General features: G+C 41.0%; 870 protein-coding genes, 21 tRNA genes, 7 rRNA genes, 1 other RNA gene, 17 pseudogenes and 2 riboswitches (2 of these 918 cut by a window edge). Of the genes and pseudogenes, 565 read left to right on the top strand and 351 right to left on the bottom strand.

Annotation, left to right across the window (positions count from 1 at the left end; translation table 11 throughout):
- The 3 genes from M1F26_RS19335 to M1F26_RS19325 all read left to right on the top strand — a co-directional run.
- Nucleotides 1–94 carry the end of a purine-nucleoside phosphorylase gene (locus M1F26_RS19335; RefSeq protein ID WP_004906865.1) on the top strand. The gene continues 725 nt to the left of window position 1, outside the view, so 94 of the gene's 819 nt are visible here — the last part of the coding sequence; its start codon lies beyond the left edge, outside the window; it ends in the stop codon at nucleotides 92–94.
- A 67-nt stretch (nucleotides 95–161) separates the two neighbouring features.
- On the top strand, nucleotides 162–1079 hold the full coding sequence (locus tag M1F26_RS19330; protein ID WP_004906867.1) for a DMT family transporter: 918 nt from the start codon (nucleotides 162–164) through the stop codon (nucleotides 1077–1079).
- On the top strand, nucleotides 1076–2332 hold the full coding sequence (locus M1F26_RS19325) for a nucleoside permease (RefSeq protein ID WP_004906869.1): 1257 nt from the start codon (nucleotides 1076–1078) through the stop codon (nucleotides 2330–2332). The genes M1F26_RS19330 and M1F26_RS19325 overlap by 4 nt, the downstream gene beginning before the upstream one ends.
- Before the next feature lie 357 nt (nucleotides 2333–2689).
- Here the strand turns inward: M1F26_RS19325 and M1F26_RS19320 are convergent, their stop codons facing one another.
- A complete protein-coding gene (locus M1F26_RS19320) occupies nucleotides 2690–3553 on the bottom strand; it encodes a YicC/YloC family endoribonuclease (RefSeq protein ID WP_004906895.1) in 864 nt (287 codons plus the stop codon).
- 123 nt (nucleotides 3554–3676) lie between these two features.
- Between M1F26_RS19320 and rph the strand changes: the two genes are divergently transcribed.
- Nucleotides 3677–4390, top strand: coding sequence for a ribonuclease PH (gene rph / locus M1F26_RS19315; RefSeq protein WP_140172663.1), 714 nt, complete (start codon nucleotides 3677–3679; stop codon nucleotides 4388–4390).
- 112 nt (nucleotides 4391–4502) lie between these two features.
- Nucleotides 4503–5147, top strand: coding sequence for an orotate phosphoribosyltransferase (pyrE, locus tag M1F26_RS19310; protein ID WP_125895057.1), 645 nt, complete (start codon nucleotides 4503–4505; stop codon nucleotides 5145–5147).
- A gap of 49 nt (nucleotides 5148–5196) precedes the next feature.
- On the opposite strand, the gene slmA is transcribed toward pyrE, so the two are convergent.
- From slmA to coaBC, 3 genes are all read right to left on the bottom strand, one after another.
- Nucleotides 5197–5796, bottom strand: a complete 600-nt coding sequence (gene slmA, locus M1F26_RS19305) for a nucleoid occlusion factor SlmA (protein WP_004906897.1) — start codon at nucleotides 5794–5796, stop codon at nucleotides 5197–5199.
- 217 nt (nucleotides 5797–6013) lie between these two features.
- Complete coding sequence (gene dut / locus M1F26_RS19300) at nucleotides 6014–6469, bottom strand: dUTP diphosphatase (protein WP_125895055.1); 456 nt, start codon at nucleotides 6467–6469, stop codon at nucleotides 6014–6016.
- Nucleotides 6456–7667 (bottom strand): bifunctional phosphopantothenoylcysteine decarboxylase/phosphopantothenate--cysteine ligase CoaBC, encoded by a 1212-nt coding sequence (coaBC, locus tag M1F26_RS19295; RefSeq protein WP_140172662.1) that lies wholly within the window; start codon nucleotides 7665–7667, stop codon nucleotides 6456–6458. Before coaBC ends, dut begins: the two co-directional genes overlap by 14 nt.
- A gap of 180 nt (nucleotides 7668–7847) precedes the next feature.
- On the opposite strand from coaBC, the gene radC reads away from it, so the two are divergent.
- The 11 genes from radC (at nucleotide 7848) to mutM (ending at nucleotide 17664) form a co-directional block, all read left to right on the top strand.
- Nucleotides 7848–8516, top strand: a complete 669-nt coding sequence (gene radC, locus M1F26_RS19290) for a RadC family protein (RefSeq protein ID WP_004906900.1) — start codon at nucleotides 7848–7850, stop codon at nucleotides 8514–8516.
- Nucleotides 8517–8790: 274 nt separating this feature from the next.
- Entirely contained in the window at nucleotides 8791–9027 is a 237-nt protein-coding gene (rpmB, locus tag M1F26_RS19285; RefSeq protein ID WP_004265123.1) for a 50S ribosomal protein L28, read from the top strand.
- An 11-nt stretch (nucleotides 9028–9038) separates the two neighbouring features.
- Nucleotides 9039–9206 (top strand): 50S ribosomal protein L33, encoded by a 168-nt coding sequence (rpmG, locus tag M1F26_RS19280; protein ID WP_004265124.1) that lies wholly within the window; start codon nucleotides 9039–9041, stop codon nucleotides 9204–9206.
- Between the two features lie 198 nt (nucleotides 9207–9404).
- Nucleotides 9405–10469: a lipopolysaccharide core heptosyltransferase RfaQ gene (gene rfaQ, locus M1F26_RS19275; RefSeq protein ID WP_200129315.1), complete on the top strand. Its 1065-nt coding sequence runs from the start codon at nucleotides 9405–9407 to the stop codon at nucleotides 10467–10469.
- A gap of 1 nt (nucleotide 10470) precedes the next feature.
- Complete coding sequence (locus M1F26_RS19270; protein ID WP_140172981.1) at nucleotides 10471–11595, top strand: glycosyltransferase family 4 protein; 1125 nt, start codon at nucleotides 10471–10473, stop codon at nucleotides 11593–11595.
- On the top strand, nucleotides 11588–12385 hold the full coding sequence (rfaP, locus tag M1F26_RS19265) for a lipopolysaccharide core heptose(I) kinase RfaP (RefSeq protein ID WP_004906907.1): 798 nt from the start codon (nucleotides 11588–11590) through the stop codon (nucleotides 12383–12385). The genes M1F26_RS19270 and rfaP overlap by 8 nt, the downstream gene beginning before the upstream one ends.
- Nucleotides 12386–12409: 24 nt before the next feature.
- Nucleotides 12410–13420: a lipopolysaccharide 3-alpha-galactosyltransferase gene (gene waaO / locus M1F26_RS19260; RefSeq protein ID WP_140172982.1), complete on the top strand. Its 1011-nt coding sequence runs from the start codon at nucleotides 12410–12412 to the stop codon at nucleotides 13418–13420.
- A gap of 18 nt (nucleotides 13421–13438) precedes the next feature.
- Complete coding sequence (gene rfaL / locus M1F26_RS19255; RefSeq protein WP_140172983.1) at nucleotides 13439–14677, top strand: O-antigen ligase RfaL; 1239 nt, start codon at nucleotides 13439–13441, stop codon at nucleotides 14675–14677.
- Nucleotides 14670–15686 (top strand): glycosyltransferase family 8 protein, encoded by a 1017-nt coding sequence (locus M1F26_RS19250; protein ID WP_140172984.1) that lies wholly within the window; start codon nucleotides 14670–14672, stop codon nucleotides 15684–15686. Before rfaL ends, M1F26_RS19250 begins: the two co-directional genes overlap by 8 nt.
- 1 nt (nucleotide 15687) lies before the next feature.
- Entirely contained in the window at nucleotides 15688–16833 is a 1146-nt protein-coding gene (locus tag M1F26_RS19245) for a glycosyltransferase (protein ID WP_227528858.1), read from the top strand.
- A gap of 21 nt (nucleotides 16834–16854) precedes the next feature.
- Nucleotides 16855–17664 (top strand): bifunctional DNA-formamidopyrimidine glycosylase/DNA-(apurinic or apyrimidinic site) lyase, encoded by an 810-nt coding sequence (mutM, locus tag M1F26_RS19240; protein WP_140172985.1) that lies wholly within the window; start codon nucleotides 16855–16857, stop codon nucleotides 17662–17664.
- A 10-nt stretch (nucleotides 17665–17674) separates the two neighbouring features.
- Here the strand turns inward: mutM and coaD are convergent, their stop codons facing one another.
- Nucleotides 17675–18160 (bottom strand): pantetheine-phosphate adenylyltransferase, encoded by a 486-nt coding sequence (coaD, locus tag M1F26_RS19235; RefSeq protein ID WP_036959128.1) that lies wholly within the window; start codon nucleotides 18158–18160, stop codon nucleotides 17675–17677.
- A gap of 191 nt (nucleotides 18161–18351) precedes the next feature.
- Here coaD and waaA point away from each other — a divergent pair, with 191 nt between their 5' ends.
- Both waaA and M1F26_RS19225 read left to right on the top strand, forming a co-directional pair.
- Nucleotides 18352–19632: a lipid IV(A) 3-deoxy-D-manno-octulosonic acid transferase gene (waaA, locus tag M1F26_RS19230; protein WP_004265144.1), complete on the top strand. Its 1281-nt coding sequence runs from the start codon at nucleotides 18352–18354 to the stop codon at nucleotides 19630–19632.
- A gap of 199 nt (nucleotides 19633–19831) precedes the next feature.
- Complete coding sequence (locus M1F26_RS19225; RefSeq protein ID WP_125895036.1) at nucleotides 19832–21292, top strand: glycosyltransferase family 39 protein; 1461 nt, start codon at nucleotides 19832–19834, stop codon at nucleotides 21290–21292.
- A gap of 55 nt (nucleotides 21293–21347) precedes the next feature.
- Here M1F26_RS19225 and M1F26_RS19220 read toward each other — a convergent pair whose 3' ends face one another.
- From M1F26_RS19220 to rfaD, 4 genes are all read right to left on the bottom strand, one after another.
- On the bottom strand, nucleotides 21348–22208 hold the full coding sequence (locus M1F26_RS19220; protein WP_140172951.1) for a WlaTC/HtrL family glycosyltransferase: 861 nt from the start codon (nucleotides 22206–22208) through the stop codon (nucleotides 21348–21350).
- Between the two features lie 94 nt (nucleotides 22209–22302).
- Nucleotides 22303–23265, bottom strand: coding sequence for a lipopolysaccharide heptosyltransferase RfaC (gene rfaC, locus M1F26_RS19215; RefSeq protein WP_140172965.1), 963 nt, complete (start codon nucleotides 23263–23265; stop codon nucleotides 22303–22305).
- The gene (gene rfaF, locus M1F26_RS19210; RefSeq protein WP_140172952.1) at nucleotides 23265–24311 is read right to left on the bottom strand and encodes an ADP-heptose--LPS heptosyltransferase RfaF; all 1047 of its coding nucleotides are present in this window, start codon (nucleotides 24309–24311) and stop codon (nucleotides 23265–23267) included. Before rfaF ends, rfaC begins: the two co-directional genes overlap by 1 nt.
- 23 nt (nucleotides 24312–24334) lie before the next feature.
- Entirely contained in the window at nucleotides 24335–25273 is a 939-nt protein-coding gene (gene rfaD / locus M1F26_RS19205) for an ADP-glyceromanno-heptose 6-epimerase (RefSeq protein ID WP_140172953.1), read from the bottom strand.
- Between the two features lie 229 nt (nucleotides 25274–25502).
- Between rfaD and M1F26_RS19200 the strand changes: the two genes are divergently transcribed.
- A complete protein-coding gene (locus M1F26_RS19200) occupies nucleotides 25503–26699 on the top strand; it encodes a glycine C-acetyltransferase (protein ID WP_140172954.1) in 1197 nt (398 codons plus the stop codon).
- A 10-nt stretch (nucleotides 26700–26709) separates the two neighbouring features.
- Nucleotides 26710–27735 carry an L-threonine 3-dehydrogenase gene (gene tdh, locus M1F26_RS19195; protein ID WP_004265155.1) on the top strand — a complete coding sequence of 342 codons (1026 nt, stop codon included), beginning with the start codon at nucleotides 26710–26712 and terminating at the stop codon, nucleotides 27733–27735.
- Between the two features lie 63 nt (nucleotides 27736–27798).
- On the opposite strand, the gene M1F26_RS19190 is transcribed toward tdh, so the two are convergent.
- Both M1F26_RS19190 and envC read right to left on the bottom strand, forming a co-directional pair.
- The gene (locus M1F26_RS19190; RefSeq protein WP_140172955.1) at nucleotides 27799–28863 is read right to left on the bottom strand and encodes a divergent polysaccharide deacetylase family protein; all 1065 of its coding nucleotides are present in this window, start codon (nucleotides 28861–28863) and stop codon (nucleotides 27799–27801) included.
- Nucleotides 28864–28911: 48 nt separating this feature from the next.
- Nucleotides 28912–30201, bottom strand: a complete 1290-nt coding sequence (envC, locus tag M1F26_RS19185; RefSeq protein WP_140172956.1) for a murein hydrolase activator EnvC — start codon at nucleotides 30199–30201, stop codon at nucleotides 28912–28914.
- A gap of 433 nt (nucleotides 30202–30634) precedes the next feature.
- Here envC and M1F26_RS19180 point away from each other — a divergent pair, with 433 nt between their 5' ends.
- The 6 genes from M1F26_RS19180 (at nucleotide 30635) to M1F26_RS19155 (ending at nucleotide 34307) form a co-directional block, all read left to right on the top strand.
- Nucleotides 30635–31072, top strand: a complete 438-nt coding sequence (locus M1F26_RS19180) for a rhodanese-like domain-containing protein (protein ID WP_004265159.1) — start codon at nucleotides 30635–30637, stop codon at nucleotides 31070–31072.
- Between the two features lie 129 nt (nucleotides 31073–31201).
- Nucleotides 31202–31678: a protein-export chaperone SecB gene (gene secB, locus M1F26_RS19175; protein WP_004906947.1), complete on the top strand. Its 477-nt coding sequence runs from the start codon at nucleotides 31202–31204 to the stop codon at nucleotides 31676–31678.
- Nucleotides 31678–32706: an NAD(P)H-dependent glycerol-3-phosphate dehydrogenase gene (gene gpsA, locus M1F26_RS19170; protein ID WP_110592793.1), complete on the top strand. Its 1029-nt coding sequence runs from the start codon at nucleotides 31678–31680 to the stop codon at nucleotides 32704–32706. Before secB ends, gpsA begins: the two co-directional genes overlap by 1 nt.
- 23 nt (nucleotides 32707–32729) lie before the next feature.
- Nucleotides 32730–33551, top strand: a complete 822-nt coding sequence (gene cysE / locus M1F26_RS19165; protein ID WP_140172957.1) for a serine O-acetyltransferase — start codon at nucleotides 32730–32732, stop codon at nucleotides 33549–33551.
- Nucleotides 33552–33648: 97 nt separating this feature from the next.
- Nucleotides 33649–33948, top strand: coding sequence for an AbrB/MazE/SpoVT family DNA-binding domain-containing protein (locus M1F26_RS19160; protein WP_227528857.1), 300 nt, complete (start codon nucleotides 33649–33651; stop codon nucleotides 33946–33948).
- The gene (locus tag M1F26_RS19155; protein WP_140172958.1) at nucleotides 33945–34307 is read left to right on the top strand and encodes a type II toxin-antitoxin system PemK/MazF family toxin; all 363 of its coding nucleotides are present in this window, start codon (nucleotides 33945–33947) and stop codon (nucleotides 34305–34307) included. Before M1F26_RS19160 ends, M1F26_RS19155 begins: the two co-directional genes overlap by 4 nt.
- 29 nt (nucleotides 34308–34336) lie before the next feature.
- On the opposite strand, the gene trmL is transcribed toward M1F26_RS19155, so the two are convergent.
- The 18 genes from trmL to cpxR form a co-directional block, all read right to left on the bottom strand.
- A complete protein-coding gene (trmL, locus tag M1F26_RS19150; protein WP_042846710.1) occupies nucleotides 34337–34840 on the bottom strand; it encodes a tRNA (uridine(34)/cytosine(34)/5-carboxymethylaminomethyluridine(34)-2'-O)-methyltransferase TrmL in 504 nt (167 codons plus the stop codon).
- A gap of 160 nt (nucleotides 34841–35000) precedes the next feature.
- Nucleotides 35001–36026, bottom strand: a complete 1026-nt coding sequence (gene galE, locus M1F26_RS19145; protein WP_140172959.1) for a UDP-glucose 4-epimerase GalE — start codon at nucleotides 36024–36026, stop codon at nucleotides 35001–35003.
- Between the two features lie 17 nt (nucleotides 36027–36043).
- The gene (locus M1F26_RS19140; protein ID WP_140172960.1) at nucleotides 36044–38122 is read right to left on the bottom strand and encodes a polysaccharide biosynthesis tyrosine autokinase; all 2079 of its coding nucleotides are present in this window, start codon (nucleotides 38120–38122) and stop codon (nucleotides 36044–36046) included.
- 35 nt (nucleotides 38123–38157) lie between these two features.
- Complete coding sequence (locus M1F26_RS19135) at nucleotides 38158–38586, bottom strand: protein tyrosine phosphatase (RefSeq protein WP_140172961.1); 429 nt, start codon at nucleotides 38584–38586, stop codon at nucleotides 38158–38160.
- A gap of 5 nt (nucleotides 38587–38591) precedes the next feature.
- Nucleotides 38592–39737, bottom strand: a complete 1146-nt coding sequence (locus tag M1F26_RS19130) for a polysaccharide export protein (protein ID WP_140172962.1) — start codon at nucleotides 39735–39737, stop codon at nucleotides 38592–38594.
- A 48-nt stretch (nucleotides 39738–39785) separates the two neighbouring features.
- A complete protein-coding gene (locus M1F26_RS19125; RefSeq protein WP_140172963.1) occupies nucleotides 39786–40733 on the bottom strand; it encodes an NAD-dependent epimerase/dehydratase family protein in 948 nt (315 codons plus the stop codon).
- Nucleotides 40727–41842, bottom strand: a complete 1116-nt coding sequence (locus M1F26_RS19120) for a glycosyltransferase family 4 protein (protein WP_200129388.1) — start codon at nucleotides 41840–41842, stop codon at nucleotides 40727–40729. Before M1F26_RS19120 ends, M1F26_RS19125 begins: the two co-directional genes overlap by 7 nt.
- A 23-nt stretch (nucleotides 41843–41865) precedes the next feature.
- Nucleotides 41866–43005: a glycosyltransferase family 4 protein gene (locus M1F26_RS19115; RefSeq protein WP_140173002.1), complete on the bottom strand. Its 1140-nt coding sequence runs from the start codon at nucleotides 43003–43005 to the stop codon at nucleotides 41866–41868.
- 25 nt (nucleotides 43006–43030) lie between these two features.
- Entirely contained in the window at nucleotides 43031–43852 is an 822-nt protein-coding gene (locus M1F26_RS19110; protein WP_227528856.1) for a glycosyltransferase, read from the bottom strand.
- Nucleotides 43776–44846, bottom strand: coding sequence for an EpsG family protein (locus M1F26_RS20045; RefSeq protein WP_180359565.1), 1071 nt, complete (start codon nucleotides 44844–44846; stop codon nucleotides 43776–43778). Before M1F26_RS20045 ends, M1F26_RS19110 begins: the two co-directional genes overlap by 77 nt.
- 223 nt (nucleotides 44847–45069) lie before the next feature.
- Nucleotides 45070–45891, bottom strand: coding sequence for a LicD family protein (locus M1F26_RS19105; RefSeq protein ID WP_140172999.1), 822 nt, complete (start codon nucleotides 45889–45891; stop codon nucleotides 45070–45072).
- 5 nt (nucleotides 45892–45896) lie between these two features.
- Complete coding sequence (locus M1F26_RS19100; RefSeq protein WP_318837633.1) at nucleotides 45897–47114, bottom strand: oligosaccharide flippase family protein; 1218 nt, start codon at nucleotides 47112–47114, stop codon at nucleotides 45897–45899.
- Nucleotide 47115: 1 nt separating this feature from the next.
- Complete coding sequence (locus M1F26_RS19095; protein ID WP_140172997.1) at nucleotides 47116–47505, bottom strand: ParB N-terminal domain-containing protein; 390 nt, start codon at nucleotides 47503–47505, stop codon at nucleotides 47116–47118.
- Nucleotides 47506–49314, bottom strand: coding sequence for an aminotransferase class I/II-fold pyridoxal phosphate-dependent enzyme (locus M1F26_RS19090; RefSeq protein ID WP_200129330.1), 1809 nt, complete (start codon nucleotides 49312–49314; stop codon nucleotides 47506–47508).
- A gap of 2 nt (nucleotides 49315–49316) precedes the next feature.
- The gene (locus M1F26_RS19085; protein ID WP_140172994.1) at nucleotides 49317–50306 is read right to left on the bottom strand and encodes an NAD/NADP octopine/nopaline dehydrogenase family protein; all 990 of its coding nucleotides are present in this window, start codon (nucleotides 50304–50306) and stop codon (nucleotides 49317–49319) included.
- Between the two features lie 602 nt (nucleotides 50307–50908).
- Nucleotides 50909–52345 carry a capsule assembly Wzi family protein gene (locus M1F26_RS19080; protein WP_140172993.1) on the bottom strand — a complete coding sequence of 479 codons (1437 nt, stop codon included), beginning with the start codon at nucleotides 52343–52345 and terminating at the stop codon, nucleotides 50909–50911.
- 472 nt (nucleotides 52346–52817) lie between these two features.
- Nucleotides 52818–54188 (bottom strand): envelope stress sensor histidine kinase CpxA, encoded by a 1371-nt coding sequence (gene cpxA, locus M1F26_RS19075; protein ID WP_215954266.1) that lies wholly within the window; start codon nucleotides 54186–54188, stop codon nucleotides 52818–52820.
- A complete protein-coding gene (gene cpxR, locus M1F26_RS19070; protein WP_004265224.1) occupies nucleotides 54185–54883 on the bottom strand; it encodes an envelope stress response regulator transcription factor CpxR in 699 nt (232 codons plus the stop codon). The genes cpxA and cpxR overlap by 4 nt, the downstream gene beginning before the upstream one ends.
- A 150-nt stretch (nucleotides 54884–55033) precedes the next feature.
- Here cpxR and M1F26_RS19065 point away from each other — a divergent pair, with 150 nt between their 5' ends.
- The gene (locus tag M1F26_RS19065; protein ID WP_140172991.1) at nucleotides 55034–55621 is read left to right on the top strand and encodes a Spy/CpxP family protein refolding chaperone; all 588 of its coding nucleotides are present in this window, start codon (nucleotides 55034–55036) and stop codon (nucleotides 55619–55621) included.
- Nucleotides 55622–55890: 269 nt separating this feature from the next.
- On the opposite strand, the gene M1F26_RS19060 is transcribed toward M1F26_RS19065, so the two are convergent.
- Together M1F26_RS19060 and M1F26_RS19055 are read right to left on the bottom strand one after the other, a co-directional pair.
- Nucleotides 55891–56862, bottom strand: coding sequence for a tyrosine-type recombinase/integrase (locus tag M1F26_RS19060; RefSeq protein WP_264403084.1), 972 nt, complete (start codon nucleotides 56860–56862; stop codon nucleotides 55891–55893).
- 66 nt (nucleotides 56863–56928) lie between these two features.
- Entirely contained in the window at nucleotides 56929–57228 is a 300-nt protein-coding gene (locus M1F26_RS19055; protein WP_239407486.1) for a helix-turn-helix domain-containing protein, read from the bottom strand.
- A gap of 115 nt (nucleotides 57229–57343) precedes the next feature.
- Here M1F26_RS19055 and M1F26_RS19050 point away from each other — a divergent pair, with 115 nt between their 5' ends.
- The 14 genes from M1F26_RS19050 (at nucleotide 57344) to M1F26_RS18985 (ending at nucleotide 64153) form a co-directional block, all read left to right on the top strand.
- The gene (locus M1F26_RS19050; protein ID WP_180312230.1) at nucleotides 57344–57634 is read left to right on the top strand and encodes a Cox family DNA-binding protein; all 291 of its coding nucleotides are present in this window, start codon (nucleotides 57344–57346) and stop codon (nucleotides 57632–57634) included.
- Between the two features lies 1 nt (nucleotide 57635).
- Nucleotides 57636–57848: a hypothetical protein gene (locus M1F26_RS19045; RefSeq protein WP_071548757.1), complete on the top strand. Its 213-nt coding sequence runs from the start codon at nucleotides 57636–57638 to the stop codon at nucleotides 57846–57848.
- Nucleotides 57820–57981, top strand: a complete 162-nt coding sequence (locus tag M1F26_RS19040; protein ID WP_272540065.1) for a TetR family transcriptional regulator — start codon at nucleotides 57820–57822, stop codon at nucleotides 57979–57981. Before M1F26_RS19045 ends, M1F26_RS19040 begins: the two co-directional genes overlap by 29 nt.
- A 5-nt stretch (nucleotides 57982–57986) precedes the next feature.
- Nucleotides 57987–58418 (top strand): DUF5347 family protein, encoded by a 432-nt coding sequence (locus M1F26_RS19035; protein ID WP_200129333.1) that lies wholly within the window; start codon nucleotides 57987–57989, stop codon nucleotides 58416–58418.
- Between the two features lie 68 nt (nucleotides 58419–58486).
- Complete coding sequence (locus tag M1F26_RS19030; protein ID WP_227528854.1) at nucleotides 58487–58747, top strand: DUF2732 family protein; 261 nt, start codon at nucleotides 58487–58489, stop codon at nucleotides 58745–58747.
- Entirely contained in the window at nucleotides 58740–58961 is a 222-nt protein-coding gene (locus M1F26_RS19025) for a TraR/DksA family transcriptional regulator (protein ID WP_154629811.1), read from the top strand. Before M1F26_RS19030 ends, M1F26_RS19025 begins: the two co-directional genes overlap by 8 nt.
- A gap of 2 nt (nucleotides 58962–58963) precedes the next feature.
- On the top strand, nucleotides 58964–59260 hold the full coding sequence (locus M1F26_RS19020; protein ID WP_154629812.1) for a DUF3850 domain-containing protein: 297 nt from the start codon (nucleotides 58964–58966) through the stop codon (nucleotides 59258–59260).
- On the top strand, nucleotides 59253–60077 hold the full coding sequence (locus M1F26_RS19015) for a DNA adenine methylase (protein ID WP_200129335.1): 825 nt from the start codon (nucleotides 59253–59255) through the stop codon (nucleotides 60075–60077). Before M1F26_RS19020 ends, M1F26_RS19015 begins: the two co-directional genes overlap by 8 nt.
- Complete coding sequence (locus M1F26_RS19010) at nucleotides 60077–60400, top strand: DUF5405 family protein (protein ID WP_123382079.1); 324 nt, start codon at nucleotides 60077–60079, stop codon at nucleotides 60398–60400. Before M1F26_RS19015 ends, M1F26_RS19010 begins: the two co-directional genes overlap by 1 nt.
- On the top strand, nucleotides 60393–62816 hold the full coding sequence (locus M1F26_RS19005; RefSeq protein ID WP_272540063.1) for a replication endonuclease: 2424 nt from the start codon (nucleotides 60393–60395) through the stop codon (nucleotides 62814–62816). Before M1F26_RS19010 ends, M1F26_RS19005 begins: the two co-directional genes overlap by 8 nt.
- Nucleotides 62813–63034 (top strand): hypothetical protein, encoded by a 222-nt coding sequence (locus M1F26_RS19000; RefSeq protein WP_200129337.1) that lies wholly within the window; start codon nucleotides 62813–62815, stop codon nucleotides 63032–63034. The genes M1F26_RS19005 and M1F26_RS19000 overlap by 4 nt, the downstream gene beginning before the upstream one ends.
- Complete coding sequence (locus tag M1F26_RS18995) at nucleotides 63035–63229, top strand: hypothetical protein (protein ID WP_200129338.1); 195 nt, start codon at nucleotides 63035–63037, stop codon at nucleotides 63227–63229. It begins immediately after the preceding gene.
- A 2-nt stretch (nucleotides 63230–63231) separates the two neighbouring features.
- A complete protein-coding gene (locus M1F26_RS18990) occupies nucleotides 63232–63927 on the top strand; it encodes a terminase large subunit domain-containing protein (RefSeq protein ID WP_200129339.1) in 696 nt (231 codons plus the stop codon).
- Between the two features lies 1 nt (nucleotide 63928).
- Nucleotides 63929–64153, top strand: coding sequence for a hypothetical protein (locus M1F26_RS18985; protein WP_200129340.1), 225 nt, complete (start codon nucleotides 63929–63931; stop codon nucleotides 64151–64153).
- A gap of 44 nt (nucleotides 64154–64197) precedes the next feature.
- Here the strand turns inward: M1F26_RS18985 and M1F26_RS18980 are convergent, their stop codons facing one another.
- The 3 genes from M1F26_RS18980 to M1F26_RS18970 form a co-directional block, all read right to left on the bottom strand.
- Complete coding sequence (locus M1F26_RS18980; RefSeq protein WP_200129341.1) at nucleotides 64198–65598, bottom strand: P-loop NTPase fold protein; 1401 nt, start codon at nucleotides 65596–65598, stop codon at nucleotides 64198–64200.
- 512 nt (nucleotides 65599–66110) lie between these two features.
- Nucleotides 66111–67148: a phage portal protein gene (locus M1F26_RS18975; RefSeq protein WP_200129342.1), complete on the bottom strand. Its 1038-nt coding sequence runs from the start codon at nucleotides 67146–67148 to the stop codon at nucleotides 66111–66113.
- Nucleotides 67148–68905: a terminase ATPase subunit family protein gene (locus tag M1F26_RS18970; protein WP_200129343.1), complete on the bottom strand. Its 1758-nt coding sequence runs from the start codon at nucleotides 68903–68905 to the stop codon at nucleotides 67148–67150. Before M1F26_RS18970 ends, M1F26_RS18975 begins: the two co-directional genes overlap by 1 nt.
- A 158-nt stretch (nucleotides 68906–69063) precedes the next feature.
- Between M1F26_RS18970 and M1F26_RS18965 the strand changes: the two genes are divergently transcribed.
- The 17 genes from M1F26_RS18965 (at nucleotide 69064) to M1F26_RS18885 (ending at nucleotide 79910) form a co-directional block, all read left to right on the top strand.
- Complete coding sequence (locus tag M1F26_RS18965) at nucleotides 69064–69891, top strand: GPO family capsid scaffolding protein (RefSeq protein ID WP_200129344.1); 828 nt, start codon at nucleotides 69064–69066, stop codon at nucleotides 69889–69891.
- A 12-nt stretch (nucleotides 69892–69903) separates the two neighbouring features.
- On the top strand, nucleotides 69904–70998 hold the full coding sequence (locus tag M1F26_RS18960) for a phage major capsid protein, P2 family (RefSeq protein WP_200129345.1): 1095 nt from the start codon (nucleotides 69904–69906) through the stop codon (nucleotides 70996–70998).
- 3 nt (nucleotides 70999–71001) lie between these two features.
- The gene (gpM, locus tag M1F26_RS18955; RefSeq protein WP_071548741.1) at nucleotides 71002–71658 is read left to right on the top strand and encodes a phage terminase small subunit; all 657 of its coding nucleotides are present in this window, start codon (nucleotides 71002–71004) and stop codon (nucleotides 71656–71658) included.
- Between the two features lie 88 nt (nucleotides 71659–71746).
- Nucleotides 71747–72223 carry a head completion/stabilization protein gene (locus tag M1F26_RS18950; protein ID WP_071548740.1) on the top strand — a complete coding sequence of 159 codons (477 nt, stop codon included), beginning with the start codon at nucleotides 71747–71749 and terminating at the stop codon, nucleotides 72221–72223.
- Nucleotides 72220–72423, top strand: coding sequence for a tail protein X (locus tag M1F26_RS18945; protein WP_071548739.1), 204 nt, complete (start codon nucleotides 72220–72222; stop codon nucleotides 72421–72423). The genes M1F26_RS18950 and M1F26_RS18945 overlap by 4 nt, the downstream gene beginning before the upstream one ends.
- Before the next feature lie 3 nt (nucleotides 72424–72426).
- Nucleotides 72427–72732 carry a phage holin family protein gene (locus M1F26_RS18940; protein WP_036962068.1) on the top strand — a complete coding sequence of 102 codons (306 nt, stop codon included), beginning with the start codon at nucleotides 72427–72429 and terminating at the stop codon, nucleotides 72730–72732.
- Entirely contained in the window at nucleotides 72725–73168 is a 444-nt protein-coding gene (locus M1F26_RS18935; RefSeq protein WP_036962066.1) for a structural protein, read from the top strand. The genes M1F26_RS18940 and M1F26_RS18935 overlap by 8 nt, the downstream gene beginning before the upstream one ends.
- A 42-nt stretch (nucleotides 73169–73210) precedes the next feature.
- Nucleotides 73211–73762: a DUF2570 domain-containing protein gene (locus M1F26_RS18930; RefSeq protein ID WP_071548888.1), complete on the top strand. Its 552-nt coding sequence runs from the start codon at nucleotides 73211–73213 to the stop codon at nucleotides 73760–73762.
- Complete coding sequence (locus tag M1F26_RS18925) at nucleotides 73746–74174, top strand: phage tail protein (RefSeq protein WP_036962064.1); 429 nt, start codon at nucleotides 73746–73748, stop codon at nucleotides 74172–74174. Before M1F26_RS18930 ends, M1F26_RS18925 begins: the two co-directional genes overlap by 17 nt.
- Entirely contained in the window at nucleotides 74171–74788 is a 618-nt protein-coding gene (locus M1F26_RS18920; protein ID WP_071548738.1) for a phage virion morphogenesis protein, read from the top strand. Before M1F26_RS18925 ends, M1F26_RS18920 begins: the two co-directional genes overlap by 4 nt.
- An 88-nt stretch (nucleotides 74789–74876) precedes the next feature.
- Nucleotides 74877–75257, top strand: a complete 381-nt coding sequence (locus M1F26_RS18915; RefSeq protein WP_071548737.1) for a hypothetical protein — start codon at nucleotides 74877–74879, stop codon at nucleotides 75255–75257.
- A 6-nt stretch (nucleotides 75258–75263) separates the two neighbouring features.
- Entirely contained in the window at nucleotides 75264–75887 is a 624-nt protein-coding gene (locus tag M1F26_RS18910; protein ID WP_071548736.1) for a phage baseplate assembly protein V, read from the top strand.
- Nucleotides 75884–76225: a GPW/gp25 family protein gene (locus tag M1F26_RS18905; protein WP_036962053.1), complete on the top strand. Its 342-nt coding sequence runs from the start codon at nucleotides 75884–75886 to the stop codon at nucleotides 76223–76225. Before M1F26_RS18910 ends, M1F26_RS18905 begins: the two co-directional genes overlap by 4 nt.
- Before the next feature lie 2 nt (nucleotides 76226–76227).
- A complete protein-coding gene (locus tag M1F26_RS18900; RefSeq protein ID WP_071548735.1) occupies nucleotides 76228–77139 on the top strand; it encodes a baseplate J/gp47 family protein in 912 nt (303 codons plus the stop codon).
- Nucleotides 77132–77743: a phage tail protein I gene (locus tag M1F26_RS18895; protein ID WP_048606836.1), complete on the top strand. Its 612-nt coding sequence runs from the start codon at nucleotides 77132–77134 to the stop codon at nucleotides 77741–77743. The genes M1F26_RS18900 and M1F26_RS18895 overlap by 8 nt, the downstream gene beginning before the upstream one ends.
- On the top strand, nucleotides 77740–79269 hold the full coding sequence (locus tag M1F26_RS18890) for a phage tail protein (RefSeq protein WP_272540062.1): 1530 nt from the start codon (nucleotides 77740–77742) through the stop codon (nucleotides 79267–79269). Before M1F26_RS18895 ends, M1F26_RS18890 begins: the two co-directional genes overlap by 4 nt.
- Nucleotides 79266–79910, top strand: coding sequence for a tail fiber assembly protein (locus M1F26_RS18885; RefSeq protein ID WP_071548734.1), 645 nt, complete (start codon nucleotides 79266–79268; stop codon nucleotides 79908–79910). The genes M1F26_RS18890 and M1F26_RS18885 overlap by 4 nt, the downstream gene beginning before the upstream one ends.
- A 144-nt stretch (nucleotides 79911–80054) precedes the next feature.
- On the opposite strand, the gene M1F26_RS18880 is transcribed toward M1F26_RS18885, so the two are convergent.
- Nucleotides 80055–80990, bottom strand: a complete 936-nt coding sequence (locus M1F26_RS18880) for an SEC-C metal-binding domain-containing protein (RefSeq protein WP_071548733.1) — start codon at nucleotides 80988–80990, stop codon at nucleotides 80055–80057.
- A gap of 202 nt (nucleotides 80991–81192) precedes the next feature.
- Here M1F26_RS18880 and M1F26_RS18875 point away from each other — a divergent pair, with 202 nt between their 5' ends.
- The 8 genes and pseudogenes from M1F26_RS18875 to M1F26_RS18840 all read left to right on the top strand — a co-directional run bounded on the left by M1F26_RS18875 (nucleotide 81193) and on the right by M1F26_RS18840 (nucleotide 87859).
- The gene (locus M1F26_RS18875) at nucleotides 81193–82365 is read left to right on the top strand and encodes a phage tail sheath protein (protein WP_071548732.1); all 1173 of its coding nucleotides are present in this window, start codon (nucleotides 81193–81195) and stop codon (nucleotides 82363–82365) included.
- Nucleotides 82366–82367: 2 nt separating this feature from the next.
- The gene (locus tag M1F26_RS18870) at nucleotides 82368–82883 is read left to right on the top strand and encodes a phage major tail tube protein (protein ID WP_071548731.1); all 516 of its coding nucleotides are present in this window, start codon (nucleotides 82368–82370) and stop codon (nucleotides 82881–82883) included.
- 9 nt (nucleotides 82884–82892) lie between these two features.
- Nucleotides 82893–83201: a phage tail assembly protein gene (locus tag M1F26_RS18865; RefSeq protein WP_036962040.1), complete on the top strand. Its 309-nt coding sequence runs from the start codon at nucleotides 82893–82895 to the stop codon at nucleotides 83199–83201.
- A gap of 14 nt (nucleotides 83202–83215) precedes the next feature.
- The gene (locus tag M1F26_RS18860; RefSeq protein WP_036962273.1) at nucleotides 83216–83335 is read left to right on the top strand and encodes a GpE family phage tail protein; all 120 of its coding nucleotides are present in this window, start codon (nucleotides 83216–83218) and stop codon (nucleotides 83333–83335) included.
- Nucleotides 83328–86026 (top strand): annotated as a pseudogene (locus M1F26_RS18855) (phage tail tape measure protein). Before M1F26_RS18860 ends, M1F26_RS18855 begins: the two are co-directional and overlap by 8 nt.
- A gap of 2 nt (nucleotides 86027–86028) precedes the next feature.
- Nucleotides 86029–86475, top strand: coding sequence for a phage tail protein (locus tag M1F26_RS18850; protein ID WP_102140831.1), 447 nt, complete (start codon nucleotides 86029–86031; stop codon nucleotides 86473–86475).
- Nucleotides 86472–87569, top strand: coding sequence for a phage late control D family protein (locus M1F26_RS18845; protein WP_272540060.1), 1098 nt, complete (start codon nucleotides 86472–86474; stop codon nucleotides 87567–87569). The genes M1F26_RS18850 and M1F26_RS18845 overlap by 4 nt, the downstream gene beginning before the upstream one ends.
- A 71-nt stretch (nucleotides 87570–87640) precedes the next feature.
- Nucleotides 87641–87859, top strand: a complete 219-nt coding sequence (locus tag M1F26_RS18840; RefSeq protein ID WP_102140616.1) for an ogr/Delta-like zinc finger family protein — start codon at nucleotides 87641–87643, stop codon at nucleotides 87857–87859.
- Nucleotides 87860–87891: 32 nt separating this feature from the next.
- Here the strand turns inward: M1F26_RS18840 and M1F26_RS18835 are convergent, their stop codons facing one another.
- Nucleotides 87892–88623: a hypothetical protein gene (locus M1F26_RS18835; protein WP_272540059.1), complete on the bottom strand. Its 732-nt coding sequence runs from the start codon at nucleotides 88621–88623 to the stop codon at nucleotides 87892–87894.
- Between the two features lie 307 nt (nucleotides 88624–88930).
- On the opposite strand from M1F26_RS18835, the gene M1F26_RS18830 reads away from it, so the two are divergent.
- The 8 genes from M1F26_RS18830 to M1F26_RS18795 all read left to right on the top strand — a co-directional run bounded on the left by M1F26_RS18830 (nucleotide 88931) and on the right by M1F26_RS18795 (nucleotide 95552).
- The gene (locus M1F26_RS18830; protein WP_140172875.1) at nucleotides 88931–89233 is read left to right on the top strand and encodes a type II toxin-antitoxin system RelE/ParE family toxin; all 303 of its coding nucleotides are present in this window, start codon (nucleotides 88931–88933) and stop codon (nucleotides 89231–89233) included.
- Nucleotides 89230–89514 carry an addiction module antidote protein gene (locus M1F26_RS18825; RefSeq protein WP_004265229.1) on the top strand — a complete coding sequence of 95 codons (285 nt, stop codon included), beginning with the start codon at nucleotides 89230–89232 and terminating at the stop codon, nucleotides 89512–89514. The genes M1F26_RS18830 and M1F26_RS18825 overlap by 4 nt, the downstream gene beginning before the upstream one ends.
- A gap of 82 nt (nucleotides 89515–89596) precedes the next feature.
- A complete protein-coding gene (locus M1F26_RS18820) occupies nucleotides 89597–90178 on the top strand; it encodes a HutD family protein (RefSeq protein WP_094961882.1) in 582 nt (193 codons plus the stop codon).
- Between the two features lie 219 nt (nucleotides 90179–90397).
- Nucleotides 90398–91150 (top strand): M48 family metalloprotease, encoded by a 753-nt coding sequence (locus tag M1F26_RS18815; protein ID WP_318837630.1) that lies wholly within the window; start codon nucleotides 90398–90400, stop codon nucleotides 91148–91150.
- 237 nt (nucleotides 91151–91387) lie between these two features.
- Nucleotides 91388–92029 carry a lysophospholipid acyltransferase family protein gene (locus M1F26_RS18810; protein ID WP_140172874.1) on the top strand — a complete coding sequence of 214 codons (642 nt, stop codon included), beginning with the start codon at nucleotides 91388–91390 and terminating at the stop codon, nucleotides 92027–92029.
- Nucleotides 92026–92970, top strand: a complete 945-nt coding sequence (locus tag M1F26_RS18805) for a phosphatidate cytidylyltransferase (protein ID WP_102140623.1) — start codon at nucleotides 92026–92028, stop codon at nucleotides 92968–92970. Before M1F26_RS18810 ends, M1F26_RS18805 begins: the two co-directional genes overlap by 4 nt.
- Before the next feature lie 406 nt (nucleotides 92971–93376).
- On the top strand, nucleotides 93377–94354 hold the full coding sequence (gene pfkA, locus M1F26_RS18800; RefSeq protein ID WP_004265237.1) for a 6-phosphofructokinase: 978 nt from the start codon (nucleotides 93377–93379) through the stop codon (nucleotides 94352–94354).
- Nucleotides 94355–94538: 184 nt separating this feature from the next.
- A complete protein-coding gene (locus M1F26_RS18795) occupies nucleotides 94539–95552 on the top strand; it encodes a sulfate ABC transporter substrate-binding protein (RefSeq protein WP_140172872.1) in 1014 nt (337 codons plus the stop codon).
- Nucleotides 95553–95794: 242 nt separating this feature from the next.
- Here M1F26_RS18795 and M1F26_RS18790 read toward each other — a convergent pair whose 3' ends face one another.
- From M1F26_RS18790 to M1F26_RS18770, 5 genes are all read right to left on the bottom strand, one after another.
- The gene (locus M1F26_RS18790; protein WP_004265276.1) at nucleotides 95795–96751 is read right to left on the bottom strand and encodes an OmpG family monomeric porin; all 957 of its coding nucleotides are present in this window, start codon (nucleotides 96749–96751) and stop codon (nucleotides 95795–95797) included.
- A 123-nt stretch (nucleotides 96752–96874) separates the two neighbouring features.
- A complete protein-coding gene (locus M1F26_RS18785) occupies nucleotides 96875–98755 on the bottom strand; it encodes a glycoside hydrolase family 3 protein (RefSeq protein WP_140172870.1) in 1881 nt (626 codons plus the stop codon).
- A gap of 425 nt (nucleotides 98756–99180) precedes the next feature.
- Nucleotides 99181–100125: an OmpG family monomeric porin gene (locus tag M1F26_RS18780; RefSeq protein ID WP_140172868.1), complete on the bottom strand. Its 945-nt coding sequence runs from the start codon at nucleotides 100123–100125 to the stop codon at nucleotides 99181–99183.
- Nucleotides 100126–100550: 425 nt separating this feature from the next.
- Entirely contained in the window at nucleotides 100551–101321 is a 771-nt protein-coding gene (gene tpiA / locus M1F26_RS18775) for a triose-phosphate isomerase (protein WP_036959102.1), read from the bottom strand.
- A 178-nt stretch (nucleotides 101322–101499) separates the two neighbouring features.
- Entirely contained in the window at nucleotides 101500–102129 is a 630-nt protein-coding gene (locus M1F26_RS18770) for a DUF1454 family protein (protein ID WP_172412255.1), read from the bottom strand.
- 35 nt (nucleotides 102130–102164) lie between these two features.
- Here M1F26_RS18770 and M1F26_RS18765 point away from each other — a divergent pair, with 35 nt between their 5' ends.
- The gene (locus M1F26_RS18765; RefSeq protein WP_140172866.1) at nucleotides 102165–102584 is read left to right on the top strand and encodes a DUF805 domain-containing protein; all 420 of its coding nucleotides are present in this window, start codon (nucleotides 102165–102167) and stop codon (nucleotides 102582–102584) included.
- Nucleotides 102585–102642: 58 nt separating this feature from the next.
- Here the strand turns inward: M1F26_RS18765 and fpr are convergent, their stop codons facing one another.
- Nucleotides 102643–103389 carry a ferredoxin--NADP(+) reductase gene (gene fpr, locus M1F26_RS18760; protein ID WP_140172864.1) on the bottom strand — a complete coding sequence of 249 codons (747 nt, stop codon included), beginning with the start codon at nucleotides 103387–103389 and terminating at the stop codon, nucleotides 102643–102645.
- Between the two features lie 183 nt (nucleotides 103390–103572).
- On the opposite strand from fpr, the gene M1F26_RS18755 reads away from it, so the two are divergent.
- Both M1F26_RS18755 and emrD read left to right on the top strand, forming a co-directional pair.
- Entirely contained in the window at nucleotides 103573–103701 is a 129-nt protein-coding gene (locus M1F26_RS18755) for a hypothetical protein (RefSeq protein ID WP_256372551.1), read from the top strand.
- Between the two features lie 144 nt (nucleotides 103702–103845).
- Nucleotides 103846–105030 (top strand): multidrug efflux MFS transporter EmrD, encoded by a 1185-nt coding sequence (emrD, locus tag M1F26_RS18750; RefSeq protein WP_140172861.1) that lies wholly within the window; start codon nucleotides 103846–103848, stop codon nucleotides 105028–105030.
- A gap of 41 nt (nucleotides 105031–105071) precedes the next feature.
- On the opposite strand, the gene M1F26_RS18745 is transcribed toward emrD, so the two are convergent.
- The 3 genes from M1F26_RS18745 to M1F26_RS18735 form a co-directional block, all read right to left on the bottom strand.
- Nucleotides 105072–108845, bottom strand: a complete 3774-nt coding sequence (locus tag M1F26_RS18745; RefSeq protein WP_140172859.1) for a hypothetical protein — start codon at nucleotides 108843–108845, stop codon at nucleotides 105072–105074.
- Between the two features lie 222 nt (nucleotides 108846–109067).
- Nucleotides 109068–110594, bottom strand: coding sequence for a glycerol kinase GlpK (gene glpK, locus M1F26_RS18740; protein WP_140172857.1), 1527 nt, complete (start codon nucleotides 110592–110594; stop codon nucleotides 109068–109070).
- 3 nt (nucleotides 110595–110597) lie between these two features.
- Nucleotides 110598–111458: an MIP/aquaporin family protein gene (locus M1F26_RS18735; protein WP_004265297.1), complete on the bottom strand. Its 861-nt coding sequence runs from the start codon at nucleotides 111456–111458 to the stop codon at nucleotides 110598–110600.
- A gap of 305 nt (nucleotides 111459–111763) precedes the next feature.
- Between M1F26_RS18735 and zapB the strand changes: the two genes are divergently transcribed.
- Nucleotides 111764–112003 (top strand): cell division protein ZapB, encoded by a 240-nt coding sequence (zapB, locus tag M1F26_RS18730; protein ID WP_004265299.1) that lies wholly within the window; start codon nucleotides 111764–111766, stop codon nucleotides 112001–112003.
- A gap of 1074 nt (nucleotides 112004–113077) precedes the next feature.
- On the opposite strand, the gene rraA is transcribed toward zapB, so the two are convergent.
- The 7 genes from rraA to priA form a co-directional block, all read right to left on the bottom strand.
- On the bottom strand, nucleotides 113078–113602 hold the full coding sequence (gene rraA, locus M1F26_RS18725) for a ribonuclease E activity regulator RraA (protein WP_004265300.1): 525 nt from the start codon (nucleotides 113600–113602) through the stop codon (nucleotides 113078–113080).
- A gap of 119 nt (nucleotides 113603–113721) precedes the next feature.
- Nucleotides 113722–114645, bottom strand: a complete 924-nt coding sequence (locus M1F26_RS18720) for a 1,4-dihydroxy-2-naphthoate polyprenyltransferase (protein ID WP_140172855.1) — start codon at nucleotides 114643–114645, stop codon at nucleotides 113722–113724.
- Between the two features lie 187 nt (nucleotides 114646–114832).
- Nucleotides 114833–116167, bottom strand: a complete 1335-nt coding sequence (gene hslU, locus M1F26_RS18715) for an HslU--HslV peptidase ATPase subunit (RefSeq protein ID WP_004265302.1) — start codon at nucleotides 116165–116167, stop codon at nucleotides 114833–114835.
- 11 nt (nucleotides 116168–116178) lie between these two features.
- Nucleotides 116179–116709 carry an ATP-dependent protease subunit HslV gene (hslV, locus tag M1F26_RS18710; RefSeq protein ID WP_004265304.1) on the bottom strand — a complete coding sequence of 177 codons (531 nt, stop codon included), beginning with the start codon at nucleotides 116707–116709 and terminating at the stop codon, nucleotides 116179–116181.
- 169 nt (nucleotides 116710–116878) lie between these two features.
- The gene (gene ftsN, locus M1F26_RS18705) at nucleotides 116879–117685 is read right to left on the bottom strand and encodes a cell division protein FtsN (protein ID WP_140172853.1); all 807 of its coding nucleotides are present in this window, start codon (nucleotides 117683–117685) and stop codon (nucleotides 116879–116881) included.
- A gap of 73 nt (nucleotides 117686–117758) precedes the next feature.
- Nucleotides 117759–118787, bottom strand: a complete 1029-nt coding sequence (gene cytR, locus M1F26_RS18700; protein ID WP_004265308.1) for a DNA-binding transcriptional regulator CytR — start codon at nucleotides 118785–118787, stop codon at nucleotides 117759–117761.
- Between the two features lie 341 nt (nucleotides 118788–119128).
- Nucleotides 119129–121327, bottom strand: coding sequence for a primosomal protein N' (gene priA, locus M1F26_RS18695; protein ID WP_140172851.1), 2199 nt, complete (start codon nucleotides 121325–121327; stop codon nucleotides 119129–119131).
- A gap of 218 nt (nucleotides 121328–121545) precedes the next feature.
- On the opposite strand from priA, the gene rpmE reads away from it, so the two are divergent.
- A complete protein-coding gene (gene rpmE / locus M1F26_RS18690; RefSeq protein ID WP_004265313.1) occupies nucleotides 121546–121761 on the top strand; it encodes a 50S ribosomal protein L31 in 216 nt (71 codons plus the stop codon).
- Between the two features lie 263 nt (nucleotides 121762–122024).
- Here the strand turns inward: rpmE and metJ are convergent, their stop codons facing one another.
- The gene (metJ, locus tag M1F26_RS18685; protein ID WP_004265315.1) at nucleotides 122025–122342 is read right to left on the bottom strand and encodes a met regulon transcriptional regulator MetJ; all 318 of its coding nucleotides are present in this window, start codon (nucleotides 122340–122342) and stop codon (nucleotides 122025–122027) included.
- Nucleotides 122343–122657: 315 nt separating this feature from the next.
- Here metJ and metB point away from each other — a divergent pair, with 315 nt between their 5' ends.
- The 3 genes from metB to ppc all read left to right on the top strand — a co-directional run bounded on the left by metB (nucleotide 122658) and on the right by ppc (nucleotide 129315).
- Complete coding sequence (gene metB / locus M1F26_RS18680; protein ID WP_140172849.1) at nucleotides 122658–123818, top strand: cystathionine gamma-synthase; 1161 nt, start codon at nucleotides 122658–122660, stop codon at nucleotides 123816–123818.
- A gap of 12 nt (nucleotides 123819–123830) precedes the next feature.
- Complete coding sequence (locus M1F26_RS18675; protein WP_140172848.1) at nucleotides 123831–126272, top strand: bifunctional aspartate kinase/homoserine dehydrogenase II; 2442 nt, start codon at nucleotides 123831–123833, stop codon at nucleotides 126270–126272.
- A gap of 403 nt (nucleotides 126273–126675) precedes the next feature.
- Nucleotides 126676–129315, top strand: coding sequence for a phosphoenolpyruvate carboxylase (ppc, locus tag M1F26_RS18670; protein WP_140172847.1), 2640 nt, complete (start codon nucleotides 126676–126678; stop codon nucleotides 129313–129315).
- Between the two features lie 72 nt (nucleotides 129316–129387).
- Here ppc and gadC read toward each other — a convergent pair.
- The 4 genes and pseudogenes from gadC to argE form a co-directional block, all read right to left on the bottom strand.
- Nucleotides 129388–130939 (bottom strand): annotated as a pseudogene (gadC, locus tag M1F26_RS18665) (glutamate:gamma-aminobutyrate antiporter).
- 112 nt (nucleotides 130940–131051) lie between these two features.
- The gene (locus tag M1F26_RS18660) at nucleotides 131052–132452 is read right to left on the bottom strand and encodes a glutamate decarboxylase (protein ID WP_140172845.1); all 1401 of its coding nucleotides are present in this window, start codon (nucleotides 132450–132452) and stop codon (nucleotides 131052–131054) included.
- Between the two features lie 704 nt (nucleotides 132453–133156).
- Nucleotides 133157–134041, bottom strand: a complete 885-nt coding sequence (metF, locus tag M1F26_RS18655) for a methylenetetrahydrofolate reductase (protein WP_094961904.1) — start codon at nucleotides 134039–134041, stop codon at nucleotides 133157–133159.
- Nucleotides 134042–134278: 237 nt separating this feature from the next.
- A complete protein-coding gene (argE, locus tag M1F26_RS18650) occupies nucleotides 134279–135433 on the bottom strand; it encodes an acetylornithine deacetylase (RefSeq protein WP_318837629.1) in 1155 nt (384 codons plus the stop codon).
- 102 nt (nucleotides 135434–135535) lie between these two features.
- Here argE and argC point away from each other — a divergent pair, with 102 nt between their 5' ends.
- The 4 genes from argC to argH all read left to right on the top strand — a co-directional run bounded on the left by argC (nucleotide 135536) and on the right by argH (nucleotide 140051).
- Complete coding sequence (gene argC / locus M1F26_RS18645) at nucleotides 135536–136540, top strand: N-acetyl-gamma-glutamyl-phosphate reductase (protein WP_200129366.1); 1005 nt, start codon at nucleotides 135536–135538, stop codon at nucleotides 136538–136540.
- A 14-nt stretch (nucleotides 136541–136554) separates the two neighbouring features.
- Nucleotides 136555–137331: an acetylglutamate kinase gene (gene argB / locus M1F26_RS18640; RefSeq protein ID WP_004265333.1), complete on the top strand. Its 777-nt coding sequence runs from the start codon at nucleotides 136555–136557 to the stop codon at nucleotides 137329–137331.
- A 44-nt stretch (nucleotides 137332–137375) separates the two neighbouring features.
- Entirely contained in the window at nucleotides 137376–138596 is a 1221-nt protein-coding gene (locus tag M1F26_RS18635; protein ID WP_004265334.1) for an argininosuccinate synthase, read from the top strand.
- A 78-nt stretch (nucleotides 138597–138674) separates the two neighbouring features.
- Complete coding sequence (gene argH, locus M1F26_RS18630) at nucleotides 138675–140051, top strand: argininosuccinate lyase (RefSeq protein WP_096863587.1); 1377 nt, start codon at nucleotides 138675–138677, stop codon at nucleotides 140049–140051.
- Nucleotides 140052–140115: 64 nt separating this feature from the next.
- Here the strand turns inward: argH and M1F26_RS18625 are convergent, their stop codons facing one another.
- Nucleotides 140116–140466: a hypothetical protein gene (locus M1F26_RS18625; RefSeq protein WP_140172842.1), complete on the bottom strand. Its 351-nt coding sequence runs from the start codon at nucleotides 140464–140466 to the stop codon at nucleotides 140116–140118.
- A 986-nt stretch (nucleotides 140467–141452) separates the two neighbouring features.
- Between M1F26_RS18625 and oxyR the strand changes: the two genes are divergently transcribed.
- Nucleotides 141453–142358, top strand: a complete 906-nt coding sequence (gene oxyR, locus M1F26_RS18620) for a DNA-binding transcriptional regulator OxyR (RefSeq protein WP_004265340.1) — start codon at nucleotides 141453–141455, stop codon at nucleotides 142356–142358.
- A gap of 74 nt (nucleotides 142359–142432) precedes the next feature.
- Here the strand turns inward: oxyR and sthA are convergent, their stop codons facing one another.
- Nucleotides 142433–143830, bottom strand: coding sequence for a Si-specific NAD(P)(+) transhydrogenase (gene sthA / locus M1F26_RS18615; RefSeq protein WP_004265342.1), 1398 nt, complete (start codon nucleotides 143828–143830; stop codon nucleotides 142433–142435).
- A 350-nt stretch (nucleotides 143831–144180) separates the two neighbouring features.
- Between sthA and fabR the strand changes: the two genes are divergently transcribed.
- Both fabR and M1F26_RS18605 read left to right on the top strand, forming a co-directional pair.
- A complete protein-coding gene (fabR, locus tag M1F26_RS18610) occupies nucleotides 144181–144837 on the top strand; it encodes an HTH-type transcriptional repressor FabR (RefSeq protein WP_004265350.1) in 657 nt (218 codons plus the stop codon).
- A 12-nt stretch (nucleotides 144838–144849) separates the two neighbouring features.
- Nucleotides 144850–145239: a YijD family membrane protein gene (locus M1F26_RS18605; RefSeq protein ID WP_004265352.1), complete on the top strand. Its 390-nt coding sequence runs from the start codon at nucleotides 144850–144852 to the stop codon at nucleotides 145237–145239.
- Nucleotides 145240–145309: 70 nt separating this feature from the next.
- Here the strand turns inward: M1F26_RS18605 and trmA are convergent, their stop codons facing one another.
- Nucleotides 145310–146407 (bottom strand): tRNA (uridine(54)-C5)-methyltransferase TrmA, encoded by a 1098-nt coding sequence (gene trmA, locus M1F26_RS18600; protein ID WP_140172841.1) that lies wholly within the window; start codon nucleotides 146405–146407, stop codon nucleotides 145310–145312.
- 110 nt (nucleotides 146408–146517) lie between these two features.
- Nucleotides 146518–146615: riboswitch (cobalamin riboswitch) on the top strand.
- Between the two features lie 73 nt (nucleotides 146616–146688).
- Between trmA and btuB the strand changes: the two genes are divergently transcribed.
- From btuB to birA, 10 genes are all read left to right on the top strand, one after another.
- On the top strand, nucleotides 146689–148557 hold the full coding sequence (gene btuB / locus M1F26_RS18595) for a TonB-dependent vitamin B12 receptor BtuB (protein WP_140172839.1): 1869 nt from the start codon (nucleotides 146689–146691) through the stop codon (nucleotides 148555–148557).
- The gene (murI, locus tag M1F26_RS18590; protein ID WP_140172838.1) at nucleotides 148502–149365 is read left to right on the top strand and encodes a glutamate racemase; all 864 of its coding nucleotides are present in this window, start codon (nucleotides 148502–148504) and stop codon (nucleotides 149363–149365) included. Before btuB ends, murI begins: the two co-directional genes overlap by 56 nt.
- A gap of 528 nt (nucleotides 149366–149893) precedes the next feature.
- Nucleotides 149894–151433 (top strand): 16S ribosomal RNA (locus tag M1F26_RS18585).
- A gap of 130 nt (nucleotides 151434–151563) precedes the next feature.
- Nucleotides 151564–151639: transfer RNA gene (locus M1F26_RS18580), tRNA-Glu, on the top strand.
- A gap of 349 nt (nucleotides 151640–151988) precedes the next feature.
- Nucleotides 151989–155185, top strand: a 23S ribosomal RNA gene (locus M1F26_RS18575).
- Between the two features lie 149 nt (nucleotides 155186–155334).
- Nucleotides 155335–155450: ribosomal RNA gene (gene rrf / locus M1F26_RS18570) — 5S ribosomal RNA — on the top strand.
- 45 nt (nucleotides 155451–155495) lie between these two features.
- Nucleotides 155496–155571: transfer RNA gene (locus tag M1F26_RS18565), tRNA-Thr, on the top strand.
- Nucleotides 155572–155597: 26 nt separating this feature from the next.
- Nucleotides 155598–155713: ribosomal RNA gene (rrf, locus tag M1F26_RS18560) — 5S ribosomal RNA — on the top strand.
- Together the 16S, 23S and 5S rRNA genes with 2 tRNA genes alongside form the textbook arrangement of a ribosomal RNA operon.
- Before the next feature lie 155 nt (nucleotides 155714–155868).
- On the top strand, nucleotides 155869–156903 hold the full coding sequence (gene murB, locus M1F26_RS18555) for a UDP-N-acetylmuramate dehydrogenase (protein ID WP_094963242.1): 1035 nt from the start codon (nucleotides 155869–155871) through the stop codon (nucleotides 156901–156903).
- A complete protein-coding gene (gene birA / locus M1F26_RS18550) occupies nucleotides 156900–157874 on the top strand; it encodes a bifunctional biotin--[acetyl-CoA-carboxylase] ligase/biotin operon repressor BirA (RefSeq protein WP_140173006.1) in 975 nt (324 codons plus the stop codon). The genes murB and birA overlap by 4 nt, the downstream gene beginning before the upstream one ends.
- A gap of 39 nt (nucleotides 157875–157913) precedes the next feature.
- Here the strand turns inward: birA and coaA are convergent, their stop codons facing one another.
- Entirely contained in the window at nucleotides 157914–158864 is a 951-nt protein-coding gene (gene coaA / locus M1F26_RS18545) for a type I pantothenate kinase (protein ID WP_004264367.1), read from the bottom strand.
- 426 nt (nucleotides 158865–159290) lie between these two features.
- Between coaA and M1F26_RS18540 the strand changes: the two genes are divergently transcribed.
- From M1F26_RS18540 to M1F26_RS18360, 37 genes are all read left to right on the top strand, one after another.
- Nucleotides 159291–159366 (top strand) — tRNA-Thr (locus tag M1F26_RS18540).
- Between the two features lie 15 nt (nucleotides 159367–159381).
- Nucleotides 159382–159466: transfer RNA gene (locus M1F26_RS18535), tRNA-Tyr, on the top strand.
- Between the two features lie 75 nt (nucleotides 159467–159541).
- Nucleotides 159542–159616, top strand: a tRNA-Gly gene (locus M1F26_RS18530).
- A gap of 6 nt (nucleotides 159617–159622) precedes the next feature.
- Nucleotides 159623–159698: transfer RNA gene (locus M1F26_RS18525), tRNA-Thr, on the top strand.
- A 117-nt stretch (nucleotides 159699–159815) separates the two neighbouring features.
- Entirely contained in the window at nucleotides 159816–161000 is a 1185-nt protein-coding gene (gene tuf / locus M1F26_RS18520) for an elongation factor Tu (RefSeq protein ID WP_215954249.1), read from the top strand.
- Nucleotides 161001–161273: 273 nt separating this feature from the next.
- Nucleotides 161274–161474, top strand: coding sequence for a bacterioferritin-associated ferredoxin (gene bfd, locus M1F26_RS18515; protein ID WP_140172941.1), 201 nt, complete (start codon nucleotides 161274–161276; stop codon nucleotides 161472–161474).
- A gap of 126 nt (nucleotides 161475–161600) precedes the next feature.
- Nucleotides 161601–162074, top strand: coding sequence for a bacterioferritin (bfr, locus tag M1F26_RS18510; protein WP_140172942.1), 474 nt, complete (start codon nucleotides 161601–161603; stop codon nucleotides 162072–162074).
- Nucleotides 162075–162413: 339 nt separating this feature from the next.
- Nucleotides 162414–162725, top strand: a complete 312-nt coding sequence (rpsJ, locus tag M1F26_RS18505) for a 30S ribosomal protein S10 (protein WP_001181005.1) — start codon at nucleotides 162414–162416, stop codon at nucleotides 162723–162725.
- A gap of 32 nt (nucleotides 162726–162757) precedes the next feature.
- Nucleotides 162758–163387 carry a 50S ribosomal protein L3 gene (rplC, locus tag M1F26_RS18500; RefSeq protein ID WP_004265414.1) on the top strand — a complete coding sequence of 210 codons (630 nt, stop codon included), beginning with the start codon at nucleotides 162758–162760 and terminating at the stop codon, nucleotides 163385–163387.
- A gap of 16 nt (nucleotides 163388–163403) precedes the next feature.
- Complete coding sequence (rplD, locus tag M1F26_RS18495; protein ID WP_004265418.1) at nucleotides 163404–164009, top strand: 50S ribosomal protein L4; 606 nt, start codon at nucleotides 163404–163406, stop codon at nucleotides 164007–164009.
- A complete protein-coding gene (rplW, locus tag M1F26_RS18490) occupies nucleotides 164006–164308 on the top strand; it encodes a 50S ribosomal protein L23 (RefSeq protein WP_004265420.1) in 303 nt (100 codons plus the stop codon). The genes rplD and rplW overlap by 4 nt, the downstream gene beginning before the upstream one ends.
- A 19-nt stretch (nucleotides 164309–164327) precedes the next feature.
- Nucleotides 164328–165152 carry a 50S ribosomal protein L2 gene (gene rplB, locus M1F26_RS18485; protein ID WP_004265422.1) on the top strand — a complete coding sequence of 275 codons (825 nt, stop codon included), beginning with the start codon at nucleotides 164328–164330 and terminating at the stop codon, nucleotides 165150–165152.
- A 14-nt stretch (nucleotides 165153–165166) separates the two neighbouring features.
- A complete protein-coding gene (rpsS, locus tag M1F26_RS18480; protein WP_004265426.1) occupies nucleotides 165167–165445 on the top strand; it encodes a 30S ribosomal protein S19 in 279 nt (92 codons plus the stop codon).
- A 15-nt stretch (nucleotides 165446–165460) separates the two neighbouring features.
- Nucleotides 165461–165793: a 50S ribosomal protein L22 gene (gene rplV / locus M1F26_RS18475; protein ID WP_004265430.1), complete on the top strand. Its 333-nt coding sequence runs from the start codon at nucleotides 165461–165463 to the stop codon at nucleotides 165791–165793.
- A gap of 17 nt (nucleotides 165794–165810) precedes the next feature.
- Nucleotides 165811–166512 carry a 30S ribosomal protein S3 gene (rpsC, locus tag M1F26_RS18470; RefSeq protein ID WP_004265433.1) on the top strand — a complete coding sequence of 234 codons (702 nt, stop codon included), beginning with the start codon at nucleotides 165811–165813 and terminating at the stop codon, nucleotides 166510–166512.
- 12 nt (nucleotides 166513–166524) lie between these two features.
- Nucleotides 166525–166935, top strand: a complete 411-nt coding sequence (gene rplP, locus M1F26_RS18465; protein WP_004265436.1) for a 50S ribosomal protein L16 — start codon at nucleotides 166525–166527, stop codon at nucleotides 166933–166935.
- Entirely contained in the window at nucleotides 166935–167126 is a 192-nt protein-coding gene (gene rpmC / locus M1F26_RS18460) for a 50S ribosomal protein L29 (RefSeq protein ID WP_004265442.1), read from the top strand. Before rplP ends, rpmC begins: the two co-directional genes overlap by 1 nt.
- Nucleotides 167126–167380 (top strand): 30S ribosomal protein S17, encoded by a 255-nt coding sequence (rpsQ, locus tag M1F26_RS18455; protein ID WP_004265446.1) that lies wholly within the window; start codon nucleotides 167126–167128, stop codon nucleotides 167378–167380. The genes rpmC and rpsQ overlap by 1 nt, the downstream gene beginning before the upstream one ends.
- 175 nt (nucleotides 167381–167555) lie before the next feature.
- Entirely contained in the window at nucleotides 167556–167927 is a 372-nt protein-coding gene (rplN, locus tag M1F26_RS18450; RefSeq protein WP_004265449.1) for a 50S ribosomal protein L14, read from the top strand.
- Between the two features lie 10 nt (nucleotides 167928–167937).
- On the top strand, nucleotides 167938–168252 hold the full coding sequence (gene rplX, locus M1F26_RS18445; protein WP_004265452.1) for a 50S ribosomal protein L24: 315 nt from the start codon (nucleotides 167938–167940) through the stop codon (nucleotides 168250–168252).
- A 15-nt stretch (nucleotides 168253–168267) separates the two neighbouring features.
- Nucleotides 168268–168807, top strand: a complete 540-nt coding sequence (gene rplE, locus M1F26_RS18440; RefSeq protein WP_004265455.1) for a 50S ribosomal protein L5 — start codon at nucleotides 168268–168270, stop codon at nucleotides 168805–168807.
- Nucleotides 168808–168819: 12 nt separating this feature from the next.
- Nucleotides 168820–169125, top strand: a complete 306-nt coding sequence (gene rpsN / locus M1F26_RS18435; protein WP_004265458.1) for a 30S ribosomal protein S14 — start codon at nucleotides 168820–168822, stop codon at nucleotides 169123–169125.
- 29 nt (nucleotides 169126–169154) lie between these two features.
- Nucleotides 169155–169547, top strand: a complete 393-nt coding sequence (gene rpsH / locus M1F26_RS18430) for a 30S ribosomal protein S8 (RefSeq protein WP_004907134.1) — start codon at nucleotides 169155–169157, stop codon at nucleotides 169545–169547.
- Between the two features lie 14 nt (nucleotides 169548–169561).
- Complete coding sequence (rplF, locus tag M1F26_RS18425; protein ID WP_004265464.1) at nucleotides 169562–170095, top strand: 50S ribosomal protein L6; 534 nt, start codon at nucleotides 169562–169564, stop codon at nucleotides 170093–170095.
- Nucleotides 170096–170104: 9 nt separating this feature from the next.
- Nucleotides 170105–170458 carry a 50S ribosomal protein L18 gene (gene rplR, locus M1F26_RS18420; protein WP_004265467.1) on the top strand — a complete coding sequence of 118 codons (354 nt, stop codon included), beginning with the start codon at nucleotides 170105–170107 and terminating at the stop codon, nucleotides 170456–170458.
- A gap of 14 nt (nucleotides 170459–170472) precedes the next feature.
- A complete protein-coding gene (gene rpsE / locus M1F26_RS18415) occupies nucleotides 170473–170973 on the top strand; it encodes a 30S ribosomal protein S5 (protein WP_004265471.1) in 501 nt (166 codons plus the stop codon).
- 6 nt (nucleotides 170974–170979) lie between these two features.
- A complete protein-coding gene (gene rpmD / locus M1F26_RS18410; protein WP_004265475.1) occupies nucleotides 170980–171159 on the top strand; it encodes a 50S ribosomal protein L30 in 180 nt (59 codons plus the stop codon).
- A 3-nt stretch (nucleotides 171160–171162) separates the two neighbouring features.
- Nucleotides 171163–171597 carry a 50S ribosomal protein L15 gene (rplO, locus tag M1F26_RS18405; protein ID WP_004265478.1) on the top strand — a complete coding sequence of 145 codons (435 nt, stop codon included), beginning with the start codon at nucleotides 171163–171165 and terminating at the stop codon, nucleotides 171595–171597.
- A gap of 7 nt (nucleotides 171598–171604) precedes the next feature.
- Complete coding sequence (gene secY / locus M1F26_RS18400) at nucleotides 171605–172930, top strand: preprotein translocase subunit SecY (protein ID WP_004265481.1); 1326 nt, start codon at nucleotides 171605–171607, stop codon at nucleotides 172928–172930.
- Nucleotides 172931–172976: 46 nt separating this feature from the next.
- Complete coding sequence (gene rpmJ, locus M1F26_RS18395; RefSeq protein ID WP_004265484.1) at nucleotides 172977–173093, top strand: 50S ribosomal protein L36; 117 nt, start codon at nucleotides 172977–172979, stop codon at nucleotides 173091–173093.
- Between the two features lie 145 nt (nucleotides 173094–173238).
- Nucleotides 173239–173595, top strand: coding sequence for a 30S ribosomal protein S13 (gene rpsM, locus M1F26_RS18390; protein ID WP_004907144.1), 357 nt, complete (start codon nucleotides 173239–173241; stop codon nucleotides 173593–173595).
- 16 nt (nucleotides 173596–173611) lie between these two features.
- On the top strand, nucleotides 173612–174001 hold the full coding sequence (gene rpsK, locus M1F26_RS18385) for a 30S ribosomal protein S11 (protein ID WP_002919257.1): 390 nt from the start codon (nucleotides 173612–173614) through the stop codon (nucleotides 173999–174001).
- A 37-nt stretch (nucleotides 174002–174038) separates the two neighbouring features.
- The gene (gene rpsD / locus M1F26_RS18380; protein ID WP_004265487.1) at nucleotides 174039–174659 is read left to right on the top strand and encodes a 30S ribosomal protein S4; all 621 of its coding nucleotides are present in this window, start codon (nucleotides 174039–174041) and stop codon (nucleotides 174657–174659) included.
- Between the two features lie 25 nt (nucleotides 174660–174684).
- The gene (locus M1F26_RS18375; protein ID WP_004265491.1) at nucleotides 174685–175674 is read left to right on the top strand and encodes a DNA-directed RNA polymerase subunit alpha; all 990 of its coding nucleotides are present in this window, start codon (nucleotides 174685–174687) and stop codon (nucleotides 175672–175674) included.
- Nucleotides 175675–175711: 37 nt separating this feature from the next.
- A complete protein-coding gene (rplQ, locus tag M1F26_RS18370) occupies nucleotides 175712–176098 on the top strand; it encodes a 50S ribosomal protein L17 (RefSeq protein ID WP_004907152.1) in 387 nt (128 codons plus the stop codon).
- A gap of 133 nt (nucleotides 176099–176231) precedes the next feature.
- The gene (zntR, locus tag M1F26_RS18365; RefSeq protein ID WP_036959225.1) at nucleotides 176232–176648 is read left to right on the top strand and encodes a Zn(2+)-responsive transcriptional regulator; all 417 of its coding nucleotides are present in this window, start codon (nucleotides 176232–176234) and stop codon (nucleotides 176646–176648) included.
- A 33-nt stretch (nucleotides 176649–176681) separates the two neighbouring features.
- On the top strand, nucleotides 176682–176882 hold the full coding sequence (locus tag M1F26_RS18360) for an alternative ribosome-rescue factor A (RefSeq protein WP_004265498.1): 201 nt from the start codon (nucleotides 176682–176684) through the stop codon (nucleotides 176880–176882).
- On the opposite strand, the gene mscL is transcribed toward M1F26_RS18360, so the two are convergent.
- The 5 genes from mscL to def form a co-directional block, all read right to left on the bottom strand.
- A complete protein-coding gene (gene mscL, locus M1F26_RS18355; protein WP_004265501.1) occupies nucleotides 176883–177293 on the bottom strand; it encodes a large-conductance mechanosensitive channel protein MscL in 411 nt (136 codons plus the stop codon).
- A 105-nt stretch (nucleotides 177294–177398) separates the two neighbouring features.
- A complete protein-coding gene (trkA, locus tag M1F26_RS18350; protein WP_004265502.1) occupies nucleotides 177399–178775 on the bottom strand; it encodes a Trk system potassium transporter TrkA in 1377 nt (458 codons plus the stop codon).
- 36 nt (nucleotides 178776–178811) lie between these two features.
- The gene (gene rsmB, locus M1F26_RS18345; protein WP_004265505.1) at nucleotides 178812–180095 is read right to left on the bottom strand and encodes a 16S rRNA (cytosine(967)-C(5))-methyltransferase RsmB; all 1284 of its coding nucleotides are present in this window, start codon (nucleotides 180093–180095) and stop codon (nucleotides 178812–178814) included.
- Between the two features lie 69 nt (nucleotides 180096–180164).
- Entirely contained in the window at nucleotides 180165–181112 is a 948-nt protein-coding gene (gene fmt / locus M1F26_RS18340; RefSeq protein WP_140172943.1) for a methionyl-tRNA formyltransferase, read from the bottom strand.
- Nucleotides 181113–181140: 28 nt separating this feature from the next.
- On the bottom strand, nucleotides 181141–181662 hold the full coding sequence (gene def / locus M1F26_RS18335; RefSeq protein ID WP_140172944.1) for a peptide deformylase: 522 nt from the start codon (nucleotides 181660–181662) through the stop codon (nucleotides 181141–181143).
- Nucleotides 181663–181795: 133 nt separating this feature from the next.
- Here def and M1F26_RS18330 point away from each other — a divergent pair, with 133 nt between their 5' ends.
- Genes M1F26_RS18330 through M1F26_RS18305 form a run of 6 tightly spaced genes read left to right on the top strand, consistent with a single transcriptional unit; the run spans nucleotide 181796 to nucleotide 185100 of the window.
- A complete protein-coding gene (locus M1F26_RS18330; RefSeq protein WP_318837628.1) occupies nucleotides 181796–182392 on the top strand; it encodes a DNA-processing protein DprA in 597 nt (198 codons plus the stop codon).
- Complete coding sequence (locus M1F26_RS18325; protein ID WP_318837627.1) at nucleotides 182370–182873, top strand: DNA-processing protein DprA; 504 nt, start codon at nucleotides 182370–182372, stop codon at nucleotides 182871–182873. Before M1F26_RS18330 ends, M1F26_RS18325 begins: the two co-directional genes overlap by 23 nt.
- A gap of 24 nt (nucleotides 182874–182897) precedes the next feature.
- Nucleotides 182898–183437, top strand: a complete 540-nt coding sequence (locus tag M1F26_RS18320; protein WP_140172946.1) for a type I DNA topoisomerase — start codon at nucleotides 182898–182900, stop codon at nucleotides 183435–183437.
- A gap of 12 nt (nucleotides 183438–183449) precedes the next feature.
- Entirely contained in the window at nucleotides 183450–184019 is a 570-nt protein-coding gene (gene tsaC / locus M1F26_RS18315; protein ID WP_140172947.1) for an L-threonylcarbamoyladenylate synthase type 1 TsaC, read from the top strand.
- Between the two features lie 5 nt (nucleotides 184020–184024).
- Nucleotides 184025–184843, top strand: a complete 819-nt coding sequence (gene aroE, locus M1F26_RS18310) for a shikimate dehydrogenase (protein WP_140172948.1) — start codon at nucleotides 184025–184027, stop codon at nucleotides 184841–184843.
- On the top strand, nucleotides 184840–185100 hold the full coding sequence (locus tag M1F26_RS18305) for a DUF1488 domain-containing protein (RefSeq protein WP_140172949.1): 261 nt from the start codon (nucleotides 184840–184842) through the stop codon (nucleotides 185098–185100). The genes aroE and M1F26_RS18305 overlap by 4 nt, the downstream gene beginning before the upstream one ends.
- Here M1F26_RS18305 and M1F26_RS18300 read toward each other — a convergent pair.
- On the bottom strand, nucleotides 185076–185621 hold the full coding sequence (locus M1F26_RS18300) for a gamma carbonic anhydrase family protein (RefSeq protein ID WP_140172950.1): 546 nt from the start codon (nucleotides 185619–185621) through the stop codon (nucleotides 185076–185078). The genes M1F26_RS18305 and M1F26_RS18300 overlap by 25 nt on opposite strands.
- 585 nt (nucleotides 185622–186206) lie before the next feature.
- On the opposite strand from M1F26_RS18300, the gene M1F26_RS18295 reads away from it, so the two are divergent.
- The 6 genes from M1F26_RS18295 to M1F26_RS18270 all read left to right on the top strand — a co-directional run bounded on the left by M1F26_RS18295 (nucleotide 186207) and on the right by M1F26_RS18270 (nucleotide 191972).
- Nucleotides 186207–187746, top strand: a 16S ribosomal RNA gene (locus tag M1F26_RS18295).
- A 130-nt stretch (nucleotides 187747–187876) separates the two neighbouring features.
- Nucleotides 187877–187952, top strand: a tRNA-Glu gene (locus M1F26_RS18290).
- Between the two features lie 349 nt (nucleotides 187953–188301).
- Nucleotides 188302–191498: ribosomal RNA gene (locus M1F26_RS18285) — 23S ribosomal RNA — on the top strand.
- A gap of 138 nt (nucleotides 191499–191636) precedes the next feature.
- Nucleotides 191637–191752, top strand: a 5S ribosomal RNA gene (gene rrf / locus M1F26_RS18280).
- A gap of 59 nt (nucleotides 191753–191811) precedes the next feature.
- Nucleotides 191812–191888 (top strand) — tRNA-Asp (locus M1F26_RS18275).
- An 8-nt stretch (nucleotides 191889–191896) separates the two neighbouring features.
- Nucleotides 191897–191972: transfer RNA gene (locus M1F26_RS18270), tRNA-Trp, on the top strand.
- Between the two features lie 572 nt (nucleotides 191973–192544).
- On the opposite strand, the gene hdfR is transcribed toward M1F26_RS18270, so the two are convergent.
- Nucleotides 192545–193384 (bottom strand): HTH-type transcriptional regulator HdfR, encoded by an 840-nt coding sequence (gene hdfR, locus M1F26_RS18265; RefSeq protein WP_004906133.1) that lies wholly within the window; start codon nucleotides 193382–193384, stop codon nucleotides 192545–192547.
- Nucleotides 193385–193496: 112 nt separating this feature from the next.
- Between hdfR and M1F26_RS18260 the strand changes: the two genes are divergently transcribed.
- Nucleotides 193497–193835 carry a DUF413 domain-containing protein gene (locus M1F26_RS18260; RefSeq protein ID WP_036958821.1) on the top strand — a complete coding sequence of 113 codons (339 nt, stop codon included), beginning with the start codon at nucleotides 193497–193499 and terminating at the stop codon, nucleotides 193833–193835.
- Between the two features lie 77 nt (nucleotides 193836–193912).
- On the opposite strand, the gene M1F26_RS18255 is transcribed toward M1F26_RS18260, so the two are convergent.
- The gene (locus M1F26_RS18255; protein WP_140171879.1) at nucleotides 193913–195439 is read right to left on the bottom strand and encodes a YifB family Mg chelatase-like AAA ATPase; all 1527 of its coding nucleotides are present in this window, start codon (nucleotides 195437–195439) and stop codon (nucleotides 193913–193915) included.
- Nucleotides 195440–195918: 479 nt separating this feature from the next.
- On the opposite strand from M1F26_RS18255, the gene ilvL reads away from it, so the two are divergent.
- The 6 genes from ilvL (at nucleotide 195919) to ilvA (ending at nucleotide 202498) form a co-directional block, all read left to right on the top strand.
- Nucleotides 195919–196020: an ilv operon leader peptide gene (gene ilvL, locus M1F26_RS18250; RefSeq protein ID WP_071524553.1), complete on the top strand. Its 102-nt coding sequence runs from the start codon at nucleotides 195919–195921 to the stop codon at nucleotides 196018–196020.
- Nucleotides 196021–196152: 132 nt separating this feature from the next.
- Nucleotides 196153–197799 carry an acetolactate synthase 2 catalytic subunit gene (ilvG, locus tag M1F26_RS18245; protein WP_110591025.1) on the top strand — a complete coding sequence of 549 codons (1647 nt, stop codon included), beginning with the start codon at nucleotides 196153–196155 and terminating at the stop codon, nucleotides 197797–197799.
- Complete coding sequence (ilvM, locus tag M1F26_RS18240) at nucleotides 197796–198065, top strand: acetolactate synthase 2 small subunit (protein ID WP_004906129.1); 270 nt, start codon at nucleotides 197796–197798, stop codon at nucleotides 198063–198065. The genes ilvG and ilvM overlap by 4 nt, the downstream gene beginning before the upstream one ends.
- Before the next feature lie 11 nt (nucleotides 198066–198076).
- A complete protein-coding gene (locus M1F26_RS18235; protein WP_125894369.1) occupies nucleotides 198077–199003 on the top strand; it encodes a branched-chain amino acid transaminase in 927 nt (308 codons plus the stop codon).
- A gap of 67 nt (nucleotides 199004–199070) precedes the next feature.
- On the top strand, nucleotides 199071–200921 hold the full coding sequence (gene ilvD / locus M1F26_RS18230; protein ID WP_140171878.1) for a dihydroxy-acid dehydratase: 1851 nt from the start codon (nucleotides 199071–199073) through the stop codon (nucleotides 200919–200921).
- Nucleotides 200922–200923: 2 nt separating this feature from the next.
- Nucleotides 200924–202498 carry a threonine ammonia-lyase, biosynthetic gene (ilvA, locus tag M1F26_RS18225; protein WP_140171877.1) on the top strand — a complete coding sequence of 525 codons (1575 nt, stop codon included), beginning with the start codon at nucleotides 200924–200926 and terminating at the stop codon, nucleotides 202496–202498.
- On the opposite strand, the gene ilvY is transcribed toward ilvA, so the two are convergent.
- Nucleotides 202490–203386: an HTH-type transcriptional activator IlvY gene (gene ilvY / locus M1F26_RS18220; protein ID WP_004906122.1), complete on the bottom strand. Its 897-nt coding sequence runs from the start codon at nucleotides 203384–203386 to the stop codon at nucleotides 202490–202492. The genes ilvA and ilvY overlap by 9 nt on opposite strands.
- A 173-nt stretch (nucleotides 203387–203559) precedes the next feature.
- Here ilvY and ilvC point away from each other — a divergent pair, with 173 nt between their 5' ends.
- Nucleotides 203560–205032: a ketol-acid reductoisomerase gene (gene ilvC, locus M1F26_RS18215; RefSeq protein ID WP_140171876.1), complete on the top strand. Its 1473-nt coding sequence runs from the start codon at nucleotides 203560–203562 to the stop codon at nucleotides 205030–205032.
- 306 nt (nucleotides 205033–205338) lie between these two features.
- Nucleotides 205339–207363: a DNA helicase Rep gene (gene rep, locus M1F26_RS18210; protein WP_140171875.1), complete on the top strand. Its 2025-nt coding sequence runs from the start codon at nucleotides 205339–205341 to the stop codon at nucleotides 207361–207363.
- A gap of 52 nt (nucleotides 207364–207415) precedes the next feature.
- Here the strand turns inward: rep and gppA are convergent, their stop codons facing one another.
- On the bottom strand, nucleotides 207416–208918 hold the full coding sequence (gene gppA, locus M1F26_RS18205) for a guanosine-5'-triphosphate,3'-diphosphate diphosphatase (RefSeq protein WP_140171874.1): 1503 nt from the start codon (nucleotides 208916–208918) through the stop codon (nucleotides 207416–207418).
- Nucleotides 208919–208929: 11 nt separating this feature from the next.
- Nucleotides 208930–210216 carry an ATP-dependent RNA helicase RhlB gene (gene rhlB / locus M1F26_RS18200; RefSeq protein ID WP_140171873.1) on the bottom strand — a complete coding sequence of 429 codons (1287 nt, stop codon included), beginning with the start codon at nucleotides 210214–210216 and terminating at the stop codon, nucleotides 208930–208932.
- A gap of 117 nt (nucleotides 210217–210333) precedes the next feature.
- On the opposite strand from rhlB, the gene trxA reads away from it, so the two are divergent.
- The 19 genes from trxA (at nucleotide 210334) to M1F26_RS18105 (ending at nucleotide 228445) form a co-directional block, all read left to right on the top strand.
- Entirely contained in the window at nucleotides 210334–210660 is a 327-nt protein-coding gene (trxA, locus tag M1F26_RS18195) for a thioredoxin TrxA (RefSeq protein ID WP_125894355.1), read from the top strand.
- A 701-nt stretch (nucleotides 210661–211361) separates the two neighbouring features.
- Nucleotides 211362–212621: a transcription termination factor Rho gene (gene rho / locus M1F26_RS18190; protein ID WP_004915469.1), complete on the top strand. Its 1260-nt coding sequence runs from the start codon at nucleotides 211362–211364 to the stop codon at nucleotides 212619–212621.
- 631 nt (nucleotides 212622–213252) lie between these two features.
- Nucleotides 213253–214338, top strand: a complete 1086-nt coding sequence (gene wecA, locus M1F26_RS18185) for a UDP-N-acetylglucosamine--undecaprenyl-phosphate N-acetylglucosaminephosphotransferase (RefSeq protein WP_004906107.1) — start codon at nucleotides 213253–213255, stop codon at nucleotides 214336–214338.
- 29 nt (nucleotides 214339–214367) lie between these two features.
- A complete protein-coding gene (gene wzzE, locus M1F26_RS18180) occupies nucleotides 214368–215426 on the top strand; it encodes an ECA polysaccharide chain length modulation protein (RefSeq protein WP_140171872.1) in 1059 nt (352 codons plus the stop codon).
- A 98-nt stretch (nucleotides 215427–215524) separates the two neighbouring features.
- Nucleotides 215525–216655, top strand: coding sequence for a non-hydrolyzing UDP-N-acetylglucosamine 2-epimerase (gene wecB / locus M1F26_RS18175; protein WP_004906103.1), 1131 nt, complete (start codon nucleotides 215525–215527; stop codon nucleotides 216653–216655).
- Nucleotides 216652–217914 (top strand): UDP-N-acetyl-D-mannosamine dehydrogenase, encoded by a 1263-nt coding sequence (gene wecC, locus M1F26_RS18170; RefSeq protein ID WP_094962451.1) that lies wholly within the window; start codon nucleotides 216652–216654, stop codon nucleotides 217912–217914. Before wecB (M1F26_RS18175) ends, wecC begins: the two co-directional genes overlap by 4 nt.
- Entirely contained in the window at nucleotides 217905–218978 is a 1074-nt protein-coding gene (gene rffG, locus M1F26_RS18165; protein WP_180359504.1) for a dTDP-glucose 4,6-dehydratase, read from the top strand. Before wecC ends, rffG begins: the two co-directional genes overlap by 10 nt.
- An 8-nt stretch (nucleotides 218979–218986) precedes the next feature.
- Nucleotides 218987–219868, top strand: a complete 882-nt coding sequence (gene rfbA, locus M1F26_RS18160) for a glucose-1-phosphate thymidylyltransferase RfbA (protein WP_102139870.1) — start codon at nucleotides 218987–218989, stop codon at nucleotides 219866–219868.
- The gene (gene rffC / locus M1F26_RS18155; RefSeq protein WP_140171870.1) at nucleotides 219846–220586 is read left to right on the top strand and encodes a dTDP-4-amino-4,6-dideoxy-D-galactose acyltransferase; all 741 of its coding nucleotides are present in this window, start codon (nucleotides 219846–219848) and stop codon (nucleotides 220584–220586) included. Before rfbA (M1F26_RS18160) ends, rffC begins: the two co-directional genes overlap by 23 nt.
- Nucleotides 220573–221703: a dTDP-4-amino-4,6-dideoxygalactose transaminase gene (rffA, locus tag M1F26_RS18150; protein WP_140171869.1), complete on the top strand. Its 1131-nt coding sequence runs from the start codon at nucleotides 220573–220575 to the stop codon at nucleotides 221701–221703. The genes rffC and rffA overlap by 14 nt, the downstream gene beginning before the upstream one ends.
- Complete coding sequence (wzxE, locus tag M1F26_RS18145; RefSeq protein WP_140171868.1) at nucleotides 221703–222953, top strand: lipid III flippase WzxE; 1251 nt, start codon at nucleotides 221703–221705, stop codon at nucleotides 222951–222953. The genes rffA and wzxE overlap by 1 nt, the downstream gene beginning before the upstream one ends.
- The gene (locus M1F26_RS18140; RefSeq protein ID WP_140171867.1) at nucleotides 222950–224032 is read left to right on the top strand and encodes a TDP-N-acetylfucosamine:lipid II N-acetylfucosaminyltransferase; all 1083 of its coding nucleotides are present in this window, start codon (nucleotides 222950–222952) and stop codon (nucleotides 224030–224032) included. Before wzxE ends, M1F26_RS18140 begins: the two co-directional genes overlap by 4 nt.
- Entirely contained in the window at nucleotides 224029–225384 is a 1356-nt protein-coding gene (gene wzyE / locus M1F26_RS18135; RefSeq protein WP_094962456.1) for an ECA oligosaccharide polymerase, read from the top strand. The genes M1F26_RS18140 and wzyE overlap by 4 nt, the downstream gene beginning before the upstream one ends.
- Nucleotides 225385–225393: 9 nt before the next feature.
- Complete coding sequence (wecG, locus tag M1F26_RS18130) at nucleotides 225394–226161, top strand: lipopolysaccharide N-acetylmannosaminouronosyltransferase (protein ID WP_036958810.1); 768 nt, start codon at nucleotides 225394–225396, stop codon at nucleotides 226159–226161.
- A 290-nt stretch (nucleotides 226162–226451) separates the two neighbouring features.
- A complete protein-coding gene (gene thrP, locus M1F26_RS18125; RefSeq protein ID WP_140171866.1) occupies nucleotides 226452–227828 on the top strand; it encodes a bifunctional threonine/serine APC transporter ThrP in 1377 nt (458 codons plus the stop codon).
- Between the two features lie 167 nt (nucleotides 227829–227995).
- A tRNA-Arg gene (locus tag M1F26_RS18120) sits at nucleotides 227996–228072 on the top strand.
- A 79-nt stretch (nucleotides 228073–228151) separates the two neighbouring features.
- Nucleotides 228152–228227, top strand: a tRNA-His gene (locus M1F26_RS18115).
- Nucleotides 228228–228242: 15 nt separating this feature from the next.
- Nucleotides 228243–228328 (top strand) — tRNA-Leu (locus M1F26_RS18110).
- 40 nt (nucleotides 228329–228368) lie between these two features.
- Nucleotides 228369–228445 (top strand) — tRNA-Pro (locus tag M1F26_RS18105).
- 807 nt (nucleotides 228446–229252) lie between these two features.
- On the opposite strand, the gene M1F26_RS18100 is transcribed toward M1F26_RS18105, so the two are convergent.
- The 5 genes from M1F26_RS18100 to hemC all read right to left on the bottom strand — a co-directional run bounded on the left by M1F26_RS18100 (nucleotide 229253) and on the right by hemC (nucleotide 233964).
- Entirely contained in the window at nucleotides 229253–229480 is a 228-nt protein-coding gene (locus tag M1F26_RS18100; protein WP_004906084.1) for a hypothetical protein, read from the bottom strand.
- A gap of 319 nt (nucleotides 229481–229799) precedes the next feature.
- Complete coding sequence (gene hemY, locus M1F26_RS18095; RefSeq protein ID WP_140171865.1) at nucleotides 229800–230993, bottom strand: protoheme IX biogenesis protein HemY; 1194 nt, start codon at nucleotides 230991–230993, stop codon at nucleotides 229800–229802.
- A gap of 2 nt (nucleotides 230994–230995) precedes the next feature.
- Nucleotides 230996–232264 carry a uroporphyrinogen-III C-methyltransferase gene (gene hemX, locus M1F26_RS18090; RefSeq protein ID WP_140171864.1) on the bottom strand — a complete coding sequence of 423 codons (1269 nt, stop codon included), beginning with the start codon at nucleotides 232262–232264 and terminating at the stop codon, nucleotides 230996–230998.
- A gap of 3 nt (nucleotides 232265–232267) precedes the next feature.
- On the bottom strand, nucleotides 232268–233023 hold the full coding sequence (locus M1F26_RS18085) for a uroporphyrinogen-III synthase (RefSeq protein WP_140171863.1): 756 nt from the start codon (nucleotides 233021–233023) through the stop codon (nucleotides 232268–232270).
- A complete protein-coding gene (gene hemC, locus M1F26_RS18080) occupies nucleotides 233020–233964 on the bottom strand; it encodes a hydroxymethylbilane synthase (protein WP_140171862.1) in 945 nt (314 codons plus the stop codon). Before hemC ends, M1F26_RS18085 begins: the two co-directional genes overlap by 4 nt.
- Before the next feature lie 592 nt (nucleotides 233965–234556).
- Between hemC and M1F26_RS18075 the strand changes: the two genes are divergently transcribed.
- Complete coding sequence (locus M1F26_RS18075; RefSeq protein ID WP_140171861.1) at nucleotides 234557–237130, top strand: class I adenylate cyclase; 2574 nt, start codon at nucleotides 234557–234559, stop codon at nucleotides 237128–237130.
- Nucleotides 237131–237176: 46 nt separating this feature from the next.
- Here the strand turns inward: M1F26_RS18075 and cyaY are convergent, their stop codons facing one another.
- Nucleotides 237177–237494, bottom strand: coding sequence for an iron donor protein CyaY (cyaY, locus tag M1F26_RS18070; protein WP_125894317.1), 318 nt, complete (start codon nucleotides 237492–237494; stop codon nucleotides 237177–237179).
- Nucleotides 237495–237729: 235 nt separating this feature from the next.
- Here cyaY and lptM point away from each other — a divergent pair, with 235 nt between their 5' ends.
- The 10 genes from lptM to M1F26_RS18020 all read left to right on the top strand — a co-directional run bounded on the left by lptM (nucleotide 237730) and on the right by M1F26_RS18020 (nucleotide 246948).
- The gene (lptM, locus tag M1F26_RS18065) at nucleotides 237730–237915 is read left to right on the top strand and encodes an LPS translocon maturation chaperone LptM (RefSeq protein ID WP_004906065.1); all 186 of its coding nucleotides are present in this window, start codon (nucleotides 237730–237732) and stop codon (nucleotides 237913–237915) included.
- Between the two features lie 21 nt (nucleotides 237916–237936).
- Entirely contained in the window at nucleotides 237937–238761 is an 825-nt protein-coding gene (gene dapF, locus M1F26_RS18060) for a diaminopimelate epimerase (protein WP_140171860.1), read from the top strand.
- Between the two features lie 24 nt (nucleotides 238762–238785).
- Nucleotides 238786–239490, top strand: coding sequence for a DUF484 family protein (locus M1F26_RS18055; RefSeq protein ID WP_140171859.1), 705 nt, complete (start codon nucleotides 238786–238788; stop codon nucleotides 239488–239490).
- Entirely contained in the window at nucleotides 239472–240401 is a 930-nt protein-coding gene (gene xerC, locus M1F26_RS18050; RefSeq protein ID WP_140171858.1) for a tyrosine recombinase XerC, read from the top strand. Before M1F26_RS18055 ends, xerC begins: the two co-directional genes overlap by 19 nt.
- On the top strand, nucleotides 240401–241117 hold the full coding sequence (gene yigB / locus M1F26_RS18045; RefSeq protein WP_004906059.1) for a 5-amino-6-(5-phospho-D-ribitylamino)uracil phosphatase YigB: 717 nt from the start codon (nucleotides 240401–240403) through the stop codon (nucleotides 241115–241117). Before xerC ends, yigB begins: the two co-directional genes overlap by 1 nt.
- An 87-nt stretch (nucleotides 241118–241204) precedes the next feature.
- Complete coding sequence (gene uvrD, locus M1F26_RS18040) at nucleotides 241205–243367, top strand: DNA helicase II (RefSeq protein ID WP_140171857.1); 2163 nt, start codon at nucleotides 241205–241207, stop codon at nucleotides 243365–243367.
- Between the two features lie 194 nt (nucleotides 243368–243561).
- A complete protein-coding gene (locus M1F26_RS18035; RefSeq protein WP_140171856.1) occupies nucleotides 243562–244326 on the top strand; it encodes a hypothetical protein in 765 nt (254 codons plus the stop codon).
- 551 nt (nucleotides 244327–244877) lie between these two features.
- Entirely contained in the window at nucleotides 244878–245648 is a 771-nt protein-coding gene (locus M1F26_RS18030) for a hypothetical protein (RefSeq protein ID WP_140171855.1), read from the top strand.
- Between the two features lie 248 nt (nucleotides 245649–245896).
- Complete coding sequence (locus M1F26_RS18025; RefSeq protein WP_140171854.1) at nucleotides 245897–246481, top strand: 2OG-Fe(II) oxygenase; 585 nt, start codon at nucleotides 245897–245899, stop codon at nucleotides 246479–246481.
- 191 nt (nucleotides 246482–246672) lie between these two features.
- Nucleotides 246673–246948 carry a hypothetical protein gene (locus tag M1F26_RS18020; RefSeq protein WP_140171853.1) on the top strand — a complete coding sequence of 92 codons (276 nt, stop codon included), beginning with the start codon at nucleotides 246673–246675 and terminating at the stop codon, nucleotides 246946–246948.
- 82 nt (nucleotides 246949–247030) lie between these two features.
- On the opposite strand, the gene prfH is transcribed toward M1F26_RS18020, so the two are convergent.
- Entirely contained in the window at nucleotides 247031–247642 is a 612-nt protein-coding gene (gene prfH / locus M1F26_RS18015) for a peptide chain release factor H (protein ID WP_140171852.1), read from the bottom strand.
- Complete coding sequence (locus M1F26_RS18010; protein WP_200129153.1) at nucleotides 247642–248775, bottom strand: RNA ligase RtcB family protein; 1134 nt, start codon at nucleotides 248773–248775, stop codon at nucleotides 247642–247644. Before M1F26_RS18010 ends, prfH begins: the two co-directional genes overlap by 1 nt.
- A 527-nt stretch (nucleotides 248776–249302) precedes the next feature.
- Between M1F26_RS18010 and M1F26_RS18005 the strand changes: the two genes are divergently transcribed.
- Complete coding sequence (locus tag M1F26_RS18005) at nucleotides 249303–249446, top strand: Hok/Gef family protein (RefSeq protein ID WP_110591039.1); 144 nt, start codon at nucleotides 249303–249305, stop codon at nucleotides 249444–249446.
- Nucleotides 249447–249593: 147 nt separating this feature from the next.
- Here the strand turns inward: M1F26_RS18005 and M1F26_RS18000 are convergent, their stop codons facing one another.
- The 4 genes from M1F26_RS18000 to M1F26_RS17985 form a co-directional block, all read right to left on the bottom strand.
- Nucleotides 249594–251312: an amidohydrolase gene (locus M1F26_RS18000; protein WP_140171850.1), complete on the bottom strand. Its 1719-nt coding sequence runs from the start codon at nucleotides 251310–251312 to the stop codon at nucleotides 249594–249596.
- A 101-nt stretch (nucleotides 251313–251413) separates the two neighbouring features.
- Nucleotides 251414–252766, bottom strand: a complete 1353-nt coding sequence (locus M1F26_RS17995; protein WP_140171849.1) for an APC family permease — start codon at nucleotides 252764–252766, stop codon at nucleotides 251414–251416.
- Nucleotides 252767–253821: 1055 nt separating this feature from the next.
- Nucleotides 253822–254715 carry an EamA family transporter RarD gene (rarD, locus tag M1F26_RS17990; protein ID WP_140171848.1) on the bottom strand — a complete coding sequence of 298 codons (894 nt, stop codon included), beginning with the start codon at nucleotides 254713–254715 and terminating at the stop codon, nucleotides 253822–253824.
- Nucleotides 254716–254873: 158 nt separating this feature from the next.
- Nucleotides 254874–255344, bottom strand: coding sequence for a thioesterase family protein (locus tag M1F26_RS17985; protein ID WP_096864355.1), 471 nt, complete (start codon nucleotides 255342–255344; stop codon nucleotides 254874–254876).
- A 155-nt stretch (nucleotides 255345–255499) separates the two neighbouring features.
- Between M1F26_RS17985 and pldA the strand changes: the two genes are divergently transcribed.
- From pldA to M1F26_RS17960, 5 genes are all read left to right on the top strand, one after another.
- Nucleotides 255500–256393 (top strand): phospholipase A, encoded by an 894-nt coding sequence (gene pldA / locus M1F26_RS17980; protein WP_140171847.1) that lies wholly within the window; start codon nucleotides 255500–255502, stop codon nucleotides 256391–256393.
- Between the two features lie 110 nt (nucleotides 256394–256503).
- The gene (recQ, locus tag M1F26_RS17975; RefSeq protein ID WP_140171846.1) at nucleotides 256504–258330 is read left to right on the top strand and encodes an ATP-dependent DNA helicase RecQ; all 1827 of its coding nucleotides are present in this window, start codon (nucleotides 256504–256506) and stop codon (nucleotides 258328–258330) included.
- A 20-nt stretch (nucleotides 258331–258350) separates the two neighbouring features.
- The gene (gene pldB, locus M1F26_RS17970; protein WP_140171845.1) at nucleotides 258351–259346 is read left to right on the top strand and encodes a lysophospholipase L2; all 996 of its coding nucleotides are present in this window, start codon (nucleotides 258351–258353) and stop codon (nucleotides 259344–259346) included.
- Between the two features lie 13 nt (nucleotides 259347–259359).
- Nucleotides 259360–260172 carry a sugar/pyridoxal phosphate phosphatase YigL gene (yigL, locus tag M1F26_RS17965; RefSeq protein WP_094962476.1) on the top strand — a complete coding sequence of 271 codons (813 nt, stop codon included), beginning with the start codon at nucleotides 259360–259362 and terminating at the stop codon, nucleotides 260170–260172.
- 256 nt (nucleotides 260173–260428) lie between these two features.
- Complete coding sequence (locus M1F26_RS17960; RefSeq protein ID WP_004906030.1) at nucleotides 260429–261232, top strand: tetratricopeptide repeat protein; 804 nt, start codon at nucleotides 260429–260431, stop codon at nucleotides 261230–261232.
- Nucleotides 261233–261235: 3 nt separating this feature from the next.
- On the opposite strand, the gene M1F26_RS17955 is transcribed toward M1F26_RS17960, so the two are convergent.
- From M1F26_RS17955 to rsgA, 4 genes are all read right to left on the bottom strand, one after another.
- A complete protein-coding gene (locus M1F26_RS17955; protein ID WP_094962477.1) occupies nucleotides 261236–261574 on the bottom strand; it encodes a hypothetical protein in 339 nt (112 codons plus the stop codon).
- Between the two features lie 8 nt (nucleotides 261575–261582).
- The gene (gene mscM, locus M1F26_RS17950) at nucleotides 261583–264924 is read right to left on the bottom strand and encodes a miniconductance mechanosensitive channel MscM (protein ID WP_004906027.1); all 3342 of its coding nucleotides are present in this window, start codon (nucleotides 264922–264924) and stop codon (nucleotides 261583–261585) included.
- Between the two features lie 33 nt (nucleotides 264925–264957).
- Nucleotides 264958–265854, bottom strand: coding sequence for an archaetidylserine decarboxylase (gene asd, locus M1F26_RS17945; RefSeq protein ID WP_094962479.1), 897 nt, complete (start codon nucleotides 265852–265854; stop codon nucleotides 264958–264960).
- A gap of 156 nt (nucleotides 265855–266010) precedes the next feature.
- Entirely contained in the window at nucleotides 266011–267063 is a 1053-nt protein-coding gene (gene rsgA / locus M1F26_RS17940; protein WP_140171844.1) for a small ribosomal subunit biogenesis GTPase RsgA, read from the bottom strand.
- A gap of 111 nt (nucleotides 267064–267174) precedes the next feature.
- Here rsgA and orn point away from each other — a divergent pair, with 111 nt between their 5' ends.
- From orn to M1F26_RS17920, 4 genes are all read left to right on the top strand, one after another.
- Nucleotides 267175–267720 carry an oligoribonuclease gene (orn, locus tag M1F26_RS17935; RefSeq protein WP_096864350.1) on the top strand — a complete coding sequence of 182 codons (546 nt, stop codon included), beginning with the start codon at nucleotides 267175–267177 and terminating at the stop codon, nucleotides 267718–267720.
- A 270-nt stretch (nucleotides 267721–267990) separates the two neighbouring features.
- A tRNA-Gly gene (locus tag M1F26_RS17930) sits at nucleotides 267991–268066 on the top strand.
- 39 nt (nucleotides 268067–268105) lie between these two features.
- Nucleotides 268106–268181, top strand: a tRNA-Gly gene (locus M1F26_RS17925).
- Between the two features lie 40 nt (nucleotides 268182–268221).
- A tRNA-Gly gene (locus M1F26_RS17920) sits at nucleotides 268222–268297 on the top strand.
- A 686-nt stretch (nucleotides 268298–268983) separates the two neighbouring features.
- On the opposite strand, the gene queG is transcribed toward M1F26_RS17920, so the two are convergent.
- Nucleotides 268984–270165 carry a tRNA epoxyqueuosine(34) reductase QueG gene (gene queG / locus M1F26_RS17915; RefSeq protein ID WP_136134035.1) on the bottom strand — a complete coding sequence of 394 codons (1182 nt, stop codon included), beginning with the start codon at nucleotides 270163–270165 and terminating at the stop codon, nucleotides 268984–268986.
- A 275-nt stretch (nucleotides 270166–270440) separates the two neighbouring features.
- On the opposite strand from queG, the gene tsaE reads away from it, so the two are divergent.
- The 16 genes from tsaE to rplI all read left to right on the top strand — a co-directional run bounded on the left by tsaE (nucleotide 270441) and on the right by rplI (nucleotide 286511).
- Nucleotides 270441–270905, top strand: coding sequence for a tRNA (adenosine(37)-N6)-threonylcarbamoyltransferase complex ATPase subunit type 1 TsaE (gene tsaE, locus M1F26_RS17910; RefSeq protein WP_004906013.1), 465 nt, complete (start codon nucleotides 270441–270443; stop codon nucleotides 270903–270905).
- Between the two features lie 14 nt (nucleotides 270906–270919).
- Nucleotides 270920–272206 (top strand): N-acetylmuramoyl-L-alanine amidase AmiB, encoded by a 1287-nt coding sequence (gene amiB / locus M1F26_RS17905; RefSeq protein ID WP_140171843.1) that lies wholly within the window; start codon nucleotides 270920–270922, stop codon nucleotides 272204–272206.
- 9 nt (nucleotides 272207–272215) lie between these two features.
- Nucleotides 272216–274186 (top strand): DNA mismatch repair endonuclease MutL, encoded by a 1971-nt coding sequence (gene mutL, locus M1F26_RS17900; RefSeq protein ID WP_140171842.1) that lies wholly within the window; start codon nucleotides 272216–272218, stop codon nucleotides 274184–274186.
- On the top strand, nucleotides 274179–275120 hold the full coding sequence (miaA, locus tag M1F26_RS17895) for a tRNA (adenosine(37)-N6)-dimethylallyltransferase MiaA (protein ID WP_200129155.1): 942 nt from the start codon (nucleotides 274179–274181) through the stop codon (nucleotides 275118–275120). The genes mutL and miaA overlap by 8 nt, the downstream gene beginning before the upstream one ends.
- A gap of 107 nt (nucleotides 275121–275227) precedes the next feature.
- Entirely contained in the window at nucleotides 275228–275521 is a 294-nt protein-coding gene (hfq, locus tag M1F26_RS17890) for an RNA chaperone Hfq (RefSeq protein WP_004906005.1), read from the top strand.
- Nucleotides 275522–275613: 92 nt separating this feature from the next.
- Nucleotides 275614–276894 (top strand): ribosome rescue GTPase HflX, encoded by a 1281-nt coding sequence (hflX, locus tag M1F26_RS17885; RefSeq protein WP_004906004.1) that lies wholly within the window; start codon nucleotides 275614–275616, stop codon nucleotides 276892–276894.
- A 133-nt stretch (nucleotides 276895–277027) separates the two neighbouring features.
- A complete protein-coding gene (hflK, locus tag M1F26_RS17880; protein ID WP_125890706.1) occupies nucleotides 277028–278233 on the top strand; it encodes an FtsH protease activity modulator HflK in 1206 nt (401 codons plus the stop codon).
- Between the two features lie 2 nt (nucleotides 278234–278235).
- On the top strand, nucleotides 278236–279237 hold the full coding sequence (gene hflC / locus M1F26_RS17875) for a protease modulator HflC (RefSeq protein WP_140171840.1): 1002 nt from the start codon (nucleotides 278236–278238) through the stop codon (nucleotides 279235–279237).
- Between the two features lie 280 nt (nucleotides 279238–279517).
- Nucleotides 279518–280819, top strand: coding sequence for an adenylosuccinate synthase (locus M1F26_RS17870; protein ID WP_004907406.1), 1302 nt, complete (start codon nucleotides 279518–279520; stop codon nucleotides 280817–280819).
- Between the two features lie 329 nt (nucleotides 280820–281148).
- Nucleotides 281149–281571, top strand: a complete 423-nt coding sequence (gene nsrR / locus M1F26_RS17865) for a nitric oxide-sensing transcriptional repressor NsrR (protein ID WP_004907407.1) — start codon at nucleotides 281149–281151, stop codon at nucleotides 281569–281571.
- Between the two features lie 42 nt (nucleotides 281572–281613).
- The gene (gene rnr / locus M1F26_RS17860; protein ID WP_140171839.1) at nucleotides 281614–284076 is read left to right on the top strand and encodes a ribonuclease R; all 2463 of its coding nucleotides are present in this window, start codon (nucleotides 281614–281616) and stop codon (nucleotides 284074–284076) included.
- Between the two features lie 88 nt (nucleotides 284077–284164).
- Nucleotides 284165–284914 (top strand): 23S rRNA (guanosine(2251)-2'-O)-methyltransferase RlmB, encoded by a 750-nt coding sequence (gene rlmB, locus M1F26_RS17855; protein WP_140171838.1) that lies wholly within the window; start codon nucleotides 284165–284167, stop codon nucleotides 284912–284914.
- A 155-nt stretch (nucleotides 284915–285069) separates the two neighbouring features.
- Complete coding sequence (gene rpsF, locus M1F26_RS17850; protein ID WP_004905988.1) at nucleotides 285070–285465, top strand: 30S ribosomal protein S6; 396 nt, start codon at nucleotides 285070–285072, stop codon at nucleotides 285463–285465.
- Between the two features lie 8 nt (nucleotides 285466–285473).
- Nucleotides 285474–285791, top strand: a complete 318-nt coding sequence (gene priB, locus M1F26_RS17845) for a primosomal replication protein N (protein ID WP_036958791.1) — start codon at nucleotides 285474–285476, stop codon at nucleotides 285789–285791.
- A gap of 4 nt (nucleotides 285792–285795) precedes the next feature.
- Nucleotides 285796–286023, top strand: a complete 228-nt coding sequence (gene rpsR / locus M1F26_RS17840; protein ID WP_000135199.1) for a 30S ribosomal protein S18 — start codon at nucleotides 285796–285798, stop codon at nucleotides 286021–286023.
- A 38-nt stretch (nucleotides 286024–286061) separates the two neighbouring features.
- Nucleotides 286062–286511 (top strand): 50S ribosomal protein L9, encoded by a 450-nt coding sequence (gene rplI / locus M1F26_RS17835; RefSeq protein ID WP_004905983.1) that lies wholly within the window; start codon nucleotides 286062–286064, stop codon nucleotides 286509–286511.
- Between the two features lie 98 nt (nucleotides 286512–286609).
- On the opposite strand, the gene M1F26_RS17830 is transcribed toward rplI, so the two are convergent.
- Both M1F26_RS17830 and M1F26_RS17825 read right to left on the bottom strand, forming a co-directional pair.
- On the bottom strand, nucleotides 286610–287359 hold the full coding sequence (locus tag M1F26_RS17830; protein ID WP_318837626.1) for a CDP-diacylglycerol diphosphatase: 750 nt from the start codon (nucleotides 287357–287359) through the stop codon (nucleotides 286610–286612).
- A gap of 149 nt (nucleotides 287360–287508) precedes the next feature.
- The gene (locus M1F26_RS17825) at nucleotides 287509–288108 is read right to left on the bottom strand and encodes a LysM-like peptidoglycan-binding domain-containing protein (RefSeq protein ID WP_140171836.1); all 600 of its coding nucleotides are present in this window, start codon (nucleotides 288106–288108) and stop codon (nucleotides 287509–287511) included.
- Between the two features lie 219 nt (nucleotides 288109–288327).
- Between M1F26_RS17825 and M1F26_RS17820 the strand changes: the two genes are divergently transcribed.
- Together M1F26_RS17820 and cysQ are read left to right on the top strand one after the other, a co-directional pair.
- Nucleotides 288328–288948: a peptidylprolyl isomerase gene (locus M1F26_RS17820; protein ID WP_140171835.1), complete on the top strand. Its 621-nt coding sequence runs from the start codon at nucleotides 288328–288330 to the stop codon at nucleotides 288946–288948.
- A gap of 124 nt (nucleotides 288949–289072) precedes the next feature.
- Nucleotides 289073–289813, top strand: coding sequence for a 3'(2'),5'-bisphosphate nucleotidase CysQ (gene cysQ, locus M1F26_RS17815; protein ID WP_004905978.1), 741 nt, complete (start codon nucleotides 289073–289075; stop codon nucleotides 289811–289813).
- Nucleotides 289814–289857: 44 nt separating this feature from the next.
- Here the strand turns inward: cysQ and mqo are convergent, their stop codons facing one another.
- From mqo to M1F26_RS17795, 4 genes are all read right to left on the bottom strand, one after another.
- Entirely contained in the window at nucleotides 289858–291351 is a 1494-nt protein-coding gene (gene mqo, locus M1F26_RS17810; protein ID WP_140171834.1) for a malate dehydrogenase (quinone), read from the bottom strand.
- An 8-nt stretch (nucleotides 291352–291359) separates the two neighbouring features.
- A complete protein-coding gene (locus M1F26_RS17805; RefSeq protein ID WP_140171833.1) occupies nucleotides 291360–291749 on the bottom strand; it encodes a cupin domain-containing protein in 390 nt (129 codons plus the stop codon).
- 343 nt (nucleotides 291750–292092) lie between these two features.
- Nucleotides 292093–292680 (bottom strand): GDP-mannose pyrophosphatase NudK, encoded by a 588-nt coding sequence (nudK, locus tag M1F26_RS17800; RefSeq protein ID WP_140171832.1) that lies wholly within the window; start codon nucleotides 292678–292680, stop codon nucleotides 292093–292095.
- A 114-nt stretch (nucleotides 292681–292794) separates the two neighbouring features.
- Nucleotides 292795–293199, bottom strand: coding sequence for a YgiW/YdeI family stress tolerance OB fold protein (locus M1F26_RS17795; protein ID WP_140171889.1), 405 nt, complete (start codon nucleotides 293197–293199; stop codon nucleotides 292795–292797).
- Nucleotides 293200–293378: 179 nt separating this feature from the next.
- Between M1F26_RS17795 and qseB the strand changes: the two genes are divergently transcribed.
- Nucleotides 293379–294038: a quorum sensing response regulator transcription factor QseB gene (gene qseB / locus M1F26_RS17790; protein WP_140171831.1), complete on the top strand. Its 660-nt coding sequence runs from the start codon at nucleotides 293379–293381 to the stop codon at nucleotides 294036–294038.
- Nucleotides 294039–294040: 2 nt separating this feature from the next.
- On the top strand, nucleotides 294041–295402 hold the full coding sequence (gene qseC, locus M1F26_RS17785) for a quorum sensing histidine kinase QseC (RefSeq protein ID WP_140171888.1): 1362 nt from the start codon (nucleotides 294041–294043) through the stop codon (nucleotides 295400–295402).
- A gap of 195 nt (nucleotides 295403–295597) precedes the next feature.
- Here qseC and M1F26_RS17780 read toward each other — a convergent pair whose 3' ends face one another.
- Nucleotides 295598–296158 carry a YtfJ family protein gene (locus tag M1F26_RS17780; RefSeq protein WP_140171830.1) on the bottom strand — a complete coding sequence of 187 codons (561 nt, stop codon included), beginning with the start codon at nucleotides 296156–296158 and terminating at the stop codon, nucleotides 295598–295600.
- A 290-nt stretch (nucleotides 296159–296448) separates the two neighbouring features.
- On the opposite strand from M1F26_RS17780, the gene M1F26_RS17775 reads away from it, so the two are divergent.
- Nucleotides 296449–296655 (top strand): DUF1107 domain-containing protein, encoded by a 207-nt coding sequence (locus tag M1F26_RS17775; protein WP_004905964.1) that lies wholly within the window; start codon nucleotides 296449–296451, stop codon nucleotides 296653–296655.
- A 74-nt stretch (nucleotides 296656–296729) separates the two neighbouring features.
- Here the strand turns inward: M1F26_RS17775 and M1F26_RS17770 are convergent, their stop codons facing one another.
- Together M1F26_RS17770 and msrA are read right to left on the bottom strand one after the other, a co-directional pair.
- Nucleotides 296730–298097: a hemolysin family protein gene (locus tag M1F26_RS17770; RefSeq protein ID WP_004905961.1), complete on the bottom strand. Its 1368-nt coding sequence runs from the start codon at nucleotides 298095–298097 to the stop codon at nucleotides 296730–296732.
- Nucleotides 298098–298350: 253 nt separating this feature from the next.
- A complete protein-coding gene (gene msrA, locus M1F26_RS17765; protein WP_004905960.1) occupies nucleotides 298351–298992 on the bottom strand; it encodes a peptide-methionine (S)-S-oxide reductase MsrA in 642 nt (213 codons plus the stop codon).
- A gap of 133 nt (nucleotides 298993–299125) precedes the next feature.
- Between msrA and tamA the strand changes: the two genes are divergently transcribed.
- Genes tamA through M1F26_RS17750 form a run of 3 tightly spaced genes read left to right on the top strand, consistent with a single transcriptional unit; the run spans nucleotide 299126 to nucleotide 304992 of the window.
- Nucleotides 299126–300868 (top strand): autotransporter assembly complex protein TamA, encoded by a 1743-nt coding sequence (tamA, locus tag M1F26_RS17760; RefSeq protein WP_140171829.1) that lies wholly within the window; start codon nucleotides 299126–299128, stop codon nucleotides 300866–300868.
- Nucleotides 300865–304641 (top strand): autotransporter assembly complex protein TamB, encoded by a 3777-nt coding sequence (gene tamB, locus M1F26_RS17755; protein WP_140171828.1) that lies wholly within the window; start codon nucleotides 300865–300867, stop codon nucleotides 304639–304641. The genes tamA and tamB overlap by 4 nt, the downstream gene beginning before the upstream one ends.
- Before the next feature lie 3 nt (nucleotides 304642–304644).
- Entirely contained in the window at nucleotides 304645–304992 is a 348-nt protein-coding gene (locus tag M1F26_RS17750; RefSeq protein ID WP_004905952.1) for a gamma-glutamylcyclotransferase, read from the top strand.
- A 144-nt stretch (nucleotides 304993–305136) separates the two neighbouring features.
- Here the strand turns inward: M1F26_RS17750 and ppa are convergent, their stop codons facing one another.
- Nucleotides 305137–305667, bottom strand: coding sequence for an inorganic diphosphatase (gene ppa, locus M1F26_RS17745; protein WP_004905951.1), 531 nt, complete (start codon nucleotides 305665–305667; stop codon nucleotides 305137–305139).
- 205 nt (nucleotides 305668–305872) lie between these two features.
- Entirely contained in the window at nucleotides 305873–306880 is a 1008-nt protein-coding gene (gene fbp / locus M1F26_RS17740) for a class 1 fructose-bisphosphatase (RefSeq protein WP_004905947.1), read from the bottom strand.
- Between the two features lie 163 nt (nucleotides 306881–307043).
- Here fbp and mpl point away from each other — a divergent pair, with 163 nt between their 5' ends.
- On the top strand, nucleotides 307044–308426 hold the full coding sequence (gene mpl, locus M1F26_RS17735) for a UDP-N-acetylmuramate:L-alanyl-gamma-D-glutamyl-meso-diaminopimelate ligase (RefSeq protein WP_110591052.1): 1383 nt from the start codon (nucleotides 307044–307046) through the stop codon (nucleotides 308424–308426).
- A 43-nt stretch (nucleotides 308427–308469) separates the two neighbouring features.
- Here the strand turns inward: mpl and M1F26_RS17730 are convergent, their stop codons facing one another.
- Nucleotides 308470–308886, bottom strand: coding sequence for a DUF6122 family protein (locus M1F26_RS17730; protein WP_036958784.1), 417 nt, complete (start codon nucleotides 308884–308886; stop codon nucleotides 308470–308472).
- Between the two features lie 85 nt (nucleotides 308887–308971).
- Complete coding sequence (argR, locus tag M1F26_RS17725) at nucleotides 308972–309442, bottom strand: transcriptional regulator ArgR (RefSeq protein ID WP_004907450.1); 471 nt, start codon at nucleotides 309440–309442, stop codon at nucleotides 308972–308974.
- Nucleotides 309443–309935: 493 nt separating this feature from the next.
- Here argR and mdh point away from each other — a divergent pair, with 493 nt between their 5' ends.
- A complete protein-coding gene (gene mdh, locus M1F26_RS17720; protein WP_004905937.1) occupies nucleotides 309936–310874 on the top strand; it encodes a malate dehydrogenase in 939 nt (312 codons plus the stop codon).
- A gap of 146 nt (nucleotides 310875–311020) precedes the next feature.
- Here mdh and M1F26_RS17715 read toward each other — a convergent pair whose 3' ends face one another.
- The gene (locus tag M1F26_RS17715) at nucleotides 311021–311293 is read right to left on the bottom strand and encodes a helix-turn-helix domain-containing protein (RefSeq protein ID WP_004905930.1); all 273 of its coding nucleotides are present in this window, start codon (nucleotides 311291–311293) and stop codon (nucleotides 311021–311023) included.
- 516 nt (nucleotides 311294–311809) lie between these two features.
- On the opposite strand from M1F26_RS17715, the gene M1F26_RS17710 reads away from it, so the two are divergent.
- Nucleotides 311810–312157: a DNA-binding protein gene (locus M1F26_RS17710; RefSeq protein ID WP_004905929.1), complete on the top strand. Its 348-nt coding sequence runs from the start codon at nucleotides 311810–311812 to the stop codon at nucleotides 312155–312157.
- A 132-nt stretch (nucleotides 312158–312289) separates the two neighbouring features.
- Nucleotides 312290–312652 (top strand): DNA-binding protein, encoded by a 363-nt coding sequence (locus M1F26_RS17705; protein ID WP_004905928.1) that lies wholly within the window; start codon nucleotides 312290–312292, stop codon nucleotides 312650–312652.
- A 40-nt stretch (nucleotides 312653–312692) separates the two neighbouring features.
- Here the strand turns inward: M1F26_RS17705 and ispB are convergent, their stop codons facing one another.
- A complete protein-coding gene (gene ispB, locus M1F26_RS17700; RefSeq protein WP_096864332.1) occupies nucleotides 312693–313664 on the bottom strand; it encodes an octaprenyl diphosphate synthase in 972 nt (323 codons plus the stop codon).
- Nucleotides 313665–313998: 334 nt separating this feature from the next.
- On the opposite strand from ispB, the gene rplU reads away from it, so the two are divergent.
- From rplU to cgtA, 3 genes are all read left to right on the top strand, one after another.
- On the top strand, nucleotides 313999–314307 hold the full coding sequence (rplU, locus tag M1F26_RS17695) for a 50S ribosomal protein L21 (RefSeq protein ID WP_004905925.1): 309 nt from the start codon (nucleotides 313999–314001) through the stop codon (nucleotides 314305–314307).
- A 19-nt stretch (nucleotides 314308–314326) separates the two neighbouring features.
- The gene (rpmA, locus tag M1F26_RS17690) at nucleotides 314327–314584 is read left to right on the top strand and encodes a 50S ribosomal protein L27 (protein ID WP_004905922.1); all 258 of its coding nucleotides are present in this window, start codon (nucleotides 314327–314329) and stop codon (nucleotides 314582–314584) included.
- A 165-nt stretch (nucleotides 314585–314749) separates the two neighbouring features.
- A complete protein-coding gene (gene cgtA, locus M1F26_RS17685) occupies nucleotides 314750–315925 on the top strand; it encodes an Obg family GTPase CgtA (protein ID WP_036958779.1) in 1176 nt (391 codons plus the stop codon).
- A gap of 221 nt (nucleotides 315926–316146) precedes the next feature.
- On the opposite strand, the gene dacB is transcribed toward cgtA, so the two are convergent.
- The gene (gene dacB / locus M1F26_RS17680; RefSeq protein ID WP_140171827.1) at nucleotides 316147–317595 is read right to left on the bottom strand and encodes a serine-type D-Ala-D-Ala carboxypeptidase; all 1449 of its coding nucleotides are present in this window, start codon (nucleotides 317593–317595) and stop codon (nucleotides 316147–316149) included.
- A 245-nt stretch (nucleotides 317596–317840) separates the two neighbouring features.
- Here dacB and greA point away from each other — a divergent pair, with 245 nt between their 5' ends.
- Nucleotides 317841–318317, top strand: coding sequence for a transcription elongation factor GreA (greA, locus tag M1F26_RS17675; RefSeq protein ID WP_004905916.1), 477 nt, complete (start codon nucleotides 317841–317843; stop codon nucleotides 318315–318317).
- Between the two features lie 118 nt (nucleotides 318318–318435).
- Here the strand turns inward: greA and yhbY are convergent, their stop codons facing one another.
- Nucleotides 318436–318729, bottom strand: a complete 294-nt coding sequence (gene yhbY / locus M1F26_RS17670; protein ID WP_004905914.1) for a ribosome assembly RNA-binding protein YhbY — start codon at nucleotides 318727–318729, stop codon at nucleotides 318436–318438.
- 135 nt (nucleotides 318730–318864) lie between these two features.
- Between yhbY and rlmE the strand changes: the two genes are divergently transcribed.
- The 16 genes from rlmE to M1F26_RS17590 all read left to right on the top strand — a co-directional run bounded on the left by rlmE (nucleotide 318865) and on the right by M1F26_RS17590 (nucleotide 337152).
- Nucleotides 318865–319494 (top strand): 23S rRNA (uridine(2552)-2'-O)-methyltransferase RlmE, encoded by a 630-nt coding sequence (rlmE, locus tag M1F26_RS17665; RefSeq protein ID WP_004905912.1) that lies wholly within the window; start codon nucleotides 318865–318867, stop codon nucleotides 319492–319494.
- 57 nt (nucleotides 319495–319551) lie between these two features.
- Nucleotides 319552–321531, top strand: a complete 1980-nt coding sequence (ftsH, locus tag M1F26_RS17660; protein ID WP_094961652.1) for an ATP-dependent zinc metalloprotease FtsH — start codon at nucleotides 319552–319554, stop codon at nucleotides 321529–321531.
- Nucleotides 321532–321597: 66 nt separating this feature from the next.
- Nucleotides 321598–322434 carry a dihydropteroate synthase gene (gene folP, locus M1F26_RS17655; RefSeq protein ID WP_140171826.1) on the top strand — a complete coding sequence of 279 codons (837 nt, stop codon included), beginning with the start codon at nucleotides 321598–321600 and terminating at the stop codon, nucleotides 322432–322434.
- A gap of 4 nt (nucleotides 322435–322438) precedes the next feature.
- Entirely contained in the window at nucleotides 322439–323776 is a 1338-nt protein-coding gene (gene glmM / locus M1F26_RS17650) for a phosphoglucosamine mutase (protein WP_004907470.1), read from the top strand.
- 220 nt (nucleotides 323777–323996) lie between these two features.
- Complete coding sequence (gene secG / locus M1F26_RS17645) at nucleotides 323997–324341, top strand: preprotein translocase subunit SecG (protein WP_004905902.1); 345 nt, start codon at nucleotides 323997–323999, stop codon at nucleotides 324339–324341.
- Nucleotides 324342–324456: 115 nt separating this feature from the next.
- Nucleotides 324457–324546 (top strand) — tRNA-Leu (locus tag M1F26_RS17640).
- Nucleotides 324547–324604: 58 nt separating this feature from the next.
- Nucleotides 324605–324681, top strand: a tRNA-Met gene (locus tag M1F26_RS17635).
- 252 nt (nucleotides 324682–324933) lie between these two features.
- Nucleotides 324934–325386 (top strand): ribosome maturation factor RimP, encoded by a 453-nt coding sequence (rimP, locus tag M1F26_RS17630; RefSeq protein WP_036958775.1) that lies wholly within the window; start codon nucleotides 324934–324936, stop codon nucleotides 325384–325386.
- A 23-nt stretch (nucleotides 325387–325409) separates the two neighbouring features.
- Entirely contained in the window at nucleotides 325410–326918 is a 1509-nt protein-coding gene (gene nusA / locus M1F26_RS17625) for a transcription termination factor NusA (protein WP_004905898.1), read from the top strand.
- A 23-nt stretch (nucleotides 326919–326941) separates the two neighbouring features.
- The gene (infB, locus tag M1F26_RS17620; protein ID WP_094961650.1) at nucleotides 326942–329680 is read left to right on the top strand and encodes a translation initiation factor IF-2; all 2739 of its coding nucleotides are present in this window, start codon (nucleotides 326942–326944) and stop codon (nucleotides 329678–329680) included.
- A gap of 86 nt (nucleotides 329681–329766) precedes the next feature.
- Complete coding sequence (gene rbfA, locus M1F26_RS17615; RefSeq protein ID WP_004905894.1) at nucleotides 329767–330177, top strand: 30S ribosome-binding factor RbfA; 411 nt, start codon at nucleotides 329767–329769, stop codon at nucleotides 330175–330177.
- Nucleotides 330177–331130, top strand: a complete 954-nt coding sequence (truB, locus tag M1F26_RS17610; RefSeq protein WP_140171825.1) for a tRNA pseudouridine(55) synthase TruB — start codon at nucleotides 330177–330179, stop codon at nucleotides 331128–331130. The genes rbfA and truB overlap by 1 nt, the downstream gene beginning before the upstream one ends.
- A gap of 112 nt (nucleotides 331131–331242) precedes the next feature.
- A complete protein-coding gene (gene rpsO / locus M1F26_RS17605) occupies nucleotides 331243–331512 on the top strand; it encodes a 30S ribosomal protein S15 (RefSeq protein ID WP_004905890.1) in 270 nt (89 codons plus the stop codon).
- A 403-nt stretch (nucleotides 331513–331915) separates the two neighbouring features.
- Entirely contained in the window at nucleotides 331916–334039 is a 2124-nt protein-coding gene (pnp, locus tag M1F26_RS17600; RefSeq protein WP_140171824.1) for a polyribonucleotide nucleotidyltransferase, read from the top strand.
- 93 nt (nucleotides 334040–334132) lie between these two features.
- Nucleotides 334133–335038: a lipoprotein NlpI gene (gene nlpI, locus M1F26_RS17595; protein WP_227528851.1), complete on the top strand. Its 906-nt coding sequence runs from the start codon at nucleotides 334133–334135 to the stop codon at nucleotides 335036–335038.
- 182 nt (nucleotides 335039–335220) lie between these two features.
- On the top strand, nucleotides 335221–337152 hold the full coding sequence (locus tag M1F26_RS17590) for a DEAD/DEAH family ATP-dependent RNA helicase (protein ID WP_004905887.1): 1932 nt from the start codon (nucleotides 335221–335223) through the stop codon (nucleotides 337150–337152).
- 81 nt (nucleotides 337153–337233) lie between these two features.
- Here M1F26_RS17590 and M1F26_RS17585 read toward each other — a convergent pair whose 3' ends face one another.
- The 4 genes from M1F26_RS17585 to M1F26_RS17570 all read right to left on the bottom strand — a co-directional run bounded on the left by M1F26_RS17585 (nucleotide 337234) and on the right by M1F26_RS17570 (nucleotide 340438).
- Nucleotides 337234–337578 carry a type II toxin-antitoxin system RelE/ParE family toxin gene (locus M1F26_RS17585; protein ID WP_164456148.1) on the bottom strand — a complete coding sequence of 115 codons (345 nt, stop codon included), beginning with the start codon at nucleotides 337576–337578 and terminating at the stop codon, nucleotides 337234–337236.
- 15 nt (nucleotides 337579–337593) lie between these two features.
- Nucleotides 337594–337863, bottom strand: a complete 270-nt coding sequence (locus M1F26_RS17580) for a hypothetical protein (protein ID WP_110591059.1) — start codon at nucleotides 337861–337863, stop codon at nucleotides 337594–337596.
- A 153-nt stretch (nucleotides 337864–338016) separates the two neighbouring features.
- Nucleotides 338017–338733, bottom strand: a complete 717-nt coding sequence (gene btsR, locus M1F26_RS17575) for a two-component system response regulator BtsR (RefSeq protein WP_140171823.1) — start codon at nucleotides 338731–338733, stop codon at nucleotides 338017–338019.
- Between the two features lie 19 nt (nucleotides 338734–338752).
- Nucleotides 338753–340438: a sensor histidine kinase gene (locus M1F26_RS17570; RefSeq protein ID WP_140171886.1), complete on the bottom strand. Its 1686-nt coding sequence runs from the start codon at nucleotides 340436–340438 to the stop codon at nucleotides 338753–338755.
- Between the two features lie 533 nt (nucleotides 340439–340971).
- Here M1F26_RS17570 and M1F26_RS17565 point away from each other — a divergent pair.
- From M1F26_RS17565 to M1F26_RS17545, 5 genes are all read left to right on the top strand, one after another.
- A complete protein-coding gene (locus M1F26_RS17565; protein ID WP_140171822.1) occupies nucleotides 340972–341943 on the top strand; it encodes an HlyD family secretion protein in 972 nt (323 codons plus the stop codon).
- A gap of 11 nt (nucleotides 341944–341954) precedes the next feature.
- Nucleotides 341955–343100, top strand: coding sequence for an ABC transporter permease (locus M1F26_RS17560; protein WP_004905879.1), 1146 nt, complete (start codon nucleotides 341955–341957; stop codon nucleotides 343098–343100).
- Nucleotides 343100–344254 (top strand): ABC transporter permease, encoded by a 1155-nt coding sequence (locus tag M1F26_RS17555; protein WP_140171821.1) that lies wholly within the window; start codon nucleotides 343100–343102, stop codon nucleotides 344252–344254. Before M1F26_RS17560 ends, M1F26_RS17555 begins: the two co-directional genes overlap by 1 nt.
- 130 nt (nucleotides 344255–344384) lie before the next feature.
- The gene (locus M1F26_RS17550) at nucleotides 344385–344672 is read left to right on the top strand and encodes a type II toxin-antitoxin system RelB/DinJ family antitoxin (protein WP_004905876.1); all 288 of its coding nucleotides are present in this window, start codon (nucleotides 344385–344387) and stop codon (nucleotides 344670–344672) included.
- The gene (locus M1F26_RS17545) at nucleotides 344653–344970 is read left to right on the top strand and encodes a type II toxin-antitoxin system YafQ family toxin (protein WP_004905874.1); all 318 of its coding nucleotides are present in this window, start codon (nucleotides 344653–344655) and stop codon (nucleotides 344968–344970) included. Before M1F26_RS17550 ends, M1F26_RS17545 begins: the two co-directional genes overlap by 20 nt.
- 39 nt (nucleotides 344971–345009) lie before the next feature.
- Here the strand turns inward: M1F26_RS17545 and M1F26_RS17540 are convergent, their stop codons facing one another.
- Complete coding sequence (locus tag M1F26_RS17540; RefSeq protein WP_140171820.1) at nucleotides 345010–345885, bottom strand: U32 family peptidase; 876 nt, start codon at nucleotides 345883–345885, stop codon at nucleotides 345010–345012.
- A gap of 17 nt (nucleotides 345886–345902) precedes the next feature.
- Nucleotides 345903–346898 (bottom strand): ubiquinone anaerobic biosynthesis protein UbiU, encoded by a 996-nt coding sequence (gene ubiU / locus M1F26_RS17535; RefSeq protein WP_140171819.1) that lies wholly within the window; start codon nucleotides 346896–346898, stop codon nucleotides 345903–345905.
- Nucleotides 346899–347412: 514 nt separating this feature from the next.
- Between ubiU and ubiT the strand changes: the two genes are divergently transcribed.
- Nucleotides 347413–347937 carry a ubiquinone anaerobic biosynthesis accessory factor UbiT gene (gene ubiT / locus M1F26_RS17530; protein WP_140171818.1) on the top strand — a complete coding sequence of 175 codons (525 nt, stop codon included), beginning with the start codon at nucleotides 347413–347415 and terminating at the stop codon, nucleotides 347935–347937.
- The gene (locus M1F26_RS17525; protein ID WP_112308100.1) at nucleotides 347931–348434 is read left to right on the top strand and encodes a GNAT family N-acetyltransferase; all 504 of its coding nucleotides are present in this window, start codon (nucleotides 347931–347933) and stop codon (nucleotides 348432–348434) included. The genes ubiT and M1F26_RS17525 overlap by 7 nt, the downstream gene beginning before the upstream one ends.
- Here M1F26_RS17525 and M1F26_RS17520 read toward each other — a convergent pair.
- The gene (locus M1F26_RS17520; protein WP_140171817.1) at nucleotides 348407–348745 is read right to left on the bottom strand and encodes a GIY-YIG nuclease family protein; all 339 of its coding nucleotides are present in this window, start codon (nucleotides 348743–348745) and stop codon (nucleotides 348407–348409) included. The genes M1F26_RS17525 and M1F26_RS17520 overlap by 28 nt on opposite strands.
- 270 nt (nucleotides 348746–349015) lie before the next feature.
- On the opposite strand from M1F26_RS17520, the gene bhsA reads away from it, so the two are divergent.
- Both bhsA and M1F26_RS17510 read left to right on the top strand, forming a co-directional pair.
- Nucleotides 349016–349267 (top strand): multiple stress resistance protein BhsA, encoded by a 252-nt coding sequence (gene bhsA, locus M1F26_RS17515; RefSeq protein WP_140171816.1) that lies wholly within the window; start codon nucleotides 349016–349018, stop codon nucleotides 349265–349267.
- Between the two features lie 290 nt (nucleotides 349268–349557).
- Nucleotides 349558–349995 carry a YhbP family protein gene (locus tag M1F26_RS17510; RefSeq protein WP_140171815.1) on the top strand — a complete coding sequence of 146 codons (438 nt, stop codon included), beginning with the start codon at nucleotides 349558–349560 and terminating at the stop codon, nucleotides 349993–349995.
- Here the strand turns inward: M1F26_RS17510 and nrdG are convergent.
- The 5 genes from nrdG to pyrB all read right to left on the bottom strand — a co-directional run bounded on the left by nrdG (nucleotide 349992) and on the right by pyrB (nucleotide 354992).
- The gene (nrdG, locus tag M1F26_RS17505) at nucleotides 349992–350456 is read right to left on the bottom strand and encodes an anaerobic ribonucleoside-triphosphate reductase-activating protein (protein WP_096864323.1); all 465 of its coding nucleotides are present in this window, start codon (nucleotides 350454–350456) and stop codon (nucleotides 349992–349994) included. The two genes, M1F26_RS17510 and nrdG, sit on opposite strands and share 4 nt — an antisense overlap.
- A gap of 4 nt (nucleotides 350457–350460) precedes the next feature.
- Complete coding sequence (gene nrdD / locus M1F26_RS17500) at nucleotides 350461–352599, bottom strand: anaerobic ribonucleoside-triphosphate reductase (RefSeq protein ID WP_140171814.1); 2139 nt, start codon at nucleotides 352597–352599, stop codon at nucleotides 350461–350463.
- A gap of 430 nt (nucleotides 352600–353029) precedes the next feature.
- Nucleotides 353030–353416 (bottom strand): 2-iminobutanoate/2-iminopropanoate deaminase, encoded by a 387-nt coding sequence (ridA, locus tag M1F26_RS17495; protein ID WP_004907508.1) that lies wholly within the window; start codon nucleotides 353414–353416, stop codon nucleotides 353030–353032.
- Between the two features lie 162 nt (nucleotides 353417–353578).
- Complete coding sequence (gene pyrI, locus M1F26_RS17490; RefSeq protein ID WP_004907509.1) at nucleotides 353579–354043, bottom strand: aspartate carbamoyltransferase regulatory subunit; 465 nt, start codon at nucleotides 354041–354043, stop codon at nucleotides 353579–353581.
- A gap of 13 nt (nucleotides 354044–354056) precedes the next feature.
- Complete coding sequence (gene pyrB, locus M1F26_RS17485) at nucleotides 354057–354992, bottom strand: aspartate carbamoyltransferase (RefSeq protein WP_004907510.1); 936 nt, start codon at nucleotides 354990–354992, stop codon at nucleotides 354057–354059.
- Nucleotides 354993–355435: 443 nt separating this feature from the next.
- On the opposite strand from pyrB, the gene M1F26_RS17480 reads away from it, so the two are divergent.
- Nucleotides 355436–355792: a hypothetical protein gene (locus M1F26_RS17480; protein WP_036958764.1), complete on the top strand. Its 357-nt coding sequence runs from the start codon at nucleotides 355436–355438 to the stop codon at nucleotides 355790–355792.
- Nucleotides 355793–355853: 61 nt separating this feature from the next.
- On the opposite strand, the gene phnV is transcribed toward M1F26_RS17480, so the two are convergent.
- From phnV to phnR, 5 genes are all read right to left on the bottom strand, one after another.
- Nucleotides 355854–356651 carry a 2-aminoethylphosphonate ABC transport system, membrane component PhnV gene (phnV, locus tag M1F26_RS17475; RefSeq protein ID WP_140171813.1) on the bottom strand — a complete coding sequence of 266 codons (798 nt, stop codon included), beginning with the start codon at nucleotides 356649–356651 and terminating at the stop codon, nucleotides 355854–355856.
- 2 nt (nucleotides 356652–356653) lie between these two features.
- Nucleotides 356654–357514 (bottom strand): 2-aminoethylphosphonate ABC transporter permease subunit, encoded by an 861-nt coding sequence (phnU, locus tag M1F26_RS17470; RefSeq protein ID WP_140171812.1) that lies wholly within the window; start codon nucleotides 357512–357514, stop codon nucleotides 356654–356656.
- 1 nt (nucleotide 357515) lies between these two features.
- On the bottom strand, nucleotides 357516–358625 hold the full coding sequence (gene phnT / locus M1F26_RS17465) for a 2-aminoethylphosphonate ABC transport system ATP-binding subunit PhnT (protein ID WP_140171811.1): 1110 nt from the start codon (nucleotides 358623–358625) through the stop codon (nucleotides 357516–357518).
- A 6-nt stretch (nucleotides 358626–358631) separates the two neighbouring features.
- The gene (gene phnS, locus M1F26_RS17460; RefSeq protein ID WP_140171810.1) at nucleotides 358632–359645 is read right to left on the bottom strand and encodes a 2-aminoethylphosphonate ABC transporter substrate-binding protein; all 1014 of its coding nucleotides are present in this window, start codon (nucleotides 359643–359645) and stop codon (nucleotides 358632–358634) included.
- A 127-nt stretch (nucleotides 359646–359772) separates the two neighbouring features.
- Nucleotides 359773–360492, bottom strand: coding sequence for a phosphonate utilization transcriptional regulator PhnR (gene phnR, locus M1F26_RS17455; RefSeq protein ID WP_004905839.1), 720 nt, complete (start codon nucleotides 360490–360492; stop codon nucleotides 359773–359775).
- A 139-nt stretch (nucleotides 360493–360631) separates the two neighbouring features.
- Between phnR and phnW the strand changes: the two genes are divergently transcribed.
- Nucleotides 360632–361735 carry a 2-aminoethylphosphonate--pyruvate transaminase gene (phnW, locus tag M1F26_RS17450; protein WP_140171809.1) on the top strand — a complete coding sequence of 368 codons (1104 nt, stop codon included), beginning with the start codon at nucleotides 360632–360634 and terminating at the stop codon, nucleotides 361733–361735.
- 9 nt (nucleotides 361736–361744) lie between these two features.
- A complete protein-coding gene (phnX, locus tag M1F26_RS17445) occupies nucleotides 361745–362554 on the top strand; it encodes a phosphonoacetaldehyde hydrolase (protein WP_140171808.1) in 810 nt (269 codons plus the stop codon).
- Nucleotides 362555–362599: 45 nt separating this feature from the next.
- Here phnX and argF read toward each other — a convergent pair whose 3' ends face one another.
- Nucleotides 362600–363625 carry an ornithine carbamoyltransferase gene (argF, locus tag M1F26_RS17440; RefSeq protein ID WP_109912106.1) on the bottom strand — a complete coding sequence of 342 codons (1026 nt, stop codon included), beginning with the start codon at nucleotides 363623–363625 and terminating at the stop codon, nucleotides 362600–362602.
- A gap of 169 nt (nucleotides 363626–363794) precedes the next feature.
- Here argF and rraB point away from each other — a divergent pair, with 169 nt between their 5' ends.
- The gene (gene rraB / locus M1F26_RS17435) at nucleotides 363795–364202 is read left to right on the top strand and encodes a ribonuclease E inhibitor RraB (protein ID WP_180359503.1); all 408 of its coding nucleotides are present in this window, start codon (nucleotides 363795–363797) and stop codon (nucleotides 364200–364202) included.
- A gap of 68 nt (nucleotides 364203–364270) precedes the next feature.
- Here the strand turns inward: rraB and M1F26_RS17430 are convergent, their stop codons facing one another.
- From M1F26_RS17430 to pepA, 4 genes are all read right to left on the bottom strand, one after another.
- Nucleotides 364271–364774 carry a GNAT family N-acetyltransferase gene (locus M1F26_RS17430; protein WP_140171806.1) on the bottom strand — a complete coding sequence of 168 codons (504 nt, stop codon included), beginning with the start codon at nucleotides 364772–364774 and terminating at the stop codon, nucleotides 364271–364273.
- Nucleotides 364775–364935: 161 nt separating this feature from the next.
- Nucleotides 364936–367806 (bottom strand): valine--tRNA ligase, encoded by a 2871-nt coding sequence (locus M1F26_RS17425; protein WP_180359506.1) that lies wholly within the window; start codon nucleotides 367804–367806, stop codon nucleotides 364936–364938.
- A gap of 37 nt (nucleotides 367807–367843) precedes the next feature.
- Nucleotides 367844–368293 (bottom strand): DNA polymerase III subunit chi, encoded by a 450-nt coding sequence (locus tag M1F26_RS17420; RefSeq protein ID WP_094961630.1) that lies wholly within the window; start codon nucleotides 368291–368293, stop codon nucleotides 367844–367846.
- Nucleotides 368294–368937: 644 nt separating this feature from the next.
- On the bottom strand, nucleotides 368938–370449 hold the full coding sequence (pepA, locus tag M1F26_RS17415; RefSeq protein ID WP_004264329.1) for a leucyl aminopeptidase: 1512 nt from the start codon (nucleotides 370447–370449) through the stop codon (nucleotides 368938–368940).
- A 339-nt stretch (nucleotides 370450–370788) separates the two neighbouring features.
- Here pepA and lptF point away from each other — a divergent pair, with 339 nt between their 5' ends.
- On the top strand, nucleotides 370789–371886 hold the full coding sequence (lptF, locus tag M1F26_RS17410) for an LPS export ABC transporter permease LptF (protein ID WP_036958756.1): 1098 nt from the start codon (nucleotides 370789–370791) through the stop codon (nucleotides 371884–371886).
- Nucleotides 371886–372962, top strand: a complete 1077-nt coding sequence (lptG, locus tag M1F26_RS17405; protein ID WP_004907535.1) for an LPS export ABC transporter permease LptG — start codon at nucleotides 371886–371888, stop codon at nucleotides 372960–372962. The genes lptF and lptG overlap by 1 nt, the downstream gene beginning before the upstream one ends.
- Nucleotides 372963–373022: 60 nt before the next feature.
- On the opposite strand, the gene M1F26_RS17400 is transcribed toward lptG, so the two are convergent.
- The 3 genes from M1F26_RS17400 to ampH all read right to left on the bottom strand — a co-directional run bounded on the left by M1F26_RS17400 (nucleotide 373023) and on the right by ampH (nucleotide 375514).
- Nucleotides 373023–373520, bottom strand: a complete 498-nt coding sequence (locus tag M1F26_RS17400; protein ID WP_109912102.1) for a hypothetical protein — start codon at nucleotides 373518–373520, stop codon at nucleotides 373023–373025.
- A gap of 124 nt (nucleotides 373521–373644) precedes the next feature.
- Nucleotides 373645–374088, bottom strand: coding sequence for a hypothetical protein (locus M1F26_RS17395; RefSeq protein WP_140171804.1), 444 nt, complete (start codon nucleotides 374086–374088; stop codon nucleotides 373645–373647).
- 202 nt (nucleotides 374089–374290) lie between these two features.
- Nucleotides 374291–375514 carry a D-alanyl-D-alanine-carboxypeptidase/endopeptidase AmpH gene (ampH, locus tag M1F26_RS17390; protein WP_094961627.1) on the bottom strand — a complete coding sequence of 408 codons (1224 nt, stop codon included), beginning with the start codon at nucleotides 375512–375514 and terminating at the stop codon, nucleotides 374291–374293.
- A 414-nt stretch (nucleotides 375515–375928) separates the two neighbouring features.
- Here ampH and M1F26_RS17385 point away from each other — a divergent pair.
- Nucleotides 375929–376013 (top strand) — tRNA-Leu (locus M1F26_RS17385).
- Between the two features lie 1133 nt (nucleotides 376014–377146).
- Here the strand turns inward: M1F26_RS17385 and M1F26_RS17380 are convergent.
- Nucleotides 377147–377800 carry a hypothetical protein gene (locus M1F26_RS17380; RefSeq protein ID WP_206608470.1) on the bottom strand — a complete coding sequence of 218 codons (654 nt, stop codon included), beginning with the start codon at nucleotides 377798–377800 and terminating at the stop codon, nucleotides 377147–377149.
- Between the two features lie 188 nt (nucleotides 377801–377988).
- Here M1F26_RS17380 and M1F26_RS17375 point away from each other — a divergent pair, with 188 nt between their 5' ends.
- A complete protein-coding gene (locus M1F26_RS17375) occupies nucleotides 377989–378654 on the top strand; it encodes an AbiV family abortive infection protein (protein WP_272666897.1) in 666 nt (221 codons plus the stop codon).
- Nucleotides 378655–379126: 472 nt separating this feature from the next.
- Here the strand turns inward: M1F26_RS17375 and M1F26_RS17370 are convergent, their stop codons facing one another.
- Both M1F26_RS17370 and M1F26_RS17365 read right to left on the bottom strand, forming a co-directional pair.
- Nucleotides 379127–380110 carry a hypothetical protein gene (locus M1F26_RS17370; RefSeq protein WP_318837625.1) on the bottom strand — a complete coding sequence of 328 codons (984 nt, stop codon included), beginning with the start codon at nucleotides 380108–380110 and terminating at the stop codon, nucleotides 379127–379129.
- Nucleotides 380111–380394: 284 nt separating this feature from the next.
- Nucleotides 380395–383082, bottom strand: coding sequence for an AAA family ATPase (locus M1F26_RS17365; RefSeq protein ID WP_318837624.1), 2688 nt, complete (start codon nucleotides 383080–383082; stop codon nucleotides 380395–380397).
- A 276-nt stretch (nucleotides 383083–383358) separates the two neighbouring features.
- On the opposite strand from M1F26_RS17365, the gene M1F26_RS17360 reads away from it, so the two are divergent.
- The 13 genes and pseudogenes from M1F26_RS17360 to M1F26_RS17305 all read left to right on the top strand — a co-directional run bounded on the left by M1F26_RS17360 (nucleotide 383359) and on the right by M1F26_RS17305 (nucleotide 397136).
- On the top strand, nucleotides 383359–383499 hold the full coding sequence (locus tag M1F26_RS17360; RefSeq protein ID WP_164529230.1) for a hypothetical protein: 141 nt from the start codon (nucleotides 383359–383361) through the stop codon (nucleotides 383497–383499).
- A 477-nt stretch (nucleotides 383500–383976) separates the two neighbouring features.
- The gene (locus M1F26_RS17355; protein ID WP_164529229.1) at nucleotides 383977–384204 is read left to right on the top strand and encodes a hypothetical protein; all 228 of its coding nucleotides are present in this window, start codon (nucleotides 383977–383979) and stop codon (nucleotides 384202–384204) included.
- Nucleotides 384197–385099: a site-specific integrase gene (locus tag M1F26_RS17350; RefSeq protein WP_202983388.1), complete on the top strand. Its 903-nt coding sequence runs from the start codon at nucleotides 384197–384199 to the stop codon at nucleotides 385097–385099. The genes M1F26_RS17355 and M1F26_RS17350 overlap by 8 nt, the downstream gene beginning before the upstream one ends.
- Before the next feature lie 228 nt (nucleotides 385100–385327).
- Nucleotides 385328–386596, top strand: a complete 1269-nt coding sequence (locus tag M1F26_RS17345; protein ID WP_164529377.1) for a tyrosine-type recombinase/integrase — start codon at nucleotides 385328–385330, stop codon at nucleotides 386594–386596.
- Between the two features lie 24 nt (nucleotides 386597–386620).
- Nucleotides 386621–386806: a helix-turn-helix transcriptional regulator gene (locus tag M1F26_RS17340; protein WP_164529228.1), complete on the top strand. Its 186-nt coding sequence runs from the start codon at nucleotides 386621–386623 to the stop codon at nucleotides 386804–386806.
- 83 nt (nucleotides 386807–386889) lie between these two features.
- Entirely contained in the window at nucleotides 386890–387933 is a 1044-nt protein-coding gene (locus M1F26_RS17335; RefSeq protein ID WP_226693088.1) for a helicase RepA family protein, read from the top strand.
- Nucleotides 387934–388177: 244 nt separating this feature from the next.
- Entirely contained in the window at nucleotides 388178–388477 is a 300-nt protein-coding gene (locus M1F26_RS20040; RefSeq protein WP_164529227.1) for a FlhC family transcriptional regulator, read from the top strand.
- A 36-nt stretch (nucleotides 388478–388513) separates the two neighbouring features.
- Complete coding sequence (locus M1F26_RS17330) at nucleotides 388514–389287, top strand: hypothetical protein (protein WP_164529226.1); 774 nt, start codon at nucleotides 388514–388516, stop codon at nucleotides 389285–389287.
- A 230-nt stretch (nucleotides 389288–389517) separates the two neighbouring features.
- A pseudogene (locus M1F26_RS17325) lies at nucleotides 389518–389868 on the top strand (type II toxin-antitoxin system RelE/ParE family toxin).
- Nucleotides 389865–390147: pseudogene (locus M1F26_RS17320) on the top strand (helix-turn-helix domain-containing protein). The pseudogenes M1F26_RS17325 and M1F26_RS17320 overlap by 4 nt, the downstream one beginning before the upstream one ends.
- Nucleotides 390148–390573: 426 nt before the next feature.
- On the top strand, nucleotides 390574–394095 hold the full coding sequence (gene hsdR, locus M1F26_RS17315; RefSeq protein ID WP_164529225.1) for a type I restriction-modification system endonuclease: 3522 nt from the start codon (nucleotides 390574–390576) through the stop codon (nucleotides 394093–394095).
- Between the two features lie 66 nt (nucleotides 394096–394161).
- Nucleotides 394162–395784 carry an N-6 DNA methylase gene (locus M1F26_RS17310; protein WP_164529224.1) on the top strand — a complete coding sequence of 541 codons (1623 nt, stop codon included), beginning with the start codon at nucleotides 394162–394164 and terminating at the stop codon, nucleotides 395782–395784.
- Nucleotides 395781–397136, top strand: coding sequence for a restriction endonuclease subunit S (locus M1F26_RS17305; protein WP_164529223.1), 1356 nt, complete (start codon nucleotides 395781–395783; stop codon nucleotides 397134–397136). The genes M1F26_RS17310 and M1F26_RS17305 overlap by 4 nt, the downstream gene beginning before the upstream one ends.
- Before the next feature lie 86 nt (nucleotides 397137–397222).
- Here M1F26_RS17305 and M1F26_RS17300 read toward each other — a convergent pair whose 3' ends face one another.
- Entirely contained in the window at nucleotides 397223–398032 is an 810-nt protein-coding gene (locus tag M1F26_RS17300; RefSeq protein WP_226693090.1) for a GIY-YIG nuclease family protein, read from the bottom strand.
- 271 nt (nucleotides 398033–398303) lie between these two features.
- Here M1F26_RS17300 and M1F26_RS17295 point away from each other — a divergent pair, with 271 nt between their 5' ends.
- The gene (locus tag M1F26_RS17295; RefSeq protein WP_164529221.1) at nucleotides 398304–398882 is read left to right on the top strand and encodes a hypothetical protein; all 579 of its coding nucleotides are present in this window, start codon (nucleotides 398304–398306) and stop codon (nucleotides 398880–398882) included.
- Between the two features lie 233 nt (nucleotides 398883–399115).
- Nucleotides 399116–400132, top strand: a pseudogene (locus M1F26_RS17290) (tyrosine-type recombinase/integrase); the annotation flags it as partial.
- A gap of 12 nt (nucleotides 400133–400144) precedes the next feature.
- Here M1F26_RS17290 and M1F26_RS17285 read toward each other — a convergent pair.
- A protein-coding gene (locus M1F26_RS17285) for an IS3 family transposase (RefSeq protein ID WP_094301244.1) occupies nucleotides 400145–401253 on the bottom strand; the annotation gives its coding sequence in 2 pieces (ribosomal slippage) (nucleotides 400145–401001 and nucleotides 401001–401253; 1110 coding nt in all).
- A gap of 66 nt (nucleotides 401254–401319) precedes the next feature.
- Here M1F26_RS17285 and M1F26_RS17280 point away from each other — a divergent pair.
- Nucleotides 401320–401565, top strand: a pseudogene (locus M1F26_RS17280) (tyrosine-type recombinase/integrase); the annotation flags it as partial.
- Between the two features lie 133 nt (nucleotides 401566–401698).
- Here M1F26_RS17280 and M1F26_RS17275 read toward each other — a convergent pair.
- The 6 genes from M1F26_RS17275 to M1F26_RS17250 all read right to left on the bottom strand — a co-directional run bounded on the left by M1F26_RS17275 (nucleotide 401699) and on the right by M1F26_RS17250 (nucleotide 408157).
- A complete protein-coding gene (locus M1F26_RS17275) occupies nucleotides 401699–402346 on the bottom strand; it encodes a hypothetical protein (protein ID WP_318837623.1) in 648 nt (215 codons plus the stop codon).
- The gene (locus M1F26_RS17270; protein WP_153673793.1) at nucleotides 402343–403020 is read right to left on the bottom strand and encodes a hypothetical protein; all 678 of its coding nucleotides are present in this window, start codon (nucleotides 403018–403020) and stop codon (nucleotides 402343–402345) included. The genes M1F26_RS17275 and M1F26_RS17270 overlap by 4 nt, the downstream gene beginning before the upstream one ends.
- Nucleotides 403017–405404, bottom strand: coding sequence for an ATP-binding protein (locus M1F26_RS17265; RefSeq protein WP_153673794.1), 2388 nt, complete (start codon nucleotides 405402–405404; stop codon nucleotides 403017–403019). The genes M1F26_RS17270 and M1F26_RS17265 overlap by 4 nt, the downstream gene beginning before the upstream one ends.
- Nucleotides 405397–406656 carry a DNA cytosine methyltransferase gene (locus tag M1F26_RS17260; RefSeq protein ID WP_153673795.1) on the bottom strand — a complete coding sequence of 420 codons (1260 nt, stop codon included), beginning with the start codon at nucleotides 406654–406656 and terminating at the stop codon, nucleotides 405397–405399. The genes M1F26_RS17265 and M1F26_RS17260 overlap by 8 nt, the downstream gene beginning before the upstream one ends.
- 607 nt (nucleotides 406657–407263) lie before the next feature.
- The gene (locus M1F26_RS17255; RefSeq protein WP_318837622.1) at nucleotides 407264–407473 is read right to left on the bottom strand and encodes an AlpA family transcriptional regulator; all 210 of its coding nucleotides are present in this window, start codon (nucleotides 407471–407473) and stop codon (nucleotides 407264–407266) included.
- Nucleotides 407474–407578: 105 nt separating this feature from the next.
- Complete coding sequence (locus tag M1F26_RS17250) at nucleotides 407579–408157, bottom strand: inovirus Gp2 family protein (RefSeq protein WP_318837621.1); 579 nt, start codon at nucleotides 408155–408157, stop codon at nucleotides 407579–407581.
- A gap of 437 nt (nucleotides 408158–408594) precedes the next feature.
- Here M1F26_RS17250 and M1F26_RS17245 point away from each other — a divergent pair, with 437 nt between their 5' ends.
- The 8 genes and pseudogenes from M1F26_RS17245 to M1F26_RS17210 form a co-directional block, all read left to right on the top strand.
- On the top strand, nucleotides 408595–409527 hold the full coding sequence (locus tag M1F26_RS17245; protein WP_318837620.1) for a hypothetical protein: 933 nt from the start codon (nucleotides 408595–408597) through the stop codon (nucleotides 409525–409527).
- A gap of 61 nt (nucleotides 409528–409588) precedes the next feature.
- Complete coding sequence (locus M1F26_RS17240; RefSeq protein ID WP_200129247.1) at nucleotides 409589–410461, top strand: GTPase family protein; 873 nt, start codon at nucleotides 409589–409591, stop codon at nucleotides 410459–410461.
- A gap of 91 nt (nucleotides 410462–410552) precedes the next feature.
- Nucleotides 410553–410978: an antirestriction protein gene (locus M1F26_RS17235; protein ID WP_140171167.1), complete on the top strand. Its 426-nt coding sequence runs from the start codon at nucleotides 410553–410555 to the stop codon at nucleotides 410976–410978.
- A gap of 13 nt (nucleotides 410979–410991) precedes the next feature.
- Nucleotides 410992–411414 (top strand): annotated as a pseudogene (locus M1F26_RS17230) (DUF932 domain-containing protein); the annotation flags it as partial.
- A 142-nt stretch (nucleotides 411415–411556) separates the two neighbouring features.
- Nucleotides 411557–412834 carry a site-specific integrase gene (locus M1F26_RS17225; protein ID WP_227528910.1) on the top strand — a complete coding sequence of 426 codons (1278 nt, stop codon included), beginning with the start codon at nucleotides 411557–411559 and terminating at the stop codon, nucleotides 412832–412834.
- Complete coding sequence (locus M1F26_RS17220; RefSeq protein WP_318839322.1) at nucleotides 412834–413613, top strand: tyrosine-type recombinase/integrase; 780 nt, start codon at nucleotides 412834–412836, stop codon at nucleotides 413611–413613. The genes M1F26_RS17225 and M1F26_RS17220 overlap by 1 nt, the downstream gene beginning before the upstream one ends.
- Before the next feature lie 174 nt (nucleotides 413614–413787).
- Nucleotides 413788–414801 carry a tyrosine-type recombinase/integrase gene (locus M1F26_RS17215; RefSeq protein WP_140171163.1) on the top strand — a complete coding sequence of 338 codons (1014 nt, stop codon included), beginning with the start codon at nucleotides 413788–413790 and terminating at the stop codon, nucleotides 414799–414801.
- A 120-nt stretch (nucleotides 414802–414921) separates the two neighbouring features.
- Nucleotides 414922–415341: pseudogene (locus M1F26_RS17210) on the top strand (DUF932 domain-containing protein); the annotation flags it as partial.
- A 47-nt stretch (nucleotides 415342–415388) separates the two neighbouring features.
- On the opposite strand, the gene M1F26_RS17205 reads toward M1F26_RS17210, so the two are convergent.
- The 3 genes from M1F26_RS17205 to M1F26_RS17195 form a co-directional block, all read right to left on the bottom strand.
- Nucleotides 415389–416198, bottom strand: coding sequence for a hypothetical protein (locus tag M1F26_RS17205; RefSeq protein ID WP_215954205.1), 810 nt, complete (start codon nucleotides 416196–416198; stop codon nucleotides 415389–415391).
- Nucleotides 416182–416646, bottom strand: coding sequence for a hypothetical protein (locus M1F26_RS17200; protein ID WP_215954204.1), 465 nt, complete (start codon nucleotides 416644–416646; stop codon nucleotides 416182–416184). Before M1F26_RS17200 ends, M1F26_RS17205 begins: the two co-directional genes overlap by 17 nt.
- 77 nt (nucleotides 416647–416723) lie before the next feature.
- Nucleotides 416724–417191, bottom strand: coding sequence for a nickel transporter (locus tag M1F26_RS17195; RefSeq protein WP_102138150.1), 468 nt, complete (start codon nucleotides 417189–417191; stop codon nucleotides 416724–416726).
- Between the two features lie 470 nt (nucleotides 417192–417661).
- Here M1F26_RS17195 and M1F26_RS17190 point away from each other — a divergent pair, with 470 nt between their 5' ends.
- A complete protein-coding gene (locus M1F26_RS17190; RefSeq protein WP_004264230.1) occupies nucleotides 417662–417847 on the top strand; it encodes a hypothetical protein in 186 nt (61 codons plus the stop codon).
- A gap of 148 nt (nucleotides 417848–417995) precedes the next feature.
- Nucleotides 417996–418475: an Hcp family type VI secretion system effector gene (locus M1F26_RS17185; RefSeq protein ID WP_094961537.1), complete on the top strand. Its 480-nt coding sequence runs from the start codon at nucleotides 417996–417998 to the stop codon at nucleotides 418473–418475.
- A gap of 98 nt (nucleotides 418476–418573) precedes the next feature.
- On the opposite strand, the gene M1F26_RS20035 is transcribed toward M1F26_RS17185, so the two are convergent.
- The 6 genes and pseudogenes from M1F26_RS20035 to hsdR (M1F26_RS17160) all read right to left on the bottom strand — a co-directional run bounded on the left by M1F26_RS20035 (nucleotide 418574) and on the right by hsdR (M1F26_RS17160) (nucleotide 426155).
- Nucleotides 418574–418909 (bottom strand): DUF1240 domain-containing protein, encoded by a 336-nt coding sequence (locus M1F26_RS20035; RefSeq protein WP_369097859.1) that lies wholly within the window; start codon nucleotides 418907–418909, stop codon nucleotides 418574–418576.
- Between the two features lie 55 nt (nucleotides 418910–418964).
- Nucleotides 418965–419843 carry a hypothetical protein gene (locus M1F26_RS17180; RefSeq protein WP_153673806.1) on the bottom strand — a complete coding sequence of 293 codons (879 nt, stop codon included), beginning with the start codon at nucleotides 419841–419843 and terminating at the stop codon, nucleotides 418965–418967.
- Nucleotides 419844–420262: 419 nt separating this feature from the next.
- Nucleotides 420263–420396: pseudogene (locus M1F26_RS17175) on the bottom strand (nuclease); the annotation flags it as partial.
- Nucleotides 420397–420406: 10 nt separating this feature from the next.
- Nucleotides 420407–422170, bottom strand: coding sequence for a restriction endonuclease subunit S (locus M1F26_RS17170; RefSeq protein WP_215954203.1), 1764 nt, complete (start codon nucleotides 422168–422170; stop codon nucleotides 420407–420409).
- The gene (locus tag M1F26_RS17165) at nucleotides 422170–423642 is read right to left on the bottom strand and encodes an N-6 DNA methylase (RefSeq protein ID WP_215954202.1); all 1473 of its coding nucleotides are present in this window, start codon (nucleotides 423640–423642) and stop codon (nucleotides 422170–422172) included. The genes M1F26_RS17170 and M1F26_RS17165 overlap by 1 nt, the downstream gene beginning before the upstream one ends.
- Nucleotides 423643–423713: 71 nt before the next feature.
- A complete protein-coding gene (gene hsdR, locus M1F26_RS17160; RefSeq protein WP_110591092.1) occupies nucleotides 423714–426155 on the bottom strand; it encodes an EcoAI/FtnUII family type I restriction enzme subunit R in 2442 nt (813 codons plus the stop codon).
- A 556-nt stretch (nucleotides 426156–426711) separates the two neighbouring features.
- On the opposite strand from hsdR (M1F26_RS17160), the gene M1F26_RS17155 reads away from it, so the two are divergent.
- Nucleotides 426712–427602 (top strand): LysR family transcriptional regulator, encoded by an 891-nt coding sequence (locus M1F26_RS17155; RefSeq protein WP_140171794.1) that lies wholly within the window; start codon nucleotides 426712–426714, stop codon nucleotides 427600–427602.
- Between the two features lie 14 nt (nucleotides 427603–427616).
- Nucleotides 427617–428501, top strand: a complete 885-nt coding sequence (locus tag M1F26_RS17150; protein ID WP_094961543.1) for a dihydrodipicolinate synthase family protein — start codon at nucleotides 427617–427619, stop codon at nucleotides 428499–428501.
- A gap of 60 nt (nucleotides 428502–428561) precedes the next feature.
- On the opposite strand, the gene M1F26_RS17145 is transcribed toward M1F26_RS17150, so the two are convergent.
- Together M1F26_RS17145 and purB are read right to left on the bottom strand one after the other, a co-directional pair.
- Nucleotides 428562–429941, bottom strand: a complete 1380-nt coding sequence (locus M1F26_RS17145) for an MmgE/PrpD family protein (RefSeq protein WP_140171793.1) — start codon at nucleotides 429939–429941, stop codon at nucleotides 428562–428564.
- Nucleotides 429942–430018: 77 nt separating this feature from the next.
- Entirely contained in the window at nucleotides 430019–431386 is a 1368-nt protein-coding gene (gene purB, locus M1F26_RS17140; RefSeq protein ID WP_140171792.1) for an adenylosuccinate lyase, read from the bottom strand.
- A gap of 391 nt (nucleotides 431387–431777) precedes the next feature.
- On the opposite strand from purB, the gene metC reads away from it, so the two are divergent.
- Both metC and dcuC read left to right on the top strand, forming a co-directional pair.
- Entirely contained in the window at nucleotides 431778–432953 is a 1176-nt protein-coding gene (metC, locus tag M1F26_RS17135) for a cystathionine beta-lyase (protein WP_140171791.1), read from the top strand.
- 34 nt (nucleotides 432954–432987) lie between these two features.
- A complete protein-coding gene (gene dcuC, locus M1F26_RS17130) occupies nucleotides 432988–434358 on the top strand; it encodes a C4-dicarboxylate transporter DcuC (protein ID WP_047756434.1) in 1371 nt (456 codons plus the stop codon).
- A 315-nt stretch (nucleotides 434359–434673) separates the two neighbouring features.
- Here the strand turns inward: dcuC and M1F26_RS17125 are convergent, their stop codons facing one another.
- The 13 genes from M1F26_RS17125 to M1F26_RS17065 all read right to left on the bottom strand — a co-directional run bounded on the left by M1F26_RS17125 (nucleotide 434674) and on the right by M1F26_RS17065 (nucleotide 444756).
- Nucleotides 434674–435540 (bottom strand): hypothetical protein, encoded by an 867-nt coding sequence (locus tag M1F26_RS17125; RefSeq protein WP_004907580.1) that lies wholly within the window; start codon nucleotides 435538–435540, stop codon nucleotides 434674–434676.
- 6 nt (nucleotides 435541–435546) lie between these two features.
- Nucleotides 435547–436077, bottom strand: coding sequence for a fimbrial protein (locus tag M1F26_RS17120; RefSeq protein WP_004907582.1), 531 nt, complete (start codon nucleotides 436075–436077; stop codon nucleotides 435547–435549).
- An 18-nt stretch (nucleotides 436078–436095) separates the two neighbouring features.
- Nucleotides 436096–436608, bottom strand: a complete 513-nt coding sequence (locus M1F26_RS17115; RefSeq protein ID WP_004259643.1) for a fimbrial protein — start codon at nucleotides 436606–436608, stop codon at nucleotides 436096–436098.
- 2 nt (nucleotides 436609–436610) lie between these two features.
- Nucleotides 436611–437108 (bottom strand): fimbrial protein, encoded by a 498-nt coding sequence (locus M1F26_RS17110; protein WP_036958077.1) that lies wholly within the window; start codon nucleotides 437106–437108, stop codon nucleotides 436611–436613.
- Nucleotides 437109–437118: 10 nt separating this feature from the next.
- Nucleotides 437119–437655, bottom strand: a complete 537-nt coding sequence (locus M1F26_RS17105) for a fimbrial protein (RefSeq protein WP_226617010.1) — start codon at nucleotides 437653–437655, stop codon at nucleotides 437119–437121.
- A 10-nt stretch (nucleotides 437656–437665) separates the two neighbouring features.
- Entirely contained in the window at nucleotides 437666–438274 is a 609-nt protein-coding gene (locus M1F26_RS17100; protein ID WP_112307645.1) for a fimbrial protein, read from the bottom strand.
- 39 nt (nucleotides 438275–438313) lie between these two features.
- The gene (locus M1F26_RS17095; RefSeq protein ID WP_036958076.1) at nucleotides 438314–439102 is read right to left on the bottom strand and encodes a fimbria/pilus periplasmic chaperone; all 789 of its coding nucleotides are present in this window, start codon (nucleotides 439100–439102) and stop codon (nucleotides 438314–438316) included.
- A 58-nt stretch (nucleotides 439103–439160) separates the two neighbouring features.
- The gene (locus tag M1F26_RS17090; protein ID WP_140171790.1) at nucleotides 439161–441830 is read right to left on the bottom strand and encodes an outer membrane usher protein; all 2670 of its coding nucleotides are present in this window, start codon (nucleotides 441828–441830) and stop codon (nucleotides 439161–439163) included.
- Nucleotides 441831–441922: 92 nt separating this feature from the next.
- Nucleotides 441923–442459 (bottom strand): fimbrial protein, encoded by a 537-nt coding sequence (locus M1F26_RS17085; RefSeq protein WP_140171789.1) that lies wholly within the window; start codon nucleotides 442457–442459, stop codon nucleotides 441923–441925.
- Between the two features lie 67 nt (nucleotides 442460–442526).
- Nucleotides 442527–443063 (bottom strand): fimbrial protein, encoded by a 537-nt coding sequence (locus tag M1F26_RS17080; RefSeq protein ID WP_004259621.1) that lies wholly within the window; start codon nucleotides 443061–443063, stop codon nucleotides 442527–442529.
- 169 nt (nucleotides 443064–443232) lie between these two features.
- Nucleotides 443233–443463 carry a helix-turn-helix domain-containing protein gene (locus M1F26_RS17075; protein ID WP_110591112.1) on the bottom strand — a complete coding sequence of 77 codons (231 nt, stop codon included), beginning with the start codon at nucleotides 443461–443463 and terminating at the stop codon, nucleotides 443233–443235.
- Nucleotides 443464–443473: 10 nt separating this feature from the next.
- Nucleotides 443474–443788, bottom strand: a complete 315-nt coding sequence (locus M1F26_RS17070) for a helix-turn-helix domain-containing protein (RefSeq protein ID WP_004259612.1) — start codon at nucleotides 443786–443788, stop codon at nucleotides 443474–443476.
- A gap of 419 nt (nucleotides 443789–444207) precedes the next feature.
- Entirely contained in the window at nucleotides 444208–444756 is a 549-nt protein-coding gene (locus tag M1F26_RS17065) for a tyrosine-type DNA invertase (RefSeq protein WP_014657972.1), read from the bottom strand.
- Nucleotides 444757–445198: 442 nt separating this feature from the next.
- Between M1F26_RS17065 and M1F26_RS17060 the strand changes: the two genes are divergently transcribed.
- From M1F26_RS17060 to dmsD, 28 genes are all read left to right on the top strand, one after another.
- Nucleotides 445199–445870: a heavy metal response regulator transcription factor gene (locus M1F26_RS17060; protein ID WP_004259607.1), complete on the top strand. Its 672-nt coding sequence runs from the start codon at nucleotides 445199–445201 to the stop codon at nucleotides 445868–445870.
- Complete coding sequence (locus M1F26_RS17055; protein WP_140171788.1) at nucleotides 445867–447231, top strand: heavy metal sensor histidine kinase; 1365 nt, start codon at nucleotides 445867–445869, stop codon at nucleotides 447229–447231. The genes M1F26_RS17060 and M1F26_RS17055 overlap by 4 nt, the downstream gene beginning before the upstream one ends.
- 88 nt (nucleotides 447232–447319) lie before the next feature.
- Nucleotides 447320–448327, top strand: a complete 1008-nt coding sequence (gene msrP / locus M1F26_RS17050; RefSeq protein WP_036958075.1) for a protein-methionine-sulfoxide reductase catalytic subunit MsrP — start codon at nucleotides 447320–447322, stop codon at nucleotides 448325–448327.
- Nucleotides 448327–448920 carry a sulfite oxidase heme-binding subunit YedZ gene (locus M1F26_RS17045; RefSeq protein ID WP_140171787.1) on the top strand — a complete coding sequence of 198 codons (594 nt, stop codon included), beginning with the start codon at nucleotides 448327–448329 and terminating at the stop codon, nucleotides 448918–448920. Before msrP ends, M1F26_RS17045 begins: the two co-directional genes overlap by 1 nt.
- A gap of 694 nt (nucleotides 448921–449614) precedes the next feature.
- Nucleotides 449615–449935 carry a helix-turn-helix domain-containing protein gene (locus tag M1F26_RS17040; protein WP_004259596.1) on the top strand — a complete coding sequence of 107 codons (321 nt, stop codon included), beginning with the start codon at nucleotides 449615–449617 and terminating at the stop codon, nucleotides 449933–449935.
- 187 nt (nucleotides 449936–450122) lie between these two features.
- Complete coding sequence (locus tag M1F26_RS17035; protein WP_004259591.1) at nucleotides 450123–450665, top strand: fimbrial protein; 543 nt, start codon at nucleotides 450123–450125, stop codon at nucleotides 450663–450665.
- A gap of 83 nt (nucleotides 450666–450748) precedes the next feature.
- On the top strand, nucleotides 450749–451288 hold the full coding sequence (locus M1F26_RS17030) for a fimbrial protein (RefSeq protein ID WP_180359502.1): 540 nt from the start codon (nucleotides 450749–450751) through the stop codon (nucleotides 451286–451288).
- A 74-nt stretch (nucleotides 451289–451362) separates the two neighbouring features.
- Nucleotides 451363–453840, top strand: coding sequence for a fimbria/pilus outer membrane usher protein (locus M1F26_RS17025; protein WP_140171785.1), 2478 nt, complete (start codon nucleotides 451363–451365; stop codon nucleotides 453838–453840).
- Nucleotides 453841–453881: 41 nt separating this feature from the next.
- Entirely contained in the window at nucleotides 453882–454634 is a 753-nt protein-coding gene (locus M1F26_RS17020; RefSeq protein ID WP_109912784.1) for a molecular chaperone, read from the top strand.
- A gap of 10 nt (nucleotides 454635–454644) precedes the next feature.
- A complete protein-coding gene (locus M1F26_RS17015) occupies nucleotides 454645–455259 on the top strand; it encodes a fimbrial protein (RefSeq protein WP_140171784.1) in 615 nt (204 codons plus the stop codon).
- A gap of 2 nt (nucleotides 455260–455261) precedes the next feature.
- Nucleotides 455262–456383, top strand: coding sequence for a fimbrial protein (locus M1F26_RS17010; protein ID WP_140171783.1), 1122 nt, complete (start codon nucleotides 455262–455264; stop codon nucleotides 456381–456383).
- Nucleotides 456384–456391: 8 nt separating this feature from the next.
- On the top strand, nucleotides 456392–456955 hold the full coding sequence (locus M1F26_RS17005; RefSeq protein WP_227528846.1) for a fimbrial protein: 564 nt from the start codon (nucleotides 456392–456394) through the stop codon (nucleotides 456953–456955).
- 10 nt (nucleotides 456956–456965) lie between these two features.
- Nucleotides 456966–458636 (top strand): O-antigen ligase family protein, encoded by a 1671-nt coding sequence (locus tag M1F26_RS17000; protein ID WP_140171781.1) that lies wholly within the window; start codon nucleotides 456966–456968, stop codon nucleotides 458634–458636.
- Between the two features lie 110 nt (nucleotides 458637–458746).
- Entirely contained in the window at nucleotides 458747–458944 is a 198-nt protein-coding gene (locus M1F26_RS16995) for a DUF4762 family protein (protein WP_004259555.1), read from the top strand.
- A 79-nt stretch (nucleotides 458945–459023) separates the two neighbouring features.
- Nucleotides 459024–459710 carry a thiol:disulfide interchange protein DsbA/DsbL gene (locus tag M1F26_RS16990; protein WP_227528845.1) on the top strand — a complete coding sequence of 229 codons (687 nt, stop codon included), beginning with the start codon at nucleotides 459024–459026 and terminating at the stop codon, nucleotides 459708–459710.
- Entirely contained in the window at nucleotides 459707–460663 is a 957-nt protein-coding gene (locus tag M1F26_RS16985; RefSeq protein ID WP_140171779.1) for an ABC transporter, read from the top strand. Before M1F26_RS16990 ends, M1F26_RS16985 begins: the two co-directional genes overlap by 4 nt.
- 6 nt (nucleotides 460664–460669) lie before the next feature.
- Nucleotides 460670–462871 carry a peptidase domain-containing ABC transporter gene (locus M1F26_RS16980; RefSeq protein WP_140171778.1) on the top strand — a complete coding sequence of 734 codons (2202 nt, stop codon included), beginning with the start codon at nucleotides 460670–460672 and terminating at the stop codon, nucleotides 462869–462871.
- Nucleotides 462868–464049, top strand: coding sequence for an efflux RND transporter periplasmic adaptor subunit (locus M1F26_RS16975; RefSeq protein ID WP_004907670.1), 1182 nt, complete (start codon nucleotides 462868–462870; stop codon nucleotides 464047–464049). The genes M1F26_RS16980 and M1F26_RS16975 overlap by 4 nt, the downstream gene beginning before the upstream one ends.
- Nucleotides 464049–466022 (top strand): ABC transporter permease, encoded by a 1974-nt coding sequence (locus M1F26_RS16970; protein ID WP_004907673.1) that lies wholly within the window; start codon nucleotides 464049–464051, stop codon nucleotides 466020–466022. The genes M1F26_RS16975 and M1F26_RS16970 overlap by 1 nt, the downstream gene beginning before the upstream one ends.
- Before the next feature lie 2 nt (nucleotides 466023–466024).
- Nucleotides 466025–467437: an efflux transporter outer membrane subunit gene (locus M1F26_RS16965; RefSeq protein WP_140171884.1), complete on the top strand. Its 1413-nt coding sequence runs from the start codon at nucleotides 466025–466027 to the stop codon at nucleotides 467435–467437.
- Nucleotides 467434–468687, top strand: coding sequence for a beta-ketoacyl-[acyl-carrier-protein] synthase family protein (locus M1F26_RS16960; RefSeq protein ID WP_094962371.1), 1254 nt, complete (start codon nucleotides 467434–467436; stop codon nucleotides 468685–468687). Before M1F26_RS16965 ends, M1F26_RS16960 begins: the two co-directional genes overlap by 4 nt.
- Nucleotides 468684–469493, top strand: coding sequence for a MaoC family dehydratase (locus M1F26_RS16955; protein ID WP_047755905.1), 810 nt, complete (start codon nucleotides 468684–468686; stop codon nucleotides 469491–469493). Before M1F26_RS16960 ends, M1F26_RS16955 begins: the two co-directional genes overlap by 4 nt.
- Nucleotides 469494–469512: 19 nt before the next feature.
- Entirely contained in the window at nucleotides 469513–469764 is a 252-nt protein-coding gene (locus M1F26_RS16950) for an acyl carrier protein (protein WP_004259523.1), read from the top strand.
- Nucleotide 469765: 1 nt separating this feature from the next.
- Nucleotides 469766–470506, top strand: a complete 741-nt coding sequence (locus tag M1F26_RS16945) for an SDR family NAD(P)-dependent oxidoreductase (protein ID WP_140171777.1) — start codon at nucleotides 469766–469768, stop codon at nucleotides 470504–470506.
- A gap of 410 nt (nucleotides 470507–470916) precedes the next feature.
- Nucleotides 470917–473361 (top strand): DMSO/selenate family reductase complex A subunit, encoded by a 2445-nt coding sequence (locus M1F26_RS16940; RefSeq protein ID WP_140171776.1) that lies wholly within the window; start codon nucleotides 470917–470919, stop codon nucleotides 473359–473361.
- Between the two features lie 11 nt (nucleotides 473362–473372).
- Complete coding sequence (locus tag M1F26_RS16935; RefSeq protein ID WP_004907698.1) at nucleotides 473373–473990, top strand: DMSO/selenate family reductase complex B subunit; 618 nt, start codon at nucleotides 473373–473375, stop codon at nucleotides 473988–473990.
- A gap of 1 nt (nucleotide 473991) precedes the next feature.
- Complete coding sequence (locus tag M1F26_RS16930) at nucleotides 473992–474843, top strand: DmsC/YnfH family molybdoenzyme membrane anchor subunit (RefSeq protein ID WP_140171775.1); 852 nt, start codon at nucleotides 473992–473994, stop codon at nucleotides 474841–474843.
- 63 nt (nucleotides 474844–474906) lie between these two features.
- Entirely contained in the window at nucleotides 474907–475539 is a 633-nt protein-coding gene (gene dmsD, locus M1F26_RS16925; protein WP_140171774.1) for a Tat proofreading chaperone DmsD, read from the top strand.
- Nucleotides 475540–475605: 66 nt separating this feature from the next.
- Here dmsD and M1F26_RS16920 read toward each other — a convergent pair whose 3' ends face one another.
- A complete protein-coding gene (locus M1F26_RS16920) occupies nucleotides 475606–477012 on the bottom strand; it encodes a cytochrome-c peroxidase (protein ID WP_140171773.1) in 1407 nt (468 codons plus the stop codon).
- 577 nt (nucleotides 477013–477589) lie between these two features.
- Here M1F26_RS16920 and M1F26_RS16915 point away from each other — a divergent pair.
- The 4 genes from M1F26_RS16915 (at nucleotide 477590) to M1F26_RS16900 (ending at nucleotide 482890) form a co-directional block, all read left to right on the top strand.
- Entirely contained in the window at nucleotides 477590–479290 is a 1701-nt protein-coding gene (locus M1F26_RS16915) for a lysophospholipid acyltransferase family protein (RefSeq protein ID WP_140171772.1), read from the top strand.
- A gap of 214 nt (nucleotides 479291–479504) precedes the next feature.
- Nucleotides 479505–480167 carry an ABC transporter ATP-binding protein gene (locus M1F26_RS16910; protein ID WP_140171883.1) on the top strand — a complete coding sequence of 221 codons (663 nt, stop codon included), beginning with the start codon at nucleotides 479505–479507 and terminating at the stop codon, nucleotides 480165–480167.
- Between the two features lie 14 nt (nucleotides 480168–480181).
- Nucleotides 480182–481162 carry an ABC transporter substrate-binding protein gene (locus M1F26_RS16905; RefSeq protein ID WP_140171771.1) on the top strand — a complete coding sequence of 327 codons (981 nt, stop codon included), beginning with the start codon at nucleotides 480182–480184 and terminating at the stop codon, nucleotides 481160–481162.
- Between the two features lie 72 nt (nucleotides 481163–481234).
- Nucleotides 481235–482890, top strand: coding sequence for an ABC transporter permease (locus M1F26_RS16900; RefSeq protein WP_140171770.1), 1656 nt, complete (start codon nucleotides 481235–481237; stop codon nucleotides 482888–482890).
- 77 nt (nucleotides 482891–482967) lie between these two features.
- Here the strand turns inward: M1F26_RS16900 and yghU are convergent, their stop codons facing one another.
- The gene (gene yghU / locus M1F26_RS16895; RefSeq protein WP_318837618.1) at nucleotides 482968–483807 is read right to left on the bottom strand and encodes a glutathione-dependent disulfide-bond oxidoreductase; all 840 of its coding nucleotides are present in this window, start codon (nucleotides 483805–483807) and stop codon (nucleotides 482968–482970) included.
- 492 nt (nucleotides 483808–484299) lie between these two features.
- On the opposite strand from yghU, the gene M1F26_RS16890 reads away from it, so the two are divergent.
- From M1F26_RS16890 to M1F26_RS16860, 7 genes are all read left to right on the top strand, one after another.
- Nucleotides 484300–485817 carry a class I adenylate-forming enzyme family protein gene (locus M1F26_RS16890; RefSeq protein ID WP_140171769.1) on the top strand — a complete coding sequence of 506 codons (1518 nt, stop codon included), beginning with the start codon at nucleotides 484300–484302 and terminating at the stop codon, nucleotides 485815–485817.
- A 67-nt stretch (nucleotides 485818–485884) separates the two neighbouring features.
- Nucleotides 485885–487453 carry an acyl CoA:acetate/3-ketoacid CoA transferase gene (locus M1F26_RS16885; RefSeq protein WP_140171768.1) on the top strand — a complete coding sequence of 523 codons (1569 nt, stop codon included), beginning with the start codon at nucleotides 485885–485887 and terminating at the stop codon, nucleotides 487451–487453.
- 26 nt (nucleotides 487454–487479) lie between these two features.
- A complete protein-coding gene (fabG, locus tag M1F26_RS16880; RefSeq protein WP_004259376.1) occupies nucleotides 487480–488217 on the top strand; it encodes a 3-oxoacyl-ACP reductase FabG in 738 nt (245 codons plus the stop codon).
- A 9-nt stretch (nucleotides 488218–488226) separates the two neighbouring features.
- Complete coding sequence (locus tag M1F26_RS16875; protein WP_140171767.1) at nucleotides 488227–489411, top strand: thiolase family protein; 1185 nt, start codon at nucleotides 488227–488229, stop codon at nucleotides 489409–489411.
- A gap of 120 nt (nucleotides 489412–489531) precedes the next feature.
- Nucleotides 489532–490872, top strand: a complete 1341-nt coding sequence (locus M1F26_RS16870; protein ID WP_140171766.1) for an MFS transporter — start codon at nucleotides 489532–489534, stop codon at nucleotides 490870–490872.
- 33 nt (nucleotides 490873–490905) lie between these two features.
- Nucleotides 490906–492069, top strand: a complete 1164-nt coding sequence (locus M1F26_RS16865; RefSeq protein ID WP_140171765.1) for a glycerate kinase — start codon at nucleotides 490906–490908, stop codon at nucleotides 492067–492069.
- Nucleotides 492070–492083: 14 nt separating this feature from the next.
- Entirely contained in the window at nucleotides 492084–493238 is a 1155-nt protein-coding gene (locus tag M1F26_RS16860; RefSeq protein WP_004259365.1) for a CdaR family transcriptional regulator, read from the top strand.
- 12 nt (nucleotides 493239–493250) lie between these two features.
- On the opposite strand, the gene narL is transcribed toward M1F26_RS16860, so the two are convergent.
- A complete protein-coding gene (gene narL / locus M1F26_RS16855; protein ID WP_004259360.1) occupies nucleotides 493251–493907 on the bottom strand; it encodes a two-component system response regulator NarL in 657 nt (218 codons plus the stop codon).
- Between the two features lie 21 nt (nucleotides 493908–493928).
- Complete coding sequence (gene narX, locus M1F26_RS16850) at nucleotides 493929–495671, bottom strand: nitrate/nitrite two-component system sensor histidine kinase NarX (protein WP_140171764.1); 1743 nt, start codon at nucleotides 495669–495671, stop codon at nucleotides 493929–493931.
- A gap of 332 nt (nucleotides 495672–496003) precedes the next feature.
- On the opposite strand from narX, the gene M1F26_RS16845 reads away from it, so the two are divergent.
- From M1F26_RS16845 to M1F26_RS16755, 19 genes are all read left to right on the top strand, one after another.
- On the top strand, nucleotides 496004–497404 hold the full coding sequence (locus M1F26_RS16845) for a NarK family nitrate/nitrite MFS transporter (RefSeq protein ID WP_094962389.1): 1401 nt from the start codon (nucleotides 496004–496006) through the stop codon (nucleotides 497402–497404).
- Nucleotides 497405–497471: 67 nt separating this feature from the next.
- Nucleotides 497472–501233 (top strand): nitrate reductase subunit alpha, encoded by a 3762-nt coding sequence (locus tag M1F26_RS16840; protein ID WP_140171763.1) that lies wholly within the window; start codon nucleotides 497472–497474, stop codon nucleotides 501231–501233.
- On the top strand, nucleotides 501233–502774 hold the full coding sequence (gene narH / locus M1F26_RS16835; protein WP_004259350.1) for a nitrate reductase subunit beta: 1542 nt from the start codon (nucleotides 501233–501235) through the stop codon (nucleotides 502772–502774). The genes M1F26_RS16840 and narH overlap by 1 nt, the downstream gene beginning before the upstream one ends.
- Nucleotides 502771–503493 (top strand): nitrate reductase molybdenum cofactor assembly chaperone, encoded by a 723-nt coding sequence (gene narJ / locus M1F26_RS16830; protein WP_140171762.1) that lies wholly within the window; start codon nucleotides 502771–502773, stop codon nucleotides 503491–503493. The genes narH and narJ overlap by 4 nt, the downstream gene beginning before the upstream one ends.
- Entirely contained in the window at nucleotides 503490–504167 is a 678-nt protein-coding gene (narI, locus tag M1F26_RS16825; protein ID WP_004259342.1) for a respiratory nitrate reductase subunit gamma, read from the top strand. Before narJ ends, narI begins: the two co-directional genes overlap by 4 nt.
- Before the next feature lie 1230 nt (nucleotides 504168–505397).
- Nucleotides 505398–505928, top strand: a complete 531-nt coding sequence (locus tag M1F26_RS16820) for a fimbrial protein (protein WP_140171761.1) — start codon at nucleotides 505398–505400, stop codon at nucleotides 505926–505928.
- 79 nt (nucleotides 505929–506007) lie between these two features.
- A complete protein-coding gene (locus tag M1F26_RS16815; protein WP_004259299.1) occupies nucleotides 506008–506559 on the top strand; it encodes a fimbrial protein in 552 nt (183 codons plus the stop codon).
- 20 nt (nucleotides 506560–506579) lie between these two features.
- A complete protein-coding gene (locus M1F26_RS16810) occupies nucleotides 506580–509270 on the top strand; it encodes an outer membrane usher protein (protein ID WP_140171760.1) in 2691 nt (896 codons plus the stop codon).
- Between the two features lie 35 nt (nucleotides 509271–509305).
- Nucleotides 509306–510058 carry a fimbria/pilus periplasmic chaperone gene (locus tag M1F26_RS16805; RefSeq protein WP_004259296.1) on the top strand — a complete coding sequence of 251 codons (753 nt, stop codon included), beginning with the start codon at nucleotides 509306–509308 and terminating at the stop codon, nucleotides 510056–510058.
- A 13-nt stretch (nucleotides 510059–510071) separates the two neighbouring features.
- The gene (locus M1F26_RS16800; protein WP_140171759.1) at nucleotides 510072–510653 is read left to right on the top strand and encodes a fimbrial protein; all 582 of its coding nucleotides are present in this window, start codon (nucleotides 510072–510074) and stop codon (nucleotides 510651–510653) included.
- Nucleotides 510646–511200 carry a fimbrial protein gene (locus M1F26_RS16795; protein ID WP_140171758.1) on the top strand — a complete coding sequence of 185 codons (555 nt, stop codon included), beginning with the start codon at nucleotides 510646–510648 and terminating at the stop codon, nucleotides 511198–511200. Before M1F26_RS16800 ends, M1F26_RS16795 begins: the two co-directional genes overlap by 8 nt.
- Nucleotides 511201–511210: 10 nt before the next feature.
- Nucleotides 511211–511696 (top strand): fimbrial protein, encoded by a 486-nt coding sequence (locus M1F26_RS16790; RefSeq protein ID WP_036958061.1) that lies wholly within the window; start codon nucleotides 511211–511213, stop codon nucleotides 511694–511696.
- Nucleotides 511696–512226, top strand: coding sequence for a fimbrial protein (locus M1F26_RS16785; RefSeq protein ID WP_004259289.1), 531 nt, complete (start codon nucleotides 511696–511698; stop codon nucleotides 512224–512226). The genes M1F26_RS16790 and M1F26_RS16785 overlap by 1 nt, the downstream gene beginning before the upstream one ends.
- 16 nt (nucleotides 512227–512242) lie before the next feature.
- Complete coding sequence (locus M1F26_RS16780; RefSeq protein ID WP_004259287.1) at nucleotides 512243–513085, top strand: fimbrial protein; 843 nt, start codon at nucleotides 512243–512245, stop codon at nucleotides 513083–513085.
- 14 nt (nucleotides 513086–513099) lie between these two features.
- Nucleotides 513100–513372 carry a helix-turn-helix domain-containing protein gene (locus M1F26_RS16775; protein ID WP_004259284.1) on the top strand — a complete coding sequence of 91 codons (273 nt, stop codon included), beginning with the start codon at nucleotides 513100–513102 and terminating at the stop codon, nucleotides 513370–513372.
- Nucleotides 513373–513747: 375 nt separating this feature from the next.
- Nucleotides 513748–514716 (top strand): siderophore ABC transporter substrate-binding protein, encoded by a 969-nt coding sequence (locus M1F26_RS16770; RefSeq protein WP_125890592.1) that lies wholly within the window; start codon nucleotides 513748–513750, stop codon nucleotides 514714–514716.
- Between the two features lie 3 nt (nucleotides 514717–514719).
- Complete coding sequence (locus M1F26_RS16765; RefSeq protein ID WP_125890591.1) at nucleotides 514720–515682, top strand: ABC transporter permease; 963 nt, start codon at nucleotides 514720–514722, stop codon at nucleotides 515680–515682.
- Nucleotides 515669–516652 carry an iron chelate uptake ABC transporter family permease subunit gene (locus tag M1F26_RS16760; RefSeq protein ID WP_140171757.1) on the top strand — a complete coding sequence of 328 codons (984 nt, stop codon included), beginning with the start codon at nucleotides 515669–515671 and terminating at the stop codon, nucleotides 516650–516652. Before M1F26_RS16765 ends, M1F26_RS16760 begins: the two co-directional genes overlap by 14 nt.
- Nucleotide 516653: 1 nt before the next feature.
- Nucleotides 516654–517412, top strand: a complete 759-nt coding sequence (locus M1F26_RS16755; RefSeq protein ID WP_318837617.1) for an ABC transporter ATP-binding protein — start codon at nucleotides 516654–516656, stop codon at nucleotides 517410–517412.
- A 478-nt stretch (nucleotides 517413–517890) separates the two neighbouring features.
- On the opposite strand, the gene M1F26_RS16750 is transcribed toward M1F26_RS16755, so the two are convergent.
- The 4 genes from M1F26_RS16750 to M1F26_RS16735 all read right to left on the bottom strand — a co-directional run bounded on the left by M1F26_RS16750 (nucleotide 517891) and on the right by M1F26_RS16735 (nucleotide 523206).
- Nucleotides 517891–519357, bottom strand: a complete 1467-nt coding sequence (locus M1F26_RS16750; protein WP_140171756.1) for a hypothetical protein — start codon at nucleotides 519355–519357, stop codon at nucleotides 517891–517893.
- A gap of 226 nt (nucleotides 519358–519583) precedes the next feature.
- Entirely contained in the window at nucleotides 519584–520084 is a 501-nt protein-coding gene (locus M1F26_RS16745) for a RidA family protein (protein ID WP_004259262.1), read from the bottom strand.
- A 123-nt stretch (nucleotides 520085–520207) separates the two neighbouring features.
- Entirely contained in the window at nucleotides 520208–521626 is a 1419-nt protein-coding gene (locus M1F26_RS16740; protein ID WP_004259261.1) for an NAD(P)/FAD-dependent oxidoreductase, read from the bottom strand.
- Nucleotides 521627–522543: 917 nt separating this feature from the next.
- The gene (locus M1F26_RS16735) at nucleotides 522544–523206 is read right to left on the bottom strand and encodes a DUF1028 domain-containing protein (RefSeq protein WP_140171755.1); all 663 of its coding nucleotides are present in this window, start codon (nucleotides 523204–523206) and stop codon (nucleotides 522544–522546) included.
- 163 nt (nucleotides 523207–523369) lie between these two features.
- Here M1F26_RS16735 and M1F26_RS16730 point away from each other — a divergent pair, with 163 nt between their 5' ends.
- Genes M1F26_RS16730 through M1F26_RS16705 form a run of 6 tightly spaced genes read left to right on the top strand, consistent with a single transcriptional unit; the run spans nucleotide 523370 to nucleotide 530409 of the window.
- Complete coding sequence (locus M1F26_RS16730; protein ID WP_110591144.1) at nucleotides 523370–524929, top strand: ABC transporter substrate-binding protein; 1560 nt, start codon at nucleotides 523370–523372, stop codon at nucleotides 524927–524929.
- A gap of 51 nt (nucleotides 524930–524980) precedes the next feature.
- A complete protein-coding gene (locus tag M1F26_RS16725; protein WP_140171754.1) occupies nucleotides 524981–525928 on the top strand; it encodes an ABC transporter permease in 948 nt (315 codons plus the stop codon).
- Nucleotides 525925–527730 (top strand): dipeptide/oligopeptide/nickel ABC transporter permease/ATP-binding protein, encoded by a 1806-nt coding sequence (locus M1F26_RS16720; RefSeq protein ID WP_140171753.1) that lies wholly within the window; start codon nucleotides 525925–525927, stop codon nucleotides 527728–527730. The genes M1F26_RS16725 and M1F26_RS16720 overlap by 4 nt, the downstream gene beginning before the upstream one ends.
- Before the next feature lie 8 nt (nucleotides 527731–527738).
- The gene (locus M1F26_RS16715; protein WP_140171752.1) at nucleotides 527739–528542 is read left to right on the top strand and encodes an ABC transporter ATP-binding protein; all 804 of its coding nucleotides are present in this window, start codon (nucleotides 527739–527741) and stop codon (nucleotides 528540–528542) included.
- Between the two features lie 30 nt (nucleotides 528543–528572).
- Entirely contained in the window at nucleotides 528573–529343 is a 771-nt protein-coding gene (locus M1F26_RS16710) for a FadR/GntR family transcriptional regulator (protein ID WP_318837616.1), read from the top strand.
- A gap of 4 nt (nucleotides 529344–529347) precedes the next feature.
- The gene (locus M1F26_RS16705) at nucleotides 529348–530409 is read left to right on the top strand and encodes an osmoprotectant NAGGN system M42 family peptidase (protein WP_036958059.1); all 1062 of its coding nucleotides are present in this window, start codon (nucleotides 529348–529350) and stop codon (nucleotides 530407–530409) included.
- 69 nt (nucleotides 530410–530478) lie between these two features.
- Here M1F26_RS16705 and dsdA read toward each other — a convergent pair whose 3' ends face one another.
- Together dsdA and dsdX are read right to left on the bottom strand one after the other, a co-directional pair.
- On the bottom strand, nucleotides 530479–531813 hold the full coding sequence (gene dsdA, locus M1F26_RS16700) for a D-serine ammonia-lyase (RefSeq protein ID WP_140171751.1): 1335 nt from the start codon (nucleotides 531811–531813) through the stop codon (nucleotides 530479–530481).
- A 12-nt stretch (nucleotides 531814–531825) separates the two neighbouring features.
- A complete protein-coding gene (gene dsdX, locus M1F26_RS16695) occupies nucleotides 531826–533163 on the bottom strand; it encodes a D-serine transporter DsdX (protein WP_318837615.1) in 1338 nt (445 codons plus the stop codon).
- Nucleotides 533164–533380: 217 nt separating this feature from the next.
- Between dsdX and dsdC the strand changes: the two genes are divergently transcribed.
- The 3 genes from dsdC to M1F26_RS16680 all read left to right on the top strand — a co-directional run bounded on the left by dsdC (nucleotide 533381) and on the right by M1F26_RS16680 (nucleotide 536028).
- Nucleotides 533381–534352, top strand: a complete 972-nt coding sequence (gene dsdC / locus M1F26_RS16690; RefSeq protein WP_164565563.1) for a DNA-binding transcriptional regulator DsdC — start codon at nucleotides 533381–533383, stop codon at nucleotides 534350–534352.
- Between the two features lie 43 nt (nucleotides 534353–534395).
- The gene (locus M1F26_RS16685) at nucleotides 534396–535436 is read left to right on the top strand and encodes a LacI family DNA-binding transcriptional regulator (RefSeq protein WP_094961590.1); all 1041 of its coding nucleotides are present in this window, start codon (nucleotides 534396–534398) and stop codon (nucleotides 535434–535436) included.
- A 124-nt stretch (nucleotides 535437–535560) separates the two neighbouring features.
- Nucleotides 535561–536028, top strand: a complete 468-nt coding sequence (locus tag M1F26_RS16680; protein WP_140171748.1) for a hypothetical protein — start codon at nucleotides 535561–535563, stop codon at nucleotides 536026–536028.
- Between the two features lie 51 nt (nucleotides 536029–536079).
- Here M1F26_RS16680 and M1F26_RS16675 read toward each other — a convergent pair whose 3' ends face one another.
- The 4 genes from M1F26_RS16675 to M1F26_RS16660 are packed head-to-tail and all read right to left on the bottom strand — an operon-like array spanning nucleotide 536080 to nucleotide 540110.
- Nucleotides 536080–537054: an NAD(P)-dependent oxidoreductase gene (locus tag M1F26_RS16675; RefSeq protein ID WP_140171747.1), complete on the bottom strand. Its 975-nt coding sequence runs from the start codon at nucleotides 537052–537054 to the stop codon at nucleotides 536080–536082.
- 10 nt (nucleotides 537055–537064) lie between these two features.
- The gene (locus M1F26_RS16670) at nucleotides 537065–538345 is read right to left on the bottom strand and encodes an MFS transporter (protein WP_140171746.1); all 1281 of its coding nucleotides are present in this window, start codon (nucleotides 538343–538345) and stop codon (nucleotides 537065–537067) included.
- Between the two features lie 13 nt (nucleotides 538346–538358).
- The gene (locus M1F26_RS16665; protein ID WP_109912670.1) at nucleotides 538359–539339 is read right to left on the bottom strand and encodes a sugar kinase; all 981 of its coding nucleotides are present in this window, start codon (nucleotides 539337–539339) and stop codon (nucleotides 538359–538361) included.
- A 21-nt stretch (nucleotides 539340–539360) separates the two neighbouring features.
- Nucleotides 539361–540110, bottom strand: a complete 750-nt coding sequence (locus M1F26_RS16660; protein WP_140171745.1) for a sugar phosphate isomerase/epimerase family protein — start codon at nucleotides 540108–540110, stop codon at nucleotides 539361–539363.
- Nucleotides 540111–540593: 483 nt separating this feature from the next.
- Between M1F26_RS16660 and M1F26_RS16655 the strand changes: the two genes are divergently transcribed.
- On the top strand, nucleotides 540594–541940 hold the full coding sequence (locus tag M1F26_RS16655; RefSeq protein WP_164565560.1) for a phosphoethanolamine transferase: 1347 nt from the start codon (nucleotides 540594–540596) through the stop codon (nucleotides 541938–541940).
- A 60-nt stretch (nucleotides 541941–542000) separates the two neighbouring features.
- On the opposite strand, the gene M1F26_RS16650 is transcribed toward M1F26_RS16655, so the two are convergent.
- From M1F26_RS16650 to M1F26_RS16620, 7 genes are all read right to left on the bottom strand, one after another.
- Entirely contained in the window at nucleotides 542001–543473 is a 1473-nt protein-coding gene (locus tag M1F26_RS16650) for an FGGY-family carbohydrate kinase (RefSeq protein WP_140171743.1), read from the bottom strand.
- An 11-nt stretch (nucleotides 543474–543484) separates the two neighbouring features.
- Nucleotides 543485–544348: an L-ribulose-5-phosphate 3-epimerase gene (locus M1F26_RS16645; RefSeq protein ID WP_140171742.1), complete on the bottom strand. Its 864-nt coding sequence runs from the start codon at nucleotides 544346–544348 to the stop codon at nucleotides 543485–543487.
- An 18-nt stretch (nucleotides 544349–544366) separates the two neighbouring features.
- Nucleotides 544367–545401 carry an ABC transporter permease gene (locus M1F26_RS16640; protein WP_140171741.1) on the bottom strand — a complete coding sequence of 345 codons (1035 nt, stop codon included), beginning with the start codon at nucleotides 545399–545401 and terminating at the stop codon, nucleotides 544367–544369.
- A 13-nt stretch (nucleotides 545402–545414) separates the two neighbouring features.
- Nucleotides 545415–546404, bottom strand: coding sequence for an ABC transporter permease (locus M1F26_RS16635; RefSeq protein ID WP_140171740.1), 990 nt, complete (start codon nucleotides 546402–546404; stop codon nucleotides 545415–545417).
- Entirely contained in the window at nucleotides 546397–547914 is a 1518-nt protein-coding gene (locus tag M1F26_RS16630; protein WP_140171739.1) for a sugar ABC transporter ATP-binding protein, read from the bottom strand. The genes M1F26_RS16635 and M1F26_RS16630 overlap by 8 nt, the downstream gene beginning before the upstream one ends.
- A gap of 157 nt (nucleotides 547915–548071) precedes the next feature.
- Nucleotides 548072–549064, bottom strand: a complete 993-nt coding sequence (locus tag M1F26_RS16625) for a substrate-binding domain-containing protein (protein WP_036958239.1) — start codon at nucleotides 549062–549064, stop codon at nucleotides 548072–548074.
- A 211-nt stretch (nucleotides 549065–549275) separates the two neighbouring features.
- A complete protein-coding gene (locus tag M1F26_RS16620; protein WP_140171738.1) occupies nucleotides 549276–550088 on the bottom strand; it encodes a DeoR/GlpR family DNA-binding transcription regulator in 813 nt (270 codons plus the stop codon).
- 455 nt (nucleotides 550089–550543) lie between these two features.
- Here M1F26_RS16620 and araD point away from each other — a divergent pair, with 455 nt between their 5' ends.
- Entirely contained in the window at nucleotides 550544–551242 is a 699-nt protein-coding gene (araD, locus tag M1F26_RS16615; RefSeq protein ID WP_004259191.1) for an L-ribulose-5-phosphate 4-epimerase, read from the top strand.
- A 196-nt stretch (nucleotides 551243–551438) separates the two neighbouring features.
- On the opposite strand, the gene M1F26_RS16610 is transcribed toward araD, so the two are convergent.
- The 7 genes from M1F26_RS16610 to M1F26_RS16580 all read right to left on the bottom strand — a co-directional run bounded on the left by M1F26_RS16610 (nucleotide 551439) and on the right by M1F26_RS16580 (nucleotide 557830).
- Nucleotides 551439–552482 (bottom strand): tyrosine-protein phosphatase, encoded by a 1044-nt coding sequence (locus M1F26_RS16610; RefSeq protein WP_140171737.1) that lies wholly within the window; start codon nucleotides 552480–552482, stop codon nucleotides 551439–551441.
- Between the two features lie 13 nt (nucleotides 552483–552495).
- Nucleotides 552496–553326 carry a PTS system mannose/fructose/sorbose family transporter subunit IID gene (locus M1F26_RS16605; RefSeq protein WP_004259186.1) on the bottom strand — a complete coding sequence of 277 codons (831 nt, stop codon included), beginning with the start codon at nucleotides 553324–553326 and terminating at the stop codon, nucleotides 552496–552498.
- Nucleotides 553323–554114 (bottom strand): PTS mannose/fructose/sorbose/N-acetylgalactosamine transporter subunit IIC, encoded by a 792-nt coding sequence (locus M1F26_RS16600; RefSeq protein WP_047756133.1) that lies wholly within the window; start codon nucleotides 554112–554114, stop codon nucleotides 553323–553325. Before M1F26_RS16600 ends, M1F26_RS16605 begins: the two co-directional genes overlap by 4 nt.
- Nucleotides 554115–554160: 46 nt before the next feature.
- Nucleotides 554161–554634 carry a PTS system mannose/fructose/N-acetylgalactosamine-transporter subunit IIB gene (locus M1F26_RS16595; RefSeq protein WP_140171736.1) on the bottom strand — a complete coding sequence of 158 codons (474 nt, stop codon included), beginning with the start codon at nucleotides 554632–554634 and terminating at the stop codon, nucleotides 554161–554163.
- A gap of 9 nt (nucleotides 554635–554643) precedes the next feature.
- Nucleotides 554644–555075 (bottom strand): PTS sugar transporter subunit IIA, encoded by a 432-nt coding sequence (locus M1F26_RS16590; protein WP_096864482.1) that lies wholly within the window; start codon nucleotides 555073–555075, stop codon nucleotides 554644–554646.
- Nucleotides 555076–555260: 185 nt separating this feature from the next.
- Complete coding sequence (locus M1F26_RS16585; protein WP_140171735.1) at nucleotides 555261–556112, bottom strand: MurR/RpiR family transcriptional regulator; 852 nt, start codon at nucleotides 556110–556112, stop codon at nucleotides 555261–555263.
- A 224-nt stretch (nucleotides 556113–556336) separates the two neighbouring features.
- Nucleotides 556337–557830, bottom strand: coding sequence for a UxaA family hydrolase (locus M1F26_RS16580; protein WP_140171734.1), 1494 nt, complete (start codon nucleotides 557828–557830; stop codon nucleotides 556337–556339).
- 240 nt (nucleotides 557831–558070) lie between these two features.
- On the opposite strand from M1F26_RS16580, the gene exuR reads away from it, so the two are divergent.
- Entirely contained in the window at nucleotides 558071–558832 is a 762-nt protein-coding gene (exuR, locus tag M1F26_RS16575; protein ID WP_140171733.1) for a transcriptional regulator ExuR, read from the top strand.
- On the opposite strand, the gene M1F26_RS16570 is transcribed toward exuR, so the two are convergent.
- From M1F26_RS16570 to M1F26_RS16560, 3 genes are all read right to left on the bottom strand, one after another.
- Nucleotides 558833–559567 (bottom strand): Crp/Fnr family transcriptional regulator, encoded by a 735-nt coding sequence (locus M1F26_RS16570; RefSeq protein ID WP_099975398.1) that lies wholly within the window; start codon nucleotides 559565–559567, stop codon nucleotides 558833–558835. It lies immediately after the preceding gene.
- Between the two features lie 164 nt (nucleotides 559568–559731).
- Nucleotides 559732–561042: an MFS transporter gene (locus M1F26_RS16565; protein WP_318837614.1), complete on the bottom strand. Its 1311-nt coding sequence runs from the start codon at nucleotides 561040–561042 to the stop codon at nucleotides 559732–559734.
- A gap of 249 nt (nucleotides 561043–561291) precedes the next feature.
- On the bottom strand, nucleotides 561292–562404 hold the full coding sequence (locus M1F26_RS16560; protein ID WP_140171732.1) for a mandelate racemase/muconate lactonizing enzyme family protein: 1113 nt from the start codon (nucleotides 562402–562404) through the stop codon (nucleotides 561292–561294).
- A 293-nt stretch (nucleotides 562405–562697) separates the two neighbouring features.
- Here M1F26_RS16560 and M1F26_RS16555 point away from each other — a divergent pair, with 293 nt between their 5' ends.
- The gene (locus M1F26_RS16555; RefSeq protein ID WP_140171731.1) at nucleotides 562698–564017 is read left to right on the top strand and encodes a polysaccharide deacetylase family protein; all 1320 of its coding nucleotides are present in this window, start codon (nucleotides 562698–562700) and stop codon (nucleotides 564015–564017) included.
- Nucleotides 564018–564051: 34 nt separating this feature from the next.
- Here M1F26_RS16555 and M1F26_RS16550 read toward each other — a convergent pair whose 3' ends face one another.
- From M1F26_RS16550 to M1F26_RS16520, 7 genes are read right to left on the bottom strand one after another with little or no spacing between them, the layout of a single operon-like run.
- The gene (locus M1F26_RS16550; RefSeq protein ID WP_140171730.1) at nucleotides 564052–565155 is read right to left on the bottom strand and encodes a fatty acid desaturase family protein; all 1104 of its coding nucleotides are present in this window, start codon (nucleotides 565153–565155) and stop codon (nucleotides 564052–564054) included.
- Nucleotides 565145–566269, bottom strand: a complete 1125-nt coding sequence (locus tag M1F26_RS16545; protein WP_140171729.1) for a sterol desaturase family protein — start codon at nucleotides 566267–566269, stop codon at nucleotides 565145–565147. The genes M1F26_RS16550 and M1F26_RS16545 overlap by 11 nt, the downstream gene beginning before the upstream one ends.
- Entirely contained in the window at nucleotides 566262–566876 is a 615-nt protein-coding gene (locus tag M1F26_RS16540; RefSeq protein WP_094961571.1) for a phosphatase PAP2 family protein, read from the bottom strand. The genes M1F26_RS16545 and M1F26_RS16540 overlap by 8 nt, the downstream gene beginning before the upstream one ends.
- The gene (locus M1F26_RS16535) at nucleotides 566873–568153 is read right to left on the bottom strand and encodes a F390 synthetase-related protein (protein ID WP_227528998.1); all 1281 of its coding nucleotides are present in this window, start codon (nucleotides 568151–568153) and stop codon (nucleotides 566873–566875) included. The genes M1F26_RS16540 and M1F26_RS16535 overlap by 4 nt, the downstream gene beginning before the upstream one ends.
- On the bottom strand, nucleotides 568147–568950 hold the full coding sequence (locus tag M1F26_RS16530) for an MBL fold metallo-hydrolase (RefSeq protein ID WP_140171727.1): 804 nt from the start codon (nucleotides 568948–568950) through the stop codon (nucleotides 568147–568149). Before M1F26_RS16530 ends, M1F26_RS16535 begins: the two co-directional genes overlap by 7 nt.
- Nucleotides 568944–569951 carry an NAD-dependent epimerase/dehydratase family protein gene (locus M1F26_RS16525; protein ID WP_140171726.1) on the bottom strand — a complete coding sequence of 336 codons (1008 nt, stop codon included), beginning with the start codon at nucleotides 569949–569951 and terminating at the stop codon, nucleotides 568944–568946. Before M1F26_RS16525 ends, M1F26_RS16530 begins: the two co-directional genes overlap by 7 nt.
- Nucleotides 569948–570946: a 3-oxoacyl-[acyl-carrier-protein] synthase III C-terminal domain-containing protein gene (locus M1F26_RS16520; RefSeq protein WP_140171725.1), complete on the bottom strand. Its 999-nt coding sequence runs from the start codon at nucleotides 570944–570946 to the stop codon at nucleotides 569948–569950. Before M1F26_RS16520 ends, M1F26_RS16525 begins: the two co-directional genes overlap by 4 nt.
- 356 nt (nucleotides 570947–571302) lie before the next feature.
- Between M1F26_RS16520 and M1F26_RS16515 the strand changes: the two genes are divergently transcribed.
- The 3 genes from M1F26_RS16515 to M1F26_RS16505 are packed head-to-tail and all read left to right on the top strand — an operon-like array spanning nucleotide 571303 to nucleotide 574118.
- Nucleotides 571303–572151, top strand: a complete 849-nt coding sequence (locus M1F26_RS16515) for a sce7726 family protein (protein WP_140171724.1) — start codon at nucleotides 571303–571305, stop codon at nucleotides 572149–572151.
- Nucleotides 572152–572154: 3 nt separating this feature from the next.
- Nucleotides 572155–573084, top strand: a complete 930-nt coding sequence (locus tag M1F26_RS16510; protein WP_094961565.1) for a sce7725 family protein — start codon at nucleotides 572155–572157, stop codon at nucleotides 573082–573084.
- A 14-nt stretch (nucleotides 573085–573098) separates the two neighbouring features.
- The gene (locus M1F26_RS16505; protein WP_140171723.1) at nucleotides 573099–574118 is read left to right on the top strand and encodes an RES family NAD+ phosphorylase; all 1020 of its coding nucleotides are present in this window, start codon (nucleotides 573099–573101) and stop codon (nucleotides 574116–574118) included.
- 37 nt (nucleotides 574119–574155) lie between these two features.
- Here the strand turns inward: M1F26_RS16505 and M1F26_RS16500 are convergent, their stop codons facing one another.
- Nucleotides 574156–575052, bottom strand: coding sequence for a LysR family transcriptional regulator (locus M1F26_RS16500; protein ID WP_094961563.1), 897 nt, complete (start codon nucleotides 575050–575052; stop codon nucleotides 574156–574158).
- An 81-nt stretch (nucleotides 575053–575133) separates the two neighbouring features.
- Nucleotides 575134–576129 (bottom strand): nitrilase family protein, encoded by a 996-nt coding sequence (locus tag M1F26_RS16495; protein WP_140171882.1) that lies wholly within the window; start codon nucleotides 576127–576129, stop codon nucleotides 575134–575136.
- Between the two features lie 1293 nt (nucleotides 576130–577422).
- On the opposite strand from M1F26_RS16495, the gene M1F26_RS16490 reads away from it, so the two are divergent.
- From M1F26_RS16490 to M1F26_RS16465, 6 genes are all read left to right on the top strand, one after another.
- The gene (locus M1F26_RS16490; protein WP_004259130.1) at nucleotides 577423–577659 is read left to right on the top strand and encodes a helix-turn-helix domain-containing protein; all 237 of its coding nucleotides are present in this window, start codon (nucleotides 577423–577425) and stop codon (nucleotides 577657–577659) included.
- Between the two features lie 214 nt (nucleotides 577660–577873).
- A complete protein-coding gene (locus M1F26_RS16485; RefSeq protein WP_140171722.1) occupies nucleotides 577874–578431 on the top strand; it encodes a fimbrial protein in 558 nt (185 codons plus the stop codon).
- 78 nt (nucleotides 578432–578509) lie between these two features.
- The gene (locus M1F26_RS16480; RefSeq protein ID WP_140171721.1) at nucleotides 578510–581005 is read left to right on the top strand and encodes a fimbria/pilus outer membrane usher protein; all 2496 of its coding nucleotides are present in this window, start codon (nucleotides 578510–578512) and stop codon (nucleotides 581003–581005) included.
- An 11-nt stretch (nucleotides 581006–581016) separates the two neighbouring features.
- Complete coding sequence (locus M1F26_RS16475) at nucleotides 581017–581745, top strand: molecular chaperone (protein ID WP_004259120.1); 729 nt, start codon at nucleotides 581017–581019, stop codon at nucleotides 581743–581745.
- 85 nt (nucleotides 581746–581830) lie between these two features.
- Nucleotides 581831–582307 (top strand): fimbrial protein, encoded by a 477-nt coding sequence (locus M1F26_RS16470; RefSeq protein ID WP_226617002.1) that lies wholly within the window; start codon nucleotides 581831–581833, stop codon nucleotides 582305–582307.
- Between the two features lie 12 nt (nucleotides 582308–582319).
- Nucleotides 582320–583285, top strand: coding sequence for a fimbrial protein (locus tag M1F26_RS16465; protein WP_140171720.1), 966 nt, complete (start codon nucleotides 582320–582322; stop codon nucleotides 583283–583285).
- 212 nt (nucleotides 583286–583497) lie between these two features.
- Here M1F26_RS16465 and M1F26_RS16460 read toward each other — a convergent pair whose 3' ends face one another.
- Complete coding sequence (locus tag M1F26_RS16460) at nucleotides 583498–585144, bottom strand: fumarate hydratase (RefSeq protein WP_140171719.1); 1647 nt, start codon at nucleotides 585142–585144, stop codon at nucleotides 583498–583500.
- Between the two features lie 907 nt (nucleotides 585145–586051).
- Here M1F26_RS16460 and potA point away from each other — a divergent pair.
- The 4 genes from potA to potD all read left to right on the top strand — a co-directional run bounded on the left by potA (nucleotide 586052) and on the right by potD (nucleotide 590005).
- Nucleotides 586052–587161: a spermidine/putrescine ABC transporter ATP-binding protein PotA gene (potA, locus tag M1F26_RS16455; RefSeq protein ID WP_004259102.1), complete on the top strand. Its 1110-nt coding sequence runs from the start codon at nucleotides 586052–586054 to the stop codon at nucleotides 587159–587161.
- A complete protein-coding gene (gene potB, locus M1F26_RS16450; protein ID WP_004259100.1) occupies nucleotides 587148–588011 on the top strand; it encodes a spermidine/putrescine ABC transporter permease PotB in 864 nt (287 codons plus the stop codon). Before potA ends, potB begins: the two co-directional genes overlap by 14 nt.
- Entirely contained in the window at nucleotides 588008–588796 is a 789-nt protein-coding gene (potC, locus tag M1F26_RS16445; RefSeq protein ID WP_004259098.1) for a spermidine/putrescine ABC transporter permease PotC, read from the top strand. The genes potB and potC overlap by 4 nt, the downstream gene beginning before the upstream one ends.
- 159 nt (nucleotides 588797–588955) lie before the next feature.
- Nucleotides 588956–590005 (top strand): spermidine/putrescine ABC transporter substrate-binding protein PotD, encoded by a 1050-nt coding sequence (potD, locus tag M1F26_RS16440; protein WP_140171718.1) that lies wholly within the window; start codon nucleotides 588956–588958, stop codon nucleotides 590003–590005.
- Nucleotides 590006–590246: 241 nt separating this feature from the next.
- Here the strand turns inward: potD and M1F26_RS16435 are convergent, their stop codons facing one another.
- Nucleotides 590247–590804, bottom strand: coding sequence for an NADPH-dependent FMN reductase (locus M1F26_RS16435; RefSeq protein ID WP_136135365.1), 558 nt, complete (start codon nucleotides 590802–590804; stop codon nucleotides 590247–590249).
- 303 nt (nucleotides 590805–591107) lie between these two features.
- Here M1F26_RS16435 and M1F26_RS16430 point away from each other — a divergent pair, with 303 nt between their 5' ends.
- From M1F26_RS16430 to M1F26_RS16345, 18 genes are all read left to right on the top strand, one after another.
- Nucleotides 591108–591680: a TetR/AcrR family transcriptional regulator gene (locus tag M1F26_RS16430; protein ID WP_140171881.1), complete on the top strand. Its 573-nt coding sequence runs from the start codon at nucleotides 591108–591110 to the stop codon at nucleotides 591678–591680.
- A 79-nt stretch (nucleotides 591681–591759) separates the two neighbouring features.
- Nucleotides 591760–592602 (top strand): transcriptional regulator, encoded by an 843-nt coding sequence (locus M1F26_RS16425; RefSeq protein WP_140171717.1) that lies wholly within the window; start codon nucleotides 591760–591762, stop codon nucleotides 592600–592602.
- Nucleotides 592599–593117, top strand: coding sequence for a FidL-like protein (locus M1F26_RS16420; protein ID WP_125890536.1), 519 nt, complete (start codon nucleotides 592599–592601; stop codon nucleotides 593115–593117). Before M1F26_RS16425 ends, M1F26_RS16420 begins: the two co-directional genes overlap by 4 nt.
- A 635-nt stretch (nucleotides 593118–593752) precedes the next feature.
- The gene (locus M1F26_RS16415) at nucleotides 593753–594031 is read left to right on the top strand and encodes a BMC domain-containing protein (protein WP_004249182.1); all 279 of its coding nucleotides are present in this window, start codon (nucleotides 593753–593755) and stop codon (nucleotides 594029–594031) included.
- 21 nt (nucleotides 594032–594052) lie between these two features.
- Nucleotides 594053–594337, top strand: a complete 285-nt coding sequence (locus M1F26_RS16410; RefSeq protein ID WP_004259066.1) for a BMC domain-containing protein — start codon at nucleotides 594053–594055, stop codon at nucleotides 594335–594337.
- A 15-nt stretch (nucleotides 594338–594352) separates the two neighbouring features.
- Nucleotides 594353–594631 (top strand): BMC domain-containing protein, encoded by a 279-nt coding sequence (locus M1F26_RS16405; RefSeq protein ID WP_004259063.1) that lies wholly within the window; start codon nucleotides 594353–594355, stop codon nucleotides 594629–594631.
- 70 nt (nucleotides 594632–594701) lie between these two features.
- Entirely contained in the window at nucleotides 594702–596333 is a 1632-nt protein-coding gene (locus M1F26_RS16400) for an acetaldehyde dehydrogenase (acetylating) (RefSeq protein ID WP_140171716.1), read from the top strand.
- A 26-nt stretch (nucleotides 596334–596359) separates the two neighbouring features.
- The gene (locus M1F26_RS16395) at nucleotides 596360–596617 is read left to right on the top strand and encodes a EutN/CcmL family microcompartment protein (RefSeq protein ID WP_004259057.1); all 258 of its coding nucleotides are present in this window, start codon (nucleotides 596360–596362) and stop codon (nucleotides 596615–596617) included.
- 7 nt (nucleotides 596618–596624) lie between these two features.
- Nucleotides 596625–597755, top strand: a complete 1131-nt coding sequence (locus M1F26_RS16390) for a 1-propanol dehydrogenase PduQ (RefSeq protein WP_004259053.1) — start codon at nucleotides 596625–596627, stop codon at nucleotides 597753–597755.
- 58 nt (nucleotides 597756–597813) lie between these two features.
- Nucleotides 597814–601245 carry a choline trimethylamine-lyase gene (cutC, locus tag M1F26_RS16385; RefSeq protein WP_140171715.1) on the top strand — a complete coding sequence of 1144 codons (3432 nt, stop codon included), beginning with the start codon at nucleotides 597814–597816 and terminating at the stop codon, nucleotides 601243–601245.
- A gap of 87 nt (nucleotides 601246–601332) precedes the next feature.
- Entirely contained in the window at nucleotides 601333–602283 is a 951-nt protein-coding gene (cutD, locus tag M1F26_RS16380; RefSeq protein WP_140171714.1) for a choline TMA-lyase-activating enzyme, read from the top strand.
- 13 nt (nucleotides 602284–602296) lie between these two features.
- Nucleotides 602297–602734, top strand: coding sequence for a BMC domain-containing protein (locus M1F26_RS16375; RefSeq protein WP_140171713.1), 438 nt, complete (start codon nucleotides 602297–602299; stop codon nucleotides 602732–602734).
- A complete protein-coding gene (locus M1F26_RS16370; protein WP_140171712.1) occupies nucleotides 602731–603375 on the top strand; it encodes a phosphate propanoyltransferase in 645 nt (214 codons plus the stop codon). The genes M1F26_RS16375 and M1F26_RS16370 overlap by 4 nt, the downstream gene beginning before the upstream one ends.
- A 41-nt stretch (nucleotides 603376–603416) precedes the next feature.
- Nucleotides 603417–604082 carry a hypothetical protein gene (locus M1F26_RS16365; RefSeq protein WP_227528841.1) on the top strand — a complete coding sequence of 222 codons (666 nt, stop codon included), beginning with the start codon at nucleotides 603417–603419 and terminating at the stop codon, nucleotides 604080–604082.
- Nucleotides 604083–604137: 55 nt separating this feature from the next.
- Complete coding sequence (locus M1F26_RS16360; RefSeq protein ID WP_140171710.1) at nucleotides 604138–604566, top strand: DMT family transporter; 429 nt, start codon at nucleotides 604138–604140, stop codon at nucleotides 604564–604566.
- Between the two features lie 21 nt (nucleotides 604567–604587).
- Entirely contained in the window at nucleotides 604588–604914 is a 327-nt protein-coding gene (locus tag M1F26_RS16355; protein ID WP_004259019.1) for a DMT family transporter, read from the top strand.
- Nucleotides 604915–605110: 196 nt separating this feature from the next.
- A complete protein-coding gene (locus M1F26_RS16350; RefSeq protein WP_140171709.1) occupies nucleotides 605111–605446 on the top strand; it encodes a tRNA-binding protein in 336 nt (111 codons plus the stop codon).
- 281 nt (nucleotides 605447–605727) lie between these two features.
- Nucleotides 605728–606429 carry a helix-turn-helix domain-containing protein gene (locus tag M1F26_RS16345; protein WP_140171708.1) on the top strand — a complete coding sequence of 234 codons (702 nt, stop codon included), beginning with the start codon at nucleotides 605728–605730 and terminating at the stop codon, nucleotides 606427–606429.
- Between the two features lie 73 nt (nucleotides 606430–606502).
- On the opposite strand, the gene M1F26_RS16340 is transcribed toward M1F26_RS16345, so the two are convergent.
- Together M1F26_RS16340 and M1F26_RS16335 are read right to left on the bottom strand one after the other, a co-directional pair.
- Complete coding sequence (locus M1F26_RS16340; RefSeq protein WP_140171707.1) at nucleotides 606503–606910, bottom strand: DUF2628 domain-containing protein; 408 nt, start codon at nucleotides 606908–606910, stop codon at nucleotides 606503–606505.
- A gap of 200 nt (nucleotides 606911–607110) precedes the next feature.
- Nucleotides 607111–607491 (bottom strand): DUF1992 domain-containing protein, encoded by a 381-nt coding sequence (locus tag M1F26_RS16335; protein ID WP_004259005.1) that lies wholly within the window; start codon nucleotides 607489–607491, stop codon nucleotides 607111–607113.
- A 456-nt stretch (nucleotides 607492–607947) separates the two neighbouring features.
- Here M1F26_RS16335 and M1F26_RS16330 point away from each other — a divergent pair, with 456 nt between their 5' ends.
- The gene (locus M1F26_RS16330) at nucleotides 607948–609519 is read left to right on the top strand and encodes an AbgT family transporter (protein ID WP_110591172.1); all 1572 of its coding nucleotides are present in this window, start codon (nucleotides 607948–607950) and stop codon (nucleotides 609517–609519) included.
- Nucleotides 609520–609747: 228 nt separating this feature from the next.
- On the opposite strand, the gene M1F26_RS16325 is transcribed toward M1F26_RS16330, so the two are convergent.
- The 5 genes from M1F26_RS16325 to M1F26_RS16305 all read right to left on the bottom strand — a co-directional run bounded on the left by M1F26_RS16325 (nucleotide 609748) and on the right by M1F26_RS16305 (nucleotide 615331).
- The gene (locus tag M1F26_RS16325) at nucleotides 609748–610065 is read right to left on the bottom strand and encodes an MGMT family protein (RefSeq protein ID WP_094961548.1); all 318 of its coding nucleotides are present in this window, start codon (nucleotides 610063–610065) and stop codon (nucleotides 609748–609750) included.
- 403 nt (nucleotides 610066–610468) lie between these two features.
- The gene (locus M1F26_RS16320) at nucleotides 610469–611449 is read right to left on the bottom strand and encodes a hypothetical protein (protein WP_227528840.1); all 981 of its coding nucleotides are present in this window, start codon (nucleotides 611447–611449) and stop codon (nucleotides 610469–610471) included.
- Nucleotides 611450–611476: 27 nt separating this feature from the next.
- The gene (locus M1F26_RS16315) at nucleotides 611477–612208 is read right to left on the bottom strand and encodes a molecular chaperone (protein WP_164560871.1); all 732 of its coding nucleotides are present in this window, start codon (nucleotides 612206–612208) and stop codon (nucleotides 611477–611479) included.
- A gap of 22 nt (nucleotides 612209–612230) precedes the next feature.
- Complete coding sequence (locus M1F26_RS16310) at nucleotides 612231–614714, bottom strand: fimbria/pilus outer membrane usher protein (RefSeq protein WP_140171705.1); 2484 nt, start codon at nucleotides 614712–614714, stop codon at nucleotides 612231–612233.
- A gap of 86 nt (nucleotides 614715–614800) precedes the next feature.
- The gene (locus tag M1F26_RS16305) at nucleotides 614801–615331 is read right to left on the bottom strand and encodes a fimbrial protein (protein WP_140171704.1); all 531 of its coding nucleotides are present in this window, start codon (nucleotides 615329–615331) and stop codon (nucleotides 614801–614803) included.
- Between the two features lie 1675 nt (nucleotides 615332–617006).
- Between M1F26_RS16305 and M1F26_RS16300 the strand changes: the two genes are divergently transcribed.
- The 6 genes from M1F26_RS16300 to M1F26_RS16275 all read left to right on the top strand — a co-directional run bounded on the left by M1F26_RS16300 (nucleotide 617007) and on the right by M1F26_RS16275 (nucleotide 623106).
- Complete coding sequence (locus M1F26_RS16300) at nucleotides 617007–617315, top strand: helix-turn-helix domain-containing protein (RefSeq protein ID WP_004258958.1); 309 nt, start codon at nucleotides 617007–617009, stop codon at nucleotides 617313–617315.
- Between the two features lie 209 nt (nucleotides 617316–617524).
- A complete protein-coding gene (locus tag M1F26_RS16295; protein ID WP_004258955.1) occupies nucleotides 617525–618058 on the top strand; it encodes a fimbrial protein in 534 nt (177 codons plus the stop codon).
- 131 nt (nucleotides 618059–618189) lie between these two features.
- Nucleotides 618190–620670 carry a fimbria/pilus outer membrane usher protein gene (locus M1F26_RS16290; RefSeq protein ID WP_140171703.1) on the top strand — a complete coding sequence of 827 codons (2481 nt, stop codon included), beginning with the start codon at nucleotides 618190–618192 and terminating at the stop codon, nucleotides 620668–620670.
- Nucleotides 620671–620676: 6 nt separating this feature from the next.
- Nucleotides 620677–621402, top strand: coding sequence for a molecular chaperone (locus M1F26_RS16285; protein WP_140171702.1), 726 nt, complete (start codon nucleotides 620677–620679; stop codon nucleotides 621400–621402).
- Nucleotides 621403–621405: 3 nt separating this feature from the next.
- Nucleotides 621406–622383, top strand: a complete 978-nt coding sequence (locus M1F26_RS16280) for a fimbrial protein (protein WP_140171701.1) — start codon at nucleotides 621406–621408, stop codon at nucleotides 622381–622383.
- A 69-nt stretch (nucleotides 622384–622452) separates the two neighbouring features.
- Complete coding sequence (locus M1F26_RS16275) at nucleotides 622453–623106, top strand: response regulator transcription factor (protein ID WP_140171700.1); 654 nt, start codon at nucleotides 622453–622455, stop codon at nucleotides 623104–623106.
- On the opposite strand, the gene M1F26_RS16270 is transcribed toward M1F26_RS16275, so the two are convergent.
- Nucleotides 623084–626290, bottom strand: a complete 3207-nt coding sequence (locus tag M1F26_RS16270; RefSeq protein WP_233618348.1) for an ATP-binding protein — start codon at nucleotides 626288–626290, stop codon at nucleotides 623084–623086. The two genes, M1F26_RS16275 and M1F26_RS16270, sit on opposite strands and share 23 nt — an antisense overlap.
- 90 nt (nucleotides 626291–626380) lie before the next feature.
- Nucleotides 626381–626722: a helix-turn-helix domain-containing protein gene (locus M1F26_RS16265; RefSeq protein WP_036958050.1), complete on the bottom strand. Its 342-nt coding sequence runs from the start codon at nucleotides 626720–626722 to the stop codon at nucleotides 626381–626383.
- Between the two features lie 2195 nt (nucleotides 626723–628917).
- Here M1F26_RS16265 and M1F26_RS16260 point away from each other — a divergent pair.
- Nucleotides 628918–629595: a class I SAM-dependent methyltransferase gene (locus M1F26_RS16260; protein ID WP_140171699.1), complete on the top strand. Its 678-nt coding sequence runs from the start codon at nucleotides 628918–628920 to the stop codon at nucleotides 629593–629595.
- A gap of 216 nt (nucleotides 629596–629811) precedes the next feature.
- Here the strand turns inward: M1F26_RS16260 and M1F26_RS16255 are convergent, their stop codons facing one another.
- From M1F26_RS16255 to M1F26_RS16205, 11 genes and pseudogenes are all read right to left on the bottom strand, one after another.
- Nucleotides 629812–630702, bottom strand: coding sequence for a dihydrodipicolinate synthase family protein (locus M1F26_RS16255; RefSeq protein ID WP_140171698.1), 891 nt, complete (start codon nucleotides 630700–630702; stop codon nucleotides 629812–629814).
- 174 nt (nucleotides 630703–630876) lie between these two features.
- Nucleotides 630877–631764, bottom strand: coding sequence for a MurR/RpiR family transcriptional regulator (locus M1F26_RS16250; protein ID WP_004258907.1), 888 nt, complete (start codon nucleotides 631762–631764; stop codon nucleotides 630877–630879).
- 190 nt (nucleotides 631765–631954) lie between these two features.
- Nucleotides 631955–632428, bottom strand: a complete 474-nt coding sequence (gene nanQ / locus M1F26_RS16245; protein ID WP_140171697.1) for an N-acetylneuraminate anomerase — start codon at nucleotides 632426–632428, stop codon at nucleotides 631955–631957.
- Between the two features lie 9 nt (nucleotides 632429–632437).
- Nucleotides 632438–633931: a sodium:solute symporter gene (locus M1F26_RS16240; protein WP_140171696.1), complete on the bottom strand. Its 1494-nt coding sequence runs from the start codon at nucleotides 633929–633931 to the stop codon at nucleotides 632438–632440.
- A 51-nt stretch (nucleotides 633932–633982) separates the two neighbouring features.
- Nucleotides 633983–634852 carry an N-acetylmannosamine kinase gene (gene nanK, locus M1F26_RS16235; protein WP_140171695.1) on the bottom strand — a complete coding sequence of 290 codons (870 nt, stop codon included), beginning with the start codon at nucleotides 634850–634852 and terminating at the stop codon, nucleotides 633983–633985.
- Nucleotides 634849–635547 (bottom strand): N-acetylmannosamine-6-phosphate 2-epimerase, encoded by a 699-nt coding sequence (locus M1F26_RS16230; RefSeq protein WP_004258889.1) that lies wholly within the window; start codon nucleotides 635545–635547, stop codon nucleotides 634849–634851. The genes nanK and M1F26_RS16230 overlap by 4 nt, the downstream gene beginning before the upstream one ends.
- Nucleotides 635548–635752: 205 nt before the next feature.
- Complete coding sequence (locus M1F26_RS16225) at nucleotides 635753–636442, bottom strand: oligogalacturonate-specific porin KdgM family protein (RefSeq protein ID WP_140171694.1); 690 nt, start codon at nucleotides 636440–636442, stop codon at nucleotides 635753–635755.
- Nucleotides 636443–636524: 82 nt separating this feature from the next.
- Entirely contained in the window at nucleotides 636525–637682 is a 1158-nt protein-coding gene (locus M1F26_RS16220; RefSeq protein ID WP_110591179.1) for an N-acetylneuraminate epimerase, read from the bottom strand.
- 1161 nt (nucleotides 637683–638843) lie between these two features.
- Complete coding sequence (locus tag M1F26_RS16215) at nucleotides 638844–639065, bottom strand: DUF987 family protein (protein ID WP_004917300.1); 222 nt, start codon at nucleotides 639063–639065, stop codon at nucleotides 638844–638846.
- 8 nt (nucleotides 639066–639073) lie between these two features.
- Nucleotides 639074–639556 carry a JAB domain-containing protein gene (locus M1F26_RS16210; RefSeq protein ID WP_014656726.1) on the bottom strand — a complete coding sequence of 161 codons (483 nt, stop codon included), beginning with the start codon at nucleotides 639554–639556 and terminating at the stop codon, nucleotides 639074–639076.
- A 17-nt stretch (nucleotides 639557–639573) separates the two neighbouring features.
- Nucleotides 639574–639978, bottom strand: a pseudogene (locus M1F26_RS16205) (DUF932 domain-containing protein); the annotation flags it as partial.
- 168 nt (nucleotides 639979–640146) lie between these two features.
- Here M1F26_RS16205 and M1F26_RS16200 point away from each other — a divergent pair.
- Genes M1F26_RS16200 through M1F26_RS16190 form a run of 3 tightly spaced genes read left to right on the top strand, consistent with a single transcriptional unit; the run spans nucleotide 640147 to nucleotide 643392 of the window.
- Nucleotides 640147–641424, top strand: coding sequence for a site-specific integrase (locus M1F26_RS16200; RefSeq protein WP_227528910.1), 1278 nt, complete (start codon nucleotides 640147–640149; stop codon nucleotides 641422–641424).
- Entirely contained in the window at nucleotides 641424–642389 is a 966-nt protein-coding gene (locus M1F26_RS16195) for a tyrosine-type recombinase/integrase (protein ID WP_140171161.1), read from the top strand. Before M1F26_RS16200 ends, M1F26_RS16195 begins: the two co-directional genes overlap by 1 nt.
- Entirely contained in the window at nucleotides 642379–643392 is a 1014-nt protein-coding gene (locus tag M1F26_RS16190; RefSeq protein WP_140171163.1) for a tyrosine-type recombinase/integrase, read from the top strand. Before M1F26_RS16195 ends, M1F26_RS16190 begins: the two co-directional genes overlap by 11 nt.
- Nucleotides 643393–643486: 94 nt before the next feature.
- Here M1F26_RS16190 and M1F26_RS16185 read toward each other — a convergent pair.
- From M1F26_RS16185 to M1F26_RS16175, 3 genes and pseudogenes are all read right to left on the bottom strand, one after another.
- Nucleotides 643487–643909, bottom strand: a pseudogene (locus M1F26_RS16185) (DUF932 domain-containing protein); the annotation flags it as partial.
- 96 nt (nucleotides 643910–644005) lie between these two features.
- On the bottom strand, nucleotides 644006–644440 hold the full coding sequence (locus tag M1F26_RS16180; RefSeq protein ID WP_318837613.1) for an antirestriction protein: 435 nt from the start codon (nucleotides 644438–644440) through the stop codon (nucleotides 644006–644008).
- Nucleotides 644441–644578: 138 nt separating this feature from the next.
- Nucleotides 644579–645625, bottom strand: a complete 1047-nt coding sequence (locus M1F26_RS16175; RefSeq protein WP_202054714.1) for a hypothetical protein — start codon at nucleotides 645623–645625, stop codon at nucleotides 644579–644581.
- A 756-nt stretch (nucleotides 645626–646381) separates the two neighbouring features.
- Here M1F26_RS16175 and M1F26_RS16170 point away from each other — a divergent pair.
- Nucleotides 646382–646942, top strand: a complete 561-nt coding sequence (locus tag M1F26_RS16170) for an inovirus-type Gp2 protein (protein ID WP_225574621.1) — start codon at nucleotides 646382–646384, stop codon at nucleotides 646940–646942.
- 96 nt (nucleotides 646943–647038) lie between these two features.
- Here M1F26_RS16170 and M1F26_RS16165 read toward each other — a convergent pair whose 3' ends face one another.
- A complete protein-coding gene (locus tag M1F26_RS16165) occupies nucleotides 647039–647443 on the bottom strand; it encodes a PIN domain-containing protein (RefSeq protein WP_095530576.1) in 405 nt (134 codons plus the stop codon).
- A 260-nt stretch (nucleotides 647444–647703) separates the two neighbouring features.
- Here M1F26_RS16165 and M1F26_RS16160 point away from each other — a divergent pair, with 260 nt between their 5' ends.
- Nucleotides 647704–647916, top strand: coding sequence for a helix-turn-helix transcriptional regulator (locus M1F26_RS16160; RefSeq protein ID WP_318837611.1), 213 nt, complete (start codon nucleotides 647704–647706; stop codon nucleotides 647914–647916).
- 132 nt (nucleotides 647917–648048) lie between these two features.
- Here the strand turns inward: M1F26_RS16160 and M1F26_RS20030 are convergent.
- Nucleotides 648049–648192, bottom strand: a pseudogene (locus M1F26_RS20030) (transcriptional regulator); the annotation flags it as partial.
- A gap of 81 nt (nucleotides 648193–648273) precedes the next feature.
- Between M1F26_RS20030 and M1F26_RS16155 the strand changes: the two are divergent.
- Nucleotides 648274–648411 (top strand): hypothetical protein, encoded by a 138-nt coding sequence (locus M1F26_RS16155; RefSeq protein WP_181468800.1) that lies wholly within the window; start codon nucleotides 648274–648276, stop codon nucleotides 648409–648411.
- 147 nt (nucleotides 648412–648558) lie between these two features.
- On the opposite strand, the gene M1F26_RS16150 is transcribed toward M1F26_RS16155, so the two are convergent.
- A complete protein-coding gene (locus M1F26_RS16150; protein WP_143970430.1) occupies nucleotides 648559–648927 on the bottom strand; it encodes a hypothetical protein in 369 nt (122 codons plus the stop codon).
- Between the two features lie 124 nt (nucleotides 648928–649051).
- Here M1F26_RS16150 and M1F26_RS16145 point away from each other — a divergent pair, with 124 nt between their 5' ends.
- From M1F26_RS16145 to tnpA, 30 genes and pseudogenes are all read left to right on the top strand, one after another.
- A complete protein-coding gene (locus tag M1F26_RS16145) occupies nucleotides 649052–649585 on the top strand; it encodes a putative zinc ribbon protein (protein WP_318837610.1) in 534 nt (177 codons plus the stop codon).
- 96 nt (nucleotides 649586–649681) lie between these two features.
- Complete coding sequence (locus M1F26_RS16140) at nucleotides 649682–649921, top strand: helix-turn-helix transcriptional regulator (RefSeq protein ID WP_181042516.1); 240 nt, start codon at nucleotides 649682–649684, stop codon at nucleotides 649919–649921.
- Between the two features lie 251 nt (nucleotides 649922–650172).
- Nucleotides 650173–650598: a putative zinc ribbon protein gene (locus M1F26_RS20025; RefSeq protein WP_350441561.1), complete on the top strand. Its 426-nt coding sequence runs from the start codon at nucleotides 650173–650175 to the stop codon at nucleotides 650596–650598.
- Nucleotides 650599–650899: 301 nt separating this feature from the next.
- Nucleotides 650900–651217 carry a transposase gene (locus M1F26_RS16135; RefSeq protein ID WP_269616070.1) on the top strand — a complete coding sequence of 106 codons (318 nt, stop codon included), beginning with the start codon at nucleotides 650900–650902 and terminating at the stop codon, nucleotides 651215–651217.
- A gap of 299 nt (nucleotides 651218–651516) precedes the next feature.
- Nucleotides 651517–651654 (top strand): annotated as a pseudogene (locus M1F26_RS16130) (NAD-dependent epimerase/dehydratase family protein); the annotation flags it as partial.
- Between the two features lie 24 nt (nucleotides 651655–651678).
- A complete protein-coding gene (locus M1F26_RS16125) occupies nucleotides 651679–652557 on the top strand; it encodes a beta-1,6-N-acetylglucosaminyltransferase (RefSeq protein ID WP_318837609.1) in 879 nt (292 codons plus the stop codon).
- Nucleotides 652558–652766: 209 nt separating this feature from the next.
- Nucleotides 652767–653572, top strand: a pseudogene (locus M1F26_RS16120) (IS5 family transposase).
- Between the two features lie 401 nt (nucleotides 653573–653973).
- A complete protein-coding gene (locus M1F26_RS16115) occupies nucleotides 653974–654168 on the top strand; it encodes a hypothetical protein (RefSeq protein ID WP_318837608.1) in 195 nt (64 codons plus the stop codon).
- Nucleotides 654169–654537: 369 nt separating this feature from the next.
- Nucleotides 654538–655596: a dTDP-glucose 4,6-dehydratase gene (gene rfbB / locus M1F26_RS16110; protein WP_318837607.1), complete on the top strand. Its 1059-nt coding sequence runs from the start codon at nucleotides 654538–654540 to the stop codon at nucleotides 655594–655596.
- A 2-nt stretch (nucleotides 655597–655598) separates the two neighbouring features.
- Complete coding sequence (rfbA, locus tag M1F26_RS16105; RefSeq protein ID WP_318837606.1) at nucleotides 655599–656462, top strand: glucose-1-phosphate thymidylyltransferase RfbA; 864 nt, start codon at nucleotides 655599–655601, stop codon at nucleotides 656460–656462.
- A gap of 4 nt (nucleotides 656463–656466) precedes the next feature.
- Entirely contained in the window at nucleotides 656467–657924 is a 1458-nt protein-coding gene (locus M1F26_RS16100; RefSeq protein WP_318837605.1) for a lipopolysaccharide biosynthesis protein, read from the top strand.
- Complete coding sequence (locus M1F26_RS16095) at nucleotides 657917–659029, top strand: DegT/DnrJ/EryC1/StrS family aminotransferase (RefSeq protein ID WP_413242925.1); 1113 nt, start codon at nucleotides 657917–657919, stop codon at nucleotides 659027–659029. The genes M1F26_RS16100 and M1F26_RS16095 overlap by 8 nt, the downstream gene beginning before the upstream one ends.
- Nucleotides 659029–659721, top strand: a complete 693-nt coding sequence (locus M1F26_RS16090; RefSeq protein ID WP_318837604.1) for a WbqC family protein — start codon at nucleotides 659029–659031, stop codon at nucleotides 659719–659721. The genes M1F26_RS16095 and M1F26_RS16090 overlap by 1 nt, the downstream gene beginning before the upstream one ends.
- A complete protein-coding gene (locus M1F26_RS16085) occupies nucleotides 659711–660685 on the top strand; it encodes an NAD-dependent epimerase/dehydratase family protein (protein WP_318837603.1) in 975 nt (324 codons plus the stop codon). The genes M1F26_RS16090 and M1F26_RS16085 overlap by 11 nt, the downstream gene beginning before the upstream one ends.
- Nucleotides 660672–661769: a glycosyltransferase gene (locus M1F26_RS16080; protein WP_318837602.1), complete on the top strand. Its 1098-nt coding sequence runs from the start codon at nucleotides 660672–660674 to the stop codon at nucleotides 661767–661769. Before M1F26_RS16085 ends, M1F26_RS16080 begins: the two co-directional genes overlap by 14 nt.
- Nucleotide 661770: 1 nt before the next feature.
- A complete protein-coding gene (locus M1F26_RS16075; protein WP_318837601.1) occupies nucleotides 661771–662826 on the top strand; it encodes an EpsG family protein in 1056 nt (351 codons plus the stop codon).
- Nucleotides 662827–663834: a stealth family protein gene (locus M1F26_RS16070; RefSeq protein ID WP_263057254.1), complete on the top strand. Its 1008-nt coding sequence runs from the start codon at nucleotides 662827–662829 to the stop codon at nucleotides 663832–663834.
- 31 nt (nucleotides 663835–663865) lie between these two features.
- On the top strand, nucleotides 663866–664903 hold the full coding sequence (locus M1F26_RS16065) for a nucleoside-diphosphate sugar epimerase/dehydratase (protein WP_049245913.1): 1038 nt from the start codon (nucleotides 663866–663868) through the stop codon (nucleotides 664901–664903).
- Nucleotides 664904–664905: 2 nt separating this feature from the next.
- The gene (locus M1F26_RS16060; protein ID WP_064497182.1) at nucleotides 664906–665778 is read left to right on the top strand and encodes a dTDP-4-dehydrorhamnose reductase family protein; all 873 of its coding nucleotides are present in this window, start codon (nucleotides 664906–664908) and stop codon (nucleotides 665776–665778) included.
- Nucleotides 665775–666905, top strand: a complete 1131-nt coding sequence (gene wecB / locus M1F26_RS16055; RefSeq protein ID WP_064497183.1) for a non-hydrolyzing UDP-N-acetylglucosamine 2-epimerase — start codon at nucleotides 665775–665777, stop codon at nucleotides 666903–666905. Before M1F26_RS16060 ends, wecB (M1F26_RS16055) begins: the two co-directional genes overlap by 4 nt.
- Entirely contained in the window at nucleotides 666905–668110 is a 1206-nt protein-coding gene (locus M1F26_RS16050; RefSeq protein ID WP_318837675.1) for a glycosyltransferase family 4 protein, read from the top strand. The genes wecB (M1F26_RS16055) and M1F26_RS16050 overlap by 1 nt, the downstream gene beginning before the upstream one ends.
- Complete coding sequence (locus M1F26_RS16045) at nucleotides 668107–668517, top strand: WbuC family cupin fold metalloprotein (RefSeq protein ID WP_318837600.1); 411 nt, start codon at nucleotides 668107–668109, stop codon at nucleotides 668515–668517. Before M1F26_RS16050 ends, M1F26_RS16045 begins: the two co-directional genes overlap by 4 nt.
- 98 nt (nucleotides 668518–668615) lie before the next feature.
- Nucleotides 668616–669421, top strand: a protein-coding gene (locus tag M1F26_RS16040) for an IS5 family transposase (protein WP_318837599.1) whose coding sequence is annotated in 2 segments (ribosomal slippage) — nucleotides 668616–668966 and nucleotides 668969–669421 — 804 coding nt in all. Because the reading frame shifts where the segments join, the coding sequence is not laid out codon by codon here.
- Between the two features lie 186 nt (nucleotides 669422–669607).
- Entirely contained in the window at nucleotides 669608–670762 is a 1155-nt protein-coding gene (locus M1F26_RS16035; RefSeq protein ID WP_318837598.1) for a polysaccharide export protein, read from the top strand.
- A gap of 5 nt (nucleotides 670763–670767) precedes the next feature.
- Nucleotides 670768–671196 (top strand): protein-tyrosine-phosphatase, encoded by a 429-nt coding sequence (locus tag M1F26_RS16030; protein WP_014656697.1) that lies wholly within the window; start codon nucleotides 670768–670770, stop codon nucleotides 671194–671196.
- 34 nt (nucleotides 671197–671230) lie between these two features.
- Nucleotides 671231–673309, top strand: a complete 2079-nt coding sequence (locus tag M1F26_RS16025) for a polysaccharide biosynthesis tyrosine autokinase (protein WP_318837597.1) — start codon at nucleotides 671231–671233, stop codon at nucleotides 673307–673309.
- Nucleotides 673310–673326: 17 nt separating this feature from the next.
- A complete protein-coding gene (gene galE, locus M1F26_RS16020; RefSeq protein ID WP_318837596.1) occupies nucleotides 673327–674349 on the top strand; it encodes a UDP-glucose 4-epimerase GalE in 1023 nt (340 codons plus the stop codon).
- Between the two features lie 18 nt (nucleotides 674350–674367).
- Nucleotides 674368–674577 (top strand): hypothetical protein, encoded by a 210-nt coding sequence (locus M1F26_RS16015; protein ID WP_064497187.1) that lies wholly within the window; start codon nucleotides 674368–674370, stop codon nucleotides 674575–674577.
- A 120-nt stretch (nucleotides 674578–674697) separates the two neighbouring features.
- Nucleotides 674698–674933, top strand: a pseudogene (locus M1F26_RS16010) (transposase); the annotation flags it as partial.
- Nucleotides 674934–675073: 140 nt separating this feature from the next.
- Nucleotides 675074–675190, top strand: a complete 117-nt coding sequence (gene tnpA, locus M1F26_RS20020; RefSeq protein WP_407817964.1) for an IS66 family insertion sequence element accessory protein TnpA — start codon at nucleotides 675074–675076, stop codon at nucleotides 675188–675190.
- Between the two features lie 197 nt (nucleotides 675191–675387).
- On the opposite strand, the gene M1F26_RS16005 is transcribed toward tnpA, so the two are convergent.
- The 8 genes from M1F26_RS16005 to aspA all read right to left on the bottom strand — a co-directional run bounded on the left by M1F26_RS16005 (nucleotide 675388) and on the right by aspA (nucleotide 683117).
- A complete protein-coding gene (locus M1F26_RS16005; protein WP_318837595.1) occupies nucleotides 675388–675972 on the bottom strand; it encodes an antirestriction protein ArdA in 585 nt (194 codons plus the stop codon).
- Nucleotides 675973–676299: 327 nt separating this feature from the next.
- Nucleotides 676300–676584, bottom strand: a complete 285-nt coding sequence (locus M1F26_RS16000) for a hypothetical protein (protein WP_008913927.1) — start codon at nucleotides 676582–676584, stop codon at nucleotides 676300–676302.
- Nucleotides 676585–676839: 255 nt separating this feature from the next.
- Nucleotides 676840–678105, bottom strand: coding sequence for a tyrosine-type recombinase/integrase (locus tag M1F26_RS15995; RefSeq protein WP_318837594.1), 1266 nt, complete (start codon nucleotides 678103–678105; stop codon nucleotides 676840–676842).
- 195 nt (nucleotides 678106–678300) lie between these two features.
- Nucleotides 678301–678376 (bottom strand) — tRNA-Phe (locus tag M1F26_RS15990).
- A 126-nt stretch (nucleotides 678377–678502) separates the two neighbouring features.
- Nucleotides 678503–679075 carry a division control transcriptional repressor DicD gene (dicD, locus tag M1F26_RS15985; protein ID WP_410482058.1) on the bottom strand — a complete coding sequence of 191 codons (573 nt, stop codon included), beginning with the start codon at nucleotides 679073–679075 and terminating at the stop codon, nucleotides 678503–678505.
- 220 nt (nucleotides 679076–679295) lie between these two features.
- Nucleotides 679296–679589, bottom strand: a complete 294-nt coding sequence (locus M1F26_RS15980) for a helix-turn-helix domain-containing protein (RefSeq protein ID WP_140171415.1) — start codon at nucleotides 679587–679589, stop codon at nucleotides 679296–679298.
- A 636-nt stretch (nucleotides 679590–680225) separates the two neighbouring features.
- The gene (locus M1F26_RS15975) at nucleotides 680226–681548 is read right to left on the bottom strand and encodes an anaerobic C4-dicarboxylate transporter (protein ID WP_318839321.1); all 1323 of its coding nucleotides are present in this window, start codon (nucleotides 681546–681548) and stop codon (nucleotides 680226–680228) included.
- 144 nt (nucleotides 681549–681692) lie between these two features.
- A complete protein-coding gene (aspA, locus tag M1F26_RS15970) occupies nucleotides 681693–683117 on the bottom strand; it encodes an aspartate ammonia-lyase (protein WP_004258700.1) in 1425 nt (474 codons plus the stop codon).
- A gap of 436 nt (nucleotides 683118–683553) precedes the next feature.
- Here aspA and M1F26_RS15965 point away from each other — a divergent pair, with 436 nt between their 5' ends.
- The 4 genes from M1F26_RS15965 (at nucleotide 683554) to M1F26_RS15950 (ending at nucleotide 686985) form a co-directional block, all read left to right on the top strand.
- On the top strand, nucleotides 683554–684069 hold the full coding sequence (locus tag M1F26_RS15965) for an FxsA family protein (protein ID WP_318837592.1): 516 nt from the start codon (nucleotides 683554–683556) through the stop codon (nucleotides 684067–684069).
- Between the two features lie 163 nt (nucleotides 684070–684232).
- Complete coding sequence (locus M1F26_RS15960) at nucleotides 684233–684526, top strand: co-chaperone GroES (protein ID WP_004908085.1); 294 nt, start codon at nucleotides 684233–684235, stop codon at nucleotides 684524–684526.
- Between the two features lie 51 nt (nucleotides 684527–684577).
- Nucleotides 684578–686221 (top strand): chaperonin GroEL, encoded by a 1644-nt coding sequence (groL, locus tag M1F26_RS15955; protein WP_004258673.1) that lies wholly within the window; start codon nucleotides 684578–684580, stop codon nucleotides 686219–686221.
- Nucleotides 686222–686640: 419 nt separating this feature from the next.
- Nucleotides 686641–686985, top strand: a complete 345-nt coding sequence (locus tag M1F26_RS15950) for a DUF4156 domain-containing protein (protein WP_004908089.1) — start codon at nucleotides 686641–686643, stop codon at nucleotides 686983–686985.
- A gap of 44 nt (nucleotides 686986–687029) precedes the next feature.
- On the opposite strand, the gene epmB is transcribed toward M1F26_RS15950, so the two are convergent.
- Nucleotides 687030–688058: an EF-P beta-lysylation protein EpmB gene (epmB, locus tag M1F26_RS15945; RefSeq protein WP_140171417.1), complete on the bottom strand. Its 1029-nt coding sequence runs from the start codon at nucleotides 688056–688058 to the stop codon at nucleotides 687030–687032.
- A 43-nt stretch (nucleotides 688059–688101) separates the two neighbouring features.
- Between epmB and efp the strand changes: the two genes are divergently transcribed.
- Nucleotides 688102–688668: an elongation factor P gene (efp, locus tag M1F26_RS15940; RefSeq protein ID WP_004258667.1), complete on the top strand. Its 567-nt coding sequence runs from the start codon at nucleotides 688102–688104 to the stop codon at nucleotides 688666–688668.
- Nucleotides 688669–688748: 80 nt separating this feature from the next.
- Here efp and M1F26_RS15935 read toward each other — a convergent pair whose 3' ends face one another.
- From M1F26_RS15935 to M1F26_RS15925, 3 genes are all read right to left on the bottom strand, one after another.
- Nucleotides 688749–688946, bottom strand: a complete 198-nt coding sequence (locus tag M1F26_RS15935; RefSeq protein ID WP_004258665.1) for a YbdD/YjiX family protein — start codon at nucleotides 688944–688946, stop codon at nucleotides 688749–688751.
- A 248-nt stretch (nucleotides 688947–689194) separates the two neighbouring features.
- On the bottom strand, nucleotides 689195–691288 hold the full coding sequence (cstA, locus tag M1F26_RS15930; protein ID WP_094961461.1) for a pyruvate/proton symporter CstA: 2094 nt from the start codon (nucleotides 691286–691288) through the stop codon (nucleotides 689195–689197).
- Nucleotides 691289–691629: 341 nt separating this feature from the next.
- A complete protein-coding gene (locus M1F26_RS15925) occupies nucleotides 691630–692538 on the bottom strand; it encodes an EamA family transporter (protein WP_136135362.1) in 909 nt (302 codons plus the stop codon).
- A 269-nt stretch (nucleotides 692539–692807) separates the two neighbouring features.
- Between M1F26_RS15925 and sugE the strand changes: the two genes are divergently transcribed.
- Nucleotides 692808–693122, top strand: coding sequence for a quaternary ammonium compound efflux SMR transporter SugE (gene sugE / locus M1F26_RS15920; protein ID WP_004258648.1), 315 nt, complete (start codon nucleotides 692808–692810; stop codon nucleotides 693120–693122).
- A gap of 108 nt (nucleotides 693123–693230) precedes the next feature.
- Here the strand turns inward: sugE and M1F26_RS15915 are convergent, their stop codons facing one another.
- Nucleotides 693231–693440, bottom strand: coding sequence for a helix-turn-helix domain-containing protein (locus M1F26_RS15915; RefSeq protein ID WP_004908101.1), 210 nt, complete (start codon nucleotides 693438–693440; stop codon nucleotides 693231–693233).
- 206 nt (nucleotides 693441–693646) lie between these two features.
- Here M1F26_RS15915 and M1F26_RS15910 point away from each other — a divergent pair, with 206 nt between their 5' ends.
- From M1F26_RS15910 to M1F26_RS15895, 4 genes are read left to right on the top strand one after another with little or no spacing between them, the layout of a single operon-like run.
- The gene (locus M1F26_RS15910) at nucleotides 693647–694408 is read left to right on the top strand and encodes a hypothetical protein (RefSeq protein ID WP_140171419.1); all 762 of its coding nucleotides are present in this window, start codon (nucleotides 693647–693649) and stop codon (nucleotides 694406–694408) included.
- A gap of 39 nt (nucleotides 694409–694447) precedes the next feature.
- Nucleotides 694448–695641, top strand: a complete 1194-nt coding sequence (locus M1F26_RS15905; RefSeq protein ID WP_140171421.1) for an MFS transporter — start codon at nucleotides 694448–694450, stop codon at nucleotides 695639–695641.
- Between the two features lie 15 nt (nucleotides 695642–695656).
- Nucleotides 695657–696421, top strand: coding sequence for a helix-turn-helix transcriptional regulator (locus tag M1F26_RS15900; RefSeq protein WP_140171423.1), 765 nt, complete (start codon nucleotides 695657–695659; stop codon nucleotides 696419–696421).
- Between the two features lie 52 nt (nucleotides 696422–696473).
- Nucleotides 696474–697658, top strand: a complete 1185-nt coding sequence (locus M1F26_RS15895; protein ID WP_140171425.1) for an MFS transporter — start codon at nucleotides 696474–696476, stop codon at nucleotides 697656–697658.
- A 309-nt stretch (nucleotides 697659–697967) separates the two neighbouring features.
- Here the strand turns inward: M1F26_RS15895 and tet are convergent, their stop codons facing one another.
- Nucleotides 697968–699170: a Tet(A)/Tet(B)/Tet(C) family tetracycline efflux MFS transporter gene (gene tet, locus M1F26_RS15890; RefSeq protein ID WP_140171427.1), complete on the bottom strand. Its 1203-nt coding sequence runs from the start codon at nucleotides 699168–699170 to the stop codon at nucleotides 697968–697970.
- Nucleotides 699171–699250: 80 nt separating this feature from the next.
- On the opposite strand from tet, the gene tetR reads away from it, so the two are divergent.
- Nucleotides 699251–699850 carry a tetracycline resistance transcriptional repressor TetR gene (gene tetR / locus M1F26_RS15885; protein WP_318837591.1) on the top strand — a complete coding sequence of 200 codons (600 nt, stop codon included), beginning with the start codon at nucleotides 699251–699253 and terminating at the stop codon, nucleotides 699848–699850.
- Between the two features lie 63 nt (nucleotides 699851–699913).
- On the opposite strand, the gene frdD is transcribed toward tetR, so the two are convergent.
- Genes frdD through frdA form a run of 4 tightly spaced genes read right to left on the bottom strand, consistent with a single transcriptional unit; the run spans nucleotide 699914 to nucleotide 703216 of the window.
- A complete protein-coding gene (gene frdD, locus M1F26_RS15880; protein WP_004258620.1) occupies nucleotides 699914–700267 on the bottom strand; it encodes a fumarate reductase subunit FrdD in 354 nt (117 codons plus the stop codon).
- 15 nt (nucleotides 700268–700282) lie between these two features.
- Complete coding sequence (gene frdC, locus M1F26_RS15875) at nucleotides 700283–700678, bottom strand: fumarate reductase subunit FrdC (protein WP_004258617.1); 396 nt, start codon at nucleotides 700676–700678, stop codon at nucleotides 700283–700285.
- Nucleotides 700679–700692: 14 nt separating this feature from the next.
- Nucleotides 700693–701427, bottom strand: a complete 735-nt coding sequence (locus M1F26_RS15870) for a succinate dehydrogenase/fumarate reductase iron-sulfur subunit (protein ID WP_140171431.1) — start codon at nucleotides 701425–701427, stop codon at nucleotides 700693–700695.
- On the bottom strand, nucleotides 701420–703216 hold the full coding sequence (gene frdA / locus M1F26_RS15865) for a fumarate reductase (quinol) flavoprotein subunit (RefSeq protein WP_004258614.1): 1797 nt from the start codon (nucleotides 703214–703216) through the stop codon (nucleotides 701420–701422). Before frdA ends, M1F26_RS15870 begins: the two co-directional genes overlap by 8 nt.
- A gap of 803 nt (nucleotides 703217–704019) precedes the next feature.
- Between frdA and epmA the strand changes: the two genes are divergently transcribed.
- Nucleotides 704020–704997: an elongation factor P--(R)-beta-lysine ligase gene (gene epmA, locus M1F26_RS15860; RefSeq protein ID WP_140171433.1), complete on the top strand. Its 978-nt coding sequence runs from the start codon at nucleotides 704020–704022 to the stop codon at nucleotides 704995–704997.
- A 99-nt stretch (nucleotides 704998–705096) separates the two neighbouring features.
- On the opposite strand, the gene glpQ is transcribed toward epmA, so the two are convergent.
- Together glpQ and glpT are read right to left on the bottom strand one after the other, a co-directional pair.
- Nucleotides 705097–706170: a glycerophosphodiester phosphodiesterase gene (gene glpQ, locus M1F26_RS15855; protein ID WP_200129285.1), complete on the bottom strand. Its 1074-nt coding sequence runs from the start codon at nucleotides 706168–706170 to the stop codon at nucleotides 705097–705099.
- A gap of 103 nt (nucleotides 706171–706273) precedes the next feature.
- On the bottom strand, nucleotides 706274–707623 hold the full coding sequence (gene glpT / locus M1F26_RS15850; RefSeq protein WP_136135058.1) for a glycerol-3-phosphate transporter: 1350 nt from the start codon (nucleotides 707621–707623) through the stop codon (nucleotides 706274–706276).
- Nucleotides 707624–708059: 436 nt separating this feature from the next.
- On the opposite strand from glpT, the gene glpA reads away from it, so the two are divergent.
- The 3 genes from glpA to glpC are packed head-to-tail and all read left to right on the top strand — an operon-like array spanning nucleotide 708060 to nucleotide 712190.
- Nucleotides 708060–709715 (top strand): anaerobic glycerol-3-phosphate dehydrogenase subunit A, encoded by a 1656-nt coding sequence (gene glpA, locus M1F26_RS15845; protein WP_140171437.1) that lies wholly within the window; start codon nucleotides 708060–708062, stop codon nucleotides 709713–709715.
- Nucleotides 709705–711000: a glycerol-3-phosphate dehydrogenase subunit GlpB gene (gene glpB / locus M1F26_RS15840; RefSeq protein ID WP_140171439.1), complete on the top strand. Its 1296-nt coding sequence runs from the start codon at nucleotides 709705–709707 to the stop codon at nucleotides 710998–711000. The genes glpA and glpB overlap by 11 nt, the downstream gene beginning before the upstream one ends.
- Complete coding sequence (gene glpC / locus M1F26_RS15835) at nucleotides 710997–712190, top strand: anaerobic glycerol-3-phosphate dehydrogenase subunit GlpC (protein WP_140171441.1); 1194 nt, start codon at nucleotides 710997–710999, stop codon at nucleotides 712188–712190. Before glpB ends, glpC begins: the two co-directional genes overlap by 4 nt.
- A gap of 91 nt (nucleotides 712191–712281) precedes the next feature.
- Here glpC and M1F26_RS15830 read toward each other — a convergent pair whose 3' ends face one another.
- A complete protein-coding gene (locus tag M1F26_RS15830) occupies nucleotides 712282–712950 on the bottom strand; it encodes a 7-cyano-7-deazaguanine/7-aminomethyl-7-deazaguanine transporter (protein ID WP_140171443.1) in 669 nt (222 codons plus the stop codon).
- 168 nt (nucleotides 712951–713118) lie between these two features.
- On the opposite strand from M1F26_RS15830, the gene tusA reads away from it, so the two are divergent.
- Nucleotides 713119–713367: a sulfurtransferase TusA gene (gene tusA, locus M1F26_RS15825; protein ID WP_004908132.1), complete on the top strand. Its 249-nt coding sequence runs from the start codon at nucleotides 713119–713121 to the stop codon at nucleotides 713365–713367.
- 50 nt (nucleotides 713368–713417) lie between these two features.
- Here the strand turns inward: tusA and M1F26_RS15820 are convergent, their stop codons facing one another.
- The 3 genes from M1F26_RS15820 to M1F26_RS15810 form a co-directional block, all read right to left on the bottom strand.
- Complete coding sequence (locus tag M1F26_RS15820; protein ID WP_140171445.1) at nucleotides 713418–714344, bottom strand: Rpn family recombination-promoting nuclease/putative transposase; 927 nt, start codon at nucleotides 714342–714344, stop codon at nucleotides 713418–713420.
- Between the two features lie 198 nt (nucleotides 714345–714542).
- Nucleotides 714543–716942 carry a zinc/cadmium/mercury/lead-transporting ATPase gene (locus M1F26_RS15815; protein WP_140171447.1) on the bottom strand — a complete coding sequence of 800 codons (2400 nt, stop codon included), beginning with the start codon at nucleotides 716940–716942 and terminating at the stop codon, nucleotides 714543–714545.
- Between the two features lie 158 nt (nucleotides 716943–717100).
- Nucleotides 717101–717730: a lysoplasmalogenase gene (locus tag M1F26_RS15810; RefSeq protein ID WP_004908138.1), complete on the bottom strand. Its 630-nt coding sequence runs from the start codon at nucleotides 717728–717730 to the stop codon at nucleotides 717101–717103.
- Nucleotides 717731–717851: 121 nt separating this feature from the next.
- On the opposite strand from M1F26_RS15810, the gene M1F26_RS15805 reads away from it, so the two are divergent.
- On the top strand, nucleotides 717852–718205 hold the full coding sequence (locus tag M1F26_RS15805; RefSeq protein WP_109911656.1) for a DUF2500 domain-containing protein: 354 nt from the start codon (nucleotides 717852–717854) through the stop codon (nucleotides 718203–718205).
- A 5-nt stretch (nucleotides 718206–718210) separates the two neighbouring features.
- Here the strand turns inward: M1F26_RS15805 and M1F26_RS15800 are convergent, their stop codons facing one another.
- Together M1F26_RS15800 and rsmD are read right to left on the bottom strand one after the other, a co-directional pair.
- Nucleotides 718211–718507 (bottom strand): DUF1145 family protein, encoded by a 297-nt coding sequence (locus M1F26_RS15800; RefSeq protein WP_004908141.1) that lies wholly within the window; start codon nucleotides 718505–718507, stop codon nucleotides 718211–718213.
- 10 nt (nucleotides 718508–718517) lie between these two features.
- Nucleotides 718518–719099, bottom strand: coding sequence for a 16S rRNA (guanine(966)-N(2))-methyltransferase (gene rsmD / locus M1F26_RS15795; protein ID WP_180359488.1), 582 nt, complete (start codon nucleotides 719097–719099; stop codon nucleotides 718518–718520).
- A gap of 276 nt (nucleotides 719100–719375) precedes the next feature.
- Between rsmD and ftsY the strand changes: the two genes are divergently transcribed.
- The 4 genes from ftsY (at nucleotide 719376) to rpoH (ending at nucleotide 723836) form a co-directional block, all read left to right on the top strand.
- Nucleotides 719376–721058, top strand: coding sequence for a signal recognition particle-docking protein FtsY (ftsY, locus tag M1F26_RS15790; RefSeq protein WP_140171451.1), 1683 nt, complete (start codon nucleotides 719376–719378; stop codon nucleotides 721056–721058).
- Nucleotides 721059–721064: 6 nt separating this feature from the next.
- The gene (gene ftsE / locus M1F26_RS15785; protein ID WP_004258545.1) at nucleotides 721065–721730 is read left to right on the top strand and encodes a cell division ATP-binding protein FtsE; all 666 of its coding nucleotides are present in this window, start codon (nucleotides 721065–721067) and stop codon (nucleotides 721728–721730) included.
- The gene (gene ftsX, locus M1F26_RS15780; protein WP_004258540.1) at nucleotides 721723–722700 is read left to right on the top strand and encodes a permease-like cell division protein FtsX; all 978 of its coding nucleotides are present in this window, start codon (nucleotides 721723–721725) and stop codon (nucleotides 722698–722700) included. The genes ftsE and ftsX overlap by 8 nt, the downstream gene beginning before the upstream one ends.
- 257 nt (nucleotides 722701–722957) lie before the next feature.
- On the top strand, nucleotides 722958–723836 hold the full coding sequence (gene rpoH, locus M1F26_RS15775; RefSeq protein WP_004258535.1) for an RNA polymerase sigma factor RpoH: 879 nt from the start codon (nucleotides 722958–722960) through the stop codon (nucleotides 723834–723836).
- 109 nt (nucleotides 723837–723945) lie between these two features.
- Here the strand turns inward: rpoH and M1F26_RS15770 are convergent, their stop codons facing one another.
- Both M1F26_RS15770 and panM read right to left on the bottom strand, forming a co-directional pair.
- Nucleotides 723946–724332 carry a VOC family protein gene (locus tag M1F26_RS15770; RefSeq protein ID WP_140171453.1) on the bottom strand — a complete coding sequence of 129 codons (387 nt, stop codon included), beginning with the start codon at nucleotides 724330–724332 and terminating at the stop codon, nucleotides 723946–723948.
- Nucleotides 724319–724732, bottom strand: a complete 414-nt coding sequence (panM, locus tag M1F26_RS15765) for an aspartate 1-decarboxylase autocleavage activator PanM (RefSeq protein ID WP_200129284.1) — start codon at nucleotides 724730–724732, stop codon at nucleotides 724319–724321. Before panM ends, M1F26_RS15770 begins: the two co-directional genes overlap by 14 nt.
- A 379-nt stretch (nucleotides 724733–725111) precedes the next feature.
- On the opposite strand from panM, the gene M1F26_RS15760 reads away from it, so the two are divergent.
- The 5 genes from M1F26_RS15760 to livF all read left to right on the top strand — a co-directional run bounded on the left by M1F26_RS15760 (nucleotide 725112) and on the right by livF (nucleotide 729995).
- Nucleotides 725112–726221: a branched-chain amino acid ABC transporter substrate-binding protein gene (locus tag M1F26_RS15760; protein WP_140171457.1), complete on the top strand. Its 1110-nt coding sequence runs from the start codon at nucleotides 725112–725114 to the stop codon at nucleotides 726219–726221.
- Between the two features lie 102 nt (nucleotides 726222–726323).
- Nucleotides 726324–727250 (top strand): high-affinity branched-chain amino acid ABC transporter permease LivH, encoded by a 927-nt coding sequence (gene livH, locus M1F26_RS15755; RefSeq protein WP_004258523.1) that lies wholly within the window; start codon nucleotides 726324–726326, stop codon nucleotides 727248–727250.
- A complete protein-coding gene (locus tag M1F26_RS15750; RefSeq protein ID WP_140171459.1) occupies nucleotides 727247–728518 on the top strand; it encodes a high-affinity branched-chain amino acid ABC transporter permease LivM in 1272 nt (423 codons plus the stop codon). The genes livH and M1F26_RS15750 overlap by 4 nt, the downstream gene beginning before the upstream one ends.
- Nucleotides 728515–729294 (top strand): high-affinity branched-chain amino acid ABC transporter ATP-binding protein LivG, encoded by a 780-nt coding sequence (gene livG, locus M1F26_RS15745; RefSeq protein WP_004258513.1) that lies wholly within the window; start codon nucleotides 728515–728517, stop codon nucleotides 729292–729294. Before M1F26_RS15750 ends, livG begins: the two co-directional genes overlap by 4 nt.
- Nucleotides 729294–729995, top strand: coding sequence for a high-affinity branched-chain amino acid ABC transporter ATP-binding protein LivF (gene livF / locus M1F26_RS15740; RefSeq protein ID WP_004258508.1), 702 nt, complete (start codon nucleotides 729294–729296; stop codon nucleotides 729993–729995). The genes livG and livF overlap by 1 nt, the downstream gene beginning before the upstream one ends.
- 225 nt (nucleotides 729996–730220) lie before the next feature.
- On the opposite strand, the gene M1F26_RS15735 is transcribed toward livF, so the two are convergent.
- Nucleotides 730221–731114, bottom strand: coding sequence for a hypothetical protein (locus M1F26_RS15735; RefSeq protein ID WP_140171461.1), 894 nt, complete (start codon nucleotides 731112–731114; stop codon nucleotides 730221–730223).
- Between the two features lie 557 nt (nucleotides 731115–731671).
- On the opposite strand from M1F26_RS15735, the gene hutU reads away from it, so the two are divergent.
- From hutU to M1F26_RS15700, 7 genes are all read left to right on the top strand, one after another.
- Entirely contained in the window at nucleotides 731672–733339 is a 1668-nt protein-coding gene (gene hutU / locus M1F26_RS15730) for a urocanate hydratase (protein WP_140171463.1), read from the top strand.
- A gap of 57 nt (nucleotides 733340–733396) precedes the next feature.
- Nucleotides 733397–734581: a CoA transferase gene (locus M1F26_RS15725; RefSeq protein WP_318837589.1), complete on the top strand. Its 1185-nt coding sequence runs from the start codon at nucleotides 733397–733399 to the stop codon at nucleotides 734579–734581.
- Nucleotides 734578–735717, top strand: coding sequence for an acyl-CoA dehydrogenase family protein (locus M1F26_RS15720; protein WP_140171465.1), 1140 nt, complete (start codon nucleotides 734578–734580; stop codon nucleotides 735715–735717). Before M1F26_RS15725 ends, M1F26_RS15720 begins: the two co-directional genes overlap by 4 nt.
- A gap of 274 nt (nucleotides 735718–735991) precedes the next feature.
- Nucleotides 735992–737431 (top strand): purine-cytosine permease family protein, encoded by a 1440-nt coding sequence (locus M1F26_RS15715; RefSeq protein ID WP_140171466.1) that lies wholly within the window; start codon nucleotides 735992–735994, stop codon nucleotides 737429–737431.
- Between the two features lie 152 nt (nucleotides 737432–737583).
- A complete protein-coding gene (locus M1F26_RS15710) occupies nucleotides 737584–738339 on the top strand; it encodes an electron transfer flavoprotein subunit beta/FixA family protein (RefSeq protein ID WP_140171467.1) in 756 nt (251 codons plus the stop codon).
- Between the two features lie 15 nt (nucleotides 738340–738354).
- On the top strand, nucleotides 738355–739305 hold the full coding sequence (locus tag M1F26_RS15705) for an electron transfer flavoprotein subunit alpha/FixB family protein (protein WP_140171468.1): 951 nt from the start codon (nucleotides 738355–738357) through the stop codon (nucleotides 739303–739305).
- An 11-nt stretch (nucleotides 739306–739316) separates the two neighbouring features.
- Nucleotides 739317–740999 (top strand): electron transfer flavoprotein-ubiquinone oxidoreductase, encoded by a 1683-nt coding sequence (locus M1F26_RS15700; RefSeq protein ID WP_112307608.1) that lies wholly within the window; start codon nucleotides 739317–739319, stop codon nucleotides 740997–740999.
- Between the two features lie 88 nt (nucleotides 741000–741087).
- Here the strand turns inward: M1F26_RS15700 and M1F26_RS15695 are convergent, their stop codons facing one another.
- Nucleotides 741088–741801 carry a UTRA domain-containing protein gene (locus M1F26_RS15695; RefSeq protein WP_004258469.1) on the bottom strand — a complete coding sequence of 238 codons (714 nt, stop codon included), beginning with the start codon at nucleotides 741799–741801 and terminating at the stop codon, nucleotides 741088–741090.
- 276 nt (nucleotides 741802–742077) lie between these two features.
- On the opposite strand from M1F26_RS15695, the gene M1F26_RS15690 reads away from it, so the two are divergent.
- The 7 genes from M1F26_RS15690 (at nucleotide 742078) to M1F26_RS15660 (ending at nucleotide 749911) form a co-directional block, all read left to right on the top strand.
- The gene (locus tag M1F26_RS15690; protein ID WP_164456029.1) at nucleotides 742078–743331 is read left to right on the top strand and encodes a hypothetical protein; all 1254 of its coding nucleotides are present in this window, start codon (nucleotides 742078–742080) and stop codon (nucleotides 743329–743331) included.
- On the top strand, nucleotides 743328–744458 hold the full coding sequence (locus M1F26_RS15685) for a hypothetical protein (protein WP_140171469.1): 1131 nt from the start codon (nucleotides 743328–743330) through the stop codon (nucleotides 744456–744458). Before M1F26_RS15690 ends, M1F26_RS15685 begins: the two co-directional genes overlap by 4 nt.
- 515 nt (nucleotides 744459–744973) lie before the next feature.
- Nucleotides 744974–745648, top strand: coding sequence for a CsgG/HfaB family protein (locus M1F26_RS15680; RefSeq protein WP_094961482.1), 675 nt, complete (start codon nucleotides 744974–744976; stop codon nucleotides 745646–745648).
- Nucleotides 745649–745657: 9 nt separating this feature from the next.
- Complete coding sequence (locus M1F26_RS15675; RefSeq protein ID WP_094961483.1) at nucleotides 745658–746011, top strand: DUF4810 domain-containing protein; 354 nt, start codon at nucleotides 745658–745660, stop codon at nucleotides 746009–746011.
- The gene (locus tag M1F26_RS15670) at nucleotides 746008–746664 is read left to right on the top strand and encodes a DUF799 domain-containing protein (protein WP_140171470.1); all 657 of its coding nucleotides are present in this window, start codon (nucleotides 746008–746010) and stop codon (nucleotides 746662–746664) included. Before M1F26_RS15675 ends, M1F26_RS15670 begins: the two co-directional genes overlap by 4 nt.
- A gap of 532 nt (nucleotides 746665–747196) precedes the next feature.
- The gene (locus M1F26_RS15665) at nucleotides 747197–748600 is read left to right on the top strand and encodes a tryptophanase (protein ID WP_004908186.1); all 1404 of its coding nucleotides are present in this window, start codon (nucleotides 747197–747199) and stop codon (nucleotides 748598–748600) included.
- Between the two features lie 63 nt (nucleotides 748601–748663).
- Nucleotides 748664–749911 (top strand): aromatic amino acid transporter, encoded by a 1248-nt coding sequence (locus tag M1F26_RS15660; protein ID WP_140171471.1) that lies wholly within the window; start codon nucleotides 748664–748666, stop codon nucleotides 749909–749911.
- A gap of 91 nt (nucleotides 749912–750002) precedes the next feature.
- Here the strand turns inward: M1F26_RS15660 and M1F26_RS15655 are convergent, their stop codons facing one another.
- Together M1F26_RS15655 and M1F26_RS15650 are read right to left on the bottom strand one after the other, a co-directional pair.
- A complete protein-coding gene (locus M1F26_RS15655) occupies nucleotides 750003–750968 on the bottom strand; it encodes an energy transducer TonB (protein ID WP_140171472.1) in 966 nt (321 codons plus the stop codon).
- A 20-nt stretch (nucleotides 750969–750988) separates the two neighbouring features.
- On the bottom strand, nucleotides 750989–753124 hold the full coding sequence (locus M1F26_RS15650) for a TonB-dependent receptor (RefSeq protein ID WP_227528833.1): 2136 nt from the start codon (nucleotides 753122–753124) through the stop codon (nucleotides 750989–750991).
- A gap of 470 nt (nucleotides 753125–753594) precedes the next feature.
- On the opposite strand from M1F26_RS15650, the gene M1F26_RS15645 reads away from it, so the two are divergent.
- Entirely contained in the window at nucleotides 753595–755151 is a 1557-nt protein-coding gene (locus M1F26_RS15645) for a methyl-accepting chemotaxis protein (protein ID WP_140171473.1), read from the top strand.
- Between the two features lie 79 nt (nucleotides 755152–755230).
- On the opposite strand, the gene fis is transcribed toward M1F26_RS15645, so the two are convergent.
- From fis to M1F26_RS15600, 9 genes are all read right to left on the bottom strand, one after another.
- On the bottom strand, nucleotides 755231–755527 hold the full coding sequence (fis, locus tag M1F26_RS15640) for a DNA-binding transcriptional regulator Fis (RefSeq protein WP_004258438.1): 297 nt from the start codon (nucleotides 755525–755527) through the stop codon (nucleotides 755231–755233).
- Between the two features lie 7 nt (nucleotides 755528–755534).
- Complete coding sequence (gene dusB / locus M1F26_RS15635) at nucleotides 755535–756518, bottom strand: tRNA dihydrouridine synthase DusB (RefSeq protein WP_004258432.1); 984 nt, start codon at nucleotides 756516–756518, stop codon at nucleotides 755535–755537.
- 317 nt (nucleotides 756519–756835) lie between these two features.
- Nucleotides 756836–757720, bottom strand: a complete 885-nt coding sequence (gene prmA / locus M1F26_RS15630) for a 50S ribosomal protein L11 methyltransferase (RefSeq protein ID WP_140171686.1) — start codon at nucleotides 757718–757720, stop codon at nucleotides 756836–756838.
- Between the two features lie 198 nt (nucleotides 757721–757918).
- Nucleotides 757919–759379, bottom strand: coding sequence for a sodium/pantothenate symporter (gene panF, locus M1F26_RS15625; protein WP_036958029.1), 1461 nt, complete (start codon nucleotides 759377–759379; stop codon nucleotides 757919–757921).
- Entirely contained in the window at nucleotides 759369–759611 is a 243-nt protein-coding gene (locus M1F26_RS15620) for a DUF997 family protein (protein WP_140171495.1), read from the bottom strand. Before M1F26_RS15620 ends, panF begins: the two co-directional genes overlap by 11 nt.
- Before the next feature lie 174 nt (nucleotides 759612–759785).
- Nucleotides 759786–761132, bottom strand: coding sequence for an acetyl-CoA carboxylase biotin carboxylase subunit (accC, locus tag M1F26_RS15615; RefSeq protein ID WP_140171496.1), 1347 nt, complete (start codon nucleotides 761130–761132; stop codon nucleotides 759786–759788).
- 12 nt (nucleotides 761133–761144) lie between these two features.
- Nucleotides 761145–761615 carry an acetyl-CoA carboxylase biotin carboxyl carrier protein gene (gene accB / locus M1F26_RS15610; protein ID WP_004258405.1) on the bottom strand — a complete coding sequence of 157 codons (471 nt, stop codon included), beginning with the start codon at nucleotides 761613–761615 and terminating at the stop codon, nucleotides 761145–761147.
- Nucleotides 761616–761633: 18 nt separating this feature from the next.
- On the bottom strand, nucleotides 761634–762098 hold the full coding sequence (gene aroQ, locus M1F26_RS15605; protein ID WP_004258402.1) for a type II 3-dehydroquinate dehydratase: 465 nt from the start codon (nucleotides 762096–762098) through the stop codon (nucleotides 761634–761636).
- A 235-nt stretch (nucleotides 762099–762333) separates the two neighbouring features.
- Nucleotides 762334–763314: an oxidoreductase gene (locus M1F26_RS15600; RefSeq protein ID WP_140171497.1), complete on the bottom strand. Its 981-nt coding sequence runs from the start codon at nucleotides 763312–763314 to the stop codon at nucleotides 762334–762336.
- Nucleotides 763315–763919: 605 nt separating this feature from the next.
- Here M1F26_RS15600 and M1F26_RS15595 point away from each other — a divergent pair.
- The 11 genes from M1F26_RS15595 (at nucleotide 763920) to M1F26_RS15545 (ending at nucleotide 776293) form a co-directional block, all read left to right on the top strand.
- Entirely contained in the window at nucleotides 763920–764963 is a 1044-nt protein-coding gene (locus tag M1F26_RS15595) for a rod shape-determining protein (protein ID WP_004908213.1), read from the top strand.
- Between the two features lie 85 nt (nucleotides 764964–765048).
- The gene (gene mreC, locus M1F26_RS15590) at nucleotides 765049–766017 is read left to right on the top strand and encodes a rod shape-determining protein MreC (RefSeq protein WP_109911672.1); all 969 of its coding nucleotides are present in this window, start codon (nucleotides 765049–765051) and stop codon (nucleotides 766015–766017) included.
- A 44-nt stretch (nucleotides 766018–766061) separates the two neighbouring features.
- Nucleotides 766062–766550 (top strand): rod shape-determining protein MreD, encoded by a 489-nt coding sequence (gene mreD / locus M1F26_RS15585; protein WP_004258382.1) that lies wholly within the window; start codon nucleotides 766062–766064, stop codon nucleotides 766548–766550.
- Nucleotides 766551–766585: 35 nt separating this feature from the next.
- The gene (locus tag M1F26_RS15580) at nucleotides 766586–767173 is read left to right on the top strand and encodes a Maf family protein (RefSeq protein WP_140171498.1); all 588 of its coding nucleotides are present in this window, start codon (nucleotides 766586–766588) and stop codon (nucleotides 767171–767173) included.
- Nucleotides 767170–768639: a ribonuclease G gene (rng, locus tag M1F26_RS15575; protein WP_004908223.1), complete on the top strand. Its 1470-nt coding sequence runs from the start codon at nucleotides 767170–767172 to the stop codon at nucleotides 768637–768639. The genes M1F26_RS15580 and rng overlap by 4 nt, the downstream gene beginning before the upstream one ends.
- Before the next feature lie 13 nt (nucleotides 768640–768652).
- Nucleotides 768653–772444, top strand: coding sequence for an AsmA2 domain-containing protein YhdP (gene yhdP / locus M1F26_RS15570; protein ID WP_140171499.1), 3792 nt, complete (start codon nucleotides 768653–768655; stop codon nucleotides 772442–772444).
- A complete protein-coding gene (gene nit1 / locus M1F26_RS15565) occupies nucleotides 772444–773295 on the top strand; it encodes a deaminated glutathione amidase (protein ID WP_004258360.1) in 852 nt (283 codons plus the stop codon). The genes yhdP and nit1 overlap by 1 nt, the downstream gene beginning before the upstream one ends.
- 5 nt (nucleotides 773296–773300) lie before the next feature.
- A complete protein-coding gene (gene tldD, locus M1F26_RS15560) occupies nucleotides 773301–774746 on the top strand; it encodes a metalloprotease TldD (RefSeq protein WP_140171500.1) in 1446 nt (481 codons plus the stop codon).
- A gap of 109 nt (nucleotides 774747–774855) precedes the next feature.
- On the top strand, nucleotides 774856–775344 hold the full coding sequence (locus M1F26_RS15555) for a ribonuclease domain-containing protein (protein ID WP_140171501.1): 489 nt from the start codon (nucleotides 774856–774858) through the stop codon (nucleotides 775342–775344).
- A 13-nt stretch (nucleotides 775345–775357) separates the two neighbouring features.
- A complete protein-coding gene (locus M1F26_RS15550; RefSeq protein ID WP_096864405.1) occupies nucleotides 775358–775645 on the top strand; it encodes a barstar family protein in 288 nt (95 codons plus the stop codon).
- 60 nt (nucleotides 775646–775705) lie between these two features.
- The gene (locus M1F26_RS15545) at nucleotides 775706–776293 is read left to right on the top strand and encodes an RBBP9/YdeN family alpha/beta hydrolase (protein WP_094961511.1); all 588 of its coding nucleotides are present in this window, start codon (nucleotides 775706–775708) and stop codon (nucleotides 776291–776293) included.
- On the opposite strand, the gene M1F26_RS15540 is transcribed toward M1F26_RS15545, so the two are convergent.
- From M1F26_RS15540 to yjgA, 3 genes are all read right to left on the bottom strand, one after another.
- Nucleotides 776290–776619 (bottom strand): low molecular weight protein tyrosine phosphatase family protein, encoded by a 330-nt coding sequence (locus M1F26_RS15540; RefSeq protein ID WP_140171502.1) that lies wholly within the window; start codon nucleotides 776617–776619, stop codon nucleotides 776290–776292. The genes M1F26_RS15545 and M1F26_RS15540 overlap by 4 nt on opposite strands.
- Nucleotides 776616–776849, bottom strand: a complete 234-nt coding sequence (locus tag M1F26_RS15535) for a hypothetical protein (protein ID WP_094961512.1) — start codon at nucleotides 776847–776849, stop codon at nucleotides 776616–776618. Before M1F26_RS15535 ends, M1F26_RS15540 begins: the two co-directional genes overlap by 4 nt.
- Before the next feature lie 173 nt (nucleotides 776850–777022).
- Nucleotides 777023–777568 (bottom strand): ribosome biogenesis factor YjgA, encoded by a 546-nt coding sequence (gene yjgA, locus M1F26_RS15530; protein ID WP_004258329.1) that lies wholly within the window; start codon nucleotides 777566–777568, stop codon nucleotides 777023–777025.
- A gap of 185 nt (nucleotides 777569–777753) precedes the next feature.
- Between yjgA and pmbA the strand changes: the two genes are divergently transcribed.
- Complete coding sequence (gene pmbA / locus M1F26_RS15525; protein WP_140171503.1) at nucleotides 777754–779094, top strand: metalloprotease PmbA; 1341 nt, start codon at nucleotides 777754–777756, stop codon at nucleotides 779092–779094.
- A gap of 133 nt (nucleotides 779095–779227) precedes the next feature.
- On the opposite strand, the gene rnk is transcribed toward pmbA, so the two are convergent.
- The 11 genes from rnk to kdsD all read right to left on the bottom strand — a co-directional run bounded on the left by rnk (nucleotide 779228) and on the right by kdsD (nucleotide 786888).
- Nucleotides 779228–779638: a nucleoside diphosphate kinase regulator gene (gene rnk / locus M1F26_RS15520; RefSeq protein ID WP_004908251.1), complete on the bottom strand. Its 411-nt coding sequence runs from the start codon at nucleotides 779636–779638 to the stop codon at nucleotides 779228–779230.
- Between the two features lie 214 nt (nucleotides 779639–779852).
- Nucleotides 779853–780125, bottom strand: coding sequence for a PTS phosphocarrier protein NPr (npr, locus tag M1F26_RS15515; protein WP_004258320.1), 273 nt, complete (start codon nucleotides 780123–780125; stop codon nucleotides 779853–779855).
- A 5-nt stretch (nucleotides 780126–780130) separates the two neighbouring features.
- Nucleotides 780131–780982: an RNase adapter RapZ gene (rapZ, locus tag M1F26_RS15510; RefSeq protein ID WP_004258318.1), complete on the bottom strand. Its 852-nt coding sequence runs from the start codon at nucleotides 780980–780982 to the stop codon at nucleotides 780131–780133.
- A 119-nt stretch (nucleotides 780983–781101) separates the two neighbouring features.
- Nucleotides 781102–781569 carry a PTS IIA-like nitrogen regulatory protein PtsN gene (ptsN, locus tag M1F26_RS15505; RefSeq protein ID WP_004258311.1) on the bottom strand — a complete coding sequence of 156 codons (468 nt, stop codon included), beginning with the start codon at nucleotides 781567–781569 and terminating at the stop codon, nucleotides 781102–781104.
- 93 nt (nucleotides 781570–781662) lie between these two features.
- Nucleotides 781663–781950, bottom strand: coding sequence for a ribosome hibernation promoting factor (hpf, locus tag M1F26_RS15500; protein ID WP_004258306.1), 288 nt, complete (start codon nucleotides 781948–781950; stop codon nucleotides 781663–781665).
- A 22-nt stretch (nucleotides 781951–781972) separates the two neighbouring features.
- The gene (gene rpoN / locus M1F26_RS15495; RefSeq protein WP_140171504.1) at nucleotides 781973–783418 is read right to left on the bottom strand and encodes an RNA polymerase factor sigma-54; all 1446 of its coding nucleotides are present in this window, start codon (nucleotides 783416–783418) and stop codon (nucleotides 781973–781975) included.
- Nucleotides 783419–783459: 41 nt separating this feature from the next.
- Nucleotides 783460–784185 (bottom strand): LPS export ABC transporter ATP-binding protein, encoded by a 726-nt coding sequence (gene lptB, locus M1F26_RS15490; protein WP_004908261.1) that lies wholly within the window; start codon nucleotides 784183–784185, stop codon nucleotides 783460–783462.
- Nucleotides 784186–784190: 5 nt separating this feature from the next.
- Nucleotides 784191–784751: a lipopolysaccharide ABC transporter substrate-binding protein LptA gene (gene lptA, locus M1F26_RS15485; RefSeq protein ID WP_004908264.1), complete on the bottom strand. Its 561-nt coding sequence runs from the start codon at nucleotides 784749–784751 to the stop codon at nucleotides 784191–784193.
- A gap of 1 nt (nucleotide 784752) precedes the next feature.
- A complete protein-coding gene (lptC, locus tag M1F26_RS15480; protein WP_004258294.1) occupies nucleotides 784753–785328 on the bottom strand; it encodes an LPS export ABC transporter periplasmic protein LptC in 576 nt (191 codons plus the stop codon).
- 16 nt (nucleotides 785329–785344) lie between these two features.
- Complete coding sequence (kdsC, locus tag M1F26_RS15475; RefSeq protein WP_140171505.1) at nucleotides 785345–785905, bottom strand: 3-deoxy-manno-octulosonate-8-phosphatase KdsC; 561 nt, start codon at nucleotides 785903–785905, stop codon at nucleotides 785345–785347.
- Nucleotides 785906–785919: 14 nt separating this feature from the next.
- Nucleotides 785920–786888, bottom strand: a complete 969-nt coding sequence (kdsD, locus tag M1F26_RS15470; RefSeq protein WP_036958027.1) for an arabinose-5-phosphate isomerase KdsD — start codon at nucleotides 786886–786888, stop codon at nucleotides 785920–785922.
- Between the two features lie 476 nt (nucleotides 786889–787364).
- Here kdsD and mlaF point away from each other — a divergent pair, with 476 nt between their 5' ends.
- The 7 genes from mlaF to murA all read left to right on the top strand — a co-directional run bounded on the left by mlaF (nucleotide 787365) and on the right by murA (nucleotide 792213).
- Nucleotides 787365–788168 carry a phospholipid ABC transporter ATP-binding protein MlaF gene (gene mlaF, locus M1F26_RS15465; protein ID WP_004258281.1) on the top strand — a complete coding sequence of 268 codons (804 nt, stop codon included), beginning with the start codon at nucleotides 787365–787367 and terminating at the stop codon, nucleotides 788166–788168.
- Nucleotides 788169–788174: 6 nt separating this feature from the next.
- A complete protein-coding gene (gene mlaE / locus M1F26_RS15460) occupies nucleotides 788175–788957 on the top strand; it encodes a lipid asymmetry maintenance ABC transporter permease subunit MlaE (protein ID WP_004258277.1) in 783 nt (260 codons plus the stop codon).
- A 3-nt stretch (nucleotides 788958–788960) separates the two neighbouring features.
- On the top strand, nucleotides 788961–789464 hold the full coding sequence (gene mlaD / locus M1F26_RS15455) for an outer membrane lipid asymmetry maintenance protein MlaD (RefSeq protein ID WP_004258272.1): 504 nt from the start codon (nucleotides 788961–788963) through the stop codon (nucleotides 789462–789464).
- Nucleotides 789465–789499: 35 nt separating this feature from the next.
- Complete coding sequence (mlaC, locus tag M1F26_RS15450; protein ID WP_140171506.1) at nucleotides 789500–790129, top strand: phospholipid-binding protein MlaC; 630 nt, start codon at nucleotides 789500–789502, stop codon at nucleotides 790127–790129.
- 1 nt (nucleotide 790130) lies between these two features.
- On the top strand, nucleotides 790131–790421 hold the full coding sequence (mlaB, locus tag M1F26_RS15445; protein ID WP_004258270.1) for a lipid asymmetry maintenance protein MlaB: 291 nt from the start codon (nucleotides 790131–790133) through the stop codon (nucleotides 790419–790421).
- Between the two features lie 222 nt (nucleotides 790422–790643).
- The gene (gene ibaG, locus M1F26_RS15440; RefSeq protein WP_004258269.1) at nucleotides 790644–790898 is read left to right on the top strand and encodes a BolA family iron metabolism protein IbaG; all 255 of its coding nucleotides are present in this window, start codon (nucleotides 790644–790646) and stop codon (nucleotides 790896–790898) included.
- A 52-nt stretch (nucleotides 790899–790950) separates the two neighbouring features.
- Nucleotides 790951–792213 carry a UDP-N-acetylglucosamine 1-carboxyvinyltransferase gene (gene murA / locus M1F26_RS15435; RefSeq protein ID WP_004258258.1) on the top strand — a complete coding sequence of 421 codons (1263 nt, stop codon included), beginning with the start codon at nucleotides 790951–790953 and terminating at the stop codon, nucleotides 792211–792213.
- A 99-nt stretch (nucleotides 792214–792312) separates the two neighbouring features.
- On the opposite strand, the gene degS is transcribed toward murA, so the two are convergent.
- From degS to zapG, 3 genes are all read right to left on the bottom strand, one after another.
- On the bottom strand, nucleotides 792313–793377 hold the full coding sequence (gene degS / locus M1F26_RS15430) for an outer membrane-stress sensor serine endopeptidase DegS (protein ID WP_004258255.1): 1065 nt from the start codon (nucleotides 793375–793377) through the stop codon (nucleotides 792313–792315).
- Between the two features lie 115 nt (nucleotides 793378–793492).
- The gene (locus M1F26_RS15425) at nucleotides 793493–794887 is read right to left on the bottom strand and encodes a Do family serine endopeptidase (protein WP_036958026.1); all 1395 of its coding nucleotides are present in this window, start codon (nucleotides 794885–794887) and stop codon (nucleotides 793493–793495) included.
- Between the two features lie 378 nt (nucleotides 794888–795265).
- The gene (gene zapG, locus M1F26_RS15420) at nucleotides 795266–795670 is read right to left on the bottom strand and encodes a Z-ring associated protein ZapG (RefSeq protein WP_004258244.1); all 405 of its coding nucleotides are present in this window, start codon (nucleotides 795668–795670) and stop codon (nucleotides 795266–795268) included.
- 347 nt (nucleotides 795671–796017) lie between these two features.
- Between zapG and zapE the strand changes: the two genes are divergently transcribed.
- The 5 genes from zapE (at nucleotide 796018) to sspB (ending at nucleotide 799976) form a co-directional block, all read left to right on the top strand.
- Entirely contained in the window at nucleotides 796018–797148 is a 1131-nt protein-coding gene (zapE, locus tag M1F26_RS15415; protein ID WP_140171507.1) for a cell division protein ZapE, read from the top strand.
- A gap of 307 nt (nucleotides 797149–797455) precedes the next feature.
- A complete protein-coding gene (rplM, locus tag M1F26_RS15410; protein WP_004258237.1) occupies nucleotides 797456–797884 on the top strand; it encodes a 50S ribosomal protein L13 in 429 nt (142 codons plus the stop codon).
- A 14-nt stretch (nucleotides 797885–797898) separates the two neighbouring features.
- Nucleotides 797899–798291, top strand: coding sequence for a 30S ribosomal protein S9 (gene rpsI / locus M1F26_RS15405; RefSeq protein WP_004258235.1), 393 nt, complete (start codon nucleotides 797899–797901; stop codon nucleotides 798289–798291).
- A gap of 544 nt (nucleotides 798292–798835) precedes the next feature.
- Nucleotides 798836–799477 carry a stringent starvation protein SspA gene (sspA, locus tag M1F26_RS15400; protein ID WP_004258227.1) on the top strand — a complete coding sequence of 214 codons (642 nt, stop codon included), beginning with the start codon at nucleotides 798836–798838 and terminating at the stop codon, nucleotides 799475–799477.
- A 7-nt stretch (nucleotides 799478–799484) separates the two neighbouring features.
- Nucleotides 799485–799976, top strand: a complete 492-nt coding sequence (gene sspB, locus M1F26_RS15395) for a ClpXP protease specificity-enhancing factor (protein ID WP_172412237.1) — start codon at nucleotides 799485–799487, stop codon at nucleotides 799974–799976.
- 73 nt (nucleotides 799977–800049) lie between these two features.
- Here the strand turns inward: sspB and M1F26_RS15390 are convergent, their stop codons facing one another.
- Nucleotides 800050–801456: an FAD-dependent oxidoreductase gene (locus tag M1F26_RS15390; RefSeq protein ID WP_180359490.1), complete on the bottom strand. Its 1407-nt coding sequence runs from the start codon at nucleotides 801454–801456 to the stop codon at nucleotides 800050–800052.
- Nucleotides 801457–801756: 300 nt separating this feature from the next.
- On the opposite strand from M1F26_RS15390, the gene arcB reads away from it, so the two are divergent.
- The 3 genes from arcB (at nucleotide 801757) to mtgA (ending at nucleotide 805716) form a co-directional block, all read left to right on the top strand.
- Nucleotides 801757–804102 carry an aerobic respiration two-component sensor histidine kinase ArcB gene (arcB, locus tag M1F26_RS15385; RefSeq protein ID WP_140171509.1) on the top strand — a complete coding sequence of 782 codons (2346 nt, stop codon included), beginning with the start codon at nucleotides 801757–801759 and terminating at the stop codon, nucleotides 804100–804102.
- A 232-nt stretch (nucleotides 804103–804334) separates the two neighbouring features.
- A complete protein-coding gene (elbB, locus tag M1F26_RS15380; protein WP_096864412.1) occupies nucleotides 804335–804985 on the top strand; it encodes an isoprenoid biosynthesis glyoxalase ElbB in 651 nt (216 codons plus the stop codon).
- Nucleotides 804986–804993: 8 nt separating this feature from the next.
- A complete protein-coding gene (gene mtgA, locus M1F26_RS15375; protein ID WP_140171510.1) occupies nucleotides 804994–805716 on the top strand; it encodes a monofunctional biosynthetic peptidoglycan transglycosylase in 723 nt (240 codons plus the stop codon).
- A 63-nt stretch (nucleotides 805717–805779) separates the two neighbouring features.
- Here mtgA and dolP read toward each other — a convergent pair whose 3' ends face one another.
- From dolP to M1F26_RS15355, 4 genes are all read right to left on the bottom strand, one after another.
- On the bottom strand, nucleotides 805780–806355 hold the full coding sequence (gene dolP, locus M1F26_RS15370) for a division/outer membrane stress-associated lipid-binding lipoprotein (protein WP_004258215.1): 576 nt from the start codon (nucleotides 806353–806355) through the stop codon (nucleotides 805780–805782).
- Between the two features lie 9 nt (nucleotides 806356–806364).
- Nucleotides 806365–806955, bottom strand: coding sequence for a DnaA initiator-associating protein DiaA (gene diaA / locus M1F26_RS15365; protein WP_004908326.1), 591 nt, complete (start codon nucleotides 806953–806955; stop codon nucleotides 806365–806367).
- 116 nt (nucleotides 806956–807071) lie between these two features.
- A complete protein-coding gene (locus tag M1F26_RS15360; protein ID WP_004258211.1) occupies nucleotides 807072–807452 on the bottom strand; it encodes a YraN family protein in 381 nt (126 codons plus the stop codon).
- A gap of 37 nt (nucleotides 807453–807489) precedes the next feature.
- Nucleotides 807490–809190 (bottom strand): penicillin-binding protein activator, encoded by a 1701-nt coding sequence (locus tag M1F26_RS15355; RefSeq protein ID WP_140171511.1) that lies wholly within the window; start codon nucleotides 809188–809190, stop codon nucleotides 807490–807492.
- 61 nt (nucleotides 809191–809251) lie between these two features.
- Between M1F26_RS15355 and rsmI the strand changes: the two genes are divergently transcribed.
- The 3 genes from rsmI to M1F26_RS15340 all read left to right on the top strand — a co-directional run bounded on the left by rsmI (nucleotide 809252) and on the right by M1F26_RS15340 (nucleotide 811980).
- A complete protein-coding gene (gene rsmI / locus M1F26_RS15350; RefSeq protein WP_004258206.1) occupies nucleotides 809252–810124 on the top strand; it encodes a 16S rRNA (cytidine(1402)-2'-O)-methyltransferase in 873 nt (290 codons plus the stop codon).
- Between the two features lie 94 nt (nucleotides 810125–810218).
- Nucleotides 810219–810592: RNase P RNA component class A (gene rnpB, locus M1F26_RS15345), an RNA gene on the top strand.
- A gap of 311 nt (nucleotides 810593–810903) precedes the next feature.
- Nucleotides 810904–811980, top strand: a complete 1077-nt coding sequence (locus tag M1F26_RS15340) for a 4Fe-4S binding protein (protein WP_140171512.1) — start codon at nucleotides 810904–810906, stop codon at nucleotides 811978–811980.
- 138 nt (nucleotides 811981–812118) lie between these two features.
- On the opposite strand, the gene dagF is transcribed toward M1F26_RS15340, so the two are convergent.
- From dagF to M1F26_RS15290, 10 genes are all read right to left on the bottom strand, one after another.
- Nucleotides 812119–812859 (bottom strand): 2-dehydro-3-deoxy-phosphogluconate aldolase, encoded by a 741-nt coding sequence (dagF, locus tag M1F26_RS15335; RefSeq protein ID WP_004258199.1) that lies wholly within the window; start codon nucleotides 812857–812859, stop codon nucleotides 812119–812121.
- 1 nt (nucleotide 812860) lies between these two features.
- Nucleotides 812861–813973, bottom strand: a complete 1113-nt coding sequence (locus tag M1F26_RS15330) for a DgaE family pyridoxal phosphate-dependent ammonia lyase (protein WP_140171513.1) — start codon at nucleotides 813971–813973, stop codon at nucleotides 812861–812863.
- A complete protein-coding gene (locus tag M1F26_RS15325) occupies nucleotides 813957–815096 on the bottom strand; it encodes an amidohydrolase/deacetylase family metallohydrolase (RefSeq protein ID WP_110591220.1) in 1140 nt (379 codons plus the stop codon). Before M1F26_RS15325 ends, M1F26_RS15330 begins: the two co-directional genes overlap by 17 nt.
- Nucleotides 815097–815515: 419 nt before the next feature.
- A complete protein-coding gene (locus M1F26_RS15320; RefSeq protein ID WP_004258187.1) occupies nucleotides 815516–816166 on the bottom strand; it encodes a DUF4310 family protein in 651 nt (216 codons plus the stop codon).
- A 2-nt stretch (nucleotides 816167–816168) separates the two neighbouring features.
- Entirely contained in the window at nucleotides 816169–816960 is a 792-nt protein-coding gene (locus tag M1F26_RS15315; RefSeq protein WP_004258184.1) for a DUF4311 domain-containing protein, read from the bottom strand.
- Between the two features lie 26 nt (nucleotides 816961–816986).
- A complete protein-coding gene (locus M1F26_RS15310) occupies nucleotides 816987–817283 on the bottom strand; it encodes a DUF4312 family protein (protein WP_004258180.1) in 297 nt (98 codons plus the stop codon).
- Nucleotides 817283–817648: an SFCGS family glycine-rich protein gene (locus M1F26_RS15305; protein WP_112307576.1), complete on the bottom strand. Its 366-nt coding sequence runs from the start codon at nucleotides 817646–817648 to the stop codon at nucleotides 817283–817285. The genes M1F26_RS15310 and M1F26_RS15305 overlap by 1 nt, the downstream gene beginning before the upstream one ends.
- A 32-nt stretch (nucleotides 817649–817680) precedes the next feature.
- Nucleotides 817681–818019: a transcriptional antiterminator gene (locus M1F26_RS15300; RefSeq protein ID WP_004258172.1), complete on the bottom strand. Its 339-nt coding sequence runs from the start codon at nucleotides 818017–818019 to the stop codon at nucleotides 817681–817683.
- 482 nt (nucleotides 818020–818501) lie between these two features.
- Nucleotides 818502–820472: a BglG family transcription antiterminator gene (locus M1F26_RS15295; RefSeq protein WP_140171514.1), complete on the bottom strand. Its 1971-nt coding sequence runs from the start codon at nucleotides 820470–820472 to the stop codon at nucleotides 818502–818504.
- 135 nt (nucleotides 820473–820607) lie between these two features.
- Nucleotides 820608–821315, bottom strand: coding sequence for a pirin family protein (locus M1F26_RS15290; protein WP_140171515.1), 708 nt, complete (start codon nucleotides 821313–821315; stop codon nucleotides 820608–820610).
- Between the two features lie 123 nt (nucleotides 821316–821438).
- Between M1F26_RS15290 and M1F26_RS15285 the strand changes: the two genes are divergently transcribed.
- Entirely contained in the window at nucleotides 821439–822332 is an 894-nt protein-coding gene (locus tag M1F26_RS15285; protein WP_004258161.1) for a LysR family transcriptional regulator, read from the top strand.
- A gap of 312 nt (nucleotides 822333–822644) precedes the next feature.
- Here M1F26_RS15285 and M1F26_RS15280 read toward each other — a convergent pair whose 3' ends face one another.
- The 5 genes from M1F26_RS15280 to M1F26_RS15260 all read right to left on the bottom strand — a co-directional run bounded on the left by M1F26_RS15280 (nucleotide 822645) and on the right by M1F26_RS15260 (nucleotide 825188).
- Entirely contained in the window at nucleotides 822645–823040 is a 396-nt protein-coding gene (locus tag M1F26_RS15280) for a DoxX family protein (RefSeq protein WP_004258158.1), read from the bottom strand.
- A 237-nt stretch (nucleotides 823041–823277) separates the two neighbouring features.
- Nucleotides 823278–823577: a YqjK-like family protein gene (locus M1F26_RS15275; protein WP_004258151.1), complete on the bottom strand. Its 300-nt coding sequence runs from the start codon at nucleotides 823575–823577 to the stop codon at nucleotides 823278–823280.
- Complete coding sequence (locus tag M1F26_RS15270; protein WP_004258148.1) at nucleotides 823564–823971, bottom strand: phage holin family protein; 408 nt, start codon at nucleotides 823969–823971, stop codon at nucleotides 823564–823566. Before M1F26_RS15270 ends, M1F26_RS15275 begins: the two co-directional genes overlap by 14 nt.
- 6 nt (nucleotides 823972–823977) lie before the next feature.
- On the bottom strand, nucleotides 823978–824283 hold the full coding sequence (locus M1F26_RS15265) for a DUF883 family protein (RefSeq protein ID WP_004258145.1): 306 nt from the start codon (nucleotides 824281–824283) through the stop codon (nucleotides 823978–823980).
- A 236-nt stretch (nucleotides 824284–824519) separates the two neighbouring features.
- Nucleotides 824520–825188, bottom strand: a complete 669-nt coding sequence (locus M1F26_RS15260) for a DedA family protein (RefSeq protein WP_004258110.1) — start codon at nucleotides 825186–825188, stop codon at nucleotides 824520–824522.
- Between the two features lie 614 nt (nucleotides 825189–825802).
- Between M1F26_RS15260 and M1F26_RS15255 the strand changes: the two genes are divergently transcribed.
- Nucleotides 825803–826762, top strand: a complete 960-nt coding sequence (locus M1F26_RS15255; RefSeq protein ID WP_140171516.1) for a TerC family protein — start codon at nucleotides 825803–825805, stop codon at nucleotides 826760–826762.
- A 263-nt stretch (nucleotides 826763–827025) separates the two neighbouring features.
- Nucleotides 827026–828279: a serine/threonine transporter SstT gene (gene sstT / locus M1F26_RS15250; protein WP_140171517.1), complete on the top strand. Its 1254-nt coding sequence runs from the start codon at nucleotides 827026–827028 to the stop codon at nucleotides 828277–828279.
- A gap of 75 nt (nucleotides 828280–828354) precedes the next feature.
- Here sstT and M1F26_RS15245 read toward each other — a convergent pair whose 3' ends face one another.
- The 3 genes from M1F26_RS15245 to M1F26_RS15235 all read right to left on the bottom strand — a co-directional run bounded on the left by M1F26_RS15245 (nucleotide 828355) and on the right by M1F26_RS15235 (nucleotide 831995).
- Nucleotides 828355–828915 (bottom strand): carbonate dehydratase, encoded by a 561-nt coding sequence (locus M1F26_RS15245; protein ID WP_140171518.1) that lies wholly within the window; start codon nucleotides 828913–828915, stop codon nucleotides 828355–828357.
- Entirely contained in the window at nucleotides 828905–829822 is a 918-nt protein-coding gene (gene folE2 / locus M1F26_RS15240; RefSeq protein ID WP_140171519.1) for a GTP cyclohydrolase FolE2, read from the bottom strand. The genes M1F26_RS15245 and folE2 overlap by 11 nt, the downstream gene beginning before the upstream one ends.
- Before the next feature lie 151 nt (nucleotides 829823–829973).
- Nucleotides 829974–831995 carry an NADPH-dependent 2,4-dienoyl-CoA reductase gene (locus M1F26_RS15235; RefSeq protein WP_140171520.1) on the bottom strand — a complete coding sequence of 674 codons (2022 nt, stop codon included), beginning with the start codon at nucleotides 831993–831995 and terminating at the stop codon, nucleotides 829974–829976.
- A gap of 224 nt (nucleotides 831996–832219) precedes the next feature.
- Here M1F26_RS15235 and M1F26_RS15230 point away from each other — a divergent pair, with 224 nt between their 5' ends.
- A complete protein-coding gene (locus M1F26_RS15230) occupies nucleotides 832220–832816 on the top strand; it encodes a GNAT family N-acetyltransferase (RefSeq protein WP_140171687.1) in 597 nt (198 codons plus the stop codon).
- Between the two features lie 45 nt (nucleotides 832817–832861).
- Here M1F26_RS15230 and M1F26_RS15225 read toward each other — a convergent pair whose 3' ends face one another.
- Entirely contained in the window at nucleotides 832862–833935 is a 1074-nt protein-coding gene (locus M1F26_RS15225; protein WP_140171521.1) for a dihydrodipicolinate reductase, read from the bottom strand.
- A 359-nt stretch (nucleotides 833936–834294) separates the two neighbouring features.
- On the opposite strand from M1F26_RS15225, the gene M1F26_RS15220 reads away from it, so the two are divergent.
- Both M1F26_RS15220 and M1F26_RS15215 read left to right on the top strand, forming a co-directional pair.
- Nucleotides 834295–834371: transfer RNA gene (locus tag M1F26_RS15220), tRNA-Ile, on the top strand.
- Between the two features lie 127 nt (nucleotides 834372–834498).
- Nucleotides 834499–834993: a hypothetical protein gene (locus tag M1F26_RS15215; protein ID WP_140171522.1), complete on the top strand. Its 495-nt coding sequence runs from the start codon at nucleotides 834499–834501 to the stop codon at nucleotides 834991–834993.
- Nucleotides 834994–835998: 1005 nt separating this feature from the next.
- Here the strand turns inward: M1F26_RS15215 and M1F26_RS15210 are convergent.
- A pseudogene (locus M1F26_RS15210) lies at nucleotides 835999–836460 on the bottom strand (hypothetical protein); the annotation flags it as partial.
- 343 nt (nucleotides 836461–836803) lie between these two features.
- On the opposite strand from M1F26_RS15210, the pseudogene M1F26_RS15205 reads away from it, so the two are divergent.
- The 3 genes and pseudogenes from M1F26_RS15205 to M1F26_RS15195 all read left to right on the top strand — a co-directional run.
- Nucleotides 836804–837301: pseudogene (locus M1F26_RS15205) on the top strand (tyrosine-type recombinase/integrase); the annotation flags it as partial.
- Complete coding sequence (locus M1F26_RS15200; protein WP_140171525.1) at nucleotides 837298–838284, top strand: hypothetical protein; 987 nt, start codon at nucleotides 837298–837300, stop codon at nucleotides 838282–838284. The pseudogene M1F26_RS15205 and the gene M1F26_RS15200, both read left to right, overlap by 4 nt.
- Before the next feature lie 514 nt (nucleotides 838285–838798).
- Nucleotides 838799–839293, top strand: a complete 495-nt coding sequence (locus M1F26_RS15195) for a nucleoside deaminase (protein WP_140171526.1) — start codon at nucleotides 838799–838801, stop codon at nucleotides 839291–839293.
- Between the two features lie 120 nt (nucleotides 839294–839413).
- Here the strand turns inward: M1F26_RS15195 and M1F26_RS15190 are convergent, their stop codons facing one another.
- From M1F26_RS15190 to nirD, 14 genes are all read right to left on the bottom strand, one after another.
- Nucleotides 839414–841057 (bottom strand): thiamine pyrophosphate-binding protein, encoded by a 1644-nt coding sequence (locus M1F26_RS15190; RefSeq protein ID WP_140171527.1) that lies wholly within the window; start codon nucleotides 841055–841057, stop codon nucleotides 839414–839416.
- A gap of 41 nt (nucleotides 841058–841098) precedes the next feature.
- Entirely contained in the window at nucleotides 841099–842568 is a 1470-nt protein-coding gene (locus tag M1F26_RS15185) for an aldehyde dehydrogenase (RefSeq protein ID WP_140171528.1), read from the bottom strand.
- A 13-nt stretch (nucleotides 842569–842581) separates the two neighbouring features.
- Complete coding sequence (locus tag M1F26_RS15180) at nucleotides 842582–843373, bottom strand: aspartate dehydrogenase (RefSeq protein WP_140171529.1); 792 nt, start codon at nucleotides 843371–843373, stop codon at nucleotides 842582–842584.
- 11 nt (nucleotides 843374–843384) lie between these two features.
- Nucleotides 843385–844179, bottom strand: coding sequence for an SDR family oxidoreductase (locus tag M1F26_RS15175; RefSeq protein WP_140171530.1), 795 nt, complete (start codon nucleotides 844177–844179; stop codon nucleotides 843385–843387).
- 10 nt (nucleotides 844180–844189) lie between these two features.
- Nucleotides 844190–845029: an alpha/beta fold hydrolase gene (locus tag M1F26_RS15170; protein WP_140171688.1), complete on the bottom strand. Its 840-nt coding sequence runs from the start codon at nucleotides 845027–845029 to the stop codon at nucleotides 844190–844192.
- Between the two features lie 15 nt (nucleotides 845030–845044).
- Nucleotides 845045–845557 carry a cupin domain-containing protein gene (locus M1F26_RS15165; RefSeq protein WP_233618402.1) on the bottom strand — a complete coding sequence of 171 codons (513 nt, stop codon included), beginning with the start codon at nucleotides 845555–845557 and terminating at the stop codon, nucleotides 845045–845047.
- Nucleotides 845558–845582: 25 nt separating this feature from the next.
- A complete protein-coding gene (locus M1F26_RS15160) occupies nucleotides 845583–846863 on the bottom strand; it encodes an MFS transporter (protein WP_140171532.1) in 1281 nt (426 codons plus the stop codon).
- Nucleotides 846864–846884: 21 nt separating this feature from the next.
- Nucleotides 846885–848102 carry an NAD(P)/FAD-dependent oxidoreductase gene (locus tag M1F26_RS15155; protein ID WP_140171533.1) on the bottom strand — a complete coding sequence of 406 codons (1218 nt, stop codon included), beginning with the start codon at nucleotides 848100–848102 and terminating at the stop codon, nucleotides 846885–846887.
- A 4-nt stretch (nucleotides 848103–848106) separates the two neighbouring features.
- Nucleotides 848107–849033 (bottom strand): VOC family protein, encoded by a 927-nt coding sequence (locus tag M1F26_RS15150; RefSeq protein ID WP_318837587.1) that lies wholly within the window; start codon nucleotides 849031–849033, stop codon nucleotides 848107–848109.
- 109 nt (nucleotides 849034–849142) lie between these two features.
- Complete coding sequence (locus M1F26_RS15145; RefSeq protein WP_140171535.1) at nucleotides 849143–849919, bottom strand: IclR family transcriptional regulator; 777 nt, start codon at nucleotides 849917–849919, stop codon at nucleotides 849143–849145.
- Between the two features lie 33 nt (nucleotides 849920–849952).
- Nucleotides 849953–850708 carry an SDR family oxidoreductase gene (locus M1F26_RS15140; RefSeq protein ID WP_140171536.1) on the bottom strand — a complete coding sequence of 252 codons (756 nt, stop codon included), beginning with the start codon at nucleotides 850706–850708 and terminating at the stop codon, nucleotides 849953–849955.
- Nucleotides 850701–851741, bottom strand: coding sequence for an aromatic ring-hydroxylating oxygenase subunit alpha (locus tag M1F26_RS15135; RefSeq protein ID WP_140171689.1), 1041 nt, complete (start codon nucleotides 851739–851741; stop codon nucleotides 850701–850703). Before M1F26_RS15135 ends, M1F26_RS15140 begins: the two co-directional genes overlap by 8 nt.
- A 57-nt stretch (nucleotides 851742–851798) precedes the next feature.
- Nucleotides 851799–852107 (bottom strand): recombinase-like helix-turn-helix domain-containing protein, encoded by a 309-nt coding sequence (locus tag M1F26_RS15130; RefSeq protein ID WP_004257971.1) that lies wholly within the window; start codon nucleotides 852105–852107, stop codon nucleotides 851799–851801.
- Between the two features lie 2 nt (nucleotides 852108–852109).
- Nucleotides 852110–852424 (bottom strand): nitrite reductase small subunit NirD, encoded by a 315-nt coding sequence (gene nirD, locus M1F26_RS15125; RefSeq protein ID WP_094961062.1) that lies wholly within the window; start codon nucleotides 852422–852424, stop codon nucleotides 852110–852112.
- Between the two features lie 442 nt (nucleotides 852425–852866).
- Between nirD and hypF the strand changes: the two genes are divergently transcribed.
- The 12 genes from hypF (at nucleotide 852867) to hypE (ending at nucleotide 865577) form a co-directional block, all read left to right on the top strand.
- Nucleotides 852867–855143 carry a carbamoyltransferase HypF gene (gene hypF / locus M1F26_RS15120; protein WP_140171537.1) on the top strand — a complete coding sequence of 759 codons (2277 nt, stop codon included), beginning with the start codon at nucleotides 852867–852869 and terminating at the stop codon, nucleotides 855141–855143.
- Between the two features lie 606 nt (nucleotides 855144–855749).
- Complete coding sequence (gene hybO, locus M1F26_RS15115) at nucleotides 855750–856868, top strand: hydrogenase 2 small subunit (protein WP_125890382.1); 1119 nt, start codon at nucleotides 855750–855752, stop codon at nucleotides 856866–856868.
- 2 nt (nucleotides 856869–856870) lie between these two features.
- Nucleotides 856871–857857, top strand: coding sequence for a hydrogenase 2 operon protein HybA (gene hybA, locus M1F26_RS15110; protein WP_140171538.1), 987 nt, complete (start codon nucleotides 856871–856873; stop codon nucleotides 857855–857857).
- The gene (gene hybB, locus M1F26_RS15105) at nucleotides 857841–859028 is read left to right on the top strand and encodes a Ni/Fe-hydrogenase cytochrome b subunit (protein WP_140171539.1); all 1188 of its coding nucleotides are present in this window, start codon (nucleotides 857841–857843) and stop codon (nucleotides 859026–859028) included. Before hybA ends, hybB begins: the two co-directional genes overlap by 17 nt.
- The gene (gene hybC, locus M1F26_RS15100; protein ID WP_140171540.1) at nucleotides 859025–860728 is read left to right on the top strand and encodes a hydrogenase 2 large subunit; all 1704 of its coding nucleotides are present in this window, start codon (nucleotides 859025–859027) and stop codon (nucleotides 860726–860728) included. The genes hybB and hybC overlap by 4 nt, the downstream gene beginning before the upstream one ends.
- Nucleotides 860728–861225, top strand: coding sequence for a HyaD/HybD family hydrogenase maturation endopeptidase (locus M1F26_RS15095; RefSeq protein WP_140171541.1), 498 nt, complete (start codon nucleotides 860728–860730; stop codon nucleotides 861223–861225). The genes hybC and M1F26_RS15095 overlap by 1 nt, the downstream gene beginning before the upstream one ends.
- Nucleotides 861215–861706: a hydrogenase-2 assembly chaperone gene (gene hybE / locus M1F26_RS15090; RefSeq protein WP_140171542.1), complete on the top strand. Its 492-nt coding sequence runs from the start codon at nucleotides 861215–861217 to the stop codon at nucleotides 861704–861706. The genes M1F26_RS15095 and hybE overlap by 11 nt, the downstream gene beginning before the upstream one ends.
- Nucleotides 861699–862040 (top strand): hydrogenase maturation nickel metallochaperone HypA, encoded by a 342-nt coding sequence (gene hypA, locus M1F26_RS15085; protein WP_102137877.1) that lies wholly within the window; start codon nucleotides 861699–861701, stop codon nucleotides 862038–862040. Before hybE ends, hypA begins: the two co-directional genes overlap by 8 nt.
- A 90-nt stretch (nucleotides 862041–862130) precedes the next feature.
- The gene (hypB, locus tag M1F26_RS15080) at nucleotides 862131–863177 is read left to right on the top strand and encodes a hydrogenase nickel incorporation protein HypB (protein WP_140171543.1); all 1047 of its coding nucleotides are present in this window, start codon (nucleotides 862131–862133) and stop codon (nucleotides 863175–863177) included.
- On the top strand, nucleotides 863168–863464 hold the full coding sequence (hybG, locus tag M1F26_RS15075) for a hydrogenase maturation factor HybG (RefSeq protein WP_125890717.1): 297 nt from the start codon (nucleotides 863168–863170) through the stop codon (nucleotides 863462–863464). The genes hypB and hybG overlap by 10 nt, the downstream gene beginning before the upstream one ends.
- Nucleotides 863448–864560, top strand: coding sequence for a hydrogenase formation protein HypD (hypD, locus tag M1F26_RS15070; protein ID WP_140171544.1), 1113 nt, complete (start codon nucleotides 863448–863450; stop codon nucleotides 864558–864560). The genes hybG and hypD overlap by 17 nt, the downstream gene beginning before the upstream one ends.
- Entirely contained in the window at nucleotides 864561–865577 is a 1017-nt protein-coding gene (hypE, locus tag M1F26_RS15065; protein ID WP_140171545.1) for a hydrogenase expression/formation protein HypE, read from the top strand.
- A 44-nt stretch (nucleotides 865578–865621) separates the two neighbouring features.
- Here the strand turns inward: hypE and ureG are convergent, their stop codons facing one another.
- Genes ureG through M1F26_RS15030 form a run of 7 tightly spaced genes read right to left on the bottom strand, consistent with a single transcriptional unit; the run spans nucleotide 865622 to nucleotide 870638 of the window.
- Nucleotides 865622–866239 (bottom strand): urease accessory protein UreG, encoded by a 618-nt coding sequence (gene ureG / locus M1F26_RS15060; RefSeq protein ID WP_004908472.1) that lies wholly within the window; start codon nucleotides 866237–866239, stop codon nucleotides 865622–865624.
- A 9-nt stretch (nucleotides 866240–866248) separates the two neighbouring features.
- On the bottom strand, nucleotides 866249–866914 hold the full coding sequence (locus M1F26_RS15055; RefSeq protein ID WP_140171546.1) for an urease accessory protein UreF: 666 nt from the start codon (nucleotides 866912–866914) through the stop codon (nucleotides 866249–866251).
- A 21-nt stretch (nucleotides 866915–866935) separates the two neighbouring features.
- Entirely contained in the window at nucleotides 866936–867418 is a 483-nt protein-coding gene (gene ureE / locus M1F26_RS15050) for an urease accessory protein UreE (protein ID WP_140171547.1), read from the bottom strand.
- A gap of 22 nt (nucleotides 867419–867440) precedes the next feature.
- A complete protein-coding gene (gene ureC, locus M1F26_RS15045; RefSeq protein ID WP_140171548.1) occupies nucleotides 867441–869144 on the bottom strand; it encodes an urease subunit alpha in 1704 nt (567 codons plus the stop codon).
- A gap of 2 nt (nucleotides 869145–869146) precedes the next feature.
- Nucleotides 869147–869470, bottom strand: a complete 324-nt coding sequence (locus tag M1F26_RS15040) for an urease subunit beta (protein ID WP_102137870.1) — start codon at nucleotides 869468–869470, stop codon at nucleotides 869147–869149.
- An 8-nt stretch (nucleotides 869471–869478) separates the two neighbouring features.
- A complete protein-coding gene (locus M1F26_RS15035) occupies nucleotides 869479–869781 on the bottom strand; it encodes an urease subunit gamma (protein ID WP_004908484.1) in 303 nt (100 codons plus the stop codon).
- Nucleotides 869782–869801: 20 nt separating this feature from the next.
- Nucleotides 869802–870638 (bottom strand): urease accessory protein UreD, encoded by an 837-nt coding sequence (locus tag M1F26_RS15030; protein ID WP_318837586.1) that lies wholly within the window; start codon nucleotides 870636–870638, stop codon nucleotides 869802–869804.
- A 414-nt stretch (nucleotides 870639–871052) separates the two neighbouring features.
- On the opposite strand from M1F26_RS15030, the gene M1F26_RS15025 reads away from it, so the two are divergent.
- From M1F26_RS15025 to M1F26_RS14980, 10 genes are all read left to right on the top strand, one after another.
- On the top strand, nucleotides 871053–871949 hold the full coding sequence (locus tag M1F26_RS15025; RefSeq protein WP_140171550.1) for an AraC family transcriptional regulator: 897 nt from the start codon (nucleotides 871053–871055) through the stop codon (nucleotides 871947–871949).
- Nucleotides 871950–872191: 242 nt separating this feature from the next.
- Nucleotides 872192–873736: an ABC transporter substrate-binding protein gene (locus tag M1F26_RS15020; protein ID WP_227528993.1), complete on the top strand. Its 1545-nt coding sequence runs from the start codon at nucleotides 872192–872194 to the stop codon at nucleotides 873734–873736.
- Nucleotides 873736–874704 carry an ABC transporter permease gene (locus M1F26_RS15015; RefSeq protein WP_140171552.1) on the top strand — a complete coding sequence of 323 codons (969 nt, stop codon included), beginning with the start codon at nucleotides 873736–873738 and terminating at the stop codon, nucleotides 874702–874704. The genes M1F26_RS15020 and M1F26_RS15015 overlap by 1 nt, the downstream gene beginning before the upstream one ends.
- On the top strand, nucleotides 874701–875513 hold the full coding sequence (locus tag M1F26_RS15010) for an ABC transporter permease (RefSeq protein WP_140171553.1): 813 nt from the start codon (nucleotides 874701–874703) through the stop codon (nucleotides 875511–875513). Before M1F26_RS15015 ends, M1F26_RS15010 begins: the two co-directional genes overlap by 4 nt.
- Entirely contained in the window at nucleotides 875507–876283 is a 777-nt protein-coding gene (locus M1F26_RS15005) for an ATP-binding cassette domain-containing protein (protein WP_140171554.1), read from the top strand. Before M1F26_RS15010 ends, M1F26_RS15005 begins: the two co-directional genes overlap by 7 nt.
- 14 nt (nucleotides 876284–876297) lie before the next feature.
- Nucleotides 876298–876894, top strand: a complete 597-nt coding sequence (locus M1F26_RS15000; RefSeq protein WP_227528992.1) for an ATP-binding cassette domain-containing protein — start codon at nucleotides 876298–876300, stop codon at nucleotides 876892–876894.
- A gap of 84 nt (nucleotides 876895–876978) precedes the next feature.
- Nucleotides 876979–877713, top strand: a complete 735-nt coding sequence (locus tag M1F26_RS14995; protein ID WP_140171556.1) for a hypothetical protein — start codon at nucleotides 876979–876981, stop codon at nucleotides 877711–877713.
- Nucleotides 877710–878405: a hypothetical protein gene (locus M1F26_RS14990; RefSeq protein WP_094961077.1), complete on the top strand. Its 696-nt coding sequence runs from the start codon at nucleotides 877710–877712 to the stop codon at nucleotides 878403–878405. The genes M1F26_RS14995 and M1F26_RS14990 overlap by 4 nt, the downstream gene beginning before the upstream one ends.
- Complete coding sequence (locus M1F26_RS14985) at nucleotides 878390–879121, top strand: hypothetical protein (protein ID WP_140171557.1); 732 nt, start codon at nucleotides 878390–878392, stop codon at nucleotides 879119–879121. The genes M1F26_RS14990 and M1F26_RS14985 overlap by 16 nt, the downstream gene beginning before the upstream one ends.
- 169 nt (nucleotides 879122–879290) lie before the next feature.
- Entirely contained in the window at nucleotides 879291–881348 is a 2058-nt protein-coding gene (locus tag M1F26_RS14980; protein WP_140171558.1) for a TonB-dependent receptor family protein, read from the top strand.
- Between the two features lie 39 nt (nucleotides 881349–881387).
- Here the strand turns inward: M1F26_RS14980 and M1F26_RS14975 are convergent, their stop codons facing one another.
- The gene (locus M1F26_RS14975; protein WP_094961080.1) at nucleotides 881388–882104 is read right to left on the bottom strand and encodes a Crp/Fnr family transcriptional regulator; all 717 of its coding nucleotides are present in this window, start codon (nucleotides 882102–882104) and stop codon (nucleotides 881388–881390) included.
- A gap of 95 nt (nucleotides 882105–882199) precedes the next feature.
- Between M1F26_RS14975 and M1F26_RS14970 the strand changes: the two genes are divergently transcribed.
- The 13 genes from M1F26_RS14970 to M1F26_RS14910 all read left to right on the top strand — a co-directional run bounded on the left by M1F26_RS14970 (nucleotide 882200) and on the right by M1F26_RS14910 (nucleotide 895400).
- Nucleotides 882200–883288, top strand: a complete 1089-nt coding sequence (locus M1F26_RS14970; RefSeq protein WP_140171559.1) for an ABC transporter substrate-binding protein — start codon at nucleotides 882200–882202, stop codon at nucleotides 883286–883288.
- A complete protein-coding gene (locus M1F26_RS14965) occupies nucleotides 883281–884300 on the top strand; it encodes a FecCD family ABC transporter permease (protein ID WP_140171560.1) in 1020 nt (339 codons plus the stop codon). The genes M1F26_RS14970 and M1F26_RS14965 overlap by 8 nt, the downstream gene beginning before the upstream one ends.
- Entirely contained in the window at nucleotides 884297–885037 is a 741-nt protein-coding gene (locus M1F26_RS14960) for an ABC transporter ATP-binding protein (RefSeq protein WP_140171561.1), read from the top strand. The genes M1F26_RS14965 and M1F26_RS14960 overlap by 4 nt, the downstream gene beginning before the upstream one ends.
- 36 nt (nucleotides 885038–885073) lie before the next feature.
- Nucleotides 885074–885424 carry a cupin domain-containing protein gene (locus M1F26_RS14955; protein ID WP_004257847.1) on the top strand — a complete coding sequence of 117 codons (351 nt, stop codon included), beginning with the start codon at nucleotides 885074–885076 and terminating at the stop codon, nucleotides 885422–885424.
- A gap of 13 nt (nucleotides 885425–885437) precedes the next feature.
- Nucleotides 885438–886208, top strand: coding sequence for a class I SAM-dependent methyltransferase (locus tag M1F26_RS14950; protein WP_140171562.1), 771 nt, complete (start codon nucleotides 885438–885440; stop codon nucleotides 886206–886208).
- A gap of 214 nt (nucleotides 886209–886422) precedes the next feature.
- Nucleotides 886423–888624, top strand: coding sequence for a TonB-dependent siderophore receptor (locus M1F26_RS14945; RefSeq protein ID WP_094961082.1), 2202 nt, complete (start codon nucleotides 886423–886425; stop codon nucleotides 888622–888624).
- 83 nt (nucleotides 888625–888707) lie between these two features.
- A complete protein-coding gene (locus tag M1F26_RS14940; protein ID WP_140171563.1) occupies nucleotides 888708–889808 on the top strand; it encodes an ABC transporter substrate-binding protein in 1101 nt (366 codons plus the stop codon).
- Between the two features lie 284 nt (nucleotides 889809–890092).
- Nucleotides 890093–890752 (top strand): transcriptional regulator, encoded by a 660-nt coding sequence (locus M1F26_RS14935; RefSeq protein WP_140171564.1) that lies wholly within the window; start codon nucleotides 890093–890095, stop codon nucleotides 890750–890752.
- Between the two features lie 11 nt (nucleotides 890753–890763).
- Nucleotides 890764–891831, top strand: a complete 1068-nt coding sequence (locus M1F26_RS14930) for an alanine racemase (protein WP_140171565.1) — start codon at nucleotides 890764–890766, stop codon at nucleotides 891829–891831.
- A 15-nt stretch (nucleotides 891832–891846) separates the two neighbouring features.
- The gene (locus M1F26_RS14925; protein ID WP_140171566.1) at nucleotides 891847–893007 is read left to right on the top strand and encodes a M20 family metallopeptidase; all 1161 of its coding nucleotides are present in this window, start codon (nucleotides 891847–891849) and stop codon (nucleotides 893005–893007) included.
- A 9-nt stretch (nucleotides 893008–893016) separates the two neighbouring features.
- Nucleotides 893017–893478, top strand: coding sequence for a RidA family protein (locus tag M1F26_RS14920; RefSeq protein WP_140171567.1), 462 nt, complete (start codon nucleotides 893017–893019; stop codon nucleotides 893476–893478).
- A gap of 93 nt (nucleotides 893479–893571) precedes the next feature.
- On the top strand, nucleotides 893572–894867 hold the full coding sequence (locus M1F26_RS14915) for an MFS transporter (protein WP_140171568.1): 1296 nt from the start codon (nucleotides 893572–893574) through the stop codon (nucleotides 894865–894867).
- Nucleotides 894868–895100: 233 nt separating this feature from the next.
- The gene (locus M1F26_RS14910; RefSeq protein ID WP_036958008.1) at nucleotides 895101–895400 is read left to right on the top strand and encodes an HdeA/HdeB family chaperone; all 300 of its coding nucleotides are present in this window, start codon (nucleotides 895101–895103) and stop codon (nucleotides 895398–895400) included.
- Nucleotides 895401–895520: 120 nt separating this feature from the next.
- On the opposite strand, the gene M1F26_RS14905 is transcribed toward M1F26_RS14910, so the two are convergent.
- Entirely contained in the window at nucleotides 895521–896420 is a 900-nt protein-coding gene (locus M1F26_RS14905; RefSeq protein WP_140171569.1) for a LysR family transcriptional regulator, read from the bottom strand.
- 99 nt (nucleotides 896421–896519) lie between these two features.
- On the opposite strand from M1F26_RS14905, the gene M1F26_RS14900 reads away from it, so the two are divergent.
- Together M1F26_RS14900 and M1F26_RS14895 are read left to right on the top strand one after the other, a co-directional pair.
- Nucleotides 896520–897851, top strand: a complete 1332-nt coding sequence (locus tag M1F26_RS14900) for an MFS transporter (protein ID WP_140171570.1) — start codon at nucleotides 896520–896522, stop codon at nucleotides 897849–897851.
- Nucleotides 897852–898244 (top strand): hypothetical protein, encoded by a 393-nt coding sequence (locus M1F26_RS14895; RefSeq protein ID WP_112307504.1) that lies wholly within the window; start codon nucleotides 897852–897854, stop codon nucleotides 898242–898244. It abuts the gene before it with no gap.
- 70 nt (nucleotides 898245–898314) lie between these two features.
- Here the strand turns inward: M1F26_RS14895 and rpoD are convergent, their stop codons facing one another.
- From rpoD to rpsU, 3 genes are all read right to left on the bottom strand, one after another.
- Nucleotides 898315–900168 (bottom strand): RNA polymerase sigma factor RpoD, encoded by a 1854-nt coding sequence (gene rpoD, locus M1F26_RS14890; protein WP_004257799.1) that lies wholly within the window; start codon nucleotides 900166–900168, stop codon nucleotides 898315–898317.
- A gap of 187 nt (nucleotides 900169–900355) precedes the next feature.
- Nucleotides 900356–902101 carry a DNA primase gene (dnaG, locus tag M1F26_RS14885; RefSeq protein ID WP_110591259.1) on the bottom strand — a complete coding sequence of 582 codons (1746 nt, stop codon included), beginning with the start codon at nucleotides 902099–902101 and terminating at the stop codon, nucleotides 900356–900358.
- 170 nt (nucleotides 902102–902271) lie between these two features.
- Nucleotides 902272–902487 (bottom strand): 30S ribosomal protein S21, encoded by a 216-nt coding sequence (rpsU, locus tag M1F26_RS14880; RefSeq protein ID WP_001144069.1) that lies wholly within the window; start codon nucleotides 902485–902487, stop codon nucleotides 902272–902274.
- Nucleotides 902488–902817: 330 nt separating this feature from the next.
- On the opposite strand from rpsU, the gene tsaD reads away from it, so the two are divergent.
- Nucleotides 902818–903837: a tRNA (adenosine(37)-N6)-threonylcarbamoyltransferase complex transferase subunit TsaD gene (gene tsaD, locus M1F26_RS14875; protein WP_094961091.1), complete on the top strand. Its 1020-nt coding sequence runs from the start codon at nucleotides 902818–902820 to the stop codon at nucleotides 903835–903837.
- A 70-nt stretch (nucleotides 903838–903907) separates the two neighbouring features.
- Here the strand turns inward: tsaD and M1F26_RS14870 are convergent, their stop codons facing one another.
- Both M1F26_RS14870 and plsY read right to left on the bottom strand, forming a co-directional pair.
- Nucleotides 903908–905440 (bottom strand): methyl-accepting chemotaxis protein, encoded by a 1533-nt coding sequence (locus tag M1F26_RS14870; protein WP_140171571.1) that lies wholly within the window; start codon nucleotides 905438–905440, stop codon nucleotides 903908–903910.
- A gap of 272 nt (nucleotides 905441–905712) precedes the next feature.
- Nucleotides 905713–906369, bottom strand: coding sequence for a glycerol-3-phosphate 1-O-acyltransferase PlsY (gene plsY, locus M1F26_RS14865; protein WP_004257775.1), 657 nt, complete (start codon nucleotides 906367–906369; stop codon nucleotides 905713–905715).
- Between the two features lie 108 nt (nucleotides 906370–906477).
- Between plsY and folB the strand changes: the two genes are divergently transcribed.
- Nucleotides 906478–906837, top strand: coding sequence for a bifunctional dihydroneopterin aldolase/7,8-dihydroneopterin epimerase (gene folB / locus M1F26_RS14860; protein ID WP_004257772.1), 360 nt, complete (start codon nucleotides 906478–906480; stop codon nucleotides 906835–906837).
- 39 nt (nucleotides 906838–906876) lie between these two features.
- On the opposite strand, the gene M1F26_RS14855 is transcribed toward folB, so the two are convergent.
- Entirely contained in the window at nucleotides 906877–908106 is a 1230-nt protein-coding gene (locus M1F26_RS14855; protein WP_140171572.1) for a multifunctional CCA addition/repair protein, read from the bottom strand.
- 14 nt (nucleotides 908107–908120) lie between these two features.
- Nucleotides 908121–908735 carry a TIGR04211 family SH3 domain-containing protein gene (locus M1F26_RS14850; RefSeq protein ID WP_036958005.1) on the bottom strand — a complete coding sequence of 205 codons (615 nt, stop codon included), beginning with the start codon at nucleotides 908733–908735 and terminating at the stop codon, nucleotides 908121–908123.
- A 280-nt stretch (nucleotides 908736–909015) separates the two neighbouring features.
- Here M1F26_RS14850 and M1F26_RS14845 point away from each other — a divergent pair, with 280 nt between their 5' ends.
- The 4 genes from M1F26_RS14845 to M1F26_RS14830 all read left to right on the top strand — a co-directional run bounded on the left by M1F26_RS14845 (nucleotide 909016) and on the right by M1F26_RS14830 (nucleotide 914881).
- Entirely contained in the window at nucleotides 909016–909978 is a 963-nt protein-coding gene (locus M1F26_RS14845; RefSeq protein WP_140171573.1) for an inorganic triphosphatase, read from the top strand.
- 12 nt (nucleotides 909979–909990) lie between these two features.
- Nucleotides 909991–912837 carry a bifunctional [glutamate--ammonia ligase]-adenylyl-L-tyrosine phosphorylase/[glutamate--ammonia-ligase] adenylyltransferase gene (glnE, locus tag M1F26_RS14840; RefSeq protein WP_140171574.1) on the top strand — a complete coding sequence of 949 codons (2847 nt, stop codon included), beginning with the start codon at nucleotides 909991–909993 and terminating at the stop codon, nucleotides 912835–912837.
- A 92-nt stretch (nucleotides 912838–912929) separates the two neighbouring features.
- Nucleotides 912930–914357, top strand: coding sequence for a bifunctional D-glycero-beta-D-manno-heptose-7-phosphate kinase/D-glycero-beta-D-manno-heptose 1-phosphate adenylyltransferase HldE (hldE, locus tag M1F26_RS14835; RefSeq protein WP_096864068.1), 1428 nt, complete (start codon nucleotides 912930–912932; stop codon nucleotides 914355–914357).
- Between the two features lie 170 nt (nucleotides 914358–914527).
- Nucleotides 914528–914881: a type II toxin-antitoxin system HicB family antitoxin gene (locus M1F26_RS14830; protein ID WP_140171575.1), complete on the top strand. Its 354-nt coding sequence runs from the start codon at nucleotides 914528–914530 to the stop codon at nucleotides 914879–914881.
- A gap of 40 nt (nucleotides 914882–914921) precedes the next feature.
- On the opposite strand, the gene ubiK is transcribed toward M1F26_RS14830, so the two are convergent.
- Nucleotides 914922–915188 (bottom strand): ubiquinone biosynthesis accessory factor UbiK, encoded by a 267-nt coding sequence (gene ubiK / locus M1F26_RS14825; RefSeq protein ID WP_004257742.1) that lies wholly within the window; start codon nucleotides 915186–915188, stop codon nucleotides 914922–914924.
- Nucleotides 915189–915420: 232 nt separating this feature from the next.
- Nucleotides 915421–915573, top strand: a riboswitch (FMN riboswitch).
- A 158-nt stretch (nucleotides 915574–915731) separates the two neighbouring features.
- Between ubiK and ribB the strand changes: the two genes are divergently transcribed.
- On the top strand, nucleotides 915732–916385 hold the full coding sequence (gene ribB, locus M1F26_RS14820; RefSeq protein WP_112307510.1) for a 3,4-dihydroxy-2-butanone-4-phosphate synthase: 654 nt from the start codon (nucleotides 915732–915734) through the stop codon (nucleotides 916383–916385).
- Nucleotides 916386–916610: 225 nt separating this feature from the next.
- Nucleotides 916611–917414: a 4,5-DOPA dioxygenase extradiol gene (gene ygiD / locus M1F26_RS14815; protein WP_405029955.1), complete on the top strand. Its 804-nt coding sequence runs from the start codon at nucleotides 916611–916613 to the stop codon at nucleotides 917412–917414.
- Between the two features lie 81 nt (nucleotides 917415–917495).
- Here the strand turns inward: ygiD and M1F26_RS14810 are convergent, their stop codons facing one another.
- From M1F26_RS14810 to tolC, 3 genes are all read right to left on the bottom strand, one after another.
- Nucleotides 917496–918659 (bottom strand): glutathionylspermidine synthase family protein, encoded by a 1164-nt coding sequence (locus M1F26_RS14810; protein ID WP_004908587.1) that lies wholly within the window; start codon nucleotides 918657–918659, stop codon nucleotides 917496–917498.
- Between the two features lie 6 nt (nucleotides 918660–918665).
- Complete coding sequence (locus M1F26_RS14805) at nucleotides 918666–919370, bottom strand: DUF1190 family protein (protein WP_004257725.1); 705 nt, start codon at nucleotides 919368–919370, stop codon at nucleotides 918666–918668.
- 399 nt (nucleotides 919371–919769) lie between these two features.
- Nucleotides 919770–921158, bottom strand: coding sequence for an outer membrane channel protein TolC (gene tolC, locus M1F26_RS14800; RefSeq protein WP_036958003.1), 1389 nt, complete (start codon nucleotides 921156–921158; stop codon nucleotides 919770–919772).
- 305 nt (nucleotides 921159–921463) lie between these two features.
- Between tolC and nudF the strand changes: the two genes are divergently transcribed.
- On the top strand, nucleotides 921464–922102 hold the full coding sequence (gene nudF, locus M1F26_RS14795) for an ADP-ribose diphosphatase (RefSeq protein ID WP_140171576.1): 639 nt from the start codon (nucleotides 921464–921466) through the stop codon (nucleotides 922100–922102).
- A gap of 143 nt (nucleotides 922103–922245) precedes the next feature.
- Nucleotides 922246–922746: the 5' portion of a 3',5'-cyclic-AMP phosphodiesterase gene (gene cpdA / locus M1F26_RS14790; protein WP_004257710.1), read on the top strand. Its footprint extends 339 nt past the window's final position; 501 of the gene's 840 nt are visible here — the first part of the coding sequence; its start codon is at nucleotides 922246–922248; its stop codon lies off the right edge, out of view.

Here is a 922746-nt window from a genome sequence, read left to right as displayed (position 1 = left end):
ACAGCCACTTAGTCATGACGAAGTTATTGAAACAGCTGAAAAAGTTAAAGCGACCTTCTTGAAATTAGTGACAGGCGTGATCGAACGCTTCTAATTTTTTAGGTTCTTTTTCTCAAAATAATATAAAGATGTCCATGACACTAAATAAGGTGAATATTGAAATGAAATTTAAAGGTCTAATTTTAGTTTCTTTAGGCGCTTGTAGTTATGGCATCCTTTCAACACTCGTCGTGTTGGCCTACCGCGCAGGGTATTCCTTGAATGATGTCATCGGTAGCCAAACGGTATTAGGTGCGATTTTACTGTGGTTTTTTGTTGTCGCAGGCGTATTAGTTAAAAAAGCACGTCTAGTATGGCCAACACGTCGGCAAGGCCTATTAATGTTACTCACTGGGACGACAACCGGGTTAACCGGGCTTTTGTATTATGCATCATTGCAATATTTATCCCCTGCACTTGGTGTCGTACTCTTTTTGCAATTTACATGGATGGGGGTTGCAATTAACGCATTTATTGACCGCAAAATTCCTCCCGTAATGACCATGGTGTCAGTTGTGGTGATATTAATTGGAACAGTATTAGCGACAGGTTTGTTAAACAGTTCAGGGATCGTGTTTCACTGGCTTGGTGTGCTATTAGGATTATGTGCAGCATTATCGAACGCTATTCGTGTTTACGTCAGTGGAGCATTAGCGGTTAAAACAGATCCTATGATGCGTTCTGCAATTATGGTAACAGGGGGCGCAATTTTGACATCAATTGTTGTTCCGCCAACATTCTTATTGAGCGCTTCAACGTTTCAATCTCTATTTTTCTCATACGGATTACCTCTGGCTTTCTTTGGTTCTTTCTTCGGTATGTGGATGTTTGCCAAAGGTACTCCACTGATCGGTACCAGTTTAGCGACCATTGTTAGCTCAATGCAGTTACCTGTCACGATTTTATTATCCGTAACGGTATTGCATTTACCTCTTGAATTCATTCAGTTTGTTGGTGTTGCTGTCATCCTTATGGGTGTTACCATTGCTGAGTTGAAAATAAAAACAAATAAATATAACTCCAAACGGAGCCTTGTATGAATATTAAATCCCGCTTGAAAATCATGCTTTTCCTGCAATATTTTGTTTGGGGAAGTTGGTTAGTTACACTCGGCTCGTACATGATGAAAACATTGAGTTTTTCAGGTGCAGAAGTCGGTATGGTGTATAGCTCAAAGGGTATTGCTGCTATTTTAATGCCCGGGCTTATCGGAATCATTGCAGATAAATACATTCCAGCAAATCGTTTATATATGATTTGCCATTTGATTGGGGCTGCTGCATTGTTTTATGCCGCAACAGTCACAAGTTCAACTATCATGTTCTGGGTGATGTTAATTAATGCAATGGCCTTTATGCCAACAATTGCACTCTCAAATAGCATCAGTTATTCATCATTAAGCCAATATCAGCTCGATTCAGTGAGTAACTTTCCACCTATTCGTGTGTTTGGTACGGTAGGCTTTATTGTTGCAATGTGGAGCATTAGCTTATTGAAATTTGAGCTAAGTAGTATGCAGCTTTATATTGCAGGTGGTTGTTCATTGCTTTTAGCGCTTTATTCACTAACTTTGCCAAAAATTGAAGTCAATAAAAAAGCGATTTCAAGTAGCTGGATCAGTAAGCTAGGTTTAGATGCTTTGGTGTTATTTAAAAAGCCTATTATGGCGGTATTTTTCTTATTCGCTATGTTACTTGGCGCTGTTTTACAAATCACGAATACATTTGGTAACCCATTCTTGCACGACTTCGGGCTGAACCCGTTATTCCAAGATAGTTTGGTGGTACAGTATCCATCGATATTATTATCGATCTCTCAGATGGCTGAAGTGTGTTTTATCTTAGCAATTCCATTTTTCTTGAAACGCTATGGCATTAAAACAGTCATGTTATTAAGTATGTTCGCTTGGACACTACGCTTTGGTTTCTTTGCGTTTGGCGACCCATCAGCCATTGGTTTGATGTTCTTGATCATGTCGATGATTGTTTATGGCTGCGCATTTGATTTCTTTAATATTTCAGGCTCTATATTTATTGAAAGAGAAGTAGATACGCGTATGCGTGCGAGTGCCCAAGGCTTATTTATGACAATGGTTAACGGTGTTGGGGCCTATTTTGGTGCGATACTAAGTGGATTGGTTGTCGACTATTACACCGTGGATGGTATTAAAGATTGGCAAATGATTTGGTTAGTTTTTGCTTCTTATACTGTTGTATTGGCAATAATATTCCAATTTACGTTCCATTATCACCATGATAAAGACGCAGCACTGAAAGAAGCCAAATCGAGCTAAGATAAATCGTTATAAATAACATTCAATTTAAGAGAAAACCATAAATTTGGTTTTCTCTTTTTTGTTAGTTTTAACATTAAACATAATTACGTTTACCGCGTAAAATATGTTCAGTCAGTGTTTCTTCCGCAAGAGTAAATTCTTTTGTTGACCAAGAACTATCCCGTCTTTTTATATTTTCGAAGGGTTGTTGTGGAACTATGCTATTGGTGATTTATGGAATATAAGCCCAAAATTCATGAAAATTGGTACCTATTTCGAGTTAGTTTGAGGGTCTTTTCAAAGAGAAAAGCCAAACGATAAATAAGGTTACTTCATCGGTTGGCTTCTTTATAGATTAAAACCGTTACAGAGTGATTATTCAATATTCTGAATTTGTTCTCTCATTTGTTCGATTAATACTTTGAGCTCAACGGCTGAAGTTGTGACTTCGCTATTAATTGATTTTGACGCTAACGTATTAGCTTCGCGGTTGAATTCTTGCATCATAAAGTCAAGGCGGCGACCAGTTGCCTCTTTTTTCTTCAAGATATTACGCGTTTCTTTAACGTGAGCTTCTAGTCTATCCAGTTCTTCTGCAACATCAACACGTTGAGCCAATAGAATAAGTTCTTGTTCCAGACGGTTGTTATCCACTTGAATATCAGCTTCTTCTAACTTATTTTGTAAGCGTTCACGTTGCCACTGTAAAATTTCTGGCATATGTTGACGTACTTTTGCGACTTCAACTAAGACGCCATCAAGGCGTTGTTCGATGAGTGCATGCAATGAAGCACCTTCAGCTTCACGGCTTTGAATGAAAGCATCAATAGCTTCATCTAAGCCTGCCAGTAGCTGTTCGCTGATGACATCTAAATCTTGTTCACCTGCTGACATCACACCCGGCCAACGCAAAATTTCTAATGGGTTTATTTCACCTTCATGGCTGTAATTTTTAACCCAATTCGCAGCACTGATTAATTGGCGTGCTAATTGTTCATTTAGGATTAATTCACCACGATTTGCGCCATCTAACTCAAAGCGTAGGCTACATTCTACCTTTCCACGTGTTAGGCGAGAACGCAGACGTTCGCGAATAACGGGTTCAAGGCTTCTGAATTGCTCAGGTAAGCGAATATACGTTTCTAAATAACGTTGGTTCACGGAACGCAGCTCCCAGGCCGCATTCCCCCATTCACCCTTGATATCCCGACGGGCAAAAGCGGTCATACTACGGATCATAATTCGTTCCCATTATCGTAAAGATTTAGGCGATTATAACGCTATGCAGGATGACAGGATAGGCATTATCGCTTGAACAACGTATAATGCGTCCCAATTTGAGTTGATAATGGAGATAACACCATGCGCCCAGCAGATAGACAAGCAGACCAAATGCGCCCGATTACCATCACGCGCAACTATACTAAGCATGCAGAAGGCTCTGTTCTTATTGAGTTTGGCGACACGAAGGTGTTATGTAATGCAACTGTTGAAGAAGGGGTTCCTCGCTTTTTAAAAGGGCAGGGGCAAGGTTGGGTTACAGCGGAGTATGGCATGTTACCGCGTGCAACAAACTCACGTAATCAACGTGAAGCTGCACGAGGAAAACAAACTGGTCGTACGATGGAAATCCAACGGTTAATTGCACGTTCTTTACGTGCTGCGGTTGACCTTAAAAAATTAGGTGAATACACGATTACTTTAGACTGTGATGTTATTCAAGCGGATGGTGGTACACGGACAGCAGCGATTTCTGGTGCTTGTGTGGCGCTTGTTGATGCACTGAATAACATGGTTGAGCAAGGTAAAATTGTAAAAAGCCCACTAAAATCAATGGTTGCTGCCGTTTCGGTTGGAATTGTAAACCAAGAAGCTCTATGTGATCTTGAGTATGTTGAAGATTCTGCAGCTGAAACCGATATGAATGTTGTCATGATGGATGATGGCCGAATGATTGAAGTACAGGGCACCGCAGAAGGCGAACCGTTTAGTCATGAAGAGTTATTAGCCCTATTGGCGTTAGCTAAAACAGGTTTAAATACCATTTTTGAAGCTCAGCGAGAAGCGCTGAAGTAAGTTAATCATTAATTAGGCGGCTGAAAAGTCGCCTTTTTTATGCCTGCTGGTTCATCAACGAGTGTGCCAGCTTTGAAAATAGATAAATAATCATCAACGAGGAGAATGACCAATGAAAGCCTATCAGCGCGATTTTATTGAACTTGCCATGAAAAAACAGGTACTTAAATTTGGTGAGTTTACGCTGAAATCAGGTCGTAAAAGCCCTTACTTTTTCAATGCGGGGTTATTTAATACAGGGCGTGATCTGGCACTTGTCGGTCGTTTTTATGCACAAGCATTACAAGATAGCGCAATTGAGTGTGATGTCATTTTTGGTCCAGCGTATAAAGGGATCCCCATTGCAACGACGACAGCGGTAGCACTTTCTGAGCACCATGACATCGATATGCCATACTGCTTCAACCGCAAAGAAGCTAAAGACCATGGGGAAGGCGGCGTGTTAGTCGGAAGTCCTTTACAAGGGCGTGTTGTGGTAGTTGATGATGTGATTACCGCAGGGACGGCAATTCGTGAATCAATGGAAATTATTAAACAACAACAAGCTACGTTGAATGGTGTTCTGTTATGCCTCGACCGTCAAGAAAAAGGTAAGGGTGAAATTTCAGCAGTGCAAGAGGTTGAGCGTGATTATGGCTGTAAAGTTTACTCAATTATTACCATGAGCGATTTAATCACCTATCTTGCTGAAAAGGACGGTATGCAGGAACATTTAGCGGCTATGAAGGCTTATCGCGAACAATACGGAATTGAGTAAAAAAAGCCCTCGCCCAATGATGGGCGGGGTGAGTAGTATAAATAATCGGTTATTGTAACTGAGCTAGAATTAAAGGCCAGCGCGATTCAAACTCGACGGTTGGCCGATAACGAAACTCAGAACGCACAAAACGAGAGAGCATCCCTTCACAAAAGGCTAATAATTGAGATGCAAGCAGTGACTCATCATGAATAAACCCATGGCCATCACGTATTTTTTTCTCTTTTAGCACTTGGCGTAATTGTGATTCTATACGTTCAAATAATTGATTAATACGATCTTGCAGCCTATCTTGCTCAAACATCAGAGCATGGCCAGTCATGATTCGCGTTAGCCCTGGGTTTTTCTCGGAAAACCCAAGTATTAGGGCAAGTATTAGTTTAATTCTAATTATCGTATCTTTTTCATCAGTTAAAATCAGATTAATGCGTGAAACTAATGAGTCTTCAATAAACCCAATAAGGCTATCGAACATTTTCATTTTACTCGGAAAATGACGATATAGCGCAGCTTCTGATACACCAACCGTAGCAGCAAGTTTTGCTGTTGTAATACGTTGGCTGCCATCACTACTTTCTAACATTAACGCAAGAGCCTGTAAAATCTCATCACGTCTGTTACGTTTTTGTGTTATCGCTTTTTCTGCCATGTCTAATAAGACCCCTGCTAAAACAGCAAAACAAACTATCCAAAATTTTGCTCTTAGTAAAGAGGCTTACGAAGCAAAATGGATTTAAAAAATATTTAAAATGTAAGTAATGTTGAGCAAGCTTCCTGAAAGAAAATATGCGGCTGATTATTTTTATTCATAAAGATAGAACCTAATTCAGGTTCTATCTAGCATATTCGTTATCAGGATATTCTATTTATTGACGGCCAGAGTGACCGAAACCACCAGCCCCACGCTCTGTTGCGTCAAAATCATCAACAATATTAAATTCAGCTTGAACAACTGGGACAAACACCATTTGCGCCATACGCTCACCAGGCTCAACGGTAAAAGCTTTGTCACTGCGGTTCCAGACTGACACCATGAGTTGGCCTTGGTAATCCGAATCAATGAGACCAACTAGATTGCCAAGTACAACACCATGTTTATGACCTAAACCGGAACGAGGTAAGATGACAGCAGCAAGACTTTCATCAGCAATGTGAATAGCTAAACCTGTTGGAATAAGCTCTGTTTGACCTGGCGCCAAATCAATTGGTGCATCAATGCATGCACGTAAATCTAAACCAGCAGAACCGGTGGTGGCATAGGCTGGTAGAGGAAATTCATTACCGATGCGGCTATCAAGGATTTTTAGGTCAATTTTTTTCATAACGTTGAAGTATCTCGTCAAGTAAATAGTGGCTTAATTCATTTTTATTACAGTGAGGCAAACGGGTATCACCGTTGGCATCAAAAAGGTGTAATGCATTGTTATCGCTATTAAATCCGTTATCTGCTAGTGATACATCATTGGCACAAATAAGGTCGAGTTGTTTTTGTTGTCGTTTTTGGCGTGCATATTCTTCCACATTTTGGGTTTCAGCTGCAAATCCAACAACATATGGCCTATTGTGCCTTAGATTTCCAACACTTGCGACGATGTCTGGGTTTTTGATAAGTGTAATCGAAACTTCATCACCTTGTTTTTTTATTTTATTTTCAGCAATGTTTTTTGCGCGATAATCTGCAACTGCAGCGCAACCAATAAAAATATTTTGTTCAGCAATGGTTTGATGCACTTGTTCATACATCTCTAAGCCACTCATGACATCAATTCGGTTAACGCCTTCTGGTGTTTCAATATTTACAGGGCCCGCAATTAAAGTGACATCGGCTCCACGTTGGCTAGCAGCCTTAGCAATGGCAAAACCCATCTTTCCTGAACTATGGTTACTGATAAAACGAACAGGGTCGAGTGCTTCCCGTGTTGGGCCTGCAGTGATCATTAATTTGATGCCTTGTAAGTCGAGTTTAGGGGTAAAAAACTCACTGGTTAGACGAACAATTTCTAGTGGGTCAATCATGCGACCAGGACCAATATCACCACAAGCTTGGCTACCTGCATCTGGCCCCCAAATCATACATTGACGTTGTTGCAATTTGATTAAATTTTCTTGGGTTGCTTTTGCTCGGTACATTTGTTGGTTCATTGCTGGCACAAGTGCAATCGGTGCTGCGGAAGCAAGGCAAACTGTTGTGAGTAAGTCATTTGCCATTCCTGCACTGAGGCGAGCAATTAAATCCGCAGTAGCCGGTGCTAGAATAATGAGATCTGCCCATTTAGCCAGTTCAATATGGCCCATAGCAGCCTCAGCAGCAGGGTCTAGCAGGTCATCAGAAACGGGATGCCCTGAAACGGCTTGCAAGGTTAAAGGTGTAATAAAGGCTTTAGCACCTTGAGTCATCACAACGCGTACTATCGCACCTTTATCGCGCAAACGGCGGGTGAGTTCAGGGATTTTGTACGCAGCAATGCCCCCACTAATACCAATAACTATCTGCTTACCTAATAGTGACAGTTGATTCATTATTTTTATCCAATTCGGTCAACATGGGAGGCATATTACCACAGAGAAGCGCGAGGTGGCGCGCTCGATTTTTCATCACAGTACTATTTTTGCGAAGCGCTACGCAAACCCTTATGAGAGTGATTGTGAATGTTTTTTAGACTAGATAAAAAGGAAGCAAGGGATTTAGGGACAAAAAATATGATGAGTGAACATCTAGACCTACCACCAAGGGAAAAGCTACTCGCATACGGGGCAGCTGCGTTATCTGATGCTGAACTACTCGCTATTTTTCTACGTACAGGGAGCCAAGGCGAACCCGTTTTACAGCTTGCGAAGCGTTTAATACAGGAGTTTGGTTCAGTATATTTGCTTCTACAAGCAGACTACGAAAAACTCAAGCAATGTAAAGGAATGGGGAGTTGTAAATTTACCCAATTACAGGCTGTGAGTGAATTAGCTCGCCGTTTTTTCTCTGAACAATTTTTACATGAAGATGTGATGACTGGGCCTGAACAGTTGAAAGCAAAGTTGTTGGATTTGTTCGCAGGGCAAGAGCGTGAAGTTTTTGTCGTGATATTTTTAAATAATAAAAATCAAATTATTTGTCATGAAGAGTTGTTTAAAGGTACTTTGAACAAAGTTGAAGTTCATCCCAGAGAAATCATTCGCTTTGCCATAAAAATGAATGCAAACGGGATTATACTCGCCCATAACCATCCATCAGGTAATCCGGAACCAAGCGTAGCAGACAGGCAAGTGACAGAGCGTATCCAACGTGCTTGTACTATTATGGGGATTAAATTGCTTGACCATTTTGTCGTTGGGCATAAGCAATGTGTGTCATTTGTGGAGCGAGGATGGTTATAAAATTATTTTTTTGCCTAAAAAATGACAACTTTCTTTGTGTTGGGCTTGAGTGAAAACGATGGAAAGCGTATACTACGCCACCTTTAAGGATCTTGGGTTTGGCGAGAAGGGCCTATCTCAGTAAATTTTTACGTTTTAGTAAAGTAAATCTTTATTTAGGTATCAACGGTTTTTTCAGTCAATGAAAGTTTGCTGAGATGGGCTCCTAAGCCTGACGAGGCGGCCATACCCAGAACAAAAAAGCTCGAGCTGATTAGATTTTTGGAGAATAGACATGTCACGAGTCTGCCAAGTTACTGGCAAGCGTCCAATGAGCGGTAACAACCGTTCACACGCATTAAACGCGACCAAACGTCGTTTTTTGCCAAACCTGCACTCTCACCGTTTCTGGGTTGAGTCTGAGAAACGTTTCGTAACACTGCGTGTATCTGCTAAAGGTATGCGTGTTATCGATAAAAAGGGTATTGATGCTGTTCTTGCTGAACTGCGTACCCGTGGTGAGAAGTACTAAGGAGCTAAAAAATGGCTAAAGGTATTCGCGAGAAAATCAAGCTAGTCTCTTCTGAAGGTACAGGTCATTTCTATACCACTACGAAGAACAAGCGCACAATGCCAGAAAAACTGGAACTGAAAAAATTCGATCCAGTTGTTCGTAAGCATGTGATCTACAAAGAAGCAAAAATCAAATAATTTTGCTTTCTGCGTTAAAAACTCAGCTTCGGCTGAGTTTTTTTTTACCTAAAATTTGGGTTGTCGCGGATATGTGCATTCGAAGCTATGACCATTATTATGAAAGTAGTAACATAGTGAGTATTCATTGAATTAATAATGATATTTGTTGTCGAATGACTATTGTCTTTTACATATAGACTTGATTAAGAGTGCCTGGTGAAAAAACAGTTTAAAAAAATTCTTGTGATCAAGATGAGGTTTCATGGGGACATGTTGCTGACAACACCCGTTATCAGCTCATTAAAACACCGATATCCTGATGCTGAAATTGACGTTTTGCTTTATCAGGATACTATCCCCATTCTCTCTGAAAATGCTGAAATTAACGCTTTGTACGGCATGGCGGGGAAAAAAAGTAGTGGGCTGAGTAAAGCATGTAATTTTATTAAGCTACTGCTAAAGCTGCGTAAAAATAAATACGATTTAGTTGTTAATCTAGCAGACCAATGGATGGTGAGCGTATTAGTTCGGGCTATTCCTGCTAGCACAAAAATTTCCCATCAGTTTGCCCATCGTGACTCTAAATATTGGCGTGAAAGTTTTACGCATCTGACAGAACCTGAAGGCGAACATGTTGTTCTAAATAACTTATCAGTACTCAAGCCGTTAGAAATAAAAGAACTAAAGACACATTTAACGATGGCTTATTCAGAGCAGGACTGGAAAAATATTGATGAAAAGCTGTTAAGACTGGGTGTTCATAGCAGTTATGTCGTTATTCAACCAACAGCACGCCAAGCTTTTAAGTGTTGGGATAATGAAAAATTTTCAGCCGTCATTGATGCATTGCAATCTCGTGGCTATCAAGTAGTTTTAACTTCGGGGCCGAGCAAAGAGGATTTAGAATGTATCAATGAGATTGCAAATGGCTGCCAAACAAAGCCTGTTACTGAACTTGCAGGGAAAACCTCATTTCCTGAATTAGGCGCATTGATTGCTCATGCCGCTTTATTTATTGGCGTTGATTCTGCACCAATGCACATTGCCGCAGCAGCCAACACACCTATAGTATGCCTTTTCGGTGCGACAAATCATGTTTTCTGGCGACCTTGGAGTGATAATGTAGTTCAATTTTGGGCGGGTGATTATGAAACTATGCCACCGAGAGAAGAGCTAGATCGCGATAAAAAGTATTTATCCATTATTCCAGCTTCTGATGTAATTAAAGCAACAGAGAAAATGTTGCCGATGAATATTCGCTCTATGATGACAAGGTATTAACATGAATCTGGCATTTTGCTTATATAAATACTTTCCGTTTGGTGGGTTACAGCGGGATTTCCTACGTATTGCAACCGAATGCCAGTCACGTGGGCATCACGTACGTGTCTATACCCAATCATGGGATGGTGATAAGCCTAGCGGCTTTGAAATTATTATCGTGCCGGTGACATCAAAAACGAATCATGGGCGAAATGCACAATATTGTGACTGGGTGTTGGCTCATTTAAAACAGCATCCTGCAGAGCGGATAATTGGTTTCAATAAAATGCCAGGGCTGGATGTTTATTATGCCGCTGATGTCTGTTATGCACAAAAAGTCGCTGAAGAAAAAGGGTTTTTGTATAAGCTGACGCCTCGCTATAAACACTATGCTGCATTTGAAAAAGCTGTTTTTGCAGTGGGGAAACCGACACAGCTATTAATGTTAACGCCACATCAAATTAGTCATTTTAAAAAGCATTATGGAACTGAAAATGAGCGTTTTCATATGTTACCTCCCGGTATTGCCCAAGATAGAAAATATGATAAACAAATTGCCGACGCCAAAAGAATTTATCGTGAAAAAAATCAAATACCTGAGTCTGCATTTTTAGTCTTACAGGTGGGTTCCGACTTCAAACGCAAAGGTGTTGACCGGACCATAAAAGCCATTGCGGCATTGCCCGAAGACATTAAGAAAAACACGTTATTGATGGTAGTTGGCCAAGATAAATCGGTGAAATACCAACAGTTAACGAAAACGCTAGGAATTGGCTCACAAGTCTCTTTCTTTAGTGGACGTAATGATATTGCAGAATTAATGGCTGCAGCCGATATATTAATGCACCCGGCTTATCAAGAAGCTGCTGGTATTGTGTTATTAGAGGCAATTACCGCGGGTTTACCGATTATTGTCACAGAAGTGTGTGGATATGCTTCATTTATTAGCCAAGCCAAATGCGGTATTGTGGTAAATGAGCCCTTTGAGCAAACGGTTCTGAACTTGGCTCTAGAAGATAGTTTAAAAAATCCGGTTCAATTAGCACAATGGGCAAGTAATGCGCGATATTTTGCCGATACAGAAGATTTATATAGTTTACCAGAAAAAGCCGCAGATATTATTTTAGGGGAAGCGAATGATTGAGTTAAAACCCCCTTTTAGTGAATTGTGGAAGAATAAAGATCCATTTATCGAGGCGGATAAGCTACAAGGTGAAGTTTTTCGTGCGTTAGAATCGCGTAAAACTCTGCGTTTTGAACTTGAGGGACGCAGCTATTTTATAAAAATTCATTATGGGACTACACTAAAGGAAGTTCTTAAAAATCTATTTTCTTTTCGGTTGCCAGTATTAGGCGCTGATCGAGAGTGGAATGCTATTCATCAACTGACTCAAGTGGGAGTTGACACGATGAATGGTCGAGCTTTTGGGCAAAAAGGGATTAACCCTCTTCGTCGTCACTCCTTTATTATTACTGAAGATTTGACCCCGACGGTGAGTTTGGAAGATTATTGTGCAAATTGGCTAGATAACCCGCCAACTTTTAGTACCAAACAAATGATTATTCGTCGTGTTGCGAAGATGGTGCGTAAAATGCACGCGACCGGTATTAACCATCGTGATTGTTATATTTGCCATTTTTTACTGCATTTGCCATTTACGGGAAATGAAGAACAGTTAAAAATATCAGTAATTGATTTACATCGGGCACAACTCAGAAATTCTGTTCCAACCCGTTGGCGCAATAAAGATTTAATTGGTTTATATTACTCATCATTAAATATTGGGCTAACTCAGCGTGATATTCTTCGTTTTATGAAAATCTATTTTGGCTTATCGCTGCGAGTTATTTTGCAACAAGAAGCATCATTGATAGCTAAAGCGGAAAGCAAAGCTGCACAAATTAAAGAACGCACAATTAGAAAGTCATTGTGAGTCAAAGAGAGAAGAGAGATATAAATGTTCTTCAATAAAGAAAATGCGGTTACACAGCAAATTGATTTATCGTCACCAGACGCTATTGTTAATAATGATAGCTTACATATTTCCTATGGGATTGACCGTAATTTTCTATATGGTTGTGGGATCTCGATTGCTTCTCTATTAAAAACAAATCCTGATATCTCTTTTTCATTTCATGTGTTTACTGACTACTTTGATGATGAGCAAAGTAAATTATTTAAACAGCTCGCAGAGCAATATAAGACGAGTATTAAAGTTTATTTAGTTGACTGTGAACAGCTTAAATTGCTACCAAGTACCAAAAATTGGTCATATGCAACTTATTTCAGGTTTATTATTGCGGATTACTTTTCAAATCAGCTAGATAGAATGATCTATATGGATGCAGATATTATGTGTCAAGGAACGCTGCAGCCACTGTTAAATATTCCGTTTAAAGATGATGAAATAGCTGCAGTTGTGCCTGAAAGGGATAGTATTTGGTGGCAAAAAAGAGCTGATGCTTTAGGTGTCCCGGGTATTGCTTCGGGGTATTTTAATGCAGGGTTTTTAGTTTTAAATTTAGTGAATTGGTCAAAGTTTGATATCTCAACGAAAGCAATGGATTTACTTTCTCAAGATACTGTGAAAGCAAAATTATCCTATTTAGACCAAGACATTTTAAATATGCTATTAACAGGGAAAGTTATTTACCTTGATGGCAAGTACAACACTCAATACAGCATCAATTATGAGCTGCAAAAAGGTAAAAAAGAAAACCCAATCACGCCTGAAACTGTATTGATTCATTATATCGGCCCAACTAAGCCTTGGCATGAGTGGGCTAATTACCCAACAGCTCAATCCTTTATTAATGCAAAGGACGCATCACCTTGGAAAGATATTCCGTTACTGAAGGCTAAAAGCAGTAATCATTTACGATATTGTGCGAAGCATATGTTTAACCAAGGAAAGGTTTTCTCTGGAATAAAAAATAATCTTCAGTATTTCTGGGTTAAACTAAGTTAAATAATAATTGGGTAAGCTATGTCTTTTTTAGAAAGAAATGAAAATATTCTCTCAAAGTATAACAAGGCTTTGGTACTAATCTTTGTTGTTCTTTTTTTTGTGGAAAATGTAACCAGATATAAACATATTCTGTTCTATTTGATGATAGCCACATCTTTGGTTTATCTGTCTTTAGATACAAAAAAAGTGCTAAAAAGATTAAATAATAAACTTTTATATTTAGTTGTTGCTTTTTCTGTTTTTCTTTATGTATCAACATCTTATTCAGATATATTAAGTGTATCTATTAAAACTATTAACAATAATTTATTGAATTATGGAATACTAAGTTTATCTCTTTTATTGCCGATTCTTTTATATAGAGAAAGCCTAAAAGACATTTCAAAACTATTATTAACGAGTTTTACTGCATCGTTAGCCTTAGTTTTACTTGTTGAGTTATACCGCTACTATATAGCTTATCAGCAGGGTATCTTACCGTTTACTACTTATGATTTTAGGCATGTTTCGGATGCGTTAGTTTTTTTCTTTCCAATACTTCCTATTCTTTGGTATTTATTACCCAAATCTAAACTTATTTATTTTTATCTTTTAAGTATTGTATTTCTTTTTGTTTTACTCGGAACGCTTGCTCGAGGGGCATGGGTTGCAGTTGCAGTCGCTGGGTTATTATTTTTATGTTTTAAACGTCCTTGGAAACTAATTGGAGTTGTATTATGCCTTTCGGTAATTTCACTTGTTTCAATTAAACTAATTTATCCTGATACAAGTAAAAAACTGTTTTATAAGTTAGAGCAGACGGATAGTACTCACCGTTATACTAATGGAACTCAAGGAACCGCTTTTGAGCTTATATTGGAAAATCCAGTTATCGGATATGGGATTGGCGATAAAATATACCATGTGAAGTACAATAGTGTTGTAAAAAATCACCCGGAATGGACATTTAAGCAGTCTATTGGGCCCCATAATATTTGGCTTTATATTTGGTTTGGTGCGGGCATTGCAGGGTTAGCGATATTTAGTGCGGTATTTTTGTCAATGTGCTATTCCTCAATGCAAGGGATTAAAAATAGGTCTGATGCACCGGAAATTTACTTTGCCTTTATTGCATTGCTGTTAAGTCTTATTGGCTTTTATCTGGTTCGTGGAATGTTTGAACAAGTGGACCTTAAACCCTTAGGCGTTCTTTTGGGGTTTTTAATCGCCATGATGGGGCATAGTTCAACCAAGCAGAAGAGAGTTTGCCATGAATAACCTGATAACAAATAAATATCTGTTAAATGAGGGGGCTAATACGAGTAATTCCTCATTACCATGTCTTGATGTTATTTATGGTTCGGATGAAAACTATCAGTTTGGTGCGGGTGTTTCAGCGGTCTCTTTACTTATTAATAACCCAAATACGTTCTTCAGATTTCATTATTTTTTAGATAAAGTCAGCCCTAGCTTTTTAGAGAAATTGAAGGTTATTTCTCATCAGTTTCCAGCTGAATTTCATGTTTATGAATTGGATAATCAATTATTAAAAACATTGCCGGCTTCTGATGTTTGGTCCTCAGCGATGTATTTTCGGTTAGTTGCTTTAGATTATCTTTCGAAAGATTATGATGTTGCCTTATATTTAGATGCAGATGTTATCTGTGATGGTCAATTAGATTTGGCAGCCAATTTAATTGAAGACAAAGTTTGTGGTGTTATTGCTGATGACATCGGAGTAAGAACAAAAAGTGAGACACGGCTTCACACTCCAAAGTTAGCTGAGACCTATTTTAACTCGGGTGTTATGTTTGTGAACTTAAAAAAATGGCACGAAAAACGAGTTACTCAGCAATGTTTCGAATTGTTATCTGCAGAAAATGCGAAACAACGGTTTAAGTACCCAGATCAAGATGTGTTAAACCTTATTTTAAGGAATGACCTGCTATTACTTAATCAGAAATTTAATACGGTTTATACACTAAAAAATGAACTGTATGACCGAACTCATCAAAAATATCAAACCATTATTACACCTGAAACAGTTTTAATTCATTACACGGGGGTGAGTAAGCCTTGGCACACATGGGCGAACTATCCTTCTTCTCAGCCTTTTTATAAAGCATTAGCACAATCACCTTGGACAAAGGATGATTTAAAACATGCCACTAAATTTGTTGAAAGGAAAAAAGAATATAAGCACCTATTAAAGCGAGGTGCGTATTTATCAGGTATTTTGTCAGGTATTTATTACTTGTTTGAAAAATATACAAAAAAAAGAAAATAATATGATGATTAATAAAATTGTCTTAACAGTTTCTCCTATATTTTCTATACCGCCTAAAAGTGCGGCAGCAATTGAATCGTGGATGTACAATGTCGCTAAACGATTAGACATTGAAAACCGAATCGTTTGTATACAAAATGATGGATATAGTGCTCACTCTGTTGTTAATGAGCATTGTGAAATTGAGCGCATTAAGTTTGGGAAAGTGTATACAAGGCTATTTAAGAAATGGACAAGATTAGACCCATATTCTTATGCAGATAGAATTGTCAAAATTAAACACCAATTTTCGCCAAATCCGAGTGAAAGCGTTATTTTTGTTCACAATCATATTAAATCCTTCAAAAAAATAATTAAGAAAGAAGGGCATAATAACGTTGTGTTACACATGCATAATTTGTACGAGCCTAAAGATGTTCCTGAAGACATAAAAATCATTGTACCAAGCCACTTTATGAAAAATTGGTACAGGGAACGTTTACCAAATGCGTTTATTGAAGTGGTGCGTAACGGGTTCGATGGTGAAATTTATGCTCAACCACCTGAGGTCAAGCGTGAGGATTTTGGGCTAACAGTAGAAGATAAAATAGTTTTATTTGTCGGGAGAGCAGCCAAAGGCAAAGGACTACTTGAATTAATGCAAGCATGCCAAATTTTCTTTAAAGGAGATCCTAGCTATAAACTTGTCATTGTGGGAGATCTAAATACCGAATCAAAAGGTGAGTTGGCGCAATATCAAAACGAAGTAAAAAATTTTGCAAAAATTTTGGGTGAGCAGTGTATTTGTTTAGGTGAGGTTCATCCTGAAAAAATTCGACACTATTATGCTCTCGGGGATATTATTGTGGTTCCTTCTATTGAGCCAGAATCATTTTGTATGGTTGCACTTGAAGCAATGGCTTCTGCTCGTCCTGTGATAGCAAGCCAGCGAGGAGCAATGGTAGAGTTTATTTCCCATAATGAAACGGGGTTTATTTTCAGGGAGCCACTTTCGCCTTTGAGTATGGCGGAGGATATTACTAGCGCGTTAAATCACCCAAATAGTCGAGAAATAGCTTACCATGCTAAAAAACATGCTTATGATAATTTCACTTGGGAAATTGTCAAAGATGAGCTCATGAGGGTAATTGCGAAATGGTATCCCTAAGCGAGAAATGCGAGTTTATATATGCCAGAATTACCAGAAGTTGAAACCAGTCGCCGTGGGATAGAGCCACATTTAGTCGGTAATACAATCTCTTACGCCATTGTACGTAACGGTCGTTTACGTTGGCCAGTTAGTGAACAAATTAAAAGTTTATCAGATGAAGCGGTTTTGAGTGTTCAACGTCGCGCTAAGTATTTGCTGATTGAGCTACAAAAAGGCTGGATTATTGTTCACTTGGGAATGTCTGGTAGTGTGCGTATTTTGACAGAGGAATTACCTGAAGAAAAACATGACCATGTAGATTTAGTTATGCGAGATGGCAAAGTGCTGCGCTATACGGACCCTCGTCGTTTTGGCGCATGGCTCTGGTGTGATGATTTAGAAAACAGTTCGGTACTTGCACACTTAGGACCTGAGCCATTATCAGATGCCTTTAATCCCCAATATCTTTATGAATTAGCGCAAAAGAAAAAAGTGGCCGTTAAACCGTGGTTAATGGATAACAAAGTGGTTGTTGGTGTGGGTAATATTTATGCCAATGAAGCATTATTTGCGACGAAAATATCACCTGAAAAAATCACTAATACATTAACACTGGCTGAAATTACTGAACTCGTGCAACAGATCAAAAAGGTGTTACAACGCTCCATTGAGCAAGGCGGCACGACACTAAAAGATTTTTTACAGTCGGATGGTAAGCCGGGTTACTTTGCCCAAGAATTGTTTGTCTATGGGAAAAAGGGGGAACCCTGCTCAATGTGTGGTACGCCAATAGAAAGCATTAAACAGGGGCAACGCAGTACTTTCTTTTGTCCGCAGTGTCAAAAATAGTGCGCTTTTACTATTTTTTATTGAGTTTCTTTAACATTGCCTCAGCAACCACTGGGGGTAGGAAAGACGAAATATCACCATCGTGAAGGGCAACATCTTTGATTAAAGAAGAAGAAACAAAGGACAAACTTTGCGATGGTAATAAAAATACGGTTTCCAAGTCAGGAACAAAATGGCGGTTCATATTCGCTAATTGCCACTCATATTCGAAATCAGCCACAGAACGAACGCCACGAATAAGAATATTAGCGCCATTTTTTTGTGCAAAATTAGCCATCAATTCAGAAAACCCAACAACTTCAACATTATCAAGGTGAGAAGTTACTTCTTTAGCAAGGGCAACGCGCTCATCAAGGGAAAACATCGGGTTTTTTCGTTGGCTATTTGCAATAGCCAACAAGACATGGTCAAACATTGCTGCTGCTCGGGTAACAATATCAACATGTCCTGATGTCACAGGGTCAAACGTACCAGGGTAAATAGCCTTATGTTTCATGGCGATAGTATCTCGTTGTTTGTATTTTCTATTCGAAAAAATAGCATGAATAAGCGTTAACATTATCGGCTATCTAGCATGGTTGCAACTGTAGATAAGATTTTACTGCTATTTTTAGGTGCATATTCTGCACACTTTTATCTGAGCTTTATGGTAAGATAGCGCCAATTTTGGTAAGTGAATCAGATCGAATGTTATTGCTGCGTTTATATCAGGTACTTCTTTATCTTATCCAGCCATTTATATGGGTTCGCCTATTGCTGCGCAGCCGTAAAGCGCCTGCGTATCGTAAACGTTGGGGCGAACGTTACGGCTTTTGTGCAGGAAAAGTAAAACCTCAAGGCATTTTATTACATTCAGTTTCTGTCGGGGAAACCCTCGCAGCGGTTCCATTAGTCCGTGCACTTCGCCATCACTATCCGTCTTTGCCAATTACAGTAACAACAATGACGCCAACTGGCTCAGAGCGTGTTCTTTCTGCGTTTGGTGATGATGTCGACCACGTCTATTTACCTTATGACCTCCCTGGTTCAATGCGCCGTTTCCTGAAACAAGTCGACCCAAAACTTGTGATCATTATGGAAACTGAATTATGGCCAAACATGATTAACCAATTGTATAAACGTAAAATTCCATTGGTTATTGCGAATGCGAGACTTTCTGAGCGCTCTGCTGCTGGGTATCAAAAGCTCGGTAGCTTTGTGAAACGTATGCTGCGTAATGTCACTATGGTCGCAGCACAACATCAGGAAGATGGTGAACGTTTCGTTCAATTAGGGTTGCGGCGGATGCAATTGAGTGTAACAGGGAGCCTGAAGTTTGATATCTCTGTAACGCCTGAATTAGCTGTCAGGGCAATAACTTTACGCCGCCAATGGGCAGCACATCGCCCAGTTTGGATAGCGACCAGCACTCATGAGGGTGAGGAAGCCATTGTTTTAGAAACACATCAACAGTTATTAAAACGATTTCCTGATCTATTATTAATTTTAGTACCGCGTCACCCTGAACGCTTTGCAAAAGCGGAAGAACTAACTCAAAAAGCTGGTTTAACGTTTATTCGTCGTAGTGCCAATACGATCCCTACTGCAGATGTCCAAGTGGTGATTGGCGATACCATGGGCGAATTGATGTTGCTATATGGAATTGCGGATATTGCCTTTGTTGGGGGAAGCTTGGTAGAGACTGGGGGGCATAACCCGCTCGAAGCGGCAGCCCATGCGCTACCCGTATTAATGGGGCCTCACACATTTAATTTTAAAGATATTTGCGGAAAACTGACTCAAGCAGATGGCTTAATTACGGTGACAGATAGTGAATCGATGGCTCAAGCCGTGACGAGTTTGCTTTCTGATGAAGATTACCGGTTATATTATGGACGTCATGCCGCCGAAGTTCTTCATGAGAACCAAGGTGCCCTTCAAAGATTATTAAAACTATTGCAACCCTATTTGCCTCCGCGAGAGCAATAATGCCAAGTAATGTCTTTTTTTGAATATTAACTTGAACATTACAACAATAGATTGTGAATATTTTCTGGCACATCCTAGTATTGCATTTAAACTATAGTACACTGCCTCGTTTATTATAGAGTCATTCGATTTGGTTTATTACTATTAGAGTAGTATCCAAATGGAATGTTGGAACTTTTGCTTATCTTTCTAAGACTATATGCCAGCCATTAATCAATCAATTTCAAATAAATATGTTTATGTATGGGTCATAAGCTATGCCATAGCTTGGATCTTAGCGAGTTTTTATTTCGACCCAACCGTACCTTATGACACAGTAGAAGCGGTAAATTGGGGGATGAACGGGGAGTGGGGATCACCTAAAAACCCATGGTTTGTTGGCGTTATGATGTGGCCGGCAATTTATCTTGATATCTCCTATAGTTTTTATTGGTACTTTAGCCACTTTGCGGGTATCGCATTCGGTTTACTTGGTGTGTGGAAACTAGCCTTCCGTTTAACTGGGCGCCGCGACCTCGCTTGGTTTGCAATGCTAATGTTGAATTTATCAGGTGTTATTAATTTCGATATCATTCCTTATAATGATAACTATATTTTAGTGACATTATGGCCTTGGGTTATTTATTTCTTTTTACGTGCTGTTGATGATAACCCTGCATGGTGGTTGCCGTTTGCTTTATTTTCAGCTCTTGCAACGATGGGGAAATATTCAACGTTAGCATTAGTTGGGTCTGTTTTCTTATTAACCCTATTTGTGAAACAGGTTCGCCAAAGCTATCGTCAACCTGTTTTTTACCTTGCGATCGCTTTGTGGTTTGCTTTGGTATTACCAAATTTCTTTTGGTTGATGGCAACGGACTTTTCGGCTTTCAAATGGGTGGACTCACAAATCGACCCTGGGTTTAATCTTCATACCACACAAGCAGCACTTAGCGTGTTTTATCCGTTAGTCATTGCTGCGATTATTGTTTATTGCAGTGGTGGAAAGTTAGGATGGCCGAAAGCATTACCTAATCGTTTGGCTAACTTTATTCTTCTTTTTCCACTGGTGGTGATCTATGGCTGGTTCTCTTTCCACGATGGTGGTCGAATAACTGAATGGTTGCAGCCATTTATGGCTATTAGTGCGCCTTTATTTGTTGGCTCAATAACCGTGATGCCAAGAAAACCGTTTAAGAAGTCATTGGTTGGTTTTGCCATTTTTGGTGTTTTAGTGGTGGTTGGTTATATCACGGTTCAGGCTGCGAATATCCGTGGAGCAGGGCAAAAATTTATTGGTGTAAAAACCTTGATAGCAGACGGTGAGCAACGTTGGTATCAGCGTTATGGTACGCCAGTAAAATATGTTGGCGGAGAAGATAATCAATATCAATGGTTTATTATTTATGGTAAGGACAGGCCACATGTGATCCAGCCATGGTCAATGGAAAAACATATGCCGCCAAATGTGTACAACCGTGATATTACAGAAGCTGAAATTCGCCAACATGGGGCGTTATTGCTGGGCAAGAAATATGATGATTGCGCCCATGAAAACTTCGCTAAGGTTCGTAAGTTCTGGCCACAGTTTACGATAGAAAAAGAGGATGTGATTTATCGTTCTGAACCAGATGCAGAACCTGAAACTATGTGCTTTGGGTTTATTGCGCCAGAGAAGTAATTTCTAGTTGAGAATAGAGCCTTTTTAAAGGCCTATTCTTACATATTAGACATATTTACCGAATTAATTTTAACGATATAGCCAAACGTATAAAACGGTTGTATTTTGAACCATGGTTGAATAATCTAAATACATCACGCCATTTCATATACCCTAAGTAATTTAATTGGAAAATGTCTGGGTATTTACTAGCGCAGGTTAAGAATATACCTTGGTCATCATCAACAATGCCTGAAGATAAAAATTCTTTTTGAGTTTCAAATACAGTTTTATAAAACTCTGGCCATTTTTCTTTACTGGCCACTAATACACCACCAATTATATGTGGATTATTATTTAGAATAGTTTCTAATATTGCATTTTTATCTGTTAGAGCTAGTGTATTTTGTATAGAAAACAAATGGATCTTATTAGGATTAAAAGAATGATGCCACTCAGTTATACCATAAATACTTCCATTGTTTCGTATATATCCAAAGTCTACCCATGCCGCGAATTCACTATCAACAAGGTCTAGATCAATCGCTTTTTTGACAAAAAAAGGTTTTAGGTTATTAATCAAAACATACTGTGGCGACCAGTATTCAGGTGCACGTAGTAATTTAGGCTTAATTAGTTTTTTAAATTCATCGCTATTTTGAATTTGTGCAATTTTTTTTAGAATAAACTTAAATTTTTTATCAAGATTAATTGTGATTATATGAGTTACTTTACCTTTTCTCATGGAGAGAATTTCTTCTTGTAAATCTGAAGTTGTAAAGATAATCATATCGTTATCAAGTTTTGCTAACCTATTAAAATATTTAAAGTAAGTTTCATTTGTACATTCTAGTGAATTTGGGCGACCATTTTTTCTATTCCAATTTCCTCTACCGATGTCAAAAAATGCCGTTATGATTGTAATTGAATTATTCATTATAATTAATGTCTGGTATTGGGTAGACGAAAAATGTTGCCTACGTAAATGATGTGGTAAAAGATTAAAAAGTTTGAGTAGCTAAGATACCTTTCTATAGAAAATGTTTCAACTGTTCATAAGTGTATGTAGCACTTATATCCTCGATATGGTTACTCGGAGATTTAATCGTATGCTGCCCTTGCCCATATCCCCCAATCAAGCCGGGGTCAGTGGGGCCAAACAGGGTAAAATTAGGTTTATCAAGTGCCGCGGTTAAATGGCTAAGTCCAGTATCGACAGAAACGACGGCTTTAGCATTAGCAATTTGTTGTGCGACTTCCGCTAAGGTAAGTTTAGGTAAGACCTTAACAAAGTCAAAGCCTTTTGCTAATCGTTCTGCACGTTGCTGCTCATGAGGTGCTCCCCACGGTAGTTTGATTTTGATGCCACTTTCAGCCATCAGTCCAATGAGCTCTCGCCAATTTTCTTCAGGCCAGTGTTTATCATCACGGGTGGTTGAATGCAGAAAAATGACATAAGGGCTTTGAGGCTCTTCTTGTGACTGCAAAAAGTGTTGAGCAATCGCATAATCCCCTTGCTGCGTTGGGCAGGTATAACCAAGGCTTTTGGCAAATAACTGGCGAATACGTTCAACGGCATGTTGTTGCTTACTGACAGCATAACAATGGTCATAAAAGAAGCTGGCTAATGGCTCGCGAATACTATGGCGATCATAACCATGTTTATCGCCATGAGCTAAGCGGGTGACAAGAAAAGCGCTCTTTAATAACCCTTGCGCATCAATAATCGCGTCATAATGTGTTGCTTGTAATTTCTTGCGAAACTCTGCACGTTCGGCTCTGATCGGGGCAGAAAACCAATTTTTTCGCCAGCGGCGAATGGCCACAGGGATCACTTGGTTAACGGCACTGTGCCATGTTGGGATTTGCGCGAAGCCTTCCTCAACGACCCAATCGAATTGAATATCGGGTATAGCTTGTTGTGCATCGGTCAGTGCAGGTAATGAGTGTAAAACATCCCCCATTGAAGATGTTTTGACTAATAATACTCTCATCATTCAATACCTATATTTAACCGAGCTAATGCATCGATAACTAATTGGGGTTGGATATCAATCAAACTTTGGTGATAACCACTTTCACCATCCCCTTTACGCACTTTGTGATATCCGGTAATTAAGCGGATCACTTCTGCTTTATCTGATAATGGCGGGGTGAAATCAGGGCTACTTGGGCCATATAAAGCGACAAGCGGTTTACCGAGTGCTGCTGCGACATGCATCAAACCCGAATCATTACTGACAACGGCATGGCAGGCATCGATTAGATTAACGGCTTGTTCTAACGATGTTTTCCCTGAAAAATTGTGGCAATGCAATTTAGCATCATCGGTCAGCTCTAAACGAATAGCTTCACCGGCTTCATGGTCTTTTTGCGAACCAAATAGTAGCACCTGATAGCCTTTTTGGCTAATCAGTGTTTGAGCAAGAGAAGCGTAGTGGTAGTGAGGCCAGCGCTTGGCGGGGCCGAACTCTGCCCCTGGGCAAAAACCAATAATAGGGCGAGAACCATCAACCCCAAAGGTTTGCAGGGTTTCAGTGACTTCTTGCGGCACCGTAACTAGTTTAGGCGGTAAAATGGGGGTCGGAATATCGGAAGCTGATTGAATAGCTTGCTTATCATAAGCAAGGGCAACATAGCGTTGCACCATCAAAGGAAAAGCATCTTTATTGAGTGGGCGAATGTCATTGAGTAGGCCATAGCGCATTTCACCACGCCATCCCGTTCTTTTGGGGATTTTAGCGAAAAAAGGCACAAGTGCAGACTTTAAGGAATTGGGTAACACAATCGCTTGGTCATAGCCATTCGCCTGCAAACTTTGGCCTAATCGACGACGTTCACCAATTTCCAGTGCGCCATGCCCGAGAGGCATAGGAATGGCTTCGCTAACTTCAGGCATTTTGGCGAGTAAAGGACGGCACCATTGTGGCGCCATCACGTCAATCTGTGCATGGGGATGTAAAGCCTTGATCGTGCGATAAAGGCTTTGTGACATCATCATATCCCCTACCCATGAAGGGCCGATCACCAATATTTTCATAAATGATTTTTCAGAAATAAGCGTTACGCGTCTTTATTGAGCAAATGCATATATTCGGTGACACCTTCTGCAACCGTTTTAAAGGGGGCAGTATAGCCGGCGGCACGTAGCTTAGTGAGGTCAGCTTGTGTGAAGCTTTGGTAGCGACCTTTTAATTTTTCAGGGAATTCAATGTATTCGATGGCCACATTTTTATCTTTGTGGAATTCAGTAACAGCATCAGCAACAGCTTGGAAAGATTCCGCACGTCCTGTACCACAGTTAAAAATACCGGAAACATTATTTTCCCAGAACCATAAATTGACCGCAGCCACATCACCTACATAAATAAAGTCACGACGGAAAGTATCGCTACCTTCGAACAGTTTTGGGTTTTGCCCTTCATTAATTTGTTTATTTAAATGATAAGCAACGCTTGCCATGCTGCCTTTATGGTCTTCATTTGGCCCATAGACGTTGAAATAGCGGAAACCACAGACTTGTGAGTTAGCTTCTGGCAGGATTTCACGCACATATTGGTCAAATTGGAATTTTGAATAGCCATAGACATTTAATGGTTTTTCAAATTGACGCTCTTCAATAAAGTTATCGCTACGGCCACCATAGGTTGCAGCGGAAGAAGCATACAAGAATGGGATTTCGCGATCTAAACAATAGTGTAGTAGCTCTTTCGAATACTGATAGTTATTGTCCATCATATATTTGCCATCCCACTCCGTGGTTGACGAGCAAGCGCCTTCATGGAATACCGCATCGACATCACCGAAATCATCACCCGCAATGATGCTGCCAATAAAATCTTCTTTATCTGCATAATCCGCAATATCAAGGTCAACAAGGTTAGCGAATTTAGTGCCGTCTTTCAGATTATCAACGACTAAGATATCTGTACGGCCGATTGCGTTTAGGGCTTTAATAATATTGCTGCCAATAAAACCAGCTCCACCAGTGACTATGATCATTGGGTATACCTCAAATGGGTTAAGAAAATAGAATCGTAATTGGTGACTATAATAACATCTCTTGGCGCAGACGGTAGCATTGATAGAAGAGAATTGAGCTGACACTTAAATGAGAACAAGGTAAATATCGTGATCTTGGCTACAAACTTGACTTATTTATGCTGTGAATATCGCCACACATAGAGACTATTATTAAACTCTATTAATAGTCTCTATACAGGAATAAATCATGCCAGAAAGATTTTATCAGCAGATTCAAGAACAATTGCTACAAATTGAAGCCGATGGGTTATTTAAAAATGAACGCATTATTACGACTTCACAAGATGCTGACATTGAAATTGTAGGTGGCCAGCGGGTTATTAACTTCTGTGCAAATAATTACCTTGGTCTTGCTAACCATCCTGCACTCATCGAAGCTGCTAAACAAGGAATGGATAGCCATGGTTTTGGTATGGCATCGGTACGCTTTATTTGTGGAACGCAAGATAACCACAAAATTTTAGAGCGCAAACTGGCGGATTTTCTGGGCATGGAAGATGCCATTCTCTATTCATCCTGTTTTGATGCAAATGGTGGGCTGTTTGAAACCTTGTTAGGCGCGGAAGATGCCATTATTTCAGATGCATTAAATCATGCATCCATTATTGATGGGGTTAGGTTAAGCAAGGCAAAACGCTACCGCTACAGCAATAACAATATGGTGGAATTAAAAGCACGTTTAGAGGAAGCCAAAACAGCAGGGGCTCGTCATATTTTAATCGCGACAGATGGCGTGTTCTCAATGGATGGCGTTATCGCTGATTTAAAATCCATTTGTGACCTTGCGGATGAATACCAAGCGTTGGTGATGGTGGATGACTCACATGCTGTTGGTTTTGTTGGGGAAAATGGTCGTGGTAGCCATGAGTACTGCGATGTGATGGGGCGTATCGATATTATCACGGGGACATTAGGTAAAGCCCTTGGCGGCGCATCTGGTGGTTATACGGCAGCGAAAAAAGAGGTAGTTGAATGGCTGCGTCAGCGTTCTCGTCCTTATTTGTTTTCGAATTCTCTCGCCCCTGCGATTGTTGCCGCATCAATCAAAGTGATTGATATGATGAAAGAAGGACATTCATTACGTGAAAAATTATGGCGTAATGCCGTGTTATTTAGAGAAAAAATGACCACAGCGGGTTTTACCCTCGCTGGTGCTGACCACGCCATCATCCCTGTTATGTTAGGTGATGCCAAACTCGCCCAAATTTTTGCGAAAGAGCTACTCGATGAAGGTATTTATGTCACGGGCTTTTTCTACCCTGTTGTACCACAAGGCCAGGCACGTATTCGTACTCAGATGTCTGCAGCACATAGTGAGGAGGATATTTTACACGCTGTTGAAGCATTCACCCGCATTGGTAGAAAACTAAAAATAATCAAATAAAAGGTCTTTTATGAAAGCACTGTCCAAACTGAAAGCTGAACCAGGTATATGGATGACAGATGTTCCGAAACCGGAACTCGGGCACAATGATGTGATGATCAAAATTCGTAAAACTGCGATTTGCGGTACGGATGTACATATCTATAACTGGGATGAATGGTCTCAGAAAACCATTCCTGTCCCAATGGTTGTCGGTCATGAATATATAGGGGAAATTGTTGCGATTGGGCAGGAAGTCAAAGGTTTTAAAATTGGTGACCGAGTGTCAGGGGAAGGGCATATTACTTGCGGCCACTGTCGAAACTGCCGTGGTGGCCGTACTCATCTTTGCCGCAATACGATTGGGGTGGGGGTTAACCGAGAAGGGTGTTTTGCTGAATATCTGGTGATCCCTGCATTTAATGCTTTTAAAATTCCCGATAATATCCCTGATGAAATAGCGGCTATTTTTGACCCATTTGGCAACGCAGTTCATACGGCTCTTTCCTTTGATTTAGTGGGGGAAGATGTGCTGGTTTCAGGTGCTGGCCCTATAGGTATCATGGCGGCTGCAGTGTGCCGACATGTGGGGGCCCGCCATGTTGTTATCACGGATGTGAATGACTATCGACTTGAATTGGCGAAAAAAATGGGTGTTTCCCGTGCAGTGAACGTCAGTCGTGAAAATTTAAAAGACGTGATGAATGAGTTGGGGATGAAAGAAGGTTTTGATGTTGCACTGGAAGTTTCTGGTTCACCAGCAGCTTTTCAGACCATGTTAGACACCATGAACCACGGTGGCAGAATTGCACTATTAGGGATTCCCCCTGCTTCGATGGCAACAGATTGGAGCCAAGTAATATTCAAAGGACTGTTTATTAAGGGAATTTACGGCCGTGAGATGTTTGAAACATGGTATAAAATGGCGACACTCATTCAATCTGGTTTGGATTTATCACCGATAATTACCCATCAATTCTCGATTGATGAGTTCCAAAAAGGCTTTGATATCATGCGTTCAGGCCAATCTGGTAAAGTGATTTTAAACTGGGATTAAATTTTTATCATATCCATTCCCCTTTTTGGCTTTTTTGAACCAAGAGGGGGAACCGAAAATGATCTACTGCTGTTGCTTGAAAAGCGGGCGCTTTTGGGCTCTATCGCCCTGTACCAACAAAGGTTGTAAAGCCTTATCGTTATAAATACTCTCAACCACAAACATAATAAAATCAATCCCCTGTGGCTTAGAAGGTGGTAATGTAAACTCACATATACCGAGTTCTTGCGGAATAATCACATTTTCTGGTTGGCTAGCCGCTTCGGGTTGCACAACAGTAGCATCTTTGGTTAGTGGTGTTTTTATTTCATCTTGTACTGCTTGCTTAGTTTGAGGTTGTGTCGGTGTCTTTTTCGCTTCTTCAGATAGCATTCTTAATGATGTTGGTTGTTTAGTTGAAGATTGAGGGCTCAGCAGAGCACTAACGGCAACTAATTCAACATCAGCAGGAAGTTGGGCAAGGTATTTTTGCAAGGCTCGAACGGTAGAGGGGTGTGGATGACCAATGGCAACCGCACTGCCGTGTTTACGCGCGTAAGCAACGGCTTTATTCAACTGAGTGCGGGTTTCTTCTTCCGATTGGTGGTTATCAATAAAAATATGGCGACGTAACGTGGGAACGCCGTATTCTTTGGCGGCATTACCTACTTGGGTATTCCCAATGGTTACGCTATCGAGGAAAAACAAGTTTGACTTTGACAGGCTGCGCATCACGTTCTGCATACCGGGTAAGCTTGATGTCATCTCGCTCCCCATATGGTTATTCATGCCTTTTGCATAAGGAACTCGGGTTATCGCATTTTTAATAATAAGGTCAATTTCCTCTGCACTCATTGATGGAGCTAATGTGTCTTTCTCTAGCGGTTGTTTGCTCAATGGTTTCATTGGCATATGGATGAGAATATCGCGCCCTTGCTGATGGGCTTTTTCTGCGACTTCACGGCCATGGGGAGAGCTCGGTAAAATTGCAATAGTTACCGCAGGGGATAACGCTAGAATTTGGTTGTCTTCTTTAACGCGATAACCAAAATCATCAATCACAATCGCCAATTTTGCCGCACTCACCGGTAGACACATCATTAATAATGACAAAACAATGAGTGGTCGAATGGGTAAGTGCTTCAGCATAACGTTATCCTAATTAATTGAATTTAAAATTTATCGCCCTAACTATATTTATCGGCCTAACCATGGACGTGGGTTTACGGTTTTACCTTGTCTACGAATTTCAAAATAGAGGGCCGGACGTTCTTGGCCGCCACTGCTACCCACTAAGGCGATAGGTTGGCCCGCTCTAACCTCTTGGCCAACATTCACTAAGGCACTTTGGTTATAACCATACAGGCTCATATCCCCTTTACCGTGTTCAACGACGACAACGAGCCCATAGCCTTGTAACCAGTCAGCCAGTAACACGCGCCCATCGGAGATGGCTTTGACTTGCGTTCCTTCATTAGCGGCGATAACCATGCCTTTCCAACGTAACTCACTGGAAATGGTATCACCATAGTTATGGAGTAATGAACCACGAACAGGCCAGATAGCTTGCCCTGCAGGGCGCCCTAAACCACCAGTACGAGACATCAGTGAACGTTCGCTCTCTGACGGTTTATAGGTTGAGCCTTTCTGTTTGGCTTGACGTTCTTTTTCAGCGACTTGCACGCGAATACGTGCTGCTTCTTTGGCCTCTCGCTCTGCTCTGGCCTTGGCTTCACGTTCGGCGCGAGCAATTTTGTCGCGTAATCTTGCTTCGTTTTGTTTTAGAACAGCAAGATTTTTTTGGTCTTCTTTTAATGTACTTTCAAGGGCATTCAAGGTTTTTTGCCGTGAAGCGCGTGCGTTATCCAACTTACGCTTTTCTTGTTGTTGGCGAGCCAGTGTTGTTTTTTGTTCGGCTTGTTTTTTTTGTTCGAGTTGTTTTTGTTCTTGCAGCTCTTGAGTAGTTTCCTCTAGAGCGGCAATGTTTTTTTCACGCGCCTGATTTAAATAGCTGTAATAGGCCAAAATACGTTCTTCTCGCTGGCCTTCTTCACCTTTGAACATTAGGGTTAACCCTTGGTGTTTACCTAACCGAAAGGCAGCGTCTAGTTGGTCAGCTAATAATTTTTCTTGTTGTTGTTTTTTGGTTTGTAGTTGCTTGATATTGCTATTTAAGGAAACAATTTCTTTATCTAATTGTTTTAGCTGGTTTTGAGTCTCATGCAGGCTACGACCGGCCGCAGAAATACTTTGCTCTTGTTGTTTAAGTTGTTCAAGCAGTGCTGAGCGCTTGGCTTGTTGTTCTTTTACGCTTTTTTCTTTTTCAGCAATACTTTTGAGTAAATCATGTAATTGCCCTTTATTTTCAGTGATCTGGTTGGCAAACACAGTTTGTGTTGGGGCGAGCGCAAGCAACCCTAACCCAAAGAGAGCGCTAATAGCCTGACGAATAAATGAAATTTTCATTCGATGATGTGTATTGGCCATCGTGATAAATCACCTCAATTAAATACAATAACTGATTATTTCATCTGCAAGTGATGGTTTCCAGCACTGTCTAACAAATAGTATTGAAAACATTTATAAATTCGGACTTTTGCCCTGAATCAGAACTATATTAAGTCAAATAACACAGTTTTATTATCACTGATTTATTTTGTATAGCCAGTATTCAATACTTTTTTCTTATTCACTGCCTATTTGAAGCACGATTTAGACCTGTTTCGCACATTTATGATAAAATATTTGCGTACCGCTTCGAAACAGAAAAGCGATTTTTCAGTGAACGGGATTAATTTTGCGAGCCTTAGCGCAAAAAAAATAAGCTAGTTTGCGGGAATTGGCTGTAATTAGCTCAACACAAAGGTATACTCAGAACCCTTTGATATTCGTTTTTAACTAACGGGAGTGATTGCCCCCCATGATCCAAGAAATCATGCAATTTGTAAGCCGGAACATGTTATTGAGTCTGGTTTGGATAGCGCTATTAGTTGCTGTGGTTGTTATGACCTTTAAAGGCCTTTTCTCTAAAACGAAAGTGATTGCTCGTTCACAAGCGATTACACTGATTAATAAAGAAGAGGCGGTTGTTGTCGATTTACGTTCTCGCGATGATTTCCGTAAAGGGCACATTATTGATTCTATTAACTTAACACCGTCTGAAATTAAAGAGAATAATTTAGGTGAATTAGAAAAACACAAACAGAAACCAGTGATTATCGTTTCTGCGAGTGGTATGGAATCAGGTAAACCTGCTGAACAGCTGGCACAACACGGTTTTGAAAAAGTCTTTGTCCTGAAAGAAGGGATCTCTGGCTGGGCAGGTGAAAACCTTCCGCTAGCTCGTGGTAAGAAGTAGTTATCCAGCATGTATTTGCTCCCAAGTTATATTCGCAGTATGTGACTTGGGTAGCGCAATGCAGCGAACACCCCTGTAGCTCAAAGAATGACAGGGAAAATTCATATGGAAGTTAAAGGTACATAAACTATGTCAGAACAAAACAACTCAGAAATGGTTTTTCAAATTCAACGCATTTATGCAAAAGACGTTTCATTTGAAGCACCTAATGCACCACACATCTTTCAACACGAGTGGCAGCCAGAAATTAAATTAGATTTAGATACTTCTTCAACTCAGCTGTCTGAAGGTGTTTATGAGGTTGTTTTACGTGTCACTACTACGGCAACTTTAGGTGAAGAAACAGCTTTCTTGTGTGAAGTGCAGCAGGCGGGTGTTTTCTCTATCGAAGGCATTGAAGGTACTCAAATGGCACATTGCTTAGGTGCATACTGCCCGAACATCCTGTTCCCATATGCACGTGAAGCGATCACTAGCTTAGTGGGCCGTGGTACATTCCCACAATTGAACTTAGCGCCAGTTAACTTTGATGCACTGTTCATGAACTATTTACAGCAGCAACAAGGTGAACAAGCGCAGAACTCAGAAGCTCAACAGGACGCTTAATGAATACTGCTTCAATGACAGTGATCGGTGCCGGCTCGTACGGCACCGCTTTAGCCATTACGCTTGCACGTAATGCACATCAGGTTGTGTTATGGGGCCATGACCCAAAACACATTCATCAATTAGAACAAGATCGCAGCAATCAGGCGTTTTTGCCTGGCGTTTCTTTTCCTGATAGTTTATCTCTCGAAACGGACTTAAAACGCGCCGTTGAGTCGAGCCCCAATATCTTGATTGTAGTACCGAGCCATGTTTTTGGTGATGTACTAAAACAAATCCAGCCATACTTACGCGCAGACTCCCGTATTATTTGGGCGACTAAGGGCTTAGAAAGGGATACTGGCCGTTTGTTGCAAGAAGTGGCACGTGAGGTATTAGGCAATGAAATTCCGCTGGCAGTACTTTCTGGCCCGACATTTGCGAAAGAATTAGCCGCAGGTTTACCAACGGCAATTTCCGTGGCGGCAAGCGATAGCCAATTTGGTGATGATTTACAAAAATTATTCCATTGCGGCAAGAGCTTTCGCGTCTATAAGAACCCGGATATGGTTGGGGTGCAACTGGGCGGTGCCGTAAAAAACGTGATTGCTATTGGTGCCGGTATTTCTGATGGCATGGGCTTTGGTGCGAATGCACGTACTGCATTGATTACCCGCGGTTTAGCTGAAATGAGCCGTTTAGGTGCAGCTTTGGGAGCAGACCCTGCAACTTTTATGGGTATGGCAGGCTTAGGTGACCTTGTGTTAACGTGTACAGATAACCAATCCCGTAACCGCCGTTTTGGCATGATGCTAGGTGATGGCGTTAGCGTTGAAGATGCAGAAAAAGAGATTGGCCAAGTCGTTGAAGGCTATCGTAATACCAAGGAAGTTCGCGCACTGGCTGAGCGGGCAGGTGTTGAAATGCCAATTACTGAGCAAATTTATCAAATCCTTTACCGCCATAAAAATGTGTTAGAGGCGGCGCAAGCACTACTAGGGCGTGCGACGAAAGATGAAATTGCAGATATGCCAAAGCTGCATGATTAATAAAAATAGATAGGTGAGTGATTATGTCGCGTGAAGAACTGGATAGAATTTGGGGTTTCATTAAAGATGAAGCGAAGTCTCTTGCGGACTGCGAACCACTCCTCGCCAGCTTTTTTAACGCGACATTGTTAAAGCACGACAATTTAGGCAGTGCGCTCAGCTATATGCTAGCCAATAAACTGAGCTCGCCGATTATGCCAGCGCTTGAAGTGCGTGAAATTGTTGAGGAAGCTTATCGCAATGACGAAGGCATGATTTTCTCTGCAGCAATGGACTTAGCCGCGGTTCGCCTACGTGACCCCGCCGTTGATAAATATTCCACTCCATTATTGTATTTGAAAGGTTTCCACGCCTTGCAAGCCTATCGTATCGGTAATTGGCTGTGGAAAGAAGGCCGCCAAGCGCTGGCGGTTTATTTGCAAAATCAAATCTCCGTCTCTTTTGGTGTCGATATCCACCCAGCCGCCCGTATTGGTTGTGGCATTATGCTTGACCACGCAACGGGTATTGTGATTGGGGAAACGGCCATTGTCGAAAATGATGTCTCAATTTTGCAATCCGTCACGCTAGGCGGTACTGGGAAAACCTGTGGCGACCGCCATCCTAAAGTAAGAGAAGGGGTGATGATTGGCGCAGGGGCAAAAATTCTAGGCAATATTGAAATTGGCCGCGGTGCAAAAATTGGCGCAGGTTCTGTTGTACTTCACCCCGTTCCACCACACACCACGGTAGCAGGGGTTCCAGCACGCATTGTCGGTAAACCAACCAGCGATAAACCGTCCTTAGAAATGGATCAAAACTTTAATGGTAGTATTTGGGGTTTTGAAAATGGGGATGGGATTTGAGTTGTGAGGGTTCTAGTTCGATCGTTTTCATTTTTGATTTCCCCTATCTGTATATAAATTGACCGAAAATTTGCTTTAACCTCAATGAGGTTATACAATGTTTATACATTTAGAAGCTAATATACTCAAAAATAAGTATGGGGTAAGAGAAATGAGCGTTGCTATAAAAAAATGGGGAAATAGCCAAGGCATTGTTATCCCATCAGCTATCTTAAAACAATTAGGTATTGAGGTTGGTCAACGTCTTGATATTTCTGTTAATAACGGTAATTTGGTTCTTTCTCCCAAAAAGAAGATAAGGATGTTTTCTGAAGCTTATTTGCTTGACAATATGAATGAATATAATAGTCATTCAGATGAACTTGCTCAAATTAATGATATGGAAATTGGTGAATGAGTAAAAGTTACATACCAAGGCGAAATGATATTATTTGGTTAGATTTTGACCCAACGAAAGGAAAAGAAATAGGAAAATATCGGCCTGCACTCGTTTTATCCAGTGTGGAATATAATAAAAAATCAGGCTTGGTAATTTGTTGTCCTATTAGCACAAGCATTAGAGGGCACATAACAGAAGTAAGGATAAATAATCTTGATACTCCTTGTGTTGCTGCGGCAAACCTTATTCAAACAATATCTTGGAAAGATAGAAGTATGAAGTTTGGGGTAGTTGCTGATGAGGGGGTTCTTGATGGTGTGCTCGCAAGGTTGATCCCATTAATTGGTGGAGAGCATTTTTTTATTGATTCAAACTAAAGGAACTCAAACTGAGCTCCTTTTATAGTCTAGTCCTTTAGCAGCGCCCCTGCATACCCCAACTGCCTCCATGCTTCAAACACAACCACTGCCACAGAGTTGGATAAATTCATACTGCGGCTGTCTGCCAACATAGGAATACGAATTTTTTGCTCCATTGGCATGTTATCTAGCACATAAGGCGGTAGCCCACGGGTTTCAGGGCCAAACATCAAATAGTCATTTTGTTGGTAGCTGACATTGCTGTGGCTTGGCTTACCTTTAGTGGTTAAGGCAAACACGCGCGCTCCACTTTCAGATTGGTTATTATCCGGGTTCAGCCCTTCACTTTTCAAAAATGCATAATAATCATGGTGATGCTTGATATCGGCAAATTCGCTATAGTCCAACCCTGCACGGCGTAAGCGTTTATCATCCCATGTAAACCCAAGAGGGTGAATAAGATGCAAATCAAAGCCAGTATTGGCACAAAGGCGAATGATATTGCCCGTATTTGGCGGTATTTCTGGTTCGAATAAAACAATGTGTGGCATAACGTTAAGCTGATATTTGTGATAATAAATGATGGGAAGAGTTTACGCGCAAATGGGTTTGTTTTCATGTGGAACTTTTATAGCAGCCGTAAAAATTATTTGTACCCTGAAAACAAAAAACGAGCCATTAAGGCTCGTCTATAGAAATAACTCGTTGAGGTTAGCGATTATAACCATTAGGGTTCATGGACTGCCAACGCCAGCTATCATTGACCATATCTTGGATAGAATACTGTGCTTTCCAGTTTAAATCTTTCAATGCTTTTTCTGGGCTAGACCAGCATTCCGCAATATCACCAGGGCGCCTTGCTACAATCTCATATTTAATTGGTTTACCTGACGCTTTTTCAAAAGCAGCAATAATTTCCAGCACACTTGTGCCAGTCCCTGTACCAAGATTGTAAACATGTAAGCCTGCTTGCTGGCTAACTTTATTCAGCGCGGCAATATGGCCATCAGCCAAATCCATCACGTGAATATAGTCACGCACACCAGTACCATCCGGTGTTGGGTAATCATTACCAAATACCATCACTTGTGGGCGGCGGCCTACAGCGACTTGGGAAACAAACGGTGCCAAGTTATTCGGAATCCCTTGCGGGTCTTCACCCATGGTTCCGGATGGGTGTGCGCCAACAGGGTTAAAATAACGCAGTAAGGTCAGTGACCAATCATCTTCCGCAATATATAAATCCGAAAGGATACGCTCAACCATATACTTACTGGTTCCGTATGGATTGGTGGTTCCACCGACTTTGGAATTTTCTGTTAATGGTACCTCTTCAGGATCACCATATACGGTAGCGGAGGAACTAAAAATCAGGCTTTTAACACCGGCTTTTTTCATGCTTTCCACTAATACCAGTGTGCCATTGACGTTAACATCATAGTATTCAATCGGTTTCTGTACTGACTCACCAACAGCTTTTAACCCAGCAAAGTGAATGACGGAATGAATTTGATGATTAGCAAAAATGGACGCTAAAATTTGGCTATCACGCACATCACCTTGGTAAAAGACCGGCTTAACACCTGTGATAGCTTCAATACGGTTAAGCACTTCAAGGTTGGCATTATGCAGGTTATCTAAAATAACCGGCTGCATCCCTTGCTGGATCATCTGTACACAGGTATGGCTACCAATGTAGCCAAGACCACCAGTAACGAGAACGTGTTGATTATTCATCTCAATATTCCTGAGTCTTAATATTCGTAATGGTAGTTATAATCGTCAGACCTTGCATCAATACCATTCAAGATCACACCCGTAATTTCGATATCATTTTGCTTAAAGCGTTTCAGTGATAAATCGACATCTTTCACGGTATTCACACCGTAGAAAGCAATAAGTAATGAAGTACCGACATATTTACCAATAATCGCCGAGTCCGTTATTGCTAAGATTGGTGCGGTATCGATCACCACAATGTCGTATTGGTTTTTGACTTTATCCAGCAACTGCTTAAAGCGCTCACCCATTAATAACTCAGAAGAGTGAGTAACATTTTTACCACGGCAAATCACATCAAGATTTTCAATCACGTTAGCATGAATAGTGGGTGATTCTAAACTTTGCTGTGATAAGTAGTCAGATAAGCCCGCTTTATTGTTTAAGCCAAAGGCTTTGTGCAAACGACCTTTACGTAAGTCGGTATCGATTAATAACACTTTCTTACCTGCGTTAGCCAGTACCACCGCCATATTGGAGGTAACAAAACTTTTCCCCACACCTGGCGATGCACTAGTCACCATCACCAGGTTGTTACCTTGATTCATTACCGAGAAATAAACACTGGTACGTAATGAACGGATAGCTTCAACCGCGGTATCTGCTGGGTTTTCTATCGCTAATGGGCTTTTATTGCCTGCCTCAATCAGTTTTTTCTCATAGGCAGAGAAAGGTATGGTGGCGTAGACGTTGACACCCAATGCATCGATATCTTCCGTGCTCTTAATTTTATTATTAAAGAACTCGCGAGCAATCACATACGCGCAGCCGACAATAAAGCCAAGGATAGTGGCAAGAGCAACAATCAGTGATTTTTTTGGTGCTACAGCATTTGGTTGTGACTCCGCGGAGTCAATAATACGCACATCGGCAGTAATACCAGAGTTCAATACGCTGAGCTCTTGTTGTTTCGCGACTAATTGAGCGTAAATCGCTTGTTCTGCTTCAACATCACGAGTTAAACGGACGATTTCTTGTTGGGTATTCGGTAATTTTTGAATATTTTTACTAATTTTTTCTTTCTCACGTAACAACTGTTGGCGTTTATCTAATAGGGACTGATAAGCGGGGTGGTTACGGGTATATAACTGTTGAATCTCCACTTCTTTGAAGGTCAACTCATTGAGTTTCTCTTCGACCTGCAAAGCAGTATCTAAAGCCGCTTTAGCTTCTAAAGAAAGGTCAATCGATTCATTCTTTTTACGAAATGCATTGAGCTGGTTTTCGTAATTATCTAATTTCTTTTTAATAGTCGGTAAATAGCCATCTAAGAATACGAGCGTATTGTTCGTCACTTCTTTTTTACGTTCAGTATTTTGGTCAACATAGTTTTGGATAACACTGTTGAGGATTTTAACATTCTCAGTTTTATCCGCACCTTTAATGGCTAAGCTGATAATACCGGTACCTTTGCCAACTTCCGCGATGGTTAGGGTATTGCGTAAGTCTTCAATGGTGGAATAACGGGCATTTTTGATTAACGAAAACTCTTCGCCAGTTTCAGCCGCAAAACTGGAAATTAATAAGTTAATTTCCCCTTGTTTGAGCACTTCACCCACTTTGCCTTGCAAGACTTGGCCATCCACATTGAGGGAATAATTATTATCCCCCAAATACGTCAGGGTCAATGGCTGGCCAATTAAGTTTTCAGGTAATTGAAATAGGGCAATATGGACGGGAGCCACTTCACCAAGTAACTTACTGACAAAGCCTTCAGGGGCTGCTTGAGTGTCTAAGTTCAAGTCTGCAACGGTTTTACCTAACACCATGCGGGACTTGATGACTTCAATTTCAGAATCGACTTGGTTATTGCTGTTACCAAATGGCATGACATCACTCATTTGGTCGAGTAATGAGACCTGACCTAATTTGTCATACTGTAAGGTCGCATTCGCTTGGTATATGGGGGTTGCTAATAAACTGTATGCAATGGCGATAGCCGCAAAAATAACAGTAAAAAACCCAATTTTAATGGTGTTGGATTTCAAAACTTTAAACAGAGCGAGCAGATCGATTTCATCTGAGGCAGGGGAGCTATTTTTTGTTGTGTTCATAATAGGTTAAATGTTAAGTCATCCAATAAATAAAATTAAATTTTGCCTTGCCAAGCAATCGCGGCTTTTTCCATCAACTGGTAAACATGTTCAAACATTTCATCGCTGCGTTTGTGCGGGTCAGGGATTTCAGTTTTATTGACCCATTGCCCAAATAACATCACCTTACCGCGCGTTTCAGGAAACTGCTGGTGGATTTTAGCAATATGATCGTTTTCCATCACTAGGATTAAGTCTGCTTTATGGCATATTTCGCTGGTTAATCGACGTGATTGATGGTTTTCAAGGGAAAGGCTATGTTGCTCGGCAATCCGGATGGCACTGTCATAAGCAGGCATATCATTTTTAGCGATAATACCTGCCGAATGAACAGTTTTTTCGGGAAAATAGTGCTGTAATAAACGCTCCCCCGTAGGAGAGCGACAGATATTTCCCATACAAACAACGAGAATATTATTAAACATATGGATTACCAGTCGTGAATACGCTTGGTACCTTCGGTTAACTGATTATATGAAGCGATAGTTGGTAACAGTTGGGTAATCAAACGGTTCCAACGCACCACAGGCGCAGCGGTAACATACACTAAGTCATAAGGCTGCAGTTTAAATTCAGTACCCATCACAAGTGATGTGGCATCCGATAAGTCTAGCTGATATACCGCGGCCATTTTTTTCGGTAGTAAGGCTTCCAGTTCTTTATCTTCTGCTGGTTGGTTTTTAATTGGGCGGATAACAAATACACCCGTTGCATTAGCGGTTGTTTGGTCTATCCCACTCGCTTTGCTTAAGGCTTCAGTTATACTCATACCCGCACGGTCAATGGTTAAGGTCGTTGGTTGACCGACTTCACCCATCACAAACACTTTCTGGCTATCATTACGTGGTACATATAGCACATCACCCGGTAGCATCAGGTAGTTTTGGGTTAAATCCCCATACTGAACCAAATCTTGTAATGATACTTTGATTTCTTTGCCATTACGGGTAAGCACTACATTATCCCAATCGGCTTTTTCGGTTAAACCACCGGCATTATTAAAGGCTTCTAAGATAGTTAAAGGAACGTTAGTGATAGGCAGCGTACCTGGCTTAGCTACTTCGCCAGAGACATACATTTTTTGCGAGCGGAAGGCTGCGATACTGACATCCACTTGTGGGGATTCAATATAAGTGGCTAAACGGTTGCTGATCAGGGTACGGATTTCAGTAACGGTTTTACCGATCACTTTGACTTTACCAATATACGGGTAGTAGATAGTGCCGTCAGAGTGAACCCAGTTACCTGAGTCTTGCGCACTACGGTAAGAACCCGCAGGGATAGTCAATTCAGGGTGGTCCCAAACCGTAATGGTTAATACATCACCTGCACCCACACGGTATTCATAGTGAGTCAGTTGCTTTTCTAACTGTGCATTGGGTTTAGCAATGGTGGGGGCGGTGTACATATCATCCAACAATTTTGGTGAAATTGGGTAGATATCAACCAATTTGGTAATGTCACGGTCACCTGTATCAACCACATTTTTGCCAGAGGTTGACATATAGGCACCGGGGGTGACGGTGCAGCCTGTTAATGCGGTTAGCATAAGTACAGCAACAGAAAGACGCTTCATAAATACACTCTATCCCTATAGCAATATGGTTAAAGGCACTCGCCTATTTTATTTGAATTCGTATTGAACTGTATTAGCGATACCTTTTTCCAGTGTAACTGGTGGTGTAAATGAGGTATCAGCAATGTAGTTTGATTTAAATTGTGTTCTTGCACAGAATTTTTTCACTCTAATACTGCTGACAGGAAACTCTTTGCCTGTCACTTTAGAAAGAATGTCGAAGCAGTAACCACCTAATATCCCGATTGGGTAAGGAACTCGGATATTTGATTTGGGTTTATCTAACGCACCACAAATTACAGTGGTTAGTTCATTCATAGTAAAGTCAGGCTTATCAATATAATTGAAAACATGTTTTCCAGTTGTAAACGTAGTCGCAAAATAAATAAATGCAGCGACATTTTCAACATAAGCCATAGATTTTTGGTTATTCCCTGCACCGATCATTAAGAAACGGCCTGAAGCAATTTGGCGGAATAAATTATAAACATTACCGCGGTTATTTTCACCAAAAACAACTGTTGGGCGTATGGTGACTAAGATATTATCCGCTGACTTGGCTTGCCATGCATCATAGACATATTCGGCTTCAAGTTTTGATTTGCCATAGTCATTAAACGGATGGTATTCACCGTCTTCGCCAGTTTCTTTTTCAACAAAGCCATAAACAGCGACAGAAGAGGTAAATACAATATGTTTAATGCCAAGCTGTTCAGCCACATCACAGACATTTTTAGCACCATCAACATTCACTTCATAGTAAAGGCTAATTGGGTGCACATTATCTTTATGTTGAGCAGATAAATTAATAATAACATCACTGCCTTTTAATGGCTCAATAAGTGTTTCAGGTTTGGTAACATCACCAAATTCCCATTTTTCAGGATGAGCTTCGCTTTTTTGAATATCAACAATTTTGAAATCGATATTTTGGGATTTTAATTGATTAGAGAGACGGGTACCGATAAAGCCGGAACCACCGATGATAGCTAACATTTATTTTTTTCCTGTAGAATTTTATCAAAAGTATTTTTAGTTTTAGTATACATATTATTTATATGAAATTTTTTAAGAAATAAGGCTCTACTTGCCGAACCATATTCTTCTCTTTTTGATTTGGAGTTGATTAATTCATTTATTTTTTCTGTTAAGTGTGAGTTATCTTTAGGTCTTATTAGGTAACCATTGATCCCATCAAATATAAGTTCATTAACACCACCGACATCTGTTGAAATAATTGGTAATCCTGCCCTCATGGCTTCAATAATACTAATTGGAAGGCCTTCCCAATTTGTAGATAATATGAATATATCACTTTGGGAAAGTAATTCAGCAACATCCTCTCTTTCACCATAAAAGGTTATATTACTATCTAAGTTAAGTTTTTTTGCTAACTCAATCATTTGATTTAACAGTGGACCTTTACCAATTAAAGATAAATGCCAATTATTATTTAATTCTTTTAAAGATTGAAATAGTGTAATATGATCTTTTTGTTTCGAAAATCTGGCAACAGATATTAATTTTATAGGGCTAGAATTGGGACTGGAATTAGGATTTTTAAATATATCAATGTCAGAAATTCCATTATGAATAACTACTTGTTTTTTTTCTGAAGCAACTTTATATCTCAGTGCTAGTTTTTTATCCTTTTCAGAAACGGTGATTATTTTATCTGCAAAGTTTGAGAATAGTTTTTCAATAAATACAAAGATATATTTTTTTGTTTTGGGAATACCATCAGTAAATGCCCAACCATGGGCAGTAAATATCACCGGAATAGAAGTAAATATAAGTGACAATCGTCCAATAATTCCTGCTTTAGATGAATGAAGGGTAACAATATCTGGGGTTAGAGATTTAATTAACTTTCTTAATTTTATCGCGCAAAATAAATCATTTATTGGTGAAATATTTCTCTTTAATTCACTGAGAATAATGGTATCAATATTATTCTCTCTTAATTGTTTAGTGAAAATTCCTTCTTCTCCAACGATTACTGTAATATGATGACCATCATTCCTAAAATATATAGCCAAATCTCTAACATGAGTTTGAGCGCCACCGATCTCGTCTGCTTTAGTAATAACGTAAACTATTTTCATATTCATTCCTAAATAATAGAAATTTATTTATTAATTATAAGTTGATAATATTCGATGTTTTTCTTTGTTAATATATCTATATTAAAATTATCTTTTATTGTTGTAAAGGCAGCATGAGATATTTTATTATACTCAGGAATAGATAAAGACAATGCTTTAGTTAAACAATTGTAAATTTTATTTACACTACATTTTTCTATAAGAAAACCGTTTGAATCATTTACCAATTCAGAAGCACTTGTCTGATCAGTATATAATACTACTTTAGACATCGACATTGCTTCCATTGGAGCTAGTGAGAATGCTTCCGCTTTGCTAGGATAGATACAAAAATCAGCATTATTATAAATTTTTAGTAGATCAGATTTTACTACTGGTGGGTGAATTTTTACAGAGTTACAATTATTTTTATTTAAAATATTTGTTATTGTCTTCACTAATCCCTCGGTATCCTTACCATAAACATCTAAATGAATATTCTTATGGTGTTTGTCTAATTCAATCCATGCATCAATTAACTCTAAAATACCCTTTTTTTCTATAATTGAGCCTGCAAACACAAATTTTTTAATTTCGTCAAAAGAAGATTTTTGTATGTAATTCTGTATGAGTGGTATTCCATTATAAATAGTGGGAATGTTTTTTTTGATATTAAAAATTTCTTTAGTCTTTTGTGAGGTAAAGTTACTAACTGATACAATATTATCAGCATTTTTAAAAGATGAGCTCTCTAAAACATGCCAAAGAAAATTTTTTATTTTTTTCTTTTTACTAACATTATAACTTAATTGGTTAAAGTAAGTTACTGAACCATGAAGCCTGACTAATGTATGTGATTTAAACTTAGGATAAAATGCAAGTGGACCGTTAAAGTCTTGGGTTTCAACAATATCAATTTTATTTTCTTCAATTATTTTCTTAGCATTTATATATATTCTAATCCTATTCTCTAACTCTCCAATAAGACCTGTTTTTTTATTAATTCTGATTATTGTAATATTATTTACTACTTCTATTTGCTTATTTTTTATATTAGGGTAGGCACCAAGAACATAGATTTTATGACCTAGTTTTGTTAGCTCTACAGAAAGTTCTTTAGTAAAAACACCAATACCACCAGATATAAATGGAGGATATTCGTTACATAAAAATAATATATTCAACGTTGCTTTCCACTTTTTATTAACGTTACTTGGATTTAATTAATGTCTTCATTATATGTAGAGGAACAGCTATTAATTTAGTTATACTAAAATCCAATAATAGCTCTCTTAATGAGTAACCAGCAGATTCAGCATATCCTAGTCTTTTCCTTTGTGTAGAGGCATCATGAATTCTATAATAAACTAAACTTTCACTCATATTATTCCATTTTATATTTTCTCTTTTTAGTCGTAGCCATAAATCATAATCTTCCGAATTAAATCCAGAATTATATCCTCTAGCATTGATAATAATATCTTTTTTGATTAAAATTGTATTGTGTGCGAAAGTATTTCTGAAATATAAGTTTTTATTAATTTTAGCATTATTAGGGTAGTACAAATTACCGATTTCAACATTATCAGAATTTATTAGTATAAGGTTCGAACCAACCATATCTAAATTATTTTTCACTAAATAATTATATTGCAGCATTAACCTATTTGGAACACTAATATCATCAGCATCCATTCTAGCAATATATTTACCATTGGCATTTGATATCGCCAAATTCAGAGAAAATGAAAACTGTGCTATTGGTGTTTCATACACAAATAAACGAGAATCATTAATATTTTCTTTTATATATTTTGATATGGAACCTGACTCATTCCCATTTGCAATGAATATTAGCTCAATATTAGTGTATGACTGTTTTAATATTGAGTTAATAGACTCTATTAAGAATGAATCAATTCTATTAGATGCCATTATTACACTGATAAGTTCATTATTTTGCATGTTCATATTTAAAGAGGTTTTTTCCCCAGATTGAATGTGAATTAATGTATTCGTCAGAGTAACCATTATTTAAATCAAGAAGATATATGCTTGGGTAGTATAAAGGTTTAAACTGTATAGAATATCGACTGCTACTTTCAGGAATTATTTCATTATTTTCTAAAGTGAAATTCTTACCATAAACTAAAAAATTTATAGAAAAGAAATATAAAATAATAAAAGCCATTAGTATAAAATCAGTAATTTTTATCTTTGTTTTGAAAAAATATAAAGATAAATAAAAGAAATTCAAAATAAGGAAAAAACGTTCGAAAAATGTTTTGTAATCTATGAAAATAAAACAAGAGCCAACTATTAAAATAATTAGGTTAGATATGTTATTTTTTTTATTTATTTTTTCCATAAAGCTAATATAAATTATCATTACACAAATTATAATTTCAACTATTTTGCGTAGCAAAAATGTGGTGCTGTATTCTATTTTACCCCATCTTTCATTGGTTAAATAATAATTAATATTGTTAAATAGGATGTTATCATAATTGCTTATAACGTTTGATATGGAAAGCATTATAGTACTTGATAACATTCCTACTAAAAGGCAAGTTATAATATATATTAAATATAATTTAAAACTGCTAATCTTGTAAGATATATAGTTTAGAAAGAAGATGAAAATTGATATAGGATGGAAAAAAATGCTGATTGGAATATATATAAAAGAGTATAGTTTATTATTGTAGGCATATTTAATATAATATATGTAATAAAAAGCTATGGATATAGATAATGCAGTTCTATTTAAGTCCATTATATTTCTATATGAAGTGCTAAATATAACCAAGAAAATCATAAAAAAATATATTTTATTGTTTTTATTATTATATATATGATAATAAATAGGCTTTAACCAAAAATAAAATATAAGTGATGTATAAATAAAAATACTATAGTAATAGTCTATATTAAAATTCTCAGATGCCAATTGAGGTAGTAAATTATATAATGAGCTTCCTGCTCGATTATAATAAATAAAAAAGTTTGATGATGTATCATACATCAAAGGCTGATATATGAATATTAGCCCTAATGATAATGAAATTAACGTGACGGAAATTTTTTTTCTATTTAATATTAAATAGAATGAGAGTATAAGGCATATGAAAGGATTTATTAGAAAGCCAAAAAATGCCAAAATATTATGTTTCTTGAACATTATTGTCATGATTTTTTAAATTTATTATGTAAAGTATATCATGTGTGACTATAATTATAATAAATGGTTAGTCATTTATTATATAAAATTCAGATGAATGACATATTCTTTTATCTTTGCTCGGAGGAGTCATATAATCAGAGCCGTATAGACTGGATAAATAAGAATGAGTGTTATTAGGAGCATAAAAAAACATATTTTCAAATTCAATCTTTTGTAAAGGAAAAATATCTTGAGATGTAGAAATGCCTTTATGAAATGGAAGTTCTATACCTTTGGATATTATATTATTTCTTTTTGTATCTTTATTTAAAGAATGAATGATTAAATCTTTAAGTTTATTTAGTAAAAATAAGGGTAATGTATAATGTATTATCTTGCTTAAAACAGTAGCTTTTACTGATAAATTTTTTCTATAAAAAAGGCTCTTACCATAATATAAGTGCTTAATGCTCTGAACTAGATTTCTTTTCCATTTTTTATTTGGATAATGGTCACAAGGAAATATATCAATGAAAAACCCTAAGTGGCGACTGCTAATATTACTTGTATACTCTTTATTATTTTCAACAATAATAGTATTGTTGACCCTAATTTTACAAGGGATATTATAATCAGTATAGTTTTCGTCTGTATCACTAGTTTGAACGAATAATTTTTCTTTGTTTAAATAGCAGGGTGCATACTTAGCAAAGCGAACATAATCATCTCTTAACATACATATATCGATATCATCATCCCACGGGATGAATTTTTTTTCTCTTATCGCACCTAATAAGGTTCCTGAGTCTAGCCAATATTGAATTTGAAATTTCTCACAAAAGGAATGTAACTCGCTCAATGCATCGACTAAAGTTAATTGCAATTCTCTAATATCAACTTTTCTCATGATATCTATCTCATTCTATATTGGCAAAAAAAGACACTACACCTTAGGATTAATACAAATGATTCACAAACCAAATAACTTATAGCCATTATTTTTGCGGTAAAATCTATATTTAATAAATATAAAACTAAAAATATACATAGTTGAAAAACACCGGCATATAAAACACTATAATTAGCTATTTTTGTTTTATTTATAGGGATTAGAGCTGGATAACCAAACAGCATACCCAAAACACTCACAATAATAGCCAACATAAAAATATTTAGTACTGAAAATGCATCATAAAAATTATCTCCATATATAAAAATTAAAATTTCATCACCAAATAAATAACCAATAGTAGAACCAATAATAGAAAAAGAAAAGGTTATTAATGTAACTTTCCAAAATATCGTATAGTTTTTTGTTCTGGCCATGTAAGGGGTCAGGGGCGAAGATATTGCACTCATTAAGTATATTCCAGCTCTATATAGTTGTTCTGCAGCTCCATAAACAGCAACTTGATGCAATGAGCCTGAAAATATACCTAAAAAAAATCCACATGCTGATGAGTAAAGCGTAACACCAACTCGGGATATAAAATATTCGGTGGATTCCTTAAATATTTTTATTGATTGAGAAAATGGAAAAGCTTTAAATTTAATACGCCATTTAAATATTATTACATAGCTAATTAGTATACTAGAGAAAATTTGTAAGAAATTTATCAATAGAAGAAGTCTGAAATCACTAGAGGAGTCAATGAAAATAAAGATCAATAGCATAGTTAACATTCTAGTTATAATAGTTATTCTACTATATATATAAATTTTTTCTAGTCCTTGAAATAACCATGTAAGATTAAAAGAAGAAAATAGAATAGATAGAATAATAATGAGTATACATACTTCATCATGTAAATAATAATTAGTAGCTAATAATAAAACACTAATTATAATAATGGTTATCAAGCAAATTATAGATTTAATTATATCAACATGAAATAAAAATTCAGTTATATTTTCTTTTTTATTTTCTCCTTCAGCTATTCGTTTTACTATGGAAATATCAAAACCATAGTTAGTGATAATAGTAGCAATTGATATGGTGGACAGAGAAAAGACATAGAGGCCAAAATAAGTGACATCTAAAATTCGACTTAAGTATGGTAATAATAATAATGGAGCTATGTAACTGAATACTTGATTGAATAATAGATTAATTATATTTTTTTTTAGCATACTAATAGAGAAAGCTTATTGGAATTGATATTTCATCAGGGTATGGTTCAATGATATGCTTAGTTGTTTTATGAGGAAAAATTTTTTTCTGTTTTATATAATCTTGTACAATTTTTTTATTGATCTCAAAATCATCACGCCAAGAAACAACTTTAACGGAAGGGGAATTATAGCTTAACATAACAGAAGGTATCCGCTTTAAACCTAAGCGTTTTGCAACTTCAAATCGATGATGCCCATCCATAATTGCGTATGAATTTTCTTCTAGAAGTAAAGGCACTCTCCAGAGTGCCTCCGATTTGATTTTTTCTACAAGCCATTCAACACGTTCAGGTATATGTTCTTCCGTAATTTGAATTTTTTCAATATTAACTAATTCTAACCGGTACACTTATTTAACCTTAGACTCTATTTCAAGTAAGCTATCGATCAAATGTTGATTATCAACACTATCCCTAACGGCTAATCTAATATATGGCTGATTATCAAAGCCTTTCTTCTCTGCACAATCTTTCGCTAAAATATTATACTCAGTGCAAAGTATTTCAATAAGTTCCTTGGATGAGATCAGACTTACTTTACATAAAATATAGTTAGCTTGAGATTTAATAGGAGTTAGTAGTTTATTTTTTGATAATGCATCAAATAGTGAGTTTCTTTCGGTAATTATTTGTTTACAAGCACTAGCATATACTTTTTCATATTTCCCTATAATTTGAAAGAAAAATTCGCCTAAAGAATTTATATTCCATACTGGAATTGATTTTTTAATTAATGAAATTAATTCAGTGTTTGAGCTTGCTATAACACCTAAGCGAATTCCAGGAACACCATAACTTTTACTAATACTTTTTATGACAATTAACCCTGAGTATAAATTAAGGATTTCTTCTTTCATTAGTGTCGAGTCTAGTCCATTCTCGGCAAAATCTACAAAGCTTTCATCTACAATAAATGTTTTTTTATTTGCTTTAAACCAATTAATTAGTTCTAGTAAATCTTTGTATGGGATAAAGTTTCCAGATGGATTATCTGGGTTAATTAGAATAACTCCATCATTTTCTTGAGCTAATTTAATAATATCATTCTTATCATATGTGAAATTTTGATTATTAAGTTTTTGCAGAGTTACAGATTTGAATCTTGATGAGTATTCTTCAAATGTTGGAATAAAAAGACCTAGTTTTTCATTTTTATATTGAGCCAGTATATCGATCAGCTCTGCTGCTCCATTTCCTACAGCGATTTGATCTGGGCTGCACTTGAACATTTTCGCAGCCAAAAGCGATTGTACATTAGCACCTGATGGGTATTCGCGAACTAAGGTATCGAACGAGTTTTTCATTTCACCCATAAATGTCTTATTAGGAAAATACGGATTCACTAAATAGCAGAAATCAATAATGTCACTATAACGCCAATAGCCACCGTAACGACGGGATAATAGGCTTAATTTTTCTTCTTTTTGTGCAAAAATAACATTAGCATTATCAAGGTCTTGTGCATCATCTATCTCGTACCATTTTTCACCTTGTAATGGTAATGCTTTTAATTCTTGAGTTTCTAATAGTGTGATAACTCGCAATACTTGCTCGTAATACTCATTTTGACCTAATGCTTTTGAATAAGCCTCTAAAAAAGGCACATATGTATTTTCCAAAAACTCTTTAGAAAATTTATAAATATTTACTGTTTTATAATATAAATCGCTTTTACTAAACTCAAAGTCTTTTTTAGGAACAAAATTAACTATATCAAAGTTATTATTAATCTCGACAACGGTTCCATCCATCCATGGTTGGTATTTATCAACTACAGCAATATTTGGAAATTGATTTGATACTAGATTTTCTATGATTTTTTCTTCAAAAATTAAATCACTTTCCAATAGAATAGTATCATCTTTTACTAATTCATCTTTTGCGAGGTATATTGAATATATATTATTTGTCTTATCATATATATCGTTATCAATATATATTATTTCTATGCCATTATAACTACTACCTAAAAGCTCTTTTAATTTATTCTTGTGATAGCCAACTACTAACACAATTCTAGAAATATCATAATTTGAAAGAATAGATAAGCAACGTTCAATTAATGTAACGTTATGAACTTCGACCATACATTTTGTTTTATCACTTGTGTATTTTCCGAGTCTATTTCCCATTCCTGCAGCGGGTATGATAACTTGCATAATTATGCCTCTTCTTTCATAATTGAGTTATACCAATCCAAAACCATAGGTATAAAATTTAATTTTAGGCCAGATTTAATAGCAATATTATCTATGCATTTCAGCCCAATCCCAAAATCTTCAGTAAAATATCTTGATTGAAGATCTGCAGTATAGTGACCTTTTCCATCTTCAATCATTGGCGTTTCAATTTTTTTGAATGCATCGATATTTTTAATTTTATTTGTTAATTCTACGGCTGAGTTTACACCATAGTGACTTAAAATATCGGTATGTAAGTTTTCTATACAGTTAGCTTCATAGATTTTTTTTAGCTCATTATCCATATTAATTAGCAGATGTGAGGATTCATCATTCCATTCTTCATAAAATAATATTTTTTCCCTTTTTTTTAGGCCATTGTTAAAAATTGAATATAATCTTGATGTATGAAGAAGAGGATTAGAGTTTGATAAAGTGTTTTGTAAGTGGGATTCTAAATAGTATGTAGGTGTATTAAAAAGATAGGAAAATGTTTCCAATAAATCATTTTTTTTATCTTTAAGGTATAAAAATAATTTATCTTTGTATCCTGTTATTTCAATTTCTTTTCCATATTCTTTTATTCTGCAAATATATGGAACCCTCTGTAGTGAACCATAGTTAAAATTTTCATAACCCATAATAGTTGAGACGAGGTCTTCAAAATTCCCATAGCCAGGAATGGCCACGATGGTACAATGGTGAATGTTTAATTGTAATAATTTATTAAGAGCATCCTTTCTATATAGTAAGGGCAATGTTAAAAAGATTATACTTGGACTGTCTTCTATTTTTTCATCCCAAGTTAATACATTAAATGATTGAGACTCACTTGGACCAAATTTTAATTTTGTATTCCATTTCGTTTTGTCACGTACAAGTAGGTTAACATTAGCTTTGTCAGATAAAGAATATGCTAGTGAATGGCCAACATTGCCTCCACCAATAATTAGTATATTTTTTGTTTTCATTTTAGGTTCAATATTATTATCAACCCATAGCTACCGCACTGGGTTGTCGGGTCCCAGAGCACCATTGAATTTGTAAATGCATACTTATCAATTGAAAACATTGCATTTTTTGCTAATTTGCTCAATTGATAAGCAAAGCTTATTGTTTTTTGACTGCCAAAGGGTATGCCTCAGCATTTATTTGGTCAAGTAAAAAGCGCTTAATAATACCATTAAAGCTAGTTACTGACTATCACTGTGATAGTGTTAGGGAATAGTCCTAAGGGGAGTAGCAATACAATAAATTATTTTAAATTATCAGGTTATAATCCTATTCTTACGCCTTGTATGTGATTATATATTTAAGTTAAGTTATTCCTTGTATATCATTGCTTTTAGTGTGGGTTTAATAAAAACGAGATGCTTATATCTCCATATTTATCCTAATTTAGAGTAGTAATAGATTAATAAAATGCTTAATTGATTATATTAATTCACTTGGCTATCGGTAGAAATTATATGTGTAATATATTTTTGACTAGAATGACAATTTTTTTGGATAAAAAAACGGATTATGCCAAAACATAACCCGTTTTCGATTAAATATACTCAATGTGTGCCAATTACCACTTAAACGGCACGTTTACTGTAACGGCTGCACCTAAGTCATTGCGTGTTTCGTAATCAGTTTTAGATACCCAAACCTTCGCGTCAGTGCTGATGTCATAGTCAAAGTTATGCCACCAACCGAAATCAACACCTTTGATGGTTTCTGATTTAGGGAATAACTTGTTGCCATCAAAGTTAGATTTATTCACTTTCGCATACATGAGGCGGGTGCTAACACGGTTGTCATCATCGAGAGTGTATTCCACTTTGGTCGTGAGCATGCGCCCGTCACCGCCCATTGCGTGGCCTAGTGATGCACCTTGCTGATAGTAGCCTTCAGTATAGATAAAGTGGCGATACATGACGTTATCTTTATTCCACTCTGTATGGGTGTTCGCGCCTTCAATATACCAATTTAGTGGCTGGCCCCATAAGGTGTGGTAGCCTTCGATACCACCCATAAAGGCGTTTTTCGATGGGAAGAGGTTAGCCTCGTCTTCACCCACCATTTGGCCATAGAAACTGACGGGTAGGTCGATTAATGGGTAAAGTTTCAGTTTGAAGTCTAAACCGGCTAACTGGTTACCTGGGTCTTTGTTTTTGTCGCCTGTATTATCTTTCCCGCCCATGGCATCCCAGAAGGAATCCCAGTTATTAGGGCGGCCATCGCCTCCCCACATGACCACGCGTGAACCACCGAGTTCGAAGAAATCAGTTGGGTTCATGGTCATGCGCAGGCCAATCAGTTTAGTATTTTTGGGATCATACTGTTTGAATTGTGCAGCTGTTAACTGATATTGCCATGAACCAATCCAAGAAAGCCATGGTGTTTCAAATGGGCTTTGGTCTGCACGCTGAATTAAGAAACCGGTCATAGGGCGTGCGGCATCAGTTCGAATTAAGCTGCCGTCGTGGCCGGGGCCCCACCATTGTGGGATCTCACCAAAAGTTACCCACTGGTTCCAAATTTTTACACCACCGTATGAACCATTGAGGTTGTAATCAGAACCATTTTCAACACGTAAAGCACGTTCGCCATTCGCGGTGAGGTTTAAGTCTATATCGTCAGTACTGTAATTGCCTGAAACGGTATAGCGAATATCACTATATTCACTTTGAGCAAAGCCTTGTGGCATTGAGTTGTGGCTAGATGCAAGGTGAGTTTCTAGTTGAACACTGTTTTTCTTACGGTCAAGGTTCTTTTTAATGCGCTGAATAATGGCTTCTTGTTCGCTATTAGTAATATTTGCATTATTTAAAGAACGTGTGATTTCTTCTTGGGACAGTGGCCAAGTAGATAAGCTAATTTGAATAACGTTACGTTCAGAAAGCCAAGCAAGGTCACTGCGTAAGTTGTTATCTGGTAGAACTAATCCCCCTGCAATGCTTTGTGCACTGATGGTTCCGAGCACAGCAAGTATTGCTAGCTTAGTGAGCTTGAAATTTTTCATTGATAAATCCATTTGAAGTTGAGTTCGCCTAATACTGAACAGGTTAATAAATGAAAACCTATAAATAGAGTTAAAATATGATTATTATCCGCCACATTATAAGTATCTTAATTTGCATTGAGTTGGGCTTCTGTGCTTTCTATTAACTCAGCTATCACACTTTAACTAAGTAATAACAGAATATCAGATTAATATGTTAGGTATAGGAATTAGTAACATCTTAAGATGTAAAGCGATATGCTTTTTACTAGGCTAGTACGTTGCTAATTTCAAAAATTCTTTTCTATTATTCTTTTTTTTGCGTGTGAAAAATAGCAAAATAGAGTTTTATATTGGTTAGGTATTTGGGGATTGTTGTTTCTAGATGCAATATAGGACTATTCCCTATTAATAGGTATAAGTTAACTGAAAAAAATAAACCCCCATATTGAGAATGAAAATAAGGGGGTTTATTTGTATGAATAAAATTAATTTACCGGCCGTGTTCAGGTAGCCAGATTTGTAACCTTAAACCACCTAATGGGCTATCATCAGCCTTCACCCAACCTTTATGTTGTGTTATCGCGGTTTCAACAATTGCAAGGCCTAAACCAGTTCCACCGGTTTCCCTGTCTCGAGCTTCATCCGTGCGGTAGAACGGGCGGAAAATGTGCTCACGGTCAGCTGGGCTAACACCAGGGCCATCATCATCGACAGTGATTAAAATACCGTTATTTTCTTCTTTGAAATCAACGGCAATATGCGTGTGCGAATAGCGTAGTGCGTTACGCACAATATTTTCAAAAGCACTCCCGACAGCAGAAGGGTTGCAATATAGCGGCCAAGGTCCGGGGTTAGAAGTGACCTCGAGGGTTTTGTTCATTTGTTCGGCTTCAAAGCTAGCGTCATCTAAGATATCGCCCCAAAGTTCATCGGCTTTGATATTTTCACGCAAGATCTCGTTTTTGTGCTGGCTACGAGATAGCACCAGCAAATCGTTAATCATGCTATCTAGGCGATGGGTCTCGGTTTCGATGCGTTCTAACTCTTTACTTTCCCCATGGCGACGGCGCAATAAGGCTGTTGCTAGCTGCAAACGTGTCAATGGCGTTCGTAATTCATGAGAAATATCAGAAATTAAGCGTTGCTGTGCGCTAACCATACCATCAAGTGCGCTGATCATCTGGTTAAAGCTATTCCCAGCAGACAAGAACTCTTGTGGGCCGGCTTCTAGTTCTGGGTGTGGACGTAAATTTCCTTTCGCTACATCGTCCGCGGCCATTTTTAATTTACGAGCAGGGCGGGCGAGACTCCAAGATAACCATAATAATAACGGAGCACTGATCAGCATTGTGGCAATCAGTAATAAGAAAGGCCTATCAAACAATAAGTTAATAAAGTCAGATTGCGGGCTGCTTGCTGGGCGAACTAAATATAGCTGGTAGTGGTCTTCCCCATCGCGAATGGAGAATGGCCCGAGGATTTCAGCTCGTCCATATTTTTTCTTTTTCGGGTGATCTGCGTTATCGGACTGGCCAATAAAGTTACGTATCACCTGCATTTCACTTGGCATAGCACCAATCACACGGCCTTCACTGGTGACGATAATCAACCGTTGGCCGGGTGGTGCCCATTTTTTGATGGCGTTAGAAATTCGCCGCCACCAAAGAAGGTCATTGAGCGGAGCTTGTGCGAGTTCGGCTTCAATATGTTGTTCAAGCATCTCCCCTTGGCGTTGTTCACTCTCCATAAGGACGGTGATTTGCCGAGAGTCGAGCTTGGGAACCATCAGCACTAGCATTAATACTAGCGCGAGGGTAAACCAGAAGATCGCAAAGATCCTTGCGGTTAAGCTGTTGATCATGTGGCAGAAACCATTAAGTATCCGCGGCCACGTAGAGTTTTAAACCACGGCTGGCCATCAGTGCGCTCTGGCAGTTTGCGGCGTAAGTTTGAAATATGCATATCAATAGCACGGTCAAACGGTGTTAAGCGCTTCCCAAGTACTTCTTGGCTAAGGTGTTCACGAGAAACAACTTGGCCTAGGTGCTGTGCGAGCAGATATAACAACGTAAATTCGGTACCTGTTAAGTCCAAAATTTCATCATCAAAGCTGGCTTCTTGGCGGCCTGGGTTAAGTTGCAGTTTATCAACTTGTAAAACAGGGGTATTGCTATTGTCGCCTTGGGTTTGCTCGCTCCAGTTAGAGCGGCGTAATAAAGCACGAATACGCGCGACCAGTTCACGGTCATTGAACGGTTTAGGTAGATAGTCGTCTGCACCTAATTCTAGGCCCAGAACTTTATCTAGCTCACTACCGCGAGCCGTTAACATGATTACGGGGGTCTGATGGATTTGGCGCAGTTCTTTTAATGTCTCAATACCATTTTTTTTCGGCATCATGACATCAAGTAGTAACAGGTCAATGGATGAGTCAATTTGCTGTAATGCCTGTTCACCATCATAGGCGATGACAACATTGAAACCTTCCATTTCCAGCAGTTCTTTTAATAGCGACGTGAGTTCACGGTCGTCATCAACTAATAGGATTTTATGCATTTTTTAAGTCCTCCAACTGCCAAAATACGATAACAATCTGTACGATTCCATGACTTTACGTTCTTTTACATGCTCTGACGCTAGTTTGCAGCCACAGGTGTATATTTGTTCACATTGAATCACGAGCACAGTTCGGAGACAAGGTGTCAAATGCTGAGAACAACACATAGCAAAGTACATAATACAGTACATAAAACCGCAATGTTAGTTTTAGCTTCTGCGTTTGTGTTCGGGCCAGCGGTTGCTTTTGCAGAAGAGCCACAAAGTGCTGCAAATGAAAGTTCAACACCTTTGATGTTACAGATGCAGTCTGAGCCAACTACTACGCCGTCAGGCAATGCGGTTGTGCCCTTTCAACATCATGAATTATTTAGCAGTGAAGAACGTGCTAGTACCTTTATGTTTAATGGTATCACGTTAAATGAAAAACAGCGCCAGCAATTACGTGATTTAATGGCAACACAGCGTCATTATCATGTTGATAACACTGCTTTAGTTAAAGAACGTGAAACGCTGCACAAATTAATTATAGCGGATAGCTTTGATGACAAAGCGGTTCGTGAAGAGCTTGAAAAGCGAATGCAAAAAGAACTGGAACAACGTGTTGAAATGGCTCGAATTCACCATGAATTGTACCAGTTGTTAACGCCAGAACAGAAAACAGAGCTTGAACACATTCACCAACAAGAAATGAATCAGCATAAAATGGCGGAATTTCAAGCGATGCAGTTTCAATAAGTTTAGTTGTTAGTACCTGTAGTAATGCAAGTTAGTTAATTTTATATCCTGAGTTCCATAGTAAGTAGTGAAGTAGCAATAAGTGAAGTTTTTCCTTGCCATAGACACCATCCCTGTCTTTTATAGCCCCTGTTAGGGGCTTTTTTTTATCTCAAAAATAAATAAATCCTTTATTTATCAATGTGATAATTTTTTATTAGGCGTCCATAAAAGTCACGAAAAATCATAAGTGTGGACAGTCCGTGGACACTTTGAACGCCTATTAATGCTTAAATACTAATACCCCCATTTAATGGATTTAAGGTAATAGCAAATTGCAAATAATCAGGGGCTAAGTGAGCATAAGCCATTGTCTGTTGAATATTGGCGTGACCTAATATTTGTTGCAGCGCAACAATATTGCCACCATTCATCATGAAGTGACTTGCGAAAGTATGCCTAAGAACGTGCGTAGCTTGACCGTCTGGCAAATCAGGTTTAACAGCTTTTAGTTTCAGCCTGAAACTTTCGTAATCAACATCAAACAATAAGCCGGTTTGCTTAGTTTTTATCTCCTTTTCTAATTCCTCAGAAATAGGAACTATGCGTGATTTCCCATTTTTAGTTTTTAGAAAAGTAACTCGCCCATTTTTTACTTGCTTACTCTGTAGTGTTGCTGCTTCTCCCCACCTTGCGCCTGTGCTCATACAAAATATGGCGATTTTCTTTTCTTCTGATGATAGCTGAGCTAGTAATAAACTAATTTCATCATGAGTTAAGAATGTCATTTCAGGCGGTGTTTCTTTGAGAGGTGGCAAGCCGTTAAGTGGATTATCTGCATTAAACACCTCAAGCTTTTTGAGTGTAGAAATCATGCCTGATAAACGATACATATCGCGATTAATAGTCGCTGCACTTGTTCCACTTAGTAACCTATCACTACGATGCTCAAGTAATACTTGTTTATTCAATCTGTTAATTGCGGGGTCACCAAGAAACTTAATTGTTTTTTTAAGTTGTCTTTTCTCTATCGAACCATTTTCAGTTGTTTGGCCATAATAAAGCCACCAAAGTTCTAGTAGGTTACTTAAAAGCCGCCTATCTGCTTTCGTTCCCGCTTTTTTAGCATTCGCCATTGTGTAACGTTCAAAGGCAATCGCTTCTGATTTTTTATCGAATGTTTTCCTGATCCGGTTTCCGTTCCGTCCAAGAGGTCTAATGTCCACCATATATCGACCATCATCGGTTTTTTTAATTGGCATATTGCAGCCCTCCGATGTGGCAAAGCGACTGGCTATCAATCCAGTCTATAAACTCATAATGTAGATTTAACCAATTTTCCTTTCGGATTGGGATGACGTTTTGTTTTCTTGCCCATCAGGGGAGAGAGGCGGACTAATTTGGCCTGCGGACTCAAATGTTTCATTGATTGTTAACCACATTGCATACTTCTTAAATTTTTCGGCTTGTATTACCGATTCCATCGTTGATGCTCCTGCGGGTTGATGCCCTGTTTCGTACTTCTTTATTGTACTCAGGGAGATACCTGTTAAATCAGCAAACTCTTGTTGAGTAAGTTTTTCTGATTTACGTATGAGTAAAAGTTTTTTTGCATAATCTATTGACATGGTTCTACCTAAAGAACTATTCTTGGTTCTAAATTTAGCACCCAAGAGGTTAAAGAAAAGCCTACAAATGCAAAACTAAGCATCTGTAAGCGTCCAACAAAGGAGATTATGCCACATGAACACTAAAGAATTAGAAAAGTATTTGCAGGTTCATTACCCAGTTGATGCGGTTCCTTATAAAAAATTCGCTGATCTGATCGGTAAAAGTGAATCAGCAGTAAAAAATATGGTTGAGAGAAATAAGTTACCGCTGATTGTTTGGCAGAATCCAGACAATGAGGGAGATGTTAAAACGCGAGGTGAAAACTGGGTTTATATCCCTGAATTCAACCGCGCAATGCGTGATGCATTTTTGAATAGACCAAAAGAGCAAAGGGATGCATGGTTGCTTTGGGTGGGCTTGTAATATGAAAGCTGAACAAATCTCAACTCACAGTTTTAAATATCGTGGCTTCCTAATCGTTAAGTTACCGGCTAAAGCTATGAATCCAGTAACCCGTTTTCATGTTCAACGAAATGATGATTCTTACGGGTTATTTGATTCTATGGCTCAGGCGACTAAATATATTGATTGTTTATATGGTGAAAAAAATGACTCAATTACATTTGCAACAGCATAAACATAAATTAACCGGTTCATCCGTTAATAAATTTAAAAGCAAGAAAAAACGCCAATTAACCTTGATGGATAAAATATTATTGGTTGGTGGTGTTTTGTTCTTTTTATATTTGTTCTCAGTTTCTATTAGATAAAAATAATGGGTAATTCAGCGGCTGTATTAGTGAAAACTAAACAGTTAATCCAGTTACTAGGTAACGTAAAGCAAGATGCAAGGCCAGCGGATGTAATAGCGCACCAAGCAAATATCAAGCTTTATCAGAATCAAGGGGCAACCTTTGAAAATAGAGTAAATGGGTTAAACCAAGCCGCGAAGTTAAGAACATCTGTATTTCATTGTAATAAACAAAATCCAGATAATAGAGAGCTAGCCGGATTTATTGAGTATTTGAGATTAAGTAATGTACGGATGCTAAATATGATTTTTTATTTAGCGGAAATAAAAAGCAATCAACATCATCTAGGTTTCGATGAATTTAATAAAGAGGAACAACAAGCAATTATTTCAGCAATAAACCAAATTAAAGCACTCGCGGCGCTATTACCTAAACATATCGCCATGCCTATTTAAGGTAAATAAACAAATTAATGACGTTAGCGCGTCAGGGATTTCTACATTCTAAATCTGAGGGTTGGATAATGAAAAATAAAGAGATAAAGCCAATTTTGATAGGTGTTGATACTGCAACCGGTAAGCGCGATTACTCCGCTGTCGCTATCAGTATTACAGCAATTCGCGAAGATGAACGCAAAACCATGTATGACAAATTTTCATCTCGCCTTGATGCCCTTGCATGCAAGTTAATTAACGAAAAGTTAAATGATGAACAAATTCACCAGTTATTAGTTGGTGAGTCTGAGCATTACTCAAATCTGGCTGCGGAGCTGGATCATGTCTAAAGAAATTGACCGCGCTAGCGACCACGAAATGCTTATGCGTGAACAGCAAATAAAAACCATTACTAATCGCCTAGTCAGTGTTTCAGCTTTCGAATGTGAAGATTGTGGCAAGCCGATTCCAGAAGAACGCCGCATCGCATCACAGGGCTGCATTCGTTGTATTGACTGCCAAACGATTTTTGAGCTTAAAAGTAAACATTATCGGAGCGTGTGAAGATGAAAAGAAAACATGAGCTCAAGCTAGCCCCTCATTACTTTCAGCTCGTTCAAGATGGTTTGAAAACAGCAGAGTTTCGCCGTGCCGATAGGGATTTTCAGGTTGGTGATGAACTGTTTTTACGTGAATTCAATTCAATCAATAAGCCTTATGCCAGTTACACCGGTAATGCTATCTCATGCCTTATCACTGATATCACAAAAGTCAACGAGGTTTACCCAGAGCTAAGGGCATTACCTCCATTTGTAATGATTTCATTTTCAGTTATTCGAATTGAGGATAATTATCGTGGCTAAATCAAATAAAACCATCCTCAAATGGGCAGGTTCTAAAGTTCGAATTATGGACCAATTACGCCCACACTTACCGAAAGCAAAACGGTTAGTTGAGCCGTTCGCTGGATCATGTGCAGTGATGATGAATACTGACTATGAGCAGTATTTAATTGCTGATGCTAACCCTGATTTAATTAACTTATATGAAACTCTTACTATCTTACCTGAGAGTATGTTAATAGAGGCTTTACCACTTTTTAGAAGGAATAATAGCGCTGATTATTATCTTGCTAGATCAGAGTTTAATGATAGTAAACAAGCATTATCACGGCTAAGACAAGCAAGTTTATTTCTATACTTAAACAGGCATTGCTTCAACGGGTTGTGCCGTTATAACCAACAAGGCAAGTTCAACGTCCCCTTTGGACAATACAAAGCACCGTACTTTCCTAAAAATGAAATTGATAGTTTTTGTGATAAGGCTTACCTCACTAAAACTCAAATTTTAAATCTTGAATGGCAAGATACCCTTTCATTAGTTGATTTCAGTGATGGTGTTTATTGTGATCCACCCTATATGGGCGGGCGTGATAGCTTCACGCAATATCATACCGCCGGCTTTACTGATGCAGACCACGAAGTATTAGCAATTACTCTAAAAGATATTAATGATATCCAAGGTAATCCAATCACCGTTTCTAATTCACCAGAAGCAAAGGCGCTTTACGCTGACCTCGGTTTTACTATTCACGAGATAGAAGCACCGCGCACCATTGCTGGTAATGGAAAGCGAACGCCGGCTAAAGAAATTATTGCTGTTTTAGCGGGGGTTAATTAATGATTCTCGATCCTAAAGACGGCGTATACATCAGCGGGACAGCCTTTGCTATTCAGCGCCATGTTGATGAAGATTCAAATGCGGTTCAATGGCGACTATTGCAAATCAATAAAATGGCTCGTTGCTATGAGTTGGTTTGTTGCCATTCTGATCCGTGGATGCTGGCGATTGAATTAACTTCTTATCATGTTAGCCGCGTTAAAGGTAAAGGCATCAAATCATTAGATGTTTACCGCCAAACAGTTGATATCATTTCACGCCGTTGTGAAACGGCCATCAACGCATTACGACCTGAAACCTTGGGTGGTGCGCTAAATGTCTAAGGTATTAGATTTTACGCAGCAACCGTTAACTTATACCGCGGATATGACTTTTCCGTATCCGTGGAATAAGCCAGAAAAAAATAATTACTACAAAGCTGATATTGACGCACTTGAGAAATCCCTTACCCATGAACAACAAATTCATGCGCAAGCGATTTTAGATGAAATTGAAACTTTACCGCGTATTTTACGTTATCGTATTCAAAAGCATTATGAATACATCATTAAAGAGTCAGGCCACTATAAAGCTTATGAATTTTTACGCTCTGATTTTTATAAGCGGATATTTCCTCGTATCACCGCGGTTAATTCACGATATGAATTAAAAACGAAAGCACTATTGACACTTTCAACTCGCTTTACACCTGAAATCAGTCAATTTAACCGGTTGTTTGACCTTTATGACAAACCAATCAAAAAACTGGCAGAGCACATTTCTAATGGTTTTTTCACTCTATATGAAGCCTATTGCGACCAGCTAACCGAGCAAAACGGCGGTGATCGTGAAATTATCTATGAAGATTCAGCACAAACTCAAATTTACGGGGCATTGGCTGAATTATCTCTAAATTTACATGTCACGCCGCTTTATCACCAAAGTTATCTCAAAGTTTTAAAAAATCGAAAGCGCCGCAAAGGGAAGCAAAACCTAACCACGCACCAAGTGATCGCAGCTATTTCTCGTCTTGTAAATGCAGATTACTGGCACCGAAAGCTAAAAGCCCATAGAACACAATGGATTGAGGCAATCATGATTGCCAATATGGACGTGTGCATTAATCGCCACCCATACGCCAGCAAACAAGCTATCCGCGCGGTTCAAGCACAGCGTTTATCCAACATGCAATATTTACAGGGTATGGATATTCAAGATGTTGAAACAGGTGAGCGTTTTGATCTGTTCGATAAAGTGATGGCCAGTGTGTCAAACCCTGAAATTCGCCGCATGGAATTAATGGCGCAAATGGCAGGGATTGAGCGCGTGGCAAAAGAACGCGGTGATATCGGGATGTTTATCACGTTAACGTGCCCGTCAAAGTACCACCCGACAAAGCAAAGAAAAGAGAAAAATAAAGAAACCGGACAAGATGATTATTACGCCGTACTAAACCATAAATGGAAAGATGAGGCTTACACGCCAAAAGACGGACAGCGATATTTAGTCAAAGTGTGGTCACGCATTCGTTCTGCTTTTAATGATAACAATATCAATATTTATGGTGTTCGTGTTGTCGAGCCGCATCATGACGGCACCCCACACTGGCATATGCTGCTTTTTGTTGATAAGGCCAGCCGAGAAAAAGCCATTGATATTATGCGTAAACGTGCCCTGAAAGAGGATGGTAACGAAGCTGGCGCACAAAAATACCGGTTTGAGTATAAGCACATGAACCGCGGCGGTGCCGTGGGTTACATAGCTAAATATATTGCTAAAAATATCGATGGGTATGCCCTTGATGGTGAGATAGACCACGAAACCGGTAAAGACTTAAAAAGCATGGCGGCAGCGGTTACCGCATGGGCGTCAACGTGGCGCATCCCACAATTTCAATTTTATAAACTCCCCTCTAAAGGCGCATATCGTGAGTGTCGACGCTTACCTCGTGGTATTTCCATTGCTGACAAACTTGGTGATATTGCTGAACGTGTCCGAGCTGCCGCCGATGAAGGTGATTTTTTTAATTACGTCATGTCACAAGGTGGCCCATGTATCCGCAGAAGTGAAGAGACAATACGTGTTGCCCGTGAAATCGGTGACGTCAATGTTTACGGCGAGGAAGTTCAAAAGGTTGTTGGTATTTATCATCAACTCAAAGCCGATGCACCAGTACTTAAAACCCGTGAAAGAAAGTACCAAATCGTCAAGAAAAGTGACGTTGACGTTGACCTTAATCTTTTAAGAAGCGACAGCGGAGCGCCTCGGAGTCCTGTCAATAACTGTAGATCGCGGATCACATCCAATCTATCAGATGTGCAATTTTACGAGCCTGAACAGGGTTCAGGTGAAGTATGCAACATTAAGGAATACGGTTTCGCGTTTATAGAAAAGGACGCTAATAACGCCGCAGGCAGCGAAATATCACAGGGTAAGCAGCAAAGGCAGATATCAAGCATTGAAGTAAGTGAGGTCGATAAGGAAATTCAGTCAGAAATTATCAATTTTGCCAACGAAGTCGGCATTAATTTCGATATTCCACAGATTGAAACCATGTTCATTAACGGTTTAGGCGTGAGTGATGAGCTGCATTTTATAAAAGTTGATGGGGAACGGCTGAGATTGAGCTTAAACGAGAGTGGGAAAGAGCTACAAAAAATGGAATTAAGGGTTCAAAAAGAAACCATTAGTGAAAAGTACAGGCAACGATATACCAATGCGTTAATGCGAATTAATAAGTTGAGAGAGGAAAACAAATGAGTGATGGAATAATTATTTCTTTAATCGTTTGGGGGATAGGTGCTTTGTTTTTTTGTACATCCATTATTTGGCATTACAAAAGACAACCAGCCGATAGATTACCTATGTGGGCAACCATTCTGATTATTATTTTTTGGTTTGCTGCATTAATTATGGCGATGTTACTCCTATTAGCTTTGTGGATTGACAATAAATATTTTACTAATGAGGAGGGTTAATTGAGAACTTATTTTTTCCCACCTTATGAGCCGGAATATGACGATAAAAAGATATGCATAGTAATTGACCGCATTGTTATGTTTAAAGAGGCCAGATTAACACAAGGTGCAACAGAAATTTATTTAGATAATGGTGATAGAGTAATTACATCTCTTGATGTTAATTCAGTTAATAAAATCATCAATGGGGAATAGATATGAATTTTAAAATAAATGTAACAAATGAATTATTAATAGAATTAGCCTATAAAGTACATGTTGATTTAAATGTTTGGCAAGCAAGATGGAACCATAACCAATTCCATCGAAATAGAGTGCTGGAAAAGGCAAGACAGATAGGTTCATCATGGTATTTCTCATTAGAGGCACTAAATGACGCCTGTTTAACTGGAAGAAATAAAATATTTATTGGCGATGCCTTGACTATTCAAGCCGAAATTAAATATCTGTGTTATCACGCGAATCAACACAGAGTTGATGTTTTAATTGACCACTTTGAAGAAAACAACCGGTTAATGATTCAGTTAAATAATGGCGCAAAAATTTATTTTGTTTCTACAAATTGCCCTGCTGTTGCCAATATTGTAGGGGATGTATATGTCCCTGAATGGTCGTGGAGTAGCGAACCATCACACGTTCTATTTTTAGCAAAAGGCATAGCGAATCACAATAAATGGCGTAGAACATTTTATTCCACTCGTTCTAGATTAGACCCTGCAAGCCAGCAAGGTGTAATTAATTGCATTAATGAAAAAGCGTTTATTGATAGGGTTAATTTATTTGAGTCAACACTTGATAAGGTATGGATTATCAAAAAAATAAAAGAAGAGGCTGAAAAGTACCACCCTGATGCTTTCGGTGAAATGTTTCTCTGTAAATTCAACGGGGGTTGACATGTTAGGTTATCAACCCAAAAAGCAACACCAAGAACTTTTAGCCAGTGCCAAAAGAAAAGAGTTAATGAATTTCATAAACAAGGTTGACAATTTAATAATAGAAGAGGAACTCAAGGTTATTGAGGTAGTACGATGTTTCGGTATTATTCTAGCGAAACATAAGGCTCTTGATGAAATGACACTGACAGAAATCGAAGTCAATTTACCACCGAAGAAGCCATAAAATAAAAAAAGCCGTGTAATAACGGCTTAATTTTTATCTTAATATTAAGATAAATCGACATATTCCATGTTTTCACTTAATTTTTCAAATACATGAACCTTCCAATTATTTATTGTATAACGCTCATATGCCTCCGAGGTGTTTACGATATTTCGTAGCTCATCTTCGATTGGTCTCAATCTACTCGCATTGATGTGAGTTTTATTTTTCTCAAATAAAGCAGTTAATGTAGCATCATCACAATAATGATAATCTATTAGAGCATGCAAATTGCTACAAATATTATTAGTATCACCACTCAGCATTAATTCTTTTTTAAATTCATCATTATATTTTTCTTTATGTAAAAAACCAGTCATTAAATCAATGCTTTTGACACGAGAAAATATTAATATCGATATTGCATAGCTCTCAAAAAGTTTTAATCTACCGCTATCTTCACTAGAGTAACACAATTTATACAAAGATACACACCGTTCCGCCTCTCTTAGTGATAGACTACTGCATGCTAACAAGTAAGATAAACTCCTATTTATATGTTGGTTTTTAATATATATACCTATATATTTAGAGAATATATCAAATAAATAATTAGAGTTTTCATCCAGATTTGATCCAGTAACTCGAATAGTTTTTAAAATAGGCAATTTGAACCACATGTGTATAAATTTATTTAGATATATTGAAGTATTAATATTGCCATAAGTTAACTTTATGGTTTCTTCAAATTGGCTTCTATTCATAACCAATAAAAAGCAAAAACCTCTTACATCAAAGAGGTGCTTTACCTTTTCAATTATTCCTAATGAAAAATCGGGTTTTGCTCTATCTAGCTCATCAATGATAAATAATGTTTTTTTCCCTGTTGAAGTATATATATTCTCTAATACACTTTTAAAGCTTTCTATTTCATTAGCTTCTTTACTTGCACCTTCAATTTTTTCCTCAATAAATTTTTCTAAAGGTTCTGATAGTGCATCTGTCACTGTATCTTTTATCTGATCATATACTTCATTAGAAATTAATTTAGATGATAGTAAACTTACAACAGCCTTTGGTGTATGTTTTAGCATACTTAATGCAACAGCTTTACTTACTTTAAGAAAATTATCTTTAAAACCTTCATTATTTTCTTCTAATTGAATCATTGAATATATAGAGGCTAACATTGCTAATAGTGGGTCTGACTGGTAATCATTTTTGAATGCATCAAAGTAAATAACATTAATATTATCAGATTCATATTTTTTTACTTCACCAACAACCATTTTTACAAATGATGTTTTCCCATTCCCCCATTCATCATCAAGACCTAGAACTATACTATCATCGGAAGACATTGATGCTATATTTTTAATTTGCTTATATAATTTTTTTCTTCCAAAAATATCATTTTCAGGTGTAAAACCTTCATCAAAATTAGGTTGTATAGGTAATAAGCTCACAATAAAATTCCTTTTTGTTTGTATCAAAATATAGTTCTAAGAACATAAATATATGTCAAATTATATTTGTGTCAAATTCGCAATTTCCCGCACAAATCCGCAAGATCAAAAAAGGATCGTTACCCACGTAAAGCCCCACCATTGGCGCGGTTCTAACGATCTCTTGCGGGTGCATGAAAACCGACCTATTTAGTGGGCAGGCGTGGCGGGGCTACGATTGCGCGGCGAGGTGTTTATTGTTAAATATCCGTCCGCAAAATCTCCGAACCGTCACAGCGTTAAAATCAAATTTCTATAACCTAGATAGCAATTAATTTTGCACGCTTTGTGGTGGCGTATAGTGCGTTTAAATCGCTATTTGATGGGGGTAATTTATTGCGGATTCGTCTTGGTGAGTTAGGTTTGGTATAATACAGTGGGGTTCTATTATTATTTAGGGCATCGAGATCACCTACCTACGGGCAAAAAAAATACCGCCTCAGTGGGCGGTATCATTGAATTAACGAGTGATATTATTCGTCGTCCAAGTCCAGCGAGTACTTATCAAACTTAATAATCTCCCCACCAAACCAATCATTAAGCTGCATCATTTTACTTTGTAAAGGCATCAACTCATTACGCACAAACACCTTTGCCGCTTTTTCCACATCACCAAAGCCGCCCACATTTTCAGGAATGATCCCCATGATTTGCGGGGGCACGCGGTGTGCCGCTAACATATCATCACGACTTACATTTTTAATATTAAGGAATTCATCTTTTGCCGCCGCTTCAGAAAGAGGGATGGTTTGGATACCGTCTTTCTTTCCCCCTGGTGCGTACAAAAATAAATTGCGAAAGTTCCCTGGTCCTTTACTGCTTTTGAGTGCTTCACGGATTTTATCAACATCATCGGTTTTCTGTGCTGCATCACTGATATACAGAATATAACCGGCATGCGAACCATTGAGATAATATTTACGGCGAAATAGTGTTGCCGATTCATTGAGCAGTACGGAGGGGATCGCCGCAAGATATTCAGGCAAGCCGTATAACTCTTGATTAATATCCGGCTCAATCAAATGAAACACTTTGCCCGTTTGAAATTCATACGGTTTAATATCGTATCCGTATTGCACAAACCAGTAAGTTTCTAAGTCAATACCACGGCGGGTAAACTTTGCCGGCGAATGTTTAAAATTCAGCGACTGCCCCAGACGGTTATTTCGTTCTTCAAGATACCCATTACCAAACAGTAAAAAATCTAATGCCCAGCTATCAAACGTCTGACGACTTAAATATTTATTGGGTATAAATGTGCTGGTGAGAATGTTACGTTTTACATAAATCGCGCTGCTATGGTGTGGGGCTGCACGGAACGTGCGCGCAAGGCCGTTAAAACTAATTGGCGGCTCATAGTAATTATCAATTTGCACACATTCCAAATAATCAAAAATTTCACGCTTATCAAGCACAGGGATTGGGTCACCGAAAGTGAATGCTTCCATTGATGCGCTGTCGGTTTTTTGCGCCAGTGTTTGTGATTGGCGTTTTTTATTTTTACGGCTCATTAAAAGACCTCGACAATGTTATGTTGGTTGTGATTTTCACCGGTGATCGGTTCGTTATAAAGGGCGTGCATGGTTGCCCACGCTAAGTCAGCATGGCTGGCTTCTTCGCTGCGGTCAGCTTCATAAGTTGGGCGGTTACCACTGGCGGTAGTGGCACGGCGAATGGCCATAAAAGATTGCGTGATATCATTACTACCCGCGTCATATTCCAACCGGTCATGGCTAATCACGTCATAAGCTTTAAGCACCAATGCATTTTTTAAGGCAGGGTTATAGACAAATTCTTTTGCAGCAGGGAAAAATTCCCGCACGTTTTGTAGGACTCCGTGACCAATACCTGTGGAATCAATCCCGATGTATTGCACGTTGTAACGCTCGGTGAGTTCTTTTATCGCGTCCGATTGCGCGCGAAAATCCATGCCACGCCATTGATGATGCTCAAGTATGCGAAACTTACCACCTTTGTGTAGCGGCGGCGCAATCACCACGCAACCCGCACTATCTCCGTTTTGAGTACCTTTCGCGGGGTCATAACCAATCCAAACAGGGTGATAGGCGTATGGGCGTATCATTAACGGCTGAACGTCGTCCCATATTTCCCAACTGTCCACCATGCATTTTTGCATTAACTGCAAATTAAAGATGGATGCAATATCATCGACAAACTCACACATCAGCAAGTTTTCGAATTCATCAGGGCTGTATTCTAAATAGAGTTGATCAATATCGAATAAATTACACCCGCCGCGCATGGCATCTTCAATGGTGACAATTTGCCGCCACTGACCATCCCCACACATCATGCCATTCACTAACGCTTGATGGCTGATATCGACCTCAACGTGATCGGCCTTACGACGACCACGATTAAAGAGCTTTCCAGACCAGAACGGATACGCACTGTGGGTCAATGCCGAGGGAGTTGAAAAGTAGGTTTGACGCCATTTCTTGTGCATAGCCATACCGGAGGCGACTTTGCGTAATTCTTGGAATTTGGGTATCCAGAAATACTCATCAAGATACAAATTACCGTGGTAACTCTGCGCGGTACGGGCATTGGTACCAAGAAAATACAGTGTCGCCCCATTAGGTAAAACTATTGGATCACCTTTTAAGTCAACATCCACTTCTCGTGCCATATCAATGATGTACCCTTTGAATACATGCGCTTGGGCTTTACTTGCTGATAAAAATATTTGGTTTCGGCCTGTGGTGAGTGCATCCATAAAGGCTTCACGAGCGAAAAAGTAAGTCGCCCCGATTTGGCGTGATTTTAAAATGTTACGAATGCGGTGTTGATGGCCGGCACCATACCAAACCTTTTGGTAGGCAAACATATTTTCACGAAAGATTTCTTCCAGCTTTTCAATCTGCTCTTCGCTAAATAAATTCTTCTCAGGGGCGCGGCGTTCACCTTTATTGCGATTGGCCAGTTTCGGGTTCAAATCAACCTCATTGCCACCGTTTTGATACTTGTGAATTTTGGCGTGTCGTTCGACCTGCCGGTAAAGCAAGTCAATTTCTTTAAAGTCTTTACCCTCTTTATTTTCTTTGCTAATTAGCGTACAAAGTCGCATTTCCAGCGTCATTTCCACGCGCTCAACGGGGGTAATCTCATCCCATTTGTCGCGCCGTTTCCAGCTGTGGATAGTGGCAGCTTTTTCTTTGAGGATTTCAGCAATACGCGCAATTCGGTACCCGTTAAAATACAGGTGCATCGCGCGTTTTCTTGGGTCAAAATCGTGTAATGTTTTCATGTCGCCAGATTACTGGCTCACACGCCCAATCGCCCCGAGCTGCCGTTGTGCCATTTCCCACACAATGGCAAAGCATTGTTTCTTAGCCCCCATCCCTGAAAACATAGGCTCATCAATTTTTTAACTACGCATTAAATTTAATTGCCGGAGCCTGAGCAATGACAAAAAAATCTAAACCTGTGCGCCTTTGTGTTGAGGGAGCCACAACCGATGGACGTAAAGTGCAGCGCCAATGGCTCACTGATATTGCCAAAAATTACGACCCATCCGTTTATGGTGCTCGGATCAACATGGAGCATCTAAATTATGAATGGATGCCGCGCTTTGGGGATGTGGAATCTGTTTACACAGAAGAAATCAGTGAAGGTGCTCTGAAAGGTAAGCTTGCTCTATACGGGATTTTATCACCAACAGATTCATTAATTGAGATGAATCGTAAGCGTCAAAAGGTTTATACCTCCGTTGAAATCAACCCTAATTTTTCCGATATGAATTCGGCCTATTTGGTGGGCTTAGCTGTCACGGATAACCCTGCCAGCCTTGGCACGAGCATGTTGGAATTTAGCGCGGGTGCAGATAAAACCGCGACTTTCTCAGAACGCAAGCAAGATAAAGATAACGTCTTTACGGCGGCGGAAGAAACGGTGATTGAATTTACCGAAGAAGAAAACAAACCAGAAAAACCCAGATTGAAAGATCGCATCATGGCGAAATTCAGTCGCGAACGTCAGCGCAATGATGTTGAACTCAATGATATTCACCAAGCGGTAGAACTTTGCGCGGAAGAGCAAACCGAAACTGCACAAAAGCTGACTCAGCTTGAAACACAAGTTAAAGCGTTATCGGGGATCAAGAAAGAAAATGAAACCCTGCGCAGTGAGCTGGACCAACTCAAAAAAGATTTGAGCCAGCAAGATAATCAGCAACACCGCCCCACGTCTTTTGGCGGCAATACAACCAACACTGAAAACCTGACTGATTGCTAAACGGGAAAAACAATGAGAAAAGAAACAAAAGTTAAATTTAACGGTTACATGACCCGTCTAGGTGAAATTTATGGTGTTCAGCCACACGAATTCACAGATTCAAAAGTGGAAATTGAGCCTTCGGCAGCCCAAAAACTGGAAAGCAAAATTCAGTTAAGCGCCGTCTTTCTGACCAAAATTAATATTGTGCCTGTCAAAGATCAAGTGGCCGAAAAAATCGGCCTCGGCATTGGCTCAACGGTTGCCGGCACGACGGACACCACCAAAAAAGACCGCGAACCGACTGACCCAACTCAATTGGCCAAACAAGGTTATCACTGCCGCCAAACGAATTTCGATACCGCTATTCGTTATGAAAAACTGGATATGTGGGCGATGTTTGAAGATTTCCAGCGCCGTATCCGCGATGCCATTATTCAGCGTCAAGCCCTTGACCGCATCATGATTGGCTTTAACGGGACACATCGTGCTGCAACCTCAAACCGCGAAGTCAATAAACTCCTGCAAGACGTGAATATCGGTTGGTTACATAAAATTCGCCTTGAAGCCCCTGAACATGTTTTAGGTTCTTCAACCGATAAAGACACCAACCAAATCACCGCTGAACCTATCAAAGTGGGTAAAGGTGAAGAGTATGAAAACCTTGATGCACTGGTTATGCAAGCTGTTGACCACGCGATTTCAGAAGTGTACGCCGACGATACCGATTTAGTCGTTATCTGTGGCCGCTCACTTTTAGCCGATAAATATTTCCCTATCGTCAATCGTGATCAAGCCAATACCGAGGCGTTAGCTGCGGATGTGATTATCAGCCAAAAACGCCTCGGTGGATTGCCGGCGGTACGTGTTCCTTATTTCCCGAAAAATGGAATGCTTATCACACGATTAGATAATTTATCTATTTACTGGCAAATCGAATCACGCCGCCGTCAAGTGGTAGACAATGCCAAACGTGATCGTATCGAAAACTACGAATCAGTGAATGAAGATTACATTGTTGAAGATTACGACTGTGTGGCGTTGATTGAAAACATTGAGCTGACGTCTGGAAAACCGGCAGAGCCTACTGAGCCGGACGAAGTAAAAGACGCGCCAACCGGAGAATAAGCTGTGAATCCGTGGGAACGAAAACGCATGCAGGTTGAAGCCAAGAACGTCAGCGACTATGGCGTTCTTGCTGACCCCTCGGCAGCAACACAAGTCAAATTGATGTTGCGCCAACACATGCGGGATTTAGGTAAAACCCAATCATTTGAACGCAAAGCCGCGTACAAACGTAAAGCCTTACCGCTATACGAAACGTGGATCACTGAAACATTAAAAGGCAATTCAGGCGTTCAAGATGATGTTTTGATGTACCTGATGTTGTGGAGTTTTGACGCGGGTTTGTACGCGCAAGGGCTAGATATAGCGGAGTATGCATTAAAACACAAGCTCGCCATGCCGTCAGGCCAATCCCGCACAACCGGTTGTGCTATTGCCGAAGAAATGGGGGATAGAGCCAAAGAAGCCTATACCGCAAAAAATCCCATTCCATTGGATATCTTGCAGCGCACCATGGCATTAATTGAGCATGAAGATATGCCCGATAAAGTCCGCGCCGAGCTACATAAATGGCTCGGTTACAGCTTGCGCGATAATGATTTTCCGCAACCGGCTTTATGTGAATTAATGCGTGCCCTTGAGCTCAATGAGCGCAGTGGGGTTAAGCAGGACATTAAGAATATTGAAAAGTTTTTGTCAGCAAAAAACAGGGCTGATGAATAAAGAACGTGCCAACGCGCAAGGCGGCGCGAGATAAGAAATTTATTTTTCGGACTCTCGCCCACCGCCTACCTATTTTTAAGGTGACCTTATGGATTTTGTTTCACCCGAACCAGCTAACGAAAAAGACGAAACAATCACCAGTGGTGATTTTTGGCCTGTGATTAATACCCGCGCATTTCGGGAATCAATGCGAGTTGACGGTACGGTCACCCAAAGCCGATTAATTGAAGCCTTAAAAAACGCCATCATCGAAACCAACCGTGAATTATCCCGCTTTCAACAGCAAGAAATCCACTTGGGCTATACAACGTTAGGCGCGGTTCCGGCCAGCAAAATTACGCATGGGGAGATTGACGTATCGGAATTAGTGATCCTTTATCGCCGTGCCGTATTCAGCGCAGCAAAAGCAAACTTAATCGAACGTTACCGCGATATTGATACAACCCCCAACGGTAATAAAAAAGCCGACGCCCTTGAGCCCAATATTGATGATTTACAGCGCGATGCGATTTGGGCAATTCAGCGCATCAAGGGAACGACACACAATATTGTTGAATTGATATGAAAATCAGAACGATAAAAGGTGACACCATAGACGGGATATGTTGGCGATTTTACGGCAGAACGACAGGCATGACCGAGGCTGTTTTGTTAGCGAATCCCAATCTTGCCGAACATGGTGCCGTGCTACCTGCGGGGCTATTGATTGAGTTACCTGAAATTACCGAAGAGCCGGTACAGCCACTTATACAGCTATGGGATTGATACATGTTTGATAAAGATCCGAACAGTTTCGGTATCGCACAGTGGTTATTAATGCTCTTCATTTCAATGTGGGGAGGTGTTGTGAGATACATCATTGACGTTAAAACGAATAATGCCCCGTGGAGCTGGTTTGCGGCTTTTATGCAAATGGTCGTTTCCGGCTTTGTCGGGTTGTTAGGCGGATTGCTCTGTATTGAGGGAAATCAGAGCATTTATATCACCCTATTCACCACCGGTGTATTTGGTGCGATGGGAAGTATCGGACTTTCCTATTTATGGTCACGCTTTACTGGAGGAAAACATGTCTAACGTACCACGCGGCATACGCAACAATAATCCGGGCAATATTGATTATAACCCGAGAAACCCATGGCGAGGGGAGCTGGCCTTTGACCCTAGCATTGAGCCCCGTCATAGCCGTTTTGAGAAACCTGAATACGGTATTCGCGCATTATTCAAGCTTTTGCGAACCTATTCAACCTATGCAGGAAAACAAGGGGTTGGTTGCGGCAAAATTGATACGGTGGAAGAAATTATTGAACGTTGGGCGCCGGCAAAAGACCGTAATAATACAGAGGGTTATATTAATCGTGTCTGTAAAGAAACGGGCTTTGGTCGTCGTGATTGCCTTGATGTTTATGACAAAGAAACGGCATTCAAAATCGCTAAAGCGATAGTCCATGTTGAAAATGGTCAGCAGCCATACAGTGATGAGCTGTTTGAAAAAGCGTGGGCGATGTTGTGATGTTTGAACCCAATAATGCGAGACGAAAAGCTTATGTTTAATATGAAAAAGTGGGGAATCGCTTTCGCATTATTCCTTGTCGTCGGTGTCATATTCGCCGGCTGGCAAGGTCTCAAAAAAATAGACCAGCTCAATGAACGAGTCGGCATACTCACGGCAGAAAACCAACAACTTTCGTTAGACGTTGATAAAAAAACCGCACTGATCACTGACCAATCATTAAGTTTTCACCGTGCAAATCAAATCGCGGGTGATGCCTATCGTCGCGGTATTATTCAACGCGCCGCCGCCGAGGAAAGAAAAATTGAATATAAAACCCTTCTTAAAAACGAGCCAACGTGTGATTTACCTGTGCCTAAGTATCTTGCTGATCGGGTGCTCGACAACACCTACCGTATCCGTGCAAACGCAATGCGTTCCCATTCCGAAAACACTCACCCAGCAAGTACCACCGCCTCTACCGGACGGGTTCTAACTTATTGCGATTTGGCTTTGATGGTTGACCCTTTACTTGCAGCCTTAGAAACCGCCAATATTCAACTAAGTGCGATTGAGCAATTTGATGAGGAACGGAACCGTGAAAAAGCTCATTAACTTACGGGAATATTTAGACAGCAAAATTCCATTTCTCAAAGATAACCCCGAAAATTTATACTTGTTCGTTGAAAACGGGCGGATTATTTCCACGTTAGAAGAAACGCCCAGTTTTGAATATGAATACACCGCTAATATTATTATTGAGCGTTATAGTGGTGACCAAAATGTCTTAATTGCAGTAGTCAATGATTGGCTAAGAAAAAATCAATCCGATATTTCAGCGAACCCCGCAAAGCGGCAACAAGATTTTAGATTTGAAGCGGTGATTTTAGATAACAAAACCGCCCACATCAGTATTGATTTAAATCTCACCGAGCGTGTATTAGCGATTGATAACGACGGCAAATATGTGATTGAGGCTACCCCTGAGCCGGCCAACCCGTTTAATGAATGGCCAACGACACGATGAATGATGATACTTTGCGTCAACTTGACAGTGAATTAACGCATTTATTAACTCGCATGTCGCAAGGCCAGCGCCGGCAGCTCGCCAAAGAAATCACTCGCGATTTACGCCGTTCTCAAATTAAGCGCATTTCACAACAAAAAAATCCGGATGGCAGCCCATACACCAAACGCAAAGCGAATTTCATCACGGTACAACGTGAAATCCAATTTATGTGGCACGGTCAAAAACGTACCTTACGGAACTGGCGAGGTAATAGCAAAACAATCACTGGCCAAGATGCGAATAAAAAAGCCCAGCGCTCATTTCGTAAATCAGATATTCAGCGCTATATCAGTATCAAGAAAGATAAAATCAGTACAGAGCGCAAAACCAAGCAAACCCGCATGTTTAAAAAACTGGCCACCGCCCGTTTTTTACGCGCCTATAATAGCGATAAAGAAGCCGCTATTTATTTTTTACCTTCCGCAGCAAATATTGCCGGTGTACACCAATTCGGTTTAACAGAGCGTATTGGTAATGCAAAAATAACCTATCCATCACGCCAGTTGTTAGGGCTCACTCCGCAAGAAATCAGGCATATTGAAAGTCAGATTATTGATTTCCTCTCACGATAATGTGTATCACTGACTGCACAAAAGGCAGTAGCTGCAATCAATACACTATCAATGGCACGCTTAAGAAAATCATTTTTTTGAGGTTGTCATGCGCAAATTTATTCCGCTTTTACCTGTGGGGCTTTTTATCTTTATTTCAATTCTGGCCATTAGTGTTGATGACTATAAAGTCGTTGCAGGTGCAGAGGTCGTTAGAATTCTTGTGAATATCTACGTGATAGCAATATTTTTCTCTTTTAGCCCTAATTTAGAAAGTGGCTCTCATTCTTGTACATTAAAAGGAATAACGAAAAGTCTAATTCCTTTTAATCTAAATATTTACCGGTTAGTCATCGTATTAAACGTTATCGCTGCATTCCTATTAATTGTTACCAAGCAATGGATTTCTATTCCATTGCTCATAGTCTGGTTTGCTTATCAGTACTGGTTTAGAAAAACAATTTTATCAGCCATTAACTCCGAGGCTTGATATTTAATGTCTGCCGAGATTCGTCGCTTAATCAGAAACATGATCCGCATTGGTATCGTGACAGATGTGAATGCCAAGAAAGGCTGTCGCGTACAAATTGGAAACTTAGAAACCGACTGGCTAAATTGGGTCACCTTACGTGCTGGTAGTACTCGCACCATGAATGCACCTAGCGTGGGTGAGCAAGTCCTTATTCTTGCTTTAGGCGGCGAACTTACCACGGCATTTGTGCTAACCGGTATCTTTTCCAATGAACACTCAGAACCAACCGACTCCATCACAGCGGACCATCGTACTTATTCAGACGGGGCAATCATTGAATATGAACCCGCTACCGGCGCACTGAAAGCAACAGGAATTAAAACGGCCAATATTGAAGCCAGTGAGCAAGTTAGCGCTACAACAAAAGTGGTTATCGTCAATGCAAGTAAACAAATTAACCTCACTACTCCAAAGGTGATTTGCTCACAAAACCTCACCTGCGCCACGCTCAATGTCACCGAGGGCGGTGAAATGACGGGTAATTTTACACACACCGGCGGAGCGATTAAATCCAATGGTATTACGTTACATGATCATACTCATGGCGGTGTACGCAGTGGTGGCGAATCCACAGGAAAACCCCAATGAGATATTGCGGTATGAGTCGAGAAAATGGAAAGTGCCTTTCCGATATTGAGCATATACGCCAATCCGTGCGCGATATCTTGATCACGCCTATTGGCTCACGCATCGCACGGCGAAATTATGGTTCGCTATTATCAGAACTTATCGACCAGCCACAAAATCCCGCGCTGAAATTGCAGTTAATGTCAGCGTGCTACACCGCATTGTTAAAATGGGAGCCCCGCATTTTATTAACTCGCATTAGCCTAAATAGCACCGAGGCTGCGCAGATGATTGTGGATATTGAAGCCACAAACCAAGACACCAATCAGTCACTTAATTTTTCGGTCAATGTGAGGTAGCGATGGCAGCCAGTATTGATTTAAGTTTATTACCCGCACCGGATGTGGTCGAAACGTTAGATTTTGAAGTGTTCTTTGCCGAGCGCAAAGCCGCACTAATTGGTGCGATGCCAGCAGAACAACGGGAAGCCATCACTCGCACCTTAGAATTGGAATCTGAGCCGTTAACCAAATTATTGCAAGAGAGCTGCTACCGTGAATTGATTTTACGTCAGCGCGTTAATGAAGCGGCTCGCGCAAGTATGGTGGCCTTTGCCACCGGTGCCGACCTTGACCAACTCGCGGCTAATAATAATGTTAAACGCCTGATGTTATCAGCCGGCGATGAAAACGCTATCCCACCCATTGCACCGGTGTATGAGTCCGATTCCAATTTACGCATGCGTATACCCGCCGCTTTCGAAGCGTTAAGCGTAGCTGGCCCGATTGGCAGTTATGAATATCATGCACGGTCTGCCGATGGTCGGATTTCTGACGCTTCTGTGATTAGCCCATTACCGGCTCATGTCACGGTTACTGTTTTATCCCGCGAGGGGAACGGCAGCGCACCGGCTGATTTAATTGAGAAAGTCGATATTGCCTTAAACGATGAGGATGTAAGGCCAGTGGCTGACCGTGTGACTGTGCAATCAGCAACCATCGTTAACTATGAAATAGACGCAGTGATTTACTGTTATCCCTCACCTGAATACGAGCCGATTATGGCGGCGGCAGAGGAACAAGTGAAACGCTATGCGACACAGCAGCACCGGTTAGGCCGTGACATAGTGCTCAGTGCTATTTATGCCGCGCTGCATGTGCAAGGTGTGCAACGCGTGAAACTGAAAAAGCCGGTAGCGGATATCAAGCTAGATAAAACACGGGCCAGCTTCTGCACACAAATTAACGTGGCACTAGGGGGCTCAGATGAATAATCGTTTATTACCTGTCGGCTCATCACCGTTAGAGCTAGCGGCGGCTGAGTCACTGGCACAAATTGAGCGCGTGCCTATTCCTATTCGTGAACTTTGGAACCCTGATAAATGCCCCGTGCATTTGCTGCCGTATCTGGCGTGGGCGTTTAGTGTTGACCGATGGGATAAAAACTGGACGGAGAAAGCCAAGCGGGATGCCGTGAAAGCCGCCATGTTTATTCATAAACACAAGGGCACGATTGGTGCATTGCGCCGTGTGGTTGAGCCATTGGGTTATTTAATCCGCGTGATTGAATGGTGGAAAACCAACGAAACCGCCGGCACGTTTCGCCTTGATATCGGGGTTCTTGAAACGGGTATCACCGAGGAAATGTATCAAGAGTTAGAAGCATTGATTTTTGATGCAAAACCGGCGAGCCGTCATTTAGTCGGGCTCACTATTCAACTAGAAACCCGCGGTGAATTCTATTGTGCGGCATCCAGTTACACCGGTGATTCATTGACTGTTTACGCGTATACACCGCCTTTAATTTCTGTTTCTGGCCTTGATGTTCAAGGCGCGGCTATTCACTTAATTGATGAAATGAGGATTAATCCACAATGAAATACTTCGCCTTACTCACAAAATTAGGTGAGAACTTATTAGCCCAAGCGACAGCGCTAGGCACAAAACTTGAATTAACACATATGGCAGTGGGCGATGGTGGCGAGAGTTTGCCAACGCCGGACACCAATCAAACTAAATTAATTGCTGAAAAACGCAGAGCCGCCATTAACACATTATTTATTGATGATAAAAATAAAAATCAAATCATTGCTGAACAAATTATTCCTGAACAGGATGGCGGTTGGTGGATACGTGAGATTGGGTTATTTGATAAAGCCGGCAATTTAATTGCGGTAGCAAACTGCCCCGAAACGTACAAGCCACAATTAGCGGAGGGCTCAGGCCGTACGCAATCTATTCGAATGGTATTGATTGTCAGCCACACTGAATCCGTCACATTAAAAATTGATCCGTCAGTTGTTCTGGCAACTCGTGAATATGTGAATACTGAAATCACCGTGCTGGACAAAAAAATTGATGCACTATCAGCACAAACCAAACTGGATTTAAATAAAAAATTCGATAAAGCGAATATTTCAGGTGTTAAAGGCAATGATAACGACAAAGTGCCTAGCCTGAATTTGCTTACGACTGAGATTGGAAAATTACCGACAAAAGCAGACCTTCAAAATATCACATCTCAAACTATCTTCGCTAGAGCTGAAGCAATACCACAGAATGCAGATTTAAATGATTACACAAATGCAGGTTTGTTTTACCAAGCTTCGAGTAATCCTGGTGCAAATGCAAAAAACTACCCACCGAATAGTTCCGCAGGCTCGCTTGAGGTTGTAAGAACGGGCTCAACAAGCGTTAAGCAAGTTTATACAGATTGGTACGATAAAAAGACGTATACAAGACGCTACAACGGTGGAAATAAAACGTGGGCGGATAAATGGGATGAAGATTACACAAAGCTAAACCCCCCAACAGCTGCCGAATTAGGCGTGTATAGTACCCAGCAAGCTGATGATAAGTTTCAACCTAAAGGAAATTATCAACCCGCAGGGAGCTACCAGCCGAAAGGTGATTATGTCGATAAGACGGCAACATATGAACAGGTTGTTAAAGGCCCATTGACCGCAAACAGCGCTATGTACATAACAAGTGACGGTGTAGGCAGTGATTTACTGTCACTTGTTACATGGGGCGGCAGGTTTGGACTAAGAAAGCGTGTGAATGGTAACTACGGTGGTACAGTCGAAGTACCTATGACAGGTGGAACAATTGCGCTTGTCGAGCAGACAATTGGAATTAACCAAACGTGGAAAAATCTCACAAGTTCACGAAGTGTTGGTGTGTCTTATACAAATACGTCTAACAAACCAATTTTAGTGGTATTGACGGGGCAAGGCGAAGGTGATAATTCAGCAAAAATTGCTGTTGATAATGTCACGGTTGCAATTCTTGGGGGGATTAAAATCTACTCAATCAATCGTGGAGTATCATTTATCGTGCCACCGGGAAGTAAATATCTTGTTGAAAGTACGGCAGTCATTGCAGTATGGAGCGAATTATCATGAATCACTACAGAGATAAAAAAAATGGTCAAGTCTATGCGTATGATGAGCAGCAGCTTGCTACAGTTGCTAGAATGGGGCAACTGGAACAGCTCATTCAAGATATTGAGCCACAATACATCGCAGCCCGTAATAATGTCTATGATGCATCGAATACGCTTGAGCAATTGAAAACCCAACTTAATAATGCTGTAGAGAATGAAGAGTCTGAGGATGTCATTTTAACGCTAACAAATGATGTTGATAACGCGATAGAAACCTATAATCAAGCAATGGCAATATTTGCTCCAATTGAGTCCGAATACCAACCTTTGAGAACAGAATATGACGCTATTTTGCCTGTTTTTTTTGAAGTACGCGAAAATATCAGCGTAATGAAAAAAATGACAGAAAAAGAAGTTAATGCGTATTTGAATCCTCCTGTTTCAAAAGAGCAATTAATCTCAGAAGCTGAACAGAAAAAACAATCACTTTTAGTAGAGGCGAATAATGCAATTGCACCATTACAAGATGCTGTAGATTTGGGCATGGCAACTGACGAAGAGAAATCACAATTAACAGCGTGGAAAACATACCGTGTCTTGTTAAACCGTGTTGATACTTCGCTAGCACCAGATATTGATTGGCCTGAAAAACCCGAATAACATTAATCTACTCTGAGCCCCAATTAACGGGGCTTTGCTATTAAAGTGTACACAGAGAATCACTCATATCAACATTTGATAACTGCTCCCGCCAATATCCGAATATTCAGCATAACCTATTAAAAATGTAATAAGTTACAGTTTCTATTTTTTACCGCAGCACTTTTTATATTTAAGGCCACTGTTACATGGGCAACTATCATTTCTACCAATTTTATTCCGCATTAAATGATTATATTTAAAATAAGATGATATATGATTAAGAGATGGTGATTGGTTTAATACCATACGACCAATATAAACACTGCCGCCACCGACTCCTATTGCTAGTGAATTATTGGTAATCTGGATACCAACTTGGCAATCACTTATATTCATAGCCGATGATGTCAAACATTGACCATTTTTGGTGTTTATTTGTAAATCTTCGTTTTCATTACACTTTATTTTACTACCACGATGGGTCATCTCTAGTTTTTCAACAATTAAACTGTGAGGGGCTTCCGTACGTAATATTAACGTAATATCCCCACGTTGTTTCCTAATTGTTATTTTTTGACCAACGACTTCAACATCCCAATTTGAAGTCGTTGTAATCCACTCATTATCAATTATTTTTAAAATTTCATGCCCATTTCTATCTGCAATAAATGCATTTATCCGAAAGGGAGCACCTTCACATTCAGGTGTTTTAATAGTAAAAATTGATTCCCCGTCAATTTCAATTAAAGACTCCACATTTTTACATATTAAAGTACCTATTTTGATAGTAGGCTCTACTAATCCTAAATCGAATGGGCCAAATGAAAAACCTTGTTGTCTACAAATAGGCTTAATAGAGCGAAGTTTTATAGTTTCTTTTGAAAGGATTTTTCTAGTTACTCTATCATGACAGCCCCCACATAATAGAACTATATGTTCAGGATTATGTTCTATAGCTTCAGCGAATGTGGGTTCTAAGTGCTCATATTGATAGACTGCATTTCCACAATTTACACACCCAAACCCACATCGTTGCCTCACTTCTCTCTTAATGGCTGCTGGAATAGTATCTGTCAATCCATATTTGTTTTTTCTCACGCTACTTTCCTTAAAAATTCTGATTCCTGCGCTACTTATATAAATGTATATTACAACATAGCATTGAATTCATTTTATGTACTTTTATTGCAAGATATCTAATTATATCGGCTTTGTTTCATCCCTCACACAATCCCCATTCCGTGCATTTACATTAACCCCAACCCAAAATTGAGCTATTGCAAAATAGAGGACGCTAGTAATGGCTCAAGATTATCACCACGGCGTGCGAGTGATTGAACTCAATGAAGGCACGCGACCTATTCGCACCATCAACACCGCCATTGTCGGAATGGTGTGTACTGCTGATGATGCAGACACAAAAGCCTTTCCACTCAATACCCCTGTTTTAATTACAGATGTGAAAAATGCGGCAGGTAAAGCCGGCGAAACTGGCACGCTTGCACGCTCATTGGATGCTATCGGTAACCAATCAAAACCGGTTACCGTGGTTGTACGTGTTGAACAAGGGGAAAGCGAAGCAGAAACCACATCCAATATTATTGGTGGCACCACGCCCGATGGCCGTAAAACTGGCTTGCAGGCATTAACCGTGGCGCAAGGCCGTTTAGGTGTTAAGCCTCGTATTCTAGCCGTACCAGCTCATGATACACAGGCGGTTTCATCAACACTCGCCGGTATCGCGCAAAAAATGCGTGCCATGGCTTATATTAGCGCCTATGGCAGTAAAACTATTTCAGATGCCATTGATTACCGTAAAAACTTTAATCAACGTGAATTAATGTTGATTTGGCCTGAATTCCAAAGTTGGGATACCGTCGCGAATGCAGAGAGTAATATCTACGCCACCGCGTGTGCCTTGGGTTTGCGTGCCAAGATTGATAATGAAATTGGCTGGCATAAAACCTTGTCTAACGTGGGTGTTAATGGTGTCACGGGCATTTCTGCCGATGTGTCATGGGATTTACAAGACCCTGCCACCGATGCCGGCTTACTTAACGAAAACGATATCACCACGCTAATTCGCAATAACGGCTTCAAGTTTTGGGGCTCCCGTACTTGCTCTGATGACCCGTTGTTTGCCTTTGAGTCCTACACCCGCACCGCACAGGTGTTATCCGACACCATCGCCGAGGGATTGGACTGGTCAATTGACGGTACGCTCAATCCCTCACTGGCTCGTGACATTATCGAAAGCATCAATGCAAAACTGCGCAGCATGACAACGCAAGGCTATTTGTTAGGCGGTGAATGTTGGTTCGATCCAGACGTTAACACCAAAGAAGAGCTGAAAAGCGGCAAGTTATACATTGATTATGACTATACAGCCGTACCCCCACTGGAAAACTTACTGTTGCGTCAGCGTATCACCGACCGCTATTTATTGGATTTTGGCTCAAAAATTAAGGGGTAATCATGGCCTTACCACGCAAACTTAAAGATTTAAATCTGTTCAATGAGGGTGAAAACTATATGGGGCGTATTGAAGAAATCACGCTACCGAAAATCACCCGTAAATTTGAAACCTATCGCGGCGGCGGCATGAATGGTGGCGTCAAAATTGATATGGGGTTAGAAGATGATGCTCTCTCAGCTGAGTTAACGTTTGGAGGCTTAGAAGCCCAGCTCTATAAGCAGTGGGGGATCACTCAAATTGATGGCGTGATGTTGCGCCTTAATTGTGCTTATCAACGCCAAGATACTAAAGAATACACCGCCGTTGAGGTCGTGTTACGTGGTCGATTCAGTGAAATTGACTCCGGTAATGGCAAGGCCGGTGAAAACACCCAAGTCAAAGCGCCTTTTAATGCCACGTATTACAAACTGATTTGGGATGGTGAAACACTCATTGAGATTGATTTACTCAATATGATTGAAAAAGTTGATGGTATTGACCGCTTAGAAGAACAACGCGCCGCATTAGGTTTATAGGAAAAGTAAATGACTGAACCAGTAGAAAAAAATCAAATCACCGTCACGCTAGATGAACCCATTACGCGTGGAACAACCACGGTAACAGAGATTGTGGTACGTAAACCCAATTCTGGTGCATTGCGTGGTGTTCGTTTAGCCGCACTGATGGAAATGGATGTGGATTCGGCGATGTTGGTATTACCCCGCGTCACCGCACCGGCATTGACGAAACCCGAATTAATCATGATGAACCCTGCGGATATGCTGAATTTAACCAAAGAGCTTGTGCTTTTTTTGTTACCGAAGTCGGTGACTATGGATTTCCAGAACGATTAACCGTCAATGACTTAGTGGCAGATATTGCCACTATTTTTCACTGGTCACCCGCTGTCACCGATGAATTTTCCCTAACCGAATTATTAGAATGGCGTTATCACGCCCTTAAACGTAGCGGTGTAGAAGATGAGTAAAGATTTACGTTTACAGGTGATTTTAAGCGCCGTTGATAAATTCACGAAACCGTTTAAGAGCGCCCAAGCGTCGAATAAAAAACTGGCGGAAACCCTCCGCCAATCTAAACAACAACTCAAAGAGCTCAACAACCAAGCCAAGCAAATTGACGGGTTTAAGAAAACCAAGCAATCCCTTGATGCAGCAAATAATGCCTACCAACAAGCCACCGCCAAAGTTAGCCGGCTCGCACGTGAATTATCCAGCGTTCAAAATCCCACGAGGGCCCAATCACGGGAGCTTGACCGCGCAAAAGCGGCTGCTGCAAAACTCAAAGCTGAAACCGGCACACTGAGTGCCTCATTGCAGCGCCAACGGGAAGCGTTAAAAGGTAGTGGGATTTCAACGCGCCAATTGAGCCAAGCGCAAGTCAAATTAAATAGCGATATTGCCAGCACAAGCCGGCGATTACAGCAACAAGAGCAGCAACTAAAGCGGGTAGCCAACCAAGAAAAGCGAATGTCTGCGGCAAAAAATAGCTATCAAAATGCCATGGGAGTACGTAATAAAATGGCCGGTAGCGGCGCGGGTATGCTTGCATCCGGTGTGGGGCTAGGTTATGCGGCTAAAAAAGTCTTAGTACCAGGCTATGATTTTGAAATCGGCATGTCGAAAGTGCAAGCATTAACCCGCCTTGATAAAAATTCCGACGACTACAAGATGTTAAGGGAGCAAGCGCGAGACCTTGGAGCAACAACCGCATTTACCGCTAATGAAGTTGCACAAGGCCAAGCGTTCTATGCCATGGCTGGTTTTAAGCCAGAGCAAATTAAAAATGCCATGTCCGGTACTTTATCCATGTCATTGGCCGGTGATATCGACTTGGCCACCACGGCTGATATTGGTTCCAACATCTTGACCGGCTTTAAGCTGAATTCTAATGAAATGAACCGTGTCAGTGATGCACTTGTCGCACGTTTACGCGGTCTAATACCAACCTCACTATGCTTGGCGACACAATGAAATATGTTGCACCGGTTGCTTCGGGGCTCGGTGTCGATTTAGAAACCGCCGCCGTTGCCGCCGGTAAACTCGGTGATGCGGGTATTCAAGGCAGTATGGCCGGTACAGGCTTACGCTCTATTTTAGGGCGCTTGGCAGAGCCGCCGAAAATGGCTGGTGAAGCCCTTGATAAATTGAAAATTAAAACCCGTGATGCCAAAGGTAATTTGCGCCAATTTACCGACATACTGGCCGAACTAGACAAAAAAACTAAAAAAATGGGTACGGCTGAGCGCGCCGGACTGTTTAAACATATTGCCGGTGAAGAGGCATTTTCTGCCCTCTCTGTATTGGTTGACCAAGCTGGCTCCGGTCAGTTGCAAGCCATGATTGCTGAAATCAAAGCCGCTAAAGGGGAAGCGGAAAAAGTCGCCAAAACCATGACAGATAACCTTGATGGCGACTTAAAAAACTTAACCTCGGCTTATGAAGATGTGGGGATACAAGTTTTTGGTGGTGCGGATAGCCCTTTGCGGGATATCACTAAACGAGTCACTGATCTCATTTCGAAGTTTGGCCAATGGGCAAAGAAAAACCCTGAACTGGTCAAACAAATCACCATGATCACGTTGGGATTAGGTGCGGTGCTGGCCGTTGGTGGCGGTATCACATTGATGATTGCGGCATTAATTGGCCCACTCGCCATGGCGAAATTAAGTCTGTCCGTATTAGGTATCAAAGGCAGCGGCTTTCTATCATTACTGATTAAGCCTATTAAGTTAATTGGAACGGCATTTATGATGCTAGGCCGTGCGCTATTAGCTAACCCGATTATCTTAATTATCACGGCTATCGCTGGCGCAGCTTACCTGATTTATAAATATTGGGATGATATCGTTCCGTACGCTAAAAAATTATGGAACAGAGTCACAGAGATATTTTCCCAATTCTGGGAGGGGGTTAAATCCTATGTGCTGAATTGGGGGCTTGTCGGGCTGGTTTATCAGCACTGGGATGAGATTGTCGCTATCACTTCTCGTATGTGGGCATTGGTGAAGAAAGCCATTTCTGATAAGTGGGAGCAGATTGTCGCGGATGTTAAAGGTTTACCGGAACGCTTTAAACAAATTGGCGGTGAGATCATTGATAGCCTGAAAAACGGCATTCTGGAAAAGTGGGAATCACTGAAAGCCCAATTTGCCGAACTTAAGCAAATGGCTACAAACATATTGCCCGATTGGATGCTTTCGGATGAAACCAAAGCGGTGCGCGCCATGTCACAAGTGACCGTTATTCAAGCTGGCATGAAGAGTGCGGGCATGTTCGACAATGGCGGATTTATCCCCCGTGGACAATTTGGCATTGTGGGGGAATATGGACCCGAGCTTGTTGATGGGCCAGCTCATATCACTAGCCGGAGAAAAACCGCTGCACTGGCTGCGGCGGCATTAACCATCGGCTCTATGACAGCGACAGCAAAACCCATCCATCCTTATGCTTTACCCGCAAATAGCTATCAATCCGCGCCAACAACCATAAACCAAAGCAATCATGCGGCAAATACTGCACCGGTCATTATCAATGTTTACCCATTACCGAATCAGTCAGCAAGCGATATTGCAAGAGAAGTTGCTAGACAATTAGAGCAAAACCAACGGCGTGAACAGGCAAGACGACTGAGTCGGTATCAAGACAGCGAGGACGATTAATTATGGCAATGGCAGCACTGGGCTTGTTTGTCTTTCAATTAAATACAACGCCTTACCAAATGATGCAAATTAACCAAAAATACCGTTATGGGGTGAATAATCGTGTCGGCAAACGCCCCGCAGTTCAATTTATCGGCCTTGATAATGACGATATCACATTAAGCGGCTCATTATTTCCGTCACTGACTGGCGGCAGGCTGTCATTACTGGTATTAGAGCAAATGGCAGAAACGGGAAAAGCATGGTCGCTGATCGATGGCTCAGGCACCATTTACGGTATGTTTGTGATTGAAGAAATCACCCAATCGAAAAGTATTTTTTTTGATGATGGCTCAGCCAGAAAAATTGATTTTACGCTGAAATTAAAACGCACTGATGAATCACTGTCTCAAATGTTTGGCGATCTAGGTCAGCAACTCAATGATATTCGCGGAGCCTTACCGCTATGAGTTTTTTAACCAAAGATGAACTAACCCCTGCTTTTGCGCTCGCGGCAGGCGGTGAAAATATTAATAGCCTGATTCAGGGGCGTTTAATGTCATTAACCATGACTGATAACCGCGGCTTTGAAGCTGACCAATTAGATATTGAATTAGATGACAGCGACGGAAAACTCGCCTTACCTAAACGTGGAGAAACCTTATCATTGCATCTTGGTTGGAAAAACGAACCGCTGATCTACAAGGGGACGTTTACGGTTGATGAGGTTGAACATAGCGGCGTGCCAGATAAGCTCACGATCCGTGGTCGTAGTGCGGACTTTCGCGACACTTTAAACGTCAAGCGTGAGCAGTCTTACCATCAAAAATCGTTGGGCGATATTGTACGCACCTTGGCGGAGCGCAATAAGTTAAAGGCGGTTATTGATGAAAAGTTAGATAAAATTAAACTCGCTCATATCGACCAAACCAACGAATCGGACGGCTCATTTTTAACGCGAGTGGCGAAATCCGAGGGGGCAATCGTCGCGGTTAAAAACGGGAATTTACTGTTTATGAAACAAGGCAAAGGCTTAACCGCCAGTGGTCAGCCCATTCAAACTATGCACATTACTCGCTCAGTCGGTGATGGACACCGTTTTTCACTGGCCGATCGTGGTGCATATACCGGTGTTATTGCTAACTGGCTTGATACACGTGAGCCGAAAAAGAAAAAAGCAGTGACGGTAAAGCGTAAGCGAAAAAGCAAACAACCTGCAAAACCCGCCAAACCGAAAGAAAAACAGGGGGAATATTTAGCCGGCGAACAAGGGAACGTCCTGACGCTTTCCCATACTTACGCGACTAAAGAAAACGCCGCCCGAGCCGCAAAAGCCAACTGGGAAAAAATCCAACGTGGTGTAGCGTCATTTTCGATTCAACTCGCGGTTGGCCGTGCAGATCTCTATCCTGAAATGCCTGTCACCGTCAGCGGATTTAAACCAGAGATTGATAACGCGGAATGGACATTAACGCGAGTCGTTCATTCACTGAATGACAGTGGTTTTACAACCGCATTAGAGTTAGAGGTAAAGATTTCAGATTTAGATATGGCTGATGAATAATTTTTTAGACTGTATGGATATACATGATATAATTTACATAACATCAACATCATGACAAAGGATACATAATCATGATGAATTGTCCTGAATGCGGTCACGCTGCACACACTCGCAGTTCCTATCAAGTTTCATCTGAAACCAAAGAACGCTATAACCAGTGCCAAAATATTAATTGCGGTTGCACATTTGTCAGTCACGAATCAGTGACCAAAATTGTTGTTAAACCCGCACATATTAATGTTGTTGAGCCGCATCCCAACAAATACCAACAACCGTCTTTAGCATTATAGAAATCAAAGCCCCTCAATTGAGGGGCTAAATATTACTTAGAAACACTAATCAATTCATTGAAAAAGGTATCAAAGCCTTTTTTACCGCTATCATCAAATCGTAATTCATTGAATTGCGAAGTAAAAGAGCAACCATCATCGGTTAGTTCACTCAAATTATTAACCGGAATATATTTGTTAATGATCTCTAATGCCTGTGGTTTAGTGATAGTTGTTGTATATTCTGGTGAGTCTTTCAGCTTTTTACCGTCAAAATCTACCAAGTAGGATGTTACTGTAACTTTATCGTTAGGTGTATTAATCAAAGCACGGTAAACACCATAGACAACAGCGCGCTTAGTTAATAACTCTTTTACATCAACAATATCATTACTAACAGCTTGCGGAGATAATCTAATTTTTAGCGGTGACTCACTAATAATTTCGAGTGTGTTATTTTCAGGGTAATAATCACTGAAATATTCCATAGCATCTTTTGCGGTTGCATAAATTTTATTGTCTTTCGTGCATTCTTGGTCACTAGATAAGTAACTATTTTTTTGTGGCTGTTTTTGTTCTTCAGTTTGTGGGCTGCTTTTTGCTTGCTCTTGGGTTTGTGACGGCTCGGCAAAAACAATGAATAAAGAAAGTAGAACAAGGATAGCTATGGAATAAACAAGTGAGGATTTCATCCTATTAGGCATAAGCACAAGTTTAGGCTTTATTAACCCCAGAATAAAAGCAATTAAAGCTATAAGAGTCAGTATAAAAAATAAGTTATCCATGAATTCTCCTTTTAGTGAGTGACGTGCTTAAATTAGATTCTGGTTTGAATGATAAGTAAAGCCCCTCATTTTGAGGGGCTGATGGGTCAATAATGGTCGATGTGGACGGAACGTGGACAGTGTGAATTATAAAACATTAAATAACAATAAGTTATGGTTTAATAATGAACACCATCCCTGTCTTTTATAGCCCCTTTTAGGGGCTTTTTTTTATTTCTAAACTAGTCTTTTATTCATGTTTGTTAACTATAGTTGACAACTAAACGAAGATTGCTAAGATAAAAACATAAAGACAAGGAGCAGTCTTATGATCACGGTTCTAACAACGGAATGTTTTGATAGTTGGATTAAAAACCTTAGAGATATTCGAGCTAAAACTAAAATTCTAATGAGAATTAGGTGGTTAAAAAATGGAAATTATGGTGATGTTCAACCCATTGGTGATGGCTTTTCGGAACTGAGGGTACATGAAGGACAAGGGTATCGTGTTTATCTAAAGCAGAAAAATAATGTTATTGTAATTTTACTTTGTGGTGGGACAAAGGCAACGCAGCAGAAGGATATCCATAAAGCTAAACTTCTTTTTGGTGAAGTTGAGGGGGAACTATGAATACTAAATTAAAAGAATTTGATATCGCTGAGTATTTAAACAGTGAAGAAGAAATACAAATGTATCTAAACGAAATTCTAGAAGAAGGTGACCCTAGTCTAGTTCTCGCTGCACTTGGTGATATTGCGAAGGCAAGAAATATGAGCCAATTAGCTAAAGAAGTTGGAATGAGTCGTGAAGGTTTATATAAGGCGCTATCAGGACAGGGAAATCCAACATTTATGACGATTATAAAAATCGTTAATTCTCTCGGATTAAAGCTACAGTTTAAGAGTATCTAAAAAATAGCTTATCTATGATTAGGCTAGCCATTAGCTAAGCTCACTATAAAAATAACGTATCCACCAAAGTAGGGTTCACTTTATGACTCAGATATTAACGACGCAAGATTATCGCAATATGCCTTGGAAAAATGGCCAAGGGTCGACACTTGAATTGGCACGCAGTCATGGTGAAGGTTTAGATGATTTTGATTGGCGAGTGTCTATTGCAGATGTTAAAGCGGCGGGAGCATTTTCGTTTTTCCAAAATCGACAACGTATTATTGGAGTATTGGAAGGGGAAGGATTTATTTTACATGTGGATAAGAACCCTGCGGTGACGTTAAAGCAAAAAGAGTTTTTTGCTTTTAATGGGGAAAGTGAGGTTTATGCGGAGCTTATCCAAGGTGCAATTCGTGATTTTAATGTCATCTATAATCCTGAAAAATATCAAGCCCGTTTACAATGGGTGAATACTGCGCTTATTAACTCTTGGGTCAGTGGAGCAAGTGAGATCTTAATTTTTAATATTACCCCTAATTTGGGGGTGACTATTAATTCAGATTGCTTTTATTTAAAACCATTCGAGACTCTACTAATCAAAGAAAATCGAGAGAATCTACAATTTACTATTGAGCAAAATACAGAAAATGATTTTTGCATTATTGAGTTATTTATTAAATAGTTAGAATTTTTTCACTCTAAATTTAAGTACTATTTGTATGAAGCTTATATAGTACTTATTATTGGAATAATATTCTGTCTATTTTGCAATTTTAGTCAAAACGTTATCAAATTCATATATTAGATAATTATGGCTTTATTCCTATTGTTATTTTTCGCAGAATTTATAGTCTTTAGCGTTGTTAAAAAATAATACCTATATACTAAAGGAAAATGTTCTATGAAGATGAAAGCGCTTGTGGCAGTTGCTGTTTCTGCTGTCATTTTAACGGGTTGTAAAAATTTAGACCAAGGGATGTTGACTAACTCAGGCATGCAATTATTCCAAGCTGCGACACTGACTGACTCTGATGTTAAACAATTAAGTGACCAATCTTGTAAAGAAATGGATGCGCAAAACAAAATTGCTCCAGCGTCTAGCAAGTATGCGAAACGCTTAGACAAAATTGCAAAAGCGCTGGGTAACGAAGTTGATGGTACTCCAGTAAACTATAAAGTTTATCTGACTAGCGATGTCAACGCATGGGCAATGGCAAATGGTTGTGTGCGTGTATATAGCGGCCTGATGGATGTGATGAACGATAACGAAGTTGAAGGCGTTCTGGGTCATGAAATGGGCCACGTTGCATTAGGTCATACACGTAAAGCAATGCAAGTTGCTTATGCGGCAGTTGCTGCGCGTACTGCCGCAGCATCAGCGGGTGGCGTTGTAGAACAACTGAGTGCATCACAAGTTGCAGCTCTGGGTGAAAAACTGATTAACTCACAGTTTTCTCAACACCAAGAAAGCGAAGCAGATAACTTCTCTTATGACTTACTAAAAAAACGTGGTGTTAAAACTGACGGTTTAGTCACTGGTTTTGAAAAATTAGCGAAAATGGGTAGCGGCGAGACAAGCATGTTTGACTCTCACACACCATCAAGCGAACGTGCACAAAACATCCGTGACCGTATTGCCGCTGACAAAAAATAATATTTAATTATTGACGTTAGTTGAGTGTTATTTTGGTGTAGTAATATGATGATATATTGCTACACCAATCACGTATTTCCTGCTATTTATCTCAATATTACTTTTCTTATATTGCAAATCAGAACTTATCCCGTTGTGCTCCTGTAACCGACTCTCTATCTTGTTAATTAAACGATATTCAGGTCTTTTCGTAATTTTGCAAATTTTCGTTTGATAAAACGTTAGCAAGGAAAAAAGATGGAAAAAGTGCAGAGAATTTCTCTTTTAGCTAAGGGAATGGGCATGCTGTTATCGGGAACCTGCCGTTTATTAACGGGTGTTCGCACTCGTTGGGTAGGGTGCCAACCTTCAATGACCACACGTATTTATTATGCCAATCATTCAAGCCATCTTGATGGTTTGGTTATTTGGTCTGGGTTGCCGCCGTTAATGCGCCATTTTGTTCACCCTGTTGCCGCTAAAGATTATTGGGTTAAGACACCATTTCGGCGTTATTTAGTTAATAAGGTTTTTCGCGCTGTATTAGTCGATAGAAAAGGCGATAAGCCTGCACAAAATAATACATTAGCTCCTTTAGAATCAGTATTAGAGTCAAAGCATTCATTAATATTTTTTCCTGAGGGTACGCGTGGAGATGGGGAAACGCTAAGTCAATTTAAAAGTGGGCTCTACCATCTCGCGAAAAAATACCCTGATGTTGAAGTTGTTCCAGTCTATTTGGAAAATTTAAATCGTGTATTACCGAAGGGGTCAAAGCTTGTTGTGCCTGTGATTTGCTCAGCTATCGTTGGTAAGCCTCTGGAGCCTATTATGGAGAATGAAAATAAAATCGACTTTTTGCAGCGAGCCAAAGAAGCACTTGAGGAGCTAATGCCATGAATATTGGGGACAGGGAATTAGTATTATTGTTGTCAGGTGTGTTTGGGATACTAGTATTTGCTAGTGTTATTGGTGGTATTCTTGCATATCGTTATTCAGGTGAAAAAAGTAACCCAACCATTGATAATTTGAATGCTCGTATCCGCGCATGGTGGGTTATGTGCATTATTTGTGTACTTGCTGTGGTGCTTGGCAATATAGGTGTCGTGATCTTATTCGCACTGATATCGTTCTTTGCACTCAGAGAGTTTATTACCTTAACGCCAACACGGCGAAGTGACCATGAGGCATTATTTTGGTGCTTCTTTGTTTTTATTCCATTGCAATATGTGTTGGTAGGTATTGAATGGTATGGGTTATTTTCAATTTTCGTACCTGTTTTTGTATTCCTTTTCTTGCCTACCCGTATTGCTTTAGCTGGAGATACCTTTCATTTTCTTGAACGCACTGCAAAAATTCAGTGGGGAATGTTGGTGGCTGTTTTTTGTTTAAGCCACGTCCCTGCGTTATTGATGTTGAATATTCAAGGCTATGAAGGCGAAAACGTAAAATTATTACTTTTCTTGATTATTGTGACGCAAATTTCAGATGTGTTGCAGTATGTTTTTGGCAAGTTAATGGGTAAGCGGCCTATTGTGCCTAAGTTGAGCCCAAATAAGACAATTGAAGGTTTTATTGGCGGAGTATTATCTTCGGTACTCATTGGTGTTTGTCTTTACTGGGTAACCCCGTTTAGCTGGTGGGTTGCGGGACTGATGTCATTAGCGATTACCATTATGGGGTTTGTGGGAGGGTTATGTATGTCAGCCATTAAGCGTGATAGTGGCATTAAAGATTTTGGGGCGATTATTGAAGGACATGGGGGCATGCTGGATCGCATTGACTCATTGTGTTTTGCTGCGCCTATTTTTTTCCATTTAACGCGTTATTACTATACATAATCCCATTTTATTTTCGTTTTTGTTCGTTAATCAAAAGAGCACCAAAATGGTGCTTTTCTTTTGTTTTATAGGTACAGCATCGAAGGAATTTAAGTGTTATCATTAATACTTAATTTTTATTTCAAACTAAGATTCAACTAGGGTAATTCGCTTTAGTTGGTACTCTAGGGCTTTTTTTGCATTGAAAGATTTACCTATTGGGGTGATCGGCTAGAATTATGTAAACTGGATCACAATAAAACATAAAAGCTTGATGGAAAGCAGATGCATAATTCACTCTTTGCCGTATTATGCTGCTAGGTGAATCAATTCAGCACTAGTAAGCCAGCGTAATTAGCGTTAAAAAGATTAGCAGCGTAACGGTTTTATCGATTTGCAATTTTATGTTCATTAATCAGAGGTCATCATGGTCAAGCAGATTAAAAGAATTGGGGTTTTAACGAGTGGTGGTGACGCGCCAGGCATGAATGCAGCGATCCGCGGTGTGGTTCGCGCGGCATTAGGTGAAGGTTTAGAAGTCATGGGTATTTTTGACGGTTACCTTGGCCTATATGAAAACCGCATGAAGCAATTAGACCGGTATAGCGTGTCAGATATGATTAACCGTGGTGGTACCTTCTTAGGCTCAGCTCGTTTTCCACAATTCCGTGATGAAAAAGTGCGTGCTGTCGCATTCGATAATCTGAAGAAAAATCATATTGACGCATTAGTTGTTATTGGTGGTGACGGTTCTTATTTGGGGGCTAAAGCACTGACGGAAGCTGGTTTCCCATGTATTGGATTACCGGGAACGATTGATAATGACGTTGCTGGCACAGACTATACCATCGGTTATTTCACTGCACTTGAAACGGTTGTTGAGGCTATTGACCGCCTTCGCGATACCTCGACGTCCCATAAACGTATTTCTATTGTTGAAGTGATGGGACGTTACTGTGGTGATTTAACGCTATCTGCTGCGATTGCTGGGGGCTGTGAGTTCTTAGTGTTACCTGAGCAGGAAATGGCTTTTGACCGCGAAGAACTATTATCAGAAATCAAACGTGGTATTGAAAAAGGCAAACGCCATGCGATTGTTGCTATTACCGAACACGTTTGTGATGTGGGTGAATTAGCGAAATATATTGAGCAGGAAACACACCACGAAACCCGTGCAACGGTTCTTGGTCATATCCAACGTGGTGGTTCCCCAGTTGCTTATGACCGTATTTTAGCATCACGCATGGGGGCTTATTCTATTCAACTTCTGTTGGAAGGCTACGGCGGGCGCTGTGTTGGTATTCAAAATGAAAAATTAGTCCATCATGACATTATTGATGCGGTTATGAATATGAAGCGCGTCTTTAAGAAGGATTGGTTTGATACGGCGAAGAAGCTGTACTAATCCCTCTATAATTGCAAATCTCTCCTGCATAGTGATTTCCCGCTATGCAGGTTTGATCCTGTATTCCAGATAATACTTTGTTCATATATTCCTCATTCTTATAAGTTTTTCTTTTTAATTATTTCCCGTAATTGATGCTATCTGTCAGCCTCCTCCTTATCACAAATTTAATGAGGGAAGGCAAATGACACGTTCATGGCAGGTAAAAAAATCACAATTCACGACAGCATTGCTATTGCTGTTAGCGACAGGGGCTTGGGCGAAAAACATTCAATTGTTGAATGTGTCTTATGATCCGACTCGTGAGTTTTATCAGCAATATAATCAGGAGTTCAGTAATTATTGGAAAAAGAAAACGGGCGATACCGTTACCGTTCGGCAATCTCATGGTGGCTCAGGTAAGCAAGCCATATCAGTGGTGAATGGATTAGAAGCCGATGTTGTTACCTTAGCTTTAGCCTATGATGTTGATGCTATAGCACAAAGTGGCCGTATAGATAAAAATTGGATAAAAAAGCTCCCCGATAATTCAGCTCCTTATACATCGACTATCGTCTTTCTCGTTCGTAAAGATAACCCGAAAAATATCAAAGATTGGGACGACTTAGTCCGCAAAGACGTTTCCGTGGTGACACCAAACCCAAAGACCTCCGGCGGAGCACGTTGGAATTACTTAGCAGCATGGGGCTATGCGTTAGATAAAAATCAGCAAAACCCTGAAAAAGCGAAACAATTCGTTAAACAGCTCTATAAAAATGTGGAAGTACTCGATTCGGGGGCTCGCGGCGCAACCAATAGTTTTGTTGAACGTGGTATCGGCGATGTATTAATTGCTTGGGAAAATGAAGCGTTATTAGCCATAAATGAGTTAGGGGAAAGCGGACAGTTTGAAATTGTGACGCCAAGTATTTCGATTCTCGCTGAGCCAACCGTCGCTGTTGTCGATAAAACCGTCGATAAACGTGACCGCAGGGCGGTTGCAGAAGCTTATCTAGAGCACCTCTATTCTGCGCAAGGGCAGGAAATTGCAGCTAAAAACTACTATCGCCCACGAAATAGCGAAGTGGCCAAAAAATATCAACAACAGTTTCCTGAACTAAAACTGCTGACGGTTGATGGCAGCTTTGGCGGCTGGCAAGCCGCGCAAGCAACCCATTTTGCTAATGGAGGGGTGTTCGACGAAATCATTCAACGCTAATACTCGTCATATTTCAATTTGTAGGGGTGTTGGCTGCACGCACTCGCCCTAGTCACATACTGGTGTATGCTCCTAGGGCCTCGTTTGTTTGCCGCCTACCTACAATTTGAACTATTTAGAGTATTATCTTAGGTGTAATAAATATTTTGAGTAATGATAGTTAAGGGCGGGGATAATAAAAACAGGATTAAAATGGGGTATTATTCCTAGCCTGTGAGGGGCAGACTAGGAATGAGGTTAATTTATTGCCACTGGTATTTGACACCTAACTGGCCAAGATAAAATGTTTGACGGTTATTGCCACCAGAGGTGATACCTGCATTTTTTGGGTTTTCCCAAGTACTAGGTTCAACCGCGAAGCCGCCCCATAGCGTTAGTTTTGGTGTTAAGTTATAAAAAACCTGTGTTCCGACACGGTAGCCGTCTTTAACTTTCTGAGTTGTACGTTTGTTGCTATCGTAGTTATGTTCATTTAAATAATAGCGAAAATAAGGCATTACGCTCCAATCCTGGTTTAACGTGATAGGAAAATAACCGCGAATTTGGTTTTGTTCCCATGTCTTATTAAAGTCTTTATCCCATGTCCAATCGGTGTATAGATAGACTTTGGCGGTTGCAGAGTCGTTGACCTTATAAACAAGTCCGTGTTCGGATTCCCACTCATAACTATTGGGGGCATGGAAATTATCGTAGTGATAAACTGCATCCCAAAAGTTAAATGCCCACTTATCATTGAAATTGTATGTCCCGCTAGGCATTAACCAAAACATAGTATTCGATGGCCGTGCCTGTGTGCCCGGTGCGGAGTCATTTGATTCCTTACGATAGGTGACATTCAAATTGAACTGACCAATATCGCTCGCATACATTTTCCGAGTAGCGCCAATTTGCGTACGATTACGAATAAAAGAATCTTTGGATGTTGAGAAATTGTGGTTGTAGCTTCTTAATGATTCCTTATGTTCCAGAAAAAAGCTCCATTTTGATTCAGGATTCGCTAAAAATAGCTGGCCAACCATCGTGGTTTTGTCGTAGACCTTACGACCGCTGGTATTATGGTGTCCTTCAAATTTTTCGAGTTCCATATAGACGTTGGAAGAAACGCGCCAGTAATCATTATTGACCTGATCAGCTGCGAAAACGGATGTTGTCAATCCTGTGAGAGTAACAAAAAGTAAACCATTCAGTGAAGTTTTCATTTTAACCCTTTAATTTTTATGTATATTTTATTTTTTATGCCTTAGTCCAAGGCGTTAGTGTCTGGCCTTTATACCGTGGGGTATAAAGGCTAAATCATTGTTAATAATTAATAGGTTGTGTAATTAATTGATTGTGGAGTAGGTTTCACCATGACCATAAGGGAACAGCACTTTGTTACCTTGTGAGTTTTTAATATTAACGGGTAGCAACCCTTGAGGTGGGTTTAGCGGCTGGCCGTGAGTGTTAGCAAATAATGTCCGTAAACCGCTGCGAATATTGGTTTCTAACGAATTGCGGTTATTATTGGTGATATCAAATCCGGTAATACCGTAGATGGCAATATTTGCGTTTACATTGTTTAGGTATGCGATGTCATAGGGGTTACGTGAAGAGATAACAACAATAGGGGTTTTAAGTTGGTTTGCAGCATCAATGATAAGCTGAGCATTCGTTGGCGTATCCTTTAAATTATAGGTCGTCAGTAATACCAAATCTTGGTTTTGAACCAGTTTTTTTGCTTCATCTTGAGTTAGCGTATTTTCATTCAATTTAACGACACTTTCGCCTGTAAGAATAGCAACCCCCGTTTCCTGTGCGATATCATTTAACTGTTTTTGAATTAAGGTATTGCGTGGCTTTTCATCAGAAATAATGAAAATTCGATTTAGCGGTTTTAATTGATAGGGCAGCACATTCTCATTTTTAATTAATGTGATAGCCTGCTCAGAAACCATATTTTCAATATCTTTATGGCCTTTTGATGCGACGACTTGTTCTGCCTTCACTAAGTCTATTGGTTGTGCTGTAATTTCTTGCTGAAGCTTTTTCAGCACTACACGTTTTGCGGATTCATCAATACGTTTTTTCAGTTCTGGGTTTTTCTCTGCTTGTGTTTCTAAATAGCGGTACATGTTATCTAAACGAGAAACCGCTTGGGAGTCCCACATTTTAATTGGCATAAGAATAATATCTGAGCCAGCGAGTAACGAGGTTTCTACCGCCCAATTAATATCGAAGTTGTCAGCAATAGCCCCCATATCCATGGCATCTGTCACTATCAAGCCGTCATAGTTGAGCTCATCGCGTAAAATACCATGCAAAATAGGTTTGGAAAGCGTCGCTGGGGTGCCAACTTGTTTACCTGCAAGTGTGGTGATCTTATCGTCATCCAGTGCTGGTACAATGATATGTGCGGTCATGACGGCATCAGCACCATGAGATAACGCGTATTTGAATGGGATGAGTTCAGTGTCTCGCCATGTTTTCGCGTCGGAATTAACAACGGGTAAATCAACATGGGAGTCAGCAGAGACATTTCCATGACCCGGGAAATGTTTAAGTGACGTCAATAAATTATATTTATGAATGCCTTGAATATAGCTGGTGGCCAGAGAGCCAACTAAATTTTTATCATCTGAGTATGAGCGTACCCCAATAACTGGGTTATTTTGGTTGTTATTAACATCAACAACTGGGCCAAAATTGATATTAAAACCAAGACTGGATAGTTCATATCCGTGGATCATCCCTGTTAGCTCTGCAAGGGCTGGGTTACGTGCTGCGCCTAATGCCATATTTCCGGGCATTTCGGTGCCTACGCGTAAGCGGGTGACATAACCCCCTTCTTGGTCGGTACCAATAAATAGTGGAAGGTTACTGCGGGAAGATTGAAGTTTATTAATTAACTCCACAGTTTGTGGTGTATCAATCAGATTTTCTCTAAATAGGATCACCGAACCGAGGTGGTACTGATTGATAACCTTAGAAACTTCATCATTCATAACGAGAAAAGGAGCGGGTTCTCCATGGCTGTCTTTATTCCAATATCTGAAATCTAACATGAAGAGCTGACCAATTTTCTCAGCCTCGGACATATTATTTACTATTTCTTGTGCAGACTTTTGTTTGTCTTGCCATAATTCATTCAATTGGGCTTGTGTTATTGGGTTAGCCATTGAAAATGCACTGAAAATACAAGCACTAAGTAAAGTGAATTTCTTCATTTTTCATTTTCCCTAAGTTATTTTTCAAAAAATAATAAGTGGCTGGATATATTTATGATGTGAGAGTGCTCACAGTTGATAGTATTCTCTCTTTCAGAGTAAGAGGAATAGCGTACAAATAGATAGAGAAGGGGTCTTTATTTATCTCATTGATATTAAATAGCAAATTATCAAGAATAATTAATTTTAACCTAGAATAATTTCAACTTGATATTATTTTGTTATGTGACGTAAGTATAAATTATAATTAAATGGTATTTAAATCGACGGTAGAGCGTAAAAAATTAATGTTTTCACTAATTATTTACTTTTTAATATATTTTATTCTTATATTTAAGTAGTTTTCTAATTTAAAATAGATAAGCCATATGATATTTCACATGGCTTATTTTTCTAAGAGAAATAAGTTAGTTGCAAACCAAAGGTTACCATTGGTATTTTACGCCAATTTTACTTAGGTATAGCGTTTGTTTATTATCATATCCTGACGTAATTCCATTCTTTTTAGGTGATTTCCATGTTGAAGGCTCATAGGCAAACTCACTCCATAAAGTCAGTGATGGGGTGACTTGGTATTCCACGAGAGAGCCAATGCGGAAGCCATTTTTAATTTCCTGTGTTAAATAATTATTTTTATCATAGGTATTTTCTTGTAAGAAATAACGTGCATAGGGGGTGATTTTCCAGTTGGGTTTAATGGTAATGGGTAGGTACGCACGAACTTGTGATTGTAAAAAGCGGGTGCTGAAATGTTTATCCCATTGGTTATCAATATAAACAGTGAATTTTGCTTTTAATGCATCTGAATATTTATAGGTCACACCAAATTCGGTTTCTGCTTCATGACTGCTGTCATTGAAATAATTACTGTAATAAAAATAAGAGAGCCAAAAGTTAAAAGACCAATCATCATTGAAACGGTACTCGCCGGCAGGAGTTAAGCCATATAAACGATTCGAAGAACGTGCTTTGGTGTTGGGTTCGACATCGTTTGACTCTTTTCTGTAACGAAAACCAAGCTCTAAGTCTGATGTTGGGGTGTTAATCATTTTCTTGATAGCATCAATTTGCGTGCGATTTCTAATGTAAGAATCCCGTGAAGTCGTGAAGTTACGGCCATGATTCCTTAAAGATTCGCGGTGTTCAAGAGCAAAGCGCCAGGCAGATTGCGGGTTGAAAAGCTTTAGTTGCCCAACGGCGCTGATTTTATCGTAGACTTTATTATTAAATGAATCCCGTTGTCCTTGATATTCTTCTATTTCCAAATAGATATTGGTATTAACTCGCCAAGAGTCATTATTTAATTCAGAGAAACAAATTGTAGGGAATATAATTATGATGCTATAGATTAAACCAACTATATATTTCATATTTATCCTTCAGGGTGAGTTTTATTAATGTTAATTATCTAGTTGAGCGATTAGAGAGATAAATGTGTATTAACTTTTATAGATTGTCTACCGTTATTATTTAATAGATGATGAATGGTATATATAAATTAAAAATCTAATAAGTTGCATCTTGTTGTTATTTTTGGGAGTTTTATTATTGTTGGTATAAAGGTGTGTTTTTATTTATAATTTTATTTAAGATTTTTAATCACATGTTTATTTGTTAGTTTTAAATTTAATTAATAAATATTAATTTTATTTAAAACTAAGTGGTAATTGTATTATATGGTTGGTAATTATGAGAATAATAAAAATATTAATATGATGATTTTATTCATGTTGGAATTAATGAAAACAAAAAACCGCCAATATTTGGCGGTTAATCTCAAGGTATTAAAATAACCTTATTTAGATTTTTTCGCTTCAGCAGCCGCTTTAACAATAACAGCAAAAGCGTCAGCTTTCAGAGAAGCGCCACCCACTAAGGCACCATCGATATCTGGCTGGGTAAATAGCTCAGCTGCGTTGCTGGCATTAACAGAGCCGCCGTATTGGATGATAACTTGTTCAGCAATGGCTGCATCTTTTTTCGCAATATGAGTACGAATAAATTTATGGATTGCTTGTGCTTGTGCTGGTGTTGCTGATTTACCTGTACCGATAGCCCAGATTGGCTCATAAGCGATAACGGCACCTTGGAAAGCTTCTGCACCTAAAGAATTCAATACGGCATCGATTTGACGAGCGCAGACTTCTTCGGTTTTACCCGCTTCATTTTCAGCTTCAGTTTCACCAATACACAGTACTGGGATCAGGCCTTGTTCTTTTAAGACAGCAAATTTCTTAGCGACAAATTCATCACTTTCGTTGTGATAAGTACGGCGCTCTGAGTGGCCGATAATGATGTATTTGGCGCCAACATCTTTTAACATTTCAGCAGAGGTTTCACCTGTAAATGCACCTGATAGGTTAACGTCAACGTTTTGTGCACCTAATGCAATGCGACTGCCTGCTAACGCATGTTTAGCTTGAGTCAAATAAATCGCAGGTGGTGCAATAGCCACATCACAGCCATCAACGCTGCTGAGTTCATTACGCAAGCCAGCGACGAGGTCATTGACCATCTGTGTGCTGCCGTTTAGTTTCCAGTTACCCATTACCAATGGATGTCGCATGTTATTTCCTCCAACCAGAGAGTTTGAATGATTAATCAATAAGTTATTCATCACACGCTTATGTTACACGCGTAACGTGACAATGTTGTGGCCATTCACCTTCTGCATTATAAGAACAATGGATAATAATAGCTTTGCTTTTCATCATGCTTGTTCTTAGAGCGTGATCACAGTCAGTTTAGGGTGTTTGTTGTTCTAGCTTAATCGGTTCAACAGCAAAAGTAAGCACATTATTGTCACTTTTTACTAAAATATATCTTAAAGCGCCTAATCGAGCTTCTTCCGCGTGAGTTGCACTATTATTGGCAATAAATTTATTTAAGGCTTCCGTAAGCTCAGGGGCTTTATCCAGTGAAACTTCAGGGGCAAATATACGGACCATTGCCATGGTATAACTTTCCATTAATTGTCGATTTTTTTGGTTTTCTTGTGGGTTATCAGACGGTAGTAATGTGATCTGTAAACTTTTAATTTTTTCACTTCCGCGTTCTAACACCGCAGAGGAATAAATTTGTTGGTTAATTCGAGAAGCTGCTCGAATATAGGGAGCTGCGATATCTTGGCTAGCAATTACTTTATATTCATGAAGATATAAGTCTTTGTATGCTTGATTGAATTGGTTACGTAATTCAGGAATAGTGAGGTTAAAAGAAGGCGCATCAGGGGCCAAATAGGAGACCTCAAAGTCAGTATCTGGCAGCGTTGGGACTTTTTGAGCAAAAGCCAGTTGTGGCACACTAAGTACAAAAATGGTTATGATGGCGTATACAGAACGAAATAAAGTTTGGGTCATTTTTGAGCCACTCATTTTTAGTTTTCCACATTGTATCAGGATTATAGGTAATGACATTACAACAATGGGCTTTTTCCTTCAAAGGCCGTATCGGTCGCCGGCCATTTTGGGTAGGTATTGCAGTCATTTTTATTTTAATGACGGTAATTGCCCTGTTACAAAATGCACTGCTATTCTCTGAAACACTTGCTATATCGTTATTTATTTTACTACTTTACCCTTTGGCCGCTATCTTTGTGAAGCGTTTACATGACCGTGGAAAATCGGGTGGGTGGTTTACGCTGATTTTATTGGCATTTGCTCTTTTTTCAATCGACGTCAGCCAATTTGAACCTGTATGGCAATGGGGGATAGGGCGCTTTTTGCCATTATTAATTACTATGATAATGGTACTTGATTGCGGAGCTTTTGTGGGAATGGATGGTGTTAATCACTACGGTGAAGAAACAGAAACAGTAGATTATCTATAGCGCGAATACCATATAGCATAAATGCTACCCTGAAGATGCATCAGGGTAGTGTATGACATTACCAATATTGTTCACTAGAGATATGGCCGGGCTTGCGGCGCAAGTGTTTAACCATCCCATGGCTATTTTTCAGCGTATCACGAGTATCTCTGACCATTTCAGGGTTGCCACACAACATGACGTGACAGGTGTCAGGCGAAAGTGTTAAGCCAACAGTGTTTTCGAGTTCATGATCCTCAATTAAAGCTGGAACCCGACCATATAATGAACCCGCACATTGTTCCCGGCTCACTACGGTGACAATCTTTAATTTTCCTTGGTATTGTTGTTCCAACTTTTTCATTAAGGGTAAATAACTTAAATCTTTCTCATAACGGACCGCGTGGAGTAAAACAATGTTCTCGAAGCGCTCAAGGTCTTTGCCTTCCTGTAAAATAGACAAAAAAGGCCCAATGGCGGTACCTGTTGATAACATCCATAAATTTTTACATTCAGGGATTTCGTCTAGAACGAAGAAACCTGCTGCTTCATCTGTGATCTGTAACGTATCATCGGGTTTTAATTGTGCTAATTTTGGGCTAAGTTTCCCTTCGGGGACGATGACAAAATAAAATTCAAGTCGGTTATCACTAGGTGCGTTGACGTAAGAATAAGCTCGCTGAATACGTTCGCCTTCGATTTCGAGTGCCAGTTTGGCGTATTGTCCGGCGGTAAAGGGTTTAATTGGCGCCTCAATGACTAAGCTGAATAATGAATCAGTCCAAAATTTGGCTTCAATCACTGTTCCTGTTACCCAATTTGCCATAGATCCCACCTCTTCATATTTTAAAATCGACCATCTGAAAAATAACTCATTTTTGATGTGAATGAGCCAAAGCATGGTTCACTAGGATTTAATACTAAAACAGTTCATTATTTATGCTTATCGATAATGTGTTCCAGTGTTTTATTCTTAATATTGGTCTATTTTAAAGTTCAATGTACAGTTATGTTGACAATGCTGGCGAATATTACTGCCATTGTTGAAAAATATAAAATGTCGCACTACTACGAAAAGATGGCTGCTTTTGTTATCTTAGTCACACTCAAGCAAAACGCATTATTTGCTATTTATTAAAAATGGCATAAAAGCGTAGAGCAGTATTTTTATATTGATAATTAAGCACCTAAATAATTTTGCGTTATTACAATGAAATAATGCGGCGTTATTTTGTGTCCGAAATAGCGTGCATTTGAATTATTGGATGTATTTGAGAGAAAAATGAGAAAACTGGAACATTTTAATTTGCTATTAATGCTAATTGCATTGGCAGCAGTCGGCCAAATGACACAAACTATTTATGTTCCTGTCATTGCTGAAATTGCCGCTTATTTTAATGAGCCCTCTGGTGCTGTTCAACAAGTGATGGCGGCTTATTTATTTTCTTATGGTTTTTCGCAGTTAGTTTATGGGCCGCTATCTGACCGAATTGGTCGCCGACCTGTTATTTTAACCGGTTTAACGATTTTCTTATTTTCAACGGTTGTGGCAATTTTCGCGCCAACGCTAAATATACTTACAGTGGCAAGTGGGTTACAAGGGCTAGGAACTGGTGTTGCCGGTGTAATGGCAAGAACAATGCCTCGAGACTTATATAAAGGCACAGCGCTGCGTTATGCAAATAGCCTATTAAATATGGGGGTGTTAGTCAGCCCATTATTGGCTCCTATGTTTGGCGGAATATTAGCGCACTTTTGGGGCTGGCATGCTTGCTATATTTTCCTATTTATCTTAGGAGCCTCAGTATTATTGAGTATGTATCGTTGGCTACCAGAAACGCGGCCTGTTTCCCCAGAAAAGCACAGAATGTTGGCCTCATATCGTGAATTACTTTCAAGTGGTTCATTTCTCTCTTACCTTGCCATGCTAGTTGGTGCGTTAGCTGGGATAGCGGTATTTGAAGCCAGCAGTGGTGTATTGATGGGCGGTGTATTAGGGCTAAGCAGTATCACTGTGAGTATTTTATTTATATTGCCGATTCCTGCCGCTTTCTTTGGCGCTTGGTATGCAGGGCGAGAGGGAAAAACGTTTTATAATTTGATGTGGCACTCAGTGCTTATTTGTTTATTGGCTGGCTTTATGATGTGGGTGCCAGGTTGGTTTGGGATTATGAATATATGGACATTGTTAGTCCCTGCAGCGGTATTTTTCTTTGGCGCTGGTATGTTATTTCCTTTAGCAACGACAGGGGCTATGGAGCCTTTCCCTTATTTGGCAGGTGCCGCAGGAGCACTCGTTGGCGGCTTACAAAATGTCGGTTCAGGTGTTGCGACTTGGGTTTCCGCATTATTACCGCAGAACGGGCAGTTTAGTTTAGGATTGTTGATGTTTTTAATGTCGACGCTTGTATTGTTGTGCTGGTTACCTTTAGCAAAACGTATGAATCACTCAGAACGCATGGTTTAATAGTATATGGTCAGGCTGCAAAAGACAGCCTGACCATCAAATTACGCGCTTAGCAGTATATCAGCTTGCTTTTGTGGCGAAATTGATAGCACCGATGAATACAAGGAGCTAGGTTCTTCTTCTGACATTGATGATATAAGTTCCGGCAACATGACTCCTGAATTAAATATCACTGGTTGGTTGGCATCTAGAAATTTTGTATTTTCTGCTAATTGCCCTGTTGGATTTTGAGTGTTTTGTTGGAGCCAAATCAACTTTGGTACAGTATGGTCCTGCAAGTGTTGGTCTATATGAATGATTATTCCATCCAGTTTTAACTCAGGGGTACTGTCTATCGTGCCTTTTATTGTTAATTGATTTTGTTGTACTGAAAAATACCACTCCTCTATTGGTATGCTTTCTTGAATTTGTTTTTGGTCATCACTAGTCCTTAGTGTGACCCAAAAAGAGTACTGGCCATCAGGCAAGTTTAAGTGAGTAATATCCACCATTTGTTCGAAGTTTACATCCGCAACTAAAGGTTGCTCGACTGTGTAGTAGATCACATCGGGTATTGCTGAGTAATGCCTTGCGTGAGTATCAAGGTGATTGAGCGCAATAAAGTTCAAAGAGGTATCAACCTGCGAATCTTGGCCAAATGGGTCAGATAATGAAAAATATTGTTGATGTAACCGGCCTTTTTCAACCCACTTGGCGCAAAGTGCACTTTTTGAGGTGATTTTGTCGAGATTGACTTTACCTGTCGAAAAATCAATTAAGCCTTCTTCTGTTGCTGCCCAGTAAATAGGGGCACCTTGCCAATAATTATCGAGAATCAGCTGGTTGGGTAATAAATAGCCATCACTGTTTGTTAATACACGGCAAGCTAATGAATCCGGGTTGTTATAGTGGGAGATCAACTGCCCAAGCTCTTTTTTGTAGTTCAATTCATGTACAGTAAACTGAACCAATTCGCCTTTATCTGCAATATTGAAGCTCTCTGTACGTCGGATTTGCAATACTTCGGTCGATAACCCATTCGGAGTTGCATAAGTGACGGTTAATGCATAGTCACCATTAATATCAAATGGACGGCCAACCCCTGTTTTTAGGTTATGGTAATCGGCCGGCAAGCTTCCTATGGTACGGTCAACCGTGATGGTGCTATAAGGGTGTGGGGTATTATCTGCCATTTTAGTAAACTGATGCTGTATCCAATAAATCGGGACATCACGTTGATGAGGAAGTTGTTCAATTTGTGTTAGGCGATAATATTTTGAGTAATTCTCTTGAGTTAGTGTGACCCATTGTTTGTTAATGTGATCCCAACGTTGATAAAAACCGTCTCCTGCAAACCCGCCATCTTCAGTATCCTCCCCTTTAGTTTTATTGTTTTGCCAGCGTATTCTTTTGCTTAAAAATTGGTGGATTTTTTGGTTGTAGACATCAGGATGAGGCAAAAATGCATCATAAGCACCGCTCCTAAAAGGCACAAAACTAGAAAGCATGGTTGGCATAGCTTGTTGTAAGTGGCTATGGAGATCGTGATAAGTGACATAATATTGCCTAGATTGGTTATAAGCTGGGTTTTTACCGTGGCTATAAGGGGTATAAGGGTATGTTGGCTGATTATCACGACTTTTCGCATCGGTATGAGGCAAGCCAAGGCCGTGACCAAAAATCTCATGAAACATCACATTAGGTTCGTGAACCCCGCCACCGTTGTTGGGCGACCCAAGCCCTAATAGCGCAGTGCCAACATTTGAAGGTAGGGTTTTAATCGCAGTATATTGATAATCAGAATCAGCATTGTTAGCAGTTTGGTATTTATTGCTGTTATTGTAAGCCCAAAAGATTTGTGCACTGGGGTGATAGTCAATTTCTTCAGGGTTATCATAGTGAGGATGAATAAACGGAATGGCGTTGCTATTGGTGCCAGCCCTATATGGCGTTAAGCTTGGGTGACCCACTGTAGCAGGAAGGCTATACAATGTGAGCTGTCCAATTGGTAAAACGGTTGCCGCTTCTTTTCCCCAACTTAGCGGGGAAGATGAATAAACGCCATGACCTTGTTGATATAAACTGTGGCTATCAACATGAACAATTAAGTGGTTATCAAGGGTGACATTGGGGGAAAATAGGCCATATTGGTTGGTTTCTTCGGTGATAATGGGTTTGCCATTAACAGTGATAACAAGGTTGATATCCGGTTGTATCCACTCACCTTTTAGCGGAGCGGTAAAGCGTTGCTGATGCCAATTTTGCGCGGAAACATTCATCTGTTGGGGGAGCGCTGTTAATTTTTGGGGTAAATGATCTGGGCCAGTTAGTCTTACTCGGCCTAATATTTTTCTTTCTTTATTGCTGACGATGGCCTCAATATCAGGGGATTTCGCTGCTGTTTCGCTGGTGATTTCCACATTCAATAATGCCCAGCGATTAGCCGTTAAGCTCATATGCTTATCGGTCATGTTCTGCAGGTGAGTTTGCGCAAGTTGAATATGATGGATTTGCATATCACTTGGTGTTGGGTTGTAACGCCGTTGAGGTTCATGATAAACAGGGTCTGGAGTGGAATATGTGCGTTTACCAGGAATGCGCAGTTGTGGTGCATTTACGGTTTGTAACTGAATGGAAAGGGGTTGGGATTGCTGCCCGTTAGGTAGCATAGCTGTAAAATCAAATTGATCTGAGTGGGTTTTAAATTTTGCATTATTGGCAATGTACTGCCATTCGTTGGTGGAGTTATTTAGCGTTAATTGACCAAATTTGGGCTGCTCAAGGATTTTGTAACCCTTAATATGGGGGCTATTTGGTAGTTTTCCTGTTATGGCACCCACAACTAACTGATTTGGGAGCTCATCTGGGTTTTCTGCTACTAAAATAGGTAGAATTTGAGGAACGCTTTCTTGCGAATCATATCGAGAGATCGCCTGTTTTGTTTGTTTCAATTGGAACTGGCGAAAAATGATATTTTCACCAACAAGTTTTAAGGTATTATTTTCATAGCGGATTTTCACCGCAGGAAGCTGATTTGTTGCCATCATTTTATTAACATCAGTTTCGATGGAATGGGCAATCTGTTGCCAAGACGACGTTTCTGTAATTGGGATGTTATGTAAAGACAACGTCTTGTTATACTTGGTATTTTCTATAGATATTGAGAAATATTGGCTGTTATTCCGTAACTCATCGGTTAGCTTCAATGAGTTTATTGTGTGGGGTGGTAGGGTGATGGCTTGCTGGAAATTATGATTTTCTAAGGTGTTATTGGTTAATGCAATGTGCTCTACTGGGCGCAGTTCATCAATGAGTTGTTGAGTAGAAGCTGATGGTTTTTTGTGTTTATCTTTGACTATCAATAAACTCCCGCCTGTGAGTTCTAACCAATGGCGAATGAGCTCAACTTGTTTGTCATTGGCATTTTCGGGTAAGACGACGATGCTATAATGGCGATGCCATTGCCCACTTGGTAGTAATAAATCAGCGAGCTGAGCCTGTGCTCTGGTTTCTCCATCAATCCATTCGTGGGGTGAATTAAAACTTTCAACAAACAAATTTTGCTTCGTATGGAAACTAAAGCCGGAGAAATATTTAGTGCCGATCGCACTCAATACATAGGTTTTTTTATTTTCCCCCACTAAACGGGGCTTATCACTTAACCAACTGAATAACTTAAATGCTTTTTCGCCGTCAGCTGATTGTTCAGGGTTATCCTTTAATGCATTTATCAAGGTGGTATCTTGCTGAATAATTGCCACTCTCCCTTTTTTATACCATCCTAGTTGTAAGTTACCTTGCTGTATTTCATCAGCAAATATTTTAAGGTTATCCATTACCAAAATCCATTTTTTGAGGGTTAATTTCGAGTTTCATTGGAATGTTATTCTAAATAAACTCAAAAAAACGGTCTAATTTATTATTATTTTAATAACTGCATTTTCATTGATTAACTAATTAGTTATTAGAAGAAAGTCATACTTGTAGGGATAAAATAAAAAAGGCCATATAAATTATATGGCCTTGGGTGATTAAAAATAAAGGCGGTTAAAAATAGACTAGCCGCGGTCTTCCCACTCTTGGGCGCGTGCTACGGCTTTTTTCCATCCCTCGTATTTGAAATTACGTTCCGTCGTTTCAATACCTGGTTTGAATACACGCTCAATGGTCGCCTTGCTCTGTAGCTCATCAAGATTACTCCAGAAACCAACGGCTAAACCTGCAAGGTAAGCGGCGCCCAACGCGGTGCTTTCTCGCACTTCAGGACGCTCAACAGGGGTACCTAAAATATCTGACTGGAATTGCATTAAAAAGTTATTGGCGACAGCGCCCCCATCAACCCTCAGTGCTTTTAAGCGCTCACCAGAGTCTGCTTGCATTGCATCAAGTACATCACGGGTTTGATAAGCGATGGACTCTAAGGTTGCGCGAATGATGTGGTTGCGGTTTGCACCACGCGTTAGGCCAAAAATAGCGCCACGCGCATACGGGTCCCAATAGGGTGCGCCTAAGCCTGTAAAGGCGGGAACAACATACACGCCATTGCTGTCTTTCACTTTAGTGGCAAAGTACTCTGAGTCTGTCGATTCATCAATCAATTTCAGTTCATCACGCAGCCATTGAATAGATGCTCCGCCCACGAATACAGCACCTTCAAGGGCATAATTGACTTCGCCTCTCGGCCCACAAGCGATGGTCGTTAACAACCCGTGGTTTGAGCGTACTGCGGTTTCCCCTGTATTTAGTAGTAAGAAGCAACCTGTTCCATAGGTATTTTTAGCCATACCCGGTTTTACACACAGTTGGCCGTATAGCGCGGCTTGTTGGTCTCCCGCCATCCCTGAAATTGGGATACGAGTCCCACCTTTCCCCCCAATATTGGTTTGCCCGTAGACTTCGGAAGAGGGGCGTACTTCAGGGAGCATTGCACGTGGAATATTGAGCGCTTTGAGGATTTTGTCATCCCACTCAAGGTTACGGATATTGAATAACATAGTTCGAGAGGCATTGGTGTAGTCGGTGACATGAACACGCCCTTGTGTCATTTTCCAAACGAGCCAAGTATCCACCGTCCCAAACAGTAATTCGCCTTTCTCAGCACGTTCACGTGCGCCTTCAACATTATCTAAAATCCATTTTACTTTGGTACCGGAGAAATAGGGGTCAACAACCAGCCCCGTATTTTGGCGAATATACTCTTCTAAATCGCGGTCATTTTGTTTTAGATGCGTACAAAAATCAGCAGTACGACGACATTGCCATACAATCGCATTATAAACAGGCTTACCTGTGGCTTTTTCCCATACGATGGTGGTTTCACGTTGGTTAGTGATCCCAATGCCAGCGACTTCATCGGTACGAATATCCGCTTTAGCGAGTACTTCTACAAGTGTTGAGCTTTGCGATGCCCAAATTTCCATTGGGTCATGTTCCACCCAACCTGGTTTAGGATAAACTTGGGTGAATTCACGTTGTGAAATACTGACAATATTTGCATCATGGTCGAGTACAACAGCGCGTGAGCTGGTTGTGCCTTGGTCGAGTGCAACAATATACTTTTTCGCAATAGTGGTTTCAGTTGTCATAATTTAAGCCTGTTCCGAGGATTTGGTGTTTTTAACGGATAATTTTTCTGTTTTGGTCTCTTCTTCACATACCATGCAAGGTAAGTGGCGACCAATCAGTTTGCGATAGGCGAATGCGCCTAGCAGACCACCAACAATAGGTGCTGTCAATGGGACGAGAAAATAGGGAATATCGCGGCCACCGGTGAGAGCGATATCACCCCAACCAGCGAGATAAGCGACAACCTTTGGACCGAAGTCACGAGCTGGGTTGAGTGCAAATCCTGTGAGTGCGCCAAATGACCCGCCGATGACGGCAATCAAAATACCAATTAATAATGGAGCAAGTGGGCCACGAGGGACACCATTGCCATCATCGGTTAGGGCGAGTATTAAGCAAACAAGAATGGCAGCAATAATGACCTCAATAAAGAATGCATGAGGAACACTAATTTGTGGTGCAGGGTAGGTTGAGAAAACACCTGCAGTAAATAAGCTTTCTTGTGAGCCTCTAATGATATGGTGGACTTGGTCGTAATCGAAAAATACAGGGGAATACATTGAGTAAACTAAGGCGGCAGCAAAGAAGCCTCCTAGCATCTGTGCGATGATATAAGGGACGACTTTGCGTTTATCAAAACACGCAAATAGCCATAATGCGAGAGTAACGGCTGGGTTTAAGTGAGCACCGGAAGTACCCGCTGTTAGGTAAACGGCTAAAGCAACGCCGAAGCCCCAGATAATACTAATTTCCCATAAACCTAGTTGTGCGCCAGCTATTCTAACGGCAGCAACACAGCCTAGACCAAAAAATACCAGTAGCGCAGTCCCTAAAAACTCTGAGATGCACTGACCTGTGAGTGATGTAGTCGTCATTTGGCTCATATGTTTCTATCCTACGAAAATGAAAAATATTGTAATGTTTTTTTAAGTTAAGATTTTCTAATCGAAAATCATTAACTGTGAATTTATCGTTAAAGAACATAAACGAGAAATATCGAAATTGAAAAATGTGTGTTGCATCACTAAAGCGAAACAAAACAATCAAAAATAGTGATGAATTCGACCTTTGTGATGTGATCTGACCAGTGTTTTTTAATGAAGGTTATTACGATTCAGAAGGAAGGAACTGGACACAGAGGATCATGCTACTTACAATCGTGTAAAAGCTGATAAGGGAGACCAGAATTATGTCATTTGAAGTATTTGAAAAACTAGAATCCAAAGTGCAACAAGCGATTGATACAATCACACTGTTACAAATGGAAATCGATGAATTAAAAGATAAAAATGGTGCACTAAGCCAAGAGCTTGAAACAGCAAAGTCAGGCACGGATTCACTGGTGCGTGAAAATGAACAGTTAAAACAAGAGCAGCAAGCTTGGCAAGAGCGTTTACGGACTTTGCTCGGTAAGATGGAAGAAGTGTAATTTCTCGTCATACTTCGCGTTGTAGGGGTGTTGGCTTCGTCTCTTCGCCCTAGTCACATACTTATGTATGCTCCTAGGGTCTTATCGACTTTGCCGCCTACCTACAACACGAATTATTTAGAGAAATGTTTGTTATGCCTCACATTGTAGGGTGTTGGCTTCGTCTCTTCGCCTTAGTCACATACTTATGTATGCTCCTAGGGTTTTATCGACTTTGCCGCCTACCTACAACACGAATTATTTAGAGAAATGTTTGTTATGCCTCACATTGTAGGGTGTTGGCTTCGTCTCTTCGCCCTAGTCACATACTTATGTATGCTCCTAGGGTCTTATCGACTTTGCCGCCTACCTACAACACGAATTATTTAGAGAAATGTTTGTTATGCCTCACATTGTAGGGTGTTGGCTTCGTCTCTTCGCCTTAGTCACATATCATGTATGCTCCTAGGGTCTTATCGACTTTGCCGCCTACCTACAACACGAATTATTTAGAGAAATGTTTGTTATGCCTCACATTGTAGGGTGTTGGCTTCGTCTCTTCGCCCTAGTCACATACTTATGTATGCTCCTAGGGTCTTATCGACTTTGCCGCCTACCTACAACACGAATTATTTAGAGAAATGTTTGTTATGCCTCACATTGTAGGGTGTTGGCTTCGTCTCTTCGCCTTAGTCACATACTTATGTATGCTCCTAGGGTTTTATCGACTTTGCCGCCTACCTACAACACGAATTATTTAGAGAAATGTTTGTTATGCCTCACATTGTAGGGTGTTGGCTTCGTCTCTTCGCCTTAGTCACATACTTATGTATGCTCCTAGGGTTTTATCGACTTTGCCGCCTACCTACAACACGAATTATTTAGAGAAATGTTTGTTATGCCTCACATTGTAGGGTGTTGGCTTCGTCTCTTCGCCTTAGTCACATATCATGTATGCTCCTAGGGTCTTATCGACTTTGCCGCCTACCTACAACACGAATTATTTAGAGAAATCTTCATCACACCCCATGTTCTAGAGTATAAAAATAAGGGCTGCAATAATTTGCAGCCCTTATTTATAGAATTTTTAACGGATCATGCGTCGATATTGTCATCTTCGACAAAACCGTTGTTCTCATAAGGTGTTAATGGCTCTTCAGAAAGGATAATACCGGTGTTATCGGCATAAAGGTAATCACCTGAAAAGAAAGTCACACCGCCGAAATTAACACGAATATCACTTTCACCGATGCCTTCATCCGGACAGCCTGCCGGCATCGCAGCAATAGCTTGAATACCGAGGTCGAGTTCCATCAGGGTATCTACCTGACGAACCGCACCGTAAACCACAATTCCTTCCCAGTGGTTATCAACAGCTAACCTTGCAATTTCAGCATCAATAAGTGCCTTACGGACAGAACCGCCCCCATCAACGAGTAGGATACGCCCTGTACCATCCTCTTCCAGCAAATCATACACTAGGCCGTTATCTTCAAAACACTTAACTGTAATGATTTGACCGCCAAATGAAGTACGTCCACCAAAATTGGAGAAAAGGGGTTCTACCACGTTGACGCTTTCTTGGTAAATATCGCAGAGTTCGGAAGTATCATATTTCATAGGAGTTAGGTCTTTTTTGCTGCAAGAGGCAATCAGTATATCCCTTTTGAACCGTACTTGGCAAAGTTACCCGCCTAAAAATAGGCGGAAAAAGTCAAAAAAACGACAAATAGTGAATATTATTTACTCATTACGACGCCGATGGAAAATAAAACGTTGGTCACGAGTGCGGCTTTCACCATATTTTCCAATAGAGGGCGCATACCTTCGGGGGTTGGGTCGCTGAGAACACGGCGTAAATGGTTCATTAGCATTGGTACGGCGAGTAAAAATAGCCAACCGCTCCAGCCGTGTAAATAAATTAGATTAAAAAAGGCCAAACATAAAATAGCCGCAACAATAATAATGGTGTGATAAATTCGAGCCCCTTGGGGACCTAAGCGCACCGCTAAGGTATTTTTACCTGCTTTAATATCATTTTCGATATCACGCATATTGTTGATATTCAATACCGCAACAGAGAGCAATCCACAAGCCGTTGCGGGTAGGACAGTGATGATATTAAAACTATTTGCTTGTAAATAATAAGTCCCAATAACACTTAGCCAGCCAAAGAAGATTAAAACAGAAATATCCCCTAACCCTAGGTAGCCATACGGTTTTTTGCCCACGGTATAGGTAATAGCAGCGACGATAGCAATAAGCCCTAATGCGACAAAACCAATGGCATCCTCGGGTTTTTCACATGCGACAATAATTAACAGTAATCCGGAAAGGCAGGCCGCTGTAATATTTAGCTTGAGCGCCTTTTTCATATCCTCTTGCGTGATAACGCCTTTTTGCATGCCACGTAATGGACCAATGCGTTCAGCCGTATCAGAGCCTTTGACCGCATCACCATAGTCATTCGCAAGGTTAGATAAAATCTGTAATAAACCCGCTGTGATAAGTGCTAATAAAGCGACAGGCCATTTAAAATTATTAGTTAAATAAGCGAGTGCAGAGCCTGTCACAATCGCAATCACCCCTAATGGTAGGGTTTTAGGGCGGAGACTTTCAATCCAAGCTTGTTTACGACTTATTGTTGAGGATGTCGACTGCATGCAGTTACCTATAATTCAAACTCTTTAGAGATGTGTTCTTAATAATTTAATAGCCCATCATATAGAGAGATACCTGAGTATTTTCAATGTAATGGGCAGAATATTTAATAGAAAAAAGTGCAGCGATAAAAGCTGCACTTTAGTCGATGTATATTAAGGATACATGAAAACCAGATAATTAATAAGATTATAAAATAAATCTACTCAGGTCTTCATCCGCCACCAGCTCATCTAAGTGCTGTCTGACATAGTCTGCATCGATTTGGATGGTTTGCCCGTTACGGTCACTGGCATCGAAAGAAATATCTTCCATTAAACGCTCAAGCACGGTGTGCAAGCGACGAGCACCAATGTTTTCGGTTGACTCATTGACTTGCCATGCGGACTCCGCAATTTTACGAATACCGTCAGTCGTGAATTCAATATTCACGCCTTCTGTTGCCATCAGCGCTTTATACTGTTCAGTTAATGAGGCATTTGGTTCCGTCAAAATACGCACAAAATCTTCAGTTGTCAGCGCTTGTAATTCAACACGAATTGGCAAGCGACCTTGGAGTTCAGGGATCAAGTCTGATGGGCTCGAAACTTGGAACGCACCTGAAGCGATAAACAGAATGTGGTCAGTTTTGACCATGCCGTGCTTAGTCGAAATGGTACAGCCTTCGATTAATGGCAGTAAATCACGTTGAACCCCTTCACGGGATACATCTGGCCCCGAACTTTGGCCACCGCGTTTACAAATTTTGTCGAATTCATCGATGAAGACGATACCATTCTGTTCAACCGCTTCAATCGCTTGTTCTTTTAGCTCTTCAGGGTTGACTAATTTAGCCGCTTCTTCTTCAACTAGCAGTTTGAATGCCTCTTTGATTTTCATCTTACGAGGTTTCTGTTTTTGGCCTGCTAGGTTTTGGAACATGGATTGTAACTGGTTAGTCATCTCTTCCATGCCTGGAGGTGCCATAATTTCAACACCCATAGGGGATGCAGCGACTTCGATTTCAATTTCTTTATCGTCTAATTGGCCTTCACGTAATTTTTTACGGAATGCTTGGCGGGCTGGAGAATGCTCATCCGTTGGTTCAGATTGCCCCCAGTTATTTTTTGCTGGTGGGATAAGAACGTCTAAAATACGTTCTTCAGCCATTTCTTCGGCGCGATAGCGATTTTTTTCGATAGACTGTAAACGCACCATTTTAACGGCAGAGTCAGTTAAATCGCGAATAATCGAGTCAACTTCTTTACCAACATAGCCGACTTCAGTAAATTTGGTCGCTTCAACTTTGATAAATGGCGCATTGGCTAATTTCGCAAGGCGGCGGGCAATTTCAGTTTTACCTACCCCTGTTGGCCCAATCATCAAAATATTTTTTGGTGTGACTTCGTGACGTAATACTTCGTTTAACTGCATACGGCGCCAGCGGTTACGCAGAGCAATCGCAACAGAACGTTTGGCTTTATTTTGGCCAATAATATGATTGTCGAGTTCGCTGACAATCTCGCGTGGAGTCATTTCGGACATACTAGCAATCCTTATGATTTTGAAGAAATTTCTTCAAAGTTGACATTATGGTTGGTGTAAATACAGATATCACCCGCAATAGCGAGGGCTTTTTCAGCGATTTCTTTAGCACTTAAGTCTGTATTTTCTAACAAAGCACGTGCGGCTGATTGCGCATATGGGCCACCGGAGCCAATCGCAATTAAGTCGTTTTCCGGTTGAACCACATCACCATTACCTGTAATGATCAGTGAAGTGTGTTCATCAGCGACAGCTAACAAGGCTTCTAATTTACGAAGCATGCGGTCGGTACGCCAATCTTTAGCAAGTTCAACGGCCGCTTTCGTTAAATGGCCTTGATGCAGTTCGAGTTTGCGCTCAAACAGTTCAAATAATGTGAATGCGTCTGCGGTGCCACCGGCAAATCCGGCAATGACTTTGTCGTTGTATAAACGGCGAACTTTGCGGACATTGCCTTTCATGACGGTATTACCCATCGTCGCCTGTCCATCACCACCAATTACGACCTGGCCATTACGGCGAACACTTACGATTGTTGTCATGAGTTAGCCCCTGGTTTTATTACAAAAAAGAATGCGGTTGAATGTGATTTTCAAAAGATTAAATTCAAGTGATAGTTGTCTAATTAACTATCACTTGAACTAGGTTGAAGACACAAAGTACCGCTCATGAGTACATTAAAACAGTACATGGGGGGGAAGGAGGAATTTTTCAACCCCCAGAAGCACGAAGAATACAACCGGAAACACCTGCACCTGCTGCACGGTCACGCATTTTTTCGGCAGTGGACTTGGAATAAGGTCCTAAAACGATACGGTGCCAACCTCCACCTGCGCTTACACGGCTTTCAATACCTGAGAATGCCAAAGTAGCTTGCACAGACTCGGCTTGTTCTGCTGTACGGAATGAACCACATTGAACAACCATATTTTGCAAGCTGTTTGTCGGTTTAGTGCTTGGCGCCGTTTGTGGTTGAGTTGTGGGCACGGTTGGTTGAGCCTCAAGTTTTGGAGGGATATTAGTCGCTGGTTTACGTTGCACTGGCTCGATAGGTTGAGCAGGCTCATTGATGAGCACTTGTGAACGCGGCACTGGTTTACCGTTTGCAGGTATTTCTTGCAAGTTAGTGACAGGCTGGCGTCTGTCAGAATCAATTTGTTCTAATAGCTGGCGCTGTTCAGGTGTTAAATCTGATGGGCGCACAATATTATTACCCGTGCTCGGCTGTTGAATATTTGGCATATCCACACCACGACGCTCGAGTTCCTTAATATAACGCCAACGTTCTTCAGGCTTTGGTGGAAGCGTACTACCCGGTGTTGTGGGAGTGGCTACCTGAGGCTGTGGTGTGTCCTTTTTATTTTGAGTGATATAAAACAGGCCGCCAACAAATAGCACGACAATCGTGACAGCAACAACCAATGTTGTCATTGGTAGTCCTTGTGCTTTCTTTGATTTACCTTTGCTTTTTTTACGGGCGGATGAGCGCCCTCGAGCTACATAATCTTTTTGTGCCACGCTATTAATTCACTAGTTATCAATTGTTAGTCATCATTTGGGTTAACATGTTACTTAACCTGAGCAACTTTGACTAGCTTTTAGGCGCTTTTGTGCTCTCTCTAATGATTAAATCAGAATCTAGGAGACGTGAGCCTGGATTAACATTGTGCCCATGAATCTGCTCGAGCAGTAATTGCATCGCATGATGGCCAATTTCAGCACGAGGTTGGTTGATAGTCGTTAGGGCTGGCAAGGTATATTTTGCTTGCTCTAAGTTATCGAAACCAACAAAAGAAAGGTCATCAGGGAGCTTTAAGCCCATTTTTTTCGCTTGCCACATTGCACCAATTGCCATGATATCACTATGGCAAAAGATAGCTGTCGGTGGTTCAGGAAGTGACATCAATGTTTTCACTGCTTCAGCGCCACCCTCATGGGTAAAATCACCACGAATAATATAATTTTCACGCAGTTTTTCACCTGTGCGTAACATGGCTTTTTTATAACCTTCTAAACGATATTGGCTTAAAGGCATATGGTCAGGGCCTGCAATACAAGCGATCAGTTTATGGCCTTGTTTTTGTAGGTAATGTGTTGCGTTAAATGCGGCGGTGAGGTTATCGATATGCACGGTAGGCAGTTTTAGCTCAGGTGCGAACTCATTGGCCATCACAATTGGAGGGAGGTTTTTTTGCTCTTCGGTTGAGATATCGAATGGAATATTGGAACCCAGTAAGACCATGCCATCAATTTGTTTGGTAATAATGAGATTAATAAAAGCATTTTCTTGTTTTTCTTGGTGTTTACAGTCCCCAATCAAAACAAAATAGCCTTCTTGAGCGGCAATTTCTTCAATGCCGCACACGACATCACTAAAGAAAGGGTCGCGAATATTAGGAACGAGTACAAGAATAGTCTTTGATTCATTGCGCTTATAGCTTCTAGCAAGGTTATGAGGATAATAGCCAACATCCATCACCGCTTGTTCGACTTTTTGGCGTGTTTGCAAAGAAACTTTTTCCGGGTTCATGAGTGTTCTAGATACTGTCGCTGTCGAAACGCCCGCGGCACTAGCAACATCTTTCATCGTTGCCGTGTTATTGTGTTTTTTACTTTCCACAACGCCTTCCTTAGATTGATTTAATCGTTTGCTTTTTTTGAATGGCGCAAGTACGTCATTATTAGTGGTTATTCTAATTGGTTTCTCAAGAATATCTGTTACCTAGTTTGCATAAAAAGTGTGACTTGCATCATTTTTTAGAGCTGCTTCGCAAATTTTGAAAATAATGCTAAGGGCAAAAAGATAAATGAAACTCAATATGTATAAAAAACGCTCAAATTGGTTGTTTAGCATTATAGGGTAAATAATTCAAAGTTATCAACATACTGCGAAGAAAATATTGGCAGGGTTTATAACGTTAAATGGTTAGATAAAATGAATCATTTAGCATGAGTAATGAGTTAACAATCGGTCGGGTCCACATCGATGTTCCATTTTACTTTGCGACTTTCTGGCTGTTGAAGAATTTCTGGCAACAGTTTCGCCATAAATTGTTGTAAATAAAGCCGCGAAGGGTGTTGCAATAGCAATTGCCAGCGGAATCGCCCACCACGTTTGGCTTGAATCGACGGCGAAGGGCCTAGGATCCACATTTTCGCGTCACTTTGGGGATGTTCAGCAATATATTGCCGCACATTTTGCAGAAATTGACGTGAATCTTGGTTATTGTGATCTTCCGAGCGTATCAATATATGGCTGGTGTAAGGCGGTAACATCGCGATTTGCCGTTCTTCCATCGCTTCTTGGGTAAATGCGTGATAACCCTTTTCAAGAAGCGTGAGCAACAATGGGTGTTCGGGATGGTGGGTTTGCAAGAACACTTCACCTTGTTTACCAGCTCGCCCTGCTCGACCAGAAACTTGCACGTATAATTGAGCAAACCGTTCGGCTGCACGAAAATCACTCGAGAATAAAGCCCCGTCGACATCTAACAAGGCGACTAAGGTGACATCAGGGAAGTGGTGGCCCTTGGCTAACATCTGTGTGCCAATAAGAATTCTAGCCCCCCCTTCATGTACTTGGTTTAAATGCTGTTCCAGTTCCCCTTTACGGCTCGTGGTATCACGGTCAATACGGGTAACGGGGGTATCAGGGAACAGTTCACAAATCCCTTCCTCAAGTTGCTCAGTTCCCATTCCTACAGGTACTAAATGCGTTGAACCACATTGTGGGCATTGGCGAGGAACAGGGCGCTGGCTATCGCAATGGTGGCAGCGTAATTGATGAAAATTTTGGTGCAGGGTGTAATAGTGGTCACAACGCTGGCACTCTGCAATCCAACCACATTCATGGCAAATCAATGCAGGGGAATAACCACGGCGATTTAAAAATAAAATCACCTGATTGTTTTGTGCAAGGTGCTCTTTAATGTGTTGAATTAATAAGTGTGAAAGGCCAAATTTTAGTGGCTGGCCTTTTAAGTCAATAAGGTGTTGAGTCGCGGGGCGTGCATTACCTGCCCGAATAGTGAGATTTAATTGCCGATATTTATGTTGTTGAACATTGAATAAGGTTTCTAATGATGGCGTCGCAGTACCCATGACAATCGGTATATTGTTCTTTTTAGCACGGAAAACCGCTAAATCACGGGCATGATAACGCCAGCCATCTTGCTGTTTATATGAGCTGTCATGCTCTTCATCAATAATAATAATGCCAAGGTGGGCGAAAGGGGTGAACAGTGCCGAGCGAGTCCCAATAATAATGGCATTTTGCCCTTGCTTAGCGCGTAACCAAACAGCTAAACGCTCGCTATCGTTCAGCCCTGAGTGCAACACATCAACGGGGGCATTGAAGCGCTCACGAAAACGGCTAATGGTTTGTGGGGTCAAGCCAATTTCAGGTACCAAAACTAAAGCTTGTTTACCTTGGGCAAGAACATTTTCCAATACACTTAGGTACACTTCCGTCTTACCGGACCCTGTGATCCCAGCGAGTAGCCATGGTGAAAATTGGTCATCTTCAGCACGTATAGCACCGACAGCTGTCGCTTGCTCACTATTAAGACGCAGCCTTTCACCACAAACTGTGAAGCTTGGTTGCCACTTTTCGCTAGTCGGTGGAACGGGGCGCAAATCAATATAAGCTTTCTTTTTCAGTGCTTGCAAAGCGCTTTCACTGATTTCAAGCTCACTGACTTGATGGCGATAAACGGGTCGACGACGCAGAAGTGCAAGAGCTTGCTGCTGTTTTGGAGAACGTTTTAGCTCATTAAGGTCAACCGCTAAGCCTTCATCCGTTACTTGCCATTGCCAAATAGGGGTAAATTCAGCGGGTTTACCTTGGCGCAATAGTGTGGGTAATGCGTGGAAGAGCACTTCACCTATTGGGTAATGATAGTATTGTGAAGACCACAATAAGAGCTGCCAAATATCGTCAGGGAAGAGCGTTTGGTGGTCGAGAACCAGTTCGATGGCTTTTAATTTATCTTCAGCAAATTCGCTTTTATCGCTGTGCTTTACCACAATACCCAAGGCTTGGCGCTTGCCAAATGGCACCATAACACGGCTGCCAATCACTGGTAGTGGCATGTTATCAGGAAGGCGATAATCAAATGTGCGGTTTAAAGGGACAGGTAAAGCCACCTGAACGACGATCATATCTGGGTTTCCGTCTATTTTTTATGCGATAATGCGAGCGATTGTTGACTAGAGTACCACAAAATTTACTCGGTTTTCATTGCGTGATAAACAGAATTTCTGTATGATCCGCCGCCTTTGGTATCTATTTTTACCAATATATAAAATTCAATCAACACGACGTGTGGTGTCCGGCGTTAGGGCTGGAATGGCGACACGGCCTTAATAGAGGTTCTCCCATGAAAAAAGGTATTCACCCTAAATACGAAGAAGTTACTGCAACTTGTTCTTGCGGTAATGTAATGAAAATTAATTCAACTGCTGGTCACTCGCTGAACCTGGACGTTTGTGGTAACTGCCACCCGTTCTATACTGGTAAACAGCGTGATGTTGCGACTGGTGGTCGTGTTGATCGCTTCAACCAACGTTTCAGCATCCCAGGTTCTAAAAAATAATCGAACTTGTGAAATGCGAAAAAAAGGGAAACTGAGTTTCCCTTTTTTAATGCCCAAAATAAGCGTTTTTATGTCTAAATGAAGAAATTAGAAGTGATAAACGACACCGAGCATGATGTCATTACTGCGTATTTTGACTTTAGACTTGAGCGTATCGCCATTATAGTTATAGCTATCTTGAATAAAACATAAGGGAAGGCACTACGTCGCAAGGTTTGCGACGTAGTTAAAACTTTGAGGCACGTAATGGCGACTAATTAGGATTAATATTCCCACGTTTCAGGGTCGATACCTAATTCGCGCATGATTTCTTTTGCGGCTTCAGGGATCTCGTCATTACGTTCTTTACGCAAGTCTTCATCATTTGGCAGTGGTTGGCCTGTGAATGCATGCAAAAATGCTTCACACAGTAATTCACTGTTAGTGGCATGACGTAAGTTGTTGATCTGACGGCGAGTACGCTCATCAGTTAAAATTTTTAGTACCTTCAAAGGGATAGATACTGTAATTTTTTTTACTTGCTCACTCTTTTTGCCATGTTCAGCATACGGACTGACATACTCACCATTCCATTCAGCCATGGGATACCTTGGATATTTTCAGTAATAATTAAAAATAATATGCACATTCTTTTTAATAGAAACTTAATCTAAGCTTTCAAGGATGAAGAACTGCATACAAATGTGACGACACTTAACTTAGTTTATCACAATATTTTTTGTGAAATGAGTAAGTTAAGCTGATTTGTGTGATTGACTATCAATTTACACATCATAATTAAGGTTGATTATTCCATTAGTTGATATAAACGTAAAGAGGTTTAGACGTCTAGATATATTGACGTCCAAACATCCGATGGGTATGATTTAGCCTATCACTGTTCAGGAGAAGCGTTTATGACTTACAAGCCGTCAACTATCGCAATTCATAATGGATTAAATGAAGATCAACAATTTGGTTGCGTAGTGCCTCCCATTTATTTATCCAGTACCTATAATTTTACTGACTTTAATGAACCGAGAGCTCATGATTATTCACGTCGTGGAAACCCAGGGCGTGATATTGTGCAAAAAACATTGGCACAACTTGAGGGGGGGAGTGGTTCGGTACTAACTAACAGTGGGATGTCTGCGCTTCACCTGTTATGTACCGTTTTTCTGCAACCGGGTGATTTACTCGTTGCGCCACATGACTGTTACGGTGGAAGCTACCGGTTATTTAATAGCCAAAGCCAGCGTGGGGCTTATCAGGTGCAATTTGTCGACCAAAGTGATGAATCTGCATTGCAGGCAGCATTAGCGAAAAAACCCAAATTAGTGTTAATAGAAACACCAAGTAACCCACTATTAAGAATTTTTGATATACAGCATATTGCCCAGTTAGCCCATGATGTAGGGGCATTAGTCGTTGTCGATAATACTTTTTTAAGCCCAATTTTGCAGCAGCCTCTTTCACTCGGCGCAGATTTTGTGGTGCATTCATGCACTAAATACCTGAATGGCCATTCTGATATCGTTGCAGGAGTGGTGATTGCGAAAGAAGAAAAGTGGGTAATAGAGCTTGCTTGGTGGGCGAATAATATTGGTGTTACTGGGGGCGCTTTTGATAGCTATCTACTCTTGAGAGGTATCAGAACGTTATCTCCACGTGTATTACAGCAACAGCAAAACGCACAAGAGATCGTAAAATATCTTAAATCGCAGCCTTTAGTGAAAAAATTGTATTATCCTGCATTAGAAGATCACCCCGGGCACGAAATAGCAGTGAAACAGCAAAAAGGCTTTGGTGCGATGCTGAGTTTTGAATTTGCAGGTGATGAGCCACAACTTCGCCATTTTCTTCGCTCACTTAGCCTGTTTACATTGGCGGAGTCATTGGGTGGGGTGGAAACATTGATTTCCCATACTGCGACAATGACGCATGCAGGTATGTCAGCAGAAGCTCGTGCGCAAGCGGGGATTACAGATAGCTTGCTAAGAATTTCAGTGGGGATTGAAGATCCTCAGGACTTAATCACAGACTTAGATCACGCATTTCAGGTTGCGGCACAACGTTAGCGGAGTTTTTTGATGAGTGTACTAACAGCGGTTGAGGTGGCTCCTTGCCACCGCCAGTTACATAAGTTTGGGGGCAGTAGTTTAGCCGATGCGAAGTGCTATCAACGCGTTGCAACAATTATGGCCAACTATAGTCAACCCGGTGATTTAATGGTGGTTTCTGCCGCGGGTAGTACAACTAATCAGTTGATCAATTGGTTAAAATTAAGCCAAAGTGATCGTATTTCGGCTCATCAAGCTCAACAGTCGTTACGCCGCTATCAACTTGATTTAATTGAATCTCTTTTACCGGAACAAAAAGCCGTAGAATTAAGCCAGTTATTTATTCACGATTTAGAGCGTTTAAGTGCATTGTTGGATCAACCCATAAATGATGCGATTTATGCAGAAGTGGTCGGGCACGGTGAAATTTGGTCAGCTCGCTTGATGGCAGAAGTGCTTGCCCAAGCCGATATGGCAAGTGCATGGCTCGATGCACGTTTATTTCTACGTGCGGAACGTGCGGCACAGCCACAAGTTGATGAAATACAGTCACGGTATTTGTTACAGCAACAGCTAACGCAATTACCTAACCGTCGTATTGTGGTAACAGGGTTTATTTCACGGAATCAGCAAGGTGAAACCGTATTACTCGGGCGCAATGGCAGTGATTATTCTGCAACACAAGTTGGTGCGTTGGCGGATGCTGCTAAAGTGACGATTTGGAGTGATGTTGCTGGGGTATATAGTGCGGATCCTCGTAAAGTGAAAGATGCGTGTTTACTGCCTTTGTTACGTCTTGATGAAGCGAGTGAATTAGCGCGTTTAGCGGCTCCCGTTTTACATACACGGACTTTACAGCCTGTTTCTGTGAGCAACATTGATTTGCAATTAAGGTGTAGCTATCAACCTGAACAGGGTTCAACAAAAATTGAACGGGTGCTTGCATCAGGGGCTGGTGCGAAAATCGTGACTAGTCATGATGATGTGTGTCTGATTGAATTGCGTATCGCCGCGGGGCGTGATTTTAAACAAATCTGCAAAGATGTGGATTTATTACTTAAACGTGCTCAATTGCGCCCTTTGGCTCGCGGTATTCATCATGACCGTTCTTTACTGCAATTGTGCTATACCTCCGAGATTGTCGAAAGTGCCTTAAATACCCTTGAAGAAGCCGGTTTACCGGGGTCATTATCATTACGTGAAGGTTTTTCTCTGGTGGCATTAGTCGGTGCGGGGGTGTGTAAAAAACCGTTACATAGCCACCGCTTTTATGAGGAATTAAAAGGGCAACCTGTTGAATTTATTTGGCATTCAGAGGACGATATCAGTTTAGTTGCTGTTTTGCGTTCTAACCAAACGGAACATCTAATTAAAGGGATGCACCAAAGCTTATTCCGCGCAGAAAAACGCATCGGTTTAGTGTTATTTGGTAAAGGGAATATTGGCGCGCGTTGGTTAGAACTTTTTGCCGCGGAGCAACACAAAATTTCTGCACGTAGTGACTTTGATTTCGTCCTAGCTGGCGTAGTAGACAGCCGCCGTAGCTTACTGAATTACCAAGGGATTGACCCAAGTCGTGCACTCGCTTTCTTTGATGATGAAGCCGTAGAGCATGAGGACGATAACCTATTTTTATGGATGCGCTCCCACCCTTATGATGATTTAGTGGTATTAGACGTCACAGCCAGTGAAACGTTGGCAGATGACTATGTAGATTTTGCCAGTTATGGTTTTCATGTGATTAGTGCAAATAAAATTGCGGGGGCGGCGCAAACGGCGCAATATCGTCAAATTCGCGATGCGTTCGCAAAAACAGGTCGTCACTGGTTATATAACGCGACGGTAGGGGCAGGGTTACCGATTAACTATACAGTACGTGATTTAAAAGAAAGCGGTGACTCTATTCTGACTATCAGTGGTATTTTTTCTGGAACGCTATCATGGCTATTTTTACAGTTTGACGGTTCTATCCCATTTAGCGAGCTAGTAGAGCAAGCTTGGCAGCAAGGGTTAACTGAACCAGATCCACGCATTGATTTATCAGGGCAAGATGTCATGCGAAAATTAATTATTTTAGCCCGTGAAGCGGGTTATGACATCGAGCCGGATGATGTGAGAGTTGAGTCTTTAGTGCCAAAACAAGCACAGGCAGGTTCTTTGGACGCGTTTTTTGAAAACAGTGCGGTTATTAACGAGCAAATGCAGCAGCGCTTAGAAGCGGCGCAAGAACTTGGGTTAGTGCTACGTTATGTCGCACGGTTTGATGCGGTAAAAGGCAAAGCAAAAGTGGGGGTGGAAGCGGTGAAGCCGGAACATCCACTGGCCTCATTATTACCGGGTGACAATGTGTTTGCTATTGAAAGCCGTTGGTATCGAGACAACCCATTAGTGATCCGTGGGCCCGGAGCGGGGCGCGATGTGACTGCGGGTGCTATTCAATCGGATCTGAACCGACTCTCTCAACTTTTATAATCATTTATTCAGTGCATTGGTGTTCTCTTCGGTATTGAGGGCACCAATGCATCATGAAGATTTTTAATTTATCCCTTCATTTTCTGTTTTTTATTCTGATGATTTAATTCTTAAACATTATTCATGTCTTAAAAGTGCTGAATCGACGATATATTGCGCTGAAACAATACTTAAATAAGAAAAATTAATAAAAATAAGGCTGTAATTAAATTTCAGAAAAATCCCCCAAAGTCATTTTTTTCTGATATGAATATACACTGAAGGGTAAATTTAGCGGCCTGCATCACAAAACGACAACTCTAACGCAGCCGACTGAAATTTTGTTACAGGAAACAGGTAGCAGTCTGTTAACCGTGAACCGTGCGGGAATGCATTCTGCCAGAAGCACAAGGTCAGGAGTCTCATGAATCAGCAATATTCCGCAATGCGCAGTAATGTCAGTATGCTGGGTAAGCTACTCGGCGATACCATCAAGGAAGCCTTAGGTGAGGACATACTCGACAAAGTTGAGTCCATTCGTAAGCTTTCCAAATCTTCTCGTGCAGGTAATGAAGTTCAGCGCCAAAAACTGCTGATGACATTACAAAATCTTTCTAATGATGAATTGCTACCCGTTGCAAGGGCATTTAACCAATTCTTAAACCTGACAAATGTCGCTGAGCAATACCACAGTATTTCGCCTCACGGCGAAGCGGCAAGTAACCCAGTAGCATTGAAAAATCTGTTTAGCCGATTAAAAGGCAAAAACTTCACTGATGGTGATATCCAAAAAGCAGTTGAACAGCTTTCAATTGAGCTGGTTTTAACGGCTCACCCAACGGAAATTGCTCGCCGTACGTTGATCCATAAATTAGTTGAGGTAAATAACTGTTTGTCACAACTCGACCATGATGACATTGCGGATTATGAACGCAATAATATCATGCGCCGCTTGCGTCAATTGGTGGCTCAATCATGGCATACCGATGAAATTCGTAAAATTCGCCCAACACCCATTGATGAAGCTAAATGGGGTTTTGCTGTTGTGGAAAATTCATTGTGGGAAGGGGTTCCTGCTTTCTTACGTGAATTTAACGAACAACTTGAGGACTCTATTGGGGCAGTATTACCGGTTGAAGCCAATCCTATTCGTTTTACCTCATGGATGGGTGGAGACCGTGATGGTAACCCGAACGTAACTGCGGATGTGACTCGCCAAGTTTTATTGCTGAGTCGCTGGAAAGCGGCAGACTTATTCCTCAAAGATATTCAAGTATTGGTTTCAGAGCTTTCGATGACGGAAGCGACCTCAGAGCTGCGTGCGTTAGCTGGGGGGGATGACGTTGATGAGCCTTATCGCCAAATCGCGAAAAATTTACGTAGCCAACTATTTTCGACGCTAGAGTACTTAGAGCGCCGTGTAAAAGGCGAGCAAGTTTTACCACCAGCAGACCTATTGGTGGATAATGCTCAATTATGGGACCCGCTATACGCGTGCTACCAATCATTAATTGCCTGCAATATGAAAATTATTGCTAATGGTCAGTTGTTGGATACTCTGCGCCGTATTCGTAGCTTTGGTTTGCAACTGGTACGTATTGATGTGCGCCAAGAAAGTACTCGTCACACTGAAGCCATTGCAGAGCTGACTCAGTATTTAGGGTTGGGTGATTACTCGCAGTGGTCAGAAGAGGAAAAACAACAGTTTTTGTTGGCAGAGCTACAATCTTTACGCCCACTTATCCCGCAAGATTGGCAGCCGAGTGCAGAAACACAGGAAGTGTTTGAAACTTGTCGAGTGATTGCGAAAGCCAAAAATGATTCTGTTGCGGCTTATGTTATTTCAATGGCGAAAGTCCCATCAGATGTGCTGGCGGTTAAATTACTGCTAAAAGAGAATGGGGCGTCGGTTCGCTTACCAGTCGCGCCGCTATTCGAAACACTGGAAGATTTAAATAACGCAGAAAGTGTGATGACCAAGCTGTTAAGCATTGAGTGGTATCGCAACCTTATCGATGATCGCCAAATGGTGATGATTGGTTACTCGGATTCTGCTAAAGATGCAGGGGTAATGGCAGCTTCATGGGCGCAGTATCGCGCGCAAGATGCACTGATTAAATTGTGTGAGAAAGAAGGTGTCACACTGACATTATTCCATGGGCGTGGCGGTACAATTGGCCGCGGTGGTGCGCCTGCACATTCTGCATTACTTTCTCAACCGCCGGGTAGTTTAAAAGGTGGGTTGCGGGTAACCGAGCAAGGCGAGATGATCCGTTTTAAATTCGGTTTGCCGCAAGTTACCATTAGCAGCCTTGCGTTATACGCCAGTGCTATTTTAGAAGCGAACCTTTTACCGCCACCAGAGCCAAAAGATGAGTGGAAGTCCGTGATGGATTCGCTATCTGATGTGTCCTGTGCGATGTACCGTGATTATGTACGTGAACAACCGGATTTTGTGCCTTATTTCCGTGCCGCAACACCGGAGCTAGAGCTAGGTAAATTACCGCTTGGGTCGCGTCCTGCAAAACGCCGCCCAACTGGTGGTGTGGAAACTTTGCGTGCGATCCCATGGATTTTTGCATGGACGCAAAACCGCTTAATGTTACCCGCATGGTTAGGGGCAGGAGCGGCGCTAAAACATGTCATTGAGAAAGAAGGCAAACAAGCCATTCTTGATGAAATGTGGCAGCAGTGGCCATTCTTTAATACGCGTATTGCGATGTTAGAAATGGTTTATGCAAAAGCAGATTTATGGCTGGCGGAATATTACGACCACCGCTTGGTGGAAGAGCGCTTATGGCCATTAGGGCAAAAACTGCGTGACCAGTTATCTGAAGATATTAAAAGCGTGCTGGCGGTTTCAAAAGATGAAGCGCTAATGGCGGATTTACCTTGGATAGCGGAATCCATCGCGTTACGTAATGTTTATACTGACCCATTAAATGTCTTACAAGCAGAGCTTTTACACCGTTCCCGCCAACAAGAGCAGCCAGACCCACGTGTCGAGCAAGCTTTGATGGTGACCATTGCAGGTGTGGCAGCAGGCATGCGTAATACGGGTTAGTTTGTTGATTTTTAAAGTACTTGAATAATCTGAGGGCCACCAAATGGTGGCCCTCATTATTTTTACGGGTTATTACGAGTTGGATGAACCATCGTCTGGTTTATCATGATGAATCAAGTGATACGTAGAGCGAGCTCGAGGGTGAATAAAGAAATGGTTAGCTGGCGCATTATGCGTTTTGATATGCACCATAGAGACATTAGTTTTCTTACCTTGTTTGTTATGGAAAGCATAAATTACAAAGGGCAGTAAGAAAATAATCACAAAGCTAACCGCAAGTAACGTCACATAGGTGGTATTACTCGCACCATTCGGTAAAGAACTCGGTGGGAAGAATGAAATCACAAAGGCTAAGATAGAAACAATTAGGCCGACTAACGCAATGAGAAGTTTAATGCCTTTACCTCCCGGTATATTGAAGACACGTTTTTTCTCTGGTTGTTTGCAAACTAACTGCATATAACCTAAAAATAGCATGAAATAGCTACATAAATAGATAACTACCGTTAAGGCTAGAGCAATAAGGAATGACATATTACCACCGCCCCCAGTATTGGTGAGGACGATAATCGCTACTGTTGTGATCAACAACTGCGAAATCACCAGTGTTACCGGTACGCCATTTTTATTCACCTTGGCAAAGCCTTGCGGCAGAATACCTTTCTGTGCCGCGACATACATCCCGCGGGATGGCCCCACAATCCAAGAGGCAATCTCAGCCAGCACGCCAAGCAATAATAGTGCCGCAATAATTCTCACTGCCCATTCAAGGGATGAATTAAAGTGTGTGACAAGCACATTGAATGTTTGTACCACACCAGCAGATAAATTAATTTCACTGTTTGGGATCACCGCTGCTACCGATAACCCACCAATTGAGCTTAAACAAATTGCCGCTATCATGAGTAAAAACATCGCTGCGGGGTAATCTCGACCGGGGTTTTTCATCTCATTAACGTGAGTTGCTGAAGCTTCAACACCCATATAGCTCAAAATAAAGGCGACAAATACCACGAGTGTGCCAATTTTGGTGAAATCAGGAATAAAGGTTTCAGTACTAATTTCAATGGCCAATGGAGAGCCGCTGGCTAAATAGCTGATCGCTAGAAAGACCAAAATTAGCGCTGGAAGCAAGATGCCTGCGAAAAAACCGACTTTCGCAATCGTGGCAGTATATTTAGTTCCGCCAAATTGGGTGAAAGCCAATACCCAGAGAATAACAAGTGCCCCCTATCGTTTTAGTGATTGGGTCTGTATTCAGTTCTGGCCAATTTAAAATATAAGACAGTGCCCCTAATACGAAATACAGCATAGGAATAAAGCCAATCGCAATTTGTAAATAACCAAATGAAATAGCGGCAAATCCCCAACGTTCGCCTAATGTATTAGAAACCCATGCAAATACACCACCTTCCTCCCAACCTTCTACGGTTGCCATTTCTGCGGCACACAATGCGACAGGAATAAACCACAATAATCCTCCTAATAGCAGGAAAAATACGAGGCTAAAGCCAGATGTTGCAAATGTTGGATATTCATAAACGGCCATCACCATTGATGCAGTGATGGCAAAAAAGCCAAGTAGTGTCAGTTGCTTTGCGGCTGGAGCTGTCGTTGTTGCCATACGAGTTCTCCTCAAATCGATAAACAATCTGCCTTTTCAGGGCGGATCTCAGTAGGAGCCAAAGAACCTAAGGCTCTTTGGCTCGTTAACAACACAATCATGAATAAAAGAATTAACTGTGATTAAAGCCGCCGCCTTCTTCTTCTGTTAGCGGTTTATTGACGGGGTGCTTATCGAAATACTCTAAGGTGCGTTTGAAGTCATCAATGAGTAATGCGGCTAAATCTAAACTAACCCCATGACGCACTAGAATACGTTGAATAACAAGGTCTTCACGGTTTGCTGGCATGGAGTAAGCAGGAACTTGCCAGCCACGACTACGTAGTTTGTCTGCGATATCATAGAGGGAATATTTGCTGGTGGCTGTGCCTTCTTTCAGTTTCCATGCTAATGCAGGGATACCCGTTTGGCTATCACCATCAAAAATCATTTCAAATGGCCCTAATTTTTCAATTTCGCGGCTGAGGTATTGTGCAGTTGCATAGCAAGCGTTGTGGATTTTTGCATAGCCTTCGCGACCCAGTCTCAAGAAATTATAATATTGAGCAATGATTTGACCGCCAGGGCGAGAGAAATTTAGTGCGAACGTTGGCATATTACCGCCTAAATAATTCACATTAAAAATCAATTCTTCTGGAAGGTCTTTGGCTTCACGCCAAATAACCCAGCCAGCGCCTAATGGCGCCAAACCAAATTTATGGCCTGATGCATTAATGGATTTTACACGTGGTAAGCGGAAATCCCATTCTAAATCTGGTGCACAAAATGGAGCTAAGAAGCCGCCACTAGCACCATCCACATGGATAGGAATATCCAGCCCAGTTTCTTTTTGCAGTTTATCGAGCGCATCGTGTACAGCTTTTACGGGCTCATATTGGCAGGTAAATGTCACTCCAAGGGTCGGTATGACACCAATAGTATTTTCATCGACACGTTTGAGTACCTCTTCCGGTGTCATGATGAGGCGGTCACCTTCAAGAGGGATCTCTCGGAGTTCAACATCGAAATAACGAGCAAATTTGTGCCAACAGATTTGAACTGGGCCACAAATTAAATTAGGTTTATCGGTCGGTTTTCCTTTAGCGGCTTGTTTTTTGCGCCATTGCCATTTTAGCGCTAGCCCACCAAGCATTGCAGCCTCTGAGGACCCGATGGTTGAGCAACCAAGGGTATTTTCTGCATCCGGTGAATTCCATAAGTCCGCTAACATATGTACGCAGCGGTTTTCAATTTCTGCTGTTTGTGGATATTCGTCTTTATCTATCATGTTTTTGTCGATAGACAAATCCATCAAATCACGAATTTCATCATCCACCCATGTCTGGCAAAATGTTGCTAAGTTTTGGCGTGAATTCCCATCTAGCATTAATTCATCGCGTACTGCACTAAATACATTACGTGGTGCTTGTTCTTTCAATGGAAACTTGGTTTTTGGTAATGATTTGGATAATTCTAATGATGCGTAGACATCATCCATTCCACTGTGTTTTGAATTTAATGCATTATTACTCATGTTTTAATTCCTCAATGACCATGTGGTAATTAAATACTATTAATCTTGAGCTCAATATTAAATATACGCCGTCTTTTTAAAAATTCAAAAGTGTTCAAATAAAAAAGATAATTTAATGAAAATTGTCATAATTAGAAAGTAACAGTGAAGTGAATGATGGTTTGTGGCCATTTTGGTTGTAGATAATTTTTCTTAATAGCTGATTGTGTTCATAAAATGATGCTAAAAACCACTCAATTTAACTAAGTTATTACATTTTTATGGTTTTTATTTCTATGTATTTAGCTTTTTAGTTGTTTTTATTTGATTTATATGGGCGAAAAATGTAGTGGAAATAAATAAATGTTCATAAAAAACTAATATTTCAATAATTTTAAGTTATGTAACTTTTATTTAAACTCTGATTTTCATAATGTTTAAAGTTAATTTATACCGTTAACCGTTAAATATAATTATTGTGGCAAAATGAATTTGAATATAAAGAAAATAATAGCATGAGTTATATTGTGGAAAAGTAGTTCGCGAATCTAATCAGTTTAGATATCACGTTAATATATTTACCTTAAAGACACTGGTTCTTTTTTAAACAAGAAATAACTAGTTCTAGCTATTTGATATTTTTTTCTGGGAAAATAGAAGATATTTATAAGAATAGAAGAAAATAGCAAAGGGATGAGACAAAATATTCGCCTCATCCGGCTAAATTAAGGCCTAACTCCCAAAGTATGGCAGATAGCATAGGTGAGCTCAGAGCGGTTCAGCGTGTAAAAATGAAAATCTTTCACGCCTTCACGGCTAAGAATTTTGACCATATCCATGGCGATTGATGCGCCGACAAGGTTACGGCTCTCAGGGTCGTCATCTAACCCTTCGTACATTTTACTCATCCATGCAGGAATGCGTACGTTAGTCAGTTTGGCAAAGCGCTCGAGTTGACGAAAGTTAGAGACGGGTAAAATCCCCGGCACGATTTCCACATCAATGCCTGTCGCGACGCAGCGGTCACGAAAACGTAAATAGCTCTCAACATCAAAGAAAAACTGAGTGATTGCACGGTTAGCTCCCGCATCAATCTTCTTTTTTAAACTAATTAAATCGGCTTGAGCGCTTTTGGCTTCAGGGTGAACTTCAGGGTAGGCCGCAACAGAAATATCAAAATCCGCTTCACTTTTTAACAGCTCGACTAGATCAACAGCATACATATCTGGTTTACGGCTGTTGTCAGGTAAATCACCACGCAATGCAACAATATGGCGAATACCATTATTCCAATAGTCACGAGCAATGGCTTTCAGTTCATCAGGGCTTGCATCAATACACGTTAGGTGAGGGGCTGCAATTAAGCCCGTTTTATCTTTAATATCTTTGATGATGCTGTGCGTTCTGTCGCGTTCGCCGGAATTCGCACCATAAGTCACAGAGACAAATTGAGGTTTCAGGTTTTTGAGCCTATCAATAGATTTCCATAGTGTCTGCTCCATCTCTTCACTGCGAGGTGGGAAAAACTCAAATGAAACATTAATTTGGCCATCTAACTCAGCTAAGTTTTGATTTAGCGCTTCGCGCTGATTTGCGTGAAAAAAACTCATACCCTGTAACCTCGCAATTTGCAAACTAACTATTTTTTGTACGTTATTATATCCATTTGTGCGTCTATACGTTTAGACGTCCAAATAGAAATTACCAGATCGGTACCAATAGTCAATACTTAAATTAAATTATGACGCTGAGGTTTTTTCAAAGACAACAGGAAAATAATTCATGATAAAAAACGCGACTCTTTTCAGAGCCGCGTGAGTCGCGTTCGAATCAATGGCTCGTCAGATTTACTCAGTGAAACAGAAGTGCTCAACCATTTGGCTAATTAATTGGCAAGTAGGTTCAATAAAGCGCATATCGATAAATTCATCAGGCTGATGTGCTTGCTCAATAGAACCAGGGCCAAGAACCAACGTCGGGCAGAGCTCTTGTATAAACGGCGCTTCAGTACAGTAATTCACGGTATCCGCTTTTTGCCCCAACAACTGTTCAATTACTGCCACCATCTTGTGGTCCGTTGGGCATTCATAGCCAGGGATCGGCGGATGCATGGGTTCAATCGCCAAGCGCCCCGGCCAACGGGCACTAACAGGCTCAAGAGCTTCATTGAGAAGTTCATCTAAGTCCTGCAAAGTCAGGCCGGGGAGTGGGCGAATGTCCATGTGTAATTCACAACAACCACAAATTCGGTTGGCTGCATCACCTCCATGAATATGACCAAAGTTCATCGTCGGGTAGGGAATGACAAATGCAGGGTTGTTAAATCGTTCTTTTAACGTATTTCGTAAGTCCATTAAATGGGAAATAGACTCATGCATTAATTCAATGGCATTGACCCCACGTTCTGGGTCACTAGAATGCCCCGATTGTCCAGTAATGCGGATAGCATTTGATAAATGTCCTTTGTGCGCACGAATCGGTTGTAACGACGTCGGCTCACCAATAATCGCAAAATCCGGTCTTAGCGCTGTACTGGCTGCAAAATAACGTGCGCCAGCCATCGATGTTTCTTCATCCGCAGTGGCCAATATATGCAGTGGGCGTTTGAGCTGAGTTAAATCCATATCGCGTAACGCATCAACAATGAAAGCAAAAAAGCCTTTCATATCTGCGGTTCCGAGCCCATATAACTTGCCGTCATGCTCTGTTAGCTCAAACGGGTTTTTACTCCAACGTCCATCATCAAAGGGCACGGTATCGGTATGGCCGCATAGCATCAGCCCACCATTTCCTTCACCAATAGATGCAAGCAAATTATATTTATCTCGCGTTTCCGGCACAGGTTGAATTTTGACCGAAAAACCTAACGTCTCCAGCCACCCACCGAGAAGTTCCACCAGGGCTTTATTGCTCTGGTCCAAATGAGAATCAGTCGCACTAATCGACGGAGTCGCAATTAATTGACGATAAATCTCAATAAATGCAGGTAATTTAATATTCACTGTTGACAGCCTTTATCCATAATAGTATCAATATTCATGCACTTTATTTGAATAAAAATACACATTAAACTGTTTGGGTCACGAGTACAAGGTAGAAAGCATATGTTGAACACACTCATTATCGGGGCCAGTGGCTATACTGGAGCAGAATTAGCCGGTTATTTGCAACGCCATCCTGAAGTTAATCTTCAAGGATTGATGGTATCGAAGCAAAGTGCGGATGCAAATAAACGTTTTTCTGATTTACATCCTCAGTATAAAGGCATCATAGACCTTCCCGTTCTGCCATTAACCGATGTCGCAGAAGCAGCGGAAGGTATTGATGTTGTTTTTCTTGCCACTGCACATGAAGTAAGCCACGACATAGCCCCTCAGTTTCTTGAAGCGGGCTGCGTTGTGTTCGACTTATCGGGTGCTTATCGTGTTCAAGATCCTGCGTTCTATACGCAATACTATGGCTTTGAACATACAAATACTGAATGGCTAATGCAAGCAGTTTACGGTTTAGCAGAATGGCAGGCCGATAAAATTCGTCAAGCGCAACTGATCGCAGTACCAGGGTGTTATCCAACGGTTTCCCAATTAGCACTTAAACCATTGATTGAAGGCAATTTGCTAGATGAAGCTATGTGGCCAGTGATTAATGCCACCAGCGGAGTCTCTGGAGCAGGCCGTAAAGCCTCGATGACCAACAGCTTTTGTGAAGTGAGTTTGCAACCTTATGGCATCTTTACTCATCGCCATCAGCCAGAAATTGCGACTCACTTGGGAAGAGAGGTTATTTTTACACCACATTTAGGCAATTTCTCTCGAGGCATCCTTGCAACGATTACGTGCAAAGTAAAAGCGGGTGTTTCGGCAGAAAAAGTCACACAAACGTTTAAAGATGCTTATCAAAATAAACCGTTAGTGCGGTTATATGAAAAAGGCGTTCCTGCATTGAAATCGGTAGTTGGTACGCCGTTTTGTGATATTGGCTATGTATTGAAAGGTGAACACCTGATTTTAGTGGGTACAGAAGATAACCTACTTAAAGGTGCGGCAGCACAAGCCGTTCAGTGCATGAATATTCGTTTTGGTTTTGCTGAAACTCAGTCTTTATTTTAAGAAGGATTAACCCCATGCAACCCTTAGTGATTAAATTGGGCGGAGTGTTACTTGATAGCGTCGAGGCACTTGAAAAATTATTTACAGCGATTCAAACCTATCGGCAAGCACATCAACGTGAGTTGGTGATTGTACATGGCGGTGGCTGTTTAGTTGATGAATTGATGCAAAAACTGCAATTACCTGTCGTTAAAAAGCAAGGGTTACGAGTCACGCCAGCAGACCAAATCGATATCATTACAGGGGCATTAGCGGGTACGGCGAATAAAACATTACTGGCATGGGCAACGAAGTATCAACTTCCAGCCGTAGGGCTTTCTCTCGGTGATGGGCAAAGTGCCACAGTGACTCAATTAAACGAAGAATTAGGTCATGTCGGTGATGCCAAACCTGGCGATGCGAAATTATTGAAATTATTGTTAGGTGCGGGCTATTTACCCATTATCAGCTCTATAGGTATCACACCAGAAGGTGAGTTGATGAATGTAAATGCGGACCAAGCTGCAACCGCTATCGCCCAAGCCTTAAACGCAGATTTGGTTTTACTGTCTGATGTGAGCGGTATTTTGGATGGTAAAGGCCAAAAAATTGACGAAATGACGACGCAAAAAGCGCAAAAGCTCATTGAGCAGGGAATTATTACCGATGGAATGATTGTGAAGGTCAATGCGGCGTTAGACGCTGCGGCAGCCTTACAACGCTCTGTTGATATCGCAAGTTGGCGTCATGCAGAACAACTTCCCGAGCTGTTTAATGGAACAGCAATCGGAACACGGATCTTGGCATCATAAATGAGCCATGGAATAACTATATTAATTGAGCGGATAGGTACGTTATGAAAAAGGGCATTAAAAAGATTGTATTAGCATATTCAGGTGGCCTGGATACATCAGCAATTATTCCATGGCTAAAAGAAAACTATGATGATTGCGAAGTCGTGGCCTTCGTTGCGGATGTGGGGCAAGACCGTGAAGATTTAGTAGGCGTAGAGAAAAAAGCTCTACAATCAGGTGCATCCGAGTGCTATGTCGTCGATTTACGTGAAGAGTTCATCAAAGAATATATTTATCCTGTATTGAAAACGGGGGCGCTATATGAAGGTAGCTATTTATTAGGTACGTCAATGGCTCGTCCAATCATTGCTAAAGCGCAAGTTGAAATTGCCTTAAAAGTGGGTGCAGATGCTGTTGCCCATGGCGCAACAGGTAAAGGTAATGACCAAGTGCGTTTCGAAAGCACCTATACGGCATTAGCACCACAGTTACAAGTGGTTGCACCATGGCGTGAGTGGGACTTACGTTCCCGTGAAGCGCTGCTCGATTATCTGAAAGAGCGTAATATTCCAACAACAGCTAGCCTTGAAAAAATCTACAGCCGTGATGAAAACGCATGGCACATTTCTACGGAAGGTGGTGTTTTAGAAAGCACATGGAATGCTGCAAACCAAGATTGTTGGGTATGGACTGTCGATCCGCAAGATGCACCAGATGAAGCTGAATTAGTTACCGTTGGTGTCAAACACGGTGAAGTCGTTTCGGTAAATGGTCAAGCATTGTCTCCACTTGGCTGTTTAGAAGCATTAAATACTTTAGGTGCAAAACATGGAGTGGGCCGTATTGATATCGTTGAAAACCGTTTAGTGGGTATGAAATCTCGTGGTTGCTATGAAACCCCGGGAGGCACCATTATGATGGCGGCATTACGTGGTATTGAACAACTGGTTCTTGACCGTGACAGCTACAAATGGCGTGAGCAACTCGGCTTAGAAATGTCATATGTAGTTTATGATGGCCGTTGGTTCGCACCACTACGTCACTCGCTGCAAGCGGCTGCTGAATCATTAGCACAAGATGTGACAGGGGAAGTTGTTCTGAAATTATATAAAGGGCAAGTGACTGCGATTCAGAAAAAAGCGGATAAGAGCCTGTATTCTGAGGAATTTGCCACATTTGGTGAAGATGAAGTTTATGACCACAGTCATGCAGGTGGGTTTATTCGTCTTTACTCGCTGTCTTCACGTATCCGTGCGCTGAAAGAACAAAACAAAGCGAAGTAAATCAAATAGTAGTCTCCCGGCAGCCAAGACTGCTGTCGGGGTTAAAAACTTATTTTATCAATCAGGTAGGGATTAGCTATGGCACTTTGGGGTGGACGTTTTAGTCAGCAAGCGGATCAACGGTTCAAACAGTTTAATGATTCATTGCGTTTCGATTATCGCCTGGCGCAACAAGATATTATCGGCTCAGTCGCATGGTCAAAATCACTAGTAACAGTTGGTGTATTGTCTGATAGCGAACAACAAACTTTAGAACAAGCGCTAAACTCCTTACTGAAAGAAGTGCAAGATAACCCTGAAATTATCCTGCAAAGTGACGCAGAAGATATTCATAGCTGGGTTGAAGGTAAGCTGATTGATAAAGTCGGTGATTTAGGGAAAAAATTACATACCGGTCGTAGCCGTAATGACCAAGTGGCAACAGATTTAAAACTGTGGTGTAAAGACCAAGTCGCATTGTTGCTTGAAGCGGTAACCGAATTACAAAAAGCGTTGGTCATCACCGCAGAAAATAACCAAGATGCAGTAATGCCCGGTTATACGCATTTACAACGTGCCCAACCGGTGACATTTGCTCACTGGTGTTTAGCCTATAGCGAAATGCTAGCGCGTGACGAAAGCCGTTTAAAAGATACCTTAAAACGTTTAGATGTCAGCCCATTAGGGTGTGGGGCATTAGCAGGAACGGCTTATGATATCGACCGTGAGCAGCTTGCCTCTTGGTTAGGTTTTTCTTCTGCAACGCGTAATAGCTTGGATACGGTATCAGACAGAGATCACGTTCTTGAATTATTATCGAACGCAAGTATCGGTATGGTTCATTTATCCCGCTTTGCTGAAGATTTAATTTTCTTTAATAGTGGAGAAGCTGGCTTTGTTGAGCTATCAGACAAAGTGACATCGGGTTCATCACTCATGCCGCAAAAGAAAAACCCTGATGCATTGGAATTGATCCGTGGAAAATGTGGGCGTGTCCAAGGTGCATTGACAGGTATGATGATGACCCTAAAAGGGCTCCCTCTTGCTTACAACAAAGATATGCAAGAAGACAAAGAAGGGTTATTTGATGCATTAGATACTTGGTTAGATTGCATGCACATGGCTGCGTTGGTTCTTGATGGTATTCAAATTCGCCGTAGTCGTTGTGAAGATGCTGCGAAGCAAGGTTATGCGAATGCAACTGAACTCGCTGATTATCTGGTTGCTAAAGGTGTTCCATTCCGTGAAGCGCATCATATTGTGGGTGAGGCCGTTGTTGCCGCAATTGGGCAAGGTAAAGCTTTAGAGGAAATGGCTTTAAGTGATTTGCAAAAATTCAGTAGCACTATTCAGTTGGATGTCTATGAAGTTTTATCACTACAATCTTGTTTAGATAAGCGGTTAGCAAAAGGCGGGGTATCTCAGAAACAAGTGGCAAATGCTATTGTAGAAGCAAAAAAACGATTAGAGCTGTGATCGGTTATAGAAGATAAAAATGGGGGGTAGCATGACTACCCCAATTCCCATAGCGCGTTTGTTTTTAAATATATTTAATGGTTAGCATTCCGAGTTGTTTTTCTTCATTCACCCAGTTATATGAATACTCTCCTCTACCTTCATTGATTACCTTCCAACCTTGAGTATTTGCAACATCATTCAAGTTTATTTTGCTGGCAACCATATCAGATTGGTTATTTAAGCAATTCAGTGTGACATGATTGTCGGTCACTTCATTAAAGCAAGACGGAAATACGACTGCCCCAGAGAAATGAATAACCCCATTTTGTTGGTCATTACTTGCATAAGCATGAATAGATGCGGTTGTAACGAGTAACAATACACAGAGTGAACGAAGGCCAAATTTTTGAGTTTTTGTTAATAAATTTTTCATAATAGTATCCCGTCATTGATTTTTGATTAATCAACTTGCTGTATGTTTAAATTAGATTTGTGTGTGATTAAATAAGAATAATAATAATGAACTGATATTCCTTGGTGTTTTTGATGTGGGAATTATAAATTTAAAAACACTATTTAGGTGTAAAATTAAAAAAGGAAATGTTTAAAAATATAAAGAAAACAAAATTACTCTCATTTTAATTTAAAGTTATTCATTTGTATTTTGATGGTTAATAAGGCTGTATATTAAGAAGTTTGCAGTGTTTTGTTTTATTATTTGTGTTTTCTGTTAGTTTTTTATAGTTGGATTCTCTAGTGATTTTCTGTTGTTATCAATCTGTAATAGTGATTAAAATAAAATTTAACAAAATTAAGCTGCAATTTACATTTACTTTTATATAAAAACTTACAAACTTTAATAGAGAGTGAAAGGAAAGATAACAAAATATTTCTTTTGTTTGAGATGAATATAATAAATATTTGTATGTTTTAATTAATTCAAAACTGATGAAGTGTGACTAAATACATATTAAATTCTAATAATTTGGTTATTTTAGTGATATTCACTGAATGTTAAAATGAAGTTAATTTTATCTATTATGTGAATTAATGTCACAAATAGTCTATATTTTTTGAGGAGAATGTTGAGATTTTACTTGGCAACGTTAGGATGTAATTTATTGAAATTTTATTCTAAAAAAACACGGTTAATGCTTTTATTAGGAATGTTATATTGAAATGCTAATGGTAAATGAATTTAATCATTAATTAACTATTCTCTCTGTTGAAGAGTCAGGAATGAGATACATTTTATTTCTAAATATTACACTTTGTTTCATTATATTGCGTGTATCCTTCAAAAATGAGGTTTTCCCCCTATTTTTCAATTTATCAATAGATAAAACAAAACAATATCGATATAGTGATTGGTATTATCTATCTTTGGTTTGACAGAGAATTCACGAAAGGAAAAGAAATATGAATATTCGAGATTTAGAGTACCTTGTCGCACTCGCCGAACATAAACACTTTAGACGTGCCGCGGATTCTTGTCATGTTAGCCAACCTACTCTTAGTGGCCAAATTCGTAAATTAGAAGAAGAACTTGGCGTTATGTTGTTAGAAAGAACCAGCCGCAAAGTTCTTTTCACTCAACAAGGTTTATTATTGGTTGAACAAGCCCGTACTATTTTGCGTGAAATTAAAGTATTACAAGAAATGGCCGCCCTCCAAGGGGAAAGCATGTCGGGCCCATTACATATTGGTTTAATCCCAACGGTTGCGCCATATCTATTACCTCATATTATTCCGCAATTGCACCAAGCTCATCCGAAATTAGAAATCTATTTGCATGAAGCGCAAACTCAGCAATTATTAGCTCAGTTAGACAGCGGTAAATTAGATTGCGCTATTTTAGCGGAAGTTAAAGAAACGGAACCTTTTATTGTTGTTCCGTTATTCGAAGAACCGATGAAACTGGCTATTTATGAGAGTCACCCATGGCATGATCGTGATACGATTGAAATGAGTGAGTTGTCAGGTGAAAAGCTATTAATGTTAGAAGATGGCCACTGTTTACGTGACCAAGCGATGGGCTTCTGCTTCCAAGCGGGCGCGAAAGAAGACACACACTTCAGGGCAACGAGCTTAGAAACGTTAAGAAATATGGTGGCCGCAGGGAGTGGAATTACACTTTTACCTGATTTATCGGTGCCAAATGAAGTTTGTCGTGATGGGGTATGTTATTTAAATTGCATTGAACCTGAACCGAAACGAACTATCGTATTAGTTTATCGCCCGGGTTCACCGTTACGTGGGCGCTATGAACAATTAGCGGAGACCATCTATAACTCAATGGATAACTATTATAAAAATAGAGTTTAGGGTTAAGCTACCAATATTATTTTTTTAGTTGATGATGGTTGCCAGGTTATTGGCAACCATAAATCACAAAATAATTAAAATAGTCGATTTAAACCATTTAAAGCCGCAACACGGAAAGCTTCCGCCATTGTTGGGTAATTGAAGGTTGTATTCACGAAATATTCTATAGTATTACCTTCACCTTTTTGTTCCATGATAGCTTGGCCGATATGGATAATTTCAGCCGCTCTTTCACCAAAACAGTGAATGCCTAGTATCTGTAATGTTTCTCTATGGAATAATATTTTCAAACTACCGACATTCATACCTGCGATTTGTGCACGTGCTAAATGCTTAAATTGTGCCCGACCGACTTCATAAGGCACTTTCATTGCGGTCAATTCTTGCTCTGTTTTACCAACTGAACTAATTTCAGGAATAGTATAAATCCCTGTTGGAATATCTTCTACTAAATGAGCATCACCTAAACTACCACCAATGGCTCGGGCCGCAATTCGTCCTTGGTCGTAGGCCGCAGAGGCTAAGCTTGGGTAGCCGATGACATCACCAACAGCATAGATATGTTCATTAGTGGTGCGATATGCTTTATTGACTTTAACTAAACCGCGGCCATCAGCCTCAATCCCGACATTAGCGAGACCTAAGCTATCTGTGTTACCCGTTCTTCCGTTCGCATACAGTAAGCAGTCTGCTTTGACTTTTTTACCCGACTTCAGGTGAACAATAACACCGTCTTCGACCCCTTCGATTTTTTCATATTCTTCATTATGGCGAATAACAACGCCGCTATTCCAAAAATGATACGACAAGGCATCTGACATTTCTTGGTCAAGAAAGGCCAATAGATGATCGCGCGTGTTGATTAAATCAACTTTAACCCCTAATCCACGGAAAATAGATGCATATTCACAGCCGATAACACCAGCACCATAAATAATCACATGGCGAGGCTCGTGGGTCAGGTTGAGGATCGTATCACTGTTATAAATTCGAGAATGATTGAAATCAACATCGGACGGACAGTATGGACGAGAACCTGTGGCAATCACGATTTTATCCGCACTTAAAACGTCACAACTACCATCTGCGTAACGGACACTGATATGTTGCTCATCGATAAAGGTGGCTTCACCCGAAAACATTTGGCAACCATTACGCTCATAAAAACCTTGGCGCATGCGTGTTTGTTGGCTAATTACCGTTTCAGCATGACGAAGAATTTCAGAGAAAGAGGAGCTTAAGCTACGGGAGTTATCACTATAAAGAGGGTTTTGGTTGAATTCGATAATACGGCTAACAGCATGACGGAGGGCTTTTGAGGGAATGGTTCCCCAGTGGGTACAGCCTCCGCCGACATTATTATAACGTTCTATAACAGCAACGTTTTTTCCTTGTTTCACTAGCCCCATGGCGGCGCCTTCACCACCAGGACCGGAACCAATGACTATTGCATCAAAATGGGTAAGTTGCATGAGGTAAGACCTGCTCTAAAACAAAATGACAACAAGATGTTATCATTAGTTGGTTATTTCACCTAATTTCCTCGTCGTTTTTCAAATTGATACAGCGTTGGCTACACTCGCTTACCCTAGTCACATATTTATGCATGCTTCCAAGGATTTGCTGACGCATTGTTTAATAAAAGGTTGGTAGTATATCAGTGTTAAAAAACTAATTGAAAAAGGCTAAGTTAAATTCTGAAAATGAGTAAATTGTAGCGATAGTCGCTTTTTCTCCAAAACAGTTTAGCTATTTTCAGGTATGCTAGGCGAAGAGTAAGGCTTATTACATTTACCTTTCATGATAAGAAACTAGGATCACCGTGAGTAACACAATTGGCGTTAGAGCAAAACAAAAAGAAAAAACTCGGCGTTCACTCGTCGAAGCCGCATTTAGCCAATTAAGCGCTGAACGGAGTTTTACTAGCCTTAGTTTGCGAGAAGTTGCGCGTGAAGCTGGGATTGCACCGACTTCATTTTACCGTCATTTCAAGGATGTTGATGAACTCGGGCTGACGATGGTCGACGAAAGCGGCTTGATGTTACGCCAGCTAATGCGCCAAGCAAGGCAGCGTATTGCAAAAGGCGGGAGTGTGATCCGTACATCAGTCTCAACTTTTATGGAGTTTATTGGTAATAACCCTAACGCCTTTAGGTTATTATTGCGGGAGCGTTCAGGAACATCTGCTGAGTTTCGTGCGGCAGTCGCTCGGGAAATTCAGCATTTTATTGCGGAATTGGCCGATTATCTTGAACTTGAAAGCCGTATGCCTCGCCATTTTACTGAAATGCAAGCAGAGGCCATGGTAACGATTGTCTTTAGCGCAGGTGCAGAGGCGCTAGATATCGATGAAGAAAAACGCAGAAATCTCGAAGAACGGCTGGTATTACAGTTAAGAATGATAGCGAAAGGCGCCTATTACTGGTACCGCCGGGAACAGGAAAAACAAAATCAAACTGACCCAGACCTGACTAAATAATAAGGAGAATCAATGACGGATCAAAAAAGTTATGAAAGAAGCACATTATTGCTAGCCTTTGTGATTGGCCTTGCAACCCATGGAACCTTTTCAACGCTGTTTAACTCGCTGGTCGATTTTTCATTTTTCCCAATTTTAACCCTGATATTGGCAGTGTATTGTTTACATCAGCGCTATTTGCATCAAGCGATGCCTATGGGGCTGCCAAAATTTGTTGCCGGTAGTTTTTTTATTGGGCTTTTTGGCTATGCCGCGATTTTACGTGTGCAAAATCCTGAAATAGGCTCTAATTTTATTCCCGCAACCTTTATTGTCATTATCGCATTGTGGATGTACTCAAGCTGGAAAGCACGTAAGAAAGAAAAAGCGGAGCTAGCACTTGAACAAGAAGTTGAAAATTAAGTTTATACGACTTTTCTAATAGTAAGGCGCCGCAGTTCACATCACTGCGGCGTTTTTGTTTTTTAGTAAATTAATAGCGGCTCAGTAATACCCCACTTTCCATATGGTGGGTATAAGGGAACTGGTCGAATAAGGCTAATTTCTCTATTTTATGGGTTTTAGTCAGCTCAGCTAAGTTATCGCATAGCGTTTCTGGGTTACATGAAATATATAGGATATGCTCATAACCCTGAACTAGTTTCACTGTTTCTGCATCTAAACCACTGCGAGGCGGGTCGACGAATATAGTATTGCATTGGTAATCGGCTAAAGAAATACCTTCCAAGCGCCTAAATTCACGGGCACCTTGCATGGCTTGGGTAAAATCCTCTGCGGACATACGAATAATTTGTACATTTTCAATATTATTGGCTTCGATATTATATTGAGCAGCGGCCACTGAGGGCTTTGCAATTTCAGTCGCTAATACGCGTTCGAAGTTTTGCGCTAATGCTAAAGAGAAATTTCCATTTCCGCAGTACAGTTCCAATAAATCACCCGTCGAATTCTGCGTTGACTCAATTGCCCACTCCAACATTTTGATATTGACCTGTGCATTAGGTTGCGTGAAGCTATTTTCAACTTGGCGATAAACCATATTTTTACCCATAACAGGTAAGACTTCATCGACATAATCATTATCTAACATGATTTTTGTTTTTGACGCTCGGCCAATCAATTGCACATCAAAGCCTTGTTCAACTAAAGCGGCTTTTAACGCTTTTGCTTCTTCCATCCATTCTTCACCTAATTTTTTATGGTAAAGCAGCGAAACAATCAGCTTATTACTTAGTGTTGATAAATAGTCAATTTGAAATAATTTATGGCGCAGTAATTCATTTTGCTTAATTAACGGCAATAACGCCGCCATCATGTCATTGATCAATTGGCTAGCAACAGGAAACTGGTCAATACGAATACGCTCTTTCGTTTCTTTATTGAACATAATATGAAACAGGTCATCACCTTCATGCCAAATACGAAATTCAGCACGCATCCGATAATGGGATGTTGGAGATGAAAATATTTCAGGTTCAGGGGCGTTAAAAGGAGCCATCATCGCCTTTAAACGATCCGTTTTTTCTACGAGTTGTTGTTCGTAGTCTTCAGTATGCAAGGTGGTTGGCATGTTTGGCTCCATAAAGCAGTAATAAATTCGTATCAGGAGCGAAATTGTAGGGAATGCGGCGAAGATGTCCAGTTTTCATTATCCATCCGTAGACACTCACTACTATTCAACTTACGATAATAGGCTGTGGTTTAGGGAATTTGGTGTGAATCCAAGACTGACGCGCAACGGTAAAAGTCCGATACCTGCCACGCATCCAATCGCTTCGTTGAATATTCGCGCGGATCTTATATTCAACCTCGCGGAATGTTAATTAAATTGATTTTCCGAGTGTAACCATAATGAATAATAAAAAGTCGCTGCCGCTATCGGCCGCTGCGCTGGCAGTACTGTGCGCTACTTCTTCTTTGGCAAGTGCAAATGACAAAACTGACCAAGTGGTTGTGTCAGCTAATCGTTTCGAACAACCTATTTCTTCTATATTAGCGCCAGTGACGGTGGTCACTCGTGAAGATATCGACCATTGGCAGTCAAATACCATTATTGATGTATTAAGGCGCTTGCCGGGGGTGGATATTGCTCAAAATGGGGGGATGGGGCAACAAAGCTCTCTTTTTATTAGAGGAACAGAATCTCGTCATGTTTTAGTTCTAATTGATGGCGTTCGTTTGAATCAGGCGGGCATTTCAGGTTCATCTGATATGAGCCAAATCCCAATTTCTCTGGTACAGCGCATTGAGTATATTCGCGGCGCACGCTCAGCGGTTTATGGTTCTGATGCTGTTGGTGGTGTGGTGAATATTATTACTCGTCGTGATAACGATGGCACTACTTTAAATGCAGGCATTGGCTCACACAGTTACCAAAACTATAACGGTTCGACTCAGCAAAAAATTAGTGAAAATACAACGGTAACGGCAGCGGGTGCTTATACTCATACAAAAGGGTTTGATGTTGAAGCCAGAGGAAATACAGGCGGGGGCCCTCAACCCGATAAAGATGGTTTTTTGAATAAAACATTATGGTTAGGTGTTGAGCATCAATTCTCTTCCGCTCTTTCTGCTTATGCACGCGCTTATGGTTATGACAATCGTACGAGTTATGACGGTACGCCAGCAGACACTCGTAAGCTATACAGCAGAACATATGAGTCTGGGTTGAAATATGCGAATGGTAAGTACTCTACAAGTTTGCTTGGGAGCTATAGCCATATGAAAGATTACAACTACAACTATCACAATGGGCGGTATGGTAGCGGTTCTGTAATTGATGAATCAGACCAATACAACTTTCAATGGGGTAATAGCTATAGATTAGAAAAAGGAAATATCAGTGCTGGGGTTGATTATCAACGTCAAAGCATTGAGCCCGGTGGTTATACGATGACAAGTAAAAAAGAAACCGTCAATAACACAGGTATTTATCTTACAGGACAATATGCACTCATCGACTCTGTCAATGCGGAAGGGGCAGTACGTTCAGATCACCATTCTGAATTTAACTGGCACACGACATGGCAATCAGGTTTAAGCTGGGAATTTTATGATGGATATAAGTTAATCGGTTCTTATGCTACAGCGTATAAAGCCCCTAACTTAGGTCAGCTTTATACGGATAATGTTGCTGGGAACATCAAAGGAAATCCAAATTTAAAACCAGAAGAAAGTAAGCAGTGGGAAATTGGTTTAGAAGGCGAAACAGGGTTATTGTTTTGGCAATTAACTGGGTATGAAAACGAGATAACTAATCTGATTGATTTCACTTCGGATCCAGTGACGCAAACTAGTTCTTATAACAATATTGGCAAGGCAAAGATTAAAGGAGTCGAGTGGAATGGTGAATTACAAACAGGCCTATTTAGCCATCAACTCACGTTACAGTATCTAGACCCAAGAAATGAAAAAACAAATAAAGTGCTTAATCGTAGAGCAAAACAACAAGTCAAATACCAGCTAGATTGGAACATTGCTGCTGTAGATATGGGGTTGACTTACCAATATATAGGCAGTCGTTATGATACCAATGAAACTTATCAACGCACTAAAGTCGGCGGCGTTAGCATCTGGGATCTCACCGCTGCATATCCAATCACTTCACATCTCACAATTCGTGGTAAAATAGCTAATATGTTCGATAAAGACTATGAGACCGCGTATGGTTATCGCACCGCTGGAAGAGAATATTTCCTTACAGGAAGCTACAACTTCTGATAACAACCTATCTGTTCGCCCGACCATTCTAGTGTTTGACTCTGGAGTGGGCGGGTTATCTGTTTATCGTGAAGTCAAAAAAATGATCCCGAATGCTCACTTTATCTATGCATTCGACAATGAAGCCTTCCCTTATGGTGAAAAAAGCGAAGAGTTCATTATTGATAGGGTCTATCAAATCGTAAATGCAATAGCTGCAAAACATCCTTTAACCATTGCGATTATTGCGTGCAATACCGCAAGTACGGTCAGCCTTCCTAATTTGAGAGCACATTTTACGTTCCCAGTTGTTGGGGTTGTTCCAGCCATTAAACCCGCAACCAAGTTAACGCGTAATGGCGTAGTTGGTTTATTGGCGACGAAAGGCACTGTAAACCGCGAATACACCAAAGAGCTGATCGAACGGTTTGCAACAGACTGCAAAGTGATTTCTCTCGGTTCTGCGGAATTAGTTCAACTTGCAGAAAGAAAGTTACATGGGGAAACTTTACCACTAGATGAAGTTGCTCAAACTGTCAGGCCATGGATTCGAATGCCAGAGCCGCCCGATACTGTTATTTTGGGTTGCACGCATTTTCCTCTATTAATAGAAGAACTCGAAAAAGTGCTACCAAATGGAACTCGATTCATTGATTCAGGTTCTGCAATCGCCAGAAGAACCGTTTGGCTCATTAATAATCAAGAAGAAATCGCCAATTCAGAGGAAGAAAACTTCGCATATTGCTTATTAATGGATGACAACGCAAAAGGATTACAGCCAGTTCTCGAAGCTGAAGGGCTCAAAACGCTGGAAAAACTAGCTATCTAAGTCAAATTTGGTGGAAAGCTGAGCGAACAGGAAAAAATATGAAAAAAGGGGTTGCCAGATTTTTCTGACTCCCTATAATGCGCATCCACTGACCGGGAACAAGACAACGCAAAGCGCGATGAACACTGAAACGGCAGCGAGAGATTCTGAAAAGAAAAAGCAAAAAATTGCTTGACTCTCACGGAGGAAAACGTATTATACGCCTCCTCGCAGCAACGACCGAAAGGTTGGTTTTCATAAAGAAAAGCTGCAGCGCTCTTTAACAATTTATCAGACAATCTGTGTGGGCACTCACAGGACACTATCAAAAAAATATTTGATTTTAAGTCTTGAAGAGTGACTAACACGTTAATTCATATATATGAAATAAGGTAGTAACGCTTATTTTGGAAAGATAACGCGAAGGCGAGCAAAGATAACCCGAGACAGTACTTAGGTACGGCGAGGGGAAGCGATGCGAAGCCGACAAAGTTAGCCGAACAAAAGAACGTTACGGTCAGTAAGACATTCTTTGAGCATCAAGCTTTTTAATTGAAGAGTTTGATCATGGCTCAGATTGAACGCTGGCGGCAGGCCTAACACATGCAAGTCGAGCGGTAACAGGGGAAGCTTGCTTCTCGCTGACGAGCGGCGGACGGGTGAGTAATGTATGGGGATCTGCCCGATAGAGGGGGATAACTACTGGAAACGGTAGCTAATACCGCATAATCTCTAAGGAGCAAAGCAGGGGAACTTCGGTCCTTGCGCTATCGGATGAACCCATATGGGATTAGCTAGTAGGTGAGGTAATGGCTCACCTAGGCGACGATCCCTAGCTGGTCTGAGAGGATGATCAGCCACACTGGGACTGAGACACGGCCCAGACTCCTACGGGAGGCAGCAGTGGGGAATATTGCACAATGGGCGCAAGCCTGATGCAGCCATGCCGCGTGTATGAAGAAGGCCCTAGGGTTGTAAAGTACTTTCAGTCGGGAGGAAGGCGTTGTTGCTAATATCAACAACGATTGACGTTACCGACAGAAGAAGCACCGGCTAACTCCGTGCCAGCAGCCGCGGTAATACGGAGGGTGCAAGCGTTAATCGGAATTACTGGGCGTAAAGCGCACGCAGGCGGTTGATTAAGTTAGATGTGAAATCCCCGGGCTTAACCTGGGAATGGCATCTAAGACTGGTCAGCTAGAGTCTTGTAGAGGGGGGTAGAATTCCATGTGTAGCGGTGAAATGCGTAGAGATGTGGAGGAATACCGGTGGCGAAGGCGGCCCCCTGGACAAAGACTGACGCTCAGGTGCGAAAGCGTGGGGAGCAAACAGGATTAGATACCCTGGTAGTCCACGCTGTAAACGATGTCGATTTGAAGGTTGTTCCCTAGAGGAGTGGCTTTCGGAGCTAACGCGTTAAATCGACCGCCTGGGGAGTACGGCCGCAAGGTTAAAACTCAAATGAATTGACGGGGGCCCGCACAAGCGGTGGAGCATGTGGTTTAATTCGATGCAACGCGAAGAACCTTACCTACTCTTGACATCCAGAGAATTTAGCAGAGATGCTTTAGTGCCTTCGGGAACTCTGAGACAGGTGCTGCATGGCTGTCGTCAGCTCGTGTTGTGAAATGTTGGGTTAAGTCCCGCAACGAGCGCAACCCTTATCCTTTGTTGCCAGCGACTCGGTCGGGAACTCAAAGGAGACTGCCGGTGATAAACCGGAGGAAGGTGGGGATGACGTCAAGTCATCATGGCCCTTACGAGTAGGGCTACACACGTGCTACAATGGCGTATACAAAGAGAAGCGACCTCGCGAGAGCAAGCGGAACTCATAAAGTACGTCGTAGTCCGGATTGGAGTCTGCAACTCGACTCCATGAAGTCGGAATCGCTAGTAATCGTAGATCAGAATGCTACGGTGAATACGTTCCCGGGCCTTGTACACACCGCCCGTCACACCATGGGAGTGGGTTGCAAAAGAAGTAGGTAGCTTAACCTTCGGGAGGGCGCTTACCACTTTGTGATTCATGACTGGGGTGAAGTCGTAACAAGGTAACCGTAGGGGAACCTGCGGTTGGATCACCTCCTTACCATTGAAGTGTTTTTGTGAAGTGCTCACACAGATTGTCTGATAGAAAGTAGAGCAATAGGCTATACGTGGGAGACTTATTCGAGAGAATAGGACTTACATGAAAGCACAAAAGTTTTTGTGATTTTCGTGTCCCCTTCGTCTAGAGGCCTAGGACACCGCCCTTTCACGGCGGTAACAGGGGTTCGAATCCCCTAGGGGACGCCAATTGCGCCGATATCGAGTGAAAGACGATGTCCCCAATAATGATTAAGCCAATTATATTGTAGTTGGTTTAACAATTATGCTCTTTAACAATCTGGAACAAGCTGAAAATTGAAAACAACGCACATTGTTTATCGCTTAAACAATGTGAGAGTCTCTCAAAATTTCAGACCTGAAATTTTCGGTCACTTTAGCGAGTGGCATGAGCGAGCAGTCAGTCCTTCGCGGCGGCCAGCGCACAGCAAGCGCAGCATACATAAGTATGTGAGCATTGCGAGCACTGCCCAACAAAGAAGGAATGCACGCACAGCCATGACAGTAAGGTGAACGTTGAAACAATTTCGGGTTGTGAGGTTAAGCGACTAAGCGTACACGGTGGATGCCTAGGCAATCAGAGGCGATGAAGGACGTGCTAATCTGCGATAAGCGTCGGTAAGGTGATATGAACCGTTACAACCGACGATTTCCGAATGGGGAAACCCAGTGCAATTCGTTGCACTATCGTTTGATGAATACATAGTCAAACGAAGCGAACCGGGGGAACTGAAACATCTCAGTACCCCGAGGAAAAGAAATCAACCGAGATTCCCCTAGTAGCGGCGAGCGAACGGGGAGCAGCCCAGAGTCTTAATCAGCATTAGCATCAGGAGAACGGTCTGGAAAGTCCGGCAGTAAAGGGTGATAGCCCCGTATCCGAAGGTGTTAGTGTTGTGAACTCGACGAGTAGGGCGGGACACGTGTTATCCTGTCTGAATATGGGGGGACCATCCTCCAAGGCTAAATACTCCTGATTGACCGATAGTGAACCAGTACCGTGAGGGAAAGGCGAAAAGAACCCCGGCGAGGGGAGTGAAATAGAACCTGAAACCGTGTACGTACAAGCAGTGGGAGCCCCATCACTCAAGTGCCTCGGCAATTGAGTGAGGGTGTAAAACCATCACAATAACAGCGCAGGATTTGCCAACAAGATTGGCTGATTTTTTCAAGCCGCAGCGCAGTGGACATCGAAGTCCATGAGCAGCGGAAGTTAAAAAATCGGGCAAGATTGGCCGCAAAGACAAGCGGGACATTTGAGGATGGGGTGACTGCGTACCTTTTGTATAATGGGTCAGCGACTTATATTCTGTAGCAAGGTTAACCGAATAGGGGAGCCGTAGGGAAACCGAGTCTTAACTGGGCGAATGAGTTGCAGGGTATAGACCCGAAACCCGGTGATCTAGCCATGGGCAGGTTGAAGGTTGGGTAACACTAACTGGAGGACCGAACCGACTAATGTTGAAAAATTAGCGGATGACTTGTGGCTGGGGGTGAAAGGCCAATCAAACCGGGAGATAGCTGGTTCTCCCCGAAAGCTATTTAGGTAGCGCCTCGTGAACTCATCTTCGGGGGTAGAGCACTGTTTCGACTAGGGGGTCATCCCGACTTACCAACTCGATGCAAACTACGAATACCGAAGAATGTTATCACGGGAGACACACGGCGGGTGCTAACGTTCGTCGTGAAGAGGGAAACAACCCAGACCGCCAGCTAAGGTCCCAAAGTCATAGTTAAGTGGGAAACGAAGTGGGAAGGCTCAGACAGCCAGGATGTTGGCTTAGAAGCAGCCATCATTTAAAGAAAGCGTAATAGCTCACTGGTCGAGTCGGCCTGCGCGGAAGATGTAACGGGGCTAAACTATGCACCGAAGCTGCGGCAGCGAACGTATCACTTAAACTGATTAAGTGATACTCAAATGTATCAAAACGATTGACGGAGCGAAGCGACGTCAATGCGTCCAACAAAGTCGAGGCGGAAACGTCAGGCAGTCAGTTTAAGGATACGTTCGTTGGGTAGGGGAGCGTTCTGTAAGCCTGTGAAGGTGTGCTGTGAGGCATGCTGGAGGTATCAGAAGTGCGAATGCTGACATAAGTAACGATAATGCGGGTGAAAAACCCGCACGCCGGAAGACCAAGGGTTCCTGTCCAACGTTAATCGGGGCAGGGTGAGTCGACCCCTAAGGCGAGGCAGAAATGCGTAGTCGATGGGAAACGGGTTAATATTCCCGTACTGGTGATAATTGCGATGGGGGGACGGAGAAGGCTAGGCTATCCGGGCGACGGTTGTCCCGGTTTAAGGATGTAGGCAGGTGAATTAGGCAAATCCGGTTCACTACATGCTGAGGTCCGACGACGAGTCACTACGGTGATGAAGTAGCTCATGCCCCGCTTCCAGGAAAAGCCTCTAAGCTCTAGATTATCATTAATCGTACCCCAAACCGACACAGGTGGTCAGGTAGAGAATACTCAGGCGCTTGAGAGAACTCGGGTGAAGGAACTAGGCAAAATGGTGCCGTAACTTCGGGAGAAGGCACGCTGGCATTAGGTGAAGTGGTTTACCCATGGAGCTGAAGCCAGTCGCAGATACCAGCTGGCTGCAACTGTTTATTAAAAACACAGCACTGTGCAAACACGAAAGTGGACGTATACGGTGTGACGCCTGCCCGGTGCTGGAAGGTTAATTGATGGGGTTATCCGTAAGGAGAAGCTCTTGATCGAAGCCCCAGTAAACGGCGGCCGTAACTATAACGGTCCTAAGGTAGCGAAATTCCTTGTCGGGTAAGTTCCGACCTGCACGAATGGCGTAATGATGGCCAGGCTGTCTCCACCCGAGACTCAGTGAAATTGAACTCGCTGTGAAGATGCAGTGTACCCGCGGCAAGACGGAAAGACCCCGTGAACCTTTACTATAGCTTGACACTGAACATTGAGCCTTGATGTGTAGGATAGGTGGGAGGCTTTGAAGTGTGGACGCCAGTCTGCATGGAGCCAACCTTGAAATACCACCCTTTAATGTTTGATGTTCTAACGTTGCCCCATTATCTGGGGTGCGGACAGTGTCTGGTGGGTAGTTTGACTGGGGCGGTCTCCTCCCAAAGAGTAACGGAGGAGCACGAAGGTTGGCTAAGCATGGTCGGACATCATGCGGTTAGTGCAAAGGCATAAGCCAGCTTGACTGCGAGAGTGACGGCTCGAGCAGGTACGAAAGTAGGTCTTAGTGATCCGGTGGTTCTGAATGGAAGGGCCATCGCTCAACGGATAAAAGGTACTCCGGGGATAACAGGCTGATACCGCCCAAGAGTTCATATCGACGGCGGTGTTTGGCACCTCGATGTCGGCTCATCACATCCTGGGGCTGAAGTAGGTCCCAAGGGTACGGCTGTTCGCCGTTTAAAGTGGTACGCGAGCTGGGTTTAGAACGTCGTGAGACAGTTCGGTCCCTATCTGCCGTGGGCGTTGGAAGATTGAAAGGGGCTGCTCCTAGTACGAGAGGACCGGAGTGGACGCACCACTGGTGTTCGGGTTGTCATGCCAATGGCATTGCCCGGTAGCTAAGTGCGGAAGAGATAACCGCTGAAAGCATCTAAGCGGGAAACTTGCCTTGAGATGAGTCTTCCCTGACTCTTTAAGAGTCCTAAAGGAACGTTTAAGACTAAGACGTTGATAGGTTGGGTGTGTAAGCGTAGCGATACGTTGAGCTAACCAATACTAATGAACCGTGAGGCTTAACCTGACAACACCGAAGGTGTTTTAGAGAGATGGAGTTGTTTTCGAGAAGTGAGAAGCCGGAAGGTGAAGGACACAGCAGCTTGTTCAAGATTGAAGTTTAGGTTTAGCAAATACCGAAAGTGTGTTGAGCTAAACGTGAACAAACAGAATTTGTCTGGCGGCAATAGCGCGGTGGTCCCACCTGACCCCATGCCGAACTCAGCAGTGAAACGCCGTAGCGCCGATGGTAGTGTGGGGTCTCCCCATGTGAGAGTAGGGAACTGCCAGACATTAAATTTTAAGGTTGTGTCAGTACTGACTGACCGCACCATATTGCTGATATGGCTCAGTTGGTAGAGCACACCCTTGGTAAGGGTGAGGTCCCCAGTTCGAATCTGGGTATCAGCACCATATAATCGGCATTTAAAAAGAATTTACCTAGCGGCAATAGCGCGGTGGTCCCACCTGACCCCATGCCGAACTCAGTAGTGAAACGCCGTAGCGCCGATGGTAGTGTGGGGTCTCCCCATGTGAGAGTAGGGAACTGCTAGGTTTTAAATATAAAGAAGCCACCCATTGGGTGGCTTTTTGCATTCTACTAATAGAATAATTTTCACTAATTATCTTATTTTCTTAATCCTGCTATTCACTCTTAATCCAGCCTGATAGACTTATCTTATCTTTGTTTTATTTGTACTGAAGGCTGTAATGAACCTAACGTCTGAACTTAAATCATTTAATAGCTTTGGCATTCAAGCAAAAGCACTATCAATTGTTTTTGTGGATAACCAAGAATCTCTACTCCAGCAATGGAGCGAGGCTAAAAATCAGCAACTCCCAGTATTATTATTAGGAGGGGGAAGCAATGTTCTATTTGTTGAAGACTTTGCAGGTGTAGTAATCATCAATCAGCTAAAGGGTGTACAAATAACAGAAGATATCAGCTATTGGTATGTTCATGCTCAAGCAGGTGAAAATTGGCATCAATTACTTGAAACGTTATTGAGTGAAGGTGTTTGTGGTGCGGAAAATTTAGCGTTGATCCCAGGTTGTGTAGGTTCTGCGCCCATTCAAAATATTGGTGCTTATGGTTTAGAGCTAAAAGATATATGTCAGTATGTTGATGTACTTTCTCTAGATACAGGTAAAGTAACACGGCTAACAGCTGCAGAGTGTCAGTTTGGCTACCGTGATAGCATTTTTAAGCATGAATATCAATATGGCTATGTCATTATCAGTGTTGGGTTAAAACTTGCTAAAGAATGGACGCCTAAGCTTATATATGGTGACCTTGCTCAGCTTGACCCCAATACAGTAACACCAGAACAAGTATTTAACTCTGTATGCCAAACGCGTAGAAGTAAATTACCTGATCCGGCAATAACAGGTAATGCAGGGAGTTTCTTTAAAAATCCTATTATTTCAGCAGAAAAAGCACAAGCCATAAAAATAGCTTATCCTAATTGTCCTCAATATAACCAAGAAGATGGACGCGTAAAGCTAGCAGCAGGGTGGCTTATCGACCAATGTGGTCTGAAAGGACATGAAATCGGTGGTGCTGCGGTACATAAGCAGCAAGCATTGGTTTTAATCAATAAAAACCGAGCGACAGGGCAAGACATTGTCAATCTAGCAAAATATGTGAGTCAAAAGGTTTTAGAGCATTTTGGTATACATTTAGAACCAGAGGTCAGGTTTATCGGTAAAAATGGCGAAATCAACGCAATGGAATGTATTCAATGAAAGAAAGAAACACCCCACTAGATCTCATAAATATCTTGGCCGATGCGCAAGTGCATTCAGGAGAACAGCTAGGAGATAAACTAGGGATGACCCGCGCAGCGATCAATAAGCATATAAAAACGCTACGTTCGTGGGGAGTGAATGTACAAACGGTAACCGGTAAAGGGTATAAGCTACCTTATCCTATTAACCTACTTAACGAAGATACAATAAAACAGCGAGTTGATGACGTAAATATTATAGTTGAACCTGTTATTGATTCTACTAATCAGTACATGTTGGAGAGAATTACTGAATTACAGTCAGGGGATACGTGTCTTGCTGAGTATCAAAGTGCTGGGCGAGGTAGAAGAGGAAGGCAATGGATATCACCATTTGGATGTAACCTTTACTTATCCATGTACTGGAAATTAGACCAAGGTCCTGCGGCGGCAATAGGGTTAAGCTTAGTTGTTGGTATTGTTGTCGCTGAAACGTTAAATAAATTAATTGGTAATAAAGTCAAAGTCAAATGGCCTAATGACCTATATATGAATGATAAAAAGCTTGCAGGAATTTTGGTTGAATTAACGGGTAAAACAGGGGATGCAGCTCATATTATTATCGGTATTGGTATTAATATTGGCATGAATAAAGAAAATTCTGACAGTAGCGAAAACATAACTCAAGCCTGGTCCTCTCTATCTGACGAATTTGAAAATATAGAGAGAAATGAATTATCAGCAAATATAATTCAAGCTTTGAGGAATTCATTGGTTTTATTTGAAAAAGAAGGGCTAAAACCATTTTTAGAAAGATGGGTTGAGTTAGATAATTTTTTAAATAGAAATGTTAAGTTATTGATTGGTAACGAAATAATAACGGGAATTGAACGTGGGATTAATGAGCAAGGTGCATTATTGCTACAGAAGGATAATGGCGAAATAATTTCCTATATTGGTGGTGAAATATCCTTAAGACCAAATGAATAATATATTACTGGCCGGAGAGAAACCGGCCAATATAAATAATCACTTTCTTAATCTAACACTCTGAATAGAATGATTCTCACCTTTAGTCATAATTAAACTGGCTCTTTCCTTTGTTGGTAATATATTTTCTTCAAGGTTTAGCCCATTAATTTCATCCCAAATAGAGCTAGCAATATTAATTGCCTCTTCTTCCCTAAGTTTAGAATAACTATGGAAGTAAGAATCAGGATCTGAGAATGCACCTTGCCTAAATTTAAGGAACCGACCGATATACCATTGCTTTAATAATTCAGGTGCAGCATCAACATAAATGGAGAAATCAACAAAGTCAGATACAAATACATGATGGGGGTCTTGTGGATAATCCATATCACTTTGTAAGACATTCAGCCCTTCGAGTATTAAAATATCAGGTTGATCAATTACCTGTTCTTCATCAGGGACAATGTCATACGTTAAATGCGAATAAACCGGAGCCTTAACATTACGTGCACCTGATTTTATTTGTGACACGAAGTTGACTAGTTTTCGCATATCATAAGATTGCGGAAAACCTTTTTTCTTCATGATATTCCTATCTTTTAATACTTGATTAGGATGTAAAAAACCATCAGTTGTGATCAGGTCAACTTTACGGTGTTCAGGCCAACGAGTGAGTAGTGCTTGTAGTAAACGTGCTGTTGTACTTTTACCAACGGCCACACTACCTGCTATACCAATAATATAAGGCACTTTTGCGCCATTAGTTCCAAGGAATTGTTCTAGAACAGCCTGACGACGTAAGTTGGAACTAATATAAAAATTCAGTAAACGCGATAAAGGTAGATAAATTTCTATAACATCTTCCATAGAGAGTTCTTCGTTAATCCCTTTTAACTCTAGAAGTTCACTCGATGTTAATGTAAGCGGTACTGAATCACGTAAAGTTGCCCAGTGTTCTCTATCAAACTCTAAGTATGGCGTAGTAATAAAATTTTCTTTCTTTTTCATAAACCAACATCTGCCTATTTTATGCAGGTTGGACAGGTTGCCTAAACACCCGTATCCATAAAATTTGCTAGCATCATAGCGAGGGAAAGTGGGGAGGCGTAGGTTTTTTTCTATTTTTTATCAGTTTTTTTTGATGCAGGCAGAAAAAATGATACTGAGTGATGAAAAAAACACCTAAGAATAAGAGGGTAAAACTGTGATATCGAATAAAAAATAATGATTTTAAAAATTTTAAGCCTTTTTCTCCCTTTACTGACCAAATGATAATGGACTATAGTTAACAGCTGCTGTTGATGTTTTAAGCTTAAAACAGTTAAAAAATCAACAAAAATGCGAAAAGCGAACAAAATGTGAGCGAACAAACAAAAAAGTTAATTTTTTTGTTGCAACCTGCGCCGACTCTACCTAGAATGCGCAGCACTTGATGCCGGCATAGCTCAGTTGGTAGAGCAACTGACTTGTAATCAGTAGGTCCCGAGTTCGACTCTTGGTGCCGGCACCATTAAAAATTTGGATAGGTGGGATACCCAAGCGGCCAAAGGGAGCAGACTGTAAATCTGCCGTCACAGACTTCGAAGGTTCGAATCCTTCTCCCACCACCATCTCCAAGAAATTTTCTTAAGAGAAAATTTTGAGGAACAGTTTAACAGCTGATAACTCAGGTAGCCGAGTTCATTGCGGGCATCGTATAATGGCTATTACCTCAGCCTTCCAAGCTGATGATGCGGGTTCGATTCCCGCTGCCCGCTCCAAGATGTGCTGATATGGCTCAGTTGGTAGAGCACACCCTTGGTAAGGGTGAGGTCGGCAGTTCGAATCTGCCTATCAGCACCACTTCCTTTATGTTCTCACTTATCTCCCTGATTTGTCTCCTGAAAAAAACAAGCGAAATAATTCTTGCTTGGTTGATGTGGTTTAACCACCGATTCCGTGTCTTAGAGGGACAATCTAATGTCTAAAGAAAAATTTGAACGTTCAAAACCGCACGTTAACGTTGGTACTATCGGCCACGTTGACCACGGTAAAACTACTCTGACAGCAGCTATCACTACTGTTCTGGCAAAAACTTACGGCGGTGCTGCTCGTGCGTTCGATCAAATCGATAACGCACCAGAAGAAAAAGCGCGTGGTATCACCATCTCTACTTCACACGTAGAATACGATACTCCAACTCGCCACTACGCACACGTAGACTGCCCAGGACACGCCGACTATGTTAAAAACATGATCACTGGTGCTGCTCAGATGGACGGTGCAATTCTGGTTGTTGCTGCGACAGATGGCCCAATGCCACAAACTCGTGAGCACATCCTGTTAGGTCGTCAGGTTGGTGTTCCTTACATCATCGTTTTCCTGAACAAATGTGACATGGTAGACGACGAAGAGCTGTTAGAATTAGTCGAAATGGAAGTTCGTGAACTTCTGTCTCAATACGATTTCCCAGGCGACGACACTCCAGTTGTCCGTGGTTCAGCACTGAAAGCGCTGGAAGGCAACCCAGAGTGGGAAGCGAAAATTGTTGAATTAGCAGGCCACCTGGATACTTACATTCCAGAACCAGAGCGTGCAATTGACAAGCCATTCCTGCTGCCAATCGAAGACGTATTCTCAATCTCAGGTCGTGGTACAGTAGTAACAGGCCGTGTTGAGCGTGGTATCATCAAAGTTGGTGAAGAAGTTGAAATCGTTGGTATTCAAGACACGGTTAAAACAACTTGTACTGGCGTTGAAATGTTCCGTAAACTGTTAGACGAAGGTCGTGCAGGTGAGAACGTTGGTGTTCTGCTGCGTGGTACTAAGCGTGAAGAAATTCAACGTGGTCAAGTACTGGCGAAACCAGGTTCAATCAAGCCACACACTAAATTTGAATCAGAAGTTTATATTCTGAGCAAAGATGAAGGTGGTCGTCATACTCCATTCTTCAAAGGTTACCGTCCACAGTTCTACTTCCGTACAACTGACGTAACAGGTACTATCGAACTGCCAGAAGGCGTAGAGATGGTAATGCCAGGTGATAACATCAACATGATCGTTACCCTGATCCACCCAATCGCGATGGACGACGGTTTACGTTTCGCAATCCGTGAAGGTGGCCGTACTGTAGGTGCGGGTGTTGTTGCAAAAATTATTGCATAATACATAGCTTTATCTAGTTTTAAAAAAGGGCACCTTATTTAGGTGCCCTTTTGTTGTTATAAGCAAAATTTTGACTACATGAAATTACAGTATTACGTTGCTATATATTAGCCGAATTATTCATATTAAAAGTTATTTTTTCTTTTGATTTCATTTACTTGTGTAATTAATCGCTCAGTGGTAAATGATCTTTGTAAATCATTAGTAATGATAATTGAAATGCAAATCATTTTTATTTAAACTATCTGTATGTGATTTATACAGGTAAGCATCATGTACATCTGCCTTTGTGAAGCCATTACTGATAAACAGATCAGAAATGTCGCAAGAAAGTATCAAGTGACCTCACTAAAGGGTCTACGACAAATTCTGCCTGTAGGCTTAGAATGTGGAAAATGTATTCGGCAGACGAAGGCAATTTTATATGAAGAGCAAATGATTTTTGAGGATGCGTGCGCAACTGAAGTCGCATAGTATTTAATACCAGTCAAATTATTCCCACCATATTTATCACCTTTTGTTTAAATATATTGTGTAAAAATCACACTAACATCAATTTCAGTACTACACTTAAAAGACTGGAAGCGATGGAGGGTAGAAATGAAAGGCGATAAAAAAATGATAGCCCACCTAAATAAACTACTGGGCAATGAGTTAGTTGCAATTAACCAATATTTTTTGCATGCACGCATGTTTAAAAATTGGGGGCTTACACGTCTCAATGAGATGGAATATCACGAATCAATTGATGAAATGAAGCACGCAGATAAATATATAGAGCGAATTCTTTTCCTCGAAGGTATTCCTAACTTACAAGATCTTGGCAAATTGAATATTGGTGAAGATGTTGAAGAAATGCTGAAGTCAGATTTACAGCTTGAAATCGATGGGGCAAAAAATCTAAAGGAAGCTATTAAGTATGCAGATTCGGTTCATGACTACGTAAGTCGAGACCTGATGATTGAAATTTTAGCTGATGAAGAAAATCATATTGATTGGATAGAAACTCAACTAGAGCTGATTAATCGTTTGGGAATTCAAAACTATCTTCAAGCACAAGTTAAAGAAAAATAAAGTCTTATTCCGTACTGTTGTTTTATTAAGTTAATAACTAACCTCAACCACTGTGTATTCCATGGTTGAGGTTTTTTTATTACTCCCCTAGAAAATTCGCACATATTTTCCTCGATTGCTTGCGTTTCCCTATAATTTACGTATAATGCGCGGGCTTACTGATGAGTAAGCCCTATATTTTAGGACTGAAATATCAGTATTGAGTTAACGATTTGTTGCTCATTTAGACAATACTTCCGATTTGGAAGTTACATCAAGAACGATTACACTCTCCCATCAATCGAAATGGGCACGAGGAGTAATCATTTACGTTTATAAAATAGTTGGAGCTCTGGTCTCATGCAGAACCAAAGAATCCGTATCCGCCTGAAAGCTTTTGATCATCGTTTAATCGATCAATCAACTGCGGAAATCGTAGAGACTGCTAAGCGCACTGGTGCGCAAGTTCGTGGTCCTATCCCGCTGCCGACACGTAAAGAGCGTTTTACCGTTCTGATTTCTCCGCACGTTAACAAAGATGCGCGTGATCAGTACGAAATTCGCACTCACAAGCGTCTGGTTGACATCGTTGAGCCAACCGAAAAGACCGTTGATGCTCTGATGCGTCTGGACCTGGCTGCCGGCGTTGACGTGCAGATCAGCCTGGGTTAATCAGGTCGTCGAACGATTGAGAGGTTGAAACAATGAAAGGTTTAGTCGGTAAGAAAGTCGGTATGACTCGTATCTTCACTGAAGATGGCGTTTCTATACCTGTAACTGTTATCGAAATTGAAAATAACCGTGTTACTCAGGTTAAAACTGCAGAAACTGACGGTTATAATGCAATTCAGGTTACTACCGGTAGCAAAAAAGCTAATCGTGTAACTAAGCCTGAAGCAGGTCATTTCGCTAAAGCTGGCGTCGAAGCTGGCCGTATCCTGCGTGAATTCCGCATTGAAGACAGTGCAGAATACACAGTAGGTCAAAGCATTAGCGTTGAAATTTTCGCTGACGTTAAAAAAGTCGACGTTACTGGTACATCTAAAGGTAAAGGTTTTGCCGGCACAGTTAAGCGCTGGAATTTCCGTACTCAAGATGCTACTCACGGTAACTCCTTGTCTCACCGTGTTCCGGGTTCTATCGGTCAAAACCAGACTCCGGGCAAAGTGTTTAAAGGCAAGAAAATGGCAGGCCAACTGGGTAATGAACGTGTAACTGTTCAAAGCCTAGATGTAGTACGTGTTGACGCTGAGCGCAACCTGCTGCTGGTCAAAGGTGCTGTTCCAGGAGCAACTGGTAGCAACCTGATCGTAAAACCGGCTGTCAAGGCTTAACGTCGAGGAGATAGGAATGGAATTGGTAATGAAAGACGCGCAAAGCGCGCTGACTGTTTCCGAAACTACCTTCGGGCGTGATTTCAATGAAGCGCTTGTTCACCAAGTAGTTGTTGCGTATGCAGCTGGTGCTCGTCAAGGTACTCGTGCTCAGAAAACTCGTGCTGAAGTTTCTGGTTCAGGTAAAAAACCATGGCGTCAAAAAGGTACTGGCCGTGCACGTTCTGGTTCAGTAAAGAGCCCAATTTGGCGCTCTGGTGGTGTTAGCTTCGCAGCTAAACCACAGGACCACAGTCAAAAAGTTAATAAGAAGATGTACCGTGGTGCTTTAAAAAGCATCCTCTCTGAGTTGGTACGTCAAGATCGTCTGATCGTTGTCGAGAAGTTCTCTGTTGAAGCACCTAAAACTAAGTTGCTGGCACAGAAACTGAAAGATATGGCTCTGGAAGATGTTCTGATCATCACTGCTGAATTAGATGAAAATCTGTTTTTAGCAGCGCGTAACCTGTATAAGGTTGACGTTCGTGATGCAGCAGGTATTGACCCGGTTAGCCTGATCGCCTTCGACAAAGTGGTTATGACTGCTGATGCTGTGAAGCAAGTTGAGGAGATGCTGGCATGATCCGTGAAGAACGTCTGCTAAAAGTACTGCGCGCGCCGCATGTATCTGAAAAAGCTTCTACAGCGATGGAAAAAAGCAATACCATCGTTCTCAAAGTTGCGAAAGACGCGACTAAAGCAGAAATCAAAGCTGCTGTACAGAAACTGTTTGAAGTTGAAGTTGAAGGTGTTAACACTTTGCTGGTTAAAGGCAAAACTAAACGCCACGGTCAGCGTTTCGGTCGTCGTAGCGACTGGAAAAAAGCTTACGTCACGCTGAAAGAAGGCCAAAATTTGGACTTCATTAGCGGTGCTGAGTAAGTCGGAGGAGTAAAGAACAATGGCAGTTGTTAAATGTAAACCTACGTCTCCGGGCCGTCGCCACGTAGTTAAAGTGGTTAACCCTGAGCTGCATAAGGGTAAACCTTATGCTCCGCTGTTAGAAAAAAACAGCAAATCCGGTGGTCGTAACAACAATGGCCGTATCACTACCCGTCATATCGGTGGTGGCCATAAGCAGCATTATCGTTTAGTTGACTTCAAACGCAACAAAGACGGTGTTCCTGCAGTTGTTGAGCGTTTGGAATATGATCCAAATCGTTCTGCGAACATTGCACTGGTTCTATATAAAGACGGTGAACGTCGTTATATTCTTGCACCAAAAGGCCTGAAAGCTGGCGACCAGATTCAATCTGGTGTTGATTCAGCAATCAAAGCTGGTAACGCACTGCCGATGCGCAACATCCCTGTTGGTTCTACAGTTCATAACATCGAACTGAAACCAGGTAAAGGTGGACAGTTAGCGCGTTCAGCAGGTACTTACGCTCAAATCGTTGCTCGTGATGGTGCTTATGTCACATTACGTCTGCGTTCTGGTGAAATGCGTAAAGTTTTAGCTGATTGCCGTGCAACTCTTGGTGAAGTTGGTAACGCTGAACATATGTTACGTGTTCTCGGTAAAGCTGGTGCTAGCCGCTGGCGTGGTGTTCGTCCTACCGTTCGCGGTACTGCGATGAACCCAGTAGACCATCCACATGGTGGTGGTGAAGGCCGTAACTTTGGTAAACACCCAGTAACACCATGGGGCGTTCAAACCAAAGGTAAGAAAACTCGTAGTAACAAGCGTACTGATCAATTCATCGTACGTCATCGTTCTAAAAAATAATTAGAGGATAAACCATGCCACGTTCTCTCAAGAAAGGTCCTTTTATTGACCTGCACTTGCTGAAGAAGGTAGAGAAAGCGGTGGAAAGCGGAGACAAGAAGCCTCTTAAGACTTGGTCCCGTCGTTCAACGATCTTTCCTAATATGATCGGATTGACCATCGCTGTCCATAATGGTCGTCAGCATGTTCCAGTTTTCGTAACCGACGAAATGGTTGGTCACAAACTGGGTGAATTCGCACCGACTCGCACTTATCGCGGCCACGCGGCAGATAAGAAAGCTAAGAAACGTTAAGGATAGGAGGAAGAGATGGAAACTTTAGCTATGCATCGCCACGCTCGTTCTTCTGCCCAGAAGGTTCGCTTAGTTGCCGACCTGATTCGCGGTAAGAAAGTGTCGCAAGCTCTGGAAATTCTGACCTACACCAACAAGAAAGCTGCTGGTTTAGTGAAGAAAGTACTTGAATCTGCAATTGCTAACGCAGAGCAAAACGATGGCGCTGACATTGATGACCTGAAAGTTGCGAAAATTTTCGTAGACGAAGGTCCAACCATGAAACGCATCATGCCGCGTGCGAAAGGCCGTGCAGATCGTATTCTTAAGCGCACCAGCCACATTACTGTGGTTGTGTCCGATCGCTGAGACTCTGGAGACTAGCAATGGGTCAGAAAGTACATCCTAATGGTATTCGCCTGGGTATTGTCAAACCTTGGAACTCTACTTGGTATGCGAACACCAATGAATTCGCTGACAACCTAGACAGCGATTACAAAGTACGCCAGTACTTGAATAAAGAATTGGCAAAAGCGTCAATCTCTCGCATCGTTATCGAACGTCCTGCGAAAAGCATCCGTGTGACTATTCACACTGCTCGCCCAGGTATCGTTATCGGTAAGAAAGGTGAAGACGTTGAAAAACTGCGTAAAACAGTAGCGGATATCGCTGGTGTTCCTGCGCAAATCAATATCGCCGAAGTTCGTAAACCAGAACTAGACGCTAAATTAGTTGCTGACAGCATTTCTTCACAGCTGGAACGTCGTGTTATGTTCCGTCGTGCTATGAAGCGTGCAGTACAGAACGCAATGCGTCTGGGCGCTAAAGGTATTAAAGTTGAAGTCAGTGGCCGTTTAGGCGGTGCTGAAATCGCTCGTACCGAGTGGTATCGTGAAGGCCGTGTGCCACTGCACACATTACGTGCTGATATCGATTACAACACTTCAGAAGCGCACACCACTTATGGTGTTCTCGGCGTTAAGGTATGGATCTTCAAAGGTGAGATTCTGGGTGGTATGGCTGCTGTTGAACAAGCTGAGAAACCAGCTGCTCAACCTAAAAAGCAGCAGCGTAAAGGCCGCAAGTAAGGAGAGTCGCTGATGTTACAACCAAAGCGTACAAAATTCCGTAAGGTGCACAAAGGCCGCAACCGTGGTCTAGCGCAAGGTACGGATGTTAGCTTCGGCACTTTCGGTCTTAAAGCTGTTGGCCGTGGTCGTCTGACTGCACGTCAGATCGAAGCGGCACGTCGTGCTATGACCCGTGCTATTAAGCGTCAAGGTAAAATCTGGATCCGTGTGTTCCCAGACAAACCAATCACTGAGAAACCACTCGAAGTTCGTATGGGTAAAGGTAAAGGTAACGTAGAATATTGGGTTGCCTTAATTCAGCCTGGTAAAGTACTGTACGAAATGGACGGTGTGCCTGAAGAGCTGGCTCGTGAGGCATTCTCTCTGGCAGCAGCGAAACTGCCTATCAAAACCACCTTTGTAACTAAGACGGTGATGTAATGAAAGCACAAGAGCTGCGCGAAAAAAGCGTTGAAGAGCTGAATGCTGAACTTTTGAACCTGTTACGTGAACAATTTAATTTACGTATGCAGGCTGCAAGCGGTCAGCTGCAACAGTCTCATCTGTTGAAACAAGTGCGTCGCGATATCGCACGTGTGAAGACTTTACTGACTGAGAAGGCAGGTGCGTAATGAGCGATAAAATCCGTACTCTGCAAGGTCGTGTAGTTAGCGATAAAATGGAGAAATCTATTGTTGTTGCTATCGAACGTATGGTGAAACACCCTCTGTATGGTAAATTCATCCGTCGTACGACTAAATTGCACGTACATGACGAGAACAATGAATGTGGAATCGGTGACGTGGTAGAAATCCGCCAAACTCGTCCACTGTCTAAGACTAAGTCTTGGGCCTTAGTTCGCGTTGTAGAAAAAGCTGTTCTGTAATAGAATAACTTTTCTTGATGAATAAACGGCTCTTTTTGATTGAGCCGTTTATTTTTTTCTGTCCAACACGATGATGTGGTGTTATAATGCCGCGCCCTCGTAGTATGGGTATATTTGAACGGCCTCTTCATAATGAGGTGGCTCAGTAGTAGTTGACATTTAGCGGAGCACTAAAATGATCCAAGAACAGACTATGCTGAACGTGGCCGACAACTCCGGTGCACGTCGCGTAATGTGTATCAAGGTTCTAGGTGGCTCGCACCGTCGCTATGCACATGTAGGCGACATCATTAAAATTACTGTTAAAGAAGCAATTCCACGCGGTAAAGTTAAAAAGGGTGATGTCCTGAAAGCGGTAGTGGTGCGCACCAAGAAGGGTGTACGTCGCCCTGACGGTTCTGTCATTCGCTTCGATGGTAATGCTTGTGTGTTATTAAATAATAACAGTGAGCAAGTAATCGGTACGCGTATTTTTGGGCCGGTAACTCGTGAACTTCGTAACGAGAAGTTTATGAAAATTATCTCTCTGGCACCTGAAGTACTCTAAGGAGCGAACTATGGCAGCGAAAATCCGTCGTGATGACGAAGTTATCGTGCTAACTGGGAAAGACAAAGGTAAGCGCGGTAAAGTAAAGCAGGTTATTTCTTCTAGTAAAGTTATCGTTGAAGGTATCAATCTGGTTAAAAAACATCAGAAGCCTGTACCGGCTCTGAACCAACCAGGTGGCATCGTTGAAAAAGAAGCGGCTATTCAAGTTTCTAACGTTGCAATCTTTAACGCGGCAACTGGTAAGGCTGACCGTGTAGGCTTTAGATTCGAAGACGGCAAAAAAGTCCGTTTCTTCAAATCTAACAGTGAAACTATCAAGTAATTTTTGGAGTATACGATGGCGAAACTGCATGATTACTATAAAGACGAAGTAGTTAATAAACTCATGACCGAGTTTAGCTACACTTCTGTCATGCAAGTCCCTCGGGTCGAGAAGATCACCCTGAATATGGGTGTTGGTGAAGCGATTGCTGATAAAAAACTGCTGGATAATGCAGCAGCTGATTTAACAGCGATCTCAGGTCAAAAACCTTTGATCACCAAAGCACGCAAATCTGTTGCAGGCTTCAAAATCCGTCAGGGCTATCCAATCGGCTGTAAAGTAACCCTGCGTGGCGAACGCATGTGGGAGTTCCTTGAGCGTCTGATTTCTATTGCTGTACCACGTATTCGTGACTTCCGTGGCTTGTCCGCTAAGTCTTTCGATGGTCGCGGTAACTACAGCATGGGTGTTCGTGAACAAATCATCTTCCCTGAAATCGATTACGATAAAGTGGATCGCGTACGTGGTTTAGATATTACTATCACCACTACTGCGAAATCAGATGACGAAGGTCGCGCACTGTTAGCAGCGTTCAACTTCCCGTTCCGCAAGTAAGGCAGGGTACTCATGGCTAAGAAATCTATGAAAGCGCGTGATGTTAAACGTGCTAAATTAGCTGAGAAATTCTTCGCAAAACGCGTAGAACTGAAAGCTATCATCTCTGATGTTAAAGCATCTGATGAAGATCGCTGGGACGCTGTTCTCAAGCTGCAAACACTGCCACGTGATTCAAGTCCTTCTCGTCAGCGTAACCGCTGCCGTCAAACAGGGCGTCCGCACGGTTTCCTGCGGAAGTTTGGTCTGAGCCGTATTAAAGTCCGTGAAGCCGCTATGCGCGGTGAAATCCCGGGCCTTAAAAAGGCAAGTTGGTAATTCCATTTGAATCACGGGAGTAAAGACAGATGAGCATGCAAGATCCCATCGCGGATATGCTGACCCGTATCCGTAACGGTCAGGCCGCGAACAAAGTTGCGGTCACCATGCCTTCCTCCAAGCTGAAAGTGGCAATTGCCAAAGTGCTGAAGGAAGAAGGTTATATTGAAGATTTTAAAATTGAAGGCGACATCAAGCCAGAACTGGAACTGACTTTACGTTATTTCCAAGGTAAGGCTGTTGTAGAAAGCATTCAGCGTGTAAGCCGCCCAAGTCTGCGCATCTATAAGAAAAAAGATGAGCTGCCACAAGTTATGGCTGGTTTAGGTATCGCTGTTGTTTCTACCTCTAAAGGTGTCATGACTGATCGTGCAGCTCGCCAAGCTGGTCTTGGTGGCGAGATTCTCTGCTACGTAGCTTAATTCGGGAGGAAAGAATGTCTCGTGTGGCAAAAGCACCCGTCGTCATTCCTGCCGGCGTAGAGGTAAAACTCAACGGTCAGGTTATTTCGATTAAGGGTAAAAACGGCGAGCTTACTCGTACTATCCATAATGCAGTTGAAGTTAAAAGCGAAGACAATCAACTGACTTTCGCACCACGCGAAGGTTTTGATGATGCATGGGCACAAGCGGGTACTACTCGTTCACTGTGCAATGCAATGGTTGTTGGTGTTACCGAAGGCTTCACTAAAAAGCTTCAACTGGTCGGTGTTGGTTACCGTGCAGCAATCAAAGGCAATGCAGTAAGCTTGTCTTTAGGTTTCTCGCATCCGGTTGAACACGCACTGCCAGCAGGCATTACTGCTGAATGTCCAACACAAACTGAAATCGTACTGAAAGGTGCGGATAAGCAAGTGATTGGTCAAGTTGCAGCAGAACTGCGTGCTTACCGTCGTCCTGAACCTTACAAAGGTAAAGGTGTTCGTTACGCCGATGAAATCGTGCGTACCAAAGAGGCTAAGAAGAAGTAAGGTAACACTATGGATAAGAAAGCAGCTCGTATCCGTCGTGCGACCCGCGCACGCCGTAAGATCCAAGAGTTGGGTGCGACTCGCCTGGTGGTACATCGTACTCCACGCCATATTTATGCGCAGGTTATCGCACCGAACGGTTCTGAAACATTGGTTGCAGCTTCTACTACAGAAAAAGCTATCAATGAGCAAGTGAAATTCACTGGAAACAAAGATGCAGCAGCAGTAGTTGGTAAATTAATTGCTGAACGCGCACTGGAAAAAGGCATCACTGTTGTTGCTTTTGACCGTTCTGGTTTCCAATATCATGGTAGAGTCCAGGCACTGGCAGATGCTGCCCGTGAAGCTGGCCTTCAGTTCTAAGGTAGAGGTGTAAGATGGCTCACATCGAAAAACAAGCTGGCGAACTGCAGGAAAAGCTGATCGCGGTAAACCGCGTAGCAAAAACCGTTAAAGGTGGCCGTATTTTCAGCTTTACCGCACTGACTGTAGTTGGTGATGGTAACGGTCGCGTTGGTTTTGGCTACGGCAAAGCGCGCGAAGTTCCGGCAGCAATCCAGAAAGCGATGGAAAAAGCCCGTCGCAGTATGAAAACCGTTGCTCTAAACAACGGCACATTGTTCCACCCTGTGAAAGGTACACACACTGGTTCTCGTGTGTTTATGCAACCTGCTCACGAAGGTACCGGTATCATTGCCGGCGGTGCAATGCGTGCTGTTTTAGAAGTAGCTGGAGTTCGCAACGTACTGGCTAAAACCTATGGTTCCACTAACCCAATCAACGTGGTTCGTGCAACACTGGATGCTTTAGACAGCATGAAGTCTCCAGAAATGGTCGCAGCTAAGCGTGGAAAATCCGTCGAAGAAATTCTGGGGTAATCGGCTATGGCTAAGACTATTAAAATTACACAAGTTCGCAGTTCAATCGGTCGTCTGCCTAAGCATAAGGCAACACTGGTCGGTTTAGGTCTGCGTCGCATTGGTCATACAGTAGAGCGCGAGGATACTCCTGCTGTACGTGGTATGGTCAACTTGGTTTCCTACATGGTTAAAGTTGAGGAGTAAGAGATGCGTTTAAATACTCTGTCTCCGGCTGAAGGTGCCAAGCACGCGCCTAAACGCGTAGGTCGTGGTATCGGTTCTGGTCTCGGTAAAACCGGCGGCCGTGGTCACAAAGGTCAGAAATCTCGTTCTGGCGGTGGCGTACGTCGTGGTTTCGAAGGCGGCCAGATGCCTTTATACCGTCGTCTGCCGAAATTCGGCTTCACTTCACGCAAAGCAATGATCACTGCAGAGATTCGTCTGTCTGATTTTGCTGCTGTTGAAGGCGATGTTATTGATCTGAACGCACTGAAAGCCGCGAACGTTGTTGGCATCCAGATTGAATATGCGAAAGTTATTCTGTCTGGCGAAGTGAACCGTGCAGTTACTGTACGTGGCCTTCGTGTTACTAAAGGTGCTCGCGCTGCAATCGAAGCTGCCGGCGGTAAAATTGAGGAATAAGTGACAGATGGCTAAACAACCAGGATTAGATTTTCAAAGTGCCAAGGGTGGAGCTGGCGAACTTAAACGCAGACTTTTGTTTGTAATTGGTGCGCTAATTGTTTTCCGAATTGGTTCTTTTATTCCAATCCCTGGTATTGATGCCACTGTGCTTGCCAAATTGCTCGAACAGCAACAAGGCACCATCATTGAAATGTTTAACATGTTCTCTGGTGGTGCTCTTAGCCGTGCTTCTATCTTTGCTTTGGGTATCATGCCGTATATTTCGGCATCGATTATCATCCAATTATTATCAGTGGTTAATCCACGGTTAGCAGAGATTAAGAAGGAAGGAGAAGCAGGTCGTCGGAAGATAAGCCAATATACTCGTTGGGGTACTCTGGTATTAGCAATATTCCAATCTATTGGTATTGCAATGGGTCTACCGAATATGCCAGGGATGCAAGGGTTAGTTATTGATCCGGGTCTCCCGTTCTACTTTACGGCTGTTGTTAGCTTGGTCACGGGGACTATGTTCCTTATGTGGTTAGGTGAGCAGATAACTGAAAGAGGTATCGGTAACGGTATTTCTATCATTATCTTCGCTGGTATTGTTGCGGGATTACCGCCGGCTATTGGCCATACCATCGAGCAAGCTCGGCAAGGCGATCTGCACTTCCTCCTGTTGCTGTTGGTTGCGGTGTTAGTATTCGCGGTTACATTCTTTGTTGTGTTTATGGAACGTGGTCAGCGTCGTATCGTCGTTAATTACGCTAAACGTCAGCAAGGTCGCCGTGTTTACGCAGCACAAAGTACACATTTACCGTTAAAAGTGAATATGGCGGGTGTAATTCCTGCAATTTTTGCTTCCAGTATCATACTATTCCCGGGTACAATAGCTTCTTGGTTTGGTGATGGAACTGGCTGGGACTGGCTGACTACAATTTCTATGTATTTACAGCCTGGTCAACCGTTATATGTGTTACTTTATGCATCTGCGATCATCTTCTTCTGTTTCTTCTATACGGCGTTGGTTTTCAACCCGAGAGAAACAGCAGATAACCTGAAGAAGTCCGGTGCATTTGTACCAGGAATTCGTCCGGGAGAGCAAACGGCCAAGTACATTGATAAGGTAATGACTCGCTTAACATTAGTTGGCGCATTATATATTACCTTCATCTGCCTAATCCCGGAGTTCATGCGTGACGCAATGAAAGTACCTTTCTATTTTGGTGGTACTTCCCTCTTAATCGTGGTTGTCGTTATCATGGACTTTATGGCTCAAGTGCAAACTCTGATGATGTCAAGTCAGTATGAGTCTGCATTGAAGAAAGCAAACCTGAAAGGTAAGTAATCATTTAGTGTGATTATGGTTTGCTTAGAAGTTACGGAGAGTAAAAATGAAAGTTCGTGCTTCCGTCAAGAAATTATGCCGTAACTGCAAAATTATTCGTCGCAATGGTAGCGTTCGTGTAATTTGTAGTGTTGAACCAAGACATAAACAACGTCAAGGTTAAGAAAAAGCATTTTTTTCTTGCAAAGTTGGGTTGAGCTGGCTAAATTAGCCAGCCAATCTTTTTTATCTAAGATACATTATTGTTTGAGTATCCTGAAAACGGGCTTTTCAGCACAGTAATGTATATTTTAACTTAGGAGTGCATAGTGGCCCGTATAGCAGGCATTAACATTCCTGATCATAAACATACTGTAATCGCTTTAACATCGATTTTCGGTATCGGCAAAACTCGTTCACAGGCTATCTGTGAAGCAACTGGTATTGCTGAAAATGTTAAGATCAGTGAGCTGTCTGAAGAACAAATCGACAAGCTGCGTGACGAAGTTGCTAAATACGTTGTAGAAGGTGACTTACGTCGTGAAATTACCCTGAGCATCAAGCGTCTGATGGACCTTGGATGTTACCGTGGTTTACGTCATCGTCGTGGTCTTCCTGTGCGCGGACAGCGTACTAAGACTAACGCTCGTACCCGTAAGGGTCCGCGTAAGCCGATCAAGAAATAAGTCGGGGTATTGAATAATGGCAAAAGCACCAATTCGTGCACGTAAGCGTGTAAGAAAACAAGTCTCAGACGGTGTGGCTCATATCCATGCTTCTTTCAACAACACAATCGTTACTATTACAGACCGTCAAGGTAACGCATTGGGTTGGGCAACTGCCGGTGGTTCCGGTTTCCGTGGTTCTCGCAAATCCACTCCGTTTGCAGCTCAGGTTGCAGCAGAGCGTTGCGCAGAAGCCGTGAAAGAATACGGTATCAAGAACCTGGAAGTTATGGTTAAGGGACCGGGTCCGGGTCGCGAATCAACAATTCGTGCTCTGAACGCCGCTGGTTTCCGCATCACTAATATTACTGATGTGACTCCTATCCCTCATAACGGTTGTCGCCCACCGAAAAAACGTCGCGTTTAATACGTTTCGTTTTTTTTAGGACTGTTGGAGAAAGAAAATGGCTAGATATTTGGGTCCTAAGCTCAAGCTGAGCCGTCGCGAAGGAACAGACCTCTTCCTGAAGTCTGGTGTTCGCGCGATTGACACCAAGTGTAAATTAGAACAGGCTCCAGGCCAGCACGGTGCGCGTAAACCGCGTCTGTCTGACTATGGCGTCCAGTTACGTGAAAAACAAAAAGTTCGTCGTATCTACGGTGTTCTGGAACGTCAATTCCGTAACTATTACAAAGAAGCAACACGTCTGAAAGGCAACACAGGTGAAAACCTGCTGACTTTGCTGGAAGGTCGTCTTGATAACGTCGTTTACCGTATGGGCTTTGGCGCAACTCGCGCAGAAGCACGTCAAATGGTTAGCCATAAAGCTATCATGGTAAATGGCCGTGTAGTTAATATCGCTTCTTATCAGGTTTCCCCGAATGACGTTATCAGCGTTCGTGAGAAAGCTAAAAAACAGTCTCGTATTAAGGCTGCTTTAGAGCTGGCTGAACAGCGTGAGAAGCCAACTTGGCTGGAAGTTGATGCTGCTAAAATGGAAGGTGTGTTCAAACGTATTCCTGAACGTACTGACTTGTCTGCGGACATTAACGAACACCTGATCGTCGAGCTTTACTCCAAGTAAAGCTTAGCACCAAAGAGAGGACACAATGCAGGGTTCTGTGACAGAGTTTCTAAAACCGCGCCTGGTAGATATCGAGCAAGTGAGTTCGACGCACGCTAAGGTGACCCTTGAGCCTTTAGAGCGTGGCTTTGGCCATACTCTTGGTAACGCACTGCGCCGTATTCTGCTTTCGTCTATGCCGGGTTGTGCGGTGACAGAGGTTGAGATTGATGGTGTACTGCATGAGTACAGCACCAAAGAAGGTGTACAGGAAGATATCCTGGAGATTCTCCTCAACCTGAAAGGGCTGGCGGTAAAAGTTCAGGGGAAAGATGAAGTTATTTTAACCTTGAATAAATCTGGCATTGGCCCTGTGACTGCAGCCGACATCATCCATGATGGTGATGTCGAAATCGTCAAGCCACAGCACATCATCTGCCACCTGACTGACGAAAGCGCATCTATTAATATGCGAATTAAAGTACAGCGTGGTCGTGGTTATGTGCCGGCTTCTGCCCGAGTTCATTCGGAAGAAGATGAGCGCCCAATCGGTCGTTTGTTAGTCGATGCTTGCTACAGCCCAGTAGAGCGTATTGCCTACAATGTTGAAGCAGCTCGTGTTGAGCAACGTACAGACTTGGATAAGTTAGTTATTGAAATGGAAACTAACGGTACAATCGATCCTGAAGAGGCGATTCGCCGTGCGGCAACCATTCTGGCTGAACAACTTGAAGCTTTTGTTGACTTACGTGATGTACGTCAGCCTGAAGTTAAAGAAGAAAAACCAGAATTCGATCCTATCTTATTGCGCCCAGTTGACGATCTGGAATTGACTGTCCGCTCTGCTAACTGCCTCAAAGCAGAAGCTATCCACTACATCGGTGATCTGGTACAGCGTACAGAAGTTGAGTTGCTTAAAACTCCGAATCTTGGTAAGAAATCTCTTACTGAAATTAAGGACGTCTTGGCATCTCGTGGTCTTTCTCTGGGCATGCGCTTAGAAAATTGGCCACCAGCAAGTATTGCTGATGATTAAGATCACAGGTTAAGGTTTTACTGAGAAGGATAAGGTCATGCGCCATCGTAAGAGTGGTCGTCAATTGAACCGCAACAGCAGCCACCGCCAAGCTATGTTCCGTAACATGGCAGGTTCTTTAGTTCGTCATGAAATCATCAAGACGACTCTGCCTAAAGCGAAAGAACTGCGTCGCGTCGTTGAGCCGCTGATTACTCTTGCCAAGACCGACAGCGTAGCTAATCGTCGTCTGGCATTCGCACGTACTCGTGATAACGAGATCGTTGCAAAATTATTTAATGAACTGGGACCTCGTTTCGCAGCTCGTGCAGGTGGTTACACTCGTATTCTTAAGTGTGGCTACCGCACAGGTGACAACGCTCCGATGGCTTACATCGAGCTTGTTGACCGTGCTGTTGAGTCTCAAGAAGCAGCTGCAGAGTAATCTGCTGTCGCTTTCAAGAAAACCGGGTATATTTGCCCGGTTTTTTTGTACCTGCTATTCTTACTTCTTCAAATAAATTTATTCCCTTGATTTTTTCGTGGTTAACCCATATTTACAGGTAAGTATTATGAGCATGTATAAGATAGGTGAACTTGCTAGGCTAGCAGATGTGACGCCTGATACGATTCGTTTTTATGAAAAACAAGGTTTGATGGGACATAAAGAAAGAACAGAAGGTGGGTATCGGTTATTTACGGAACAAGACCTACAGCGACTGCGTTTTATTCGTTATGCAAAACAGTTAGGTTTTACTTTAGAAGCTATCACTGAACTACTTTCAATACGAGTGGATCCTGAACATCATACCTGCCAAGAATCTAAACAGATTGTTGATCTCAGATTACTTGAAGTTGAAAAAAAGATACAAGAGCTTATTATTATGCGCGATTCGCTGAAGATGTTAAGTTCAGCATGTTGTGGAGAAGAACATGCGACAACCTATTGCTCCATTATGGAAATACTAGAAAAAGGCGCATCTAAAGTTTATTAATTATACAATCTGCTAATTATATGAGGGTATATCATGAGTAAATATCAACATAAACGTGGTGAGATTAAAGATAATGCGATTGAAGCATTACTACATGATCCACTATTTCGCCAAAGAGTTGAAAAAAACAAAAAAGGAAAAGGTAGTTATACAAGAAAAGAAAAAAATAAGAAGTCAGTTAACTGGGAGGCCAGCGGTAATAGGTTTATTTACTTATTACCACTGGCCTTTTAGTTAATTTTTATTTTGTTCTTTTAAAAGATCACGAATTTCTGATAACAGAACTTCTTCTTTAGATGGTGGGGCTGGCTCTGCTGGTGCGGCTTCTTTTTCACGGCGAACTTTATTCATGACCTTAATTGCCATAAAGATAGCGAACGCAACAATAACGAAGTCAAAAACGGTTTGTATAAACATACCATAATTTAGTACTACTGCTGGTAAATCACCTTGTGCTTCTTTTAATACTACGCTGAATGATTTGAAATCAACACCTCCGATTAGTAAACCTAGCGGAGGCATAATGACATCAGCAACTAATGAAGATACAATTTTACCAAATGCAGCACCAATAATAATACCAACTGCCATATCCACTACATTGCCCTTCATAGCAAATTCGCGGAAATCTTTTAAAAAGCTCATTAGACGACCCCTTAATAAATAACTCAATTGAAACAAAACATGTATTAGGTTAACAAATTATAGTCGCTAAAATTATTAAGCTACAAATATTTACTATTTTTATTTTTATAAAAAGAATGGACTTGGTTGAAATAATTTTTCAACTTCGGGTACATACTTTTTATCTGTAATAAACATAATGACATGATCACCTTGTTCAATTATATGGTAATCACTAGCTATAATGACTTCTTCTTCACGAACAATTGCACCAATAATAGTTCCAGGAGGAAGTTTAATTTCAGATATTTTTTTGCCAACAACTTTTGACGTATTTTCATCACCGTGTGCAATTGCCTCAATAGCTTCCGCAACGCCTCTTCTTAAAGATGAAACATTGACTATATCCGCTTTTCTTACATGGCTTAATAAAGCAGAAATAGTTGCCTGTTGAGGTGAAATCGCAATATCAATTACCCCACCTTGAACGAGTTCAACGTATGCAGAGCGTTGTATAAGAACCATTGCTTTTTTAGCCCCCATTTTTTTTGCTAACATAGCAGACATAATATTAGCTTCATCATCATTTGTTAGGGCAATAAAAACATCCATTTGCTCAATATGTTCTTCTGTGAGTAGTTCTTGGTCGGATGCATCGCCATAAAATACAATGGTATCATGCAGCAACTCAGCAAGTTCTGTTGCGCGCTTCTGGTTGCGCTCAATAAGTTTCACGCTGTAATCTTTTTCTAGTCGCCTTGCTAGACCGGCTCCGACGTTACCACCACCGACTATCATCAAACGTTTGTATGGTTTTTCTAGTCTTTGCAGCTCGCTCATTACGGCTCGGATATGTTGTGTTGAAGCAACAAAAAAAACCTCATCACCCGCTTCAATAATTGTTGAGCCTTGAGGGCGAATAGGTCTATCTTGACGGAAAATAGCGACAACACGAGTATCAATATGTGGCATGTGTTCGCGTAAGCTCGATAGTGCATTACCAACGAGTGAGCCGCCATAATAAGCTTTTACAGCAACTATGCTAACTTTGCCTTCTGCAAAGTTTACAACCTGAAGGGCGCCAGGGTATTGAATTAATTTATAGATATAGTCGATAACTAGTTGTTCTGGCGATATTAAGTAGTCAATCGGGATTTGTTCAGGTAGAAACAATTTGTCGGCTTCACGGATATATTCAGTCGCCCTGATACGCGCTATTTTATTTGGGGTATTAAATAGGCTATATGCAATTTGGCAGGCAATCATGTTAGTTTCATCTGAATTGGTAACGGCTACTAACATATCCGCATCTTCTGCGCCTGCATCCCGAAGCACTCTAGGGTGAGAGCCATGACCATTTACCACTCGAAGATCGAATTGATCCTGTAATTGACGTAACCGATCAGCATCGGTATCAACGACGGTAATATCATTGTTCTCATCAACTAAATTTTCAGCAAGCGTTCCGCCAACTTGCCCAGCACCTAGAATAATGATCTTCATTACATCTTCCTATATCAGAGAGCTGGCTACAATTTACTACACTTTTTTGACTAAGCGTGCATAAAAGAAACCATCACCACCATTAGTACTTGGTAATACTTGTAACCCAGCATCGGTTCCATCATTTAGACTGGCGTCATTATGTTTAGATAGGAAATTTTGTATTTGCTTTCCATTTTCTTCGGGCATAATTGAGCATGTCGCATAAAGTAGAGTACCGCCCGGTTTTAAATAAGGCCAGATAGCTTCGAGAATTTGAGCTTGTAGTTGCGCCAATTCATTTATATCCGAATCACGGCGTAGCCATTTAATATCAGGATGACGCCTAATAACGCCTGTAGCGGAGCAAGGTGCATCAAGTAAAATACGGTCAAATTGCTGATCTTTCGCCCATTTTTCAGGCTGTGTGCCGTCTCCTTGTATAACAACAGCATGTTGCTTAAGACGAATTAGATTTTCTTTCACTCTTTTAAGACGATATTCATCGATATCTACAGCAATAACATTCGCTCTAGGGGCTAATTCTAAAATATGGGTTGTTTTTCCACCTGGTGCTGCACATAAATCTAAAATACTTTCCCCATTTTGAGGTTCTAGCAATTCAGCGCAGCCTTGAGCTGAGACATCTTGTACTGTTGACCAGCCATCTTCAAAGCCCGGAAGACGAGATACTGCGGTGGGTTCATCTAACCGAATAGCATTTGGATGTGAGGGGTGCAAATGTGCGGTTATCTCAGATTGTTCTAGTAAGTTGAGATATTGTGCAGCAGTGTGATGTTGAGAGTTTACTCTTAACCACATAGGTGGGCGTTGGTTATTTGCTTCAATAATAGATTGCCAATCCTCTGGATAGGCAGTTTGTAGGCGTTTTAATAACCAGCTTGGATGTAAATATTGGCTAGTGTTGTTAGCAATTCTTTCTTCTAATTGTACTTGTTGGCGCTGAAATGAACGTAATACGCCATTAATAAGCCCTTTTAATTGGGGCTTTTTCAGTGCAACTGCGCCATCTACTGTTTCTGCTAATGCAGCATGAGGTGGTATACGAGTGTAAAGTAGCTGGTAGATGCCTACCATAATTAAGTAATGTAGGGTTCTTTGTTTACCCGTTAATGGTTTTTCCATTAGCTGGCTAATAAACCATTCAAGTTTTGGTAAATAACGTAAAACGCCAAAGCAAATTTCTTGTAATAAAGCTTTATCTTTATCATTGATATTACGTTGTAAGTCAGGCAGTACAGTGCTTAATGATTGCCCGTTATCAAGAACTTGGAAAATGGCTGTTGCCGCGATACTACGCAAATTATATGTGTTTTTCATATGGTGAGGATGAATTCATTAGTGACTGAAATAAAACTGCCTGAAGGTATCAGGCAGTTTACAAGTTCGTTATGCTAGAACTTGCTCTGGGGTAAACCATTCGCGACGAGAGTTTAGGATATCTTGTGCACTCATTGCTTTTTTGCCAGGCGGTTGTAGCTGAGTAATATTTAGTATGCCATTTCCTGTGGCAATGCATATACCTTTTTTGTCAGCGCTAATAATTGTTCCTGGTTGCTTATCATGTGCTTCTTCGAGTACTTCAGCTTGCCAAACTTTAATGAGTTGTTCTTCAACCATGAAATAACTCATTGGCCAAGGATTGAAAGCACGAATACAGCGCTCAATATGTACAGCATCATCTTGCCAATTAATCCGAGCTTCTTCTTTTGATAATTTTTCAGCGTAATTTGCTAATGAATCATCTTGTTTTTCAGCTGTGCATTGGCCTGAGGATAGCATTTCAACAGTATGAATTAATGCTTCTGGGCCTATTATTGCTAACTTGTCATATAACGAGGCGCTTGTATCACTAGGGTTAATTGGACAAATTGCTTTGTAAAGCATGTCTCCAGTATCTAAACCTGCATCCATTTGCATAATAGTCACACCCGTTTCAGTATCACCAGCCCAAATAGAACGTTGAATTGGTGCCGCTCCTCTCCAGCGAGGTAACAAAGAGCCGTGAACATTCAAGCAACCTAAGCGAGGAATATCGAGAACGGCTTGCGGTAGAATCAGGCCATAGGCAACAACTATCATTAAGTCTGCATTTTGGTTTTTTATCCACTGCTGGTTTTCGCTATCTTTAAGAGATACTGGTTGAAAAACAGGGATTTGGTGTTCTTCAGCGAGAACCTTGACGGGGCTCGGAGTTAACTTTTTACCTCTTCCCGCAGGTCTATCATGGCGAGTGAGGACGCCAACGATTTGGTGTCTAGTATCTAAGAGTGCAGCTAAATGTTTGGCCGCAAAATCGGGCGTACCCGCAAAAATAATTTTCAATGGCTCTGACACGTTAATTTCCCTATTTATATGTAGCGAATTAGCTATTTTTGGCTTCTTTTGCTCTTAGTCTGTCTAACTTTTCAACTTTCTGGCGGATGCGCTGACGTTTTAAAGGCGATAAATAGTCAACGAATAGTTTACCAACAAGGTGGTCCATCTCATGTTGGATACAGATAGCTAATAAACCATCAGCCTCCAGTTCAAAAGACTCTCCGTTATAGTTTAGCGCGCGAATTTTTACCTGCTCAGCACGAGGGACGAAGCCATGTTGTTCTGGAATAGACAAGCAACCTTCTTCGATCCCTGTTTCCCCTGATTTATCTAGTAATTCAGGGTTAATAAGAACTAAGCGATCATCACGAGTTTCAGACACATCAATAACGATGATTCTCTGGTGGATATCAACTTGTGTTGCTGCAAGGCCAATACCTTCTTCTTCATACATGGTATCGAACATATCATCAACGATACGCTGTATAGAAGCATCAACTTTGTCTACTGGCTTAGCAATTGTGCGTAAGCGTTCGTCTGGGTAATGTAATACGTTTAAGACTGACATAAATTTTTCGAGCAGTTTCCAAAATGTGAATGGGAATTAATGACTATTCTAGACATTTCTCATTCATATTGACAGTATTGGTTATGATTTGTTCACTGAAGAACCTATTTGTTGATGAGTCAGGATGACAATAATGAATATCCAAGAAATTTGGTTAAGAATGTCACAGGTTAAAAGGTTATTACCTCTGAATGCAGTAAGAATAATTAATGAGCTAAAACAACTAAATAAAATTAGCTATCAGACTTTACACCATCATGGTTTGAATGAAATACAGCAATTACAGTTTATGAATGTCTCTATGCACCGGCTTGAGAAAGTACAGGCATGGCTTTCAAATAAACATCATCAAATGATTACTTTCTGTGATTCCTATTACCCTTTTTTATTAAAGCAAATTTACCGTCCTCCTCTTTTATTATTTGTCGTGGGAAAAAGTGAATTATTGGTAACGCCACAAATTGCTGTAGTTGGAAGTCGTAGAGCAAGTGAATACGGCAGAATATGGACTAACCTATTTGTGAAGAGCTTTGTCCATCATGGTATAACCATCACCAGTGGGCTTGCATTAGGTATCGACGGTATAAGCCATAAGGCTGCCCTTGATAATCGAGGTGAAACAATTGCGGTTTTAGGTAGCGGGTTAGCGAATATTTATCCACGTCAACATACTGAATTGGCTGAAAAAAATCAAAAATTATGGTGCTTTGATTTCAGAATATTGGCCTGATGCACCACCATTACCTAAACAATTTCCCAAGAGAAACCGTATTATTAGTGGGTTAAGTAAAGCAGTTATTGTAATCGAAGCAGGGATGAAAAGTGGCTCACTGATAACCGCTAGGTATGCATTAGAGCAAAACCGCGACTTATTTACATTGCCTGCTCCATTAGGTAACTCTGCATTTCATGGCAACCATTGGTTATTACAGCAGGGAGCTTATCTATTAGCTGAACCTGAGGATGTTTTACAGCATATAGGTGATGGGTTAAATTGGATACAAACCGAATTACCTATAGAACAGGCACCACTTGAGTTTAATGTGGTAGAAAATAAAATTTTAGGTATGGTTGGGTACCAAGCGACACCAGTAGATGTCATTGCAGAACAAACCCAAATTCCAGTTACTCAAATTATTACCATATTAACTGAGATGGAAATTAATGGGGTAGTTAGCTCGGGGGCTGGTGGGTATACCAGAGTAACTTAGTTAAAAGCAACAGTAGAGAAAAACATGTCTAAACAACTGCCTTTCGATACAGAAAAAAATGAACATTGTCCAGAATGCGATTCTTTGCTTGTTATCCGCAATAGTTCACATGGGCCTTTTTTAGGTTGTTCAAGTTATCCACAATGTCATTATATGAGACCGCTAAGACCTACGGTGGAAAGTCATATAATTAAAGTATTAGAAGGTCAACATTGTCCTAAATGTAGTCACGACCTAGTGCTTAAGCAAGGCCGATTTGGCATGTTTATTGGTTGTAGTAATTATCCTGAATGTGAACATATTGAGCTAATTGATAAACCGGATGAAACTAAAATTTCTTGTCCTCAATGCCAAAAAGGGAATTTATTACAGAGAAAATCGCGTTATGGTAAGACTTTTTATGCTTGCGACAATTACCCTAACTGTCAGTTTATATTAAATAATAAGCCTATTAATAGTAAATGTAAGTATTGTGAGTATCCATTACTTATGGAAAAAAGGGGGGGACAGGGAGTAAGATTATTTTGTGCCAGCAAACGCTGCGGTAAACAACAAGAAGAATAATGAGTTAAAACTATGTCAAATATATCTACACCTGCAATTGAAAGTATTATTAGTTCATTACAACATGAGGAGGTTATTGCCTATCCAACAGAAGCCGTATTTGGTTTAGGTTGTGACCCTGATAGTGAAACAGCGGTATATAAGTTATTAGAGTTAAAGCAACGCCCTTGGGAAAAAGGATTAATCCTTATCGCTGATAGCTACGAGCAATTAAAAGACTATATAGATGATGAGCAACTAACAGAAGAACAAAAGCAAGCGATGTTTGCAACATGGCCGGGGCCAGTAACATGGGTGATCCCGGCAAAAGTAACGACTCCAAAATGGTTGACAGGTCGGTTTGATACTATCGCAGTGAGAGTTACAGACCATGAATTAGTAAAAAAATTATGCCGTCATTATGGCAAACCTTTGGTATCTACAAGTGCTAATTTAAGTGGGTTAGAGCCTTGTAGGACAACTGAAGATGTTATTGCACAGTTCAACGGGAGTATTCCTGTTTTTGATGGAATGGTCGGTGGTCGTCAAAACCCATCTGAAATAAGAGATGCAAAAACAGGGCAATTATATCGTAAAGGATAATATTGATGGAAATGTTTGCGGTTTTTGGTAATCCAATTCAACACAGTAAATCACCTGTTATACATAAAATGTTTGCAGAGCAAACAGGGGTTGCCCTTGAATATGAAAAAGTCCTAGCACCAATCGAGGGATTCGAACAAAGTCTAATAGGTTTTTTTTCTCAGGGTGGAAAGGGCGCAAACATTACTTTGCCATTTAAGGAGCGTGCTTTTCAGGCTGTTTCTGAATTAACTGCAAGAGCTCAAGTTTGTGGCGCTGTTAATACGGTGATGAAGCTTGATGATAATCGATTGTTGGGCGACAACACCGATGGAATGGGGCTTTTGTTAGATTTACAACGTTTAAAGTTTGTTCATCCAAATAGCCGAATATTAATGATTGGTGCTGGTGGTGCGACACGTGGAGCATTATTGCCACTTTTAGAATATGGCTGTGATATCACTTTGACAAATAGAACCTTTTCTAAGGTTGAATTATTAGTTAATGAATTTTCAGCACTAGGTAAAATGTGCGGGAAAGAGATCTCACAGATCGTATCTGCTGATTTTGATCTGATTATCAATGCGACTTCATCTGGTGTAAGTGGAGAGGTTCCTGCAATCAATCCAAATGTGTTTAGCGATCAAGCTGCATGTTATGATATGTTTTATCAATCATCATTAACGCCCTTCCTTGAGTTTGCGACTCAACTTCAAGTGACTAAAATAGCCGATGGCCTAGGTATGCTAGTAGGGCAAGCCGCGTTTTCTTTTAAACTATGGCATGGCATTCTTCCTGAAATTACACCTGTTCTATCTGCCTTATATAAGGAATTGAAAGGGTGAATCAGCAAATTCAATTCCCTGATAGAGAAGAGTGGGATGCGCTATCCAAGCAAGTACGCTTTCCTGTGTTGATCAGCGGAATGCTTGCGGAATGTGCAATTTCTCAGTCATTGTTATTTCAACGTTATGGTAAAGAAGAAACACCTTTGAGTTTATTTCAGCAGCATCGATGGGATATAGAAGAAGAGTTTGAAGCCTTGATTGAACAAGGCCTCGATGATTACGATGGGTTTTACATATTATCAGATGCTAAATAGTTATTTTTCCATTCGACATAGTTATTCGCTGAATAACGTAAATGACCTAACTCAGCATCAGTCAATTTTCGGATGGCTTTTGCTGGGCTCCCTGTATATAAGTAACCGGATTCGAGTCTTTTTCCTTGAGTTACTAAACTGTTAGCCCCAATAATAACGTCATCTTCCACTATAGCTCCATCAATGACAATTGAACCCATTCCAACCAGCACTCTATTTCCTATAGTGCAACCATGTAACATAACTTTATGACCAATGGTGACATCTTCTCCAATAATTAACGGGTTCCCCTCAGGGTTACTTGCGGATTTATGTGTGACATGTAGAACTGAGCCATCTTGAATATTGGTACGTGCACCAATAGAAATATAGTTAACATCACCACGCAAAACAGAAAGAGGCCAAATACTGACATCATCAGCTATGCGAACATCTCCAATTACAACAGAAGATGGGTCAATGAAAACGCGTGCATTAATAGAAGGGTAAATATCTAAATAAGGACGTAAAAGTGTGTTCATAGTGATAACCGTAAAAAAGAAATAAAAGATAGCAGTTAAATAACTCATTAGTTCATTATGAATTTATGAGCGAGTAGGTTGCTAAAGTTAGAATTATAGGCATGAAGTCGTTTCTTTTATAACCGTTATGCGGTGAAAAAGCACAAGGTGGCTATTTTATCCGCAAACAGAGTTTTTTTTTAAAAAAAAGGTTGTGTAATTCTGAAGGCTCCCTATAATGCGCATCCGTTGTCACGACAAACCGGTTAGAAGAAAACTTCATAACCCAGTGATAACAGAGGTGAGAAAGAAAAAGTTGAAAATAAACGCTTGACTTTCTAAATAAAAAACGTAATATACGACACCTCGCGACAACGACCTAAGTTAATAAAAACTGAGTCGAATTTCAAAAAAAGAAATGTCGCAACGCTCTTTAACAATTTATCAGACAATCTGTGTGGGCACTCACAGGACACTATCAAAAAAATATTTGATTTTAAGTCTTGAAGAGTGACTAACACGTTAATTCATATATATGAACTAATAGGTAATATGTTTTCGCAAGAAGACATACGACAGTAAACATTCTTTGAGCATCAAGCTTTTTAATTGAAGAGTTTGATCATGGCTCAGATTGAACGCTGGCGGCAGGCCTAACACATGCAAGTCGAGCGGTAACAGGGGAAGCTTGCTTCTCGCTGACGAGCGGCGGACGGGTGAGTAATGTATGGGGATCTGCCCGATAGAGGGGGATAACTACTGGAAACGGTAGCTAATACCGCATAATCTCTAAGGAGCAAAGCAGGGGAACTTCGGTCCTTGCGCTATCGGATGAACCCATATGGGATTAGCTAGTAGGTGAGGTAATGGCTCACCTAGGCGACGATCCCTAGCTGGTCTGAGAGGATGATCAGCCACACTGGGACTGAGACACGGCCCAGACTCCTACGGGAGGCAGCAGTGGGGAATATTGCACAATGGGCGCAAGCCTGATGCAGCCATGCCGCGTGTATGAAGAAGGCCCTAGGGTTGTAAAGTACTTTCAGTCGGGAGGAAGGCGTTGTTGCTAATATCAACAACGATTGACGTTACCGACAGAAGAAGCACCGGCTAACTCCGTGCCAGCAGCCGCGGTAATACGGAGGGTGCAAGCGTTAATCGGAATTACTGGGCGTAAAGCGCACGCAGGCGGTTGATTAAGTTAGATGTGAAATCCCCGGGCTTAACCTGGGAATGGCATCTAAGACTGGTCAGCTAGAGTCTTGTAGAGGGGGGTAGAATTCCATGTGTAGCGGTGAAATGCGTAGAGATGTGGAGGAATACCGGTGGCGAAGGCGGCCCCCTGGACAAAGACTGACGCTCAGGTGCGAAAGCGTGGGGAGCAAACAGGATTAGATACCCTGGTAGTCCACGCTGTAAACGATGTCGATTTGAAGGTTGTTCCCTAGAGGAGTGGCTTTCGGAGCTAACGCGTTAAATCGACCGCCTGGGGAGTACGGCCGCAAGGTTAAAACTCAAATGAATTGACGGGGGCCCGCACAAGCGGTGGAGCATGTGGTTTAATTCGATGCAACGCGAAGAACCTTACCTACTCTTGACATCCAGAGAATTTAGCAGAGATGCTTTAGTGCCTTCGGGAACTCTGAGACAGGTGCTGCATGGCTGTCGTCAGCTCGTGTTGTGAAATGTTGGGTTAAGTCCCGCAACGAGCGCAACCCTTATCCTTTGTTGCCAGCGACTCGGTCGGGAACTCAAAGGAGACTGCCGGTGATAAACCGGAGGAAGGTGGGGATGACGTCAAGTCATCATGGCCCTTACGAGTAGGGCTACACACGTGCTACAATGGCGTATACAAAGAGAAGCGACCTCGCGAGAGCAAGCGGAACTCATAAAGTACGTCGTAGTCCGGATTGGAGTCTGCAACTCGACTCCATGAAGTCGGAATCGCTAGTAATCGTAGATCAGAATGCTACGGTGAATACGTTCCCGGGCCTTGTACACACCGCCCGTCACACCATGGGAGTGGGTTGCAAAAGAAGTAGGTAGCTTAACCTTCGGGAGGGCGCTTACCACTTTGTGATTCATGACTGGGGTGAAGTCGTAACAAGGTAACCGTAGGGGAACCTGCGGTTGGATCACCTCCTTACCATTGAAGTGTTTTTGTGAAGTGCTCACACAGATTGTCTGATAGAAAGTAGAGCAATAGGCTATACGTGGGAGACTTATTCGAGAGAATAGGACTTACATGAAAGCACAAAAGTTTTTGTGATTTTCGTGTCCCCTTCGTCTAGAGGCCTAGGACACCGCCCTTTCACGGCGGTAACAGGGGTTCGAATCCCCTAGGGGACGCCAATTGCGCCGATATCGAGTGAAAGACGATGTCCCCAATAATGATTAAGCCAATTATATTGTAGTTGGTTTAACAATTATGCTCTTTAACAATCTGGAACAAGCTGAAAATTGAAAACAACGCACATTGTTTATCGCTTAAACAATGTGAGAGTCTCTCAAAATTTCAGACCTGAAATTTTCGGTCACTTTAGCGAGTGGCATGAGCGAGCAGTCAGTCCTTCGCGGCGGCCAGCGCACAGCAAGCGCAGCATACATAAGTATGTGAGCATTGCGAGCACTGCCCAACAAAGAAGGAATGCACGCACAGCCATGACAGTAAGGTGAACGTTGAAACAATTTCGGGTTGTGAGGTTAAGCGACTAAGCGTACACGGTGGATGCCTAGGCAATCAGAGGCGATGAAGGACGTGCTAATCTGCGATAAGCGTCGGTAAGGTGATATGAACCGTTACAACCGACGATTTCCGAATGGGGAAACCCAGTGCAATTCGTTGCACTATCGTTTGATGAATACATAGTCAAACGAAGCGAACCGGGGGAACTGAAACATCTCAGTACCCCGAGGAAAAGAAATCAACCGAGATTCCCCTAGTAGCGGCGAGCGAACGGGGAGCAGCCCAGAGTCTTAATCAGCATTAGCATCAGGAGAACGGTCTGGAAAGTCCGGCAGTAAAGGGTGATAGCCCCGTATCCGAAGGTGTTAGTGTTGTGAACTCGACGAGTAGGGCGGGACACGTGTTATCCTGTCTGAATATGGGGGGACCATCCTCCAAGGCTAAATACTCCTGATTGACCGATAGTGAACCAGTACCGTGAGGGAAAGGCGAAAAGAACCCCGGCGAGGGGAGTGAAATAGAACCTGAAACCGTGTACGTACAAGCAGTGGGAGCCCCATCACTCAAGTGCCTCGGCAATTGAGTGAGGGTGTAAAACCATCACAATAACAGCGCAGGATTTGCCAACAAGATTGGCTGATTTTTTCAAGCCGCAGCGCAGTGGACATCGAAGTCCATGAGCAGCGGAAGTTAAAAAATCGGGCAAGATTGGCCGCAAAGACAAGCGGGACATTTGAGGATGGGGTGACTGCGTACCTTTTGTATAATGGGTCAGCGACTTATATTCTGTAGCAAGGTTAACCGAATAGGGGAGCCGTAGGGAAACCGAGTCTTAACTGGGCGAATGAGTTGCAGGGTATAGACCCGAAACCCGGTGATCTAGCCATGGGCAGGTTGAAGGTTGGGTAACACTAACTGGAGGACCGAACCGACTAATGTTGAAAAATTAGCGGATGACTTGTGGCTGGGGGTGAAAGGCCAATCAAACCGGGAGATAGCTGGTTCTCCCCGAAAGCTATTTAGGTAGCGCCTCGTGAACTCATCTTCGGGGGTAGAGCACTGTTTCGACTAGGGGGTCATCCCGACTTACCAACTCGATGCAAACTACGAATACCGAAGAATGTTATCACGGGAGACACACGGCGGGTGCTAACGTTCGTCGTGAAGAGGGAAACAACCCAGACCGCCAGCTAAGGTCCCAAAGTCATAGTTAAGTGGGAAACGAAGTGGGAAGGCTCAGACAGCCAGGATGTTGGCTTAGAAGCAGCCATCATTTAAAGAAAGCGTAATAGCTCACTGGTCGAGTCGGCCTGCGCGGAAGATGTAACGGGGCTAAACTATGCACCGAAGCTGCGGCAGCGAACGTATCACTTAAACTGATTAAGTGATACTCAAATGTATCAAAACGATTGACGGAGCGAAGCGACGTCAATGCGTCCAACAAAGTCGAGGCGGAAACGTCAGGCAGTCAGTTTAAGGATACGTTCGTTGGGTAGGGGAGCGTTCTGTAAGCCTGTGAAGGTGTGCTGTGAGGCATGCTGGAGGTATCAGAAGTGCGAATGCTGACATAAGTAACGATAATGCGGGTGAAAAACCCGCACGCCGGAAGACCAAGGGTTCCTGTCCAACGTTAATCGGGGCAGGGTGAGTCGACCCCTAAGGCGAGGCAGAAATGCGTAGTCGATGGGAAACGGGTTAATATTCCCGTACTGGTGATAATTGCGATGGGGGGACGGAGAAGGCTAGGCTATCCGGGCGACGGTTGTCCCGGTTTAAGGATGTAGGCAGGTGAATTAGGCAAATCCGGTTCACTACATGCTGAGGTCCGACGACGAGTCACTACGGTGATGAAGTAGCTCATGCCCCGCTTCCAGGAAAAGCCTCTAAGCTCTAGATTATCATTAATCGTACCCCAAACCGACACAGGTGGTCAGGTAGAGAATACTCAGGCGCTTGAGAGAACTCGGGTGAAGGAACTAGGCAAAATGGTGCCGTAACTTCGGGAGAAGGCACGCTGGCATTAGGTGAAGTGGTTTACCCATGGAGCTGAAGCCAGTCGCAGATACCAGCTGGCTGCAACTGTTTATTAAAAACACAGCACTGTGCAAACACGAAAGTGGACGTATACGGTGTGACGCCTGCCCGGTGCTGGAAGGTTAATTGATGGGGTTATCCGTAAGGAGAAGCTCTTGATCGAAGCCCCAGTAAACGGCGGCCGTAACTATAACGGTCCTAAGGTAGCGAAATTCCTTGTCGGGTAAGTTCCGACCTGCACGAATGGCGTAATGATGGCCAGGCTGTCTCCACCCGAGACTCAGTGAAATTGAACTCGCTGTGAAGATGCAGTGTACCCGCGGCAAGACGGAAAGACCCCGTGAACCTTTACTATAGCTTGACACTGAACATTGAGCCTTGATGTGTAGGATAGGTGGGAGGCTTTGAAGTGTGGACGCCAGTCTGCATGGAGCCAACCTTGAAATACCACCCTTTAATGTTTGATGTTCTAACGTTGCCCCATTATCTGGGGTGCGGACAGTGTCTGGTGGGTAGTTTGACTGGGGCGGTCTCCTCCCAAAGAGTAACGGAGGAGCACGAAGGTTGGCTAAGCATGGTCGGACATCATGCGGTTAGTGCAAAGGCATAAGCCAGCTTGACTGCGAGAGTGACGGCTCGAGCAGGTACGAAAGTAGGTCTTAGTGATCCGGTGGTTCTGAATGGAAGGGCCATCGCTCAACGGATAAAAGGTACTCCGGGGATAACAGGCTGATACCGCCCAAGAGTTCATATCGACGGCGGTGTTTGGCACCTCGATGTCGGCTCATCACATCCTGGGGCTGAAGTAGGTCCCAAGGGTACGGCTGTTCGCCGTTTAAAGTGGTACGCGAGCTGGGTTTAGAACGTCGTGAGACAGTTCGGTCCCTATCTGCCGTGGGCGTTGGAAGATTGAAAGGGGCTGCTCCTAGTACGAGAGGACCGGAGTGGACGCACCACTGGTGTTCGGGTTGTCATGCCAATGGCATTGCCCGGTAGCTAAGTGCGGAAGAGATAACCGCTGAAAGCATCTAAGCGGGAAACTTGCCTTGAGATGAGTCTTCCCTGACCCTTTAAGGGTCCTAAAGGAACGTTTAAGACTAAGACGTTGATAGGTTGGGTGTGTAAGCGTAGCGATACGTTGAGCTAACCAATACTAATGAACCGTGAGGCTTAACCTGACAACACCGAAGGTGTTTTAGAGAGATGGAGTTGTTTTCGAGAAGTGAGAAGCCGAAAGGTGAAGGACACGCAGCTTGTTTGAGATTGAAGTTCTGGTTTAGTGAAGAAAAAAACTAAACGGGAACACACAGAATTTGTCTGGCGGCAATAGCGCGGTGGTCCCACCTGACCCCATGCCGAACTCAGCAGTGAAACGCCGTAGCGCCGATGGTAGTGTGGGGTCTCCCCATGTGAGAGTAGGGAACTGCCAGACATTAATTAAAGGTTTATTGCTCAATAAGCAGTAAACAGCCGAAAGGCAAAAGAATAAGTGGAGCGGTAGTTCAGTTGGTTAGAATACCTGCCTGTCACGCAGGGGGTCGCGGGTTCGAGTCCCGTCCGTTCCGCCACTTAATTTAGGGGCGTAGTTCAATTGGTAGAGCACCGGTCTCCAAAACCGGGTGTTGGGAGTTCGAGTCTCTCCGCCCCTGCCAGTTACCAATTAAGTAATAATAAAAGAAGTATCTATTGATAACCCGATTAGCTTAATCGGGTTTTTCTTTATTCGTATGACTATAAATATAAAGTTATTTTCCCCTTCTGCTAATTTTCAATTTATTTTATCCCATTAACCATCCCACTGTTTTGTATCTCTTAATCGTATTCACTATTTAAATACACTGTGATGTTACGTTCTCCTAGCTACTTTTTATTTTCACCATCTTATATTTATTTTTCGCATCATCAGTGAGTTGTTACTTACGACTTTATACTTCTCAATAGTATTCACAGGCTGAATGATATTTTGTTGTGCTCAATATTTAAATTAGAAAAATGAGAGTATATATAAAGTTGGTAGTTTAATTTTTATTAAGCTCAAAAATTATCTTGCTGAAAAAGCAAAATATCATTGTATTGCTGTATGAATATTGGTCAGTTATCTGTTATTGATATATCTTATTAAAAAGCAAAATGAAGTATCAATTAAGATTATTTTGCAGAGATCTATAGTTTGTTTATGGGATCATAGGAAGGTGAGTGGATTTGTTACTCACCTTCTTATTTTTTATTCACTTAACTGTGCATTTTTTATTGGAGTTTTAATCAGTTGATTGATAAGAGCTTGCTGATCGTTTTTCTGGAGCCAAACTGCATACAAAGGTTTGTTTATTGAGGTTTCTGAGAGCGTTTTTAAGCCCGGATATTGATATACCCAATGAGCAGGTAAAAATGCCGCTGAAAGCGATACAGGAAGTAATTGGCGGGTAATATGGGCTGAGGTAGTGATCATAACAGGTGTGTCATCTTGAGTTAATGAAGGTTCATTTTTTGGATGGAAGTCAGCACCCCATTCAAGCCTTATAAAATTATATTTTGTGAGTGCAATATTTTTTTGGGAAGCCATGAGTTGTAAGTCAATCGTACCGATGATTGTACTTTCAAACTCATCCATTTTAGGCGGTTCAGTTGCGATTAATAAGTCTAATTCTCTAGAATGTAGTTGCTTAACAAGAGACTGGCGCGTTGAAACCCTAGCTTCGAGCCGTAGTTCATCATGTTGATTATAAAGTTCTTCTACCCAGTCAGTTAGATAACCTTCCCAAAGTGAAGCTGTTGCACCAATAGAAAGCTCTGTGTGTTGTGAGGCATGAGATATTTCTTTTTTAGCTTGCAGCCAGGTATTCATTAACGATTCAGCATATGGAACAAGCCTTTCTCCGGCAGCTGTTAACCGGATATTGTTTCTATGCCGCGTAAATAGGCTTGTACCTAATTGTGTTTCTAATTGCCTAATACGGAAGCTAACCGCTGATTGCGTTAAATAGAGTGATTCTGCGGCTCGACCAAAGTGCCTAGTTTTACTGACCTCTAAAAAAGTTCTCAATAACTCGCTGTCCACATGCATCTCCAATTATTTTTGTCGTGATGATTTAAATGTTTTGTTTTACAGATTGTCAATGCTGTCTAATACTCCGCGCCATATAGAGTTTGACTGTAATAAGTTAGGAGTGTGTCAGATGGCAGATAGCTTCATCACGACTAATCGTTTTTTTGATAACAAACATTACCCACGTGGCTTTTCTCGTCATGGTGATTTCACCATTAAAGAAGCTCAGTTGCTAGAACGTCTCGGCCAAGCTTTTAATGAGCTTGATACAGGTAAACGTGCACCTCAGACAGAAGAAGAAAAACTTTTCGTCGCTGTATGCCGTGGTGAACGTGAACCGGCTACCCCAGAAGAAAAAGTTTGGACAAAATATTCTAGCCGTATTAACCGTCCAAAACGCTTCCATACTTTATCTGGCGGTAAACCGCAGATAGACCCATCGGAAGACTACACTGATACAGATGATTAATATTATCATCGTATGATAAGAGGGACTTCGGTCCCTTTATTTCTACGGGATAATAAGTACTTATCTGCCCACTCTTCTCAGCTTACTTGTTTTTGCAAATGAAGCAATAACTTATCCATTGCTCGATACCCCAAAGCTTCTAATAAATCTGAACGTTCAATAGTTTCTGCGGCATTAAGGTCGGCGATTGTTCTAGCAACCCTTAAAATTCTGTGCCAGGCTCGAATGGAAAGACCTAACTTATTTAATGCATGTTCTAAGAATAACGCATCTTTTGTTGTTAGCAGGCAAAATTGTGTGGTTTCTCTTGGTGTTAATAAACTATTAATTTTTCCAGCTCGCCTAAGTTGCCTATTTCTGGCTTCGATGACTCTTTGTCTAACCTGTTCACTTGTTTCACCTTGGTTAGTTTGATTACTTAATGAACCGAGAGGTAACAATGGAATCTCTATTGAAAGATCAAATCGGTCAATAAAAGGCCCTGATATGCGTGAAAGATAACGTAGTATGCGAGTAGGAGCTGAGCGGCTCATTTCTCCTTGGTAATGGCCTGTTGGGCTAGGATTTAGGGCCGCAATTAGCTGGAAACTGGCAGGATAGCAAACTTTTGCTTTTGCTCGAGAAATGCTAATTTTTCTAGATTCTAGGGGTTCTCGTAAAGAATCTAATACCGAGCGGCTAAATTCGGGTAATTCATCTAAAAATAAAACACCATGGTGTGCAAGTGAGATCTCACCAGGTTTGGGAAGAGAGCCACCACCAATTAAAGCGGCAATTGATGCACTATGGTGGGGTGCTCTAAAAGGCCTTATTGGCCAATTCATGTCTTCTTTTGTGTTTTCACTTAAACTATGTAGTGAAGCAACTTCTAAGGCTTCTTGAGAGGTTAATGGGGGGAGTAAAGTCATTAGACGGCTTGCTAGCATAGTTTTTCCTGTCCCCGGAGGACCTAACAAGAGTAAATTGTGTCCACCTGCAGCACAGATTTCTAATGCCCGTTTCCCATGTTCTTGACCAATAATATCGTTGATATCACCTTCTTGCTTGGTTGGGATAGATGCTTGATGAACTTGTTGATTACAAACTAATGTGTGTTTGTTATGTAAAAAATGGCAGAGCTCTAATAAGGATGTCGTGAAATAAACGCTATTATCTGGAAGTAGGCCTAGTTGGTGTTGGTTCTCCGTTGATAGTATTAAAGAGCGCTGTTGTTTTAATGCTGATTGGGCAGCTGGAATAGCACTGTTGACATAGCGAACATCGCCAGACAAAGCAAGTTCGCCTAAAAATTCATACTGTTTTAATGGCTCGTGGGGGATTTGCCCTGATGATGCGAGTATGGCAATAGCGATGGCAAGGTCATACCGACCACTTTCTTTTGGTAAATCTGCTGGGGCTAAATTAACCGTCATTTTTTTAGCTGGATATTCAAACCCGCTATTTAGTAGAGCGCTTCGAACTCTATCTCTTGCTTCTTTTACTGCTGTTTCTGGTAGCCCAACAAGTGTTAAACCTGGAAGTCCATTACTAATATGTGCCTCAACAGTAACAAGAGGTGCTTCTAACCCAATTGATGCTCTAGTGTAAACAATTGCTAATGTCATAAGCCCTCCAATATTTTTTACAGAGTAATATTCTGCTGAAATTAGGTTTGTTTATCTTGAGTTGATAACATATTTGCGAAGCTGCTCGATAATTTAATTGCTTAGTTACTAGGCTGTTTCAATTTGCGTCGAGTAGCTTCGAGGACTTGTTATAACAGTGATTGCGTTAATTTTATAAAGAGTGGAAGCTATACTGAACGTGGATATTCATAAGAAAAAGTAATTAGTTTTTTGGCGTGAATCTTAATGGTATTGAATGGCTGGTGCGGATGATGTAGCTGATTATGCTATGTATTCTATTGAATTTTACTGAGAAACGGTAGTTTAAGCAGTTTATAATGCTGATTTGTTGATAACGATATGATTTTTAAATAATTTAATGTTTTGAAAATAAATAAATTAAATAAAAGTTGTCAAAACGATTTTAAAATGATAACTCTAAATAATAGATAATTAAGAATATTGAAAAAGTAAAACTCATGAACGCATTTATCCAAGCAGTTAGCCTAATTATTATTAGCGTGGTGGTGATTATTATCCCACCGTGCGGGGCTGCACTTGGACGACGAAGGCTAAAATAACAGCCAGATCTCACGAGAACCCCGCACCGAAAGGCGCGGGGTTTTTTTTGACATAAATGTTGATGAATGCAAACACACTAAATAAAACATAACAAATACAAATAGATAAAGTAGACGGACAGGAGATAAAGCATGAACGGAGCACAATGGTTAGTTCAAGCATTGCGAACACAGGGAGTTGATACCGTATTTGGGTATCCTGGTGGCGCAATTATGCCAGTTTATGACGCATTGTATGATGGCGGAGTTGAGCATTTGTTGTGTCGACATGAGCAAGGGGCTGTAATTGCTGCGATTGGATATGCACGTTCAACAGGGAAAACAGGGGTATGTATCGCAACATCGGGTCCTGGCGCAACAAATGTTATCACGGGATTGGCTGATGCATTGTTAGATTCCGTTCCTGTTGTCGCCATTACTGGGCAGGTTGCTTCTGAGTTTATTGGAACCGATGCCTTTCAAGAAATCGATGTTTTAGGGTTGTCCTTAGCTTGTACTAAGCACAGTTTTTTGGTTGAAGATATCGAGGATTTACCTCGCATTCTTGCTGAGGCTTTCGCAATCGCAAATAGTGGGCGTCCTGGTCCTGTACTGATTGATATTCCGAAAGATATTCAGCTACAACAAGCTGAGTTGTCTCCATTTTTAATGCCGGTAGAGCAAGAAGTCACTTCACCTTTATCTGAAATACAACAGGCAAGAATGCTATTAGAACAATCAGAAAAGCCTATGTTGTACGTTGGTGGCGGTGTTGGAATGTCTGGTGCCGTTAAAGAATTACGTGAATTTATTGAGTTTACAGGTGTTCCTTCAGTTGCAACGTTAAAAGGGCTTGGTGCCGTGAGCCCTTTAGATGAAAACTATTTAGGCATGTTAGGTATGCATGGTACTAAAGCAGCCAATATTTCAGTGCAACGCTGTGACTTACTCATCGCTGTTGGTGCTCGTTTTGATGATAGGGTAACAGGTAAGTTGAATACTTTTGCACCGAACGCCAAAGTGATTCATATCGATATAGACCACGTAGAATTAGACAAATTACGTCAAACACATGTTGCGCTACATGGTGATGCAAAAGTATTACTCCCTGAATTAATGCTTAAAAAATCAATTGAACCTTGGCAGCAGGAAGTTCAGCAACTTAAAAAAGAGTTTGGTTGGCGTTATGACCATCCTGGTGAACCTATTTATGCGCCACTGTTATTGAAACAGCTGTCGGATAAAATGAAACCAAATACGGTTGTGACCACCGATGTAGGGCAACACCAAATGTGGTCAGCACAGCATATCACCGTTGATGGCCCTGAAAATTTCTTAACCTCTAGTGGGCTTGGCACCATGGGGTTTGGTATCCCTGCGGCAATTGGTGCACAGGTTGCTAGGCCTGAGGATACTGTAGTCTGTGTATCTGGGGATGGGTCATTTATGATGAATGTCCAAGAGTTGGGAACCATCAAACGTAAGCAACTTCCTGTAAAAATCCTTTTGATCGATAACCAACGCTTAGGCATGGTTCGCCAATGGCAGGAACTGTTTTTTGAGCAGCGTTATAGTGAAACGATTTTGACGGATAACCCTGATTTTGTGGCATTAGCCAGCGCGTTTGGTATTAAAGGCCAACGGATCACAGATAAGTCGGAAGTTAATGCTGCATTAGATGAATTGCTGAATAGCGAAGGTGCCTATTTATTACAGGTATCAATTAATGAACTAGAAAATGTCTGGCCGTTGGTTCCACCTGGGGCTAGTAATGAAAAAATGATGGAGAAACCATTATGATGCAACATCAAATCTCGATATTGGCCCGTTTCCGTCCTGAGGTTTTAGAGCGTATATTAAGGGTCACTCGCCATCGTGGATTTCGTATTAATTCCATGAATATGGGGCAATCAACAGACGGCGACAATGTTAATATTGAACTTACTGTAAGTAGTCAAAGGCCATTAACCCAGCTTTGTGCACAGTTAACCAAGCTTTCGGACATTACAGAAGTTGAAGTACTACAACAAGAATCACGACTATTACGCACACAAAGTGCAATGTAAGGAATATACAAATGACTAAGAAAGCTGACTTTATTTGGTTTAACGGTGAAATGACGCCATGGGCTGATGCAAAGGTTCATGTTATGTCTCATGCTCTGCACTATGGTACATCAGTGTTTGAAGGTGTCCGTTGTTATGACTCACATAAAGGTCCTGTGGTCTTCCGCCACCGTGAGCATATGCAACGTTTGCATGATTCAGCGAAAATTTACCGTATGCCTGTCAGCTATAGCGTTGAAGAGTTAATGGAAGCTTGCCGTGCAACTTTGCGTAAAAATAACTTAGTCAGTGCGTATATTCGTCCATTAGTGTTTATTGGTGATGTTGGTATGGGTGTTAACCCTCCAGACGGTTATAACACCGATGTGATTTTAGCCGCTTTTCCATGGGGAGCGTATTTAGGTGAAGAAGCGTTAGACCAAGGTATTGATGCGATGGTCTCTTCTTGGAATCGTGTTGCACCAAACACCATTCCTACAGGGGCAAAAGCAGGTGGCAACTATTTATCTTCTCTACTAGTTGGTAGCGAAGCTCGTCGCCATGGTTACCAAGAAGGTATTGCACTCGATGTTCATGGGTATCTTTCAGAAGGTGCAGGGGAAAATATTTTTGAGGTGAAAGATGGCATCCTGTATACACCTCCGTTCACATCATCTGCATTACCGGGTATTACACGTGATGCAATTTTAACCTTAGCAAAAGATATGGGTATCGAAGTTCGTGAGCAAACGCTATCACGCGAATCTCTCTATCTTGCTGATGAAGTCTTTATGACAGGTACTGCTGCCGAAATTACCCCAGTACGTAGTGTTGATGGTATCCAAGTCGGCATTGGTCGTTGTGGCCCAGTAACCAAGCAAATTCAGCAGGCGTTCTTTGGTTTATTTGATGGTACGACAGAAGATAAATGGGGCTGGTTAGATCCAGTAAACCCTTAATAATTAAATTGAAATAGATGTTACAGGCGGACGTTCCCCGCCTGTTTTAAACACGGGAGTTAAAGATATGCCTAAGTACCGTTCAGCAACAACAACTCATGGTCGTAATATGGCTGGGGCTCGTGCATTATGGCGTGCAACAGGCATGACCGATGCTGATTTTGGAAAGCCCATTATTGCTGTTGTTAACTCATTCACACAGTTTGTTCCAGGCCACGTACATTTACGTGATTTAGGCAAATTAGTTGCAGAGCAAATTGAAAATGCAGGTGGTGTTGCGAAAGAGTTTAATACAATCGCTGTTGATGATGGGATTGCCATGGGACATGGCGGAATGTTGTATTCCTTACCTTCCCGTGAATTAATTGCGGATTCTGTTGAATATATGGTGAACGCACACTGTGCGGATGCCATGGTGTGTATTTCAAACTGCGATAAAATCACCCCAGGCATGTTGATGGCGTCATTACGTCTGAATATTCCGGTTATTTTTGTTTCGGGCGGTCCAATGGAAGCAGGTAAAACCAAGCTTTCAGATCAAATCATCAAGCTCGATTTAGTTGATGCCATGATTCAAGGGGCTAACCCTAATGTGAGTGATGCAGATAGTGAGCAAATAGAACGTTCAGCATGCCCAACGTGTGGCTCTTGCTCAGGAATGTTTACTGCAAACTCAATGAACTGCTTAACTGAGGCGCTTGGGTTATCTCAGCCAGGAAATGGCTCATTGTTAGCGACTCACGCAGACCGCGAAACTTTATTTATCAATGCAGGTAAGCGCATTGTTGAATTAACCAAACGCTATTACGAACAAGATGATGAAAGTGCGTTACCACGCAATATCGCTAATAAATCTGCATTTGAAAATGCGATGACGTTGGATATTGCCATGGGTGGTTCAACTAACACAGTCCTGCATTTACTTGCAGCAGCTCAAGAAGCAGAGATCGATTTCACCATGGATGATATCGACCGTTTATCACGTAAAGTCCCACATTTGTGTAAGGTTGCACCGAGTACACAAAAATACCATATGGAAGATGTTCACCGTGCTGGTGGTGTCATCGGTATTTTAGGTGAACTGAGCCGTGCAGGTTTATTGCAAGAAAACGTGACGAATATTTTAGGTCTGAGCTTCCAAGAAACATTAGCGCAATATGATGTGATGTTAACAAAGGACGAGTCTGTCAAATCGATGTTTTCCGCAGGTCCTGCAGGGATCCGCACGACAAAAGCCTTTTCACAGAATTGCCGTTGGCCGTCATTGGATACTGACCGTGAGAATGGGTGTATCCGTAGTATTGAGCATGCGTATAGTTTGGATGGGGGACTGGCTGTCCTGTCTGGAAATATTGCAGAAGATGGTTGTATTGTTAAAACCGCTGGAGTTGATGAAGGCAGTTTAACATTCCGTGGCCCTGCCAAAGTCTTTGAAAGCCAAGATGACGCAGTAGAAGCTATTTTGGGTGGCAAAGTCGTTGAAGGAGATGTGGTTGTTATTCGCTATGAAGGGCCTAAGGGTGGTCCGGGCATGCAAGAAATGCTGTACCCAACCTCATACCTGAAATCAATGGGATTAGGCAAAAGCTGTGCATTGATCACAGATGGTCGCTTCTCTGGTGGTAGTTCAGGTCTTTCGATTGGTCATATTTCCCCAGAAGCAGCGAGTGGTGGCTTATTAGCATTAGTTCAAGATGGCGATATTATTGATATTGATATTCCAAAGAGAACGATGGTGCTGGATGTTAGTGAAAGCGAATTGAATCAACGTCGTGAAACTGAGTTAGCTCGAGGCGATAAAGCTTACACACCGCGTAATCGTCAGCGTGAGGTTTCTTTTGCTCTGCGTGCTTATGCTTCTTTGGCAACGAGTGCAGACAAAGGTGCGGTTCGTGACAAGTCGAAACTAGGGGGCTAATTGTGGCGGCAGCAAAACCATTACCGGTTGCCCCAACCGGAGCAGATTACTTAAAAGCGGCGCTGAGTGCGCCGGTTTATGAGGCTGCACAAGTAACACCTCTTCAGCAGATGGATAAAATATCTTCACGCTTGGGTAACACCATTTTAGTCAAGCGCGAAGATAGGCAACCTGTTCATAGCTTTAAGCTTCGTGGCGCATATGCGATGATTGCTGGCTTAACGGATGAACAAAAATCGAAGGGGGTTGTAACCGCTTCTGCGGGCAATCATGCTCAAGGTGTCGCGTTGTCAGCGAGCCGTGTAGGTGTGAAGGCAAAAATTGTTATGCCTATTGCAACTGCAGACATCAAAGTGGATGCAGTGCGCAGTTTTGGCGGTGAAGCTATTCTACACGGTGCGAACTTTGATGAAGCGAAAGCTAAAGCAATCGCGATGGCAGCGGAAGAAGGATATACCTTTGTTCCCCCTTTTGACCATCCTGCTGTCATAGCTGGCCAAGCCACTATCGCACTTGAATTATTACAGCAAGATGCTCACTTAGACCGTATTTTCATCCCTGTGGGTGGCGGTGGGTTAATCGCGGGCGTCGCTGTGATTATCAAGCAATTAATGCCTGAAATAAAAATCATTGGCGTTGAATCCGAAGATGCAGCCTGCCTGAAAGCAGCGTTAGAAGCAGGGCATCCAGTGGATCTACCTCGTGTCGGGCTATTTGCCGAAGGTGTCGCGGTAAAACGCATTGGTGATGAAACCTTCAGGTTGTGCCAGCAATATGTTGATGATGTTATCACGGTTGATAGCGATTCTATTTGTGCAGCACTGAAAGATATTTTTGAAGATGTTCGTGCTATAGCAGAGCCTTCAGGTGCGTTGGCATTGGCTGGATTGAAAAAATATGTACAGCAGCACAACATCAAAGGCGAGCGTTTAGCGCATATTTTGTCCGGTGCGAATATGAATTTTCACGGGCTGCGTTATGTTTCTGAACGTTGTGAAATTGGAGAACAACGAGAAGCGTTACTGGCAGTGACTATCCCTGAGCAAAAAGGGAGCTTTTTACGTTTTTGCCAGTTATTAGGCCATCGAGCGATTACTGAATTTAACTACCGTTATACGGATGCAGACCCTGATCGTGCATGTATTTTTGTTGGGGTGCGTTTAAGTGGTCGTGATGGAGAACGTTCAGAGATTATCCAAGAACTCAGAAGTAACGGCTATGAAGTTGATGATTTATCTGATGATGAAATGGCCAAACTTCATGTGCGTTATATGATTGGTGGTCGTCCATCAAAGCCATTAGATGAAAGACTGTATAGCTTTGAGTTTCCTGAGTCTCCAGGTGCATTACTGCGATTCTTAGAGACTCTTGGAACTCATTGGAATATTACGTTATTTCATTATCGCAGCCATGGTACAGACTATGGGCGAGTGCTGGCGGCATTTGAATTAGCTGGGCCGGAAGTGCGTTTTGATAGGCATCTTGATGCGCTAGGTTATGAATATCATGATGAAACAGGAAACCCATCTTTCCGTTTTTTCTTAGCGCCGCAAGATAGCCAAAGAACCTTAGATTGAGTTGTCTGGGAGCAATTCCCAAAACGCTTTAATTAATGGTTCACTCAGGCGTTTGCTTAATAGGCAAACGCCGAGTTCAAAGGGTTCAACCATTGAGATATTATCGAGTTGTGAAATACGGCTACGCACGGGCTCTGGGCTGTTATCAACGACCACACTGGGGATCAAGGCAATACCACATCCCAAAGCGACCATTGACACAATAGCTTCATGGCCTGATACCGTCGCGTAAATAACAGGGTTATTGATGTTATGGCGACGGAACCAAAGTTCGATACGTTTACGAGATGGGCCGTGTTCAGGCAGGATGAAGGGGACGGTAGACCAATCAGGTTCCGCTTCTGTCACCATGCTTCGTACAGCACAGGGTAGTGATGGAGCAATCAAAACGAGAGGGATTTCGCCGATTTTTGCAAAACGGACGTTATCAGGTAAGCGCTCGGGTTTGCCTGCAATACCAAGGTCAGCCTCATGCGTTTCCACTTTTTCAACAGCATCAGCTGCGTCCCCCGTCGTGAGTTTAATTTCAACTAATGGGTGTAGCGCACGGAATTTATCTAATACTTCGGGTAAATGACTATAAGCAGCCGTAACTGAGCAAAAAAGGTGCAGTTCTCCGCTGAGCGATGGACTTTGTTGATTGAGAGCATGTTGCAGCTGTTGATATTGCAATAATGTTTGTTGGGCAAACTGCTTAAGGTGCTCTCCTGCTTGGGTCAGCTTGACGGAGCGGTTATCACGCACAAACAGTGGGTGACCAAGCTGTTCTTCGAGGCGTTGTATTTGTCGAGACAATGTGGAAGGGCTGACATGCATCGCTTTAGATGTTCGCCCGAAGTGGCAACTTTGTGCTAAATGTAAAAAAAGCTTGAGATCGCGAATATCCATTTTGCCCTCTAATGAAATCATTAATGATGTTGCAGATATTGCAACATTGTATTGTTAATATATCAATTTAAGCAATGCGAAACATCGCATATAGTAAATCCATAAACGCTCAAAAATGAGCGACAGGCAGACTGCCTGACATAACGAACACAACAGAACAATGGAGTATGACAATGGCGAATTATTTTAACACATTGAATTTGCGTGAGCAGTTAGCTCAGTTAGGCAAGTGCCGTTTTATGCAGCGCGAAGAGTTTGCAGATGAAGCAGGTTTTCTGAAAGGTAAAAAAATCGTCATCGTCGGTTGTGGAGCACAAGGTTTGAACCAAGGCCTGAATATGCGTGACTCAGGTTTAGATATTGCTTATGCATTACGTGATGAAGCAATTGCAGAGAAACGTGCTTCATGGCGCAAAGCGACAGAAAATGGTTTCAAAGTTGGGACTTATGAAGAGCTGATCCCTACCGCTGATTTGGTGATTAATTTAACGCCAGACAAGCAGCACTCAACCGTTGTTCGCGCTGTTCAGCCTATGATGAAACAAGGTGCAGCACTGGGTTATTCACATGGCTTCAACATTGTTGAAGTTGGCGAAGAAATTCGTAAAGATATCACTGTTGTGATGGTAGCGCCAAAATGCCCAGGTACTGAAGTTCGCGAAGAATACAAGCGTGGTTTTGGTGTTCCAACGTTAATTGCAGTACACCCAGAAAATGACCCGAAAGGTGAGGGTATGGCGATTGCTAAAGCGTGGGCGGCAGCGACTGGTGGTCACCGTGCAGGTGTTCTGGAATCCTCATTTGTTGCAGAAGTTAAATCTGACCTGATGGGTGAGCAAACGATTCTGTGTGGTATGTTGCAAGCGGGTGCATTACTGAGCTACGACAAAATGGTCGCAGACGGTGTTGAGCCAGGCTACGCAGGTAAATTAATTCAGTTTGGTTGGGAAACTATCACTGAAGCGCTGAAACAAGGCGGTATCACGCTGATGATGGATCGCTTATCTAACCCTGCGAAAGTGCGTGCTTATGCGTTATCCGAGCAACTGAAAACTATCATGGCACCATTGTTCCACAAACATATGGATGACATCATTTCAGGCGAATTTTCTGCAACCATGATGGCAGACTGGGCAAATGATGATAAAAACTTGCTGACATGGCGTGAAGAGACCGGCAAAACGGCATTCGAAAATTACCCTGAATATAATGGGAAAATTGCGGAACAAGAGTACTTCGACCACGGTGTTCTGTTAGTTGCAATGGTTAAAGCAGGCGTTGAGTTAGCGTTCGATACGATGTTAGAAGCGGGTATCTTAGAAGAATCGGCTTACTATGAGTCACTGCATGAATTACCACTGATTGCGAACACTATTGCTCGTAAACGTTTATATGAAATGAACGTGGTTATCTCTGATACTGCAGAATATGGTAACTATCTGTTCTCATTTGCAGTTGTACCAATGCTGAAAGATTTCATGACGAAATTACAAGCAGGGGATTTAGCGAAGCCAGTTGCAGATAATGGCACTGATAACGCACAGTTACGTGATATCAATGAAGCTATCCGTAATCATCCGATTGAGAAAATCGGTAAGACTTTACGGGGATATATGACGGATATGAAGAAGATTGCAGTCGGCTAACTCATTATCCTTCCCCTTTCACGCTCTAGGGGTGTCAGCTTCTTAAGATTACACAAGTCACATACTTCAGTATGCTCCTTGGGATAATCTTATTTGCTTCCTACCTAGAACGCGAAATGCTTTGGATAATCACCATGTTTTCTCTTGCAATAGTTTAGAAAAATACATTCTGATATAAACCACATTGTTTCTAAGAATGATGTGGTTTTTTGCTTTTATAAAAGATCGTTGCTCTAGAGTTGGTTCGGTTTCTGCTACAATCTGTAGCGAATTCTATTTTGAATAACTGAGTGATGTAGAGAAGCCATGCGATTAAACCCAAGCCAACAGCAGGCAGTTGAATTTGTCGATGGCCCGTGCCTTGTATTGGCGGGGGCGGGGTCAGGCAAAACACGTGTTATTACCAATAAAATTGCGCATTTAATTCGCCAATGTGGCTATCAGCCTCGGCAAATTGCCGCGGTGACTTTTACCAATAAAGCGGCGCGGGAAATGAAAGAGCGCGTGGCGCAGACATTGGGGAAAAAAGAAGCTCGCGGTTTAATTATTTCTACTTTCCATACATTAGGGTTAGAAATTATTAAGCGTGAATATAAAGCACTGGGTATTAAAGCCAATTTCTCGCTATTTGACGACCAAGACCAGATGACGTTGCTGAAAGAACTTACCTTTGATTTATTGGAAGAAGATAAAGACTTACTCAAACAATTGATCTCGGCGATCTCAAATTGGAAAAATGATCTCATCTCCCCACAACAAGTCATAGGCCAAGCACGGAGTGAGAAAGAGCATCACTTTGCCGAGTGTTATCGCCGCTATGAACTTCATCTGAAAAGCTGCAATGTGCTGGATTTTGATGACTTAATCAGCAAACCTACCCTGTTGTTATATCAAAATGAAGAAGTGCGCGAACGCTGGCAGCAAAAAATTCGTTACTTGCTGGTGGACGAGTACCAAGATACCAATACGAGTCAATATCAGTTGGTTAAATTGCTTGTGGGGCAGCGGGCAAGGTTTACGGTTGTGGGGGATGACGACCAGTCAATCTATTCATGGCGTGGCGCAAGGCCGCAAAATTTAGTTTTATTGAATCAAGACTTCCCTAAGTTAAATGTCATTAAGCTTGAGCAAAATTACCGTTCATCCGAACGAATTTTAAAAGCTGCGAATATTTTAATTGCCAATAACCCTCATGTATTTGAAAAGAAACTGTTTTCAGAATTGGGATATGGTGCGCCACTGAGGGTCCTTACTGCAAATAATGAAGATCACGAAGCTGAAAGGGTGATTGGGGAGCTTATTGCACACCATTTTATTAATAAGACGGAATATAAAGATTACGCCATTTTGTATCGCGGTAATCATCAATCGCGTATTTTTGAAAAAATGTTGATGCAAAATCGTATTCCGTATCGCATTTCGGGGGGGACTTCGTTTTTCTCCCGCCCTGAAATTAAAGACTTATTAGCTTATTTGCGAGTATTGACGAACCCTGAAGATGACAGTGCTTTTTTACGCATAGTAAATACTCCACGACGAGAGATTGGTCCTAAAACTATCCAAAAACTTGGGGAATGGGCAAACCAGCGAGGGAAAAGCTTATATCAGGCCAGCTTTGATCTAGGGCTTGAACAAATTTTAAAAGGCAAAGGATTAGAAGCATTACAGCGTTTCACTCATTGGATGGACAGTATTGTTCGAACGTCGGAACGTGAACCTTTAATTGCGGTGCGTGATTTACTGCGCGAAATGGATTATGAAAGCTGGTTATATGAAACGTCGACCAGTACTAAAGCTGCTGAAATGCGAATGAAAAACGTCAACCAATTGTTCACATGGATGAGTGAAATGGTGGAGGGTGATGAGCTCAATGACCCAATGACATTGAGCCAAGTGGTTACACGCTTTACGCTGCGCGATATGATGGAGCGTGGTGAGGATGATGAAGAATCAGACCAAGTTCAACTCATGACGTTGCATGCGTCTAAAGGCCTTGAGTTTCCTTATGTTTTTTTGGTCGGTATGGAAGAAGGGCTGCTGCCACATCAAAGCAGTATTGATGAAAATAATATTGATGAAGAACGCCGTTTAGCTTATGTAGGGATCACAAGAGCGCAAAGAGAGTTATTCTTTTCTCATTGTCGTGAGCGTCGTCAATATGGTGAATTGATCCGTCCCGAATTAAGCCGTTTTCTCCTTGAATTGCCACAAGATGATTTACAATGGGAGCAACAGCGTAAAGTGGTTAGTGCGCAGGAGCGTATGCAGAAAGGGCAATCAGCTTTAGCCGATATTAAAGCACGTTTAGGGTTAAATAAAAAAAGTGAGTAACCACAACTAATTGAATTTCCACACTAGAGTAGACCTAGTGTGGAATATATTATCAATTTGAACTATTACGTTCTTCCAACTCTAAAATCCAATTCACATAGCCCTGCCATTGAACTTCTTGCTGTAAATTTTCCGCTCGTAGAGGGTGAGCAGATAACCAACGATAAGGCAGTGTAATGGTTAGCCTTTGTGCATTCACATTAAGTCTTAGTGCAGGCAAGGTATCATCCCGTCTGCGGCTCGCAAAAATAATGGCGAGGCGGAGTAAACGACATAAATCATATGCATGCTGTATGGGTAGCGCATTTTGTTGGCTTAATGGTGTTAAATCGACAGGGCCTTGCTGATTTTTCAATAATGCAGCAAGTAACCGTTTTTGAGCTGGAGTGAAGCCTGGTAAATCAAGGTGTGTTATGAGGTAGCTCGCGTGCTCGGGGCCTTTACGGAAATCAACACTCAAGCCGATTTCATGTAAGGCGCATGCACTTGATAGTAAATCACGACAGCGTGTATCTAAGCCCCAATCTTTCGCGACTTGTAAATAAAAATATTCTGCAAGTTGACGAACTCGGCTAGCTTGTTCGATATCGACTTGGAAGCGTCGTTGAATATTGCGGACGGTACGAGCGCGAATATCCTGCTCAATAGGAAGCTGTAGCATACCATAGACAAGACCTTCACGAAGTGCACCGCCTGCCAGTGTCATGTTATCAATGTCTAATGCTTCAAAGATAGCAATCAGAATAGATAAGCCGCTTGGAAAGACAAGAGCGCGTTCGAAGGTTAAACCGTCAATTTCAAGCTCTTCAAGTTTTTGGCATTGAATGGCTTTGCGCTTAAGCTGTTGTAATTTAGAAAGCGTGATCAGTTCATCCATGCCTTGGGCAATCATGATTTCCTGAATCGCTTGTACAGTACCGGATGCACCAACACATATCTTCCACCCATGTGTTTTGAGAGCATCAGCAATAGGGGCGATGACACGATGGGCAGCGGTTTGAGCCGCAGCGAAGTTTTCTTCTGTTAAACTTCTATCGCCAAAGTAGCGCTCAAGCCAAGTTACACACCCCATTTCAAGGCTGTAGAGTTGCTCTGCTTTTGCGCCTGTACCCGTAACTAGCTCAGTACTTCCCCCGCCAATATCAACCACTAAGCGTTGATCTGGCCCGCCAGTTGTATGTGCGACACCTTGATAAATTAAGCGAGCTTCTTCTTCCCCTTGAATGACTTTAACAGGGTTTCCTAAAATTTGGCTGGCTTTCTCGATGAAAATATCGGCATTTTTAGCTATACGCAAAGTCGCTGTTGCGACAACACGAATTTGTGTGTTCGGAATATCTTGTAAATGTTCCGAAAACAGGCGTAAACATTGCCAGCCTCGCGCCATTGCTTGCTCAGAAAGCAGGTTGTTGTTATCTAACCCTGCAGCAAGACGAACTTTGCGTTTAACCCTAGAGATGACCTGAATGCTGCCAGCAGTTTCACGTACAACGAGCATATGAAAACTGTTTGATCCTAAATCGATGGCGGCATAAAGAGAAGAAGATTTCAGCATATCGTTTTTACTCAGCCTGGACGTTTATGGTTGTTACGTGGGCCATTGTGGCGACGCTGCGAATTTGAATTACGGCGCGGGCCTCCAGGACGTGGGCGATGACGGCGTTTTGGTGCAGGTAAATCGCTCAATAATGCATCCCTGTTATATTTACTAACAGGGATTGAGTGTTGGATATATTCTTCAATAGCAGGCAAGTTAAGTGAATATTCTTCACAGGCTAAGCTAATTGAGTTTCCACTTTCACCGGCACGACCAGTACGGCCAATACGGTGAACATAATCTTCACAGTCATCAGGTAAATCGTAGTTAAAGACATGAGTGACGGATGGAATATGTAAACCACGTGCTGCAACATCAGTTGCCACTAAAATATCTAAATGGCCTTGTGTGAATTGCTCTAATATACGTAGCCGTTTTTTCTGTGCGACATCGCCAGTTAATAAACCGACACGATGACCATCGGCAGCTAAATGGGCCCAAATATCATCACAACGGTGTTTTGTATTGGCGAAAATAATACAACGCTCTGGCCATTCTTCTTCAAGAAGCGTTTGGAGCAAGCGCATTTTTTCTTCATTAGAAGGGTAAAATAACTCTTCTTTGATACGGTGACCTGTTTTTTGCAAAGGTTCGACCTCAACATATTCAGGGTTATTCATTTGTTCGAAAGCTAATTCCCTTACGCGATAAGATAAAGTTGCAGAAAATAGCAAATTAAGCCTATCTGCCGCACCTGGCATACGACGGAAAATCCAGCGGATATCTTTAATGAAACCAAGGTCATACATACGGTCGGCTTCATCGAGTACCACAACTTGGATTGCACTTAAATCGACATGGCCTTGTTTTACGTAGTCGATTAAACGGCCAGTTGTACCAATAAGGATATCAACACCATTTTGTAAAACCTTCAGTTGCTCATCATAGCCGTCACCACCGTATGCTAAGCCCATTTTCAGGCCAGTGTACTCAGCGAGCTCTTTAGCATCTGAATAGATTTGTACAGCGAGCTCGCGTGTCGGTGCCATAATGAGTGCACGAGGCTGATTCGCTTTTTTACCCTCAATTGCGGGGTGAGTTAATAAATAATGGAATGTAGACGTTAAAAAAGCTAACGTTTTACCTGTACCGGTTTGCGCTTGACCCGCCACGTCTTTGCCTTCGACAGTAAAAGGCAAGGTGGACGCCTGAATAGGCGTGCAAAAATTGAAGCCTTTTTTATTTAGAGCTTCAATGACTTTAGGGTGCAATGCGAAGTCGGAAAACTTCTTTTCTGTCAAGTGTGCTTTACTCATAGTATGTTAGAATATCAGTTAACGGTTGGTTTACGAAAGTGTATCTTTTGAAATAAAGCATACTGCTGCCAATAATGTTATACTAAGTCTACAAAAGATGACCCCTTGGAGTACAACATGAGCGATAAAATTATAAAGATAACTGATGCAAGTTTTGCAACTGAAGTTTTGAACGCAAGTTCACCTGTTCTCGTCGATTTTTGGGCAGCATGGTGTGGTCCTTGTAAAATGATCGCGCCTATTCTTGATGAAGTTGCTGAAGAATATACAGGCAAACTGACTATCGCAAAACTGAATATTGATGAAAACCCAGCCACCGCTCCAAAATATGGAATTCGTGGCATCCCGACCTTGCTTTTATTCAAAAATGGTGAAGTCGCGGCAACGAAAGTTGGGGCATTATCAAAAACGCAACTGAAAGAATTTTTAGACGAAAATCTGTAAGTTATCGTTATATGTAAGCTAAGACGTTTAGCGGTATATCTATTTTATCTAGAGAGCCGCTAGACGTCTTCACTTAAGCATGATAAGTTATCTTTATTCCTCGTATAGCACCCATATGAATTACCTTGTATTCCATTGCTCTTATCTTATATATCTAGCTTGTTAGTTCAGTATTGTGATATTTTTTGTTCAAAAACTGATGACATAATGATTTTAAATATGAAATTGAAAGTTTAGACGTTGAGTTATAGCAGTATTCAATATCTTCTGTTTCAATGTACTCTTCATATGAATTAAAGATAGTGCATAAACGAACATCATGAAATTCAATGTGTTTATATCTTTTGGATATAAAAATGAAGTGGGAGAAGGTTGGCATTGAGCAATTATGTGTTTTTTAATGCTAATTTGACCTTAAATTTGCGATATTGGGATGTATGTTGTCCTAAATGTACAAAAAACTATTGCTAATATTGTGTGTGTTTCTAATAATATGCCACACATCATCAAGATGAGTTGCAGCCAAATGTTAGAGCAATCTTAGTAATGGCTAGCACAAGATTTTTTTGCATTGCTGTTTGCTTCTAATGAAAATTAGCGATCAGCAGGGCAGTATAAAGTTAAACTGGCACTTATTAATAAGCTGCCGTCAATTTACGTTCATAGTTCGAGAATTACCCCGAGTTAAAGAACCCACCATTATGAATCTTACCGAATTAAAAAATACGCCAGTATCAGAATTGATTACGTTAGGCGAAAACATGGGGCTAGAGAACTTAGCCCGTATGAGAAAGCAGGATATTATTTTCTCTATTTTGAAGCAGCATGCGAAAAGTGGCGAAGATATTTTCGGCGATGGCGTACTGGAAATATTGCAGGATGGATTTGGTTTCCTCCGTTCAGCAGACAGTTCTTACCTCGCAGGCCCTGATGATATCTACGTTTCTCCTAGCCAAATCCGCCGATTTAACCTACGCACAGGTGACACAATTTCAGGAAAAATCCGTCCCCCTAAAGAAGGTGAACGTTATTTTGCCCTCCTGAAAGTAAACGAAGTTAACTTCGATAAACCTGAAAACGCACGTAGTAAAATCCTTTTTGAAAACTTAACTCCTTTACATGCTAACAATCGTCTGCGCATGGAACGTGGTAATGGTTCAACTGAAGATTTAACTGCACGTGTGCTGGATCTTGCGGCTCCAATCGGTCGTGGTCAACGTGGCCTGATTGTTGCTCCACCGAAAGCCGGTAAAACAATGTTACTGCAAAATATTGCAGCAAATATTGCTCACAATTATCCTGATTGCGTTCTGATGGTTCTGTTGATCGATGAACGTCCTGAGGAAGTGACAGAAATGCAGCGTTTAGTTAAAGGTGAAGTCATTGCTTCAACTTTCGATGAGCCTGCAGCACGTCACGTTCAAGTCGCTGAAATGGTGATTGAGAAAGCGAAACGTCTAGTTGAACATAAAAAAGACGTTATCATTTTACTCGACTCTATTACGCGTCTAGCCCGTGCATATAACACCGTTGTACCTTCCTCTGGGAAAGTATTAACCGGTGGTGTGGATGCTAACGCATTACATCGTCCAAAACGTTTCTTCGGTGCTGCTCGTAATGTTGAAGAAGGTGGAAGCCTGACAATCATTGCAACTGCACTGGTTGATACCGGTTCTAAGATGGATGAAGTTATTTACGAAGAGTTTAAAGGTACAGGTAACATGGAACTGCACCTATCTCGTAAGATTGCAGAAAAACGTGTTTTCCCTGCAATAGACTACAACCGTTCAGGTACGCGTAAAGAAGAGTTACTGACATCGCAAGATGAATTACAAAAAATGTGGATCCTGCGTAAGATTATTCACCCAATGGGCGAAATCGATGCCATGGAGTTCCTCATCAGTAAATTAGCGATGACAAAAACTAACGAAGAGTTCTTTGACTTTATGAAAAGAGCCTAACCGTTACCGTTAAAACTTTTCGTATTTTATAAAATAGGTGTCTGTTATGGCACCTATTTTTTTGTTTTTATACGCGGCGGTCGCACATAAAAATTAAAACATATCATATTAAGTAAAGCTCAATATTTTGCTGGCTGAATTTCAATGGATTAAGATGCTGTTTTATTGCTTTATTTATAAATAACATTGAATAAATAGGCGATTTTTTTATTAAAACACTAATCATAAATGATAAAAACACCAACGCATATACGGTAACATATTGAACTAAAAGATGAATATTGTTTTTATGTTTATTTTGTGATTAGTGCTAAATTTATTTGCATCACTTTATTATCTAATCATTAAATGCCTATTTAAGCATCAATCGGTTAACTCAATTTTGGAGTATTGCTTTTATGGCATGCATATTGCACTTATTCAGTATAAAATTACGGATACTCTATTATTAAATCAAAAACACTAATAAAGTGTATGAACTAATAATGACAGGGATTTCTTCATGAATGAAGATTCGTCTTATAGCGGATTTGAGTACTAAGATGATAATGCATTGGCGTATGCTTATTTACCGGCATTCGCTAAAAAATTAGTTTTGAAAGTTAAATATAAAGATTAAGAGAGTCGAACAGTGGACACCATACACTTTGTAACCAATCTCTTCTACGTTTTCTTGTTTTCATTAGTTTTTATTTTTTTGGCTCGAGTTGTTGCAATAAAAATCGGGTTAGTTGATAAACCTAATTTCAGAAAGAAACACGTAGGATTAGTTCCTCTTGTTGGGGGAATTTCCGTTTTCTTTGGGATCTGTTTTGCATTTTATATTACCGGAGAATACATTCCTCATAAGTGGCTATACATCGCTTGTGCAGGGTTATTAGTCTTTATTGGCGCATTAGATGATAGGTTTGACATTAGTGTGAAACTAAGGGCTGGTATTCAAGCGATCGTTGCGGTTGTTATGATGACAGCGGCAGGGTTGAAACTTGATTCACTCGGTCATGCCTTTGGCCCATGGGAACTGGTACTGGGTCCATTCGGTTATATCGTTACCCTATTTGCAGTATGGGCAGCAATTAATGCTTTTAACATGGTTGATGGCATTGATGGGTTACTCGGTGGCTTATCTTCTGTTTCTTTTGGCGCTCTCGGCTTTTTGCTATATCAAAACGGTAACTATGCGTTAGCATTTTGGTGTTTTGCCTTTATTGCAGCTATCCTTCCTTATATTCTTCTGAATTTAGGTGTGCTAGGCCGTCGTTTTAAAGTTTTCATGGGAGATGCGGGAAGTACGCTGATTGGGTTTACTATTATTTGGATCCTTGTGGCTTCGACCCAAGAAGAAGTACATCCGATTAACCCAGTTACCGCTTTATGGATTATTGCGATCCCACTAATGGACATGGTTGCCATTATGTATCGTCGTATTCGCAAAGGCATGAGCCCATTCTCACCAGATCGCCAGCACATTCATCATTTAATTATGCGTTCTGGTTTTACACCAAAAGGGGCATTTGTACTGATTACACTATCAGCGGCCGCTTTAGCATGTGTCGGTATTATTGGTGAACACTTAACATTTGTACCTGAATGGGTAATGTTGGCATTATTTTTGCTTGTATTTATGATGTATGGTTACTGCATCAAACGAGCTTGGAAAGTCGCCCGTTTTATTAAGCGAGTGAGACGTAGAGCACGTAGAGGAGCAGTACGGTAACGACAAAACGAAAATAGAGGTTCTGTGCAGTGAATAACTCAGAAACACAACCGAGTCAGTATCAATCGCCAATAGAGCCGGAATTGGATATCCGTGGTTTATGTCGCTCACTGTGGCAAGGTAAAATTTGGATCGTTGCATTTGCTGTTATTTTTGCAGCAATTGCTTTGGGAGCGTCCTATTTTATGCAGCCAAAGTGGAGTGCGACAGCAATTACGGATTTACCAACCGTCAATAATCTGGGAAGTTATTATTCTCAGCAACAATTTCTGCGCAACCTCGATTCCCGTATTAATACTACGGGGCAAGAAGGGCAATTACCAACAATCGCAAAAGAAGCTTATCAAGAATTCACAAAGCAGCTCGGTTCTTATGATACGCGTCGTCAGTTTTGGCTAAATACGGATTACTATAAGCAGCGTTTAGAGAATGACCCTAAAGCAGATACCGCATTATTGGATGAGCTCATTAATGATATTGAGTTTACGCCAGCAGATGAAGTCAAAAATTTAACAGATAGCATTAAGTTAGTAGCGGAAACTTCCGCAGATGCGAACCAGTTACTACGTCAATATATTCAGTTCGCTAACCAACGTGCCACAGCTAATCTCAATGATGAAATTAAAGGTACATGGGCAACGAAAATGCAATCCATGAAGGCATTGGTTAAACGTGAAGATATGGTGGCAAAAGCTGCTTATGAACGACGTTTGAATGCTTTAGAACAAGCACTAAAAGTTGCTGAAAAACAAGGTATTGTACGTAATCAAAGTGCAACGCCTGTGGATGAAATCCCAGATTCTAAAATGTTTATGTTAGGTGCTCCTTTATTACAAGCACAAATTGAAACATTGAAAGCAACCGGCCCCGATCACGACAGTGATTACGACCAAAATATTGCCATGTTATCAACATTGAGCGTCGGGCCTACCCTCCAAGATAATTTTCAAGCATATCGCTATTTACGTACTCCTGAAGAGCCCGTTAAACGCGATAGTCCTCGTCGAGCCTTTATGATGGTTCTATGGGGAGCCATAGGGATGTTAGTAGGTGCCGGAGTGGTACTTGCTCGCCGCCGCCCATCTTGATTTTGGGATAAGCCACTGGCGAATTTTCCAGTGGCATATAAAGTTATTAAGATTATACAAAGCAGCTCACTGCGAAAGATAAATATAAGAGAGTCACTGTGAAAGTATTGACTGTATTCGGCACACGACCTGAAGCTATTAAAATGGCACCACTGGTTCATGCATTGGCTGAAGATACAGACTTTGAAGCTAAAGTTTGTGTTACGGCACAGCATCGTGAAATGCTAGATCAAGTACTGAAACTGTTTGAGATCATTCCAGATTACGATCTCAATATTATGAAGCCAGGGCAAGATTTAACTGATATCACTTGTCGTATTCTTGAAGGGTTGAAAAGCGTTTTTGCTGATTTTCAACCGGATGTTGTTCTTGTTCATGGCGACACAGCTACAACGATGGCAACTAGCCTTGCGGCATTTTACCATCGTATACCAGTAGGGCATGTTGAAGCGGGATTACGTACAGGAAACCTGTATTCGCCATGGCCTGAAGAGGCAAACCGTAAGATTGCTGGTCATTTAGCGATGTATCACTTCGCGCCAACTGAAAATTCACGCCAAAATTTGTTAAAAGAATCTATTCCTGACAGCCATATTTTTGTCACCGGTAATAGCGTAATTGATGCGTTATTGTGGGTACGTGATAAAGTCATGAGCGACCAGCATATGATGGAGAAATTGGCTGCAAATTACCCATTTATCGACCCAAATAAAAAAATGATTTTAGTCACGGGCCATCGTCGAGAAAGTTTTGGTGGTGGCTTTGAACGTATTTGTCACGCTTTAGCAGAAATTGCACAAGCGCATCCCGATGTGCAAGTCGTATATCCAGTTCACTTAAATCCAAATGTGAGTGAGCCTGTTAAACGTATACTGCATGATATTGATAATATTATTTTAATTAGCCCTCAAGACTATCTACCGTTTGTTTATTTGATGAACCATGCTTATTTAATTCTAACAGACTCAGGTGGTATTCAAGAGGAAGCGCCTTCTCTTGGTAAGCCTGTTTTGGTGATGAGAGATACCACAGAACGACCAGAAGCGGTTGATGCAGGAACAGTTCGTCTTGTGGGAACAGATACACAAAAAATTGTGAAAGAAGTTAATCGGTTACTGACAGATGACGCGGAGTATCACGAAATGAGCCGCGCACATAACCCTTATGGGGATGGTCATGCATGTCAGCGTATTCTTGCAGCATTGAAAAGTAATCAGGTGAAATTATGAGTTTTGAAACTATTTCTGTTATTGGCCTTGGTTATATTGGTTTACCAACAGCAGCAGCCTTTGCATCACGTAAAAAACAAGTGGTTGGTGTCGATGTTAACCAACATGCCGTTGATACTATTAACCAGGGTAAAATCCACATCGTGGAGCCAGAACTGGATATCGTGGTCAAAAAGGCGGTTGAAGAAGGCCATCTGAAAGCTTTTACTAAGCCGCAACCTGCAGATGCTTATCTGATTGCTGTGCCTACGCCATTTAAAGGCGAGCACGAACCTGACCTCGCGTATGTACGTGCTGCAGCTGAGTCTGTTGCTCCGGTGCTGAAGAAAGGGGATTTAGTCATCCTTGAGTCTACATCGCCAGTAGGAACAACAGAGCAAATGGCAGAGTGGATGGCAGCTGCTCGCCCTGATTTAACCTTCCCTCATCAAGCAGGGGAAGAAGCCGATATCGATGTAGCGTACTGCCCTGAGCGTGTGTTACCAGGCCAAGTGATGGTCGAATTAATTAAAAATGACCGCGTTGTTGGTGGTATGACGCCAAAATCCTCTCTGCGTGCAAGTGAGCTATACAATATTTTCCTTGAAGGTGAGTGTGTAATTACTAACTCAAGAACTGCGGAAATGTGTAAGTTAACGGAAAATAGCTTCCGTGATGTGAATATTGCTTTTGCGAATGAATTATCATTAATTTGTGCGGAACAAGACATCAATGTGTGGGAGTTAATCAGCCTCGCGAATCGTCATCCACGCGTTAATATTTTGCAACCAGGCCCAGGTGTTGGTGGGCACTGCATCGCGGTTGACCCATGGTTTATCGTTGCGCAAAATCCAAAACAATCACGTCTTATTCATACCGCTCGTTTAGTCAATGATGGCAAACCAATTTGGGTTGTTGACCAAGTGAAAGCAGCAGTGGCTGATTGCTTAGTGGAAACCGGTAAAAAAGCCAGTGAAGTGACCATTGCCTGTTTCGGCCTGTCATTTAAACCGAATATTGATGATTTACGTGAAAGCCCAGCAATGCACATCACCAAAATGGTGGCGAACTGGAACCCAGGTAAAACATATGCGGTTGAGCCACACATTGATGAATTACCGACCTCTTTAAAAGGCATTTCTGAGCTTGTTTCGATTGAAAAAGCCGTTAATGAAGCGGATGTGATCTTAATGTTAGTTGACCACAATATGTTCAAAGGCATCCAAGGCTCTGCGATCCCACAAAAATGGGTTGTGGATACAAAAGGAGTATGGCGTTGAAACGCATTTTAATCACTGGAGGCGCCGGGTTTATCGGCTCTGCTGTTGTTCGTCATATTATTGAAAACACTGACGACAGCGCAGTGGTTCTGGATTGCTTAACCTATGCAGGTAACTTAGAGTCCCTTGCAACGGTTGCGAATAACCCGCGCTATGCTTTTGAGCAGGTGAATATTTGTGATAGAGCTGCATTAGATGCCGTTTTTGAAAAATACCAACCCGATGCAGTGATGCATTTAGCGGCAGAAAGCCATGTTGACCGTTCAATTGATGGCCCTGCGGCATTTATCGAAACCAACATTGTGGGAACTTACACATTGTTAGAGGCGGCGCGCCATTACTGGTCTGCACTGAATGATGAGAAAAAAGCGGCTTTCCGTTTTCATCATATTTCAACAGATGAAGTTTATGGCGACCTCGAGGGGCCTGATGGTTTCTTCACAGAAACCACGCCTTATGCGCCAAGTAGCCCTTATTCCGCATCGAAAGCATCGAGCGATCACTTGGTTCGTGCATGGCAAAGAACCTATGGTCTGCCGACGATGATCACCAATTGTTCAAATAACTACGGGCCGTATCATTTCCCAGAGAAATTGATCCCTTTAATTATTTTGAACGCCTTAGCCGGTAAGCCTCTGCCTGTTTATGGGAAAGGTGAGCAAATTCGTGACTGGCTGTTTGTTGAAGACCATGCACGCGCACTGCATTTAGTTGCGACAACCGCGCAACCTGGCACCACCTATAATATTGGTGGCCATAATGAGCGCCGTAATATTGACGTTGTAGAAACGATTTGTGATCTGCTTGAAGAGCTGCACCCGCAGAAGCCACAAGGTGTGGCGCACTACCGTGATTTAATCACATATGTGAAAGACCGGCCGGGGCATGATATGCGTTATGCCATTGATGCCGCGAAGATTGAGCGCGAATTGGGGTGGACGCCACAAGAAACCTTCGAATCAGGTATCCGCAAAACAGTGCTGTGGTATTTGAATAATGAAACGTGGTGGCGCCGCGTACAGGACGGTTCCTATGCGGGCGAACGTCTAGGTCTAGGAAATTAGGTGACAGTATGAAAGGTATTATATTAGCTGGAGGGTCGGGGACGCGTTTGCATCCTATCACTCGCGGTATTTCTAAACAGTTATTGCCTATCTACGATAAGCCGATGATTTACTACCCGCTTTCAGTCCTGATGTTGGCGGGAGTCCGTGAGATTTTAATTATTTCTACTCCTGACGACTTGCCGATGTTTAAGCGTTTATTAGGGGATGGTCATGAGTTTGGGATTGAGCTGAGTTATGCAGAGCAGCCATCACCAGACGGCCTTGCGCAGGCGTTTATCATTGGTGAAGAGTTCATCAATGGTGATTCTTGCTGTTTAGTCTTGGGCGACAATATCTTTTTCGGTCATTCATTTAGCCCAAAATTGAAATCTGTTGCTGAACGAGTAAAAGGCGCAACGGTTTTTGGTTACCAAGTGATGGATCCTGAACGTTTTGGTGTCGTGGAATTTGACGATAATTTTAAAGCACTGTCGATTGAAGAAAAGCCGGTTAAACCTAAATCGAATTGGGCGGTGACGGGGCTATATTTCTATGACTCCCAAGTGGTTGAGTTTGCAAAACAAGTTAAACCTTCTGAACGTGGTGAGTTAGAGATTACATCGATTAACCAAATGTACTTAGAACGTGGCGAATTAAACGTTGAATTGCTCGGTCGTGGTTTTGCTTGGTTAGATACAGGTACCCACGATAGCCTCATTGAGGCAGGTACCTTTGTGCAAACCGTTGAAAAACGTCAAGGTTTCAAAGTTGCTTGTTTGGAAGAAATTGCGTGGCGTAACGGTTGGCTGACAGATGAACAAGTCGCTTTTTCAGCGCAACAGCTGAAAAAAACAGGTTATGGGCAATACTTAGAGGATTTATTACGTGTCCGTCCGCGCCAGTATTGAGAGCCTGCCATGGGAGAGCGAATTTTTTCATCGCTCAACGGCAAAGTTGAATTTTACGGGGGATAATCTCGAGACCCTCCTTGCTTATCAAATAAATGAATACGATATCGTGCAAGCAAAAGTCGCCGCGTCTGAAACGCAGCTGATTGATGATTTGGCTGGTATGGGTTTTTCATTTGTTGAAGGTGAAATCGATTTCGCTCTTACTATTGGCACAGAAAATGCTTATTTAAAGGCAGGTTTAACAGCGGAAGAGCACATTGTTGTTGCACAAGTGGATGATATTCCTACTTTACGGCAAGCCGCTGAGTCTGTCTTTAGCAAAAGCCGCTTTAGAGCACCTTGGTATCGTGATGGTGATAGCGGTCAGTTTTATGCGTTGTGGATAGAAAAATCAGTACTTGGTACGTTTGATCACACTTGTTTACTAGTTAAAGACGCGTCTGGTGCGATATTGGGCTTTGTGAGTTTACGGCATCTGGATGCTGAAACGGCACGGGTTGGCCTACTCGCGAAAATGCCAGAAGCGAAAGGGCAAGGTGTGGGGCGTAAGTTGATGTCAGCAGCATTTAATTGGTGTGTGGAACACCAAAAAAGACAGTTAAATGTGGCCACGCAAATCAGTAATGTTGCGGCATTAAATCTTTATTCACGTAGCGGTGCAGCAATTGCCAGTACCGCCTATTGGTTATACAGGGGACAACATGATTCCATTTAATAAACCACCCGTTGTAGGTACTGAATTAGAGTATATGAGACAAGCCATGGAAAGTGGCAAACTGTGTGGTGACGGTGGCTTCACGAAACGTTGTGAAGAATGGATGGAAAAACGGTTTAATTGCCCGAAAGTGCAGTTAACGCCATCTTGTACGGCTTCATTAGAAATGGCGGCGATCCTGATTGATACCAAGCCGGGTGATGAGATTATCATGCCAAGCTTTACTTTTGTATCAACCTCTAACGCATTCGTGTTACGTGGCGCAAAAATCGTATTCGTTGATATCCGCCCTGATACCATGAATATTGATGAAACTAAAATTGAAGCCGCAATCACTGAACGTACGCGCGCTATCGTTCCTGTCCACTATGCAGGTGTTGCTTGTGAGATGGACACCATTATGGATATCGCGAAAAAACACAATTTATTTGTGATTGAAGACGCGGCACAAGGTGTGATGTCGACCTATAAAGGCAAAGCACTGGGCACTATCGGCCACATCGGTTGTTATAGCTTCCATGAAACGAAAAACTACTCTTCAGGCGGTGAAGGTGGAGCAACGCTTATCAATGATAAAGACTTGATTAGCCGTGCCGAAGTGATCCGTGAAAAAGGGACGAATCGTAGCCAATTTTTCCGCGGCCAAGTGGATAAATACACATGGCGTGACATCGGTTCAAGCTACTTATTGTCTGATTTACAAGCCGCTTATTTATGGGCGCAGTTAGAAGAAGCCGACAAAATTAATGATCGCCGTTTACTATTATGGAAACGTTATGATGAAGCGTTGCAGCCATTGGTTGATGCGGGACGTTTAGTCTTAGCGACGGTGCCAGATGGCTTGAAACACAATGCTCATATGTTCTATATCAAACTCAAAGATATTGAAGAGCGTACTGAATTCAATGATTACATGAAATCTCATGGTATTTTGACGGTATTCCACTACGTTGCATTGCACACGAGCCCTGCAGGTATTGAGTTTGGCCGTTTCCATGGTGAAGATAAATACACGACATCAGAAAGTGACCGCTTAGTGCGTTTACCGATGTTCTACAACATGACTGATGACGAGCAGCAGACAGTCATTGAGCGAATCAAAGCGTTCTTTGCCTAATGTCATTAGCTAAAGCATCGGTTTGGACTGCTGGGTCAACCCTGATTAAAATCGGGGTAGGCCTGTTAATCGTTAAGTTATTTGCAGTCTCATTTGGCCCCAGCGGTGTGGGGCTGGCGGGTAATTTCCGCCAATTGATTACGGTACTCGGAGTATTATCGGGCGCAGGGATTTTTAATGGTGTCACCAAATATGTCGCAGAACACCACCAAGATCCACTGAAATTGCGTGCAGTGTTGGGGACCTCATCGACGATTATCCTTGGGTTTTCGACCTTATTAGCGATTATCTTTTTACTGTGTAGCCCGGTCATTAGTGAGGCGCTATTTGATAGCGTGAAATATAGCTCAGTTATTCAAATGGTTGCTTTGATCCAAATGGGGATCGGTTACGCCAACTATTTTTTATCTATCTTAAAAGGCTATCGAGACGCTTCAGGTAATGCATTGGCCATTATTTGGGGTAGCATAATTGGCGTGGTTGCTTATTATTTATGCTATCTAGTTGGCGGGTATGAAGGCGCACTCGCAGGATTGGCATTAGTGCCAGCACTCGTGGTACTGCCTGCGGCAGGGATGATAATTAAACGTAAGCAATTTGCGTTGTCATCACTGAAACCCGCATGGGACAAAGCAATTGCGACTAATTTAGGCAAGTTCACCGTCATGGCGATGCTAACCGCAGTTACGTTGCCAGTCGCTTATATCATGATGCGAAACCTGCTCGCCCAAACCTATAGTTGGGATGAAGTGGGGCTATGGACCGGTGTAACCACCATTTCAGATGCCTATTTGCAGTTTATTACCGCGACATTTTCAGTGTATTTGTTGCCGACGTTATCGCGTTTGCAGCATAAAAATGAAATCACAGCAGAGATTGTTAAAGCATTGAAATTCGTTTTACCAGCCGTAGCGGTTGTCAGTTTTACGGTTTGGTTATTACGTGATTTTGCGATTTGGTTGCTGTTCTCAACAGAATTTACAGGGATGAGAGACCTGTTTGCATGGCAACTGGTCGGTGATGTATTGAAAGTGGGGGCTTACGTATTTGGTTACTTGGTTATTGCCAAAGCCGCATTGCGTTTTTATGTCCTCACTGAAGTTAGTCAGTTTATATTATTAACGGGCTTTGCCCATTGGCTAATCCCTGAACATGGCGCAGTAGGTGCAACTCAGGCTTATATGGCCACTTATATTGTCTATTTCACTTTATGTTGTTGCGTATTTTTGATTTACCGTAGGCGAGCATGACAACCTTAATACATGTACTGGGATCGAACCTCCCACACCACAATCAGACGGTACTGACGTTTTTTAATGACGTAATCTACCGAGAGATGGCGCCATCATCAACACCGCATTTTATGGTGGTAAGCGACGATGTGCAGCTTGCTGACGCTTATCCTCAGCTAAAAATAGATGTTTTTGCGAATAAACAGGCCATTGCTAATAGTGTTATACAGCGTGCCAAGGCAGACCGCCGTACTCGCTTTTTCTTTCATGGGCAATTTAACGCCCCTATTTGGCTAGCACTATTATTTGGCCAAATCAAATCCCATCAGTTTTGGTGGCATATATGGGGAGCTGACCTCTATGAGGAGTCTAGCTCATTAAAATTTAAATTATTTTATATTTTACGTCGTTTGGCTCAGAAGAAGGTTGGGCACGTGTGTGCTACACGCGGGGATTTGTGCTATTTCCACCAGTCGAACCCTAAAGTGCCTGCCTCCGTGTTGTATTTTCCAACACGAATGGACCCCGCATTGACAATAAGCGAGCCCAAAGCGCGTGAAGGCTCTCAACTGACGATTCTGCTGGGTAACTCAGGTGACCGTTCTAATCGTCATGTAGAGGCGCTGAGTGCGATTAAACAGCAATTCGGTGATGAGGTTAAGGTGATTGTCCCAATGGGCTATCCTGCAAATAACCAAGTCTATATTGAACAAGTCGAACAGGCTGCAAATAGTGAATTTACTTCAGGGCAAGTGGAAATTCTGAAAGAGCGCATGGAGTTTAGCGAGTACCTTAATCTGCTCAAATCCTGTGATCTTGGTTATTTTATTTTTAATCGCCAGCAAGGGGTGGGGACGGTTTGTTTGCTGATCCAATTTGGTATTCCGTTTGTCATCAGCCGTCAAAATACGTTCTGGCAGGATTTAACCGCTCAAAATGTCCCTGTGTTTTTCTATGGTGACAACCTGACGATACCGCTGGTGGACGAAGCTCAGCGCCAAATGAGTTTATTAGATAAACACCATATTGAATTTTTTGCTCCTAACTTTACTGAGGGCTGGAAAACCGTTCTCAGAGCCCTGGAGGAGCGAGCATGACGCTGACGGAATTAGGCGGCTTAGCACTGGTCTACCTGATATCAATTATTTTTATTGGTACTTTGCTATACAAAGAATTTTTACGTGCTCGGTTTAACTTCAATATTTTCTTTTCAATGCTGTATTTATTGACGTTTTACTTTGGCTTCCCATTAACCTGTGCGTTAGTGTTTCAATTTGATGTTGCGGTTGTGAAGGCTGATTATTTACTTTACGCTCAACTAGCAGCGACTAGTTTTTATGCGATTTATTATGTTGCCTATAAAACTCGGCTTTCTAGGCAACCAGACGCACCACGGCGTGCGTTGTTTAGCATGAACAAAGTGGAAACGAATCTAACCTGTCTGTTATTGATACTGATTGCAGTCGTGACAGTAGGTATCTTTTTCATGCAGAACGGTTTTTTGCTGTTTAAGCTAAAATCCTATAGCCAAATTTTCTCCAGCCAAGTTTCTGGCGTGGCATTAAAACGCTTTTTCTATTTCTTCATACCGGCAATGTTGATTGTTTATTTCTTGCGACCAACACAGAAACGCTGGATTTTCTTCCTTGTTAGTACCGTCGCATTTGGTTTCTTAACCTATGTTATCGTCGGGGGAACAAGAGCGAACATCATTATTGCCTTCGCGCTGTTCTTATTTATTGGGATTGTCAGAGGTTGGATTACGCTGTGGATGTTAGCCGCGGCTGGGGTCGCCAGTATTGTAGGGATGTTCTGGTTAGCCTTAAAACGCTATGGGCTAGATGTTAGCGGTGCCGAAGCGTATTACACTTTCTTGTACTTAACGCGGGACACATTCTCTCCGTGGGAAAATTTAGCATTACTGTTAAGCCATTATGATGAGATGGATTTTCAAGGCCTAGCGCCAATTATCCGTGACTTTTATGTTTTCATTCCTTCTTGGGTTTGGCCTGAACGTCCAGATACGGTATTGAACTCTGCCAACTATTTTACGTGGGAAGTACTCAACAACCATTCAGGACTGGCAATTTCGCCAACACTGATTGGTTCATTGGTAGTGATGGGCGGAGTGATTTTTATACCACTCGGCGCCATAGTTGTGGGGCTTATCATCAAATGGTTTGATTGGATCTATGGCATGAGCCTGAAAGAACCGAATCGCTATAAGGCTGCCATTATGCAGGCATTTTGTTTTGGTGCCATTTTTAACATCATTGTTTTAGCGCGTGAAGGCGTGGATTCTTTCGTCTCACGGGTGGTTTTCTTCTGCTTAATATTCGGACTGTGTCTGGTGTTAGCAAAATTACTGTATTGGTTATTTGAAAGTGCAGGGCTTATTCGCACAAAAACAGCTTCTTTTTTAAGAAGCCAACAGCGTGAAAGCCGCTAAAGGAGTATCATGGAATCGTCATCAACTCAGTCTTCATCCGTTACACAGCCATCTATTCCACAATATAGTATTCGTGGTCATAATATTTGGGGCTTTAAAAATATGGCCCATTTTTTAGACTACTTATTTGCTGGTGGGGAAACGAAAACGGGAACGCTCGTTGCGATTAATGCAGAAAAAGTGATGATCGCTGAACAAGATACGGCTTTAAATACGTTACTAGGCCAAGCCGAATATTTATATGCTGACGGAATTAGTATTGTCCGTGCTATTCGTCGTAAATACCCACAAGCGGAAGTTTCCCGTGTGGCTGGTGCTGACTTGTGGGAAGGGTTAATGGAACGGGCCGGTAAAGAAGGTACGCCAGTTTTCCTAGTGGGTGGCAAACCAGAAATTCTAGAGCAAACTGAAAGCAAGCTACGCTCGCAGTGGAATGTGAACATTGTAGGTTCGCAAAACGGCTATTTTACTGCTGAAGAGCGAAGTGCATTGTTCGAACGCATTCGTGCAAGTGGTGCAAAAATTGTCACTGTTGCGATGGGTTCTCCGAAACAAGAAATTTTTATGCGAGATTGCCGAAGTGTGTACCCAGATGCCTTATATATGGGCGTTGGGGGGACTTATGATGTGTTTACAGGGCATGTAAAACGTGCACCGAAAGTTTGGCAAAACTTAGGGTTGGAATGGTTGTATCGCTTACTATCTCAGCCTTCCCGTATTACTCGTCAGTTTAAATTACTGAAATTTTTAGGTTACTATTACGGCGGTAAGCTGTAATTTTTATAGTGATTTGATTTTTATCGTTATTATCGATGTATTTTACTGGCCGCAAGTAGGCCTAATCCCTTGCTTGCGGTCTGAATTCTCCGAATGACTGGTCTCTTTCTTCAAATATTTCTATAATCCCTCAAAAATAATCATATTCGCACCAGTTTGTGCTTAATCTTGCGGCTATGGCATTTTTTTTAATCGCCTAATTGATGCTTTTCAAATAATTGCAGTGATTATTACTAACTGAGTTTCAATTAAAACTGCATTTTAAATATCTAATTTTGACAGGGGTATGTATGGGAAATCCACAACAGGGGCTTCAACGTGGGTTAGAAGCACGCCATATCGAGCTTATTGCGCTCGGTGGAACTATTGGCGTTGGGTTATTTATGGGATCAGCCAGTACGCTAAAATGGGCGGGCCCTTCTGTTTTACTGGCTTATATCATCGCAGGAATTTTTGTTTTCTTCATTATGCGCTCAATGGGGGAAATGCTATTTCTTGAACCTGTAACCGGTTCTTTTGCTTCGTTTGGTTATAAATATTTGAGTCCATTTTGGGGATGTCTCACTGCGTGGGGCTACTGGTTCATGTGGGTGGCCGTTGGTATCTCAGAGATTACTGCCATTGGTGTATATGCGGAATATTGGTTCCCTGATGTGCCTCAATGGATTTTTGCCATTATCGCAGTGGTATTAGTGGCATTAGCTAACTTAGCCGCTGTACGGCTGTATGGAGAGCTTGAGTTCTGGTTTGCCATGATCAAAGTGACCACGATTGTGGTGATGATTTTAATTGGCTTAGGGCTGATTTTTTTTGGTCTAGGTAATAACTTTGAGCCGATTGGGCTTGCGAACCTTACCGAACATGGTGGTTTCTTTGCCGGGGGCTGGAAAGGTTTCTTATTTGCTTTGTGTATCGTTGTGGCCTCTTATCAAGGGGTTGAATTAGTTGGGATCACGGCAGGTGAAGCGAAAAATCCTCAAGTTACATTAAAAAAAGCGATCAATAATATTTTATGGCGCATATTAATTTTTTATGTGGGTGCTATTTTTATTGTTGTGACACTCTTTCCGTGGACGGAAGTGGGTTCACAAGGTAGCCCATTTGTTCTTACGTTTGCGAAAGTGGGGATTGTGTCCGCAGCCGCTGTAATTAACTTTGTGGTGTTAACTGCGGCGTTATCTGGTTGCAATAGTGGCATGTATAGTGGTGGGCGAATGCTATATGCCTTAGCACAAAATAAGCAATTACCTAAGTCATTATTGAAATTAACGAAAAATGGCGTACCAGCACGTTGCGTTGGCTTTACTATTCTCTGTTTAGTGGCGGGTTCTAGCCTGAATTACATCATACCGAATCCAGAAAAAGTCTTTGTGTATGTCTATAGTGCGAGTGTGTTACCAGGTATGGTGCCTTGGTTAGTGCTATTGACCAGCCAAATCCGTTTTCGCCAACAAAACAAAGAAAAGCTTATTGGGCATCCTTTCAAATCGATCCTTTTTCCATGGGTTAACTATGCGACCTTGTTATTTTTAGCCTGCGTATTGGTTGGAATGGCGATTAACCCAGATACTCGCTTATCTTTAATCGTTGGAGCCATCTTCTTAGGGGGTGTTTCTCTCCTTTATTTCATCATTCGCCTGTTCAATAACCGTAACGGAAAAGTTTAACGTCGGAGTTTTGATAGATTTTTATTAGGCGCATAGCGAAAAAGAGGGTAAATATGCTCTCTTTCTCAACGAAATGGATAAAAGGCAAGCAATCGATATTTTTATTTCAAAAAGGACTAGACAGCAGGAGGATAAATCCGTACTATCCTCTCCCGCAACGGCGTTAAGCGCCCGTAGCTCAGCTGGATAGAGCGCTGCCCTCCGGAGGCAGAGGTCTCAGGTTCGAATCCTGTCGGGCGCACCAGTTTTAGCGCTTCGCTACGGTTGGCAAAATGACGTTGTATGTAGTAATATAGCAACGCTTTGAAAAAAGTGAAGTTATGGTGGCTATAGCTCAGTTGGTAGAGCCCTGGATTGTGATTCCAGTTGTCGTGGGTTCGAGTCCCATTAGCCACCCCATTTTTTTGTGACATTGCGAGGGTGGCGGAATTGGTAGACGCGCTAGCTTCAGGTGTTAGTGTCCTATGGACGTGGGGGTTCAAGTCCCCCCTTTCGCACCACGAAGAAATGTAATAGGTATTAATAAGTACTACAAAATTTCGGCGAGTAGCGCAGCTTGGTAGCGCAACTGGTTTGGGACCAGTGGGTCGGAGGTTCGAATCCTCTCTCGCCGACCAATTTAAAGAAACCTGTCTTAACCGACGGGTTTTTTGCTTTTTATGCTTTATAATCATCACACTTCAACCCATCGCATTGTTGTCTGCGTTAGTCTCCTAGAATCACATATTTGTGTATATTCATCGGTATATCTTCACTTACCGCCTAGCTATAACCTGAATTGTTTAAAGTCTACTTAGTGCTGTTTCTTCAATAATGATTGGCTATGGTTAATTGCTTGTTTTTATTTGTAATTTAGCAGGTTAACTAGCCTGTGTCGTAAAATAGATACAATTCATTATATTGATGTCGCCAAAAGGAGACATTTTACTTGTTGATTTATAAGGGAATGTAAATAACTGTTTTATGCTGTCTCTAAACTGCGACAAAATAGCAAGATAAGATACAGGAACCACATTAGTGAATTCTTTAATGTTAGGGGGATTTCTTTCCAAGAAGGAAAATTATGTGTAAAACCGAGAGATGAGAGCGAAACCAAAAGAGTAAACTAAAAAAAAACTCGGTTTAAAAAAGTTGGCATGCATTGTGCATTATTTTATATGTAGATGCTCATCTCACTTCTTATGACAGCGAAGCTTCATAAACCCAGAGATGACGCAAAGCCGATTATCGGTGCCTATTGTCCAACTTAGATGATCAAGAGCTCATCCTCTTACCATCAACGAACGGGCGAAACGTTGAGTGAGGCACCATCCGTCTGTAGACCTGATTGTATTTTACACCTGCCTTGTGCAGGTGTTTTTTTTGTTTATGTGAAAAGCCAAGCCCCTTAGAAAATGACTAAGAGGCTGAAAATAAGATAGGTATTAGCTTCTACCTTTACTAAACCACTTACTGAACCAGCGAGTAATATAGGTATAGCAGAGGATAATGAATGTAATAATGAAAATGTCTTTACTAAGATCTTCGGTATTAAAACCAATAATCATAATAAAAACAAAAGGTGATAATACTAACAGCAGAAGATCAAAGAATATTTGTAAACGGTTTGGGGTTGCAATAATCCAGCGCCAAATAGTTTTAATTACATTCATACCGATATCCCTAATTCATTCAAAGCAAAGATGTATATAAAGCTTTATACACTATGTGTTTATTTTATAACATAGCCAAGTGTGTTTTGCTGATCCTTAAATAACGATTATTGATTAAACATTGAGTTATTGATCTGTAATGTTACCAATCATAAACCTCATATTCTCCTTTTACGATGATTTAATACGACTAACGCAATGTATTTAAATTCATTTCTGCGTTTTGATTGGGGAAGCTAGACTTAGTGGCAGTTAAGTTTATGAATAAAAAAACTCCACTAAAAGGTGTGGAGTTTTTAGAAAAGGATAAGCAAGAATATTAGTTTCGTTCTTGTTTTAATGAATGGTTTAATGCATCTTGGCGAATTTTTGCCGCATCACTAGATTTATGTTGCCTGTCAAACGCATCGGCTAACCATGATGCATCCTGAACATCAAAACGTTGTGCTAAAGCGGCCTTAAAGTAGGTTTCTGCTTTATCCCATTGGGCATGCTGTAGCGATAAAACACCTAATGTACTGTTGAGTAACGGGGTGGCACCGTTTTGCTTTTGCAGATGTAAAAGGGTTTTTTCGATAACTTCAGGGCGTTCACTATTCAGTTTTGGCACTAGCAGGAGTAAGCGTTCATCATATTGCTGTTTTAAACCATCAATAATCATTTTTTCTGCACTTGCAGCATCGCCACATTCAATTAAATGTTCTGCTAAGAAAGCTTGCAATGCGGTTTCATGACGAACTCGGCGAGGTTGTGCTTTCCACCAAGCTTTTAGCCCATCACTACCCCCTTCAGCCATATATTGGTTCATCAACCCTTTGTAAGCCTTTAATTTCAATGCATCGAGCTCATCTTCATTGTGTAACTGTACTTTAGCCATAACAGGAAGTAATTCAATCAGTGACTGATAGGCGCCCGAACGTAAATAAGCTTGTTCCGCAAGACGCAATACTTCAGGGTGTCTTGGGGCTTTGTCGAGAAGTTTATCAATACCATTGCGAGCAGCATGGACTTCTCCTTCCGCTAATTGGATACGGACACGGCTGATATCAACAGGAAGCTGGTCACTCCCTGCGGCTTCGGCGGCTCTATCCAAGTATTGGTGAGTGCGATATTCATCACCACGCTGTTGAGCAGCTTCGGCTGCCATGAGGTAGTTAATGACCGGTTGTTGAGAAAAATCAGCATGTTTGCTCATTAATTTTTCAACTTGCTCGAAATCACCTTCTGCTAATTTCAGTAGCGCTTTTTGTGTTTGAGTATGTGCTTTGTGGTATTTACGGCCACTTACCCAACCTCGAGTACGCGATGTTGTACTAATAAAGCGGCGATAACACCAACCGAGGAACAACAGCACAAATTGGAGCAAGATAAAGCCTAAAACGAGGCTGGTTACACTGGTCGTAATGTCATAATTGTCAGTACGAATAAAAACATAACCTTGGTGACCTGCTAATAATGGGCCTAAGATCACCCCGGCAATAAGTACTATAAATAGGATCAGGACTTTTATCATAATTACCCCCTATTGCCAGCAGGCTCTGCTGATTCAAAAGGGTGCGAATTGTCAGCTGACTCTGCTTTTTGCGTATCCGTGGCAGGAACAGCAGCATCGGGCGCAGCCTCTGTTGACGCTTTAGGCGCATCTGCTGCGGCATCAACAGCACCATCGCTAACTTTTGTGTTGTCTGACGACTGAGAGAGTAAGCTACGAACCCGTGTTTGCATGACTTTTTCTAGCTTCTCTTGGCTTTCCAAGGTATCAGGCATGTCAATATCAATAGGCTGATTGATTAGGTCGTCAATGGTTGATAGGAATGCTTTGGTTTCCGGCGCCTCAGTATCAAAATAGGCTCTTACCCAAGTCGAAGCCTGCTCTAATGACTGTTTGTAAGTGGCTTCTTGATAACGTGGTACGGCTTGCGCTGCAATTAATAGCTGAGAGCGAATGTTTTCACGTAGGTAAATATCTTGATTTGGTGCAAGGAGAGGGGCTTCTGAGCCATCACGAGCTCGTACTGTGACAAAGTCATTTGCAAAACTTTTCCAGCTACGAGTCAAGTTTTGTTTCCAATCAGAGATATCATCGCTAACGTCAGCGTTATCTTCAGTTTTCGCGTCACCACTGTTTAAATCCGCTAACCGTAAATTATCGACTTCATTACTTAGCTGGTTTAAACGTAAGATAATACCGTCATGGTCAACTTGGTTGATTGCGGCTAATTTAGCCATATCACTGTTAATCGATTTACGAATGTCGAGTAGGCTCGGGTCATTCATTTCTGCCAGACTTGAGTCTGCACTTTTTAACAGAACGGCCGCGGTTACTGGGTCGCGATCATTCCACAGCTTTCTTCCCGCCATTTTGACCATAAAGTCAGCTTGTGCAAGTAGCCAACTTTTAACATCAGCGCTAGATAACGCAGTAACGTGCGCTTGCAGCTCTTGCATGCGGCGGTTGAGGTTCTCTTCATATTCACGAGAATGGCTTTTTATTTCAGCATTAGCCGCAATTAATGCATCTAACCGCTGCCTGTCTGAGTTTTGTTGTTCGATTAAATCACTTAATTTTTGTTTTAATTCATTGTTTTCATTGACTAAGGTGGCATTACTTTGTTGAGTGAAATAGTACAGCCCACCGCCAATAGCGATGATAATAGCGATAGCAATTACACCGCCTATCAGACCAGAACGTTTTTGTTCCGAAGAAGGTTTAGTTTTTGGGCGCGGTTGTTCTGCACCAGCTTCTGGGGTAACCGTCTCGGTTGTTTTATCGTGTTCCGTCATAAATTAGCATCCCATATCGATTGAAATTAATGCTTCTAATAAAGCATTATTATCTGCGCTATTAGCTACACAGACCTTTTGCCATCCGCCTCTGCGGGCTTGGTCTGCAATCCGTTCACTGACGACAAGTAGGCGGCGGGAAAACCACCAAGTTTGGTATTCTTCAGTGATTAATTCTTCTAACAAGGCTAACATTTGACCACTCGTGATCACAACATCTGTAATACCGGTTTGAAACCACTGCTGATTGAACAGAGCTTTATCATAATCAACCGGGTACCTTGTATAACATTCACAATAACTGACTTGCGCACCTCGAGCCCGCAATGTTGACGCGAGAAGCTCTCGCCCGCCATTTCCACGTAATAACAGGGCGTTTTTCCCTTCGAGAAATTGAAGCTCAGGGTGTGTCAGTAGTATTTCACTGGTTTCGCCTTGCTCCGCCCAACGTATGTCTTTTCCGGTTACTTGCTGAAAATATTGCCCTGTAGAGCGGCCAATCCCGTAGTAAGATAACTTATCTGACCAGCTACGCCCCATTTGTTCAAGTGTTAAATTTGCATATTCGACTGCATTTTTAGATAAAAGAAAGACTAAATCATTTTCAGTAAGGCTATCAAGTTGAGGTATAAGGGTATTTAATTCAGCACCGGGTCCAATGCGAATTAAAGGGGAGGAGAAGGCTTCCCCCCCTTTGGCGGTGATTGCCGTGATCAGCTCTGAACATGCGGGCTCAGGGCGAGTGACAAGCACTTTCATGCAGGCGGGTTTCCTTGATAGACATCCGCCAAAATTTCCCTTGCACCACGCTCAAGTAATTCTTCAGCCAAGGATACCCCTGCTTGGTTAGCTTCGCTTGGAGAAACGAGCCGTTCCCCACGAATAATAACACTGCCGTCTGGGGCTCCCACCAAGGCACGCAGCCATATTTTGTCATCTTGCCAAATAGCATAACTGCCAATAGGGACTTGGCAACCGCCTTCAAGGCGCATATTCATCGCACGTTCCGCAAGGACACAAGTTGAGGTTGCGTCATTATTTAGCTTCGCAAGTAACTCGCGGGTTTTACTGTCATTTAAACGGCATTCGATGCCGACAGCGCCTTGGCCAACCGCAGGTAAGCATTGTTCAGGAGCAAGAGCGGTTTTAATTCGCGTTTCTAATCCCAAACGTTTTAACCCTGCAACGGCCAAAATAATAGCGTCATATTCACCGTTATCTAATTTTGATAGGCGTGTTCCCACATTGCCGCGCAAGTCGCGAATGACTAAGTCAGGGCGAAGTTCCCTTAATTGGCATTGACGGCGTAAACTCGATGTCCCGACGATACTGCCTTTTGGCAATGCATCAAGATTATCGTAGTGGTTTGAGACAAAGGCATCTCGCGGGTCTTCACGTTCACAAATCGTGACTAATCCTAAGCCTTTAGGGAATTCAACAGGGACATCTTTCATCGAGTGAACGGCAATGTCTGCGCGTCCTTCCAACAAGGCAAGTTCTAATTCTTTGACGAATAAACCTTTCCCGCCGACCTTAGCAAGAGGGGTATCAAGAATGATGTCGCCTTTTGTCACCATAGGCACTAATTCAACCTGTAAGCCTGGGTGAAGCTGCTCTAATTTATCTTTGACAAAGTGCGCTTGCCATAGGGCTAAAGGGCTTTTGCGCGTCGCAATACGCACGATATTTGTTGATGTCATTTTACTGTTTTCTCTGGCGAAGAATGCCGCAGATTAACCATACAATTGGCATTAGTTTTAACATGTTAAGGATATTTTTTCCAGTTAGGTGAAAAAAACCTCTTCGGATCGTTTCTCGCCGATTTACTTTTTCTACCATGATGCAAGAAAGTGATTCAAAATGAGATGACCTAGAATCGTTATTAAGTCCTTTCTTTAGCTTATCGTGCTATTTTTTGCGTGGAACATTCTGTGTTTTCTGTTAATTCGTGTTGAAGCGTGTAAGCACAGACGCTGTGCGTATTGTACTTAATATCATTCTATTTTGTTGTTTTACTAGACTGCTGGGTAAAAAGAAATTATTCCATTGAAAAACAAGGGATATTTTACAGATTAAAAAATAAAAAGTCTTTTTATACAATATGTTGAAAAGCATTTTGTATCAAAAATAAGCGCGTAAAATTATGTGATCTACTTTACCCTTTTGATGCAAGGTGTTAAATTGATCACGTTTCCGACAATCCATTTGAAAATTATTTTAAATCTATCTCTATCTGTTGGGTGCTGGGAAATTCTCAGGTTTGTATTACTTTCATTCAATCAGGCGTAACCTTTGTATCTCTATATTGAAACCTTAAAACAAAGACTGGATGCAATAAACCAATTACGGTTAGAACGTGCAACAGCTTCTATGAGTGAAACCTTCTCGAAGGTTTATAGCTTGCTGCCTGTCTTGTTTCATTATCATCATCCCATGATGCCTGGTTTTATTGAAGGTAATGTCCCTCATGGTGTCTGCTTTTTCTCTCCTGATGCAGAGCAAAAAAAATGGTTGGCACCTTTTGAACGTTTTTTACCCGCGATTGAAACTGAAGCGAACGGTGAATTACCGATTACAGGCATTTATTCGATGGGTAGCACTTCATCTGTTGGGCAAAGCCAGTGTTCAGATATCGACGTTTGGGTTTGTCATCCGTCTTGGTTGGACCACGAAGAAAAACGTTTTTTGCAAAAAAAATGCACCTTAATTGAACAGTGGGCAGCATCTTTAGGGATTGATGTCACTGTGTTTTTAATCGATGAAAATCGTTTTCGCCATCATGCCAGTGGGCATATTGGTGGGGAAAACTGTGGTTCAACGCAACACATCCTATTGTTAGATGAATTTTATCGAACCGCTGTACGTATGGCGGGTAAACGTTTGCTGTGGACCATGGTGCCGGTTGAAGAAGAGCAGCATTACGATGAATATGTTATGGGGTTATATGCACAAGGAGTGCTAACACCGAACGAATGGCTTGATTTAGGCGGGTTAAGTGAGCTTTCTGCCGCGGAATATTTCGGTGCAAGCCTATGGCAGTTGTATAAAAGTGTTGATTCCCCTTATAAAGCGGTATTGAAGAGTATTTTGCTGGAATCCTATTCATGGGATTACCCTAACGGTAAATTATTAGCCATGGAGTTTAAGCGTCATTTACATGCAGGCGAAATTGTGTGTTATGGCTTGGACTCATACTGCTTAATGTTAGAGCGTGTGACACGTTACCTGACTGAAATTAATGATTTAACCCGTCTTGACCTTATCCGCCGTTGTTTCTACCTGAAAGTATGCGAAAAACTATCTGAAGAAGAGGGGAATACTTGCGCAGGTTGGCGCCGTGATGTGTTGTCTCAATTGGTTGAATCATGGGGGTGGGGATCAGAGCGTTTGTCGATACTCGATACACGCAATCAATGGAAAATTGAGCGTGTCCGTGAAGCACATAACGAGTTACTTGATACGATGATGCAAAGCTATCGTAACCTCATTCGCTTTGCCCGTAGAAATAATTTAAGTGTTAGTGCAAGCCCACAAGATATTGGAGTATTAACCCGTAAATTATATGCGGCTTTCGAAGCTCTCCCGGGGAAGGTGACGTTAGTTAATCCACAAATCTCACCTGATTTGAGCGAAGCGCATTTAACCTTTATTTATGTGCCAGAGGGGCGAGCTAACCGTAGCGGCTGGTATTTGTATAACCAAGCGCCAAATATTGATGCCATTATTGGCCATCAACCTCTTGAATATAACCGCTATTTAAATAAATTAGTGGCATGGGCTTATTTTAATGGTTTGCTGACTGAAACCACCCAGGTTTACATGCATAATGGGAAATCCCGGTGTGATGAACGAAAATTGCTTGAACTGATGCACGATGTTTCAAGCCATTTCCCTATCAGGTTACCAGCCCCAACGCCAAAAGCGCTTTATAGTCCATGTGAAATTCGCCATCTTGCAATCATTGTTAACTTAGAAAAAGATCCAACACAGGTATATTCTGAGCAAGTCGTCCATGTTGATTTTAGAAAACTGGATATTTTCAGTTTTGGAGAATCACAACAGTGCCTGATTGGTAGTATTGATTTGTTGTATCGTAATTCGTGGAATGAGGTAAGAACGCTACATTTCAGCGGAGAACAGTGCATGTTAGAAGCACTTAAAACCATTTTAGGGAAAATGCATCAAGATGCATCGCCTCCTGAAGCGGTTGAGGTGTTTTGTTATAGTGAGCACTTACGTGGGTTGATCCGTACTCGTGTACAACAGTTGGTATCTGAGTGTGTTGAATTGCGTTTGTCAAGCAACCGAAATGACCCTGGGCGTTTTAAAGCATTGCGTATCGCGGGGCAGACGTGGGGGTTATTCTTTGAGCGTCTGAACGTATCGGTACAAAAACTTGAGAATGCGGTTGAGTTCTACGGGGCTATCTCCCATAACAAGCTGCATGGCTGGCCCGTTAAACTTCAGGCGAAGAGTGACAACCATTTACCTGCAGTTGTTGATGGCTATGCAAGTGAAGGGATTGTACAGTTTTTCTTTGAAAATACGGCAGATAATACCAGTTTTAATATTTATGTTTTAGATGAAGCGAATCGGGTTGAAATCTATTCCCACTGTGAAGGATCGAAAGAAGATCTTGTCCGTGATGTGAGTAAATTCTATTCTTCTTCCCATGATCGGTTTACCTACGGTGCAAACTTTATCAACTTCAATTTACCGCAATTTTACCAAATCATTAATCAAGATGGTAAAAACCAAGTTGTTGCCTTTTCTGGCGGGACATGGCCATTTACGGCAGAAGATGATGACATTGGGTATGAAATGCATTCTAGCCAACCGCAGCACCCACAAGCGCACTATTATTGATGGTAGGCAGTAGTATAACGCTGCCCACCGTTTAAATTCATAAGGCTTAGAATGAAAAGGGCTCTTGGCTTTGGAAAGCAATTGCCTCGGCTAGTTTAGCCTTAAACTCATGTCCTGAACGGTCACAAACCCAATGACCTTGTTGATAATCATAATGGTATCCACCTTGCTTCGTTGCTAACCACATTTGGTGGAATGCCTCTTGTTTGTTGATAATAATTTTACTGCCATCTTCAAAGCTAAGGGTCATCACGCCACCATTGATTTCACAATCAATATCGGCATCACCTTCATAATTATCTAAATGCTCTTCGATGCTGTTCAGTAGCGCTTCGGCTAACTGATGAAATTCGCTGTCATTCACGATTAATTTCCTGTTTGCTCACAATGATTTAATGAAAACTATTATTATTGATTGAAATTATAGGAGGGGATCGGCATTGGGGTCAATCTAAGCATACCTACTAAAAATTTCAGACTAAATTTAGCCTAAAGTATATAATATCAGCATGCTGAATAAACAGGCGTGATTTGCAAGGCCACTCCTGTTATTGTGTAAAAAATCAGATGTCAAAAGTAAGCATTACGGGCGAAAAAGAATGAAAAAAAGTTTAATTGGGCTTAGTGCTCTAGTTGTTTTATTTACCCTTTCTGGTTGCGGCTTAAAAGGCCCGTTGTATTTTCCGCCGGAAGAAACTGCAGCACCGGCTAAGGCATCTGATGTGCAACCCACTGCACAAGACAGTACTGCCAAAGAGCCTGCTCAAACAACAAATAATCAGTAAGCCACCTCTATGGAGCGTGAAATGCAATTTTCTAAAATGCATGGCTTAGGCAATGACTTCATGGTTGTCGATGGTGTTACACAAAATGTGTATTTTTCGCCTGAATTGATTTGTCGATTAGCAGACAGGCATACAGGCGTTGGGTTCGATCAACTATTATTAGTTGAAGCACCTTATGACCCTGACCTTGATTTTCATTATCGTATTTTTAATGCGGATGGCAGTGAAGTTGCACAATGTGGCAATGGTGCGCGTTGTTTTGCACGTTTTGTTAGGCTAAAAGGCTTAACGAATAAGCAGAAAATTAAGGTCAGTACTCAGTCCGGCCGTATGGCATTAACCATAAATGAGAATGATGATGTCTGCGTTAATATGGGCGTGCCTGATTTTGAACCACAGAGAGTGCCATTTCGCGCTATCAAAGAAGAAAAGACCTATATTATTCGAGCACAAGAACGTACAGTGTTGTGTGGGGTTGTCTCAATGGGGAACCCGCATTGTGTCATTCAAGTTGAAAGTATTCATACGGCAGAAGTCGAAGTTTTAGGTCCCGCATTAGAAAGTCATGAGCGCTTCCCTGAACGTGCAAATATTGGCTTTATGGAAATTATCAGTGCTGACCATATTCGCTTGCGCGTCTATGAACGCGGGGCTGGGGAAACTCAAGCTTGTGGTAGCGGAGCATGTGCGGCTGTTGCAGTTGGAATTACTCAAGGGCTACTGGCGAAACGGGTTAAAGTCGATTTGCCGGGGGGCTCATTAGATATTTCGTGGGACGGCCCTGGGTCGCCACTTTATATGACAGGCCCTGCAACGCATGTTTATGACGGAGTCATTCAACTCTAATTTTGAATAGCCGAAGAGGGAAAAATGGATAAAACCAAAAAAGCACAGGAATTGGTTCATCAAATTGATGAGCTTGATGTCGTGCGCTACTTAACGGAAAACCCCTATTTTTTTCTTCGTAATGCTCAACTGTTGGAACAGCTAAAAATCCCCCATGTTGTGCGGGAAGCGATTTCATTGCCTGAGTTAGTCATGAGCCGTCAACGGTTGAAAATCAAAGAGCTCGAACAAGATATTCGGTTTATGGTTGAGCAAGCTCATGAAAATGTAGAGCTTTTTGATGAGTTGTTAGTGTTGGTGATTGAAATGTCATCAGCAGAAAGTTTACAGCAAATGCTGTTAGCGCTAAACCGTTGGGCAAAAAAACTGGGTTTATCCGGTGCTCAGGTACGCTTGTTTAGTGACAGTTGGCATTTGTCTGCACCTTTGGATGCACATCAATTAGTTATCTCGCGTCGTGTTTTTGAACACGTGAGGATTCAACGCTTTGGTGATAAGCGAAACTACCTCGGCCGGCTAAATGGCCCTGAAATCCAACTACTTTTGCCTGATGCGTTAAATGTTGGCTCAGTCGCCATTTCATTGTTTGGTCATCATGGTGAATCAGGTATGGTCATTTTTACTAGCCGTGATCGTGAACATTATCAACATGGTATGGGAACGGTCATGTTGGAGAAAGTCGCTCAAATTCTACCGAGGTTATTATGCCAATGGATAGAACGCCTGTAAAAAATCAGCCAGAAGGGCTGATGAGCCAAATTGACGCTTTTCTGCATTATCTGCGAGTTGAACGCCGGCTAAGCCCTGTCACTATCACTAATTATCGCCGTCAACTCAGTGTTATCGTGGAAATGTTAGCCTCATTAAATATCCACGAATGGCAAAAGGTGGATGCGACTATTGTGCGTAATGTTGCCGCGAAAAGTCGTAAATCGGGCTTGCAAGCAGCAAGTATGGCGTTGCGGTTATCATCGTTGCGTAGTTTTTTTGATTGGATGGTACATCAAGGGGAACTACCAGCAAACCCTGCAAAAGCAATCCATGCTCCAAAATCCAAAAAGCGTCTCCCTAAAAATATGGATGTGGATGAAGTTTCCCAACTGTTGAATATGGATAGTGGCGACCCCCTTGTTGTACGTGACCGAACAATGCTTGAAGTAATGTACGGTGCGGGGTTACGTTTATCTGAGCTCGTTGGGCTGGACGTTCGCCATCTTGATTTAAATACGGGTGAAGTGTGGGTGATGGGAAAAGGGAGCAAAGAGCGCAGAGTGCCAATGGGGAAAACCGCAGTGAGCTGGCTGCAGCGTTGGCTTGAGATGCGAGAACTCTATGAACCAGAAGATGACGCTGTTTTCATTTCAACCCAAAGTGGTAAACGAATTTCGAATCGGAACGTACAGAAGCGTTTTGAGCAATGGGGAATAAAACAAGGGGTTAATAGCCACATTAATCCCCATAAATTACGCCACTCTTTTGCGACACATATCCTTGAATCCAGTGGGAATTTACGTGGAGTGCAAGAACTTCTTGGGCATGCAAATTTATCGACGACACAAATCTATACGCACCTTGATTTTCAGCACTTAGCAAACGTTTATGATGTGGCTCATCCGAGAGCAAAGAGGGAGAAACCTTAATGCATTTTTACCGTCCGTTATCACCCATTCTGGCGATCACGTTTGATTTGGATGACACGCTTTACGATAACCACCCAGTTATTGATAAAACGGAAGAAGAAGTTTTACGTTTTGTTCGTGAATATGATCCGCGCTTTAATCATTTTAGTAATGAAGATCTTTATGCTTTTCGCCGTCTTGTTGAAGAACAAGAGCCTGATATTTATCATGATATATCACGCTGGCGTTGGCTCTCTTCCAAAATGATGCTTTGCCATTATGGTTACTCGAAAGAAGCGGCACAAAAAGGGGCGGATGACATCATGGCGCATTTCACATATTGGCGAAATAGAATCGATGTCCCGAAATCCACCCATGAAACATTGTGCCAACTTGCAGAAAAAGTTCCGTTGGTGGCGATTACTAATGGTAACGCAGAGCCGGAAGCATGTGGGTTAGGCCAATATTTTCAATTTGTATTGAAAGCGGGGCCTGATGGGCGCTCAAAGCCATTTTGTGATATGTATCGTTTAGCAGCAAAGCGACTTGAAATTGAGCCACAATTTATTCTTCATGTCGGGGACAACCTGTTAACTGATGTTGAAGGTGCAATTAACAGCGGTATGCAAGCTTGCTGGATAAACACAGAACAAAAAACACTGATGGAAGAGAAAGAGGGGCGTTTATTACCGCATGTGGAAATTTCGCGGTTGGATTCTCTCTTATCATTGGTATAATTATTTCCTGTATAAAAACACAGTGGCAATAGCCATTGTTAATAACCTCACAGTGGTATTAACCACTGTTTTGCTTTGATGGTAACTATGGACGTCTCTTATCTGCTTGAAGGCCTTAATGACAAACAGCGCGAAGCGGTTGCCGCCCCGCGTACCAATTTACTTGTCCTTGCGGGGGCAGGTAGTGGTAAAACTCGGGTACTAGTGCATCGAATTGCATGGCTGATGTCTGTGGAAAATGCTTCCCCATTTTCAATTATGGCAGTGACGTTCACGAACAAAGCGGCAGCAGAAATGCGCCATAGAATCAATCAATTGATTGGTACTAGTGAAGGCGGTATGTGGATAGGAACATTCCATGGCTTAGCGCATCGTTTATTACGCCAACATTATATGGATGCCAATTTACCGCAGGATTTTCAAATTCTCGATAGTGATGACCAATACCGTTTAATTCGTCGCTTACTTAAGGCGATGAATTTAGATGAAAAACAATGGCCGCCACGTCAGGGCATGTGGTACATCAACGGTAAAAAGGATGAAGGCCTTCGGCCTCAACACATTGAAGCCTACGGTAATCCCGTTGAAGCAACATGGCTAAAAGTATACCAAGCTTACCAAGAAGCCTGTGACAGAGCCGGACTGGTGGATTTTGCTGAGCTATTATTACGAGCCCATGAACTGTGGTTAAACAAGCCCCATGTACTACAGCATTATCGTGAGCGTTTTACGAATATTCTCGTCGATGAATTCCAAGATACCAATAATATCCAATATGCATGGATCCGTGTACTCGCTGGGGAAACTGGCAAAGTCATGATTGTTGGTGATGATGACCAGTCAATCTATGGCTGGCGTGGTGCTCAAGTCGAAAATATCCAGCGTTTTCTCAATGATTTTCCTGGTGCAGAAACTATCCGCCTCGAGCAAAATTATCGCTCGACGAATAATATATTAAAAGCGGCGAACGCATTGATAGCGAATAACAGTGACCGCTTAGGGAAAAATTTATGGACAGAAGGCGGAGATGGTGAACCCATTTCCCTCTACTGCGCTTTTAATGAGTTAGATGAAGCACGTTATGTGGTTGGGCGCATTAAACAATGGCATGAAAATGGTGTAGCCCTACAAGATTGTGCCATGCTGTACCGGAGTAATGCACAGTCTCGTGTATTAGAAGAGGCGCTCATCCAAGGTGCTATGCCATATCGTATTTATGGTGGGCAACGTTTCTTTGAACGCCAAGAGATTAAAGATGCACTTTCTTATTTAAGATTAATAGCAAATCGTAATGATGATGCTTCCTTCGAGCGGGTGGTCAATACACCAACACGTGGCATCGGAGATAGAACATTAGATACTGTTCGCCAAACTGCACGGGATCAACAACTAACATTATGGGAAAGTTGTGAGTACTTACTTCGCGAGCAGGTGTTGGGAGGTCGGGCAGCCGCTGCAATTGAGCGTTTCTTAGAATTAGTCGATGCATTAGCTAAAGAAACCCAAGATATGCCATTGCATGTTCAGGCTGATCGAGTGATTAATGACTCAGGCCTTCGAGCGATGTATGAACAAGAAAAAGGTGAAAAAGCACAGGCACGAATTGAAAACTTGGAAGAGCTAGTCAACGCGACTCGTGACTTTAGTTATCAAGATGAAGACCAAGACTTAATGCCACTGCAGGCTTTTCTTTCTCATGCAGCATTGGAAGCAGGAGATGGGCAAGCGGATGTCAATCAAGATGCGGTTCAATTGATGACTTTACATTCAGCTAAAGGTCTAGAGTTTCCTGTTGTATTCATTGTGGGAATGGAAGAAGGTATGTTTCCAAGCCAAATGTCGATGGATGAAAGTGGTCGTCTTGAAGAGGAGCGCCGCCTTGCTTATGTCGGTATTACCCGAGCAATGGAAAAACTGACTATCACCTACGCTGAAAGTCGTCGTTTATATGGCAAAGAAGTTTATCACAGGCCTTCTCGTTTTATCGGTGAGCTACCAACCGAGTGTGTTGAGGAAGTTCGTTTGCGAGCGCAGGTTTCAAGACCAGTTAGCCATCAACGCCTTGGTACCCCGATTAGCCAAAATGATTCGGGTTATGCATTAGGGCAGCGTGTAGTTCATCCTAAATTTGGAGAAGGCACGATTATTAACCTTGAAGGTAGTGGGGAACACTGTCGTTTACAAATCGCTTTCCAAGGCCAAGGAATTAAGTGGCTGGTGGCTTCTTATGCACGGCTAGAAATGCTGTAGATCTCAATTCAATATAGTACCGCGAAGAATTGCGGTACTAATCCACAAATAAATATAATAGAAATTATATAATACTGAATAATGTATTCTTGATTTTATAATTTAATGATATATTTAAAATGTTTGTTTTTTATTTTAACTTGCGATAACCTTTATTTTCAATTTTATTAAGTTAATTAATGGAGATTATTCATATGGAAAATGAAATTTTTGCAAATATAAATCAAAATATAGATCTGGTTAGGTTGAAAATAAAAAGAATTAATGAGCTATTAAATGATGTTGATAGTAGTGCTAATAAATCAATAGAGAGAATAGATTCTGTTCGTGAGGATTTGTTAGTCTCTAAAAGGCGTGATGCTGATAAAATAAATAGCACTATGAATACGGTTGAGATTAAAATAAATGAAAGTCTATCTGAGCAGTATGAGAAAGTTAAACAAGTCTCTAATATGTTATTAAATCAGGAGGCTGCACTTACTAATTTGAAAGAGGAAGATTGGCAATACAGTCGATTTGAAGCTGATATATATATTAAGGAAGTCAATCAAGATTTGCAAAATAATGAAAGTTGGAATAGACCTGAAAATAATTTCAAGAAAATAGATTTTGTTAATCATGGTGGGTTACGGGGCAAGATTTTTACACCTATTTCTAGTTTTAATATAAAAAGTAATGAGTTAGCTAAAGAGATTTATGAAGTTGAAATGTTAATGAAAGAAATGAATCGAGAGCGCTTAAATATTGAATTAGATTTTTTAAAGGGCATGAAAACACCGAAATCATCACTTACTCAACGTCAACAGCCAGATACACTTGCTGAACAAATTGTAGGGTTCAAGCCAGCTTATGAGAGTAATGCTTCATCAAGTATTGATGCCCCTATATTGGATCAAAAACCCATCATTCAAATTAAAGGTTGCGTCGGAAGAACAGCAATGTGTGGAGTAACACACTAAAGATATCATTTTGCTAATTGGTTGAGGGGGCTAACTGGTTACCGTTAGTCCCCTTAATTAATATCCTCTCGAGGAGGAAACTTGTTGAGCATCAATATAATAGATGGCGCTCGAGAGCCTGCATTTAGAAATACCTACTTTTAGGATTAATCATCGATATAGTTGTTGAATCATCAAGATTCACGTTTTTTATTTTAATTTTTCCCGACAATAAAGTATAAAATCTTACCTAATAACCATTCTTATATTTATCATGTCTATCAATAAACTCATTGATTCACTTTCCTCACAAGGTTGGTATGTGTAGGATGACTTTCTGATTTTGTAACATATACAAGGCATCTTATATATATCAATACGGTCATTGGTGGTATTTATATGATTATAATCAATATGCTTATTAAATTTATCAAGGATGAGTCGTGATATTTGCTTAATATCATCTCTTCTTTCTATTATATTAATAATAAATTAGTTATGACTTTATAAATAAGGTAGAGTTTTGGTTGTAAAGTTTAATTGGCGATTTATTATTTATTAAGAGGTGAGAGATGAATATTAATTTTGATTTGAATAATGCTAAGTACCAACGAATAGAGCAGTTGATGCAGTCAATCGAAAATAGATTAAAGCGTATGACTAATTTGGAAAAGGTGATAGGTCGTAACTTCACTGAGATAGGTAATCAGTATTGGGATAGCCGATCTGGTATATCAGATAAAGTTACAATGGGTTTATATCGTAAGAATAGCCTCGTAAAACGTAAAGTTTCTTTACATAAAGAAAACTTTCTAAAAATGAATGAGCTAATTGCAACAACGAAGAAAACCATCATGAATGACCAGGCTTGTTTTTCTCGTGATGACACAACGTTTAATACCTTAGATATGAATAATATACATTTATATAGTTCTCCAATTAATAATTGGATAAAAGTAAAAAACGACCGTGTTGTTAGTGATGATCTTACCAATAAAATATTACAAGCGAAAATCTCGCACAAATTTATAGTGCCATTAGAAGCTGATGCGGTAAAAAATATTGTTCAATTAAATAATCAGTCCAAACATATTAATAAAGCATTCGCTGAAATTGAGCAGTTACAACAAGAAATAATTAGTGATTATAGGCAAACAAGAGATGAAACGATTAAGAATGAATTACCGATAATGGAAGCTCGCAAGATGCTTCAGGTAATAAGTGACCACATTGTCGCTTTCAAACAGCCTCAAGAAGCAAACTATGGTATGGACATGTTAGTAGATATTGAACGTAATGCACCTAATCTAACATTTTCTTTTGATTATGTGCACAGGATGTGAGTATAACAGGGTTAATGTTATAAGCCTGCTTAAGAAACATACTAGTATAAGGTACTTATCTTTATGGGTACCTTGTTAATGCTTTGGCCGTAGTTGCTAATTGATATATTCCCCGCATGAAAACAAAGATTTTTCCAGTTAAAAATTTTGAATCAATGATTTAATCAATAAGATTTGAGTTTTTAATTTTAAATTTTCACATTCATGGGGTATAAAATGTTACCTAATTAATTTTTCTAAGACTCATCATGTCAATGGATAAACTTATTGATTCACTTTCCTCACAAGGTTGGTATGTGTGGGACGATTTCATGAGCCTGCAACATATACAAACCATCAAAAATAGCATCCCAGATACTCTACAGGATGCACGTATTGGGCGCGGTGATACCTTACAAGGAAATAAAAGTATTCGTGCGGATCAAACTGTTTGGCTAGAACCTGAAATGGGGGAGCCTATCGTTAATTATCTCGATAAAATGGAGCAGGTTAGGCAAGAGCTTAACTGCCAGCTTTATCTTGGTCTGCGTGATTTTGAAACGCATTTCTGCCGTTATCCTAATGGTGGGTTTTATAAAAAGCATCTTGATAACCCAAGAGGACAAGGGCGTCGTAAGGTGACTACTGTTTTATATATGAATGAAACATGGCAAACAGGAGATGGCGGTGAACTTGTTGTTTACGATAAAGAAAACAATCAACTGTTTGAATTAGAACCCCGGGCTGGCCGCATGATTTTTTTCATGTCTGAAGAATTTCCACATGAAGTGCTACCGACTCAGCAAAAACGAGAAAGTATCGCAGGCTGGTTTTTAACAGAAAAATTACTCTAATCCGTTCAGGCTATTACCACCTCTTATTGAGGTGGCTGATAGAGATTCTTCCATATTTATAATATCTAATTAATATTAGATTATTTTCTTTAAAATTTAAGATTAACTCTATTCAATTTAACTTGTTTTAATCGGTTATATCAGCCATTTTACTTGTGATTTTTCAATGTACATATAAAAGGAGCTTGTAGATGAACAGCGTTGATAAATTTGGTTATGGTGATAAGCAGATTCAACAAGGAATGAGTATCATGGAATATGAAAAACAATTAGAAACAGCATTTAATAGCTTAATGAATAAAAATAAGGGTGATATTGTACCTATTAATTATGATGTTGATTATTCGTCACTAATACAAACAACAAATTGTTTTTCTTCACAAAAAGAATATAGTTTTATCATTGAACCAAATTATTATGTTGCTGAATTTCAATTTAATAATTCAATGTGTTATTTAGTGAATTAAATATTGTCTGGGTAGTAAAGCACAAAACAGTAAGGTAGATATCTTAAATTATATACCACCTCTTATCTGAGGTGGCATTGTTTTATTTTAAACGTTTAAATTCATTTCCTGAAAAAGTAATTACAGCGTTTCCTCTTTCAATTTGATAATGGGAATGATGACGTTGTTGATCCAGTTCATTAAGTTGCTGCGATTGATGTTCATTCAATTTCCATTGAATTAACTGTTTCGCAAGCTTTTTATTAGCGTGCTGGCTGCGTTCAGATTGCACTTTGACAGTGATACCCGTAGCGACATGTTTTGCTCTAACCGCAGACGAGGTTTTATTAACGTGCTGCCCTCCAGCCCCCTGTGCTTTAGTAAATTCAAACTCAATTTCACTCTCTTCAATTGGTTTAATGGGAGAGAAACGGGTGACACTCAAAAACCAATTTTTACGTTTATGTCGTGGCCTAATTTGGCTTTGGCACTGCCATTGAATAGTGCCAGTCCATTTTTGGGATAGTATTTCTGCATTCTCACCTTCCAATGAAATTAAGGCAGATTTCAGTCCGTAGCGTGATGGAAAAAACTCAAGTGTATCGGCAATGACTGAAAGCTTTTTAGCCTCTTGGAAAAAACAAGCAAGTGCTTTTTCCACCGCTATGCAACATTCTTCAGGCCCCTGCGCAGAGGAAAACTGTAATAATATCATTAGCAATCTCTACTGGTTTTATAGGTTATAACAGGTTTAAGGCGTGCAACAACTTGGATGATGCCAATATTCACCATGCTTTCAATTACAGTATCAATAGATTTATAAGATTGAGGGGCTTCTTCGTAAATCAATTGTTTGTTTGCGCAGATAACACGGCTACCTAATACCGTCCTTGATAATTGAGTCGGTGTATATTTATGTGATAAACGCCCTTTACACTCAGCCCGCATCCACCTCCGTCCAGCTCCATGAGCAAGAGAATTCAGACAAACTTGACTTGGTTGTGGAGAAACGAGATAACTGTAATCACCTCGAGAACCAGGGATAACGACTAGCCCGCGATCTGATGGTGTCGCTCCTTTTCGATGTATCCACCCTTCAATACCATTGATTTTACAGTATTCAACTAGGTTATGATTAAGATCGAGTACGAGTTTTCCCTTTGATTTTACTTGTTGCAGCATACGTAAACCGATCATTTGCCGATTTAGTTGGGCAAAATCCAATGCATTCTGATGAGCTTCCAGATAATCTTTTGCATCTTGAGTATTGTCTATAAGTCCATCATGACTATATTTTTCTACATGTTGGCGAAGGATTGATTGGCCTAAGCCACGAGAGCCACTATGCACTAATAACAGTAATTGTTGTTTATTTAATCCACATATGCTGAACAATTCTGGATTTAATATTTCATCAACGCTCTGAAATTCAGCAAAATGATTTCCGCCACCAATAGAACTTAATGATGACATAAAGTCATGTGATTGCATGTTATTTGGAACATGCTCTTCAAGCCATGACAAAGGCGCATGATCTGACATTTCAGAAAGTTGTTTTTCGAGTTTATCGAGGTTAACTTTCGATTTTTTAATATCAGTTTGGAACAGCGCCATTCCACAACCGATGTCATTACCAACTAGCGCAGGATAAAAGCGCTTGGTTGAGAAAAATGCCGCACCAATTGGGTATCCACGGCCTGAATGTAGGTCAGGCATGCCAACAACAGAGACCATATTAGGTAAGTTTGCGGTTGTTTGTAACTGTTGGATTGCTTTACTTTCAATCCATGTTGATTCTGTGGCGATATAGCTGACTTGCTGATCCACAGTATGTAAGGTATTGCCCATAAGCTATTAACTCATTTTTAATTGAAAAATAAGGTGAATTAGCAGGCAAAATTAAGAAAATAGATTAACTAACGAGAGTGGCTATTTCTGAGTGTGCCCGCAAAGAGTTTGATTAATTGTTGTCATGGTAAACCTCCTTGCGGTTAGTAGATGAATATAAAACGCTACGGATACTAACGGTAACTTTTTTCTTTTGCAAGGGCTATTTTAAAGATAGCCGATTTTTAGCCTTTTTCTTAAACCAATATATAAAATCAATATGTAAATTAATTAATATTATACGAACTAATAATTAGATAATTAAATTTATATTTTTATTTATTCCAATGGAATTGAGCGTGAGTGAAATATAAAAGTTTGCTATCATTTGGGCGGGTGCTTGAGCCTTTCTGGTTCAAGCTTATTATATTGGATAAAATGTTTGGATTAGAAATGGAAAAGCCCCGTTAGTTATTATTAACCAACGAGGCCCAAACCTAACCGAACAATTAGGATTGTGCCTCTTAACTATTAAGAGGTCAAGGGAAATGAGCAAGTTCGCAGTGATTGCGTTTGTTTCGGCGTGTATTACCGTGTTCGGTATTTCACTATTAATGCGGGATAGGCTTTGCCTAATTGTCATTAGTCATGGAAATACAGTTGTTCAAACAACGTTTTCTTACGAAGAATAATGTTGCTTTACGAGGGAGTTTATTCCCTCGTAATTTCCCGATTTAATTGTGAGTATTCAGGTTTGGAATTAAGTGCCCAATTAAAAACACCCCAAGATATTATTGAATCTTTGGGGTGTTTATTTATTTAGTTATCTAAATAAATAATTAAGCAATATGTACAGTTTTTCCACCAATAATTGTACGTAATACTTTTACATTTTCAATATCATCAGCAGGGATCTCAAATACATTGCGATCTAGCACGATCATATCAGCAAATTTTCCAGCCTCTAATGAGCCGAGTACATCTTCACGGTGCTGTGCATAAGCAGAGTCAATGGTTGCAGAGCGCAAAACTTCAATTACCGTCAAATCTCGGTCATTATCGAGTCTCGGTGCTTTTTGGCCATTAATATCGTGGCCACGGCGTGTCGCTGCGACTTTTAAATCATACCACTCATCGAAATCATCGATTGGCCAGTCACTACCAAATGCAACAACCGCGCCAGCATCGACAAATTTAGCGATGGGTTCAAGTTGCTCAAAACGTTCATCACCGAGCATTTTTTTCTCAAAAGCCGCTAGCTCTGGAGTTGGGGCTGCCCACTGGAAAGATAAACAAGCGATGGTTTTTAAGCGCGCAAAACGGGCGTAATCATCCGCATGGACTAGTTCATTGTGAGCGAGTCCTGGGCGAATATCTTTTTCTGGGTGCGCTGCTCGCATTTTTTCAATCGCATCTAATACGATGGAAACGGCACCTTCACCAACAGTATGCAAGTGAGGGTCATAGCCTGCTGCGGCAATTTTTTCCATTAATTCATCAAGAATTTCAGCTGTGAAATACAGATCACCATAGTTATCCGTTTCTACCCAATTAGGCGTGTCATCTGTGCCTTGATTAATGCGGTATGGCTGCAATAACGACGCTGTCATTGTTGGAAATTGCATGACACCATCAACAAACATTTTAATATTATTCAAGCCAATACCTGGGGTTGGTGTCCAATCAGCTTGGTGCCATTTTTTGGCAAATGCAACGGCTTTATCCACGGCTGCCGCTACTGAAGCAACATCTGGTGTTTCATCGGGGGTGATTTCACGAGCAGCTTGGAAACGGATCGTAAGGTCACCACGTTGCTGTAATTGAGAAAAGGCTTCAAGCTGTTGTTCTGAAACGCGGGCGTCCATCACCATAGTCACACCTTGCTGGTTAAGTACTTTCTGTACTAATTCAGCAACTTCAATTGCTTGGTCGTCACGAATTGAAGGAATGCTATCGGCAGCACGCATAGCGGGTGCATCTTCAAGGATGCCATTCAACTCACCGTTCTCGTATTTGCCAATTTTACCATCAGGTGGCTCAGGCGTGTTTTTAGTGATACCAAATAGTTCGAGAGCACGGCTATTGGCTAGCAATGTATGGCAGTCATTTGAAAATAATACGACAGGGCGTTTTGTATTGAGCTTGTCCATATCTTCACGATACATATCAACACCCGCCGGGATCATTCCTTGACGTAGCCATGCAGTGACTTTGAGCCAATCATTTTCCCCGGTACGAGGATCTTTATCGAGGTGATCTTGTACACGCTCTAAAATTTGCTCGATAGTTAACGATTCATAATTTAAATGACAACCGAAGAGTTGAATACCGCCCCAAAAAGGGTGCATATGACCATCAATGATACCAGGCATCATCATTTTGCCTTCGAGATCGATACTCTCTGTTTCAGGGCCAACATACTGATGAAGTTCATCAGAAGTGCCTGTGGCAAGAATGTAACCATCACGAACAGCAACCGCATCGACAACGCGATTTTTATCATCCGCAGTATATATATAACCGTTAAAATAAATAACGTCAGCTAATTGATTATTCATTGTAAACCGTCTGTATCAGTGGTGCTTTGGTGGCACCAGAGCTAAAAAAACAACGGGGAAGGCAAGTGCTCCCCCGTAATCATTTATAAGACTTGAAATGCTTAGTTAATAATCATTTCAGTTTCATCGTCAGAGATTGCAGGTGGACGACGAGTAAAACCATGGGTCAGCAGTGCTAAGTAAATTGCCCCTGCGGCTAGCCACCATAAACCCACTTTAAAGGCTTCGCTATCAAGGCTTGTCCATAACCATAATGTTAGGATAACACCAATAGAAGGCATAATCAGGCAAGTGATAATTTTTGTATTATCCAGCGGTGCTTTACGGTCAATGTAAAAATGTTTAATGACCGATAAATTCACAAAAGTGAATGCAATTAAGGCACCAAAACTAATCATTGAGGCGACCATGCTGAGTGAAAGCACTAATGAAAGCAGTGATGCTAACGCAACAAAGATAATTGAGTAAACCGGTGTATTGAGTCTTGGATGCAGATAAGCAAACAGCGAACGTGGTAACACACCTTCACGGCCCATCGCATAGAAAATACGCACAATACTGGCTTGTGAGGTCATTGCTGAGGCAAATACACCAATAACATAAGCGGTGATAAAGCTAGATGCCATCATCGCACCACCCACTTGTTTCATTACCGCAAGGCTAGCAATATCGGTATTAGGAATAAAATCCTGCCACATTGGGTAAACCAGATGCGCACCATAGGAGATGACGACAAACAGGGTACCTGCGATAAACACGGTGTATAGAATCGCTTTTGGTAACGCACTACGTGCATCTTTGGTTTCTTCTGCCATGGTGGAGATCGCATCAAAGCCAAGGAAGGCTAAGCAGAGTACCGCTGCACCAGCAAATAACCCTGATACTTGTTCTGACATTACCGTAATAGGTGCTAATAAAGCATCAGTATCCAATACAAATGAAGTTTTAAAACTCAAGTATAGGAACACTGCGATAAATACAAATTGCATTAAAATGATTAGCATATTCATTGAGGAAACTAATTTAATTCCCAAAATATTCATAATGCTAACAATTGTGATGGTACTGCAAATAATCACATACATTGGGATATCGGGGAACGCTTCATGAACAAAGATCCCAATTGCAATGTAGTTAATAATTGGCAGAAAGAGATAGTCGAGCAATTGTGCCCAACCCACTAAAAACCCGAGTGTGCCGCCAAAGGTTTTTTGCACGTATGAATAAGCAGATCCTGAAAGAGGAAGTGCGCTTGTCATGCGGCAATAGCTCATGGCGGTAAAAAAGACGGCAGCTAATGTAATTAAATAAGCGATAGGCAGATGGCCCTCACTCAATACAGTTACTTGTCCATAGGTGGTGAAAATTCCGAGTGGCACCATATAAGCCAGCCCGAAAAAAACTAACGCAGGAGTGGTCAGTACGCGTTTCATTTGAACGGTATTCTGTTGCATTTTTAAGCCCTTCCCAAAAGCCTTTAACAACGTCAACTCTGTCTGAATGTTCAGGCCGAGTGAACCTAAAATGCAGCCGTACTCGTCATACTTCGAATCACAACGTTGTTGGCTTCACTCGTTCGCACTAGTCACATACTTTTGTATGCTCCTAGCGACTCTCTTTCTTGCCGCCTAGTTGTGTTTTCGAATTATTTAGAGTCGTACTCGTCATACTTCGAATCACAACGTCGTTGGCTTTGCTCGCTCGCACTAGTCACATACTTTTGTATGCTCCTAGCGACTCCCTTGCTTGCCGCCTAGTTGTATTTTCGAATTATTTAGAGCCGTACTCGTCATACTTCGAATCACAACGTCGTTGGCTTTGCTCGCTCGCACTAGTCACATACTTTTGTATGCTCCTAGCGACTCTCTCGCTCGCCGCCTAGTTGTGTTTTCGAATTATTTAGAGTCTTAACGCTACATGGTTGTATTAAATTAAATCTTAGAACCGTCTGCATTCAATTTCAGAAAACCTCGCACCAGGACATTTTTAAAATGAAATGTCATCGTGCGCACTTTAATGAAACGTCAGTGATGAATCGGACCATCACCATCCGCTGGGGTGAATACAAGCGGCGTACAATATAATTACCAAGTTCCTATTAAGCAATCATTAATTGAAAAAAATAAACAACTACTTTTATTTCAAAGAGTTGTTTGATGGATGTGTTTATTAATTGAAGTGGATTTAAGATAAGTTAAATGATAGCCATTATGTATAGAAAATCAAGATGAATTTTTTCTGTTTAACTTATTGATTTTATGTGATTAAATTTATTTTGTTACAATTGCGTATATATAGATAAGAACAAAAAGATTTAAATTAATTTTAATTTATCATGTGGTAGATAAAGAATTTACTACTTAATTAAATAGCCTATTTGCATTAATTAAATTAACTATTTGAGTTCCATATAATGAAACACCGACTTCGTTTAGAATATAAAACGAGAGTCGGTATTTAATATTAACGCTATTTATCGGCTATCTGAGTTTCTGTAAACAGTTAGCCATTATTTTTTTCTCAGTTTCTGCTGGGTATATAATGCATCTAATGTAAATAAAATTAATGCAACCCAGATAAACCCAAAAGTGACTAACAATTCAGGTGTCATAACTTCACCGTACATAAAGACGGCGAGTAAGAACATAATACTTGGCCCCATATATTGGAAAAAGCCTAGCGTTGAAAGCCTTAAATGGTTAGCGGCTTCTGTAAATAGTAACAGTGGCACTGTAGTAATTACCCCGGCAGCAATCAGAAGTGCATTCAAATGCCAATCATTCATTGCCATATCACTCGTTGGACTATCTGCAAAAAATAATAAGAAGATAATCCCGACAGGAAGCAGCCAAAGTGTTTCGAATGTCATTCCTGTTTGTGCGTCGACCCCTAATTTTTTACGTAATAATCCATAGGTGGCAAATGTAACAGCTAAACTTAGCCCAATCACAGGCACTGAGCCAAATTGCCAAAGCTGGATCAATACACCTGTTAGTGCAAGACCAACAGCAATCCACTGCATGCGGCGAAAACGTTCTTGTAAGAATAGCATTCCAAACAGTACGTTAACTAGTGGGTTAATAAAGTAACCTAAGCTAGCTTGTAGCATATAACCATTATTAACTGCCCAAATATAAATTAACCAGTTACAAGCAATTGTCGTTGCCGTTACACCAAGAACTAATATTTTCTTTGGTTGCTTTAGTACTTGGCGAACATAACTCCAATGCCGTGAAACTGTTAATAATAAAATCATAAAGAAAAATGACCAAATAATACGATGAGTCAGAATTTCTTCTGCGGGCACTTCTTGGATGCTTTTAAAATAAATAGGTGCGACACCCCAAATAAAATAGGCGCCTAAGGCACATAACACGCCTTTGGTAGTATTTTGCTGGCTCATTGTTGGCTCTGAAATTGAATTAAAGACTAAAAAGATACTTATACAGAGAGACCGAGCCGATTTAAGCGGCTCGATTTTTGATACCACTAATGTGACATTGCTCAGGTTTTTTTACAAGTTATTAGTTTAGTAGGTGACTAATTATTTATATTTTATTTCTATCCAACCAGATAAGTTGCCGTTGCTGTTGCAATATGCTGGTTGTTTTCGTTATGAAGCTCGCAGCGGGTCACGGCTATTTTATTGCCGTCTCTTAATAAGCTAGCACTAGCAGTAAAAATTTGCCCTCGACCGGGGCGTAAATAATCAACTCGTAAGTCGATTGTCCCCATTCGGGACATTTTATCGACAATCTCGGTGTGGGTTAATGGATTAATACGCTGCAAAATACGATTGATGCATACCATCCCCCCTGCAACATCTAAAACCGAAGCGATCACACCGCCATGTAAAATGTTCTGAGTAAAATTACCAATTAATTGTTGACGATTTTCAACGGTAAGTTGAACAAAATCATCATTTAAACTCATTAATTTAATACCAAGTAGCTGGTTAAATGGCATTTTATAAATAAATGCATGGCTCATTAAGTCACTGGCTTCTTCTAAAGTATAAGTACGGTCATTCATCGCTTTCATCCTTTAAAAATATGTGAATGACAAGTTAACATTGTGTGTAAATTATGTCTCTAACAAACGAATGAATAATCTTTCAACCGTTATTCAGTTTTGTGTGTAAAATAGGACAAACTTTTTTTGGACGATGTTGAAAATAGGAATGACTAATGCGCGCTTTACCGATTTTGTTAAGTGCAGTGCTCTGCTTTTGGTCTGCTTCATTGTTTGCGACTGAAAATACAGGTGTTCAGCCTGAAGAAGATGTAAAAAATACCTTGCCAATACGTGGAAGCATCATTTCAGGGTTACTACAACACCACGATAACCCATTTGTGTTGTACCCGTATGAATCGAATTACATCATTTATACCTATACATCCTCGATAAATAAAGACGCCATTTCTAGCTATAATTGGGGTGATGACGCGTTAAAGGATGAAGTTAAATTTCAACTAAGTTTAGCTTTTCCTTTATGGGCAGGTATTGCGGGTGATGACTCAATTTTAGCTGTTTCTTATACTCAGCGTTCTTGGTGGCAGCTAAGTAATAAAAAAGAGTCTTCACCATTTAGAGAAACTAACTATGAGCCTCAAGTGTTTGTTGGCTGGTTAACCGACTACCAATTTGCGGGTTGGACGTTACGTGAGTTTGAAACGGGCTTTAACCATGAGTCAAATGGGCGTTCAGAACCGACTTCTCGTAGTTGGAACAGGGTTTATGCAAGGGCAATGGCGCAAAATGGTAACTGGCAAGTTGATCTCAAACCTTGGTACCGCATTCATGAAAGTGAAGGGCGTGATGATAATTCTGATATTACCAAATATATGGGTTACTATCGCTTAAAAGTAGGGTATGCGTTGGGAGACAGCGTGTTTACTACGACTGGGCGCTATAACTGGAATACAGGGTATGGTGGTGCAGAATTGGGGTGGAGCTATCCAATTAGTAAACATGTGCGTTTTTATACCCAGTTGTTTAGCGGATATGGCGAGTCGATGATAGACTACAATTATCGCCAAACACGTTTTGGTATCGGTGTTATGCTAAACGATATGTTGTAATGGAAGAAAAACTCAGTTCTCTATTTTGTTCTGAGTTGCATACCAAGTCATAAATCAACAACTTCGCTGCTCAATTGGGCAGCGACTTGTTTTATCGATTGAGGAAGTTTGTGTCCACTGCTTGCGTCATTAACCAACTTTCATTGGCTGAACATGTGCTCAATAGTACATTCGGCTATCAGTCATTTCGCCCAGGGCAAGATGCCGTCATTGGGGCTATTTTGGATAACCGTGATTGCTTAGTGTTAATGCCAACAGGGGGGGGGAAATCCCTTTGCTACCAAGTTCCTGCTTTAGTTAAAGAAGGTGTCACACTGGTCGTTTCGCCATTAATATCATTAATGAAAGACCAAGTTGACCAATTAAGGTTACATGGGGTTAATGCTGCGTGTTTAAACTCATCGCAAACATCACAAGAACAACGTCAAATCATGGAACTGTGCAGTCAGGGGGAAATAAAATTACTGTATGTTGCTCCTGAACGGTTGTTAACTGATTATTTCTTAAGCCAATTAGCAGGATGGAACATCACCTTGCTAGCAGTGGATGAAGCCCACTGTATTTCCCAATGGGGACATGATTTTCGCCCTGAATACCGCGCACTAGGCCAATTACGGCAATCATTACCTAATGTACCCGTGATGGCGTTAACCGCAACTGCGGATGAAACCACACGTGCAGACATTATTCGCTTATTAGAGCTACATGAGCCATTAGTCCATGTGAGTAGCTTTGATAGGCCAAATATTCGTTATACCTTAGTCGAAAAATATAAGCCTTTAGATCAACTTTGGTTTTTTATTAAAGGGCAAAAAGGAAAAGCGGGTATTGTTTATTGTAATAGTCGCAGTAAGGTTGAAGAAACGACAGAGCGCTTGCAAAAGCGTGGCTTAAGTGTTGCGGCATACCATGCAGGGTTAGACGCTGCCCAACGGGAGTGGGTACAAGATGCATTTCTAAAAGATAACCTACAAGTTGTCGTGGCGACAGTGGCTTTTGGGATGGGAATTAACAAATCAAACGTTCGGTTTGTCGCTCATTTTGATATTCCGCGTAATATCGAAGCGTATTATCAAGAAACAGGGCGGGCAGGTCGTGACGGTGTTGAAGCCGAAGCCATTTTATTTTATGACCCAGCAGATATGGCATGGTTACGTCGTTGTCTTGAAGAAAAGCCAGCGGGTATGCAGCAAGATATTGAACGACATAAGCTGAATGCTATCGCCGCTTTTGCTGAAGCGCAAACCTGCCGTCGTTTGGTGCTACTCAATTATTTTGGTGAAAATCGCCAGCAGCCTTGTGGCAATTGTGATATTTGCTTAGACCCACCAAAACAGTACGATGGGTTAGTGGATGCGCAAAAAGCGCTGTCCTGTATTTATCGTGTTGGTCAGCGCTTTGGTATCGGCTATATTGTAGAAGTATTACGTGGTGCGAATAATCAGCGTATCCGCGACTTAGGTCATGACAAGCTGCCTGTTTACGGTATCGGTAAAGAACAAAGTAATGAACATTGGGTCAGTGTGATTCGCCAACTGATCCATTTAGGTATGATCACACAGAATATTACGCATTTTTCAGCGCTTCAATTAACTGAGGCTGCAAGGCCAATATTACGGGGTGAAGCGACACTGAAACTCGCAGTTCCGCGTGTTTTAGTGGTAAAAAGCCGTAATCAACAAAACAAAATTTATCATGGCAATTATGATAAAAAGCTCTTTGCTAAACTACGTAAATTGCGTAAATCCATTGCAGATGAAGAAAATATTCCGCCATTTGTGGTGTTTAATGATGCAACATTGATTGAAATGGCTGAGCACACCCCGACTTCACCTGCCGAATTACTGTTAATCAATGGTGTTGGCGAACGCAAACTCGAACGTTTTGGAGTAGCATTTATGGCGCTTATCCAAGACCATCTTGAAGGTTATGAATGAATAGATAAGGAAACTGCAGGATGACGCCTGAAAACCTAAAAGAGAGTTGGCTGAATCGAGAAACTCAATTTTCTGCTTTTACAAATGGCCCGCTTTTAGATTTCTGGCAACATCGTGAAGAATCTCAATTCGTGGGAGTTGATGATATTCCCATTCACTATGTCCGTTTTATTCATCCAAAACATCATAAAGCGATTGTCATTTCACCGGGGCGCAGTGAAAGTTATGTGAAGTACCCTGAAGTGGCTTATGATTTTTATCATTTAGGCTATGATGTGTTTATTATTGATCATCGTGGGCAAGGGCGATCAGGGCGCATGTTAGCGGATCCTCAAAAAGGCCATGTTGAAAAATTCACTGATTACATTGACGATTTTGAAAAGTTCATTGAGATTGAGGTTAAATATCGGCATTATCCAAAATGTTATGCATTAGCTCACTCAATGGGGAGTGCTATCTTAGCCGGGTATTTGTTGCGAGATCACGTCATTTTTGATGCTGCAACCTTATGTGCGCCGATGATTGGAATTAATCTACCGATGCCTCGTTGGATGGCGAGCTTTATTGTTGATAGGGCCGAATCTCGCGAAAGTGTTCGTAATGACTACGCGGCTTCTACTGGGAAATGGCAGCCGTTACCTTATTTAATCAACGTATTAACACACAGCCCGGAGCGTTATCGGCGTTACTTACGCTATTACGCCGATTATCCCGAATTGCGCTTAGGTGGGCCAACTTACCATTGGTTACGTGAGAGTTTTGTGATTGGCGATGAGCTAATTGCGAGAGCGGGAGAAATTGATGTACCACTGATGGTGTTGGAAGCCAGCGAAGAAAAAGTGGTCAGCAATAAAGAGCTACAAGCTTTTTGTCAAAGCCGACAAAAAGCGCAAATAGGACGAGAAGAAAAATTACCTCTCATCATTGAAGGGGCACACCATGAAATCCTATTTGAAGTGGATGCATTAAGAGCGATGGCGCTTAATGCTATCTGTGATTTTTTTGAGCAGTATTAGTTAGGGTTTGAATATGAAATATCCTGTAGTTGCTTCCGATTTGGATGGGACACTGTTATCTCCCAATCATGATTTAACGTCTTATACAAAAGACACCTTGAAACAGCTAGTGACTTCCCAAGATGTGCATTTTGTGTTTGCAACAGGCCGTCATCATGTGGATGTTGCTCAAATCCGTGATGGTTTAGGCATCGATGCGTATATGATCACATCTAACGGTGCACGGATCCATAATACCCGCGGTGACTTAATTTTTGAGCACAATGTTGATCCTCAAATAGCTCATGAATTGTGTTTGATGGAATTTGATAACCCTGAACTTATCACTAATTACTACCATGGTGATGATTGGTTTATCAATCGGGAAAGCCCTGAACAAAAAGAATTTTTTAAAGAATCGGTATTTAACTACCAGCTGTTTGACCGCCATAATTTTGTCACTTCTGAAGTCTGTAAAGTTTACTACACCAGTGAAGATCATGACCTGCTGGTGGATTTACAGCAGCGCATTCAAGCACGCTGGCAAGATAAAGTGAATGTAACGTTTTCATTGCGTAGCTGTTTAGAAGTTATGGCTGGTGATGTTTCTAAAGGTGAGGCTCTGAAGCAAGTTGCGGCACTACATGGCTATACACCGAGTGATAGTATTGCTTTTGGCGATGGCATGAATGACAAAGAAATGCTGACTATGGCTGGAAAAGGCTGCATCATGCAAAATGCTCATCAATTGCTAAAAGATGCGTTACCACACATGGAAGTCATTGGTTCGAATAGTGATGATGCTGTTGCTCGTTATCTGAGAAATAAATACCTTAATAACGCATAATGTATTTTGTTATTTGAAATAGAGGAACCAGATAGGCAATATGTTTATCTGGTTTTTTATTATCTCAATTAGATGAAAAACGTAAGTTCCCATAGCGAAAATACAGCGAAACGTGCTTTTTGTGAAATTTAGGCCACTTTTCCTATTTTTTCTGACAAAAAGTAAATTTAAACTAGGGGGATGAGTGTTTCGGTCGATATTAATGGATAGCACTGTTTTCACAGGTTGCATATTGCACTGTTGAGGGTTCCTTAGGATGAAAAAAATTGCGTTAGCACTGTTGTTAGGCTCGATTTGTTATAGTTCTGTTTTAACCGCTAAACCTACCACTGCGCCGGCACCGGCGACAGCAGCACAAGAACCCTCGATTGAACAAATTACGCAGTTAGCACAAAAAGGTGATCCTAAAGCTCAATTTCAGCTAGGAGAGCGTTATTTTAAAGGTTTAGGTGTTTCTCAAGATTCTAAAGCAGCGGCTGAGTGGTTTATTAAGGCGGGGAACCAAGGGAATTCAGATGCACAGTTTCGCTTAGGTACGATGTTTGTAAATGGTTTTGGTGTGCGTCGTGATTATGACAAAGCGATGCTATGGTATGAACAAGCAGCGGCTCAAGGTGATACCCGAGCTGAAACCAACATGGCTATGATGTACGCACAAGGCTTAGGTGTCAGTCAAAACCTAGAAAAAGCGGCATTTTGGTTTAGAAAAGCAGCGCAAGGCGGAAATATACTTGCTCAATTCCAAATCGGCCAAATGTACTCGATTGGGAGTGGCGTTGATTTAGATGACGAGAAAGCAGTGTTTTGGTTTAGAAAAGCCGCGAAACAAAAGGATGCCAAGTCTCAAGACCGCTTAGGTGTCATGTATTCTGAAGGACGTGGTGTGAAGAAAAACTTGCAGCAAGCCTACGCATGGCTTGCAACTGCGGTATACAGCGGCAACGCAGAAAGTCATCGTCTACAAAATAAGATTGCGGCTCAGTTAAGCCCTGAAGAATTACAGCAAGCACAAAAATTAGCGGAAGGTTATATTAAATCGTATGGTTTTAAAGCCAGCTAATGATTAAGCAGATGTGTGGGATACGATTTTGTATCCCACCAGTATGACAACAGATAATACAAGATAGCACCAAGAAAGCCGATAAAAACGATTGTTTCCCCAGCCTCGACGAATAGCTAGCTGTTGCTGTTGTGATGATAGCTTGCTACAAAGTACACGAAACCCAACGATATAAACCGCACAATACACTTGCCAAAGGTACAGTGTATTAAATGCAAAAGCTTTCCCAACAATTAATAAGATAATTAATGGAATTAAAAAGAATAAAATCGACCCAACACGTTCAAGTTGGGCGATCCTCAACATCACTAATTCGTCTTTTTCATTTAATTGTAATGGCATAATACGGCTTACAATTCCCCTGACTTACGACTAGGATTACGCCCTGAAAGATTGTTTGTCGCACTTTGCAGAGAATTATCACGGACATCCACCCTTGCTTGGAATGGTGGGAATGGCAAGGTAATTCCTTGTTCAGCAAAGGAAACTAAGATGTTTTGGTGAATTTCATGGCGCGCAGGTAACCGATGGCCCATTTCAGCGGCATAGACACGTAATTCAAAAATCTGTATACCTTGTTGTAAATCAACAAGGTATACTTCAGGTGCTGGGTTATCTAAAATCATCGTAGAGCGTTTGGCTGCACGTAAAATGGTATCTGTCACTAATTCACTATTGGCATCAGAAGGTGCAGGAATAGTCATGACAATACGTGTGATCGTGTCAGACAGTGACCAGTTAATAAATTGTTCAGTAATAAATGCCTTATTTGGCACAATAATTTCTTTTCTATCCCAGTCTGTCAGCGTAGTGGCACGGGTGTTGATCTTGGTAATACTCCCAGTCAAGTTACGGATAGTTACTGTGTCTCCAATCCGGATCGGTTTCTCAAATAAGATCATTAACCCTGAGATAATATTGGCGAAAATTTCTTGTAAACCAAAACCAAGCCCGACCCCCATTGCCGCAACAAGCCATTGCAGTTTTGACCACTCAATTCCTAACATAGAGAAGCCAACAATGGTCCCTATAATAGTTATCGTATACTTTGTTAATGTGCTAATGGCGTAACCAGTACCGGGTGTTAAATCCAAATGTTGGAGTACGGCCAGCTCAAGCAAAGCCGGTAAGTTACGAACCAATTGTGCGGTAACGATAATAGTCAAAATGGCAATGAAAATAGACCCCATGGTGATAGGTTGTACGGTATCAACGCCATTAACCGTTGATGTCACATCCCATAAGCGAATATTTTCAAGAAAAGAGAATGCGGTATGTAGCTCGGACCACAGCCAAATCAATGAGACCAAGGCAATCATGGTTAAAATCGAACGAACTAACCCAACGGATTGGGTACTGATGGTATCTAAGTCGATAACCTGTTCTTCGATATCAATATTTCCTTCACTACTGGCGTTTGCTTGCTGGTTATCGTCCTCACCTTTAGCACGTTGAGCTAATATCTCAGCACGGCGTTGTTTCGCACGCTCGAAGGCTAATTTACGGCGCTGCATTGACATCCAACGACGGATCGTATGATAAACGATAAGGATAACAAACCAAATGGCGACAGAGGTTTCTAAACGAGCAAGCAAGGCCTGTGAAGTTGAAAAATAACCTAAAATGGAGAAGAACCCAGCAACGATAGGTGCGAGTAATATCATCCACCACAATGCTTTATTAACAATATTCTCACCGGAGCCATGTCTATCTAAGTAGAGAGGGATTTGTGAGCGGCGTAAGTTGTTGGTAATTAAGCTAAGTGCGACACATAAAAAGATAAAGCATAAGCGGCCAATACTAGCTGCAAATTCCCTATCGCTATAATGTTCAAAGGTAATAATTGCCATCACGAGTGGAACGATGACAAAAATCGCCATTCGGTAATAACGCATCGCACGTTTAACAGAATCTTTGTCCCAACCGAAGTGAGAAATAAATAACCCAGTAGGGCGAGAAAAGGTTTCGCTGATCATAAACAGCCATAGTAAAGGTGTCGTCGCACTGACACCATAACCTATCGCCGCGGCCATGGGATATTGCCATGCACTTTGTAAGCCATAACCGATGGCTGACCACATCATAGGGAGAGGAAGAGCAACAATTATTGACCAAAAAATAGTTCGAATGGTTAAGTAAAACCGGTCTTGTGTCACCTTACCAATCCGTAAACTGGATCGGTCAAGAAATGCTTGGTAGTGCTTGCGAGTGCTAATACTGAAAATGACTAATGCTATCGAACCTAAAAGATACAAAAATGTATCTTGTGTTGTCAGCATAACACGCAGAGCACCGGCCAGTTGGGACAAGGTATCCAGAGAAAGTAATTGAGTAATATCCGTTACTAACATGACAGGATAGCTGATGCTTATTGGCGGAACATCTGCGACCCAGAAAAGATAACGGTTTGAAGCATCTTTGACTTCTTTTAATGCATCGGTCAATTGCCCAGTGGCGACATTGAGCTTTGTTAGCTCCAACATTTCAGCATCTAGACCTGAAATTAAAGAGGTTAGTAGCTCACGGCGGGTTTTAATCAATGACTGATAAACTTGTACTTGAGCTGTATTGAGCTCATGCTCGCTTTCTTGCTCGGTTGTATCTATTTTACTTAGCCTATCGAGGCTATCTTCATAATTTAAGCGTTGAACGCGTAAATCTGCCATTTCCCGATCAAGCTGCTGGCTCTTTGGAATATCAGGCAAACGGGAGAGTTGTGTTCTGAGCGCTTCCCCTAATGTACTTGAGCTGCTGATCCACTGAGCTTGCTCGCGAATAGTTGTGAGCGCTTGTCGAGCATCGCGGATACTCGTTGAAATTTCAGCTTGGCTATTGGTGATTGCGCTCATGCGCTGTGCCTGAGCGGTTAATTCCTGAGACATTTTACGGTTAATATCAAGCTGCTCAGTTAAAAATGGGGTCAGTTCACCTTGCGCAGCCAACATCTCGGTATGTTCTAACGCTAAAATTGCTTTTTGTTGGCGTTGGGTATTTTGGAAATCACGCAGGTTTTGTAACTCAAGTTCCATACGTTGATAGCGTTTTTTGTATAACTCCAACGTAAGGCGTGAGATTTCTTGGCGGTTATTGGCAGAAAGCTGCGCCATTTCCAGTTCATTAACTGTTGATTTGCGAGCACTTACTTCGGCTTGAGCTAACGTGTACTGGGCATCGGCTAATGGCGTTGAGGGTGTACTCAGAGACTGAAAGCGCGAAGAGGCTTCAGTGAGTAAGCGTCTAGCTTCAGAAAGTTGTTGTGGCAGAATACTTAGTGATTCACTGATTTCGCGGCCTTTATCTTGCTCTTGCTGAGTTAAGCGGCTTTGATCGAGTAATTGGCTGCTAAGCTGAATAATACGTTGTTCAAGTTCACCTAAGCTGATACCCACAGGTATTGGAGCTGGTTCATCACTTTCATTGAGGATTTTTTGTCTTATTTCCTTGATAATTCTAGGGAAGTTATCAATGGCTTCTTGATAAGACTTGGCCTTTGCATCGGAATCACGTGTTTCACTCATCCAATTCAAAGCACCCTGTAATGCTTGTGCTATCTCTGCATCTTTGGGGTTGGTACTTGACTCAAGTTGTTTGAGCTCCTGCTTAATCTGTGCTTCATCCTGCGCTGCAGTCGGTGCTGCAACGGAAGAAAAAACGATTAACAGGCTAAGAAAAAAACTGATAATCACACGCACAGTGAGGAGCTCCTTCAAGGGATAATAATTTAATTAAGCGTCAGCAGGTTCTTCTGTTACTGTATTTGCAACAGTTTCAGCGAGTAATTCGCCCATACGAGTTGCATAACCGGGGATCAGTGATGAATTAAATATCACTTTGTTAGGTTCAAATAAATTAATCACCGTTGAGCCCAGTTTAAACAGCCCCATTTCCTCACCTTTCTTCAAGAAAACGGCACCTTCAGAGTCCAACTCAGGGTAAACCCAGCGCTTAATGACGCCTTCACGACTGGAATTGACGCAACCGCTCCAAACCGTCTCAATACTACCAACGATGGTTGCACCTACAAGGATTTGTACCATTAAGCCAACAGGGGTGTCAAAAACACAAATCAAGCGTTCATTTCGTGCAAACAGGTTGGGAACATTTTGTGCCGTTAATGGATTTACAGAGAATAAATCGCCTGGCACATAAATCATCTCTTTGAGTAAACCATCACATGGCATGTGTACACGGTGATAGTCACTTGGGGAGAGGTAAGTGGTAATAAAGTCACCACCACGAAAATGCTCTGCTAATTGGTATTGGCCAGCAAGTAACGCTTCAACTGTGTAATTATGGCCTTTAGCTTGGAAGATAAGGTCATCATTTATTGGGCCTAATTGACTAACTGCACCGTCAGCAGGTTGAGCAAGTTGGTGTTCTTTCTCCACAATTGGGCGAGCGCCTTCTTTTAGCAGACGGATAAAGAAATCATTAAAAGTGGCATAAGCAGTAAGCTCACTTTTTTGCGCTTCATTCATGTTCACTTTATAGACTTTTGCGAACAGTTTAATTGCCCATTGCGTCATGAAACCCGCATTGCGACTTGCGAACCAGCCTGCAAATTCAGTAAGACATTGTTTTGGAAGCATATATTGCAAGCGAATTTTAATTTTATCTAGCACGTTAACCTCTGATTTTTAAAGGTATGTTAGCAAAAGGGCGGCTATTGTACACAGTTTACTCGTCATATTTCAAACGGCCGCATCATTGGCTAACCATCATTAAATTATTTAGAGCGGGTTTAGTGCTAGTGAGTTATTTGTAAGCACTCACTAACATTATTTATCTTTCGTCGTAAAATTACCACGAGGTTTGATTTGTTCCATGCTTTCTAAAATGCGATGGTAGTTTTCAAAGCGTGATTCAGCAATTTTATTTGCTTCTACGGCTTCACGTAACAGGCAACCAGGGTCATCTAAATGTTTACAGTCACGGAATTTACAGCCGCCAAGGTAATCTTTAAATTCGACAAATCCTTTGGTCACTTGTTCCGTTGTTAGATGCCATAAACCAAACTCACGGACACCAGGGGAGTCAATCACATCACCGCCCAATGGGAAGTGATATAAACGAGCTGTTGTTGTTGTATGTTGTCCTAGCCCTGAGTTGTCTGAAACCTCATTAACTAAAATCGCTTCTTCGTTATGTGGGAGTAATGCATTTAATAAACTTGATTTGCCCACACCAGACTGACCAACAAATACAGATACTTTACCTGCTAGCGCGTTAGTAAGCGCTTCCATGCCTTCATTGGTATGGCTTGAAACTTCGAGAACTTGATAGCCAATATCACGATAAATTGTCATTAAATCGCTTACCCACTCACGGTTTTCGTCGTCGAGTAGGTCGACTTTATTGAGAACGATAACAGGCTTAATCCCGGTGGTTTCGCAGGCAACTAAATAGCGGTCAATAATATTCAGCGAAAGCTCAGGTAAAATAGCGGAAACCACAACAATTTGGTCAATGTTAGCGGCAATCGGTTTTAAGCCATCATAATAATCGGGACGAGTTAGAACAGAACGACGCTCGTGAACCGCTTCGACGATGCCATTTACTTTGATATCACTTTGTGTGTTCAAGGCTGGTCGCCACACCACATTATCCCCTGTAACGAGGGACGAAATCGTTCTGCGCAAGTTACAGCGTTGGATAGTCCCGTCACTTGCTTGAATATCAGCATGCTGCCCAAAACGGCTAATGACTAAGCCTTCTTGCGCTTCACCTAATTGGCTATCATCAATTTCAACTGTTTTTTGCTTTTTAAGTCTTTTTTGATGATTTTCTTGAACTCGGCGCTGTTGGCCTTTCGAAAGTTTCTGTTTAGCCACCTGTCCTCTCTTTACTATGGGCTGTATTTTAGGGGGTTACTCACGCCTGTCACTGATGGCATGAAGAGTGCTATCATACCTTAACTTCATAGAATGCAGTTAGGGTATATCATGCAAAAGAATGAGAATAATTTAATTTGGATCGATTTAGAAATGACGGGGCTCGATCCTGTTCGTGATCGTATTATTGAAATAGCGACCATTGTAACAGATAGTCATCTTAATATTTTAGCAGAAGGCCCTGTAATTGCAGTACATCAAACGGATGAACAACTCGCTTTGATGGATGAGTGGAATGTAAATACCCACACTAATAGCGGCTTAGTTGAACGTGTACGTAAAAGTACCGTGAGTGAGCGTGAAGCTGAGTTAGCCACAATTGCGTTTTTAGAAAAATGGGTTCCTCAAGGGGCATCCCCAATCTGTGGTAATAGTGTTGGGCAAGATAGACGTTTTCTGTTCAACTACATGCCTGAATTAGAAAGCTATTTTCATTATCGCTATCTTGATGTCAGTACATTAAAAGAGCTTGCTCGCCGATGGAAACCTGAAATTCTAGCGGGTTTTTCGAAGAAAAATACTCACCAAGCTCTTGATGATATTCGTGAATCTGTGGCTGAATTAGCTTATTACCGAGAGACATTTATTAAAGAATAAATGTTAAATTAACGAATAAGCCGCAATCTTGAGCGGCTTTCATAAGCTGTTCTCTCCCAATAAGTTAACAATGTTAACGTATTGAAATCAATTTATTACAACGGGTGTTGATAAAATCACCATTGTGATTGAATTGTCAGCAAACGAATAAAAAAATAAAAATTTTGAGTGTAAGGGCTTGCTAGTATCTGAATTTTTCGTATAATGCGCTCCCCGTACCGATGAAGTTTTTGTTATTAAGTCGGCACGTGAAACATCCAAAAATGTGATGCGGGAATAGCTCAGTTGGTAGAGCACGACCTTGCCAAGGTCGGGGTCGCGAGTTCGAGTCTCGTTTCCCGCTCCAAATTTTTTGATGTTTTAGCTAAAGCACTATTTTCGTGATGCGGGAATAGCTCAGTTGGTAGAGCACGACCTTGCCAAGGTCGGGGTCGCGAGTTCGAGTCTCGTTTCCCGCTCCAAACTTTCTTAGTGTTTTAGTCAAAGTAGTACCCACCAAATGCGGGAATAGCTCAGTTGGTAGAGCACGACCTTGCCAAGGTCGGGGTCGCGAGTTCGAGTCTCGTTTCCCGCTCCAATATTTTCTTAGTCTCTTAACTTTTCTTCTTAATTAATTCTTACACAATACCTATTTAACTTAAGTAGAATCACCTAGTGTGCATATGAATTGCGCTTGTTCACTGTTTTTATCCTTTTATACCTTGAACACTAGGATCTACATGGGTTTTGCGATCTTTTTTGGATCAGATCCAGATTTCCTCTTGCATTCGTTTTCAGGTCGCCATAGAATAGCCACCCCTTAGCAATAGGGTGTTTTGCTTCCATCTCTAAGATGATGATTAGAAGTTTAAATAATAAACAAAAATATGCTTTTTTATTTACTTCGAGTCACTTTTCATTTTAGTCTTGTTTTTTGGTCACTTTTGTATTGCTAGTAAACGTAAAATCAGTATTTTTCTTTTCAATGTGCCATTAGAAAGTTATCCACAGCCCGCTCAATCAATCTGGGTTTTTATCGCGATTTGAAATAACTTATTACACAGAGTTATCCACAGGCTAATTAACAAATTTCTGTTGTGCTATTTAATTCTAGTATTTAAATAGCATTGTTGTAACTTATTGATTTATTTGTTAAGTAATTTATTTTGTCAAAATGCGGCTAGCACATCTTGCAAATTCTTTACCTATTGTCTGCTAAGCACTTTTTACTTTATTCACATCAATTTGACAATTCTTCATTTCAGGTATATAGCTGACTTTTTTCTATGCATCTCTCGGTAAACCTTTGTTAATCGCACGTACAAGGCGTTTTTGCTGTGAAGTTTGAATTGTGACTTGGTTTGCATTACGTCGATTAAGCTGTTGTTGTATAGACCATTGGAAGTGCTCATCTAGCATTTCGTTAATTCCCAACCTATTTTGTAAAGCCAGTACAATACTGTCTTGATAAGGTGCGTTACCTAGCGCCACACTGATATTTCGCAACCACTTAATATAACCAATGCGGCGGATTGCAGAGCCTTCGGTCACCTTTAAAAAGGTTTTTTCATCCCATGAGAACAAGTCGAGCAACTCTGGTGTATGTAAGTCCTTTCTTGGACTGAAATCATCTTCATCAGTTAGCTGGGAAAAACGGTTCCACGGGCAAATAAGCTGGCAGTCATCACAACCGTAGATCCGATTTCCCATTAGAGGGCGAAATTCTTCAGGGATAGCACTATCTAGCTCAATGGTAAGATAAGAAATACAGCGCCTAGCATCTACGGTGTAAGGTTCGACAATTGCACCTGTTGGGCAAGTTGTCATACAAGCAACACAGCGGCCGCAATCTTCTTCGACAGGTTTATCAACAGAAACGGGTAAATTAATCAATAATTCACCGAGAAAAAACCAAGATCCTGCTTCACGATTTAAGACTAATGAATGTTTTCCTGTCCATCCTAAACCCGCTTTGACGGCGAGAGGGCGCTCTAAGATTGGCGCAGAGTCGACAAAAGGTCGAAAATTAAGATCGTCAATGGTGGTGCCATCGGCCAGTATCACTCCGTTAAATTCACGACAATAGTCTAAAATACGATCTGAAAGTTGTTTTAGACGTTTTTTTAATAATTTGTGGTAGTCTCGCCCTAGGGCATAACGGCTGATATAACCTAATTCAGGGTTATTTAATGTACTAGCAAATGCGGCTTTGGCAGGCAAGTAATTCATACGGACGCTAATGACACGTAACGTGCCAGGGTGCAGTTCGTGTGGTCTGGCTCGCATCATCCCATGGCGATTCATCCATTCCATCTCACCATGAAATTGTTTATCTAGCCATGCTTGTAATTTGGGCTCTTCCGCTGAAAGGTCAGTATCGCAGATCCCGACTTGTTGGAAACCTGCTTCAACACCCCATTGTTTAATATTCTGAGCGAGAAGATCGAGATCGAGGTATCTTGGCATCAGATCCTATATTGAGAAAGATTAAAACGGCTGGCACTCTAACATGACCTGCGCTATTCATCAAAACGCATGAAAAAATGCCTTCAATATTGAGAACAATTATAGGATATTTCTGAACTCATCATTCAAGCAATGTTAATTAAGAAAAAAGCCCCATCTTAGGTTAAGATAAGCAGTAATATTGATGTTTGTTGATATCTCTTTATGCATTTAAACTATGCATTTAAAGGATAAACAGGCGACACCGCCTATTAATGACATAATAAAAGAACAATATGAAAGAACGTACAATACAACTTGCCAATGAAGCGCAAACTGTCGCTTTAGGTAATGCTATCGCTAAGGCTTGCCATCAAGGCACAATTATTCACTTATATGGTGATCTCGGTGCAGGGAAAACCACCTTTAGCCGAGGTTTCTTACAAGCGCTGGGCCATCAAGGTCACGTAAAAAGCCCAACCTACACTTTGGTTGAACCTTATGAATTAGCAGATCGTCAAGTTTTTCACTTTGATCTCTATCGGTTAGCAGATCCTGAAGAACTTGAATTTATGGGGATTCGTGACTATTTTTCTGGAAATTCGATCTGTTTGGTCGAATGGCCGCAACAAGGTAAAGGTTTTTTACCTGAAGCGGATCTTGAGCTCCATCTGACCTATCAAGGCGAAGGACGTCAGGCTCACTTTGTTGCTTTTTCTGCCAATGGGGAGTCGTTGTTAGAAGCATTACCCCTACTCTAAGGAAGCTATTGCTCATGTTGAATGCATCAATCCACAGAATAACAAAAAAGGGTTTTTTTACTGTTTTCGTCTTGTTTATGGCATTAGCTATGTGGCTGTTTGGAGCAAAAGCACAAGCGGCAACATTATCAAATATTCAAGTTAATAACAGCCCATCACAAGCAGAAGTGGTGCTAAGTTTTATTGATGGTAAGCCCGACTACTCCTATTTCCCATTGCATTCACCTGAGCGCCTTGTTGTTGATATCAAACAACGAGGTGAGATTATTGGTTTACCACTTAAAGTTCCCGCAGGAGACCTTGTAAAACTGGTACGGGCGAGCCAACCTTCTGATAACCAACACAAACGCTTAGTTTTAGAGCTATCTCGCGCAGCGAAAACAAAAGCGGCACTTAAACAGGTTTCAGGTGAATATCAGTTGGTATTAACGATATCGACTGGAAATGCATCCGGTTCTACCTCTTTTAATCAAACCAATAATACGGTTAAAGCAGCGGCAAATAATACTCAAGATAAACCATTGAATATGAGTAACCCTGCACCTGTGGCTACACCAACACCAACCAAATATAAAAATATGCCAAAGGGTAGCAAGCAGGTCGTCATTGCTATTGATGCAGGGCACGGTGGAAAAGACCCTGGTGCGATAGGCAAGAATGGTTATAAAGAAAAAGATGTGACTCTCAGCGTCGCTCGTAAATTATACCAACGCCTTGAAGCCGACCCAATGTTTAAGCCCGCGATGACACGTGACGGTGACTATTTTATTTCTGTTAGTGGTCGTTCTGATGTGGCACGTAAGAAAGGGGCTAATATGTTGGTGTCAATTCACGCGGACTCGGCTCCGAATAGCAGTGCACGGGGCGCATCAGTATGGGTATTGTCTAATCGGCGTGCAAACAGTGAACTGGGTAGTTGGCTGGAACAACGTGAAAAACAATCGGAATTATTAGGTGGGGCGGGTGATGCACTGAGTGGCGCGGACCCTTACTTAAGCCAAGCTGTTTTAGATTTACAATTCGGTCATTCTCAGCGTGTGGGGTACGATGTTGCGGTTAAAGTGATCGAACAGCTACGAAAAGTAGGTAATATTCACAAAAGAACCCCTGAACATGCAAGCTTAGGTGTATTGCGTTCTCCTGATATCCCATCGATTTTAGTCGAAACTGGGTTTATTAGTAATGCAGCGGAAGAGCAGTTGCTAAAATCGAATGAATTCCAAGACAAAGTCGCAGAAGCTATCCATTTAGGGTTACGTCAATATTTCTTGGCGAATCCAATACAAGCAGCGCCACAATAAGGGGGAGGCATGGCTATACATATTCTATCCCCACAACTTGCCAACCAAATCGCAGCAGGTGAGGTGGTTGAAAGGCCTGCGTCAGTGGTTAAAGAGCTCGTTGAGAATAGTCTTGATGCAGGGGCAACGCGTATTGATATCGACATTGAGCGCGGTGGAGAAAAACTGATCCGTATACGTGATAATGGTTGTGGTATCAGTAAAGATGAACTGATTTTGGCTTTAGCTCGCCATGCGACCAGTAAAATTGCCACATTAGATGATCTTGAAGCCATTATGAGTATGGGGTTTCGCGGTGAGGCACTAGCGAGTATCAGTTCTGTTTCACGTTTAACGTTGACATCAAAGCCTGCAGACCAGACAGAAGCATGGCAATCCTATGCCGAAGGTCGGGATATGGAGGTAATAGTTAAACCCGCAGCGCATCCCAATGGCACAACGGTTGAAGTATTAGATTTATTCTATAATACGCCAGCTCGTCGTAAATTTATGCGCACAGAAAAAACTGAATTCGGTCATATCGATGAAATTGTTCGCCGAATTGCGCTTTCTCGCCCTGATGTGGCTATCAACCTGACTCACAATGGGAAATTAGTAAAGCAATACCGAGCGGCTCATGATGAGGCACAGCAAGAGAGGCGTCTTGGGACGATTTGTGGAACGGGCTTTATGCAAGGCGCTTTGGCGTTATCTTGGGAACATAGCGATCTTGCTATCAAAGGGTGGGTCGTTTCTCCATCAATGACGTCGGGTAGTGAAACACAATATTGCTATGTCAATGGCCGTATGATGCGTGATCGCCTGATTAATCATGCTATTCGTCAAGCTTATGAAGGGCATTTAGACGAAAACCAGCAGCCAGCTTATGTCCTGTATTTGACCATTGACCCAAAACAAGTTGATGTTAACGTACACCCAGCAAAACATGAGGTTCGTTTTCACCAAGCTCGTCTGGTACATGATTTTATTTATCAAGCGGTACGAACAGTATTATTAGAAGCCGCATCTATTGATGAGCTTCCGGGTATCGAACCTGTAAATACAGAACTGGAAAATCGGCCTTCTGCGGGAGAAAATTATTTTTCTTCTCCTAGTGTGGCTCCTAAGCAACATAAGGCAGAAGACAAGACGATAGTCGAGAATACCCTTCTAGAGCCTAAAACACCTTATAAGCAGGCTAGCCACTTAAAGGATAATGCTAAAAATCACGCTTTTTCTTCGCCGAAATCAACGTCAGGTTTTTCAGAAAATGTACCAGCAAAAACGTTTGGCTCAACTTATGACAAAAAAGCAGGCGAACTGTATCAGAGCTTAATGTCCATTCCGGTTGCTCCTGAAGATAAAAAGCCGCTTTTTCCTGAACGTAACCCAATCAGTTCACCGCAAATATCCTCACAACCTGTAGCAAAAAATGCGGATAACTACCTTTTTGGCAAAGTATTGACAATTTACGCAAAAAACTTTGCATTAATTGAGTCTTCGTTGGGGCTAATCCTGTTATCCTTAACGGAAGCTAATTATTTATTGAAGTTGTCACAATTGTCACCGAGTGGTGGAGCCTTAAAGCCCCAACCATTGTTAATACCTCTAAAATTGTCACTTAAAAATGATGAAATAGAGGTTTTACAGCGGTACAAGGAACAATTGACAATATTTGGTATCGAAGCCACGATATTACATGGAAAAGTAACAATTCATACGGTATCGTTACCATTAAGAACACAAAATTTATCACAGCTTTTTTCTGAGCTACTCGATTTTTTATCGAGAAAAGAAAGTGTCACTGACGAAGAGATAGCACAATGGCTCGCTAAAGCAGTTTCACAGGTTAAAACAGAAGAAAGTTGGAGTTTAGCACAGGCTGTTCAGTTGCTGGCTGATGTTGAGCGGGTATGTCCGCAGTGGGTGAAAGACCCTCCACCAACATTATTACAATTAATTAATTTACAATCCGTGGTAGCTACACTAACAAATGAGTGATTTAGCAACTCAGAAAAAACCTGACGCAATATTCCTAATGGGTCCGACGGCCTCAGGTAAAACCGCTTTGGCGATAGAACTTCGCAAGCATTTGCCTGTGGAAATTATTAGTGTCGATTCGGCATTAATTTACCGAGGGATGGATATTGGCACAGCAAAACCAACAACAGAAGAACTCAGCCAAGCTCCCCATCGTCTGATTGATATCCTCGATCCGTCTCTACCATACAGTGCTGCCGATTTTCGCCGTGACGCATTAAATGCCATGGCTGAAATTACCTCACAAGGTAAAATTCCATTATTAGTTGGCGGCACAATGTTGTATTTTAAAGCCTTATTAGAAGGGCTTTCACCTCTTCCTTCAGCTGACCAAGCAGTTCGTACTGAAATTGAACACATTGCGAAAGAACAAGGGTGGGGGGAAATTCACCGTCGTCTTACTGAGGTTGACCCAGTTGCCGCGGCAAGGATTCATCCTAACGACCCACAAAGATTATCCCGTGCTTTAGAGGTATATCTCATTTCGGGACAAACTTTGACTGAAATGATACAAACAGCTGGGGAAGAATTGCCTTATAATGTGTTTCAGTTTGCTATTGCGCCACAAGATCGTAAAATTTTACATGAGCGCATAGAACAACGTTTTCATCTGATGATAGATGCGGGTTTTGAAGAAGAAGTTCGCAAGTTACATCAACGAAATGATTTACATGTTGACCTCCCTTCAATTCGTTGTGTGGGGTATCGGCAAATGTGGTCATATTTGGATGGTGAAATTAGCCATGATGATATGATTTATCGGGGAATTTGTGCAACTCGCCAATTGGCAAAACGTCAAATTACCTGGTTAAGAGGCTGGGAGAATGTTCATTGGCTAGATAGTGAACAACCACAGCAAGCGCTTAGCACCGTTATGCAGGTTATGCGTGCATAGGACTGATGTTTGTGTACAATTAGAACGTTAAGCGCAATTTTTGAGTAGTTACTTTTTGGAATCTAAAAGATTCTCTTTTAAAAACAACAAAATAAGGAAAACATAGAATGGCTAAGGGGCAATCTTTGCAAGATCCGTTCCTGAACGCATTACGTCGTGAAAGGGTTCCGGTCTCTATTTATCTCGTTAATGGCATCAAATTGCAGGGGCAAATTGAGTCTTTTGACCAATTTGTCATTTTATTAAAAAACACAGTTAGCCAGATGGTTTATAAACACGCTATCTCGACTGTTGTCCCTGCTCGCCCTGTTTCTCATCATAGCGGTACTGCGGGTAGCACTGGTAATGGTAATTACCATTCAGGTAACCCTGCAGCGCAAGATGGCGAAGTAACTGAGTAAGTTTGTACGCTAAAAGACAAGGAAAGCATGGGTAGGGAGACTGTACCTGTGTTTTTCCTTTGCAATTATTGTTTAGCCTAAGAGGTTACACCTTGTTTGATAGGTATGAAGGCGGTGAACTAGCTGTATTAGTCCATGTCTTTTTTTCTCAAGAGAAAGACGTTGATAATCTGGCAGAATTTGAGTCACTTGTGACATCTGCTGGGGTAAAACCAGTACAAATAGTCACGGGCAGTCGTAAAGCTCCTCATCCAAAGTTTTTTGTTGGGGAAGGTAAAGCAGAAGAAATTGCCCAAGCTGTTGAGGAAAGTGGTGCAGATGTGGTGTTGTTTAATCATACTCTAAGCCCTGCTCAAGAACGTAATCTCGAAAGGATTTGCCAATGTAAGGTGGTTGACCGTACAGGGGTAATTTTAGATATTTTTGCTCAACGCGCACGTACACACGAAGGTAAGCTTCAAGTTGAATTGGCTCAATTAAGGCATTTATCGACTCGCTTAGTGAGGGGATGGACGCACTTAGAGCGACAAAAAGGCGGGATTGGTTTACGAGGCCCCGGTGAAACTCAACTTGAAACTGACCGCCGGCTATTAAGAGATAAAATTAAACAAATCTTATCTCGTCTTAGTCGGGTGGAAAAACAGCGTGAACAAGGGCGTCAAGCGAGAAGTAAGGCAGATATCCCGACTATTTCGCTTGTCGGTTATACCAATGCTGGTAAGTCTAGCTTGTTTAACCGCATGACGGCCGCTGATGTTTATGCTGCTGACCAGTTATTTGCAACACTTGACCCAACACTTCGTCGTATTGATGTAGAAGATGTTGGTGTTGTCGTTCTTGCAGATACTGTGGGTTTTATCCGCCATTTACCCCATGATTTGGTTGCAGCTTTTAAAGCAACCCTGCAAGAAACACGTGAAGCAACGTTATTGCTGCACGTTATCGATGCAGCTGACAATCGCTTGGATGAAAATATTCATGCAGTTGAAAGTGTGTTAGAAGAAATCGAAGCGGATGAAATACCAACACTTTTAGTGATGAACAAAGTTGATATGCTGGAGGATTTTGTCCCGCGTATTGACAGAGATGAGGATAACAAGCCGGTTCGTGTCTGGGTTTCAGCGCAAACGGGTGATGGTATCCCATTGTTGCTACAGGCATTGACGGAACGTCTTTCAGGTGAAATCGCACATGTTGAATTGCGTTTACCACCGAATGAAGGCCGTTTACGTAGCCGTTTCTATCAACTTCAGTCAATCGAACGTGAATGGCAGGAAGAAGACGGCTCAATTGGCCTTGAGGTGCGTATGCCAATGGTGGATTGGCGGCGTCTGTGCAAACAAGAGCAGCAATTACCTGACTATGTTATTTAATCGCTTTGGTTATTAATAATGCTTTGGCCGTTAATAATTTGGCCGTTAATAATATAGTTAGGCAATGGAATTGATATTAAGAGCCCTATCGCTCTTAGCCCTGAAAATCAATCATAAAGAATGGAGCTAAAACATGGCGTGGAATCAGCCCGGTAATGACGGACAAGACCGCGATCCGTGGGGAAGCGGCAATAAAGGCGGCAACTCTGGCGGGAACAAAGGTGGTCGAAAACGTGGGGCTTATGATCTCGACGATCTCTTTCGTAAACTAGGCAGCAAGCTTGGTGGAAATAAAGGCGGCGGTGGTGATGGTGATAATAAACAACCATCACAAATCAGTGGCCGTTTAGGTATGTTAGCTCTTGCTGCTATCGTTGTTGTATGGGCAGGTTCAGGCTTCTATACCATCAAAGAAAGTGACCGTGGCGTAGTATTACGTTTTGGTGAATATAGTGGTGTTGTTGGGCCTGGTTTGAACTGGAAACCAACTTTCATTGATAGGGTCATTCCTGTCAACGTAGAAACCGTACGTGAACAAGCGACAAATGGCATGATGTTAACGTCAGATGAAAACGTGATCCGCGTTGAAATGAACGTTCAATATCGTGTTACCGACCCTGCGCAATATTTATTTAGTGTCACAAACCCAGACAATAGTCTGCGTCAGGCGCTAGATAGTGCTGTGCGTGGTGTAATCGGTCAGTCTGCGATGGAGCAAGTACTGACTACGAATCGTGCTTTTATCCGTGATGTTACACAAAAAGAGCTCGAAGCAACAATTGCGCCATACAAGATGGGGATCACCCTGCTTGACGTCAACTTCCAAGCGGCTCGTCCACCTGAAGATGTTAAAGCAGCGTTTGATGATGTAATTGCAGCAAGGGAAGAAGAACAAAAAACCATTCGTGAAGCACATGCTTATCGAAATGAAGTTCTTCCTCTGGCAAAAGGTAATGCACAACGCTTAATTGAAGAAGCTGAAGCTTATAAAGCTAGTGTGGTCTTCAAAGCAGAGGGTGAGGTGGCAAGCTTTGCAAAAATGTTGCCTGAATATCGTGCTGCACCTGAGATTACCCGTGAGCGTCTGTATATCGAAACGATGGAACGCGTATTAGGTAATACACGTAAAGTAATTGCAAATGATAAGAGCAACAGCATGTTAGTGCTGCCGCTTGATCAAATCATGCGTGGCGCTAATACGAACGCGACGTCAGCACCGAAAGTCAGTCCATCAGCCAGAATGGCGACGCCAAATAATAACGCGTCATCTAATGGCGCAACATCCGCTCAGCCAAACAGTGCTGTTCGTGGTGATGCAGTTAGAGTAGGGAGACAATAATCATGCGTAAATCGCTAATTGTTATCGTTCTGGCCATTTTGGCAGTTGCATACGCATCTATCTTTATTGTTCCTCAAACTGATCGTGGCATTGTCTTACGTTTTGGTAAGGTTCTGCGTGATTCTGAAAACAAGCCGATCATTTATGAGCCAGGTCTGCATTTCAAAGTTCCATTTATTGAAACTGTGAAAATGTTGGATGCACGTATTCAGACTCTTGAAATTCAAGCCGACCGCTATCTGACAAGTGAGAACAAAGACTTAATGGTGGACTCCTACCTGAAATGGCGTGTGACTGATTTCAGCCGCTACTATGTAGCGACGGGGGGCGGTAACCCATTCCAAGCGGAAACCCTATTAAAACGTAAATTTAGTGACCGTTTACGTTCTGAGTTTGGTCGCTTAAGCGTGAAAGATATCATTACTGACTCACGTGGTCGTTTGACTATCGATGTCCGTGATGCCTTGAACAAAGGTACCGCAACCGACGACGCGAGCAAAGAAGCGGATGCAGCGATTGCAGATGCCGCAAAACGTGTTGAAGAGGAAACGAACCTGAAGCCACTGGTTGTGAATGCAAACAGTATGGCGGCGTTAGGTATTGAAGTTGTTGACGTGCGTATTAAACGTATCGAACTGCCAAACGAAGTTTCTGAGGCTATCTATGCGCGTATGCGTGCAGAGCGTGAAGCAGTTGCACGTCAGCACCGTTCACAAGGTCAAGAAGAAGCAACGAAAATCCGCGCTGTTGCAGATAAAACAGTAACAGAAACGTTGGCTGAAGCTGAGCGTACCGCGCTGACTTACCGAGGTGAAGGTGATGCAATGGCAACAAAACTGTTTGCTGATGCATTTAACCAAGACCCAGAGTTCTATGCGTTTATTCGTAGCTTACGTGCTTATGAACAGAGCTTTAAGAGTGGTGACGACGTGATGGTCATGAGTCCAGACACTGACTTCTTCCGCTTTATGAAGGCGCCAACTAAGCTTCGCGCGACAGATTAATAACAAGTTAAGTTGCGTGCAACCTAGCAAAATAACTGTTAATCTATTAAAGAAAAGCCCGCTTCGGTGGGCTTTTTTTCGCCTGTCGTTTTAAGTGTAGGATTTTTCAGGGAAAATTTGAGCTGCTCAACTGATGGCATTCATTTTGAGTTTACGGCAGAAATAAAAAATACCATTTTACTTGCTTTCCAGAAAAAAATTTTTGTATTGCCAAAATATCACTGGAACAGTTCATTTTTGATGGTAGAATTCATTTTTAAGCAACCGAGTGTATTTCAAAATGGGTAAGAACGTTGTCGTACTGGGCACCCAATGGGGTGACGAAGGGAAGGGCAAGATCGTTGACTTGCTGACAGAGCGTGCTAAATACGTAGTTCGCTATCAGGGCGGCCATAATGCTGGCCATACTCTTGTTGTAAACGGTGAAAAAACCGTTCTCCACTTAATTCCATCCGGTATTCTTCGTGAAAATGTCATCAGTATTATTGCTAATGGTGTTGTTTTAGCGCCAGACGCATTAATGAAAGAGATGAAAGAATTGGAAGACCGCGGTGTTCCTGTTCGGGAACGTTTACGTCTTTCTGAAGCATGCCCACTGATCCTGCCTTATCATATCGCACTAGATAATGCGCGTGAAAAAGCACGTGGTTCCAAAGCGATTGGAACAACAGGTCGTGGTATTGGTCCTGCTTATGAAGATAAAGTTGCTCGTCGTGGTTTACGCGTTGGTGATTTATTCGATAAAGCAACGTTCGCAGAAAAATTAAAAGAAATTGTTGAATACCATAACTTCCAACTTGTTCATTATTATAAAGAACCTGCTGTAGATTACCAAAAAACGTTAGATGATATTATGGCTGTAGCGGATATCCTGACTGGCATGGTAATTGATGTTTCTGATCTGCTATATAAAGCAAATCAGAAGAATGAATTAGTGATGTTTGAAGGTGCACAAGGGACATTATTAGATATCGACCACGGTACTTATCCTTATGTAACCTCTTCAAATACGACCGCTGGTGGTGTAGCGACAGGTTCTGGTTTAGGCCCTCGCTATGTCAACTACGTATTAGGTATCATCAAGGCTTACTCAACGCGTGTTGGTGCAGGTCCATTCCCAACTGAGCTGTTTGACGAAGTGGGTGAGTTCCTGCGTGAAAAAGGCCAAGAATTTGGTGCAACTACGGGTCGTAAACGCCGTACTGGTTGGTTAGATATCGTTGCGATTAATCGTGCGGTACAAATTAACTCACTGTCAGGCTTCTGTATGACTAAACTGGATGTTTTAGACGGTTTAGAAGAAGTCAAAATCTGCGTAGGCTACCGTCGTCCAGATGGCAAAGTGCTTGAAACAACGCCTTTAGCTGCTGATGAGTGGGATGGCTTAGAGCCAGTTTATGAATCAATGCCAGGTTGGAAAGAAACAACTTTTGGTGTGAAACAAAGAGAATTACTGCCACAAGCAGCTCTGAATTACATCAAACGCGTTGAAGAACTAACGGGTATTCCAGTTGATATTATTTCAACCGGTCCAGATCGTTCAGAAACCATGATCCTGCGTGATCCATTTGACGTTGAGTAATAACACTGACTGCGCCTAATACAGGCGCAGTTTTTTACTGCTTTACCTCCTTCCACTATGCAGCTTCTTTGATAAAACAGTCAAAATTCCCCATAATGATTGAATCAAGTCACTTTTGTGTGCAAATTATGTGCAATTAAGTGCATATTTGACTTGTGTTATACGTTAAACTTTATTTAACGACATATAATTTATTAGCATGCTATATTTTGTTCAGAAAACTGAATGTGTTGGGTTAGAAATAGCAAGCGTGAATTTTAAAATGAGTCGCATTTTTTAGGCCAATGATTTGCGGCCAACAGCGTTATAGCTAAAATTTTGAGGTGATTGTGCAACTGACTAGTTTTACAGATTATGGGTTACGAGCTCTTATTTACCTGGCATCCCTAGGTGAAGGGAAAATGACCAGTATTACAGAGGTCACCGAGGTTTACGGTGTATCGCGTAACCATATGGTAAAAATTATTAATCAGCTCAGTCACTTAGGTTATATTAAAGCCACTCGTGGCAAAAATGGCGGGATTACACTAGGACAACCAGCGGAATCAATTCGTATAGGGGACGTTGTCAGAGCATTAGAGCCCCTGACTCTTGTTAATTGTAGTGGCGAATTTTGCCACATTACACCTGCGTGTCGTTTAAAAGGTGTGCTACACCAAGCAATACAGCAGTTTTTACAAGAACTTGATCAATACACGCTGGCGGACATGGTGAAAGATAACAGCCCGCTCTATCAACTACTGCTTGACTAGCATTTGCGGTAGTTATGAATTCTGATGACAACGGAGGTAACGATGTCACAAGATCCTTTTCAGGAAAGAGAAGCAGAAAAATACGAGTCCCCAATTCCAAGTCGAGAATATATTCTTGACCTTATCTCGAAGCGTACTGCACCAGCTAACCGCGAAGAAATCGCACAATTATTGAATTTATCGACAGAAGATGAATTAGAGGCATTACGTCGTCGGTTAAGAGCCATGGAACGTGATGGTCAACTGGTCTTCACTCGCCGTCAGTGTTATGCATTACCAGAGCGTTTAGACTTATTAAAAGGGAAAGTCATTGGTCACCGTGATGGTTACGGCTTCCTACGTGTTGATGGTAAAAAAGAAGATTACTATTTATCTCAAGATGAAATGAAACGCGCCATGCATGGCGACGTTATTTTGGCGCAACCTTATGGGCAAGATCGTAAAGGGCGTACAGAAGTTCGGGTTGTTCGTGTGTTAGAGCCGCGTAATAACCAAATTGTTGGTCGCTATTTTATTGAATCGGGTATGGGGTTTGTCGTACCGGATGATAGCCGTTTAAGCTTTGATATTTTGATACCGAAAGATCGTGTTCTTGGCGCTCGAATGGGTAATGTAGTGGTGGTTGAATTAGTCACTCGTCCACAACGTCGCTCGCAAGCGGTGGGGAATATCATTGAAGTATTAGGCGAAACAATGGGCACAGGTATGGCGGTGGAAATCGCTTTACGTACTCATGAAATCCCACATTCATGGCCACCACAAGTTGAAAAACAAGTCGCTGACCTAAGTGAACATGTCCCTGAGTCTGCGAAAAAAGGGCGCGTGGATTTACGCGACTTACCGTTAGTCACGATTGATGGTGAAGATGCTCGTGACTTTGATGATGCAGTGTACTGTGCACCGAAGAAAGGCGGTGGCTGGCGCTTATGGGTGGCGATTGCGGATGTAAGCTATTATGTCCGCCCACAAACGGCTCTGGATACAGAAGCGCGTAGCCGCGGTAATTCGGTATATTTCCCATCTCAAGTCGTTCCTATGCTACCGGAAGTCTTATCGAACGGTCTGTGCTCACTTAACCCAGGTGTTGACCGCCTGTGTATGGTGTGTGAAATGACGGTGTCGGCATCTGGTAAGCTTTCTTCATACAAGTTCTATGAAGCGGTTATGAGCTCTCATGCAAGGTTAACTTACACGAAAGTGTGGAAAATCTTGGAAGGAGACGAAGAGCTGCGTGAGCATTATAAAGCCTTAGTGCCGCATATTGAGCATCTGCACCAATTATATAAAGCACTGGATGCTGCACGTATTGAGCGTGGTGCAATTTCCTTCGAATCCGAAGAAGCGAAATTTATTTTTAATGCGGAGCGACGTATTGAAAGTATTGAGCCAGTAGAGCGCAATGATGCACATAAATTGATTGAAGAGTGCATGATTTTGGCTAACATTGCGGCGGCTCGGTTCGTTGAGAAAAATGAAGAACCTGCATTGTACCGTGTGCATGACCGCCCTAAAGAAGAAAGCGTGATGAATTTACGCTCTGTTTTCAGTGAATTAGGGTTGACTTTGCCAGGCGGAATGAAACCGGAGCCGAAAGATTATGCGCAGGTAATGAATGAAGTGGCTGAACGTCCTGATCATGAATTACTGCAAACTATGATTTTACGATCAATGAAACAAGCGATTTATGATCCTGAAAATCGCGGTCACTTTGGTCTAGGTTTGAAATCGTATGCTCACTTTACATCACCAATTCGTCGTTATCCTGACCTGACGTTACACCGCGGGATAAAATATTTACTGGCGAAAGAACAGGGTCATTCAGATAAACGCTGGACGGAAACCGGTGGCTGGCATTCAGACATGGATAGCATGTTACAGCTTGGCGAGCACTGTTCAATGACTGAGCGCCGCGCTGATGAAGCAACGCGTGATGTGGCTGACTGGCTGAAATGTGATTTCATGCAGGACCAAGTGGGCCAAACCTTTACAGGTTTAATTACCAGTGTGACCGGCTTTGGCTTCTTTGTACGCCTTAATGATTTATTTATTGATGGTTTAGTGCATATTTCAACGTTGGATAATGACTACTATCGTTATGATGCGGTCGGTCAGCGTTTAATTGGTGAATCATCAGGCACCACTTACCGTCTTGGCGATGAAGTGGAAATTCGTGTTGAAGCGGTGCATATGGATGAACGCACCATTGATTTCGCATTAATTTCAACCACTCGTAAAGCGAAAAACCCGGGCAAAACGGCGCGGGACAAAATGAAGCAAGAAGTTAAAAATGCTACACGCCCAGCTCGTCGAAAAGCGGATGCGAGTAAAGATAAAAACTTCGAGCCTGATTCTGCATTTCGTCGTTCCGATAAAAAAGGAAAAAAAGCTGAGGCTAAGCCAGAGGCGAAAGGAAAAGGTAAAAAGCCTTCTGATAAAACCAGAAAAATTACAGCAAAATTAAAAGCTAAACGCGTTGCAAAAAAATCCCAAAAACAAGAGGGATAATGGTTTTGCTGTAGTTATTAACCATCGTTATTAACCAAAGTGGCGCTAACACGCCACTTTACTATTTATATTAATAAATAAGAAATTTATGAGCGAAATGATTTATGGCATTCACGCAGTGAAAGCCTTACTTGAGCGTTCACCGCAACGCATTAAAGAAGTCTATATTTTGAAAGGTCGTGAAGACCGCCGATTAATGCCGCTGGTGCATGAAATCGAAGCGTTAGGTGTTGTTGTTCAAGTGGCGAACCGTCAATGGATGGATAGCCAAACCGAAGGCGCCGTTCACCAAGGTATCATTGCGAAAGTATTACCGGGTAAACAATATCAAGAAGGTGACCTGCCTGATTTATTGGAGAACACACCATCGCCATTTTTATTAGTATTGGATGGCGTGACGGACCCACATAACTTAGGCGCGTGTTTACGTAGCGCTGATGCCGCTGGCGTTCATGCTGTGATTGTTCCTAAAGATAAATCTGCTCAGCTTAATGCAACCGCGAAAAAAGTGGCCTGTGGCGCGGCAGAAAATGTTCCACTTATTCGTGTGACGAATCTGGCAAGGACATTGCGCTTGCTACAAGAATACAATGTATGGATTGTGGGAACAGCAGGTGAAGCTGACCATAATTTATACCAAAGCAAATTAACCGGCTCGATAGCCCTGGTTATGGGGGCTGAAGGCGAAGGCATGCGCCGATTAACTCGTGAGCACTGTGATGAGTTAATTAGCATTCCAATGGCGGGCTCTGTGTCATCATTAAATGTATCAGTGGCGACAGGGGTTTGTTTATTTGAAGCGGTGCGTCAGCGCTTACCTGTTTCTGTAGAAAAATAATATTTAATGTAAAACGGTATCCATCTCTTGAGTTTTATCTCAGGGATGGGTATAGTTACGCGTCAATTTTTTAGCCGCACTCAATAAGTTCCTTGCCTCCGCGGGCCGCGGTTAACCCAGACAGGAGGCTAATAATCCGTAAGGAGCAACTACTAATGCGTCATTACGAAATCGTTTTTATGGTCCATCCTGACCAAAGCGAACAGGTTCCGGGCATGATCGAGCGTTACAGTGCAGTTATCACTAACGCACAAGGTCAGATTCACCGTCTGGAAGACTGGGGCCGCCGTCAACTGGCTTACCCAATCAATAAACTGCACAAAGCACACTATGTTCTTCTGAACGTAGAAGCGCCGCAGGAAGCGATTGATGAGCTGGAAACTAACTTCCGCTTCAACGATGCCGTTATCCGCAGCATGGTTATGCGCTTAAAACACGCAGTAACAGAAGCTTCTCCAATGGTCAAAGCTAAAGACGAACGTCGTGGCCGTGACATGTCTGATGAATATCAGGATGAAGAAGTAGAAGAAACTGGGGATTCTGAAGAGTAATTGCGCAGGTGACCACTAATCGTTTGGTGTTGACAGGCACAGTCTGTAAAGCATTGATTCGAAAAGTGAGCCCGTCAGGCATTCCTCATTGCCAGTTTGTTTTAGAACATCGTTCACAGCAGCTGGAAGCAGGACTGTCAAGGCAAGCATGGTGCAGAATGCCCATTATCGCCAGCGGACAAACCTTACAAGCCCATACTCACAGTATAACGGTCGGCAGTTGGATTACAGTAAGCGGTTTCATTAGCACCCACCAAGGGCGCAATGGAATTAGCAAGATAGTCCTCCATGCCGAGCAGATTGATTTGATAGATTCTGGAGACTAGCCATATGGCACGTTATTTCCGTCGTCGCAAGTTCTGCCGTTTCACAGCGGAAGGCGTTCAAGAGATCGACTATAAAGATATCGCAACGCTGAAAAACTATATCACTGAAAGTGGTAAAATTGTACCAAGCCGTATCACCGGTACTCGTGCAAAATATCAACGCCAGCTCGCTCGTGCTATCAAGCGCGCTCGCTACCTGTCTCTGTTACCATACACTGATCGTCATCAGTAATTGGTACAGTCCATTAACGACTAATAGAGGATAAGGTAATGCAAGTTATTCTGCTTGATAAAGTAGCTAACCTAGGTAGCCTGGGTGATCAGGTTAACGTTAAATCGGGCTATGCTCGTAACTTCTTAGTTCCACAGGGCAAAGCTGTTCCTGCGACTAAGAAAAACATCGAATTCTTCGAAGCTCGCCGCGCTGAACTGGAAGCTAAATTAGCTGACGTTCTGGCAGCAGCACAGGCTCGTGCAGCAGCCGTTACTGCTCTGGGTTCTGTAACTTTAGCTTCTAAAGCTGGTGACGAAGGTAAACTGTTTGGTTCAATCGGTACTCGTGATATCGCTGACGCAATTACTGCGGCTGGCGTTCAAATCGCGAAAAGCGAAGTTCGCCTGCCAAACGGCGTTCTGCGTACTACTGGTGACCACGAAGTTCACTTCCAGTTACACAGCGATGTTTTCGCAGAGCTGAACGTTATCATCGTTGCTGAGTAATCAATAATGATGATATGCATCACTGGGTTATCCATGATGCGAATAAAAACACCGGCTAAGTCCGGTGTTTTTTTATTTTCTAGACAATATTTTTATATTTATTGATTAGCTAAACATTGGTAGTCGAGTAATTCACCCGCAGAACCTAAGTTCAAATCCCCAAAATTCAAACGGTTGGCAAGTAATACCTTAGAACCATCTTTAAGTTGTACCATTGCTAGGCCAAAATTACCCATTTTATCGTGATGCTTGATGACATATTCGTTTAGTTGATGAAACGAATTTTCTATATGGTTTGAGCCTTCTGGAAATTTTTTGGCTAAGTAATGATGACCCGCTAGTTCAGAAGATAGAGAAGCCCAATGTGTCGTTATTGTCGATGAAAGTTGATTAAGCGTTTTATTTATCTCAGGTTTTAAGCAGGCAATATGAATATGGAGTTGGTTTTGAGAGCGAACATATTGGGAGTTTACCGCAATGGCCAATAAATGTTCAGGAATTGGATGGTTTGTTTGTTGTGACAAACTGCCCCTTTCTTGCCAAGCGATAGCAAAATAGTCGGGTGAGTGTTGTTCCAATAATTGGCTAGATTCTATCCCCGTGATCTTTTCAGTCGGGATAATTAAGTTGTGTAAAGGCCCTTTTTTATCTTTGAATAATACATAGTGTTTTTCCTGTTCTACTTTCAAGCAGGGCAGCGTTGTTGGAAGTAATGGAATACATTGAGTATTAACGATGTTCCACAGCGCATTTGAATTGATCTTGAACCATGAAATATAGCTAACAATCACGATAAGTAATAAAAGAGCCACACCTAAAAATATGTTAATCCATTTGCGCTTTAGCATGATAGTTTTTATCGCTTAACATGTTAGTGAGAGACTATTTATTATATATCGCTAAATTTATATATTGTTAAGTCAAGGTGGGGGTAAATAGTGCAAATTCAGACTAAGTATTAGGGTAGCGGGATGCTACCCTAAAGTCGGTGTTTAAACTAAGGTGTACGGTAATAGCTTCCGTCACTTAACCGCGCGAAACTATAAGTTTTCCCATCAGAGCCAGTAGTTTCTAATAATTGAACTTCACCTTTTGCATTCGCTTTCAGACGAATTTTTTGCCCTTGGCGTAAATTACTTAGTGGCTTCTCAGCCCCTTCAACGCGAGCCATAATAAAAGCATCATTGGCTTGTAAGTTATTATCACGAAAGAGTTGTGCGAGCGTCTTCCCTTTTTGTACTCGGTAGTTTTGCCATTCATTAGCAGAAGGGCGAGTTGTTTTGGGCTCAGGCGTTTTTTCTGGTGATGTTACCGTCGTAGGGTCATTAGGTTCAGGCTCAATAGGTTCTGGGATAATTTCGGGCTCAGTAGGTAAAAGAGGTGAATTATCTTCAGGTGCCGGCACGGGCTCTGGTATCGGCGGTGTAATAGTCGGTTCAGGCACAACCTCAGGGGTAGTAGGTGGTGGGATAACGATAGGCTGGTTTTGAACAATATCGCTGGGGGATTTTTCGCTTGCAGGCCAAAAAAAAGCGACCACGACAATTAAAGCGAGCAGTGCAATACCATAGCGATGAAATTTTGAAAGTTTAAACATCACTCCTCCTTGATGAGGCAATGAGTAAATTAGACCGTATTAATACGCATACTAGCACCCTTTTTAGGCTTTTTTAGCGTTGGGCTGAATTTTTCAGAGAACACTGAATAAATTTGTCGGGAATCAATCAGTTTTATTCTTTAGATTCATTGTTTGGGTTTACCCATAAGGATGGGGCTGCTATTCTTGGTTTTTTCTCAAAATCATATGGGTATTTTCATGGCAAACCAAAATTTCGATTCGGTAGAAGCTCAAGCGAGTTATGGCATAGGTTTACAAGTTGGGCAGCAATTATTAGAGTCAGGGCTAGAAGGTTTAGTGCCAAATGCAATTTTAGCAGGCCTCGTTGACGCTTTAGAAGGCAATATGCCATCGGTACCTGTTGAAACTCTGCACAAAGCATTGCGTGAAGTGCATGAGCGTGCCGACGCTGTTCGTGTATCCCGCCAGGCAGCATTAGCGGAAGAAGGCCAAAAATTCCTAGATGAAAACCAAAAACGTGATAGTGTTTCAACGACTGAGTCTGGCTTACAATTTTCAGTGATTAACCAAGGTGATGGTGCTATTCCATCTCGCTCAGACCGCGTACGTGTTCACTATACAGGGCGTTTAATTGATGGCTCTGTGTTTGATAGCTCAGTACAGCGTGGGCAGCCAGCAGAGTTTCCTGTAAGCGGCGTTATTCCAGGTTGGATTGAAGCATTGACCCTGATGCCAGTCGGCTCTAAATGGGAATTATATATCCCTCACCAATTAGCTTATGGTGAGCGTGGTGCAGGTGCATCAATCCCGCCATTCAGTACATTAGTATTTGAAGTTGAATTACTTGAAATTTTATAATTTCTGTTAGTTCAGTTCACAGCTAAAAAGCCTCATCGTCTTTGGACTTTGGGGCTTTTTTTATGGCGTTAATTTCACACAATTGCTACTCTTGCAGTAAAGGGTCATCAGAGAGGTGAATAATATGCTACAGCAAATTTGCGAATTAGCTCAAGAAGCGGGTTATGCGATTATGGAAACTTATAATGCGCAAGAACCTTTACAGGTTGAACACAAAAGTGATAATTCGCCTGTTACCGAGGCTGATATTGCCGCCCACAATGTGATTACCGCGGGCCTTGCTCGTATTGCTCCTGATATCCCCCAACTGTCGGAAGAAGACCCTCCTGAATGGCCAGTCAGGCAGAATTGGCAACGCTATTGGTTGATTGACCCATTGGATGGAACGAAAGAATTTATTAATCGTAATGGGGATTTTACGGTTAACATTGCCCTTATCGAGAACGGTGTACCAACGATGGGGGTGGTATATGCCCCAGCGAAAGGGCTGCTGTACTACGCTGAAGGTAATCAGGCATGGAAGGAGGAGGGTGGCCATAAGCAACTTATTCATGTGAATGATGCCAAGCCACCAGTCATTGTTATCAGCCGCTCCCATCAAGACAATGAATTAATGGATTATTTAAAACAAATGGGTGAACACACGACAGTAGAAATTGGTTCTTCACTCAAATTTTGTTTGGTTGCGGAAGGAAAAGCACAGCTTTACCCACGTTTTGGGCCTACAAATATTTGGGACACTGCAGCTGGACATGCGGTTGCCATTGGTGCAGGGGCAAAAGTCGTTGATTGGCATGGAAAAACGCTCGATTATACACCTCGAGAGTCTTTCTTAAATCCAGGTTTTCGGGTGATTTTATTCTAAACATCAATAAAGGTTGGGAAGTGATTTCCCAACCTAATTAATAACTAATTATCTAGTTGCAGCACTTTGGCAGTGGCTGTACGAATATCTAAACAGGCTTTTGCATCCGTTTTTAAGTCAATCCCATAGGTTGGAATGATGTCTTTTAAACGTGTTTCCCATCCATCGGCTTTGAGTTGCTCATCAAAACACGTTTTTAATACGTTTAGCGCAATAAATGCCGCTGTGGAGGCCCCCGGAGATGCTCCCATCAATACAGTAAATGATTTATCCGCACTAGTAATCAGTTCTGTACCAAACTCTAAAACCCCTTTTTTATCATGGTCAGGTTTAATAATTTGTACTCGTTGCCCTGCAACCACCTCTTTCCAATCCTCATGCTGTGCTTCTGGGTAGAATTGTTGCAGCATAGCAAATTGGTGAGCAGAAGTTTGCAGGACTTGGCCCACTAAGTATTCTGCGAGTGACCAGTTATCTTTCGCAACCGCAAGCATTGGTTCAATGTTATTCAATTTAACCGATTCAAACAGGTCTAAATAAGAGCCGTGCTTAAGGAATTTACTCGAAAAACCGGCATAAGGCCCGAATAATAGAGAACGTTTACCACCAATAATACGAGTGTCCAAGTGTGGAACAGACATTGGTGGTGAGCCTTTGTCTGCTTTACCATAGACTTTTGCATGGTGGCGAGAGGCAATTTCTTCGTTATCACAACGCAGCCAGATACCACTGACAGGGAATCCACCATACCCTTTTCCTTCAGGGATCCCTGATTTCTGTAGTAATTCGATTGCTCTACCGCCTGCACCAACGAACACAAACTTCGCTGAAGTCATTGTTTTCTCGTGCGTGAGTAGGTTTTTAACTTCAATATTCCATCTGCCATCGGCGGTTTTTTTAACATCGATGACTTCATGTTTATAGTGAATTGAAAAACCGGGCTGTTCGCTTAATTGTGCGATTAATAAATGCGTTAGCGCACCGTAATCGACATCAGCACCGGTATTAACACGGGTAACCGCAATCGCTTCTTTAGGGTCTCGACCTTCCATGATCAGAGGTGCCCACTCGTTGATCTGCTTTGGATCATCACTGTATTCCATGTTGTGGTAACAATGGTGAGCAGACATCTGTTGGTAGCGTTGTTTCAAGAATTTTACATTGTCTTCACCCCAAACAAAGCTCATGTGTGGGCATGGGTGAATAAAGTCACGTGGGTCTTTAATTTTGCCTTTGGTGACCAGATAAGACCAAAGCTGACGAGAGAGATCGAATTCAGTATTGACTTCAAGGGCTTTACTGATGTCCACCGTACCATCTGGATTTGGTGGTGTATAGTTCATCTCACAGTTAGCGGCATGCCCTGTTCCCGCATTGTTCCACGGGTGGGAACTTTCTTGGGCACAGTCGTTTAGCCTTTCAAAAACGGCGATCGTCAGTGAAGGTTCAAGTTCTTTGAGAAATGTACCAAGCGTTGCACTCATGATCCCTGCGCCTATCAGAGCAATATCGACATTCTCAGCAATGGGTTTGTTCATGTATCCCCCTATTTTTTGGTTGGAGTGAAGCAAAGATCGGTACCTTCTTGATAGACAACATAAGCACGACGCCATGGCTCATCACCAATAAGCCGCCATTTATGGCCAGTTCCTGTATTATCTTGCGCAAGTAAGATATCACCAGGATTGATGATAAATTTAGAACCATCTTTAGTTTCGAATTCTAAAGTGCCGGAAAGGGTAATGACATAACGAGGAACAGGGTCTTGATGCCAATCAAAAGAGCCGCCAGAAACTGTTTCACGAAAGGTAAGCTCATTGACCGCAATGGCAGGGGTTTGGCTATCTCCTCCTGCTATATTATTGAGCTCAAGAGTGCCTTCTTCAAATAGAGAATTTCCATCTTCTCCTGTCCACATACGAACGCAGCGTATCATTTTATTTAGCTCCTTAATCACCGACTGTAATGTATAACAATTATTTGATATTCATTGGATGCAAAAATAAGACTCTTAAAATGATGATAAATAAAATTAAATATTATTTAAATTTAAGGTTTTTTAGCGGATAGGTCAAAGTGAAATATGTTTTATCTTGGAATTATGGTTTTATTTTTTAATAAAAGAATAAAAGAATAAAAGAATAAAAGAATAAAATAATAAAAGTTGATTATCTTTTTACGATTGTTTTTATTTTTATCGTTCGTTTAATGATTGATAAAAAATAGGAAAGCTCACTATGACTTTATTTTATCATTATGAGCTATCAGAGCTGGATTAGCTATTTGAGAATAGCGTTTAGGGCGAGGTATTGGATCAACATGATGGTTTTACCATCAACAATTTCTCCCGTTTTAATCGCATCAATGGCTTTAGAGAAAGGCCACTCTAAAACTTCAATATCTTCGCCTTCTTCCTTAAGTCCACCACCCGCGTTTTGACGATTATTATCACTGTATTCAGCGATGTAAAAGTGGAGTTTTTCGGTAACAGAGCCTGGGCTCATAAAGGCTTCAAAAACTTTTTGAATTTTATCGACTTTAAAACCCGTTTCTTCTTCGGCTTCAGCAATAATACGAGCTTCTGGTGAGGCGTTTTCTAATAAACCAGCGGCGGCCTCGATCAGGAAATCAGAATAGCCATTAACATAAACAGGCAGACGAAATTGACGAATTAAAATAATGCTATTTTTTATTTTGTTATATAACAAAATAACGGCGCCATTGCCTCTATCATAGACTTCGCGCTCTTGTTGTTGCCAACTACCATCTCGACGTTGTAACTCATAAGTATATTTTTTTAAAATATACCAATTATCCGAAAGCAGTTTCTCGCGAATATTCCGTATGTTAGGGAGTTTTACAGTCATTAAGCAACCTTATTAAACAAAAATGATTTTGTTAATTTAGCACTGTTAATTTCTGTATGAAATAGGATTTAGATGGGACCTGCTTTAGAGCAGATCCCACTGTAAACTTGCGGGTTATTTAATTATTTGGATTTGTTTAACTTCGACTTCTCTTGAATTCCAGTCTTTATCAATTTTACCGCGAATTTCAACTTTGTCTTTTGGCGTTACATTTATGCCATTCCAACGCTTTTCGCTGATTTCTAAATTAATAGTGCCAGTACCATCGGTGAATTCATAATGTTTATGGTCAAGTTGTTTGACGATATTCCCACGTAAAATAACCCAGCTGTCATCTGACATATCAAGTGCTTTTGCGACAGTCATTTCCCCACTATTTGGGCCGATGAAACCACCGGTTGGAGAGGTTTGGGCTGTTGTATTTGTGGCAGCGCCAGGGCCGTCAAACCCGCCATTTGCAGCGAAAACAGGTGCACTTGCGAGTGCAGCAATTAAAGCAATTACAGGTAATTTTTTCATCATCGGTATCTCCAAATTGGATGTAAACTTGTTTGTATGGAGGGTATTAAACCAAGTAAATCTTAACAGGATCTTAAGAAACTTAACTAACGAATTATATTTTTAATTTTGCCAATAATAGCTAGTCATATTATAGCTGATAGGATAAATATAATAATATTCTAATATGGGGGTAGATTATGCGAATTCTACTAATTGAAGATGACCGGTTAATTGGTGATGGCTTAAAAGTGGGTTTAACCCAATTAGGGTTTACCATTGATTGGTTTATGGATGGTAAACAGGGGCAACTCGCTTTATTTGATGCACCTTATGACGCTGTTGTACTCGATCTTTCGTTACCAAATATTGATGGAATGGATATTTTGAAGCATTGGCGTAAGGAGGGGCGTGATGAGCCAGTCTTGATTTTGACGGCACGGGATGCTTTGGATCAGCGTGTTCAAGGACTTCAACAAGGGGCTGATGATTATCTTTGTAAACCATTCGCTTTAATGGAAGTCATGGCGCGTTTGCAAGCGTTGATCCGCCGCCGAAGTGGGCAATTATCTTCTAAACTTACGCATGGTGATGTCGAAATGGACCCGGTTGCAATGACGGTGACACAGCAAGGTGAACCTGTACAACTAAAAGGGAAAGAGTTTGCTTTGCTTTCTTTATTTATGCATAACCCAAATAAAGTTTTTTCTCGCCCTTTAATTGAAGAGAAATTATATAACTGGGATGAAGAGGTCTCTAGTAACTCTGTTGAGGTGCATATCCACCATTTAAGGCGTAAATTAGGCAATAAGTTTATTCGAACCATTCATGGTGTTGGCTATCGATTAGGTGATGATTAATGATGAAGACATTTAGTCTTAGGCTGAAACTCACTTTAATGCTGCTCTTGTTAGCTTTGCTGACATGGGGGATCGCCAGTTCGTTAGCGTGGTACCAAAGCTATAAAACGATTAATGAGCTGTTTGATACCCAGCAAATGGCGTTTGCTAAACGGTTATCTGTTTTACCATCAGACTTTGAATTGAGCCGGCCTTCACTGACTAAAACCAAAAAACTATTGCGAAAGAACCGTGGCCATCAAGATGACGATGCACTGGCATTTGCTATCTTTACACCGGGCGGCGAAATGGTATTAAACGACGGTGATAACGGTAGAGACATCGTCTATCAATTTAAGCGAGAAGGGTTTAGCGATGGGATGATCCAAGGAAGTGACGACCCTTGGCGTTTTGTGTGGCTAAAATCTCAAGATGGTCGATATATCATTGCAGTAGGACAAGAGTGGGAATACCGACAAGAAATGGCAACCGATATTATGGTTGCACAATTTATGCCTTGGTTGATTGCTTTGCCAATCATGTTATTACTATTTTTATGGCTGTTGACACGAGCTTTACGCCCATTGAAGGACGTAGCAAACCAGTTGTATCACCGAAAACCTGATGAACTAACCCCAGTACAAGTGACGCGAATTCCCAGTGAAGTAAGACCTATTATTGACTCTATGAATGTGCTGTTTGGCCGTATTAATGAAATGTTTGCCCGTGAACGACAATTTACCTCGGATGCGGCTCATGAACTACGTAGCCCACTTGCAGCATTAAGAGTGCAGGCAGAAGTGGTACAAATTGCAGGGAATAATGCAGATATCCGTAATCATGCAGTGGCTAATTTATCGGAAGGTATTGATAGGGCAACAAGGCTTGTTGACCAACTACTGATGTTGTCTCGGTTAGAGTCATCCACGCAACTTGATGATATTAAAGTTGTATCTTGGCCTGAGTTAATTGAAGCGGCGATAAAAGATGTAGAGCCGGAAGCTAAAGAGCAGCAAACAACGATAATAAATACTTTAGTTGCTAGCCCCCCTGATTTTCAAGGTCAGCCATTACTACTCAATGCGTTGCTGAGAAATTTGCTCAATAATGCAATACGTTATGGAAAAATAGAGGGGCGAGTGGAGATTATTTTGTATGCTGATCACTTTGAAATTCAAGATGATGGTAATGGCGTGACACCTGAAGTTTTACGGCGGTTAGGTGAGCGCTTCTATCGTCCGCCGGGACAAGAAAAAACTGGGAGTGGCTTAGGGCTCTCTATTGTTAAACGGATTGCGCAATTGCATCATTTACAAGTTATTTTTACTCATGGCGTTAATGGGGGCTTTTGTGCCAAAGTGTATTGGAATGAAACTAAAACGTGATAATAAGCACATTAATTATGATTGTTTATTAAAATAATAATCATAATTATGCATATTTAATGTAAGGGCATTTTAGCATAACTCACTATTTTTAACTCAAGTGAGATAGGGCTAACTATCTGTCGCGTGTGAGAAATTGTAGTGTGCGAAATTGCGCACACTACATACTAACTTAGTAACAGCAAAAGGTAGACGTTATTGGTTTAGTGATGAGACTAACAAACTAATGACTTTTTGAACTTCTTGGGTATTTAATTCACCATCTTTGAAAAACAACACTTTCCCTTGATTATCCAATACGATAATTGCTGAACTTTCTGGTTTCAAGCCCCATGCGTTCTTCACCGTACCTTCGCTATCAACAATAAATTGTGAATATGGAAACTCTTTTTTGCTATCTTCAACGCTGTTTTTCACAAATACACCCGTACCGAAAATTGCATCATCGGTATTAATGATTGTTGTTGTTTGATAGCTATCATGAGGGAACTTGGCTTGCTTGATAGCCTCAACTAAGGGGGCATTGAGTTCTTTTGCTGAAGAACGGCCAGCAATGTGTTGGATAGTACGCACCTTTCCAACGAGCTGTTGGCTTTTCCACGGTTGATAATCCAATTTCCCGTCATTATTCATGACAAGCTCACCCTTGCCACTGACAGAAATAGCAGGAACAGATTGATTTAATTGAATATTTTCTGCAGAGGCTACTGCAGATACCCCAAGCAAGCATATTAAAAGTAAATAATTTTTTATCATAAAAGCCCCTTGATTGATTATTTTGCCATGTGAGCCTAGTGGTTTGTCTGATGACTACTATTTATAACATAGCTCATCGGATGAGTTACAAGAGGTAATTTAACATTTTTTTAAAATTTAGAATAAAAGCAAAGTTTATGGGGTTTTAACAGTTAATTTACAGTGTCATGTTATGTCAGTAAATTGAATAAAACTGCAATTTTAGAACCAAAATAAAAATTTCTGGTCTATGATTATTGTACGGTATGAGTTATTGAATATCGTAAGAACAAAGGGGAGGCAAAGTTCTAATGAAAATTTTTAACCGTTATAACCCATCTAAGATTGCTCTTTACGTCAAAACGCTATTCCGTGGCAGGCTCTATATTAAGGATTTTGGGGCATTTGAGTTTAACTATGGGAAAATTCTACCACCTAAAATCAGTGATAAGCGCCATTACAATGTGATGAGTGAGGTCAATAAACAGGTTTCATTATTACAGGCAGAACTGGGGTAGGTTAATCAGCAGTTTTTGGTTAACAACGCGCCACATAGGTGGCGCATTGAAAGAAACGGCTTCGCTATCAAGCATTAATGTCCTGTATCTTTTGTTTGTTGTTTTGCGCCAGCCGTTTCAATAGTATTTTTTCCGGGTTGTACAACGACAGGTGATGGCGCTGTAGTCAGGCGAGTTACGAGTAATTGGTCAATTTTGTAATTATCAATATCGACGACTTCAAATTTATAGCCCGCATATTTCACATAATCTGTCCGTTTCGGCATTCTTCTTAGCCGGTACATCATAAACCCTGCGATGGTTTCATAGTTGCTAAAGTCAGGGAAATCATCAATATCTAAAATGCGCATCACATCTTCAATTGGCGTTCCGCCTTCAACTAACCACGAATTCTCATCACGTACTACGATTTGCTCTTCTTGCCCTGGGCCAATTAAGTCCCCCATTAAAGTGATCATTACATCATTGATGGTAATGATACCCATGACTAATGCATATTCGTTGAGAATCACAGCAAAATCGACGGCGTTTGTTTTAAATGCTTCTAAGGTATCTGATAATGAGAGGGTGTCAGGGATCATGAGCGTATTTCTAATGTGAACACCATCTTTTAAACTTAAGCTCTGCCCATTGAGTACACGGTTAAGTAATTCTTTCGAATCAACATAACCAATAACATGGTCAATACCCCCTGCACATACTAGAAACTTAGAATGTGGCTGGGTTGAAATTTTATGTTTGATGCTTTCTTCTGACTCGTCTTTGTCAAAATAAATGATACTTTCACGCGGAGTCATCGCTGATGGTACAGTACGTGATTCCAGCTCAAACACGTTCTCAATTAATTCGTGTTCTTGTTTACGTAACACACCTGCTACAGCACCCGCTTCAACGACCGCAAAAATATCATCAGAAGTGATATCTTCATTGCGTGATGTAGGTAATTTGAATAATTTAAAAAACAGGTTAGCAAGGCCATTAAAAAACCAGACGAATGGGCTCAGTACCACTAAGCAGAAGCGCATCGGATTCACAATACGAATCGCAATGGCTTCAGGTTTTACCATACCGATGCGTTTAGGCGTTAAATCAGCCACTAAAATAAACAAGCTTGTCACAATGGTGAATGACAGGATTGATGAAACTTGTTGAGCCCAGCTTGGGGATAAAAATTGAATAAAGATATCGTACAAAGCTGGAGAAAAAGCAGATTCCCCCACAATACCGGCAAGGATAGCAACGGCATTTAAACCAATTTGAACGACGGTAAAAAACATTCCCGGCATTTCTTGTAATTTAAGCACGCGAGCCGCATTAATGTTGCCTTCGTCGGCCATAAGTTTAAGTTTAATGCGGCGGGAAGCTGCCAGAGAAATTTCTGACAAAGAAAAGAATGCGCTAATTGCACATAATAATAGAACAATTAATAAACTGTTGAGCATAAGTTATCCAGCCAATCAAAGGAAGAATCCATAAAATTCAAAAATCTCTGAAGGCATAGTCTCGTGTATTTAAATATATTGAGTATGCAAATATATGTTGCGCAATATGCGCAAATTGTTGATATGTTGCATTAGTATAGCACTGAGGTGATTTATCTGCCTAGATATTCATCATCATTCAAGCTGCTTTAAGTCATATTGAAAAGCAACTTGAATGGTTGGGAAGATGAACTCACTGTATTAAGTTATTGATTTATTTGTTTAACGAAGGTGGTAAACAGATACCAATCCCCCCTAATCCGCAATATCCATTCGGGTTTTTGTATAAGTACTGCTGGTGGTAATCTTCGGCAAAATAGAAAGTGTCTAAGGGCGCTATTTCGGTCGTGATTGCACGAGAGTCATGCTGCGCTTTCATTGCATTTTGGTAAGCTTGCAGTGTTTCCATCGCTTGCTGGTCTTGCTCATCTGATACAGTATAAATTGCGGAACGATATTGGCTTCCCATGTCATTTCCTTGGCGCATGCCTTGTGCAGGGTCATGGTTTTCCCAAAATAATGTCAATAGTTGAGAGTAACTGATAACTTGCGGATCAAAAACGACACGAACCGCTTCTGCGTGGCCAGTTCGCCCAGAGCAAACTTCCTCGTAGGTCGGGTTAGGGGTCACTCCACCACAATACCCAGCAGAAGTTGAATAAACCCCAGCTTGCTGCCAAAATAATCGTTCAACTCCCCAAAAACAACCCATGGCAAAATAAGCAATTTCCATATTCTTAGGAATAATCTCAATCGAATGATGGTTAAGCGCATGATATGGTGAGTAAGTCATAGCAGTTGCTCTGCCGGGCAGAGGTTGTGCAATACTTGCAGAGTGAAATTTATTAAAAGGCATAATGATTCCTATATGTATTGACCACACAAATAATCTAAAAATAGGGATAAAAACTTGTGTATATGGCGAATTTTACTCAAAATAAATTGATATGAAGTATTTAGTCAATCGAACAATCACCTTAGGAGTAGGCGTGTCGAAATACCCTCTAATTTGTTTTCTCTGCCTAACTGCGGCAGTGCCAGTGGTACACGCAACTAATCTTCGTCTTAATATTGAAGGCCTTGAAGGACAACTTAATCAAAACGTTCGAGTACAACTGTCTAATATATCGCAAGATGAAGTTGTGCCAAATGGTCGTTTTCGAGCCCGTGTTGAGAAAGCAATTAAAGAAGGTTTAAAGCCTTTAGGTTACTACCAACCCACGGTTGAATTTAGCTATGAAGAAAAAACCCCGCCAGCTCGTTCCGTTTTAACCGCCAAGGTCACTCCTGGAGAACCTATTTTATTGAAGGGAGTGACTGTTGAATTGCAAGGTGGAGCAAAAACGGATCCCGACTATGAAAAGATGCTCAAACAATATACGCCAAAGCTTGATACAGTTCAAAATGATGGCGAATACGAAGAATTTAAAGGACGTTTTAGTAGTTTAGCTGTTCGCAAAGGTTATTTTGATGCGATGATGGAGAAAAGCCAACTGGGTATTTCTCTTGATCACCATGCGGCTTATTGGGATTTTGATTTTAACAGTGGTGAACGTTATCGGTTTGGTGCAATTTCTTATTCAGGTTCACAAATCCGAGAAGATTACCTGAATAACCTAGCCCCTTTTAAAAAAGGGGAATACTACACATCAGAGCAACTTGCTGAGTTTAACCGTCGGTTAGCTGAAACAGGTTGGTTCTCTTCTGCAATTGTGACACCGCGTATTGTGAGTGCGCGCAAAGCAAATTCTTATGAGTTACCGATGGAAGCAGTAATGACCCCTAGAGCGAAAAACTTTATTGAGCTTGGGGGAGGCTATGCCACCGATGTCGGCCCTCGCGTTAAAGCCACATGGAATAAGCCTTGGATTAACTCTCGTGGGCAGAGTTTAACGTCAAATATTAGTTTATCCCAACCAGAACAATTAATTGATGCGAGTTATAAAATTCCATTAAAAGCGAACCCGCTTGAGCAATATTATGCGGTTCAAGGGGGCTTTAAACGGACAGATTTGAATGATACACAAGCGAATACAACAACCTTGAATGTGTCTCGTAACTGGGATTATTCATCCGGTTGGCAATATGGCGTAAACATGCGTTGGATGCTGAGTAACTTTACCCAAGCTAATGTGACGAATACGACGATGTTGCTATATCCCGGGGCCTATGTAAGCCGCATTCGCCAACGCGGCGGTGTGATGCCAACATGGGGAGATAGCCAACGTTATTCTATTGATTATTCGAATAAAATTTGGGGTTCAGATATCGACTTCGCTGTACTACAAGCCAAAAATGTATGGATCAGAACGCCATGGGAGGGGCATCGCTTTGTCGTTCGTGGAAATATCGGTTGGATTGAAACCAATGACTTCGACAAAGTTCCACCGGACTTGCGTTTCTTTGCGGGTGGTGACGGCAGCGTGCGTGGATATGGTTATCAAAAGATCTCGCCAGAAGATAGTAAAGGTAAGCTGACAGGGGCATCAAAATTGGCGGTAGGCTCTGTGGAATACCAATATAACTTTACAGGAAATTGGTGGGGAGCGACCTTTATTGATAGTGGTGAAGCCGTTGATAACTTTAAAGATAATGATTTTAAAACGGGTGCGGGAGTCGGTATCCGCTGGGTCTCACCGGTTGGTCCAATAAAATTAGACTTAGCAAAACCTATCGGTGATCCAGATAACAACAAAATACAGTTTTATATCGGCTTGGGGACTGAGCTATGAGGTGGTTGAAGTGGCTAAAATGGACCAGTCTTTCCATTTTATTAATTCTTGTTCTGGTTGTTGCCGCACTCAGTTGGGTGATTGGAACGCAATCAGGTCTTCACTTTGCATTAAATACAGCGACACGTTTTGTTCCTGAATTAACCATTGATAAAATTGACGGTGATATTAGTGACTTAACGTTAAGTGGCGTTAAATATCAAATGCCAGGCATCGATGTTAATGCGGGGAAATTAAATTTAGCGGTACGTCTAGGTTGTTTAACAAGCCGTGAGCTATGTGTCGACAACTTAGGCACGGAAAATGTCACTGTTACTGTCGATACCACTCAATTCCTCCCTTCAGAAGAAACGCCACCATCTGAACCACTGACTGAACTCAAGGCACCTTTGACCATTCGTTTGAATCAATTGGCTTTGGTTTCAACACACGTCAATGTAGATGGCATGGATATCGATTTAGCGAAATTTACTACAGGGGTAACGTGGGAAGGAAAAGCGATCACGATCATTCCAACCGACATCATTGATTTGGCGATTAATTTACCTGAAACCAAATCAGATGCCGTCGCTGAAGAGAAACAGCCAGAGCCAACGCCGATAAATGAACAAAAATCATTGGCAGATGAATTAAAAGCGCTATTTTCTAAACCGTTACTTGCTGAATTACCAGAAGTTATTTTACCTGTTGATTTGAATGTCGACGGTATTAATGCTTCGAATTTTCAATTAACGGGTGCGACTGATCTCAAAATTAACCAATTGCACCTGAGTCTTTCAAATGAAGGGCAACAAGTTCTCGTTAAACAGTTAAAAGTCGATGCACCGCAGGGGAATATTGCGTTATCTGGCACGGCGACCTTGCAAGATAAATGGCCAGTCTCATTGTCAGTCGTGGGGGAAAGCCGTTTAGACGATTTAGATGGGCAAAAGGTAGATCTCTCCTTAAAAGGCGGTTTGATTGATGAACTAAAATTGGCCTTGAACTTACATGGGCCAATTAATGCAAAATTAGATGCAGAAACGGATTTGTCACAAGCAGACTTGCCGATTCTACTCACACTAGAAAGCGATAAGTTAACGTGGCCTTTAGTCGGAGAAGCGCAGTATCAATTAGATGGCACACGCATACGCTTGAACGGCCGCCCATCCGCTTATGATATGTCTGTACGTTCAGCTATCACTGGGCAGGATTTACCACCTTCGACCTTGCTATTAGATGCGAAAGGTAATGAAGAGCAAATTAATTTAACTCGCTTACGTTTAGTCGCTTTACAAGGTCATGCGGATATTACTGGCGTTGCGGACTGGAGCAAGGCAATTAGTTGGAATGCAGTATTGACCCTTTCAGGTATTAATACTGCCAAACAGTACCCTGAATGGCCTGCTAAAGTGGAAGGTAAAATTGCCACACGCGGAAGTTTATACGGTGGCAGCTGGCAGTTGGATATTCCTGAAATTATCTTAGACGGTAATGTTAAAAATAATCTTTTAAAAGCACGGGGTAAAGCCAAAGGTAACGCAGCAGGCCAATGGGATATTCCGAACTTCAATTTGGCATTAGGTAAAAACAATGTAGATGTAAAAGGTTCTCTTGCCGATAAATGGAATCTTGATGCCAAAATTAATGCCCCTGCACTCAATGGTTTGCTACCGGGCTTAGGTGGTGTGATTGCGGGTGATGTGAAATTACGTGGTAATTTACAAACACCAGAAGCCCTTGTTGACCTTACGGCACGCGGCGTGAAGTGGCAGGATGACCTTGCTATCGAGAATGTTGTTATCAAAGGAAATGTAGCAACAGGCGAGCAAATTAAAGGGGATTTATCCGTTGTTCTTCGTCAGTTGAAGCAAGGTGATCTTGTCGTCAATAACCTAACTTTAGACGCGAAAGGAAGTGAAAAACAGCACACGCTTAAGTTGAACATGAAGGGCGAACCGGTTTCTGGGCAATTAGCATTAGCAGGTAGTTTTGACCGGCAGACTGAAGTGTGGAAAGGGAATTTAACCAATACCTTATTTGATACGGTGGTGGGTGAATGGCGCTTAAACCAAGCGATGTCACTCAATTATGCTAACCAAACGCAAGAAGTGACTATCGGCAGCCATTGTTGGGTCAACCCGAATGCCCGTTTGTGTGTACCAAAACCGATTAAAGCAGGTAAAAGTGGTAGCGCAGATATCGTGCTAGAACGTTTTGACCTCGCGATGATCAAACCGTTTATGCCACAAGATACTCGAGTCAGCGGCGTATTTACGGGTAAAGCCAATGCGATTTGGAAAGCAGATGGCAGTATGCCGCAAGTGAAGTTGGACTTGCGAGGAAATGATGTCAAAGCGGTTCAGTTTGTGGATGGCACTCGTTTACCTGTTGCTTTTGATACCTTAACGTTAAGCGCGGGCTTGAAAAATGGCAAGGCAGACCTTAACTGGTTGTTTGGGCTAACGAATAATGGCCAAATGCGCGGCAATATTCAAATTTCTGATATTGAAAAGCGCCGCTTACTGTCGGGTAATGTTGAAATCAATTCAGTGACATTAGATTTAATCAAGCCGTTGCTGGGCCAGAAGGAAGTGGCGAATGGGCGTTTGAGTGCGAACTTACGTTTAGGTGGGTCAGCGAATAACCCATTATTAAATGGTAATTTAGCGCTTTCGAGCTTAGAAGTGAGATCGGCAATGATCCCGTTTGATATCAAAAGTGGTCATTTAGGTATTAATTTCAACGGCACAAGCTCAGTAATGAATGGTCAGATAAACACGCCAGAAGGCTATCTGAACATTGATGGTGATGCAGATTGGCGCAATGTTAATGCATGGCGTGCAAAAGTCATGGCACGAGGTAATAACCTTCGAGTTTCTTTACCACCGATGATCCAAATTGATGTTCAACCGGACATTGTATTTGATGCATCACCTTCGGTACTCACGCTAAACGGTACCGTCAATATTCCGTGGGCACGAATTACTGTTCAAGAACTCCCTGAGTCAGCGGTAAGCCCATCATCGGATGTGGTGATGTTAGATAGTAACCTACAGCCAATTGAACAAAAAGCGCCATCCATTCCTATTCAGACCAATTTAGATATTAAAATTGGTAATGATGTTCGATTGGATGCGTTTGGCTTAAAAGCGCGCCTGACGGGTTTATTGAAAGTGGTTCAGAATATCCATGGCTTGCACATCAATGGCCAAGTGGATATTCCAGCCGGTCGTTTCCGTGCTTATGGGCAAGATTTGATTGTCCGTAAAGGCCAAATTCAATTCTCAGGCCCTGCGGACCAACCATTCTTAAACTTAGAAGCCATTCGTAACCCAGACAACACGGCAGATGGCGTGATTGCTGGGGTGAAGGTCACAGGGCTTGCGGATAAACCGAAAGTAGAAATATTCTCTGAACCGGCGAAAACACAACAAGAAGCGCTGTCTTACTTATTAAGAGGAGAGGGCTTAGACAGTGGGGATGCAAATGGTTCACAAATGACATCTATGTTAATAGGCTTAGGTGTAGCACAAAGTGGGCAACTCGTGGGCAAAATTGGTGAGACATTTGGGGTCTCTGATTTAGCCGTCGACACCCAAGGTGTGGGGGATGGTTCTCAAGTCGTTGTAAGTGGTAAGATCACTAATGATTTACAAGTGAAGTATGGAGTTGGTATCTTTGACTCATTGGCGACGTTAACTTTACGTTATCGATTGATGCCAAAACTGTATTTAGAAGCTGTGTCTGGTGTTAATCAGGCATTGGATCTCCTTTACCAATTTGAGTTTTAGATTATGCGTGTAATTGTTTATGGCAGCTTAAGACAAAAGCAAGGAAATCATCACTGGATGACTTATGCTCAGCTACTTGGTGAGCATAAGCTAGAAGGCTATGAACTGTATGATCTTGGATATTATCCAGCGGTTGTCAAAGGGGATGGGGCGATAGAGTGCGAAGTTTATCGAATCAACCCGTCCATTTTGACAGAGTTAGATGAGCTAAAGAAAAATTCTCAAGACTATGTGAGGGAGCTCATCCCAACGCCGTATGGTAACGCTTGGATTTATCTATATAAACATTCCGTTGATGGTCTACGCCAAATAAAAAGTGGCGACTGGTTGAAACGTGATGAAGAAAAGTAGCTATCCAATATTATATTGAATGCTATAGTTATACAGGACGCCAGCTATGATAGCTGGCGTTTTTTATAGATTAATTAACTGATTATAACCCATAAAAAAAGCCCTGGTATTAACCAGAGCTTTCATAATCTCCCTATAGGGGGATTATTTTTTTGCAGCGCGTTCGAAAGATTCGATGATCTCTGCTTTTGCAGATGCCGCGTCTTCCCAACCATCAACTTTAACCCACTTACCTTTTTCTAAATCTTTGTAATGTTCAAAGAAGTGAGTAATTTGAGCACGCAGTAATTCTGGCAGGTCGTTCACATCTTTAATGTGATCGTATTCTTTGCTTAATTTAGTGTGCGGAACAGCCACTAATTTTGCATCTTCACCAGACTCGTCAGTCATTTTCAGTACGCCAACAGGACGGCAACGGATGACTGAGCCTGGTTGCAATGGGTATGGAGTTGGAACTAATACATCAACTGGGTCACCATCTAAAGACAGGGTGTTGTTGATGTAACCATAGTTGCATGGATAGAACATCGCTGTTGACATGAAACGGTCTACAAACAGCGCACCAGACTCTTTATCAACTTCATATTTGATAGGATCTGCGTTCGCTGGGATTTCGATGATAACATAGATATCTTCTGGCAGATCTTTACCTGCCGGTACATTGTTCAGGCCCATTTAAATGTATCCTTTGTGTGAATAATGAATTTACTCATTTTAATTTGTCACTGGCATCGCATTTATTGCCGCCTTTAGGCAAATTAAATAATAGAGTAGATAGCGTGAGGGACATTATAGCCGTAAAAGGGGACAAAACTCACTAGTTGGTGAAAAAAAGGGACAAAAAAGGCGGGAAGCCCCGCCTTATAATTAATGAATTAGATTATTCCGTGTCAGGGAATTCACGCATAAATGATTCTGCTTTTTCTACCATCGACTCAGTTCCGACAAAGAACGGCGCACGTTGGTGTAATTCGCTAGGTATGATATCTAAAATGCGGTTTGCTCCATCACTGGCTTTACCACCGGCTTGTTCTGCTAAAAATGCAATTGGGTTACATTCGTACAGAAGGCGCAGTTTTCCATTTGGATGGCTTGCCGTACTTGGGTAAATATAAATTCCCCCTTTGAGCAAGTTACGATGGAAGTCTGCAACCAAAGAACCGATATAACGCGTGGTATACGGGCGATTTGTTGCTTTATCTTCTTCTTGGCAATATTTAATGTACTTTTTAACACCCATCGGGAACTTAATATAGTTACCTTCATTGATGGAGTACATTTTTCCTTCTGATGGGAACATCACTTTTTCATGAGACAAGCAGAACACGCCCAATGATGGGTCGTAAGTAAACGCATGTACACCAACACCAGTGGTGTAAACCAACATCGTTGATGAACCGTAAACCACGTAGCCCGCAGCCACTTGGCGGTTACCAGGTTGCAGGAAATCCGCTTCTGTAACCGGTTGGCCAATTGGCGTGATACGATGGTAGATTGAGAAAATTGTTCCAACGGAAACGTTTACATCGATGTTTGAAGAACCATCAAGTGGGTCCATTAAAACAACATATTTTGCGTTTTCTGCGCGGTCTCCTTCGAAAATGACAATTTCATCTTCTTCTTCAGAGGCGATACCGGCGACTTCTCCGCGTGCTTTTAAAGCCGCTTTCAGTTTTTCGTTTGCATACAGGTCAAGCTTCATCTGAACTTCACCTTGAATATTCGAAACACCGTTAGTGCCAAGAATATCGACAAGTCCAGCTTTATTAATATCACGATGGATAATTTTAGCGCCCAGTTTGATAGCTGATAATAAAGAAGTCAGCTCACCTGTTGCATGAGGAAAATCTTGTTGCTTTTCGACGATGAATTCGCCTAATGTTTTCATGACGAAGGTCCTGAATAAAATTGACAGAGGTTTTGCGGGGCATTTACCCTCGCGCGGGAAGAGTTTAACTAAATAAAAAAAAGATTAATAGGTTAATGCATTTATAAACCTGTTTTTGATGGGTAGAATAGTGACCAACCTCATGCTAATTGGATGAAAAAGAATGCACATACATATTTTAGGTATATGCGGTACCTTTATGGGAAGCTTAGCAATATTGGCTCGTTCTTTAGGACATAAAGTGACGGGTTCGGATGCCAATGTGTATCCACCGATGAGCACATTGCTTGAAAATCAAGGGATTGAGCTTATTCAGGGGTATGATCCGGCTCAGCTTGACCCAATACCGGATATGGTGGTGATTGGTAATGCAATGACGCGTGGAAACCCTTGTGTTGAAGCCGTATTAGAAAGAGGTTTGCCGTATACTTCTGGCCCACAGTGGCTCCATGACTATGTGTTACCGGAACGTTGGGTACTGGCTGTGGCGGGGACACATGGTAAAACGACCACCGCGGGGATGCTTGCGTGGATCTTAGAAGACTGCGGTTACAAGCCAGGTTTTCTAATCGGCGGTGTCCCAGGTAACTTTGATGTCTCCGCTAAGATTGGTGAAAGCCCGTTTTTTGTCATCGAAGCTGATGAATATGACTGTGCATTCTTCGATAAACGTTCTAAATTTGTTCATTACAGCCCGAAAACCTTGGTATTGAACAACCTTGAATTCGACCATGCGGATATCTTTGAAAACCTCGAAGCGATTCAAAAACAGTTTCATCATCTTGTACGTATTGTGCCCGCCAGTGGCAAAATTTTCACACCGGACAACGACAATCATTTAAAACAAGTGATTGGAATGGGCTGTTGGAGTGAACAAGAGCTGGTGGGTGGGGAGCATGGCGGATGGCAAGCTGAGAAGCTCAGCCACGATGGCAGCCATTTTGCGGTGTATTACCAACAAGAAAAAGTTGGAGAAGTCACTTGGTCACAAGTGGGTAACCACAATATCCAAAATGCATTGATGGCGATTGCAGCGGCTCACCATGTGGGCGTTCCAGTAAAAGAAGCTTGTCTCGCCTTGAATAGCTTTATCAATGCACGTCGTCGTCTTGAGCTACGAGGCGTTGAAAATGGTGTCAGTGTTTACGATGACTTCGCACATCATCCAACCGCTATTTTGGCGACGTTAGAAGCACTTCGCAGCAAAGTTGGCGGAACTTCACGTATTCTTGCGGTGCTCGAACCTCGCTCGAATACGATGAAAATGGGTATCAATAAAAATGATATTGCGCCTGCGCTTGGCCGTGCAGATGAAGTGTTTCTTTTCCAACCCGCCAATATCCCTTGGATGGTGACAGACATCGCTGAAAAATGCGTCCAACCCGCGCGTTGGAGTGCAGATATTGAGGCATTCACCAATATGATTATTGAAACCGCACAACCGGGCGATCATATTTTGGTGATGAGCAACGGTGGCTTTAGTGGCATTCATGGCAAATTGCTCGCAGGTTTGAAAGCGAAAGCAGAAACAGAGCGAGATGATTAAATTCTCTTAGCTAGCTATTTGATAACCCCAGTGATTCTTATGATTACTGGGGTTTTTTTATGTTTGGCATACCCAATGGGCACTGTTCTGTGACGAGACTTAATGTTATTGGACTATTCATTTCTTTTTTTAAACTTCCCATATAACAATCTACTGAATCAGTAAAAAGGTGGAATAAACAACCAACAGCAATGGCTTTAAGCTTCCATGATGGCATGAATAATAATACGACATAGACAACCGCAGCCCAAAAGGAATGGAGTGGGTGGAAACCAATGCCACAGCGCTCTGGGTCGAAAATCGGATCAGCTAGCAGATGATCTAAGTCGATAGCCATCGTGGCAATCATAATCAGGGCCGCTAGTTTCCAATTTTTTCGCCAAAATAGGTAACCAAAGGCAATTGGCATTAGGAAGTGAAAGCCGTAGTGTATGAAGTTACGGAAAATATCAAATAGCAAAATGATGTCTCAAAATAGAATAGAAACAGACAAAAACAATAAGAGGGAAATCAATTTCCCTCTTAAGCTAATGTATATCAATAGATTAAAGCTCTTGTTCAAATAACGCTAGAATCGCTTCATACAGTTCTTTTGTGGTGAAATTATTTGCCGGTGTTGAGAAGATAGTATCATCACCAGCAATACTACCTAAAATTCCTTCTGCTTTGCCTAATGAATCTAACAAACGTGCAATAAGCTGTGCAGCTCCAGGGCTAGTTCTGATCACGACAACAGAAGGGTTATAGTCTATATCCAAAACCAAGTTTTTGAGTGGACTGGTAGCGGTAGGGACACCAGGCTCTGTAGGCAGGCAATATACCATTTCCATTTTTGCATTACGGGTGCGAACTGCACCAAATTTGGTAAGCATTCTGGAAATTTTTGATTGGTTAATATTTTCGAAGCCTTCTTCTTGCAAAGCTGTGACGATCTCAGCTTGCGAGCTAAATTTTTCTTCTTTAAGTAGGGCTTTAAAAGCCTTAACCAAGTCTTCTTGTTTAGACGGAGTGCGCATAATTAACCCATTCTTTTGCATTGAACCAAGTTGTATTATCCGTAAAAGTGCATTTTTATGCAACAAAATTGCGTTATGATGATTTTATAACCAGTGAATAACTTAAAGTTAGATAAGCTTGTTTCGAGCTGATAGTCAGAAGTATTTATTTATCGTAAATTGTGGGAATGAAAAATTAGCATAATAGAACAATGAATTTTTCAGATGTCTGCTGTAAATTTATTGTTAATAAAAATATTTTTGATTGAATAATATACACTAAAAACAACTTATTGTGCGAAATGCAATACCCTGAAAAACTATTTGTTAAAAAAGTGCCCGTTATCTCATTAACAGATAAGGAATTTGTTTAGAATACTGGCAATTAATGAACAAGTTCTCTTGCGTTAAACTCTCTCTCTATCTGTTAACAAATTGTTTTTTATACGTAATGTGTTAAGTGTATAACAAATAAAGTGATATCTTTTTAAAGTACAAATTAAGGAGTTTCAGAATGAAAGTTGCAGTCCTAGGTGCAGCAGGTGGTATCGGTCAGGCTCTCGCCCTTCTTCTCAAAAACCAGCTCCCAGCAGGTTCAGAACTCTCCCTCTACGACATCGCACCAGTTACTCCTGGTGTTGCTGCTGACCTAAGCCATATCCCAACTGATGTTAAAGTGACAGGCTTTGCCGGCGAAGATGCAAAACCTGCATTGAAAGGTGCTGACATTGTTCTTATTTCTGCGGGTGTTGCACGTAAACCAGGTATGGATCGTTCTGACTTATTTAACATCAATGCGGGTATCGTCCGTAATCTGATCCAACAAATTGCTGAAACCTGCCCTAAAGCATTGATTGGTATTATCACTAACCCAGTGAATACCACCGTTGCTATCGCTGCGGAAGTCCTGAAAAAAGCAGGAGTATACGATAAAAACCGTTTATTCGGTGTGACGACGTTAGATATCATTCGTTCTAATACGTTTGTTGCTGAGCTGAAAGGCAAAAATGTTAATGACCTTGAAGTGCCTGTGATTGGCGGCCACTCAGGTGTGACTATTCTGCCATTGTTATCTCAAATTGAAGGTGTTAGCTTCACTGATGAGGAAGTTGCCGCGTTAACCAAACGTATTCAAAACGCAGGCACAGAAGTCGTTGAAGCGAAAGCCGGTGGCGGGTCTGCAACTTTATCTATGGGCCAAGCAGCTGCACGTTTAGGTTTATCTTTAATTCGTGGTCTCCAAGGCGAAAGCAATGTGGTTGAATGTGTTTACACCGAAGGTGATGGTGAACACGCTCGCTTCTTCGCACAACCAGTTGTTTTAGGCAAAAACGGTATCGAAAAGCACTTACCAATCGGTAAATTAAGCGCATTTGAAGAGAAAGCGCTGAAAGACATGCTAGATGTATTAAAAGCAGATATCGAATTAGGTGAAAAATTCATTAATGGCTAATGCCAATTAATTTTTCCTAATAGTGAATGTGAAGGGTTGAGTTTCGTTTAGAACTCAACCTTTTTTTATATGCTTGTTATCAAAAAATAATGCCGTGAATAAATTGATTGATTATTCACGGCGTTATAATTATATCAATTCAATTTTTAATCTTCTGCTGGTGTTTTTACTCTGACTTTTCTTTCTAATAAATCCCCTGTAATTGGGTCATAATAACGACTTGGCCAAATTTCAGCGGGGTGGATCGCTAAGAAATTGGCAATAATCCATTCCCCTTTAGGCCAAGGGCGTGATAGTGCATTTGCTAACGTTGAAGAGCTTAGTCCTGCCTCGCGCGAAATTGCGGCAAGAGTTGTCCCACGCTTACGTAAAGCTGCAATGATATCTGCAGGGTGCCAGTCCGACTTCCGTAAAATCATTTTTTAGTCCTTTTTTCACTTAGAATCATGTAGAGTTAGTGGTACGAGTAACCGAAAATTATGATACATTCAGTACATCCGTTTAGTTATTGGAAATAAAATAACAGAAATTTCCCAAAATAATTTCTGATTTTTTCTTAAAAATTCATTTTATGAAACTACCGTGGTTTTTATGAAATTAAATAGAAAGTCAGAATGAATAACTGTGAATTAGGATAACACTTTGATGTTAAAACTAACTCTTTCTAGTTAGGGATAGAAATGGCATATTTAATGCTACTTTTTACTCGTACTCTTAATATATCTAGATTAGTTAATAAAATTAGTTAAATTATTAGAGAGTAAATTATTTAATTATCTGTTATTAAAAGAAATTAGAATGCTAATAACAAATATAATTTGTATATTATTATTTATAGGCATAAATAAAACGAATGAGTTAATGAGGTTTTGAGAAAATATAGATAGTTTTTAACAACTGAAAATTAAATTGTCATCATGACTAGGAGGGTCAGCATGTACAAGGAATGGCTAACGGCAAAAGAGTTGCTTGGGTTACAAGGGCTTCCCATGACAACTCAAGGTATTAATGCAATGGCAAGGCGTGAAAACTGGGTAAGCCGTAAAAGGCGAGGTATTCAAGGCAAAGCGTTGGAGTACCATATTAGTTCTTTACCTATCGATATTTTTGAGGGGCAGTTTGCTAACGAAACTTCATCTCCTTATCAAGTAAAACGAAATGATAATGCCTTTATTTGGCAGGAAGCTTATAACCAGCTTTCTAATGATGAACGAGACACTATCCTGACATTTATTATGCGTGAAGGCACATTAGCACTAATTGATTTAATTAATAATAAATAATTTACAATTACTTAAGGTGTAAATAATTAATATATAAAAATAATATTATATTGAATTTAAAAAATTTTTTAACAGATGACATTTTAGTAAAGCTGCAACAGCAGGTTTCATAATATAAGTGTGAAGTGAAAAATGAAAAAATTGTGGTTCACTGCCAAAGAATTAGCTGGGTTAGAAGGACTCCCGACATCACCCCAGGGAATTAACCTAATGGCAAGACGAGAAGGCTGGAAAAACCGCCGTAAAAGAGGGGTGCAAGGTAAGGCTGTTGAGTATTATTATGAAAGCTTACCGGGAGAAATCCAAGGGCAACTTAGCCTGCATGAGCCTTCGGTAACTTACCAAAGTCAAAGAACAGATGCATTACAGATCTGGTCAGAAGCGTATTATCAATTGACAGAGTCTGAGCGCAATAAAATAGTGAAGTATATCCTGCGTTATGGTTTGTCGTCACTGCTTGCGCAAATCGATGAAGAAGACAAAGGGGAAAAATAGCGTTTCCCCTTTTCTTGACCTGTTTTGCCTTTTCTAGTGACTAAGAATGGCGTTGGATTGCGATATAAGCTAAGCCGATCAATGCATCTTTATAAATTGAATCTTCAATTACATTTAAGGCATCAATCGCTTTTTGTGCTTCTTCTTGGGCTCTTGCATAAGTATATTCAAGGGAACCACAGCGTTTCATAGTTGCAAGAACAGTATCTAACAGATGACGTCCATTGCCTTGTTCAATCGCTTGGCGGATCAATGCTGACTCTTCTTCATTACCATTTTGCATCGCGTGAAGTAGGGGAAGTGTAGGCTTACCTTCATCTAAATCATCCCCCGTATTTTTCCCCAGCTGAGCATTGTCTGCATCATAATCGAGTAGATCGTCAATTAACTGAAAAGCTGTCCCAATATAACGACCATAATCTTGTAGTGCTTTTTCTTGCTCTGGTGTCGCATTGGCTAAAATCGCAGATGCATGGGCTGCTGCTTCAAAAAGACGTGCGGTTTTACTGTAGATCACTTGCATATAGTTTTCTTCAGTAATGTTAGGATCGTTGCAGTTCATCAATTGCAAAACCTCCCCTTCAGCGATCACATTCGTCGCTTCAGACATCAGTTTTAGCACCCGCATTGAATCGAGATCCGTCATCATCTGGAATGATCGAGTGTAAATAAAATCACCAACTAAGACACTCGCTGCATTACCAAAAACAGCATTTGCAGTTTGCTTTCCGCGACGCATATCGGACTCATCAACGACGTCATCATGCAGCAAAGTTGCTGTATGAATGAACTCGATCAATGCAGCAACTTGGGTATGTTTATGACCCGAGTAACCTAAGGATCGACCAGCAAGCACTGCGATCATAGGCCGGATCCTTTTACCGCCACCACTGACGATGTAATAACCAAGCTGGTTAATTAGCGCAACATCTGAATTCAATTGACTGAGGATGGCTTCGTTTACCGCTGACATATCCTCAGTTGTCAGTTCAATAATAGATTCTAAATTCATCTTAATTTATTCATATTATTAGTTTTTGGTTCATTCCCGAAATAAAAAGTTGGGAGACCGATAGAACAGTTATCTTTCTAGCATAACATTATTAATTATAAGATTATCAGGTGTGATGCAAAAAATGTTTAAATAAGTAACAATTGAGTGAATAGGCACTAAATCAACGTTCAAAAACGGTTATTGAGAAAAAAGTCGTATTTTTTGTCATCTAACCGCATTATTGGCTTGTGTTCTGCTGCTTTTTTGCGTAGAATTCGCGCCCTATTGTGAATATTTTATAGCGTGCTCTGGAATTGAAATATTTAGCGGGTACGCGGAAAGCGGAGTTAATATGTACGCGGTTTTCCAAAGTGGTGGTAAACAACACCGAGTTAGCGAAGGTCAAACTGTCCGCCTAGAAAAGCTGGACATCGCAACAGGTGAAACTGTTGAATTTGATCAAGTTCTGATGGTTGCTAATGGCGATGAGATCCAAATCGGCGCTCCTGTCGTTGAAGGCGTTAAAGTGAAAGCGGAAGTGGTTGCACACGGTCGTGGCGAAAAAGTTAAAATCGTCAAATTCCGTCGTCGTAAACATAGCCGTAAACAACAGGGTCATCGTCAGTGGTTCACTGATGTTAAGATCACTGTCATCGCTTAAGATTTAGGAGAGCAGATTAATGGCACACAAAAAGGCTGGTGGTTCGACTCGTAACGGTCGTGACTCAGAAGCAAAACGTTTAGGTGTTAAACGTTTTGGTGGTGAAGCTGTATTAGCAGGTAGCATCATCGTTCGTCAACGTGGTACTAAGTTCCACGCAGGTAACAACGTAGGTTGTGGCCGTGACCACACTCTGTTCGCATTAGCGGACGGTAAAGTTAAATTTGAAGTTAAAGGTCCAAACAATCGTAAATTTATCAGCATCGAAGCTGAATAAGTTTTCTGACCTTTAATTCAGAATTAAAGCCCTGCAAAAACCTTTTGCGGGGCTTTTTATATTCAGATATTTGATCTTTAATGAACTACACACGTATTAAAGATGCACCATCTCTGAGTAGAACAGCCATCCAGCGTTATGCGGCTCAGAAGCGGAGAGAGAATTATGAAATTTGTAGATGAAGCCAAAATATTGGTCGTGGCAGGAGATGGTGGCAATGGTTGTGTCAGCTTCCGCCGTGAAAAATACATCCCTAAAGGGGGACCGGACGGTGGTGACGGTGGCGATGGTGGGGACGTTTACTTACAAGCAGACGAAAACCTCAACACGCTAATCGACTATCGTTTTGAAAAATCCTTTCGTGCAGAGCGCGGCCAGAATGGCCAAAGCCGTGAATGTACAGGTAAACGTGGTCAAGACATCACTGTAAAAGTACCCGTAGGAACGCGTGTACGCGATTTAGGGACCAACGAAGTACTTTGTGATATGACTCGTCATGATCAACGTCATATGGTCGCTAAAGGCGGCTTCCATGGGCTTGGAAATACCCGTTTTAAATCTTCAGTGAATCGTGCTCCACGTCAACGTACCATGGGGACAAAAGGGGAAACTCGCGAAATACTGTTAGAACTGATGCTGTTAGCAGATGTCGGTATGCTTGGTATGCCGAATGCAGGTAAATCTACCTTTATTCGTTCAGTGTCAGCAGCAAAACCAAAAGTTGCTGATTATCCATTTACCACTTTAGTCCCAAGCTTGGGTGTCGTGCGTATGGATAACGAACAAAGCTTTGTGGTTGCGGATATTCCAGGGTTGATCGAAGGCGCAGCGGAAGGTGCAGGCCTTGGGATCCAATTCCTGAAACACTTAGAACGTTGTCGTGTCTTACTTCACTTGATTGATATTTGCCCTATTGATGAGTCTGATCCTGTTGAAAATGCGAAGATCATCATCAGTGAGTTAGAAAAATACAGTGAAAAGCTGGCAGCAAAACCACGTTGGTTAGTCTTCAATAAGATTGATATCTTAGGTGAAGAGGAATCAGCACAGCGCGCAGCAGAAATTGCCAAAGCGATGGGCTGGGAAGATAAATTCTATATGATTTCAGCAGTTAACCACGAAGGTGTGAAAGCACTGTGTTGGGATATCATGGAATTTATGAATACTCAACCGCGTGATATGGCAACGACTGAAGATACACAGCAACCTGAAAAAGTTGAATTCATGTGGGATGATTATCACAAAGAACAACTTTCTGGTACTGAAGATTTTGATGATGACTGGGATGACGATTGGGATGAAGATGACGACGAAGGTGTCGAAATTATTTATCAAAAATAGTTTATCTTAGAAATGTAAAAAGGCGCGAAAGCGCCTTTGAGGTTGTTGACAAAGTGGGATAAAAGCGTGGTTTTTCCCACTTTGTGTTATCAGCCGAAAATCAATAAATTGATTTTCCTAGTTTATTTTCAAAACCTATTCGACTTGCCGCCAAACATAATATGTTTGTCAGCAGTCTGAAAGGCGCGAAAGCGCCTTTTTACTGTCTAAATCGCGTATGATCAGTTTTTCTGATACAGATCTTTATACAAACGGCTTTCAAATCGCACTAATGGTACTCGACGAGTACGTTGCTGGCTCTGTGGTACCGCATAAGCGGAGATAAATTGCACAAAAGCCACACGTTGACCACTGGCGGTTGTGATAAAACCAGCGAGATTATAAACCCCTTGTAACGCTCCCGTTTTAGCGGAAACTTTTCCATTTACACCTGCCTCATCAAAACCACCACGGTAACGCAAAGTGCCATCATGGCCGGCAAGTGGAAGCATAGAAATAAAATCGAGTTGTTGATCATTTTTAGCGATAAACTGCAAGATCTCCATCATGGTTGCTGGGGTGATTAAATTATGGCGAGATAATCCCGATCCATCTACCATCACGGTATTGCCAAGGTCGATCCCCGCTTTTTGCTTCAGTACTTGTCTTACCGCATCGGATCCTGAACGCCAAGTTCCCGGAACACCATAATATTCACGCCCAATGGTACGAAAAACGGTATCCGCTATCATATTATCGGATTTTTTGAGCATCACTTTTAACAAGTCATGTAGCGGCTTAGATTCGGTTTTGACTAATACTTGTGATTGAGCCGCAGGAAATGTACGTTTTTTCACATGGCCAGTCAGTTCAATTCCTGCTGTAGTTAGTTCATTTTTGACAATCGCTCCGGAGTAACTCGCTCCATTTTGTACCGCAAAGGCAAGTGGCAAGGGCTCGCTGCGTTGAGTTAAACAACCTGTTAGGGTGTAGCGGTTCAGTTCACCAGGAACGACATCAAGTTCGCAATAGCGCGCTTCAGGGGAACCTTTAGCTAATGTTTTGACTTCGCTGAACATATTGACAGGGTAAAAACTAGCCGCCTTAATGAATGCAAAATCTCCTGTTTTTTCAGCAGGGTAAAGAGAAACTGAAAAACAGTTACGGTCAATGATAGCCGCAGCGGGTGGCGCACTAAAGCATTGGGTCATATCATTCCAAACCCATCCCGGTGCTTTGTCATGGCTAGTAAAAGCAGAAATATCAACGACGAGATCGCCGTCAACTTTATGGATCCCAAGCTGCTTTAATACATTCGCCATATTGCGAATTTGTTGGCGGGTTAATGTCGGGTCACCACTGAAGCGGATCACTAAATCACCCGTCAGTGTGTTGTTGCTAAGTTTTGCATCAGTCTCAAAATTGGTGACAAAACGGTAATCTGGCCCCAGTTGCAATAGGGCAGCAAGAGCGGTCACAACCTTTTGTGTACTTGCAGGTAATGCCATTTGCTGTGCATTATAATCAATTAATGGGGTGCTACTTCCCACTTTTTGCGCGACCAGAGCAAGGTTAGTGCCATCAGGTAAATATTGTTTGTATTCATCAATAGGAATCGCAAAAACTTGCGTACTAGCTAAGGTAATTCCTAAAGAGATTATCCATTTTCTGGTTAAAGTTAATAATGACATATATTTCACGCATTAGGGTGGACATATAATACATACTAAAGTGTAATGCCCAAGAAAGTAAACGGTGACCCGTTATTAAGTCTCAGTTAAAATAGCGTACATTATGATAAGATAAATGAGTACATAAGTCTGATTGCGTTTTTTTACTAGAACACCCCCGGTTTTACGCAGGTGTTCGGTGTACTGTTGTTACAAAATCAGGAAGATACTTGTTTTTAGATAGGATTGAACCGAGGTATTTATTAATGAAACAGATCCCGATGACGGTACTTGGTGCGGATAAGCTAAGAGAAGAGCTAGAATTCCTTAAATCTGTCCGTCGCCCAGAAATTATTGCATCTATTGCAGAAGCGCGTGAGCACGGTGACTTAAAAGAAAATGCAGAATATCATGCAGCACGTGAGCAACAAGGTTTCTGTGAGGGCCGTATTCAAGAAATCGAAGGGAAACTTTCTCACGCTCAAGTGATCGATGTAACTAAAATGGTCAATAACGGTCGTGTTATCTTTGGCGCGACTGTGACAGTATTGAATGTTGATACTGACGAAGAGCTAACGTATCGTATTGTTGGTGATGATGAAGCAGATATTAAGATCAATCTGATTTCTGTGAACTCACCGATAGCACGCGGTTTAGTGGGTAAAGAAGTTGATGATGCGGTCTCGATTAAAACCCCAGGTGGTGATGTCGAGTTCGAAATTCTTAAAGTTGAGTATATCTGATTCCTATTTCCCTGAATTGGTTATATTATTTCCCTGATTTAAAGAAAAAGGCCGCAGGCGGCCTTTTTCATCATATAAAACATGCTTTCAATGGCATTTTTATATAAATGATGGGGGATTATTTAGGTAAAATGATTTTGCGGTCTGCCGAAGGACGGTAGATAACAAGAATTTTACCAATAATTTGTACATTTACTGCACCAGTTTCGCGAACAATCGCATCAGCGATCAAATTTTTAGTATCACGGTCTTCGCCTGCGATCTTGACTTTGATAAGCTCATGATGTGCTAATGAGAGTTCAATCTCAGCCAAAACACCTTCGGTTAAACCATTGTTGCCGATCATAACAACAGGGTTTAAATGGTGAGCGAGACTTTTTAGGTGCTGAATTTGTTTTTTATTAAGATTCATTGATTTTTTGCTTGGTTAGTATTGAAAATGGCTTATTCTACCGCCATCTGATATCTATCACCATCAATTATATCTTTTTGATGGTAAAGAAGCAGCAAGTTAGGTGAAGTTCTTTTAGTATAGTTGGAAAGCACAATGGCCAATAAAAAACGTTCGGCAAGCTCAAGTCGCTGGTTGCAAGAGCATTTTAGTGATAAATATGTTCAGCAAGCACAAAAAAAAGGGCTACGCTCACGTGCATGGTTTAAGCTGGAAGAAATCCAGCAAGGTGATAAAATTTTTAAACCAGGTATGACCGTTGTTGATTTAGGAGCAGCCCCTGGTGGTTGGTCGCAATACGTTGTTAGCCAAATAGGTCATAATGGGCGGGTTATTGCTTGTGACTTATTGCCGATGGACCCAATCGTTGGCGTTGATTTCCTGCAAGGGGATTTTCGCGATGAAGCCGTTCTCGCCGCTTTGTTAGAACGCGTTGGCGACAAAAAAGTACAGGTGGTCATGTCTGACATGGCTCCAAATATGAGTGGGACACCAGCGGTTGATATTCCTCGCTCTATGTATCTAGTTGAATTAGCTTTGGATATGTGCCGTGCTGTATTGGCGCCTGGGGGGAGTTTCATTGTTAAAGTGTTTCAGGGAGAAGGCTTTGACGATTACCTTAGGGATATCCGCTCCCTGTTTACGAAAGTAAAAGTTCGTAAACCCGAATCTTCGCGCGCACGGTCACGTGAAGTATACATTGTAGCGACAGGGCTAAAACTGTAGTACCCTGAGCGTTATTTGTTAACACAGTTGTAATATGAGGTTAATCCCTTGAGTGACATGGCGAAAAACCTGATTCTCTGGTTAGTCATCGCAGTTGTTCTGATGTCCTTGTTCCAGAGTTTTGGCCCAAGCGATTCGAATAGTCGCAGAGTTGATTATTCTACGTTTATCAATGAGTTAGCCCAGGATCAGGTACGTGAAGTTCGTATCACAGGTCGTGAATTGAACGTCAGAAAGGCTGATAATAGCCGCTATACAACTTATCTTCCTATGCAGGATGAGAAGCTGTTAGACACTTTGCTAAATAAGCATGTGACGGTTGTTGGTGAACCACCAGAAGAACCTAGCTTACTGACATCTATTTTTATTTCCTGGTTCCCAATGCTTCTGTTGATTGGTGTCTGGATTTTCTTCATGCGCCAGATGCAAGGCGGTGGCGGCAAGGGGGCAATGTCATTTGGCAAAAGTAAAGCCCGCATGCTGACAGAAGATCAGATCAAAACAACATTTGCAGACGTTGCTGGGTGTGATGAAGCCAAAGAAGAAGTGGGCGAAATCGTAGAGTTTCTACGTGAACCTGCTCGTTTCCAAAAACTTGGCGGTAAAATTCCAAAAGGCGTCCTGATGGTAGGGCCTCCAGGAACAGGTAAAACATTACTGGCAAAAGCTATCGCTGGTGAGGCAAAAGTTCCATTCTTCACCATTTCCGGTTCTGACTTTGTGGAAATGTTTGTGGGGGTGGGTGCTTCTCGTGTTCGTGACATGTTCGAACAAGCGAAAAAAGCAGCGCCTTGTATCATCTTTATCGATGAGATCGATGCGGTAGGTCGTCAACGTGGTGCGGGTCTTGGTGGTGGTCACGATGAGCGTGAACAAACACTGAACCAAATGCTAGTTGAGATGGACGGTTTCGAAGGTAATGAGGGGATCATTGTTATCGCAGCAACTAACCGTGCTGACGTACTTGACCCTGCTTTATTACGTCCAGGTCGTTTTGACCGTCAGGTAGTCGTTGGCTTACCAGATGTTCGTGGCCGTGAACAAATTCTGAAAGTACATATGCGTCGTGTTCCTATCGACCCAAGCGTAGATACTTTCATTCTTGCACGTGCAACACCTGGGTTTTCAGGTGCTGAACTCGCAAACTTAGTGAACGAAGCCGCATTGTTTGCTGCTCGCGCGAATAAGCGTGTTGTTTCTATGGTTGAGTTTGAAAAAGCGCGTGACAAGATTTGGATGGGTGCAGAGCGTCGTTCTCTGATGATGACTGAAGAGCAAAAAGAATCAACGGCTTACCATGAAGGTGGTCATATGATTATCGGTCATTTAATGCCAGAACATGACCCTGTCCACAAAGTCACGATCGTTCCGCGTGGGCAAGCGTTAGGTGTTGCTTTCTTCTTACCAGAAGGTGATGAAGTCAGTCGTAGCCGCTTGAAGCTCGAAGGTATGATTGCAACGGCATATGCAGGTCGTATTGCAGAAGAACTGATTTATGGTCGCGATAAAGTCACAACGGGTGCTTCTTCCGACATTCAGTTTGCGACGAATACGGCGCGTAACATGGTGACTCAGTGGGGCTTCTCTGACCGCTTAGGCCCAATGCAGTATTCGAAAGAAGAAGGCCCAGCGTTCTTAGGTCGCTCTTCAGGTAATGGTTCAGGAATTTCTGATGAAACAGCACGTATTGTTGATGAAGAAATTAAAAAAATTCTGGACCACTGTTATCAATTGGCATACAAAACATTGGAAGACAATATTGATATTCTGCATGCGACTAAAGATGCATTATTAAAATATGAAACCATTGATATGCCACAGATTGATGACCTGATGAACCGCCGTCCAGTGCGTGAGCCAGCAGGTTGGGATGAAGACAAAAAAGTGAGTAATGTCACTGGTTCGTTCGGTACAGGTGCGCCAAAAGCGGAACCTACAGCGGAAAAACCACAGTCTGAAGAACCAGATAACACAAATAATAGTAATAATGCTGATGAATCAAACCCATCAGATAATAACGACAGCAAACCACAATAAGCGGTCGTGAAATAAAATATTAAGACCCCAGTTCGCTGGGGTTTTTTTCGTTAAGGAAAAATAACAATGCAAATCAAAGCGAGAGGCAGTGTCCTTGACTTATCCACACCTAAGGTGATGGGGATTTTGAATGTCACTCCTGATTCCTTTTCAGATGGTGGCACTCATAATCGTTATCATGATGCGCTTGAACATGTGGCAAAAATGGTGCAACACGGTGCGACTATCATTGATATTGGTGGCGAATCTACCCGTCCAGGGGCTGCCGAAGTTTCTGTGAATGAGGAACTTGATAGGGTTATTCCTGTTGTTGAAGCAATAGCCCAGCGTTTTGATGTATGGATTTCAGTCGATACCTCTAAAGCCCAAGTTATGGCGGAAGCAGCAAACGCAGGTATGCATATCATCAATGATATTCGTTCTCTCCATGAGCCAGATGCATTAGACGTCGCCGCGAAAACAGGTTTACCCGTTTGCATTATGCATATGCAAGGCCAGCCAAGAACGATGCAAGAAGCGCCAAATTATGAAAATGTGGTGCGTGAGGTAAAAGACTATCTTGATGCTGAAATCACCCGGTGTGTGAGCGCAGGGATAGAGAGGCAACAAATTATCCTTGATCCAGGCTTTGGTTTTGGTAAGAACTTGTCGCATAATTACCAGTTATTGGCAAACTTAGAACAATTTCATAATTTCGGACTACCGCTATTGGCAGGGATGTCACGTAAATCTATGATTGGACAATTATTGAATGTTCCACCACAAGAACGCCTCGCAGGCAGCCTAACTTGTGCAGTGATTGCTGCGATGCAAGGGGCACACATCATTCGAGTTCATGATGTCAAAGAAACCGTGCAAGCGATGCAAGTGGTACAGATGACTCTGTCAGAAAAGGAAAAATAAGCGTATGAGCGACCGTAAATATTTTGGTACTGATGGTATTCGTGGCAAAGTGGGTGATAGCCCAATTACCCCTGATTTTGTTTTAAAATTAGGCTGGGCGGCAGGGAAAGTCCTCGCTCGTCATGGTTCACGTAAAATTATTATTGGTAAAGATACGCGTATTTCTGGCTATATGTTGGAATCTTCATTAGAAGCGGGCTTAGCAGCGGCAGGTTTATCCGCATCTTTCACAGGTCCAATGCCAACCCCAGCGGTTGCTTATTTAACACGTACTTTCCGCGCAGAAGCGGGAATTGTCATTTCAGCGTCTCATAACCCATATTATGATAATGGGATTAAATTCTTCTCAATTGATGGGACTAAGCTGCCTGATGAAGTCGAAGAAGCCATTGAAGCTGAAATGGAAAAGCCGATCACCTGCGTTGAGTCAGCTGAATTAGGTCGTGCAAACCGTATTGTAGATGCTGCCGGCCGTTATATTGAATTTTGTAAAGGTACGTTCCCGAACGAACAAAGCCTTGCAAGTTTAAAAATTGTCATTGATTGTGCTAATGGGGCTACTTACCACATCGCACCAAATGTGTTCCGTGAGTTAGGGGCAGAAGTCATCACTATCGGTTGCGATCCTAACGGAATCAATATCAACGAAGAGTGTGGCGCTACAGACGTTCGCCAGTTACAACAAAAAGTTTTGGAAGAAAAAGCACATGTCGGTTTAGCATTTGATGGTGATGGTGACCGCATTATTATGGTCGATCACCTCGGTGAAAAAGTTGATGGTGACCAAATTCTCTTCATTATTGCTCGTGAAGCGCTACGCCAAGGCCAGTTAAAAGGTGGGGTAGTGGGAACATTAATGAGTAATATGGGGTTAGAAATCGCCCTAAAACAGCTAGGAATTCCTTTTGAGCGTGCAAAAGTAGGCGACCGCTATGTTCTCGAAAAATTACAGGAAAAAGGTTGGCGCATGGGGGCTGAAAACTCAGGCCACGTGATTTTATTAGATAAAACGACCACTGGTGATGGGATTGTTGCAGGCTTGCAGGTATTAAGCGCTATGGTACGTAACCATATGAGCCTACATGACTTATGCAGTGGTATGAAATTATTACCACAAGTGCTAGTTAACGTACGTTTCAAAGGCCAACACGACCCATTACAAAGTGATGCAGTCGTTGCAGCGAACGAAGAAGTTGAAAAACAATTGGCAGGAAAAGGCCGCGTATTACTGAGAAAATCAGGAACAGAGCCGTTAATCCGTGTCATGGTTGAAGGTGAAAATGAAGCTGATGTGACTGCAATGGCAAACTATATTGCGGATGCTGTAAAAGCAGCGGGCTAAGTTGTTATTGGTGAAGCTGAGCGATATTTTGATGATTTGTTGTTTTTTTCTGCAAATAATCAAATGGAATTAAAATAGACTTGCTTGTCGGCTCAGCTTTGGTTAGTATTCGCACCTGCTCAATCCCGTAAGAGTATTCTTTCACGGTCGAAATGAGTAGGTGTGCAGTGATAAAGGTCATAGCATTAGGCTATGCACCGCAACTGAATAGGTAACTCAAATGTATGTAGCTCTTTTAATTATTTTCTTGCTAGCGGCTATCGGGCTTATTGGTCTGATTATGTTACAGCAAGGTAAAGGTGCTGACATGGGAGCTTCATTCGGTGCGGGCGCTTCTGCAACACTGTTTGGTTCATCGGGCTCAGGTAACTTCATGACCCGTATGACTGGAATCTTGGCTGCTGTGTTTTTCATCATCAGTTTGATACTTGGCAATATGACTGCTAACAAGTACGGAACTGGTAGTGGTAGTAAGTGGGAAAACATTAGTGAACCTACAAAAGTCGAGCAACCAACAGACGTTCCGGCAGCACCAGCTACACCAACGAGCGATATCCCTCGTTAAGTGTGAAAGATTCCGAATGAAGGCAACTAATGCCATCATTAAGTAGTAAGCTCAGCGATGAGCAAGAAGTTAAAATTTGAGGTTATTGATTGAATATTGATAACCTCGCCTCAGTGCCGAGGTGGTGAAATTGGTATACACGCTACCTTGAGGTGGTAGTGCCTACAAAACGGGCGTACGGGTTCAAGTCCCGTCCTCGGCACCATTATTTAAGATGCTTGTGATTTACAGGTTATCTGTGTAGAATATGACACGCTTTCGAACGCGGGATGGAGCAGCTTGGTAGCTCGTCGGGCTCATAACCCGAAGGTCGTCGGTTCAAATCCGGCTCCCGCAACCATTTCTTATTCAACATACCTTGTCAGTATCGTGGTCTATAGTAGTTATCCGGTGTAGTAATCAAGTGCAGTTATCTAACAGCTCTCAAAATTTCTCATCGATTTCTCTAGATTTTACAGGTATAATAAGAATATGGTGAACCCGTGCACTACAGGGTCCAGTTGCATAAAGCCCCGAATTTCGGGGTTTTTTGTTATTTGACAATCGAATTAACTGGGCTTTTATAGCCCTTTTTTTATGTCTGGGGGTGGGCTTGTCCACATTAGAACAGAAATTAACAGAGATGATCTCAGCACCTGTGGAGGCGCTAGGCTTTGAATTTGTAGGCTTAGAGTTTGTCCGTGGCCGTACATCAACACTGCGTGTCTTCATTGATAGTGAAGAAGGCATCACTGTTGATGATTGTGCTGATGTCAGCCATCAGGTCAGTGCAGTATTGGACGTTGAAGATCCAATCTCTGTCATTTATAACCTGGAAATATCGTCACCAGGGCTTGAACGTCCATTATTCACCATTGCGCATTATGAGCGTTTTATGGGGGAAGAGGTGGCATTGACTTTGCGTATAGCAATGCAGAACCGCCGTAAGTGGCAAGGAATTATTAAGGCCATAGACGGTGAAATGATTACGGTTACTGTAGATGGTAAGGATGAGGTGTTCGCCCTCGGCAACATCCAGAAAGCTAACTTGGTACCCCACTTTTAATAAAGTTCAATGAGGCAACTAGGATGAATAAAGAAATTCTGGCTGTTGTAGAAGCGGTTTCTAACGAAAAATCCCTCCCTCGTGAAAAAATCTTCGAGGCTCTGGAAACTGCATTAGCGACGGCGACTAAAAAGAAATACGAGCAAGAAATTGATGTTCGTGTGGAAATTGACCGTAAATCAGGTGATTTCGACACGTTCCGTCGTTGGTTAATTGTGGAAGAAGTCACAATGCCAACGCGTGAAATTACGTTGGAAGCGGCTCAGTATGAAGACCCAGCGCTCCAGCTTGGAGAGTACGTCGAAGATCAAATTGAATCTGTTGTATTCGACCGTATTACTACCCAAACAGCTAAACAAGTTATCGTACAGAAAGTGCGCGAAGCAGAACGTGCGATGGTTGTTGACCAATTCCGTGAGCAACAAGGTGAAATTATCACTGCTCAGGTGAAAAAAGTTAATCGTGAAAATATCACGTTAGATTTAGGCAATAACGCGGAAGCCGTTATTCTGCGTGAAGATATGTTGCCACGTGAAAACTTCCGTCCAGGTGACCGTATCCGCGGAGTCCTGTATGATGTTCGTCCTGAAGCACGCGGCGCGCAACTTTTTGTTACGCGTTCTCGCCCTGAAATGCTGATTGAATTATTCCGCATTGAAGTGCCAGAAATCGGCGAAGAAATTATTGAAATCAAAGCCGCTGCTCGTGACCCAGGCTCTCGTGCAAAAATCGCAGTTAAAACTAATGACAAGCGTATCGACCCAGTTGGTGCTTGTGTTGGTATGCGTGGTGCACGTGTTCAAGCCGTTTCTAGTGAATTAGGCGGCGAAAGAATTGATATTGTGTTATGGGATGATAACCCAGCTCAATTCGTTATTAATGCAATGGCTCCGGCTGATGTTGCATCTATCGTAGTCGATGAAGACAAATGTACGATGGATGTTGCCGTAGAAAGTAGTAATTTGGCACAAGCCATTGGACGTAACGGTCAAAACGTTCGTCTGGCAGCTCAGTTACTGAAAAAACACCGTGGTGATGACAAATGGGAATTAAATGTCATGACCGCAGAAGAGCTTAATGCAAAACATCAGGCAGAAGCACATGCTTCTATTGATACATTCACCAAGCATCTTGATATTGATGAAGAGTTTGCCACTGCACTTGTTGAAGAAGGCTTCTCGACGTTAGAAGAACTGGCTTACGTGCCTATTAATGAACTTCTGGAAATTGATGGTCTTGACGAAGAGACTGTTGAAGTTCTACGTGAAAGAGCGAAAGCGGCCCTCACCACAATAGAATTGGCTCAAAAAGAGAGCCTAGGTGATAATCAGCCAGCAGAAGATTTATTGAATCTTGAAGGTATGGATCGTACTCTTGCCTATAATTTGGCTACTCGTGGAATCTGTACACTGGAAGATCTTGCTGAGCAGGGCATCGACGACCTGATTGATATTGAAGGTCTGGATGATGAGAAAGCAGGTACGCTCATCATGGCCGCACGTAATATTTGCTGGTTCGGTAACGATGCGTAAACACTGTAGCAGGAAGGAACGGCATGACAGAAACTGTAAAAACATTGGCAACGGAAATTCAAACCACAGTTGATCGCCTGGTACAGCAATTTGCTGAAGCAGGGATCAAAAAAGGTGAGAATGACTCTGTTAGCCAGTCAGAAAAAGAAGCTTTACTGAGCCATTTAAACCGTGAACAAGGCGGGGTAGCGGGTCAGCCAAGCAAATTGACACTACAGCGCAAAACTCGTAGTACGCTGAGTGTCCCCGTCACCGGTGGCAAAAGTAAATCGGTAAATGTCGAAGTCCGCAAAAAACGCACTTATGTGAACCGTGATGCTGAAGAAGCAAAAGCGGAAGAGCAGGCGCAGCGTGAAGCGGAAGAGCAGGCACAGCGCGAAGCTGAAGAACTGGCACAACGTCAAGCAGAAGCAAAACGATTAGCAGAAGAAACAGCTAAACGTGAAGCGGAAGAAAAGGCAAAACGTGAAGCCGAAGAGAAAGCAAAACGTGAAGCAGCAGATAAAGCTACGCGCGAAGCAGCGGAAAGAGAAAAAGTGAAACCAAGCGAAAATCAACAAAAACCAGGCAAAGCTGTAGAAAGTAATGCCGACAAACAACGCCGTGAAGCTGAAGCTGCGGAGCTAAAACGTAAAGCTGAAGAAGAAACTCAGCGCAAAGTTGAAGCAGAAGCACGTCGCGTAGCTGAAGAAGCACGCAAAATGGCAGAAGAAAACGGTGAAAAGTGGACTGCTGAAACGAAAACTGAAGAAGACAGCGATTATCACACAACAACTTCAACGCACGCTCGTGCAGCTGAAGATGAAAGTGATGAGAAAGAAGAAGGCCGTCGTTCACGTAATCGTACTGCAAAAGCACCTCGCCAGAAGAAAGGTAATAAACTTTCTGAAAAAGCAGATCGCGAAGAAGAACGTGCCGCAGGCCGTTCGGGTCGCAGCAAAGGTAAGCAACGTAAAGGTAGTTCTTTACAACAAAGCTTTACTAAACCAGCAGTTGCGGTTAACCGTGATGTTGTGATTGGTGAAACAATCACTGTTGGTGAACTTGCTAATAAAATGGCAGTAAAAGGTTCTCAAGTCATCAAAACGATGATGAAGATGGGCGCAATGGCGACTATCAACCAAGTGATTGACCAAGAAACTGCACAGTTAGTTGCAGAAGAAATGGGTCACAAAGTTATTCTGCGTCGTGAAAACGAATTAGAAGAAGCGGTAATGAATGACCGTGATACAGGTTCTGCACTTCAAGAGCCACGTGCGCCAGTTGTGACCATTATGGGTCACGTTGACCATGGTAAAACCTCTCTACTTGACTACATTCGCTCAACGAAAGTGGCATCAGGTGAAGCGGGTGGTATTACTCAGCACATTGGTGCTTACCACGTACAAACTGATAAGGGTATGATTACCTTCTTAGATACCCCAGGTCACGCCGCGTTTACTTCAATGCGTGCTCGTGGTGCTCAGGCAACGGATATCGTTGTTCTGGTTGTTGCTGCAGACGATGGTGTTATGCCACAAACAATTGAAGCTATTCAGCATGCGAAAGCAGCGGGTGTACCAATTGTTGTTGCAGTAAACAAAATTGATAAACCAGAAGCTGATCCAGACCGCGTTAGAAATGAGCTGTCTCAGTACGGTGTTATTTCTGAAGACTGGGGTGGTGATACTCAGTTCATCAGTGTTTCTGCTAAGAAAGGTACCGGTATTGACGAGTTGCTCGATGCTATCTTGCTGCAAGCTGAAGTTTTAGAACTGAAAGCGGTATATGCAGGCATGGCAAGTGGTGTCGTTGTTGAGTCGTACTTAGACAAAGGTCGTGGCCCAGTTGCAACAATCTTAGTTCAAGAAGGTACACTGAACAAAGGCGATATCGTCCTGTGTGGTTTCGAATATGGCCGTATTCGTGCAATGCGTAACGAATTAGGTAAAGAAGTTCAGTCTGCAGGCCCTTCAATGCCTGTTGAGATCTTAGGCTTATCTAACGTACCTTCAGCGGGTGATGAAGCTACCGTTGTACGTGACGAGAAAAAAGCACGTGAAGTTGCCTTGTATCGTCAAGGTAAATTCCGTGATGTTAAATTAGCTCGCCAGCAGAAATCTAAACTGGAAAACATGTTTGCTAACATGGAAGAAGGTAAAGTGTCTGAGCTGAACATCGTTCTGAAAACCGACGTACAAGGTACTTGTGAAGCAATTACCGACTCTCTAATGAAGCTGTCGACTGATGAAGTTAAAATTAAAATCATCGGTTCTGGTGTAGGTGGTATCACTGAAACTGACGCAACATTAGCTGCGGCATCGAATGCTATCATCTTAGGCTTCAACGTACGTGCAGATGCTTCTGCTCGTCGCGTGATTGAAAGTGAAAGTGTTGACTTACGCTACTACTCTGTTATCTATAGCTTAATTGATGAAATTAAACAAGCTATGAGCGGTATGTTAGCGCCTGAGTACAAACAGCAAATTATTGGACTTGCAGAAGTTCGCGATGTATTTAAATCACCGAAATTCGGCGCGGTTGCTGGTTGTATGGTCACTGAAGGCACCATCAAACGTAATAACCCAATCCGCGTATTACGTGATAACGTGGTTATTTATGAAGGTGAGCTAGAGTCACTACGTCGCTTTAAAGATGACGTCAATGAAGTTCGTAACGGTATGGAATGTGGTATCGGCGTTAAGAACTACAACGATGTTCGTGTAGGCGATATGATTGAAGTTTTCGAAATTATTGAAGTTAAACGTTCTATTGACGGTTAATTTTGTGAGTACCCACGAAATGTCGTGGTGAGAAAACAGTATGAATGAGGGGGCGCTTGCCCCCTTTATTGTCAGGAGATATAACGATGGCAAAAGAATTCAGTCGTGCACAACGCGTTGCGCAAGAGATGCAAAAAGAAATTGCGATCATCTTACAACGTGAGATCAAAGACCCACGTATTGGTATGGCTACCGTTTCAGGTGTCGAGTTATCTCGCGATCTCGCATACGGTAAAGTCTTTGTGACCTTCTTCAATATCGCTAACGATAAAAGCGAAGAAGAAATGGTTGCAGATGGCATTAAAGCATTAAATGAAGCATCAGGCTTTATACGTTCATTAATTGGAAAAGCAATGCGTTTACGTATTATTCCTGAGTTAACATTTGAATATGACAACTCTCTTGTTGACGGTATGCGGATGTCTAATTTAGTGTCAAATGTGATCCGCGATGATGAAAAACGTCGTGCGGATGTTAGTGATAAAGAGGAAAAATAATGGGGCGTCGTCGTAGCGGCCGTAATATTGACGGCGTAGTGCTGCTGGATAAACCCACGGACATTTCTTCAAATGATGCGCTGCAAAAAGTGCGGCGCTTTTTTAATGCCAATAAAGCTGGGCACACGGGGGCACTTGACCCTCTCGCAACAGGTATGTTGCCTGTTTGTCTCGGCGAAGCGACGAAATTTTCCCAGTTTTTACTCGATTCAGATAAACGTTATCGCGTGATTGCACGTCTTGGGCAACGTACTGATACGTCAGATTCACATGGCGAAATTATTAGTGAGCGTAACGTAGAGTTTACACAGCAGCAACTAGATGATGCTTTAGAATTTTTCCGCGGTGATACATTACAAGTTCCTTCAATGTATTCAGCGTTGAAACACCAAGGTCGTCCGTTGTATGAATATGCGCGTAAAGGGATTACAGTTGAGCGTGAAGCTCGCCCAATTACAGTGTATGAATTGCAGTTTATTCGTTTAGAAAATAATGAATTAGAACTGGAGGTACACTGTTCTAAAGGAACCTATATTCGTACAATTATCGATGATTTAGGTGAGATGTTAGGCTGTGGTGCGCATGTGATTTACCTGCGTCGAGTGCAAGTGGCTAATTACCCTTATGAGCGAATGGTAACATTAGAACAATTAGCTGCTTTACGGGCAAAAGTAGATGCGGGTGAAGGTTCTTTTGAGTCATTACTCGACTCTCTATTGTTGCCAATGGATACGGCAGTCGTTCATTTTCCAGCTGTAAATATTACAGAGGAAACAGCGGCTTATTTTAAGCAGGGTCAACCTGTGCGAGCCGCAGTCCAAGGCCTTGAAGAAGGTTGTATGGTCCGAGTCACTTGTGGCGCAGAGCATCGGTTTATCGGTATTGCTCTGGTGAGTGAAGATGGCCGTATAGCACCGAAGCGTTTGGTTGTGGAAAATGAACAGTCCGTGTAGTGGCGCTTATTGCTTTGCTGCCTTAAGCAGCGTAGAATAGCGGCGCTTAATCTTGAGATGCTAAATTAGAGATTGGCTCTCATCACTTACATTAATCATTTTGGAGTTTATTATGTCTCTAAGTAATGAAGCGAAAGCTAAAATCGTTGCTGAGTTCGGCCGCGGTGAAAATGACACTGGTTCAAGCGAAGTTCAAATCGCTCTGCTGACAGCACAAATCAACCACCTGCAAAGTCACTTTGCAGAGCACAAAAAAGATCACCACAGCCGTCGTGGTCTGTTGCGTATGGTTGCTCAGCGTCGTCGCTTACAAGCTTACTTGAAAGGTAAAGATATCGCGCGTTACACTGCTCTTATCGAGCGTTTAGGTCTGCGCCGCTAATCTTACTCTAGATAATTTGAGTTGCAGCTAGGCGACAAATGAGTGAGTTACTAGGTACATACATGAGTATGTGGCTAGTACGAGTGAATGTAGTCAACAACGTTGCAACTTGAAGTATGACGAGTAGAGTCAGTTTCAGAGAAAAGGGGCCAGAGGCCCCTTTTCTTCTAAAAGTTATTTTGAAAGTTGAAGTAATACTCGAATTATACTTAACTTAAATGCTAAGCTATAAATCGTAGTGAGTTGTTTTTATTAATGCCTCTTCGCTACATCCGATTCGCGCGGCTAATGAGAGAATTGATCACTAGAACATCAGTATTCTCATTAGTCGCGAGGCTGTAGTAGGAAGAGTAAACCAATGCTCCCTGAGAATCTCAGGGAGCCTTACAAAAAGGGTAATATAGTGTTAAATCCTATTGTTCGTAAATTCCAATACGGTCAACATACTGTTTCGATTGAAACCGGTATGATCGCACGCCAAGCATCTGCTGCTGTTATGGTTAACATGGATGACACTGCAGTATTCGTGACTGCAGTTGCACAGAAAAAAGTGAAAGAAGGTCAAGATTTCTTCCCTTTAACTGTTAACTATCAAGAACGTACATATGCAGCGGGCCGCATCCCTGGAAGTTTCTTCCGTCGTGAAGGTCGTCCTGGTGAAGGCGAAACGTTAATCGCACGTCTGATCGACCGTCCTCTACGCCCTCTGTTCCCAGAAGGTTTTTATAACGAAATTCAAATCATTGCGACCGTTGTATCTGTTAACCCACAAGTTAACCCAGATATCGTTGCGATGATTGGTGCATCAGCGGTATTAGCGCTGTCAGGTGTTCCATTCAATGGCCCAATCGGTGCTGCACGTGTTGGTTTTATCAATGACCAATATGTTCTGAATCCTACAGCAGACGAACTGAAAAACAGCCGTTTGGATTTAGTGGTTGCAGGTACTGATAACGCGGTATTAATGGTTGAATCTGAAGCTGATTTGTTGAGCGAAGAGCAAATGTTAGGTGCAGTGGTATTTGGCCACGATCAACAACAAGTTGTTATTCAGAATATCAATGAATTAGTGAAAGAAGCGGGTAAAGAGAAATGGGATTGGCAGCCAGAGCCAGTTAACCAAGCTCTTCATGACCGTGTTGCACAATTAGCTGAAAGCCGTATGGGCGATGCTTACCGCATCACTGAGAAACAAGAGCGCTATGCGCAGGTTGACTTAATCAAAGAAGAAGTCACTGCAGTATTAGTTGCTGAAGACGAAAACGTTGATGTTTCTGAAGTTGCAGATATTTTAGCAAGCTTAGAAAAACAAGTTGTTCGTAGCCGTGTTATCCGTGGTGAGCCACGTATCGATGGCCGCGAAAAAGATATGGTTCGTGCACTGGACGTTCGTACGGGTGTTCTGCCACGTACTCACGGTTCTGCGTTGTTTACTCGTGGTGAAACTCAAGCACTGGTAACTGCAACGTTAGGTACAGAGCGTGATGCACAGGTTATCGACCAATTAATGGGCGAATATACTGACCGTTTCTTATTCCATTACAACTTCCCTCCATACTCTGTCGGTGAAACTGGCATGGTGGGTTCACCAAAACGTCGTGAAATCGGTCACGGCCGTTTAGCGAAACGCGGTGTGTTAGCTGTGATGCCTGACCACGCAGATTTCCCATACACTGTACGTGTTGTGTCTGAAATCACTGAATCCAATGGTTCATCATCAATGGCATCAGTTTGCGGTGCGTCATTAGCACTGATGGATGCTGGTGTGCCAATTAAAGCCGCTGTTGCAGGTATTGCAATGGGGCTGGTAAAAGAAGGCGAAGATTTCGTTGTTCTGTCTGATATCTTAGGTGACGAAGACCACTTAGGTGATATGGACTTTAAAGTGGCTGGTAGCCGTGAAGGTATCAGTGCACTGCAAATGGACATCAAAATTGAAGGGATCACGCGTGAAATTATGCAAGTTGCCTTAAACCAAGCAAAAGGTGCGCGTTTGCACATTCTTGGTACGATGGAACAAGCAATCAATGGTCCACGTGAAGAAATCTCTGAATTTGCTCCACGTATTTACACTATCCGTATCAATCCAGACAAAATCAAAGATGTCATCGGTAAAGGTGGTTCTGTGATCCGTGCGTTAACGGAAGAAACAGGCACGACTATCGAGATCGAAGATGACGGTACTGTGAAAATTGCAGCAACTGATGGTATTAAAGCGAAAGAAGCAATTCGTCGTATTGAAGATATCACAGCAGAAGTTGAAGTTGGCCGCATTTACCCAGGTAAAGTAACCCGTATTGTCGACTTTGGTGCATTTGTTGCGATTGGCGGCGGTAAAGAAGGTCTGGTTCATATTTCTCAAATCGCGGACAAACGTGTTGAGAAAGTGACTGATTACCTACAAATGGGTCAAGAAGTTCCTGTTAAGGTATTGGAAATCGACCGTCAGGGCCGTATCCGTCTTAGCATGAAAGAAGCGGTAGTAACTGAAGAAGCAAGTGCACAACCGCAGGACTCAGCAGAGTAAGCTGACTTAACAGCGCTCTATTAAGTTAGGGCGCTATCAGCCTAAATTTGCTGAAACCATCATTTGTAAAGCGTGGTAATGTAAGGGCGGAGTATGTTGAACAGTATCTGTCTTCGGGTGAGAGATTATCGCACGTTACCGCGTGTGCTCTTGGCGCTTATCTTTTTTGTTATTATTGGATGTAGTAGCAAAGATTGGCGAAAGAACGAGGTATTTGCCGTTCCACTTCAACCTTCATTGCAACAAGAAGTGATACTGGCTCGTATGGAACAAATCCTTGCGAGTCGGTCTTTAACCGATGATGAATACGCACAGCTTTTATATGAGCGCGGTGTGTTGTATGATAGTCTCGGTTTAAGGGCGCTGGCACGTAATGATTTTTCAACTGCGTTAGCCATTCGTCCTGATATTCCTGAAGTTTTTAATTTTTTAGGGATATATTTTACGCAGGCAGGCAATTATGATGCTGCCTATGAAGCGTTTGATTCTGTTTTAGAGCTTGATCCAACTTACAATTTCGCGCGAATGAATCGTGGCATCGCATTATATTACGGTGAACGGTACAAACTAGCGCAGGATGATCTGCTGGCGTATTATCAGATAGATCCAAATGATCCTTTTCGTACTCTGTGGCTTTACCTCGTAGAGAAAGACATAGACCCGCGTATGGCGCAAGATAATCTTGCTGCCCGCTACAACCAAGCGGAGAAAGGGCAATGGGGCTGGAATATCGTAGAATTCTATCTTGGCAATATCAATGAAAATACATTGATGGAGCGTTTGAAAGAAACATCTACGGATAACACTTCGCTCGCTGAGCATCTCAGTGAAACTAACTTCTATTTAGGTAAGCATTACCTAAGTCTGGGGGATAAGGATAGCGCAGTTGCGTTATTCAAACTGACGGTAGCTAACAACGCTCACAGCTTTGTTGAACACCGCTATGCATTGTTGGAATTGGCGCTGTTAGGCCAAGAACAAGACGACCTTTTAGAATAGGGCCAGCAATAGCTGACGAACATTTCATGATAAATTTTTAAGTCATCATCCCTCGGGGTGACGGCCTATTTGTTCGTTTAATAAACACAATTTGAGCCAGTTCACATTTTAAATGAAAATGACCGAAATGATTTTCGCATGGTTATGTAAACTGGCTGCCATTATGTATGAGGCACCTTTACATGACTACTGAGACCGATATTTCTTTTGCTGAGTTAGGTTTATCAGCATCTATTTTGACAGCACTAAATGACCTAGGATATGAAAAACCATCACCAATCCAACAGCAATGTATTCCATTGTTAATGGATGGCAACGATGTATTAGGTATGGCACAAACAGGTAGCGGTAAAACTGCTGCGTTTAGTTTGCCATTACTGCATAACATCGACCCAGATTTAAAAGCTCCGCAAATTTTAGTCCTTGCACCAACTCGTGAGTTGGCTGTTCAGGTAGCGGAAGCAATGAGCGATTTCTCTAAACATATGAACCGCGTTAACGTTGTTGCCCTGTATGGTGGTCAACGTTATGACGTACAATTACGTGCACTGCGCCAAGGACCACAAATTGTTGTGGGTACACCAGGCCGCCTTCTGGATCACTTAAAACGTGGCACGTTAGACCTCTCTAAATTAAAAGGCTTAGTTTTAGACGAAGCTGATGAAATGCTGCGTATGGGCTTCATTGAAGATGTTGAAAACATCATGAGCCAAATTCCAGCTGAGCACCAAACTGCGCTGTTCTCTGCAACAATGCCTGAACCAATTCGTCGTATTACACGTCGTTTTATGAAAGACCCGAAAGAGATTCGTATTCAGGCTAGCATTACCACTCGTCCAGATATTGCTCAAAGCTATTGGACTGTGTACGGCATGCGTAAAAATGAAGCGTTAGTACGTTTCTTAGAAGCAGAAGACTTTGATGCAGCAATTATTTTCGTGCGTACCAAAAATGCAACATTAGAAGTGGCTGAAGCGTTAGAACGCAATGGTTACAACAGTGCTGCACTAAATGGTGACATGAACCAAGCACTGCGTGAGCAAACTTTAGAGCGCTTAAAAGATGGTCGTTTAGATATCTTGATCGCAACTGACGTTGCAGCGCGTGGTTTGGACGTTGAGCGTATTAGCTTAGTTGTTAACTATGACATCCCAATGGATGCCGAGTCTTACGTTCACCGTATTGGCCGTACAGGCCGTGCGGGTCGTGCAGGGCGTGCGTTACTGTTTGTTGAGAACCGTGAACGCCGTCTGCTACGTAACGTTGAACGTACGATGAAACTGACTATTCCTGAAGTTGAATTACCAGATGCAGATCTGCTGAGCCAACGTCGTCAGGCGAAATTTGCTGAGAAAATTCAACAGCAATTAGAAAGCAGCGATTTAGACCAATATCGTTCACTGTTAGCAAAAATGTCTCCATCAGAAGATGTAGATATGGAAACTTTAGCCGCAGCATTACTGAAAATGGCACAAGGTGAACGTGCTCTGATCCTGCCACCAGATGCGCCACGTCGTCCACGTCGTGAATTTAATGATCGCGATGATCGCCGTGGTGATCGCCGCAACAGCAACGGCAATGGTTTTGACCGTGCAGAACGTGGTGAGCGTGGCGGACGTCGTGAGCGTCGTGATGTCGGTGATATGGAAATGTACCGTATTGAAGTTGGCCGTGATGATGGTGTGGAAGTTCGTCACATTGTTGGTGCGATTGCTAACGAAGCGGATATCAGCAGCCGTTATATCGGTAATATCAAATTGTACGGAACGCACTCGACAATTGAATTACCAAAAGGCATGCCAACTGACGTGTTAACTCATTTAAGTCGCGCACGCATTTTGAATAAACCAACTCAAATGCAGCTGATCGGTGATGCACAACCGTTCGAACGTCGCGGCGGTGGTGAGCGTCGTGGTGGTGGTCGTCGTGATGGCGGCAGCGAAGGTGGCTTTGGTGCAGGTCGTCGTAATGACCGTGGCGGTGAGCGCGGTGGCGAACGTCGTAGCGGTGGTGAGCGTCGTGGCGGTGGTAACCGTGACCGTGGTAACTCTGCTCCACGTCAAGATGGTACTAATGCAGCACCTCGTCGTCGTAGCAGCAGCCATAACGCGTAATTGCTAGGTTTTAGGGAAGTTATTCCCTAATAAAATGAAAACCCGCACTTCTTGGAAATGCGGGTTTTTTGCTAGCCATTTTTACCTAAGTATGTAGTAGCGATAAAGCGTTTTTTCTAAATCTTGTGCTGTACTGATAAAAAGTAGGATAACAACGTTATTTGTTTGCATATCAAATTCATATAAACAACGATATTGGCTAGTTATATCGATTCGCTCCCGAATTAGTAGACCATTATCGGCTAACATTTGATTTGGGCGATAACGCTTTGGATCTTCTGATATTGCTCTAACGGATGATAAAAGTAGCTCATCAACAAACGCGGCTGCTTGAACACTGCTCATAAAATTGATTTTAAACGATTCTACATCCTGTAGTGACCATAATGCAGTTTCTGCGAGGGTGACCGTATAGGGTTGTTCCATCACAATTTCCTTTCATTATTTTCTTGCTGCACGTAATTTTTCTAGCGCTTCTTCTGGTGATAAGATTCTCTTATTTTTAACATCATCTTTTGCTGCCATCACCAATTTTAGCAGCGCATTTGCTTGGCGCTCTCTTTCCCTTTCTTTTAGCTCTATTTCACGTTCTTCACTTGTTTGGATAAACAGCTCAGATTGCCCATTTTTTGTTACAAAAACGCCGCCCTTAAAGAGCTCAGGGTTACCAAGGCCTTCACGTGCTGCTTTTTGCGACATTGTATTAGACATATTTTGTTCCTATAAATAGTGAACACACAACCCAGAATAACGTATTGTGTATTTTTTGAACTTATATTTCTGATTATAGAAAAAATCAGTTAGATGTACAAATTTATTATTAATTTATACACCAAGTTTGTGCGTAGGAAGTTGAAGCGCGACTCAAACTAACCCCAATGCCTCTTTTAGTGGCTTGAGATAACGGCGGCTGACAGGTATATGTTCACCGGAACTGAGTACCAACTCGGCTTGTCCACCGTCGCCAAACAGAATTTCATTTAACTGAGTCATGTTAACCAAATATTGGCGATGGCAGCGCACTAAAGGTGTACGAGTTTCTAATGTGCGTAATGTGAGCTCAGTAAAGCCTTCTTGCCCTTGTGTGCTCATTACATACACGCCACTCATACGTGAGGTGGCATATAGCACTTCATCAAGCTTCATCAAATAGATGCGGCTATGGCCAGTACAAGGGATAAATTTGAGCGGATCATTGTTGCTGAGCAGTTCAAGGTTCTGTTTTTGCTTACCTTGACGTAGGCGGTTTAAGGTTTTTTTTAATCGCTCTGTTTCAAGGGGCTTTAACAAGTAATCAAATGCATGCTCTTCAAAAGCTTGGATGGCAAATTCATTAAAAGCGGTAAGAAAGACGATATAGGGGCGGTCTTCTGGATCTAACATACGTACCATTTCAAGGCCAGTTAGGCGCGGCATTTGAATATCAAGAAAAACCACATCAGGCTTTTTTTTGTGAATGACCCCAATCGCTTCAATCGCATTTGCGCATTCACCGATAATTTCAATATCATCGTGTTCTTCAAGTAGGCAACGCACATTTTCCCGTGCAAGAGGTTCGTCATCAACAATCAATACATTCATAGAGGTAATTTAATCATTATTATGTTGTAGCCAAATAAGGCAGGCGAATTTTCATTCGAGTGAATTTTTCTGGCTCATGTTCTACGCTGATACCATATTGTTCACCATATTTTAAACGTAAGCGTTTATCGACTAGCCCCATTCCTAAGCCATCGGACTTTTTAGTGGGCTTGTATAGCCCCGCGTTATCTTCTATTTCGATGTAGACATGTTCACTGCCGATATAACTACGTATTGTAATATATCCTGTTTCTAATAACTGTGAGGTGCCGTGTTTAATTGCATTTTCAACCAGTGGCTGCAGGGTAAATGCTGGAAGTTCAACCTGTTTGACTTCATCTGGGATCTCAATATGAATTTGTAAGCTTTCTTGAAAGCGGGCTTTTTCTATCTGCAAATAGGCGTTGATATGTTCAATTTCTTCACCAAGCGTGGCATTTTGTTCAGGTCGTTTTAAATTATTGCGGAAAAATGTCGAAATATATTGCACAAGCTGGCCTGCTTGCTGGCTATCTTTGCGGATCACGGCTTGCAGCGTATTGAGTACATTAAACAAAAAGTGGGGGTTCACTTGCGCATGAAGTAGTTTAACTTCAGATTGTAACAGTGATTGCTTATTGCGCTCATATTGGCCCGCGAGAATTTGCGCGGAAAATAAGCTGGCTATGCCTTCACCAAGGGTACGATTTATGGAGCTAAATAGGCTATTTTTCGCTTCATACAGTTTAATTGTACCAATGACTTTTTCATTTTCCCCGCGTAATGGGATCACTAATGCAGAACCGAGTTTACAGGTGGGGCTTAATGAACACTTGTAAGGCGTTTCATTGCCATCGGCATATACAACTTCATTATTCTCAATAGCTTGCCTTGACTGACTCGACGAAATCGGTGTTCCCGGGCGATGGTGATCAGCGCCAATACCAATAAATGCGAGTATTTTTTCACGATCAGTGATGGCGACGGCGCCAATTTCTAGTTCTTGATAAATAATCTTGGCAACTTTCATACTGTTATCAGCATTAAAGCCTTTACGCAGAATTCCTTCAGTAGTTAAGGCGATTTTTAGCGCCTGAGCAGAGAATGCAGTTGTGTATTTTTCAACAATAGCGCGGCGGTCGAGTAAAATACGAATAAACATAGCTGCGCCAATCGTATTTGCGATGACCATAGGTGCAGCGATATTTTTAACAAGTTCGAGGGCTTCATCGAAAGGTTTTGCCAACAATAAAATAATTAGCATTTGTATGATTTCAGCAATAAAAGTGACACTGCTGGCAATCATAGGATTAAAAATTTTATTAATTTCGCCACGTTTCATAAAGTAACGATGAACTAACCCGCCAATCAACCCTTCAACAATCGTTGAAACCATACAGGCAAATGCACTCATACCACCCAATGAATAACGATGCAACCCACCAGTAAAACCAACGGCAAAGCCGACAGCGGGGCCGCCTAATAGGCCCCCAAGCACGGCACCAATGGCGCGAGTATTGGCAATAGAATCATTGATATGCAAACCAAAATAAGTACCGATAATGCAAAATACTGAGAAAATCAGGTAGCACATCACCTTGTGAGGTAAGCGAATAGTGACTTTAAGTAATGGGGTAACCAGCGGGGTACGACTGAGGACCCATGCGATCACTAAGTAGACGCACATTTGCTGGAGGAGGAGTAATATTAAGTCAAATTCGTACATGCTCGTCATATTTCACATTCTGGGGGTGTTGACTACGTTCAGCTCCTTGGGTCACATACTTGTGTATGCTCCCCAAGCTATCTTCTCTTGTCGCCTACCCATAATGCGAACTATTTAGAGCATGGCTCGTCATGTTTCACATTCTGGGGGTGTTGACTACGTTCAGCTCCTTGGGTCACATACTTGTGTATGCTCCCCAAGCTATCTTCTCTTGTCGCCTACCCACAATGTGAACTATTTAGAGCATGATACGTTGTGGGATTTTTATTTTGTGGCGGAATTATTTATTCTTGCTATCTATTATTAGTCTTTATTCGGCTTGAAATTATATCGTAAGTCACTGGTTAAGTAATCGACATTTGAGAAAAGTACACTCATCAATATTTGACATAAGTCTGAAATCGCTTCAATATTAGTCAATGACCTACCTTTTCGTGATCTTGCGCACGAATTTATTAACGCTGTATTTAACTTTCTTGTCATACTCTAGGGATGGTAGTTTCCCCCGTTATTATTTAAGGTTCACATAAATAATGAAAAAAAGAACAATAGCACTGATTTTGCTGATGCTTATCTTAATAGCAGCAGCGGCACTTTTTCATTCCCATAACCAATATTTATTGTTACAGGGGGAAGTAGATGCACCTGAAGTTATCGTAACCTCGAAAGCAAAAGGGCGGGTGATTGAGCGCCATATTGAGCGTGGTGATGATGTAAAACAAGGGCAACTTCTCTTAACATTAGAAAGCCCTGAGCTACAGGCGCAGTATGCAGCATCAAAAGCGGCAAGAGACCAAGCAAAGGCGCAGCTAGAACTCTCTATTAATGGTACTCGCGAAGAAACTATTCGTGATCTTCAAGCCACCTTGGCACAAGCCAACTCTCAATATCAAAATGCCTCTCGTGAATATGCTCGTTTAAGTAATTTAAAAAACAAAGGGTATGTTTCAGAGAATGAGTTAGATAACGCACGTAAGGCCAAAGAAGTAGCATTTTCGCAAGTTCAAGGGGCAAAAGCACGGTTAGAAGAAGGCTTACATGGTGACCGTATTGAATTACGTCAGCAATATGAGGCGGCGCTTGACCAAGCAGAACAAAAATTGGCTGAATTGCAAGTTCAGGTGGATGATTTGCAAGTTAAAGCCCCGGTTGATGGGGAAGTAGGACCTATCCCCGCTGAAATTGGCGAATTATTTAATGCAGGAAGCCCTTTGGTTTCATTAATACGCCTGCCGCAAGCTTATTTTGTCTATAACTTGCGTGAAGATATTTTAGTTGATGTGAAAAAAGGCGATAAAGTACAGCTGGATATCCCAGCGTTGGGTAATAAGGTGGTTGAAGCTGAAATTCGTTATATTGCACCAAAAGGTGACTATGCTACTAAGCGAGCAACACGTGCAACGGGTGACTTCGATTTAAAAACATTTGAAATTCGCTTATATCCTGTAGAGCCGATCGAAGGGTTAAGGCCTGGCATGAGTGTGTTATGGCACTGGGATAAGTAAAAGGTGTTGCCATGAAATTTAAGTTCGCTTGGCACGGTTTTGAGCACGCCTTTAGCCGTGAAACCCAAATGGCTATTCGTAGCCCTGTTTTTCATTGGTTAAGTTGGCTGTTTCCATTAATGCTGTTTACGTTAGTTAGCGCTAACTTTTCAGAGGGGACATTAATGGATTTACCCGTTTCTGTGGTGGATGACAATCATAGCCCCGTGTCTCGGCAAATTATTCGTGACCTTAACGCAGGCCCGCACGCTGATGTAAAAACGATTGATGATAATTTGAGTACGTCATTAAAAAGACTCGGTAGTTCAAAAGATTACGCGTTATTGTATATTCCTCATAACTTTGAAGAAGATGTTTTACGGGGGCGTCAGCCAGAGCTGCGGATGTATTATAATGCGCTCTTTTATGCATCAGGCAGTTATGCGATTCAAGATTTTAGTGGGCTAGTGGCAGAGCTGAACGCGAAGTATCGCCAAGAAATGGCTAAGTCTATGGGAAAAGCATTGCCGCCATTAGCTCAAGTCACACTTTCTTATGACAGTTTGTTCAACCCGAGCGGTAGTTATATTTATTATCAACAGTTTGCTGCAACTATTCATATGCTACAGCTATTTGTTGTTACCGCAACAATCTACACCATGTCACGAGGTTCTACCTTACAAAGTGTTAAACCGTTTGTCATGGCGTTACTTGGGAAGTTAGCTCCTTACACCTTATTTTTCAGTATATTGCTTGCGGTAGAGATTGCGGCACTAGTCACTATTTTTGATGCTAAAGTGGTAGGGAACCCGTTATATATGATTGTATTAGGGTTTTTCTATGTGATAGCAGCGCAAAGTATCGGTTTATTGCTGTTTAGTTTTACCTCAAGTGCCATCATGGCGTATAGCTTGATAGGGATGCTGGTGAGTATCGCCTTAGCCTTTTCGGGTATGGCTGTGCCTGAGCTATCAATGATATTACCTGCACAGATTATTTCGAATATTGAACCACTTACACATACATTGAATGCTATGTTTGATATTTTCTTGCGGGAGATTTCTTTTACTCGCATCGTTCAAGTGTGTCTATTTTTATTGATTTACCCATTTGTGATTGGCTTTTTAATCCGTAAGCGACTAGTAAAACGGTTAGAAAACCAAGGAGGGGTTGTCTAATGGCTATCTATTTTGCAACCTTTCGTAAAGTGCTGCTGGGGATGTTGGAAAAACCGATGTGGCTGTTATTATTGGTTTCTCTGTGCGTTATGAGCTTAGTTTATGCCAAGCCTGTTCTTTGGGACTTACCTGTTGCAGTTATTGATATGGACCACAGCACAGCAAGCCGTGAGTTAATCCGTGATCTTGATGTGACGCCGAAGGTGCAATTGCAGAGTTATGATAACCTTGCTCAAGCTCGTCAGGATATGATTGCGAGAAAGTTATTTGCGATAATTATCATTCCAACAGATTTTCAACAACACTTATTGAGTGGTAAAAATATCACTGTGCCAGTGTATGGTGATGGCACCAACCGGCTAGCAAGTGGGCAAATTCAGCAAGAGTTATCAAAAGCCTACCAAACACTGCTCAATGCCTATAACACCCAGTTACTCACTAAAGCAGGCTATAGCCAAGAACAAGCGAAAGTGATTATTACCCCTATTCGCAGTGAAACTGAGCCACTGTATAACCCAGGGATCAGCTTCGCAGCAATCGTTTTTCCTGGCTTGTTAGTGATGTTATTACAGCACTCCCTGTTGATTGCCTGTGTGCGAGTCAGTATCGCGGTCCGTTCTACGCCGAAAGGAAAACCACCATTAGCCGTTTATTTAGGGGCGCTATCTGCTTTAATTCCGATTTGGTTATTTTTATCTACCGTATTTTTTGCCCTTTGGCCGTGGGTATTGGGTTACCGGCAAGAAGCGCCATTGTATGTGATTTGGATGTTCACGTTCCCATTCCTCTTGGCTGTTCTGGGGCTTGGCAAGTTAGTGACGGAATGTTTGCGCAGTGTCGAAATGATTTATTTAACTTTGGCATTTATTACGACCCCTGTGTTTTATATGTCAGGTACGATTTGGCCACTGCAAGCGATGCCTGATTGGGTTCGTATGATTGCATCAGCACTACCATCAACATGGGCCACAAACGCTATGGCAGGTCTTAACCAAATGGGACTACCGTTTAGCGATGTCCTGATGGATATCGTGATGATGCTGATTTTAGGGGTTATTTATACGGTCATTGGGGTATTTATTGGTATGCTCCGAGATGGCGAACTGCGTCATATTAGCCATATGTTTAACCGCTGGCGCAGGCATCGGCATTAATATTTAATCGTGTTTATGGTCTATTAGAAAAGGCGGCCTAAAGAAATAATGACTAATTAATCGACAAATGCTAAACTCAACTGCAATGTAGTCACAATGTAGCTACGTTTGATATGTGTAGGGGGATGATATGTCAACACTATTGAAAACAACAGATGTTCGTAGTCGAATTGATGAACAATTAAAAGCGGAAGCCACGAGTGTATTACAAGATTGTGGTTTGACTATTAGCGCAGCTATTCGTTTGTTTTTAGAACAAGTAGTTCAAGAGCAAAGAGTTCCCTTTGAAATCAAACGTAAGCAACCTTCGCTGAAAACTACACTAGCGTTGAAAGAAGCTAAAGCTATTGAGCAGCACTACGATTCAATTAACGAAATGATGGTGGAGTTAAGCAAAGTTGACTCAGAAGCCAAGTAATAAGCGAGCTAAGCAACCAAGGCAGGTTGCTTATACACCAACGTTTAAGAAGTCATGGGAACGATATAACCGAGCGGGCCGTAGGGATATGAATGCGGCTGTTCTCGTTATGGAAATACTGTTTTCTCAAAAAATAATACCAAAAGAATATCTTGACCATGAATTAGAAGGTCATGAATGGCAAGGAGCTAGGGAGCTTCATATTGGTGGTGATTTCTTACTGGTTTATCGCTTGTCAGATAAAGGTAATTTAATCACTTTCGTTGATATTGGTTCGCACAGTGAATTATTTGGTTAAGGTAATGAGCTATAGTTCGAGCTCATTACCTATTGTATATCAAGGCACTAGCAACAACCCTGCAATTTGTCGCCAATAACCATTACAGTTTTGGTTTACGATATTCAGCGGAATATCCCCATTTTCATTGGCTTTAAACTGTTTGATTATCTCAAGGGATTCTATACTTTCAGGGGAAATGCGCACAATATCTACAAGATCATGCATTGAATGCAGGTCATTGCCAAGGTTATAGCAAGCACCACTGAGCGTTTGAATGCCATTCAATGTAAACACCTGTTGTTGTTCTTGGGAAAGCACCTTGCGCCCTTGTGGGTAGTTTATACAGCAAGTTTCACACTCGTCTTTTTGCTTATTTTCAGAGCGCGCAGTAAAACAGCGTGCGGAATAGGCAAGTGGTAAGTGACCGTAGCTCATCACTTCAACATCAAATTTGCCACGAATACCGATGTCATCACATTGGTGAAGTAAATTGACTAGCCAATCACGAGAAAGTTCTACAGGCATACACCAGCGCACCATGCCTTGGCGTAAGAGAATATTTAAGGTTTGTGCGTTATAGCAATTCAAACCGTGGCCCGCGACAAAAGGAAGTCCTCTCTCGGCTAACATGTTGACCACACCAAAATCATGCGCTTCAACGAGAAACTCGCCATTATCAACTAACTTGCTGATCTCTTTAAGTTCTGAAGGTGCTTGAAGGAGAGCAAGGGTGCTCAGCACAATCTGTTTACCACTTTTCGCGAGTTGTTGTGCGAGTTCTATCCAATCATTGGGCTTCATTTCTCGACGTTTACTGCACACAGTCTCACCGAGATAGATAATATCGGCGTCACTTTGAACGGCGTGTTGATAAAAATCTTCCAGCGTTTGCTTTGGCCAGTAATAAAGAATAGATCCTAACGAGTACTGCATGATATTTACCTTTTAAATTACTGCCATTTACGATGATAGGCACCCAATGTAGTTTGGCTTCCTTCAGAAAGCCCACCTAATGCTTTTAGCCATTTAGGGTCGGTGACAAAGTTATTCGGGTTGGATTTGTAGCGGTCGATGGCTTGGCGCCAAATACGGGTCACTTCAGTCACATAAGCTGGGCTGCGCTGGCGGCCTTCAATTTTGACAGAGGTAATATTCGCTGCCATTAATTCAGGTAATAATTCAATGGTATTGAGGCTGGTGGGCTCTTCTAGGACATGATATTTCTGTTCATCGACAAGATAACGTCCTTTACATAGTGTTGGGTAACCGGCATTTTCATCTTTTTGGTAACGGTCTATCAACACATTATTAAGGCGTGATTCCATTCCTTCCTCAGTTTGTTGCCAACGAACAAAACGGGCTGGAGAGCATGCACCTACGGTATTTGGCGACTCACCCGTGAGATAAGAAGACAGATAGCAGCGGCCTTCAGCCATGATGCATAAACTACCAAAAGCAAACACTTCAAGCGGTACAGGGCTATTTTTGGCTAATTGTTTCACTTGGTGAATAGATAGCACGCGCGGCAGGACGACACGATGGACTTGAAAATTACGTTCATAGAAGCGTATGGCTTCAGTATTGGTCGCAGAGGCTTGAACAGAAACATGCCTTTCAATATGCGGGTATTTATTTGCCGCGTACTCTAACATTGCGATATCGGCTAAGATCAAGGCATCGGCACCGAGATCTGCAGCAAGATCGACGGAGTTTTGCCAACGTTCGTAACCATTAGGGTGCGCAAATGTATTAATCGCAATATGTAATTTTCGTTTACGGTTATGAATATAGCGCTCAGCTTCGTGCAGTTTTTTTTCAGTAAAATTGAGTCCTGCGAAATGGCGCGCATTGGTATCATTTTTTAATCCAATATAAACGGCATCAGCACCGTTATCGACAGCCGCTTTTAACGCGGGCAAATTCCCTGCTGGGCAGAGTAATTCCATTGTCCTATCCCTGTATAAAATTTAATAGCTGCCATTCTAGTCAACAGAACTGTTATAGATTTTGATTTAGAGCAGAGAAATTGTTAATGGATATCAGTATTCGTTAATTAAGGTTGTTAGGGAAATAAGGGGACTGGTGGGTAATAAAGAAACTGTATCAAATAGTAGAGAATAAGTTTATTAAATAGGGAAAATGAATCATTTCTGACTAAATTTTGAACATTAATTGGATGGTATGGGTAATTAGAAATAGTTTTTTATCAATGGAAAGTGAGAAATAAATATTGGCGGGATGGGCAAAAATTGATATAGGATCAAACCAATAATGTCATTTTTTGGCAAGATAACTTATCGTGAGTCAAATGTTAGGTTAATGACTTCAATAAATGGGGTTATTAGCGTTGAAAATTTAATCATCTAAATATGCAATATGTTACCCTAAATAATTCGAGCTGCTACTGCGGTTAAGTAGTTACACGAAAACGGGCAGACAATTACTACGGGAGTCAGTACTGTGTTAGGTAAAATTCGTTCTCAACTCATCACAAAAGGCCCTTCATTTTTGAAACTGCCTTTAAAAGTGACCCCATTCGCATTACAGCGTCAGGTTCTCGAGCAGTTGCTAAGTTGGCAATTTCGCGAATCAGTAAAAGAAGGGGAACTTGATTTTCTCGAAGACAAATGGCTAAAGGTTGAAGTTCGTGACTTAACGTTAGTCTGGTTTATCAGTTTGCAAGATGGCCAACTGTCTGTAAAACAGCATGCAGAGGCTGATGTTAGTGTGAGTGGTAATGCGAATGATCTGGTACTGATCGCCGCGCGTAAAGAAGACCCCGATACGCTCTTTTTCCAACGTAGATTGGTGATTGAAGGGGATACTGAGCTCGGACTCTATGTGAAGAATTTAATGGATGCTTTCGAACTCGAAAACATGCCAGCACCGCTGCGTTTTGCTCTATTACAATTAGCCGATGTGATTAAAACCGTGCATGAAGCTGAGGGCGCAGAGCATAAATCGCCTGCGTTAACTTCATGCTAATTCGAGTTGAAATCCCTGTCGATGCAATGGGTATTGATAAATTATTGCGTGAAACGTTTCCAACTGAAGCGGAAGCTAACCTTGTTCAACATTTGCGTGAGGATGGTTTGTTAACTCTCGGGGTTGTGGCAACAAATGATGATGGTGAAGTGATTGGCTATGTTGGCTTCACACCCGTTGATGTTAACGATGAAGACGTACAATGGGTAGGTCTTGCGCCATTAGCGGTAAGTAAAGCGCATCAAGGCCAAGGGATCGCAGAAAAACTGGTCTATGAAGGGTTAGATAGCCTTAATGAGTTTGGTTATGGTGCTGTCGTTGTACTGGGAGATGAAGGCTACTATTCGCGTTTTGGTTTTGAACCGGCTTCAAGCCACGGCGTAAGCTGCCAATGGCCTGAACAACAGGCTCATTTTTTGGTTTGTGGCTTAGAAAATGGCGAAATCGGGGAACACCAAGGTTTGGTGACTTACTCTTCACACTTCAATAATTTATAGTTAGCTAAGTAGTCAGTTAAATTATCAGGCTGGTCAATGACCAGCCTTTCTTTTATCTTTTTATTCAGTTGCTTAACTTGATATTCTATTTTTGACGCGGCTGAGCGAGAACCAATAAAACAAGAAAATACCAGTTCTAGTGGTATTTTTCCTTTCAATGCTTTTGCCCCTGTTCCTGCCTTATGTTGCTCAAAACGACGTTGTACATCGGTGGTGATACCACAATACAAGGCGTTATTTTTCTCTCTTATTAAGTAAAGATACCAATCACTTTGTTTTGATTGTTTTTTTTCTAGGGTTGTTTTTATCATTCTGTGCTGATTTATAAGAAGAAAATATTAGGTTAACAACGAATATATTCGTTAAGTAAGATATTTATAACATATTAAAATTTAAATAAAAAATGATATAAAACTGTCACAAAGTTGTAACCTCAATCTAAGTTAATATTCAAATTATTTGAATAACTATAGCAAAATTAGCTAATTTTCTTTTCAAAATAAAGCGCATAATATGATCCATATCACAGAGGGATAGTAAAAATCCCAACTAAAAATCAATTTTACAAGAAGGTATATACAATGAAAAAATCAACATTATTAGCTGCTGCTTTAACTTTAGGTGCTGTTTCATTTGGTTCAATGGCGGCTGAAGAAGTTCAACATACTAATCAGTCCGCAGCAGGTTATGTCTCAGTAACGGGTGCTGTGAGTGTAAATGACCTGACCGCACAATTGGCCAAAAAAGCTGATGAAGCTGGCGCTACTTCATTCCGTGTGATTTCTGCTGGCGGTGAGAATAGCATGAGTGGTACCGCGGCTATTTATAAATAAATTTATTCGTCATAATTCACGTCACAGCGTTGTTGGCTACGTTTACTCGCACTAGTCACATACTTATGTATGCTCCTAGCGTCTCGTTCACTTGCCGCCTAGCTGTACCACGAATTATTTAGAATAAATACTCGAATTTAGTTGGCGTATAGGCCTAAAAATATTTAGGTTAATATTTCAGCTAGTTAGGCTATAGTAATAGCGAATTTTATGCCTACGTTCAGAACAGTTTAAGCAAGCTTAGGGGTAACCCGAAAGCTTGTTCTGAACGGGTTTATATGGAAACCGCTATGACGCCTGAACAAACTTTAAAACACATCCAACGCTATATTGCTCGCCAACACGTTTTTTCCCTTTTTGCTCATCACAACAATGATATCTGGCCTGCCAGTTGTTACTATGCATTTGATGCGAAAACGATGTGTCTGATTTTAATGACAGACCCGAATTCCAAGCATGGGCAATTGATGGTGGCTAACCCGCAAGTGGCTGGCACAATATCGGCGCAAACTAAAGCTGTGAATACAATACAAGGCATTCAATTTACAGGTGAAATTAAAATATTAGAAAGTGAGGAAGCACAACTCGCTCGCGGTTTCTACTGCCGCCGCTTCCCTGTGGCAATAGCAGCGAAACTGCCAGTTTGGCAGCTTCACTTACAGAATGTCAAAATGGTGGATAATAAATTAGGTTTTGGCACCAAGCTATATTGGGAATGCCAAATTTAACGAAGCCTATGGATCACTTGATTTGAGCTACCGCGCCAAATTAAGCGCGGGTCATGTAAATCCTGCTCAAATTTACCGTCAATCACGGTATTGACAAAACTCACCACTTTTTGCTGTTCAAGCGTTAAATCACCCAATGTGTATCCTGTCCATAACCAGATGTCTTTATCTGGGCAAACGGCTTTAACGCGTTTTACCAACTTGAGCACTGCAGGCAAATTGGCTGGGTGTAGCGGGTCTCCGCCGGACAGGGATAATCCCTGTCGACGAATACGCGTGTCTTGCAAGTCTTGGATAATTTGGTCTTCCATTTCTTGGGTGAATGGCACACCTGAATCCACTCGCCATGTACTTTGGTTGTAGCAACCACGGCATTGATGAACACACCCTGCCACAAACAGTGTACAGCGGGTTCCGGGGCCATTGACCACATCAACAGGATAATATTGGTGATAATTCATGGCATTAACCTATTTGGCCGTTACCTAAATGCTTAATACGGCGTTTGACTTCCTCTTGTTTTCCTGCATTAAATGGCCTTGCATCTGGGCTGCCTAAATAGCCACAGACACGGCGGATAACTGAAACTCGGTTAGTATCATGATTACCACAAGCCGGGCAGGTAAAACCTTTGCTGGTGCAGGAAAATTCACCGGAAAAACCGCATTCATAACACTCATCAATTGGTGTGTTAGTTCCATAATAAGGCACATGTTGATAGCTGTAATCCCACACGTCTTCTAAGGCTCTAACATTATGTTGTAAGTTTGGATATTCGCCATAACAGATAAAACCGCCATTCGCGAGTGCAGGGTAAGGCGCTTCAAAATCAATTTTATCGTAAGGATTCACTTGTTTTTCAACATCTAAGTGGAAGCTGTTTGTGTAGTAGCCTTTGTCGGTAACACCTTGTATCACTCCAAATTCAGCGGTATCGAGACGGCAAAAACGGTCACACAAATTTTCACTTGGTGTGCTGTATAAACTGAAACCATAGCCTGTTTGGGCTTTCCACTCATCAGTGGTTTGACGTAAGTGGCTGACAATTTCGACCGCTTTTTCGCGCAATTTTTCATTATCATAGACATGAGTTTGTGTGCCAAAAAGTGCATTGATGGTTTCATGCAACCCAATGTAACCTAAAGAAATAGATGCACGACCATTTTTGAATATCTCAGCGACGTTATCATCCGCTTTTAAGCGAACTCCACAAGCGCCTTCCATATATAAAATTGGCGCAACACGTGCTTTTACGGTTTCTAAACGGGCAATGCGAGTCATTAAGGCTTTTTTGGCAATAGCTAAACGTTCATCCAGTAATGCCCAGAACGCATCTTCACTGCCCTGTGCTTCGATAGCAATACGAGGCAAATTGAGGCTGATAACGCCTAAATTGTTGCGGCCATCATGAATTTGTTGCCCATTTTCTTCATAGGTGCCAAGGAAACTGCGGCAGCCCATTGGCGTTTTAAATGACCCAGTAACATCAACGACACGGTCGTAGTTAAGAATATCGGGGTACATGCGCTTACTGGCACACTCTAAAGCGAGTTGTTTGATGTCGTAATTAGGGTCACCCAGTTTATGGTTTAGGCCATCTTTAATCGCAAAAACGAGCTTAGGGAAAACCGCCGTTTTGCGGTTTTTGCCAAGGCCCGCAATGCGGTTTTTCAGAATAGATTGCTGAATTAATCGTGCTTCTTTAGAGGTTCCGAGACCAAAACCAAAGGTGACAAACGGGGTTTGGCCATTTGCGGTGTGAAGCGTATTGACTTCATACTCTAAGGATTGAAAGGCGTCGTAACACTCTTTATCGGTGCGGCTGTGTGCATAACCTTCTGCGTCTGCTATTCCCCATTCTTTGGCGACGTTTAGGTGCTTTTCGTAGCTGATAGCGACATATGGTGCTAAAATTTCGTCAATACGGTTAATGGTTGTGCCCCCATAAATATGGCTCGCAACCTGTGCAATAATTTGTGCTGTAACAGCTGTTGCGGTTGAAATAGACTTTGGTGGCTCTATTTCTGCATTTCCCATTTTAAACCCGTTAGTTAACATGCCTTCAAGGTCAATTAACATACAGTTAAACATCGGGAAGAACGGCGCATAGTCGAGATCATGATAGTGAATTTCACCACGTTCGTGTGCGATAACGACATCTCTCGGCAAAATATGTTGTTTTGCATAGTGTTTAGCGACAATACCAGCGAGTAAATCGCGTTGTGTCGGGATCACTTTACTGTCTTTATTGGCGTTTTCATTAAGTAAAGAGACGTTACTTTGTTCGATTAGCCCACGAATGTCATGTGTCAATTGGCTGCGTTTTTCGCGTTCGCTGTCTCTGTCGTGGCGATATTCAATATAAGCACGGGCTAAGTCTTTATAAGGCCCTGCCATCAATTGGTTTTCGACAGCATCTTGAATTTCAGCGATATCTACTCGGTCACGGCTGCAAAGTTGCTCTGTGACAACAGAAGCAACCTGAAGACAATAATCGTCATCCTTAACATTCACAGCAGCCGCTGCGCGTTTAACGGCTTCCTGAATTCGTGGAAGGTCAAAACCGACCTGACAACCATCTCTTTTAATAACAACCGTTCCCACGGGCATTCTCCTTGTTAAGTTATCCACAATACGACTTCAGCTATTCGCCATGTTTATCACGGGTACTAATCTGTGGATAAAATGTGAATAAATACTATATGTTGTGTCAATTGGTGTAATTAAAGCACAATATGTGGGATATTGCTTTTATTTAGATCGCCAACATTTGATTTAAAACAAAGAAAAAAATAATTTGTATGAAGATCAAAAGCGCAGAGGAAATAAATCTTTTCAGTTACTAGGATTCATTTTAATCATGCAAATAAAGTGTGTGTAATCGAATTTCCATCAGCGGAAAACGGGAAAAGTAGAGTTATAGTGTACAATCGGGAAGTTTTATGAGGACGGTAATACGTTTGGGGTGACAAAATCAGCGGGAAAAATAAAGACACCCCACTCAAAGCATGGGGTGTTTGGCTCGAACTAATCGTTATTTACGTACTGCGATTGCTTCGATTTCAATTTTTACGTCTTTTGGCAGACGAGCAACTTCAACACAAGAGCGAGCTGGGAATGGTGCATTATGTTGCTTGAAAAACTCTTCATAGGTGGCATTCACTGTCGCGAAGTCATTTAAATCTTTTACAAATACCGTTGTTTTCACGATATTAGCCGCACTTAAGCCAGCTTTTTCTAAAATTGCTTTTACGTTAGCCAGTGATTGGCGAGTTTGTGCTGCGATATCTTCAGGCACTTCACCCGTTTTAGGGTCAACAGGGATTTGACCTGATGTGATAACCATACTACCCAAATCTACGCCTTGAACGTAAGGACCGATCGCTGCTGGTGCGTTTTCTGTATTGATTTCGTATGACATAACTACTCCGTTTCATCACGTAAAGAGAAAATACTCATCATGTGGCAAGCCACAGCAGTGTTTGTGGCTTGGTGTGACTTTGAGTATAACTTTATGGGGTATTAGGCGCTATTATAAACATGGATTGCACCTAGACAACACCGCAGTCTACGCAAAAACAACCTACTGGTTATTGATCACAGCGTCTCTATCGAACTCTTTTTCGCAGAATTTACACGTCAGTGCGACTTCTTTGCCGATTTTTTTCACTCGGAAACTGCTTGATACGGGCTCATTATGGCTAATACAGTTGCTATTTGGGCAAATTAACACATTGTCGATATACTGAGGCAGTGTGAGTTCAAGCTTTTCGACCACTTGGTAATCTTCAATGCGATTCACAGTGGCTTCAGGGGCATACATAGCCAATTGGTTAGCTTGCTCAGGAGTTAAAAAGGTATTTTCAATTTTGATAATATCTTTCTTGCCTAAGTTGCTTGAAGGTAAATTTAAACCAATGGTGATGCGCTCATCCGTTTTGGTCAGTTTGAACAGTTTGAGTAATTTGAAGCCAATTTGAGCAGGAATGTGGTCAATAACGGTACCGTGGCTGATTGCTTCAACTTGTAATTTATGGTCGTGTGTCATGATGATTTCCTCCTCAGATAGCCAATTCTTTATTTAAAACCAGTGATAGCAATGCTTGCCTTGCATAAATCCCATTGCCTGCTTGTTGAAAATAATAAGCATATGGTGTGCTATCTACATCAACCGCGATTTCATCAACTCGAGGTAATGGATGTAAGACTTTTAAATTCGGTTTTGCACAATGCAGGTCAGCGGCACTTAAAATAAATTGGGCTTTCACATTCGCGTATTCAGAAGGGTCGAGACGCTCTTTTTGTACGCGAGTCATATACAGAATGTCGAGTTCTGGCATCACTTCATCAATGTTATTGTGCAGGCTGTAGGTTGCGCCTTTTTCTTCTAAGATGTGCAGAATATGGTTTGGCATTGAAAGCGCTTCGGGAGCAATAAAGTAGAAGTGATTACCTTCAAATTTAGACAGTGCTTGTGTAAGAGAATGCACGGTTCTACCATATTTTAAGTCACCAACCATGGCAATTTGTAGGTTCTCTAAACGGCCTTGCGTTTCTTGGATAGTAAACAAGTCGAGTAATGTTTGCGTTGGATGCTGGTTTGAACCATCGCCTGCATTAATGACAGGAATATGGCCTGCAAACTGGCTAGCGAGGCGAGCGGCACCTTCTTGCGGATGGCGCATGACGATAGCATCCACATATTGGCTGATAACAGAGATAGTATCGGCCAATGTTTCCCCTTTTTTACCGAGGGAGGTGTTGGTGCTGTCAGAAAAGCCAACAACAGAAGCGCCTAAACGGTGGATAGCTGTTTCAAATGACAAGCGCGTGCGTGTCGAGGCCTCAAAGAAACAGCTTGCGATAACTTTATGTTTTAGGAACTCGGGTTGTGGCTGCTTTTTTAATGAAGCAGCGACGTTAAGTACTAATTCAAGATCTGAACGGTCTAAATCATTAATCGAGATGATATCGCGGTGGTATAAAGGGTTCGGCATTGTTGTTCTCCTGTGTCAGCAAGACATATTAGGTCTATAGGCCAAAAAAAAGCCCCTCATTGAGGGGCTTTTTTATAAATAAGAAGGGGGAAAAACAGGCTGTCCAGACCGCCAGAAGGCAGTGCAGTGGAGGTGTTCTCTGTAAAAAATAGAGCAGCAACGTTCATGGTTTCTCCCGGCAAATTGTGGCGCATTATACGCATCTGATTCCATGACGCAAGCGTTTGCATAAAGAAAAATACATTTTTTTTATTTTTGCGTTTTGGTGAATATTTGAACTAACTGAAAAATGGGAGAAATAGTATCTCTCAATAGGGAATGCGCTGAGTATTGGTGTTTTTTAAACCAAAATTAAATCACATGATTGAATATACAGTACATTTATTTACACTTATTTTATGTGCGAGTAAGATAATTTTTCTTTTTAATTAAATATGATCATTATGAAATCACGACTTTTTATTCTATTGGCATTCCTTCTCTCTGGCTGTTCATCTGTTTGGGTACCTGTTTCCGGCGGTTCAAAATTCACTCAAGCTGAGGCGAATGCAGTTTGTAAACCTGAAGCCCTTCATTTGTACCCAATCAAAAATGAAGTTGCGCAGCGCTCTGTTATGTCTTATGTCGAAAAAAAATGCAAAAAAGATGATGATTGTGGCAAAGACAAAACTTATAAAGAACAAACACCAGTTATGGAAAGCTATGTGATTGATGTCAATGAAGACACCCGTAATAATTATTACTTGGAATGCATGGTGTCTAAAGGCTGGACAAAAAAAGATAAGTATATGTGGGAATAGCATACAAGCAGCTAAATAGCCCAGTAGGCGCAGTTTACTTGGCTATTTAGCATGACAACGTTTATTTTTGCCCAAGTCTTTTCGCTACTTTCTCTAATTTCATCATTAGTAATAATGTAATCGAAACTAATACAATCGTTAGTGCCGAACCATCTGCAATATTTCCTCTATCGGTTAAACTGAAAATTGAAACAGGTAATGTCGCCCAGCCGGGGGGATATAACATCATTGTGGCACCAAGTTCCCCTAAGGACAGTGATAGGCTTAATGCTAATGCTGAAATCATCCATGGCATCAATAGTGGTAGGGTGACATGGCATAAACGATACCAAGGAGAAGCGCCTAAGCTAAAAGCCACATTTTCAATATCGGGAGAAATACGGGTTAACCCAGTGGAAACATTGCTAAACGTAAAAGCAGAAATCAACACAAAATGAGCACTAAATACAATCCAAAAAGTGCCGTTCATCTGTAAATAGCCTTGGCTGAATGCCACAAGGATCCCAAGCCCAATAGACACAGAAGGAATAGCGCTGGGGAGATAAAATGCAATACTCAGCCACTTTTGTATTTTCCCACTGTGTCTTCTTAGTGCTAACGCAGCCCAAAGCCCACAAAACAGTGCAAATAGACTGGCACTAAAACCAACCACTAGGCTCGATAATATAGCATCCCAAGCAGGCCCACTAAACGCGTTCACAAAATGTTCAAAAGTGAAGCCTGAAGGTAAAATACCATTCCATTGTCGGCTGAAACTTGACATTAAAATCATCACTAAAGGCAGCAAAAATAATAAACAAAATAAGCTGATGGCAATGATAGTGGCTATGGCTCGCCCTTTTTTAGACCATATCAACATAATTAATTCCTTACTCCAAGGCGAGTGGTCGCCATTCTGTATAGGAAAAATAACCCGAGTGAAAGCAAGATGTTAATTAAGGCAATCATGCATGCCACCGCATAATCTGACTCTAATATCGCTTTACTGTAGACCATCATCGGCAAGGTATTGACGCCTTTCGCCCCGATAAACAGTACGATGCCAAATTCATTGGTGGTTAGCAGTAGGCACAGGCTGCCACCGGCTAATAGAGCGGGAAGTGCCGCAGGAAAAATGACTTTCGCGATCACCCGCGCAGGGTGCGAACCTAAAATACTGGCGGCTTCTAACTGGCTCTTGTCTATTTGGCGCAGTGCTGCCATGAGAGGGCGCATGACCAGAGGGGTAAAAACGGTAATTTCTGCTAAGATCACCCCATGAATGGAATAAAGGAAATCAACGGGGGGCAGTTCGAAATCAAACAATGCCATCAAGGTGCCATTGAGTAGACCAGCAGAACCATAAATAAAGGTGAAAGCGAGGGTGATCAAAAAAGTCGGTAGGGCAATAAAAGTATCAATCACTTGAGTGATAAAACGGCTTCCCGGAAAAGGAATAAACACCAAGATCAGCGATAAAACACTGCCTATCACAAGGCAGCCTAAGGTGGCAAAAATGGCAATGTAGAGAGTATTCCATAACCCATTAATAAAGCGTTTTGACTCAATCAGTTGCCAAAATGCATCTAACCCCCATCCTCCGGTTTCATTTTGCAGTGCTTGTTGGGCTATCAACAATAAGGGATAAAAAAACAACGTAACTAACACCAGCAATGGGGGCAATATCCAATAAATGGGCTTTATCGTTATTGATGAACCTTTTGGCACGCTAATATGTGACATGTTATTCCTCAATTAAAACGGTATCCGCAGGTGAAAACCATAAAGTGAGTTTATCGCCTATTTTAGGCGGTGAGGCCAAATGGGTGATGGCAACACTCACGGTTTCACCAGCAACATCACAAATTAAATGCGTTAAATCCCCCTGCCAGCGAATAGAGGTTAATGTGGCTTGTAGCTGATTAGTGGTATTGGTATTTGGCAATAGAGTGATGTGCTGTGGGCGGATACACACCCATTTGTGAGTGCCTGCTCGCATGCCTAATGTATGAGCCTCCAACAATGTTCCACCACAACTGACATTCACTTTTCCAGGGCTTGTTGAAAAACCAAGCGCAGTAGCGGCTAGAATATTGGCTCGGCCTAAAAACTCAGCTGCAAAGCGGTTGGGTGGACGATGGTATAAGGCATTTTTTTCGCCGTGAGCGACTAAATAGCCTTCTTTCATGATACCAATTTTGTCACCAAGTGCGAGTGCTTCCGTTTGGTCATGGGTGACGTAAAGAATAGTCAATTCAGGCAGTTCACGGTGTAAACGGGCGATTTCTTCGACCATATTGTGGCGGATCTGTGCATCGAGCGCGGAAAGTGGTTCATCAAGTAACAGGACTCGAGGCCTTACGGCAATTGCTCTCGCAATCGCAACCCGCTGTTGCTGCCCCCCTGAGAGTTGGTGAGGATAGCGAGTTGCGTAATCCGTCATTCCAACAATTTTAAGGGCTTCAACGACTCGCTCATTAATCAGTGCGTTGGGCTGTTTTTGTGCTCGCAAGCCAAATGCGACATTCTCTTCCACTTTCATATGGGGAAAGAGTGCGTAGTTTTGCACGACCATGCCAAGTCCGCGTTGATACGGGGGAAGGTGGGTGATATCCGTATCACCCAATAAAATGCGCCCGCTATCTGGTTGAGCGAACCCTGCAATAGCACGTAATACCGTAGTTTTCCCTGAACCTGATGGGCCAATCAACACCAATATTTCCCCGGGGTCGATGGTTAAGTCTAGGGGCTTAAGCACGACATTATTATGATAAGAGACACGTAAAGACTCTAATGTGATCCCAGAGTGTTCGGTTTGCTGTATTGCTGTAGTGACTTTTCGTTTCATCAACATCTTAAGTTACTCACCGTCAGTGACTTTCTGCCAACGTGAAATATCATCGGATAGGGAAACTTCAACTTCATCCCAATTAGGTTGCCAAGTTTTCACGCCTTCTAACTTCTGAAGAGCAGTGTGATACTGTTTATCGGATGGTGTGACATCGGAACGAACAGGCATGCCCCATGAAAGCTCACTAACACGGCTTTGTGAGGGTTTATCCAAAAGGAAATTAATCAGTTTTTTACCGTTTTCTGTTTCGGGAGCATTGTTAACTAGGCCGATAACATAGGGTAAAACCAGCGCACTACGCTCCCCGTTGGCATCTTTCGGCCAAAAAATTTGGACATTAGGGTTACGTGCCATTTGAGATAAATTCATTTGTAAGTCGCCATTAGCGACATAGAGCTCCCCTTTATTCACGAGGGCGGTAAGCTTACCTGTCGAGGCGGATGGGCCAACGTTATTAGCCTGCAACTTACCGAGATAATCAAACCCTGCGTCTTTGCCATTAAAACTGTGGAAAACTTGTAACATCACTGCAGTACCATCCCCAGCTTGTCCCGGTGTTGAATATTGAAGTTTATTTTTAAAGCGAGAATCGAGTAGGGAGTCCCAATTTTCAGGAGGAGACTTAAGCAGTTTAGCGTTATAGATAAAGGTCAGGTAATTATTGACTAACGGTGTGTAATAGTGATTGGAATTAGGAATATTTGCTGTATTTTCTGGCGTAAATTCAGCTAATAACTGATTTTTTGCGGCACGTTGAATAAAGGGAGGAACAGTAATCAGCACATCGGCTTGTGGATTGGTACGCTCTTTAGCTAGCCTTTCAACTATCGCCCCTGAACCACTTTCGACATACTGTACTTTGATACCGGTTTGTTTGGTAAATGCTTCGAACTGATTTTTATACCAACTGTTGTTGCCATCGTGAAGCCCATCAGCGGAGTAAACAGTCACAACATCAGCAGCAAAAACAGAGGTAGAGCAAAGGGTTGCCATTAATAGGCCAGCTAAGTAGGTGCGTTTCATGGTTTTCTCCTGTTAAGGTAAAATGTATTCTGGTATATACCAGATGTTTTTTACGCTAACGGGTTTATATGACAGAAAGATGAAATGCAGCTAAATAGCTAAAATTATTTTCTATAGGCAGAAATAATCACAAAGTATCGACTTCGATGCGCAAGCTATCGTGGCGCCAGTATTCAACATCATAATCTAAAATTCGCCCATGTTGGTCATAGTTTAAGCGTTGCAACAATAAGGCTGGACGGCCAACCGTAACCCCCAGTGCTTGTGCTGCTTGGGCAGGCATTGCCGTTGGGTAGAAAGACAAATGCATACTGGTATAGATTAAATTGAAATGAGCTTCGTACACTTCCGTTAAACTGCCGTTGAGGTCGTGGCGTAGCAGTTCAGGAACGCGAGCAGGTAAACAATGGTTCTCACAGTAACAAACGGGTCTGTCATCAGCAAAACGTAGGCGGGTGAGTAAATAAATTTGTTCAAATGATTGAAGTTTTAACGGCTCCATAGCTTCGAGAGGAACTGTAATAACTTTTCCATCCAGTAAAACTGTCTTCGGTTGGCGACCTTGTTCGAGGCAAAGTTTATGGAAATTAGTATTTTGGGTTGGGTCTAACCAAAGGCGCTCAGGTGTGACAAACCAACCACGACGTTCAGACCGGTAAATTGCCCCACTGGATTCTAGCTGTGCCAAACTTTCGCGAATAGTGACACGAGTGGTATTGAAAATGGCACAAAGTTCGCGTTCCGAGGGGAGTTTATCACCACATTTTAGCGAGCCATTTTGAATCTTTTCCTGTAATTGGGCTTTGATAAGCAGATATTGCGGGGCTTCATCCGCTGATAATTTCATGGTTATTTCCTGTCATTGTTTCAGTCATATTATACATAGTTATATGAATTTTTTGTTTCACGAGCACTTTTCCTTTGACCTTTTGAGCAGCCTACGACCATTATAATAGAAATCTGGTATAGACCAATAGGTGAATTGAATGACAAACAACAATTATTTGCTATTAACGCCGGGGCCGCTTACCACGTCTAAAACGGTGAAGGAAGCCATGCTGTTTGATAGCTGTACATGGGATGATGATTATAATTTAGGCGTTGTACAACATATTCGTCAACAATTAGTGGCACTGGCAACGGCCAAAGCAGGGTATTCTTCGGTCCTGCTTCAAGGAAGTGGAAGCTATGCGGTTGAAGCGGTTTTAGGTAGTGCAATCGGTGATAAAGAGAAAGTTTTGATTATCAGTAATGGCGCTTACGGTGCTCGAATGGCTGAAATGGCTCAGCGATTGGGTGTGGCTCATTGTGTTTATGATTGCGGTGAAGTGTCGTTGCCAGATGTGCAACAGATTGAACAGTTATTGCAACAAGATAGCCAAATCACTCATATTGCGATGGTACACTGTGAAACTACGACAGGGATTTTAAACCCGATAGAGAAAGTCGCGAAGTTAGCGAAGCAGTATCAAAAATGCTATATCGTGGATGCAATGAGCAGTTTTGGTGGGGTTCCTATGGATGTTGCTGAGCTTAACATTGATTTTTTAATTAGTTCTGCGAATAAATGTATTCAAGGGGTTCCGGGGTTTGCTTTTGTTATCGCCCGTACCGAGGCGCTTGAACGTTGTAAGGGGCGCTCTCGTTCATTATCGCTAGATTTATACGCACAGTGGCGCTGTATGGAAGATTTCCAAGGTAAATGGCGATTTACTTCTCCAACTCATACTGTATTAGCATTTGCCCAAGCACTCAAGGAGTTAGCTAAAGAAGGTGGCGTAGCCACTCGCTTTCAACGTTATCAAGGGAATCAATACAAGTTGGTGTCCGGTATGCGTAAATTAGGTTTTACCACGTTGTTAGAAGATAGCCTTCATTCGCCAATTATCACCGCATTTTACTCACCAAATTCATCTGATTACCAATTTAAGCAATTTTATCAGAGTTTAAAATCTCAGGGTTTTGTCATTTATCCGGGCAAGGTCTCGCAAAGTGATTGTTTCCGTATTGGAAATATTGGTGAAGTTTATGAAAAAGACATTGATGCATTGTTGTTAGCAATAAAAAAAGCCATTTATTGGGAAAAATAAGGAAAAGAAATGGACCGTATTGAAGCCGTTATTCTTGACTGGGCGGGTACTACTGTAGATTTTGGCTCTTTTGCCCCTACTCAGATTTTCATCGAAGCATTTAAATCTGTGTTTGATATAAATATTACATTGGCTCAAGCGCGCATTCCTATGGGACTAGGAAAATGGCAACATATTGAAGCACTGGGTAAATTGCCTGAAGTAGACGCTTTATGGAACGCAAAGTTTGGCCGCTCAATGAGTAGTGAGGATATCGATAAAATCTACGCGGCCTTTATGCCATTGCAAATTGCTAAAGTTGTCGATTTTGCTGCGCCAATCACCGGAGTTGTCGACACAATCGCTACATTACGCAACCAAAATATTAAAATTGGCTCTTGTTCAGGTTACCCTCGTGCCGTGATGGAAAAGTTAGTTCCAGCAGCAAAGGCATTGGGCTACCACCCCGACTACTGGATAGCAAGTGATGATCTACTTGCTGGTGGGCGTCCGGGACCTTGGATGGCATTACAGAACGTCATTGAGCTAGGTGTTGGTTCCGTATCCGCTTGTATCAAAGTGGATGATGCCGTTCCCGGAATTGAAGAAGGACGTAATGCCGGGATGTGGAGTGTTGGTTTGTCTATCTCGGGTAATGAGTTTGGTAAAACATGGGAAGAGTATCAAGAGATGACTGTAGATACGGTTAACTCGTTAAAACAACAAGCCGCCGAGAAATTGTATGCTGCTGGTGCTCATTATCTGATTGATACGTTAGCGGATTTGCCATCGGTTATTGATTGTATCAATCAGCGTTTGGCGAAAGGTGAACGTCCATAATGATAGGTTACCCTCAACTCATTTGGTTGAGTTGAGGGTAGGAATTTAAAAAACATTAATAGGAAGTTCTGGCGCTAATGTCGCTACCATTACCGCTTTGATGGTATGTAAACGGTTTTCTGCTTGATCAAAGACAATACTGTAAGGAGATTCAAAGACTTCTTCCGTGACTTCTAACCCACCAAACATATTGAATTCTTTAGCAAGTTGCGCTCCCAATGTGGTGTCTTCATTATGGAATGCAGGTAAGCAGTGTAAGAACTTAACATTCGGGTTGCCAGTGAGCTTAATCACATCCATATTCACTTGGTATGGTTTTAATAAATTAATGCGCTGTGCCCATACTTCTTTGGCTTCTCCCATCGATACCCACACGTCGGTATAGATAAAATCGGCATCTTTAACACCTTCGGCGACATCTTCCGTGAGTGTGATTTTCGCACCCGTTTTTTGAGCCAGTGCTTGGCAAGTATTCACTAATTCTTCTTCTGGCCAGCAGCTTTTCGGCGCAACAAGGCGTAAATCTAAACCTGTAAGCGCAGCAGCTTCTAGCATCGAATTCCCCATGTTATTGCGTGCATCACCTAAATAGGCAAATTTAATTTCAGATAATGGTGTATTTGGTCGGTGCTCTTGAATGGTTAGCAGGTCGGCTAATAACTGTGTGGGATGGAATTCGTTAGTTAGTCCATTCCATACAGGCACTCCCGAGTGCGCGGCTAAGAGTTCTACTGTGTTTTGAGCGAATCCGCGGTATTGAATACCGTCATACATCCTGCCCAATACTCGAGCGGTATCTTTCATGGTTTCTTTGTGGCCGATTTGGCTACCAGAAGGCCCTAAATAAGTGACTCTAGCGCCTTGGTCAAATGCACCAACTTCAAATGCACAGCGTGTCCGCGTTGAATCTTTTTCAAAAATAAGCGCAAAGTTTTTACCTGAAAGGAGGGGCTGTTCTGTACCGGCTTTTTTTTCTGATTTTAACCAAGAAGAGAGTTTTAAAAGTGAATGAATTTCGCTAGAGGTAAAATCAAGTAACCTTAGAAAAGGTTTATTATATAGGGGGTTCATAATTGGTAGCCTTTTTGTTTTGAATTAATATTCAATTTATATTCATAAAAATTCAAAATCAACCCCCAGCGCAAAAGAAATTATCTTTAAATATATGGTTTCACTGTCAACCGTATGGGAGAATGGCGCAAAGAAAGACGAGCGACAAAGAAATAAAAGGGGTGTGGATATGGTAGATAAAGCTGAATTGGATGCGCAGTACGAAGAAACTCGCTTAATTATCGAAGAATTATTGGAAGATGGCAGCGATCCTGATGCATTGTATGCGATTGAGCATCATTTCTCTGCTGACAACTTTGCACTGTTAGAAAAAGCGGCTGTTGAAGCTTTTAAACTAGGCTATGAAGTCACAGATGCGGAAGAACTCGAAATTGAAACGGGTGAAACCCTGATGTGCTGCGATGTGATCAGTGAAAGTGCTTTAAATGCAGAACTGATTGACGCACAAGTTGAACAATTAATGAAACTGGCTGAGAAAATGGGCATCAACTATGATGGTTGGGGCACGTATTTTGAAGACCCAGACGCAGAATATGACGACGAAGACGATATCGACCCTGAAGATCGCGTTCATTAATTATTAGTCGCATCATGCAACTGCATAAAAGGATAGCTAAAAACTATCCTTTTTCGTTTAGCGTAGAATTATAATGCCTTTAACATGCGAATTTCACAGTCACTATGACCCGTATTTCCTAACGGTTCATCAATAAATTCAAACCCTAATTTTTCATATAACTTAATAGCAGCTTGAAGTTCTTTGGTCGTTTCTAAATAGCAACGAGTGTAGCCTTGCGCTTTAGCAAATTCCAGTGACATCAGTACGATTTGTTTTGCTAAGCCTTTGCCACGTAACACGGAAGATAAATACATTTTCTGTAGTTCTGCTGTTTCGTTATCACCACCAGCAACTTGTGAAACACCGCCACCGCCAACAATTTCGCCATCCATTTCAACTACCCAGTAAGCACTGCGCGGTTCGCTATACACCTCAAATAAGGTATCTAAAATAGGGTCAGCAACGGCAAAGCCTTTGTCTGCGGTTAAGCCATGCTCAGCAGAAACTTCGCGAATAACGGCGGCGATCCCAGGGTTGTCTTGAGGTTGAATTAAACGAACTTTAACGATTTGGTTTGTGTCTGTTGTCATGAGAACATCTCTTTTATTTGTATTAATTATATTTTTCATTGCGGCATTGGTAGTCGCAATATGTATGATATTGGCACATTTTTAATATTTTCAATGCCCTAATACAAAAAAGCCCTGACTCATCAACGACGAGTCAGGGACAGATACTTAAAGCTTAATGATTACAAAGAGGCAATCGTCACTTTTTGTGCTTCAATTTTAGCTTTTGCTTCAATATTGGCAGTTAAGCGTTCACGCTCTTTTTCAACAACTGCAGCAGGCGCACGGCTCACAAAACCTTCGTTTGCCAGTTTGTTTTCAATGGTTTCGATTTCTTTCACCACTTTTTCCAGCTCTTTATCTAAACGAGCCAGTTCCGCGTTTTTATCAACCAGACCCGCCATTGGGATCAGTAACTCAGCACCGCTAACCAGTTTGGTGACAGAAACCGGTGCTTCTTCGCCTTCAGATAGCACGCGGATGCTTTCTAAACGCGCCATTGATTTGATAAAGTTTTGGTTTTCTTCGATACGGCGTTTTGCATCAGCAGAAGCACCACGCAGCATCACATCGAGCGGTTTACCTGGAGAAATATTCATTTCTGCACGAATGTTACGAACGGCAATAATGGCTTCTTTGATCCACTCAAGGTCACTCAGCGCAAGTTCATCCACTTTAGCGGCATCGAACTCAGGGAACGCTTGCAACATAATGGTATCAGCGTCAATACCTTTAACCACTTTAACTCGTTGCCAAATGGTTTCAGTGATGAATGGAATGATTGGATGAGCAAGACGCAGTAAGCCTTCCAGCACTTCGATCAGGGTGAAACGCGCTGCACGAACTTGCGCTTCATTACCTTTATGAACTGCAGGTTTAGACAGCTCTAAGTACCAGTCACAGAATTCATTCCATGTGAAATCATACAAAATACCCGCTGCGATATCGTAACGGTGAGTATCTAGCGCTTCACGGTAGGTTTTCACAGTGTGATTGAATTGTGCCATGATCCAGCGGTCAGCGAGTGAGAAGCTCATTTCACCACCGTTTTGGCCGCAATCTTGGCCTTCGGTATTCATCAGAACGAAGCGGCTCGCATTCCATAATTTATTACAGAAGTTACGGTAACCGGACAGGCGTTTCATATCCCAGTTGATATCACGGCCTGTTGACGCTAATGCCGCTAAAGTAAAGCGTAGGGCGTCAGTACCATGGGCTTCAATGCCTTCTGGATACTCTTTACGAGTACGTTTAGCAATTTTTTCAGCCAATTGTGGCTGCATCATGTTGCCAGTACGTTTTTCAAGTAAATCTTCCAAAGAGATACCGTCAATCATATCTAATGGGTCGATAACGTTCCCTTTGGATTTTGACATTTTTTGGCCTTCTTCATCACGGATCAGGCCTGTCATATAAACGGTTTTGAATGGCACTTGTGGCTCGCCGTTTTCATCTTTGATGAAATGCATGGTCATCATGATCATACGGGCGATCCAGAAGAAAATAATATCGAAGCCACTGACCAATACATCTGTTGGATGGAAGGTTTTCAGTGCATCGGTATTTTCTGGCCAGCCGAGAGTCGAGAATGTCCACAGACCGGAAGAGAACCACGTATCCAGTACGTCGTCGTCTTGGCGCAGAGCAATATCCGCACCTAAGTTGTTTTCACGACGAACTTCGTCTTCATCGCGACCCACGTAGACATTGCCTTTTTCGTCATACCATGCAGGAATGCGGTGGCCCCACCACAGTTGGCGAGAAATACACCAGTCTTGAATATCACGCATCCAAGAGAAATACATGTTCTCGTACTGACGAGGAACGAACTGAATACGGCCATCTTCAACGGCTTTAATGGCATCACGAGCCAAAGGCTCGGTACGCACGTACCATTGGTCGGTTAGCATAGGCTCAATAACCACACCACCACGGTCACCGTAAGGCACCGTCAGGTCATGAGGTTTCACTTCAACCAGCAGGCCAAGTTGTTCGAATTCTGCGACGATAGCTTTACGCGCTGCAAAACGTTCCATTCCACGGTAAGCTTCTGGGATTTCGCAGCTATAAGCGGTAGATGGGTTACCGTTGGTATCGAAAATTTCCGCTTCGTTACGAACGTTGCCGTCTAAGTCCATCATGTTAATCATTGTTAACTGATGGCGTTTACCGACTTCATAGTCATTAAAGTCATGAGCTGGAGTGATTTTCACACAGCCAGTACCTTTTTCCATGTCAGCGTGTTCATCACCAACAATTGGAATACGGCGGTTAACGATTGGCAAAATAATTTCTTTACCAATTAAATCTTTATAACGTGGATCTTCAGGGTTAACGGCGACACCGGTATCCCCTAACATGGTCTCAGGACGGGTAGTCGCGACCACTAAATAGTCTTTGCCTTCAGCCGTTTTTGCGCCATCAGCCAATGGATAACGCAGGTGCCACATAGACCCTTTGATTTCACGATTTTCAACTTCTAAGTCAGAAATTGCCGTGTGCAGTTTTGGGTCCCAGTTAACTAAGCGCTTACCACGATAAATCAAGTTTTCTTTATAAAGGCGAACGAACGCTTCTTTAACGGCTTTAGATAAGCCTTCATCCATAGTAAAACGCTCGCGATCCCAATCAACAGAATCGCCTAAACGGCGCATTTGCTGTGAAATTGTACCGCCGGATTCCGCTTTCCACTCCCAGATTTTGTCAATGAACGCATCGCGGCCGTAGTCGTGACGGTTTTTACCTTCTTCTGCTGCAATTTTACGCTCAACAACCATCTGAGTTGCGATACCTGCATGGTCAGTTCCCGTTTGCCATAAGGTATTTTTACCTTGCATACGTTGATAGCGGATCATGGTATCCATGATAGTTTGCTGGAAGGCATGCCCCATGTGCAGGCTACCAGTGACGTTCGGTGGCGGAATGACGACACAGAAGCTGTCTTGGGTGGTATCCCCATTAGGTTTAAAATAACCGCTTTTCTCCCAGTGAGCATACAGTGACTGCTCAATCTCTGCGGGGTTATATGTTTTATCGAGCGAGGGCTCATTCATTGGGCTATCTGGTTTCTTTTCCATTATCTTTTTGTATTCAGTAAGTTGGCGGCGCCGCCATAGTCAAATTGAAGCCGACGCTACGGTAAGTTTTATACCGCTCACGCGCCAACTGTTTTAAAGTTTCATCAATAGGTACGAAGTCTACCACTTCATGGAAAGCCGTGGCAAAATCTGCGAACTGATTTTGTAAATTAATCAGGATATCACGTGGGGTATTTCCCCGTTTAGCAGGCCAACAAATTTCAATCGGTGCACCATAACGCGGCCCTTCACCCGCCAAATTATGCGGGACAAACTGGTGTGGATCGCGTTGCCACAAGGCCTCATCAATCTTTTCAGCTTGTTGCTGTGTTTCGCAAGCAACTAAAACACGCTTTCCACTGCGCCACATTTGTGCGGCAAGCTCACAAGCTAGCCATTCATGGGCTTCAAGTTCAGGATGTGGTGATGCCTGTTTTAGTTGGTAAAATGTACCTTTTTTCATATACCCGTCATACTTCAATTTGTAGGGGTGTTGGCTACGCACTTTCGCCTTAGTCACATACTTTTGTATGCTCCTAAGGTCTCAATTGCTTGCCGCCTACCTACAAACTGAATTATTTAGGGTATAGCGTAAATTGCCATCCTTCAATTTGTAGGGGTGTTGGCTACGCACTTTCGCCTTAGTCACATACTTTTGTATGCTCCTAAGGTCTCAATTGCTTGCCGCCTACCTACAAACTGAATTATTTAGGGTATAGCGTAAATTGCCATCCTTCAATTTGTAGGGGTGTTGGCTACGCACTTTCGCCTTAGTCACATACTTTTGTATGCTCCTAAGGTCTCAATTGCTTGCCGCCTACCTACAAACTGAATTATTTAGGGTATAGCGTAAATTGCCATCCTTCAATTTGTAGGGGTGTTGGCTACGCACTTTCGCCTTAGTCACATACTTTTGTATGGGATGTGGGCTACGCGTTTTTGGTGACCAAGCGCAGAATTATGTCTATGTTGAATTATAACCTTTTTTATAGCTGCCTCAAAATGGCTTTCTTGGTGTATCAAAAAACCAAAAATAATATCCCGAGTCGCATAAATGCTCATCGGGATATTTTTACAAGTGATGTACAGCTAAAGCGCTAAATGGGATTACTCATCACCATTAAGGCCTGCACGGTTCAATAAGAACTGCGCTAGCATGGAGACAGGGCGACCAGTAGCGCCTTTTGCTGCACCTGAACGCCAAGCAGTCCCTGCGATATCAAGGTGTGCCCAGTTATATTTCGTCGCAAAGCGAGACAAGAAACAACCCGCGGTGATAGCACCAGCAGGACGGCCACCCGTATTGGCTAAATCAGCAAAATTAGGCGTGATTTGGTCAAAATACTCATCAGCCAGTGGTAAACGCCATGCACGGTCACCCGCTTGCTCTGAAGCGTTTAATAACTCATGAGCTAATGGGTTATGGTTTGACATTAAACCGGTGTAGTGGCTACCTAATGCAATCACACAAGCCCCTGTTAAGGTCGCGATATCAATAACCAGCTCAGGTTCAAAGCGCTCAACATAGGTGAGTGCATCACACAGAACTAAACGGCCTTCAGCATCCGTATTGAGGACTTCAACGGTTTGCCCAGACATGGTAGTAAGAATATCACCCGGACGATAAGCACGCCCACCAGGCATGTTTTCACAGCCTGCTAATACCCCAATGACATTAATTGGCAACTGCAATTCAGTGATAAAGCGCATTACACCGTAAACAGAAGCCGCGCCGCACATATCGTATTTCATTTCATCCATGCCTTCGGATGGTTTGATTGAAATACCGCCAGAGTCAAAGGTTAACCCTTTACCTACGAGTACGATAGGTTTGCAGTCGGGATCTGGATTGCCTTTATATTCCATGATGGACATCAGTGATTCATTTTGTGAACCTTGACCCACCGCGAGGTAGGCGTTCATTCCTAACTCTTTCATTTGCTCTTCGCCGATCACTCGCGTGGTCAGTTTGCTGTCTGAAATATCTGCTAATTGACGTGCTTGAGACGCTAAATAACCTGCGTTACAGATATTTGGTGGCATATTACTTAAATCTTTTGCCGCTTTAACACCTGAAGCAATCGCTAAACCATGGGAAATAGCACGTTCACCACTGGTCAATTCACGGCGAGTTGGCACATTGAAAACCAGTTTACGCAGTGGACGACGATGTTCTGTTTTATTACTTTTCAGTTGATCAAACACATACAGTGATTCTTTGGCTGTTTCGACGGCTTGGCGCACTTTCCAGTAATTATTGCGGCCTTTAACGTGTAATTCAGTTAAGAAGCAGACGGCTTCCATTGAGCCAGTTTCATTCAATGTGCTAATTGTTTTCTGAATAATTTGTTTAAATTGGCGCTCATCTAATTCGCGTTCTTTACCACAACCGATAAGTAGAATGCGTTCAGACAGAACGTTGGGTACATGATGGAGTAGCAGGGATTGCCCCACTTTACCCTCAAGTTCGCCACGGCGCAGCAGGGCGCTGATATATCCGTCACTGATTTTGTCCAGTTGTTCAGCAATTGGGGACAGACGGCGTGGTTCAAAGACTCCGACAACAATACAAGCGCTGCGTTGTTTTTCCGGGCTACCACTTTTTACACTAAACTCCATGCGTTCTCCTGAATCTTAAAGACAAAGGCCGATGCTCCCGCTAAAATTAGCGTTTCGCATGATCTACCTCATAGAGAATGAACTCTTTATGTTAAACTAACCATCTATACGCGAAATAGCTCACGTTGTATGCTGTTAATTGCGATACACCATGAAGTATGGCGAGTATATCTGGTTTCTCGAATATTAAGCATGTTCTGATATTTCAACCAGTATAGAGAATGCTTTTATATCATTGTAGCCATACAATAAACTAGAGTATATGTTAGTAAATGGCAGACATCGAACGAACTTAGCCATTTTCTTCCCAAAAGACAAGTTTTCACAGGCGTAATAAGCGTGATCATTATTAGATATTTGGTACGGGAAACCCTGAAAAGTCAGTTAGCCATACTTTTTGTATTGATGCTAATCTTTTTTAGCCAGAAGTCGATAGATATTCTTGGCGCTGCGGTTCAGGGCAACATTCCCTCAAACTTAGTACTTCCTTTACTGGGGTTAGGTGTGCCTGAAATGGCGCAGCTTATCTTACCTTTGAGCCTATTCCTTGGGCTTTTGATGACCTACAGTAAACTTTACACTGAAAGTGAAATCACGGTAATGCACGCCTGCGGTTTAGGTAAAAGTGTTTTAGTAAAAGCCGCGTTAGTCCTAGCGGTCATTACCGCGATGGTTGCGGTGGCTAATATCACATGGATGTTGCCGTGGTCATCTCAATATCAAGAGCAAGTATTGGCTGATGCAAAAGCGAACCCTGGGTTAGCCGCGATGGTGGAAGGGCAATTTAAAACCACTAAAGATGGCAATTATGTCCTGTACATTGGTGATGTAAAAGGTAGTAACTTCAAGAACGTATTTCTTGCACAGCTACGCGCTGCAAATGAACAACGGCCTTCAGTTGTAGTGGCTGATAGCGGTTATATGAAAGAAGACCCCGATGGCCGACAAGTCGTTGTTTTAAACGAAGGTACTCGCTATGAAGGAACCGCGTTACTGCGAGATTTTCGAATAACTGACTTTGTTAATTACCAAGCTATTGTTGACCACCAAACCGCAGAAACGCGTAGTGACCGAGTCGAGCAAAAAAATATGCTACAACTGTGGTCTGAAAATACTCCTGAAGTGAACGCGGAGTTCCATTGGCGTTTAACGATTGTATTCTCCGTTGTCGTTATGGCCTTGATGGTCGTGCCATTAAGCGAGGTTAATCCACGTCAAGGACGGGTATTAAGTATGCTTCCAGCGATGCTGCTATACCTCATTTTCTTTTTATTACAAAGTACATTGCGTAATAGTGCCGATAAGGGTGACCTTGACCCAAGGTATACTATGTGGGCGGTGAATGTGGGGTATTTGATATTAGCGATAGTCCTAAATGCGTGGAATACCGTCCCAATGCGACGTATGCGTCTTAAATTGAGTAAAGGGGTTGCCTGATGTTTGGTGTTTTAGATAGGTATATCGGTCGGACCATTTTAAATTCGATTTTAGTGACGCTATTTCTGCTCGTTTCACTGGCAGGGATCATTAAATTTGTCGAGCAGCTTCGCAAAGTGGGTGATGGCGACTATACGGCATTGAGCGCAGGTGTATTCACTTTATTAACTGTCCCAAAAGATATTGATATCTTCTTTCCAATGGCAGCATTGTTGGGAGCACTCATGGGGTTAGGGGCACTGGCTTCACGTAGTGAGCTAGTCGTCATGCAAGCTTCCGGTTTTACCCGCTTACAAATCGCATTATCGGTGATGAAAACAGCAGTTCCATTGGTCATTGTCGCAATGTTTATTGGTGAGTGGATCGCACCTGCGGGAGAACAGTGGGCAAGAAATTATCGCGCAGAAAAAATCGTGGGTAACTCATTAGTTGTGACAGATGAAGGTATGTGGGCAAAAGATGCCAATGATTTTATTCATATTCAGCGGATTAATAATGCGACATCGATTCAAGATGTGTCGGTGTATCGTTTTGATGACCAACGTAAATTGAAGTCAGTGATGTTTGCTGCGAATGGCGAGTATGACTCGACAAATCAGCTTTGGGTATTATCTCAAGTGGACGAGTCAATTCTAAGTAGTGAGAAAAAAATTACAGGTTCACAGCGATTAACGGTTGATTGGAAAACCAATCTCACCCCAGAAAAATTAGGAATAGTTTCACTGAATGCTGACTCGCTTTCCATCCGTGGCCTATATCAATATGTCTCGTACTTAAAAGAAAGTGGCCAAGTTGCCGCGGTTTATGAGCTCAGTATGTGGAAAAAAATACTGGCGCCATTATCCGCAGCCGTCATGATGTTAATGGCAGTTTCATTTATTTTTGGGCCGCTGCGTACCGTTCCGATGGGTGTTCGTGTTATTTCAGGTATTGTGGGTGGGTTCTTGTTTTACGTACTCAACCAAGGGTTTGGTAACTGGAGCCTAGTTTATTCGGTACCACCCATTGTTGCAGCAATTTTGCCGAGCTTACTATTTTTAATTGTTAGTATCGTACTATTAGTAAAACGAAAATAACGTTTTATAGGTCATTAAAGGCTGTGTATCTTTGGGTATCACAGCCTTTTTCTTTTCTCGTCATTTACTGAGTAATAAATTCCCTAATTTGCTGATAATTCTTAATAGTTTGTTTTGAGGACGGAATAAAGCTTGTTGTTGTCTATTATCTGCAGATGTACTGATATATTCGCCTTTGATCCCAACAACATTAAATCGACTTTTATTAGCTAACTGTTGAGCATAAGAAAAAATACCGCCATTCGCCGTATATGATTGTCGAACAAGATAAGCTTTTTTCCATTCTTGCTTTGTGAATGCAGTTTGTGCTTCTTTTCGTGCTTCTCTGACAAGTTTTTTATATTCAGGTGTTTGTTCTAATTTCTTTTGATTGTTTTTTAAGGGATGAGAATTGAGTGATTCAAGACCGATTTCTACTGATGTCGGTTTTTGCGGGGCAGGGAATATGTTTTGGTGGTTATAGATTCTTCTAAGTTGGAGAGCTAACTCAGAAACTTTGCCCTGCTTAATGGTACAGGGCCGTGTTATATGATGTAAAAAAAATGGAGAAATACGCATTTTAATTCCTATTCACAAAGTAGAAGAGGGATTAAGATTAGCCTTGAATTAGCTTATAGCATTGCATAAAACGATAATAAACTTAAGAAATAGCTTGAATAATAGCGGATTAGTACTGTTATTATTAACCAGCTATTGCATAACCTAATGCACTGATAAAGGCTACTATCCTTGTTTGCGGTTGAAATAACTTTTTTCTGGCACCTGAGATATTACTTTGGTCATCAATAGCTAAAATATTTTGGCGACTCCGGTTTGCTAATTGCTGAGCAAGTGAAAAAATTCCACCTTTCATACTATTTTGTCGTTTAAATTTAAAAGCAGCTTGGCACTTTTCCCGATATATTCGTCTTTCTTCTTGTCGGCAAGCTTTGATAGCTTGTAATTCTGAGCCTTCGAAATACTTGTAGGGATATTGAGTAGCAATAGACCTATTTTCTACATACTCTGGTTTTTTAGTACAATGGCCTTTAATACTATTTAAAACTTCTATCAATTCAAATTGGCTAATTTTGGGGTATTGTGTAGCCTGACAACTTGATGTTATCGCGTGGTTTTTTGTTCTCATTTTAGCTCCGCATGTGTTAATGGAAGGCTAAAAGATTATCGGTAATCTGAATGAATTGATTTTAAAAATGGATAGTAAAATTATCAAAAACAGCCTGAATATCTCAGGCTGTTGTCGCAATTAATGTAATAATGCGGGTAAATCCACGTTTTAAGGTTGGGGTGTAACTCGCCATTGCTTGTAACGCTTCGGCGGTACTCCTTCAATGTTTCCCATACGCATGGTTAGCAGACAGTGAAGCGACCAGTTCGTTAACTCCAATTGTTAATTTACTGAATTTACTGTTATCTTTGCGGGTCATCACCACAAATACCCCAATATTTTGCTGTGGGATCATCGCCATATAGGTATTAAACCCACCGCCACCGCCGGTTTTTTGATAAATTCCCGGAGTGCCGTTTTTAGGCTTCATATACACCCACCCAAGACCGAGCCCATCAGCATGGCCTGCAACATCCATCCCTTTAATTTCTAAAAGCTTTTCGCGTGGAAAATAGATGCCTTGTTCACGGGCTGCTGTGACTTTTCTTAAGTTACTGTCTGTCGATAAAAATTGCTGCATCCATTTTTGCATATCTGCAGGGGTAGAATACACGCCACCACTTCCTGCTGCTGCGAGTGTGTTATGGCAAGGGCTTGGTTTTGTTCCTTCCATTAACCGTGCGCACTGCGCATTATTGGGGGTATAAGTGGTATTCGTCATTTTGGCGGGAGACGTCACATAGTGGTTAAATAATTGCGGGTAAGAGACTCCCGAAGCTTTAACCATCGCATCAGCCAATAAGTCATATGCTAAGTTGGAATAAGAAGCTTCTGTGCCTGGTGTCGCATCTAACTTACCTGTTTTTAGCCATGTCCAACGGTTATCTTGAGTTGGCCAAATAAAAACAGGGCGGCCCCATTTTCCACCGGGTTGTTCTCGAGGTAATCCACTGGTATGGCTCGCTAAATGATATAAGCGAATAGGCTGCCCGCTGGCATTATCAGGCACATTAACGCCGTGGTAGGCATACTGCTGTAACGGATCAGTAATTAACAGCTTCTTATCCTGTTCGAGCTTAATTAATATTTCGCTTGTCATTAATTTGGTAATTGATGCAATGCGAATTAATGAATTTGGACCGGGTTTTTTACCATTGCCAGGTGCGGTTTCACCATAATAGCGTGATAACGCCTGATTATTATCGATAACAATGATTGCCATGCCCCGTGCATTGCTTTCATTAAAAATGCGGTTAGCATACAAATCGACAATCTTAGCGACGCGCTCGTAAGTCCTTCTATCTCCCTCAAAAACCTGCCAATCTGAGGATTCAATATCATTACTTTGCAGAAACTTTGGTGCTTTTTCTGTCTTACTTGAGCACGCCATTAACACCAAAGACAATGCAGATACAGACAGAATTTTTAGAAATGATTTCTTCATGTTGGAAGCCAGCCGATATGATTGTTTGCAAATGACCTTTCAGCCAATATTATTTTTTCTTAGCGAAAATCTTCATTACGACACCAATTAAGATGCCAATAAAGATACCTGTTGCTATCCACCCAACAAAACCCATGATTAAACCTTAAATATTGACATTAGATTGCAGATAAACTAACAAAAATAATGACCTGCCGCCAGCCACAGAGCCTTGCGATAAGAAAAATAATTTGGGAGAAGTTAACATACTCATTAATAGATATATAAACAAAAGAAGCTTTCTTTGTGATTTTATCAGATCTAAGGAATATGCTTTTTTTTTAATCGAACAAACAGTATCTTCACGAATAAGTGTTGCCAGTAGACACGAGGCAAGTATAATGGCAGCGTTTTCCAAGAAACACATCACTTCGTGCCGGAGTGGCGGAATTGGTAGACGCAGTTGATTCAAAATCAACCGCCTTCGGGTGTGCCGGTTCGAGTCCGGCCTTCGGCACCATACGCAAAATTAAGTCACCTAAGGGTGGCTTTTTTTGTGACTAAAATCAGTGAATTACTTCTTTTCTGCTCATTTTTCATTCTCTTCGTATCTGATGGTATCTGCGGGTATATCGCATAAAGCGGGATATAAATATGTATATCCCAAGTTCGATTTAGGGCGATATACAGTTTTGTTTGAAAAATGGCCTTTTGTGCTTTGTATTGCAAAGGTGATGGATGGAAGTGAACATTAGTAGTGAGAATTGATTTTACCGATAGCTCAAGAGCATGTATGACCTCTGTTCGGTAAACCACCTCTAGTGCCCGGCATCAGTCTGAGGTCGACTCGGGATTCTGTCCTGAAGACGATGAGGAGGTATTCAGTTGCCTCTTGAGGTGCAGTCAAAGAAATTGCCTTTAGCCCGTTTCAGTTTCAGGAGTCGGATATTACGAACGAGAGTATGAGAACTCTTATAGTCGTGAATATAACTATATTGCGATTTACAGCTCGAAGTATTTTTACCCACCACTGGCTCTTTCCACGCGTTGTGAGAGTTACCCTGAACAGATTAAATCCCAGCTAAAAGAAATTTCAGCACAATTGCCAGGCCATCGTCAGGCCGCGATTAACGCACTACGAACTACATTAGAAATCGTTCTCGACTATTTTAAAGTACCCACGAAGCGGAAAATCACTATCTAAGTCTGGATAAGCGCATCTCACTGATTTCAGCGCCTTATAAGTATGTTAAATCCGGATTCAGGGCAATGAAATGGCTCGGCAATACAGGCAGCCATAACCTCAAAGAGGTATCAGATTAAGATATTGAAGGAGCATGCTTGATGCTCGATGATTTTCTTCTTCGAATTTTCAGTAAACCAACTGATCATAGTGAAACAATTTCCCGGCTAACCAAAAACCATGCTCCAAAAATGAGAAATGAAAAGCAGTAACAATATTTCTCACTTTTAAATATCCAAATACAGGGCAAGATCATCCCATTACGGAGCTAATCCAAATGTCCGTTCTTCGCTCATAGCAGCCCTTCCCCGTATCCGTCAACTCTGTGCCAACAGCGGACATTGCTGGCACATGGTATGTTAGTTTAATGGGGGCAGGTCATCTCTTTACATTAAACCCATGCCATTGAATTATTTTTTGTCTGTTATTGCGCTGATCCCCCTTATTGTGAACCTCTTATCACCATTGAAATATAGAGGGGATTTGAAATAAGGACCATCTTTAATTCTTGTTGCTGTACTTATTAGATCCCCGATTGCTTTTTCGAGCCCTTTATCCGCAAATGCTATCGAGTCATCACCTATTGGATAGCCGGGCGTTGTAACTGTACACGGTATATTAGGGTGATTAACACAATCTAATAAGTATTTGTAAAATACATCTTTAGGGATGACTAATCCAAACTCGCGCCATGCATATTTTTTCCCCCAATAGTAATCATTTTGCACAGCGTAATTTACTCTTGAATCATTCTTGCCTTTGTTTTCATCATGCTTTTCTCTTGAAACTAATTTTGCACATTCGTAGCTAATATATTGATTAACTACAGAGGACTTCGATACACAAGATATATCTACCATTTTAACTCCACCTGCTTCGGTAAATCCTATGTTGTATCTTTCTCCAGGGACTAGCTCGTTTTCAAAGTTAGCTTCGAATTGATAGGTTGTATCTGTTGTTGCTGGCTGGAATGTGTGTAGATAACGACCATTACCTAAATCATGTTTCTGGTAGTTCGTAACAATCAGGTTGTGAATTGTTTTTAAATCTCTCGATTTCATCATTTGATCCATTTTATAAAAGTGTATCGGTAAGCTTACCCCACTATCATACATCCGTACGCAGTGAGACTGAAAATAAACCTATATCAGATGACATATATCAGTAATGTAATTGAGGGGTAGAGTATCTAGCTTTTCAGCAGGAATGAAATGTCCTAAGATTGATGAAATTTTTAACTCGAGCAAACGTTATGGCAAAAAAGCTAGAGCAATGGAAAAATAGACTTGCCGTTGAGAAAATTGTAGAGGGCATGAATGCTGCATCATCTAATGCGCGAAGGCTTCTGAACGATGCATCTGCTTTATTTGATTTAGAACGCTATCCCTCTGCTACCTCTCTAGCAATCTTGGCTATAGAAGAAGCAGGAAAGGTGTCAATACTTCGAGAGATGTCGCTGTTGAAAGATGGCAAAGATATCAAACAGATTTGGCACAGGTATCGCTCACATACTGAAAAAAATATGATGTGGGTGTTTCTTGATGTAGTTAAAAAAGGCGCCAGGAATCTCAACGATTTTTCACCAATTTTCAGCGATGAATCAGAACATCCCTTTGTATTGGATCAATTAAAGCAAATATCATTTTATACGGATTGTCTTGGTAAGGCACATTGGTCGATACCAGACAATGTAATCGATAGAGATACAGCTATAAGCATCATAGAAGCCGCTAAACCCTTAGTGTCGTCAACATTACACACAGTCGAGGAGGTTGAACTCTGGGTGAAGTACTTGGGGCCTGTGTGGAAAACTGATGATGCTCTTAAGCGTGAGGCATTAAAAAGTTACTTCGATGCCATGTCCGCAAAAGGACTACTTTCAAATAAAACTGCCGTCTCAGCATTCTTAAGTATCTGAATCAATATTTCTTTAGGGATATTGCTGTTGGCGCTGCGAGAGACCTGAAATGGTTGATCTGCTCCCCGTTGAACAACACGCCGCAATGTTGTTAACGTGACTGTTTGGCTACGAGATCAACTGCGAACTTCTGCTCCTCGCTCACAGCGGACCTCCAGCCCGGTTAGCTTGTCCGCTACGTGCCAGAAACAGACGTTGCTTATATTTGCCTGTATTAATCAATGTGGAGTAATTCAACTTTCTATTATGGAGGTGGTGTCCACTGTTTTCTCTAAGCAGACCACGTTCCCTTAACAAAATATTGGTGCAAGAAACTGACATTGACAGGGAGGCTATGTTATATGTCATTGACTTGATAAATAAAATATAAGCCTGATTATTTCAAGCTTATATTCATGGTTTAATTTTCTAACTTAACTTGATTATGGGAGGTGCATTTTTTAACCATGACGTATTAATAATAGTTTCAACTTCATTCAATAATGCCTGGTAAAGCATTAAATCCAGTTGGTCGAAAAAAGGATAATCTTTGCTGATGAGAAACTAAATCTATCTTCACCATGTGATGATAGTTTTTTTCAATGTTTTTAGAATATAATGAGTAAAAAAGATTTTCTGTGTTAATTTCCACAATGATTCCAGACATATCTAAGTCATAGCATTTCGCTAATGCTTTCAATTTTGGTGAGATTTTACTCTCTTTAAACTTTTCATTATATTCTGGCTGAAAATATCTTATCAAAGCAGCTTCGATCATATTAATAGATTGATTTTGGTTTGGGCGGTTTTTTAATGCCGACTTAAATCTCTTGTCATCGCTATCCGTATCATCAGTTAATCCAGACCTCCCATCTAAAGATGAGAATATTTGTTCATGCTCAAAGGCATACATAAAAAGCATGATCTCTTGATCTGGCTTGTTATAAAGCGTTTGCGCCAATATCTTTTGTAATTTTGAATGGTTACTTAAACGTTCAACTGCATTCCTGCTGCCATTTTTACCTACGGCTTGTCCGATATAAAGAACCTCATAGGAGGACAGATCTGAATAGCAATCTAATTTACTTGAATAGAACGTGGCAATGATAGATGCAGAGATATACGTTACCTCTTTCCCTTCATTATTTATACTAATAACCTCTCTGAAAGGATAGTTACATATTATATCAATTGCATCGTCTTCTAATATCCAGCTGTATTCAAAATGGAACTTGCTTTCTTTACCATCTATTTTGTATCCTATCTCTCCTGTGAGGGTGTTTTTCTCATGCTTAATTGTATTATCAATAAAATAAAAGCTTGGGCGAGCGCATATAAAATATATATGACATTTTGAAAGTTGTTCTTCTTGAGCTAAATTAATTTTTGCATCAGACGTCAGTTGCTGAGCAGTAACCATTGCTGTAAAACTATTTAAGTATCCAAAAGCAAATTCGTGTATGAATTTTCTTTTCATTCGAAATATCCTGTTTAGAAATGAATAAAATTAGTTATTTATAATAATGCTCTATTGAGTTCAGACTTACCATTTAAAAAACTGATATGCTCCCGTTGATTAATAAGCTGTAAGGTTAGCAATTCCTCCATCGGCTTTGAGAACAACTGCGAACTTCCGTTCCTCATTCGCAGCGGACCTATCGTGGTTTAAAAAAAAAACTCATGAAGTGGCCAACTTTATTGACCACATCATATGGCTCTACCTATGCAGAACCACATAACACGAGGGATTTAGTACTAACCTTAACCCACGGCCTGATCGAGTGCCTCGATTGCACCTATCATGGCTTCTACAGTTGCTCTGTCAAATTCTGCCCTGTCGTTTTCATCATGCGTACCTTTATTGAGATATCGCCATTCACGAGATTCTCCGCTAAAACCAGTCAAAACAGCGATGGGAGAAAATACGGCATTTTTATTTGGGTCATTAAAATCGGCACGACCAATTTGTTTTTTCAATTGTTCTGAGAGATTACGTAGCTCAATCGGTGCATTTGCTGACCTTAGTTTAAGACTGAGGTTACCGTCACCGTGCTTGTTTACATAACGCCATACCTTCCCCTTCATCAACGATTCAAGTGACTGCCTGCATTTCGTCAGCGCCTCCCTAATTTCATTACGTCCATAATGACTTCGCGCTGAAAGAATATAGTTTCTGGGAGCACAGTTAAAATCCACGCGGATATGTAATTCGTCCAGACGTGGTAAAAAGCTGAAAGTTTTCGATTGTGCAGCTATTGGGGCTGGCAATAAATTCTGTATGTCTTTGAAGAACTCTTCTCCGTGGCAGGCTAGGATGATTTGCTTATCTGCAAAGAAGTCATCTTCAAACAGCGTTCTTCTAATAGACTCTCTGTGATCGTCATCAATAGCATTCACCGGATCATCAAATATCAAAAGTGGACATTGCTCACTGATGTTTTTTGCCAACAAAATAGCTAACCCTATGCAGCGTACATGCCCCTCACTGAGCACATGCAGAGCATCAAAAAATTGCGTGGGGTTGTTCTGAAATGCCACCTCCAGTCGCTGATTCTGCATCAGGGGGAGTTTGATACCAGCGAGCTTTTCTCCTAGAGGGTCATTACGATTGAATGCATTGTACAGAGTAACAATGCTGTCTCCGAGGTTTGCAACCAACTGCTGAGGCAAGCCCTCTTTATGGGCATTCAACTGCAATACGAAACGGGTATACGCTAATGAAATTTCTTTGTTTTTTCTTACAGTGGATTCCTCAAGTGCAACCTCTTCAATAAGCTGCCTGTTTTCCGTATCAAAGTTGCCAATCAACAACTGAGCCGCAGCTATGGCCCTTTCTGTCGCACTTCTTCTTGTCTGCAATATTGTTATCTGGCGTTCTGACTCACGCAGACCCACAAGATAACGCTGCCGTGATTCCCGCAATTCAGCAGCTGCTTCTGTTTTTTTATCTTCTTCTTCCAACTGTAGCACCTGTTTCTCTAGAAGAGACCAGGGAGTTATACCATCGCCTGATGGTTGATGCAGTTCACGCCACAAAGTGATGCCATTGTCTTCCCGGAATCTTTCGAGAACATTTTCATGAGGAAAAAACTGGCAACAGGTGCCGACAACTTGCGAGACGCGGTACATCTGCTGGTTGAATGATTGTTCCAGCTGAGCTATTTCACCCTGTAAGGCTGACAAAAACTCAAGCTTCAGCAATTCCTCACTGGCATGACTGTAGGGGTTTTTTGTAACTTGCTGGAGTGGAGTATTGCAAGCAGGGCACTGTTCTGGACTGGTGCTCTGTAACTGGACGACTGCTTCGAATAAACTTTTAAACGAAACCTGCAGACTCGCCTGTGCCAATTGCTTCTGTTTGCCATCCAGATCCGCCAATACAGTTTCAACATAGCCACTTAAGTCCTTCAACATCACACAGGTCATGTGACTCTTGCGCGGAAGAGGGGTCAGTAACTCTGTCTCAAGCTGTCGGATGGCCCCGATATTTTGCTCATCCCCTTTTAATTCAATCATCATCTGCTGAAAAGAGAGGCCCTCGCGGTAGGCAGAAGCCAGCGTCTGTTCCTCAGAAGCCAATCCTTCAAGATCCGTCTTACCAGCTTCCAGTTGCTGGATGGCCCCCTCGAGTGTACGGCGTTTTTCTGCCAGTTGAACGGCTTTTACGCCTGTCAGATCGATGTATCTGGCATCAATCTCCGCAGTAAAACCTCGGACAAAATCATTGAATGCATCCAGCCCGAATAACGTTGATATTAGTTCAGTCTGCTTTGCCGGGGCCAGCGCCGCAATTCTTGAAAAGCTGTCGATACGGTTTTTTTCAACAAAGCAAAAGCGGAGCTGTGCTTCGTTATCCTCAATCGCCACGTCCTGCCCTTGAGCTCCAACACCAGTAATCACTGGTGCAGAAAATTGATTAACGTATGCATTTCTAAAATAGTCGGTTTGATTACGAAAGCGTTTACTTTCAGCCTCAGCAACGCTGCCTAATAATGTATATTCAAGTGCTTCGCAGAAACTGGACTTCCCGGTACCATTGGGCCCATAAATCAGCACCAGACGCGAATCCAGATCAAATTCCTCCTGTCTGGCAAATCCTCTGAACGGTCCAACGGACAGCCTTCTTAGCCGACTAAACGTGGAGACGCGTTCGGAGTTCTGCTCAGGCAGTGGCTGGACTTCCAGGCTGAGGGTATCCCAGGCAGGCTGCGCCAGCTCTACGATACGCCTAATCCGCTGGCCTTGCGCGGTACCTAACGGGATAATACTATCCATATTATCCCACACTAGGTTCGCCATTTTTCTGACATCGCCGGGTACATCTGCTGTGTCTAAATTTTGGAAAAAACGCAAAAACTCGTTACTGAGCATAATGAATCCTTTTTGACTTGTTGTTTTCTCTAGTTGTAAGGCAATGATAGAAGATACACTTTCAGCTTGTGTATTCACATAATCTGCAAATCAAATATCTGCAGTTCCGCTCTCGTGTTGAACTGAACCCTGATGAAGACGGGATGAATCGCCACGATTTCGATAGTCATGCCAACGTCCGCTCCCGCTCAAAGCTGCCCCTCACTTCTTTAACAAAGGCTCATTTGCATATCAAATGACTCCCAAATGACAGTCATTTGATATGCAAATGAGCCTCAAATCGCGGTCATTAAAAATCATGGTGTTATAGGTCGCCGATGCAAAAAATTTCATACGCCTGAAGGCTTACAAAAAATGCATCGCCTGAAGACTCACTCGATCAAGGCTTTTACCCCCAATGACGCTATGCGTTATATAAAGAAAAGGTCTGAAGGCCTTGAGGAGCAAGGGCTGAAAGGGAAAATGCGCAACTTAATTGATGCAACGTTGATTTAGTTATTATTTTTTACTAACTTATAAAGTATACGAGCCGCTCACGAGAGCTGTCAGGGCTAATACTGACAACATGAACTTCTCGATGGCAATGCTTGGCCGATAACAAGCACATAACTTCGCTGTAACGGCAAAACCTGGCCAAAACAGGTATCAAATTTATGGCATTTCTAACTTTTTAGTAAGTTACAAATACATGCCTTAACTCTATCAAATCTATGACGATGCACCCCCATTGTATCAATTTTTCAATACAATGATGTTTTATCAGCATTTTCTTAACTCTATTAAATCTAACGCAGACCCCAAATCTGATGGGGACCTATTCCTGCGATAAAACTTCACCATTATACATTCCAGGGCGAGATCAGTCCGAGCCTGCCTAAAAGAAGGCTAACTGGGGCGAACAGGCGCTATGCATCATGGCATTCATAGTGGTCGCTGGTCATAGGCCAGATGTTCTTACAATGAGGAGGAATTATGTTTGATGCAGAGAGGGCAGTCAGGCAATTGCAGGAAGAGACACGGCTACGCAGAAAGAAACCTTACCGGCGTAACCAATCGCGTTTGGACAGATATCGGGTAGAAATTCTTGCATTGAAACATCACGGTGCTTCTGCCGCTGAAATTCAGCGTTGGTTAAGACAGAAAAGAGTCTGTGTCGTTTTAACGACAGTTACACGCTGGCTGGAGAAAAATTATGGCTAGATTTTCAGCCAAAAAATCGGACCGTGAAATTGCAAAACGTCAGGCTGCTAATGTCATGAAATCCTTGCAGGGACATATTTTCCAGTCTGTCGGTACAGTCAGAAATTATCAGACAGCACTAACACGTATTGGGCTACATTTTAGAACGCATAATGGCGTGAATCTGCAGGATATTACACCTGAAATGGCAAACCAATACTTCGACAGTAGGGCTGCTTCTGTTGGCCAAAAAAGCCTGGATATGGAGCGTCAGGCCCTACAGGCGATGATGGTACACCTGACTCGAGTTTTGCCCGATGGCCACACATTGAGAGTAGTACGTTCTCTGCATAAACAGTCGTTGTCATCCAGATCCTATACATCAGAACAAATTGAAATTATTGCATCCCACCAGTCAGACAAAAACCGGTTAGCCACTCGTATTGCCTATCAAGCAGGATTACGCAGTCACGAGTTGTTTTCTCTGCGTGAATGGCGGTATCGCGAACCCAGTGTCCGGCCTGCGTCAGATAAAAAATTTATGGGGCGGGGCGGCGTATCATACACAGTGCATGGTAAAGGCGGATTGGTTCGCGAGATCAAATTAGCAGCAGAATTAGCAAAAATGCTGGAGAGCAGGCGATTAGCAGAACCGGTAACAGTCACGGACCGAGGTATTCATTATCAGCAATTTTATGCGATCTCTGCGGGCCAGGCTTGGAGTCGGTCATTCAGCAATGCCAGCACCAGAGCATTAGGATGGTCAGCGGGGAGCCATGGAACGCGACACAGTTATGCCCAAGCGCGCATGGCCGAGCTACAAGATTATGGATGTTCCTATGACGAGTCACTCGAGGTGGTGAGTCAGGAAATGGGCCATTTTAGAGCAGAAATCACCAAAACTTACCTTAGGTGAAAAGAATTTAAATCTTTTGTTTTGTGTTTATTGCTATTTTTGTGGTGTTATTTGCTATTTATTGTTAGTTTATTTTTATTAAATACCTTGTTTGTTTGGCTAATCAATATTTTACGATTTATTTTTTAAAAGTGCTATTCGACCCTGGTAACACTCGTAGTAGCTTGGATATGTGGCCAGTTATTAACAGATTTGTTCGTATCTAAAAATACAATCGGAGAATTGATGATGTTGCTGACAGATGCATTTATAAAAAAACAGCTAAGGGAGTTAAACGCTAAAAAATTAGCTGGAGAGAGTATCGAAAAGGAATTGCGCTTGTCCGATGGTGGGGGGTTATATCTACTGCTCAAATCCAGTGGCAGTGCTTATTGGCGATTACGTTATCGATTTCAGGGTGAAGACCGTTTGACTTCATTTGGTGAGTATAAGTACATTCCTTTATCTCTAGCTCGTGAAAAACGCGAAGAGTATAAAGCCAATATTGCAAGAGGAATTGATCCCCGCGGAATAAAAGAGCAGGAAAATGTATTAACTTTCCGAGAAGTGGCCATGCAATGGCACGATAGTAATAGGCAGTGGTCACCAGAGCATAGTCGGCGTATTTTAAAATCCCTGATGGATGAAGTTTTTCCTCAGTTAGGTGAAAGCAGTATTAAATCCCTTAATGCGCAGAAGCTATTACAGCCTGTAAAAGTCATTCAGGCATCAGGGCGTTTAGAATTAGCATCGCGTATTTATCAACGCATTAATTCTATTATGACACTGGCGGTTGACAATGGATTATTGGAGTTTAATCCCATTGCCCATAAATCTGGTGCATTAATAAAGAAGAACACAGTCCATCGCCCGGCTCTGGAGTTAGAAAAAATACCTGAGTTACTGAATCGAGTTGATGAGTATAAGGGCCGAGAATTAACGCAGCTGACAATTAAATTCCTGTTGCATACTTTTGTCAGATCGAGCGAAATGCGTTTTGCCCGCTGGAAGGAATTTGATCTAGAGAATGCAGTATGGACCATTCCCTCTATCAGGGAAGAAATACCCGATGTGAAATTTTCATATCGTGGTTCGAAAATGAAAACACCTCATATTGTGCCATTGAGTGATCAGGCACTGAAGTTAATTAAAAGCATTAAGGAGTTCACCGGAAATAGAATATTTGTCTTTACCAGTGATCACTATCCAAAAAAACCAATGAGTGAAAATACCATTAATCATGCATTACAAACGATGGGGTATAACACCAAAAAAGAAGTTTGTTCTCATGGATTCCGTACTATGGCATGTAGTGCACTTATTGAGTCAGGAAAATGGAGTCGGGATGCCATTGAACGACAGATGAGTCATCAGGAAAGAAACAATGTACGTGCGGCTTATATCCATAAAGCTGAGCTTATTCCGGAAAGAAGAAAAATGATGCAGTGGTGGTCTGATTATCTACAACAAATTCATCATGAATTTAAGCAGCCTTACTCTTTTAATACTAACAAATAATTTACTTATATAGAGAGGTATATCATGGATAAGTTATTATCATTTAATCAGGTTATGGATATCACAGGTTATTCGCGACCACGTATTTATGAGTTGATAAAGTTGGGTTTATTTCCAAGGAAAATAAAAATAGGGGCAAGTAAAGTCGCTTTTATAGAAAGTGAAGTGAATGACTGGATTCAGAATAAGATAGCCACTTCTTTACGATAATCTAACTTCCAAAAAATAACTGTCTTTTTTGGCAGTGGGTAACTATTGCCAGAATATAATTAATTTTAATATGGATATCAGAAATGAGTCATGTAAAAAATAACAGAAACAGACATGAACACGTCATCAATAAACTACCCATCAGTGTAGGATCGGCTGGCTATGATAAACAAAATAGCTATGTAATGAAAAATTATATAACGGAAAATTCTTTATGTAGTATTTACGGGCCGAGTGGATCATATAAAAGTTTTCTTGCTATATCTTGGGCGTGTCATATCGCAACCGGTATTGAGTGGTCTGGTAATAGAGTTAATCCGGGTGTTGTGATTTATATTGTAGGTGAGGGGGGGATAGGTGTCAGTCGAAGAGTAAAAGCATGGGAAAATATATATGAAAAAAAAGTCAGTAACCTTATATTAGTCAATCGGCCGGTGTTTCCTGCCGATCCCTCAGAACGGCGTGATTTACTGAATGGGATAAAATACATTGAAGGGAAATGCCGATTACCCGTCAGATTGATTATTTTTGATACGCTAGCACGTTGTTATGGCAATCTGGATGAAAATAACTCGAAAGATATGGGGAGTCTGATTGTTGGATGTGATGCGATAAAAAATGGAACATCAGCCAGCGTCCTTCTTGTACATCACTCGGGTAAAGATGAAACGAAAGGTGCCAGAGGCTCAAGTTCATTAAAAGCGGCACTGGATGTTGAATTTAATGTGAAAAAAGATAAAGAAAACCAATCGCTAATTTTGTCCTGTACCAAAATGAAAGACGCGGAAGAACCAAAGAGCCATGCTTATAAATTGTATGAATCAGAGTTATTTATAGATAATGATGGTGAAAGGATTTCTTCTCTGGCGGTCATTGATTATGCTCGAGAACCAATAAACCTATACCCCGAATTATCACATGTTTCAAATCTGAGCGATAACCATAAAGTAGTTTGGGAGATAATTCATAAAAACTCTTCAAATGGTGGTATATGTACTAAAAAAATGCTTCGTGATGATTTGAAGCAACGGGGTATTGAGGTTAAGCACTTTCATCGATGGGTGAAAAAATTTATTGATGATGGGATGTTGCTAGAAAATGATGAAGAACTACTACTCGTAAGATAGCAAGTGTTTACATATCTACATGATATAAATGATTTTTTATCGGGAATTGAGATATAAGATTTATCAGCTTTTTGTGTGATAGAGCTTTTTTCCTGCCGCCTCATTACATTCGTTGGCCAACGCCTCACGACCGGACAATAAATTGCCCTGCCGTGAGGCGTTTTGCTTATTGGCTTTGTGTAGCTAACGCCATCTCCTGTTGACAGGACTTCTGAGTGAGGTTCTGGTTTTATGTGATTTGAAGATGGATACGGTTGAATCGACGAACTGCATGACTATCTATCTGAGGATCGCAAAATATCCGGAAAAAGCTTCTGATATCAGAGGCATAATCACCGCATATGAAATCTACCAAAACCTATGCCAAAAATTTCGACCTAGAAATTCCTCTGATATGATTATAGATGTAAATGCGGCATGGATACTGGCCCGTGACTATAGGACTGAGGAAATAAAGATGGTGACGTGTACTCACTGTAATCATCACTTCATATCACCCTATGATGAAAAACCTAAACACAAATGTCCGTTCTGCGATAACTGAGCAGACCGTATAGAAAACAAAAAGGTAACGATGACGATGAAAAAACTGATGGTTCTAGCAACGGCTGTAATCTTGAGTGGTTGTATCGGGGGGAACAAAAACGAGATCACTCCGATGCCAATAGATAGCAATCCTTCTATCGCATTGCAGTATGCTCGTGCGATGAACCTACGTTTGATCACTGACTATGAAAAAGGTCAGTACGTCATTTTCAATGAGAATACGGGAAAATCATTCCGGCCACTTAAAGAGCCGGTTGTTGTTGGTCAAAAAGGTGAGATGAAACAATCGGGTAACGGATCTGCTGATGTGCTGGCGGGCTTTATAACTCACACCGCCTTCATCCCTGCGCTTAGTGTTTTGACTGCTCGTACCCCGGTTCCTTATTCAGACGGACTAGCAAGAATTGCAACATGGGGAGGCGGGGATCGTGCTGAGAACACCAAAAAAGTGAGTGAACTTTTAGAACAAAAATTACCATTATTTAATGGTTTTTCAGACACATCGGTTTGTACGGATTCAGATATAGGGTATGTAACAACTACAACAAAAAACATTAATGCCAACGGCACATTAAGCGTTATAGATTTAGCCACACTACCTAAGCCACCCTACAATGCACCGGCAATAGTTCAGCCATTAGTTGTTAGTAGTTGTTTCAATGTATTGTCTCAGCGCAAAGATAATGAGCAAAACGTTATTGATTTCAGTGAGTCATTGGGCGAGCAATGGGCTATTTTTGTACCGGGTAGCCCACTAGGTCAGCCGGTTGTTTACAAGGATGGCAAGCCATTCTATTTCGTTAAATAAGAATTAAATTTGAGCATAAACACCCGTAGAACGCGGGTTTTTTTATGAGGAAAACATTAAATTAAGGGCTAAAGGAGGTGCGGTTTCCAAACTTGGGCATAACTCACATCAGCGTATCGGTGTGGCGTAGTGTGAAGCGGCGCATATGGTAATCCCACGCACTTTCTCTTAATAATATAATCTTTAGCTTATATTATTGTTCTATAAGTCATAGCTTATAAGTGGATGGTATGTTGACAGTATTTTTTAGCCAACGATTTGATGACTGGCTGAGCGAACAGGATGACGCGATTCAGGAAAAAGTGCTGGCGGATTTGGGCAAGTTACAGATGTATGGCCCTGAATTACCCAGGTCCTATGCGGATACGCTCAAAGGTTCGCGATAAAAGAATATGAAGGAGCTGCATATTCAGTTTTCCGGGCAGCCGATACGCGCATTTTATGCTTTTGATCCTATTCGCCGGGCGATTGTGCTTTGCGCCGGGGATAAGAGCAATGACAAACGATTTTATGAGAAACTGATCCGTATTGCTGAAAATGAGCTTGCCGCGCACCTGAAAAATCTGGAGATAAACAAATGAGAACACTCGATAATGTGATTGCTGCACGCTCTCCTGAAAGCCAGGCCAGAATCAAAGAGATGTTTGATGAAATGATCCTTGAGGTCAGCTTGCAGATGATGCGTGAAGAGCTGCAGCTTTCACAGAAGTATGTGGCGGAAATGATGGGAGTTAGCCAGCCATCATCCAGCTGGAGCAGTGGGGTAATGATCTGAAACTTGCCACATTGAAGCGATGGGCGGTAAGCTCAGTCTGGATGTTGAATTACCCACTGGGACGCGCATCGCGTTTCATATCTGAATCATTTTTCCCTTAACCGATAGCTCATTAAGGCGATACGCTCCTGTCGTTCCTTTCTCCCCGTACAGTGAATCAAGCTCTATACGGGGAATGAACCTCGTCGCCATGTGATTCCCCATTTTCTTTCCCTATAGGCACGCAATCTGGGGAATAAATTTAATCCATTGTTAATTAAAGATTTTAACTTCCGGTCTATGGGCTGTATCTTGTCGTGTTTATCGATAAGAAAAGGGGATTCTGTCGGGAAAATGTTGGGCAATGATCATCTTTGGTATTATTTCCTACGATATTGATGTTTAAGCAAGGTTAATCTCTTGATTAAAAACAGTACAGTGCTATGATTTTGAGAGATATTTCCCAAAATCGAACTTTTCAGCCGGTGCTTGGCAGCAATAAGTGACGGGTGATTGCGAGAGGAGCCTGACGTTGACCACCTCGATTCCCCCTTTATCAGCGAACTTTGCTTTTCTGGGAGAGTATGACCCGCTTTTTGTGCAGATAACCGCAACGGCTGAGCAGGTGTTTGCCAGTGACCCGAACACCACGCTAATGAAACTGCGGCAATTTGGTGAAGTCCTTGCCCAGAATATTGCTGTTCGGTTAAATATCAGTCTGGAAGATAATCCCAGCCAGCAAGAACTGCTTTATCGACTGGACAGAGAACTACAGATCGACCCCGCCATTCGCCAGCTGTTTCATACCTTACGTATCGAAGGGAATAAAGCGACCCATCAGTTCCAGACCAAACACCGGGAAGCCATGGATGCCTTGCGCATCGCCCGAGCCTTAGCCATTTGGTTTCATCAAACCTTTGGCAACGCCGGAAGTGGGTTTAATCTCGGCCCCTTTACCGCGCCTCACGATCCCAGTACTCAGTTAACCCAGTCCCAGCTCGCCATTGAAAAGCTGAAACAGACGTTGCTGGCCACCAACCAAAAGCTAGAAAGCAGCGAACAGCTACAGGCGTTACTCAAACAGCAAAAAGAAGAGTATGCCCAACTGGCCGAAGCGATGGATCAGGAGGCGCAGGAACAGCAAACCCTGCTGAAAATCAATCAGCAAGATTTGCTGTGCTTGCAAAAGGAGTATGACGCTAAGTTAAAGGCGCTTCAGGAACAGCTTGCCCAACAGGCGCAACAGGTAGTTACCGCTCAGCGTAAAGAGTTTAATCGTAAGTCCAGTTCAGCCCGTAAGCAGGTGATGACCGAAGAGCTGACACGTATTCTGATTGACCAGCAGCTTAATGAGTGGGGCTGGCTAGCAGATACTCAGGAACTGACCTACCAAAAAGGCGCTCGCCCAGAAAAAGGGGTTAATAAAGCCATTGCTGAATGGCCCACCTCATTGAAGGGTGAGCGTGGCAGAGCCGATTACGTTTTATTCTGTGGGCTAATCCCTATCGCGACGGTTGAAGCAAAAAAGAAAAATGAAAACGTCGCCGGAAAAATTCCCCAAGCTGAGCGTTACAGCAAAGGCTTTCAGTTTGATGCCTCCTTAACGCCAGCCTGGAAGGAAGAGGGGTTAACTGTAGGCTGGGATGACGGTACCGGAGAGGTGTTCCAAATCCCCTTTGTATTCTCCTGCAATGGACGCCCTTACATTAAACAGCTGGCAGAGGTTTCCGGGACTTGGTTCCGGGATGTTCGCTCTCCAGATAATACCCGCTACCCGTTAGAGAATTTTATTACACCTGAGGGGCTGATAGACCGCCTCCATCGCAGCCGGGCTGATGCCGAAGCCAAACTGCATAATGAACCTTTTGGCTACCTTGGCTTACGTGATTATCAGGAAAAAGCGGTTAAAGCGGTGGAATCGGCCTTGGAGGACGGGGCTCGTGAAGCGCTGCTGGCGATGGCCACCGGCACCGGTAAAACCCGCACCATTATTGGCCTGATCTACCGCTTTTTAAAAGCTGAGCGCTTTAAACGAGTTCTGTTTTTGGTTGACCGTTCAGCCCTCGGGGAACAGGCTCAGGATGCCTTTAAAGAGGCTTCATTAGAGCAAAACCAGACCTTATCGCAGATCTACAATGTTGCTGAGCTGGGGGATATGGCGGCTAAAGCGGAGACCCGCGTTCAGGTGGCTACGGTGCAGGCGATGGTCAGTCGTATCTATCGTTCAGGTAATCCGCCCGCGGTGGATACCTTTGACTGTATTATTATCGATGAGGCGCACCGGGGATATACCCTCGATCAGGAGATGACCGAGGGTGAACTGGCTATCCGTGATAATGCTCAGTATCTCTCCAGCTATCGTCGGGTGCTGGATTACTTTGATGCGATAAAAATTGGCTTAACGGCTACTCCAGCCAAGCATACCAGCGAGATTTTTGGTCATCCTGTCTATACCTATTCTTACCGCGAAGCGGTGGCGGAAGACTGGCTCATCGATCATGAGCCGCCGATTCGCTATACCACATTGCTCAGTAAACATGGCATTCACTTTGATAAAGGGGATGAGGTCAGTGCGATTGATACCGAAACCGGTGAAGTGGATACCAGTGAACTGGAAGATGAGCTCGATTTTGATATCGAGGCCTTTAACCGCCGGGTGATTACCGAAGAGTTTAACCGGGTGATTTGTGAAGAGCTGGCGAAAGAGATCGATCCTGCCGGGAATGAAAAGACGCTGATTTTCTGCGCCACCGATGCCCATGCGGATATGGTTAAACGCTTATTGGATACTGCGATGGGCGATATCCATCCTGATTTTAACCAGGCCGCGATACAAAAAATCACCGGTAAAAGCGATCAGGTGAGTAAGCTGATTAAATGCTTTAAAAATGAACGTTATCCGAGTATTGCCATTACGGTTGACCTCCTGACCACCGGGATTGATGTCCCACCTATCACGCATTTGGTGTTTTTGCGGCGCGTGAAGTCCCGCATCCTCTATGAGCAGATGATTGGCCGGGCAACACGGCGCTGCGATGAGATCGGTAAAACCGTATTCTGGATCCACGATCCGGTAGATCTCTATGCCACGCTGCAAGATGTCAACACTATGAAACCGCTGGTAAAAAATGCCGGGGTCAGTATTGAACAGCTGGTTGAAGAGCTCGCCAATGATGATGTGCTGGCCACCGCCCTCAACACGCCGGGGAACAGCGCCACGGAAACGCAAGCGGATAGCCTGCTTAATCAGCTGAGCCAAAAAGTGATGCGGGTGCTGCGTAAAGCCGAAAGCACAGCCGACAGACAGCCGGAGGTGCGTGAAAAATTAAATGAGCTGGAAGCCTTATGGGGAGTTGAACCCAAAAATCTGCATAAGCATCTGCATAAAATCGGCCCGCAGCAAGCCTCCGTGTTTCTAAAACAGCACCGTAATCTGATTACGCAGCTGGAAGATGTAGGGGCATTGCTGGGCAGTGAATATCGCCCGGTGATCTCTGACCATAAAGATGAGCTGATCAGTAGAGAGCAAAATTACGGTCGCTATCAGAAACCGGCGGACTATCTGCAGAGTTTTACCGAGTTTATCAAAAATAACCTCAACCAGTCCGCAGCCTTATCGGTGGTGGTAAATCGCCCGCGCGATCTGACGCGGGAGCAGCTTAAAGAGATCCGCTTATTACTGGATGAGGCGGGCTACAGTGAGGCTAGTCTGCGCTCTGCTATTCGCACGGAAAGCAATCAGGATATTGCTGCCACCATTATCGGCCATATCCGCCAGGCGGCTCTGGGTGAATCTTTGGTGCCGTTTGAAGAGCGCGTTAAACAAGCACTGGATGGCATCTATGCTCAGCATCGCTGGACCATCGTGCAGAAAAAGTGGCTGGATCGTCTGGCTAAACAGCTGGTACATGAAGTGGTAATGGATAAACACTTCGTAAATCAGTGTTTTTCTGATGCCGGAGGCGCGAAGAGAATCAATGTGTTACTGGATGATCAGTTAGACAGTATCCTTGAGCAAATGAACGACACCTTGTGGGCTCCAAAAACCGCCTGATCGTGCTATCCTTTCCCGTAATTTTTCAGCAAACAGGCTGGGTTACCAGCCTTCTTCGGAATACCTATGAGCAATAATAACGAAATCGTCCAGAAACTCTGGAACCTGTGTGATGTACTGCGTGATGATGGCATTAACTACAGCGACTATGTCACTGAGCTGGTATTACTGCTGTTTATCAAGATGGTGCATGAGAACACTGAAGCTGAGACACTGGATAAACACACTCTGCCAGAAGGCTGCCGCTGGACAGATTTAAATGCGAAATCCGGTATTAACCTGCTGAATGATTACAAACAAATCCTGCTGAAACTCTCTACCGGTAAAGATGCTGAAGGCAAGCTGGTGCATGCAGACCCGCTGATTACCGCGATCTATGCCGATGCACAGACCCGTCTGCGTGAGCCACGCCATCTGGAGCAGTTGATCCGATCTCTGGATCAAATCGACTGGTTTAGTGTCCAGAAAGATGGTCTGGGTGACTTATATGAAGGTTTACTGGAAAAGAACGCCGGTGAAACCAAGTCCGGAGCCGGGCAGTATTTTACCCCGCGGGTACTGATTAATAGCATGGTTAATTGTATCAAACCCCAGCCGGGAGAAGTGGTGCAAGACCCTGCGGCAGGCACCGCCGGTTTCTTAATCGCTGCGGACCAGTATATTAAGTCTCACACCGATGACCTCTATGATTTGACGGCCAAAGAGCAGCAGTTTCAGAAAAACAAAGCCTTTGTCGGTATTGAACTGGTGCCTTCTACCCGCCGTCTGGCGCTGATGAACTGCTTGCTGCACGGCATGGAAGGGGACGATCAAGGGGTGGTGCATCAAGGCAATGCCTTGGGTATGGCCGGTCAGGCGCTGGCGAAAGCCGATATTATTCTGGCTAACCCGCCCTTTGGTACCGCGAAAGGGGGCGAAGCCAGTATTACCCGGGACGACCTCACCTATCCCACCAGTAATAAGCAGCTGGCCTTTTTACAGCATATCTACCGCAATCTGAAACCGGGTGGCCGTGCGGCCGTGGTTTTGCCAGATAACGTATTGTTTGAGGCCGGAGTCGGCACCGATGTGCGTCGAGACCTGATGAATAAATGTAATCTGCATACTATCCTGCGCTTACCCACCGGGATTTTTTACGCCCAAGGCGTGAAAACTAACGTACTGTTTTTCACCAAAGGTACCGAGGCGGATAAATACCAGGAAGAGAACTGCACGCAAAATATCTGGGTCTATGACCTGCGTACCAATATGCCAAGCTTTGGCAAGCGTACCCCCTTCAATGAAAACCATTTAAAACCTTTTGAAGGCGTTTTCGGTGACTCGCCCAACGGCAACAGCCAGCGTCAGGAAGGGGAGTGGAGCTTTAACGCTGAAGAAATTGAGGCCCCTGATACGGCTGAAAATGACAATGTGGCCGAGCGCCTCACAACCAGCCGCTGGCGGGTCTTTACCCGGGAGTGGATCCGCGACACCAAAGGCGATTCGCTGGATATCTCCTGGCTACGGGATAACAGCAGCGTCGATGCTGCCAGCCTGCCAGAGCCCGCCGTACTAGCTGGAGAAGCCATGAGTGAACTGGTACAGGCCCTAGGTGAGCTTGATGCATTGATGCGGGAGTTAGGGGCAGGGGAAGAGGCTGACGCGCAGAAAATATTAATGAATGAAATATTTGGGGAACAAGAGGCATGAGTATTGATAAATTCCCTGATGGATGGACTCAAGTAACTTTACAAAGTATTGCTAGTTGGGGCTCTGGCGGAACTCCATCTCGGAGCCAGAGTGAGTATTATAATGGTGAAATTCCATGGATTAAAACCGGCGATTTAGGCCCTAGAATTATCACTCAAGCCAGCGAATTTATAACCGAAGCTGGTGTTAAAAACTCGAGTGCTAAATTTTTCACTAAGGGTTCGGTCGTCTTAGCAATGTATGGGGCGACTATTGGGAAAACGTCAATTTTAGGTATTGATGCAACTACTAATCAAGCCTGCGCTGTCGGTACTCCTACTGCAGGAGTTACTTCTAGTGAGTTTTTATATTATCTTTTACTTAATGAGAAAAAGGCTTTTATAAAAAAAGGAAAAGGTGGGGCACAACCCAATATTTCTCAGGCTGTTATAAAAGAACATACTGTATGCCTACCTCCTACCGCCGAGCAAAAAATTATCGCCGATAAACTCGATGACCTTTTGGCTCGCGTGGAGAGTATTAAAACCCGGCTGGAAAATATCCCTGAAATTTTGAAAAAATTTAGGCAGTCGGTGTTGAGTGCTGCGGTGAGTGGGAAGTTGACTGAAGTTAATGCAAGTGATTATAAAGAAGTCAGTTCCGTGGCTAAAGTCATTGGCGGCTTAACAAAAAATGGGAAACGAAACCAAATTTCTCAGCAATTTCCATATTTAAGAGTTGCAAACGTTTATGAGAATGAACTTAGACTTGATGACATGTCTGTTATTGGAGTACAAGATAAAGAGTTAGATCGAGTTCTTCTTCATGATGGGGATATCCTTATTGTTGAGGGCAATGGAAGCTTAGATCAAATTGGTAGAGCTGCAATATGGAATGGTGAAATAGAAAATTGTGTTCACCAAAACCATCTGATAAAAGTTCGAGTTAATGATGATATTAATAGTAAGTTTTTACTTTATTATTTTATGTCACCACAAGGGAAAACGGAAATTGTTTCTAAAGCAACTTCCGGTGCTGGTTTATATACTTTAAGTATATCTAAAATATCATCAATAAAAGTTCCTATTTACACAGTAACAGAGCAGGTAAGCATTGTTAATGCTATTGAAAAATTATTTTCATATGTAGGCTCTATCGAAAAAATATTTGATAATACATTATCGAAAATAAATAATCTTACCCAATCCATCCTCGGCAAAGCTTTCCGTGGTGAATTAACCACCCAGTGGCGTGAGGAAAACCCCGAGCTGATTAGCGGGATTAATAGTGCGGAAGCATTGCTGGAAAAAATTACCGCTGAAAAACTGGCGGCTGGCACGATAAAAAAACGCGCTAAAAAGTCTTCTCACTAAAATCAGCCCACGTTAGTGGGCTATAATAAAATCATTCTCTTGATGAAATGGCTATAAAAACTATCTGTCATTTTTATAGCAGTCAGTTAGTTAAGATTGTAGCCATCAATGCGTGATCCTAAAACATTTTTCCAATAGGATTCTCTGGCATAGACATCATCTGCACTTGAATTAATATCCAATACTTCCAGTATTGTGAATGTGATATCATGCATTCTGGTCTTTTCTTTAAATAAATCAACTAAGCCAAGATTACCACCATGACCAGATTGATAATATTCGACCCACCGTTGCCATATACCATTAATGCCATCAGCCTTTCCTATATATAATTTCCCTGTTTTAGTATCGGTGAGAACATAAATACCTTTAACCGATTTTAAGGCCGTTTCCCATGAGTTGATATTAAGTTCAATAATTCTTTCTAATTCATATCTTGTCAAGCTTGTTTCTTTGTAACTTTTAAATTCTTTGAATCCTAATTTTATTGGTTTAATTTCAACGATATTTAAATCATCAGAAAGTGTTTCTCCAAGCAAGTAAGAAGTTCTACCTCTATAAGAACTTGATACATATAATCGGCCACTATACTCCTCTGTTTCTTTCACCGGCAGAAGATCATAAACATAGTTTATACTGCTGTTATGATTATGGTTAGAACGTCCATTTTTAATATAAAGACCTGCGAATAACCATCGTCTTCCTGATTGTATCAGTGAAACGACAAACTTTTTCTCAAAGTTTTTCTTGTTTTGATATTTTTGCCAATTATCGAACTGACCAAATCTATAGACGTTTAGAGGGTTTTCAGTACCATTGTATCTTGCGAGGTGTATTTTTGATTTTGTATGATCAAACTCAGGATAAACGAGCTTTATATATTTAAATAGTTGCATGCATCACCTTTTTTATAATGATGTTAAATTAAAAGCATCCATAATGCTATTTTAGCTGTGGGTAATGGTAATGTCGAACTTTATCTATAACGAAGGGATTTGTTTTTATTATTGATTGTCGTTCCTTAGGTGTAATTATCGAACTCTTTGTCGGGGGCATAATTATGTCATATTTTATTTAACTAATAATATTTTTTGAGCTATATTTAACAAAGTGAACGCTTAGTTTATTTATTCGTATCTCACGCCTTTTTATTTCCGGAGAATTACTATGGTACATAAGAGAACTGACGTTAATTTTCAATCATCTCTTAATGAAAAAGAAGCAAGTCAGGAGTATCTTGCGGGTGATTATATCGGTTTGGAAATTGTTGTGGAATATTACGATTTTGCGCTGGATAATTTTCAGCGTGAAATTTTGCACTGGTTTAAGCCTATCTTTACTTCCGGTAAGTTACAGGTTGGTGTACAGCAGTTAGTGAAAAAGCAGCTTCCTGAGATTAAGCCACATTCTATTGAAGTGAATGTGATACCTGAGATCTTGCCTTTCGATGATGAAAATGGCGATATACTGAGCCTGCTGCAAATCTGCGGTTTAAGAATGACTGACTGGCAGCGCATTCACGCGGGTGTAGAAGTGACCACGCTGCCGCTTTGGCATGGTGAGGAAGAAGAGATCGTGCTCAATTTCTCCCCTAAGGTCCCGGCGGAGGTGATGCAGTATGTGAAACGCCTGCATGGCTGGACAGCCTATACCGGCATCACGGTGAGTGAGATAGACCCAGGCATTATCGCCCATCACGGACTTTTACCGTATATCGCTGAACCGCGACAATCAAAAAATCTATAAATATCAGCTGGTTTTCCTTAAACCATGAGTCCGGCCTTCGCACCATAAGAACATCAAGAGACGTCAACCGACGTCTTTTTTTGTATCTGAAATCCCAGTTTTACAAGGCTTTTCCCCACTTTTCAGTCTTCCCAAGTATACTAAGGTCAACCCACATCAAGTACCTACTGTTGGTATATGTGTTGGTATCTCTCGATTCGATAATAGTTTGTACCAACAGAAGGAGATAAATCATGGCTCTTACTGATGCTAAAGTCAGGGCTGCCAAGCCTTTGGATAAATCGTATAAATTAACAGACGGTGATGGTATGCACTTGATGGTACATACCAACGGCTCAAAATATTGGCGTTTGCAGTACCGCTTTGGTGGTAAGCAAAAAATGTTAGCGCTGGGTGTTTATCCTGAAATCTCACTCGCAGAAGCCAGAGAGAAAAGAGATGCCGCCAGAAAGTTAATTGCTAATGGATTTGATCCAAGCGAAAAACGCAAAGAAGTGAAAGAAGAGCAACAAAAAGAATTTAATACATTCGAGAAGGTTGCACGTGATTGGCATGCAACTAATCAACGATGGTCTGAAGGGCATAGTCATCGAGTCCTCAAAAGCCTTGAAGACAATATCTTTGCTGCTATTGGTAAACGTAATATTGCCGAACTGAAAACTCGCGATCTACTCGAACCTATCAAGGCCGTAGGGATGTCTGGACGTCTTGAGGTTGCAGCACGTTTACAGCAACGTGTGACAGCTATTATGCGTTATGCCGTACAAAGTGGTTTGATTGATTATAATCCGGCACAAGATATGGCTGGCGCAGTTGCGACAGGTAAACGAGTCCATAGAGCGGCCTTAGAACTTAAACGCTTACCTGAGTTCTTACAACGCATCGATGATTATAAGGGGAGACCTTTAACTAAACTTGCAGTCAAACTTACCTTGTTAGTCTTTATTCGTTCCAGTGAACTGCGTTTCGCTCGTTGGGATGAAATCGATTTTGATAATGCAATGTGGACGATCCCCGCTGAACGCGAAGCGATAGAAGGGGTTAAGCACTCACATCGTGGATCAAAAATGCGCACTACCCATTTAGTTCCTTTAAGCCGACAAGCTATTGAGATCTTAAAGCAGATCTATCAGTTCAGCGGTAACCACGAGCTGATTTTTATCGGCGATCATAATCCTAGAAAGCCAATGAGTGAAAACACGGTTAACAACGCATTACGTGTGATGGGTTATGACACTAAGACGGAAGTTGTCCACTCCCCATTAATTGAGACACATTAAATTAGAGTTTTCTAACTGTTTACGATAGGCCTCCGGTGGGAGGTGATTTAAACTTTCGTGAGTTCGATTTTGGTTATAATCTTGTAGCCAAAACCATGCTAATTCTCGAACTTGGCTTAACGATTCAAATAAATACGCATTTAAAAATTCACGACGGAACGAACCATTAAAACGTTCGATAAATCCGTTTTGTTGTGGTTTTCCTGGTTGAATATGGCACAGCAAAATTTGGTTATCTTCACAATAATTCAATAAGTTAACTGAAATGAGTTCAGGTCCATTATCGACTCGGATCTGTTTTGGCAATCCTCTTTCGGCTTTTAAACGTTCAAGCACCCTGATAACACGTTCAGCCGGTAATGACGTATCAACCTCAATCGCCAAGCATTCTCGCGTTCCTTCATCAATAATATTGAGAGTTCTGAAGCGCTTACCGCAATATAAACTATCGTGCATAAAATCCAATGCCCATTGAATATTCGGGACTTTTTCAATTACTAATGGTCTTTTTTCACGCTTCGGAAGCACTTTTTTAACCCGTAGTTTCAGATTCAATCCTAATCGACAATAAACACGATAAACTCGTTTATGATTAAAAGGATAGCCTTGAAATCTCAGTCGGAAATAGCACTTCCAGAATCCCGATTGTGGCGATTTCGCTAATACAGATTGTATGGCATCGATGACGATTCTATCTTTCTCGCGCCAATTTTGAGTCTTTCGATAAAACGAAGCGCGAGGTAGCGATGTTAGTTTACACGCTCTAATGACTGATAAACCCGCGGCCTTTAATGACTGAGCACAGGATTTCTTTTCAGCCACTACCAACCCTTTTTTGCGAAAAGCTCCTTCATCGCGTGGTTTTCAAGGCTAACTTCCGCAAAGAGCTTTTTTAGTTTCGCGTTTTCATCTTCAAGCTCTTTTAATCGTTTAACATCATTAGCTTCCATGCCACCATACTTTGATTTCCAGTTATAGTAAGTCGCGTTGCTGATCCCATTTTGGCGGCAAATATCTTCCACTTTCATGCCAGAATCAGCGAGTTTTAAAATATTAACGATTTGAGTTTCAGTAAAACGGGCTTTTTTCATTATGACCTCTGCAAATTTTAGGGCAGAAAATCTAATTATAGCTGTCTTATTTTAGGGGAAGTGGACAAAGTCTGTGGGCATGGTTTTAGAACGATGGCATGTAGCTCGTTGATTGAGTCAGGATTATGGTCGAAGGATGCGGTGGAACGCCAGATGAGCCACCAAGAGCGTAACTCAGTGCGTGCGGCTTATATCCATAAGGCGGAGCATATCGAGGAACGGCGGCTGATGGTGCAGTGGTGGGCAGATTATCTGGATGTGAATAGGGAGAGGGATATTTCACCGTTTAGTTTTGCAAAATATGGTAATTAATTCACATATTAATTTATTTAAATGTGGAAAAAAATCTATATTCATTAATAAGATAAATTACATTATGCTAAGAAGTTTTATCACAATGTAATTTATTTCATCATTTTTTATATATCATAGTAGAAATCAAATTTTAATCAGAGGTGGATTCATTCACTACATGAAATAATATTTTTGCTAATTTTATATTTCCATTTGATAAAATAATATCATTTATTTTTTTATTTATTATCAATTTCATAAGGTTAAATACTTTATCAACATTATTTTTTTCTGAGAAAAAGGTTGGTATAACATTATTCATTATTTCAACGAGCAATTTTTTGAAGTCTTCAATATCATCTTTTGTTAGTTGTAGGTTACGCATCTGTTTATGTGCATCTACTTCTTTAATTTCAGAGGGTAAGAGACCAAAGCCTATGCAACTAGAATAATTTCTGTGAGTTCTTGATTTTTCTAGCAATTTATTGGAAAAACAAGAAAGAAAAAATAATTCAGTATCTTTAAATAACTTCATATCTTTTAAGCTGATTAATGGTTCTCTATCAAAGCTAGTACTCATTCCACCATATAAAACATCTTCTGTGCTATGGCCTATAAATAATACTTTTGAATAATTATTTATAGATTTTATTTCGTTGAATGAATTTATATAGCCATCTTTACTTGCTTCACAAGTTATAATGGTAATATCATTACTGTCTATGAATGATTTAAGACTATCTATTATTGAACCTAAAAATGCTGTAGAATCATCATTAGGAAAAATTACATAATTCATTGTTTATTTAGCTCTAAAATATGAGAATAAGTTAACTCTGTCATATATTTTTGAAATTCAATACCATGATGGGTATCACGATCAATTTCACTTGCTATTTCGCCAAGTTTCTTATCTTCAAATTTGGGATATATATATTGGAATTTTTTCTCAGGCTCTTTATTTAGCAGCTCAACAAGATGAGATTTAGGTGAATAATTTTCACTTATTCTTTTTAGTAATCCAGTTAATTCTTCTGATAAATTATCTCGTTTATAGAATGCATGAATATTTAATTTTATTAATTTAAATATTTCATCATTTTTTAAAACAAAATCTTTAAACTTATTTTCTTCTCCTGAATAACAAATAAATTTTGCATTTTTAAATCTGTAATTTTTTGATTTTGCTGAATTTATTATCCATTTTATCAATAGATATCCATTTAAACTTTCACTTGAAAAGCTGAAATCACAAGAAATAACATCGTATTTTTTGTTTTTGTGATTCTCTTCAATATGTTTTTGGATCTTTAAAAAATCAATATCATTATTTTCACCTTTAAATATGTGATTTTGTGGATTTATAATGTCAACATGTAATTCAATACCGAACCTCTTAAGGGTTGTAGTGATCCGATCAATAGTTTGTTCAATGTTATTATCATCTAATATTAAAATTTTCATCAATTTCATTGGAATATTACCTCAAAAGATGCTCCAGACAATTTAATCTTATTTCCTATAAACTCGATAGATGCATTCATTTCTTTTAATAGCTCCCGAGAATAGAATAGCCCAATTCCTGAACCGGATAACCCCGTAGGAGGTTCATCTCTGGCCCCTAGTTCAAAAATTCTTTCTGGGTTTTCTAGAAATAAGCTAGAAAGCCCAGTTCCATTATCTGATATAATCATGTTCAATTTATTGTTTATTTCAGAGTAAGTTATAGAAATTTTATCTGCATTCCATTTTGTTGCATTGGAAAAAAGGTTATCTAGAACTATTGATAAATTAAGTACACTAACACTTTTGAAGAATTCAATATTATTATCTTTAATATCTATAGATATGTTTTTATTTCCTAACGTTTCTAAGTAGATAGCTGAATATTCTCTAATATACTGAACTATATCTATATTTCTTATATCTATGTCTTTATCAAATCCTGAGCGAGTGGCAATTTCAGTTAATTTTAAACTTTTAACCGAATGTAACTTTATTGCGCTTAACTTTTTAATTAGCTCATTACTATCAATTTCATCATGTTCAATAAGATCAATTAAATAATCAATTCCTTCTTTTATTTCGATACTATTTAATTTTATAGTGTGAATTAAACCATCGGCATCAGGACTTAATGTTCTTCGGGTAGCAAGAAGATAGGCTTGTTTCTTTTTTTCAATAGTTAATACTTTTTTTGTATTCTCATTTTCAATTTTAGCTTCAATAATTTCTTTATTTGCTTGGTGTATTTTTTTATTACTTGTATCTATGATTTTTCGTACAATTCCTTTTTCTTTTGGCGATAATTCATCTAAAGATTTATCTTTTGTACTCTTTAAAAAATCATTCAAAAAACGATGAAACTTTTCTTCATTAATAGATTGAATTTTTGATATTATTTCATAGTTTATTTCTACATCGATAAGCTCAAAGTTAGATTTTATTATTTTATGTACTTCAGATTTTACCGATTCTTCTGATAGTGATTTTGTGATAAATCTATTGGGATTTTTCATTACATCTTCTGATGAAACCACATTCTTTTTTCCAAGAACATCTATGAGTCTATTCCAATCTGTACCTTTAACAACAAAGCTTTCTAGCTGTCTAATAATGGTAGTTATATAACCGTATTCTTTTCTTTGATTTTTTAATGTAACTTTTTCTTCCACATCATATGCCACTAATTCATAATACGCCTGATTATGAGCAAGCCCTTCCCTACTAGTGATAACAGAGAATGAGTCATTTTGGTCATTGATGTTTACTCTACCAATTATATCTCTAGTACCGAAATTTCTAGATGTACCTTGCGATTTACGTTGATCCAATCCTAACCAATCATTTTTTTCATTCCCGTAAGGGGATATTCGGAATGAATTATAAAATAAAAAAATAGAACCATAGTTATTAGGTTTTATTCCAAAGCTTTTAGTAAAATAAGATTTAGATAAGGAATCTAAATAATGAACTTCGATATTAATGTTTTTCAGTGATGAATAAGGATTTATTGCTTTATAAAAATAAATTTTCTCACCTTGAAAGTAAAGACTCGTTGTGATGTATTTGCCATCCTCATCTATATTGGATTGGATATGAGTAGTTCTAAAGGATAGCTTCTTTAATATATTGTTATTTATTTTTTTATTTGTTTTGTTTTGCAGTTCTTTATTACTAAAATCAATATTACTTTCAAAGAAAACCTCAAAAGAATCATCTAATGTAGGAGAAAATTTTTCAATTTCAGTTATTAATCTTCTTATTTTTGATTCTTCCCAATTACTTCTGAGATTTTTAATTACTAAAACAGTTCCTTGATTAAAATAATTTTCATTTATGTGTTTTAAAAAAATATTTTTATCTAATATTTCTACTTTAAGTGGAACGTCAGATATTACTTCATTCTGACCTCTATTTTCAAAAAGAGTCCAATCAATTGATAATCTTAAATATTCATCGGTTGGTGATTTTGTGTATAACTCTAACATGGAACCTAGTCGATCACAGCTGAATCTACCAACACCCTTATTTCCAGCATATACACTGTCTCTTTTATTTTTTTTCTCAGAATAAGCTATGTTTAACCATTTATTTTTGAGATCTGATCTTGACATTCCACTACCAAAATCTTTCACTATAATTGTGGAAACGCTGTTATTAGATCCAATTTCTCTTTTATTAAAAGAAAGGATAACTTTAGATGACTTTGCATCCTTCGAATTTTTAATTAATTCAATGATAGCGACATTATCATTGTATATTAATCCTCTACCTACAATATCTTTTATTCCAGCATTAGCAACAAAATTAACTTCTAGGCTAGTATCAAGATTAGTTATACCATTACTATTCATTATGCTCACCTATATTTTTCATTAACATTCCTAAAGCTTCACCAAGCAATGGAGGAACAGCATTTCCTATTTGTGTATATCGAGGACACTCTTGTTTTCTTCTAGACCCGCCTGTTGTGTATTTTCCAAGTATTTTGAAATCATCAGGAAATGATTGAATTCTAGCCATTTCCCTAACGGTTAATATTCTAGGTTCTGAATAGTGCAATAGGTCATCAGGCAACGTAGTAAGTGTTTTTGATGGTAGATACTCATTTAGTACTGTTATAGCTTGTTTTTTTGTGCCTACTTTTAGTCGCATGGCATCATTTAAGCTAATACCGGGGACACAAATGCTTTGAATCAGTTGAAATTTTTCAATAGTAGCTTGTTTATGTCTAGCTAGTCTAAGGCTGTTTGGTATTTCCTTTTGGGAGTTTTTACGTATCAGTTGTATATATTTAGAGCCTTTTTTAGGTGGTTCATAATTTATTTTTTTAAATCCAGTAATTGAATTTCCTGAGTGATACTTAGTGCCATTTTTGTTTATTGATAAATCATCAATAGCTTCTTTTACACTAATATGTTCTAAAGGAAGGTTTTTATGTATTAAAAAACTTGTTCTGTGTTTTTTTAATAGCTCAAAAGGGTTAAAATTATCAGATGGTAAATGTTCAATCTTGATGCCAATCATTATGAATCTAGTTCTTTTTTGAGGTACACCATAATCAGCACAACATATATAGTCATGAAAAATCTTATAGCCTAAATGCTCTAATTTTTCTTTGACTATCATTGAGTATGGCTTTCTTTTTTCAAGTGATGAAACATTATTGAAAACAGAATCAAATCCTTTTACGTTTTCTAATAATAAATATTTTGGAGAGACTAAATTGACTACCTTAATATATTCTTCAGATAGTTTATTTCTAGGGTCGTTTGAGTTCCGTTGGCCTGCTAGAGAAAAACCTTGACATGGTGGTCCACCAGCTAACAAACTAACTTTTCCTTTTAAACGTAATAGTTGCGGAGTGTAATTTTCTAGCAGTTTCTCTACGGTCATACCTTCTTTGGGTAACCACTGAGGCCATTCAAAATGTGAGTTTTCTGAGTCAATTAAATTGTATTTGAATGTAGAAAACGCCATCTGATCTTTTTCAATTGCAAATATGCCTTTCCAACCAGCTTGACCTAGCCCTAAAGACAATCCACCGCACCCGGAAAACAGGTCAATATAAGTTAAATTACACTTATCATCCAAATTTTCTGTCATGCACTGTTATCTCTCAATGAATTATAAAGTTAATTGATTATTTTTATTTGTGTAAAAAGGCTGTTTAACATAGGACAGATATAGTTATATTGTTTTCAACCAATTGAAAAACACTAGTTCTTGATTTTTGTATTAATTCTAGCCTATCAGTTTTTTGACTCAAAATTGCTATTATAATGGTACTGATTTTTCATGCAACATAATGCTTAAGTAATTTTTTAGTATGTAATTAAAATTAAAGAAAGTATTAGGGGGTAAGGTAGTAATCGGTCGTTGCTCATTAAGCCGATTTCAATGGCATCTTAGACATATAACTGCTCAGGAGGCATTTTAGCGTGCATCAAGTGGTACAGGTATACCTGAAATGACAGTGAGTGTGCTGTCTGTGTCAGGAATACGTATATTCGCTACCATCAGTTTGTGGCTATTCTAAATATAGGGATGGCACATTCCCTGAGCAACTGCGAATTTGGTAAGACCGACAAGCCAGTGTTGTTCATGGCACAGCAATGTCTCATGCTGGACATGATGTTTTTTTCATAATGGAATTTTCGGTTTGACTTACATGTTGATGTTACTAATGTAGAATAGGGTAGTGATGTGATGGTTAAGCTCTGGACTCGGCAATGCGTGCCTGTAGCCAATTTTCAACCTCGCTCTTTAACCAGCGAGAGCTACGTCCCAGTTTTATCGGCTTTGGAAACTCCCCATCTTGGATCAATTTATAAAACCATTTATCTGTTAGTCCGGTTAAACTGGTTATAAATTTCATATCAACGAATTGGTCATCTAATAAGGGAATCGCTTGAGTGCTCATTATTGAACTCCTGTCTTTAAAGTTAAAAGGCAGAAGGGATATCGATAAGTATTTAGGGATATCTCTCTTCCAAAAGATATCCCCCTCATGTTTTTTATTGCTAGATTAACGGCTGCATCCAAAAGAACGCTCGCCATCATCATAATATTTTGTATGCTCTTTGGCTAAGTAACGACAGCGCTGATTTAATTCGAATATCGTACTTTCATTGTTGACATTATTGTTATCTAGCCAATTAACAGCGTTATCTGGGATATGAACTAAATAACGCTCATTCACACCAATAGCACTACACCATGCCTGCTGTATTAATGCATAGAGTGTTCCTTCAGTTTTGATGAAATCACCTAGGTTCCAATAAACATCTTTATTTAATAGCAAAAGTATATGGTAGTGTTTTTTGTTTTTTATCTCACCAAACTCTCTGACCCATACATAAAACAAAGGGCATGAATGGTTACGCTTCCATATTTTATTTTTACGTTTTAGGTCAGCATTTATTTTTGCTTTTAACGATTCAAAAAATCGGGTGATGGCATTGGAATCACTTAAGTGAATTATATCCGATGAAGGAAATCGCAAGTCCACTCGAATAGCAGTAACTCGATTATAGGTTAAGAGTGATTTACGGATGGTGTGGTTTATCTTTTGAATGTAATGCTCGTTGTAGGTGTTTCTAGACATGATTGATACCTTTGGTTGGTTTTATTTTCATATCTAGAATGGATGTTGTTAAAAATAAGAATTCATCACTTTAGAAAAATGATGAGCATATGAATTAGTGAGTCAGTGACAGGGTAATGATTAATATTCTAGGTGTAGTTATGGGATAGGTTTTCTTTATTAAGATAATACTATACCAACACGGCAAGGCTCTTCTCTATCTCATCACCGATGACCGTGACAGAGCGCTTTTGAACAAAGGTGAACTGATACTTTTTCAAGTAGTTCAACTCTGATATTAGCTTATCTAAAGATTAGTCTTCATTCTAATAATAATTTGTGTGGTTATAGTGATTTTCAACACATAAATACTGATTGTTATGTAGCATAATAACATCTTAAATACTACGTAAAATACAGCGTAAAGGTCTGCAAAAAATACTAGGTGGAGAGAGTGTATGATAAGTGTAGATGTAAATGATAATTATTTGGAGTGTAGACAATATTATGCTGTCCTATTCTGTATGCTTTCAGAAAAAACACTATTACCTGAAGATTTTTATAAAATGATTATCGAGGCAAGAGGTAAGAATGTTAATACGTTAATTCGTGAGTTGAATCAGCATGTCGGGAATGTCTTAAATAATGTTGATCACTATTTAAGAAAGGTGGAGAGAAAAACTATTCCAATAGAACAACTATCTTTTTTAAGGAATGAAAGAATATCATTTGTTATCTTAAATTTTCTCATGAAGTCGTATAATAAATACCTTATAGAAATGGATCATAAATCAATTATGGCTGGAGTGTATAATTATTCACCTTTAAATTTGATGCCAATGATGGGTAAAAATATACCTTTTCATTATATTGTTTGTTTTTTGGATTTTGTGGTTTTATTTATGACCCCTAAAGATTTTAATGCGATAGTTTTTCAAATGAGAGATAAAGCTTCATCTATTACCAAAGAATATCCAGATCCTTTTTCATTTTTGTCAAAAAAAACTGAAGCGTTAAAATGGATAGGAGAGAGGATGATGCGCGAAAATATTGCTGCTGATGATGATGTTAATGTTCTTATTAAAAATCAGAAATGGAAAATAATTGTTTCCTGTTTTGATTATTGGGCTGTTATTTCAACCGTAGAACGTGTAAAGCTTTTTTTATTTCAAACAAGGAAGGCATGGAGCCAAAAAAAGTATCGTGATGGAGTTAAAGATAAGGCTGTACTCAATACGTATATTTCAAAATCATCTATGTTGAAATTAAAAGAAATAGCTAAAAATCATAATAAAAATATTAACGAAATTATCGAGGCGATGATTGAAGAAATTGTTTTGCCACGAGATCCACTTAAAGAACTCATATCGTTAGTTGAAAAGAAAAATTAAAACAATTTCAAATATATATTATTACCTTGAATGATGATGAATTTATTTTCAAGGAAGCAATATGAACGAATATCCTGAATTAGGAAGGGTTATTTCTGCCTTTCCTGCTTCATTTAAAAATCTGTTTTTCAACCAACTCAACTACCTAATAAACTACTCCCCCACCATCGGCCTGATGGGTAAAACTGGAGCCGGAAAATCCAGTCTGATCAATGCGCTGTTCCAATCCTCACTATCGCCCGTGAGTGATGTTTCAGGTTGTACCCGCCAAGCCCAACGCTTCAGTATGACGATGAACAATCACACGCTTACCTTTGTGGATTTACCCGGCGTAGGTGAAAGCCTTGAGCGAGATAAAGAGTACCACCAGCTCTATCGTAACTTATTGCCAGAACTAGATTTAATCATCTGGGTACTCAAAGCCGATGATAGGGCATGGTCTTCTGATGAACAATGTTATCGCTTTCTCACTGAGCAATGTGGCTACCAATCTGAACGATTTCTGTTTGTATTGAATCAGGCCGACAAAATAGAGCCCTGTCGCCAGTGGAATGAACTGAGCCACCAGCCATCCCCAGAGCAAGCGGCTAGCTTAGAATTGAAGCAACAAGCCGTGATAACCGCATTTAAGCCGCATCATCCTGTGATGACGGTTTCTGCGGCAGAAGGTTACCAACTGACTGAATTAGCGGAGCAATTAATACAGGTATTACCGGCAGAGGCTAGTAGCGGTGTCGCTAGGCAACTGAACAACACTTACCGAACGCAATCCGTAGAGAACTCCGCACGTAACGATTTTGGACAATGCGTCAGTGATATCGTCGATACGCTGATAGACATCCTTCCCCTGCCTGTCTTGATAAAAAGCACGATTGGCACAGTCAAAAACAGCATCGTCTCCGTCGCTAAATCCCTGTGGAGTTTTTTCTTTTAACTTCTTAAATTAACACAACATTGATGACATCAAGCGCTAGTCCTTAACGGGATTGGCGCTTTTTTATTTCTTTTTACTGGAGTATCAACTTATGAGTAACACAACCGAATCCGCTATCACAATGGAATTAGTCCCTGATGAACAACGCCTTGATTTTTGGCTCAACCATTTTGGTGGTGTGAAAGGCTGGACCACCTTTGAAGTAGTGATCTTCACCACGATGGGCCAATTCTGTGATGAGTATCATGGCGGTTACTGGGAGTATGGCGTGCTCAGTAATGGGGGAGCCTTTATCTACCCTGATATCAACGCAGACATCTTAACCCTATTCAACATGCATAATGGCAATGAAGCCACCGTGAGCCAAGAGGCGGCAGGCATTGCAGTGTGTCTAATCCTGTACAGCATCTGGTCATTCCAAACAGAAAGTGAAGTGATGTGTAACCGCTTTTATCAGCTACGTGACTACGCTTCACAACATTCCGAATCCGCTGCCATTTTCCACTTAATTGATTAATCAGGAGTCTATCATGAGTTTATTAGCTTCGCGTTTTGGCTCTGCTAACAGTATTCGCCGTGACCGTCCACTGACCATCGAAGAATTGTTCCGTACTGTACCGAGTGTTTTCTCTGAAGAAAAACACGAATCCAGAAGTGAGCGTTACACTTACATACCAACCATTACCTTATTGGATAGTCTTCAAAAAGAAGGTTTTTACCCGTTCTTTGCGTGTCAGACTCGTGTACGTGATGCCAGTCGTCGAGAGCACACAAAGCATATGCTACGGCTAAGAAGACATGATCAAATTACGGGTATACAAGTACCTGAAATCATCTTACTTAATAGCCATGATGGTTCGAGTAGTTATCAAATGCTGCCGGGTCTATTTAGAGCTGTATGTCAAAATGGTTTAGTGTGTGGAGATACCTTTGGTGAAGTACGTGTGCCACACCTATGTTGATCTCTCAACTATGTGTAGTTTGTTGCTAATCCGTCTCCATTTAACCTATTATAGGTAGCTGGCTTAAAATTTCTCCTATACATAGTTTTCATTTTCGAACCAACCTGTTGTCTCCCATTTCAAGGAGATAATCATGAATACCGATCAACCTACTTTATGCAATCACGGTGACCCTACCGGTTATGTTCCATTATTGATTGAATACAGAGAGACACTTCGAGAGTACTTAGCATGTCGTGGATATTCGAACAGTTATATTCAGCGTTGCGGGGAGGTCATGGCACAGTTTTCACGTTGGATGTCGGAAATGCGCCTGTCCTTGTGTGATGTAAATGAGACTCTGGTTGAAGAATTTTTGCACCAGCGCGTTCCCGATTATATTGAGCCTGTTTCGGGATATCGGCGCAACCATAGTCGCTCGCCCCTAGGGCACTTGTTAAACATGTTGCGGGCCATAGAGTTAATCCCACCTAAACCTATTGATATGCTCCCAGTGGCTGTAGAGTTACGCCGTTTTGACGACTATTTACTACAAGCCCGTGGATTCGCGCGAAGTACTCGGGAGACTTCCATACGAATTGTTGGCAGATTTCTTCGCGATAAATTCAACGATGGTGCCATCAATTTATCCACGCTCACCCCCGCACATGTTCGTGATTTTCTTGTCTCACAGGCTAATGTCTATAGAACACCGGTAAGCTTTAGCCTCGTTGTGTCCAGTCTGCGTGGCTATTTTCGGTGGCGCATAATGCAAAAGGATGATTTGTATGTTTTGATTGGCGCCCTTGCAAATCCGGCTAACTGGCAGCAGGCATCTTTACCTAAGTCACTCAGCACCGACGAAATTGAACAACTGCTAAACTCACTTGGGCAAACAGACCCAATTGGATTGCGTGCTGATGCCATGGTGCGCTGTGCTCTGGATCTCGGCCTTCGTATTGGTGAAATCGCCCGCCTGAGCCTGGATGATATTGATTGGGTGAGCGGAACAATCACCCTGCGTCGGACAAAAGGCCGCCGGGACGATGTAATGCCCCTGCCCGTAACTACAGGCAATGCCATCGCTGCCTACCTACAGAACGGCAGACCGAAGACCCTGCATCGGGAGGTCTTTGCCAGCCATAAAACACCTCGTGAACGTCCCATTAGTAGATCGGTAGTCAGTATCGCTATACGCCAGGTATATGCACGTGCCGGGCTTCAGTACACCAGTGCCCATCTACTGCGTCACACGATGGCCAACAGGTTGCTTGCGACTGGTGCGTCGATTAAAGACATTGCTGATATTTTGCGTCACCGCTCGTTAAATTCCACATGCATTTATGCCAAACTCGACAGTCGTAATCTGGCACGCGTAGCTCTGCCGTGGCCGGGCTTTTTTGACATGGATACTGCAGGGGGCCAGATATAATGGGCGATCTGACCACACAAGTTGAATGTTATCTTTCTGAAAAACGGTATCTCGGCTTCGAAATGAGTCATGCCAGTTATTGTTTACGTAGCTTTGCACGATACGTACAGCGAGCCAATCATCAAGGGCCATTAACTCTTGAATTGATGACCGAATGGGCATCAAAAGGCCGGTTTACCGAAGCTGTGCCTATTAGCATGGCCCATGGTCGCCTGAAATATTTGCGTACCTTCATGCGCTGGTTGCAATTCTCAGAACCGGAACACGAGGTGCCAGATGGCTCGGTCTGCGGACGAAAACCAGAGCGCGGAACGCCGCATATCTACAGTGAGCAAGAGATCGAGGATCTGTTGGCTGCGGCGAAGAGGTTGGGCCCGCACAACAGCATCCGAGGTCTGCTCTACGAGACACTCTTTGGTCTTCTCGCAAGCACTGGATTGCGTATTTCTGAGGCTCTGTCACTTCGCATTAGCGATGTAGACTTACGTAGGAGCATATTGATAATCCGGAGAACCAAGTTTGGAAAATCACGTTCAATCGTGTTGCACCCGAGTACGAGCAAGGCATTACATCAATACCTGAACCAACGTAAATTAACGGGGGCAGCATCAGATGAAGATGCTTATTTTTTCATCGGATTACGCGCCGATGTATTAGGAAAACCATTAGGCGGACAACAAGTTTGTCAGGTATTCGGGCATTACGCCGGGAATTGGGCTGGGTTAATCGTGGCACTCATCATGCACCACGTATCCACGATCTACGGCATTCATTTGTAGTCAGGCGGATTATTCTGTGGCAACAACAAGGGATCGATGTTGCTCATGAGATGCTGTCACTATCGACTTATTTAGGGCATGCCAGCATAGCGGAGACTTACTGGTATCTACAGGCGGTTCCGGAGCTGATGGCGGCTTCGGCAAAGCAATTCGAAATGTGTATGCCGGAGGTGAATGATGCGTAAATCGATGTCTAAGCAATCAAGTTTCCCGGAAATTGTGCAGCAGTTTTTTACTGAATACCTGGTGGCGCAAAGGGCTCTCAGTCCGCAAACAATCGCCTGTTATCGGGATGCGCTCAAGCTATTTCTTGAGTTTGCAACTTCGCAGTTGCACAGACAACCAGTAGCCATGAAGTTGGAAGACATCACGCCAGATCTCATCTTGAAGTTTTTGGATAATCTGGAGTCAGAACGTCAGAATACTGTACGAAGCCGCAACCTTCGCCTAACTGCCCTACGAACGTTTCTCAGGTTTGCTGGCCGACGAGACATTACCGCATTACACACGGTAGAACGAGCACTCAATGTACCAATGAAACGCTTTGATCAGCCACTAATCGGCCACTTAACTCGCCCAGAAATCATCGCCATACTCGGTGACCCTGGTGATGACTGGATCTCACAGCGCGACCACTTGCTGTTTACGATTATCTATAACACGGGGGCTCGAGTGTCTGAGGTAATCAATATACGTGTTGTTGATGTCGTGCTTGATGGAAGCGCATGCGTTCATCTGAATGGAAAAGGGCGACGTAAGAGATCGATACCATTATGGAAATCCACGGTTGGAATTATACGGGCATGGTTGCGAACCAATCAGAACATGCACGGTGATGCGGCATTGCTTCCTGCCAGATCGGGGCAACCAATGACGCGAGCTAATGTGGCACAACGTTTAGCACTTGCAGTCAATCGTGCAGCAGCCACTCAACCCAGTCTGAAGACCAAGCGAGTGTCACCACATGTCCTCAGGCATACGACCGCCATGCACCTTCTGCAAAGTGGTGTCTCCTTCAATCTCATTGCTCTATGGCTTGGTCACGAAAGCGTGAATACGACGCATCGCTATGTCGAAGCCAACTTGCAGATGAAGGAAGAGGTGCTTTCTCGCCTTGATGCACCAGACACAACATTCAAGCGATTCCGGGCATCAGATGATCTACTCAACTTTCTGAAAACGCTGTAACTATGCAAATCAATTGTCGGCTCCAGGTCAATAAACTATAGGAGCCGACAATAGCTCCGCGAGCTAACTATACATAGTTGAGAAATTAACATAGGTGAGGCTATGAGCATCTATTCATAGCCCCATAAAGGTGATGTTGTAGGCAAGGTAATTGAAGGGGCTTATGAAGTGCTAGGTACGTTTGATGAAATTGCTGAAAAACGTGAGCAAATGCAATCTCTTATGTTACCGCCATCAGCGCAGCAAGCTTTAGCACATGCGGCGTTGACGTATCGCTTTGGTGAGGAACATCAACCGATTACCGAGGAACAAGTATTACAGCCTCGCCGTTGGGAAGATAAGAAAGATGATCTGTGGACGGTATATCAACGCTTGCAGGAGAATTTAATCAAAGGCGGATTATCGGGCAGAAATGCAAAAGGTAAGCGAGCTCGCACTCGTTCAGTGAATGGCATCGATGGGGATATTAAATTGAACAAAGCACTGTGGGTAATGACTGAAAAGATGTATGGACATTTCTCTGGAAGAGAGAGAATATAGAAAATAGTAGCACATTGTTTTTCATCAAATAATGTGCCTATTATAAACTAATTTATCTCTTTAATTGGGAGTATTCGTTTATCATCGTTTGTTTTAGTAAACGATATAGGGGTACTGACACTTGATGAATGAAAGCGCTCTAAGTGGTTTTCGATAAATTTTTGACCTTGATTTGTTAGTCTATCAATGCTTTCGTTAAGATTGACAATATCTCTATTTAATTCCTCTAAGAAACGAGTTGATGTAGAAATAATATTCCCCATTTTAGTATCAACGGCTTTAATAAGAATATCTTTTGCTCTTTCATTATTACCAAATTTTTCCTCAATTCTGAGGAAATCATTCATAGCCTCTTCAATAGCTGTATCTTGAAGTTCTTTATATTGTATGGTTTTTTCATAAACAAGTTGTTGGGCTCGTTCTTTGAGTTCAAGTTGCATATGACCAATTGCGTTGATGGTTTCCACGTTAAGCTTTGTTAGTTGTTTAAGATAAAGAGCTATTGCAGCAGTTGTTCTCTCCATTCGCTCAAATTCTTTTTCTTTTTTCCATTCTTGAATTTCAGCTACAGCTTTTTCAATTTCGCGAACTCTGCGAACTTCTAGATTTACTTCAAGTTCCTTTTCTCTACTTTTTAGATCATGCTCAAACTCCATTTCTCTCATTTTGATTTCGTGTTCGGATTTAGATTGAGCGGTTAGCCTTTCAATATCACGTCGGTGGGCAGAATTTTTAGCAGATTCATCCCTATTGTGGTGATTTTTTTTAAGTGGTTCACCTGCCCAATCACATAAAACCTCAATAGGTTTACTGACACAATTCAGAAGTGCTCCACCTATTTTACTCAACCAACTCATCCTTTTCTCCTAATAATATTTTAAATTTTCTTTCAAAAAGAACTTGTTCTTTTTTTCTTATATAATTGATTTCTTCGATCCGATCACTATCTTTATCAAAGATTGAAAATATTTTTTCGATTTGTTCTATTTTATCATTAAGAAAAAAAGTGTCTATAACTGAAGTATTCTGAATTTGTTTAAAGCTAACAAACTGTTCTACAATAAATTTTAACTCTTTTTTTGTATCACTATTTTCAGCATTAGTAATGTGAATAGATAGTTTTTCTAGATTATCATTGATGAAAATAGAATATTCTCTTTGAAATGAAAGAGATAAAAGGTTCTCATTATTTTCATATTGAAATAAAGATGAAAATAATTGGGGAGTTTCTTTAATAGTACGAGAAACAAGGTCTTCCCTCGCCTCCCGTAAAGCTAATAATAGCTCTAATAATATTTTTTTCATTGTATGTTAAGCTATTGTCGTTCTGTTAATTAAAGGGGAGGTTCACCCCTTCTTTTAATTGTACACTTTCTCTGTTATTAATTACTATCGGGAACTATTGTTGGTTTATTTAACTTAGCTTCATGACGAATTTTTCCAATGGTATCAAGAGTATGCTCTTCGATTAGATTACTACTCAAATCTAAACTTTTTGTATAACTACCAACAAGTTCTTTTAACCATTTTGAAGCAACTTGACTGTCGACTTGAGATTGATTCAGTGTCTCAGAAACTTCTTTTAGTGTTTCAGAAAAGAATTTGGAGCGTTCTTTACGTAAATCTTCTTGCAAAGTACTAGCAAACTTGATCTCTTCTTTGTATTCTTTAACAAGTTCGAGATAACTTTTTTCGTAATTGAACAAAACCTCAAGCTTAGCTTTAAGAAGTTCAAGATTAACATAGTCGTTAAGCTCTTTTTGTAATACTTCTGTTAGTTTTTTATTGATTGAGTCATCTGCACCTGAATTTTCTACTGCCAATGATATTAACTGATTGAAATCTTTCATTATTTTTACCTTTCTGTTTCATAATGACATTATTATACAATTTAATTATATCTTGGGGATAAAAATAAGAAGAAAGGTGATCTGTTTCAAGTACTGGCATTAAATTTTTACCTCTGAATGTGTTTACTGATTTTAATATTGATATTCATCACCAGTGCTGAGGGGGGGAAATTTATAGTTAGAGTTGGTTTATGTCAGAGATATTTTTATAGTGGGTACATTTACGGGTATAAAAATATACCATAAAAATGTATTATTTAAATTTCATGTTGTTAGTCTTTCTTTGCGAGTCCGGCCTTCGCACTATCTTGACGTATGCTAACGTCTCAAATCATCCATAAAATAAAAAATATCTAAAAAAAATCAATGACAACTTTATCCAGTGGCATCTTATAACGTCTCTTGATGTCCATCCCCAAAAGGGGCCAAATAAGGGGCACTTCAATTCGATTGTTATAGGTGCCCCCTCAATGCCACTCAACGTTAAGCAAATAGAGGTTTTAAAGCCCAAACGCATGGCGATAGCGGAGAGCTTTATCTTAGGCTGTTTAATCGCGGTAGATGAGCCTTTAGAGCTAGATTTTATGGCTTTCCCTGCCTCCAGCAACGCGTACAGCCACAAAATGCCTCTGTTCTTAGATAATAACCCTGCCTGACATATGCCAAGCCCTACAAAGGGCTGTAGGTTTTCACTCTTACCATTCTTGATTCAGCCTTTAAACGTGAATTAAATTGGTGTACTTAACCTAAATTCAGGTAATATGAACAATTAATAGTTAAAGGCCAACGATTACAGGAGAGAGTATGGCATATCCGACGTATTTAGTGTTAAAAGGTAAAAGCCAAGGTTTGATTTCGGCAGGGTGCTCATCTCAGGATTCAATCGGTAATCGTTATCAGGTCGGCCATGAAGACGAAATTCAGATAATCGGCTTAAATAGTGGTTCCTTTCGCGAGCAGAATGCTTCATATAAACCCGTCGTATTTACTAAGCCGATTGATAAATCATCTCCCTTACTTTCAGTGGCTTTGGATAGTAATGAAGTTTTAGAAGCAAAATTTATGTTTTACCGAACAAGTCAAGCTGGTCAACTTGAAAGATATTATGAAATCAAACTTACTGGTGTTTCCTTGATTGAGATTTCCGACATATTTCCTGATTCAATAAAAGATAATGAATCCATGCCATATCAACGGGTTCAAATGAAATACGAATCTATATCAAGAAGTCATTTAATGGCGAATACATCAAGCTATAGTATCAATAGTGAGATGGTTAAGTAGCACTTCTCTTTTTATGTAAGGTATTAATTTGGTACGAAAATATATGATGTTTAGCATGAATTTTCGTACCATTGAGTGACTGACCTCATTTAATAAATTTATTTTTTACATAATGCTTTATCTATTGTGTATGTGGTTACCATTGTTGATGATTTATCTGTACATCTAATGTAACCTTTAGATAAAAGGTTGCTTTTCATGCCTATAAAAATAATCAAGCTTATTAATAACCCTATTATTGCTATAAATAAAAGATATTTGAATATTTGGTTGTTTAATTTTATTTCACTTGATGATTTTGCAGCTCGGTAAAAAATAAACGATAAATATAAGGTAAATGGAGAGAAAAAAATTAAGGATGTAAAATATAGAGACAAAGTTATTTTTTCCTCTAAACTTAAATATTGGATGTATGTAGATAAGGAAATAAACACACTTAATAGCGAAATGACAAGAAAAAACAATGAATTAAGTTTATTTTTTGTATTGTTATCCACGGCTAAGGGCCTTCCAGTTATTAAATATAGGTTGAGGACTTCTTGTTTCAGCTTTAGCGCGGCGGTGAAATTTTAGGTCTCTTATTATAGATTCACTGATTCCTAGTTCACTATCAAGCCAATACAAAATACCAACAACTACAAAACCTATAAAAAAGACACCTAAAGTCACTAATATAATACTTGTTCCGCCAGTTAATGCAGCAGTTACTAAGCCACCTGTAACTGCTGTTGTTATTTGTGCGCCAATAGCCAATTTTGCCATATCCATAGTTATGTTTACGAAAAAATTAACTAGTGTGTATTCATCCCTAAATATTAGTTCTACAACTCGATAAGCTGCTGAGAATACAATGGAGAAACGAGCAGCTCCCACAGATACATTATTCATCCCTTGAGTTCCTACGCCCATGTATAAAATTCGAGGATTGTTTGCTAAATATCGAGTTCCGTCCAAGAACGTTCTAATTCCTGCATGACCAGATAGACGGATATAAGTATTCCCATTGGGGCCTATATATTCTGTTGCTATGATATTGAAGTTACGAAACTCGTTAACAATTCTTTCTATTCTGTATGCTTCGTAAATATTTCCTGAGAATGAAGACATTATATCGCCAATACCAAATAGTGTTTCTTTGGGATCTTTGAAAGGCGTCGGAGTCGATAAGTTTTTTAAAATATAATCCGCTTCTTCAATGGTGATTATAGCTGCGACATTATCATCGTCTTTTTCATTATTCAGGATCCCCCTAATTTTTGTGAGATTCGCTTGGTAGTAAAGCTCATCATAGTTAGGTACCTCTTCGAAGCTAAATTTCGCGTCCGCATCAATGAGTGTTTTTGATACGGGATCATATTTATACGCCATGTTAATTCCCTTTCTAAAATTTAGCTTAGGTTAAGTTTATGAGAAGTGTTGATAGTATTCAATGAAAATATAAATGAGATTATGGATCCTAATAGATAACCCAGTCTGACACATGAAAAGCCCTGATTACACTACTGAGGTAATAGGGCTATAATCTATGATATTCAATAGGTTGCCTTCATTTTTCATTGGCTTATTGCAGAGGGATAGTTAATTTGATCGCCAAATCAGGGACGATATTAGGGAAATGTGAATTCCCCTAGTTTCCCCATAAACTAACAAAACCTAAATTGTCTAAATCCTTATCACCTAAGATTTACTCTTCTTCACCCTCTTGTAATTAAGCCACTTTGTTTGAGTTGAATAGAAAGCTCTACAAGAGGCTGTCTTAAATCAACTTCTAATTTTGACGCGTTCTCAATTATCCATTGGTCAGAGAGAATGGCTGGGTCGTTTAAAATCATTTTTCCAGCAGTTGTTCGCTGGCAAGTTTGCTAGTCGTTAGCGGTTGGGGATTATCACCCACACGCCAGATAGCATGATTAATCGACATCGTTTGTTCCTTAGTTTAATGCTGCATCAGTGAGTGCATTCGCTAGATGGAGCTGAGTTTGTTGGGCGGATTGCAGATGGGATTTGAGGTGTTCACATAGCAATGTCAAATTGCGTACTTTCTCAACTATATTTAATTGTTCGTTATAAGAAGGTAAGGCAACCAATAAGGAAGATACTTGTATTCTTGATACGTTTTTCATCGAAGAGCTCGTTCCACCAGCCACATCAGAGTAATAAGTTCGAGAATACTTAGAGTTATTGACTAAATTAATATAGTTTACATCAACTAATTTAGAGAATTGAAACCTAATTATTTTATCACTAAGCATTAAATGGTTTGGTGGAGAGTCAGGAACTACGACAGAGCGAGCCACAAGGTCGGCAGTATTTGCTCTTGAAATTAAAAAATCCCTTGCTTTCACTTCATATTCTATTTTAGGTTCTAAATGTTTTGGAAGTGCTTTATTTTCATTAGGATTAAATTCGCTCCATGTGACGGAACTAATTTTCAATACTCCCCAATTATCATCAACTCTTGGTGAAGCCTCGCATTGAGGGCTCCAGCCAGCTTCTGAATTATGGGCTAGATCCCCTAAGCGACACCACTCCCACCCCTGCGGTAGCTCAAATGGTTTTTCTTCATCACTAATCGGTGGCAATGGTTTTTGTTTTTTAATTTTGCCGTTTTTCACCATCTGCGCTTTTTCTTGTTCAATACGTTTAAGCAGTTCAGAAGCTGGTTCGTCGTTAGGATCTTGTGGAACCAGTTTACCCATTACTGCTAATTGCAAAATGGTTTGCTTTAGTGCATCGATGCTCGCTTCGGTGGTAAACAGCGTGTCGAAATGCTGATTGATTCGTGACCAGTTTTCAGCGAGTTCTTTTTCGTTTTGGCTATCAGTAAGCGTCGCTAACAGGGTATCAACTAGTTGCTGATGCGCTTCTAGACTCGTTAGTGATTGTTGTTCCAGTTGATCGCAGAGGGACATTAGTTCGTCAACTTTATTGACAATCCTTACTTGTTCTGCAATTGCTGTTAATTCAACAACTGCATTGATGGCTTTATCGGTTCCTAACCTTGGTAAGTTCATTCCATGGGTTGATTCATTTGCGTAAGCAATAAACCTTGGAGATTTAAGTAAAAGGCGAAGGTAACCAGGGAGAATATTGCCGTAGACTTTTATAGGAATAATTTCGGTTGTACATACACCACTATCATCAGCAACCAAAACTTTATCCAGATACGGTCGTAACTTCCCGTAGAGGACATCATTTTTATTAAATTTATTCTTTGAACTTTTAAATGGACGCTCAGAGAATTTAACTCGGTTTAAGAGTCTGGATGTACTCTTTTCAATATCTTCAAGTTCAACTATCCACGTATCTGCATCCGTATCTGTTGGTTCTGCCTTATCACACTCGCCATAGTTAGTAATAAAACCTAACCTCACCCACTCCCACCCTTCCGGCAATTCAAACGGTTTCTCATCTTCACTAATTTCTGGCAGTGGCTTTTGTTTTTTTATTTTTCCCTGCTTCACCAGTTCCGCTTTCTCAGCTGCAATGCGCTTTAACAGCTCTGAGGCAGGTTCATCGTTTGGGTCTTGCGGTACTAATTTACCACGTACTGCCAGCTCTAGGATCAGCTCACGCAGTTTCTTAATACCATAAAGATCAATTTTACCGCTGCTGCCACGTCCTGCGGTGGAGCGAGTTTGCAGCGCGGAAGACCAAATATCGATATGGTCGGTAATTAGTTTCTCTACGGTCATCAGTTTGTTTCCTTATTGCCAGTCAAGGCGGTACCGAGGATATCGCGTAACTGATGACGCAGTTTACTGATTTCAGCTTGTTGTGTTTGGTATTGCGCCAGTAGTTCATCGGGATCGTGGCTGATCGTTTCACCTTGATACGGATTTTTGATATCGAGGTTAAAATTACGGGCAATGATTTCATCAATGCTGACTTTCCACGCTTGATTGTTTTCTTCACGGCTTGCAAAGCCATCGGCTTCATTGCCCCACCAGTCGATTTCTGTTTGGAATTCTTCAAACTTCATCGGTTTGGTTTTGCTATAGTTTTTAACTCCCTCAGGGTAGGGGTGTTCGTAGAACCAGATTTCTTTGGTTGGTTGGCCTTTGGTGAAGAAGAGAATATTGGTTTTGATTCCGGTATATGGGTTAAATACGCCATTTGGCAAACGAACAATGGTGTGTAAGTTGCACTCTTCGGTCAGCAGTTTTTTGATTTTGGTTTTGACGCCTTCACCAAACAGTGTGCCATCTGGCAGAACTACGGCTGCACGGCCTTTATCGGACAGCACTTCAATGATCAATTGCAGGAATAGGTCAGCGGTTTCGCGGGTCTGCATTTCTGCTGGGAAGTTTTTCTCGATCCCATCTTCTTCAGTGCCGCCAAATGGCGGGTTGGTAATAATGACGTCGAATTGCTCATCCCAAGCGGATAGAGGCTTGTTTAATGTATTGTCATGACGAATTTGTACCGGAACTTCAATACCATGCAGTAGCATATTCGTGGTGCACAGCAAATGTGGGAGCTGTTTTTTTTCAACACCAAAGATCTGCTGTTGTAGCGTTTTATGATCTTCAGTGGTGTTAACATAATGCTCTTTCACATGGTCGAACGCACAGGCAAGGAAGCCGCCAGTACCACACGCTGGGTCCATAATCGACTCACCCAATCTCGGGTCAATACGGTTGACCATAAAGCGAGTGACCGCACGTGGAGTATAGAACTCACCTGCGTTACCTGCGCTTTGTAAGTCGCGTAGAATTTGTTCATAGATATCACCGAATAAGTGGCGTTCGGTGCTGTTGCTGAAGTCGATTTCATTCAGCTTATTGATGACTTGGCGTAAGAGCGTACCATTTTTCATGTAGTTATAGGCATCGCTAAACGCTTGTTTCACCACAAAGCCCCGAGGGTTTTTATCGATAGGCGCGGTCAGGTTTTTTAAAGCAGGGAATAAATCGTCATTAACGAATTCGAGCAGTTCATCCCCTGTGATTCCCTCGCTGTTTGCCGCCCAAGTACGCCACAAGTAACGCGAGTTAATAGGGAGTTGGTAGTCGTCTTGCTCGAGTTCAAGCTCTTCTTCCTGAGTATCAAATATTTTCAGAAATAATAGCCAAGACAGTTGCCCAAGGCGTTGAGCATCACCGTCTACACCTGCATCTTTGCGCATGATGTCTTGTAAGGATTTAATGACTGAGCTAATCGACATGTTTGTATTCCATTGGTAAAAATGAAGCCACCGAGAGCTGATAACTCACGGTGGTAAAATAATATGGGTTATTAGGCCTGGCGAGGTGGTAACTGATAAATTTGGTCTTCCAGTTCATTGACGGCTTGCTCGTATGCTTGTTTATTTCCAAAACTACTTTTGATGATTTCTAGCGGACGGCCTAGGCTGTCGAACGGTTTTAGTTTTAGCACCTGAATATCTTCGATTTCCTGCACACCTTCATCCGCGTATTTATCCAGCAAGGTATTGAGTACATGCTGCGCAGGTTCTGAATATTTGGTGAAGTAGTTACGTTTACGCACGTTGTCAGCCCGTTCTTTACGCGTCAGGGGCGGTTGACCATAAACTACATGGCAAAGGAGATCGAATGGGTCAAGGTCTTTACCCACTTCTTCTGCTAACACTTCCCAAAGCACACCAAGCTGCTGAAGTTCATCAATGATAACCTGTTTGCGCTCGGCAGAGTGCCATTTTCGAATGAAGTTATCAAGAGAGGCAAAGTCTTTATCTTTGAGAAGCGTTTTACGGGTATAGTCCTGAAAGGATTCGGTGACTAATTTACCATCGGCATCGTAATATTGAACGCGTTTTGCCAGTACTTTTACGGTGACGCCGTTGACATGATATTTGCGAATTCTGTTTTCTTCGCACTCTTCGAAAGCACCATTGGCACTTTCTGATGTGGCGCCATAGTGAGCGGATGATTCTTCTGCGCCCATAAATACGTCGTTATCTAACGTTTCGCTTTCTGACGTTTCACCTTCGAGTATTTCATTGAAATCCGATTCAGGATCGGAAATATCTTTAGGTGTTGTGCGGATCACTTTTTCAGGCACGCCATCAAAGCGCTCATCTGCAAACAGTTCGGTGGCTTTTTTGAAATCGAGAATGGTGAACCAGAGTTTATCGAACTTCTCGTTAATACGTGTTCCACGCCCGATGATCTGCTTAAATTTGGTCATGGATTGAATGTTTTGATCTAGCACGACCAGTTTGCAGGTCTGCGCATCCACACCCGTACTCATCAGTTCTGAGGTGGTTGCAATCACTGGGTAAGGCTTTTTCGGGTTGATGAAATTATCGAGTTGCGCCTTACCGATGTCGTCATCGCCAGTGATTTTCATCACGTATTTTTCATTTATTCGCACTTGTTCTGGGTTTAGGTTTACCAACGCACGGCGCATACGTTCAGCGTGGTCAACATCGTTACAAAAAACGATGGTTTTATCCATAGGATTAGTGCGTTTTAGGTAGTCAGTGATGGTTTGTGCGACCAATTGGGTACGCTCATCAATCACCATAGTGCGGTCAAAGTCTTTTTGGTTATAAATTCGGTCATCAATCAGTTGGCCTTGTTTATCAACTTGGCCTTTAGTGGGGCGCCAACCTTGTAAGTCGACATCGATATCGACTCGAACGACTTTGTATGGTGCAAGGAAACCGTCTTCAATACCTTCTTTAAGTGAATAAGTATAAACGGGGTCGCCAAAGTAATCAGTGCTGGAAACGTCATCGGTTTCTTTTGGTGTTGCGGTCAAGCCAATTTGAGTTGCACTGCTGAAGTACTCAAGAATTTCTCGCCATGCGCTGTTTTCCGATGCACTACCGCGGTGGCACTCGTCGATAACAATCAAATCAAAGAAATCGGGAGCAACTTGCTTAAAGGCTTTTTGGTGTTCTTCTGGGCCTGTAATTGCTTGGTAGAGTGCCAATTGAATTTCATAAGCTGGGTCAATTGTTCTACCAGTCACCTTTGCCATTGCGCTACCAAAGGGTTGGAAGTCGTTATTTTTAGTTTGGTCGACAAGGATATTGCGGTCGGCAAGAAACAGAATGCGTTTTTTATTTTTAGCTTTCCATAAGCGCCAAATAATTTGAAATGCGGTATAGGTTTTGCCAGTACCTGTCGCCATTACGAGTAATACACGTTTTTGCCCAGCAGAAACGGCTTCTACAGTTTTATTAATGGCTTGTAGCTGGTAATAACGAGGGGATTTGCCGCTACTGTCATCGTAATAGTCTTGGCTGATGACAGGCAATTGTTCAGCGGTAAAACCTTTCCAAATACAGTATTTAGTCCAAAGCTGTTCAGGTGTTGGAAAATCGTCGAGTGTAATTTCGGATTCAAGCTGCGCAGGATTTGTTTTGTCGTGGAAGATAAAACCATCACCATTAGAAGCAAAAATAAAAGGGACATCGAGTAGGCGCGCGTAATCTAGCCCTTGCTGCATCCCTTTTCCCATCTCGTGTTTATTCGCTTTAGCTTCTATGACTGCAAGTGGTAACCCCGGCTTATGGTAGAGCACTATGTCGGCTGATTTCACTGTCAACCGTGCTGCTAGCTTACCACGCACAACGACTTTACCATCGCGAAGTTTGACTTCTTGGCGGATCTGCGACATCAAGTTCCAACCCGCATCTTTAATTGCAGGGAGGATAAATTTAGTGATGATGTCTGTTTCAGTCAGATGAGTTTTATTCATACCAGCCATAGCAGCTCTCTCAACGAAATTGGGATTAGTGCTTAATTATACACAGAATATAGGAGTGAGTTAGGTTATAAAATGAATAGCATTATAATTATTAAAATCCATTAATATTTAAATTGTTTATATGCAAATCACTCTTCTATTTTAAGCCGATGTTCCTCTGTAACATTCTTCGCCGCGATACATAAAATCGCCTTTTGACAGTTCGGGCAACATTTTTGATTGAGTGTGAAGTAGTCACGTCACTACACACAAAATCAATCAGTGACTTTTGAAATTGGGGATACCGAATGAAATTACTGACTAAGTTTATCTGATGGCAAACTCTTTTGAGGAGAATTGCCTATAAATAACCATTTGTTATGTCTTTCCATCTGTAGCTACTTTATCAATCGTATTATGGCGGATATTCAGGTAGTCAAATTTATTATTAAGTCGCTACAATTTAGAGCCAAACTATTGAGCTCTAACATAGATTATTTAAGGCTTTCTTCTTAGTATGTAAATTAAACACTTTTGTTGGATGACACCACACACCTTAAGAAAAGAGATAACTAAAATGCCAGCTGCTAAACGTCCTATTTTTAATTTAGAGCTTGATTTACTTCGCACTTTTATTGCGGTTGTTGATGGTGCAACTTTTGCCGCCGCCGCAGAATCTGTTTGCCGAACGCAATCAGCGGTGAGTCAACAAATGCAACGGCTGGAGTCACTCATTGGCAAGGAGTTATTTGTTCGGCAGGGCAGAAACAAAGCATTGACGGACTCTGGTACACAACTATTGAGCTATGCCCGCCGTATTTTACGTCTTAATGATGAGGCATGTTTATCACTAGTTTATGAAGAAATTGACGGAGTATTAAAAATTGGTTCGCCAGATGACACCGCGAATACAATATTGCCTGATTTATTAGCCAGATTTTCAGGAGCTTATCCAAATTTAATCATGGATATTATTGTCAAACGCAGCCCATTTCTTATGTCAATGTTAGAGGATAATGAACTCGATTTGGCGATCTCAACCGAGGAGCATGTTGGCTACCCTAAAATTGTCTTACGTGTTTCCCCTTCACTATGGTATTGCGGGAAACATTTTAGTTTTAACTTAGAGCAGCCGCTGCCATTAGTTGTGTTAGATGAGCCGAGTACTTATCGCGAGATGATGATCAATCACCTCGAACAACAGCAAATACCTTGGCGCATTGCTTATATGGCGACAACACTATCTGGAGCACGCGCTGCGGTTAGGGCGGGATTGGGTATTATGGCGCGTTCAATTGAACTTTCAGGGGAGGATTTACGCATACTCGGTGAAGATGAAGGGTTACCAGCACTTCCGGCAATTCGATATAACTTGTACCTCAACTCAAAAAGCCCAACCAAAGCCGCACAAATTCTTTTTAACTCATTAAAAAATGAACAAACAGCCGTTATCTCCCATAACAACTAAAATTAGGAATAATTATGACCCATTTTCACGGTATTTTTCCTTATCTTGTTTCACCAGTCGATCAAACTAAAGGTACTGTTCTTGAATCATCTCTTCGTCACCTAATTGAGCACCTCATTTCGAGCGGAGTTCACGGATTGAGCCCATTAGGGAGCACTGGTGAATACGCATATTTGTCACAGGAATTACGAAATGAGGTGGTTCGCATTACAGTTGATCAAGCTGCGGGGCGAGTACCTGTATTAGCGGGGGTTGCCAGTTTCTCAACGTCAGATGCATGTTTTCAAGCGGAACAGTATGCCAATTTAGGTGTGGATGGCATGGTGCTGATATCGCAAAAAATGTACCCTCTGAGTGATAAAGCCCAATTGGGTTATTTCCAAACAATAGCGGAGTCTTTTCCTGAAAAATCCATGACGGTCTATACCAACCCTGGTTTGCTGGGGGATGTACTGTCTATTTCTCTTTTGAATGAATTAAGCTATATCCCTAATATCGAATATGTTAAAGATGCATCGAGTAATACTGGAAGGTTATTAACGATGCTCAACACCTTCGGTGAGCGGGTTAAAATTTTTAGTGCCTCAGCTCATATTCCTTTATTAGTCATTAAATTAGGTGGCGTGGGCTGGATGGCGGGTCCTGCCTGTGTGTTGCCAAAACAGTGTGTTGAACTGTATGAGTTGGCCACTAGAGGGGATTGGGATACAGCGTTAGCAAAACAGAAAGAAATGTGGCAAATCAACGAAGCTTTTACGCAATATGCATTAGCGTCATGTATTAAAGCATCTTTAAACATTCAAGGGTTTAATGTTGGTGACCCGATCCTTCCACAAGAACCTCTCAATGATGTTGCTATTGCTCATTTACAGCAAATTATTGCTCAGTTAAATGAATAATAAGAGGAAGGAAAAATAGAAGCCCATTCAGTGTGGGCTTCTATTCGTTAGTCGGTCTTATTAAAGACCAACACGCAATAGCTGTGTGATAGTCGATATAGTTTTCGCTTCAAAAGATAATACACTTTTAGCAAGCTGCGCAGCTTGTTCATTTTTCATTACCAGCCCTGCATTGTCATAGAATTTGCTCACAATATCCTCCAAAGACATTGGATTTTGTGGGTTACCGTATTGGATATCTAATCGTTCCGTTATTGTCTCACCATGGGTTAATGTGACAAAAATTAGGCCGGGAAAATAGGTTGGGAAAGGAATTTCATTTTCAGTGGGATAACGATAGCTGACTTTTTTCGCGAGGTTTTGGATATCTGCTCGCTGTAAATTTTCGGTAGAGAGCAAACTTAATGTTAATTTGTCTTCGATAAAACCAGCGGCAAACAACCACGGGAGGCTAAATTTCGCTGCATAGGCACTCTGAGGTGCCCATTTTTGTTCTGGTGGCTCACAAATTAAGGCCGCTGCAACGGGATCGACAACGCATTCTACTTTTGCAATTTGATCGAGGGTTATTCCTCGTTGTAATAATCGTCTCCCACAATCGACGGTGGCATGAGCAAAATGGCAAACAGGGTAGGGCTTAATGGAAACATTCATGAATTGCCAAACATTACCTAAGTCTTGGGTGACTTGCTCGGGATGCGCATTTTCACGAAGACCATGTGTTTGGTACAGGCTATAGCGCCCTTCAAAAATAGTTTCTGGCCCTGTCATTCCGCCTTTAGCTAAACATGCTGCAATAATGCCTGATTGCGCAGCCCATCCCGCATGAAAACATTTTGCTGACGAGCTATTGGTTAGGTATTCAGCAACACCACTGGCTTGGCTTCCTGTTAGGCCTAGAGCGTTAACTGTTTGTTCCCGAGTTAATTTGAGTAATGAAGCTGCACAAGCCGTCGCACCAAAAATACCCGCTATAGCTGTAGAGTGGAAGCCGCGTAGGTGAAACCCGCTATGACTTGCTAATCCCACTCTGGCTGCGACTTCCCAGCCAATAATCCATGCAGTAAGGATCTCTTTTGTTGTCGCCTGTAAATGTTCACCGAGTGCAAAGGCTATAGGAGTAAGTACGGCACTACCGTGAGTGATTGAGTCGGTGTGTGTATCATCAAAATCTAATACATGCGCTGAAATACCATTTGCTAAAGCGGCGGTGGTAGTTGAAACGGTTTGGTTACTTCCCCAAATTGGAATTTTTCCTTGATGCTCAGGTAAATAAGTGACTCCCTTACGGCATTGTGTTGCGCTTTGTTGGAGGCTTCCGGCAAGTGCAACGCCTAATGTATCGAGTAAATGATATTTGGCGCGTTCAATAACTTGCGGTGGAATATCAGAAAAGGATAGGGATGTGATAAATTGGCTTAGCTGTTGGCTTAATGTCATAGATACCTCTGGTGAATGAAAAAGCCAGCACTTGACTGGCTTTAAGAAAGTAGAGATTTAAACTTTGCTAAAATGCATTAGTCATTAAGCCAACCGGATGCTTTGGTTTGTTCTATTACTCGAGTGACTTGTTCAGGTGCATTCCCTACATAGGTCGTTGGGTCTAATAGGGCATCAAGTTCTTCTTGCGTTATATGGTCACGAATGCGTGTGTCACGGTTAATGGCCTCAATAAAGGTGATGCCTTCTTCTTGGCCAGACATAGAAGCTTCATAAACAATTTCATGGGCAGTTTGTTTACCCGCTTTGTCTGACAACGCAAACATGACGCGCTCAGCAAGCATAAATCCACCTAAAATATCTAAATTTTGGCGCATCTTATCGGTATGTACGTTTAATCCCCCTAATACAGTTTTCATGTTATCGAAGATCACCGAAAGCATCAGGCACATTTCTGGCATCACTTTCCATTCCATCTTCCAAATCGCACCATCTCTTTCGTGTTGGTGTTTCATCATGTCGGTAAGCACAGAAAGGTTAGCTTTCAATGTATTACTGACACAGGCCGCATTTTCGACAATGGCAGGATTACGCTTGTGTGGCATCGTTGAGGAGCCAACTTGACCTTTACTAAAAGGCTCTGAAAGTTCATCAATTTCATTGTGAGCTAATAATAAAATTTCATTGGCAATTTTTCCTAACGTGCCGCTAATTAAACCAATCAGCATGCCATATTCACTAAATCGGTCGCGAGCGGGTTGCCAAGAGATTTCAGGAGTGCCTAAACCGAGCCGATTTAATACACGAACTTCAAGCTCATCTGCTTTGTCGCTCAATGAGGCCTTAGTTCCAACAGCGCCAACAACGCTACCAACGAATAAGCGAGGTTCGATTTCTTTTAATCGTTGATAATGGCGTGCTAATTCCGTTAGCCAAATTGCAGTTTTGTGTCCAAAGGTAATCGGTAAGGCTTGTAAGGCTAAGGTTCGTCCTGCCATTGGTGTATTGCGATGCTTTTCGCTTAACGATAATAAAGAACGCCCTAATATTTTGATATCACGTAAAAAAACTTTATGAGCCTCTTTAAGTTGAAGCACTAAGCCTGTGTCCATAACATCTTGTGTCGTGGGTCCAAAGTGGACGTATTCACCAAAATGTTCAGGACAAGCATGTTCTAAACCACGGATGGTTGGAACAAGTGGGTGACGAGTTAAACGCACTTGCTCTAAGATGAAATCCATATCTAACTTTTCCAGTTTTGCTGTATCAGCAATGATCTTCGCAGCTTGCTTTGGAATCAAGCCTAATTCAGCTTGTTCAATTGCTAATACTGCTTCGTAATCAAGCCAATTTTGCATTCTGACTTTATCAGAAAAAATAGCTCGCATTTCTTCTGTAGACCATAAGTTTTTTAATAATACCGAATCAAAAACACTGGTACCCATAATATTCCCCTGTATAAGAATAATATTGAAAATTAAAAGGTGGTTATTTGTTAGAGAGTTACTTTATTTATGCAATAAAAAATAAAAATAAACACCTTAATAAGATTAATGTTAATAAAAGACTTTCTTATGTATTTATTTTTCCATTTAAATCAATTTGTTATATTTTAATTTATTGTTTATTACATATAGATTTTAATTCTTAATTTTCTCTTAAGTTTTCATTAATTTAATTAATGCTCATTTATATGATGAAGATCATCTTTTTAAATAAGTCATGTTTTAAAAGGAAAGTAATTTGATATACATAATATGAAATCGAATTTTTAAAAATAAATAACCTTCCTTTTAATTACTAGGGAATCTATTTCTATATTTGGAGAAATAAACAATGACATTAAATAAATATACAAAATTAATACATAGTGGACGACAACCTATTACAACATCAGGACCAATTAATCCGCCAGTAATGAGAGCGAGTACTATTGTTTTTGATTCAATTAAAAGCTGGCGTGATGTTCGCGATCGCCGCGCAACGGAACGTGTTTTAAGTTACGGTGCGCGAGGTACAGAAACCGCATTTGCACTCGAAAGCCTGGTGACTGAATTAGAAGGGGGCTATAGAGCGCAATTATTTCCTACGGGTCTAGCCGCGATTGCAGTCACTATTATGGGCTATGCACACAGTGGTGGGCACGTATTGTTTGCAGATTCTGTTTATGAACCTGTACGTAAAATAGCCGATGCTTTTTTAAAACCAAATAACATCGCCTACAGCTTCTTTAAAACAGATGCTTCAGATTTTGAGCAAAAAATTCAAAGTAATACACAACTTATTTTTGTTGAATCCCCAGGTTCATTACTTTATGAAATGTTGGATTTACCCGAAATATGCCGTATTGCACATGAAAGAAATATCCCAGTGGGTGTTGACAACACTTGGGGTTCAGCATGGCTATATAACCCGTTGGAATTAGGCGCGGATGTTTCTGTAATTGCAGCAACAAAATACCTCTGCGGGCATTCTGATGTGATGATGGGAATTATGGTCGCGACAGAAAAAGCTTGGAAACAAATTGGTGCCTTGCCAGAAGCTTTAGGTCAAGCCAGTAGCCCCGATGATGCAGCTTTAGTTTTACGAGGAATGCGGACTTTAGGGCAGCGATTAGCTGCGCATGGCAAAGCTGCACTAGCGATTTCGCAATGGCTGGAAACGCGTTCTGAAGTGGAAAAAGTCTGGTTCCCTGAATTGCCATCTCATCCACGCCATGATTTATGGAAGCGTGACTGCAAAGGTAGTAATGGCTTATTAACCATTGAATTCAAAAAACAATATACCGCGAAGCAAACAGAAAACTTTATTGATGCTCTAGTCCTGTTTGGTATCGGCGCATCGTGGGGTGGGTTCGAAAGCCTCGCACTACCCGCTAACGTAGTCGGCGCAAGAACAGCATCAGATTGGAGCGAAGGTCATGGGCCTTTTGTTCGTTTACATATTGGCTTGGAGTCTGTGGATGATTTGATAGCGGATATTACACAAGCATTTTCAACATTAAATCAATAACAATAAAGCTGCACCAATACTGGGGAATTCTTCTATGACAGGTTTAATCATTGCCGCGCTAGTTACAGCGCTGGTTGTTTACCTGCTGGCTCGGGGTTATAAACCTCAGCCAGTCTTGTTGCTAGGGGGCTTACTTTTGTTGCTCCTAACCGCATCTTTAGATCTTAATTCATTGTTACCAGAAAATAAAACCACGCATTTTAAGTACTTTGATATCTTCCAAATTTTTACTGATATCATGAGCTCTCGATTAGCTGGCTTAGGGTTAACATTAATGGCGATTGCTGGATTCTCCCGTTATATGGAGCATGTGGGGGCAAGTCGCGCATTATTTGCTATTTTTGAAAAGCCGCTAAAGACCATTAAATCACCTTATTTGCTATTAGTGATTTCATTTCTAGTGACGCAAGTTCTGGTGATTTTCATTCCAAGCCATGCAGGGTTGGGGATGTTATTAATGGTCACAATGTACCCTATATTAATTCGTTCGGGAATCAGCCCACTCTCTGCTTTAGCGGTTATCGGTTGTTGCCAGTTTATCGACCATGGACCCGGTTCTGGTAATGTCATTATGGCAGCGAAAACCGCGGATATTGAACCCGCTGTTTACTTTGTTCAACACCAATTACCCGTAACTATCCCTATTATTATTGCAGTGGCAATCACCCATTTCTTTGTTCAGCGTTGGTGGGATAAGCGTGAAGGGTTTGTTTTTGACTTGAGCAAAATTGATACTATTAAAGAAGATGGCGGTAATAAAGTTCCATTGTCTTATGCGTTGTTACCAGTTATTCCATTGATCCTAATTATCGGGTTTAGCCCATTATTACATCCATACATTAAGTTGGAAGTCACCACTGCGATGATCATCAGCACTGTCATTGCACTGATTTTTGAATACGTCCGTTTACGTGATGCGAAAGCCGTCATGGACAGCTTTATGTTGTTCTTTGAAGGAATGGGGAAACAGTTTGTTTTAGTCGTTTCTTTGATTGTTTCAGGGGAGTTTTTCGCAAATGGATTACTCAAAAGTGGGGCGGTGGATACGTTAATTAGCGCAGCTCAAGATGCCGGCTTTGGTATCGGGGCGATGATTATTGTTATGAGTGCCATCCTTGCACTTGCGGCGTTCCTAATGGGCTCAGGGAATGCAGCATTCTTCTCTTTTGCTGCATTGACACCGAAAATTGCTGCTTTCCTTAAAGTGGATGTGGTGACACTCATTTTACCGATGCAAATTATGACAAGCTTTGGGCGTACTGTGTCACCTATCACTGCAGCAATTGTTGCAATTGCAGGAATTGCAGGGGTTTCGCCGTTCCAAATAGTAAAACGAACGGCAATCCCAATGGCAGTTGCTGCAATCGTTAACCTTGTCGTAACTTTCTACTTTTTATACTTCTAATTAGACTCGCGCATTTATCCCTTAAACTTTTCGTTACTCTTCGGTTTAAGGGATTTTTTATTGATTGGAGGGCTATTATTCATCCTTTTATCAAAAACTATCATCAATGATAGTATGGGTATGTGAATATTTTTGTCGCAGTAACCGTTGATTGGATTATTAGTAATAAGGTTGATAAATCAGGCACTGAAAGAAATATCAGTGCCTAGATATGAAAAGCAAAACTAATTAATATTCATAAAAGCAGCGTATTCTATTTAAAAATACGCTGCTAAACTACCAAGTTAGTGAATTGGGTTCGAAGGCTTTGATTAACTAATTAAATGCAATAATGACGACTGCATTTCCTGTGTAATATCCAGGCGTTACCGTTCCTGATGCATGCAATTCAGAAGTGAATGTAAATGAATTCGCCGCATTGTTTCCAGAAATATTCATGTTCGCACCATTCCAGCCATTTTGATTATTAATTAATGGATTTGAATAAAAGTTAGAAGTCGAATTTAAATATACATAACGCTCACCCGTGGTTGAACGAGCAAATAAATTGATATTTGTCGCCTGTGTACAAGTGATATTGCCAGAAACTGAGTTTGTTTTACCATTTAAACTCGTGTTACTGAGCGCCCCGTGATTAACAAAAGCAGGCAAAGAAATACTACATGTTTGATTTGTAGGTGGAATTTTACCACAGACGCTACCTGGCCACTGGATTGCATTCCTAACTCCCGGGGTTGGTTTATGGTTAACATAGAATAATCCAATACAAGTCGCATTTGGGCTATCAATGACAAACGATGCACGATAAGGAATTCCTTTTGCACTACGAAAAGCCGCTGCGACTTCTTCCGCTGTTCGATACTGGTTAATTCGAATGCAGTTACCATAATCTAAGCAAGATCCACTCAACGACGGCGCACCAGATGCATACAGAACATCAGGGCCTACCCAGCACTCGGTTGATCCATAACAAGGGTTAGTAACACCACTTGCTTCACTCCAAGAAAGAATGTCCATCTCAACACGAGGCCAAGCTCCAGAGGTCATACTCACAGGCATTACATACGCAATCGCATTGGCAGGGCGAGAAGGAAATAGAGACGCTAATGCGATGATTAATAATAAAATACTCAAACGGCTTGTATTTAACATTCCGTATATTTTTGCTTTTTTCGCATACATAATGATTTACTCATAATCTAATTTGAACGTGGCACTCGCAGCCCATGAACCGAGCACAATTGATTTATTTTGCAATGCAACTGGCTCAGCTCTCACATACGCTTGAAATCTTAGGTCATTATTATTTCCGGTATACAACCCTTGGGTATAACTGCCACTATTAATTTTGATTGCTGTACCGGAAATACTTTCAATACCAACCGCCACACCTGTTGCTTGGCTTCCAGCATCTAACGCTAATAAACCAGGTAAAGCCAAACTTTCTGCGCCCATAAATGTGACTTTCACTTCATGGCCTAACGCTAAATCGCAATTGATTAAGCGAATGGTAAAAGGTTGGCTATTTGTTTGAGTATTCAGATACAGATATTTATCCACGATCGTTCCGAAATCTAATTCAATCGATTCGTCGCCAGGATAAACGTCACAAGCATCTTCAATTAGCGTGCCATCAAATTCCACATTTGCAGAAAAAGCGGCAGTGGCACCCAAAAACCATAAGCCAAAGGCAAAGCTCATATTACGTTTAATATTCATAGTTATGACTGCCGCCTCCTATTCAAAAATAATGGTTAACGTGCCTGATGCAGTAAAATTATCCCCTACGAGTTCGCTTCCTGAGCGCATGACAGGAACCGCTGAAAGGGATGGTAGTGAAGCCGCATTAATCAAAAAGGCTTCATTCAATGGTTGAGGTTGGCCATTTTTCTGAATTTGAATGCCTAATTTGCCATTATTCAACGGTGTCACCGTTCTTAATGTCGCATTATCAAATCCACTTCCTGCAGGTGTTCCTCCGAATATCAAGCTGATATCCCACGGTTGTGTCATATCGCCAACACAATTTAATTGAAAAGGAATAGATTGCTTGAAGGCGGTACCGTTGATTTTTCGTACACCGACTTTACCGAATGAAACTTTTATTGGGTCGTCATGGCTTAATTGGCAAACAGGAGGAATAATTAGCGTGCCATCAAATGCCCAATTTGCTTGCGCTGAAGATATGGACATCACCATTATAAATCCTGCCATCCAATGCTTAATTTGATTGTTATTCCACATAATCATTCTCACTGATACTCAATTTTCAGTGTTGCCAGTGCTGTAAAAAATCCGCCATCGGTATTCGTAAAATTGGCATTACTGTTTTTTACTGGGGCAACCTCTAAGGTTGGCAGCGCTGTATATAACACATTGAAAGGCTGGTTAATAACTTGCTTAGCATTGTTCACATAAAAGGAAAGACCGAGTTTTGGGTTACTCGTTTTCAATGCGCCATTGCTATTAAATGATGTTCCATCGCCGACAAGCGTGAGCTTTATGGCGTTTTTCGCTAGATTTGTGCAACTGAGTCTCATCGGTACAGCACGCTTGTATTGAACTCCATCAATACGTGGAAGCAATATATCGCCAAAATGTATAGTTTCTTGTTGGTTGTTATTCAAAATGCACTCGGGCGGTGTCACCAATAATCGACCTTTTAGCTGGATACCAAGTGTTGCTGCTTGGCTTTGGCTAAACAGGCTAAGCATCATGCAGACCGAGAGAAGATAACGGAATAATTTCATTGATATCATCCTATTGGTAATCCAATACCATCGTGAGATTGCCCGTAAAATCCCCACCTGATGTTAAGTTTACCCCTGTAGGTTTAACGGGGACGGCATACAAAGCAGGCGAATTCCCATAATTAAAATTGAGTGTTGCGCCATTGCTGAGTCGGGTTCCATCACGGTAAATGGCAATACCTAAATTCGGGAGATTGGTCGTCACGGATGACTCACCATTAATTTGCCTATCAGTCCATCTCAGCGTCATCTTTAATGTATTCTTATATAAGCCATTACATATCAAGTTGTAATTGATAGGTGAGCGCCCATAAGCACCGTCAATCTTTGCCTGATGTATATCGCCAAAATCTACAGAAGTCGTTGTTGCACCGCCAAGGGTACATTCCGGCTCACCGTATACCGTCACACGAATTTGGATATTAGTGCTGAGATTCGCAGCGATAGCTTTGTAAGAAAAGCTGAGTGAAATCAGAGCACCAAAGAGAATTACCCCAACTAGGACAATCGCTTTAAAGCATATCGTAAGAAAATAAGCTCCTCTCATCTCCATGCCCCTATTCATAACTTACCTGGAATCTAATTAACGCCTGATAAGCTCCAGCATTTAGTTGAGCAGAGGTACGTACTGGCGTTACATAGTAAGTTAATTGGTTTTGCCCAGGTGAAACCAATTGTGGTGTACTGTACTCACCTAAGTTAATTGGTGAACGTGCTGCATTACTTAATTGCAGGCCAATCCCCTGAACACCGATAACAGCTGCCAAGCGCGGGTCTTGGGTATCTATAGGAGCCAAAAAGCGGATCTTCATTGACGGCATTTGTTGGCTCCACAAAAGATTCCCCTGTGCAGTGCGGCTGCGACTTTCACCACTTAGACAATCTTCTAAACGCAGTTCAATCGCAACAGGGTTACCAGTTTGCCCAACATGCTGAAGCTGTCCTGTACCCACAGTACCTAAATTAATAGTTTGATATGCTGATGACATTGCTAAACGACAAGCACTTTCCGTCAAAGCTCCATGGACATATAGCGTGCCATGTGAACCATCTACATCCCAGCTATCAACTTTATTTAGGGCTGTTCCCATCGCCATGCTACTGAATAAATTCAGCGCTAAACTTCCTAAGCCCACATAACGGAGCATCCTGCTTGTGTTTGCCATGATATTCTCCTGCTATCTCATCGCGCATTTCAGATCAGTCTATTTTTTTTCAGGTACCACATGGCAGCTATTTCCCTGACATGTAAACGACAGTGTTGGGCGACCACCATAATCATTGATATAGGTCAGCACAGGTTTATTACCTAATGCGTCTGCACTGACGTTCAGTGCTTTGCTGCTTTTGGGGGCAACCATTACGGGCTCAAACCCTGCGACTGTCTGTCCATTTTTGTTGGGGACAGCATCGACAAAAGAAACGTAATAGGCAGTTGGGTTATTAATCGTATACTGGTTACCCTGACGCGTAAGAGTCACTTTTTCCTGCCATGGGTTATCCATTTGTTCACGTGTTGGAATGATTGATTTTGGTCGATAAAACAATTTAATACGTGTCTGTAATGCCAGTTGCAGCGTATTGGGTTTATCACTTTTCGGTGGAATCTCACGCAAATTAAAGTAATACACCGATTCTCTGTCTTGCGGCAGAGAAGCGGCACTTGGCAGAGCTTGGATTTTGATTTGGCTTTTTGCCCCCGGCTCAACACGCTGTACCGGTGGCAATACCGTAAATGGGTCGCTTATTTTTTCACCTTTCTCATTTTCCACCCAACCTTGAGCGAGATAAGGTAATTGTTTGTTTTCGTTGCTGATGTTTAAACTGATCGATTTTTCGTCTCCCGTAATAATCGCTCGAGTTCTGTCTAAGGCAACTGCCGCTTGAGCAGAGGATAGCGTTGTTGAAATCAACACAACACCAGCCAATGCGAATACTGCTTTATGGGCGTTTTTTTTGTTCATCAATTTGTTTTTCATCATGTTATTCATCATATTGTTATCTTCTATGGTTAAGGAGCACTCATCGCTCTTTGCGTACCACTCATTTTTATTATTTTTGTAACCAGCGGCTTGACTCCTTTGGCGCTGTTCTTTCAACAACAGGCACAACGAGTTCTGATGCTTTCGGCATTGCTTCTAATGCACGACTCGCTGATTGTGTCTTTATGGTCGCTGGCGATGCGGCTTTTGCTCCCGGTTTGTGGCACGGTAATAACCAGCTTGCCTGTAAATATTCATCTTCTGGCAAGGTATCAGGGAGTGTGATTTCACACTGCACTTGGTCATCCCAACGAACTTGCAAAGTATCTTTTGCGTTTAAACCAGTGAGATAGGTATTTCCATCATCACCCACCATACCGACTTGCTGACCACGACCATTTAAGACAATTGCCCCGAAAGGTGGTGTGCTATTGTCCGACAGCCTTAACAACGCCATCGCACTGTTTCCTGCGACAACATCAAATTGACGGTAGCCAATTGCCCCTTCCGTTAAAGTGCCTTGCTTTATAGATTGAGACACTTGCGCTTCATCTGGTAATGCATTCAAATCAACGCTAATTTGGTTACGGTAATAGCTATTCACGTCACTAATAACGGCTTGTCCAAAGCGGTTAGTGCGCACAATCGAGCCGTAACCACGTAATGGGATATTAGGTACTCCATCGGTATCAACAAATATGCGAGTACCACCAATTTGGCTACCACGATGCAGTACGGCACCTTTCTCCGTTGCGGTGAAACCACCTTGTAAAGAGAACCCCGCAGATCGATAACGGTCTTGTTGGTATGTTGCGTTCGCGTTGAGCTGTGCTAAGTCTCCCTGATGAGTGTAATAGCCGCTCACAAGTGCACCTGAACGTGCCCATCCGGTACTTAACTGATAGTTATTTCTTTCATCGATGGTGCTGTAGTAACTCACGCGCTGTGAGTTATCATTTTTATCCCAGCTACTGTTATAACTAATGGAACTTTTTTCACCCCAAGGCACTGTGAGTGACGCGTATATGCCATCATCATTGTTTTCACGATAACGATTTCGATATGCCGTCAAGTTGAGGCTAAGATTCTTCCATTTACCAATATCAAAATAGCGAGCTAACGAAATACTATAGCGGTCGTTATCTGGTTGATCCCAATAGGTTTGATGGTAATAATTGATGAATGCACTTAGCCCTAACTCTGAAAATTGTTGGTTATAAGAGATGGTATACATTTCTTTGCTGTTGTATTGGCGTGCACCCGTTTCCTGCGCATCCAAATACTCAGACATACTCATAAAACCTTGCTCAGAGAATCGATATCCTGCAAATGTCACTTGGCTGTTATAAGTATCAAAACGTTTAGAGTAACTTAAACGATACGAGCTCCCGCGATACGTTTTATTGCCAATATCACCTAAGTTGGTTAAATGTGCCCGAGCATGAGTAATATCGAATGACAATGCGCCGAATACCATTAAGTCACGACCAATCCCTATAGCCGCGGATGCATAGTTTTCTGCACCAATTCCACCACCATACAGTGACCAGCCGTTGTTAACCCCCCAAGAGAATTCGCCACTTGCAAAGGTATCGCCACTAACATGATGGCGCCAATTTGTTGGGCGCCCTGCGGCTAATTTGTAACGCAGTTGCCCCGGGCGTGTTAAATACGGAACACTTGCAGTATTTACAGTGAAAGTCTGTGTTGAGCCGTCTTGTTCTTTAACTTCAACATCGATTTGCCCAGCTAATGCATCATTTAGGTCTTGGATACGGAATGGGCCCGCAGCGACTTGAGTTTGATAAATAATGCGTCCTTGTTGGCTCACGATGACGGTTGCATTACTTTTTGCTACCCCAGTAATTTCTGGTGCGTATCCACGTAGATTAGGTGGTAGCATATTGGTATCGGTAATCAGGCTAAGCCCTGTAAATCTGAAACTATCAAAAATATCAGAGGTTAAATAATCTTCACCTAAGGTGAGTTTTGCGCCTAAGGATTTGATTGCTCGGTAGACATAATAACGAGTCCAATCTAGTGATGTGGTCGTGCTTTGCCCTTGCTGCTTATCAATACGCATTTGCCAGTCAGCACGAACACGCCAAGCACCCAAGTTAACGCCAGCAACCCCATTACCGCTGGTACTGTAGTTGGTTTGTTGTCCTGAGCGGGTTTGTTGGCCCACTTGTGCATTTAAGTTGTAATCAAACAATGCGCCGGGTAATCCTTCTTCCCAGCGTGCAGGAGGATCCCAATTCTCAGCGGTATATTCGAGGTAGGCTTGCGGCAAACTAATATACATAGCCGAAGTTGCAAGGTCGGCTTTAACTTCAGTTCCGGGTAAACTTTCAAGCGATAAACATTGTCCTTCGTGCCACCACTTTAACGTCGACATCAATTCAGGTTTGATACCGAATTTTTCAACTAAAGCAGGGCTCAGGCAAGGGAGGCTTTCATTCGACTCACCTTCAGGTGCATAGTAAAAGACAGTTTCTTCCGGCATGCTTTGCTTGTTTAAGAAAACCGTAAAACTGTATTCACCAGGCATGAGATAGCCTGGGCGCGCAAATTGGCTTAGATCAATGTTGTTACGATCATTGACGTCTAGCATATCCATATTAAATTTAATATCGGATGCGTGACCACCAAAGCTAATAGCCAACGCGACTAAAAGCCCTAATCTGCAAGGCCGAGTTATCTGTAACACAGGCGTGTGAATGAAATTCAGGGTCATCATCTCGACCTTCTTTTGCGTTCTTTTATCCGTAATGTCATTTCGCTCACGAAGCTCATCCTACAAAGGGGAGTTTCATTTATAAGAGGAACCGACTATTCATAATCCAGTTTGAAACGTAATTGACTGTAGTATTGGCCTGATGCCAATGGGCGGTTATCCGCCACCAACCGTAGCCGATAGGTGAGATCTTTTGTTCCAGCTGTTAGGGAGCTCACTGACATTCCTTGGCCAGGTATGGCAATTTCACCATCTCCCTCACGTTGAATTTGTAATCCAACACCTTGAGCTTGTCCGTTCACACCAAATAACCCCCTGTCATGGGAGCCATCGAATGTTACGCGAAAGTATTGCCAATTCGGTTTGTCAGGATTTTGGCGTTCAAGAACACAATTCACTAATCGGATAACAAAAGGGCGAGCAGGTCCTTGCCCATCACGGCGAATTTGAGTCAGCGCAATACTTCCCATATCAATAGTTTGATCACGGCTGCCGACATCAATTGCACATGCTGTTTCAATAATGCTTCCATTCATACTCACTGAGCCTTGAGCATATGCAGTTGATACCGCAGTCAACGTGCCTATACTTAAGATCAATGAAAACACTCCACTGGTTATCGAATTATTCATTGCTCCCTCTCTTACACCCAATTCAGTCGGAATGAGCCAACAAATTAATTTGTTGGCTCAAGATGAATTACTCGTAAGACAGAGTGAAATCCGCTACTGAGCTAAAGTCACCGGCAGTGATAGTGTCGATATCGCCACCATTACCTTTTAAGTAAGCAGCGAAATTCAGTGTGTTGTTACCATTTTGAATTTGTTGGAATGGTGCTGCTGTTCCTAAAGTCACCACATTGCCGCTACCATTAGTGATCTGAACACCAGCGCCTGCGCCAGTACCAACAATACCTAGTGTTTTATTGGTATTGTCGAAAGATGCAGCAGCACCACTAAAGGTTAATTGAACACCTTTAGTCAGTTTAGTGATATCACAGTTCTCTAAAGTGATTTCGAATGGACGTGGAGTTGATTTACCGCCATCAACTAATGCCATGTTAGAAATTTGACCTAATTCAACTGTTTGGTCGATTGAGCTAGGAGAGATTGAGCATGGAGCATCGATAATAGCGCCTTTGAACGTTACTTTACCGTGGCCTTGATCTGCTGCGTTTGCTGCAGAAGCTAATCCCAGAGCCATAAAAGTTGCCATTGCAATAGATTTCATTTTCATGAATATAAAGTCCTATGTTTATTGTTAAGTAAATAATGAGTGTCAGTTTTCATTGCTCATTGCAGACACTCTATTTGCAATGAACTGGAAAAAAGCAAAGCACCAGTATTTGATTTAAAAAATCAAATACTAAAAATGAAATTGAATTGTTAATAATTAAAAAATATATTTAGTCTTCTATTAAAAAAACTTGAATTGGTACTTTAAATAACTCAGATAATTGAGATAAAAAATCAATGTTAATATGGTTAACTCCTGATTCATAACGGGAAATTTGCTGTTGGCTTACGCCAATATATCTCCCTAGTTCCTCAGCAGTTAATTTCATTTCTTTTCTGTGTTTTTTTATTTTTTTTCCTACAATAATATTAAATGTTGGTTTTATTATATTTTCTGACATAAGGTTAAACCTATTTCATAAATTGACTAGATCCAGAAAACCATCCTTCAGCTTTAAAATAACATTCCATATTATGGATATAATTTACTGAGTTATTTTGAAATCCAACACCATCTAATAAACAATTAATATCAATATCAAGCGAGTTCGCAATTTGCTTAATCTGCTCTAGGTGTAGTCGAATAACTCCGCGCTCAATACGTGAAACATGTTGCTGAGAGCATAAAAGTAAATCAGCTAACTCAGAGCCACTTAATCCTTTTGCTCGGCGGGCTTTATATATATTACCCCCGACAATTTCTTTAGGAGATAAGTTAGATTGCATAAAATCTTCCTCACGAAACTGAATGATTTACTAATTTAACTGTTGTCAAAATGCACCAAATTGACAATAGTTGTATATTGTTAGTTAAATATTTCATTAATGAATGAATAATTTTAATTTTGTATTTTATTTTTAAAATTATTAGTTAATTATTCCAAATAAAGCATTTCAGAATATTACAATGTGTAAGTTTGAAGTGGCATGGAGAGTTTGAATATGTGAAAAAATTAATAAATTCAATGATCTTTTAATAATGGAATGTACTTATTTTTAGTAATGTATACATAGCGTTATTTACACGCTACGTATTTGACGTGTATTTTCATTTAACTTAAGATGCACCTAATTCATTACGTTTGTCAATTTGGTGCATTTTGACAACTCTTTTAGCGCCTTTATCCCACCATATAGCACCTTTCTTACCACACTCCCCGAAATCTTGCAGGGTTACTTGCTGTGTATCGTACGGTATGTTGTATATTCGTATGCCCCAAATAATCCTGAATTAAACGCGTATCGGCGCCTCTATCCGCCAATGCATAACCACATGCATGTCGTAACATGTGGGGATGAATACCTAGGGTCAGCTCAGCTAGCTCGCCAAGTCGTGAAAAAAGTTGATAAAAGCGCTGGCGAGTCATGGCAGTCCCTCTTTCAGATAAAAATAACCACTGACTTTCTTTCCCTTTCCATGTATTTCTAATTTTTAGCCAAGCTTTAATGAGTGGGATCTCTTCATCAATCAGTGGGTGATTAACTGAAAAACCATTCTTTAAACGGTGTACATAAAGTTCATTACTTTCTAAGTTAAGATCAGATAATTTTAGCGATAGGGCTTCGCTTGCCCTTAGACCATGTATAAAGCACATATAAATTAAGCAAGAATTACGTTCGGGATGTCGCGACAAATGACAAGCAGCTAAAAGTCGAGATATTTCCTGTTGAGTTAAATACTTACGAGTGGACATGAACGTTTCCCTATTTAGTCAAAAAAGGTCAATCATATCTAAATTAATCGACCTAACACATTAATTTTTTTAGATAAATATAATGCCTTTATTCTATGAGTGAAATAAAAAATTATTTATTATCCGCCAAGTCGGTAATTGAAGACTAATTAACTAAAGTTTTATATTTGGTTAATCAATTTTTATTCTGTGTTATAAATGCGAGGGAAAAGGGATTATTTGCCTACGAAACAATACTTACTCGTCGATGAAAGCAGCTAATTTCCATTTTTCGTGCCGGCCCATTCACCATTCTACGAGTTGCTTTTAATGGCTCCGTGTTGTTTTTTCCCGCTGTCTTTCTCCGAGTATTTTATGGTTAAATTCCTACCCGTTTCTTTAAAGAAAAAATTTCTTTAAGATGAAATGAAGTTAAGTCAAATAAAGTCACTATTAGGTTCCCATGAGAATACTATTAATTGAAGATCACCTAAAAACCCAAGTGTGGGTCAAAAATGGGTTAGAAGAAGCGGGTTTTCTCGTTGATGTGACTAATGATGGTCGCGATGGTCTCTATTTTGCCTTAGAAAACAGTTATCAATTGGTGATCCTCGATATCATGCTGCCTGGTATGAATGGCTGGGAAATTTTAAAAATCTTACGCACAGCTAAAAACATACCGGTGATTTGCCTCACTGCGCGGGATGCCGTTGATGACAGAATTAAAGGTTTAGAGCTTGGTGCCAATGACTATCTCGTTAAGCCGTTTTCGTTTTCTGAATTATTAGCCAGGGTTAAAAACCAATTAAAAATTAACCAGCCAGCCTCAACCACCATAACTATTGCGGATTTAAAAATCGACTTAACTCGCCACGATGTTGAGCGTGCTGGAAAGAAAATCACCTTAACTCGGCAAGAGTTTTCCTTATTGCTGTTTTTCGTTCTACATTGCGATGAAATTTTACCTAGAACCTTAATTGCTAGCGAAGTTTGGGGGATCGATTTTGAAAGTGACACGAATATTATTGATGTGGCAATCCGTCGATTGAGAAAAAAAATCGATGATGAATTTGACGTTAAACTCATTGAAACTATTCGTGGGATGGGATACCGCTTAAATAGGCCAATAGAATGAAAAAGAAATCACTTCGATTCAAACTTATTTCTCTGTTTATCATTCTTATGGTTACTAATGCTGGAGTGGTGACATGGATTTTGTATCATTCACTCAAAAATGAACTATCTCAACAAGATAATAATTTACTGGTTAACCGTGCGGAGCAGCTTGCCAAACTCATCGCTGGTGGCATTGATATCAAAACACTTCCCATGTATTTCCAAAGCATGATGGACATGCGCCAAGACTTAATCCAAATTTCTGATGCAGCAGGGCACATATTGGTCACCACCAATCGCGAATTACTGGGTTCTCAACCTCTTCAGTTAGTCAAACTTGAACAGCTAAATATTAATGCCATCAACCATTGGCAAACTGCTCAAGGCATCCCTATTTCTGCGGTCTATTTTTCGATGAATTCTCCAATAGGGCCGCTCCATGTGGTACTTGGTAAAGTTTCTGTCGACCGTAGTGGCGTGTTGGCTCAATATCTCACCCAAAGCGTGGTGATTTCTGTCCTCTCAATTTTGTTGATGGGGCTACTTAGCTTATGGCTGTTGAAAAAAGGGTTATCCGACATTCAAGCATTGAGCCAGATAACGGTCAAAACAGACGTTCATGCATTAAATGATCCAATCGATATTGATCAGCTACCACAAGAGCTAAAAGAGCTGGGTGAATCAATGAATACGATGCGCCAGCGGTTAAAGCATGATTTTGTCAAACTTACTCAATTTGCTGATGACTTGGCGCATGAGCTGAGAACCCCAATTAATGCGATTCGGGTACAAAATGAAATTACACTTCAGCGCTCGCGCAGTGTTAGCGAATATGAAGGGATGATAGTCAGTAATATTGAAGAGCTCGATAAACTGTCACAAATGATCCAAAGTACTTTGTTTATTGCCCGTGCGGAAAATAAAAATATTACCTTAAATCGAGAAAAACTTTCTTTATATATGTTAGTTAACGATGTTTACGAACTCTTTTCTGCCTATGCAGAAGAAAAACAGATTGAGCTGTATTGTGAGCCTTCATCCCTGACTCTGGATGCTGACCCAGTATTACTCAGCCGAGTTTTAGTGAATATTGTCTCCAATGCGATTAAATATTCTTACCCGGGCACCCGTGTCGTTACCCAAATTAATACGCTTTCGCAACAACGGGAAATTAAAATCACTAATCAAGGAGAACTTCTACAAAACAGTGATGAAATTTTCACTCGTTTTTGGCGCGGGGATAATGCTCGAACCACAGATGGAACAGGACTCGGGTTAGCGATTGTGAAAGCGATAGTCGAATTACATGGCGGATCAGCGAGTTTTGAACACCATGCAGGAACTAGTACCATTACCCTGAAATTTCCTACAATTAAGTAAGATGACAAATTTGTCATCTTACTGTCAGCCACTTTTGTCGTACTTTCGGTATAACTAATTTCATATCCTTTTTGCTATGGAGCGCATGATGAAAAAGTTACCTAAAATTCCCGCATCTCAAATCACGGATGAAACCCTCTTTTTTATGAAACGCCGTCAGCTACTTAAGGCTTTAGGCATTGGAGCTGCAGGTTTAACCGTTGCGACGACGGCCAATGCGGGGCTGTTTTCTTGGTTCAATGACGATACGCCAACACCTCCGATGACGCCAAGAAAACCTCTGACATTTATTCAACCTGAAGAGTTTCAGCCATCTTTAACCCTCACCCCTGAAGATAAAGTGATTGGTTATAATAATTTTTATGAATTTGGGCTCGGTAAATCCGATCCTGCCGAGAATGCCCATACTTTAGTCACGGATGAGTGGACGGTGACAATAGATGGCGAAGTGAATCGTCCCCTGACGCTTAATTTAGATGACATAAACACTAAGTTTCCCTTAGAGGAGCGCATCTATCGCATGCGCTGTGTTGAGGCTTGGTCGATGGTCATTCCATGGGTTGGCTTTCCTTTAGCGAAATTATTGGCTTTAGTCGAACCCACTAGCAAAGCTAAATATGTGGCTTTTGAAACACGCTACGCACCAGAACAAATGCCAGGACAAAAAAGTCGTTATATTGGTGGTGGTTTATCGTACCCCTATGTTGAAGGGCTACGCTTAGACGAAGCTATGAATCCACTGACTTTGCTGGCGACCGGCGTTTATGGAAAAACATTACCCAACCAAAACGGAGCACCGATCCGGTTGGTCGTACCATGGAAATATGGCTTTAAAGGGATTAAATCTATCGTCAAAATTCGCCTTACTGAGCAAATGCCTGACACGACATGGAACCTATCAGCGCCGAGCGAATATGGCTTTTTTGCCAATGTGAATCCAGATGTAAGCCATCCTCGTTGGTCACAAGCCACCGAGCGTTTTATTGGTGCTGGGGGCTTAGGCCAAGTGACCCGCCAGCCAACATTGTTGTTTAATGGATATGGAGAACAAGTGGCAAGTTTGTATCAAGGAATGGATTTGCGGAGATATTATTGATGCCCCAAGACAATAAGTTTATTGTTGGATTAACCAAAGGGAGCTTTCATCTTATTGCTTTGCTCCCTTTGGTATGGCTGATTTTTTTAGTCGATACCCAACGGCTTGGAGCCGACCCTGCCAAAGATATCCAACATTTTACAGGAATAGCTGCTTTACGTTTGCTCGTTATTATTGTACTGATCCCACTGGTTGCGAAATTATTGCGATTTACCGCATTGTTTCAGACGCGAAAATTACTGGGGTTATGGTGTTTTTTCTGGGCTGTGCTGCATTTAAGTAGCTATCTATTACTGGAAATTGGCGTAAATAATTTGGCGCTATTTTTCGAAGAGATTTTTTCGCGGCTCTATTTAGTGATTGGCGCGATAGCTTGGTTGTGTTTATTGTTGATGGCAGTCAGTTCATTCAACCGTATACGCCTTTATTTGGGCGTATGGTGGAAAAGAATTCATATGCTGCTTTACCCTACGCTCATATTGGCGCTTTGCCACTATACTTTGTCATTAAAAACCTTAACACCTGAACCATTTATCTATTTAGCCATCGTGGGAAGTGCGTTTGCTTATCGCATGCGGAGCCAGCAAACATAACGAATAAAATCTTAATAAAGGTTGACGTGCTTTAATTGTATTCCTACCTGATATTATCAAATGCCGGTACTGAAGTTTCTCAGTATTAGGCATTCACGTTATCAAAGCACAAAATTACATGTGTGAAATATAATCTCTTAATACTCATTATTAGTGTAATAAATCCCCTGATTTTTAGACTGTGTTGGAATTTATTGGTCGCAAGTGATGATTTCTATGGTATATAATTTCGATTATAAATTTTACGGTAATTTATAATTAATTTGTTGGTGTTTGTAAATAACAAGGTTAAGATAAATCTTAAAAAAATCTCATATAATTTACAAACACAAAATCTGAGTAAAGCTACTTTTTTAAGTTGTATTTCGTGGTCGAAATTTAACCATAAAATACATCTCATTAGTAAAAAATATGTTTTAATATTTTTAAGTGTATCAAAATGTAATTTTTGGGGTGATAAGCTTTGTTTTTTAATCTATAACGTATTGTTATTTATATTATTAATTTAAGTGTGATTTTTTTTGTTACATTTCTCCTATATTAATAGAGCGATAAATTTTTTTAATAGTAATCAATTTGCTCTATCGATTATACAAAATAAATAATCAGACATATAATAATCAAAAATTTTAGGACGGTATCTATGGTTCAGATTGGTGCCTATAATTAATTTTTAATATAAAGGTTAAATTAAATGACTTATTTTTCTAATGAGATAAATAAAGAAATAGGGCAGTATCTGAGAGGAATTAGAAAAGAGCGAAACTTAACAGGGGAAGAGTTGGCAAAAAGATTGAATATTAGTCAACAGCAGATATCTCGATATGAAACGGGAAAAACAAAACTGACATTTGAAATGATGGACACAATCCTTTTGATATTCAATAAGTCATGGAGAGACCTTTTTAATCATGTAATAGATAGATACGATAATGAAAGATTACAATGTATTATAAAAAATGAAAATAATTATTTTGCTATCTTAGATAAAGACACTAAAAAAATGTGGCGTTAATTCAGTCAATAAAAATCTAACCTATTTTACAAAGTGTAATCAGTAAATATAACTTGTATATATGATAACTTTATTAAAAATAATCATTAATTTAATTAAAAATAATGATTATTTTTATCTAAAGTTGTTATTAACAACTATTTGGCGAAACATACATTATACGAGTATTATACAGGATTAAATAATCATGAAATTGAATAAATTTGTAATGGGTGCTGTATTTGCATCAGGCTTTGCTTCGTTCGCAGCAATGGCTGCTTATACTGGTACACCTACTAACGGTACTATCGAATTTTCAGGTGAATTAGTGAATTCTGCTTGTGGTTTAAGTGAAGAATCAAGTCCTGTAAAAGTAAACTTTTATCAGATCCCTGTTTCTAATTTAAAAAATGGTGAGCGTGCAGGTAATATCAAGAAAGATATCGTTCTGCAAGGGTGTGATACTACCGTTGCACAAACTGCAACTGTAACTTATACACCATCAACTATTAACCCTAATGATAATACATTAGCGGCGTTCACTTCAGGTACTGCAAGTGGTGCTGGTATCGGTTTAAGAGACAATGGAAATAAAGATGTTGTTTGGGGACAAGCTTCTACAGCAGTTAATTTAACTGATGGTAAAACTGCAATTCCATTCGTTGCTTATTTAAAATCTGATAATGCATCTAATGCAGTAACTCCAGGTAGCTTTGATTCAACCATCAATTTTAAAATTGATTACCAATAATTTGTAATTGATTTTATACCAAGATGCGGAGTGTTAAATACTCCGCATTAATAAAATCTACCAATAACTAAATGGTATTATCCATGACTATTCGGGTTGCAAAAATAGCATTAGGCTCTAGTTTGCTATGGCCTCTATTAAGTTGGGGAATGACCTCCAATAACACCCCTGGTGATATTGTAATGCAAGGTGAATTAATAGAAGCCTCATGTACGATTGATCCTGAAAGCCGAGAACTTTGGGTTAATTTTGGTGAAATCAGTGCCCGAGAGATCACGCCTGATGTCAATATGCTGGTGAGTAAGAATTTTGCTATAAAGCTCGTTGGATGTACGTTGCCTTCTAATGATAAAGGTAGTGCATCACGCGCGCAAATAACCATGATGGGAACATCTGTTAATGATGATCAACTTTTACAAGTAAGCGGCGATTCAGAGGGGTTTGGAATTCAGTTTAGAGACTCTCACGGCGAAATACTTAAACTTAATAGAAAAATGCCGGATTACACATTATTAGAAGGGCGCAATAGATTAGATTTTACTGCAATTTTAGTTGCTTATCAAAAGCATATTAAGGCAGGTGATTTCGCTGGAATTCTAAGGTTTAGAATGGATTATTTCTAAAGCTAATAATAATTACATATAAAAGAGAATTGAGCTAAATCTCTAGCCTAATGAGTGAATACTGAGTAACTAAAATGATTATTTTAAATGGAAATATAAATAATATAAAAAAACTATTTGCAATATATATTGCAGTACTTTGCTATTCACCAAATATGTCTGCAAATGATCTTGTTGAGTTTAATGTTGACGTATTAGATGTTGGTGACCGTAACAATATTGATTTAACTCGATTCTCTAAAGATAATTTCGTATTTCCTGGGACATATTTATTAGATCTCTATATTAATGGACAATCATTGTCTCAGCAGAAAGTCACTTATATTACCGATCCTCACGATAGTGAAAAATCATTAGTTTGTTTTACCCCTAAGCAAATTGAAATGTTAGCGCTCAAAGAAGATGCGTTAAAAAAAATCCAAGCCATATCCCCTGAATGTTCAAATATTTTACCTATTTCAGGCGTTAAAATTAATAATCATGAAGGCAAACTGGATATCACTATTCCACAGGCATGGATGAAATATTCCGATCCTAGTTGGGTGCCGCCTGAGCGTTGGGATTCAGGGGTTTCAGGCCTTATATTTGATTATAACCTGACCGGGTCAGTTTCTCGTTCTTTGACGACACATACAAATAAACACTCATTATCGGCATATGGCCAAACGGGATTTAACTTGGGCGCATGGCGTTTTAGAGCTGATTATCAAGCTAATTATAACGAGCGTGGCGATAGAAAATTCGATTGGAACCAGTTTTATGCATATCGTCCTCTGATCCACATGGCGGCTAAGCTGACACTGGGTGAAATTTATTTAAATTCTCAAGTTTTTGACACGATTCGTTTCACTGGCTTTAACCTTGCCAGTGATGAGCGTATGTTACCGCCAAATCTGCGAGGATACGCACCACAGATTAATGGTATTGCGAAAAGCAATTCAAAAATTGTTGTAACCCAAGCTGGGCGTGTCGTTTATGAAACGACGGTACCTGCGGGGCCATTCAGTATTCAGGATTTGCAAAGTTCAATTCGTGGAACCCTAGATGTCAAAGTTGAAGGTGATGACGGCGAGGTATCGACTTTTCAAGTTGATACGGCAAATATCCCTTATTTAACTCGCCCGGGTTATGTGCGTTACAACGCTTCGGTCGGTAAGCCATCTCGATTTAATCACAAGCCTGAGGGGCCAATGTTTGCCACGGGAGATTTCTCTTGGGGGCTGAGCAATAACTGGTCACTCATTGGCGGCCTACTTTTTGCGGGTAGGGATTACACTGCAATATCTGCTGGATTAGGGCGCGATTTATCTATATTTGGTGCACTTTCTGCAGATATCACACAATCCATTAGCCGAATGCCGGGTGATAACACACAAACGGGTTCTTCTTATCGCCTGAGTTATTCAAAGTCATTTGATGAACTTAACAGTACGATTACTTTTGCGGGTTACCGCTTCTCGCAGGATAAGTTTAGAACGCTGTCGCAATATTTAGATGAGCGTGAAAACAAATATCTGGGTATTGGCCGTCAAAAAGAGATGTATACCGTTACAGGGAATAAAACTTTTTGGGCTGATGATCCTGATTGGAGAACGACAGTATTCTTAACTTATACCCATCAGACCTTTTGGGACCAAACATCTCAAGATAGATATGGCTTATCCGTGGGGCGAACATTTCGTCTAATGGGTATCAATGGTGTCTCAACCAACATTGCGGCTTACCGTTCTGACTATCGAGGTCGACGTGACGATAGCATTTCACTTTCGGTTTCAGTGCCTGTTGGTGATAGCCGTTGGGCTGGATACGACTTGCAAAATAGTGGTAGTAAGACCAGCCATATGCTGTCTTACAGTGATAACAGGGATACGAATAATTTATGGCGAGTTAGAGCCGGCCGAAGCAGCGATGATCGCGTCCGGTTTGATGGATATTATCAAAAACGGACGCAACTTGCTGAAGTTAATACCAATGTGAGCTATCAAGAAAGACAAACGGCATCGATCAACGGGACATTGCGCGGTGGCTTCACTGCTACTAAGCATGGTGCAGCATTGCATAACAGCACCGGTACAACGGATACAGCAAGAATTATGGTCGATACCAACGGTGTTGGTGGCGTGCCGTTTAACCATGAAAAAACGCGAACTAACTGGGCTGGTATTTCTGTTGTGCCTGATATTGTCAGCTATTACAGCTTCGACACACGTATTGATGTCGATAAGTTAAAAAATAACGTTGATACCAATAAGGCGATCGCAACCTCGACATTAACAGAAGGGGCAATCGGTTATCAGCGATTTGATGTTGCACAAGGTGAAAAACTCATTGCCACCATTCGTTATAACGATACGGTACCTCCGTTTGGTGCTGATGTGACAAACGCGGATGGAATTAACATTGCCATGTTAATGGAAAATGGGTTGGCGTACTTGATGGCAGTAAATCCTAAAGAAACGTTAACAGTATCTTGGGGTGGAAAAGCGCAATGTAAAATTCAACTGCCTGAAAAAATAAATTCGGGCATGTCAGTTTTGCTGCCTTGCCAATAATGTAATGACAGTTTGAAAAAGTATTCTATAAGGTAGAGAAAATGGCGATTCGTATAAATAAATGGGTAGGTGGTTTGCTAGTTATGATGGTTGGCGTAGGGCAATCATATGCAGGTATTTCACTGGATAGAACGCGACTGATTATTACAGGCGATGAAAATTCTGCGAGTGCTAATTTATCAAACACCAGCTCAAGTATTCCTTTTCTTGCTCAGTCATGGGTTGAAGATGCCAATGGAAAAAAAATTACATCGCCATTAGTTGTATTGCCACCATTACAGCGCATTAATGGGGGGCAAAAAGGGGTTGCTCGTGTTTCAAAAACAGCCGAGATAGATAAGTTACCTCAAGATCGTGAAAGTCTATTTTATTTAAATGTGCGCGAAGTTCCGCCAAAACCCGATAAACCGAATGTTTTACAGTTAGCGATGCAATCGCGCATTAAATTATTTTATCGGCCTACAGCCATTATTCCTGAGTCTAAAAGTGCAGTTTGGCAAGACCAAGTCATATTTTATAAACAGGGAAATAATTGGCGTGCTGAAAACCCAACCCCTTATTTTGTGACAATTATTAGCCTTAATAATAAACCGGTGGCAGAAGGTGGAAAAAAACTAACTGATTTTCCAGGGGTGATGATTGCACCTAAATCGCATCTCGATATTAAGGTCAATAGTTCAGGCGAGAGTTTCACCATGATGTATGTGAATGATTATGGTGGTCATCCAGAACTTAAATACAGTTGTAGCGGAAATACGTGTAAAGCGTTACCACCAGAGCAACAGATTCGCTAGGAGTATTGATATGAACATTAGGTGCTTAGGGATAGTGTTATTGGGGCTAGGAAGTTTCTCCGCAGTTGCAGAAATTGCGGATGAAAAGCTGTCTCGCCAAACATTGCTAGACGTACATAGTACTGTGCATTTGACAGGGAGCGTCTATGCATCACCTTGTGTTCTTGAATTAGAAACACAAGAGCAGTATGTCGATTTAGGTGACATCAATGCCAGAGAATTTCACCGCATTGGCGATAGAAGTACTCCTGTTGCATTTAATATTCGGCTCAAAGATTGCCAACGCGGGGCATCCAAGTCATTTGTGAATGCTGCTGGAGAGGCAACTCAAAATGCGCAGCGTTATTACTTGACGGGAGAAAGCGCTGTTTCATTGAGCATTGCGGGAGATACGGATTTTTTTAACCCTGATCTGGTGCGAGTGACAGGTGATATTCGAGGTGCCGGGTTGCGTATTTCTAGTAAAGAACATCAAAACTTAATGGTCAATCAGCCAACAAGTTCATGGGTGATCAAACCTGGTGATAACAACATTACACTTAATGCCTCATTGGAATCTACAGCACAGTCTGTTTCAGCGGGAACTTTTAGCGGATTAGTTAGGCTAAAACTGGAGTATTTATAACCATGTTTGTATCCAACAACAAAAAACTAAAAGATATGACTATTGTGGCTGGTTTACTCACAATAGGGGTCTTTCCGTTATCTGCTTTAGGTTATCCTCACGGTTCCGCTATACCGGACGGGGGAACTTATACATTCGAAGCGAGAATGAATAATCAATTACTCGTTAATGAGAAGGATGCAGAAACGGTATTCAATTTTGATGTGGGTAACTGGCCTTACTTTGATATTTACTGCCAAAGCTACATGAATCCAGGAGGGGTTGGGAATACCGGTCCTGATTCAGGAATGACATTTGATTTAATGTCAACTATTCCTACATCAATGCAAAACCCGGGGTACCTGAACCTTAATGAATATTTTGATGTAAAAGTTGAAATTCAAATAGGGGGAAGGGTTGGTCAGAAAGTCACTGTTCCAGTGAAGGATATGTGGAATGGGGGTTCTGACCCAATAGAGTGTAGACCACCGAGTGTTAATAGCCGTGATTATGGTGTCGAGCTACGGACAGGGTCGAGTGGAACGATCACGTTTAGGCTGAAAAAACCGATTATTAATGGCATTACCATCAACCAAGCTGAGCTGGTACAGGTTTTTGCCAAAAAAGGCAGCCCAGCGAATGGCAGTACAGCTTATGCGCCAATCCCTTCAACTCGGGTTGTTTTAGGAGCAGGGATTATCACAGTTGCTGATGAGTGTACGATTAATGAAGGTAACCCAATTAATATTGATTTTCTTGATGTAGCAAATACGAGTGAACAGTTAAATGGAATTAATTATGCTCAGCCCTTTAAGATCCCAGTTAAATGTACCGGTGGAAGTTTTACGACAGGTGATTTAAATATCAAGCTGTCACTCTTACCGGGGGCGTCAGGCAGTGCGGATTTTAACCCTGATTATTTCGGTACGTTAAAAAACGGCGTGAAACGCACAAATCTTGGCATTGTGGTGACTGATAATGTGGCGGGTACATTGGTAAAACCAAATCAAGCATACCAAGTGCCTGACTTTATTAATAACCAAGGTACCTGGAACCTAACGGCTGCGCCAATAGCTGCGCCTGGTAGTAGTGTGGAAGAAGGTGAATTTACAAGTACCGGGACAATCCTTGCTGAATTCCAATGAGGCCGATCATGCGAAATAATAATCAGATAAAGCGTACAAAATATTTATTGTCGATTGGCTTATATTTATTAGTCTCGGGGCCGATGAGTGCGAGTGTGATCCCAACTAATATGGGAAGCTATTCATTCAGAGGCATGGTTGTTGCTACGCCATGTCAGATAGCGCCGGGAAGTGAGAAGGTCCCTGTTGATTTTCAACAAATTTCGGTTAAAGACCTTTATAAAGAAGGTAAGTCGAAACCTTTAATTTTCTCAATCCATTTAACGAATTGTAATACGACCATATTTAAATCGGTGACAGTGACTTTTAATGGAATTGAAAATAAAAATCTTCCTGACCATCTTGCGATTAGTGACCAAAGTGAGGCAAGCGGAATCGGTATTGGGTTATTAAACTTAAATGAAACACCCATAGAATTGAATACGCCATCATTAGCGCAAAATTTGGCAAAAAATGATACGGAAATTCAATTCAAGGCTTATGTCGAAGCTGAGCCAGAAGCGAGAATTAACGAAACGATTACCTATGGGAATTTTTATAGCACTGCATACTATACATTAAATTATCAATAACGAATGAAACATGATGTTTGCAATCAAAATTAAAGATAATAAAAAAGAAAGTTATCCATGGGTACTTTTAGTTTTTGTCGTTATATTTTTTGGCATTATATTGCATATTTATCTGCCGAATATGGGCGGAACAGGTTTGTCATTGCCATTCAATATAATTAGTGGTTTTTTTATTGCTTTTTTTATTGTGATGATTAGTATTACACAAATTAAAAATTTAACCTTATACTATTCTAAGTCGAGTAATTATATTACGATTGGGTTAGTCTTATTATTAGGCTTGTGTTTTTTTGCGCCAGAAAATTACCAGCTTAATGCGTACTTGACTGCGTATTGGTTATTGGGGGCGTTGTTTTTTTATCAAGCTTTATTGCAAATAAATATTTCAGAAACTGTATTGAAAATAATTGTTTGCAGTGTATTATTTGCTGCTATTATTGAGAGTCTATATTCAATAGCACAGGTTTTTAATTTTTTTCCGATATCAGGGGATAGGCCATATGGCGTATTCCAACAAGTTAATGTTCTTTCTAGTTTTATTTGTGTTGGTATTGCCAGTGCAATAGGCATGTTTATTTTAATGAGAACTGTCACACGGTATGCGTTTGCCATTATCATTGTGAGTCTCATTTTAATGAGCATGGTATTGCCATTGTCCCAATCATTAACTGGATATTTAAATTTATTATTAATTGTTATTGTTTTTTATTTTTTCGCAAAGTATCATCGTCAATATATTGTTTACTCTTTAATAGCGATTGTTATCGGTCTTATTATTGGCTATGGAATAAAAGTTAGTTTTAATATTTCTGACTTTTCTGAAAGTAAATTACAAACATCACATATTAGATGGGTGCTATGGCAACATAGTTTATATTTATTTAGCGAAAATATTTTATTTGGCTCTGGGGTTGGTAGTTTTGAATCTGTATTTTTAGAGCGTTTTGGTGGTGGTTTGCTAGGAACCAGTGAAAAGGTTATTTCACATCCACACAATGAGATATTGCGTTGGATGGTTGAAGGTGGGTTAGTTGGTATTGCGGCAATATTGTTAGTTATTATTGGTAGTGGGTATTTACTTTATTCTTCATTAAAAAATAAAAATAATAATTATGTTTTTTTAGTTATTGCGTTACCAATTGTTTTTCATATGATGACAGAGTTTCCATTGTGGCTATCAATACCTCATGGGGTGGTATTGATACTACTAATACGTTGTGCCGATATTCCAACTAAAAAGTATCATTTAAATAAAATTGTAGGGTATTGTTCGAAAACAATTATTGCGTTAGGTGGTTTGTTATCCATGGGGTTGCTGTATTTTACTTTGCAAACGCAGCAATATTTAACGTATATCGAAAAAACAGGGCAACAGTTTCTTCTTTCTATGAATGAGCCCGATTATAGCGAGTGGAAATATTACTTAATCAATGATCGTTATAAATTGGATCTCAATATGGGGTATTTGTTACGCTATAACGAGACACAGAACCCCTATTACTTGAATTTATTTTCGTCTTGGGCAGAAAGCTATTCTCGTTCTTGCCCAGATATTAATGTTTATTTTTCTTGGATCCTTGTTTTAAATGAATTAGGTGAGAAAGAGAAAGCAAAAAGCGTCAAAGGAAAAGCGATTTTTTTATTTGATAATAATGAGAAATTAGAAGGATTGAATTTTTAATTATTCACGTAGTAATTCGTGTGTTAATTAAAAATCTAAATGATTTATTGGTGTTAATTATCAATAAATAGGGCGTTTTATTAATTAAAATCTATATTAAAGGAAATAACATGAAAAAGTTAAATGCTATCGAAGCTGCTGCTGTAGTTGGTGGAACAAAACAAGTTTGTACTGATTCTTACGAGAGCATCACTGTTGGTGGTGTTAAATCTTGCCAATTAGTAACGACTTGTACTGATAAGCACGGTAACAAAACATACAAAGCGAAAGCTGTTGGTGCATCAAACTGTGATGTAACAGCTCCATAGTATTAAATTTAATTTTTATTAATTGATACATGGGGAGTTATCCCCATGTATTTTTCGTACCTGAATGGAATTAACTGTTATGAATACTCGTTTTAAACCAATAACTATCACACTTTATACTCTATTTGTTATTATTGCTTCTTCACTCATGACGGTTTTGTTCTATCATATTTTTGTTTTTAATACTTTCTCAAATGATGATGCACAAGGCTCTTCTTTTATTGAATTTAATAGTGAACAAGTTCTGTTGAGTCCAATAAAAGAAAATAATAGCATCATAGAAGTCCTTTCTTATGGTTGCCATTATTGTGCAGTAAATCATGACAATGTCAGCCAATTCGAAAAAACACTCCCTGAGAATGTCAACTTTAAAGTCGTTCATTTAGCCATGGATAATAATATGGGGCTGGCTGCCTATGCGCCTATTTTTGCGACATTGGAAGAGATGGGGGTGGAATCTCAATTACGTCAGGATCTTTATACTGCCGTTATCAACGATAAGCTTGATTTAGCTAATAAAGATGTCTTAAACCAATGGTTAAAACGGCACAATATTGATTCAATCCAATACCTAAAAACCAGTGAAAGCCAAGCCGTTCAAGAACGTCTAAAAAATATGCTTGAAATTAGCAAATTTTATCAAATTACTGGAACACCTGCCTTTATTATCAATAAACGCTATGTTGTTTACCAAGACCGTGATTTTGCAGACTTTACTGCCTATATGCTTGAGTTATTAGATAAAAGTAATAAGGAGTTACGGTGATCCGGTTTTGCATTGTCTGGACGGTATTTACAGCGAAAAACTGTTTGATGCCGTTTAAAAAAGGATATCAAAAACTTAATCATAGTGGACTTGCCTTTTTACGGTTGTTATTGCGCCGAGGCTATATCACATCGGTATTATTTGTCTCCAATTTATTATGTCGCGTCGGCTTATTAGGTCGTCAATATCGTAATCGGAATAAAGTCGCCACGGAAAACTTTCGTAGTTTAATGGAAACGAAAGGGCATATTAATATGGGCTGGATAGCTGTTCGACGCTTCATTTTGGAAGAGGCAGCCACATGGGGACAAAACCAAAAAATCATGGCGCAAGTTCGAGTTTGTACCCTTGAACTTGATAGCGTCGTTGCGCCTTTACACCAACAAAATAAACCCGTTGTACTTGCTCCGTTACATATGGTTTCTGATGTTTTAGCCACCATGGTTGGGGCGGGGGTGACTCCTGGGAATGCGACGGTGGTGGTTTCGTCGAGCGCAGAGCAGCAAAAGTATAACGCTTCGGCACGTGAGTTAGGTCAGGTGAATTTATCTTATTGTTCTATTCATCAGGGAAATAAAGTATTAGCTAGCCAATTAATGACTGCGATGACAGAAACGGCGGCAGGGCAAAAAAATATGATTGTTTTCCCTGATATTACCCCTGATTACACGGTTCAAACAGAGGAAGGGGCGTCGAGCAAATTATCGTGCCATTTATTTAACCGTGCAGCAAAGCTGCACAATGGTGTCGTGCGTTTATCCAGTGCGATTTCGGCACAGGTAGTTTTTTATCATCTGTACTACCAAAACGGTTTAAAAATCAAGGTTTATCCGCCTGTTGCAGCAAAAGACGTTGCAACTCAAATGCCCGCCATCATTGAAAATGCGGTTCGTCATTATCCCAATGATTGGCTTTTATGGCATAGCCATTCACTTTATTTTATTAGCCATTAAATAATAATGAAAAATATTATTCCAAATTTTGTTTCTCAAGAAGAAACCAATGAATGTGGCTTAGCATGTATTGCGATGTTAGCACAAACTCAAGGTCTCAATGTTTCTCTTGAAACGCTGCGAGAGGTGTATCCAGCATCGGATCATGGAACTTCTTTGATTGACCTTTCGTCCATTTTAGCTAATTACGGTGTTGCGACGACACCAGTGCTATTTGAGCACCAAGAGCTCAATAGTTTACCACTTCCCGCTATTTTACATTACGGAGCAAGCCATTTTGTGCTGCTTGCTTATCGCAAAGGAAATAACGTGTGTGTGATGAACCCTGCAATTGGGCAGCAATGGTTACCTTTCTCTGCATTAAAAGCGGAAATCAGCGGTTATGCATTAATTTTAGAACCGGATACCGCGCTGGAAAAAATTGAATCATTAGCACCAGAAGACAAAAATGATGGGGCTGGGAAAAAAGCCCCTCATGCAATGAGCCTGAAAGAAACCTCAGAGATTCGCGGTGTTTATTGGTTGATGATATTCGCTTTTTTGGTTTCTTTAACGTTATTTTTAATGCCAGCCATGGTGAGCAATGCAATCAACCAAGCCTTTTCCGACGCCAAAAATGCCATTTTCCCTTATGGCTGGTTTATTGTTGCCTTTGTGGTTGCAACACTATTAGCCCTTGGTGTGAGAATGCTGAGTGAGAGATTCGTAAAACACTTTGTGTTGATTAAAAGTGGGGTTGGTTTTTCTCGTTTATTGAGTAATCCATTGCGATTTTTTGAAAAACGCGCACCCGGGGATGTTTTTAGCCGTTTTGTCGCTTGGCAGGGGGCATTAACCGAAAAAATTGAGCTGGATAACGGGCTACGAACGGATTGGGTTATTTGTGCGATAGCATTAGGTACCATGTTTTGGATTGCACCCGTATTAGCGGCTATTTCAGCTGCGGGTGTTACCGTGATGGGCTTAATTAGCGTATGGGCGATTATTCGTGATCGGTGGTATACCCAGCAGTTACAGTTAAAATCAGCAGAATTAAATGACTTTTTTATGGAGACGCTGCAGGGCATTCTGACCATAAAAACAGCAGGGATAGAAAATCAGCGTAAGGCGCAATTTGCATGGTTAAGCCGTGAATTGTTTACCTGTATGCAACGCAGAAATGTGTATCAACAAATTAAAGATGGCATCTATCAATTAACCGGTAGTTTGGAGATGGTCATTTTTATGTTAGTGGTTTTACCCATGGTGGCCAATGAGTTAATTTCTTTGGGGGATTTCTTTGCTTATAGTTTCTTGCGTCAAATTTTCACCAATTATGTGACGCGTATTTTTTATGCGATTATCCATAAGTCGCAACTGCATATTATTGATACACGTGCCCATTCTTTATTCCCTAAGAAAAGTGAGCAGGACACCGCGCCATTCCACGAAAAACAAGCCGCAGTGCTAGGAAAAGCCCCTCACTTATCTTTCAATGGGATTCATTTCAGTTATGACCCTGCGAAACCGATTTTAAATAATGTGTCATTAGACTTACCTTCAGGTACGCAGGTTGCCATTGTTGGGGAGTCAGGAGCAGGAAAAAGCACATTATTACGGACAATCGCGGGTTTATTCAGCCCACAGCAAGGAGTATGCGAGTCCAACGGTGAGGTTGTCAGTGTGCAGCAGCTTACGCAATTGGTTTGCTTGCAAAGCCAAGAAGATATTTTATTTAATGCGACCGTCTTAGATAACATCACGCTATTTGACCCTAACTTCCGCGAAAAAGATAAAAAAAGAGTCGAAGTGTTGCTTGATAAACTGGCTCTCGGTGCAGTGATTAATCAATTACCTGGTGGGGTTAATGCGTTAATAAGAGAAAGCCATGCGGCGCTATCACTTGGGCAACGTCAACGTTTGTTATTGGCTCGTTCGTTATATAGTGCCCGTCCTATTTTGTTATTGGATGAGCCCACCGCCAATTTGGATGAAGAAACGGCGAAAATAGTCATGGCGACCATTCAGTCACATTGCCAGAAAACAGGTAAGACATTGATTGTTGTCACTCACAGTGAAGAGCTGGCGGCTAATTTCGATGCACTTTACCGAATAGTTGATGGGAAATTAAGTCTTGAGAACAGCCCTAATAAAGCCCCTTGTGTGACAACAGGTACGCCTCAACCTGAACCTTCTTTGTTAGCGGCAATGGAAGGAACTCCCTCATGACCTCTCGCCACGTAGCACCAAAATTGGGTTTAACGACTCAACGATTACGCATTTTAGGTGGGTTGGTAGCACTACTTGTGCTGATCGTGGTGATCGGCCGTTTTGTTTGGCAATCACCCGCGCCAGCGTTGCATGAAAACGTAATTTTATCGGTGGAACGTGGCGATATTGAAAAAGTTGTCATGGTCACGGGGACATTAAAGCCCTCAATGCAAGTTAACGTAGGGGCTCAGGTTAACGGGCAAATCAAAAAACTGTATGTAAAACAAGGCGACAAAGTAGTTAAAGGGGAATTGTTGGCAGAAATCGACCCAACTATCCAGCAGTCTGAGCTCAAAAATGCAACCGCTCGGTTATCCAGTGCTCAGGCGCAAAAACGGGCTGCAGAAGCGACATTAATACAGTATATCAAAGCCTATCGGCGCCAAGTGGTGATGCAGAGAGATGGCTCTGGTATTCGCAGTGAATATGAACAAGCACAAGCCCAATATGAGGCGCAATTACAGCAGGTTAATGTCAATGAGGCGTTAATCACGCAATCAGAAATGGACGTGCAAACTGCACAAGCTAACCTCAATTTTACACGGATCATCGCGCCGATTAGTGGCGAAGTACTGGGTATTGTGGCGAACGAAGGGCAAACCATCGTTTCTTCACAGACAGCACCGACCATTTTAGTGCTGGCGAACCTAGATAAAATGCAGGTTCAGACACGAATTTCGGAAGCGGATATTCAAAAAATTCGCCCAGGCCAACCCCTCACATTCTATGTGATTGCGGACCCTGAAACGCACTACGAAAGTACCATGGGGTATGTTCAACCTATTCCTCCCGAAGCGCTTGATGAAAATAACAATAATTCTGGAGGGCAACAGAACAGTGCAATTTATTACAACGGAACATTTGAGGTTGATAACGCCGATCGTGCATTAAAGACATCAATGACAGCTCAAGTATTTATTCGTGTTGCACAAGCGAAAGATGCGTTACGACTCCCCGTTAGTGCACTGGGGCGAGCGGTAGGTGCAAACCAATATGAAGTGACCGTGATCAACAATGAAAAACCGGAAATTCGCACTATCAAAGTGGGGATTAATGATCGCCATTTCGTCGAAGTACTTGAGGGGATTAGCGAGGGTGAACACGTTGTTATTCAATCAGATAATGTGGCGAGTTAATGATGGCGACGACACGAAATGTATCTTTTACCCGCCCTCTGATTGAACTTCATCATGTTTACCGTGAGTTTTCAGCAGGTACGCAAACTATTCCTGTTTTGAATGATATTTCGCTATCAATTAACCAAGGAGAAATGGTCGCTATCATTGGCGCATCAGGTTCAGGTAAATCGACTCTGATGAATATCATTGGTTGTTTAGATAAGCCTTCTCAAGGAGAAGTGTTTATCAATGGGATTGCGGTTCATGAGGTGAACAGTGACCAACTGGCGGAATTACGTAGCCAATATCTTGGATTTATTTTTCAACGTTATCACCTGATGCCCTACCTGACTGCAGAGGAAAATATTGCTATCCCTGCTTTGTATACGGCAATGCCAGAAGATGAGCGGAGCGCACGAGTTGCTTTATTAGCAGAAAAGTTAGGGTTACAAACACGCTTGGATCACAAACCTTATCAGCTATCAGGTGGGCAACAGCAGCGTGTTAGTGTTTGTCGCGCCTTGGTCAATGGTGCACAAATCATTCTTGCAGATGAACCTACAGGGGCATTAGATAGCGCCAGTGGCCATGCATTGATGGATATTTTACATCAGCTTCATCTCGATGGGCACACTGTTGTGATTGTGACCCACGACCAAAATATCGCTCAGCAAACTCAGCGAATTATTGAAATTAGTGATGGAAAAATTGTTTCTGATAAGCAGAACCAAGCACAGACAGACACAAAACAACGGCACCAGCTTCCTGCTGTTGAAGATAATGGCCGTGCATCGGTGTGGCGCAATATTATTGAGTCCATTCGTATGGCATGGCGGGCCTTACTCGGTCATCGTATGCGTGCATTTTTGTCGATGTTGGGAATTATCATTGGTATTTCTTCTGTGGTGTCATCAATGGCCGTGGGGGAAGGTGCAAGACGCTCCATCATGGATGAAATCGGGAAGCTTGGTAGCACGACACTGGAAATTCGCCCCGGTACTGGGTGGGGGGCAAAGCGGCCTGATATGGAGCGTGCGTTATCGTTAAATGATGTTAAAAGCCTAAAGCAACTGCCATGGATTGAGTCTGTTTCTCCCGTCGCGAGTAGCATGACGATGGTCGTTAATAAAGGCTTGGATAACTCCATCATGCTTAATGGTGTTTCAGAAGAGTATTTTGCGGCACAAGGGTTTCAGCTTTTACATGGCAGTTTATTCAGTACGCTCGATATGGCTGACAGTGAACCCGTTATTGTATTGGATGAAGGAAGCCGAGAAGTACTTTTTCAGCCAGAAGAAGAACCGTTAGGGCAAATTGTGCAGATTGGCCATTCACCATGGCGAATTATTGGTATTGCCCGTAAACCGGGGCCCAAAATGTCGAGTGGCTTTGTTATGGGATGGGTACCTTACTCATCGTTACAGCAACGTGTGGTCGGGGACAAACCTATTGAGTTTATTTCACTGCGCTTCCCTGAAAGCTTAACCTCTCAGCAAGCTGAATTACAGGTTGAGCGTTTGTTATTACGCGAACATGGTAAAAAGGACTTTTTTATTCAGTCGGATGACCAACTCGCCAATGCATTACAAAAAACATCCGATTCTATGTCATTACTGATCACATCGATTGCCGCTATTTCCTTATTGGTTGGCGGCGTTGGGGTGATGAATATCATGTTGGTTTCTGTAACGGAACGAACTCATGAAATCGGGATCCGCCTTTCCGTCGGTGCGCGTCCTCAAGATATTATGAACCAATTTCTGATAGAAGCTGTGATGATTTGCTCGCTTGGCGGCTTAATTGGTATTGTCGGTTCATGGTTAACGGGGTGGATTTTCTCTTATTTCACCACTGAATTTACGATGGTGTTTACTCTGTTCCCCGTTTTATTAGCGTGCGGTTTCTCCGCTCTAATTGGTTTGGTTTTTGGTTATTTTCCTGCTCGTCGGGCTGCCAAACTCAACCCAACGGAGGCATTGGCACGCGAATGAATATCAAATCACTTTATATTATTTCTGCTTTATTTTTGCTTAATGGCTGCGGCAGTTTTACGCGTACCGAATACCAACGCCCTGAACTCACATTGCCTCAGAAATGGGATGATAAAATACGCCAATCTGGTGCGAATGACGTGATTACGTCAGTGCAGGGGGGGAATGTTGCTGGAAATTGGTGGGATAAGTTTAAAGATCCTCTGCTATCCCAACTGATCAATCAGGTATTAGAAAATAATAATGATTTAGCCACAGCGGCAATTAAATTAAAGCTTGCGCGAAGTACTGCTGGGTTAGCAAATACCAATATAACCCCAGATTTCTCCCTTGGGGGGTCAGCAAGTAATACAAAATCTATACGTCATGGAACCTCCCCTCAAGAAAGCTATAGCTCAAATCTAACCTTAAATTATGAAATCGATTTATGGGGAAAACTGGCACGTATTCGTGAAAAGAATGAGTGGGAAGCTATAGCAACCGAACAGGATTACCATGCAACAGCATTAGTGGTTATTAATACGACAGCACAATTATATTGGAATATTGCGCTGTTAAATCAACAGATTGATAACCTGATTGCGAGCCAAAAGATTGCAGAAAAAAGTCAGCAGCAAATTAAGTCATGGTATTTGGCAGGAAAAGTTAGCCAGCTGGATTTCTTACAATCACAGCAAACTGTGATTAGTCGAAAAAATGAATTACGACGGCTCATTAAAGAACGTGACAGCTCCCGTAATGCATTAGCGCTATTGTTAAACCGCCCTGCAGAGCAACATGTGCGTGAGCTCACCGCACTTAATCGAAATCAACGGATTGAAATTCTTAACGCGACACCGTTGGCCGTATTAGCACAGCGGCCGGATATTCAAGCCGCCGAGTCACGTTTACGTTCCGCGCTTGCTGATTCTGACGCTGCTAAATTGAGCTTCTACCCGACACTGTCTTTGCAAGGTGCGCTTAATGCGGGTAGCCAGCTGTTTTCTCAATGGTTTAGTGACCCGACACGGGTTGTTGGGGGTTCGATTTCTTTGCCATTTATTCAGTGGAACACAGTGAAATTGACCATTGAACAATCCGACTTACAAGTGCAACAAGCTGCGGTGGCATTTCGTAGTGCGGCTTATACCGCCTTGTCAGAAGTCGATAATGCGATGGAGGCCCGTTTTGCCGCGGATGAAATTCGTCAGCAATTGCAGCAGTCATTATCACTTAGCCAGCAGCGACTAAAACTAACCAACAGTCGTTACAGAGCCGGTGCTGTGGATTATCAAACGCTGCTTAATGCGCAAGATGACCTTTTAACTATTGAGAACTCATTAGCGCAAAATCAATACGATTATCTTTATGCAACGCTACAACTTTGGCTAGCACAAGGTGGCGATAGCGCTCGACAGGAGGACAACCCATTATGAACCAAAAATCTCACTTTAAACGCGTTGTTGTCACAGGCTATGGGGCTGTCACTCCTCTGGGTGATACGGCTTCGGCATGTTGGCAAGCAATTATGGATAAAAAGCTCGGTTATCGTTACGTTGATAAAACCGCGCAAAATATCCACAGCCATTTTTTAGGGCTTATTGATAATGAACCTAGCTTAAAAGGGGTTCCCGCGGCTATTCGTCGTCGTTTACCACGCCATACGCGTTTAGCCTTGGGGGCAGCGCGAGAAGCCATGGATATGGCCTTCGCAGGCACGCCATTAACTGATTTTTATGACCCACTGATGTGCGGTGTAATTATGGGAACAGGATGGGCAGGGCTTGATGAAAGTTATATGTCAGTCAGTGAATTCGAAGCGACAGGGATGACCTCGCCTTTCAACTGTTTTTATGCAATGCCAAATGTGACAACGGCGGCTTGCAGCCAGTTTTGGAACCTGCGTGGATATCAAAACACGACCATCGCGGCTTGTGCGACAGGCACTATTGCGATTGGTGATGCTTTTGAAGCGATTCGTCATGGACGAGCCGATATGATGCTCGCTGGTGCAGGGGAGTCCTTGCGGACAGATTGTGCTGTATGGAATATCGATGTTCTTGGTGCTTTAACACGTGAAGCGGAAGACCCGACTCGTGCCAGTTGCCCATTTAGCGCAGATCGCAGTGGTTTTGTCCTTTCTGAAGGTGCGGCCGTATTGTGTTTAGAAGAGCGTGAGAGCGCTATTTCTCGTGGCGCCACCATTTTGGGCGAGATTACAGGGTATGCAAATTTTTCTGATGCCTTTGATTTTACATCACCAGCAGAAGATTGTGTTGCCCGAGTGAAAACCATTGAAATGGCTTTACAACAAGCGGGAGCTGCTCCTGAATCTCTCGATTATATCAATGCCCATGGAACCTCAACGGCTCTTAATGACTTAAATGAAACAGAATCATTGAAAAAGGCATTAGGTGCGGCAGCTTACCAAGTCCCAATATCCAGTACGAAATCCTATACGGGACATTTAATTGCCGCTGCTGGTAGCTTTGAAACCATTATTTGCTTGCAAGCGATGGCGCATGGCGTGATGCCCGCAACCGCTAACTTACATCACCCGGACCCGCAATGTGACCTCGATTATATTCCTAACGAACACCGTATTGGTGAAGTTAAGCGTGCACTAAACCTGAGTTTTGGCTTCGGTGGGGCAAACGCGGCGCTGATTTTAGAGAAAGCGTTATGAGAACGTTACGTTATACCCTTGAGGATGCAAAACAGTGGGCATCATTTTCTGGTGATGATAACCCGATTCATTTCGACCTTGAATGGGTCAAAGCGAAGGGCGGAGATCAACTGAGTGTGCATGGCATGCGTGCACTACTCGATGTGAAACAATTCGCGAGTGAGTCATTAAATCACCCATTATTGGCTTCACAAGAGGTTACCGCCCCTGAGTTTATCAAATGTGTCGTGCGGTTACGCAATCCGCTATGGAACGATAAAGATTATCAATTAGTTGCACGAAATAAAGCGGGATCGGTGGCTTTACTCTCTTCTGATGAGCAACAAAACTGCTTAACTTGCCAATTGTCGCTCACCCCTCCACCGGTATTACATGAAATCGCCAATGAAATAATGATTTCGACCGCAGAGATGGTGAAATTGCAGTCAATATTTTCTCAGTTTTCCAACGAAATGTATGAATGGCAGTTTATTGACGCAGTTTTGTTCTGGTACTTAATTCATGATAGCTCGTTATTTGAACAACAAGAGATCGCACAATGGTTGCCGGTCGGCTCAACATTGAAAGATATTTTTTGCCGTTATCCTATCGTACAAACCCACCAAGAGGTGGTGTTTGACCGTGAACTTCTAACGAAATGGGCTCCTATCACCTCTCCTGAGCCTATTTACCTACGTATTTTGCCGGCCTTAGTGATCGCGGATAGTGAGAGTGGTCGATTAGTGAGTATTAGTATCGCCGCCCGCTACAGAGAAAAAATAATAAATAATTCAATAACATTGAAAGTTAATTCAATAACTCAATAAGAATGCAAGGATAAAACAAATGAGCCAATATCAAGAAATTTATATCAAAATTAGTGACATGATCTGTGATGCAAAAGATTTAGAAGCAGAAGAGTTGAATGCGGAGATGACTTTAGTCCAGTTAGAGTTCGATAGCTTAGATTATGTTGAACTTATGGTGCTTGTTAAACGTGACTTTAATGTTGCTTTAGATGCGGAATTTTTCCTAGAACATCCAGAAATTTCGGTGAAAGCGCTGTGTGAACATATTGATAAGGAGTCGAAATCTTAAAATGGCAAATAATCAATGGATACTTGTGACGGGAGGAAGCCGGGGAATTGGGCTCGCACTAGTTAGTGAATTGCGACGCCACTGGAATGTGGTTTTTACTGGGCGTAGCGTTGATGGCGTTAATGAAACACAAGCGAATCTTGAAAACTCCAATTTAGATACATGGGTGAAAGGATCCCCGTGTGATGGTAAGAATGAAGCACAAGTTGACGCGCTTTCTAGCTCGTTATTGGAACAATTTGGGGCTCCTACGGCTATTATTCATAATGCGGGTATCACTAGGGACGCCTTACATATTCATCAAAATGCTGAAATCTGGCGAGATGTGCTAGAGAATAACGTCATTTCCGTGATGAATTGGCACCGTAAATTATTACCTGCAATGTTGATGGCGGGGAGCGGCTCAATCGTATTGATGTCATCAATTACTGGGTTAAAAGGCAATATTGGCCAAACAGCTTATGCGGCGAGTAAATCAGCGATGATGGGGTTGACGCGTTCATTGGCTCATGAAGTCGGGCGTTTTGGGTTACGTGTGAATTGTATTGCTCCGGGGCTTATTGATAGTGATATGACCCGTGCAATGCCTGAAGCTAAATTAAAAGCTATGTGCCAAAACATCCCGTTACGCCGCTTAGGGCAACCCCAAGAAGTGGCAGAGCTAGTTGAATTTTTGATTGGCAATAGCAGCCAGTACCTAACAGGTCAAACATTGGTCTTAGATGGTGGATTAACGGCGTAATTGCCCGTTTTAAGTGCTGTTAGCAGAACAAATATTCACTCGATAATTTATATTTTATATTTCCCCTTAAACGTCTTAGTCGATTTTCGTTTAAGGGGATTTTTATGAATTGAGACTCGGAAATAAATGAAAAACAGTAAACTCAAGTTAAAGAAGAATGGAATTATATTTATTTCAATTTAATTCATTATTAAACATTAAAAATAATTATATTAATTTTAATCTGGCTTGAATGACTCGATATAACGCATTAAAACCACACAATTTATATTGGATTATTGATCGTGCACAATACCTCACGGTGCCTCGGTTATAGAATGGTAATTGGAAGTCGATAAATAAATTAAAGATAAAAATAAATTTCAAAAAAGCCATTTTAAAACTTTGAAGCAATGTTAAGTGAGGCAGATATGAGTAAAGCATTATCTGAGGGAGTACTCCAATCGGAGATCAGCCGCAGGAAGCTAATGCAAACCAGTACCGTCGGGGGACTCGCTCTTGCAAGTGGAGCGCTAAGTTTACCTTTTAATAGTATTGCTGATACCAGTGAAATCACACCCAAAACAGCCATACCTGAAGAAAAAATAGTTTGGAGCGCATGTACCGTTAACTGTGGGAGTCGCTGCCCACTGCGTATGCATATTGTTGATGGTGAAATAAAATATGTCGAAACCGACAACACCGGCGATGATGTTTACGGAAATAAGCATCAAGTTAAGGCCTGTTTACGTGGGCGCTCAATGCGCCGTCGTGTCTATAACCCTGACCGCTTGAAATACCCGATGTTGCGTGTTGGGGCACGTGGTGAAGGTAAATTCAAACAAATTAGTTGGGATGAAGCCTACGATTTAATCAGCGATAATCTAAAACGGATTATTGCCGATTATGGCAATGAAGCTGTGTATTTGAACTATGGAACTGGCACATTAGGTGGCACAGTCGCACGTTCATGGCCGCCAGCGAATTCACCTATCGCCCGTTTGATGAACTGCATGGGCGGCTATTTAAACCATTACGGTACCTATAGTACAGCACAAATCAGCTGTGCGATGCCTTATACCTATGGTAGCGGGGCGGGGAATAGTGTTTCCGATATCGAAAACTCAAAGCTGGTGGTTCTCTTCGGTAACAACCCTGCAGAAACCCGTATGAGCGGTGGTGGGATTACTTATCAATTAGAACAAGCGCGTGAGCGTTCTAATGCAAGAATGATAGTGATCGACCCGCGTTATACTGATACAGCAGCAGGGCGTGAAGATGAGTGGATCCCAATCCGCCCAGGAACAGACGCCGCATTAGTGGCAGGGATCGCCCATGTGTTGATCACTGAAGATATGGTTGATCAACCCTTCTTAGACCAATATTGTGTAGGTTATGATGAGAAAACCCTGCCAGCAGACGCCCCAAAAAACAGTCACTACAAGGCGTATATTTTAGGCCAAGGGGATGATGGCGTAGAAAAAACACCACAATGGGCTGCGCAGATCACCGGTATTCCGGCTGATAAAATCATTAAACTCGCGCGTGAAATCGGTTCTGCAAAACCTGCGTATATTAGCCAAGGTTGGGGGCCGCAACGTCATTCGAATGGTGAACAAACCGCACGTGCGATTGCGATGTTACCGATTTTAACCGGTAATGTTGGCATCAATGGTGGTAATACAGGGGCTCGTGAAGGGAATTATGATATTCCATTTGAGCGGATGCCAACGTTAGAAAACCCAGTCAAAGCAAGCATTTCCGTATTTTTATGGACTGATGCAATAGAGCGTGGCCCAGAAATGACCGCAACTCATGATGGCGTACGCGGCAAAGATAAACTGGATGTTCCGATTAAGTTTATTTGGAACTACGCCAGCAACAGCTTAATTAATCAACACTCTGATATTAATAAAACGCATGACATTCTTCAGGATGATAAAAAATGCGAAATGATAGTAGTGATTGATAACCATATGACCGCCTCAGCGAAATATGCGGATTTAGTCCTACCAGATTGCACCGCCTCTGAACAAATGGATTTTTGTTTGGATGGTGCCGCCAGTAATATGGGGTATGTCATTTTCGCCAGCCAAGCTATCGAACCGCGTTTTGAGAGTAAAACAGTGTATGAAATGTGTACACAAATTGCGCGTCGCATGGGCGTTGAAGAGAAATTCACCGAAGGGCGAACCCAAGAAGAGTGGCTACGCCATTTGTATGAAATCTCACGACAAAAGTTACCTGAGCTACCTGATTTTGAGACATTCCAGCAGCAAGGAATTTATAAAAAAATGGACCCACAAGGGCATTTTGTGGCACACAAAGCCTTCCGTGAAGACCCTATTGGTAATCCATTAAATACCCCGTCAGGAAAGATTGAGATCTATTCATCTCGCTTAGCGGATATTGCGAAAACATGGACGCTAGCGGAAGGTGATTTGATATCAGCACTCCCAATGTATTCCCCAGGCTTTGAAAGCCATGATGATAAGCTCACCGAAAAATACCCACTGCAATTGAGTGGTTTTCACTATAAATCACGAGTTCACTCCACCTACGGTAACGTTGATGTGATCAAGGCGGCTTGTTTACAAGAGATGTGGATCAACCCTATTGATGCAAAACGTCGCAATATTAAAGATGGCGACATGGTACGAATTTACAACGATAGAGGGGAAGTGCAGATCGCTGCCAAAGTGACTCCACGCATCATCCCAGGCGTTGTCGCAATGGGGGAAGGGGCTTGGTACGCACCTGATGAAAACAAGGTAGACCATGGTGGTAGCCTAAACGTCCTGACGACTCAACGCCCGTCACCGTTAGCGAAAGGTAATCCGCAACACAGTAATTTGGTTGAAGTGGCAAGGGTATAGGGGGATAAATCATGACAACACAATATGGTTTTTATATTGATTCCGCACGGTGTACGGGATGCAAAACATGTGAGTTAGCGTGTAAGGACTACAAAAATTTATCTCCTGCGGTGAATTTTAGGCGCATTTATGAATATGCAGGGGGAGATTGGCAAGAAGATAACGGTGTGTGGCATCAAAACGTATTTAGTTATTATTTGTCGATTTCATGCAACCACTGCGAAGACCCTGCTTGTGTCAAAGTGTGCCCTAGTGGCGCGATGCACAAACGTGAAGATGGCTTTGTCGTTGTAGATGAAAGCGTGTGTATTGGCTGCCGCTATTGTCATATGGCCTGCCCATATGGTGCACCGCAATTTGATAGCGAAAAAGGGCATATGACCAAGTGCGACGGTTGCTATGAGCGTGTTGCGGTTGGTAAAAAACCGATTTGTGCCGAGTCTTGCCCATTGCGTGCATTAGACTTTGGCCCCATTGATGAATTACGTGAAAAACATGGCAATTTGGCCGAGATTGCGCCACTACCTGAAGCGCACTATACCAAGCCCAATCTTGTCATTAAACCCAATGCCAATAGTCGCCCTGTCAATGATACGACAGGCCATTTAGCCAATCCTCGGGAGGTATAACATGGGCAATGGATTACATGAATGGCCGCTAATTTTATTTACGGTATTAGGCCAAAGTATTGCAGGTGGTGTGATTGTAACGGGGCTTGCATGGTTATCGACAGACGATAAACCCCAAAAACAGCGTATTGTGAATGCGATGTTGGCATTATGGGTATTGATGGGCTTAGGTTTTCTCGCTTCTATGATGCATATGGGCTCACCGATGCGTGCATTTAACTCGATGAACCGTGTATTTGCCTCGTCACTGAGTAACGAAGTGTTATTCGGCTCTATTTTCTTTGCTTTGGGTGGCTTATGGTGGTTGTTATCCGCAATCAAAAAGATGCCAACAGGGTTAGATAAAGTGTGGTTAATCATCACCATGTTGATGGGGCTGTTATTTGTTTGGGCAATGACACGAGTTTATATGATAAGCACAGTACCGACATGGAACACGCCACATACCACTATCGGCTTCTTTATGACTCTGTTTGTTGTGGGGCCAATTTTAGGTACTTTACTATTACGAGTTGCTAAATTTCCATTTAATAGTGGTAAATTAGCGGCAATTAGTGTCGTTGCTTATATCGTGACTATTGCATCAGTACTACTGCAAAGTGGTGAGATTGCGCTTATCACCACCTCAGTACAGAAAGCTGTGGATTTAGTCCCTGACTTTGGTGTTTTACAAGTGGTACGCATCGTGGTGACCAGTCTCGGGTTGCTGCTATGGATTTTGCCTGTTGTGCGACAAAATCAGCCTTCGGTATTGAGTTTACTTCTTGGTACCGTGCTGGTACTGATTGGTGAATTTATCGGTCGTGGGCTATTCTATGGTTTACACATGACAGTCGGCATGGCTGTGGCTTAATTGGTAAACCTTTCAGCGCAGGAGATGGTTTCCCTGCGCTGATAACTTCAGAGACAATCAAATATGCAAGAAGCACGCTTTCTTGAACACGTCGCAGTGACAGGGCGAGTTCTGGGGTCTTTATTTTATTTCTCACCAGAAAATGAAAATAACGCAGAGATTATTTCGATTTTACAAGAGCCAACTTGGCATGAAGAATGGCCATTTGCTTTACCTTCCTTAGTAAAAATTAGCCAGCTTTTGCAATCCAGTGCTCAGGAGAATGAACCACTGAGTGAAGCATGGCAGCGCTTGTTTATCGGGCCTTATGCTTTACCCGCGCCTCCTTGGGGCTCAGTCTGGCTAGACAAAGAAAGAATTGTTTTTGGTGATTCAACCGTTGAGCTGTGCCAATGGATGCGAGCCAAAGGTGTTGAACCCGTAACGACACAAAAAGAGCCTGAAGACCACTTTGGGTTGATTTTGATGTTAGCGGCTTGGCTGGCTGAGCAAAATCGCAGAGCGGATTTAGAAGAGTTGCTCGCTTGGCACTTATTACCTTGGTCGGCACATTTTCTCGAAGTATTGATAAATTCGGCTAACAGCGATTTTTACCGCGCATTGGCGATATTATCGAAAGAAACACTGGATGGGTATCAACAACAGTTAACATTGCCTGTATTAGAGAAAGTGGTGTTTTACAAAGATACGTTATAAATAAAAATAGCACCGCTATTATTTGCGCGGTGCTATTGGTTTTTCATATCAATCAGATATTGATATTTACTGTTGTGACCCACTTTGTTGCATATACGGTGTATACACACCCGTTAAGCTTTCAAGAAAGGCGACAATGTCGTCGACATCTTTTTGTGGCAGTTCTTTACCCACTTGATAGCGCAGCATCAGTTTTACTGCTTCATCTAAGGTTGCTACATCGCCGCGGTGGAAATACGGTGCGGTTAGCTCGACATTACGTAGTGTTGGGACTTTTTGGCGTAACTTATCGCGCTCATCAGAGGTGACATTCATACGACCAATATCTTGAGCAGTGATTTCACCGAACTCATAGTCTTTTTTCAGACCCAGAGGTTCGAAGGAACGACCACCTAAGATCACGCCACCATGGCAGGTTGCACATTTGTTCTCTTTAAATAACTGGTAACCATGGAGCTGCTGTGCGGTTAATGCAGTTTTGTCACCTCTTAACCAATTATCAAACGGAGAGTCTGGAGTGATTAAGGTTTTTTCGAACTCTGCAATCGCATCGGTGATGGTGTCACCCGTGAAACCTTCTGGGTAAACCGCATTAAAATCTTGTTTTAAGACAGGGTCTTTATCCAATTTTTCAATGATTTCATCCCATGACTTTGATGCCATTTCGATAGGATTTAATGGTGGGCCACCGGCTTGGGCTTGTAAATCAGGTGCTCTACCATCCCAAAATTGCTCGACATTAAATACAGAGTTAAACACCGTTGGCGCATTGATTGGGCCTACTGCGCCACCAACACCAATTGATGTTTTACGGCCATCAACACCACCTGCATTGAGTGCGTGGCAGTGTGCACAAGAAATTGTGCTATCCCCTGACAGGCGTGCATCATGATACAAGCGGAAACCTAATGCGACTTTTGCATCATCAACATCCAGTGATTTTGGAATTGGTTGAATTGGTTCGTTGCGATGTTCAGCAGCGGTATCTTGGCTGGCATAGTGCTCTTCCCGCTGTTTAGCTATCCAATTCAATAGGTTATTACGTTCTTCATCACTGACACTGCTGGCCCAATGAAGTGCAACATAACGTGTTGGAGGCATGGTGTGGTTCTGCATAACCCACTCAATTTTATTTAATTCACTTTGTGGTACAGGTTCTCCTGCGATGAGTGCAGCGCGAGCTGCCTCAAGGTTGAATGACTTATAACCTAGCTGAATATCGTATTCCATCAGTTGCTTAGCAATGGGGAATGATGCATAGGCAGGTAAATCAGTTGACGGTGTGTGACAGTAATCGCATCCCTTTTCGGCAAAGAATTGGAGGACTTGATTATTTTCTGCAATTTTAGATGTCTGAATGTCATTATTTTCTCTTCGTTGATTATCGTGATACCACACATATCCAGATAATCCAAAATAACCGAGTAAAAGCAAAAATATGACAGCGACCGTAATGCGAGTAAGTTTTTTCATTACACTATCCTTGAAAGATTGCGGTCAAATATATTTAAATATTTTTTAATTAATATAATTCTACAGCCGAACTATGATGGATAAATAAGTCCGAGAAGTTCTTGATTTTTATCAATGATGGCCATCGGTTTAAGCGATTGTTTAAATAAGATTTACCTATCAATGAAATAATAATTAAAAAACAAGCTGATGATTAAGTTTTATTTGATTGAATTTAAAGGATATTGTTTCAAATTAATCTTACTGCAATAGATTTTTAGTTCAATTTAATTGGTGGATATTTATAAATGATAACTCCTTAATTATTAAAATAAATTGAGTAAAACTAATCGAAAAGTTTAGTTTTTACCTTTTTAATTGTTGTGGACTAAATGCATATTACAAAATAAGTAAAATATAAATTATTTAAGAAAACAATATTCCTGAAAATTATTGATTTTAGATAACCATAATATTGGCAAATAAAAAGTAATGACCTACATCATCATTTTTGTGCTTTCACCATTTTGTCATAAAATAAACATATTGTTGTTATGAATCTGACTTAAGTTCGTCGTAACTCATAGGAGATAGCATTATGTTTAGTGTCGATACCCTGCTGCACGATATTTTTCCTCATCAAACACCAGGCAAATGGAAACGTCGCTTATTAAAAAAGCTTTTGTTTGAACAGGAATTTCACCAATTTGCTCAAGATTATCCGCACTTAAAGGGCTTGGATCTTATTGAACAAATCATGGAGTTCTTTGATATTTCTTGTGAAATGGTTGAGGGTGACTTAGAAAATATTCCGACTCAAGGACCTGTTGTCTTAGTTGCTAACCATCCGATAGGTTCACTCGATGGCCTTGCATTATTACGTGTGGTTGCTGCCGTTCGTCCTGATGTAAAAATAGTGGCAAATCAGTTTCTCAATTATATAGAACCACTAAAAAGCTTATTTATTTCAGTGGATAATATGAATAACCGAACCAGTCGACAACAAGTTGAAGCCATACAACAGCATTTGGATAAACAAGGGGCATTAATTGTGTTTCCTGCGGGGGAAGTTTCTCGATTTGGTCGCAAAGGGGTTCGTGATGGCCACTGGCGTACAGGTTTTTTGCGTTTAGCCGCAAAGGCTAGAGCCTCTATCGTTCCCATCCATATTCAAGGGCGTAATAGCCATTTATTTTACTTAACTTCGCTGGTTTACAAGCCATTATCTACTTTAATGTTAGTCAGGGAAATGTTTAAGCAGCGAGGAAAAAGATTAAAAATTCGTATTGGTGGCAGTATCCCATTTATTCATTGGCATGATGGTCATACGGCGGCTCATGAGTTAGCAGGGCGCTTTCGCCGCCATGTCTATTTGTTGGGTAAAGGTAAGGAAGGGCTATTTATCAGTGAATCGCCAATTGCTTTACCAGAAGATAGAATTGAATTAAAAAAAGCGTTAGTGGCCTGTGAGCGGCTAGGAACTTCTCCTGATGGGAAAGCGATTTACCTTTATCACCGAAACCAAGAGGTAAGGTCACCGATCTTACGAGAAATTGGCCGATTACGCGAAATTGCATTTCGTGCTGTAGGGGAAGGTTCAGGTAAACGCCGTGATTTAGACAGCTATGATGACGATTATTATCATCTGGTTTTATGGGATGAAAGCGAACTTGATATTGTTGGCGCTTATCGGTTTATACCGACTAAAAAGCAAATTGAGACCAAAGGCCTTGAGGGTATTTATAGCTCTAGCTTATTTCACTATGACCAAGCCATGATGCCAATATTAGCGCAAGGTATTGAGCTTGGTCGGAGTTTTATTCAGCCCAAATATTGGGGAAAACGGGGTTTAGATTACTTATGGTTAGGTATTGGCGCGTATTTGGCAAAATATCCACACTATCGTTATCTTTTTGGTCCTGTATCTATTTCTGGCTCAATGCCGATTGCGGCGCGTGACTTACTGATTACTTTTTATCGGCTCTATTTTTCAGCGCCACACAGCATTGCACAGTCACATCAGCCGTACCCGGCTTCTTTGCCACAGGTATTAGCCCAATTTTCAGGGGGCAATTACCATGAAGATTTGGTTAAATTGAAAAGCTTACTCAATAACATTGGCTGCTCGATCCCAACGCTTTATAAGCAATATACCGAATTATGCGAACCTGGCGGCGTACAGTTTATGGATTTCGGTACAGACCCCGCGTTTAACGATTGCATCGACGGCTTGGTGCTGGTGGATTTAACCAAATTAAAGCCAGCACGTTATCAAAGATATATTGGCGTTCACCAGTAAAATAAAGTGACTATTTTATTTGGTGATTATTTTTCAACTGAATTTGAAATTAATTAGCCACAAAACTGTCATCAATTTGACGTATTCAAGCCGTAGCATCATTGATAACGATTAAGTCCCAAAGAGGATAACAATGAACATGCAAAACGCTCTCTCTTCATCGAGTGAGTGCTCGGTCTTTTTGTCTCCTAAGCAAGAAGCGAGTGGCTTACAGATGATCTCAATACAAAATTTATCTCAGGCATTTTCACATCAATATGTGCTAAATGGCATTAATTTAACAGTAACCAAGGGCACCGTTCTTGCGCTATTAGGCCCTTCAGGCTGTGGTAAAAGCACATTACTGAAATTGTTAGCGGGTTTATTACAACCAACTGATGGCACTATTTATTTTGGCGAACAGCTTGTGGCGAGCTCACATCACCTTATCCCCCCAGAAAAACGCAACCTCGGCATGGTTTTTCAAGATTATGCGCTGTGGCCGCATATGACTGTATCCCAAAATGTTGCCTTTCCTTTACGGATGCGAGGTATTGCCCGCCTAGAAATACAGCAACGTGTGATGCAAGCTTTAGAACGCGTAGGGCTGGCTGATTTCGCCAAACGGAAACCTGCCGATTTGTCAGGCGGGCAACAACAACGTGTGGCTCTTGCTCGCGCTATTATCGCTGAACCTGAAATTTTGTTATTCGACGAGCCCCTGTCAAACCTCGATATCGCGTTGCGCCAATCTCTGTGTGAGGAAATGGCTCAGTTATTGCGAACCTTGGGGATCACTGCAGTGTATGTCACTCACGACCCTACTGAAGCCCATGTATTAGCACACCAAATCGCCCATATGCGAAACGGTAATATTGACAGTTTGACGACACTATAAATAGAGAGATTGTTATGCGAAATTTACTATCAAAGAACGGATTTTTACTAAAGGGTATTACCATGAGCCTTGGCCTTTCCTGTGCACTATTTTCTGTTTCAACCCAAGCGATTACCGTGTATACCGCAGGCCCAGGCGCCATGGCAAAACAGCTTGCCGCAGGGTTTGAAAAACAAACGGGTACCAAAGTAGATGTTTTCCAAGCGACAACCGGAAAAGTGATGGCGAGGCTGGAAGCGGAACAGGCGAACCCGCGTGCGGATGTATTGATTTCCGCATCATGGGATACCGCGGTTGATCTGCAACAAAAAGGTTGGTTACTACCTTATGAAAGCCCAAATGCCCAGCAAGTTCCTGAGCGTTTTAAAGCGCCATACTATGTGGCGCAAGGGATCTCTGCACTGGGTATTGTGTGGAATAACCAAAGTGGTACCCCAAAACCAACAGATTGGCAAGATTTAGCCCAACCCGAGTTTAAAGATAAAGTCACAATGCCTGATCCCGCACTTTCTGGCGCGTCATTAGACTTAGTTTTAGGGTTACAGAATGCGAAAAAAGAAGCCGCATGGACACTATTTTCTGATTTGAAAGCCAATGGTATGGTGATTTCAGGGCCGAATGCTCAAGCCTTGACTCCTGTATTACAAGGCGCTAAAGCGGCGGTTTTTGGTGCGGTTGATTATGTTGCTTATGGTAGCATCGCGAACGGAGAATCGATTGAAGTGATTTTCCCAAGTAGTGGCACTGCGATTGCCCCGCGCCCAATGATGATTTTAAAAAGTTCTAAGCAGCCTGACCAAGCTAAAGCATTTATCGACTATGTACTATCGCCAGAAGGGCAAGAAATTGTGGCTAATGCATGGCTAATGCCTGCTAGGGCAGATATTGCAGGTAAACGCCCTGATTTTTCAACACTCAAATTGTTGCCAGAAGCTGCGACAGACAACGCTGAGCGCGGCGAAGTTCTCTCTCGTTTAAGCGCTTTATTCCGTTAAGGCTGGTTTTGTAAGCATATTAATTAGCAAACCGCTGGGTAGGTTGTCTGCCCAGCAGGAGTGTTGTATTCAATGACAAAAACGCGTTTTCTACCACTTTTGGTGATGGCCACATTAGTGGTTTTAGTGGTGATCCCATTATGCTTTATTGTATTGCAGGCTATTTTCCCACAATTAGGGCAAGGGCAGTTTGTCCAGCCGCTAGAGCCTATTATTCAGCTACTCAACGAGCCAGAGCTTCCATCATTACTGCAAAATACATTATCACTAGGCACAGGCGTTGCAGCAATCAGCGCCATTATCGCTATTCCGTTAGGGGCATTACGCGGGCTGTTTAATATCCCTTTCGCCAAAGGTTGGGATCTACTGTTTCTTATTCCTTTTTTAATCCCACCTTATATTGCTGGATTATCGTGGATGCTTACGTTACAACCTAATGGTTATTCCCAACAGCTATTTGGTGTGAGCCCCGGAAGTGCGATTTTCTCACTGGGTGGAATGATGGGGATTATGGCGCTAAACCTCTTCCCAGTTCTGTATTTTGCGGTGTCGAAAAGCATGGCAGCGAATGGTAACCGACTTGCCGATGTGGCTCGTGTGCATGGGGCTTCTCCTTGGAATGCCTTTTTCAGAGTGACGCTTCCATTATCGTTACCCTCTATTGCGGCGGGGTTATTGCTGATTTTTACTTTGGCGATTGAAGAATATGGCATTCCTGCCGCCATTGGTGCCTCGAATGGTATTCGTGTTTTAACTACGGATATAGAGCAGCGCTTGGCGGATTGGCCGATTGATTTACCCGGAGCGGCCTCGTTATCGTTGATTTTAGCCAGTGTGGCAATTTTTGCTTATACATTACAGCGTTCTATCGTATCAGGGAAAAACGTAGCCACCACCACAGGGAAAGCGGCAGAAGTGGTGACTCGCTCACTTGGTTACTGGCGCTGGCCAGTCGTTGGGCTATTTGCTTTAACCGCATTTCTTGCGGTAGGAATGCCATTGTCAGCGATGTTTGGCACGGCATTTTCTTCAACAGTGTCTGGTGGTTTGGCGTGGGATAACTTAACATTCAGGCACTTTTCTGGGTTAATCGACTCACAAACTGAAGCTTTGTCTGCATTATGGACGAGCCTCTCTCTGGCGACGTTAACCGCTGTTTTCACTGGGGTACTCGGGTTTCTCTGTGCTTGGCTGGTGGTTGCTCAGCGCATTCGTGGTGCTGTTGTGATTGATGCGCTGTCTTTGTTACCTATTTCCATTCCAGGAATTGTGATAGCGGTAGGGATGATCCTCGCGTGGAACCAACCTTTTTGGCCAATAACGCCTTATCACACATGGGGCATTTTATTGCTTGCCTATAGCTGTTTGTTACTGCCTTACCCAGTTCGCTATTGCAGTGCAGCATTAACACAGATTGGTGGCAGTTTAGCAGATGCTGCACGGGTGCATGGCGCATCTGCGGTGACAACGCTGCGTTTGATCTTGTTTCCATTAGTTTTACCGAGCCTTGTCGCTGCCATGATGTTAGTGTTTGCCGTGGCCTCGCGTGAATTAGTTTCTTCGCTATTACTCGCCCCAGCCGGTATGCAGACGGTGTCTATCTTTGTGTGGCGTCAATTTGAGCAAGGCTCAATTGGCAGTGGTATGGCGATGGCATGCATAGCTGTACTGATCAGTTTGAGTTTGATGTTGTGCGCACAATGGGTGCAGGAGCGTTATAGTCGATGACATATAGAGTAGCACAGGGTAAGCACTCACTAACCTACCTTGTGCTATTTTATAATTCAGTGGATTAAGAGTGGTTCCTAACTTATATCACTCGCATCGTGGCGTTCGCGTACTTGCTGTGCGGGGTCACCTTGTAGGCGATTAACACGGCGGCCGCGCTGTACCGCTGGGTGTGCATAGACTTCATCAGCCCAACGAATAACATTTTTATATTCATGGACAGATAGAAATTCTGCGGCATCATAAAGCCAACCTTTCACTAATGCACCGTACCATGGCCAGATGGCGATATCAGCGATGCTGTAGTTTTCCCCTGCAACATATTTATGTTCTGCTAAACGCTTGTCTAACACATCTAATTGACGTTTAGTTTCCATGGCAAAGCGGTTAATTGGGTATTCAAACTTTTCAGGTGCGTAGGCATAAAAATGCCCAAAACCGCCACCAGCAAAAGGTGCTGAGCCCATTTGCCAAAATAACCAGGATAAGGTTTCAGCTCGTTCCGGCTGAGTTGTGGGTAAAAAAGCAGAAAATTTTTCGGCTAAATAGGTCAGAATCGAGCCTGACTCAAATACTCGGATAGGCTCCTTGCCGCTTCTGTCGACTAAAGCGGGAATTTTTGAGTTAGGGTTAATTTCAACAAAACCAGAACTAAATTGGTCGCCTTCACCAATGTTAATTAGCCAAGCGTCATATTCTGCCTCTTTAATGCCAAGGGCTAATAACTCCTCTAACATGATAGTGACTTTTTGCCCGTTCGGCGTTCCTAAGGAATATAGCTGTAGTGGGTGCTTACCTATAGGTAAAGATTTTTCGTGAGTTGCACCGGAAACTGGACGATTAATATTGGCGAATTTTCCGCCGTTACCTTGCTCCCATTGCCAGACTTTTGGGGGAATATAGGGGGTGTTTGCCATGAGTTATCTCCTTAACCGTTTGCAAAGGTGGCGATTTTTTTCTCATCAATTTTTTCATTATGAAGGTCTTACACTGTAGCAATAGTGAATTCTCCACTGTTTTTATCGTATTTGGTTTGGTGGGAGGGCTAAATAGCACAGAGTGCAAGAACATATAGAGGATAAGCAGATGAGTTAAGTATTAGTGCTGAGCGACTTTTTAGTCTGGGAGTCATTGTTTATACGCACAATGATAGTTGAGTTATTCATCGAAATTAACATGTATTTTGAATGGTTAGGTAATAACAAAAGGTAAATATCTTCATGTTCAATAAAAACCAGCGCTTAAAATAAGACGTAAGTAACAAAATTGTTAACAAATTCGTTGTGCAGATCACTAATTCAAATAAAAAAAGGGTGTGAATAATTTGTGAAGATTGGCACTAATTTATCGGAGTGTATTTTATACATTGATAGCATATCAGTCATATTCAGCGGTATCGGAGTGTGTCCATGCTTGCGCCAAATTCAAACATCTACCAAAGCTTATTACAGAGAGCAAAAGTGCAGCCAGACGCTGTTGCGATTGTATTTGAAGAGCAAAGTTGGAGTTATCACCAATTACTTGTGAAAGTAAACCAAACAATGTTGTGGCTAACAACCACCGTGCAGTTGAAAAAAGGCGATCGAATTGTACTTGGCTGGGGAAATACGATTGAGTTTTGCCAATTATTTTATGCCGCGGTAGGTCTGGGTATTCAGGTAATTCCTTTGAGTACCAAAATGAAAGAGTTTGAAGGTAAAGAGCATTTGTCTTGTATTAATGCAGATGCTGTTTTTTGGGATGATACATATCAACCATGGTTAGCACAGCTCAGTGCAAAAGGGGTGAGTCTTTCTCAGTGGCGTAATGTAATATTCACTGATGAAATTAATTTTATTAACCAAGTTAATGAAGAAGACCCTGCTGTTATAATATTTACCTCGGGTACAACAGGGGCGCCAAAAGGTGCGGTGATCACGCATAAAAATATATTGTCTGCAGTATATGCCTATCAGAAAACATTAAAGTTATCTGAACACGATAAAACAATTTTAGCAGTGCCGATTTATCATATTACTGGCCTCTCTGCTATTTTGGCGTTATTTATCCATATTGGTGGGACGATTTATCTTCATAAAAAATTCAATGCAAAAGATATTATTTCAACAATTGCAAAAGAAAAAATAACATTTTTACATGGTTCTCCAACAGTATTTATATTGTTAATTCAGAAAATAAAAGAAAATAAAAGCATTAACCTAGAAAGATTTAATTCATTAAAAATGATTGCTTGTGGTGCAGGGCATTTAAATGAAGGTACGATTAAAGAGCTTTCTTATATATTTGCTAAAACATCCATTCATTCTATTTATGGTTTGACTGAAACCTCTTCACCAGCAACTGTATTTCGTGAAGATATTCGTTATAGCGATAAGAAGTCTAGCTCTGGTACACCAGTCCCTGGGTTACAGGTGACCATACGTAATGATAAAGGTGAAAATCTTCCCGCGAACTGCACAGGTAATATTTGGGTTAAGGGGGGTGTTGTTATCCAACGTTATTGGCCGGATAGTCCTGCGAATACCACATCATTTAATGATGGTTGGTTTTTCACAGGGGATATTGGCTATATGGATAATGATGGTTTTCTTTATATTCAAGATAGAATTAAAGATATGATTAACCGTGGTGGTGAAAAAATATATTCTATTGAAGTCGAGGATTTAATTTCTAATTATCCAGGAGTTAATGAGGTCGCTGTTATTCCAATTGAAAGCACCATTTATGGTGAAGAACCCATTGCATTTATTATTCCTGAGAATCAAGTGTGTTTAACCAGTAAAGAAATTATTGAGTGGTTAAAAGATAGGGTGCCAACGTATAAAGTTCCAGTAAGAATTATGTTTACGCGTAACTTCCCTAGAACTTGGAATGGGAAAATAAGCAAGAAAGATTTGAAATTACGATATTACTCTTTAAATAACTAAAATATAAATTAGTTTTTAATTAATCAAAAAGGGGCTGTGAAATATTAGCCTTCAGGTAGGTTTTATCATGAATAATAAATTTATTTCTAAACAAGATGCCGCTAAATTAATTAATAATGGCGATACGATTTGTACTGTGGGAATGACATTAACCAGTGCTGCTGAATCTATTTTATCAGCAATTGAGCAACGCTTTTTATCCGAGGGTACACCAAATCAATTAACACTGGTTCACGCAGCTGGGCAATGTAACCGTATTCGAGGGAATCAACACTTTGCCCATGAAGGGATGGTGAAACGGATTATTGGTTCCCATTGGGGGCTAGCACCTCGATGGATGCAAATGATTAATGACAACCAAGTTGAAGCATATTGCCTCCCTCAAGGGCAAATGGTGCATTTATATGGTGCAATGGCCGCAGGCTTACCGGGGCGCTTATCCAAAGTAGGGTTAGGAACATTTATCGACCCTGACCTTGAAGGCGGTAGGATGAACGCTAAAACGTTGGTACTTTCCCCTTTGGTTGAAAAAGTGAATTTCAAAGGGGAAGAATGGTTATGGTATCCAGAAATTCCCTTAGATGTGGTGGTGATCAGAGGAACTCACGCTGATAGTAAAGGCAACCTCACCACCGATGAAGAGGCCATGGCCCTAGAGGTCTTGCATGCGGTACTGGCGGCTAAACGCTTTGGTGCCAAAGTGATTGCACAAGTGAAATATTGCGTTGAAGAAGGGACTTTACATCCCAAGCGTGTCACTGTTCCCGCGAGCTTTATTGACCACATTGTCGTGTGTGATAACCCTGAAGAAGACCATCGCCAGTCTTCGAGCTGGTTTTTTGACCCAACGCTATGCGGTGATATTCGCACGCCTATCCAACAAACTACGCCATTACCTTTAGACATTCGCAAATTGATTGGGCGAATTGCATGTCGTTATCTATACGAAAACTGTGTGATTAACTTAGGAACGGGTATTCCAAACGATGTTATTGGCTCAATTATTCAGGAAGAAAATGCAACCAAGCGCGTCGATATCACCGTGGAGTCAGGGATTTGGGGGGGCGTCCAAGCAGGCGGTATTGATTTTGGCATAGGCCGTAACCTGTCAGCGATGATTAGTCACCAAGACCAAATGTTGTACTACAACGGTGCAGGCGTTGATATCACGTATATGGGCGCAGGGGAAATGGATGCCAGTGGCCATGTCAATGCGACGTTGTTAGGCAATATTTGCCCTGGTGCAGGTGGGTTTATTGATATTACCCAAAATGCTCGACACGTGGTGTTTTGCTCAACGTTCACAGCAAAAGGGTTAGATATTCGTTGTGAAAATGGGCAATTAAATATTGTGCGGGAAGGGGATATTAGAAAGTTAGTTAACCAAGTACGGCAAATTTCATGGAATGCGGATGTCGCGCGAAATATTAACCAAACCATGCATTTTGTCACGGAACGTGCGGTGTTCACTTTAGGGGGAAAAACCCCGGTACTGGTTGAAATTGCCCCCGGTATTGACCTAGAGCGTGACATTCTTGCCCATATGGACTTCGTACCTGAAATTTCTCCTGATTTGAAAGTGATGTCTCCTTCACTATTTGAAGAAGCACCTTTTGGACTGGTTTCGTATTTGTAGTTTCAATATTAAAGAGGAATTTATCCATGTTAGTAAAAGATAAAGTCGCCATTGTGACGGGTTCTGCAAGAGGTATTGGTTTTGCGATTGCTCAGGTACTTGCGGAAGAAGGGGCAAAAGTCGTTATTTCTGATTTAGCCATGTCATCAGGTGAAGAAAGTGCAAAACAGCTACAAGAGCAAGGTCATCAAGCCATTTTCATTCCTTGTGACATTGCCAAACGTGAAGAGGTAAATGCCTTATTTTCTAACGCATTAGCGCATTTTGGGGCGATTGATGTACTGGTAAATAATGCGGGGATCAACCGAGATGGCATGCTGCATAAATTAACGGAAGATGATTGGGACAAAGTGATTGATATCAATCTGAAAGGGACATTTAACTGCATGCAAGAGGCGGCAAAGTTAATGCGTGAGCAAGAAAGCGGCCGAATTGTCAATATTTCATCGGCGAGTTGGCTTGGGAATGTTGGGCAAGCCAACTATGCTGCATCCAAAGCCGGGGTTATTGGCCTGACTAAAACGGCTTGTCGTGAACTCGCCCGTAAAGGGGTCACAGTCAATGCGATTTGCCCAGGGTTTATTGATACGGATATGACCCGTGGTGTGCCTGAAAAAGTGTGGGACATCATGATCAGCAAGATACCTGCGGGTTTTGCAGGAGATCCGCGCGATGTTGGACAATGTGTTGCATTTTTAGCCTCTGATAAAGCGCGTTATATCAATGGCGAAGTAATCAATGTTGGCGGCGGAATGGTGTTATAGGGGGAAATAATGAAACAAGCGAATGATATTGTCATTGTGAGTGGTGTGAGAACGGCAATTGGCACGATGGGGGGGAGTTTTGCAAATACGCATCAACATGACCTCGGGGCGGTGGTTATCCGTGAAGCCGTGAAAAGAGCTGGAATTGCTCCCGAAGATGTTGATGAAGTTATTGTGGGTAATGTTGGGCAAATCGCAGAAAGTGGTTTTATCGCTCGTATTTGCCAACTGCGAGCAGGGTTACCAAAAGAAACCACCGCTTATTCTGTTAACCGCCAATGTGGTTCAGGGCTACAAGCGTTAGCCGATGGCATGATGTTGTTGCAGACCGGCCAATCAGATGTTGTGGTGGCGTGTGGTACTGAAAATATGACAATGCTGCCGTACTACTTACGCAAAGCGCGCTATGGCTACCGCATGGGAAATGATGTACTGGAAGATGGGTTAACGTCCATCCTAACTTGGCCAGAAGGCCCTTACCACAACGGAATGACGGCAGAAAATGTTGCAGAGCAGTTCAATATTACCCGTGAAGAAATGGATGATTTTGCATGGGATAGCCAGCAAAAAGCGTTAAAAGCGATTCAAGCCGGTTATTTTGCTGACCAAATATTGCCAGTAGAAATACCTGAAGGCCGTAAAGGTACACGTATTTTTGATACCGATGAACATCCGCGTGATACACCACGTGAAAAATTAGCAAAATTGCGCCCTGCCTTTAAAGCTGATGGTGTGATTACGGCAGCAAACTCTTCAGGTATCAATGATGGTGCTGCGGCATTAGTGATGATGCGTCGTGAAGAAGCGGAAAAACGTGGTCTGAAGCCAAGAATGAAAGTGGTCGATTGGGCTGTAGCAGGTTGTGAAGCGGCCATTATGGGCTTTGGACCCGCGCCAGCAACCCGTCGATTAATGGAAAAGCTCAAAATGGATGTAAAAGACATTGATTTAATTGAGCTAAATGAAGCATTTGCTGCACAAGCCATTGCAGTTATGAATGATTTATCTCTTGATAGCACTAAAGTGAATGTGAATGGTGGGGCAATTGCTCTGGGTCATCCAGTGGGTGCCAGTGGGGCTATTTTACCTGTGAAGTTAATGTATGAAATGGAACGCCGTCAGGTTACTACCGGGTTAGTGACTATGTGTATCGGTGGTGGTCAAGGGATATCAATGTTGTTCGAAAGAGAATAAGAAAAGCTGCAAGCAGAAAGCCCGACGTGGGGCGTCGGGCTGTTGCTGAAGTAAAACAACAGGTATGTCACTTATTGCCAAGAGCCGTACCTGTTTCACTACAACATGAGGATCTTATCTATGTTTTCTACAAATGCAAAGTTAGATTATGTGGCTCAGGGGAAAAAAACCAACGCAAAGATATACCGTAACCTGATGCCGTTGTTGATTTTAGCGTACATTATTAGCTTTATTGACCGAACCAATATTGGCATGGCAAAAAATGCGATGTCGATTGATTTAGGATTATCTGCAACTGCATTTGGTATTGGTGCAGGGCTTTTTTTCCTAACCTACTCGATTCTTGAGATCCCAAGTAATTTAATAATGGAAAAAGTGGGGGCGCGTTTTTGGATCACGCGGATCATGATCACGTGGGGGCTATTATCTGCGGCAATGGCATTTGTGACAGGGCCGACTTCTTTTTATATCTTGCGGTTATTACTGGGAGCGGCTGAAGCGGGCCTATATCCTGGGGTCATTTTGTATATGACATATTGGTTTAGCCAAGAAGAGCGGGCTAAAGCAACAGGGTTATTTTTACTAGGGGTTTGTCTTGCAAATATTATTGGGGCACCGCTAAGTGGCTTATTGCTGAGTATGGATGGCTTATTAGGTTTCCATGGTTGGCAATGGATGTTTGTTATTGAAGGTTTACCCGCGGTGATCCTCGCATTTGTTGTGTGGTTTGTGTTGCCGAATAAACCTGAAGATGCGAAATGGTTAGATGAAGATGATCGGAATTATATTAAATATAAACACGACCAAGACAAAAATAGTATTAGTGTGAGTAATAGTAAATTCTCACTTAAGGCAGCATTTAAAAATAAAGCCTTCATGATGATTGTTGCTATCTATTTTACTCACCAGTTCTCGGTCTATGGTTTAAGTTATTTTTTACCGACTATTATCGGTGAATATGGCAAATTAACACCTATTCAAATCGGGTTATTAACAGCGATCCCTTGGATTTCAGCCGCAATTGGTGGCATTTTCGTAGCGAGAAAAGCCAATACACCACAGCGTTCATCGCGTATTTTAATTTCAGGTTATGCAGTAATGGCCGTAGGGTTAGTGATTGGTGCACTGGGTGGCCCAGTTGTCGGTTTAATTGGCTTTTGCTTAACGGCATTTATGTTTTTTGTGGTTCAATCGATTATTTTCTCTCTTCCACCGACGTATATGAGTGGCAGTATGTTGGCAGGAAGTTTGGCATTATTGAACTGTTTAGGTTTATTTGGTGGCTTCCTAGGCCCGTTTATTCTAGGATTTTTTGAAGATTATACAGGAACAGCCACTTCTGGATTATGGTTTGGTGTCGGTTTGTTAGTTATTGGAACGATTATTGCTTCACGAGTGAATACTAACGGTATGAGCGAACCCGAATCATTACAAGTATCGGCTTCAGTGGAAAGCAAGTAATTCAACATCGCCATTTACAATAGGAAAGTCTGCATGAAAATTGTTATCGCACTTGATTCCTTTAAAGGAAGTTGTTCTGCAAGGTTAGCATGTCAAGCCGTTGCTGAGGGTTTCAAGCGTGTATCCTCTGAGTTAGATATGACGTTATTACCCATATCTGATGGTGGAGAAGGTTTGTTGGAGTCACTGGAACATAGCCCCGCGCTTTCTGGTGTAACACCTTACATTTTTAGCTGTACTGGGCCTTATGGTAGTAAGGTTGATGCAGGGTTATTAGTGCTGGAGGAAAAAACTGCCTTTATTGAAATGGCGCAATGCTGTGGGCTGGAACTCGTTCAACGTGAGCATCGTCGCGTTGAAAATGCTTCAACTTATGGTTTGGGTGAAATGGTCAAACATGCATTAGATATGGGCTGCTCTCGTATTATTATTGGGATAGGAGGAAGTGCAACTAATGATGGTGGTGCGGGATTTGCTCAAGCATTAGGTGCTCAGTTCTATGATAAAAACTCGCAGCTTATTGAGGCGCCAATTTGTGGTAAAGACCTCATTAACATTGCAAAGATTGATTTTGATGAATTTGACTCACGCGCCGCAGAGGTTGAATTTAGTGTCTCTTGCGATGTTGAAAACCCTTTATTAGGTGAAAATGGGGCGACTTATGTTTATGGTCCCCAGAAGGGGGCCGACCAAGCCACACTCGACCAGCTTGAAATCGGGATGGCTCATTATGCAAAATTAATGTCAACAATAACGGGAAAAGATGTTTCACTTGAGGCGGGCAGTGGTGCTGCGGGTGGATTAGGTGCGGGGCTTCGTTGGTTTGTTTCGGCAAAGCTCGAAAAAGGAATCGATCTCGTTTTGGGGCTCCTTGGCGCAAAATCTTATATTCAACAAGCGGATTTAGTCATTGTAGGAGAGGGGCGGCTTGACAGTCAAAGTGCGAATGGTAAGGCTCCTGTGGGAGTGGCTCGTATGGCCAGTCATTATGGTGTGCCTGTCATTGCGCTTTGTGGGGGGTATAGTGAAGATAGCCGTATCCTATACCAACATGGCATTACCGCAATGTGGTCGCTTTGTCCGGGGCCTGTTTCCCTTGAGCAAGCCATGACAAATGGTGAACGTTATTTGGCAGATACAGCAGAAAATTTGCTGCGTACCGTACTCGCAAATCCGAATATGCAAATAAAACCCTAAAATGAGGCGGTAAGATGCTACTGACTGAAAAACTAGCCAATGATATTGTCACGCGTGCAATGGGAATTATCCATCACAACGTCAATGTGATTAATAGTCAGGGCGTGATTATCGCTTCAGGTGAAAAAAAGCGTATTGGTGAAACCCATGAAGCCGCAGTGGAAGTGATCCGCTGCGGCAAACGGATCACCATCTACAATGAAAATGAAGCACGAGCTTATTCGAATGTGGCACCGGGGATAAACCATCCGATTGTTGTGGCTGATAAAGTGGAATTAGTGATTGGCGTGAGTGGTGATCCTGTTGTGATCCAGCGTTATGCCGAGCTCGCTATACTGACGGCTGAGCTGCTAATTCAACAAGAAATTGAGCGGCGTAGTATTAACTGGCAGCATCGTTTGCGTGACATGCTATTTGTCCAGTTTATAGAAAGCACAACGCCAGCACAGGGGCGCAGTGCATTACTAAAATTGCATAATTCCGGTTTTGCGTTCACTTTACCGACTATTCCTGTGATTATTAATATTGAAGCTATTCAGTACCGCCCTGAAATACTCGATACGATCATTACTGAATTATCAGCTATGGAAAAAAGTGATGTGCTATTACTCAATAGCCGAGAAATTTTGATGCTATTCCCATCAACGCATTATCAAAATGAATCGTTTATTTCTAATCTTCATTTCATTCTAGATAGCCAACTTAGCCAATATTATATTGGCGTTGGTGTTCAGGCAGATACGCAAGAACATGTGAGGGATGCAGTACATTTTGCACGTTCAGTAATTGAAGTTGGACGGCTAACGGTTCCTGATAAACAAGTCTTTTTATTTAAAGAAATGGCATCTTTATGCCTCTTTAATGAATTGGAAAATAGCTATCTATTTAATTTCTTTTTAGATATTTGCCATAAAATATTGTTGCATGATTCGGGCGATATTTTGCTTGAAACCCTTGAGCTGTTTCTATCGCAGAATGGTGAAATAGGTAGCACCGCGCAGCAATTAGGCATTCACAGAAATACATTAAGTTATCGGTTACAACAAATTAAAAAGCAAACCAGTTTGGACCCGACAAGGTTTACGGATCTCATTCAGTTATCTGTTGCGATGCATGGCTACCGTCGACGTTACCCAAAACAACAGCCATGGCTCGATGCATTAAGTTAAGAAGCCGTATCATTACTTTTGTTGTAAAACCCAAATAGCGGCTTCAACGCGCGATTTTAAATTAAGTTTCTTTAGTAAGTGTTTGACATGGACTTTGACGGTGCTCTCTGTGATTTGTAATTTATTCGCAATCATCTTATTTGATAGCCCCTGTGAGATTAAATCTAAGATATGGGTTTCTCTTGGGGTTAGTGCTGATAGATTATGCTCTGTAGGGGCTCGGTTATCTCTTAAAGATTCAGCTAAAATGGAAGCGAGCGTTGGGCTAACGACCATTTTACCACTTGCGGCTTCTTTTAACGCAATAATTAATTTTTCAGGCTCCATGTCTTTGAGTAAATAGCCATCAGCACCTCGTTTTAACGCATTAATTAAGTCTTCGCCATAATTGGACACCGTAAATAAGATAATACGGCCTGAAAGTTCTCGGTTACGTAAATTATCGAGTACTTCAAAGCCATTCATACTAGGCATATTGAGATCTAATAGGATTAAATCTGGGTCTTGTTCTTCCGCAATTTTAATACCCGTTATTCCATCGTCTGCTTCACCAATTACCTTTAATGTGGGTTCTAAACTAATTAATTGTTTAACACCATTACGTAGCATCGGGTGGTCATCAATCAGTAAAATGGTAGATTGCCCAGTCAGTTTATTTTCATTTTTCATTAATGAGTTACTCCAATTTAATTAAGCCACAGTCAGTGGAAATACGACATTAACAATAGTGCCACCCTGAATTCTTGGCGAAATTTGATATTTCCCATTTAGGCTTAGCGCTCTTTCTCTCATAATAATCAATCCATAATGGTTATTTTTTGTTGGCTGAGGCTGAATACCTTCCCCATTATCTTCTATTGCCATGGTGATTAATCCGTTATTTTCGATTAATGAGACTTGTGACCAGTTTGCATTAGCATGTTTGAGAATATTGCTTAAAGCTTCTCGGATTATCTGGATAATATGAATAGATTGATGTGGAGAGAGGCTTTTGGCTGGAATTTGGTAATTTAATCCAATTTGAAAACCAAGGCGCTGACTGAATTCTTGGATTGTGCTTTCTAAGGCAGGGAATAGGCCTGGTTCAGTTAATTTTAGTCTGAAGGTTGTTAAAAGCTCACGTAATTGACTATAAGCGGAATTTATTTCATTGCGCATTTCGTTTAATAGTTCTTGGTGCTTAGTTGGCAATATTTTAGGTTGCATTTGCAGATAACTAATTTGCATTTTGAGGCAAGATAATGATTGTGCGATGGAATCATGCAATTCTCTCGCAATCGCCGATCGTTCATCCATAATCAGTAACTGCTGTTGTTGCTCTAATTGGTGCTCCATCGCTAGCATTCCAGCGATTTGTTTAACTAGCATCAGCACTAAATTATTTTGTTCTTCAGATAATGGCTGATTTATATCCATTTCAGCTAAAATCATGCCATAACGCTGTAAATTATCAGAAATCTCCCATGATATTACTTTAAGGTGTTCAGCCATCTTGGGTGACTTGAGAGAGTGCTCCTCGTTTTCTGGACAATGAATTTCATGAAAGCAGGCATCATTGTTTTCTTCGTATAGCCTCAATCTAATATTTTGCAGTGGGATTAAGCTTTTAAGCTCAAATAACACTTTTTCTAACCTGATTGATAGTGGCCCAATGGCATGTAGGGTTCGATTAGATTGGTATAAATAGAGTAATACTTTATTTTTCTTTTGCAGATCGGCGGTTTTTTCGATAACTCGAGATTCTAATTGATGGTAACTCTGTGCGAGCTCATCCGACATTTGATTTAACGTATGGCCCAGTGAATTTAGCTCATCTTGTTTTTTGCCTACAGGAAAGCGCTGACTAAAGTCTTGGTGACTAATCGCGTTCACCATATGAAGTAACTTAAGCCAAGGTGTATAAATTTTCTTTCTAAAATGGCAGATAGCAAAAATAAGTAGCAATGAAACGAGGCCAATAAATACCATTTGAGTGATTGCTACATAGGTTATTTTTCGTTCTGTTTTTTCATCAATATTACGAACTAATGCATCGAGTTTATTAACAAAGGTAACGACCGCGAGACGTGCATCATTAGGAGAAACTGCATGGTTAAGAGCAGGTTTTAATTCTGTAACCCAATATTGATAAATCTCAGCAAATTGCGGATTTAAATCTTCTATATCGACAACTTGTGTTAGTTCATTACTTAATAAATTTTTTTCAAGCTCACTAACATATACGTCAGAATATTGGTTGAGTGGCACTAATGAAAGTAAATGATAACTTTGCATCCGCAATGAGCCTGATTTATTTATTGCATGTGCATTTCCTTGCACACTAATAATCATACTATTTGAAATTGTCATGCCAATAATACCGAGTACGGCAATCAATAGCATTAAACCAATAACTTGGTTAATGATTGAAAATCGGTGATAAGCAATAGACATAAATGATCCTTTCTACTCTATACGTTTATTTATTATTTTTGATAACGTAGATATTGTTTCTCTATTATATAAAATTGAATATGCTACTTCGGTATTACTCCTTAATATCCCATTGAATTATTCGCTTTAAATTTCAACAAATAAAATTACCGGGCAATGATTTTTTTTTGTTTTAATTCAATTGATTATTGTTTTGTACTCCTAATACTCCTCTAGTGGTTAACGAGAAAAATCACGCATATTTCATTTAAATCTCTCTTGATTTAGATCAGCTTCACGGTGGTCTATTCGCCACACACTGCGAGCAGAAATTGTATTTATCGGGGTGATTTATGTCTCAACGAGATAATGTTAATAGTGTAGCTGCACAGTCAAATAATGGTGTTATACAGGATTGGCGTCCTGAAGATACTCGGTTTTGGCAGCAAACAGGGCAGCGTATTGCCAATCGTAATTTATGGATTTCTATTCCATGTTTATTGCTCGCATTTTGCGTATGGATGTTATTTAGTGCAGTTGCGGTTAATTTAAATAAAGTGGGTTTTAATTTTACGACAGACCAATTATTTTTATTAACCGCATTACCTTCCGTTTCAGGTGCTTTATTAAGAGTCCCTTATTCATTCGTTATTCCTATTTTTGGTGGGCGCCGTTGGACTGCTATTAGTACGCTGTTTTTAGTGATCCCATGTATTTGGCTAGGTTATGCGATTCAAAACCCTGCCACGCCTTATCAAGTCTTTGTCATTATTTCCCTACTTTGTGGTTTTGCCGGCGCTAACTTTGCATCCAGCATGGCCAATATCAGCTTCTTTTTCCCTAAAGCTCGCCAAGGCGGTGCACTTGGCCTGAATGGTGGGCTAGGAAATTTAGGGGTCAGCGTCATGCAATTGGTGGCGCCTTTTATCGTTGGTGTTGGTGTATTTACTTTCGTTGGTGGGACTGGAGCGGCTCAGCCTGATGGCTCAACGTTGTGGTTAGAAAATGCTGCTTGGATTTGGGTGCCATTTCTACTGCTTTTTACGGTGATGGCTTGGTTTGGCATGAATGACTTAGCGGCTAATAAGGCATCTCTTAAAGCACAATTACCTGTTTTGAAACGTGGCCATCTATGGGTATTAAGCCTGTTATATCTGGCGACATTCGGCTCGTTTATCGGTTTTTCTGCTGGTTTCGCGATGTTATCGAAAACCCAGTTTCCAGACGTCATTATCTTGAAGTTTGCCTTTTTTGGCCCTTTCCTCGGTGCGTTAGCTCGCCCAGTCGGTGGCATGTTATCTGACCGTTTTGGTGGTGTGAAAGTCACATTACTGAACTTTGTGGTCATGGCTGTTTTCTCCGGCTTGCTGTTTTTTACGTTACCAGAAAACGGTCAAGGAGGCTCTTTCGGGGCGTTTTATGGCGTATTTATGGTGTTGTTTTTAACGGCAGGGCTAGGCAGTGGCTCAACCTTCCAAATGATTGCTGTTGTTTTTCGTAAATTAACCATGGACAAAGCCATCTTAAGAGGAGCTTCAGAGCAAGAAGCCCAAAAAGAGGCGGTAACAGAAAGTGCTGCAGCTTTAGGGTTTATCTCTGCTATTGGTGCAATAGGTGGCTTCTTTATTCCAAAAGCGTTCGGTACATCATTAACACTGACGGGTTCACCGGCAGATGCAATGAAAGTGTTTTTTATATTTTATCTTTCCTGTGTGTTTATCACGTGGCTGGTATATGGCCGTAAACACAAATAATAACAAGTCATAAAAATCAATTTTAGCAATGTACGGCGCCGGTCGCCGTCTCTTTGGAGGCAATCCGATGAGCAAGTTTTTAGATAGATTTCGGTATTTTAAGCAGTTGGGCGAAACCTTTTCAGGTGATCACGGGCAAGAGTTAAATGTAAACCGTGATTGGGAAGATGGTTATCGTAGCCGCTGGCAGCATGACAAAGTCGTGCGTTCCACCCATGGTGTCAATTGTACGGGCTCTTGTAGCTGGAAGATTTATGTCAAAAATGGGTTAGTGACTTGGGAAACTCAACAGACGGATTACCCACGAACTCGCCCAGATTTACCTGATCATGAGCCGAGAGGATGCCCTCGTGGTGCGAGTTACTCTTGGTATTTATATAGCGCAAACCGTGTTAAATACCCAATGATGCGTAAGCGCTTACTTAAACTATGGCGTGAAGCAAAAGCGGAGCAGCAAGACCCTGTTGCAGCGTGGCTATCTATTATCAATGACCCACAGAAGGCACAAAGCTATAAACAAGCTCGTGGTCGTGGTGGTTTTGTTCGCTCAAGCTGGCAGGAGGTGAATGAACTGATTGCGGCAGCGAACGTCGCGACGATTAAAGAATTTGGTCCTGACCGCATTGTTGGCTTTTCACCAATTCCCGCGATGTCGATGGTTTCCTACGCCTCGGGTGCTCGCTATTTATCGTTAATTGGTGGCTCATGCTTAAGTTTTTATGACTGGTATTGTGACTTGCCACCTGCGTCACCCATGACGTGGGGCGAACAAACTGACGTACCTGAATCAGCGGATTGGTACAACTCGTCTTATATTATTGCTTGGGGTTCTAACGTACCGCAAACGCGTACGCCAGACGCACACTTTTTTGCAGAAGTGCGTTATAAAGGGACGAAAACGGTCGCAGTGACGCCAGACTACGCGGAAATTGCCAAATTATGTGACCATTGGTTGAACCCGAAACAAGGAACGGATAGCGCCATGGCAATGGCGATGGGGCATGTGATCCTCAATGAATTCCATGTAAAACGTGAAGCGGAATACTTCCGTGAATATGTGCGCACTTATACCGATATGCCGATGCTTGTCATGCTAGATAAGCGTGAAGATGGTTCTTATGCCGCAGGCCGCATGCTACGGGCATCTGATTTACATAATTCATTAGGTGAAGAAAAAAATGCCGAATGGAAAACTATTGCGATTGATGAAGAGACAGGTGAATTATGTGCTCCACAAGGTTCAATGGGATTCCGTTGGGATGGTGGCCAAAAATGGAATTTAGAGCCGCGTGCTGGACAAGATGCACATAACATTAAAATGAAACTCAGCTTGGCAGATAGCCATGATGAATTTGTCGATGTTGGTTTTCCTTACTTTGGTGGCTTAGAAAGTGAGCACTTCCAGCATGTTGAACTTAAAGATGTTTTATTACATAAACTGCCCGCTAAACGTATTCAGTTAGCTGATGGTAGCGAATCATTGGTTACTAGTGTTTATGATTTAATGCTAGCGAACTACGGTATTGACCGTGGTTTTGGTGATGAAAACTGTGCGGTTGATTACGATGATATGAAAGCGTATTCACCTGCGTGGGCGGAAAAAGTCACAGGGGTTAGCCGCCAAAATATTATTCGCATAGCGCGTGAGTTTGCCGATACCGCAGAGAAAACCCATGGCCGTTCTATGGTGATTGTTGGCGCAGGGATTAACCATTGGTATCACATGGATATGACCTATCGTGCGATTATCAATATGTTGATTTTCTGTGGTTGCGTTGGGCAAAGCGGCGGCGGCTGGTCTCATTATGTTGGGCAAGAGAAATTACGGCCACAAACGGGTTGGTTACCTTTAGCCTTTGGTTTGGACTGGCAGCGCCCACCTCGCCATATGAATAGCACATCTTTCTTTTATAACCATTCAAGCCAATGGCGTTATGAAACAGTCGCAACAGAAGAGTTGTTATCGCCTCTAGCCGATAAGCAAGCCTTTAGCGGCAGTTTGGTTGATATGAATGTACGTGCAGAACGCATGGGGTGGCTGCCGTCAGCACCACAATTAAATGTCAACCCATTGAATATTGCGAAGAAGGCACAAAGTGAAGGAATGTCACCCACTGATTATACTGTTAAACAGTTGAAAGAAGGGAATATTCGCTTTGCTTCAGAGCAACCTGATGACCCTCAAAATTTCCCACGAAATCTGTTTATTTGGCGTTCAAATTTATTGGGGTCTGCAGGGAAAGGTCATGAATATTTATTGAAATATTTATTGGGTACTGAAAATGGTATTCAAGGCAAAGACTTAGGCCAACAAGGCGGCGTCAAACCTGAAGAAGTGGAATGGCAAGATAAAGCGGCAGAAGGGAAAGTTGACTTAGTGGTGACTCTCGACTTCAGAATGTCGAGCACCTGCCTGTTCTCGGACGTTATCTTACCGACCGCTACTTGGTATGAAAAAGACGATATGAATACCTCGGATATGCATCCATTTATTCACCCATTGTCAGCTGCGGTCGACCCAGCTTGGGAATCCAAAAGCGACTGGGAAATCTATAAGGGGATTGCCAAAGCATTTTCTGAGGTCAGCGTTGGGCACTTAGGCAAAGAAACGGATGTGGTGACGTTGCCGATTCAACATGATAGTGCAGCCGAGATGGCACAACCGTTTGATGTTAGAGATTGGAAAAAAGGGCAGTGTGAGCTTATTCCAGGGAAAACAGCGCCACATATTATCTGTGTTGAGCGTGACTACCCAAACACTTATGCACGTTTTACCTCTCTTGGCCCACTCATGGATAAACTGGGTAATGGTGGTAAGGGCATCAGTTGGAATACGCAAGATGAAATTGATTTCCTGAAAAAGCTCAATAAAACTCAGCCTGAGGGGGCTAATGCAGGGCGACCAAAAATTGAAACAGCGATTGATGCCGCAGAAGTCATTTTAACACTCGCACCTGAAACTAATGGGCAAGTGGCAGTAAAAGCATGGGATGCGTTAAGCAAAGTAACGGGCCGCGACCATACTCATCTTGCTCGTTATAAAGAAGACGAAAAAATCCGTTTTCGCGATATTGTTGCGCAGCCGCGTAAAATTATCTCTAGCCCGACATGGTCAGGATTGGAAGATGAACATGTTTCTTACAATGCCTGTTACACCAACGTGCATGAAATGATCCCATGGCGGACGCTCAGTGGTCGTCAGCAATTGTATCAAGATCACGAATGGATGCGTGCCTTTGGGGAAAGCCTTGTGGTGTATCGCCCACCAATTGACACTCGAGCGGCTCAGCCACTTATGGGGAAAAAATCCAATGGATTCCCAGAAAAAGCACTGAACTTTTTAACACCGCACCAAAAATGGGGGATCCACTCTACTTACAGCGACAACTTATTAATGTTGACGTTAGGCCGCGGTGGTCCAGTTGTTTGGCTTAGCGAAGAAGATGCCCGCGAACTGGGTGTTGAAGATAACGATTGGGTTGAAGCTTTTAACAGTAATGGTGCATTAACCGCTAAAGCGATCGTTAGCCAACGTATTCCTGATGGCATGATCATGATGTATCACGCCCAAGAACGGCTGATCAACTTACCAGGCTCTGAAATTACGGCTCAACGTGGCGGAATTCATAATTCGGTCACGCGTGTTTGCCCGAAACCTACGCATATGATCGGTGGCTATGCGCACCTTGCCTATAGCTTCAATTATTACGGAACCGTAGGTTCTAATCGTGATGAATTTGTGGTTGTTCGCAAAATGAAACAGGTTGACTGGCTGGATGGTGAAGGTGATGCCTACCAGCAGACCTTGAGCGGAAAGGAGAAAGCATAATGAAAATTCGTTCTCAAGTCGGCATGGTGCTAAACCTTGATAAATGTATTGGTTGTCACACTTGCTCAGTGACCTGTAAAAACGTGTGGACTAGCCGCGAAGGGGTAGAATACGCATGGTTTAATAACGTCGAAACCAAACCAGGTATTGGTTACCCCCATAATTGGGAAGACCAAGAAAAATGGAAAGGAGGCTGGATCCGCACCATTAAGGGTAAATTGGTTCCACGTATGGGGAACAAAGTTGGCGTTTTATCAAAAATCTTCGCTAACCCAGATGTACCTGCTTTGGATGATTATTATGAGCCGTTTAATTATGACTACGGCCATTTAAAAAATGCTAAAGAAGGTAAGCACGTACCGACAGCACGCCCTCGTTCATTAATTACTGGTGAGCGAATGAGTAACGTGAAAATGGGACCAAACTGGGAAGATGATTTAGGCGGTGAATTCGCCAAACGAGCCCAAGATAAAAACTTTGAACATATTCAGAAAGAGATGTATGGGCAGTTTGAAAATACGTTCATGATGTATTTGCCACGCCTGTGTGAACATTGTTTAAACCCAGCTTGTGTCGCGACCTGCCCAAGTGGTGCAATTTATAAGCGCTCAGAAGACGGTATTGTTTTGATTGACCAAGACAAATGCCGTGGCTGGCGTATGTGCTTAACTGGTTGCCCGTATAAAAAAATCTATTTCAATTGGAAAAGCGGTAAATCAGAAAAATGTATTTTCTGTTACCCACGTATTGAGTCAGGCATGCCAACGGTTTGCTCTGAAACCTGTGTTGGTCGTATCCGATATTTAGGGGTATTGCTGTATGACGCCGATAAAATTGAGTCGGCTGCCAGTGTCGAAAAGGAAACCGACCTTTACCAGAGCCAACTTGATGTTTTCCTTGATCCCCATGATCCAAAAGTGATTGAAGAAGCGCAAAAACAAGGGATCCCATTAAGTGTGATCGATGCGGCACAGAAATCTCCAGTGTACAAAATGGCGATGGAGTGGCGCTTAGCTCTGCCATTACACCCTGAATACCGCACGTTACCAATGGTGTGGTATGTACCACCTTTGTCACCGATCCAGTCAGTGGCGGATTCAGGGCTATTAGCTAATAAAGGTGTATTGCCGGATGTCGAAAGTTTACGCATTCCAGTGCAATACCTTGCGAATTTGTTAACCGCAGGGGATACCGAACCGGTGTTATTGGCGTTAAAACGTATGTTAGCGATGCGCCATTTCAAACGGGCAGAAACCGTGGAAAACCAATGTGATACCAGTGCATTAGAGCAAGTCGGCTTAACACAAGCTCAGGCACAAGAAATGTACCGCTATTTAGCCATTGCTAACTATGAAGACCGTTTTGTCATTCCTTCCAGTCATCGAGAATTGGCGCGTGAAGCATTCCCTGAAGCGAAAGCTTGTGGCTTTAGTTTTGGTGATGGTTGCCATGGCAGCGATAGCAAAGCGAATTTATTTAATAGCAGGCGCATTGACGCCATTGATATCACACCAAAAAATAATCAGGAGAAAGCACTATGATGACACTAAAAGTGATTTCTCGGTTATTGGAATACCCTTCGGAAGCGCTTTGGTTACATCGTGATGAGCTCATTGAAGCGCTAGAACAGGCTGATGAGCTGCCTGTCACACGGGCTGTTCAACTGATGGTGTTTGTGCGTGAGTATCTCAACGAAGACTTACTTGATATGCAGGCGCAATATTGTGAACTGTTTGATAGAGGGCGCGCGACATCATTATTGCTATTTGAGCATGTACATGGCGAATCCCGAGACCGAGGGCAAGCGATGGTTGATTTAATGGCTCAATATCAGCAACAGGGTTTGCACATTGATTGCCGTGAATTACCCGATCATTTGCCCATTTATTTGGAATACCTCACGGCATTACCGACCGATGAAACTATCGAGGGGTTACAGGATATTGCGCCAATTTTAGCGCTGTTAGGGGAAAGGTTGAAACAGCGAGAAAGCCGTTTCTCTGTTTTATTTGATTTTTTACTTGAGCTTTCCCATAGCGACATTGCTGCGGAGCAATTAAGAAAACAAGTAGCAACCGAAGTACGGGATGATACCCCAGAGGCGCTAGATGCAGTTTGGGAAGAGGAGCAAGTGAAATTTTTTGCCGATGAAAAAACATGTGGTAGCGAAGTTGCAGCGCATCAACATCGCTTCGCCAATGCGGTGGTACCACAGTATTTGGATCTCAGTGTGGGCAGCCATGTAGGAGTTCAAAAATGAATTTTATCAATCAATTTTTCTTCGATATTTACCCCTATATCGCTGGGACGGTATTTATTGTCGGTAGTTGGTTACGTTACGATTACGGGCAATACACGTGGCGAGCGGGTTCCAGCCAAATGTTGGATAAAAAGAACATGCGTTTGGCATCAAACTTATTCCATTTGGGGATTATTGGGATTTTTGTCGGGCACTTTTTAGGTATGTTAACGCCTCATTGGATGTATGAATCTTTTCTGCCAATGCACATTAAGCAGTTAATGGCGATGATTGGTGGGGGATCAGCAGGTGTGATGATGTTAATTGGTGGCGCGATGCTATTGAAGCGCCGCCTGACAAACCCACGAGTGAGAGCAACTTCATCCTTTGGTGACATCATGATCTTAACCTTGCTGGTGGTGCAAGTTTGCTTAGGGTTACTTACCATTCCATTCTCAGCACAACATATGGATGGTAGCGAAATGTTGAAATTAGTGGGATGGGCACAGTCTATTGTGACATTCCATTGGGGGGCATCCAATTACCTTGAAGGGGTTGGCATTGTTTTTAAACTGCATATTGTGTTGGGGATGACGATATTTTTACTCTTCCCATTCTGCCGTTTAGTGCACATTTGGAGTGCACCTATCGAATACCTGACTCGTCGGTATCAATTGGTGAGAAATCGCCATTAGGTTTTGGGCATATAGGAATATTGACCAGTATATTTTTTAATACAACTGGTTCTTGTATAAACAACAAACATGGTTATTTTGCTACCCCATCTTATATAAGATGGGGTTTTGTTTTAAAGGCTGATTTACTTTTTATCACCATCACCTTGAGTATAGATAATGTTAAATATAATGATGAACTATGATGATTTTCGATGACGCCCTCAATTAAATATTAGTTTATATATTCTAGGTATTATTATTTTGGCGGTGATGTGTTTATTGAAAGTCATTTGGTCTTTCGCTTTACTCCACTGTGGGATTTATCTATTTCGCTATTTGACGTATTTCAATTTAATTAACCATATTAAAGATGGATTGATTGGTTTTAATTGAAGGTATTTGGTGCCGATTTTGGCCTTAATATGGGGATGTATATTTATAAAGTTATCTTTAGTTACCTTTTATTGCTATTTGAAATGATTTGAAATATAAAAAATTATCTAATGATTGTTTTTGGTTTGATTTTTTCTTAATTATTTCTATTTCCACTTTAATTTAAGTAAATGTTTTTTTATATGAATGATTTCTAGGTGTTATTTATATTTATTTTATGGTTTAATTTATTTATCTGTTTGATAATTATTGATTTATTTTTGTTTTTTTGTTTTTTCTCATATGTAACAATTAGTGAATTATGAAATATTATGAAAATATTTATTTGTTTTTTTTGGGATGTTTCTGATTAATTATTTGTCGGGTAAATCTCGATTTAATATCTTTGGATTAATTTTCTGATTGAGTTATCTCTTCCTTCATTTTTTTTCACTAATAAGAACCTGTTTTATGAGTATAAAAAACTTTATTAGTAATGATTGGGTTTATTTTGTGGTTTTTTATTAAAAAAAGGTCGATTTAATTAGATGTACATCACTCGTTTATCCAGTAACGGAGTATTTAAAATAGAGTATTCTCAGGATATTATATATATATCACTAACTTACAATGTGAGTGATTAATTAATCTTCAGATTTGACATAACTAGAATGAGATATAATAATGGCACCGCATTGATGCATTGTTTAATTATTTTATTTATTAATGGAGTTTGATAAATAGGAATAGTTATTAGTGTCAATCCTTAATATTTACTAATCGAATATATTTTAAGAAAAAATTAAAATAATCAGATTGATAATAACTCATTATTTTAATTTGTGTCGTCTTTTTTATCTAATGGAAATGTATAAAATGAAATTAAATAAACTTGCTTTAGTATTAGGTTTAGGTCTAGCAGTAGTTGCTGGTTCTGCTTCTGCAAACCAAGGTGGCGGTCAAGTCACTTTTAAAGGTTCAATTATTGATGCTCCTTGCTCAATTCCACCAGGTTCTCAAGCATTTGAAGTACAAATGGGTGCTATCGCGACGTCTGCATTAAACGGTGGCGGTAAAAGTATTGCTCGTGACTTCAATATCCAATTAGAGCAGTGTGACATCTCAACTCTGAAAACTGTTCAAACTACATTTACTGGTATTCCAAGTACTTCGGTAACTGATGGTTTAGCTATTGCTGGTACTGCGAAAAACGCGGGTATCGTGATCACTGATTACAACGGAACTAAAATTGCTTTAGGTGCTAAATCACCATCTCAAACTTTATTAACTGGTGCGAACACATTGCGTTTCCAAGCTTATTTGCAAGGCGATGATGATGCAGCAAACAAACCAGCTGTACCAGGTGAATTTGATGCAATTGCAACATTTGCTCTGAGCTACCAGTAATTGGTATAGCCCGTACAAGGATGTATGGGCACTAATTTTAATGCATTGAAATTGGTTATTAAGTTGAAATGGAGTCGCTATGAATCACTTTGGCATCATTGTCATGGTGCTTTCAGGAATGATATTTGCCCCGATAGTTAGTGCGCAAAATCAAAATTCTCGGGCACAAAGTCAGTTCAAAGGAACTGTTACCATGGGCGGTTCAATCATTGAGAGCCCTTGTGCAATAGATGCAGATAGCCGAGATCAATCAGTTAACATAACTACTGTACCGGTTAGCCAGATAATTCACGACAGAGAAAGTCCTACAAGTGATTTCTCTATACGCCTTATCAATTGTGTTTTAACACCGGTAACTCCTGGAACTCCTAATTGGCAAACTTTCAATATTACATTCGATGGTCCAACAGATGGCCGTAACTTCGATGTTTTTGGGCATGCAAATGGATTGTCAGTAAAAATTTCTGATACAGCTGGAAATGTAGCTATACCTGGTAGAGCAATGCCTGATTTACCCATTAGCGCAGGCAATACAACTCTGCATTATAAGGTGCGGGTAGTATCTAATAATAAACGTTTAAAACCAGGGAATTATCAGACAACTATCCGTTTTAAAATGGATTATTACTGAGTTATTACTAAGGGACTATTATGGCTCTGCAATTAAAAAGTAAAAATAAAGTATTTAATAACTCAGTAAGTTATTTTTTAACGCCTGTTGCTACCATGGTGTTTCTTGCTATTGCTCATATAAATTTAGCTAATGCAAATAATGATAGTATTGAGTTTAATACAGATGTTTTAGATCTTCAGGATAAAAAAAATATTTCCTTAAACGAGTTCTCTCGTGCGGGCTATGTAATGCCAGGGAAATATCCATTTAAAATTAATTTAAATAATCGCGACTTAGCTGACATTTTTGATATTGAATATATCGAGGATCCTAATGATCCAAGTATGACGGAGCCTTGTTTAACGCCAGATGTTGTTGAACATATTGCTTTGCGCGATGAATGGAAGAAAAAGGTTGAGTTTGCTAAAAATGGCCAATGTTTAATTCCAGAAACGATCCCTGGAATGACAGTAAGCGGTTCTTTAGCCAAAGAAACAGTCACAATTACTGTACCTCAGGCTTATATCGAATTTACTTCTGATAACTGGGATCCGCCATCTCGTTGGGATGAAGGTGTACCCGCCCTAATTTTTGACTATAACTTGAATGCTAACTTAACAAGGCCTGCGGATTCAGCCAATACCCAGTCAGTTACTGGTAACGGTACAACTGGCTTTAACCTTGGTGCGTGGCGTTTTAGGGCAGATTGGCAAGCAAGTTATAATCGCACTAATGGGCAATCGACCGACCGTAAATGGGATTGGAGCCAATATTATGCCTATAGAGCAGTAAAAGAGCTAAATGCAAAGCTCACGATGGGTGAGCAATTTTTACGTTCAGGACTATTTGACTCATTCCGTTATATGGGGGCCAGCCTGATCTCTGACGAAAGAATGCTACCACCAAACCTACGTGGCTATGCACCGGAGGTGACTGGCGTTGCAAGAACCAATGCAAAAGTGATCGTGACTCAGCAAGGACGTGTTATTTATGAAACACAAGTTGCTCCGGGGCCTTTCCGTATTCAAGATTTAAGTGATGCGGTTAGCGGTAAATTAGATGTACGCGTCGAAGAGCAGGATGGCTCGGTACAAGAATTCCAAATGAATACCGCCTCCATTCCTTATTTAACTCGTCCAGGCTCAGTTCTGTTTAAGATTGCAGGTGGCCGACCGAATAATATGGAACATGAAACAGAAGGGCAAGGGTTTGTTACGGGGGAATTTAGCTGGGGGGTCTCCAACGGTTGGTCATTATTCGGCGGTGCAATAGCAGCAGGTGACTATAACGCGTTATCACTCGGTGTTGGTCGAGATTTACTCGCCTTTGGTGCAATTTCATTCGATGTCACCGAGTCACGCGCGAAACTGAAAACAGATAACAAAATCTATACGGGGGCATCGTATCGCTTAAGTTATTCAAAACGTTTTGAAGACTATGATAGCCAAGTCACTTTCGCAGGATACCGATTCTCTGAACGTGACTTTATGAGTATGAACCAGTACCTCGATCGTCGTTATAGAGGTGTGGAATTCGATAATAGTAAAGAGCTGTATACGATTACATTTAATAAGTATTTCACCAGTGCAGATCTGACAGCGTATCTGAACTATAACCACGAAACCTATTGGAATAAACCAGCGGCAAAACGTTATAACCTTTCTATTGCGAAATATTTTGATATTGGCCGTTTTAAAAATATCAACTTAAGTTTAACGGCATTCCGTAACAAATTTGATAATAGAAATAATGACGACGGGCTATATATGAATCTTTCTTTGCCTTGGGCAGATAGAGCGTCAATTAGCTACAACAATATGGTGACAAGAGATGGTAACTCACACACTGTCAGTTATTTTGATTCCATTGATGATAAGACGAACTATCGTGTGGGTACTGGGGTGAGTAACCGAGGCCGTGGAACTATTGATGGTTTCTATACACGTTACGCTGATTTAGCAACACTTACTGCAAGTACCAGCTATATCAATGGCGATACTACCTCAGCTGCATTTTCTTTACAAGGTGGTGCAACAGTCACAGGGCATGGTGCTGCATTGCACCGCATTAATACCCCAGGTGGAAGCCGTGTGATGGTGGGAACTGAGGGGGTGAAAAATGTGCCTGTTCAAGGTTTTGGGCCGACCACTGAAACCAATATTTTTGGTAAAGCGGTAGTTGCTGATATCAGTGATTACTATCGTACCAGTACATCCATTGATGTGACTCAATTGCCTGACAACGTAGAAGCCATCCGGACATCTCAGCCAATTACGCTGACAGAAGGGGCTGTAGGTTATCGCGAGTTTGAAGTGTTATCGGGTATTAAAACCATGGTGAGATTGGCATTGGCAGATGGAAGTTATCCGCCATTCGGTGCCACCGTGAGAAATGAGAAGAATAGAGAGCTCGGTATCGTAACTGATAATGGGTCTGTGTATATCTCAGGTATCAACCCAAATGAAGTTTTAGATGTGTATTGGGATGGAAGTGTGCAATGCAAAATTCAGGTTCCAGAAAATATTACCACGGCTGAATTTAACTCACTGTTATTACCGTGTACAAACAGCCCAAGTGTTGAACCTGGGTATATGCCAGCAAAAGCCGTTCCTGTTGGGCAGTCTGCTCCAGTTTACAAGCCTGCGCCGATTAAACAGGGCGTAGCGCCGAGTCAGCGTTGGTTATTAAAACCACCGGATATTGCTTACAGCACAGATTATACAGAGTAACCCAAGTTGCTTGATTTTATAAATAGTTGGTACTTATGAATATTAAAAAAATTGCATTTTTTACTACAACAATCACGTTATCTGCGGTGCTATGCGGGCAGGCTCTGGCTGCTATTGCACTTGATAGAACACGCGTTATTTATAATGGGACTGAAAAAACCATTAGCTTGAATATTAAGAATGAAAACACAGAATTACCTTATCTTGCGCAGGGTTGGATTGAAGACGCTAATGGTAACAAAATTGAAAGCCCACTCACGGTTTTACCACCAGTTCAACGTGTAGAACCAGGTGAAGGTAGCCAGGTTAAAATTCAATCTCTTCCTGATATCGCTACATTACCTCAAGACAGAGAAAGTGTTTATTACTTTAACTTACGTGAGATTCCACCACGTAGTAAAGAAGCTAACGTTTTACAGATTGCATTACAGACGCGTATTAAATTGTTTTATCGACCAAAAGCGTTATACGCCACTCGTACGGATTTAGAAAATCCATGGCAGGAAAAAATTACGTTAACGCGTAAAGGAGATGCCTACGAAATCACAAATCCAACTGCTTACTTTGTCACGATTGTGGATGCAAGTTCAAGAGTGGGAGGAGATACGGTGAAGCAATTTGAGCCTGTGATGATCTCACCAAAAAGTAACGGAATGCTTAAGGGTAGTGCAAGTGCGATGGGGGCAAAACCCGTTCTAACTTATATCAATGATTATGGTGGAAGGCCTAAATTGACGTTTGGTTGCGCCGGTACAACTTGCAAAGTTGAATCTTCGACGGACAGATAACGGAGAATAATGTATGAAAAGGACTCTCCAGTTCAGCACTATCTTATTTGGCTTAGTTCCAGTATTTACCTTTGGAATAAGTAGCTGGGATATTGATGGATTACACGGAACATTGACAGTAAATGGCATGATGACCGAGGCACCTTGTACGATGGATGTGACCAATTCAAAGCGCCAAGAAGTGTCTCTAGGGGAGATCCCTTCTTATTCACTCCGTAAACCTGGTGATAGAGCTGAGCCAGTGTCATTCGAATTAGAATTTAGGCACTGCATTCGTACGGAAAGTCGAATGAAAGACACTCGAACGGGTCGTGCACTTTGGGATGCAATGCAACCGGTGATAACGGTTTCTTTTGTTGCCGTATCGGATCAACATTTTCCAGAAATGTTAAGTGTAAAAGGTGTCTCTGGCGTGGCGTTAGAAGTGACGGATGCACAACGAGAAGATATCAGGTTAGGAAGTCGTGGTCGTCCACAATTTCTCGATGCACCGCAAGGCACACTTCAATATTTTGTAACGCCAGTGAGAACTCCCGAAAAACTGACGGAAGGAAGTTTCAGCGCCGTAATGGACTTTAAGGTGGATTATGAGTGATTTAAATAAGCAGCGGTACCTGCTGGCATCATGTCTCGCTGGAATATTTTTTACATCGGTTTCCTATGCAGGATTACCCGATTCGCGTATTAGCCTATCAGGAAGTACAAGGGCGACAATTACGCCAGGTATGATAACCGTACCGATTAAAGGGGTTGTTTTGGCACCACCACCTTGCAAAATTAATGGCGGAAATATAATCAAAGTTAATTTTGACGAAATCATGAGTACACGGATTGACGGTAATGCCTATGCAAAATCGATAAATTACAATATTGATTGTGAAAAAAGACCGACATCACAAATGAAAATGACGTTGGTTGGTATTCCTGCCTCCTTTGATAGTGGTGCGATTGAAACAGACATTCAAGGTTTAGGGATCGCTTTTCGTTATAACGGAAGCAAACTTCGATTAAACCAAGAAATTAAGTTTGTGTATCCAAATGCCCCTCAATTTGAAGCCATACCTGTTCGTGATTTATCCACAACATTAACAAAGGGTGGGGTTTTTCATGCGGGCGTCACTATCAAACTTGATTATCAGTGAGGGGAAAATAATGAAAAAAATAATGAAAAGACTTCCTCTGATAATGAGTTTGTTAGTTATACCTGTTAGCGCTGCGATGGCAAACGATGTGGAATTTACTGGAACCTTGTTACTTCCACCGCCTTGCACTGTTTTTGAAGATAAAGTTCACGTCATCGAATACAAAGACATTGGTTTACATAAGGTTGATGGCGTTAACTTTGCGAAACCGATTAATTACGCATTGAAGTGTGAAGAAAACTTAAAAGGTTGGGACTTAATGCTAACTATCAAAGGGACAGCAACAGATTTTGATAAGTCGGCACTGGAAACTAATGTTCGAGATCTTGGCATGCGTATTACCCAAAATGGCCTCGGTTTTGAAATTAATAAACCGTTAAAGATTAGCTATGGGCAACCACCTGTTTTAGAGGTTGTTCCTGTAAAGAGATTGGGAGTTACGTTGCCTGAAGGAGGCTTTGCCGCAACAGGGACATTGCTAGCGGAGTATCAATAATGAACAAACTAATTCAATGTGCAGTAGCTAGTGCCTTACTTATCAACGTTAGCACTGCTTTCGCTGTGCCTGATAATTTAAGGATTATCGGTAATTTAGTGGAGGAACCCTGCACTATTTTACCGGGTGATGAAAACATCCTGATGGAATTTTTTGATACACCAGAAAAAAACTTTTACGCCTATGGTGAAACTCCGCCTAAAGAGTTTGCGATTAAACTGGCCGACTGTGACACAACGATAGGCAAATTTGTGGAAGTGACGTTTTCAGGAACACCTAATCTCGCACTTCCTGGTTTTATTGCATTATCAACAGGTAGTGTTGCATCTGGTTTCGCAGTGGGGTTACAAAACTCAGATAAAACACCACTGGCTATTGACCAGAAAGGCTCGAAGTTAACGTTACAAGATGGTGCTAACCAATTGAGGTTCTATGCCTATTTAAAAGGTGAACCAGATGCTATTGCAAATAAGACAATAAAAGTAGGGCCTTACAGTGCTGTAGCAACATTTAAATTAGATTATGAATAATAAGGCTGTGACTAATATGAAAGTATTTTTATCGCTATTAATTGGTGCAGTCATGTTTTCATCTACTGCATCAGCCTCTGTTTTTTCCTATATCACTGAATCAAAGCCCGGTAATAACCCAAATAATGGGGATGCAAACTATAAGTACGTCATTGCTCGCTGGGATCCTGAATTGCCAACTACGCGTAATCCTTGCTTTAGGTGGTCGAAATGCTATCTCACCATAAGCCATAAGCATACAGCTGCTGGAACACCAGGGGCGGCAACCGTCGAGTTGGCCGAAATTTCTAGGTATGAATACATGCGTGACGTTCAGAATATACCCGGTGTTTTGGCAAAGGCGACAGCTCCAGCAACACAGTGGGCTGTTCATACTGGGGTTAGGCTACAGAATAATCAGGAATGTGTGGGGCTGTTTTACCAAGATCGTACTGGGGTTACGAGTAACGGTGGGTTAATTCCCGGCTCATTATGTGGTATTGCGCCTCCACCGATTGGGGCTTGTAAGATTAACAATACGATCCCTGATATCAACTTTGGTTCGATTAGCGAAGCTGAACTTGCTGGTCAATCAAAACAAGTAAACATTAGTGTGACCTGTAACTTAGCGATGGATGTGCTAGTGATTGCCACAGGTGTTAACGTGACAAATGGTCGTGTTAATTTACGACCGGATAACAGTTTATACGCGAATTTGTATCTAGGTGGAAACGATACGCCAGGAGAAGCTGGTTACAGAATTCATGTGCCTGCTGGTGGAACAAATTCGGTAACCATGAAAGCTGTATTAGGTACTAATGGCCGAGTTCAAGCCGGTCAGTTTGAAGGTGCCGCAGCCCTTATTTTAACTGTGCCTTAATAAATGGTGAAAATATGTATTCAGAAAATGGCAGTGAAAAAATCCATTATATGGTAGGTCAGAGGATCTTAGAAAAGCGTAGAGAACTGGGGTATACAGGGTTTCAGTTAGCTCAGTTATTAGGTGTTAGTCAACAACAGATTTCACGCTATGAAAGAGGCAAAATCAAGATTGATTTGTTTCACTTGTTTAAACTTGCATTTTTGATGGGAACACCAATTGATTGGTTCCTTGAAGATATCAGCTCTCAGCTCAGTGAAAATGGGCGGCTGGATGATACGCAATAATAAGTCTTTAACTGGTTGTTAATGATAAATAGGTTGAGATGACGATTTTATGTCGCCTAACTGTAATAAAAGTCGCTAAGCAAACACGTACAGTAGAAAACTCAACCTATTTATTTTTGAATTAAGTGTCGTAACAAACTGCCAACCCTTTCTTTTATAGCGTTCTCCTCGTTTTGTATCTCTCTCTTGCCTTTTGACACTTTAAAACTCATAGATTCAAAAAATTAAATTGATGTTTTTGTGCGTTGTAACAACTTTTCAGCGAATGCAAATGCAAACTAATATCATTTGCGCTTATTTGCGTGTAATATACGCTACATTGTGGATCACCAAATTTTATCATCAGTACTTTTATCGATGGACGGAGGAAATTAGATGTTTGCAAAATCATTAGTTTCGGGTATTGCTTTGTTATCAGCATTAGTATTAGCGGGTTGTGATAACGCGAAAGACTCTACAGAAACAGCTCAAGTCGCAGAAAAACAAACTATCACAATAGAACATGCCCAAGGCAAAACTGAAATTCCTCGTCACCCTCAAAAAGTCATTGTGATGAACATGGAAACACTGGACATCATGGATGCACTCGGAGCCCCAGTTGCCGGTGTTCCTCAAACCAATGTTCACTTCCCTGAATTCTTAACAAAATATAGCGGCTCTGAATACGTCAATGGCGGGACATTATTTGAACCTGCTTATGAAACATTAAGTAATGCTAAACCTGACCTGATTTTAGGTGGAAGCCGTGCCCGTGATGCCTATGACAAACTCAGTGGTGTTGCTCCAACTATTTCATTAGACATAGATAACAAAAACTTCATTGGTAGTTTAACTGAGCGTACTAATGAGCTTGGCGCATTGTTTGGTAAAGAAGAGCAAGCCAAAAAACTCATTACTGACTTCAATGCAAAAATTGAAGGTATCAAAGCTAAAGCGCCTACTGCGGGCAAAGCAATGGTGATCTTAGTCAGCGGCGGTAAAATCTCCGCATATGGCCCAGGCTCACGTTTTGGCTTTATTTTTGATGTGTTAGGTTTCGAACCAGCTTATGTGTTTGAAGAAAACACTGGTCGCCACGGTAATATCGTTAATGCAGAATTACTGGTGAAATTAAACCCAGACTGGTTATTTGTTATCGACCGTGACAGCGCAATTGGCAAAACGGATGCACAGCCTGCTGCGGAAGTATTAGATAACGCATTAGTGAGAAAAACAGCAGCATGGGAAAAAGGCCAAATTACTTACCTTGACCCAACTGCCGTGTATATTGCGGGTGGGATCCAAACTTATTCCCAGTTAATGGACGATATCAATACAGCATTAGAGAAGAGCCAAGCAAAATAACCGATGAAAACGCTTTATCTTTTTTGTGGAATTATCGCGTTATTGGTTTTAGCGGTATTAAGCTTGTTTATTGGAGCGGGTGACGTGTCACCCGTTTCGCTTTTCACCGACCCAGAGATGCAAGACATCTTTTTTATTAGCCGAATTCCCCGAACTGTCTCTTTGATTTTAGCTGGTAGCGCGATGAGCGTTGCAGGCCTAATCATGCAATTATTAACGCAAAACCGTTTTGTGGAGCCTTCTCTTGCAGGAACAACCCAGTCAGCTAGCTTAGGCTTACTTGTGGTAATGATATTATTCCCTGCGGCAAGCATTATGACCAAAATGGTGGTTGCCAGTGGTTTTGCACTTCTTGGCACCATGCTGTTTATGATGCTATTGCGTCGCGTAATTTTAAAATCGGCACTGATCGTCCCTTTGGTTGGGATTATGTTAGGTGCAGTGATTAGCGCATTGACCATCTTTACCGCTTATTATTTCGACTTGTTGCAATCTCTTGGTGCATGGATGAGTGGTGACTTTTCTAGCATCATTCAAGGTCGATATGAACTGTTGTGGTTAGTTGGAATATTAACATTAATTGCTTGCTGGATTGCAGATAGCTTTACGGTTGCCGGTATGGGACGTGAGTTTTCAATTAATGTTGGCCTAAATTATCGTAAAGTAATGACTATCGGTTTATCAATCATCGCCTTAATCAGTGGCGTGGTGGTTGTGGTGGTTGGGGCTTTACCTTTCCTAGGCTTAATTATTCCAAATTTGGTGAGCTTAGTGATGGGCGATAACATACGTAAAACCATTCCATGGATTTGTCTTGCTGGTGGTGGCTTAGTTTTACTCTGTGACATTATTGGGCGCTTAATTCGCTATCCATTTGAAATCCCTGCAAGTGTGATTTTAGGTGTTGTTGGCGCGGTGATTTTCTTATATTTATTGTTGAAGCAACAACGTTATGCAAAAAGTTAATTCATCAATAGCGTTACCGAAAAAAGGGGTAACGCCGTTGCAAAGAATAGGGATACTACTGGCATTATCATTGTTATCCATTGTTCTTTATATGACGGTCAATTTGGGCAATAACCTTGCTTACATTTTGCCGCACCGAGGCTATATTGTTCTCACCATGATTGTGGTGGCTTTCGCCTCAGGGGTTTCAACAGTTCTCTTTCAAACGATTGCTAATAATAAGATATTGACCCCATCTATCATGGGATTAGAAGCATTATTTATATTATTACAAACCATTTTTGTCTTCTATACCGATAGCTTTCCATCCTCTTGGTTATTGAATATTGGTAAGTTTTTATTAGAGTCCACACTACTCGTGCTGTTCTCCGTACTACTTTATCGCTGGTTATTTGTGTCAGTTAAAATGAATATCAACCTAGTATTGATGGTGGGTATTATTCTTGGCACATTATTTCGCAGTGTAGCGACATTACTACAGCGCTTAATGGACCCTAATGAATTTTCCATTTTACAAAGCCGGATGTTTGCCACCTTCACAAAGGGAACACCTGAGCTAATTCTATTCACATTAATGATCACGGTAGTCGTAGGTGTCCTATTGTGGCGCATGCGTTATTGTTTTGATGTTATCGCGTTAGGGCAAGCCAATGCGGTGAATTTAGGGATTAATTATCGCCAGCAAGTCACTGTCATTTTGTTGCTTATCTCAATATTAGTTGCAGTTTCTACAGCATTAGTTGGGCCTTTAACATTCTTAGGTTTGATGGTCGCGAATTTAGCTTATTTAGTGGCTGGCAGTAGCCAACACCGCTATTTGCTACCCGTTTCCTTTCTACTTGGTGTCATTGCGTTGATTGGTGGGCAGTTGATTCTAGAATATGGCTTAAATATGGCTGGGACATTATCAGTTGTTATCGAATTTGTCGGCGGTATTTTCTTTATTTATATGGTGTTAAGAAGGTTTTAGTATGATTGAAATTAGTCAGATATCGAAAAGTTATCAGGATACTAAAGTCTTAGATAACGTAACAACAACAATTAAAAATAGCGGTATTACCTCAATCATCGGGCCTAATGGTGCAGGTAAATCAACACTGTTGTCGATAATTGGGCGCTTGTTACAGCCTGATCACGGTGGTTACGTCAAAGTGAATGATTTAGACGTATCGACAACACCGAGTGATAAATTAGCGAAATGTTTGTCAGTTTTACGCCAAGAAAATCAATTTGCCAGCCGTTTAACAGTCGAGGAATTGGTTGGTTTTGGGCGTTACCCATACACTAAAGGCCGTTTAACCATTGACGATAAAAAGAAAATTGATGAGTCACTCTCTTTTCTAAATTTGTCAGATTTACGTCACCGTTATTTAGATGAATTATCGGGTGGCCAACGCCAACGGGCTTATGTCGCAATGGTTTTATGTCAAGATACAGAATATGTTTTACTTGATGAGCCATTGAATAACCTGGATATGAAACATGCGGTGATCATGATGAAACTGCTGCGTAAAGCGGCAGATGAGCTAGGCAAAACCATTATCTTAGTAATCCACGATATAAATTTCGCTTCCGTTTATTCGGACTATATTGTCGCTCTGAGAAACGGCCGCCTGTCTTATCACGGTAAGCCAGAAGAGATCATGAAATCTAACATTATTGAGGATATTTTTGATACTCCGGTTGATATTAAACGGGTGGATGATCAGTATATTGCTCTCTACTACTAAATTTTCGTCATCCTTCGAGCTGTAGCGGTGTTGGCTACGCTCAGCTACTCGGGTCACATACTTTTGTATGCTCCCCGAGATATCTTCTCTTGCCGCCTTGCTACAGTTCGAATGATTTAGAAAATTAAATGGTTATCATCCTTCGAGCTGTAGCGGTGTTGGCTACGCTCAGCTACTCGGGTCACATACTTTTGTATGCTCCCCGAGATATCTTCTCTTGCCGCCTTGCTACAGTTCGAATGATTTAGAAAATTAAATGGTTATCATCCTTCGAGCTGTAGCGGTGTTGGCTACGTTCAGCTACTCCGGGTCACATACTTTTGTATGCTCCCCGAGATATCTTCTCTTGCCGCCTTGCTACAGTTCGAATGATTTAGAAAATTAAATGGTTATCATAGTTTGAGCTGTAGCGGTGTTGGCTACAACCTAAATGAATGGGAATATTACCGAATAGAAGACCGTTAGTGGCAGAATGAATTCATTGCGGTGAAATTTCAATGTCTTCATCGGTTGTCAGCAAGTCCAGTGGTTGCAACACTTCTAAGCGTTTTATCCCATCGGCATTAACCACTAAACGCGCCAGCTCATTGTAGGTTTTTTTGTTAATTGTGACACGGCGGCAAAGGTAAATATGGTAGACCTTTTCACCAATGATTGCAGGTTCATCATCATTTACAGTGAGTTCTTCATAGCTAATATCGATATATTTTAGAAAATCTGAAATATTAAAGCGTGTGATATCAGCAATTGATGATTGGTTTTTTTCAAACACCGAATGGCGGTTATGAAGCAATACATCTTTGCGGTAATACAGGATATCTTCCATACGTTGGACATTAACTAAATTAACCCAATGGGATTTTTGTCGCATTTCACGGATATCAGGGGAGAGCATGTTTTCACTGATGAAGCGAAAAGATTCTTTGCATAACCCTACAGGGGCCTTAACACCTTCACGATAAATACGTAGCTGTCTATCCGGGATCCACTTTTGGAAAACGCGATAGAGTTGCTCACGACCAATTTCTTTCAGCCTATCTTTGAAAATATAGCCAATAACCATAGCTAAAAATAAATTTGCACTCAACGCGCCATATTTTCCTTGCCAAAGAAAGGCGATTAACGTGGCAAAAATCATTGAGATTGCTGCTGCGATACCATAAATGGAGTGCAATAATAATGGCAACCCACGTTTATGGCGGATCTCTAAGTAAAGGTAGCGATTGATGTATTTTTTCAATAAATTGCGACGATATGTCACTAATTCGGCATCAGTTTCATCACTGGGAAAACAATCAGGGTATTGTTTCTTTAGGTAACGCATTTCTTGATACCAAAAATGACGGATTTCTTCACGTAACGGTATTTGCTTCTCAGCTAATAAATCACGCAAATAATTCATGGTGTAGTAGGTCATAAATTCGTCGCAATAAGAAAATGCATTTGAGCGAATGCTTTCTTCAATTTTTCCCGCCAGTGGCGCTAACGCCCGATAAACCCCGAGGCATTTCGCCATGTTCGCCATAAACTCGGTTAAGTATTCATCTGTTTGTCGTTGGGCGTTTTGGCTTATCATTTTGACATTAATTCGTACCGTGCGCTTAAAGGTTAAAGCATAGCGTTTTAACTTGTTCTCATACTCGTCCAATGAGGGGGGGGTTAATGGGTCACATTGTTCTAACCAGCGTTTTAAGTCATCTAATTCGCCATTTTCTTCTGGTAAAGCTGAAAGCTTAACCGTGGGTGGGCTTAAGCGGATATAGTTTTTGAGGCTACGTTGAAGGCTTGATGGCGTGTATAGATCAGGGTTGACTTGCAATGATGATGGAAGAAAGAAAAAACTTTCGACCTGATAGCGGATCTCTTTTGATTTACGAGGCAATAGAACTTTTTGCTTGATTTCAAACTGTTTTTTACCGTGGATCTTGAGAGACTCTTTAATCATATATTGCCTTATTTGATGCGATGACTCATTTTTACCCTAATGATTGCAGTGCTAATGATTGCAGCATAGCACGTTTATTTATTGAAGAACTTTAAGCAATAGCATACAGGAAGCAATAATGACAGTCTGTGAGGGAATGTTGAAAGATGTGGCAATTAAGAAGTGTTATTATAATGAGGCACATTACTATGCCTCATTATCGTTTAGCTATTCGTTATTGAATAACTTATTTTTTTGCAGCAGGGCGTACCGCTGTCACTTCTATTTCTACTCTCCAAGCTGGGTTAGCCAGTTTAGCGACTTGGAAGGTAGAACGAGCTGGCAGATTAGTAATTTTCTCAGACTCATAGAACTTATTGTAACCGGCCATGAAGCCAGCGAAGTCCATAGTACCTTGAGTTTCTTCACCACCAACTAAGAATACTTGCATTTTAACAACGTCATTCATTGTCAAACCCATACCTTCGAGGTTAGCTTGGATTTGTTTTAATACGTTGATTGTTTGTGCTTCGGTATTACCATAAGACTCTAAAACGCCTTCTTTAGCGTCTGCAGAGATTTTAGAAGGAACTTTTCCGCTTAGGAAAATGAGGTTGCCCGCATTGATTTCTACTGATTCAGAGATAGGGAATCCTTTCACTGGAACGCGTTTAACATCATCAGCTGCATTCGCACTTGCTACACCTAAAATCAAAGGCAGAGAAAGCAATAAAGTTTTATAGCGCATGTAAACTCCTTAACATTATCAAAGTAAATAGGATCTATTAATTTTATCAAAAATTAAACTTTCATTTAACTTTAAACTATTCGCTAATAGATCCACAGTAAAAATCGTTATTTTTCCCGTTTTTTAGTTAAAACGAGAAAGTTTATACGGCGTAGGGTCGATAAATGGTGTTTCACCCATTAACAATTCTGCCGTTAATCGACCAGATGCAGGGCTTTCTGTCATACCCCAGCCTGTAGCGGTGTTGATGACCAGACCTGGATACTGCTCGATGGTTGAAATAATTGGAATTTCATCATCCGTTGGTGCAACAGTACCACCCCAACGCTCAACCACTTTAGACTCTTTAAATACTGGGAACTCTTTTCTCAGTCTTTCTAGAACGCCATCTAAGTGTTCATTGTTTGGTGTATTTGTTGCCGTACGGAACTCTTCGAATGGTGTCTTCTCGTCTAAATTCCAAGATGTTGCCATCATGAAGGAGTTGAATAAGTCTTTACCAAGAGAGAATTCTAATGGTAATTCACCGCCACCTAATACATGTAGGAATCTTGGGCCTAACAGGAAGCTGTCTTTAACAATAGAGCTGGTAAAGATACGTGGTGCAACAGCATAAGTCCCATCAGCTTGTTCACGGAAGTGAATACCGTTAGGTAAGTGTACGTTACCTTTTGGTGCACCTGGTACGCCAGTAATACGCTGTTGTGACAGATAAACGTTTAGTGTTGGAACGTCAATACCTAAGTTACCCATGAACAGACGCGACCAAATACCCCCCGTCAGAACAACACGAGACGTTTTGATTGCACCTTTTTCAGTGACAACATCAGAAATTTTGCCGCCTGCAGTTTCAATACCACGTACTGCACAATTAGTGTAGATGCGAATACCGATTGATTTAGCGTAGTTTGCCATCGTTGGCGTAACAACTTCTGGGTCAAGGCTACCAGAGTCTTCTTCAAAACCACCAATTTTCCATGGGGTTTGCGCATCAACCAGACGATTAGCCAGTTCAGTACCTTCAATCATACGGGTACGTAAAGGCGTATCGAAACCTGGGTTTTCAGATGCAGACTTAATCCACGCTCTTGAAATTTCTAAATCTTCTTCGCTTGAAGGCACTTCAACGCGGCCTTGAACACGGTAGCTGGTATCAGCACCGATTTTTTCGTTCATACCGAGCCATTGAATTTTCCCATAGTGGTGTAAAGGGAAAATAGCTGGAGAGGTTTTGTAGCTGATGATTTGGCTATATGCACGGCCTGATTGCTCACCGCCCACAACACCTTTTTCACAGATAACAACATTAAGACCTTTCTCTGCAAGGTTAATTGCGGTCATGATCCCTTGAAGGCCAGCACCGATGATGACTGCATCCGCAGACTCTGGTAATTTGCCCTCTGTACCAGCAACAGCGGGTACGCGTGATTTAGTCGATTCAAAACGACCTTCACGATTGATCATAGGAACAACCGCAGCACCTCCTGCTAGAACACCAGCAGCACCAACCCCTAATAATAGCTTTCTTCTCGAGATTTTCATCTATAACCTCAATAACAATCTTGTTTTTTATATAGTAAATAATTTCAAATTGAGATAATGATCTTATCATATATTTTGTAATTGTTAAGTGGCGGTAGTATTTGTTAATAAAAGTCATTGAAATGAAATGCGACGTAAATTGATCTACTCAGTGCTGTAAAGGCTTTGTAGGTGATTACTTTATTTTAGAGATATAAGAATTAATATTTTTTTAATGTTAATGTCATTAAAAGTGTACAGGTGTAAATATGAAAATTTAGCTTAAAGGCAATAATTGATGAGGGGGGCAAAGAGGGAGATTAATATTTCACCATAGATGAAAATTCTGAATATCCCTTAAGTTCTAAAATTGGGAAATTAATATATAAATGAGTTTTAAATGTACTTTTTGAGCTATTTTTGTTCATTTGATTATTAATCATCCATTTGTTAAGGCTTGCAGTATTTAAACGTATTTAATATTGATTGGTTAGGTTGCATAAATATTGTCCACTAGGTTAGCTGGGGAGTTGGTGTATAACAAGTTGATAATAAATGTTATTTTTTTCTGTGGTGAAGTATCTAAACAAAAATAAATAACCTAGTCTTTATTAAGGTTAATTATCGTAATCATTTATGAGATAGAATTAGATAAATTTAAAGCAATAGATGTTTTTCATTATTTTTAATGTTGTTAAAAATAACCACTTATTTTCTGATGGCAACGAATAGTAAAAAGTAATAGGACGTATGACAAGAGTGAATAATTAAGATTAAGTAATGAATGATAAATTGAATAATAAGCTAAACTGGCTTTAATGATAAAAAATACAGAGCGATTCATGCGGTTAATAGTCATTTAACAGATGACTCTTTTTATTTTAGGTACATATCATTCAGTTATTTTACTTTATTAGTCGATATGCACCATGATAGGTTCAATTATTAGTGATATGTTCATTTCCTGTGGGAATTTGTGCGAAAAAATTAGCATAATCCTCGGAGCGAACCTGTTGAAGGATGGTTTCAAGCGCTGATAGCGGTGCTTCTGACCAATCGCAGCGAATATCAATGTCTGCGTATTGCCGGTCATTCCATACTTTTAATGCAGCGGAGCGGATGCCTCGATAATCACCACCTTCATCGGCACCGGCTTGCATGGCAATGAGTAATCGATCAGCCAGATCTTGATGAGCATTTTTATGATAGCTTTGATAAATAGCGCTTAGAACCTGTTCACCTACTAACATATTTCCAGCAATGGCTAAGTTGGGTTCCGATAGACTTCCACACCAAGGTAAGCAATATTGACCTGTCCAATCAGCTGTATCACCATAGTTATCCATAATAATTAATTGTCGCCGTTCACAGTCAATATCTTCCTTAACCAGATGATCTAAGCTTTTATTCGCATTATGGCATTGCTGCAAATATTCAATACCTGTTAAGCCAGCAATGGGGTTGGTCATTGCTTGAGTTGCGATTGCCCCCGTTTGGCTTTTGCCATGTAAGACCAATGCACCAACCGCAGGGCCACCCGTTGCCGTCGCTGCACCTATTTTTCCTGTCAATGGGCAGCGCGCCACAATTGAAAATGTCATTTTACACCTCATAAATTAGACCTTGATCAAATTTATCATTATAAATTCTTGCTTGAAATATAATTTATCATCATAAATAAAGAAAAAGGTAAAATTATTAACAAAATTGACACAAATCACATTTCACAATCATATAGCAATGTCAGCACTCAGGGGGAAGCAAATGAAAATGCGTTTATGTAGGTGGATAGCCAGTTTTTGGCTTTTATGCTTTATTTCGCTACCGACATTGGCGGTGAACCATCCTGATGTCTTATTATTAGGGCAAGTTGCTGAGCCGCAGTCATTAGACCCACAAGTGGCAACCGCTGCGAATGATTCTCGAATTTTGGTTAACTTGTACGAAGGGTTAGTTCGCAATGCGGACGGTACATTAACGCTTGAACCTGCTTTAGCCCAATCATGGTCTGTTAGTGATGATGGCCTGACATATACTTTCCATTTACGCGAGAATATAAAATTTCACGATGGTAGCCCATTCAATGCGGATGCAGTTAAATTCACATTTGAGCGAATGTTGGATAACCAGCACCCGTACTACCATACAGGGCCATTCCCATTATCATTTTTCTTTTCTGCAATAGACAAGATAGAAACTCCAGATGATAAAACGGTGGTGTTTGCCTTAAAAGAACCGTTTGCCCCGTTTTTATCGAACTTAGCGACACCTGCAGGGCTGATTGTTTCACCCACAGCAGTAAAGAAATATGACAAAGACTTTAGCCGGCACCCCAGCGGAACAGGTCCCTTCAAGTTTGATGAGTGGACCGCAAACCAAAGGGTGGTCGTATCCGCTAATGAAGACTATTGGGATGGTAAACCCAGTTTAAAACATGTTGTTTTTCGGCCTATCACTGACGCCAATACTCGGGTAGCCGAAATGTTATCGGGGGGAATTGATGCCATGGTGGAAGTCCCTGCTGATAACGTCCCATTATTTGTTAATGACAACCGCTTTCATGTTTATGAAGCCGTAGGGCCTCATGTTTGGTACGCCATGCTCAATGCGTCTCAGCCACCGTTTGATGATGTGCGTGTGAGGCAAGCCGTTAACTATGCGGTAAATAAAGACAATATTGTGAAATACATTCTTCAGGACTCTGCGGGAGTAGCACAAGGGCCCATCCCATCGGCATTTGATTGGGCATTTGATGCAGAAACCAAGGCTTATCCTTATGACCCTGAAAAAGCACGTCAATTAATAGCAGAAGCAGGGGCTCAAGGGCAAAAAGTTATTTTTTATGTCACGGAAGGGGGCTCAGGGATGCTAGACCCGATCCCCATGGCGACAGCCATTCAAGCAGACCTGAAAGCGGTTGGGCTATCTGTCGAAATTCAAACCTTTGAATGGAATACTTACCTATCAAAGGTCAATGCAGGTCTAAAACAAGCGCATATGGCCGAAATGGCGTGGATGACGAATGACCCAGATACTTTACCCTTTTTAACCTTACATAGCGCTTCTTGGCCGGATAAAGGCGGGTTCAATTCTGGTTATTACAGTAACAAGCAGCTCGATAGGTTATTAGACAAAGCTCGAGTCACCAATAATCTCGAGGAGCGCGCCCAGTTATATCGGCAAGTACAAAAAATTGTTCATCAAGATGCCCCTTGGTTATTTGTGGCGAATTGGAAGCAAAATGCGGTCGCTAATGAGCATGTTAAACATTTCAAATTGCAGCCTAACTTTAACTTATTACTTAAAGACGTTCGTAAAGATTGATTAATGTGAATTAAATATTCAATTAATCTTTTGATTTTATGGGGGAAAACTATGTGGTTATACTGTTTGAAACGCATTTTAGCGACCATACCCATACTGATTGGTTTGACGTTAATTGTCTTTTTTATCATGGCAATGATCCCTGGAGACCCTGCTCAAGCGCTGCTTGGCCCTTGGGCGACTCCTGAAAATGTGGCTAGAGTAAAAACAGAGCTTGGGTTGGATAAGCCGTTATATCAGCAATATTTTATTTGGATGCATAATTTAATTTCGGGTGACTTTGGCCGTTCATTTGTTCTTAATCGGCCTGTCGTTGATGAAGTTTTAGAGCGATTTTCTGCCACATTAATTTTGGGCGGAAGTGCGTTGTTACTGAGTTCAGTTTTAGGGTTACTGGCCGGAGTCCTTTCCGCCATTCGCCAATTCAGTTGGAGTGACCGATTTATTACACTTGCTGTTTTATTGGGTATCTCAATGCCATCTTTTTGGATCGGCTTATTGATGATTATGCTTTTTTCTGTTCAATTACAATGGTTTCCGGCATCAGGAATGTACGATATTTGGCAAGGCGGTGGCCTGAACGATTTATTGCATCACCTTGTTTTACCCGCAGTGACGCTTTCATTAGTCGCAACAGGGGTGATAGCGCGCCTGACGCGTACAGCAATGTTAGAAGTATTGCGGCTTGATTTTATTCGCACCGCAAGAGCAAAAGGTTTGAGCGAACACAAAGTGATTTTTCGCCATGCATTTCGCATGGCACTGGTTTCCGTTATCCCAGTCATTGGTATCCAAGCGGGCTTTGTTTTTGGTGGTGCGGTGTATATTGAAACCGTTTTTCAGTGGCCGGGGCTAGGCGCCATGTTAGTGAAGGCTGTGGCAACCCGTGACTTGTTTTTAGTTCAAGGGGGCGTATTGATTGCAGCAGCGTCCTATGTCTTTATCAATTTACTTGCGGATGTTGCGCAAGCCATGTTAGACCCGAGGTTGAAATCATGAGCCAGTCAGTGACCCCTGTTATTCAGCATCGTCATCGCCAATCGATTGGCTCATTATTACTGGCGAACCGTTTAGCAACTTTGGGCTTATTTACGTTATCTATCATTATGCTCTTGGCATTTTTAGCGCCTTGGCTACCTCTTGCTAATCCTGATGAAACAGATTTAGTTAATCGGCTACTTCCCGCTTTTTCATCTGGCCATTTATTAGGTACTGACCATTTAGGGCGAGATATTTTGTCTCGATTGCTGTGGGGAACGCGAGTATCCCTATTGGTCGGTATTTCCGCAACACTAATTGCGGCAATATTCGGCACCCTAATTGGCTTGGTAGCTGGGTATATAGGCCATCGTACTGATACATTATTGATGCGTTGTATTGATATGCTAATGGCATTTCCATACATTTTATTAGCCTTAGCGATTGTAGCGGTACTTGGGCCAGGGCTACTCAATGCGTTGTATGCTATCGCATTAGTGAATATTCCCTTTTTTGCTAGGAATATTCGTGGGTTAACGGTGGGGTTACGTGATAGAGACTTTATTCAAGCTGCAAGGTTGTCAGGTAAAAACCACCTACAAGTCCTATTAACGGAAGTGTTACCGAATGTCTTGCCAATCATTGTGGTTACCATGTCAACGACCATTGGCTGGATGATCTTAGAGACGGCAGGCTTGTCATTTTTAGGGCTAGGTACTCAACCACCGAATGCAGATTTAGGTTCAATGCTAGGGCAAGGGCGCGCACAAATGTTTGTTGCTCCTCATGTGGCATTGGTACCCGGTATTATGATCTTTCTTATTGTGATTAGTTTTAACCTGTTAGGGGATGGCGTGCGTGACATTCTTGATCCCCGGTTAAAATCAGGAGCCCTACAGCGATCACAACCGATGACACAGACTGACAGAGTTAATATTCCTGCGAAAACGGGAGGCGAACAAGTGGTATTAGAAGTCAAAGACTTGTCGGTCGCTTTTCGCCAAGGAAATCAATTACGCCCAACGGTAAAAGGGATCAGTTTTACCGTTGGTGCGGGGGAATGTTTAGGGCTAATTGGAGAAAGCGGTTCGGGTAAGAGTGTTACGGCTTTATCGGTAATGGGGTTGCTTGCATCGCCTCCTGCGTTGGTTACCGCTGGTGGTATTTATGTAGAACATGAAGAAATGTTGTCATTACCGTTATCTGTTATGCAGCGCCGTCGCGGTGCGAAGGTATCCTATATTTTCCAAGACCCGCTGACGACACTCCATCCGCAATTTACCATAGGTGTGCAATTGCGTGAGGCCATTACTGCTCACCAATCGTTGTCATTCTATGAGGCGAAAAATAAAGCCATTGAATTATTGGATAGCGTTGGGATCCCAGATGCGCAGGAGCGTTTTGATGCCTACCCCCATGAGTTTTCGGGCGGGCAGCGCCAGCGGGTAGGGATAGCGATGGCATTGGCTAATGATCCTGTGTTGATTATTGCCGACGAGCCGACCACCGCATTAGATGTTACGGTGCAGGCGCGTATTTTAGAGTTACTCAACCAACTACGCCGTGAACGCGGTGTTGCACTCTTATTTATTACCCATGATTTCGCGGTTATTAACCAAATTTGCGACCGTGTTGCCGTCATGCAGCAAGGTGAGATAGTTGAAACAGGGGAGACACAAACGGTATTACGCCAGCCTCAGCATCCTTACACACAACGCCTGATCGCCAGTGTCCCTAAATTAGGGGAAGGGCGCGGATTTTTAAAACAAGTCCAACAACTTTATGGTCATCAGCCCAATGGTAATGATTTAACATCGGCATAGGAGGTTTAATGAAAAAAGTGATTGAAGTTAATCAGTTGGTGAAAACCTTTGGGCAGCCAAGAAGCCTATTTCACCCTCGTGGACGCCAAGTTCACGCACTAAAAAATATTTCATTATCGCTCTATAAAGGTGAAACCCTTGCTGTTGTAGGGGAGAGTGGCTCTGGAAAAAGTACCTTAGCGCGTATTTTAGTTGGGTTGGAGCGTGAAACCTCGGGGGAAATCACGGTATTAGGGCAAACTCGTGCCGAATGGCTGCAACATGGTTCACGTTCATTTGGGCAAGCCATTCAGTACGTTTTTCAAGACCCGGTTGCATCTTTGAACCCCCGTAAAACGATAGGCGAGACATTAACGGTTCCATTGAAATACTTAAAGCACATGAACACATCACAAAGAGCGAAGCGTTTGGCGGAATTACTCGAAGCCGTCAATATGCCAATCGACGCTTTAGCTTGCTATCCTCATGAGTTTTCAGGAGGGCAGGCACAGCGGTTAGCGATTGCGAGAGCATTAGCTGCGGATGCACGAATATTGGTACTTGATGAACCCGTTAGTGCGCTGGATGTTTCGGTACAAGCGCAAGTTTTATTGTTATTAGAACAACTTAAACAACAGTTTTCATTATCGTATTTATTTATTAGCCATGATTTGGCGGTAGTGGAGTCGATTGCAGATAGAGTTGCCGTACTCTATTTAGGGGATTTGCTAGAATGTCGAGATACCCGCAGCTTATTTGCCGCACCGGAGCATGAATATACGCGAAATTTATTGGCAAGTGCCCCACGAATTCGTGTTGATTCAGTCGATTAGAAACTTATTTAAACCAGTTGAGAAGCTAATATGAGCACCAATAAGCCAATGACGATAGAGTCAGTGCGTATTAAACGTACTGATGAAATCGTCAATGCGATAAAAGAAACCATTATGGCCAATAACCTCATACCCGGTGACCGTTTGCCACAAGAAAAAGAGTTAATTGAACATTATAACGCTAGCAAAAGCACTGTGAGAGAAGCATTAAAGTCATTGGAAGTTCAAGGGTTAATTAAAACAAAAACTGGGCCTGGTGGTGGCGCGTTTATTGATTCAATGACTGAAGCGCGAGCGATGAGTTTGTTATCGAACTATTTATTTACGCGGGATATATCAATCAAGGATATTTATACGTTACGTAAATTATTAGAACCGGTGGTAGCAGTCAGTGCCATTGATAATATCGATAACGCAGGAATTCAAAAGCTGTACGATACCATCGCCATTTATGACCATGAGCCCGTAGATGAAAATGAACGCTGGCAGCAACGAATGGCAGAACTGGATTTTCATGCGGTGGTCGCCAGCTATTCCGATAACGTTTTATTAGTGTTTATCTGCCATTTTTTACAACGCTTACTCAAAGACTTAGCCGTTTGTCAGGACATTTATTTAAAACCTGAGCCTGTCGACAGGCGTCAAGGCATCGAATACCAATATCAATTAATCGAGGCTTTACGCCGTAAAAATGCCGCTAAAGTTCAATCGGTAATGGAAGCACATATGGCTTATGCAGAACAAGCCATGTTAGCGCTACAAGCCACATTACAAGAACGTTTCTTAAGTGAAGATAGGTAATATAATGATAGATAAAGTATATCTGACCTCTGTATTAAAAACATTATTATGCACACCTAGCCCTGTAGGGATGACTGAACAAGCCGTTGCGCAAACTCACCAATGGTTGTCGGAGTTGGGGTTTACACCAAAATACACACGCCGCGGGGTGCTCTATATCACACTCGGTTCTGAAGAACCTAAACGTGCATTGGCCGCACACCTTGATACATTAGGGGCGATGGTGACACAACTCAAACCGAATGGGCGTTTGGCACTGCGTAATACAGGCACATGGGCAGCCCGTTTTGCGGAAGGTGCAAGGGTGACAGTATTTAGTGATGATCACCAATATCGTGGGACAATTTTGCCATTAAAAGCCTCAGGGCACCGTTTTAATACTGAGGTAGATACCCAAGTAGCCGATTGGGATAATTTAGAAATTCGCCTTGATGCCCCCTGTTATAACTTTGCTGATTTGCAATCCCATGGCTTAAACGTCGGTGATATTGTTGCAGTGGATGCTCAACCCGAATTCATTGATAACGGTTTTATTGTATCGCGTCATTTGGATGATAAAGCCGGATGTGCAGTGATGTTAGCCGCATTAAAATCACTGGTGGATGACGGTATTGTGCCAGCGGTATCTTGCCAAATGATGTTCACGATTTCAGAAGAGGTCGGTATCGGAGGCACCCACGGTTTTGGTCCGCAGGTTCAAGAATTATTAGCGATTGATAACTCTGTTTCTGCCCCTGACCAAACTACACGGGATGACGCACTCACTTTAGCTTTTCGCGATAGAACCGGCCCGTTTGATTTAGCAATTACGCGGCATTTATTACAATTATGCCAGCAGTATGACATTCCTCACGTCCGCGATACGTTTAAACACTATCGTTCGGATAGTGCTGCAGCAATTGATGCAGGATGGGATATTCGTGCGGCTTTAGCATGTTTCGCACTAGATAGCTCCCACGGTTGGGAAAGGACTCATTTGGACTCATTAGTCGCGCTCGCGACTTTAGTGAGACGCTATATTGAAAGTGATTTAGTCCCATTACCGGGGCAATCATTGCAAAACTAATAATTTGCGGCTGATGGTAAAAAGCCCTCATATCATTTAACGTGAGGAGGGCTTTGAACATGTTAATTGTTAACTTAGATTGGCTTGTGATAAATATTTTTGCATCTCATCTGCGGGTACCATACCGCCACCTGTTGCCCATACCAGATGTGTTGCGTTGGCCAGTTGCTTAGGCGTGAGTGATTTGGATTGCAAATAATCTGTGTTTTGCGTGACATGCACACAGCCAGTCATACCCGCCAAGGCCGAAGGCTCTAATTTAATAGATTCGGTCTGGTTGAGTAAGCCTAACAGGTTATACATTTCGCTATCATCGATAGTGTAATAACCATCAATCAACCGCTCCATCGCGCGCCCCACAAAACCGGATGCGCGGCCAACGGCAAGGCCATCAGCGGCAGTGATATTATCGATACCAATCTCTTGAACTGACACGCCATCATGTAACCCGGTATGTACTCCTAACAACATGCAAGGTGAATGCGTTGGTTCTGCAAATAAGCAATGGGCGGCATCCCCAAAGGCGAGTTTTAACCCGAAAGCAACGCCACCGGGGCCACCACCAACACCACAAGGTAAATAGACAAATAGCGGGTGGTCGTTATCCACTGTAATCCCTTGTTCTACAAATTGTTTTTTTAGGCGAAGGCCTGCGACGGCATAGCCAAGAAATAGGGTTGTGGAGTTTTCATCATCAATAAAAAAGCAGTTTGGGTCTTTTTCTGCTTCTTTACGGCCTTGTTCAACGGCGATGCTGTAATCTTGCTCATATTCCACAACATTCACACCATGTGAACGCAATTTGTCTTTTTTCCATTGTCTGGCATCTGCGGACATATGCACGCTGACGCTAAAGCCAAGTTTAGCGCTCATAATACCGATGGACATGCCAAGGTTACCGGTTGAGCCCACCGCGATGCGGTATTGGCTAAAGAATTGACGAAATTGTTCTGAGAATAAAATTTTGTAATTATCATCTGTTGATAATAAACCAGCTTCTAAAGCCAATTTTTCTGCATGGGTTAAAACCTCATAGATGCCACCGCGGGCTTTGATTGACCCTGAAATTGGCAGGTGGCTATCTTTTTTCAGTAACATTTTCCCTGTTATTGGCGTTTGATACCGTTTTTCCAGCGCGGCCTGCATGTTGGGAATATCGATAACTTCAGATTCAATAATCCCTTGTGTCGCTTGAGTTTCTGGAAACGCTTTCATCAAATAAGGCGCAAAGCGGGTTAAGCGCGCTTCTGCATCTTGAACATCTTCAATGGTTAGCCCGACATAAGGCAAACCCGCTTGGGTCGTCGTGACCTTTGGGTTGAACCACGCAATTTGCTTTAAATCGATTAAGTCCTGAACTAAAGGGTAGTCAGCAATTAACTTATCAACATTTATCTGAGTCATAATTACTCTCTTTTAAATCACAAATGAAAGTGCAAAAGTCCCGGCCAGCGCGACGAAAGACGCAATCAACGTGGCGACACTATAAAAACGGAATGTTTCGGCTAAAGTCGCATTACAGTACTGTTTGACTAACCAGAACAATGAATCAGTGACGATAGTGCAGCCAATTGCGCCTGAGCCAATGGCTAATGTCATGATTTCTGGGCTAATGTGTGGGTACATTGGCATTAGCGGAGCCACAATCGCCGTTGCACCCATCATCGCAACGGTGGCAGAACCGACAGCGGCATGAAGAATAATGGCGACTAGCCAAGCCAGTAAAATTGGGTGCATATCAATACCAGATAACACCATCGCTAAGGAATCGCTCAGTCCACTGCCTTTTAAGATACCGTTAAATGCCCCGCCCGCACCGATAATCAATAAAATATTAGCGATTGAGCTAAAACTCTCTTCGGTTTTGCTGAGTAATACGCTCATACCCATGTTACGTCTTATCCCTAACATGTAATAAGCGACAAAAGCAGCAATAAACATAGCGGTTATTGGGTTACCAATAAACTGTAAGAAGGTAAATAACTGGCTATCTTTGCTCATGTTCAAGTCAGCGGCTGTCTTGATTAACATGAGGGCAATTGGCAATAACACCGTGAACAGTGTGGCACCTAAAGAAGGTAAGTCTTTTTCTTCACGTACCTCAAGATCTGAGAACGCTTCTGGCACGGTTTTAAACGGTAAGCGATTACCTAAGAATTTGAGGAACAGTGGCCCGCCGACTAATGACGCGACTAGGCCTACGGCTAGCCCTGCAACAATCACCGTACCAATATCAGCACCTAATTCATTTGTGACAAATAGAGCTGCAGGGTGTGGCGGTACGATGCAATGGACGGCCATCAGCGCAGTACACAATGGGATCGCTAACTTTAATAATGAAGTATTGGTTCTTTTGGCAATGGAAAATACGAGTGGGATCAGTAACACCACACCGACCTCAACAAACAGGGTGATACCGCAGATTAACCCAATGAGTACCATGGTGACATCGGGAGTCAACCAACGGCTTTTTTGTAATGTCACTCCAATTCGCTCTGCTGCCCCGGAGATTTCCATCATTTTTCCAAGAATAGTTCCTAGCCCGATAATGGCAGCTAAGAAACCAAGTGTACCCCCAATGCCATTTTCGATAGCGTTGACCATCTCCAATGAATTCATTTGCATGGAGATACCAACAAAGAAGCTGGCGAGTAAAAGTGCTAAAAAGGGATGAAACTTAAATTTAATAATTGAAACGATGATTAGTAAAATACTGATAACTAAAGTACCAATCATCCACATTGTAGAGTCCATATCCTACCTCTGATCATCTTGTTATTGTTTTTCTATTGGATAATAAATATTCAGTGGTGACAAACGATGAAACACGAGCTTTAGATGAATCAAATTAACTCAAAGGTGTGATATTAGTCATATAAAACGGAGGATAGCGTCTTTGGGTCATCTAAATTCATCTTAAAAAGGGTATTGTAGAAATCATTGAGTATCGTTGTTTTTATTGGAGGCGTTGATGTCAGAAAATTTCAATCAATTTGAGCAATCTGGATTTATTCAATGGAATAAACGGCTATCAAGTTATCAGCTATCGCGCCTACATACCTTTGAAGCAGCAGCACGGCATAGCTCTTTTGCATTAGCGGCAGAGGAGCTGGCATTAACACCCAGTGCAGTTAGCCACCGAATTAATACGTTAGAAGGGGAGTTAGGTTTTAAATTATTTGAGCGTTTTCATCGGCGTATTGAGCTGACGATTGATGGTGAGCGAATTTATTGGGCACTACGCAAAAATTTGGATGATATTAACCAAGAAATTATTGATATCAAGAACCAAGAAATCTCGGGTGAACTTACGGTGTATTCACGACCATCCATCGCCCAGTGTTGGTTAATTCCCAAAATTGCGGATTTTGCTAACCAATATCCCTCAATTCAGTTAAATCTATTAACGGGCAACGATGACGTTAACTTTCGTGGCTATGGCATTGATATTGCTATTTATTATGATGATATTACTCGGCCCAATTTATATTGTGAAGATTTAATGTCAGAGTCAATTGTTCCGGTCTGTAGTCCGCAATATGCTAAACAACATGATTTGCTTAATAATATTCATCAATTGAAAAATTGTACTTTGCTACATGATAGACAAGCTTGGAGCAGTAACTCTGATTATGATGAATGGAAGGCGTGGAGTGAACATTACCAATTAACCTTGTTTCCTCATCGCCGAAACCTATGCTTTGATCGCTCTGATTTAGCGATTGTTGCCGCAATGAACCATGCCGGTGTGGCGATGGGACGTAAACAATTAGTTGAAAAACGCTTAAAGCGCCAAGAACTGGTAATGCCATTTGGTGATATTTCGCTGAAGTGCCAACAGCGCCACTATTTTGCGATGCTAAATGATAAACGAAACCCGAAGGCGGATATTTTTATTCAATGGTTAAAACAGCAAGTTAACGCAATACCACAAGTAAAATGATGCTTATTCGAGTAAGATAACCTCTTGGTGATGTTTCTAGAGAATGGAAAAACCTGAAGCTATGGCCCCGAAAACGCAAAAAGTTGCCACGATCAAAGATGTCGCTGCCAAAGCTCAGGCAGGGAAAACCAGTATCTCACGTTATTTGAATGGTGAATTTCATTTGCTTTCTGATAATTTACGTCAACGCATTGAAAGCGCCATTCGTGAATTAAACTATCGCCCAAACCAAATGGCGCGCAGCTTGAAACATGGGCGGACAGGCTTGATTGGCTTGATTATTGCCGATATTGGTAATCCATTCTCTGTTGAAGTATTAAAAGGGGTAGAAGCCGAGTCAATCAAACAAGGTTTCATGACCGTGGTTTGCAATGCAGATAACAGCATTGAGCGTGAATGCCAATTTATTCAATTGCTAAAAGGTTACCGCGTTGATGGGCTTATCATAAATTCAGCGGGTGTTAACGAACAATTCATTGAAGTGCTGAAAGAAACCACCCTACCTTTCGTCTTGTTAGATAGAAAAATCGACAATTTTCCCAGTGACATGGTGGGGCTAGATAACCCCGCTTCTGCACAAATGGCCTTTAATCATCTGATTGAACAAGGGTTTGAAGCGATTTGCTTCGTGACTGAGCCCATTGTGTATAACAGCGCACGCCAAGAGCGCTTACAGACCTTTCAAGCGTTATCGCAGAGCCATCAACATATCCAAAGCGAATTTCATGAAGTGACCTTGCCTGACCCTGCAAAATTAGAGGCCATTGTTGCCGATTTTTGTACTGCACATCGTGGTATGCGCAAAGTGATTGTTGCCGCTAATGGCGTACTGACCTTGCAGCTGGCGTATGTCATGAATAAACAAGGGTTACGTTGGGGAACGGATATTGGCTTTTTGAGTTTCGATAACCTCGAATGGGCGGCATTGGCTGGGCAAGGGGTAACCTCAGTGTCTCAACCGACAGCGGAAATGGGGCATAAAGCGGTGGAGTGCTTATTGGAAAAACTTGAAAACCCAGATAAGCCACCAATGCAATATTTATTTAATGGGGAATTGCTGATCCGAAAATCGACGACATTGTAGTCTTTGGGGCTAAGTTATTCGGTTCTTAAAATTTGGTTACCATTTACCAATTTAGCTTAAGGTTTATTACATGTATACTGGTGTTTAGACTAAATTATAACCATTTTGAGAGCATAGGGAACATATGAAAAAGATAGGGATATTATTGCTAGCTAGCCTTGTTTTAGCGGGTTGTAGCACCAGAAGTCAGGTCAAAGAGTATACCTGCCAAGTAGACCAAAGTTATAATCACATCACATTAGAACGTAACGGCAAATTTACCTTTCCAACAGGGGCAAGTAAGGTACAAGTCTTTTTCAATAATGGTCAGGTCAATATTGTTGATTTTGTTGGCTATGAGTATATGAGTTATCCGCTAGTGAAGAGTACAGAGCAGCGACGCGTTGAGAAAATAAAAGATTTTAACATCGTGATAAATAAAGGTGATTATTATTCTGATGTCAATGGCATGTTGGAGATTTACTCACCCAGTCAAAAAACCGTTGGATTATATTATTTAGCACCATCAACCAGTAAACTGAATTCTATCCAATTTTTGACCGAGTGTGAACGAAGCAATGTTGCTCGCCCGGGACGCGCTCATGCGCATTGATGGGTAAATAGGCAAAGAACCCTAACAAATTAGGGTTCTTTAGGTTCTGAGTTATTTTGCTGTTTCAGGGTTAACACAGTTTTGGCTTAGGTCACCCTTTAAAGCCGCTATTAGGTTATCAACGGCACATTCGACCATAGCATAACGGGTTTCATGGGTGGCAGAACCGATGTGCGGCAGAGCAACCACATTTGGCAGCGTGAGTAGCTTAGAGTTGCTTGGAAGCGGCTCCACCTCAAACACATCTAAACCCGCCCCGCGAATTGTGCCACTTTCTAATGCATCGATCAGGGCGGCTTCATCGACGATACGGCCTCTTGAACCGTTGATCAAAAATGCACTGGGTTTCATTTTTGCCAACTCATTTTTACCGATCAACTTTTCGGTTGACGCTGATAATGGCAGCACGACACAGACAAAATCCGATTCTGCCAGCAACGTATCGAGGTCACAACGACGTGCCTTAAGTTGGGTTTCTGCATCGGGGTGGATATGGTTATTGTAATAGAGAACTGGCATCCCGAAGCCTAAATAAGCGCGTTTGGCAACGGCATAGCCAATGCGGCCCATGCCTAAAATACCGATAGTTTTCCCATTCACATTACTGCCATATGCATCTTCACCAATACTTTGAGTCCATTGGCCATTTTTGACCATCTCAGCCATTTCGATAATGCGGCGTGCACTGCAAAGCACTAACGTAAAAATGGTATCGGCGGTGGTTTCGGTTAATACATTAGGTGTATGCATTAATGCAATCTTTCTAGCATTCATTGCATCAATATCAAATTGATCGACACCAACGGAAATGGTCGATGCCGCTTTCAAATTCGGAGCATTGGCAATGTCATCTGCCGTGATAGGATAGCTGGCCCCGATAATGCCGTCAGCGCGGGATAACGCTTGTTTAAAGCTAGCGAGATTTTCAGGTGTAACGCTATCAAATACAGTAACATTAAAGTGTTGCTGTAGCCGTTCAAGTTGATCCGTAGGAATGGATTTATATAAAATAATATTCTGTTTCATAGTATCCCTTTTAAGCATGCTTCGTGATGACAACATCACTGTTTTGTTCTTGGTTTGGTTTGACTATCAAGGTAAAGAAAACCGAGGCTAATAATGCGAGTCCCATAAACATATACGAAGCACTTGGGCTACCTGTTGCTCCATTTAAATAGCCAACAAACCATGAACCAAAGAATGAACCTAATGCGCCCATACTATTGATTAATGCCATTGCACCACCTGCAACGTTCTTTGGCAACATTTCAGGAATGATAGCGAAGAAGGGCCCATATGGGGCGTACATTGCTGCACCCGCAATCACTAATAAGGTATAAGAGAACCAAAAATTCGTGCTACCGAGTAAGTACGAACCGAGGAAGCAAATCGCACCGAGTAAAAGCATTGGCCAAACGAATAGTTTGCGGTTATGCATACGGTCAGATGCCCATGATACGAGGATCATCGCTAAGGTTGCCGCAAGGTAAGGAACGGCAGAAAGCCAGCCTGTTTCTACCATCCCAAGGTTAGATGCTCCACGAATAATAGATGGCAGCCACAGTACGAAGCCATACACACCGATGCTCCAGCAAAAATACTGGGCGCACAGTAAAATCACGTTACGTGATTTAAAAGCTTCACGGTAGTTACGGACAGGTTTGATGTTTTTCTGTTCGTCACTGAGAATTTTATCTAATGCCTCTTTTTCAGTCTGGCTTAGCCAATTCACTTGGCTTGGTTTATCACGTGCTGTTCTCCACCAGAAAAAAGCCCACAAAATCGCTGGAACCCCTTCAATGATAAACATTTCACGCCAACCGAACGCTTGAATGAGATAACCGGATAGCACGGACATCCACAACACCGTGACTGGGTTACCTAAAATTAAAAAGGTATTGGCGCGTGAGCGTTCTGATTGAGTGAACCAGTTACTGATATAGATGAGCATCGCTGGCATCACGGCGGCTTCAACGACACCCAAACTAAAGCGAATAATCACTAGCATTGGGATATTACTGACCATTCCCGTTAAGCTGGCAAACATTCCCCAGAGAAAAATACAGGCAAAAATCAGTTTGCGGACACTGCGCTTTTCCGCGTAGATAGCGCCTGGTATTTGGAAAAAGAAATAGCCAAGGAAAAATAATGAGCCGAGTAGTGACGACATCCCTTTGGTAATGCCTAAGTCAGCGTTGATACCTGCAGCGGCGGCAAAGCTGTAGTTTGCTCTATCCAAATAAGCAAGGCTATAGGTGATAAACACGATTGGCATGATGCGCCACCAACGTGACATTGCTGGAGTATTCATTGTCATAATCGATTTCCTTTTAACATACCGCTTTAGTGGTGGCTGCGTAGAGTAATGCCATTTCATGCTGCAGTTGCGCTTGGGTTGGTAAACCTTCACTATCACCTATAACTTGAATGGCTCTTGCTCCAACAAAATTACCTCTTGCAACAGCTTGCGGTAATGTTAAGCCTTCAAGTAAGGCGCTAATGACGCCAACGGCAAAGCCATCGCCAGCTCCAACGGTATCAATGACGTGTTTAACATGAACGGCAGGAGATATGCCCTGCTGGTTATCCGCTGTTTTATAATATGCGCCGTGTTCTCCGGTTTTAATCACAACGGCTTCAACACCGTGAGCGAGATAAAAATCAGCAATAGACTCGGGTTGGTCGAAGCCTGTCAGAATTTTGCCTTCTTTTAAGCCAGGTAAAACCCAATTAGCTTGAAACGCGAGTTGGTTGAGCTGTTTCACCATTTCTGTTTCACTCTTCCATAGAGAAGGGCGCAAGTTTGGGTCAAATGATAGTGTTTTACCTGCATTTCGCATCCATTTCGCGGCATACAGTGACAGTTGGTAGCTGGTGGGTGAAAGCGCGGCTGCCACACCACTTAAATGCAAATGGCGTGCGGATAAGAAATAATTTTCATTAAAATCGGTTAAATCTAAATGGCTTGCCGCAGAGCCTTGACGGAAATACTCCACGATGGGATCGGTTCCATTTTCAGCTTTAGATTTAAGTTGAAAGCCTGTTGGGTAATGAGAGTCTACCGTAACACATTGAGTATCCACATGTTCATTATCTAATGTGGCTTGGATAAAACGCCCGAAAGAGTCATTACCTAAGCGGCTTATCCATCCTGTTCTTAACCCAAGGCGTGAAAGGCCAACAGCAACGTTGAGCTCTGCTCCTGCAGCACGGCGAACAAAGTTTTCGACCTCATGCAATTTTCCTGTTTGCGTGGCGACGAACATCATCATGGCTTCGCCAAGAGTAACTACATCTAATTGATTTTTCATTAAATTAACTCTCCCTCTAACCTAGAAAGTCTTTAACAGAGAAACATAGTGTTCAGTGACTGCATGTAAATCATCGCCTTCGAGTGGAAACTCGATACCACAAGGAGCGTCATTCGGTAGGGCGTTTAGCACTTCTTTCCAAGTGCCATCGCTGTCATCAAGTGCCACTGCAACACGTTTATTGTCACGTAATTGGCAGGCTTTAACGTGAATGTAAGCGACTTGAGGGGAAAAAATATGTGCAGCTTTTAGCGGATCTTCCTGATGCCAATGCCAGTTCGCCATATCAAACGCCATTTTTATGGGCATATTCTGGGTTTTGACATCAGCAAAAAAGCGTTCAAGAGGCGCAATATGACCACCGGCTTCTGTTTGGTCGTTCTCAATCACTAATTGGGTGGTGTATTGATTGGTGACACCAATAACTTCGGATAAGTCATAGCACTCAGGTAGCTCACCAAGTGATAGTTTTAAAAAGCGTGCATTGAGTTGTTTGGCATCTTCGAAATAGCCTTGTAATTTGGTGATTGCGATAGGAGCTCGTTGTTGAAATAGGGTATCAGGAATTGAATAGACAGCTTTTAGTTGCCTTGCTTGTAGCTTATCAGCAATATCCGTCAGGCTATCATTCGGCAGCAAAAGCTCTTGGCGGATCTCCACGCCATCTGCATGGCTGTTTTGAATCATTTCGAATAAGGCTTGTTGGCCGCCTAATTGTTTTACGGTTTGCGCCCCATAGGCCGCAGTGACAACAATAATGTGTTTGCTCATGACTTTCCTCTGTCTGATTAAAGGGTATTTTGCCCATTTGTCATTGCGAATAATGTATTATGGAACCGGTTCCATAATGCTTTCTAGTTAGGAAAGAGCAAAATTAGAGCTGTATCACTAATCAAATGGCGATTAATGTTTAATTGCAGATCTTTATCACAACTCTATATGTAATGGGTGTAACGCTTATTATTCATTCTGATAAATGAATTTATGGTATATAACTAGTTGATTACTAATTTTTTATCTTTCTTGATATACAGCTAGCATGAAAATATGCCTAGTAAATGCGTGATTCTTCATAATTACTTATTGTTAGTTGTATCTCAATTTCGTCTTCTTCGTCTTTTAATGAAATAATATTTCAATATATTAATTAAGGTGTGAAATTTTAGTGCAATGCTACATTATTTCACAAACTCTACCCTGGCTACACCACAGCAACTCATAAATATAATAAGTTACGAAGATGAGGCTCTGAGTATGAAAGTAATGAAATTAACCGCACTTTATAGTGTGCTTCTGTTAGCTAGCGTTTCATGGGCTCAAGCAAATACCAATGAAAGTGCCGGCGTCTATAAAAAAGCCTGTACACCTGAGTTAATTCAAGCAGCAAAAAGCAATGCAGATATTTGCTATGGCGTGAATACGGCTAGTGATATTCAAATTACTAAAAAAAATGATGATAAATATAAGATAAAAGTCGTCATTATTGGTGAAAGTACCAATAAAAATTATATGAATACTTATGGTTATCCATTAGAAAATACACCATTTCTTTCATCGGTAAATGGGCGTTTTTTCAATAATTTTATTAGTGCGGCATCCAATACGGTACCGACCTTAACGCGAGCTTTAGCGAAAAATGATTTAAAGACGATCACACAGCACCATGAAAAGCCGTATTACAATAATAATTCAGTTGTTGATTTAGCCAACAAAGCGGGTTATGAAACTTATTATATCGGTAATAATGGCAGTTTTGGTGATGATGAAATTGGCTTTACAAATTATTTTCTAAAGGCGAATTATTTTTTACCGGTTAGAGACAGCAAGCCTGGTTTTGAAAACCTTTTCGTGCAAGAAAAGTTTGTCGTTGATGACAGTGTGAATAAACTCACCAATGATTTTAAAATGTTACCTGCCTTTAAAGCTGCGTTAAATAACCCGTCAGAGAAAGAAAAAGTCATTTTTGTTCATATGTGGGGGCCTCACCATGATGGTTGGCCGAAAGGAGCTTGCGAACTCGTTAAAAATAATTACAACATTAACCCTGAGCAATTTGATACTGGCTGGGGAAGTATAGCGAACTGTTATGTTTCAGCGATTAAACTGAGTGATGATTTTATTGGCGATATTTATAGTATCTTGCAAGAAAATAATAAAAATGGGGATTACCCGTTCTCCATTTTATATTTTTCTGACCATGGGCAAGGGCTAGTCAAAGCCAATAAGCAGCACGTAAAAGCACTGGAAGCAGAGTATAAAGGGTATATCAAAGACGGAAATCTATACTTACGCCATGGTCAACTCGTGAAAGGGGCATATCAAGTCCCATTAGTAGTCATCAATTCGGATGATACTAAACGTGAATTTCGCGATGAAATGTTAAGTGAGTGGAATTTATTTGATTACTTCGCGTCGTGGTTAGGAGTAGAAACTAACCTAACCTCCCCAGCGAAAAGTATCGTGGCGGAGACTATCACACCTGAAAAAGATATCGATGTCTTTGTTTTCCCACGGGACGAGTTTGTGAAGTACGATAGCTTGCCGCAGGATACCGTATTATCACCAGCCACAGTTAATACCAAAGTTGTCGCTGACAATTAATATGTCAAAAAATAAGGCAGAACCGAGCTATCAGTTCTGCCTTTATTTTTATTCAACAAGTTATTGACTCAATGCATCTGCAACTGCTTTAAAGCGGGCAAATTTATCACGTAACTGTTGATACCCAACGGCGTTTGGTTGGTAAGTCGTGATTTTGGGTGTGCTTGCCGCAATAGCGACATCAAAACCTGAATAGTAACCTGTTCCGACTGCGGCACAAAGTGCAGCGGCTTGGCAACCTGATTGCTGTACATTGACGACATCTAACGGCAAGTTACTGGCATCACAGAACATTTGCATCCACAGTGGTGACTGTGTTGGGCCACCCGTGAAACGAATAGATTCTGTTGTGTTATCAAGGCCAACAATACGGTCTTGATGTAGCAAATGTGAAAACACAATTCCTTGATAGATAGCATAAACAATATCAGCATCCGTATGGTGTGAGCTCAAACCGAGTAGACCACCATGCAAATTACTGTGGTAGTTAGAACCGTACAGCCAAGGAAAAAACAGAATATCATTTGGCCGTGTTGCCCCTTCAGCCACACAGTGATTCAGTACGTTATAATCTTGCAAACGTTGATTGAAGAAGTGACGAGTGAACCACGCGAGGTTACTGGCGGAAGTCGGGCTGCCTTCGTGGACAAAATAGGTACCTGGAATACAGTATTTACTCCATACGTATGGGTAATCTGAAGGCACAATTTCATCGAAGACACGGGTTGAAATGGTCCAAGTTCCGGCTACGGCGCTGAGTTTATCTTTTTGGCTCACCCCTGACGCCAACGCTGCACCCACCACGTCAAAGAAGCCACCAAATACAGGGGTTCCTTCTACAAGTCCAGACTCAGCAGCGGCTTTGTGGGTTACCGTTCCTGCAAGTTGAGCCGAATTAATCACCGGTGCTAGTTTGTCATTTGCCTCATCAATACCAAATAGTTGGCATAATTTAGGGTCATAACTCGACAGGGTTTGGTTAAATAATTGGCTGCCAGAAATATTGGTTTCTTCGCAGGCAATTTGGTCGGTTAGACGGTAGCGAATGTAATCGTGGACCATCAAAACATGTTGAGTATCGCGATAATTATCGGGCTCGTGTTGTTTTAACCAACGTAGCAGCGCCACAGGATGAGAAGCCCATAATTGCTGTAAACTCAATGGATAAGCTTTATCCTCGGTGCCGTCTTGGTGCCATTCATCAACAATAGATTGAGCGCGTGAATCAGATGACACAATCCCATTCCTAACCGGTTTTCCTTGGCTATTGAGTAAGTACAGCCCTTTGCCGTGAGAAGAAAAGCTGACACCGGAAATTTGGGCGGGACTGAGTTGGCTATTTTGAATCGCTTGGCGAATCACACTGCAAGCCGCTTCCCACAGCATCTCCATATTGCGTTCACTAAAACCTGCTAGTGGACTCTCAGTGGGAAAAGAATGTTCAGCAACGGTAATTTCTTGGCCTTCTGCGGTGTAGATACCCGCTTTAATGACGGTACCACCAAGGTCAACACCCATAAAAAATGCATTCATTATCGGCTCCTTTAGGCGTTGTACCAGCCTGCTTGTTGCATTTTGTCTTCCATCCAATGACGGGCTTTGATAATTTCAATCAGCGGCTCATCGGCTTTTTCTGTCCACATTTCAATCAGGAAGGAACCGCGGTAATTTAAACGTTTTAATAATTTGAATAAATTAACAAAATCTACGCAGCCTTCGCCGAAAGGCACATCACGAAATTGGCCTTTGCAGGTTTCGGTCACTGCATACGTATCTTTTAAGTGAATCGCTGCGACGTGTTCAATTCCTTGGGTGAATTCTTTTTCGACATCATTACCCCACGCGGTTAAGTTACCGACATCAGGATACACACTGAACCAAGGTGAGCGAATCTTATCGGAAAGCGTTTGCCATTTGCTAATGGAATTCATAAAAGGCGTATCCATGATTTCCACTGCACACATCACTTGAGAAGCGGCTGCAATTTCACTGACCCATTGCATGCCTTTTTCGAAATTAGCAATCGTTTCGGCATCTTGCTCTTCATAGTAAACGTCATAACCCGCAAGCTGTATAGTACGAATACCTAAGTCTTGAGCGAGCTTAATGGCTTTTTCCATTAAGGTATAGGCCATCATACGGGTGGCTTCATCATGGCTACCGAAAGGAAAGCGGCGATGGCCCGATAAACACATACTTGGAATGCGAATACCTGTTTCTTGAATGGCTCTAACCACTTCCAGACGTTCAGCGGTGCTCCAGTCTAACCGAGCTAGACGTTCGTCAGTTTCATCTACTGACATCTCCACAAAATCATAACCTGCAGATTTTGCGATAACTAATTTTTCTAACCAACTGCTGTTTTTCGGTAATGCTTTTTCATAAATACCAATTGGATGCTTGCGCATGGTTTTCCCCTTGAAAAATTAACTTTGTGTCGATGCTTTATTAAGGCGTTGGTTGCGGTTCATCGCACGTTTAGCACTCCATTTTTCTTTGAAGAACTTGAATGCTAGTGCCAAGATGAGCGTGATCCCCCAAACTGCGAGGTTAAAGTGCAGGCTTACACCAAGCAGGCTTAAACCTGTCGCAATGACCTGTAAAACCAATAAGGCACAGAACACTCGGCTAACCTTACCAACCCCCCCAAATGGGTTAGTTCCACCTAATACGATGGCAAGAATGGTGAGCAGTAAATAGGAATCTCCGTAGCCCATACGTGCAGAGTTAAAGCGAGCCATCATGATGAGCCCAGCTAACACACATAACAGACTAGAAATGGTGTATATCGCAATCATGACACGGTCGGTACGAATACCGCTGAACCACGTTGCATTGATATTACTGCCACTCATATAGATATTTTTACCTAGTCGAGTACAGCCTAGAAAAAGCGCTAAGAGAATTGCGGTAACGATGAAAATAATCATCGCGATTGGCACCCCAAGCACGGTATCGGAACCAATGGCACGAACAATGGGCGGCATGCCACTCAGTGCCGCTCCTTTGGTGAGGTAAACACCAATACCGCTGATAATCGTCATGGTGCCGAGAGTGACTAGAATAGGGTGTGCCCCGATGTGGGAGATCATCAGTCCCGTTAAGCTACCAATAATGACCGCAATCACGGTTGCGCCGATTAATGCGAAGACCAACCACATTAGCTGTGTGCCAGTACTGGCATCCACTGGGAGGTAATTGATAAACACCCAAGCCATAAAGAGCCCCGTTAAGTTAGCAGTGCTAATAATGGCAAGGTTCAACCCGCCACTTAACATAGGAACAAACATGGCAAAGGTGAGTAAGCCCAACTCAGGTAACTGAAACGTGATACTTAAAAAGGTATTTTGGGTAAAAAAGTGCCCTGGCATGGCGATACTAAACGCAGCGACAGCCAAAACAAAGATTGAAAGCAGTCCGATAACAGAGCCATCAATTTTAAAAAAAAGATTTTTTTTCATGGTGATATTCCTGTTAAACAAAACCTACGTCCGTCTCTTTACGTTTTTTGTAGTGGGTAATACAAATCGCAATGAGAATGACCATCCCGATGACGATATTGACGAAGTAGTTTGAAACACCAATCAGGTTAAGGCCGTTTTTCAAGATACCAATCAGGAAAACGCCCATTAATGTACCTATCACCGAGCCTCTGCCACCGGATAAACTGGCTCCACCCAATACAGCAGCGGCAAGCACATCCAGTTCTCCTCCCACAAGGGCATTCGGTACCACTTCACTCATTCGGTAGGTTTGCAACATACCGCCAATCGCTGCCATCGCGCCAAGGTAGCCGTAAGCAAACAGGTAAATCACTGAAACACGGATACCAATACGAGATGCAGATTCTTGGCTGCCGCCAACAGCGTATAACTGACGACCGATGTGGGTTTTATTCATTAAAATCCACGTTAAGAAGGCAATGCCTAGCATTACAATTAACGGCAAGCCAACTTGGTAATATTCGCCATCCACTTCAAAAGGCAGGATAGTCACAGGGTCAACCCACCAATCTGGCAAGTCATAAATACTGTGACCGTTGGTTAACCACATCAGCATTCCAAACAGCAGTGATTGCATACTGATGGTGATGATAATTGACACAACATTCAGCGAGTAAATCAAAATGGCGTTAATTAAGCCAAAAGCGATACCGATGATAATCGCCAATGTGATACTAACGGCAGGGCTTGCAATAAAACCTTGCAATAACCAAGTGGCAATCACGTATTGCACTACGGAAGCCACTGCAGCAAACGAAATATCAATACCCCCAGTGACGAGAACCACAAATAATCCTAAGGCGAAAATCCCCGTCACCGCATAGCTTTCACTGAGGTCGAGTAAATTTTGAATAGTCAGAAATTGTGGGCTCATCAATGTGAAGAACACCACCATGATAAGAATGACCCAAGTCAGCCAACCTTCGACAGATTGTGGTCGTAACTTTTGCCAATTAGCCATTGATGATTTCCTCCAATTGTTGCTCATTGATGGAATCTGTCACAATTTCTTTGACGATAGCGCCTTGTTTCATATGTAAAATTCTGTCGCAATTGTAATAAGCTTCGGAGGCTTCATCGGTAATTAATAAAATGGAGATACCGACACCTGATAAACGGTGAATCAGCTTGTAAATACTGTCTTTTGCACCGATATCAACACCAACGGTTGGCGAATCTAAAATCAGTACTTTAGGGCGAGTTAAAATCCATTTGGCAAGTACCACTTTTTGCTGGTTACCGCCTGAAAGTGTTGAAAGGGCGTTATTTGGGTCGGTGACTTTAATATCTAAGTCGGCTATCCACTCTTGTACGATTTCTTGGCACTGTTTTTCATCGATTAAATGCCAAGGTGTTTTGAGTCGATCAAGAATCGAAATCACCATATTGTCTGCGATGGATTGCTGTAAGATAGCGCCTAAAGTCAGGCGGTCTTCAGATACATAACCAATGCCACGCTTAATAGCGTCGGTATTATTTTTTAACTTAACAGGCTTGCCTTCAATGAATAATTCGCCGCTGTCTGGACGGGTAATGCCAAACAACGATAGCGCTAATTCGGTGCGGCCTGAGCCAAGCAAACCACATAAACCTAATACTTCGCCGCGTTTTAAATTTAAGTTGATATCACTATATTGCCCAGTCCGACTGAGGTTTTTTAGCTCAAGTACTGTGCGTCGGTCTTCCGCATTATTGGGTGGCTTGCGTTCATGGACAATGTCTAAGCCAGTCATTAACTCAGTAATTTTGCGGGTAGTTAAGCCTTCAGCAGGCCAAGTCCCAATTTTTTGGCCATCGCGGATCACCGTGATGCGGTCAGAAATCTCTTTCACTTCTTCTAGTCGGTGACTTACGAAAACAACAGTAATACCCTTATCTTTTAGGTAATTAACCGTTGAGAGTAGTTGGTTGACTTCTGTACGGGTCAATGAAGCCGTTGGTTCATCCATAATGACCAGACGTGCATCAGCAACTAGGGCGCGGCAGATAGCAACTTGTTGGCGTTGAGCAATGGGTAAGAATTGTACCGGTGTATCAGGGTCAATGGTAAAAGCCAGCTCATTGAGGATTTCTAACGCTTTCTCGCGCAGTTGTTTTTTGCGAAACCAGCCAAAATAGCCTTTGAGGTTTAGCTCAAAGGCGATATTTTCGGCAACGGTTAAATTTGGAAATAACGACAAATCTTGGTAGATAACTTGTACGCCTAATTCACGCGCTTTATCTGGTGTCAACCGGTGATAACTTTTTCCATCAATTTCAATTTTGCTACCGTCATCAGGGGCATAGACACCACTGATGGTTTTAATTAATGTGCTTTTCCCACACCCATTGGTGCCCGCTAAACAGTGCACTTCACCTTTGTTGAGCGTCAAATCGATATTGCGTAATGCACGGTGACCACCGAAGCTTTTGGAAAGGTCGCGCAAGGTAATGAGTGGATCGGATTTGTCAGCTTTTGAGGTGCTTGTCATAAGTACAATTCCTACTGCAAATAAATTGGTGTTGGCTTGTTCGTGATGAGTTCGAGCCGCTGCGTTAGTGCAGGCGACTCGAACTCAAAGAACATTAAAATTAATATCTTGATAAATATTGTATTTTTGTTTTGAACATTATTTTGACAAGGTGAAATTACAGACCGACTTCGACCAATTTTTTCGTATTTTCAATATTCAAATTAACGGGGTTGTCACTCAAAATCGTGTTGCCACTGACTTTGATTTCACCCATATCACCAATAGACACGCCATCTTTAATTTCTTCACCATTCATCATGGCAGTCGCCACCTGTACAAATACTTGTCCTGCGACTTTTGGATTCGAAATATAGCCGCCATCAATTGCGCCTTTTTCCAGTAATTTGATGCCTTGGCCAGGTGTGAATGTCCCGAATACACAGGTTTCATCATTTTTACGGCGTTTATCAATGGCTCGGCCTGCACCGATAGGGCCTTGTGAACCAAATGACATGATACCTTTTAAGTCTTTGTGCTTAGATAACAAATCATTAGCTGTACGCATTGAGTCATCAACGGATTCGGCAACACCAAAGCGGTCATCGACCATTTGCATTTTCGGGTAGTTCGCTTTCTGGTAAGCAATTGCAGCGTCGGCCCATTCGTTCACTAATGGTACTGTCAGGCTTCCCACAAACATGGCGTATTTGCCTTCTTCACCCATACAGGCCGCCATGTCTCTCATATGGTTAGCACCCATGCTTTGGGTATCAAGTAATTCAAAGTCCCAATCTGCATTTTTTTGATTTGGTGATTCGTGGGTAATAACTTTAATTCCAGCGTCTTGGGCACGTTTTAATACAGGCTCAAGCACTTTAGCGTCGTTAGGGACAACGCCAATGACATCCACTTTTTTCGCGATTAAATCTTCGATAGCACGAACTTGTTCCGCTGGGTCAGCCGTTGTTGGGCCAACTTGGAAGGCATTTACACCGAGTTTTTTGCCTTCTTCAGTAATACCTTGTTCCATAACATTAAACCAAGGAATACCACCGACTTTAACGACGACACCCATGGTAAAGGGCTTTTGTGCTTTTTGTGATTCAGCCATCGCGACATTTGAAAATAGTGCAACGCTCATTAAACAAGGTAAAACTAGCTTCTTCATGTTCATAGTTGTATTCCTTAGTGTAGATGGATACTAAATCAAGAAATTCCATTATTTAGAAATAATGAACTTCTTATATTTAGATATGCCTATAATTAAGTGCTAAGGAATTATGGGTAAATAATATCCCTGCACTTATTTAATACAGAAAATAAAATGGAACTTATTATTTTTACTTACATTACAGCTATATAATTTTTATTTTTATAAATTACTTGTCACACTCGATAATTTTAAGATTAGAGAATTGTTTTTGAAAATTATTATCATTTAGTTTGTTTGTAATTAATACGTCAATATCATCAAATGTACAAACCTGACTAAATGCATACTTTCCTAATTTACTATTATCCGCGAGCAAAACTTTATTTTCAGAAACCTGTAACATAATATTTTTTAATTTTGAGTTTATTTCACTGCCATCGCGAATACCATTTTCGATATTGAACCCTTGGCATGAAAGAAATAAGGTTTTTATCTGAAAGCTACGGATAATACTTTCTGCAATTGGGCCATGAAAATCATCATGGCGTTCTGAATATTCCCCACCAATACCAATAACGCGCACTCGGTCACGGCAGGCCAAGGCTTGGATAATCTTGACCGAGTTTGTCACTACTGTAATGTCGATATCAGGTATTTGCCGGGCTAGAAACCAGCAAGTACTACTGTTATCTAACATAATACAGTCACCAGGCTGAATTAATTTTAGTGCAGCCTTCGAAATCTTCATTTTGGCATCAGGGTGTTCTTCGGTTCTTTTACGAAAAGACTCTGCACCATCAACCATTTGACTGAGTTTGACCGAAGAAGGCATAACATTCACCATCGACATCTCTTCTTGGTCGATGGCTACCGCGCCCCCGAAGCTACGGATGATTTTATTTTCCCGCTCAAGGGCTGTTAAATCGCGACGGATAGTTTCTTGAGAAACGAGACACAATTGAGCTAAATCACGTACTAACGCCGAACCATTCTGCGAAATATGAGAACAAATTAATTTATGGCGTTCGGCTTGTAACATATTTAACTCCTATTCTTTCCACGATATTTATTCTGCCCGTGTTGCTTTTTTTTTGTCGTGATTGGATTCAAGTAATCTGTTTTTGAAAAAAACAAAGCCTGCTAAAGTGATTTTGATCTTGATTTTAAGAGTGCTAATGTGGCTTGTTACATAATAATTAGATTTGAATCACTATATTTGCGGTGTTTTTTTGCTTTTCTCTTAATAAACAAAAAATATTGGGCTAACTCGGTCATTTAACCACATCTGTATTATGACTTTATTTGACTGAATATGCCCGAATAAGACCGACTTGGGCGATTTTGTTACGAATTTGTAAAGTGAGGTGCTTTTTAAATGGCCTAAATCTGTTTACCTTAATAGCCAGATAAAGGTTATCAACACACAAAAAACATCACCATAATAAATTTTTGTTGTTGATATTAAAGCATATTTAAGCAAGCTAGGGAGTTGTTATGTTAGAACAATTGAAACAACAGGTTTTTGAAGCGAACCTTGCCTTACCCAAACATAACCTAGTGACATTTACTTGGGGAAATGTGAGTGGTATTGACCGCGAAGCTGGGCTAATGGTGATAAAACCTTCTGGCGTTGACTATGAAACCATGAAAGCAGAAGACATGGTGGTGGTATCGTTAGAAAGTGGAGAAGTAGTCGAAGGGAAATATCGACCGTCTTCAGATACCGACACGCATTTGGCTCTGTACAAAGCATTCCCTGAAATTGGCGGTATTGTTCATACTCACTCTCGTCACGCCACGATATGGGCTCAAGCGGGGCAGCCATTGAGCGCCTTAGGGACAACCCATGCCGATTACTTCTACGGTGAAATTCCTTGTACCCGTAAAATGACAGAAAGTGAGATTGAAGGGGATTATGAAAGAGAAACGGGCCATGTGATCATTGAAACCTTTAAGGAAAAAGGCCTGTCAGCAAAAGATATTCCTGCCGTATTAGTGAATAGCCATGGCCCATTTGCTTGGGGGACAAGCCCCGATAACGCAGTGCATAACGCCGTAGTGTTAGAAGAAATTGCCTATATGAATTTATTTACCCGTCAATTAAGTTCACAAGTAGGTTCAATGCAACAAGTATTATTAGATAAACACTATTTACGTAAGCACGGTAAAAATGCATATTACGGGCAAAAATAAAGTAGCTAAAAATTTAATTAAATAGAATTGGCGAACGAGAGTAATTATTGATTCTATGATCAATAACGGATTTTTTCGTCAATAAAATAGCCACAATGAATATTTTATGTGGCTATTTTACTGTTATTTTAAATAAAGGAATTTCTCGGGTTTATTTGATTAAACCTGTGGTTGTTTATAAGATAATTAAACTTATTTAAACTAAGTATATCTCTCTAAGTTGCTTAATATCATTATCTGTGAATTTAAGTTCATCTTTAATATACCTTTCAACAGAGCCAGATATTTCCTCCATTGTATTAAAGACTTCTAAAATAAATGATTCTTGAGTATCAATTAGTGAGAGTAAATAATCCAGTACATTTTGGTCTTGGGTTATTTTTCGATATCCCGCCATTTTAATTTCGTTACGTTCAAGCCGGTTAAAATGAGTAAGCATATAGTCGTCAACGATGGCTTTTTTTGGAACACCTAGCATAGCAAGTACAAGTAGTGCACCATAACCCGTTCGGTCTTTTCCTCCTCGGCAATGCTGAATATTTGGGGCATTGTGGCTATCGAGTAAAACTTCGATCATTTGTTTGAAGGCAGCTTTTGACTTATCACTTACTACAAATTGGCGATATTGCTCCAATATTTGTAACCCATCGCCGTTAATCATCTCTTTAGGAATATGTTGGATAACACTTTCGATTAATGCTTTGTCTTCATTATCCGGTGATGCGGCAAATTGTGCTGCTAATTCAGCTGTTTGAGCCGTAGCATCGAGATGATACGTTTTCTTTTCACCAACATGGCAATTAGGAGATTTGTTAATTTCATTTTGAGTACGGTAATCGATAATACTGTTTATCCCTAAATGGGAGATGTAATTTACTGCTTGTTCATTTAGATTAAACAGATGGTTAGAGCGATATAACATTCCCCATTTCACCTGTTTTCCGTCTGTTGTGGTATAACCCCCAAAATCACGGAAGTTATTTAATCCCTCAATAGGCAATGTTCTTTCAGCGAATAATCTACGTTCGTTGGCATTTTGTAAAATAAAATAGATACGTTGTTTAGCATTTAATGGGTCTTGAACTGTAATGGTATTCTCTAATTTATCTGTAATGAAATTCTCAGGATAAACTTGAGTATCAGGTCTATCCGTCCAATATAATGCTAGAGGAGAGGATGGAATTTCACTAAACTTTATTTCGAGTGTTGATTCACTCACTCTGTTGACTTCGATTTCCATATATTTCCCTTTATCATCCTAAAATTCCGAACACAGAACAAATAACACCTAAAACCATAATGGCGACAATGAGTGCAACGGTATGTTTCCCTTGAAATTTACGAACAAGGAAGAAAATACCGAGGGCAAAGAGAAGAGTGAGTAAGTTAGGTATTACCTTGTCAAACATCTCTTGTACTTTGATAGATTGCTCACCGACGGCAATGGTTAGCGGAGTGGAAAGCTTGACGGTCGTCGCTATCAAGGAACCTAGGACCATGACCCCGACAACGTTCGCTATATTAGTAATTCGCTGAATAATATTTGATTTTTTCGATTGCTCGATTAAATCAACGCCTTTGTTATAGCCATAATGAATAAAGAAATATTTGGTGCCGATATTGACGATATTAAACAGAATAAACATTAAGATAGGGCCAATAATATTACCTTGCAGTGCAAATGCGGCTCCGATGCTGCCGCAAATAGGTAACCACGTAAATTTTAATAAGCTATCACCTAGGCCTGCAAATGGCCCCATTAAACCGGCTTTTACAGAAACGACAGCTTCTTTTTCTTCTTCTGTTGTTTTTTCTTCTAATGCAGCGGTGACACCGAGAATTAATGCGCCAGCGTTAATTTGTGTGTTAAAAAACTCGAAATGGCGTTGCATGGCTTTAATACGTGTTTCTTGATCTGCTTTTTCATAAAGTTTATCGAGAACGGGTACCATACAATGCGCAAAACCAATAGTTTGCAGTTTTTCGTAGTTGTATGAGAATGACATGGTTTGAATTCGCCAAAACATACCATTAAGCTCTTTTTTCGTGAGTTTTTTATTTTCAGAGGTGGTTACTTCACTCATAGGTCATACTCCTCTTCTTCATTTTTATGGGAGGTTGGTGCTGTTTTTTCTTCTGGTGTTTGGCGCAAACTGCTGGCAAATGCCATGTCATAAAGCACTGCAAATGCCAGAGCGATAAAAGTAATTGGGATAATTGGCAGTTTTAAATAGGTTGTGAGCATAAAACCGAGCAGAAAGAAAAACCACATTCTGCCTTTAAGCAACATGAGTAGCAGAATACAGATACCGACAGCAGGGATCAGTTTAGATGCGACCCCCATACCGGTAAGAATACTTTCAGGTACGGCATTTAATATGCTATTGACTAAGTCACTACCAAAATAAACGGCAATAAAGCAGGGAATGGCGCGAATAAAAAACCACAGTGGCGTCGAAAAATAATGGACTTTTGTTAGGCCACTGTAGTTTCCATCAAGAATGGATTTACTGGCCCAGACATTTAAGAAACTGGCAAAAGAACGCCAGATAATCAGTAATTGTTGGCATAGAATAGAGACTGGCACTGCAAGGGCGATACCCGCTGCAATTCCGCCATTGGAAGCAATACCGAGTGCAACTCCAATAATTGAACCAGCGATAATATCAGGTGCAGAATAAGCGCCGACGTTACCAATTCCCATCCACATCAATTCTAATGTGGCGCTAATGGCTAACCCTTGAACCATATCGCCCATGATAATACCGGCCACAGTACCGGTGAGCAGTGGGCGTCTTAGCATTTGCGGACCGACATCATCCAATGAGCAAATACCTGCCCAAATTGCAATTAAAATGGCCTCTACTAACATAATAGGCTCCTTACTTATTGAGTGAAAATAAGTATGATTAAATGAATTAATTGAGTAATGTTTTCAATTCAACAATGGGATCTTTAGGAACCATTTGAATTTCAATGGCAACGTTATTGTTGATAAGTGACCTAAAGGCTTGTTCTTCATCCGGTGTTACAGCAACCGCACGGGATAAATTACGACGGCCTTCTTGCATACGCATCCCGCCGACATTCAGTTTTTCCAGTTTTAAGCCACTTTCGACAAGCCTGTTCACATCAATACTGTTAGTAAACAGCAGCATAGTGCGGCGTTTAATTTCCGCTTTTTTTAAGACTTCAATGAATTTATCGACGCCAAAAACGACTACTTTTAGATCTGGTGGAGCAGCCATAGTAAGAACTGATTGTTGAACGGTGTCATTGGCAACTTTGTCATTGACGATAATCACCTGTTCAATATCAAAATTTTTAACCCAAGTGGTTATAACTTGGCCATGGATAAGTCTGTCATCAATTCGAGCAACATTAATTGGCATGGGATTCTCCTAAAGTTCGCTATCATTTTGTGCTAATGGTTTAAGTTGTTCACCGACATTAAGGCAACTGTCAGGGAATACATCATTAATGACTTGATGAAGTTCATGTAAAGGGAGGTCTCGGTTGCTGAGTATTTCGAGAAAAGTAGGAACATTGATTCCGCAGTACAGCACAACATCATTTTGGGTAATAACGAGCTCGCTGGCTAAATTGCAAGGAGAACCGCCTAATAAATCCACTAAAATTAAAACGCCATCGCCTTTATTAACATTTTGATATGTTTCAAATAAATGTTTTTTTACCTCATTAATATTGCTTTCTCTTTGAATGGAAATCACGCTGATATCTTCTTGAGAGCCGATTAGCATTTCAGCACATTCCAATAACCCTTGTGCAAAAGGCCCATGGCTAGCCAGTATGATAGGTATTTGAGAGCTCATTTTTTCCCCTTATATTTATTTTTTTATTTTAGTAATAAAATTACTTTTATATATTTATTTTAAAGTAACAATATCACAAAAAAGGGGAATGAAAAGGGGGAGTTCCTAGAAAGGGTCATTTTTGTGAGCAAGATCGAAGTGGCTACTTAGAGCCACATAGAAGATATTAAGGAGGAGAAAGCCGATTAGTTATTGCTATTTAAGCGAGAAAAGCGCTCCGCACGAGTACTAATTTGTTTTTGAATTCGTTCATCGTACTGTTTAATAAATAAGTTAGTAATCAACATATTAATTACAGTCAGTTGCGAAATTTTTGAGCGAATAGGGATAAGCCTTGAAACGTGCTCCGTGGAGATCGTGTGCAAGACTGTTTCTGCTAGCGATGACACCGAGCTTTGCCCCATTTTCGTGATAGCAATGGTCGGAACTTTCAATTCTCTGGCAAGAGTGAGTAGTTTGATACATTCGTGGTTTTCACCAGAATGAGAGATGACAATGACAAGATCGTTCTGATCTAATGTATTCACAATACTGAATTGGATGCTGTAATCAAGGTGACAATTAACATCTTTTTTTATTTTAATTAGTTGATATTCAAATTCTTTTGCAACTAATCCACTACTGCCTGCACCATAAATGACAATTTTTTTACTCTTACTAATTAATTCATTTGCTAGCTTAAAGGCATTTAAATTGACCAAAGCGCAAGTTTCTTCTATGGATGATTTTTCAATCAATCCTACTTTGTGATTAACGGTTTCCATTGAATCACTAATATCAATATCTTCTTGTAGTAGAGTGCCGTAAGACTTGTGATTAATCGATGAAATTAAATCAATTTTTAGGTCGCTAAAGCCTTGGTAGCCTAACTTATGGCACAGGCGCAAGATAGTGGTGGTACTGACCTTATTTTCTTGGGCAAGGGATTGAATGCTAATACTTTGCATGTTTTTCTTATTAGCAATAATGTACTCAGCGACTTGTTTTTCTTTGGTGGAAAGGCTGTCTCTGGCCTCTCTAAGTTTTAGGTCTATCATTATTTACCCTGCTAATAAATTAAAATTCGTCATTACGAAATGGATCCTACCATATCTTAAAAATAGGGAAATGGTGACTTTTCTTTATTGTCTTCGTGTCACGATAATGGGGCTTATGGCTTAGGATAGAAAGTAAGGTCGGTAGGAAAAAGTTAATAAATATAAATAGTTAGTTATATCCCTATTGCTTAATAATAACCAAAGCAATAGGGATCAGTTTGTTTTTAAAGTGTGACGCCCATTTTAAAAATTGCTAATTCACGGAAATCATTGATTTCATTTTTTGTAGGTTCACCATTAACGGTTTTGACAACCAACTGAATGAAGTCATCTAATAACTGATCCATGGATTTTCCTGTTAATAAGGCACCTGCATTAAAATCAATCCAATGGGGTTTTTTGGCGGCTAATTCATTATTGGTCGCAATTTTCATGGTGGGGACAAAGCCACCATATGGCGTGCCACGACCTGTTGTAAATAACACCATATGGCAGCCAGCTGCTCCTAAGGCACTGGTGGCAATGGCATCATTACCCGGTGCGCTTAACAAGTTGAATCCTGGGGTTGTCAGGCGCTCCCCGTATTTTAAAACATCCATTACTTGGCTAGTGCCAGCTTTTTGTGTGCAGCCGAGGGATTTTTCTTCGAGTGTCGAAATGCCTCCGGCTTTATTACCTGGAGATGGGTTTTCATAAATTGGCTGGTCATGGGCAATAAAATACTGTTTGAAGTCATTGATCATATTGACCGTTTTCTCAAACGTCAGTTCATCATGGCAGTGGTTCATTAGAATTTGTTCAGCACCAAACATTTCAGGCACTTCGGTTAACACCGTAGTTCCGTTATGACTGACTAAAAAATCAGAAAAACAGCCTAACAATGGGTTAGCCGTGATCCCTGAAAGGCCATCAGATCCACCACATTCAAGACCAAATTTCACTTCGCTCAGTTTGCCTGCCTCACGTTTATCTTGCTGTACTAATTGATAAAGTGCATTAAGGTGCTCTACACCGGCTTCAATTTCATCATCTAATTGTTGGCATACCATAAATTTCACGCGTTCATCATCATAGTCACCTAATGTTTCTTTAAAGGCGGCGACTTGATTATTTTCACAGCCTAAACCGATGACTAAAACGCCACCTGCATTAGGGTGCTTAACCATATCTTGTAAAATAGTACGGGTTGTTAAATGGTCATCACCGAGCTGGGAACACCCTAAAGTATGGTTATAAAGATAAACACCATCAATATCAGAAGCGCCATTATGTTGTTTATTAAAGCGTTCGATCATTTTTCTCGCCAGTGCATTAACACAGCCGACTGTTGGTATCACCCAAATTTCATTACGGATAGCGACATCACCATTTGCTCGGCGATAGATTTGCACTTCTGGATCCGGCCGTGTAACGGCAATTGTGTTGTGTTCAGGGCGGTACTCATAATCATTTAAGGCACTTAAATTGGTGGCGGTATTATGAGTATGAACATGCTCTCCAGCCGTTATGGTAGTCGTTGCATGGCCGATAGGAGCGCCATATTTAACAATATTATTGCCAGCCTCAATCAAGGTGAGGGCAATTTTATGCCCTCGGTCAACATCTTGTTTTAATGTTACTGATTGCTCTGCAACACTAATGGTTTCCCCTGCTTGTCGGTTAACTAAAGTAATGGCGACATTGTCATTGGGATGTATTTTAATTATATCTTTTATCATATTGCGTTCCCTGAACTGGAAATCGGATTAAGCATGATCAGCCATAAAAAGTATGAATGATCTTTTGTTGTCTAAATTTCATTCATTATACGATCTGGTCTACAACTTTAAAAGATGTTATACCAATTTATTATGATTTATTTATTAGTGAAGTTCTATTTCACCCATCGTCGAAAAATTTCGTTATACTGTGGACATTGATGGCCAGCGAGTCGGGTGGTTATGTGAAAGGAGAAAATAATGAGCTCACAAGAGAGTGAACCGCGCCTATACCAACAAGTTGCGGCTCTGGTCAAAGAACGTATCGAAAATGACGAATACCCAGTTGGCACTAAATTACCTGCGGAACGGTTACTTGCTGACGAAATGAAGGTGAGCCGTACTGTGATCCGTGAAGCCATCATTATGTTAGAAGTAGAAGGCTATGTGGATGTACGCAAAGGATCTGGCATACATGTTATTAGTAACCGCTCTAATAACTCAGTCAATACAGAAACGGGATTAGAGTTTAGCCGCTGTGGGCCGTTTGAGCTCTTACAAGCAAGGCAATTGATTGAAAGCCATATCGCCGAGTTTGCCGCGACCCAAGCCACCAAAGAAGATATTTTAAAACTAGTTGATATTCAAAAGCATGCTCGCAAAGAGGATCGTTTTCGTGATTCAACATGGGATCTTGCTTTTCACATGCAAATTGCCGCGTCGACCCATAACAGTGCGATGGTGGTGATCGTTGAGCAAATGTGGAGCCAACGCTTACGTAACCCTTACTGGCTCAAGCTTCATGAGCACATTGATAACCGTTCGATTGAGAGCTGGTGCGATGAACATGACCAAATTTTGCAGGCGTTAGCGCGTCGAGACTCTAAAGGGGCGCGGCAAGCTATGTGGCAACATTTGGAAAATACCAAAAAAATGTTATTCAATGCGACCAGTGATGACTTCGAATTCACCATGGATCGCTATTTCTTCGCAGATAGCCCAACCATGGATGATAACAGCTAGTTATTCCTCATCATCTTCCGATATTTGCTTCAGCGCGGGGAGGTTAACTAAAATAATTTTCCCGTATTTTGCATCAATCCAGCCTAGTTTTTCCCATGCGACTAAACGCTTATTGATGGTTTGCCGTGTGGTATTAATGATGGTCGCTAAGTCATCTTGTGTAAGATATAAGCTTAGTTGAATTCCTTTTTCATGAGGTTCGCCATAGCCTTCTGCTAAGCTCAATAAGCGTTTGGCGAGTCGGGCTGAAACAGATAATAAGGCACTGTCATTGATAATGGTAAAGGCATTACGAATCACTTTGCAGAGTAAAATATTCAGAAATTGGTAAAAAACGGGGTGTTTTTCCAAGATCATGGTTAAGTCTTTCGGTGATATCGTCAGTAATATGGTTGGGCTAATCGCTTTGGCATCATGGGTGCGCGCTGATTTATCTAGCATGGCAATTTCGCCAAACCAATTGCCTGGTGAAAGATAGCGAAATACACATTCACGGCCATCTGAGGAAATTGAACTTACTTTTACTGAACCTTGAATCACCGCATATAGACCACGAGCAGGGTCACCCTGATAGTGAACCATTTCACCATCTGGATAGAAACGTAATGTGGCGCATGTCATTAAGATGGAAATCAAATAATCAGGTAAGTTACTAAACCAACTATTTGTTTTTAATATTTCAAGAATATTTTCATGCGTTAGAACTAATTGGCTGTTTTGTACCGCAATGTTCATCTGAATGCTCCCTGCATGATTGGCTAACTTTATCATGACATTTGGTAGGGTTATGTTCAATCATGAACCGCCGTAATATTCGAGTAAACCTCATAAATAAGAAATAAGGTAATAGAAAACCCGAGCCATTAATGTGGCTCGGGAGGGATTTAAAAGATAATTAATTAATCTTCAAATCGTTTTTCAATACCTAATCTTTTTAATGTCAGAATCAACAGACCACCGATAAAGGTGACCAATGCGATAAAATAGAGTCCTGCACGGGCAGATTCAAAGGTAGTTTCAGCCCAAACTCGTAAGTTTGGTGCCACAAAACCACCTAAGTTACCCACTGAGTTAATCAAAGCAATACCCGATGCAGCTGCGGTGCCGCCTAAGTATGCAGATGGGAAGCTCCAATACAGAGGCTGCATCGCCAAGTGACCAGCCGCTGCCACACACAGGGCAATAATCGCAATGACGGGAATGCTATCGAATAAACCAGAAACCGCAATTCCCGCAGCACCTAACATAAAGGTGATGGCAGCGACTTTACGACGTTCTTTTAGACGTTCTGAAATACGAGGTACATAATAAACCGCAATTGCCGCACACAGTGGTGGAATGGCGGTAACAAAGCCTACAAGTATGCCGACTTTACTGCCCAACAACGTACCGATTTGGGTTGGTAAGAAGAAATAAATCCCATAGCCACATATTTGAACGGTAAACCAAATCAGACACAGGTAGAGAACGCGCATATCTAATAATGCTCTCAAGGCGCCTTTCGGGCTATGGCCTGCTTTGGCATCTTCTTCCAAGGCTAATTTAGCGGAAAGTGCACTTTTTTCCTCAGCTGTCAGCCATTTGGCTTTTTCAGGGCGGTCATCAAGGTAAAAGAACACCCAAATCCCGACAATAGATGCTAATAAGCCTTCTACGACAAACATTAACTGCCAGCCGTATAAACCGAAGGCAAATGAAGTTCCTTCCAACGACAATAATGAGCCAGATAATGGGCCGCCAATGATAAACGCCAGTGGTGCCCCAAATAAGAAGTAGCCTGTCACCCGTGCCCGGATATTTTGTGGGAACCAGAAGGTTAAATACAGAATAACCCCCGGAAAGAAGCCCGCTTCACTGACACCAAGTAAGAAACGCAGCACAATAAAGGTGGTTTCATCATGAGCAAACATCATGACGGCAGAGACTAGCCCCCATGTGACCATAATGCGCGATAACCATACCCGAGCGCCAATTCGGTACAACAGAATATTACTTGGCACTTCAAATAGTGCGTAGCCGATAAAAAAGATCCCTGCGCCAAATGCGTATGCAGCGTCACTTAACCCAGTTGTTAATTGAAACTCTTGTTTTGCAAAACCAATATTTGAACGGTCTAAATAAGCCAATATGAACATTAATACCACCATAGGTATTATTTTTCGTATTGCTTTGCTGGTAGCCGATGATAAATGATCCGTATTGGTGGACATGGTTCACCCCAGTTTTTTGTAAGATAGTAATGTTATCTATTCATTTTTATTATGTGTTTAGCCCGCCGCTGAATAACCAGCAGAGTAGAGTATAGAGCTAATGTACTCGTCATACTTCAAGTTGCAGTGTTGTTGATTGCACCATGAATTATTCAGAGTATAAATAAGTAATTTAAAATGAATAATTCTTGTTATTAATTTCCCTTTTTCATGTTGTTAGAAATGAAATATTGAAAAAGGGAATGATCATTATTTCACGTTAAATTTGGCTAATGCTTCAGGTTTTAACGTCGTACCTGCCCCAGGCGCGGTTGGTGTGGTATAAACACCATCAATGACTTCGACTGGGTCAACAAAGCAATCCAGTGTCCATGGAATAAATTCCAATAAAGAACAAGCGGGATGTGCCATTACCAGATGCAATTGTGCCTGCATCATATCGCCATGGTGTGGTGTCACTGGTAAATTAAAGGCCATACCTAAGTCAGCAATTTCCCATACCGCTGTTAAACCGCCACAGCGTGTTGCATCAGGTTGTAAGTAATCAACGGCACCCGCCAAGACAAATTCTTTAAATGAATCATTGTGATAAAGTAATTCACCTAATGCGATAGGTATATCCATATAAGCGGCAAGCTGTTTATGGCTGGCGACATCATCATGCCATAATGGTTCTTCAAACCACTTAATATTGAAATCATTTAAACGGTGGCCATATTGCTTGGCAATACTGATATCCCATTTACCGTTTGCATCGACCATTAGGTCGATATCGTCGCCAATTGCGTTACGAACAGCTTCAATACGTTGTAGATCTTCGCGTGGATCTGGTTTACCAATTTTCATTTTTATTGCTTTGAAGCCTTCTTCGAAGATCATTTTTTTACAATCATCGACTAAGTCTTCTTGGCTACGCACTAACCAACCGCAGTCGGTGTTATAGGCGTTAACTTTATTGTGTTTTGAACCGCCAAACAGTTGCCATAGCGGCTGATCCGCGGCTTTAGCTTTAAGGTCCCAAAGGGCGATATCGATGGCAGAAATCGCCATTTGCATCAAACCACCACGACCTACCCAGATATTGGTTGAGCTGCGAGTGAGTTTTCGATGTAAATAGCGCACTTCTGTTGGGTCTTCGCCGAGTAATATTGGGCCGAAAACATCTTCAATAATAGTGGTGATTAAACGGTCAGTGGTGATGTCGGCATGTGTCCCTGTGTGACCATAACCGACTAATCCACATTCTGTTTTGATCATGACACCCGGCATCCCCCAATGGGTAATGCTGTGAGTTGAGTCACCAATTAGGTCATTAGTGACAGGTACGTGCATGATAAAAGTACTAATTTCTTTTATTTTCATTGTTGTTCCCAGGTGTTGTAAGGTGGTTGAATGCCAATCTAGCAGTGGGAAGTGGATTAAACTGTCAAATGATTTACAGATTGTGCCTGTATGACGCTTTTTACTGATAAATATGAGCTAGATCTCTTTATTTTGTATGATAGATTATGGCGTATCTTTAAAATTGGTATAACAGCTTAATAGGTGAAAATAGTGGGAAGCAGGGAACAATAAAAATTTTTATCAGGGTATGGGGTTCAATCTAGAGTAGGTTTAGAATAATGGCGGAAACCCAGCTTTATAGCGGATAAAACATGTCTAAACGATTTCTTTTATTGCTTTGTATTTTATTTACGAATTATCTTCCCCAATCTTTGGCTTCTGAGATCGTCAACAACACTGACGATTGGCAGTTGGCAGACATCCCACCAAAGCTAGTGCAAACAAAACAGCCTGAAATTATTTTTGCGATGATTGCTGGAGAAATGCGAGCCGTCGCAGAACTCAATGCAGAACACGGTTTTTATGCCTATTCTCCTTCGGGGGATTACTGTGCAATGCAGTTTGGCAATGGGTATGCCTTTGTAAAAACAGTATCGTTTTCGAACCAAAAACCGCGTTATGTACCTGAAGTGGATAGGCTAAATGATTTACAAAATCCCATTTATGATTATTTGGTCACACACCAAAAAACAGCGGTATATAACTCAACTCAGAGTAATAGTAAGCAAATTGCCTCTTTATGGGAAAACCTGCGCTACCCTGTGTTATCGCGGATGATTAAAACGGATAAAGCAGGAGAAAAGACTGCTTGGCTAACCATTCGCCTAGGGGATAGGCTGGGCTATGTGCGTTTAGATGATGTAGCATTAGATAAAGGCATTCCAATTTTAACTTATCACCATATTCTCAAAGACAGTGAAAATAAGCATTTTCGTGACACGTCAACGACGACATCCGTAGAAGCATTTCGTGAACAAATGAATTATTTAAAACAGGCGGGTTACCAAACGCTTTCGCTTGCCGATGTGGAAGATTATCTGAATAAATCTGCTAACTTACCAGGTAAAGCAGTCGTGCTGACATTTGATGATGGTTTAAAATCAGTTTATCGCTATGCATTACCGATTTTAAGGTATAACCGCCAGCAGGCGACGCTATTTATTATTTCTTCACGGATTAAAACACAGCCACAAAAATGGTCAGCGCATGACTTACAATTTATGAATAAACAAGAGATAAAAGATAGCCGAGATGTTTTTAATATCCAATCTCATACTCACTTTTTACATCGTTTAGATAACCATAATTCACCCATTTTATTTAGCCGGAAAGAACATACGATCATGTTGGATTTCAAACGATCGATGAGAATTCTAAGCCGTTTCGAACCTGAGCAGCGTTACCTTGCATATCCATTTGGTGGTTATAACCAATCAGCGATGGATGCGGCTAAAGATGCGGGGCTACATCTTGCCGTCACGACCATTCAAGGAAAAGTTAAATTGGGGGATAACCCTTTTGCGCTCAAACGTTTGTATGCTTTTCGGACTGACCCGTTAGAGAAATTTGCTCAGATGGTAGGTAATAGTGAAAAAAGCGTCATAAATCAAAATATTATTATCGACAGATAATCAATATAGCGAAGTAAGCACTGGGTTGTTTGGCTCAGTGCTCATCCGCTTGCTTGCCCGTTCCCATCTCTTTTAAAAATTGTTGTTGGTAAACAAACAATTCTTTCGCGCTAATACAATGATAATCCATCGAAAACTGTTCGGCGGTTTGCTCAATGATCTTAGCAAGTGCAGGGTAATGGCGGTGGTTCCAATTCGGAAATAAATGATGAGTAAGATGTAAGTTTAACCCGCCTAACCAATAGGTTAGCCAACGAGGTGTGGTTTGCCAATCATAAGTGGTTGAAAAAGTATGAGTATAAAAACCATGCGGCATATTGCCTTCTTTGGGGGGCGTATAAAAAGTTGCTTTCGCCCAATGGGTGCCAAGTATTAATACAACAAATACGAGGGAGGCAAGCATTTGGCTAAATAAGTAAGTGAGTAGCAAGGTACCTAAACTGATATCAGTGATAACAAACGCAGGTATGACTATTGCAACAATCAAATGTAGTAACTTAGCCAATAAAAATGCCCCAATACCACGACGGCCTTGATGGCGCATATGCGGGGCGACGCGCGTCAAATGAAATCTGTCCATCCAATCAAAGAACCAAATCAATGCAGGGAAAGTCATTGCGGCAATTAATGGCCAATACAGATGCTGAGCTCGCATAAACGGGTACCAGCGCTGATAAGGCGTTTGACGTAAGACGAAATTTTCTTCGATATCTAAATCATAATGACGAATGTTGGTGTGAGCATGGTGAAAAATAATATGCCTGACTCGCCAACATTCAGGGTCTAAACCCAACGGAATAGTGACCCAAAAATTGAGCCAATAATTGGCTTTGGCCTGTTTGAAAATCGCATTATGGGAAGCATCATGAACTAAATTAATCGCCAATAATAATGCGAAACAGATAAACAGGGGATAAAAAATAAAAAAAGCCCAAGGCGCGTTAACACATAGCGCTATGTCGTAACTGCCTAGGCAGCACAAGATTAAAACCAAGCTTTTTAAATAAAAGCGTAAGTCAGCGAACCGGTGATCTGCACGCTGTTGTAAATAGTGTTTAGCGGCCTTGTTCAACGCTTTTTGGAACGCTTGATCATGGCGGTGTTGGTAGCCTAACGGCCTTAGCGGCTCAGGCGACATCACGCACCTGTATGGATTTTCTGCCGATACCAAGTAACATTAATAAACTATGCAGCCACAGAGCCGTGGTAAAAATTACCCAAAATGGCGTTGTCCATTGCCAAATAAATAAAATGCAAATTAATAGTAAGCAAGCGATAAAAAACCAGCTCATCAGGCCAATTTTGCGGCCATCTGAAATACCTGATAGTGCCACGGTACCTAAGGCTAATAAGATAAATAAAATCACTTGCTGTTGAGTCGTTCCCTGATAACCATAGCCATAAATATAGACATAACCAATAACTAGGCTAAATAGGAGAAGTGTTCCCATTACTAATGCGATTTGGTTCACGCGAAATAATGGTGCGGGTTTTTCCTTGGGTTGACTGCGACGTTTAATGATACGCCAAAAAGGCAAATTACTATCAATAAATGGGTTTTCAGAAGCGGGAGCCCCTTTGATGCCAAAATGGTGTTCCGTTTCAGGCAATTTGGAAAATGTGCCAAATAGTTTGTCCCAAAAAATAAAACTGCCACCAAAATTACGGTTGGAATAGTGCCCTTCTTTCACATGGTGAACTCGGTGGTGCTGTGGCGTTACCATAAATTTCTCCAACCAACCCAAACGCGGGATCAGCGCACTGTGGTTAAAAAATTGAATGGTATAGTGCAATATTGAAACGGTGATAAACACTTCTAAAGGGATCCCCATTAGCGCCAGCAACATAAAGAATGGGATTGATGTGAGTGATGAATACCACGAATTACGCACGCCTAATGATAGGTTATAGTGCTCCCCTTGGTGATGTACCACATGAACGGCCCATAAAACACGGTAAGTATGGTGTAAACGGTGTAGCCAGTAAAAGCCAAAGTCCCAAGCAAAAATCGTAAACACCCACACCAGTGCGGTTGGCCAGTTTTCAACGAGATTGAATGAGTAGTGGGTCACGACAAAGCCGTAACAAAAAATCTCTAACCCTCTAAACAGCCACAGCATAATATGGCCAGAGTTCAGGTTGAACACCAATTCTTGCCAGCTAACGGTTCCTTTTTGTGTTTTGGCTATCACCAAACCTTCTGCGACCACAACCGCTAACATGAAAACAATCGGAAAGGTTAATTCATTCATTAGTGTTTCTCTTTAAGACAAACTTCGCAGTGTGAACAATCACTAATGCCCCACAAGCGGTGAGTGCGCCAGTGACCACATCAATAAATAAATGGCGTTTTAACACCAATACAGAAGCACAAATAGCAAGGGCCCAAATTACGGCTAGAACCGTGCGAAATTTTTGTTGTGTTGACCATAATGCATTCAGTACGACGAGAGTCAATGAGACATGTAGAGAAGGTAGTAAATTTTGTGGGCTATCAATATTCATTAAAGCAGATAAAGCCAGTCCGGATAAGGTTGATAAGTCGTAATCGTGGTATAGCATAGTCGTGGGGTAGCACAAATAAACAGCCCCAGAAACCAGCGCACAGAGTTGCATGGCATACATAAGTGGGCGCGCTTTTCTTAGGGGACAGAGAAAATACCCAAGTGGGATAAACAGAAAAAAGGAGAGGTAAAGCCAGATGGCATCGGGGGAAAATGGGACGGCATTATCTAGTTTACTAGGGAGTAAAATATGAGCTTGCCCAGTCACTTGCCCGGTATATTGGTAAACAATACCTACGGTTCCCCAGCCGAGTAGGCAATAAATAAAGCGAGTGAATAATTCCCTGTTGTTCATTTTACTTCCTTACGGGTTATACGTCGCTTTTTAACCGAGAGTGCTTGCGTAATAGCGGCTGATGATAATTGCCAATCTAATTGCGTAATATCAACGTGTTGGCTTGCAAAGTAACTTGCTAGCTGTTGCTGGCAATGGGATAACTCCATGGGAGAGCATTCAGCCTGTAAATATAATGAGTTGCCTTGCTGTGTTAAGCGGAAATCAGCAGTAACAGGTAAGTGATTCACAATAACCCGCGCACAGGGATCTGCAAAAATCGTCACCATTTTGCCGTTATAACCCGGAAGTTGAAGCAAATCATCACAGCGACCCTCAATGCGTTCTATCGCCATTTCAGGGGAGCCACATGGGCAGGTGTTTTTTTTCACCACTAACACATCATCCAGTTGATAACGAACGATAGGCTGTGTTTTACGGGTAAAATCCGTAATAATCGGCGAAAAACGGTTATTATCAAGCCAATTAGGCTCAATATGCACAAACGCTTCATTTAAGTGTAAAGTACCATGAGAACAAGTACAGCCTAAAAAACCTTCCGTTGCTTGGTAGACCTCTCCAACATTGGGGAAGCAATCCTGTAATTTTTGTTTATCATGGGGTTCTAATACTTCAGCCACGGAAATGACTTTCTGCACATTTAGTTGAAGTTTCTGTTGATTAATGGCGTCAGCTATTGCGCATAGCACTTGGGCTGGCGCAACAATAATTGATGGTTGATATTGTTCAAGTGCAGTAAGTTGCAGGTCAAAATCTGCAAAAAGGTCATAAAAACGCAGTGAAATCCAACGGTTATTGACACTTTCATACAGGTTATTATTAGCACGTAAAAATAGAGCAACACGTTCACCACTAAACAGACTTTTAGGTAGCATTTTAGCTAACATGCTGCCAGACCAAACATTTTGTTCTTCTGGGCTAACAACGAAAAGGCCTCGACGGCCTGAGGTTCCAGAGGACAACCCGACACTGTAGCGCCCTACTTTAGGGGCAAAATCCCGAGATTGCTCACTTTTTTGTGCACATTCTAGAAGTTTTTGGCTAGAAAGCCCAGCGGTATTCATCTCATCAAAATTATCCATCATGACTTGTTTATTCATAATGGGAAAATTAGATAATGGCTGATTGATATATCGCTGAAAGTAAGGGCTTTTCGATAACACTTTGCGCTTAAAATGTGCCAAACGTTTTTGTTGATAAGCTTCTAGCTCGTCACGGTTGCGAAACGTCAAATGACGAGCGCGCCAGTAATGCCAAAGCATCGAGAGGATCACAATAAATCCCCTTCGTGGCACAGTTGGATAACCACATTGCGTTTATCAATTTCATGTAATTTATTGAGTGTTTCGTAATAAGCCTGCTTATCATCCATGATGATATTGGCAATGGCCATAGGGCCGCGCAATTCACGGTAATTAGTGGGAGACCATGCTGCGTCACCTGCGAGCAATATCCAGCCTGAGTCAGTTAGTACACACAAACCAATATGCCCTGCAGCATGCCCAGGAAGCGGCACAATGAATAACGTCTTCTGTTGATTTACTGCATAGCCTTCGCCCAAAATTTGCAATTCATTCGGTAACGCCACCTTTGGGAAACCTTCATAAAATACAGTACGTTGTTCAAAGTCTTCTGGTAGAAGACCACTGACAAAGGCATTTTTCAATGCAGCAAACCCTGTTAAAGGGCGTGTTTTAGCCCAGCCATCTCCTGAGCAAATAATGGGGATGTCAGGGAAGTCACGTAGCCCCGCGATATGGTCACCATGAAAATGGGACAAAATCACACCATTGATATCATTAGGTTTTAAGCCATCATTAGCCAATTGATTGACAAGGGCGTCTTTGCTTTCGAAATACACTGGGGTAACAGTTCGATATAACCGCATAATGCCATGGCGCGTGTGATCATAAAAATGGGTGGCATAACCCGTATCAAATAGCCAACGCTGGTGTTCATCTTCAATCAGCCATGCTCTTGCTGGGAATTTACAGGATTTAAAACTAGCACCTTTTAAAGCCACACAGCCTGGATGTGTGCAGTAACCCACTTCATATTGATGAATTTTTAGCATGGGTTCTCCTGTTGTTTCAGCCATTTAGCGGTCAAATGAATACCTTGTTGCATACTATATAAAGGATAGTAACCCAGTTCTTGCTGTGCTTTTTGGTTATCTAATGTCATGGTGAAATAGGCTGCGCCAAGGCTATAGCGTGTGAGTAATGGTTCTTTTCCCGTTAAATAGCCAATGGCTTCTAATAGGCTGGCAATAACATACAGTAAAGGGTAAGGAGCTGAACGAATTTCGCAATCTAAGTTGAGTTCACTAAATAACTGATTTAATGTCTGTTTTAGTGCTTGGGGCTGTTGGTTGGTAATATTATAAATGGCGCCATTAGGGAGTGTTTCTTTGAAAGTCGCCAACTGCATGCTGTGAACCACATTTCCCACATAGGTGAGGTCAAAATGGTTATTTCCCCCATTAGGTAACACCAATTTTCCCTTACGTGATTTTATTTGGGCGAGCAAACGCGGTAGCAAAACGCGATCATGGGGGCCAAATAAACCTCGAGGGCGCAAAATAGTGTAACGAGTTGTCGGAAACTGCCTAACGCACTGCTCAATCCTAGTTTCGGCTAAATATTTTGTTCTGGCATATTGGTTAGCGAAATGTTTATTAACCGTGGACTCATGAATATTTTGCTGGTGGGTGAAATTAAAATAAATGGCTGGGGTGGAAATATGGATAAAGCGTGAGACTTTGGCTTCCCCCGCGGCGGTAGCCAAAATTTGAGTTGCATGAACATTTGTTGTCTCAAAATCTTGGCGTTTGCCCCAAGGTGAAGAAAGAGCAGCGCAGTGCCAAATGGCATCACAGCCAGTCATCATCTCTTTGGCCTGTTGCAAAGAAAGCTGAGCCAGTTCACAAGAGATAAATTCAGCTCCCATCTTTACTAGCTGTTCTCCTGCTTGCGGGTTTCGCCCACAAGCGACGACTTCAAAACCTCGCCCCAGTAAGTACTCACTTGCATTTCTACCAAGGCCACTCGTAGCACCTGTGACGAGGATCTTCATGGCACTAATACCATGGCGCACAGCGCTAACCCAGCGGCAGTGCCAATTAGCATGGCACTGGGCTTTTCATAGAAACGGCCTGTGATAATTGCTTCGTGTAATGCTGAAGGGATAGAGGCCGCAACTTGGTTCCCACGATGGCAGTAGATATCGACTAATTGCTCAGTTGTTACGCCCACACGTTGGCGCATATGCTCTAAAGAAAGATGGCTTGCTTGGTGTGGGATCACGGTACCAATTTGTTTGAGCTGTATACCTGATTCACTGAAAACCTGTTGCATAAAATCTTCAATCAAAGAAGATGCGAGGCGAAACAGTTTTTTCCCCTGCATATGGAACAGAAAATCATCATCGGTCATCCCTGCACGTGGATTGCGTCTTGTGCCACCTGCGCGAATTTCACAAAAATCAATGCCTGCTGTATAAGTGGTGTGTGTGTAAGAAATAATTCCACTATTCCCATCCCCTTTTTCCACAACAACGCAAGCTGCACCATCACCAAAAATCAACGATGATTCTTTATCTTGCCAATCAATACCACGTGAGGCGATATCCGCAGAAACAATTGCAATGCGTTGATAAGCGCTGGTGGCTAATAACCCCGCAGCAACCTGTAGCGCAGTGATAAAGCTGATGCAGCTTGAATTAACATCAAAGCAGGCAATCCCTTGATTTAAATTTGATTGTTCAAGGATATGCGCTGCGGAGCAAGGTAAAGCTTGCACGGGAATTGCAGACGCATTAATTAGCATATCAATACTGCTTGGTACGATATGGTTCGCATGCAATGCATTTTGAATCGCCAGGGAAGCTAACACTGCTTGTGAATCGGTATGACTTGCATGGAAGCGATATTCGATACCTGAATGTTTTTCAACAAAACCTTTCGGTTTATTGAGCTTTTCATCAAGCATTGAGGAGTAAATTTTGTTTTCAGGTAGTGCCACACCAGAAGCAATGATTTTTAGTGGGGTGATTGACCTATTACCAGACATATAAGTAGTGCCTATCTCATCATAATATTGACAATAAATATCAAAGTTCAAATATTTAATATATAGGAATTACGGAATTATTCTTAGTTCTTACTTTTATGTTTTTTTTGCCTTGGTGAAGACGAGGAGGAAGAAGACATTTTATTCTGAAGACTCACTTCAAAATGGAAAAGGTCTTAAGCCACAATATTACCGAAAGATTACAAATTGTACGTTTGCCACTGACAGTGGTTTGCTATTTTTACGAATCACATCAATTAATAAGTAAAATTTATGTTATTGAATAATGGCTCAAGGTGTTAGATAATAGAAGAGAATAAACGCATAAATGATCCATACTGAAAAGAGTACATAAAATGTCATATCCTTCGAATCAGCTTAGAGACTTATCTTCTCTTTTTTTGAGAAGTGAGGTATCGCGTTGGTTTAAAGGCGATTTTAAATCAATTGATGTAAAACTACATAGATATCAGCTATATGAAAAATACAAAGGTAAAACCTATTTATCTTTTGTAAAAAAGACCTATAAGTTATTGCTAAAGCATTATCCCAATGAGTATGTTTTAAAAAATGAATTTTTAAATCAGTGGCTTAAAAAAGAATTGGGATGTAATAGTTCCATAATATTTAATGAATTTCGCATTGGAAATGCCATTGCAGATTTAGCTATGTTTAATGGTGTATCGAAAGCTTTTGAAATTAAGTCTATTTTAGATAAGGATTATCGGTTATCTAATCAACTCCAAGAGTATAAAAAATTATTTAATGAGGTTTATATTATCGTCCCTCATGAGCATTTGGGGCGATATATCGATTTTGATAATTCTATTGGGGTTATTTCATATAGTAATGATTGTAATGCGTTTAACTTAGAACGTAAGCCAAAAGTAAATCAGCATGTTGATATTGATACATTGATGAATGTTTTGCACACTAAGGAATATTTAAAAATATCAAAAAATTACTATAAAGAGTTGCCAATGATGAACTCATTTAATCAATTTGATATTTGTAAGGAGTTAATTTCAAGTATTGAAAATAATCAGTTGAATCATTTGTTTATTGAAGCAATGAAGGAACGAAAAGTTAATAATTTGTTTTTTAATAAACTAAATAATGAGCTTAATCAGATATGCCTTTCTTTGAATTTAAAAAAGGCGGATAGAGAGGATTTGGTTAGTAAACTAAAAACGAATACGGTGTAAACTATGTATTTTCCATATTTAAGAGCAAGGCAGTTTGAACTGATTTCCTTAAGGGAACTCGCTACATCTGGCATTGTAAATAATAAGGTAATGCCGGTTTTAGAACCTGTTAAATCTAGTTTTAGTGGATTGAATTTAGCATGTAATATTTTTCAAGAGAAAAATTTTAAGGCTTTTCTCATCGTTAATCCTTGTTGTGGTGAGATTGCAGGGGATAGATATGATGTATTGAATTACTTGAAAGAATTAAATGGGGAAACATATTTACCTGCATTTATATATACCGATAACAGTAATTATATTCTTTCTTGTATAGATAAGTATAATCTGGAAAATTGCTTGATAGTTTGTTTAGATAAATTTTCTGATGAAGAACAGTTGAAAGAATTATCTACCCGAGATGAAATTTCTCATTTAATGTTATTAGACCCTAATAAGTATCGAGGGTTAGACAAGTATATGAAATTACTTGATATAAACTACATTAGATTAGATGATTTATTTGAAAAACAACAAAGAAATTCCGATTTTTTGGATATAGCTGCGCATAAATTTACTGAGGAGCATCTCTATTATAAAGAGGATGGCTACCAAGGTTTCTCTGATTATACGATATTGCCTAGTGATTTTGTCGATGGTGGTAGTACTCCTAGGGCGGTGGTGATCCATCTCACCTATCCGAAGAGTGAGGTTACTAATGAGGTTTGGATTAGCCATTTTACATCTGAATCTAATGATTCAATAGAAAACGTACAAGGTAAATTCGCAGAGGCAACAAAGAAGGCCATCACTTTTTGTGATTCATTACCATTGGATAATATTGCGATAGATGAACTGAGAAAATATTTTACTGATAAAAAATACCCAGGCTTAGGTACAGTTAAAAAAATATCGATTAAAAATCATGTGTTAGTTATAAATGAATTAATATAAGGTCAATTTAATATATGAAATTTGTTTGTAAAGAATGTTTTTCAGATACTGAAATAATTGGCTTTATTATATCTCAGTGTGAGATTAATCAATGTGATTTTTGCAAAACATTAGATGTAGACGTTGTCAGGGTTGATGAGCTATATGGTTTTTTTGCAGAACTATTTACTAACTTAGTTCCAAAAGAGCATGGAACGTCTTTATCTAAATTGTTACAGGGAGATTGGAGTTTTTTTAAAAACCAAACGTGTGCAGATAAAGTTCTAAATTATGTTATACAAAATATTGATACAAACTTTATTCGCGCGAGTGATGGTGCTGATTATATAGATGAAATCTATGAAAACATAAACTATTGGGAGCAGCTAAAAGAGCAACTCAAGTGGGAAAAAAGATATTTTACAGATATCAATTATTTAACAGAAGATCTTGGCTGGGACAGTTTTTTTCAAAGCCAAGTTGTCATAAGCCCAAGTGATATTTTTTATCGAGCGAGACTTCATCAAAAAGAGGGGCAAGATCCTTTTAATGAAACAGAAATGCTTTGTCCTCCTAAATATTTAACGACTTCAGGTCGTGCTAATCCAATAGGTATTCCGTACTTGTACCTTAGTGACAATTTGTCGACAACACTTTATGAGGTGCGAGCCACTTTTTTGGATGAGGTCACGGTAGCTAAATTTCAATTAGATTCAACGGTTACTACAAGAGTTGCTATTGCTGATTTTACAGAAACCCCCTCCCTTTATCACCCTAACGAGATTAATAAAAAGATTAAAGGCACATTGCTGAGGCAAAAGATCAGCTTAGACTTATCCCAACCTATGAGACGATTCGACTCAGATCTGGACTATATTCCAACTCAATTTATCTGTGAATTCATCAAAGTTTTTACAGGCGTTGACGGCATTAAGTTTGCGAGTTCTCTCGATAGTACGGGTAATAATCTTGTTATTTTTAATCAAGAAATAATGGTATGTACTAGCGTAGAAAAAGTTAGGATCACCAAGTTAAAAATATCACATGGACGATAAATAGCAGTTTCGTATAGTTTGATAAATCAGCTCAAATTTACATATGGGTTATTGTCTGTTTTGACGTTTCCTCAACCAATTTCTCAATAAGCGACTGCCATGTCTTCGGTAATGTCGTTTGCCAAACTAAATCAACTTGCCATTGAGCATTTGCATTGTCCTGAATTGGAATAAAATCGATATTTTCTCCACCAATCTGCTTGGCGCTATATGGGACAAGACTGATGCCAACCTTAGCGGCGACTAACGCAATTAGAGTCTGAATGTCACTGGCTTCTTGTCGTGGCGTGATATGCAGATTTTCAGATTGCAAATAATGTTGAACTTGTTGATAAAGACCCTGACCGCGTTGTGCGCGTAACATCAGAAGTGGATATTGGGCTAAATAATCATTGATTGTACTATGTGGCTGTTGGTCTTTGGTGACAGCAAGCGCCAGTGTTTCAATTTTCAATGGGCGGCTGGCAAGGTATTCCACTGAGTTTTGCTTATCACTACGGGTAAATGCGATATCTAACTGGTGCTGAACAAGCTTCTCTCTCATGACATGTGAGGGCATGTCCTCTAATAGAATGGTGACATTGGGGAGTTGTTCTTTCAGACGGGCAACAAAAAAAGAGGCTTCGTGAAAAGTTGCAATACCGAATCCGACATTTAAAGAAAGCGGGGGAGTTTCTCTAAGAGCGGCGGCTTGGTTTAACAGCTCCGCCATATGGTTTAGCGTGTGTTCTGCGTAAGGCAGTAAAGCGCGGCCATGATCTGATAGTACCGCACCATGACGTCCCCGCTCAAATAGTACTATATCCAATTGTTTCTCAAGAAGTTGAATTTGTTTTGTTAAGGCTGGCTGACTAATATATAGGCGTGATGAAGCTTCGCGGTAATTTTTTGTCTCTGCGAGAGTGATAAATGCACGGAGTAGTCGAGTATCCATAGTTGTTAGCCAGTTCCTAGTAATAGAAGACGCTATAACATTTCTATTATGAATGCTATAGCGAGCCATTGACTTTAACTATTATTGCTTTTCTTGATGATAAGGGGAATTCTTAGAAGCAAAACGGACATGGCGAATATTCGTTTCGTAACCCAGAGTTTCAGTGATGATTCGGTAGAGCTCAGGGCGTCTTCCGGTTAACCAGCGACGGCCATTCGAGGTAGGCAATAAATCTAATTCAAGATCCGCGATGACGATATCATCATCTATTGCGCAGCTTTCTTTAATTACTCGCCCGTAAGGGTCTATGATCATGGCGTTTCCGGTTCGAATTTCATCATCATCTAAGCCAACTCCATTACTAAATAAATAAAACACGCCATTATCGTGGGCTCTGGAGGGTAACCAGCGCATTAGCCATCCGCGCCCATGTTCCCCTTGACATGCATCTAATAATGCTTGAGGATTTTTTTTTCTATTTTCCCAGAGGCGGAGGTCGAGCGGTTTCATGCCATGAGGGCTACTCGAATGAGTTCCACCTGTTTGATGGGGGGCAAGAATAATATCTGCACCAAGTAGCGCGTTGACGCGTGGATTTTCAATTAAGTTATTATCCCAACAAATTAAAATACCGACTTTTACCCCCCATGGCGTATCAAAAACAGTGTAATTGTCTCCGCTATGAATGGCGGGGTGCTCAAAGGCATGTAATTTACGATGAGCATGGTATTGGCCATCTGGCATACAAGCGACCCAAGTATTGTAGCATTTGCCATCTAACCCTTTTTCAATCAACCCAACCCCGATAATCATGTCTAATTCAATGGCCCGTTGGCGGATTAATGCTAATGACGGGCTATCATGTAAAGTTTCACTTAAAGCATAAACGGCATCATCTGGTAGCTTCGGCACGTGCCAATAACCAGTAATACACATTTCAGGTAAAACCAGTATTTTTACCTTCTGTTGGGCGGCTTGAGTAATAAACTCATGGATACGTTCTAAATTGTAGGTTTTATCGCTAGGACGGTGTTGGAACTGGACAGTTGCAACCCGAAGCTGTGATTGTGCTGGCATCATTTTTATCTCCTTAGTTAGGGAAATAAAAACATGTAATTTGAGCTAAAAATAATGAGTTATTTTCTCATTCCATAACGATAGGTTATTGAATGAATCTGTCTGGTCACCAATATTAGCATTTTTATACATAAATTAACGTAAAAAGAGATGTTGAAATATATATAATACGGAAAAATAGCCTAGTTAAGTGTAATCTTCCTAGGTTGTCCATTTTGGTTTAAAGCGTATCAGGTCAATTATTCCTCAATGAAATGCTTTCATTTAGTGAATCAAGCATACAAATGCTCTTTATTCTCGGTATTAAAAGCACAAATTTAACCTAAGCTATATGTGAAACATACAATAATAGTAAGCATTTACCTTGTTGTTTTGACTGATTTCTTGTGAAAGTGCGAGGTAAAACTCTTGTTTTACTCGTTTTATAGCTCCCTGTAGTGCAATTATTATGTTTTCTTTTTGTTATATTTCATTTTTACCTTGTTGATCTGCAATAGAATTTTGTGTTTTGTTACAATTGGAAACAAATATAACATATTGTTATTTATACGTTATTTTTGTTGGTGATTGTTGTTTTTTACTCGAAATGTGAGTTATCGATGGCTATCAATATTGTTATTACTCTTAATATGAATAACTTGATTTATTTATGAGTAGATAGCGACCAATAAAAAAAAATTGCAGTTTTTTATATCCTATAACTCTTATTATGAGTAATTAAAAATACTATTAAATTAAATTAAATTAAATTAAATGATAAGAATAAAAAAACCATTGTTAGTTGTTTTTTTGAAGCAAACATTAAAAATGTAAAAAATAAATTAATTTATAAAAATAAGTATATAAAAATACTTAGGAATCAATGAATACCATATAAAATTAATTATAAATGCCTTCATTCCATTATAAATTAAGGTGTTGTTATATTTTTGGATATTACCATTGATAGTGGTAGTTTGTTATTTTTCTTTAATATCAATTGGTTGTATGTTATTTCTTTATTTAAAAAAGAATAATAACTAATATGAATTATGTGTTTTTTATCTTATATGATAATGCAAACTAAAAAAATGAAATATTGATAGGTTTCAGTGGCTTTAATTTATTCTATCGATCGTTACAAACAGTTTTACTTTTATATATTGAAAACTATAATTAACTCAAATTTCGTGTTTTAATTGGTTTGTTCTTTTTTGATTTTTTATATAATCAGTGCAATTTATTATGTGAAATTTTTTGATTTGTAATATAATTTAGCCATTTAATATTTTAGGTTATTTTGGGCTATTGTTGATGATAAATGTAAATCGTATAGTAGGCAGAGAGATTAGAAAAAGAAGAAAGCATTTAGGGCTTTCAGGCATCGAATTAGCTAATCTTGTTGGTGTTAGCCAACAACAGATTTCACGTTATGAAAGGGGTGAGTGCAATATAAATATTGAAAACTTGCACACCCTTGCTAACGCTTTAGATACAGAAATGATTTGCTTTTTTATTGATGATGTTTTTATCAATAAAGAAAGTAATTAATTTAAAAAATTAAGAGTAATCTAATTATAAAAACATTCATATTTAAAGTTAACTAAATATCTAAAAAAATAAAAATGTAGTGTTTTTATTTTTTTAGTAAAATTCTAACTTTCTTATTTTTACCTTTACATTCTCAGCAAATAAATATCAACCTAGTAATTTATTGATTATTAGGTGATTGGTACATCTGTCGTCTTTTTATAGGAAAATATAAATGAAATTAACTAAGATTGCATTAGCTACAATTATCGCTTCTTCATTTGGTATTGCACACGCAGCACCTGTAGATCAAGGAAGTGGCATCATCAACTTTACTGGTAAAGTGATTAATGCACCTTGCTCAATCCCTGGTGATGGTACAATCAACGTTGACCTTGGACAAGTTGCAAATAAAGTATTGGAAACTGGTAACAAATATAGCCAAAGTGTTCAATACAATATCCAGTTAGAAAACTGTGATTTAGGTGCAGTGACAGATGCTGACGACAAAGTTATCTTCCCTGCGGTTAGCAAAGTAAAAGTAACTTTCACTGGTACTCCAGATACTACAGCTAAAGAATTACTGGCAAATACTGGTACTTCTAAAGGTGTGGGTGTTCGTTTAATCAACGCAGATGGCGCAACAATGAAAGTTGGTGATACTAGCGTTGAGATGCCATTAGCGGATGGTCCAAATAAATTAGCATTCAGTGCACGTGTTGAAGCAAATGGTAGCAAAGTTGAAACTGGTAGCATTATTTCTCAAGCAACTTACGCTTTAAACTACCTGTAATTTTTTATTTAAAATAACAGGCATGTATTTGCCTGTTATTTTTCTTTCTTTATTTTTATTTTTCTTACAGGGAACATCATGTCTCTATTTCCTCAGTTTAAAATAAATAAAATATTATTTTCGATTGCTTTGGCATTTTCCTTTTCTGGAATTTCTAATGCAGTGGAATTTAATATGAATATTATTGATGCTAAGGATAGAGATAATATTGACTTAAGTCAGTTTTCTAATCCCGATTTTATTCCTGCTGGTGAATATTTAACAGATATTACATTGAATGGTAGAAAGTTATCTGGGCAGTATTTAATTAAATTCATCGAAGAGAGTAAAGATACTTCAACACTCTGTATTACACCAGAGATGGTAAATATTTTTGCATTAAAAAAGAAGGTAAAGGAAGAACTTCTGCAAAATAATAATGGCCAGTGTGTTGAACTATCTAAAAATTTAGATATTACCTATCGCTTTGATAAAGCGAATCAGAATATCTTATTTTCTATTCCTCAAGCTTGGCTTGAATATGATGACCCGTATTGGGTTCCACCTTCCCAATGGGAAAATGGGATTGCGGGCGCATTTCTCGACTATAACCTGTTTGTCAATTACTCAGCGCCTAAAAATAACAGTGAAACATTCAGTGGTAGTAGTAACGGTACCGCTGGCGTTAACTTAGGAGCTTGGCGTTTTCGTGCTGACTATCAATATCAATATAATCGTTCTCAAGGTAAAACGAATGAGCGGTTTGATTGGACTCAGTTATACGCTTTTCGTGCTTTACCTCAAATGGGTGCAAAGGTTTTACTTGGTGAGTCTTATTTGAAGACTGACTTATTTGATAGTTTTCGCTTTATAGGGGCGTCTATTTTTAGTGATAACCGGATGCTTCCACCTTCATTACGCGGTTATGCACCTCAGGTTACCGGTATTGCGAAAACGAATGCGATGGTGATTATTTCACAGAATGGGCGTGTGATTAAGCAAGTTAAAGTCGCTCCAGGGCCATTTAATATTCAAGATATCACTGAAGCGGTACAAGGTACTTTAGATGTAACCATTGAGGAAGAAGATGGTTCAAAAACCACTTATCAAGTGACAGCGGCATCGTTGCCATTTTTAACGCGTCAGGGGCAGCTACTTTATAAATTTACCATGGGGCAATCCGACCCATTTGGTCGCTCACAGAAAATTGATCCTAAGTTTATTGTAGGAGAAGTTTCCTATGGTTTATTTGGTGATACATCCATCTTTGGTGGGTTAATTGCAACGGTAGATAATAACAATTATCAAGCGATGAACCTGGGGATAGGGCAAAACATGAATATGTTTGGTGCTATCTCTGTTGATATCACTCGCACCCATGCAAATTTAGATAATTTTGGATCTTATTCAGGTAATAGCTATCGTTTAAATTATTCTAAACGTTTTGAATCTACCAATTCACAGATAACATTCGCAGGCTATAAATTTTCTGAAAAAGAATTCTTAACGATGCCTCAATACATTGATGCAGCTAACGGTGTACTTGATTTTAGACGTGACAAAAACGTCTATACCGCGTCTTTTAATCAATACATTAGCCCACTGGATTTAACTGTCTATTTTAATGCTTCTCATCGCCAATTTTGGAATAGTGAATCTACAACAAACTTTGGTATGAGTTTTAGTAAGCTATTTAGTATAGGGCAAATTAAAAACATTTCCGGCACCTTATCACTTAATAAAATTAAATATGAAGAGACGGATGATAATCAAATTTACCTTTCTTTCTCCGTGCCACTTGAAAATGGTGCGTCAGTCAGTTACGACGCTCAATATGCAGATAATGACCATAGCTTTGGCCAATCGGTAGGTTATTACAGCCCGAACGAGAATAATAACTACTGGAGTATGCGTGTTGGTGGTGACCAGCACAAGCTTGGACGTGCTGAGCCAAATATCAGCGGTAGTTATCAATATTCATCGCCTTATGGCGTATTGAATGTTAATGCGACAGAGAATGTGAACTCATATCGTGCTTTTGGCGGTAGTTGGTATGGCTCCATGACAGCAACGAAATATGGCGCAGCTATGCACCGTAACGGGACTAACAACGAACCTCGAGTGATGATTGATAGTGACAATGTCGCTGGGATTTCTATTAATAATGGTGAATCTGTCACGAACCGATTTGGGATTGGTGTTGCGACAAGCTTAAATAGTTTTTCTAATTCAGATGTTTACATTGATATGAATACACTGCCTGACGATGTGGATGTCAATGACAACATTATTGGTAAAACATTAACTGAGGGTTCAATTGGTTTTCAGAGAATAAAAGCGAACCAAGGAAAACGTATTTTAGCAGTTATCCGTTTGAATAATGGGAATTATCCACCGCTTGGTACCAGTGTGACTGAATTAAGTACAGGAAGAGAAGTCGGAATTATTGCAGATAGTGGTGTTGCTTATTTAACGGGTGTGGCTCCAGAAGAAAGCTACATAGTGAAATGGGCTGCTGGCGCAAACCAATGTAGTTTGAATTTACCTAATATTGCCGAAAAAAATCAGGGGAAAGTCCTGATCCCTTGCCAATAAAGGAATGATGTATGAGTAAAAAGTATGTAGTAGCTTTAGGATTTTCATTAGTTTTTGTCGGCATGCAAGTTGCGTCTGCTGCGATTAATATTGACCGTACACGGATCATTTTTCCAGGCAAAGATAAATCAATCAGTTTGGTTATTAATAACCAAAGCAAAACAATGCCCTACTTAGCTCAATCTTGGATGGAAGATGAAAAAGGGAATAAGGTTTCTGAACCTTTTACAGTTTTACCTCCAATGCAACGCGTTGAGCCGAATGCTAAAAACCAAATTAAAATTATTAAAACAGAGGGAATAGATGCTCTTCCACAAGATAGAGAATCTCTGTTCTATTTAAATGTGCGTGAAATTCCACCGGTGACAGATAAAGAAAATGTCGTACAGATTGCGATTCAAAGCCGTCTCAAAATGTTTTATCGACCACCTCAAATCGAAAATAACAGCGATAAAGTATGGGCTAAAGAGCTGAAATATACGCACACAGGTGGGCAATTACTTATTGAAAATCCAACTAAATATTATGTGACATTGGGTTATCTCAGTAATAATAACCAGAAAAATTTTCCTGGTTTTGAAAGTGTGATGATTGCCCCGCTTTCTAAGGAAAGTGTTCCCGTACCAGCAAGCAGTTTTAATCAGTTATATACCGGTTATATGGATGATTACGGTGGCATGAAAATGTTGACTTACCAATGCGCTGCGTCGACCTGCCAGCTGTCAAAAGAGAGCCAATAGGATTTTAGATATGAGAAATTGCTACTTTTCAATATGTCTTTTTATGCTATCTCTATGTGGAAGCCAAGCTTATGCAGATAGTAGCATGATGAGAGGTGATCTTAATTTTACGGGAAATGTGGTGGCATTGCCTTGTAAGATTTCATTTTACTCGATAGATCAAAATATTGAATTAGGACCAATATCTCTGAATTACTTTAATGAAATTGGAGACAGAAGCCCTAAGCATGAAATCAAACTAAAGTTTGATGATTGTATTTTTCCAAAACGCAATCGCGATGATAGGGTTCCGGTTGTTCGGATCATGTTTATTTCAGAACCAACTGAAAGTACAGACCGTAATTTATTTGGTGGTAAAACCATTCTAAATGGTTATGGGATTCGATTAATGGATAAAGATGGCAATATTGTTCCTAATGGAGAATACCGCAGTTATCCCATCTATTTTGATGATAACCAGCAAATTACGATTTATTCCATGCTAGAGAGTTATCTACCAAGAAATGAATTAACAGTGGGTAATATTAAAACGCAAATTACCTTAAATATTACTTACATATAAGGTGTATAAATCATGATACACAAGTTTATTCAAAAATATGGTTTTTATATTTTATTTCTATTCGTTTTTATTAGCCCAAAAACCTTTGCATTAGATTGTGTGGAAAAGGGGACTGGAGTCGTCGAAAAACCCGCAGTTCCTGTAGGTCAATTGGCCATTCCTGCTGATACAACGGCAGGTTCTATTATTTGGCAATCCGACCCTTTAACAGTAACCGTTTATTGTGACAATGTACTTGGTAATGCTGTTGACGTTGTTCATATGTATTTTAATCCGAAATCTCAAAAACTTGGGACAGGGTTATTACTAGGCGCGAATTACCAAGGCCAACAATTGGAACAAAATGAGCAGCGTGTCAACTTAGGGACTCCACCTATTCGCCGCGGAGAGAATGTCACGGTAACAGTGACTTTTACACTATATATCAAAGTGACGGGTATTGTTCCTCCTTCAGGTAACTACACAGGGGATAACCAATTTACGGTTTTCCAGTTTGATGGAAGTGGTGGGATAAACCATACCAATGGTGCAAAAAACTTGAAGTATTCTATTACTGGGTTACGAGGTATTCGCTTTCTCAAGTGTGGGGCTGATATTAAAGTTTACCCAGAGTCACAGCAAATTGACTATGGTCAGTTAATGATCACTGAGCTTAATCAAGGAAAAGAGTTTAAAAAAGATTTTCAGATACAAGCGGTGAAGCGGGGCTGCTTAGATAATTTTTCCATGAATATTAACTTCGAAACTACAGACCCGTTAAATGGAGAGTATGCCATTGATCTAAAAAACGGGACTAATTTAATTCTTTCGGATGATAAAGCGGAAAAAATAAAATTTAATTACTTCCAGTTTTTCGGAACACTCCCCTTAGGGAGTACATCGATTACACGTGACTACAGTGCGACGGTTAAAAAGGTGGGAGCGGTAAAAACAGGACCATTTAGCGCCTCAACGATTGTCCGTATTAACTATTATTAACATTAATCCGAAGAGATGACTAAAAATACATGATGAAAATCAATAGATTGATTTTCGGCTGATAACGCAAAGCGGGAAAAATCACACTGTTATCCCACGTTGTCAACAACCAAAGAGCAGGCCAAAAGCCTGCTCTTTGCTATGTTACATCGTTATGCAGTGATATAGGCTAACGAAATTTAGCGCATTCCTTTGCGCTAGAGTGGCAAATCTTATTTAACGCATTTACTGCAAGTCTCATTTTGGACTTGTTCAAAGAAGTTATTGCCTTTGTCATCAACGAGAATAAATGCAGGCAGCCCCTCAACTTCCATTTTCCAAATCGCTTCCATTCCTAATTCTGGATACTCAAGGCAATTTAAACTTTTCACATATTCTTGAGCGAGAATCGCAGCTGAGCCACCGATACTACCTAAATAAAACCCTCCGTGTTTTTTACATGCATCAGTTACCGCTTGAGTTCGGTTGCCTTTCGCCAACATTAGCATGCTACCTCCGTGGGATTGGAACAGGTTAACATAAGGGTCCATGCGGTTACCTGTTGTCGGACCTAAAGAGCCGGAAACCATATCTTCTGGTTTTTTGGCTGGCCCTGCGTAATACACCATGTGGTCTTTAAAATATTGAGGCAATTCTTCGCCGTTATCTAAACGTTCTTTAAGCTTAGTATGCGCAATATCTCGAGCAATAATCAGAGGCCCGCTGAGAGAAACACGTGTTGATACCGGGTGTTTACTCAGCTCAGCCAAAATATCTTTCATTGGGCGGTTGAGGTCGATATGTACCACTTTTCCTTCAGCTTGGTTACGCATAGATTCAGGAATGTATTGGGCTGGGTTATGCTCCATTTTTTCAAGCCATAAACCGCTTTTGGTAATTTTAGCTTTAATATTACGGTCGGCAGAGCAAGAAATGGCTAAACCGATTGGGCAAGAGGCACCATGACGAGGTAAACGAATAACTCGTACATCGTGAGCAAAATATTTACCACCAAATTGTGCGCCAAAACCAAGATGACGAGAAGCTTCTAATAACTCATTTTCTAGTTCAATATCACGGAAAGCACGGCCGTACTCATTACCTGTGGTTGGCAGGTTGTCGTAGTATTTTGCGGAGGCGAGTTTAGCTGTTTTCAGTGTTGTTTCCGCTGAAGTACCGCCGATAACGAAGGCAATATGGTAAGGCGGGCAAGCTGTTGTTCCTAAGTTACGCATTTTTTCAATTAAGAAATTTTTTAACTTGGCTGGGGTTAAGGTGGCTTTTGTTTCTTGGTAAAGTGCTGATTTATTTGCTGAACCGCCGCCTTTGTTAACAAATAGGAAGTGATATTCATCACCTGTGGTCGCAAAAATGTCAAACTGTGCTGGCAGGTTTGTGCCAGTATTGACTTCATTAAACATATCTAGCGGTGCATTTTGAGAAAAGCGCAGGTTTTCGTGTTGGAAGACATTATAAATCCCTCGAGAGAGGTACTCTTCGTCATTGCAGTCTGTCCAAACTTGTTGGCCTTTTTTCCCAACAACCGCAACCGTTCCTGTATCTTGGCAGTTTGGCAAAATACCTTTTGCAGAAATTTCAGCATTGCGAAGTAATTGTAACGCCACGTATTTGTCGTTTTCGCTGGCTTCTGGGTCTTGTAAGATAGCGGCGACTTGTTTCTGGTGCGCAGCTCTTAAAAAAAACTGGGATTCATAAATTGCGTGTTCTGCAAGGAGAGTTAATGCCTCAGGTTCTATCTTTAAAATTTGCTTACCAGCAAATTGTTCTACAGAAACATATTTATCAGAGACTTGGAAATACTCAGTTTTATCCTCAGATAATGGATAAGGTTCTTGGTAAAAAAACTCTTTATTAGCCATTTTGCTCACTCACATATTAATTTCAGTGGAATTTCCAAAGGTAATCACCCGAAGGCTTATGTTTATTCTTTAATTGATTTAACTCGAAAGATACAAAGTAAAATTTATGGGTGTAATAATGAAACAAAAATCACAAAATAAGTCACTAAAAGTTACAGTTTAGATTGAAATTATATCAATTTGATTATTATATTCAAAGAGATGCAAAGAATAATATGATATTGGTTAAATTTATTGAGATAAAAAATAAGGATTAATGAAAATTAGATTTAAATCACATAATAATATTATCAACTGCGACTTTAATTATTTGTTATAGATGTTACCAGTTATTGCCTTTGTTCTATATATAATCACGATATATATCTACTGGATATAACTACCATCAAAACTCGACGAGTTAGTTATGGTAAAGGCTTATTGTATTTTTATCTCGCATGAAGTTTTAAAATTTATATCATTAAATATATGAATTAAAAAATTAAAAATAATAAAAACTATTAATTCCATAATTATTATTATTTTTATTGTGAATTGTTTTAACTCTATGAATTTCATTGAATTTGACTTAAGTTTTATCTTCGAATGTATCATGTAAATCTATAGATATGGACAGACTGATTCTATATATCGCTATGTCGCTTATTTTTCTCAAAAATCTGTTTTATTTATTGAGAATTCATAATGAAAGGCAAACGAAGTTGTGAAAATGGCTTTCAATTTGCAAAAACAGTGTTTATCATGCATGCCTTATGAAGTTTAAATGGCGCTACTGGTTTTGGGCTTTGCTGGGGAAATTATTTACTTATGTTACTTAAGTTGACAGAGTAAACCTCCGACAAGCTTATACAGTCTTTAACGGTGGCGATTCTATCTGCATTATTCCTAGGGATAGAGTGTATAATAAATGACTGAGACAACCTCTCTGACACCACTCATTGAATTAAAATCTTTAAGTAAAGGTTTTGATGGCAAACAAATTATTTCTGAGCTTGACTTAACCATTCAGAACGGTGAGTTTTTGACCATTCTGGGGCCTTCTGGTTGCGGTAAAACGACTGTTTTACGTCTTATTGCAGGGCTAGAAGATGCCGATGGCGGTCAAATTATTCTTGATGGTCAAGATATTACGGATATTCCAGCGGAAAACCGTTTTGTAAATACCGTCTTTCAAAGCTACGCTTTATTTCCTCATATGACAGTCTTCGATAACGTGGCATTTGGCCTGCGCATGCAAAAAACGCCTGCGGCTGAAATCCAAAAACGTGTCGACCAAGCCTTGCGTATGGTGCAACTAGAAGATTTTGCTGAGCGTAGACCCAACCAACTGTCTGGTGGTCAACAACAACGCGTGGCGATAGCCCGTGCGGTAGTGAATCGCCCGAAAGTCCTACTACTGGATGAATCATTGTCTGCGCTTGATTATAAACTGCGCAAACAAATGCAAAATGAGCTAAAAGCGCTTCAACGAAAACTGGGGATCACGTTTATTTTTGTGACCCACGACCAAGAAGAAGCCTTGGCCATGTCTGACCGTATCATTGTGATGCGTGAAGGGAAAATTGAGCAAGACGGTACTCCTCGCGAAATCTATGAGGAACCGAAAAATCTGTTTGTAGCTCAATTTATTGGTGAAATTAATATTTTTGATGCGAAAGTATTGTATCGCATTGATGATAAACGTATTCGAGCCAATGTTGAAGGGCATGAATGTGATATTTTCACTGAGCTCTCTGTCAAAGAAGGGCAACACGTCAGTGTGTTATTACGTCCTGAAGACTTGCGCGTTGAAGAAGTGAATGATGCAGATAACCATCCGGGGCTGATTGGCTACGTTCGTGAGCGTAACTATAAAGGCATGACGTTAGACTCAGTGGTTGAAATGGAAGATGGCAAAATTGTCATGGTTAGCGAATTCTTTAATGAAGATGACCCCGATGTCGACCACTCCCTTAACCAAAAAGTTGCTGTGACTTGGGTTGAAAGTTGGGAGGTAGTTCTGGATGATCATTCGTAAACATAAAATTTTGCAGAACGTTATTATCACTGGGGTGGTCGCCTGGCTGCTGCTATTCGTCTTCTTGCCTAATATCATGATTATTGGCACTAGCTTTTTGACGCGTAGCGACACCAACTTAGTCGACTTAGTTTTTACGTGGGATAACTACGTTCGCTTGTCTGACCCGATGTATGCAGAGGTCATGCTGCACTCGCTCAATATGGCGGTGATCGCAACCTTTTTCTGTTTAGTTATTGGCTATCCATTTGCCTTTATATTGGCAAAGCTACCTAAACGGGTGCAACCTTTGATGTTGTTTCTGTTAATTGTGCCATTTTGGACCAATTCATTGATTCGTATCTATGGGTTAAAAGTTTTTCTCAGTACCAAAGGGTACTTAAATGACTTTTTACTGTGGGTTGGTGTTATCGATAAACCGTTGAAAATTATGTATACACCTGAAGCCGTCATACTAGGCCTCATTTATATATTGTTGCCGTTTATGGTGATGCCGCTGTATTCAAGTATTGAAAAGCTGGATAAGTCATATATAGAAGCTGCAAGAGATCTCGGTGCGAATAAATTTCAACGGTTTGTGAAAATTATCATTCCTTTAACGATGCCAGGTATTATTGCAGGCTGTTTGCTGGTTTTATTACCAGCAATGGGGCTGTTCTACGTCGCGGATTTAATGGGTGGTGCGAAAAATCTACTGATCGGTAACGTAATTAAGAGCCAGTTCTTAAATATTCGTGATTGGCCATTCGGGGCAGCAACCAGCATTTTCCTCACGGTGATGATGGGGTTATTGCTGTATGTGTATTACCGAGCAGCTAAGCTTCTGAATAAAAAGGCATATGAAGAATGATCGGACGTACTCTGCGTGGTGGTTTTATGGCCATCATCTACGCTTATCTTTATATTCCAATCATCATTTTGATTGTTAATTCCTTTAATGAGTCGCGCTTTGGTATTCAGTGGCAAGGGTTTTCAACTAAATGGTATGAATTACTAGCTAATAACGATAGCTTATTAGAAGCTGCGGGGCATTCATTAACCATGGCGGTTTTGTCAGCGACTTTCGCGACAGCCATTGGCACATTAACCGCCGTTGCATTATTTCGCTATCGCTTTAGAGGAAAACCTTTTGTTGGTGGCATGTTATTTGTGGTCATGATGTCACCTGATATCGTCATGGCGATTTCGTTATTGGTTCTATTTATGATCCTTGGGGTTTCGCTAGGTTTTTGGTCATTGCTTTTTTCCCATATTACATTCTGTCTGCCCTTTGTAGTGGTGACGGTGTATGCAAGGTTAAAGGACTTTGATGTGAAGATGCTCGAAGCTGCACGTGACCTCGGTGCGGGTGAGTTTACCATCTTAAGGAAAATCATTTTGCCATTAGCGCTACCTGCGGTTGTGGCAGGGTGGCTACTGAGTTTTACATTGTCGATGGACGATGTGGTGGTTTCGTCATTTGTTACGGGGCCAAGTTATGAGATTTTACCATTGAAAATATATTCAATGGTAAAAGTCGGGGTCTCCCCAGAAGTAAACGCATTGGCGACAGTATTGTTGATTATGTCTTTACTGCTCGTTTGTTTAAGCCAATGGGTGATGCGGGATAAATACTCGAAAAAAGCGAAATCATAAATGAGTGATGGTGTTGGTTTTTTCTATAACAGCGCTTTTTTGATGCCATATGGCGAGAGGGTGGGCTTTATTTAGCCTATAAGATATATACCCTAAATAATTCAAGTGGTTACTTGATGCATTAAGGGATAAAAACACTTTGTTGAGGGAAACTCAGTAATGAAAAAATGGTCCTATCTACTGGCAGCAGGGTTAATGGTTGCAAGTATTGGCACGGCAACTGCCGCTGACGATAACAAAGACGTACTGTATTTCTATAACTGGACAGAATATGTTCCCCCCGGTTTATTAGAGCAATTTACCAAAGAAACGGGCATCAAGGTGATTTACTCCACCTATGAATCAAACGAAAGCATGTATACCAAGTTAAAGACCTATAAAGAAGGGGCTTATGACTTGGTGGTGCCTTCTACTTATTTTATTGCCAAAATGAGTAAAGAAGGGATGCTACAAAAGATTGATCACAGCAAATTAACCAATTTTAAAAATCTTGACCCAAACTTAATCCATAAAGAATTTGACCCGAATAATGATTATTCAGTGCCTTATATTTGGGGTGCGACAGGGATAGGTATTAATGGTGAAGCTGTTGACCCACAGTCTGTCACCTCGTGGGCGGATTTTTGGAAACCTGAGTATAAAAATAGCTTGCTGATGATGGATGATGCACGGGAAGTTTTCCAAGTTGCGCTCACTAAATTAGGTTATTCAGGTAATACGACTGATCCGAAACAAATTGAAGAGGCGTATAAAGAGTTGCAAAAATTACGCCCAAATATTTTAGCCTTCAACTCTGACAACCCAGCAACACCATTTATTGAAGGTGAGGTTGATGTGGGAATGTTGTGGAATGGTTCTGCATTCGTCGCGCGGCAAGCTGGCTTACCGATTGAAGTGGTGTGGCCAAAAGAAGGTGGGATTTTCTGGATGGATAGCTTAGCTATTCCTGCTAACGCCAAAAATGTGGAAGGGGCCCATAAGTTAATTAATTTCTTATTGCGTCCAGAAATTGCAGCTCAAGTGGCTGAATCTATTGGTTACCCAACACCAAATTTAGAAGCTAAAAAATTATTACCTGCTGAAATTGCTAATGACCCATCACTTTACCCAAGTGAAGAAGTTCTGCAAAAAGGCGAATGGCAAAGTGATGTGGGGAATACCAATATTATTTATGAAGAATATTTCCAAAAGCTAAAAGCAGGACGTTAATTATTGTTTTAGTCGCAAGCTAAATAGGGTTCGAAGATAATAAAAAGGCATCACGATTGTGATGCCTCAGACTACTGACAAACATATTATGTTTGGCGGTAAGTCGAATAGGTTTTGAAAATAAATTAGGAAAATCAATTTATTGATTTTCGGCTGATAACACAAAGTGGGAAAAACCACGCTTTTATCCCGCTTTGTCAACAACCTCAGGCATCACGATTGTGATGCCTTTTTTTAATAGCTAACGTTTGGCATTATGACCAACAAACTTCACAAAGGTATCTGCCCACGGTTGTAGGAAATCTTTACTTTTGGGTGAAATATTACCTTGTTCATCAACCATTCCCTCATACCACTTCAAATAGCACTCTGGTTGGTTCATTGTCGGCATATTCAAAAATGCCAAGCTATTACGCAAATGTTGTTGTGCAATAGCCGTACTAATATTGCCAATAGATACCCCTAGCACTCCTGCAGGGATGCCATCCCATGAATTATCTCCCCATGGGCGAGAGCCTTGGTCAATCGCATTTTTCAATACGCCAGGCATTGAACGGTTATATTCTGGGGTGGCGAAAATAATGCCATCACAGGCTTTAATTTGAGATTTGAAATTAGCCACAACAGGAGGCACATTTTGGTCTGCATCTTGGTTATAGAGAGGGAGTTCACCAATATTGATAAATTTAAACGTGAAATTTGTGGGGAATAATTTAGTCATGGCTTTAGCGACAACTAAATTATATGAATCAGCGCGCAAACTACCCACAATGACACCAATATTGTATTGATTTGACATGATAAAACCTCTTTCACGGGGAGTTAATTAGGAATACTGCAAACCGCTATTTATTGAATAGAGCATTGTTTCACTCTCACTATTAAACATCATAATCTGAGGATGTGCAAAACTAAGTGAAATTAAAATAGATAACTAAACATCAAAAATATTTGATATTTTTAAATTAATTATGGGGTTACAACTTATCATAATTCGATATTGTGAGTCCTCTTCCACTATTTAGATTTACCCATGAACAAATCAGGGTTACTTGATTTTAGTCAAAATGAAACATACCGACTGGTCGGTATCATTCATTGCATGAATAAATCTGCTCAGCATAGAAAAAAAGATCCCATTAAGCTTCAAGTGGAGTTACTGAAAGCTGCTCGTATTATTGCTGGCAGAGAAGGGATCTCTTCACTCTCACTTAATGCAGTGGCAAGGGAAGCGGGTGTTAGCAAAGGCGGGTTAATGCACCACTTCCCAACGAAGCAAGAGCTTATTCATGCACTGTTTGTGCAATTGCTGGGGATTATGGATGAGAGAATACATACCATTATGGATAATGATCCAAATCCCTATGGGCGTTTTTCTCGTGCTTATTTGCACTATATTGGTGAGTTAAAAGAATCTGATGAAAGTTTTCAGCTCGCGTTATTGTCTTTGGCTATGCCAACTGAGCCAGTGTTACGTCAGTGCTGGCGAGATTGGGTAACCAACCATTTGGAAAAGGGGGATGAGTTCGATAACAGTTATTTAGGCGCGTTAGTGCGTTATGCGGCTGATGGGTTGTGGCTTTCGTCATTGACTGAGGGAGAAACGTTATCACAGCAAGAACGTGATGCGATTGTTAGTCGGCTAACGGCAATATCATTTGAAAAAATTCCATAAGTAAAAACAGTACATAAGTAAAAATAGTAATAATAACGGTAGTGCAATTTTATTCATAAAATAAGCACATGAGGCGACAGTGAAATATAAAATCAATGCTTTCATTCTATATGATGCAGTTGATGGCACTTTATCTTTAAAAGAAGATGAGGTGGATACACAGCTGTCGATAACTGCCAATGCATTATTATTTTATTTTATTCAACACAGAGGCGTTGTTTCCCGAGATGAGGTATTAAAAGCGGTATGGGATGATAATGGATTAGTTTCATCGAACAGTAATTTAAACCAATACCTAAGTATATTAAGAAAAGCATTTCGTCCATATGGTATTGAAAATATTATTGTGACGGTGGCGAGGGGGCGATTAGAGTTTAATTCAGATGTTTCACTTGAATTAATTGATGATATTAAAATTCCTCCCTCTGAGTTAATCCCTAGCTTAAGTGAAATAGAAGAGGCTAAGGTTGTTTTATCTCCAATTCCCAAACCTATCTCTGAGCCTGTAGACCTCAAAAAAATAGAATCAACATTGACGCCAGAAAAAAAAGAAATCTGTTGGTATCTCGCTAGCGGTGTCTTTTTACTGTGTTCCGTTTTACTCGCGGTCATGGCTTATTTATCAAATCAACCATCAGTGCCGATTAATATGACCGTGCTTGAGCATACTCATTGTGATGTATTGTCGAATGAAAAAATGATCAATAACACTGTCGCACTAAACTATGTACAAAATTTTGATAAGGTTAGGAATAACTTAAATCTAGAGTGTGTTGAGAAAGAACGGTTTGTTTTTTTCTATGGGGACAAATTACAGACTAACGGACTAGGTCGAGTATTTCTTGCACATTGTGCAGTCAATGAAGATAACCCATTTAGCTATTGCGATAACTACTTTTACTATTCTTGGAAACCATCATGAAGATATCAGGAAAAGTATTATGCTTACTGAGTTTTTTGTTATTTATTGTTGTGGCGATTTATACCCAGTCAGTCTTATTTTCCAATAAACAAGATGGTTTAATGGTGTGCTCTACTAAAGGCATCATGCGCTTTGAAAATATGAAAGACGAAAACGTTAACGGCAATATTCACTTCAATTTTGGCGCGAATGGAAAGGGCTCAATTGTGGTGGAGGGCTATACCGATTCTAAAGCGGGCTGGTTGTATTTACAGCGCTATGTGAAATTCAACTATACGACAAAACGGATATCACCGACGGAGCGTCATTATAGTATTAGTCAGTGGGAGGCGAGCGCTTCTTCTATTGATGAATCGCCAAATGTGATATTTGATTATTTTATGAGAGAAATGTCAGATAGCCATGATGGGCTATTTCTTAATGCGCAAAAGCTCAATGACAAAGCTTTATTACTCAGTTCAATTAACTCTCCACTTTATATCTGCACGTTAAAGCCTGGCAGCAAATTTGATTAATTAAGTTCTCATTAAATAAATAAGCTTAGCGGTGAAGCCGTTCACTTCATCGTTAACTGACGATCCCACTTCCCTTTATTTCCTATTTTGTCGTATTCCCTGATGTGGTATTCACAAGCTGCAATATCCTCAATTTAGCTATAAATTGACATCATGACAGGTAGACTATCTCTTGGTTAGAACCTAACTCGCGGATATCTGATGTAGGCAAAGCTTATAACCAAGTGAGCAGACCCACAGTTATCATTTCACAAATTACCCCCCTTTATCAGCTCAATAATATTTTATTAACAATCTACCTAGCTAACGCTAAATCTTTATTTAGCCCATTTTTATCTGCAACACAGATACGTGAATTTTTAATTTTTTCAGTATGAATATGTAAATAACTTAATTAATCACTCTAATTTTTAGATTAAAAAACTAAATATTATAGTTTTGTGGATTTATATTTTGTTTTTATTTTTCGGTTCTATAGTGAGTTTGAAGCCAAAGGCTGCGTTCAATAGATCACCGCGCAGACACCATTGGCGTAAATGATTACCCAGATATTTCAAGGGACATGTACTCGGACACATTAGCTTGGAATATCGAAGGTAAAGAAAAATAAAGAAGGCTTCTCGGAGGAAACAACAATGGGTGATGCATTAGGTCTTATTGAAACAAAAGGTCTGGTGGCTTGTATCGAAGCGGCTGATGCGATGTGCAAAGCGGCGAATGTAGAGCTAATTGGTTACGAAAATGTCGGTTCAGGCCTCGTTACTGCAATGGTTAAAGGCGATGTCGGAGCAGTCAAGGCAGCCGTCGATTCAGGTGTTGAATCAGCGCAGCGTGTTGGTGAAGTTGTGACTTCACTAGTCATTGCTCGTCCACACAACGATATCAATAAAATCGTTATTAAGCATAAGGCATAACTTTTTCCGGAGGAAAAAAACATGGGTGACGCATTAGGTCTTATTGAAACTCAAGGGTTAGTGGCTTGTATTGAAGCTGCAGATTCGATGTGTAAAGCCGCAAATGTTGTGCTGATTGGTTATGAAAATGTTGGGTCAGGTTTAGTTACCGCCATGGTCAAAGGCGATGTAGGTGCGGTGAAAGCTGCCGTGGATTCAGGTGTTGAATCCGCCTCTCGTATTGGCACCGTCGTGACATCACTGGTTATCGCTCGTCCTCATAGTGATATTCAGAAAATCGTCGCCCAGTATAAAGTCACGGAATAAAACAGGAAATTACTTATGAAAGAAGCACTTGGTCTAATTGAAACCAAAGGTTTAGTGGCTTGTATTGAAGCTGCTGATGCCATGTGTAAAGCCGCAAATGTTGAGTTAATCGGTTATGAAAATGTTGGCTCAGGTCTGGTAACAGCGATGGTTAAAGGCGATGTCGGTGCCGTTAACGCAGCGGTTGAGTCAGGTGTTGAGGCTGCAAAACGTATCGGAACAGTGGTGACTTCACGTGTGATTGCAAGACCACACAACGATATTGGCAAAATTGCACAGCAACACAAAGCCTAAGTAATTGGCTGATAAAGCCAATCACACGACAAGTTAATGAATTAATTTTGGCTCCGATACGGGGGAAGACATGGTTGCATTAGATAAAGATCTGCAATCCAGACAACTAGCAAGAGAGCTGGTTAGAAACGCGAAACAAGCACAGAAAGAATTTGCGACATTTTCGCAGGAAAAAATCGATAATATCGTTAAACACATTGCAATTGAGTCCGCACTTCATGCAGAAGAGCTGGCAAAAATGGCCAATGAAGAGACTGGGTTCGGTAAGTGGCAAGATAAAGTCCTGAAAAACACTTTTGCTTCAATGCGTGTTTATGAACACATTAAAGATCTCAAAACCGTTGGCATCATTAATGATGACAAAGTCAACAAAGTCATGGATGTGGGGGTTCCTCTTGGTGTGATCACGGCGTTAGTTCCTTCTACTAATCCAACATCTACCATCATCTACAAAACGTTGATTGCCTTGAAGGCGGGTAATGCCATTGTCTTTTCCCCTCATCCAAATGCCAAAGCTTGCAGTTTCCGCACATTAGAAATTGTCAAAAAAGCCGCATTAGAAGCAGGGGCACCAGCGGGTATTGTGGATGGCGTCACGATGTTGACTCTTGAAGCAACGAAAGAGCTGATGCACAGCAAAGACGTTTCTTTAATTTTGGCAACGGGAGGTGAAGGCATGGTACGCGCAGCTTACGCATCCGGTACACCAACCATTAGTGGCGGTCCAGGTAATGGCCCTGCATTTATTGAACGTAGCGCCAATATCAAACAAGCGGTGAGTGACATCATCACCAGTAAAACTTTTGATAACGGTGTCATTTGCGCTTCAGAACAATCCATCATTGTAGAACGTTGCATTTACAACGAAGTTCATCGTGAACTGCTTGCTCAAGGCGCTTACTTCATGAATGAAGACGAAGCGAAACGCATAGCATCCATGCTGCTAAGAGCGAATGGCACTATCAACCCAGAAGTGGTGGGTAAAGATGCCATCACATTAAGCCAGCGTGCAGGTTTCACTGTTCCAGCTAATACGCGTGTGTTGATTGCTCTGCAAGACACCGTATCACCGAAAAACCCATACTCCCGCGAAAAATTATGCCCAATTTTAGGGATGTATATCGAGGAAGATTGGCAGTCAGCTTGCCATCGTGTGGTTGACTTACTGACCAACGAAGGCCTCGGTCATACCTTGGTGATCCATACGCAGAACGAAGATGTTATTCGTCAATTCTCTCTGGAAAAACCCGTCAATCGTATTTTGATCAATACACCAGCGGCACTGGGCGGAATTGGTGCAACGACCAATATCACACCTGCTTTAACGCTCGGTTGTGGGGCAGTTGGTGGCGGTTCTAGTTCAGATAACGTCGGCCCGATGAACTTGCTGAACATCCGTAAAGTCGGTTATGGCGTACGTTCCATTGATGATTTAAGACAGCCAGCTCAGCCTTGTGCACCTGCACAGCCAACAGCATCAACTTCGGTAAATCAACCGCAAGTGAGTATTTTTGATGACAACCGTTTCCGTAACCCTGTTACGGCAGCATCACCAGCCGCGGCTAACCCAACTGGCGATAACCGATTTGGCAGCACTGTAACAACGGCTGCGACTGCTGAGGCGGTGGTTTCTCAAGGTGACATCACTGAAGAAAATGTTGAGCAAATCATCAAGGCTGTTCTCGGACGCCTAAATAAGTAACTCATTGGAATAAGGCGGTATAAACCATGATCCTCGCAAAGGTGGTCGGACATGTTGTTGCAACGCAGAAATGCCAAGAACTTAGCGGCAGTAACTTATTAATGGTTACCAAGCTAGGGGATGACCTTGAACCGTTGAAAAACAAAACGTATGTGGCAGTCGACAGTGTTGGCGCAGGTATTAACGACATTGTGTTAGCTGAAGCTTACTTCGCTTTGAATAAAGACAATTACAAAGCCATGTCAGTGGTTGCCATTGTTGAGAAGGTTTATACCAAGGAGTAAAAACAGCATGAACCAGTTTTTGATTAAACCTAAAGTCCAATTCGGTGCTAACGCATTGGATTTTATCTCACAAATGAGTGCTCACCATGCCTTTATCGTCACTGACAAAGCGATGGTGAAGTTTGGCTTAGCTGATGAAGTCACTCGCAGGCTAACCCAAAGTGGCATCACATTTTCGATTTACGACGATGTTGTGCCGGACCCAGACATTTCAGCCATTGTTAACGGCATGAAAATCATGGATATGCAATATCCAGATGTGGTGATTGCACTCGGTGGTGGGTCGGTGATTGATGCTGCGAAAGCTGTTATTTACTCCCTCTGGCACACCAGAAAAAACGTCAATCGAGTCAAACCGCAGTTTATCGCGATCCCAACCACCAGTGGGACGGGTTCAGAGGTGACTTCATTTTCAGTCATCAAGTCACAGTCTGAAAAGTTGGTTTTAGTTGACGAATTCATGCTGCCAGATGTCGCCATTTTAGACCCTGTACTGGTGAAATCCGTACCAGCTTCGATTACTGCAGATACAGGTATGGACGTGCTGTGTCATGCACTGGAAGCGTATGTTTCTCGCACCGCATCTGATTTTTCGGATGCCTTAGCAGAAAAAGCAGTGCAATTGGTTTTTGGTCACTTAATTGATTGTTATCGCGACGGTAGCAACTTAGTGGCACGCGAAAAAATGCACAACGCTTCATGTATTGCCGGTATGGCCTTTACTAACGCATCACTTGGGATAACTCACAGCTTAGCCCATGCATTAGGCGGCGTATTTCATATTCCACATGGTCGTGCCAATGCCTTATTGATGGCTCAAGTCGTGGCTTTCAATGCGGATTTTGAAGGCCGCTGTGATAGCGAAGCCGCGAAACGTTACGCGAGTCTTGCAAGAAACTTGAATTTACCTGCTTCAACAATACGTGAAGGCGTTGAGAGCTTAATTATGGCAATCAACGTATTGAAAGATGAAATGAATATGCCAAAAGGCATTCAAGCAACCGGTATTAATGAATTCGATTTTAACGCCCGTTTAGGGGAAATGGTTGGGCAAGCACTGCGCGATAGTTGCACTCCGACCAATCCACGGGATGTGAGCAAGGTGCAACTGGAAGTGCTGTATAGACAGTCTTTTTAACAGTTAACGCTTTTATGTGATGAACAACAAACTAGAAAGAACATCAGGATAGGCTAACATGAATAAATATGCTTTGACCCCACGCGTAAAAATGCTGGCTGAACGCTTAAGTGCCCGCAATAGCTCAATTATTACTGAACGTGCCAATATTTTAGAAGCGCTTGGCAACCAACTGTCTGGCGCACCGCAGGCGATTAAACCTGCACAACGTTTTTATGAATTTATCCGTCATTTTCCTGCATTTATTGCCCAAGATGAGTTGATTATTGGTAGCCAATCATCAACGCCTCGTGGGGCGATTTTCCATACTGAAAATGAAATCAACAGCCACAGCATTTATACGTTTTTAGCTGGCGATAGCGCCATTGATGCACCCGATTACTTAGCGGTATTAAACATCGGTTTTTTAGCTATCAAAGCGCAATTAGAAAATAAAGTTAGAAATATCGGCAGTGCAGTTAGCCGTAATAGTATTGATGAGGCGAATAACTGCCGCTCGGCAATTTACGCATGTGATGCCGCTCTCCATTTTGCGCAAGCTTTAGCTTCTAAAGCAGAGAGCATGGCAGCAGCAGAGACTAATCAATACCGTCGCGCAGAGTTACAAGAAAGCGCAGCAATTTTACGTAATGTGCCAGCAAAACCAGCACAAACATTCAAAGAAGCTTGCCAAGCGTTCTATTTACTGCAACTTATCCTGCATTTAGAAAATGGCAGTTATGCAGTTAACCCAATGGGGTTCGATAAAGCAGTTTACCCATTCTACCAACGCGATATTGAACAAGGCCGCTTAACCCAAGCACAAGCTTATGAGATTGTAGAAAGTTTATGGTTGAAACTGGCTGAGCTCTCTGAAGTTCGCTCAACCAAGCAAGTCGATGGCTACCCAATGTTCGATGCATTAAAAGACGGCATTTATCTGAATGACCCTCGTGTATGCATTAACGAATTATCAGCTATGATGTTATCTGCTCATGAAAACATCAGTGCCATCAATAACGGCTTAAAAGTTCGTTTATATTGCGGAAAAAACAGCATTCAGCCGCAATACGCCGCGCCAAATGCCAGCTATGTTGCTCCAACGGCACAAACGGAAACTGAATTCAACGTGATGGAAGGGTTAACGCCTCGCTTACAACGCTTGCGTAACCGCTACTTAGAAGCACGCCCAAGTGTGTCTATCTATCGCGCACTCGCCTTCACTGACGTCGTTAAAAATAACCCAGGTTTACCGCCAATTCTATTGCGTGCGAAAGCATTCCGCCGCGCTTGTGAAACTGCGCCAATCTTAATTCAGCCGGAAGAACTGATTGTCGGCCATCCATGTGGTAAAGCCCGTGCGGGTGCTTTCTCTCCAGATATCGCATGGCGCTGGGTGGTCGAAGAACTCGATACCATGAGTACGCGCCCACAAGATCCATTTGTTATCTCAGAAGAAGACAAAAAAGTGATCCGTGAGGAAATCGCGCCATTCTGGGAAGGGCGCTCATTGGATGAAATTTGTGAGGCTCAATACCGCGAAGCGGGGGTATGGGAATTCAGCGGTGAAACGTTTGTCAGTGACTTGTCTTATCACCAAATCAACGGTGGTGGAGATACTTGTCCGGGTTATGACGTGCTGTTATTCACCAAAGGAATGAATGGCATTAAAGCAGATGCTCAGGCGAAACTGGCTGAGTTAAGTATGGAAAACCCAGAAGATATTGACCGTATTTATTTCTATAAAGCGTCAATTGAAACCTGTGAAGGGGTAGTGGCGTATTCACACCGTATTGCTGCGCATGCTCGTGAATTAGCCGTGCTGGAGTCAGACCAAAAACGTCGCGAAGAATTGCTGACTATCGCACAAGTCAACGAAAACGTGCCAGCGAACCCACCGGCGACGTTGCAAGAAGCATTACAAAGCATTTGGACTGTTGAGTCACTGTTTGAAATCGAAGAAAACCAAACAGGTCTTTCTTTAGGACGTCTCGACCAATATTGCTTCCCAATGTATGAAAATGACATCAAAACAGGCCGTTTAACTCAAGACCAAGCATTAGAAATGATGCAGGCGTTTATCATCAAGTGTGCTGAGTTAATGTGGATGTCGAGTGAGCTGGGTGCGAAATATTTTGCCGGTTATCAGCCATTTATCAACTTAACGGTGGGTGGACAAAAACGTTCTGGTGGTGATGCTTGTAACGATTTGACTTACTTAATTATGGACGCGGTTCGCTTCGTCAAAGTGTATCAGCCATCACTGGCTTGTCGTATTCATAACCAATCACCACAGAAATACATGGAAAAAATCGTTGATGTCGTGAAAGCCGGAATGGGATTCCCTGCCTGTCACTTCGACGATTCCCACATCAAAATGATGTTGCGTAAAGGCTTTGACTTTGAAGATGCGCGTGATTACTGCTTGATGGGCTGTGTTGAGCCACAAAAATCAGGTCGTATTTATCAATGGACCTCAACAGGTTACACCCAATGGCCAATCGCGATTGAGTTTGTATTAAACCGTGGTCGCATGGTGCTATTCGATAGCTACCAAGGCTTAGATACCGGTGATTTACGTGACCTGAAAACATTCGAAGACTTTGATAATGCAGTGAAAGCGCAGATTGCTCATATTATTCGCTTATCCGCTATCGGTACCGTTATCAGCCAGCGAGTTCACCGTGATGTGGCACCAAAACCCTTAATGTCTTTGCTAGTGGAAGGCTGTATGGAAAAAGGGAAAGACGTTGCAGCGGGTGGGGCGATGATCAACCACGGCCCAGGGCTGATTTTCTCTGGTCTTGCAACCTATGTTGACTCCATTGTCGCGATTCGCAAATTGGTTTATGAAGATGGCCGCTACACCCTTGAGCAAATTCGTGATGGATTATTAGCTAACTTTGAAGGCTATGACGAATTACGCCGTGACTGCTTAAATGCGCCTAAATTTGGTAACGATGATGACTATGTTGACCAATACGCACTCGATATTACGGAGTGGACAGAGCGTGAGTGTCGTAAGTACGACATGTTGTATTCAACACTGAGTCACGGAACTTTATCCATCTCCAACAACACGCCGATTGGTGAGTTAACCGCAGCAAGTGCCAACGGTCGCTTGGCGTGGATGCCGTTATCCGATGGTATCAGCCCAACACAAGGTGCGGATAAACAAGGCCCAACCGCCATCATTAAATCAATCAGCAAAATGAATGTTGAAACGATGAATATTGGCATGGTGCATAACTTTAAGTTCTTAAAAGGCTTATTGGACACACCAGAAGGCCGCCACGGCTTAATCACCTTGCTAAGAACCGCGTCTATCTTAGGAAACGGTCAAATGCAGTTCAGCTATGTCGATAACGAAATGCTGAAAAAAGCCCAGCAAGAGCCTGAAAAATACCGTGATTTAATCGTTCGTGTCGCGGGGTACAGCGCCTACTTCGTTGAACTCTGTAAAGAAGTTCAAGATGAAATTATTAGCCGTACTGTAATTGAGAAGTTCTAAACCCATGTAGGCAGGTATGAATTTATACCTGCCATTTTATAACAACAATAATAAATTCTGATTTATAAACATAGTGTTAGAGGTGCAATGATGAGCGCGGCAGAGATTAAAGGTCGGATATTTAATATCCAAAAATACTCGATTTATGATGGCGACGGTATCCGAACACTGATTTTCTTAAAAGGGTGCAATATTCGTTGCCCATGGTGCGCTAACCCAGAAGGGTTAAGTAGCCAGTTTCAAGTGATGTTTTCCCACGATAAATGCGTCAATTGTGGGAAATGCGTTGATGTCTGCCCGACAGGGATCCACTACAAAACTATTAATGAGCAAGGTGAGCAAATTCACCGCGTGAATCGCAGCATTGATTGTATCGGTTGCCGTAGATGTGAAGAAGTATGTATTGGCGGTGCACTAGACATCATGGGTAAAGATGTCACTGTGGCCGAAATGATGGATATCATCATGCAAGATTATGATTTTTATATTTCTTCCGGTGGTGGTGTGACAATCGGTGGAGGCGAAATGAGCCTACAAACCGATTTTGCAGTCGCTCTACTGCGTGAGTGTAAAAAAATGATGATCAACACCGCAATAGAAACCCAAGGTACAACATCGTTAGAAAACTATGAAAAGTTAGCTGAAGTTGTCGACCTATTCCTCTATGACATTAAACATATTGATACTGCGCAGCATAAAAATCTATTCGGTATTGGCAATGAAAATGTTCGCCGCAACCTCGAAAGATTGATTGATCTCGGCGCGAACGTGGTTGTCAGAATGCCATTAGTTCGTGGCTATAACGACTCGTTTGATGCCATTACAGGGGCGATTAACTATGCGATGGAATTATCCAAACGCGGCAATGTAAAACGCATCGATATTCTGCCTTATCACCAGTTGGGTCGCGGTAAGTACGACAGACTGGATATGATTTATCCCGTTAAACAAGACCCAACCTATAGCGCAGAAGAATTAGACCAACTTGAAGCATTCTTCAAACAATTTGATTTCGATATTCGACTGGTTCGTCACTAAGTAGGAGAGACAGATGAAAAGTTTAGGCGTAATTGAAACTCGGGGACTGACATCCGCAATACAGGCTGCTGATGCGGCGTGTAAAGCCGCCAGTGTAGAAATTGTAGGTTATCGAAAAATCGGCTCTGGACTGGTATCCGTTTGTTTCCAAGGCGAAATCAGTGCTGTTCGCACCGCAGTTGACTATGGTATTGAAGTGATCGCCAATAGTCAGCTACTCGTCGGCTCATTAGTGATTGCGCGGCCTGAAGAAAGCGTAATCAGTAAATTGCTAACAGTGAAAAGTAAAAAAGGTGAGTTAGAGAAAAGTCTTCAGCCAGAAGTAAAAGCAGAAAAGTTAGTGGAAAAAGCGGTTGTTGAGGCTAAAACAGAAGCGCCTGTGGTTGAAGTTAAAACCGACATCAATGTGAAAGACACCAAGAATGACCCGCGTAAAGGGAAAAAATCATGATGAATGAGCAATTAATGGGGAAAATATTGGAGCGGCTTTCAGCCTATACACCAGCACAAGGCAGCGTTTCCAACATTGCTATCCCTGTCGGAATATCTAACCGCCATGTTCATCTTTCGCAGCAGGACGCTGAAGCCTTGTTTGGCCAAGGATATCAGCTGACGCCATTTAAAGATTTAAAACAGCCCGGGCAATTTGCGGCGAAAGAATGCGTCATGGTGGTGGGACCAAAAGGGTCGATTAGCAAAGTCAGAGTACTAGGGCCTGTTCGCCCAAAAACGCAATTAGAAGTGTCTAAGGCCGACTGCTTTGCGCTTGGTATAAAAGCGCCGGTAAGAGAGTCAGGTGACATGGCAGGTTCAGGCAATGCTTTACTGATTGGCCCAGCGGGGCATGTCAATCTTGAGTCGCAGGTTATTTGTGCTCAGCGTCATATTCATATGAGTGTGATGGACTCAAGAGCATTAAATGTGGTGAATGGGCAAAAGGTGAATATCCGTACTGAAGGTGAACGCAGCTTAGTGTTTGATGAAGTTGTCGTGAGAGTGGATGAACGCTTTTCTCTTGAGTTTCATATTGATACCGATGAAGCAAATGCCGCGGGCTTACGCAATAACGATAGCGTATTTATCGCGGGCTAAGGAGTGGTGGCAGAATGAACGAAAAACTGATCGAGCGAATTGTGCAGCAAGTTTTACGTCAGTTAAAGCGACAAGTTCTGGTGGTGCTATCGCCTGTTGAGGGGTATCAGCAAGCTATTTACCAAAGACTGGCACAGTTAGATTCTGTTTCTTTTTCCTTTTATGCCACCGCATCAATGCACCAGTCTTTTGATGTTGAAAAATGGGCTGAATTGGGAAGTGTTATAAATAAAAGCACCTTATCAATAAATAGTTTAAATCATTATGACAGCCTGTTTTTACCGTTTATTGATGCAAAAGTCGTTGGTGAGATAGCCAATGGTTTGTTTATGAGTGAGGAAAGTGAGTTAGTCTTTCATGCATTATCACAAAACATGCCGATATTGGCACTGAAATACCATTGTTGCCCTGAAAGTGAATTAAGTCAGGTTTTAGGTTTAAATAAAAATGAAAATTATAATCAGTTGATTAAAGAAAATATCACTAAAGCAATCAAGTTAGGTGTTTATTTTGATTCATTTAATGAAATAGAAAATAAATTTTTAATTCGTGATGTTACTGAAAATTTAAAACCTGAAATAAATAATGAACATCCAAATCGCTATATTACTTTAAAGGAAGTAATGAATAACCCTAGGGGGTATTGCGCGAATGAAAATAAATTAACAGATTCAGCAATCGATTATTTAAAGTCTCTTAAAAAATAAAGTTATTTAATCAAATTAAAAATTAATCTTTCTATTTATTGTAGGAGTATTATCTATGTCCCCTAAAGCAAAGTCATGGCTTTGGATGCTGGCGGTTATTATTTCTGAAACCTCAGCAACATCGACCTTAAAAATGTTTGATAATAGTGAAGGTATGACTAAATCATTATTATTGGCATTAATCGTTGTGCTATATGTTATTTGTTACTATTCACTTTCTCGGGCAGTAAAATATATTCCTGTTGGTTTGGCTTATGCAACATGGTCAGGTACAGGGATCTTAATGGTTTCTACCCTCGGCATGCTATTTTATGGGCAACACCCAGACACTGCGGCGATGATCGGTATGGCCGTGATCGCGAGTGGCATTGTGATCATGAATCTATTCTCCAAAATGGGCTCCGATGATCCGGAAGAAACTGAACCATCTAAAGATGAAACTGAGTCTTCATTATTATCAACAAAAAATAACACAGCTCATTAATTCAAAGTTAAGGGGAATATTATGTTTACTGGATTTTTATGGTTAGCGCTTTCTATTGGCTCTGAAATAACGGGTACTTCAATGATAAAAAAGACTAATAGCTTTAGCAAATTGGGTCCATCTGTATTAGTCATTGTTGCTTATTGCTTGTGTTATTTCGCACTAACCCGTGCAATGGGTTATATCCCAGTCGGTGTGGCTTATTCATTATGGTGTGGGTTTGGTATTGTCGGTGTGACACTCGTTTCTATGATTTTATATAAACAAAAACCCGATTTCCCAGCAGTATTTGCGATGGGCCTCATTATCACTGGTGGGATCATTATGAATACATTTTCAACGATGTAGTAAAAAAGAAAACGCCGTACTTCAACATACTTTCTGTTATTTATCTTTAGCCCTCATTTTTATGAGGGTTATTTTTTGCTTATCATCTGAGCCCTGTGGTGGTTTGGCTACATAAAATGACGTTCTGGCGATAAACCGCAAAGTCTGTTGTATGTTAATTTATTACACATAAGTAATTTAATTTAGGAATGGATTTATGCAAATTATTGAATGGGATGATTTTACCCGTGTTGAAATGCGTGTTGGGACTATTGTTAGTGCACAAGTCAACAGTAAAGCCAAAAAGCCAGCTTATGTTATGGAAGTTGATTTAGGCGAATTGGGTATTAAGCGCTCTAGCGCACAGATCACTGTCAATTATACGCCAGATGATTTGATTGGTAAGCGAGTGCTATGCGTATGTAATTTCGAGGTTAAACGGATAGCGGGGATTAAATCGGAAGTCTTAATTACCGGTGCGCCCGATGAAACGGGGGCGATTGTCCTTGCCGAGTTTAATTTGCCGTTACCAAATGGTGCGCTTCTAGCCTAATGCTCGTCATACTTCGCTTTATCGCGTTGTTGGCTTCACTCACTCGCCCTAGTCACATACTTTTGTATGCTCCTAGGGTCTCGTTTGCTTGCCGCCTAGCGATAAAACGAATTATTTAGAGCATTAATTTAATATAGCTTTTTGGTTATACTTATCTTTCTCAATGGATGCCATATTTAGGGTCTCGTCTGCTTGCCGTCTAGTGTAGTCGGTGCCATCACTGCCATTCATCAATAAAAAGGTTATACTGCTATCTTCAGTATTAGTAGGAGTATGACCCTTTGCGATTGCCTGAACTTCATTTTCGCCAGTATTCAGACGAAGTCATTTCTCATCAACATGATGGGCAGTGGCAAGTCGTTTTGTCGTTATCTGGGCAGATGGAAATTAATATGTACCGGCAACATTTTCTGTTAAATGCAGGAAAGGGGGTCGTGATCCCGCCTAGTGTGAGTCATGCATTTAGCGGGCAGCTAGGAAATCAAAACTACGTATTAGAAATGCCAGCCACAGCACAATGGGCATTAAATGAAAAAATGACGCAATTTACTCTGACACCTGCTGCAATTGGCCTTTTGAATTGGTTACAAAACTTCCCACAAGCTCCGGAACATAATTTCACGGTTGCTCGTCTATTGTTGGCACAGTTAAAACCTGAAAATAAATGGATTGATGAGCTTTCTCAATGGGTGGAACTGCGTCTACACCATCCTATTAGTTGTGAAGATATGGCAACGGCTTTTTGTATGTCAGTGAGTACGCTTCAACGAAAAATAAAGGCTGAAACACAGTTAACGGCGATGCAGTTTCTATTACAAAAACGCATGGAAGCGGCAGGGCGCTTATTATTATCCAATAAATCAATAGAACAAATTGCATTAGCGGTGGGCTATGACTCACATTCGGCATTTAGTCATGCATTTCGCCAATTTTATAGCAAAACACCGAATGAATATCGTTTGCAGGGAAGTCACTTACGGTAGGTTATTTGGGGAGCTTTGTTGCCAGATAAAAATTAGCCACCTCGCCCGCAGCCAATTTTTATCTTTTTACTGCTTAGACCATGCGGATCCCTTCAAATGGGTTCCAGTTGTCCAATCCTTTGGTTTCTTTAATATAGTAAGCATAATTGGCAACCATGGCCCACAGCGCTGACATACCGACAGATACCCCTGTAAAGACGGCATTAGGGATCGTTCCACCAATCATAAAATCAATAATATTCAAAACTAGACCAACCCCAAGAGTGATACCAAGCATCACCAACCCTTTCTTCCACAGCCCTAAAATCAAGAAATAAATAATACCGAAGAAGAAGGCAAAAATGTTCATATTAATGAGAATACGCTTACCGAAAGAGGCGGCTTTTAACGCTGTTTTGAATTCAGGCGTATCAGGAGCACCATGCTTATCAAAAAAGTCGAAACGTTCTTGCCATTTATTAGAATATTGTTTCTGTTCCATTTTCCATCTCTTGCTTATTAATAAGTATAAAATAGGGATTGATAATACTTGGATAACCATATAAAAAAGAGGTAAATAGTCTTAATATGACTATTAAGGGGCATTTTTAATAACGAATCAAGCAAAGAAAAATAAAGGAAGAATGATTAAGATAAATAGTAAATGGATAATGGATTAATTTATTGTAAGACTTACCTACATTATTTGGTATTTGACTTGTTGGCTATTTGTTCAGAAATTGAATTTGCATAGTTGCCATGTAAAAAATCAGTATTTACATTGGCTTGTTTGAGTTTTAGTTCGAGTAAAGCTAATTGCTTACTCACCGACGTATAATTGGGGTCGTCCACAGAGAGACCTTGTAGCATATGGCTTAGCGTTAGTGCATCTTTCCTTTGTTGTAATTCAGTGGGTAAATAGCCCGAGTTCTTTAATATTCGATACCCAGCCCTAAGTTCAGGTGGAACTAAACTATCATCTTCAAGCTGTAACATTTTTCCCTCCCCATTTAAATTTGAAAGCTCCCCTTTACTCAGAGCTTCTTGAATATGGCGTTCTGCCCAAAGATCAATGACTGACATGATGTGACTCCATGAATTGATTTTTTACTATTATAGCCTTCCATATCAATATAAAGAAAGTTGGTAGATTATTCTTTATTGGGGTTGTTATTCCGAATTATAAGTAAGGTTTTATCGAGTGTTTATAAATAAGGTTTTTACTATTAATATGAAATAAAACTGCTAAAAAATAATATTTAATTAGTGATAAATGACGAATAAACGTCATGGATAATATGAAAATTGTTATATTGACCACACTTATAGAAATTAATTTATCTGATTTACCTTGGTTTTAATTAACGCCTTTATTTAAATTAATAATATTAATGCCTAATAAAAATGAATTATCCCTAATTATGTTGAATTTTATGTCTAAATCGTGTGAATTTTGTTGATTTGAAATGATCTATTTGTAAATGGTAAAAAACAAAAACATTGTGTAATGTCCGTTTTTCTTGTTTATAAGGAGAAAATATGGAACAAAAGAAGCAAGAGGGAAGCCGTTTTTTGCGAACGGTTGAGTGGCTAGGTAATGCACTACCACATCCCGTCATTTTATTTATTATTTTAATTGCAATTTTATTAGTTTCCTCAGCAATAGGTCAGTACTTTGGTGTAAGCGTGCCAGATCCGCGCCCAGAAGGCGCAAAAGGGCGGGCAGAAGACGGTATTATTCATATTGTAAGTTTATTGGATGCCGAAGGGATCCGAAAAATTATTGCGAATGTCGTCACCAACTTTACAGGTTTCGCACCATTAGGGACGGTATTAGTGGCATTATTAGGGGTTGGAATTGCAGAGCGGGCCGGCTTACTTTCCGCGGCTATGCGCTTAATTGTCACCAAAGCTCCGCGAAAATTAACCACAATGGCTATCGTGTTTGCGGGGATCATGTCAAACACCGCGGCAGAATTGGGCTATGTGGTGCTTATTCCACTGGCTGCCATTATTTTCCACTCATTAGGTCGTCATCCTTTAGCGGGTCTTGCCGCCGCATTTGCTGGTGTTTCAGGTGGTTATTCAGCAAACTTACTATTAGGTACGGTTGACCCGTTACTTTCGGGTATCACTCAGCAAGCTGCGCAAATCATTGATCCAACTTATATCGTGGGTGCAGAAGCAAACTGGTACTTTATGTTTGCCAGTACGTTTTTAATCACTATTTTAGGTTATTTGATCACCGAAAAAATTGTGGAACCCCAGTTGGGTCCATATACAGGTGGTGCCGTTGATGAAGATGAAAATAGCCTTTATGCTTCTGCAAACGTTACTCCACTTGAGAAAAAAGCGTTATTCTGGGCATCAGTTACCTTCTGGGGATTAGCGGCAATTTTGGCGTTGATGGTGGTACCAGAGAACGGAATATTACGGAATCAGGAAACGGGATTAGTCAGCAACTCGCCTTTCCTAAAAGGCATCGTGGTGTTCATTTTCGTGTTTTTTGCCGTCCCGGGTATTGTGTATGGCTATATTGCTAAAACTATGCGTTCTGATAAAGACATTGTTGACGCAATGGCAGGGGCAATGAGTACTCTTGGCTTATATCTGGTTATCATTTTCTTTGCCGCACAATTTGTTGCTTTTTTTGGTTGGACAAACATCGGGCAAGTTATCGCAGTTAAAGGTGCCAACTTCTTAAATAGTATCGACCTTCACGGTGGTGTGCTGTTTATTGGCTTTATTCTTATCTGTGCATTTATTAATTTAATGATTGGCTCAGCATCAGCCCAATGGGCGGTAACGGCACCTATTTTTGTTCCTATGCTAATGTTAGCGGGCTATGCGCCAGAAACTATTCAAGCGGCATACCGAATTGGTGATTCGGTCACGAATATTATCACACCGATGATGAGCTACTTTGGCTTAATTATGGCGATTGTTGTGAAATATAAGAAAGATGCAGGGATTGGTACACTTGTCTCAATGATGTTGCCTTATTCCATCATTTTCTTCATTGGTTGGTCATTATTCTTTATCGTATGGGTATTTGTATTAGGGATTCCTGTAGGGCCTGGTTCCCCGATTTATTTCACACCGGGAAGTTAGCGTTTTGATATTTAATTGAAAAACCATTGGTTGCCCTATTTTTAATTCATTGGATGAAGGGCAACCAATGAGGATGTAAGTTATGATTTTGTTATTTTAAACATAGGAACTAGATTAGATAGTAATTATAAAAATAAACTGCTGTGAGTGAGACAGTTTATTTTACTAAGTACCAACAATTACAATATTACGGTAAAAATTATTTTTATACTTAATAGAATGAAAAAGCTAATCAAATCCCTCCCAGAAATAGTCTTTTAGTTTTATTTTATCGTTCAAGTCAAAAATAATACCTTCATCTATAAGGGCTTGTTTGTGACGTAGATAGCACTCGCCTTTGACTGATAACTTACCCTGACTATTAATAATACGGTGGCAAGGCAAAGAACTTCCCGCAGGGATGGTTCTAATAACTTGGCAAACTTGGCGTACATGAGCTGGGTAACCTGCCATTTTTGCCAACGTTCCGTAAGTGACAACTCTACCTCTTGGGATACTCCCTATAAGACTATAAATGATGTCTCGGAAAGATGGCGCGTTGTTCATGGTTATAGCCTCAATTACGATGGGTGTTCATCAACCTAAGTATGTAGGCGTTGGTGGGCAGTGCATGATTAAATTGTATAGCAAGTTTGTCAATGTGATAGTTTTCTTTGGCGGAAATCACCACAATGGGATGAGAGGGGGAAGTATCTGTTTTATGACTTGAGTTTTAAGCTGTAAATGGTGTTGAATTAAGTAATTATATTTTTCATGGGCGTAGAGGATCTTTGATTTGAATTATCTCTTTCTTAATATCACACGCCTTCTTTATATTTCTATTATTTTTACTAATAGTAAGTGACATTGTAGAGATTAAGGCAAAAACCTCATTATCTCTCCGCCATTTTAGGCTAAGCCAATACCACCGCATAGAAGTGATATTGACTTAATACAAACCTAAAACTCACTAACGGTAAGTAAATAAAACATTCACGGTATTACTGAACTGCCCTGATTTAATAGCTTCAGCATCTTTCTTGGATAACTCGATACTGTAAGGGAAATAGCCGGGCTGTTGTTTACTGATACTCCCTTTATAATAATACTGATCAAACGCAACCTGTTGGTTATTGGTTCTGTCTGTAATTGCAGCTTGTAGGCCATTGTTAAAGACGATGTACTTTTTATTTATCACGCCACTGTTGCTTTGGAACGCAACACTGACTTCTAATGCCGCATCACACGTTGAATCGGGCACTAAATCTAATGAAAAGTTTTCTCTAACTGTTTGACCACCTTCAAAATTTTCAGCCGTGAGCTCTTTAAAATCAACCACTTTATCGCTCATGCGGACAATCGGTGTTGGGCAATAGTTCACCAATTTCCCGATAATCCTCGCTTGATAGATATCCCCTAAACTTTTTCTCTGGTAATCACTGTGATAACCAACATTAAAAACACCAGTATCAAAAGATTTTAACTCTCCCGTACCTCTGACCACTCGATACGTGTAACCAAATAGCACATTTTTAGGGCCCGCTTCCCAGACGCCCACTTCTAACTGCGGGGTGTTGGCCGCAGTTATTTCAACAGAGCCACTATACATACTGTCCTGATAAAGCCTAACACCGCTGTTTTTAAGTGTATTTTTTATGGTTGTTGGCGTTTGGTTGTTAAACCAAATTGTCCGCTCCGCCTTTGAGCCTGAAAACACACAAGCCCATGAAAAGAAACCACTACTGGCAGAGCCCAATAGCGTGCCGGGAGCAACGGTGCCGGGGATTGTATTCATATCAATATAGACTTCAGGAAGTGGGTTCCACGCATTTCCCGTCGAGCCGGGTACGCTATTACCCGGTCGGCATGTCACTCCGGCATACGCGGCAGAAGTTGACATCAGAAGGAGAAAGAACACGCCACTTTGCCATGACCGTTTTTTAAATTTCATTTCAGTAAGTTCCCACATTTGTATTTTTTATTTCGCCTGTGGCAATAATTGGCAAGGCTGTGCTGCGGCGCACTGGTATTTATTAAATTTCAGACCACCGAAGTCATCAATATAAGCGACCTCAAAACTGTTCCATGCCGGGTTTTTCAATGTTACGGTCGAATCACTAAACGGGGCGACAAGCACTTCAGGAAAATCTTTATCTTTACTTTGGTCAACATTGATATTGGTGATCACAATATTAAACGGGGTTGGATTCGACAACGTAATCTGTCCACCTTGTTTTGTGACTTTTAAATCGCGCTGAAAATCTTTCTCGGCAGAGACTTTGTAGTCAATACCTTTTGGGCGATAAAACAGTTTTAAGCGTGATTGGATAGTAAACTGAACCGCATTCGCTTCTTTACCTTGCGGTGGAATACCTAATACATTGAAATACAACAGACTCTCCCTGTCCGTGGGTAAGGTATTTTGCCCATCCATATACGCAATTTTGATTTGTTTTTTCTGTTTAGGGCCAATTTTTTGTAAAAAAGGTAACGCCACTAGTGAGTTAGTCAGCTTTTCACCTTTTTGGTTTTCTATCCATGTCTGCGCTAAAAACGAAGAGGCGGTATCTTGGTTTTCAACAACGATACTGGTTCCGCCATCGGCTTCATTAAAAATAACACGGGTTCTATCTAACCCAAGAACGGCATACGCTTGGCTCATGACGCTTGAGAGTAAAACAACGGAAAGTACTTTTTTAAATAATGTCATTTTTTCACCCATTGAAATCACATTAGTGACGACAAGCAATTGAATCGCTACTTTTAGCCAGGAGACTGTCCGCTAAGAACGTACACGCTTGTGCATCTCCCCAGTTGACGCTAAGTTGGTCGCCCATGTTCAACCCGGTTAAGTAGACGATACCGGATTCAGCAATAATGCCTGAAACTTTACCCGTTACGTTATTTTTCACCACTGAGCCTAATGGTGGGTATTGACCATTAGCCAGCTTAATTCGTGTTATCAGTGACTTACCAATATCTGCATCCATTTTAGCATAACCGATTGCCCCATCAGTGAGTGTAGACGCTAAAACATTATCATCAATGTTTACCGTGTCTGGCAGGTTGTTCACATCCACCTTGTATTCCATATTATAGTAGGTCGGAACGTTACTGATGGTGGCTAACCCTCGGCTATTCGTCGTCGCATGGCCATTTTCAATCATCACGCCTTGCGCATTTGGCACATCAACCACTAAGCGAGATTGGTCACGATAGGTTAAACGGTGCGCGGAAATACCGTGCTGTGTCGCAGTCACCGAGCCACTCATGGTCATACTTAGTGACGTCATGGAATCCGATAATGACCCCGTCACTTGGACTTGGCCGGCATCCGCGCTGTGTGACACATAGGTGCTCACCATCCCTTCCGATAACCCATCTTGGGTCGATGCGGTTAAATTATAGTTCGTGTTGCTATCAACATGACGACTGTAATTCACGTTATTTGCATAGCGCTTGTTGCTGTCACTGTAAGAGGCGAAATACGATATTGATGCATTTTGGTTTTCAGTACTTAATGGTTTGCTGACGGATAAATAAACTTGGTTATCCGTTTTATTATTCGCCCCACGGACTTGGTTTAAAGACAGGGAGATATTCCCACCTTTCATGACGCCTTCATCGAAGAATTTATTGAGCCCCACACTGAAATAGTTATTTTGCTTACCATTCCAATAGGTTTTACGTGATGCGGTGATATTCGCACTCGCATTCATTCCACGTAATTGCTGAGCGTAAGACAATGAAAAAACATGTTTGTCTTTATTGGTATCGATATCTTGTCTGTCGACAAAGTTTTGCTCAACAAAATTGGATAAAGAGTTAAAGGTTCTGTCGGCAAAACGGTACCCGGTTAATGTCAACTGCCCATCAATACTCGGTAAATCTTTGGCATAGTTAATACGGTAGCTTTTGCCTTTCTCACGCCCCAATAAGGTGTCGGCGTAAGATTGGGTGATATCCACCGAAAAAGCCCCTAAAATGCCGATGTTTTGGCCAATACCGAGGTTAATGGCTTTATATTTATTCCCTGATGTCGCCACGATTCCGCCAAAAACAGAGGTATGGTTAAACACCCCAACAGAGCTTTCGACAGTCATAAAATTGTCGTCAGCATGGGTGCCATTTTTCGGGGATAGCTGACCTAAATTCAAGGTGTAGCGCGCTTGCCCTTTACGGGTTAAAAACGGAATATTGGTTGTCGTAAACTGGAATTTCGTTTCTTTACCGTTATCCTCTGCCACGGTCACATCTATGGTGCCCATGATGGATTGACTTAAATCCTTAATCACAAAAGGGCCCGCCGGCACTTTCACTTGGCTGATGATACGGCCATTTTGTGATAAGGTGACCGTTGCGTTTGAGGCGGCAACCCCAGTAATTTGAGGGGCATACCCTCTGAGGTTCGGTGGCATCATGCTTTCATCGGTAAACATGCTCACGCCTTTGAAACGCACGCTATCAAACAAGTCTGATTTAATGAAAATTTCCCCGGCAAACAACTTCGCCGATAAGCTGGCAATGTCCCTAAAAGCGTAGACTTGGTCCCAATCTAAGTTGCGTTTCTTGCTACCCCGTCCATCTTCGCCCGCCAATTTATTCTCATATTGGTAATTTGCCCGTAAACGCCATTGCGCGAAGTTAGCGCCCACATTCCCGAAGGCATAGAGTTGGTTACGTGTTTCTTCGTTTTTACGGATTAAATGATTATCGCTAATCGTATAATCTAAAATTAACCCCGCAATCCCATAATCGCGCATTTCAGGGCTCACCCACGAAGAATAAGTCGATGCCATATATTTCTGAGGTATCGAAATACTCAGGACTTGTTCGCTATCATTAAAATCGATAGCCACATTTTTATCGAGAGAGAATAAATTAATACATGCGTTTTCTTGAGTAGAAAGTAATATTTCTTTCGCTTCTTCATTTAAGGGGAAACGTTTTATTAATTCTGCCGTAATACACGGCTCAATCGTTCCATCATGATTAATAAACTTAATTTTTTCGCCGCGGATAATTTTTTTATCATTTAAAATAATATCCGATTCATATAAACCTTCACTTAAACTATTTTTTTCAAAATAGCTTAGGTCAATATTGTCGTCTGCAGACAAATTAAGGGCATTGATATTAAAAGTTTCCGCATTTGTATACCCACCACACATAATGAGTGAGATAATATAACCTATATTTTTTTTCTTAAAATACATGTTGGCACTCTTATGATAATCGATAGAGGGAATACAAAGCTTTACGCTAATTAGCGTAAAGCTTTTGCTTAGGCATGATAGCTATCTTATTCGTAGCTTAATACGTAGTTTGCGATAGAGTTGATGCTACCTGAAGTGGCGGCACCGGTTGCTTCTGCTTGAGCAGACAAAATAATTGTGGTGTCAGACGCTTTCAGTGTTTGCTCTAAAGTATCACCGGGTTTAATGGCTTTACCTGCATTGTCTAAGAATGAAACTGCAACGTTATTTGCGCTACCAGTGCTTGACCATAAAGATGCGTTTGTGGCATCAGGTTGGCCATTAAACGTAATTTTTACTTTAGAATAAGGAGTACCTGAAGCACTTGGGTCTAATTGGCAATCTTGTAATTTTAATTCAAATGAATTGAGTGAGCCTTTTTTACCTGCAGAATCTAAATTAACCGCGGCAATATTACCTAATTGAACTTCTTTATTCACATCAGTCGGTGCAATTGTACATGCACCGCTATTAACTGTGCCTTTAAACGTAATTTTACCAGAACCGGCATCCGCAGCCATTGCAGAAATAGAAGTTGTCGTTAACGCTAAGCATAATGCAATTAAAGTCTTATTCATGTTATCTACCTTATATTAAGTCATTTAATTAAAAATTTTTATCTGTTGTGAAGAACGAAACAAATAATATCCATAAAATGAGTAATCAGATATCGCTAAAGTATGTATTTCGCCGGTAGAATGTAACGAAATATATTAAATTAACGCATTGAAATTAAAAGAAAATAAAAAACGAAATATTTATTAACATTATCACTAGCGCCGCGTTAAGGCGTTGAATGCAGATCTTTAAGCCAAAAAAACAACTCACCATAAGCATTAAACGCCAACATAACCAATAAAAAATAAACACATTACAAGAGTATTTGGGCAGTGAAATATATCTTAAATAATCAAAAACCGAGTTATTGAGATATTTATTTACATCCGTTTATGAGTTTGAAATGACTTTATCGCGTTAGATTAATTCATTCGCATAAGAAACAAGTCTAATCGTTTGTTTTTTAATGTTATTTTTGATGGGGTTAAATGAAGGCGATATTCTGATGTTTTTCACTTATTTTTATCCGGTAAAGTAGATAAAACAAAATTTATTACAAAACAATTGGTTAGAATATATCATGTCTAATGGAACTATTACGGGACTTATTTATCCCATGCATTTCTAGGGTGAATATGGGATGAAAATGTGGGTTTTCTACTATTAAAGAAAAAAGGATTACAACCTCAACGTAACAATAGCTTGTCACTTTATGCAAATCAGTCGACAGGGCTATTACAAAATACTGGATAGGATTGAGGAGCGAAAGAAAGCTGATCCATCATTAAGGTCGGGGGATACAATCTTGTTCTTCGGAGTATCAGGAAATACATAAAGAACATAATATTCAATATTCTATGATAGATAGCTACGATTGTTGCCAAAATGCTTTAGCGGAACGAATTAATGGAATATTGAAAATGGAGTACTTTCTGATAAAACCGAGTAATCTAGAGCTAGTGAGAAAATTAGTTGAAGATGCCAAAAACGAAGGTAAAAAATTCATACTAACTAGGAGGCGCCGACCAAAAGACTCTGCTTTTAGTGCTGCCTTAAATTCAGGTGTACTTGGCGCACCATGTTTAAGAATTTAAAACATTTCTACGATTCTTGAGAATATTGTTTTTATTCCATTTTTTTATTCTATGATGGTTAACTAATAAAAATGATATGGATAATAACGAAATATTTAAAGAATGTAGGAATGAATAACCTTAATAACTTCAATAGGTAGGGCATTTAGTTAAGGACTTAATAAAGCCTCAAGAAAGTTTATAGTCTTAAAGTTTATTATTTTTTTAGGTACGGGTATCACCAAGTTTTGGTGATATAAAATTCCATTAAAAAGGAAATGTTAACATCTTGTTAATTAATAACATGTGGCGTTTAAGACTTGTTGGATAAAAAAACTGTTTTTTTTAAATATATGAGATAAGTAACTATATTTAGTGATGGTGTTTACCCGAAAAATGACGAGTTCGTTAGACATTGTTTCATAAACCTTACTTATATTAAGGGTAACCAGATATTAATAGTTAATAATCAGCATTTTCAATAAATAAAATTAATGTTTGGTTTTATTTATTACTCGTATGTGAGTTTGTTATTTTTATTTTATTTAATTAGTATTGCTCGCAGTTAGTTATTCTTACATTATTCAGTATCTACTTTGTATTTTTCAGAAAGGAAATAAAAATGGCAGCTAGATATCCTATTGCCAAAATAGTAGGGAGCAGAATAAAAAAGCTTAGAAGGGAGTATGGATTAACAGGAACTGAAGTGGCAATGGCTTTGAATGTTAGTCAACAGCAGTTTTCTCGCTATGAACGAGGTATTAACAGAATAGATATCGATTCTTTAGTTATGATTGCAGACTTCCTTAAAGTCAGTGTTCATTATTTCCTTGAAGATATAGATTTAGAACAATCAAATAGCTGGACCTCTGAATATAACTCATTATTAAGTCATGGTTTTTATTCAAACAATAAAAAAAATGAAGGTTAGTATTTGTTTTAAGGATCTCCTTATATTTACGGTTCATATTAGTGGTTATATTACTTCACATGTTATCGAACATCTCAAGTCATTAAAATAATGATAAGAATAAAGTTAACTAAATTCTAGTTATATCAATAAAACTATTGATATGGCTGTGTACCAACTAAGGTATTGCCTTAGTATATATTAATAATATCATGAAATAAGGGTTTAAAATGAAAAAGACGCTATTAGCATCTTCAATTATCGCATTAACATTCACTGCTGCATCAACTTCATTTGCTGCGGATGTAGGAAGCGGTACTATTGAATTCAATGGTACTGTGAATACTGGTGCTTGTACCATTGCTCCTTCTTCTGTTAACAAAGAAGTTCAATTAGGTTCTGTTCCAGCTGCATCATTACAAACAGCTGGTTCACAAGGTCCAAATGTTGATTTCACATTAGAATTAACGGATTGTATTTTGGACCCTACCGCAAGTGGTACTGATTATTCTAAAGTAACAGTTAAATTTACGGGCCAAATGGATGCAGCTGGCACCTTATGGGCAAGTACTGGTACTGCTACCAATGTTGGTGTGTTATTCCAAAATGCAAGTGGAACAAATTTAAAAACAAATGATACTGTTGAGCAAAGCTTAAACGCAGGGACAAATGTTATTAATTTATCTGCTCGTATGCAGGCATTAGGTGCAGCTACAGCCGGTTCTGTTAAATCTACAGTCGCTTACGTTTTAGATTACCAATAAGTATTAATATAAAAACATTAAAAAAATAATAAATCTTATATTTGCTGATTATGCTGTGTATAGCAATTGCTTCACAGCATTTTCAGTTATATGAGTTCATTCAATAAATCCATTATAGAATATTGCGGCTAATGAAAAAGAACAATTTTAATAAAAACATAGTGACTAGTTTAGTATCTAGTTTATTGTTTTACACTTACTATGTTAATGCGGATTCTGTTCAATTTAATGAAGACGCATTATCTATTTTGGGTAATGCTAATATAGATTTAAGTGCATTTGAGAAAAATAAAATTAGTGAAGGTTCTTATTTTTCTAATGTATCGGTAAATGGTCGAAGAATCAATTATTTTGATCAAATAAACTTTTTAAATAAAGACGAAAATATACAACCTTGTATTTCTAGAAACTTAGTAGAAGTTATTGGGTTAAAAGAAGAATTTGTTAAAGAAGTACCAACATGGGAAAATGGTCAGTGTTATGATCTTGCATCACAGGATAAAAATATTCAGGCAAGATTCGATGATGAAAAGCAAGAGTTAATGCTTTCAATACCTCAAGCTTATTTTCAGTATTCTGATGACAATTGGGTTCCGCCCATGCAACGGGAAGTTGGAGTTAATGCACTCGTATTGGATTACAACTTTGTTGAAAACTATATTAAGTATAAGAATACTCGAGATATTAATAATTTTAGCTCATTCGGTTCTATTGGTGCGAATGTAGGGCGTTGGCGTGTTCGCAGTAATTATCAATATCAAAAAGATTTTAATGATAATAAAAATGATAATTTTAAATGGGTGCAAACTTATTTATTTACAGATTTACCTAGTTTATCCGCAAAATTTTTTGCGGGTAAGTATTATACAGTAAGTAATGTATTTGATTCTGTACGCTTTAACGGCGTTAGTGTCTTTACGGATGAGAACATGCTACCGGCTTCTCTAAGGGGGTATGCACCGAGTGTCACAGGAACCGCGACAAGTAATGCGACAGTCACTATCTCACAAAATGGACGTATCTTGAATCAAATGAAAGTGGCACCAGGGCCTTTTTCAATTGATAATTTGAGTTCCTCTTTATCAGGGACTCTTGATGTTAAAATTACAGAAGAAGATGGCTCTATACGTGAGTACCAAGTTTCCTCGACCAATATTCCTTTTTTAACACGCCCAGGCATGGTGCAATATAAACTGAATGCAGGCCGGTTAGACCCAATGGGATATAAAAACATCAATGATGACTTTATATCAACTGAAGCTTCTTGGGGGATCCTCAACAATTTATCTATTTTTGGTGGTATTTTTGCAACCTCTAATGATGAATATCATGCCTATAATGCAGGTGTTGGGGTAAATATGGAACGCTTTGGTGCAATATCTTTTGATATTACACAGTCGAAGAATCAACTACAGGATATCGCTTTACGTACTGGTGAAAGTTACCGTATTAATTATGCAAAACGTTTTTCGAATTCAAGTCGATTGGATTTAACAGGGTACCAGTTTTCTAATGAAGGCTTTATGTCAGTGAATGATTATATTAGCTTAAAAGAAACTCCGTTAACGCCACATTATCGGCAGAAAAATGTATTTACGACTTCTTTTACACAACAACTCCCTGATTTACAGGCAGATATAAGTTTAATTTACTCACGGGAAAGTTATTGGAAAGAATCAAAAAATAACAATACTCTCAATTTATCGTTTAATAAAACCATAAATACAAGTTTTATAAATAATGCGATTTTATCATTATCTGTTGGTGAAAGTAGTTACGTGAAAGGTAAGCGCTCTAAGCAAGCATACCTTTCGTTAAGTATACCATTTGGTGGTGAAAGAAACTCACGGATTCAATACTTTAGTTCTTATAATGATATTGATAAAAAATATAATAGTAATATTAATTACAATTCTAAAATTAATGACAATAATGTTAGCTTAGGTTTATCAAGTAAAGACTTTTTTGAAAATGCGGCAATGAATGCATCCGTTTATCGTGATACGCAATATGGTACTGCACAACTAACAGGATCGTATGGTGAAGATTACCATACATTAAGTGGGTCACTAGATGGCTCCTTGACGATTACCAACCAAGGCCCAGTCTTACACCGACGAGTTTATGATAACCAAGCTCGTATGGTTATTGATACAGATAAAGCGAAAGGGGTATCAATTAATAAAAATGAATCAGTTACGAATGGGTTTGGTTTAGCCGCAATTAGTAATGTTCCAACCTATTATAGGTCGACCCAGTATGTAGACCTTAATAATGTACCAGACAATGTCAGCATTGATGACAGCGTGATTGAATCAAATTTAACTGATGGTGCGGTTGGTTATTCAAAACTCAATACATTAGTGGGGGAAAAAGCGTTAGTTACAATTAAATTCCCTGACGGAAATACGCCCCCATTTGGTGCTTTAGTTTATGGCTCTGATAATAATAGTGTATTGGGAATGATTGCAGAGGAAGGGCAAGTTTATTTAACGGGCTTCCAACCAGATCAAAAATTAACGGTTAAATGGAGTGGTGACCAGTCATGTCGAATTATGTTAGGAAAACAAAGCCATTTAGCCAGTAAGAATATAACCTGTAATAAAGAATAGAAAATCATGAAAAAATTTAAATTAATAATAAGTGCTTTAATCTTGATTAGCACATACACACATGCATCAATTTCTGTTGACCGTACTCGCGTTATTTATGATGAAGCAAGTAAAGGTGTTAGCGTTGTGATTGAGAATATTGATAAAAAAGACCCTTATTTAGTTCAGTCATGGGTCGAGAATGAAAATGGTGAAAAAATTTCAGAGCCACTAATTGCTTTGCCTTTATTGCAACGTGTTGAAGCGAATCAAAAGAAACAGGTTAGAATTAGTTTATCAAAAAATGACGTGAAAATACCGAACAACCAAGAGTCTTTATTTTACTTTAATGTCTTGGGTATTCCACCGAAAACTAAACTAGAAAATGCTGTTGAAATTGTTATTCAATCACGCTTTAAATTATTTTATCGTCCAAGTGAATTGAAAAAATACCCTAACAATGATTGGCAGAAAGAATTGAAAGTGGAAAAAATAGGAAACTCGTTAAAATTAACTAACCCGACACCCTATCACATTGTTGTGATTAATGTTAATGATAATGAATCTAAAGTTACTGATTTTAAAGAAATTGTTATAAAGCCAAATAGAAATTCAACATATTTTCTATCAGATAAACAAGTGAAATCGCCGAAAATGGTTATTACTTATATTGATGATTATGGAACACCAAACTTATTGAAATATACATGTAATACAACTTGTTCCTTATCAAATGAAAAGGATAAGAGATAAATTATGTTAATTTTGAATAAAATAAATTCATTCGCTATATTATTTTTGCTAAGTTTTCAATCAGTAGCTGCGGTTAATAATTGTACACCGAGTTCAGGAGCTACATCTATAGAACAAGAATTAACCTTTGATATTACAAATAGTAGTACTTCAATTCCAAATGGTACCTTATTGACATCAGCATTGAGCTCATATGTATCAGTGAGATGTGAGTTTACTGGCTCATCAAGTACAGCTAATGCCGTTTACTTTAAAAATACAATGCCAACTGCAATTAAAACATTATTGATTAATAGTGGTGTCAGTGTGACGCAACAAAATGCAATTTCATCTCCTAGTCCAGTAACGATAACCAACCCAACTGTTCCAAATATTTATTTGGGGTATTGGAGTCAACCAGAGACAGGAATTACACGTAATATTGCTTTCATGTATAACTTCTATGTTTATAAGGGGGCTAATGCTCTTAAACCTTTTGATACTGGGTTATTTTTATTAGGAGCTCATGTGGATTATTTAGGCAAGGATTTAGGCGGACCAACTTATGTGCGAATTAAAGGAAACTTAACCTTACTCTGCCCTGCGCCGGCGGTTAATATTACGGCTTCTAATGGGGGGAGTGTAAACTTTGACACGATTTCACCTAAACAAATGAATGCGGGAGATGTGGTTAGCCGAACTTTTAATTTAGGTATGTCAGTGCCACAGGACTGCGAAACAGGGCTGAATATATCAGTTCGTTTTGAACCCAATAATAATACGGTGCTAGGTGGAAAATATCTTGATATGGGTAATGGATTACAAACACTATTAACCCGTAATTCAACTGATATTAACTATAATGAAAGTTACAGTATTGGCGAAATCATGCCACAATCACCGATTAGTGTCCCTTTTACTGCGACATTAAGCAAGATAGCAGGTAGCACCATCGCTTCAGGTCCGTTTTCTAAAACAGTTCGAGTTGTTGTTTCATATTAAGAGTGTTAATTGACATTTTTTCTATGGTGTTATATTGAATATACATATTCTGATGCTGAGTATTATTAAATGAAAAAACTCAAATTAGTATTAGTTGATGATCATCCCATTGTGCTTTCAGGTTTGAAAGATACACTTTCTCAATCAATGAATTTAGAAATTTTAGGTGCCTACACTCAGGATGCTGAACTATTTTCTTTTTTGAAAAAAAATGAGGTTGATGTGATCGTAACTGATTATATGATGCCTAATAATACCGAATCTAGCGATGGCCAGAATTATATTCAATTTTTACGTCGTCAATACCCAAATATTGCTGTGATTGTATTAACGATGGTTTCTAACCCAATGATTATACAAATGTTATATGATTCAGGGGTGAGCGCGGTGGTGTCAAAAGAGGCACCATTAAGCGACCTGATGAAGGCTATCACATTAGCGGGGCAAGGCCGCCAATATCGTATTCCTGTTGCAGATATGACAACGACATTAAAAAGCCGTAATGCGATAACATTAAATGATAGGGTAAAGACATTATCACCTCGTGAACTTGAGGTATTGCGACTTTTTGTTCAAGGTAAGCCTATTGTTGATATTGCTAAGCAATTAAACCGCAGTGATAAAACTATCAGCTTACAGAAAAATGCCGCAATGCGTAAATTGGGTGTTGATAATAATCAAGCGTTAATCAGTTATTGCCTTACACACCATTTATTTGACTGATTTTTTTTATCCAATTAGCTAATTGATTGCAAATATTCTGGTTAACCTGAGTATCAATGTGTGTTGATGCCTGTGAATCTAATGTTGCCTCAAACTCACGAAGCTCATTAGCTAATTCACGTTGTTCAACACTAATTAATGCGCCACGGATACGGTGGGATAACTGCTTTATTTCATCAGTATTATTATATTCGACAGCTCGGCAAAATTGAGCAATATCGGTAATAAAATGATGAATAATTTTTTCTCTATCCTCTCCATTTAGTGGGTTAATCATTTTTAGGGGTACCGTTTCTAAAGTTGAGGAAGAGTAAATCGGGAATAAACGGTTGAATAATTGAATTAAGGTTTCTAGCTCTATAGGTTTTACAAGCCATGAATCCATTCCAGATTCTAGACATCGCTCTTCTTCTTCTTTTAATCCATTCGCAGTAACACCAATAATTGGACATGTTTCGCCTTCACTGCGTAGCTGTTGTGCAAGCTCATAACCATTACGATAAGGCATATTAACGTCTGTAAGGATGATATCGACAATTTCGTTATCCCAAATTACCAATGCTTCTTCACCATCATTGGCAATAAATACCTTACAACCGAGTAATTCAAGCTGCTCTTGTAGAACAACTTGGTTAATGGGGTTATCTTCAGCAATTAAAACGCGAAGCGGATATTTATGCATATGAGTTTGTATACGAGATGTTGGACAAATAAGGGGTAACTGTTCTTTATTATTTTGTAGTAAGAATAACTGCTGATTTAATTCGGATAGTCGAAAATTCATCTCAGGGCTTACCCATTGTTGTCCATCCCAATGAGTCGGCAGAGGAAACGATGGAATTAATATGCCGACAGCAATAACGGATGAGGTATCTATGGGGAGGCTATTTTCTGTGAAATAAACATTAGCCCCCCAACGTTTTAGCCATTGCGTTATATTTTCAGTCAATAATGGGTTTGGGGTTTGCAACCAAATATTGGTGTTTTTGAGTGATAGCCAGTGTGTTTGCTGTATATCGAGTGCTAAAGGTAGTGTCACGAGAAACGAGCTACCAACTCCAGTTTCGCTTTGTAAACTTATTTGCCCATCCATCAATTTGATAAGCTTAGAGCAAATAAATAGACCTAAGCCAGTACCACCATAAGCATGAATTTCTGAATGAGCTTGATAAAATGGCTCAAATAATTTTATTTGTTGTTCAGGGCTAATTCCAACACCTGTATCACTGACACGTAGTAATATATTATTTTTATTACTTCTTTTAAGTTCAATAGTAACAGTACCTCTGTGGGTAAATTTAATCGCATTACTGAGTAAATTACCTAAAATTTGTTGCAGTCGGGCAGAGTCACCAACTCTATTTGCTTGTACATTTGGGTCAATAATAGCAAATAGGAGCAACCCTTTTTGCTGAGCAATTCCTTGATATAACTGAACAGTTTGTTGCACTAATTCTAATAAATCAAATGGTTGATTATGAATTTGAATTTGATTAGCTTCTATTTTGCTAATATCTAAAATATCACCAATTAACTGCATAAGTAATTGGGATGTTGTTGATATTCGATCAATAAAGTGAGCTTGTTGAGATGAAAGAGAGGTATTTGCCAGTAATTCTAATGTACCTATTAGACCATAAAGTGGGGTTCGTATTTCATGGCTCATTGTTGCTAAAAATGTGGATTTAGCTCGGTTGGCTTCTTCTGCAAGTCGCTTAGCATCATCAAGTTGTTTTTCAGTTTCTGCTTGGATCGTAATATCAGTAAATGCGCATAAAATAACAGGGCGCTGCTGGTAATAAGTTGCTGTGCTTACGACATAAAGAACATGTTCCCCAGACTTTAAATTAGTTTTAACCTGTTCTGTGTCAGAAAGAACCTTGATAAGTAATTCATTATATTCATTTGAGTCGTGGGGAGTAGATATATTGGTTATTTTTAGCCAATAACGAGCTAACTCATTTGCAAAGCGTAACTGCTGGGTTTCTTTATCTATTACACATAAGCCGATAGGGGTTGTCGCAATAAGTGTTTGGTTAAAAGATTCATTTTCTAAGATAGCTTGCTGGGAGTCTATTGCGGGTTGTAATATTTTTCGTTGGTACCAGCGGTGATATCCCCATCCACAAAATAAACTAAAGAAAAGTGCAATAACTAAACTGATAGGAAGCCACAGGTTGTCTTCAAAAAAAGCCGCATAACTAATTCTATAATATCCAGTCCATTCATCAGTTTTAGATGAAAGTTTAAGAACTAGGCCATCTCTGGTATAGAAAATACCTTCTAATGCTTCTTCTTCAGGTGCTTGGGTTGTTCCAAGTAGCTGACCATATTTTGCATGAATCAGCCAAAATTGATGTGTGAGTGTGGGGTTTAACATTCGCTCCAGCACGCTAAGCCTTGCTTGGCTTAACATACTAACTGCATAAATATTTTTAGGAGAAATGTGAGCATTCTGCCATAAATGTTCATCAAAACCAGCAGGGATGATCCCAATGAGAATATGATCAAATGGCTCAGGACGTAACCAGATAATGTCTTTTGAATCGCTTTCTTGTGATTCTAAAAATTGAGCATGAATAGTAGGTAAATTTTTTCTAATACTATCAATGACGGAGTAATACAAATTTGGAGAAATAGATTCATTTCCTAAAACTGTTCCAACGGAAGGAACGCTGATACTAATTTGGTCGTGTTCGTTGACAAAAAATACTGCAGCAGCTGGAAAATATGAGCCTCCCCAAAAAGTAGAATAGTAATCAGCTAAATAGGCCCCTAAAGAAAATAATATACTGGGAACGTTGGAACACTCTAAACTCTTGTCACAAGCTAGGGTAAATGGCATTGCAACTAAAGATTCTTTACCTTCGAGTAGATATAATGGCGACCTTGTTGGTAAGAACTGTTCTCGTATTGCATAGGTTCGGCTTTCAACTAACTCTATTAAATCTTGATTTTGCTTATTTAAAGATCGTAAAAACTTTTCTTGTTCATTGATATAGCCTATTAGTGACCTAAAATCGACTTCTAGGCGTTTAGTTTCTTGTTGAACAATTCGCTCTGCACTCCAAATCAATGTTGTTATTAGAATAAATAACAAAGGAAAAGCAATGGTAAGTATGCTATTCGTGCGTCCTGATGTGCGAGTTATCCTTGAAAATGCAGTCGGAGAAGGGGTAGGCATAGCGCTGTTCTCATCGATTATAGGCAAACTCCATGATTTTCATAATAATATAAAATAAACAAATTAAACAATATTTCTTTACGCTAAAGGTTATACAATTGCTGAATTATAATAGTCTTTTAAATCATCTAATTCCCAGCCAAAACCATTTAAATTAGTGATATAGTGTGAAAGTTTAGGATGATGACTCACGACATAGAATAGCCTATGGTAAAAATCTGGGAAATTAATACCGAGTATAAGAATAAATTTAAACAATACATCTACGGTTAACGCATTCTCTCCTCGTTCATAGCGCGATAATTGCTGTTGGCTAATGCCTAACTCTTTCGCAATGTTCTCACCACTAATTCCTAATTCTTGCCGGTATTCTTGTAAGCATTTACCAACTAGTTGGCTGATATAATAAGTTGTATCTTTTTTCTTTTTCATGAGGAAACTTGACCCTAGTATCATTGATTCATAAAACTATTTTTATAGCTAAGAGTAAATTATGACGAAAAGAAAATTTTAGAATATAAGGTATTCCTTAATTGAAAGTTTTAAATAAGATTAAGTCATTTATTTTAGGTTCATATGCAGAGTCTTATTCTAAACATTATAGTTATTTGCACTTTGTTTTATGGGGTTATTTTTATTACTTAACAACATGTTAAGCAGAAATTGTGAGTTGTTCGGTAAGGTTGAGTAGGTTTTATTACATTAAGGCTTAGTTACCTTTTTATTACAAATTATTATTAGCACTTATTGATTAATATTGTATTTGATTATTTTTTTAGCTCAATAGCTAGGAATAAAAAATGATATTGTGGTTTTTTAATGATTTATTTTCATAACTATTAATATAAAAACTTATTTTTAGGTTCTTAGATAAGACAATAGGCTAATAAAAACACGTAATATGAGTTAGGCTTGGCTGTCTAATGGATGAAATGAGAAAAGGGTGAGAATAATAATCTAATTATAAACTTTAGTGTTTGGTTTTTTTTAGGTAATTCCTGGTTATTTGGTATAAGTCAAGTTAATTGACTTTATATTATAGCTGTTTGTATATCAATATTCTGTATAGTGGCGGACTAACCATGTCTAGTAGACTGAAAGGGTATAGAAATAAGTGTTTAGGTTAGATAAAAAAAGATTATAGATTTCAGATTCTTTAGCCGAGTACTCAACTTGAGCTTAGAAATATAAAAGCAAAAAACCGCCTTTTGGGGCGGGTTCTTTAAATATATGGTGCCCAGATTCGGGAACATTAAGCTATTTAATGAATTGATTTTCAAAGTAAATCTATTTTATCTTTTTGTCAAGACCCATAATATGCCCCTTTTTTCTACATTGATTGCCATGTTCTGAGCTGACACCCCACCACGGTAAATAATTCAGCTCGGGTGGGGTGGTCTATGAAATCTACCCTCTCAGGCAAACAGCACTGTTAGTGACTCACAGCGAAGATGAAGCACAATTGATGGCTGAAAAATTAACTATCTGAAAAAGGGCAGATTAATTCAGAATGATGATCAATTGAAAGCTGTAAAGCATATGGGGAAGACATCTGATTCGGTATAGCCCAGATACAGGTCCCCTTGATCCGCAGAGGTGAAAATAGATTTGGAATTTAATATGAAAAAATGAGTTATAGGTTTGTTTTTATTGATAGGACTACCTTTGGTTGCAATAGCTGATAATATTCACGTGACGGTGAATTCCTCTATGTACTCTTACCCTGATAATCGGGCGTGTATTAACCCCATTTAACGAGATGTATGCCAGTGTTGATGTAAAAAATACAAGCACAATTCAATGCCAGTCAATCTTGTCAAAATAAAGAGGGCAGTAAGAGTATTTTTATACACCAAAAGATTACAGCAACTGTGACACTGAGTAATGGAGATAGTTGTCACCAGAGGCTCTCTGCCATTGCATTATTTCATGGATTTGATCAAACAGGTCAGTATTTGCTGGTAAATGAAAGTATTGATGATTTTAGTACATATAATTTTGGTAACAAGATCATGTCGTTTGATATTTCGGATGGACAATGCGGTTTTTCAAAAAAACTTTCAGGGTGACTATTATACCCGCTCTTCAGGAAAGGGAGATGCAGATGATTTTCCACACAGCATTAGCTCAATGAAAATACCTCGAAAGAGGTAAACTGACAATAAAAATATAACTTGTTAATTTACTTGCGTGAATTATGTTCGCTTTAATCGTTATGATTAAATTTCGTTATTTTGTATTTCATGACCTTGTGGGTTTTATCCAGTATCTGTGTAAATGGTTTCTGATAAATTATTTAGAAAGGCATATGGTTTATGGTTATCACAGATGAAGCATACCAAAGATGATATGCATATTTATTGGTTTTTTGATTTGTTTTGTTAGGCTATGGTGTGAATGGGGCGAATAGATGGAGATATATCTTTAGATGATTTTAATGGCGCATGTGTGAAATTATCAGAGTTTTTTCCGATTAAAGATGGGATGTGATATAAATAACTCTGAATAATACCAAGTATATAATCCTACACTTATAGCATATGATAACCTGACTTATCACTCATTATTTTCGACTATTAAAATAAATAATAAAAAATAATATATATTTTTTCCATTATGGAGATTTTATGTCATTGAACACAAATGATGGTTCTAAAGTATATACACCTCTCTCTTTGGCTCTATATGACTGGTGGGTACTAAATATATCTAATAACTATGCATGGCGTTGTAATACTGATGAATTTTTAATTCCTCACTTTAAATCTCATCTTGGTAGCAACCATATGGATATTGGTGTTGGGACTGGTTTTTATTTAAAAAAATCTGCAGATGAAATTAATAAAATATCACTTTCCGATCTTAATATTCACAGTTTAGAATATGCTAAAAAATATATTTCTGATGAGAAATTAAACTCTTGTTTCTGCCATGATATTTTTAACAGATTTACTGGTGAGTTGAGAGGGGCATTTGATTCAGTATCCATATTTTATTTATTACATTGCTTGCCAGGGAAAATGAGTGATAAGAAACAAGCGATAATAAATATCAGTGAAACACTTAAGGATGATGGCACTTTATATGGTGCGACTATTCTTGGAAAGGGGGTTAAGCATAATCGTTTTGGAAGTAAGCTAATGTCAGTCTATAATAAAAAAGGAATTTTTAGCAATGTTTATGACTCTGCAGATTCACTTGAAACGACACTTGCTTCTTTGTTTGAAGATGTTTCTGTTAATATTCAGGGGGCGGTTGCATTATTCACTGCTAAAAATAAAAAAATCAAGTGTAGTAAAATATAATTATCTGTAATAAAAAATGATTTGCTTATATAGGTGACAATATATTTTTTTTTTGATTTTACACATGATGTTATTCAGCTTAATCGGATAACTGATTGGGGGAATATTTTAAGAAATAAAGAGTGGCTTTCACTTCGAAGGCCACTGTCATCATCAAATGGGGGAGATGTAAAAAAACAAGCTTGTGTTGTTAATACTCAACAAGAGTAAAGTTAATTATAGAAAACCGGCTGCTTTAAATTTTGCTAATGCATCCGTTTTTTGTGCTGCAGTTAATGGGCGTAGTGGACGGCGGGGATCACCAACATCAATACCATGTAATTGCATTGCAACTTTACCTGCAGCAACACCACCGTATTCTACCAGCACACGAATAATTGCAATTACTTTATCCATACATGCAGCGATACCATCGTAATCACCAGTGTTAAATTTCTCAATTATTTCAAGATATAAAGGAGCCGCATAGTTATAGGTGCTTCCTACAGCGCTTAACGCCCCACAAGCTAACCCTGCCGGTATAAATTCATCTACACCAAATGGAATGTCGTATTTACCGCCATCAACACGTAAACAACGTTGAAATTCATACATATCAGGAGAATTAAATTTCATTCCGGATAAATTCGGAATTATTTTTCCTGCCGCTTGTAAAAATTTTTCCATGTCAATGTTTAGACCTGACATAGTAGAGTGGTAGTAATAAAAGCCTTTAGAAGGAGAATTCATCGCTGCTAAACGACAATATTCAACTAAGTCATCTACATTGCTTGGTTTAAAGAAACAAGGACCAATCACTGATGTAGCTTGAATATCTAACGTTTCAGCATGACGGGATAGCTCTATAGTGTCTGCAATACTGAGTGCACCTGTATGAACAATGATATCTAGTTGTCCTTGACTGGCAGCAGCCCAGCATTCAGCGACTTTTTTGCGTTCTTCGACAGAACAATGGATACCTTCTCCTGTTGTTCCTAATACGTAAGCACCAGTGACACCACTTGCAATAAGATGTTCTGCAATTTTATCAATGACAGGGTAATTAATACTGCCATCGGCAGCAAAAGGTGTATGAGGTGCAGCGATTAATCCAGAGAGTTTTTTCATTATCATTCCTTTTTGGAGGTTGATTTCTTTATTTGTTATGATATGGAGTTTTACTCTATATTAAGGATCAATCGTTCAGAACGCAATAATGAAATTAGCGTTAAAGAAAGAGAAAAATGAAAGTGTGATCTTTAGCTGGTTTTTGTTCAAGACCACATAACACTGATTATAAACTCATGCTGAATTGGTATTTTTTAATGCATTTAGTGTACGCAGTTTTTGCTCTTTGACCATTTCAGGTTGAGCTTGGACAAGTAGGGTATATAGTAAGTCTAAAACGAACAGTTGTGCTGTTTTTGTACCAATAGAATCACCTTGTAATTTCCCCTGTCGATTACCATTAATCAGATAATAATTGGCATATTCCATAATGTGTGAACCTAAATTATGCGTTAGCGCAATTGTGGTAGCCCCTGCTTCTTTTGCAAGTTTCAGTGCATGAACTGTTTCCGGTGAGTTTCCGGAATGGCTGATACCAATCGCGATATCACCCGGTTTCAATAAGGAAGCCTGCATATACATAAAATGGTTATTGGTAACAGCATCCACTCGATATCCAATACGCATCAGTTTATTTTTTAGATCCTCTGCTGTGATCCCTGAGGAACCCACACCGCAGATAAAAACATAATTCGATGATAGCAACGCATTTACAGCATCTTGAACTTGCGTCATATCAAGTAAATTTAATGTTTCTGATAACACATTATTGATGGTTGCTTGTAATTTTAAACCTATAGTATGGATATCATCCTGATGGCTAACTTCAGCATCAAGGATTGGTGATTCTTCACTATCCGATGTCGCCATTTCAATGGCTAAATCCATTTTAAAGTCTTGAAAGCCCTTATAGCCTAAAGTGCGGCAAAAACGCACTACAGTTGCCTCACCCGCCTTAGTCGCTTGGGAAAGTTGTGCGATGGAAAGCTGAGTGACTTCAACAGGATGAAACAGGATATATTCAGCAATACGCTGTGATACTCGCGTCAGGCTATTTTTCATTGCTCCTAGTGTGTCGAGTATTTTACCTGGCTTCAGTCTGGTAACTGACTGTTTTGTCATGAAAATTATCCTTGTTTGCCGAAGTTCAAAGGGAATGGAATTCTGCTAACAAGAGTATCAATTCTGGCGGGTTAAAAAAAGCCTTGCTCTTATAATTATGTGATAATAACAAAACGCTTTATTCCATTTGCATCAATATACAATTTATTGATGCATTAGAAATAAAGCGTTTAATTGGAACTGATGAAAATTAACTTGTCAGCAAATTAAGGTTTACCTTAATTACTGCTTTTTTTAATATACAGTTTCCTTTCTCTGCTGCTATACCTGGTTTATGGGGTTCATAAGGCATAAAAATAGCAAACATAGAGGGTATTAATGACAATGTTTGACAATTTTCAATGACATCTGTGAGTTGGTAGTCATCCGCTTCACTGTAAACAGTGGCATTTTTAGCCGAATTTCGAACACCGTAATCTATAACTTCCTCACCGGATAGTAAAATTTGTATATCAATATAGCGATGATGTAATTCTGCACATTTTTGTTCTCGAGACTGTGTTTCAAATGACATTACATTCATGAATACATCATTATCATCAATAGGGTAGCATCCCGGTTCTAAAGAGAATGGGTCGAGTGCGAGTGCCTTTTTAATTATATTACGTAATACCAAATTCATTTCAGGCATTACTGCCGCGTCAGATATATGACCAAATAACATAGATACCTCCTATGAGTTCCTTGATATTTCACTATCATCCAATGAAATTTGTTTTGCTGCCGAGAAAAATGGCGCAGTAATTGTACCAATAATGACTACTGACATAGCACCTATTACACCATAGAAGAAAAAGTTAAGGTCACTGCCATAACGGGCTGCTAATACAGCAATGATACTTACTATAATGCCTGCGACCGCACTACCTGCATTAGCACGTTTAACAAAAATACCTAACATAAATAGTCCGGTCATAGGGCCACCCATTAAACCGATTAAGCTGTTAAAAGCATCCCATATTTCAGACTCGTCAGATAAAACTAGCCAAATTGTGGCTAAACTGCTGAATACTCCAGCAATAATTATAACTAATCTGGCGACTTTCATTTTTTGTTCTGAACGCCGTTCAACTTTACTTAAGCGAATATAGATATCAGAATTAAAGCAACTAGAAATACTATTTAAGCTACTAGATATGCTCGATTGAGCAGCGGCAAAGATAGCTGCAATGATTAGCCCAGAAATACCCACTGGCATTTCTGTAACAATAAATAAGGGTAAGATACCTCCGGTATTAAAACCTTCAGGTAACAAACTTGGATTTTGTTTGTAATACACAAATAGGGCTGAACCAATGGCAAAAAATAAAATAGGAATAATGGCAACTAATTTAGCATTTGTGATTAAAGTACGTTTAGTTTGTTCGATAGAATCAGTCACAATGTAGCGCTGGACAACATCTTGGCTTGCAGTAAATTGTTGAATATTGGCAAATAAAAAACCAATCATTAATACAGGAATAGTACTGTCAGTCCAACTCCAGCGTAACTGTGCATCCGGGAAAAATTTATCAGCCTGTGCTGTTGTGGTAAAAATCTCACTAATACCTCCATCAACTTTAAAACAAATCATGATAAAGATTAAAACAGCACCACCTGAAAGTAACAATCCCTGAATAACATCTGTCCAAATAACGCCTTCAATCCCTCCCATCCATGTATAAATAATACATAATAGACTAATCAGTACAACTAATATAATAGGGTCTATCCCTATGAAAGGACGTAGTGCGAGTACGGTCAAATAAGTGATAATTGCAATACGACCAATATGAAATAACATAAATGACAGGCTGGCAAATAAACGACTTCGTATATCAAAACGGGCTTCTAAATACTCATAGGCTGAAGTGATTTTTAATTTTCTAAAGAAAGGAATATAGAAATAAAATACTAATGGCAAAATGGCGATCGCTAAATATTGGCCAATAATAAAAGTCCAATCAGAAGTATAAGCTTTCGCTGGAATTGACATAAAGGTAATTGAGCTTAATGTTGTTGCAAAGACAGAAACGCCGGCAGCCCAACCGGGAACCCGCCCCCCGGCACGAAAATAATCATCCGCTGTTTTTTGGCGTTTAGAGAAATAAACACCAACGAGTAACATTGCGGCTAAATATCCAAATAGCACTGCATAATTAACGAAACCAAAATCATGTAATTGCATTTTTTTAGTCCTGCCATATGTAAGGTAAAAGGTAAGAAGTACGACAGTTTTTTAGTGTTTCCTAGCCCAAAGAACGGCTCCCCAAAGTCCAGCATTATGATGATAGTGAGCAGCTAAAATAGGGACTTGTAACGCCTTGGGCTGTTGTCTGATAGCTGCTTGAACAAGCTCGATATATCCATTTGCTAATCCAACACTTCCACCAAGAACAACACAGTCGGCATCTATTATTGCTTTAATATCAGCAACTAAATTAGCTATAGTACTTGCTGAGTTTTCAATTATTGTTTTCGCTTGAAGGCTTCCCTGGTGATAGGCAGTAAAAATAGCTTTAGCATCTTTACCTGCAAGTTCATTTACAGCTTGTGAAGTAATGGCACGGCCGGAAGCGATAGCTTCGACACATCCATAACGACCACAGCCGCAAAGAGGGCCATGAGGATCAGCTATAGTGTGGCCTAGATGGCCTGCAATACCTCGTTTTCCTAGCTGTAATTGTCCTTGTTGAATTAGGCCGCCCCCAACCCCTGTCGATACTGTAATAAATGCCATATCAGAGATATTTTCATGGCGGTAATCATATTCAGCCCATGCAGCAGCTTGAGCATCATTGAGTAACCAGCAAGGCAAACCGGTTATTGTAGAAAGTGTTTTTTTTAACGGGAAATTTTTTAATCCTCCCAAATTATTAGGATTTAATGCAGTTAATACGCCATCACAGATAATCCCTGTAGAGGCTACGGCGACACCATCTGCATACGCTTTTAGTGGTGTAGTTATCGCCACCAAAGCTTCATAGAGTTGAGTTGGTGATGCACTTGCAGGGGTTGTAATTTGAGTATGGTGCGTAAGTTGATTGTCTCGACTGATTAATGCAGCCGAAATCTTTGTTCCTCCAATATCAATTGCTAATATATTCATTTAACTAATTCCTGCTGTAACTTGAGGGCATGGGTAAACCAATCACAGACATGTTCAAGTCGGGTTAATGCGGAACCAACTGTGACAGCCCAAGCTCCAGCTTGTATAGCTCTTGCTGCAATCATAGGTGTGTTATAGCGGCCTTCGGCTATTACACGACATCCATTTTCAGCGAGTGCTGCCACTAATTGTAAATCAGGTAATTTAGGTATTTCACCACCGGTATAGCCAGACATAGTTGAACCAATAAATTCTGTTCCTAATTCCTGGCAATACATTCCCTCATTAAATGTGGAACAATCTGCCATTGCCAACCTATTGAAGTGGTGTATGCAAGCCAATAACTCATTGACTGGAACTGGGCGTACACGATCCGTACCATCAAAAGCGATAATATCGGCACCTTCTGTTGCTAGTGCTTCTACATCACTTAACCAAGGTGTGATCCTGACAGGACTATCCAGTAAATCGCGTTTGACAATACCAATAATTGGCACATCAATAAGAGGGCGAGTTGCTTTTAAATTATCTATTCCCTCAATTCGTACTGCTACTGCACCTGCATTAACTGCAGCTTGAGCCATTGCAGCAACAATTTCTGGCTTATCCATAGGGCTATTATCGACAGGCTGGCAAGAAACGATCAGCCCTCCTTTTTGTTGAATATCCGTAGTCATCTTTTCAATCAATGCCATTTTGAACTCACCATTTTATTTTGAAGTACAACTCCAATAAATGTTATTTTATGAAGCTAAATTCCTCAATTGCGAAAGTCGTAATTTGTGAAGAAGATCAAATAATAAAATATTTCTCTTAATTTATTGATAAATATGAAAAAATAATATAGTGAGTAATGGAGTAATTACTCACTATAATTTTTGGCATCTTTTTACATAAGATTTAAAAGTGGAATTGTAATCCTAAACGATACCTAGTTTGACGGGCGTCACTGGTCGGGCTTACCGCAACATTTCCAACTTCAATATAAGGAGTGAATGTGTCACTCAATTGGTAAGAGAAAGAGACATTATGTTCATAATTACGTTTCTTATTATCATATTTTATGCCATCGCTATACATTTGTGTGTAGTCATATTCAATTTTGTATTTATTATATTTATAGCCAATAAACGCATCAAATCGATTTGTTTTTTCGTCATCAACAGATTTTTTTGTTTTTCTGGCATAATCAAAACGATAACGGCCTGCAATATATAAACCGTTATCAAAATTATATTGCGCCTTTAAATAAGGTTTATAAATTGATGTGTCTGTAACTGTTTCAAAAATTAATCCCGGTTGTAACGTTATACTTTTATTTATCTTATGGTTGTAACTTAGCCCCATTTCGATAGCATTATTAACAACATCACTAAATACTTTATCTTTTTCGCCATCAACACCACCTGACTTTATACTGGCATCAATATAAAATCCGATACCATTTGAAAATGAATGAATAAAGGCAATGCGATCTTTATTTATTCTGGATGAATCTGAATATTCATGACGAAAGTCTAATGTAGTCGCATTTAATTGAAATGACATAAAAAAAGTACAACATGCCAATAAAATTTTATTATTAAACATAGTTTTTACCTGAGTGGATAAGACTCCATAAATTTAATATGGAGTTCTTGGTTGGTTATTATAATTTATAAATTTAACTGGTTTAGTTAATAATTAGCTCTTTATCTTTTAATGTTAAAGTGATTACAGAATTAACTGCCTCACCTTTTGTAGTTTCACCTCCGATTAAATATAGTGAATTACCATGCTCAATAGTGATTCCATAACCAAGAGGGATCGGTAGTTCACCAATTACTTTCCATTGATTATCAATCAACCCATAAATTTCTTTATGCCATTTTTTGTCTAAATCCTGATGTGCAAAATAATGTTTCTGTGAATACTTAGCCTGAGACCCAGGGAAGTTAGCACCCCCAGCAACAAGTAAGGTATGAGCACTATAACCTGCAAATGCACCAGCCAAGCCATCTTGCTGTTGCTCAGGTGATGGTGGAGGAAGTTTCTGTACAGTAGTATTCCACTGTAGTTGATTATTTTCTAATATAGCCGTTTGTATTTCACTAGTACGTAACCCAGGCTTTAATTCACCGTTAATCAAGGTTATTGAATTGTTATCATTTACTAATGAAGAACCCGCAGTTCCATTAAAAGGAATAGTGCCTAATGAACCCCATTGATTATTATCTGCATTATAAGTTAGTATGACTCGATTAAAAAAATAGCCTTCTATGGGTTTATTAAAATAATCATTAATAACTTTACTTTTAATAGATGAATTGTTTTTAGCATGATTTAAATTAATGAAATATTTATCAAATATTTGCTTGTTTACTCCTCCAAGAATGATAGCTTTATTGGTGCTGATACTAACCCCTGCATGACCAACCAAGCCATAAGGTGAACTAGTATCTATTTTTTCCCATTTGTCTTCACTTGGTGAATAACGATAAACATCTGTTAATGAGCTTATTGTTTCACTCTCAATATTTTCTTTTCCCGCTCCGCCGAATATATAAATATTATTATTTAACTTAATTGCTATAGCTTGGTCTCTTGGCGTACCCGGAAAATCAGCTATTTTTTCCCATTTTTTTTTATTTTCATTAAGATCAAGTTTATACCATGAGTTTCCTGTACTACCTAAACCTATGTAAATAATATTTTGGTTAATTACTCCGGTTCCATTTTTTAATGTCACAGGAAGGGCGGGGAGTTTCTCAGCAAAACTGGTCGATGAGAATATTGGTGAAGACAGTATTATGGTGAAAAAGAGATAAGATATTTTCTTTATTATTTTCATACGCGTTCACTCTTGTAGTGGTTATAAGTGAGATTTCTATTTAGAATTAAACTCCAATATAAAACATTAAATGAAGTATAACTTCAAATTGATGTTTTATAAAATGTGAAGATGGTCAAGTTATCTTTTTAAACTCTATATTTTTTCCTTACCTGAAGGTTAGTCTTAATTTAATTTTGAATTAATACGAGCTATGTAAACATGTGTTACTAATTGATAATATTGATATTTATATTACGTTGGTGATATAAGAACACGCAAGCCATGCTAACGCTTACTGTTATAAAACATCCCGACATAGTTGAATATACCGCTCCGGGTTTCTTTCCATACTCCAGATAAAACTCATTAAATAGCGCAGCATATTGCTACACCTATTATTTTATGTATATCTGCCAGACACATTAAAGCGTAGCATGACTGTATCAGTTCAGATTTAAGCTGACAGGTTTCGTAGATAGAACACAATTCAATCTGATAGCCTAGTGTGAATGAAAAGCTGAAATTGACATATCTGTTAAAGTTAATGATTTGTTTTTATGGAATACTTACACAAGAAAATAAGAGATAGGTTTATGAGGGGGTATAGGTGTCTTTAACAGCAAAGAACATCTGCAAAAATGGCATGAAATCCAGTAAATAAATAACGTGTTGCAACGACCTGAAATCTACCGTAGCTAGAAAAGCAAAAACCCGCCTTTTGGGCGGGTTCTTTAAATAAGTGGTGCCGGACTCGGAATCGACTTTTCATTATAACTAGTTGTATTTAAAAATATTAATTGAATTTGATTTTATTTATACCCTCTTTTGTACCCTCGGTCCGTTTGGTGGGTTTTGTTGAGCACGGTTGGGGCGATAGAGCGCAGCAAATAGATTGTTTTTTTGCACAGATGACAGGTGTAATTATAACGTATTCGAATCCTTTTTAAGTATACATTTAATGGGGATCATGTTCATGTTAATTGTTTCTAGTATGAATCATGGTATTGCCAATTTGACATGTTTAATGATGTCTTATTGTGTCATTTTTGTTTAATTCCTCAATGTCTAATTCAGTTAAGATCCAACGGTTTGATATGTGCCATTGAATACTAATCAAAGTGGAAGTAGGCTTAATTTATCCATCCAATATAGGATAAACTCAAAGTGATCAGTACTTATTCAATTCAATGTCACACACATGACACACGCATAAGGGCCATCTCTGTCTTGGCGACGTTCAACATAAACAGCTAACACGCCACGACAATCTGGCACCTCCTTACCAATATAATGCTCGCTATTACCAACCCATTTATACTTTCCCCTACAATAACGAGCAAGGCGAGAGCCTAAATGTTGCTGATGGATCTTCATTGCTGCGGATTTACGGATGATATTCATGGTTCACCTCATACTAAGCCATGCTCAGCGAAAGAGAAGATTTGCTGACCACCGATGATCAGATGGTCAAGTACTCGTACTTCAATTAGCTGCAATGCTTTTATTAATTGTTGCGTGATAGATTTATCCGCTTGGCTTGGCGTGATATCGCCTGACGGATGGTTGTGTGCAAAGATAACGGCAGCAGCATTAAAATGAAGTGCTCGTTTGACGACTTCACGAGGATAAACCTGTGTGCTGCTAATCGAGCCAGCAAACAGGGTTTCACTGCTTATCAACTGATTTTGTTGATTCAAATAGAGCACAATAAACGCTTCACGCTCTAATGCTGACATTTTTAGCCGTAACCAATCCCTCACATTTTGCGTTGATGTAAAAGCAATACCCGGTTCACGCAGATACTTATCCAGTATGGTCAACGCACGTTTGATAGTACGTTGTTCATTAGGAAGCAGTGTTAAGGTATTCGTATAAGTATTGATACTCTCCATCGTTAATATCTCCATCATTACGAGGCTAGTTGAAGCATATTTTCAGCCATCACCCACAAGGCTCGGTTAAGCTTCACATCCCCATCAATCCCATTCACTGAACGCGTGCGAGCGCGTTTACCTTTCGCATTTCTGCCTGATAATCCCCCTTTAATTAAATTTTCTTGCAAACGTTGGTACACCGTCCAAAGATCGTCCTTCTTATCTTCTACACGGCGTGGCTGTAATATTTGCGCTTCGGTCACAGGTTGATGCGCTTCACCATAACGATATGTGAGAGCAGATTGAGCAAAGATGTGTTGGGCTGGTGGCGGTAATAATAGGGATTGCATGGCATCACGTTGCTCATCCATGCGTTCAAATAGCCCTAACACTTCATAAGCCCCTTCAATCACTTTTTCCACCACATCGCCCTTGTGAGGCTATGAGCATCTATTCATAGCCACACCTATGTTGATCTCTCAACTATGTGTAGTTTGTTGCTAATCCGTCTCCATTTAACCTATTATAGGTAGCTGGCTTAAAATTTCTCCTATACATAGTTTTCATTTTCGAACCAACCTGTTGTCTCCCATTTCAAGGAGATAATCATGAATACCGATCAACCTACTTTATGCAATCACGGTGACCCTACCGGTTATGTTCCATTATTGATTGAATACAGAGAGACACTTCGAGAGTACTTAGCATGTCGTGGATATTCGAACAGTTATATTCAGCGTTGCGGGGAGGTCATGGCACAGTTTTCACGTTGGATGTCGGAAATGCGCCTGTCCTTGTGTGATGTAAATGAGACTCTGGTTGAAGAATTTTTGCACCAGCGCGTTCCCGATTATATTGAGCCTGTTTCGGGATATCGGCGCAACCATAGTCGCTCGCCCCTAGGGCACTTGTTAAACATGTTGCGGGCCATAGAGTTAATCCCACCTAAACCTATTGATATGCTCCCAGTGGCTGTAGAGTTACGCCGTTTTGACGACTATTTACTACAAGCCCGTGGATTCGCGCGAAGTACTCGGGAGACTTCCATACGAATTGTTGGCAGATTTCTTCGCGATAAATTCAACGATGGTGCCATCAATTTATCCACGCTCACCCCCGCACATGTTCGTGATTTTCTTGTCTCACAGGCTAATGTCTATAGAACACCGGTAAGCTTTAGCCTCGTTGTGTCCAGTCTGCGTGGCTATTTTCGGTGGCGCATAATGCAAAAGGATGATTTGTATGTTTTGATTGGCGCCCTTGCAAATCCGGCTAACTGGCAGCAGGCATCTTTACCTAAGTCACTCAGCACCGACGAAATTGAACAACTGCTAAACTCACTTGGGCAAACAGACCCAATTGGATTGCGTGCTGATGCCATGGTGCGCTGTGCTCTGGATCTCGGCCTTCGTATTGGTGAAATCGCCCGCCTGAGCCTGGATGATATTGATTGGGTGAGCGGAACAATCACCCTGCGTCGGACAAAAGGCCGCCGGGACGATGTAATGCCCCTGCCCGTAACTACAGGCAATGCCATCGCTGCCTACCTACAGAACGGCAGACCGAAGACCCTGCATCGGGAGGTCTTTGCCAGCCATAAAACACCTCGTGAACGTCCCATTAGTAGATCGGTAGTCAGTATCGCTATACGCCAGGTATATGCACGTGCCGGGCTTCAGTACACCAGTGCCCATCTACTGCGTCACACGATGGCCAACAGGTTGCTTGCGACTGGTGCGTCGATTAAAGACATTGCTGATATTTTGCGTCACCGCTCGTTAAATTCCACATGCATTTATGCCAAACTCGACAGTCGTAATCTGGCACGCGTAGCTCTGCCGTGGCCGGGCTTTTTTGACATGGATACTGCAGGGGGCCAGATATAATGGGCGATCTGACCACACAAGTTGAATGTTATCTTTCTGAAAAACGGTATCTCGGCTTCGAAATGAGTCATGCCAGTTATTGTTTACGTAGCTTTGCACGATACGTACAGCGAGCCAATCATCAAGGGCCATTAACTCTTGAATTGATGACCGAATGGGCATCAAAAGGCCGGTTTACCGAAGCTGTGCCTATTAGCATGGCCCATGGTCGCCTGAAATATTTGCGTACCTTCATGCGCTGGTTGCAATTCTCAGAACCGGAACACGAGGTGCCAGATGGCTCGGTCTGCGGACGAAAACCAGAGCGCGGAACGCCGCATATCTACAGTGAGCAAGAGATCGAGGATCTGTTGGCTGCGGCGAAGAGGTTGGGCCCGCACAACAGCATCCGAGGTCTGCTCTACGAGACACTCTTTGGTCTTCTCGCAAGCACTGGATTGCGTATTTCTGAGGCTCTGTCACTTCGCATTAGCGATGTAGACTTACGTAGGAGCATATTGATAATCCGGAGAACCAAGTTTGGAAAATCACGTTCAATCGTGTTGCACCCGAGTACGAGCAAGGCATTACATCAATACCTGAACCAACGTAAATTAACGGGGGCAGCATCAGATGAAGATGCTTATTTTTTCATCGGATTACGCGCCGATGTATTAGGAAAACCATTAGGCGGACAACAAGTTTGTCAGGTATTCCGGGCATTACGCCGGGAATTGGGCTGGGTTAATCGTGGCACTCATCATGCACCACGTATCCACGATCTACGGCATTCATTTGTAGTCAGGCGGATTATTCTGTGGCAACAACAAGGGATCGATGTTGCTCATGAGATGCTGTCACTATCGACTTATTTAGGGCATGCCAGCATAGCGGAGACTTACTGGTATCTACAGGCGGTTCCGGAGCTGATGGCGGCTTCGGCAAAGCAATTCGAAATGTGTATGCCGGAGGTGAATGATGCGTAAATCGATGTCTAAGCAATCAAGTTTCCCGGAAATTGTGCAGCAGTTTTTTACTGAATACCTGGTGGCGCAAAGGGCTCTCAGTCCGCAAACAATCGCCTGTTATCGGGATGCGCTCAAGCTATTTCTTGAGTTTGCAACTTCGCAGTTGCACAGACAACCAGTAGCCATGAAGTTGGAAGACATCACGCCAGATCTCATCTTGAAGTTTTTGGATAATCTGGAGTCAGAACGTCAGAATACTGTACGAAGCCGCAACCTTCGCCTAACTGCCCTACGAACGTTTCTCAGGTTTGCTGGCCGACGAGACATTACCGCATTACACACGGTAGAACGAGCACTCAATGTACCAATGAAACGCTTTGATCAGCCACTAATCGGCCACTTAACTCGCCCAGAAATCATCGCCATACTCGGTGACCCTGGTGATGACTGGATCTCACAGCGCGACCACTTGCTGTTTACGATTATCTATAACACGGGGGCTCGAGTGTCTGAGGTAATCAATATACGTGTTGTTGATGTCGTGCTTGATGGAAGCGCATGCGTTCATCTGAATGGAAAAGGGCGACGTAAGAGATCGATACCATTATGGAAATCCACGGTTGGAATTATACGGGCATGGTTGCGAACCAATCAGAACATGCACGGTGATGCGGCATTGCTTCCTGCCAGATCGGGGCAACCAATGACGCGAGCTAATGTGGCACAACGTTTAGCACTTGCAGTCAATCGTGCAGCAGCCACTCAACCCAGTCTGAAGACCAAGCGAGTGTCACCACATGTCCTCAGGCATACGACCGCCATGCACCTTCTGCAAAGTGGTGTCTCCTTCAATCTCATTGCTCTATGGCTTGGTCACGAAAGCGTGAATACGACGCATCGCTATGTCGAAGCCAACTTGCAGATGAAGGAAGAGGTGCTTTCTCGCCTTGATGCACCAGACACAACATTCAAGCGATTCCGGGCATCAGATGATCTACTCAACTTTCTGAAAACGCTGTAACTATGCAAATCAATTGTCGGCTCCAGGTCAATAAACTATAGGAGCCGACAATAGCTCCGCGAGCTAACTATACATAGTTGAGAAATTAACATAGGTGCGGTACACGCACCTCACCAAAGGTTTGTCCGCAAATTAAGCCATTCTGACAAACGAATCGGAACATCCCCGGTAACATCTGATAACTCGATGAGCCATCATGACTATTGAGTAAGATGATTTCAGGCACTTGACTTCCTGTAATTTGGTCATGGCGTCGAAGTCTTAACATATGCTTGGTATGCTCACGACGGCTAATATCACGAACACGCGTTTGACAAGCAAAGAACGGCTGAAAACCTTCTTTCTGTAAACTTTCTAATAACGTAATCGTAGGGATATAGGCATATCGTTCACTGCGGGATTCGTGTTTGTTTTCACCAAAAACACTGGGTACAGTACGATACAGCTCTTCGGTAGTTAGCGGGCGGTCACGACGAATAGAGCAAGCATTGCCAAAACGGGAAGCTAAACGAGACATAGGGGTTCTCCTCAATAATTAAACTGATAAATCATTCGATAAATGGATTAAATGAAGATTGCTGGTGGGGGGAAAGATAAAACCGTGACTGATAAATCAGTCTATAAGGCGAAAGATTTGAGCTTGCTCCGGATGCTGTCTAGCGTAATCACGCAACAGGTAAAAATATTCCACCAGCACAGGGCTTTCGGTTTTAAATGACCAGATGCTATACACCAGTAAACAGACAGCAATACCGGCTGCTTCAGGGCTTAACTCAGCTTCATTTCCGTTATGCGGGTTAAACATTTGCAGGGAGGTTTCGAGCATATCAGGCCAGATAAATACGCCGCCATTAGACAGCATACTGAACTCCCAGAAAGCACCTTGATAGCGATTACAAAGCTTCGCCATCATGTTAAAGATATCGCCTTCAATACGTTGCCAGTCTGGCACAGTACCAAAGTAAAAACGCCAGAAGGTATCACGACCACGAGGGTGAACAAGGTTAGTTTTGATAACGGCAGATGCTTGCTGTTGTAAGGTAAACATAATAAAACTCCAATTCAGTGTATTTTGTCGCAATAAACAAAAAGCCCTGCACCGTAAGGCGCAGGGCTAGTTCACTCATTAATCGCCATTAAGGCTTAGGTTTCATTGAAGTAATATATACCTGAGAAAAATTACAGATTAAATTTGTAAATCATCTGGGTTTTCCTGATATTTTTTGTATTGTTTATTGATAAGAGCTTCTAAAAAATTGTTTTGATTCATACGGTAATGCTTTGCCATTTCTTTTAATCGCTCTTTTTCACTGTTCCCAATGACGCTATTTATTGCGACTCTTCCATCTAGATTTTTACGAGTATGCCATTGTTTATATGAGTTTTTTAATTTTGTGATAAAATGTTTTCTTTCATATACTTGATCACCTGCATCCCATAGTCGGAGAGCAGATGTAACAGCAATTAATTTCTCCGATGAGGAGTTTTGTGGATAAAGTGATAAATACTCTAATAAGTCAGATCGATTCCGTCGATTCATTCTTCTAGGCGCTAGCCCTAAGATACCCTCTATGTTACGTTCATTTTTATATTTGTTAAAATAATCTAATAACCAGTTGATAGATGGCTCATCCATATTTTTTATAAATGAGAATGAGTTAAAATCATTACTTGCTTTAAGCCATAGCTCTTTTAATAAATCCAAAGTTTTTTGTTTTTCGCCACCCTGTTTAAAAAAAACACCATCAAATAAGTTTAAAATAACCTTGTATCGTTCTTCGTGACTCATTGCTTGCTTACTTAAACTTAAAAAGTCAAACCAAGATGTATTTTCTGTCCAGTGCTCATCCAAATAGAAAGTATCAAATGGTGCATCTCTAAATATATCACTTTCTCTTGTTGTAATCACTCCCCAGCAATATGCACACGCATATTCATCATCTTTTATCCAAGAAAACCCTTCTATAGGAAGGATATTTAAACTCCCAAAACTAATAGCATCTTCTAAATCCTCTAAGTGAGGTTCTAATTTATAAAGGATATTTCTAAGATTACTGTTAATAGACTTATAGTCATCATTATTTGAATGGAATTGATATATATCACCATGACGGTGACGATCATTAAACCAATCGATATTGGATAGATAATTGACATAAAAATTAGCTAAACGATTATCATTTGTTTTTAGCTTATCTAACCCTTCTTTAACAATATCATCTGATCTGCTCATAAAACAACCTCTACTATGTACCATTATTGTATCTATATTGACAGTTTTGAGGCATTTTTAGTGTGATCGATGTATAAATAACGTCAGAAACAGATATAAAGTAGATAAAAAGTGAATATGAAGATAATAAAAGATAGTCACTCTTTTTCTAGCATTATCTAGTATTTGATCCTCCCCTTATGAACCTCTTAATCGGTATTAGCATAAAAAAGTATAGAGGGTTATGATTAATATGAACTAGAATGACAGATCAATAATTGGATAGTATCTACATTAGTGATTAGCCTTTATTATCACTCATCATATCCACGGCAAAAAATGAACAATGTTGATACTACCTTAAAAAGATAATTTTGTCTCTATTATTAGCAGATAACATGAATGAGATATGTTAATCTAACAATGCCTAGTTAACTCTCACTATGATCTCGAGAATACATAAAACGAAACCTTTAGGTTATTAATGTTATTATCAAGATATCCATTATCAAGATATCCATTATCAAGATATCCATTCTCATATCACTCTTACCTAACCTTAATCTCTATGATTCATCATTACATCATTAATCAATAAACCACGCCGACTAAAAACAACATTAACCCTCCACCCCTCTGGGTTAAATAGAAAATATCCGAGTGGCGTGGTTATCCATTACCTAAAATAAAAACGACCATTTTCTTTTGTACGTTAGAAAATAATTTACAGTCTCCTGTTATCCGTTGAGTTAATTTCTACTTAACGGAGTTATTACCATGAGCTTTGCTATCCCTCAATTACAAAATTTACTCTATCAACAACAAACCAAACTCTTTGAACACTACTCGAAGATATTGATGATAAGAACGGACTTCCATTGGCGTGAAGACAGTGAGCGATACATTTACGAAGATGAACATCAATTCAGTCGGGATATGAGTATCCTGATGTTACGTCTCTCAAAATATCCCGGAGTAATAGGTTATGCCTGGGTATTGGAAGAAGCTCCTGATAGGGGCTTACATGCTCATGCTGTCATCTATGTGGATGGTCAGCGGCATCGTAAGAAATGGGACTTTAATCAGCGAATGGATATGCTCTGGGAAACCATTACGGAAGGCGAAGGTTATCTTTATCATTGTACCGACAATAAACAATATCGTGCGGATATCAGTAAACCTATCCACTTTGATGATAAACGGGGTAAAAGAGCGATGCGGTATGTCGTCAATTACTTGGCTAAATACGAACAAAAAGGCGTTAAACCTATCTACCATCTCTCGACTCCGCCTACGGAAAAGCGAATCGGTCGTCCTCGTAAGTCCTCTTCGTCTTAAATACGTCTATTCGCTTCACCAGAGCGTTTTTTATACCGTAGTCATCCCATCATAGCACTTAGCTGATTAAATCGCTCAGAATGGATCTGAGCGTGTTTATGTTAGTTCATTGCTGGTGCTAGTTGAAGCGGTTGATTCTGAGGGGAGGCGTTGGATCATCACATCTTGTCGATTGAGATATTCAACCAAAGGGTCGAAGCCTTTGTCATTAGAGATAATCACAAAATTGGCTTGTTTATCTTCAGTCGATAGCTTTCCAATAAAATAAGCGATATGAAAATCGAGGCTGTTACGACCTCCTTGATTCATTTTGATGTACTGAACTTTCTTCCCTAATGGCTGCAAAGACGCAGCCAATTCATAGCTAATACGACTCTGGTGGCTTCCTACGAAGATAATGAAGTGGGTTTTATCTGACTCGATATGTTGACTCAAAACTGGCTGAACATTCTCATAATCGACCAAGATATATGACTTTTTCGTTAAACTCTGCTCAACCATTATCTTCTCATCTTCTTTAGCACTGATGCTTCTGATGTGACTGATGACTATAACACATTCCAAATTACACTCAAGATAATCATGGTGTTATACCGATAGAGCCTAAAAGCTCTTTACGATTAACTCCAGCGATTGAACCTGAGTTGAGTGAGGACGACGAATAAAAAAATACAGCTCCGCGTTATTGTTTGAAGGATTCACACCGCATTTCATTAACCCTTTCGGATCCTTCTCCTTTTCACATTTAGGAGAAACAAACGATGACCAATACAACCAATTACCCCTTACTGAATGACCAGTTTGTTGATATGAAATTTATCACTCATCTGACAGGATTAACGGATAAGTGGTTTTATAAACACATTCAAGACGGTGAATTCCCCAAACCAATAAAGTTAGGACGTAGTTCTCGTTGGTTAAAGAGTGAAGTCGAACAGTGGCTGAATGAACGTATCACCGCTTCTAGAGGTTAAGTATTATTAATTTAGTCAGTTACAGCGATTTTTTACAACTCACTAGTGAAATATTATATGAACGTCAAAAGAAGACGATCTTTAGGGTACTAAGGAAGGTGCCGATTGATGGTTTTTTGTACAGCAACCATGAAAAGCATAACGAGATCTGCTATCATTAATGATGCCATAGGCGCCAGTCAGTGCGGGAATATTAAAAGACTTTGATGCTGATGTGAACAGTGCATAGGACTCACGGGAAATACTTGACCAAGGAATATGCGGGTCATTACCCCAACAAGTAGACGAACAGCCTGACATGAAAATAAATTACAGGCCGCGATTATCGATACGCTATACGCCGTCCGGTACACTTTGATGATTATGCTGGTCGTAAGGCAGGTGAACTATTTAGCCAAAGCCGAGCAGAAACCCTTTGACCCGATTTACCATATCTCCCGTCTACCTGATGTGAATGATAAGCCGATAGGTCGTCCTCGTTCCCGTCATCGTTAAGTCAGCCATAGGGAATGCTGTAGCAGCAAGGGGCTGTATGACGATCTCTATGGCCCTTATAGCCGTTTATTGTGGCGACACCGTGCAAGTTTATCCCCTGCCCGAATAAAACGCTCAGAATGGCGCTGAGCGCGTTATTCACACCCATTACTCCTCTTCAGCCGTCACTTTGCAGTTGCTGTAGACCGTAGCGTGGTCGGTGCCGACAACATAGGCAATGACAATTGGACTGTTGTTACTGGGATCGACTTCCTGACGCAGATTAACCCGTCCATCCTCCGACGTATGGTAATACCCGATACCGTCATATTCCGCTTCGCCATAACGGGTTTCAGACCCATTATTACTGTCCTGCTCAAACGCACCGTATTTGCTGAACTCAAAGGTCACAGGCAGCACTGAACGAGGACCATAAGGTGCAGGGCGATTAAGCTGAGATACTGCATCACATTCAAAGGTATCTGCTGTGGCAGTCGCAGATAACGTCAACAACACCAATGCTAAAATCTTTTTCATTCCATCTCCGACAGCCTTTATCAGCGCATAATGGCTTTAAGTATAGCAAAGCCTTTTTCTCTGCATAAAATATTACAGCTTCCATCAATCCGGTGAATACACCACAACACACCGGAGATAAACAATGAACATTTACAATCTGAATGAACTGGAGCTCGGTATCGCTGAATTACCTGATGGCCGCCTGACAAATGCCTTTAAAGAGCAGGAGCGCTGGCAACCGGCACTACCCATTCCCTTTTACTGTCCACACTGTCACTTACCGGTGTATCTGGACCGCCGTAAACGGCATTTTTTCTTTGCACACCCCGTTGATAAGAAATACCTCGATTGTCCTGAGGTAAACGCGGCTATCAGTTATCTGACGCGACAATCTCAACAAGCTGAACAGTTCTCCGAGCTTCATCCCATAAAGCCCATCACGGAATGGTATTGCGTCTGGTGTCGACGGTTTTACACCAGCCAGCAGCGACCAGTCAGAAAGTGCTGTCCGAAATGCAGAGAGGGGATTTACAGCATACCTGCTTCTCAGGTCACCGAAGACCACAGCTATTTTCATTACGCGCTGAATAATCAGGGTATTGAATCGTTGGTACGCACCCCATTGCTGCGGTTGACGAACCTCACTGAACCGAATGTTATCGATGAGGCGCAATAAAAAAATACAGCAGTCCGTTATTGTCTGAAGGACGACTGACACCACGCATTCCCCACCTCAGTCGCCTTCTCCTTTTCACTCTTAGGAGACAAGACAATGACGATTCAAACACCCCCAACCACCAGCCTGCTGAATGACCAGTTCGTTGATATGAAATTTATCACTCAGTTTACCGGGCTTACGGATAAATGGTTCTACAAGCTCATACAGGACGGTGAGTTTCCCAAACCGATTAAACTGGGACGCAGCTCAAGATGGTTGAAAAGTGAAGTAGAACAGTGGCTACAAGCACGCATTGATGAATCGAGAGAGGGCAATTCCGCCCTTGGATCCTAAGGCACTAGCGCGAGTCGCCGTGCATTTTCCATAGCATACCCACCCATTACCCACCAACTCAATTTTAACCACACCTGGTGCGATTGAATGCGCTCTAGGCAAAGCGACGCCCTAAACATACGAACCTGGCTCGATACGCATGCAGGCACAGCTCAGTGGTCTTCTAAGTTTCAAGGTGGGTTGCCGAGTGTGGATCATGAATGTTGGGTACTCAGAACGTTTAGTTTAAATTTTACAGAAGGAGCACACCCATGCTTAAATTACATGAAGTCAAAATGTCGCTAGCCTTAACGCAGAACAATCGTTTCGCGGGAGCCACCCAAGAACCGAGTTATTCACGAGAAAACTATTACTGTGCTCACTGCGGTGAGCCCGTCACACTGCACAAGACGCCAACGGAGTCATGGTTTACCCATTTTGATCCTCAGAGCGCAGAGCACTGTCCGCGGGTCATCAGTAAGATCAAGAGCTTAGAAGACAAGGCACGACTGAGCACACAGGTTCGATCAGTTTCACCAATATTAAAGGTCACGAATTGGTTTTGTGTGCAGTGTCGTGAGTATTTTACAAACAATCAAAAATGTTGCCCGAAGTGCCATGAGGGGATTTGGTGTATTCCTGCCCAGAATGTAACAGAGGAACATCAGCCTAAAACAGAAAAATCGTTTCCATTATGACCTTTTAATGCTCATGGTGTTAGGTTAATCAATCACGCTTTCGCTAAATGTGACCACGGTACTGCCACCAAAATTAAACCTATCCTGATAAGCTCACCGAAGAAGAGGAGTTAAGGCAGAATTTTCATATCGAGGAACGGCTGTTACGCTACCACACACGGCCAATAATTATTTATCGCCAATGATGTATGAAAATTCCTTAAGAAAAGTGTCCTGATTTAGTTGCGCAGAACAGACTGATCTGCTTAAATCAAACAGGACACTTTAATAATGGAATATAATCCAATTATTGAGGTGTTAAATGAAAAAACGAACAAACAGGTTTTATACTACTGAGTTTAAGCAAGAAGCGGTCGCATTAGTCACCGAACAAGGTTATAGCGTCCCAAAAGTGGCAGCTTCATTAGGGATCACCGATAAATTACTTTATAACTGGAAAGCAAAATTCGACGCTGAGCAATCTGGTAGCAGCTTGAATTCCGATGAGAGAGCTGAGCTATTAAGACTTCGAAAGGAAAATAAAGAACTTAGGATGGAGAAAGAGATCTTAAAAAAGCCTGGCCCTCTAGCTAAAGGAAACCAAGTAGCGTTTAAAACGATTAAGAGCCTATCTCAATAGGAGCTAAATTCATGAACTTACCCAGCTATATCAATGCTTAAAAGTCAGGCTGTATAAGGTTTTGGTTATATCGATAATATATTTTCTATGCGGTAATTAATCCCTATTGAGATAGGCTCTTAGTTAACAACTATCTTACTCGAGCTTATTTAGGTATAATAGCCAAAATTAGTTGAGTAAATTAAAAATTATCAGTGAACAGGTAGCTGTAAGCCCGGGACGGTAGCGTGCCAAAATCATGAGATAACCACTTTTAGAGTTCTCATTTTAACAATCAAAATACGATCTGTTACTCCAAGATGAAAATATTAGTTACTGGTGGTGCAGGCTTTATTGGTTCTGCGGTTGTTCGTCATATTATTAATAATACCAATGACGTTATTATTAATGTCGACAAACTAACTTATGCAGGAAATTTAGAGTCGCTTAATAATATAATCCAACTTATAGGATATTAACGTATGAGTAATGAAAATAAGTCTTTTATCTATGGAATTGTTTGCCATAGACGTAATGATTCTTTCGATTGTTTAGTCAGTGAATTACTAAAAAGTGAAAATAGCATAATTATCGTTCATGTTGATAAAAAAGCAGATATAACCGATTTTTCTATATATAGAGGAATGGATAGAATCATATTTGTTACAAATAGAATTGATGTGCGGTGGGGGGGGGTTAGCCAAATTGAAGCAACATTGGAATTAATTAAGTTAGCTGAAAATTATGATTATTCTTACTTTTCTTTGCTATCTGGTGATGATGCATGTGTAAGAAGTGTGCAGAAAATTGAATGTTTTTTAAATAAACATGATGGATATGAATTCTTAGGGCAAGACACAAAAAATAAATTTGAACATAGAGTTAAATATATCCATCCATGGTTTTATTTTAAAAAAGGAAATAATAGAAGTATTATTGATAAAGTTTTAGTGAAAATATGTGACAAAGCCCACTCGATTGGTATTTTAAGGCAAAATATGGATGGGGTTCCTAAATTATATAAAGGTAGTAATTGGTTTACATTAACAAAAAAAGCGATTGAATATATTCTTAATTATATAAAAAACAACCCTAATTATATTAAAGTATATAAAAAAAGTTTTTGTGCTGACGAGGTATTCTTTCACACTATTTTGTTTAACTCAAATTTGAAAGAAAACATATACCTTAATGGGACATACAATTCATTAAGGTATGTAGATTGGAAAACAGGGCCTGATTTTCCACGATTTTTAGATAAAACAGATTTCGAAAAAATAAAAGGTAGCGACGCTCTTTTTGCAAGAAAAATGAGCCATACTCTCACAGATTCAGATATAAGATCATTGATATCTCATTAAATAACTAAATTTGAGCATGTAAAAAATACCCTAATAAATTAGGGTATTGAGATAAACTTCTTAATATTCTAAAAACCTATTGGGATAGGTTCTAAGTTATGCTGTTGTCGAGGGTAATGAATCCACTGACATGTAATCCGCCTAAGAGCCTATCCCAAAAGGAATTATCGTATAATATAATGAATTACGATAATTTCTGAGGGCAACGTATGGCAGGCAACAAGTGGCAAATCAGTGATGAACTCTGGGAGAAAATGGCTCCTCTCATCCCGGAGCATAAAACTCACCATCCTCTGGGTACGCACCGCAAGCGGGTTGATAATCGCGCTGCAATGAACGCCATTTTCTTCGTACTCAAGACGGGTTGCCAGTGGAATGCGCTAAATGCCACCGGTATATGCTCGTCAAGCTCGGCTCATCGCCGATTTCAGGAGTGGCGGGATGCTGGCGTATTTGAACGCTTCTGGCAAAACGGGTTGCTTGCTTGTGAACAGTTGGACGCTATTGACTGGTCGTGGCTGTCGATGGATGGTTGTATGACCAAATCACCGCTGGCAGGCTTAAAAAAACAGGCCGGAACCCAACAGACCGGGGGAAACGGGGCGTAAAGCGCAGTCTGATGACTGACGGGAACGGGCTTCCGCTTGAACTGGTTGTAGCCGGAGCAAATACGCACGACATAAAGCTGGTTGCGGATACGCTCGATGCCCTCCAGACGGGCAGACCATGCAAGAGGCTCCGGTTGTGCATGGACAAAGGGTATGAAGCGGAATGGTTGGGAGCGTGTCTGAAAAGTCGTCGCTATGAACCTCATATCCAGTCACGGAAGGATGAGTCAGAAGCCATTAAAAACACGGATTTTAAGGCTCACCGCTGGGTTGTAGAGAGAACACACAGTTGGATGAATCGCTACCGTCGTGTCCTGACTCGTTGGTAGAAGAAGGTCGAGAATTATGAAGCAATGCTGCATTTTGCCTGTGGTGTCATTGTCTGGTATAAAAACCTATTGGGATAGGTTCTAAGTTGCATAATACCCACCTTTTATCTGTTGTTAACATGGTACGTATAACTCTATATATGAGTATTCATATCTATTTAAAATAAATAGATAAAAAATATTGCTGGATTACTTAACTCTACCTATAATTCAAACTATTTATTTAAGATAAGTTGCTTGTATTGTTTGGTGTGAAAGCGAGTTTTTCGTTGTCTTTAATGGTCTCTGAGGACGGATTTGCTTTGGAATAATTTACTGTTTTACCTTATGAGCCTTGGTTTACGGCTAAGGGCGGTAGCATATCAAAATATCAATAATTCTTTACTTTCTAAATTAGAATTCTTCACCTTACTTATTTGATTTTTAAGAAAAAAGAGTCACAGTGTCAATTGCTTTTGCTTAAATAAAAGAATCATTGAATGAAAATTTACTGGCTATTATGGAATGAAGGTGAATTGTTTTCCCCGCAACAATTTCAACAACAAGTTCAGTTGGAAGCTTTCACAAACCAAGGTGCATCAGGTTTATCTTCTCTTTTTGCCTGGGGGAAAGTTGAACTGGATGAAGCACTTTTATCGTCAGGTTGCTTGCAAGTTCACCAATTACTGGCATGATTGCCAAATTAACTATGCCATTTCACTTATCACTAATTTAAGTTATATCAACTTTATGGAGATCTAAGAGGCCAATCTATATCAGTTGTTAGCTGAAAATAATGAAATATCAAAAGGGTGCGGAACTAAAGTGGGGAGAAGGGATCACAGTAAGATTTATCTGTAACTATATCTTATTTATAGATAGTTTAGTTAACAACTATCTCACTCGAGCTTATTTGGGTATAATAAGCCAAAATTAGTTGAGTAAATTAAGAATTATCAGTGAACAGGTAGCTGTAAGCCCGGGGCGGTAGCGTGCCAGAATCATGAAATAACTACTTTTAGCACTCTGTTTTTTACAATCAAAATACGACTTATTATTCCAAGATGAAAATATTAGTTACTGGTGGTGCAGGCTTTATTGGTTCTGCGGTTGTTCGTCATATTATTAATAATACCAATGACGCTATTATTAATGTCGACAAACTAACTTATGCAGGAAATATAGAGTCGCTTAACTCTGTTTGTGAAAATAATCGCTATACATTTATTCAAGCAGATATTTGTGATGCAAAATTAATTACGGATATATTTAAGCAATATCAACCCGATGCCATAATGCACTTAGCAGCCGAATCACATGTTGACCGTTCTATTGATAGCCCTAGTGAGTTTATCCAAACCAATATCATTGGTACTTACTCATTATTAGAAGCAGCGCGCCAATATTGGAATCAACTCCCAACAGATAAAAAAGCCGCCTTCCGCTTTCACCATATATCCACTGATGAAGTCTATGGCGACCTTGAATCAACAAGAGATCTTTTCACTGAAACAACACCATATGCGCCAAGTAGTCCTTACTCTGCGTCAAAAGCGTCTAGTGATCATTTAGTCAGAGCGTGGCAACGTACCTATGGTTTACCAACCATCGTAACAAACTGCTCTAATAACTATGGTCCATTCCACTACCCTGAAAAACTGATCCCTTTAATCATCTTAAATGCATTAGAAGGAAAAGCTCTGCCTGTTTACGGTAACGGACAACAGATCAGAGATTGGTTATATGTAGAAGACCATGCACGAGCACTCTATAAAGTCGTTACTGAAGGTAAGATTGGTGAAACCTATAATATTGGCGGTCATAATGAAAAAGCCAACATTGATGTGGTAAAAACAATTTGTAGCATCCTTGAAGAACTCGTACCAAACAAACCGAATAATATTGAGAATTATAGTGACCTGATTACTTATGTGACTGATAGGCCAGGCCACGACTTACGTTATGCCATTGATGCTACAAAAATTAAAAATGAACTGAACTGGGTACCGGACGAAACATTTGAAACGGGTCTACGTAAAACGGTTGAATGGTATTTAAAGAACTCAAAATGGTGTGAGTCAGTTCAAAATAATAAATATAATAGAGAAAGACTAGGGGCTTAAAAGTGAAAGGCATTATTTTAGCGGGGGGTTCTGGTACAAGATTATATCCAATCACGATGGGAGTTTCTAAGCAATTACTTCCTATCTATGATAAACCAATGATTTATTATCCGCTTTCAGTACTTATGTTAGCGGGGATCCGCGAAATACTTATTATTACAACCCCTGAAGATCAAAGCAGCTTCGAACGTTTATTAGGTGACGGTTCTCAGTTTGGTATCTCACTACAATATGCGATCCAACCAAAACCTGAAGGATTAGCACAAGCTTTTATTATCGGCGAAGAGTTTATTGGCTCGGATAGTGTGTGTTTGGTTCTGGGGGATAATATTTTTTACGGGCAATCATTTACCCCAAAACTAAAAGAAGCCGCAACACGTCAAAAAGGTGCGACTGTTTTTGGTTATCAAGTAAAAGATCCTGAAAGATTTGGTGTCGTAGAGTTTGACAATAATAAAAAGGTTATATCTATTGAAGAAAAACCTAAAAAACCAAAATCGACCTTTGCGGTAACTGGCTTATATTTTTATGATAATCAAGTTGTTGAACTAGCGAAACAAGTTCAACCATCTCATCGTGGAGAACTTGAAATCACAACGCTAAATGAAATGTATTTAAAACAAAATGAATTAAATGTTGAAATGCTTGGTCGTGGTTTTGCTTGGTTAGATACTGGAACCTATGAAAGCTTACTTGAAGCAGCCCAGTTCGTAGAAACTATAGAGAAAAGGCAAGGTTATAAAGTCGCTTGCTTAGAAGAAATTGCATATAACAATAAATGGCTAACACGAGAAGATTTGTTCACTAGAGCAGAATTAATGGCTAAGAATAGCTATGGCGAATATTTACTATCATTATTGAAATAATAGTATGAGCCATAATTTAAAACAAAAAATCACTTCGAGTCTTAAGTGGAGTGCGATTGAACGGTTAGCGACTCAACTCGTTCAATTAATAGTCATGTTAGTTCTCGCTCGCATACTTGGCCCTCACGCCTTCGGGCTTATAGGTATGTTGGCTGTTTTTATTGCCGTTAGCCAAGTATTTGTAGATAGTGGATTGAGTTCTGCATTAATTAGAAAGCTTGACCGCTCAGAACTCGATTATTCAACTGCATTCTACTTTAATATTGGAATTGCTTTAGTCTGCTATACCCTTCTGTACTTTTGTGCTCCTTATATTGCCAGTTTCTATAATCAACCTGAATTAACCTCTTTAACCCGTATATTAGCACTAGTAGTGATAATTAATTCCTTTGGTATTATCCAACGAACAAAATTATCCATAAAGATGGATTTTAAAACTCAAGCGAAGGCCTCGTTGATAGCAGTTACTATAAGCAGTCTAGTAGCGTTTTATTTAGCATATTATAACTTCGGTGTTTGGTCACTAGTAGCACAAACGTTGGTATACGCAGCTTTCAATGTTATTTTTCTGAATATATTCCATCGATGGTTACCAAGATTAAATTTTAGCCTAGAATCCTTCGGGCACCTCTTTGGTTTTGGTTCAAAACTAATGCTATCTGCTCTTATTGACAGTATTTATCAAAATATTTATCAGATAGTCATTGGTAAAAAATTTAATGTATTAGATGTCGGATATTTTACCCAAGCTAATCAACTGATAAAAACTCCAGCTACAACCATGACTGCTATTATACAAAGAGTCACTTACCCAATGTTAAGTAGTATTCAAAATGATGAAAACCGATTGAATGCTGCGTACTTACTAACATTACGATTGTCCGCTGTAGTTATCTTTCCGATATTATTTGGACTAGGGACAATAGCTGACCCCCTGATTCCTGAATTATTAGGTATCGAATGGAAACCGGCTGCTCTACTCGCTAGTATATTAGCAATGGGATTTCTGCTTTACCCTATTCATGCAATAAATCTAAATTATCTACAAGTGAAAGGTAGGTCAGATCTTTTTCTAAAGTTAGAAGTTATCAAAAAAGTGATCATTACGATTATTCTAATAATTACCATCCCTTATGGCATTAATGCTATTTGTATCGGAATTGTCATTCAATCCTATATAGCTTTATTTATCAATACATACTATAACGGTAAGATTGGGAATTTATCAGGGATAATACAATTAAAAGCTTTGTTACCTATATGGCTAATAGCAATTGCAGCATGCTCAATTGCTTGGCTTATAACCCATTTAGTGACACTGTCAACATGGCTTTCTATTATAATGACAATTACTATTGCTATAGCCATATATATCATCAGCATACGTTTATTGCAAAAAGATTTATACCAATACCTTATCTTAAATATTTTGCCAAAGAAATTAATAAAAAATCATGAATAATATCACTGTAACGTCTCCGTTATTACCACCATTAGAAGAGTTAACTCCATATTTAGAAGATATCTGGTCAAGAAAATGGCTAACCAATAATGGGTACTATCATCAACTACTCGAAAAAGAACTATGTAATTATCTCAAAGTTGATTATATCTCACTATTTTCAAATGGCACATTAGCTTTAATCACCGCATTACAATCTTTAGAACTAAAAGGTGAGGTTATTACAACACCTTATAGTTTTGTGGCAACTAGCCATGCAATTCTACTTAACAACTTAAAACCAGTTTTTGTTGATATCGACCCAAATACTTTTAATATCGATCCTAAAAAAATAGAAGAAGCAATTACTGAAAATACGTCAGCAATATTACCGGTTCACGTCTATGGTAACCCTTGTGATCATGATGCTATTCAAGAAATTGCTGATAAGCATGGACTAAAAGTAATCTATGATGCAGCACATGCATTTGGCGTAACTAAAAATGGCCTATCTATCCTTAACTGGGGCGACCTATCAATCTTGAGTTTCCACGCAACTAAAGCTTACTCAACAATTGAAGGTGGTGCTATTATTTGTCATACCAAAGAAATGAAAGAAAAATTAGATAGATTAAAAAACTTTGGTTATGAATCAGAAACAGAAATATCAATGCTAGGTTCAAATGCAAAAATGAATGAAGTTCAGGCCGCATTTGGTTTAGCGACACTAAAACATATTGATAATGCTATTAATATAAGAAATAATATTGCTAATTTATATCGAGAAAAAATTAGCGCTATCAAAGGATTAACTTACTTATCACATGTTGAGGGTGTTAATTTTAATGACTCCTATTTCCCAATATTTATTAATGAAAATGAATTTGGAATGAGCAGAGATCAACTTTACTTCAAGTTGAGAGAAAATAATATTTTATCTCGAAGGTACTTTTATCCTTTAATTACAGATTTTGATTTTTATAAAGAAAACCCACATATTATAAAACATGACTTGAGTATATCTAAAGCTGTATCAGATAATGTAATCTGTCTGCCAATACATCATTCAATTACTACAGAAGATATAAATCTAATATTAAAACAACTTGAAGTGGTTATAGACTAATGATTTTAGCAGTGATGCAACCCTATTTATTTCCATATCTTGGCTATTATCAACTAGCATATCATAGTGATATGTTTATCTTTTATGATGACGTTAATTATATAAAAGGTGGCTACATAAATAGAAATAATATTTTAACAAAAAATGGAAAACAATTATTCACAATCCCTATAAACCATGCATCTAGCTTTAAGAAAATTAATGAACTTGAATTTTCTAATAATATTAAAAAAGTATTAACGACTATACAACAAGCCTACTCCAAAGCTCCGAATTTTTATGAAGTTTACTCGATGATAGAAAAAATATTATCATCTAATAACAGAAACGTTGCTAAAATAGCATCTAATTCAATTATAGAAGTATTTGATTATTTAAACTTGCCATTTGAATATGAATTTTCCTCAAATATTGACTATGACAGAGAATTAGATGCTAAAAATAAACTTTATTCTTTTTGCAAATTATATAACGCACAGATGTATACAAATACTTCTGGTGGTAAACATTTATATAGTAAGGATGAATTTAAAGCTAAAAATATAGAGTTAAACTTTATAGAAATGAGTGATGTTTCCTACACTCAATTTAATAGTGATAATTTTGAAAGTAACTTATCAATTATCGATTTATTAATGAATATAGATAAAGAACAGATTATTAAGTTATTAGGAGTATATCATGTCAGCTAAAAACAAAAAAATATTAATTATAGGAGCATCTGGTAGCTTAGGCGAAGGAATTTGTAACGAAATTTATTCAAACTACTCAGTAACAGGTACATATTTAAATAATAAAAAAAATTCCGAAAAAATCACATATATACAATTAGATATAACTCAAGAAAATGATTTCAATAAACTTGATACTGACTACGACTGTATTATTCTTATTGCTGGAGCAATGCCCGCAACAATGCAAGGATATCATCCCAATAAATATTTCGACGTGAATATATATGGCACGACTAATGTATTAGAATTTTGTCGTAAAAATAATATCAAAAAACTAATTTATATAATGACTTTTTCAGATCGCTTTAACAATTTTTATAATGGAGTTCCAATTCAAGCTGATGCACCCGCTACACTTAATTATACTGGAGATCATGCCGTCTATGCTATATCTAAAGTCACTGCATGTGAAATGATAGAGCATTACCATCAACAATATGGATTGCAAACTATTATTTTTAGGATCCCGACAGTATATTGCTATGATGAAAAAGTAGATTACTATGTTGATGGTGAATTAAAAACAAAAGCTTACATAAAAATGATTAGAAATATAATTCATCATAATGAAATAGAAATTTGGGGTGATAAAAATAATTCTAAAGATATGCCTTACATAAAAGATTTTGCTCGCTTAATTTCTTTAGCTATAGATAACCCTAAAGCACAAGGCATTTATAATGCAGGAACGGGTAATCCTGTATCTTTAGAAGAACTTGTGAGGGCTATGATCAAGGTATTTTCTAAGGATGGAAAAACTAAAATAATCTATAAAGAGAACAATTCATCACAACCTAATTTTACTTTCGATATGACAAAAACTACAGCAGATTTCTCGTATCTACCAGAATATAATGTTGAGAGAATGCTAGAAGATATTAAAAATAATTTATCAGAAGAATTACTTTATGGAAAAAATTAATAAATTAATCTGCCCAAAAACAGAAGATGAAATAAAATCATATTGGAAATATACTGATAAAGTTTATATTAGTTGTGTTTGTATTGCTTATAATCATGAGAATTATATAAGAGATGCACTTGATTCAATATTGGCACAAAAAACAGAGTATCGTTTTGAATTGATCATTCACGATGATAAATCAACAGATAATACACGAGAAATAATTTTAGAATATAAAGAAAAGTTTCCCAATATTATAAAATTAATACTACAGGAAGAAAATCAGTATTCTAAATGCCCAAGAATTATTCCTTTAACGGTACCTTATTTAGATGGTAATTATGTAACTATATGTGAAGGTGATGATTTTTGGATCGATGAAAATAAAATAAATTTACAGTATTCAGCATTAACAGAAAATAATAATATTGATATATGCTTTACCTCGGCTTTAACTTTAGATCCTCATGGTAATACTGCAAAAATATCTTATTTTGATGATAGAAATAAAAAATATTTTGATTTAAACCATGTAATAAAAGGGGGGGGTGGGTTTATGCCAACAGCTTCTATTATGGTCAATAAAAAAATACTAACCGAGTTACCTAAATGGTATTTTGATGCTCCAGTTGGAGACTATTTTTTACAAATATTCTCATCAATATCAAATGGAGCTATTTATATCCCTAGTATAAGTTGTGTTTATAGAATAAATGCCATTAATTCTTGGAGTAATCAACGAAAAAATTTAAATAAAGTAGCGATACTTAATGAAGCTAACATGTATGAGAAATGTTTATATGAGTTACTCAAATATGGGGTATCTTCCGAAACCATAAACTATGCTATTGCCCAACAATATATCACACTCTCATTGCTTCTTATTTATAAAAATAATTTTTCTGAAGCTAAGCGTTTTATTCTAAAATCATGGAAGTTAGCCCCAAAAATCAATAAAAAACAAATCATAATTTACTATTTTAGAAATATACTCCCGTTATTAAAAATGATTCTGTCTATAAAAAATTATCCAGTATTTAAAAGTCATCATTGTTTAAAAATGAAAAATCTCTGCTTTCATTCACTTATGAAGAAAAATTAAAATGATATTTCCAGCGATATATCCATTAGTTCTTATGTTTATACTCATCCCGATAGGAATCCTAGGCAAGGAGATACGGTTAGTATCATTATTTATTATTTTTTTAGGCCTTTTTTTAGCTTTAGCTTTTCAAGATGGGGTAGGAACTGATTATTACTCTTATATAGCCTTGTATGATGGAGTCATCGAGTTTGATATATCTAACGGTATCGGTTTTAAATACTTGCTAGATATAATGAATATGGCAGGCTTAAATCACGATTATCTTTTTATAGTAATTTCTCTTATCCAAGTTACTATGCTGATTAAAATATTTAACATTACGCAAAAAATATACAGCCGTAATGAAATGATATTTTTTATTAGCCTTACTATTATTATGATTTATATTTCGATGTTTAATATATTGCGTGCATCTGTTGGTTCTTTATTTTTTGCTTATGCACTTCTTAAAATAATAATAGATAACAATATAAAAAAATTCTTACTTTATAATTTTCTTGCTATTTTATTTCATCCTACATTTATATTATTCTTAATCATACCATTCATCCTTAAATATTTTGATAGAAAAAAACCATTTTTGTTTTTTTTTATGATGGTTATTTCTTTTATTCTCTTAAAATTAAATTTCGTACAAAACATCGCACTATTAGCATATGAATTATTACCTGACTGGGTACCATATAAATTTTATTTAGTATCTGTAGATATGAAAAACTATACAAATGATGGGATTGGTATAGCCACCTTAATCAGATTGTTAATTTTAATGTTGTCAATATATTTTTATAGCCGAGAAACAGACATTACTAAAATTAAAATCTATAATTTTGGTTACCTAGTTGCTTGTATGTGGTTTTTATTTTCTGAAACTCCAATTTTTTTCAGAATTGTAAGTGCATTATATATATTTCAATCATTCTTATTTTTTCTAGTTATAATTAATACTCTAAAAAAAAGATTCGCTTACTGTGGTTTAGTAATTCTATTATTTTTAATTTCTGAGTTTTATATCTCACTATACCGAACTTACCTTTTTAATGGACTCATTTAAATGAAAAGTAATGATATTGATGTTGTTATTTACTGGGTTGATTGCGATGATAAAGAATGGCTATCTGAATATTCAAAGTATAAAAAAAAACCGCCTAATAGATTTCGTGATTTAGATATTTTGAAATTCATATTCAGAGGTATAGAGAAATTTATGCCCTGGATAAGAAACGTTCACTTTATTACTTGTGGCCATACTCCTTCTTGGTTAAATATTAAAAATGAAAAATTAAAATTTCACACACATAAAGACATTTTTTACTTCCAAGACGCATTGCCTGTTTTTAATTCATCTGCTATTGAAGCTAATTTCGCTAATATTCCAAACCTTTCAGAAAAATTCATATTATTTAATGATGACACGCTTATATTAAAGCCTATATCTGTAGAGCGTTTTTTTATTCATGACAAACCTGTAGATTACATTTCTTTATCATATAAAAGAAAGGGTTTTTTTTATGAGTATTTTAAACCACAGAATGCAAATGCATGTAAGTTCATTAATAATGCATATAATTATATAGATAATAAAAAGACTAAAAATATTAAATTTAGCAATCGAATCAATAAAAATTACACTTTAAAAACGAATTTGAACAATTTATTATTTTCCTTGTTCAGTGACATTATGTGGTTCAATATCTATCATCATCCTCAAGCTCACTTAAAATCCACATGGCTAACTTTTAGTGAAAAAGAAAAAAACACGATAATTAAAGAAACTTCTTTTTCTAAATTTAGAAGCAGCACTGATATAAATCAATATTTATATCGTTTTATAAATTTAAGTAGCAATAATTTTTACCCTAAAGAATACAAAGATCACCTATCTGTATACGTAAAAAACATAAAAAAACTACAAAAAAACATTGACAATTATTTAAGTTATACTTTTTTATGTATATGTGAAGATGAAAATATGTCCAACCATGATTTCAATTTTCTTAAAAAGATATTAAACGAAAATCTAACTAGCATCTTTCCTATTAAATCTAATTTTGAGATTTAATAAAAAATAAATTAAGGTTACAAGAGGTTATATGTTTGATAATAAAACATTATTAATTACTGGTGGTACAGGTTCATTTGGAAATGCAGTATTGCATCGGTTCTTAAAAACAAATATAGAAGAAATACGTATTTTTTCTCGTGATGAAAAAAAGCAAGATGACATGCGTAAATACTTTCAATCAGACAAACTTAAATTTTATATTGGTGATGTAAGAGACCTACAGAGTGTATCTAATGCCATGCGCGGAGTTGACTATGTTTACCATGCTGCGGCTCTAAAACAAGTACCATCTTGTGAGTTTTACCCATTAGAGGCGGTGAAAACCAATGTGTTAGGGACAGAAAATGTACTTGAATCTGCTATAAATCATAATGTTGAAAGGGTTGTTTGCCTAAGTACAGATAAAGCTGTTTACCCTATCAATGCGATGGGAATTTCAAAAGCAATGATGGAAAAGGTGATTGTAGCTAAGAGCCGTAATCTTGAAAATACAAAAACTACTATTTGTGGTACACGATATGGAAATGTTATGGCATCTAGAGGTTCTGTCATTCCATTATTTATCCGCCAAGTAGTAAACGGAGTTCCAATTACAATTACAGATCCCAACATGACAAGATTTATGATGACGTTAGATGATGCGGTCGATCTAGTTTTACATGCATTTAAAAATGGTTCAAATGGCGATATTTTTGTACAGAAAGCCCCAGCTGCTACTATCGAAGTCCTAGTTAAATCTATATTAGATATCATGGGTAAACCGGAACACCCAGTGAATATAATCGGTACTCGTCATGGTGAAAAACAATATGAGGCATTATGCAGCAGAGAAGAAATGTTTGTAGCACAAGATCAAGGTAATTATTACCGAGTACCAGCAGATAATCGAGACCTAAATTATTCAAAATATTTTGAAGAAGGCCAAAAAGATCTTTCTTCTGTTGTAGATTATAATTCTCATAATACAGAGCGTCTAGATGTAGAAGGAATGAAACAGCTTCTACGCAAACTTGATTTTATAAAAGAAATAGAATCAGGAAATATTGTTGTTCCGGAAGGAGTTTAGCTATGAAGGTTCTTGTAATTGGCGCAACAGGAATGCTTGGCTATAGTTTATTTTCTAATCTAAGTGACTATAAACACTTAGATGTTTTTGGTACAGTTCGTTCAATTAAAAAAAAAGAAGTATTTTTTAAGAATAGAATAAGTAAGTTATTCACTAACATTAATATTAATGATACTTCTAGTATAGAAAGAATAATCAATTATCTTAAGCCTGATATAGTATTAAATTGTATTGGGCTTATAAAACAACATGATATTTCTAAACAACATATATCTGCAATTACAGTTAATGCATTGTTTCCGCACCAACTAGCTAATATATGTGATAATAATGGTTCGAAGCTAATTCACTTTTCAACAGATTGTGTGTTTGATGGCACGATAGGTAATTATAAAGAAAATGACTTGCCTACAGCTACAGACTTATATGGAAAATCAAAATGCCTCGGAGAAGTTAATTATGGAAGACATATAACACTACGGACATCTATAATTGGTCATGAACTATCAACATCTGTTAGTCTGATTGATTGGTTTTTAAGCCAAGAAAAATGCGTAGATGGTTTTTCAAAAGCTATTTTTTCTGGCTTGCCTACTTGTTATATTGCCAAAATTCTCGCTGAGCTGATTTTTACAAACCCTAAACTAAAAGGTATGTACCATTTATCTGTAGATCCTATAGATAAATTTTCTTTACTTACGTTAGTGGCTGAGAGTTATAAAAAAAGAATCACAATTAACAATAATACTAGTTTTAGTATAAATCGTTCACTAAACTCAACTAATTTTAGAAATCTAACGGGTTTTGTACCACCTAAGTGGCATGAACTAGTTGAATATATGCATAACGATTATATCAAGAGATACATATTATGAAAAAAATAAAAATTGTAACCATTGTTGGAACAAGACCTGAAATCATTCGCTTATCTCGTATTATTTCAAAATTAGATAACCACTGTGAACATATATTAGTACATACTGGTCAAAACTATGATTATGAGCTCAATCAAATCTTTTTTGATGACCTAGGAATTCGCTCCCCTAATTATTTCCTCGAGTGTGCTGGAGCCAGTCCCGCTGAAACAATGGCTCAGGTTATTAGTAAATCTGATAAGTTATTTGAAAGTATAGAACCAGAAGCAGTTCTGATTCTTGGAGATACAAATAGCGCATTGGCTGCAATTTCAGCTAAACGTAAAAAGATACCAATATTTCATATGGAAGCAGGTAACCGCTGCTTTGACCTTCGAGTACCGGAAGAAATTAACAGAAAAATTGTTGACCATATTTCTGATGTCAATATGCCTTATAGTGACATCGCTCGTAATTATTTATTAAGAGAAGGTATATCCCCTGATTTTATTGTTAAAACTGGTAGTCCAATGGATGAAGTTTTAACATTTTATCATGATAAAATTCAAAATTCGGATATATTAGATCGATTATCTCTTACCTCTGGTAGTTATTTTGTTGTTAGTGTTCACAGAGAAGAAAATGTTGATTCAGAAAAAAACATTCATTCTTACGTAGAAGCCCTAAATATAATAGCAAATAAGTATAATCTACCTGTTATCGTTTCTACTCATCCTAGGACACGCAAAAAAATTGAGGCTCTAAATCTTAAGTTTGATAATAGAATAAATTTAATAAAACCTCTTGGCTTTAGTGATTACGTCTGCTTACAGAAAGAAGCCAAAGTTGTATTGAGTGATAGCGGAACAATAACAGAGGAATCATCAATTTTAAACTTTCCAGCAGTTAATATTCGCGAGGCTCAAGAGAGGCCAGAAGGCTTCGAGGAAGGTGCTGTAATGTTCACAGGAATGAATATTATACGTATTCTACAGGCTATTGAAATATTAGACACACAACCAAAGGGAAATAATAGACTAATTAATAAAGTTCAAGACTATATTGCTCCAAATGTTTCTGATAAAGTTCTCCGTATTATATTAAGTTATATTGATTACGTAAATAGAGTAATTTGGAAAAAAATTTAATGCACTTAGCCTTAATTATTGATGATTACTTGCCCCATAGTACACGAGTTGGGGCAAAAATGTTTCATGATCTCGCTTGTTATTATATTTCATTAGGCCATCAAGTTACTGTAATCACACCAGTAGAAAACCAAAAAGAAAAACTAGTTCAATGTCAAATAGATTCTGTTAATGTTTGGTACTTTTCAAGCGGCCCCATAAAAGATACTCATAAAATCAAGAGAGCAATCAATGAAACTCTACTTTCATTTCGTGCATGGTCAGCTATATCATCAAAAGTAAAACCAAAAACTTTTGATGGTATAATTTATTATTCCCCATCAATCTTTTTTGGGCCTCTAGTATCTAAAATTAAGGCTCGTTGTAAATGTAATGCCTACCTTGTATTACGAGATCTTTTTCCACAATGGGTAATTGATGCAGGAATGATCAAGCAAGGCTCTATGATTGATAAATATTTTAGTTTTTTTGAACGATATTCATATGAACAAGCTGATATTATTGGTTTGATGTCTGAAAAAAATAAACAAAATTTTGACAATAAAACAAATAATATTTATTCCACAGTCATTCTAAGAAATTGGGCGGCATTGGTACCTTATAAATTGGCTTCATGTCAAACCAGTCTCCGAAGTAGATTTAACCTAAAAGATAAAATAATATACTTTTATGGTGGTAACATCGGACATGCTCAAGATATGGCAAATCTAATGCGCTTAGTAAAATCTATGGCTGATTATGAACAAGCTCACTTTTTATTTGTTGGGCAAGGTGATGAAGTAAGTTTAATTAATCAATTAGCTAAAGATTGGCATCTAAAAAATTTTACTTACTTACCTTCTGTAAATCAGGTTGAATTTAAAAATATTCTTGCGGATATTGATATCGGTCTTTTCTCTTTATCAGCTAAGCATACTGCCCACAACTTCCCAGGGAAATTATTAGGCTATATGGTTCAATCAATTCCAATTCTAGGTAGTGTCAATATTGGTAATGACTTACTTGAAATTGTAAATAGTCATAATGCAGGCTTAATAACCGTAAATGGTGATGATGAACAATTATTAAAGAATGCATTATTACTTTATCAAGATACAAAGTTAAGAGCTAAAGTTGGTCGTAACGCTTTTTCTCTACTTGAGAGTGAATTCTCTGTTCAATCTGCAGGAGATTCTATTATTAAACGGCTAAAAGATATAGAATGAAAATATATAATAATGAATATCTATCTTCTCTAATTGAAAACGCTAAAAATTCTCAAATAAAAAGAGCTCATCTAAATTTACATACTAGTTATGATGAAAAAGTTCAAAGATTATTTATAGCGTTAACAAAAGGTAGTTATGTTAGCCCCCATTATCATGCTCTTCGACATCAATGGGAAATGTTTGTTGTAATCAGTGGAATACTTAAGGTTTTACATTACAACTCAAAAGGTATAGTTTGTTCTGAGATATTGGTTGGAGATAATCAACCAACTAAAGTCATAGAATTTTCTCCATATGATATCCATAGTGTTGAATGTATTTCAGATGCGGCTTTGATGTTAGAGATTAAAGAAGGCCCTTATATAGAAGCTTCATCTAAGGTATTAGTGAAAATAGAAAAATGAATTTACGATAAATCAACTAGTGTATAATTTATTTACTTAGAACCTATCCCAAAAGGAATTGTCAGATAATACATAATGATAATTTCTGAGGGCAAAGCATGGTGGGCAACAAGTGGCAAATCAGTGATGAACTCTGGGAGAAAATGGCTCCTCTCATCCCGGAGCATAGAACTCAACACCCGCTGGGTACGTACTGCAAGCGGGTTGATAATCGCGCTGCAATGAACGCCATCTTCTTCGTACTCAGGACGGGTTGCCAGTGGAATGCGCTGAATGCCACCGGTATATGCTCGTCAAGCTCTGCTCATCGCCGATTTCAGGAGTGGCGGGATGCTGGCGTATTTGAACGCTTCTGGCAAAACGGGTTGCTTGCCTACGAACAGCTGGACGCTATTGACTGGTCGTGGCTGTCGATGGATGGTTGTATGACCAAATCCCCCCTGGCAGGCTCAAAAAAACAGGCCGGAACCCAACAGACCGGGGGAAACGGGGCGTAAAGCGCAGTCTGATGACTGACGGGAGCGGGCTTCCGCTTGCACTGGTTGTCGCTGGAGCAAATACGCACGACATAAAGCTGGTTGCGGATACGCTCGATGCCCTCCAGACGGGCAGACCGGGCAAGAGGCTCCGGTTGTGCATGGACAAAGGGTATGAAGCGGAATGGTTGGGATCGTATCTGAAAAGTCGTCGCTATGAACCTCATATCCAGTCACGGAAGGATGAGTCAGAAGCCATCAAAAACACGGATTTTAAGGCTCACCGCTGGGTTGTAGAGAGAACACACAGTTGGATGAATCGCTACCGTCGTGTCCTGACTCGTTGGGAGAAGAAGGTCGAGAATTATGAGGCGATGCTGCATTTTGCCTGTGGTATCATTGTCTGGAATAAAATCCTTTTGGGATAGGTTCTTATTTAATATCTATCAGGTCAACAGTTATTAAATATTAGAATAATAATACTACATTTATTCTTAATACTTCTTACTTAACTAAATAAATAGTAGAATTATATTAAACACGTATAAGTGGGATGATGATAGCAATCCATCACTTATACCTTATCTAAACATTTTTTATCATAGGATGCTCTTGTGCTTAGTAAGCGTCTCCCACTTACACTACTCGCAGCCAGCATTTTGCTCACCGGCTGTACCGTTACCCCTGGTGTCTATATGTCTACATCAGGCAAAAATGTCGTCGACACTGGCGATCGTGATATCTCTAAATTTGTGGATATCTATCCGATTTCACCAAAACTGTTAGATGAGATGTACGTGGCTCCAGTGATCGCCAAGCCAAACCCTACACTTGAAAAGCAACTTTCAACTTATGAATATCGTGTGGGTGTGGGTGACGTGTTAACCATCACTGTGTGGGATCACCCTGAATTAACTATTCCAGCGGGTTCTTATCGTAGCGCTGCCGACTCAGGTAACTGGGTTCATTCCAATGGCACCATTTACTACCCTTATATCGGTAACGTGAAAGTTGTTGGTAAAACACTGTCGGAAATCCGTAATTTAGTTAGCAGTAAACTGGCTACCTATATTGAATCACCGCAAGTGGATGTCAGTATTGCGGCATTCCGCTCACAAAAAATCTATGTTTCTGGTGAGGTCGCAAAACCAGGTACATTGCCAATTACCAATATCCCTCTGACCGTTCTGGAAGCCTTTAATAATGCGGGCGGCCTCACCGAAAAAGCCGATTGGGATAACGTCGTGCTGACCCGTAATGGCAATGAAATTAAACTCTCATTGCAATCATTAGTTCAGTATGGCGATATGACCCAAAACTATCTGATGATCCCAGGTGATACACTTTATGTACCACGCAATGACGGGCAAAAAGTATTCGTGATGGGTGAAGTCGGACAGCCAAATACCCTAACTATTGACCGTGCAGGTATGAGTATCACTGAAGCACTGAGTAAAGCCGGGGGTACCGATCAAACAACCGCTAATGCAACTGGTGTGTTTGTTATCCGTCCAATTAAAAACCAAACCTCCGGCGATAAAGAACTTGATGCGTTGCTACCGAAAAAAATGGCAGCGGTATATCAGTTAGATTTATCGGATGCCACGGCAATGGTGATGGGTACAGAGTTTAAACTACAACCATACGATCTGGTCTATGTGACCGCCGCGCCTGTGGTACGTTGGAATCGTCTGATCACTCAATTACTACCAACCATCGCGACCTATAATCAGTTAACTGAAGGTACAAAACGTATTCACGATTGGTAATCGTCATGTTTAATAATATCCTAGTTGTTTGTATGGGTAATATCTGTCGCTCCCCCACAGGGGAGCGTTTATTACAAGCCCATTTCCCCAATAAGAAAGTACACTCCGCTGGCATTATTGCCAAAGACGATCGCCCCGCTTATGACAGTGCCATCCGTATCGCACAACAACATGATCTCTGTTTAGACAATCATCAATCACGACGTTTAACCAGCGAATTATGTAAAGAAGCAGACTTAATCCTAGTGATGGAAAACGATCATATTGATAGGATACATCAACAGTTTCCCGAGACTCGTGGCAAAGTCATGTTATTCGGCCAGTGGCTTAATAAAACTGAGATCCCAGATCCACATAAACGCAGTGATGAAATGTTTGAACATGTTTATCAACTGATGGAAAAAGCCGTTATACAGTGGCAAGGGAAAATTTAATTTTAATTTTGGAAGGCTTAGCATTTAACTGATTATGAACACGACAAAAAATAGCTCCCCTGCCTCGGACGAGATCGATCTGCTGGCGCTTTTTAAAGTATTAAAGTCCAGTTATCTTAAAATCGGCTTTTTTACTCTGTTTTTTATTTTGCTTGCAGCAGCTTATAGTTTTCTAGCGACACCAATCTATCAAGCCAATGCGACACTGCAATACGATAAAATGAGCCAAGTTTCATTGTTAGATCAAATGAGCGATGTGATGCCATTTGCTAACAATAATAGTCAAGCCGATTCCGAAATCGAGGTCATTAAGTCACGAATGGTGCTGGGCAAAACCGTGACTAACCTGAATTTAGATACTCAAATCGTACCGGCAGGCTTTTTTGATAAGCTGTGGGGTGATAAAACTGATGCTGTTGTGGCTCTCTATTTAGTTCCTGAAGACTTTATTGGAAAGCCTGCGACGTTGACCTATTTGGGCGATAACAAATATTCTCTCAATATTGAAGGTCAAGTTCTTGAAGGCACCGTTGGTATTCTCTTAAAACAAGACGATATTAGTTTATTGGTTTCATCCTTAGTTGCAGAGGTTGGTCAAGAATTTACCTTAGTTAAAAATGCGCGTTATTCAACCATTGAAAACCTACGTAACACTTTAACTATTGCAGAAGTGGGTAAAGGAACCGGTATTATCAATATGGCCATTAAAGGTGCCGATAAAACCGAAAACGTGCAAATCTTAAACAGCATTATTCAAAATTACGTCGACCAAAATACCGAGCGTAAAAAAGAAGTCACAAATAACACCTTATTATTCTTAGATGAATATCTACCTAAGATTAAAACCAAGCTGGATAACTATGAAAACCAGCTAAACACCTTCCGTAAAAAGAATGAATCTATCGACTTATCATTAGAAGCCAAATCCGCCCTTGATAGTGCTTTGCAAGTCGAAGAAAAGCTAAATGAACTCACCTTTAAAGAAGTTGAAATTCAGCAATTATATACACGCAACCACCCAGCTTACCAATCACTGCTTGATAAGCGCCAGCAGCTGTTACGTGAGAAAGAGAAAATCAGTAAAGCGATTCAAAAACTGCCAAATACTCAACAACAAATTGTTCGTTTAACCCGTGATGTAGAGTCTGAGCAAGCTATCTACAATCAATTAGTGGCAAAACAGCAAGAACTGAGTGTATTAAACTCAGGGATCACCGCTGATGTGCGTATTATTGACTCTGCCGAATCTCAACCGAATGCCGTAGCACCTAAGAAAGCATTAATCTTAGTATTAGCTGCAATACTCGGCTTTATTGTGGGTTGTGCATATGTGATTGCTCGTGAGTTCTTTAATAATAAAATTAAAGGCACTGAGGATATTGATGCACTGGGCATCAACGTCTATGCCACTATTCCTTTCTCTACCCATGAGAAGAAATTGATTGCAGAAGGTAATAAACATCCACTCGCACTAGAAAACCCTGCCGATACGGCGGTTGAAGCCATTCGTTCTTTGCGTACTAGTGTTTACTTCTCGGTCATGAACCAAGGTAATAATCTGGTTATGGTCACCAGTGCTTCACCGGGTGTAGGTAAAAGCTTTGTTACCTCCAATATGGCGGTGGTGCTAGCAAATGCAGGCAAAAAAGTATTGTTAATCGATACTGACTTACGTAAAGGCCATATCCATAAAGCCTTTGGATTAAGCAATAAATTAGGTCTATCCGATTATCTCTCACAATCAGATACTAGCCAGCCAAATATTCATAACAGTGTGATTGAAAACCTCGACGTGATTTGTCGCGGTAAGAATGTCACTCACTCTTCTGAGTTACTGATGGGAGAACGTTTTAAACACCTGCTCGACACGATAAAAGGGAAATATGATATCGTGGTTATCGATACCGCCCCAATCTTAGCAATCACTGACTCCGCGATTATCGGTAAGTACGTCGGCACCTCACTGCTTATTGCCTACTATGGTGTCAATACGGTGAAAGATATTGAGCTATCGCTAAAACGCTTTAAACAAAACGATATCGAAATCACAGGCGTGATCCTCAATGGTATCGATGCGAAATCAGACGACTATAACTATGTCTACGAGTACTAGCCATACAGGAATTTAAAATGAATCATACAAAGGTCTTAGTCACAGGCGGTCTTGGCTACATTGGTAGCCATACCTGTGTGCAGATGATTGAACAAGGCATGCAGCCAATTATTTTAGATAATTTATGTAATGCCAACCCAGAAGTACTCAACCGCATTGAAACCATCACAGGTAAAAAACCTGTCTTCTATGCCGGTGATGTACGTGATAACGCTATTCTGGATACGATTTTTGCTGAGCACCAAATCACATCGGTGATCCACTTTGCTGGGTTAAAAGCGGTTGGTGAATCCGTTCAAAAACCGATTGAGTATTATAATACTAACGTCAATGGCACGTTAGTATTACTTGCCAGTATGCAAAAAGCGGGCGTCAAAAGCTTAATTTTTAGCTCATCAGCCACTGTATATGGTGATCCAGAAGAAGTACCATTAACCGAAGACTCTAAAGTCGGTGGTACTACCAACCCATATGGCACCAGTAAATATATGGTTGAGCGTATTCTTGCTGATCTATATATTGCACATAACGATTGGTCGGTTACTTTACTACGCTACTTTAATCCCGTTGGCGCACACCAATCAGGCTTAATTGGTGAAGACCCACAGGGTATTCCAAATAACCTAACACCTTATATCGCTCAAGTAGCAGTTGGTCGTCATAAAGAAGTGATGGTATTTGGTGCTGACTACCCAACACCAGATGGTACTGGTGTTCGTGATTATATCCATGTTATGGATTTAGCGAGTGGACACATTGCTGCCTTGAATGGTGTTAGTCAAAAAGCAGGGCTCCATATTTATAATTTAGGCACTGGTAAAGGTACTAGTGTATTAGAAATGATCGCTGCTTTCGAAAAGGCATCAAGCAAACAGATCCAATACAAAATAGTTGCTCGCCGCCCCGGTGATATTGCTGAGTGCTGGTCTAGCCCTAATAAAGCCTTTACTGATTTAGGCTGGCAAGCTCAGTACTCCGTGCAAGATATGGTGAACGATAGCTGGCGTTGGCAATCGCAAAACCCTAATGGCTATAAATAGATTTACTTAGGTTAAAATATGAATATTGATATAGATTCCTTTGCCCTATATATTGGTGTTAAAGCAGAATATTTAGCTATGTTATATAGAACTACATGTGAATTAGAAGGATTGCCTTTACCTAAAAGAAATAGGCATGGTAAGGTAAAAATGAGTGATGTTTTAATTTTTAAACAACACTTTGAAGATAAAACAAAGAATATTAATGAGAATAAAACATTAAGTTAAACTATCACTAAAGCTCAAAGAGCTGATGGATAAAATATGCAAATTATTACTTTAAGAGCCAATCCAAAAAGAAATTGTTATATAATATAATTAGTTACGATAATTTCTGAGGGGGAACGTATGATAAGCCGTTATTGTCAGATTAGTGATGAACTCTCGGAAAAAATAACAACTCTTATCCCTGAACACAAAACAAATCATCCGCTCGGAACTAACCGTAAACGGGTTGATAACCGTGCAGCTATGGATGCCATATTATTTGTGCTCAAGACTGGCTGCCTGTAGAATGCTTTGAATACCAAAGGGGCATGTTTACTGAGTTCTGCACATCGTGCTTCTAAAAATGGCGTGATGCGATTTTGAAACATGCCAGAATGATTGTTGATAGATCCTAAAATGTACTAGTTCAGACTCGATCTGACAGTTACCAGTTATTTGTACAGGTGTCTATCAGATTATATTTCGGTTAAATTTTTTTAAAATGGGAAAATGACGCATCAATCAAGAATGGAAAACGCTTATCGAGCAATCTGAATCGAGTTCATTATCTACACTCGCGTTTTGTAAGCTCAATGAACTCAACCCCTCAACATTTGTCACCGCAGTAAGATAAATATCCATTTAATGGTTTGAATTAAATAAAAAAAGAATACCATAATAGCCATCTTAACGGATATCCGTAAAGATGGCTTAAAATAGAGTTTAGTTTGATTAACGTTCTAGCTTATGGATGTTATTGGGGTACCACAGCATTCTTTATTTCCTGCCTTAAGGGATGAAAGCGGTTTGACTCTCATGTTGTTGTCCTATCTACCCACCCGTATGATAAACATATCCTCCACTGTGAAAAATACCCCCTTGTTCAAGGCAAACATCACGTCCATAGCGTTCATAGTCAAAGTAATGGGATAAATGACCCAGTTGTGCTAAATCATAACAACCACTTTCTTCTATCCAGTAATAACCTAAGTCATATTCATTATTGACCCCTGCTAATTGCTGGAAAGAATCTAAATTATCCGCTAAATGAATTAAATCATGAATTGAACTCACTGAAGCTCCGATTTCAATTGCCGCCTGATAAAGGTCAATTTCATCAGGCGATAACATGGCTAATTGCGAGGCTAACTCGTTCAAGTCATCTAAAAGGCTATATTCTGAAATGTAAGAAGAAAGGGCATCAATGGAGGATTCATAGTCGGTCAAAAAATACTCTTCATAGTGAATACCATCAATGCCAATCCGCACTAAACAGTGTTCGATCTCTTTTGAGGTTGCTGGAAGCTCAAGCCACTCACCAACCAGCTCTCCTTCGTTATATTTACCTAAATTCGTAATAAAAACAGAAATCATCCCCGATTTTAGGCATGGGGAAGCCGTCGCAGTTATATGCATATTCGTGTCCTATTATTGATGTATTGTGATTTAATTAATGGCGATATTTTGATAAAGGGAGCTATTTCCCTTTAGAAGATGATATTGATATAAAAAGCCAATCAGCTGAAAAACAGGCAACTCGCTTTAAAGCGTGATTAATGACGTTTTAGAGCAGGATAATGAGTTGCCTTACAATCCCGATAAGATGTTATGCTTTCTATCATGATCTCAATTTGCGTGGGTTAAAACGAAAAAAGCCCCTGTTCCAATAAACTAGGGTCAGTTCAGACTCACAGACTCCTAAGAGATGAAACCCCATCAGGGGTTTCCGTTAACTTATGGCTATCAATCAAACGTGTATTCACACTCGATACATTCATAACGATCAAAGACCACGCCATCTAAAGCTGAACCACTCACAGCCCCAGCAGTAGCTCCAGCGACTAAACGTCCAAATAGAGCGCCTACCGCAGCACCAGCAATCGTCCCTACAACAGGAACAGCAGAGCCGATAGACGCTCCAGCTAGTGCGCCTGATACGCCACCAGCAACAGCTCCTGTCTTTTTCCCGATATGACGTTCACGAATGCGAGTTGAATCGCAGGCCGGGCAACGAATGTAATTTTCCATGATAATTTCCTTTTAGGTTGATTTAAAAGCAAAAAAGCCCCTGTCCGTGAGGACAGAGGCTTTCAGTGATAAAGCTTCTTTATTGAATGAGATGTATTACGATAAATCGTGGTTAGTTATCATGCGTTTTGACGATGAAAATTCCCATGAACAATATTGCCACCATTTCTCAATGAATCGATGTAGTCGGCATACTACCGTAGTATTCGACTCCTCGTATTGAAAATGGATCTCCTATATGACATGGCTAAAGTTTTAGTGATTCATTGGATTATTCAACTTTGCAAAGTCGAATGGCGAAATCGTTTGTTCCCGATTAGCATCCAAATAATCCGCCCACCATTGCACCATTAATCGACGTTCATCAATATGTTCTGCCTTATGAATATAAGCAGCCCTCACTGAGTTACGTTCTTGGTGGCTCATCTGACGTTCTACGGCGTCCTTAGACCACAATCCGGACTCAATAAGTGAACTGCACGCCATCGTTCTAAAACCGTGCCCACAAATTTCAGTCTTCGTATCATAGCCCATCACACGTAAGGCTTTATTGACCGTATTTTCGCTCATAGGCTTAAAGGGATTATGAGCGCCCGTTAGGATCAATTCATGTTCACCCGTCCATGTCCAAATTTCTTTCAGTATAGTGATGGCTTGGTGGCTAAGGGGAACTAAATGCGGAGTGCGCATTTTAGCGCCCCTGTGTGAGAATTTAACGCCGGGTATAGACTTTCGCTGAGCAGGAATCGTCCATAAGGCTTTATCGAAGTCAATTTCAGACCAACGCGCATAACGAAGTTCGCTTGACCTAATAAACACTAATAAATTTAACATCACGGCTAGGCGAGTGACGGGTTGCCCTTTATAAGCATCGATACGGGCAATGAGTTCCGGTAGACGGTCAAGGTTAAGAGCTGGACGATGTTGGCGTTGTACCGTCGTTACAGCCCCTGCGGTATCAATAGCAGGGTTATAACCAATAATACCGGATTGCACCGCATAACGCATGACAGCAGCGATACGTTGCTGTAAACGCGCAGCGATCTCATAAATCTCTTTACTTTCTGCTGCACGGATAGGGATCAGTAGATCAGGTGTTTTGAGGGTAGTGATATCACGTAGACCAATATAAGGAAAGACATGCGACTCCAAACTCTTTAAAACCTTTTCACTGTGTGATTCAGACCATTTTTTATTGCTGGCATGCCATTGTCTTGCGATGGTTTCAAAAGAGAGATTAGCATCAGAAGCTGCTTTAGCCACACGTTTTTGTTCGCACGGGTCAATACCGTCAGCAATCAACTTTCTTGCTTCATCACGTTTTAAACGCGCCTCTGATAAAGAGACATCAGGGTATAAACCCAAGGCTAAGGTTTTCTCTTTACCTAAGTGGCGATAGCGTAATCGCCAGTACTTAGAACCATTGGTGTGAACCAATAAGTGCAGACCTGCACCATCGGTTAATTTATAGGATTTCACATCGGGTTTAGCCGCCCGAATTTTAGCGTCAGTCAGTGCCATAGTGAGCTTCCTGAGAGATAAAGTGGGTACAAAATTCTATCGAACTAGTGTATACCCGCAATTGTACCCACGCAATGGGGTTGATGTGGGTAGAATCGAGTAGAATTCAGTTGAGTTGAAACTTTGGGAGAGTGTTGATTTTAGCGGGCTTTACAAACAAAAACAGACGTCGGTTGACGTCTGTTGATAATAAGGTGGTGCCCGGACTCGGAATCGAACCAAGGACACGGGGATTTTCAATCCCCTGCTCTACCGACTGAGCTATCCGGGCAACGGGGCGCATTAAACCGTATTCAGCCGTTTGCGTCAATGCATTTTTAATAAAAAACCACTTTTTTTTACTGAGTGTTTTCTTTTTCAGCAAAATGTGTGTGTTTAGTATGCGTTAGTTGTTTTTTTAACTTAACGCTCCTTTTTTACGGCATAGTGCGATTGTTAGGATATCCTCAGAAAGGTGTTGTGCAATCTCGACATCTTGAATGTCTCTTTGTACTAATAAACGGTTTAAACAGCCTTCAAGTACTAGTTCCATTTGGTTAGCAACCAATACAGAGTCTTCAATATCTAGCTTTTCTAATAGGTTTTTAGTGAAGTGAAACGAATTATCTTTTTGCAAGCGACTTAATTGGTGGATAGGGTGCTCTGCATCTGGGTAATAATTACATGCAGAAATAAATAAACAGCCAGGGAAACGCCCTTGGCTAACTTTTTCTGATAATTGTTGGTAGCGAGCCATTAATTTTTGCTGTGGGCTTAGGGATTCATCTAGCAAGGTTTGTCGCTGCCATACTTCGATTTGCTGGCTATGATAACGTAAGCAATCATAAATAAGAGCTTCATCGTTTGGCCAGAACTGGCGAATAGTAGAGAAATCAGATTCAATTTCACTGAGTAAATTCTCTGTAGATGCGGATAACCCTTGAATTTCCAATTGATTTAACGCATGACTTAAAATAATTTCACGTTGGATAGGCATTGTTAACTCCATCACAATAATGTCTGATTTTTCTCCATCATAACAATGTTCAATTGTGAATTATAGCGGTTTGCAGTGCTATCATGAGGCGCCGTTTCTGAGGTGAAATAAAATCAAATAAGAAATTGAATGGGTATTTTAAAGTGGGGAGTTTTAAGCACACAGGAGGGGGAAGAACCCCCCTGGAACGAACTTCATGGGTTTATATCGGGCTTTAATTGATCAATTTAGCTTCTAACGCTGCATCGATATAGTAATACTGAAAGATTTTTTTCATAAAATCATCAATGTCATGTGTTCGTAATTCGAGAGCTTGTAAAATATCTAAAAGACCTTGGATCGTAATCGCATTTTTACCTCTTTCATAACGAGAAACTTGTTGTTGGCTAATTTTTAAACGAGAAGCTAATTGTGAGCCAGTTAAGCCCACCACTTTTCTACGGTGTTTTAAAAAGCTTCCAATATAAACGGTTACATTTGTATTTTCATTTCTTTGAGTATTTAGCATTACTCCTCCAAATATATAACTATTGAACAAATAAGTTATTTTTCTATTAAAGTTTCGTGATGTTTAATTTGTGTCACTTAGAGTGATTAAAAGATAATTATCAGACTTTTCGGATATTATTAAACAAAGGTCAGTTAATTATTACCAATATTTATGGCGGATTGATTTTAAATTTTTGATAGATGATTTCTATCTTTGGTACTCTCAATTGGTGTGTGGTGCGGGGTTTTTTAGTGTTATTATTTGTCTGCTTTTGTTTTATTAGTGATTTATTTTGATGGTTATTTATTTTTACTTTATTTTTGAATTTATATTTCTATTTGTGATTTTGAAGAAATGAATGAAGCAGCTTGTCATTATATGATTATAGTCATTGTTTGTTACACTTATATGTAGAGTATTAATATAGATATATTGTTAGAAAAATACTTATTTCTGATTTTAATTTAATTATTAACAACCGAGTTCAATATATTTTTAATAAATGGCTTAGTTTTTTATCTGAATGATTATTATATTTTTATAATTTCCTCCGTGACTTTGTATAGAATAACAAAAATAATATGTTATATGTAGGCATAGAAAACCCGTGCGATTTGCACGGGTCTTTATAATATTAATTGATACTAATATAAACTATAGGATCATACCGCCGAATAAAAAGCCGAATGAAACAGCTAATGCGACAGCGATGGTACCTGGAATAAAGAATGGATGGTTAAAGACAAATCGGCCAATACGTGTTGTCCCTGTATCATCCATTTGTACTGCTGCAACCAGAGTTGGGTAAGTAGGCAGAATAAATAGACCAGAAACCGCAGAGAATGATGCGATAGCCGTTAATGGGCTTACATTCAGCGCTAATGCCATAGGCATCAATGCTTTTGCTGTTGCAGCTTGTGAGTATAGTAAAGCAGAGCAGAAGAAGAAAATTACCGCTAACATCCAAGAGTGCTCATGGATTAAATCACCGGCAGTTTCTTTGATCCAGTCAATGTTATGCTGTACGAAAGTATCACCTAACCAAGCAACACCTAAAATACAAATACATGCGCTCATACCTGCTTTAAAGGTACTTGAGTTCAAGATTGCATCAGTATTAACACGACAGAAAATAGTGATTAATGTCGCTACAGTCAGCATGATAATCAAAATAGCATTTGTGGTGTTCATTAATGGGGTTTCGACAATCCCTAAGCTTGGGCTGTTAATGATGGCATAACAGACAACGCCAACAACCCCAAGTAAGAACAGCAGTATAGAAGACTTAGCACCGGCTTTGATTTCTTTTACTTGGCTACCACGCAGTTCAACTAAACCTTCAGCTAAACGTTTTTGGTAGATAGGGTCATCGGATAATTTAGAGTTAAAAGTCCAAGAGATGATGAACGACATCAAAATGATAGCAAGGAATGTCGCAGGTAATAGAACACTTAAGAGAGAGATGTAACTGACTGTGTTACCTGCACCAACCATTGCAGGGTTTTCCATGACGGATGCCATGTAAACCACCGCAGCAGAAATTGGTGATGCTGTAATACCTATCTGAGCAGCAACAACCGCAGTTGATAATGGACGGCACGGTTTTACGCCTTGCTCTTTTGCAACTTCTGCAATAACAGGCAGTGTTGCTAAAGAGATATTACCTGTCCCTGCGAAAAGTGTCAGGAAGTAGGTAACAATGGGTGCAAGAATGGTGATGTATTTAGGATTGCGGCGCAGTAATTTTTCGGTTTGGGCAACTAAATAGTCCAGACCTCCAGCAATTTGCATTGCAGAGATAGCGGCAATAACAGCCATGATGATTGAGATAACGTCAAATGGAATGGTTCCTGGTTTTACGCCAATAGCAGCGAGTACCAGTACCCCAAGGCCACCGGCGAAGCCGATACCTATCCCACCTAAACGGGCCCCCAAAAAGATGGCCAGCAGAACAATAATAAATTCTACGGCTAACATAGTGTTTACTCCTCGACAAAATGAAAATTAAAATTATGAAACTGTTATGTTAATTATTTGTGTGTGTATCAATCAAAAAAGGCACGCTTTCTATTGAGAGGCGTGCCTTTATTTTTAAGTGTTATTTATGATAAACATAAATTTTTAGTCATCAAAGCGTTTTGCTTTATAAGCTGGGTGTTTTAAGTTCTCAATAGAGAAAATATCATCCAGTTCAGCTTCAGTCAGTAAACCGCGTTCTAAAACAACTTCGCGGACGCTCTTACCGGTTTCAGCACAAATTTTACCCACGATGTCACCATTATGGTGGCCAATAAATGGGTTTAAGTAAGTGACGATACCGATGGAGTTAAATACAAACGCTTCACAGATTTCTTTGTTTACTGTAATGCCGCTAATGCATTTTTCTTGCAGATTACGACATGCGTTGCTCATTAAAGAGATGGATTCGAACATCGCTTGGCCAATCGCTGGTTCCATTACGTTTAATTGCAATTGACCCGCTTCAGCAGCCATTGTTACGCAGATATCGTTACCAATAACTTTGAAACAAGCTTGGTTAACAACTTCAGGAATTACAGGGTTAACTTTTGCTGGCATGATAGAAGAACCAGCTTGTAACTCAGGTAAATTGATTTCTTTCAGACCTGCACGAGGACCGGAAGATAACAGACGTAAGTCGTTACAAATTTTAGACAGTTTCATTGCCAGACGTTTTAAGCCCGCGTGAACTGTGATGTAAGCGCCGCAGTCAGAGGTTGCTTCGATTAAGTCTTCTGCAGGAACGCATGGTAAACCAGTCACTTCAGCTAATTTTTTAACGGCAAGCTCTGAGTAACCAGGTGCAGTATTCAAGCCTGTACCGATAGCAGTAGCGCCTAAGTTAACTTCGAGCAGTAATTCGATGCTGCGTTTTAAGTTTTTCTCTTCTTCTTTTAAGAGAGTAGCGAAAGCATGGAATTCTTGGCCGACGGTCATTGGAACAGCATCCTGCAACTGGGTACGGCCCATTTTCAGAATGTCTTTGTATTCTTCAGCTTTAGCTTCAAAGCCTTTTCTCAGGTATTCAACAGATTCAATTAACTTCAGTACTGAGTTATACACTGCGATACGGAACCCAGTAGGATAAGCATCGTTAGTGGATTGACTTTTGTTCAGGTGATCATTTGGGTTGAGGAATTCATATTCCCCTTTTTTGTGACCCATCAGCTCTAAACCGATATTCGCCAGTACTTCATTGGTATTCATGTTCAGTGATGTGCCCGCACCACCTTGGAATACGTCAACAGGGAACTGATCCATGCATTTGCCTTCATTCAACACAACGTCACAGGCTTTGATTATAGTCTCTGCGATATTACGAGGAATAGTTTTCAGTTCTTTGTTGGCTAAAGCTGCCGCTTTTTTTACCATAACCATGCCGCGGATAAATTCTGGGACATCGTTAATAGTGCGGTCGCTGATATAAAAGTTTTCAATCGCACGCAGAGTATGAACACCATAATAGGCATCAGCTGGAACTTCTTTTTTACCTAACAGGTCTTCTTCGATACGAGTATTGTTTGACATGAGAACCTTCTTAATTAGATTACAGTTACTGTCCGTTTATGCGCTTTAAAAATCTATACTTCGTAAAACAAAATTCACAGGTGATTAATATTGCAAAGTAAAACTTTACAAGCAATTAACACCGTCTACTACGTTGTCAGCATTATGATCTACTGATTTATGGGTAGATGATATGCTTTTAATCATCTATTGCCTTGAACCTAGATCACTATATAGTTTGATTTATGCAACAGATTTCACGTTGTGTGACATTCATCACAGATAAGTATCATTAATGAAAAAAATCTGTGAGTTGAAAAGCGTTATCTCTGCCCCAATTATTATGGCTATACTAAAGAAAAAAGCGAATATTGATAGTTGTCTCTTAGATGCAGTTCACAAAGGTTTCCCTAGGGGCGTAAAATAATCGATAGCTTATTGAAATAAAGGAGAACTTGTGCGCTGGTTACCACTCATTCTGATATGTATTCTCGTTTACATTGAATCCGTGATTTTTGTGCGGGTTGCATCCGAAGTTGGTGTTTTAATGACGCTAATTTTGGTCGTTTTGACATCCTGTTTAGGTGTGTCACTCGTTAAAAATCAAGGCATGAAAAATGTACTGCAAATCCAACAAAAGTTAGCATCGGGTGAAAGCCCAGCAGCTGAAATGATCAAGAGCGTTGCATTGGTTTTAGCGGGCTTCTTGTTGATTGTGCCGGGGTTCTTTACAGATTTTATTGGCTTACTATTGTTACTTCCGCCAATTCAAAAGCTTATTGTAATGCGCTTAATTCCTGATATTCGTTTTTACCAGCCGGGTTCAGGTTTTAACCAAACAGGAAATAGCGGCTTTCAACGTGGCGATACTTTTGAGGGGGAATTCCAACGTAAGCAAGATGATCCTTCTTTTACAATCGATAATTCAGATAAAACAGATTCATCAGATAAAGACGATCGCCCTAAACCATAAAACCACCCTCTTTATGGGGAGATAAAAATGAAAAATTTTTTATCTCCCCCCTTGAAGTCCCTCTTCTTCGCCCCAATCTGCTCAAACATGGTACTAGTTTATTTAAGACATGCTGGTATCGTCCTTTTACCTAGTATGGACTTTATTTATAGGAGAACTATTAATGAAAATTCGTCCATTGCATGACCGTGTTATCGTTAAGCGTAAAGAAGTTGAATCAAAATCTGCCGGCGGGATCGTTCTGACGGGTACTGCTGCAAGCAAATCAACTCGTGGTGAAGTTCTTGCTGTTGGCAACGGCCGCATCCTCGAAAATGGTGAAATCAAAGCACTGGATGTGAAAGTTGGCGATATCGTAATTTTTAACGATGGTTATGGCGTGAAAGCTGAAAAAATCGACAATGAAGAAGTTCTGATTATGTCCGAAAGTGACATTCTGGCAATTGTTGAAGCGTAATTTTCACTTAAAACTTCTCAACGAACGAAAAGAATTTGAAGGAAAGAGATAATGGCAGCTAAAGACGTTAAATTTGGTAGTGATGCACGTACGAAAATGCTTCGTGGTGTGAATGTTCTGGCAGACGCAGTAAAAGTGACTTTAGGTCCTAAAGGCCGTAACGTAGTTTTAGATAAATCTTTTGGTTCACCAGTTATCACCAAAGATGGTGTTTCAGTTGCACGTGAAATCGAATTAGAAGACAAATTCGAAAACATGGGCGCTCAAATGGTGAAAGAAGTTGCTTCTAAAGCTAACGACGCTGCAGGTGACGGTACAACAACTGCAACTGTACTGGCTCAAGCTATCATTACTGAAGGCTTAAAAGCGGTTGCTGCGGGTATGAACCCAATGGACCTGAAACGCGGTATCGATAAAGCAGTTGTTGCTGCAGTTGAAGAACTGAAAGCCTTGTCTGTTCCTTGTTCAGACACTAAATCAATCGCACAGGTTGGTACTATTTCTGCAAACTCCGACGAAACCGTGGGTAAATTAATTGCAGAAGCTATGGATAAAGTCGGTAAAGAAGGCGTTATCACGGTTGAAGAAGGTACTGGTCTGGAAGACGAGCTGGATGTGGTTGAAGGTATGCAATTTGACCGCGGTTACTTGTCTCCTTACTTCATCAACAAACCAGAAACAGGTGCTGTTGAGTTAGAAAACCCATTCATCCTGTTAGTTGACAAAAAAGTTTCTAACATCCGTGAATTACTGCCAGTATTAGAAGGCGTTGCTAAGGCAAGCAAACCACTGTTAATCATCGCTGAAGATGTTGAAGGTGAAGCACTGGCAACTCTGGTTGTTAACACCATGCGTGGTATTGTTAAAGTTGCAGCGGTTAAAGCACCGGGCTTCGGTGACCGTCGTAAAGCCATGCTGCAAGATATCGCAATTCTGACTAACGGTACTGTTATCTCTGAAGAGATCGGTATGGAGTTAGAAAAAGCGACATTAGAAGATTTAGGTCAAGCAAAACGTATTGTTATTAACAAAGACACTACCACTATCATTGATGGTGTGGGTGAAGAATCTGCGATTGCGGGCCGTGTTGCACAAATTCGTCAACAAATCGAAGAATCTTCTTCTGACTACGACCGTGAAAAACTGCAAGAGCGCGTTGCTAAATTAGCAGGCGGTGTTGCTGTTATTAAAGTGGGCGCAGCAACTGAAGTTGAAATGAAAGAGAAACGTGCTCGTGTTGACGATGCTCTGCATGCAACTCGCGCAGCGGTTGAAGAAGGTGTTGTTGCTGGTGGTGGTACTGCACTGGTTCGCGTTGCAGCGAAACTGGAAGCACTGACTGGTGAAAACGAAGAACAAAACGTAGGTATTCGTGTTGCTCTGCGTGCGATGGAAGCGCCAATGCGTCAAATCGTTACTAACGCAGGTGAAGAAGCCTCTGTTGTTGTTAACAACGTGAAAGCAGCAAAAGGTAACGAAGGTTACAACGCGGCGACTGATACTTACGGCGATATGATCGACATGGGTATCTTAGACCCAACTAAAGTAACACGTTCTGCTCTGCAATTCGCAGCGTCTATCGCAGGTCTGATGATCACCACTGAAGCGATGATCACTGAACTGCCAAAATCAGACGCACCTGACTTAGGTGCTGCTGGTATGGGCGGCATGGGTGGAATGGGCGGTATGATGTAAGCCAGCTGGCGACATCAAGCTTAAGTAGTCACTAACTCAGTTAGGGCTACCCACCACAAAACCGGTATCGTTAGTGTTCCTAGCGGTGCCGGTTTTTTATTGGTTTTTAATAAATATATAACCATTAATTATTGATGAATGTAATACCTCGAAACGATGTACAATTAATGCGTTATACGATTTATTTTTGCGTCAATGTTGCTTCACAGGTTATATTTAACGTAAGGTAAATGGTTTGAATTAGTAAAGAATAGAGCAGGTTCTTGGTTAATTTGTGGTAAACTCTATTCGGCTGGTGATGTGCGGCAATTATGGCGCTGTATGTTAATCACCTCCTAGATATTTCAATTAATAGATTATTGAAACTAAAGCGATTTTCAAACCAGCTGCAAAAACACAATGAAAAAATGAGGGAAAACATGCGAATTAAAGTCTTGCTTGGTGCTGCTGCATTATTGCTTTTAGCAGGTTGTTCAACAACAACTAATTTGACTGCGGCAGGCTCACAAGTTCGTTTTGTTGAGAATCAACCAGGAAGTGATTGCCAACTTCTCGGTCAGGTTGCAGGGACTCAAAGCAACTGGTTGAGTGGTGTGAATAATGAATCTAGCTCAATGCGCAGCGCAGCAAATGATTTACGTAATAAAGCCGCGGCAATGGGCGGTAACGTGATTTTTGGTGCATCAAGTCCAAGTGAAACTGTGTTATCTAGCTTCATTCCATTAGATAGCAAAATGGTTGGCCAAGTTTATAAGTGCCCCTAAAATGAATTCATAGCGCCCAAATGATGATTTGGGCGTTTTGCTTTCTAGTTCTGCCTTAAATTAAGGTCAAGCAGTGTTTTACTTGGCTCTCCCCCAATTTCCCGAGCGAGCTTAGGTACAAGGTACCCTGAGACTTTACTCAATAATTGCTGTATTAATTGTCTAGCTTCAGTATCACTCACTAAAAAGTGAGCGGCACCTTGGACTTTATCTAATACATGTAAGTAATAAGGTAAAATACCTGCATCAAACAGAGTATTACTTAAATTCATCAGAGCTGTCACGTTGTCATTAACTTGGCGCAGCAATACGCTTTGGTTTAATAATGTCACACCTGATAACTTTAGTTTTTGCATAGCATTGGTGAATGACTCGTCGATTTCGTTAGCGTGGTTAACGTGTGTCACCATAATTACTTGTAACCTTGAGCTAGCAAGGCGTTGACAGAGAGTTTCAGTGATACGTTCTGGTATCACTACAGGCAAACGAGTATGAATTCTAAGGCGTTTTATATGTGGGATCGCCTCTAATTGGCTGATAAGCCAATCGAGTTCATGGTCTTTTGCCATCAATGGATCACCACCTGAGAAGATGATTTCATTGAGTTCGGTGTGGTTTTTTATATAATCCACAGCCATCAACCAGTTATTTTTATTTCCTTTGTTGTCTTCATAAGGAAAATGCCGGCGAAAACAGTAGCGACAGTTGACTGCACAGCCACCTTTTACCAGCAGTAATGCGCGGTTGTGGTATTTATGCAGTAAACTTGGAATTTCATTATCCTGCTCTTCTAGTGGGTCAGTAGAAAAACCTGGATGTATATCAAACTCTGCTTTTGCGGTTAATACCTGCAATAACAGAGGATCTAGTGGATCGCCTTTCTTCATACGTGAAATAAAGGGCATTGGAACGCGTAAAGGAAATAGTTTACGTGCCTCACTGCCTTCTTTTGATAAAAGGTGATTTTCTAGGTTAAGTATTTGCAGCAATTCATCTGGATTAGTGATTGCTTCTGCAAGTTGTTGTATCCAGACTTCTCTGGATGAGGTATTTTGAGTTACAATATCGACCATTTTTTGGCTATGCCATTTTTAGTTTATAAATTAGAGGATCACCATGGCTACTTATAGTACCAATGAATTCCGCTCAGGTCTTAAAATCATGTTAGATGGCGAGCCTTGTGTCGTTTTAGAAAGTGAATTCGTCAAACCAGGTAAAGGTCAAGCGTTCGCACGTGTGCGTATCCGTAAACTGATTTCTAACAAACTGTTGGAAAAAACATTTAAGTCTACTGACTCTGTTGAAGGTGCAGATGTCATGGATATGAACTTAACTTACCTGTACAACGACGGTGAGTTCTGGCATTTCATGAACAACGAAACTTTCGAACAGTTAGCAGCGGACGAAAAAACCGTTGGCGATAACGCGAAATGGTTAGTTGACCAAGCAGAATGTATTTTAACACTGTGGGACGGCCGTCCTATCGCGGTCACTCCACCTAACTTTGTTGAGTTAGAAATTACTGATACTGACCCTGGCCTGAAAGGTGATACCGCAGGTACAGGTGGTAAACCTGCAACACTGAGCACTGGCGCAGTGGTTAAGGTTCCTCTGTTTGTTCAGATCGGTGAAGTGATCCGTGTTGATACTCGTTCTGGCGAGTATGTTTCACGCGTAAAATAACGGTTGATCCTATACTGAATCGTTAAAAATAAAAAGCCGTGGTCGGAATGCCACGGCTTTTTTTGTCTATTTTTTAAGGCCTAACAGCACTTAAACCCACCTTTACCACCGTAACGTGCATCTTGGCGCTCTTTAAAAAACTCTTCATAGGTCATGGGAGTTTGGTCAGGGTGCGTTTTTTGCATATGAGCGACGTAGTTGTCGTAATCGGGGACGCCGACCATCATTTTTGCCGCTTGGCCTAGGTAGCGGGCTGCTTTTCCCAGTTCTCCAAACATAAATCCTCGTCATACTTTGTGTTGTAGCGGTGTTGGCTGCTCTCGGCTACCCAAGTCACATACTGTTATGTATGCTCCTAGTTTCTCCTTCATACTTCACGCTATTGCTGCGTTGGCTTCATTCGCTAACCCTAGTCACATACTGGAGTATGCTCCTAGGGATTATCTTCTTTGCCGCCTTGCTCCAACGTGAATTATTTTGGAGAAAGAGTATATGTCCTAAACAGTGACAAGCTTTTCCGCGAAAATCAATGATGGCGTGTATTTGCCACGATTTCTTCATAGTTGGCTGGCATGGCTTCGTATGGTACTTCATTCGCTGTTGGTTGGTCGGATTTTAATGCCTTCAACGCAGTGCGGATGGAGAATAGAGCCAGTAATACCACAACAATCATAAAGAAAATAGTTAATCCTGCATCTAAGCGGTTATTGAAAATTAACTGAGTTAATTGAGATTCCGTATATTGAACTGGAATATTACCGCTATCAATCATTGCTTGGAATTTATTTGCGACAGCTAAGAAACCAACACGGGCATCTTCACTGAACGTTTTCTCCCAGCCTGCAGTCATCGTACAGATTAACAACCATGCAGTTGGGACTAAAGCGACCCATGCATATCTTTGGCGCTTCATTTTAAACAGTACCACAGCACACAGCATTAATGCCATACCCGCTAACATTTGGTTCGCGATACCAAACAATGGCCATAAGGTGTTAATACCGCCAAGTGGGTCGACAACACCTTGGTGAAGAAAATAACCCCAAGCCAGCACACATAGCGCGGTTGCTATCAAGTTTGCGGGTAACGAATCGGTACGTTTCAAGGATGGAGAAACCACACCCAGTAAATCTTGCAGCATAAAGCGTGCCGCTCGAGTTCCTGCATCCACCGCGGTTAAAATGAACAACGCTTCAAATAGGATGGCAAAGTGATACCAGAAAGCGACATTCATTAGACCGCCAAGGGCACCGTGGAGAATATACGCCATCCCAACAGCCAGTGTTGGAGCACCTCCGGCACGTGAAATAATACTGGTTTCACCCACATCATTAGCAATGCTGTTAAGCTGTTCAGGGGTGATCTGGAAGCCCCAGCTACTGACGACTTGGGCAGCAGAAGCGACTACATCTTGTGTACCTGCGGGAGCTAACATTGCCATGGGGCTATTCATGGCGAAATAAACACCCGGGTCAATCACACAAGCGGCGACTAACGCCATGATAGCTACAAAAGATTCCATCAACATGCCACCATAGCCGATAAAGCAAGCTTGGTTTTCATTCGCCAACATTTTGGGTGTGGTACCCGATGATATCAGTGCGTGGAAGCCAGAAACGGCACCGCAAGCAATGGTAATAAATAAGAATGGAAACAAGTCACCTGCCCAAACCGGGCCTGTACCATCAATATATTTGGTCAGCGATGGCATTTGTAGATTTGGATTGAGGATTAAAATACCAATTGCCAAACCAATAATAGTACCGATTTTTAAGAAGGTTGATAGGTAGTCTCGTGGGGCAAGTAGCAGCCAAACAGGAAGTACAGCGGCAACAAAGCCATATCCCACTAGCATCCAAGTGAGTTGAACACCAGTATAGTCAAAATAAGGTGCCCAAGTTTCGCTTTCAGCGACCCAACCCCCAGAGATAATTGCAAATACGAGGAAAACTAACCCTATAATAGAGACTTCACCAATGCGTCCTGGCCGTATATAACGGGTATAAATACCCATAAAAATCGCCAATGGAATAGTAAAGGCAACGGTGTAAGTTCCCCATGGGCTATGCGTGAGGGCTTTTACGACAATCATAGCGAGTACGGCTAAGATAATCACCATAATCATAAAACAAGCAATTAAAGCCAGAACCCCTGCCGTATTACCCATTTCTTCTTTAACTAATTCACCCAGTGAACGGCCGTCTCGACGTGTTGAAACAAACAACACCATAAAGTCTTGTACGGCCCCTGCTAGCACAACCCCGGCAAGTAGCCAAAGCATGCCTGGTAAATACCCCATCTGTGCCGCAAGTACAGGGCCGACAAGTGGGCCAGCACCTGCGATAGCGGCAAAGTGGTGGCCAAATAATACTTTTTTATCTGTTGGTACGTAGTCTAAGCCATCGTTATGACGAATTGCTGGTGTCATACGAGTTGCATCAACTTGGAGTACTTTTTTAGCAATAAAAAGCCCATAATATCGGTATGCAATCAGATAAATACACACGGCTGCAACAACGATCCACAGGGCATTAATCTGTTCACCTCGATTTAAGGCGATGTAACCCAGTGAAAAAGCACCAAGTAATGCGAGCACAATCCATATTAATTGTTTACCCATAGCCATCCCCATCTGTTCAGTTGATTACTTTTTGTTATTTGTTTAAGTAAAACTGAGAAAGGTATAACCAGACTTAAGTCAAAGAAAAAGTAGCTAAACCGATACACCCAATTGAAATTTGAGATAAATTTCAGAATTGTAGCCAGTATCACTAATTTAGGATTATTTATTGGATTTTATTTGGTTTTGAACTAGCAGTTATCTATTGGATTGGTTTTTTATCTTGATTTATTGTTTATTTTGAAATTAATGACTGATGATGTATTTTTATCGATGAGGGGATGGGGAAAGGTAGGGTAAATAATCGAAAGTTAAAAAACCTTCGATTATTAATGGGTTAATTAGGTATGTCTTAATTTTTGAATTATTTTTTTACCAAAAAGTGTAGTAATTAGGCCAAACATGATTAAAACAAGGCCTGCAACTTGTACGCCATTAATGTGCTCATCAAGAAATAATGCACTACTGCTTAAACCGAAGACGGGAACTAACAATGAAAAAGGAGCAACACGCCACGCTTCATAGCGACCAAGTAAGACACCCCAGATCCCATAGCCAACAAATGTTGATAAATAAGCTAAATAGATAATGACACCAAAGACCGACCAATTAAAACCAGATAGCCCTTCAATAATTGCTTCTTCACCTTCTAAAATCCATGAACTAATTAAAAACGGAATAATTGGGATCAGAGCACTCCAACTGACTAAAGATAGGGCGCTGCATTTCTCTGCGCCTTCCTGTTTCATAATAATTCTATTAGTGATATTACCACAAGCCCATGATAATCCAGCAATTAAAGTGAATGCTAATCCGAGTAATGGGATATCATCAAGCCCACCGGCAGTGGCACCATTGGCTAACACCGTCAGCCCTGCAATCGCGATAAACATACCAATAAAGTGGGTTGGCTGTAATGATTCCTTTAAAATCATTGCGCCAAGTAATAGGGTAAAGAAAGCTTGGGATTGCAATATGACAGAGGTTATACCCGCAGGCATTCCAACTCGAATAGCACAAAATAAGAAGGCGAATTGACCAAAGCTAATCGTTAGCCCATAGAGAAGTAATAATTTGAATGGAATTTTAGGGCGTTTAAAAATAAAAATAGCGGGAAAGGCCACAAACATGAAGCGTAAGGCACCTAATAATAACGGCGGAAGTGCAGTTACCCCGAGCTTAATGATAACGAAGTTAACTCCCCAAATAATCACCACACAAAGGGCGAGTAAGATGTCTCTGAGACTCATGCTGTTTTCTCGATGAACTTGCCAGATAAGACATCTACTTTACCTGTGTATAATTTTGAGTGCGATGGTTATGATGCTTAATCATAAAAAACAGTATAAAAAGGTTAAATATTATTGCTGATTTGCGCTTATTTGTTATTTTTAGTTGCTTGAGTCTTGTTACATGAATGTTTATAATGGATTTTCACTTCATACGTATTCAGGACGACCTGAATTAACGTCATTTAAATATGGGGACGACCCCGAGTATTTAACGGGAGCAACCAGCTATGGCTTGGATCGTCCTTTTATTTGCGGGTTTATTAGAAGTTGTATGGGCTGTTGGCTTAAAATATACCCACGGTTTTACACGTTTAACACCGAGTATCATTACCATTATTGCGATTATTGCGAGTATGGGTCTGTTAGCTTACGCAATGCGTGACTTACCTGTCGGCACGGCTTATGCAATTTGGACCGGTATTGGTGCAGTAGGTACGGCAATTGTTGGGATTATTTTTCTTGGGGAATCAGCGAATATGTTTCGCTTATTAAGCCTTGCCTTGATTATTACAGGGCTAATTGGTTTAAAAGTATCAAGTTAGCTTTCAAATTAAGCATTTTTTAATTAAAAATGAATAATAAGCGGGTGACAGAGAAAGTTACCCGCTTTTTTTGATATTTTTGGGGGCATAGAGAAAACAATTCTTATGTTATTTTTCGTTATAACGCGATGGCCAAATTTCAGATGGTGCAACACCCAAAAACTCGGCAATAATGCGCTCTCCTTTTGGCCAGCGTCTTGATAGGGCGTTATTTAATGTTGATGAGTTTAACCCTGCTGAACGTGATATTTGTGAAAGAGAAGAACCTTTTTTCTTTATTGCTGCAATAATATCAGCCGAGTGCCAGTCTTGTTTCATATGATCTCCAATAGTTAATATATAAATATAATTTAAATTATTTTAATGAACTGTAATTCAATTGAGATATAAAGATAAAAAAATAATTCTTAATTTTGAATACCTTTAAATTTTGGACTTTTAATATTTATTTTTATGTGTTAAAGATATAGATTCAACGTTTTTATTATCTTTATTTTTATTTAAATAACTAAAAGGTGATTTTTATGGATATAGAAAACAATAGGATGGAAAAAATAAGTGCTAGAATGAAATTAGATCTATATAATTATTTTGATTGGAATGATATTGGTATCCATTATACGGTTGTTAATGTTGACGAAAGAAATATATACACATTATCTAGTGATTATGAATGGCAATTAATTTATTGGCATCATGATATGGATTTATCATTAAAAGAACGGTTATTTGCGGGCGTTCAATATTGGAGTAATTATTCAGATGCATACCAGAAAATTTTAACCAAATTAGATAAAGGAAATAAAAAAATTGATTTTTGCAATAGATACAATAATTTATTTGAGATATTTTCACTCAATGCGAACCATAAAGTCCCATATGATCATTTACTTTCATTATATCGATGGCGTTCAATCGTTTCTGAATATGCATATGAAAAATGGTCTGAAAATAAAACGGTGGCATTACCGTTACGCCAAAAAATTGAATTAGACGAAACCGCACCTATTATTTGCAGGGGTAATGAAATATCTAATTATATACGTTTTGGGCAGTTGTCATTTTCAAATAAAGAAGTATTAACCATCCGCTTGTTGCTTTCCCACCGAAATATTAAGGAAATTAGCGGTATTCAAGGCTGTTCGGAGGAGGACGAATATATCAGGGTTAACAATATCAAGAAAAAATTAAACTGTGAAATGGTATCTCAAAAGGAATGTTTTTCGGTAATGAAAGATCACGGGATTACATTAGCAAGCTTAGAAAAGTTAATGCCTATTAATTAATTTAACTATTGGTTTCCTATAGGGATATGAGATCATTTTATGAAATGGAAATTACGTTTTGGTGCTGTGGTTGGGAATTCTCTTGAGTTTTATGATTTTGCAATTTTTGCTGCGATTTCATCATATCTAAGTGCAGAATTAACTCGCTTAGGTTATCAGCAAGCAACGGAGCTGGTGTGGGGTATTTTTGCTTTACGTTTTCTTATACGGCCACTAGGTGGGTATGTGATTGGCCGTTATGCAGATAAAGTCGGTAAAAAACCGGCCATGATTTTGGTCAGTATTCTTACCGGTAGTGCAACATTATGTATGGCATTTCTGCCTATTGAACTCTTAGGGGTATATACGCCTTTAGCCATCTTATTTCTTCAAATGTTGTTATCTTTTAGTTATGCGGGTGAAAGCCCATCACTGTCTACTTATTTATATAAAGACTCTAAACCCCAAGAACGAGGTAGAATTTCTGCGTTGTTAACCGGAAGTGCGGTTGTTGGTGTTATTGGCTCATTAGGGGTCGTGTTCATTCTCGAAAATATATTAGACCCTGAAACCATGCAAAGGGTGGGGTGGAGGATACCACTACTATTAGGTCTAGGTAATATACTGATCTGTTTTTGGTTTCGCTATCGCTTACCAGACCAACCCATTGAGTATGATGGGCGCCAAAAAATAGATTGGCTTAAGGTATTTAATATTTTACTGGTTGTTATTCCTGGGTCAGTTATTTTTTATACCTTAAATTTTTCATCTTCTTTTTTGCTTAAGGAGTTAGAGCTAGAAGAATTTAAAAGCATATATTCAATGATATCATCAACGTTATTATTGCTTTTAATGGCAATAGTTGGTTGGCTAACCGATAAATACAGTTACGCTGAACGGGTTTTTAACTTAGGGGTAAAGCTTGCTGCCATACTATCAATTCCTATTTATTACCTAATGTCGACTAAGGTTTTATCATTAGTGCTTATCTCTCAATCGTCAATTATTATTATTTCAGCGATGGTTTTATGTAATTGGAATTATGCTGTGGCAAAACCCGCCAATGGACAAGTTACAACCTTAAGTATGGGATACAATATTGCATCGACGATTATAGGAGGGGTAACGCCTTTAATTATCAATTATTTAGTCCTCATTGATGTTTCCTTGGTTGGTGTTTTTGTTTCGTTGAGTTCGTTAACTCTATTTGTTTCATTGTTATTGAGTAAAAAACAAAGGTTATTAACTATTTAAATTTAAGGGTGACATATGAATATAGAAAATAAACACCTAGAACTTTCTTGTTCTGGTTTTGGTAATAAGTTTTTAAAGTATTTCGATTGGAATGATATAGATGTTACTTATAGTAGAGTGGATGTGATAAATAATGATGTAAAAGTTATTTCAAACCACTATGGGTGGGTTTTAATGTTTTGGGATGATGATCTAGATAAAAAAGTAAAGGAAAGATTAATCCCTGGTATTCAATATTGGAATAATTACTCTGCCGAATTTCAAAAAACATTATCTAAAACAGATAAGAAAGAAATGAAAGTGGATTTTTGTACTCAATATGGCGGTGTATATGAAATTACATCAATAAATTCAAAAAAGAAATTCTCATCTAATGAGTTATTAGAGCTCTATAAATTAAGAGCTGTTATTTCTGATTACTCCCAGCATGTCTGGAAAAATAATGAAAATATTATTTTGCCACTTAGGGCGGACATAAGCTTATCTCAACAAATTGAAGATAATAACCGAGATATTTTAGATTTTCATCATTATATGCGTTTTGGTAACATTCGTTTTACCCGTAAAGAAATGATAACTATTCGTTTATTATTATCACATTGCCGAGTAAAGGAAATTAGTTATATTCAAGGTTGTTCGGAAGCGACAGAAAATAAACGTATTCTACGCATTAAAGAAAAACTAGGTTGCTCTTATACTTCACCTAGTGGTTTATTTCAGGCTTTAAAAGAAAATGGCATTACTCTTGCGTGTTTGGAATCTTTGGTGAGTTACCCTTAAATATGAGAATATTTTTCTACAAGGAAATTGATTAATAGAAAAGGGATAAATAATGAAATGGAGATTCATGTTTGGCGCCGTCGCAGGTAATGCTTTAAAGTATTATGATATTGCTGTGTTTGCGGCTATATCCACTTATTTAAGTACGGAATTAACTAATTTAGGTTATACACAAGCAACGGAAATGGTATGGGGGATTTTTGCATTACGTTTTTTAATCCGCCCACTAGGTGGGTATGTTATAGGCCGATATGCTGATACGGTAGGGGAAAAATCAGCTCTAGTATTAACAAGTATGATAACCGGTACGGCAACATTAATGATGGCACTGTTACCCATTGAATTATTAGGGAACTATACGCCATTAGTAATATTAATTTTACAATTAGCACTTTCTTTTAGTTTTGCTGGGGAATTTCCTTCTTTAATCACTTATTTATTTAAGGATTTAGATGGGAATATTCAATCTAGAGTTTCATCAATTATTGTTGGTAGTTCTTTATGTGGAGTAATCGCATCATTAGCTGTCGTTTTCATGTTAAAGAACACATTTTCTGAAGAAGCGATGCAGTCAATTGGCTGGAGGCTCCCACTATTAATTGGTTTAATTAATATTTTAATTAGTTTTTGGTTTAGAGCAAAATTACCGGATTATAAAAGTGAATTAGATGAAAAACCAATATTAAGTTGGCTCCATGTATTTTGGGTTTTCTTATTTACCATTCCTGATACTGTCACTTTCTACTCTCAAAATTTATCAACTTCATTAATTATTGAAAAATTAATGATAGACGAGATAAAGAGTTTTTATGAGATATTTTCGTCCGGTCTATTGTTAATTTTTATGCTGATATGTGGTTGGTTAACCGATAAATATAGCTCAGTTAAATCTGTTTTTAATATGGGAGTCATTGGGATGGTATTGCTTTCAGTACCACTCTATTTTTCATTGCAGCTAGATAATTTACTTCTAGTCTTTTTCGCTCAAGTCGTTATGTCCGTATATTCAGCGATGATATTGTGTAATTTATCGGCCGTACTGATGGATAAATCTAATGGGCAAGCAACAATACTAGGCGTAGGGTACAATGGCGCCTCTGCCTCTATCGGGGGGATAACGCCTTTAGTTGTCGGTTATTTAGGTCACTTTAACTTAGGTTATGTTGGGCTATTTGTTGCGGTTTGTGGGCTTTCCTACTTTATATCTACTTGGTTGCCAAAACCAAATCCTGTTTAGTGTTAGTCATGATTTAATCCCCCTTAAGGGGGGTTAAATATCAATACATCATAGGGTTACAGTAACGAAAAATCAGATAGTTACCTTATTAACTATATAAATATTTTGCTTTTCGACATAGTATTTGACGTTATTTTCATACCATGATTTAAGTTCAGATGATGCGTTTATCAGGTTATCTAGCCTTTCTTTTGCTGGTTTCGTTCTCGGCTTTTTAGGTTGTATTGTCATCGAAATATCTCTTAACGTCATGTTCCAAAAGCAAATCTGATAAGGCCATCATAGCACTTGATATTGACATGCTAAAACTTAGCTCTCCGGCAGTTTCGTTATTTTAACTATCTGGCTGCTACTTCTATGAAAAGATAAAATAAATGCGATCAATAAAACATACATCATCGCACCAATCAGCCATACCCAGCCATCCCATGTTGCGAGTGTTTGACCAAAAATAAAACTAAATAATAATGGACCAATAACTCCAGTGGCATTGGTTAAACTGACTAAAATCCCTTGTAATTTACCTTGGTTAGCTTGATTAACTTGAGCTGACATCAACCCTTGTAGCGCTGGCAATGCAATACTGCCACCAGCGAGTAAGACCAATGTTGGGTAAATCATCCAGCCTTCTGTCAGTAATGACAAAATAATGAATGCGGCCTCATCCACGACAAAGCCGACAATGATTGTCACTTTTTCATTGAATCTTTTGGCTATTGCACCTGCGACAAAGGCTTGAAATAAGGTATGCATAACGCCTAAGCCTGCTAAGGATAACCCAACTTGCATGCTATTCCATTGGAAGCGGTTTTCGGTAAACAACACCCAAGTCGTTGCAGGGATTTGACCAATTAACTGCGCTATAAAAAAGACGAAAAGTAGCAGAATCACGGGTTTTACCACTTGCATGAAGGGAACGGGTGACGGTAGCTCCCCATTCTGCTCATCCTGTTCAGCGAATTTGCGTTGATCTTTAAAAATAAACCAGATCACGACAAAAGAGCACGCGTTCAAAATAGCCGCAATAACAAAAGGAAGATGAGGAGAGAGTTGCCCTGCAAAACCCCCAATCGCAGGCCCTGCGATTAAGCCAATACCAAAAGCTGCACCTAAGCGACCAAACCACTTGGTTCGTTCTTGTGGCAGTGTATTGTCTGCAATAACAGAAGCGGCTACTGCGCCTGTTGCGCCAGTGATCCCTGAAATTAAACGGCCTAAATACAGCATCCAAAGTGAGCTCGATAAAGCTAACAAAGTATAGTCCAGCGCGGCTCCGGCGAGGGAAAGAAGCAAAATGGGTCGGCGGCCGAATTTATCGGACCATTTACCCAATATTGGAGCAAAAAATACCTGCATGATGGCATAGAGTGCGAGCAGTATGCCGTAATGATTAGCCAAATGTTCTATGGAGACATATTCACGCAGTAAAGCAGGTAAAACAGGCATGATCAAACCGATCCCCATCGCATCAAGGGCTGTGATCATTAATACCGTGATCGCAAATTTATTCATTATCCATTTCTCTATCACTGATAGAGTTGGAATGCACCCCTATCAGTGATAGAGTGTCAATAAAAATTAAGGGGAAAGCGATGGCAAGATTGGATAAAGAAACCATTATTACGGCTGCACTAGATTTGCTGAATGAAGTGGGAATGGAAGGACTGACAACGCGAAAATTGGCTCAAAAGCTCGGGGTTGAGCAACCCACACTGTATTGGCATGTAAAGAACAAGCGCACATTGTTGGATGCATTATCGGTTGAAATGTTAAAACGACATCATGACCATGCATTACCCGTTGAGGGGGAATCGTGGCAAGAGTTTTTGCGCCATAACGCATTAAGTTTTCGCCGAGCCTTGTTCAGTTATCGTGATGGAGCAAAGGTACATTTAGGAACACGCCCTAGTACAGAACAATACGCCACCGTAGAAAAACAATTACAATTTATGATTGATAGCGGTTTTTCATTAAAAAGTGGCCTTTATGCAGTGAGTGCAGTGGGGCACTTTACATTGGGTTCAGTACTTGAGCAGCAAGAGCATTTAGCGGCAATGGGTGAGAGAGATGTTGAACAAGACGAGGCGATGCCATTGTTATTAAAGGAAGCTGTTCAAATCATGGATAATGATGATGGAACAGAAGCATTTTTGTTTGGTTTAGAATCAATTATTCGAGGCTTTAAGCCCTAAAAAAGAAAAGGTATGACAATGTGCTGTCATACCTTTTATTAAAATAATGTGTGATTGAATTATTTACAGAGTAAATACACCAATAATTGCAATAACGCTAATGATTGCTGAGCCGCCGTAGAAAACCCATTTTGTCGCAGGGACATGGATTTTAAAGTCGTGCAGCGTATGGTGGATACGGTGCATACCACACCAAACTGGCAAAATAATCATCAGTAATAAGAATACGCGGCCAATAAAGCTTTGGCTAAATGCCATAATGCGCTCATAGCTAAGCATTTCTGGTGCAACGCCGAGAGGAATTAAAATCCCTAACAGAATGATGATTGCAGGGCCAATTACGGCGCTCCACATACCACCGGCACCAAATAATCCCCAGAAAATCGGCTCATCGGAACGTTTAGGCGTTAGATTCATCAGATTCTCCTTAGATTAAAATAATAATGCGATAGCTAAGATTGCTGCCGTAACAACAATCGTGAGAGCCCAGAAGCCTTTAACGATAGGCTCATCAGACATTTTCTTATCTTTCACAATAATACTGACGGCTTTTGGTGCAAGATTGAACCACGTGGTGGTGTGCAATAATGTTGCTGCCAAAGTAATAATGTTAATGATAAGAATGATTGGGTTACTTAAGAACCCAACAAAGCCAGCCCATGATTCAGGGCCACTCTTGAGTGCAAATACTCCATATAGGACTAAGATACTAAACCAGACTTGAAGGACTGAAGTACTTTCACGCATGATATAAAAGCGGTAAAAACCTAGCTTTTGCCACCAATCGCCCTTCATTTCCCTTACATAGGGTTTACGTTTTGTTGTCATGACTTCAATTCTCCTTATCGTGGCTTCAGCATGGCGATAACAAAGTCTTGCGCACTGGCAACTTTACCTTGTTGGATCGCACCCGCAGGGTCGACATGCTTAGGACAGACTTCAGAGCAGTAGCCTACAAACGTACAACTCCAGACACCATTGTCACCGTTTAACAAGGTCATGCGTTCTTTCGCACCATGGTCTCGGTTATCTAAATTGTAGCGCTCTGCCAATGTAATCGCGGCTGGACCGATGAACTCTGGGTTTAATCCAAATTGTGGGCAAGCTGCATAGCACAGACCACAGTTGATACAGCCTGAGAATTGATGGTATTTTGCCATCTGGGCAGGCGTTTGCTTATTTGGGCCTTCAGAAGGTTTACGGTCATTACCGATAATGTACGGTTTGATCGCCTCTAAACGCTCAATAAAGTGGGTCATATCAACAACAAGGTCGCGCTCGATTGGGAAGTTACCTAATGGCTCAACTTTCATGCCTTGCGGGTATTCACGCAGGAATGTTTTACAAGCCAGTTTAGGCACTTTGTCCACCATCATGCCACAAGAACCACAAATCGCCATACGACAGGACCAGCGGTAAGACAGGTCTGGAGCGAGATTATCTTTGATATAGCCTAACGCATCTAACAAAGAAGTTTGCTCGTCATAAGGGACATCATACGTCACCAAATGGGGCTCACTATCCGTTTCCGGATTGTAACGCATGATCTCCACTTTTAGGTGTTTCATATCATCCATTAGCTTGCTCCTTCTTCGCCTTATCTTGAGCTTCAGCTTCGGCACCGTAAACACGTTTAGCTGGCTGAGATTTCGTGATTTTCACGTCACTGTACTCTAAACGAGGGGAGCCCTCTGGGTTATAGAATGCCAAAGTATGTTTAAGGAAATTAACATCATCACGCTCAGTACAGCCTTCATCGAGACGTTGGTGTGCACCACGTGATTCTTTACGGTTGATTGCAGAGTGAGCCATACATTCCGCCACATCAAGGCCAAAGCCTAATTCAATGGTGTACAGTAGGTCAGTATTAAATACGCTGCTATGGTCGGTAATTTCGACGTGTTTGAAGCGTTCTTTCAGCTCAGCAATTTTATCAACGGTTTTTTGCATTAATTCAGGGGTACGGTAGATACCGCAGCCTTCTTCCATTGAAATACCCATTTCGTCGCGGATCTTCGACCAGCTCTCTTTCCCTTTTTGGTTCATGAGTTTGCTGAGGTCAGCTTCGATATCACGAGTACGGGCTTCGATAGCATTTGCATTGGCTGGTGTTGCTTCAGCAGCATGGCGAGCGGCTTCTTCACCTGCCAGACGACCAAATACAACTAATTCAGCTAATGAGTTAGAACCTAAACGGTTTGCACCGTGCAAGCCAACAGAAGAACACTCACCGACAGCAAATAGGCCTTTGATGCGTGTTTCTGTGCGTTGATCCGTTTCGATACCACCCATGGTGTAGTGAGCGGTTGGGCGAACAGGAATTGGGTCTGTTACTGGGTCAACACCTACGTAGGCTTTCGCCAATTCACAAATAAATGGTAAACGCTCATGCAGTTTTTCTGCGCCAAGGTGACGTAGATCCAGATAGACGACATCACCACGATGAGTGCTGATCGTACGGCCTGCACGCCATTCGTGCCAGAACGCTTGGGAAACTTTATCACGTGGACCCAGTTCCATATATTTATTTTCAGGTTTACCTAGTGGAGTTTCAGGCCCCATTCCGTAGTCTTGCAGGTAGCGATAGCCGTCTTTATTGACAAGGATCCCGCCCTCACCACGACAACCTTCGGTCATTAAGATACCAGAACCCGGTAACCCAGTTGGGTGATATTGAACAAATTCCATATCACGCAGCGGCACGCCATGGCGGAATGCGATACCCATACCATCACCGGTTACAATACCGCCATTGGTATTGTAGCGATAAACGCGTCCAGCACCGCCAGTTGCCATCACGATGGCATTAGCACGGATCTGGACTTTTGTTCCTTCCATCATATTTAACGCGACAAGACCACGGACTTGGCCTTCATCAACAATGATATCGAGAACAAAATGTTCGTCAAAACGTTGAATTTGTGGATATTTTAATGAAGTTTGGAACAGGGTATGGAGCATGTGGAAGCCAGTTTTATCAGCAGCAAACCACGTACGCTCAATTTTCATTCCACCGAAACGGCGAACGTTAACTGAACCATCTGGTTTACGGCTCCACGGGCAGCCCCATAGCTCTAGTTGGGTCATTTCTGTTGGGCAGTGTTCGACAAAATAGTCGACAACATCTTGCTCACACAGCCAGTCCCCACCAGCTACAGTATCATTAAAATGATAGTCATAGGAGTCATGAGCCTGAGTAACTGCTGCTGATCCCCCCTCTGCGGCCACAGTGTGACTACGCATTGGGTATACTTTTGAGACCAGAGCAATCTTGATATTGGGATTTGCTTCAGCGGCAGCAATTGCTGCACGTAAGCCTGCGCCCCCGGCCCCGATAATCGCTAAATCGGCATTGAAGGTTTGCACTGCGCTTCTCCATTGTTCAAGTGTAAAATTGATAAATTCTTTTAAATACTTTTGATAATTAGCTACGTCATTTTCAGTTCAACTTAAAGCTAAACTACGAAATATCTGTTTTTTAATAGTAAATAATATAATAGCTAATAATGACTTATCATGCTGTGAATTATAGCGAATAGTCCTCAAGATAAATTTGATATAGAGGGGTGTTTTGGCCAAATTTAGTGATAAAGTGTGAGGTAGATCTTCTTTTTATAAATTGTTTTTACATTACTGGATTTTCTAGGCTGTTAACACCGAATAAAAAGGAATTTCAAATGATTATCATTAAATTTACATAGACTTTTAGTGTATAAAACCAAGTGAATTACTCAGGTTTTATCAATAATAAGTGATTAATACTATTATTATAGCTGAAGAGTTTAATTCATATTGAATGCTAATTTGCGAGGAGTCTCACTATTTATTATTTAGAATAAATTTAATTTTGAACAGAAAATTTTAAAATAGATTGAGAAAGCGAATCGTTTCGCTTTTTTAGTAACAGATATGTCACATAATATAAGAATTAATCATGTTTCTGGCTACTTTCATTACTCTTCCCACCTCTGTAGGATAAAGCTAAAAGTAAAGGCTTTGCCTAATCGTATAAAGCAAGAGATAATCAGGCTATCTCTACTTACTCATCATCATGCCGACAGTTGCAAGTATTTACGTTCAGATAAATATGCATTATCAGTGTAAATGCATTGTGTGTTGCCTGTGAGGTGGGTACACTGCACGACTAAGTTTATTTTGGAGTCATCTTAATGAGTGATATAGCGAATTGGCAGCCAACCGCCCCCATCGCTAACCTGTTACAGCGCGCAAAAATAATTGCGGAAATCAGACGTTTTTTTACTGATCGTTGTGTACTTGAAGTCGAAACCCCCGCAATGAGTCAGGCTACAGTCACTGACATTCATCTTGTTCCATTTGAAACGCGTTTTGTGGGCCCTGGTGCAGCGCAAGGTATTAATTTATATTTAATGACCAGCCCTGAATACCACATGAAACGTTTATTAGCGGCCGGTAGTGGCCCTATCTATCAGTTAGGTCGTAGCTTTAGAAATGAAGAAGCAGGGCGACATCATAACCCTGAATTTACCATGTTAGAGTGGTACCGCCCGCATTTTGATATGTATCGCTTGATCAATGAAGTGGATGACCTACTGCAACAAGTTTTAGAATGTGAGAGTGCAGAGCTACTTTCATACCAACAAGCGTTTTTACGCTATTTGGATATTGACCCATTATCTGCTGAAAAAAGTGAATTACGTGAGGCTGCAGCCCGTTTAGATTTGAGCAATATCGCGGATCAGGAAGAAGATAAAGATACCTTACTTCAACTGCTATTTACCATGGGCGTTGAGCCTCATATTGGTAAAGAAAAGCCTGCAGTCGTGTATCATTTCCCTGCAACCCAAGCGTCTCTTGCCGTAATTAGCACGGAAGATCATCGTGTTGCTGAGCGTTTTGAGGTGTATTATAAGGGAATGGAACTAGCAAATGGTTTCCATGAACTCACTGATGCAAGCGAACAACGCCAGCGATTTGAACAAGACAACCGTAAGCGAGCGGCAATGGGGCTACCTACTGCACCTATTGATGAGCACTTGCTCGCGGCTTTAGAGCATGGTTTACCTGATTGTTCTGGTGTAGCAGTTGGGGTTGATAGGCTGATTATGATTGCTTTAAATGCAGATAAAATCAGTGATGTGATCGCATTCCCTGTCACTATCGCGTAATTTATTTTCAAAACCGATTAGACTTGCTGCCAAACATAATATGTTTGTCAGCAGTCTGAATGCAGCCAAATGGCTGCATTCTTATTTTGTCCCAGAAAACTATTTTTGTTTCTGCTGTTCTAAGAACTTAACCCCTAAGTCAGGGAAGTCTGTGAAGGCGCCATCGACATCGGCTTGGTTATAAATAATGTCATAAAGCTGTTGCCCATCTTTGGCGTATTTTGGCAGCTTATCAACACGGATAGTGAACGGATGCACTGCCATTTTGTTATCATGAGCTTCTTTAACCATGCCATTCACTTTGATATTAGTTGGCGTGGATTCTTCACTAATTAGCATATGATAATCAGGGCCAATACCATCTGCATAGGTCGCAATTTCTTTCATTGCACCCGGTTTCATCATCCAATCATAATTGTAATTAACCCAAGTTCCGTCAGGTTTTTGCTCTTGAGTTTCGTTCCAATCGGTGTAAGCAATCAATTGAATTAATTTAATATCCATCCCCATTTCTGGCATCAAGGTATTTTTGATACGTTTTAGGTCATTAGGGTCAAATGACTGTAGATAAACGTTGGAATCCTTGGTGGTATAGCCATACTCTTTAAGGACTTCGAGTGTTTTTTTGGTGATATCTTTGCCTTCTTGTAAGTGGAACCAAGGGGCTTTAATTTCTGGGTAGATACCAATATTCTTACCCGTTGACTTGTTTAATCCCTGAACAAATTCAATCTCTTCTTGGAAAGTATGAACGCGGAAGTCTGATTTGCCCATTGGGAAGCGGTTCGGATAGCTTTGCACTTTTTTACCATCAACAATATCAAATCCTTCTGTAAAATTGAGTGATTTGATTTCATCAAGGGTAAAGTCAATCGCATAGTAACGGCCATCTTTACGGGCGCGGTCAGGGAAACGTTCAGCAACATCTGTCACGCGATCGAGATAATGGTCATGTAAGACCACGAGCTCGTTATCTTTCGTCATAACTAAATCTTGCTCAAGAAAATCAGCACCTTGTGCGTAAGCCATTGCTTTTGCAGGTAGGGTATGTTCCGGTAAGTAACCACTTGCACCACGATGTGCAATGACAACTTTACTTGAAGCTTGAGCTACAGCAGACACTGACATCACTAAAACCATACTAGCCACCAATGTTTTTAATGGAAAGCTCATGATTATATCTCCTTGGCACTTTATTTGGGTAAAAAAATGGGCTACATCATTTTTTGATATAGCCCACGAGTCTAGCGATTAACAATGAACATTTGATGAATGTTTATTGTGAGTTTGCTAATTCGCGTTTATGTTTGCTTTCGCTCAACATCACTATAAACAGTAGAACAACGGCCAGTGCTGAACCACCGATCATGACTGCGAAGCCACCGTCCCAACCGAAGTAGTCTACGGTATAACCAACGATAGCACTTGCTGCTACAGAACCACCGAGGTAGCCGAACAAGCCTGTGAATCCTGCGGCTGTACCTGCTGCTTTTTTCGGTGCAAGTTCAAGGGCGTGCAAACCAATCAACATAACAGGACCATAGATTAGGAAACCGATGATCAACATACATGCCATATCAACATTTGGGTTACCAGCTGGGTTCATCCAGAACACGATAGTTGCAATGGTTACCAGAACCATGAAGAACACACCAGTGGCTCCACGGTTACCACGGAAGACTTTATCCGACATCCAACCACACAGTAACGTACCTGGGATACCTGCGTATTCATATAAGAAGTAAGCCCATGAAGATTTGTCCATTGCGAAGTGTTTAACTTCACGCAGGTAAGTTGGAGACCAGTCCAAAACACCATAACGCAGTAAGTAAACGAACACGTTCGCAATCGCAATCATCCATAATAGTTTGTTAGGGAAAACATACTTCATGAAGATTTCTTTTGCAGTTAACTCTTGCTCATCTGATGCTTTATAGTCAGTTGGATAGTCGTTTTTGTACTCTTCAATTGGAGGAAGACCACAAGATTGCGGGGTGTCGCGCATTAACGCAAATGCAATGATTGCAACAAGGATAGCAGCCAATGCAGGCATATACAGCGCAGCTTTCCAGTCGTTAAACCATGCCATACCTAACATGAACAGTAATGGAGGGATACCACCACCGACGTTGTGTGCACAGTTCCAAACCGAAACGATACCACCACGTTCTTTTTGTGACCACCAGTGAACCATGGTACGCCCACAAGGAGGCCAACCCATACCTTGGAACCAACCACAAAGGAACAGTAATACGAACATTACCATGATGCTTGATGTTGCCCATGGTACGAAGCCCATGACTAACATCACTGCGGAGGCGAGAATCAAACCTGCTGGTAAGAAATAACGCGGGTTTGCACGGTCGGAAAACGACCCCATGATAAATTTAGAAAATCCGTAAGCAATTGAGATCCCTGATAATGCAAAACCAAGGTCACCTTTAGAGAAACCTTGTTCAACAAGATATGGCATCGCTAACGCAAAGTTCTTTCGGACTAGATAATACGCTGCGTAACCAAAGAAAATACCCATGAAGATCTGCCAGCGAAGCTTACGATAGACAGGATCTATCTTATCCGCTGGCAGCCTCTCTATATGAGGTGCTGGTTTAAAAATGCTTAACATATACGCCTCCGATGGCATGCTAATTTTTATTTACACTTCCATTTCTCTATTTCAGAGAAATATTGAGTGTTTATTATTGGTGAAGTAACAAAAACGAAAGTAATCGAGTAATTTAAGAGTCTTTATTTTCTTAATTGCTCTAAATTGTAGTCGTTAAAAAACAATTTATCTGTAATCCAACGCACAATTATTGATTTTGTTTATGAAGTTGCATAGTAAATGACATTTGTGAATAGAATGGAACTAGAAATGTTAATTATTTTGTGATTCTCATCACGATTTTGTTCTTTTGAACACTAAATATGCATCAATTGCTTTCGTTTTTGTTCCTTATCAAACATTGAGCGCGTTTCTGAGCTATATTTAATAATAGATTATAAAAATAGAATCTATACTTATCGATTATAGAAATGTTTATTAATGTGAGGAATGCGACATGAATGGCTCATCTGTGACTGAGACGGATGTCATCATTATTGGTGGTGGCGCAACAGGTGCAGGAGTCGCTCGTGACTGCGCTCGCCGAGGTCTAAGAACTGTTTTACTCGAAAGGCATGATATTGCGACTGGCGCGACAGGGCGTAACCATGGATTACTTCATAGTGGCGCGCGTTATGCAGTCACAGATGGTGAATCCGCCAGAGAATGTATAGAAGAGAACAAGATTTTAAAACGTATCGCGCATCACTGTATTGAGCGAACTGATGGTTTGTTTATTACTTTACCTGAAGACAGCTTAGAGTATCAGCAACAATTCATTACGGCTTGCCAAGCTGCGGGTATTGATGCGACTGCAATTGACCCTAAAGAGGCTATTCGCCTTGAACCTTCTGTTAACCCACATCTAATCGGTGCGGTTCGTGTTCCTGATGGCACGGTTGACCCATTTCGTTTGACTGCAGCAAATATGTTAGATGCCAGAGAGCATGGCGCGAAAGTGTTAACTTATCACGAAGTCATTGGTTTGATTCGTGATGGCGACACCGTACGTGGCGTGACGGCTTATGATCACCACGCCAAGAAGCAATATGATATTTACGCGGAAATTGTCGTTAATGCTGGCGGGATCTGGGGGCAAAAAATCGCAGAGTATGGTGAATTAAAAATTAAAATGTTCCCTGCGAAAGGGGCGCTATTAATTTTAGGCCATCGCTTGAACAACATGGTGATAAACCGTTGCCGCAAACCTGCAGATGCCGATATTTTAGTTCCCGGCGATACGATTTCCCTGATTGGGACCACGTCGACTCATATTGAATATGACCAAATTGATAATATGTATGTCACCCCTGAAGAGGTGGATATTCTTATTCGTGAAGGTTCAATGCTATCACCAGCACTTGCAACAACACGCATTTTACGTGCATATGCAGGTGTTCGGCCATTAGTTGCCAGTGATGATGACCCATCAGGGCGTAATGTCAGCCGCGGTATTGTGTTGTTAGACCACGCTAAACGTGATGGCTTAGAAGGTTTCATCACCATTACGGGTGGCAAGTTGATGACTTATCGCCTGATGGCGGAATGGGCTACAGATAAAGTTTGCGAAAAACTGGGTCATAGCGCCAAATGTACAACCGCAGAAGCGCCGTTACCGGGCTCGCAGCACAGCGCAGAAGAAGCCTTACGTAACGTTGTTTCTATTCCTGCTCCTATTCGTGGCTCAGCGGTTTACCGTCATGGCGATAGAGCTTCTGCCATTCTCAGTACGGATAGGCTCGATAAAAGTTTAGTTTGTGAGTGTGAAGCCGTTACTGCTGGTGAAGTACGCTATGCCGTTAATTCATTAACGGTGAATAATTTACTTGATTTAAGGCGTCGTACTCGTGTGGGGATGGGAACTTGCCAAGGTGAATTATGTGCTTGCCGTGCTGCGGGGTTACTCAATCGTTTTAATGTCACAACGCCTCATGAAACAGAGCAACAACTGAGTCACTTCCTTAATGAACGTTGGAAAGGTGTACGTCCAATTGCTTGGGGTGACGCATTGCGTGAAAGTGAATTTACCAGCTGGGTATATCACGGGTTATGTGGCATGAATGAAGCGACACTTGGCAAGGATGCACAGAAGGAGGCGGACAATGAAATATGATGTAGTGGTAATGGGCGGCGGTTTAGCTGGATTAATGAGCGGTATCCGTTTGACCCAGTCTGGTCTATCTTGTGCAATTGTTAGCGCCGGGCAAAATGCGCTGCATTTTTCTTCAGGTTCATTAGATTTACTTACACACTTACCAGATGGGCAAGTTGTTGAAAAGCCATTAGAAATGTTAAATGCTTTACAAGCGCAGGCTCCGACTCACCCTTATAGTATTATTGGTCAGGATCAGGTTAGCGAATTGGCGAATCTGGCTCAATCCTTATTACAACAAAGTGGCGTTCGTTTAAAAGGCAGCAGTAAAGAAAATCATTATCGCATTACACCTTTAGGCCATAAACGCATGACTTGGCTTAGTCCTGAGTTTGTTCCGACTGTCGGTTTGCACCATAAAATGGATGTTAGCAAGATTGCTGTGGTTGGTATCGAAGGTTTCTTGGATTTTCAACCTCAGATGGTGGCTGATGAGCTACAACGTGAGGGGTTACAAGCAACATCGCATTATGTGCATTTACCATTATTAGACCGATTAAGAGAAAACCCGAGTGAGTTTAGAGCGGTTAATGTTGCTCGTTGGCTTGATAGACCAGAAAATATGGCACAAATGGTCGCTGAAATTTCTCCGTTGGTCACAGATGCAGAGGCGATTTTTATGCCAGCCTGTATCGGACTCGATAGTGATGAACCTTTACATGAATTACAAATGAACTTAGGTAAGCCATTATTTTTACTACCGACTCTTCCTCCTTCGCTATTGGGGATTCGTTTGCATGAAATGTTACTGCGTCAGTTCCGTCGCCAAGGTGGAATTGTGATGCCTGGTGATAAAGTTACCGCGGTAAATTGTGTTGATGGCCGAATTGAATCTGTCCAGACTCGTAATCATGGCGATATCTCTTTAAAAGCTAAGCATTTTGTTCTGGCGACGGGGAGCTTTTTTAATAATGGTTTGGTGGCAGAGTTTGACCGTGTCTATGAGCCTTTGATGCAATTGGACCTGTGTGAAATTTCAGAACGTGCAAAATGGACTAACAAAGAGTTTTTCGCTTCCCAGCCCTATATGGCTTTTGGTGTGAAAACCGATGAAAAACTACGCGCACAAAAAGAGGGGAAAGCCATTTCTAATCTTTATGTAGCTGGCGCTGTTTTAGGAGGTTTTGACCCTCTCACTCAAGGTTGTGGTGCGGGCGTATCGATAATTAGCGCATTATATGCCGCTAATGAAATTATTAATGAACTGAGTAAGAATAAAACTATGCAGGTGGAGGTGGTACAATGAGTATTCAAGATGCAAGCTTTGAAAGCTGTATTAAATGCACTGTGTGTACCACTTATTGCCCTGTTGCAAAGGTTAATCCTCTGTATCCTGGTCCTAAGCAAGCAGGGCCAGACGGTGAGCGTTTACGCTTAAAAGATCCGATGCTGTATGACGAAGCGTTGAAATATTGTACTAACTGCAAGCGTTGCGAAGTGGCTTGCCCATCTGATGTAAAAATCGGTGATATTATCGCACGCGCACGTAATACTTATAGCCAGCAAAAACCTAAAATTCGTGATGCAATATTAAGCCACACGGATTTAATGGGCTCGTTATCGACACCATTTGCACCCGTGGTGAATACCATTACAGGGTTAAAACCGGTTCGTCAAATTCTTGATAAAGCATTGAAAATCGACCATCGCCGTGAATTACCTAAATATTCGTTTGGGACTTTCCGTCGTTGGTATGCAAAACAAGCTGCTGAACAAGCCAAATATGAAGAACAAGTTGCATTCTTCCATGGTTGCTATGTGAACTATAACCATCCTCAACTTGGGAAAGACCTGATCAAAGTCTTCAATGGGATGAATATTGGCGTTCAATTACTTAAACGCGAAAAATGTTGCGGTGTTGCGTTAATTGCCAATGGGTTCATGAAACAAGCGAAACGCCAAGCGAATGTTAATCTTGAATCATTACAAGAAACGATTCTTGAGAAACATGTACCTGTGGTGGCGACATCATCAACCTGTACCTTTACTATCCGTGATGAATATACCCATGTTTTAGACGTCGACACTTCAGCGATGCGTGACAACATTGAGCTGGCAACACGTTATATCTATCGCCTACTTGAAGAAGGGCGTGAATTGAAGCTCAAACACACACCGTTAAAAGTGGCCTATCACACACCATGCCACATGGAAAAAATGGGTTGGACTTCCTATACGTTAGAGTTAATTAAACGTTTACCAGGGGTTGAGCTAATTGTGTTGGACTCGCAATGCTGTGGTATCGCAGGAACCTATGGTTTCAAAAAAGAAAACTATGAAGTTTCTCAAGGGATTGGCGCAGGATTATTCCGCCAAATCGAAGAAAGTGGCGCTGATATGGTGATTACTGACTGTGAAACCTGTAAGTGGCAAATTGAGATGTCGACAAGTAAGAAGTGTGAGCACCCGATTTCACTCCTAGCAAGAGCGTTATAGCATGTAATTAATTGAATTGTAGGGTTGTTATTCTTTGTTTTAGCTCAGTTAAACTTATTTGGAGATAGCATTTAGCTATCTCCTTTTTTGTTTAGTGCTGATTGACTAACTGTTTTTTATCTGAGTTTGCAAAGAAATATTTCAAGATAAAATTCAAAAGCACACCATAAGCAGGTAAGAAAAATAGCATGCAAATAAGTAACTTGAAAACATAGTCAACTAACGCGATTTCGACCCAATTTGCGGCCATAAAGGGGTCGCTACTGCGGAAAAAAGCAATAAAGAAAAAGGCGATAGTGTCAATCAAGTTACCAAAGAACATTGCACAGGCAGGTGCTACATACCAACGTGCATTTTGGCGTAATCGATTGAAAACACTGACATCTAATATTTGACCCAGTACATAAGCCATAAAACTCGCTGCGGCAATACGTGCTACAAATAAGTTAAATTCAGATAATGCGGTAAAACCTTGCCATTCACCTTGGAAATATAAAGCTGAAATAACGTATGAAATCAGTAATGCGGGCAGCATAACTGCAGTGATAATTCTGCGTGCAAGCGGCGCGCCATAAATACGAACGGTTAAATCAGTAGCTAAGAAAATAAATGGAAAAGTAAAAGCACCCCAAGTGGTATGGAAGCCAAAAATATTAATTGGCAACTGCACGAGGTAGTTACTAGAGGTAATGATTAAAATATGAAATAACGAAAGCCAAATTAACGCAGTGGCTTTTTGCTGCGCAGTAAAATTAAACATATTGTACCTTTTTAGTCACAATGGGGTGAGGGAACCCATGAAATACATCCCAACATTTGGGAACAGCGCATCATACGCTCGTTGCGCAACAAAAGCAAAACTGTTCATTTATCAATGAGCGTTTTATTATATAATCAGTCTATTGATCCCTTTTAGAAGTGTTTTTTAATGTCTGATTTATTTGCTAATCCAACGAAAACCCTTGATACGCTAGGGTTACGATGCCCAGAGCCTGTGATGTTAGTGCGCAAAACAGTTCGTAATATGGCTGATGGGGAAACGTTGTTAATTATTGCTGATGACCCAGCAACCACACGCGATATCCCAGGTTTCTGCCGCTTTATGGAGCATGATTTATTAGCGGTAGAGGCTGAGAATGCTCCGTATCGTTATTTGTTACGTAAAAAATCGAGTTAACCGCCATTAGCTAATTGCATTGTATCAATCCCTGCCAAAAGGCAGGGGGATTATTGTAGATTTAATACTTCCTGATGAGTTAACCCAGTGAGCTGACAGATAAGCTCAATACTTGTACCGAGTTGTAAACCTTTCAGAGCAACTTCATGTTGTTTTTTGTTTGCTCCAATATCTATGCCTTTATTTACACCAATATCAATGCCTTCTTGTATTCCTTGATTTTTTAATCGTTGCGCAATGTTCATAATCGCCTCTTGGTTATTTTCAATTTGATCAATAAGTTGGTTAACCACTATTTCAAAGTGAGGTGAATCCATAGTAATAAATAAGTAATTGAAAATAGTGATGATGTCATCGCTATGATGATAATTTTGATTCATCGCTTCAGCTAGCAACTGCGTGACTTTTTCTATGTTATCTCTTAAGTCCCTATGCTTCATCGCGAGTTCCATAACCGCAACTTTGCGATGGTTTACGAGTTCATTATCATCAATGACAGTAATATCGACGAGCGGAAATGGTTGACTATATAAGTTTGATGCAATTTCTGGCCACGGAAAACAGTGTGTCCACGGCTTAGCATATGGATAAGGCGTTACCTTTCCATGATAAAATAAAACTGGCACAACCAGTGGCAAATCATGATGGCCTTGTTGTAAATGTTGATTCATGGCAAGGAACGAATAATGCATCATCCGCCAACCCATTAGCTTATCGGGTGTTGATTGGTGTTCAACTAACATATAAATATAGCCTTCACCTTGCTGTGTCTCGACAGTGTAGAGCATATCCGAAAGACGAGTTCGTAGCTGATTATCAATGAAAGAAGAATTTGTTATCGCTAATGTTTTGAAATCACATAATTGCTTAATATGGCTGGGTAAGTGAATATCAAAAAAGTCACGTGCATTATCAAGTTTAAACATAAACCCTTTAAATGCAGCGTCATGTGGCGTTGAACTGTGATTTTTTACCATACCCAATACCCGCTAATACCTTGCCAAAAGAGTGATTTTCAAAATGCATTTTAGCGGAATCTGGGGTTGATGGAGAAAAAGTTAGTCCTAATTCTTAAGTTAAAATTGTATTTAACGTATTGTAATAACAGTATTTATTGGAAAGGTTGTAAAAGAAAAAACGCCACTTATTGTGGCGTTTAAATCAGTTGATATAAATTACTTTTTCACTTGAGGTAATTTAACGCGTAATAGGCGCACTGCGTTTGCTGTTACGAGTGCTGTTGCACCGGAGTCAGCAAGAACGGCGACCCAAAGCCCGGTAATTCCCAATAAACTGGTCACCAGAAATATTGCTTTTAGCCCCAAGGCAATCGCTATATTTTCACGAATAATTTTCCGAGTCGCACGAGATAATGCAATAATCTCTGCGAGCCCAGTTAAACGGTTATGGGTTAATGCAGCATCGGCGGTCTCTAATGCCACATCAGTACCACTACCCATGGCAACACCGATACTAGACGCTTTCATTGCAGGGGCATCGTTAATACCATCACCGACCATCATTGTGCTGTGGTTTCGGTTAAGCTCCATAACCGCAGTGACTTTATCTTCCGGTAATAACCCTGCGCGGTATTCCATGCCTAATTGGCCTGCAATAGCACTTGCTGCTCGAGGGTTATCACCTGTCAGCATCACGGCATTCACGTTGAGCACTTTTAGCATGCTCATCGTATCCGCAGCATCTTTGCGCAATGTATCTTGCAGTGCGGTTAAACCAATCACTCGGTTATTTTCGAGTGTGACAACAACGGTTTTCCCTTCTGCTTCTAAGGTTTCTACTTTACTTTGCCACTCACTGTTTAATGGCGTATCAAGGCGGTTTGGTGCGCTAACAAGGATATGTTTGTTATTAAGGTATCCTTCAATTCCTTTTCCTGCCAGTGCCTTACGCTCTTGCGCTTCAGTGACAGTCAAAGAAAGTTCTTCCGCTTTATTAACTACTGCTTTAGCAAGTGGGTGGTGAGAGCCAACTTCAACAGATGCGGTGATTTGTACTAATTCACTTTCTGACAAGCCTTCAACAGGGACTAAGTTAGTGACATGGGGTTTACCTTCTGTCAGTGTGCCCGTTTTGTCTAAAGCAATGGTCGTGATAGTTCCCAGTTGCTCCAATGCGGCTCCCCCTTTAATTAAAGCACCGCGCCGTGTAGCAGTTGCTAATGCGGAGGTGATTGCTGCAGGGGTTGAAATCACTAATGCACAAGGGCAACCAATCAATAACAGTGTTAACCCGCGATAAATCCATGTTTCCCATGGTGCGCTGAAGAAAATAGGTGGAATAACAATCACTAATGCGGAAATCAGCATGATGATTGGTGTGTATACACGGCTAAAGCGATCAATAAAACGTTCTATTGGTGCGCGACGTTCTTCTGCTTCTTCAATCAGCTGTAAAATGCGGTCAATCGCATTTTGACCCTGTTCTGATACCACCTGCATTTGAACGGCTCTATCAACAGATAAGCAGCCTGCAGCCACTTTATCTCCAATATTACGTTCGACAGGTACAGATTCACCCGTTAATGCACTTTCATCAAAGCTGGCAAAACCAGATACTAACACGGCATCTGTAGGTAAACGCCCACCTGGTGCAATCTCAATAATGTCTCCTGGTTGCAATTGTGCAACGGGAATCGTCGTTTTTTGCCCATTTTTGATTAAAACGGCATCTTCTGGAACCAGTGCCATTAAGGCGCTAACACCTCGTCTGGCCCTTCCGGCAGAATAAGATTCCAACATTTCGCCTAACATAAACAGTAAGATAACCATTGCGGCTTCTTCTGTTGCTTGAATAAAGATTGCGCCTATTGCGGCAACCGTCATCAATGTTTCGATGGCAAAAGGTGAACCCGTTCGCATTAAGCGTAATGATTTACGGGCAATTGGGTATAACCCAAACAGGGTGGTTAAAATAAAGGCAATATTACCCAACTGTGGATTGATAAATTCAATCCCCCAACTAATAGCCATTAAAATCGCTAAAATAATGACGGGCTTAGCTTCACTAATTAAGCTTGGTGGAGCTGCTGCCGCACTATTGCTACCGACTTCAAGTAATTCATAACCCGCAGTTTCAACGGTAGAGCGAACTGCCACGCTAATATCTGTGTTGGCATCAACCACAAGTTTTTCTGTGGCAAATAATACTTTGGCTTGTTTTACTTCACTGATTTGCTTAACTGCAGTTTCAATTTTATTTGCGCAACTTGGGCAATCCATACCACGGATTATCCAGCTAAAGCGCTGGCTAGCCGCTTGGGTAGGCTCAACTTCATTCGCGACATCCGGAGTTAAACCACAGCTATTACCATGCTGGTGGTTATGTCCCTTATGATGATTGTCATTTACTGCATGCTCATGTGCAGAATGGTCCCCGATATGATGATGAGCTTCTTCATCGTCATCAGGGTTTTTCTTCACTGTACTGTGCTCGGAAGTATGTGAGTCGTTACTCACTTTTTTGTCATTTTCAGCGATAGCAGATGAGCAAGTACTGTTACTAGAGCAACAAGAACTGCTATGTACATGATTTTCTTTATGAGAGTGTGAGTGCATAAGCGCCTCCTTATCAAACAATGATTCGTTTTATCATTCATTGTTGATAAGTCTACACTCTGGAGTCTACTCCAGAGTCAAACCAAAAAGGGGGAGCCAATTGATAAAATTCTCAAATAGCACTTTTAGTCAATTGGCTTAGTCTTTGCGGGTAGTAATTACAAGTAAATTGCCCGCACAATAAAGAACTGCCCAAGGAAATAGAGCGCTGCAACAACAGCTTTTGAAGCTTTAAATGGAAGACGGAATCGAGCAATTAGCCAAACACAGTTAGAAAGAAATAGCAGAGATGCACCAACCATGATTGAAAAATTATATTCACGGCCGAGACCAAAATATTGGTCACCAGCAACCCATGCCATAATCATACACATTATTAGTGATGCAAAAACAATGGCTTGAAGATTTTCAAGTTTGCCCCAAATAAATACTAAAGTAATGGCAGCGACAATCAGAGGGGCGGCTAGCCAAGGTAGATAGAGCCCGAAATTTAGCTGCATTCCAAAGCTGATGGTGTAAATCAAATAACTTAAGAACATCAATGCGACAGAAGCTAGTAAGTGCTCACTTGAAAGCATACGAGAAAGATCTGCAACAAGAGAAACTAGCAATCCAGCAAGAATGAGGTAGTTTTGCAGGTTAAGATCATCGGAACTCCACCCCCAAAGTAATAAAAGCAGCAGTGTGATCGGGCGAAATAACCAACGTTGCCACCCAGGTCCTCGGTAGGCGGCATCGACATATAACCAACCAGAAAAGAGTACTGCGAGGAATGGCCAACTAATCATATACACATCCTTATATGTTCAATGAATGACACGGCAGTGGTCTGGCAACTTAGAAACGTGTCCTGTTTAGTTAAATAAGATAAACTATCATGACGGATTTTTTAAGTGAAAAGCATACATTATGAACAAGCCCATACTATTGATCATTGTTTTAGCGGTTATTGCGGTTCTTGCTACTAAGCGTTTTTTTGACCAACGCAAGCAAAATGAAATTAATGATAACTCTTTGCTGGTGAGCTATTTGGTCAAGGTGGATAACAAAAAGGATTACCCTTATCCTAATATGCGTTCTCGTGAACGAGATGTTGTTTCCCCTGAAACCTTCCGCTATGAAATTTATTTCAAAACGCGCTCAAGCGGCGAAATTATCAAAACGATTGTGACAGAAGAACAATACCAAAGCGTAGCGTTAGGCAGTGAAGGAAAACTCACGATGCAAGGAACTCGGTTTATTCGTTTCGAGCCTGCATCATAAAGTTTTTACTGGTCTGATTGCCTTTTCTTTGCTTCTTCTAAAGCGGCTTTGGTTTTTTTCTGCATGGCTAACATTTCGAATACGCCAAAAAAGAAAATGCGTAGTTGAACTAAACCAGAGATTTTTTCCCCTTTAGGAAGCGTTGCTTTTAGGAAAATAGTTTGCAGTGCATGCATAAATACCATGAACACCATTGCAATATCCATGAAATATTTCAATGGCTTAGGGAATGGATGGACGAGGTTAAAGACCATAAAACCCCAAACGCAAATCATGAGCAGGCGTCCAATATTGATAAACATGTTTTTGTCCTTAAAGTGAAGTTCGAATAAAAAGGCGATATGCGACTTGCCCAGCTATTTTTTCGCGATGAAGTTGCCAGTTAGCTGGAATGTCAGTAAGTGGTGACTCCGCTTCTGACTCAACGTATATCCAGCTTTCTTCAGCTAACCATTGATTTTTTTCTAACAATTGAATGGTTTCATTGAGCAGTCCTTTGCGAAATGGTGGGTCAATGAAAACGACATCAAAAGGTGTACCTGCTTGGCTTAAAAAATTTAGGCTGTTGTGATTCACTATGGTTGCGTTATCAGCTTGTAAGCGAGTTTTATTTTCAGTCAATAATTGGGCGTTGTGTTTATCGAGCTCAATAAAGGTGACTGTTTCTGCAAAACGAGAAAGTGCTTCAAAGCCCAGTGAGCCACTGCCTGCGAAGCAATCTAAGCAACGCGCATCTCGAATGATTGGCATCAACCAGTTAAATAACGTTTCTTTAATTCTGTCTGTAGTTGGGCGTAAGCCCTCACTATCACGAACTGGCAGCTTTCTTCCGCGCCATTTTCCACCGATAATACGAATTTGCCCTAAAGAGGGGGATTGTGGTTTTTTTGCCATAATGTTTATTGCTGCTTAACGGGTTTATGTACTTAAATTTGATTGTTACTATTGTATACCTGTCAGGCGATAAGTTGCAGTGTTGTTATCTCTGATTGGCCGTATTTCAATTATAGTGCTTCATTTTCACAGTTTTAACACGAAAATTCAGATTAAATTGGCAGGATTTTTCTTTCAGATATGTGTTGCTGAGCGATGAAATGGTAGACTGCATATAATTTTATTGCGATTTGATTATCGAGTGCCATATTTTTACCGCGAGGAGTGTAGTGGCAAATGGCTAAAGACAAGAAAAAAGGTTTTTTTTCATGGTTGGGGTTTGGGCGTAAAAATGAAGAAGAAACCCAGCAACAAGAGCAACAACAAACTCAACAAAATGATGTGGTTAATGACGTCGAAAACCAATCAACCCATGAAGCTGCGGTTGATGCCGCAACAGCCGAAGCGGAACGTCAACATCAAGCTGAGCAAGCTGCTATTAAAGCGGCAGAAGATGAAGCTCAGCGTCAGTATGAAGCACAACAAGCTGCGATTGATGCGGCAACCGAGCAAGCAGAACGTGAGCGGGAAGCTAAACTAGCAGAGCTTCAAGCTGCCGAAGAGCAAGCGGAACAAGCACGCCAAGAAGCCGAAGAGAAAAAACTGGCGGAAGAAAAAGCCGAGCGTGAACGCCAAGAAGCGGAAGCAATGCGTCTTGCTGAAGAAGAAATGGCACGTCAGCGTCAAGTTGAGTTAACTGCGATTCAAGCGGCAGAGGAAGCGGAAGAGCAGCGTCGCCAAGCAGAGTTAGCTGCAATTCAAGCTGCCGAAGAACAAGCCGAACGCGAACGTCAAACAGCAGAAGCGGCGCGTTTAGCGGAAGAACAAGCCGAACGCGAACGCCAAGCAGCAGAAGCGGCACGTTTAGCCGAAGAACAAGCGGAACGTGAGCACCAAGCAGCCGAAGAAGCGAGAATTGCAGAGGAAGAAGCTGAAGCTGAACGCTTACGTTTAGAAGAAGAAAAAAATAATTTACCAACAGAGCAAGAAAAACCTAAAAAAGAAGGTTTCTTTGCTAGGCTAAAGAAAGGGTTATTAAAAACTCGCCAGAATTTAGGTTCAGGTTTTTTTGGGCTGTTTTCAGGTAAAAAAATTGATGATGACTTATTTGAAGAGCTTGAAGAGCAGCTATTGATTGCTGATGTCGGGGTTGATACCACTCGCAAAATCATTGATAACTTAACGGCACATGCGAGCCGTAAAGAGCTCAAGGATGCAGAAGCGTTATATGGCAAATTGCGTGAGGAAATGTCTGATATTTTAGCGAAAGTGGATAAACCACTCGTGATTGAAGACAAAAAACCCTATGTTATTCTTATGGTTGGTGTTAACGGGGTCGGGAAAACGACAACAATTGGTAAATTAGCACGTCAATATCAGTCGGAAGGAAAAAGCGTCATGTTAGCCGCGGGGGATACTTTCCGTGCAGCAGCCGTTGAGCAACTTCAAGTATGGGGAGAGCGCAATAAGATCCCTGTGGTCGCTCAACATACTGGCGCAGATCCTGCATCGGTTATTTTTGATGCGATTCAATCAGCGCAGGCGAAAGGGGTTGATGTTTTAATTGCAGATACCGCTGGGCGCTTACAAAATAAATCGCACTTGATGGAAGAGTTGAAAAAAATTGTCCGGGTGATGAAAAAACTCGATGAAAATGCTCCCCATGAAATTATGTTAACGCTAGATGCAAGTACTGGACAAAATGCGGTAAGTCAGGCAAAACTTTTTGATGATGCGGTCGGTCTAACAGGTATCACATTGACTAAACTCGATGGCACAGCAAAAGGTGGCGTAATTTTCTCTATTGCCGACCAATTTGGTATTCCAATTCGTTATATTGGTATTGGTGAGGGTATTGAAGATTTACGTCCATTTAAAGCAGATGACTTTATCGAGGCTCTATTTGCCCGAGAGGAATAATTTTCGATGATTCGCTTTGAACACGTTAGTAAAGCTTATCGCGGTGGCCGCCAAGCACTCCAAGGGGTTGATTTTCATCTTCAACCTGGAGAAATGGCATTTCTAACAGGCCATTCAGGCGCAGGTAAAAGTACATTACTTAAACTGATTTGTGGTATTGAACGCCCAAGTGCGGGTCATATTTTATTCAATGGTCATGATATCAGCCGCTTGAAAAATCGAGAGATCCCGTTTCTGCGTCGGCAGATCGGGATGATTTTTCAGGATCACCACCTGCTTTTTGATCGAACGGTATATGATAATGTCGCAATGCCGCTAATCATTTCTGGTGCCAGTACCGAAGACATTCGTCGCCGAGTTTCTGCGGCATTAGATAAAGTCGGGTTATTGGACAAAGCTAAAAACTTTCCTATTCAGTTATCTGGTGGGGAGCAACAGCGTGTCGGTATTGCCCGAGCGGTGGTGAATAAGCCAACGATGTTATTAGCGGATGAACCAACAGGTAACCTTGATGGTGAATTGTCAGAAGGGATAATGCGTTTATTCGAAGAGTTCAACCGTGTAGGGGTGACTGTTTTAATGGCAACCCATGATATTGCATTGATTGAGCGTCGTAACTACCGTGTTCTTACATTAAGTGAAGGCCGTATGCTTGGAGGTCAACATGGCTAAGAATGTCCGTAAAAGCAAGCCGGAACGAGCCAAGCAATCGAAAAGTAAAGCATTAAAAGGCGGTTGGAAAGAGCAGTGGCGTTATTCGTGGTTGAACGCGCTCGCTGATATGCTTAGACAGCCTTTAGCCACCTTTTTGACTATCATGGTTATTGCCATTTCACTCACGTTACCGAGTCTTTGCTATATTGTGTGGAAAAATGTTTCGCAAGCTGCGGAGCAATGGTACCCAACACCACAACTCACTGTTTATTTGGATAAATCTCTTGATGAACAAGGTGGGCAAAATGTGGTAACGCAGTTGCAAGCGCTTGATGGGGTTGACCATGTGAATTATCTTTCACGTGACCAAGCCATGAGTGAGTTTCGCAGTTGGTCTGGTTTTAGTACTGCTCTCGACATGCTAGAGGAGAACCCACTGCCTGCGGTGGCCATAATTACGCCTAAAATTGATTTTGAAGGTTCTGATGTATTAACAACACTGCGTGATAGGGTTAGCCAAGTCGATGGCATTGAAGAAGTTCGCATGGATGATAGCTGGTTTGCAAGGTTAGCCGCACTAACAGGTTTGGTGGGGAAAGTTGCTTCTGTCATTGGGATTTTAATGATTGTGTCACTGTTCCTTGTGATAGGAAATAGCGTACGGCTCAATATTTTTGCTCGCCGTGATACAATCAATGTGATGAAGTTAATTGGTGCTACCGATGGGTTTATCATGAGGCCATTTTTAAATGGTGGCCTTGTCTTGGGCGCATTAGGTGCCATTATTTCCTTGATTATGACCTTTCTACTTGTTTGGCAGTTAGCAGACGGTGTTGCAAAAGTAGCCAGTGTGTTTGGTACACAATTTCAGATTGAAGGGTTGTTATGGGAAGAGTCTTTATTGATTCTATTGTTATCCGCTATGGTTGGTTGGATAGCAGCATGGTTGGCAACACTTCAACATTTACGACACTTTACACCTGAGTAACGAGTTGTTTTCTCGTCATTTTTATTAAAGAGTCATGATTTAATTATATCATGACTCTTTGATTCCATTGCAAATTTGCGTTAAAAATGAACTTAGTCTGAATTGTTTTGTCCTACATTGACCTACTGTTAACAAATTTTGTATATAATTTATTTAACGCGGTTAAACTGGTAGACTAAAAGTGTTTGCCTCATGGTTAACCAATGCGGTTATCAATACAAACTAATCTGTTTTCTATTATTTTATTGAGGATCTGAATGACCAAAGACATGCAATCATTAGCTCTTGTTCCACAGGGGAGTATTGAAGCCTACGTTCGGGCGGCTAACTCTTACCCGATGCTTACCGCTGAGGAAGAAAAGGAACTCGCTGAACGGCTGCATTACCATGGTGATCTGGATGCTGCAAAGCAATTGATCTTATCGCATTTGCGCTTTGTTATTCATGTTGCTCGTAGTTATGCAGGGTATGGTTTACCGCAAGCTGATTTAATTCAGGAAGGTAATATCGGCCTGATGAAAGCGGTGCGTCGTTTCAATCCTGAAGTTGGCGTTCGCCTTGTTTCCTTTGCGGTTCACTGGATCAAAGCTGAAATTCATGAATACGTTTTACGTAACTGGCGTATTGTGAAAGTCGCGACGACAAAATCGCAGCGTAAGTTATTCTTTAATTTAAGAAAGAATAAAAAACGTCTTGGTTGGTTTAACCAGGACGAAGTCGATATGGTTGCCCAAGAGTTAGGGGTGAGTACTAAAGATGTGCGTGAAATGGAATCACGTATGGCTGCACAAGATATGGCATTTGATATGTCAGATGACGATGACAGCAGTGATTTTGGTGGTCCAGTAGCCCCAGTCTTATACTTACAAGACAAAGCATCAGACTTTGCCGGCTCAATTGAAGATGATAATTGGGAAAGCCATGCAACTGATCGCTTAGCAGATGCACTAGACTCTTTGGACGAGCGTAGTCAGGATATCATCCGAGCTCGTTGGTTAGACGATGACAACAAAACAACGTTGCAAGAACTTGCTGATAAATACGGCGTTTCTGCAGAACGCGTTCGTCAGCTTGAAAAGAACGCCATGAAGAAGTTACGTTTGGCGATGGAAGAAGACGAAGATAGCGAAATGTAATTTATTACTGGCCAATTCGTTGCTCACTAAAATTATCTGCATTTATTGCCTGTTAAGAGGTGGATAAATGCAGATAATCATTTCTATTTTTACATTTTTGATTGTTCAATTAATCACTGTATAACTCTAGTGGTAAGCCATCTGGATCTGTGAAAAATGTAAAACGCTTTTGCGTGTAGGGGTCAACCCGTATTGCTTCACAAGCCACACCTTGTTCAGTTAAATAAGCGACCCATTTATCTAAATCATCGACACCGAAGGCTAAATGACGTAGCCCTGTGGCTTCGGGGTAACTTAGTCTCGCTGGAGGATTAATAAAACTGAATAACTCAATTTGGTAATGCTCACCAAAAGCTAAGTCTGCTTTCCACGAATTATTTGCTGGACGGTAATGTTCTTCAAGTAAATTTAAGCCCAAAATACGGCAATAAAAATCCTTACTGACGTCAAAATTGGATGCGATAATAGCAATATGGTGAATTTTATTTAACTTCATGCTGTTTTTCCCATATATCAGGTTGTGCGGTGGCATTAAAGCCATTTGCTGACAAGAAGAGCTGCATTGCTTCTTTTTCTTGCAGGGCAATCCCACTAATGTCAAATTTCCATAGTGTAATGTCAGGAATAGCTTGGCAAATTTCTTCTAATAAATATGAGCCAACACCGCGTCGGCGAGTGACCTCTCGCACGCAAAAATCCTGCAAAGTGGCAGTGTTATGATCCACCGTAATTTTTGCTGCGCCAAGAAGGCGTTCATTAAAACGGGCGGCATAGAATAAGTCACCTGCTTTGCACATTTTGGCTAGCTCAAAAGGGCTCTGGTCAGGCCAGATTTTATGTAAGTCCAGATATTGTTGCTCAGTAGGATTGACCAGCGGGATAATAGTGAGTCTCATGATATTTTGTTTGTTTCCCTGTAAGAGTTGCAGTCACTCATCCTGCCAGAGTGATCTACAACCGATTTTTTGATTTTAGAGAGAAAAATTTGGTGATACTGAATTTTCCGAATTTCACTCGGATTAATTTAAATTTAACCCGAATATAACACTAGTATTTACAAAAAACCTACTTTAACACATCAGTTTTTTATTCTGCTTCTAATGTAAAAACCTGCCATATCCATTTGCTATTTAGCATAATTATCTTGTTTAATGTTATGAAATATATAGCCTTATTCGCTGTATTTTGAAATATCAGGCATTGTACCTGTCAACCATAATAATCTACTACAAATCAAACACAAACACTCAGAACCATGAAGACGGGGACGATAAAATGAAGAATATGAATAAAGCATTATTAGCGGGCTGTATTACGATGGCATTCAGTTCAGCGGGATGGGCAAAGGAAATTAAAATAGCGGTTGTTGGCGCGATGTCGGGGCCTGTGGCTCAATATGGTGATATGGAATTTACAGGTGCGCGCCAAGCGATTGCAGATATTAATGCTAAAGGTGGCATTAATGGAAACACATTAGTGGCAGTCGAATATGATGATGCTTGCGACCCAAAACAAGCGGTTGCGGTAGCAAACAAAGTCATTAACGATGGTATCCGCCATGTTATTGGGCATTTATGTTCCTCTTCAACACAGCCTGCATCCGATATTTATGAAGATGAAGGCGTCATTATGATCACCCCGGCAGCAACCAATGCGGATTTAACCACGCGTGGTTACCAGATGGTGTTGCGTACAACAGGTTTGGATTCAGACCAAGGACCAACAGCCGCTAAATTTATTATGGAAGATATCAAACCAACCCGTATTGCTGTTGTTCACGACAAACAACAATATGGGGAAGGTTTAGCACGCTCTGTACGTGAAAGCCTCAATAAAGCCGGCGTTAAAGAAGTGATGTTTGAAGGGGTAACAGCGGGTGACAAAGACTTCTCTGCTTTAGTCGCAAAATTGAAAAAAGAGAATGTGGATTTTGTTTACTTTGGGGGATATTACCCAGAAATGGGGCAAATCTTACGCCAAGCTAAACAAGCTGGCTTGAATATTCGCTTTATGGGGCCTGAAGGCGTCGGTAACTCTTCATTATCGAATATTGCAGGTGATGCTTCGGAAGGCATGCTGGTAACTTTACCAAAACGCTATGACCAAGTCGCGACTAACCAACCGATTGTTGATGCCATCAAAGCGAAGAAAGAAGACCCAACAGGGCCATTTGTTTGGACAACTTATGCTGCTATCCAAGGTTTAACGACGGCAATGGAGCGTACTGGCAGCATCGAGCCTGAAGATTTAGTGAAAGACTTGAAAGCAAACCCGGTCGAAACGGTCATGGGAACATTAAGCTGGCAGCCAAACGGTGACCTGAAAGGGTTTGAATTCGGTGTATTTGAGTGGCACAAAGATGGGACATCCACCTCTGTAAAATAGTACTCAGCAGTGTTCCAGCATAGTGAATAAGAACCGGAAGTGAGTAACTTGCTTCCGGCTTCTGCTCTCTATATAGGACAAGTAGTTCGAAAGGATAGTCTTATGTCAGATCAAATTCTCTATTTTATTCAGCAACTTCTGAATGGTTTAACCCTTGGCAGTACCTATGCATTGATAGCTATCGGCTATACGATGGTATATGGCATCATTGGGATGATTAACTTTGCCCACGGCGAAGTGTACATGATAGGTAGCTATGTCTCTTTTATTGTGATCGCAGGCTTAATGATGCTTGGGATCGATATCGGCTGGATCTTGGTTGCTGCGGCCTTCATTGCGGCAATCGTGGTCTCTAGCGCCTATGGTTGGAGTATTGAACGCGTTGCTTATCGGCCAGTTCGACATTCTAAGCGTTTGATTGCGTTGATCTCTGCGATCGGGATGTCTATTTTCCTACAAAACTACGTCAGCCTGTCACAAGGTTCACGTGATTTAGCTCTACCCAGTTTGATCACAGGGCAATGGGTTCTAGGTGAAAGCGATGGTTTTGAAGCCACGGTGACTAAGATGCAATTGACCATCTGGGTGGTTACCGTGCTTGCGATGTTAGCTTTGACGCTATTTATTCGCTATTCAAAGATGGGAAGAGCCTGCCGAGCCTGTGCGGAAGATCTTAAAATGGCCAGCTTATTAGGTATTAATACCGATCGAGTTATTTCATTGACCTTCGTTATCGGTGCGGCAATGGCTGCTGTAGCTGGTGTACTGCTGGGGCAATTTTATGGTGTGATTAACCCATATATTGGCTTTATGGCAGGAATGAAAGCATTTACCGCGGCAGTGCTAGGGGGAATTGGGAGTATTCCGGGTGCTATGTTAGGCGGGTTAATCTTAGGCGTTGCAGAAGCAATGACCTCTGCATATTTAAGTACAGAATATAAAGATGTTGTATCATTTGGTTTATTGATTGGTGTGTTATTGATCATGCCAACCGGCATTCTGGGACGCCCGGAGGTCGAAAAAGTATGAGAAAAGAAAATTGGATTAATGCCGTTGTTGCTTCCTCGACTTTCTTCGTGCTGGCGCTGTTTATGATGGGTTTGCAACTTGCGCTCGATGGCACAAAACTGATCGTGACGATTGGGGATTCTGTGCGCTGGAACTGGATCATTGCTGGCATTGTGGTGATCTTTGTTTACCAATTAGTTCGCCCGACGCTCAGTAAAGTTTGGCAAGGAGTTCCTAAGAAGGCGTGGGCTATTCCTGATTTTGATGGTTCGACAACCAAGCAAAAAATTCTTGCGGTTATAATTATTATTGCTGCAATTATTTGGCCGTTTATTGTTTCTCGCGGAAGTGTGGATATTGCCACCCTAACATTAATTTATGTGATGCTAGGCTTAGGGCTAAATGTGGTTGTCGGGTTATCAGGATTACTGGTTCTTGGATACGCCGGTTTTTATGCCATCGGAGCTTATACTTTTGGTTTATTAAATCATTATTATGGTTTTGGGTTCTGGGAAAGTTTACCGATTGCAGGTTTAACCGCTGCGTTAGCGGGCTTTTTACTAGGGTTCCCTGTGCTAAGGTTACGTGGTGACTATCTTGCCATAGTGACGCTTGGCTTTGGGGAGATTGTTCGTATTTTATTACTGAATAATACCGAAATCACGGGTGGGCCAAATGGGATCAGCCAATTACCGAAACCGACGTTTTTTGGCTTGGAATTTAGCCGTACCGCGAAAGAGGGTTGGGACACCTTCCATAACTTTTTCGGCTTAGATTACAGCCCAGGTGACCGAATTATCTTCCTGTATTTTGTCGCTTTACTATTAGTGGTTTTAACCTTATTTGTTATCAATCGGTTACTGCGTATGCCATTAGGTCGTGCGTGGGAAGCATTACGCGAAGATGAAATTGCCTGCCGCTCATTAGGGTTAAGTCCAACTCGAATAAAATTAACCGCATTTACTATCAGTGCAGCCTTTGCAGGATTTGCAGGGACGTTATTTGCCGCACGACAAGGTTTTATCAGTCCAGAGTCTTTTACCTTTGTGGAATCGGCATTTGTGTTAGCCATCGTCGTTTTAGGAGGAATGGGTTCACAAACCTCCGTTATTTTAGCCGCAATTATCTTAGTTGTATCACGGGAAATGATGCGTGACCTTAACCAATACAGCATGCTGCTATTAGGGGCGCTAATGGTGCTGATGATGATCTGGCGACCACAAGGCCTATTACCGATGAAACGCCGTCAAATGCAGGTGAAAAAAGTCCCTGAAGGGGAGGGCGTATGAGCCATATAACCACGCCTTTGTTACAAGTGAATGGCTTAACAATGCGTTTTGGTGGGTTACTTGCCGTCAATAATGTTGAGTTAACTATTAATCAAGGGGAAATTGTCTCACTGATTGGCCCAAATGGGGCGGGTAAAACCACCATTTTTAACTGTTTAACCGGTTTTTATAAGCCGACCAGTGGCACGATTTTATATCGAGAAAAACATCTTGAGGGACTGACCGGGCAGGCGATTGCACGCCTTGGTGTCATCCGAACATTTCAGCATGTGCGGTTGTTTAAAGAAATGACGGTAATTGAAAATTTACTTGTGGCGCAGCATCAACATTTAAAAAGTGGCATTTTTTCTGGGTTATTGAAAACCCCTGCATTTCGTCGAGCAGAGTCTGAAGCGCTTGATAATGCGGTAAAATGGCTTGAGCGTGTTGATTTACTCCCCTTTGCAAATCGCCAAGCGGGTAATTTAGCCTATGGTCAGCAGCGTCGGTTAGAAATTGCTCGCTGTATGGTCACTCGCCCTGAAATTTTAATGCTGGATGAACCTGCGGCAGGTCTTAACCCTAAAGAAACCAATGATTTGGATGACTTAATTGCTGAGTTGCGTACTCATCATAATGTTTCAATTCTATTAATTGAACATGATATGAAATTAGTCATGGGAATTTCAGATCGTATTTATGTCGTGAATCAAGGAACGCCATTGGCGAATGGCACACCGAGTGAGATTCGCCAACATCCAGATGTGATAAAAGCCTATTTGGGGGAAGCTTACTGATGCTAGAGTTTAAAAAAGTTTCTACCCATTATGGAAAAATTCAAGCGTTACATGAGATTAGCTTGAATATCCAAAAAGGTGAAATTGTGACCTTAATCGGAGCAAATGGCGCTGGGAAAACAACGTTGCTCAGTACCCTTTGTGGCGATCCACGAGCATCGGAAGGCCAAGTCATTTACCGAGGCGTGGATATCACTCAATTGCCCACTTCGAAAATTATGCGTGAAGACATTGCTCTAGTACCAGAAGGGCGGCGTGTATTTTCTCGTATGACTGTGGAAGAAAACCTCGCAATGGGGGGTTTTTTTGCTGATCGCCAGCAGTACCAAGAACGTATTGAGCGGGTTTATAAGCTATTTCCAAGGCTGTATGAGCGCCGAAGTCAACGTTCAGGAACGATGTCAGGTGGTGAGCAACAAATGCTAGCGATAGGCCGTGCTTTAATGAGCCAGCCAGAGTTGTTGTTGCTTGATGAGCCATCCTTAGGCCTTGCCCCCATTATCATTATGCAAATTTTCGATACAATCCAACAACTACGTGAAGAAGGAATGACGATTTTCCTTGTCGAACAAAACGCCAACCAAGCGTTGAAGCTCGCAGACCGTGGTTATGTGTTGGAAAATGGGCATATTGTGTTGGAAGACAGCGGAAAAGCACTTTTAGCCAATGAGGCGGTTAGAAGCGCGTATCTCGGAGGCTAAAATTTTCGTCATCCTTCACGCTGTGGCGTTGTTGGCTTCATTCAGCTACTCGGGTCTGAGATATCCTCTAGCCACAGCGGGAATGATTTAGAAAATGGCAGTAAGCTAGAAATGACAGTAAGTTAGAAACTGGCTAAGTTATTCAATTATGACCATCAGAGTGGTGGCGGTGTTGTCCATCAAGACTAACACCGCTACAGTTCGAATTGTTTTTTATTAGTTTTCTCATGTTTTTTTGATTGTAATTTTAAGTTCATCTTTATTATCATTAATGAGTTTAGAAATGCCGCTGTGATTTTTTAATTTAAGAATACCTTCATTGCTTTTAGTCAGATATGTTTTCCTTTCGATTGATATTGACAATCCCGGTAATGCACTACCAAAGTCGTCACTTGTATTTATATATTCAAAGTTTTTACTTGCTGCAATAATGCAATCGCCATTTTTTGTTTCTTTAATAATAAATGTGGTTCTCATATCCTCAGTTGAATTATCATCTTTAGACTTTTGAATCGCTTTTCTTCCTATATTGTAATGTTCGTTCTTATTTATTTGATGTAAAAAAAATGCAGGATTTGCAAGAAAGCCTTGATGCGCAATCTGCGATATTAACTGTGCGTTTTTTAATCCGAATTTTGCGCTGAGAACTCTTGCATCTTTAATTTTAACTGAATTTTCTTGTCGATATGGCGTATGTAAGTAAACATTCATTCTATTGAAATCTTTGTTGAATTTATCAGATAGGTCCCTATCAAATGTAAATCCTTCACATTCATGAAAATGGCCGAGGTGGGTAGATGTGCAACAATCATCCTTGTTAGGTTTGAATCGTTCTATTTTTTTTCTCAATATAATAGAAGTTGATATTTCATCATGAATGATTTCTTTTTTATATTTATTACTAATACTGAAATATTTTTCAATAAATGCAATGTTATTTTCTATATTCAATCCCCGTTTTTTATTTTTCACTGAAGATTTGAATAAATGCCAAAATGATTCTAATACATTATTAATCCGACTGGTAAAGTGGATGAATGAATTTTGATTTGATGTTTTACTATCAATAGTGGGCAGATTTTCGGTGGAATAGGGTACGTTTTTATTAATTTTCGTCATGAAGGCTCGCTTAGCGGTATATTTAATTTTAGGATAGGCTATCTCACGGAGGGGGTAAATTATTGCATAAATAGATATTACCTATTCAGAAGTACAATGTGATGAGATGGCAGGCGATCATCTTAAGATGATAAGGTTTCGTCATTTTAACCGTTAATTTTTCTATCCTTACGGAATGTGAAGTACCTCCCATTTCAGCTATTTGCTTGTTTCTACAATTAAATTTAAATGTATATACAACTTTTTCTCTAGAAACAGAGATCTACTCGTTGTTGTATAACTATCCGACCTCTTCCTTCTCCACACTTTGTATAAAAATTCAAATTTAAATGTATATACTTTGTGAAGTAAATGTATATATATTTAAATCATCGATAAACGCTCTCAATGAATAGATAGTATCGAGCAAGTTGATAGAAAAATAATCTGTTGATTTATAATCAATTAATTAGTTTGAAGACGCACGTGCATCACCACTAACTGGGTATCTCGCAGATTATTATAAATAAAATTGTTAATTTAATGTTAGTTAAAAATGGATGATAGGGGATACAACCATGTTAAACCGTACTGACTCAACTCGAGTGATCCGCGCACCACGTGGCAGTGAGAAAACCTGTAAAAGCTGGCTGACAGAAGCGGTATACCGCATGATCCAAAATAATTTAGACCCAGATGTTGCTGAGCACCCTCAAAGCTTGGTGGTCTATGGCGGTATCGGCCGTGCAGCACGTGATTGGGAATGTTATGACAAAATTTTAGATGTGCTGACCACATTGGAAGATGACCAAACATTACTCGTGCAATCAGGTAAACCTGTTGGTGTGTTCCCTACCCATCCAGATGCCCCACGCGTGTTGATCGCAAACTCAAATATTGTTCCTCACTGGGCGAATTGGGATCACTTTAATGAGTTAGATCGCAAAGGCCTAATGATGTATGGCCAAATGACGGCCGGCTCTTGGATCTATATTGGTTCTCAAGGGATCGTTCAAGGCACCTATGAAACCTTTGTTTCGCTTGCTAAACAGCACTTTAATGGCAACGCCGCAGGGCGCTGGATCTTAACCGGTGGCCTTGGAGGAATGGGAGGAGCACAGCCATTAGCAGCAACCATGGCAGGTTTTAGCATGATAGCGGTCGAGTGCGATGAAAGCCGTATCGATTTTCGTCTAAGAACCCGTTATGTAGACAAAAAAGCGACTTCTCTTGATGAAGCATTGCAATATATCGACGATGCCAAAGCCAATGGCCAACCCGTTTCTGTTGGGCTATTAGGTAATGCGGCTGATGTTTACAGTGAATTGGTGAAACGCAATATCACTCCTGATTCCGTCACTGACCAAACTAGCGCCCATGACCCTGTACACGGCTACTTACCACAGGGTTGGACACTCGACCAATGGCGTGAAAAACAACAAACTGCCCCTGCTGAAGTGACCAAAGCAGCGAAAAAAAGCATGGCAGTCCAAGTGGATGCGATGTTAACGATGCAAAAGCGTGGCTCAGCGGCTTTTGACTACGGCAATAATATTCGCCAAATGGCAAAAGATGAAGGAATTAGTAATGCCTTTGATTTTCCAGGCTTTGTTCCTGCTTATATTCGCCCGCTATTTTGTGAAGGTATTGGCCCATTCCGTTGGGTTGCGTTGTCAGGTGACCCAGAAGATATCTATAAAACAGACCAAAAAGTAAAAGAATTATTACCAGATGACAAGCACTTACATAATTGGCTCGATATGGCACGTGAGCGTATCGCATTCCAAGGGCTTCCTGCACGTATTTGTTGGGTTGGTTTAAAAGACAGAGAAAGATTAGGGCGTGCTTTCAACGAAATGGTGAAAAGTGGTGAGTTAAAAGGCCCTATTGTCATCGGTCGTGATCACTTAGATTCAGGCTCTGTTGCGAGTCCACACCGTGAAACGGAATCCATGAAAGATGGCTCTGATGCCGTATCAGACTGGCCTTTATTGAACGCACTGTTAAATACCGCAGGTGGGGCAACATGGGTCAGTTTACATCATGGTGGTGGTGTTGGCATGGGCTTCTCACAGCATTCAGGCGTCGTCATTGTATGTGATGGAACGGACGCTGCTGATAAACGTTTAGCGCGCGTTTTACATAATGACCCTGCAACGGGCGTTATGCGCCATGCAGATGCAGGTTATGACATCGCCATTAACTGTGCGAAAGAGCAAGGCTTGAACTTGCCGATGGTGAAGTAATGTCCTTTGCCGGCTGCTTAATCGGTCGGCAACTTTCTGGAATATAAGGAATTCAGTATGAATGCTGTGTTAACTCAGAAAAGACAAGGGCCACTGGCGGGGATCAAAGTGATCGACTTAAGCCGTGTGTTAGCAGGTCCTTATTGCACCGGTATGATGGCCGATCTTGGTGCTGAAGTGATCAAAATTGAAGTGCCCAACCACGGTGATGACAGCCGCCATTTAGGGCCATTTATTGATGGTGAAAGTGTTTACTATGGTTTGATTAACCGAGGTAAACGCAGTATTGAATTAGACCTTAAAGCGGATGAAGACCGAGCGATTTTATTTCAATTAGTCAAAGAAAGTGATGTGGTGGTTGAAAACTTTCGCCCTGGTGTGACTCAACGACTTGGCATCGATTTTGATAGCTTAAAGCAGCACAACCCTAAATTAATCTACGCCAGTATTTCAGGTTTTGGGCAAAACAGCCCACTTGCCAGTTACCCGGCTTATGACATTGTGGCACAAGCGATGTCAGGCCTAATGAGTGTCACGGGTTTCCCAGAAACAGGGCCAACACGTAGCGGTGAGTCAATTGGCGATGTGTGTGCAGGGATGTTTGCGTCATGGGCGATAAGCAGTGCGCTATTTGCGAGAGAGCGTCATGACGAAGCAGCACAGTATATTGATGTGGCGATGGTAGATGTCTTATTGAGCATGCAGTTAACTGGGCTTTCAAACTTATTTGCAAATGATAAGGCCCCGAGCTTAGTGGGGAACCGCCACCCAGTATCCACGCCATTTGATACCTATCAAGCAAAAGACGGTTTAGTCGTTATCGCGATTGCGAGTGAAAAGCTATTTCAACGCTTTTGCGAATGTATGGAAAAACCGCAGTTATGCCACGACCCGCGCTACGGTGATGACCCAAGCCGAACGCAGTACCAAGTTGAACTTAGAAAAGAAATCGAAAGTTGGACACGCCAAAAAACGGTTGAAGAGGTATGTGACATATTATTAAACGCGGGCGTTCCTGCTTCACCCATTCATAATTTACACCAAGCGACACAAAGCGAACACGCCGAAGTGAGGCAAGTACTGACGTACCTGAATGATGGAGGAACACCATTGGTTTCTCAACCGGTTTTTTTTAATGGAAAGAAACCTCATTCGACCCGCCGTGCCCCGAAATTAGGTGAGGCAAACTTAGTTTATAAACCAGCGAAAACAACAATTAAAAATGCGGAGACGATGCAATGAGTTTTGATATTAATGAAACGGAACAAGCGGTTGTAGATGCGGTAGAAAAAGTTTGCCATGACATTTTACAGCCGAATGCACAAAGATACGATGAAACCGAAACCTTTTGTGCTGAAAGTTTACAAGCGTTAGGGGAAATAGGCTGTTGGGGAATTAATTTACCTGAACAGTATGGCGGTTTTGGTATTGGCAGTGTGGCGATGAGCAAGGTCGTGGAAGCGGTTGCAGCAGCTTGTGCATCGACGTCATCGGCTCTAACGGCGCATTTTTTGGCGACAGATTCAATTTTAATTGGTGGGACAGAAGAGCAAAAAAATCATTGGTTACCAAAAGCCGCTGCTGGGGAATTATTAGGTGCATTCGGCTTAACTGAGCCGGCTGCGGGCTCTAACCCTGCGGATATGCGTACTGTGGCTGTACGTGAAAATGGCGGATGGCGTATTCGAGGAAATAAACACTATATCACAAACGCCAAAGAGGCTGATTTTATTGTGTTATATGCTAAAACCGATGTTGAAGCGGGAGCCCGTGGCATCAGTGCATTTATGATCCCTAAAGGCACTGAAGGTGTGGCATTTTCTCAACCTGAAAAAACCATGGGGTTACGGGGTAGCACCATTTATGAATTAGCATTGAATTGTTGGCTACCTGAATCTGCATTACTGGGAGAGGAAAATAAAGGGTTCCACACCGCCATGGAAGTTTTAGATAAAGGGCGTGTTGAAGTGGCTGCAACGTCACTAGGTATTGCTCGAGCCGCGATGGAAAGTGCTTTAGGCTGGGTAAAAGAACGCCAAATTGGTAAAAAACCCTTAGCTGCATACCAAGGAACTCAATGGCGTATTGCGGATATGCACACGCAATTGGAGGCGGCTCGTATGTTGACCTGGCAAGCTGCGGAATTACGTGATTCAGGGGAGCGTTTTAGTTTGCAATCCGCTACGGCGAAATTGTTTGCTGCTGAGTGTGCGGGTTTTGTAACGGATGCAGCTTTACAGCTTCATGGCGGCTACGGCTATATTCGTGACCTCCCTCTTGAACGTTATGTGCGTGACGCACGGATTTTACGGATTTTTGAAGGGACATCAGAAATACAAAAAATTATTATTTCACGTGCTGTTTTAGAAGCCCACTAATTAATTTTAAGTATTAAATGAGTAAGCGGGACAGGCGTTTACTCGTTTATAGAGCACCACAGGAAGCACTACCTGACAACAGGATCATGGAATTAAAAACACAACAACAATCAGGTTTAAGAATGTATTTCAATTAGTTATTCAGGGTGAATAACAGATAAAACATCACCCAGCGTAATGCTTAATAACTGTACCTTACAACTGTAGTTATTGCGGTTCCATTACGATTAATTGGTTCATTCTTTAAGCCAGCCTTGCTTAAAGAGGAGTTACCATGACAGTTTCAAACGACATCGCTACAGGGCAAAAAAACCGGCAGGAGAATGTCCCCTTAATCGAAGCGCGTTCCATCGATTACATTCCAGAGTCCGAGCGCCATGGCACTTTATCGAGCCAATTCACACTTTGGTTCGGTTCTAATTTGCAAATAACGGCAATTGTAACGGGGGCCTTGGCAGTCGTGCTTGGCGGAGATGTATTCTGGTCATTAATTGGCTTGTTTATTGGCCAATTATTAGGTGGTGCGGTGATGGCCTTGCATGCGGTGCAAGGGCCGAAATTGGGGTTACCACAAATGATCTCGAGTCGTGTACAGTTTGGCGTATACGGTGCCGTCATCCCTATTTTATTAGTTTGCATGATGTATGTCGGGTTTTCTGCTAGTGGTACTGTGCTGGCAGGGCAAGCGGTTGGTCAGTTGTTACATGTGACTGATTGGGTTGGAATTATTATTTTTGGTGTGGTGATTATCGGCATTACAATTTGTGGTTATCGCATCATTCATATTTTAGGGAAAGTAGCGAGCGTTATCGGCGTGATTACGTTCTTTTATCTATTTTTCCGTCTGTTTTATATGAATGATGTTTCGGTATTACTGGAAAACCGCCATTTTAGCTGGACGAACTTTTTATTAGCGATGTCATTGTCTGCTTCTTGGCAAATTGCATTTGGGCCTTATGTTGCTGACTATTCTCGTTATTTACCGACTAAAACCCCGACAATTAAAGCCTTCTTGGCTGTGGGTTCAGGCACAGTAATTGGTACGCAAGCCTCAATGATTTTAGGGGTTTTTGCCGCAGCGCTTGCTGGCAATAAGTTTGCCGGTAATGAAGTCTCGTATATTGTGGGCTTAGGCAGCACAGGTTTAATCGCGGCGTTGCTATACATCAGTATTTTCTATGGGAAAGTGACAATAACTGCATTGAATGCCTATGGTAGCTTTATGTCTATGGCTGCGATTTGGTGTGGCTTCCGTGGGAAAAGCCAAATTTCTCGTGGCCAACGGTTGTTCTTTATTATTCTAATGGTCAGTTTTTCAACACTACTTGGGTTAGCGGGCCAGCACTCATTTTTAAAACTCTTCTCTGCTTTCTTATTGTTTTTACTTGCATTCTTTACCCCTTGGAGTGCAATTAACTTAGTTGACTACTATTGGGTCACTAAAGGTCGCTACGACGTTCCTGAACTTGCAAACCCAAATGGCCGCTATGGGCGTTGGAATAAAGTCGGGATATTCACTTACATTGCCGGTGTATTAATACAATTACCATTTATATCAACAGGTTTTTATACCGGGCCTTTAGTCGAAAAACTCAGTGGTGTCGATATTTCATGGATTGTTGGCTTAGTAGCAACAAGTATTCTTTACTATGTTGCGATTAAAAAATGGCCTATGTCAGTCGCAGATCGGTTGATATTACCGATAACAAAATAACCATTTCATAAAAAACTAGCATTAAAAAGCGTAAAAATTGAGATAGCCAGTAGCAGTGTAACTATCACTGTTACGGTTTCTCTCAACCTAAAAAACGGTTTTAGAACATTACCATACCCACCAATCGTTGAAGAATTGGGATAGGAGTTGCTATGAAAATTTTAGTCGCAGTGAAGCGAGTGATAGACCATAACGTCAAAATAAGAGTAAAAGCCGATGGTTCAGGAGTTGAATTGGCGAATGTCAAAATGGCAATTAACCCATTTGATGAAATTGCCGTCGAAGAAGCTGTGCGTTTAAAAGAGGCGGGAAAAGCAACAGAAGTGATTGCGGTTTCCATCGGTGACATTGGTTATCAAGAAACATTACGTAGTGCGATGGCGATTGGCGCTGATCGTGGGATTTTAGTCCAAAGATCTGGGGAGTTAACACTAGAGCCACTGGATATAGCGCGTTTACTTCAACAAATCGTAGAAAGGGAACAGCCAGATCTTATTTTATTAGGCAAACAAGCTATTGATGATGATTGCAATCAAATAGGTCAAATGCTCAGCGCATTATTGGATTACCCGCAAGCGACATTTGCTTCTCAAGTTAAGCTTGAAGGGCAATCACTGCAAGTTACGAGGGAAATTGACGGTGGTTTAGAAACGTTAGAAATGCCATTGCCAGCGGTCATCACAACAGACTTACGGCTCAATGAACCTCGTTATGCAACTTTACCTAATATCATGAAAGCGAAGAAAAAAACGTTAGATATTATCGATATTACTGATATGGATTTTATCCCATTAGGGCAAATTAGAACGCTTAGTGTCTCAGAACCCAAAAAACGAGCGGGGCAATGTACATTGCTAAGCAGTGCGACAGAGCTAGTCAGTGCATTACAAGCGAAAGAAGTGATTTAATCGAGGAAAATACCTATGAGCCAAATATCTGTATTAGTGGTTGTCGAGCATGATAATCAAACAATAAAAAACTCTACTTATCATAGTATTAGCGCTGCAAAACAACTTCTCACCGCAGGTGGCCATTTGCACTTATTAGTTGCAGGAAGTGAGACAGAATTGGTCGCTCAGCTAGCTGCGAGTATAAAAGGCGTGAGTAAAGTCCTAGAAATACAATCAGATAACCTTAAAAACCAACTTGCAGAACCGATGACTCATGCGGTGGTGAATATTGCAGAAGAATATACTCATTTACTGTTTCCAGCGACGACATTTGGTAAAAATATTGCCCCACGGGTTGCTGCAAAGTTAGGGATCGCACAAGTTTCAGATATTGCTCAAGTTATTGATTCACAAACTTTTGTTAGACCTATTTATGCAGGGAATGCGTTAGCAACGGTACAAAACAATGGTCAGAAAGTGGTCATTACGGTGCGTAGTTCGGCATTTTCAGGAGGATATGAAACGCAAAATAGTGCTGAAATAGAGAAAGTTTCCCTTGCCGATATACCGCTGCGTAGTCAATTAAAAAGCCAATCGTTAACTCAAGTTAGCCGTGCGGAATTGAGCTCTGCAAAAGTGGTTATTTCAGGCGGGAGAGGCTTGAGCTCAGGTGAAAATTTTGCGTTATTGGAAACGATAGCTGACAAGCTAGGGGCTGCGGTTGGGGCTTCACGTGCTGCGGTAGACGCTGGTTTTGTGCCAAATGACTACCAAGTAGGACAAACAGGGAAAATTGTCGCACCTGATTTGTACATAGCTGTAGGAATTTCGGGGGCAATTCAGCATGTTGCAGGAATGAAAGAAAGCAAAGTGATCGTTGCTATCAATAGTGATCCTGAGGCACCGATTTTCCAAGTTGCGGATTATGGCATTGTTGGCGATCTGTTTGAGATCTTACCTGAATTTGACAAAGCATTGGCGTAATGGAGGGGCTCATGGCTATCGACAATATTGAGAAAATAAACGAGGCTCCCGAGCGGGAATCGATGGAGTTCGATGTCCTGATTGTCGGTGGTGGGCCCGCGGGGTTATCTGCAGCAATACGTTTAAAGCAGCTAGCGGCAAAGAAAGGAACAGAAATTTCGGTTTGTTTAATTGATAAAGGTGCACAGATAGGAGCTCATATTTTATCTGGTGCAGTGATAGACCCACGTGCTCTCGATGAATTGCTACCAGATTGGCAGCAAAAGGTTTCGGCTTCTTTAACACCTGTAAGCCATGACCGTTTTTTATGGCTAAAAGAAAATAAAGCGAGTCATTTACCCCTTTCTTTATTGCCAAACTGTTTGAAAAACAATGGTAATTTCATTGGTAGCTTAGGGGAGATAAGTGCTGCACTAGCCGTGGAGGCAGAAGAATTAGGTGTTGATGTTTTTGCTGGTTTTGCTGCCACAGAGGTGTTATTTGATGATAAAAACCAAGTGATAGGCGTCACAACTGGAGATATGGGGCTTGATAAATTAGGCAACCCAACACAGATGTACCAACCGGGTATGAATTTACTGGCAAAAATGACCTTTTTTGCGGAAGGGTGCCGTGGTCAGCTAGGTAAGCAATTGATAAATCATTTTAATTTAGCCACAGAGAGCGGTAAACAAACCTATGGTTTGGGGATCAAGGAAATTTGGCAAATTCCAAAAGAGCAACATCAAGCAGGGTTAGTTGTCCATTCCGTTGGCTGGCCGCTAGATAACCACACCTATGGTGGTGGCTTTGCTTATCATTATGGGGATAACTTAGTCGCAGTGGGTTTGGTGGTCGGGTTAAATTATGAAAATCCGTATTTATCACCGTTTGATGAGTTTCAACGCTTAAAAACCCATCCTGCTTTTAGTGATTTCTTATCGGGTGGAGAACGGATCAGCTATGGTGCTAGAACGATGGTGGCGGGTGGGTTAGCCGCGTTACCTGAACTAAGCTTTCCCGGAGGTGTGTTAATTGGTGATGATGCAGGTTTTCTTAATGCAGCCCGAATTAAAGGCACCCATTGTGCGGTGAAAAGTGGGTTATTAGCAGCAGAAGCTTGGTTCAGTGCTAACCAGAATGGAATGGTTGATTATTTACAGTTTAAAAAGCAATTTCGCCAGCTATTTGAAGAGAGCTGGTTATATCAAGAGCTTTATCAAACACGCAATTTTAAGCCCTATATGAAAAAAGGGCTAGTGGTTGGTTCAATGCTATTTGGTGCAGAACAACTGTTATTTAAGGGGCGTACCCCGTGGACGTTGAAATTAAAACAATCGGATCATGAAGGAATAAAGGAAGCCAAGGGTTTTACACCGATAGATTACCCAAAACCCGATGGTAAATTAACGTTTGATAAGTCTTCTTCCGTATTTTTATCGAATACTAACCATGAAGAAGAACAACCCTGCCATTTAAAACTGGCTGATATTAATGTCCCTATCCAAGTTAATTTAATGAAATATGCTGCGCCCGAGACGCGTTATTGCCCCGCTGGAGTTTATGAAATTGTAGGGAATAAAAGCGAGGAAAAACTGCAAATTAATGCGCAAAACTGCCTGCATTGTAAGGCTTGTGACATTAAAGATCCGTTACAAAATATCACCTGGACTGCTCCCCAAGGAGGGGAAGGGCCTATTTATCAAGGAATGTAAAACGAATTTATTGTGATGTAGTTGTGCTTGATATTTTTGTTTTATCAGTCGCTTTGGGGCAATTTTGCCCCATTTTTTTATTTTTGCATTAATTCTCAATTCGAGAATGTAATTTTAATTTGTAACGTGAGCCAGCTGTGATCATATTAACATAGCTAATTAGAGTGTTACCTGTCCAAGTGCGACGGCTAAGTTGTAAGCAAGGTGAGTTTTCTTTAATTGATAATGATTGAGCAATAGATTTTGTGGCTAATGCAGCTTCAATGGTATGTTCCATTTCACTGACAGGAAAATGGCGTTGCAAATAACCGCTAGGAGTTTCAGTGTCACCATATTTTTGCTTAACAAAGTCGGGCACAATGGCGTGGTTAACATAGCGTTCTTCTAACATTAAAGGAATATCGTTTTCAAAATGTAGTACTTTACAATAGCCCACATCACTTCCTTCACTAATCCCGAGCTGTAGTGCAATTTCTGCTGATGCGGGAATAATTTTTAGTTGCAGCTGGTGGCCGCTATATTTATTACCACTTGTTGAGATCTCATCAAAAATATCAAACGCTTTTGTTACGGGGAGCTCATGTTTTTGAGTGGCGACAAATGTGCCTTTGCCCGCAATACGATGTAGGATCCCTTTTTGACTTAACTCTGAAATGGCTTTATTCACGGTCATACGGCTTACATTGAATTGAGCACATAGCTCTAATTCTGTCGGTATTTGTGTTTCAGGCTTAAAAATACCTAAATCAATACTGCGTAAAATGTAAGACTGAATTTGCTTATATGCAGGTTGTAATGTCATCGCTGTTATTCAAAATTATTGTTAAAGGAAGGAGTGGTAACATTGTTTTATTGCCACATTTCACTCACAAACTTTGTATTGAATGCAAGTTTATCAGTAATTACTGGCTTTGCTAGTAGGAGATACCTATTTCTAATGATTAACCTGAGTTAAATAGCTGTTTAAGGTGCTCGTCCTTATCTGAATTATTTAATTATAAGGTAAGTTTTACTAGGGCTATATACCTTTATTTATTATCATAATGTTAAATTTACTTAGCGAAATAGGCATTTATTCATGCGAGTTCAATATTTCCATGTCAGTCTTACTCAATGTGACTATCAAAATGTCAGCCCAATGGGAATGGTAAGATTGATTGCCTCCCAAAAAGTATTTTTCTTTAATCAAGGTGATTTTTCAAATAGTGAAATTTTTTTAGAACGCTTACAACAAGGCGATACCTTGGTTATTTGTGCAGAAGAGATGAATGATGGCAGTTATTGGGCTGAGTGGGTTTACCATGAAAAGCATGGTCGACTTGAGCCAGATAGAACCATTAGTTTTAATCGCTCACTAGGAAAACAGTATTTAATTTCGTTAGCCTTAATGGCCCTGATACCTGCAGTGTATTACTGTTTTATTAATGCAGATGATAGCTTCTTAATGATTATCTTAGTCTCACTTTTAGGTTGTGCTGCCTTTGGTGGAATAGTTTTGTTTGCTCTTGCACTGGCCGAGACTAAGCATATTTTAAGTCCAAAACGAAAATCAATTTTAAAAGCGTTGGATTTAGTTATTGATGGGCAATATCAAAAGAGTGAACAAGAGCAACAAATTGAAATTTTAGGAATTAAAAGCTTAAAAAATAAAGCCAATAAATTACGTAAATCAGCAGATAACTATCGTGATAAAGCGTCATTACTCGTCACCCGTGGGAAGGTTAATATTACATCAACCCTCAGCTTAACAGTTGCTACGGGGGATGCAGAACAAAAGCTCAATCATGTTGGTTTGCAGATTAATAAAAGCCATATGGATGTTCTAATTTCAGCAAATGAACCCTTATTCAACAACCACAATCTATTTATTGCTCAAGGTGATGAGCTTGAAGTTTTTCATAAAAATATCCAAGCGCATTCAAAAGAGCAGGTCATTTTTGGTATTTACAATCACCAAGACGGGCTTGCCTATAGTTTGATTGGTAAGGGGGCTCCTCAAGAACGAGGTTTTTATTTCGGGCTGTGGGGGGGCATTTGCTTACTTTTAATGTTCTTTGTCTTTATGGCCGGAGGGTTATCAATTTCTGAAACCCTAGAGAAAGGTGGATATTGGGATTATTGGGACTGGGTTAATATTGTGGATACAGGTGTGCTATTTATCAGTTTCGCAGTAACGATTTTATTCGGTATCAGTTTTCTTATTGCTTTGTGCGTGGCGATATATTTTAAATTATCTCAGCGTGGAAATGGGTATTATCAAGCGCAATATATTTTGAAGCATCTACGTCGTAAGAATGGCCAAACGGATTATGTGACGGAGGTGCGCTCATGAACCCATTTCTGAGTAAACGTTTTCTCTTTTTGGCTTTGGTGTTTGTATTAAGCTTCGCTTTCACTTTTATTATTTTTATTCGTACTGGTACGGTTGATTGGCAGTGGAAAAACCACAATGAAAATAGCTTCCCGATTGGTAGTTATGATTTTGCAACAACATTTCCAGCAGAAAATGGGATGTTAGTTATAGCTCAAAAAAGTGGCCGCTCTAATTATTATTACTCGTCTTATAATACTTATATGCCTTCAAGTGAATATGATAACCAGATTTTATTTGCAGATAATAATGGCGTGCATTTTATTACTTATAGCGATCAAAGTTTTTATAATGCAGTCTGTGAAAGAAAACAATGTTTAATGATGTTCAGTGATGGCTATCAAAAAATTAACTTAACTGATTTTTCAGTGAGTGAATTTACACCTTGGAGTAAAAAAACTGGCAAGCTATTTTCAACGTTGATTATGGGAAAAATCTACTTATCTAAAAGCTCTCCTTTCTATGTTGTTGCGGATAATGAAAATATTTTTATCAGCGCTGATAAAGGAATGACATGGGAACATTTTATGAATGTTCGTGATTTAGCCAAGTCATTATATCCTGAAGAAATTGAAGGAAATTCAAATTTTTCTTATGCAACATATCGAGATAAAATAGTGATGTGGTATAGCTATGGCAACCAAATGGGATCATTAGAAGTTATTATGGATATCCCAACAAAACAGGTTATTAGCAGTAAATGGCTGCCTGTCAGGATCAATGAATCAGCACAAAATCGTAATGGTGATATTTTTGTGGTTGCTCAAGAGCCCTCACGTCGCTTATTTTCTTTGATGCAATTTCATACTAATGGTAATTTTGAGGTGATGGCAGAAAGCGGTTATAACCACATGAACAGCTTAGAAGTCGGCAATCAAGGTTTAATTGTTTCGAATATAGTTAGAGGTTCGCAACAATATTTAATGATGGATTTTGCCACGAAAGAGATCCGTTATCGTCCTCAGTTTCCTTTGTATAACAAAATATACAATATGGCGGACCAATCCTTGATTGAAATAGAAAGTACTTATTCAAATGAAAGTGCGCTGACTAAAGGAGCACAAGTTTCTTATCAATCATTGCATTGATGCGTAAAGATGATTTAGTGTGTTCTCATTCAATAAGGATAGGGTTTTCCCTATCTTTTTTGTTATTGTTATTTAAAGGTTAAGCTAATACTAAAATAGGTATAGCTTGCAGTTTAAGGAGAGGAAGAGTACGTTTTAATAATAGACTAAAAATAGATAAAAATTAAACGATTTTAACTCATTATATGGAAGTAAGTTGTATAATTAGAAATATACAATAAAAATAAAAGAAATATAGTTAATAATATATAGTATTAACTATAGATGATGATATTCAATATCATCATTAAAGATTACTAGCTAATTATTCTTTATAGATGTACTAATATTTAATCAACCATTTGATTAAATATTAGTAAACCTTGGTTACTTTATGAGTATTGCAGTCATTAAAAAACAAACTAAATGTCAGATAAAAAATAAGTAAGATTGACTAGACCCTACTTTTCATTTAATGCAAAATAGCAATGCAAAATTAATTCTAATTCTAATTTTATTTTAATTGAGATAGCTAAATGAATATATCCAAAATCAGCATTGCATCTATTCTTATTGCAAGTGCATTATTAAGTGGTTGTGCTAAAGAATCTTCTCGTTCTTTAGCCGTAGAAAAAGTTGCGACATATAATACTCAATATTCAGGCCCAAAAAGCCCAATATCAATAGGGAAATTTGATAATCGTTCTAGTTATATGAATGGCATTTTCTCTGATGGGGTTGATCGTTTAGGTAATCAATCTAAAACCATTTTGATGACACATTTACAGCAAACGGGTCGTTTTAATGTATTAGACCGTGCAAATATGCAAGAACTTAAAGAAGAAGCTGGTATTAAAGGTCAGTCGCAACAGTTAAAAGGTGCAACTTATGTAATTACTGGTGATGTTACTGAATTTGGACGAAAAGAAGTTGGGGATCGCCAGTTATTCGGTATTTTAGGTCGTGGTAAATCACAAGTAGCGTATGCCAAAGTCAATTTAAACGTTGTTAATGTTCAAACATCTGAAGTGGTCTTTTCTTCACAAGGTGCTGGTGAATATGAATTATCAAATAGAGAAGTGATTGGTTTTGGTGGCACTGCCAGTTATGACTCAACATTGAATGGTAAAGTATTAGATTTAGCAATTAGGGAAGCGGTAAATAACTTAGTTTCTGGTATAGAAAGTGGTGCATGGCAGCCAGCTAAATAAGGAAATACGATGAAAATTAAATTATTGGCTATGGTAGCCGGCGTAATTTTATTAAATGGCTGCGCTAATGAACCCAAACCACTATATAACTGGGATGGTTATCAAACAACGGTCTACCAATATTACCAACAAACAGAAACTGGCCCTCAAGAACAAATTCAAGCTTTGAAAAAGAATTTGGAAATGAGCAAAGCAAAAGGTTTAGCAACTCCGCCAGGGTTGCATGCGCATTTAGGGTTATTGTATTCAACAACTGGAGCGGTTGATCTTGCAATGCAAGAATTTACTGCGGAAAAAGCATTGTATCCAGAATCTGCGGCTTACATGGATTTTCTCATGAAAAATAAAGGAAAAGTAAAATGAAACATTTACTTATAGTCTGCGGATTGGTGATGACATGGTTATTAACGGGATGTGCTCAGCCAACTAAAGTTGATTACACGGCATTTAATCAAAGTAAGCCTAAAAGTATTCTGGTGCTATTACCACAAAACAGTTCACCAGAAGTACAAGCAAGTCATGGTTTATTATCACAAGCGACTCTTCCTTTAGCTGAGGCTGGCTACTATGTTTTCCCTGTTGCTGTTGTTGAGGAAACATTTAAGCAAAATGGGATGACAAATGCAGGTGACATTCAAGCTGTTCCACCTGCAAAATTGCGCGAAATTTTTGGTAATGATGCCGTACTTTACTTGAATATCACTGAATACGGTACAAGTTATCAGGTTATTTCTAGTGATACTCGTGTCACTGCGGATGCGAAATTGGTTGACGCTAGAACAGGAACGTTATTATGGAGTGGCTCAGCGACTGCATCGAGTGCTGAAAATAATTCCTCGTCAAATGGTATTATTGGGGCGTTAGTATCTGCTGTTGTTAACCAAATCGTAGATACAATGACAGATAAAAGCTATGCAATTGCAGGTATAACAAGTGCCAGGTTATTATCTGCAGGTAAGCCTAATGGTATCTTATATGGGCCTAGATCGCCTAAATATGGTAAAGATGCTCAGTAATTATTAATTATTGAATAATGGGCAAAATAGAATAAAATATTTCGCCCATTTTATTTAAGTTAAATGTTATTTAAGTGAAATTAACTTATTTAATTATCGTTTTACATTGTTTATACGTTTTTTAATTGGGATGATTAAACTAAAAATAATAATATTAAACTCTTATTTAATATATGGGTTAATACTGTGACTTGAATCAAGTTGTTCTAGTCTATCTCACTAATAGTGTGATATAGGTACAATATTATGACAATAGCGATTACTTTGGTAACCCAACTGTTATATATATAATAATAGTCGGTTGTACTAATTCCTCGTTGATAGGAGTCATAGTATGTTCTTGTTAAACGAATCACTTATATCAAGGTATTTCTTCTATATGAAGAAATGGTTCAATATTGATATTTCTTTAGCCTTCTTCTTTCCAAACAAATAACCTTTCTCTTTTCCTTTCTTAAAATTTTTTTAACTTATTTAACTATAGGTTAGATCTCTAATATTTATTATTTAATGAAAAATTAAAGGTATTATCATGGCTAAAAGAATTGTAGAACCATTCCGTATTAAAATGGTAGAAAATATCCGTATTCCATCAAGAGAAGAACGTGAAGCGGCGTTAAAAGAAGCGGGATATAACCCATTCTTATTACCAAGTAGTGCAGTTTATATTGATTTATTAACTGACTCAGGCACCAATGCGATGAGTGACCACCAATGGGCAGCAATGATCACCGGTGATGAGGCATATGCAGGATCTCGTAACTATTATGATTTAAAAGATAAAGTGAAAGAGATGTTTGACTATGATTATGTCATTCCTGCTCACCAAGGTCGTGGTGCTGAAAATATGTTATTCCCTGTTTTATTAAAAGTAAAACAGGAACAAGGTGGAGCTAAAAAACCGGTCTTTATTTCTAATTTCCACTTTGATACAACAGCAGCTCATGTTGAATTAAACGGTTGTAAAGCAATTAATATTGTTACCGAAAAAGCCTATGACTCGGATACTTACGATGACTGGAAAGGCAATTTTGATATCCAAAAATTAAAAGATAATATTGCTGAGCATGGTGCAGAAAACGTAGTCGCAATTGTATCTACTGTAACTTGTAATAGTGCAGGCGGTCAGCCAGTATCAATGGCGAATTTGAAAGAAGTTTATGAAATAGCTAAACAGCATAATATCTTTGTTGTCATGGATTCTGCACGTTTCTGTGAAAATGCGTATTTTATTAAAGAGCGCGACCCTAAATATAAAAACTCGACTATTAAAGAAATTATTCTTGATATGTATAAATATGCTGATGCATTAACGATGTCAGCGAAAAAAGACCCATTATTAAATATTGGTGGGTTGGTTTGTATTAAAAATGACGAGAAAATCTTTACGTTGGCAAGACAACGCTGTGTACCAATGGAAGGCTTCGTGACCTATGGCGGTTTAGCGGGTCGTGATATGGCTGCAATGGTACAAGGTCTTGAAGAAGGGGCTGGAGAAGAATATCTACATTATCGTATTGGCCAAGTTAAATATTTAGGTGACCGCTTACGTGAAGGTGGAATTTCAATTCAATATCCTACAGGGGGACATGCCGTATTTGTCGATTGTAAAAAGCTGGTTCCTCATATTCCTGGTGATCAGTTCCCTGCGCAAGCGGTGATTAACGCACTTTATTTAGAATCAGGTGTCCGTGCGGTTGAAATTGGTTCATTTTTATTAGGGCGTGATCCTGAAACTGGTAAGCAAAAACACGCAGATATGGAGTTTATGCGGTTAACCATTGCAAGACGTGTTTATACCAATGACCATATGGATTACATTGCAGATGCTCTGATTGGTTTAAAAGATAAATTTGCAACCCTCAAAGGGCTGGATTTTGAATATGAACCGCCAGTATTAAGACACTTTACTGCTAGATTAAAACCAATTAAATAATAGGTCGCTCGTATGGTTCCCGTGCAATGCGGGAACCTCATCCTTATTCTTAAGGTAAACACCATGAATAATTCGGCAGCCAAAAAAGAACCCTCCATAATGGTAGGGGGCTTTGTGCTAGGCGGTGCCATGATTGGGGCGGGGATGTTTAGCTTGCCTACTATTATGGCTGGAGCTTGGTTTATTAACTCTGTAGTTATCTTGTTAGTTGTTTGCTTTTTTATGTTTCATTCAGGGATTTATATTTTAGAATGTATATCGAAATATGGAGCAGGAACGAATTACTTTTTTATCTCTAAAGAATTATTACCCAGATGGGCATGCTATATTGCAAATATGGCATTAATATTTGTACTCTACATACTAATTTATACCTATATATCAGCAGCAGGTTCAGTTATTAAAGAAGCTGCCGCCATTTACGGATACAATATTAATTTAAGATTAATATTTATTATTTTTACATTAATTCTAGGTGCGAGCATCTGGTGGAGTGGCGTAGGGGCAAGTCGTCTAACATCATTATTTTTATTCATTAAAATAATTCTGTTTATTTTAGCTTTCTCTGGTTTATTTTTTATCGTAAAAACAGATTTACTATTAACTTCCCCCGTTGAAGGAGGACAAACAGCGTTATTACCTTTTGTTTTTATTATTATTCCTTATGCAATTACTTCTTTTGGTTATCATGGGAATGTTTGTAGCTTGTATAAGCTGTATCATGAGAATGAAAGAAAGGTCGTTAAAAGTTGTGTTATCGGTTGTGTATTAGCATTGGTGCTCTATTTTCTCTGGATCATGGGGACAATGGGAAATCTGCCGCGGGCAGAGTTTTTAACAATAATTAATAAAGGTGGTAATTTAGATGCTTTTATTGAATCACTATATGCGGTACTGAATAGCAAAAATATTGCGACATTCTTACTGTGGTTCTCTATTAGTGCTGTATTTTGTTCATTCTTAGGTGTTGCAATTGGGTTATTTGATTACATTCTTGCTTCGTTGAATTTTAAGGACAACCCATCAGGTAGAATGAAATCTGCATTATTATGCTTCTTGCCTCCTCTTATTCTTTGCATGTTATTCCCAAATGGTTTTTTAATCGCAATAGCATATGCAGGTATGGCTGCATGTATCTGGGCGATTATTTGCCCTGCAGTTATGGCATTAAAGGTAAGAGAGCGTTTTCCTGATTCGAGATTCAAAGTGTGGGGCGGAAAAGGGTTAATCTATGCCGTTATCGCCTTTGGAGTAGTCGGCATTATTTGCCAATTGTTAGCGCAGTTTAATTTGTTACCGATATACCGTTAATTTTTCAAAATACAAGCTGTAAAATAACTGAAAAGGTACAGTGAGGGTTCGTTGTACCTTTTTTCTATCCAACGATATGGCGGATTGTAGGCTAATATTGAAATATAACGGTTTTTTTAAAGTACATTTTAATATTTTGACCTTGATAAATAATGGGTTTAAAGGCCATTTTTTTAATTGCTTTAACCGCTTCTTCTCTAAAACCTAAATCAGGAATTTTGTTATTTAGTATTTCAACGGATTCAATTTGACCATCTAATCCAACTAATAACCGAATTTGCACTTTAACAACTTTTGTATAGCCTAAGGAACGAGCCTCTTTCGGATACCTAGGAGCCGCATCCTGTAAAATTGTATAGGAAATACCACTCGAACCGAGTGCGGTATAGCTGCCATCACCATTAGCAGCAAATTGGCTATTACCAGATAATCTATTATTCCCTTTACCACTTTGACCACTTTCTGAAGCTGATGGGCTTGTGGAAGATTGATTTTCAGCAGTTGAATGGAGTGGTATTTCTTTAGCTGCTTCTTGTGAGCCTTGCTGCGTTTCATGGCTTATCTTATTGGTAATAAGTTGATTTTCTGTGTTATTTTTAGTGTTATTGTTCAGTAGCTTACTTTGTTCTTTTGGCTTTTTCCCTTGTACGGACTGACTGATTTCCGGTTTTGTTTTTTCTTTTGTTTTTTGTGTGAGTAAAGGCGATTCAACCGTGTTATCAACGGGAATATTCACAGGAATCAATGAATTTTTAAGTTGAGTTTTTGAAGGTATTTTACTTTCATTAGCTTGAGACTTGCTCATCTGCTTCTGTTGGGAAGCAGCTTCAGCCCTTGAAGGGGATTCTGATATAACTTCATGTGATTGCACTTGTTTTTTATTGCTCTGCTCTCCTGTGCCCTCTGAGGAGCCCATTTGTCCCCCTAGAGATAGAGTTATCGTTTCCATACCCTCGACTATAGGTATCGCCCTACCTGTTTGTAGGGCGATAAACATAATGGCAATAATATGGATAACGAGTGACAGTGCTAAAGCAAGTTTATAACGAATAGTCACTGAAACATTTCCTGTTTTAATCAATAGGTAGCTTTAATGCCTGCAAAAAATGAGCGCTCATTTCCAGGAATTAATGAGCCATAACCTGCGGTAACATAGTCGTAGTAAGTTTTGTTCATTAAGTTAGTGACCCCGCCATATAATTCGATGTGTTCAATCGGCTCGTAACGAACACTGAGGTCAATGAGTTCACGTGATTTAACTACGCCATCTTCTTCTTTATTGGCATCAGAAAGGAAATTATTGTACGAACCATAATAGGTATACTGAATGTCTCCCGATAAATCATCGGTAAAATCGTATTTTACTTTTAGTTTAACGGAGTGCTCTGGCACTTTAGTTAAACCACTTTTCGTGTAATCAATGGTATTTTTGCCGTTTTCTTCCAAAAACTGGCGGCCATGATTGTTATAATCAGAACGTCCTCTGAGCCATGAATATGATTCTTGGAAGGTGAAATTACCGAGCGTTTGTTGGAAGTCAACATCGGCTCCCCAACGGCGAGTTTTCAACAAATTCATTGTCTTCGCATCATTGACACTAGTGAGATAAATACGATTTAGCTGGTTATTCGTATTAGATGTCCAGAATGTGATATTGACAGTACTAAATGCTAATTTATCTCTTAAACCGATCTCAAATAAGTCATATTTCTCATCTTCTGCCTTAGTCGGAGTATAAATTTTCTCACCATTAACGACAGATTGGTCGCTGATTTGCAAGCCATCGGGAAGGGTGTAGCCTCGTTCATATCGCCCATAAATTCGGCCAGTATCGCGATAAAGGTAAGCAAGAGAAAGTTCAGCTGCCGTATTCCAACGGTCTGAAGTGCCAGACCCATTTACTGTGCCACTTTTATCAAATGACCATTCCGACAATTCACGTCTCAACCCTTGGGTAAATACAAATTGATCTGATTTAAGACTGTTAAGGGCATAAATTGCCTTTGTTGTTTTATCATAATCAAAATTATGAGGAACCCCATAATATCGGCCTTTACTATCTTTTTTATAGCTCCCAATATAATGAATAGAAGCCTTTTGTTTGGCATAATCTATGCCAAAAAGTAGATTGCTATCATCGAGATAGCCGATATCTAATTTGATTTTTGTTCCGTGGCTTTTTTGATTAACTTTTTGTTCCCAGTTGGCATTATTAGTATAAAAACCATCAGTGTAGAAAACATCTGTAGCAAAATTGAGTTTTTCCGTAAATGCATTTTGGTAACTTAAATTATAGCTATCGACTTCGCGGTCACCGATCAAATAACCACTGATCGTTTTTTTAATTAGTTTACCATTCTCATCAATACCGACAGTGACGGTTTTGTCTGGTGGAACGTAGTCTTTACCATACTTTTTGATATTACGTGATGTGAGCGTTTTTACGTACTGAGAACTTTCAGTGAGATGACTTCCTCTCAACATGAGGCTTTGATCTGGAGTCAGATCCCATCTACCGCCTAGTGAATAATATTCTGAATTACGGTAGGTATCTTTATAGTAAAGATCACGGTTTAGTTTACTGGCAGTACCTAAAATTGAAAAGGTATCACTCACCCGAGCTCCCAAATTAGCATTTAAGCGATATCCTTCTGAGTTCCATTCAGATAAAACACTTGTTTTGGGATTAGCCATACTTCTCAGGTTTGACGTTATATTAATGACTCCACCTGCAGTCCCTGAGCCGTAAATAACGCTTCCGCCACCGGGAATGATTTCAATACGCTCAAGTTGTTCAACGGGAATAATATCGTAGTTAGTGGTATAAGGGTGATTTGCTAATGTGGTAATTGGAGCCCCATCGAGTAACACTTGTAGGTTACGTTGTGAGGTTTCAGCCCCTTGCCCCCGCAAGTCTATGTTGCCCTGCCCAGAGGTATCGACACTAATACCAGGAACAGATTTAAGCACATCAGAGATTGTGCGGTTTCCTTTGCCTTGAATATCTTCTTTTGAAATAACAATAATTTGCTTGGTATCTCGTAAACGTTCAATTTCAACATAGTCAGGTCGTGCATAGCTATCTTGTAGCTCAATTGCATCAGCAGCTTCTTGAAGCTGTGATGATTCAAGCTCTTTATTGGTTGCATGAGTCGTAAAAGAAAGTGTTGATAAAATAATGAAACAAATAAAATTTGGCTTAAATTTAACCATATTGTTTCCAACGGAGGAAATGTTTTTCATTGGAGTAGGCTTGCCTTTTGTAATGATAATGCAAATGATAATCAATCTTATTATATTGTTATTGATTTCAAGATCAATTAATTTAAAACAATTTATAATATGGCTAATTATTTGATTTAAGTGGAAATAAATTGTTGACTTAGGCGGTATATCTTACTGAGTGGATAGTAACTTTTACGCGAGGTTAGGTGTGAAAATAGAGATAGGGGGACATTTACTCAGGTTGGATGCTCTCATTTAGCGATCTACTTCAAATTACTCAAATTAATTTCAAATTTTTAATTTTCTCTGATTCCCAAAATCAAATAGTAACCCTCTTGAAATGTAAGTATTTTTACCTATATCGAGTGCTGATTAATCAAATCTAGGGATTAAAATATTTTTCTATAGCGCCGATAAAGTTAAATATTGTCAGATTATCCCACCAAAAGAGAAATTCTATGCAGAAACTTCGAAATTACTCAATTCGCACTGTGGTCTTCGTATTATTAAGTATTTTGTGTCTGATCTTGGGGGGAACGAATGTATACAGTGGTTGGTCATTATCACGCATTGCTGATGGAAATGATATTGATAGGCAATTGGTGCAACAAATGACCGTCCTTAGTCAAGGAAATGATCAGTATTTTCGTTTTGTCACACGACTAACTCGAGTCATGGAAAGTAAAAGCCAAGGGAAAGATGTGGATTATGCCCCTGTAAAAGAAGCGATGTCCAATATGGGGAAATATTTAGAGCAAATGAAGTCGATTTCTCCTGGACCGATGGATCCTGAAGTATCAGATTTGGTGATCAATAATTGGCAATCACTGCTAGATGATGGCGTCACGCCTCAACTCGCATTGAGTATGGACAACGATTCGGACAAATATTTAGCGCATGCCCATAATGTAACACCTGCATTAAGCCGAGCTTTTGGCGCTTCAATTCAGCAATTTAATCAGACGGCTGATGAATTGATCAGCCATACTCGGCAGAATGTTGATAGCGTGATAGATATTACACAAGTGGTCATGATCGTCACTGCAATATTAGGGATCTTCATGCTCATTTTTACGGATCGCTATATGGCAGATATGATGCAAAAACCATTAGGGCTACTGAGGCAACATTTTACTCAAATTGCGAAAGGGGATTTAAGCCATCCTGTACAGCCATTCGGAAACAGCTGTGTAGGAAAATTATTTCCAATACTTGAAGGGATGAGAAAAGATTTAAGTGAATCGGTCAATACAATCCGACAAGGAAGTGAAAATATTTATCTGGGGGCAAGTGAGATTTCAAACGGTAATAGCGATCTTTCATCTCGAACAGAAGAGCAGGCCGCCGCTTTAGAGGAGACGGCTGCTAGTATGGAGGAAATTACCGCTGCAGTTCAACTGAATATGGAAAACACACACCAAGCTAATCAATTAGTAGGCGAAGCGTTCGTGGTCGCTAATAAAGGGAATAGCATTGTTGATTCTGTTGTCGTGACCATGACTGAAATCTCCCAAAGCTCACAAAAAATAGCAGATATTATCAACATGATTAACGATATTAGTTTTCAAACGAATATCTTAGCGCTCAATGCGTCTATCGAAGCGGCTCGTGCTGGTGTGCATGGACGCGGTTTTATGGTAGTCGCTGCGGAAGTGCGCAAGTTAGCGAGCCACAGTGCGGAAGCCGCGATGGAAATTGAACGACTAATTGCCGATTCAGGAGCTTGCGTTCAGAAAGGAACGGGTTTGGTGAATGAAATGGGAAAAACGATGGAGAATATCTTACAGGGAATTAATGAGGTAACAGCAATTATGGAGCAAATCACCGTGGCTTCAGAAGAGCAGAGCAAAGGAATAGCCCAAGTTGGAGTCGCGATTACACAGATGGACGGCGTTACACAGCAAAATGCCTCTTTAGTTGAACAAGTGGCAACTGCAGCTAGTTCATTAGCGGGGCAAACGCAAGAATTACAACAAGCGGTTCAGCAGTTTAATTTATCCACACAAACGGTCTAGCACATTATTTTTTGCAAATAAAAAGCCCTCACTGCATAACAGTGAGGGCTCACAAAAACACTGCATTAACCGACTAGGATTAGTTCATGCCGTATTTTTTCAGTTTCTTACGCAGAGTGCCGCGGTTGATACCCATCATCAGGGCTGCACGGGTCTGGTTTCCACGGGTATATTGCATAACCATGTCCAACAAAGGCTGTTCTACTTCAGCCAATACCAGCTCATATAAATCATTAACATCTTGATTATTTAATTGAGCAAAATAGTTCTTCAGTGCTTGCTTAACTGAGTCACGTAACGGTTTTTGAGTTACTTGATCTTGTGAATTTACAGTAGCAACGGTTAGTACGTCAGAATTTACGCGTTGTTCGAACATAGTTCTGTCAGCTCTTATCTTTATTTACGCAAAAATTTTCAAAAAATGCTTCCAACACCTCCAGCTGTTCGCTGGCATCCTCAATGGTGTTGAATGAGCGCCGAAACTGGTCATCAGGTGCATGTTCTTTTAAGTACCAAGAAACATGTTTGCGCGCTATACGGGCTCCTTTGCCTTGACCGTAAAAGTCGTGCAATTCCTGTACATGCGCTAGCATAATACGCTTTACCTCTGCCATTGGCATTGGTGGCAATATTTCACCTGTGTCCAGATAATGCTGGATTTCCCGGAAGATCCAGGGTCTTCCCTGAGCCGCTCTGCCTACCATCAAGGCATCCGCCCCTGTGTAGTCTAAAACAGCTCTGGCTTTTAGCGGGTCAGTAATGTCGCCATTGGCAATAACCGGAATGGTAACAGTCTGCTTAACTGCCCGAATATTGTCATATTCAGCTTCCCCATTAAACAGACAGGCTCTAGTTCTGCCATGAATAGTGAGAGCTTGAATGCCGCAATCTTCGGCCAATTTGGCAATCTCTATGCAGTTTCGCTCTTCAGGTGACCAGCCTGTGCGGATCTTAAGGGTGACAGGCACATCCACTGCTTTGACGACACCTTCAAGAATCGATTTAACGATGTCTGGATAGCGTAGTAGTGCAGAGCCTGCAAGCTTACGATTCACTTTTTTAGCTGGACAGCCCATGTTGATATCGATGATTTGAGCGCCACTCTCAACGTTGATTTGAGCCGCGGCAGCCATTTCATCGGGATCATTGCCAGCTATTTGCACGGAACGAACCCCAAGTTCATCGCGATGAACCATTCTGAGTCTAGATTTGTCGGTCTTCCAAACTTGAGGATTAGAAGAAAGCATCTCTGATACTGTCATCCCAGCACCCATGTCATAACAGAGCGACCTAAACGGTTTATCTGTAATGCCTGCCATGGGGGCAGCAATAAGACAGTTTCTCAACTGATATTGTCCGATTCGCATAACTAAATGGGGGCCATACTGTGACTGCAAGGGCGCGTATATTACGCATTTTTTACGAGATATGAAAGGACAAACTTTGAGCAAACGGTTATTTATCACTAATTTTTTTATCTTGCATCTCTGCAATTATAAAATTAGTTATATTTAACAAATAGTTAATTAGATATTATAACGATTTATTAAAATAACTGTTGTGCTGTTCAAATCTCGTGCAGAACAGATTATCGCCAGCTATTGAGCAATATTTGAGCTATAAGATAATCTATTCTGGCGTTGTTTTCAAAGAAATTATTCTCTAATTTTAATAAAAAAACTCATTAAAAATGCTTGACACCCGTAATCCTGCACCATTCTTCTTTTTCAGCAACAGGGTCGATTTCAAAAGTTGAACGATAAGCGTCAGCCACTCCTTCTGCTTGAGTGGCGAGCACGCCAGAAAGACCTAATAACCCACCTGGGTGGGGTAGCACGCTAATCATAGGGGCGAGCTCACGCAATGGGCCTGCAAGGATGTTAGCAACCACGACATCAGCTTGTAAGTCATTAGGCTGGTCTTTTGGTAGGTATAGGGATAAACGCTCTGAAACACCGTTACGTTGCGCATTATCGCGGCTTGCAGTGATAGCTTGAGGGTCGATGTCGATCCCGATCGCATGAGCGGCACCTAATTTTAATGCGGCGATCGCTAAAATCCCAGATCCGCAACCAAAATCGATCACAGTTTTACCTTCTAGATCAAGGCCATCTAACCATTGCAGGCACAATGAGGTGGTTGGATGTGTGCCAGTACCAAAAGCGAGGCCAGGATCTAACATTACATTGACTGCCGTTGGATCGGGCACATCGCGCCAACTTGGGCAGATCCACAAGCGTTCCCCAAAGCGCATCGGATGAAAGTTATCCATCCATTCTCTTTCCCAATCTTTGTCTTCTAATTGTTCGATTTTATGGATAAAACCTGGACTCAATATCGGGCTATTTTCTAGTTGAGCGACGACAAATTTCATGTCGGTTTCTGCGTCATATAGACCGATAACATCGGTGTCACCCCAAAGGCGCGTTTCCCCCGGAAGCGGCTCAAAAACAGGAGTATCGTGGCTGTCTTGAAAGGTGACAGACACCGCACCGCTTTCGATTAACTCATCGCCAAGGGCTTCGGCATCTTTTGCGGTTGAGTTTATTTTGATTTGTATCCAAGGCATTGTTTTTTCTCTTCTAAAATGCTCGTCATTCTTCACGCCATAGCGTTGTTGGCTGCGCTCACTAACCCTAGTCACATACTGGTGTATGCTCCTAGGGATTAGCTCGTTTGCCGCCTATCTATGACGCGAATTATCTAGAGCATTGCATTTGTTCATTTACATTAGGTAACGCCAAATTCACCTATCAGTAGATAGGAATCAGTGAGTGCTAGTTACCTGTTCGTTTGCTGGTGATTGTACTGGATTTTTGCCAAAAAGATTACCTAGAAGGAAGGCAATAAGACTAAAAATCAGTGATGGGACGATAGCGTGAAAGCCCATGATTTCAATTTTAAAACTTGCCAATATGGCATAACTGACGCCTCCGATGACCATACCACTGATAGCACCTGTTCCATTGGCTTTTTCCCAGTAGAGCCCGAGGACTAATGGCCACAAGAAAACAGCTTCTAAACCACCAAAAGCCAGTAAATTCAGCCAGATAATCATCTGAGGTGGGTTCCATGCTGCAACTAAAAGCAATGCACCTAAGACCAAAGTGGAAAGGCTAGAGATCCGTGCAAGACGCTTTTCATTTTTGATTTGTGTTGGCATGGTATTCAGATAGATATCTTTTACGATGGTTGCCGAGGACTGTAGTAGTTGTGCGTTGATCGTTGACATAATTGCGGCCATCGGTGCCGCTAAGAAAATTCCCGCTGCAAATGGTGGTAGAACTTGTACCATCAAAGTAGGGATCACTTGGTCTGGGATTGTGAGGTCAGGTAAAATTGCACGACCGAGAGCTCCCGCAAAGTGCATACCAAACATCAGTATCGCCATGACGATGGTTCCCAAAATAATACCTCGATGAACTGCTTTACTGTCTTTATATGAAATACAACGTACCGCAGTATGAGGTAAACCAATCACCCCAAAACAGACTAAAACCCAAAACGAAGCTAAAAATGGCCCGCTTAAAATATCATCTGCACCTTCAGGCGAAACCAATTTTGGGTCTATGGTATGCATTTTTTCTATGGCTGCGGGTAAACCACCTGCATGGTAAATAATTGCAACCAGCAGGATCACCGTACCTAAAAGCATCACTAGGCCTTGCAGTGCGTCATTCAGGACGCTGGCTCTAAACCCACCAATTGCGGTATAGAGTGCGATAGATACCCCAAAAATTATTAACCCGTAAGTATATGGAATACCTGCTGCTGTTTCTAATAAGCGCGCACCACCAATAAATTGCACTGTCATCGCGCCAAAAAAGGCAATGAGTAGGCTAACACTGGCAAACCACACTAAAAACCGACTTTGGTAGCGTGCATACAGCATATCGTTGAGTGTAACGGCATTATAGCGACGCGCCAAAATAGCAAATTTTTTACCTAGCACGCCGAGGGAAAGCCAAATCGCGGGGAGTTGGATCATCGCCAATAGCACCCAACCTAGGCCATATTTATAGGCAGCTCCCGGTCCTCCAATAAAAGAACTCGCACTGATATAGGTTGCTGTGATGGTCATCGCAAGGACAAAGCCGCCCATTGAACGATTACCTAAAAAGTATTCATTTAAAAACTCGCCTTTTGTTCGTTTTTTATATGCATAAATGGATAGCAAAAAGACGAGAGCTAGGTAGCCGACGAGAGGCAGGAGAACTTCAATCTGCATCATTCTCCTCCAAAGAGATGTCTTTAAAAATCAGTTTAACCATCATAATGCAGAGCAAAATAAAAATGATGGGTAAGATGAGACAAGACCATTCAAACCACAGTGGTAGCCCTGTAATTCCAAGCGTGTTGTCCGGTAGGTAGACACTAATAACCCAGCCGACCAGATAGGCGATAGTCAAATAAAATGACCAGCGCGCTTCTTTATTTGATTGAAGAAAACGTTTATCCACCCGTTATTCCCCTTCATTCCCATAAAAATAATCAGCAATTGTACGATAATCTGTGGACTGAGTGTGAAAAATACCAGAAGAAAAGTGCACTAAAGCGTATTTAACACAAAAAAATACCGCAACGCAGGGCGTTACGGTATCGATTGACGATAAGTTAAACAGGTTATCGCTGACTTATTCAGCAATACCCAGTTTTTTCTCTAAATAGTGGATATTAGTTCCACCTTTTTGGAAGTTTTCATCGTTCATAATCATTTGGTGCAATTCAATATTGGTTTTAATACCATCGACGATTAATTCGTTTAACGCATTTTTCATACGAGAAATAGCGATTTCACGAGTTTCACCATAGGTAATTAATTTACCAATCATTGAGTCATAATACGGAGGTACAGTGTAGCCTGCGTAAATATGAGATTCCCAACGTACGCCAAAACCACCAGGTGAGTGGAAACGGGTGATTTTACCTGGGCTAGGGATAAAGGTTTTTGGGTCTTCTGCGTTGATACGGCACTCAACAGCATGGCCATGCACCACGATGTCTTCTTGCTTCACAGATAATGGTAACCCAGAGGCAACACGCAGTTGCTCTTTAATCAAGTCTACACCAGTGATCATTTCAGTTACTGGGTGTTCAACTTGAATACGGGTATTCATTTCAATGAAGTAGAACTCACCGTTTTCGAACAAGAACTCAAAGGTACCTGCACCACGATAACCGATTTCAATACACGCATTAGCGCAGCGCTCACCGATATTACGGCGAATTTCAGGTGTAATACCCGGTGCTGGTGCTTCTTCAACCACTTTTTGGTGGCGACGTTGCATTGAACAGTCACGCTCAGCCAAGTAAACCGCATGGCCTTGGCCATCAGCCATGACTTGAATTTCAATATGACGTGGGTTTTCAAGGAATTTTTCCATGTAAACCATATCATTATTAAAAGCGGATTTCGCTTCAGCACGTGTCAGGTTGATCGAAGATTCTAAATCTTTTTCATTGCGTACCACACGCATACCACGACCACCACCACCACCAGATGCTTTGATGATGACAGGGAAGCCGATACGTTTTGCGATGGCTTTATTTTTTTCAGTGTCGTTCCCTAATGGGCCATCAGAACCCGGAACACAAGGTACACCGGCTTTTTTCATCGCGTTAATTGCAGAAACTTTATCACCCATTAGGCGGATGGTTTCAGCTTTTGGACCGATAAAAACAAAACCAGAGTTTTCAACTTGTTCTGCAAAATCTGCGTTTTCAGCCAAGAAACCATATCCTGGGTGAATCGCTTGAGCACCTGAAATCTCCGCTGCGGAAATAATCGCAGGGATATTTAAGTAACTTTTCGCTGATGCTGCTGGGCCGATACAAATTGTTTCATCAGCCAGTAACACGTGTTTTAGATCGCTATCTGCCGTAGAGTGAACCGCTACTGTTTTGATGCCGAGTTCTTTACAGGCACGCAAAATACGTAATGCGATTTCTCCGCGGTTAGCAATAACAATTTTTTCCAGCATGGAAACGCCTCGTTATTCGATGACAACTAATGGCTCGTCAAATTCTACTGCATCACCGTTTTGCAACAGAATGGCTTTAACAACGCCTGCTTTATCTGCTTCGATTTGGTTCATCATTTTCATCGCTTCAACGATGCAAAGTGGGTCACCAACGCTGACCGTTTGACCAATCTCAACGAATGGTTTCGCTTCAGGGCTTGGCGCGCGGTAGAAAGTACCGACCATTGGTGAGCGAACCTGATGACCTGCAACTGCAGCAGGTGCAGCTGGCGCTACCATAGCTTCAGATGGTGCAACCGCATTAGCCAAAGCAGGTTGTTGTGCAACCGGTGCTGAGTAATATTGTTGAGGTGCAGCCATAACCTGGGAAGCAGGTGAAACGCGGCTGATACGTACTGACTCTTCACCTTCAGAAATTTCCAGTTCAGAAATGCCAGACTCTTCGACCAGCTCGATCAGCTTTTTAATTTTACGAATATCCATGGATATGATTCCGTACTCTTATATTTGGATTGAATTAATTAGGCGCAGACGGTTAACCGCTGCCTGTAAAGCAAAACTATAACCATCAGCACCTAGACCACAAATTACACCGATTGCTTTATCGGAGAAATAAGAATGTTGGCGAAATGATTCCCTAGCGTGCACATTAGACAAGTGGATCTCGATAAACGGGATACTCACCGCGAGTAATGCATCACGTAGTGCAACACTGGTATGTGTGAATGCAGCCGGATTGATGAGAATAAAATCAACATCATGACGTGCAGCATGAATTTTATCGATGAGTTCAAATTCTGCGTTTGACTGAAAATGACTCAATTTTACCCCTAACTGGCTAGCCTCTGACTCCAGCTTGGATACGATATCGGCAAGAGTTTGGTTGCCGTATTTATCGGGTTCCCGTGTACCTAGCAGGTTTAGGTTTGGCCCATTCAAGAGTAAAATGTGAATATCTTCTGCCATTATGCTGCTAACTCCGACGATATTATCAATAGCCCGACAACATAACGCGATGCTAAGCGTTTGTCATCTTTTATCATAAAAATAAATGGATTTTCTACTGACAAGGTTCGTCATTATAATTATTTCGTGACATATAGCAGCAAAATACTGGTCTTATCAGAGAAAATACCCGAATTTATTTTAGAAAATGTGCGGTAATCCCTATTTAGGCGAAAGTACCGCAATAAATTGGTGACTAACCTCGCAGGTTAACTAGCGTACGCCCAGTCACTTCATTTTTTAAGAGTTTTTTTGCATATTCGACAGAATCTTCTAATTTAATCTCATTGCTGACTTGCTCATAGAAAGACGGAGGTAGAAGTTCCGCGAGTCGTTGCCATACTTTAGGGCGATTTGCGGCAGGGTAGTAAACCGAATCTACACCTTGTAGGCGGACATTACGTAAAATAAATGGCATGACACTGGTTGGTAAGTCGAAGCCACCCGCTAAGCCGCAGGCGGCAACAGTCCCATTATAGTGTGTTTGCGCAAGAAGATTAGCGAGTAATTCACCACCTACTGTATCAATCGCACCCGCCCACAACTGTTTGTCTAATGGTTTAGCAGGATGAGTGAAATCACTACGAGGTAATACCCTCTTGGCACCTAAACTTTGCAGGTAGCTGCTGTTTTCTTCACGACCTGAAATCGCGACAACCTCATAACCTAATAAAGAGAGTAATTGCACGGCAGTACTACCTACACCACCGCTTGCACCACTTACGATGACTTCGCCTTTATCAGGAGTCACACCAGCTTCTTCTAGGGCATTTACGCAAAGCATTGCTGTAAAGCCGGCGGTGCCAATAACCATTGCTTGTTTTAAGGACAAATTTTCTGGAAGAGGGGTTAAATACTTTGCGGGGACTCTTGCTTGAGAGGCTAACCCGCCCCAATGCGTTTCACCCACCCCCCATCCAGTCAGTAGCACATGTTGGCCAACTTGGAAGCGTGGGTCTTCACTGTGGTGGATCACGCCTGAAAAATCGATACCAGGTACCATCGGATATTGGCGAACAACTCCCGCCTTTCCACAAATGGCTAACCCATCTTTATAATTGAGTGTGGACCAATGAATATCGACTATAATATCACCGGCCGGGAGCATTTCTGTCGTTAGAGGTTGAATGCCTGAGATAATTTTATCTTCCGATTGTTGCAGGATGAGAGCTTTCATCTTTCACTCCTAATAAAATGATTAAATATGTACTTTAAAAGTGCCTAAAATTTGCGGGTAATTCATTGACGTAGTGACAGTGTTTAAGCTATTAATATTGTAATTAATTTGTAAAAAATAATTTTTTTCTGGCATAAATAGGCTTTTATCATGCAAAATATCGCATCTCGACGGATTCATTTTGCGTATTGACATAAATTTGCCGCGTTTTTGGTAGATAATAGAGCGAACACCCAGCGAATTCACCCAATTTGTATTGGAAATAGCCAGTGTGTAGCAATAATAAAAAGAACTAAATAATATTTGAACTTGTTGCCCCAATAACTTGTCACACTGGGAAGAAAAAGATGGAGTATATAACAACCAAAGAGTAGATGTTTTTCTGTATAATTTTATCCTGTAGGTAAAGAATACAATTAATATCTATTTTTGGGGTTTTTATCTGCTTCGTTTACATAAGAAGCATGTACAGTACGGTACGTGAAAAATAGATGAATTAACCATATTTATAGAAGCAGCTCATTAACGCCTTGAGGCAGCTTCAAGTGGTTGGTAGAGTAGACGGGTTTAAATTCGTCCCCAGCTTGCAGGATAACTCTTTCGTTATGTTTAAAAAATTTCGTGGCATGTTTTCTAATGACCTGTCTATTGACTTGGGTACGGCCAATACCCTTATTTATGTCAAAGGACAAGGCGTAAAATTAAATGAACCCTCTGTAGTTGCTATTCGTCAAGACCGCTCTGGATCGCCAAAAAGCGTTGCTGCAGTCGGTGGTGAAGCGAAGCAGATGCTGGGACGTACACCAGGCAATATTTCGGCAATCAGGCCAATGAAAGACGGTGTTATCGCTGACTTTTTCTTGACTGAAAAAATGTTACAGCACTTCATCAAACAAGTTCATAGCAACAGTTTTTTACGCCCTAGTCCGCGAGTCCTTGTTTGTGTGCCTGTTGGTGCAACACAAGTTGAGCGTAAAGCCATTCGTGAGTCCGCGCTAAGTGCGGGTGCGCGTGAAGTCTTCTTAATTGAAGAGCCGATGGCTGCAGCTATTGGTGCTGGGTTACCTGTATCAGAAGCTACAGGCTCAATGGTTGTTGATATTGGTGGTGGTACGACAGAAGTCGCTGTTATTTCTTTAAATGGCGTTGTTTACTCTTCTTCGGTACGTATTGGTGGTGACCGTTTCGATGAGTCTATCATTAACTATGTACGTCGTAATTACGGCTCGCTGATAGGTGAAGCGACAGCAGAACGCATCAAACATGGAATTGGTTCTGCTTTCCCAACCGATGAAGTTTACGAGATTGAAGTTCGCGGTCGTAACCTTGCAGAAGGTGTGCCTCGCGGATTTAAAATGAATTCCAATGAAATTTTAGAAGCATTGCAAGAACCTCTGACAGGAATTGTCAGTGCGGTAATGCTAGCACTTGAACAGTGTCCTCCTGAACTGGCCTCAGATATCTCAGAACGCGGTATGGTCTTAACGGGTGGTGGCGCGCTTCTTCGTAATTTAGATCGCTTATTGATGGAAGAAACGGGTATCCCGGTTATTGTTGCAGAAGATCCACTAACTTGTGTCGCGCGTGGCGGCGGTAAAGCGTTAGAAATGATTGATATGCACGGTGGCGACCTGTTTAGCGAAGACTAAATGGCCTTTTAGAAACGGTTGGGGAGGTTCTCCAACTGTTTTGACTATTTTTTGTTCCTCTGACATTAGCGAAACTTAGCCACACATGAAGCCAATTTTTAGGCGAGGTCCATCCCTACAGTTACGCATATTTTTTGCGGTAATCATTGCACTTGTACTGGTGGTGATTGACCATCGTTTTGAGCCTTTCAATAAAGTCCGTAACTACTTAGACACGGCGGTTAGCCCATTCTATTTTTTAGCGAATGGCCCACGCCAATTTCTAGATAATATTTCGGAAAGTTTCTCTTCAAGAGAACAACTGCAATTCGAAAACAAAGCCTTACGACAAGAGCTATTACTGAAAAAAGCGGACAACTTGCTTTTAGAGCAACTTAAGCAGGAAAATGCACGCTTAAGGGAGTTACTTGGCTCACCACTTCGCCAAGATGAACACATGATGGTAACGCAAGTTATTTCAGGCGCGAATACGCCATATCGTGACCAAGTGGTTATAGATAAAGGCAGTAATGAAGGCGTTTATGAAGGGCAGCCTGTTATTAGTGATAAAGGTGTTGTTGGCCAAGTGGTTGGGGTAAGTAATTTTAATAGCCGTGTCCTGCTAATTTGTGACACTACCCATGCATTGCCTGTGCAAGTATTACGTAATGATGTTCGTGTGATTGCAGCCGGTTCTGGATGTGCTGATGATATCCAATTAGAACCGTTACCTGAAAATACCGATATTCGTGTTGGTGACGTCCTTGTCACGTCAGGGCTAGGGGGGCGTTTCCCTGAAGGTTATCCAGTAGGGGTGGTCTCTGCCGTAAAACACGACACACAACGAGCGTATACCATCATTAGCGCGAAGCCGAGCGCCGAATTGCAGCGTTTACGTTACCTTCTGTTATTATGGGGAAATGATAACGACCCCAAAACGCCACTACAGCCTTCGGAAGTTTATCGTGCAGCAAATGAACGATTAATGAAAGTATTGCCGCAAGTGTTACCTAATCCGAATGAAATTCAGGGGCCTCCATTGCCACCATCAATGGCTCCGACGTCACAACCATAAGTAGAGGAAACACAGTATGGTTATGGGCAAGAGAGTAAATTAGCATGGATGAGTATCGCGGAAATGGCCGTGCCATCATTTGGTTATCGTTTTTTATTGCGTTGATTTTACAAGTCATGCCTTGGCCGGAACAACTCAGTTTTTACCGGCCATCATGGCTTCTGTTGATTCTCACTTATTGGGTGATGGCATTACCACACCGAGTGAGTGTTGGTACGAGTTTTATTTTAGGGATTATCGTAGATTCCATTCAGGGCTCTGCACTGGGAGTGCATGCTCTTTCTTTTAGCATTATTTGCTATCTCGTCTCTTATAAACACCAATTGTTGCGTAATATGGCGTTGTGGCAGCAAGCTCTGGTGATTATGTTACTCACTATCATTCAAGATCTTGCTGTTTTTTGGGCTGAATTTCTATCATCACAAGTATTATTCCACCCGCAAGTATTTTGGAATAGCTTAGTGAATGGTATTCTATGGCCATGGCTCTTTTTACTTTTACGTAAAATTCGTCGGCAATTTTCAGTATGTTAGGGTGTTAGTTGTCGGTCTGACTGGGAATACAGTTTATGTGTTTAATTTATCTTGCGTCCGGCTCCCCCCGTCGACGTGAACTTGTTCAGCAACTTAATTATACCTTTGAGGTTTTACGTCCAGAGGTAGAAGAACAGTGGCAGGAGGGGGAGTTGCCTCAAGACTATGTTCAACGTCTTGCACGAGATAAATCTTTAGCCGGTGTTGCGATTGCACCCGATAATCAACCGGTTTTGGGCGCAGATACAATCGTTGTTCTCGCAGGGGAAATTTTAGAAAAACCGCGAGATAATCAGCACGCAGAAGAGATGCTAAGTGCATTATCAGGAAAAACCCATCAAGTGATGACGGCTATTGCCTTATCCAACCGTCAACAGACAATGCAGTCACTAATTGTGACAGATGTGACATTCCGCGAGTTATCTTTACTCGAAATACGGGATTATATACAGTCAGGAGAGCCAATGGATAAGGCTGGCGCTTATGGAATTCAAGGCATTGGTGGGCGTTTTATACGTAAAATTAATGGCAGCTACCATGGGGTTGTTGGTTTACCACTGGTTGAAACAGACGAGCTAATTCAGCGATTTTTAGCGTTAAGTGATGGTAAGGGGAAGTCATGACTGCGGAACTATTAGTGAACATTACACCATCTGAAACGCGCGTTGCTTATATTGATGGTGGGATATTACAAGAAATTCATGTTGAGCGAGAAGCAAAAAGAGGATTAGTAGGGAATATTTACAAAGGCCGCGTGAGCCGTGTCTTACCGGGGATGCAGGCGGCCTTTGTTGATATTGGTCTAGATAAAGCGGCCTTTTTGCATGCTTCGGATATTATGCCCCATACGGAATGCATTGCGGGTGACGAACAAAAAAACTTTCATGTCAGGGATATTGCTGAGCTCGTTAAGCAAGGACAAGATTTAATCGTTCAAGTCGTCAAGGACCCCCTTGGCACCAAAGGCGCTCGCCTTACTACAGATATAACTCTCCCTTCTCGCTATTTGGTCTTTATGCCAGGAGCTTCCCATGTAGGCGTTTCTCAACGCATTGAAAGTGAAGTTGAAAGAGAACGCCTAAAAGAGTGTGTTTCACAGTATTGTGATGAAAATGGTGGTTTTATCATCCGTACGGCAGCAGAAGGGGTCGGGGAAGAGGAAGTTAAACAGGATGCGGCCTTCTTAAAGCGCCTGTGGGCGAAAGTGATTGAACGAAAAAAACGTAATGTGACTCGCACAAAAATCTATGGTGAATTAGCGCTTGCTTACCGCATTATCCGTGATTTTGCAGGTGCTCATCTTGATCGTATTCGTGTTGACTCCCGTTTGACCTATACTCAATTGCAAGAGTTTATCGAAGAGTATGTACCAGAAATGACGGCTAAGCTCGAACTTTATCAAGGTAATCAGCCAATATTTGACTTGTTTGACGTTGAAAACGAAATTCAGCGAGCCATGGATCGAAAAGTGGAGCTAAAATCAGGTGGTTATTTGATTATCGACCAAACTGAAGCCATGACGACGATTGATATCAATACTGGGGCATTTGTTGGCCATCGTAATCTTGAAGAAACCATCTTCAATACTAATATCGAGGCGACTCAAGCGATAGCAAGGCAACTGCGTTTACGTAACTTAGGCGGTATTATTATTATTGACTTCATCGACATGGTTGACCCTGAACATCGTCGGCGTGTGCTAGCATCATTAGAACAGGCATTGAGCAAAGATAAAGTCAAAACCACCATTAATGGTTTTTCGCAACTGGGTTTAGTTGAAATGACGCGTAAGCGCACAAGAGAAAGCCTAGAACATGTGTTATGCGATGACTGCCCAACTTGCCAAGGGCGTGGAACCGTTAAGTCAGTAGAAACAGTTTGTTATGAAATTTTACGTGAAATAGTTCGCGTTCACCGGACTATCGATGCAGATAGGTTCTTAGTTTATGCATCCCAAGCGGTGGTTGATGTCCTTAAAGGGGATGAATCACATGCCCTTGCAGAAGTTGAAATCTTTGTTGGGAAGCAAGTTAAAGTTCAGACTGAACCTCTTTACAGTCAGGAACGTTTTGACGTCGTAATGATGTAATAAGGAGATTTGAGTGAGACGACTGCCACGTGTAGCACTGGTGACGACCGCGGTTATATTATTGCTGTGTGCATTAGTGCTGTCAGGGCTGCGTTTTCTTCTGCCAAATATTGACAACTATCGACAAGATCTGGTCGATTATGTTGAAAAAAAGACCGATGTATCTGTACAAATTGGTAAAATCGAAGGAGCTTGGCAATCTTTTGGCCCTGTACTGACGTTATCCGATGTCGCTTTACAGAGTAAAACTACGGATGCTACCGCGAATACCATTACGGTTGAGTTAGATATCTGGAGCTCATTATTTTCTCTACGCTGGCGCTTTCGTGATTTAACCTTCTATCAGTTAAATGTTGATTATAAAGTTCCTTTAAGCCTTGGAGACTCCGCGAAAGGCGAGTCTTTAGATAGCATTGAAGAGCTATTTTTACGGCAATTCGACCACTTTATATTAAAAGAAAGCCAATTAACCTTCCTCACACCTTCTGAACAAAAAACAACGCTGATTTTACCCGAGCTTTCATGGCTGAATGACAATGAACGGCATCGTGCTCAAGGTTTTGTGAGTCTTGAAACCATTAATAAGCAGCATGGCTATCTGCAAGTAAAGCTTGATGTGTCAGATAAAAACGGCGTGTTAAGTGACGGCATTTTTTATCTACAAGCGGATAATATTGATATGCAGCCATGGCTTAGCCGCTGGCTGCGTGACAATACTTCATTGCGGGATGCCAATTTTAGCCTGTCTTCTTGGGTAACCCTGAGAAATCATCGAATTGACAGCGGCCTTATTCAACTACGACAAGGCGAAGCTAACTGGGGAACGGGCGAATTAGCCCAAAACCTACAAGTTAATGATTTGCTTTTGCGAATGAAAAGGCAGGGGAATGGGTGGTTATTTAACATTCCTGAGCTTGATACCTTGAAAACCAATGAGTTTATCTGGCCGCAAGGGAGCGTCTCTGTATTGTATTTGCCTGCCAGCAAAAAATATCAAGATAATGACCATTGGCGCATCCGTGCTAAAGATATTGAACTCGAACGTTTAAGCGAAGTTTTGCCCACATTTTCTTTTTTGACTCCTGAAATGGTACAAGATTGGCAACATCGCCAACCAACTGGTGTAGTGAGTGAATTTGCCCTTGATATCACACAAAACATGCCTGAAAACGTACAAATCAACATGGATTGGCAAAATGTCAGCTGGAAAAAATGGAAAGAGTTGCCTTCAGTCAATCATTTTTCGGGTGTTTTAATTGGTGGCATGCAAAGTGGTAGTGCCACAGTTAGCTTGCAAGATAGTGAAGTGGACTATCGCGATGAATTTAAAGCTCCTTTTTTAATAGAGACGGCAACAGGTCAGTTCCATTGGGTAAATAATGACAGTGAATTTAAACTGTGGAGCCCATCATTAGAGGTACAAGCTCAGTCTCTTTGGGCAAATGGTGAGTTTCGTTACGCAAAAGCGAAAAAAGGAAATTATGCCGATCTCGCCATTCTTGCCGGAATTCGTTTAGATGATGCAGGGGATGCGTGGCGTTATTTCCCACAAAAATTAATGGGGCAAGATGTGGCGGATTACCTGACGAAAGCCATTATCGCAGGTAGTGTAGATAATGCGACGTTGGTCTATAAAGGTGACCCAGCTCATTTCCCATACGATAACAATGATGGGCAATTCCAAGTTTATGTCCCTCTGCGTAATGCGACATTCGAATATGACAGTGAATGGCCTGCATTATTGAACTTAGATATGGATTTAGACTTTAGGCGTGCAGGGCTATTTATGCATGCACCAACGGTAAAACTGGCGGATGCCACAGCAACCAATCTTGATGCCAATATCCCTGATTACACTAAAGAAATGCTGTATATCAATGCAGATATCAATGGAACTGGCAAACAAATCCAGCAATATTTTGTGCATACCCCGATGAACCACTCAATTGGCGATACGCTTGAAGAGTTACAAATTGGGGGAACTGTTAATGGCCAGTTAGGGTTATCTATTCCACTGGTGGCGGGTAAGGATGTTGTTGCCAAAGGAAAGGTCAATCTCAATAAAAATGATTTATATATTCAGCCAATTGATAGCACTATTTCTGCTTTAACGGGCAGCTTTGAGTTTAACAATGGAGATTTACGCGGTGACAACCTGCGTGGACACTGGTTTGAACAGCCAATTACTGTTGATTTCACCACTACAGATCAAGCAAAAAATTATTTAGTGGATGTGAATATTAACGGAAACTGGGTGGTAAATAAGTTGGCAATGTTACCTGCTGAGATTAAACAAAAATTATCAGGAACCACTGACTGGAAAAGCCAAGTTGCCATCACCATTCCAAATACGGCGAAAGAACCTGTTGGCTTGCAAATCGATGTCACGGCAGGGCTAAAACAACTGAAAAGCCAGCTACCCGCTATTGATAACGCTCTATTAGCCGAACTTGGGCAAATTAATGTTCAGGCTAAAGGAACAACAGAACAGTTGGTAGTTGGTGGTGATATCGGTAAGCGCATTGGTTTTAATACTCAATGGGGATTGAGTGACAAACCTCTGAGTTTATTAAAAGCCCATATTGCCCAATGGCGTGACGGTATTCCTGAACTCCCTAAAAACTCAGCTTTTATTGTCGATTTGCCAGCGATTACTGATATGAACTGGGAGAAATTAGCTGGGTTACTAGTGTCATCCCATAGCCGCGAAGGTGGTATGAATATTGGCTTGCCGGATATGCTCCAGGTCAATATTCCATCAATCTACCTCGCTGGGCAGCAATGGAACGCAGTAAACTTTTCTTATGATTTACAACGGCCTGAGCAGTTGGTCAGTATCAACAGTGAAAACCTAAAAGGCTCGTTACAAATCTTTGCTTCACAGCCTTGGCAGGTCGCTATTGATTATTTGTATTACAACCCTAGCACTTCCTCTAGTGCTCAAATCAATGACCTTGCCACAACACAATTTGATTTTAGCCAATGGCCACAATTGCAGTTTCACTGTAAAGAGTGTTGGGTCGCTGGGCAGAAATTGGGGGAAATTAGCGCTAATATCCAACCTAAAGGCACTTTATTGCAACTGACAGATGGCACGCTAGATAACAGCGTCACGAAATTAAAGTTAGATGCTATTTGGAACAGCGAAAAAGGCAATAAAACACAAATTGCAGGTTCATTAACCGGTGAAGCTTTTGACGAAACGGCGGCGTATTTTGGTATATTGGTTCCCATTATCCAATCACCTTATACTATTGAATTTGATTTAGATTGGGCTAATTTGCCTTGGTCACCTGATATCGCCTCTTTAAATGGTAAAATGTCTGCAAAATTGGGCAAAGGAGCGATTGCACAAATGGGCGGTGGTCGTGCAGGGCAAATATTGCGTCTAGTCAGTTTTGATGCCCTGTTGCGTAAACTACGATTTGATTTTAGCGATACATTTAGTGATGACTTTGATTTTGACTCCATTAAAGGGGATGCGACCATTAAAAATGGTGTACTGGTTTCGAAAAATACCTATGTTGATGGTTTAGTTGCCGATATCGCTTTTAATGGCCAAATTGATCTTGTTAAACGCCAAATTAATGTTGAAGCCGTCATTACACCGGAAATATCTGCTACAGTAGGAGTAGCAACCGCGTTTGTAGTAAACCCATTTGCAGGCGCTGCCGTATTTGCGGCAACGAAAGTGCTCGGTCCACTATGGAGTAAAGTTTCCGTTATTCGTTACCGAGTAACAGGTAGTTTGGACGAGCCGAAAATTGATGAAGTATTACGTCAACTGAAGGAGACTCAAGAGTAATGAAAAATGGCAACGTTGCACTTTTGCAGTTATGTAGCGGAAATAATACTAAACACAATTTGGCGCAAATCGAACAACAGATCAAACAGTTACCAGAGACTGTTGAGTTAGTACTGACCCCTGAAAATGCATTGTTATTTGCGGATGCGGCGACTTATCGTAAACAAGCGGAAGAGCAAGGAAAAGGCCCTTTGCAAAGTGCGATCAGCGAAATGGCCAAACGTTATCATGTTTGGATTTTAATTGGCTCAATGCCAATGATTAGCCGTGAAGACCCTGAACGTATTACAAGTAGTAGCTTATTATTTGATTCCGAAGGAAATATTAAAGCTCGCTACGATAAAATTCATATGTTTGATGTCAATATCGAAGACGAGCAAGGCACCTATAACGAGTCTGTGATTTATCAACGCGGTGAACATATCACTGTCGTTGATACACCCGTTGGTCGTCTTGGCATGACAATTTGCTATGATTTACGTTTTCCTGGTTTATTCCAAGCATTACGTGAACAAGGCGCAGAAATTATCTCTGTACCTGCTGCATTTACCCGTTACACCGGTCAAGCACATTGGGAGCCGTTATTACGTGCTCGTGCGATAGAAAACCAATGCTATATTTTAGCGCCTGCTCAAGTCGGTGTGCACGGTACGCGTCGCACATGGGGGCACAGCCTTGCAGTTGATGGGTGGGGTAAAGTGATGAAAAAGAACGTGGATGCAGTTGCGTCTACGGTACTGAATATTAAAACGGACAGCTTGAGTGTCATGCGAGAGCAAATCAAAGTGGTGAAACATAACCGCTTTAGACCGCAATTGACATCCTTGATTAAAAAAGAAACCAAAGAGTAACGAATATGAGTTTAGTTTCTGTCAGCGAACATTTGCTGGCCGCCAACCGCCTTGGGCAAGAAAATCTGTATGACATTTTAGGTTTGTTATCTGAGCGCCATCTGGATTATGCGGATCTGTTCTTTCAATCGAGCTTCCATGAATCATGGGTGCTTGAAGATAGGATCATCAAAGATGGCTCTTACAATATCGACCAAGGTGTTGGTGTGAGAGCAGTCAGTGGTGAAAAAACCGGTTTTGCTTACGCAGACCAAATTTCGCTACATGCGCTGACACAAAGTGCGACCGCAGCACGCAGCATTGTGAATGAGCAAGGCTCTGGTAAATCACAAATTTTAACTAATGTTGAATATAAAAAACTGTATTCAGCAGCAGACCCACTGCAAAGCTTATCGCGGGAACAAAAAATTGATTTGCTGCACCGTGTTGACCAAGTTGCACGCGCAGAAGACCCACGTGTTATCGAAGTCAATGCCAGTTTAACGGGTGTTTATGAACAAGTGCTAGTCGCCGCAACAGATGGCACTTTGGCGGCAGATATTCGCCCGTTAGTGCGTTTGTCGGTCAGCGTGCTGGTGGAACATGACGGTAAGCGCGAACGCGGTGCAAGTGGCGGTGGTGGCCGTTATGGTTACGAATATTTCTTGGAAATTCATCAAGGGCAAGTGGTTGCTGAGCAATATGCACGTGAAGCGGTGCGTATGGCGCTGGTGAATTTGTCTGCGATCGCAGCGCCTGCTGGAATGATGCCGGTTGTGCTGGGTGCTGGTTGGCCAGGGGTTCTATTGCATGAAGCGGTAGGCCATGGTTTAGAAGGTGACTTTAACCGTCGCGGCACCTCTGTTTTTTCAGGTCAAATAGGCGAACAAGTGGCATCACCATTGTGCACTGTGGTGGATGATGGCACGATAGCGGGCCGTCGAGGCTCTCTCGCCATTGATGACGAAGGGGTACCTGGGCAGTATAACGTCCTAATAGAAAATGGTATTTTACGTAATTATATTCAAGATAAACTGAATGCACGCCTGATGGGAGTTGCTCCAACAGGTAATGCACGTCGTGAATCTTATGCGCACTTACCTATGCCGCGTATGACCAATACCTACATGTTAGCAGGTACATCAACGCCAGAAGAAATTATTGCGAGTGTGGATAAAGGCATTTATGCACCAAACTTTGGTGGTGGTCAGGTAGATATCACCTCAGGTAAATTTGTATTTTCAACATCAGAAGCTTACCTGATTGAAAAAGGTAAGATTACTTCTCCTGTGAAGGGAGCGACGTTAATTGGCTCGGGTGTTGAAGCTATGCAGCAGATTTCAATGGTTGGTAATGACTTAGCGCTAGATAAAGGCGTTGGTGTTTGTGGCAAAGAAGGCCAAAGTGTCCCTGTTGGTGTAGGCCAACCTACATTAAAACTGGACAAACTGACTGTTGGCGGTACCGCATAATCGTTCTTGGCGATATAAACTAGGCTCTGCTCGCCCTTGTAACAACTTCTTGTCGATGTTGTGACTGGGGCGATTGTGTGCCTGCAAAGCACAAAACAACTGAGGTGTTATGAATAAACGTTTTTTACCCGTCGTATTGATGGCTATTTTGATTGTGATTAGCCTTTATTTTAATGGTGGAGATAAAACACCATCTGAACCATCCGTTAATCAAAGCAATCTACCTTCTCGTGAAGCGATAACGCCAAAAGAAACACCACAACCGATTGATAAGCTGACTGCACAAGATAACGTGGTTAGTTTTATGGAAAAATATCAAAAACTTCCCGCTTTCTATATGACGAAAAAACAAGCCCGTGAAGCCGGATGGGATGCGAAAAAAGGTAATCTTTGCGATGTGTTACCTGGAAGAGCGATTGGTGGCGACCGTTTTTCTAACCGTGAGAAAAGTTTACCCATTGCACAAGGACGCCAATGGTTTGAAGCAGACATTAATTATCGCTGTGGTCATCGCGGGGCGGACCGTTTGCTATACTCATCAGATGGGATGATTTTTGTGACTCATGACCATTATAAGAGCTTTACACAAGTCAACTAAAGGAAATACCGTGATGAGCAAACAGGTGAGCTTTGATTTCAGGCAGATAAACTCATTGAATGATTTTTATGACCAATTTGCTCAACAATTTTCCCTTCCTGATTGGTTTGGTCATAATCTTGATGCTTTGTGGGACATGGTTTCCGCAGGCATTGAGTTACCTGTAACCATCACGTTTTCACATATGACCGCGGAACAACGTATAAAATTCGCAGATGTTATTGATGTGATGAATGACGCACAAGACATGTGGGAAGAAGAGTTTATTTTTGCTTTAGATATAACAAAAAGCTCTAACTAATATTCCTATCACTCATGGTAAAGTCTAAATAAGATAACTGAGCTGATAGGGGTCTTTAGGATGAATAACGTTACTTGCACTGCATTTCCACTAAAAGAAAAAAAATTTCTTATTGTTCATGGTTACACGGCATCCCCTGAAAAAAATTGGTTTCCATGGTTGAAATCAGAGCTTGAAGCCTTAGGCGCTTTTGTTAACGTCCCCACCATGCCTGACTCTTTAGCCCCCAACCCTGAAAGGTGGCAGCAGCGCTTGCAGCATTTACCTTTTGATATTGATGAAAATACGATTTTGATTGGCCATAGCTTAGGTTGCGTTACTGCATTGCGGTTTCTTCAACATGCAGGGCAATCGGTGGCAGGTTATGTATTGGTATCAGGGTTTGACGAAGAACAGCCTACATTGCCTGAATTACAGCCTCACACCGTTGAACCATTGAATTATGACGAACTCATAAAAGTGGCAAATAATCGAATATCGATTATATCAACCAATGATGAAATTGTGTCGCCGGGGTCTTCGAAAGCATTGGCAGAGGCCTTAAAAACACAGGTTATTATTGAGGAATCTGCTGGGCATTTCCTTGATAGAGAAGGCTATACTGAGTTCAAAACACTACTTGATACGATCAAAACGCATTTTAGCTAGTTATGGTTGGTAAGAACACTAGGCACACTGGTTTTGAGTATTTCAATCAACTCTGGGTCCATATATGGGTAATCATCAGGAATATCCAGAACATGAAGCGGTTTGTATTCCAAAAGGCGGGGGAAATCTGCTTTTAAGCGGTTTTTATGTTTTTGCTCCATCACAAAAATTACATCTGCCCAGCGGATTAAATCCGCATTAACAGGGCGCTTCGCATTGCGGCTCGTTCCCGCTGAACGGGTGACCCAACTTTCATGGTTGCGCCAGATCTGTTCAGCGGTTGGACTACGCCATTGGTTTTTACTGCAAATGAATAAAATATTCACGAGTTGTTGTGTATCTCTTCAAGGCTAATACGGGCAAGCTGTATATTACTTACTTGCGGGTATGCCATACCTAATTGGGCTGCACGGATCATTTTTTCGCTACGGCCGTACATTTGTTTCCAGTTTTTTTCAGGTGTATAGCAGTCAACTAGTCGTGAATTTAGTTGATCACGGGATTTATTGATTCGAGCTTTGGCTCTGCGCCATGCTCTATTTCGGGTATTATCCATATCTTCCTCATTATTTATCGGGGTTCAGCAGCCGCGATAATACGGGTCAGAGTATGTCTAACAATGGCATGATAGGTTGTTTCGGCAGCGCTATCAACACGCTTCTGGCTTTTTCAGATTATTGCTTAATTTACAAAAAAAAATCCCCTAGCCGTAGCATAGGGGATAATTCATTAAGCCATTTCAGAGAGATCTTTCAAATATTGAAAGATTTGGCGATAAGCTTTTGGCGGTTTGTTGCCTTCACGCTCTTTTTTTGCATTACGGACTAATGCACGCAGTTGTTGCCTGTCTGTTTGTGGGAACAGGGCAACCACGTCTTCAATGACTTCATCACCGCCATCTAATAAACGGGTACGTAAGTCTTCCAGTTTATGTAAAATTACCACTTGCTGGTTGTGGCGGTTTTTAAGCTTGTCCAGAGCCTCAGTAATGGGCTCAACCTCACGTGAACGTAATAACTTACCAATCAATTGCAATTGGCGGCGACGGCCTTCACGTTTGATTTTTTGGGCAAGTTCAATGGCTTCAAGTAATTGAGTATCTAACGGGATGCGTTCTAATTCACTTTTACTTAAATCAACGAGCTCAGCCCCTAACTTTTTGAGGATCTCAGCATCGCGTTTAATTTCGCTTTTACTGACCCAAATGATTTCCTCGTCTTCTTCGTCTTGCGGCGCTGGGATATCATCCAGCCAGTCATCAGGCTGTTTGGCCATATCGATTTTCCTTTTTACCGAACACAGTGGTTTAATTACGCGTAATTAATATGATTTACTGTGTTGTGAGTGTTAACATTCATCTATTATATATTGTAACTGGGAAAACCCCTCTATGACTACCTAGCATTTGCTTGTTAGGGCAGAAAATCACGTTTCCCCCACATTATTGATTGGACTAAAGCATGAGTGTAACTGAACAAGTCACCGAACAACGTAAAAAACTCGAAGAAGCCGTCGCGCACGCATTAGAATTTGCTAAAACACGTTGTGATGCTGCGGAAGTCGCAGTAAACAAAAGCACTGGGATTAGTGTGAGTACCCGCCAAGGGGAAGTCGAAAATGTTGAGTTTAACAGTGATGGAGCGCTAGGGATCACCGTTTACCATCAACAACGTAAAGGCAGTGCGTCTTCAACAGATTTAAGCCCTGAAGCTATTGAACGGACTGTTCAGGCGGCAATTGATATTGCTAACTACACCTCAGAAGACCCGTGTGCAGGGCCGGCAGACAAATCTTTGCTGGCTTTTGAAGCACCAGACCTCAATTTGTTTCAAGCGAGCGAACTTTCTCCTGAAGAAGCGATCCGCTTAGCGTCGATTGCGGAAATGTCAGCATTAAATGCAGACTCCCGCATTGTGAATACGGAAGGCGGTAGCTTTAATGGGCACTACGGGGTTCGTGTATTTGGTAACTCCCATGGCATGCTGCAAAGCTATTGTTCAAGCCGCTATTCGATGTCAAGTTGTGTGATTGCTGAGCAAAATGGTGAGATGGAACGTGATTACGCTTATACGATTGGCCGTAGCTTAGGGGCATTACAGTCGCCTGAGTGGGTTGGGCAGGAGTGTGCTCGTCGTACTTTATCTCGTTTATCGCCACGTAAATTACCTACGATGAAAGCCCCTGTTATTTTTGCAGCAGAAGTGGCAACAGGCTTATTTGGTCATTTAGTGGGCGCGATTAGTGGCAGCAGCATTTATCGTAAATCCTCTTTTTTATTAGATAGCTTAGGAAAGCAAATTTTACCAAGCTGGCTAACTATCAATGAGCAACCCCATTTAATGGGCGGGTTGGCGTCATCACCTTTTGATAGCGAAGGCGTACGTACCTGTGAGCGCAATATTGTCGAAAATGGCGTTTTGCAAACGTGGTTAATGACCAGCTATTCTGCAAGAAAATTGGGTTTACAAAGTACGGGGCATGCTGGAGGTATCCATAACTGGCGTATTGCAGGCCAAGGGCTTTCATTCGATGCATTGCTGAAACAAATGGGAACAGGGCTAATCGTTACTGAATTAATGGGACAAGGGGTTAGTGGTATCACAGGTGATTACTCTCGTGGGGCTTCAGGTTTTTGGGTCGAAAACGGTGAAATTCAATATCCTGTGAGTGAGATTACCATTGCTGGAAATCTAAAAGAGATGTGGGCGAATATGGTCACTATTGCCGATGATATTGAAACCCGCAGTAATATTCAGTGTGGTTCGGTATTGATCCCAGAAATGAGTATTGCTGGGGAGTAGGTTTCTACTCTGCCCATTTAAAGGCAACAAAAAAGGCACTCAATTGAGTGCCTGAATATGTCAGAGGACTTACCTGAGTTTTTTAAATAAAACTTTTTTCGCTAAGCCTTCCTTAATTCAGCCGTTATCATGATTAACGGTGGAACTCACCTGCTGCTTCTGGCTGATAAACGATTTCCAATACGCGAACACGTGTTTGCACGCCGTTTGGCAGTTCCCAGCTGATTTCATCGTTTACATGCAAGCCCAACAAAGCTGCCCCAATCGGTGCCATAACAGACAGTTGTTCTGCACTATCTTTCAGGGACGCAGGGTAAACTAAGGTGCGCGTGCGTTCTTCGTTGCTGATTAAATCCAAAAAGCGAACGGTACTGTTCATCGTGACCACATCCGCAGGGATCTCTTGCGGGCTTAAAATATCTGCACGGTCAAGTTCATCATTGAGCGCTTCGGCAACTGGTGTGCCCGCATAAGCCGGCTGTTCCATCAGTGCATCTAAACGTTCAGCATCTAAATCATTGATAATAATTGTTGGCTTTGTCATACCACACTCCAATAGAGACATACAAAGCAAACACCCCCCACCCATAAGGTAGGGGGTGTCGCTAGAAATAAGTTTGTTTAAAATATTAGGCGCTATACGCTTTAAAGGGAAGAGATCATGATCACGATCTCTAAGCCTGCCTAGATAAAAATCTACTGATTGATATTATCAGTAGCTAGCTTGAAACTCAGCTGCTTTTCATCAGCGATATCCGCTATTCTTCATCAAACCTGTTTTCGAATAGGTTGATAATTGCGGACAAGGCCTGGTTTTCATCTGGGCCGCTAACTTCGATATCAATCTTACTGCCTTGTTCTGAGTCTAACATCAACATCGCAATAACGCTATCGGCCTCAGCCTCAATTTGATTATTATTACGCAAAATAACTCTTGAGTTAAATTGTTTAACTAAATCATAGAGTAACATAGCAGGCCTTGCATGCATTCCAAGCCGATTTTTGAGCGTTATTGTGGCTTTTACTGTCATTGCTGTTATTTGCGCTTTTCCAATGTTCTGTGGCGTGACTGCACGTTTTTACCACGGGAACGGAAATAGTCGGCAAGTTGCTCTGCGACATACACGGAACGGTGTTTACCTCCCGTACAGCCAATTGCAACAGTTAAGTAGCTACGGTTATTGGTTTCTAACATCGGCAGCCATAATTCTAAATAGCTACGAGTTTGATAGATGAAGTTATGGACTTCAGTATGCCTATCCAAGAATGCAGCGACTGGCCGGTCAAGGCCTGTCATCGGGCGCAATTTCGGGTCCCAGTGTGGGTTGGGTAAAAACCGTACATCGAATACATAATCGGCATCAATAGGAATACCATGTTTGAAACCAAAGGATTCAAACACCATTGTCAGTTCACGCTCACGCTTGCCCATCAAACGTGTTCTTAGCATTTCAGCTAATTCATGAACGGACATTTCAGAAGTATCGATGACTAAATCAGCACGAGAGCGTAAAGGCTCAAGTAACTCATTTTCTTCATCTATTGCGCTCTCAAGTGAAAGATTTTTACTTGAAAGTGGGTGCAACCGACGAGTGTCACTGTAACGGCGAATAAGCGTGTTGCGGTCAGCATCTAGAAACAACAATTGAGGAGAGAAGGTTGAAGGCAATTTATCAATCGCTTCTTCGAAAATCTCTGGATTATCGGGCATATTACGCACGTCGATACTAACCGCTGCTGAAATGTTACGATCAGCCAGTGAATTCGCTAACTCCGGTAGTAATACAACCGGTAGGTTATCTACGCAATAGAAACCCATATCTTCCAGCGCACGTAAGGCAACGGATTTCCCCGAACCGGAACGGCCGCTGACTATCATCAGCACCATGAGCTTGCTCCCTTTTGTTTCCTAATAATGAGTTTCTTGAAAAGCAGTACTTGCCAATTAATATTATTTAGAAACCATAACAATATCATTTGCATATGGCAAGATACATAATTTATCACTTACTCTGTAATTATGCTGTATAGCTCTTCATCACTTTGTGCACTGCGTAGGCGTTTACAGAGCGTTTTATCGGCTAGTTTTTTGGCGATAAGCGACAACGTATGCAGGTGCGTTTTACATTGGTCAGATGGCACAAGTAAAGCGAAAAGCAAGTCCACAGGTTGATTATCAATTGCATCAAAAGCAATGGGTTCCTCTAGATGTAAAAAGACGCCGACAGCACGGCTACTTTCACCTTCATTCAGCTTTCCATGAGGAATGGCAATACCACCACCAATACCTGTTGTGCCAACTTTTTCTCTGGTTAATAACGCTTCAAATACCGTATTTTCAGGTAATTCCAATTCAACGGCAGCCAGCTCACTAATAATTTCTAAAGCTCTTTTTTTACTCGTGCACACAATATTATTACGTGTACAGGCTGATGATAAAACAACGTTTAACTGGATTTCTATATCACTATTCATTTTATTGTTCACTTAGGACTACAAAACCAGATGGTGTATCCCACCATCTGGTTTGAAACATTATTCGGCTAATTAATAAGCCGCATCAATGCATTAATGTTGTCTCAGTTTTTCTTTATGTTTGGTTAATTGGCGCGACAGCTTGTCTACGAGTATATCTATAGCAGCGTACATATCATTTTCTTCCGCTGATGCGTGGAGATCCGCTCCATTAACTTGCACGGTTGCTTCAGCAATTTGCTGAACTTTTTCAACTTTCAAGACAACTTGGATACCATTAATGCGATCAAATAATTGCTCCAATTTTTTGAGTTTTTTCTCAACAGTCTCGCGCAATGCAGGAGTAACTTCAATATTGTGTCCAGTAATCTGAAATTCCATACAATCTTCCTTATTTTATCAATTAAACCAGTTGCTTACGCTGGTTAGAGGGCGGAATGGATAACGATTCTCGATACTTAGCAACAGTTCTGCGAGCGACTTGAATGCCTTGTTCTGCAAGCATACTCGCCAATTTACTGTCACTCAATGGTTTTGCTGGGTTTTCAGCAGCAACCAGTTTTTTCACCAATGCTCGAATTGCGGTTGAGGAGGCTTCGCCACCTGTGTCCGTATTGACATGGCTGGAGAAAAAATATTTCAACTCAAAAATGCCTCGTGGGCTATGGAGAAACTTTTGAGTTGTCACTCGTGAGATAGTTGATTCATGCATGTCCACTTGATAGGCGATATCGGCCAGTATCATCGGTTTCATGTGTTCCTCACCCAGCTCAAAGAATTCTTGTTGCTGTTCTACAATACAAGTCGCGACTTTTAATAGTGTCTCGTGGCGGCTCTCAAGGCTTTTAATCAGCCATTTTGCATCTTGTAGATGACTACGAATATATTGAGAGTCATCTTCATTTGCTGAATTGTTTAGCATCGAAGCATAATGGTTATTAATACTTAGTTTAGGGATGCTATCTGTATTTAATTCAACTTGCCAGTGCCCTGCGATTTTTTTCACTAAAACATCAGGAATGACGTATTCTGATTCCCCAGTATTGATGGATTGGCCGGGTTTTGGATTTAGCGTTAAAATCAGGTCTATCGCGGTTTTTAGTGCATCTTCTTTTAAGCGAGTTAATTTACCCAGCTGGCGAAAATCACGGTTAGCCAGCAAATCAATATGGTTACTAATAATGCGCTTTGCATCTTGTAGCCCATCAGTTTGCTGAGGATACAGCGACAATTGGATTAATAAACACTCTTTTAAATCTTGTGCTGCAACACCCAGCGGGTCGAAATGCTGAATACGCTTTAGGACAGCAATGACTTCTTCAATACTAATCTCTGGGTTATCAATCCCTTCATGTATATCAGAAATGGCTGTTGTCAGGTAACCGGAATCATCTATTGAATCAATAATGGCAGTAGCGATTGCTCTGTCCGTGTCAGTAAAAGGGGTCAGTTCAGCTTGCCACGTCAGGTAATCTTGTAATGTTTGCGTAGTTTCACCTTGATAAACAGGGAGTTCATCAAAATTATAATCATTACTGGTGCCTGACGGCGTTCCTGCCGTATATATTTCATCCCAATTAGTATCTAAAGGGAGCTCATCCGGCATATCATGGTTTTCGAGCGCATCTTTGGTATCAAGCTCACTGGTATCCGCATTTTCATTCAGGGAGTCAATAGATTCAGTCTCGGGATTTAATTCTTCTTGCTCAAGCAGTGGGTTTGTTTCCAAGGCGAGTTGAATTTCTTGCTGAAGCTCAAGTGTAGACAGCTGCAACAAGCGGATAGCTTGCTGCAATTGAGGGGTCATTGCAAGTTGTTGACTGACTCTAAGCTGCAAACTTTGCTTCATGAATCTGCTTTAATCTCCCTAAAAAATGACAACACGGTAATTTATAACCGGAAACCTTCACCCAAGTATACACGTTTTACTTGCTCGTTCTCTAAGATCATGGTTGGTGACCCATGAGCAATTAAGTGCCCTTGGCTGACAATATAGGCTCTTTCACACACATCTAAGGTTTCACGCACGTTATGGTCGGTGATTAACACACCGAGGCCGTAATCCCTTAAGTGCTGAATAATTTTTTTGATATCTAAGACGGAAATAGGGTCAACACCCGCAAAAGGTTCGTCTAATAAAATAAATTTTGGGTTAGCAGCAAGTGCACGAGCAATTTCAACACGACGGCGTTCCCCACCAGATAGCGACTGCCCCATGCTGTCGCGAAGATGAGTAATACTAAATTCTTCCATCAGTTCTTCAGCACGTTCTTTACGTTGTTGGGAACTCAAATCTTCGCGAATTTCTAACACAGCCATTAAGTTATCATAAACACTGAGGCGGCGAAAAATTGAGGCTTCTTGAGGAAGATAGCCAATTCCGCGGCGCGCACGTTCATGCAGCGGTAGAAGGCTGATATCTTCACCATCAATCATAATTTTGCCAGCGTCCCGCTGAACAATACCCACCACCATATAAAAGGTCGTTGTTTTACCGGCACCATTTGGCCCCAATAAGCCAACGATTTCACCTGATTTAACTTCCAAGCTGACATCTTCAACGACTTTACGTTTTTTATAGGCTTTAGCTAGATTTTCAGCGGTTAGTGTCGCCATAACAGTTATTTACTCTTACTTGCTGATGAATTTTTATTTGCCGCAGGGCCTTTTTCTTGCAATTGTGCCGGCAGTATCACGGTGGTGACGCGTTTACCTTTATCACTAAACGCTTCCATTTGTTGCGTTGGAACTAAATAGGTAATTTTGTCACCCTGAATATTGCTGTCTAACTGCTCAAGATAGGCATTACCTGTTAATGTGACGAGTTGTTTATCAACCTCATAACGGGCTTTGCTGGCATGGCCTTTAATCGGTTTACCATCATCCTGTAATTGGTAAAAGGTAACCGGGGTCCCAAAGGCCTCAATCACAATTTTATCCGAGTCACTACTTGGACGTGTTACAACCACTTTATTGGCTCTGATATCAATAGAACCTTGTTTAATAACAACATCATCAGTAAAGGTGGTGACGTTTTTTTCTAAATCAAGAGATTGTTTGACCGAATTAATCGTCATTGGCTGCTGCGTATCACTTTTTAATGCCATCGCAGGTAGGCTAAGAGCCAAAATTGCACTGGCAACAGCTCCTTGAATAAAACGTTTCTTAGTTACTTGATTCATTTTAATGCTCTTCTGGTTGTAACACATAATGAGTTTTTACATCTTCGATTAATTCAGCCGTTTTTGTACGAAGGTTTCCCTTCATTTTCATACCGGTAGAATTGAGACCATGTCCAATAATGGTCACTTTATCATCAGATGAAACGTCTTGTGTTGTCAAATTGACAACTGCACTCTCAGTTGTAATTCGTTGGATCTGCGACTCTTTGGTTAAGCTATCAACCTGAACATCGCTATATAAATAGAGAATTCTATCGTTCGTTAACCGTGCTTTGAAAGCCTTAACCGTCCAGGTTGGCTCGCCAGCTTCGTTATAAGTGGTTAGAACAGGTTTCGAAAACCACGTGATTTTTCCTTCAGTATAATTATCTATTTTCTCTGAAACGAGTTTATACGCTAAATTACCCGTTGGATTATAGACAAAAGTCACTGAATCATCAGTTTGATAATTAGGTTGCCCATCATTAATTACTTTATCCTCTGCACTGTCGGAATCATTACCCGCTAAATTCCAGCCGATAAGGCCTAATACTACTAAGGATAAAATAACAATTAACCACTTCTTCGCATTGCTCATGAATTCAATCTATTCGTTATATTGATAAACCTTTTGCTTCTTCCAGTTTGTCTTGAGAAAGCAAAATAAGGTCACAAAGTTCGCGGACTGCACCTTTTCCCCCACCAATACGAGTCACGTAATCAGCTCTCGGTAATAACAAAGGATGGGCATCAGCGACGGCGACGGATAAGCCTACTTTGGCCATAACAGGCCAGTCAATCAGGTCGTCTCCAATATAAGCTATTTCTTCAGCTGATAATTGTAGTGTATCTAACAGTTCGTAATACGCCAAAAGCTTATCGCTTTGACCTTGGTAAAGATATGTAATGCCTAATGTTTGAGCCCTATCTTCAAGAAGTTTCGCTTTTCTTCCTGTTATGATGGCGATTTCAATACCGGAAGTTAATAAGCAGCGTATCCCATAGCCGTCACGGACATTAAAAGCTTTGAGTTCCTCGCCATTATTCCCCATATAGACCAAGCCATCTGACATGACACCATCAACATCACAGATCAGTAATTTGATTTTTTCTGCTTTATTTAAAACAGTATTGGCAACAGGGCCATAGCAGGTTTCCAAAAAGATAGACGTCATGGTATTTCCTTATGTTATACAACACCGGCTTGTAGCAGATCATGCATATGTAGCACACCGACTAATTTATTATCATTTGCGACTAATAACGAAGTCACGTGCCGAGATTGCATTAAATTTAGTGCTTCAACCGCTAGCATTGTTGGTGATACCCGAATTCCACCGGGGGTCATTAAATCAGCAATTTTAGCGTTATTTAGGTCGATTCCCATATCAAAGATACGGCGTAAATCCCCATCAGTGAAAATACCTTCAATATTCATGTCATCATCACAAATGACTGTCATCCCCAGTTTTTTACGGGTGATTTCCACTAAAGCCTCACGTAAAGACGCGCTTTTAGGAATATGGGGGATTTCATCACCCGTATTCATTAAATCACGAACGAGGAGTAAAAGTTTGCGCCCAAGTGCGCCACCTGGATGCGAAAGCGCAAAATCATTCGCCGTGAACCCGCGTGCAGTTAATAAGGCAATAGCTAATGCATCTCCCATTACAAGTGTCGCTGTTGTACTCGTGGTCGGTGCTAGCCCCAAAGGACAGGCTTCTTGAGGTACTTTGATACACAAGTGGACATCTGCATATTTTCCCATATTACTTTCAGGGTTGTTAGTCATACAGATTAAAGGCACTTTAATTCTTTTTAAAACAGGAAGTAAGGCTAAAATTTCCCCTGACTCACCAGAATTTGAAATAGCTAACACAACATCTTTATGAGTAATCATCCCAAGGTCACCGTGGCTAGCTTCCCCTGGGTGAACAAAAAATGATGGCGTTCCTGTACTTGCTAGTGTAGCGGCAATTTTACGGCCAATATGCCCCGATTTCCCCATTCCCATTACGACGACTTTGCCTTCACAGTTAAAAATAAGCTGGCAAGCGTTGTCAAAGTCAGTATTGATATATTGTTCTAGGTTTTTTAAACCTTCGTGTTCGATATGGAGAACTTCTTTACCTACTTTCTGAAAATCGAAGTTTGACATTTCTAGTTCCATGCGTAGCTTTTAAGTTAATCGGATTAGCGAAATCAAATTGTATAACGAATACTTAGTATCAGTAAGTATTTTGTCAGTTAAGCACTTTTTAATGTTAGTTTTATACTTAATGAGTATTTTAGGGTGCTTCGATGTAGAATTTAATACGTACAAGATGGTTTTATTAGCATCTTGAACCAAAAACAGATATGCAAATTCGCGTATCCTCAAGTTAGGTAATCACAACATTCTAAGAGCTATCTGCTGTTAATAGTGATAGTTTTTGCTGACTATAAATAAATTATATTGTTTTTTCTCTGTTTCCTTTTGATAAAAACAGAGTTGTAATTCTAAAAGTCATATTTTCGACGCTATAATACTATAAATTCTATTTTGTTGTGATATTTGACGATTTTCAGTTTATCTTTCGGTAACATCTGAACGGATAAAAACATTTACGCGTGGTGTATAACGAGTTATTTAACATGCAAGCACAGACAGACAACTTAATTGAAGTACGGAACATGTCCTTTACTCGAGGAAATCGGAAAATATTTGAGAATATTAATCTGACCGTTCCTCGTGGGAAAATTACGGCAATTATGGGGCCGTCAGGGATTGGTAAAACCACATTACTGCGCTTGATTGGGGGCCAATTACGGCCAAACGAAGGTGAAATTTGGTTTGATGGTGACAATATTCCAACGCTGTCACGCTCAAAGCTGTATCAGTCCCGTAAAAAGATGAGCATGCTGTTTCAATCAGGGGCGCTATTTACGGATATGAATGTATTCAATAATGTGGCTTTCCCTCTACGTGAGCACACGAATCTGCCAGAATCGCTGATTCACACTACGGTAATGATGAAATTAGAGGCGGTTGGTTTACGTGGCGCCGCAAAATTAATGCCATCCGAATTGTCAGGTGGTATGGCACGGCGTGCTGCATTAGCGCGTGCTATCGCACTTGACCCAGATTTAATCATGTTTGATGAACCTTTTGTCGGTCAAGACCCGATTACTATGGGGGTTTTGGTTAAATTGATTGATGAGCTTAATCAAGCACTGGGTGTGACCTGTGTCGTGGTTTCCCATGATGTTCCAGAAGTATTGAGCATCGCAGATAATGCTTATATTGTTGCACAGCAGCACGTGATTGCTCAGGGAACAGGCGAGGAATTACGTGAAAACCAAGACCCTCGTGTGCGACAATTTCTTGATGGTATTGCGGATGGGCCTGTTCCATTCCGTTTTCCCGCCAATGATTATCTAGCTGATTTATTAGGGTAAAATAAGATGATAATAAAGGCGATAGCAGCCTTCGGACGCCGATGGATTGATATATTTTCCGCGTTTGGTCGAGCAGGTTACATGCTGTTTCGCGCCTTACTCGGCAAACCAGAGTTTCGTAAACAATGGCCATTATTGATGAAGCAATTGTACGCCATTGGTGTGCAGTCATTGCTGATCATCGCTGTCTCAGGGTTATTTATTGGGATGGTTTTAGGGTTACAAGGTTATTTGGTTCTCACTACGTTTAGTGCTGAAGCTAGCTTAGGTATGATGGTGGCACTTTCACTATTACGTGAATTAGGCCCTGTTGTGACCGCATTGTTGTTTGCTGGACGAGCGGGTTCTGCATTAACAGCTGAAATTGGCTTAATGAAAGCGACTGAACAAATTTCTAGCCTTGAAATGATGGCAGTTGACCCGCTTAGGCGTGTGATAGCCCCACGGTTTTGGGCTGGTTTTATTAGTATGCCGTTGTTATCTCTTATTTTTGTTGCTGTCGGTATTTTAGGTGGCGCACTAGTTGGGGTTGACTGGAAGGGGATTGATGAGGGCTTTTTCTGGGCTTCAATGCAATCTTCCGTCGATTGGCGGCTAGATTTAGTCAACTGTGTGATTAAAAGCTTAGTCTTTGCTATCACAGTGACTTGGATCGCATTATTTAATGGCTATGATGCCATCCCAACTTCGGAGGGGATAAGCCAAGCTACAACAAGAACAGTTGTGCATGCGTCATTGTCTGTTTTAGGACTGGATTTCGTACTTACCGCACTGATGTTTGGGAACTAAGTCATGCAAAGTAAAAAAAGTGAAATATGGGTTGGTTGTTTTATGTTGCTGGCGATTGCCGCAATTATCTTTTTATGTTTAAAAGTCGCTGATTTAAAATCGATAGGAAGCCAATCCACCTATCAAATTTCAGCCTCTTTTGAAAATATTGGTGGCTTAAAAGAAGGCTCACCAATTAAAGTTGGTGGTGTGGTGGTTGGCCGAGTTGCCAGTATCACACTAGATAAAAAGAATTATGTTCCTGAAGTTAAAATTGATTTATTGAGCGAATACGACAATATTCCTGATTCTAGCTCACTGTCAATTCGCACGTCAGGTTTGTTGGGTGAACAGTATATTGCAATGAATATCGGCCCAGATGATGAAGAATTAGGTATAGCAATCTTAAAAAATGGCGGGCGTCTTGAAGATACTAAGCCAGCTATGGTATTAGAAGACTTAATTGGCCAGTTTTTATATAAAAGTGGTGATAGCCAAGGTGCAGAGCCAGAGTCAACTGCACAGTAATTTGATGCTCCCTTTGAAGAATAAAGGAATGAATTATGTTTAAACGTTTAATGATGGTTGCTATGTTGGCAATTGCGCCATTTGCCATGGCAGTAGACCAAACCAACCCTTATAAATTAATGGATGAAGCGGCGGCGAAAACGTTTAACCGCTTGAAATCAGAGCAACCTAAAATTAAGCAAGACCCTGAGTACCTTAGAACAATTGTTCGTGAGGAATTATTACCTTATGTACAAGTTAAATATGCAGGGGCTTTGGTGTTAGGAACCTATTATAAAGGGGCAACTCCAGCACAGCGTGAGGCTTATTTCAAAGCGTTTGAAGATTACCTTGAGCAAGTTTATGGTCAAGCATTGGCCATGTACCATGGTCAAACGTATCAAATAGCACCAGAGCAACCGTTGGGAGATAAAAACATTGTTGCTATTCGTGTGACTATTGTTGATACCAACGGCCGCCCTCCCGTACGTTTAGATTTCCAATGGCGTAAAAATAGTAAAACTGGCTACTGGCAAGCTTACGACATGATTGCAGAAGGTGTGAGTATGATCACAACTAAGCAAAATGAATGGGGTGATATTTTACGTAAGCACGGTGTTGATGGCTTAACAAAACAGTTAGAAATCAGTGCAAAAGCACCTATTACTTTAGAAGAGAATAAGTAATATGAGTCAGTTGTTAGCATGGGAACTCATTGAAACAACGCTATATTTCAACGGGACATTAGACCGTGATTCGCTTATGTCTTTTTGGAATAAAAAAGAGTCATCGCTAGAACATACTGAAAGTATAGATGTTTCTGGTCTTAAACATGTGGACTCAACAGGGTTGGCGATGCTCGTTCGCTTAAAAGGTGAATTCCAAGCTAAAAACCGTTCACTGAATATTACTGGTGTCAGTGATAATTTGAAGACATTGATTGAGCTATACGGGGTTCAAGAGGTTATTCTCAATTAGGTTAAATATCCTAAATTGGGTCAAGTTATGTAAAAATGAGCGCCTCTATGTGCTTTTCGGCACGAGAGGCGTTTTCTTTGGTTTAAGTGTTAAGCCTAATCCTTTAGGATAGAGGATTAAGCTCTGGCTGTTCTTATTGCGATGTTTCTGTATGCAACGCATGCAATTTGCACTATTTAGAGTAAAATTATAAATCACAAATAATTAATAAATTGAGTCATTATGGATACCAACGAAATTAAGCAAGTATTGATGGAAAAATTGTCTCTGAATGAGGCTATTGTTACTGGTGATGGTAGCCACTTTCAGGTTATTGCTGTCGGTGACATGTTTGACGGCATGAGCCGTGTTAAGCAACAACAAGCAATTTATGCACCTTTAATGGAGTATATTGCGGATAACCGCATTCATGCTTTGTCTATTAAAGCGTACACCCCTGCGCAATGGGAGCGCGATCGTAAACTTAGTGGCCTTTGATTTCAAAGCCTAAGCGAACAGACTGTAAAATTCGACATACGAGAATACTTGAATGGATAAGTTTTTAGTTAAAGGACCAACCCGCTTAGAGGGTGAGGTCACGATATCTGGCGCAAAAAATGCGGCATTACCAATTCTGTTCGCTGCTCTGTTGGCTGAAGAGCCAGTAGAAATACAGAATGTCCCTCATTTGAGGGATATTGACACAACGATTAAATTATTAAATCAACTTGGTACTAAAGTAAAACGCAATGGCTCAGTATATGTCGATGCAAGCACGGTAACGACATACTGCGCGCCTTATGACCTCGTTAAAACCATGCGTGCATCCATTTGGGCTTTAGCGCCATTGGTTGCCCGTTTTGGTCATGGTGAAGTCTCTTTACCAGGTGGTTGTGCTATCGGTGCTCGCCCTGTTGATTTACATATTTCTGGTTTAGAGCAATTAGGCGCAAAGATTGCTTTAGAAGATGGTTATGTGAAAGCAACGGTTGATGGTCGCTTAAAAGGTGCTTGCATTGTGATGGATAAAGTCAGTGTGGGGGCGACAGTCTCTATTATGACAGCGGCAACCTTAGCTGAAGGAACCACAATAATTGAAAATGCGGCACGTGAACCTGAAATTGAAGATACTGCTAACTTCCTAAATACCCTAGGTGCAAAAATCACTGGGGCAGGGACTGACCGCATTGTAATTGAAGGTGTTGAACGTTTAGGTGGTGGAGTTTATAAAGTACTGCCTGACCGTATTGAAACGGGAACATTCTTGATTGCTGCTGCGGTTTCACGCGGTAAAGTCATCTGCCGTAATGCTCGCCCAGATACACTGGATGCGGTGCTAGCTAAATTGCGTGAAGCTGGGGCTAAAATTGAAATCGGTGATGATTGGATTAGCCTAGATATGGAAGGCAAGCGTCCAAAAGCGGTGACATTACGTACAGCACCACACCCAGGGTTCCCAACTGATATGCAAGCACAGTTTAGCTTACTTAATCTTGTTGCTGATGGGGCGGGGATGATCACTGAAACGATTTTTGAGAATCGTTTTATGCATATCCCTGAGCTGATCCGTATGGGAGCTCATGCTGAAATTGAAAGCAATACTGTGTTATGTCACGGTGTTGAAAAATTAACTAGTGCGCAGGTAATGGCAACAGATTTACGAGCATCTGCAAGTTTAGTTATTGCGGGCTGCATTGCTGAAGGGACAACGACAGTTGACCGTATTTATCATATTGACCGTGGTTATGAGCACATCGAAGATAAGTTACGTGGTTTAGGTGCTGATATTCAGCGCGTACATTCAGATGATTAATGCATTGGTAGGGTGAATGAGGGCTTCCCCATTCAGCGAATCAAAAAAGGTTGTTCGATATCGAGCAACCTTTTTTTACGAAAGAGTATTTATCAATGATTATCCTGCCTGCTCATCAGGAATTTCTTCAATAATCACATCAATATTTTTAATTTCGCCATCTCGTAAGATTTGCACTGCGGTCTTGCTTCCAGGGCGGATTTCTGCGACTAGATCCATAGTTTCTGCGGCTGAAATGGCAGGTTTGCCATCAACCGATAAAATAATATCCCCTTGTAGTATGCCCGCTTTAGCTGCTGGCCCATTTGGGGCAACTTGGAAAACCCGCAAGCCTTGTATTTGGTTAATATTATTGTTATTTGACCTAATTTGAGGCAGTTCACGCGCCGTAATACCAATATAACCACGGATCACTCGGCCATCACGGATTAGCTTATCCATGATTTTAGTGGCAAGGGCGGTTGGAATGGCAAAGCTTAACCCCTCAGAACTAATGCCTTGGCCTGCTGTGAAAGAAAGTGTGTTAATGCCAACTAACTCCCCCTCGGTATTAATTAATGCCCCGCCAGAGTTACCCGAGTTGATTGAGGCATCGGTTTGCAGGAAATTTTGCCGACGGGTAGAGCTTAACCCTACGCGACCCGTTGCACTGATAATCCCCTGAGTAACGGTTTGGCCTATGTTATAAGGGTTACCAATAGCGAGTACGACATCACCAACATGAGTGACCCGTTGCGTATTAATTGGAATAACGGGTAGGTTATCAGCGTCAATTTTCAATACGGCGAGATCAGTCAATGGGTCCGAGCCAACCAGTAAGGCATCAAAAATAGCACCATCTTGTAAAGCGACTAAGATTTGGTCTGGGTTATCAACGACGTGTTTATTCGTGATAATGTAGCCATTTGGGCTCATGATCACACCCGAACCAAGGGATTTTAATTCACGCCCTGACTGGGAAAAACTACCTTTTGAGCTACTGTAAACATAGACTACCGCAGGCGCAGCACGGCGTACTGCTTTATTATAACTGACGGGCTCGCTATTTGTTTTACCATATAATAAGTCGGCTAAACCTTGGGGGCGCAACGAAGGAACCGCAACGATAATAATCAATGCAGTCAACAGGCCAAGCATGACAGATAAGGTTAGCTTCTTCACCATAGGATATAGAATATTTAGTTATTGCTTAAACATGTTCAGAGCATAACATAAAAAAACAGGTACAGCAGAGTGATACTGTACCTGTTTTGTTGATTTTCAGATGGTTTTTGATGAATTAATTTTTCATCAGTAAATATAAGGTTTCACCGTCACGTAATACTTTCATTGCTAATACAGGAGGTTTAGCATCAATAATCTTACGGAATTGTTCAATAGTCTCAACTCGAGCGTCATTAACACCAAAGATTAAATCGCCTTTTACGAGGCCAATGGCGGCAGCTGGCGATTTTGGTGCCACGCTATCAACTTGTACACCTTTAGTATTGCTAACGGTTGCATTCGAAATTGTTGCACCTAATAAGGATTCGCTCAATTTTTCAGCTTTAGTTGTTGAGCCTTCATCGTTCTCAAGAACCACTTTGACTTCCATCGGTTTGCCTGAACGGATTAAACCAATAGTGATCTCTTTACCAATTTGGCTGGTACCGATTTTGGCTCTTAACTCTGCAAAGCTATTAATGCGTTTACCATCAACGGAAACTAACACGTCACCGGATTTAATACCCGCTTTAGCTGCAGATGATTTAGGTAAAACTTCACTCACGAAGGCACCACGCTGTGCATCAATATTAAATGCTTTAGCGATATCGGAGTTCATTTCAGTACCTTTGATGCCTAAGATCCCGCGTTTTACTTCACCATGTTTAATTAACTGCTCGCTAAGGTTTTTCGCCATATTACTTGGGATCGCGAAACCGATACCGATATTACCGCCGCCAGGTGCCAAAATCGCCGTGTTAATACCGATTAATTCACCGTTTAGGTTAACGAGAGCACCACCAGAGTTACCACGGTTAATGGAAGCATCGGTTTGGATAAAGTTTTCTAGGCCTTCAAGGTTTAAGCCGCTACGACCTAATGCTGAGATAATGCCAGATGTTGCTGTTTGCCCTAAACCAAATGGGTTCCCGACTGCAACCGCAAAATCACCTACACGTAATTTGTCAGAGTCTGCAATACTAACAGCAGTTAAGTTTTTGATATCTTTTGCATTGCTTATTTTCAATAACGCGATATCGGTTTGTGGGTCTTTCCCAATTAAGTTAACGGCAATTTCACGGCCATCGTTTAATTGAATTTGTATTTTGTCGGCGCCATCAATTACATGGTTGTTGGTTAAAATATAACCTTGCTGAGCATCAATAATGACACCAGAACCTAAGCCTTCAAATGGACGTACGCTTTGTTGCTGTTGTGGTATATTCGGGCCAAAAAAGAATTTAAGCTCTTCTGGAATTTGTTGGTTCTGTACGCGAGTACCAGACACATGAATATTCACTACAGCTGGCAATACTTTTTCAAGCATTGGAGCTAAGCTAGGCATGTTCTGGCTTTGTGCTGTTGCAGGTAAAGTGGCAGGCAATGCTGCGCTACTAACCGCAGGAATAGCCGCTAAAGATAAGCCTAAACTCATTGCTACTGCGGTAAGAAAAAAGTTTTTTCTTTTCATAATTCAGTCGATTCTCTCAAGAATAAGTTATCAACTCACTGTGAATGCAGTTTTAGAAGAAACACAATGCGTTGAAATAATATTGGTTGGTATCAGATTCAATTTTACTGATGACTATGACCACCGATTATGCGCAAAAGTTCCCATGACGGGTAGCGAATATCCACTCTTTTACATCTATTTACACGTACCTTAAGTGAAACTTTAACTTCTATACAGTAGATAAATAAATTATTAAATTATATTTGGATGGAAATCTTGTTCAGAATTATTAACTAAAAATTTAATAATGGAAGACACACGGAAAGTGATAAAATTTAGTAGGTTTTATAGGAAATCACCAGTAAGCACTGCTTACTGGTGATAAAAGATAAAAATTTACTTTTCTTTCTCATCAATAGGACGGAATAGACCCGAAGCACCATCTGAATAATCTCTTGGTGGCATTTTAACAGGCGCTTGGTCGTTATCTGCTTCAGATTCGGTTAAACGATAGTTAAATGGGTTGTCTTGTGCTGGCATATCAGGCATTAATTCAGATGAACTTTGTGCCATGTGTTGGTAAAGCTGGCGGTAATCGCGCGCCATTTTATCCAATAATTCTGCGCTACGAGCAAAATGGCTAACAAGTTCTTTACGGTACTCTTCGAGTTCAGTACTTTTTTTGTCTAGCTCAGCTTGCGCTGTTTTTTGTTGGCGAAGCTTTGGGTTGCCATAGCGCACAACTAATGCACCGATGATAAAACCCACAATCAATCCGATTAATGCATACTCCCAGGTCATGCTGACTCCTTCATTACTTCAATGTTCACAGATTCAATGTTCGCAGAAATTAAATGTTGTTACCGTTACTATACCTTAAATAATTCAAGTTGCATGTAAGCGTCAAGTAAAGCGTCTTAACATATTGTAATTTGGCTAGTTAAGTGATGACAAAATCTACAAGCCTTGAAGTAGGTAGGTTAAATTAGTCAACAACTTATTAAGAGTGGAATCTTAAATCGAATTTCCTTACTCTATAGCGGCTCGTTAACCGAAAGTTAAATGATAACTGAATCTGGTTATAATAAAGGCAGTGTATATCAAATAACGGTAAAAAAACCGAAAAATTTTTAAGGATTATTCAGTTAATGTCGCCGATGACCCCTACAATGCGTTATCAACAAGCGCTGGCTGATGGAAACTACCAGCCAGATGACGTACAAAAGCTCGCTGTAGAACGCTTAGATAAAATATATCAGCAGCTTGTTAATACAACTTCTTCCACTTTACAAGATAAGCCCTCAGGTATAAAGCAACGCTTTAGCCGCCTTCTTGGTAAAGCATCGACAGTACCAATTACCCCAGTAAAAGGGTTATATATGTGGGGCGGAGTAGGGCGTGGAAAAACATGGCTGATGGATATGTTTTACGAAAGTTTACCGGGTAACCGTAAACTTCGCTTACATTTTCATCGCTTTATGAAGAAAGTACAAGAAGATTTGATGGCATTACAAGGGCAAGAGAACCCGCTGGATATTATTGCGGATGAGTTTAAAAAACAAACAGATGTGTTGTGCTTCGATGAATTTTTTGTGTCAGATATTACCGACGCTATGATCCTTGGCACTTTACTCGAAGGGCTATTTGCTCGAGGTATCACACTGGTTGCTACCTCAAATATCATCCCTGATAATCTCTATCGTAACGGTTTGCAGCGAGCTCGTTTCTTACCTGCTATTGAGCAAATTAAAAAATACTGTGATGTAATGAATGTCGATGCAGGCATTGATTACCGCTTAAGAACTTTAACTCAAGCGCATCTTTTTTTATCTCCAATTAATTCTCAAAATCGTCAGCATTTAGATGAGGTTTTCGTTAAATTGGCGGGTAAGCAAGGGGAGCAAAATCCCGTTTTAGAGGTTAATCATCGTAAGATGCAAGCCATTCATGCTGCGGAAGGGGTGCTAGCCATCGAGTTTAAAGTTCTGTGTGAAGAGCCTCGTAGCCAAAATGACTACATTTACCTATCAAATTGCTACCACACTGTGTTGCTGTACAATGTCCCCGTGATGGGAGCAACAGATGAAAATCCAGCGCGTCGTTTTTTAGCGTTAATTGATGAGTTTTACGAACGAAAAGTTAAATTAGTCATTAATGCTGAAGTGCCAATGGAGTCGCTGTATCAAGGGCAACTTTTGGCGTTTGAGTACCAACGCTGCTTGTCTCGATTGCAAGAAATGCAAAGTGAAGAGTACCTGAAAATACCTCATTTAACTTAAGGTAAACGACAAAGCAGGGTTATTAGCGAACAAGTTACCTGAATTGCATGATTTAAGTACAATATGCGATGTTTATTTGAGCAAACGTAAAAAAAATGCATTTGGGGTCGATTTTTGTTTCTGACTTCTCTATAATCTTGCGACCCCACGTTACAGCGTTGTTTTTTATTTCCCAAAAAATAACGCATTAATGCCAGTTAGGCTGCTCGAAGGGGTAGGTTTACTGGACAAAGAGTCGTGTGAACCTCAGAAAGCTTATGAACATGAGTGTTCACCAACGTGTAACTTCAATATTGGGTAAGTTTTAATGAAAACTTTTACAGCTAAACCAGAGACCGTAAAACGCGACTGGTACGTTGTTGATGCAGATGGCAAAACTTTAGGCCGTCTTGCAACTGAAATTGCTAGCCGTCTGCGCGGTAAGCATAAAGCGGAATATACTCCGCACGTGGATACTGGTGATTACATCATCGTTCTGAATGCAGAAAAAATTGCTGTTACCGGCAATAAACGCGAAGACAAAATCTACTATCGCCACACTGGCCATGTAGGTGGAATCAAGCAAGCAACTTTCGAAGAAATGATTGCTCGCAGTCCTGAGCGTGTGCTTGAAATCGCGGTTAAAGGCATGTTGCCAAAAGGACCTCTGGGTCGTGCAATGTACCGTAAACTGAAAGTTTACGCAGGTAATGAGCACAACCACGCGGCTCAACAACCGCAAGTTCTTGACATTTAATCGGGATTATAGCAATGGCTGAAAATCAATACTACGGCACTGGTCGCCGCAAAAGCTCATCTGCTCGTGTCTTTATTAAGCCGGGTAGCGGTAACATTACAATCAATCAACGTACACTGGAACAATACTTTGGTCGCGAAACTGCGCGCATGGTCGTTCGTCAGCCGTTAGAGTTGGTTGAAATGTTGGAAAAATTGGATCTGTACATCACTGTTAAAGGTGGTGGTATTTCAGGTCAGGCAGGCGCAATCCGTCACGGTATTACTCGTGCACTGATGGCTTATGATGAGACTCTTCGTTCTGATCTGCGTAAAGCTGGTTTCGTTACCCGTGATGCGCGTTCTGTTGAACGTAAAAAAGTGGGTCTGCGCAAAGCACGTCGTCGTCCACAGTTCTCCAAACGTTAATTTATTACCCTTTGGGTATAAAATTGATGAAAAAACCCGTCTTAATGGCGGGTTTTTTATTGCCTATTGTTTTACTTACATTTTTATTATTGATGCTAGAATAGCTGTGTCTAATTATGATTCTTTATAAAAGAATGAATATAATAAAAGAGAAAATAATAATTTAGTCTAAAATCAAAAATAATTATTAGTGGAGCAATATTGGGATAACCCTACTAAATACAACTCAAACTCTGGAGTTAACTTTAGGTTTTTTATTCTTTTTATTCTTGTGTTTTCATTGAAAAATTCTAAATTTTTATCTTTTCGAACCTAAAAATGAAATAAATCTGTGATTTTTTCGGTGTGTTCCCCCTAAGTTGTACAAAATCTGTTAGAATGTGCCCCTGTTTTTTTATTTCACATTTCTCGCCTTTACTGTGCGGGAGGGTTGTGTTGACTTTCAGTATGGATAAATGAGAGTTAAACACAGGGGATTTTAAAATGGGTAATGGGTAATTAAAAATTAATTACATTTCGTCCATTTTGTATTTTGGAGGTTTTAATGGCTGTCGCTCCTAATAAACGTTCGGTAATGACATTGTTCTCTGGCCCTACTGACATTTTTAGCCATCAGGTACGGATTGTTTTGGCTGAAAAAGGGGTAAGTGTTGAAATTGAACATGTCGAACCCGGTCATCTGCCTCAAGATCTGATTGATCTCAACCCATACCAAAGCGTTCCAACATTAGTTGATCGTGACCTGACTCTGTATGACCCACACATTATCATGGAATACCTTGATGAGCGTTTTCCTCATCCGCCATTAATGCCTGTTTATCCAGTTGCACGTGGGACTAGCCGTCAATTGATGCACCGCATTCAAAATGATTGGTATTCATTAATGAGCAAAATAGAGAACGGTAGTGCGCAAGAGGCAGCAAATGCTCGTCGCCAACTCTCTGAAGAACTGATTGCGGTTTCTCCTGTTTTTGCTGAAATGGAATTCTTCATGAGTGAAGAGTTTAGTCTCGTAGATTGCTATTTGGCTCCATTGCTATGGCGTTTACCTGTACTCGGTATTGAATTGAACCCATCTAGCAGCAAATATCTGCAATTATATATGCAACGTGTGTTTGCACGTGACGCATTCTTAGCATCGTTGACTGAATCTGAGCGCGAAATGCGTTTGTCTACAAGAGGCTAAAAGAATGATGGAAATGACAGCAATGTCACCACGTCGCCCTTATTTGTTACGTGCCCACTATGAGTGGTTGCTTGATAACGATATGACTCCGCATTTGGTGGTTGATGTCACCGTTCCAGCGGTTAACGTTCCGATGGAATTTGCTCGAGATGGGCAAATTGTATTGAATGTTGCGCCAAGAGCTGTTGGTAATTTTGAAATAACCAACGAAGAAGTGCGTTTTAATGCTCGCTTTGGTGGGATACCTCGCCAAGTTTATGTCCCAATGGCCGCAATTATGGCGGTATATGCACGTGAAAATGGGGCTGGAATGATGTTTGAGCCTGAAGCTGCTTATGATGCAGAGTTATCAGCAGGTTTTGAACAGGTCGAAGAGCTTGAAGACAACATTTCTTTAGTTCATGAAACTGAATCTGTGGATGAAAATTCGCATGAGCCATCAGGGGATGAACCACCACGACCACCAAAAGGTCGGCCTTCGTTAAGGGTTGTCAAATAATCCATTAGCCGGGTTAGCAGTTAATGAGTGAACAGAGGGGAATAAACCCTCTGTTTTTTATATAAATAAATCATTAAACCCCTAAAAATAATAAAATCCCTTCAGCAGCATTGCGCCCATCAGCAATAGCAGTCACAACAAGATCTGAGCCTCTTATTGTATCCCCGCCGGCAAACACTTTTTCATGGGAGGTTTGATAAGGAAAGGGACTGTTACGGTTTGCTATAATATGACCATATTTATCGCGCTGGATTAACGGTTTATCTAACCAAATTTGGTTATGAGGAATAAATCCATAAGCCACAATTATGGCATCGGCTTCGATAAAAAAAGTTGAATCTTTAATTAGTTCTACTTGATAACGGCCATTTTCTAATTCGCCATTTTGCGTACGAGCGGCATAAACTCCCATAAGTTGCTGCTGCTCATTAATCACAAATTCAGTGACTTGCATATTAAAATGGAACTGGGCTCCTTCATCTAATGCATTAGCGACTTCTTTTCGTGAGGCTGGCATACTTTGTTCATCTCTACGATAGAAACAGCTAACCTGCTTCGCTCCTTGACGAACAGCGGTACGTACGCAATCCATTGCAGTATCTCCACCCCCTAATACGATGACTCTTTTTGCGTGTAAATTAATATAGGGTTCGCCATTAGGGTTGGAAAGTTGCATTAAATGGCGTGTATTTGCGATTAGATAGGGAAGTGCTTCAAAAACGCCCTGAATCGCTTTTTTAGGTAAGTTACCTCGAATTGCTTGGTAAGTACCAGTACCAATAAAAATAGCGTCATAATTGCAAAGAAGCTCGTTTAGAGAGATATCCGTACCTACTTCAGTATTTAATTGAAACTGAATCCCCATTTCTGTAAATATTTCCCGTCTTTGGACCATTAGCTTCTTTTCTAGCTTAAATGACGGAATACCGAAGGTTAGTAGGCCCCCTATTTCAGGGTGTTTATCAAAAACGACGACATTTACACCATTTCGAATAAGCACATCTGCGCAAGAAAGACCCGCAGGGCCTGCACCAATAATGGCGACACGTTTGTTTACAGAGCTAATATGGGAAAGGTTTGGCCGCCAGCCCATCGCAAAAGCAGTATCATTAATATACCGCTCAATATGACCAATAGTCACAGAACCTGTTGTATCATGAAGTACACATGCTAATTCGCAGAGTTTTTCTTGTGGGCAAACGCGCCCACAGATTTCAGGTAAACTATTGGTATGGTGAGATAATTCAGCAGCTTCGATAATTTTACCTTCAGCAGCAAGCTTGAGCCACTTTGATATTGGGTTATGTAGTGGGCACTTCCATTCACAAAAAGGGCTACCGCAAGAGAGGCAACGGTTGGCTTGCTGTTGTGCATCGACGGCATTATTGGATTCATAGACTTCAGTAAACTCTATTTTACGGATTTCCAGCGCTTTTTTGGGGGGCTCGCAACGTTGGGGACCGAAAATATTTGAACTCATGGCATTCCTTACTGAATTTTGTCTGATTTTACTTGAGATAGCTTGGGCTTTTACTTTGATTTTAGCGGCCTTCCACAAGAAACAGTAGCGTTATTGTTTTGATTTTTATGTGATTTTGATTAAAAAACACCCAAAATAAATTTTTACTTTATCTAACACAAAGAAAATACCTGATTGTTTTTTATCATTAATAGTAAAAAATGGCTATTGAATGAGCAGGATCGACATTTCGAGTGAATAATCATCCGAAACTGCCTTGTTTGATATATGATTCAAAGAGAATTTAACTAAGGGGTAGTTATGAAAGTACTTCGCGGCCTTGCGCAATACTATGTCGATTTAATGATGAAGCTCGGGCTGGTGCGATTTTCTCTGTTACTCGCATCTGCACTCGTTGTTCTCGCCATGATAATGCAAATGGCAGTGACAATTGTTTTAAGAGGGCATGTTGATAGCCTCGATATGGTGGGGTCAATTTTCTTTGGGTTAATTATTACCCCATTAGCTGTTTACTTTTTGTCGGTGGTGGTTGAGCAGCTTGAAGAGTCTCGGCAGCGTTTATCGCGAATGGTTGATAAACTTGAAGTTATGCGAAAACGTGATGCTGATTTAAACACTCAGTTACAGGGAAATATTGAACAGCTTAACCTTGAAATTCTAGAGCGAGAAAAAGCAGAGCGTGCTCATTTAGAACTTCTGGAACAATTAAAACAAGAAATGAAGTACCGTGAGCAGACGCAAATTGAACTTGAGCAGCAATCTGTTTTACTTCGTTCATTCCTCGATGCCTCACCTGATTTAGTTTATTACCGCAACGAAAATAATGAGTTTTCGGGTTGTAACCGGGCAATGGAACTATTGACTGGAAAAAGTGAAAAACACTTAGTCGGGTTAACTCCATTAGATATTTATGATGTTGAAATTGCCTCTAAGGTTATGGAAACCGATGAAAAAGTATTTCGTCATAATGTTTCTCTCACTTATGAACAATGGTTGGTATATCCAGATGGTCGTAAAGCCTGTTTTGAACTTCGTAAAGTGCCTTTTTATGATCGCGTTGGTAAACGCCATGGTCTGATGGGCTTTGGGCGCGATATAACGGAGCGTAAACGCTATCAGGAGGCGTTAGAGAGCGCGAGTAGGGAGAAAACCACCTTTATTTCTACAATCAGCCACGAGCTTCGTACCCCCCTTAACGGCATTGTTGGTTTGAGCCGAATTTTATTAGATACAGATTTAACTTCGGAACAATCTAGCTATTTAAAAACTATTCATGTAAGTGCCGTTACGTTAGGTAATATATTCAATGATATTATTGAGATGGATAAAATTGAACGCCGTAAAGTTCAGTTAGATAACCAGCCCATCACATTATCTGAATTTGTGAATGATTTAGAGAATTTAAGTGGATTATTGGTACAGCCAAAAGGGCTTAAATTTGTCATGGATGTTGCCCCTGCATTACCGAAAACGGTGTTAACTGATGGGACTCGTTTGCGGCAAATATTGTGGAATTTAATTGGTAACGCAGTTAAGTTCACGCAAAAAGGTGAAGTGAAGCTTAGTATTTGGCAAGAAGCTGAAAATAAATTGTTTTTCAGGGTTCAGGATAGTGGCATAGGTATACCTAAGGGCGAATTAGATAAAATCTTTGCAATGTATTATCAAGTAACAGATTCTGCTGGAGGTAAACCTGCAACTGGAACGGGTATTGGGCTTTCTGTATCTCGTCGCTTAGCACAAAATATGGGAGGCGATATACAAGTTGAAAGTGAAATAGGCCAAGGTTCCACCTTTACTTTATCTATCACAGCGCCTGTTGTTGAAAGTAATGTTATTGAACAGCAAGATAGTGAAGACGATTACCCATTGCCTGCATTACATATTTTACTCGTAGAAGATATTGAACTGAATGTTGTTGTTGCTTGTTCTGTATTAGAAAATTTAGGAAATACGGTTGATGTGGCAATGAATGGGAAAGATGCTCTCGAGATGTTTGCCCCTGGAGAATATGATTTAGTTTTATTGGATATCCAATTACCTGATATGACAGGCCTAGATATCTCTCGGCAACTCAAACAGCAGTATGATAAGCAAGACTTACCACCATTGATTGCTTTAACGGCAAATGTTCTTAAAGATAAAAAAGAATACTTTGATGCAGGTATGGATGGGGTATTGAGTAAACCATTATCAGTTCCAGCATTGACCCAAATTATTGAGCAATTTTGGGGGGAACAATCTACTCAACCTGAAAAAATATCGGGTGAGCATGAGACTTCGAGTGTTGATGAATCTAGGCTCGATTGCGATATGCTAGAACAGTATATTGAGTTAGTTGGCCCTAAGCTTATTTATGATGGTCTAGATGTCTTTGAAAAAATGCTGCCGGGTTACTTAGCTATTCTTGATTCAAATATGGTGGCTAAAGACCAAAAAGGGATTGTTGAGGAAGCTCATAAAATCAAAGGCGCAGCAGGTTCTGTTGGCTTAAAGAACTTACAGAAAATTGCACAACAGATTCAATCTCCTGATTTACCTGCATGGTGGGACAATGTGCAAGAATGGGTCGATGAATTAAAACAGGATTGGAAAGCAGATATAGAAACTTTGAGAAACTGGGTTGATGAGCGTACAAAAAAATAACCCCAACCGAAGTTGGGGTGCGCGAATACTGCGCCAACACCAGGGAAATCGTTGATTTGCATGTGCTTTTTGTTTTTTGTAAATCATAAAATTAGGTATATCACTGTAAAGGGCAACATCAAGATACCAAAATTTAGCGAATCTGTTACAAGATTCATTAAAATCTGTGATGAAGATTGATGTTTATGCACCTTAGCGCCTGAGAGATAATTTACTACAAATGGAGGAAGATATGAAATCAATTGCGGTTATTTTAAGTGGCTGCGGTGTTTTTGACGGAAGCGAGATTCATGAGTCAGTGCTAACTATGCTAGCTTTGAGTCAATATAATGCTGAAGTTCATTTTTTTGCGCCTGATGAGTTACAACCTACTGTTATAAATCATATAAATGGAGAATTAAAAACAGAAAAACGTAACCAAATGGAAGAGTCTTCACGTATTACACGTGGAAAAATATCACCTTTATCGTCAGCTGATGCTTCAAAGCTAGATGCCCTCATTATTCCTGGTGGTTTTGGGGCGGCAAAAAATTTATGTGATTTCGCAGTTAAAGGAAGCGAGTGTGAAATTAATAAAGAACTATTAAGTTTAGTACGCCAAATGCACCAACAGAAAAAGCCGCTAGGGCTGATGTGTATTGCTCCAGTGATGCTTCCTAAAATGTTAAATACATCAGTAGAACTAACTATTGGAGATGATAGTGAAACGATTGCTCAAATAGAAATTATGGGGGGGAAACATATTAAATGTGCTGTTGATGATATTGTAATTGATGAAGTTAACCGAGTTGTTACAACACCTGCTTATATGCTAGCTCAATCAATTTCTGAAGCAAATACGGGTATTAATAAGCTTGTTAAGAAAGTATTGGAAATGGCGTGATTATTTGAATGCGAACTATTGTTTCTAGATTATGGCACTGGTTAAAGAAGATCACATTTTCATTACTTGTGGTGTGGATTTGTTCAGTCATTTTATTTAAATACATACCAGTGCCTTTTTCTGCAGTGATGATTGAACGGCAAGTTAGCGCATGGATAAACTTAAATTTTTCTTATGTGTCTCATTCTGAATGGGTAGATGAAAATCACATTTCTCCGTATATCTATTTAGCAGTAATTGCAGCGGAAGATCAAAATTTTCCTCATCATTGGGGGTTCGACCTTGATGCAATTGAGCGAGCTTACAAACATAATTTGAGTAATAAACAAACAATTAGAGGGGCTTCAACTATCTCACAGCAGACAGTAAAAAATGTGTGGTTATGGGATGGAAGAAGTTGGTTAAGAAAAGGCTTAGAGACAGTAATGACCCCTGTTATGGAGCTTTTATGGTCAAAGAAAAGAATACTGACCGTTTATCTTAATATAGTAGAGTTTGGTGATGGGGTTTTTGGGGTAGAAGAGGCTGCAAATAAATTCTTTAATAAGCCTGCTAGCAAGCTTTCGATGAGCGAGGCTGCACTATTAGCTGCGGTTTTGCCTAATCCTCATAGATATAGTGTAAAAAAACCATCTTCTTATGTGCTCAAAAGGCAAGCTTGGATCTTGAACCAAATGCACTTATTGGGAGGTAAGAATTATCTGAAAATAAACCAGTTGATGAACGAATAAGAAAAAAGCCATGGTTTTTAACCCACGGCTTTTGTTTTTATAACAATATATTATTGTTTATGATTAATTAAGATAAGTGAAAGCAGTCGTTACTCGACGAACACCATCTGTTTCACTAGCGATTTTCGCCGCTGCATCTCCTTCTTGCCTTGTTAATACACCTAGCAAGAAAACCTCACCGTTTTCAGTAATGACTTTCACACTACCAGATTTAACGCTATCACTCGCGAGGATTTTAGATTTAACTTTGGTTGTTAACCAAGTATCTTTTGAGGCTGTACCTAAATCAACAGGCTCACCACTACGGACTTCATTATAAACTGCGATGGTGCCATCAACGTTAGAGGCTATTTGTTTTGCTCGTTCAGCCCAAGCCATATCAGGGCTTTGGCCTGTTAGCAGAACATTTCCTTTATAAGCGGTTGCAATGATACGAGCCTTGCCCGTAATTTCTTTATCTTTGTTCAGTTGCCCACTAACTCGAGCTTCTAAGGTGCCATCGTCAACTTGTTGACCAACTGTACGAGGGTCAGTTGCGCTTTTTGTTGCAACAGCAGCGGAACCGACTACAGCAGCACCAATACAACCTTGTAATAGAATAGTACTAATGACTATGGCAAAAACCGGAATTAATCGCATTTTATCTCCTTAATCGTCCTGATGTGGGAAAAGAGTATTATCTATGAGGTCACATAGACAATTTACAGTAAGAAGGTGAACTTCTTGAATTCGAACACTTCGTTGGGATGGAATACGAATTTCAACATCTTGGGGGCCAAGTAAACCTGCGAGTTCCCCTCCGTCATAACCTGTTAGGGCGACAATTGTCATGTCTCTAGTCACGGCGGCTTCAACTGCCTTAATGATATCGCTACTATTACCATGGGTTGAAATTGCCATCAAAACATCACCATGTTGCCCTAATGCTCTAACTTGTTTCGCATAAATTTCAGAAGGCTGCTTACTACCCGAAATCGCAGTTAACACTGCATTATCTGTATTAAGTGCTAAAGCGGGTAAGCTAGGGCGTTCGGTTTCAAAGCGATGGATCATACTCGCAGCAAAACGTTGTGCAGTAGCGGCAGAAGCACCATTACCACAACATAAAATTTTGTTGCCATTGAGTAGAGATTGAACCATCATCATCGCGGCTCTTGAAATGGCATCAGGCAGCGCTTCAGCAGCTGCTATTTGAGTTTGTATACTTTCAGTGAAGCAAACTTTTATTCGGTCTAGCACGAGTTTTTCCTTTGTCGCCTCGATATAATTCAAATTATTTTTGTATATTGCCATTATATTTGAATTATAGCTTTGTTGACTGCATGATCAGCGTATAAAACTGATTATATCATTTGTTAATAAATATCATTTTCGTTGAATGCATTTTGTATCCAGTCAAATTGGTTTCCCGTGATGGCGCAGATATCAAAACGGCATGCACTGGTTTCAAAACTTTCTTGCCTTTGTGAGAGCCAATATTTGGCAGCAGCTAATAGTTTTCGACGTTTGTGCCAGTTTACTGATAAAAGTGCATCTCCGTAATCACAATTCTTGCGAAACCGAACTTCAACAAATACCCAACCTGTATTATCTCGCATGATGAGGTCGATTTCTCCGCCTCGGTTCCTTGCATTACGTTCAACAAATGTTAATCCCTGCTGTTTCAGGAATGCGAGCACTTGATTTTCATAGTACCGGCCTGTTAACCATTGTATGGCTTTTGGCATAATTTTCATGACGTCCTTGTCTGAAAAAATGAAGTATTCAGTGATGTTATTGTGAGGAAACCACTTTGCCTTGTTTAAATTGCAACCAAGGTAATTCTCGGAACACTACACAGTTTGGTGTAGTACTCAAGGTTCCTGATGCACCATTGATACGAAATTGTCCCGATTGCTGTAGTTTGTCGTAATTGTTGGCTAAAGACCATGCGTCAATACCCATGGCATATAAGCGGAATAAAGAGTAATCATTGTTCAGCTTTTGTTGGGCTTGTTTACGTAAGTTATTGTTTGCACCTGCGAGTAAAGGGATTTCGCTAAATTTAACGCCATCCATTTCAAAGCGGTAGTCTGCGCCAGATCCGGCTTGGTTACTGCGAGAGCTTGCATAAAGCGAAGGACGAGAACGAGAACTAATTGCCATTTCAATCATTGGCTTGATTAAGGTCAGCTCATCACGAGTGGCAACAATATAAACGCCGTCAATCGCACCAGTTGAATCGACATATTGTGAGTCTATCGATTGTATTCCGGTATTCACAGGCGTTCCTGTCATACGGATACCTGCGCCGCGATTAATCGACTCTTTTAAAGAAGGGACAGACCCAAAGGTTTGCATTAAAACGGTCCCGCCGCCTTTTTCTTGCCACCCTTGTGCAAAGGCTTTGGCTATCCTATCACCGAAAGCATTAGCGGGAACTAGTACCAATGGCATTTGCTTACCTTCAGCTTTCATGTAAGCGGCAGCATTTTGTGCCTCATCTTCTGGCGATAATGAAAAATAGCAAAGATTAGGTCGAGGCTGTAATTGGTTCGCATCAAGCTCATTGAGGGCGAGCACACTAACAGGCGCTCCCATTTGGGTAATAACTTGAACGTCACTTTTTAATAATGGCCCAACAATAAGATTGAAACCTTCATTTTTCGCTTGTTCAATAAGCTCAGGCATTTGCTTGTTTGTGGTATCAAACACTTTGACGCTTTGGGTATTCACAGGGGCGGCATCAATACGCAAAGTTGATGTCACCACGTCGCTATCGCTAGAAGTGGGAGCATTACCTGTTGTTGCTGCAACTTGTTCATAAATTTGGTCAAGCACATCATTTCCACTACTTGGTGGCGGTGTTATGGCTGTTTGAGTAGCGGGCCCTTGAGGCAGGCCTTTTTGTGCATCCATAAAGCCTTGCATAATCGCTTGACCGAATACTTGTCCTTGCCCACTCATGGGCAAAAACAATGCAATCTTAGGGTTTTTGCCCACTTGAGGTATCATGGCTTGTTGCAAAAGAGTCGGCGTTGTCATCACCCCAGGGTTATTCGAGTAACGCATTTTCCAATCGTTATAGCCTGCAAGTAAAGCATCTGTGTCGTCTCGGTTGTTTTGATAAATATCTAAAAGATCGACCCAGCCTTGGAGAATATTTTCATCTGCCCCAATTCCATGAATTTGTTCTGGCGTTAACTGTGTTAACATCTGCCATAACCCATCAATATTAGCTTGGCGTTCAGCGGCTGTTTTTAATAAAGGTTCTTGGCTAATGTAGGCCCTTATCGCCTCCATTGAAGGCTTACCTTGTGCAGCATCAAGGATTGCTTGGTAACGGCTAGCATCATCAGATGTGCTTTGCTCAGGCGTTTTTTGGGTTGACGGAAAGTATTCCGAGACAATTTGGCACCCTGACAGTGCAAATGTGGACAGCATTGCTGTGCAGATTAACCCTTTTTTCAAATGCAAAAAAATTGAAGGACGCATACTGTATCCAATGGTGTATTTTTCAATTGCTTAATTTTAAACCGGCTATTCGGATGAAACAATGAACCAACCTAATCAAGCTGTGGTTATGGCATCCACGCTGTATATTGTCCCTACCCCAATTGGTAATATGGGGGATATAACGCAACGCGCGTTGGATGTTCTTAAACATGTTGACCTTATTGCAGCAGAGGACACTCGGCATTCAGGCATTCTATTACAGAATTTTGCGATAAATGCACGGTTGTTTGCTCTGCATGATCATAATGAACAGCAAAAGGCAGATCAATTAATTAGTCGACTTCAACAAGGTGATAGTATCGCATTAGTCTCCGATGCGGGTACACCTTTAATTAATGATCCAGGTTATCATCTAGTTAATCGTTGCCGCGAAGCGGGTATTCGTGTCGTACCTTTACCGGGTGCCTGTGCTGCTATTACCGCGTTATCAGCAGCGGGTTTACCCTCAGACCGTTTTTGTTATGAAGGTTTTTTACCTGCTAAAACAAAAGGGCGTAAAGATGTTTTACAATCACTCGAACAAGAAACTCGCACGCTGATTTTCTATGAATCAACCCACCGTTTGTTAGACAGTTTAGCAGATATGGTGGAAGTCTGGGGGCCGGATCGCCATGTTGTTTTAGCACGTGAAATTACGAAAACGTGGGAGTCCATTGAAGGCCGCCCAGTGGGGGAATTACTCGCTTGGGTAAAAGAAGATGAAAACCGTCACCGTGGCGAAATGGTGTTGATTGTCGAAGGGTATAAAAAGCCAGCGGATGACTCCGCAGTTTCCCCTGAAGTGGTGAGAACATTAAATTTATTACAAAAAGAATTACCCCCTAAAAAAGCGGCTGCAATCACGGCTGAAATTTATGGTCTCAAGAAAAATATGTTGTATAAGTTGATGCTTGATAATCAAAGTGATGAATGATTTTTGGGCAAATACCCGATTTGATTGATATAAGTGGTAAATTGCCCACGCTAGAGTCTGTACAAGCAACAACAAAGTGCCTATAATTCGCCGCGGAGTTGGCCAGACAACCGCTGCTTTATCGTAGTCCCTTCGGGAGACGGATAGAGGGGAGGAAAGTCCGGGCTCCATAGGGCAGGGTGCCAGATAACGTCTGGGAGGCGCGAGCCTACGACTAGTGCAACAGAGAGCAAACCGCCGATGGCCTGTTTACAGGATCAGGTAAGGGTGAAAGGGTGCGGTAAGAGCGCACCGCGCGACTGGCAACAGTTCGTGGCACGGTAAACTCCACCCGGAGCAAGACCAAATAGGGGTTCATATGGTGCGGCCCGCATTGAACTCGGGTAGGTTGCTGGAGCCAGTGCGCAAGTGCTGGCCTAGATGAATGGTTGTCCATGACAGAACCCGGCTTATCGGCCAACTCCACAGACAAATAAAAAAGGCTATAGCACTTTTATTGCTATAGCCTTTTTTATTACTCGTCATATTTCAACTTGTAGGGGTGTTGGCTGCTCTCGGCTACTCTAGTCACATACTTATGTATGCTCCTAGAGATATCCTCCCTTGCCGCCTACCTACAAGCTGAACTATTTAGAGCTGTTTATTGCCGCAAGCTAATCTTGTCACCTCGTTTTTCTGAAATCATCAATATCGTCACGCTCTGATGCAAATCAATACGCTATGTGAATATGTAATTACAATAGTGGTATTTATAATGCATGTTAAAGAGATGTGCGTAGATGATAAAGAAATCACGTGTAAGGTACCAACGTCGCCCAGGTACAACTGGGGGAAAACTCCCTTGGAATGATTGGCGAAATGCATCAACATGGCGTAAATTTGTACAGTTCACGCTATTGGCGATCAATATTTATATTGGAGTTACCTTCTATTACTGGGTACGATATTACGAAACTGGAGGGGCGACAATTCACCTTCCTCGCCCTGGTGGAATTGAAGGTTGGCTGCCGATTGCGGGGTTAATGAATTTAAAATATACCTTGGAAACGGGGAGTTTTCCGCCAATTCATGCGGCCTCAATGTTTTTATTAGTCTCTTTTATTGTGATTAGCTTACTGTTCAAAAAAGCATTTTGTTCATGGATGTGCCCGATTGGCACAATATCAGAGTACACTGGTAAGTTAGGGAAAAAAGTCTTTCGTTATCAAAACAAAATTAGCTTACCTAAATGGCTCGATATCCCTTTAAGAGGCCTAAAATATTTGTTATTAGGTTTCTTTCTTTATATTGCATTTTCCATGTCTGCGCAGATGATCCAATATTTTATGATGTCGCCTTATGGGATCATTATTGACGTAAAAATGTTGGATTTTTTTCGTTATATTAGCTTGTTTTCGCTTATTACTGTGGTCATTTTAGTGATAGCAAGCTTGTTTATTCGTAATGCTTGGTGCCGTTATTTGTGCCCTTATGGCGCTTTGTTAGGCATTTTTTCGCTATTTTCGCCATTTAAAATTCGGCGAAATGTGGAAAGTTGTATTGATTGCGGAAAATGTGCCAAGAACTGCCCATCACGGATACCTGTCGATAAGTTAATTACTGTAAGAACGGTGGAATGTACGGGATGTATGACTTGCGTTGAATCTTGCCCTGTTGCATCAACGTTGGATTTTTCATTGCAAGTGCCAACAAAAAAACATCAATTTCGCTTATCGGGTTGGATGATGGCAATTCTAACCTTAGCAGTTTTATTTATTATTATTGGTATTGCTATGTATTTTGGCGTTTGGGATAGCCCAGTACCTGATAATTATTGGTTTCATATTATACCAAATGCAAGAATGATAGGTCATTGATGTGCAATAAAAAGCCCCGCTGCATACAATGATGAGCGGGGCAACTTGTTGTTTTGTCATGATGACAGATTTTGTACTGCTTATTTATACTTATTTACTCGCTTATATTTATTTTCTGACTTACTGCTTACTACCACATCAATTAACCGCTTGCTTAACCATCTGCAATAATTGACGTACATCTTCTGGGCGAGTGTTGCCCGTTTCTTTATCAATGATGGAACTATAAATATGAGGGATGATTTTTTTCACGCCTGCATCAAGGGCAATTTGCAAAATTTCAGCAAAGTTATCTAAATCAATGCCGCCTGTAGGCTCTAAAGAAAAATCAAAGTCAGCGCAAGCTTTGGCAATGGCTTTATATTCTTCAATATATGTTAATCCTTTCATATTAAAGAACTTAACTGAGTCAGCACCCATGTCTTTAAGCATCATAATGGCAGTTTCAACCGGAACAATGCCATCTGGCGCTTGAGAGCTTAGTGGGCCTGTAGAAATTTTCACCATACCTACCGTGCCTGTTGGTGATATAAGCGCATTCACGAAGGTTTCGTTTTGGCCTAATAGTGCACGGCTAATTGGTGCACCAGTGAATACTTGGTTAACGTGTTGTGGTTGAACTTCTTTTGCAATTAACGACACCATGGTTGACTGATTTGGGTCGCCAGCGCCGAGACCAACTGATAATGCATTATCGGTTTCTTGTGCATAAATGCGCATATCAGCAATTGCACTTTCTAAGTCAGGGTAATTTTTAGATAAAACACCAACAACAACAAAGGTTTCTGCTGCGGCATAGATATCTTTTGCATTCTGATGGCTGCCTGCCAGTACGTTTAAACAGACACGGTCACGATAAAAATTCGGTGACAATTTCATCTTAAATTCCTTCTACTAACAAACGAATATTCTTAGAAATAACATCAAGTTGTTCAGTGCTAACACTACGAATGTCAGCCTCTACTTTTCCTTCGTTGGCTTTGTACTCACGGAAGTAAATCGCGGTATCGCCCTGCTTTAGCTCAGCCATGATTTGGTAAGTGGTTTTGCCTATCATTTTTTCATCAAAGCTAATCTCGGTACGGGCAATATCACGTCCTGCACCATCCCAGACGATTCGAGCAGAGATACCTTTAATGGCATTTAAATCACTGATGAATTGACTCATTCGATTAACCATTTCTGCGCCTGTTTCTTTGGTCGCAGTCAGGTACTGTTCGATAGCGAGTGTGAGCCCCAAAATACCTTCTTTACCTACTTTCATCGCACGGCCAATACCTTGGCTTTGGCGTTTTACCCACTCAATATATTGTTTTTTACCGATAACCAGACCGCTTGTTGGGCCTTCGATTGCTTTTGCTCCGCTGTAAATCACAATATCGCCACCGGCTTGGTAGTAAGCGGTAAGTTCTTCTTCTGCTGCGGCATCAACGATCAGTGGTAGCTGGTGGTCATGAGCCACTTTGGCGGCTTGTTCCACGGTTAGCATGCTTTTTTGCACGGTATGGTGTGATTTGATGTACAAAATAGCGGCTGTATTGGGGGTGATTTTTGCTGCTAACTGGGCGGCACTGCACTCATTAGCAAAACCCGCTTCGACTACTTTACCGCCACCTAAGCTTACCATTGTGTCCACAGGGGCACCAAAATTAACGTTATGTCCTTTAGGTAAAATAATTTCACGTGGAACAACTTTGTTGGATGAATGCAAATTGAGCAGTAAATCATCATCATCTTGTACAATCACCGCTGCAACAGCTTGTGCGATACCGGCAGATGCGCAGGAAACAACAACTGCGGCTTCAACATCTAATAGATTAGCAATATATTCGCCAGTTTTATTAACTAAGTCTTTAATTTCAAAATAATTATTTAATCCATAAGCAACACGTTCAACAACTTCTGGAGTTGGCGTTGAAACACCCAGAATTGTCATGCGGCCAGAGGCATTAATAACGTGTTTTAACTGATATTTATCATAAATCGATTGCATGTTCTGATTCACCTTGTGCATGAATAATGTGTTTTCCACCGACGATAGCAGCCAATGGTACGAAGCGGTGAGTTCCTATACGGTGTTCGCCTTCTGCATCCGTGAGCTCTGTTTGCTCTTCTTTAAGGTCAAAAAGGGTTATGTCGGCGTCAAAGCCCGGCCTTAAATAGCCTTTTGCGGGTAACGATAAGAAGTTGGCGGCTTTTTCGGTAACGCAGCGAAGCACTTGTTCCGCACTAAAGCCCATACACAGAAATTTGGTCATCACAAAAGCGAGGCTATAAACAGGGCCATTAACGCGGTTGCGGTGGTAAATATCGGAACTGATGATGTCAGGGTAAGTGCCAATGCGCATCGCTTGCTCTGCAACTTTAAAGCTAAAGCTTTCACCGCCATGACCAACATCTAATATGACACCCCGTGCGAGTGCGCGAGCAATTGATGGTTTTAGGTAGCCATCTTCGCCTAAAATCTTATTGGGTTTGCCATTAAAGCAGTGAGTGATGATATCGCCGCGCGTCAGTAAATCAGCGACTTCATCAATATCCGGCGGGTTGTTGCCAATATGCACCATGAGTGGAAGATGGTGTTTTTTCTGCATTTCTTTAGCTTTAATCAGTGGGGTAATGCCATTTTCACCAACCACACTTTTACTCATACGGGCTTTCATACCAACAACAAAGCCGGAGTGGCGTTCGATAGCGTCTTGAAAGCAGGCTTCATTGATGTTGTTCATATCCGACAATTCATTTTGCGCAATGATGCCAATACGTGAAATATTTAACAGAGAAAAGACATTCGTTTTTGATTTCTGGGTGAGCTGATAAAATTTATCAATATCATCAGCACCGACACTACCGGCATCAACCAGTGAGGTAACTCCGCCAGCGGCTCCTGCTAAATCAGGGTCATCGAAGTAAATAGGTGACTCAACAAAGCAATGAGCATGAGAGTCAATCCACCCAGCACTGACATAAGTTTTTCCTTGTAGGTCAATGACTTTTTCGGCTTGCTGATTATTCGCTAATTCAGGGCCTGCCGCTTCGATTTTTCCATCTTTAATAAGAATGTCGATAATCGAGCCATCGATACGCTTACCTTGTTTGATGATTAAAGTGTACATAGTTGTCCTCTCGATACTCGTCATACTCGTCATACTTCAAACTGCAGCGTTGTTGGCAGCACTTCCGCTACCCTAGTCACATACTTTTGTATGCTCCTAGGGATATCGTCGTTTGCCGCCTAGCTGCAATTTGAATTATTTAGAGTATGCCTAAGTGCGTATTCTAAATGATGTCAACCGCAGCGTTGTTGGTAGCACTTCCGCTACCCTAGTCACATACTTTTGTATGCTCCTAGGGATATCGTCGTTTGCCGCCTATCTGCAATTTGAATTATTTAGAGTATGCCTAAGTGCGCATTCTAAATGATGCCAACCGCAGCGTTGTTGGCAGCACTTCCGCTACTCTTTGAACTATTTCGAGTCTGTTTTTAATTTATGCTATTCAGTAACCCGGAGCATATGCCCCGGGAGAGTGCTGGTTAAGCGACGATTGGGAAGAAATAACCGAACAACATAGCACCTAAAATGGCGCCACCGGCAACGGGTTTTTGCCATACATAGAAAATCAATGCGCCAATTAAAGAGCCAATTCCGATTGGAATGGATGCGGCCATCGCAGCTAAAATAATTAATGGACCTAAGAAACGGCCAGAGGTATTACCCGCACCCATCATGACGTCAGCACCAAAGGTTGAGTTAGCCTGAGCAATCGTGAACTTACGTGCAAATACAATCAGTAAGCCGATTAATACGCCAAGGAATAAGCCAGTTAGTAACGACATCCAGAAGTTAGTGACTAAAAAATCCCAACCAGCGGCTAAAAATAAGGCGGGAACACCGAGGCCAATACCGGTTTGCAGTGCACCACCGATATCTAAAATACCGACCAATGAACCTTCGATGATCCTAGCAAATAAGAAACTTGCACCAAATGCTGCGACTGCGCCATAAACCCCGGTATCTAACCCTGCACGTAACATGGCGACGAAAGCCACTTCGTTAAATGCCCCAAAACCGTAGACGACATACATGTGGGTACCTGCGAAGATCCCTGCGGAAAGCAACCCAACAAAAATCGGGAAGGACCATTCTGCGTACCAAAAATCTTGTTTGTTAATTTCTGTTGTCATGATTATTTCCCGCTCAGCAGACCGTGGACGTATTCAAGCCACAATGGTTTATCTAGGTTGAAAGAGGTGATCATCTTTAGGTCGAATTCACGGAAGAAGCCGCTGAGAACGAACAGGAGAACCACTGTTATCATCATTGTACGAGTGATACGGTTCCAGCCGTTGTCATCAACGCCTTTACCAATCAAGATACCTAAAACTAAACCAGGGATAGCATTCCCCATGATTAGCTGAGCACAACCACCAAATAATGTTGCCCAGAAACCTGAACGACGCCCTGCATCCATGGCGGCTAACCAGAAGATGACTGGCATCACGGTATTAACTAACAAGTTTGCGGCAGGCACTAGTACGTTAATGGCTGTCGTTTGTAGTGCAGCAGGAACTGCGGAAGCGGTTGTGTTTAAGAAGGCGACAACTAATGCCCCAATGATGGCACAAGCGATAGCCATTTTTTTCGGGTTATGCAGTGTGTCAGCGACACTACGGTTTTTGGTTAATAGTGCAGCCGCGCCCCAGTTTGGGATGATGCGGTGGTCAACATCTTGTGTAAATGCCCCAGCAGCAACTGACGATGCCCATGCGTTAAAGAAGAACCCTAAGCCGAAAGAAAAATGAGACGCTGGGTCGCCTTCACAAGCGTTCAGCTCACCCAATGTACGGAATGCCCCCATACCTTGTACGGTTGGTGCGTGGAACATACGCGCAGCCCCTGCGCCTAAGCCAAAGCCGCAGAGCCCACCGATGATCAGGGACATGCCCAATATTTCTAAAAAAGATGCAGTTTCACTCATGGAATTAACTCCAGACCTGATTGCTATTATTGTTCTGTAAATGGTATTTCGTTGACAGAAAGTAAAGTGACATCCAGCGAAACGTCGAGTACAACACGAAAATGTTCACGTTTGCGTGGCAAAAAGAGAAAAAGAAATTTTTCTGTCCGCGAATGAGAGTGAGCACTAATCACTTCAACATCCTTTGGTTCTATCCGTAGGATGATATCTGTGCTGTTCTTCAGTACGGTTTTTTGAATTGAATTTAAGGCGTCAGCTATTGCTTTTTGCTTAGTGTCGCCTTGCCCTGTAACCCGTACAACCGTTTCGATAGATTTTTTCATTAAGCGTTGCCGTATTTTTTATTGAATGCTTTTACCAAGCGCTCGCCTAACTCTTCCTTGTCCATAAAACCGAAACCTAATACATTGCAACCGTCTGCAATCGCGGTTTCTCCCTCTTCAATAGAGCGCATCCCATAGCGAGCTTTATAGCCATATTTAGTTTGAGCGGTAATTGCGCCAGCGCCACCACTACCACAAAATGAGATGCCTAAATCGGCTTGTTCTGCGTTCATGACATCACCGAGTTTCATATCAGCAGCGACCCCCGGAACAACAACCGCTTTACCACCCGCAGCTTCAACACCGGTAGCTACTTTTTGGCCTTTACCTAAACGGTCACCGATAACAACAACTATCTGTTTCATAAAATATTCTCCAAATCCTACCAAATTAGTAATTAATCATTTGAACGAGCGACTTCAAAGTGAACAGAGAGTAAATAAGTCTCTTCAGGTGCTAATCCAGGAAGTGTGTCAACAACCCGCTGTGCGAGCACTATCGAATGTTCAGAAATTTCATCGAATAAGCTGATATCGACTTCTGGTAAGGCTTCACCCGTTTTTGCTCTACCGACCATGGCACGTAAATGAGACTCCAACATCTGTTGTTGTACATCTGTGGTGTAGCAGTCCTCCTGCTTGAGCCAGTCAGTAATCACTGCTAGCAGTTTTTGTGTCACCTCATCAATATCAAGGTTATGTTCTAACATTTTAAAAACGACAACTGATTCACTCATAACTATTTAAAATCCAAAGTAATATTGCAAGTTAGACTACTCTGTTCCTTCATGCTTAATACCTTAGTCTGTTCTTGTTCATTTTTGCAGGCAGGAAATTTCCACTTATAAGTGGAAATTGTTTGGAAATTAATAAATGTATTTTTGGTGTATTTTTTGCTCTATTTGGAAATTAAGTGGAAAAATTGACATCAGTCAACTATCTAAATAAGATGTGAATAACAATACTTTGGATAAAATGTGTTATTTATCAATTGACTATTTTTTTAATTAAAAAATGGAAACAAAAAAAGGAACTGGAAAGGGAAGTGGAAGCTATAAATGGAAATGATGTTGCGTGGGTTGTACTCGCTTCCATTTAGTCACTTTGGCCGTAAAATAGACAGTTTAGGATAGGAAAGTATTTATAAGAGTTGTGGTTAGGATCACGTAAAAGTCAGCAACTTCCACTTTTCCACTACAAAGTGGAAATTGCTACCAAGTTAGAGGATACGCGCTAAGCTATCTTTAGCTATTACTTGGAACTCATTGAAATTTTTGACACTCACTAAGCGACGTGTTGTCTTTTCTTTTACAAAGGTAACGAAAAGGTCATAAATAGCCATTGCTTCTTCATAGTCTGTTTTACTGATAGCTAATAAGAAAATGACATAAGCATTTTCTTTGGTTTCTTTATTCCACTCAATGCCTTTCGGGGCGACAACGGTTGCAACCACTGTTTTATTGGCTAGTAACCCTAAAGAGTGAGGCAATGCGATACCTTCCCCGAGCAAGGTGGAAACAATTGATTCACGCTCTTGTAGTGAAGGGTAGAAATCAGGTGTGACGTAGCCTTCTTGCTGCAATTTATTGCAAACCATTTGAAAGAGCTCTTCTTGGCTAATTTTTTCATTAATTACCATGAAGAACCGTTCATCAAAAAAGCGCTCGATAATATAAGGGCGAGTTTGATCAACCATGGCGAGGCGGCCAACTAGCTCTAGCTGATAGGGTGTTGGGAACGGCGCAATTTTAATAACAGGCTTATTTTTCTCTGAAATTCGTACAGTGGTAATCACGAAATCTTCAGAGACTTCATCCAAGGATTCATACTCTTGTAACGTTAACCCTCGGCTAAATTTGAGCTGTGGAAATTCACGCATGATTTTAGATTCAACCACGCGAAACGTGGAGTTCCCTGCATCAGTAACTACCAGTACTTCTGTTTGGCGAATGGAGCCAGCGCCATAGTTACGTTCGAGGCTGACTCCAATATGAACCGCAAGGTAACCTAGTTCATCTTCACTGATTGGGTGGGGGAGTAGTTGCTTACTTGCACTGGTTAACGCGCTCAGTGTGACATCATAGGCGAACGGGTAATATTGTTTGATATCAGATAATAGCGGGTTTGGTGTGGAAATATGATACTGCAAACGGGTGATCAGCGATGCAAGATGAGTATTGAGATCTTTTTTGAGTTTTTCATCGCTCCGTAAGTCATAATTATATAACTCATTAATATAATTTAAAATATATTCACACAGCTCATTATGAGTACCACTTTTTTGCGTGCTAGAGTCTTGGTTACTAATGCGTTGGGCAACAATTTGGTCATGTAAATAGCTAAGTTCTGCCCCTGAAAGGTCATTGCCAAGAAAGTAGATTAAACCTTTGGATATTTCATCACAGGCTTTGCGGATCACTTCTTCACTGTCATCGTTTTTGACCGCAGTGGTGAGTTCATGACCACGAGTGATACGCAAAATAGTCACCGCACAATTAAAAACTAGGTATAAATGGCCTTCATTGCTAATCCGAATATCAAAACGATTCAAACTGTTATGTAATACTTTATCGATATATGACAGGTCTAAATTATCCAGACAATCGGGGCGGAAAGTGGTTAAATCAGGCGATATCTGTGCGCAATAACGACGCCATAAAGTTTCAGTCATACAAGCTCGAACTGCCCACTCGCTACCATTCAAACGAATACCTTGGTGAGGAATACTTTCTAATGCAATTTGGTATTTTTGCAGCTGTTCTCTCACCGCCCCCATATCTTGTTGTAAAGTGCCTCGGCTGATAAACCATTCCTCAGCGATATCATCAAGCTTTACGGGAAGTGATAGCATTAAGAGCTTTAATAGCAGTGCATCAATGCGCTCTTTGCTCGTTCGAGGAATCTGATCGTCTTCATCATTTTGTTGAGTAAAGGTCGCAAATAGGGCTTCGTCTTCAATGTTCAACCGGTAACCACGACCTCGTTCATACACAATATGTGCACTATATGGCTGTATCAATTCATTGATTTCATTGATATCAGAACGAATAGTTCGAGTAGAAACGGAAAAGTTTTTTGCTAATTCATCTTGAGGAACAACCTCATTGAGAATTTGAGCAAAAATTTGATTATGTCGCTGTTGAGTGAATAGAGCCACGGAAACACCTTTAAAATCAAAACGAAAAAGCATTTGAGCAAGAAAATTACGTGTTTTTTGCTCGCTAATGGCAGGACTCTAACACAAGCGTGTCAATATGTAGGATATGTAAATCATTAAATTTGCGAATCCGTTCGCAAAATTCACTCTGCTATAGCAGGAAAAGGGCTAGCTTTGCTCTCCAAGATCGATTAATAGCCCTCTAAACGGTTTATTTGCACTAATGATGACTTGATTGTCGTCTTGGATAAAAGCCCCATCATTGCAATTCATCCCGAGTTGTTCGCCTTTTGGTGTTCGTAATGTTGCTCCACCATGTATAGACTGAAGGAATGAGTTTTTTCCTTTTAGTGTGATAGCGGTTGACTCATTCGCTGCCAAATGAATTTGAGTGATCCAAATTTGTTGACGTAATTGAATGCTTTGATCTTCCCCATCAGGAGAGGCGATAAGCTTACTCTCATTTTCACTAATGGCTATTTTTTGCAAGGGTAAAGATTCTTGCTGTGGGCAAGCATTTAACCAGAGCTGTAAACGCGTTAGTGGCGTTTTGGGGCACACATTTTGTTCGCTGTAGCTAAGATCTGGGCGTGGTGAGAAACGCACACATTCACCTTCATCCGCTTGGATGGTATTACCTAAACTGTCTCGATATTCTGCGTGCCCTTTTAGGATGATATTTAAAATATCAACATGAGGGTAGGTTCTTGGCTGTAGCGCATTTTGTGGCGCAATAACCTCTTGATTCAGCACTCTGAGTGTTTTAAAACCCATAAAATCTGGGTCAAAATAATGGCCAAATGAAAAGGAATAACGCGCTTGCAGCCAACCATAATCAGCTTTTCCGCAATGGTTAGCGGGTCTCAGTGTCATCATAATGGTTAACCCCCATCGAAAATAAATAAGTTAATAATCTATTGTTATAATAAATAGCTGGACGTTGAATTGTTAGCCAGTTAATCTGTTTCCCTTGTTCAAATTTCCTGAAAGAGAAACTTCATGAGTAAAGAGAGAGCATTAACGCTTGAGTCATTAAGGGTTATGGATGCAATCGACCGCCGTGGTAGTTTTGCTGCAGCCGCTGAAGAGTTGGGGCGAGTCCCATCTGCGCTGAGTTATACCATGCAAAAATTAGAAGAAGAGCTCGATGTCATTTTATTTGACCGTTCAGGGCATAGAACTAAGTTTACCAATGTCGGTAGGATGCTACTTGATAGAGGAAGGATCCTACTTGAAGCCGCTGATAAGCTAACATCTGATGCGGAAGCGCTTGCAAAAGGATGGGAAACGCATTTAACCATCGTGTGTGAGGCTTTAGTTCCTGTTCATTCACTTTTTCCGCTGGTGGAACGATTGGCGGAAAAATCAGAAACACAGTTATCGTTAATTACTGAAGTATTGGCGGGAGCATGGGAACGTCTTGAAAGCGGTAAAGCGGATATAGTCATTGCTCCTGATATGCATTTTCGATCCTCTTCAGAAATTAACTCTAAATCGTTATATACCGTTAATCATATTTATGTAGCGAGCCCGGATCATCCCATTCACCAAGAACCTGAGCCGTTATCTGATGCGACTCGAGTGAAATACCGTGGAATTGCAGTGGCTGATACCGCTCGTGAGCGGCCTGTGATCACGGTGCAGTTGTTGGATAAACAACAACGATTGACGGTGTCAACGATTGAGGATAAACACAGAGCCTTGTTGGCCGGCCTTGGTGTTGCGACGATGCCATACCCAATGGTTGAACAAGATATTCGCGAAGGGCGTTTAAAGGTGGTTGGCGCAGAGTTTAGCCATGAGACGAATATTATTATGGCGTGGCGGCGGGATAGTATGGGGGAGGCTAAGTCGTGGTGTCTCCGAGAGATCCCAAAATTATTTAGAGTGTAAACTCGTTATATTTTGAGCCGTAGGGGTGTTGGCTTCATTGAGTCACCCGAGTCACATACTTATGTATGCTCACGGGATGACTCAATTTGCCGCCTACCTACAACTCAAACTATTTAGAGTTTACGAGCAGGGTTTGCTGGTAGCGATTCGAAAGAATAAATAAAACAGCTTGGTTTAATTTTCACTTATCGATGACTATGATTTGGTTTTTATCGGCTTCAAAACAACTACATTGAATAAAAAAATACCTCCCGAGGGAGGTATAAGTTGGACAAACAAATAAAGTCAATAAGGGTGATAATGAAATCGGAATTACCATTTTTTATTTAATAAATGGTCAATACTAAATTTCCCTGGGCCGGTTACTGCTAATAGTAAGAAACCGCCTGCGATAGTAAAGTTCTTCATAAACATTAAACTATTTGGTGCAACGCTAAAGTCGATATGGAACAGTAGCGCCGTTAATACGGTAAAGCCTGCAGTAAATAGGGCTACAGTTCGTGTTAAGAAACCAAATAGAATGGCTAAACCGCCACCAAGTTCTAATAAAATGGTTAAAGGTAATAAAAAGCCTGGAACACCCATTGCTTGCATGTATTGTTGTGTTCCTGCGTATGCATCTCCCAGTTTTCCATACCCAGCAACAATGAACAGAATTGGCATCATAATACGAGCTAACAATACCGCACCATTTTCTAAATTTTTCATTAAGATTCTCCAGACTAATAAGCCATTAAATATAAAGTACTTGCGATATGTGTCGCTTTGTAATGTTGTTTTCAGCACAAATAGGCAAGAAAACATTTGATGGGCTTATAATAGTCATTTGGTTATTCAATAAAAAGCAAAGCTTATTAACAAAGATAGTCAAAAAAATTGAACGGTGATGAAGGGGAGCTAGCTAAAGTGAAGAGACTTAATTTAGCATATTGATTTTGATTGGAATTACTTCTTTCCTGCATTGATCGTACTTTGAATTGTCCTTGCTATACCCCACATTGTGAAGGCTTTTTTCCCTAATTGAAGTATGCGTTTGGGTTTTTTCAGTGAATAAATCGAAAGCAGGCCTGTAGCTGCAATAAATAAAGGACGGAAGGTAACGAAGGTTTTCCACGTACGGTCATAAGGAGCGGTCACACGTAGCCAATCTTCAGAACTTGCAGCAAGGTCGCTCCGTTGCTGCTCAATTCTGTTGAGTAACCGTTGTTTTTTTGCGGCAAGTAATTGGCGTTTATTTCTGGTCATTATCTTTACCTGCTAATGCATTCGCGTCTTGGCTTAATTGCTCCCGTGTGGAGCTCAATAAGGTAGACTGCTTTGCTTTTTTAAGAGCCCAAATAGCAAAGGTAATGGCGAGTAGGACTAAGCACCCTGTTGTTATAGCAAGTGCTTGATAACGATAAACAGGATCAACAGACCAAAAAATAAGACCAATTAAACACATTAGGCCAAAAGCAGTAAAAAGAAGCGCTAGTCCAACTAACAATAACAACTGGATAAAATTAACTTTCTCTTCTTCGAGCTCAACGGCAATGAGTTGAAGGCGAGTTTCAACAATATTAACGGTAATACTGGCAATGCGTTGCAGTATTTCAAGGACCCCTTTACCGGGGCCCTGACGTTGTTGATTTTGTTCCATAAGCAATTAACGTTTCGCGAGAAGTACGCCAAGAACCACACCAACAGCAGCACCGATACCGATACCAGTCCATGGGTTTTCTTTGACATAGTTGTCTGCACGGCCCGCAATTTCTTTAGTTTGCTCAGTGATCCTTTCGGTGGTTTGACCGAGTTTAGCGCGAGATGAGTAAAGTACATCTTTCGCTTTGGATTTCAAGCTTTCAATCTCTTCTTTCGACTTCTCGCCTGTATCATTCAATACGGCTTCAAGAGAATCTGCTAACGCTTTTAGTTCTGCGCGTAGGTCTTCTGATGAATGATTTGATGACATATAGAACCTCCTATCAATAGAAAAGAAACTTCACTGTATTAACAATAACGGTTTTTGCATTAAGTGCAATGAGTTATTCAATAAAAAATTAGGGGTTAAGAAAAAATGTAAAAAACAGTGCTTATGAAAATTCTATAAATATCAGTTAGTTAATTTAATTGCGAGGAGTGGTGATACTAAGACGTAAAATTAAGTAAAAATGAAAATGCGAGAACTGAGAGTTCCCGCATGGAGAATTAATTCGCTTTTTTATTTGAGAATTTTTTCTTAACGACAACAGCAATGCTACCAATTAAGCCAAGGATCAGTAGCCCTACAGGGATCAACATCAAAATGTTCATAATATGATGTTCATATTGCAGGAAAATCGGGCTTTTACCAAAGCCATAACCAATTGCAGTCAAAATTAACACCCACAGTAGGCCACTTAACCAATTGAATACTTGGAAACGACCGTTTTGCAAGCCAGCTAGCCCTGCTATTGTTGGAAGTAGTGTTCTGACAAAAGCTAAAAAACGACCAATTAACAAGGCTGCGAGGCCATGACGGTGGAACAAGCCATAAGCGCGTTGGTGGTAGTGTTCAGGTAAGTGCTCAAGCCAGCCTTTAACTATTCGTGTGTTCCCCAGCCATCGCCCTTGTATATAACCAACCCAACAGCCTAAACTGGCGCCAGCGGTTAAAATTACAATAGTGAGCGGATAACTTAATGTGCCTTTAGCGATGAGAACACCAACTAAAATCAATAAGCTATCGCCAGGTAAAAACGCTGCAGGCAACACCCCGTTTTCAAGAAACAAGATAGCGAACAGCATGAAGTAAATCGACCACACTAACGATGGGTTAGATAGGGTGACATAATCTTGGTGCCAAAGGGCGAAAAAAAGTTCTTTAACTAATTCCATTAATGTTTCCTAAACGGCAATAACAGCAACAAACTTGTTGTTGGGCAGGGAGAAATGGATTAAGTGAATGCCAAAGTGAAAGTAGTGTTTCCTCAGGCTGTTAGTGTAAAGCACGCTCACTTTAACAAAACAGAAAATAACTAAACAGTAAATTTTAAGCTTATTTTTAGAATTCATTTAAGTTTTGGCCAATTTTTACGATTTATTGCGCGGCATGGAACGATGTAAAGTGCTTAAAAATGGCGTTTAACCCGCTTTTTACCGAGAGTATGCGAAATATACTTGTTAATTTATCTTTTAATGTAAAAAAATAACGATAAAACAATAAAGGCTAATTATTGCATTTTAAGACTATTTACCGTATCTTATCGCCATAGCAAAGGGGAGTAACTTCTTCTTGTCGGTTTATCGTCATTACGGTGTACACACTACACCCGGTAGCCGAGCACCACAGTTCCCTATTTTTAGGTTATTTGTGTTGTAAGTGAGACCTTGCCAGAAGGCGGGGTTTGCTCATAATTTACAACCAAAAGAAATAGCTTGTGGTTAACGAATTTTAAGCGGCTGATGTCTTCTGGATATCAGCCGTTTTTTGTTTTTTAAGGGAAAGGAAAATGCACTCAGTTGGTAACCCAATTTTATGGGGTAGTTTTGCCGTTATTATTTTACTTATGTTACTCATTGATTTGTTCTGGCAAGGGAAACACAAAGGCCAAGCAATGTCGATGAAACAAGCTGCGGCTTGGAGTATCGTGTGGGTAACGCTTTCGCTTCTCTTTGCAGCGGGTTTTTGGTGGTATCTTAATGAGAACGTAGGGCGTGAGTTTGCCGATAGCCAAACCATGGCGTTCTTAACGGGTTATTTATTAGAAAAAGCATTAGCTGTTGATAACGTATTCGTTTGGTTGATGTTATTTAGTTATTTTGCCATTCCTGCAACTTTACAGCGTCGTGTGTTGGTTTATGGAGTATTAGGCGCTATCGTACTTCGTACGATTATGATTTTTGCAGGTAGTTGGTTAGTCACACAATTTAGCTGGATTTTGTATGTATTTGGCTTGTTCTTGCTATTTACTGGTTTGAAAATGGCTTTTGCCAAAGAAGATGACTCGCCAATAACGGATAAACCGCTAGTAAAATGGGTTCGTTCTCATTTACGTATGACGGATGAATTACATGGTGAAAAATTCTTTATTAAACGTAATGGCGTCCTATTTGCGACCCCACTTATTTTAGTGCTGATTTTAGTTGAAATTAGTGACGTGATATTTGCGGTGGACAGTATACCCGCTATTTTTGCGGTGACGACTGACCCATTCATTGTTTTAACATCGAATTTATTTGCAATTTTAGGCCTACGTGCCATGTATTTCTTGTTGTCAGGGGTTGCTGAAAAATTCTCAATGCTAAAATACGGTTTAGCGGTAATTTTAAGCTTTATCGGTATAAAAATGCTATTGATTGATATTTTCCATATCCCAACACCGATTTCGTTGGGTGTGATTGCGTCAATCTTAGTTATAACGCTGGTTATTAATGCCATTGTTAATAAACGTAATGAAGCAAAAAATTAATTTACCTTTTTCATTTTTTAAATCCTCTGCTGTGAAGCAGGGGATTTTTTTTAACCCTCTGAAAACACTCAACCATTTTAGTCATACCATTCTACTATAAGAAACAAAACTCTATTGAGATCACAGTTATGTAAAATGTTTGTTAAACAAAGTCAATCATTGTGTATATTTTGAATAATTGCCTTTTCAGGCGACTATTATTCCTTATACTTGCTGTGCAAACACATTTAATTCCTAATAAAGATAAATAATATAGGTCTATTATGGATACAAATAAAACAGGGTTATGGCGAGTTATTAGCCAAGGTAGTCTAGTCAAGCAGATACTGGTTGGCTTGATAGCAGGTATTTTGCTTGCATGGTTATGGCCATCTGCTGCAAAAAATGTCGGGTTGTTAGGGGATTTATTCGTTAGTGCATTAAAGGCTGTTGCGCCTGTATTAGTATGGGTGTTAGTGATGTCATCTATTGCTAACCACCGTCAAGGGCAAAAAACCAATATCAAACCTATACTGGTCTTGTATATTTTGGGAACATTTTTTGCCGCGGTTGTCGCCGTTATTGGTTCTTTTCTATTTCCATCAAATTTAGTGTTAGTGGTCGGTGATACACAGCTAAATCCACCGGGAAATATTGCTGAAGTGTTAAAAGGTTTGCTAATCAATATATTTTCGAACCCTATCGATGCACTGATTAAGGGCAATTATATTGGTATTTTAGCGTGGGCGATTGGGTTGGGTATTGCATTGCGCCATGCAAATGAAACCACAAAAAATTTAGTTCATGATTTTTCTAATGCAGTAACACAACTGGTACGTGTTGTGATCCGTTTAGCGCCTTTAGGGATTTTTGGCTTAGTTGCTTCTACGATCGCAACGACAGGTTTTTCAACCTTAAAAGGTTATATCCACGTTCTCGCTGTTTTAATTGGCTGTATGTTGGTCGTTGCTTTTATTGTTAACCCACTGATTGTTTATTGGAAAATGAAACGCAACCCATATCCATTAGTTTTAGCTTGCTTACGTGAAAGCGGGGTAACTGCATTCTTTACACGTAGTTCAGCAGCGAATATCCCTGTAAATATGGGGATGTGTCGTCGTATGAATTTACACGAAGATACCTACTCTGTTTCTATTCCATTAGGTGCAACCATCAATATGGCAGGCGCTGCGGTAACAATTACGGTATTGACGCTAGCCGCTGTGCACACTTTAGGTGTACCAGTGGATATCCCAACGGCACTGTTATTAAGTGTGGTTGCTGCGGTGTGTGCATGTGGCGCATCAGGCGTTGCCGGCGGTTCACTATTACTGATCCCATTAGCTTGTAACATGTTCGGTATTTCAAATGAAATTGCGATGCAAGTGGTCGCGGTTGGTGTGATGATTGGCGTATTACAGGATTCAGCAGAAACGGCGCTTAACTCTTCAACTGACGTGTTATTTACTGCAGCGGTGTGCTTAGCGGAAGATGAGAAACTGGCTAACGCTGAATCGCGGCTATCTCATCGTGATTAATTGTTAATTAAATATATTTTGAAAGGGCAGAGACAGCGAAAGTGAACTCTGCCCTGATTTTAGTGGGTTATTGAGTTAAAACTCATTACGTAAGCGGCTATAACCTTCGACTAACTGCACATTAGTTGCGGCAACTTCTTCTGAAAATTGCAAAGAGGCGCGGTCAACTTGTTTAAACTGAGATAAATCACTGTGGGCATTTACATGTACGCAGGATGGAATATATAAAGCAGGGGGTAGTGTTAAACCATCAACAACAGCGTTATAGCGAACAACACAGTTTTCCCCAATTTTGCAATTAAATAGAACGCTATTAAAACCAATAAATACTCGTGTAGCAATATTACAAGGGCCATGGACAATGGCACGATGTGCTATTGAAGTATGTGAGCCAATTTGTACTCCAGCCCCACTTTTAGAATGGATAACAACACCATCTTGAATATTTGAATGTGGGCCTATTACTATCGGTGACATATCCCCCTCTTCATTGAGTTCATCAGCTCGGATGACTGCATATGGGCCGATATACACGTAATCTTCAACAATGACTTTGCCACAAATAATTGCAGTAGGGTCGATATAGGCTTTTTCTGAAATAACAGGGGAGTGTCCTGATGGGTTTTTACGCAGCATGAGTACTCCGTTTCCAGTGAGTGTGAACAACTGCATTATGTGCATGTAAACTTTCTTGATGCTCTATATTAATGTTCACTTCGTCATAGTGACATTGATGACGAAAAGCCATGACAAGTTTTCTCGCTGCATCTTCACAAAACATCAGGTTTTGGGCATTTGCGATAGCGAAAGCTTGTTCATCATTACGTTTAACAACAGTTTGTACAGGTGTTGAAAGCACGTTTTCAATTTGATTAATTAATTCAATGATGGGAAATATTTTATGACTAGCTTTCAACGCTATGGTTACCCATGCCCAGCTGCGTTGGCTATGTGGTGTAGCGGGTAACCCATTTTTAGCTAGCCAGTTGAAAACTTGAGTGGGATATAATGGTTGTGCCTCGTCCTCAAATTCAATAGCAAATTGTTGTTGAATTACTTGGGTACTGAGTGCCGTGGCACTAGGACATGTCGATGAATAAGGAACCCCAACTTTTAAACAGATAATAAATGATTTGTTGAAATTTGCATTTATTTCAAATGGATATGCTTTCCATCCATGCTGGTGAGAAACTAAAGAAGGGCGAGATAATAAAATATCGCCATAAAGTCGAAGAGATGACTTCGATGATACATGGCTATGGGATATTAAAATCTGCTCGAGAGCCTGTTGAATCAAATTGGGGGTTAGTTCATGCTGTGTGAGTCCATCTAAGGTCTGATACAGCCGGGACATGTGTATTCCTTTCTGTCCTTGTAAATCAGTACCGACATCAACAAGTGCGTTGATTGGACGACCCGCTATCTCAATAGGTAAAGCAATCCCTGTCATACCGACCCAGTCTAGCTTGATATTGCTATAAATATCATTTTCATTTTGCGCATCCGGTAAAGATGAACAACGTAATTCAGTTGATACTGTCATAACCCCTCAGCCATTCTTAATTTATAAATAGTAGTTATGTTATAACATAACAATTGTTTAGGGTGAAGAAAAAGAGGTATAAATATCAGTTAGGTTAAGGAGTGCAGTTCCCCCTTAGATAAAAGGCTCACCTTAGGGGGATATGAAGAGGCTAAATCTGATATGCGGTTTTCATCCCTTGCTCAATTGCTCGGCGGGCATCCAGTTCTGCAGCAACATCCGCACCGCCAATCACATGGGCATTGATCCCGTGTTCTGCTAGTTGTTTTTTTAATGGGCGGTAAGGCTCTTGCCCTGCACACAAAATGACATTATCAACGGACAGGCACTGTGTTTTATCTTGATAGCGAATATGGAGCCCTTCGTCATCAACTCGCATGTATTCCACGCCATTTAGCATTTGAACACCGCGTTTCATTAGTGATAAACGATGTACCCAACCGGTTGTTTTACCGAGGCCTGCTCCCACTTTACTGTTTTTCCGTTGTAATAAATACAATTGACGAGCTGATGCCATAGGGACTTTTTGTGGGGGGAATACACCACCTTTAGAATGAATTGTGGTATCAATATTCCACTCTTTATTAAAGAGTGAATTATCTAAACTGCTGCTTTTCCCTTCTTGGGTTAGCAATTCAGCAACATCAAAGCCAATCCCTCCAGCGCCAATAATAGCGACACTTTTTCCAACAGAGCGTTGTTTGGTGATGACATCGATATAGGAAATGACTTTATGGTGATCAACCCCTTCGAGCTGGATTTTTCGTGGGATGACACCCGTTGCAATAATGACTTCATCAAACCCCGATAAACAGTCAACATCGGCTTGTTGTTCAAGGCGTACATCAACATTCAATAATTGTAATTGGCGGCAAAAGTAACGGATGGTTTCATGGAATTCTTCTTTGCCAGGTATCTGTTTAGCGAGGTTAAATTGGCCACCTATATGGTTAGATTTTTCAAACAAAGTGACACGATGCCCACGCTTTGCCGCGTAAATTGCACAAGATAACCCAGCGGGCCCAGCACCAACAATCGCAACGGATTTGCTCAGTGCGGCTTTTTCGTTGGGATAATCCATTTCCCTAACAGCTTGTGGGTTAACTAAACAACTGGCCAGTTTTCCACTAAAAATCAGGTCGAGACAGGCTTGGTTGCAACCAATGCAAGTGTTAATTTCATCTGCTCGATTTTCTGCGGCTTTACGAACAAACGCTTCATCAGCTAGAAATGGCCGAGCCATTGAAACCATATCCGCTTGGTGATTGGCAATAATATGTTCTGCAACAAAAGGATCATTGATGCGGTTAGTGGTTATCAGTGGAATATTCACTTTCCCCATTAATTTTTGCGTAACCCAACTAAATGCACTGCGGGGAACTTGCGTTGCTATCGTCGGTACCCGAGCTTCGTGCCAACCAATACCGGTGTTGATCATACTCGCACCCGCGTTTTCAATTTGTTTGGCAAGTAATTCAATCTCTTCCCACGTTGAGCCATCTTCAACTAAATCCAGCATGGAAAGCCGGTAAATAATAATAAAGTTAGCGCCAACGGCTTCCCGTATTCGCCGTACGATTTCAATGGGAAAACGAATTCGGTTTGTGTAACTTCCACCCCATTCATCGGTTCTATGGTTGGTACGTTTGGTGATAAATTGGTTAATTAAATAACCTTCGGATCCCATAATTTCGACACCATCATAGCCAGCTTGTTGAGCTAGCTTGGCTGTTGTCACGAAGTCATCAATCGTTTTTTCAACTTCATCAGTTGAGAGTTCTCGGGGGGCGAATGGAATAATCTCTGCTTGAATAGGACTTGGTGCAACTAATTTAGGATGCAAGCCATAACGCCCTGCATGTAAGATTTGTAAGGCGATTTTACCGTCAGCTTGGTGGACGGCATCCGTGATTTGTTGATGAAATAAAAGCTGGTTTTTATCGTTTAATACTGCGCCATGAGCGGTAAGCGCCCCTTCTGGATTGGGGGCGATACCACCGGTAATGATCAGACTGACACCATTTTCAGCGCGTAGGCGGTAAAAATGTGCTAGCCGCTCGCTGCCTTGTGGGTGCTCTTCGAGCCCAGTATGCATTGAACCCATCAAAATACGGTTTTTTAGCACGGTATGGCCTAAATCTAGCGGGGTAAAAAGGTGTGGAAAATTGCTCATTATTATACTCCCATTCGGGATTTCATTAACAGGTCAGATGAGTTAACTGTAGCGTAATGAAGCTGAAATTTGGTAAAGATGTTAAAATTTTGTGATTTTTATCATATGTTTTCGGTTAAATAGCTGAGTGTCATAAAAAAATAGGTGTTTTTTTATTTTTATGTCATAAACAGAGATTAAAAAAAGAGACACACAGCATAAAGAACGATATAGGGGAAGCCATGATGAAAGAGATTTGCCAAGCTATTACTTTAGAAGGTGAATACGTTCGCCTTGAACCTCTATCCCACCAATATGATGTCGAACTGGCAGATATCATTCGACGAGATGGGTTGAATAATTTGTGGTATGCCTTAGTTCCTGAGCCTGAGCATTTCTCTCAAGATGTGGAAAAGCGCCTGGAAAATTTCCAGAAAAAGGAATGCTTACCTTTTGTGGTGATCGATAAACAAAGCGGTAAACCAGTTGGTATTACTTCTTACAATCGTGTGGACCATGCAGTAAGGCGGGTTGAAATCGGAGCCACTTGGTATGGAATAGAAGTACAACGCACCGCATTAAATACAGAAGCTAAATATTTGCTATTAAAGCATGCTTTTGAAGAATTAAATTGCGTTGCAGTGGAGTTTCGTACACATATTTTAAATAGCCAAAGTCGTCGAGCCATTGAACGGTTAGGGGCTAAGCTCGATGGTATCTTGCGCAATCATATGAAAACTAAAACGGGTGAACTGCGTGATAGCTGTGTATATAGCATTATCGAGTCAGAGTGGCCGTCAGTAAAACACCACTTAGAATGGCAGATGGTGAAACCGCGCTAAGGTTAGCTGTAGGTAAGTCGCCCACCGAAAGGTGGGCGATATTAGCTATAAATACTCATGCATGGGTTTGGTCATAAACACATTATTTGGCATTTTTTCTGTGGTGGTATAGCCAGCAGGGCTATTAATCAGTGCAGGAATACGGTTCACTAAATTTGCACAGGTTAATTCTACGGTTGCTGGGTTATTCACCTCAATTGAGGTGTCAGGTTCACCAATTAACTGCCAGCTATTTTTATCGCACTCATCCGCTGTTAAGATTTTCCCAATACACTCTGTTTCGAGGGTAATACCTTCTGCGGTTTCGGTGATTACCACTGCAGATAAGCCTAATACATCCCCTTTTTTCACGGTCATTTTGAGGGTATCGGAGTAAATATCTTGTTGGGCAATTTGCGGTACACAGCGCTGAGTTTGGCTGGTGATCGTTAACCCAAGTCGGCTGCATAACCAACCATTTTGTGTCCACATATACGGTGGTGCATATTCACCGCTTTCAATTTTCTGCGAAATAACATCGTAAGGTAAGTCGTTATAGTTACCAATTTGTTTGTCGAACTCGTCAACGGTTAAACCCGCGCCGTGGCCGACAGCGAGAGCGATACCGTAATCTTCAACGTTATAGCAGCTAGAACCTTTAATTTTCACCAATTTGTGCATGGAGCCTGCTAAAGTGTCAATGAGCACCCCCCAAAACATATCTGGGTAGCCACTTCCTGCAAGGGTACAATTATTTTCTTTGGCTAATGCATCAAGCTTTTGTGTAATTTCAGGTGATGAATTCCATGGATAAAGGGCTTCTTCTCCGGTTGAAATAGCGTTTACACCATGACGTGCAAATAAGGAGAATGCATATTCTAAATCAGCCATGGTACTCAATGTTGCGATGATGCCAACATCAGGTTTTAATATTTCGAGGGTTTTATCCGCTTCATGTAGCGGCTGTACTTTTACCCCTGATGGCGTCGTTCCTGCAATTTCACCTATATCTTTACCAATAACGGTTTCATTGATATCAAAAGCCGCCACAACTTCAGCACCATGTTCTTGCAAGTAACGGATCAAAAATTTACCCATTTTTCCGCAACCATATTGAACTGCATGTACTTTTTTCATCATTTTTGTCCTATATGCGAATTATCTATAGACCATATTGTGAGATCTGAATGTAAAAAATATTGTTTTATATCAATTAGTTGAATAAAGAATTTTTAATAAATTTAGTTGTCATTATGATGTTGTTTTTATTATTAATTTGATATTGGTAAAAGTTAAATATAGATAAGGTGTGAGAAACTGATTTAAATAAAAAATAGTAGGGCTCATTAAAATTGCAGAAAACGACTTTCAAATGATAGCAATTGATTATGCTATCGCATTGAATTATAAGAGGGGTGATTGAGTTGAACACAATTTCAGCATACGGTTTCGAAACACTAGACCTAAGCTAAAACTACACGTATAATCCTTCCCACTTTGGCCCCTTAGCTCAGTTGGTTAGAGCAGTCGACTCATAATCGATTGGTCACTGGTTCAAGTCCAGTAGGGGCCACCAAATTTTAGCTGTTAAATCAGCACATTAAGCCACTTTGTAAAAAGTGGCTTTTTTTGTATCTAAAAGCCAATGGCGACAAAATGGCGACAGAGACTTTTAATATTAAATTGATTTCTTGGAACATCTAATGACTTTTTCAGACAAGTTAACAATATTTGGTATCGTATTCGGTTTAATAATGACTGTTTCACCTTATTTATTTGGTATAAAAGGCAAGCGTCGCAAAAATATCCGAAGAAAATCTGAACTATTAAGAATGCGAAATTGGAATAACCTTGGTGATTTAACATATGAACATCCATATCCAGCAATAGAGATTAATGTTGAATCCTCTGATCACAATGGTGTTATCCAAGGAACGATCACTAATTGTGAATGTGAGAGTGACTCAACATATGATTTTCTATTTGAAGGAAAATTAAATCATAAAGGGGTTGCGTACATTAATATTCAAATTCAAATAGGGCATAGAAGAGTTAATGTTGGGAAAGCAAAAATAGTATATAGAGAGTCGGATAATACTTTAGATTATTACTATATTTCAGGTCATAAAGACAACCCTAGTATATCTTGGGAAGTAGCATTACCAAGATTTAATACTTTTGGTTTAATTGGCTGTTAGTGATTTCAGTTTTTATCTCCCATTAAGCCGCATCGCTACTGACTTTTTGAAATTATGCGGTTGATATCGCAATCAAGCCAAACCCACGTAAAATAGAAATTTATTTTATCTTTCATTGCGTTGTGTTTTTAACGCGATCCATTTAGTGATCCAAAAACTGAAATTTCCTGAAATTCTTTTCAATCATTTCAGTTTGATATTTTCGGCAACTCACTAGCGTTGGCGCGGCTTGGCGATATGCTTTGTAGGATTTCGAAACTGAAATAAAGTTTAGATCCAAAACGCGCAGGCGGGTGCGATGTAGTGCATTTTACGTGGTAGGTAACTTTATTTCGTGGGGTAGCGCTGCATCAGCACTATGTTATTGATGTGATCCAAATGAAAGGTTGCTTGATGTGGTTTGACTGTTGGTAGGCTGTAGATCGCATATAGGCTTACCTATGATGGGCTACAAATATTAAAGGCTACCGATGGTAATCGGTAGCCTTAGTTACGATCCGATTATAAGAAATAACGGATTAATTCTAGTGTTGGTAAAACAACGGCTAGAACCATGATTGTGATGTCTAACATCTCTTTCATACGTATACCTTCCATGGATAGATACATGGAAAGCCGATAGCCCTAACTTTTGCCTTTAAATTGCCTGTCCAGTTAGGCTTCTCAGTGTTAGCTTTGAAATATCGGACTTCCAGTCTAAGGCTATGAATCACCACCACATGTTATTCATTCAGGGCTTAACTTCTCGTTTGTAACGAGAAGCTGAAATTCCGTTTTCAGATATTGATAAAAGAATACCAATATTTAATTAGACTGTAGTCCAAGTTAAGCAACATTGATGATTATATGATCATTTCTTATTTATTCAATGAATGCTAGTCACATTTACTTACAAACAAAAAAACTCAACTGGTAAGGTTGAGTTTTTTGTATATGCAATTGCTTGCATGAAAGTCCGATATTTCAAAGCTAACAATGCAAGTTTAATCTTTTTTTGTTCACATCTCAACCAATAACTGGCTGATATTTCTCTTTCAAACCATCTGACTTAGTTGCCGTACCTTTGATGGTATCGGCATTCAATGGCGTTCCCGTATTGTGGTGGCTGTGGTTGGCGGTGAGTTCGGCCAACTCTTTTACGATATCCAGTGTATCAATCATCAACTGTGCCACGTTAATTTCTTGGCTACCAATCCAAACAACCGGCGCAATGATTTCTTGTTTAGTACCCGCGATACTTTGCTTAAGTGCGCCTACCTTTTCAATCAGCTTTTGGCCAATAGTGAGTGTGGCATCTTCGACAATATGAATATTAGCATTTCGATTAATACTTGCCACAAAGCTGCCCTTTGATGCAATGCTGTAATCACCGTCGGCTATCTGTTGGATAGCCCCTGCCAGTAATGTTGCGGTACCGAGTACCATCGTTTTGTCGGTGGCTTGAATAGTGGTGTCTCGGGTGACCATCGGCAATCATGTCGTGGATGGTTGATTTTGAAACCTCTGAGTGTTGGCTAAATGCCTAAACTGTGGGGTAAGGGGATGGAATGTTAATTGAAATTGTGGGTTTCATAAGGCAAAATCGCCTATTCGTATTTTATCTGGTCACATCCAGTTTCATTCGTTTTAGCTACAAAATAAGGTGTTTTCACTTCGAATTTAGCTACAAGCTAAACTAATTGTAGTTTTTAGCGAATTTGACGTAATGGCTATGGGAAAATTTAATTTAGAGATGTTTGGCGAAAGCGCACCAGTTCTTGATCGTATCATTGAAGTATACGGCTTCAGCTCTAAGTTGATGCTCGCACAGCACTTTGAAATGGCTTCTAGTAGCCTTGTGTGTAGATACAAGAGAGATAACTTTTCGGCTGATTTGGTTGTGCGCTGTGTCGCTGAGACAGGGGCAAGATGGTCAGAAGCTGAAAATTTAACCGCCATACAGATTCGCAATAATACAGTGACCTTTACCAAGACAAAAGGGAAGCGTAACCGTTCTATTCCTATCAGCGAAGAATTAATTGCAGAATTACCGAAAGGTAAAGGTTCTAAGCGGTTATTTAAGTCTTGTTATTCTGCGTTTCGTTCTGCATTAAAACGTACAGGTATTGAGTTACCAGAACGACAGTCATCACATGTTTTACGCCACACCTTTGCATCTCACTTTATGATGTCCGGTGGAAATATTTTAGTATTACAAAGAATCCTTGGTCATACCGATATCAAAATGACAATGCGTTATGCCCATTTCGCCCCAGATCATCTTAATGATGCACTGGTTTATAATCCTTTGGTGAAGTTGAAGATATGAGCTTAGTAATTTATATCGTTATTTCTCTATGTGTCGCTTTCTGGGTATGGAAGAAAAAAGAGCATTTTTCATTAAATTCAGATAGTTTACAAAAACAATGGCTTTTTCGATTAGCTATTCTTTTCCCTTTAATTTCTAGCCTTTATTTTATGATTTGGCTTGGTTCATCATATCCGTTCCGGTGGGATGCTATAGGTTATAATAGCTTTTTGGATATCAATAAATTCTCATTAGGTATTCTAGCATTATCACCAATATTAGGTGCTTTTGTTGTATATGCTCATCGTTCTATTCAAATGGCTAAACAAATAGAATTAACTGAAAAAAAGAATAAAGTAGATTTATACTTTTCAGAAAGAAAAAATATAAATGAACTACTATCATCAGTTAAGACCTTGAATGGTGAGGAAATTATCCAAACTAATTTATTGTATATGAAAGCATTTGATTTGAAAAGTAATTATAATGATACTGAAAATACAGATTTTTATGAGTATTTGAATGAATCTATTTCTTTAATTTCACATAAATTTTTAATCATCAGAGATGATATAACGGATGTGGAAAATTTTAAGACAGGGAATATGGGAGTAGGTTTCAATCAATTCCCTATTAATATAGAAATAATAAGAATTTCAAATTTAATTAATACAATTAAAGAGTATCTAAACTTTAAGATTAACAAAGATCTTGATTTAGTTAGTAAATGTAGTCAATTTCTAACTGACAAACGTGAAGATATACAAAAGGATAATAGTAATTTTTTCAATGTAATGTACACTTTTATGGTAGCTAGCGAAGTATATTCTTTTTTGAATTCAATCAAAGAAGTTGTGTTGATTTTGTCTTCAGATAAAAATATTGACTGTGTTCTTCCAAATTTTACAGAAGCATTGTGTAGTTTTTCTCTAGGGTCTTTTAGTATAGGATTAGTTGATGATGGCGACAAACTGGCGGCAGAGAACCAGAACCCTCCTGAATAACCATCAGTCACCGTTTTCTATCCTTTTGATAAATATGTAATTTATTGATTTGTAAAGGGTAGGGAACGTACTCATAATCGATTGGTCACTGGTTCAAGTCCAGTAGGGGCCACCAAATTTTAGCTGTTAAATCAGCACATTAAGCCACTTTTAACGAAGTGGCTTTTTTGTGTCTGAAACATATCACGCTAATGGCTCCCTAAAATACTTTTGTAATTCATCTCAGCTTTTAATTTCTTGTTAATCCATATATTTACTGACTTTTTGAAATTATGTGAGGGATGTTGTAATCCTTTTGTGGCCTAAAAATTGAAATCATTTTTATATCTTTAAGCTTGATAACGTTTGTAGAACTCTAGTGCTAACAAGACATTGTGAAATGTTTTATACCTCCCAAATGTGCCAGAAGATTGAACAGGATCTCGTTATTTTGTATTAATACATCACTAAGCTTGATATAACCTATTTAGGTTATTTTAAAATTAAATTAATTTATGCATATAAGGGGGTGTATATGGAAAATAAGCTTAACAACAATGAGCAACAGAATGCGCTGGATATTCAGTTTATGACGCAGGCTTTAGCCTTAGCAACGGATGCGGCGAAAAATGGTAATGAACCCTTTGGTGCGGTATTGGTTAAAAATAACCAAGTCGTTATGACTGGTGAAAATCATATTCATACGGAAAGTGACCCAACCTATCATGCGGAGTTAGGTCTCATACGCCAGTATTGTTCTGAACATAAAGTCATGGATTTATCCGATTATACGCTGTATACCAGTTGTGAGCCGTGTTGTATGTGTTCCGGTGCAATGGTATGGAGCCAATTAGGTCGGATGGTTTATAGCCTTTCTCATGATGAACTTGCCGAGATTGCCGGTTTTAATATCATGCTGGGGAGTGATGAAATCTTTGACAAAAGCCCCTTTAAACCTGAAGTGGTTAAAGGCATCTTAAAAGAGCAAGCGATTTCTATTTATACGCAATATTTTAAGCCAAATTTATAACCTTAGTTGGGTGATCTAGTCCCTAACTATAATAATTTAAAAAGCAGATGGCTTTAATCATTTATATCATTATCTATCAATGAAGTAGGGTGGCTTGTGCCACCCGTATTAGTTTGAAAGTTAAAATAATTTTTTCTGTGGTGGGCCTGAGAAATTCATTTTGCCAATGCTATTCATTAACACTTCAACGACAACAGGTTGCTTCAAATCGACGGCTTGGCGTAGTGTTGATTCGAAATCTGTAGCTTTATCTATCGTAAATGCCTGAATCCCCATAGATTGAGCGAGTTGGCTAAATGAAGGCGTGAGTAACTCATTATAGTATTGGCGGTCTGAAAAATATTTTTCCTGAATACCTCGCATTACGCCATAACCTTGGTCATTCATAATAATCAGAACAATGGGGAGCTGCTCTTGTGCCATGGTGGCCAATTCACCTATGCCTAACATTAACCCGCCATCACCCACTAAGCCAATAACAGGCACATTCGGATTTGCTTTGGCACTGCCAATTGCCATAGCGAGTCCTAGACCAATCGCACCGGCTAATGAGTGAATGTTGTGCATTGGTTGGGTCGCTTTGAGTAAACGGCTTCCCCATAAACTCCCTGATACCGTAATGTCTCGGACAAAAATACCGTTACTCGGTAAGACTTGCTCCACGGCATCACTGAGTTGGCTATAAGGGCCACATTGTTGCCTGAGTTGCTCTTCTGCCTGCTGTACGGCCTCTTGCACTTGTTTTTTCCACTGAGTAGAGATAGGGCGCTTGGCTTGTTCAATTTTATCGGCAAGTGCTTCAAGTAAACTTTTGCAATCCCCAGTTACGGTTAAGTCGGCTAAATAGTTGCGATTGGCTGCGAGTGGGTTTATATCGATTTGTATGATGGGATGTGGCAAAGGTAATGACCATGTTTTGGTTTCATTACTGCGTAAACGCGAGCCAGCGACGATGGTTGAATCACATGAACGCAGTAATGCATCAATGGAATCTGCATTATGAAAAGCACGTAAGCTGAATGGGTGGTCATCCGATAAAATACCTCGCCCATGGGTGCTGCTGATGACGGCAATCCCCGCATCAGCAAGGCGTTTGACAGCATCTTTTGCTTGTAGAGCACCTGCGCCAACCCATAATAGAGGCTGTGTAGCGTGTTGAAGTTTATCCCAAATTGCATTGACTAGCGATGTACAACAGTCAGGCAGCGTAGAAGGGGGAAGTGGCACACTGAGCACAGATAATGGCACTTGCGCACTTTGAATATCAATTGGAATTTCGATAGAGACAGGGCCGCAAGGTATCGTTTGAGCAACCTGAATGGCTTTATGTAGAGTGGCAACGGCTTGTTCGGGGGCATGAACACGAAAAGCTTGCTTAGAACTCGAACGTAAAAAGCCGAGTTGGTCATGGGTTTCATGAATAAACCCTGCGTCCATATCCAGATAAGCTTTTTCAACTTGCCCAGTAATATGGACCATGGGGGAGCATGCATTCATGGCTTCAATCATTGAGCCAACAGCATTCCCAGCTCCTGCTCCCGTACTGGTTAACGCTACCCCTAATCCAGTAAAACGGCTATGTGCATCCGCCATGGTAACGGCTCCTGCCTCCCCACGACTTGGCGTAAAATCAATCACTTTTCGGCGCCCGATAGCATCTGCTATGGGTAAATTATGAATTGAAATAACCCCATAAACCGTTGTGACTTGGTATTGTTCGAGTGTTCTGGCGATAGCTTCGCCAACTGTAATCATTTCAGACATTATGTTTTCCTCAATGCTGCCATAATCCGGTGACGGATTTGCTATTCACACCAACGGTTTGGTTGTGGGTTAAGTGCCAGAAATAGGCTTTTTTGTTGCATATAGGCTTTGAGGCTTTCAAGGCCTTTTTCGCGGCCAATGCCACTTTCTTTAAAGCCGCCAAATGGCGTTGAAATAGAAAAAACTTTATAGGTGTTGACCCAAACGGTTCCGACATCAAGGGCATCGGCGAGCTTAAACGCCCGAGTGTAATCTTTTGTCCAAATACCTGCTGCAAGCCCATAAACAGAATCATTAGCTTGTTGAATTAAATCGTCTTCATCATCAAATGGCATAACGACGAGTACGGGACCGAAAATTTCTTCTTGGCAAACAGTAGATTGGTTATTTAAGCCTTCAATAATCGTCGGTAAAAAATAGTTGCCATCTTGGAGTACAGGGTCAGCCGGTGCGGTTCCACCAATACGGATCCTCCCGCCTTGTTGTACGGCTTGTTCGACATAGTTTCTGACGCTGTCTCGGTGCGAAGGGGAGATTAATGGCCCCAAATGAACGCGCTCTTGCCTTGGGTCACCAATAATCAGGTTGCGGGTTAGTTGCGTTAATTTTTCCATAAAAGATGAGTAGATATCTTTAGCCACAAACAGGCGCGAACCCGCGATGCAGGCTTGCCCCATCGAACTAAAGATACCGTAGCAAACACCGTGTGCAGCAATATCAAGGTCAGCGTCTGACAACACGATAGTTGGGGATTTACCCCCAAGTTCGAGTGACGTGGTGATAAGTTTATCTGCCGCAATGTGAGCCAGTTGTCGTCCCGTATTGGTGCCACCCGTAAAGGAGATTTTTTTCACCAGAGGGTGGCGAACCAGTGCATCACCGACAATCGATCCCTTACCCGGGAGCACGCTCAATAGGCCGCTGGGTAAACCTGCTTGCTCAAATAGCTCAGCTAGTTTTAATGAAATTAGAGGCGTGGCTTCTGCGGGTTTTAAAATTACGGCGTTACCTGCGGCAAGGGCTGGGGCAATTTTTTGCATATCACTGGCAATCGGGGAGTTCCATGGCGTGATCGCAGCGATCACCCCGATAGGTTGGTAAGTACTTATCGTCATTAAGTCGGGCTGGCGGCGAGGAGGAAGCTCCCCGCTGGATACCTCACAAACAGCGGCAAAGTAACGTGCGGTGGCCGCTGCACTCATGACTAAACCACGCGCTTCTGCCCACGGTTTGCCGTTATCCAAAGTTTGTAATTGCGTTAAAGCTTCCCGCTGTTCGTCAATTAGTGTGCTAACTTTATATAAGATAGTGGCACGTTGATGTGCAGGCATATTGCGCCAAGTAGGCTCCCGCCACGCTTTATCTGCTGCGAGAACGGCCTCTTCAACATCGTCAAGGCTAGCACTGTTAAGGGTGGCAATTACCTGATTATCCCCCGGAAAACGCGACTGCATTTCAGGCCCGCGACCTTGCTGCCATTGGCCACCAACAAAAATATCCATGTTGTTCATTATTTGGCTCCTATTAAATAGCTTGCTGCCCAGCGACACGGCGACAAATTTCAACAGCACTTAAGGCCGCTAACATCGATGTTTTTGGGTTGGAAGGGAGAGGATTTCCATTGAGTTCAATATAGAAATGGCCAAAATCACCCGTAACATCAATGCGATGTGAATTGTGTGTGGTGTTTGGGTCAACAACTAATTGAACTTGTGTGGCATCCATCCCAATGCCATACAGCGCGACAGTGGCAGCGACATTGGCATTTGCGGGAAAATTCAGAGCCGCTTCACGAGCACTGCCACTAAAGAACACCGTAGGCTGTGTCACTTGTGACAAATCGACATAACGCTCAGCCGCGCCATTGCGCCAACTTGCGGGGCTTTTACGTGACTGGTAGGTCACCTGAGTGATATTGGCTTCTTTTGCCGCACGTAAGCCATCAAGCCCTGCAACAGCGCCAGTCAGTGGGATCAACTGGCTGTGGTGGCGTTGGGTTAAGGCGACCAAGTGTTGTTCAAAGTCCGTGTCTGCAAGTGCACCTGTAGAGATAATGGCCAGTGTCCAGCCTCTTTCTAGTACCGTTGGTGCATATTGCTTAACGGCTTGGTGCCCCGCGCACTCCAACACTAAATCAGGCGGCTCGATAATATTATCGAGGCTATCTATTGGTGTGACCGCTCCTTTAAAGCGTTCCAAGATAGCTTGGTGGTGATGAGGCCGAGCAATAATGTAGCGCAATGCTATCTCATCAGGTAAGCGAGTAATCACTTCTTGCGCCATTGCACCATAACCAATCAACATGAGTGTTTTCATCATTAAGTCCTTTAAATATGATGGCTAAAGCCACCAGAAACATCTAAAGCGGCACCCGAGGTAAACGACGCCATGGGAGAGGCTAGAAAGACTAAGGCACGCGCGGGCTCTTCGGGTTTTCCTAAACGTTGCATTGGTATGCCTCTTTTTTTAGCGATATCGCCAATCCACTGTTCCCAATCGAGATTTTTGTCACTACGATTATCGAAGCGACGTCGCCATTGGTCAGATTCGACCATGCCAAGTAAAATAGAGTTCACGCGGATCCCTTTAGGTAACAGTGTTTTCGACAAGTTTAGTGTCATGTTTAATAGTGCTGCTCGAGCTGCCGAGGTGGCGACCATATGCGGTTCAGGTTGTAAGGCCAGCAGTGAATTGACACAGGTAATAGAAGCAATATTTGATAGTTCTAAGAATGGCAAAAAAGCATTCACCGGGTTAATGACTCCAAATAGTTTGAGTTGGGCTTCATGTAACCACGCTTCTTCAGGGGTATCTGTATAGCTTGCGACATAGCCTTGCCCTGCGTTGTTAATCAGTAAGTCAACTTGGCCAAAGTGTTGATAAACCCGCTGAGCAAAGGCTTCTGTCTGTGCTTTTTCAAGGACATTACATTGCTGGGCGATAAATTCACCTTGAGGGTAAAGCTCGCGCAATGTTTTAAGCGTTTGTTGCAGCTTTTCATTATCACGGCCGCAAAAAGCGACTTTACAACCTTCGTCGAGTAGCAGTTTGACGGTTGCAAAGCCTATACCGGAGCTTCCTCCTGTCACGACAGCAACACGGTTATTTAACTGTAAATTCATGCGTTTTCCTTTATTCAGCTTGGCAATAGACCGTCTCTAAAAATTGTTGTAAATGATGATTAAAGGTGTCTGGTGCATCCAGATAACTGGCGTGTCCCGCTTGGTTAATTAGGAAATAAGGGCAATTTTTTTGTTGTGCGAGTCGCTCTACTTGTGCAGGTGGCGTAATGGTATCATCAGCCCCTACCAGCATTTCGATTGGCCCGTTATAATCCTTTAAATACAGATAGATATCGTCATGGGCTAACATCCAAGCTGCGGCAAGAAAGCCTTGGGGATTGAGTTTTTTCATATTCTGTCTAACCCAATCAATTTTTTCAGGGGCTGCGCTTGGTGATAACAGAGCTGCGGCTCGGTTTTGGGCGTAGGACTCTATTCCTGAATTAAATACAATGTCACGCCGTTGTTCATACACTGCATTTTGTTGTTCTGGGCTTTTAGTGGCATAGCCTTGAGCTGGGTTGGCTAAGAATAATCCTTTCACTTGTTGCGGATATTGTGATGCGAAAGCACTCGCCATCAATGCGCCGAGTGAATGCCCAACTAAAACAACCTGTTGTAGTTCTAACCTATCAATGAATGTTTTTAGTGCCTTCGCATAGTCAATAGCCGTTGGGGTTTGTGTATTTAGCGCTGAGCTACCTGAATAACCTGGGGCATCCCAACTGAATAGCTGATAGTGGTCAGTTAGTGATGAAGAGGCCAATTGGCTTACCCATGAGGCAGAGCCGGAGCTAATTCCATGCAGTAAAACCACCGCATTTCCATGGCCAGAACTGCGCCAATTGAGACGATATTGGCCAAAATCAGCCAGTTGCTGTGCGGGGAGTTTTTCGATTAGCAAATTCATCACTGATAGCTCCGACTAATTACGTTTAACTTTAGATAACGGGTGATCTTCTGGATACGTTGGAATTGCAGGCTTTGGTGTGCCTATCATGACGCACATTAACGCCTCTTCTTCCCCGTGGTTAAATAGGCCACGATAAATCCCTGCAGGAACTGAAATTAGGTCGCGTTCTTTAAGAACGGTTTCATATTCTTCATCGCCATCTTTTACAAACAACGTGATAGTGCCTTTCAACATAAAGAACACTTCTTCAACATCGGGATGTAGGTGTAATGGGCCTTCGCATTTGGCAGGAAGAACCATTGTGGAGAAGGTAAAGTTCTCTGCGGGAACGGTATTGACATCGTTAGAGACGCCAGTGGCTCCTGTTCCGATATAGCGCATTTGGGCTCGACGATATTTAGGGTCGTAATCCGCTTGGAATTTCAGGGCATTCCAGTCGTATTTACGGCCTTCAAGGCGGGCAATTCGTGACTCAATCCATTGTGCCATTGGCATATCTTGTGGTTTGATTTGAGGTTGTGACATGGTGTTATCTCCAATAAAAAATGAGTTAATATTTTTTCAGTAAAGGCAGTAGTAGTAAGCTGCCAACCAGACCAATAACTACGATGAATAACAGACCGCTATCCATAGTGTGAGTAACAGTGATCAGGACGCCCATAAGTAAAGGGGCGGCCGCGCCAGCGAGATTGCCGAGGCCATTGAAGATGCCTCCCGCTAATGCACTCACTTGTTTTTGTGTGGCTTTGGCAAGCAAGGCAAAGATATTCGGGGCACCGGCTCCCCACATAAACATGCTAAATGCCATCATAAGAATGATGCTGTAGGTCTCGGTAAGAAATAGCACCATTGCTAGCCCCAGTACGGCACCTAACAGAGAGATGAAGCACACTAGAGCTCGACGGTCATAACGATCAGATAGCCATGCACCGATGGCTTCACCAAATAACATGGCGATAAAAGGAAGGGAAGATAAGATCCCTGCATGCTCTAAGTGGATGGATTTCCCTTTAATTAAATAGCTTGGTAACCAGCCATTCATTCCCCAAAGATAAACAAGAAAAGCGATATTAAACATGCAGATAATCCAAAAATGGCTATTTTGGAATAAACGTTTTTTATGGGCTTTCATTGCGGCCAGTTGCTCTGCTGGAAGTGTTTCACCCGTTGTATTTTTCGTTTGTGCTTGGCGATTGACTAAATTAGGGTGACGGATGCCTATGACCACTAACCACCAAACGGGAACGGTAAAGGCCGCCATGACAAAAAATGTACTTTGCCAACCGAAGTTATTAAGTAAATACAATGAGATAGGAAATCCTAGCGCTGCACCTAACGGTGTGCCTAATAACCACATCATAGTGGCACGAGCTTGCATTTTTGGCGGAAAAGTACGGCGTACAATAGCGTATGCGATTGCTAACAAAGGCCCTTCAGCGATCCCCAATAAGACTCGAAGGAAAATCATCGTGCCGTAGTGGTGTGTGAATCCCATAAAAATCATGAGAAAACACCAGCTGCTGATCATAAATAACAGCATTTTGGTCGGGTGAAATTTGTCGCCAATACCACTTAATAGCATCGATGAAATGCCATAAGCGAATAAAAAGGCGCTCATCAGTAGCCCTAAACGGGTTGGGTCAAAATCAATTCCCAGCGCTTGTTGAAACTTTTCATCAGAAAACAGAGCGGCAATACTAATTTTGTCAAAGAAAGCCAGCAGTACACAGGAAAATAAGCCGATTGGGATGAGCCAATTGATCTTCTCAGGCACATCTTGTGCTGCTTGAGTATTTTCTGAATTTTTTAGGGTAATACTCTGATTAGCCATGTTATTTCTCCTTGCTGGCCACTATTTCAGTGACATCAGTGAAAATGTGGGATCAGCAAGTTGTGAGGGATCCAATTTACGGTGGCTCTGCATCCAACGTTTACCTAGCTTGATTGCCCGAGCATCATTAAAAGCAATCATTTGCACTAATTCATTAGCTTCACTTAATGAAAAATGCACCTCAGAATTAGCAGTATGACGTTGAATGTGTTTTAGTTTTTGTGAGGTTGGGACGCCTAAAATTTGGATATTGTCTTGGTATTGATCTGACCATAACCAAGCGAGTTCATTGAAGCCTTCAGAATGTGGGTTAAGCATGGCTTTTGCGGTCGTGATCGCTTGGTTCTGTGCATAAGCCCATGATTGTAAACATAAAGACAATGTGGGATGGCAAGCGACGTCGCCCGCAGCGTAAATATTTGGGTGAGAAGTCTGCCCTTGGTGATTAATCACAATACCGTGGGTAACATCAAGACCCGCTTCTTTGGCAAGTTCGAGATTTAATTCAACACCAATCCCCATAACAGCGAGATCGAAATTTTGCGAAGGCTGTTTTTGGCAACTAATTTGTAATCCACTTGTTGTCGGCTCGCCAAGTTCGATATCTCCACAATCGGTTATGACATGAACACCTGCTTGTGTGTGGCGTAATGCAAGAGCCTCTGAAACATTCTGCGGTACACTTCGTTCGCATAAGCGGCTTTGCCGCTCAAAAATGGCCACATCAATCCCCATTTTTCGAGCAGAAGCTGCAACTTCTAAGCCAATCCACCCACCGCCAATGATGGCCACTTTTTTTGCCTCAAGCAGCGCCGAGCGTAGTTGTTGTGCATCGTTCCATGACCGCAAGGCAAAGACTTGCGGGTGTTTCTGCCAATCACTTGAGAGGTAACGGGGACGCCCGCCAGTGGCAAGTAACAGTTTTTCAAATGTCACAATGCGGCCATCATTGAGGTGGATCCATTTTGTTTTCGTATCAATTTTAGTGGCGCGAACTGGACGAAACCATTGTAAATTTAAGGCCTGAGTTGCTTCTTCACTGAATAATCGTGATAGTGCAAAGCTCTCTTGGGTGAGTGCAGCTTTAGATAGAGGTGGACGCTCATAAAAATCATGGTCTTCATCACTGATCACACTGATTGTGCCTTGGTAACCTTCATCGCGTAAAGTTTTTGTCGCCCAACCACCTGCTTGTCCACCACCGATAATGACGATACCGCCTTGGATTAAGGAGTTCATTAGCTTACTCCTTCACCGGTTTTACTTGACGACGTGTTTCATAATCGAGACCACCTTCCACAGCCCATTCCGTAAATGAAACTAAGGAATGTTCCAGTTCGCGTGGCTGCCATTTATCGGTTAGGTAATCGTCATTGGTGTAATATTCGAAAGCACCACCAGTTGGGCTATTAACGTACCAAAAATAGGCAGATGAAATAGGGTGGCGACCCGGTCCAATAAAGGTGCTCCATTGCTGGCGGTTCATTGCTAGGCCGCCGCCAATCACTTCATGGATATCACGAACCGTAAAAGCGACATGGTTGAGGCCGCTGCCACGATGAGGAAGCTTCAGCAAAAACAGGTTATGGTGGCAACCGTTTATTTGTGTCCGTAAAAAGACGGCACGGTCGATATAACGGTCAGAAACTTGAAAACCCAGTTTTTGGCAATAGAACGCTTCTGTAGAAGGTAAGTCATCAACAAAAAATACCACGTGGCCGACGTTAATAGGGGGGGCTTTTTCGTAAACCGGGCTGGGTTTATCAATACGGCGAATATCCCCCCATTGGTTGATAGCGGTGACTTCTAATTCAACCGTTTTTTGTTTACTGATGGTAAAAGCGACTGTCATGCCATTTGGGTCACGGCATTGTGCGCCATCTGGCGTCAGTTGAAAGCCATCACAGGGCCTAATTTTCTCAATGATCTCTTGGAGTTTATCCGAGTTTTCAACACCCCATGTAATGCGGCGCAGTGTTGAACCCGCTTCAAAAGGGGCTGGCAGATTTGGGTCTTGGTGTGAAAATAACTGTATTTCTGCACCAGATAAGGTCGTGAATAACGAGGCGTTATCAGAGGCCGCTTTGAGGCCAAAATCATGTAAAAATTTCTGGCAGCTAGGGATATCTTCAACACCAAATTCTAATTTTTCTATTCCAATCACTGACATTGTAAAGTCCTCTATCGATTGGTGTTATTGCCAAAGGTTTTTTTGGACAAAAAGAACCTGAGGCTTATGGCAATAAACCTAAAAATGTGTGGATGATATTTGGTTAACGCTAAACGGCTTTTGCTTGGCTCATGCCACCAATAAATTCAGTGAGTTTTTGGGCTGCATAGCTCACTTCATTTTGTAATCGCCGGCACTCTTGTGCAGGGATGCTATTCATTGGCACCATGATGCTAATCACCGCTTCTACGCCATTCGCTTGGTTATAAACAGGGTAAACAATGGATGAAATTCCTCGACGATAAAATGATTCACCAATCACATAGCCTCGCAGTTTGTCAGCTTGGATCATTTGCCAAAATTCCTGCTTACAGCCTGCGTTATCGGGGAGTTCATCATCAGGGTAAAGCGCATCAAATTCAGCGCGAGTTAACCCGCTGAGTAGCATTCGACCCAGTGAGGTTCGGTGCGCTGATAAACGCGTGCCTACGCTAACATGGTTAATCTTTGATTCTGCGCCACTGACTCTGGCGATATAAATAATGTCCCGACCATCTCGAATGACTAAATGGCTGTTACATTGGCTTCGGTCTCTGAGTTGCTCGATAATGGGCTGGCCTAACTGGGTTAAATCGAGTGAGGCAATATAGCCAAGACCAAGGCTGAGTACTTTGCGGCCTAATGAAAATGCTCCAGTACGTGGATGTTGGACGAGGAAATCCAAGTGCACTAAGGTTTGGATCGCACGGTAAGCCGTTGCTTTGGGCATATCGACTAAGCGGAGGATCTCTGCAAATGTCAATTCGCGATGCTGTTGAGCGAGTAACAGAAGAAGCTGTAGCCCTTTTTCCAAACCGGGTACTAGATATTTACACGTTGAATTCATGGTCCTCACCTCTTTACCGACTGAATGGCGAAATTAGTTAAAAATAAAGCCACCATTAACTGGGATTAGCTGGCCTGTGACAAAATCGGCCATGGGCGAAAGCAAATACAAAGCGGTTCCCGTAACGTCTTCGGGCATCTGCTCTCCTTGTAATGCTCTGCCATTTTCATATAGCTGGTGGCGCTCAGCGGGAACGTATTCGGTCGCTTCGACTTTAGTGAGCCCAGGGGCAATCGCGTTGACGCAAATACGGTGAACACCGAGTTCACGTGCCATTGAGCGTGTCATACTGATGATAGCCCCTTTACTGGCGACATAAGCCATTAGCTTGGGGGCTCCCCAAAGTGCGGTATCAGAGGCAATATTGATAATTTTGCCGCGGGAACTCTGCTTTAAAAAGGGGAGAGCGGTTTTGGTGACTAGCCACGTTCCTCTGACGTTCACTGTCATGACCTTATCCCATAGCGCCAAGTCATATTCGTCGAGCAGTTTCCCACCCACTCCGGTTGCCAGAGCCGCATTGTTAATCAGCCCATCAATTGCGCCTTGTTGACCAATACTGTTGAATGCATGAGTGATTGAGTCAGGATCCGCTAAGTCGAGAGAAACACCTTGGGCTTCAAACCCTTGTTGTTGTAAGGACTCGACACTTTCTTGTAATCGTTGTTCTAGGATGTCACATAAGATAACTTGAGCACCTTGTTCTGCGGCGGCTTGTGCGAAACTCAAGCCAAGTCCTCTCGCAGCTCCTGTGATTACAATGCGTTTTCCTGCCAAGATATCATGCATTTTCAGTTTCCTTATTGTTGATTAAGTCAAACTGCTTCTTCGCTTCGCGTTGCATAATACGGCGTAGGCGGGATAAACCCACATCGTGCTGATAAAGAAATTCTTTATCACGTGCATTTGGTGTGAGGTTTTCTAAAATAATGCGATCTTGTTCTAAAACATCCCAATGCAGTCCTTCTAGGCGGTTGCGGTACATAAAGCGCCATAAATCACGTTGCCAGTCTTTCACTTTGCGAATACGCCAAAAGAAAACACGAGTATGGTGACGGTCTTCAGGTACGACCATGCCGATAATCCAAAAGTGCCCACCAGGGCCGAAGCGTTTTTGATATGGGATAGATAAACGCAGCCAATTTGCACCCGTACTCGCGAATTCCACCCAGTCAAAGTTGACACCTATTTGGTCATTTTTACGGAAAATAAAGCCATTTTTTGTTGCTTCTAGGATCATTTCTGATTGTTTGTCACCTTCCGCCATTGAGTGTGATGATGAATGGAGGTAAGTGCCATGCATTGGGTCCATCACGTTTTCTAGTGCATATTGGTAATTGCATTTCCACGATGCAGTACAGAGGAAATTGCTGTGGTTTTCGTCATCAGCTAATTCTTCAGGAAATTCGAGGGTGGGAGGTGTTTCACCGTCAATTACCGCAAAATAGAGAAAGATGGCACCATGGACTTCTTGAACGGGATAGGTTTTTAAACATTTTTGGCCTTCAAGAGGGCATTGGCTGACCGCTGGAACATCTTTAACGACGCCATCTCCACCGACTTCGACACCGTGATACCAGCAGGCAATACGTTCACCCAAGTTCCAACCCATTGATAAACGGGCACCACGGTGAGGGCATCTATCTTCTAAGGCATGAATTTGGCCTTTATCATCACGCCAAAGCACGATTTGTTCTTCTAAGCGAGTAATACCGATAGGGTTACTACTGACTTCCCAACTGGATAATACGGGGTACCATTGCCCGCGTAATCCGACATCCAGATAATCTTGGTAGTTTTGAAGTTGTGTATTTGTCATCATCATTTGCTTCCGTTTATCAAAGGTGTTTTTGTTTTCTTTTCTTAGTATGACAATGTGCTAGTAACCATTGACGAGAAGAAATTCGCGGAAACTGCTTGTGGACCAAGGTTGCCCTTGTCGGTCATATAATTGCTGTTGATTTAATGCACTAACTAATTCTTCAAGTGATTCAGTGCCTGCAGCGAATAGCGTTTCCAGTGCAAAAATGAGTTTGTTTTCATACTCATCAGGCATACGTGAACGTGTTTGCCAAACGATATTCGGTGCACTTCCTGGCGCTTGGATACTGCCTTTACCACCTTCTCGTGCTGGGATAATTTGATTATTTGCTGGTAAATACGGATTAATATTTTGAATAGGTTCCATTTCTACTCCTCAATCAAACTGATTTCGATTCGGTTATCGTGAATGCGTGTCTGGTAGGTTTTGAGGTCTCGCCCACCAGGTTCGCGTAAACATTTACCCGTTTTAATATCGAAAACGGCTTCATGTAATGGGCATTCCACTTTGCCATCTTCAACAAAACCTTGGCTTAACAGGGCATAGGCATGTGGGCAAACATCTTCTAAGGCATAATATTGGTCTTCAACTAAGAAGATCCCAATTTCGGCATCATCAACTTTGGCTGAAAAAGGAAATTCTTCTTGAACTTGTGAGACATCGCAGACAGCAATCCAGCTCATGGTTTTCTCCTTTTGAATGTGTTGTAACATTTTGTTTCATATGCGAAACATTGTTTTTTATTTAAAACCAGATTAATTGTATGGGTGATTATTAGTCAATCAAATGTTGGTTAAATGTAAAATATTCGTTTCAAAATGTGGGGTGTGTCGAGGTTATGATGGAGTTTGGTTTCATATGAGAAACTTTCGATAGGTTTATTCAAATAGGACTACTCGTTTATGGTGTTTGGGAAGGAAGTCATGGAGAAATGTGAAAAATAATCTATAGAATAATAAGCTCAATATATAAATTAATATCAATAGGATATTGCATATAAGCTCTTAATATCCTATTGATGGTATATTCAAATAAATTATTTCACTTTTATTTCCTTGATCTCAAGTGAAGTTTTTTTTATGTTTTAGCGCGAAAATACCCTCACAGTGCTAAGGGGATATCTCAGTGAAAAGTGGTATACAGTTACGCATCAAAGGGAAAGTGCAAGGTGTGGGGTTTCGCCCCTATATTTGGCAGTTAGCCCACCAATGCAAATTATTAGGTGATGTTTGTAATGATGGTGAAGGGGTGCTAGTGCGTTTATGTATTGGTTCGGATCTCACTGAATTTACTCAGTTATTGTACCAACATTGTCCGCCATTAGCCCATATAGAAAGTATTGAACCGCAACCTTTTCAATGGGATAAATTACCCGATACTTTTACTATTCGCCGTAGTGGTGAAGGTAAAATGGACACGCAAGTAATTCCAGATGCTGCCACTTGTGATGCGTGCCAACAAGAGCTTTTTGCCCTATCAAATCGGCGTTTTCATTACCCGTTTACAAACTGTACGCATTGCGGCCCCCGTTTCACTATTATTCGTCATATGCCTTATGATAGACCCAATACCGCAATGGCCGATTTTCCTTTGTGCCCTAATTGTTTAGAGGAATATCAATCCCCAGCAGATAGACGATTTCATGCACAACCGAATGCGTGCGCGGTGTGTGGCCCTGAAATTAAATTATGCGACTCATCAGGAAAAACGATTGCAAATAAAGAGAACGCATTAGTCTTGGCAGCTCAGCAGTTATTGGCAGGGAAAATTGTTGCTATTAAAGGGATTGGGGGCTTTCACCTTGCTTGCGATGCGAGTCATGATGAGACGGTAGAAGCTTTGCGCGTACGTAAATGCCGCCCAACTAAGCCACTTGCGGTAATGGTTCCATCACTGAATTGGTTAGAGTTGCACAATATGCCGCTTAGTGATGGCCTATGTGCATTATTAAAAAGCCCTGCCGCACCGATTGTGTTGATTAAAAATTGGAAAAATCATGTATTAAGCCAATATATTGCGCCAAAGCTAGCGGAAATAGGTGTTATGTTACCGTCTAATCCGTTGCAACACCTATTGATGGCACAAGTTAATTGCCCATTAGTGATGACATCAGGAAATGTATCAGGAAAGCCCCCTGTATTGAGTGAGCAAGCTGCTCTGGCTGATTTAACGGATATTGCTGATTTTTTCCTCACTCATAACCGCGATATTGTCCAACGTGCAGATGACTCACTGGTGCGTTATCATGATGGGCAAGCGGAAATGCTCCGTCGTGCGCGGGGCTATGTCCCTGATTCGATTGATTTACCTAAAGGGTTTGAAAATTCCCCACCAATACTGGCTTTAGGGGCTGATCTTAAAAATACCTTTTGTTTATTGCGAGACAAAAGTGCAGTAATGAGCCAACACCTAGGCGACCTTGATGACATGGATATTTTTGAACAATACCAGTCTGCGATTGCATTATTTGAATCTATTTATCGTTTTACGCCAACCGCTATAGTTTCTGATATGCATCCTAATTATGTGAGTACGCGCTATGGCGAGGCGTTATCACGGCAATTACGAATCCCATTGATAAAAGTGCAGCATCATCATGCGCATATCGCAGCGGTAATGGTTGAGCATGGTTTACCACTAAATGGAAGTAAAGTCATTGGGTTAGCTTTGGATGGTTTGGGGTATGGTGATGACCACCGGCTATGGGGAGGTGAATGCTTACTAGTGGATTATAAATCCAGTCAATACCTAGGAGGCTTGCCCCCAGTTGCACTGCCGGGAGGGGAATTAGCTTCTCGGCAGCCATGGCGTAATTTCCTTGCGCATTGTTTACAATTTGTCCCCCAGTGGCAAAAGCAAGAGAGCGTTGCTTATTTAATGTCATTTCCTTGGCAAGGCTTACAAAAGGCGATTGATAAAGGAATTAATAGCCCAACGGCTTCATCTACTGGGCGGCTTTTTGATGCGGTTGCTGCGGCGTTAGGTATTTGTACGGCACAAACTAGTTGGGAAGGGGAGGCCGCTTGTCAACTGGAAGCGATTGCAATGAAATCTCCCGTGAGCGTACATCCGGTCACTATGCCGTTAGTTGGCCAACAATTAGATTTACATACATTTTGGCAGCAATGGATGGCGTACTGTGCGCCTAAACCACAACGCGCACATGCATTTCATGTAGCGTTAGCGGAAGGTTTTACTGAGCTAGCAAGGAAATCAGCGAACCAATATGGTACTAAGAAAATTGTTTTGTCAGGTGGTGTGATTCATAACCAACTATTGCGAGAACTATTAGTGAATAACCTATCTGAGTTCGATGTGTTATATGCAAAACAATTTCCTATGGGAGATGGTGGGCTATCATTGGGGCAAGTCGCTATCGCTTCTGCGATGTTGAAAAATTAATCTATTACTGATGGGCAGTATTATATTTATAGGATTGTATATCTACCTATTTTTCAGCTTTTCATTTTAATAGATTATATTGTATTTTTGATATTGATTCTTATTTAACATATTTGTTTTTATATTAATAGTTGGATTATTATTAATACACCTATTCTGCTTAATTAATTATATTACGATAATGAATCTAAGTATTATAATGAAAAATAAATGGTTTTTTATTTTAAATGATGTGATGTATAACGCAGTATTGAAAATCAAATCTATTTTTTTATATTTTCCCTCTTGTTTTAACACAGGTTACTGAATCGATTTTTCTAGCAAATATATAAAAAAAATAAAATTTCTTATTGCCTATTGATGAAGATCAAATGATTTAGGAGCGGTAGGAATAGGATCTTATTTTATATTTATGCATCAGGTTAATTAAATAAGAATTTATTTCATTAGACTTGGTTTTGTTTACTTTTTTAAATAGACAAATACAGGCCAAAGGTGTGTGCATCATTTGTACACAGGGCTTTGTAGTATCTATAACCTTAAGATAATAAACAGAATTTGCCTAATGAATAGGTTCTAAGCCACCCATAATAATAGGAAAAAAGAATGATAGGAGATAACTCTATTATTTCTTCTCATGGTATTAATCGCCGTGATTTTATGAAGTTATGTACAGCACTGGCAGCAACAATGGGGTTAAGCGGGAAGGCTGCCGCCCAAATTGCTGAATCTATTAGTGACCCAGCACGACCACCGGTCATTTGGATTGGTGCCCAAGAGTGTACGGGGTGTACGGAATCTTTACTGTGTTCTACCCACCCGACCTTGGAAAATTTAATTCTCGATACCATTTCATTGGAATACCACGAGGTGCTGTCTGCCGCCTTTGGTGAGCAAGTTGAACAAAATAAACATAATGCGATGGAGAAGTATAAAGGGAAATATGTTTTAGTTGTTGATGGATCTATCCCATTGAAAGATGGTGGTATTTACTGCATGGTTGCAGGTAAACCGATTGTTGAGCATATCCGCGAAGTGGCTGAAAACGCTGCGGCCGTGATTGCGATTGGTTCTTGTGCTTCGTGGGGGGGCGTCGCTGCTGCAGGTGATAACCCAACAGGAGCCGTGGGTTTAGATCAAGTCATTAAAGACAAAACAGTTATCAATATTCCTGGTTGCCCACCTAATCCACATAACTTCCTTGCGACAGTCGCGCACTTAATTACGTTTAATCGCCCACCAAAACTGGATAGTAAAAATCGCCCAATGTTCGCGTACGGTCGTTTAATTCATGAACACTGTGAGCGTCGTCCTCATTTTGATGCGGGCCGCTTCGCAAAAGAGTTCGGTGATGATGGTCATCGTGAAGGTTGGTGTTTATACCATTTAGGTTGTAAGGGGCCTGAAACTTACGGGAACTGCTCAACATTGCAATTCTGCGATGTCGGCGGTGTCTGGCCTGTGGCAATTGGTCACCCTTGTTATGGTTGTAATGAAGAAAATGTGGGCTTTCACAAAGCGATCCATCAGTTGGCGAGTGTGGAAAACCCAACACCACGGGCGGATAAACCGGATGTCAATAACCGCGAAGGTGGCCAAATTTCATCTACGGCTGTGGGGCTAATCGGTGGTGTTGTCGGGTTAGTGGCTGGAGTCAGCGTGATGGCGGTACGTGAGCTAGGCCGTCAAAAACGCCAACAAGATACTGACTCACGGGGAGAATAACCGTGAATAGACGAAATTTTCTTAAACTTTCCGCTGGGGGAGCATTACTTGCGGGAAGTTCACCCAGTTTGGCGGGGCCAGAAAACCGCCCGCCGATTCCCAATTCTTTGGGAATGCTATATGACTCGACCCTGTGTATTGGGTGTCAGGCATGCGTGACAAAATGCCAAGATATTAACCATCCGGAACGTAACCCGGTCGGGGAACAAACTTGGTCAAATAATGACAAACTCACCCCTTATACCAACAATATTATTCAGGTTTGGAGCAGTGGAACAGGCGTTCATAAAGACCAAGGAAAAGACGGTTACGCCTACATTAAAAAACAATGTATGCATTGTGTTGACCCTAACTGTGTGTCGGTTTGCCCTGTTCAAGCCCTGAAGAAAGACCCAAAAACTGGCATTGTTCATTACGATGCCAGCGTATGTACCGGCTGCCGTTATTGCATGGTGGCGTGTCCTTTTAATATTCCGAAATATGCCTACGATGACAAATTTGGCGCAATTCATAAATGCGAGTTATGTAACCAAAAAGGTGTCGAACGTTTAGATAAAGGCGGCTTACCCGGTTGTGTTGAAGTTTGTCCAACGGGCGCGGTGATTTTCGGAACGCGAGAAGAATTACTCGCAGAAGCGAAAAAGCGTCTAACACTCAAAGTCGGTGATGAGTACGGTTATCCACGTCAAACTTTGCACAGTAATGACCCGAATGTGATTAAAGTGCCGAAATACGAATCTCATGTGTATGGCGAGCTCGAAGGCGGTGGCACGCAAGTTATTGTTCTTTCAGGTGTACCCTATCAAAACCTTGGGCTGCCTGAGTTAGAACAGTTGTCCACAGGAGCCCGTTCTGAGTATGTGCAGCACACGCTTTATAAAGGCATGGTACTGCCGCTCGCAGCGTTGGCAGGGTTGAGTTTCTTGGTGTACCGCAATACCAAAAATGATAAACACGAAGGAGATGACTCAAATGACGACGCATCATAAAGAGCAGCCGCTAGGCGGGCGTTTAGTCAGTTGGCCAATCATGGTCTTTGGGCCATTGGTGCTGATTTGTGTCATCTTGATTGTTAAACGCTTGGTCTTCGGTTTGGGCTCAGTTTCTGACCTAAATGGTGGCTATCCTTGGGGGATTTGGATTGCTTTTGACTTACTAATTGGTACCGGTTTTGCTTGTGGCGGTTGGGCACTGGCTTGGGCGGTGTACGTATTTAACCGCGGTGAATATCATCCGTTAGTGCGCCCCGCATTATTAGCCAGCTTGTTCGGTTACTCTCTCGGTGGTTTGTCCATCACTATTGACGTAGGCCGCTACTGGAACTTGCCTTACTTTTACATCCCCGGTTTCTTTAACACCAATTCGGTGCTGTTCGAAACCGCAGTGTGTATGACGATTTATATCGGGGTGATGGCGTTAGAATTTGCCCCCGCACTGTGTGAGCGCTTTGGTTGGAAGGTTTCGTTAAAACGTCTAAATAAAGCGATGTTCTTTATTATTGCTCTTGGCGCATTACTGCCAATGATGCACCAATCATCAATGGGGTCATTGATGATTTCAGCAGGGCATAAAGTCCATCCTATTTGGCAAAGTTATGAAATGTTGCCACTACTCTCATTACTGACTGCATTCATTATGGGCTTTTCCATTGTGATTTTCGAAGGGTCATTGCTCCAAGCCGCGTTGCGGGGGCAAGGCGCTGATGAACGGCCACTGTTTGTGCGTATCACTCGGATCTTGCAGGTATTGTTAGTGCTGTTCTTGGTCTGCCGTTTCGGTGAACTAATTTATCGGGGCAAGTTGCACCATATCTTCAATACCGATTTCTACGCCATGATGTTCTGGATAGAAACCGCATTAATGGTTTTCCCATTGATTATTTTCCGCATGCCATCATTGAGAAATGATTCACGGTGGTTATATGCAAGCGGTTTAAGCATGTTGATTGGGGCGGCCATGTGGCGGATGAGCTATTCCCTCGTTGCATTCAACCCTGGGGGCGGATACGACTATTTCCCAACAACAGAAGAACTTTTAATTTCAATAGGTTTTGTGGCAATAGAGGTATGCGCTTATATCTTATTGATCCGCTTATTACCTGTTATTCCAGCATTGAAAAAAACAACGATGAGCCATTCAGAGGCCCGAGGTAAAGCATGAGCCAACGTATAACAATAGACCCAGTCACTCGTATCGAAGGTCACTTACGCATTGATTGTGAAATTGAAGATGGAAAAGTCACCAAGGCTTGGGCTTCAGGCACGATGTGGCGTGGTATGGAAGAGATAGTCAAAGGAAAAGACCCTCGTGATGCATGGATGATCATGCAGCGTATTTGTGGGGTTTGTACCACAGTGCACGGTATTGTGTCGGTACGCACGATTGAGAGCGCCTTAAATATTGATGTGCCAGTGAATGCGCAGTATATCCGTAATATGATTTTAGCCGCGCATACTATTCAAGACCATATTGTCCATTTTTATCAATTATCGGCGTTAGATTGGGTGGATATCACCTCTGCGCTGAGTGCAGACCCAAATAAAGCGGCAGAAATTTTGAGAGGCGTTTCGACGTGGCCATTGAATAGCCCAGAAGAATTCACGCGAGTTCAAGATAAAATTAAAAAATTGGTTGCCAGTGGGCAATTGGGTATTTTTGCCAATGGGTATTGGGGGCACCCAGCGATGAAATTGTCGCCGGAGGTGAACTTAATTGCCGTCGCTCACTATTTGCAAGCCCTCGAATGTCAACGAGATGCTAACCGTATCGTGGCGTTATTAGGGGGGAAAACACCCCATATTCAAAACCTTGCAGTTGGTGGTGTGGCAAACCCTATTAACCTTGATGGTGTCGGGGTTCTGAACCTTGAACGCTTGATGTATGTGAAATCCTTTATTGACCGTTTAGGGGATTTTATTGAGCAAGTGTATAAGATTGACGCAGCGGTGATTGCAGCAGGCTACCCTGAATGGCTTGAAGTCGGTCAAGGTGCGAAACATTACATGTGTATGCCTGAAATGCCAATGGACGGTAAAAACGGAAGTTTCCTCTTACCGGGTGGCTATTTGGAAAACAGCGATTTTAGTACTTATCGCCCCATTACTAGCCATACAGATGAGTATTTGATCAACGGCATCAAAGAAAGTAGCAAACATGCATGGTACAAAGAAAATGAGCCACAAGCACCGTGGGAAGGTACTACGAACCCGGATTACACCGGTTGGGATGATGACGGTAAATATTCATGGGTAAAAGCACCAACTTTCTATGATAAAACCGTTGAAGTCGGGCCGCTCGCTGATTTGTTGTGTAAATTAGCGGCAAAACATGAACCGACAGAAAAACACTTTAATGATGTGGTAAACCTGTACCAAACACTGACGGGCAATACGATTGGTGTGGATCAACTGCATTCCACATTGGGCCGAATTATCGGACGCAGTGTTCGCTGCTGTGTGCTGAATGAAACTCTGTCTATTCAATGGCAAGCGCTGGTCGATAACATAGGAAAAGGCGATTACACCACCTTTGTGAAACCACATTTCCCTGAAAATGCCACGATTAAAGGGGTAGGTTTTGGGGAAGTTCCTCGCGGTTTATTGTCGCACTGGGTGGTGATCAAAGACGGTAAAATTGAAAATTATCAAGCGGTAGTGCCATCCACTTGGAACTCAGGTCCGCGTAATTTTAATGATGAGCCAGGCCCTTATGAGCAAGCATTGGTAGGAACCCCTATAGCAGACCCCGCTAAACCCCTTGAAGTGGTGCGAACCATTCACTCATTTGACCCTTGTATGTCTTGTGCGGTGCACATTGTTGACCCTGAAGGTGGCGAAGTCACTAAGGTTAAGGTGCTGTAATGCGTATTTTAGTCTTAGGTGTTGGCAATATACTGCTCAGCGATGAAGGAATTGGGGTACGCATCGTTGAGGCTTTAGAACAACGCTATCATCTACCTGAATGCGTAGAAGTACTTGATGGTGGAACGGCAGGAATGGAATTGATTGGCCCAATGGCGGATAGAGACCATTTAATTATTGCCGACGTCGTGTTATCGAGCCAGCAGGCTGGCTCGATTTTAGTCTTACGCGATGACGAAGTTCCTGCGTTATTTACGCGTAAAATTTCTCCGCATCAACTCGGTTTATCAGATGTGCTATCAGCTTTGCATTTAACCGATGAATTCCCACAGAAGCTAACATTAGTTGGCGTCGTGCCTGAATCCCTCGAACCGCATATTGGTTTAACAGTAACTGGGCAGGCTGCTTTAGAGCCAGCTTTACAAAAGGTCATTGAGGTTTTGCGAAGCGAAGGCTTGGAAATCATAGCAAAAGAAGAGAGTTTGCATGCCGGATGAAATCTTAGGTTATGACACTAACCCTCGGTCTCTGGTGGAGGCCGCATTTACGCGGGTTGCTGAACAATCGATGCATGATTTGTCATTTTTGCATCCGACGATGCCAGTGCATGCCAGTGAATTTTCACTGTTTGACGGGCAATGGGTGGGCGTGGTGATCACGCCATGGATGCTCAGTGCGATTATTCTACCGGGGCCTGAACAATATTGGCCTCGTCGCATGGTCGGTGACAAGGTCGGGTTAATCCTCCCCTATGGTGAAATGACGTATACCGTGGGTGAATTAGACGGTTTAACTCAATATGTTGCTTGCTCATTAATGTCGCCATTAGAAAAGAAAATGACACCGAAGCAAGGTATTCACTTGGCGGATGATTGTCAGCGAATTTTGTTATCGCTTCCAGTGAGTGACCCAAATATTCCTCAAGCACCTGAACGCAGAGCATTGTTTACCCGCCACTTAAGGGGGCAGGATGCATGAGGTTTCGTTATGCCAAAGTACGATAGAAATTATTGAACAGCAGGCGAAAAAAAATGCAGTTAACCGAGTCACTGCTGTTTGGCTTGAAATCGGTGCGCTCTCTTGTGTCGAAGAGAGTGCCTTTCGCTTCAGTTTTGACGTCGTTTGCCGTGGTACGGTTGCAGAAGGCTGCCAGCTTCACATTATTTACCAGCCCGCACAAGCATGGTGTTGGGATTGCAGTGAAATAGTGGAAATAGACAGCCATCAATCAGTTTGTCCATGCTGTCAGGGGTTGAACCTGAAAGTGGAAAGTGGGGAGAGTTTACGTATCAAAGAGTTGGAAGTGGAATAGCTTTTTGAGGTGAGCTTGAGGTGTATCAACCAGACCCTATGGATTATGTATTAACCTAATTTAACAATTTAGCTGTTGGGAGTGAAACTTATGTGCAGTACTTGTGGATGTGCATCGGGAGAGCGCAAAATCGAGGGTGATGACCATCACGGCCATGCTCACGACCACCATCACGGTCACGATCATCATCACGACCATGACCACCATCACGGCCATGATCACGACCATCATCATGATCATGAACCTCATGGGCAAACCGTGATTATTCATCACCATTACTATCATCAAGGTGATGTCCACAACCATTATCACCAATATGAGCCCGCACCTGCTGAAAGCAAGTCTAAAAAGCATAAACACAAACATAAGCACAAACATAAACACATTTATCAAACGGCCGAGACAAGTTTTAAACCGGCTGGAGAGCACCATGACCTTGATTATGGCCACGGTGAAGCAGGTACACATGCACCGGGGATCAGCCAGAAACGCATGCTACAAATTGAGATGGATGTGTTAGATAAAAATAACCATCTGGCAGAGCATAACCGTGACGATTTTAACCAGAAGAATATTTTAGCGCTAAATCTCGTTTCTAGCCCGGGTTCGGGAAAAACCACCTTATTAACGGAAACGCTGTTAAGGCTGCGTGACAAAATCAATTGCGCAGTGATTGAAGGTGACCAACAAACCACCAATGATGCACAGCGGATCCGCGAAACGGGTGTGCCTGCGATTCAAGTGAATACAGGAAAAGGCTGCCACCTAGATGCACAAATGGTGCACGATGCAACAGCACGTTTAGAGTTAGCAGATAACAGCTTGTTATTTATTGAAAATGTGGGAAATCTTGTGTGCCCTGCTAGCTTTGATTTGGGCGAGCGCCATAAAGTGGCGGTGCTGTCGGTCACGGAAGGGGAAGATAAACCCCTCAAATACCCGCATATGTTTGCGGCAGCAGATATCATGTTGCTGAATAAAATTGATTTATTGCCTTATCTACATTTTGATGTCGATGCGTGTATCGCCAATGCCAAACAGGTGAATCCCAATATCCAAGTTATCCAAGTGTCTGCGACACGTGGCGAAGGGATGGATGCTTGGCTGGCATGGTTGGAGACACAGCTATGTGCTTAGGTATTCCGGGCAAAATAGTTGCCGTTGGTGAAGACATTCACCAACTCGCTCAAGTGGATGTTTGTGGTGTAAAACGCGATGTGAATATTGGCTTAATTTGTGAGGGGGAAACCGCTGATTTATTAGGGCAATGGGTATTGGTACACGTCGGGTTTGCCATGAGCATCATCAATGAAGAAGAAGCGCAATCCACCTTGGATGCGTTAACCGCGATGAGTCAGCTAGACCACGAAGTTAGCGATTTTAGTGGTTTAAATGCAGGAGCAACAGATGCAGTACGTCGATGAATTTCGCGACCCTGTTCTTGCAAAAACGCTATTGGCGCATATTCATCAACGGGTGAATGAAATACCCCAAGCAAAACGGCGCCCATTACAACTCATGGAAGTGTGTGGAGGCCATACCCACGCGATTTTTAAATTTGGTATTGACCAGTTATTACCCGCCGAAATTGAATTTGTTCATGGGCCCGGTTGCCCTGTGTGCGTTTTGCCAATGGGGCGAATTGATGGCTGTATTGAAATTGCACAGCACCCTGAGGTTATCTTTTGTACTTATGGCGATGCAATGCGTGTGCCGGGGGAAAAGGGCTCTTTACTTGACGCCAAGCGTAATGGAGCGGATGTCCGCATCGTTTATTCACCGCTAGATGCCTTGGCATTAGCAGAGCAGCATCCTCATCGGCAAGTGGTTTTCTTTGGTTTAGGCTTTGAAACCACCATGCCAAGCACGGCAATCACCTTGCAGCAAGCGAAACGCCGCCAGCTAAATAATTTCACGGTGTTTTGCCAACACATTACCATTATCCCAACGTTAAAAAGCTTACTAGAACAGCCGGATGTCCGCATTGACGGCTTTTTAGCGCCGGGGCACGTCAGTATGGTGATTGGTGCCCATCCTTATCAATTTATTACGGATGATTTCTATAAACCGCTGGTGGTCACAGGGTTCGAACCCCTAGATATTTTGCAGTCATTAGCCATGTTAGTTGACCAAATCGCCGATGGCCGTTGTGAGGTAGAAAACCAATATAAGCGTGTTGTGGCCGATAACGGTAACGTATTGGCACTGAAGGCGTTAGAGGAAGTTTTTGAACTTAAACAAACCAGTGAATGGCGCGGGCTGGGGGAAATAGCAGGTTCAGGGGTTCAATTAACTGAAGACTATCAGTTTTTTGATGCAGAGAGACGTTTTCAGGTACAACCCCATAAAGTGGCGGATGACCCGCAATCACGTTGTGGAGAGGTGTTAACCGGGCGCTGTAAACCGAACGAATGTACGTTGTTTGGGCGCCGTTGTACGCCACAAACGGCTTTTGGCGCACTAATGGTTTCTTCTGAAGGCGCCTGTGCAGCTTATTACCAGTATCGTCGGGAGGTATAAATGAGTAATCATGTGGTGACGATGGCACATGGTAGTGGTGGGCAGGCCATGCAGCAATTGATTGAACAGTTGTTCTTGCAAGCATTTGCTAACCCAGCGTTGAATGAGCGGGAAGACCAAGCTCGGCTAGCACTGGCTGAAATGACCGCATTGGGCGACCGCTTAGCATTCAGTACCGACAGTTATGTCATCGACCCGATTTTTTTCCCGGGTGGTAATATTGGGAAACTTGCTGTGTGCGGCACGGTCAATGATGTCGCCGTCAGTGGGGCTATTCCAAAATATTTGTCCTGCGGTTTTATTTTGGAAGAAGGTTTTCCGCTGTCTGAATTACAAACGATTGTCGAGTCGATGGCGGCAACGGCAAAGGCTGCTGGTGTCGACATTGTGACGGGTGATACCAAAGTGGTACAGCGTGGCGCAGCCGATAAAGTGTTTATCAATACAGCAGGTATTGGCGTGATCTCAACGGATATTCAATGGGGAGCCCAGCAAATTGAAGCGGGCGATAAAGTGATCGTCAGTGGCACATTGGGTGATCACGGCGCGACTATTTTAAATCTACGCGAACAGTTGGGTTTAGAAGCTGAGTTAAGCAGTGATTGTGCCGTATTAACGCCGCTGATCGCACCATTACGGGAAATCAACGGTGTTCGTGCTTTACGTGATGCGACCCGAGGGGGCGTGACGGCTATTTTACATGAGTTTGCGCAGGCAAGTGGCTGCGGGATAGCGATAAATGAGGGGGATTTACCTGTCTCTTCAGCAGTTAGGGGCGTGTGCGAACTATTAGGTTTAGAGCCGTTAAACTTTGCTAATGAAGGCAAATTAGTGATTGTGGTGAAACCTGAAGCGGAAAGTGCGGTGATTGCTGCACTACACCAACACCCATTAGGGAAAGATGCAGCCACGATTGGTTGTGTGACTGAGCAAAAACAAGTCAAATTGGTTGGGATCTTCGGTACATCAAGGTTATTAGATTTACCCCACAGTGAGCCTTTACCCCGTATTTGTTAATTGAAAATGCCCTATAGATAAAACCTATAGGGCGTTCAAATCTATTAACGTCTTAACATACCTTTATCGATAATAAACTCGATAATGGTTTCTAAGCCGACTTTTTTCTTTAAGTTAGTAAACACATAGGGCTTTACTGGGCGCATTCTTGCGGTATCGGCTTCCATCACTTCTAATGAGGCGCCGACATAGGGTGCAAGGTCAATTTTGTTAATCACCAATAAATCGGAATGAGTGATCCCCGGGCCGCCTTTACGTGGGATTTTTTCGCCTTCAGCTACATCAATCACATAAATGGTTAAGTCAGCCAGCTCTGGGCTAAAGGTCGCGCTCAGGTTATCGCCGCCGCTTTCCACGAATACGATGTCGAGGTTTTTATGGCGCATGGCGAGCTCTTCAACTGCGGCTAAGTTCATTGATGCATCTTCACGAATAGCTGTGTGAGGGCAGCCGCCAGTTTCAACACCAATAATGCGGTCTGCATCTAATGCTTCGGCACGGGTTAAAATTTTGGCATCTTCTTGGGTATAAATATCATTGGTGACAACCGCTATTTGGTAAGTGTCGCGCATGGCTTTACATAACACTTCTAATAATGCGGTTTTTCCTGAGCCGACCGGCCCACCGACACCAATTCTTAAGGGTTGATTATATTCTTGCATAGCATTTTCTCATGAACGAAAAAGTCGTGTGTATTGGGTTTCATGCCGACTACTGGCAATAATTTGTGCAGGTGTAAAACTGCCGATATCTTCTAAAGGCCATGTGGCCGATTGCGAGACAATGGTAGGAATGCGCTCGGTTAGAGTGAACAAAATGTGTTGCCCCGCACTTTGGCCGAGTGGAATGAGTTTAACACCGGACATCACGGTGTTTTCCAGCCAGCCCCATGCATAGGCGTTACAGAGTTTGTCGATATCAATATTCCAATTGACTGCGGCAAGGGCAAACGCCATAAGCTGCGTTTGTTTAACGCAGGTCAATGTGGTTGTATCAAGTTCGATACCCAGTTGAGGCAGTAAGCGGGCAAAAGCAATACCACGTTGGCGCTCCTCTAACCGCAGTTCCTTGGTTTCACGGCTGGCAATGATAAATTCACACCAATAGGTAACTTTTTCCATATCGGCACTTAATAAGTGGGCGTGAATTTGCCGTAAAACAGGGAGTTCCAATGTCGCAATCGCATGGGTCATTTGCGCTGTTAACCAGCTTGCTAGCGTTTCAGGCGTGGTTACCCAGCCTTTTTCAATGGCCCACTCTAAGCCTTGGGAATAGGTAAATGACCCAACAGGCAAAGACGGGCTGACTAATTGATATAAACGCAAATCCGCTAACATGGATAAACTTCCCAAATATAATTAATGGTGATGATGGTCATCATGATCGTGATGATGGTGGTGATGCCCACCGGATGAACCACCATAAGCCCCCGGTTCTGGTTGGTATTTTTCCAAACCCACACTGACGGTCGCGCCAAGCCCTCGTGCCATATCATCTAAGACATGGTCATGGAAGTAACGACACCAGCCGGCTTCGATTTGCAGTGGAACGTGACGGTTACCTAAGTGATAACAAACACGCGCTAACAGCAGTGGGTCATCGCTATAAACGGTTGATACTTGCTCTTTTGCCGCTTCGATGGTGACTAACTCACCGTCTTCAGTGGCTAAAATATCGCCTTCTTTAAGCACGGTACCACGTGGCAGAAACAACCCTGCTTCTTGACCGTCGCTTAAGGTGACTTTTAAGCGGCTCTTTGTGCGCTCATCCATAGTTAAACACAAGGATAACTCGGTGTGCGATGCTTGGTGGCTATCTATAATTTTAATGAATTTTTTCATGTTCTGGCTCTTTCGTCGGGGGTCAGAATAAAAAGTAACGCTGTGCCATTGGCAGCTCAATCGCAGGTTCACAAACTAATGGAATACCATCGGCTTTTACGATGTAAGTCTGCGGATCCAGCTCAATATGTGGCACATAACTATTGTGGATCATGGATGCCTTACTAATATTTCGGCAGCCTTCCACACGACCAATTTTGCTCTGTAAACCGAGTTTTTCAGGAACGCCGGCATCAATACCCGCTTTCGACATAAAAATCATCGATGTTTGGTATTTGGCTTTACCCAATGCGCCAAACATTGGACGGTAGTGCACGGGTTGAGGCGTTGGGATCGCTGCGTTGATATCCCCCATAGGGGCATAAGCGACCATGCCACCTTTCATGATCAAGGCAGGCTTAATGCCAAAAAAGGCGGGATCCCACAAGACGATATCCGCGAGTTTTCCTTTTCCAATCGACCCAACCTCATGGGCAATGCCGTGGGCGATAGCGGGGTTAATAGTGTATTTCGCCACATAGCGTTTGATGCGGTTATTATCGTTCTCTGGTGTATCGCCTTCTAAGGTTCCGCGCTGTAATTTCATTTTATGTGCGCATTGCCAAGTACGAGTAATTACTTCACCAACACGCCCCATGGCTTGTGAGTCCGAAGACATGACTGAAATGGCGCCCATATCATGCAAAATATCTTCAGCGGCGATGGTTTCACGGCGAATACGGGACTCAGCAAAAGCCACATCTTCAGGAATAGATGGGTCTAAGTGGTGGCAAACCATCAACATATCCAAATGCTCATCAACGGTATTAATGGTGTATGGCATGGTTGGGTTAGTTGACGCAGGCAGAATATTGGGCTCGGCCACCGATTTGATCACATCAGGGGCATGGCCGCCACCAGCACCTTCCGTATGGAACACGTGAATGACACGCCCCGCGATAGCTTTTACAGTTTCTTCATAAAAGCCACCTTCGTTTAATGTATCTGAGTGGATAGCGACTTGGACATCCATTTCATCAGCTACATTCAAGCAGTTATGGATGGCCATCGGGGTCGCCCCCCAGTCTTCGTGGATTTTCAAGCCGATAGCTCCCGCTTCAATTTGTTCGCGGATAGCCTCGGGTTTACTCACGCAGCCTTTGCCAAACAAACCGACATTAATCGGCAGTTCGTCCACGGCTTGTAACATGCGGTACATATTCCAAATACCCGGCGTGACGGTCGTGGCATTGGTGCCTGCGACAGGGCCGGTTCCTCCACCAATAAAGGTGGTGACGCCAGACACTAAGCCTTCTTCAGCTTGTTGTGGGCAAATAAAGTGAATATGGGTATCAACACCACCCGCGGTGATAATTTTACCTTCGCCTGCAACGACTTCAGTACCGGGGCCAATCACGATATCAACATTCGGTTGCACGTCAGGGTTGCCGGCTTTACCAATCCCCGCAATGCGGCCATTTTTAATGCCAATATCGGCTTTAACAATGCCCCAATGGTCGAGAATAATGGCGTTGGTGATTATCACATCAACGCATTGGTCGCTGGTCACTTGGCTTTGCCCCATACCGTCACGAATGACCTTACCGCCACCAAACTTGACCTCTTCACCGTAAGTCGTGAAATCTTTTTCAATTTCTAAAAATAATTCTGTATCTGCTAAGCGTAAGCGGTCACCCGTTGTTGGGCCAAACATATCCGCATAGGCTTGCCGTGAGATGGTTTTCATGGTTATTTCTCACTCTCTAATTTTCCCATGATCTTGCCATGGAAACCGTAAATTTCTCTTTTACCGCTAAATGCGACTAACTCAACAGTGCGACTCTGTCCGGGCTCAAAACGAACAGCCATTCCAGCTGGGATGTTTAAACGAAACCCAAGCGTGCCTTCACGTGCAAATTTTAGCGCTTCGTTTGCTTCGTAAAAATGGTAGTGAGAGCCAATTTGTATCGGGCGATCGCCTGTATTTGCAACGAGGATTATTTGGGTTTCTCGACCTGCATTGAGTTCGATGTCGCCTAAAGCTTGATTGACTTTAATTTCACCGGGGATCATGTTGCCACCTATACAATTGGGTCGTGGATAGAAACCAACTTTGTGCCATCAGGAAATGTACATTCCACTTGGATGTCTTTGATCATTTCTGGCACCCCCTCCATGACCTGCTCTGCGGTTAACACGGTTCGACCTTCGCTCATTAACTGGGCAACCGTTTTACCATCACGGGCGCCTTCCATAATCGCACAACTGATTAGCGCGACGGCCTCAGGGTAATTGAGCTTTAATCCACGCGCTAAGCGTCTTTCTGCGACGAGGCCTGCCGTAAAAAGTAATAATTTGTCTTTTTCTCTTGGGGTTAATTCCATTTTTTGCTCCTAAAAAACGTTTACGTTACCCAAATACGCGGTGGCTCAGGACAATAACCTAACCAGTATTGTCTTGTTGCCTGCCAAATATGGGCAAAACAGGCCATTATTGGCTCGGTTTGAGAGCCTAATAGCCGCAAAACTAAAATACCGTCCACATTAGTTAGCCCATACTCAAGCGGCCTAACATCGGTAGAGAAAAAACAGGCTAAGCTATCTTGAAGTTCAGCTTTCAATTCATCGCTGGCGGGGTAGATATATAAAGAGCCGAACATGGGAAACTCACGCATGACGGCCGATTGTTTTTGAGAACCATTGATAAAGATAGATTCCGCCAAGGTGAGCTTGTCATCAATATAAAATTGCAAGCGCCCCCGAATATTGCCGTTGTCGAATTGTTCGTTTAATACCGGGCGGCCTAAACACTGGATTTCCCAGCCGATAAATTTTGATGAACTGGTGATCCGCACATGGGTCTCTATGTGAACTTGCGCCTCAGGGAAAAAAATGTTTTCTTGAGGCAACCATTCTAAGAACCCATTAGGTGCCACCGTTAAGGTTTGTACTTGCCGCGCAACACCGCCCGCACTGCGATAAAATTTTGTTGCTCCAGGCGTGGTTAATAACGCATGGGCATGTGGTTGAACATCAATATTGATAAGAAGTTTATCCCCCCCGACAACGCCACCGGGTGGATGAAGTAAATACGTGTGTGCAATACCTTGCTCGGGGTAGAATGACCGCTGAACCATTAAAGGGCCGATATGTTGTTTATCCGTTAAGCGGGTGACGCCACGTTTTAGTTCATATCGTAAAAAGATTTCAGCTAACCAGCCTGATCCTGAAAAATCAGACATACTTTCTCCTGCAACTTAGTCAACTAAAAATACGCGAACATGTTTAGCTATACCCCTAACAAAAATTGGGTACTTATGATGTAAAAGCTAATGCAAGTAGGGTAGGGTGTGAGTGAATACCAAAATCATTATTATTATGCAGCGTTATCGGCTGCATGTGTCTGCCGCGCGATTCTACACCTTATATCGAAAATTGCCTTTCAATTAAACAGCATTTTATTTAGAAAATATAACAACCATCAAAATAACAGTAAAAAATGAGCGTATATCTATATTGCGATTTCAGCGTAACAGGACTATATTCACAGCCGCACTGATATGGGGTTGAGATGTTTTACGACGTGACTTTATATCGATTCAACAATCCCTTTTCTTGGGAAGTCATTCTGACATTAACGGCAGTTTATAGAGATTATGGAATATAAATTTTTTCTTTCGGAAAGCCAAATGGTGTTAAAAGCGTTTTATATTGAAAATGCGATGATAGCCATGCTGACGGGCGCGAAAGGAAATGTTGTGATCAACGGTCAATCCATTGAAATTGAAAGCGATGTCACCTTAATTATTCCTAAATATAGTCAAGTTTCTTGCAATGTTGTGTGTAATACCGTGAAGCAGCCGCTTGAATTGCACACATTGTCGATGTCGGCAGATGAATTACAACCGGTATTTTTATTACTGAAGACCTTAATGAAGTCGGCTGCACCTCTGACTAGCCACCAACCCATTTACCATGTGTCTCCCCCAGAAACCGTGAGAGATAACTTTAGTTTATTAAAACAATGCTTACCATTAAAAAAACAGAGTGAGTCCCAAGAAGCATTGCTAATGAGACAGAGCCTATATTTTATTTTAATGGCGATATATCAAGATGGTATCGATATTCTAAATCTTTTTCGCTTCAATTATGATGAGCCGAAAAATCAAGCGATTACCCATCTGATCACTCAAGAACCGCAAAAAAAATGGCACTTAGAGGATGTCGCGAAAGCGTTATTTACCACGCCATCCACTTTACGCCGTCATTTGAGCCGTGAAGGGGTGTCTTTTCGCCAATTACTACTCGATGTGCGAATGGGAATGGCGCTGAATTTTTTAACCTTTTCAAATTATTCTGTTTTTCAAATTAGTCACCGCTGCGGTTTTGGAAGCAATGCTTATTTTTGTGATGTCTTTAAGCGAAAATATAATTTGACGCCTTCTCAATTTCGGTTGCAATCAAGGCAGTCGAACGACCCGAATTTTATTACCAATTTGTCCTTGCACTCTAATCCAATTGAATTTGAAAAAGAAATTGATGAGAGTTGTTAAGGTAAGTCACATAACGACTTAATTTTGACGGTTTCTCGAATAAATTCGCTGTTCTATTGATGTAGCGCCTAGCAATCAGGACGTTAAATTTAATATAACTCATATTTGCTACCTTACACATAGTGAATATCTCACCGATAGCGGCATCAATGACAATAACGACATTGATGATTTGAAATAAAAAATAAAACCTGTCTATAGAGGGATGTATGATTAAAAATATCGTTGCAGCCGTGTGCCTGATGGGGCTTACACTGCAAGCACAAGCGGTAGAACCCGCTCAGTCACAAACCTTACGTTTAGCCATTGGCTCAGAGCCCACTGAAGGTTTTGACCCAATGCTTGGGTGGAGCCATGGCAGCTACCTACTGTTGCATAGCCCATTACTGAAACAAAAAGCGGATCTTTCATGGCATAGCTATATGCTTGAAAGCTATGAACATAATGCCGATGGTAAACAATGGACGCTCAAACTGAAAAAAGGCTTAAAGTTTTCCGATGGCTCACCATTAACCGCTAAAGATGTCGTGTTTACCTATAACAATGCCGCAGCCAGTGGCGGCAAGGTGGACATGGGCAACTTTGCCAAAGCAGAGGAAATCGACCCTCTCACCGTAAAAATCACGTTATCTTCCCCACAAAGTACTTTTGTGAATGTATTAGGCTCGTTAGGAATTGTTTGTGCCGATAAATATGATGCGAAAACCTACGCACATAACCCGATTGGTGCAGGCCCTTACCGTTTAGTCGCATTCCAACCGGGGCAGCAACTGATTGTTGAGCAAAATCCATATTATGCAGGGCCAAAAAATGATTTTGGTAAAATGGTCTTTGTTTTCCTTGATGAAGATGCGGCCTTTGCTGCAGCACAAAGCAATCAACTGGAAATCGTTCGTATCCCTGCGGCGGTAGCAGCGAATGCTAATAATGTGAAAAACATGAAATTGGTTGAGCGCTATAGTGTGGAAAATCGCGGTATCTCTTTCCCAATTCCACCTGCGGGTGAGAAAGATGCTCAAGGTAACCCTATTGGTAACGACATCACTTCAGATGTTGCTGTTCGTAAAGCCATTAACTATGCACTTGACCGTAAACTATTGGCGGGATCCGTGTTGGAAGGCTTTGCAGTGCCGGCTTATACCGGTGTTGCAGGGTTGCCATGGAATAGCCCAGACTCCGCTTTTAAAGATGGCGATCTCGAGAAAGCGAAATCCATTTTAGAAGAGGCAGGGTGGAAGCTGAATAAAGAAGGCCTACGTGAGAAAGATAGTAAAGTGGCGAAACTGACATTATGGTATGCCAGTGGTGATACCACACGTCGAGACCTTGCTCAGGCAATCCGTTCAAGTTTAAAACCCATTGGTATCGAAATGGATTTAAAATCGGGGAGCTGGGAAACCGTTGAACTCAATATGCATGCGAATCCAACACTGTTTGGTTGGGGAAGCTTAGACCCGATGGAGATTGTCCATAATTACAGCAGCAAGGCTGCGGGTGTTGGCTTTTACAACCCGGGTTATTATAAAAATGCTGAAGTCGATCAATTGATTGAAAAAGCGTTAGCGCAAGCTGACCAAGACGCAGCGATCCCGTTATGGCAACAAGTGGATTGGAACGGTAACACGGGGGTGGGTATTAAAGGTGATGCCCCATGGGCTTGGTTGATGAACCTGCAACATATTTATTTACTGAATAATTGTGTTGATTTAGGCACCAGTGCCCCTGAAATTCACGGCTCTTGGTCAGTGTTAAATAATGTCGATGAATGGGCGTGGACCTGTCAGTAATGCGAACCGTACTTGGGCTTTTATTGCGATTTATTTGTTTATTAACCGTAACGGCAGCAGGAATTTTTATCCTGCTGAGTTACTCGCCTATCGACCCAATAAAAGCCTATATCGGCAATGACTTACTGCACGTACCCCCTGAGCAATATGCGCTTATTGCTGCTCGATGGGGGCTTGACCAACCACTGTGGGTTCAGTTCTGGCGCTGGTTTTCACAAGTCTTACAGGGGGATTTGGGCTATTCCATGCTCTATAATACCCCAGTAATTCAAGTGATTGCTGACCGCCTTGTGCCTTCTTTAGCCCTACTTATTAGTTCTTGGCTGTTCTCTGGCGTTGTTGGTTTTGCGTTGGGTTTGGTCGCGGGGCGTTATTTAAACCGCTGGCCAGACAAACTTATTTCAACGTTATGCTATTTACTTGCTTCAATTCCTGTTTTTTGGGTGGGTTTACTGTTGTTGTCTCTGTTTGCAGTGACATTACAGTGGGCGCCGATATGCTGTGCTTGGCCGATAGGCTTGGATGAGCAAACGGCAACATTTTCACAAAAACTTCATCATCTGGTTTTACCTGTCATTGCGTTGGGTATGTTAGGCGTCGGCAATATCGCATTGCATACACGTGCCAAAGTGGTTGAGGTGATGAGCAGTGAATTTATTCATTATGCACAAGCCCAAGGAGATAAAGGCTGGTCGATGATAGGCTTTCATGTCCTAAAGCATGCCATCACCCCCGCAATTTGTTTGCAGTTTGCTTCTATTGGTGAATTATTGAGTGGGGCATTATTAGCAGAAAAAGTATTTGCCTATCCAGGCTTAGGTCAGGCGACGATTGATGGAGGATTGCGTGGAGATATTCCCTTGTTGATGGGGATCGTGATGTTATGTGCTGCGCTAATATTTTTTAGCAATACGATAGCCGACAGCTTGCTAAAAAAAGTGAATAAGGGAGTGATGAGGTCGTTATGACATATAACCCGAATCGTGCTTTGCTTAAGTTATCTTTCTCATTGCTTTTATTGGTCATCGTCAGTATCTATGCGTTTGGTCTCTCCCTCAATGATATTGAAATGAATTTACTCGATAGGCGATTGCCACCGTCGTGGGCACATCTATTTGGGACAGATAATTTAGGACGTGACTTATTTGCCAGAACTTTTCAAGGGGTGGCAACTAGCTTGCAAATCGGCCTTATGGCAGCGGTTACCAGTGGTTTTATTGCACTTGTCATGGCCGGTTTATCTTCAATAAGCAAAGTGATGGACTATGTAGTGCGTGGCGTTATTGATGCCATGTTGGCATTGCCACATCTTTTATTACTGGTATTGATTTGTTTTACGTTGGGTGGTGGAAAAATGGGGGTGATTTGGGCCGTTGCACTGACACATTGGCCAAAATTAGCCCTAATTTTACGTTCAGAGTTACAACGAGTTAGCCAGTCAGATTACATTATGTTATCTCAACGTATTGGTAACAGTGCATTTTATCGCTGGCGCTATCACTATTTACCCATGATTTTGCCGCAATGGATGGTCGGGACGTTATTAATGTTTCCCCACGCAGTATTACACAGCGCAGCATTAAGTTTTTTAGGTTTTGGTTTATCGCCCCATGAGCCCTCACTGGGCATTTTATTGTCTGATGCATTGCGTTATCTCAGCACAGGAGCGTGGTGGCTGGTGGTCTTCCCTGGCGTTGCTTTAGTTGGGTTAGTGTTATTATTTGACCAATTCGCCAAAGCCTTACAGCAGTTATGGTTGAAGGGGGCCGTATGTTGAGTCTTGATAATCTCACCGTGGATGTCGCGCAATTTCGTTGGTTAGGGCGTAAACGTTGGTCGCCGTTACTGCAAGGGATTTCATTGGATATTCAGCCCGGTGAGATGGTTGCATTGGTAGGTGGGAGCGGAGAAGGTAAGAGCTTGTTATTACAGAGCGTTTTGGGGTTGCTTCCCCATAATATGCGCTGTCGTGGCGGTATTCACCTTAATGGTAAAAAGCTGACTGAACAAAATAAAGCTCAGCATCGTGGAAACGCATTATGTTATATCCCTCAAGGGGTTAATGCGCTTAATCCGTTAATTCGTATCGGCCCACAATTAGAACGTGCCGCTGTGTTAAGTGGGCAGCATATTAAAATGCACGATGTCGCACGGCATTTACAGCAATATAATCTGCAAGGCTCATTGGTAGATAGCTACCCAAACCAGTTATCCGGTGGAATGGCTAAACGGGTACTCGCCAGTAGTGCGACACTCTCGCGCGCGCAATATATTTTAGCGGATGAAATTTCATCATGGCTGGATGATGAGCATGCCATGCAGCTACTCGAAAACATTAAATCGCTCTGCCACGATGGCCGAGGTGTTTTATGGGTCACCCATGATTTGTCCATGGCAGTGCGTTTTGCTGACCGTATTGCCTTATTGCGTAACGGAGCGTTGGAAGACGTGTTAAGTAGCCAAAAGCTACAACAAGGTGGTGGTGGTCAATGGCTGCAGTCGTTGTGGAATGCGTTACCGGAACATCAATTTATGGCAAGTAAATGAGTATCACTGAACCTATTTTCCAAGTAAATAATTTATGCATTGAACAAGGTGGCCAACGGCTGTGGGATGGCTTTAGCATGTCACTGACTAGCGGTGAACGCCTTGGGATCTCTGCCCCCAGTGGTTTTGGTAAAACTACGTTAGGCCGAGTATTCGCTCAGTGGCAGCATGCAACCCAAGGAACCATTTTGTTTGAAGGGAAACCGTTACCTCAGCAGGGTTATTGTCCAATTCAATTAGTCCCCCAACATCCCGAAAAAAGCTTTAACCCCTATCGCAAGGTGGGGGCGAGTTTATTTGATGCTTGGCAGCCAGAAACCCATTGGTTAGAGCACTTTTCGATTAAACCTTCTTGGCTTGAAAGGCTTCCCAGTGAGTTATCGGGTGGTGAACTTGCTCGTATTGCGTTGCTGCGAGCCCTTGACCCGCGAACGAAAATTTTAATTGCCGATGAAATCACCGCACAGTTAGACGCCAATTTGCAAAAAGAAATTTGGCAGTTGTTAGTGAAATTATCCGAAGAGCGACCACTCGCAATGGTTATTTTTAGCCATAACAAAGCGTTATTAGAGAAAGTGTGTAGCCGTATTTGGGGAGTTAGCAAAACCTAGATGAAGTTCGTGTATTGACAAAAATATTTTTTTATTAATAATTGTCCCGTGTCCTAGGACGTGAGACAAGGCGGAATTTAGAATATGAAAAGTCAAGATATACTGATTCTTTTAAAAATAATTTCGATGCATATCGATTTGAATCGTCAGAATTTCGATAGTGATACTTTTCATTTATATGAAAGTAAAGTTGATTGGGGGGATATGTTTGAGGGGCAGGATACTTCGGGAGAGTCATCCGCGGATTTTTCTTTAGCTCATGTTGATGATGATATTTTAGTCGTCGTAGAGGATGAATGGACAGAAAAAGGGCTAAAGCCTAGTTATAATGAGGAAAGCGCGATTAAAAGCCGTTTTTCTGTCAGAAACCTTGAGTTTTTGACAGGAATTAGTAAGTCACAAATCAGTTTAGGCTTAAATCGTATGTACGATGTTGGTCTAGCGAAGCCAGATAGAAGATTAGCGATTCCCAAGGTGAATACTAAGGCTTTATTTGATTTTATTGCTTTTGGAATCAAGTATGTTTTTCCTGCAAAGGAAGGTGAGCTGACAAGGGGGATTGCAACATCAATAGCAGCTCCTGTATTAAAAGGAAAACTAATGACATCAGGAGAATTTCCTCTTGTATGGCCAGATCCAAGAGGAAAGACAAAAGGATTTGCTATTGAGCCATTACATTCTAATATTATTCGTGCAGTTCAATTAGATAGTAGGCTGTATGCAATGTTAGCTTTAGTTGATGCGGTTAGGATTGGCAGACCGAGAGAGCACAATCTATCCTTAGAAAAACTAAAAATCATTTTTGAGGAAGTTAAATGAGCGAAAAGGTTAACTTACAAAAAAGTATGTTACTGGTGGTTGCAGATGCATTAGGTGAAGAGCTATTAGCTCAAGTTGTCTTTGTTGGCGGTTGTACTACAGGCTTGTTAGTCACTGATGAATATACCAAAGAGCAAATTAGATATACTGATGATGTTGACTTAGTGGTCGATATAGTTGGTTATGCTAAGTGGAGCCAATTACAAGAAAAGTTGAGAGAACGAGGGTTCAGGGAAGATCCTTTTGATGATGTTATCTGCCGAATGTTAATTGGTGAACTCAAAGTTGACTTTATGCCTGTAGACCAAAATGCATTAGGTTTTAGTAATCGTTGGTACAAAGACGCTGTAGAAATGGCATGCCAATATCAATTAACTCAGAATGTCACTATAAATTTAATTCGGCCTGAATATTTTATTGCCACAAAATTAGAGGCGTATCTAGGTAGAGGGAATGGTGATTTATTAAGTAGTCGAGATATTGAAGATATTTTAAATATTTTCGATGGAAGAGAAAGTATTGTTGAAGAGATCTCTCAGTCAAGTACAGCATTAAAAGAATATATTTCAAATAATTTAGCTTTATTGATTAATGAATATGATTTTGAAATGGCAGTACAGAGCACTAGCCAAGGAATTCGTTCACGAGAAGATATTATTTTTGAAAGATTAACCCAATGCATCAAACATTAACGCGAACAGCTAAAGAGCTCTCATGGTTATTTGCGACTCAAATGGGTGCTGATAGAAAACAAAATAAAGATTTATATGCGTTAATTGACCGAGGTAATTTTAATTTGGTGATTGCTTTTGATGTTTCAACGTCATCTCCAGCTACTACTGAAATGGCTAAATTCTTCTTTGAGATAGTTATTCAAGAATTAAATTCAATAGAGCAGAGTCACTTAACTGAAAATATCGTTGAACATATTTTACAGCTTGGATTTAAAGAAACTAAAGCTAAATATAAAATTGGGAAGGCGAGTTTATTAGTTATTGGAACTTTTAATTCGGGGGAATCTGTTTTCTGTTTTCATACGGGAGATATTCGTTTAGGTAACTGGAAAAAAGATAAATCGATAAATTGGCTTACTAATGTTCATACTGGTGCTAATCCACTCGGCGAACCTTTTGTACAAAGTATGTTGAAGGATGAAAATAGAAAAATAGTTACTCGATGTTTTAATTTACAAAAAACATTTTTACTTGATTATAAAAAAGTCACTGAGGTGGATTGTCGGCTAATTATTGCAACAGATGGTTTTTGGGCTGAATGTGATAATGAAAAGCAACAAGCCATTATTGAAGGAAGTGAATTTTCTGTTCAAGATGACTTATCTGTATTGGTTTTAACGTGGGATCGTGATGATAAATTGCCATGTAATCGAAATGGGCTATTGATACTTTGATACCCACAGTAACTTAAAGTGCCACTTGGTTAATTACATGTGTGATTAGCCTGAAAACGAAGTTCACTCTAGGCATTTTTGACAAATGTCATAGGGATATCTAAACCCATCCTCTATTTTAAACCCCTTAAGTGAAAATGATAACCATTACTGTTATTGGGGTGAATATATGTCTTATCGTTTAAAACGGCACCAATTGGCGCATTGTATTGCACTCACTTTAGGTATAGGAACTTTGGCGACACCAATTGGGTTCGCTGCACCAGCAGTGACATCGGACAAACTGATCGTCACGTCTTCAACAGGTCAAAGCCGTTTGTCACCGAGTGAACAGCAAGAAAAAGGCAAGCTTGAAAAAGTGGCTGGCGGAACAAATTTAGTTGTTATCGAAAAAGAGACTCGCCTTGCGACCTTACAAGATGCTCTTGATTATCAGCCTGGGCTTGTGATTCAAAATTTCTTTGGTGGTATTGATCAGCCGCGTTTGAATATTCGTGGGTCTGGAGTACAAAGCGCACCGCTTGCTCGTGGTGTATTGCTGCTCCAAGATGGCTTACCCGCGACGGATGCTGACGGCAGTTTTCACATCAGCACCTTAGAAATGCGTGATGCGCGGATGGTGAGTGTACGCCGCGGCGCAAATAGCCTTAACCCACAAAGTAATAGTTTGGGAGGTGAATTGGATGTGCTCTCTTACACGGGTCGAAACGAGCAAGGCCGCCTACGTTATGAGTACGGCTCCCATGGTCGCGAAGGGTTACAAACGGCATTTGGTGGCGTTTCTGACGATGGGGTATTTGATGGTCGTGTAAATTTCACTTATGACCATTTTGATGGCTATCGCAAACACTCTGCTTCTCAACGTAAAACGTTACGCAGCAACTTTGGTTATGTGACTAATAACTTTGAAAACCGAACTTGGTTGAGTTGGACAGATTTGCGCTTTGACGTTGCGGGGCCTGTTTCTGAAGAGGTACTCAATAATAACCCTACAGATGTGTACCCGATGGTGTGGCTACGTGACCCACACCGTAATGTTGAGCAATTCCGAGTGGCTAACCGCTCAGACTGGCAAGTGGATAACCAAGCGATTGGCGCTGGAGTTTGGCACATTCGTACTCATGATAATTTTACTACTCCCGCTTACTACCGTTTTAGCCGCAGCCACAGTGAAGGGCTACAATTCACCTATAATATTGAAACTGAACCCGTGACATACCGTACGGCACTTGCATGGGACCAAATGACCTTGCAGACTGAATTAATGCAAAACCGTAAAGGGACACCGGCAGACAAAACAAAAATAGGCAAATATGATGGCCGAGCTGAAAACCTCTATGGCAGTGTGGGGGTAGACTTACATATTACACCAACAGTGACAGTTAACTTAGATGTCAAAGGTACGCATGCACGCCGTGACGTAGAAAAACGGCAAAGTCATTTGTCGTTAGACCAAAGTTGGACATTTTGGACACCAAAAGCGGGGGTTATTTGGCGCCCAACGGAAAGCCAGCGCTACTTTGCTAATATCAGTGCGAGTGAAGAACCTGCAACATTTTGGGAAATTATTAACTCTAGCAATGGAAAACTGACGAAACTCTCACCACAAAAAGCCATTACTTATGAAATTGGTGGAGAAGGGGATGTCACTGATGGGTTGAAATGGAACCTTGCGCTGTACCGCAGTCAAATTAAAGATGAGTATATTACCACTTATGACAGTGCAGGGACGGTTGTTGGCGTGTTTAATTATGCCGCGAAAACCCGCCATCAAGGCTTAGAAGCTGGGCTGACAGGACGTGTTGGCGCAGGGCTGGGGGATATCAATTACCGAGTTTCATGGACTTATAATGATTTCCGTTTTATGGGGGGAGAGTATAACGGCAACTATATCGCAGGTATTCCTCGCAATATTGTCGCTGCCGAGGTGTTATATGAAATTGGGGATTGGAGCTTCGGGCCAAATATTCATTGGGCGCCAACGGATATGGCTGTTGATCACCAAAACAATCTCGATATTCAAAAACGTAAACATTACGCCGTATTAGGGCTTAAAGGTAGCTATAAACCAACAGAGCAGTGGTCTGTGTATTTATCGATGGATAATTTAACGGATGAACGTTATGCGACAACATCAGTTGCTAATCAGACCGTCACAGCAAAAGATAGCACCTTGTTCCCCGGTATGGGCTTTAATGTGAATGGTGGTGTAACCTATAACTTCTAATAATGAATAAACGCATTAATATTCGTTAATGCGTTATTCTTAAAATGGGCGCTGTGCAGAAATAGATAATTTCGTTAAGTAGTTTTCATTATGGATATGCACAGTGTCTTTCTCGATATCAATAAACCCTTTTTGCCGCCACCCAGAAACTAACCGACTGAGTGTTTCGTAACGTATGCCTAATTTAGCCGCGAGCTGGCCCCGAGATAAAGGCAAAACAATATTTGAAGTCAGTTGCTTATGCTTTAAATCGAGAATATAGGCCGCTAGCCGTTGTTCAGCAGAACTCGAAGTTAGCCAGTCGATATGGTTAATGTTTTCATATAGTTTGCTACTAAAACGCCTTAGCAGTTTTTCCATAATTTGCGGGCAGGCATGGCATAGTCGTAAAATATCGCGTTTATCAAGTAGCAAAGCTTCACCGTCGGTTTTTGCCCGTAAACTCATGGGATAACGGTTGTGAGGCATAAAAACGGCTGCGATGGCAACAATTTCCCCCGTACAAAACAAACCAAAAATTTTTTCTTCACCCAAATAGGTGTGGCGATACACTTCTATTTGCCCGCTGATCATCAAGGGGCAATGCTTAAATGGTTCCCCTTCATGGTTCAGAATTTCACCACTTTTAAAGCGAATATGGCCACAATTTTCCAGCAGTAATGCCAGTTTCTCATCTTCTACCCCATTAAACAGTAAGCACGATTTAAGGGCATTGAGTGATTGTGCATGGGGGAAAACGTTTTTGACAAATGTCATAGGTCATCCTCTTACGCCGTCTTAGAATGGCTTAAGTATAAATGATAATTATACACATTATCAATTGAGATGTTAGCAGAGAGCTGAATAACCCTATGATAAATAATGCTTTTAGACTCGCCGCCGTTTTTCTAACTTTCGGTGGAATAGCCAATGTATATGCATCACAAGCTGTTGATTTCACAGATATGTCAGGTGATAAAATTCATTTATCATCCCCTGCAAAACGTATTGTTGTGATCCCAATTCCTGCCGCTTCGATGTTAGTTGGCATGGATGAAAGCAGTGAAAAATTAGTCGGAATGCATCCCTTTGCAAAGGTTGCTGCGCGAGATGGCATGCTAAGCCAAATGTTTTCTCCTGTTCTACAAGTGAATTCAAATGTGGTGGGTAACAATTTTACGCCAAACATTGAAGCATTACTTAATGTGGAGCCCGATTTAGTGTGGCAATGGGGGCATAGAGGAGATGACATTATTTCTCCTATGCGTGATGCAGGGCTCACCGTTGCTACGTTAGATTATGGGCAAGAACGCTATACGCAAGAGTGGGTTCGCCTAATGGGGCAAACACTTGGCCACAATGATAAAGCGCAAAAGATGATCCAGTGGCGGCAACAAGTTGTCGATGCATTATCGGCAACCACCGCTAAAATCCCAGAAGCGCAGCAGCCCCGAGTCCTGTATCTATCCCATTTTAACCAGAGTATTCAAACATTTGGCTCAACATCACACAACAATGCAGATTTTGCACTGGCGGGTGGGGTGAGCTTAAACCGTGACCTCACTGGGCCAAGAACCCTCAATATTGAGCAAATTCTGGTTTGGGACCCTGACATTATTCTATTGGGTAATTTCGAAGAAGGGTTATCGCCAGCTGATGTTTACCGCAACCCTATGCTAAGTGAAGTCACCGCCGTGAAAAACCAGCGTGTGTATAAGCTCCCTATTGGTGGTTTTATCTGGGATGCACCAAACCAAGAAACACCACTGTACTGGCAATGGTTATCGATGATTTTTCACCCAGAAACGATGGAAATGCCATTGCGTGAGGAAATTCGCCTTAGATATCAGCAACTTTATGGCTATGACGTGTCAGATGAGCAAATTGACGGAATTTTGCAAATAGAGATGAACAAAAGTGGTCAGCACTATCTTTCTTTGATGGGGAAACCGCATGCGTAAGCCCCAATATCTTTGGTTCATTTTTGCTATTGGCCTATTGTTGACTTTTGTTTTGGCCCTAAGCTGTGGGCGTTACCCAGTTTCGTTTTCCGCGGTTTGGCATATTCTCTATGACACTATTTTTGGTAATGAAATGATGGGGAACTATAGCCGAACGGAACAAAATGTGGTGCTGAATGTGCGCTTACCGCGTGTTCTGATAGCAGGAACGGCAGGGGCTGGGTTGGCGGTTGCGGGGGCGGCTTTGCAAGGTATTTTCCGCAACCCATTAGTTGGGCCGCAAATTATTGGTGTTTCATCAGGGGCTGCATTGGGTGGCGCGCTAGCTATTTTATTATTTTCTTCTTTGTTGATCACCATTTCATTGGCTTTTATCGGTGGGTTGTTGGCTATCGTGCTGGTTTTTTTACTTGGTTTGAATCGCCAAGGCAGCCAGCTATTAATGTTAATCCTTGCGGGGGTGATTATTAATGCTTTTTTTGCCGCATTAATTTCGTTAATTACCTATTTTGCAGACCCAAACAACACGTTACAAACCATTGTTTTTTGGCTTATGGGCAGCTTTGCCAGTGCGTCTTACCTCAAACTCAATATTATTTTTCCGGTTGTGCTGGTCTGTGTCTTGGTCATTTTTGCGCTGCGTTTTCGTATCAATGTGCTGTCCCTTGGGGAAGAAAATGCACAAGCTTTAGGGATGAAAATTAATAGAACCCGTTGGGCCGTGTTACTCAGCGTGACCTTGATCACTAGTGCGACAGTGGCGGTATCCGGCACCATCGGCTGGGTAGGGCTGATTGTTCCACATATTGCACGGCTAATGGTAGGGCATGATCACCGGATATTACTGCCTGCCAGTGCGGTCATTGGTGGGATTTATATGGTAGCTGTCGACACCTTTGCACGCAGTATGACGAATGCAGAAATTCCATTAAGTGTGATCACCGCACTGATCGGCGCCCCTATTTTTGCACTACTGATCCACACATTGAATAAAAAGGTGGCCGATTTATGATCCAAGTTGAACACCTTAATTTCAAAATAGCCCAACGCCAATTATTTACGAATGTTAGTTTTCGGCAACCAAAGGGCAGTATTGGCGCGATTTTAGGGCCAAATGGCCGCGGAAAAACAACTTTATTAAAACTACTACTCGGCTTACAAAAAGGATCAACAGGCAATATTTCCCTAAATGCACCCGTCGCTTATGTTCCACAGCTTAGTGGTTCACTGTTTCATTACTCTGTTCGCACTATGGTGAGTCTCGGGCGTATTCGTCATTTACCTTGGTATGCCTCACCCAATGAAAAAGATAACCAAATTGTAGAGCAGTGTTTAGCGTACTTAGGCATAAGTAATTTTGCGGACCAACCCTTTAACTGTCTCAGTGGAGGGGAAAAACAAATGGTTATGATTGCGAGAGCATTAGCCAGTGAACCAGAAATTTTGATTCTGGACGAACCGACATCCGCGTTGGACCTTGCCAACCAAGACAGTGTGCTCAGCGTTTTACGTGATTTAGCCATACATCGCGGAATGACGATCTTATTTACGAGCCATTATCCACAGCATGCGCTGCATATCGCTGACTATTCATTGTTGTTATTTAACGGCAGCGGTTGTTTATTTGGTGAAACTGAACAAATTTTAACGGAAGAAAACCTGACACAACTGTACCAATTACCCGTCGCAATTACGCCAATGGATTATCAAGGCCGGCAGACCCAAGGGGTCATTCCGCTATTTAGATAACTGAATGAAAACGATTGAATTAAGGAATATTAAACGATGAGCAATAACACAATAACACCTTCAGAAGCGCTGATTATCAATCAGTTAATTAATTATACTGAACAAGGTATTGCAAGCCGCGTATTAGCGAAAAATGGCGGGGGAAATATCACCTTATTTGCTTTTGATAAAGGCCAAGCGCTGTCTGAACACAGCGCCCCTTTTGATGCGATTGTGATGGTTGTTGAAGGGAGCTTACAACTTACCATCGAAGGAAAGCCTGTAATGGCTAAACCGGGGGAAGTTGTCAGAATGCCTGCTAATATTCCTCATGCGGTAGATGCGCTTGAGCCCGCAAAAATGCTGTTAGTTATGTTACGTGAGCCTGAAACGGCTTGTACACATTAACTTGGAGGTGAAAATGGACCAATCATTTACCGCCCACGAAGCAGGGCACAAATTTCTAGCACGCTTGGGGAAAAAACGTTTACGCCCAGGGGGAAAAGAAGCAACCGAATGGTTACTTAGCCAATCAGGGTTACACAAGAACAGCCAAGTTCTTGAAGTCGCGTGTAATATGGGAACCACTGCCATTGAAATTGCCTCCCAATTCCATTGCCATATTACGGGTATTGATATGGACAAGCAGGCGCTCGCCCAAGCACAAAAAAACGTTGCGAATAAAGGGTTAACAGATTTAGTGACTATTCAAATGGCAGATGCATCAAAATTACCTTTTGAGGACAACAGTTTTGATGTGGTCATTAATGAAGCCATGCTAACCATGTACGGCGATAAAGCGAAAGCAAAGCTATTGCAGGAGTATTATCGAGTACTAAAGCCAGGTGGCTGTTTATTAACTCATGATATTGCATTTAAAGATGCCCAAGCTGTGCAAAATGTGGTTTCTCAAATGCAACAAGCGATTAATGTCAAAGCGCAACCATTACCGGAAACACAGTGGGTGGAATTATTTCAACAAGCGGGTTTCCAGCAAGTGGTATCCCATACTGGCCCAATGACACTGTTATCGCCAAAAGGGTTAATTTACGATGAAGGTGTATTCGGTACGCTAAAGATTATCCGTAATGCATTGAAGAAAGAAAACCGGCCTCAATTTTTGCGTATGTTCCGTCATTTTCGGCAAAATCGTGGAAAATTGAATTATATCGCAGTCGTTAGCGTGAAGTAATTAATAGGAATATCTTGCGCAAGGATGCGTGACTAGTACTGAATAACCTTTCATTACCTATTGTTAATAATAATAATTCTTATATTTATCTTGATTATTAGTTACTGCTGATAATAATTATTTGATAAAATAATAAACAGTCATTTAGTTATGCATTGTGATTTATTTTTTAGATTCAATAACAGCAATTCTAATAATGTAAAGGTTTAATTTAATGAAAATAAAGCATTTTTTTATTATCTCCCCTTGCTTTCTCCCTTTTATTTCCCCCTCCGTATTTGGTGCCGATAAAAAAGAAGAGTCCATAACCGTATCTGCTACACGTGGTTATAAAACCGTTTCAGAAATGGCACAAACCACATGGGTGATTGATAATGCTGAAATTGAGCAGCAAGCTGAAGGTGGAAAAGAATTAAAAGATATTTTAGCGCAGCTTATTCCAGGAATGAGTGTCAGTGGCCAAGGGCGGACAAACTATGGCATGAATATGCGTGGCCGTTCAATGATTGTGATGGTGGATGGAGTACGCCTTAACTCTTCTCGTAGTGATAGTCGCCAATTAGATTCTATCGATCCTTTTAATATTAATCATATCGAAGTTATTTCAGGCGCAACGGCGATGTACGGTGGTGGTAGCAGTGGTGGCTTGATTAATATTGTGACGAAAAAAGGCCAAGAAGAAAAACAAGTTTCCCTGCAATTAGGTGGAAAAACAGGCTTTAACAGTGGTAAAGATCACGATGAAAATATTGCTGCAGCAGTAAGTGGTGGTAATGAGAACGCTCACGGACGTGTTTCTGTTGCTTATCAACGCTATGGCGGTTGGTATGATGGCAAAGGTAATGCGATTAATATTGATAATACCCAAACAGGGCTGCAATTTTCTGATCGTTTGGATGTGATGGCGTCAGGTACTATCAAAATCGATGAAAAACAACAGGTTCAAGCTGTTTATCAGCATTATAAAAGTGAGTCTGATGGTAAACACGGCCTCTATTTAGGAAAAAATTTTTCCGCGGTTAAAGGGCAAGGTGAAGCTTATAACAGCAGCAAATTAAGTTCTGACCGTTTGCCGGGAACTGAGCGTAATTTGCTCAATTTACAATATTCAAATGCAGATGTATTTGGGCAGGATTTTGTTGCACAAGTTTATTATCGTGATGAATCACAAAAGTTTTATCCTTTCCCAACCCTTACAGGCAAAGATGTTACAAGTATCAGCTCATCGGATCAAAAAACCAATTTTTATGGAACTAAGCTGACGTTCAATAGCCAACCTATCGATGAATTAACGTTAACTTATGGTGTGGATGCAGAGCATGAGCAATTTCGTGCGAACCAAATGTTTTTTGATTTAGATAAAGCGAAAGAATCCGGGGGAATGGACTTAACTAAAGCTTTCCAAATTGGCCGCTATCCAAGCTATACCACGACGAATATGGCGACATTTTTACAAAGTAGTTATGACATTACGCCAATGTTCACGTTAAGCGGTGGTGTACGTTATCAGTACACAGAAAATAAAGTCGATGATTTTATTGGTTATGCACAGCAAGAAGCGATTGCTAACGGAAAAGGTAAATCAGCAGATGCAGTACCGGGTGGGAAAACGGATTACAACAACTTACTGTTTAACGCAGGGCTGCTGGTTAACTTAACCGAAGAGCAACAAACATGGTTTAATTTCTCTCAAGGCTTTGAAATTCCTGATATTGCTAAGTATTACGGAACAGGTGATTATGCGAAGACCCCAGATGCCAATGGCCACTATCATCTCAATAAAAGTGTTAACATTAATGATACCAAGGTAAAAGGAATTAAGGTTAACTCTTTCGAGTTAGGATGGCGTTACACAGGGGAAAACTTACGCACACAAGTTGCTACCTATTATTCTTTGTCTGATAGAAGCTATGGCATTAATAAAGATGACATGACCATCTATATGAAAACCGATAAACGCCGTATCTATGGGGTAGAAGGTGCGGTGGATTACTTCTTTGCTGACTCAGATTGGAGTGTTGGAAGTAACTTCAATCTACAAAAATCAGAAACTAAAGTGGATGGTAGTTGGGAAAAATGGAGCGTTGATTTCGCGAGCCCATCAAAAGTGAATGCCTATATTGGTTGGGAGCCGAATGACTGGGCGCTACGCTTACAAAGCCAGCAAACGTTCAATTTAACGGATGCGGCTGGTAAGAAACTCGATGGTTATAATACCGTTGATTTATTAGGAAGTTATATGCTACCAGTGGGTAAAGTTAGCTTTGCTGTCGAAAACCTGCTGGATAAAAATTACTCCACAATTTGGGGACAGCGGGCACAAAGCTTATATAGCCCTAAATATGGCGCTGCAAACCTGTACGATTATAAAGGCCGTGGCCGAACTTTTGCCCTTAATTACAGTGTGACTTTCTAATTTGATATTTTAACTAATGATAAGCCACTGTACAGTGGCTTTATTCATACCAACCTATTTAAATTTAAGGTAAAAGATTTTCCATGAAATTATTTCTCTCAGGATTATTGTGCTTACTAAGCTTTTGGGGGCAGGCAAAAACGCCAACGGTGATTACCGACTTACAAGGTCGTGAAGTCACAGTTAATCTTCCCGTTGAAAAATTATTTTTGGTGGATAGTCGTGATATTTTGCCAGTGGATATTGCTGCGGGTAAAAGTGGGATATCTCGTATTGCGGGTTGGAGTGATTCGCTTACGCAGTACGCGCCAGATTTAAAACAAGCTTATTTCAGTGTGTTGCCTGAATTAGACAAAATTCCAACCTTAAAGAAAACTCGTGAAGCGGGTCTTCAAGTTGAAAAATTGATCGAATTAATGCCTGATGTGGTAATTATGCATAAGGCTAATTATGGTGCGATGCGTGATAGCCAAATTTTACCGCAACTTGAAGCCGCCGGTATTCAAGTTATTTTTATTGATTTTCGAATGGATATCGCGAGAAACACGCCGAAAAGTATTTTATTATTAGGGAAATTATTAGGAACACAAGAAAGAGCTGAACAGTTTGCGAAACTGTATCAAGAAAAATTAGATGCGATTGAAAGCCAATTAGCTCAGCCATTTCCAACTGTTTTGATTGAAGCGAATGCAGGGTTATTTAGCGATAATTGTTGTCAACTTTATGGTCGTTCAGGTTACGGTTCTTTAGCGACCCTGGCAGGTGGAAATAATCTAGTTGCAGATAGCTTTCCTGCAAAAGGGGCTGAAAGTTCCATTGAGAATATTATTACATTAAACCCAGAATATTATTTACTGACAGGCGCCGATTGGCACAACTTTAATCGTCGTTCGCTCGCAGTAAGCTTAGGATATAATGCAAATAAAGCTAACGTGCAGAAGCAGTTATCAGTATTAATGGATAGACAAGGGATCTCATCATTAACGGCAGTTAAAGAAAAGCGCGTTATGGCGATTTACCATAATTTTTACAACAATCCGATGAATATATTTGCCATTGAAGCTATGGCTAAATTTATGCATCCAGAACGATTTAGCGCATTAAATCCAGAACAAAACTTAGTCGAATTCCAAAATCAATTTACAGAGATCCGAGAAACTGGCGTGTTTTGGGTGAGTTTATAAAAATAGGGCTGCTAACTTTTTGTTGGTAATAGAAACTAACAAAAAATTAGGTTGCTAATTTGTCTCTGCATAGTTTCCCATTTATCAATAAACTCTCTGAAACCCCTTGTTCTATCATATCTCCCAGTTTTTTTATAAACTGGGAGTATTGCTATGTTAGTCATGGCAACTAAAAATTTGTTAGCTAGAATCAAGAGATAGATCACAAATTGCTCAAATCTTGATTGAGTCTCCATCATTATCTAACTAATATTTAGTTAGGCTTAAAATAAGTTTGGTAGAAAATGAAAATTATTCAAGACAACTTTGAAATGTTATTGGCAGTTATGAAAGGAATTGCGGGCCAATTTGGCGACAATTGTGAAGTGGTATTACATGACCATAGCAAAGGGTTAGAAAGTAGTATTGTTGCAATTATTAATGGCCATGTTACGAAACGAAAGGTGGGAGACCCAAGTAGTAATTTAGGGCTTGAGGTACTGCGTGGGACAGATGTTGATGGCGACAAATACAATTATTTTACCCAAACCAAAGATGGGAAAATGTTGCGTTCAACTTCAATTTATTTACGTGATGAAACTGGCAAAGTTTCTGGGGCGCTTTGTATTAATCAAGATATCTCAGAATTTATTGCCGCAGAAAAAGCCATTCAAGGCATTACACAACGTAATAGTATTGAGCAAGATATGGTTAAGGAAGTTTTTGTCACGGACGTTAATGAAATTTTAGATCACCTTATTCAAGAATGCATGCAGGTTATCAAAGTCCCTGTCATCAATATGGGTAAAAAAGAAAAAATGGATGCAATTAAATTCTTTGATGATAGAGGTGCTTTCTTAATCAAAAAAGCAGGTGAGAAAATCTGTGAGTTTTTAAATATTTCCAAATATACCCTTTATACCTATTTAGCGGAATTAAAAGGGGAAGACAATAATGAAGAATAAGAGAGGTTTTTATGCCAATAACGCCTTACGTTGCTTTAGACTTACAGCAACTTGAAAAAAATGTCAGAGGCATGACAGGCAAGCTAACACAGCAAGGTATTGAACACTGGCCGCATATAAAAACACATAAATCAGTAGAATTAGCGAAATTTGAGATCGCCTGTGGTGCAAAAGGAATTACATGTGCCACATTGCAAGAAGCGACGGTTATGGCGAAAGGCGGAATTGATCATATTCTGCTTGCTTACCCAATGATTGGTGAACAAAAATGTCAGCAATTTATTGAGTTAGCTAAAAAAATAAAATTAAGAACGATTATTGATAGCCTACAAGGTGCTGAACAATTATCAGCAGCAGCAAAGCAAGAAAACCAAATTATTGAGGTCTATATTGCTGTTGATTATGGTGCTCACCGGGAAGGTATTCAATTAGATGACTTAAAGCCATTTGCACTGGTAATACAAAAATTACCTAATTTGAAAATTATTGGTGTATTTACTTATGCAGGAACAATATACCAATACCGAACCGAGCCTGAAATACGTAAAGCGGCAAAAGCAGAAGCAGATCTTTTATTATCTTGCCAAGAACGGTTAGAAAAATTGGGTATTACAGCGCCTCGGACATCTGGCGGGTCAACACTATCTTCATTCTATGCTGATGAATTAAAAGGGATTACAGAGTCACGGGCTGGGAACTTTATTTTTGGAGATATGAATGCTATCTATGGTGGTATTTATACGCCTGAAGATTGCGCTTTAACAATAAGAACAACTGTTGTGAGTATTCCTATTGAGGGGTATGCAACAGTAGATGCAGGGACAAAAACATTAACTTCTGACCAATCTGCAGAACCAGGCTTTGGTTATATAGTGGAAGACCCAACTATAAAACTAGTTAAATTAAATGAAGAACATGGCTATCTTCGCTATGACCCAAAACAAATTAAATTAAATATTGGTGATGTATTAAATATTATACCGAATCACAGTTGTGTCATTCCTAATTTAACAAACAAAATATATGCATTAAATAATAATGAAATAGACCATATTATTACACCAGACGCACGATATTAAATATCGGAGAATAAAATGTATAAATTAAATGAACAGCAACAACATGAGTTGCTAGAGCTTCTTTGTGCCTTAATTCGGCATAAATCCGAAAACCCGCCAGGGGAAGAGCAACAAGTTGCTGAATTTATATATCACTATTTTAAACAAGAAAATATTGATGTTGAAATGCAAGAGGTAGCTCCTGGTCGTCCAAATGTTATTGCACATTTAAAAGGTTCAGGAAAAGGTAAACATTTATTATTTAACGGTCATATAGATGTTGTGCCTTGTGGTTGTGGTTGGAGTACCGAGCCATTCGACCCTGTGATTAAAGATGGAAAGGTTTTTGGGAGAGGGGCTGCAGATATGAAATCTGGTGTTGCTGCAATGATGTATACGGCAACATTATTAAAACGTAATCAAGATACATTTTCAGGTAATTTAACTTTAGGATTTAATGTGGATGAGGAGAGAATTAATCTTGGCATGCTGCATTATATTAAAGATGGAATTTCTGCAGATTATGCCATTATTGGTGAGCCAACTTCTCTTGGTGTATGCATCGCACATAAAGGCGTTAGCCGCTATAATTTAAGTACTAAAGGCACTGCAGGCCATGCAGCAAAAACTCGTTATCCTGATAGTGCAATTTCTAAGATGTCTAAAATACTACCTGCTATAGAACAACATCGCGCTTCTGTTGAGGAAATTAGTCATCCACTATTAGGTAGTGCTTCAATGATTATAACCACTATTAATGGTGGCATAGCTCCGAATATTGTTCCTCAGCATTGTGATATTGAAATAGATAGAAGACTCGTTCCAGGGGAAGAAAAACAAGAAATAGAAGCGAGATTACATCAAGCTATCGCGCAATATAATAAAGGTGAAGAGATAGATTATCACTTAGATAATTACTTATTTATTCCCGCTTCAGATATCCCAGCGGATCACGAATTAACTAAAGTTGCATTAGATACAGTGAGCCGTTTCACAGAAAAAACAGCGCTACCTGAAATATTTGAAGCGACATGTGAGGCGCCTTTTTTCTCGGTTACCAGCCAGATTCCGACACTTATTATGGGGCCTGGGGGACTAGCTCAAGCTCATGTTAAAGATGAGTTTGTTGAAATAAAAGAGTTATATCTTGCGGCTGAAATTTATTATGACATGGCAAATACATTGCTGAATAAATAGGAAAATTGAATGAATATTGAGAAGAAATTAGAAGAAAAAGGAATTAAACTTGCCACACCAGAGGCACCAAAGTTTTCATATGTATCTATTAAGCAGTATGGTGATTTACTTTATACATCAGGCCATGATTGTCAAAAAGATGGTGTATTAATTTATAGCGGTACGTTAGGTAAAGAATTAACAGTCGAGCAAGGCCAAGAAGCAGCAAAACAGTGTATTGTTAATATATTTTCCTCGTTAAAAGCCTATTTAGGAGATTTAGATAAAATTGATGAATGTATAAAATTATTGGGCTTTGTACAAAGCACTGATAATTTTAAAAATCAGCCACAAGTCATGAATGGAGCTTCAGATTTTTTAATTGAAATACTCGGTGATAAAGGTAAGCACGCACGTTCAGCAATAGGTACGAATACATTGCCTTTTGATACGCCAGTGGAAATAGAATTAATATTAAAGCTAAAATCGTAAATAATAGATAACAATTAAAGATTATTAATAAAATAAATCTGCGGAGTAAATATTATTCCGCAGGGTCCTGTTACGTCTTAAAGGTACTTAATTATGTCACTACATGCGAGTAAAAGACTAAAGCGCTGGCAGCTTATTGCGCTTACATTTTTGTTGATAGCAGGTATCATTAACTTTTTAGATAGAGCATCACTCTCTATTGCTAACTCTACAATAAGTAAAGAATTAGGATTTAGTGCAACCCAAATGGGATTACTGTTATCAGTATTTTCATTTGGCTATGCGTTATGCCAATTACCTATAGGTATGGTAATGGAGCGCTTTGGAGTTAAAAAGATTTATGGCTTTGGTTTGTTTTTATGGTCGTTAGCACAAACGGTTACAGGGCTATTATCTTCATTTACCCATTTAATTATTGCGCGAGTTATTTTAGGTATTGGTGAAGCCCCACATTTACCTACAGGCGTTAAAGTCGTTAATGATTGGTATAATATTCGTGAACGAGGGTTACCTATGGGGATTGTTAATATGTCCTCTACGTTAGCTCAAGCGCTGGCTCCACCTTTGCTCATTGCATTAATGTTAGCTTTTGGCTGGCGTACAATGTTTATTATTATCGGTATTAGTGGGATTATTCTGTCTATACTTTGGTTTATTTTCTATCGTAATCGTGAACAATTAGAATTAACAGATGATGAATTAAACTATTTAAATGACGGAGCTCCACCATCTTCAACGAATAAAGTTTCTTTCAAAGAATGGGCATCATTATTTAAACAACGTTCTTTATGGGGAATGATTATTGGGTTTAATGGTGTGGGTTATATGGTTTGGCTATATCTAACATGGTTGCCCGCTTATCTTGAAAACTCCAGAGGTTTAAGTCTAGAAAAAACTGGCTGGGTTGCCGCAATACCCTTTTTATTTGGTGCGCTTGGAATGCTGGTAAATGGTGTTGTTGCAGACTATGTGGTGAAACGTGGTGCTGACAAAATGAAAAGTCGTAAATGGATGATTTGCTTAGGCTTATTATTTGCTGCCATATTTACACTACCTGCTGCTTATACTGACAGCACATTTTCAGCTGTTGCTTGTATTAGTATGGCCTTGTTTTCTATTCACTTTGCAGGGACTTCTGCTTGGGGATTGATTTTAGTTTCAGTGCCTTCTCGTTTAATTACCTCAGTGAGTGGTATTCAAAATTTCGGTGGTTTTATTGGAGGGTCATTTGCTCCGATTATTACCGGTATTATTATTGACCAAACACATTCATTTACCTTAGCTCTTGTTGTTTGTGCAACGGTCGCATTCCTTGCATCATTGGTTTATTTCTTCTTTGTTAATAAACCAATTAAAGACCCTGCAGAGATGGAAGTAAAAGTAGTATAGTTAAATTTTATGGCCACTTTTTATAAGTGGCTTTTCTATAAAAAAACAAATCTTATATTGATGCTCTAATTAGGTCATTGTTTGTAATTGATTGTTTTTATTGTTTGTTATTCGATTCTTTAATTCAGTATAAATTTAATCATCAAAATTGGAATATGTAATTCTCATAAATAATATGCTAATAATAACCAGCCACATGATTATATGTTTTTAATTTTCCAAAGGAGTTTAAAATGAGAAAGGTTATTATATCTAGTGTATTATTTGCTGTATCTACAATTTCATTTAACTCAATGGCAGCAGACAAAAATACGGTTACACCTGAGAATATGACTTGCCAGCAATTTATTAATTTAGATCCTCAAAGCTGGGCACCTGTTGCGTTATGGGTAACAAACCAAGAAACGCAATTTAAAGGTGGAGATTATGTTGCGCTAACAGAGCAAAGTGTTGCTGAGGTCCCTCAGATTGTTGAGTTTTGTAAGAAAAAACCGGAAGGCACTCTGCAAGATTATTTAGCATCTAAGAAATAATGCTAACTATTATGCCATGGAGGGCATAATAGCCATTAACAATGAGAAAAATGAGTTTTTATACTGTGGTAGATTAGAAACTACACTTTAGAAACATTGAATCGATATATCTTTATATCTTTATTTATTTACAGCTAATTTATCGACTAAAAAATCGATAAATGCACGTGTCTTAGCCGGTAAAACAAAAGTATTTGGATAAAGTAATTGAATATTTTGTTTCGGTAAACGGTATTCGGGTAACACATGAACTAAACGTTCATGCTGCAAGTCGTCGTCAACCATCCAAGCAGGGCAGATAGCAATACCTAAAGAGGCTAGCACCATATGGTGAATAACGGCCGCAGAATTAGACTCATATTGGTTTTTAATTAAAGGTAAGTAATATTTTTCATTTTTTGAATTCTGTAAAAAATATTGAGGATCTTGCCAGTTTAATAGCGCATGGTTAATCCATGGGACATTTGCTAAATCAGTGAGTTGTTTGATTGGGTATTTTTTTAGAAATTCAGGAGAGGAGACTAAGTAAATCTCATATTCACCCAGTTTTTTCATTTTAAGAGATGAATTTTTTAAATTACCTAATCGAATAGATAAATCGAGTTTTTCTGTGATCAGGTCATCTAATGATGAGTTAAATGAATATTGTAACCTTAACTTAGGATAAAGGCGGCAAAATTCAGGGAGTAGCGGCAAAATAAAACGTTGGCCAAATTCACTCGTTGATGAAAAACGTAGCAAACCAGCAATATTCGTTCCTAAATTTTGGCTTTTTTCGAATGCTTCATCTATTTGATTTTGAATACGTTTAAAGTCGTCATAAAAATGTTTTCCTACCTCTGTTAATGCAATATTTCGCGTGTTTCGTGTTAGCAAGCTTACATTAAGCTGAGCTTCTAATTGTTTGATATCGACACTAACCATAGAGCGACTTAGCCCTAAAATATCTGCGGCTTTAGTGAATGAACCCGAATCAACAACCTGTAGAAAACTGATAATCTTTTTAAGATTTCTTTGCATAATGATAACGATTGTTCTTTTTTATTAAACAATCATGTTACCTCCCTTGTATCGACAAAGAAAGTACTTAAACCTATTCTTTGCCACCGGAGGAAGTCCATGACTTATCGATACAAAATTGCCACAGTATTTTTGCTCGGTTTCTTTATTGATTGTATTAATATTTTTATGTCAGCGATAGCATTACCTGACATTGCTGCATCATTTTCAGCAAGTCAATCTCAAGTGGCTTGGGTTGCCAATGCCTATATTTTAGGTTTAGTTCTGGTGATGCCAATCAGCTTATGGTTAGCAGGTAGGTTAGGTAACCAAAAATTACTGTGTTATTCCATGCTACTTTTTTCTATTGCAGCTTGGCTCAGTGGAAGCAGTGATTCAATATATAGCTTAATTTTTTGGCGCTTTATCCAAGGGGCTGCGGGAGGGTTATTAATTCCGGTAGGTCAGGCGTTAGTTTTCGCATTATTTCCAAATAATGATCGTCAGCGTATATCAACATTGATTATGACAGTCGCGTTAATTGCTCCCGCATTTTCACCTGCAATTGGCGGCCTAATTATTGATTCTTTGTCTTGGCATTGGGTCTTTTATTCTAATTTACCTTTCTCATTACTAACGGCAGTACTCGCTTGGATATGGATAAAAAATGATGGGAAAAAAATAAGAGAAAAGCCAGATATTTTGGGGCTAATAATGGTGAGTTTAAGTTTGTTAAGCCTATTATTATCATTCTCTTTTTATAATGATTATCACAATTTGCTATTGGCTTTGGCGAGCTTTTTTACTTCTGTATTCGTATTTATTGTTTACATTAAATATGCCCAAAAATGTCGAGAACCTATTTTAAATTTTCAGTTATTGAAAAATAGCAATCTGCGTAATGCTTTTATTGTTTACTATGCTGTTCCCGGTATTTTTACGGGAGTCAATTTACTCAATATTTTTAATCTACAAGAGAACATAGGGTTCAGTGCAGCAAAAACCGGGCTATTTATGGTGCTATATGCATTGGGGGCGGTAATATCAATGTTAACTGGTGGACGTCTTTACTTACAGATAGGAAAAAAACGATTATTTATTATTGGTATTACATTACATAGCTTTGGTATTTTTCTGCTTTATTGGGTCTCATCTTCCAGCCAGCTCAGTTTATTGATAATCGCTTATTTATTGATGGGGATGGGCGGAGGGTTGAGCGCCAATACTGCACAAATTAGCTCGTTGATGGATTTCAAAGACAAAGATTTACTTCAAGGTAGCGTGTTATGGAATATTAATCGACAAGTCGCATTTAGTGTTGGTGCAGTCGTATTTATTTCTATATTTAGCTTAATGACTTTCTCGAGTGATTTATTCCGTTATCAATTTACGTTTCTTATTGCATCAATACTCGGGTTACTTTCATTAATTTCAGTGATCAAGGAAAAATAAATGAGTGAAACAATGGAAAGAGCGCAGCAAAGCGTGGTGGATTTACATATTCTTATTGAGGATATTTTTACAGGGCGTCGTGGTAATAAAAGTTTGGCGCCGTTATTAGCCAGCTTCGATGACAACTTCAAAATGGTTACCACACAAGGCCATTGTATTGGATTAAATGCAGTGACTCAGTTATTTAGTCAGAATGTAGGGGCTAGAACATCATTTTCTACAGAGTGTATTAATCTGATTCCATTGCGCGAAGACAATGGCTATTGCTGGGTTCAGTATCAAGAAAAACAGCAAATAAATGGTATTGAGTCGCTAAGAATTTCGACTGCATGTATCAGGGTCGAACTCGAAAAGTGTGTTTGGGTTTATTTGCATGAAACACCGGTAGTGTAGCTTTCCATGGTTTTAGTGACCATAAAAAAACACCTGCCGGAGCAGGTGTTTTTAGATATAAATAAATCAATTATTCGTCAAGGAAGCTGCGCAGAACTTCTGAGCGGCTTGGGTGACGTAATTTACGTAACGCTTTTGCTTCGATCTGACGGATACGCTCACGGGTAACATCAAACTGTTTACCAACTTCCTCAAGGGTGTGGTCAGTATTCATGTCGATACCAAAACGCATGCGTAGCACTTTTGCTTCACGGGCGGTTAAGCCTGCTAACACTTCGTGAGTTGCAGAGCGTAAGCTTTCTGACGTTGCTGAGTCTAAAGGCAGCTCTAAAGTTGTATCTTCAATAAAATCACCTAAATGTGAATCTTCATCATCACCGATAGGGGTTTCCATAGAGATAGGTTCTTTAGCAATCTTCAGTACTTTACGAATTTTATCTTCCGGCATTAGCATGCGTTCTGCCAGTTCTTCTGGCGATGGCTCACGGCCCATTTCTTGCAGCATTTGGCGAGAGATACGGTTCAGTTTGTTGATAGTTTCAATCATGTGAACCGGGATACGAATAGTACGTGCTTGGTCAGCAATTGAACGCGTGATAGCTTGACGGATCCACCAAGTTGCATAAGTTGAGAACTTATAACCACGGCGATATTCAAACTTATCAACGGCTTTCATCAGACCGATGTTACCTTCTTGAATCAGGTCAAGGAACTGCAAGCCACGGTTGGTGTATTTCTTAGCGATAGAAATTACCAGACGTAAGTTTGCTTCAACCATCTCTTTCTTCGCACGGCGTGCTTTCGCTTCACCGATAGACATACGACGGTTGATATCTTTAACTTGTTCGATAGTCAGACCCGTTTCTTCTTCAATTTGACGCAGTCTTTGTAGGCAACGCAGAATTTCTTCTTCAACTTCAAGCAGTTTTTCTGACCAAGGCTTGTTCATTGCTTTTGCAGCAGTTAACCAAGTTTCACTGGTCTCATTACCACTGAATAAAGTAATGAAGTTTTTCTTCGGCATCTTACACTGCTCAACACATAGTTTCATGATGGTACGCTCTTGTAAGCGAACTCTGTCCATCATTTCACGCATGTTATTGACCAGATAGTCAAATTGCTTAGGAACTAAACGGAATTCTTTAAATACTTCGGAAAGCTGCTCGATAGCGGCAGCCGTTTTCGCATCACTACGGCCATATTGCTTAATATGTTGACGCGTTTTTTCATATTGCTCACGAAGATCAGAGAATTTTTGACGTGCTAATTCAGGATCGATGCTGTTATCGTCATCGCTATCGCTGTCATCGCCGTCTTCATCTTCTTCGTCTTCGTCATCGTCTTTATCAAGCTCTTCTTGTGGTAATTCAGAGCCAACGTGAGTCGCTGTTGGTGCAAGATCTTCTTCCGCGTTAGGGTCAACAAAGCCAGTAATTAAATCAGATAAACGGCTTTCTCCTGCTTCAACACGGTCATATTGCTCAAGAAGATAAGTGATAGCCTCAGGATATTCAGCAACAGAGCACTGAACCTGATTAATACCATCCTCGATACGTTTTGCAATGTCGATTTCGCCTTCTCGAGTGAGAAGCTCGACGGTTCCCATTTCACGCATATACATGCGAACAGGGTCGGTTGTACGGCCAATTTCACTTTCAACACTGGACAGCACTTGTGCAGCGGCTTCTGCTGCATCTTCATCAGTATCGGAAGTATTTTCAGCCAAAATTAAATCATCGGCATCAGGTGCTTCTTCCATGACCTGGATGCCCATGTCATTAATCATCTGAATGATATCTTCGATTTGATCTGAATCGACGATATCTTCCGGCAGATGGTCGTTGACCTCAGCATAGGTTAAGTAACCTTGCTCTTTACCCTTGGTTACGAGTAGCTTAAGCTGCGACTGCGGGTTTTGCTCCATAAGACGGTATCCACACTTCTGAGTATTTAGATTGGTGTCGGTCGGCGAAACATTCGGCCAACAAGAACATACAAAGGGAATATTTATTATTCGCTACGCCCTTTATTTTCGTAGCATTTTACAGGCATTTGCCTTGTGTTTATCGGCACTTAAGCCGTTTAAAATATTAATTCTGTTTTGGGTTAGATTATGTTTTCACTCTGGAAAGAGTGATTAAGCGGACTTCTTCGCGCTCTTCTGGGGTCAGCCCTTCAGTTCGTTCTTTTGCTATCAAATAGTCGAAACGTTCGTCGAGTGCGCTATTAAATAGATGGTTTAAGGCATCTATAAAAGTATTTTCCGCTATCTCCTCTATTTCTATATCGTTCCACGTTGCCAGTTTTTCAAGCTGTTTCGCAAATTTATTATCACGATAACGCTCTAGCAACTGCCCAGTTGACATTCCGGGGGTGGAACGGCAGACATCAACCAATTCCTGAAATAGAGAAAGCCCCGGCATTTGAATATGGGCAATTCCCTCTAATGAGGGAACAAGCTCCGAAAAGTTCGGATTCTGTACCAACAGCGCGATAAGTATTCGCATTGTGGTTGGTTTTAATTTGGGAGCCTGATAGTTAACTTGTTCTGTGCTCTCTCTATCAATCATAGCAAGAACTTGAGAAATATCCGGTATACCAATAAAATTTCCTAGCTCTTGTGCCATATAAAGGCGCAGCGTTTCACCAGGTATTTGCTTAATCAAAGGGATAGCTAGTTTACTAAATTTTGCTTTCCCTTCTTGCGTTTTTAAATCTACCTGTGGCACAAGTGAATCAAATAAAAAAGCAGAAAGGGTTTGAGCATCCTTCATGCGTTGCTCAAAAGCGTCTTTGCCTTCTTTACGTACTAATGAATCTGGGTCTTCGCCGTCTGGTAAAAACATAAAACGCAATTGACGGCCGTCCGTCAGATAAGGTAGGGCTGTTTCAAGTGCTCGCCATGCCGCTTCTCGGCCAGCGCGGTCACCATCATAGCAACAAATAACCGTATCTGTTGAACGATAAAGTAACTGAATATGTTCTGAGGTTGTTGATGTACCCAGTGAAGCAACCGCATAGCGGATATCGTACTGAGCAAGTGCAACAACGTCCATATAACCTTCAACTACCAGTAATTTTGATAATTCATTACTGTTTTGTGTTGCTTCATAAAGGCCAAATAACTGGCGACCCTTATGGAAAATATCGGTTTCAGGGGAGTTTAAGTATTTAGGGAGTGCATCTCCTAATACGCGTCCACCGAAGGCAATCACACGACCGCGCCTATCCCGAATTGGGAACATGACTCGCTCTCTAAAGCGGTCATAGACTCGGCCATTATCATTTGTCACTAACATGCCAGCATCATCAAGCTGTTTGCGACTTTCTGGGTTTACAGCAAACTTTTTGAGCAAGTTGTCCCAGCCCGCAGGGGCGAAGCCAATCGAAAAATGCTCTATAATTTCAGTGCTTAAACCACGTTGGCTTAAATAATCTTTCGCTTTATTAGCAGAAGGATGACTTAAGGCAGCACAGTAAAATTGATTAATTTTTTCCATCAACTGATATAAATTTTGCCGTTGATGAAGTTCTATTTGGCTTGAACCCGTTCCTTTTTCATATGGGACATCAAGGCCGTGTAGTGCAGATAATTCTTCGATAGCTTCGACAAAATCGAGTTTGTCGTAATTCATCAAAAAATCGATGGCATTGCCATGCGCACCACAACCAAAACAGTAATAAAATTGCCTTTCACCATTTACAGTAAAAGAAGGCGTTTTTTCATTATGGAACGGACAACAAGCGTGATGGTTTTTACCCTGTTTTTTTAACGGGACTTTTGCATCGACTAAATCAATGATGTCGGTTCTTGCTAACAAGTCATTGATAAATGAACGCGGAATTCGTCCAGCCATAAGCCTCTTTTTCGCCTGTTGATGAACGATAATAAGCCGCGCTTCCTTGTGGAAAGCACGGCCTTTAACTGCTTAGCTATTTACTACTACAAAAACTGAGTGACTACGAGAGAAACTAAAGTTTTGTATTAGCTATCGTCTGCAATGAATGCGGCTTTCACCGCAAACAATTAGTACAGACGAGTACGGCGTGCGTTTTCGCGAGCCAGTTTCTTAGCGTGACGCTTTACAGCTGATGCTTTAGCGCGTTTACGTTCAGTCGTTGGTTTTTCATAGAATTCACGACGACGAACTTCAGCTAAAACACCTGCTTTTTCACAGGAACGTTTGAAACGACGCAGTGCAACGTCGAATGGCTCGTTTTCACGTACTTTAATTACCGGCATGTGCCTCTCACCTCAATAGAAATCGGTTTGTTGCTGGTACTGATTCACCAGCCTTCATTTAAAATGGTGCGGAATTTTACTTCAATGAGTACGGGTTTGTAAAGTGCCGTATAAAATTGAATCACACAAGATTACCTGATTTGCAGTTCATTTGATGAAAAAGCAAACAAAACCAGATAATAATGAGAATTAGCCACACGAAATTTTTTATTACAGGGGACTGATTATAGACTATACAGTTAGGAAAGTCAGCCTTTTGACAACATTAATTACGCGATTGAACGAAAATAGTGATAGACTTGCGGTTATGCAATAAACAAGGGTAGTGCAATGCGTGTTTTAGGTATCGAAACCTCTTGCGATGAAACTGGTATCGCAATCTATGATGATGAGCGTGGCTTATTAGCCAATCAATTATACAGCCAAATTAAAGTTCATGCAGACTACGGTGGTGTCGTGCCTGAATTGGCTTCACGTGATCATATTCGTAAAACAGTGCCGTTAATTCAAGCGGCGTTGAAAGAAGCCAATTTAACCAGTGAAGACATCGACGCCGTAGCTTACACTGCGGGCCCTGGTTTGGTGGGGGCTTTAATGGTTGGTGCAACTGTTGGGCGTTCATTAGCTTTTGCATGGAATGTTCCTGCCGTGGCCGTTCACCATATGGAAGGCCATTTATTGGCACCGATGTTAGAAGAGAAAAGCCCTGAATTCCCTTTTGTTGCGTTACTGGTTTCAGGTGGGCATACCCAGCTTATCAGTGTGACGGGAATTGGTGAGTATGAGCTACTTGGCGAGTCCATCGATGACGCGGCAGGTGAAGCGTTTGATAAAACAGCTAAATTATTAGGCTTAGACTACCCTGGAGGCCCTGTGTTATCTCGAATGGCAGAGCAAGGCACAGCAGGTCGCTTTGTTTTTCCTCGTCCAATGACCGACAGACCAGGGCTGGATTTCAGCTTCTCAGGGTTAAAAACCTTTGCAGCCAATACCATTCGTGAAAATGCGGATGATGACCAAACCCGTGCAGATATTGCGAGAGCCTTTGAAGATGCGGTGGTAGATACGCTTGCGATTAAATGCAAACGTGCATTGGAGCAAACTGGTTTTAAACGCTTGGTGATGGCCGGCGGCGTTAGTGCTAATCGTGCTCTCAGAGCTAAAATGGAAGACGTCCTCAAACAGCGAGGTGGTGAAGTTTTTTATGCGCGCCCTGAGTTTTGTACAGATAACGGAGCGATGATTGCGTTAGCGGGGCTTATTCGTCTTAAAGGTGGAACAACGGCAGGACTTGGTGTAACAGTTCGTCCGCGCTGGCCTTTGGCTGAATTACCACCCTTAGAAAAATAATCATTGTTAATGAATTCATATTTTTTGTAAAAAGGGCTGGATGACAGCCCTTTTGCTATTCAATTAGATATTAATGTAAAACAACAACAGCATCTTCAAGTTGGCTTGAGCGTGCTTTTACCATCGTTGATGTCTCTGTGCTTTGCTCTACCAGTAATGTACTTTGTTGTGTGATGGTTTCGAGCTCACTGACTGCTTGGGTAATGTCTGCGATACCAGCCGCTTGTTCAGAGGTCGCTTGGCTAATATGGGTGATCAATTGTGTGACATTTTGTATTTGGTCAACAATCTCTTTCATGGTATCTCCGGCTGTATGGACTTGGTTTTTTCCTGAATTGACTTTCTTTTCACAATCATTAATTAATTCGCGAATATCATTCACTGCGCTTGCACTGCGGCTTGCAAGGCTACGGACCTCATTGGCAACCACAGCAAAGCCTTTGCCTTGCTCACCTGCACGCGCGGCTTCTACCGCCGCATTTAACGCGAGTATATTAGTTTGAAATGCAATGCTTTTAATCACATCAGTGATGGAATTGATTTTGCTGGTACTACTGACAATTTCATTCATGGTATCAACAACAGCTTCCATCATGGCACCTCCACTTACTGCAGTTTCGCTGGTGGTATTGGAAAGCTGATCAACTTGAATCGTGTTATCAGCATTCATTTTTACGGAAACAGCCATTTGGTTCATTGTTGCAACGGTTTGTTGCATATAGCCGACGGTTAGCTGAGTGTGAGTATCTAATTCACGACAGTCAGAAACCAAAGATTCACTGCCTTTGCGAACGTTATCAACTTGTTCGGAGACATCTTTGATTAACCAACGGCAGATTAGCCCAAGCTGCCCGATAGAACGTAATATTAAGCCAATTTCATCTGTGCGCTGCATATGGTTAACGCTATGTCGATTTCCTCGTGCAATACCAAGTGCTTGTTTGGTGATGTTTTCCAATGGCGCTGCTAGCATTTTTTCAAATACCACATTACCGACTAGTAACGTGATAAATGTACAGGCGCTCATCATCATAAGAGGTGCGATTGGCTGGGGAATGAAGCTTGCCATGATGAGCCAAAGAATAAATAACAAACTCATGATTAGCCGGATACGCGAACGCGTTGAATATGTTGAAAAGTGAAATGGCATTTTTTTAGAAAGCACAATTCCCTTAAAAATTTTTCGTTGGCTTTTATTTTCATTCATTGCGTCATAGATGGGTTCTACCGTAGCAATTTCTTCACGTGTTGCGCGTGTCCGAATAGACATATAGCCTGTAATAGCCCCTTTTCGTTCCATTGGAATGATATTGGCTCGAACCCAGTAATGGTCGCCATTTTTGCGACGATTTTTCACAATACCAGTCCAAGGTTCTCCTTTTTTAAGTGTTGCCCACATGTCGGCAAAAGCTTCCTTGGGCATATCCGGATGGCGGATAATATTGTGTGGACGTGTTAATAACTCATCTAATTCATAACCACTAACCTGTACAAAGAAATCATTAGCGTGGACAATATTTCCTTGCAAATCGCTGGTTGTCATCAAGGTGATATTTTCATCTAATACATATTCGTTTTGAGTGATATAAGGGGTTCTGCTCATTATAAATACCATTATTATTGTTTAATTTTCCTTTTATATAGTCGACAGCTTTTAAATATTCCTTAGTAATAAATTTGCAATTATTTAACTTTTTTTTAAAAGTGTGCGCTGGTTATGGCAAAAATGTAACGTAGCACAAATTGCTATCAGTACAGTTTTAAGGAGAGATATCGAACGGTTGTTATTGGGGGAGTTTTTGGAAATTTTAAACAAGGCAAATAGCATAAAAAAGAGCTGAAATCAGCTCTTCTTAGGAAAAATCATATTAACGATTAGTCATCTAGTTCTTGTTCTTTGGTTTCTTGGGCTATTTCTTTATTGGTTTTTTGCTTTTTGTTTTTTAGTTTTTGCCAAATACGGCTTTCTTGACCGCGCCAAAGGCGTTGTATATTACCGTGATGGCGAACTAACACTAAACAAGACAACATGGCGACAGGGAAAGTGAACTCAGGTTTAAACCACCAAACATAGAAGGGGGCAAGTAAGGCGCTGACAATCGCGCCGAGTGATGAGTAACCACTAAGCAATACCGTAAGTAACCATGTCCCTGCGACTAAACCAGAAAGATCCCAACCAATAGCGGCAATTGAACCAAATGCGGTTGCTACCCCTTTTCCGCCTTTGAAACGAAAGAAAATGGGATATATATGCCCAAGACAGGCTGCAATTGCAACAAAGCCAAGATAGAATGGCTGCACATTTAAATAATAAGCAAGCCAAACTGGTATCATCCCTTTTAATACGTCACAAATGAGTACTCCGGCAGCGGCTGCTTTACCGCCTACACGTAATACGTTAGTTGCACCAGGGTTACCAGAGCCGTGTTGACGGGGGTCGGGTAGTCTCGCCAAACGGCAGATCAGTATCGCACTCGAAACTGAGCCGCAAAGATAGGCGAAGATTATCATGCCAAGCGCGGTTGCACTCATAGCTAACTCCAAAAACGGTTAAGGCCATAAATTCACTTCAGTCTTGGATAATACGCATATTTTTGCTGAAGTGGTATCAATTCAGTACATAAATGAGAAAATGACGTGATGGATATCGTATTTATTGAGCAATTATCAGTCATCACCACGATTGGTGTATATGACTGGGAACAAGATATTGAACAGAAACTCGTGCTCGATATCGAAATGGGATGGGATAACAAACGCGCGTCTATGAGCGATAATGTAGAATATTGCCTAGATTATGCCAAAGTCAGTCAGGCTATCCTAGCTCATGTAGGGAATAACAAGTTTGGGTTAGTAGAACGTGTTGCTGAAGAAGTTGCACAGTTATTGATGACACAGTTTGCTAGCCCATGGGTTCGTATTAAGGTGGCTAAGCCGGGAGCCGTGGCGCGAGCCAAGCAGGTTGGGGTTATTATCGAAAGAGGCATGAAAACCGCTTAAATGATGACTGGCGGTGTTTAGCCGCCAGTTTTATGGTCGTTAGATGATTTGTTGCTGCTGCCAATCTGTTACCGCTTCAATGCGTTGTTTTGTAAGTTCTTGGCGAATTTCAGGGCCTTTAAATCCCTGTTCAACAATAGGTTTGACATCAACCGCTTGTGCGATAGCAAAAGCCTGCTTGAAATATATCCCTTGTGGGTACGTTTGCTGTTCAAGGCCTAACCGGCCTCTTGCATCAGCTTCGCTGATTAAACTCAGTTGTTCAATACGTTCTGGTTTACGCCAGCTATCAAGCCCATCAAAAATCGCAATTAGCTCATTAGCAGGTAATTTATTGATAACATGGATTTTATCATGATAGCGTGCCGCTAGACGGGCTAAGTCACGAGCCGTAGTTGGTACTTTTAATCTTGCGCAGAGAGTTTCTATTAATGGAATACCTGCCTCACCGTGGTTTGGATGGCTCGGCCAAATATCAGGTGGTGTCAGCGCTTTACCTAAATCATGGCATAAGGCCGCAAAGCGAATATCCACATTGTTAGATAGCTCGGCAATCACTTTCATTACCATTAGCGTGTGGATACCCGTATCAATTTCAGGGTGCCATTTTTCAGGGGCAGGAACACCAAATAACGCATCAACTTCAGGAAAAAGTACAGCTAAAGCACCACATTGGCGTAAAACATCAAAATACACCTGTGGAGAATTTGATTTCAGCGCTTTTTCTGTTTCGGTCCAAACTCGCTCGGCGGTGAGATGAGATAATTCTCCTGTAGCGGCCATCGTTTGCATCAAGGCGAGTGTTTCTGGTGCGATAGTAAAACCATGCTCAAAGTAGCGAGCGGCAAAACGAGCAACCCGTAAAACCCGTAAAGGGTCTTCAGAAAATGCATCGGAAACATGGCGTAAAATACGCTTATCGAGATCAATGACACCGTGGAATGGATCAATAATTTCACCTGACTCATCTTGAGCTATCGCATTAATCGTCAAATCACGACGCAGTAAGTCATCTTCGATAGTGACATCCGGTGCGCTATAGCAGCTAAAACCGGTATAGCCTGCACCAATTTTACGTTCTGTTCGGGCTAAAGCGTATTCTTCATGGGTTTTTGGGTGCAAGAAAACAGGAAAATCTTTTCCGACTTGTTGAAAACCTTGCGATAGCATTGCCTCGGGGGTTGTACCAACCACCACGTAGTCTCTATCTGAAATAGGTAGTCCAAGAAGTTGGTCACGCACTGCGCCACCCACGAGATAGACTTTCATGTGAATGGCCTCAATTACATCCAACCATCATTACGCTTTTTACGACGTGGAATGATGTGCGGTAAAATCAAACCTAAAATTAAGCCAACACCGGCAACGCCACCACCATACATAAACCATTGTAAAATCAATTCACGACGGCGATCATCTAAGTTGACTTCTGCAATCTCTAGCTTTTTACCGGATTTGATCAACTCATTTTTTAACTTTTCATTTTCGGCTTTTAGCTGGCTGACGATATTGTCATTATCAGCCACTTTTTGCTGCATATCTGCAGTTCGTGTATTCCACGTACTGTCGATATTGTCGAGTTGTTGACGTAGCTTTTGATTCTCAGCTTCAAGTTCTGGAATGCGGGTTTTCATGCTTGGAGTGTTGCTGAGTTGGTCAACAGGTAACCAGACCGTTCTACCTTTTTCATCGCGAACTTGTGCAAATTTGTTATCTGTGGAAAGCAGTTCAACCGCTTCCCCGGCATTGAGCGTACCTACAATACGATATTTTGTGCCTGGTCCACTATGAACGTATGTGGATAAATCATCTGACACATAACGTTTTTCTGCTGCATGTGAATTTAAGGAAAGGCCTAGCCCCATGATTGAAATTAATAATAATGGAATTTTTCGCATGGTATTTACAGTCTTTTGATGGTGAATGAGTTTTATATTATTTGAATACTAATGAGTAAAGTGTAAGGGTGCAAACCCTAAACGCAGATGTCTTCACACCCAAAAGGAGAATGAGAACTATCCTAACTGTCTAAATTACCCTTATTTTCACTCTATTTTCAATATAACTCACTGAAAGAAATATGACAGGTAGAATTTTTGATTCCTATGCAGTTTCTTTTCTCAGCTTAGCTCGATTGGGGTAATATGAGTGGAGTGAAATAATTAAATAAGGATATGTATGAGCCACGTAGAGGTTGAACTCAAACTTGCTGCTAAGCACTCGGCAATAGAGGCTGTACGACAGTGTCTATCAACATTGTCTCACCAGTACAGCGAACCAACGAAGTTAACCAATATCTACTTTGATACGGCAAATAAGCAGTTACGTCAGTGGGATATGGGCTTACGTATCCGCGGTTGTGATGGTCGTTATGAAATGACAATGAAAACTGCTGGGCAGGCGATAGGCGGCTTACACCAACGGCCTGAATATAATGTTGACATTGATTCACCTGAGCTTGATTTAGCCGCATTACCTGCTGAAATTTGGCCAGAAGGCACTGATGTTTCACAGCTTCAGTCTGAATTAAATATCCTCTTTAGCACCAATTTTACCCGTGAAAAATGGTTAGTGACTTTTGAAGATAGCGAAATAGAAGTGGTTTTTGACCAAGGTGAAATTTCCTCTGGCGCAAAGGATTTGCCTATTCAAGAGTTTGAACTAGAACTAAAAAAAGGCTTTATTGCTGATGTACTCAATTTAGCGAAGAAATTTGCAGATATCGACGGATTACATTTGTCATCACTTAGCAAAGCTGCACGTGGATATTCCTTGCTATCGCTGCCAAAAGAGCCATTAACTTGTCCAGACTCGCTGTTTGACTACGAAGAGCTGCCCTTAGAAAAGTCATTAATGCATATGCAATTACTTTGCCAGCAGCATGAAGCTTACTGGTTAGAAAATGGAAGCAATGCGCGCCAAGGTTTCAGTGAGTTTTTACGTTTTGTTCAGGCATTTTTAGTGCATTACCAAAATTCTGTACCTCACTTTATCCATGACACTCCACTGGAACAATTACGTTCAGATATTGCCGATGAAACAATTAGTGCTGAGGATTTTTGCTATAGCAGCCAGTGGTTAAAATGTAAATTAGCCTTTATCCAGTGGTTAAGTGCTTTAACCTATCAAGAAGCCCATTAAGGTATTGATAATATGCATGCTTTTCCTGAGTTATTACAAAGCCAAGGTGAACGCGTTTTAAGCCAGTTAGCGGAACAAGCGAATGAATTATTACCGTTAAATGAACAAGAAATTCAAGTGCTTGCATTCAGTGATTTTGTGTTAAAGCAAGTATTAGCACATCCGCGGTTTTTACTTGAAATTCGCTCTCGACCACCACAAGCCGATGAATGGAAAAGTTATGCATCATGGTTAGCTCAAGATTTGTCATCTGTTAGCAACGAAGACCACTTGATGCGAGTGTTGCGCTCATTTCGTCATCATATGTTAGTGCGCTGCGCATGGATGCAAGTGCTAGAAATAAGCAGGCAAAAAGAAACGATTTATCAGCTCAGTATATTGGCGGAAACCTTGGTTGTTGCAGCGCAAGACTGGTTGTATCAAGAATATCGTCAGTCATGGGGAACACCTTGTAATGCAGAAGGAAAACCGCAGCCGCTGTTGGTTTTAGGGATGGGGAAATTAGGGGGCCGAGAGCTCAATTTTTCTTCTGATATTGACCTGATTTTTGCTTATCCAGAAAATGGGGTGACCCAAGGTGGCCGAAAAGAGTTAGATAACGCACAATTTTTTACGCGTTTAGGACAAAAATTGATCCGCGTACTCGATCAAGTGACGGAGTATGGTTTTGTCTATCGGGTAGATATGCGTTTACGCCCATTTGGAGATAGCGGTCCGCTGGTTTTTAGCTTTTCTGCGCTTGAGGATTATTACCAAGAACAAGGGCGAGACTGGGAACGCTATGCGATGGTTAAAGCCCGTATTATGGGCGCTGATAGCCTCCATTATGAGGAGTGTTTGCGAAAGCTTTTGCGTCCTTTCGTTTATCGTCGCTATATCGACTTTAGCGTGATCCAATCCTTACGCAATATGAAAAATATGATTGAGCGAGAGGTTAGGCGTCGTGGTTTGGTCAATAACATCAAATTAGGCGCTGGAGGGATCCGCGAAGTTGAATTTGTTTCACAGGTTTTCCAACTCATTCGAGGGGGACGAGAACCTGTTTTACAGTCGCAATCTTTATTTTCAACGTTACAAGGAATTAGAGAACTCGCATTGTTAACCGAAGATCAGGTTAATATCCTGCAAGATAGTTACCTTTTTTTGCGTAGAGTCGAAAATTTACTGCAATGTATTGATGACCAACAGACACAAACACTCCCCGAAGAGGCTTTAAATCAAGCGCGTTTAGCGTGGGGGATGGGCTTTGCTGATTGGCCTGCATTTTATCAGGTTTTGAGTCAAAAAATGGTTGCGGTGCATCAAATATTCACCGAGCAAATAGGCCAGGAAGATGACTCTGAGAACATTGATGTATTCGATGAAATTTATATCACATTATGGCAAAGTGAATTATCAAAAGAAGAATTAGCCAGCTATTTGCCGTCTAAAAGTGAAGAGATTGCACAACGTATCATTCACGGTATAGTGATGTTCCGTCATGATCTCAATAAACGCACCATTGGTCCTCGAGGGCGAGATGTTCTTGATGAATTAATGCCTAAATTATTGGCTAAAGTCGGTGAGCGTGATGATGCAGGGCAAGTCATTGAGCGCATCACACCACTGTTACTGAGCATTGTTAGCCGCACAACTTACCTAGAGTTAATGCTTGAATTTGATGAGGTTTTGACGCATGTCATTCGTTTATGTGCGGCTTCACCTATGATAGCGGAACAATTAGCTCGCCACCCATTGTTACTTGATGAGTTGCTCGACCCTCAATCATTATACCAACCCTTACCGCTAACGGCCTACCGTGATGAGCTGCGCCAATATTTAATGCGCGTTCCTGAAGATGACGAAGAACAACAACTTGAAGCATTACGTCAATTCAAACAAGCTCAATTATTGCGTATTGCTGCTGAAGATATTTCAGGTGTTTTGCCGGTAATGAAAGTCAGTGATCATCTGACTTACCTTGCGGAAGCAATTATTGATGCGGTGGTACACCAAGCGTGGCAAAAAATGGTAAAACGCTATGGTGAGCCAGCGCATCTAGAGCAAAGTGACAAAAAACAATATGGGTTTGCGGTATTAGGTTATGGAAAGCTAGGCGGCTGGGAACTGGGCTATGGCTCTGACTTAGACCTTGTTTTTCTCTTCGATTGCCCTTTAGATGTGGTCACCAATGGTGAACGTTCCATTGACGCTCGCCAATTTTACTTGCGTGTTGCTCAGCGTATTATCCATTTGTTTAGTACTCGAACCCCTTCTGGTGTGTTGTATGAAGTTGATGCACGACTAAGGCCTTCTGGTGAATCAGGAATGTTGGTCAGTACCATACAATCATTTGATGATTACCAAAAAAATGATGCTTGGACATGGGAACATCAAGCGTTAATTCGAGCTCGAATGGTGTTTGGTGATGAGGATTTACAACGGCAATTTATACAGACTCGCCACGAAACTCTGTGTATGCCAAGAGACCCTAAAACTTTGCAACAGCAAGTGCGTGATATGCGGTTGAAAATGCATCAGCACCTAGGAAGTCATCAAGTCAATGAATTCGACTTAAAAGCGGATCCTGGTGGGATTACTGATATTGAATTTATCGCACAATACTTAGTTTTGCGTTTTGCCGCAGAAAATAATGCGCTAACACGTTGGTCTGATAATGTGCGTATTTTCGAGTTGATGGCGCAGTATGGTTTTATGCCAGAAGATGAAGCGAATGCTTTAACTCTAGCGTATGTCACAATGCGTAATGAGCTCCATCACTTAGCATTACAATCACTACCAAGCCGTGTAGAGATAAGCCAATTTTCTCAGCAACGTGAACAAGTTTTAGCAAGTTGGCAAAAATGGCTTGAAGAATAAAGAACAAACGCATTTTATTTAGCTAAACAGCGCAATATGCTAGTATTGTTGCTAATTATTATCAGATTTCCTTTTTAAGACTGGAGTGCAGGATGAAAGTAACTCTTCCGGATTATAAACAAGCCGGTGTGCTGGTGGTTGGTGATGTTATGTTAGACCGTTATTGGCATGGTCCTGCAAACCGTATCTCGCCAGAAGCCCCTGTCCCGGTTGTTAAAGTCACAATGGTCGAAGAGCGTCCCGGTGGTGCGGCTAACGTCGCGATGAATATTGCGTCATTGGGTGCAAATTCACGCCTTGTGGGGTTAACTGGAATTGATGACGCGGCAAAAGCACTCACTAAAAATTTAAATGCCGTTCAGGTTCGTTGTGATTTTGTGGCTATCCCCACCCATCCAACCATTACTAAATTACGCGTACTTTCACGTAATCAGCAACTTATTCGCCTCGATTTTGAAGAAGGTTTTGAAAACGTGGATGTTGCCCCTGTACTGGAGCGCATAGAACAAGCACTGCCACACATTGGCGCACTAGTGCTGTCTGACTATGCAAAAGGGGCGTTAACTCATGTTGAGAAGATGATAGCGCTCGCCAACAAGGCCAATGTTCCAGTCTTGATTGACCCGAAAGGAAACAATTTCGAACGTTACCGTGGGGCAACTTTATTGACTCCAAATATGTCTGAGTTTGAAGCGATTGTTGGGCCATGTAAAAACAACCAAGACGTTGAAGAAAAAGGCATGAAGCTGCTTCAGTCATTGGAGCTTAAAGCGCTGCTAATTACGCGCTCAGAACAAGGTATGAGCCTGATCCGCCGTGATGAAGCCCCATTGCATTTACCGACTCAAGCACAAGAAGTGTTTGACGTGACGGGGGCAGGGGATACGGTTATTGGTGTTCTCGCTGCCTCTATTGCATCTGGCCGCCCATTACATGAAGCCTGTGCACTAGCTAATGCCGCAGCAGGCGTGGTGGTGGGCAAATTAGGGACTTCAACAGTTTCGCCTATTGAATTAGAAAACGCTATTCGTGGCCGTGCTGACACTGGTTTTGGTGTTATGACTGAAAGTGAATTAAAACAAGCGGTTGAGAATGCAAGACTGCGCGGTGAACGTGTAGTGATGACTAATGGCTGTTTTGATATTCTCCATGCTGGGCATGTGTCTTATTTAGCTAACGCGCGTAAATTGGGTGACCGCCTAATTGTGGCTGTAAATAGCGATGCTTCGACACGCCGCTTAAAAGGTGAAACACGTCCAGTTAACCCATTAGAACAGCGTATGACCGTTCTAGGGGCTTTAGGGGCAGTAGATTGGGTCGTGGCTTTTGAAGAGGACACTCCACAGCGTCTAATCGCAGAGGTTTTGCCTGATATCTTAGTTAAAGGGGGGGATTATCGCCCTGAAGAGATCGCGGGCAGTGCGGAGGTATGGGCAGCGGGAGGCGAAGTTAAAGTACTTAACTTTGAAGATGGTATTTCTACAACCAATATCATCAAAAATATCATGAAAACCAGTTAATTTATCATTATTAATTAGCGAGTTAATAACCTCACGTGGGTATGTAAAAACGCCGTGAGGTTTTTATTTATCTAAAATTAATATGGCGTCAAATGTTGACGTCATATTTTTTTTGCTTTAGATTTTGATATCACAATATGACGTCATGGAATAGACGATAGGGGTGGAATATGATTAAAAGCAGTAATGTGATGACGATAGACGGCCATCCTGCATCTGTTATCTATGAAGCTGAAATTAAAGCGTTTCGTGGTAAGTTTTTAGATGTAAGTGGTTACTGTGATTTTGTTTCTGATAGCATTGAAGGGTTAAAAAAAGAAGCGCGAATTTCTTTAGCAGAATACATCGAAGGCTGCCAAGAAGAAGGGTTTAACCCGTTCAAAGAACAAGAAACGGTAAAGTCATTTACGCTGCGTTACCCAAGCCGCTTAGAGGCTTATCTAAATGCAGTAACAACTGAGCATAATGTTTCTAAGAATCAGTATATTGTTCAGCTGCTTGAGCGTGAATTGAATATCAAATAATAAAAGTGACGCCTTAATCGGTGTCACTTTTTCAATTTAATTACTCAGCCGTTTTTTCTTCTACATTTAAATGGGCTTCGAGTGCGCTGACGCGTTGTTCCATCTTCGCTAATTTTTCACGGGTGCGTAATAAGACTTGAGTTTGAATATCAAATTCTTCACGACTGACTAAGTCTAATTTGCCGAGTTGTGATTGTAACAGTGAACGCAGTTTTTTATCAAAATCTTCACCTAAATCGCGTACGCCTTGTGGTAAAGCGCCTTGAATTTGGCGGGCAACTTGTTCAATTTTTTTCGGATCGAGCATTTCGCGGGTCCTTAAGTTTATCAAAATATTGTTGTGAATTGTTGGGACTAGTTTAATACCTCTTGCTGCCTTGCGCTAGCTTGAATTATTTAGAGAGAGGTTTAGAGCCGGTAGTGAAATTAACCTTGATAACTCTAAGTTTTTATTCATGTTTTTTGGCTAAAAGTGTGAGTCATTCGCCAATTTTGATTATCATCGTTGCGAACTTGAATTATTGGCGTTATATTAATTGCGTATATCTCAGGGCGGGGTGAAAGTCCCCACCGGCGGTAAACATGCATCACGCATGAAGCCCGCGAGCGCTTTATCATTTTTATGGTAAAGGTCAGCAGACCCAGTGTGAATCTGGGGCCGACGGTTATAGTCCGGATGGGAGAGAATTAACAGTATCTGCATGTTTGTGCGATTACGCACAATAGTGTTCTGCATACCTGAATAGGTAAATGCCTTTTATTGGCTATTTATATATTCACCATTTCTCGTATTCCTAAGACTGCCTTGATTCTGGTAACTAGTTAATAACTATTTAAGAGGTTTTTTACCATGGATCATTCGCTACTTTCTGTATTTGGCAATCCTATCGAACGTGTTGAAAATGCTATCGAGGCATTACGCCAAGGTAAAGGTGTTCTTGTTCTTGATGATGAAGATCGTGAGAACGAAGGCGATTTAGTTTTTGCAGCAGAAACTATGACCGTCGAGCAAATGGCATTTACCATTCGTTATAGCAGTGGGATCGTGTGCCTTTGTATTACTGAAGAGCGCCGCAAGCAACTCGAACTACCTATGATGGTAGATAACAATACGAGCCAAAATCAAACAGGCTTTACTGTGACCATTGAAGCGGCACAAGGTGTGACGACAGGGGTTTCTGCCGCAGACCGTATCACTACTATTCGCGCTGCAATTGCAGATAACGCCGTTCCTTCAGACCTTAACCACCCAGGACATGTTTTCCCTCTGCGTGGCCGTGAAGGCGGGGTATTAACGCGTCGTGGCCATACTGAAGCGTCTATCGACTTAGCAATATTGGCAGGTTTCAAGCCAGCCGGTGTGCTGTGTGAGTTAACCAATGATGATGGTTCTATGGCTCGTACCCCAGAAGTGGCTGCGTTTGGTCAGCAACATGGTTTGACTGTGGTGACGATTGAAGACTTAGTTCAGTATCGTCAGTTGCAGGAAAAGAAAGCGAGCTAATCTTTTTTCTCGTCATATCTTGAATATTATCTAATGTAATGGTTTTAGTTATTTAGGTAATAAATAGTCTGTTAAGCATATAGAATGTTATAAAGGCCACTGAGTTGCACACCTCGTGGCCTTTTCAATTTTTTTGATGATCATACTCATAATTAGCCCACTGTGTTTTTTGCTGGAAAGCGTATGCTGTAGGGAGAAACTAATTGAGTTGGAGTTGAAATTATCATGTCATTAAATACTTCGATGGTAAAAAATAAGATCCCTGCCATTTTTATTGGTCATGGTAGCCCTATGAATGCGATTGAGGATAACCCTTACACTCAAGCGTGGGAAAATCTCGGTAAAGCCTTACCTCGGCCACGCGCAATTTTGGTGATTTCAGCCCATTGGTATACGCGCGGTACTGCTGTGACTTCGATGTTAAAACCAAAAACGATTCATGATTTTGGCGGGTTCCCCGAAGCCTTGTATCAAATCGAATATCCAGCTTCTGGTTCTCCTGAATTAGCTCAGCAAGTTGTTTCATTACTCGCCCCTGAGCCAATTTACCTTGATGAACAAGAGTGGGGATTAGACCACGGTACATGGGAAATTTTGCTGCGTATGTATCCAGAAGCGGATATCCCCGTGATCCAACTGAGTATCGATGGTAGCAAGCCCGCTACTTGGCACTATGAACTCGGTAAAAAATTGAGTGTTTTAAGGGAGAAAGGCGTGCTGATTATGGGCAGTGGCAATGTTGTCCACAATTTACGGGCGATGAACTGGCAGAACTCTCATGCTGAGCCGTACCCGTGGGCAATATCTTTTGAAAAATTTGTATATGACAATCTGCAAAGTCATGAAACGCCTCACCCACTGACTAAAGGATTAGAACGGGAGGATGGCAAATTATCGAACCCATCACCAGAGCATTACTTGCCTATTTTGCCTATTTTGGGAACTTGGGATGGGCAAGAAGAGATCAGTACACCGATTGAAGGAATTGTGTCGGCATCGTTAAGTATGTTGTCTATTCAGGTAGGGTAAGTTTTCTGCTATAGAATTGACTAACAAAAAAGCCCAAATCATATTGCTATATTTGGGCTTTCCTTTTAACGTTAAATACGATTAGTCGATGATCGTATGTGGATAAAAGCGTGATAAGTCTTGAGTGATCAGTTCTTTATCTTCACGAATACAGATCCCCGCAGGTTGATCATTCACCAACCAGCTTCCGACTAAGGTGTAGTTACCTTCAAATTGTGGAAGTGGATGGAACTGTTGAATAATCATACCTTCTTCGCCGTATGGGCCGTCTGCGGCTGCAATTTCTTTACCATTTTCGATAATACGGATATTAGCGCCTTCACGAGAAAATAATGGCTTAATAACGTATTTTTCGAGTTCTGGCTGGGTTTTGCCATCCGCAAAATAGGCAGGCAGTAAATTTGGGTGATCTGGGAACATTTCCCATAACATAGGCAATAAAGCCTTGTTAGAAATGATGCTCTTCCATGCAGGCTCTAACCAGCGCACGCCAGCGTCTTGCAATTTAGTTGAGAAAATTTCTCTTAGCATAAATTCCCATGGATATAACTTGAACAGGTTACTAATCACCTGATCTTGGGTATCCGAAAACTCACCTTTTTCACCTAGACCAATTTCATCGATATATAAGAATTCAGTGGCAATACCCGCTTCATTTGCACAGTCTTGTAGATATTGAACGGTACCACGATCTTCTTCAGTGTCACGGCAACAAGACATATGCAACAAACGAAAACCATACTGATCTTTTAATTGCGTAAAGCGTTCGATCAATTGCTCTTGAATGCTATTAAACTGATCGGCATTTTCAGGGAGTTTTCCTGCTTCAATTTGATCTTCTAGCCAGATCCATTGGAAAAATGCAGACTCATATAATGAGGTTGGAGTATCCGCATTGTTTTCCAATAGCTTAGGTGGGTTAATACCATCGTAAGCGAGGTCAAGCCTGGAATATAAAGAAGGTTGCTCGCTTTTCCATGAGCTGCGAACAAATTCCCAACAATGCTTAGGGATCTGAAAACGTGCCATTAACTCATCGCTTTCAACAACACGTTCAACCACTTTTAGGCACATTTGATGCAACTGTTCGGTTGCATCTTCGATTTCTTCAATTTGTGCCATAGTAAATTGGTAATATGCATCTTCTGACCAGTAGGGCTCACCATACATAGTATGAAATTCAAAGCCAAACTCAGAAGCTTTTTCGCGCCAGTTTGGGCGCTCTACTATAGGAACTCGTTTCATTACTTATCAACCACCCATCGAACGGGAAGAAGAGGTTGATTTTGCAGAAGAAGATGAACGCTGTGCCATCGCTTGTTTATTTACGGTGTCACCAAAACCGCCACGGGTAACTGTTGAAGTTGTTGGTGGTTTAGGTGCCATGGCTGTTTTTGGTACGCTCATGGAACGGCCACCTGCAACAGCAGGGCCATAGCTTTTACCTGAAGCGTCAACAAACTTACCATTGGCAGGGCTAGCTGGGTTTTTTGAGCTGAATAATGGTTGTGATGCAGCGCTACCGCCCATCATACGGCCCATCATATAACCCATCATTAATGGCATCCACATACTACCGCCACTACTTTGGGCTTGAGCTGTTTGTTCACCATTTGTTGAGCTAGTGCCAGCAATACCTGCTTGAGCCGGAGCTTGAGTACACATAGCTTCACCAAACTCAGCAATACAGTCAGCTTGAGTTTCATATTTAGGTGCAGTTTTAGCGGCTTCTTGTAGCGCATTATTGTAGGCGATAGTGCACTGTTCTGCTTGTGATGGGTTCGCTTGGCTACAGTCTTGTGCGTTTGTGTACAATGAGACGGTTTCATCACTTTCTTCACAAGCGGAAAGCATAAATACGGCACTGACCGCAACAGCCACAGGCGCTAAACGGTATGAACGCCAAGACTTACGGAAGGCGCTCTGATTAATATCTTTGGTACGCTTCATGGTCATGGTAATTACCCTGAATTTAATTAAGTAAGATGTTTTTAGATGTTAGCTCTAGGATAGGGGATAAACGCTGAAAATTAAAGCAGAAATATAGGAGAAATGAGCTGAATTTATCATTTTGATAACTTTTTGCTATTTTTTCCTATTTAGCATGGTATTAGTTAAAGGGAAAAATAATATTTTTATTTTATATCAATGTGTTAACTATTGGTTGTTTTTTGCTCTAGTGCGCAGTATTAAGAGTGAGAATTAACTGAATTTGTGCCAGAGGCTAATGAAAAGGGGTTGTAAGCGGTTCAATTAGTGCAAATTAGCAATTCGAAACGATTTACTTGGCTTCCTTCAAAAAATAACCCGCTATATAAGCGGGTCATTATATCATTTTCAAATAAACTAAGAATTTTAATTCATTTTTGGCGCGTTGGTATTACGAATAATACTACTTGCAGAGGTTGAAATCTCTTTACCTAAATTCGCATTTAGGCGGGCAATATCGTCTTCGTTCAGTGTGCCACGAGCAAATTCGATATTCAGTTGGTTAATCATGTAGTCATAACGTGCATTAGACAGGTTTTGTTTCGCTTGGTATAGCGCAGTTGTTGCTGTCAACACGTCAACAATAGTACGAGTTCCTACTTGATAGCCGGCTTCCATCGCATCTAATGAGCTTTGTGCGGAAACAACGACTTGTTTGTAGGCATTAATGCTACTGATTGACGATGATACGTTATTAAATGATGAGCGAACTAACTGAATCACATTACGGTAAACGCTTTCTAGTTGTTCACTAGCACCTTGGAAACCATATTGTGCTTGTTCAACCTGAGAACTGACTGCGCCACCAGTATACAGTGGAATGCTTAAATTTAAGCCAATGCTATTTTGACCATTATAGCTGTTGGTCGCACCACCACCATATGGAGTATTATAACCGCTGCCGTGTTGGTAACTATTTGTGACTGATGTTGATGCATCTAAGTTAACTGTTGGCATGTGGCCTGTTTCTGCTAAGCGAATATTTTCACGAGAAACATCTTGTGCTAAACGTGCGCTTAATAGGCTGAGGTTACGCTCTTCTGCTTCTTTTAGGATAGCGTTGATATCGCCCAACTCATTGGTTTTAAAGCGGTCGATATTTAAAGAAGCAAGTTGGCTGTAGTACACGCCACTGACTTGACGCAGTTTTTCAATCGCATTTTCTAAATCATTGCGGCCAGCGACTTCTTGTGCAATAACGCTATCATAGTTTGCACGGGCGTTTTGCACGTCGGTAATGGCAACAAGGCCAACGTTAAAGCGTTGTGTAACTTGGTCTAATTGGCGATAAACCGCTTCTTTATTTGCTTCAATATAAGATAACGCGTCAATCGCTTTTAAGACGTTAAAATACGCAGTTGCAGTATCTAAAATTAATTGCTGTTGACTTGTTTGGTATGTGACATCAGAAATACCCGCGGTTTTTTCTTGGATAGTCAATTGACGCCATTTCGACATATCAAACACAACTTGAGTGAGTTTCAGTGAAGCATTTAAACCTGTGCTTTCAGTATTTCTTGCGTCACGGTAACCACTGCCGTAGCTAGCCCCTGCACCTAAACCTAATTGTGGCAATAATGGGCTGCGAGATTCATTAATTTTTTCAAAAGCTTGATTACGTTCAGCTAATGATTTTCTTAATTCAGGGTTACTTTCTTTGGATTTTTGGTAAACCTGTAGTAAATCTTCTGCATAGCTATTGGTACTGAGACCCACAAAACTCATCGAAATTAAAAGGGGAAGCAGTTTCTTCATTTTGATTCCTTGATTAAACAGCAAATTAAGTTGAGTCTGTTGCCTAAAACGTACCATGCCTAACTAGGCGATAGATATTAAATTATCCGTTTTAGAGACAGTTATTAAAAACAGACACTACGTTGCTCTTTGATTTGAATAATGGCGCTTATTGTAACAGAGTATCACTTCTATTAACGGTAGCCTTTTGTGCCATTTTGTCTCAATTTATTAAACATTACCTCATCTAAGGTTAAAAAACCTTAAAAACTGTTTTAATCCACAATTATTTCCTTAAGATGGAATAATTGGGTTTGGAGAATGAAATGACAAAACAAATAGAGCAGCCAATTAAATACGGCAAAAATGATGTTGAAATTATATCCAAGCGTAAATTATTTAACGGTTTTTTTCAAATGGTTGAATATCAATTTCGTCATCGCCTTTTCGCAGGAGGATGGAGTAAAGAAATTCGCCGTGAAGTTTTTGAACGCGGCCATGCTGGCGTGGTTTTACCCTATGATCCGAAAACAGATAGTGTTGTTTTAATTGAACAAATTCGGTTGCCAGCGATTGAGACTAGTGAAACACCCTGGTTACTTGAAGCGGTAGCTGGAATGATAGAGCAAAACGAATCACCGGAAGAGGTTATTCGTCGTGAGGCCGTTGAGGAAGCTGGGCTTATTATTGGTCGCACTGAAAAAGCGGTAAGTTATCTTTCTAGCCCTGGCGGTACGACTGAACGTATGCATGTATTTATCGGTGAAGTTGATAGCAGCCGAGCGAAAGGTGTTCATGGGCTAGCGTCAGAAAATGAAGATATTTGTGTACATGTGGTTAGTCGAGAGCAAGCTTTTCAATGGGTTGAAGACGGCACAATTGATAATGCAGCAACAGTGATAGCGATTCAATGGTTACAACTTCACTATCAAAAACTTCATGAAAAGTGGATGAAACTGTGTTAAATAACGATTAATCTGATGAAGTGTGTGCTGATTATCAGAAAGTTGGAAAGTAAAGCTTTAAGATAGTTGTAAGTATGTTGAGCTTTTATATAGTTGTAATGAATAGATTAGGTACTAAATAATATTTAAGAAAAGGAATACTTTTGGACAGCCAGCTTGAAGTGACTGCAAAGAACTCTAAAGTTGTGAGAATTTTACAGGTTACTGATACGCATCTTTTTGCTAATACAGAAAATACGCTTTTAGGGGTAAATACTTACCGTAGCTATCAGGCGGTACTTGATGCTATCTCAGAGGAAAATCTCCCAATCGACTTAATTGTGGCGACAGGGGATTTAGTTCAAGACCAATCACCACAAGCTTATCAGCATTTTGCGGATGGTATTGCGCGTATTCCTGCTCCTTGCGTATGGCTTCCTGGTAATCATGACTATCCACCGGCTATGGTCAAAACACTCAGAATTGCTGGGATTTCAAGCGCTAAACAAGTTTTAATTGGTGATGAGTGGCAAATCTTGATGCTTGATAGCCAACTTCAAGATGTACCTCATGGCGAGCTTTCTGAACAACAGTTAGAGTGGATGAAAGCCAGCTTAGATGCTGAACCTGAACGTACTACATTGATTATGCTGCATCACCATCCT

This window comes from Providencia sp. PROV048 (assembly GCF_033688165.1).
Classification (GTDB): domain Bacteria; phylum Pseudomonadota; class Gammaproteobacteria; order Enterobacterales; family Enterobacteriaceae; genus Providencia; species Providencia hangzhouensis.
Note: the sequence above shows the minus strand (reverse complement) of the source record. Positions and strands in the feature narration are given on the sequence as shown.

Excerpts from the sequence above, each read along its gene's own strand:
- M1F26_RS14935 (WP_140171564.1), top strand. The coding sequence starts at position 890,093 with ATGAAAATTATTCAAGACAACTTTGAAATGTTATTGGCAGTTATGAAA.
- M1F26_RS16805 (WP_004259296.1), top strand. The coding sequence starts at position 509,306 with ATGAATATTAAAAAAATTGCATTTTTTACTACAACAATCACGTTATCT.
- M1F26_RS15325 (WP_110591220.1), bottom strand. The coding sequence starts at position 815,096 with ATGTACACTTTAATCATCAAACAAGGTAAGCGTATCGATGGCTCGATT.
- mutM (WP_140172985.1), top strand. The coding sequence starts at position 16,855 with ATGCCAGAATTACCAGAAGTTGAAACCAGTCGCCGTGGGATAGAGCCA.
- waaA (WP_004265144.1), top strand. The coding sequence starts at position 18,352 with ATGTTATTGCTGCGTTTATATCAGGTACTTCTTTATCTTATCCAGCCA.
- M1F26_RS15185 (WP_140171528.1), bottom strand. The coding sequence starts at position 842,568 with ATGAACAACATGGATATTTTTGTTGGTGGCCAATGGCAGCAAGGTCGC.
- M1F26_RS16675 (WP_140171747.1), bottom strand. The coding sequence starts at position 537,054 with ATGAAACAGAATATTATTTTATATAAATCCATTCCTACGGATCAACTT.
- gpsA (WP_110592793.1), top strand. The coding sequence starts at position 31,678 with ATGAATACTGCTTCAATGACAGTGATCGGTGCCGGCTCGTACGGCACC.
- rsmD (WP_180359488.1), bottom strand. The coding sequence starts at position 719,099 with ATGGCAAAAAAACCACAATCCCCCTCTTTAGGGCAAATTCGTATTATC.
- M1F26_RS15295 (WP_140171514.1), bottom strand. The coding sequence starts at position 820,472 with ATGCTTTTTCGTTTTGATTTTAAAGGTGTTTCCGTGGCTCTATTCACT.
- rfaL (WP_140172983.1), top strand. The coding sequence starts at position 13,439 with ATGTCTTTTTTAGAAAGAAATGAAAATATTCTCTCAAAGTATAACAAG.
- M1F26_RS18805 (WP_102140623.1), top strand. The coding sequence starts at position 92,026 with ATGAATATTGGGGACAGGGAATTAGTATTATTGTTGTCAGGTGTGTTT.
- hybG (WP_125890717.1), top strand. The coding sequence starts at position 863,168 with ATGTGCTTAGGTATTCCGGGCAAAATAGTTGCCGTTGGTGAAGACATT.
- M1F26_RS16250 (WP_004258907.1), bottom strand. The coding sequence starts at position 631,764 with ATGACAAAACAGTCAGTTACCAGACTGAAGCCAGGTAAAATACTCGAC.
- dolP (WP_004258215.1), bottom strand. The coding sequence starts at position 806,355 with ATGCGATTAATTCCGGTTTTTGCCATAGTCATTAGTACTATTCTATTA.
- murI (WP_140172838.1), top strand. The coding sequence starts at position 148,502 with ATGGTTATCGCACCGCTGGAAGAGAATATTTCCTTACAGGAAGCTACA.
- M1F26_RS17265 (WP_153673794.1), bottom strand. The coding sequence starts at position 405,404 with ATGAATAGTAATGGTATAACTAATCTTGATACTAGCCTAGAAGTTAAT.
- M1F26_RS16545 (WP_140171729.1), bottom strand. The coding sequence starts at position 566,269 with ATGAATGAATTAACCTTTCCGATTGTTTTCATGTTAGCGGTTGTGGTC.
- qseB (WP_140171831.1), top strand. The coding sequence starts at position 293,379 with ATGCGAATTCTACTAATTGAAGATGACCGGTTAATTGGTGATGGCTTA.
- rplD (WP_004265418.1), top strand. The coding sequence starts at position 163,404 with ATGGAATTGGTAATGAAAGACGCGCAAAGCGCGCTGACTGTTTCCGAA.
- M1F26_RS17350 (WP_202983388.1), top strand. The coding sequence starts at position 384,197 with ATGGCTAGATTTTCAGCCAAAAAATCGGACCGTGAAATTGCAAAACGT.
- M1F26_RS17420 (WP_094961630.1), bottom strand. The coding sequence starts at position 368,293 with ATGAAAAAAGGTACATTTTACCAACTAAAACAGGCATCACCACATCCT.
- hslV (WP_004265304.1), bottom strand. The coding sequence starts at position 116,709 with ATGACAACAATCGTAAGTGTTCGCCGTAATGGCCAGGTCGTAATTGGT.
- M1F26_RS17510 (WP_140171815.1), top strand. The coding sequence starts at position 349,558 with ATGACGCCTGAACAAACTTTAAAACACATCCAACGCTATATTGCTCGC.
- M1F26_RS18965 (WP_200129344.1), top strand. The coding sequence starts at position 69,064 with ATGACAAAAAAATCTAAACCTGTGCGCCTTTGTGTTGAGGGAGCCACA.
- M1F26_RS15215 (WP_140171522.1), top strand. The coding sequence starts at position 834,499 with ATGACTTTTTCAGACAAGTTAACAATATTTGGTATCGTATTCGGTTTA.
- M1F26_RS15180 (WP_140171529.1), bottom strand. The coding sequence starts at position 843,373 with ATGAAAACACTCATGTTGATTGGTTATGGTGCAATGGCGCAAGAAGTG.
- M1F26_RS16060 (WP_064497182.1), top strand. The coding sequence starts at position 664,906 with ATGAAGGTTCTTGTAATTGGCGCAACAGGAATGCTTGGCTATAGTTTA.
- metC (WP_140171791.1), top strand. The coding sequence starts at position 431,778 with ATGACATTAAATAAATATACAAAATTAATACATAGTGGACGACAACCT.
- M1F26_RS19050 (WP_180312230.1), top strand. The coding sequence starts at position 57,344 with ATGAACACTAAAGAATTAGAAAAGTATTTGCAGGTTCATTACCCAGTT.
- M1F26_RS17805 (WP_140171833.1), bottom strand. The coding sequence starts at position 291,749 with ATGATACGCTGCGTTCGTATGTGGACAGGAGAAGATGGAAATTCTCTA.
- M1F26_RS16820 (WP_140171761.1), top strand. The coding sequence starts at position 505,398 with ATGAAATTAAATAAACTTGCTTTAGTATTAGGTTTAGGTCTAGCAGTA.
- M1F26_RS17355 (WP_164529229.1), top strand. The coding sequence starts at position 383,977 with ATGTTTGATGCAGAGAGGGCAGTCAGGCAATTGCAGGAAGAGACACGG.
- M1F26_RS16920 (WP_140171773.1), bottom strand. The coding sequence starts at position 477,012 with ATGAAAAAACTTACTCGCATTACGGTCGCTGTCATATTTTTGCTTTTA.
- M1F26_RS15900 (WP_140171423.1), top strand. The coding sequence starts at position 695,657 with ATGAATATAGAAAATAAACACCTAGAACTTTCTTGTTCTGGTTTTGGT.
- M1F26_RS16875 (WP_140171767.1), top strand. The coding sequence starts at position 488,227 with ATGAAACAAGCGAATGATATTGTCATTGTGAGTGGTGTGAGAACGGCA.
- epmA (WP_140171433.1), top strand. The coding sequence starts at position 704,020 with ATGAGTGATATAGCGAATTGGCAGCCAACCGCCCCCATCGCTAACCTG.
- rplO (WP_004265478.1), top strand. The coding sequence starts at position 171,163 with ATGCGTTTAAATACTCTGTCTCCGGCTGAAGGTGCCAAGCACGCGCCT.
- M1F26_RS18765 (WP_140172866.1), top strand. The coding sequence starts at position 102,165 with ATGACATTACAACAATGGGCTTTTTCCTTCAAAGGCCGTATCGGTCGC.
- M1F26_RS15360 (WP_004258211.1), bottom strand. The coding sequence starts at position 807,452 with ATGAAAATTATGCCAAAAGCCATACAATGGTTAACAGGCCGGTACTAT.
- hemX (WP_140171864.1), bottom strand. The coding sequence starts at position 232,264 with ATGACGGAACACGATAAAACAACCGAGACGGTTACCCCAGAAGCTGGT.
- metF (WP_094961904.1), bottom strand. The coding sequence starts at position 134,041 with ATGAGTTTTTTTCACGCAAATCAGCGCGAAGCGCTAAATCAAAACTTA.
- M1F26_RS15340 (WP_140171512.1), top strand. The coding sequence starts at position 810,904 with ATGATAAAGAAATCACGTGTAAGGTACCAACGTCGCCCAGGTACAACT.
- lptA (WP_004908264.1), bottom strand. The coding sequence starts at position 784,751 with ATGAATCAAGTAACTAAGAAACGTTTTATTCAAGGAGCTGTTGCCAGT.
- M1F26_RS16180 (WP_318837613.1), bottom strand. The coding sequence starts at position 644,440 with ATGTTTACCTTACAACAGCAAGCATCTGCCGTTATCAAAACTAACCTT.
- M1F26_RS16090 (WP_318837604.1), top strand. The coding sequence starts at position 659,029 with ATGATTTTAGCAGTGATGCAACCCTATTTATTTCCATATCTTGGCTAT.
- M1F26_RS16070 (WP_263057254.1), top strand. The coding sequence starts at position 662,827 with ATGAAAAGTAATGATATTGATGTTGTTATTTACTGGGTTGATTGCGAT.
- rplN (WP_004265449.1), top strand. The coding sequence starts at position 167,556 with ATGATCCAAGAACAGACTATGCTGAACGTGGCCGACAACTCCGGTGCA.
- rpoD (WP_004257799.1), bottom strand. The coding sequence starts at position 900,168 with ATGGAGCAAAACCCGCAGTCGCAGCTTAAGCTACTCGTAACCAAGGGT.
- tldD (WP_140171500.1), top strand. The coding sequence starts at position 773,301 with ATGAGTTTAGTTTCTGTCAGCGAACATTTGCTGGCCGCCAACCGCCTT.
- rffG (WP_180359504.1), top strand. The coding sequence starts at position 217,905 with ATGGCGTTGAAACGCATTTTAATCACTGGAGGCGCCGGGTTTATCGGC.
- hybO (WP_125890382.1), top strand. The coding sequence starts at position 855,750 with ATGATAGGAGATAACTCTATTATTTCTTCTCATGGTATTAATCGCCGT.
- phnW (WP_140171809.1), top strand. The coding sequence starts at position 360,632 with ATGACAAACAACAATTATTTGCTATTAACGCCGGGGCCGCTTACCACG.
- nanK (WP_140171695.1), bottom strand. The coding sequence starts at position 634,852 with ATGAATATATTAGCAATTGATATTGGAGGAACAAAGATTTCGGCTGCA.
- phnS (WP_140171810.1), bottom strand. The coding sequence starts at position 359,645 with ATGAAACGCACCTACTTAGCTGGCCTATTAATGGCAACCCTTTGCTCT.
- M1F26_RS16790 (WP_036958061.1), top strand. The coding sequence starts at position 511,211 with ATGAAAAAAATAATGAAAAGACTTCCTCTGATAATGAGTTTGTTAGTT.
- M1F26_RS18745 (WP_140172859.1), bottom strand. The coding sequence starts at position 108,845 with ATGGATAACCTTAAAATATTTGCTGATGAAATACAGCAAGGTAACTTA.
- M1F26_RS18635 (WP_004265334.1), top strand. The coding sequence starts at position 137,376 with ATGAAAAAGGGCATTAAAAAGATTGTATTAGCATATTCAGGTGGCCTG.
- yigL (WP_094962476.1), top strand. The coding sequence starts at position 259,360 with ATGAAATATCCTGTAGTTGCTTCCGATTTGGATGGGACACTGTTATCT.
- M1F26_RS16930 (WP_140171775.1), top strand. The coding sequence starts at position 473,992 with ATGGGCAATGGATTACATGAATGGCCGCTAATTTTATTTACGGTATTA.
- rplI (WP_004905983.1), top strand. The coding sequence starts at position 286,062 with ATGCAAGTTATTCTGCTTGATAAAGTAGCTAACCTAGGTAGCCTGGGT.
- glpC (WP_140171441.1), top strand. The coding sequence starts at position 710,997 with ATGAGTATTCAAGATGCAAGCTTTGAAAGCTGTATTAAATGCACTGTG.
- M1F26_RS17715 (WP_004905930.1), bottom strand. The coding sequence starts at position 311,293 with ATGATTTTACGGAAGTCGGACTGGCACCCTGCAGATATCATTGCAGCT.
- phnT (WP_140171811.1), bottom strand. The coding sequence starts at position 358,625 with ATGTTGATGAAACGAAAAGTCACTACAGCAATACAGCAAACCGAACAC.
- sspB (WP_172412237.1), top strand. The coding sequence starts at position 799,485 with ATGGAAATGACAGCAATGTCACCACGTCGCCCTTATTTGTTACGTGCC.
- btuB (WP_140172839.1), top strand. The coding sequence starts at position 146,689 with ATGAATAATAAAAAGTCGCTGCCGCTATCGGCCGCTGCGCTGGCAGTA.
- potC (WP_004259098.1), top strand. The coding sequence starts at position 588,008 with ATGATCGGACGTACTCTGCGTGGTGGTTTTATGGCCATCATCTACGCT.
- plsY (WP_004257775.1), bottom strand. The coding sequence starts at position 906,369 with ATGAGTGCAACCGCGCTTGGCATGATAATCTTCGCCTATCTTTGCGGC.
- M1F26_RS15025 (WP_140171550.1), top strand. The coding sequence starts at position 871,053 with ATGGAATATAAATTTTTTCTTTCGGAAAGCCAAATGGTGTTAAAAGCG.
- M1F26_RS16650 (WP_140171743.1), bottom strand. The coding sequence starts at position 543,473 with ATGAATGCATTTTTTATGGGTGTTGACCTTGGTGGTACCGTCATTAAA.
- M1F26_RS16580 (WP_140171734.1), bottom strand. The coding sequence starts at position 557,830 with ATGATAAAAGATATAATTAAAATACATCCCAATGACAATGTCGCCATT.
- frdC (WP_004258617.1), bottom strand. The coding sequence starts at position 700,678 with ATGACAACAAAACGTAAACCCTATGTAAGGGAAATGAAGGGCGATTGG.
- oxyR (WP_004265340.1), top strand. The coding sequence starts at position 141,453 with ATGAATATTCGAGATTTAGAGTACCTTGTCGCACTCGCCGAACATAAA.
- M1F26_RS17270 (WP_153673793.1), bottom strand. The coding sequence starts at position 403,020 with ATGAAATTGATGAAAATTTTAATATTAGATGATAATAACATTGAACAA.
- rpsJ (WP_001181005.1), top strand. The coding sequence starts at position 162,414 with ATGCAGAACCAAAGAATCCGTATCCGCCTGAAAGCTTTTGATCATCGT.
- M1F26_RS19035 (WP_200129333.1), top strand. The coding sequence starts at position 57,987 with ATGGGTAATTCAGCGGCTGTATTAGTGAAAACTAAACAGTTAATCCAG.
- M1F26_RS15650 (WP_227528833.1), bottom strand. The coding sequence starts at position 753,124 with ATGGTTAAATTTAAGCCAAATTTTATTTGTTTCATTATTTTATCAACA.
- dut (WP_125895055.1), bottom strand. The coding sequence starts at position 6,469 with ATGAAAAAAATTGACCTAAAAATCCTTGATAGCCGCATCGGTAATGAA.
- M1F26_RS15750 (WP_140171459.1), top strand. The coding sequence starts at position 727,247 with ATGAGAAAAGAAAATTGGATTAATGCCGTTGTTGCTTCCTCGACTTTC.
- rbfA (WP_004905894.1), top strand. The coding sequence starts at position 329,767 with ATGGCAAAAGAATTCAGTCGTGCACAACGCGTTGCGCAAGAGATGCAA.
- dnaG (WP_110591259.1), bottom strand. The coding sequence starts at position 902,101 with ATGGCTGGACGAATTCCGCGTTCATTTATCAATGACTTGTTAGCAAGA.
- M1F26_RS16765 (WP_125890591.1), top strand. The coding sequence starts at position 514,720 with ATGAAAACGCTTTATCTTTTTTGTGGAATTATCGCGTTATTGGTTTTA.
- M1F26_RS14960 (WP_140171561.1), top strand. The coding sequence starts at position 884,297 with ATGATCCAAGTTGAACACCTTAATTTCAAAATAGCCCAACGCCAATTA.
- M1F26_RS17170 (WP_215954203.1), bottom strand. The coding sequence starts at position 422,170 with ATGACCGTAGAGAAACTAATTACCGACCATATCGATATTTGGTCTTCC.
- M1F26_RS14810 (WP_004908587.1), bottom strand. The coding sequence starts at position 918,659 with ATGAAACGAGTTCCTATAGTAGAGCGCCCAAACTGGCGCGAAAAAGCT.
- M1F26_RS18830 (WP_140172875.1), top strand. The coding sequence starts at position 88,931 with ATGATCACGGTTCTAACAACGGAATGTTTTGATAGTTGGATTAAAAAC.
- purB (WP_140171792.1), bottom strand. The coding sequence starts at position 431,386 with ATGGGTACCAGTGTTTTTGATTCGGTATTATTAAAAAACTTATGGTCT.
- M1F26_RS15140 (WP_140171536.1), bottom strand. The coding sequence starts at position 850,708 with ATGCATGATATCTTGGCAGGAAAACGCATTGTAATCACAGGAGCTGCG.
- groL (WP_004258673.1), top strand. The coding sequence starts at position 684,578 with ATGGCAGCTAAAGACGTTAAATTTGGTAGTGATGCACGTACGAAAATG.
- M1F26_RS16280 (WP_140171701.1), top strand. The coding sequence starts at position 621,406 with ATGTTAATTTTGAATAAAATAAATTCATTCGCTATATTATTTTTGCTA.
- M1F26_RS18945 (WP_071548739.1), top strand. The coding sequence starts at position 72,220 with ATGAAAATCAGAACGATAAAAGGTGACACCATAGACGGGATATGTTGG.
- ilvG (WP_110591025.1), top strand. The coding sequence starts at position 196,153 with ATGAACGGAGCACAATGGTTAGTTCAAGCATTGCGAACACAGGGAGTT.
- M1F26_RS16740 (WP_004259261.1), bottom strand. The coding sequence starts at position 521,626 with ATGAAAATCTCGAGAAGAAAGCTATTATTAGGGGTTGGTGCTGCTGGT.
- M1F26_RS16495 (WP_140171882.1), bottom strand. The coding sequence starts at position 576,129 with ATGCCAGCACAATCACAGCTTCGGGTTGCAACTGTCCAGTTCCAACAC.
- orn (WP_096864350.1), top strand. The coding sequence starts at position 267,175 with ATGCAAAAGAATGAGAATAATTTAATTTGGATCGATTTAGAAATGACG.
- M1F26_RS15950 (WP_004908089.1), top strand. The coding sequence starts at position 686,641 with ATGCGAATTAAAGTCTTGCTTGGTGCTGCTGCATTATTGCTTTTAGCA.
- secG (WP_004905902.1), top strand. The coding sequence starts at position 323,997 with ATGTATGTAGCTCTTTTAATTATTTTCTTGCTAGCGGCTATCGGGCTT.
- rho (WP_004915469.1), top strand. The coding sequence starts at position 211,362 with ATGAATCTTACCGAATTAAAAAATACGCCAGTATCAGAATTGATTACG.
- dapF (WP_140171860.1), top strand. The coding sequence starts at position 237,937 with ATGCAATTTTCTAAAATGCATGGCTTAGGCAATGACTTCATGGTTGTC.
- lptC (WP_004258294.1), bottom strand. The coding sequence starts at position 785,328 with ATGAGCAATGCGAAGAAGTGGTTAATTGTTATTTTATCCTTAGTAGTA.
- ridA (WP_004907508.1), bottom strand. The coding sequence starts at position 353,416 with ATGTCATACGAAATCAATACAGAAAACGCACCAGCAGCGATCGGTCCT.
- M1F26_RS16605 (WP_004259186.1), bottom strand. The coding sequence starts at position 553,326 with ATGAGTGAAGTAACCACCTCTGAAAATAAAAAACTCACGAAAAAAGAG.
- M1F26_RS16860 (WP_004259365.1), top strand. The coding sequence starts at position 492,084 with ATGCTACTGACTGAAAAACTAGCCAATGATATTGTCACGCGTGCAATG.
- exuR (WP_140171733.1), top strand. The coding sequence starts at position 558,071 with ATGAGCTCACAAGAGAGTGAACCGCGCCTATACCAACAAGTTGCGGCT.
- rpoN (WP_140171504.1), bottom strand. The coding sequence starts at position 783,418 with ATGAAGCAAAGTTTGCAGCTTAGAGTCAGTCAACAACTTGCAATGACC.
- M1F26_RS17185 (WP_094961537.1), top strand. The coding sequence starts at position 417,996 with ATGGCATATCCGACGTATTTAGTGTTAAAAGGTAAAAGCCAAGGTTTG.
- M1F26_RS16725 (WP_140171754.1), top strand. The coding sequence starts at position 524,981 with ATGTGGTTATACTGTTTGAAACGCATTTTAGCGACCATACCCATACTG.
- M1F26_RS19040 (WP_272540065.1), top strand. The coding sequence starts at position 57,820 with ATGACTCAATTACATTTGCAACAGCATAAACATAAATTAACCGGTTCA.
- M1F26_RS17020 (WP_109912784.1), top strand. The coding sequence starts at position 453,882 with ATGGCGATTCGTATAAATAAATGGGTAGGTGGTTTGCTAGTTATGATG.
- rpmA (WP_004905922.1), top strand. The coding sequence starts at position 314,327 with ATGGCACACAAAAAGGCTGGTGGTTCGACTCGTAACGGTCGTGACTCA.
- M1F26_RS16715 (WP_140171752.1), top strand. The coding sequence starts at position 527,739 with ATGAAAAAAGTGATTGAAGTTAATCAGTTGGTGAAAACCTTTGGGCAG.
- rffA (WP_140171869.1), top strand. The coding sequence starts at position 220,573 with ATGATTCCATTTAATAAACCACCCGTTGTAGGTACTGAATTAGAGTAT.
- rsmB (WP_004265505.1), bottom strand. The coding sequence starts at position 180,095 with ATGAAAAACACATATAATTTGCGTAGTATCGCGGCAACAGCCATTTTC.
- M1F26_RS17125 (WP_004907580.1), bottom strand. The coding sequence starts at position 435,540 with ATGTATGCGAAAAAAGCAAAAATATACGGAATGTTAAATACAAGCCGT.
- M1F26_RS14905 (WP_140171569.1), bottom strand. The coding sequence starts at position 896,420 with ATGCAAAGAAATCTTAAAAAGATTATCAGTTTTCTACAGGTTGTTGAT.
- M1F26_RS17375 (WP_272666897.1), top strand. The coding sequence starts at position 377,989 with ATGGCAAAAAAGCTAGAGCAATGGAAAAATAGACTTGCCGTTGAGAAA.
- M1F26_RS16525 (WP_140171726.1), bottom strand. The coding sequence starts at position 569,951 with ATGAAGATCCTCGTCACAGGTGCTACGAGTGGCCTTGGTAGAAATGCA.
- ilvY (WP_004906122.1), bottom strand. The coding sequence starts at position 203,386 with ATGGATATTCGCGATCTCAAGCTTTTTTTACATTTAGCACAAAGTTGC.
- M1F26_RS14950 (WP_140171562.1), top strand. The coding sequence starts at position 885,438 with ATGGACCAATCATTTACCGCCCACGAAGCAGGGCACAAATTTCTAGCA.
- M1F26_RS19250 (WP_140172984.1), top strand. The coding sequence starts at position 14,670 with ATGAATAACCTGATAACAAATAAATATCTGTTAAATGAGGGGGCTAAT.
- M1F26_RS17000 (WP_140171781.1), top strand. The coding sequence starts at position 456,966 with ATGATGTTTGCAATCAAAATTAAAGATAATAAAAAAGAAAGTTATCCA.
- M1F26_RS17705 (WP_004905928.1), top strand. The coding sequence starts at position 312,290 with ATGAAAAAATTGTGGTTCACTGCCAAAGAATTAGCTGGGTTAGAAGGA.
- M1F26_RS14945 (WP_094961082.1), top strand. The coding sequence starts at position 886,423 with ATGAAAATAAAGCATTTTTTTATTATCTCCCCTTGCTTTCTCCCTTTT.
- M1F26_RS17010 (WP_140171783.1), top strand. The coding sequence starts at position 455,262 with ATGTTTGTATCCAACAACAAAAAACTAAAAGATATGACTATTGTGGCT.
- M1F26_RS15255 (WP_140171516.1), top strand. The coding sequence starts at position 825,803 with ATGCACTCAGTTGGTAACCCAATTTTATGGGGTAGTTTTGCCGTTATT.
- M1F26_RS17370 (WP_318837625.1), bottom strand. The coding sequence starts at position 380,110 with ATGAAAAGAAAATTCATACACGAATTTGCTTTTGGATACTTAAATAGT.
- M1F26_RS17335 (WP_226693088.1), top strand. The coding sequence starts at position 386,890 with ATGAGTCATGTAAAAAATAACAGAAACAGACATGAACACGTCATCAAT.
- M1F26_RS15895 (WP_140171425.1), top strand. The coding sequence starts at position 696,474 with ATGAAATGGAGATTCATGTTTGGCGCCGTCGCAGGTAATGCTTTAAAG.
- hflK (WP_125890706.1), top strand. The coding sequence starts at position 277,028 with ATGGCGTGGAATCAGCCCGGTAATGACGGACAAGACCGCGATCCGTGG.
- degS (WP_004258255.1), bottom strand. The coding sequence starts at position 793,377 with ATGGTGAAGAAGCTAACCTTATCTGTCATGCTTGGCCTGTTGACTGCA.
- M1F26_RS16570 (WP_099975398.1), bottom strand. The coding sequence starts at position 559,567 with ATGAACATTGCGGTACAAAACAGCCAATTAGTTCTAACGCATGAAAAT.
- sstT (WP_140171517.1), top strand. The coding sequence starts at position 827,026 with ATGGATACAAATAAAACAGGGTTATGGCGAGTTATTAGCCAAGGTAGT.
- M1F26_RS17330 (WP_164529226.1), top strand. The coding sequence starts at position 388,514 with ATGAAAAAACTGATGGTTCTAGCAACGGCTGTAATCTTGAGTGGTTGT.
- cutC (WP_140171715.1), top strand. The coding sequence starts at position 597,814 with ATGAATAAATATGCTTTGACCCCACGCGTAAAAATGCTGGCTGAACGC.
- M1F26_RS16800 (WP_140171759.1), top strand. The coding sequence starts at position 510,072 with ATGAAAAGGACTCTCCAGTTCAGCACTATCTTATTTGGCTTAGTTCCA.
- M1F26_RS16470 (WP_226617002.1), top strand. The coding sequence starts at position 581,831 with ATGATGAGAGGTGATCTTAATTTTACGGGAAATGTGGTGGCATTGCCT.
- M1F26_RS17820 (WP_140171835.1), top strand. The coding sequence starts at position 288,328 with ATGGCAAACCAAAATTTCGATTCGGTAGAAGCTCAAGCGAGTTATGGC.
- M1F26_RS16405 (WP_004259063.1), top strand. The coding sequence starts at position 594,353 with ATGAAAGAAGCACTTGGTCTAATTGAAACCAAAGGTTTAGTGGCTTGT.
- zapE (WP_140171507.1), top strand. The coding sequence starts at position 796,018 with ATGTCGCCGATGACCCCTACAATGCGTTATCAACAAGCGCTGGCTGAT.
- M1F26_RS17580 (WP_110591059.1), bottom strand. The coding sequence starts at position 337,863 with ATGTCTAATACAATGTCGCAAAAAGCAGCACGTGAAGGCCTTGGTAAC.
- M1F26_RS16465 (WP_140171720.1), top strand. The coding sequence starts at position 582,320 with ATGATACACAAGTTTATTCAAAAATATGGTTTTTATATTTTATTTCTA.
- rpmC (WP_004265442.1), top strand. The coding sequence starts at position 166,935 with ATGAAAGCACAAGAGCTGCGCGAAAAAAGCGTTGAAGAGCTGAATGCT.
- rpmE (WP_004265313.1), top strand. The coding sequence starts at position 121,546 with ATGAAAAAAGGTATTCACCCTAAATACGAAGAAGTTACTGCAACTTGT.
- hfq (WP_004906005.1), top strand. The coding sequence starts at position 275,228 with ATGGCTAAGGGGCAATCTTTGCAAGATCCGTTCCTGAACGCATTACGT.
- M1F26_RS16030 (WP_014656697.1), top strand. The coding sequence starts at position 670,768 with ATGTTTAATAATATCCTAGTTGTTTGTATGGGTAATATCTGTCGCTCC.
- M1F26_RS15390 (WP_180359490.1), bottom strand. The coding sequence starts at position 801,456 with ATGAGTTCAAATATTTTCGGTCCCCAACGTTGCGAGCCCCCCAAAAAA.
- M1F26_RS16865 (WP_140171765.1), top strand. The coding sequence starts at position 490,906 with ATGAAAATTGTTATCGCACTTGATTCCTTTAAAGGAAGTTGTTCTGCA.
- kdsD (WP_036958027.1), bottom strand. The coding sequence starts at position 786,888 with ATGTCAAACTTCGATTTTCAGAAAGTAGGTAAAGAAGTTCTCCATATC.
- M1F26_RS15975 (WP_318839321.1), bottom strand. The coding sequence starts at position 681,548 with ATGTTAGCCGTAGAATTTATTATTGTTCTGCTGGCCATCTTTTTGGGG.
- M1F26_RS18910 (WP_071548736.1), top strand. The coding sequence starts at position 75,264 with ATGTCTGCCGAGATTCGTCGCTTAATCAGAAACATGATCCGCATTGGT.
- M1F26_RS15260 (WP_004258110.1), bottom strand. The coding sequence starts at position 825,188 with ATGGAATTAGTTAAAGAACTTTTTTTCGCCCTTTGGCACCAAGATTAT.
- pfkA (WP_004265237.1), top strand. The coding sequence starts at position 93,377 with ATGGTCAAGCAGATTAAAAGAATTGGGGTTTTAACGAGTGGTGGTGAC.
- nlpI (WP_227528851.1), top strand. The coding sequence starts at position 334,133 with ATGTTGAACAGTATCTGTCTTCGGGTGAGAGATTATCGCACGTTACCG.
- dmsD (WP_140171774.1), top strand. The coding sequence starts at position 474,907 with ATGCAAGAAGCACGCTTTCTTGAACACGTCGCAGTGACAGGGCGAGTT.
- M1F26_RS15200 (WP_140171525.1), top strand. The coding sequence starts at position 837,298 with ATGAGCTTAGTAATTTATATCGTTATTTCTCTATGTGTCGCTTTCTGG.
- ftsH (WP_094961652.1), top strand. The coding sequence starts at position 319,552 with ATGGCGAAAAACCTGATTCTCTGGTTAGTCATCGCAGTTGTTCTGATG.
- panF (WP_036958029.1), bottom strand. The coding sequence starts at position 759,379 with ATGCAGATTGAAGTTCTCCTGCCTCTCGTCGGCTACCTAGCTCTCGTC.
- rplB (WP_004265422.1), top strand. The coding sequence starts at position 164,328 with ATGGCAGTTGTTAAATGTAAACCTACGTCTCCGGGCCGTCGCCACGTA.
- ppc (WP_140172847.1), top strand. The coding sequence starts at position 126,676 with ATGAATCAGCAATATTCCGCAATGCGCAGTAATGTCAGTATGCTGGGT.
- M1F26_RS16480 (WP_140171721.1), top strand. The coding sequence starts at position 578,510 with ATGTCTCTATTTCCTCAGTTTAAAATAAATAAAATATTATTTTCGATT.
- M1F26_RS15725 (WP_318837589.1), top strand. The coding sequence starts at position 733,397 with ATGAATGCTGTGTTAACTCAGAAAAGACAAGGGCCACTGGCGGGGATC.
- M1F26_RS16315 (WP_164560871.1), bottom strand. The coding sequence starts at position 612,208 with ATGACATTATTTAAAAAAGTACTTTCCGTTGTTTTACTCTCAAGCGTC.
- M1F26_RS17345 (WP_164529377.1), top strand. The coding sequence starts at position 385,328 with ATGTTGCTGACAGATGCATTTATAAAAAAACAGCTAAGGGAGTTAAAC.
- M1F26_RS15710 (WP_140171467.1), top strand. The coding sequence starts at position 737,584 with ATGAAAATTTTAGTCGCAGTGAAGCGAGTGATAGACCATAACGTCAAA.
- M1F26_RS16050 (WP_318837675.1), top strand. The coding sequence starts at position 666,905 with ATGCACTTAGCCTTAATTATTGATGATTACTTGCCCCATAGTACACGA.
- glpQ (WP_200129285.1), bottom strand. The coding sequence starts at position 706,170 with ATGAGCTTTCCATTAAAAACATTGGTGGCTAGTATGGTTTTAGTGATG.
- emrD (WP_140172861.1), top strand. The coding sequence starts at position 103,846 with ATGAGAAAACTGGAACATTTTAATTTGCTATTAATGCTAATTGCATTG.
- M1F26_RS15235 (WP_140171520.1), bottom strand. The coding sequence starts at position 831,995 with ATGAGCAATTTTCCACACCTTTTTACCCCGCTAGATTTAGGCCATACC.
- priA (WP_140172851.1), bottom strand. The coding sequence starts at position 121,327 with ATGATCGTCGTTCAGGTGGCTTTACCTGTCCCTTTAAACCGCACATTT.
- tuf (WP_215954249.1), top strand. The coding sequence starts at position 159,816 with ATGTCTAAAGAAAAATTTGAACGTTCAAAACCGCACGTTAACGTTGGT.
- M1F26_RS18920 (WP_071548738.1), top strand. The coding sequence starts at position 74,171 with ATGAATGATGATACTTTGCGTCAACTTGACAGTGAATTAACGCATTTA.
- tsaE (WP_004906013.1), top strand. The coding sequence starts at position 270,441 with ATGAAAGAACGTACAATACAACTTGCCAATGAAGCGCAAACTGTCGCT.
- uvrD (WP_140171857.1), top strand. The coding sequence starts at position 241,205 with ATGGACGTCTCTTATCTGCTTGAAGGCCTTAATGACAAACAGCGCGAA.
- rpoH (WP_004258535.1), top strand. The coding sequence starts at position 722,958 with ATGACCAAAGACATGCAATCATTAGCTCTTGTTCCACAGGGGAGTATT.
- M1F26_RS16710 (WP_318837616.1), top strand. The coding sequence starts at position 528,573 with ATGAGCACCAATAAGCCAATGACGATAGAGTCAGTGCGTATTAAACGT.
- M1F26_RS16460 (WP_140171719.1), bottom strand. The coding sequence starts at position 585,144 with ATGGCTAATAAAGAGTTTTTTTACCAAGAACCTTATCCATTATCTGAG.
- phnX (WP_140171808.1), top strand. The coding sequence starts at position 361,745 with ATGGACCGTATTGAAGCCGTTATTCTTGACTGGGCGGGTACTACTGTA.
- M1F26_RS19025 (WP_154629811.1), top strand. The coding sequence starts at position 58,740 with ATGTCTAAAGAAATTGACCGCGCTAGCGACCACGAAATGCTTATGCGT.
- M1F26_RS15020 (WP_227528993.1), top strand. The coding sequence starts at position 872,192 with ATGGGGCTTACACTGCAAGCACAAGCGGTAGAACCCGCTCAGTCACAA.
- M1F26_RS16720 (WP_140171753.1), top strand. The coding sequence starts at position 525,925 with ATGAGCCAGTCAGTGACCCCTGTTATTCAGCATCGTCATCGCCAATCG.
- M1F26_RS16255 (WP_140171698.1), bottom strand. The coding sequence starts at position 630,702 with ATGAAAAAACTCTCTGGATTAATCGCTGCACCTCATACACCTTTTGCT.
- argC (WP_200129366.1), top strand. The coding sequence starts at position 135,536 with ATGTTGAACACACTCATTATCGGGGCCAGTGGCTATACTGGAGCAGAA.
- M1F26_RS19030 (WP_227528854.1), top strand. The coding sequence starts at position 58,487 with ATGAAAAATAAAGAGATAAAGCCAATTTTGATAGGTGTTGATACTGCA.
- yghU (WP_318837618.1), bottom strand. The coding sequence starts at position 483,807 with ATGGCAAACACCCCCTATATTCCCCCAAAAGTCTGGCAATGGGAGCAA.
- M1F26_RS15175 (WP_140171530.1), bottom strand. The coding sequence starts at position 844,179 with ATGAATTTACAGTTAAATAACCGTGTTGCTGTCGTGACAGGAGGAAGC.
- M1F26_RS18035 (WP_140171856.1), top strand. The coding sequence starts at position 243,562 with ATGGAAAATGAAATTTTTGCAAATATAAATCAAAATATAGATCTGGTT.
- M1F26_RS16560 (WP_140171732.1), bottom strand. The coding sequence starts at position 562,404 with ATGAAAATAAAAGAAATTAGTACTTTTATCATGCACGTACCTGTCACT.
- M1F26_RS15290 (WP_140171515.1), bottom strand. The coding sequence starts at position 821,315 with ATGATGACACTGAGACCCGCTAACCATTGCGGAAAAGCTGATTATGGT.
- panM (WP_200129284.1), bottom strand. The coding sequence starts at position 724,732 with ATGAGACTCACTATTATCCCGCTGGTCAATCCTACTGAGCAACAATAT.
- rng (WP_004908223.1), top strand. The coding sequence starts at position 767,170 with ATGACTGCGGAACTATTAGTGAACATTACACCATCTGAAACGCGCGTT.
- M1F26_RS19320 (WP_004906895.1), bottom strand. The coding sequence starts at position 3,553 with ATGATCCGTAGTATGACCGCTTTTGCCCGTCGGGATATCAAGGGTGAA.
- rfbA (WP_102139870.1), top strand. The coding sequence starts at position 218,987 with ATGAAAGGTATTATATTAGCTGGAGGGTCGGGGACGCGTTTGCATCCT.
- M1F26_RS16485 (WP_140171722.1), top strand. The coding sequence starts at position 577,874 with ATGAAATTAACTAAGATTGCATTAGCTACAATTATCGCTTCTTCATTT.
- M1F26_RS17055 (WP_140171788.1), top strand. The coding sequence starts at position 445,867 with ATGAAAAAGAAATCACTTCGATTCAAACTTATTTCTCTGTTTATCATT.
- M1F26_RS19110 (WP_227528856.1), bottom strand. The coding sequence starts at position 43,852 with ATGGTTACTCTGACGAATACATTAATTCACATTCAATCTGGGGAAAAA.
- thrP (WP_140171866.1), top strand. The coding sequence starts at position 226,452 with ATGGGAAATCCACAACAGGGGCTTCAACGTGGGTTAGAAGCACGCCAT.
- mdh (WP_004905937.1), top strand. The coding sequence starts at position 309,936 with ATGAAAGTTGCAGTCCTAGGTGCAGCAGGTGGTATCGGTCAGGCTCTC.
- M1F26_RS18770 (WP_172412255.1), bottom strand. The coding sequence starts at position 102,129 with ATGAGTGGCTCAAAAATGACCCAAACTTTATTTCGTTCTGTATACGCC.
- M1F26_RS17955 (WP_094962477.1), bottom strand. The coding sequence starts at position 261,574 with ATGCCATTACAATTAAATGAAAAAGACGAATTAGTGATGTTGAGGATC.
- secY (WP_004265481.1), top strand. The coding sequence starts at position 171,605 with ATGGCTAAACAACCAGGATTAGATTTTCAAAGTGCCAAGGGTGGAGCT.
- M1F26_RS18785 (WP_140172870.1), bottom strand. The coding sequence starts at position 98,755 with ATGAAGAAATTCACTTTACTTAGTGCTTGTATTTTCAGTGCATTTTCA.
- tamB (WP_140171828.1), top strand. The coding sequence starts at position 300,865 with ATGAGGTGGTTGAAGTGGCTAAAATGGACCAGTCTTTCCATTTTATTA.
- fis (WP_004258438.1), bottom strand. The coding sequence starts at position 755,527 with ATGTTCGAACAACGCGTAAATTCTGACGTACTAACCGTTGCTACTGTA.
- M1F26_RS17105 (WP_226617010.1), bottom strand. The coding sequence starts at position 437,655 with ATGAGAGGAGCTTATTTTCTTACGATATGCTTTAAAGCGATTGTCCTA.
- M1F26_RS14995 (WP_140171556.1), top strand. The coding sequence starts at position 876,979 with ATGAAAAGTCAAGATATACTGATTCTTTTAAAAATAATTTCGATGCAT.
- wzxE (WP_140171868.1), top strand. The coding sequence starts at position 221,703 with ATGTCATTAGCTAAAGCATCGGTTTGGACTGCTGGGTCAACCCTGATT.
- M1F26_RS17205 (WP_215954205.1), bottom strand. The coding sequence starts at position 416,198 with ATGAGTTGGTTGAGTAAAATAGGTGGAGCACTTCTGAATTGTGTCAGT.
- M1F26_RS18815 (WP_318837630.1), top strand. The coding sequence starts at position 90,398 with ATGAAGATGAAAGCGCTTGTGGCAGTTGCTGTTTCTGCTGTCATTTTA.
- M1F26_RS15580 (WP_140171498.1), top strand. The coding sequence starts at position 766,586 with ATGTGTTTAATTTATCTTGCGTCCGGCTCCCCCCGTCGACGTGAACTT.
- M1F26_RS16240 (WP_140171696.1), bottom strand. The coding sequence starts at position 633,931 with ATGCAATTACATGATTTTGGTTTCGTTAATTATGCAGTGCTATTTGGA.
- rpmG (WP_004265124.1), top strand. The coding sequence starts at position 9,039 with ATGGCTAAAGGTATTCGCGAGAAAATCAAGCTAGTCTCTTCTGAAGGT.
- rplM (WP_004258237.1), top strand. The coding sequence starts at position 797,456 with ATGAAAACTTTTACAGCTAAACCAGAGACCGTAAAACGCGACTGGTAC.
- M1F26_RS18605 (WP_004265352.1), top strand. The coding sequence starts at position 144,850 with ATGACGGATCAAAAAAGTTATGAAAGAAGCACATTATTGCTAGCCTTT.
- M1F26_RS16370 (WP_140171712.1), top strand. The coding sequence starts at position 602,731 with ATGATGAATGAGCAATTAATGGGGAAAATATTGGAGCGGCTTTCAGCC.
- narX (WP_140171764.1), bottom strand. The coding sequence starts at position 495,671 with ATGTCTATTGCTTATCACCGATTTTCAATCATTAACCAAGTTATTGGT.
- M1F26_RS16750 (WP_140171756.1), bottom strand. The coding sequence starts at position 519,357 with ATGATTAAAGAGTCTCTCAAGATCCACGGTAAAAAACAGTTTGAAATC.
- M1F26_RS14980 (WP_140171558.1), top strand. The coding sequence starts at position 879,291 with ATGTCTTATCGTTTAAAACGGCACCAATTGGCGCATTGTATTGCACTC.
- M1F26_RS15300 (WP_004258172.1), bottom strand. The coding sequence starts at position 818,019 with ATGAGTGAATCAGTTGTCGTTTTTAAAATGTTAGAACATAACCTTGAT.
- M1F26_RS15550 (WP_096864405.1), top strand. The coding sequence starts at position 775,358 with ATGAGCAAACAGGTGAGCTTTGATTTCAGGCAGATAAACTCATTGAAT.
- rpsR (WP_000135199.1), top strand. The coding sequence starts at position 285,796 with ATGGCACGTTATTTCCGTCGTCGCAAGTTCTGCCGTTTCACAGCGGAA.
- M1F26_RS17235 (WP_140171167.1), top strand. The coding sequence starts at position 410,553 with ATGAGTAACACAACCGAATCCGCTATCACAATGGAATTAGTCCCTGAT.
- M1F26_RS16755 (WP_318837617.1), top strand. The coding sequence starts at position 516,654 with ATGATTGAAATTAGTCAGATATCGAAAAGTTATCAGGATACTAAAGTC.
- rlmE (WP_004905912.1), top strand. The coding sequence starts at position 318,865 with ATGGCCAATAAAAAACGTTCGGCAAGCTCAAGTCGCTGGTTGCAAGAG.
- M1F26_RS16610 (WP_140171737.1), bottom strand. The coding sequence starts at position 552,482 with ATGGAAATCGAAGTCAACAGAGTGAGTGAATCAACACTCGAAATAAAG.
- mlaB (WP_004258270.1), top strand. The coding sequence starts at position 790,131 with ATGAGTCAGTTGTTAGCATGGGAACTCATTGAAACAACGCTATATTTC.
- cstA (WP_094961461.1), bottom strand. The coding sequence starts at position 691,288 with ATGGGTAAACAATTAATATGGATTGTGCTCGCATTACTTGGTGCTTTT.
- nudK (WP_140171832.1), bottom strand. The coding sequence starts at position 292,680 with ATGACTGTAAAACTCCCTAACATACGGAATATTCGCGAGAAACTGCTT.
- M1F26_RS14805 (WP_004257725.1), bottom strand. The coding sequence starts at position 919,370 with ATGACCATGAAGCGTACCAAAGATATTAATCAGAGCGCCTTCCGTAAG.
- M1F26_RS16530 (WP_140171727.1), bottom strand. The coding sequence starts at position 568,950 with ATGCTAAAAATTCATCAATATGAAGTGGGTTACTGCACACATCCAGGC.
- M1F26_RS16065 (WP_049245913.1), top strand. The coding sequence starts at position 663,866 with ATGTTTGATAATAAAACATTATTAATTACTGGTGGTACAGGTTCATTT.
- M1F26_RS16590 (WP_096864482.1), bottom strand. The coding sequence starts at position 555,075 with ATGAGCTCTCAAATACCTATCATACTGGCTAGCCATGGGCCTTTTGCA.
- M1F26_RS14940 (WP_140171563.1), top strand. The coding sequence starts at position 888,708 with ATGAAATTATTTCTCTCAGGATTATTGTGCTTACTAAGCTTTTGGGGG.
- phnR (WP_004905839.1), bottom strand. The coding sequence starts at position 360,492 with ATGAAATTATCAGCGGATGAAGCCCCGCAATATCTGCTTATCAAAGCC.
- M1F26_RS18300 (WP_140172950.1), bottom strand. The coding sequence starts at position 185,621 with ATGAACACACTTTTACGTCCTTATTTAGATATTTACCCTTCTATTAAT.
- M1F26_RS16815 (WP_004259299.1), top strand. The coding sequence starts at position 506,008 with ATGAATCACTTTGGCATCATTGTCATGGTGCTTTCAGGAATGATATTT.
- M1F26_RS16115 (WP_318837608.1), top strand. The coding sequence starts at position 653,974 with ATGAAAATTTACTGGCTATTATGGAATGAAGGTGAATTGTTTTCCCCG.
- M1F26_RS20040 (WP_164529227.1), top strand. The coding sequence starts at position 388,178 with ATGGATACGGTTGAATCGACGAACTGCATGACTATCTATCTGAGGATC.
- rpmD (WP_004265475.1), top strand. The coding sequence starts at position 170,980 with ATGGCTAAGACTATTAAAATTACACAAGTTCGCAGTTCAATCGGTCGT.
- M1F26_RS17240 (WP_200129247.1), top strand. The coding sequence starts at position 409,589 with ATGAACGAATATCCTGAATTAGGAAGGGTTATTTCTGCCTTTCCTGCT.
- M1F26_RS16340 (WP_140171707.1), bottom strand. The coding sequence starts at position 606,910 with ATGGAACAGAAACAATATTCTAATAAATGGCAAGAACGTTTCGACTTT.
- M1F26_RS17995 (WP_140171849.1), bottom strand. The coding sequence starts at position 252,766 with ATGCAACAGAATACCGTTCAAATGAAACGCGTACTGACCACTCCTGCG.
- M1F26_RS18330 (WP_318837628.1), top strand. The coding sequence starts at position 181,796 with ATGAATATCCAAGAAATTTGGTTAAGAATGTCACAGGTTAAAAGGTTA.
- M1F26_RS16905 (WP_140171771.1), top strand. The coding sequence starts at position 480,182 with ATGCGAAATTTACTATCAAAGAACGGATTTTTACTAAAGGGTATTACC.
- ptsN (WP_004258311.1), bottom strand. The coding sequence starts at position 781,569 with ATGAATAGTGATATAGAAATCCAGTTAAACGTTGTTTTATCATCAGCC.
- frdD (WP_004258620.1), bottom strand. The coding sequence starts at position 700,267 with ATGAATCTAACGCCTAAACGTTCCGATGAGCCGATTTTCTGGGGATTA.
- argB (WP_004265333.1), top strand. The coding sequence starts at position 136,555 with ATGCAACCCTTAGTGATTAAATTGGGCGGAGTGTTACTTGATAGCGTC.
- M1F26_RS16285 (WP_140171702.1), top strand. The coding sequence starts at position 620,677 with ATGAAAAAATTTAAATTAATAATAAGTGCTTTAATCTTGATTAGCACA.
- zntR (WP_036959225.1), top strand. The coding sequence starts at position 176,232 with ATGTATAAGATAGGTGAACTTGCTAGGCTAGCAGATGTGACGCCTGAT.
- queG (WP_136134035.1), bottom strand. The coding sequence starts at position 270,165 with ATGCCAAGATACCTCGATCTCGATCTTCTCGCTCAGAATATTAAACAA.
- M1F26_RS17100 (WP_112307645.1), bottom strand. The coding sequence starts at position 438,274 with ATGGCAAACACAAGCAGGATGCTCCGTTATGTGGGCTTAGGAAGTTTA.
- M1F26_RS17030 (WP_180359502.1), top strand. The coding sequence starts at position 450,749 with ATGACTATTCGGGTTGCAAAAATAGCATTAGGCTCTAGTTTGCTATGG.
- M1F26_RS17005 (WP_227528846.1), top strand. The coding sequence starts at position 456,392 with ATGCGAAATAATAATCAGATAAAGCGTACAAAATATTTATTGTCGATT.
- M1F26_RS19160 (WP_227528857.1), top strand. The coding sequence starts at position 33,649 with ATGTTTATACATTTAGAAGCTAATATACTCAAAAATAAGTATGGGGTA.
- yhbY (WP_004905914.1), bottom strand. The coding sequence starts at position 318,729 with ATGAATCTTAATAAAAAACAAATTCAGCACCTAAAAAGTCTCGCTCAC.
- ibaG (WP_004258269.1), top strand. The coding sequence starts at position 790,644 with ATGGATACCAACGAAATTAAGCAAGTATTGATGGAAAAATTGTCTCTG.
- M1F26_RS16640 (WP_140171741.1), bottom strand. The coding sequence starts at position 545,401 with ATGAAAAAAAATCTTTTTTTTAAAATTGATGGCTCTGTTATCGGACTG.
- M1F26_RS17340 (WP_164529228.1), top strand. The coding sequence starts at position 386,621 with ATGGATAAGTTATTATCATTTAATCAGGTTATGGATATCACAGGTTAT.
- M1F26_RS18085 (WP_140171863.1), bottom strand. The coding sequence starts at position 233,023 with ATGAAAGTGCTTGTCACTCGCCCTGAGCCCGCATGTTCAGAGCTGATC.
- nirD (WP_094961062.1), bottom strand. The coding sequence starts at position 852,424 with ATGAGCTGGATTGCTGTCTGCGATGTCTCACAAGTTCAAGAAGAATTT.
- tsaD (WP_094961091.1), top strand. The coding sequence starts at position 902,818 with ATGCGTGTTTTAGGTATCGAAACCTCTTGCGATGAAACTGGTATCGCA.
- M1F26_RS19200 (WP_140172954.1), top strand. The coding sequence starts at position 25,503 with ATGCCAGAAAGATTTTATCAGCAGATTCAAGAACAATTGCTACAAATT.
- M1F26_RS15925 (WP_136135362.1), bottom strand. The coding sequence starts at position 692,538 with ATGAGTCTCAGAGACATCTTACTCGCCCTTTGTGTGGTGATTATTTGG.
- hybB (WP_140171539.1), top strand. The coding sequence starts at position 857,841 with ATGACGACGCATCATAAAGAGCAGCCGCTAGGCGGGCGTTTAGTCAGT.
- argR (WP_004907450.1), bottom strand. The coding sequence starts at position 309,442 with ATGCGCACTCCGTCTAAACAAGAAGACTTGGTTAAGGCTTTTAAAGCC.
- wecG (WP_036958810.1), top strand. The coding sequence starts at position 225,394 with ATGGAATCGTCATCAACTCAGTCTTCATCCGTTACACAGCCATCTATT.
- tet (WP_140171427.1), bottom strand. The coding sequence starts at position 699,170 with ATGAATAAATTTGCGATCACGGTATTAATGATCACAGCCCTTGATGCG.
- M1F26_RS15245 (WP_140171518.1), bottom strand. The coding sequence starts at position 828,915 with ATGCTGCGTAAAAACCCATCAGGACACTCCCCTGTTATTTCAGAAAAA.
- glpT (WP_136135058.1), bottom strand. The coding sequence starts at position 707,623 with ATGTTAAGCATTTTTAAACCAGCACCTCATATAGAGAGGCTGCCAGCG.
- hutU (WP_140171463.1), top strand. The coding sequence starts at position 731,672 with ATGTTAAACCGTACTGACTCAACTCGAGTGATCCGCGCACCACGTGGC.
- M1F26_RS15690 (WP_164456029.1), top strand. The coding sequence starts at position 742,078 with ATGCGAGTTCAATATTTCCATGTCAGTCTTACTCAATGTGACTATCAA.
- M1F26_RS17555 (WP_140171821.1), top strand. The coding sequence starts at position 343,100 with ATGGCTATCTATTTTGCAACCTTTCGTAAAGTGCTGCTGGGGATGTTG.
- M1F26_RS18895 (WP_048606836.1), top strand. The coding sequence starts at position 77,132 with ATGAATAATCGTTTATTACCTGTCGGCTCATCACCGTTAGAGCTAGCG.
- M1F26_RS16705 (WP_036958059.1), top strand. The coding sequence starts at position 529,348 with ATGATAGATAAAGTATATCTGACCTCTGTATTAAAAACATTATTATGC.
- ureG (WP_004908472.1), bottom strand. The coding sequence starts at position 866,239 with ATGCAAGAATATAATCAACCCTTAAGAATTGGTGTCGGTGGGCCGGTC.
- M1F26_RS18850 (WP_102140831.1), top strand. The coding sequence starts at position 86,029 with ATGGCAATGGCAGCACTGGGCTTGTTTGTCTTTCAATTAAATACAACG.
- M1F26_RS16170 (WP_225574621.1), top strand. The coding sequence starts at position 646,382 with ATGAGCTTTGCTATCCCTCAATTACAAAATTTACTCTATCAACAACAA.
- M1F26_RS16975 (WP_004907670.1), top strand. The coding sequence starts at position 462,868 with ATGACCTCTCGCCACGTAGCACCAAAATTGGGTTTAACGACTCAACGA.
- metJ (WP_004265315.1), bottom strand. The coding sequence starts at position 122,342 with ATGGCTGAATGGAATGGTGAGTATGTCAGTCCGTATGCTGAACATGGC.
- rpsO (WP_004905890.1), top strand. The coding sequence starts at position 331,243 with ATGTCTCTAAGTAATGAAGCGAAAGCTAAAATCGTTGCTGAGTTCGGC.
- M1F26_RS17360 (WP_164529230.1), top strand. The coding sequence starts at position 383,359 with ATGCATCGCCTGAAGACTCACTCGATCAAGGCTTTTACCCCCAATGAC.
- M1F26_RS16910 (WP_140171883.1), top strand. The coding sequence starts at position 479,505 with ATGATCTCAATACAAAATTTATCTCAGGCATTTTCACATCAATATGTG.
- truB (WP_140171825.1), top strand. The coding sequence starts at position 330,177 with ATGGGGCGTCGTCGTAGCGGCCGTAATATTGACGGCGTAGTGCTGCTG.
- M1F26_RS17150 (WP_094961543.1), top strand. The coding sequence starts at position 427,617 with ATGACCCATTTTCACGGTATTTTTCCTTATCTTGTTTCACCAGTCGAT.
- bfd (WP_140172941.1), top strand. The coding sequence starts at position 161,274 with ATGTACATCTGCCTTTGTGAAGCCATTACTGATAAACAGATCAGAAAT.
- M1F26_RS16005 (WP_318837595.1), bottom strand. The coding sequence starts at position 675,972 with ATGCATATAACTGCGACGGCTTCCCCATGCCTAAAATCGGGGATGATT.
- galE (WP_318837596.1), top strand. The coding sequence starts at position 673,327 with ATGAATCATACAAAGGTCTTAGTCACAGGCGGTCTTGGCTACATTGGT.
- M1F26_RS17095 (WP_036958076.1), bottom strand. The coding sequence starts at position 439,102 with ATGATGAATAACATGATGAAAAACAAATTGATGAACAAAAAAAACGCC.
- M1F26_RS18140 (WP_140171867.1), top strand. The coding sequence starts at position 222,950 with ATGACAACCTTAATACATGTACTGGGATCGAACCTCCCACACCACAAT.
- ureC (WP_140171548.1), bottom strand. The coding sequence starts at position 869,144 with ATGAAAACCATCTCACGGCAAGCCTATGCGGATATGTTTGGCCCAACA.
- envC (WP_140172956.1), bottom strand. The coding sequence starts at position 30,201 with ATGGCCAATACACATCATCGAATGAAAATTTCATTTATTCGTCAGGCT.
- M1F26_RS15315 (WP_004258184.1), bottom strand. The coding sequence starts at position 816,960 with ATGAGTGAAACTGCATCTTTTTTAGAAATATTGGGCATGTCCCTGATC.
- M1F26_RS16095 (WP_413242925.1), top strand. The coding sequence starts at position 657,917 with ATGAATAATATCACTGTAACGTCTCCGTTATTACCACCATTAGAAGAG.
- sthA (WP_004265342.1), bottom strand. The coding sequence starts at position 143,830 with ATGCAACTTACCCATTTTGATGCAATAGTCATTGGTTCCGGTCCTGGT.
- rplP (WP_004265436.1), top strand. The coding sequence starts at position 166,525 with ATGTTACAACCAAAGCGTACAAAATTCCGTAAGGTGCACAAAGGCCGC.
- dagF (WP_004258199.1), bottom strand. The coding sequence starts at position 812,859 with ATGAAATTGTCACCGAATTTTTATCGTGACCGTGTCTGTTTAAACGTA.
- M1F26_RS16420 (WP_125890536.1), top strand. The coding sequence starts at position 592,599 with ATGAAGATATCAGGAAAAGTATTATGCTTACTGAGTTTTTTGTTATTT.
- M1F26_RS16565 (WP_318837614.1), bottom strand. The coding sequence starts at position 561,042 with ATGTCCACCAATACGGATCATTTATCATCGGCTACCAGCAAAGCAATA.
- M1F26_RS18255 (WP_140171879.1), bottom strand. The coding sequence starts at position 195,439 with ATGACATTAGCAATTGTTTACACTAGAGCATCAATTGGGTTAGAAGCA.
- glmM (WP_004907470.1), top strand. The coding sequence starts at position 322,439 with ATGAGCGACCGTAAATATTTTGGTACTGATGGTATTCGTGGCAAAGTG.
- folE2 (WP_140171519.1), bottom strand. The coding sequence starts at position 829,822 with ATGACAGTATCAACTGAATTACGTTGTTCATCTTTACCGGATGCGCAA.
- M1F26_RS17260 (WP_153673795.1), bottom strand. The coding sequence starts at position 406,656 with ATGACAGAAAATTTGGATGATAAGTGTAATTTAACTTATATTGACCTG.
- secB (WP_004906947.1), top strand. The coding sequence starts at position 31,202 with ATGTCAGAACAAAACAACTCAGAAATGGTTTTTCAAATTCAACGCATT.
- M1F26_RS14850 (WP_036958005.1), bottom strand. The coding sequence starts at position 908,735 with ATGCGAAAAATTCCATTATTATTAATTTCAATCATGGGGCTAGGCCTT.
- wzyE (WP_094962456.1), top strand. The coding sequence starts at position 224,029 with ATGACGCTGACGGAATTAGGCGGCTTAGCACTGGTCTACCTGATATCA.
- M1F26_RS18845 (WP_272540060.1), top strand. The coding sequence starts at position 86,472 with ATGAGTTTTTTAACCAAAGATGAACTAACCCCTGCTTTTGCGCTCGCG.
- fpr (WP_140172864.1), bottom strand. The coding sequence starts at position 103,389 with ATGGCAAATTGGGTAACAGGAACAGTGATTGAAGCCAAATTTTGGACT.
- M1F26_RS15130 (WP_004257971.1), bottom strand. The coding sequence starts at position 852,107 with ATGGAACCTATTCAAAATATTAATCCGTATTTACCAGCAAATAATCAA.
- M1F26_RS15280 (WP_004258158.1), bottom strand. The coding sequence starts at position 823,040 with ATGAAAAATTTAGAAAATGGTGCGGTATTGTTAGCTCGTATTATGATG.
- M1F26_RS18720 (WP_140172855.1), bottom strand. The coding sequence starts at position 114,645 with ATGCAGTCGACATCCTCAACAATAAGTCGTAAACAAGCTTGGATTGAA.
- M1F26_RS15915 (WP_004908101.1), bottom strand. The coding sequence starts at position 693,440 with ATGAAACAAGACTGGCACTCGGCTGATATTATTGCAGCAATAAAGAAA.
- glnE (WP_140171574.1), top strand. The coding sequence starts at position 909,991 with ATGCATGCTTTTCCTGAGTTATTACAAAGCCAAGGTGAACGCGTTTTA.
- M1F26_RS18905 (WP_036962053.1), top strand. The coding sequence starts at position 75,884 with ATGAGATATTGCGGTATGAGTCGAGAAAATGGAAAGTGCCTTTCCGAT.
- M1F26_RS17065 (WP_014657972.1), bottom strand. The coding sequence starts at position 444,756 with ATGTCCACTCGTAAGTATTTAACTCAACAGGAAATATCTCGACTTTTA.
- M1F26_RS17145 (WP_140171793.1), bottom strand. The coding sequence starts at position 429,941 with ATGACATTAAGCCAACAGCTAAGCCAATTTATCACATCCCTATCCTTT.
- M1F26_RS18950 (WP_071548740.1), top strand. The coding sequence starts at position 71,747 with ATGGATTTTGTTTCACCCGAACCAGCTAACGAAAAAGACGAAACAATC.
- M1F26_RS17825 (WP_140171836.1), bottom strand. The coding sequence starts at position 288,108 with ATGTTTAAACTTTCAAAATTTCATCGCTATGGTATTGCACTGCTCGCT.
- M1F26_RS16655 (WP_164565560.1), top strand. The coding sequence starts at position 540,594 with ATGAAAGTAATGAAATTAACCGCACTTTATAGTGTGCTTCTGTTAGCT.
- M1F26_RS16550 (WP_140171730.1), bottom strand. The coding sequence starts at position 565,155 with ATGTCGCCTGAGCCGCTAAGGCCGTTAGGCTACCAACACCGCCATGAT.
- M1F26_RS19135 (WP_140172961.1), bottom strand. The coding sequence starts at position 38,586 with ATGTTTAATAATATTCTCGTTGTTTGTATGGGAAATATCTGTCGCTCT.
- M1F26_RS17540 (WP_140171820.1), bottom strand. The coding sequence starts at position 345,885 with ATGCAGTACTCGTTAGGATCTATTCTTTATTACTGGCCAAAGCAAACG.
- qseC (WP_140171888.1), top strand. The coding sequence starts at position 294,041 with ATGAAGACATTTAGTCTTAGGCTGAAACTCACTTTAATGCTGCTCTTG.
- M1F26_RS17165 (WP_215954202.1), bottom strand. The coding sequence starts at position 423,642 with ATGTCGATTAGCTCAGTCATTAAATCCTTACAAGACATCATGCGCAAA.
- nit1 (WP_004258360.1), top strand. The coding sequence starts at position 772,444 with ATGAAAAATGGCAACGTTGCACTTTTGCAGTTATGTAGCGGAAATAAT.
- M1F26_RS15010 (WP_140171553.1), top strand. The coding sequence starts at position 874,701 with ATGACATATAACCCGAATCGTGCTTTGCTTAAGTTATCTTTCTCATTG.
- M1F26_RS16265 (WP_036958050.1), bottom strand. The coding sequence starts at position 626,722 with ATGAAAAAGAAAAAAGATACAACTTATTATATCAGCCAACTAGTTGGT.
- M1F26_RS16600 (WP_047756133.1), bottom strand. The coding sequence starts at position 554,114 with ATGTTAGTAGAGGCCATTTTAATTGCAATTTGGGCAGGTATTTGCTCA.
- M1F26_RS16175 (WP_202054714.1), bottom strand. The coding sequence starts at position 645,625 with ATGAGCAGATCAGATGATATTGTTAAAGAAGGGTTAGATAAGCTAAAA.
- rpsU (WP_001144069.1), bottom strand. The coding sequence starts at position 902,487 with ATGCCGGTAATTAAAGTACGTGAAAACGAGCCATTCGACGTTGCACTG.
- rfaF (WP_140172952.1), bottom strand. The coding sequence starts at position 24,311 with ATGAAAATATTGGTGATCGGCCCTTCATGGGTAGGGGATATGATGATG.
- M1F26_RS17200 (WP_215954204.1), bottom strand. The coding sequence starts at position 416,646 with ATGAAAAAAATATTATTAGAGCTATTATTAGCTTTACGGGAGGCGAGG.
- yjgA (WP_004258329.1), bottom strand. The coding sequence starts at position 777,568 with ATGGCCAAACAGCCTGATGACTGGCTGGATGATATCCCAGCGCCGCAA.
- M1F26_RS17395 (WP_140171804.1), bottom strand. The coding sequence starts at position 374,088 with ATGAGAACAAAAAACCACGCGATAACATCAAGTTGTCAGGCTACACAA.
- potB (WP_004259100.1), top strand. The coding sequence starts at position 587,148 with ATGATCATTCGTAAACATAAAATTTTGCAGAACGTTATTATCACTGGG.
- slmA (WP_004906897.1), bottom strand. The coding sequence starts at position 5,796 with ATGGCAGAAAAAGCGATAACACAAAAACGTAACAGACGTGATGAGATT.
- M1F26_RS18790 (WP_004265276.1), bottom strand. The coding sequence starts at position 96,751 with ATGAAAACTTCACTGAATGGTTTACTTTTTGTTACTCTCACAGGATTG.
- M1F26_RS19080 (WP_140172993.1), bottom strand. The coding sequence starts at position 52,345 with ATGAAAAATTTCAAGCTCACTAAGCTAGCAATACTTGCTGTGCTCGGA.
- M1F26_RS15030 (WP_318837586.1), bottom strand. The coding sequence starts at position 870,638 with ATGTCTGATTTTTCAGGATCAGGCTGGTTAGCTGAAATCTTTTTACGA.
- mlaD (WP_004258272.1), top strand. The coding sequence starts at position 788,961 with ATGCAAAGTAAAAAAAGTGAAATATGGGTTGGTTGTTTTATGTTGCTG.
- rpsN (WP_004265458.1), top strand. The coding sequence starts at position 168,820 with ATGGCTAAGAAATCTATGAAAGCGCGTGATGTTAAACGTGCTAAATTA.
- phnU (WP_140171812.1), bottom strand. The coding sequence starts at position 357,514 with ATGTCACATATTAGCGTGCCAAAAGGTTCATCAATAACGATAAAGCCC.
- M1F26_RS16685 (WP_094961590.1), top strand. The coding sequence starts at position 534,396 with ATGGAAAAACCTGAAGCTATGGCCCCGAAAACGCAAAAAGTTGCCACG.
- M1F26_RS18960 (WP_200129345.1), top strand. The coding sequence starts at position 69,904 with ATGAGAAAAGAAACAAAAGTTAAATTTAACGGTTACATGACCCGTCTA.
- waaO (WP_140172982.1), top strand. The coding sequence starts at position 12,410 with ATGTTCTTCAATAAAGAAAATGCGGTTACACAGCAAATTGATTTATCG.
- ampH (WP_094961627.1), bottom strand. The coding sequence starts at position 375,514 with ATGAAGAAATCATTTCTAAAAATTCTGTCTGTATCTGCATTGTCTTTG.
- M1F26_RS16940 (WP_140171776.1), top strand. The coding sequence starts at position 470,917 with ATGAGTAAAGCATTATCTGAGGGAGTACTCCAATCGGAGATCAGCCGC.
- pmbA (WP_140171503.1), top strand. The coding sequence starts at position 777,754 with ATGAGTGTAACTGAACAAGTCACCGAACAACGTAAAAAACTCGAAGAA.
- rapZ (WP_004258318.1), bottom strand. The coding sequence starts at position 780,982 with ATGGTGCTGATGATAGTCAGCGGCCGTTCCGGTTCGGGGAAATCCGTT.
- galE (WP_140172959.1), bottom strand. The coding sequence starts at position 36,026 with ATGAATAATCAACACGTTCTCGTTACTGGTGGTCTTGGCTACATTGGT.
- M1F26_RS17780 (WP_140171830.1), bottom strand. The coding sequence starts at position 296,158 with ATGATAAAAAATTATTTACTTTTAATATGCTTGCTTGGGGTATCTGCA.
- pyrE (WP_125895057.1), top strand. The coding sequence starts at position 4,503 with ATGAAAGCCTATCAGCGCGATTTTATTGAACTTGCCATGAAAAAACAG.
- pyrI (WP_004907509.1), bottom strand. The coding sequence starts at position 354,043 with ATGACACACGACCATAAATTACAAGTTGAAGCAATCAGCCACGGTACC.
- M1F26_RS16515 (WP_140171724.1), top strand. The coding sequence starts at position 571,303 with ATGTCATATCCTTCGAATCAGCTTAGAGACTTATCTTCTCTTTTTTTG.
- hypB (WP_140171543.1), top strand. The coding sequence starts at position 862,131 with ATGTGCAGTACTTGTGGATGTGCATCGGGAGAGCGCAAAATCGAGGGT.
- ilvD (WP_140171878.1), top strand. The coding sequence starts at position 199,071 with ATGCCTAAGTACCGTTCAGCAACAACAACTCATGGTCGTAATATGGCT.
- M1F26_RS15555 (WP_140171501.1), top strand. The coding sequence starts at position 774,856 with ATGAATAAACGTTTTTTACCCGTCGTATTGATGGCTATTTTGATTGTG.
- M1F26_RS15190 (WP_140171527.1), bottom strand. The coding sequence starts at position 841,057 with ATGTCTGAAATGATTACAGTTGGCGAAGCTATCGCCAGAACACTCGAA.
- M1F26_RS16890 (WP_140171769.1), top strand. The coding sequence starts at position 484,300 with ATGCTTGCGCCAAATTCAAACATCTACCAAAGCTTATTACAGAGAGCA.
- M1F26_RS16620 (WP_140171738.1), bottom strand. The coding sequence starts at position 550,088 with ATGTTACAAGCCGAACGCCATAAATTAATTTGTTCTCATATTTCGCAG.
- rpsH (WP_004907134.1), top strand. The coding sequence starts at position 169,155 with ATGAGCATGCAAGATCCCATCGCGGATATGCTGACCCGTATCCGTAAC.
- M1F26_RS17960 (WP_004906030.1), top strand. The coding sequence starts at position 260,429 with ATGAAAAAAATTGCGTTAGCACTGTTGTTAGGCTCGATTTGTTATAGT.
- M1F26_RS17585 (WP_164456148.1), bottom strand. The coding sequence starts at position 337,578 with ATGGAACAACCCTATACGGTCACCCTCGCAGAAACTGCATTATGGTCA.
- accB (WP_004258405.1), bottom strand. The coding sequence starts at position 761,615 with ATGGATATTCGTAAAATTAAAAAGCTGATCGAGCTGGTCGAAGAGTCT.
- pyrB (WP_004907510.1), bottom strand. The coding sequence starts at position 354,992 with ATGCCGAACCCTTTATACCACCGCGATATCATCTCGATTAATGATTTA.
- M1F26_RS18990 (WP_200129339.1), top strand. The coding sequence starts at position 63,232 with ATGAATTTTAAAATAAATGTAACAAATGAATTATTAATAGAATTAGCC.
- M1F26_RS18915 (WP_071548737.1), top strand. The coding sequence starts at position 74,877 with ATGCGCAAATTTATTCCGCTTTTACCTGTGGGGCTTTTTATCTTTATT.
- M1F26_RS18940 (WP_036962068.1), top strand. The coding sequence starts at position 72,427 with ATGTTTGATAAAGATCCGAACAGTTTCGGTATCGCACAGTGGTTATTA.
- M1F26_RS16585 (WP_140171735.1), bottom strand. The coding sequence starts at position 556,112 with ATGATAGACCTAAAACTTAGAGAGGCCAGAGACAGCCTTTCCACCAAA.
- M1F26_RS16555 (WP_140171731.1), top strand. The coding sequence starts at position 562,698 with ATGTCTAAACGATTTCTTTTATTGCTTTGTATTTTATTTACGAATTAT.
- rpmJ (WP_004265484.1), top strand. The coding sequence starts at position 172,977 with ATGAAAGTTCGTGCTTCCGTCAAGAAATTATGCCGTAACTGCAAAATT.
- narH (WP_004259350.1), top strand. The coding sequence starts at position 501,233 with ATGAAAATTCGTTCTCAAGTCGGCATGGTGCTAAACCTTGATAAATGT.
- M1F26_RS15715 (WP_140171466.1), top strand. The coding sequence starts at position 735,992 with ATGACAGTTTCAAACGACATCGCTACAGGGCAAAAAAACCGGCAGGAG.
- M1F26_RS17060 (WP_004259607.1), top strand. The coding sequence starts at position 445,199 with ATGAGAATACTATTAATTGAAGATCACCTAAAAACCCAAGTGTGGGTC.
- M1F26_RS14925 (WP_140171566.1), top strand. The coding sequence starts at position 891,847 with ATGTATAAATTAAATGAACAGCAACAACATGAGTTGCTAGAGCTTCTT.
- rsmI (WP_004258206.1), top strand. The coding sequence starts at position 809,252 with ATGAACCAACCTAATCAAGCTGTGGTTATGGCATCCACGCTGTATATT.
- M1F26_RS15805 (WP_109911656.1), top strand. The coding sequence starts at position 717,852 with ATGAACAAGCCCATACTATTGATCATTGTTTTAGCGGTTATTGCGGTT.
- M1F26_RS20045 (WP_180359565.1), bottom strand. The coding sequence starts at position 44,846 with ATGTATGATACATCATCAAACTTTTTTATTTATTATAATCGAGCAGGA.
- aroE (WP_140172948.1), top strand. The coding sequence starts at position 184,025 with ATGGAAATGTTTGCGGTTTTTGGTAATCCAATTCAACACAGTAAATCA.
- M1F26_RS18005 (WP_110591039.1), top strand. The coding sequence starts at position 249,303 with ATGAGCAAGTTCGCAGTGATTGCGTTTGTTTCGGCGTGTATTACCGTG.
- M1F26_RS16165 (WP_095530576.1), bottom strand. The coding sequence starts at position 647,443 with ATGGTTGAGCAGAGTTTAACGAAAAAGTCATATATCTTGGTCGATTAT.
- sugE (WP_004258648.1), top strand. The coding sequence starts at position 692,808 with ATGGCTTGGATCGTCCTTTTATTTGCGGGTTTATTAGAAGTTGTATGG.
- M1F26_RS16840 (WP_140171763.1), top strand. The coding sequence starts at position 497,472 with ATGAGCAAGTTTTTAGATAGATTTCGGTATTTTAAGCAGTTGGGCGAA.
- M1F26_RS17425 (WP_180359506.1), bottom strand. The coding sequence starts at position 367,806 with ATGAATGAGCCCTCGCTCGATAAAACATATAACCCCGCAGAGATTGAG.
- M1F26_RS16670 (WP_140171746.1), bottom strand. The coding sequence starts at position 538,345 with ATGACAATGAATACTCCAGCAATGTCACGTTGGTGGCGCATCATGCCA.
- mscL (WP_004265501.1), bottom strand. The coding sequence starts at position 177,293 with ATGAGCTTTTTAAAAGATTTCCGCGAATTTGCTATGAAGGGCAATGTA.
- M1F26_RS16660 (WP_140171745.1), bottom strand. The coding sequence starts at position 540,110 with ATGAGCAAACACATTATTGTTGTCACTGCGGCCTATGGGGCGCAAACC.
- M1F26_RS16150 (WP_143970430.1), bottom strand. The coding sequence starts at position 648,927 with ATGAAAAAGATTTTAGCATTGGTGTTGTTGACGTTATCTGCGACTGCC.
- M1F26_RS16000 (WP_008913927.1), bottom strand. The coding sequence starts at position 676,584 with ATGGAAAATTACATTCGTTGCCCGGCCTGCGATTCAACTCGCATTCGT.
- prmA (WP_140171686.1), bottom strand. The coding sequence starts at position 757,720 with ATGCCTTGGATACAAATCAAAATAAACTCAACCGCAAAAGATGCCGAA.
- M1F26_RS16015 (WP_064497187.1), top strand. The coding sequence starts at position 674,368 with ATGAATATTGATATAGATTCCTTTGCCCTATATATTGGTGTTAAAGCA.
- M1F26_RS18885 (WP_071548734.1), top strand. The coding sequence starts at position 79,266 with ATGAATCACTACAGAGATAAAAAAAATGGTCAAGTCTATGCGTATGAT.
- rpsD (WP_004265487.1), top strand. The coding sequence starts at position 174,039 with ATGGCTAGATATTTGGGTCCTAAGCTCAAGCTGAGCCGTCGCGAAGGA.
- cpxA (WP_215954266.1), bottom strand. The coding sequence starts at position 54,188 with ATGATCAACAGCTTAACCGCAAGGATCTTTGCGATCTTCTGGTTTACC.
- M1F26_RS17110 (WP_036958077.1), bottom strand. The coding sequence starts at position 437,108 with ATGAAATTATTCCGTTATCTTCTCTCGGTCTGCATGATGCTTAGCCTG.
- M1F26_RS16735 (WP_140171755.1), bottom strand. The coding sequence starts at position 523,206 with ATGACATTTTCAATTGTGGCGCGCTGCCCATTGACAGGAAAAATAGGT.
- M1F26_RS18660 (WP_140172845.1), bottom strand. The coding sequence starts at position 132,452 with ATGAGTAATAATGCATTAAATTCAAAACACAGTGGAATGGATGATGTC.
- radC (WP_004906900.1), top strand. The coding sequence starts at position 7,848 with ATGATGAGTGAACATCTAGACCTACCACCAAGGGAAAAGCTACTCGCA.
- mutL (WP_140171842.1), top strand. The coding sequence starts at position 272,216 with ATGGCTATACATATTCTATCCCCACAACTTGCCAACCAAATCGCAGCA.
- M1F26_RS15960 (WP_004908085.1), top strand. The coding sequence starts at position 684,233 with ATGAAAATTCGTCCATTGCATGACCGTGTTATCGTTAAGCGTAAAGAA.
- M1F26_RS15660 (WP_140171471.1), top strand. The coding sequence starts at position 748,664 with ATGAATAATTCGGCAGCCAAAAAAGAACCCTCCATAATGGTAGGGGGC.
- M1F26_RS15800 (WP_004908141.1), bottom strand. The coding sequence starts at position 718,507 with ATGTTTATCAATATTGGACGCCTGCTCATGATTTGCGTTTGGGGTTTT.
- M1F26_RS18235 (WP_125894369.1), top strand. The coding sequence starts at position 198,077 with ATGACTAAGAAAGCTGACTTTATTTGGTTTAACGGTGAAATGACGCCA.
- M1F26_RS16075 (WP_318837601.1), top strand. The coding sequence starts at position 661,771 with ATGATATTTCCAGCGATATATCCATTAGTTCTTATGTTTATACTCATC.
- murB (WP_094963242.1), top strand. The coding sequence starts at position 155,869 with ATGAACCTAACGTCTGAACTTAAATCATTTAATAGCTTTGGCATTCAA.
- M1F26_RS14920 (WP_140171567.1), top strand. The coding sequence starts at position 893,017 with ATGAATATTGAGAAGAAATTAGAAGAAAAAGGAATTAAACTTGCCACA.
- efp (WP_004258667.1), top strand. The coding sequence starts at position 688,102 with ATGGCTACTTATAGTACCAATGAATTCCGCTCAGGTCTTAAAATCATG.
- potD (WP_140171718.1), top strand. The coding sequence starts at position 588,956 with ATGAAAAAATGGTCCTATCTACTGGCAGCAGGGTTAATGGTTGCAAGT.
- M1F26_RS15355 (WP_140171511.1), bottom strand. The coding sequence starts at position 809,190 with ATGCGTCCTTCAATTTTTTTGCATTTGAAAAAAGGGTTAATCTGCACA.
- rfaC (WP_140172965.1), bottom strand. The coding sequence starts at position 23,265 with ATGAGAGTATTATTAGTCAAAACATCTTCAATGGGGGATGTTTTACAC.
- M1F26_RS18625 (WP_140172842.1), bottom strand. The coding sequence starts at position 140,466 with ATGAAAAATTTATTAACAAAAACTCAAAAATTTGGCCTTCGTTCACTC.
- M1F26_RS15670 (WP_140171470.1), top strand. The coding sequence starts at position 746,008 with ATGAAACATTTACTTATAGTCTGCGGATTGGTGATGACATGGTTATTA.
- hypD (WP_140171544.1), top strand. The coding sequence starts at position 863,448 with ATGCAGTACGTCGATGAATTTCGCGACCCTGTTCTTGCAAAAACGCTA.
- M1F26_RS16270 (WP_233618348.1), bottom strand. The coding sequence starts at position 626,290 with ATGCCTACCCCTTCTCCGACTGCATTTTCAAGGATAACTCGCACATCA.
- ppa (WP_004905951.1), bottom strand. The coding sequence starts at position 305,667 with ATGGGCCTGAACAATGTACCGGCAGGTAAAGATCTGCCAGAAGATATC.
- M1F26_RS15675 (WP_094961483.1), top strand. The coding sequence starts at position 745,658 with ATGAAAATTAAATTATTGGCTATGGTAGCCGGCGTAATTTTATTAAAT.
- M1F26_RS16995 (WP_004259555.1), top strand. The coding sequence starts at position 458,747 with ATGAAAAAGTTAAATGCTATCGAAGCTGCTGCTGTAGTTGGTGGAACA.
- dsdA (WP_140171751.1), bottom strand. The coding sequence starts at position 531,813 with ATGACTCAGATAAATGTTGATAAGTTAATTGCTGACTACCCTTTAGTT.
- M1F26_RS15055 (WP_140171546.1), bottom strand. The coding sequence starts at position 866,914 with ATGTTAGCGGATTTGCGTTTATATCAATTAGTCAGCCCGTCTTTGCCT.
- M1F26_RS16085 (WP_318837603.1), top strand. The coding sequence starts at position 659,711 with ATGTCAGCTAAAAACAAAAAAATATTAATTATAGGAGCATCTGGTAGC.
- dcuC (WP_047756434.1), top strand. The coding sequence starts at position 432,988 with ATGACAGGTTTAATCATTGCCGCGCTAGTTACAGCGCTGGTTGTTTAC.
- M1F26_RS17310 (WP_164529224.1), top strand. The coding sequence starts at position 394,162 with ATGAGCAATAATAACGAAATCGTCCAGAAACTCTGGAACCTGTGTGAT.
- M1F26_RS17220 (WP_318839322.1), top strand. The coding sequence starts at position 412,834 with ATGGGCGATCTGACCACACAAGTTGAATGTTATCTTTCTGAAAAACGG.
- M1F26_RS16990 (WP_227528845.1), top strand. The coding sequence starts at position 459,024 with ATGAATACTCGTTTTAAACCAATAACTATCACACTTTATACTCTATTT.
- hsdR (WP_110591092.1), bottom strand. The coding sequence starts at position 426,155 with ATGGCTGGTATGAATAAAACTCATCTGACTGAAACAGACATCATCACT.
- M1F26_RS15275 (WP_004258151.1), bottom strand. The coding sequence starts at position 823,577 with ATGACCAGAAATAAACGCCAATTACTTGCCGCAAAAAAACAACGGTTA.
- M1F26_RS17040 (WP_004259596.1), top strand. The coding sequence starts at position 449,615 with ATGACTTATTTTTCTAATGAGATAAATAAAGAAATAGGGCAGTATCTG.
- M1F26_RS14910 (WP_036958008.1), top strand. The coding sequence starts at position 895,101 with ATGAGAAAGGTTATTATATCTAGTGTATTATTTGCTGTATCTACAATT.
- M1F26_RS16785 (WP_004259289.1), top strand. The coding sequence starts at position 511,696 with ATGAACAAACTAATTCAATGTGCAGTAGCTAGTGCCTTACTTATCAAC.
- M1F26_RS17380 (WP_206608470.1), bottom strand. The coding sequence starts at position 377,800 with ATGATGAAATCGAGAGATTTAAAAACAATTCACAACCTGATTGTTACG.
- M1F26_RS16160 (WP_318837611.1), top strand. The coding sequence starts at position 647,704 with ATGACCAATACAACCAATTACCCCTTACTGAATGACCAGTTTGTTGAT.
- bhsA (WP_140171816.1), top strand. The coding sequence starts at position 349,016 with ATGAAAAAATCAACATTATTAGCTGCTGCTTTAACTTTAGGTGCTGTT.
- M1F26_RS16430 (WP_140171881.1), top strand. The coding sequence starts at position 591,108 with ATGAATAAATCTGCTCAGCATAGAAAAAAAGATCCCATTAAGCTTCAA.
- M1F26_RS16885 (WP_140171768.1), top strand. The coding sequence starts at position 485,885 with ATGAATAATAAATTTATTTCTAAACAAGATGCCGCTAAATTAATTAAT.
- rplV (WP_004265430.1), top strand. The coding sequence starts at position 165,461 with ATGGAAACTTTAGCTATGCATCGCCACGCTCGTTCTTCTGCCCAGAAG.
- M1F26_RS16410 (WP_004259066.1), top strand. The coding sequence starts at position 594,053 with ATGGGTGACGCATTAGGTCTTATTGAAACTCAAGGGTTAGTGGCTTGT.
- tusA (WP_004908132.1), top strand. The coding sequence starts at position 713,119 with ATGTCTGATTTATTTGCTAATCCAACGAAAACCCTTGATACGCTAGGG.
- M1F26_RS17400 (WP_109912102.1), bottom strand. The coding sequence starts at position 373,520 with ATGCGTATTTCTCCATTTTTTTTACATCATATAACACGGCCCTGTACC.
- rplQ (WP_004907152.1), top strand. The coding sequence starts at position 175,712 with ATGCGCCATCGTAAGAGTGGTCGTCAATTGAACCGCAACAGCAGCCAC.
- M1F26_RS17085 (WP_140171789.1), bottom strand. The coding sequence starts at position 442,459 with ATGAATAATTCGATAACCAGTGGAGTGTTTTCATTGATCTTAAGTATA.
- M1F26_RS15015 (WP_140171552.1), top strand. The coding sequence starts at position 873,736 with ATGCGAACCGTACTTGGGCTTTTATTGCGATTTATTTGTTTATTAACC.
- M1F26_RS17870 (WP_004907406.1), top strand. The coding sequence starts at position 279,518 with ATGGGTAAGAACGTTGTCGTACTGGGCACCCAATGGGGTGACGAAGGG.
- M1F26_RS16225 (WP_140171694.1), bottom strand. The coding sequence starts at position 636,442 with ATGTTTAATAATAAAATTTTATTGGCATGTTGTACTTTTTTTATGTCA.
- M1F26_RS16125 (WP_318837609.1), top strand. The coding sequence starts at position 651,679 with ATGAGTAATGAAAATAAGTCTTTTATCTATGGAATTGTTTGCCATAGA.
- dsdX (WP_318837615.1), bottom strand. The coding sequence starts at position 533,163 with ATGGACTCTACAATGTGGATGATTGGTACTTTAGTTATCAGTATTTTA.
- rpmB (WP_004265123.1), top strand. The coding sequence starts at position 8,791 with ATGTCACGAGTCTGCCAAGTTACTGGCAAGCGTCCAATGAGCGGTAAC.
- M1F26_RS19180 (WP_004265159.1), top strand. The coding sequence starts at position 30,635 with ATGATCCAAGAAATCATGCAATTTGTAAGCCGGAACATGTTATTGAGT.
- M1F26_RS18100 (WP_004906084.1), bottom strand. The coding sequence starts at position 229,480 with ATGAATGTAATTAAAACTATTTGGCGCTGGATTATTGCAACCCCAAAC.
- greA (WP_004905916.1), top strand. The coding sequence starts at position 317,841 with ATGAAACAGATCCCGATGACGGTACTTGGTGCGGATAAGCTAAGAGAA.
- folB (WP_004257772.1), top strand. The coding sequence starts at position 906,478 with ATGGATATCGTATTTATTGAGCAATTATCAGTCATCACCACGATTGGT.
- cgtA (WP_036958779.1), top strand. The coding sequence starts at position 314,750 with ATGAAATTTGTAGATGAAGCCAAAATATTGGTCGTGGCAGGAGATGGT.
- M1F26_RS15150 (WP_318837587.1), bottom strand. The coding sequence starts at position 849,033 with ATGTCAGTGATTGGAATAGAAAAATTAGAATTTGGTGTTGAAGATATC.
- M1F26_RS17985 (WP_096864355.1), bottom strand. The coding sequence starts at position 255,344 with ATGAATGACCGTACTTATACTTTAGAAGAAGCCAGTGACTTAATGAGC.
- M1F26_RS18865 (WP_036962040.1), top strand. The coding sequence starts at position 82,893 with ATGACTGAACCAGTAGAAAAAAATCAAATCACCGTCACGCTAGATGAA.
- murA (WP_004258258.1), top strand. The coding sequence starts at position 790,951 with ATGGATAAGTTTTTAGTTAAAGGACCAACCCGCTTAGAGGGTGAGGTC.
- M1F26_RS17750 (WP_004905952.1), top strand. The coding sequence starts at position 304,645 with ATGCGTGTAATTGTTTATGGCAGCTTAAGACAAAAGCAAGGAAATCAT.
- miaA (WP_200129155.1), top strand. The coding sequence starts at position 274,179 with ATGAGTGATTTAGCAACTCAGAAAAAACCTGACGCAATATTCCTAATG.
- M1F26_RS16210 (WP_014656726.1), bottom strand. The coding sequence starts at position 639,556 with ATGGAGAGTATCAATACTTATACGAATACCTTAACACTGCTTCCTAAT.
- M1F26_RS15145 (WP_140171535.1), bottom strand. The coding sequence starts at position 849,919 with ATGAATTCAACGTGTAAATATCTAGTACCCGGTTTGGAAAAAGGGCTA.
- M1F26_RS16195 (WP_140171161.1), top strand. The coding sequence starts at position 641,424 with ATGGGCGATCTGACCACACAAGTTGAATGTTATCTTTCTGAAAAACGG.
- M1F26_RS15735 (WP_140171461.1), bottom strand. The coding sequence starts at position 731,114 with ATGACGAAAATTAATAAAAACGTACCCTATTCCACCGAAAATCTGCCC.
- M1F26_RS15680 (WP_094961482.1), top strand. The coding sequence starts at position 744,974 with ATGAATATATCCAAAATCAGCATTGCATCTATTCTTATTGCAAGTGCA.
- rlmB (WP_140171838.1), top strand. The coding sequence starts at position 284,165 with ATGAGCGAAATGATTTATGGCATTCACGCAGTGAAAGCCTTACTTGAG.
- elbB (WP_096864412.1), top strand. The coding sequence starts at position 804,335 with ATGAAATCAATTGCGGTTATTTTAAGTGGCTGCGGTGTTTTTGACGGA.
- hypA (WP_102137877.1), top strand. The coding sequence starts at position 861,699 with ATGCATGAGGTTTCGTTATGCCAAAGTACGATAGAAATTATTGAACAG.
- M1F26_RS16950 (WP_004259523.1), top strand. The coding sequence starts at position 469,513 with ATGAGCCAATATCAAGAAATTTATATCAAAATTAGTGACATGATCTGT.
- M1F26_RS17275 (WP_318837623.1), bottom strand. The coding sequence starts at position 402,346 with ATGAATTATGTAATTTTTCCTAATGATGATTCTACAGCATTTTTAGGT.
- argH (WP_096863587.1), top strand. The coding sequence starts at position 138,675 with ATGGCACTTTGGGGTGGACGTTTTAGTCAGCAAGCGGATCAACGGTTC.
- M1F26_RS17080 (WP_004259621.1), bottom strand. The coding sequence starts at position 443,063 with ATGAAAATGAAATCTATTGCAATGGCAACTTTTATGGCTCTGGGATTA.
- M1F26_RS18870 (WP_071548731.1), top strand. The coding sequence starts at position 82,368 with ATGGCCTTACCACGCAAACTTAAAGATTTAAATCTGTTCAATGAGGGT.
- coaD (WP_036959128.1), bottom strand. The coding sequence starts at position 18,160 with ATGAAACATAAGGCTATTTACCCTGGTACGTTTGACCCTGTGACATCA.
- M1F26_RS17560 (WP_004905879.1), top strand. The coding sequence starts at position 341,955 with ATGAAATTTAAGTTCGCTTGGCACGGTTTTGAGCACGCCTTTAGCCGT.
- M1F26_RS15700 (WP_112307608.1), top strand. The coding sequence starts at position 739,317 with ATGGCTATCGACAATATTGAGAAAATAAACGAGGCTCCCGAGCGGGAA.
- glpB (WP_140171439.1), top strand. The coding sequence starts at position 709,705 with ATGAAATATGATGTAGTGGTAATGGGCGGCGGTTTAGCTGGATTAATG.
- birA (WP_140173006.1), top strand. The coding sequence starts at position 156,900 with ATGAAAGAAAGAAACACCCCACTAGATCTCATAAATATCTTGGCCGAT.
- M1F26_RS14855 (WP_140171572.1), bottom strand. The coding sequence starts at position 908,106 with ATGAAAGTCTATCTCGTGGGTGGCGCAGTGCGTGACCAACTTCTTGGA.
- metB (WP_140172849.1), top strand. The coding sequence starts at position 122,658 with ATGACTTACAAGCCGTCAACTATCGCAATTCATAATGGATTAAATGAA.
- M1F26_RS16260 (WP_140171699.1), top strand. The coding sequence starts at position 628,918 with ATGTCATTGAACACAAATGATGGTTCTAAAGTATATACACCTCTCTCT.
- M1F26_RS16145 (WP_318837610.1), top strand. The coding sequence starts at position 649,052 with ATGAACATTTACAATCTGAATGAACTGGAGCTCGGTATCGCTGAATTA.
- M1F26_RS16745 (WP_004259262.1), bottom strand. The coding sequence starts at position 520,084 with ATGCGCTATAAAACTTTATTGCTTTCTCTGCCTTTGATTTTAGGTGTA.
- M1F26_RS18260 (WP_036958821.1), top strand. The coding sequence starts at position 193,497 with ATGGCAGATAGCTTCATCACGACTAATCGTTTTTTTGATAACAAACAT.
- M1F26_RS18780 (WP_140172868.1), bottom strand. The coding sequence starts at position 100,125 with ATGAAATATATAGTTGGTTTAATCTATAGCATCATAATTATATTCCCT.
- rnr (WP_140171839.1), top strand. The coding sequence starts at position 281,614 with ATGTCACAAGATCCTTTTCAGGAAAGAGAAGCAGAAAAATACGAGTCC.
- M1F26_RS19190 (WP_140172955.1), bottom strand. The coding sequence starts at position 28,863 with ATGCTGAAGCACTTACCCATTCGACCACTCATTGTTTTGTCATTATTA.
- folP (WP_140171826.1), top strand. The coding sequence starts at position 321,598 with ATGCAAATCAAAGCGAGAGGCAGTGTCCTTGACTTATCCACACCTAAG.
- hdfR (WP_004906133.1), bottom strand. The coding sequence starts at position 193,384 with ATGCATGTGGACAGCGAGTTATTGAGAACTTTTTTAGAGGTCAGTAAA.
- M1F26_RS16415 (WP_004249182.1), top strand. The coding sequence starts at position 593,753 with ATGGGTGATGCATTAGGTCTTATTGAAACAAAAGGTCTGGTGGCTTGT.
- M1F26_RS15980 (WP_140171415.1), bottom strand. The coding sequence starts at position 679,589 with ATGCTAAATACTCAAAGAAATGAAAATACAAATGTAACCGTTTATATT.
- M1F26_RS19120 (WP_200129388.1), bottom strand. The coding sequence starts at position 41,842 with ATGAAAATAGTTTACGTTATTACTAAAGCAGACGAGATCGGTGGCGCT.
- M1F26_RS19090 (WP_200129330.1), bottom strand. The coding sequence starts at position 49,314 with ATGCAAGTTATCATACCCGCTGCAGGAATGGGAAATAGACTCGGAAAA.
- M1F26_RS15320 (WP_004258187.1), bottom strand. The coding sequence starts at position 816,166 with ATGACAACAGAAATTAACAAACAAGATTTTTGGTACGCAGAATGGTCC.
- M1F26_RS15815 (WP_140171447.1), bottom strand. The coding sequence starts at position 716,942 with ATGCACTCACACTCTCATAAAGAAAATCATGTACATAGCAGTTCTTGT.
- M1F26_RS16775 (WP_004259284.1), top strand. The coding sequence starts at position 513,100 with ATGTATTCAGAAAATGGCAGTGAAAAAATCCATTATATGGTAGGTCAG.
- M1F26_RS19020 (WP_154629812.1), top strand. The coding sequence starts at position 58,964 with ATGAAAAGAAAACATGAGCTCAAGCTAGCCCCTCATTACTTTCAGCTC.
- nrdG (WP_096864323.1), bottom strand. The coding sequence starts at position 350,456 with ATGAATTATCACCAATATTATCCTGTTGATGTGGTCAATGGCCCCGGA.
- M1F26_RS19060 (WP_264403084.1), bottom strand. The coding sequence starts at position 56,862 with ATGCCAATTAAAAAAACCGATGATGGTCGATATATGGTGGACATTAGA.
- cysE (WP_140172957.1), top strand. The coding sequence starts at position 32,730 with ATGTCGCGTGAAGAACTGGATAGAATTTGGGGTTTCATTAAAGATGAA.
- M1F26_RS18890 (WP_272540062.1), top strand. The coding sequence starts at position 77,740 with ATGAAATACTTCGCCTTACTCACAAAATTAGGTGAGAACTTATTAGCC.
- M1F26_RS16275 (WP_140171700.1), top strand. The coding sequence starts at position 622,453 with ATGAAAAAACTCAAATTAGTATTAGTTGATGATCATCCCATTGTGCTT.
- glpA (WP_140171437.1), top strand. The coding sequence starts at position 708,060 with ATGAATGGCTCATCTGTGACTGAGACGGATGTCATCATTATTGGTGGT.
- lptM (WP_004906065.1), top strand. The coding sequence starts at position 237,730 with ATGAAAAAAAGTTTAATTGGGCTTAGTGCTCTAGTTGTTTTATTTACC.
- M1F26_RS17075 (WP_110591112.1), bottom strand. The coding sequence starts at position 443,463 with ATGTCAGAAAATATAATAAAACCAACATTTAATATTATTGTAGGAAAA.
- M1F26_RS17590 (WP_004905887.1), top strand. The coding sequence starts at position 335,221 with ATGACTACTGAGACCGATATTTCTTTTGCTGAGTTAGGTTTATCAGCA.
- msrP (WP_036958075.1), top strand. The coding sequence starts at position 447,320 with ATGAAAAAGTTACCTAAAATTCCCGCATCTCAAATCACGGATGAAACC.
- M1F26_RS15230 (WP_140171687.1), top strand. The coding sequence starts at position 832,220 with ATGAAAGAGATTTGCCAAGCTATTACTTTAGAAGGTGAATACGTTCGC.
- M1F26_RS19225 (WP_125895036.1), top strand. The coding sequence starts at position 19,832 with ATGCCAGCCATTAATCAATCAATTTCAAATAAATATGTTTATGTATGG.
- ribB (WP_112307510.1), top strand. The coding sequence starts at position 915,732 with ATGGATCATTCGCTACTTTCTGTATTTGGCAATCCTATCGAACGTGTT.
- mlaF (WP_004258281.1), top strand. The coding sequence starts at position 787,365 with ATGCAAGCACAGACAGACAACTTAATTGAAGTACGGAACATGTCCTTT.
- araD (WP_004259191.1), top strand. The coding sequence starts at position 550,544 with ATGTTAGAACAATTGAAACAACAGGTTTTTGAAGCGAACCTTGCCTTA.
- M1F26_RS17520 (WP_140171817.1), bottom strand. The coding sequence starts at position 348,745 with ATGATAAAAACAACCCTAGAAAAAAAACAATCAAAACAAAGTGATTGG.
- gppA (WP_140171874.1), bottom strand. The coding sequence starts at position 208,918 with ATGCTGAAATCTTCTTCTCTTTATGCCGCCATCGATTTAGGATCAAAC.
- M1F26_RS16500 (WP_094961563.1), bottom strand. The coding sequence starts at position 575,052 with ATGGATACTCGACTACTCCGTGCATTTATCACTCTCGCAGAGACAAAA.
- M1F26_RS14955 (WP_004257847.1), top strand. The coding sequence starts at position 885,074 with ATGAGCAATAACACAATAACACCTTCAGAAGCGCTGATTATCAATCAG.
- rhlB (WP_140171873.1), bottom strand. The coding sequence starts at position 210,216 with ATGAGTAAAGCACACTTGACAGAAAAGAAGTTTTCCGACTTCGCATTG.
- M1F26_RS15160 (WP_140171532.1), bottom strand. The coding sequence starts at position 846,863 with ATGGCTAATCAGAGTATTACCCTAAAAAATTCAGAAAATACTCAAGCA.
- M1F26_RS18795 (WP_140172872.1), top strand. The coding sequence starts at position 94,539 with ATGACACGTTCATGGCAGGTAAAAAAATCACAATTCACGACAGCATTG.
- M1F26_RS18020 (WP_140171853.1), top strand. The coding sequence starts at position 246,673 with ATGAACAGCGTTGATAAATTTGGTTATGGTGATAAGCAGATTCAACAA.
- hpf (WP_004258306.1), bottom strand. The coding sequence starts at position 781,950 with ATGGAATTTCAGATTACTGGACACAATATTGAAGTTACTCCTGCATTG.
- argF (WP_109912106.1), bottom strand. The coding sequence starts at position 363,625 with ATGAACCCCCTATATAATAAACCTTTTCTAAGGTTACTTGATTTTACC.
- M1F26_RS19330 (WP_004906867.1), top strand. The coding sequence starts at position 162 with ATGAAATTTAAAGGTCTAATTTTAGTTTCTTTAGGCGCTTGTAGTTAT.
- aspA (WP_004258700.1), bottom strand. The coding sequence starts at position 683,117 with ATGTCAAACAATACTCGTATCGAAGAAGACCTGTTAGGTAAAAAAGAA.
- mqo (WP_140171834.1), bottom strand. The coding sequence starts at position 291,351 with ATGAACAAACCCATTGCTGAGAATGTCGATATTGCTCTGATAGGCGCA.
- M1F26_RS17045 (WP_140171787.1), top strand. The coding sequence starts at position 448,327 with ATGCCCCAAGACAATAAGTTTATTGTTGGATTAACCAAAGGGAGCTTT.
- M1F26_RS20025 (WP_350441561.1), top strand. The coding sequence starts at position 650,173 with ATGCTTAAATTACATGAAGTCAAAATGTCGCTAGCCTTAACGCAGAAC.
- tolC (WP_036958003.1), bottom strand. The coding sequence starts at position 921,158 with ATGAAGAAACTGCTTCCCCTTTTAATTTCGATGAGTTTTGTGGGTCTC.
- M1F26_RS16760 (WP_140171757.1), top strand. The coding sequence starts at position 515,669 with ATGCAAAAAGTTAATTCATCAATAGCGTTACCGAAAAAAGGGGTAACG.
- rfaP (WP_004906907.1), top strand. The coding sequence starts at position 11,588 with ATGATTGAGTTAAAACCCCCTTTTAGTGAATTGTGGAAGAATAAAGAT.
- epmB (WP_140171417.1), bottom strand. The coding sequence starts at position 688,058 with ATGGTCGATATTGTAACTCAAAATACCTCATCCAGAGAAGTCTGGATA.
- M1F26_RS19010 (WP_123382079.1), top strand. The coding sequence starts at position 60,077 with ATGATTCTCGATCCTAAAGACGGCGTATACATCAGCGGGACAGCCTTT.
- M1F26_RS16100 (WP_318837605.1), top strand. The coding sequence starts at position 656,467 with ATGAGCCATAATTTAAAACAAAAAATCACTTCGAGTCTTAAGTGGAGT.
- kdsC (WP_140171505.1), bottom strand. The coding sequence starts at position 785,905 with ATGACGTCTATCTTTTTGGAAACCTGCTATGGCCCTGTTGCCAATACT.
- M1F26_RS14870 (WP_140171571.1), bottom strand. The coding sequence starts at position 905,440 with ATGAGCAGAACCCCTTATATCACTCAAAACGAATATGTATTAGATGAA.
- livF (WP_004258508.1), top strand. The coding sequence starts at position 729,294 with ATGCTAGAGTTTAAAAAAGTTTCTACCCATTATGGAAAAATTCAAGCG.
- dsdC (WP_164565563.1), top strand. The coding sequence starts at position 533,381 with ATGTCAGAAAATTTCAATCAATTTGAGCAATCTGGATTTATTCAATGG.
- prfH (WP_140171852.1), bottom strand. The coding sequence starts at position 247,642 with ATGATATTATTACAGTTTTCCTCTGCGCAGGGGCCTGAAGAATGTTGC.
- M1F26_RS18320 (WP_140172946.1), top strand. The coding sequence starts at position 182,898 with ATGTCTAAACAACTGCCTTTCGATACAGAAAAAAATGAACATTGTCCA.
- M1F26_RS15035 (WP_004908484.1), bottom strand. The coding sequence starts at position 869,781 with ATGGAATTAACCCCAAGAGAAAAAGACAAATTATTACTTTTTACGGCA.
- M1F26_RS17830 (WP_318837626.1), bottom strand. The coding sequence starts at position 287,359 with ATGCTAAAGCGCAAATGGATTAACATATTTTTAGGTGTGGCTCTTTTA.
- potA (WP_004259102.1), top strand. The coding sequence starts at position 586,052 with ATGACTGAGACAACCTCTCTGACACCACTCATTGAATTAAAATCTTTA.
- tdh (WP_004265155.1), top strand. The coding sequence starts at position 26,710 with ATGAAAGCACTGTCCAAACTGAAAGCTGAACCAGGTATATGGATGACA.
- M1F26_RS17255 (WP_318837622.1), bottom strand. The coding sequence starts at position 407,473 with ATGAGCACTCAAGCGATTCCCTTATTAGATGACCAATTCGTTGATATG.
- M1F26_RS18755 (WP_256372551.1), top strand. The coding sequence starts at position 103,573 with ATGTTGACAATGCTGGCGAATATTACTGCCATTGTTGAAAAATATAAA.
- M1F26_RS14830 (WP_140171575.1), top strand. The coding sequence starts at position 914,528 with ATGATTAAAAGCAGTAATGTGATGACGATAGACGGCCATCCTGCATCT.
- rfaD (WP_140172953.1), bottom strand. The coding sequence starts at position 25,273 with ATGATCATAGTCACTGGTGGAGCTGGTTTTATTGGCAGCAATATTATT.
- M1F26_RS15285 (WP_004258161.1), top strand. The coding sequence starts at position 821,439 with ATGAGTAAAGAGAGAGCATTAACGCTTGAGTCATTAAGGGTTATGGAT.
- M1F26_RS17090 (WP_140171790.1), bottom strand. The coding sequence starts at position 441,830 with ATGATGACCCTGAATTTCATTCACACGCCTGTGTTACAGATAACTCGG.
- M1F26_RS18970 (WP_200129343.1), bottom strand. The coding sequence starts at position 68,905 with ATGAAAACATTACACGATTTTGACCCAAGAAAACGCGCGATGCACCTG.
- rnk (WP_004908251.1), bottom strand. The coding sequence starts at position 779,638 with ATGACAAAGCCAACAATTATTATCAATGATTTAGATGCTGAACGTTTA.
- M1F26_RS15425 (WP_036958026.1), bottom strand. The coding sequence starts at position 794,887 with ATGAAAAGAAAAAACTTTTTTCTTACCGCAGTAGCAATGAGTTTAGGC.
- accC (WP_140171496.1), bottom strand. The coding sequence starts at position 761,132 with ATGCTGGAAAAAATTGTTATTGCTAACCGCGGAGAAATCGCATTACGT.
- mtgA (WP_140171510.1), top strand. The coding sequence starts at position 804,994 with ATGCGAACTATTGTTTCTAGATTATGGCACTGGTTAAAGAAGATCACA.
- M1F26_RS16305 (WP_140171704.1), bottom strand. The coding sequence starts at position 615,331 with ATGAATAAGACTTTAATTGCATTATGCTTAGCGTTAACGACAACTTCT.
- wecB (WP_064497183.1), top strand. The coding sequence starts at position 665,775 with ATGAAAAAAATAAAAATTGTAACCATTGTTGGAACAAGACCTGAAATC.
- M1F26_RS16595 (WP_140171736.1), bottom strand. The coding sequence starts at position 554,634 with ATGCCAATTAATGTTGCTCGAATTGATGACAGACTTATCCATGGCCAA.
- M1F26_RS17155 (WP_140171794.1), top strand. The coding sequence starts at position 426,712 with ATGCCAGCTGCTAAACGTCCTATTTTTAATTTAGAGCTTGATTTACTT.
- nanQ (WP_140171697.1), bottom strand. The coding sequence starts at position 632,428 with ATGTTATTTGGTCATATATCTGACGCGGCAGTAATGCCTGAAATGAAT.
- M1F26_RS19045 (WP_071548757.1), top strand. The coding sequence starts at position 57,636 with ATGAAAGCTGAACAAATCTCAACTCACAGTTTTAAATATCGTGGCTTC.
- rpsE (WP_004265471.1), top strand. The coding sequence starts at position 170,473 with ATGGCTCACATCGAAAAACAAGCTGGCGAACTGCAGGAAAAGCTGATC.
- M1F26_RS16645 (WP_140171742.1), bottom strand. The coding sequence starts at position 544,348 with ATGCGCAAGCATCCAATTGGTATTTATGAAAAAGCATTACCGAAAAAC.
- hflC (WP_140171840.1), top strand. The coding sequence starts at position 278,236 with ATGCGTAAATCGCTAATTGTTATCGTTCTGGCCATTTTGGCAGTTGCA.
- M1F26_RS19005 (WP_272540063.1), top strand. The coding sequence starts at position 60,393 with ATGTCTAAGGTATTAGATTTTACGCAGCAACCGTTAACTTATACCGCG.
- rpsK (WP_002919257.1), top strand. The coding sequence starts at position 173,612 with ATGGCAAAAGCACCAATTCGTGCACGTAAGCGTGTAAGAAAACAAGTC.
- M1F26_RS15165 (WP_233618402.1), bottom strand. The coding sequence starts at position 845,557 with ATGTCACAACCTCAAATCAAACCACAAGATATGCCAATGGCACAATGG.
- btsR (WP_140171823.1), bottom strand. The coding sequence starts at position 338,733 with ATGAATGTATTGATTGTTGATGACGAACCTCTTGCACGGGAAAATGTG.
- M1F26_RS16435 (WP_136135365.1), bottom strand. The coding sequence starts at position 590,804 with ATGTCAAATCAATACAATATTGGTGTCATTGTGGGTAGTTTGCGCGCT.
- fabG (WP_004259376.1), top strand. The coding sequence starts at position 487,480 with ATGTTAGTAAAAGATAAAGTCGCCATTGTGACGGGTTCTGCAAGAGGT.
- rep (WP_140171875.1), top strand. The coding sequence starts at position 205,339 with ATGCGATTAAACCCAAGCCAACAGCAGGCAGTTGAATTTGTCGATGGC.
- M1F26_RS19140 (WP_140172960.1), bottom strand. The coding sequence starts at position 38,122 with ATGAACACAACAAAAAATAGCTCCCCTGCCTCAGATGAAATCGATCTG.
- M1F26_RS15195 (WP_140171526.1), top strand. The coding sequence starts at position 838,799 with ATGGAAAATAAGCTTAACAACAATGAGCAACAGAATGCGCTGGATATT.
- M1F26_RS15870 (WP_140171431.1), bottom strand. The coding sequence starts at position 701,427 with ATGGATGATATGAAACACCTAAAAGTGGAGATCATGCGTTACAATCCG.
- yigB (WP_004906059.1), top strand. The coding sequence starts at position 240,401 with ATGCATTTTTACCGTCCGTTATCACCCATTCTGGCGATCACGTTTGAT.
- M1F26_RS16390 (WP_004259053.1), top strand. The coding sequence starts at position 596,625 with ATGAACCAGTTTTTGATTAAACCTAAAGTCCAATTCGGTGCTAACGCA.
- rfbB (WP_318837607.1), top strand. The coding sequence starts at position 654,538 with ATGAAAATATTAGTTACTGGTGGTGCAGGCTTTATTGGTTCTGCGGTT.
- M1F26_RS16355 (WP_004259019.1), top strand. The coding sequence starts at position 604,588 with ATGTTTACTGGATTTTTATGGTTAGCGCTTTCTATTGGCTCTGAAATA.
- M1F26_RS16025 (WP_318837597.1), top strand. The coding sequence starts at position 671,231 with ATGAACACGACAAAAAATAGCTCCCCTGCCTCGGACGAGATCGATCTG.
- M1F26_RS15720 (WP_140171465.1), top strand. The coding sequence starts at position 734,578 with ATGAGTTTTGATATTAATGAAACGGAACAAGCGGTTGTAGATGCGGTA.
- hybC (WP_140171540.1), top strand. The coding sequence starts at position 859,025 with ATGAGCCAACGTATAACAATAGACCCAGTCACTCGTATCGAAGGTCAC.
- M1F26_RS16330 (WP_110591172.1), top strand. The coding sequence starts at position 607,948 with ATGGAACAAAAGAAGCAAGAGGGAAGCCGTTTTTTGCGAACGGTTGAG.
- ispB (WP_096864332.1), bottom strand. The coding sequence starts at position 313,664 with ATGAATTTAGAATCTATTATTGAACTGACAACTGAGGATATGTCAGCG.
- M1F26_RS15705 (WP_140171468.1), top strand. The coding sequence starts at position 738,355 with ATGAGCCAAATATCTGTATTAGTGGTTGTCGAGCATGATAATCAAACA.
- msrA (WP_004905960.1), bottom strand. The coding sequence starts at position 298,992 with ATGCCTTTTAATAAATTTCACTCTGCAAGTATTGCACAACCTCTGCCC.
- cysQ (WP_004905978.1), top strand. The coding sequence starts at position 289,073 with ATGCTACAGCAAATTTGCGAATTAGCTCAAGAAGCGGGTTATGCGATT.
- M1F26_RS15270 (WP_004258148.1), bottom strand. The coding sequence starts at position 823,971 with ATGGAACAAAATCAACAACGTCAGGGCCCCGGTAAAGGGGTCCTTGAA.
- M1F26_RS14895 (WP_112307504.1), top strand. The coding sequence starts at position 897,852 with ATGAGTGAAACAATGGAAAGAGCGCAGCAAAGCGTGGTGGATTTACAT.
- phnV (WP_140171813.1), bottom strand. The coding sequence starts at position 356,651 with ATGTTGATATGGTCTAAAAAAGGGCGAGCCATAGCCACTATCATTGCC.
- M1F26_RS15770 (WP_140171453.1), bottom strand. The coding sequence starts at position 724,332 with ATGAAGTTAAATAAAATTCACCATATTGCTATTATCGCATCCAATTTT.
- M1F26_RS17250 (WP_318837621.1), bottom strand. The coding sequence starts at position 408,157 with ATGTCTAGAAACACCTACAACGAGCATTACATTCAAAAGATAAACCAC.
- M1F26_RS15310 (WP_004258180.1), bottom strand. The coding sequence starts at position 817,283 with ATGAAAAAATCTATCGAAACGGTTGTACGGGTTACAGGGCAAGGCGAC.
- M1F26_RS17120 (WP_004907582.1), bottom strand. The coding sequence starts at position 436,077 with ATGAATATTAAACGTAATATGAGCTTTGCCTTTGGCTTATGGTTTTTG.
- M1F26_RS19055 (WP_239407486.1), bottom strand. The coding sequence starts at position 57,228 with ATGTCAATAGATTATGCAAAAAAACTTTTACTCATACGTAAATCAGAA.
- M1F26_RS18675 (WP_140172848.1), top strand. The coding sequence starts at position 123,831 with ATGAGTGTACTAACAGCGGTTGAGGTGGCTCCTTGCCACCGCCAGTTA.
- hypE (WP_140171545.1), top strand. The coding sequence starts at position 864,561 with ATGAGTAATCATGTGGTGACGATGGCACATGGTAGTGGTGGGCAGGCC.
- ureE (WP_140171547.1), bottom strand. The coding sequence starts at position 867,418 with ATGAAAAAATTCATTAAAATTATAGATAGCCACCAAGCATCGCACACC.
- cutD (WP_140171714.1), top strand. The coding sequence starts at position 601,333 with ATGATGAGCGCGGCAGAGATTAAAGGTCGGATATTTAATATCCAAAAA.
- M1F26_RS14900 (WP_140171570.1), top strand. The coding sequence starts at position 896,520 with ATGACTTATCGATACAAAATTGCCACAGTATTTTTGCTCGGTTTCTTT.
- M1F26_RS18975 (WP_200129342.1), bottom strand. The coding sequence starts at position 67,148 with ATGAGCCGTAAAAATAAAAAACGCCAATCACAAACACTGGCGCAAAAA.
- M1F26_RS16400 (WP_140171716.1), top strand. The coding sequence starts at position 594,702 with ATGGTTGCATTAGATAAAGATCTGCAATCCAGACAACTAGCAAGAGAG.
- M1F26_RS16490 (WP_004259130.1), top strand. The coding sequence starts at position 577,423 with ATGATAAATGTAAATCGTATAGTAGGCAGAGAGATTAGAAAAAGAAGA.
- M1F26_RS16190 (WP_140171163.1), top strand. The coding sequence starts at position 642,379 with ATGATGCGTAAATCGATGTCTAAGCAATCAAGTTTCCCGGAAATTGTG.
- hldE (WP_096864068.1), top strand. The coding sequence starts at position 912,930 with ATGAAAGTAACTCTTCCGGATTATAAACAAGCCGGTGTGCTGGTGGTT.
- M1F26_RS17305 (WP_164529223.1), top strand. The coding sequence starts at position 395,781 with ATGAGTATTGATAAATTCCCTGATGGATGGACTCAAGTAACTTTACAA.
- M1F26_RS16970 (WP_004907673.1), top strand. The coding sequence starts at position 464,049 with ATGATGGCGACGACACGAAATGTATCTTTTACCCGCCCTCTGATTGAA.
- M1F26_RS16915 (WP_140171772.1), top strand. The coding sequence starts at position 477,590 with ATGTTTAGTGTCGATACCCTGCTGCACGATATTTTTCCTCATCAAACA.
- M1F26_RS18000 (WP_140171850.1), bottom strand. The coding sequence starts at position 251,312 with ATGAATAATCAATTAGCTGACGTTATTTATTTTAACGGTTATATATAT.
- infB (WP_094961650.1), top strand. The coding sequence starts at position 326,942 with ATGACAGAAACTGTAAAAACATTGGCAACGGAAATTCAAACCACAGTT.
- M1F26_RS16215 (WP_004917300.1), bottom strand. The coding sequence starts at position 639,065 with ATGAATATCATCCGTAAATCCGCAGCAATGAAGATCCATCAGCAACAT.
- zapB (WP_004265299.1), top strand. The coding sequence starts at position 111,764 with ATGTCATTTGAAGTATTTGAAAAACTAGAATCCAAAGTGCAACAAGCG.
- M1F26_RS16200 (WP_227528910.1), top strand. The coding sequence starts at position 640,147 with ATGAATACCGATCAACCTACTTTATGCAATCACGGTGACCCTACCGGT.
- M1F26_RS19085 (WP_140172994.1), bottom strand. The coding sequence starts at position 50,306 with ATGAAAACAAAAAATATACTAATTATTGGTGGAGGCAATGTTGGCCAT.
- M1F26_RS17195 (WP_102138150.1), bottom strand. The coding sequence starts at position 417,191 with ATGAAAGATTTCAATCAGTTAATATCATTGGCAGTAGAAAATTCAGGT.
- M1F26_RS19325 (WP_004906869.1), top strand. The coding sequence starts at position 1,076 with ATGAATATTAAATCCCGCTTGAAAATCATGCTTTTCCTGCAATATTTT.
- M1F26_RS16300 (WP_004258958.1), top strand. The coding sequence starts at position 617,007 with ATGGCAGCTAGATATCCTATTGCCAAAATAGTAGGGAGCAGAATAAAA.
- M1F26_RS15545 (WP_094961511.1), top strand. The coding sequence starts at position 775,706 with ATGAATAACGTTACTTGCACTGCATTTCCACTAAAAGAAAAAAAATTT.
- pldB (WP_140171845.1), top strand. The coding sequence starts at position 258,351 with ATGACGCCTGAAAACCTAAAAGAGAGTTGGCTGAATCGAGAAACTCAA.
- M1F26_RS18835 (WP_272540059.1), bottom strand. The coding sequence starts at position 88,623 with ATGGATAACTTATTTTTTATACTGACTCTTATAGCTTTAATTGCTTTT.
- M1F26_RS19245 (WP_227528858.1), top strand. The coding sequence starts at position 15,688 with ATGATGATTAATAAAATTGTCTTAACAGTTTCTCCTATATTTTCTATA.
- M1F26_RS19065 (WP_140172991.1), top strand. The coding sequence starts at position 55,034 with ATGCTGAGAACAACACATAGCAAAGTACATAATACAGTACATAAAACC.
- lptG (WP_004907535.1), top strand. The coding sequence starts at position 371,886 with ATGTTTGGTGTTTTAGATAGGTATATCGGTCGGACCATTTTAAATTCG.
- M1F26_RS17295 (WP_164529221.1), top strand. The coding sequence starts at position 398,304 with ATGGTACATAAGAGAACTGACGTTAATTTTCAATCATCTCTTAATGAA.
- rplF (WP_004265464.1), top strand. The coding sequence starts at position 169,562 with ATGTCTCGTGTGGCAAAAGCACCCGTCGTCATTCCTGCCGGCGTAGAG.
- M1F26_RS16955 (WP_047755905.1), top strand. The coding sequence starts at position 468,684 with ATGAGAACGTTACGTTATACCCTTGAGGATGCAAAACAGTGGGCATCA.
- M1F26_RS15695 (WP_004258469.1), bottom strand. The coding sequence starts at position 741,801 with ATGACATTACAACCTGCATATAAGCAAATTCAGTCTTACATTTTACGC.
- M1F26_RS17225 (WP_227528910.1), top strand. The coding sequence starts at position 411,557 with ATGAATACCGATCAACCTACTTTATGCAATCACGGTGACCCTACCGGT.
- M1F26_RS16935 (WP_004907698.1), top strand. The coding sequence starts at position 473,373 with ATGACAACACAATATGGTTTTTATATTGATTCCGCACGGTGTACGGGA.
- ygiD (WP_405029955.1), top strand. The coding sequence starts at position 916,611 with ATGTCATTAAATACTTCGATGGTAAAAAATAAGATCCCTGCCATTTTT.
- M1F26_RS16795 (WP_140171758.1), top strand. The coding sequence starts at position 510,646 with ATGAGTGATTTAAATAAGCAGCGGTACCTGCTGGCATCATGTCTCGCT.
- M1F26_RS14990 (WP_094961077.1), top strand. The coding sequence starts at position 877,710 with ATGAGCGAAAAGGTTAACTTACAAAAAAGTATGTTACTGGTGGTTGCA.
- M1F26_RS15905 (WP_140171421.1), top strand. The coding sequence starts at position 694,448 with ATGAAATGGAAATTACGTTTTGGTGCTGTGGTTGGGAATTCTCTTGAG.
- narL (WP_004259360.1), bottom strand. The coding sequence starts at position 493,907 with ATGAAAAATGAAAATAAACTGACTGGGCAATCTACCATTTTACTGATT.
- M1F26_RS16870 (WP_140171766.1), top strand. The coding sequence starts at position 489,532 with ATGTTTTCTACAAATGCAAAGTTAGATTATGTGGCTCAGGGGAAAAAA.
- hemY (WP_140171865.1), bottom strand. The coding sequence starts at position 230,993 with ATGATAAAAGTCCTGATCCTATTTATAGTACTTATTGCCGGGGTGATC.
- M1F26_RS18375 (WP_004265491.1), top strand. The coding sequence starts at position 174,685 with ATGCAGGGTTCTGTGACAGAGTTTCTAAAACCGCGCCTGGTAGATATC.
- xerC (WP_140171858.1), top strand. The coding sequence starts at position 239,472 with ATGGATAGAACGCCTGTAAAAAATCAGCCAGAAGGGCTGATGAGCCAA.
- dusB (WP_004258432.1), bottom strand. The coding sequence starts at position 756,518 with ATGCGAATCGGACAATATCAGTTGAGAAACTGTCTTATTGCTGCCCCC.
- M1F26_RS16665 (WP_109912670.1), bottom strand. The coding sequence starts at position 539,339 with ATGAAAAATCAATTAGATGTAGTTACTCTTGGCGAAGCCATGATGATG.
- tpiA (WP_036959102.1), bottom strand. The coding sequence starts at position 101,321 with ATGCGACATCCATTGGTAATGGGTAACTGGAAACTAAACGGCAGCACA.
- narJ (WP_140171762.1), top strand. The coding sequence starts at position 502,771 with ATGATGACACTAAAAGTGATTTCTCGGTTATTGGAATACCCTTCGGAA.
- glpK (WP_140172857.1), bottom strand. The coding sequence starts at position 110,594 with ATGACAACTGAAACCACTATTGCGAAAAAGTATATTGTTGCACTCGAC.
- M1F26_RS18360 (WP_004265498.1), top strand. The coding sequence starts at position 176,682 with ATGAGTAAATATCAACATAAACGTGGTGAGATTAAAGATAATGCGATT.
- M1F26_RS16960 (WP_094962371.1), top strand. The coding sequence starts at position 467,434 with ATGAACCAAAAATCTCACTTTAAACGCGTTGTTGTCACAGGCTATGGG.
- lptB (WP_004908261.1), bottom strand. The coding sequence starts at position 784,185 with ATGGCGACACTAACCGCTGAAAATCTAGCTAAAGCCTATAAAAAACGT.
- M1F26_RS17795 (WP_140171889.1), bottom strand. The coding sequence starts at position 293,199 with ATGAAAAAATTACCTGTAATTGCTTTAATTGCTGCACTCGCAAGTGCA.
- M1F26_RS17770 (WP_004905961.1), bottom strand. The coding sequence starts at position 298,097 with ATGCTCAACAGTTTATTAATTGTTCTATTATTATGTGCAATTAGCGCA.
- M1F26_RS14970 (WP_140171559.1), top strand. The coding sequence starts at position 882,200 with ATGATAAATAATGCTTTTAGACTCGCCGCCGTTTTTCTAACTTTCGGT.
- M1F26_RS19105 (WP_140172999.1), bottom strand. The coding sequence starts at position 45,891 with ATGAGAAAAGTTGATATTAGAGAATTGCAATTAACTTTAGTCGATGCA.
- rplX (WP_004265452.1), top strand. The coding sequence starts at position 167,938 with ATGGCAGCGAAAATCCGTCGTGATGACGAAGTTATCGTGCTAACTGGG.
- mpl (WP_110591052.1), top strand. The coding sequence starts at position 307,044 with ATGCACATACATATTTTAGGTATATGCGGTACCTTTATGGGAAGCTTA.
- M1F26_RS16375 (WP_140171713.1), top strand. The coding sequence starts at position 602,297 with ATGAAAAGTTTAGGCGTAATTGAAACTCGGGGACTGACATCCGCAATA.
- rplR (WP_004265467.1), top strand. The coding sequence starts at position 170,105 with ATGGATAAGAAAGCAGCTCGTATCCGTCGTGCGACCCGCGCACGCCGT.
- npr (WP_004258320.1), bottom strand. The coding sequence starts at position 780,125 with ATGACAGTAAAAGCCACAATAACGCTCAAAAATCGGCTTGGAATGCAT.
- coaBC (WP_140172662.1), bottom strand. The coding sequence starts at position 7,667 with ATGAATCAACTGTCACTATTAGGTAAGCAGATAGTTATTGGTATTAGT.
- M1F26_RS15830 (WP_140171443.1), bottom strand. The coding sequence starts at position 712,950 with ATGTTTAATTTTACTGCGCAGCAAAAAGCCACTGCGTTAATTTGGCTT.
- M1F26_RS19220 (WP_140172951.1), bottom strand. The coding sequence starts at position 22,208 with ATGAATAATTCAATTACAATCATAACGGCATTTTTTGACATCGGTAGA.
- ubiK (WP_004257742.1), bottom strand. The coding sequence starts at position 915,188 with ATGCTCGATCCGAAAAAAATTGAACAAGTTGCCCGCCAAATTCAAGGC.
- mlaC (WP_140171506.1), top strand. The coding sequence starts at position 789,500 with ATGTTTAAACGTTTAATGATGGTTGCTATGTTGGCAATTGCGCCATTT.
- fbp (WP_004905947.1), bottom strand. The coding sequence starts at position 306,880 with ATGAAAACATTAGGCGAATTCATCGTCGAAAAGCAACAAGATTTTCCT.
- M1F26_RS17025 (WP_140171785.1), top strand. The coding sequence starts at position 451,363 with ATGATTATTTTAAATGGAAATATAAATAATATAAAAAAACTATTTGCA.
- M1F26_RS16135 (WP_269616070.1), top strand. The coding sequence starts at position 650,900 with ATGAAAAAACGAACAAACAGGTTTTATACTACTGAGTTTAAGCAAGAA.
- M1F26_RS18840 (WP_102140616.1), top strand. The coding sequence starts at position 87,641 with ATGATGAATTGTCCTGAATGCGGTCACGCTGCACACACTCGCAGTTCC.
- M1F26_RS17430 (WP_140171806.1), bottom strand. The coding sequence starts at position 364,774 with ATGACAACAGACACAAACCAAATCGTTAAAGTTCGTTTAATTCAACCT.
- cpxR (WP_004265224.1), bottom strand. The coding sequence starts at position 54,883 with ATGCATAAAATCCTATTAGTTGATGACGACCGTGAACTCACGTCGCTA.
- pldA (WP_140171847.1), top strand. The coding sequence starts at position 255,500 with ATGCGCGCTTTACCGATTTTGTTAAGTGCAGTGCTCTGCTTTTGGTCT.
- ilvM (WP_004906129.1), top strand. The coding sequence starts at position 197,796 with ATGATGCAACATCAAATCTCGATATTGGCCCGTTTCCGTCCTGAGGTT.
- rph (WP_140172663.1), top strand. The coding sequence starts at position 3,677 with ATGCGCCCAGCAGATAGACAAGCAGACCAAATGCGCCCGATTACCATC.
- M1F26_RS16625 (WP_036958239.1), bottom strand. The coding sequence starts at position 549,064 with ATGAAGAAGCTAGTTTTACCTTGTTTAATGAGCGTTGCACTATTTTCA.
- M1F26_RS15685 (WP_140171469.1), top strand. The coding sequence starts at position 743,328 with ATGAACCCATTTCTGAGTAAACGTTTTCTCTTTTTGGCTTTGGTGTTT.
- M1F26_RS17570 (WP_140171886.1), bottom strand. The coding sequence starts at position 340,438 with ATGTACGAATTTGACTTAATATTACTCCTCCTCCAGCAAATGTGCGTC.
- rpsF (WP_004905988.1), top strand. The coding sequence starts at position 285,070 with ATGCGTCATTACGAAATCGTTTTTATGGTCCATCCTGACCAAAGCGAA.
- M1F26_RS18825 (WP_004265229.1), top strand. The coding sequence starts at position 89,230 with ATGAATACTAAATTAAAAGAATTTGATATCGCTGAGTATTTAAACAGT.
- M1F26_RS16520 (WP_140171725.1), bottom strand. The coding sequence starts at position 570,946 with ATGTCTGGTAATAGGTCAATCACCCCACTAAAAATCATTGCTTCTGGT.
- M1F26_RS16505 (WP_140171723.1), top strand. The coding sequence starts at position 573,099 with ATGAAATTTGTTTGTAAAGAATGTTTTTCAGATACTGAAATAATTGGC.
- M1F26_RS19130 (WP_140172962.1), bottom strand. The coding sequence starts at position 39,737 with ATGAAGCGTCTTTCTGTTGCTGTACTTATGCTAACCGCATTAACAGGC.
- M1F26_RS16220 (WP_110591179.1), bottom strand. The coding sequence starts at position 637,682 with ATGAAAATAATAAAGAAAATATCTTATCTCTTTTTCACCATAATACTG.
- rplE (WP_004265455.1), top strand. The coding sequence starts at position 168,268 with ATGGCGAAACTGCATGATTACTATAAAGACGAAGTAGTTAATAAACTC.
- M1F26_RS15935 (WP_004258665.1), bottom strand. The coding sequence starts at position 688,946 with ATGTTTGGAGAACTGGGAAAAGCAGCCCGCTACCTAGGCCAAGCGGCA.
- M1F26_RS17215 (WP_140171163.1), top strand. The coding sequence starts at position 413,788 with ATGATGCGTAAATCGATGTCTAAGCAATCAAGTTTCCCGGAAATTGTG.
- def (WP_140172944.1), bottom strand. The coding sequence starts at position 181,662 with ATGTCAGTCTTAAACGTATTACATTACCCAGACGAACGCTTACGCACA.
- mlaE (WP_004258277.1), top strand. The coding sequence starts at position 788,175 with ATGATAATAAAGGCGATAGCAGCCTTCGGACGCCGATGGATTGATATA.
- M1F26_RS15170 (WP_140171688.1), bottom strand. The coding sequence starts at position 845,029 with ATGAATTTGCTAATCGAAAAACTCCCCGCACAGCAACTGGCTGATTTT.
- rpsI (WP_004258235.1), top strand. The coding sequence starts at position 797,899 with ATGGCTGAAAATCAATACTACGGCACTGGTCGCCGCAAAAGCTCATCT.
- bfr (WP_140172942.1), top strand. The coding sequence starts at position 161,601 with ATGAAAGGCGATAAAAAAATGATAGCCCACCTAAATAAACTACTGGGC.
- M1F26_RS17300 (WP_226693090.1), bottom strand. The coding sequence starts at position 398,032 with ATGCAACTATTTAAATATATAAAGCTCGTTTATCCTGAGTTTGATCAT.
- M1F26_RS16945 (WP_140171777.1), top strand. The coding sequence starts at position 469,766 with ATGGCAAATAATCAATGGATACTTGTGACGGGAGGAAGCCGGGGAATT.
- M1F26_RS16290 (WP_140171703.1), top strand. The coding sequence starts at position 618,190 with ATGAAAAAGAACAATTTTAATAAAAACATAGTGACTAGTTTAGTATCT.
- M1F26_RS16080 (WP_318837602.1), top strand. The coding sequence starts at position 660,672 with ATGGAAAAAATTAATAAATTAATCTGCCCAAAAACAGAAGATGAAATA.
- hybE (WP_140171542.1), top strand. The coding sequence starts at position 861,215 with ATGCCGGATGAAATCTTAGGTTATGACACTAACCCTCGGTCTCTGGTG.
- M1F26_RS15135 (WP_140171689.1), bottom strand. The coding sequence starts at position 851,741 with ATGATGACAAATACACAACTTCAAAACTACCAAGATTATCTGGATGTC.
- aroQ (WP_004258402.1), bottom strand. The coding sequence starts at position 762,098 with ATGGCAGAAGATATTCACATTTTACTCTTGAATGGGCCAAACCTAAAC.
- M1F26_RS15995 (WP_318837594.1), bottom strand. The coding sequence starts at position 678,105 with ATGGCACTGACTGACGCTAAAATTCGGGCGGCTAAACCCGATGTGAAA.
- narI (WP_004259342.1), top strand. The coding sequence starts at position 503,490 with ATGAATTTTATCAATCAATTTTTCTTCGATATTTACCCCTATATCGCT.
- M1F26_RS15155 (WP_140171533.1), bottom strand. The coding sequence starts at position 848,102 with ATGAACTCCTTAATCCAAGGCGGTATCGTCATTATCGGTGGTGGACAA.
- nudF (WP_140171576.1), top strand. The coding sequence starts at position 921,464 with ATGACAAAACAAATAGAGCAGCCAATTAAATACGGCAAAAATGATGTT.
- rraB (WP_180359503.1), top strand. The coding sequence starts at position 363,795 with ATGGTAGATAAAGCTGAATTGGATGCGCAGTACGAAGAAACTCGCTTA.
- M1F26_RS15305 (WP_112307576.1), bottom strand. The coding sequence starts at position 817,648 with ATGAAACAGATAGTTGTTGTTATCGGTGACCGTTTAGGTAAAGGCCAA.
- M1F26_RS15910 (WP_140171419.1), top strand. The coding sequence starts at position 693,647 with ATGGATATAGAAAACAATAGGATGGAAAAAATAAGTGCTAGAATGAAA.
- M1F26_RS16325 (WP_094961548.1), bottom strand. The coding sequence starts at position 610,065 with ATGAACAACGCGCCATCTTTCCGAGACATCATTTATAGTCTTATAGGG.
- M1F26_RS17190 (WP_004264230.1), top strand. The coding sequence starts at position 417,662 with ATGCCACTCAACGTTAAGCAAATAGAGGTTTTAAAGCCCAAACGCATG.
- M1F26_RS17180 (WP_153673806.1), bottom strand. The coding sequence starts at position 419,843 with ATGGCGTATAAATATGATCCCGTATCAAAAACACTCATTGATGCGGAC.
- ftsX (WP_004258540.1), top strand. The coding sequence starts at position 721,723 with ATGGCTAAGAATGTCCGTAAAAGCAAGCCGGAACGAGCCAAGCAATCG.
- M1F26_RS14985 (WP_140171557.1), top strand. The coding sequence starts at position 878,390 with ATGCATCAAACATTAACGCGAACAGCTAAAGAGCTCTCATGGTTATTT.
- ilvC (WP_140171876.1), top strand. The coding sequence starts at position 203,560 with ATGGCGAATTATTTTAACACATTGAATTTGCGTGAGCAGTTAGCTCAG.
- M1F26_RS16845 (WP_094962389.1), top strand. The coding sequence starts at position 496,004 with ATGTCTCAACGAGATAATGTTAATAGTGTAGCTGCACAGTCAAATAAT.
- M1F26_RS19270 (WP_140172981.1), top strand. The coding sequence starts at position 10,471 with ATGAATCTGGCATTTTGCTTATATAAATACTTTCCGTTTGGTGGGTTA.
- rplU (WP_004905925.1), top strand. The coding sequence starts at position 313,999 with ATGTACGCGGTTTTCCAAAGTGGTGGTAAACAACACCGAGTTAGCGAA.
- rraA (WP_004265300.1), bottom strand. The coding sequence starts at position 113,602 with ATGAAATATGATACTTCCGAACTCTGCGATATTTACCAAGAAAGCGTC.
- M1F26_RS18930 (WP_071548888.1), top strand. The coding sequence starts at position 73,211 with ATGAAAAAGTGGGGAATCGCTTTCGCATTATTCCTTGTCGTCGGTGTC.
- livG (WP_004258513.1), top strand. The coding sequence starts at position 728,515 with ATGAGCCATATAACCACGCCTTTGTTACAAGTGAATGGCTTAACAATG.
- M1F26_RS15330 (WP_140171513.1), bottom strand. The coding sequence starts at position 813,973 with ATGCAATCGATTTATGATAAATATCAGTTAAAACACGTTATTAATGCC.
- M1F26_RS15810 (WP_004908138.1), bottom strand. The coding sequence starts at position 717,730 with ATGATTAGTTGGCCATTCCTCGCAGTACTCTTTTCTGGTTGGTTATAT.
- M1F26_RS14845 (WP_140171573.1), top strand. The coding sequence starts at position 909,016 with ATGAGCCACGTAGAGGTTGAACTCAAACTTGCTGCTAAGCACTCGGCA.
- M1F26_RS18025 (WP_140171854.1), top strand. The coding sequence starts at position 245,897 with ATGTCAATGGATAAACTTATTGATTCACTTTCCTCACAAGGTTGGTAT.
- M1F26_RS17775 (WP_004905964.1), top strand. The coding sequence starts at position 296,449 with ATGAAAATTTTTAACCGTTATAACCCATCTAAGATTGCTCTTTACGTC.
- M1F26_RS16310 (WP_140171705.1), bottom strand. The coding sequence starts at position 614,714 with ATGTATTTTAAGAAAAAAAATATAGGTTATATTATCTCACTCATTATG.
- rpsQ (WP_004265446.1), top strand. The coding sequence starts at position 167,126 with ATGAGCGATAAAATCCGTACTCTGCAAGGTCGTGTAGTTAGCGATAAA.
- tetR (WP_318837591.1), top strand. The coding sequence starts at position 699,251 with ATGGCAAGATTGGATAAAGAAACCATTATTACGGCTGCACTAGATTTG.
- M1F26_RS18810 (WP_140172874.1), top strand. The coding sequence starts at position 91,388 with ATGGAAAAAGTGCAGAGAATTTCTCTTTTAGCTAAGGGAATGGGCATG.
- M1F26_RS17550 (WP_004905876.1), top strand. The coding sequence starts at position 344,385 with ATGTCAACACTATTGAAAACAACAGATGTTCGTAGTCGAATTGATGAA.
- M1F26_RS15595 (WP_004908213.1), top strand. The coding sequence starts at position 763,920 with ATGTTTAAAAAATTTCGTGGCATGTTTTCTAATGACCTGTCTATTGAC.
- M1F26_RS15040 (WP_102137870.1), bottom strand. The coding sequence starts at position 869,470 with ATGATCCCCGGTGAAATTAAAGTCAATCAAGCTTTAGGCGACATCGAA.
- M1F26_RS16630 (WP_140171739.1), bottom strand. The coding sequence starts at position 547,914 with ATGACAAGCACCTCAAAAGCTGACAAATCCGATCCACTCATTACCTTG.
- M1F26_RS15535 (WP_094961512.1), bottom strand. The coding sequence starts at position 776,849 with ATGGATAATACCCGAAATAGAGCATGGCGCAGAGCCAAAGCTCGAATC.
- M1F26_RS15265 (WP_004258145.1), bottom strand. The coding sequence starts at position 824,283 with ATGTCATCAAATCATTCATCAGAAGACCTACGCGCAGAACTAAAAGCG.
- coaA (WP_004264367.1), bottom strand. The coding sequence starts at position 158,864 with ATGAAAAAGAAAGAAAATTTTATTACTACGCCATACTTAGAGTTTGAT.
- trxA (WP_125894355.1), top strand. The coding sequence starts at position 210,334 with ATGAGCGATAAAATTATAAAGATAACTGATGCAAGTTTTGCAACTGAA.
- M1F26_RS15645 (WP_140171473.1), top strand. The coding sequence starts at position 753,595 with ATGCAGAAACTTCGAAATTACTCAATTCGCACTGTGGTCTTCGTATTA.
- ftsY (WP_140171451.1), top strand. The coding sequence starts at position 719,376 with ATGGCTAAAGACAAGAAAAAAGGTTTTTTTTCATGGTTGGGGTTTGGG.
- rarD (WP_140171848.1), bottom strand. The coding sequence starts at position 254,715 with ATGAGCCAGCAAAATACTACCAAAGGCGTGTTATGTGCCTTAGGCGCC.
- M1F26_RS17070 (WP_004259612.1), bottom strand. The coding sequence starts at position 443,788 with ATGCAATCTAACTTATCTCCTAAAGAAATTGTCGGGGGTAATATATAT.
- M1F26_RS15005 (WP_140171554.1), top strand. The coding sequence starts at position 875,507 with ATGTTGAGTCTTGATAATCTCACCGTGGATGTCGCGCAATTTCGTTGG.
- sspA (WP_004258227.1), top strand. The coding sequence starts at position 798,836 with ATGGCTGTCGCTCCTAATAAACGTTCGGTAATGACATTGTTCTCTGGC.
- M1F26_RS17480 (WP_036958764.1), top strand. The coding sequence starts at position 355,436 with ATGAAATCACGACTTTTTATTCTATTGGCATTCCTTCTCTCTGGCTGT.
- M1F26_RS14930 (WP_140171565.1), top strand. The coding sequence starts at position 890,764 with ATGCCAATAACGCCTTACGTTGCTTTAGACTTACAGCAACTTGAAAAA.
- M1F26_RS18875 (WP_071548732.1), top strand. The coding sequence starts at position 81,193 with ATGGCTCAAGATTATCACCACGGCGTGCGAGTGATTGAACTCAATGAA.
- M1F26_RS15665 (WP_004908186.1), top strand. The coding sequence starts at position 747,197 with ATGGCTAAAAGAATTGTAGAACCATTCCGTATTAAAATGGTAGAAAAT.
- hemC (WP_140171862.1), bottom strand. The coding sequence starts at position 233,964 with ATGACATCAACAAATATCGTGCGTATTGCGACGCGCAAAAGCCCTTTA.
- ubiU (WP_140171819.1), bottom strand. The coding sequence starts at position 346,898 with ATGGAATTACTCTGCCCAGCAGGGAATTTGCCCGCGTTAAAAGCGGCT.
- M1F26_RS16140 (WP_181042516.1), top strand. The coding sequence starts at position 649,682 with ATGACGATTCAAACACCCCCAACCACCAGCCTGCTGAATGACCAGTTC.
- M1F26_RS16475 (WP_004259120.1), top strand. The coding sequence starts at position 581,017 with ATGAGTAAAAAGTATGTAGTAGCTTTAGGATTTTCATTAGTTTTTGTC.
- M1F26_RS19155 (WP_140172958.1), top strand. The coding sequence starts at position 33,945 with ATGAGTAAAAGTTACATACCAAGGCGAAATGATATTATTTGGTTAGAT.
- rplW (WP_004265420.1), top strand. The coding sequence starts at position 164,006 with ATGATCCGTGAAGAACGTCTGCTAAAAGTACTGCGCGCGCCGCATGTA.
- rpsC (WP_004265433.1), top strand. The coding sequence starts at position 165,811 with ATGGGTCAGAAAGTACATCCTAATGGTATTCGCCTGGGTATTGTCAAA.
- dacB (WP_140171827.1), bottom strand. The coding sequence starts at position 317,595 with ATGTCATTATTAACTTTAACCAGAAAATGGATAATCTCTTTAGGAATT.
- ilvL (WP_071524553.1), top strand. The coding sequence starts at position 195,919 with ATGAACGCATTTATCCAAGCAGTTAGCCTAATTATTATTAGCGTGGTG.
- M1F26_RS19100 (WP_318837633.1), bottom strand. The coding sequence starts at position 47,114 with ATGCTAAAAAAAAATATAATTAATCTATTATTCAATCAAGTATTCAGT.
- livH (WP_004258523.1), top strand. The coding sequence starts at position 726,324 with ATGTCAGATCAAATTCTCTATTTTATTCAGCAACTTCTGAATGGTTTA.
- M1F26_RS18055 (WP_140171859.1), top strand. The coding sequence starts at position 238,786 with ATGGATAAAACCAAAAAAGCACAGGAATTGGTTCATCAAATTGATGAG.
- M1F26_RS18010 (WP_200129153.1), bottom strand. The coding sequence starts at position 248,775 with ATGGGCAATACCTTACATACTGTGGATCAGCAAGTCAGCTATATCGCC.
- M1F26_RS14915 (WP_140171568.1), top strand. The coding sequence starts at position 893,572 with ATGTCACTACATGCGAGTAAAAGACTAAAGCGCTGGCAGCTTATTGCG.
- M1F26_RS14965 (WP_140171560.1), top strand. The coding sequence starts at position 883,281 with ATGCGTAAGCCCCAATATCTTTGGTTCATTTTTGCTATTGGCCTATTG.
- rplC (WP_004265414.1), top strand. The coding sequence starts at position 162,758 with ATGAAAGGTTTAGTCGGTAAGAAAGTCGGTATGACTCGTATCTTCACT.
- trmA (WP_140172841.1), bottom strand. The coding sequence starts at position 146,407 with ATGCCAACCACCTTGCATACTGAAGACTACGAACAACAACTCGTAGAA.
- M1F26_RS19125 (WP_140172963.1), bottom strand. The coding sequence starts at position 40,733 with ATGTTAGCTATCATCGGTGGTTCCGGCTTTATCGGTACCCGTCTCTCT.
- M1F26_RS16900 (WP_140171770.1), top strand. The coding sequence starts at position 481,235 with ATGACAAAAACGCGTTTTCTACCACTTTTGGTGATGGCCACATTAGTG.
- M1F26_RS17245 (WP_318837620.1), top strand. The coding sequence starts at position 408,595 with ATGATAAGTGTAGATGTAAATGATAATTATTTGGAGTGTAGACAATAT.
- M1F26_RS17525 (WP_112308100.1), top strand. The coding sequence starts at position 347,931 with ATGCTAATTCGAGTTGAAATCCCTGTCGATGCAATGGGTATTGATAAA.
- M1F26_RS16540 (WP_094961571.1), bottom strand. The coding sequence starts at position 566,876 with ATGAACAACAGGGAATTATTCACTCGCTTTATTTATTGCCTACTCGGC.
- M1F26_RS17565 (WP_140171822.1), top strand. The coding sequence starts at position 340,972 with ATGAAAAAAAGAACAATAGCACTGATTTTGCTGATGCTTATCTTAATA.
- mreC (WP_109911672.1), top strand. The coding sequence starts at position 765,049 with ATGAAGCCAATTTTTAGGCGAGGTCCATCCCTACAGTTACGCATATTT.
- M1F26_RS15600 (WP_140171497.1), bottom strand. The coding sequence starts at position 763,314 with ATGAAAGCTCTCATCCTGCAACAATCGGAAGATAAAATTATCTCAGGC.
- M1F26_RS18820 (WP_094961882.1), top strand. The coding sequence starts at position 89,597 with ATGACTCAGATATTAACGACGCAAGATTATCGCAATATGCCTTGGAAA.
- pepA (WP_004264329.1), bottom strand. The coding sequence starts at position 370,449 with ATGGAGTTTAGTGTAAAAAGTGGTAGCCCGGAAAAACAACGCAGCGCT.
- M1F26_RS18735 (WP_004265297.1), bottom strand. The coding sequence starts at position 111,458 with ATGAGCCAAATGACGACTACATCACTCACAGGTCAGTGCATCTCAGAG.
- rpsS (WP_004265426.1), top strand. The coding sequence starts at position 165,167 with ATGCCACGTTCTCTCAAGAAAGGTCCTTTTATTGACCTGCACTTGCTG.
- M1F26_RS16980 (WP_140171778.1), top strand. The coding sequence starts at position 460,670 with ATGAAAAATATTATTCCAAATTTTGTTTCTCAAGAAGAAACCAATGAA.
- M1F26_RS16045 (WP_318837600.1), top strand. The coding sequence starts at position 668,107 with ATGAAAATATATAATAATGAATATCTATCTTCTCTAATTGAAAACGCT.
- M1F26_RS16770 (WP_125890592.1), top strand. The coding sequence starts at position 513,748 with ATGTTTGCAAAATCATTAGTTTCGGGTATTGCTTTGTTATCAGCATTA.
- M1F26_RS16230 (WP_004258889.1), bottom strand. The coding sequence starts at position 635,547 with ATGGCATTGATTGAAAAGATGACTACGGATATTCAACAAAAAGGAGGG.
- M1F26_RS16295 (WP_004258955.1), top strand. The coding sequence starts at position 617,525 with ATGAAAAAGACGCTATTAGCATCTTCAATTATCGCATTAACATTCACT.
- M1F26_RS16395 (WP_004259057.1), top strand. The coding sequence starts at position 596,360 with ATGATCCTCGCAAAGGTGGTCGGACATGTTGTTGCAACGCAGAAATGC.
- trkA (WP_004265502.1), bottom strand. The coding sequence starts at position 178,775 with ATGAAGATCATTATTCTAGGTGCTGGGCAAGTTGGCGGAACGCTTGCT.
- M1F26_RS18935 (WP_036962066.1), top strand. The coding sequence starts at position 72,725 with ATGTCTAACGTACCACGCGGCATACGCAACAATAATCCGGGCAATATT.
- M1F26_RS16320 (WP_227528840.1), bottom strand. The coding sequence starts at position 611,449 with ATGAAATTTAAAAAACGGTCATGGCAAAGTGGCGTGTTCTTTCTCCTT.
- arcB (WP_140171509.1), top strand. The coding sequence starts at position 801,757 with ATGAAAGTACTTCGCGGCCTTGCGCAATACTATGTCGATTTAATGATG.
- M1F26_RS17710 (WP_004905929.1), top strand. The coding sequence starts at position 311,810 with ATGTACAAGGAATGGCTAACGGCAAAAGAGTTGCTTGGGTTACAAGGG.
- M1F26_RS14975 (WP_094961080.1), bottom strand. The coding sequence starts at position 882,104 with ATGACATTTGTCAAAAACGTTTTCCCCCATGCACAATCACTCAATGCC.
- M1F26_RS17115 (WP_004259643.1), bottom strand. The coding sequence starts at position 436,608 with ATGATTATGTGGAATAACAATCAAATTAAGCATTGGATGGCAGGATTT.
- wecC (WP_094962451.1), top strand. The coding sequence starts at position 216,652 with ATGAGTTTTGAAACTATTTCTGTTATTGGCCTTGGTTATATTGGTTTA.
- M1F26_RS19000 (WP_200129337.1), top strand. The coding sequence starts at position 62,813 with ATGAGTGATGGAATAATTATTTCTTTAATCGTTTGGGGGATAGGTGCT.
- M1F26_RS17035 (WP_004259591.1), top strand. The coding sequence starts at position 450,123 with ATGAAATTGAATAAATTTGTAATGGGTGCTGTATTTGCATCAGGCTTT.
- nusA (WP_004905898.1), top strand. The coding sequence starts at position 325,410 with ATGAATAAAGAAATTCTGGCTGTTGTAGAAGCGGTTTCTAACGAAAAA.
- M1F26_RS16730 (WP_110591144.1), top strand. The coding sequence starts at position 523,370 with ATGAAAATGCGTTTATGTAGGTGGATAGCCAGTTTTTGGCTTTTATGC.
- M1F26_RS16335 (WP_004259005.1), bottom strand. The coding sequence starts at position 607,491 with ATGTCAGTCATTGATCTTTGGGCAGAACGCCATATTCAAGAAGCTCTG.
- tsaC (WP_140172947.1), top strand. The coding sequence starts at position 183,450 with ATGTCAAATATATCTACACCTGCAATTGAAAGTATTATTAGTTCATTA.
- M1F26_RS16155 (WP_181468800.1), top strand. The coding sequence starts at position 648,274 with ATGATTATGCTGGTCGTAAGGCAGGTGAACTATTTAGCCAAAGCCGAG.
- M1F26_RS16780 (WP_004259287.1), top strand. The coding sequence starts at position 512,243 with ATGAAAGTATTTTTATCGCTATTAATTGGTGCAGTCATGTTTTCATCT.
- hslU (WP_004265302.1), bottom strand. The coding sequence starts at position 116,167 with ATGTCCGAAATGACTCCACGCGAGATTGTCAGCGAACTCGACAATCAT.
- M1F26_RS16510 (WP_094961565.1), top strand. The coding sequence starts at position 572,155 with ATGTATTTTCCATATTTAAGAGCAAGGCAGTTTGAACTGATTTCCTTA.
- M1F26_RS18985 (WP_200129340.1), top strand. The coding sequence starts at position 63,929 with ATGTTAGGTTATCAACCCAAAAAGCAACACCAAGAACTTTTAGCCAGT.
- mreD (WP_004258382.1), top strand. The coding sequence starts at position 766,062 with ATGGATGAGTATCGCGGAAATGGCCGTGCCATCATTTGGTTATCGTTT.
- trmL (WP_042846710.1), bottom strand. The coding sequence starts at position 34,840 with ATGCCACACATTGTTTTATTCGAACCAGAAATACCGCCAAATACGGGC.
- M1F26_RS15225 (WP_140171521.1), bottom strand. The coding sequence starts at position 833,935 with ATGATGAAAAAAGTACATGCAGTTCAATATGGTTGCGGAAAAATGGGT.
- M1F26_RS15820 (WP_140171445.1), bottom strand. The coding sequence starts at position 714,344 with ATGGTAAAAAATCACAGTTCAACGCCACATGACGCTGCATTTAAAGGG.
- ftsE (WP_004258545.1), top strand. The coding sequence starts at position 721,065 with ATGATTCGCTTTGAACACGTTAGTAAAGCTTATCGCGGTGGCCGCCAA.
- M1F26_RS16810 (WP_140171760.1), top strand. The coding sequence starts at position 506,580 with ATGGCTCTGCAATTAAAAAGTAAAAATAAAGTATTTAATAACTCAGTA.
- zapG (WP_004258244.1), bottom strand. The coding sequence starts at position 795,670 with ATGACCTGGGAGTATGCATTAATCGGATTGATTGTGGGTTTTATCATC.
- M1F26_RS17015 (WP_140171784.1), top strand. The coding sequence starts at position 454,645 with ATGAACATTAGGTGCTTAGGGATAGTGTTATTGGGGCTAGGAAGTTTC.
- M1F26_RS16350 (WP_140171709.1), top strand. The coding sequence starts at position 605,111 with ATGCAAATTATTGAATGGGATGATTTTACCCGTGTTGAAATGCGTGTT.
- M1F26_RS18900 (WP_071548735.1), top strand. The coding sequence starts at position 76,228 with ATGGCAGCCAGTATTGATTTAAGTTTATTACCCGCACCGGATGTGGTC.
- M1F26_RS15760 (WP_140171457.1), top strand. The coding sequence starts at position 725,112 with ATGAAGAATATGAATAAAGCATTATTAGCGGGCTGTATTACGATGGCA.
- amiB (WP_140171843.1), top strand. The coding sequence starts at position 270,920 with ATGTTGAATGCATCAATCCACAGAATAACAAAAAAGGGTTTTTTTACT.
- M1F26_RS16680 (WP_140171748.1), top strand. The coding sequence starts at position 535,561 with ATGAAAAAGATAGGGATATTATTGCTAGCTAGCCTTGTTTTAGCGGGT.
- M1F26_RS16360 (WP_140171710.1), top strand. The coding sequence starts at position 604,138 with ATGTCCCCTAAAGCAAAGTCATGGCTTTGGATGCTGGCGGTTATTATT.
- M1F26_RS16635 (WP_140171740.1), bottom strand. The coding sequence starts at position 546,404 with ATGGCTAATTGGCAAAAGTTACGACCACAATCTGTCGAAGGTTGGCTG.
- M1F26_RS18030 (WP_140171855.1), top strand. The coding sequence starts at position 244,878 with ATGAATATTAATTTTGATTTGAATAATGCTAAGTACCAACGAATAGAG.
- M1F26_RS15095 (WP_140171541.1), top strand. The coding sequence starts at position 860,728 with ATGCGTATTTTAGTCTTAGGTGTTGGCAATATACTGCTCAGCGATGAA.